Annotated in this window: 761 protein-coding genes, 20 tRNA genes, 11 pseudogenes, 1 CRISPR repeat array and 2 riboswitches (2 of these 795 running past the window's edge); of the genes and pseudogenes, 385 read left to right on the top strand and 407 right to left on the bottom strand. The window is 40.4% G+C overall.

Annotated elements, in window-relative coordinates; genetic code table 11:
• The 3 genes in view from H8744_RS17680 to H8744_RS17670 are tightly spaced (at most 24 nt apart) and all read left to right on the top strand, a layout consistent with a single transcriptional unit that may run on beyond the window.
• Nucleotides 1–225, top strand: partial view of a sensor histidine kinase gene (locus H8744_RS17680; protein WP_262436114.1) — the final stretch only. The gene continues 1,740 nt to the left of window position 1, outside the view; 225 of the gene's 1,965 nt are visible here — the last part of the coding sequence; its start codon lies off the left edge, out of view; its stop codon occupies nt 223–225.
• Nucleotides 226–249: 24 nt separating this feature from the next.
• Nucleotides 250–1,515: an exonuclease SbcCD subunit D gene (locus tag H8744_RS17675; protein WP_262436113.1), complete on the top strand. Its 1,266-nt coding sequence runs from the start codon at nt 250–252 to the stop codon at nt 1,513–1,515.
• The gene (locus tag H8744_RS17670; RefSeq protein ID WP_262436112.1) at nt 1,490–4,369 is read left to right on the top strand and encodes an AAA family ATPase; all 2,880 of its coding nucleotides are present in this window, start codon (nt 1,490–1,492) and stop codon (nt 4,367–4,369) included. The genes H8744_RS17675 and H8744_RS17670 overlap by 26 nt, the downstream gene beginning before the upstream one ends.
• Nucleotides 4,370–4,441: 72 nt before the next feature.
• Here H8744_RS17670 and H8744_RS17665 read toward each other — a convergent pair whose 3' ends face one another.
• Together H8744_RS17665 and H8744_RS17660 are read right to left on the bottom strand one after the other, a co-directional pair.
• Nucleotides 4,442–5,026, bottom strand: coding sequence for a hypothetical protein (locus H8744_RS17665; RefSeq protein ID WP_262436111.1), 585 nt, complete (start codon nt 5,024–5,026; stop codon nt 4,442–4,444).
• 5 nt (nt 5,027–5,031) lie between these two features.
• A complete protein-coding gene (locus H8744_RS17660) occupies nt 5,032–5,544 on the bottom strand; it encodes an RNA polymerase sigma factor (protein ID WP_262436110.1) in 513 nt (170 codons plus the stop codon).
• A gap of 994 nt (nt 5,545–6,538) precedes the next feature.
• On the opposite strand from H8744_RS17660, the gene H8744_RS17655 reads away from it, so the two are divergent.
• The 5 genes from H8744_RS17655 to H8744_RS17635 all read left to right on the top strand — a co-directional run bounded on the left by H8744_RS17655 (nt 6,539) and on the right by H8744_RS17635 (nt 20,366).
• Nucleotides 6,539–10,468, top strand: a complete 3,930-nt coding sequence (locus tag H8744_RS17655; protein WP_262436109.1) for a leucine-rich repeat protein — start codon at nt 6,539–6,541, stop codon at nt 10,466–10,468.
• Between the two features lie 18 nt (nt 10,469–10,486).
• Entirely contained in the window at nt 10,487–17,617 is a 7,131-nt protein-coding gene (locus tag H8744_RS17650) for an InlB B-repeat-containing protein (RefSeq protein ID WP_262436108.1), read from the top strand.
• A gap of 114 nt (nt 17,618–17,731) precedes the next feature.
• A complete protein-coding gene (locus tag H8744_RS17645) occupies nt 17,732–18,574 on the top strand; it encodes a glycosyltransferase family protein (RefSeq protein ID WP_262436107.1) in 843 nt (280 codons plus the stop codon).
• Nucleotides 18,575–18,597: 23 nt separating this feature from the next.
• Nucleotides 18,598–19,467, top strand: coding sequence for an outer membrane beta-barrel protein (locus H8744_RS17640; protein ID WP_262436106.1), 870 nt, complete (start codon nt 18,598–18,600; stop codon nt 19,465–19,467).
• Nucleotides 19,468–19,499: 32 nt separating this feature from the next.
• Nucleotides 19,500–20,366, top strand: a complete 867-nt coding sequence (locus H8744_RS17635) for an outer membrane beta-barrel protein (RefSeq protein WP_262436105.1) — start codon at nt 19,500–19,502, stop codon at nt 20,364–20,366.
• Between the two features lie 14 nt (nt 20,367–20,380).
• On the opposite strand, the gene H8744_RS17630 is transcribed toward H8744_RS17635, so the two are convergent.
• The 3 genes from H8744_RS17630 to H8744_RS17620 are packed head-to-tail and all read right to left on the bottom strand — an operon-like array spanning nt 20,381 to nt 23,369.
• Entirely contained in the window at nt 20,381–21,271 is an 891-nt protein-coding gene (locus H8744_RS17630) for a vitamin B12 dependent-methionine synthase activation domain-containing protein (protein WP_262436104.1), read from the bottom strand.
• Complete coding sequence (locus H8744_RS17625; RefSeq protein WP_262436103.1) at nt 21,268–22,608, bottom strand: dihydroorotase; 1,341 nt, start codon at nt 22,606–22,608, stop codon at nt 21,268–21,270. Before H8744_RS17625 ends, H8744_RS17630 begins: the two co-directional genes overlap by 4 nt.
• A complete protein-coding gene (locus H8744_RS17620; RefSeq protein WP_262436102.1) occupies nt 22,605–23,369 on the bottom strand; it encodes a polyprenol monophosphomannose synthase in 765 nt (254 codons plus the stop codon). Before H8744_RS17620 ends, H8744_RS17625 begins: the two co-directional genes overlap by 4 nt.
• 113 nt (nt 23,370–23,482) lie before the next feature.
• Here H8744_RS17620 and mfd point away from each other — a divergent pair, with 113 nt between their 5' ends.
• A complete protein-coding gene (gene mfd, locus H8744_RS17615; RefSeq protein WP_262436101.1) occupies nt 23,483–26,851 on the top strand; it encodes a transcription-repair coupling factor in 3,369 nt (1,122 codons plus the stop codon).
• A gap of 345 nt (nt 26,852–27,196) precedes the next feature.
• Here mfd and H8744_RS17610 read toward each other — a convergent pair whose 3' ends face one another.
• The 11 genes from H8744_RS17610 to H8744_RS17560 all read right to left on the bottom strand — a co-directional run bounded on the left by H8744_RS17610 (nt 27,197) and on the right by H8744_RS17560 (nt 40,116).
• A complete protein-coding gene (locus H8744_RS17610) occupies nt 27,197–29,008 on the bottom strand; it encodes a YgiQ family radical SAM protein (RefSeq protein ID WP_262436100.1) in 1,812 nt (603 codons plus the stop codon).
• A 24-nt stretch (nt 29,009–29,032) separates the two neighbouring features.
• Nucleotides 29,033–29,509 carry a DUF456 domain-containing protein gene (locus tag H8744_RS17605; protein ID WP_262436099.1) on the bottom strand — a complete coding sequence of 159 codons (477 nt, stop codon included), beginning with the start codon at nt 29,507–29,509 and terminating at the stop codon, nt 29,033–29,035.
• Nucleotides 29,510–29,534: 25 nt separating this feature from the next.
• Nucleotides 29,535–29,753 carry a sulfurtransferase TusA family protein gene (locus H8744_RS17600; protein ID WP_262436098.1) on the bottom strand — a complete coding sequence of 73 codons (219 nt, stop codon included), beginning with the start codon at nt 29,751–29,753 and terminating at the stop codon, nt 29,535–29,537.
• Nucleotides 29,750–30,067, bottom strand: a complete 318-nt coding sequence (locus tag H8744_RS17595) for a DUF8442 family protein (protein ID WP_262436097.1) — start codon at nt 30,065–30,067, stop codon at nt 29,750–29,752. Before H8744_RS17595 ends, H8744_RS17600 begins: the two co-directional genes overlap by 4 nt.
• Before the next feature lie 181 nt (nt 30,068–30,248).
• Nucleotides 30,249–33,143, bottom strand: coding sequence for a golvesin C-terminal-like domain-containing protein (locus H8744_RS17590; protein WP_262436096.1), 2,895 nt, complete (start codon nt 33,141–33,143; stop codon nt 30,249–30,251).
• A gap of 69 nt (nt 33,144–33,212) precedes the next feature.
• Nucleotides 33,213–33,938, bottom strand: coding sequence for a tyrosine-protein phosphatase (locus H8744_RS17585; RefSeq protein ID WP_262436095.1), 726 nt, complete (start codon nt 33,936–33,938; stop codon nt 33,213–33,215).
• A gap of 85 nt (nt 33,939–34,023) precedes the next feature.
• Nucleotides 34,024–36,015 carry a glucosamine-6-phosphate deaminase gene (locus tag H8744_RS17580; RefSeq protein ID WP_262436094.1) on the bottom strand — a complete coding sequence of 664 codons (1,992 nt, stop codon included), beginning with the start codon at nt 36,013–36,015 and terminating at the stop codon, nt 34,024–34,026.
• 175 nt (nt 36,016–36,190) lie between these two features.
• Nucleotides 36,191–36,970, bottom strand: a complete 780-nt coding sequence (locus H8744_RS17575) for an amidohydrolase (protein WP_262436093.1) — start codon at nt 36,968–36,970, stop codon at nt 36,191–36,193.
• 25 nt (nt 36,971–36,995) lie between these two features.
• Complete coding sequence (locus H8744_RS17570) at nt 36,996–37,553, bottom strand: lysophospholipid acyltransferase family protein (RefSeq protein ID WP_262436092.1); 558 nt, start codon at nt 37,551–37,553, stop codon at nt 36,996–36,998.
• Between the two features lie 2 nt (nt 37,554–37,555).
• Nucleotides 37,556–37,825, bottom strand: coding sequence for a hypothetical protein (locus H8744_RS17565; RefSeq protein ID WP_262436091.1), 270 nt, complete (start codon nt 37,823–37,825; stop codon nt 37,556–37,558).
• Between the two features lie 80 nt (nt 37,826–37,905).
• Nucleotides 37,906–40,116, bottom strand: a complete 2,211-nt coding sequence (locus tag H8744_RS17560; protein WP_262436090.1) for a patatin-like phospholipase family protein — start codon at nt 40,114–40,116, stop codon at nt 37,906–37,908.
• Between the two features lie 274 nt (nt 40,117–40,390).
• Between H8744_RS17560 and H8744_RS17555 the strand changes: the two genes are divergently transcribed.
• The 5 genes from H8744_RS17555 (at nt 40,391) to H8744_RS17535 (ending at nt 49,121) form a co-directional block, all read left to right on the top strand.
• A complete protein-coding gene (locus H8744_RS17555; RefSeq protein ID WP_262436089.1) occupies nt 40,391–41,566 on the top strand; it encodes an efflux RND transporter periplasmic adaptor subunit in 1,176 nt (391 codons plus the stop codon).
• 14 nt (nt 41,567–41,580) lie between these two features.
• A complete protein-coding gene (locus tag H8744_RS17550) occupies nt 41,581–44,724 on the top strand; it encodes an efflux RND transporter permease subunit (RefSeq protein WP_262436088.1) in 3,144 nt (1,047 codons plus the stop codon).
• Nucleotides 44,725–44,726: 2 nt separating this feature from the next.
• Nucleotides 44,727–46,112 carry an efflux transporter outer membrane subunit gene (locus tag H8744_RS17545; protein ID WP_262436087.1) on the top strand — a complete coding sequence of 462 codons (1,386 nt, stop codon included), beginning with the start codon at nt 44,727–44,729 and terminating at the stop codon, nt 46,110–46,112.
• Nucleotides 46,113–46,540: 428 nt separating this feature from the next.
• Nucleotides 46,541–48,184 carry a diphosphate--fructose-6-phosphate 1-phosphotransferase gene (locus H8744_RS17540; RefSeq protein WP_262436086.1) on the top strand — a complete coding sequence of 548 codons (1,644 nt, stop codon included), beginning with the start codon at nt 46,541–46,543 and terminating at the stop codon, nt 48,182–48,184.
• 91 nt (nt 48,185–48,275) lie between these two features.
• Nucleotides 48,276–49,121: a glycoside hydrolase family 25 protein gene (locus H8744_RS17535; protein ID WP_262436085.1), complete on the top strand. Its 846-nt coding sequence runs from the start codon at nt 48,276–48,278 to the stop codon at nt 49,119–49,121.
• A gap of 129 nt (nt 49,122–49,250) precedes the next feature.
• Here H8744_RS17535 and prmA read toward each other — a convergent pair whose 3' ends face one another.
• Nucleotides 49,251–50,093 (bottom strand): 50S ribosomal protein L11 methyltransferase, encoded by an 843-nt coding sequence (gene prmA / locus H8744_RS17530; protein ID WP_262436084.1) that lies wholly within the window; start codon nt 50,091–50,093, stop codon nt 49,251–49,253.
• Between the two features lie 149 nt (nt 50,094–50,242).
• Between prmA and H8744_RS17525 the strand changes: the two genes are divergently transcribed.
• Together H8744_RS17525 and H8744_RS17520 are read left to right on the top strand one after the other, a co-directional pair.
• On the top strand, nt 50,243–51,535 hold the full coding sequence (locus H8744_RS17525; RefSeq protein WP_262436083.1) for a hypothetical protein: 1,293 nt from the start codon (nt 50,243–50,245) through the stop codon (nt 51,533–51,535).
• A gap of 32 nt (nt 51,536–51,567) precedes the next feature.
• Complete coding sequence (locus H8744_RS17520; protein WP_262436082.1) at nt 51,568–53,178, top strand: OmpP1/FadL family transporter; 1,611 nt, start codon at nt 51,568–51,570, stop codon at nt 53,176–53,178.
• Between the two features lie 92 nt (nt 53,179–53,270).
• On the opposite strand, the gene H8744_RS17515 is transcribed toward H8744_RS17520, so the two are convergent.
• Nucleotides 53,271–53,738, bottom strand: a complete 468-nt coding sequence (locus tag H8744_RS17515) for a nucleoside deaminase (RefSeq protein ID WP_262436081.1) — start codon at nt 53,736–53,738, stop codon at nt 53,271–53,273.
• Nucleotides 53,739–54,417: 679 nt separating this feature from the next.
• On the opposite strand from H8744_RS17515, the gene H8744_RS17510 reads away from it, so the two are divergent.
• From H8744_RS17510 to H8744_RS17445, 14 genes are all read left to right on the top strand, one after another.
• The gene (locus tag H8744_RS17510; protein WP_262436080.1) at nt 54,418–56,334 is read left to right on the top strand and encodes an Omp28-related outer membrane protein; all 1,917 of its coding nucleotides are present in this window, start codon (nt 54,418–54,420) and stop codon (nt 56,332–56,334) included.
• 150 nt (nt 56,335–56,484) lie between these two features.
• Nucleotides 56,485–59,667 (top strand): choice-of-anchor J domain-containing protein, encoded by a 3,183-nt coding sequence (locus H8744_RS17505; RefSeq protein WP_262436079.1) that lies wholly within the window; start codon nt 56,485–56,487, stop codon nt 59,665–59,667.
• 175 nt (nt 59,668–59,842) lie between these two features.
• Complete coding sequence (locus tag H8744_RS17500) at nt 59,843–62,002, top strand: fibronectin type III domain-containing protein (protein WP_262436078.1); 2,160 nt, start codon at nt 59,843–59,845, stop codon at nt 62,000–62,002.
• Nucleotides 62,003–62,377: 375 nt separating this feature from the next.
• Nucleotides 62,378–62,617 carry a T9SS type A sorting domain-containing protein gene (locus H8744_RS17495; RefSeq protein WP_262436077.1) on the top strand — a complete coding sequence of 80 codons (240 nt, stop codon included), beginning with the start codon at nt 62,378–62,380 and terminating at the stop codon, nt 62,615–62,617.
• Complete coding sequence (locus H8744_RS17490; RefSeq protein WP_262436076.1) at nt 62,614–63,933, top strand: hypothetical protein; 1,320 nt, start codon at nt 62,614–62,616, stop codon at nt 63,931–63,933. Before H8744_RS17495 ends, H8744_RS17490 begins: the two co-directional genes overlap by 4 nt.
• 43 nt (nt 63,934–63,976) lie before the next feature.
• Nucleotides 63,977–66,991, top strand: a complete 3,015-nt coding sequence (locus H8744_RS17485) for a carboxypeptidase regulatory-like domain-containing protein (RefSeq protein WP_262436075.1) — start codon at nt 63,977–63,979, stop codon at nt 66,989–66,991.
• Nucleotides 66,992–67,310: 319 nt separating this feature from the next.
• Entirely contained in the window at nt 67,311–68,660 is a 1,350-nt protein-coding gene (gene lpdA / locus H8744_RS17480) for a dihydrolipoyl dehydrogenase (RefSeq protein WP_262436074.1), read from the top strand.
• A complete protein-coding gene (locus tag H8744_RS17475; protein WP_262436073.1) occupies nt 68,660–69,418 on the top strand; it encodes a lipoate--protein ligase family protein in 759 nt (252 codons plus the stop codon). Before lpdA ends, H8744_RS17475 begins: the two co-directional genes overlap by 1 nt.
• A gap of 72 nt (nt 69,419–69,490) precedes the next feature.
• Nucleotides 69,491–70,399: an Rpn family recombination-promoting nuclease/putative transposase gene (locus tag H8744_RS17470; RefSeq protein WP_262436072.1), complete on the top strand. Its 909-nt coding sequence runs from the start codon at nt 69,491–69,493 to the stop codon at nt 70,397–70,399.
• A gap of 234 nt (nt 70,400–70,633) precedes the next feature.
• On the top strand, nt 70,634–72,994 hold the full coding sequence (locus H8744_RS17465) for a sensor histidine kinase (protein ID WP_305067399.1): 2,361 nt from the start codon (nt 70,634–70,636) through the stop codon (nt 72,992–72,994).
• Nucleotides 72,995–73,029: 35 nt separating this feature from the next.
• The gene (gene nrfA / locus H8744_RS17460) at nt 73,030–74,511 is read left to right on the top strand and encodes an ammonia-forming cytochrome c nitrite reductase (RefSeq protein WP_262436070.1); all 1,482 of its coding nucleotides are present in this window, start codon (nt 73,030–73,032) and stop codon (nt 74,509–74,511) included.
• Nucleotides 74,512–75,389: 878 nt separating this feature from the next.
• On the top strand, nt 75,390–76,718 hold the full coding sequence (locus H8744_RS17455; protein ID WP_262436069.1) for a dihydrolipoamide acetyltransferase family protein: 1,329 nt from the start codon (nt 75,390–75,392) through the stop codon (nt 76,716–76,718).
• Between the two features lie 134 nt (nt 76,719–76,852).
• Complete coding sequence (locus tag H8744_RS17450; RefSeq protein WP_262436068.1) at nt 76,853–78,889, top strand: alpha-ketoacid dehydrogenase subunit alpha/beta; 2,037 nt, start codon at nt 76,853–76,855, stop codon at nt 78,887–78,889.
• A gap of 37 nt (nt 78,890–78,926) precedes the next feature.
• Nucleotides 78,927–79,436 carry a flavodoxin gene (locus H8744_RS17445; protein WP_262436067.1) on the top strand — a complete coding sequence of 170 codons (510 nt, stop codon included), beginning with the start codon at nt 78,927–78,929 and terminating at the stop codon, nt 79,434–79,436.
• A gap of 147 nt (nt 79,437–79,583) precedes the next feature.
• Here the strand turns inward: H8744_RS17445 and H8744_RS17440 are convergent, their stop codons facing one another.
• From H8744_RS17440 to H8744_RS17420, 5 genes are all read right to left on the bottom strand, one after another.
• Nucleotides 79,584–80,474 (bottom strand): hypothetical protein, encoded by an 891-nt coding sequence (locus tag H8744_RS17440; RefSeq protein ID WP_262436066.1) that lies wholly within the window; start codon nt 80,472–80,474, stop codon nt 79,584–79,586.
• Nucleotides 80,475–80,486: 12 nt separating this feature from the next.
• The gene (locus H8744_RS17435) at nt 80,487–80,951 is read right to left on the bottom strand and encodes a DUF6108 family protein (RefSeq protein WP_262436065.1); all 465 of its coding nucleotides are present in this window, start codon (nt 80,949–80,951) and stop codon (nt 80,487–80,489) included.
• Nucleotides 80,952–80,976: 25 nt separating this feature from the next.
• A complete protein-coding gene (locus H8744_RS17430) occupies nt 80,977–81,399 on the bottom strand; it encodes a PG0215 family putative anti-sigma factor (RefSeq protein WP_262436064.1) in 423 nt (140 codons plus the stop codon).
• Nucleotides 81,396–81,917, bottom strand: coding sequence for a GFO_1088 family ECF-type sigma factor (locus tag H8744_RS17425; protein WP_262436063.1), 522 nt, complete (start codon nt 81,915–81,917; stop codon nt 81,396–81,398). The genes H8744_RS17430 and H8744_RS17425 overlap by 4 nt, the downstream gene beginning before the upstream one ends.
• Nucleotides 81,918–82,334: 417 nt before the next feature.
• On the bottom strand, nt 82,335–83,321 hold the full coding sequence (locus H8744_RS17420; protein ID WP_262436062.1) for a Gfo/Idh/MocA family protein: 987 nt from the start codon (nt 83,319–83,321) through the stop codon (nt 82,335–82,337).
• A 328-nt stretch (nt 83,322–83,649) separates the two neighbouring features.
• Here H8744_RS17420 and H8744_RS18970 point away from each other — a divergent pair.
• A pseudogene (locus H8744_RS18970) lies at nt 83,650–83,874 on the top strand (site-specific integrase); the annotation flags it as partial.
• 266 nt (nt 83,875–84,140) lie between these two features.
• Here the strand turns inward: H8744_RS18970 and H8744_RS17415 are convergent.
• The 5 genes and pseudogenes from H8744_RS17415 to H8744_RS18965 all read right to left on the bottom strand — a co-directional run.
• The gene (locus H8744_RS17415) at nt 84,141–85,631 is read right to left on the bottom strand and encodes a fimbrillin family protein (RefSeq protein WP_262436061.1); all 1,491 of its coding nucleotides are present in this window, start codon (nt 85,629–85,631) and stop codon (nt 84,141–84,143) included.
• 20 nt (nt 85,632–85,651) lie between these two features.
• Nucleotides 85,652–87,367, bottom strand: a complete 1,716-nt coding sequence (locus H8744_RS17410) for a fimbrillin family protein (protein WP_262436060.1) — start codon at nt 87,365–87,367, stop codon at nt 85,652–85,654.
• A 50-nt stretch (nt 87,368–87,417) separates the two neighbouring features.
• Nucleotides 87,418–88,428 carry a DUF5119 domain-containing protein gene (locus tag H8744_RS17405; protein WP_262436059.1) on the bottom strand — a complete coding sequence of 337 codons (1,011 nt, stop codon included), beginning with the start codon at nt 88,426–88,428 and terminating at the stop codon, nt 87,418–87,420.
• A 17-nt stretch (nt 88,429–88,445) separates the two neighbouring features.
• A complete protein-coding gene (locus tag H8744_RS17400) occupies nt 88,446–89,717 on the bottom strand; it encodes a DUF3575 domain-containing protein (protein ID WP_262436058.1) in 1,272 nt (423 codons plus the stop codon).
• Nucleotides 89,718–89,975: 258 nt separating this feature from the next.
• Nucleotides 89,976–90,569 (bottom strand): annotated as a pseudogene (locus H8744_RS18965) (phage integrase SAM-like domain-containing protein); the annotation flags it as partial.
• A 166-nt stretch (nt 90,570–90,735) separates the two neighbouring features.
• Between H8744_RS18965 and H8744_RS17390 the strand changes: the two are divergent.
• Nucleotides 90,736–90,963 (top strand): hypothetical protein, encoded by a 228-nt coding sequence (locus H8744_RS17390; protein ID WP_262436056.1) that lies wholly within the window; start codon nt 90,736–90,738, stop codon nt 90,961–90,963.
• Nucleotides 90,964–91,931: 968 nt separating this feature from the next.
• Here H8744_RS17390 and H8744_RS17385 read toward each other — a convergent pair.
• The 12 genes from H8744_RS17385 to H8744_RS17330 form a co-directional block, all read right to left on the bottom strand.
• Complete coding sequence (locus H8744_RS17385; protein WP_262436055.1) at nt 91,932–92,762, bottom strand: transporter substrate-binding domain-containing protein; 831 nt, start codon at nt 92,760–92,762, stop codon at nt 91,932–91,934.
• A gap of 14 nt (nt 92,763–92,776) precedes the next feature.
• Nucleotides 92,777–94,840: a putative porin gene (locus tag H8744_RS17380; RefSeq protein ID WP_262436054.1), complete on the bottom strand. Its 2,064-nt coding sequence runs from the start codon at nt 94,838–94,840 to the stop codon at nt 92,777–92,779.
• Nucleotides 94,841–95,092: 252 nt separating this feature from the next.
• Entirely contained in the window at nt 95,093–95,635 is a 543-nt protein-coding gene (locus tag H8744_RS17375) for a 2-oxoacid:ferredoxin oxidoreductase subunit gamma family protein (protein ID WP_262436053.1), read from the bottom strand.
• Between the two features lie 19 nt (nt 95,636–95,654).
• A complete protein-coding gene (locus H8744_RS17370) occupies nt 95,655–96,419 on the bottom strand; it encodes a thiamine pyrophosphate-dependent enzyme (protein WP_262436052.1) in 765 nt (254 codons plus the stop codon).
• 194 nt (nt 96,420–96,613) lie between these two features.
• Nucleotides 96,614–97,696, bottom strand: coding sequence for a 3-methyl-2-oxobutanoate dehydrogenase subunit VorB (locus tag H8744_RS17365; protein ID WP_262436051.1), 1,083 nt, complete (start codon nt 97,694–97,696; stop codon nt 96,614–96,616).
• 11 nt (nt 97,697–97,707) lie between these two features.
• A complete protein-coding gene (locus tag H8744_RS17360; RefSeq protein ID WP_262436050.1) occupies nt 97,708–97,935 on the bottom strand; it encodes a 4Fe-4S dicluster domain-containing protein in 228 nt (75 codons plus the stop codon).
• 21 nt (nt 97,936–97,956) lie between these two features.
• Nucleotides 97,957–98,235 carry a tetratricopeptide repeat protein gene (locus H8744_RS17355; RefSeq protein ID WP_262436049.1) on the bottom strand — a complete coding sequence of 93 codons (279 nt, stop codon included), beginning with the start codon at nt 98,233–98,235 and terminating at the stop codon, nt 97,957–97,959.
• 290 nt (nt 98,236–98,525) lie between these two features.
• Nucleotides 98,526–98,960 (bottom strand): ribose 5-phosphate isomerase B, encoded by a 435-nt coding sequence (gene rpiB / locus H8744_RS17350; protein WP_262436048.1) that lies wholly within the window; start codon nt 98,958–98,960, stop codon nt 98,526–98,528.
• Entirely contained in the window at nt 98,960–100,969 is a 2,010-nt protein-coding gene (locus H8744_RS17345; RefSeq protein ID WP_262436047.1) for a transketolase family protein, read from the bottom strand. The genes rpiB and H8744_RS17345 overlap by 1 nt, the downstream gene beginning before the upstream one ends.
• A 215-nt stretch (nt 100,970–101,184) precedes the next feature.
• Nucleotides 101,185–102,339, bottom strand: a complete 1,155-nt coding sequence (galK, locus tag H8744_RS17340) for a galactokinase (protein ID WP_262436046.1) — start codon at nt 102,337–102,339, stop codon at nt 101,185–101,187.
• 48 nt (nt 102,340–102,387) lie between these two features.
• Complete coding sequence (locus tag H8744_RS17335; protein ID WP_262436045.1) at nt 102,388–103,707, bottom strand: MFS transporter; 1,320 nt, start codon at nt 103,705–103,707, stop codon at nt 102,388–102,390.
• Between the two features lie 49 nt (nt 103,708–103,756).
• On the bottom strand, nt 103,757–104,854 hold the full coding sequence (locus tag H8744_RS17330) for an aldose epimerase family protein (RefSeq protein WP_262436044.1): 1,098 nt from the start codon (nt 104,852–104,854) through the stop codon (nt 103,757–103,759).
• A 265-nt stretch (nt 104,855–105,119) separates the two neighbouring features.
• Between H8744_RS17330 and H8744_RS17325 the strand changes: the two genes are divergently transcribed.
• A complete protein-coding gene (locus H8744_RS17325; protein WP_262436043.1) occupies nt 105,120–106,091 on the top strand; it encodes a type I phosphomannose isomerase catalytic subunit in 972 nt (323 codons plus the stop codon).
• A gap of 96 nt (nt 106,092–106,187) precedes the next feature.
• Here the strand turns inward: H8744_RS17325 and H8744_RS17320 are convergent, their stop codons facing one another.
• The 9 genes and pseudogenes from H8744_RS17320 to H8744_RS17280 form a co-directional block, all read right to left on the bottom strand.
• Complete coding sequence (locus H8744_RS17320; protein WP_262436042.1) at nt 106,188–107,963, bottom strand: M6 family metalloprotease domain-containing protein; 1,776 nt, start codon at nt 107,961–107,963, stop codon at nt 106,188–106,190.
• Between the two features lie 89 nt (nt 107,964–108,052).
• Nucleotides 108,053–110,797, bottom strand: coding sequence for a hypothetical protein (locus H8744_RS17315; RefSeq protein ID WP_262436041.1), 2,745 nt, complete (start codon nt 110,795–110,797; stop codon nt 108,053–108,055).
• A 379-nt stretch (nt 110,798–111,176) separates the two neighbouring features.
• Nucleotides 111,177–113,120, bottom strand: a complete 1,944-nt coding sequence (locus H8744_RS17310) for a T9SS type A sorting domain-containing protein (protein ID WP_262436040.1) — start codon at nt 113,118–113,120, stop codon at nt 111,177–111,179.
• Nucleotides 113,121–113,313: 193 nt separating this feature from the next.
• The gene (locus H8744_RS17305) at nt 113,314–113,700 is read right to left on the bottom strand and encodes a helix-turn-helix domain-containing protein (RefSeq protein WP_262436039.1); all 387 of its coding nucleotides are present in this window, start codon (nt 113,698–113,700) and stop codon (nt 113,314–113,316) included.
• Nucleotides 113,701–114,090: 390 nt separating this feature from the next.
• Nucleotides 114,091–115,412, bottom strand: a pseudogene (locus tag H8744_RS17300) (sigma-54-dependent transcriptional regulator).
• Nucleotides 115,405–116,766 (bottom strand): annotated as a pseudogene (locus H8744_RS17295) (sensor histidine kinase); the annotation flags it as partial. The pseudogenes H8744_RS17295 and H8744_RS17300, both read right to left, overlap by 8 nt.
• Nucleotides 116,767–117,642 (bottom strand): radical SAM mobile pair protein B, encoded by an 876-nt coding sequence (locus H8744_RS17290; protein ID WP_004329298.1) that lies wholly within the window; start codon nt 117,640–117,642, stop codon nt 116,767–116,769.
• Nucleotides 117,639–118,307: a radical SAM mobile pair protein A gene (locus tag H8744_RS17285; protein WP_004329299.1), complete on the bottom strand. Its 669-nt coding sequence runs from the start codon at nt 118,305–118,307 to the stop codon at nt 117,639–117,641. The genes H8744_RS17290 and H8744_RS17285 overlap by 4 nt, the downstream gene beginning before the upstream one ends.
• The gene (locus tag H8744_RS17280) at nt 118,304–119,080 is read right to left on the bottom strand and encodes an MBL fold metallo-hydrolase (protein WP_004329300.1); all 777 of its coding nucleotides are present in this window, start codon (nt 119,078–119,080) and stop codon (nt 118,304–118,306) included. The genes H8744_RS17285 and H8744_RS17280 overlap by 4 nt, the downstream gene beginning before the upstream one ends.
• A gap of 130 nt (nt 119,081–119,210) precedes the next feature.
• Here H8744_RS17280 and H8744_RS17275 point away from each other — a divergent pair, with 130 nt between their 5' ends.
• A complete protein-coding gene (locus H8744_RS17275; protein ID WP_004329302.1) occupies nt 119,211–120,110 on the top strand; it encodes a helix-turn-helix domain-containing protein in 900 nt (299 codons plus the stop codon).
• A 47-nt stretch (nt 120,111–120,157) separates the two neighbouring features.
• Here H8744_RS17275 and H8744_RS17270 read toward each other — a convergent pair whose 3' ends face one another.
• Nucleotides 120,158–120,346 (bottom strand): hypothetical protein, encoded by a 189-nt coding sequence (locus tag H8744_RS17270; protein ID WP_158593843.1) that lies wholly within the window; start codon nt 120,344–120,346, stop codon nt 120,158–120,160.
• 23 nt (nt 120,347–120,369) lie between these two features.
• On the opposite strand from H8744_RS17270, the gene H8744_RS17265 reads away from it, so the two are divergent.
• A complete protein-coding gene (locus tag H8744_RS17265; protein ID WP_004329304.1) occupies nt 120,370–121,029 on the top strand; it encodes a helix-turn-helix domain-containing protein in 660 nt (219 codons plus the stop codon).
• Nucleotides 121,030–121,050: 21 nt separating this feature from the next.
• On the opposite strand, the gene H8744_RS17260 is transcribed toward H8744_RS17265, so the two are convergent.
• The 11 genes from H8744_RS17260 to H8744_RS17210 all read right to left on the bottom strand — a co-directional run bounded on the left by H8744_RS17260 (nt 121,051) and on the right by H8744_RS17210 (nt 131,030).
• Nucleotides 121,051–121,998 (bottom strand): relaxase/mobilization nuclease domain-containing protein, encoded by a 948-nt coding sequence (locus tag H8744_RS17260; RefSeq protein WP_007560543.1) that lies wholly within the window; start codon nt 121,996–121,998, stop codon nt 121,051–121,053.
• On the bottom strand, nt 121,995–122,360 hold the full coding sequence (locus tag H8744_RS17255; RefSeq protein ID WP_004329306.1) for a MobC family plasmid mobilization relaxosome protein: 366 nt from the start codon (nt 122,358–122,360) through the stop codon (nt 121,995–121,997). The genes H8744_RS17260 and H8744_RS17255 overlap by 4 nt, the downstream gene beginning before the upstream one ends.
• 176 nt (nt 122,361–122,536) lie before the next feature.
• On the bottom strand, nt 122,537–123,475 hold the full coding sequence (locus H8744_RS17250; protein WP_005775883.1) for a DUF8464 domain-containing protein: 939 nt from the start codon (nt 123,473–123,475) through the stop codon (nt 122,537–122,539).
• A gap of 257 nt (nt 123,476–123,732) precedes the next feature.
• Nucleotides 123,733–124,938: a primase-helicase family protein gene (locus tag H8744_RS17245; protein WP_004328112.1), complete on the bottom strand. Its 1,206-nt coding sequence runs from the start codon at nt 124,936–124,938 to the stop codon at nt 123,733–123,735.
• A gap of 277 nt (nt 124,939–125,215) precedes the next feature.
• Nucleotides 125,216–125,605: a virulence RhuM family protein gene (locus H8744_RS17240; protein WP_004328110.1), complete on the bottom strand. Its 390-nt coding sequence runs from the start codon at nt 125,603–125,605 to the stop codon at nt 125,216–125,218.
• Nucleotides 125,602–126,825 carry a site-specific integrase gene (locus tag H8744_RS17235; protein ID WP_005775881.1) on the bottom strand — a complete coding sequence of 408 codons (1,224 nt, stop codon included), beginning with the start codon at nt 126,823–126,825 and terminating at the stop codon, nt 125,602–125,604. The genes H8744_RS17240 and H8744_RS17235 overlap by 4 nt, the downstream gene beginning before the upstream one ends.
• 262 nt (nt 126,826–127,087) lie before the next feature.
• Nucleotides 127,088–128,335, bottom strand: coding sequence for a tetratricopeptide repeat protein (locus H8744_RS17230; protein WP_262436037.1), 1,248 nt, complete (start codon nt 128,333–128,335; stop codon nt 127,088–127,090).
• Between the two features lie 236 nt (nt 128,336–128,571).
• Nucleotides 128,572–128,832, bottom strand: a complete 261-nt coding sequence (locus H8744_RS17225) for a hypothetical protein (RefSeq protein WP_262436036.1) — start codon at nt 128,830–128,832, stop codon at nt 128,572–128,574.
• 5 nt (nt 128,833–128,837) lie between these two features.
• Nucleotides 128,838–129,200, bottom strand: coding sequence for a hypothetical protein (locus H8744_RS17220; RefSeq protein WP_262436035.1), 363 nt, complete (start codon nt 129,198–129,200; stop codon nt 128,838–128,840).
• Nucleotides 129,201–129,225: 25 nt separating this feature from the next.
• The gene (locus H8744_RS17215) at nt 129,226–129,432 is read right to left on the bottom strand and encodes a YtxH domain-containing protein (protein ID WP_262436034.1); all 207 of its coding nucleotides are present in this window, start codon (nt 129,430–129,432) and stop codon (nt 129,226–129,228) included.
• A gap of 329 nt (nt 129,433–129,761) precedes the next feature.
• Entirely contained in the window at nt 129,762–131,030 is a 1,269-nt protein-coding gene (locus H8744_RS17210) for a DEAD/DEAH box helicase (protein ID WP_262436033.1), read from the bottom strand.
• A 177-nt stretch (nt 131,031–131,207) separates the two neighbouring features.
• On the opposite strand from H8744_RS17210, the gene H8744_RS17205 reads away from it, so the two are divergent.
• The 10 genes from H8744_RS17205 (at nt 131,208) to H8744_RS17160 (ending at nt 140,780) form a co-directional block, all read left to right on the top strand.
• Nucleotides 131,208–131,975 carry an SDR family oxidoreductase gene (locus tag H8744_RS17205; RefSeq protein WP_262436032.1) on the top strand — a complete coding sequence of 256 codons (768 nt, stop codon included), beginning with the start codon at nt 131,208–131,210 and terminating at the stop codon, nt 131,973–131,975.
• Between the two features lie 5 nt (nt 131,976–131,980).
• Nucleotides 131,981–132,388: a lipocalin-like domain-containing protein gene (locus H8744_RS17200; RefSeq protein ID WP_262436031.1), complete on the top strand. Its 408-nt coding sequence runs from the start codon at nt 131,981–131,983 to the stop codon at nt 132,386–132,388.
• 29 nt (nt 132,389–132,417) lie between these two features.
• Nucleotides 132,418–132,918 (top strand): SPOR domain-containing protein, encoded by a 501-nt coding sequence (locus tag H8744_RS17195; protein WP_262436030.1) that lies wholly within the window; start codon nt 132,418–132,420, stop codon nt 132,916–132,918.
• A gap of 287 nt (nt 132,919–133,205) precedes the next feature.
• A complete protein-coding gene (gene cysQ, locus H8744_RS17190) occupies nt 133,206–134,030 on the top strand; it encodes a 3'(2'),5'-bisphosphate nucleotidase CysQ (RefSeq protein WP_262436029.1) in 825 nt (274 codons plus the stop codon).
• Nucleotides 134,031–134,045: 15 nt separating this feature from the next.
• Nucleotides 134,046–135,602: an SLC13 family permease gene (locus H8744_RS17185; RefSeq protein ID WP_262436028.1), complete on the top strand. Its 1,557-nt coding sequence runs from the start codon at nt 134,046–134,048 to the stop codon at nt 135,600–135,602.
• Nucleotides 135,603–135,618: 16 nt separating this feature from the next.
• On the top strand, nt 135,619–136,221 hold the full coding sequence (gene cysC / locus H8744_RS17180; protein WP_305067532.1) for an adenylyl-sulfate kinase: 603 nt from the start codon (nt 135,619–135,621) through the stop codon (nt 136,219–136,221).
• 31 nt (nt 136,222–136,252) lie between these two features.
• Nucleotides 136,253–137,164: a sulfate adenylyltransferase subunit CysD gene (cysD, locus tag H8744_RS17175; protein ID WP_262436026.1), complete on the top strand. Its 912-nt coding sequence runs from the start codon at nt 136,253–136,255 to the stop codon at nt 137,162–137,164.
• A 29-nt stretch (nt 137,165–137,193) separates the two neighbouring features.
• Complete coding sequence (gene cysN, locus H8744_RS17170; protein ID WP_262436025.1) at nt 137,194–138,624, top strand: sulfate adenylyltransferase subunit CysN; 1,431 nt, start codon at nt 137,194–137,196, stop codon at nt 138,622–138,624.
• A 68-nt stretch (nt 138,625–138,692) separates the two neighbouring features.
• Nucleotides 138,693–139,799, top strand: a complete 1,107-nt coding sequence (locus tag H8744_RS17165; RefSeq protein ID WP_262436024.1) for a cholesterol-responsive sulfotransferase — start codon at nt 138,693–138,695, stop codon at nt 139,797–139,799.
• 18 nt (nt 139,800–139,817) lie between these two features.
• Entirely contained in the window at nt 139,818–140,780 is a 963-nt protein-coding gene (locus H8744_RS17160) for a PCMD domain-containing protein (protein WP_262436023.1), read from the top strand.
• 300 nt (nt 140,781–141,080) lie between these two features.
• Here the strand turns inward: H8744_RS17160 and H8744_RS17155 are convergent, their stop codons facing one another.
• From H8744_RS17155 to H8744_RS17140, 4 genes are read right to left on the bottom strand one after another with little or no spacing between them, the layout of a single operon-like run.
• Entirely contained in the window at nt 141,081–142,286 is a 1,206-nt protein-coding gene (locus H8744_RS17155; RefSeq protein ID WP_262436022.1) for an OmpA family protein, read from the bottom strand.
• A 51-nt stretch (nt 142,287–142,337) separates the two neighbouring features.
• The gene (locus tag H8744_RS17150; protein WP_262436021.1) at nt 142,338–143,081 is read right to left on the bottom strand and encodes a YjbH domain-containing protein; all 744 of its coding nucleotides are present in this window, start codon (nt 143,079–143,081) and stop codon (nt 142,338–142,340) included.
• Between the two features lie 40 nt (nt 143,082–143,121).
• The gene (locus H8744_RS17145; RefSeq protein ID WP_262436020.1) at nt 143,122–145,032 is read right to left on the bottom strand and encodes a DUF3869 domain-containing protein; all 1,911 of its coding nucleotides are present in this window, start codon (nt 145,030–145,032) and stop codon (nt 143,122–143,124) included.
• A 10-nt stretch (nt 145,033–145,042) separates the two neighbouring features.
• A complete protein-coding gene (locus H8744_RS17140; protein ID WP_439649387.1) occupies nt 145,043–145,975 on the bottom strand; it encodes a hypothetical protein in 933 nt (310 codons plus the stop codon).
• Between the two features lie 342 nt (nt 145,976–146,317).
• Here H8744_RS17140 and H8744_RS17135 point away from each other — a divergent pair, with 342 nt between their 5' ends.
• The 13 genes from H8744_RS17135 (at nt 146,318) to H8744_RS17075 (ending at nt 161,660) form a co-directional block, all read left to right on the top strand.
• Nucleotides 146,318–147,460 carry a site-specific integrase gene (locus tag H8744_RS17135; protein WP_262436018.1) on the top strand — a complete coding sequence of 381 codons (1,143 nt, stop codon included), beginning with the start codon at nt 146,318–146,320 and terminating at the stop codon, nt 147,458–147,460.
• A gap of 439 nt (nt 147,461–147,899) precedes the next feature.
• Entirely contained in the window at nt 147,900–149,144 is a 1,245-nt protein-coding gene (locus H8744_RS17130) for a hypothetical protein (protein WP_439649364.1), read from the top strand.
• A gap of 10 nt (nt 149,145–149,154) precedes the next feature.
• A complete protein-coding gene (locus H8744_RS17125) occupies nt 149,155–151,701 on the top strand; it encodes a DUF3869 domain-containing protein (protein WP_262436016.1) in 2,547 nt (848 codons plus the stop codon).
• 56 nt (nt 151,702–151,757) lie between these two features.
• A complete protein-coding gene (locus H8744_RS17120; protein ID WP_262436015.1) occupies nt 151,758–152,501 on the top strand; it encodes a YjbH domain-containing protein in 744 nt (247 codons plus the stop codon).
• A 51-nt stretch (nt 152,502–152,552) separates the two neighbouring features.
• Entirely contained in the window at nt 152,553–153,764 is a 1,212-nt protein-coding gene (locus H8744_RS17115; protein ID WP_262436014.1) for an OmpA family protein, read from the top strand.
• 118 nt (nt 153,765–153,882) lie between these two features.
• On the top strand, nt 153,883–154,311 hold the full coding sequence (ruvX, locus tag H8744_RS17110; protein WP_262436013.1) for a Holliday junction resolvase RuvX: 429 nt from the start codon (nt 153,883–153,885) through the stop codon (nt 154,309–154,311).
• Nucleotides 154,312–154,344: 33 nt separating this feature from the next.
• Nucleotides 154,345–154,899 (top strand): peptide deformylase, encoded by a 555-nt coding sequence (gene def / locus H8744_RS17105; RefSeq protein ID WP_262436012.1) that lies wholly within the window; start codon nt 154,345–154,347, stop codon nt 154,897–154,899.
• 198 nt (nt 154,900–155,097) lie between these two features.
• Nucleotides 155,098–157,122: a tetratricopeptide repeat protein gene (locus H8744_RS17100; RefSeq protein ID WP_262436011.1), complete on the top strand. Its 2,025-nt coding sequence runs from the start codon at nt 155,098–155,100 to the stop codon at nt 157,120–157,122.
• A 79-nt stretch (nt 157,123–157,201) separates the two neighbouring features.
• Entirely contained in the window at nt 157,202–159,142 is a 1,941-nt protein-coding gene (gene thrS, locus H8744_RS17095; protein WP_262436010.1) for a threonine--tRNA ligase, read from the top strand.
• A 70-nt stretch (nt 159,143–159,212) separates the two neighbouring features.
• A complete protein-coding gene (gene infC / locus H8744_RS17090) occupies nt 159,213–159,821 on the top strand; it encodes a translation initiation factor IF-3 (protein WP_305067531.1) in 609 nt (202 codons plus the stop codon).
• A 69-nt stretch (nt 159,822–159,890) separates the two neighbouring features.
• Complete coding sequence (gene rpmI, locus H8744_RS17085) at nt 159,891–160,088, top strand: 50S ribosomal protein L35 (protein ID WP_262436008.1); 198 nt, start codon at nt 159,891–159,893, stop codon at nt 160,086–160,088.
• A gap of 99 nt (nt 160,089–160,187) precedes the next feature.
• Nucleotides 160,188–160,538 (top strand): 50S ribosomal protein L20, encoded by a 351-nt coding sequence (gene rplT, locus H8744_RS17080; protein ID WP_007759369.1) that lies wholly within the window; start codon nt 160,188–160,190, stop codon nt 160,536–160,538.
• 354 nt (nt 160,539–160,892) lie between these two features.
• Nucleotides 160,893–161,660, top strand: coding sequence for an EFR1 family ferrodoxin (locus H8744_RS17075; RefSeq protein ID WP_305067530.1), 768 nt, complete (start codon nt 160,893–160,895; stop codon nt 161,658–161,660).
• 77 nt (nt 161,661–161,737) lie between these two features.
• Here H8744_RS17075 and xpt read toward each other — a convergent pair whose 3' ends face one another.
• From xpt to H8744_RS17045, 6 genes are all read right to left on the bottom strand, one after another.
• Nucleotides 161,738–162,304, bottom strand: coding sequence for a xanthine phosphoribosyltransferase (gene xpt, locus H8744_RS17070; protein ID WP_262436006.1), 567 nt, complete (start codon nt 162,302–162,304; stop codon nt 161,738–161,740).
• A 216-nt stretch (nt 162,305–162,520) separates the two neighbouring features.
• Nucleotides 162,521–163,102 carry an indolepyruvate oxidoreductase subunit beta gene (locus tag H8744_RS17065; RefSeq protein WP_262436005.1) on the bottom strand — a complete coding sequence of 194 codons (582 nt, stop codon included), beginning with the start codon at nt 163,100–163,102 and terminating at the stop codon, nt 162,521–162,523.
• Nucleotides 163,103–163,105: 3 nt separating this feature from the next.
• On the bottom strand, nt 163,106–164,698 hold the full coding sequence (locus H8744_RS17060) for a thiamine pyrophosphate-dependent enzyme (protein ID WP_262436004.1): 1,593 nt from the start codon (nt 164,696–164,698) through the stop codon (nt 163,106–163,108).
• 85 nt (nt 164,699–164,783) lie between these two features.
• Nucleotides 164,784–165,821 (bottom strand): endolytic transglycosylase MltG, encoded by a 1,038-nt coding sequence (gene mltG / locus H8744_RS17055; RefSeq protein ID WP_262436003.1) that lies wholly within the window; start codon nt 165,819–165,821, stop codon nt 164,784–164,786.
• 145 nt (nt 165,822–165,966) lie between these two features.
• Nucleotides 165,967–166,830, bottom strand: a complete 864-nt coding sequence (locus H8744_RS17050) for a DNA/RNA non-specific endonuclease (RefSeq protein WP_262436002.1) — start codon at nt 166,828–166,830, stop codon at nt 165,967–165,969.
• Between the two features lie 30 nt (nt 166,831–166,860).
• Nucleotides 166,861–166,933 (bottom strand) — tRNA-Thr (locus tag H8744_RS17045).
• Nucleotides 166,934–167,533: 600 nt separating this feature from the next.
• Between H8744_RS17045 and H8744_RS17040 the strand changes: the two genes are divergently transcribed.
• Genes H8744_RS17040 through H8744_RS17025 form a run of 4 tightly spaced genes read left to right on the top strand, consistent with a single transcriptional unit; the run spans nt 167,534 to nt 171,899 of the window.
• Nucleotides 167,534–169,948 (top strand): SLBB domain-containing protein, encoded by a 2,415-nt coding sequence (locus H8744_RS17040; RefSeq protein WP_262436001.1) that lies wholly within the window; start codon nt 167,534–167,536, stop codon nt 169,946–169,948.
• A gap of 7 nt (nt 169,949–169,955) precedes the next feature.
• A complete protein-coding gene (locus H8744_RS17035; protein WP_262436000.1) occupies nt 169,956–171,068 on the top strand; it encodes a Wzz/FepE/Etk N-terminal domain-containing protein in 1,113 nt (370 codons plus the stop codon).
• Nucleotides 171,044–171,430 carry a UpxY family transcription antiterminator gene (locus H8744_RS17030; protein WP_262435999.1) on the top strand — a complete coding sequence of 129 codons (387 nt, stop codon included), beginning with the start codon at nt 171,044–171,046 and terminating at the stop codon, nt 171,428–171,430. The genes H8744_RS17035 and H8744_RS17030 overlap by 25 nt, the downstream gene beginning before the upstream one ends.
• A gap of 4 nt (nt 171,431–171,434) precedes the next feature.
• Nucleotides 171,435–171,899: a WbuC family cupin fold metalloprotein gene (locus H8744_RS17025; RefSeq protein WP_262435998.1), complete on the top strand. Its 465-nt coding sequence runs from the start codon at nt 171,435–171,437 to the stop codon at nt 171,897–171,899.
• Here H8744_RS17025 and H8744_RS17020 read toward each other — a convergent pair.
• Complete coding sequence (locus H8744_RS17020) at nt 171,896–173,101, bottom strand: ROK family transcriptional regulator (protein ID WP_262435997.1); 1,206 nt, start codon at nt 173,099–173,101, stop codon at nt 171,896–171,898. The two genes, H8744_RS17025 and H8744_RS17020, sit on opposite strands and share 4 nt — an antisense overlap.
• Nucleotides 173,102–173,353: 252 nt before the next feature.
• Between H8744_RS17020 and H8744_RS17015 the strand changes: the two genes are divergently transcribed.
• The 9 genes from H8744_RS17015 (at nt 173,354) to H8744_RS16975 (ending at nt 186,218) form a co-directional block, all read left to right on the top strand.
• Entirely contained in the window at nt 173,354–174,271 is a 918-nt protein-coding gene (locus tag H8744_RS17015) for a dihydrodipicolinate synthase family protein (protein ID WP_262435996.1), read from the top strand.
• Between the two features lie 15 nt (nt 174,272–174,286).
• Entirely contained in the window at nt 174,287–175,474 is a 1,188-nt protein-coding gene (locus H8744_RS17010) for an AGE family epimerase/isomerase (RefSeq protein WP_262435995.1), read from the top strand.
• A gap of 48 nt (nt 175,475–175,522) precedes the next feature.
• On the top strand, nt 175,523–176,758 hold the full coding sequence (locus H8744_RS17005) for an MFS transporter (protein WP_262435994.1): 1,236 nt from the start codon (nt 175,523–175,525) through the stop codon (nt 176,756–176,758).
• Between the two features lie 22 nt (nt 176,759–176,780).
• Entirely contained in the window at nt 176,781–177,539 is a 759-nt protein-coding gene (locus tag H8744_RS17000) for a creatininase family protein (protein ID WP_262435993.1), read from the top strand.
• A gap of 244 nt (nt 177,540–177,783) precedes the next feature.
• The gene (locus tag H8744_RS16995; RefSeq protein ID WP_439649363.1) at nt 177,784–178,938 is read left to right on the top strand and encodes a cyclically-permuted mutarotase family protein; all 1,155 of its coding nucleotides are present in this window, start codon (nt 177,784–177,786) and stop codon (nt 178,936–178,938) included.
• A gap of 19 nt (nt 178,939–178,957) precedes the next feature.
• A complete protein-coding gene (locus H8744_RS16990; RefSeq protein WP_262435991.1) occupies nt 178,958–179,623 on the top strand; it encodes a GDSL-type esterase/lipase family protein in 666 nt (221 codons plus the stop codon).
• Nucleotides 179,620–181,683, top strand: coding sequence for a GDSL-type esterase/lipase family protein (locus tag H8744_RS16985; RefSeq protein WP_262435990.1), 2,064 nt, complete (start codon nt 179,620–179,622; stop codon nt 181,681–181,683). Before H8744_RS16990 ends, H8744_RS16985 begins: the two co-directional genes overlap by 4 nt.
• A 139-nt stretch (nt 181,684–181,822) precedes the next feature.
• Complete coding sequence (locus H8744_RS16980) at nt 181,823–184,567, top strand: SusC/RagA family TonB-linked outer membrane protein (RefSeq protein ID WP_262435989.1); 2,745 nt, start codon at nt 181,823–181,825, stop codon at nt 184,565–184,567.
• Between the two features lie 13 nt (nt 184,568–184,580).
• A complete protein-coding gene (locus H8744_RS16975; protein ID WP_262435988.1) occupies nt 184,581–186,218 on the top strand; it encodes a RagB/SusD family nutrient uptake outer membrane protein in 1,638 nt (545 codons plus the stop codon).
• A gap of 33 nt (nt 186,219–186,251) precedes the next feature.
• Here H8744_RS16975 and dnaJ read toward each other — a convergent pair whose 3' ends face one another.
• Entirely contained in the window at nt 186,252–187,436 is a 1,185-nt protein-coding gene (gene dnaJ / locus H8744_RS16970) for a molecular chaperone DnaJ (protein ID WP_262435987.1), read from the bottom strand.
• A gap of 8 nt (nt 187,437–187,444) precedes the next feature.
• Nucleotides 187,445–188,026, bottom strand: coding sequence for a nucleotide exchange factor GrpE (locus tag H8744_RS16965; protein ID WP_262435986.1), 582 nt, complete (start codon nt 188,024–188,026; stop codon nt 187,445–187,447).
• A 223-nt stretch (nt 188,027–188,249) separates the two neighbouring features.
• Between H8744_RS16965 and H8744_RS16960 the strand changes: the two genes are divergently transcribed.
• The 6 genes from H8744_RS16960 to H8744_RS16935 all read left to right on the top strand — a co-directional run bounded on the left by H8744_RS16960 (nt 188,250) and on the right by H8744_RS16935 (nt 193,009).
• Complete coding sequence (locus H8744_RS16960) at nt 188,250–189,866, top strand: ABC-F family ATP-binding cassette domain-containing protein (protein WP_262435985.1); 1,617 nt, start codon at nt 188,250–188,252, stop codon at nt 189,864–189,866.
• Between the two features lie 392 nt (nt 189,867–190,258).
• On the top strand, nt 190,259–190,501 hold the full coding sequence (locus tag H8744_RS16955) for a GlsB/YeaQ/YmgE family stress response membrane protein (RefSeq protein WP_262435984.1): 243 nt from the start codon (nt 190,259–190,261) through the stop codon (nt 190,499–190,501).
• A 57-nt stretch (nt 190,502–190,558) separates the two neighbouring features.
• Nucleotides 190,559–190,822, top strand: a complete 264-nt coding sequence (locus tag H8744_RS16950; RefSeq protein ID WP_262435983.1) for a hypothetical protein — start codon at nt 190,559–190,561, stop codon at nt 190,820–190,822.
• A gap of 132 nt (nt 190,823–190,954) precedes the next feature.
• Nucleotides 190,955–191,518, top strand: coding sequence for an RNA polymerase sigma factor (locus tag H8744_RS16945; RefSeq protein WP_262435982.1), 564 nt, complete (start codon nt 190,955–190,957; stop codon nt 191,516–191,518).
• Complete coding sequence (locus tag H8744_RS16940; protein WP_262435981.1) at nt 191,515–191,922, top strand: hypothetical protein; 408 nt, start codon at nt 191,515–191,517, stop codon at nt 191,920–191,922. The genes H8744_RS16945 and H8744_RS16940 overlap by 4 nt, the downstream gene beginning before the upstream one ends.
• Nucleotides 191,923–191,935: 13 nt before the next feature.
• Nucleotides 191,936–193,009, top strand: a complete 1,074-nt coding sequence (locus H8744_RS16935; protein WP_262435980.1) for a hypothetical protein — start codon at nt 191,936–191,938, stop codon at nt 193,007–193,009.
• Nucleotides 193,010–193,232: 223 nt separating this feature from the next.
• Here H8744_RS16935 and H8744_RS18960 read toward each other — a convergent pair whose 3' ends face one another.
• The 15 genes from H8744_RS18960 to H8744_RS16855 all read right to left on the bottom strand — a co-directional run bounded on the left by H8744_RS18960 (nt 193,233) and on the right by H8744_RS16855 (nt 212,305).
• Nucleotides 193,233–193,859, bottom strand: coding sequence for an acyltransferase (locus H8744_RS18960; protein WP_305067396.1), 627 nt, complete (start codon nt 193,857–193,859; stop codon nt 193,233–193,235).
• Nucleotides 193,856–194,773: a hypothetical protein gene (locus H8744_RS16920; protein WP_262435979.1), complete on the bottom strand. Its 918-nt coding sequence runs from the start codon at nt 194,771–194,773 to the stop codon at nt 193,856–193,858. Before H8744_RS16920 ends, H8744_RS18960 begins: the two co-directional genes overlap by 4 nt.
• Before the next feature lie 14 nt (nt 194,774–194,787).
• Nucleotides 194,788–195,942 carry a sugar transferase gene (locus H8744_RS16915; RefSeq protein ID WP_305067395.1) on the bottom strand — a complete coding sequence of 385 codons (1,155 nt, stop codon included), beginning with the start codon at nt 195,940–195,942 and terminating at the stop codon, nt 194,788–194,790.
• Nucleotides 195,943–195,950: 8 nt separating this feature from the next.
• Nucleotides 195,951–196,319: a response regulator gene (locus H8744_RS16910; protein WP_262435978.1), complete on the bottom strand. Its 369-nt coding sequence runs from the start codon at nt 196,317–196,319 to the stop codon at nt 195,951–195,953.
• Between the two features lie 218 nt (nt 196,320–196,537).
• Entirely contained in the window at nt 196,538–198,805 is a 2,268-nt protein-coding gene (locus H8744_RS16905; RefSeq protein ID WP_262435977.1) for an LruC domain-containing protein, read from the bottom strand.
• A gap of 170 nt (nt 198,806–198,975) precedes the next feature.
• Nucleotides 198,976–200,022, bottom strand: coding sequence for an asparaginase (locus H8744_RS16900; RefSeq protein ID WP_262435976.1), 1,047 nt, complete (start codon nt 200,020–200,022; stop codon nt 198,976–198,978).
• Between the two features lie 123 nt (nt 200,023–200,145).
• On the bottom strand, nt 200,146–200,916 hold the full coding sequence (trpA, locus tag H8744_RS16895) for a tryptophan synthase subunit alpha (protein WP_262435975.1): 771 nt from the start codon (nt 200,914–200,916) through the stop codon (nt 200,146–200,148).
• Complete coding sequence (locus H8744_RS16890) at nt 200,913–201,545, bottom strand: phosphoribosylanthranilate isomerase (RefSeq protein WP_262435974.1); 633 nt, start codon at nt 201,543–201,545, stop codon at nt 200,913–200,915. Before H8744_RS16890 ends, trpA begins: the two co-directional genes overlap by 4 nt.
• Nucleotides 201,546–201,625: 80 nt before the next feature.
• Entirely contained in the window at nt 201,626–202,411 is a 786-nt protein-coding gene (trpC, locus tag H8744_RS16885; protein ID WP_262435973.1) for an indole-3-glycerol phosphate synthase TrpC, read from the bottom strand.
• Nucleotides 202,408–203,412: an anthranilate phosphoribosyltransferase gene (gene trpD, locus H8744_RS16880; RefSeq protein WP_262435972.1), complete on the bottom strand. Its 1,005-nt coding sequence runs from the start codon at nt 203,410–203,412 to the stop codon at nt 202,408–202,410. The genes trpC and trpD overlap by 4 nt, the downstream gene beginning before the upstream one ends.
• A 4-nt stretch (nt 203,413–203,416) precedes the next feature.
• On the bottom strand, nt 203,417–203,980 hold the full coding sequence (locus tag H8744_RS16875) for an anthranilate synthase component II (protein ID WP_262435971.1): 564 nt from the start codon (nt 203,978–203,980) through the stop codon (nt 203,417–203,419).
• Nucleotides 203,981–204,218: 238 nt separating this feature from the next.
• The gene (locus H8744_RS16870; RefSeq protein ID WP_262435970.1) at nt 204,219–205,625 is read right to left on the bottom strand and encodes an anthranilate synthase component I family protein; all 1,407 of its coding nucleotides are present in this window, start codon (nt 205,623–205,625) and stop codon (nt 204,219–204,221) included.
• A 58-nt stretch (nt 205,626–205,683) separates the two neighbouring features.
• Nucleotides 205,684–206,874 (bottom strand): tryptophan synthase subunit beta, encoded by a 1,191-nt coding sequence (trpB, locus tag H8744_RS16865; RefSeq protein WP_262435969.1) that lies wholly within the window; start codon nt 206,872–206,874, stop codon nt 205,684–205,686.
• Between the two features lie 458 nt (nt 206,875–207,332).
• Nucleotides 207,333–208,265 carry a PD-(D/E)XK nuclease family transposase gene (locus H8744_RS16860; RefSeq protein WP_262435968.1) on the bottom strand — a complete coding sequence of 311 codons (933 nt, stop codon included), beginning with the start codon at nt 208,263–208,265 and terminating at the stop codon, nt 207,333–207,335.
• Nucleotides 208,266–209,857: 1,592 nt separating this feature from the next.
• Nucleotides 209,858–212,305: a hypothetical protein gene (locus H8744_RS16855; protein ID WP_262435967.1), complete on the bottom strand. Its 2,448-nt coding sequence runs from the start codon at nt 212,303–212,305 to the stop codon at nt 209,858–209,860.
• Between the two features lie 190 nt (nt 212,306–212,495).
• Here H8744_RS16855 and H8744_RS16850 point away from each other — a divergent pair, with 190 nt between their 5' ends.
• Nucleotides 212,496–213,641 (top strand): iron-containing alcohol dehydrogenase, encoded by a 1,146-nt coding sequence (locus H8744_RS16850; protein ID WP_262435966.1) that lies wholly within the window; start codon nt 212,496–212,498, stop codon nt 213,639–213,641.
• A gap of 127 nt (nt 213,642–213,768) precedes the next feature.
• Here H8744_RS16850 and H8744_RS18955 read toward each other — a convergent pair.
• A pseudogene (locus H8744_RS18955) lies at nt 213,769–213,876 on the bottom strand (Ppx/GppA family phosphatase); the annotation flags it as partial.
• A gap of 149 nt (nt 213,877–214,025) precedes the next feature.
• Here H8744_RS18955 and H8744_RS16845 point away from each other — a divergent pair.
• The gene (locus H8744_RS16845) at nt 214,026–214,598 is read left to right on the top strand and encodes an HdeD family acid-resistance protein (protein ID WP_262435965.1); all 573 of its coding nucleotides are present in this window, start codon (nt 214,026–214,028) and stop codon (nt 214,596–214,598) included.
• Nucleotides 214,599–214,665: 67 nt separating this feature from the next.
• Entirely contained in the window at nt 214,666–214,962 is a 297-nt protein-coding gene (locus tag H8744_RS16840) for a thioredoxin family protein (RefSeq protein WP_262435964.1), read from the top strand.
• Nucleotides 214,963–215,057: 95 nt separating this feature from the next.
• On the opposite strand, the gene H8744_RS16835 is transcribed toward H8744_RS16840, so the two are convergent.
• Both H8744_RS16835 and H8744_RS16830 read right to left on the bottom strand, forming a co-directional pair.
• The gene (locus tag H8744_RS16835) at nt 215,058–215,819 is read right to left on the bottom strand and encodes a glycerophosphodiester phosphodiesterase family protein (RefSeq protein ID WP_305067394.1); all 762 of its coding nucleotides are present in this window, start codon (nt 215,817–215,819) and stop codon (nt 215,058–215,060) included.
• 70 nt (nt 215,820–215,889) lie between these two features.
• On the bottom strand, nt 215,890–217,533 hold the full coding sequence (locus H8744_RS16830) for a leucine-rich repeat domain-containing protein (protein ID WP_262435962.1): 1,644 nt from the start codon (nt 217,531–217,533) through the stop codon (nt 215,890–215,892).
• 447 nt (nt 217,534–217,980) lie between these two features.
• Here H8744_RS16830 and glmS point away from each other — a divergent pair, with 447 nt between their 5' ends.
• The 7 genes from glmS (at nt 217,981) to H8744_RS16795 (ending at nt 228,751) form a co-directional block, all read left to right on the top strand.
• The gene (gene glmS / locus H8744_RS16825) at nt 217,981–219,825 is read left to right on the top strand and encodes a glutamine--fructose-6-phosphate transaminase (isomerizing) (protein ID WP_262435961.1); all 1,845 of its coding nucleotides are present in this window, start codon (nt 217,981–217,983) and stop codon (nt 219,823–219,825) included.
• Between the two features lie 11 nt (nt 219,826–219,836).
• Nucleotides 219,837–221,720: an amidophosphoribosyltransferase gene (locus H8744_RS16820; protein ID WP_262435960.1), complete on the top strand. Its 1,884-nt coding sequence runs from the start codon at nt 219,837–219,839 to the stop codon at nt 221,718–221,720.
• Nucleotides 221,721–221,728: 8 nt separating this feature from the next.
• Nucleotides 221,729–222,892 carry a glutamine-hydrolyzing carbamoyl-phosphate synthase small subunit gene (gene carA, locus H8744_RS16815; protein WP_262435959.1) on the top strand — a complete coding sequence of 388 codons (1,164 nt, stop codon included), beginning with the start codon at nt 221,729–221,731 and terminating at the stop codon, nt 222,890–222,892.
• Between the two features lie 15 nt (nt 222,893–222,907).
• Complete coding sequence (gene carB / locus H8744_RS16810; protein WP_262435958.1) at nt 222,908–226,141, top strand: carbamoyl-phosphate synthase (glutamine-hydrolyzing) large subunit; 3,234 nt, start codon at nt 222,908–222,910, stop codon at nt 226,139–226,141.
• A 97-nt stretch (nt 226,142–226,238) separates the two neighbouring features.
• Nucleotides 226,239–226,484 (top strand): hypothetical protein, encoded by a 246-nt coding sequence (locus H8744_RS16805; protein WP_262435957.1) that lies wholly within the window; start codon nt 226,239–226,241, stop codon nt 226,482–226,484.
• A gap of 71 nt (nt 226,485–226,555) precedes the next feature.
• Nucleotides 226,556–227,053 carry a hypothetical protein gene (locus H8744_RS16800; protein ID WP_262435956.1) on the top strand — a complete coding sequence of 166 codons (498 nt, stop codon included), beginning with the start codon at nt 226,556–226,558 and terminating at the stop codon, nt 227,051–227,053.
• 150 nt (nt 227,054–227,203) lie between these two features.
• Nucleotides 227,204–228,751: an ATP-binding protein gene (locus H8744_RS16795; RefSeq protein WP_262435955.1), complete on the top strand. Its 1,548-nt coding sequence runs from the start codon at nt 227,204–227,206 to the stop codon at nt 228,749–228,751.
• 128 nt (nt 228,752–228,879) lie between these two features.
• Here H8744_RS16795 and H8744_RS16790 read toward each other — a convergent pair whose 3' ends face one another.
• Both H8744_RS16790 and H8744_RS16785 read right to left on the bottom strand, forming a co-directional pair.
• A complete protein-coding gene (locus tag H8744_RS16790) occupies nt 228,880–228,981 on the bottom strand; it encodes a smalltalk protein (protein ID WP_262435954.1) in 102 nt (33 codons plus the stop codon).
• Between the two features lie 42 nt (nt 228,982–229,023).
• Nucleotides 229,024–229,488: an HU family DNA-binding protein gene (locus H8744_RS16785; RefSeq protein ID WP_262435953.1), complete on the bottom strand. Its 465-nt coding sequence runs from the start codon at nt 229,486–229,488 to the stop codon at nt 229,024–229,026.
• A 217-nt stretch (nt 229,489–229,705) separates the two neighbouring features.
• On the opposite strand from H8744_RS16785, the gene H8744_RS16780 reads away from it, so the two are divergent.
• The gene (locus tag H8744_RS16780; RefSeq protein ID WP_262435952.1) at nt 229,706–229,942 is read left to right on the top strand and encodes a DUF4248 domain-containing protein; all 237 of its coding nucleotides are present in this window, start codon (nt 229,706–229,708) and stop codon (nt 229,940–229,942) included.
• A gap of 186 nt (nt 229,943–230,128) precedes the next feature.
• On the opposite strand, the gene H8744_RS16775 is transcribed toward H8744_RS16780, so the two are convergent.
• A complete protein-coding gene (locus H8744_RS16775) occupies nt 230,129–232,354 on the bottom strand; it encodes a VapE domain-containing protein (RefSeq protein ID WP_262435951.1) in 2,226 nt (741 codons plus the stop codon).
• 112 nt (nt 232,355–232,466) lie between these two features.
• Nucleotides 232,467–232,700: a hypothetical protein gene (locus H8744_RS16770; protein ID WP_262435950.1), complete on the bottom strand. Its 234-nt coding sequence runs from the start codon at nt 232,698–232,700 to the stop codon at nt 232,467–232,469.
• A gap of 748 nt (nt 232,701–233,448) precedes the next feature.
• Here H8744_RS16770 and H8744_RS16765 point away from each other — a divergent pair.
• From H8744_RS16765 to H8744_RS16560, 42 genes are all read left to right on the top strand, one after another.
• Nucleotides 233,449–233,991, top strand: a complete 543-nt coding sequence (locus H8744_RS16765) for a UpxY family transcription antiterminator (protein WP_262435949.1) — start codon at nt 233,449–233,451, stop codon at nt 233,989–233,991.
• Between the two features lie 7 nt (nt 233,992–233,998).
• A complete protein-coding gene (locus H8744_RS16760; protein WP_262435948.1) occupies nt 233,999–234,478 on the top strand; it encodes a UpxZ family transcription anti-terminator antagonist in 480 nt (159 codons plus the stop codon).
• Nucleotides 234,479–234,594: 116 nt separating this feature from the next.
• A complete protein-coding gene (locus H8744_RS16755) occupies nt 234,595–235,575 on the top strand; it encodes an SDR family oxidoreductase (RefSeq protein WP_262435947.1) in 981 nt (326 codons plus the stop codon).
• Nucleotides 235,572–236,579, top strand: a complete 1,008-nt coding sequence (locus H8744_RS16750; RefSeq protein WP_262435946.1) for an ATP-grasp domain-containing protein — start codon at nt 235,572–235,574, stop codon at nt 236,577–236,579. The genes H8744_RS16755 and H8744_RS16750 overlap by 4 nt, the downstream gene beginning before the upstream one ends.
• Before the next feature lie 12 nt (nt 236,580–236,591).
• Nucleotides 236,592–237,860: a nucleotide sugar dehydrogenase gene (locus H8744_RS16745; RefSeq protein WP_262435945.1), complete on the top strand. Its 1,269-nt coding sequence runs from the start codon at nt 236,592–236,594 to the stop codon at nt 237,858–237,860.
• A complete protein-coding gene (locus tag H8744_RS16740; protein ID WP_262435944.1) occupies nt 237,847–238,818 on the top strand; it encodes an acyltransferase family protein in 972 nt (323 codons plus the stop codon). Before H8744_RS16745 ends, H8744_RS16740 begins: the two co-directional genes overlap by 14 nt.
• A 603-nt stretch (nt 238,819–239,421) precedes the next feature.
• A complete protein-coding gene (locus H8744_RS16735) occupies nt 239,422–240,579 on the top strand; it encodes an MATE family efflux transporter (RefSeq protein ID WP_262435943.1) in 1,158 nt (385 codons plus the stop codon).
• Entirely contained in the window at nt 240,576–241,688 is a 1,113-nt protein-coding gene (locus H8744_RS16730; RefSeq protein ID WP_262435942.1) for a glycosyltransferase family protein, read from the top strand. The genes H8744_RS16735 and H8744_RS16730 overlap by 4 nt, the downstream gene beginning before the upstream one ends.
• A 113-nt stretch (nt 241,689–241,801) precedes the next feature.
• Nucleotides 241,802–243,052, top strand: coding sequence for an EpsG family protein (locus H8744_RS16725; RefSeq protein ID WP_262435941.1), 1,251 nt, complete (start codon nt 241,802–241,804; stop codon nt 243,050–243,052).
• Nucleotides 243,049–244,104, top strand: a complete 1,056-nt coding sequence (locus tag H8744_RS16720; RefSeq protein ID WP_262435940.1) for a glycosyltransferase — start codon at nt 243,049–243,051, stop codon at nt 244,102–244,104. The genes H8744_RS16725 and H8744_RS16720 overlap by 4 nt, the downstream gene beginning before the upstream one ends.
• A 10-nt stretch (nt 244,105–244,114) precedes the next feature.
• The gene (locus H8744_RS16715) at nt 244,115–245,209 is read left to right on the top strand and encodes a glycosyltransferase family 4 protein (protein ID WP_262435939.1); all 1,095 of its coding nucleotides are present in this window, start codon (nt 244,115–244,117) and stop codon (nt 245,207–245,209) included.
• Between the two features lie 2 nt (nt 245,210–245,211).
• Entirely contained in the window at nt 245,212–245,631 is a 420-nt protein-coding gene (locus H8744_RS16710) for an FAD synthase family protein (protein ID WP_262435938.1), read from the top strand.
• Nucleotides 245,631–246,623: an iron-containing alcohol dehydrogenase gene (locus H8744_RS16705; protein ID WP_262435937.1), complete on the top strand. Its 993-nt coding sequence runs from the start codon at nt 245,631–245,633 to the stop codon at nt 246,621–246,623. The genes H8744_RS16710 and H8744_RS16705 overlap by 1 nt, the downstream gene beginning before the upstream one ends.
• A gap of 1 nt (nt 246,624) precedes the next feature.
• Nucleotides 246,625–247,842, top strand: a complete 1,218-nt coding sequence (locus H8744_RS16700; RefSeq protein ID WP_262435936.1) for a CDP-glycerol glycerophosphotransferase family protein — start codon at nt 246,625–246,627, stop codon at nt 247,840–247,842.
• Nucleotides 247,843–247,867: 25 nt separating this feature from the next.
• Entirely contained in the window at nt 247,868–248,929 is a 1,062-nt protein-coding gene (locus H8744_RS16695; protein ID WP_008777670.1) for an IS5-like element IS1169 family transposase, read from the top strand.
• Between the two features lie 294 nt (nt 248,930–249,223).
• The gene (locus H8744_RS16690) at nt 249,224–249,832 is read left to right on the top strand and encodes a sugar transferase (RefSeq protein WP_262435935.1); all 609 of its coding nucleotides are present in this window, start codon (nt 249,224–249,226) and stop codon (nt 249,830–249,832) included.
• Nucleotides 249,833–249,836: 4 nt separating this feature from the next.
• Complete coding sequence (locus tag H8744_RS16685) at nt 249,837–250,820, top strand: ATP-grasp domain-containing protein (protein WP_262435934.1); 984 nt, start codon at nt 249,837–249,839, stop codon at nt 250,818–250,820.
• Nucleotides 250,792–251,457 (top strand): HAD family hydrolase, encoded by a 666-nt coding sequence (locus H8744_RS16680; RefSeq protein ID WP_262435933.1) that lies wholly within the window; start codon nt 250,792–250,794, stop codon nt 251,455–251,457. The genes H8744_RS16685 and H8744_RS16680 overlap by 29 nt, the downstream gene beginning before the upstream one ends.
• A 353-nt stretch (nt 251,458–251,810) precedes the next feature.
• Nucleotides 251,811–252,950 carry an aminotransferase class I/II-fold pyridoxal phosphate-dependent enzyme gene (locus tag H8744_RS16675; protein WP_262435895.1) on the top strand — a complete coding sequence of 380 codons (1,140 nt, stop codon included), beginning with the start codon at nt 251,811–251,813 and terminating at the stop codon, nt 252,948–252,950.
• Nucleotides 252,951–253,690: 740 nt separating this feature from the next.
• Nucleotides 253,691–254,245: a UpxY family transcription antiterminator gene (locus H8744_RS16670; protein WP_262435932.1), complete on the top strand. Its 555-nt coding sequence runs from the start codon at nt 253,691–253,693 to the stop codon at nt 254,243–254,245.
• Between the two features lie 51 nt (nt 254,246–254,296).
• A complete protein-coding gene (locus H8744_RS16665; RefSeq protein ID WP_262435931.1) occupies nt 254,297–254,776 on the top strand; it encodes a UpxZ family transcription anti-terminator antagonist in 480 nt (159 codons plus the stop codon).
• A gap of 116 nt (nt 254,777–254,892) precedes the next feature.
• Entirely contained in the window at nt 254,893–256,182 is a 1,290-nt protein-coding gene (locus H8744_RS16660) for a nucleotide sugar dehydrogenase (RefSeq protein WP_262435930.1), read from the top strand.
• A gap of 35 nt (nt 256,183–256,217) precedes the next feature.
• Entirely contained in the window at nt 256,218–257,657 is a 1,440-nt protein-coding gene (locus H8744_RS16655; protein WP_262435929.1) for a lipopolysaccharide biosynthesis protein, read from the top strand.
• 73 nt (nt 257,658–257,730) lie between these two features.
• A complete protein-coding gene (locus H8744_RS16650) occupies nt 257,731–258,729 on the top strand; it encodes a C40 family peptidase (RefSeq protein ID WP_262435928.1) in 999 nt (332 codons plus the stop codon).
• A 5-nt stretch (nt 258,730–258,734) separates the two neighbouring features.
• Nucleotides 258,735–259,211, top strand: a complete 477-nt coding sequence (locus tag H8744_RS16645; protein ID WP_262435927.1) for a hypothetical protein — start codon at nt 258,735–258,737, stop codon at nt 259,209–259,211.
• Nucleotides 259,129–259,761, top strand: coding sequence for a GNAT family N-acetyltransferase (locus tag H8744_RS16640; RefSeq protein WP_369411038.1), 633 nt, complete (start codon nt 259,129–259,131; stop codon nt 259,759–259,761). Before H8744_RS16645 ends, H8744_RS16640 begins: the two co-directional genes overlap by 83 nt.
• A 15-nt stretch (nt 259,762–259,776) precedes the next feature.
• On the top strand, nt 259,777–260,703 hold the full coding sequence (locus H8744_RS16635) for an AAC(3) family N-acetyltransferase (protein WP_262435925.1): 927 nt from the start codon (nt 259,777–259,779) through the stop codon (nt 260,701–260,703).
• Between the two features lie 26 nt (nt 260,704–260,729).
• The gene (locus H8744_RS16630; protein ID WP_262435924.1) at nt 260,730–261,776 is read left to right on the top strand and encodes an acyltransferase family protein; all 1,047 of its coding nucleotides are present in this window, start codon (nt 260,730–260,732) and stop codon (nt 261,774–261,776) included.
• Between the two features lie 68 nt (nt 261,777–261,844).
• A complete protein-coding gene (locus tag H8744_RS16625) occupies nt 261,845–263,170 on the top strand; it encodes a hypothetical protein (RefSeq protein ID WP_262435923.1) in 1,326 nt (441 codons plus the stop codon).
• Between the two features lies 1 nt (nt 263,171).
• The gene (locus H8744_RS16620) at nt 263,172–264,584 is read left to right on the top strand and encodes an FAD-dependent oxidoreductase (protein WP_262435922.1); all 1,413 of its coding nucleotides are present in this window, start codon (nt 263,172–263,174) and stop codon (nt 264,582–264,584) included.
• A 7-nt stretch (nt 264,585–264,591) separates the two neighbouring features.
• Nucleotides 264,592–265,779: a glycosyltransferase family 4 protein gene (locus tag H8744_RS16615; protein WP_262435921.1), complete on the top strand. Its 1,188-nt coding sequence runs from the start codon at nt 264,592–264,594 to the stop codon at nt 265,777–265,779.
• Nucleotides 265,776–266,876, top strand: a complete 1,101-nt coding sequence (locus H8744_RS16610) for a radical SAM protein (RefSeq protein ID WP_262435920.1) — start codon at nt 265,776–265,778, stop codon at nt 266,874–266,876. Before H8744_RS16615 ends, H8744_RS16610 begins: the two co-directional genes overlap by 4 nt.
• Nucleotides 266,864–268,006: a polysaccharide pyruvyl transferase family protein gene (locus H8744_RS16605; protein WP_262435919.1), complete on the top strand. Its 1,143-nt coding sequence runs from the start codon at nt 266,864–266,866 to the stop codon at nt 268,004–268,006. The genes H8744_RS16610 and H8744_RS16605 overlap by 13 nt, the downstream gene beginning before the upstream one ends.
• 20 nt (nt 268,007–268,026) lie before the next feature.
• Nucleotides 268,027–268,797 (top strand): polysaccharide deacetylase family protein, encoded by a 771-nt coding sequence (locus tag H8744_RS16600; RefSeq protein ID WP_262435918.1) that lies wholly within the window; start codon nt 268,027–268,029, stop codon nt 268,795–268,797.
• Nucleotides 268,797–270,008, top strand: a complete 1,212-nt coding sequence (locus H8744_RS16595; protein WP_262435917.1) for a glycosyltransferase — start codon at nt 268,797–268,799, stop codon at nt 270,006–270,008. Before H8744_RS16600 ends, H8744_RS16595 begins: the two co-directional genes overlap by 1 nt.
• Before the next feature lie 117 nt (nt 270,009–270,125).
• Nucleotides 270,126–270,878: a glycosyltransferase family 2 protein gene (locus H8744_RS16590; RefSeq protein WP_262435916.1), complete on the top strand. Its 753-nt coding sequence runs from the start codon at nt 270,126–270,128 to the stop codon at nt 270,876–270,878.
• Nucleotides 270,879–270,884: 6 nt separating this feature from the next.
• The gene (locus tag H8744_RS16585; protein WP_262435915.1) at nt 270,885–271,781 is read left to right on the top strand and encodes an NAD-dependent epimerase/dehydratase family protein; all 897 of its coding nucleotides are present in this window, start codon (nt 270,885–270,887) and stop codon (nt 271,779–271,781) included.
• A gap of 164 nt (nt 271,782–271,945) precedes the next feature.
• Nucleotides 271,946–272,899: an MraY family glycosyltransferase gene (locus H8744_RS16580; RefSeq protein ID WP_262435914.1), complete on the top strand. Its 954-nt coding sequence runs from the start codon at nt 271,946–271,948 to the stop codon at nt 272,897–272,899.
• 424 nt (nt 272,900–273,323) lie between these two features.
• On the top strand, nt 273,324–274,415 hold the full coding sequence (locus H8744_RS16575) for a disaccharide 3-dehydrogenase (protein WP_262435913.1): 1,092 nt from the start codon (nt 273,324–273,326) through the stop codon (nt 274,413–274,415).
• Nucleotides 274,416–274,425: 10 nt separating this feature from the next.
• Nucleotides 274,426–275,913, top strand: coding sequence for a glycoside 3-dehydrogenase (locus tag H8744_RS16570; protein WP_262435912.1), 1,488 nt, complete (start codon nt 274,426–274,428; stop codon nt 275,911–275,913).
• A 40-nt stretch (nt 275,914–275,953) separates the two neighbouring features.
• Nucleotides 275,954–276,823, top strand: coding sequence for a 3-keto-disaccharide hydrolase (locus H8744_RS16565; RefSeq protein WP_262435911.1), 870 nt, complete (start codon nt 275,954–275,956; stop codon nt 276,821–276,823).
• Nucleotides 276,824–276,913: 90 nt separating this feature from the next.
• Nucleotides 276,914–277,789, top strand: a complete 876-nt coding sequence (locus H8744_RS16560; protein ID WP_262435910.1) for a sugar phosphate isomerase/epimerase family protein — start codon at nt 276,914–276,916, stop codon at nt 277,787–277,789.
• Between the two features lie 165 nt (nt 277,790–277,954).
• Here H8744_RS16560 and H8744_RS16555 read toward each other — a convergent pair whose 3' ends face one another.
• On the bottom strand, nt 277,955–279,253 hold the full coding sequence (locus H8744_RS16555) for a Na+/H+ antiporter NhaC family protein (RefSeq protein ID WP_262435909.1): 1,299 nt from the start codon (nt 279,251–279,253) through the stop codon (nt 277,955–277,957).
• 235 nt (nt 279,254–279,488) lie between these two features.
• On the opposite strand from H8744_RS16555, the gene H8744_RS16550 reads away from it, so the two are divergent.
• On the top strand, nt 279,489–280,157 hold the full coding sequence (locus H8744_RS16550) for a bifunctional 4-hydroxy-2-oxoglutarate aldolase/2-dehydro-3-deoxy-phosphogluconate aldolase (RefSeq protein WP_262435908.1): 669 nt from the start codon (nt 279,489–279,491) through the stop codon (nt 280,155–280,157).
• An 85-nt stretch (nt 280,158–280,242) separates the two neighbouring features.
• Here H8744_RS16550 and H8744_RS16545 read toward each other — a convergent pair whose 3' ends face one another.
• From H8744_RS16545 to H8744_RS16520, 6 genes are all read right to left on the bottom strand, one after another.
• Nucleotides 280,243–280,575, bottom strand: a complete 333-nt coding sequence (locus H8744_RS16545; protein WP_262435907.1) for a DUF2149 domain-containing protein — start codon at nt 280,573–280,575, stop codon at nt 280,243–280,245.
• Nucleotides 280,565–281,173 carry a MotA/TolQ/ExbB proton channel family protein gene (locus H8744_RS16540; protein WP_262435906.1) on the bottom strand — a complete coding sequence of 203 codons (609 nt, stop codon included), beginning with the start codon at nt 281,171–281,173 and terminating at the stop codon, nt 280,565–280,567. Before H8744_RS16540 ends, H8744_RS16545 begins: the two co-directional genes overlap by 11 nt.
• Before the next feature lie 106 nt (nt 281,174–281,279).
• Nucleotides 281,280–281,972: an HmuT family protein gene (gene hmuT, locus H8744_RS16535; RefSeq protein WP_262435905.1), complete on the bottom strand. Its 693-nt coding sequence runs from the start codon at nt 281,970–281,972 to the stop codon at nt 281,280–281,282.
• A 2-nt stretch (nt 281,973–281,974) separates the two neighbouring features.
• Nucleotides 281,975–286,129: a cobaltochelatase subunit CobN gene (locus H8744_RS16530; protein WP_262435904.1), complete on the bottom strand. Its 4,155-nt coding sequence runs from the start codon at nt 286,127–286,129 to the stop codon at nt 281,975–281,977.
• A 31-nt stretch (nt 286,130–286,160) separates the two neighbouring features.
• Nucleotides 286,161–288,392: a TonB-dependent receptor gene (locus H8744_RS16525; RefSeq protein WP_262435903.1), complete on the bottom strand. Its 2,232-nt coding sequence runs from the start codon at nt 288,390–288,392 to the stop codon at nt 286,161–286,163.
• Nucleotides 288,393–288,405: 13 nt separating this feature from the next.
• A complete protein-coding gene (locus tag H8744_RS16520) occupies nt 288,406–289,422 on the bottom strand; it encodes an HmuY family protein (RefSeq protein WP_262435902.1) in 1,017 nt (338 codons plus the stop codon).
• Nucleotides 289,423–289,670: 248 nt separating this feature from the next.
• Between H8744_RS16520 and H8744_RS16515 the strand changes: the two genes are divergently transcribed.
• A complete protein-coding gene (locus H8744_RS16515) occupies nt 289,671–291,269 on the top strand; it encodes an aspartate:alanine exchanger family transporter (RefSeq protein ID WP_262435901.1) in 1,599 nt (532 codons plus the stop codon).
• 58 nt (nt 291,270–291,327) lie between these two features.
• Here H8744_RS16515 and H8744_RS16510 read toward each other — a convergent pair whose 3' ends face one another.
• Nucleotides 291,328–292,077 (bottom strand): DeoR/GlpR family DNA-binding transcription regulator, encoded by a 750-nt coding sequence (locus H8744_RS16510; RefSeq protein ID WP_262435900.1) that lies wholly within the window; start codon nt 292,075–292,077, stop codon nt 291,328–291,330.
• A gap of 227 nt (nt 292,078–292,304) precedes the next feature.
• On the opposite strand from H8744_RS16510, the gene H8744_RS16505 reads away from it, so the two are divergent.
• The 4 genes from H8744_RS16505 (at nt 292,305) to H8744_RS16490 (ending at nt 297,205) form a co-directional block, all read left to right on the top strand.
• The gene (locus H8744_RS16505) at nt 292,305–292,835 is read left to right on the top strand and encodes a 5' nucleotidase, NT5C type (RefSeq protein ID WP_262435899.1); all 531 of its coding nucleotides are present in this window, start codon (nt 292,305–292,307) and stop codon (nt 292,833–292,835) included.
• 107 nt (nt 292,836–292,942) lie between these two features.
• Nucleotides 292,943–293,746: a DUF4846 domain-containing protein gene (locus H8744_RS16500; RefSeq protein ID WP_262435898.1), complete on the top strand. Its 804-nt coding sequence runs from the start codon at nt 292,943–292,945 to the stop codon at nt 293,744–293,746.
• A 747-nt stretch (nt 293,747–294,493) separates the two neighbouring features.
• Nucleotides 294,494–295,597: a cytochrome-c peroxidase gene (locus H8744_RS16495; protein WP_369411080.1), complete on the top strand. Its 1,104-nt coding sequence runs from the start codon at nt 294,494–294,496 to the stop codon at nt 295,595–295,597.
• Between the two features lie 249 nt (nt 295,598–295,846).
• Nucleotides 295,847–297,205: a transposase gene (locus H8744_RS16490; RefSeq protein WP_262435896.1), complete on the top strand. Its 1,359-nt coding sequence runs from the start codon at nt 295,847–295,849 to the stop codon at nt 297,203–297,205.
• Nucleotides 297,206–297,503: 298 nt separating this feature from the next.
• Here the strand turns inward: H8744_RS16490 and H8744_RS16485 are convergent, their stop codons facing one another.
• From H8744_RS16485 to H8744_RS16365, 25 genes and pseudogenes are all read right to left on the bottom strand, one after another.
• Complete coding sequence (locus tag H8744_RS16485; RefSeq protein WP_262435895.1) at nt 297,504–298,643, bottom strand: aminotransferase class I/II-fold pyridoxal phosphate-dependent enzyme; 1,140 nt, start codon at nt 298,641–298,643, stop codon at nt 297,504–297,506.
• A gap of 138 nt (nt 298,644–298,781) precedes the next feature.
• Entirely contained in the window at nt 298,782–299,441 is a 660-nt protein-coding gene (locus tag H8744_RS16480) for an acetyltransferase (RefSeq protein WP_262435894.1), read from the bottom strand.
• Nucleotides 299,431–300,069: an MBL fold metallo-hydrolase gene (locus H8744_RS16475; protein ID WP_262435893.1), complete on the bottom strand. Its 639-nt coding sequence runs from the start codon at nt 300,067–300,069 to the stop codon at nt 299,431–299,433. Before H8744_RS16475 ends, H8744_RS16480 begins: the two co-directional genes overlap by 11 nt.
• Nucleotides 300,070–300,813, bottom strand: coding sequence for an SDR family NAD(P)-dependent oxidoreductase (locus H8744_RS16470; protein ID WP_262435892.1), 744 nt, complete (start codon nt 300,811–300,813; stop codon nt 300,070–300,072).
• 9 nt (nt 300,814–300,822) lie between these two features.
• On the bottom strand, nt 300,823–301,581 hold the full coding sequence (locus H8744_RS16465) for an SDR family NAD(P)-dependent oxidoreductase (RefSeq protein WP_262435891.1): 759 nt from the start codon (nt 301,579–301,581) through the stop codon (nt 300,823–300,825).
• Between the two features lie 3 nt (nt 301,582–301,584).
• Nucleotides 301,585–301,803, bottom strand: a complete 219-nt coding sequence (locus H8744_RS16460; RefSeq protein ID WP_262435890.1) for an acyl carrier protein — start codon at nt 301,801–301,803, stop codon at nt 301,585–301,587.
• A gap of 2 nt (nt 301,804–301,805) precedes the next feature.
• Nucleotides 301,806–302,870: a 3-oxoacyl-ACP synthase III family protein gene (locus tag H8744_RS16455; protein ID WP_262435889.1), complete on the bottom strand. Its 1,065-nt coding sequence runs from the start codon at nt 302,868–302,870 to the stop codon at nt 301,806–301,808.
• Nucleotides 302,870–303,100 (bottom strand): acyl carrier protein, encoded by a 231-nt coding sequence (locus H8744_RS16450; RefSeq protein ID WP_262435888.1) that lies wholly within the window; start codon nt 303,098–303,100, stop codon nt 302,870–302,872. Before H8744_RS16450 ends, H8744_RS16455 begins: the two co-directional genes overlap by 1 nt.
• 5 nt (nt 303,101–303,105) lie before the next feature.
• Nucleotides 303,106–303,909: a GNAT family N-acetyltransferase gene (locus tag H8744_RS16445; protein ID WP_262435887.1), complete on the bottom strand. Its 804-nt coding sequence runs from the start codon at nt 303,907–303,909 to the stop codon at nt 303,106–303,108.
• Nucleotides 303,902–305,431, bottom strand: a complete 1,530-nt coding sequence (locus H8744_RS16440) for an amino acid adenylation domain-containing protein (protein ID WP_262435886.1) — start codon at nt 305,429–305,431, stop codon at nt 303,902–303,904. Before H8744_RS16440 ends, H8744_RS16445 begins: the two co-directional genes overlap by 8 nt.
• An 11-nt stretch (nt 305,432–305,442) precedes the next feature.
• Nucleotides 305,443–306,051, bottom strand: coding sequence for a sugar transferase (locus H8744_RS16435; protein WP_262436280.1), 609 nt, complete (start codon nt 306,049–306,051; stop codon nt 305,443–305,445).
• 2 nt (nt 306,052–306,053) lie between these two features.
• Nucleotides 306,054–307,220, bottom strand: a complete 1,167-nt coding sequence (locus tag H8744_RS16430; RefSeq protein WP_262435885.1) for a glycosyltransferase family 4 protein — start codon at nt 307,218–307,220, stop codon at nt 306,054–306,056.
• A 331-nt stretch (nt 307,221–307,551) separates the two neighbouring features.
• On the bottom strand, nt 307,552–308,409 hold the full coding sequence (locus tag H8744_RS16425) for a dTDP-4-dehydrorhamnose reductase family protein (protein ID WP_262435884.1): 858 nt from the start codon (nt 308,407–308,409) through the stop codon (nt 307,552–307,554).
• Between the two features lie 11 nt (nt 308,410–308,420).
• Nucleotides 308,421–309,551, bottom strand: coding sequence for a non-hydrolyzing UDP-N-acetylglucosamine 2-epimerase (gene wecB / locus H8744_RS16420; RefSeq protein WP_262435883.1), 1,131 nt, complete (start codon nt 309,549–309,551; stop codon nt 308,421–308,423).
• A 14-nt stretch (nt 309,552–309,565) separates the two neighbouring features.
• Nucleotides 309,566–310,615, bottom strand: coding sequence for a polysaccharide biosynthesis protein (locus H8744_RS16415; RefSeq protein ID WP_262435882.1), 1,050 nt, complete (start codon nt 310,613–310,615; stop codon nt 309,566–309,568).
• Nucleotides 310,591–311,613, bottom strand: coding sequence for a glycosyltransferase (locus tag H8744_RS16410; protein WP_262435881.1), 1,023 nt, complete (start codon nt 311,611–311,613; stop codon nt 310,591–310,593). The genes H8744_RS16415 and H8744_RS16410 overlap by 25 nt, the downstream gene beginning before the upstream one ends.
• Nucleotides 311,606–312,814, bottom strand: a complete 1,209-nt coding sequence (locus H8744_RS16405; protein WP_262435880.1) for a glycosyltransferase — start codon at nt 312,812–312,814, stop codon at nt 311,606–311,608. The genes H8744_RS16410 and H8744_RS16405 overlap by 8 nt, the downstream gene beginning before the upstream one ends.
• The gene (locus H8744_RS16400) at nt 312,814–313,869 is read right to left on the bottom strand and encodes an EpsG family protein (protein WP_262435879.1); all 1,056 of its coding nucleotides are present in this window, start codon (nt 313,867–313,869) and stop codon (nt 312,814–312,816) included. Before H8744_RS16400 ends, H8744_RS16405 begins: the two co-directional genes overlap by 1 nt.
• Nucleotides 313,869–315,080: a glycosyltransferase gene (locus H8744_RS16395; protein ID WP_262435878.1), complete on the bottom strand. Its 1,212-nt coding sequence runs from the start codon at nt 315,078–315,080 to the stop codon at nt 313,869–313,871. Before H8744_RS16395 ends, H8744_RS16400 begins: the two co-directional genes overlap by 1 nt.
• Nucleotides 315,081–315,095: 15 nt before the next feature.
• Nucleotides 315,096–316,277 carry a glycosyltransferase gene (locus H8744_RS16390; protein WP_262435877.1) on the bottom strand — a complete coding sequence of 394 codons (1,182 nt, stop codon included), beginning with the start codon at nt 316,275–316,277 and terminating at the stop codon, nt 315,096–315,098.
• Nucleotides 316,278–316,285: 8 nt separating this feature from the next.
• On the bottom strand, nt 316,286–317,614 hold the full coding sequence (locus H8744_RS16385) for a lipopolysaccharide biosynthesis protein (RefSeq protein ID WP_262435876.1): 1,329 nt from the start codon (nt 317,612–317,614) through the stop codon (nt 316,286–316,288).
• A gap of 261 nt (nt 317,615–317,875) precedes the next feature.
• On the bottom strand, nt 317,876–318,355 hold the full coding sequence (locus H8744_RS16380) for a UpxZ family transcription anti-terminator antagonist (protein ID WP_262435875.1): 480 nt from the start codon (nt 318,353–318,355) through the stop codon (nt 317,876–317,878).
• Nucleotides 318,356–318,362: 7 nt separating this feature from the next.
• Nucleotides 318,363–318,887 (bottom strand): UpxY family transcription antiterminator, encoded by a 525-nt coding sequence (locus H8744_RS16375; RefSeq protein ID WP_439649386.1) that lies wholly within the window; start codon nt 318,885–318,887, stop codon nt 318,363–318,365.
• A gap of 675 nt (nt 318,888–319,562) precedes the next feature.
• Nucleotides 319,563–320,080 (bottom strand): annotated as a pseudogene (locus H8744_RS16370) (DDE transposase); the annotation flags it as partial.
• 54 nt (nt 320,081–320,134) lie between these two features.
• Nucleotides 320,135–321,325: a dicarboxylate/amino acid:cation symporter gene (locus H8744_RS16365; protein ID WP_262435873.1), complete on the bottom strand. Its 1,191-nt coding sequence runs from the start codon at nt 321,323–321,325 to the stop codon at nt 320,135–320,137.
• 113 nt (nt 321,326–321,438) lie between these two features.
• On the opposite strand from H8744_RS16365, the gene gnd reads away from it, so the two are divergent.
• Genes gnd through pgl form a run of 3 tightly spaced genes read left to right on the top strand, consistent with a single transcriptional unit; the run spans nt 321,439 to nt 325,132 of the window.
• Nucleotides 321,439–322,914 carry a decarboxylating NADP(+)-dependent phosphogluconate dehydrogenase gene (gnd, locus tag H8744_RS16360; RefSeq protein WP_262435872.1) on the top strand — a complete coding sequence of 492 codons (1,476 nt, stop codon included), beginning with the start codon at nt 321,439–321,441 and terminating at the stop codon, nt 322,912–322,914.
• An 11-nt stretch (nt 322,915–322,925) separates the two neighbouring features.
• Nucleotides 322,926–324,422: a glucose-6-phosphate dehydrogenase gene (zwf, locus tag H8744_RS16355; protein WP_262435871.1), complete on the top strand. Its 1,497-nt coding sequence runs from the start codon at nt 322,926–322,928 to the stop codon at nt 324,420–324,422.
• Nucleotides 324,419–325,132 (top strand): 6-phosphogluconolactonase, encoded by a 714-nt coding sequence (gene pgl / locus H8744_RS16350; RefSeq protein WP_262435870.1) that lies wholly within the window; start codon nt 324,419–324,421, stop codon nt 325,130–325,132. The genes zwf and pgl overlap by 4 nt, the downstream gene beginning before the upstream one ends.
• Nucleotides 325,133–325,183: 51 nt before the next feature.
• Here the strand turns inward: pgl and H8744_RS16345 are convergent, their stop codons facing one another.
• Nucleotides 325,184–325,399 (bottom strand): hypothetical protein, encoded by a 216-nt coding sequence (locus H8744_RS16345; protein WP_262435869.1) that lies wholly within the window; start codon nt 325,397–325,399, stop codon nt 325,184–325,186.
• A gap of 380 nt (nt 325,400–325,779) precedes the next feature.
• Here H8744_RS16345 and H8744_RS16340 point away from each other — a divergent pair, with 380 nt between their 5' ends.
• The gene (locus H8744_RS16340) at nt 325,780–326,157 is read left to right on the top strand and encodes a hypothetical protein (protein ID WP_262435868.1); all 378 of its coding nucleotides are present in this window, start codon (nt 325,780–325,782) and stop codon (nt 326,155–326,157) included.
• A gap of 458 nt (nt 326,158–326,615) precedes the next feature.
• Here the strand turns inward: H8744_RS16340 and H8744_RS16335 are convergent, their stop codons facing one another.
• The 7 genes from H8744_RS16335 to H8744_RS16305 form a co-directional block, all read right to left on the bottom strand.
• Complete coding sequence (locus H8744_RS16335; protein ID WP_262435867.1) at nt 326,616–327,314, bottom strand: LytR/AlgR family response regulator transcription factor; 699 nt, start codon at nt 327,312–327,314, stop codon at nt 326,616–326,618.
• Between the two features lie 89 nt (nt 327,315–327,403).
• A complete protein-coding gene (locus H8744_RS16330; protein WP_262435866.1) occupies nt 327,404–328,456 on the bottom strand; it encodes a sensor histidine kinase in 1,053 nt (350 codons plus the stop codon).
• A 36-nt stretch (nt 328,457–328,492) separates the two neighbouring features.
• Nucleotides 328,493–329,713, bottom strand: a complete 1,221-nt coding sequence (locus tag H8744_RS16325; RefSeq protein WP_262435865.1) for an ABC transporter permease — start codon at nt 329,711–329,713, stop codon at nt 328,493–328,495.
• A gap of 12 nt (nt 329,714–329,725) precedes the next feature.
• Nucleotides 329,726–330,469 (bottom strand): ABC transporter ATP-binding protein, encoded by a 744-nt coding sequence (locus H8744_RS16320; RefSeq protein WP_369411079.1) that lies wholly within the window; start codon nt 330,467–330,469, stop codon nt 329,726–329,728.
• An 8-nt stretch (nt 330,470–330,477) separates the two neighbouring features.
• The gene (locus H8744_RS16315; protein ID WP_262435863.1) at nt 330,478–331,692 is read right to left on the bottom strand and encodes an efflux RND transporter periplasmic adaptor subunit; all 1,215 of its coding nucleotides are present in this window, start codon (nt 331,690–331,692) and stop codon (nt 330,478–330,480) included.
• Nucleotides 331,693–332,070: 378 nt separating this feature from the next.
• Nucleotides 332,071–333,435, bottom strand: a complete 1,365-nt coding sequence (locus H8744_RS16310; protein ID WP_262435862.1) for a TolC family protein — start codon at nt 333,433–333,435, stop codon at nt 332,071–332,073.
• Between the two features lie 170 nt (nt 333,436–333,605).
• Nucleotides 333,606–334,982 (bottom strand): MATE family efflux transporter, encoded by a 1,377-nt coding sequence (locus H8744_RS16305; protein WP_262435861.1) that lies wholly within the window; start codon nt 334,980–334,982, stop codon nt 333,606–333,608.
• Between the two features lie 127 nt (nt 334,983–335,109).
• Between H8744_RS16305 and H8744_RS16300 the strand changes: the two genes are divergently transcribed.
• From H8744_RS16300 to H8744_RS16290, 3 genes are all read left to right on the top strand, one after another.
• Nucleotides 335,110–335,757 (top strand): HAD family hydrolase, encoded by a 648-nt coding sequence (locus H8744_RS16300; protein WP_262435860.1) that lies wholly within the window; start codon nt 335,110–335,112, stop codon nt 335,755–335,757.
• Nucleotides 335,758–335,954: 197 nt separating this feature from the next.
• The gene (gene panB / locus H8744_RS16295) at nt 335,955–336,776 is read left to right on the top strand and encodes a 3-methyl-2-oxobutanoate hydroxymethyltransferase (RefSeq protein ID WP_262435859.1); all 822 of its coding nucleotides are present in this window, start codon (nt 335,955–335,957) and stop codon (nt 336,774–336,776) included.
• Between the two features lie 5 nt (nt 336,777–336,781).
• On the top strand, nt 336,782–337,936 hold the full coding sequence (locus tag H8744_RS16290) for an MFS transporter (protein ID WP_262435858.1): 1,155 nt from the start codon (nt 336,782–336,784) through the stop codon (nt 337,934–337,936).
• A 47-nt stretch (nt 337,937–337,983) separates the two neighbouring features.
• Here H8744_RS16290 and H8744_RS16285 read toward each other — a convergent pair whose 3' ends face one another.
• Nucleotides 337,984–338,346, bottom strand: coding sequence for a diacylglycerol kinase family protein (locus tag H8744_RS16285; RefSeq protein WP_262435857.1), 363 nt, complete (start codon nt 338,344–338,346; stop codon nt 337,984–337,986).
• A 50-nt stretch (nt 338,347–338,396) separates the two neighbouring features.
• Nucleotides 338,397–340,613 carry a RelA/SpoT family protein gene (locus H8744_RS16280; protein ID WP_262435856.1) on the bottom strand — a complete coding sequence of 739 codons (2,217 nt, stop codon included), beginning with the start codon at nt 340,611–340,613 and terminating at the stop codon, nt 338,397–338,399.
• Nucleotides 340,614–340,731: 118 nt separating this feature from the next.
• On the opposite strand from H8744_RS16280, the gene H8744_RS16275 reads away from it, so the two are divergent.
• The 12 genes from H8744_RS16275 (at nt 340,732) to H8744_RS16220 (ending at nt 354,414) form a co-directional block, all read left to right on the top strand.
• Nucleotides 340,732–342,249 carry a DUF4301 family protein gene (locus H8744_RS16275; protein ID WP_262435855.1) on the top strand — a complete coding sequence of 506 codons (1,518 nt, stop codon included), beginning with the start codon at nt 340,732–340,734 and terminating at the stop codon, nt 342,247–342,249.
• An 83-nt stretch (nt 342,250–342,332) separates the two neighbouring features.
• Nucleotides 342,333–343,499 (top strand): formate-dependent phosphoribosylglycinamide formyltransferase, encoded by a 1,167-nt coding sequence (purT, locus tag H8744_RS16270; protein WP_262435854.1) that lies wholly within the window; start codon nt 342,333–342,335, stop codon nt 343,497–343,499.
• A gap of 754 nt (nt 343,500–344,253) precedes the next feature.
• On the top strand, nt 344,254–345,774 hold the full coding sequence (atpD, locus tag H8744_RS16265; protein ID WP_262435853.1) for a F0F1 ATP synthase subunit beta: 1,521 nt from the start codon (nt 344,254–344,256) through the stop codon (nt 345,772–345,774).
• A 6-nt stretch (nt 345,775–345,780) separates the two neighbouring features.
• Nucleotides 345,781–346,026, top strand: coding sequence for a F0F1 ATP synthase subunit delta/epsilon (locus H8744_RS16260; protein ID WP_262435852.1), 246 nt, complete (start codon nt 345,781–345,783; stop codon nt 346,024–346,026).
• 99 nt (nt 346,027–346,125) lie between these two features.
• Nucleotides 346,126–346,500 (top strand): hypothetical protein, encoded by a 375-nt coding sequence (locus H8744_RS16255; protein WP_439649385.1) that lies wholly within the window; start codon nt 346,126–346,128, stop codon nt 346,498–346,500.
• A complete protein-coding gene (gene atpB, locus H8744_RS16250) occupies nt 346,484–347,587 on the top strand; it encodes a F0F1 ATP synthase subunit A (RefSeq protein WP_262435850.1) in 1,104 nt (367 codons plus the stop codon). Before H8744_RS16255 ends, atpB begins: the two co-directional genes overlap by 17 nt.
• Nucleotides 347,588–347,651: 64 nt before the next feature.
• The gene (gene atpE, locus H8744_RS16245) at nt 347,652–347,909 is read left to right on the top strand and encodes an ATP synthase F0 subunit C (protein ID WP_262435849.1); all 258 of its coding nucleotides are present in this window, start codon (nt 347,652–347,654) and stop codon (nt 347,907–347,909) included.
• A gap of 91 nt (nt 347,910–348,000) precedes the next feature.
• Nucleotides 348,001–348,501: a F0F1 ATP synthase subunit B gene (atpF, locus tag H8744_RS16240; protein ID WP_262435848.1), complete on the top strand. Its 501-nt coding sequence runs from the start codon at nt 348,001–348,003 to the stop codon at nt 348,499–348,501.
• 23 nt (nt 348,502–348,524) lie between these two features.
• Nucleotides 348,525–349,085, top strand: a complete 561-nt coding sequence (locus tag H8744_RS16235) for a F0F1 ATP synthase subunit delta (protein ID WP_262435847.1) — start codon at nt 348,525–348,527, stop codon at nt 349,083–349,085.
• Nucleotides 349,085–350,671, top strand: a complete 1,587-nt coding sequence (gene atpA, locus H8744_RS16230; protein WP_262435846.1) for a F0F1 ATP synthase subunit alpha — start codon at nt 349,085–349,087, stop codon at nt 350,669–350,671. Before H8744_RS16235 ends, atpA begins: the two co-directional genes overlap by 1 nt.
• Before the next feature lie 93 nt (nt 350,672–350,764).
• Nucleotides 350,765–351,649: a F0F1 ATP synthase subunit gamma gene (locus H8744_RS16225; RefSeq protein ID WP_262435845.1), complete on the top strand. Its 885-nt coding sequence runs from the start codon at nt 350,765–350,767 to the stop codon at nt 351,647–351,649.
• Nucleotides 351,650–351,879: 230 nt separating this feature from the next.
• Nucleotides 351,880–354,414, top strand: a complete 2,535-nt coding sequence (locus H8744_RS16220) for a helix-turn-helix domain-containing protein (RefSeq protein ID WP_369411078.1) — start codon at nt 351,880–351,882, stop codon at nt 354,412–354,414.
• Nucleotides 354,415–354,456: 42 nt separating this feature from the next.
• Here H8744_RS16220 and H8744_RS16215 read toward each other — a convergent pair whose 3' ends face one another.
• Nucleotides 354,457–357,354: a PD-(D/E)XK nuclease family protein gene (locus H8744_RS16215; protein WP_262435843.1), complete on the bottom strand. Its 2,898-nt coding sequence runs from the start codon at nt 357,352–357,354 to the stop codon at nt 354,457–354,459.
• Between the two features lie 3 nt (nt 357,355–357,357).
• A complete protein-coding gene (locus H8744_RS16210) occupies nt 357,358–360,537 on the bottom strand; it encodes a UvrD-helicase domain-containing protein (protein ID WP_262435842.1) in 3,180 nt (1,059 codons plus the stop codon).
• 531 nt (nt 360,538–361,068) lie between these two features.
• On the opposite strand from H8744_RS16210, the gene H8744_RS16205 reads away from it, so the two are divergent.
• The 15 genes from H8744_RS16205 (at nt 361,069) to H8744_RS16135 (ending at nt 387,168) form a co-directional block, all read left to right on the top strand.
• The gene (locus H8744_RS16205) at nt 361,069–362,409 is read left to right on the top strand and encodes a PEGA domain-containing protein (protein WP_262435841.1); all 1,341 of its coding nucleotides are present in this window, start codon (nt 361,069–361,071) and stop codon (nt 362,407–362,409) included.
• A gap of 17 nt (nt 362,410–362,426) precedes the next feature.
• On the top strand, nt 362,427–364,691 hold the full coding sequence (locus H8744_RS16200) for a fibronectin type III domain-containing protein (RefSeq protein ID WP_262435840.1): 2,265 nt from the start codon (nt 362,427–362,429) through the stop codon (nt 364,689–364,691).
• Nucleotides 364,692–364,718: 27 nt separating this feature from the next.
• Nucleotides 364,719–365,813, top strand: a complete 1,095-nt coding sequence (locus H8744_RS16195) for a hypothetical protein (RefSeq protein ID WP_262435839.1) — start codon at nt 364,719–364,721, stop codon at nt 365,811–365,813.
• A 15-nt stretch (nt 365,814–365,828) separates the two neighbouring features.
• Nucleotides 365,829–368,525 (top strand): leucine-rich repeat protein, encoded by a 2,697-nt coding sequence (locus tag H8744_RS16190; protein WP_262435838.1) that lies wholly within the window; start codon nt 365,829–365,831, stop codon nt 368,523–368,525.
• A 407-nt stretch (nt 368,526–368,932) separates the two neighbouring features.
• Complete coding sequence (locus tag H8744_RS16185; protein ID WP_262435837.1) at nt 368,933–371,563, top strand: zinc-dependent metalloprotease; 2,631 nt, start codon at nt 368,933–368,935, stop codon at nt 371,561–371,563.
• Nucleotides 371,564–371,725: 162 nt separating this feature from the next.
• Entirely contained in the window at nt 371,726–374,992 is a 3,267-nt protein-coding gene (locus H8744_RS16180) for a SusC/RagA family TonB-linked outer membrane protein (RefSeq protein ID WP_262435836.1), read from the top strand.
• Between the two features lie 23 nt (nt 374,993–375,015).
• Complete coding sequence (locus H8744_RS16175) at nt 375,016–376,344, top strand: RagB/SusD family nutrient uptake outer membrane protein (protein WP_262435835.1); 1,329 nt, start codon at nt 375,016–375,018, stop codon at nt 376,342–376,344.
• 264 nt (nt 376,345–376,608) lie between these two features.
• Nucleotides 376,609–377,577: an alpha/beta hydrolase family protein gene (locus H8744_RS16170; protein WP_262435834.1), complete on the top strand. Its 969-nt coding sequence runs from the start codon at nt 376,609–376,611 to the stop codon at nt 377,575–377,577.
• Nucleotides 377,578–377,587: 10 nt separating this feature from the next.
• Entirely contained in the window at nt 377,588–377,875 is a 288-nt protein-coding gene (locus tag H8744_RS16165) for a DUF2089 family protein (RefSeq protein WP_262435833.1), read from the top strand.
• A complete protein-coding gene (locus tag H8744_RS16160; RefSeq protein ID WP_262435832.1) occupies nt 377,872–378,459 on the top strand; it encodes a YIP1 family protein in 588 nt (195 codons plus the stop codon). Before H8744_RS16165 ends, H8744_RS16160 begins: the two co-directional genes overlap by 4 nt.
• Nucleotides 378,460–378,785: 326 nt before the next feature.
• A complete protein-coding gene (locus H8744_RS16155) occupies nt 378,786–380,999 on the top strand; it encodes a S8 family peptidase (RefSeq protein ID WP_262435831.1) in 2,214 nt (737 codons plus the stop codon).
• A gap of 85 nt (nt 381,000–381,084) precedes the next feature.
• Nucleotides 381,085–383,298, top strand: coding sequence for a S8 family peptidase (locus H8744_RS16150; protein ID WP_262435830.1), 2,214 nt, complete (start codon nt 381,085–381,087; stop codon nt 383,296–383,298).
• Between the two features lie 86 nt (nt 383,299–383,384).
• Entirely contained in the window at nt 383,385–385,586 is a 2,202-nt protein-coding gene (locus H8744_RS16145; protein WP_262435829.1) for a S8 family peptidase, read from the top strand.
• Between the two features lie 435 nt (nt 385,587–386,021).
• Nucleotides 386,022–386,804, top strand: a complete 783-nt coding sequence (locus tag H8744_RS16140; protein WP_369411077.1) for a HipA family kinase — start codon at nt 386,022–386,024, stop codon at nt 386,802–386,804.
• Nucleotides 386,782–387,168: a DUF3037 domain-containing protein gene (locus tag H8744_RS16135; RefSeq protein WP_262435827.1), complete on the top strand. Its 387-nt coding sequence runs from the start codon at nt 386,782–386,784 to the stop codon at nt 387,166–387,168. Before H8744_RS16140 ends, H8744_RS16135 begins: the two co-directional genes overlap by 23 nt.
• A 230-nt stretch (nt 387,169–387,398) precedes the next feature.
• Here the strand turns inward: H8744_RS16135 and H8744_RS16130 are convergent, their stop codons facing one another.
• The 6 genes from H8744_RS16130 to H8744_RS16105 form a co-directional block, all read right to left on the bottom strand.
• Nucleotides 387,399–389,060, bottom strand: coding sequence for a long-chain fatty acid--CoA ligase (locus tag H8744_RS16130; RefSeq protein WP_262435826.1), 1,662 nt, complete (start codon nt 389,058–389,060; stop codon nt 387,399–387,401).
• Nucleotides 389,061–389,291: 231 nt separating this feature from the next.
• Nucleotides 389,292–390,743 carry a potassium/proton antiporter gene (locus tag H8744_RS16125; protein ID WP_262435825.1) on the bottom strand — a complete coding sequence of 484 codons (1,452 nt, stop codon included), beginning with the start codon at nt 390,741–390,743 and terminating at the stop codon, nt 389,292–389,294.
• Between the two features lie 157 nt (nt 390,744–390,900).
• Nucleotides 390,901–392,214, bottom strand: a complete 1,314-nt coding sequence (locus tag H8744_RS16120) for a sensor histidine kinase (protein WP_262435824.1) — start codon at nt 392,212–392,214, stop codon at nt 390,901–390,903.
• Nucleotides 392,211–393,542, bottom strand: coding sequence for a sigma-54-dependent transcriptional regulator (locus H8744_RS16115; protein ID WP_262435823.1), 1,332 nt, complete (start codon nt 393,540–393,542; stop codon nt 392,211–392,213). Before H8744_RS16115 ends, H8744_RS16120 begins: the two co-directional genes overlap by 4 nt.
• Before the next feature lie 101 nt (nt 393,543–393,643).
• Nucleotides 393,644–394,267, bottom strand: coding sequence for a hypothetical protein (locus tag H8744_RS16110; RefSeq protein WP_305067525.1), 624 nt, complete (start codon nt 394,265–394,267; stop codon nt 393,644–393,646).
• 16 nt (nt 394,268–394,283) lie between these two features.
• Nucleotides 394,284–395,090, bottom strand: a complete 807-nt coding sequence (locus tag H8744_RS16105) for a metallophosphoesterase family protein (RefSeq protein ID WP_439649384.1) — start codon at nt 395,088–395,090, stop codon at nt 394,284–394,286.
• A 465-nt stretch (nt 395,091–395,555) separates the two neighbouring features.
• On the opposite strand from H8744_RS16105, the gene H8744_RS16100 reads away from it, so the two are divergent.
• The 6 genes from H8744_RS16100 (at nt 395,556) to cydB (ending at nt 404,001) form a co-directional block, all read left to right on the top strand.
• Nucleotides 395,556–396,233 (top strand): ABC transporter ATP-binding protein, encoded by a 678-nt coding sequence (locus tag H8744_RS16100; RefSeq protein ID WP_262435820.1) that lies wholly within the window; start codon nt 395,556–395,558, stop codon nt 396,231–396,233.
• Between the two features lie 26 nt (nt 396,234–396,259).
• Nucleotides 396,260–398,593, top strand: a complete 2,334-nt coding sequence (locus H8744_RS16095) for an ABC transporter permease (RefSeq protein WP_262435819.1) — start codon at nt 396,260–396,262, stop codon at nt 398,591–398,593.
• Nucleotides 398,594–398,613: 20 nt separating this feature from the next.
• Nucleotides 398,614–400,911 (top strand): ABC transporter permease, encoded by a 2,298-nt coding sequence (locus tag H8744_RS16090; protein WP_262435818.1) that lies wholly within the window; start codon nt 398,614–398,616, stop codon nt 400,909–400,911.
• 96 nt (nt 400,912–401,007) lie between these two features.
• Nucleotides 401,008–401,226 (top strand): DUF4492 domain-containing protein, encoded by a 219-nt coding sequence (locus H8744_RS16085; RefSeq protein ID WP_262435817.1) that lies wholly within the window; start codon nt 401,008–401,010, stop codon nt 401,224–401,226.
• A gap of 43 nt (nt 401,227–401,269) precedes the next feature.
• Nucleotides 401,270–402,826: a cytochrome ubiquinol oxidase subunit I gene (locus tag H8744_RS16080; protein WP_262435816.1), complete on the top strand. Its 1,557-nt coding sequence runs from the start codon at nt 401,270–401,272 to the stop codon at nt 402,824–402,826.
• A gap of 26 nt (nt 402,827–402,852) precedes the next feature.
• On the top strand, nt 402,853–404,001 hold the full coding sequence (gene cydB, locus H8744_RS16075; RefSeq protein WP_262435815.1) for a cytochrome d ubiquinol oxidase subunit II: 1,149 nt from the start codon (nt 402,853–402,855) through the stop codon (nt 403,999–404,001).
• 107 nt (nt 404,002–404,108) lie between these two features.
• On the opposite strand, the gene H8744_RS16070 is transcribed toward cydB, so the two are convergent.
• The 5 genes from H8744_RS16070 to H8744_RS16050 all read right to left on the bottom strand — a co-directional run bounded on the left by H8744_RS16070 (nt 404,109) and on the right by H8744_RS16050 (nt 416,175).
• Entirely contained in the window at nt 404,109–406,910 is a 2,802-nt protein-coding gene (locus H8744_RS16070; protein WP_262435814.1) for a S8 family serine peptidase, read from the bottom strand.
• Between the two features lie 582 nt (nt 406,911–407,492).
• On the bottom strand, nt 407,493–410,297 hold the full coding sequence (locus H8744_RS16065; RefSeq protein ID WP_262435813.1) for a S8 family serine peptidase: 2,805 nt from the start codon (nt 410,295–410,297) through the stop codon (nt 407,493–407,495).
• 1,015 nt (nt 410,298–411,312) lie between these two features.
• Nucleotides 411,313–412,269 carry a D-2-hydroxyacid dehydrogenase gene (locus H8744_RS16060; protein ID WP_262435812.1) on the bottom strand — a complete coding sequence of 319 codons (957 nt, stop codon included), beginning with the start codon at nt 412,267–412,269 and terminating at the stop codon, nt 411,313–411,315.
• 25 nt (nt 412,270–412,294) lie between these two features.
• On the bottom strand, nt 412,295–413,566 hold the full coding sequence (locus H8744_RS16055) for a replication-associated recombination protein A (RefSeq protein ID WP_262435811.1): 1,272 nt from the start codon (nt 413,564–413,566) through the stop codon (nt 412,295–412,297).
• 20 nt (nt 413,567–413,586) lie between these two features.
• Entirely contained in the window at nt 413,587–416,175 is a 2,589-nt protein-coding gene (locus H8744_RS16050) for a DUF5686 and carboxypeptidase-like regulatory domain-containing protein (protein WP_262435810.1), read from the bottom strand.
• A 141-nt stretch (nt 416,176–416,316) separates the two neighbouring features.
• On the opposite strand from H8744_RS16050, the gene H8744_RS16045 reads away from it, so the two are divergent.
• Nucleotides 416,317–417,456 (top strand): glycosyltransferase, encoded by a 1,140-nt coding sequence (locus H8744_RS16045; RefSeq protein WP_262435809.1) that lies wholly within the window; start codon nt 416,317–416,319, stop codon nt 417,454–417,456.
• Between the two features lie 6 nt (nt 417,457–417,462).
• Here H8744_RS16045 and H8744_RS16040 read toward each other — a convergent pair whose 3' ends face one another.
• Nucleotides 417,463–418,551, bottom strand: coding sequence for a UDP-N-acetyl glucosamine 2-epimerase (locus H8744_RS16040; protein WP_262435808.1), 1,089 nt, complete (start codon nt 418,549–418,551; stop codon nt 417,463–417,465).
• 84 nt (nt 418,552–418,635) lie between these two features.
• Between H8744_RS16040 and H8744_RS16035 the strand changes: the two genes are divergently transcribed.
• Nucleotides 418,636–419,259: a trimeric intracellular cation channel family protein gene (locus tag H8744_RS16035; protein ID WP_262435807.1), complete on the top strand. Its 624-nt coding sequence runs from the start codon at nt 418,636–418,638 to the stop codon at nt 419,257–419,259.
• A 59-nt stretch (nt 419,260–419,318) separates the two neighbouring features.
• Here H8744_RS16035 and H8744_RS16030 read toward each other — a convergent pair whose 3' ends face one another.
• Entirely contained in the window at nt 419,319–419,804 is a 486-nt protein-coding gene (locus H8744_RS16030; RefSeq protein ID WP_262435806.1) for a DUF4251 domain-containing protein, read from the bottom strand.
• 386 nt (nt 419,805–420,190) lie between these two features.
• On the opposite strand from H8744_RS16030, the gene H8744_RS16025 reads away from it, so the two are divergent.
• On the top strand, nt 420,191–420,694 hold the full coding sequence (locus H8744_RS16025) for an RNA polymerase sigma factor (RefSeq protein WP_262435805.1): 504 nt from the start codon (nt 420,191–420,193) through the stop codon (nt 420,692–420,694).
• A gap of 270 nt (nt 420,695–420,964) precedes the next feature.
• On the top strand, nt 420,965–422,740 hold the full coding sequence (locus H8744_RS16020; protein ID WP_262435804.1) for a hydroxymethylglutaryl-CoA lyase-like TIM-barrel protein: 1,776 nt from the start codon (nt 420,965–420,967) through the stop codon (nt 422,738–422,740).
• A 150-nt stretch (nt 422,741–422,890) separates the two neighbouring features.
• Here H8744_RS16020 and H8744_RS16015 read toward each other — a convergent pair whose 3' ends face one another.
• The 4 genes from H8744_RS16015 to H8744_RS16000 all read right to left on the bottom strand — a co-directional run bounded on the left by H8744_RS16015 (nt 422,891) and on the right by H8744_RS16000 (nt 427,005).
• A complete protein-coding gene (locus H8744_RS16015) occupies nt 422,891–424,141 on the bottom strand; it encodes a type IX secretion system plug protein (RefSeq protein WP_262435803.1) in 1,251 nt (416 codons plus the stop codon).
• Between the two features lie 34 nt (nt 424,142–424,175).
• Complete coding sequence (gene mtgA / locus H8744_RS16010; RefSeq protein WP_262435802.1) at nt 424,176–424,904, bottom strand: monofunctional biosynthetic peptidoglycan transglycosylase; 729 nt, start codon at nt 424,902–424,904, stop codon at nt 424,176–424,178.
• Nucleotides 424,885–425,559, bottom strand: a complete 675-nt coding sequence (locus tag H8744_RS16005) for an OmpA family protein (protein WP_262435801.1) — start codon at nt 425,557–425,559, stop codon at nt 424,885–424,887. Before H8744_RS16005 ends, mtgA begins: the two co-directional genes overlap by 20 nt.
• Before the next feature lie 99 nt (nt 425,560–425,658).
• The gene (locus H8744_RS16000; RefSeq protein WP_305067392.1) at nt 425,659–427,005 is read right to left on the bottom strand and encodes an MATE family efflux transporter; all 1,347 of its coding nucleotides are present in this window, start codon (nt 427,003–427,005) and stop codon (nt 425,659–425,661) included.
• A gap of 77 nt (nt 427,006–427,082) precedes the next feature.
• Here H8744_RS16000 and H8744_RS15995 point away from each other — a divergent pair, with 77 nt between their 5' ends.
• Entirely contained in the window at nt 427,083–427,382 is a 300-nt protein-coding gene (locus tag H8744_RS15995; RefSeq protein WP_369411036.1) for an EamA family transporter, read from the top strand.
• Here H8744_RS15995 and H8744_RS15990 read toward each other — a convergent pair.
• The 16 genes from H8744_RS15990 to H8744_RS15915 all read right to left on the bottom strand — a co-directional run bounded on the left by H8744_RS15990 (nt 427,379) and on the right by H8744_RS15915 (nt 443,951).
• Nucleotides 427,379–427,798 (bottom strand): hypothetical protein, encoded by a 420-nt coding sequence (locus H8744_RS15990; RefSeq protein ID WP_262435798.1) that lies wholly within the window; start codon nt 427,796–427,798, stop codon nt 427,379–427,381. The two genes, H8744_RS15995 and H8744_RS15990, sit on opposite strands and share 4 nt — an antisense overlap.
• Nucleotides 427,799–428,115: 317 nt before the next feature.
• Nucleotides 428,116–428,817 (bottom strand): lipocalin-like domain-containing protein, encoded by a 702-nt coding sequence (locus H8744_RS15985; protein WP_262435797.1) that lies wholly within the window; start codon nt 428,815–428,817, stop codon nt 428,116–428,118.
• A gap of 161 nt (nt 428,818–428,978) precedes the next feature.
• Nucleotides 428,979–429,164, bottom strand: a complete 186-nt coding sequence (locus H8744_RS15980) for a hypothetical protein (protein ID WP_262435796.1) — start codon at nt 429,162–429,164, stop codon at nt 428,979–428,981.
• A 60-nt stretch (nt 429,165–429,224) separates the two neighbouring features.
• A complete protein-coding gene (locus tag H8744_RS15975) occupies nt 429,225–431,516 on the bottom strand; it encodes an outer membrane beta-barrel family protein (protein WP_262435795.1) in 2,292 nt (763 codons plus the stop codon).
• Nucleotides 431,517–431,604: 88 nt separating this feature from the next.
• A complete protein-coding gene (locus tag H8744_RS15970; RefSeq protein ID WP_262435794.1) occupies nt 431,605–431,961 on the bottom strand; it encodes a hypothetical protein in 357 nt (118 codons plus the stop codon).
• Nucleotides 431,962–432,624: 663 nt separating this feature from the next.
• Nucleotides 432,625–433,413, bottom strand: a complete 789-nt coding sequence (locus H8744_RS15965) for a hypothetical protein (RefSeq protein ID WP_262435793.1) — start codon at nt 433,411–433,413, stop codon at nt 432,625–432,627.
• Between the two features lie 26 nt (nt 433,414–433,439).
• Nucleotides 433,440–434,708, bottom strand: coding sequence for an AAA family ATPase (locus H8744_RS15960; RefSeq protein WP_262435792.1), 1,269 nt, complete (start codon nt 434,706–434,708; stop codon nt 433,440–433,442).
• A complete protein-coding gene (locus H8744_RS15955; RefSeq protein ID WP_262435791.1) occupies nt 434,705–436,261 on the bottom strand; it encodes a GmrSD restriction endonuclease domain-containing protein in 1,557 nt (518 codons plus the stop codon). Before H8744_RS15955 ends, H8744_RS15960 begins: the two co-directional genes overlap by 4 nt.
• Before the next feature lie 4 nt (nt 436,262–436,265).
• Entirely contained in the window at nt 436,266–438,134 is a 1,869-nt protein-coding gene (locus H8744_RS15950; protein WP_262435790.1) for a Dam family site-specific DNA-(adenine-N6)-methyltransferase, read from the bottom strand.
• Nucleotides 438,135–438,384: 250 nt separating this feature from the next.
• Nucleotides 438,385–439,365 (bottom strand): DUF5712 family protein, encoded by a 981-nt coding sequence (locus H8744_RS15945; RefSeq protein ID WP_262435789.1) that lies wholly within the window; start codon nt 439,363–439,365, stop codon nt 438,385–438,387.
• Between the two features lie 4 nt (nt 439,366–439,369).
• A complete protein-coding gene (locus H8744_RS15940) occupies nt 439,370–439,954 on the bottom strand; it encodes a BfmA/BtgA family mobilization protein (RefSeq protein WP_262435788.1) in 585 nt (194 codons plus the stop codon).
• A 284-nt stretch (nt 439,955–440,238) separates the two neighbouring features.
• On the bottom strand, nt 440,239–440,571 hold the full coding sequence (locus tag H8744_RS15935) for a helix-turn-helix domain-containing protein (RefSeq protein WP_262435787.1): 333 nt from the start codon (nt 440,569–440,571) through the stop codon (nt 440,239–440,241).
• Nucleotides 440,572–440,700: 129 nt separating this feature from the next.
• Nucleotides 440,701–441,327, bottom strand: coding sequence for a hypothetical protein (locus tag H8744_RS15930; protein WP_262435786.1), 627 nt, complete (start codon nt 441,325–441,327; stop codon nt 440,701–440,703).
• A gap of 39 nt (nt 441,328–441,366) precedes the next feature.
• Nucleotides 441,367–442,170: a class I SAM-dependent methyltransferase gene (locus H8744_RS15925; RefSeq protein WP_262435785.1), complete on the bottom strand. Its 804-nt coding sequence runs from the start codon at nt 442,168–442,170 to the stop codon at nt 441,367–441,369.
• Between the two features lie 376 nt (nt 442,171–442,546).
• Nucleotides 442,547–443,035, bottom strand: a complete 489-nt coding sequence (locus H8744_RS15920; RefSeq protein ID WP_262435784.1) for a DinB family protein — start codon at nt 443,033–443,035, stop codon at nt 442,547–442,549.
• A gap of 82 nt (nt 443,036–443,117) precedes the next feature.
• Nucleotides 443,118–443,951 carry an AraC family transcriptional regulator gene (locus H8744_RS15915; RefSeq protein WP_262435783.1) on the bottom strand — a complete coding sequence of 278 codons (834 nt, stop codon included), beginning with the start codon at nt 443,949–443,951 and terminating at the stop codon, nt 443,118–443,120.
• A gap of 329 nt (nt 443,952–444,280) precedes the next feature.
• On the opposite strand from H8744_RS15915, the gene H8744_RS15910 reads away from it, so the two are divergent.
• From H8744_RS15910 to H8744_RS15900, 3 genes are read left to right on the top strand one after another with little or no spacing between them, the layout of a single operon-like run.
• The gene (locus H8744_RS15910) at nt 444,281–444,595 is read left to right on the top strand and encodes a helix-turn-helix domain-containing protein (protein ID WP_262435782.1); all 315 of its coding nucleotides are present in this window, start codon (nt 444,281–444,283) and stop codon (nt 444,593–444,595) included.
• Complete coding sequence (locus H8744_RS15905) at nt 444,582–444,875, top strand: DUF3876 domain-containing protein (protein WP_149918051.1); 294 nt, start codon at nt 444,582–444,584, stop codon at nt 444,873–444,875. The genes H8744_RS15910 and H8744_RS15905 overlap by 14 nt, the downstream gene beginning before the upstream one ends.
• A 53-nt stretch (nt 444,876–444,928) precedes the next feature.
• Complete coding sequence (locus tag H8744_RS15900) at nt 444,929–445,222, top strand: helix-turn-helix domain-containing protein (RefSeq protein WP_002560566.1); 294 nt, start codon at nt 444,929–444,931, stop codon at nt 445,220–445,222.
• A 283-nt stretch (nt 445,223–445,505) separates the two neighbouring features.
• On the opposite strand, the gene H8744_RS15895 is transcribed toward H8744_RS15900, so the two are convergent.
• Nucleotides 445,506–446,726, bottom strand: a complete 1,221-nt coding sequence (locus H8744_RS15895; RefSeq protein ID WP_262435781.1) for a site-specific integrase — start codon at nt 446,724–446,726, stop codon at nt 445,506–445,508.
• 242 nt (nt 446,727–446,968) lie between these two features.
• Nucleotides 446,969–447,041: transfer RNA gene (locus H8744_RS15890), tRNA-Lys, on the bottom strand.
• A gap of 232 nt (nt 447,042–447,273) precedes the next feature.
• Here H8744_RS15890 and ettA point away from each other — a divergent pair.
• From ettA to H8744_RS15875, 3 genes are all read left to right on the top strand, one after another.
• Nucleotides 447,274–448,968, top strand: coding sequence for an energy-dependent translational throttle protein EttA (ettA, locus tag H8744_RS15885; protein ID WP_262435780.1), 1,695 nt, complete (start codon nt 447,274–447,276; stop codon nt 448,966–448,968).
• Between the two features lie 216 nt (nt 448,969–449,184).
• Entirely contained in the window at nt 449,185–451,971 is a 2,787-nt protein-coding gene (locus H8744_RS15880) for a TonB-dependent receptor (protein ID WP_262435779.1), read from the top strand.
• A 22-nt stretch (nt 451,972–451,993) separates the two neighbouring features.
• Nucleotides 451,994–454,531 (top strand): single stranded DNA-binding domain-containing protein, encoded by a 2,538-nt coding sequence (locus tag H8744_RS15875; protein WP_262435778.1) that lies wholly within the window; start codon nt 451,994–451,996, stop codon nt 454,529–454,531.
• 123 nt (nt 454,532–454,654) lie between these two features.
• Here the strand turns inward: H8744_RS15875 and H8744_RS15870 are convergent, their stop codons facing one another.
• The 6 genes from H8744_RS15870 to H8744_RS15845 all read right to left on the bottom strand — a co-directional run bounded on the left by H8744_RS15870 (nt 454,655) and on the right by H8744_RS15845 (nt 463,365).
• Entirely contained in the window at nt 454,655–455,743 is a 1,089-nt protein-coding gene (locus H8744_RS15870) for an endonuclease/exonuclease/phosphatase family protein (protein WP_262435777.1), read from the bottom strand.
• 98 nt (nt 455,744–455,841) lie between these two features.
• Complete coding sequence (locus H8744_RS15865; protein ID WP_262435776.1) at nt 455,842–458,508, bottom strand: hybrid sensor histidine kinase/response regulator; 2,667 nt, start codon at nt 458,506–458,508, stop codon at nt 455,842–455,844.
• A 34-nt stretch (nt 458,509–458,542) separates the two neighbouring features.
• Complete coding sequence (locus H8744_RS15860; RefSeq protein WP_262435775.1) at nt 458,543–459,742, bottom strand: glycosyltransferase family 2 protein; 1,200 nt, start codon at nt 459,740–459,742, stop codon at nt 458,543–458,545.
• Nucleotides 459,743–459,757: 15 nt separating this feature from the next.
• On the bottom strand, nt 459,758–460,900 hold the full coding sequence (locus H8744_RS15855; RefSeq protein WP_369411074.1) for a glycosyltransferase family protein: 1,143 nt from the start codon (nt 460,898–460,900) through the stop codon (nt 459,758–459,760).
• Between the two features lie 32 nt (nt 460,901–460,932).
• Nucleotides 460,933–462,393 (bottom strand): lipopolysaccharide biosynthesis protein, encoded by a 1,461-nt coding sequence (locus H8744_RS15850; protein WP_262435773.1) that lies wholly within the window; start codon nt 462,391–462,393, stop codon nt 460,933–460,935.
• 21 nt (nt 462,394–462,414) lie between these two features.
• Nucleotides 462,415–463,365, bottom strand: coding sequence for a glycosyltransferase family 2 protein (locus H8744_RS15845; RefSeq protein WP_262435772.1), 951 nt, complete (start codon nt 463,363–463,365; stop codon nt 462,415–462,417).
• A gap of 530 nt (nt 463,366–463,895) precedes the next feature.
• On the opposite strand from H8744_RS15845, the gene H8744_RS15840 reads away from it, so the two are divergent.
• Entirely contained in the window at nt 463,896–464,753 is an 858-nt protein-coding gene (locus H8744_RS15840; protein WP_262435771.1) for a hypothetical protein, read from the top strand.
• A 19-nt stretch (nt 464,754–464,772) separates the two neighbouring features.
• On the opposite strand, the gene H8744_RS15835 is transcribed toward H8744_RS15840, so the two are convergent.
• The 7 genes from H8744_RS15835 to H8744_RS15805 all read right to left on the bottom strand — a co-directional run bounded on the left by H8744_RS15835 (nt 464,773) and on the right by H8744_RS15805 (nt 473,766).
• Nucleotides 464,773–465,900, bottom strand: a complete 1,128-nt coding sequence (locus tag H8744_RS15835; protein ID WP_262435770.1) for a glycosyltransferase family 4 protein — start codon at nt 465,898–465,900, stop codon at nt 464,773–464,775.
• Between the two features lie 80 nt (nt 465,901–465,980).
• A complete protein-coding gene (locus H8744_RS15830) occupies nt 465,981–467,144 on the bottom strand; it encodes a glycosyltransferase family 2 protein (RefSeq protein WP_262435769.1) in 1,164 nt (387 codons plus the stop codon).
• Between the two features lie 12 nt (nt 467,145–467,156).
• Nucleotides 467,157–468,056 (bottom strand): glycosyltransferase family 2 protein, encoded by a 900-nt coding sequence (locus H8744_RS15825; RefSeq protein WP_262435768.1) that lies wholly within the window; start codon nt 468,054–468,056, stop codon nt 467,157–467,159.
• Complete coding sequence (locus tag H8744_RS15820) at nt 468,053–469,423, bottom strand: O-antigen ligase family protein (RefSeq protein WP_262435767.1); 1,371 nt, start codon at nt 469,421–469,423, stop codon at nt 468,053–468,055. Before H8744_RS15820 ends, H8744_RS15825 begins: the two co-directional genes overlap by 4 nt.
• Complete coding sequence (locus H8744_RS15815) at nt 469,407–471,647, bottom strand: GumC family protein (RefSeq protein ID WP_262435766.1); 2,241 nt, start codon at nt 471,645–471,647, stop codon at nt 469,407–469,409. Before H8744_RS15815 ends, H8744_RS15820 begins: the two co-directional genes overlap by 17 nt.
• Nucleotides 471,648–471,683: 36 nt before the next feature.
• A complete protein-coding gene (locus H8744_RS15810; protein ID WP_305067523.1) occupies nt 471,684–472,385 on the bottom strand; it encodes a TolC family protein in 702 nt (233 codons plus the stop codon).
• A gap of 127 nt (nt 472,386–472,512) precedes the next feature.
• Nucleotides 472,513–473,766, bottom strand: a complete 1,254-nt coding sequence (locus tag H8744_RS15805) for a BamA/TamA family outer membrane protein (RefSeq protein ID WP_262435764.1) — start codon at nt 473,764–473,766, stop codon at nt 472,513–472,515.
• A 187-nt stretch (nt 473,767–473,953) separates the two neighbouring features.
• Here H8744_RS15805 and H8744_RS15800 point away from each other — a divergent pair, with 187 nt between their 5' ends.
• The 12 genes from H8744_RS15800 to H8744_RS15745 all read left to right on the top strand — a co-directional run bounded on the left by H8744_RS15800 (nt 473,954) and on the right by H8744_RS15745 (nt 487,902).
• Nucleotides 473,954–475,354 (top strand): C1 family peptidase, encoded by a 1,401-nt coding sequence (locus H8744_RS15800; RefSeq protein ID WP_262435763.1) that lies wholly within the window; start codon nt 473,954–473,956, stop codon nt 475,352–475,354.
• Nucleotides 475,355–475,856: 502 nt separating this feature from the next.
• Nucleotides 475,857–477,206 (top strand): Na(+)-translocating NADH-quinone reductase subunit A, encoded by a 1,350-nt coding sequence (locus H8744_RS15795; protein ID WP_262435762.1) that lies wholly within the window; start codon nt 475,857–475,859, stop codon nt 477,204–477,206.
• 35 nt (nt 477,207–477,241) lie between these two features.
• Nucleotides 477,242–478,420 (top strand): NADH:ubiquinone reductase (Na(+)-transporting) subunit B, encoded by a 1,179-nt coding sequence (locus H8744_RS15790; protein ID WP_262435761.1) that lies wholly within the window; start codon nt 477,242–477,244, stop codon nt 478,418–478,420.
• A gap of 14 nt (nt 478,421–478,434) precedes the next feature.
• On the top strand, nt 478,435–479,112 hold the full coding sequence (locus tag H8744_RS15785) for a Na(+)-translocating NADH-quinone reductase subunit C (protein WP_262435760.1): 678 nt from the start codon (nt 478,435–478,437) through the stop codon (nt 479,110–479,112).
• Between the two features lie 16 nt (nt 479,113–479,128).
• On the top strand, nt 479,129–479,761 hold the full coding sequence (locus H8744_RS15780) for an NADH:ubiquinone reductase (Na(+)-transporting) subunit D (protein WP_262435759.1): 633 nt from the start codon (nt 479,129–479,131) through the stop codon (nt 479,759–479,761).
• Nucleotides 479,762–479,883: 122 nt separating this feature from the next.
• Nucleotides 479,884–480,510 (top strand): NADH:ubiquinone reductase (Na(+)-transporting) subunit E, encoded by a 627-nt coding sequence (gene nqrE / locus H8744_RS15775; RefSeq protein WP_262435758.1) that lies wholly within the window; start codon nt 479,884–479,886, stop codon nt 480,508–480,510.
• A 22-nt stretch (nt 480,511–480,532) separates the two neighbouring features.
• Nucleotides 480,533–481,804, top strand: coding sequence for an NADH:ubiquinone reductase (Na(+)-transporting) subunit F (gene nqrF / locus H8744_RS15770; RefSeq protein ID WP_262435757.1), 1,272 nt, complete (start codon nt 480,533–480,535; stop codon nt 481,802–481,804).
• 144 nt (nt 481,805–481,948) lie between these two features.
• Nucleotides 481,949–483,280, top strand: a complete 1,332-nt coding sequence (locus H8744_RS15765; protein ID WP_262435756.1) for a DEAD/DEAH box helicase — start codon at nt 481,949–481,951, stop codon at nt 483,278–483,280.
• Between the two features lie 518 nt (nt 483,281–483,798).
• The gene (gene serC / locus H8744_RS15760; protein ID WP_262435755.1) at nt 483,799–484,872 is read left to right on the top strand and encodes a 3-phosphoserine/phosphohydroxythreonine transaminase; all 1,074 of its coding nucleotides are present in this window, start codon (nt 483,799–483,801) and stop codon (nt 484,870–484,872) included.
• 112 nt (nt 484,873–484,984) lie between these two features.
• Nucleotides 484,985–485,908, top strand: coding sequence for an NAD(P)-dependent oxidoreductase (locus tag H8744_RS15755; protein ID WP_262435754.1), 924 nt, complete (start codon nt 484,985–484,987; stop codon nt 485,906–485,908).
• Nucleotides 485,909–485,937: 29 nt separating this feature from the next.
• Nucleotides 485,938–487,185 carry a DUF1015 domain-containing protein gene (locus H8744_RS15750; RefSeq protein WP_262435753.1) on the top strand — a complete coding sequence of 416 codons (1,248 nt, stop codon included), beginning with the start codon at nt 485,938–485,940 and terminating at the stop codon, nt 487,183–487,185.
• 105 nt (nt 487,186–487,290) lie between these two features.
• Nucleotides 487,291–487,902: an IMPACT family protein gene (locus H8744_RS15745; protein WP_305067522.1), complete on the top strand. Its 612-nt coding sequence runs from the start codon at nt 487,291–487,293 to the stop codon at nt 487,900–487,902.
• Nucleotides 487,903–488,134: 232 nt separating this feature from the next.
• Here H8744_RS15745 and H8744_RS15740 read toward each other — a convergent pair whose 3' ends face one another.
• Nucleotides 488,135–489,493, bottom strand: coding sequence for a transposase (locus H8744_RS15740; RefSeq protein ID WP_262435751.1), 1,359 nt, complete (start codon nt 489,491–489,493; stop codon nt 488,135–488,137).
• A 217-nt stretch (nt 489,494–489,710) separates the two neighbouring features.
• Nucleotides 489,711–489,914 (bottom strand): CDGSH iron-sulfur domain-containing protein, encoded by a 204-nt coding sequence (locus tag H8744_RS15735; protein ID WP_262435750.1) that lies wholly within the window; start codon nt 489,912–489,914, stop codon nt 489,711–489,713.
• Nucleotides 489,915–490,062: 148 nt separating this feature from the next.
• Here H8744_RS15735 and H8744_RS15730 point away from each other — a divergent pair, with 148 nt between their 5' ends.
• The 3 genes from H8744_RS15730 to H8744_RS15720 are packed head-to-tail and all read left to right on the top strand — an operon-like array spanning nt 490,063 to nt 492,484.
• Complete coding sequence (locus H8744_RS15730) at nt 490,063–490,812, top strand: C39 family peptidase (RefSeq protein ID WP_305067521.1); 750 nt, start codon at nt 490,063–490,065, stop codon at nt 490,810–490,812.
• Nucleotides 490,813–490,824: 12 nt separating this feature from the next.
• Nucleotides 490,825–491,913: an HpaII family restriction endonuclease gene (locus H8744_RS15725; protein ID WP_262435748.1), complete on the top strand. Its 1,089-nt coding sequence runs from the start codon at nt 490,825–490,827 to the stop codon at nt 491,911–491,913.
• Nucleotides 491,914–491,917: 4 nt separating this feature from the next.
• On the top strand, nt 491,918–492,484 hold the full coding sequence (locus H8744_RS15720; protein ID WP_262435747.1) for a nitroreductase family protein: 567 nt from the start codon (nt 491,918–491,920) through the stop codon (nt 492,482–492,484).
• 80 nt (nt 492,485–492,564) lie between these two features.
• Here H8744_RS15720 and gcvP read toward each other — a convergent pair whose 3' ends face one another.
• The 4 genes from gcvP to H8744_RS15700 form a co-directional block, all read right to left on the bottom strand.
• Nucleotides 492,565–495,411 carry an aminomethyl-transferring glycine dehydrogenase gene (gene gcvP, locus H8744_RS15715; protein ID WP_262435746.1) on the bottom strand — a complete coding sequence of 949 codons (2,847 nt, stop codon included), beginning with the start codon at nt 495,409–495,411 and terminating at the stop codon, nt 492,565–492,567.
• Between the two features lie 67 nt (nt 495,412–495,478).
• Entirely contained in the window at nt 495,479–496,117 is a 639-nt protein-coding gene (locus H8744_RS15710; protein ID WP_262435745.1) for an MBL fold metallo-hydrolase, read from the bottom strand.
• A 25-nt stretch (nt 496,118–496,142) separates the two neighbouring features.
• A complete protein-coding gene (gene rsmG, locus H8744_RS15705; RefSeq protein WP_262435744.1) occupies nt 496,143–496,763 on the bottom strand; it encodes a 16S rRNA (guanine(527)-N(7))-methyltransferase RsmG in 621 nt (206 codons plus the stop codon).
• 37 nt (nt 496,764–496,800) lie between these two features.
• The gene (locus H8744_RS15700) at nt 496,801–497,652 is read right to left on the bottom strand and encodes a DUF3298 and DUF4163 domain-containing protein (RefSeq protein WP_262435743.1); all 852 of its coding nucleotides are present in this window, start codon (nt 497,650–497,652) and stop codon (nt 496,801–496,803) included.
• 138 nt (nt 497,653–497,790) lie between these two features.
• Between H8744_RS15700 and H8744_RS15695 the strand changes: the two genes are divergently transcribed.
• The 6 genes from H8744_RS15695 to lipB all read left to right on the top strand — a co-directional run bounded on the left by H8744_RS15695 (nt 497,791) and on the right by lipB (nt 506,230).
• Complete coding sequence (locus H8744_RS15695; RefSeq protein WP_262435742.1) at nt 497,791–498,186, top strand: hypothetical protein; 396 nt, start codon at nt 497,791–497,793, stop codon at nt 498,184–498,186.
• Between the two features lie 329 nt (nt 498,187–498,515).
• Nucleotides 498,516–500,738, top strand: a complete 2,223-nt coding sequence (locus H8744_RS15690; protein ID WP_262435741.1) for a TonB-dependent receptor — start codon at nt 498,516–498,518, stop codon at nt 500,736–500,738.
• Between the two features lie 41 nt (nt 500,739–500,779).
• Nucleotides 500,780–501,091: a heavy-metal-associated domain-containing protein gene (locus H8744_RS15685; protein ID WP_262435740.1), complete on the top strand. Its 312-nt coding sequence runs from the start codon at nt 500,780–500,782 to the stop codon at nt 501,089–501,091.
• Nucleotides 501,092–501,574: 483 nt separating this feature from the next.
• A complete protein-coding gene (locus H8744_RS15680; protein ID WP_262435739.1) occupies nt 501,575–502,357 on the top strand; it encodes a hypothetical protein in 783 nt (260 codons plus the stop codon).
• Nucleotides 502,358–503,296: 939 nt separating this feature from the next.
• Complete coding sequence (locus tag H8744_RS15675; protein WP_262435738.1) at nt 503,297–505,513, top strand: heavy metal translocating P-type ATPase; 2,217 nt, start codon at nt 503,297–503,299, stop codon at nt 505,511–505,513.
• 51 nt (nt 505,514–505,564) lie between these two features.
• Nucleotides 505,565–506,230 (top strand): lipoyl(octanoyl) transferase LipB, encoded by a 666-nt coding sequence (gene lipB / locus H8744_RS15670; RefSeq protein ID WP_262435737.1) that lies wholly within the window; start codon nt 505,565–505,567, stop codon nt 506,228–506,230.
• A 21-nt stretch (nt 506,231–506,251) separates the two neighbouring features.
• Here the strand turns inward: lipB and H8744_RS15665 are convergent, their stop codons facing one another.
• From H8744_RS15665 to H8744_RS15645, 5 genes are all read right to left on the bottom strand, one after another.
• A complete protein-coding gene (locus tag H8744_RS15665; protein WP_262435736.1) occupies nt 506,252–506,929 on the bottom strand; it encodes an SGNH/GDSL hydrolase family protein in 678 nt (225 codons plus the stop codon).
• A 28-nt stretch (nt 506,930–506,957) separates the two neighbouring features.
• Nucleotides 506,958–507,737, bottom strand: coding sequence for an N-acetylmuramoyl-L-alanine amidase-like domain-containing protein (locus H8744_RS15660; RefSeq protein WP_262435735.1), 780 nt, complete (start codon nt 507,735–507,737; stop codon nt 506,958–506,960).
• 7 nt (nt 507,738–507,744) lie between these two features.
• Nucleotides 507,745–511,041, bottom strand: coding sequence for a glycoside hydrolase family 2 TIM barrel-domain containing protein (locus tag H8744_RS15655; protein ID WP_262435734.1), 3,297 nt, complete (start codon nt 511,039–511,041; stop codon nt 507,745–507,747).
• A 16-nt stretch (nt 511,042–511,057) separates the two neighbouring features.
• Nucleotides 511,058–513,046: an OPT family oligopeptide transporter gene (locus tag H8744_RS15650; RefSeq protein ID WP_262435733.1), complete on the bottom strand. Its 1,989-nt coding sequence runs from the start codon at nt 513,044–513,046 to the stop codon at nt 511,058–511,060.
• A 112-nt stretch (nt 513,047–513,158) separates the two neighbouring features.
• Nucleotides 513,159–513,551 (bottom strand): DUF1573 domain-containing protein, encoded by a 393-nt coding sequence (locus H8744_RS15645; protein WP_262435732.1) that lies wholly within the window; start codon nt 513,549–513,551, stop codon nt 513,159–513,161.
• Nucleotides 513,552–513,663: 112 nt separating this feature from the next.
• Between H8744_RS15645 and H8744_RS15640 the strand changes: the two genes are divergently transcribed.
• Nucleotides 513,664–514,827: an aldose epimerase family protein gene (locus H8744_RS15640; RefSeq protein ID WP_262435731.1), complete on the top strand. Its 1,164-nt coding sequence runs from the start codon at nt 513,664–513,666 to the stop codon at nt 514,825–514,827.
• Between the two features lie 179 nt (nt 514,828–515,006).
• Here the strand turns inward: H8744_RS15640 and H8744_RS15635 are convergent, their stop codons facing one another.
• The 3 genes from H8744_RS15635 to H8744_RS15625 are packed head-to-tail and all read right to left on the bottom strand — an operon-like array spanning nt 515,007 to nt 517,687.
• Nucleotides 515,007–515,603 (bottom strand): DUF4923 family protein, encoded by a 597-nt coding sequence (locus H8744_RS15635; RefSeq protein ID WP_262435730.1) that lies wholly within the window; start codon nt 515,601–515,603, stop codon nt 515,007–515,009.
• A gap of 8 nt (nt 515,604–515,611) precedes the next feature.
• The gene (gene yihA, locus H8744_RS15630) at nt 515,612–516,217 is read right to left on the bottom strand and encodes a ribosome biogenesis GTP-binding protein YihA/YsxC (protein WP_262435729.1); all 606 of its coding nucleotides are present in this window, start codon (nt 516,215–516,217) and stop codon (nt 515,612–515,614) included.
• A gap of 12 nt (nt 516,218–516,229) precedes the next feature.
• On the bottom strand, nt 516,230–517,687 hold the full coding sequence (locus tag H8744_RS15625) for a sodium:solute symporter (RefSeq protein ID WP_262435728.1): 1,458 nt from the start codon (nt 517,685–517,687) through the stop codon (nt 516,230–516,232).
• A gap of 68 nt (nt 517,688–517,755) precedes the next feature.
• On the opposite strand from H8744_RS15625, the gene recR reads away from it, so the two are divergent.
• From recR to H8744_RS15600, 5 genes are read left to right on the top strand one after another with little or no spacing between them, the layout of a single operon-like run.
• Nucleotides 517,756–518,373 carry a recombination mediator RecR gene (recR, locus tag H8744_RS15620; RefSeq protein WP_262435727.1) on the top strand — a complete coding sequence of 206 codons (618 nt, stop codon included), beginning with the start codon at nt 517,756–517,758 and terminating at the stop codon, nt 518,371–518,373.
• A 24-nt stretch (nt 518,374–518,397) separates the two neighbouring features.
• On the top strand, nt 518,398–518,853 hold the full coding sequence (locus tag H8744_RS15615) for a hypothetical protein (protein WP_305067520.1): 456 nt from the start codon (nt 518,398–518,400) through the stop codon (nt 518,851–518,853).
• Nucleotides 518,854–518,877: 24 nt separating this feature from the next.
• Nucleotides 518,878–520,317 carry a B12-binding domain-containing radical SAM protein gene (locus H8744_RS15610; RefSeq protein WP_262435725.1) on the top strand — a complete coding sequence of 480 codons (1,440 nt, stop codon included), beginning with the start codon at nt 518,878–518,880 and terminating at the stop codon, nt 520,315–520,317.
• A 2-nt stretch (nt 520,318–520,319) separates the two neighbouring features.
• Nucleotides 520,320–521,072, top strand: a complete 753-nt coding sequence (locus H8744_RS15605) for a glycosyltransferase family 2 protein (RefSeq protein WP_262435724.1) — start codon at nt 520,320–520,322, stop codon at nt 521,070–521,072.
• Between the two features lie 4 nt (nt 521,073–521,076).
• On the top strand, nt 521,077–521,622 hold the full coding sequence (locus tag H8744_RS15600) for a GNAT family N-acetyltransferase (protein WP_262435723.1): 546 nt from the start codon (nt 521,077–521,079) through the stop codon (nt 521,620–521,622).
• A gap of 5 nt (nt 521,623–521,627) precedes the next feature.
• Here H8744_RS15600 and H8744_RS15595 read toward each other — a convergent pair whose 3' ends face one another.
• Both H8744_RS15595 and H8744_RS15590 read right to left on the bottom strand, forming a co-directional pair.
• Entirely contained in the window at nt 521,628–522,221 is a 594-nt protein-coding gene (locus H8744_RS15595) for a YqgE/AlgH family protein (protein ID WP_262435722.1), read from the bottom strand.
• Between the two features lie 71 nt (nt 522,222–522,292).
• Nucleotides 522,293–523,609: a pyridoxal phosphate-dependent aminotransferase gene (locus H8744_RS15590; protein ID WP_262435721.1), complete on the bottom strand. Its 1,317-nt coding sequence runs from the start codon at nt 523,607–523,609 to the stop codon at nt 522,293–522,295.
• 186 nt (nt 523,610–523,795) lie between these two features.
• Here H8744_RS15590 and H8744_RS15585 point away from each other — a divergent pair.
• Nucleotides 523,796–523,869, top strand: a tRNA-Asp gene (locus tag H8744_RS15585).
• 122 nt (nt 523,870–523,991) lie between these two features.
• Here H8744_RS15585 and ric read toward each other — a convergent pair.
• The gene (gene ric / locus H8744_RS15580) at nt 523,992–524,723 is read right to left on the bottom strand and encodes an iron-sulfur cluster repair di-iron protein (protein WP_262435720.1); all 732 of its coding nucleotides are present in this window, start codon (nt 524,721–524,723) and stop codon (nt 523,992–523,994) included.
• Between the two features lie 14 nt (nt 524,724–524,737).
• A complete protein-coding gene (hcp, locus tag H8744_RS15575) occupies nt 524,738–526,393 on the bottom strand; it encodes a hydroxylamine reductase (RefSeq protein ID WP_262435719.1) in 1,656 nt (551 codons plus the stop codon).
• Between the two features lie 112 nt (nt 526,394–526,505).
• On the opposite strand from hcp, the gene H8744_RS15570 reads away from it, so the two are divergent.
• Nucleotides 526,506–527,096 carry a Crp/Fnr family transcriptional regulator gene (locus tag H8744_RS15570; RefSeq protein ID WP_262435718.1) on the top strand — a complete coding sequence of 197 codons (591 nt, stop codon included), beginning with the start codon at nt 526,506–526,508 and terminating at the stop codon, nt 527,094–527,096.
• A gap of 538 nt (nt 527,097–527,634) precedes the next feature.
• Here the strand turns inward: H8744_RS15570 and H8744_RS18950 are convergent.
• Both H8744_RS18950 and H8744_RS15565 read right to left on the bottom strand, forming a co-directional pair.
• Nucleotides 527,635–527,983: pseudogene (locus tag H8744_RS18950) on the bottom strand (SH3 beta-barrel fold-containing protein).
• A 164-nt stretch (nt 527,984–528,147) separates the two neighbouring features.
• Nucleotides 528,148–528,333, bottom strand: a complete 186-nt coding sequence (locus tag H8744_RS15565; protein ID WP_262435717.1) for a hypothetical protein — start codon at nt 528,331–528,333, stop codon at nt 528,148–528,150.
• Between the two features lie 774 nt (nt 528,334–529,107).
• On the opposite strand from H8744_RS15565, the gene H8744_RS15560 reads away from it, so the two are divergent.
• From H8744_RS15560 to H8744_RS15430, 26 genes and pseudogenes are all read left to right on the top strand, one after another.
• Nucleotides 529,108–529,644 (top strand): UpxY family transcription antiterminator, encoded by a 537-nt coding sequence (locus H8744_RS15560; protein ID WP_262435716.1) that lies wholly within the window; start codon nt 529,108–529,110, stop codon nt 529,642–529,644.
• A gap of 48 nt (nt 529,645–529,692) precedes the next feature.
• Complete coding sequence (locus H8744_RS15555; protein ID WP_262435715.1) at nt 529,693–530,181, top strand: UpxZ family transcription anti-terminator antagonist; 489 nt, start codon at nt 529,693–529,695, stop codon at nt 530,179–530,181.
• Nucleotides 530,182–530,211: 30 nt separating this feature from the next.
• Nucleotides 530,212–531,531, top strand: a complete 1,320-nt coding sequence (locus H8744_RS15550) for a UDP binding domain-containing protein (protein ID WP_305067391.1) — start codon at nt 530,212–530,214, stop codon at nt 531,529–531,531.
• A 77-nt stretch (nt 531,532–531,608) separates the two neighbouring features.
• Complete coding sequence (locus H8744_RS15545; protein WP_262435714.1) at nt 531,609–533,138, top strand: oligosaccharide flippase family protein; 1,530 nt, start codon at nt 531,609–531,611, stop codon at nt 533,136–533,138.
• Nucleotides 533,135–534,406, top strand: a complete 1,272-nt coding sequence (locus tag H8744_RS15540; RefSeq protein WP_262435713.1) for a Coenzyme F420 hydrogenase/dehydrogenase, beta subunit C-terminal domain — start codon at nt 533,135–533,137, stop codon at nt 534,404–534,406. Before H8744_RS15545 ends, H8744_RS15540 begins: the two co-directional genes overlap by 4 nt.
• Nucleotides 534,388–535,446: a polysaccharide pyruvyl transferase family protein gene (locus H8744_RS15535; RefSeq protein ID WP_262435712.1), complete on the top strand. Its 1,059-nt coding sequence runs from the start codon at nt 534,388–534,390 to the stop codon at nt 535,444–535,446. The genes H8744_RS15540 and H8744_RS15535 overlap by 19 nt, the downstream gene beginning before the upstream one ends.
• A gap of 316 nt (nt 535,447–535,762) precedes the next feature.
• Nucleotides 535,763–535,999 (top strand): hypothetical protein, encoded by a 237-nt coding sequence (locus H8744_RS15530; protein WP_262435711.1) that lies wholly within the window; start codon nt 535,763–535,765, stop codon nt 535,997–535,999.
• Between the two features lie 167 nt (nt 536,000–536,166).
• Nucleotides 536,167–537,004, top strand: a pseudogene (locus H8744_RS19125) (IS66 family transposase); the annotation flags it as partial.
• Nucleotides 537,005–537,106: 102 nt separating this feature from the next.
• Complete coding sequence (locus H8744_RS15515) at nt 537,107–538,174, top strand: hypothetical protein (RefSeq protein WP_262435708.1); 1,068 nt, start codon at nt 537,107–537,109, stop codon at nt 538,172–538,174.
• Nucleotides 538,171–539,364, top strand: a complete 1,194-nt coding sequence (locus H8744_RS15510; RefSeq protein WP_262435707.1) for a glycosyltransferase — start codon at nt 538,171–538,173, stop codon at nt 539,362–539,364. The genes H8744_RS15515 and H8744_RS15510 overlap by 4 nt, the downstream gene beginning before the upstream one ends.
• 30 nt (nt 539,365–539,394) lie before the next feature.
• A complete protein-coding gene (locus H8744_RS15505; protein ID WP_262435706.1) occupies nt 539,395–540,558 on the top strand; it encodes a sugar-transfer associated ATP-grasp domain-containing protein in 1,164 nt (387 codons plus the stop codon).
• 43 nt (nt 540,559–540,601) lie between these two features.
• Entirely contained in the window at nt 540,602–541,840 is a 1,239-nt protein-coding gene (locus H8744_RS15500) for a CapA family protein (protein WP_262435705.1), read from the top strand.
• Nucleotides 541,841–541,876: 36 nt separating this feature from the next.
• Complete coding sequence (locus tag H8744_RS15495; RefSeq protein ID WP_262435704.1) at nt 541,877–543,061, top strand: O-antigen ligase family protein; 1,185 nt, start codon at nt 541,877–541,879, stop codon at nt 543,059–543,061.
• A 123-nt stretch (nt 543,062–543,184) separates the two neighbouring features.
• A complete protein-coding gene (locus H8744_RS15490; RefSeq protein ID WP_262435703.1) occupies nt 543,185–543,961 on the top strand; it encodes an ATP-grasp fold amidoligase family protein in 777 nt (258 codons plus the stop codon).
• A 7-nt stretch (nt 543,962–543,968) separates the two neighbouring features.
• Nucleotides 543,969–545,072, top strand: coding sequence for a glycosyltransferase family protein (locus tag H8744_RS15485; RefSeq protein ID WP_262435702.1), 1,104 nt, complete (start codon nt 543,969–543,971; stop codon nt 545,070–545,072).
• A gap of 992 nt (nt 545,073–546,064) precedes the next feature.
• Nucleotides 546,065–547,192, top strand: coding sequence for a glycosyltransferase family 4 protein (locus H8744_RS15480; RefSeq protein WP_262435701.1), 1,128 nt, complete (start codon nt 546,065–546,067; stop codon nt 547,190–547,192).
• A gap of 210 nt (nt 547,193–547,402) precedes the next feature.
• Entirely contained in the window at nt 547,403–548,011 is a 609-nt protein-coding gene (locus H8744_RS15475; RefSeq protein WP_262435700.1) for a sugar transferase, read from the top strand.
• Nucleotides 548,012–548,029: 18 nt separating this feature from the next.
• Nucleotides 548,030–548,668: a PglD-related sugar-binding protein gene (locus H8744_RS15470; protein ID WP_262435699.1), complete on the top strand. Its 639-nt coding sequence runs from the start codon at nt 548,030–548,032 to the stop codon at nt 548,666–548,668.
• Between the two features lie 2 nt (nt 548,669–548,670).
• A complete protein-coding gene (gene fabD / locus H8744_RS15465; protein WP_262435698.1) occupies nt 548,671–549,597 on the top strand; it encodes an ACP S-malonyltransferase in 927 nt (308 codons plus the stop codon).
• Nucleotides 549,594–549,821, top strand: coding sequence for an acyl carrier protein (locus tag H8744_RS15460; RefSeq protein WP_262435697.1), 228 nt, complete (start codon nt 549,594–549,596; stop codon nt 549,819–549,821). The genes fabD (H8744_RS15465) and H8744_RS15460 overlap by 4 nt, the downstream gene beginning before the upstream one ends.
• Nucleotides 549,822–549,858: 37 nt before the next feature.
• A complete protein-coding gene (locus H8744_RS15455) occupies nt 549,859–550,863 on the top strand; it encodes a 3-oxoacyl-ACP synthase III family protein (protein WP_262435696.1) in 1,005 nt (334 codons plus the stop codon).
• A gap of 71 nt (nt 550,864–550,934) precedes the next feature.
• The gene (locus H8744_RS15450) at nt 550,935–551,996 is read left to right on the top strand and encodes an IS5-like element IS1169 family transposase (RefSeq protein WP_008777670.1); all 1,062 of its coding nucleotides are present in this window, start codon (nt 550,935–550,937) and stop codon (nt 551,994–551,996) included.
• A gap of 301 nt (nt 551,997–552,297) precedes the next feature.
• Entirely contained in the window at nt 552,298–553,038 is a 741-nt protein-coding gene (locus H8744_RS15445) for an SDR family NAD(P)-dependent oxidoreductase (protein ID WP_262435695.1), read from the top strand.
• Nucleotides 553,035–553,661 (top strand): MBL fold metallo-hydrolase, encoded by a 627-nt coding sequence (locus H8744_RS15440; RefSeq protein ID WP_262435694.1) that lies wholly within the window; start codon nt 553,035–553,037, stop codon nt 553,659–553,661. Before H8744_RS15445 ends, H8744_RS15440 begins: the two co-directional genes overlap by 4 nt.
• Nucleotides 553,662–553,764: 103 nt before the next feature.
• A complete protein-coding gene (locus H8744_RS15435; RefSeq protein ID WP_262435693.1) occupies nt 553,765–554,904 on the top strand; it encodes a DegT/DnrJ/EryC1/StrS family aminotransferase in 1,140 nt (379 codons plus the stop codon).
• Nucleotides 554,905–555,388: 484 nt separating this feature from the next.
• Nucleotides 555,389–557,026: a sensor histidine kinase gene (locus H8744_RS15430; protein WP_262435692.1), complete on the top strand. Its 1,638-nt coding sequence runs from the start codon at nt 555,389–555,391 to the stop codon at nt 557,024–557,026.
• An 85-nt stretch (nt 557,027–557,111) separates the two neighbouring features.
• Here the strand turns inward: H8744_RS15430 and H8744_RS15425 are convergent, their stop codons facing one another.
• The 6 genes from H8744_RS15425 to H8744_RS15400 form a co-directional block, all read right to left on the bottom strand.
• The gene (locus tag H8744_RS15425) at nt 557,112–557,876 is read right to left on the bottom strand and encodes a CDGSH iron-sulfur domain-containing protein (protein WP_262435691.1); all 765 of its coding nucleotides are present in this window, start codon (nt 557,874–557,876) and stop codon (nt 557,112–557,114) included.
• Nucleotides 557,877–558,336: 460 nt separating this feature from the next.
• On the bottom strand, nt 558,337–559,596 hold the full coding sequence (locus H8744_RS15420; RefSeq protein WP_262435690.1) for a TolC family protein: 1,260 nt from the start codon (nt 559,594–559,596) through the stop codon (nt 558,337–558,339).
• On the bottom strand, nt 559,593–562,667 hold the full coding sequence (locus H8744_RS15415; RefSeq protein ID WP_262435689.1) for an efflux RND transporter permease subunit: 3,075 nt from the start codon (nt 562,665–562,667) through the stop codon (nt 559,593–559,595). The genes H8744_RS15420 and H8744_RS15415 overlap by 4 nt, the downstream gene beginning before the upstream one ends.
• A gap of 7 nt (nt 562,668–562,674) precedes the next feature.
• Complete coding sequence (locus tag H8744_RS15410; RefSeq protein ID WP_262435688.1) at nt 562,675–563,778, bottom strand: efflux RND transporter periplasmic adaptor subunit; 1,104 nt, start codon at nt 563,776–563,778, stop codon at nt 562,675–562,677.
• A 75-nt stretch (nt 563,779–563,853) separates the two neighbouring features.
• Nucleotides 563,854–564,198: a DUF8478 family putative metalloprotein gene (locus H8744_RS15405; RefSeq protein WP_262435687.1), complete on the bottom strand. Its 345-nt coding sequence runs from the start codon at nt 564,196–564,198 to the stop codon at nt 563,854–563,856.
• Nucleotides 564,199–564,229: 31 nt separating this feature from the next.
• Nucleotides 564,230–564,940 carry a precorrin-2 C(20)-methyltransferase gene (locus H8744_RS15400; protein ID WP_262435686.1) on the bottom strand — a complete coding sequence of 237 codons (711 nt, stop codon included), beginning with the start codon at nt 564,938–564,940 and terminating at the stop codon, nt 564,230–564,232.
• Between the two features lie 95 nt (nt 564,941–565,035).
• Between H8744_RS15400 and H8744_RS15395 the strand changes: the two genes are divergently transcribed.
• Genes H8744_RS15395 through H8744_RS15385 form a run of 3 tightly spaced genes read left to right on the top strand, consistent with a single transcriptional unit; the run spans nt 565,036 to nt 568,261 of the window.
• Nucleotides 565,036–566,184 (top strand): ABC transporter substrate-binding protein, encoded by a 1,149-nt coding sequence (locus H8744_RS15395; protein WP_262435685.1) that lies wholly within the window; start codon nt 565,036–565,038, stop codon nt 566,182–566,184.
• Nucleotides 566,185–566,195: 11 nt separating this feature from the next.
• Nucleotides 566,196–567,233 (top strand): iron chelate uptake ABC transporter family permease subunit, encoded by a 1,038-nt coding sequence (locus tag H8744_RS15390; protein ID WP_262435684.1) that lies wholly within the window; start codon nt 566,196–566,198, stop codon nt 567,231–567,233.
• 2 nt (nt 567,234–567,235) lie between these two features.
• Nucleotides 567,236–568,261 carry an ABC transporter ATP-binding protein gene (locus tag H8744_RS15385; RefSeq protein ID WP_262435683.1) on the top strand — a complete coding sequence of 342 codons (1,026 nt, stop codon included), beginning with the start codon at nt 567,236–567,238 and terminating at the stop codon, nt 568,259–568,261.
• A 20-nt stretch (nt 568,262–568,281) separates the two neighbouring features.
• Here the strand turns inward: H8744_RS15385 and H8744_RS15380 are convergent, their stop codons facing one another.
• From H8744_RS15380 to H8744_RS15360, 5 genes are all read right to left on the bottom strand, one after another.
• Entirely contained in the window at nt 568,282–569,496 is a 1,215-nt protein-coding gene (locus tag H8744_RS15380; protein WP_262435682.1) for an MFS transporter, read from the bottom strand.
• Nucleotides 569,497–569,538: 42 nt separating this feature from the next.
• Nucleotides 569,539–570,426: a dTDP-4-dehydrorhamnose reductase gene (gene rfbD, locus H8744_RS15375; protein ID WP_262435681.1), complete on the bottom strand. Its 888-nt coding sequence runs from the start codon at nt 570,424–570,426 to the stop codon at nt 569,539–569,541.
• 33 nt (nt 570,427–570,459) lie between these two features.
• The gene (locus H8744_RS15370; protein WP_262435680.1) at nt 570,460–570,993 is read right to left on the bottom strand and encodes a hypothetical protein; all 534 of its coding nucleotides are present in this window, start codon (nt 570,991–570,993) and stop codon (nt 570,460–570,462) included.
• A 118-nt stretch (nt 570,994–571,111) separates the two neighbouring features.
• The gene (locus tag H8744_RS15365) at nt 571,112–571,810 is read right to left on the bottom strand and encodes a response regulator transcription factor (RefSeq protein ID WP_262435679.1); all 699 of its coding nucleotides are present in this window, start codon (nt 571,808–571,810) and stop codon (nt 571,112–571,114) included.
• An 8-nt stretch (nt 571,811–571,818) separates the two neighbouring features.
• Nucleotides 571,819–573,501 (bottom strand): sensor histidine kinase, encoded by a 1,683-nt coding sequence (locus H8744_RS15360; RefSeq protein WP_305067390.1) that lies wholly within the window; start codon nt 573,499–573,501, stop codon nt 571,819–571,821.
• Nucleotides 573,502–573,721: 220 nt separating this feature from the next.
• Between H8744_RS15360 and H8744_RS15355 the strand changes: the two genes are divergently transcribed.
• The gene (locus H8744_RS15355; RefSeq protein ID WP_305067518.1) at nt 573,722–575,773 is read left to right on the top strand and encodes an outer membrane beta-barrel family protein; all 2,052 of its coding nucleotides are present in this window, start codon (nt 573,722–573,724) and stop codon (nt 575,771–575,773) included.
• Nucleotides 575,774–575,941: 168 nt separating this feature from the next.
• A complete protein-coding gene (locus H8744_RS15350) occupies nt 575,942–577,609 on the top strand; it encodes a formate--tetrahydrofolate ligase (protein ID WP_262435676.1) in 1,668 nt (555 codons plus the stop codon).
• 134 nt (nt 577,610–577,743) lie between these two features.
• Here H8744_RS15350 and H8744_RS15345 read toward each other — a convergent pair whose 3' ends face one another.
• From H8744_RS15345 to pyrB, 6 genes are all read right to left on the bottom strand, one after another.
• Nucleotides 577,744–578,451 carry a TapB family protein gene (locus H8744_RS15345; protein ID WP_262435675.1) on the bottom strand — a complete coding sequence of 236 codons (708 nt, stop codon included), beginning with the start codon at nt 578,449–578,451 and terminating at the stop codon, nt 577,744–577,746.
• 162 nt (nt 578,452–578,613) lie between these two features.
• Entirely contained in the window at nt 578,614–579,894 is a 1,281-nt protein-coding gene (glyA, locus tag H8744_RS15340; RefSeq protein WP_262435674.1) for a serine hydroxymethyltransferase, read from the bottom strand.
• 129 nt (nt 579,895–580,023) lie between these two features.
• Nucleotides 580,024–580,728 (bottom strand): porin family protein, encoded by a 705-nt coding sequence (locus H8744_RS15335; protein WP_305067517.1) that lies wholly within the window; start codon nt 580,726–580,728, stop codon nt 580,024–580,026.
• 32 nt (nt 580,729–580,760) lie between these two features.
• Nucleotides 580,761–581,339 carry a flavin reductase family protein gene (locus H8744_RS15330; RefSeq protein WP_305067389.1) on the bottom strand — a complete coding sequence of 193 codons (579 nt, stop codon included), beginning with the start codon at nt 581,337–581,339 and terminating at the stop codon, nt 580,761–580,763.
• A 33-nt stretch (nt 581,340–581,372) separates the two neighbouring features.
• Nucleotides 581,373–581,834 (bottom strand): aspartate carbamoyltransferase regulatory subunit, encoded by a 462-nt coding sequence (pyrI, locus tag H8744_RS15325; protein ID WP_262435671.1) that lies wholly within the window; start codon nt 581,832–581,834, stop codon nt 581,373–581,375.
• 18 nt (nt 581,835–581,852) lie between these two features.
• Complete coding sequence (gene pyrB, locus H8744_RS15320) at nt 581,853–582,776, bottom strand: aspartate carbamoyltransferase (RefSeq protein WP_262435670.1); 924 nt, start codon at nt 582,774–582,776, stop codon at nt 581,853–581,855.
• 286 nt (nt 582,777–583,062) lie between these two features.
• Between pyrB and H8744_RS15315 the strand changes: the two genes are divergently transcribed.
• From H8744_RS15315 to H8744_RS15290, 6 genes are all read left to right on the top strand, one after another.
• The gene (locus H8744_RS15315; protein ID WP_262435669.1) at nt 583,063–585,399 is read left to right on the top strand and encodes a transglycosylase domain-containing protein; all 2,337 of its coding nucleotides are present in this window, start codon (nt 583,063–583,065) and stop codon (nt 585,397–585,399) included.
• A gap of 35 nt (nt 585,400–585,434) precedes the next feature.
• Nucleotides 585,435–585,815, top strand: a complete 381-nt coding sequence (locus H8744_RS15310) for a 2-amino-4-hydroxy-6-hydroxymethyldihydropteridine diphosphokinase (protein WP_369411072.1) — start codon at nt 585,435–585,437, stop codon at nt 585,813–585,815.
• Between the two features lie 6 nt (nt 585,816–585,821).
• Nucleotides 585,822–586,577 carry a 3-deoxy-manno-octulosonate cytidylyltransferase gene (gene kdsB, locus H8744_RS15305; protein WP_262435667.1) on the top strand — a complete coding sequence of 252 codons (756 nt, stop codon included), beginning with the start codon at nt 585,822–585,824 and terminating at the stop codon, nt 586,575–586,577.
• Nucleotides 586,574–587,860 carry a M16 family metallopeptidase gene (locus H8744_RS15300; RefSeq protein WP_262435666.1) on the top strand — a complete coding sequence of 429 codons (1,287 nt, stop codon included), beginning with the start codon at nt 586,574–586,576 and terminating at the stop codon, nt 587,858–587,860. The genes kdsB and H8744_RS15300 overlap by 4 nt, the downstream gene beginning before the upstream one ends.
• 87 nt (nt 587,861–587,947) lie before the next feature.
• The gene (locus H8744_RS15295) at nt 587,948–589,102 is read left to right on the top strand and encodes an MORN repeat-containing protein (RefSeq protein ID WP_262435665.1); all 1,155 of its coding nucleotides are present in this window, start codon (nt 587,948–587,950) and stop codon (nt 589,100–589,102) included.
• A 204-nt stretch (nt 589,103–589,306) separates the two neighbouring features.
• A complete protein-coding gene (locus tag H8744_RS15290; RefSeq protein ID WP_262435664.1) occupies nt 589,307–590,665 on the top strand; it encodes a transposase in 1,359 nt (452 codons plus the stop codon).
• 196 nt (nt 590,666–590,861) lie between these two features.
• On the opposite strand, the gene H8744_RS15285 is transcribed toward H8744_RS15290, so the two are convergent.
• On the bottom strand, nt 590,862–591,800 hold the full coding sequence (locus H8744_RS15285; protein ID WP_305067388.1) for a ribose-phosphate pyrophosphokinase: 939 nt from the start codon (nt 591,798–591,800) through the stop codon (nt 590,862–590,864).
• Nucleotides 591,801–591,969: 169 nt separating this feature from the next.
• Here H8744_RS15285 and H8744_RS15280 point away from each other — a divergent pair, with 169 nt between their 5' ends.
• From H8744_RS15280 to H8744_RS15255, 6 genes are all read left to right on the top strand, one after another.
• Complete coding sequence (locus H8744_RS15280; protein WP_262435662.1) at nt 591,970–596,283, top strand: DUF5113 domain-containing protein; 4,314 nt, start codon at nt 591,970–591,972, stop codon at nt 596,281–596,283.
• Nucleotides 596,284–596,313: 30 nt separating this feature from the next.
• Nucleotides 596,314–597,042 carry a DUF5932 domain-containing protein gene (locus H8744_RS15275; RefSeq protein ID WP_262435661.1) on the top strand — a complete coding sequence of 243 codons (729 nt, stop codon included), beginning with the start codon at nt 596,314–596,316 and terminating at the stop codon, nt 597,040–597,042.
• Nucleotides 597,032–598,489, top strand: a complete 1,458-nt coding sequence (locus H8744_RS15270) for an AbgT family transporter (RefSeq protein ID WP_262435660.1) — start codon at nt 597,032–597,034, stop codon at nt 598,487–598,489. Before H8744_RS15275 ends, H8744_RS15270 begins: the two co-directional genes overlap by 11 nt.
• An 89-nt stretch (nt 598,490–598,578) precedes the next feature.
• Nucleotides 598,579–598,652, top strand: a tRNA-Arg gene (locus H8744_RS15265).
• A gap of 1,286 nt (nt 598,653–599,938) precedes the next feature.
• Nucleotides 599,939–604,501 (top strand): choice-of-anchor J domain-containing protein, encoded by a 4,563-nt coding sequence (locus H8744_RS15260; protein ID WP_262435659.1) that lies wholly within the window; start codon nt 599,939–599,941, stop codon nt 604,499–604,501.
• A gap of 70 nt (nt 604,502–604,571) precedes the next feature.
• On the top strand, nt 604,572–606,458 hold the full coding sequence (locus H8744_RS15255) for an Omp28-related outer membrane protein (RefSeq protein ID WP_262435658.1): 1,887 nt from the start codon (nt 604,572–604,574) through the stop codon (nt 606,456–606,458).
• Between the two features lie 258 nt (nt 606,459–606,716).
• On the opposite strand, the gene H8744_RS15250 is transcribed toward H8744_RS15255, so the two are convergent.
• The 4 genes from H8744_RS15250 to H8744_RS15235 are packed head-to-tail and all read right to left on the bottom strand — an operon-like array spanning nt 606,717 to nt 608,099.
• Nucleotides 606,717–607,052 (bottom strand): S24/S26 family peptidase, encoded by a 336-nt coding sequence (locus tag H8744_RS15250; RefSeq protein ID WP_262435657.1) that lies wholly within the window; start codon nt 607,050–607,052, stop codon nt 606,717–606,719.
• Nucleotides 607,049–607,450, bottom strand: a complete 402-nt coding sequence (locus H8744_RS15245) for a hypothetical protein (protein WP_262435656.1) — start codon at nt 607,448–607,450, stop codon at nt 607,049–607,051. The genes H8744_RS15250 and H8744_RS15245 overlap by 4 nt, the downstream gene beginning before the upstream one ends.
• A 6-nt stretch (nt 607,451–607,456) precedes the next feature.
• Nucleotides 607,457–607,720: a hypothetical protein gene (locus tag H8744_RS15240; protein ID WP_262435655.1), complete on the bottom strand. Its 264-nt coding sequence runs from the start codon at nt 607,718–607,720 to the stop codon at nt 607,457–607,459.
• Nucleotides 607,721–607,769: 49 nt separating this feature from the next.
• Nucleotides 607,770–608,099: an SH3 beta-barrel fold-containing protein gene (locus H8744_RS15235; protein ID WP_262435654.1), complete on the bottom strand. Its 330-nt coding sequence runs from the start codon at nt 608,097–608,099 to the stop codon at nt 607,770–607,772.
• Between the two features lie 364 nt (nt 608,100–608,463).
• Between H8744_RS15235 and H8744_RS15230 the strand changes: the two genes are divergently transcribed.
• From H8744_RS15230 to H8744_RS15215, 4 genes are all read left to right on the top strand, one after another.
• Entirely contained in the window at nt 608,464–608,769 is a 306-nt protein-coding gene (locus H8744_RS15230) for a helix-turn-helix domain-containing protein (RefSeq protein WP_262435653.1), read from the top strand.
• Nucleotides 608,770–608,789: 20 nt separating this feature from the next.
• Nucleotides 608,790–609,431 carry a DUF8453 domain-containing protein gene (locus H8744_RS15225; RefSeq protein WP_262435652.1) on the top strand — a complete coding sequence of 214 codons (642 nt, stop codon included), beginning with the start codon at nt 608,790–608,792 and terminating at the stop codon, nt 609,429–609,431.
• Nucleotides 609,432–609,458: 27 nt separating this feature from the next.
• Nucleotides 609,459–610,298, top strand: coding sequence for a hypothetical protein (locus tag H8744_RS15220; RefSeq protein ID WP_262435651.1), 840 nt, complete (start codon nt 609,459–609,461; stop codon nt 610,296–610,298).
• A 64-nt stretch (nt 610,299–610,362) separates the two neighbouring features.
• On the top strand, nt 610,363–610,701 hold the full coding sequence (locus H8744_RS15215; protein ID WP_262435650.1) for a hypothetical protein: 339 nt from the start codon (nt 610,363–610,365) through the stop codon (nt 610,699–610,701).
• 81 nt (nt 610,702–610,782) lie between these two features.
• Here H8744_RS15215 and H8744_RS15210 read toward each other — a convergent pair whose 3' ends face one another.
• From H8744_RS15210 to H8744_RS15120, 19 genes are all read right to left on the bottom strand, one after another.
• Nucleotides 610,783–611,178, bottom strand: a complete 396-nt coding sequence (locus H8744_RS15210; protein WP_262435649.1) for a hypothetical protein — start codon at nt 611,176–611,178, stop codon at nt 610,783–610,785.
• A gap of 95 nt (nt 611,179–611,273) precedes the next feature.
• Nucleotides 611,274–611,456: a type II toxin-antitoxin system HicA family toxin gene (locus H8744_RS15205; protein WP_262435648.1), complete on the bottom strand. Its 183-nt coding sequence runs from the start codon at nt 611,454–611,456 to the stop codon at nt 611,274–611,276.
• Between the two features lie 99 nt (nt 611,457–611,555).
• A complete protein-coding gene (locus H8744_RS15200; RefSeq protein WP_262435647.1) occupies nt 611,556–611,954 on the bottom strand; it encodes a hypothetical protein in 399 nt (132 codons plus the stop codon).
• The gene (locus H8744_RS15195) at nt 611,951–612,367 is read right to left on the bottom strand and encodes a hypothetical protein (protein WP_262435646.1); all 417 of its coding nucleotides are present in this window, start codon (nt 612,365–612,367) and stop codon (nt 611,951–611,953) included. The genes H8744_RS15200 and H8744_RS15195 overlap by 4 nt, the downstream gene beginning before the upstream one ends.
• 1 nt (nt 612,368) lies before the next feature.
• Complete coding sequence (locus tag H8744_RS15190) at nt 612,369–617,126, bottom strand: phage tail tape measure protein (RefSeq protein ID WP_262435645.1); 4,758 nt, start codon at nt 617,124–617,126, stop codon at nt 612,369–612,371.
• Complete coding sequence (locus H8744_RS15185) at nt 617,119–617,742, bottom strand: hypothetical protein (RefSeq protein ID WP_262435644.1); 624 nt, start codon at nt 617,740–617,742, stop codon at nt 617,119–617,121. Before H8744_RS15185 ends, H8744_RS15190 begins: the two co-directional genes overlap by 8 nt.
• Entirely contained in the window at nt 617,739–618,086 is a 348-nt protein-coding gene (locus tag H8744_RS15180) for a hypothetical protein (protein ID WP_262435643.1), read from the bottom strand. Before H8744_RS15180 ends, H8744_RS15185 begins: the two co-directional genes overlap by 4 nt.
• Entirely contained in the window at nt 618,083–618,442 is a 360-nt protein-coding gene (locus tag H8744_RS15175; protein WP_262435642.1) for a hypothetical protein, read from the bottom strand. The genes H8744_RS15180 and H8744_RS15175 overlap by 4 nt, the downstream gene beginning before the upstream one ends.
• On the bottom strand, nt 618,439–618,864 hold the full coding sequence (locus H8744_RS15170; RefSeq protein ID WP_262435641.1) for a hypothetical protein: 426 nt from the start codon (nt 618,862–618,864) through the stop codon (nt 618,439–618,441). The genes H8744_RS15175 and H8744_RS15170 overlap by 4 nt, the downstream gene beginning before the upstream one ends.
• A 62-nt stretch (nt 618,865–618,926) precedes the next feature.
• Nucleotides 618,927–619,370 carry a hypothetical protein gene (locus H8744_RS15165; protein WP_262435640.1) on the bottom strand — a complete coding sequence of 148 codons (444 nt, stop codon included), beginning with the start codon at nt 619,368–619,370 and terminating at the stop codon, nt 618,927–618,929.
• Between the two features lie 148 nt (nt 619,371–619,518).
• Complete coding sequence (locus tag H8744_RS15160) at nt 619,519–619,812, bottom strand: hypothetical protein (protein WP_262435639.1); 294 nt, start codon at nt 619,810–619,812, stop codon at nt 619,519–619,521.
• 81 nt (nt 619,813–619,893) lie between these two features.
• Nucleotides 619,894–620,136 carry a VRR-NUC domain-containing protein gene (locus tag H8744_RS15155; RefSeq protein ID WP_262435638.1) on the bottom strand — a complete coding sequence of 81 codons (243 nt, stop codon included), beginning with the start codon at nt 620,134–620,136 and terminating at the stop codon, nt 619,894–619,896.
• Nucleotides 620,137–620,138: 2 nt separating this feature from the next.
• Nucleotides 620,139–621,359 carry a DEAD/DEAH box helicase family protein gene (locus H8744_RS15150; RefSeq protein WP_262435637.1) on the bottom strand — a complete coding sequence of 407 codons (1,221 nt, stop codon included), beginning with the start codon at nt 621,357–621,359 and terminating at the stop codon, nt 620,139–620,141.
• 3 nt (nt 621,360–621,362) lie between these two features.
• Nucleotides 621,363–622,715 (bottom strand): replicative DNA helicase, encoded by a 1,353-nt coding sequence (locus H8744_RS15145; RefSeq protein WP_262435636.1) that lies wholly within the window; start codon nt 622,713–622,715, stop codon nt 621,363–621,365.
• Nucleotides 622,702–623,295 (bottom strand): DUF6291 domain-containing protein, encoded by a 594-nt coding sequence (locus H8744_RS15140; protein ID WP_262435635.1) that lies wholly within the window; start codon nt 623,293–623,295, stop codon nt 622,702–622,704. The genes H8744_RS15145 and H8744_RS15140 overlap by 14 nt, the downstream gene beginning before the upstream one ends.
• Nucleotides 623,288–623,560 (bottom strand): hypothetical protein, encoded by a 273-nt coding sequence (locus H8744_RS15135; RefSeq protein ID WP_262435634.1) that lies wholly within the window; start codon nt 623,558–623,560, stop codon nt 623,288–623,290. The genes H8744_RS15140 and H8744_RS15135 overlap by 8 nt, the downstream gene beginning before the upstream one ends.
• 15 nt (nt 623,561–623,575) lie before the next feature.
• Entirely contained in the window at nt 623,576–623,869 is a 294-nt protein-coding gene (locus H8744_RS15130) for a helix-turn-helix domain-containing protein (RefSeq protein WP_262435633.1), read from the bottom strand.
• 191 nt (nt 623,870–624,060) lie between these two features.
• Nucleotides 624,061–624,534, bottom strand: coding sequence for a hypothetical protein (locus H8744_RS15125; RefSeq protein ID WP_262435632.1), 474 nt, complete (start codon nt 624,532–624,534; stop codon nt 624,061–624,063).
• 42 nt (nt 624,535–624,576) lie between these two features.
• Nucleotides 624,577–625,968 (bottom strand): site-specific integrase, encoded by a 1,392-nt coding sequence (locus tag H8744_RS15120; RefSeq protein WP_262435631.1) that lies wholly within the window; start codon nt 625,966–625,968, stop codon nt 624,577–624,579.
• Nucleotides 625,969–626,460: 492 nt separating this feature from the next.
• Here H8744_RS15120 and H8744_RS15115 point away from each other — a divergent pair, with 492 nt between their 5' ends.
• The 3 genes from H8744_RS15115 (at nt 626,461) to H8744_RS15105 (ending at nt 629,031) form a co-directional block, all read left to right on the top strand.
• Nucleotides 626,461–627,324 carry an urea transporter gene (locus H8744_RS15115; RefSeq protein WP_262435630.1) on the top strand — a complete coding sequence of 288 codons (864 nt, stop codon included), beginning with the start codon at nt 626,461–626,463 and terminating at the stop codon, nt 627,322–627,324.
• Nucleotides 627,325–627,537: 213 nt separating this feature from the next.
• Nucleotides 627,538–628,251, top strand: coding sequence for a type 1 glutamine amidotransferase domain-containing protein (locus tag H8744_RS15110; RefSeq protein ID WP_305067515.1), 714 nt, complete (start codon nt 627,538–627,540; stop codon nt 628,249–628,251).
• Between the two features lie 51 nt (nt 628,252–628,302).
• Nucleotides 628,303–629,031, top strand: coding sequence for a nitroreductase family protein (locus tag H8744_RS15105; protein ID WP_262435628.1), 729 nt, complete (start codon nt 628,303–628,305; stop codon nt 629,029–629,031).
• Between the two features lie 459 nt (nt 629,032–629,490).
• Here the strand turns inward: H8744_RS15105 and H8744_RS15100 are convergent, their stop codons facing one another.
• The 3 genes from H8744_RS15100 to H8744_RS15090 form a co-directional block, all read right to left on the bottom strand.
• Complete coding sequence (locus tag H8744_RS15100) at nt 629,491–629,934, bottom strand: SOS response-associated peptidase (RefSeq protein WP_262435627.1); 444 nt, start codon at nt 629,932–629,934, stop codon at nt 629,491–629,493.
• Between the two features lie 158 nt (nt 629,935–630,092).
• A complete protein-coding gene (locus tag H8744_RS15095) occupies nt 630,093–631,343 on the bottom strand; it encodes a Y-family DNA polymerase (RefSeq protein WP_262435626.1) in 1,251 nt (416 codons plus the stop codon).
• Nucleotides 631,343–631,783: a LexA family protein gene (locus H8744_RS15090; protein ID WP_262435625.1), complete on the bottom strand. Its 441-nt coding sequence runs from the start codon at nt 631,781–631,783 to the stop codon at nt 631,343–631,345. The genes H8744_RS15095 and H8744_RS15090 overlap by 1 nt, the downstream gene beginning before the upstream one ends.
• A gap of 217 nt (nt 631,784–632,000) precedes the next feature.
• On the opposite strand from H8744_RS15090, the gene H8744_RS15085 reads away from it, so the two are divergent.
• The 4 genes and pseudogenes from H8744_RS15085 to H8744_RS18935 form a co-directional block, all read left to right on the top strand.
• Nucleotides 632,001–632,732, top strand: coding sequence for a hypothetical protein (locus H8744_RS15085; RefSeq protein ID WP_262435624.1), 732 nt, complete (start codon nt 632,001–632,003; stop codon nt 632,730–632,732).
• A 309-nt stretch (nt 632,733–633,041) separates the two neighbouring features.
• Nucleotides 633,042–633,236: pseudogene (locus tag H8744_RS18940) on the top strand (UDP-GlcNAc--UDP-phosphate GlcNAc-1-phosphate transferase); the annotation flags it as partial.
• Between the two features lie 541 nt (nt 633,237–633,777).
• Nucleotides 633,778–634,176, top strand: a complete 399-nt coding sequence (locus tag H8744_RS15080) for a PAS domain-containing protein (protein WP_262435623.1) — start codon at nt 633,778–633,780, stop codon at nt 634,174–634,176.
• Nucleotides 634,118–634,469: pseudogene (locus H8744_RS18935) on the top strand (sensor histidine kinase); the annotation flags it as partial. The gene H8744_RS15080 and the pseudogene H8744_RS18935, both read left to right, overlap by 59 nt.
• Before the next feature lie 81 nt (nt 634,470–634,550).
• On the opposite strand, the gene H8744_RS15075 reads toward H8744_RS18935, so the two are convergent.
• The 19 genes and pseudogenes from H8744_RS15075 to H8744_RS14985 form a co-directional block, all read right to left on the bottom strand.
• Entirely contained in the window at nt 634,551–636,563 is a 2,013-nt protein-coding gene (locus tag H8744_RS15075) for an alpha amylase C-terminal domain-containing protein (protein ID WP_262435622.1), read from the bottom strand.
• A gap of 17 nt (nt 636,564–636,580) precedes the next feature.
• Nucleotides 636,581–637,027: a NanQ anomerase/TabA/YiaL family protein gene (locus tag H8744_RS15070; protein ID WP_262435621.1), complete on the bottom strand. Its 447-nt coding sequence runs from the start codon at nt 637,025–637,027 to the stop codon at nt 636,581–636,583.
• A gap of 37 nt (nt 637,028–637,064) precedes the next feature.
• The gene (locus tag H8744_RS15065) at nt 637,065–637,730 is read right to left on the bottom strand and encodes a DUF2461 domain-containing protein (protein WP_305067514.1); all 666 of its coding nucleotides are present in this window, start codon (nt 637,728–637,730) and stop codon (nt 637,065–637,067) included.
• 314 nt (nt 637,731–638,044) lie between these two features.
• Entirely contained in the window at nt 638,045–638,641 is a 597-nt protein-coding gene (locus H8744_RS15060) for an aminotransferase class IV family protein (RefSeq protein WP_262435619.1), read from the bottom strand.
• The gene (locus H8744_RS15055; RefSeq protein ID WP_262435618.1) at nt 638,625–639,614 is read right to left on the bottom strand and encodes an aminodeoxychorismate synthase component I; all 990 of its coding nucleotides are present in this window, start codon (nt 639,612–639,614) and stop codon (nt 638,625–638,627) included. The genes H8744_RS15060 and H8744_RS15055 overlap by 17 nt, the downstream gene beginning before the upstream one ends.
• 106 nt (nt 639,615–639,720) lie before the next feature.
• Nucleotides 639,721–641,418, bottom strand: a complete 1,698-nt coding sequence (locus H8744_RS15050; RefSeq protein WP_262435617.1) for an alpha-amylase family glycosyl hydrolase — start codon at nt 641,416–641,418, stop codon at nt 639,721–639,723.
• 15 nt (nt 641,419–641,433) lie between these two features.
• Entirely contained in the window at nt 641,434–642,492 is a 1,059-nt protein-coding gene (locus tag H8744_RS15045; protein ID WP_262435616.1) for a Gfo/Idh/MocA family oxidoreductase, read from the bottom strand.
• Nucleotides 642,480–643,289, bottom strand: a complete 810-nt coding sequence (locus H8744_RS15040; RefSeq protein ID WP_262435615.1) for a patatin-like phospholipase family protein — start codon at nt 643,287–643,289, stop codon at nt 642,480–642,482. Before H8744_RS15040 ends, H8744_RS15045 begins: the two co-directional genes overlap by 13 nt.
• A 157-nt stretch (nt 643,290–643,446) precedes the next feature.
• Nucleotides 643,447–644,970, bottom strand: coding sequence for a 4Fe-4S binding protein (locus tag H8744_RS15035; RefSeq protein WP_262435614.1), 1,524 nt, complete (start codon nt 644,968–644,970; stop codon nt 643,447–643,449).
• A 4-nt stretch (nt 644,971–644,974) separates the two neighbouring features.
• A complete protein-coding gene (locus H8744_RS15030; RefSeq protein ID WP_262435613.1) occupies nt 644,975–645,904 on the bottom strand; it encodes a DUF362 domain-containing protein in 930 nt (309 codons plus the stop codon).
• Nucleotides 645,905–645,933: 29 nt separating this feature from the next.
• Nucleotides 645,934–646,329 carry a phosphoribosyltransferase gene (locus tag H8744_RS15025; protein ID WP_262435612.1) on the bottom strand — a complete coding sequence of 132 codons (396 nt, stop codon included), beginning with the start codon at nt 646,327–646,329 and terminating at the stop codon, nt 645,934–645,936.
• A gap of 5 nt (nt 646,330–646,334) precedes the next feature.
• Nucleotides 646,335–646,844, bottom strand: a complete 510-nt coding sequence (locus tag H8744_RS15020) for a hypothetical protein (RefSeq protein ID WP_262435611.1) — start codon at nt 646,842–646,844, stop codon at nt 646,335–646,337.
• Nucleotides 646,845–646,902: 58 nt separating this feature from the next.
• On the bottom strand, nt 646,903–648,024 hold the full coding sequence (locus H8744_RS15015; RefSeq protein WP_262435610.1) for a DUF362 domain-containing protein: 1,122 nt from the start codon (nt 648,022–648,024) through the stop codon (nt 646,903–646,905).
• A 93-nt stretch (nt 648,025–648,117) separates the two neighbouring features.
• Nucleotides 648,118–648,462 (bottom strand): TIGR04076 family protein, encoded by a 345-nt coding sequence (locus H8744_RS15010; protein ID WP_262435609.1) that lies wholly within the window; start codon nt 648,460–648,462, stop codon nt 648,118–648,120.
• A 145-nt stretch (nt 648,463–648,607) separates the two neighbouring features.
• Nucleotides 648,608–649,459, bottom strand: coding sequence for an aldo/keto reductase (locus tag H8744_RS15005; protein WP_262435608.1), 852 nt, complete (start codon nt 649,457–649,459; stop codon nt 648,608–648,610).
• 14 nt (nt 649,460–649,473) lie between these two features.
• On the bottom strand, nt 649,474–650,037 hold the full coding sequence (locus H8744_RS15000) for a flavodoxin (protein WP_262435607.1): 564 nt from the start codon (nt 650,035–650,037) through the stop codon (nt 649,474–649,476).
• A 462-nt stretch (nt 650,038–650,499) separates the two neighbouring features.
• Complete coding sequence (locus H8744_RS14995; protein WP_262435606.1) at nt 650,500–650,673, bottom strand: hypothetical protein; 174 nt, start codon at nt 650,671–650,673, stop codon at nt 650,500–650,502.
• A gap of 21 nt (nt 650,674–650,694) precedes the next feature.
• Nucleotides 650,695–650,874 (bottom strand): Lin1244/Lin1753 domain-containing protein, encoded by a 180-nt coding sequence (locus H8744_RS14990; protein ID WP_262435605.1) that lies wholly within the window; start codon nt 650,872–650,874, stop codon nt 650,695–650,697.
• A gap of 183 nt (nt 650,875–651,057) precedes the next feature.
• Nucleotides 651,058–651,526, bottom strand: a pseudogene (locus H8744_RS14985) (hypothetical protein).
• 121 nt (nt 651,527–651,647) lie between these two features.
• On the opposite strand from H8744_RS14985, the gene H8744_RS14980 reads away from it, so the two are divergent.
• Nucleotides 651,648–652,340, top strand: coding sequence for an HAD family hydrolase (locus tag H8744_RS14980; protein ID WP_305067513.1), 693 nt, complete (start codon nt 651,648–651,650; stop codon nt 652,338–652,340).
• 158 nt (nt 652,341–652,498) lie between these two features.
• Here the strand turns inward: H8744_RS14980 and H8744_RS14975 are convergent, their stop codons facing one another.
• Nucleotides 652,499–653,158 carry a DUF1349 domain-containing protein gene (locus H8744_RS14975; protein ID WP_262435603.1) on the bottom strand — a complete coding sequence of 220 codons (660 nt, stop codon included), beginning with the start codon at nt 653,156–653,158 and terminating at the stop codon, nt 652,499–652,501.
• Nucleotides 653,159–653,268: 110 nt separating this feature from the next.
• Between H8744_RS14975 and H8744_RS14970 the strand changes: the two genes are divergently transcribed.
• The 3 genes from H8744_RS14970 (at nt 653,269) to H8744_RS14960 (ending at nt 657,252) form a co-directional block, all read left to right on the top strand.
• Nucleotides 653,269–654,042 carry a response regulator transcription factor gene (locus tag H8744_RS14970; protein ID WP_262435602.1) on the top strand — a complete coding sequence of 258 codons (774 nt, stop codon included), beginning with the start codon at nt 653,269–653,271 and terminating at the stop codon, nt 654,040–654,042.
• Nucleotides 654,043–654,159: 117 nt separating this feature from the next.
• Nucleotides 654,160–655,254, top strand: coding sequence for a toxin-antitoxin system YwqK family antitoxin (locus tag H8744_RS14965; protein ID WP_262435601.1), 1,095 nt, complete (start codon nt 654,160–654,162; stop codon nt 655,252–655,254).
• Nucleotides 655,255–655,935: 681 nt separating this feature from the next.
• On the top strand, nt 655,936–657,252 hold the full coding sequence (locus H8744_RS14960; protein ID WP_262435600.1) for an MFS transporter: 1,317 nt from the start codon (nt 655,936–655,938) through the stop codon (nt 657,250–657,252).
• Nucleotides 657,253–657,390: 138 nt separating this feature from the next.
• On the opposite strand, the gene H8744_RS14955 is transcribed toward H8744_RS14960, so the two are convergent.
• The gene (locus H8744_RS14955) at nt 657,391–657,666 is read right to left on the bottom strand and encodes a zinc ribbon domain-containing protein (protein WP_262435599.1); all 276 of its coding nucleotides are present in this window, start codon (nt 657,664–657,666) and stop codon (nt 657,391–657,393) included.
• 175 nt (nt 657,667–657,841) lie between these two features.
• On the opposite strand from H8744_RS14955, the gene H8744_RS14950 reads away from it, so the two are divergent.
• On the top strand, nt 657,842–658,435 hold the full coding sequence (locus tag H8744_RS14950; RefSeq protein WP_305067512.1) for a DJ-1/PfpI family protein: 594 nt from the start codon (nt 657,842–657,844) through the stop codon (nt 658,433–658,435).
• A 153-nt stretch (nt 658,436–658,588) separates the two neighbouring features.
• Here H8744_RS14950 and H8744_RS14945 read toward each other — a convergent pair whose 3' ends face one another.
• On the bottom strand, nt 658,589–660,082 hold the full coding sequence (locus tag H8744_RS14945; RefSeq protein WP_262435597.1) for an IMP dehydrogenase: 1,494 nt from the start codon (nt 660,080–660,082) through the stop codon (nt 658,589–658,591).
• Between the two features lie 255 nt (nt 660,083–660,337).
• Here H8744_RS14945 and H8744_RS14940 point away from each other — a divergent pair, with 255 nt between their 5' ends.
• On the top strand, nt 660,338–660,877 hold the full coding sequence (locus H8744_RS14940; protein ID WP_262435596.1) for a flavodoxin family protein: 540 nt from the start codon (nt 660,338–660,340) through the stop codon (nt 660,875–660,877).
• A gap of 182 nt (nt 660,878–661,059) precedes the next feature.
• On the opposite strand, the gene H8744_RS14935 is transcribed toward H8744_RS14940, so the two are convergent.
• Nucleotides 661,060–661,722 (bottom strand): SanA/YdcF family protein, encoded by a 663-nt coding sequence (locus H8744_RS14935; RefSeq protein ID WP_262435595.1) that lies wholly within the window; start codon nt 661,720–661,722, stop codon nt 661,060–661,062.
• Nucleotides 661,723–661,727: 5 nt separating this feature from the next.
• Nucleotides 661,728–662,936, bottom strand: a complete 1,209-nt coding sequence (locus H8744_RS14930; RefSeq protein WP_262435594.1) for an MFS transporter — start codon at nt 662,934–662,936, stop codon at nt 661,728–661,730.
• 246 nt (nt 662,937–663,182) lie between these two features.
• Between H8744_RS14930 and H8744_RS14925 the strand changes: the two genes are divergently transcribed.
• Nucleotides 663,183–664,685: a glutamine synthetase family protein gene (locus H8744_RS14925; protein WP_262435593.1), complete on the top strand. Its 1,503-nt coding sequence runs from the start codon at nt 663,183–663,185 to the stop codon at nt 664,683–664,685.
• 236 nt (nt 664,686–664,921) lie between these two features.
• A complete protein-coding gene (locus tag H8744_RS14920) occupies nt 664,922–665,494 on the top strand; it encodes a phosphatase PAP2 family protein (RefSeq protein ID WP_262435592.1) in 573 nt (190 codons plus the stop codon).
• Between the two features lie 174 nt (nt 665,495–665,668).
• On the opposite strand, the gene H8744_RS14915 is transcribed toward H8744_RS14920, so the two are convergent.
• The 5 genes from H8744_RS14915 to thiD all read right to left on the bottom strand — a co-directional run bounded on the left by H8744_RS14915 (nt 665,669) and on the right by thiD (nt 669,962).
• On the bottom strand, nt 665,669–665,842 hold the full coding sequence (locus tag H8744_RS14915; protein WP_262435591.1) for a hypothetical protein: 174 nt from the start codon (nt 665,840–665,842) through the stop codon (nt 665,669–665,671).
• 12 nt (nt 665,843–665,854) lie between these two features.
• Entirely contained in the window at nt 665,855–666,724 is an 870-nt protein-coding gene (gene sucD, locus H8744_RS14910; RefSeq protein WP_262435590.1) for a succinate--CoA ligase subunit alpha, read from the bottom strand.
• Nucleotides 666,721–667,884 (bottom strand): ADP-forming succinate--CoA ligase subunit beta, encoded by a 1,164-nt coding sequence (gene sucC / locus H8744_RS14905; protein ID WP_262435589.1) that lies wholly within the window; start codon nt 667,882–667,884, stop codon nt 666,721–666,723. The genes sucD and sucC overlap by 4 nt, the downstream gene beginning before the upstream one ends.
• Nucleotides 667,885–668,136: 252 nt before the next feature.
• Nucleotides 668,137–669,024: an ACP S-malonyltransferase gene (fabD, locus tag H8744_RS14900; RefSeq protein ID WP_262435588.1), complete on the bottom strand. Its 888-nt coding sequence runs from the start codon at nt 669,022–669,024 to the stop codon at nt 668,137–668,139.
• 119 nt (nt 669,025–669,143) lie between these two features.
• On the bottom strand, nt 669,144–669,962 hold the full coding sequence (gene thiD, locus H8744_RS14895) for a bifunctional hydroxymethylpyrimidine kinase/phosphomethylpyrimidine kinase (RefSeq protein ID WP_262435587.1): 819 nt from the start codon (nt 669,960–669,962) through the stop codon (nt 669,144–669,146).
• 356 nt (nt 669,963–670,318) lie between these two features.
• Here thiD and rbp point away from each other — a divergent pair, with 356 nt between their 5' ends.
• The gene (gene rbp / locus H8744_RS14890; protein ID WP_262435586.1) at nt 670,319–670,564 is read left to right on the top strand and encodes an RNA-binding regulator; all 246 of its coding nucleotides are present in this window, start codon (nt 670,319–670,321) and stop codon (nt 670,562–670,564) included.
• Between the two features lie 59 nt (nt 670,565–670,623).
• Here rbp and H8744_RS14885 read toward each other — a convergent pair whose 3' ends face one another.
• The 4 genes from H8744_RS14885 to H8744_RS14870 all read right to left on the bottom strand — a co-directional run bounded on the left by H8744_RS14885 (nt 670,624) and on the right by H8744_RS14870 (nt 675,365).
• Entirely contained in the window at nt 670,624–672,012 is a 1,389-nt protein-coding gene (locus tag H8744_RS14885; protein ID WP_262435585.1) for a cytochrome c peroxidase, read from the bottom strand.
• 17 nt (nt 672,013–672,029) lie between these two features.
• Complete coding sequence (locus H8744_RS14880; RefSeq protein ID WP_262435584.1) at nt 672,030–672,815, bottom strand: cytochrome c biogenesis protein; 786 nt, start codon at nt 672,813–672,815, stop codon at nt 672,030–672,032.
• Nucleotides 672,812–673,690, bottom strand: coding sequence for a cytochrome c biogenesis ResB family protein (locus H8744_RS14875; RefSeq protein WP_262435583.1), 879 nt, complete (start codon nt 673,688–673,690; stop codon nt 672,812–672,814). Before H8744_RS14875 ends, H8744_RS14880 begins: the two co-directional genes overlap by 4 nt.
• 625 nt (nt 673,691–674,315) lie before the next feature.
• Nucleotides 674,316–675,365: a DUF2776 domain-containing protein gene (locus H8744_RS14870; protein WP_262435582.1), complete on the bottom strand. Its 1,050-nt coding sequence runs from the start codon at nt 675,363–675,365 to the stop codon at nt 674,316–674,318.
• A 243-nt stretch (nt 675,366–675,608) separates the two neighbouring features.
• Between H8744_RS14870 and ileS the strand changes: the two genes are divergently transcribed.
• From ileS to H8744_RS14845, 5 genes are all read left to right on the top strand, one after another.
• Nucleotides 675,609–679,034 carry an isoleucine--tRNA ligase gene (ileS, locus tag H8744_RS14865; RefSeq protein ID WP_262435581.1) on the top strand — a complete coding sequence of 1,142 codons (3,426 nt, stop codon included), beginning with the start codon at nt 675,609–675,611 and terminating at the stop codon, nt 679,032–679,034.
• Between the two features lie 48 nt (nt 679,035–679,082).
• The gene (locus H8744_RS14860) at nt 679,083–679,463 is read left to right on the top strand and encodes a TraR/DksA family transcriptional regulator (protein ID WP_262435580.1); all 381 of its coding nucleotides are present in this window, start codon (nt 679,083–679,085) and stop codon (nt 679,461–679,463) included.
• A 105-nt stretch (nt 679,464–679,568) separates the two neighbouring features.
• Nucleotides 679,569–680,213: a lipoprotein signal peptidase gene (locus H8744_RS14855; protein ID WP_262435579.1), complete on the top strand. Its 645-nt coding sequence runs from the start codon at nt 679,569–679,571 to the stop codon at nt 680,211–680,213.
• A complete protein-coding gene (locus H8744_RS14850; protein ID WP_262435578.1) occupies nt 680,210–681,259 on the top strand; it encodes a DUF4296 domain-containing protein in 1,050 nt (349 codons plus the stop codon). Before H8744_RS14855 ends, H8744_RS14850 begins: the two co-directional genes overlap by 4 nt.
• The gene (locus H8744_RS14845) at nt 681,260–681,511 is read left to right on the top strand and encodes a hypothetical protein (protein WP_262435577.1); all 252 of its coding nucleotides are present in this window, start codon (nt 681,260–681,262) and stop codon (nt 681,509–681,511) included.
• Here H8744_RS14845 and H8744_RS14840 read toward each other — a convergent pair.
• Entirely contained in the window at nt 681,462–682,226 is a 765-nt protein-coding gene (locus H8744_RS14840) for a TrmH family RNA methyltransferase (RefSeq protein WP_262435576.1), read from the bottom strand. The two genes, H8744_RS14845 and H8744_RS14840, sit on opposite strands and share 50 nt — an antisense overlap.
• Nucleotides 682,227–682,410: 184 nt before the next feature.
• Here H8744_RS14840 and H8744_RS14835 point away from each other — a divergent pair, with 184 nt between their 5' ends.
• The 3 genes from H8744_RS14835 to tamL all read left to right on the top strand — a co-directional run bounded on the left by H8744_RS14835 (nt 682,411) and on the right by tamL (nt 686,558).
• On the top strand, nt 682,411–682,773 hold the full coding sequence (locus tag H8744_RS14835; protein ID WP_262435575.1) for a BlaI/MecI/CopY family transcriptional regulator: 363 nt from the start codon (nt 682,411–682,413) through the stop codon (nt 682,771–682,773).
• A 13-nt stretch (nt 682,774–682,786) separates the two neighbouring features.
• Entirely contained in the window at nt 682,787–684,094 is a 1,308-nt protein-coding gene (locus H8744_RS14830; protein WP_439649361.1) for a M56 family metallopeptidase, read from the top strand.
• A 154-nt stretch (nt 684,095–684,248) separates the two neighbouring features.
• Complete coding sequence (tamL, locus tag H8744_RS14825; protein ID WP_262435573.1) at nt 684,249–686,558, top strand: translocation and assembly module lipoprotein TamL; 2,310 nt, start codon at nt 684,249–684,251, stop codon at nt 686,556–686,558.
• 91 nt (nt 686,559–686,649) lie between these two features.
• On the opposite strand, the gene H8744_RS14820 is transcribed toward tamL, so the two are convergent.
• The 3 genes from H8744_RS14820 to H8744_RS14810 all read right to left on the bottom strand — a co-directional run bounded on the left by H8744_RS14820 (nt 686,650) and on the right by H8744_RS14810 (nt 689,409).
• Nucleotides 686,650–687,204, bottom strand: a complete 555-nt coding sequence (locus H8744_RS14820; protein WP_262435572.1) for a DUF3332 domain-containing protein — start codon at nt 687,202–687,204, stop codon at nt 686,650–686,652.
• Between the two features lie 117 nt (nt 687,205–687,321).
• A complete protein-coding gene (locus tag H8744_RS14815) occupies nt 687,322–687,759 on the bottom strand; it encodes a DoxX family protein (RefSeq protein WP_305067511.1) in 438 nt (145 codons plus the stop codon).
• A gap of 357 nt (nt 687,760–688,116) precedes the next feature.
• Complete coding sequence (locus tag H8744_RS14810; RefSeq protein WP_262435570.1) at nt 688,117–689,409, bottom strand: NAD(P)/FAD-dependent oxidoreductase; 1,293 nt, start codon at nt 689,407–689,409, stop codon at nt 688,117–688,119.
• Nucleotides 689,410–689,682: 273 nt separating this feature from the next.
• Between H8744_RS14810 and H8744_RS14805 the strand changes: the two genes are divergently transcribed.
• Together H8744_RS14805 and H8744_RS14800 are read left to right on the top strand one after the other, a co-directional pair.
• Nucleotides 689,683–689,755, top strand: a tRNA-Lys gene (locus H8744_RS14805).
• A 133-nt stretch (nt 689,756–689,888) separates the two neighbouring features.
• The gene (locus H8744_RS14800) at nt 689,889–690,476 is read left to right on the top strand and encodes a lipocalin family protein (protein WP_262435569.1); all 588 of its coding nucleotides are present in this window, start codon (nt 689,889–689,891) and stop codon (nt 690,474–690,476) included.
• A 122-nt stretch (nt 690,477–690,598) separates the two neighbouring features.
• Here H8744_RS14800 and phnW read toward each other — a convergent pair whose 3' ends face one another.
• Genes phnW through H8744_RS14785 form a run of 3 tightly spaced genes read right to left on the bottom strand, consistent with a single transcriptional unit; the run spans nt 690,599 to nt 693,904 of the window.
• Nucleotides 690,599–691,690 (bottom strand): 2-aminoethylphosphonate--pyruvate transaminase, encoded by a 1,092-nt coding sequence (gene phnW, locus H8744_RS14795; protein WP_262435568.1) that lies wholly within the window; start codon nt 691,688–691,690, stop codon nt 690,599–690,601.
• Between the two features lie 58 nt (nt 691,691–691,748).
• Nucleotides 691,749–692,540, bottom strand: a complete 792-nt coding sequence (gene phnX / locus H8744_RS14790; protein ID WP_262435567.1) for a phosphonoacetaldehyde hydrolase — start codon at nt 692,538–692,540, stop codon at nt 691,749–691,751.
• A gap of 44 nt (nt 692,541–692,584) precedes the next feature.
• A complete protein-coding gene (locus tag H8744_RS14785; protein WP_439649383.1) occupies nt 692,585–693,904 on the bottom strand; it encodes a DUF5690 family protein in 1,320 nt (439 codons plus the stop codon).
• A 286-nt stretch (nt 693,905–694,190) separates the two neighbouring features.
• Between H8744_RS14785 and H8744_RS14780 the strand changes: the two genes are divergently transcribed.
• The gene (locus tag H8744_RS14780; RefSeq protein ID WP_262435565.1) at nt 694,191–695,087 is read left to right on the top strand and encodes a hypothetical protein; all 897 of its coding nucleotides are present in this window, start codon (nt 694,191–694,193) and stop codon (nt 695,085–695,087) included.
• Between the two features lie 91 nt (nt 695,088–695,178).
• Here H8744_RS14780 and H8744_RS14775 read toward each other — a convergent pair.
• The 6 genes from H8744_RS14775 to H8744_RS14750 all read right to left on the bottom strand — a co-directional run bounded on the left by H8744_RS14775 (nt 695,179) and on the right by H8744_RS14750 (nt 699,833).
• Nucleotides 695,179–695,251: transfer RNA gene (locus tag H8744_RS14775), tRNA-Lys, on the bottom strand.
• Between the two features lie 88 nt (nt 695,252–695,339).
• The gene (locus H8744_RS14770; protein ID WP_262435564.1) at nt 695,340–696,143 is read right to left on the bottom strand and encodes an MBL fold metallo-hydrolase; all 804 of its coding nucleotides are present in this window, start codon (nt 696,141–696,143) and stop codon (nt 695,340–695,342) included.
• 89 nt (nt 696,144–696,232) lie between these two features.
• Entirely contained in the window at nt 696,233–697,615 is a 1,383-nt protein-coding gene (locus tag H8744_RS14765) for a peptide MFS transporter (protein WP_262435563.1), read from the bottom strand.
• Between the two features lie 179 nt (nt 697,616–697,794).
• On the bottom strand, nt 697,795–697,941 hold the full coding sequence (locus tag H8744_RS14760) for a hypothetical protein (RefSeq protein WP_262435562.1): 147 nt from the start codon (nt 697,939–697,941) through the stop codon (nt 697,795–697,797).
• A 260-nt stretch (nt 697,942–698,201) separates the two neighbouring features.
• Entirely contained in the window at nt 698,202–698,729 is a 528-nt protein-coding gene (locus H8744_RS14755; protein WP_262435561.1) for an FHA domain-containing protein, read from the bottom strand.
• A 27-nt stretch (nt 698,730–698,756) separates the two neighbouring features.
• The gene (locus H8744_RS14750) at nt 698,757–699,833 is read right to left on the bottom strand and encodes an HU domain-containing protein (protein ID WP_262435560.1); all 1,077 of its coding nucleotides are present in this window, start codon (nt 699,831–699,833) and stop codon (nt 698,757–698,759) included.
• A 178-nt stretch (nt 699,834–700,011) separates the two neighbouring features.
• On the opposite strand from H8744_RS14750, the gene H8744_RS14745 reads away from it, so the two are divergent.
• The 10 genes from H8744_RS14745 to H8744_RS14700 all read left to right on the top strand — a co-directional run bounded on the left by H8744_RS14745 (nt 700,012) and on the right by H8744_RS14700 (nt 712,544).
• The gene (locus H8744_RS14745; protein WP_262435559.1) at nt 700,012–701,874 is read left to right on the top strand and encodes an alpha-L-fucosidase; all 1,863 of its coding nucleotides are present in this window, start codon (nt 700,012–700,014) and stop codon (nt 701,872–701,874) included.
• Between the two features lie 120 nt (nt 701,875–701,994).
• Nucleotides 701,995–702,798: a polysaccharide biosynthesis/export family protein gene (locus tag H8744_RS14740; RefSeq protein ID WP_262435558.1), complete on the top strand. Its 804-nt coding sequence runs from the start codon at nt 701,995–701,997 to the stop codon at nt 702,796–702,798.
• An 11-nt stretch (nt 702,799–702,809) separates the two neighbouring features.
• Nucleotides 702,810–704,393, top strand: coding sequence for a GumC family protein (locus tag H8744_RS14735; protein WP_262435557.1), 1,584 nt, complete (start codon nt 702,810–702,812; stop codon nt 704,391–704,393).
• Nucleotides 704,393–705,901, top strand: coding sequence for a lipopolysaccharide biosynthesis protein (locus H8744_RS14730; protein WP_262435556.1), 1,509 nt, complete (start codon nt 704,393–704,395; stop codon nt 705,899–705,901). The genes H8744_RS14735 and H8744_RS14730 overlap by 1 nt, the downstream gene beginning before the upstream one ends.
• Nucleotides 705,898–707,187 (top strand): hypothetical protein, encoded by a 1,290-nt coding sequence (locus H8744_RS14725; protein ID WP_262435555.1) that lies wholly within the window; start codon nt 705,898–705,900, stop codon nt 707,185–707,187. Before H8744_RS14730 ends, H8744_RS14725 begins: the two co-directional genes overlap by 4 nt.
• Nucleotides 707,174–708,079: a glycosyltransferase gene (locus tag H8744_RS14720; RefSeq protein ID WP_262435554.1), complete on the top strand. Its 906-nt coding sequence runs from the start codon at nt 707,174–707,176 to the stop codon at nt 708,077–708,079. The genes H8744_RS14725 and H8744_RS14720 overlap by 14 nt, the downstream gene beginning before the upstream one ends.
• A 13-nt stretch (nt 708,080–708,092) precedes the next feature.
• Entirely contained in the window at nt 708,093–709,016 is a 924-nt protein-coding gene (locus H8744_RS14715) for a glycosyltransferase family 2 protein (protein ID WP_262435553.1), read from the top strand.
• A 1-nt stretch (nt 709,017) separates the two neighbouring features.
• Nucleotides 709,018–710,064, top strand: coding sequence for a glycosyltransferase family 4 protein (locus H8744_RS14710; RefSeq protein ID WP_262435552.1), 1,047 nt, complete (start codon nt 709,018–709,020; stop codon nt 710,062–710,064).
• Nucleotides 710,065–710,125: 61 nt separating this feature from the next.
• A complete protein-coding gene (locus H8744_RS14705; protein ID WP_262435551.1) occupies nt 710,126–710,800 on the top strand; it encodes an acyltransferase in 675 nt (224 codons plus the stop codon).
• A gap of 385 nt (nt 710,801–711,185) precedes the next feature.
• Nucleotides 711,186–712,544: a transposase gene (locus H8744_RS14700; RefSeq protein ID WP_262435550.1), complete on the top strand. Its 1,359-nt coding sequence runs from the start codon at nt 711,186–711,188 to the stop codon at nt 712,542–712,544.
• 213 nt (nt 712,545–712,757) lie between these two features.
• Here the strand turns inward: H8744_RS14700 and H8744_RS14695 are convergent, their stop codons facing one another.
• From H8744_RS14695 to H8744_RS14680, 4 genes are all read right to left on the bottom strand, one after another.
• Nucleotides 712,758–713,948, bottom strand: a complete 1,191-nt coding sequence (locus H8744_RS14695) for a T9SS type A sorting domain-containing protein (protein WP_262435549.1) — start codon at nt 713,946–713,948, stop codon at nt 712,758–712,760.
• A gap of 5 nt (nt 713,949–713,953) precedes the next feature.
• Nucleotides 713,954–714,658, bottom strand: coding sequence for a hypothetical protein (locus H8744_RS14690; RefSeq protein WP_262435548.1), 705 nt, complete (start codon nt 714,656–714,658; stop codon nt 713,954–713,956).
• Between the two features lie 281 nt (nt 714,659–714,939).
• The gene (locus tag H8744_RS14685; RefSeq protein WP_262435547.1) at nt 714,940–715,815 is read right to left on the bottom strand and encodes a T9SS type A sorting domain-containing protein; all 876 of its coding nucleotides are present in this window, start codon (nt 715,813–715,815) and stop codon (nt 714,940–714,942) included.
• A gap of 2 nt (nt 715,816–715,817) precedes the next feature.
• Nucleotides 715,818–716,837, bottom strand: coding sequence for a hypothetical protein (locus tag H8744_RS14680; protein WP_262435546.1), 1,020 nt, complete (start codon nt 716,835–716,837; stop codon nt 715,818–715,820).
• A 1,463-nt stretch (nt 716,838–718,300) separates the two neighbouring features.
• On the opposite strand from H8744_RS14680, the gene H8744_RS19080 reads away from it, so the two are divergent.
• The 9 genes from H8744_RS19080 to H8744_RS14635 all read left to right on the top strand — a co-directional run bounded on the left by H8744_RS19080 (nt 718,301) and on the right by H8744_RS14635 (nt 726,232).
• Nucleotides 718,301–719,362, top strand: coding sequence for a glycosyltransferase (locus H8744_RS19080; protein WP_262435545.1), 1,062 nt, complete (start codon nt 718,301–718,303; stop codon nt 719,360–719,362).
• 16 nt (nt 719,363–719,378) lie between these two features.
• Nucleotides 719,379–720,275 (top strand): ATP-grasp fold amidoligase family protein, encoded by an 897-nt coding sequence (locus tag H8744_RS14670; protein ID WP_262435544.1) that lies wholly within the window; start codon nt 719,379–719,381, stop codon nt 720,273–720,275.
• Nucleotides 720,275–720,733 (top strand): glycosyltransferase family protein, encoded by a 459-nt coding sequence (locus H8744_RS14665; RefSeq protein WP_262435543.1) that lies wholly within the window; start codon nt 720,275–720,277, stop codon nt 720,731–720,733. The genes H8744_RS14670 and H8744_RS14665 overlap by 1 nt, the downstream gene beginning before the upstream one ends.
• Nucleotides 720,734–720,749: 16 nt before the next feature.
• Nucleotides 720,750–721,223, top strand: a complete 474-nt coding sequence (locus H8744_RS14660; protein WP_262435542.1) for a glycosyltransferase — start codon at nt 720,750–720,752, stop codon at nt 721,221–721,223.
• A gap of 166 nt (nt 721,224–721,389) precedes the next feature.
• Nucleotides 721,390–722,094 carry a sugar transferase gene (locus tag H8744_RS14655; RefSeq protein ID WP_262435541.1) on the top strand — a complete coding sequence of 235 codons (705 nt, stop codon included), beginning with the start codon at nt 721,390–721,392 and terminating at the stop codon, nt 722,092–722,094.
• A gap of 3 nt (nt 722,095–722,097) precedes the next feature.
• A complete protein-coding gene (locus H8744_RS14650; RefSeq protein WP_305067387.1) occupies nt 722,098–723,504 on the top strand; it encodes a capsule assembly Wzi family protein in 1,407 nt (468 codons plus the stop codon).
• A gap of 2 nt (nt 723,505–723,506) precedes the next feature.
• The gene (gene rfbC, locus H8744_RS14645; protein WP_262435539.1) at nt 723,507–724,055 is read left to right on the top strand and encodes a dTDP-4-dehydrorhamnose 3,5-epimerase; all 549 of its coding nucleotides are present in this window, start codon (nt 723,507–723,509) and stop codon (nt 724,053–724,055) included.
• A gap of 27 nt (nt 724,056–724,082) precedes the next feature.
• On the top strand, nt 724,083–725,399 hold the full coding sequence (locus H8744_RS14640; RefSeq protein WP_262435538.1) for a UDP-glucose dehydrogenase family protein: 1,317 nt from the start codon (nt 724,083–724,085) through the stop codon (nt 725,397–725,399).
• Between the two features lie 35 nt (nt 725,400–725,434).
• Nucleotides 725,435–726,232, top strand: coding sequence for a DUF4738 domain-containing protein (locus H8744_RS14635; RefSeq protein WP_262435537.1), 798 nt, complete (start codon nt 725,435–725,437; stop codon nt 726,230–726,232).
• A gap of 24 nt (nt 726,233–726,256) precedes the next feature.
• Here the strand turns inward: H8744_RS14635 and H8744_RS14630 are convergent, their stop codons facing one another.
• Both H8744_RS14630 and serB read right to left on the bottom strand, forming a co-directional pair.
• On the bottom strand, nt 726,257–727,495 hold the full coding sequence (locus tag H8744_RS14630; protein ID WP_262435536.1) for a DEAD/DEAH box helicase: 1,239 nt from the start codon (nt 727,493–727,495) through the stop codon (nt 726,257–726,259).
• A gap of 51 nt (nt 727,496–727,546) precedes the next feature.
• Nucleotides 727,547–728,770 (bottom strand): phosphoserine phosphatase SerB, encoded by a 1,224-nt coding sequence (serB, locus tag H8744_RS14625; protein ID WP_262435535.1) that lies wholly within the window; start codon nt 728,768–728,770, stop codon nt 727,547–727,549.
• 265 nt (nt 728,771–729,035) lie between these two features.
• Between serB and H8744_RS14620 the strand changes: the two genes are divergently transcribed.
• Entirely contained in the window at nt 729,036–729,539 is a 504-nt protein-coding gene (locus tag H8744_RS14620; RefSeq protein ID WP_262435534.1) for a peroxiredoxin family protein, read from the top strand.
• Between the two features lie 172 nt (nt 729,540–729,711).
• Here the strand turns inward: H8744_RS14620 and H8744_RS14615 are convergent, their stop codons facing one another.
• Genes H8744_RS14615 through lon form a run of 3 tightly spaced genes read right to left on the bottom strand, consistent with a single transcriptional unit; the run spans nt 729,712 to nt 734,405 of the window.
• Nucleotides 729,712–730,809 carry an LptF/LptG family permease gene (locus H8744_RS14615; protein WP_262435533.1) on the bottom strand — a complete coding sequence of 366 codons (1,098 nt, stop codon included), beginning with the start codon at nt 730,807–730,809 and terminating at the stop codon, nt 729,712–729,714.
• Nucleotides 730,810–730,812: 3 nt separating this feature from the next.
• Complete coding sequence (gene tgt, locus H8744_RS14610; RefSeq protein ID WP_262435532.1) at nt 730,813–731,943, bottom strand: tRNA guanosine(34) transglycosylase Tgt; 1,131 nt, start codon at nt 731,941–731,943, stop codon at nt 730,813–730,815.
• Nucleotides 731,940–734,405 carry an endopeptidase La gene (lon, locus tag H8744_RS14605; protein WP_305067509.1) on the bottom strand — a complete coding sequence of 822 codons (2,466 nt, stop codon included), beginning with the start codon at nt 734,403–734,405 and terminating at the stop codon, nt 731,940–731,942. The genes tgt and lon overlap by 4 nt, the downstream gene beginning before the upstream one ends.
• Nucleotides 734,406–734,594: 189 nt before the next feature.
• Between lon and H8744_RS14600 the strand changes: the two genes are divergently transcribed.
• A complete protein-coding gene (locus tag H8744_RS14600; protein ID WP_262435530.1) occupies nt 734,595–735,299 on the top strand; it encodes a tRNA1(Val) (adenine(37)-N6)-methyltransferase in 705 nt (234 codons plus the stop codon).
• 47 nt (nt 735,300–735,346) lie between these two features.
• Here H8744_RS14600 and H8744_RS14595 read toward each other — a convergent pair.
• Together H8744_RS14595 and H8744_RS14590 are read right to left on the bottom strand one after the other, a co-directional pair.
• Nucleotides 735,347–735,421: transfer RNA gene (locus H8744_RS14595), tRNA-Pro, on the bottom strand.
• Nucleotides 735,422–735,459: 38 nt separating this feature from the next.
• A tRNA-Pro gene (locus H8744_RS14590) sits at nt 735,460–735,534 on the bottom strand.
• Nucleotides 735,535–735,758: 224 nt separating this feature from the next.
• Between H8744_RS14590 and H8744_RS14585 the strand changes: the two genes are divergently transcribed.
• A complete protein-coding gene (locus tag H8744_RS14585; protein WP_262435529.1) occupies nt 735,759–736,115 on the top strand; it encodes a DUF1622 domain-containing protein in 357 nt (118 codons plus the stop codon).
• 46 nt (nt 736,116–736,161) lie between these two features.
• Nucleotides 736,162–736,344, top strand: coding sequence for a hypothetical protein (locus H8744_RS14580; protein ID WP_262435528.1), 183 nt, complete (start codon nt 736,162–736,164; stop codon nt 736,342–736,344).
• A gap of 106 nt (nt 736,345–736,450) precedes the next feature.
• On the opposite strand, the gene spt is transcribed toward H8744_RS14580, so the two are convergent.
• Nucleotides 736,451–737,635, bottom strand: coding sequence for a serine palmitoyltransferase (spt, locus tag H8744_RS14575; RefSeq protein WP_262435527.1), 1,185 nt, complete (start codon nt 737,633–737,635; stop codon nt 736,451–736,453).
• A 222-nt stretch (nt 737,636–737,857) separates the two neighbouring features.
• On the opposite strand from spt, the gene H8744_RS14570 reads away from it, so the two are divergent.
• Genes H8744_RS14570 through H8744_RS14560 form a run of 3 tightly spaced genes read left to right on the top strand, consistent with a single transcriptional unit; the run spans nt 737,858 to nt 741,079 of the window.
• Nucleotides 737,858–738,880, top strand: coding sequence for a diacylglycerol/lipid kinase family protein (locus tag H8744_RS14570; protein WP_305067386.1), 1,023 nt, complete (start codon nt 737,858–737,860; stop codon nt 738,878–738,880).
• Between the two features lie 57 nt (nt 738,881–738,937).
• Nucleotides 738,938–740,695, top strand: coding sequence for an aspartate--tRNA ligase (gene aspS, locus H8744_RS14565; protein WP_262435525.1), 1,758 nt, complete (start codon nt 738,938–738,940; stop codon nt 740,693–740,695).
• Entirely contained in the window at nt 740,696–741,079 is a 384-nt protein-coding gene (locus H8744_RS14560; RefSeq protein WP_262435524.1) for a GtrA family protein, read from the top strand.
• A gap of 47 nt (nt 741,080–741,126) precedes the next feature.
• On the opposite strand, the gene H8744_RS14555 is transcribed toward H8744_RS14560, so the two are convergent.
• The 4 genes from H8744_RS14555 to H8744_RS14540 form a co-directional block, all read right to left on the bottom strand.
• The gene (locus tag H8744_RS14555; protein ID WP_262435523.1) at nt 741,127–744,564 is read right to left on the bottom strand and encodes a bifunctional proline dehydrogenase/L-glutamate gamma-semialdehyde dehydrogenase; all 3,438 of its coding nucleotides are present in this window, start codon (nt 744,562–744,564) and stop codon (nt 741,127–741,129) included.
• A 318-nt stretch (nt 744,565–744,882) separates the two neighbouring features.
• A complete protein-coding gene (locus H8744_RS14550) occupies nt 744,883–745,767 on the bottom strand; it encodes a carbon-nitrogen hydrolase (protein WP_262435522.1) in 885 nt (294 codons plus the stop codon).
• 42 nt (nt 745,768–745,809) lie between these two features.
• Nucleotides 745,810–746,847, bottom strand: a complete 1,038-nt coding sequence (locus tag H8744_RS14545; RefSeq protein ID WP_305067508.1) for an agmatine deiminase family protein — start codon at nt 746,845–746,847, stop codon at nt 745,810–745,812.
• A 53-nt stretch (nt 746,848–746,900) separates the two neighbouring features.
• Nucleotides 746,901–747,431: a ferredoxin domain-containing protein gene (locus H8744_RS14540; protein WP_262435520.1), complete on the bottom strand. Its 531-nt coding sequence runs from the start codon at nt 747,429–747,431 to the stop codon at nt 746,901–746,903.
• A 757-nt stretch (nt 747,432–748,188) separates the two neighbouring features.
• Between H8744_RS14540 and H8744_RS14535 the strand changes: the two genes are divergently transcribed.
• From H8744_RS14535 to nuoE, 6 genes are all read left to right on the top strand, one after another.
• Nucleotides 748,189–748,809 carry an ABC transporter ATP-binding protein gene (locus H8744_RS14535; RefSeq protein WP_262435519.1) on the top strand — a complete coding sequence of 207 codons (621 nt, stop codon included), beginning with the start codon at nt 748,189–748,191 and terminating at the stop codon, nt 748,807–748,809.
• A gap of 37 nt (nt 748,810–748,846) precedes the next feature.
• Nucleotides 748,847–749,647 (top strand): ABC transporter permease, encoded by an 801-nt coding sequence (locus tag H8744_RS14530; protein ID WP_262435518.1) that lies wholly within the window; start codon nt 748,847–748,849, stop codon nt 749,645–749,647.
• Complete coding sequence (locus H8744_RS14525; RefSeq protein ID WP_262435517.1) at nt 749,644–749,928, top strand: hypothetical protein; 285 nt, start codon at nt 749,644–749,646, stop codon at nt 749,926–749,928. Before H8744_RS14530 ends, H8744_RS14525 begins: the two co-directional genes overlap by 4 nt.
• A gap of 178 nt (nt 749,929–750,106) precedes the next feature.
• Complete coding sequence (locus H8744_RS14520; RefSeq protein ID WP_262435516.1) at nt 750,107–752,014, top strand: NADH-quinone oxidoreductase subunit NuoF; 1,908 nt, start codon at nt 750,107–750,109, stop codon at nt 752,012–752,014.
• Nucleotides 752,015–752,025: 11 nt separating this feature from the next.
• Nucleotides 752,026–753,792 (top strand): NADH-dependent [FeFe] hydrogenase, group A6, encoded by a 1,767-nt coding sequence (locus tag H8744_RS14515; RefSeq protein WP_262435515.1) that lies wholly within the window; start codon nt 752,026–752,028, stop codon nt 753,790–753,792.
• An 18-nt stretch (nt 753,793–753,810) separates the two neighbouring features.
• Nucleotides 753,811–754,287 carry an NADH-quinone oxidoreductase subunit NuoE gene (nuoE, locus tag H8744_RS14510; protein WP_305067385.1) on the top strand — a complete coding sequence of 159 codons (477 nt, stop codon included), beginning with the start codon at nt 753,811–753,813 and terminating at the stop codon, nt 754,285–754,287.
• An 80-nt stretch (nt 754,288–754,367) separates the two neighbouring features.
• Here nuoE and H8744_RS14505 read toward each other — a convergent pair whose 3' ends face one another.
• Together H8744_RS14505 and H8744_RS14500 are read right to left on the bottom strand one after the other, a co-directional pair.
• Nucleotides 754,368–754,820, bottom strand: coding sequence for a hypothetical protein (locus H8744_RS14505; protein ID WP_262435513.1), 453 nt, complete (start codon nt 754,818–754,820; stop codon nt 754,368–754,370).
• A 34-nt stretch (nt 754,821–754,854) separates the two neighbouring features.
• Nucleotides 754,855–755,286: an N-acetyltransferase gene (locus tag H8744_RS14500; RefSeq protein ID WP_262435512.1), complete on the bottom strand. Its 432-nt coding sequence runs from the start codon at nt 755,284–755,286 to the stop codon at nt 754,855–754,857.
• Between the two features lie 97 nt (nt 755,287–755,383).
• Here H8744_RS14500 and H8744_RS14495 point away from each other — a divergent pair, with 97 nt between their 5' ends.
• The 6 genes from H8744_RS14495 to H8744_RS14470 all read left to right on the top strand — a co-directional run bounded on the left by H8744_RS14495 (nt 755,384) and on the right by H8744_RS14470 (nt 763,755).
• Nucleotides 755,384–755,770 carry a VOC family protein gene (locus tag H8744_RS14495; RefSeq protein WP_262435511.1) on the top strand — a complete coding sequence of 129 codons (387 nt, stop codon included), beginning with the start codon at nt 755,384–755,386 and terminating at the stop codon, nt 755,768–755,770.
• Between the two features lie 131 nt (nt 755,771–755,901).
• Entirely contained in the window at nt 755,902–756,996 is a 1,095-nt protein-coding gene (locus H8744_RS14490; protein WP_262435510.1) for a Nif3-like dinuclear metal center hexameric protein, read from the top strand.
• A gap of 6 nt (nt 756,997–757,002) precedes the next feature.
• A complete protein-coding gene (locus H8744_RS14485; protein ID WP_262435509.1) occupies nt 757,003–757,833 on the top strand; it encodes a zinc ribbon domain-containing protein in 831 nt (276 codons plus the stop codon).
• 166 nt (nt 757,834–757,999) lie between these two features.
• Complete coding sequence (locus H8744_RS14480; RefSeq protein ID WP_262435508.1) at nt 758,000–759,394, top strand: efflux transporter outer membrane subunit; 1,395 nt, start codon at nt 758,000–758,002, stop codon at nt 759,392–759,394.
• Nucleotides 759,395–759,426: 32 nt separating this feature from the next.
• A complete protein-coding gene (locus tag H8744_RS14475; protein ID WP_262435507.1) occupies nt 759,427–760,554 on the top strand; it encodes an efflux RND transporter periplasmic adaptor subunit in 1,128 nt (375 codons plus the stop codon).
• 60 nt (nt 760,555–760,614) lie between these two features.
• Nucleotides 760,615–763,755, top strand: coding sequence for an efflux RND transporter permease subunit (locus H8744_RS14470; RefSeq protein WP_262435506.1), 3,141 nt, complete (start codon nt 760,615–760,617; stop codon nt 763,753–763,755).
• 82 nt (nt 763,756–763,837) lie between these two features.
• Here H8744_RS14470 and H8744_RS14465 read toward each other — a convergent pair whose 3' ends face one another.
• On the bottom strand, nt 763,838–764,287 hold the full coding sequence (locus H8744_RS14465; RefSeq protein WP_305067507.1) for a type I restriction enzyme HsdR N-terminal domain-containing protein: 450 nt from the start codon (nt 764,285–764,287) through the stop codon (nt 763,838–763,840).
• Nucleotides 764,288–764,348: 61 nt separating this feature from the next.
• On the opposite strand from H8744_RS14465, the gene H8744_RS14460 reads away from it, so the two are divergent.
• The 5 genes from H8744_RS14460 to H8744_RS14440 all read left to right on the top strand — a co-directional run bounded on the left by H8744_RS14460 (nt 764,349) and on the right by H8744_RS14440 (nt 769,581).
• The gene (locus tag H8744_RS14460) at nt 764,349–765,125 is read left to right on the top strand and encodes an AMP nucleosidase (protein WP_262435504.1); all 777 of its coding nucleotides are present in this window, start codon (nt 764,349–764,351) and stop codon (nt 765,123–765,125) included.
• Nucleotides 765,126–765,193: 68 nt separating this feature from the next.
• Nucleotides 765,194–766,213, top strand: a complete 1,020-nt coding sequence (gene holA / locus H8744_RS14455) for a DNA polymerase III subunit delta (protein ID WP_262435503.1) — start codon at nt 765,194–765,196, stop codon at nt 766,211–766,213.
• Between the two features lie 1,155 nt (nt 766,214–767,368).
• Nucleotides 767,369–767,836 carry a helix-turn-helix domain-containing protein gene (locus H8744_RS14450; protein ID WP_262435502.1) on the top strand — a complete coding sequence of 156 codons (468 nt, stop codon included), beginning with the start codon at nt 767,369–767,371 and terminating at the stop codon, nt 767,834–767,836.
• A 69-nt stretch (nt 767,837–767,905) separates the two neighbouring features.
• A complete protein-coding gene (locus tag H8744_RS14445; RefSeq protein ID WP_262435501.1) occupies nt 767,906–768,682 on the top strand; it encodes a dihydroorotate dehydrogenase electron transfer subunit in 777 nt (258 codons plus the stop codon).
• Nucleotides 768,670–769,581 (top strand): dihydroorotate dehydrogenase, encoded by a 912-nt coding sequence (locus H8744_RS14440; protein ID WP_262435500.1) that lies wholly within the window; start codon nt 768,670–768,672, stop codon nt 769,579–769,581. The genes H8744_RS14445 and H8744_RS14440 overlap by 13 nt, the downstream gene beginning before the upstream one ends.
• Before the next feature lie 212 nt (nt 769,582–769,793).
• Here H8744_RS14440 and trmD read toward each other — a convergent pair whose 3' ends face one another.
• Complete coding sequence (gene trmD, locus H8744_RS14435; RefSeq protein WP_262435499.1) at nt 769,794–770,471, bottom strand: tRNA (guanosine(37)-N1)-methyltransferase TrmD; 678 nt, start codon at nt 770,469–770,471, stop codon at nt 769,794–769,796.
• A gap of 75 nt (nt 770,472–770,546) precedes the next feature.
• Between trmD and ligA the strand changes: the two genes are divergently transcribed.
• Together ligA and dapA are read left to right on the top strand one after the other, a co-directional pair.
• A complete protein-coding gene (gene ligA, locus H8744_RS14430; RefSeq protein WP_262435498.1) occupies nt 770,547–772,547 on the top strand; it encodes an NAD-dependent DNA ligase LigA in 2,001 nt (666 codons plus the stop codon).
• A 103-nt stretch (nt 772,548–772,650) separates the two neighbouring features.
• Nucleotides 772,651–773,544, top strand: coding sequence for a 4-hydroxy-tetrahydrodipicolinate synthase (dapA, locus tag H8744_RS14425; RefSeq protein ID WP_262435497.1), 894 nt, complete (start codon nt 772,651–772,653; stop codon nt 773,542–773,544).
• 170 nt (nt 773,545–773,714) lie between these two features.
• Here the strand turns inward: dapA and H8744_RS14420 are convergent.
• From H8744_RS14420 to H8744_RS14395, 6 genes are all read right to left on the bottom strand, one after another.
• Nucleotides 773,715–773,788 (bottom strand) — tRNA-Arg (locus H8744_RS14420).
• 19 nt (nt 773,789–773,807) lie between these two features.
• Nucleotides 773,808–773,881: transfer RNA gene (locus H8744_RS14415), tRNA-Arg, on the bottom strand.
• 24 nt (nt 773,882–773,905) lie between these two features.
• Nucleotides 773,906–773,979 (bottom strand) — tRNA-Arg (locus H8744_RS14410).
• A 78-nt stretch (nt 773,980–774,057) separates the two neighbouring features.
• Nucleotides 774,058–776,355: a patatin-like phospholipase family protein gene (locus H8744_RS14405; protein WP_262435496.1), complete on the bottom strand. Its 2,298-nt coding sequence runs from the start codon at nt 776,353–776,355 to the stop codon at nt 774,058–774,060.
• Between the two features lie 168 nt (nt 776,356–776,523).
• Nucleotides 776,524–778,569 carry a molecular chaperone HtpG gene (gene htpG / locus H8744_RS14400; protein WP_262435495.1) on the bottom strand — a complete coding sequence of 682 codons (2,046 nt, stop codon included), beginning with the start codon at nt 778,567–778,569 and terminating at the stop codon, nt 776,524–776,526.
• Between the two features lie 107 nt (nt 778,570–778,676).
• Nucleotides 778,677–781,217 carry an ATP-dependent Clp protease ATP-binding subunit gene (locus H8744_RS14395; protein ID WP_262435494.1) on the bottom strand — a complete coding sequence of 847 codons (2,541 nt, stop codon included), beginning with the start codon at nt 781,215–781,217 and terminating at the stop codon, nt 778,677–778,679.
• A 513-nt stretch (nt 781,218–781,730) separates the two neighbouring features.
• Here H8744_RS14395 and gyrA point away from each other — a divergent pair.
• Together gyrA and H8744_RS14385 are read left to right on the top strand one after the other, a co-directional pair.
• The gene (gene gyrA / locus H8744_RS14390; protein ID WP_262435493.1) at nt 781,731–784,307 is read left to right on the top strand and encodes a DNA gyrase subunit A; all 2,577 of its coding nucleotides are present in this window, start codon (nt 781,731–781,733) and stop codon (nt 784,305–784,307) included.
• 32 nt (nt 784,308–784,339) lie between these two features.
• Entirely contained in the window at nt 784,340–785,557 is a 1,218-nt protein-coding gene (locus H8744_RS14385) for a tetratricopeptide repeat protein (RefSeq protein ID WP_262435492.1), read from the top strand.
• A 255-nt stretch (nt 785,558–785,812) separates the two neighbouring features.
• Here the strand turns inward: H8744_RS14385 and H8744_RS14380 are convergent, their stop codons facing one another.
• The 19 genes from H8744_RS14380 to tsaD all read right to left on the bottom strand — a co-directional run bounded on the left by H8744_RS14380 (nt 785,813) and on the right by tsaD (nt 803,796).
• Nucleotides 785,813–786,943: a universal stress protein gene (locus tag H8744_RS14380; RefSeq protein ID WP_262435491.1), complete on the bottom strand. Its 1,131-nt coding sequence runs from the start codon at nt 786,941–786,943 to the stop codon at nt 785,813–785,815.
• A 79-nt stretch (nt 786,944–787,022) separates the two neighbouring features.
• Nucleotides 787,023–787,313 carry a DNA-binding protein gene (locus tag H8744_RS14375; RefSeq protein WP_262435490.1) on the bottom strand — a complete coding sequence of 97 codons (291 nt, stop codon included), beginning with the start codon at nt 787,311–787,313 and terminating at the stop codon, nt 787,023–787,025.
• A gap of 286 nt (nt 787,314–787,599) precedes the next feature.
• A complete protein-coding gene (locus tag H8744_RS14370; RefSeq protein WP_262435489.1) occupies nt 787,600–788,436 on the bottom strand; it encodes a tetratricopeptide repeat protein in 837 nt (278 codons plus the stop codon).
• 14 nt (nt 788,437–788,450) lie between these two features.
• Nucleotides 788,451–790,289 carry a BatD family protein gene (locus H8744_RS14365; protein WP_262435488.1) on the bottom strand — a complete coding sequence of 613 codons (1,839 nt, stop codon included), beginning with the start codon at nt 790,287–790,289 and terminating at the stop codon, nt 788,451–788,453.
• 34 nt (nt 790,290–790,323) lie between these two features.
• Entirely contained in the window at nt 790,324–791,043 is a 720-nt protein-coding gene (locus H8744_RS14360; protein WP_305067384.1) for a tetratricopeptide repeat protein, read from the bottom strand.
• Nucleotides 791,044–791,045: 2 nt separating this feature from the next.
• The gene (locus H8744_RS14355) at nt 791,046–792,074 is read right to left on the bottom strand and encodes a VWA domain-containing protein (RefSeq protein WP_262435486.1); all 1,029 of its coding nucleotides are present in this window, start codon (nt 792,072–792,074) and stop codon (nt 791,046–791,048) included.
• Between the two features lie 88 nt (nt 792,075–792,162).
• Nucleotides 792,163–793,146, bottom strand: a complete 984-nt coding sequence (locus tag H8744_RS14350; RefSeq protein ID WP_262435485.1) for a vWA domain-containing protein — start codon at nt 793,144–793,146, stop codon at nt 792,163–792,165.
• Nucleotides 793,147–793,241: 95 nt separating this feature from the next.
• Nucleotides 793,242–794,315 carry a hypothetical protein gene (locus tag H8744_RS14345; RefSeq protein WP_262435484.1) on the bottom strand — a complete coding sequence of 358 codons (1,074 nt, stop codon included), beginning with the start codon at nt 794,313–794,315 and terminating at the stop codon, nt 793,242–793,244.
• A 9-nt stretch (nt 794,316–794,324) separates the two neighbouring features.
• Nucleotides 794,325–795,194: a DUF58 domain-containing protein gene (locus H8744_RS14340; protein ID WP_262435483.1), complete on the bottom strand. Its 870-nt coding sequence runs from the start codon at nt 795,192–795,194 to the stop codon at nt 794,325–794,327.
• Between the two features lie 56 nt (nt 795,195–795,250).
• Complete coding sequence (locus H8744_RS14335) at nt 795,251–796,246, bottom strand: AAA family ATPase (RefSeq protein ID WP_262435482.1); 996 nt, start codon at nt 796,244–796,246, stop codon at nt 795,251–795,253.
• 237 nt (nt 796,247–796,483) lie between these two features.
• Nucleotides 796,484–797,710: an HU family DNA-binding protein gene (locus tag H8744_RS14330; protein ID WP_262435481.1), complete on the bottom strand. Its 1,227-nt coding sequence runs from the start codon at nt 797,708–797,710 to the stop codon at nt 796,484–796,486.
• A 13-nt stretch (nt 797,711–797,723) separates the two neighbouring features.
• Nucleotides 797,724–797,996 (bottom strand): HU family DNA-binding protein, encoded by a 273-nt coding sequence (locus H8744_RS14325; RefSeq protein ID WP_262435480.1) that lies wholly within the window; start codon nt 797,994–797,996, stop codon nt 797,724–797,726.
• A 74-nt stretch (nt 797,997–798,070) separates the two neighbouring features.
• Nucleotides 798,071–799,369 (bottom strand): 30S ribosomal protein S12 methylthiotransferase RimO, encoded by a 1,299-nt coding sequence (gene rimO, locus H8744_RS14320; protein ID WP_262435479.1) that lies wholly within the window; start codon nt 799,367–799,369, stop codon nt 798,071–798,073.
• A complete protein-coding gene (gene ftsY, locus H8744_RS14315) occupies nt 799,366–800,325 on the bottom strand; it encodes a signal recognition particle-docking protein FtsY (RefSeq protein WP_262435478.1) in 960 nt (319 codons plus the stop codon). Before ftsY ends, rimO begins: the two co-directional genes overlap by 4 nt.
• 432 nt (nt 800,326–800,757) lie before the next feature.
• Nucleotides 800,758–800,916, bottom strand: a complete 159-nt coding sequence (locus H8744_RS14310; RefSeq protein WP_002560156.1) for a DUF4295 domain-containing protein — start codon at nt 800,914–800,916, stop codon at nt 800,758–800,760.
• A 20-nt stretch (nt 800,917–800,936) separates the two neighbouring features.
• Nucleotides 800,937–801,125: a 50S ribosomal protein L33 gene (gene rpmG / locus H8744_RS14305; RefSeq protein ID WP_002560155.1), complete on the bottom strand. Its 189-nt coding sequence runs from the start codon at nt 801,123–801,125 to the stop codon at nt 800,937–800,939.
• A gap of 21 nt (nt 801,126–801,146) precedes the next feature.
• Nucleotides 801,147–801,407 (bottom strand): 50S ribosomal protein L28, encoded by a 261-nt coding sequence (gene rpmB / locus H8744_RS14300; RefSeq protein WP_262435477.1) that lies wholly within the window; start codon nt 801,405–801,407, stop codon nt 801,147–801,149.
• A 120-nt stretch (nt 801,408–801,527) separates the two neighbouring features.
• Nucleotides 801,528–802,760 carry a CinA family nicotinamide mononucleotide deamidase-related protein gene (locus tag H8744_RS14295; RefSeq protein WP_262435476.1) on the bottom strand — a complete coding sequence of 411 codons (1,233 nt, stop codon included), beginning with the start codon at nt 802,758–802,760 and terminating at the stop codon, nt 801,528–801,530.
• Between the two features lie 16 nt (nt 802,761–802,776).
• Complete coding sequence (gene tsaD / locus H8744_RS14290; protein ID WP_262435475.1) at nt 802,777–803,796, bottom strand: tRNA (adenosine(37)-N6)-threonylcarbamoyltransferase complex transferase subunit TsaD; 1,020 nt, start codon at nt 803,794–803,796, stop codon at nt 802,777–802,779.
• A 235-nt stretch (nt 803,797–804,031) separates the two neighbouring features.
• Here tsaD and H8744_RS14285 point away from each other — a divergent pair, with 235 nt between their 5' ends.
• A complete protein-coding gene (locus tag H8744_RS14285) occupies nt 804,032–808,480 on the top strand; it encodes a translocation/assembly module TamB domain-containing protein (RefSeq protein WP_305067506.1) in 4,449 nt (1,482 codons plus the stop codon).
• Here the strand turns inward: H8744_RS14285 and H8744_RS14280 are convergent.
• Nucleotides 808,457–808,804: a winged helix-turn-helix transcriptional regulator gene (locus H8744_RS14280; RefSeq protein WP_262435473.1), complete on the bottom strand. Its 348-nt coding sequence runs from the start codon at nt 808,802–808,804 to the stop codon at nt 808,457–808,459. The two genes, H8744_RS14285 and H8744_RS14280, sit on opposite strands and share 24 nt — an antisense overlap.
• A 166-nt stretch (nt 808,805–808,970) precedes the next feature.
• On the opposite strand from H8744_RS14280, the gene H8744_RS14275 reads away from it, so the two are divergent.
• On the top strand, nt 808,971–809,498 hold the full coding sequence (locus H8744_RS14275) for a DJ-1/PfpI family protein (protein WP_262435472.1): 528 nt from the start codon (nt 808,971–808,973) through the stop codon (nt 809,496–809,498).
• A 119-nt stretch (nt 809,499–809,617) separates the two neighbouring features.
• Here H8744_RS14275 and H8744_RS14270 read toward each other — a convergent pair whose 3' ends face one another.
• The 5 genes from H8744_RS14270 to H8744_RS14250 all read right to left on the bottom strand — a co-directional run bounded on the left by H8744_RS14270 (nt 809,618) and on the right by H8744_RS14250 (nt 813,585).
• Nucleotides 809,618–809,992 carry a YccF domain-containing protein gene (locus H8744_RS14270; protein WP_305067383.1) on the bottom strand — a complete coding sequence of 125 codons (375 nt, stop codon included), beginning with the start codon at nt 809,990–809,992 and terminating at the stop codon, nt 809,618–809,620.
• Between the two features lie 208 nt (nt 809,993–810,200).
• Entirely contained in the window at nt 810,201–811,052 is an 852-nt protein-coding gene (locus H8744_RS14265) for a PepSY-like domain-containing protein (RefSeq protein ID WP_262435470.1), read from the bottom strand.
• Nucleotides 811,053–811,064: 12 nt separating this feature from the next.
• On the bottom strand, nt 811,065–811,502 hold the full coding sequence (locus tag H8744_RS14260) for a PepSY-like domain-containing protein (RefSeq protein ID WP_262435469.1): 438 nt from the start codon (nt 811,500–811,502) through the stop codon (nt 811,065–811,067).
• 124 nt (nt 811,503–811,626) lie between these two features.
• Nucleotides 811,627–812,901 (bottom strand): sensor histidine kinase, encoded by a 1,275-nt coding sequence (locus H8744_RS14255; RefSeq protein ID WP_262435468.1) that lies wholly within the window; start codon nt 812,899–812,901, stop codon nt 811,627–811,629.
• Nucleotides 812,902–812,907: 6 nt separating this feature from the next.
• Nucleotides 812,908–813,585: a response regulator transcription factor gene (locus tag H8744_RS14250; protein WP_262435467.1), complete on the bottom strand. Its 678-nt coding sequence runs from the start codon at nt 813,583–813,585 to the stop codon at nt 812,908–812,910.
• Nucleotides 813,586–813,742: 157 nt separating this feature from the next.
• On the opposite strand from H8744_RS14250, the gene H8744_RS14245 reads away from it, so the two are divergent.
• On the top strand, nt 813,743–814,249 hold the full coding sequence (locus H8744_RS14245; RefSeq protein WP_262435466.1) for a bacterioferritin: 507 nt from the start codon (nt 813,743–813,745) through the stop codon (nt 814,247–814,249).
• 215 nt (nt 814,250–814,464) lie between these two features.
• Here H8744_RS14245 and proS read toward each other — a convergent pair whose 3' ends face one another.
• A complete protein-coding gene (proS, locus tag H8744_RS14240) occupies nt 814,465–815,958 on the bottom strand; it encodes a proline--tRNA ligase (protein WP_262435465.1) in 1,494 nt (497 codons plus the stop codon).
• Between the two features lie 564 nt (nt 815,959–816,522).
• On the opposite strand from proS, the gene H8744_RS14235 reads away from it, so the two are divergent.
• Nucleotides 816,523–817,245, top strand: a complete 723-nt coding sequence (locus H8744_RS14235; RefSeq protein ID WP_262435464.1) for a hypothetical protein — start codon at nt 816,523–816,525, stop codon at nt 817,243–817,245.
• A 172-nt stretch (nt 817,246–817,417) separates the two neighbouring features.
• Here H8744_RS14235 and H8744_RS14230 read toward each other — a convergent pair whose 3' ends face one another.
• From H8744_RS14230 to H8744_RS14220, 3 genes are all read right to left on the bottom strand, one after another.
• Complete coding sequence (locus tag H8744_RS14230) at nt 817,418–817,810, bottom strand: DUF5053 domain-containing protein (protein ID WP_262435463.1); 393 nt, start codon at nt 817,808–817,810, stop codon at nt 817,418–817,420.
• A 79-nt stretch (nt 817,811–817,889) separates the two neighbouring features.
• Nucleotides 817,890–818,015, bottom strand: coding sequence for a hypothetical protein (locus H8744_RS14225; protein ID WP_262435462.1), 126 nt, complete (start codon nt 818,013–818,015; stop codon nt 817,890–817,892).
• A gap of 467 nt (nt 818,016–818,482) precedes the next feature.
• Nucleotides 818,483–818,555, bottom strand: a tRNA-Gly gene (locus H8744_RS14220).
• Nucleotides 818,556–818,698: 143 nt separating this feature from the next.
• Between H8744_RS14220 and cobU the strand changes: the two genes are divergently transcribed.
• From cobU to cobC, 4 genes are all read left to right on the top strand, one after another.
• Complete coding sequence (gene cobU, locus H8744_RS14215; protein WP_262435461.1) at nt 818,699–819,208, top strand: bifunctional adenosylcobinamide kinase/adenosylcobinamide-phosphate guanylyltransferase; 510 nt, start codon at nt 818,699–818,701, stop codon at nt 819,206–819,208.
• A gap of 92 nt (nt 819,209–819,300) precedes the next feature.
• Nucleotides 819,301–820,338 carry a nicotinate-nucleotide--dimethylbenzimidazole phosphoribosyltransferase gene (gene cobT, locus H8744_RS14210; protein WP_262435460.1) on the top strand — a complete coding sequence of 346 codons (1,038 nt, stop codon included), beginning with the start codon at nt 819,301–819,303 and terminating at the stop codon, nt 820,336–820,338.
• Nucleotides 820,339–820,430: 92 nt separating this feature from the next.
• On the top strand, nt 820,431–821,177 hold the full coding sequence (locus H8744_RS14205) for an adenosylcobinamide-GDP ribazoletransferase (RefSeq protein WP_262435459.1): 747 nt from the start codon (nt 820,431–820,433) through the stop codon (nt 821,175–821,177).
• Nucleotides 821,168–821,731, top strand: coding sequence for an alpha-ribazole phosphatase (gene cobC / locus H8744_RS14200; RefSeq protein ID WP_262435458.1), 564 nt, complete (start codon nt 821,168–821,170; stop codon nt 821,729–821,731). The genes H8744_RS14205 and cobC overlap by 10 nt, the downstream gene beginning before the upstream one ends.
• On the opposite strand, the gene cbiB is transcribed toward cobC, so the two are convergent.
• The 3 genes from cbiB to H8744_RS14185 are packed head-to-tail and all read right to left on the bottom strand — an operon-like array spanning nt 821,676 to nt 825,219.
• Nucleotides 821,676–822,668 (bottom strand): adenosylcobinamide-phosphate synthase CbiB, encoded by a 993-nt coding sequence (cbiB, locus tag H8744_RS14195; protein ID WP_262435457.1) that lies wholly within the window; start codon nt 822,666–822,668, stop codon nt 821,676–821,678. The genes cobC and cbiB overlap by 56 nt on opposite strands.
• Before the next feature lie 36 nt (nt 822,669–822,704).
• The gene (locus H8744_RS14190; RefSeq protein ID WP_262435456.1) at nt 822,705–823,721 is read right to left on the bottom strand and encodes a threonine-phosphate decarboxylase; all 1,017 of its coding nucleotides are present in this window, start codon (nt 823,719–823,721) and stop codon (nt 822,705–822,707) included.
• Nucleotides 823,714–825,219 (bottom strand): cobyric acid synthase, encoded by a 1,506-nt coding sequence (locus tag H8744_RS14185; protein ID WP_262435455.1) that lies wholly within the window; start codon nt 825,217–825,219, stop codon nt 823,714–823,716. Before H8744_RS14185 ends, H8744_RS14190 begins: the two co-directional genes overlap by 8 nt.
• 385 nt (nt 825,220–825,604) lie before the next feature.
• On the opposite strand from H8744_RS14185, the gene H8744_RS14180 reads away from it, so the two are divergent.
• From H8744_RS14180 to H8744_RS14160, 5 genes are all read left to right on the top strand, one after another.
• The gene (locus tag H8744_RS14180) at nt 825,605–827,029 is read left to right on the top strand and encodes a TolC family protein (protein ID WP_262435454.1); all 1,425 of its coding nucleotides are present in this window, start codon (nt 825,605–825,607) and stop codon (nt 827,027–827,029) included.
• Between the two features lie 12 nt (nt 827,030–827,041).
• Nucleotides 827,042–828,031: an HlyD family secretion protein gene (locus H8744_RS14175; RefSeq protein WP_305067382.1), complete on the top strand. Its 990-nt coding sequence runs from the start codon at nt 827,042–827,044 to the stop codon at nt 828,029–828,031.
• A gap of 3 nt (nt 828,032–828,034) precedes the next feature.
• Complete coding sequence (locus tag H8744_RS14170; RefSeq protein WP_262435453.1) at nt 828,035–829,231, top strand: ABC transporter permease; 1,197 nt, start codon at nt 828,035–828,037, stop codon at nt 829,229–829,231.
• Nucleotides 829,215–830,450, top strand: a complete 1,236-nt coding sequence (locus H8744_RS14165) for an ABC transporter permease (protein ID WP_262435452.1) — start codon at nt 829,215–829,217, stop codon at nt 830,448–830,450. Before H8744_RS14170 ends, H8744_RS14165 begins: the two co-directional genes overlap by 17 nt.
• A 74-nt stretch (nt 830,451–830,524) precedes the next feature.
• Nucleotides 830,525–830,734, top strand: a complete 210-nt coding sequence (locus H8744_RS14160; protein ID WP_262435451.1) for a hypothetical protein — start codon at nt 830,525–830,527, stop codon at nt 830,732–830,734.
• Between the two features lie 6 nt (nt 830,735–830,740).
• Here H8744_RS14160 and H8744_RS14155 read toward each other — a convergent pair whose 3' ends face one another.
• Complete coding sequence (locus H8744_RS14155; protein WP_262435450.1) at nt 830,741–831,316, bottom strand: cob(I)yrinic acid a,c-diamide adenosyltransferase; 576 nt, start codon at nt 831,314–831,316, stop codon at nt 830,741–830,743.
• 32 nt (nt 831,317–831,348) lie between these two features.
• On the bottom strand, nt 831,349–832,671 hold the full coding sequence (locus H8744_RS14150; protein WP_262435449.1) for a cobyrinic acid a,c-diamide synthase CobB: 1,323 nt from the start codon (nt 832,669–832,671) through the stop codon (nt 831,349–831,351).
• 141 nt (nt 832,672–832,812) lie between these two features.
• Nucleotides 832,813–833,009: riboswitch (cobalamin riboswitch) on the top strand.
• 130 nt (nt 833,010–833,139) lie between these two features.
• Here H8744_RS14150 and H8744_RS14145 point away from each other — a divergent pair.
• The 7 genes from H8744_RS14145 (at nt 833,140) to cbiD (ending at nt 845,177) form a co-directional block, all read left to right on the top strand.
• Nucleotides 833,140–835,197, top strand: a complete 2,058-nt coding sequence (locus H8744_RS14145; RefSeq protein ID WP_262435448.1) for a TonB-dependent receptor plug domain-containing protein — start codon at nt 833,140–833,142, stop codon at nt 835,195–835,197.
• Nucleotides 835,198–835,220: 23 nt separating this feature from the next.
• Nucleotides 835,221–836,339 carry a sirohydrochlorin cobaltochelatase gene (locus H8744_RS14140; RefSeq protein WP_262435447.1) on the top strand — a complete coding sequence of 373 codons (1,119 nt, stop codon included), beginning with the start codon at nt 835,221–835,223 and terminating at the stop codon, nt 836,337–836,339.
• Between the two features lie 132 nt (nt 836,340–836,471).
• Nucleotides 836,472–838,679, top strand: coding sequence for a TonB-dependent receptor (locus H8744_RS14135; protein WP_262435446.1), 2,208 nt, complete (start codon nt 836,472–836,474; stop codon nt 838,677–838,679).
• 122 nt (nt 838,680–838,801) lie between these two features.
• A complete protein-coding gene (gene cobJ, locus H8744_RS14130; protein ID WP_262435445.1) occupies nt 838,802–840,238 on the top strand; it encodes a precorrin-3B C(17)-methyltransferase in 1,437 nt (478 codons plus the stop codon).
• Complete coding sequence (gene cbiE, locus H8744_RS14125) at nt 840,239–841,495, top strand: precorrin-6y C5,15-methyltransferase (decarboxylating) subunit CbiE (protein ID WP_262435444.1); 1,257 nt, start codon at nt 840,239–840,241, stop codon at nt 841,493–841,495.
• Nucleotides 841,492–843,297 carry a precorrin-4 C(11)-methyltransferase gene (cobM, locus tag H8744_RS14120; protein ID WP_262435443.1) on the top strand — a complete coding sequence of 602 codons (1,806 nt, stop codon included), beginning with the start codon at nt 841,492–841,494 and terminating at the stop codon, nt 843,295–843,297. The genes cbiE and cobM overlap by 4 nt, the downstream gene beginning before the upstream one ends.
• Entirely contained in the window at nt 843,294–845,177 is a 1,884-nt protein-coding gene (cbiD, locus tag H8744_RS14115; protein ID WP_262435442.1) for a cobalt-precorrin-5B (C(1))-methyltransferase CbiD, read from the top strand. Before cobM ends, cbiD begins: the two co-directional genes overlap by 4 nt.
• Here the strand turns inward: cbiD and H8744_RS14110 are convergent.
• The 3 genes from H8744_RS14110 to H8744_RS14100 form a co-directional block, all read right to left on the bottom strand.
• Entirely contained in the window at nt 845,136–845,537 is a 402-nt protein-coding gene (locus H8744_RS14110) for a ribosomal maturation YjgA family protein (protein ID WP_262435441.1), read from the bottom strand. The two genes, cbiD and H8744_RS14110, sit on opposite strands and share 42 nt — an antisense overlap.
• A 75-nt stretch (nt 845,538–845,612) precedes the next feature.
• Nucleotides 845,613–846,740 carry an ATP-binding response regulator gene (locus H8744_RS14105; RefSeq protein WP_262435440.1) on the bottom strand — a complete coding sequence of 376 codons (1,128 nt, stop codon included), beginning with the start codon at nt 846,738–846,740 and terminating at the stop codon, nt 845,613–845,615.
• A gap of 22 nt (nt 846,741–846,762) precedes the next feature.
• Complete coding sequence (locus H8744_RS14100) at nt 846,763–847,698, bottom strand: UDP-glucuronic acid decarboxylase family protein (protein ID WP_262435439.1); 936 nt, start codon at nt 847,696–847,698, stop codon at nt 846,763–846,765.
• A gap of 234 nt (nt 847,699–847,932) precedes the next feature.
• On the opposite strand from H8744_RS14100, the gene H8744_RS14095 reads away from it, so the two are divergent.
• Together H8744_RS14095 and H8744_RS14090 are read left to right on the top strand one after the other, a co-directional pair.
• Nucleotides 847,933–848,892, top strand: coding sequence for a hypothetical protein (locus tag H8744_RS14095; protein ID WP_262435438.1), 960 nt, complete (start codon nt 847,933–847,935; stop codon nt 848,890–848,892).
• Nucleotides 848,893–849,147: 255 nt separating this feature from the next.
• Nucleotides 849,148–850,110, top strand: a complete 963-nt coding sequence (locus H8744_RS14090) for a hypothetical protein (RefSeq protein ID WP_262435437.1) — start codon at nt 849,148–849,150, stop codon at nt 850,108–850,110.
• A gap of 162 nt (nt 850,111–850,272) precedes the next feature.
• Here the strand turns inward: H8744_RS14090 and H8744_RS14085 are convergent, their stop codons facing one another.
• The 15 genes from H8744_RS14085 to nspC form a co-directional block, all read right to left on the bottom strand.
• Entirely contained in the window at nt 850,273–851,253 is a 981-nt protein-coding gene (locus tag H8744_RS14085; RefSeq protein ID WP_262435436.1) for a FimB/Mfa2 family fimbrial subunit, read from the bottom strand.
• 12 nt (nt 851,254–851,265) lie between these two features.
• Complete coding sequence (locus tag H8744_RS14080; protein ID WP_262435435.1) at nt 851,266–852,813, bottom strand: Mfa1 family fimbria major subunit; 1,548 nt, start codon at nt 852,811–852,813, stop codon at nt 851,266–851,268.
• 35 nt (nt 852,814–852,848) lie between these two features.
• On the bottom strand, nt 852,849–854,300 hold the full coding sequence (locus H8744_RS14075; protein WP_262435434.1) for a DUF3868 domain-containing protein: 1,452 nt from the start codon (nt 854,298–854,300) through the stop codon (nt 852,849–852,851).
• A 47-nt stretch (nt 854,301–854,347) separates the two neighbouring features.
• Nucleotides 854,348–854,914 carry a DUF3575 domain-containing protein gene (locus H8744_RS14070; protein ID WP_262435433.1) on the bottom strand — a complete coding sequence of 189 codons (567 nt, stop codon included), beginning with the start codon at nt 854,912–854,914 and terminating at the stop codon, nt 854,348–854,350.
• Between the two features lie 492 nt (nt 854,915–855,406).
• A complete protein-coding gene (locus tag H8744_RS14065; RefSeq protein ID WP_262435432.1) occupies nt 855,407–855,952 on the bottom strand; it encodes an IbrB-like domain-containing protein in 546 nt (181 codons plus the stop codon).
• Entirely contained in the window at nt 855,949–857,247 is a 1,299-nt protein-coding gene (locus H8744_RS14060) for a DUF3440 domain-containing protein (protein WP_262435431.1), read from the bottom strand. Before H8744_RS14060 ends, H8744_RS14065 begins: the two co-directional genes overlap by 4 nt.
• Nucleotides 857,244–857,639, bottom strand: coding sequence for a hypothetical protein (locus H8744_RS14055; protein WP_262435430.1), 396 nt, complete (start codon nt 857,637–857,639; stop codon nt 857,244–857,246). Before H8744_RS14055 ends, H8744_RS14060 begins: the two co-directional genes overlap by 4 nt.
• A 5-nt stretch (nt 857,640–857,644) precedes the next feature.
• Nucleotides 857,645–857,971: a hypothetical protein gene (locus H8744_RS14050; protein ID WP_262435429.1), complete on the bottom strand. Its 327-nt coding sequence runs from the start codon at nt 857,969–857,971 to the stop codon at nt 857,645–857,647.
• 268 nt (nt 857,972–858,239) lie between these two features.
• Nucleotides 858,240–858,312 (bottom strand) — tRNA-Gly (locus tag H8744_RS14045).
• A 37-nt stretch (nt 858,313–858,349) separates the two neighbouring features.
• Nucleotides 858,350–858,431, bottom strand: a tRNA-Leu gene (locus H8744_RS14040).
• A gap of 27 nt (nt 858,432–858,458) precedes the next feature.
• A tRNA-Gly gene (locus tag H8744_RS14035) sits at nt 858,459–858,531 on the bottom strand.
• 16 nt (nt 858,532–858,547) lie between these two features.
• Nucleotides 858,548–858,631 (bottom strand) — tRNA-Leu (locus H8744_RS14030).
• A gap of 39 nt (nt 858,632–858,670) precedes the next feature.
• A tRNA-Leu gene (locus H8744_RS14025) sits at nt 858,671–858,752 on the bottom strand.
• Between the two features lie 30 nt (nt 858,753–858,782).
• A tRNA-Gly gene (locus H8744_RS14020) sits at nt 858,783–858,855 on the bottom strand.
• 118 nt (nt 858,856–858,973) lie between these two features.
• Nucleotides 858,974–860,107, bottom strand: a complete 1,134-nt coding sequence (nspC, locus tag H8744_RS14015; protein WP_262435428.1) for a carboxynorspermidine decarboxylase — start codon at nt 860,105–860,107, stop codon at nt 858,974–858,976.
• A gap of 122 nt (nt 860,108–860,229) precedes the next feature.
• On the opposite strand from nspC, the gene H8744_RS14010 reads away from it, so the two are divergent.
• Nucleotides 860,230–860,787, top strand: a complete 558-nt coding sequence (locus tag H8744_RS14010; RefSeq protein WP_262435427.1) for an NAD(P)H-dependent oxidoreductase — start codon at nt 860,230–860,232, stop codon at nt 860,785–860,787.
• A 180-nt stretch (nt 860,788–860,967) separates the two neighbouring features.
• Nucleotides 860,968–861,524: a CRISPR direct-repeat array (repeat unit 31 nt; unit sequence GTTTCAATTCCACAATCGGTACAATTAACAG).
• A 236-nt stretch (nt 861,525–861,760) separates the two neighbouring features.
• Here H8744_RS14010 and H8744_RS14005 read toward each other — a convergent pair.
• Together H8744_RS14005 and H8744_RS14000 are read right to left on the bottom strand one after the other, a co-directional pair.
• Entirely contained in the window at nt 861,761–862,438 is a 678-nt protein-coding gene (locus tag H8744_RS14005) for a YMGG-like glycine zipper-containing protein (protein WP_305067505.1), read from the bottom strand.
• A gap of 13 nt (nt 862,439–862,451) precedes the next feature.
• A complete protein-coding gene (locus tag H8744_RS14000) occupies nt 862,452–864,875 on the bottom strand; it encodes an ATP-dependent helicase (RefSeq protein ID WP_262435425.1) in 2,424 nt (807 codons plus the stop codon).
• 86 nt (nt 864,876–864,961) lie between these two features.
• Between H8744_RS14000 and H8744_RS13995 the strand changes: the two genes are divergently transcribed.
• The 3 genes from H8744_RS13995 to rhuM all read left to right on the top strand — a co-directional run bounded on the left by H8744_RS13995 (nt 864,962) and on the right by rhuM (nt 867,810).
• The gene (locus tag H8744_RS13995; protein ID WP_262435424.1) at nt 864,962–866,674 is read left to right on the top strand and encodes an RHS repeat domain-containing protein; all 1,713 of its coding nucleotides are present in this window, start codon (nt 864,962–864,964) and stop codon (nt 866,672–866,674) included.
• Nucleotides 866,675–866,826: 152 nt separating this feature from the next.
• Nucleotides 866,827–867,444, top strand: coding sequence for a superoxide dismutase (locus tag H8744_RS13990; RefSeq protein ID WP_305067381.1), 618 nt, complete (start codon nt 866,827–866,829; stop codon nt 867,442–867,444).
• Nucleotides 867,445–867,597: 153 nt separating this feature from the next.
• Nucleotides 867,598–867,810 carry a RhuM family protein gene (gene rhuM / locus H8744_RS19075; RefSeq protein WP_369411024.1) on the top strand — a complete coding sequence of 71 codons (213 nt, stop codon included), beginning with the start codon at nt 867,598–867,600 and terminating at the stop codon, nt 867,808–867,810.
• Nucleotides 867,811–868,111: 301 nt separating this feature from the next.
• On the opposite strand, the gene H8744_RS13985 is transcribed toward rhuM, so the two are convergent.
• Entirely contained in the window at nt 868,112–869,392 is a 1,281-nt protein-coding gene (locus tag H8744_RS13985) for an ATP-binding protein (RefSeq protein WP_262435423.1), read from the bottom strand.
• 213 nt (nt 869,393–869,605) lie between these two features.
• Here H8744_RS13985 and gmd point away from each other — a divergent pair, with 213 nt between their 5' ends.
• From gmd to H8744_RS13965, 4 genes are all read left to right on the top strand, one after another.
• Nucleotides 869,606–870,673: a GDP-mannose 4,6-dehydratase gene (gene gmd / locus H8744_RS13980; protein WP_262435422.1), complete on the top strand. Its 1,068-nt coding sequence runs from the start codon at nt 869,606–869,608 to the stop codon at nt 870,671–870,673.
• A gap of 14 nt (nt 870,674–870,687) precedes the next feature.
• The gene (locus tag H8744_RS13975; RefSeq protein ID WP_262436276.1) at nt 870,688–871,758 is read left to right on the top strand and encodes a GDP-L-fucose synthase family protein; all 1,071 of its coding nucleotides are present in this window, start codon (nt 870,688–870,690) and stop codon (nt 871,756–871,758) included.
• Between the two features lie 159 nt (nt 871,759–871,917).
• Entirely contained in the window at nt 871,918–873,576 is a 1,659-nt protein-coding gene (locus tag H8744_RS13970) for an AMP-binding protein (protein WP_262435421.1), read from the top strand.
• A gap of 114 nt (nt 873,577–873,690) precedes the next feature.
• The gene (locus H8744_RS13965) at nt 873,691–874,836 is read left to right on the top strand and encodes an LA_2272 family surface repeat-containing protein (RefSeq protein ID WP_262435420.1); all 1,146 of its coding nucleotides are present in this window, start codon (nt 873,691–873,693) and stop codon (nt 874,834–874,836) included.
• A 390-nt stretch (nt 874,837–875,226) separates the two neighbouring features.
• Here H8744_RS13965 and H8744_RS13960 read toward each other — a convergent pair whose 3' ends face one another.
• The 4 genes from H8744_RS13960 to H8744_RS13945 form a co-directional block, all read right to left on the bottom strand.
• Entirely contained in the window at nt 875,227–877,221 is a 1,995-nt protein-coding gene (locus H8744_RS13960) for a fructose-1,6-bisphosphatase (protein ID WP_262435419.1), read from the bottom strand.
• Nucleotides 877,222–877,286: 65 nt separating this feature from the next.
• Nucleotides 877,287–878,951, bottom strand: coding sequence for a putative transporter (locus tag H8744_RS13955; protein ID WP_262435418.1), 1,665 nt, complete (start codon nt 878,949–878,951; stop codon nt 877,287–877,289).
• Between the two features lie 36 nt (nt 878,952–878,987).
• Nucleotides 878,988–880,343, bottom strand: a complete 1,356-nt coding sequence (locus tag H8744_RS13950) for an MATE family efflux transporter (RefSeq protein ID WP_262435417.1) — start codon at nt 880,341–880,343, stop codon at nt 878,988–878,990.
• Between the two features lie 159 nt (nt 880,344–880,502).
• A complete protein-coding gene (locus H8744_RS13945; protein WP_262435416.1) occupies nt 880,503–880,949 on the bottom strand; it encodes a hypothetical protein in 447 nt (148 codons plus the stop codon).
• Between the two features lie 950 nt (nt 880,950–881,899).
• On the opposite strand from H8744_RS13945, the gene H8744_RS13940 reads away from it, so the two are divergent.
• Nucleotides 881,900–881,986, top strand: a tRNA-Ser gene (locus tag H8744_RS13940).
• A 66-nt stretch (nt 881,987–882,052) separates the two neighbouring features.
• Nucleotides 882,053–882,124, top strand: a tRNA-Glu gene (locus tag H8744_RS13935).
• 433 nt (nt 882,125–882,557) lie between these two features.
• Here H8744_RS13935 and H8744_RS13930 read toward each other — a convergent pair.
• On the bottom strand, nt 882,558–882,800 hold the full coding sequence (locus H8744_RS13930; RefSeq protein WP_262435415.1) for a DUF6965 family protein: 243 nt from the start codon (nt 882,798–882,800) through the stop codon (nt 882,558–882,560).
• 530 nt (nt 882,801–883,330) lie between these two features.
• On the opposite strand from H8744_RS13930, the gene H8744_RS13925 reads away from it, so the two are divergent.
• Complete coding sequence (locus H8744_RS13925; RefSeq protein ID WP_262435414.1) at nt 883,331–883,912, top strand: Crp/Fnr family transcriptional regulator; 582 nt, start codon at nt 883,331–883,333, stop codon at nt 883,910–883,912.
• Nucleotides 883,913–883,921: 9 nt separating this feature from the next.
• On the opposite strand, the gene H8744_RS13920 is transcribed toward H8744_RS13925, so the two are convergent.
• The 6 genes from H8744_RS13920 to H8744_RS13895 all read right to left on the bottom strand — a co-directional run bounded on the left by H8744_RS13920 (nt 883,922) and on the right by H8744_RS13895 (nt 891,917).
• Entirely contained in the window at nt 883,922–884,812 is an 891-nt protein-coding gene (locus H8744_RS13920; RefSeq protein WP_262435413.1) for a helix-turn-helix domain-containing protein, read from the bottom strand.
• 133 nt (nt 884,813–884,945) lie between these two features.
• The gene (locus tag H8744_RS13915; RefSeq protein ID WP_262435412.1) at nt 884,946–887,276 is read right to left on the bottom strand and encodes a TonB-dependent receptor; all 2,331 of its coding nucleotides are present in this window, start codon (nt 887,274–887,276) and stop codon (nt 884,946–884,948) included.
• Nucleotides 887,277–887,362: 86 nt separating this feature from the next.
• Entirely contained in the window at nt 887,363–887,695 is a 333-nt protein-coding gene (locus H8744_RS13910) for a DUF8478 family putative metalloprotein (protein ID WP_369411023.1), read from the bottom strand.
• An 86-nt stretch (nt 887,696–887,781) separates the two neighbouring features.
• The gene (locus H8744_RS13905) at nt 887,782–888,249 is read right to left on the bottom strand and encodes a free L-methionine (R)-S-oxide reductase MsrC (protein ID WP_262435410.1); all 468 of its coding nucleotides are present in this window, start codon (nt 888,247–888,249) and stop codon (nt 887,782–887,784) included.
• Complete coding sequence (locus tag H8744_RS13900; RefSeq protein ID WP_305067502.1) at nt 888,249–889,994, bottom strand: bifunctional metallophosphatase/5'-nucleotidase; 1,746 nt, start codon at nt 889,992–889,994, stop codon at nt 888,249–888,251. Before H8744_RS13900 ends, H8744_RS13905 begins: the two co-directional genes overlap by 1 nt.
• Nucleotides 889,995–890,003: 9 nt before the next feature.
• Nucleotides 890,004–891,917, bottom strand: coding sequence for a sensor histidine kinase (locus tag H8744_RS13895; RefSeq protein WP_305067380.1), 1,914 nt, complete (start codon nt 891,915–891,917; stop codon nt 890,004–890,006).
• 110 nt (nt 891,918–892,027) lie between these two features.
• Between H8744_RS13895 and H8744_RS13890 the strand changes: the two genes are divergently transcribed.
• On the top strand, nt 892,028–894,157 hold the full coding sequence (locus H8744_RS13890; RefSeq protein WP_262435407.1) for a Tex family protein: 2,130 nt from the start codon (nt 892,028–892,030) through the stop codon (nt 894,155–894,157).
• Between the two features lie 99 nt (nt 894,158–894,256).
• Here H8744_RS13890 and H8744_RS13885 read toward each other — a convergent pair whose 3' ends face one another.
• Nucleotides 894,257–895,132 carry a CPBP family intramembrane glutamic endopeptidase gene (locus H8744_RS13885; RefSeq protein ID WP_262435406.1) on the bottom strand — a complete coding sequence of 292 codons (876 nt, stop codon included), beginning with the start codon at nt 895,130–895,132 and terminating at the stop codon, nt 894,257–894,259.
• A 102-nt stretch (nt 895,133–895,234) separates the two neighbouring features.
• Here H8744_RS13885 and H8744_RS13880 point away from each other — a divergent pair, with 102 nt between their 5' ends.
• Nucleotides 895,235–896,284 (top strand): leucine-rich repeat domain-containing protein, encoded by a 1,050-nt coding sequence (locus tag H8744_RS13880; RefSeq protein WP_262435405.1) that lies wholly within the window; start codon nt 895,235–895,237, stop codon nt 896,282–896,284.
• Between the two features lie 486 nt (nt 896,285–896,770).
• Here the strand turns inward: H8744_RS13880 and H8744_RS13875 are convergent, their stop codons facing one another.
• Entirely contained in the window at nt 896,771–897,376 is a 606-nt protein-coding gene (locus H8744_RS13875; RefSeq protein WP_262435404.1) for a response regulator transcription factor, read from the bottom strand.
• Complete coding sequence (locus H8744_RS13870; RefSeq protein WP_262435403.1) at nt 897,366–898,070, bottom strand: hemerythrin domain-containing protein; 705 nt, start codon at nt 898,068–898,070, stop codon at nt 897,366–897,368. Before H8744_RS13870 ends, H8744_RS13875 begins: the two co-directional genes overlap by 11 nt.
• A 246-nt stretch (nt 898,071–898,316) precedes the next feature.
• Here H8744_RS13870 and H8744_RS13865 point away from each other — a divergent pair, with 246 nt between their 5' ends.
• Nucleotides 898,317–899,492: a phosphoribosylaminoimidazolecarboxamide formyltransferase gene (locus H8744_RS13865; protein ID WP_262435402.1), complete on the top strand. Its 1,176-nt coding sequence runs from the start codon at nt 898,317–898,319 to the stop codon at nt 899,490–899,492.
• A 55-nt stretch (nt 899,493–899,547) separates the two neighbouring features.
• On the opposite strand, the gene H8744_RS13860 is transcribed toward H8744_RS13865, so the two are convergent.
• The 12 genes from H8744_RS13860 to H8744_RS13805 all read right to left on the bottom strand — a co-directional run bounded on the left by H8744_RS13860 (nt 899,548) and on the right by H8744_RS13805 (nt 912,947).
• Nucleotides 899,548–900,711, bottom strand: coding sequence for an NHL repeat-containing protein (locus H8744_RS13860; RefSeq protein WP_262435401.1), 1,164 nt, complete (start codon nt 900,709–900,711; stop codon nt 899,548–899,550).
• Nucleotides 900,712–900,743: 32 nt separating this feature from the next.
• Entirely contained in the window at nt 900,744–902,807 is a 2,064-nt protein-coding gene (locus H8744_RS13855) for an NHL repeat-containing protein (protein ID WP_262435400.1), read from the bottom strand.
• A 222-nt stretch (nt 902,808–903,029) separates the two neighbouring features.
• Nucleotides 903,030–905,348, bottom strand: coding sequence for a DUF4906 domain-containing protein (locus H8744_RS13850; RefSeq protein ID WP_262435399.1), 2,319 nt, complete (start codon nt 905,346–905,348; stop codon nt 903,030–903,032).
• Nucleotides 905,349–905,366: 18 nt separating this feature from the next.
• A complete protein-coding gene (locus tag H8744_RS13845; protein WP_262435398.1) occupies nt 905,367–906,377 on the bottom strand; it encodes a fimbrial protein in 1,011 nt (336 codons plus the stop codon).
• Between the two features lie 75 nt (nt 906,378–906,452).
• The gene (locus H8744_RS13840) at nt 906,453–907,340 is read right to left on the bottom strand and encodes a FimB/Mfa2 family fimbrial subunit (protein WP_262435397.1); all 888 of its coding nucleotides are present in this window, start codon (nt 907,338–907,340) and stop codon (nt 906,453–906,455) included.
• Nucleotides 907,341–907,351: 11 nt separating this feature from the next.
• On the bottom strand, nt 907,352–908,509 hold the full coding sequence (locus tag H8744_RS13835; RefSeq protein ID WP_262435396.1) for a hypothetical protein: 1,158 nt from the start codon (nt 908,507–908,509) through the stop codon (nt 907,352–907,354).
• Between the two features lie 17 nt (nt 908,510–908,526).
• Nucleotides 908,527–909,033: a fimbrillin family protein gene (locus H8744_RS13830; protein WP_262435395.1), complete on the bottom strand. Its 507-nt coding sequence runs from the start codon at nt 909,031–909,033 to the stop codon at nt 908,527–908,529.
• A 32-nt stretch (nt 909,034–909,065) separates the two neighbouring features.
• Entirely contained in the window at nt 909,066–910,367 is a 1,302-nt protein-coding gene (locus H8744_RS13825; RefSeq protein WP_262435394.1) for a DUF3575 domain-containing protein, read from the bottom strand.
• Between the two features lie 167 nt (nt 910,368–910,534).
• Complete coding sequence (locus H8744_RS13820; protein WP_262435393.1) at nt 910,535–910,984, bottom strand: N-acetylmuramoyl-L-alanine amidase; 450 nt, start codon at nt 910,982–910,984, stop codon at nt 910,535–910,537.
• Nucleotides 910,984–911,250 (bottom strand): hypothetical protein, encoded by a 267-nt coding sequence (locus tag H8744_RS13815; RefSeq protein WP_262435392.1) that lies wholly within the window; start codon nt 911,248–911,250, stop codon nt 910,984–910,986. The genes H8744_RS13820 and H8744_RS13815 overlap by 1 nt, the downstream gene beginning before the upstream one ends.
• Nucleotides 911,251–911,304: 54 nt before the next feature.
• Nucleotides 911,305–911,775 (bottom strand): HU family DNA-binding protein, encoded by a 471-nt coding sequence (locus H8744_RS13810; protein WP_262435391.1) that lies wholly within the window; start codon nt 911,773–911,775, stop codon nt 911,305–911,307.
• Nucleotides 911,776–912,077: 302 nt separating this feature from the next.
• Nucleotides 912,078–912,947: an Rpn family recombination-promoting nuclease/putative transposase gene (locus H8744_RS13805; RefSeq protein ID WP_262435390.1), complete on the bottom strand. Its 870-nt coding sequence runs from the start codon at nt 912,945–912,947 to the stop codon at nt 912,078–912,080.
• Nucleotides 912,948–913,153: 206 nt separating this feature from the next.
• Between H8744_RS13805 and H8744_RS13800 the strand changes: the two genes are divergently transcribed.
• Nucleotides 913,154–913,381 (top strand): DUF4248 domain-containing protein, encoded by a 228-nt coding sequence (locus H8744_RS13800; RefSeq protein ID WP_262435389.1) that lies wholly within the window; start codon nt 913,154–913,156, stop codon nt 913,379–913,381.
• A gap of 506 nt (nt 913,382–913,887) precedes the next feature.
• On the opposite strand, the gene H8744_RS13795 is transcribed toward H8744_RS13800, so the two are convergent.
• Complete coding sequence (locus tag H8744_RS13795; RefSeq protein WP_262435388.1) at nt 913,888–914,808, bottom strand: tyrosine-type recombinase/integrase; 921 nt, start codon at nt 914,806–914,808, stop codon at nt 913,888–913,890.
• Nucleotides 914,809–914,997: 189 nt separating this feature from the next.
• On the opposite strand from H8744_RS13795, the gene H8744_RS13790 reads away from it, so the two are divergent.
• The 10 genes from H8744_RS13790 to thiH all read left to right on the top strand — a co-directional run.
• Nucleotides 914,998–915,264, top strand: a complete 267-nt coding sequence (locus H8744_RS13790; RefSeq protein ID WP_262435387.1) for a DUF4248 domain-containing protein — start codon at nt 914,998–915,000, stop codon at nt 915,262–915,264.
• An 85-nt stretch (nt 915,265–915,349) separates the two neighbouring features.
• Complete coding sequence (locus tag H8744_RS13785) at nt 915,350–915,976, top strand: LvrA C-terminal domain-related protein (RefSeq protein WP_262435386.1); 627 nt, start codon at nt 915,350–915,352, stop codon at nt 915,974–915,976.
• Nucleotides 915,977–915,988: 12 nt separating this feature from the next.
• A complete protein-coding gene (gene dnaB, locus H8744_RS13780; RefSeq protein WP_262435385.1) occupies nt 915,989–917,368 on the top strand; it encodes a replicative DNA helicase in 1,380 nt (459 codons plus the stop codon).
• A gap of 177 nt (nt 917,369–917,545) precedes the next feature.
• A complete protein-coding gene (gene fldA, locus H8744_RS13775) occupies nt 917,546–918,058 on the top strand; it encodes a flavodoxin FldA (RefSeq protein ID WP_262435384.1) in 513 nt (170 codons plus the stop codon).
• Nucleotides 918,059–918,289: 231 nt separating this feature from the next.
• Nucleotides 918,290–918,388, top strand: a riboswitch (TPP riboswitch).
• A 60-nt stretch (nt 918,389–918,448) separates the two neighbouring features.
• Nucleotides 918,449–918,649, top strand: a complete 201-nt coding sequence (gene thiS, locus H8744_RS13770; RefSeq protein ID WP_262435383.1) for a sulfur carrier protein ThiS — start codon at nt 918,449–918,451, stop codon at nt 918,647–918,649.
• Between the two features lie 5 nt (nt 918,650–918,654).
• The gene (locus tag H8744_RS13765; protein ID WP_262435382.1) at nt 918,655–919,272 is read left to right on the top strand and encodes a thiamine phosphate synthase; all 618 of its coding nucleotides are present in this window, start codon (nt 918,655–918,657) and stop codon (nt 919,270–919,272) included.
• A 4-nt stretch (nt 919,273–919,276) separates the two neighbouring features.
• Nucleotides 919,277–920,053, top strand: coding sequence for a thiazole synthase (locus H8744_RS13760; protein WP_262435381.1), 777 nt, complete (start codon nt 919,277–919,279; stop codon nt 920,051–920,053).
• Between the two features lie 9 nt (nt 920,054–920,062).
• Complete coding sequence (gene thiC, locus H8744_RS13755; protein WP_305067379.1) at nt 920,063–921,745, top strand: phosphomethylpyrimidine synthase ThiC; 1,683 nt, start codon at nt 920,063–920,065, stop codon at nt 921,743–921,745.
• 2 nt (nt 921,746–921,747) lie between these two features.
• Complete coding sequence (locus H8744_RS13750) at nt 921,748–922,107, top strand: four helix bundle protein (RefSeq protein WP_262435380.1); 360 nt, start codon at nt 921,748–921,750, stop codon at nt 922,105–922,107.
• A 57-nt stretch (nt 922,108–922,164) separates the two neighbouring features.
• On the top strand, nt 922,165–922,746 hold the 5' portion of the coding sequence (gene thiH, locus H8744_RS13745) for a 2-iminoacetate synthase ThiH (protein WP_262435379.1). The gene runs 537 nt beyond the window's last position; the window shows 582 of its 1,119 coding nt (coding positions 1–582); its start codon is at nt 922,165–922,167; the stop codon falls past the right edge of the window.

Here is a 922,746-nt window from a genome sequence, read left to right as displayed (position 1 = left end):
TTCGATCATATTACGCTTAGTATAGAGCGTGAAGATGTCTCTTCTGTTTTAATATTCATAGTGACAGGTACTTTATTGGCACGAGAAAACAATACTGATAAAAAACTTTTGATCCGTAATGAGATTAATTCACATTTTATACGTTATTTCAATGGAACTTATACAGTCACTAAAGACAAAGATAAACCTACTGTCATTTTCACTTGTCCGCTATTATCTATATAATCAGTTATTTAAATTGGAAAACGAATGATACGTATTTTGCATACTGCCGATTGGCATTTGGGGCAAACTTTTTTTGGCTATGACCGGAGGGAAGAACACGACCACTTTTTAAATTGGTTGGCCGAAGAGTTGAAGAAGGAGGAGATTGATGTCCTATTGATTGCAGGTGATATATTTGATGTTTCCAATCCATCTGCAGGGGCACAGCGTATGTTTTATAACTTTATTCGTAGGGTTACAGAAGAGAATCCATCGCTTCAGTTAGTAATTGTAGCTGGGAACCATGATTCTGCTGCCCGGCTTGAAGCGCCCTTGCCTCTTTTGCAGGAGATGAGAACAGAAATTAAAGGTCTTGTACATAAACAAGAAGGGGAAATTGATTATGATGATTTAATTGTTGAGTTGAAAAATCGTGGAGGTGAGGTGGAAGCACTCTGTTTAGCTGTACCTTTTCTCCGACAGGGCGATTATCCTGTAGTTATAACAGAAGGAAATCCTTATGCTGAAGGTGTGAAAGAATTATATGCTCGTTTATTGAAGAGGGCTATTGAACACCGTAAAAATGGTGAAGCTATTATTGCTGTCGGTCATCTGCAAGCAACCGGATCGGAAATTGCAGAACGTGATTATAGTGAGCGAACCGTTATCGGAGGATTGGAATGTGTTTCACCCGATGCTTTCCCTAAACAGATAGCATATACTGCATTAGGGCATATACATAAGTCACAGCGGGTATCAGGACGTGATAATATTCGTTATGCCGGAAGCCCATTGCCTATGTCGTTTGCAGAGAAAAATTATCATCATGGTGTAGTTCGAGTGACGTTGATGGAAGGCCAATTAGTGGAGATAGAAAAAATAGAATATAATCCTATGGTTGGCCTTTTAAGTGTACCCAATGGGAAAGCTGCTGTTCCTGAAAAGGTCATTGAAGAACTTGAGCATTTGCCTTCATTAATGGATACTCAACTGTCTGAATCAGAATTTCCTTATTTGGAAATAAAGATCATGTTGTCCGAACCGGAACCTGTGCTTCGTCAACGCATCGAAGAAATCCTTGTGGATAAAGCGGTACGGCTGGCTCGAATCGTATCTTCTTACCGGCAAGCTGGGGACGCAATGAAGGAAGAAGTGATGCTTGCTTCTGGTCTACAAGAAATGAATCCACTTGATATTGTGAAAGCTACTTTTGAGAAAATCTATCAGGTCGAAATGTCTGAAGAACTGGAAAAACTATTTAATGAAGCTATGAAAGGAGTGATAAATGAAAATACTGAGCATACGACTTAAGAATCTTGCGTCTATAGAAGGGACTTTTGAAATAGATTTTACGGCTGAACCTCTTCATTCGGCTGGCATATTTGCAATCTCCGGAGCTACGGGGGCGGGTAAGTCAACTATATTAGATGCTCTTTGTTTGGCCCTTTATGATAAAACTCCTCGTTTTACGGCATCGGGTGAAAATCTGTATTTGTCGGATGTTGGTGAAAATCAAGTTAATCAGTCTGATGTGCGAAACATTCTTCGAAGAGGAATGGGAGAGGGGTTTGCTGAGGTAGATTTCCAAGGAAGTACTGGGTATCTCTATCGATCTCGTTGGTCGGTTCGTCGCGCGCGCGGTAAATCTATGGGATCGTTGCAACCCCAGGTGATTCAGGTTATCGATCTGAATAAAGGAGAAGAGTTACAAGGTACGAAAACAGAACTTCTCAGTCAGTTGGTTGGATTGGTCGGATTGACATATGAACAATTTACCCGTACCGTCTTATTGGCGCAAAATGATTTTGCCACCTTCTTAAAGTCCAAGGAGTCTGCCAAAGCCGAGTTGCTGGAAAAGCTGACAGGAACTGAGATATATTCTCGTGTTTCTCGTGAAATATATGCGCGCAGTAAAGCTGCTGACGAAGCAATGAATCTACTTAAACAGTCCATCAGTCTCATCGAACTGCTTCCTGAAGAAGAATTAGTGGCTTTGCAGAAAAATAAGGAAGAATTGGTTCAACTGCGTAATGATGGAGTGAAAAAGCTTACTGAATTGAACGGTCAATTGACTGTTGTCCGGACTTTAGGGCAGCATCGTGAACAACTTCTAAAGAAGCAAGAGGAAGAATCTGTAGAGTTAGAAAAATTGAAAAAACTTCAGGAGAGTCTGCTTCAACAAACGGAATATCTTATGCATTTTCGTGAACAATGGGAAACACTTCAGCCGGAATTACATAAAGCTCGCGAATTGGACATCCGTTTACAGACTTTGAAAGAAAATATAAGGCAGTCTGAAGATACTTTGAACGTATTACATAAACAAACGATTGATTCAGAGGAAAAGCAACGCCTTGTTAAAGTTGAATTAGATTCATCTTGCATTTCCCTAAGCAAATTATTGAAGAAGGGCGTATCTCTATCGGTAGATTTGCAACAGATAGAAGAGACTGTGGTTCGTGAAGAACAACAACTGTTATTCTATCAAAAGGAAAATGATAACCGGGTGTCTGATCTGAATGCTTTTGGTATTCAATCTATTGGTGAGGAGCAAAATAGATTGTTGCAACAGCAAGCTCTTGTTCAACGTACATTACAGGCGAGTCGATTGCTGACGGATTTGCGTGCCAAACAAGCGGAATTATCTACTCAACTGGCTGTTCTGACACAGCAACTTACTGACAAGGCGGGACAACTAAATGTGTTACAACATATATATGAAAATGCCCGGTTGGCCATGAGCCAAAACGTCATCGCTTTGCGTCATAATCTTCATGCCGGTGAAGCCTGCCCTGTTTGTGGTAGTTTATCGCATCCATATGGAATAGAAGGAAGTGCTGTCGACACTTTGTATCATTCTGTTGAGAAAGAATATAAAGCGGCTTCTGAAGTCTATAAACAAATGAATGACCGTGAAATTGCACTTCAACGGGACATACGCAATTTAATTGATCAACAGAAGTTTCAAGAGGAGATAGTGGCAGCCTATCCGGGGGCTGAACCTTCAAAAGATTATCTGAACACTCTTTTGAAGGAACTGACTCAACGTCTGCATGAATTAGAAGGAAAAATGAATCAATACCAACTTCTTTATTCAGAATGGCAACGAAATGATGAGTTGATAAAAAAAATGAGAAATCATTGTGAAGTTGTCCGGGAAAAACTTAATCAACTCCGGTTATTGATGCAGCAGACAGTGGCGATAGAGGAACAGCTACAGATATTTCGGCAAACGGAATCTACAGAACGAGTTCGTTATAATGCGATTGATGAGGAACTTAAGCGTTTGCAACAAGAACGTAAAGGATTGTTGAAGGGGAAGACGGCCGATGATGCTGAAAGGGCAGTCCATAGAAAAGAAAAAGAAATCTCAGAAACATTGGAGATTTCCCGTAAAGAAGTAGAGAAGATGCAGGTGGGAATATCCACCTTGCAAGGAGAGATAAAGCAACTTATAAAAGTGGTTCAGGAATTGACCGAGCAACAAAAACAAATAGAAAATCCCGATAAATTGACAGAATCTATTAGTGCCTGTCAGACGGCTAATCAGGAAACAGAACACCGGTTGTCTTTAATTGAGGTTCGTTTGTTGCAACAAGAAGAGAACAAAAAACGTTTGAAAGAGATCGAAGTCGAATGGAAAGAAAAACAATCGGTTGCCGAACAATGGGGAAAGCTGAACAAACTGGTTGGAAGCGCTGACGGTACTAAATTTAAAGTTATAGCCCAGAGTTATACTCTTAATTTACTATTGTTGCACGCAAATAAACATTTAGCTTATCTTTCCAAGCGATATAAACTTCAGCAGGTACCCGGTACGCTGGCCTTACAAGTGGTCGATTGCGACATGTGTGATGAAGTCCGTACGGTCTATTCACTTTCCGGTGGGGAATCTTTTTTGATTTCACTGGCATTGGCTTTGGGGCTTTCTTCTCTTTCAAGTAATAATTTGAAGGTAGAGTCATTATTTATTGACGAAGGATTTGGCTCTCTTGATGCCGACAGCTTGCGTACAGCCATGGAAGCATTGGAACAGTTACAAATGCAGGGGCGGAAAATTGGGGTTATATCTCACGTGCAGGAGATGAGTGAACGTATTTCGGTACAAGTGCAATTACGCAAATTGGTAAATGGTAAAAGTGAGATTGTCGTTCTGTCAGCATAAAATTAAGAAAGGTGTCACTAGGACACCTTTCGTCTTTATTAGATAGAGAATAGAGGTCTAGAATATTTTGAGTTAATCATTATCTTTCAATTCTTTTAATTCATTGAGGTTTTTCTTTATTTCATGCAAGCGTCCCAGATTTTTTCTATAAATCCAGAGAGGAAAAGCGATTCCTATGGCCCATACTATGAAAAAGAAGATGATCATACCCGTACCATGCTGCCATACTTGCCGAGTGAAGAAGAAGAGGACGGCCATAAATAATATAAAGCCGATTCCAATAATTCTTTCACGAATCATCCATCGATGGATACGGTTAAAGCGCGAAATAACCGTGACAAGTGGCAATTCATCTATGTTCGTATCGCTTAAGTAACGGGAACTGAAAATGTCCCAGCCGAAAGCAGGAATCAAGGCAATGAGAATGATCTGATAGTAAATATCAGGGAAAACCCCGTCATAGATAAATGTAAAAATCAAAAAGACAAAAATGATAAGTGCTATTATCCGGAGTCTTTTGTTCAACCGGCTCATAGCATCGATATTTTTTGTTGCATGGTTGATAAGCCGCGAGATATCTTCATCTTTGACTATCTTTTTGTCTTTAAGATGCTCGTCCAATGCATTCCACGATTTTTTTAGTTCTTCCAATTCCATATAAATCAATCCTCCTTTTTCATTTTTTTTAATTTGTCCTTTATACGGCTTAGTTTTGTTGCGATGTTCGTAACTGTCAATCCGGTAATTTCAGCCATTTCCTCATAACTTTTTTCTTCTAGATAAAGCAATATGATAGATTTATCAAGTTGTCCTAATTGGTTGATCATCCGGTATAATTGTCGCAACATTTCCTGTAACGGATCTTTATCTTCCGCCATCCAGTCCGCTTCCCGGGTCAACGTCACAAGCTCCGGCACATTTTTTTCCTTACGGATAAAACTGATGCAGGTATTCAGTGCAATGCGATATATCCATGTGGATACCTTGCATTCTCTCCGGAATTTAGGGTATGCTTTCCACAGATTAAGTATTACATCTTGATAGAGATCGTTGAGTGTAGCATTCGGAGTGGTGTATAGATAGCATACCTTATAAATGATCCGTTCATATTCCCGGATTACTGTAAGGAATTCCTGTTCTACATTGTCTTTGGCTTGTGAGGCTTTTGAGTCCATTGGTTTTCTCGATTGCTTTTTGACTTGTTAGTCGCGAAAGTAATAGTAAAATCACAAATAGTGGAAGATGATTGAATTTATTTATTCGATAAGACAGCTTGCTAAGATATAATTTGTGGCTATGCGGTTGTGGATTTACAACTATAGGATGAAATGATTTATCTTTTTGACAATTTGTCTCTTTAACTTGCCATAAGAACGATATTTTCTAGCGATGGTACTTGTGATTGGAAAAATACGATTGTAGGCCAATTAGGGAAAGTCAGTTTGCTGTTAATTTAGAAGAAGGGACTTTCTTTTGTGTGGATTGTCCTTTGATTTCTTTTTATATAGAAAGTGTTGGGCGACTAAGAGTGCTATTTTGATAGAATATGTATGCTCGCCAGGAGGAGGGAAATGGAAAATAAAAAGGCAAAATAAACTTTAATTCATGAGGATTAAATTCTCATCTGATGAAAAAGTTATTTCATCAGATGAAAATAAACACTTCATTTGATGAAAACACCTATTTTTCCGGTTGAAAATGGTTATTTCTATTAGAAGAAAAGGTCGTTTTATCGGGGAAAAAAGCTCGATTTATCTGTTTTTGAAGAAGAAAAGGAGTTGTCGTCGGGCTATTTCAATCTTTTTATAAAATAGGATGGTTAGTAAAAAAAGAGAAAAGGGTGCTTTTTGTTAGGCATATGTATGTTTTATGGGGTTATGTGATAATTCGTTTATCCAATTCCTGTATTGAGATATGAGTATTCATTGGTAAAATTAGTTTTCGTTCTTGATCTGATATGACATATAATCTGATGTAAATAAGTCTGTTTACTTAATAATAATCTTCTTTTTTTGCAAGCTAAACGTCAATATTGATGTGATAAACGTGAAAACGAACAGAATATGTAATTGTAGTAAATATTTGATTTTGATAGCAACGTTATTGTTCATACATTTGTATGGAATTAATCTTAAGATATCTGTAAATATAACATAAACTATTACTTATATGAAAAGAATTATTACGATGTTGATGGTCATGCTTATGATGGCTATGGGAAACTTTTTGAAAGCTCAAGATTTTAATGTGGCTATCTCTGGTGGAACTCCTTTACCTGTCAATTTTGATCAATCTGAATATCCATGGATTGTCAGTGACGGATGTGTGTCAAGTTCGGATATTGTCGGGTTGAAAACGTCTTGGTTTAGTACGACTATTGAAATCTTAGAGACGGGAGTTGTCAGCTTTGACTATAAGGTACAGAGTTGGGGCTATGGTGAAACTTTTAAATTTTCAATTAATGATTCCGATTCGATATTTTTGCAATCAAGGCAAGATTGGACACATGCATCTTATGAATTAAATAAAGGCATATATACGCTTAAATGGTCGTATATATTAAGCGAAGGATATACTGATGCCTATGCTTATGTGAAAAATTTGGAGATATCCGGGATTGAGACGGACGAACCGTTCTTGGGTCTCATGAAAAACACTGTGAATTTCAAGAATAAACTTCCGGATACAGTGACAAAGGATACGATAGAAGTGATTAATTTGGGTAAACAGGACCTGCAAATAAAAAATATTTCAGGTCTTTCTTCTCCTTTCAATATTATGGACTGGCCTAAAGAAGCCATAAAAGGAGGAGAGAAAGCTAAAATTGTAATAGCATTCTCTCCTGAAAAAGAAGATTATTGGCAGCAACAGTTTCTTGTTGAAACTAATGGTGGTAATCAACTGATCCATATCAAGGCATTATGTTCTGAAGGCTATGGGGTTGAAGTTCCCATTGCCGGAAGTTTATCTTCAATATTGACGCAGGAGCAAAAAGATACCATTACCAATTTATCTTTGATGGGAAGATTGAATGGAGATGATTTTTATGTATTGAGAAGAGATATGCCGAAATTACGAATTGTGAATATGGCGGCAGCATTTGTTAAGGATAAGTCGATTCCGTATGCCGCATTTGAAGGTAATAGAACACTTGAAAAGGTCGTTTTGCCTGTTGACAGTTTGGAGCTTATTGGTGATAATTCATTTCAGAATTGTTCTTCGTTAACTCTCATTGATATTCCGGCTTCCGTATTGACAATAGGTCGATATGCATTTCAAAACTGTTTGTCTTTGAAGGCAATTATGTTGCCTAATTGTACGAGAATAAAAGATTGGGCATTTTCTTATTGTTCGTCTTTAAATAGAATCGAATTTCCACAAATAGCATATATAGAACCGTGTGCTTTTGTTAATTGTAGCATGTTGCCAACAGTAAATTTCCCAATTACGACTCAAGAGTTAGGATGGGATATATTCAACGGTTGCCATAAATTGAAAGAGGTAACTATTCAAGCAGAAACGCCACCGACATCAAGTAATGGTAGTAATATATTCAATGAGTACGGTCGTGTGATGTATGTACCTGCAGGATATGGAAATGTTTATAGCACGGCCACCGGATGGACAAATAATGCAATCGTCGATGGTACGTCTGTAGCAGTTAAAGTTGATGTCGAGACCGCAGGCACTTTAGGTGAAGAAATTTTAAAACAGGTAGAATATGTTTCCAATGTGAATGATCTAACGATTTCCGGTGTTTTGAATTCGGATGATTTTTACCAAATACAGAATAGAATGCCTAATTTAATTTCAATTGACATGAGCGCGGTCAAGATGGAGGCATTGCCTGACTATTTCTTTAATACGAGAACAGCTTTGTTAAATATTAAATTGCCGGAAAACTTGAAAAGTATAGGAAATTATGCTTTTCACCGTTGTTATGGATTAACTGAATTGGCATTACCGGAAGGATTGGAAAGTATAGGGGAATCTGCTTTCAGATATTGCTATTCCTTGGAAAACATAAATTTACCTTCAACTCTTGCGGTAATGGGAAGTTATGCATTTAATGATTGCAGTTCATTAAAGCCTTTGGTAATTCCGAATAGTTTGACTTACATTTCGGAAGGAGCTTTTTGGGGATGTAATTTTAGAAAAGTAACTCTATCTGAAGGTTTGAAAATTATAGGAAGATATGCTTTTTACGGATGTAGCTCTTTAGAGAAAATCGTTTTTCCAAACTCGTTGGAGCGTATCAATTATAATGCGTTTAAAGAGTGTTCTGATTTAAACCAAATCACCTTTCCGGAATCTTCCAAATTAACTACTATGGAAGATGACGCTTTTGGTAAATGCATTTCTCTTAAAGAGGTAATTCTCCCGGCTTCATTGAATTGGTGTGAAACTCCCTTTCAAGAGTGTACTAATTTGAAAAGACTTACTTGTTACGCCTCTGTACCACCGGTTCTAAATGGTAACTATGACCCTCTTTATTATGTAGATAAAACAGATTGTGAACTTTTCGTACCCTATTGGTCTTTGAATAACTATAAGCTGACTCCGGGGTGGGATGCTATTCCTGTCATAAAACCCATAATTGAGGATATGAAGGACATTTATATAAATAGGGCATTAACTTTTGCAGATACCATTCGCCCCGCAAACAACCCGAATGTGATATTGTATGATCAGGGAAGATTTACAATAAATGGTAAAAAAGCACTTTCTTTGGGTAACTATGTTCAAAATCATACTACTTCTCTTGATTGGTATGGAAATCTGACTTGGGATTATTCCTCTTTTACCTCTTTGATCAATGAATCGGAGGGAATGAGGGCAGATTCCGTGGCACTTAAGGTTATTGTGAATAATATGGCAGATAATAAATGGATTTTCTTCTCAGTACCTTTTGATACGAAAGTGGCCGATATGGACATACCGGAAGGCATATTGTATGTTATTTACCGATATGACGGAGCATCACGTGCTACTTCGGGTTCAGGGCAAAGCTGGAAGAAATTGGGAAGCGATGATTTGCTTAATGCCGGTGAAGGGTATATAATTCAATTTAATCAACGGAGTGTCAGTGATTTTGTTCTAAAAGCCTTGAATAATGAGAATAAAAATAAGATCTTTGCCTCGACCGATTTGAGCATTTCTTTAAAAGAACATGTTTCAGAGTTTGTACATAACAGAAGCTGGAATTTTGTGGGCAATCCATATCCTTGCTTTTTCGATATACGATATATTGATTATCAAGCACCTATCACAATTCGTTCGGGAGAGGGTTATAAAGCTTTATCATTGACTGATGATGCTTACGTTTTAAAACCAATGGAAGCGTTCTTCGTACAAAAGCCTGTAGGTGTAGATGCAATAACTTTCCGTTCCGATGGTCGTCAACATGAATCGACCGTTAAAGAAAGGGCTTCAATGATCCAATCCCGTCATGATGAGAATTCTAAAAGAGAGGTTTATAATCTATCATTTGGGGATGAATCGTATGCGGACGAGACTCGTTTCGTAATAAATGACGAAGCGTCGATCGATTATGAAATGGATAAAGATGCTTCTAAATTTATGAGTGAGAATAGAAACCTACCTCAGATATACACAGTAGAAGATGGGGTTACTTATGCTATTAATGAGCGACCTGTAGCTAACCGGGTGATTGCAGTTGGCGTACATGTGGGGCAAGACGGATTATACACATTTTCTTTGAATGAGATGAATAATGCTTCTTCTTCTTATTTTATATATTTGATTGATAAAGAGACACAAAAAGAAGTATTACTAAACGATGGAGACTATTCGGTACATTTGAATCCTGGTGAATATGATCAGCGTTTTGAATTACATATGCGTATTGTACCTACTGGAATAGCTGATTCGATCTCTGAAAATACTTTTGTAACAGTTGATAATGGTCGTATCAATGTAAAAACTGAAATAGGTACGGATATACGAATATATTCTATAACCGGAGAGATGGTAAATGAATATAGGACACAGTATGAGGAAACTTCTATTTCCATATTGCCGGGAGCTTACATTGTGCTTGTGAATGGTCGTTCATTTAAAGCATTAGTAACTGAATAAGTTAAAAGAGGAAATGATATGAAATATTATATTTTTATATTAATGCTTGTCTTTTGTTCGACTAATCTCAGAGGACAAGATGATTTTGACCCACCTACTCCTCCTGAGCCAGGAAGGTTATATTCACTCACGCTGCAAGTAACGCCTGCTGTTGGAGGTGAACCTTCATTCAAAGATACTCGGCAGTTTAATTTAGGAGAATCAGTTGCATTGAATGCTTATGCAAATTATGGATATTCTTTTGTCTGCTGGACGGAAGGAGAGGAAGTAATTTCAGAAAACCAATCATTTAATTATATCGTTCCTGATCGTAACTCTGTATTAACGGCACATTTTAAGTTTGATCCGACTTTGCCTGCCGAACCGGATACGATGCCCACTAAACGTTATCATTTTCTGTATTTATCGTCATCACCCTCGGTTGGAGGAACTTTTAATGTTGAGAGCGGGAGGATGTATGAAGAAGGTACTCAAATTTCCGTTTTGGCGTATCCGAATACAGGTTACGTCTTTGAAGGCTGGCAGAAAGAGGGTCAGTATATATCACAAGAGGTGTCCTATCCTGTTACTATTGGGAAGGAAGATATCTATATTACGGGTGTTTTCCGGTTTGATCCGGTCACTCCCTCCAATCCTGGGGCTAATTATTGGAATGATAAAACAGGGGAAGTTATTATAGATGATTTTACTCCCGGATATTTGAGTACAGCATTAGACAATGTTATCGGTGGCTATGGAAACAGAGAGAAAGTCACCATGGTTACAATTGCCGGTCGAATGAATCAGACAGATTTCGGGATTGCAAGTTACTTGAATAATTGCATATTACTTGACTTAAGTAGGACAAGTGGCTATACCGCAATACCGGACTATGCATTTGATAATACTAATTTGAATTCTGTTATTTTACCGGCAGCTGTAGAACATGTGGGTAATTGGGCTTTTGCCGGCTGCAAAAATCTGACGGATATATCATGTTACGCAATAACGCCTCCTACTGTCGGAACTAATGCATTTCGTGATATAAATGAAGGGGTAGTGATTCGTGTTTTGTCTTCTGCTATTTCATTTTACTCGGAAGCGGATGGTTGGAAAGATTTTACTATATTGCCTTTGTCTGAGGAAGTGCGTACATTGGAAGTGAATCTTCCCACTGGGTCGGAAGATGGGCGTTATAAGAATATGACATTGGAACTGGTTAATGTCCAGAATGGGCAAAAACAGAAATATGTCATCTCAGACCGGGTGACTTATACTTTTAATGGTTTGCTGAAGAATAGTTCATATAATGTATATGTAAAAAATCAATTAGGGGTTGTACTCGGTAAAATCGAAGGTATTGAGGTTAAAGAAGAAAATGTATCTGTAACATTTGATACTTTGTTGGCGCCTCAGACAGTAACTTTAAAAGTTCTTACTCCGGAAGGTGAGGATGTGACTTCATCAATTCAGAATACTTGGCTCACTACTGATAATGTTTATTTGCAGCAAGGTGTTAGCCTAAACGGATTGGTAGCCGGTACAGAAATAAAATACAGGATTGTACTTTCCCAAGATTTAGGTATGCAATATGTTTTACCGGTAGAATCATCTTATGTGATAGAGGACAGTGATAATATTATCTCCTATACGCTTGTGCCCATTCAGGAAGTGACAATTACAGGTTTTGTCAAGGATTTGGCAAATAATAATCCCTTGTTCGGTGCAGCCATATCTGTTTCTCAGATGTTGAATGGAAAATATTCTAAGTCATTTATGGCTAAGACGGATACTAAAGGTGCCTTTACCATGAAGGTATATAATGATATTAGCACGATTACCGTATCCGCAGCAGATTATATCAGTCATACTTTAGAGAAACAAAACTTTGATGATACGACAGATGTTGGAGAAATCAGGTTGAAGTCAATAACCGGTGCAACTATCAATACAATTTTGACCTTTACACCTAGTGCTACGGAAGGTGAAACAGTTGAAACCCAAAACTGGTACACTGATTATGCTAATGTAACTTATAATATTTTCAATGAAACGCAGAATAAATCAATTTCAGAGTTTTCGGTGCAATATCCTTCCATCGTTTTGTTGGAAGAAGTGTCTGAAGGTGACTGTTTACGTATTACTGCTACAAGTAAAAACAATGCGTTTTTACCTGTTACGGTAACAACAACCATTGATGCATTGAATAGAGGCGAAGCTATTTTCCCAATTATAGAATTAGGTGGCATAAAAGCTACTTTTACTTCCACTGATAATAAAACGGTGGTAGGAATTCTCTATGACGGAAAGGGGCAATTAATAAAGAAATACAATTACAGCAATGCCGTTTTAATTATTAATGACCTGCCTGACGGGGATTATTCATTAGTATCAATGGCAAATAGTTCTCTGTTTAACTCAATTTTAAACCTTTCACAATTTTCCGGTTCCGGACTTATTGAAGGTACTGATTATGTGAAAAATAGTGTTATGGTGAAAAGTGGTGTTATTGCTTCGATTGCAAATGACTTAGTTCCTGTTTTAGATGAAAGCAAACTCTACTATACCGGTGAAAATACACTTTTTTCAGTCAATAAGCCATCCATTGTAGCAGGAAACTATCTTACTCTGAAGGGAAAGATTGACTTTAAGAATATTTATTCATCGAAAGTAAGCGAAGTAAAGATGATAGTGGATCTTCCGGAGTCATGTTCCTTTGTCGAGAATTCTGTTATGGTAGGAAGTAAAGTCTCAAGTTATATGTTGGATGGTAATCGTTTGACTGTCCCAATGGAGAATTACAATGAACAGGTTCGTTTCTGTATTATCCCTACTGTAGGAGGAGACTATAGTCCGAATGCATTTGTAGAGTTTACTTTAGAAGATAAAGAAGTACTACAACCCATTGGAGCTGCTAATTTTACGGTAAAGGATTTAACGATTACTGTCCCAAGAACGGTTGCAAAAACAAGTATTCCTGTTAATGGTACGGCTATCGGGAACTCAGATATTGAAATATACGATAATGGTATATTGATCGGACAAACTACTTCTTTGGCGAATGGTATTTGGGCTACTACTTGCGAATTGAATGAGCCGTATAATCTTTCTACACATAGTGTTTATGCGAAAGTTAAGACGAAGCAGGGATTGGAATTGCTATCGGAAACACAAGAATGTTTATACGATGTGAATGCAATACAGGTGTCGAAGGTTATTATGTATCATGACAATCCGGAAATGCATAAGACATACGAAGTCGTTTTTGATTTTCTGAACCCGACAAGCGAAGCACAGAAGTATACCTATTACATATATAATAAGGTGTTTACTTTTACTATTGAATTTACAAATAATGATCCTCAAAAGATTTCAGATGTTATCCTTTATGTGAAAACAGGTGATGGGGTATGGACTTCGCTGAATTCAATTTATGATGAAAAAAAACAACTGTGGGTGGCAAGTGGAGAATTTGGTAATATGTATGATGGTAATATTCCAGTTAATGTATCAGTTGATTACAAAGCTGAGACAGCGGTTTATGCAGATAAGAATCAGTTAGATGACTATCGAGCAGAGGTTGAAAATTTTGTTGATAATTACAATATGTTACTTCAGAAGCTGTCTGAAGCAGAAAAAGATGAAACGGGTGATTCTCTCAAAAGTTTAGCGGAACAGTTAGGTATTTCAATTGATGTTGATATCGATGATGAAGAGTCTGCGGATTTTGCTGCTATGCTAGATTCAATGACAGAGGAAGAGTTTGAAGCTTATAGTGACGTATTAGATGTTGAAATTTCTACATTTTTGGAAGATAATAAAGCATACATCGATAGTATTCGTATTGAGATGGATTGTGATAAGCATGTGAATATCGAAACTGAAGATGGAGCATCTATGATTCTTTCCGATTGTGCCGAGTATCGTGGGTATGATCTGTCGGAAAAAGGGTTTATAACTTTACCTCTAACCAGTGGAGATAGTATTTTTATTTATCAGTCTGATTCCCTTTTTATTTCAATAGATTTTAAAGAAGATCAGTCAGTTAAAATTCTCTATTCAAAAGAGGCCTCTGATACGTCGGTTGATGAAAATAGTCGTCAATCTGCTAAAAGTAGAGATATTTATAAATTAGTTCATAATGCTATATTAGCTGTTAACGAATCTGTGGAAACTATTAAAGGGTTCCAAGTAGATTTAATGAATCGTTTGTTTCAATCTACAAATGAAATTGAAAAAGCAGACAAAGCTATAACGGGTCAGCTGAATAAGGCCATTAACTATTTTAATAAAAGTAAGAATCCTTTAAAAAAAGCATTTTGGTCTGCTAAGATAGTCTCTATACAAACACAAAAAATTTCGAACTCAATAGCACTTGGGGTAGCGAGAAATTGTGCGCCTATCCTCAGAAAAGTTATTCCGATTATTGATTATATTGACATGGCGAATAAACTTTGTAATGATATTAGAACAGCTGGTGAACTCTATCTTTCAATACCGGAGCCATGTCCTAATGATCAAGCTAAAGCAGATGTCTTGGCAATGCAATGTACTTCTTTGTTTGGAGTATTTGCTGCCTATGCTACAGGGCGTTTATTGCTTCGGGCACAAGCCGACGCCAAGATTGCTACTGGAGTTGTGGCAGCAATTCCATCTGGCGGAACAAGTCTTTTGGCAACGCTTTGGGGGTTGGTCGATAAAGTGGTATTATCTTTTGCATTAGATATTGTGTATGATAAGACTCGTAATGCCGTTATACGCAAACTTTCAAATGATATTAAAAGTCTTCAATGTGAAAGTACTCCTCCTCCCCCTGATGGAGGTAGCAGTGGTGGTGGGTATGATTCCGGAAATCCGGATGCCGATCCCTCTATTGATCCTTCCGGTTATGTTTATGAAGCCGTAAGTAGTAACCGTTTACCTGGTGTGACCGCTACCTGTTATTACAAAGAAATGGTAGAAGATATGTACGGAGATTTGCATGAAGAAATAGTGCTTTGGGATGCTGCCGAATATGCTCAGGAAAATCCGCTGTTTACCGATGAAATGGGAATGTATCGTTGGGATGTTCCACAAGGCTTATGGCAAGTGAAATTTGATAAAGAGGGTTATCAAACTACCTATAGCGAATGGTTGCCTGTTCCTCCTCCGCAGCTGGAAGTGAATATTCCGATGGTGCAGAGTGTACAACCAACCGTGAAGAATGCTCGTGCATATGAGGATGGCATTGAAGTTGAGTTTGACAAATATATGCTTCCGGATGCTTTGGATACAGACAATATTTTTGTTACCAAGAATGAGGAAGTTATTTCCGGTACGATTAAGCTGATGAATGAGGAGTGCGCATATGAAGATAATGCGGATACATATGCTTCAAAAGTTCGTTTTGTACCCGAGGTTCCTTTCTTGACAACCGATGAGATTACTTTAACGGTCAGTCGAAAGGTTAAGAGCTATGCCGGCATCCAAATGGAATCTGACTACATTCAGGCTTTTGATATAGAGAAAGAAGTTAGGAGCATAGTTGCTGATTCACTGATAAAAGTAGCTTATCATGGAAGTAAACAAATTACGGTAAGCACCTTGCCTTTTGATGCAGCCATTGGTAAGAAGTTGGTGGCACGTTCTTCCTCATCGATGATAACTGCCATAACGGAGGAAGCGGTTTTGGACGAAAATGGGCAAGCGACGCTGACCTTGACGGGGGAATTGCCGGGAACTTCTGTGATTATTTATTCTATAGAAGATGTGGATGTACAAGGAATGTCTGTCATAAATGTAATTGATGGGGAATCTTTACAAACAGCGACTCCGGTTGCCTCACGTGTTTCGGGTACTGCCGTTTATCGTAACACACAGGTAGCTTTAACTTGCGAGACGGAAGGGGCTGTGATTTATTATACTACTGACGAATCTTGTCCATGTGATGAAAATGGTACCCGTCAGGTATATACGGATCCGATAGCTATCACTGAAGATATGACTATAAAAGCAGTCGCTGTGGCTGAAGATAGGGAAGAGAGTGAAATTGCTACATTTACTTTTACGATTAAGACAACTTCTTTAGGGCTGGATTTGAAGAAGGGATGGAACTGGGTATCTCATAATTTGGAAACCGATATTCCGGTGAAAGACATATCTGAAAATGCAATTCGTATAGTAGGTAAGACATCGGAATTGGTGAATGATCCTGTTTCCGGTTTTGTTGGGGGCTTGGTCTCTCTTTCTCCTATGGAAACTTACAAGATCGAAGTATCTGAAAATACAGTTCACACATTGAATGGATATGAATTTAATGCGGGTGCGACACCTGTTGCTTTACATGCCGGATGGAACTGGATTGGTTATCCTGTTTCACAGACTATGACGGTCAGCGAAGCATTTGCCAATGCAGAACCGGAAGCGCTAGATTATATTTTCGGACGCGAAGGTTTTGTACAGTTTGTCAATGGACAATGGCTGGGGACTTTACAAGTTATGAAACCTGGAAATGGTTATTTATACCATTCACAATCAGAGAAGTCGTTTATCTATAATACATCCATCGTTTCAAAAGCGAAGTCACTTTATGGTAAGGGTATGAAGAATACTTCAAATTGGGCAGTCGATAAATATGCCTATCCTAACATGATGTGTATGATTGCTGAGATATATAAAGAGGATGAGAAGCTGGATGCTGGACGTTATTCTATTGGTGCCTTTTGCGGAACGGAATGTCGGGGTATCAGCCAGTATGTAGATGATAAACAGATGATGACGATCTTTGGTTCCGGTGATGAAAATATTGACTTCCGAATAATGGATCATGAAAGTGAAAAGGTATATACCGTACAGAAATCAGAGAAGTTTGCAGAAGTATTGTTAGGTAACTTACTTGAACCTTATACGTTGCAGATGGGAGATGAGTATACGGGAATCAAAGAAATGGAATCCGACTTGAAAATATATCCTGTAGTAGTGTCCGATCGTCTTTATGTTTCATCTGGTACTAAAGCCATTGATCGAGTTTCACTTACAAATATCTATGGAAATATAGTGCTTATGCAGACACATGTAGAAGGAAGTTCAGGATTAAAAGTGAATGATTTACCTGATGGAGTTTATATTGTGACAGTAGTACAAGATGGTGAAACTTTCTACAAAAAAATAGTGAAAGTATCCAAGCAGTAATATTAAAACGCTTGTTTGGAAAGTAAATACTAAATATTGGGCTTTATCTTTCTTTTGAGAGGAGGGTAAAGCCTTTGTTTATAAACTTAAACGAAATTATAAATAGAATAAGACATGAGAAAAATTTTGGGATTGTGCTGTTGCATATTATTGGGGCTTTCAGCGTGTGAGGAAATGGATGAATATTACCCCACGATAGAATATGCAGAACTGAGTGATAGTGTAAGGACCACGTCTGATTTGACATTGGAAGAACAATACGGATTACTAGATTATAATTGTAGTCATTATGGATATGCTTATATCTCTTTACCTCAAGGGTATGTCTTTTCGACAAAATTATTGGAGGGAATAAGTAAGAATAGAGCGTATGAGTTCTTTTTTGCAATATCAAGAAATAAGGAAGATCTTCTACAAGAAATACCTTATTATATAAAAGAGTCACATATACATTATCTAAAAGATGATGGAAACTTTATAGGATTCATGGAAAAGGATAATTATCAGTTTTCTTCAGGAACTTATTATTATTGTCTGATGCAACATAATAGTTCATATCATCCGGGTTTAGTCGATGAATGTCTTGAAAATTATTATGGTTATTCGAGTAAGAAATGTAGTGATATCCACTCGTTTGAAATTAAAAATGATCCTTATATCAGTATTGAATATATAGAGTGGAATGGAGCATCTGTTTCTTTTAGTGGTAATTACAATGTTTCGGATAGTGATGATGTTGTGGCGACAGGCTTGTGCTACAGTTTAATCGATCAGATGCCTACAATAAATTCTTATGGATGTGAAAGTATATTTGGGGATTCTGGAATCACAGGTTATATGAATTGGAGTCAGAGTATTGGGAACTTGGATCTTAATGTTACTTATTATGTACGTGCATTTCTTTTGACTAAAGAAGGGATTGCATATAGCTCGGTACATGCGCTAACGACAAAATGATAATTTAAAGTAATTACGATAGTATGAAACGGATATTAATGGGGTTAATCAGCCTTTTCTGTGTGATGATTGCATTGGCACAAACGCATGATGTGCGTGGGGAGGTTTTTGATAGAAAACATGAACCGATAGTGGGAGCTTTGGTTCGAGTGGCAGGAACGGACTTGAATACTGTGACTGATATGGATGGAAATTTTTTGTTACGTGACGTGCCAAAGGAAGCTGAAATATTGATCATTGAATCTATAGGTATGGAAACACGCAAGGTAAAGTTAAATGAACCGATTCAGATGACACCCAGGCGGAAAAAGCTCTCATTTGTAGCGAAAGCCGGAATAAATATGAGTAAATATACCATGACAGGATCGGATTATAAAATGGGTTATGAATTCGGATTGGGAATTGAAGTGCGTATGTCAAAACATTGGGCTTTCCAAACAGGAGTTGATTTTTGTAGCCGTGGTGCCAGATATGAAGCATCATTTAATAATAGTATTTACAAGGAAGTCTGGAATCCGGTAATGCTTGATTTGCCAATCCGTTTCCTTGTCAGATGGAGATTAGCACGTAATACAAATTTAGTAGCATCTTTCGGACCGCTGCTTTCATGTGGCATAGGTGGTAAAGCTAAGGTGTCTGAAACAGGACGGGCTGATCAGGAATATGATATTTTTTCTGGCAACTATAAGAGACCGTGGGGAAAGGAAGCATATGCTTTGTTAGATCGTTTTAATTTTGGTGCAGTATACGGGATGGGTATTGAATATAAAAAATGGTTGGTAGGTGTGACGGGGAAAAATATCGCTTTAATCGCAGATGATGGCTATAGTTTTTTCGGATATGTAGTCGATCATAATGTGGCTTTGACTTTTGGGGTTTCCTATCGTTTTTGATTAAATATGCTTTATAATAAAAGATAAATGAAATGAGAAAAAGAAGGTTGTTTGCATATATATTGATGGTTTGTTGTTGCTTGGCGGACGTAATAGCCCAAACACAAAAAGTAATTGGACAGATAATTGATGAAGATTATAATCCGGTACAAAATGCTACAGTTAAGGTAAAAGGTACGAATCTGACTACCACTACTGATAAAGATGGTAACTATGTTTTGGAAGAAGTGCCTCTTATCCTTGATACTCTGGAAGCGGAAAAAGGACGTAGAAAAAACAGGGGAATTGAAGTTCCGATGAAAATAAAGATGAGAACGCAAGTGATGGATCGCTTTTCTTGGTTTATAAAAGCCGGGATAGGTACTTCTCAATTTATAGGTGCAGATTATACCATGTTCTCCGAAGAAAATCCGGAAGGAAATCTTACCTATTACGGTGGAGCCGGAATAGACATCAGGTTGGGACGGCATTGGTCGTTCCAAACGGCCGTGATATTGTCTTATACAAAGTTACTCGACAGGGGCTATGATTATAATACTTCATCCTATTATAAAAGAAAAATCAGTCATGATCCTTTGTCGTTGGAGTTTCCACTATTGTTTGCCCTGAAATTCAAAATCGCAAACCGTACAAATCTTGTGTTTGATCTGGGGCCTTATGTCAGTTTAGGCATTAGCGGGGAACAAAAATATTATGTTTATGATTCAAGCTATAAGAATGACGTATTACATACAGTCGATTTATATGGCAGACGTTTTACCGGTGGAGGAATCGCAGGTGTGGGAGTTGAGATTCGTGACCATTATTTGATAGGTACTTCATTCAAGATAGGAGCTACTTGTATGGATCATGGAGAAAGCTATATGACATTCTCTTTCGAATTAGGATATAAATTTTAATTCCGAATCAGTGGTCAATCTTGTAAGTTTGCTGCCAGGAATTTCCTCATCTCTTCTACGGTTTTTCCTCGGCGGTGTGCATAATCGGCAAGTTGATCCTCTCCAATTTTTCCGACAGAGAAGTATTCGGAAGCGGGATGGGAAAACATCAAGCCGCATACGGAGGCATGGGGATGCATGGCTCCGTTTTCTGTCAGGGAAATTCCGATCTGTTCCATGCCTAATAATTCATTTAGCAGGAAGTTTATAGATTGATCGGGGAGGGAAGGATAACCAACGGCAGGACGTATGCCTTGATATTTCTCAACGAGGAGATCGGGGATGGTCAGATGTTCATCTTTTGCATATCCCCAAGCTTCTTTACGTACATATTCATGCATCTTCTCTGTTCCTGCCTCAGCCAGACGGTCGGAAAGAGTTTGTACGAGTATGTGCTTATAAGGATCTTTTTCATATACCCCTTCCATATCGGCATCGATGGTCGATGCAAATGCACCGGCAATATCCGTAATTCCGGAGGATACAGGACGAATAAAATCACTCAGGCAAAGAAAAGGTGTATCCTCCCGCTTTTTGACTTGCTGGCGGAGAAGCGGGAAAGTCATACCGTCTAAAATGAGATTATCACCATCGGAATTTGCTTCGCAAAGCTTAAAGAGGGTTTTCACTTCAAAATCCTTATCGAGTAAATCGAGCATCCGGTTAGCCTCTTTAAAAAGCTGCATCGCTTCCGACGCCTTTGGACGTTCTTCTTCCGGAAAGGTCGTAAGCCATGAGGCACGGCACACATCACAACCATGTATGTTGGCTATGGCTGCAAAACGAGGTTGAAAGCCCCATGCGTGAAAGAAGTAGATCCAATTAATGTAAGGACTGACTTCATGAATTTTATAGGAGATGATCATAAGAATCTCAATTCTTGTCCACGATAATTCTCATCTATTGTTTCGTCAGAATACAGCAAATGACCATTGGCAAAAGTTTTTTCTACCTTCCAATGGAAAGTGTGTCCTTCAAGCGGGCTCCATTTGCATTTACTGAGAATGCAGTCATTAGTTACTGTCCATTCCGTATCCGGGCGTACAAGGACTAAGTCCGCCTGATTACCTTTACGGATATATCCGCGATTGTGTATTTCATAAATCTCGGCAGGGGCATGGCACATCTTTTCAACGACTTTCTCTAGGGTGAATACTCCTTCATCGACCAGTTCGAGCATACTTACGAGTGAGAATTGTATCATCGGCATACCGGAAGTTGCTTTTAATGCGCCTCCTTCTTTCTCTTTCAGCAGGTGAGGAGCATGATCTGTTCCGATTACATCTATCAGTCCGGAGTTTACCCCATCCCGCAATGCGTTTCGCTCTTTCAATTTAATGGCAGGATTGCATTTAATGCGTGTTCCTAAAGTTTGGTAATCATTCGAATTATACAATAAATGGGCAATACAGGCTTCGGATGTAATACGTTTTTCGGATAAGGGAATATTTTCAAATAATTGCAACTCCTTAGAGGTCGATACGTGAAGTATATGCAAGCGTGCATCGGCTATCCTTGCCAGACGAATGGCAAGTTCGGAAGATTGGTAACATGCTTCTGTGGAACGGATGGCAGGGTGGTATTTCAGAGGTACATCACCGTCTACTCCATATTCTTCCAGATATTTAGCTGTATTTTCTTTTATGATTGCCTGATCTTCACAATGTGCGGCAATCAGTAAATCAGTACTGTTGAAGATGTTCAGTAAACTGGTCATTTTATCGACCAACATGTTGCCCGTACTCGATCCCATGAAAAGCTTAATGCCACAAACACGATGTTTGTCCAATTGTCCCATCAGAAGGTAATTGTTGTTGGTAGCTCCGAAATAACAGGAATAATTCACGGAACATTTCTCTGCCATCAGGTCGAGCTTTTCATTCAAGGCTTCCAAAGTGGTAGTTTGCGGATTCGTATTCGGCATGTCCATAATGGAAGTCACTCCACCCGCTGCTGCCGCACGGCTCTCGGTACAAATATCCGCCTTATGGGTAAGTCCCGGATCACGGAAATGGACATGGTCGTCAATTACGCCTGGAAGCAGGTAACATCCGACTGCATTGATGATTTCATCACAAGGTGCAGACGGTTCCTGTTCTTCCACCAGTATTTCCGCTATTTTTTCTCCTTCTATAACTACCGAACCGGGCACTTGCAGCCCTTCATTCACGATGATTGCATTTTTTATCAGGGTTCTTTTCATGACTTTCCAGATTCACTCTTAATGGTTGGATACTTACGAAACCAACTGTTTACTTTTAATTTTATGACTCCGAACACAGCTTCTCCAAATATGCTACTGTTCATTTTGGAAGTTCCCAGTTCACGATTAATAAAGATCACTGGGACTTCAATGATCTTAAATCCGCATTTATAGGCCGTGAACTTCATTTCTATCTGAAAAGCATAACCTTTGAAACGGATACCGTCCAGATCGATCGTTTCGAGTACACGACGGCGGTAACATTTGAAACCGGCCGTGGTGTCCTGCACTGGAATTCCCGTGATAAGGCGGACATATTTGGATGCAAAATACGACATCAGGACTCTTCCCATCGGCCAGTTTACTACATTTACACCACTGATATACCGTGACCCGATTGCCACATCTCCACCGTCCACAGCACAAGCTTTATACAGGCGGGGCAAATCGAGTGGATTGTGGCTGAAATCAGCATCCATTTCGAAGATGTATTCGTAACTGTGGGCTAGTGCCCATTTGAATCCGGTGATGTATGCAGTACCTAACCCGAGTTTGCCTTTTCGTTCGATCATGAACAGGCGTTCCGGAAACTCATTCTGTAGCTTTTTGACAATATCGGCTGTACCATCAGGTGAACCGTCTTCGATGACAAGGATATGAAATACTTTTTCCAGTCCGAATACGGCACGTATGATATTCTCTATGTTTTCCCGCTCATTGTAAGTGGGGATAATTACAATGCTGTCCGATGATGTCTGCATGATCGTATCTGTATTTGCACACAAATGTAACGCTTTTCCGTTACTTACAAAAAATTGTGCGTCAAAACTAAGGATTATTTAGTACTTTTGCCGGGAAATTGTGTTATATTCTTATGACTATCACTGAACTGCAACAACGATATGCCGCTCATCCCAATGTAGCGGCCATAAACCGGTTATTGGAGGATGCTTCCGTAAAGCATATTTTTTGCGGAGGGCTCAGCGCATCTTCCGCATCGCTATTTTCGTCTGTGCTTGTGGCGCAGGATTCCAACCCGTTTGTCTTTATATTGGGTGATTTGGAAGAAGCCGGTTATTTTTATCATGATCTCACACAAGTGTTGGGGACGGAAAAGGTGTTGTTTTTTCCCTCTTCTTTCCGGCGTGCCATCAAATATGGGCAAAAAGATGCAGCAAATGAGATTTTGCGTACCGAGGTACTCAGCCGTTTACAAAAGGGAGAACAAGGACTTTGCATCGTAACTTATCCGGATGCTTTGGCGGAGAAGGTCGTTTCGCAGGCGGAACTGAGCGACAAGACATTAAAGATAAGTGTCGGTGAGCGTGTCGACTCTGTCTTTGTCACCGAAGTATTGCACAGTTATGGGTTCGAGTATGTGGATTACGTATATGAGCCGGGACAGTATGCGGTTCGTGGCAGTATTATCGATGTTTTTTCTTTCTCTTCGGAATATCCCTACCGTATAGATTTCTTTGGTGACGAGGTAGAAAGCATCCGGACATTCGAAGTAGAATCTCAGCTTTCACGGGAGAAAAAGGAGGGGATTGTGATTGTCCCCGATCTTGCAGTGACGGGCAAGGTGACTACTTCTTTCCTTGATTTCATCCCGAAAGATACGGTACTGGCCATGCGTGATTTTCTTTGGCTTCGTGAACGCATTCAGGTGGTACACGATGAGGCTTTGACTCCACAGGCATTTGCCGTGCAGGAAGCTGAGGAAAATGGTGGGATTACGTTAGAAGGAAAGCTGATCGATGGAAGCGAGTTTACAGTACGAGCCCTTGATTTCCGAAGGATGGAATTTGGAACGAAACCGACAGGTACGGTGGATGCCACAGTCAGCTTTCATACAACGGCACAGCCTATATTCCATAAGAATTTCGATCTTGTGTCCGCTTCTTTCAAAGAATACCAGGAAAGAGGGTATACATTATATATATGCAGTGACAGTACGAAACAGACGGATCGTATCCGTGCTATTTTTGAAGACCGGGGTGACAAGATATCTTTTATAGCCGTGGAACGGACGCTGCATGAAGGTTTTGCCGATGACACGTTGAAGATTTGTATTTTTACGGATCATCAACTGTTCGACCGTTTTCACAAATATAACTTGAAGAGTGACAAGGCCCGAAGCGGTAAAGTGGCATTGAGCCTGAAAGAACTCAATCAGTTCACTCCCGGGGATTTCGTTGTGCATACCGATCATGGTGTGGGACGTTTTGCCGGATTAGTCCGTATCCCCAACGGTGATACGACGCAGGAGGTGATGAAACTGGTTTATCAGAATGAAGACGTTGTTTTTGTTTCTATCCATTCTTTGCACAAGGTTTCAAAGTACAAGGGTAAAGATGGAGAAGCGCCCCGGTTGAATAAACTGGGTACGGGTGCGTGGGAAAAGTTGAAAGACCGTACCAAGACGAAAATAAAAGATATTGCCCGCGACCTGATAAAACTTTACTCGCAACGTCGGGAAGAAAAAGGATTTGCCTATAGTCCGGACAGTTTTTTGCAGCGTGAATTGGAAGCATCCTTCATTTATGAAGATACGCCCGACCAAAGCAAGGCTACTGCCGAAGTAAAAGCTGATATGGAACGGGATCGTCCGATGGATCGTCTTGTCTGCGGGGATGTCGGTTTTGGCAAAACGGAGGTTGCCATTCGTGCCGCATTCAAGGCCGTAGCTGATAATAAGCAAGTAGCCGTGTTGGTGCCCACCACGGTCTTGGCTTACCAGCATTACCAGACTTTCCGAGATCGTTTGAAGGGGCTTCCTTGTAAAGTTGAATATTTGAGCCGTGCCCGCACGCCTGCCCAGGCAAAAGCAGCTCTGAAAGGATTGAAAGAGGGAGAAGTAGGTATACTCATCGGTACGCACCGTATCTTGGGAAAGGATGTTCATTTCAAGGATCTCGGTTTGTTGATTATCGATGAAGAACAGAAGTTTGGTGTTTCCGTGAAAGAAAAACTACGGCAGTTGAAGGTCAATGTCGATACGCTCACGATGACAGCGACTCCGATACCTCGCACGCTTCAATTTTCATTGATGGGAGCCAGGGATTTGAGTGTGATTTCTACACCACCGCCTAACCGTTACCCTATCCAAACGGAATTGCATACATTTAACGAAGAGATTATTGCCGATGCCATTAATTTTGAGATGAGCCGTAATGGACAGGTTTTCTTTGTGAACAATCGGATATCAAACCTACCTGAACTGAAAGCCATGATCCTCAGGCATATACCGGATTGCCGGGTGGCTATCGGACATGGGCAGATGGAGCCGGCACAATTGGAACAGGTGATTCTTGGCTTTGTAAACTATGATTATGATGTGTTGTTGGCTACTACGATCATAGAGAGTGGGATCGACATACCCAACGCCAACACGATTATTATTAACCAGGCGCAGAACTTTGGCTTGAGTGACTTGCATCAGATGCGTGGCCGTGTAGGCCGTAGCAATAAAAAGGCATTCTGTTATTTGCTGGCTTCCCCGCTCTCTTCGTTGACACCCGAAGGCAAACGTCGTTTGCAGGCCATTGAGAATTTTTCTGATCTGGGAAGCGGTATCCATATTGCCATGCAAGATCTTGACATTCGTGGTGCAGGTAATATGTTGGGTGCCGAACAAAGTGGCTTTATCGCTGATTTAGGATATGAAACCTATCAAAAGATTCTGTCCGAAGCTGTGCATGAGTTGAAAACGGACGAGTTTGCCGAACTGTATGCCGATGAAGTTAAAGGGGAAGGCATCGTTACAGGTGAACAGTTTGTAGAGGAATGTCAGGTAGAAAGTGACCTCGAATTATTGTTGCCCGCCACCTATGTGATAGGAAGTAGTGAACGTATGCTTCTTTATCGTGAATTGGATGGACTGACGCTGGACAAAGATGTCGAAGCTTTCCGTTCCAGACTGGAAGACCGTTTCGGACCCGTACCACCGGAGACGGAAGAGTTGCTCCGCATTGTCCCGTTACGTCGTCTGGCTGCCCGTTTGGGAGCAGAAAAGGTGTTCCTTAAAGGAGGTCGCATGACATTGTTTTTTGTATCCAATCCCGAAAGCCCGTTTTACCAGAGCCAAGCTTTTGGTAAAGTGATCGACTATATGATGAAATATACCCGGCGTTGTGATTTACGCGAACAAAATGGGAGACGTTCGATGTTGATAAAGGATATACCGGATGTGGAGAATGCTGTGAGCGTATTGCAGGAGATTGTGGCACTTCCGGTAAAATAGGATATTTCGATGGTTTATTTCAGGTTGGATGCAAGGAAAATATGTTACATAATGCACTGCCTGGGAATGCTGGCCTTTTACGTCGGTGAGGAACACTTTGGAGATCACCGATGAAGGGGATGTTCATCGGTGAGGAAGAGGGTGTTCATCGGTGAAGAACGACCCCTTCATCACCGAGGTGGAAATGTATCTATTATATGTTGATTATCACAAGATTAATTTCTACTGTCCTTCATCGGTTAAAGGCAATTTTACTTCTTGAGATACAATGATAAAGATTGGAGGATAGTAAGACAATCATACAAAGCGTTTCGTTGTGGATAGCAGCTTTCATTCTAAGCGATCTTACCTCTTTCCATACAATTTCTCAATCAAATCCGAACGTCCGATACGTCGTAGTTCATTAATTATATTTTTTCTTTCTTCCGGTTTGTACCAGAAAAAGAATTGCCTTTGTGCCAACTTTTCCCGCGCGGTCCGGGCACTGAATATAGGTTCTAATGTATAGGGATGGAATCCTGTGTACCACGCTTCAGTTGCTACGGTCATAGGAGTAGGGGTGAAGTCCTGAACCTGTTCCAGATGGAAATCCAACCGTTTGGTGATCACTGCGAGTTCAGCCATGTCTTCTTCTTTACAGCCGGGATGGCTGGAAATGAAGTAAGGAATCAGTTGTTGCCGCAGATTCTTTTCGGCATTGATACGGTCGAATATCTTTTTGAATTCTCCGAATTGGTTGAATGACGGTTTCCGCATGATGTTCAATACCCGGTCACTTGTGTGTTCCGGTGCTACCTTCAATCTGCCGCTGACATGCTTTTCAATGAGTTCACGCGTATATTCAGCCGTACTGCGGTTTACGACCGGATCTTTGCTTTGGTGCAATAGCAAGTCATACCGCACACCGCTACCGATAAAGGACTTTTTAATGCCCGGCAACGCATCTACCGCATAATAGATGTCCAGTAACGGACGGTGATCCGTATTCAGGTTGGGACATATTTTCGGATGGATACAGGAAGGGCGTTTACATTTTCGGCAGATGGTATCGTCTTTCCCCTTCATTTGGTACATGTTGGCGGAAGGACCTCCCAAATCACTCAGATATCCTTTGAAGTCGGGTAGCTGCATCACTTCTTTCACCTCTTTCAGTATGGATTCTTTGCTGCGGCTGACAATAAATTTTCCTTGGTGCGCTGAGATGGTACAAAATGCACACCCTCCGAAGCATCCGCGATGGATGTTCACTGAAAATTTTATCATATCGTAGGCTGGGATACGCTTCCCCTTGTATTTGGGATGGGGAAGGCGGGTATAAGGCAGATCGAAAGAACGATCCAATTCCTCTTGGGTCATGGGGGGATAGGGTGGATTGACTACAACGATTTGCTGGCCTGTCGATTGCAAGATTCGAGCAGCTTCATATTTATTTGACTCCTCTTCGATATGACGAAAATTGGCAGCTTGTTTTTTCTTGTCTCTCAAGCATTCTTCGTGCGAATAGAGTACGATGTCCTCTTCCTTTTGTTCCGCTTCTTTGCATACATATGCGGTTTGGGGGATGTCGTGCGGGATTTCGGAATTTATAGCCAAACGTTTGCATAGTTCGGCAATGGGCTTTTCTCCCATCCCATATATTAGCAAATCGGCACCACTGTCACAGAGAATGCTTTTTTGTATCTTGTCCTGCCAATAGTCATAATGGCTCAAACGGCGCATACTGGCTTCGATTCCACCCAGTACAACAGGCACGTCCGGATAAAGTTTCTTTAAAATCTGGCTATACACGATTGAAGGATATTCCGGTCGCATATCCGGTCGTCCGTCGGGAGTGTAGGCATCTTCACTGCGCAGACGTTTGTTTGCCGTATATTTGTTCACCATGGAATCCATGCATCCGGCTGAAATGCCAAAGAATAAACGGGGACGTCCCAGCTTTTTAAAGTCACGTAAATCGTCACGCCAATTCGGTTGGGGAACGATGGCTACTTTTAATCCCTGAGCTTCGAGAATACGTCCGATTACAGCAGGACCGAATGAGGGGTGATCGACATATGCATCACCGCTGAACAGGATGACATCGAGTTCATCCCATCCACGGAGTTCTACTTCTTTCTTTGTAGTAGGTAACCAATCTGTTAGTCGGTAATCTTTCATTCTGCAAAGATACGGATAATTTCGCTATACTAATGCACGGACGAAACAGAAGATGAACCAACCGCAAACAGCCACTTTCAGAACTGTACCGAAAAGAAAGCCTATGAAAGCACCCATTCCTGCTTTTAGAGCATGATGGGTCTCTTTTCCACCTAATAATTCTCCGATAAATGCACCGGCAAAGGGACCGATGATAATACCCCAGGGAGGAAAAAGGAATATTCCGGCAAAGGTACCGGCCATGCATCCCCATTTTCCCCATTTAGTGCCTCCGAAACGTTTTACACCGAACATAGGTATAAAATAGTCGAGTATTTGAATAGCAATGACCAAAAGAAGCCAAAGGAGAAGTTGGGTAGCGGTAAAATCAACTTTATCCGTGAAGTGAAGTAAAACTAAGGCTACATAGGCAATGGGTGGTCCGGGAAGCATCGGCACGATACAACCTGCCATTCCGACAAGTAAACAGATACAGCCAATGATAATCAAGAAAATGTCCATAGAGTTATCAGATGTTTCCTTTTCTTCATTCTGGTATCGTAAATTGCAAGGTCAGTTGCTCTCCGTCATAAATCTCACGGAAGCCAATGCCTTGTTCGGATAAGTATTCTTTTAAGTCCTGAAATGCATCAGTATGGTTCATTATAATTTCCAGTGTATCGCCCGGATGGGCGATACACATGGCTTTAACGGCCGGGATAAGCGGGCTGTAAGTTACAGTTCCGCGGGTGTCAACGGTGATCATGCTTCCTCCTCAGTTGCTTCCTGGGAATTAAACCAGGTGAGATAAAGTTTGATAAGTTGTTGTAGCCCGAATGCTTTCATGTTATTGTGATAAATCACGTCTATGCAGAGGTCAAGCAAGTCTTTACTGTCCTCTTCCTGACTGGCGATAAGTGAACGTATGTTTAGCTTTAATTTATCGAGAACGGCTTCGTCCACGATTCCGTTACTATCGATCAAATGACGGAATAAAGAATATTTCTCAATTGTTCTCAGGTTTTCTTCGGAAATTTCCAAGCTGCGTGTGCCGCTGGGATTGGCTTGTATGGTATACATGATGTTATTGTTTTAATAGGTTAATGATAGGGGCAAAGATAGAACTTTTTGGGAGAGAATGAACTTTTGGAAAGGAAATTTATAATAAAAGAGTAACTCTGCTGGAAGAGTGGAGCGATTATCTCGAAACCGGACACATGTGTCCTGACATGACAGTACCTGTACTTTTAGTATGATAGGCTTATTCGAAGAATTTTAATATTGCCGCCATAACCGTTGCCCGGTCCTTTTCCGATTGGATACTTTCAAATGGAAAACCCATGACGAAAGTTCGGTAATTGCCTTTGTAAGCGATAGCTGCACTTTGGTTTCCGGGGCTATAGGTGAGTACGGAAAATGCGGGTGATAATGGGACAATGCAGTCTGGTGCGGGTACTGCATACATCTCTTCATTAGGCAAACGGGGAATGGTCAAAGTCTGCCCTAATCCGTTAATTTGTCCCGAATGGCTGTCTTGTAACGAACCCTGATAGCCATATTTCAATATCATTTCCGTAAACTCCCGGTTGCCTTGTGAATTACTCATGTCACTTCCTACGTATGATCCGCTGACCAGGATGTTTCCACCGGATTGGCAATAGGATGTGATGATGCGTTGCATGGGGGAAGAGAATGTTTTATAGTATACCCGGTTGGCTACATCTTCTTTTTCCAGTCCAAGCATGTAGTCTACGATGGGATATTCTTCCAGTTGCACGCTGCCGTTTTCCACAGCTTCGTCACTACACGATACAAAGCTATAACTGCCGGCTGCCTGTATGGCTTTTCCATGAATGAACGGATAGTCGAAAGTGTTTCCCGCTATATGCATTCCTTCGAATTCACCCCCACTGTATCCCAGACTACCCTTTCCCTCTTTTCCGGCTTGTTTCCGATCGAATCCGGTTTGTGTACCGCTTAGTGAGATATTATATAAATAAGGTACACCCGGATCTTGCTCCAGATCGAATCCGGCCGCAGTCGGGGTATTGATTATTGCTGGGCCACTCAGACGGTCAAAGCCATTAACAATCAGTACTCTTCCTTTCTCCTCTTTTGCTTTATAAGCCGACAATATCTCTGAGGGGAAACTTTCACCGCCACGGTTGACGGCTGTTATTTTAAAAGAATAAACCAGTCCCGGTTCTATTTTGACCGTATATGAAGGGTTGCTTACCAATACACCATTGTCAAATCCACCATAGCCGACACGTGTATATACCATATATTCTTTAGGCTGAGCCGTTGGTTCCAGCAAGTCGTTTTCACCTTGCCAGGAAAGTTCCAGCGTATTCTTTTTCTTTCCGAACCGGATAGAGAAATTACTTACCGGCAACGGTTGTACTACATATTCTTTCCCGTGCTGGCTACTCAGAAAGCGGAGTACTCCTTTATAGATGGCGCGGCTTACGGTAAACTTAAAATTCGGATCATGCCCCAGCCGCATATCTGCAAAATTCTGATGAGAAAGTAATTCAATAATCGTCGAAGGTACGGCTGGCAAGCGTGTTTCGCTGTAATTCCGGTTCCACATACTGCGACGTGTCCAAGGCAGGTTGTATGTTGTGCTTACATCATTCTGTATTTGGGTCAGAAGAATATCTGCTAAATCACGTGAAGCATAACGGTCCATTCCCGTATTCAACCGTCCGTTGTTGAAATCAGTCGTATATATTCCCAAAGAGCCGATAATCTCATCCGTTTTACTGCAACCTGCATCACTGTGCAACGCCATAGTCATTTCGAACGGAACACCCAATCCCTGTTGTCCCGGATTGAATATCGATCCACCGGAGAGGTAATTAAGGAGGTTTGAACGTGTATTGATATCATCAATATAATCATTTTCACCTTTGCGACCTCCATAAACTTCGTAAGGCATTCCCGCCCATTGGGCAGAATATCGCGCTCCTTCCAGATACCGGGGCAAGCCGCTGACACTTCCACCGCGTGAGATATTTCCCATACCCCCTCCGAATCGTACGGCATCGGCACATACCACGCCATTTTCTTTGCTTTCGTTGCTGAGAACTACCATGCCATAATCGTTGCTGCCTTTATCAAAGGCGAAAGTACCTAGATAAACCCAGGTTCCGCTGCCTATTTTTTGATTTACCTTAAATTCAGTGACTCCCCCTTTGTGGAATACAAGATATTTGGCATCACTGACACTATTGGGTAAGGTTTGATAGGATACATATACGGCATAGTTTCCTGTTTGTGGAATCGTTGGTATCCATTCTGCAAAAGCTTTGTTCTTTTTCTTTTCCGTCCGGGCATAACGGGAGGTTCCATCCAAAAAAGGATTCTTCCCGTCTTTATAAATACGTTTCTTTTGTGCAAAACCTTTTCCGTCCGCTGTTGCCCAACGAGCTTTCCGGCTTTTCATTTCCAGATATATAGAACCGTTTTTGGTGTCATTGTCTACGATCACTTCATTTTTCTGTGTATCCCGTTCCCGGGGAGTGAAAACGTTAGCCCCTGCATTTTCCAACATAGGAATTACATAAGGAAGAATAAAAGACTGGGTAAACAAATCTTCTGTTGTACAGAACAGCCGGGGACGTTGCCAGCCCCATTCCCCTTTATCATTCTTAAAATATTGTCCGTGACTTTGCCACAGGGCGATATGCCTATTTTGTAACCCTTTGGATATTTCGTAAGGACGGGAGATATTCTTTACCCACGGACTGCCTTTGTAATCGATATTTAATGAAAGACGATCTTTGTCTTTTTTCTTTTTACGATAAGCATTGGGCACAAGATCTTCTATAGGTCTGCCATCGGCATAAACCGTAACTCTGAAGAAACGGACGGGACCGGGTAGGAGATTCTCTATTTGCTCATAGATAGCCTCTACCGTTTCCGGTAAAAACGGTTGGTAGGCAAAACTTTCCGAAGCATCGATTCTTAGTTGTTTTCGTTCAAAATCGATGTTTATACTCTTCAAAGAGGGTGGATTGATTTTTGCAAAAGCGGAAGTATAATTGCTGAAGAATTCATTCAATCGTTCTTCTACATTCTTCTCAATAGCCTGTGCGAATAGCAAATTCGTTCCTGCGACCAGAAACAAAAGGAATAAATATAGTTTTCTCATAAACTCCGGTCTTGTTTGACGATCTCCTACGGATGGGATATCACGTGTGCAAAAATAGAGTAATTTCCGTTATTCCGTATATAATTCACGCAGTTTTTTAATATCGGCTCCAAGGTTATTAACCAGATAGTTCTCTACCCCTCCGTATTCTTTATCCATTACGTGAAAAGCGGTCTCGATATATTCTTTTTTAACCGTGACTAACGGCTTCAGTTCCGGATGCGCCTTTGTGATAAATTCATATTTCTGGGGAATATGCTTGGCAGACAACATATAATCCTCAATAACCGTTTTTCGGTCAACGCCAAGGGCTGAAAGCAAAAGTGCGGCTGCTATGCCTGTCCTGTCTTTTCCTGCCGAGCAATGAAAAAGAAGGGGAGTGTTCTTATTGACTGAAATGATTTTGAAAAACTCGCTATAGGTACTTTGTTGATTTCGGATGATATATCCATAAACTTGCTCCATAACAGTTGCCATGTCGTTTTTGTCAGAACGGGCTATATCACTTATGTCACCAGCTTCAATAGGTAGTTGGATGTATTTTGAAACGGTTTCAGGAAGACGATCCGGTGTGGAACGCTTTTCTTCTTCACCTCTGAAATCAATGACAGTGCGAAGTGGTAAATGTGCTAAATATTCAAGGTCGGTAATTGTCAGGTTGCCCAAATCATCCGAACGGATAAAAGTATTTCTCTTTACATGGTTGCCTTCTATATTTTTGTAACCGCCCAAGTCTCTCATGTTATATGCTCCGGTCATTGGGAGCAGCCGTTCATTTGTATTTTCTTGTTTCATATATATCTGTCTTTAGCATATTAACAAAAGAAGAGTAAAGAGTTCGTCACTCTCTACTCTTCTTTATGATTTATTTACTAAATATTTATAGGGGAACGTACTCTACGAAAGCTTCCATTGCTTCGTAAGATGCCAGACCCAAATTGTCGTATAATGCGGCTGTACCCCGATTACGGTCTTCACTGCGTTGCCAGAACAAACGTTCGTCATTGCCTAGGAATGGTGCGCTTTCCATTTGAGACTGATGCTTCAGGATAGAATTGCGTTTTGCACGAAGTTCTTCCGGACTGATAGGTACTGCCATTTCTATATTCTCAATTTCCCATTCGGCCCATGCGCCTCGGTACATCCAGATGCGGCAGTCTTTCAACCATTTTGCTCCTTCTTCTTTTTCCAGATCAATAGCGGCAAATACGGCATCCGTACAAACACGGTGAGTACCATGTGGGTCAGCGAGATCACCTGCTACAAATATCTGATGAGGTTTCACTTCACGCAACAGGTTGCGGACAATCTCAACATCGGCTTCACTGATCGGATTCTTTTGAATTCTCCCTGTTTCATAGAACGGTAAATCGAGGAAATGGACACGATCCAGAGGAATGTTATTGTAAGTACAGGCTGTACGGGCTTCGCCACGGCGAATCAATCCTTTTATGGTCAGAATATCACGTGAATCCATGTCTCCGTCTTTCTTCTCTTTGAGATATTTGCGGATTTCAATGTATTTATCATTGATAATCTGGTCTTCACTGTTATTGAATATCTGGTTGAAACCGTTGATGAAATGCAGGAATCGGATTACTTCTTCATCACCTACCGCAATATTACCTGATGTCTCGTAAGCCACATGCACCTCATGTTTCTGTTCTACCAGTCGACGGATTGTTCCGCCCATAGAGATAACATCGTCATCAGGATGAGGAGAGAACACGACGACACGTTTCGGAAATGGTTTGGCACGTTCAGGACGATAAGTGTCGTCTGCATTCGGTTTGCCACCGGGCCATCCTGTAATGGTGTGCTGCAAATCGTTAAATATTTTGATATTTACATTATATGCCGAACCGAAAAGAGCCAGTAGCTCACTCAAGCCATTCTCATTGTAATCCTTATTTGTTAGTTTCAGGATCGGTTTCCCGGTAAGCTGGCATAACCAAACTATTGCACTACGGATCAGTTTATCATTCCATTCGCAGGAAGTTACCAACCAAGGGCGTTGAATACGAGTCAAGTTGCTGGCTGCAGAAAGGTCGATGGCTACATGAGCATTATTGTGAGTTTGCAGATAAGATGCAGGTATTGTGTCCGTGATGGCACCTTCTACGCACTCTTTGATCATGCTTGCTTTGTCTTCACCCCATGCCAAAAGATAGATTTTCTTTGCTCCCAATATGGTTGAGACTCCCATTGTAATAGAACTGATCGGAGTATTTTCGATTGTTCCGAATATTTTGGAAGCTTCATTGCGTGATCCGCTATCCAATAAAATCAAGCGGGTCGTTGAATTCAGGCGTGATCCCGGTTCGTTAAAAGCAATGTTACCTACACGACCGATACCCAGCAGTGCAATGTCGATGCCACCGAAACTTTCAATGCGTTGTTCGTAAAGACGGCAATATTCGAATATTGTGTCTTTGGCAATTGTCCCGTCCGGAGTAAATACGTTCTGCTTGTCGATATCTACATGATCGAGCAACATCTCTTTCAAAGCATTGAAATTACTGTTGATAGCTTCGGAAGCTAGCGGATAATATTCATACATGTTGAAGACGATGACATTGCGGAAGCTCAATCCTTCCTCTTTGTGCATACGGATCAATTCGGAATATACGTTACGAGGTGAATTCCCTCCGGGGAGTGCCAGTACGCAGAAACGTCCTGCTTTTTGCTTGTCACGGATTACCTGTGCTATTTCACATGCTATGTGGTTTGCACCTTCCTCAACAGATTCGTAAATGTCTGTAGGGATTTTTTCAAGTCGGGTCAGAACCGACCGTTCAAAAGCATTCTCTGGTCTGTAGTATCTGGGGGAGACCCTGTTGAGAGTGATTTGAGAACTTAAGTTGGTTTTCATAAATTCTTTAATTAAGTAATGTTAGATTAAAGTCGTGCGACTGTTTTTCTGAACGACAAAGATACAAAAGAACTTTATAAATAAAACTACCATGTTGTAGGTATTGTTGATTCCAACGCCTGTTTTTAACGTTTGTTTGTTTAAGTCACTTAACGGCATCGGGGCAGACCGAAACCTACATCCGGAAGGTATCGGCATCCTTCCATACAGGAAATTTCTCGCGGAATTGTTTTAAGGATTGGAGGTCTAACATGGCGGTAGCAATACCTTCCTCTCCGTCTGGTATGGAAACTAATGTTTCACCTTTGGCAGAGTAGATTGCACTTCCGCCATTATATATAAGATGATTGCCATCCGTACCTACCCGGTTGACTCCACAAACATAGCACATGTTTTCCAAAGCGCGGGCACGAAGCAATATGTCCCATGCCAACCGGCGGGGTTGAGGCCAGCTGGCTACATAGATAAGAAGATCGTATTCATTATTGATATTACGACTCCATACGGGAAAACGAAGATCGTAGCACACTAGCAAGCGTATGTTGCAGCCTTTGTATGAAATGATCTGCTTTGAGGACGAACCGGCTGAAAAGTGTTCTCTTTCCCTGCCCATACGGAAAAGATGGCGCTTATCATAATAATATTCATTATCTTCGGGAGTCAGGAAAAAGGCGCGGTTATAATAAAGGCTATGTTCGTTGCAGATGAAACTTCCGCAAAGAGCAAATTGGAATTCCGCTGCCCAACTTTTCAGTGTTTGAATGGTTATGCCGGTTATCGGTTCTGCCAATTGCTGACTATTCATGCTGAATCCGGTAGAGAACATCTCCGGTAGAACAACAATCTCCGTTGTTCCGCGAAGAGTTTCAAGCTTTTCACGGAGCAAACGGAGGTTTTCTTGTTTATTTTCCCAGACAATATCGGTTTGTACGATAGAAATACGTAATTGCTGCATGATATTGACCTTTAACCGTTCATCATTATTCCACTTTGCCGATACTGAAGTTTTCGGGATATTTTCCTTTGAAGTTCTTGAAGTAAAGCTTTATTTCACGCATATCTTTATCTATATCTCCACTGGGAGTAATCATCTTTGTGGCAGAAATTGTTTTTGAAGGATAATCTATGCCGATCAGTACAATAGGTACTTGCGCTTTTAGTGCTATGTAATAGAATCCTTTTTTCCAGTTCGGATTACATTTACGGGTACCTTCAGGAGTGATGGCCAAGTGGAATTGTTTACTGCGTGCAAACTGTTCCGCCATTTGTTCTACCAAAGATGTTTTGTGCTTCCGATCGACCGGGATACCACCTACTGCTTTGAAAATAAGTCCCAAAGGAAAGAAGAACCATTCCTTCTTCATCATGAAACTTGTTTTCCGACCGATGGCTCCGTAAAATAATTTACCGATGAAAAGATCGAGATTACTAGTGTGAGGTGCCGCACAAATGACATATTTATCAAGATCAGGCACCGTCACATTCGTTTTCCAACCCAACAGGCGATAATAAATAAAGCTATAAAGGGCTTTCTTCATTCTTAATTCAATTTCGCGATGGCATCAATAATTTCGTTTACTTTGGCATTGAAGTCAACATGGAACTTTTTATAGAACCCTTTTACATTGCCCGGTTCGGTATGGCTGATACGGCTGACGAAATCGGTCTGCATAAGAAGGATTTCATTCATGAGTTCATCGGCTTTTACTTTATCCGTACCAGGTACAAACATACTATTGACTAAACACTCTGAGAACAACTCCCCAGCAATATAATTTACATTTTTCTTAAGGTTTCTTCTACTTGCCATAATCTCTTAGTTTTAGATGAATACTAAAAATATATCAGCGGTAAAGATAAGTACTTTCTTCGGGCTGAACAAATAATAGATTAAAAATAGAATCCTAGATTTATGTAAAATCCCACTTTCTTGCTTTGGTTGGAGTACCCCAACGATGCTTCCAAGGGACCGAACATGCTGTCATATCCATAACCTAAACTAAAGCCATACATCCATTTGTCTTTCAATATGTCGAAAAAGTTATTGTCTGATACAGCCACATTCCCGATCAAACTGATATAATTTTTACTTCCCATCCGTTGGCGAAGCTTCAAGGCTGCTACGACAATGGAATTGTCTGTGAATTCCAAGTTGTCGATTCCGGCAAAAGGCATTTGTTGGGGCAGGAAACGACCGAAATAATTTCCTCCCAATGCATTGAGATAAGGGTAGGGGACATCTCTACCTATCAATACCCGACCATAAATAGAGGGGAGAAGTGCAAATCGGTTTGTGACTTGGAATGCTTCTGTCCATGATGCATTTAAGGCAGAAAAGGGTGCATGGTCGTTGTATTGCGTAAGATTATCTGTATAAAGGGAATATCCCACTTTGAAGTCTGTTCCTTTGGTCGGGAAATAGCCTTTATCATAGGTATTATAATGTATGTTGGCAAAATAGCTGAAGAAATGTTCCGGTTTTACTACCATATTATATTCAGGCCCGGTATAGAGGAAGTCTTTATATTTGAAATATTCAAATCGTGCCCCGACTGCAAAACGAAGATTATTGAACCATACATCGGAAAAGCTGAATTCTCCTTCATGGTATTTATAGGTTGTATTATAAGCACGGTCGCCATGATTATATATGTTGATGTCATTGTACTCAAACTGATAGGCGAAATTGAAATTACGCATTTGTATAGGTTCCAATGTATAGTCTAAACGCGCCACATAACGTTTTCCGAGTCTGCCTGTGGCAGAAACTTTAGAGGGCACTTTGGTCTTTAGGCTGAGAGTGGCATTCAATAACATGGAAGCTATCTCTTCTGAGTCAAAACGAATGCCCAGATTAATGTTCTTCTCATATTTCTTTTCCAGGAGAAATATGAGGTTGTAGCCTTCGGGAGTATTGGCCAGTTTGTAACTGACGTTTGAATAAGCTTGGCTTCCTCTCAGGATCGATAGTGCCTGTTCCAACTGCTCCATGGTGACATTGCTGTTTTCTAAAAGTTTGCATTTGCGCATCATCCATTTCTTGTCGTCATCTTCGATACCGGAGAACATGATTTCTTTAACAAAGAAATCTTTGGATTCATAAGTGGATAATTCCAGTTCCGGATAAGTAGCTTTATAGTCTTCCGGGATTCCGATCTTTTTTTTCAACGCAATGAGTTCGTTCCACTGGCTACGGGCAGCTTCTTCACCTCGGTGCATCAGCGTATCCAATGCCGGGGCATTGAAACTGGCAGCAGAATATCCTTGTACATCTACTTTGATGTACGTATTAGTCTCTTTGATGTTTTCCAAATAAATCTTTTGTCCGGTCAGGCTGACTATTTGGTTCAAGATGTCGGCTGCACTATTCAGTTCTCCTGCAGTTCGAAGATTATTCTGAACATCGACTCCGATAATGATTTCTGCTCCCATAGCTTTCACCACATCTACAGGATAGTTGTCTACCATGCCACCGTCTACCAATACCATACTGTCCAGTCTGACAGGGGTGAACACTCCCGGAATGGCCATGCTGGCACGCATAGCAGTAGAAAGTACTCCATCATGGAATACTATTTTACTCCCATTTACAATGTTTTCGGATACACAGGCAAAAGGGATGGGGAGTTTGTTGAAATTAATCGAATCATGATATCCTAACGTGAGGTTCTGGAAAAGGTTTTCCAAGTTTTGTCCTTGGATAACTCCTCCCAATGCTCTATCTTTTAACGTTTTGGAGAAAGGAATTGAAATTATGTAAGTTTCTGAGTTTTGTCGCTCAGCCAAGGTTTGTTCGCTTCTTTTGATTCGATCACTTAACAGGAAATTCCAGTTCTGCTCTTTGACCATTTTTTCTAGTTGTTCCGGGGTATACCCTATGGCAGACAATCCTCCGATGATGGACCCCATACTTGTACCAGCTATGTAGTCGATCGGGATTCCGGCATCGCGGATGACTTTTAATGCTCCGATATGTGCTACGCCTTTTGCTCCGCCTCCACTAAGCACTACGCCTACCTTTTTTCGTTGTTGTGCGGAAACTGGTAGAACTAGAAAAAGGCAGGACAATAGAACCAATGTCAAAGATAATTGTTTTTTCATTGTGTGTCTTTGTTATATACTTTATAAAATAATACAAATGTACATGATAATTTGTTTAGTTATGAGGGCATTTATCTCGTTTTATGTTCCAAAAGTCGGAATTGTGGATAAAATCCACAGTCGGCAAAGAAATTCCACAATGTCCCTCTTTACTTGATAAATATATAAAAGGCTGATATTGAGTAATGAAAGATAAACCGTAAGATTTTGGTATAAAACTTGCATTATAAGAAGATAGAACAAACATAAGTTAAATTAAATAATTCGTGTAGTTATGAGATCATTCTTCTCGAAGAAAGAACTGAAAATAAGGAAAAAGAGAACCATTGCTGCTGTTGTTTGCATCGTTTTGTTACTGGGAGGCTATTGGTGGTTTACCCGTCCGCGTAAGGCTTTGCCTGATGTTCCAACTGTTGTGGTGGAAGCTGCTACAAAAGATGATGTGGAGATCTATGGTGAATATGTAGGGCGTATTCGTGCGCAACAATTTGTGGAGGTACGCGCTCGTGTCGAAGGATATCTTGAACAGATGTTGTTTGCCGAGGGTACCTATGTAAATAAGAATCAGGTACTTTTTGTCATTAATCAGGAACAATATCGTGCTAAAGCTGATAAGGCACGTGCCCAATTAAAGAAAGACGAGGCACAGGCATTAAAAGCTCAACGAGATTTTGAACGTATCAAACCTTTGTATGCGCAGAATGCAGCCAGCCAGTTGGATCTTGACAATGCTGAGGCTGCTTATGAAAGTGCGGTGGCTACCGTTGCTATGAGTGAGGCTGACTTAGCTCAAGCGGAACTTGAACTGGGATATACATTGGTTCGTTCCCCGCTTTCAGGACATATCAGCGAAAGAAATGTCGATTTGGGGACATTAGTGGGTCCGGGAGGCAAGTCCCTGTTAGCTACCATTGTGAAGAGTGATACGGTGTTGGTTGATTTTAGCATGACCGCTTTGGATTACCTGAAAAGTAAGGAGCGGAATATAAATATAGGCCAGAGAGATTCAAGTCGTTCCTGGCAACCGAACATAACCATCACTTTGGCAGATAATACGGTCTATCCTTTTAAGGGCTATGTTGATTTTGCCGAACCGCAAGTCGATCCCCAGACGGGTACTTTCTCTGTCCGTGCAGAGATGCCTAACCCGCAACAAGTACTGCTGCCGGGGCAATTCACAAAGGTCAAACTGTTGCTTGATGTACGTGAGGGAGCTATTGTAGTACCTCTGAAAGCCGTAACCATTGAAAAAGGAGGGGCTTATATCTATGTGATGCGTAAAAATTCTACCGTTGAAAAACGTTTTATAGAACTTGGACCGGAGTTTGGCAACAAGGTTGTGGTAGAACGTGGTCTTGCAGAAGGAGAGATAGTAGTCGTTGAAGGTTTCCATAAACTGACACCGGGAATGCAAGTCCGGGTGGTGACTCAGGAATCACAAGGTGAATAAAAAGTATTGAAGTAATGAAGGTTAGTTTTTTTATAGATAGGCCGGTCTTTTCGGCCGTGCTTTCAATCGTAATTGTTATTATCGGTATTATCGGACTGACAATGTTGCCGGTAGATCAGTATCCTCAGATCACTCCTCCGGTTGTGAAAATAAGTGCTTCCTATCCCGGAGCTAGTGCGCTGACTGTTTCTCAGGCAGTTGCTACACCTATAGAGCAGGAGATTAACGGTACTCCCGGAATGCTTTACATGGAATCTAACAGTTCCAATTCTGGAGGTTTTTCGGCAACGATTACTTTCGATGTTTCTGCCGATCCCGACCTGGCGGCTGTTGAAATACAGAATCGTGTGAAACTTGCCGAGTCCCGTCTTCCTGCCGAGGTGATTCAGAACGGGATCTCGGTGGAGAAACAAGCGCCCAGCCAGTTGATGACTCTCTGTTTGACATCTACCGACCCTAAGTTTGATGAGATTTATCTGAGTAATTTTGCTACGATCAATGTACTTGATGTGCTTCGTCGCATCCCGGGTGTGGGGCGCGTGTCGAATATCGGTAGCCGGTATTATGCCATGCAGATATGGGCAGAACCGGACAAGTTGGCGAATTTCGGACTGACGGTACAAGATCTTCAAAATGCCTTGAAAGACCAGAATCGTGAGTCGGCTGCCGGTGTATTGGGACAGCAACCGGTGAAAGGATTGGACGTTACCATACCTATTACCACACAAGGACGTCTTTCGAGCGTCGGTCAGTTTGAGGACATTGTGGTACGTGCCAATGCCAACGGTTCCATTATCCGTTTAAGGGATGTTGCCCGTGTCTCATTGGAAGCTTCCTCATATAGTACGGAGAGTGGTATCAATGGAGAAAATGCGGCAGTACTCGGCATCTATATGTTACCAGGTGCGAATGCTATCGAAGTGGCTGATAATGTAAAAGCTGCCATAGAGGAAATCAGTAAAAACTTCCCCGAAGGGTTGAGTTATGAGATTCCGTTTGACATGACAACTTATATTTCAGAATCGATTCATGAGGTGTATAAAACGTTGTTTGAAGCACTCGTTTTGGTGGTATTGGTTGTCTATCTTTCCTTGCAGAGTTGGCGTGCCACATTGATACCGATTGTCGCAGTGCCTATCTCGCTGATCGGTACGTTCGGATTCATGCTAATCTTCGGCTTTTCGCTGAACATTCTTACTTTGTTGGGATTAATTCTGGCTATTGGTATAGTGGTGGACGATGCGATTGTCGTTGTGGAAAATGTGGAACATATTATGGAGACGGAAAAGCTGAGTCCTTACGAGGCTACGAAGAAAGCCATGCAAGGGTTGAGCAGTGCCTTGATTGCCACTTCATTGGTGCTTTGTGCGGTGTTTGTGCCCGTGAGCTTTCTGGGTGGTATTACGGGACAACTCTACCGTCAGTTTACTATAACTATCGCTGTCTCGGTATTGATATCTACAGTAGTGGCTTTGACGCTTAGTCCGGTGATGTGTTCGTTGATCCTCAAACCGGATAGCGGAAAAAAGAAGAATATCGTCTTTCGTAAAATCAACCAATGGCTGAATATCGGAAATAATAAATATGTAGACATTATCACCCGGATTATCAGAAACCCAAGACGTGTACTGAGTGCTTTCGGGGTAGTATTGATTGCTATTTTGCTGATTCATCGGCTTATTCCTACCAGCTTTCTGCCCGTAGAAGATCAGGGATATTTCAAGGTTGAGCTGGAACTTCCCGAAGGTTCTACGTTGGAACGCACACGGAAAGTCACGGAACGTGCCATCGAGTATCTGGATAAAATACCGTATGTGGCTTATGTTCAAAATGTGACCGGAAGCAGTCCGCGCGTAGGCAGCAACCAGGCGCGAAGCGAATTGACCGTAATCCTGAAACCTTGGGAAGACCGGAAGGAAACCAGCATCGAGAAAATCATGTCCGAAGTGCAAAAGCATCTGAAAGAGTATCCGGAGTGCAAGGTGTATCTCTCTACTCCCCCTGTCATTCCCGGCTTGGGAAGTTCCGGTGGTTTTGAGATGCAGCTTGAAGCGCGTGGGGATGCTACTTTCGAGAACTTGGTACAGGCTACGGATACATTGATGTATTATGCTTCCAAACAGAAGGCGATTACCGGATTGTCCTCTTCATTGCAATCCGATATACCTCAGCTTTATTTCGATGTAGACCGTGATAAAGTAAAGATGCTGGGTGTGCCGTTGGCAGATGTGTTTTCTACGATGAAGGCTTATACCGGTTCGGTTTATGTGAACGATTTCAATATGTTCAACCGTATATATAAGGTATATATCCAAGCGGAAGCACCCTATCGTGAGCATAAGGATAATATTAACCTCTTCTTTGTGAAAGCATCCAATGGGGTGATGGTGCCTTTGACTTCTTTGGGCAATGCATCTTATACGACGGGGCCGGGAAGCATTAAACGCTTCAATATGTTTACTACCGCTGTGATCCGCGGGGAAGCTGCGCAAGGATATAGCTCCGGGCAGGTCATGGAGATCATGGAACAGATTGCCCGTGATCATTTGCCTGATAATATCGGGCTGGAATGGAGCGGACTTTCTTATCAGGAAAAGAAAGCCGGTGGCCAAACCGGATTGGTACTGGCTTTGGTGTTTCTATTCGTGTTCCTTTTCCTGGCAGCGCAGTATGAGAGCTGGACTTTACCGATTGCCGTTTTACTGTCATTGCCGGTAGCTGCGTTGGGGGCTTACCTCGGTGTATGGATATGTGGCTTGGAAAATGATATTTATTTCCAGATCGGCCTTGTGATGTTGGTTGGACTGGCTGCAAAGAATGCCATCCTTATTGTAGAATTTGCCAAAGTGCAGGTGGACCATGGGGAAGACATCGTTGCTGCCGCTATAAGTGCCGCCCGTTTGCGCTTCCGTCCCATTCTGATGACCTCTTTGGCATTTGTGTTGGGTATGCTTCCGATGGTATTGGCTAGCGGACCGGGCTCGGCAAGTCGTCAGGCAATTGGTACGGGCGTGTTTTTTGGAATGATCTTTGCCATTGTGCTGGGCATAATTCTTGTGCCGTTCTTCTTTGTGATGGTATACAAAACGACCTCAAAGATCCGTCACCGTAGTTCCGGAGTAAAAATACCTTTTGCATCAAAACTAAAACGTAACTGAAAATGAAACGAAATACATTATTTATAGCTTTTGCCCTCTTGTTGATGTTGACTGCTTTCTCTTCCTGCAAAGTGGGGAAGAGTTATGTGCGGCCTGATCTTCACCTTCCGGATAGTCTTGCGCAACGGCAAGATTCATTGAGTTTCGGTGATAGAGACTGGTGGGAAATATATACAGATTCCACTCTTCGGGGATTGATTACCAAATCATTGGAATACAATAAGGATATGCTGATTGCTGCTGCCCGTGTGAAGGAGATGGCTGCACAGAAACGAATCTCGACTGCTGCTTTGTTGCCGGATATTAAAGGTACTGTGACCGGTGAACGGGAACTTGAAAACCATGGGGGCGATGACTTTAAACGCAGTGATACATTTGAAGCCCAAGTCTTGTTTTCATGGGAACTGGATCTTTGGGGAAACCTGCGTTGGGCGCGTTCGGCAAGCATTGCGGAATACTTCCAGTCGGTAGAAGCGCAGCGTGCCCTTCGTATGACCATTGTAGCGGAAGTGGCTCAGGCTTATTATGAACTTGTGGCACTCGACACTGAACTTGATATTGTGAAGCAAACTTTGAAGGCCCGTGAGGAAGGGGTGCGTCTGGCTCGCATTCGTTTTGAAGGCGGACTGACATCCGAGACTTCGTACCGCCAATCGCAAGTGGAGCTTGCCCGTACCGCTACCCTTGTGCCTGACCTGGAACGAAGGATTGCCCTTAAGGAGAATGATATTGCCTTTCTTGCCGGAGAATATCCCAATAAAATAGCCCGTAGCGGTTTGCTGCAAAGTTTCAATTTTCCCAAAGAACTGCCGGTTGGGTTGCCTTCCGGTTTGCTTGAGCGTCGTCCGGATGTTCGGCAGGCTGAACAGAAGTTGATTGCCGCCAATGCGAAAGTGGGAGTGGCTTATACGAATATGTTCCCCCGTATTTCACTCACTGGTCGGGCGGGAGCGGAGAGTACCGTACTTTCCGAACTGTTGAAATCACCTTATGCCATCATGGAAGGTGCCTTGTTGACCCCCATTTTCGGTTGGGGAAAGAACCGTGCTGCATTGAAAGCGAAAAAAGCTGCTTATGAGGCAGAGGTGCATAGTTATGAAAAGACCGTGCTGAACGCTTTCAAGGAAACACAGAATGCCATTGTCAATTTCAACAAGATTAAGGAAGTGTATGATCTCCGGGCCAATCTGGAACGTTCGTCCAAGAGTTACATTGATCTTGCCCAGCTACAATACATCAACGGAGTGATCAATTATCTGGATGTACTCGATGCTCAACGTGGGTATTTCGATGCCCAGATAGGCTTGAGCAATGCCATCCGTGATGAACTGATAGCAGTGGTACAGGTATATAAGGCTCTCGGAGGAGGATGGGAGAAGGAAGATTAAAGAGGAACAAATGAGGAAGGTGGTGAGGAAAAGGGGCGTTTGTAATGGAGGAATGAAACATGCTTTTTGAATGAAAGGATATTCCGTTGGTAAATGAAAGGATATTAGGATGTTATATTGTTTTCTTACTACCTTTTGAATAAAAACATCCCCATGTTGTATGTCAAAACATCCGGATGTTGTTATGTGGAACATCCCCATGTTTTTATGCGGAACATGGGGATGTTTTGTGTTTTTATATCAGTAGATAATTTATTGATGAAAGATATTTGTACGATTCACAAAGGGTATTTCTTCCTTTCCCAAACTTCTATTAACTTACATTATTCCCTGCTATACTTTCATATTTCAGAAAAAAACACGAAATTTGCATCGCTTTTTGAATTCTATGATTGAATTTACTATCACCTTTAATATAAAATAAAGAAATGACTAAAAGTGCATTGCAAATCGCAAGGGCTGCTTACCAGCCCAAACTTCCGAAAGCATTGAAAGGGGCTGTTAAGGCTGTAGAAGGCGCAGCAACCCAATCAGTTGCCGATCAGGAAGCTATCAAACAACTATTCCCCAATACGTATGGTATGCCATTAATCAAGTTCGAAGCCGGAGAAGCTATCCAACTCCCTGCTATGAACGTAGGTGTGATCCTTTCCGGTGGACAAGCTCCGGGCGGACACAATGTGATCTCCGGCCTTTTTGATGGTATCAAAGCTTTGAACCCGGATAGCAAACTGTACGGTTTTATACTTGGACCTGGCGGTTTGGTAGACCACAACTATATGGAACTTACTTCTGACATTATCGATGAATACCGCAATACAGGTGGTTTCGATATCATCGGTTCCGGTCGTACGAAACTGGAAAAAGAAGATCAGTTCGAGAAAGGTCTTGAAATCTTGAAGGAATTGGGTATTAAGGCACTCGTTATCATTGGTGGTGACGACTCTAATACAAATGCTTGCGTGTTGGCTGAGTATTATGCAGCTAAAAAGGCCGGTGTACAGGTGATCGGTTGCCCGAAGACAATCGACGGTGACTTGAAGAACGAAATGATCGAGACTTCTTTCGGCTTTGATACGGCTTGTAAAGTTTACTCGGAAGTAATCGGTAATATTCAACGTGACTGTAACTCTGCCCGTAAGTATTGGCATTTTATCAAATTGATGGGACGTTCGGCATCTCATATCGCATTGGAATGCGCATTGCAGGTTCAACCCAACGTATGTATCATCTCTGAGGAAGTAGAAGCAAAAGACATGTCTTTGGACGATGTTGTGACTTATATTGCTAAGGTGGTTGCCGATCGTGCCGCACAGGGTAACAACTTCGGTACTGTTCTTATTCCTGAAGGTCTTGTAGAGTTTATCCCGGCTATGAAACGTCTGATCTCAGAATTGAACGACTTCTTGGCTAACAATGCCGAAGAGTTCTCACAGATCAAGAAGTCTCATCAACGTGACTATATCATCCGCAAACTATCTCCCGAAAACTCGGCTATCTATGCAAGTCTTCCGGAAGGAGTTGCACGTCAGCTTTCATTGGATCGTGACCCGCATGGAAACGTACAGGTATCACTGATCGAAACAGAAAAACTGCTGTCTGAGATGGTTGCAACGAAGCTGGCCACTTGGAAAGCAGAAGGTAAATATGTAGGCAAGTTTGCCGCTCAACATCACTTCTTCGGTTATGAAGGCCGTTGCGCTGCTCCTTCAAACTACGATGCCGATTATTGTTATTCACTGGGATATACTGCATCTATGCTGATTGCTAACGGTAAGACGGGTTATATGTCATCTGTACGCAACACTACTGCTCCTGCCGAAGAATGGATTGCAGGTGGTGTGCCCATCACGATGATGATGAACATGGAACGTCGTCACGGTGAGATGAAACCGGTTATCCAGAAAGCACTGGTGAAATTGGAAGGCAAACCGTTTAAAGCATTTGCTGCTTTGCGCGACCAATGGGCGATGACTACGGACTATGTATATCCGGGCCCGATCCAGTACTTCGGCCCGACTGAAGTATGCGACCAGCCTACCAAGACTTTGCAGCTTGAACAAGCTAAATAACATTGAGTGATAAATGATGAGTGATGGGTGGTGAGCAAACTTATCTGCTATTTGCCACTCATCACTTCTTGTTTTCACTTTTACTTGAAATATGATTCCTAAAAAGCCTATACCTCCACGCAAGACAACTGTTGCCCGCCGCACTCCCCGGAAGGCAAAGAAGCCTGTCCATCGCACCATGCCCGTATGGCTGCGGAATGTGCTTGTTATTATTATCGTTTTCGGCTTTTCTACTACATTCTATTATTTCTTCATACGGCCATACGCATATCGTTGGAAACCTTGCTACGGCATGAAGGAGTATGGCATTTGTATGCCCTGTTGCTATGATGTACATGGTATTGATATTTCCCATTACCAAGGCGAGATTGACTGGCCGCAACTATTGCAAAGCCGTTTGACGGATTTCCCCATTGAATTTATTTTCATGAAAGCCACGGAAGGGGGCGACCTTGCTGATGATGCTTTTGTGCAAAACTTTACGGAGGCAGGCAATCATGGGTTCATTCGTGGAGCTTATCACTTCTTTTCTCCAAAAACGGATCCGTTGAAACAGGCTGATTTCTTTATACGAACCGTCAAACTGGCTCCTGGCGACCTTCCTCCTGTACTCGATGTGGAAGTGACCGGAAAGAAAACTACGAAGGAATTGCAACAGAGCATTAAGCGTTGGCTCGACAGAGTAGAGGCACATTATGGTGTAAAGCCTATTCTTTATACTTCCTATAAGTTCAAAACACGCTATCTGAATGATTCTATTTTTGATACTTATCCCTATTGGATCGCCCATTATTATGTGGATTCTGTAAAGTACGAAGGGAAATGGCATTTCTGGCAACATACGGATGTAGGCAGTGTGCCGGGGATCGGAGAGGATGTTGATTTGAACGTTTTTAATGGTTCGTTGGACGAGTTGAAGAAGATGACATTACAATAAAACTTCCTTTTAAAGAAAACAGGGCATTTTCTAAAAAACAGGAGATGGCTATTGTTGCCGTTTTCGATTTGGCAGCCTCATCTGGCAAAAGAAACACTACTCCAAATGAGGCTTTTTCATTCTTTACTATTAAAACACGAATTTCACCGCAGCCCAACGATTCTTTTCATGATGATGAATAAAGGTCAGCCCGTTCCGTTCCGCCTCTTCACGGATCACGGGGATGTCTTCTAGGTAGAAACCACTCATATAAAGTTCTGACCCCGGATGCATGCAGGCTTTGTATTGCCTCATGTCGTTTAATAGTATGTTTCGATTGATATTCGCTATTATTACATCAAACGAACCTTTTCCGGCTAATGCAGACGCATCTCCTTGTTCAACATTGATATTGGATATATTATTCAATTCTATGTTTTCTATTGAGTTGCGTACACACCATTCGTCAATGTCGATAGCCAAACAAGGGCTTGCCCCCCTCATACTGGCAAGAATGGCAAGGATGGAAGTCCCGCACCCCATGTCGAGCAGGGATTTTCCTTTTAAATCGCTGTCCAGCAATTCACCAATGATGAGGCTGGTCGTTTCGTGATGCCCGGTTCCGAAAGCCATCTGTGGATTGATGACAATATCATATTCGGCTGCCGGAACATCTTTGTGGAATGTACTATGGATCACACAACGATCACCGATAACTATCGGTTGAAAGAAATTCTTCTCCCACTCTTCATTCCAATCTTTATCCTCTGCTTCGATGAAGTCATAGGAGATTTTTGTATCAGGTACCGGAAAGTCCATGATAGCACTCTCGATCGTTTTTTCATCGTATAAGGATTGTTGGATATAAGCTTTCAAACCGCTTTCGGACTCAACGAAACTTTCAAATCCAGCTTCACCTAAAACGGCAGCCAACACATCATTAACTGTTTCTGTGCAAGGATCGGTGGTAAACGTGAACTCTAAATACTTCATAAGTGTTATGTTTTTGCTTGCAAAGGTAATTAAAATAGGGAAATCCCTATTATTGTTTGGGGAAAATCTCCCTGGAAGGATGATAACCTTGCCTATCTTTGTAACGTGAATAAAAAGATTAAGAAATGCAATCCATAAACCACAGAGATATGAAAAAGATTATTTTTTTATTATTAATTACCCTGTGTCTCCCGATAGGTTTGATGGCACAAAGTGTGGATGATGACCTCTATTTTGTTCCTTCAAAGGACAAAGAAGAACCGGCACCTGTTAAAAAAGAACCGGTTAAAAGGCAGTCTACTACGAATATTTATGCGACTCCCGGAACTACTGTCATAATTCAGGATCGCAATGGAAATACTCGTGATGTAGATGAATATAATCGCCGTTACGACGCACGTGATAATGACTTTGTAATGGAGAATGACACATTATATATTACTGAAAAAGAAGAGCCGGATTTGGATGGTGAATGGGTAACCGGAGATTTCGATGGCTCCCAAGATGATTATGAGTATGCCGAACGCATTATTCGTTTCCGTAATCCTCGATTTGCCGTAAGTGTTAGTAGCCCGTTCTATTGGGACATCGTTTATGGCAGTAATTCTTGGGATTGGAATGTATATACGGATGGTTTATATGCTTATGCATTTCCAACCTTCAGTAATCCGTTGTGGTGGAATTGGCGTTATAACTCATACGGCTCTATGTGGGGTTGGGGTGGATGGAATAGTCCATATTACGGATGGGGAGGGTATTATCCCGGTTACTGGGGTGGTTGGTACGGTGGCTACTGGGGTGGTCATTGGGGACATCATCATCATCATGGCTGGTATCCAAACTGGGGACATAATGGTTATTGGGCACGGAACAGTTATACTGACCGTCGTTCATTCGGAACTACCGACCGTTATTCTTCAAATTCCCGTCGTTCATATTCCAGTGCGGGACAGACTACTCGCTCAAGTGTAGGTACAAGTTCTTCTCGTCGTAGTTCGTCTTCAGCGGGTCGAGTTGTTGGAACACGTTCTTCTTCCAGTTCTGCACGTTCAAGTGTAAGTACAGGCAGAAGTGGAGCAAGCTCTTCGTCACGTCGTTCTTCTACCTATACACGTCCGAGCAGTACCCGCAGTACCTATGACAGTGGTTCAAGAGCAAGCTCGTCTCGTTCTTCTGTCGGGACTTCATCCAGCAGTAGCAGACGTTCTTCGTCTACATATAATAGAGGAAGTTCAACCCAGTCTTCCAGCCGTTCTTATGGTACACCATCTACCAGCCGTAGTTATACACCTAGTAGTCGCAGCAGTAGCAGCTCACGGTCAAGTGTCGGATCTTACGGTGGTGGTTCCCGTTCAAGTGGCGGTGGCAGCGGTGGCGGTGCCCGTTCAGGTGGCGGCGGTGGTGGCGGTTCCAGCCGTGGTGGTGGAAGCAGCCGAAGATAAGAATGAAATACTAACATAATTAAGTTTCGATTATGAAAAAGTTAATGATAATAGCAGTCGCAACTCTTCTTTCGAGTGTTGCAAATGCACAGACAATATATGATGCTGCCAAATTTACCGGCAAGGACTTGAATGGAACTGCTCGCTTTGTTGGTATGGGTGGTGCTATGGGGGCATTGGGTGGGGATATTTCTACCATAGGTACGAATCCCGCTGGTATCGGAATATATCGCAGCAATGACATTATGACCTCATTCAGTTTTTCTGCTTATGGAATGGAAAGTAGTTATATAGGGCATGAAAAAAGAATGTTTAATTCGAATTTGAACAATACTCATTGGTCCTATGATAATATTGGATTTGTATTGTCGACTAAGATAGGAAACTATACTCCTGTACGGTTTGTAAACTTTGGATTCAACTATCATAAATCAAAGTCGTTCTACAAGAACATGGGAATGGATGCTTTATTGAATGTCGGTCCTAAAAATGAAATTGTTTCTCAAACCTGGCAAATGGCTCAGCAGGCTAATGGAATAAGAAACAGTGAATTTATGGAGGGTAGAGAAGCTTTTAGGGATAATGAAATCGGTTGGTTGTCAATATTGGGATGGCAAGGAAATTTAATAGCGGAAACGGGTGATAAAGATAGTGATGGCGGAAATATCTATAAATCAATTATTAACGAAATACCGTATGCTACCTTCTATTCCGAAGAACGTGGTGGTATCGATCAGTATGATTTTAATGTTGCACTGAATATTAATGATCGTGCTTATTTAGGATTCACCATCGGAGCCTATGATGTAGATTACAGTAAATATTCAAGGTATGATGAAGATTATGAGAATGGTAAAGGTGCAGGCTATTTCTTGCAAAGCTGGAATCGTATCAGTGGCTCGGGATTTGACTTTAAAATCGGGGCTATTCTACGTCCTTTCGAATCTTCTCCTTTCAGAATTGGGATGGCAGTTCATACACCGACTTTTTATAAGTTGACTTTGACGACAAGTGCCTTTTTAGGATCGGATTTATATTATGACGGAGCTGAAGTGACCAAGCCGGTAGATATTGATACTCAACAGGCTGTTGGTGACATGGATCGTTCTTATCGCCTACGTACTCCATGGACTTATAATTTGAGCTTAGGCTATACTGTGGGCAGCAGCTTGGCAGTGGGTGCTGAATATGAATATGAAGATTATTCGACTATGTATTTCAGTTATCCTAAAAATGGTGGAATGTATCCTAAAGGTAGTGGGATGAGCTATGAAAATGACCAGACCAGTATGTTAAAAGGTGTACATACCGTACGTGTGGGTGCGGAATATAAGGTAATTCCCCAATTTGCATTCCGTTTAGGATATAATTATAGTTCAGCTGCTATTGAGAAGCTTGCTTATAAGGACTTACCAGTTAATTCTATCAATACTGATACGGATTATGCAAATACGAAAGCATTGAATAATTATACACTGGGAATCGGTTATAGAGGGAGTCTGATTTATGCTGATCTGGCTTATCAGTACAGCACTTATAAAGAAGATTTTTATGCATTTACTGATCCGGACGATTTTTTGAACAAGACTAAGGTAACAAATACGCGTAGCCAAGTATTATTAACGGTGGGTATGCGTTTCTAAATCAGAGTTTTCAATAGTAATAAATATAACTTTTGTGTGTGAGAGTGATCCCCGGAGAAATACAATGCAGTACTCCGGGGATACTTTTTTTATTAGTATGCTATCTTATCTTCCTTTTCCATCCATTCTTTGAATGCTTTTATTGCTTCATCGTGGAGCAACACTTCGGAAGGTAGTTTCCGTTCTTCAGGTTTCAACTCCAACTCATCATAGATGAAAGAGTCATCAAAACCAATGTTTTTGGCATCTGTTTTATTATTACCGTAATACATTTTATCAAGTCGTGCCCAGTAAATGGCTCCAAGACACATGGGGCAAGGTTCACATGAGGTATATATTTCATAGCCACTCAGATTGAAAGTTCCCAATTTGGAAGCGGCCGCACGGATAGCGCTGACTTCAGCATGGGCAGTTGGGTCACAGGAAGCTGTTACCCGGTTTACTCCGGTGGCAATAATCTCTCCGTTTTTCGCAATAACAGCACCAAAAGGGCCACCACCATTGGCTACATTTTCTCTTGAAAGCTCAATTGCTTTCCGCATTAGTTCTTCCTTAGTCATTTCACTTTAAATATTTGGTTCTCGGACAAAGATAAAGAGAATATTTGAATGGTTGTGAAAATGGGAAAAGATAATTGTGTACAAGGATGTTGTGGGGAGTGCCGATAGTAGACATAGTTAACTTAATCCATAATTATATGTGAAATAGGTTAAGAACCTTATTATAAAATGTGTCAGATAATAGTAAAAGACTATTTGGAAAAAGTAATATCTCGGGTTTGAAATAATATCTCAATCCTTTTTAATTTTAGTCTCTTTTATCTTAATGTCCACTTTTAATTTTGTTATAATGTGTTAATATGTTGATGTGCAATATATTAATTCTTTCTTTCTTTTCCTTTTTGTACAATTCTTTGTCTTAAAATAACATTAGTTTTGCCTCCAGACATTCCTCAAATATAAATCTGATAAAATCAAATGCTTATGAAAACAAATTTATTACTCGCATCTTGTGTAGTGTTTATTTTATCTTTTTTGAATCAGACATATGCACGATTTAGAATAAAAACAAAGGAAAAAAAATTATCAGTAATGGCTTAGCAAGATCATAAATCAATGAAAATAATTTTGATAGGCTTGTTTATGCTTTTGTGTCGATAAAGTAGAAGTTCGCACTAAATGTAGAGTATAATTGGTCTCTTTTTTAATCTCTTATATGTATTTTAAATCCCTTAAATGTATGAAAGGAAAATTACTTTGTATTGCACTCTTGAGCTGTATGTCTTGGAGTTTGAACGCTTTCGCTATACGTAGCAACGGTAGTGAGAAAGAAGGTCAGAATGGCGCTGCGTTTGTGGGTTATTGTGAAGGTACACAAGATGAGTTGGAGTATTATGCCCCCACTCCCGATCAATTGGCTGATAGTATTTCATATGCTATTGCGCTTTCGCCTGAACTACTAAAAGAAAATGGGAACCTCATTCATGCGATTCGTGTTGCTCTTCCAGAGTTTCCGATAAACAAAGGAAAAATATGGATTACCAATACGTTGGGAAAAGCCCCGTTACTGGTACAAGAATTGCAGGAAACGATTCCCGGCTGGAATTATATTTCATTGGATCATCCTTTTGATTGTGAAAATATAGATAAAAAGATATTTGTAGGTGTCACTTTTTGGGGAACAGACAGACGCTTTTGTTTGGAAGACACGGATGAAAGAAATTTAAATGCAGATTGGGCCTGTTTGAAAGGTGGATGGGTACATCTGTTTTTAGGTAGTTACTATGGAAGTAACTGTGCTGTTGGCGTACAGGCAATGATGAGTGGGGGAGATTATTCAAAAAAAACTCCTCAATACGATTTAGCCATTGAAAAAGTAAATTTACCAGCTTATGCTTCTATTTCAGAAAAAGTAACTTGTAGCGTTCTGGTTCGTAACTTAGGAGTACAGCCTGTCACTGATTTTAAAATTGAATGCGACTTGGACGGTGATAAGCAAGAGCTTGAAATATCTGATATATTCCTTCCGGCTGGTGATGCATACAATTATGCTTACGAGACAACTTTCTCAAAAGAAGGAGAAAAAGAATATACCTGGAAAGTGGTTAGCATGAACGGAGGAGTTGCAGATGAAGTGGCAAACAACAACAGGGAATCTGGAAGTACGGATATCTATGAGAAATGTTTTGCACGAACTCCATTGTTAGAAAGATTCACAGGTCAAGGTTCTATATATGCTTGCATATGTGATTATCGTGTTATGTTAGCTGCGGAAAACTTTGGAAGGAGAATAGCACAAGTGTCTTATTATCCGTTTGATGCCTCTTTCTCAGGGGCTACTTTAGGAGTCGATGCACATAATATAGTGGCAAATGCTTTCGATGTATCGGAAGTTTTATATGTATTATTGGATAGAACAAATCTTTTTGGTGAGTCACCTTATTCTCCTGCTTTTGATCCTGTTAATGTCATTTCGCAAGAAATGATTCAGGACAGACTGGACACGCCTGCTTTTGTCGATATTGATTTGAAGGAAAGTACGTTTGATGAAAAAACTCGTAAATTGTCTGTTAAAATTGATGGAGTGGTAGCTAAAGAAATTCCAAACTTAAAAATAAACCTATTTATAACGCAAGATAGTATTATTGCACCACAAAGTATCTCCGGAAGTGATTATTGTCACAATGATGTAATGAGAGCTGCTTTGACAAAAAATGTGATGGGAGACGAACTGACAGTTTCCGCTGATGGAACTTATCATGTGGAATATACATATGTAGTCCCTGAGATGATCGGGTTTACGAATACCGATCTTTCACATATGAATGTTGTAGCTTTCGTAAGTAGCTATGAGGATCATATTTTCAATACAATGGAAGTATGCAATGTCAGATCTGTGCCTTTGAAGGATTTGCCAAGCTCTCTAGCCTCTATATCAGAAATTCAAATACCAATTAATGTCAGCTGCTATGTAGAAGGTAAAAGAGTTTACATTAATGGAGATTATGAATATGCAGAAATTTACACTCCTTATGGAACACTTATCGCTACAGTAAGTCCGAATAAAAATAATATTGAATTCTCTGAAGGAGGCGTTTATCTCGTAAAAGTTTTGGCCGGTAACGGACAAAAAACTTTTAAACTATTGCTTAAATAATTGACTAATGAGTCCGCTTAAGAAGTTTTCTTGCAAAAATAGGCATCCTTATAGAACATTTTATGTGGAAGTAATTCTGGAAAAAGTAAACATCTTCAAGTGGACTCTAAGTATACCTTAATATTTTATTTACCTTTAAAATTAATTATTATGAAGAAATGGGTACTATCTACAGTCGTAATTTGGCTCATGTCTTTTGTCTATGGAGTGGCTCAAACACAACAAAGTGTAATGCCTCGTGACAAACAGAATGTAATGAATTTGAAAAGAATGGATACGGCCACTAAAAAGGAATATCCAAAATTTATCAATTTGGGGAAGGATTTTATTTTGAAATCCATACAGAAAAATATTACTAATATTCCAGATGATCAAGCTGAAGTATTTGCTTTCACGGTATTTAATCTGAATTATCGTACGAGAGGAGTGGTGAATTTTGTTACCAATGACATTTCCAGTATGCGCATGTTGAAAGATTATGGAGGTTCTGATGGGGATTATGCTATGTGCGCAGGAACAATGGTCGGAGATGAATATTGGGGATATCTTTACAGGATATATGGTGGTGGAAGCATGTATGTATCTGTAGGTTTAGGTAAACTTGATCTTGAAACCGGACTGTTTGAACTTATGTTTAATTACAATGAGTTAGGTTTTGAAACTTTATTGGCAGATATGACTTATGATCCTTATACAGATAAAATCTATGCAATTGGTCGGGTCTCGGATGAAGATTTAAGTTCTTCTATCATATACGAAATTGATATTAAAGAAGATGGCACTGGATTTCCTGAATACAAAGGGCTGGTTGATAAATATCTATTCACGTTATCCGCTGACAACGGGTATTTATATGGGATTGCAAATCAAGACAATTTAGATCCCGAAAATACGACAGCTTGCTTATATAAGATGGATATAAGTAAAATAGATGCTGGTAAAGAAGAAATTGAATACGAGAAGATCGGTTCCGGTTTTGGGAAAGCAATTAGCTATTCCCAAACGATGGAATTTGATCATACTACGCATAAACTTTGGTGGGCAGGAGAAGGGTTTTACTCAGGAGAATGGTTTGGTGAAGTAGATATTAATACAGGTAGATTGATTAATGAACAATCTATTCCAGGGCAAGCTCAGCTTGTGGCGATGGCTATACCTTATCAGAAAGTAGCAGATAATGCCCCATCTTTCGCTCGAAATTTGAAAGTTATTTCAGGAGAGCAGGGAATTCAAACGGCTAATTTGACATGGAGTAATCCTACAAAAAATTATCAACTGCAACCTCTCAGTGAATTACAGGGAGTAAAAATCTATCGTGATGGAGAGTTAAAAGCTACCTTGACTAATGGGGAAACTTCATGGGAAGAAAAAAATATTCCTTCGGGCATTCATACCTATAGAGTACAAACTTACAATCAAGCCGGAGACGGACTATATAAAGAAAGAACTCTGTTTATTGGTCGTGATATTCCCGGGAGAGTAAAAGATTTATCATTGACTGCAGAAGGTTGCAAAGGTACTTTAACTTGGAAAGCACCTACGGTAGGAAAGAATGGTGGTTGGTTTGATGCTGCTACCATAACGTACACAATCGTTCGTATGCCCGATAACAAAACTATGAAAACTGGTCTGAAGGAAACGACATTTGAGGATACGGTAGATAAACTGGAAGGTTATTATTACATTGTAACTGCATCCAATCCTGAAGGTGATGGCGAGCAAGCTGTTTCTAACATAGTATCTTACGGCCCGGCTTTAGACGTTCCGTTTGTATCTTCGTTGTCTACAGTAGAAGATTTTAATCGCTGGCAGAATGTCGATGCCAATCACGATGGCAATAAATGGACTTATTCAAGCCAAACTGCATTATATGAGTATAATGGAAATGCTGCAAACGATTATTTGGCAACTCCTCCATTAAATATGAAAAAAAATACAGAATACAGGATAGATTACGAATATCAGACTGGTGGAGATAAAAATTATTTTGAAAAGTTTGAAGTGGTATGGGGAAAAAGTGCAACTCCCGAATCTATGACAAATCAAATATCATTGTATGAGAATTTGTTTAATCCTATGATGACACGTGGAAGATCTGTTATGACTGTCCCTGATGATGACTCGTATGTAGTGGCTTTCCACTGTATTTCTGATCCGGAACAATGGATGCTTAAGCTAAAAAATATTTCAATCCGTGAATACAGCAATATCGATTTGAGTGTAATAGAATTAACAGGCAATGAACTTGTTAATCAGAATAAACCATTCATTTATAAAATGCGGGTAGTAAACGAGGGTAAAGCTAAACAGGAGAATTTCAAATTGCAATTAATCGATTCAGACACTAACGGGGTACTTGCAGAAGCTCAGGGAACCGCTATCGAACCGGGTGATACTATACAAATGGAAGTCACCTGGATTCCTTTGGAAAAAGGGACTTTCAATGTGCAAGGAGTGATAGATTTAAACGGTGATACTTTCCCGTTAGATAATGTCAGTAGCCAAAAAATTGCAGTGACTGTACAAGACGAAAACGCAGATATGTGGACTTCCATAGGTAAAAAGGGTGAACAGGGGTTCGCAAGTCCATTCTATGTACTTTACAAATATAGTCAAACTCAGACTATCTATTATAAAGATGAACTGAACATAAAAGATAAAAGTAAGTTAGTAGGTATTGGATATTCATATGTGGGTTCAAGTGAATGCGAGAATATGGTTGACATTCCCGTACAGATTTACATTCAAAATACAGATGCGGATGCATTGGAAAACGGATTTTTACCGGATGCCGGATTTACTCTGGTATATGAAGGAACAATCGATGTAAATGGTGAAGAGAATGAGCAATTTGATATAGATTGCATGTTCGACCAAGCATTTGAGTATACAGGCAAAAACATATGTGTCAAAGCTGTACGACCTTTGCAGCCTTTAGCAGAAGGTAATCCTTACTGGGAGATTTTCGAAGATCCTGATCATCCTTTGCGCGCACGTAATTATAGAAGAGACCAAGCATACGAAGAAGGAGTCACAGACCCTGGAAAAGTAGGAGTATGTGATGTTATACCTTACACCAGACTGGCTTATAGAGATGGTGAAACAGGGATACAACATCAGACATCGTTTAAACTTCATGCTATACAACAAGGTGACAAAGTATCTTTAAGTAACCTTTGTGACGAAGTGAAGTTGCTGAATGTTGCAGGTGTGGAGTACTACCATGGAAACAATGTAACGGAAATACCTGTTTCTGGGTTACAAAACGGTATATACCTGATCAGTGCCCGTTATGGTGATACACATGCTGTAATCAAATTAGTCATCAAATAAAGGCTGTGTACCGAAATGAGGGAAACGTTCATTGTTGAATATGTCAAAAGAATGTTTCCTCTTGAATAAACAATTCAATTAATAATAAGAGCCTGTTTAGATTTTCTTCATAAATTTCTTCATAAAGGTTTAATCAGGCTCTTATCATCTGCCACTATTTTAAGACCGTAATATCATGAATAAAAGAAATACAATTTTGATTCTATTTGCGGGCATGGCAATCAGTGCGTTTGCACAACAACCATTCTCTTTTTCCTTCTCGAAGTGTGATTCACAAATCGGAATCGTTTCTAATCGATCGAATGACAACAACCGGGCCATGAAGAAGGGTTGTTCAATTTTTGATCTTGAAGACAAGTTACCCCAATGTCAGATCCGTGTACTCCCGGAAGAGAATCCGGCAAAAGTACCGGGTGACTATGGAACGGAAGTGGTAATCATGAACGAGGATTTCTCCAAGTTCTCCACCGGGACTTTGGAATCTCCCGATTATTCGACCAACATTCGTCTGGCTCAACCGGAATATCCCTGGACAAGCCTGGATCCTGCCTATACGACCCTTGCGGGATGGGGAGCCGAGAACGTATATCCGGCAGGCGGCACGGCCTATTTCGATGCGACGGAGAGTACCGGGTATGCCCATATCAATACTCCTAGAGTCGATGTCTCTGGATATGGCGGGATCGTATTCCTGCAATTCAAGGCGCGCACCTTGTCCGGAACTTGTCACGACCTGCACGTGGAAGCGGCAGAGACCTACGACATGTCGCCCACATGGGATTTTCTCGGTGGTACTGTCTGTCCCGATGTCACCGACCAATGGCAAACATACGAGGTCATGTTCTATGGTGGTGGCAAGACTACCATCTTCAACATCTACGAACAACTTTCCAGAGAGGATGAGGAGTTCTCCCAACCGGTATACCTCGATGACATCAAAGTATTCCAGATCGACCAACATGTGGCAACACCGGTCACATTGCCCCATAGTAATTATAAAGGAACCAGCTTCGATGCCAACTGGAAGGCGGTGGAAGGTGCCGAGGCCTACCTGCTCGATGTCTATTCTTATGATGAAGCGACAAAAGATATCAGTTACATATTGGAGAACCAACGGGTGGAAAAGACTTCCCATACGGTGACCGACGTGGAATCGGGCGCTACCTATTACTATGCCGTGCGTTCCGTCAAAGGCGAACATGTATCCATCCCGACAAATGCCGTGGAGGTTTTTGACCTTGAAGCTCCTGTCTTGAAGCCGGTAAGTGGAATCGTGGATGGTACTTACACTGCAAACTGGGACGAAGTGCCCACAGCGGACGTGTACAACTATTGGGCGTATTGTGAACGAATAGCTGCAAGCGACGGTGAATTCGTGATAACCGACGAGGACTTCACCGGCGTGAAAGATCCTGAAGGAAACGAGACCGGCTGGACACTGGAAGACCCTCCTTATGAATGTTACGAAAACATGTCTTTTACCGACTTGAAACAGGGAGGCTGGACGGGGCTTAACACCGCTCCTTACACCAACTACGTCTGCGTTGACGGTTGGCACTATTACGTGGGTGGGCATGACGCTGGTCTGCTCTCTCCTGAACTTGATTTATCGAAAGATGGCGGTAAAATAAAACTGAGTGTAAAACTTTACGGGGAATATGTCATGGAAAAGGATTATGACGGTGTCCCTTATGAACTCCAGACGGAAGCAGCGGTCGCCCTGTTCAATTATGATGAGGAGGCGGGTGATTTTGTCCAGGCGGAGCTTGTCTACCCCGAAGGGATCAAAGACGAATGGGCCACGTTCAACGTGTCCCTCGCCAAGGGGACATCCCGTTCCGTCATCGGCATATATGCAGTAAAGGCTCCCGGCAACCTGTATATAGACGATCTGAAAATCACTCAGAATTACAGGCGGGGCGAATCATTGCTCGACCCCTTCACCTTCAAGCGTTATTGCGACACCAACCAACTTGAAGTCAGGCTTCCCGGCAGGACGGCCCACTGTGACATTTTCCACAAGGTGAGCGCCGTAAAAAGCAAGGGCAATGCCGACGGTACGGCATTGCGTAAGGAAAGCGCATTCTCCACGTTGGAAAAAGTGGGTACGGCCACCTCTGTCATTCCACATATGCAGGAAAATATTGAGGTGAAGGTAACGGATGGCAAACTGAATGTGCTGAACCCTTCCGCCTCTCCTATTGAGGTTTATAGTGTAGGCGGGTCGTTGATCTGTTCGGATGATTCCGGTAATGGAGGAATCTGTGTTGACCTTCCGGCCCGTGGGGCATATATTGTGAAGGTCGGCGCTAAAATGACGAAAGTTGTTTATTAAATGTCTTGTGGACGACTCGTATGTTAATTACTTATGCCTTGGCGCCATCCAAGGCATAAGCAAAGGGTCTGTCTTTCCACAAATATGGCAGTATCTACTTATTATCAACTTAAATTCTCACTTATGAATAAGAAACGATTTCTCACGGCACTGACGTGCATCATTGCGGGGGGCTGCATGCTCCACGCACAGGACTTGCTTGTCCTGTACCCGTCCAATAGCGGGGATGCACCTTGGGAGACGTCCCTTTCCGAGATCGGAAAGGTGACTTTTTCCGATACCGGGCTTGCCTTTGTCGGTCGGCAGGGGCAGACGCTTTGCACCCAGGCATACCGGGACGTCAACCGGATAGAACTTTCCTTAACCGGTGTCGGCATGGCGGACCACAAAGCCGTTCCCGACCTGTTTGTATATCCCAACCCGGTCGTGGACTACCTCAATATGGCCGGATGGGATGCCGAGGAAAAGGCGGACATAGCCATCTACTCGATTACCGGACAGCCCTTCCACGCCCAAAAGGAATGGCGCGGGGCTCCTATCCCGGTATCTTCCTTGCCGCAAGGCCTCTATATTCTTAAGGTCAACGACCGGTCATTTAAATTCAGAAAATTATGAGAAAAATATTAAGCCTCTGCGCGGCTGCATTGTTCTGCCTTTCAAGCTACTCCCAAGAAAATGCCAACCGCATGATTGTCCACGAGTCCTCCAAAAATATAAAGGGATTTCTGACGGAAAGAATAGACAGCATTACCTTTGCCCGGGTGGAAGGCCGTGTAGCCGCTGACGTGAAGATACTGGACGTCACTTTGGACGTGGTAAAAGTGGAGATTCTACGTACTCCCGAATGTCAGGGGTTCAAGCTCGCCTGTCTGCCTTTGAACAGGGCCAACCTGCTTGCCGATGATGCCATTATGGCTTCGTACATAGATGACAGTAGCCAGGACGTTTATTATCAGGATTTCACGGTAGGTGAACTGACCGGCATGGATTTGGAGAACAATTCTGAATATTCACTCATGACAGTCGGCATGGATCAATATGGAATCCCGTGCGGCATATCCAGAGCAGTCTTTAAGACTCCCCAAAAACCGTTGGTGGGAAATCCGAAAGTCGCTACCACCATTGACGATGTCAAACAACGGGAATTCACCGCATCGTTCGTGCCCAACGGGGATGTGGGAGGTTATGCGGCCGTGGCGGGAGAAAAAGGAACCATGCTGCAACAGTTCGAGCAATTTGGGGCCATGATGGGTTTCCATAATTTTGGGGATATGATCAAGGGATGGGGTACCAATCAAACGGAACGTTCCTCTTTCACGTGGCATGAGATGGAGCCCAACACGGAGTATGAAATCTTTGTGCAGGCTTGGGACTCGGAAGGCACGTATGCCGACGTGGATACCCTCCTGCTGAAAACGGCCATGAAGGGAGGGGCAGGTGCCGCCACGGTGGATGTCAAGCTCGGGGAATACAAGATGACGGATTGGGACGGTGAAATGAAACCCAGCCAATTTATCTCTTTCACTCCCAACGACCAGTCCAGCTGTTACCGGATAGGCGTCTACCTGGCGGCTGTTTATGACGAAAATTCAAATGAGATACAAAATGAACTCCGGACGGATCCACCGATGCCAACGACCAACTGGTTCCAATACGAGGCTATGGAGACCGATTTCCAGATCAATCCTAATACTGAATGTGTAGCAATCGCTGCAGCCAAGAACGGGGAAGGCACATGGGGGGAATGCACGGTCTTAAGATTTACCACCCCGACCGAAATATCCGGGGCATCACCTGTCAAAGCCATTGAACCCATGAAAGGGAAAACGATCAAGCAACGTTCCGGCCATAAGTCCCAATGGAATATTGGAACAGGAAAGATCCCCCAATTTTTCAATTTCCAGACAGGAATCAAGCTTCTGGAAAAATAAGTATCCATTCCGTTTTAGTTTAATGACATAAAAACAATTTATCATGAAAAGTAATATCAGAAAAAGAGCATTGTTTTTGTTGCTTTGCCTGAGTCTGTTTACTACGGCAAGCGTAACCAGGGCAAATGCGGTATCGTTTTACGCAGCGACACTGCATGGAGTGAACGGGCATGCCCCCAGCTTTGTGTTCAGCGATGGAACCTTCGCGGAAACCACTTTTATTGGGAATATTGATAGCGCGGAACCAATGGCAGTCATGCCTTGCGGTGCCAATTGCAACGGGACTTATTACGGACTACTGGCCAAGGAAGGAGTGCCGTATAAATTGGTTACGGTCGATTGGCCGGCCGGTCAGACCACTGACGTGGTATCTCTCTCAAGTGATTATCCCGCATTTTTTGATATGGCATATAGCTATGCTACGGAAAAACTGTATGCCGCATTGAATGGCGAAGAAGGTACGACTGCCATTTATGAGATCGATAAAACGGATGGGACCTATGCCAAAGTGGCCGATCTTGGAGTGAAAGCACGTGCCATTGATTTCAGTTTTGACGGTACGCTCTATGTACTGAACACGGTTCCGTACAATTCCGATTATGGGGAAGTAAACGCGCTCGTTCTTACATCCTACGATTCCAGCTTTACCTTAAAGGAGGCCAAACAGGTGTTCAGCGAGTGGGACCCGTATGTAGGCATCTATGATAACGGCACGTACAATACCATCAGTATGGAGTTTGATCATGCCAAGAAAATACTTTATTATACGCAGACCGACTCGCGCCAGCAGTATGCTTATGCCATCGATGTGAAGGAAGGCAACAGACTTTCAGAATCAGTAATGCTGGGTTCCGATCCTTCAAATACCCAAAACTTTGATGCTGTCAGTCTCTACATACCATTCATAGCTCCCGATGGAGGAGCGAACTCGGCTACTGAGGTGACCGACCTGAAAGCGGTAGCTGATCCTGCCGGTGCGCAGAAAGTCACTTTGACATGGACCAATCCGACTGTAAACTTCATTGGCGAGGCTCTGACCGGGTTGTACAGTATCCGCGTGTACCGTGAAAGTATCGGTGATGAAAATCTTCTTACGGAAATCAAGGAGGGGGTTGCCGTCGGGGGTGAAATGACATGGACGGATGAAAGTTCCCTGGAAGGAAACAACACCTATGTGGTAGTACCCTGTCGCATTGCCGGTGAAAAAGGCCTTTCAGCCAAGGTCTCGGTATTCACGGGTTTCGACGTTCCGGGTCCGGTGGAGGGTATCGTACTCAACTTGGTTCCGGAAGGAATAAAAATAACATGGCAAAAGCCTGCCACTACTAAAAATGGCGGGGTGCTTGATGAAAGTACATTGAGATACACACTGGTACGTATGCCGGATGAACTGACCGTGGCAACCGACATTGCAGAAAACGAGTTCATCGATTCCAGTCCCCTTCCTTCCTGGCAGAAATATTCCTACGAGATTACTCCCAGGACTGCCGCGGGAGAGGGCGAACCGTCCACCGGATGGGCCGACATTTATGCCGGGCCTCCTTTCACGGCCCCTTTCGAAACGACTTTCGACGACTATGATGCAAACCAGCAATGGGCAAGCTTCAACGAGAACAATGATAATTTTAACGGGTACTTTGATTCCTACTCCGGAAAATTCAGTATTTCAGCCGTATATTATGACGAGGATGCCATCAAGACCCTGAATACATGGATCATATCCCCGACCATCAACCTTACTTCCGGTAGATATAAGGTCACGGTGGAATCGTACATTGACAAAGCGGATTTTGCCAACAGTTTTGACATTGTTTATGGAACGGGACAAACCGTGGAACAGCAGACGAAACAAATAGGCAGTTTCAGCTATGTTTCCACTATCGATGCACAAGTGGATTCCGCTATGGCGGTTGTTGACATACCTGCCGATGGTGAATACAATTTCTCCGTCCATATGACGGCTGACAAGATACTTGATGATTATGACAAATGCGGCCTGGGCATCGGATATTTCAAGATCGAACCTGTCGGAGATGATCCACAGCGGGGAGAGGAAGTAATAGTAGGCGACAAAACGCAAGCCAGCATATGGAATGTGCTGAGCCCCGTGGATGCTTACACTTCAAGCCGGAATCAGATGATATACACCAGGAAGATGCTGGGATTACGCAAAGGGGACATCGTGAAGAAGATTTCCTATCTGGGTTACAACATGAACGAGGCTCCCGTTACGGGGACTCTGAAGGGATGGATCGGCAGCGCGGGACAAAACGGGTTTGAAAACAGCAACATATCTCCGATAGCTCTTGACCAGTTAAAACCATTCTTTGACGGAGGTTATTCCATGCCTGTCGTTGGAGAGAAGAACGAAGAGGGCTATGTCACGGCAGAGTTATGCGGCAAGGTTTTTGAATTCCCACTGGCTGAACCGTATGTGTACGATGGAAAAAACATCGTTCTGGCCTACGAGTCGGCCGTACCGAGTACAGATTCCGATTTCGGGTTCTTGTCTGTCATGGAGGATATCGATGCCACTATTTTGCAGGGCATCACACTGCGCTCCTGGGCACCGGACTATGCCGCAACCGGCTGGAATCCAATCCTTGTGCTTGAGGTCGAACGGGCTCCGGTAGAAAAATATAACGTGACGGGTACCGTCATCAGCACCAAAGACGAAAGAATTGAAGGTGCCGTGGTGACAGTCTCCTACGGTAGCGAGACATTTGAAGCGGAAACAGATGCCACCGGTAGATTCACCATGGAAGTGACCGGTGTACAGGATGTATACGATGTAACGATTGTCAAGGAAGGATATACCACATCAACGGATACTTTCTCTTATATCGGAGAAGATGTCGATCTTGGGGATGTTAAACTTACATCATGCAGCGGCATTGACAACGTCGTCTATGATGCCGATGGCAATGGTGAAATCAAAGTTTACAATTTGTCAGGACGGTTGATCAAAGATGTTAAGATTTCTGAAGCTGACGAGCTTGATCTTCATCTGGAAAGAGGAGTCTATATCATTAATGGGGTGAAAAAGATTGTGGAATAAAAAACAATAAGATAGAACTTGAAAATGTCTTGGAAGAACTTTATTTGAAAACTAGAGTCCATAATTCATTTTGAGGATGTATCGTAGAGAAGTGAATTCTAAAAGTTGATCAAGAAAACTTTTTGAGTTCACTTCTCTTTGTATGATTGCCTGCTTGTTGAGCATGATTATTTCTTTGATCATAGAAAAATACCTGTTTGATTATATATGTTTTTAAGTTGTCTATTTTTTGACAAAGACAATCATTAAGATCATTTCAGCAACCAAGTTATTCTTTTATTTGTTGTTATAACATATTTCACTAAAAAACTATCTAAGTATGAAATTTGATATAGCAATCATCGGCGGAGGTCCCGCCGGATATACCGCTGCAGAACGTGCAGGGTCAAACGGGTTGAGAACCATATTGTTCGAGAAGAAAGCAATCGGTGGAGTTTGTCTGAACGAAGGATGTATTCCCACTAAAACTTTATTATACTCGGCAAAAACACTAGATAATATTAAGGGGGCATCCAAATATGGAATTTCAGTGACCAGTGAACCCATGTTTGATATGGAGAAGATTATCAACCGTAAAAACAAGACAGTTAAGATGCTGACGGGCGGTGTGAAGATGACAGTAAATTCTTACGGTGTGACTGTTGTGGAAAAGGAGGCTGTCATTGTTGGAGAAAAGAATGGACTTATACAGGTGGCTTGTGATGGTGATACGTATGAGGTTACTTATCTGATGGTTTGTACCGGGTCGGATACGGTGATTCCTCCTATAAAGGGGCTGCCGGATACTGATTATTGGACTTCAAAAGAGGCATTGGAATCAGTTGCTCTTCCAAAATCGCTTGCCGTTATTGGTGGTGGTGTGATAGGAATGGAATTTGCTTCTTTTTTCAATAGTATGGGAGTGCAAGTGCATGTTATTGAGATGATGCCTGAGATTTTGGGTGCAATGGATAAAGAAACCAGTGCGATGCTCCGTTCGGAGTATGCCAAACGTGGAGTTAAATTTTATCTGAATACGAAGGTCACTGAAGTTAGCAACAAAGGAGTAACAGTCGAAAAAGACGGGAAATCCTCTGTCATCGAAGCTGATAAAATTCTGGTGAGTGTTGGAAGAAAAGCGAATTTGGGGCAAGTTGGTTTGGATAAATTGAATATTGAATTGTTGCGCAATGGTGTGAAAGTGGACGAACATATGCAAACTTCACATCCACGGGTATATGCGTGTGGTGATATTACCGGATATTCAATGCTTGCACATACAGCAATACGTGAGAGTGAAGTTGCTATCAACCATATTCTGGGTGTTGATGATCGTATGGATTATAACTATATTCCTGGTGTGGTTTATACCAATCCTGAATTGGCTGGAGTTGGAAAGACGGAAGAAGAATTAGCAGCTGCCGGTATTTCCTATCATGTACAAAAACTACCTATGGCTTATTCGGGACGGTTCGTTGCTGAAAATGAACATGGAAGCGGGCTTTGCAAATTGATTTTAAATGAGTATGATTGTGTTATCGGCTGTCACTTATTGGGAAATCCATCTTCGGAACTGATTGTTATAGCAGGTATAGCCATTGAACACGGTTATACTGTGGAGGAGTTTAAGAAAAGCGTATTTCCTCATCCTACAGTAGGGGAAATATTCCATGAAACTCTCTTTGCGTAATGTTTTGTATTGACAATCGTTGTACGGATATTTATTTTAATCTGGCAGCAGAAGAGTATTTGCTGAAACAGAAAGGGGATAATTTCTTTATGCTTTGGCAATCCGTTCCTTCGGTGGTTGTCGGCAAACATCAGAGTGTAGAGGCGGAGGTGAATATGGAGTATGTTAAGCAACATCATATTCATCTGGCTCGCCGTTTTTCGGGAGGAGGAGCTGTGTATCATGATTCCGGTAATGTAAACCTTACATTTATAGGTACAGATGCACAACCCAATTTTGAAAATTACCTGCAACAAACGGTGGATTGTCTGACGGCTGTAGGGCTAACAACTTATACAGACCAACGTTTGGGTATTTATATAGGTAATGAGAAAATATCGGGGAGTGCCCAGTTTATACATAAGAATCGTATCTTGTATCATTGCACCCTACTGTTTGATACGGATCTTTTGGCATTAGAAATTGCACTCCAAGGAAAAGGAGGTATAGATAATATGCTTTCTAACAGGCGTAAAGTACGTGCCGTACCTTCTGTTCGGAGTGCGGTCACTAACATTTCCCGATATATGGATGCTGAGCAGGATATCAGAAGGTTTGCCCGGCTTGTATTCCGCTATTTTTTGGATGACGAAGAGGGGGCAAACCGGATCTATCATTTTAGTCGTGAAGATGTGGAAGCTATAGAACACTTGAAATGTCAGAAATATTCTTGTCCGGAGTGGATTATGCATGCACAACTTTCAAACAAAATGAAATGAATTGTTTCCTTTAATTGGAGAATACCGGGATAATTCTTAACTTTGTCATTGTAAATCAGTAATGAAGCAGTTATGGAGAATAAAGACCAATATATTCGTTTCGATTGGGCAGTTAAGCGCCTGTTAAGGGATAAAGCCAATTTTGGAGTACTCGAAGGATTTCTTACCGTACTCATTGGAGAACAAATCCGTATTGTAGAAATATTGGAGAGTGAAGGTAACCAGCTTTCTGCTGAAGACAAGTTCAACCGGGTTGACATTAGAGCTAAGAACAGTAAGGGTGAAATTGTCATCATTGAGGTGCAGAACACACGCGAATTGTATTATTTGGAACGTATTCTCTATGGTGTAGCGAAAGCGATCACCGAGCATATTAGTTTGGGCTGTAGCTATCAGGAAGTGAAAAAAATATATTCCATCAGCATACTGTACTTTGATATCGGCAGAGGAGATGATTACCTCTATCATGGACAGAACCATTTTATAGGTGTACATACTCATGATCGGTTAGTGATTAATACGAAACAACAAGATGCTCTTGTTCCCAAACTTCCTGCTGAAATATTTCCGGATTATTTTCTTATTCGAGTCAATGAATTCAATAAGGTAGCTACTACTCCTCTTGAAGAGTGGATACAGTATCTTAAAACAGGTATTATTAAACCTGATGCTACGGCTCCAGGCTTGGAAGAAGCGCGTGAGAAATTGAAATATTACAATATGGACGCTGCCGAAAAGCATGCATATGATGAGCATATCAATGCGATCATGATTCAGAATGATGTATTGGATTCTGCGAAATTGGAAGGTAGACTTGAAGGCCGGCTTGAAGGCCGACTTGAAGGAAGAGAAGAGGGAAAAGAAGAAGGTGAAAGACAAAAGCAACTGGAAATTGCTCAAAAAATGAAGATGGATGGTCTGCCGATCGATACGATAGTAAAATATACGGGACTTACTCTTGAAGATATCAGTCAGTTATAACACTTGATTATCTTATTGTAATCATAATTATGAAGGTGTATCAGCGTGAAGTTGATGCACCTTTTTTGAAATGCCATCTACTCAATATTTCCATTATATACATCCACAAATTATCAAAAACGAATATTATCCTACATTTAAAACAAGTATCTGACCTACAACTGGAAATAATTTAAATTAAACTGTTCTGTTTTGCTGAATTTATGCTATTTTTGCTTGATGTTAATAATGAACATGGGGAAAGGTTGCTTTAAGTGTAAATATGCTTTAATTTTTATTATCTTACTATTTGCTTTTATTAGTGGATTAAATTATAAGCAGTTGAATGTCACTAATAATTTGGCAGTTAAACGCATCTCCATTGTCTACTCCATTTCTAAAAACGAAAAAGGTAACGGAAACTTTGAGGAACTGTTGTATCAGGAATTTAGGAAACTGGGAATTGAAGTTGAATTTGACCGGTTCTATCTTGATTGTAATCGTCTTAATGCAGCAGAAGAAATAGAACATATCAGAAAATACCTTGAGTTGCTTAACAATAAATCTGTGGATATTATTCTGACGGTAGGTGACCAAGCGACCTATTCTTTATTATCTACTCGTCACAAATTATTATCCTCCCTTCCTTTGATAGCTTGTAATGTAAATTTCCCGGATGAAAAGTTAATAGGAGAATATGATTTGATGAAAGTTTATGTTTTGCGTGATACTCCCGATTTGAAGCGTAATATGGATTTTATCCAAACGTTGTACCCACATACCAATTTGGAGATTATATATAACATAGACATGACCATTTTGGGACATAAGTCCTTTGATTTGCTCACCCGAGTGGCCGATAGACGGAATGTAAGAATCTTGGGTTATCAGAAAGCATTTATGCAAGAACTTGAATATGAGAGGTTAAAGGAAATGATTGAATATTTCAATTTGATGCCCGGTTTGTCAAACAATGGTTTGAAAAAGGATGAATTTACTATTTGTCTTTGTCCTTTCCGGTATGTAAAGGGTGCTTCATTGTTGGTTATGCTGGAAAGATCGAGGCGTGAACAAGAAAATCAAGTATTCTTATTGGATAAATTCGATATGATGTCGATTCCGATAGCGAATGCTTTGAACATTCCGTCTTTTAGTTGTATTCGTGAAGGATTTGGGGAGAAAGCAAAGATTGTTGGTGGTTACATGGCAACAAATGAGATTTCTGCAAAAGCTGTTGCCGGTCTTGCTTTACGTCTGTTGAATAATGAGAAAGTAGGTATGCCTAAGATAAGAGATTTGGAGAAAGAATATGTATTGGACTGGAGCTATTTTTCTGAGTATGGAGAAGATATCAACAATGTGCCGAAGAATGTCCGAATCATTAACTATCCGTATATTGACCAATACCGAGGGTACTTTTATCTGTTAGGAGCATTGTTCGTTGTCACTTTCATATTTGTTTTGACCAGTTTGTTACGCACGCATCGTCGTTCTTTGATAGAACGTAAAAACCTTCAGATGCTCGAAGATGCTCATAAGAAGTTGAGTCTTTCTATGGATGGGGGACAGATTTCGCTTTGGAATATTCAAGATGATATTATTGAGTTTGACGATAATTATACCCATCTGGTAGGCTTGAAACAAAAGAGGTTTACGAAAGAAGAAATTCTGAAGCTTGCACATCCGGAGGATATGCCGTTGTTGCGTTCGTTTTATGAAACGCTGCATCAGGTGTCAGGCATGAAAATACAGCGTGTACGTTTCTCATTCAATGGGAAACCGGAAGAGTTCCAATGGTTTGAACTTCGGTGCAACAGTCTGAAAGATGCTGAAGGAAAGATAATGTTGGCAGGAATCATGCAGAACATTCAGGAACAGGTGGAACGTGAACAGCAACTGATCCTGGCAAAACAGATAGCCGAGAAAGCAGAATTGAAACAATCTTTCCTCAATAACATGAGTCATGAGATCCGAACACCACTCAATGCGATCGTAGGGTTCACTAATTTATTATTGGGAGAAGGTGCAGAAGAGATCGATCCTGAAGAAAGGGCAAGCATGGTCGAGCTTGTCAATCACAACAACGAACTACTCTTGAAACTTGTCAATGATGTGCTGGAAATTTCTCGTCTGGATTCTGACAATATGTCCTTTGCAATAGAGGAATGTGACTTGACAGAGATAATCAAGGAGATTTATATGACCTACCAGAGATTGATTCAACCTGCCTTGAATTTTCATTTGGAAATGGATGAGGCTACCCCTATCTTCGTTAGTATCGACCGTTTCCGTTTCATGCAGGTCATTTCTAATTTCTTGAATAATGCCAATAAATTTACCAAGGATGGGGAGATTGTACTGGGATGCCAGGTAGACAAAGAACAACAAGAAGTTTGTGTCTATGTAAAAGATACCGGCAAGGGAATTGATGAAAAAGAACTTATGATGATTTTTGACCGTTTTTATAAGACCGATGAATTTGAGCAAGGCAGCGGTTTGGGGCTTTCTATTTGTAAAGTGATTATCGAACGGTTGGCAGGACGTATCGAGGTTCAGTCCGAACTAGGGAAAGGGAGTCGTTTTGCGGTTATTTTATCTTTGGCAAATGTGATTTGATGCGGTAAAGGAAGATATTGAAAGAAAAACAAACAATGGAAAACAAACTGAAATCTTGGCAAAGCTGGTTATTGTTCGGAGGAGCAATGACTCTTCTCTTTGTATTGGGAGTGATTATTTCATCTTTGATGGAACGGAAGGCAGAAGTAGCGGATGTCATTTACAACAAAAAGGTCGAGATAACCGGCATAGAGTCTCGTAGCCCTATCTTTGGTGAAAACTATCCACGTGAATACCAAACATGGGTGGATACGACAGCTACCGATTATCGTACTGAGTTCAAAGGAAATATTGCGATAGATGAATTGGCACAGCATCCGCAGATGGCCATTTTATGGGCAGGCTGTGCTTTTTCAAAAGACTATTCAACTCCGCGCGGGCATATGTATGCTTTGGAAGATGTCGTTCATTCCCTGCGTACCGGGGCACCCATGAGTACCGCTGAGGACATCCAGTCAGCAAGTTGCTGGGTATGTAAAAGCCCCGATGTACCTCGTCTGATGGAAACTATCGGTGTGGATTCTTTCTATAATAATAAGTGGTCTGCATGGGGCAGTGAGATTGTAAATCCGGTGGGGTGTGCCGACTGCCATGAACCGGAAAATATGGAACTACATATCAGTCGTCCGGCACTTGTCGAGGCTTTTCTCCGTCAAGGCAAAGATATAACCCGGGCGACACCACAGGAGATGCGTTCGCTTGTATGCGCCCAATGCCATGCGGAATATTTCTTCAAAGGGGATAAAAAGTACGTAACTTTTCCTTGGGATAAAGGTTTGACGGTCGAAGCCATCGAACAGTATTACGATGAAGCTGAATTTACCGACAATATTCATAAGTTGAGTCGAGCCCCGCTATTGAAAGCTCAACATCCGGATTATGAAATCTATCGAATGGGCATACATGCCCAACGGGGTGTCTCCTGTGCCGATTGTCATATGCCCTATGATAAGGAAGGAGGCGTGAAGTATAGCGATCATCATATTCAGAATCCGTTGGCAGTGGTTGAACGCACTTGCCAGACTTGCCATCGGGATAGTAAAGAGGCACTTTGCAACAACGTATATGAGCGTCAACAAAAGGCCAACGAGTTGCGCGTTCTATTAGAAAATGAATTGGTAAAAGCACATATCGAAGCTAAGTTTGCTTGGGAACAGGGAGCTAACGAGGACGAGATGAAGGAAGCGTTGAAATTAATCCGCCAGGCACAATGGCGATGGGATTTTTGTGTAGCGTCTCATGGTAGTTCTTTTCATGCTCCGCAGGAAACCATGCGTGTGTTAGGGCATGGGCTGAACCGGGCATTTCAGGCACGTATGGCTATTAACAAGGTCTTACAATCACGTGGATATACGGAGGATGTTCAGCTTCCGGACATTTCAACAAAGGAAAAGGCGCAGCGATATATCGGTTTGGATATTCCTGCTGAAAAGGTAGCTAAAGATAAATTCCTGAAGGAGATTGTGCCGGAGTGGCTTCAAAAAGCGAAAGCAAACGGACGTTTTGCAAAGCAGTAGCCTCTTTTGATAAAATCAATTTGTCAGGCGAAACGGCTAATAGGATGATAGTCTGTTCTATTTCCTCTTCTTCTGCTGACGGGCAACTTTTCTTAGCAGAACCGTATAGCTACGCATTGGGATACCCTAATGGTTAAGAAGAGTAAAATGATGCTGATTTATACTTGAAATTACCTTATTTTTCGTTTGAAATAGCCATATCTATCGGATCAAGTAACCATATTCATCATGTGAAGTAATCATATCCAGCGTATGAAGTAACCATATCCAACGGGTTAGGTATTAATAATCATCATCCAATGCTTTTTTTGTTATCAAAAGAGGTGTGCTTCTCTTAAAAAATCCCTTTTTAAAGGGGCGTTTTTTTCTATTTAGACTTTCTAAAGCAAGCTTCATGTTTTGATAGAATGAGACTTATAATTCTTCTATCTTAGCTGATTGAAAAGATATATGGAGGTTTGCCATGCTCCATGTGATTTAGTTCGCTGTTCTTCTTTCAATATGAAAAAGATAGATTGTCCTACAATCCGTTTTTTCTGATAGAATGTACCTTTATCCGGAATAACGCCACTCATCATGCATTAGAAAAACAAAATGTAAAATTGACAAATTGATTATATAAATTCTTACTACTGATCAATCTAAAATGACGGACAAAGATGAAATACGGATTTTGTGCTGGAAAGAATTATTTGAAAGGATTGGATCGTCTTCGGCTACTTCTGAGGAATGAATGCCCCCTTTTTACTCTTCCTGAACGTTATAATAAATGAATGTCCGAAGTTCTCGTCCATTTACTGGTTAAAAAGACTTTAAGTTAAAACTTTATCTTTCAGTAGCTTGTTCTTTCTATACAAATTAAGAAATTTATAATTAATATGGCAAGATTCGAGATAAAAATGCCCAAGTTGGGCGAGAGTATAACCGAAGGCACTATCATGTCATGGTCAGTGAAAGTCGGTGATGTCATCCAGGAGGATGAAGTTTTGTTTGAAGTAAATACGGCAAAGGTCAGTGCGGAGATTCCGTCACCCGTGGCCGGTAAAATTCTTGAGATTTTATTTAAGGAAGGCGATACTGTTCCTGTAGGGACAGTGGTTGCCATTGTTGATATGGGTGGGGAAAGTGAAAGCTCGGAAGAAGCGGGTGAAACGAAACCTGCTGAAAATGTAAGTTCGCCTGTTGAAGAATCAAAGCCTGCCAAAGTAGAGGAAGATCGTTGGTATTCACCCGTTGTCCTTCAGTTGGCCAAAGGAGCCGGTATACAAAAGGAAGAATTGGATGCTATTCCCGGCACAGGATATGAAGGCAGGTTGAGTAAGAAAGATATTAAGGATTATATTGAAGGGAAGAAGAAAAATACATCTTCCGCACCGGCTGCTCCAAAAGCAACTGCGACTCCGCAGCCTTCTGCAAATACCCAGAAAAAAGAGGCACCTGCTGCTCCGGCATCGTCACAGGCTGCTGCAACTGTGACAACAGCACCGTCTGTTGCTCCGGTCTCTACTTCCGATGTTGAAGTGAAACCGATGGACTTTGTTCGTAAGATTATTGCCGACCATATGGTGATGTCCAAGAAGGTATCTCCACATGTGACCAATGTGGTGGAAGTGGATGTTACCAAACTTGTCCGTTGGCGTGACAAAAACAAAGACGCATTCTTCCGTCGCGAAGGTGTGAAGTTGACCTATATGCCTGCCATAGCCGAGGCTGTTGCCAAAGCATTGGTAGCCTATCCGCAGGTCAACGTGTCTGTAGATGGGTATAATATCCTCTACAAAAAACACATTAACCTGGGTATTGCCGTTTCACTGAATGACGGCAACCTGATCGTACCTGTGATCCACGATGCTGACCGGTTGAATATGAGCGGACTGGCATTAGCTGTCAATTCCCTTGCTTTGAAAGCCCGGGACAATAAGCTGACACCGGATGAAATCAGTGGCGGTACGTTTACAATCACCAATTACGGATCATTTAAGATGTTGTTCGGTACTCCGATTATCAATCAACCGGAAGTGGCCATTCTCGGAGTAGGAAGCATCGAAAAGAAACCTGCCGTCATCGAGACTCCCGAGGGAGACATGATTGCCATCCGTCATAAGATGTACTTGTCGTTGTCTTACGACCACCGGGTAGTGGATGGTTCGTTGGGAGGAAACTTCCTGCACTTTATCGCTGAATATCTCGAGAATTGGGAAGGGTAGTCGCTCTTCCATTTTCTCGGAGAACAGAGTAAATAAAAATAGCATCGTTTATAATAATAAATTCAAGCTCGACCTTTTTCATCCTCTTCACAATCTGTGGAGAGGATAAAGGTGAAGCTCTAACATCATCGTTTATGAAAAAATATGATATAAAAACCACAGACGTAGAAACTCTAAAAAAGTGGTATTATCTGATGTCTTTGGGACGCGCGCTCGATGAGAAAGCCCCCTCTTATCAGTTACAATCCCTTGGCTGGTCGTATCATGCTCCGTATGCAGGACATGACGGCATACAACTTGCCATCGGACAGGTCTTTACCAAGGGGGAAGATTTCCTTTTCCCATATTACCGGGACATGTTGACAGTGCTTTCTGCGGGGATGACCGTGGAAGAATTGATATTGAACGGTATCTCCAAAGCTACCGATCCCGGAAGTGCTGGACGACATATGTCCAATCATTTTGCGAAACCCGAATGGCACATTGAGAATATATCTTCTGCCACAGGTACGCATGACCTCCACGCAGCTGGTGTAGGACGGGCTATGGTTTACTACGGGCACAAAGGTGTGGCGATAACCTCTCATGGCGAATCGGCTACTTCTGAAGGCTTCGTTTACGAAGCTGTTAACGGTGCCAGCCTTGAACGGTTGCCGGTTATCTTTGTATGGCAAGACAACGGATATGGCATTTCCGTTCCTAAAGAAGATCAGACTGCCAATCGTAAAGTGGCGGATAACTTTTCCGGATTTAAGAATCTCAAAATCATCCATTGCAATGGCAAGGATGTGTTCGATTCGATGAATGCAATGACGGAAGCGCGCGAGTATGCCATCGCCAACCGTAATCCGGTGATTGTACATGCCAACTGTGTCCGTATCGGTTCGCATTCCAATTCCGATAAGCATACACTTTACCGGGACGAGAACGAACTAGCCTATGTGAAAGATGCCGATCCGTTGATGAAGTTTCGCCGGATGTTGTTACGTTACAAGCGTTTGACCGAAGAAGAACTTCAAAAGATAGAAGCTGATGCAAAGAAGGAACTAATTGCAGCCAACCGCAAGGCAATGGCTGCTCCCGAACCGGATCCGAAGAGCATTTTCGATTTTGTATTGCCTGAGCCTTACGAACCGAAGAAATACCCCGATGGTACACACGATCAGGTGGAAGGAGAAAAAGCGTTTATGGTAACTGCCATCAATGAGACGCTCAAATCTGAATTCCGACGTGATCCGAACACTTTCATCTGGGGGCAGGATGTAGCGAATAAGGATAAAGGAGGAGTATTTAACGTAACGAAAGGGATGCAGCAGGAATTCGGTGATGCGCGTGTTTTCAGTGCGCCGATTGCCGAGGATTATATTGTAGGTACCGCCAACGGCATGTGTCGTTTCGATCCCAAAATTCATGTGGTGATAGAAGGTGCTGAGTTTGCCGATTATTTCTGGCCGGCCATTGAGCAGTATGTCGAGTGTACGCATGAGTATTGGCGGAGTAACGGTAAGTTTGTTCCCAATATCACTTTGCGACTGGCTTCAGGCGGATATATCGGTGGTGGTCTTTACCACTCACAGAACATTGAAGGCGCGTTGACCACACTTCCCGGTGCGCGTATTGTCTGTCCTTCCTTTGCCGATGATGCGGCCGGGTTGCTTCGTACCAGTATGCGGTCCAGAGGTTTTACTTTATTCCTTGAACCGAAAGCTCTCTATAATTCGGTAGATGCTGCCACCATCGTACCTGAAGATTTTGAAGTACCTTTCGGTAAGGCTCGTATTCGTCGTGAAGGTACTGATCTGACCATGATTACTTATGGAAATACGACCCACTTCTGTCTCAGTGTAGCCGAACGGTTGGCTAAAGAAGGTGGATGGAGTGTGGAAGTGATCGATATCCGTTCACTGATTCCGTTGGATAAAGAGACTATTTTTGAGTCCGTGAAAAAGACAAGCAAGGCATTGGTGGTACATGAAGATAAGGTGTTCTCCGGTTTTGGCGCAGAAGTTGCCGCGAATATCGGAACGGAAATGTTCCGTCATTTGGATGCACCGGTACGCAGGGTAGGGTCTACCTTTACTCCGGTCGGCTTCCATCCTGCACTAGAACGTGCCATTCTGCCGGATGAGGAGAAAATCTATGCTGCTGCAAAGGAGTTGCTTGAATATTAATGGGAGATTATTGGAATTATAAAAAGTACTATTGTATATGAAAAAGATAGCATTGATATATGCTGCCAAAGCGGATAAGACTGGTTCGGTAGCAGAAAAGATACAGAAAGAATTCGGAGATGCAGTCGAGGTGGTTTCCGTAGAAGATGCTTGGAATAATGATTTTGAAGGATATGATAAGATCATTGTTGGTGCCTCAACCTGGTTTGACGGAGAGTTGCCTACCTATTGGGACGAGTTACTGCCCGAACTCCGGACTTTGAACCTGAAAGGAAAGAAAGTCGCCATCTTCGGATTGGGCGACCAAGTGAAATATCCTGATAATTTTGCCGATGGTATCGGACTGTTGGCTGATGTGTTCGAAGGAGACGGAGCAACGTTGGTCGGTTATACTTCTCCTGAGGGATATAAATTTGATAAATCTCATGCATTACGAGGAGGTAAATGGTGCGGGTTGGTCATTGATGTGGAGAATCAGCCGGAACTGACCGATAAGAGAGTGAAAGAGTGGTGTAAGCAGGTCAAGAAAGAGTTTGGTGATGCATAATGGATGAAAGCTGAAACCGTTTCTGATATTTAAAGTTACGCGAATTGTGCAAATTAAGCGAATCACCGGTTCCCTTGATTTATGTGATTCGCGTAATTTGCGTTTAGCGTTCCCCGCTATACACTCCCATGTTTTGTCGTTTTACTATTACCAATACCAACACGCCCCAAAGGACAAGGGATATAGATCCGGCCCTTTTCCTTTTTCGAAAAGCCCGTAAGTAGAGTAACGCAAATAAAAACCGAGATTTCCAAAACCGGCTTGTGCTAGTAGATTGATTCCTACTGGATGTACGTTCATCCCTTTACCTAATGTCTCCTTTTCTCCGTTGACCTTTGCCATGGATTTTATGCCGTGACGTATCTCGACTTCCGGACCTGCAGTAAAGAATAAGGGGCGGTGTCCGTTTACCCTTGTTTGCCATTCAAAAGAGATGGGTATGCGGAAGTAAAAGTATCGTAGGCGGCTCTTATTATAGACAGTTTCTTCATCTCCGTCAAATATGGCTGTCTTTCCGTTGATGTTGAGAAAGGCTTGGTTGCCATCCAGACGAAAAGAACGGTAGCCCCAACCGAGCCCAAAAGTCATTCCCCAATGACGGTCATGAGACAGGGTCAAGTAACTGGTGAATAAGTTGGCACCGACTTCCCATGAATAGGATGCATCGAGCGATACCTTATTGTCTGAGTCAAAACTGAAAAAATCGTTGGACATTCGGCTAAAACCGATATATAATCCTCCGGAATGCGGGTCGAAACGATTCCGGTATCCGGGTCTTCGCGGGGCAAACGGAAGGGCGTCCAATATGGTGTTTCGATCACTGTTTTCACGTGTCAGGTAGACTCCTTCATAAATTAATTCCTCTTTCGTCCTTTCGTTATTCGTACATTCTTCGTACACTTTAATTTTAACGTTGCCATCCCCTTTCTGGATGATGATGGAGTCGCCACTTGTTTGTACGGTTGTTTCTTTTCTTGTCTCTTGAGCCATGATGGAAAGTGACAGGAGCAACATGCAGGGTAAAATGATTCGTTTCATATGTTTTATTATTTAGTTTCTTTTTTGGAAAAGTAGTGTCACCAGATCATCGGAGTTCAGATCCCCTTCTATATATATGAAGGTTGCACTGTGCTTTTTCCCTATCTTAAAGAGGATGAACCGGTTGAGTTTCTCTTTTCCTTTTTCAATGGGTGTCAGTTGATAATAAGCTGTTAGCAGTTTGCCATCTTCGATGACTTCCTGTATCTTTTTTACGTTTCCTCCTTTTTTGTCTTTGGCAAGACAATCGAGTATGTCAGGAAGTTCTTCTGTAACATCTTTAAATACAAGACTTTTGTAAAGACTGATGCGATAGGAGTCTAACATGTCTTTAGACAGCTCCACCATGGTCACACCTTTCTGCTTGCCATATTTCTGGAATAAGATGGCGCAACTCAATCCGTCCTGTGCCCGTATGACTCCTGAAACCGTAGAGAGTAGGAGGACGAAGAGTGTTGTGCGAATGATTGTATTCATACGATTATATTTTATTTCTTATTTTTCAATCACCAAAGAGTGTATTCAGCAGTTCGTCTTCGCTGGTACTTACGTTCTGAAAAGCTGCCATGGCCTGTTCTCTTACCAGATTTTCATCGGTATAGCATTTGCCATCGATGATGACATAATTTTCCGGCAGGGAGTTAAGATGTTTGTGGATACTTGCTATCCCCAGCAACAGCAATACTCCGGCAGCAATTCCGCTGGTATAATAAATAAAGCGGTGCATTTTAAATTTCTGTCCGGCTCCCTTACCCGGGCCCGTTATGCCCTGCTTTTTTTCTTCTTCAAAGAAGGCAAACATCGGACGGTACGATTCTAGGTGTTCCGGTACGATGTCTTGAGTGAAGAAGTTACGTAATTGGTGTTCTTCCTCGCAGGTTGTTTCACCTTCAAAGTACTTGTTCAGTAATTCTTCTATCTTCATGCTTTTTTTCTCCTTTTTCGTTCTTGTATGGTTTGCAGGTAAATGTCTCTCACTTTCTTTCGCGCTCTCGATAGATTGCTGCGGATGGCTTCTGTACTGCATCCGGTGATTTCCGCTATCTCTTCTGTCTCGTATTCCTGTATATCCTTCATTTGAAGAATCATTCGTTGCTGGGTAGGCAATAAATCGATGATTTCCCGCATCAGGCGAAATTCATCTTTTTCTTCAAGAAGCCTTTCGGGGGTAGCCGATTGGCTTTGTGCCTGCACGCAATCCAATGTAAGGGTATCCGGTCGACTGGCTCGCCAGATGTCCATACAACGGTGATGCGTCATGGTCATTGCCAATCCTTCGATGCTGCGGTATTCGTCCAGTTTCTGCCGCATGTTCCAAAGTTTCAGCATGACTTCCTGTACGGCATCTTCTGCGTCCGAAGGGTCTTCTGTCAATTTCCGCGCATAACTCAAGAGTTTATCGCGAAGTGGTAGCACGTCTATTTTAAATTGTTTGAGTTCCATTTACATCAATAAGACGGAGGGGGGAAGGAAAACGTGACATCAAAGGTAGAACTTTTTTTAGTTAAGAGGAAAAAATGTAGCTCCCTTACTAAAATCTTATGTATTCCTTTGTTATATATTTCAGTAAAAAGAGACTGTTGTCGGCTAATGAAGAGGTTTTAAAGAGAGTCAATGCCGGGCTGATGGATGTCAAAGCAGGAAATATAAGGTCTGTTTATGATTTAATCAATGAATCATAACATTGGGATTTAAGAAGTATTTGATAATAAGACCAAACATTTGGCTAAACATTATTCACCATTTAAAAGTGATTATTCATCACTTTTAAATGATTTAGAGGAGAATCCGGCATTTGGAATTGATATTAAAAAAATCAGTTTATAAAGTCTATTTAATAAGTCTGAAGATATAAATCCGTTATATTTTCCCCAGAATCTTATCCATCACCCAGTTAGTCAGTGTGGCACTTTCACCGTCACAGGTACAAACCGATTTTTCCAATAAATGGTCTACTACTGCCTGGATCAACGGTTGTTGTACATGTTCGGGGTTTTCAATATGGAATTCTTCACGTCCGCGTTCGGTATGCAAAGCAATCGGATCGAATGAAAAGACAGAGAAGCAGATCATCCCTTTGTCCCCGATAATTTCGATACGGTCTTCTTTTGCTGATTCATGTGCAACGAAGCACCATGAACCGCTACCTACCAGTCCGTTATCGAATTTGAAACAAGCACTCAGCGTATCTTCTGCCGGATATAGCCCACCACGATTGCTTTTATATCCGCTGGCTTCAAGGATGCAACCGAACATTTCCTGAAGCAAGTCGATCTGATGGGGAGCTAGGTCATAGAAATAGCCACCGCCTGCAATATCCGCTTGTACACGCCAGGGAAGATTATCACGATTGAAATCCAAATCACGTGGGGGTTGTGCGAAACGAATTTGAACATTTATCACATTGCCTACCGCGCCTTCCTCCACCAATTGTTTCACTTTCATGAAGTAAGGTAAATAGCAGCGGTAGTAAGCTACGAAACAAGGAACTCCTGTCTCTTTGGAAATTCGGTTGATACGTGTACACTCTTCATAGGTTTGAGCCATCGGCTTTTCAATATATGCAGGTTTTCCGGCTTTCATAGCCATGATAGCATATGTCGCGTGCGAAGAGGGGGGAGTAGCTATGTATATGGCATTTACTTCCGGATCGTCAATAAGTTCTTGAGCATCGTCATACCATCTTTTGATGCCTCTTTCTTGCGCATATGCTTTGGCCTTAGCTCCGTCTCTACTCATGACGGCCACCACTTCCGAACTTTCCACTTCCTGGAAAGCTGGTCCGCTTTTTTTCTTGGTTACTTCGCCACAACCGATAAAGCCCCATTTAATGATCTTTTCACTCATACCTTGTTCTGATTTTTTGAGTTTACAAAGATAAGAGATATCTCTGGAAAAATCAATCAGAAACGGATAAATGATGATAACAGTACTGTTGTTCAATAATTTATGAGGAAAACTTCAGAAAACCTCACTGATGCCAATGTGCAAGGAAATGAAAGGTAATGAGGGCGGACGGTTTTCAAATCATTACCCTGTGAATAGGTAAATTTATAGGTCATTGGTGTTTGTTTCTACTTTCTGCTATATTCTGCAAACCAATATTCAACTCGCTGATTATTAATTTTGTAACGACAAAAAAGGATTATGCGAAGTACATTCAAGGTACTATCAGAACATCAAGGAATGGGAATATTTGACGGAGGATGAAATTAAGGTTGTCATAACATACTAGTTTGCAGACAGGAAGCTGGCCTATATCCGTGACCTGTTCGTGTTCGCCAGTTTCACCGCCTTATCATTTTTGGACATAAAGGAACTGACCACCGATGACATCGTGGAGGTGAACAACGAGAAATGGATATTGTCCAAACGGCACAAGACGAAAGTGCCCTTCTAAATGAAACTGCTGGATGTTCCCTCCTGAAATGATTATACCCTTTCTTTCCGGCTCAACACATACGAGGCGGACAAAATTCGACGGAAAGTATTTGTCAGCAAAATGAAAGAGTGTTATTCTTTTCTTTGGGTAAAAACGAATACACAATTAAATAGCAATGATACTACATAATTGTCTTAAATAAATCGGAGAAATACCCCGATTTATTTAAGACAATATATATATAAAGAATTAGATAGTTTCTACAAAAGGTGAATCATTAATACTTACTTCCCATATTTTATTGGACGGATAGACATTCCCATTGTGGTATAATAATTGCTCTCTTGTACTGTATCTCCATCTTTTTCTTTAAAAAAATAATAAACGCCACTCTTTTCATGATACTGACCTCCAAACCACAAGCAGAATACAGCGGACCAGTAATACCCTTTCACTCCCCTATTGGTTATATTATTCCCACTTCGATTTCCAGATAAAGGTAAATATAGCACTTCATGATTTATATCGCTTGTGAGTTTAAGAACATTGATTGAATTGTTATCTTTATCTGTTAACGTTTCAAAACATCCTGAACAATTATTAAACAATTCATTCCAGTTATCCGTATTAGGAGTATAGTATTCTGATCCCAGTTGATAGGCTACAACATCATATCGGGTATCTCCTGTACAATTTTTGTAATAGTTTTTTTGTAGATAGTAACTGTTCATATTATATGGGCATGGATAATCTTTGGTTTGGGTAGATGTCTTTTCCATTGTTACGTCGCCCCATCCTATAAGTTTTCCATATTCATATTTTGTGTTGGCTCCGAGATTACGGTCTGCCCAAAGGATGCCGGATGGCAAGCCTAAATCAATGAATTTTATTTCAGTCTCATCTTCCTTTGCTTCCATCTTCACCGGCACACCTTTTTTGTATGCTTGACGGACGAACTCTCCGGCAGTCCATGTACGCATGCTAAGAGTACTTTCATATTCGGTTCCGTTGATATTGACGCTAAATGTAGGTGTGACGTCTTCAGAAGGAATCATCGTGATATAGAAATCACCGTTGGTTCCGGAAACAATGATATTATTGTTAGTGGGATTTTTCAATGCCCCATTGGTAAGATCAATGTCGACCGAGTTTTTGAGATTTGTACCAGAGATTTCCACCTTCTCGCCTGTCAAGGAAACACCATCGGGGAAAATCAACTCAAAATGGGCCAAAGCCAACAATTTTTTGAATTGCAACGCTTCCTCGGCATAAGATGTTCCGTTGACAACGGTATATCGGCCTTTGCCTGAAAAGACATCGTATCGATTAAGTTCCGTATAGTCTCCGTCCTGACTACTAAAATCCAAATTGTATGTCGATGATGAAATTTCATCGGTCTGTACACCTGCACCGAGATAGGTAAAAGTGAATTCATGCGTGCCGTTTTGTACATTGGAAGAAAGGTTGCCGGTAAAAGTGGCATGTTTAGTGCCTGCACCATCCGTAAGTTCCAATGAGCCTACATTGTTTCCACTGGCATCCGTGATAAGTAACTTGTCACCTTCTGCCCAGTTGCCTACCATATCTCCTTCAATCTCTTCAAGGCTTGTACGTGTGTTCCCGCCAAATTCGGGATAATTGACATCCAACGAAATAGAAGCCCCTTTGCCTTCTTGTTTGCCACTAACAAACTCATCATCGCTTTGGCATGAAATCAGGAGTGACAGAGGCATGGAAAGCGCAAGTATTGCGCTCCAAAATATATTCTTTCTCATGATTCGTATCAGTGATTTTGTTAATAATCAGTTCCGGGATAATCACCGCTGGTAGTTTTGGATTCCCAAACTGCATAAAGTGTTTTATTTTCTGAGGTATTCAATTCATTATTTGCCATGTATACGACACTTCCTTTAGCATTTTCAGCCCATCCTTTGAATACCCATCCTTCCAATTCGGGAGTTTTATCTGGAATAATGAAGGTTGCTTTAGCTCCTTCATCAACTGTCATGGTCATGGTTGTTGGCATGGTTCCACTTACGATGTTCTGTGCGTAATCATGGTTGCCATTGAATGTCAGTGTAATTGTCGTTTTATTTTTCTGCCAAACTGCATACAAATCAAATTTTTCTTCCTCCATGTTAACCGGGACAGACTGTCCTTCCCTATATCCAGCAGTTGTTGCATCAGCAGCCGTAGCCCAGCCAAGAAATTCGGCACCATCACGGCTCGGAGTATATTCCGGTGAGAGCGTGAAAGAATAAGTGGATTCGTTACTGTTGAGTTTTACCGTTCTCACTGCGCCCGTACCGTCATTGGTATGGAGATTAAGAGTAGTGCTGTATTCATATCCCGTTTCATCATCTCCATCCATGTTCGTACCACCATTTTCGGTATCACCGCCATCGGGGTTTACGGGAATGAAATCGTCTACGGTAACGTCATACTTGATGGTCGTCAGCACCGGTTTCGGATTTTCAGGATCGGGAGTCCAACCTCCGTTTCCGCCCTCATCGAACACGAAAGTATAGATATAACGGTAGCCTTGCACCCATGCCACGTTGACAGGTATGGCAGCCTCGCCTGTGTATACCGTTGTGGACACCTCTGCCCCCTCATCATCTTCTGTGATATTGGAAAGTGCAAGGTCCACAAGGAAGTATGCCCCATTCCAGTCTGTTCCGGCCTTTGTCGGATTCCAGGCTGCAACGGTCTGGGGAAGCAGGGTCAACACTTGCCCGAATCCGTTTTCGTGACTGTCCTCAGGACAAGTAAGGTTGGAGGCCGTACCCGGTGCCAATGTGACATTCCCGTTCAATGGAGCGACGCTATATTTTTTATTGTACTGCGCCCCGGATGGAATGACCCACGTGCCACCGTTAACTTCTTTTTCGGGATCTACATTGTTGTCCGAATGGTCTGCATAGTTATAATCCGTATCAGCAGCCGGGAACGTGAACGTCCCTTTTTCGGTGAGGTGCCCCACGCTCACGCCCTTGATCACCACGCTCATGTTTTTTGTGTTGTTCTTTGCCCTGAAACAAACCTGCGACAGGGCATGGCGGAAGTTGAGCTGCACCTTGTCGACGGTTTTGGTCTGGCCTTTCCGCACTGAATACATCAGGTCGACTTGTTCGGCCACGGCATCTTTCACCGTGAAGTCGTTGAATGTCGGTGCCCCGTTGTTAAAGCTGAACTCCTCGTCACCGTTGACTTCGGCATAGAAATCGAGTGTCTTGCCGTCCGGCCAGTAACGCGTACCGTCGGCATCAGTCCATACGCCGTCGCTGTTCACGATTTTGTCACCGTTGATGTAAAGCCCGTCGGCCGATTTCGCCCAGACTTTGAAATAGTCAGGGAGGGTGTTGTTACAATAGGAATCCGCTGCGCGTGTCTGCGTTCCTGCCGACACTCCGTAAGCGATGCCATCCTGCCGGACGCTCACTACCTCGTCCTGTGAGCATGCGGCCATCATCAATGCCGCCATTGCCCCGAATAAATACTTGGTTTTCATCGTTTAAAAATTTAATTGAACAAAAAATATATATACCGTAAAATGTCGAATTACATATGTATATCCTCGTTGACCTCCTGCCAGTCGTCCACCGAGGGGTCTATATTATCGCCACCGATGGGTTGCGGAAGGTCGAGGCCGTCGATAATGATATGCACATGCTTCCCGTCGGATGCGGAATGCACCTGATCCGTCACGTTGAAGCGTCCGCTTTCGGTCCCGTAACAGTATTTCGAACCGTCGTCCATCCACACGTAAAGTAGCATGCGGTGCGGTGCAGCGTTCTCCTCATGATGTCCGAACGTGAAGAACCTCCCCACGATGGTTGACTCGTCACCGGCATGGGCCTCGAACGGTATGGTCACGCATTCCCGCCCGAGCGATTCGTCACAGAACAGCAGCGAGGATGCCATGCCCGAAAGCGAGCCACACATCTGGGATACATGTTCCAGCCCTTTCACATGGCGGATTTCATACGTGTAGGTACATGTCAACTCGTGAGGATAGAGCGTCATGGCCTGCTCGTCATGCACCGGCCGCCTCCCTGTCCATTCCTCCTTCCCGCTTTCGGGGATGCAAACATAACTGGTGCCGTTTTCGGAAATCTCCACTTCCGTGGCCGTGCAACCCCATAGCATGTCGGGGCTGATGACGACACGCTCGTCTTCCGCATCTTCCGCACGGGGTACCGTGTTCCCCGCGGAACTGCCATAGACGCTTTCAAAAAGGTCACCTTCGCGGGTGAACGCTTCATGAGTGCCGAAACCCTCCGTCCCACGCAGGAGTACCACCTCCGTATCGTTGTTGTAGCAGAACACCCGGTACCTTCCTACCCGTATCTCTATCTCCCCTCCCGTCTTTCCGGCAAAGTCGAAACGGCGCACGGGCGCGTCCTCCCCCTCCTCCGGGTAGAAGAACACGCACATGCCATCCGGGGCGGCATCGGGAGCGTCACGCCAGTCAAACCCCAGCCTGATTGTAGCCGTGTGCGGATGGTGGTAGCACAGTTCCTTGTGCTTGCAGGAAGAAAAGGCGAACACCGCCAGTACAAACATTATCATACATAGTCCTTTCCGTCTCATCTTCCCCCTCCTTTCTCCCCGTTGTAATTGCCACAGCCGATAAGCCAGACGAGCGACACTTCGGCCTTGGTCGGCCCGAGCCAGTGCCGCTGTCTGGTGGACTGCCACACGTAGCAGTCGTCCACGGGCTTGTACTCGTGGTAGGTTCCGCCCCAGTAGCCCACACCGATGGTGAAGTCGACGTTCAGCCTCCGGGCGACGGGAAGCGAGTAGCCGTATTCCACGCCCGCAGCGTAGTTCATCCTGCCCCAAAGTGTGCCACCGGGCCTGCCGCCCATGTAACCACGGCCTCCCGTCTCGAAGTCGTAGGTGAATATCTGCCCGTAAATGCCGAGGTGGTGGCCGGTGAGCGGTTTTTCCCTGGCAGCCCCGCCGAACCATTTGCGCACGGCGATGTCACCCCCGTAGACACGCCAGTACCAATGGCGACGGTCTCTCTTCCACCAGCCGTACATCCAGTTTGCGGCAAAAGACCAGGCCTTGCCAAGATAAAATTCGATCCCGACATTCGGTACCAACAGTGCGCCATAGAGCATGTTTGTCCGTACATCGATGTAGAAAGGCTTGCAGGGCGGACACTGTGCGATATAGATGGTGTCATGCACGAAAACCGTATCCACCCGGGGGAGCATGACTTCCGCTTTCGGTGCGGGTATGGGAGCTGCCGGGTTGCATACTTTCTCGTACCACAGGTAGAGTTGCGAGGCGCGGAGTTTGGGAAAAAGATTTTTATACATGTAATGATAAGGCACACCGCTGCGCAACCGCCGCATCCGACCCAAATGGTCACCTTTCATGTCGCTGTTCCCTTGCGTCTCCCCGACAATCTCACGCAACAGGGCCAGGGTTTCCTCCCTGTAAGGCACTTCCGGATCATTCTCCACCAGACGGGCCAGACCGTCCCAGTCACGTCCGAGAAAGTCGGTCATCTTCAATGAATCCGGCAACGTCCCGTAGCGTGAAAGGTAGTCGAACAACACCCCGGCACGCTTTTCGGACAACCACCTGTTGAGTTTGACACTCCCCTCGGGTGAGGCACCACCCACGACAAGGATCTTTTGCAACCGATAAACGGAGTCGGCGTAACTCGCACGCAGGCTGTCCGCCATCCTGTCCAGCACGGACTGGTTGCCGTTCAGGGAAGGGACAAGGTCTATCCTCCCCTGCCGGAAGTATATCTTCACGGAATCTCGTACCTCATGCACGGTCTGTGCCGACAGACAGCCGCCATAGAATGCCAATGCCGTGAGAAACAATTTCTTTATCATATCTGTATGTCCTTTCAGTCCGTCTCCTTGAAAGAGACGGACCGAAACGTACATCACTGTATATTAGAGTCCCCCAGGTGGCGTTGCGGTGTTTTTGCTAAATAAGTTATGCCTCAGGGAGAGCAAACCCAAAAAAGTTTGATCAATCCTTTTTAGTTTACAGTATTTTGCATACCTTTGCAGCGACAAATACGTCTCTTTCAAGGAGTTGAAGCGTCCCGTCAGGCAATCCGAAGCCCAGCCCGCACTGAATATTCCCTACAAATCCTTAAGGATTAGCTCGTTCGCCCTGTCTATCACGGAAGTGTCGAGCGAGGCGAGATAGATCTGCGTGGTCGTCTCCGAATCGTGCCCCATCCCCTCGCTGATGATTGACAGCGGGATGTTCATGCGCCTGGCTATGCTTGCCCATGAATGCCTGCTGACATACATCGTCAGCGGTACGGCAAGACCGGCCCTCTCCGCCACTTCCTTCAACTTGCGGTTGACAAGGTGCAGGGCATTCTCGTACTGCCTCCTTTCAGGGACGGCCGGATCAGTTATCACCGGCAACAGGTATTCCGTGGTCACATTGGGATGCCTCTTCACGATCTCTTGCATGCAGACCTCCCACTTCATATGCAGTCGCTGTCCGGTCTTCTTCCTGCGATAGGACAGGAGGCCATTCTTCAGGTCGGACTTCTTAAGGTAGGCCTCATATTCCCCCATCAGACCGGAGTCGATCTCATCGGACGGTACATCATGGCCTTTCCTAAATCGTATGAAGCTGTTCAATGCCGCTGTGTAGGTTTTCGATGTGCGTGTCTTGCCCAACTGTTCCAGACGGGCGATAACCTTTCCCATGAAACGGAAATCAGTAACCGTACCTATTATCTGCCCGAAGGCGTGGAACGTGCCGTCACGAGGGTGGAGGACAGACGCAGGGAAGCCCGTTACAAAGGACAGGCCATTTGAAAGAAGAACTAATGTATCACTAAATCCGAATGAACCATGTACAACGAACTGAAAACAAAAGAAGATGCGTGGAGGCAAGTCCGTCCACGAGAGTATCGACCGGCTGTCGGTCTTGGTTGACGCTATCCCCAAAGACGGTGTGGGCTTGCTGAAAGAGGACGAATATCTGTGCAACAAGGAAATGTCCCGGCTGTTGGAAGTGAGCTGCAGGACTTTGAGCGAATATTGTGGCAGGCTTCCTTATTGCATTCTTGGCAATAAGGTGCTGTATAAGAGAAGCGAGAGTGAGTAAGTATTGAGGTAGGGGTACAGAGGTATGGACAGGATGAATGGCTACGGCTGATCCTCCATCTTTTTAGAGGGAGTGAAATTTGCCGCTTGCTCATGCCCTTTAAAAAAACAATCCGCCTAAGAAAAAACAGGGATAACATACAACCGATTATCCACACTGCCCTCGTCTTTATTTTCTCCGTCTTTTCCGTCGGTTGTCCATTTCCGTTGCTCGCCTGCTCTTCAAGTACAGACTTGAAAGGGGAAAGGTTTTCGAATGAAATACGCTCGCAGCGAAGCGTAAGGAAGATTTCATCCGAAACGTCTTACCGCCACGACCTTTCAACTTTCAACAAACGGCTGTACTTACCTTTGCAGACGAGCTTTCGGAAATGTTTGACCGGCAGAATGGAAAAATTCACTCCGTAGGATGGAAAGAAATCCCAACGAAGTTTTGGCAGTTCCGCAAAATTTGCTACCTTGGCAGTAAGATGAGTTGTATATCAATGCAAATCACGCAAGTATGTAGAAATCAGAACGGTTGCCAACTTATTACCCCGTTTATTGAAAATCTGCACAAACTTCTTATTTTTAGCGAATTATGTAATCCTCCCAAATATTAGGGAATATTTTTTGTCAAGAGCATATTTATTTATTATTAACGCTTGCAGCTCTCCGATTGTGGGGTAAATGTCTGTTTTTGCTTCCTCACCGAGCATGTGCTTCTTCCTCACCGATGAGGGTAGGGTTCCTCACCGATGAAGACGTGCTTCCACACCGATGAAGGTGTATCTCCTCACCGGGAAGAAAAATGTTAATATCCTGTTATAGGGCTTTTGCCGGGGGTGAAAATAAAAAAAGAAGAAAGTGCCGACTTTCTTCTTCCGAGGTATTCTATCTGAATCTATTTTATGAATAACTTGACAAATATACGACATTGAAAAGCGAAAGTCAAGTAAAGTCGCATTTGTTTTAGCTGTTATTGATCGGTTAGTTTTTTCCGTAATACTTCCGGTATATCATTTTGTAGTCTTTTCCTTCCCGGAATCCGGATAACCATGCATTCAGGCTATCGAGCAGTACGGGGGATTGTTTGCTCACTCCCCATGAATAGAATTGGGTGAAGCTGATGGCGGTATTGATATCCAGTTGAGGCAATGAATCTACGGCTGACCGGGCAATACTTTCGTCGCATACTGCATAGTCAATGTCTCCATGCGCTACCAAGGCGATCAGTTGTTCCGATCCGTATTTTTCTATTTCATCAATGTAAATGGTATCGCCTATTTCGTTGCTGAGGTTGCGGATACGTAGAATGGACGGAGAACCTTTCACAACGTGCAATGTCTTTCCAGCAAGGTCGAGTTGACTTTTAATAAAAAGAGAATCTTCTTCGGAAGTTGCTTTCCGTTGCACCAATACTTGTTTGCTCAATATGATGGGAGAGGTGAGTAATAGTGAATCTTTTAGTTCGCTCGTTGCTAATATGCCATAAGCTATAACGTCATATCTTCCGTCTTCAAGACCTTTTAGTCGTTCATTGAAACTCATCACAGGGGTTACTTTCGCCTCTAGTCCCTTGTCACGGGCAAAAGCTTCAATCAGTTCGTAATGGAATCCCGATATGGTATCGCTATCTACATAAAAACTGATCGAGTTGTATTCGGTTGCGGCACGAATTACACCGCTGGCAACAATTTCCGACCAGTCACGCGGTTGTCCGTCAGGCTTCTCCTTTTTTTGCGGCCATAGCAAGAGTGCAACAAAGCAGATGATTCCAATCCACAAATATTTCAGGTATTTCTTTACGGTTGACTTCATAATCGTCTGTACGTTTAATCATAAAAATTCCAAGATACTCCGATTTTCAGTAATCGCGGATTAATCGGGTAATGAGGGGCATAGAATGAATTAGGACGGCTGATCATGCCATCGTTCACATGATACATCATCACATAAATACGAGTACGTTTCAGATGTAAATTGGCATATACATTGACGATGGGATATCCACCGATTTCAACTTGGTCATTTTCCGGTTGGAGGTAAAATTGTCCGGTAGCAGGCATATAGGCGGGCGCATGATATTTAGTGAAATAACGCACGTCTGCTCCTAGCTGTACTGTCAACACTTTTTTCGCCAACTTGGCATCAATATATAAATTGTGATAAAGCGAAAAGTCGGGTAATGGAAGTACGGAACTGTTACTTGACTTTTGCCAAGTCACTTCATTGTCCAAATGGAATATACCGGCACGAAAGTTCTGTGACAAAGTTGCCGAAAGAATCTGTAAGTTTCCCCCATACTGTTCGGGAACAGCGTTCCGGTTGAAGTAAGTATAGTTTTTGATATTTTCCACACCGGCTTTCAAATTCGTCTGCCAATTTTCGATGTTCAGTTCTCCTTCGATGCGGGTACGGAACTCTTTGTCCATATGGTCATTGTCCCAGTAGAAATGTTTGGAGTGGTAATGGCGCATGTAAAATGAAGGAAGCGTATTGCTGACATATGCCCGTGCGATAAGGCTCACGGTATCTTTCCATAAACGGAAATTCAAGTCGAGATCGCCCTTCACATTGAACTGGCCGATGGCTTTTCCAAGGAGGCCGACTTCTCCTGTGGCATGGTAATGGAGGACTTTTCCTTGTCGTTTAGCCAATTCCCCGCCTACGAAAACCTCATTTTCCGTATATTTGTCTTTGCTGACCGAATCTTTGTCCATCAACTCGTATTTACTGAGTTTGTGGGAAATATAGGCAGTCAGTCCTGCTTTGGCATATTTATTAAATCCCTCAAGCAAGGAGATACCCAATGTGTTCTTTACTCCTATGTAGGCTGTAGAGTCATCTATATTCAGATCACCGGGCTTAATGTAAGTGTGCTGGTAGTAATCTTTTAGTTGGTCTTCAGAAGTAAATTTATATTTCGACCATTCTACATTCATAGTATGAATGAAGCTGGTGACAGGTACGAATTCCGTTTTTGCAGGCATCGTGTCATTTTCTGCCTGGGGAAGATCCCGATGGAATCCCAACTTGTATTTTTGTGCCAGAAACACATAACTATCCGTCGTACGGCTGGTTGCCAGACTCATAACAGTCGGCATGGTGGTCGATTCGTAATTTCTGCCGCCATCTGCCGCTGCGTCCGGATCTTTGATATAATTATCATCCGTGATACCACCGTTTTGATTTGCTTTCAGGTAGTTGTAATTATACATTAACGTACCTTCGTACCGGTCGCCCATATAACTTATGAAGGGGGCAGCATTGAAATACGACGTACTTGAATTGTTATAGTACCCTCGTCCGTATAAATAATCTATATTAAAGCCGAATGCGAGCTGCTTGTTGACGTTTACTGAGAAATAAGCCTTGAAACGTTCTTCCCCGTTCACTTTATTGCCGGCCTTGTAATAAGTCAGATTCGTATAAGGAACGTTACTGTTAGTAAAGTTGAACTGGTCAGGGCGAAAAAAGAAGAAAGAGTAAGGCTCCAGGAAGATGGTAGGTTCCGGGTTGTTCCGGTCGAAAAATATCCGAGATTGCCGGGGAGCCCCCAAATTGGCGAGGTAATTGTAATGTCCTGTCATACCTTCCGTCAAGTTGGTATTCTGGAAATTGATATGCGCTGTGTCGGCTGGCAGGCGGGTTACATTTCCCAGATTCTCACTGATTCGCCACATATAAAGCGTCGGAGCTAAACCTTGTATTTCTACGTTTGAAGAATCGGGATTTTGTGGTAACATAGCCGGATCTATCGGATTACCGTTCCGATCCACGATGTTACCGAATTCATCTTTACGGGTACCGTAGGGATTGTTAGGATCGACTTGTGCTTGGGTAGCAAGTTGTCCAACAATAAAAAGTAGTATATATGTAAGTAAGATTCGTCTCATAATTAGGCGCAAAGATACTTACTAAAATTGAGAATTAGGAATCAACCTTAGTGAAATATTATAGAATAATGTATCATCGAAGTTAATACAGGACACATGCAGACAGCAAAAGCCACTATCTTTATACAACATTTTGAACACAGGTTTTACGGATTGAAACGGTTCTTGATTGACTAAAACCGTGAAAATAATGCATCCCGTGTCTAAATGATTGCAGACAGTGGCTTTTACACCCTTTTAATATCCAATTAACTAAACTTCCTTGATAAGTTCCATTCCTTTCTTGATAGCCTCTTCATTCATTGGTATCAAGTGGTGATGGCGTTCGGGAAGAGTTTTCTTCAGTCCTTTGATAACATTTTCAAGTGTAACCATCGGGCAAAGTTTCAACAACCCACCCAGTACGATCATGTTGAATGCCTTGGCGTTTTTCATTTCATTGGCTGCATCCATGGCATCGATGCGGTAAACCTTGATATCCTTACGGGTAGGAGGCTGGATAATACCATATCCGTCATAAATCAGGATACCGCCCGGTTTGATACGGCTTTCGAATTTTTCTAAGGAAGGTTGGTTCAATATGATGGCAGCGTCATACTTACTAAGGATCGGTGAAGAGATTTTGTCGTCACTTACAATAACGGTTACATTGGCAGTACCACCGCGTTGTTCCGGTCCGTATGCCGGCATCCAGGTAACTTCTTTGCCTTCCATTAATCCCGAGTATGCTAAAATCTTTCCCATGGACAATACACCTTGTCCACCGAATCCTGCTATGATGATTTCTTCTTTCATTGTTCTTTCGTTTTTAGCATTATTCTTTATCTTTCAAGTCTCCAAGCGGATAGAACGGGAACATATTCTCTTCCATCCATTTGTTTGCTTTTTCCGGAGTCATTTTCCAGCCGGAGCTACATGTAGAGACGATTTCTACCAAATTGGAACCTTTACCGGCCATTGAGTTTTCAAAAGCTTTGCGAATCGCTTTTTTGGCTTTACGGATAGCCGGAACAGTCTGTACGGATTGGCGTGTTACGTAGGCAGTACCTTCCAGTTGTGCAGCGATTTCCGTAATTTTCAGAGGATACCCATGGATGGTTACGTCACGTCCGTAAGGACAAGTTGCCGTTTTCATGCCTACAAGGGTAGTAGGTGCCATTTGACCACCTGTCATACCATAGATGGCGTTGTTTATGAAAATGATAGTGATATTTTCGCCACGGTTCAAGGCATGAATTGTTTCGGCCGTACCGATACAAGCCAAGTCACCATCTCCTTGATAAGTGAATACCAAGCGGTCGGGCCACAAGCGTTTGATTGCTGTTGCCACTGCAGGGGCGCGTCCGTGGGCAGCTTCCTGCCAGTCGATATCGAGGTAGTTGTAGATGAAAACAGCACAACCTACCGGAGAGATACCTATAGACTTGTTTTCCAGTCCCATCTCTTCAATAACCTCGGCAATGAGTTTGTGTACCACACCGTGACTGCAACCCGGACAGTAGTGCATGGCATTATCGTTCATCAGAGTCGGTTTTTTATAAACCAGATTCTCGGGCTTGATTATTTCTTCTTTAGTCATAACTTCTTCTCCTTATCTGTTGGTGAATCGTATAAAAAATTCCATTAGCTTGACGAAAATAGCCGCGCCGCAGACGTAAATGAATATTTTGAAATCGTCCACCGCAAAGTAGACGATGATAGTTGCCAGTGCAAGTATCATAAACAGGATATTCAATACGTTTCTTATTTTATCAGGATTCATCGTTTTCGTAGTTATTTTATTATTTTCTCTTTAAGGGCTACCACAATCTCGTCCGGATCGGGTACGATGCCACCGAGACGACCGAAGTGTTCAACTTTCACTTTTCCGTTGACAGCTAAGCGTACATCTTCTATCATCTGTCCGGCGTTCAGCTCTGTAACGAGCATGCCCTTTACTTTATTGGCATATTCTGCAATGGCTTTTGTCGGGAACGGCCATAAGGTGATAGGACGAAGCATACCCACCTTGATGCCTTCTTCGCGTGCGAGTTCCATCGCTTTCTGCCCGATACGTGCCATTGACCCGAACGCTACGATCAAGTATTCAGCGTCTTCGCAATCTATTTCTTCAAAACGTACTTCGTTTTCTTCGATAACACGATATTTCGCTTGGAAGCGGATGTTGTTCTTTTCCATCTCTTCGGAACGGAGTTCAAGAGAAGTAATGATGTTAGGCTTGCGTCCATCGGTTCTTCCGGTTGTAGCCCATGGGCATTGTGCGATGACTTCCGCTTCTGTGCGGCGTGGTTTTGCAGGAGGTAAAACAACCTTCTCCATCATCTGTCCGATCACACCGTCAGCCAAGATGATTGCCGGATTACGGTATTTGAATGCGAGTTCGAAAGCCAGACCTACGAAATCTGCCATTTCCTGTACAGAAGCCGGAGCCAGCGCAATCAGCTTATAGTCACCATGCCCACCGCCTTTTACTGTTTGGAAATAGTCCGCCTGGCTTGGTTGGATAGTTCCCAGACCGGGACCGCCACGCATCACATTGACAATCAGACAAGGGAGTTCGGCACCTGCCAGATAAGAGACACCTTCCTGTTTCAGGCTGACACCGGGACTTGAGGAAGAGGTCAATACCATTTTACCACTTCCGGCACCGCCATATACCATATTGATAGCTGCCACTTCACTTTCTGCCTGAAGTACTACCATACCTGTGGTTTCCCACGGTTTTAGTTCGGCCAGTGTTTCCAACACCTCCGATTGCGGAGTAATAGGATAACCGAAATATCCGTCGGCACCACAGCGGATAGCTGCATGGGCGATGGCTTCGTTACCTTTCATTAATACAACTTCTTCTGCCATATTCGTTTCTTTTATTCACATTTAACTTTATACACTGAGATACATCCGTCCGGGCAGACCGTTGCACACGAGCTGCATCCGTTGCAGGTATCTTCCAATACTTGGTGGGCATAGTTATACCCCTTCACATTCACCTCTTTAGTGAGTGCGATAACATTGAGCGGACAAGCCACCACACACAGATTGCAGCCTTTGCAACGCTCCGTGTCGACTACGATTGCTCCTTTAATTTTTGCCATAATCTATCGATTTTATTACGTTTATTGATTATACATATCTTTATGATAGAATTCGAGGATGTCCATAACCATCTTGCGTGCCTCAAAGGCGGGGCCGTCCGGATTGAGATGGATAGCAGATTGGTAATTGTTGAGAGCTTGTTGCCAATTGCCCTGTTTTCGGTAGGCATTCCCCAGCAAATAGTAGGCTTCATCTTTATCGACGGAATTGTCATTGTTGAGATATTCGTTGAGTGCCGATATAGCTTTGTCTACATTTCCCTGGATGATATACTCTCTTATGGTATTCAGTTGTTCCATATATTCTGAATTTCCTGTTTAATGTGTTACAAAGATAGTTTTTATTTGCATATACTCTTCAACTCTACCCGGAAAAATGAGTAAAAAGTGCAATTATTTTTGGGGTGGAGGGGTGTTTTAGTAACAATATGCTATAAAAGATGTTTTATAGCAGTAAAAAACTTGCGACTATGGCTTTCTTTCTTCTGTTTGGACCTCTCTTTTTTGACGTTATGATTTTGGGCTAAATGAAAAAGCTGCTTTCCCATTTAAGGAAAAACAGCTTTTCTTTGTTGTTGTTGAGAACCGTTTTATTTTACCGGAATCTTATCTATTCTTCTCTGGTGTCTGCCACCTTCGAATGAAGTTGAGAAGAATTCGGTCAAGATCATATCCGCTTCTGCAGTGCTTATGTATCGTCCGGGCATTACAAGGATATTGGCATCATTGTGCAGGCGAGCCATGTGGGCAATTTCTGCATTCCAACAAAGTGCGGCACGGATTCCCTGATGTTTGTTCAGTGTCATACCGATTCCGTTACCGGTTCCACAGATTGCAATTCCGGGATCACACTCACCCGATTCTACGGCCAATGCCAAAGGGTGTGCATAATCAGGGTAATCACAGCTTTCAGTGGAATAAGTTCCGAAATCTTTGTATTCCAGTCCTTTTGCCTGTAACCATCCTTTTACAAATTCTTTCAGTTCAAAACCCGCGTGGTCACAACATAATCCGACTATTTTCATTACAGCATTTCTTTTACCTGTTTGTACACATTTTCAGCGGTAAAGCCTAATTTCTCGTCCAATACTTTGTAAGGTGCCGAGAATCCGAACGATTCAAGCCCGAATACTTTTCCGTTAGCACCCACGAGTCCTTGCAAGTTAACCGGTAGGCCGGCAGTCAAACCGAATATTTTTGCACCTGTCGGTAAAATAGATTCCTGATATGCTTTATCTTGACTGCGGAACAGACCTTCGGACGGTACGGAAACGATACGAACTTTCACTCCGTCTTTACGAAGAAGTTCCGCACCTGCTACCAGAGTAGCTACTTCCGAACCGGATGCTACAAGAATAACGTCCGGGGTTTCATCAGCACCTGCTATGATGTATGCACCTTTAGCTACTTGGGGATAATCGGTTCCGGTGGGCAGGTTCGTGATGTTCTGGCGAGAGAAGATCAATGCTGTAGGAGTATAGACATTTTCCATGGCCAGTTTCCATGCGATAGTCGTCTCTTCGGCATCTGCCGGGCGAAGTACAAGCATGGAATTATGACCTTTATGGTTTTTCAATTTCTCCATCAGGCGGATTTGTGCTTCTTGCTCTACGGGTTCGTGAGTCGGTCCGTCTTCACCTACACGGAAGGCATCATGCGACCAGATGAATTTTACTGGCTGTTCCATTAGAGCAGCCATCCGGATAGCCGGTTTCATGTAGTCGGAGAATACGAAGAATGTTGCACATGCCGGAATTACGCCACCATGAAGGGACATACCGATACAAACGCATGCCATGCTTAGCTCTGAAACGCCTGCTTGGAAGAAAGCGCCACTGAAATCTCCGCGTTTGAAAGCATGTGTCTTTTTCAGGAAACCGTCTGTCTTGTCGGAATTGGAAAGGTCGGCAGAAGCTACTACCATGTTTTCAACCTGTGTGGCAAGTGCGCCCAATACTACTGCTGATGCGGCACGGGTTGCTACATCGGCTTTTTGTTGGATAGCATCCCAATTTACTTTCGGGGCTTTTCCGGAGAAGAATTCTGCTAACTTGGCTGCAAGTTCCGGATTCTCTTTTGCCCATTCTGCTTTAGCAGCATATTTCTCGGCTACGATCTTTTTCAGATCTTCGGCACGTTTTGCATACAGTTCGGCAACTTCCGGGAAAATGGTAAACGGATCTTCAGGATTACCACCCAGGTTCTTGATTGTATTGATATATGCCTCACCGCCTAACGGAGCGCCATGTGTCGCACAATCGGCTTCATAACTGCTACCGTCCGCTTTGCGGGCTCCTTTGCCCATTGTTGTTTTACCGATGATCAGAGTCGGGCGTTCCATTTCGGCTTTTGCCTCTTTAAGTGCGGAACGGATGGCGTCCGGATCGTTACCGTTGATTTCGATTACTTTCCAGTCCCATGCCTTATATTTCATAGATACGTCCTCGATCGTAACATCGCTTGTCTCAGTAGAGAGTTGAATGTCATTGGAGTCATAAAACATGATAAGGTTATCCAACCCTAAGGTTCCGGCAATGCGGCCTGCTCCTTGTGAAATTTCTTCTTGGATGCCACCGTCTGAAATATAAGCATAAATTGTTTGGTTCATCACATCACCGAAACGTGCTTTCAGGAATTTGGCAGCGATGGCTGCACCTACTGCATATGTATGTCCTTGACCGAGCGGTCCCGATGTGTTTTCCACTCCACGCATGATGTCTACTTCAGGATGTCCCGGAGTAGGGCTGCCCCATTGACGGAATTGTTTCAACTCAGCCAGTGTGTATTTTCCGGTTAGAGCCAATACCGAGTAAAGCATCGGTGACATGTGTCCCGGATCGAGGAAGAAACGGTCCCGACCTTCCCAACGGGGATGTTGTGGATCATATACTAAGAACTCAGAGAAGAGTACGTTTATAAAGTCTGCACCTCCCATAGCGCCGCCCGGATGACCGGAATTGGCTTTTTCAACCATTGACGCAGCGAGGATACGGATGTTATCCGCTGCACGGTTCATAAGTTTACTTTCGTTCATATTTATATGCATTAAGTATTCATATTTTTGCAAAGATAAGTTTTTAACGTTAATTATCAACCATAAAAAGGAGGCTTTTTTCAATCTTTGTTTCTATGCTGAAGAGAGGCTTTGTTTATGGGGACAATAACGATTTATCTTTTTGTCAAGCATACAACAAAAAGAGAGGCATATCTGTTTAGGATACGCCTCTCTTTAAAGAATATGTTCTTGTTTTAAACGAGTCTTCTTGAACCGTCACCGATTACGACATCGTATACTTTCGGGCTTCTGCCGAATTTGGCTTTGAAAGCTTCTTTCGCTTTTTCGATGAAGTTGTCGTACAGTTCGTCCTTCACCAGATTGATGGTACATCCACCAAAACCACCGCCCATTACACGTGATCCGGTTACACCGCATTCTTTAGCAAGGTCGTTGAGGAAGTCGAGTTCTTCACAACTCACTTCATACAATTTGCTCATGCCGTGGTGAGTTTCATACATCTTCTGACCAACAGTTTCGTAATCTCCCCTTTCCAATGCGTCACATACATCGAGTACGCGTTGGATTTCTTCGATTACATATTCTGCACGCATATAGTCTTCTTCACTGATGTCGGCTTTGGCTTCCTGAAGCATTTCCATAGTGCAGTCGCGCAGGAATTCTACATGAGGATGCTTCTTTTGGATAGCGGCTACGGCAGCTTCGCAACTCTGACGACGCTTGTTATAGGCGGAAGAAGCCAATTCATGTTTAACTACCGAGTCAACAAGAACCAGACGATAACCTTCCGGTTTGAAAGGGAAATACTGGTATTCCAATGAACGGCAGTCCAGGCGAATCAGGCTGCCTTCTTTTCCGAATACGGAAGCGAATTGATCCATGATACCGCAATTAACGCCACAATAGTTATGTTCTGTTGCCTGGCCCACTTTTGCCAGTTCAAACTTATCAATTTTATTATCACCGAACAGTTCGTTCAAAGCAAAAGCATATGTGCTTTCCAGTGCTGCTGAAGAAGACATGCCGGCTCCCAAAGGAACATCGCCTGAAAAAGCAGTATTAAATCCTTTCACGTCTACTCCGCGCTTGATCATTTCACGGCAAACACCGAAAATGTATCTCGCCCAACTTGCTTTCGGAGCATCTTCTTCATTCAAGCCGAAAGATACATAATCTTTCAGGTCGATGGAATATGCATTGACAGTTTGAGTTCCGTTAGGTTTGATTTCGGCAATCATGCCTTTATCGATAGCTCCGGGGAATACGAATCCGCCATTATAGTCAGTGTGTTCGCCGATTAGGTTGATACGGCCCGGAGAAGCATATACGAATCCTGTAGTTCCGTCAAAGTGTTTGATAAAACGACTTCTTACGTGTTCTATATCCATGATAAATGTTTATTTAAAGGGTTAATAAATATAAGTTTGTTTATCTATTTATTCAACGGGAATATTCTTGTTTACATTCTTACAACCGATCAGTGCATAATATAAGATGTAAGCGACACCGGCAAAGATTACCCAGAAACTTGCCATATAACTGCTTGTAACATCGGCTACACCACCTTGGATCAACGGAAGGATACCGCCACCGCAAACCATTACCATAAAGATACCGGATGCCATTGCCGTGTATTTTCCAAGACCTTCCACGGCAAGGTTGAATATACCACCCCACATGATAGAAGTACAAAGTCCGCAAAGGATGAAGAACATGACACCTACAGGCACGTTAGCCATGCCGAAGCTGATATCTGATTTGAATACCGGCATGTTAACGGTTGCTTCAACCGGTGCAAACATACCGATAAGTAAGAATGCCAATGCAAACAAACATACCGTAGTGATCTGAGTCTTACTTGAGAATTTTGCTCCGAGGGCACCACCGCAAAGACGGCCGATCATCATAAGGAACCAATAAGTGCCGACAATGGAACCTGCGATAGCAGTATTCATTCCAAGACCTTGCGCACCAGTGGCATCTTGAGCAGTAGTGAGGAACAAGTTTACAAAATTAGGAATACCTACCTCGACACCTACATATACGAAAATAGCTACGGTTCCAAGTACGAAATGGCGGAATGACATCGGACTGTGAGTATCTTTAACCTTGTGGTCGGAAGCGTGTTCCATATGTGGTTCGGGAATGCTCATTGAAGACAGCACGATAAACACTACTGCAAAGATACCCATTGCGATGTAAAGAGCCGGATTAGCATCACTGATTCGTGTATCCTGGCTGATGGTACCGATCAGATAACCACCCAATACAGGAACAATTGTAGCAGCGATGGAGTTCAGCGAACCACCGAATTGAATCAACTGATTACCGGTTTTACCGCCACCTCCTAATGTGTTCAACATCGGATTAACAACTGCATTCAGCATACACATGGAGAAACCTGATACGAAAGCACCTGTCAGGTATACCCAGAACGGTGCGAATTCACCTGGCTGGAAAGGCATTTGTCCTGAAAGGAACTGGATGCCTACACCGACGAATCCAACTGCAACGGCAATCAAAGCGGTCTTTTTGTAACCGATTTTCTTTAACATTATACCGGCAGGAAGACCCATAAAAGCATAAGCTATGAAGTTGGCTGCATTTCCTAACTGGGTCATCCAGTTGGGGGCATTGAATTGTTCTTTTACAATAAGTCCGAGAGGATTGGTAAACCCTGTAACGAACGAAATCATTGCGAAGAGGGCGAACATCATTGCAATAGGCAATAGATAGCTCTTTTTCTGTTGTGTCATGGTCTAAAAAAAATTGTTAGTTTATAATATTTAGTTATATTTCTATTGTTTATTTATCAACACCGAATTTGTAGATGGTTACTTGCTGATATTCATCACCCGGAAGCAGTACGGCTGATGGGAAATGGGCTTTATTCGGAGTATCCGGGAAGCATTGGGCTTCAAAACAGATTGCGCTGCGTGCCGGGAAAGTAGCTCCATGCGCTCCTTCAAATCCATTCAACCAGTTGCCGGTGTAAATTTGTAGCCCGGCTTCAGTCGTATAGACTTCCATGTTACGGCCGCTTACGGGATCCGTACACGTTGCGGCCAGGTCGAGTGAACCGGCTTCGGATTTGTTCAGTACATAGCAGTGATCATATCCCGCACCGAAAATCAATTGTTGGAATTTCTCATTGATACGTTCGCCCACTGTGTGTGGTGTGCGGAAATCCATCGGTGTGCCTTCTACTTTGGATATCTCTCCGGTAGGGATGGATACCTCATCGATCGGAGTATAAAAATCGGCGTTGATGGTGACAAGGTTGTTCTCGATTGTCGGAGTGGGGTTGGCAATTCCTGCCAAGTTGAAGAAACCGTGATTTGTCAGGTTTACTATAGTAGCTTTGTCGGTTGTCGCACGGTATTCGATGACCAGTGCATTTTCCTCTTCTTCCAGTCTGTATGTCATTTCTACTTCCAGATTTCCGGGAAAACCTTCTTCTCCGTCGGCAGATACATAGTTGAATATTACAGTACCTTCGTCAACTTGGTCGGCATCCCATACACGTGTATGAAAGCCTGTCGGACCTCCATGTAAAGAGTTGGGGCCGTTGTTGATCGTTAATGAATGATCCTCTCCGTACAGAGTGAATTTCCCTTTAGCGATGCGGTTGCCGTAGCGTCCGATGGTAGTGCTTAAAAACGGTTCGGGACTGTTGATTACGTGATCGATGCTGTCGTGCCCAAGGATGACGTTGGCATACTTCCCGTTTTTATCGGGGACCATAATGGATAGAATGGCGCAACCGTAGTTCGTTACGGCAACTTCCATTCCTTTCTTGTTTTTCAGGATAAATAAGTCAGTCTTCTTATCATTTATATCCTTTTGAAAATCCTTCCGGTTCAGACCGGACAAGTTTCCTTCAGTTGGGAATGTGTTATTCATGTTTGATATATTGAAATTTCTTGCAAATAAAGGCAAATTCTTTCGTACTCCCAAATTATTCATAGTAAATCTGTTTGGGCATTTAGGAAAGTTTAGCGTTTACTTTCCCGTCCATAACTGCTTAGTTTCATCATGAATCGATGTTTTTTGCTTATAATTTGAATATAAAAGTCTTACTTCTGTGTAATATTTGATATTTTTTGTAAGTTTGTCCCCGGATTGTTAAATCAAGTATTTTAATCTAAGTTTATAACAGAAGAACAAAATGTATCCGTTAAAATTCGAACCTATCCTGAAGCAGACACTTTGGGGGGGCGACAAAATCGTTCCGTTCAAGCATTTGAATTCAGACTTGACCGGAGTAGGAGAAAGCTGGGAGATTTCCGGCGTGGAAAATAATGAGTCGGTTGTAGCCAATGGAGTTGACAAAGGGCTTACATTGACTGAAATGGTAAGGAAATACCGTGAAGAATTGGTTGGTGAAGGCAATTATGCCCGTTTCGGGAATAAGTTTCCTTTGCTCATTAAATTTATCGATGCGCGGCAGGACCTTTCGATTCAGGTACACCCTAATGATGATTTAGCTAAAAAACGCCATAACTCAATGGGAAAAACTGAAATGTGGTATGTAGTGGATGCTGATAAAGATGCTCGGCTGCGTTCCGGATTTTCTGAACAAATCACCCCTAAAGAGTACAAAGAGCGAGTATTGAATAATACGATCACAGACGTTCTGCAAGAGTATGAGATTCATCCGGGGGATGTCTTTTTCCTGCCTGCAGGCCGTATCCATAGTATTGGAGCAGGTGCTTTTATTGCAGAGATTCAGCAGACTTCGGACATCACTTATCGTATTTACGATTTCAACCGGAAGGATGCCAATGGTAAAACCCGTGAACTGCATACCGATCTGGCTCGCGAGGCTATTAATTATGAGGTATTGGATGATTATCGTACCAAATATGATGCGGTAAAGGATGAACCGGTGGAATTGGTGGCTTGTCCTTATTTCACAACTTCCCTCTATGATATGACAGAAGAAATCGGTTGCGATTATTCGGAACTGGATTCGTTTGTGATTTTTATTTGTATTGAAGGCGGTTGTAAGCTGCGGGACAACGAAGGCAATGTACTGACCATGCATGCTGGTGAAACTGTTTTGTTGCCTGCTACTACGCAAGATATTACTATCACTCCGGAAGAAGGGGGAGTGAAGATACTTGAAACTTACGTTTAAACGACCTATAAAAAGAACGGAGGATATGTCAAAAGCATGTCCTCCGTTCTTTTTTTGCTATTACTGCGATCTTAATTGCGTTTGCATCTAATGGCTCTATCGGATTACTTTATAAACATTGCTGCCTATACGGACGAAATATATCCCTTTGTCTACAATGGGAAAGCTATATGTACCGGGTGCGATCTCGCTTTTTTCCATAAGGCGCCCTTGGATGTCTGTGATATAAAGAGGAAGGCATTCCGGGTGATTGGAGACAACCGTTAGTTTTGAACCTTCTACATTGACTGTGATGTCGGTGTCGGGCAATGTATTTACAATTGCGGTGTCGCTTCCTCCATTTACCTTAAAGTAGATGATTCCATTTTCTTCCCTGATGTCGGTAATAGGCTTCTCCTGTCTTACTCTTCCCCATGAAATCATGCCCGGTTTCGTGTCATCAGTGAAAGACGTGTTATTGCTCGTGCCGGGGAAAGGATCACCGTCTCTTGTCTTATTGGTCAGTTTATTGTCTGCTTCTATAATATCCACACGTTGATGGGCAGGCTCCATGTTCATTTTATTAAGCTCCCACAATCGTTCATCGTAATCGATGTGCCAAATGAGCATTCCGTGTCCGGGAATATATTTATCCCATCCCTCTTGTTGCCGGTTCTCAAACAAGAAATACTCATCCTCATTTTCGGTCCGGATGATATATCCTACATTTTCAGAAATATTGCGTAGCGTGATGTCTTCAGGATCTCCTAATTCTTTCGGAGTGATCCAACCCAATGAGTATCTTTCGTAGATTGTATAATAAGGAGGTGTCCTTCCGTCATTGTTGTAATTGCCATAATCCATTATAGCCCAAGGACCGAGCGTGAAACAGTTGGAATTCAAAGGATAATAGAAGTCTGGTAGTCCCAACACATGTGAAAACTCATGACAGAACGTACCTATGCCCATCATAATCTCTCCCAGGTCGATCTCGTTGGAGCATGCGTAGTGGTTCAGCATCACACCGTCCAGTATCACTTCTATTCCGGCTCCGTCATATATATCCCAGGAATGTGGCCATACGGTATCTTCATATCCGGTGGTTGCCTCGCCATATCCTGCATAGAAAACGTATACATTGTCAATTTGTCCGTCATGGTTCCGATCATATTCCGTAAAATCGATCTCGTCATCCAGCTTTTGACAAGCCTCGATAATCATTTCTTCAGGGGCACGGTCATATGAACCACTGTTTCCTCCATAATAGCTCATGGGCTTGTCCAACTTTACAGGACCGTATACATCGAAATCGGGCAGGAACTGACCATTGGAGCTTGCTATAAAATAATCGCGTGCGCTTCCCGTACCGTTATAATCGCTGTAACCTTCCTTGTTCAGCATGTCATAGAAAGCTTCATAAGGATTTTCAATGTAAAAAGACTCATCGGCAAATTCCACCAGGATAACTAATCCTTTTTGAACACCTGTAGTGGGGTAGGTCGCTTTTTGTATGGTTCTACGAGGTGCATTTTGGCGCATGGTCCGGGCATTCTGAGCTTGTAGGTTAAGAAGTTGCTCTTTGTTGACGGATGCTAGGAAAGTTGTCTCTGTCGATGTGCGCAGATTGATATCTTTGGCTTTGAAAGCTGAACACCGGAGTCCGTTTTCCGAACAATCTTCAGCATAGTAGAAGTAGCCGTCGGGAGCCTTAAGCAAGAGATAATGATCCGCACTGGTATAATAATGAGCAAATTCATCTCCCCAGAGTTGTACGGTCAGCGTTGTACCGTCAGGCAGGGGGACTGCAACAGGAGTACGCCTTGCCGGAACTGCAAAGCAATAATCTGTAAAGATCATTGCTGAAAATAAAATAGTAAAAATGATTCTTTTCATAACAAATACTGGTTCTTATAATATATCGGTTTATGAATCAGATTCAGCATTCCCCTGAACTATTCAGAAGAATGCTGAATAAAAACTTATTATTTCATAACTTTTAATGTATGTACTTTTCCGCTTTCGTCCGTGAATTGCACGATATACATGGCACCCGGAATTTCTTCCATTGACAAAGCCTCTCCATTGATTTCGAGCATACGTTTTCCGGTCACGTCGTACACCTTGATAGCTTTCGCCCCTTCAGCAATAAACTTACCATCGACGTATCCGGTGATTTCCTCACTCAAAGCATTCCGGATACCCGTTTCTAATATTTCCAGATTAGGACTGTCTGTAATGGTATATACCGGAATCGGTTCTTCTTCCCGATTTTCAAAAGCAAGCATAATACATAAATTACGAACGTCATTACCTTTCTTAATATTGTTTACTGCTGAAGTTGTCGAGCCACCTTTTGCATATTCTACGTCTAATGTTCCGGAATCATCCTTCAACGTATAGATGTATGTACCGTTGATGTCGGTTGATGCGACATTCTCCACATGTACTTTATTTATCAATGTGTACTTACCTTTCATATCAATCGCCTGAAGTTCGGCAATCGTATTCACATCGGCCTTGCCTGTATAATTCCATTCGATTAAGATCGGATAATTGACTACTTCTCCGGAGAACGTGACGAGATCGTTCTGCACTTTAGCATCTTTGGGATTCAATGTGATGGTAAGATCGAAACCATTTTCACTTTCGGCCTCTTCCTTTTTAATGGTAGTAGCGTTGAGTGTATAATATCCTTCGGTAGCCATGTTTACGGTTAAATCGCTTCTCAGGTTCTTAGCCTTGATGTTCACCGTCTTTTCCAAAGGAGCATCTCCTTGTTCAAAAGTACCTAAATTAATTTTTGCACCTTGTCCCGTTGTTACTTCAGGTGCCAGTCCGACTGCACTGCCATCGAATAATGCCTCCCAGGAAGTTGCCACGCGCACTGCATCTACGAACATCTTATAGTTATCATCGGTTGCACTGTGTTGGATCAAATGGATGTAGCTTAAATTTGCACTCGGTTCCGTAGATACCTCCGTTGTTTTCAGGTGATCTTCGGGTTCTGCACCGAAGATGTCTTTAGGATTGATAAATAATTCAGCAATGTCATCTCCCTTTTCCGGTCCTTGACTGTATTTGACTACAAGCAGCACAGGTTCGTTAAAATTATACTTCGCTTCACTAAACACGGTATTATCTTCAACAAACAAATATTGGGTGACACCGAATGCCAGCTTGTCACCGACCTTCTTTACGATCAATTTACCGAAACAATCATATGGTGTAGGTTTTGTTCCCGCATTGAAGGCAAAAATGGCATTTCCCGATTCTGATGCTTCGCTCACATTTACCAACAGAGAAGCATATACAACCCCACCGACACCTTGGAACTGGGCAGAGATGTCCATGCCTTTTCCATTCAATTCTGCGGCAAGTCCTTTGGCTTCATCTTGATAATCTGCATATGACAGCGCATTGTCCACCAACTTGATAACGGGATCGCCTCCCATGTTAAAATACTTGTATTCTTTCCAGTCACCGTTTCCGGCAAGGTCTCCCGCTTCATACTCAAAATCATCTTCGAACAGCTTTACACCGGTCGGTTCTGCTTCAAATTCCCATTCGACACTTATTTGATAGTTTACCAATATTCCGGAAACGGTGATCAGGTCATTCTTGATCCGTGCATTCTTCGGGTCTAATGTGATTGTAAGATTAACCCCATTTTCACTCTCGGCTTCTTCCTTTTTGATAGAGGTGGTATTGAATGTATAATATCCTTCTGTGGCAGCAATTACAGTCAAATCGCTTCTCAAATCCTTGGCTTTGATGTTGACTGTTGTTTCCAGAGGAGCGTCCCCCTGTTTCATCGAGCCTAAATTATAACTTTGTTTCGGTGTAATGATTTCAGGAACCAGTTCTACCTCACTTTCATCAAATAGGGCTTCCCAAGATGTTGCTATGCGAATGGCATCGATAAGCATCTTGTAATCTTCTGTGGCACTTCCATTTTGTACCAACTCGATGAAGTTCAAATTTGTAGCAGGTTCTGCAAGTACTTCTGTTGTTCTCAGACCATTTTCAGGTTCCGAACCAGATAGATTGTCCGGATTGACGAATAATTCGACAAAATCATCACCTGTTTTTGGCCCTTGATAGTATTTCACTACAAGTAGAATCGTCTCGTTAAAATTATATTTATCACTATATAGGATAGCATTTTCATCGTAGATATTAGACTTCTGGGCAATTCCGAAGACTAGTTTATCGTCTACTTTCGTTATGATTAACTTGCCGAAATGGTTGCCTCTATTAGGAGCAGTTCCTGCATTGAAGGCAAAAACAACATTTTTCCCATCTGTAACATCACTAACATTTACCAACATAGAAGCATATATAGTACCACCGATGCCTTGAAACGGAACAGCTGCATCACCACCTTTTCCGACTAATTCGATGGCAAGTCCTGTAGCGTTATTCTGATAGCCAGAATATTGCAGTGGGCTATTTACCAATGTGATTGCCGGATCACCGCCAAGGTTATTATACTTAAAGTCTATCCAGTCACCTTTTCCGACAAGATTTCCTTCTTCGTATTCGAAGTTATCTAAGAATAATTTTACACCTGTCGGTTCTCCGTTTTTTTCCGATTTGTCGGGAGTAGTTGATGACATTTGTATCAGATGGTTAGTCTGATAGACGGCTTCGCCCGATGGACGTTTATCATTCCCTGCATGCGCAGCAGTCATAAAGCATAAACATGCGATAAAAGTAAAGTGTTTCATAAAACTATAATTTTACAAGATTAAACAATGGATTGTCATTGCGATGATAATTTTTGATTTTTCCAAAAGTAGGTGGAAAGGGTAGAATACACAAATGGAATTATTATTGATTTATGAATTGATAAATGATTTCGTTCTTTTATTAAGTTGTGAATTCACAATTCATGAATTATGAATGTCAGGTTGTCTTTGGGACTGCCCTTTTGCCTTCATCTATCTCTTTGGGTTTGTTATAAGAAGCCAATGGTTTGGCTGAATTGTCGGACAAACAAAAGTAGCGCTTCTGCCGGATGCGGAAAGCGCTACTTGATTTATCTTTGAGCTTCCTTAAATATTGGGAAAGTTCAAAAAGTGAGTATTAGATGTAGTTGACTAAATCTTATTTCTTAAGGATTTTTGTTTTCGTTCCATTCACATCAATGATATAGAGTCCGGTCGGATAACCGGTCATATCTATTTTCTTTTCGTTAGTGTTCAACAGCTTAGCTCCTTGCATGTTATACAGGTTTATTTCTGCACTTTCTTGAGAGTTGATATAAAGCATATCTACTACCGGGTTGGGATATACTTTGATATCTCCGTCACTGACCTGGTTCTCTATACCGGTAGGAGCCGGTGAGTAGTAATATTTGAAAGCTACCCAGTCCCATTCACCATCATTGTTAGCATAATTACGTGTCTCCAACAATTTGTATTCGGTGTCTCCGCCTGGCCACATGTTGACTTGTGACATGTCAGCGTCGAAATCGTAAGAAGCTGCTTGTCCCCAATTCGGAACATACTCTACACCATTCCAGAAGAAGGCTTTCTTGTCCAATATAACACCGTGTTCGGTGTCCCAAACATATTCGAAGCGATTTCCGTTGGTCCAGTTTTCGTCATTGTTTCCTTGTTCGTTCTTGCTTCCACTTTGTTGGGTCAATACGTTGTGATATTCATCATAAGTATATTTGATGATCTGAGCCAGACCTGATTTGAAAACATATTTATAACTTCTCACCAAATCTCCATTCTCGTAGGTGTATTCGTCGGTTTCATAGTCAACGCCACCATGTATTTCAAAAAAGTATACCTGATTTCCCATAGAATCATAATGCCAAGTTGCTATGTCTGTTACTTTTTCACCGTCAAGATCCGGATTCATGGGACTCGGGTAAACAGTCGCTGTACGAACGCGTTGTGTCAGCCCATTTTCTATTTCGGTCCATTCATCGGTCGAGCCTGAACAGCGGCTATATTCCGCTTCTTCTTCGTTGGCAACGGGAGTGTACAACACATTGAACTGTGAGCGGATTTCCCGTCCTTTTTCATCATAATATTGGTTGGTCAGCTTATTGTTGAACATGGTTCCCCACCATTCGTCGCATCCGGTCCAGTTCTGATATTTGCGGTTCCAGTATCTCCAAAGTTGTTGGGAGGGTTGATTGTCTTCCGTGTATTCAGATTCGATGATCTGACACTTGAACCAATCATTGGGTACTTCTCCCCAAATGTAAAAGGCGTTGTATGTCACGTTATCCCATTTATCGTAGGCATATTCTTTCTTGTCACCATTACCGACCCATCCACTGCCGTCCCAATAATACGGTTCGAACAAAGTCATTCTGTGCTTCTCATCATGGGCAGCGAGTGTCTTTATAACCGGTTCCCATTTTCCGTCCTCCCATTGGAACGTTGCTTCTTGGGTCATGTCACCTTTATCGTCATACTCATATTCACCTTTTTCAGTTACATACCAATCATCGCTTACACTGATGTCGAACTTATATACAGTCAGAGTATTACCCAATTTTTGTTCGTTATATGTGTAAACATATCTTGTACCCATATTGACTTTCGGGTAGTAGACTTCTTGTGTCAGGCAATATCCGTCTTCATCCCAGGTATATCGATATAGCTCTTCTGGAACCCAAGAATTAGTCTTTGCGTCCCACATCGAGTTGGTACGCTGCATGGGAAGGTGTGTGTCTTTTTCAAATTCAAAGTATTGTTTTGAATAATTAATGCCTGTTGAATACTGGCTGCTAACAACACTATCTAATTGTTCTGTTACCGAGTATGCCGCCATTTCCCTCAGTTCCTTTTCGTTGAGCATTGTTTTGGAAAGAAAAGCGGGTACTTTAAGAGAGTTGGTTGGCTGCTTTTCCTTTTTTACTATCTGCTGGATAGTGGCATCGCCCACTTCGATAAGTTTGATCTCCGGTTCTTGGATCCTTTGTTCCAGATTCAACTCACCGGATGCAAGTCTAGAAGGCCGTTTGTCGTTCCCTGCATACACAGCAGTTGCAAAACACAAGCATGCGATAAAAGTAAGATTCTTCATAAAACTATAATTTTTAAGATTGAACATTTAGATTATTCTTGCGATGATAATCTCGATATTTTTTGTTCAAAAGTATGCGGAAAAGACAGGATTTACAAATGCAAGAATTATCAATTCGTGAATTTATAGCTGATTTTGCGAACTTATGAGGCATAAATTCACAATTCATGAATTATGAATAGCATATTGCAGTTTAAGACTGCTCTTTTGCCATCTTTTGGTAAATGGAAGGAGTGATTCCGGTGATTTTCCGGAATACATTAATAAAAGTAGCGTGTGACTTATAGCCTAAACTTTCTGAAATTGCTTTTATCGTATAGTTTCCGTAATGTTCAATATCCATCAGTCGTATACGTGCTTCACGAATACGGTATTCGTTAATATAGTTACTGAAATTTTTCTGATATGTTTCGTTGATGACTTGCGAAACATATTTGCTGTTCGAATTGACAAGGGTGGCCAGCTTTTCCAGTGAGAAATCGGATTCGCAATATTCTTTCGTGGTTTCCATAACGTTTGATATGGCATCGGCGATGATTTGTTTTTGGTCCTCGTTCAAACTGCTGGTTTGATATTTCACGCTCGTGTCGCTTTCGTCTGTTAGCAAAAGTTCTGTTTCGCTGTTGTCCAGTGGCTTTTCTTCCCGATCTTCTACTTCGCAATATTGGCTTAGTTGCTTGTAGGCGGCACGTAACTTTTCCTCTTTTTTTTGTAATTCTGGAAGATTTTTATAACCACTTTATTAGCAAGCAGTTCTGAGGATAAGGTAAAAATGAGGTAATGATTTGGCAACCCTGTCTATTTCTACGTTCTGCTGTGAGTTGCTGTCAATGTCTCTCGTCTTGGTACAAAAGTAGCAATAAAAATCGGATACACATCAAAATGTCCCATGATTTTTATCACAGGACGTTTTTTATCTTCGCTGAATAATCCGGTTTAACCGTTACTTCTATTTTCGGCAAGTTGCGGGCTATGATTGCTGAAATTTATACTTTAATCCATACTCTTCCAACTTGCTATACAGCGTTGTACGTCCGATTCCGAGCAATTCGGCGGCAACCTTGCGGTTTCCGTTTGCCTGCTTCAACGCGCGTAAGATGCGTTCCTTGTCCTCCGCATCGTTTCGCAAGGCGAAGCTGACAGGTGAGGTCGGTTTCGTTACGGCAGTTCCAGATGCTCTTTCATGACAACTCCCGTCTGTGCCTGCAACACCGCGCCCATTATCTTCTGCCGAAGCTCACGGACATTACCCGGCCACGGATGGGTCAGCAATGTCTTACGGGCTTCCGCATCGAACCCAGTCACGCTACATTCCAATTCATTGTTGGCAATCTCACGGAAGAACTCCGCCAACGGCATGATGTCCTCCTGACAGTCACGCAAGGGCGGAACAGTTATCTCGAAGTCGTGCAAACGGTACAGCAAATCCTGTCGGAAACGTTTTTCAATGACCGCTTTCTCCAGATCCTCGTTGGTGGCGGCGATGATGCGGACATTGAAGCTCTTGTCCGTCTTGTCACCTATAGGGCGGTATCTCCGTTCCTGTATGGCACGGAGTAACATCTGCTGGGTTTCCAATGCGAGATTGCCTACCTCATCCAAGAACAATGTGCCACCCTCTGCCTCATTGAAGTATCCTTTCTTTGTGCTGTCCGCACCCGTAAACGCGCCTTTGACATGTCCGAAGAATGCCGAGGGCGCAAGGTCTTTGGAGAGTGAACCGCAGTCCACAGGCACAAACGGTTTCCCTGCCCTTTTGCTCTTATCATGCAGATGGTGGGCGATATGCTCCTTGCCCGTGCCGTTCTCTCCGAATATCAGCACGCTCATATCAGTAGGGGCAACTAATCTTATCTGTTGCATGATTTTCTGAAAGGCGGAACTGTCACGGGCAAAAACGGGCATACGATTTCGTCCGATACTCCGTTCTTTCAGGATGGTATGAAGCAGAGGCATAAGTTTATCCTCCACAAGCTGCTTGGGGATATAGTCCAGCGAGCCGAGTTTCATACTTTCGACTGCCGTATGCACTTCGGCATAGTTGGTCATGATGATTAACGGTTGTGTCATGCCTTCCTTGCGCATCCATCGTAATAGGTCGATGCCGTCACCGTCGGGTAGTCGTAGGTCAGAAACCACGATGTCCCCGTCTGAGGCTTGTTGCAGAAGTTTCTTCGCGGTCGAGAGGTGGTAAGCCTGCACGGTACGGAATCCTTCCCGTGCCAGCAGGTTGCAGACAAACTCGCAATACACGATATTGTCCTCCACCACGATGATTCTTGTTTTATCCATTTTCGTATTTTTCCTTTCTTCTTTTGCCTGCCGGATAATTTCAGCACCTTTATCCAGCACAGCCGGTCACCGCTTTGCATATCGCTTCGTCATCTGGAGTGGCACTTCCATGAAGTTGGGCGTAAAGTTCCCTCAATGGCTGGTCGGCACGGAGAATCTGCCATGAACTTCGCAGATGGTGTGTAAGTGTGTCCAGTTCTTGGAGGTCTTTACGCTGTTCTGCATCCTTGACCGCCTGCATTTCCTTTTCGGTTTCCGCTATCAGTTTGTCCAGCATGACGGATTCATTGCCATAAGATAGCAGAGTGGAAAAATCCGGCTTTTCATCCAATATGCTGCTTAATGCGCATTTATCCGTAATCTCCATCAGTTCGGATATGGAGAACGGCTTGAACAGGCATCCGGCAAATCCACGCCCTATAAGTTCCTCCTTGCTGCAACTGCCCGAAGCGGTTGTCACGACTATGGGAATACTCTTCGAGTTGCCTACATTGGATGAGCGCAACAGTTCCAGCAGTTCAAAACCGCTTATCTCAGGCATATTCAGATCCGTCAGAAGCAGGCTGTATTCCTTTTTTCGTATCAGCTCCATCAGTACCGAAACATTGGTACAGGTATCGCAGTGCATCCCTTCATGGGCATACATTTCTTTCAACATAAGGAGAAGTACCTCGTCATTGTCGATGGCAATCACATCATGGCAGATATGATTATGGCGCATTTGCGCTTGAATTGTCTGTTCCGGCAGTTCCTCGGCTGTCTGCATGGGAATTTCCACCGTGAAGCGGCTCCCTTTGCCTTTCTCGCTTTCCAAGCGTATAGTTCCACCGAGCATCGCCACAATACGCTGCACGATGGACAATCCTAATCCGAAGCCGTCTTTTGCGGCGGCATTTGAAAGACGTTCAAATGCACCGAATACTCGTTGTTGCTCATCTTCGGTCATGCCCGTACCGGTATCTTCAACGATAAGTTTCAGCAAACCGTTATCATAATCCGCTGCCAATGATACACTACCGTTATCCGTGAACTTGATGGCGTTTGACAACAAGTTGTTGCCGATTTGCAGGATACGTTCCTTGTCGGTCAAAACCACCGCATCGGTGTGGCTCTCCACTATCAAAGTCAGCCCCTTGTTCATGGCAATGGGCATGAACTCCGTTTCAAGAATATGCGTGATTGCGGAAATCCTGCAAGGGGAAAGGTTGGGTTGCTCCTTGCCGTTGTCCAGACGGAAGAAATCCAGCAGCGTGTTGAGCATCTCCCGCATACGCTCGGAAGATTGCCGGATATTATCCACATACATGGTGCTTTTATCCGCGCTACAACTTTTCTGCATCAGTCCGGCATAGCCTCATTTTGTCAATCGTATTTTTTCGTGGTAGAAGTAGTTTACGATGACAGGTTTGCCTTTTTCCGAGCGTCCGTATGGCAGATCGTTTATACGATACGGGAAGCCCTGCTCCTTGGCGTAATTTGAAATGTCCTGCTCCAATGCCTGCCAGTATTCAAGCCTTTTTTTATTGTAAATTTCCTCGTAAAGCGGTATGAGGTCAGGATACTTCTCACGGATATACGTCATTATCCCGCCTTTGAACTGCCCGCGTAAATTCAGGTTTTCAAGCCAGATTAAATCAGCATAATCTTTTACCTCCTCTATTATTGCCTTCACGTCTGTTATTCTGGGGAATATGGGCGAGACGAAGCATACGGTGCGGATACCTGCCTCGTATGTCTGACGCATCGCTTTCAGACGGCGTTCAATGCTTACGGCGTTGTCCATATCTGCGCAGAACTGCTCGTCGAGCGTATTGACAGACCATGACACAGTCACTTTGGGAAAACTCTTCAACAGGTCGAGATCGCGAAGGACAAGATCGGACTTTGTGCATATCATAATCTCGGCATCGCTTCCTCGCAGCTCTTCGAGCAGCCTTCGGGTACGGTGGAATTCTTCTTCATACGGATTGTAACCGTCCGTCACAGACCCTATTACAACACGTTCACCGTCGTATTTATGAGGATTCGTTATCGGCTTCCAGTTTTTTACATCTAAAAACGTACCCCACGGCTCGGTGTGCCCGGTGAACCGTTTCATGAACGATGCGTAGCAATACCTGCAGGCGTGGGGACACCCTACATAAGGGTTGACCGAATATCCTCCCACCGGCAGAGAGGATTTGGTCATTACACTCTTTACATCTATTTCCTTTATTGTATCCATATTCATTGTATTCGTCTGGTAAATTGTTCCGGCAATTCCTGAATCATTCTTTCGTCGCCCATAATCGGCAGCAAATCCTCTTTCATGAACACCGGTATGCCATGAGCCTTTGCCTGTTCTGCAATGCTAAGCACCCATTCGGGGCGCGAATATGACTTTCCTTTTCGGTTTCCGGTCTCTGTGCCTATGACAATCCAGTCAATTCCCTCGAAATCAATCTCGCCGATATCATCGAAGAGAGGTTCAAACGTGACATGGTAGTGTCGTGCTTTGATATTCTTTTTCAAATCATCAATCCTCCTTTTCTCGGAACTGCGCGTGACGGTCACGCCCATCCATACGTTCTCGTCGTCAGAGGAGAAACTGATTTTGTCAGGGCGCTTCGTCAGAAAGATATAGGCGTGCTGGGGATTGCTGCTGATCCGCTCGAAAATTTCTGCGTTCCATTCAGGCTTCCAATCGGAGAAATCGCTCATTCCTGTCATGAGCCACACATGAGGACGGGACGTATCGATGATGCGCAGTTTTCGTTCCATGTATTCAGGCACGGAAAAGTCGTCGGTAATGTGGAAACGGCGGCAGTTGTTACGGGCATAGCAGTAAGGGCATCCTATAGTGCACCCTACCACTATGTTCATGTTTTTTATCAGGGATTTAATGCAGACACTCATAACACAACTGTTTCTCCGTCCTCCGGGATAATCAGCCGGCTCATGTCGGCTTCGTGATGCGTTGCCTCATTGCGCAGAATTGCACGGGTGGTCTGGCAATGGTCGATGGCATCCATGTGTACGGCTATCAGCTTGATATGCGAAGGCAATTCGTCAAGTATCTGCATCACTTCGTTCTCGTCGGGGATGATAGGACCGTCCGTTTTGGAAAATTCGGGAAAGATTGCACCTCCGGAGTTTACCACGATATAGTCAGGATTGAACCGTTCCACGGTGTCTCGGATACATGCTTCCCATCGGCAGTCACCCATTATATAAACGGTCGGGAAGCCCTCGGCTTTTAGCACATAACCTGATACAGGTCCCATCATCTGCCCGATCTGCCCGAAACCATGATGTCCGGTCGTGCGGTAAATGGATATGCCGTCTATTGTTTTTATTTCTTCGATGGGTATCACATTTGTAAATCCGTCGTTTCTGATGGCGTCCGCGTCCTGGGGCTGAACGTAGAAAGGAATTTCTTTGGGCAAATGTGTGGGGACACTCGGCTCGTAATGGTCGATGTGATTGTGGGTCAGGAGCACCATGTCCACGCCTCCGATAATATCCTGAATAGGAATGGTGAGGTGTACCCTCGGTGTTTTATTCACACCGAGGGCCGATATCAAAGTGCCTTTGTCGGCTAAAACGGGGTCAATTAGCATGGTGTGTCCCGCATACCTGATTTTCAAGGTGGCATTGCGCACCAATTGTACTGTGGATGTCTTTTTCATGACTATATGTCTTGTTATTGATTACGGGTGCAAAGTTCGGAAGAATCCGGCGAAACATCTATGCCTGAAAAAACGGTAATTATGCCATTTTGATAAATGAAATTATTATCTTTGCAAAAACGACAAGGATATGGACGAGATAATCAACCCTGATCGACTGGTCAGCGTACCGTTCAACAAGACACGCTGCGGCGTGGATTTTTACATCAATACTGCCATAAACAAGGACATCGGACTTGTGCTGACAGAAAACAAGCGGTTTAAGACAGACTTCTTCAGCTTCTACTTTTTCCGTAAGGCAAACGGATATTTGCTACTGAACTTCCGCAAGATTGAACTGCGCGACGGCATGGTTCTCCTGCTTTCACCCCATCAGCAACAAGAGTGGCATGTAGATGAGACGGCGTTGGATTACACGTTCCTTATATTCCGCGAAGATTTCATGCGTACTTTTATCGCCGACAAGTTCTTCGTTTTTCGCCTTTTGTATTGTTACCAGACAGATACGCCGCCTTACATCAATGCCACACATGACGAAATGAAGGAATATATGCGGCTGCTCGGAAAGATTAAGTATGAGCTGATGAATCCAGTGTCCGATACGTACAATATCATTGTTTCCTTACTATATTATCTTTTGCTGATTATCAATCGTACATACGCTGCCGCCTATTGCTTGCCCGCTGAAATTGCTAAAAACAATTTCGCTTTTCGGTTCAAGGACTTGTTGGAACAGAATATCCGCACCCACCAGCGGGTGCAGGAATATGCAGACATGCTTCATGTCAGTCGCATCACACTCAATAACTCAGTAAAAGCCCAATTCGGAGTATCAGCTACCCATTTGATAAAACAACGTCTGCTTGAGGAACTGAAGAACGAATTGCTATTCTCCAACCGCACTGTCAGTGAAATGGCGGATGATTTCAATTTCTCTGATCCGAGCCATCTCATGCGCTTCTTCAAACAGCAAACAGGCAAAACATTTACTCAGTACATGACGGATTACAATAAAGGCATATACGAATAACTTCTTAATATAGTCGATAGCGGCTATCGAAATATGGTTGTTGATGTTCAGGCGTTTTTGTACTGCATGAACCATTTTACGATTTCTGGATCTTCGTGCGAGCCGAGTAAGAAAGGCTTGTCGGTATCCAGCGTCTTTATCCGTGCCATGTCGTTGGCCGACAGGGTGAAGTCTAATATGTCGAGATTCTGCTTCATGTGTTCCGGTTTCACAGACTTAGGAATAATTATGCACACTGATATTTATCGCGCCCGGACAGGTGTTCGGTGCGGAAGATGACGGCATGCAGTTCCAACCAGATGGCTACCTGCTTATGTTCCATCCCGACCTGCTGCGGAATACACCTCTCGGGCGGATAATGCGTGAATATTCGTTCTTTTCCTACGAGACAAACGAGGCATTGCACCTTAGTGTGGAAGAACGGCAAATCATCATGGATTGCTTCCACAAGATTCAATATGAATTGAACCATCCGATACACCGTCACAGCAAGAACCTCATCACAGACAGCATCAAGACGTTCCTTGATTACTGCACACGTTTCTATGACCGCCAGTTCATCACACGCGACAACCAAAACCGAGACATCCTCGCAAGATTTGAGCGGTTGCTTGACGAATACTTCCATGATGGGGCTGCTAAACGGATAGGCTTGCCCACTGTACAGTATTGTGCAGACAAGCTCTGCCTCTCGCCCAACTATTTCAGTGATTTATTGAAAAAAGAAACAGGTTCAACCGCCCTACATTTCATTCATGACAAGTCTATTGAAATAGCCAAGACGGAACTTGCATCTACAGACGACACCGTTAATGAAATCGCCTATAATCTCGGCTTTCAGTACCCGCAACATTTTACCCGACTGTTCAAGAAAGAGGTAGGTTACACTCCGAATGAATATAGAGCGCAAGTGTCGTGAGAATTGGATTAGTACAGAATATTAGAACCCAACACCTCTCTTGCGCTTAACTTTCTTCCTTCTGCGAAGTATATCCACCATTTCCTGATTGGCTTCCGCATCAGCAGCGTTATAAGATGAGCCACTGCTTTTTAGCAATCCCCAAGAGCCGTTGAACAACTCGCTTTGTGCCGTGCCGGACGGTGCGCTTGGTGTAGCCGTTTCATATATTCCGGCTGTTATTCCCATACGTTCCCTGCATCTGTTGTGCTGCAAAGCCGCGTCAATCTTGGAATAACTGAAACGCCTGTCCACTTTGGAGCCGTTGAAATGGTAGCCATTCATGGAGAATACAACACCCTGCACCTCGCTGGTCTGCCCCTTATGCTTGAAATGTACTTCCACTCCCTGCCGTTTCAGGTTGGCGATAAGCACGTTCCAGTTGCCGCATCTGCCGACTTCCATTTTGATGATGTCGTAAAGCGCATATTTCGTCCTGTCTGGCTCTTTCAGGCGGTTGCGTTTGACATTGTCCTTTCCGCCAGCCATATGCAAGCCGTATTTCAAGGTCAATTCCTTGCAGATGCGGGTACTGCGCAGACGCTCGTGCCTGTCCGATATGGTATTGCCGTTGTTGTCTATGCGGTTGAAAGCAATATGCACGTGCGGATGCTCCTTGTCGAAATGCTGGGCGATGAAGAACTGCGTATTCTTGATTCCCATCCGTTCCATATATTCAAGCGCGATGCCTGCCATGATACGGTTCGTCAGCCGTAACTCATCCTCTTTGGAAAAACTCAACGCGATATGTCCGACAGGTTTTGTCACCTTATCGTTCATCCGTGACTGGGCATTGAAACTCATGGCGATAGTTTCCAGATTTTCCATAAACAAGCCTTCGCTTGCTACTATCTGCGTATCCTTCTTCTTGTCGATGATGTAATCCACCACACCCTTGAAGTCGCTTCCTTTTACGATTTTCGCCATCATATCCCTATCTTGGTTATAAGTTCATGAATCCTTGCCACTGCCACCTTGCAGTCCCACCGTTCATCGTGGAAGCCTCCGGCGTTTGCCTTACGCGCAAGCTGGTTGAGATTGTTAGCCATGCCGCAGAGTTGGCGGATGTATCCGGCATGTTCCTCCGACAGCCGTTCTTTCACATGACCGTTACGGAAACATTCCCTCATGTACTCGCTTGGTGATACGCCCGCCTCATGCGATCGTGTCAGCAGGCGGAAGTAGTCGGCTGCCGTCATTTTCACTGCGATACGGTATTTCAGTTTCTCGGTTGCTTCCTTCTTGGGGCGACCTCCCTTGTTGCGTTCCTTGTGTTCCTTTGTCTGTTCCATATTTTATTCCTTTTAATTCGGTTACTGATTCAACTGTATAGACCGACGGGATGCCACCTCCTGCAATTTGGATGGTGGGTGGCAAGCGGTTTCGGTACACCCGAAACACAAACTTGCTACCTCCCAATCCTTAAGGAATGAGTTTCGGGCATCTCCCGTTTTTCTCATTCGGGATGTCATAATCCCAACCCTTTCTTCTTGGGTTTTACGATAGTTCTTGGCGGTGGACTAACGGCTAATTTCTGCCGGATTCCACGCAGGTAATCGTTCAGGTCTTTATGCCCTTTGTAGTTGTCGGAGAAGTCGCGGATGCGTCCGGCGAACTTCCTTTCCAATTCCCGATACGCCTTTCTTCCCGCCTCGTCATTGTCGAGCATGCAGTGGATACGTCCATACCCGTGCAGCACATCTATAGCTTTGGAAACATTGGCGGTCGAATTGAGGATGACGTAATCCTGCCTGTCAAGGTCGGGCAAGTTCGAGCAGTTCCTCTTCCGCAACGTGAGGAATGAAAGATAGTCCATCATGCCCTCGAATACAAGGCATTTCTCTCTCGCTTCTCCCTGTTGCCGAATATGGCTGATGTCTTTGGGTGCGACACAGCCTTTGAAAAAACGGTTACGCACTTCAAATCCTCCCGCCACATTCGGAAAACCGATGGCGAAATAGGGCTTGCCGTTATGGGTGAAGTGGAGCTCTTTACATTGCGCCTTTGCCAAAGCGATGTTTATGCCCCGTTCCTGCAAGTATCGGAGCAATGCCGGATGGGTGAGTTCGCCCACCTCCAAATGTTGGAAACTCGGTTCGGATGCCTGCTGGCGAAAAGAGAAAGATATGGGACGGATGTGTGGTGCCTGTTCCGCTATCTTGCCAAGCAGATAAGGCACATGGTCGGATGCGTACAGTACCCCTGCAAGTGCGATGATGTTACCACCTCTTCCCAGTCCATAATCGAACCACAGGTTGCGGTCGGTGTTCACCTTGAACGAGGCTTCCGTTTCCTGACGGAACGGGGATTTATACCACAGGCAGTTTCCCTGTTGCTTTACGGGCGAATAACCCAAACTTTGCAGATAGTCCGCAATTTTGATTTGTTTTGCTTCTTGGATGTTCATGATATAATTTCTATGGATTTGATGATGACTGTAAAAACGTTGATTTGATGAATGAGATATGTATTGTCCTATACGTTAATGCTTTATATTCTCAACATCTTCTCAACAAACCACTCACAAATAGAGAATCCAACAAACTGATGCTGTTTCCCTCTCAACTTTTCTTTTCGATTGTTGAGAATTTGTTGAGAGTGTATGCTGTTTATTATCAGTATGGTTATATCATTATTCATCAATTCAACAAAAAAAGAATAGTATTACAGGGATTCAAGTTGTTCCCTTGTGACGGTGTAGAAACGACCGACTCTTTTTATCGGCTCATATCGGCACTCCCGATTGTAATTGAATTGGTAAGTGGTATATGTAAGCCCGTTAGAGGCAGGAGTAAGTTTCCAACATTCCTGCAATACCTTTCTGACTTGGTGCTTCTCCACCTTTACCTGCGAATGTACCAGCAAAAGAAGAATGTCGTTGTGGCAGAACGAGAATGTGTCCGTGCCGACACTTTCCATAATGTCAAGGATAAGTTCGCACATCTCTATCTCCAATCGGTTGCGGTTGCTGCGGATAATCTTCTGCAAGGCTTCGGTATGCAGCAAAGAGGGCGCAAACCACATACGGCTTTCCTTTTCGGTGGAAAGTTGTCTGTATTGCAGGTAATACAGAAAGGCAGGTATCTCAGCTTTCAGCTTTTGCAGGAAGTCTGTGTCATCGGATTGCAGACGGTCTATCTTGCGCACCCAATAGCGTGTTTCACCTGCATCAATGATAACAGGCAGATACTCGTTGTTGGAGCATAGCACGAACTTGGCAAAGAACGCTATCTCGTCACGGTCTTTGCCTTTGGCTTCCACCTTGTAGGAAAGTGTGGTGCTGAGGTTCTTCAACCGCTCGCTGTCCTCCCTGCGGTTGAGCAATACCTCGTCCACCACGATGAGCAGTTTTCCTGCCCAGTCGGAATTGAACTGGCTGCGGAAGTCCTCGTTGGTATTGAAAGTGACATTGTTTTGAAACACAGCTTTCAGGAAGTTCAGGAATGTACTCTTGCCCGTGTTGCGTTCTTCTGATACCAACAGCAGGATAGGCAGTTTCTGCACGGGTTGCAGGTAGAGCAATTGAAGATAGTCCATGCCCAATTCATACTGTTCACCGAAGATATGGCGCACCAATGACCGGATACAGGGAAACTCGCCTTGTTGCGGACGGTGTCCTATCGGCTCGTAGAGGTTCAGGAACTTGTCCACCACGGGACGGTAGTCCACATGGTCGGGGACGGTGCAGAAGCCGTCGTACTTCGGCACGGTGGCGAGATAGTCCTTGCCGTAGTCCTGCCGCAGTGTTTCGTTGTTCCACACGATGCGCTTCTTCACATAGCCTCCGTTCAGACGGGGCTGGTTCACTAACTTGTAGAGGGTAGTACCCACACGGATAAACTCCTCATTTTCAAAGTTGCCTTGTTTCATTAGCACTTCATTTTTTTGTTTAATCAGTGCAAAACTCGGCAATTAGCGCAGAACGGATTAACAACTCACGCATACCTCACGTAAGATTTTCTTGGATTTGGCTTTATGACATACAACAAAAGCCCGAAGAAATGCCATTCTAATGGATTTTTCTTCGGGTTTGTCGTAATCGTACGTATGAATGGCAATACACCTATTCACATACTCGTATAAATACATTGTTGGCAATGGGAATACGCATAGGTCTCACTACTTCATGTCGTCATATCATTAGAACTTATGCCTGATAATTAGACATATCCCAACCATTTATACCCAGCGAAAAGAAGATATTTGTTTTCTCTTTTCGCAAGTACAGCCTTTTAAATATGGCATTGCGCACCTGTTCCGCACCGAAGCTGTCAATGCGGAAAGCAAGTGCGACTATCATCGGAAAGCTGAACACATCGGCATGATACCCGTTCTCCTGCCGAACATACTTCTGTACCTCGTATTCTTTTAATGCTCCACTGTTATAGATGTTTCTGATGGCAGAACGAAGTGTCGGAGCAATTACTCCGAACAGTTCCACCAATTCCGGCTCGCTCATCCAAATGTTTGAGACATTCTCCGGCATGATGATATTGCCGGATTCATTCACTGTTATGCTGTTTCTTCTCATACTCATGACATCGTTATTCCGTTAAACGTCTTACTCAGTTTGTCGCCGAACATGGTCAGGTCGTTGTCGAGCTTCTGCGTGGTTATCTTTGCGTAGAGTTGGGTCGTGACTATATTCGTATGTCCCAACACACGGCTTACGCTTTCAATGGGCATCCCCTTGCTCAAAGCTAATGTTGCGAAGCCATGACGACTGCAATGAAATGATATTGACTTGGTTATGCCACATTCCCTTATCATCCGTTTCAACGGTTTGCAGATAGACCAATAGTTCAAGCCGGGGAATATACGATTGTCTTTCTGCATCGGTCGGTAGCGTTCGACTATCTGCAAGGGTATATCCAGCAGCTTCACTTGGAAGGCGACTTTTGTCTTGTGGCGTTTGGACAATATCCACTTCTCGCCGTTCACCTCCACGATGTTGTCATTCGTCAGTTCCTGAATGTCCACGAATGACAAGGCGGTGAAACTGGCAAAGATGAAAATGTCACGGATGTATGCGAGCTTGCTGTCTGCAAACTCATGTGTCATGACCGCTTTCAGTTCATCCTCCGTCAGATATTCCCGTTCTTTCACATTGGGGCTGATATGAAACTGGATGAAAGGATTGCGCGGTATCAACCCGTTATAATGCGCTTTCATGACCACGCCTTTCAGCCACATACAGTTTGCCCATATCGAACCGTTCCGCAATCCGGCTTCAGTCGAGAGGTATGCGGCGAACTCCTTGATGAAATCGGGAGTAAGTTCCAACATGGACATATCGCTGCGTCTGTAAAACGACTTGATAAAGGCGGCTACATGGTTTCTTGCCCGTACACGTGCCCGATAGGTAGCCATTACCCTGTCTTTGCCTACCCGTTTCTTGAACACTTCGTTCTCACGGTCGAATGCTTTTAGCAGCGTCTCATACTCGCTGCCGATTCCCTGATAGGCGTTGCGCACCATCTCAGCCGTAACAAATGCCTCGCGGTCTGAAATGCGCTGGTAATGTTTGATGATTTGCGCCTTGATGTTGTCAAGGGCAAGGTTGATGTCTCGTGCCTCGCGGCTCTTGCCTTTCGCCTTGTTTCCTTTCACGTCCCAAAGCGTTTTCGGGATGTTCTGCTTACAACTGAACTGCGCCACAGTCCCGTTGATTGTCACTCGTCCCATGATGGGGACAATACCGTTTTTCTCCTTGCTGCCGTTCACGTAGAACAGAACCTTGAATGTGCTTCTTGCCATACTCGTTTTTTGTTTGCAAAGTTATTACTCAACGAGTTAGACCTTGATATGCCAACCTGTGCCACAAGCTGCCAAATACAACACGGTGTGTTAAAAATCACCATTCGGCGGGTAATGATTTGGAGACCGTTCTTCTTCATAAATCCGCTTTCCTTTACGTTACCTCGATTTTTCGCCTGTCCTCATTTGTCTTCGCAAACGCCTTATTGACAGGCATTACGAAGACATTTGTCCCTTTTTATTCGTCTTTTCCAGAGATTTTTCATAATTTTTCTTTGTATTGTTGCTGAATTTCTTTGTTTTGCTGTTGTGACTCCATGATCTCACGATTGATGTTAAACAGGTCGTGATAACCGCGTTGTATCTTTCTTTTTTGCACATAGACCAGCCCTAACAAAAAAGAGATGATGAGTGTACCCGATAAAATAGAGAAAAGAATTTTTCTCTGTTTTCTGATTTCTTGCTCTTTCTTCTCCTGTTCGGCATGTAAGGAGGAAATTTCCTTGGCTGTTTTCTCCATCTCATAAAGGTATTGTACGTTCTTCACACGGTTGAATTCACGAACATTGAAGATGGAATCGGTTAGAGCCAAATATTTCTTTTGTATGCGTATGGCATTTTTGAAGTCTCCTTTTTTATCAAATAGTCCATAAAGAGTTTTTAGGGATTGAGAGTATTGGTGTAGCAGATTATTCTTTTCTGCCAGCTCTATACATCGGTTGAGGTAGAACATGGTAGAGTCGTCTCTACCCAATAAATTGTATGTGTTGTATATTTCTTCGTAAGAGGAACAAGTATACAATGGGGACATCTTATGTTGGGAGGAGAAGTTGGCGGCTTTATGGAAGTTTTGCAGTGCTTCCTGATATTTCCCTTCATTTCTTAATATGAGTCCCCAATTGAGCATGCTCATGTAGTTGATGATCGTATCACCGGGTTGATTAAATTTTTCCGCCTCTAGATAGTATCTTTTGGCTTTAGCGGTATCATTTATGTGGCTGCATATTCCGGCAAGATTGATCAGTAATTTGAATCCTCTCTCTTTGTCATCATAAATTCGGGAGTTTTCATATCCTTTCTCATAATAGCTGATTCCTTTTTCGTAATCCTGGAAAATGCAATATATATTGCCGATGTTGTTGTAAAAACGTGACATCTCTTTCTGGTCTTTACAAGTCTCACAGATTTTTAAGCCTTTGATATAAAGTTCGAGTGCATTCGTGTAATTGCCTTGTGAATAATAAACATTCCCCATTTTCAGATATCCGATGGCGCAAAGAATTCTGTCTTTTTCGCTCATACCGTCATGAAAACGGCTATATACAATGGAATAAAGCACTATGGCCGTATCCATATAGTCTTTTTCCAAATAGTTATCTCCCAATTTTATGACTTCTTCGGAGGGCAGATTGATCACGCGGTTGTACAAGGTATCGTAAGCTACTTTGTCTTGGGCGAAGCTTATTGTGAAACAAAACAATAGAATACTGTAAACGCAAAACCTTTTCATATATTAGATACCTTAAATAGATTAATTTTCACTTTAAAATAGTAGTATTTGAAATAAAAATAAACAATTATTATTTGTGTAATCCGTGTTTGATATGATTTATAAATTCGCTTGACTATTTCATTGGCTTCAAAACTGTAAATTGTATTATTCTGTGCTTAACTGTTTGCAATGTAATAAACTATATATTTCCTTATCTGATTTGTCTTTGTTTTTTCAGTAACAAATAGCCGTTTTTATTCTTTTCTGAAATAACGGCGTATTTTCTTCATGATCTTTACTCCCGTCATCACACCGTCGAAAATTGCCATTCCGGTATTGAACGACCGCATGATCGCATCCCCTTTTGAAACGGCAGGGCCAAGCGGAGCAAATATGCTTCGTGCGGTACGTGCCATCACCTTTTTTTGAGTACGTATCTCTTCAAGTTTCTCAAATTTTAACCGTGAAATGTCTTCCAGGGTTATTTTTACAGGAGTAGATTGCTGGGTATTCATATGCATTATTCCTTTGGATCGTTAAGAAAAAGACCTGCAAGGAAGTTCACCATCGGAGCGACGATCAGTTTCTTGCGGAAGATTATGATTGCAGCAATGAGTATGATGTTGATTGCTGCGATGATGCCGAAACTTACCATCAGTCCGCCTACAAGCGGTTCCAATATGTAAGCCAAAGCAAACAAAAAGTAAAACAGAGCCACCATCCCGAGGATGATAAGTACCAAAACCATGATTAAGGTGGAAAGTAGTATCGTTAGCTTTTCCGTCAGTTCCAGTTTTGTAAAATCTTTCTGTAACTCCAGATACTTTTTGAATTCGAAGAACAGTTGCTGGAAGTTTTCAATACTTTTGTCGTCTGCAAACATGATGGCTCTGTTTTTTTAATCTTTTTTACTCAGTTACTTCTTTTAGTTCGGCTGCGATTTCGTCAACGAGGTCTTCCATTTCGTTGCGGTTCAACTTAATACCTTTTTTACGAAGTATTTCTGCTATTTTATGACGGGTGTCTTCTCCCTTTTCAGGAGCAAACAATATCCCAAGTGCTGCGCCTACGGCTGCACCACCCAAGAAAGCGGCTAATACATTTAATCCTTTCATAACTTTTATTGTTTTAAAAATGATAACACTACAAATATAACATTTTTATTAAAAAGATGTTCTTGTAAGCCTGTTTTTTTTCATTTAATAGCTCATTTTTTTTGTCCGGGGGAAATAAAATATCCTCGGAAGATAACTGTTTTTCTTCCGAGGATTGTTCATCTTGATCATCAAAAATGCACATGTCTTTATTTTAATATATATTTTATTGGTTCAAACTGCCGTTCAAACTCTTTTTTGAGTTTCCTTTTTGTGAGTTGATATATAGATTCTTATAAAGACATTGACCGTTCAAAGTACCGTTCAAGTTTTTGAGAGGAAAAAAGGCCTTATTTTTTCTTGTTTTCTCCTTTTGGCGCCTGCTTTTTTCTTCTCCAATAATCTCCGTTGGCACGGCTTCCTCGATAGACTTTATTTTCTTTTGCTTTCGCCTTGATTTCTTCGGTTTTCGTCTCTTGCGCCTTTACGCCTTCATCTGTGACGAATGGGTGTTCCTTGACAACAGGTATGTTCTTGCCGATTAATTTCTGGATGTCTTTCAGGTAGGGCAGCTCGTCGGATTCACAAAAAGAGATAGCGATGCCTTCGTGTCCGGCACGGCCCGTACGACCGATCCGGTGTACATATGTCTCGGGAATATTCGGCAACTCATAGTTGATCACATGGGACAACTGGTCGACATCGATGCCACGCGCAGCAATGTCGGTAGCGATCAGCACTCTTAATGTATGATTTTTGAATTCTGTCAGAGCGCGTTGCCGTGCGTTTTGCGATTTATTGCCGTGAATTGCTTCTGCACGTACTCCGGATTTGGTCAATATTCGGGCAAGCTTGTCTGCGCCATATTTGGTACGTGTGAAAACAAGCACCGATTCGATGGAATTATCTTTCAGTAAATGCAGCAGCAAGTCCTTTTTTTCTTTCTTCTCAACGAAATAGACAAATTGCGAAATCGTGTCTACTGTTGACGAAGCAGGAGTTACTTCTACTTTTACAGGATTCATCAGCATGGAATTGGCTAACGATTCTATTTCGGGGGGCATCGTAGCGGAGAAAAACAGCGTCTGCCGGCGGGTCGGTAGGAGCTTCAGGATTCGGCGTATGTCATGGATAAATCCCATGTCGAGCATCCGATCGGCTTCATCCAGTACAAAAAAATCCAGACTTTTAAGTGAAACATATCCTTGAGAAATGAGATCGAGTAAACGTCCCGGAGTGGCAATCAATATTTGTACCCCATTGTTCAAGGCATCTGTTTGTGACTTTTGCCCCACGCCTCCGTAGATGACGGCATGTTTCAGTCCGGTGTAACGTCCGTAAGCCTCAAAGCTTTCACCGATTTGGATAGCCAGTTCACGGGTAGGAGTCAGGATAAGAGCTTTGATTCCTTTGCGGTGGTCAGTCTTATATAGCTTTTGCAAAATAGGGATTGAAAAAGCGGCTGTTTTTCCTGTGCCGGTCTGGGCGCATCCTAATAAATCTTTTCCTTGGAGTAAAACGGGTATTGATTGTTCTTGTATCGGAGTGGGAGAGGTGTATCCCTCTTGATTCAGAGCCTTCAATATAGGCTCTATCAGGTTTAATTCTTCAAATATCATGTAAAAAAATTGAATGAGCCTCGCGGCTCTGTTATGTTATACTGCGCAAAGATACGGTAACTTATGGGGGAAATAATTTTATATCCTCCGGTTTAATCTTATTTAACTAAGAGAACGACCGAATGATAGCTGGTTAAGCCGTACTTTTGTTGCTTAATTCTTATTACATCTAACAATATGAAAGGTAAGATTGTTTTTATTACCGGAGCAAGTAGCGGGATCGGCGAAGGCTGCGCGCGTAAGTTTGCTTCTCAAGGATCAGATCTGATCCTTAATGCCCGTAATGTAGATAAACTTAACGAGCTGAAGAATGAATTGGAAACATCCTATGGTGTCCGTGTTTATTTGTTGCCTTTTGACGTGCGCGATCGCAAAGCTGCTATGGAAGCTCTAGCTTCTCTTCCCAAGGAATGGCAGGCGATCGATGTGCTGATAAACAATGCAGGCTTGGTCATAGGTGTGGATAAAGAATTTGAAGGAAACCTCGACGAGTGGGATGTTGTGATCGACACGAATATAAAAGCTTTGTTGGCCATCACACGCTTGGTCGTTCCCGGCATGGTGGAACGCGGGAGAGGGCATATTGTCAATATAGGTTCTATTGCCGGAGATGCAGCTTATCCGGGGGGGAGCGTTTATTGCGCTACCAAGGCTGCCGTAAAAGCTCTTTCGGACGGGCTTCGTATCGACTTGGTAGATACTCCGTTGAGAGTCACGAACGTTAAGCCGGGAATGGTAGAAACTAATTTTACGGTTGTCCGTTATCGGGGTGACAAGCAGGCAGCCGATAATTTTTATAAGGGAATTCGTCCATTGACAGGAGATGATATCGCGGAAACTGTATACTATGCTGCATCAGCCCCTGAACACGTACAGATAGCAGAAGTTCTGGTGATGCCTACTTATCAGGCGACAGGTACCATTTCATACAAAAAGAAAGATTGATAAGGATGAAGAAGTGGTTAAACTTGTTGGGGTTGCTTTTGTTGTTTTGTAGCACTTTGGCTTCTTGTTCCGGTGATGATGAAGATAAGTTGACTGCCAAATGGCAGTTGCGGACTTATGAATTTGCTGACGGTACGGTGCAGAAAGTAGATAGTGTATTCTATAATTTTCAAAAAGGTAGCTTTTCAGCCATTTGTTTGTTGCCGGATGGAGGTAATCAAACTTTTTTTGGAAATTATTCTTTGCAAGATGATAAAATTTCTATTATTTTGCTGCCCGAATATAAAGGGGAAATTTATGATAAATATATGGGATGGGAGGATAATGAACGTACATTCCGCATAGATGAACTTTCTTCTTCAACACTTCGTCTCGATTATGAAGGAATTATATCTGTTTTCAGAAAATATTAAATGAATTTATTAATTAAAATGTATAGGTTATGAAAAAATTGGTAGTATTGGGAATGGGCGTTTGTATGGTACTGGCGTTTGCTTCCTGTAAATCAAGCGAGAGTGCATATAAAAAAGCATATGAGAAAGCGAAACAACAGGAATTGGCCGAACCTCAGGTTGAGGCTCCGGTGGAAGTGACTCCCGTTGTTGCAGCTCCCGTTGAAGTGAAGAAAGCCACTGATTCGGCAAACGGTGTACGTCAGGAAAAGGTGACGGTTGTTTCAGGAGATAACAGTAGCATGAAAGACTATAGCGTAGTGTGCGGTAGTTTTGGTTTGAAAGCGAATGCAGAAGGCTTGAGAGACTTTTTGATCGCTGAAGGTTATAACCCGATTATTGCATTTAACGCTGATACTGCCATGTACCGTGTCATTGTAAACACTTTCGGTGACAGAGCTTCTGCAGCACAGGCTCGTGATGCATTCAAAGCGAAGTATCCTAACCGGAAAGACTTCCAGGGTGCATGGTTGCTTTACAGAGTATATTAATTATTTCTTTTTGGTAATATCCGGAAGTTGAAAAGCAAACTTCCGGTAAAAGGGCAGTAGCTGGGAAGTTGCTGCCTTTTTAAGTAATATCCTGTGACTTTGGAGAGGAAAACTTGAGAAAGTACCTTAGTGTGAAAACGTTTTAGGAAATTTCACGGCTATGCTAAAAGAAGTTATAAATGTATGCGGGGAAACTTTATCAGCAGAAAAAGTTTTTACTTTTGCAGTTCTTTATAGAATGACATATTACGCCTTGTCGGAAACGAGGTAATAATTAGATTGACAAGATGGAACAGAAATATTTGTTTGTTGCTGTTGACGCGGCCCTGAGAGCAGGTGAAAAGATACTTTCTATCTATAATGATCCCTCGTCGGATTTTGAGATAGAGAGGAAAGCCGATAATTCCCCCTTAACTATTGCTGACCGTAAAGCGCATGAAACGATTGCCGGAATTTTAAAAGATACGCCTTTCCCACTGTTGAGTGAAGAAGGGAGACATATGGATTATACGGTACGGAAAGATTGGCGGGAATTATGGATTGTAGATCCGCTGGACGGAACCAAAGAGTTCATTAAACGTAACGGGGAATTTACGGTGAACATCGCATTGGTTCGTGAAGGCATACCTGTGATAGGAGTTATTTATTTGCCGGTGAAGCAAGAACTTTATTTCGCGGAGGAATCTTTGGGTGCTTATAAGCTCTCAGGCATTACTTCTTTGCCCGATGGAGTGTCGGTTGATAAACTGATTGCTTCGGCCGTTCGTTTGCCGCAACCGTACTCCCGCGATCGTTATATTGTCGTAGCTTCCCGTTCACATCTCACACCTGAAACAGAAGCTTATATTCATGAAATGCGGCAACAGCATGATAATGTGGAGTTGATATCAAGTGGAAGTTCCATAAAAATATGTCTGGTTGCAGAGGGAAAGGCAGACGTATATCCGCGTTTTGCTCCGACGATGGAATGGGACACTGCTGCGGGACACGCAATTGCCCGGGCGGCAGGTATGGAAGTGTATCAAGCGGGACAGGATGTTCCGTTGTCTTACAATAAGGAAGATCTGTTGAACCCGTGGTTCATCGTGGAGAAGAAACGAGTAAATCATTAATTGGTCTGTATATCTATGACGTTTGAAATTGCATTTGTGCTGCTGTCCTTATTGGGAATGGTGATTGCTCTGATTTTGGACAAGATGCGTCCGGGAATGGTACTCTTTTCGGTTGTTGTGTTGTTTCTCTGCGCAGGGATTCTGACTCCGAAGGAGATGCTCGAAGGATTTAGCAATAAAGGAATGATTACTGTTGCCATGCTCTTTCTGGTAAGTGAAGGTGTTCGTCAATCAGGGGCACTGGGGCAGGTGATTAAAAAGTTACTTCCGGAAGGGAAAACGACTGTATTTAAGGCACAATTTCGAATGCTGCCGTCTATCGCTTTTATTTCTGCTTTTCTGAACAACACACCGGTTGTCGTTATTTTTGCACCGATCATCAAACGTTGGGCGCAGTCTGTTCATTTACCTGCCACCAAGTTCCTCATCCCCCTTTCTTATGTCACTATTCTGGGGGGTATTTGTACATTGATCGGTACCTCTACCAATCTTGTGGTGCATGGTATGATTTTAGAAGCAGGATATGAAGGTTTTACGATGTTCGAGTTGGGTAAAGTCGGTATCTTTATAGCGATTGCCGGCATTATTTACCTTTTCTTGTTCTCCAAGAAACTTCTTCCGGATGCCCGACCGGATACGGCTGTCCCTGACGAAGAAGTAGAAGACGGTGAAAAACTTCACCGGGTAGAAGCCGTGTTGGGGGCACGTTTTCCGGGTATTAATAAAACTTTGGCTGATTTTAATTTTCAGCGTCACTATGGAGCGGAAGTGAAAGAGATAAAGACTCGTAACGGACAACGGTTTGTTACGAACCTGAATCAAATAGTACTTCGTGAAGGAGACACTTTGGTAGTGATGGCGGACGATACCTTTATCCCGACATGGGGGGAGTCGTCGGTCTTTATGATGCTTGCCAATGGAAAAGACACGGAACCGGTTCCCGGAAAGAAAAAACGTTGGTTTGCTTTGATCTTATTGATTCTTATGATTGTTGGTGCGACAGTCGGAGAGCTTCCGGTGACGAAGGAGATGTTCCCGAATATCAAGCTGGATATGTTCTTCTTCGTTTGTGTGACTACCATCATTATGGCATGGACCAAAATATTCCCTGCACGTAAGTATACCAAATATATCTCATGGGACATACTGATAACGATTGCTTGTGCTTTTGCCATCAGTAAAGCAATGGTAAATTCGGGAGTTGCCGATGGGGTGGCCCACTACATCATCGGGTTGAGCCATAACTACGGACCTCATGTGTTACTCGCCATTCTTTTTGTAATTACCAACCTCTTTACTGAACTTATAACGAATAATGCGGCAGCGGCTTTGGCATTTCCATTGGCGTTGGCTCTTTCACAACAGTTGGGAGTAGATCCTACACCGTTCTTTGTAGTAATCTGTATGGCGGCCTCTGCAAGTTTCTCTACTCCGATCGGTTATCAGACAAATCTGATCGTGCAAGGTATCGGAAACTATAAATTTATGGATTTTGTCCGTATCGGTTTGCCATTGAATATAATAACTTTCCTTATTTCGGTATTCCTGATACCTTTGATCTGGCCTTTTTAATTTAGAAATGTAAATGATGGAAAATAAGAATAATATATACCCGATTTTTGATAGAATGTTGGCACGGCAGGACAAGGAAAATTTGTTGAAACAGCATAGTGTCATGATTTGGTTCACCGGCCTGAGCGGATCAGGCAAGAGTACGATTGCTATTGCTTTGGAACGTGAACTGCATAAACGCGGATTGTTATGCCGGATTCTTGACGGTGACAATATACGTAGTGGAATCAACAATAATCTAGGCTTTTCCGAAGCCGACCGGGTAGAAAATATCCGTCGCATCGCTGAAGTTTCCAAACTTTTTATTGATACGGGAATTATCACGATTGCTGCCTTTATCAGTCCCAATAATGATATTCGTGAGATGGCTTCCGACATTATCGGAAAAGAAGATTTTTTGGAAATATTTGTCAGTACACCGCTTGCAGAATGTGAAAAGAGAGATGTAAAAGGTTTATATGCCAAGGCTCGGAAAGGTGAAATCCGGAATTTCACGGGTATCTCTGCCCCTTTTGAAGCGCCCGAACATCCTGCATTGGAATTGGATACCTCCAAGTTGTCATTGGAAGAATCGGTCAACCGATTGCTCGAACTGATACTTCCGAAGGTAAGAAGGTAATTGAATAAGCGTATAATAAAATAAGAATATAATGAAAGAAGAGTATAAATTAAGCCACTTGAAGGAACTCGAAGCAGAGTCTATACATATCATCCGTGAAGTGGCTGCGGAATTTGAGAATCCTGTGATGCTATACAGCATTGGAAAGGATTCGTCTGTCATGGTACGTTTGGCGGAGAAAGCATTTTATCCGGGGAAGGTGCCGTTTCCTTTGATGCACATCGATTCTAAATGGAAATTTAAGGAGATGATTCAATTCCGTGATGAATATGCGAAGAAATATGGTTGGAATCTGATTGTGGAGAGTAATATGGAGGCTTTTCATGCAGGTGTCGGCCCTTTCACTCACGGTAGTAAGGTGCATACTGATCTGATGAAGACCCAGGCATTGCTTCGCGGGCTTGATAAATATAAATTTGATGCTGCTTTTGGAGGAGCCCGTCGCGATGAAGAGAAGTCGCGTGCCAAAGAGCGTATTTTCTCATTCCGTGATAAGTTCCATCAATGGGACCCGAAGAACCAAAGACCGGAATTGTGGGATATCTATAATGCCCGTGTGCATAAAGGGGAGAGCATTCGCGTATTTCCGTTGAGTAACTGGACGGAACTGGATATCTGGCAGTATATACGTTTGGAAAATATTCCGATCGTGCCTTTATACTATGCGAAAGAACGTCCGTGTGTGGAAATCGACGGTAATCTGATCATGGCCGATGATGATCGCTTGCCGGAAAAATATCGTGATCAGATTCAGATGAAGATGGTTCGTTTCCGTACGTTAGGATGTTGGCCATTGACCGGGGCGGTCGAGAGCGAGGCCGATACCATTGAGAAAATTGTGGAAGAGATGATGACCACGACGAAGAGTGAACGTACTACCCGCGTGATTGATTTCGATCAGGATGCGAGCATGGAGCAGAAAAAACGCGAGGGTTACTTCTAAATTTTAAAATAAAGAAAAGGATACTAAAAATGGGAGAAACATTAGATATAAAAGCATTTCTGGACAAAGACGAACAGAAAGATTTGCTCCGCCTTTTGACGGCTGGTTCGGTAGATGACGGAAAGTCGACTTTGATCGGTCGTTTGCTATTTGATAGTAAGAAGCTGTATGAAGATCAATTGGATGCGCTCGAACGTGATAGTAAGCGTATGGGGAATGCGGGTGAGCATATCGATTATGCACTGTTACTTGATGGCCTGAAAGCTGAACGTGAACAGGGGATCACAATCGATGTTGCCTATCGGTACTTCTCGACCAATAACCGTAAATTCATCATAGCCGATACTCCGGGACATGAGCAGTATACGCGCAATATGATTACGGGCGGTTCAACTGCCAATCTCGCCATCATTCTTGTCGATGCCCGTATGGGAGTGATTACCCAGACCCGCCGGCATACTTTTTTGGTTTCGCTGTTAGGAATAAAGCATGTGGTACTGGCTGTCAATAAGATGGATCTGGTTGATTTCTCAGAAGATAGGTTCAACGAGATTGTTTCCGATTATATGAAGTTTGTAGCACCGTTAGGCATTCCTGATGTGAACTGCATACCTCTTTCTGCGTTGGACGGTGACAATGTAGTTGAGAAGTCAGACCGTACGCCTTGGTATAAGGGCATTTCATTGCTTGATTTCTTGGAAACGGTCCATATCGATAACGATCATAATTTGTCGGACTTCCGTTTTCCCGTACAGTATGTGCTTCGTCCGAATCTTGATTTCCGTGGTTTCTGTGGCAAGGTCGCTTCGGGTGTTGTGCGTAAGGGGGACAAAGTGATGGCTTTACCTTCCGGAAAGGTTTCTCATGTGAAGAGTATTGTGACGTATGACGGAGAATTGGATTATGCTTTTCCTCCTCAGGCCATAACTCTCACATTGGAGGATGAGATCGACGTATCAAGGGGAGAAATGTTGGTTCATCCGGACAATTTGCCCATTGTAGACCGTAATTTTGAGGCCATGCTTGTATGGATGGATGAAGAACCGATGGATGTAAATAAATCGTTTTTTATCAAGCAAACCACTAATATGAGCCGTACCCGCATCGACAGTATCAAATATAAAGTAGATGTGAATACGATGGAACACTCTTCCGTGCCGTTCCTTTCTCTCAACGAAATAGCGCGTGTGGTACTGACCACCGCCAAAGAGTTGTTCTTTGATCCGTATAAGAAGAATAAGTCTTGCGGTTCGTTCATTCTGATCGATCCGATTACGAATAATACGAGTGCTGTGGGTATGATCATAGATCGGGTCGAGACAAAAGACATGAATATTGCTGAGGATATTCCTGTATTGAATCTTCCCGGGCTGGGCATAGCTCCGGAACATTACGCTGCTATAGAAAAGGCTGTGAAGGAGCTTGAACGTCAGGGATTCGCAGTGAAATTGGAGAAGTAAAGAGGATTTATTATAAACAGAAAGTCGAACCTGTGTGCGACTTTAAATACTAATTATCGAATAAAGAAGTGGGACTACTTGAATTTAATAAACTTCCGATAAATACCTTAGTAGGGGCTGATTGGAAAACTTTTAATTCTATAACGAAAGGTCGGGATATCGATGCTTCTTATAAAGGGAAATATCGTTTGACCAAAGCAGTGTGCCGGTTGCTTTCTACATTGGCACCTTTGCAGGACACCCGTTATGAAAAGTTATTGGCTGATAAACCACTGGAGCATGATCCGGTTTTTATTTTGGGACATTGGCGTAGCGGAACTACCTTTGTTCATAATGTTTTTTCCTGTGATAAGCATTTCGGATATAACACTACCTATCAGACTGTGTTTCCGCATTTGATGATGTGGGGACAGCCGTTCTTTAAAAAGAACATGAGTTGGCTAATGCCCGACAAACGTCCGACCGACAATATGGAATTGGCTGTGGATCTCCCGCAGGAAGAAGAATTTGCTTTGGCCAATATGATGCCGTATACATATTATAATTTTTGGTTCTTGCCGAAATATCAACAGGAATATGCCGACAAATATCTACTTTTTGACACCATAACTGAGGATGAACTCAAGGTATTTGAAGAGACATTCACCAAGTTGATAAAAATCTCTTTATGGAATACGCACGGTACTCAATTCTTGAGTAAGAACCCACCTCATACCGGACGTGTGAAGGAGCTTGTTAAGATGTTCCCGAATGCGAAGTTTGTGTACCTGATACGTAATCCGTATACGGTTTTCGAATCTACGCGGAGTTTCTTTACCAATACTATTCAACCGTTGAAGCTGGAAGATATCAGCAATGAGGAGTTGGAGCGGAATATACTGTCCATTTACGCCAAGCTGTATCATAAATACGAAGCGGATAAGAAATATATTCCTGAAGGTAATCTGATCGAGGTTAAATTTGAGGATTTCGAAGCTGATGCGATGGGAATGACTGAAAACATATATAAGACGCTTTCCATTCCTGGTTTTGATGAGGCGTATCAAGCCATTGATAAATATGTGGGTGGTAAGAAAGGATACAAGAAAAATAAGTATAAGTATGATGACCGTACTGTTCAGTTGGTGCAGGATAATTGGAGTTTTGCCCTTGAGCAGTGGGGATATAGTCTTTAAATGAAAGGAGAAATGAGGATGAAGAAAACATATCATCGTCTGTTGGCGACGGGCTTTATGGTGTTATGTTCCAGCGTTGTTATGGGACAGCCTAAAGTGGAAATGCTCCCGTTCGGGGATATGGATCAGTGGGTAAACCGTGAAATTAAAGAATCCGGCATTATAGGTGGAAATACAAAAAATGTATATGCCGTCGGTCCGACGCAGACCATTTCCGGAGCAAAAGTTTATAAAAACTTGGGAGGCTCTCCTTGGGCGACTTCCAATGTAATGGCTAAAGTGGCGGGAGTGGTCAAGACCAATACTTCTGTATTTCCTGAAAAGAGGGGAGAGGGGTATTGTGCCCGACTGGATACCCGTATGGAGAGTGTAAAGGTTTTCGGGCTGGTTGACATAACAGTACTTGCTGCCGGTTCCATGTTTTTGGGATCGGTACACGAGCCGATAAAGGGAACGAAGAATCCGCAAAAAATGTTGCAGTGTGGCATTCCTTTTACGAAACGTCCCATAGCCCTGCAGTTTGATTATAAGGTGAAGATGTCTGATCGGGAAAATCGTATTCGTGCGACAGGTTTCAGTAAGATTACCGATGTTGCCGGGAAAGATTTTCCGGCTGCTATCCTACTTTTGCAGAAACGTTGGGAAGATAAGGAAGGCAATGTTTATGCTAAACGTATCGGCACAATGGTGGTACGTTATTATGCTACCACGGACTGGCACAATAATGCTACTTATGAAATACTTTACGGTGATATAACAGGCCATCCCGATTATAAACCTCATATGATGAGGCTTCAGGTGGAAGAACGATATACTACCAATAGCAAAGGTGAAAGTGTGCCTATTCAGGAAGTCGCTTGGGGTGATAAAGATGATCAGCCTACTGATATGATACTTCAGTTCACATCTAGTCATGGCGGGGCTTATATAGGCTCACCCGGTAATTCTCTTTGGATTGATAATGTGAAGTTGGTGTATTAAATGATTCTTCTGGTAGGAATAAAATAAAGATATTATTAGAACCCGGTTAAATTGTCCTCTCAAAGTAATGAAGAGCGAAGTTTGACCGGGTTCTTTTATTTAGTTACGATTAAAGCATTAAAGCTGTCTCGATATCCGTCATGAGGCAGCTTTTTCTGCCGTGGAGCAAAGCCGCATATTTTTCTATCATTGGATGGCATTATAGTGGATACTGAGAATAAAAAACAAGCTGTCCCAATTGGATGTTGAGACAGCTTGTAATCATAGTTTCAGAGCTTTCTGCTCTGTAAAATCCCTATTTTATTCCAGAATCACTACACGGTTCAGGAAGTTCTTGCCGAACATGTTCGCAGTACCACCGAAACCGATGAGTTCGAGCTGATCTTTGTTCACACCTTCTTTTACGAGGGCATCGTAAACAGCCTGAGCGCGCATTTCAGAAAGTTTCTGGTTCCATTTAGCACTACCGGTTGCTTCGTCGCAATATCCGGCTACCTTGTACTTCTTATCCGGATTAGCTTTCAATATCTTGGCAGCCAGTTGGATGTTAACCATGCCGTAATCATCGATCTTGGCACTTCCGATCTTGAAGAAGATAGCACGAGGACCGGCAACTTCAATTTCCTTAACAACCTCCTTTGTCACAGGCTTAACATTTGCCAGAGCGTTCTTGGCGTCTGCCAGGTCGGTCTGGGCCTGAGCCAATTCATCACGGTACTTGTTCAATTCATCGTTGATGGCGTTCTGATCTACCTTTCCGCCCGATACGAACTTCTTACCACCGAATGTGTAAGTGACACCGGCTGTCAAGTGGATATAACCGTCAGTCTTTCCGCTGCTGTATGCGCCCAGGATAGATGGAGTCACCTGTCCGCGAGCTTCTAAGTCGATGGCAAGATACTCGTTCACATTGAACTTAGCACCTAAGCCGAGACTTGCACCAACCAAACAACGGAGGTCGTGATTAGCTGGTTTTGTACTTGAAGGGTCGATGGTTGTAGTGTATTTTACACCATTTTCCACTTTTACACCATCATCAGTCTTGTATCCCAAGCTCCATCCTCCATAGTTTTTGACAATGTTCATTGAGGGTCCCACGAAGAAATTCAATTCGAACACCCTTCCCGGCTTGTATCCGCAGAACAGGTTCGTGAGGTTCATCATTCCGTCGAGGTTCACACCGACGTAATTCTCCTCCCTTTTCACCTCAGGGCCGTTGATGGCGGCGAAAGGATAGTCGGTGGTCATCTTCGACTTCCACCCGTACACCTGTCCCCTGAACCCCCATATTGGGTTGATGAACTTACCAACCGACACGTTGATGAGCGGCGTCAGATTCTTTCCGAACTTGCTGTCCGGGTTCGTCGTTCCCTGCACGCCTGCCCCCACGCTGATAAAGATGTTGTCCTTCCAGCTCTCACTGTAGAACTTCTCCTTGTCTTGTGCAGAAGCCGAGGCAGCAGTCCCCGCCAGCAATAAAGATAATATTACTAATTTGCTTTTCATTGTTTTTCTATTTTAAATATTTCAACTCTTTTATTTCTATATTCGCCTTTCCTACTTCAACCGGAACTGAAAGGTAAGCCCCCCGGTGAAATATTTCATTCTCTGCAATTCTACCTGTGCATGCAGATGATTGAAAAGCAGATAAGTGGCTCCCAACGCAAAGTCCCTCGAATCGTATTCGGCTATCAGCCGCAGCTGCGGGTGGAAGGACGGGTTGTAGGTGACCCCGGCGGCGACCCCGTTGAGCTTGTACTCCCTCCTCCTGTTGTACACGTAGGAGAGGCTCACACCGATCGTTTCCCGGCCGACCCGCACATGTTTCGTGGCAGCGAGGTAGAAGCGGTTGTAATATCCGTTCCCCTGTTCCGAGGCTATCACGCCACCCGAGGACGTGAACGGGTCGGAAGTGCCCAGCACCACCGCGGGCATGTGTTTCCAGAACTGCCCTTCTTTCAAAGCGCGCAACCGGACTGAAAAATACCGGTCCTGATTCGTAAAACCCGAATAACCGTAGGGCTTGAGCCCCAGCGCCTCCGCCTTGAACAGCGTGCATGTGTATGCCACTTCAAGCCAGGGCAATATGGTCACGTTCAGGTAGTAATTATACGTATGGTAATACCATGTAGGAGGAGTTATCTCCTTGTTTAAAAAGTTTGCACCAAGCATCACCGTCTTGTCCTCACGCATCTCAGCGGAGGGAGCATGAAGCAATCCTGTGGTTCCATAAGTCAATTGAGCCGAAAGCGTGAACGTGAAGCATAAGAACACGCATAATATTAGAATTCGTTTCATCATATCATTTTATTAATACTTTCGACTCAATTTCCTATAAATATTATTCTGCTTCGATGATACCACCACCGGCATTCAAATCACCGTGACCATGATCATGGCTATGTCCATGTCCGTGACCGAATGTGAAAGTTTTAACATCCTTAACTTCTGTCTTAACTGCAGTAGTAACGTCAAGTGTTACTTCTTTTGAGCCAATTTTATATTTATAAGTTGTGACTTTAGTAAGAGCCTCTATAGTAGCACTTTCTAAGCAAGTATAAGGAGCTACTGTGTAAATGAATTCAGCAGTCTTTTTTTCTTCCCAATTATTTACGATGTTTTTGCTTGCCAGATCATTTAGGATCAATGCCTTTGCGCGTTCTTTAGCCTTATCGTTTGTGAAATCTTTTACTGCTTCATCAATATCAAATTTAGAGCCTGTGTTATAATAATATCTGATTGTTGCATTCACTGCATAATCAGTATCATTTTTCTTTCCAATTTCACGTTCGGTTTTTTCTTTCTTTTCAGTGGGAGTCCCAGATTCTTCTGAGCTAAAGTCGATCTTTGCACCGAATGTAGAGAAATGCGGGATAGTAAGAACATATGCTCCATCAGTAGCAGAAATACTACCATCAGCTTTGTCTAAATTAGCATTGACTAACGTAACTTCTCCAAAGTCTTCTGTTCCGAATTCATTGAAAGAAACTGTGATATCGGCTGCACTACCATCTTTTGCAAATTTAATACCGTCAGGGGTACCTCTATACATACGTAATACGGTAAGATCAGCTATTTCGTTTTTAGATAATCTGTTAATTACAACGTTTACATCTGCCGGTACATTTATATCCTTATAATAAGGATAAACACCCGGTGCCATGTTTGCTTCGTCTCCACTGTTTCCAAAATCTATTTGATAAAGACTGCCATTCCAAGTATCATCTGCTGGTACAAAACCATCTAATAGATCTGCAACTACGTTATTATCAGCGTTACAATCATATTCTTTGGTATGTGATGCACCCTTTTGATCTTTATAATTTACTTCTATCTTATAGGTATACTTATTAGCATCTTCTTTTTTCAACTCATCAGTATATGAGAAATAATTTATACCTTCTACTTTAAATTTCCCGTCAAGAACAATAGGAGTTGTGCCTTCAGATTTCTTTAATTCGATGGAAGTTACTTCTGCACCATTTATAAGAATAAAGTTAGCATTGAAGTTTTTATAAACATACTCTTGGGCAGGACCTTCGATATATGGTAAAATTGCAGTCAATGGCATTGATACAATATTATTCTCTCCTTTTTCTACTTGATACTTTGGAAGAGTGATAACAGTTGTATAATTACCATATTTTGAGGCTTTATCTCCATTGGGAGTTATGACAACATTCAATATTGTTCCACCATCGTATGTTTCTTTGACATTAGCATTATTTACTTTTACTGTGTAATCTTCATTATTCCATGCATTTGTCAAATTGTCTGATCCATAAACCGATGTTTCTAACTTATATTCAACATCAATAAACTCAGTTGGAACCACATCTGCAAACGGCAATACAATAGTCTTATTGTAAACTGCTGCTTGGCCGGCCGCAACTTCTTGGATGTCGACAGTAGTAGTTACTGTACCTTTATACACTTTAGTGTTTTTTGGTGTAACAACAATCGCAACAGGACCTGTTGTCTCTGTTTGGTATGTAAACGAACCGCCGTTCAACTCAACCGATGCACCACCGATAGTCATGGTTGCATCACCGTTAGCGATAAGTTCACCGTTTGGATTAACGACAGATCCTGTAATGGTGTAAGTTGCGTTCGGCAAAATAACTTCTCCCGCAGGGCCGTTTACATCCAAGCCGTCATCCTTATAGCACCCGGTTAATAAAGCCCCGGATAATGCTACAATGGCTAATGCCATTTTTGCATTAAAACCACTAAAAAAACTTTTCTTTTTCATCTCAATAAAATTAAAAATTTAGTAATTCTGATTTAATAAAATATGGGTTAAAACTATTATTCTGCATTATGTTATCGCTGGGGTTAGAACGATATCCTTTGTAATAATAGCGTTCATTACCAGCGTTATATGCTATTCCCATGTTCTTCGATGGAGTCACACGGGGAATATAACCTTTTCTTTTATACTTATAAGGCGGCAACGCCACCTGGAAACGAAATCCGCCATTTGCTTTGGCTCCGTCAGCTTTCATGGCATAAAAGCCAATCGACGCATAGCGGAAATGACGTATGATATCCAACCTTACTCCCTTTTCACCTAATATATATTGTTCGGCCTTCAATGTCGTTTGAACGTTATACCGGGGCCAGTAGAAACTACCTCCAAGGCTCCAGGTGATACGTTGCTTCGTCCCATAATTATATTCAAAACCGTTCCAGTAATAGGTTCCGGTCATGCCGATACGTCCTTCAACACTGAAACGTTCGTCTTTAAAAGGGTGGAAAAATTTTAGGTCTAATCCATACCTTCCACCATTATAAGTTCCCACCGTCAATGTTCCCCATATATTATAAGGTAAACGGACAGTCTGCTGTGCCGTCAGGAATCCCGGGTGAATTTTCCCCAAACGATCTCCGTACCCGTCATTATAAACCGGAAAAACAACCTGCGCTGTCAGTTTCATACCTTTCCAAAGAGAAACTTCGATTGCGGGGGAGAGATTGAACAAAACCTGATAGATCTGATTGATCACGAGATTCTTCAAGTTTAATTCGGGATACACCACTATATCGACCTTGAACAGAGAACTGTTCAGTTTTTTCCCTTTTGTCAGCTGTCTCCAATCATTTCCCAAATCATAACTCACCTCCCAATCCTTTCGACTGGCTTCAGGTACCGTGTCACCAATTATAGGTTCGTAGTACAAAGAGATCTGAGGCACGTTGTTATCCAAAATGATTAATCTACATGGCTTTTTATCCGGATAAGACTACAAATAATTTTCCTTAATAGTATATTTGTTTATTTTATTGATTATCATATATATATACTTTCTTATCTCTAAAATAAAAGACATATAAAAAGTGATATTTGTGAGTTTATATATTATATTTGCCATTTGTTTGTTACTTTCTATCAGCAAAAAGGAACTACCTTAATCTTGCTTTAGTTAATTATGATAGTAGAAATAAATGAAAAGCTATATATGCACTCTATTGAAACTGTTACCTATTTGTTACTTTAGACATAGAGTTGTATATATTTGCGAAAATAAACGAAGTATATGAAACGAGAAATAAAAATAAAAGAACCTATAAAACTTAGAAGCAAACAACTATTAAATGGTTGTTTATCTCTCTATCTTGATATCTATATGAATAAGAGGAGAATGTACGAATTTTTAAAGCTTTATATAATTCCGGAATCCAATCGTGCAGACAAACAACGCAATGTGGAAACTTTAAAATTGGCCAATGCAATAAAAGCCCAAAAAATTGTAGAGTTGCAAAATAGCAAGTTCGGATTTAATTATAACAAAAATAAAGCAAACATGTTATTAACTGAATATATTGCAGAGCTTGCAGACAGAGATCCGACGAAAAAGGCAAAGAAAACGTTAATGAATACACTTATATTTCATCTACAACGATATGACACAAATGGAACCAGTCTAAAACTAATTGATAAAGAGTATGTAATTGGGTTCATAGAATATCTCAAAACAACTACTCAAAAACATTGTAAGAAAGAAAAAAAGATAAATGTAAATACTCAGGTATGTTATTTTAAAGAGCTAAACTATTGTTTAAATTACGCAGTCGTTGAAGATATTTTATCTATAAACCCCATAAATAAAATAAAAAATGAGGATAAACCGAAAAGAAAAAAGACTGAACGTGATTATTTATCCATTGATGAGATTAAAGCATTATCAAAAACTTATTTTTATAATGATATTCTCAAAAGAGCCTTTCTGTTCAGCTGTTTTTGTGGACTCAGGCATTGTGACATTATGGCTCTAACATGGGCAAACCTCCGAAAAGATAAAACAGGTAGGACTCAGTTACATATACTCCAAAAAAAGACTCAAGAATGTATATCGTTACCCCTGTGCAATGAAGCTTTAAAACAGCTACCGGACAAGGGAGGATCTTTAGATTCTGACAAAGTTTTTAAAGGATTAATTTCTCTTGGAAGAACAAATGAGGTACTATCTCGCTGGGCAATGGATGCAGGCATACAAAAACATATAACTTTTCATGTGGCAAGACACTCACATGCCACTATGATGATTACTTTGGGAGCAGACTTATATACAGTTTCTAAACTATTGGGACATACAAATATACAGACAACGCAGATATATGCAAAGATAGTTGACGAAAGTAAAAACAAGGCAATTGCTTTAATTCCGGAAATAACATAAAACTGATAATCAGACGATAATAAAACAATAATTTATTGGATTGGAATGTATGTATTTAAAGGATAATTAAATACCTTTTTTAATCAGAGTTAAATACCTATTTCTATTATAGAAGAAATACGTACTTTTGCTTACAACATATTTTCTGTTCTTTTGATGAGTAATAAAAAATCACATAAATGACCTTATGTTTTACTAGCTGGTATAACCATAAAACCACGATATATTTTTCTGTAAAAGCCTAAATAAAAGGATGAAAATTTAATATATGGCATATAAAATAACTATTCAATATTATTTTTCACTAATCCACGGTTGGAATAAAAAAAAACAATACAATATTTCGATTTTTCATGTAAAATTCTTTGGTATTATTAAAAATGTATCTATTTTTGCAACGTGTTTGCGTCATTCAGATGATAACGATTAATGTTTAAAAATGGGATATATTGTCTCTTACATGTGGAAAAGTCTAACCAACAGCATAATAGTGCATGGAATAGCGGTCTTTTTGTTCTGTTTGCTACCTTTAAAGGGTATGTGTCAAACAGGGGAAGAGACTGTGAATACTTTAGTTGGAATGGGTTTTGAAAATGTAGCATGGCATGAGAACGATAAAGAACGTGTCTATGTGATGGAAAATGCAGCCTATCGATTAAATGGAGTAGGAATTGGTAAGGCTGTTGATGTTGTCCAAAGGATGGGTTTACCGGATAAAAAGCCATGTAGGTTGATTTTTTTGGACAATAATGTTCCTCAGATCTCTTTGTACTATGAACCTATAATTGGTGACACGGTACCTGAAGCCAGTCGAAAGGATTGGGAGGTGAGTTATGATTTAGGGAATGATTGGAGACAACTGACAAAAGGGAAAAAACTGAACAGTTCTCTGTTCAAGGTTGATATAGTGGTGTATCCGGAATTAAACTTGAAGAATCTAGTGATCAATCAGATCTATCAGGTTTTGTTCAATCTCTCCCCCGCAATCGAAGTTTCCCTTTGGAAAGGTATGAAGCTGACAGCGCAGGTTGTTTTTCCGGTTTATAATGACGGGTACGGAGATCGTTTGGGGAAAATTCACCCGGGATTCCTGACGGCACAGCAGACTGTCCGTTTACCTTATAATATATGGGGGACATTGACAGTGGGTGCGTATAATGGGGATAGATATGGAGTGGATTTGAAATTGTTTCATCCTTTTAAAGACGAACGTTTCAGTGTTGAAGGACGTATCGGCATGACCGGCACCTATTACTGGGACGGTTTTGAATATAACTATGGGACGAAGCAACGTATCACCTGGAGCCTCGGAGGAAGTTTCTACTGGCCCCGGTATAACGTTCAAACGACATTGAAGGCCGAACAATATATATTAGGTGAAAAGGGAGTAAGGTTGGATATCATACGTCATTTCCGCTATGCGTCGATTGGCTTTTATGCCATGAAAGCTGACGGAGCCAAAGCAAATGGCGGATTTCGTTTCCAGGTGGCGTTGCCGCCTTATAAGTATAAAAGAAAAGGTTATATTCCCCGTGTGACTCCATCGAAGAACATGGGAATAGCATATAACGCTGGTAATGAACGATATTATTATATGGGATATCGTACCAATCCCAGTGATAACATAATGCAGAATAATAGTTTTAACCCATATTTTATTAAATCAGAATTATTAAATTTTTAATTTTATTGAGATGAAAAAGAAAAGTTTCTTAAGCGGGATTAGTGCTAAAATAGCATTGCTCGTTTTGGCTGTATCCGGAGCCTTGTTGACCGGATGTTATAAAGACGATGGATTGGACGCTTCCGCCCCGGGGGGAGGTACAACTGTTCTTGACGATGCAGTTTATACAATCACTGGTTCTGTTACGGATATTACTACTGGTGCAAACATCCCTAATGCTGAGGTTACTTGTGAAGGACAATCTGTTCCTGTAACAGAAGGTGTCTATAGTGTAAAGATCGCTAAGTTTACTTCTGAAACTAAAGTTGTAACTTTGACTTTCGCTGCTACTGGTTATAATGATGGTAAGAAAATTACAAGAACAGTTACCTTAAATAAGGTAGAAGATGGACAAGCTGTCGTTTATCCTTTGTCAGTTGCAATGAGACTGAGTGAACAAAAGACTTATCCTGTTGAATATAAAGTAAACTTTGTTGTGAAGGACAGTAAGACTGGCGCTGCAGTTACTACTTTGACGACTACTCCTGCTGATGGTTTTGTAACTAAAGGTGGAGAAGCTTTCAAAGTTACTACTCCTGATACTGAAGAATATAATTCTAGTGTAACAGTTGTTACTCTTCCTGAAATTTATTCTGATAAAGAGGGTGAGCAGAAATCTACTATTGTTGAAGTTCTTGTAACTCCAAAAGATCCTGCTGATGATACAGTTACTTACACAACATTATCTGGCAATCTTGTAGATATTAATGGTAAAGCTGTACAGGGTACAATTGTATTGTGGAAAGATGGTGCTGCTACTGATAAAAAAGTAGAAAATGCTAATCATTTCAACTTCACATTAAATGATAAGGATGAAGCTGGAGAATATAAAATTGTTGCTACCAGTGGAGATTATACAGTAGAATCAGGCATCTACACAATACCTGGATGTGGAAATCAATCATTTGCATTGGTGTTTACTGAAATTGGAGCTGAGAAGCCAGTATATGAAGCTACTTATAAATTGTCTTTTGGTGCGAAAAATGACAAGACATTTAGTGATATTGAAGGTGTTGAGTTTGTGTTTAATGGACAGAATGTAAAAGAAATCGCTGGTGTTGCTGCCGGAACTTATAAAGTGAAAGCTTATGCCAACAATTACTATACAGGCGAAACAACTATCACTTTACCAGTAGTGAAAAAAGAAACTCAAACTGAGGTAGAAAAAACGATCACAGTCTTTATGACTGAAATGCCTGCACCTGCTGTAGAAACAATAACTTTATATGGTGAAATTGTAGATGCTAATGGCAATATGATTAAGGCTCAGTCAATTAAATTGGATGGAACTTCTATTGATGCTTCTCCGATTTATAACAGTGATCACTTTAAATTTGTGGTTCCTGTAGAAAAAGCAAAAGAAGTTAATGCTAATACTTGGACTGTTATAGCCTCTGTGAAGAGAGTGGATACAAATGGTAAAGAGTTGACTCCTGTAACAATCTCTCAAATGTTTACTTATACAGGAACAGGTGATGCTCTTTACGCTAATGTATTACTTCCTTATGTAACTAAAGATGGTGTTCTTGTTGTTTCAGAAGAAGAAGATGGTGAACAGGGTGTTATTGAGCCTGATGTAAATGAGAAGGGCGAAGTTTTGAATGACGTTACAGTAGAAATGAAGGGTGACGGTTCTCCTGAACAAGCAACTACGGTTACTATTGAGGCTGGTACTATTATAACTAATAGTGCAGGCGCTCCTTTAGATCTGCCTATTATCTTGACAAGAAACACTACAGAAGAAAAGAATCCTTCATTTACTCAAGAGGATGAAACAGATATAGTTATTCGTAGCTTCTTTGGTAATCCTGATGGTGCTAAGTTTAATAATAAACCGCTTAAGATTACATTTGCTGACATTTATGGCGGACAATTGGGCGGATTGGAACTCCAGTATAAGACTGACAATGGTTGGGGTATAAGTACTTCTAATCTTAATAATGAAGTTACTACTGACAATTCTACGTACACTATGTTAGTTTCTCACTTCTCTCAGTTCCGTGCTGCTATCAATGGCAAACTTGAATCTGTAAAGAGTGAAACTATGTTTGGTGAAGAATTCCACAAAGATGTTAATCAACAGAATAATACAGATAAATCAGATAACTTGATCGTGACATATAATAATGCTCAGGAAGGTTCTATCTATAATGGTTTGTCTGAAGCTATTTCTGCTGTTTATACTAACGAGAATGCCCAAGGTGCTGTAAATTCTGCTATCAAGAATGTATTCCAGAAGAGTGGAATGGCAATTGGCGATGACTTTAAGACACAAAATGTAGAATTAAAATATGCTGTTGCTCCTTATACTTTGGTGAAATCAATCAAAGTTAAAACAGAATATAAGATTGATACATACGAGTTTACTTTGAATGGAAAGAAAGTGGAAGTTGTTGTTAAGTCTGTATTGAGACATCTCATTGATGCTGAAACAGTATATTTGGGTCATGGACACAATCATGGTCATGGACATGGTGATGATCTGAATTCTGGTGGTGGTATTTTTGTTGGTGAATAATAGCACTCAAATTACAATTGATCCGAAAGTGTAGATTTTAAAGTAAAAGATACAAGATGCAAAAACGAGTTATATTATGTATTCTGTTATTGTGCTTCACGTTCACGCTTTCGGCTCAATTGACTTATGGAACCACAGGATTGCTTCATGCTCCCTCCGCTGAGATGCGTGAGGACAAGACGGTGATGCTTGGTGCAAACTTTTTAAACAAGGAGATAACTCCTCCTACATGGTATTACCATACGTATAATTACTACCTGAACGTGACCATATTGCCCTGGCTTGAAGTGGCATACACATGCACGCTGTTCAAGGCGGAGGCGCTGGGGCTCAAGCCCTACGGTTATTCGGGTTTTACGAATCAGGACCGGTATTTTTCAGTCCGGTTGCGCGCTTTGAAAGAAGGGCAGTTCTGGAAACACATGCCCGCGGTGGTGCTGGGCACTTCCGACCCGTTCACGTCCTCGGGTGGCGTGATAGCCTCGGAACAGGGGAACGGATATTACAACCGCTTCTACCTCGCTGCCACGAAACATGTGCGGGTCGGCCGGGAAACGATCGGTGTGAGCCTCTCCTACGTGTACAACAGGAGGAGGGAGTACAAGCTCAACGGGGTCGCCGCCGGGGTCACCTACAACCCGTCCTTCCACCCGCAGCTGCGGCTGATAGCCGAATACGATTCGAGGGACTTTGCGTTGGGAGCCACTTATCTGCTTTTCAATCATCTGCATGCACAGGTAGAATTGCAGAGAATGAAATATTTCACCGGGGGGCTTACCTTTCAGTTCCGGTTGAAGTAGGAAAGGCGAATATAGAAATAAAAGAGTTGAAATATTTAAAATAGAAAAACAATGAAAAGCAAATTAGTAATATTATCTTTATTGCTGGCGGGGACTGCTGCCTCGGCTTCTGCACAAGACAAGGAGAAGTTCTACAGTGAGAGCTGGAAGGACAACATCTTTATCAGCGTGGGGGCAGGCGTGCAGGGAACGACGAACCCGGACAGCAAGTTCGGAAAGAATCTGACGCCGCTCATCAACGTGTCGGTTGGTAAGTTCATCAACCCAATATGGGGGTTCAGGGGACAGGTGTACGGGTGGAAGTCGAAGATGACCACCGACTATCCTTTCGCCGCCATCAACGGCCCTGAGGTGAAAAGGGAGGAGAATTACGTCGGTGTGAACCTCGACGGAATGATGAACCTCACGAACCTGTTCTGCGGATACAAGCCGGGAAGGGTGTTCGAATTGAATTTCTTCGTGGGACCCTCAATGAACATTGTCAAAAACTATGGAGGATGGAATGCCGTATATAAAGAGGTAAAATCGGAAGTAGGAGGCAAGACAGTAATTAATGATGTTTTGCAGCCTGAGGGAGTTGGTGGTACTAATCCTAAAAACCATGATTTTCGTTGTTTGGTTGGCGCAAGTCTCGGCTTAGGTGCTAAGTTCAATGTGAACGAGTATCTTGCCATCGACTTAGAAGCTCGCGGACAGGTGACTCCATCTATCTTGGGCGCATACAGCAGCGGAAAGACTGACGGTTATATCCACTTGACAGCCGGTGTCACTTACACATTCGGTGGCAAGAAGTTCGTATCGGGCGGAAAGGTAGATCAGAACGCCATCAACGATGAATTGAACAAGTACCGTGATGAATTGGCTCAGGCCCAGACCGACCTGGCAGACGCCAAGAACGCTCTGGCAAATGTTAAGCCTGTGACAAAGGAGGTTGTTAAGGAAATTGAAGTTGCCGGTCCTCGTGCTATCTTCTTCAAGATCGGAAGTGCCAAGATCGATGATTACGGCATGGTTAACATCCAACTGGCTGCCAAGATATTGAAAGCTAATCCGGATAAGAAGTACAAGGTAGCCGGATATTGCGACGAAGCAACCGGTAGTGCTAAATGGAACCAGAAACTTTCTGAAGAACGCGCTCAGGCTGTTTACGATGCCCTCGTAAAAGAAGGTGTGAACAAAGATCAGCTCGAACTCATCGGTTTTGGTGGTACTGCGAACATGTTCGGCAAGAACTTCCTGAACCGTGTAGTGATTCTGGAATAAAATAGGGGTTCTACAGAGTATTTGCTCTGAATGCAGAAAAGGCGTCTTGAATAAAGACGCCTTTTTTATATTATAATGAGCTTTATTCGAAATATTAATCGTATTTTTGTGCCCGATTATGAGTAGGATATTAGCTATTGATTACGGTAGAAAACGAACGGGGCTGGCTGTTAGCGATGTAATGCAGATTATCGCAAATGGTTTGGCAACAGTGTCTACACATGAATTGTTAGATTTCATCATTGATTATACACGTAGAGAATCTGTAGAACGTATCATAATTGGTTTGCCTAAGCAAATGAATAATGAAGTTTCTGAGAGTATGAAGTATATCGAACCATTTGTCAGGAATTTGAAGAAACGTCTTCCGGAAATGTCTGTTGAGTTTGTTGACGAACGTTTTACATCCGTATTGGCGCATCGTACGATGCTTGAAGCCGGACTAAAAAAGAAAGATCGTCAGAATAAAGCTTTAGTAGATGAAATCAGTGCGACTATCATCTTGCAAACATATCTTGAAAGTAAGCGTTTTAATATAAACGGATAAATTGTTTAATATAATTATAAGGAATAACAAAATATGATTTTACCAATTTACACATATGGCCAGCCGGTTCTTAGGAAAGTGGCCGAAGATATACCATCTGATTATCCTGGATTGAAAGATTTGATTGCTAACATGTTTGAAACCATGGTGCATGCCGATGGCGTAGGGCTTGCCGCACCTCAGATCGGACTTCCAATTCGTGTTGTAACGATTACTTTAGACCCGATATCTGATGAGTTTCCGGAATTTAAAGATTTTAATCGGGCGTATATTAATCCGCACATTATTGAAGTTGGTGGTGAAGAAGTTTCGATGGAGGAGGGATGCCTTAGTTTGCCTGGCATTCACGAAACAGTTAAACGTGGAGGGCGTATAAGAGTGAAATACATGGATGAGAATTTTGTTGAACATGACGAAGTGGTGGAAGGATATCTTGCACGCGTCATGCAACATGAATTTGATCACTTGGATGGTAAAATGTTTATCGATCATATTTCTCCGTTACGGAAACAGATGATAAAGGGAAAGCTGAATGCAATGTTGAAAGGCAAAGCCCGTAGCTCTTATAAAATGAAACAAGTGAAGTGATATAATTTACAATTTGATATTTTGAGTCTTACGATTGGGGAATGAATTAAATTAAAAAAGAAATTCCTCAATCGTAAATTGTTTAATAGTCTAATCTACATGATCAAATGCTCAAAAAATATAAAAAGTTGATTGATATCCCTGTAGAATAGACTAAAAGCATTACTTTTGTTTCGCTTAATAAGTATCTTAAGGCTAATGATAAAAAAAATATTAGTGGCACTATTGCTACTTCCTACATTGGTATATGCTCAGATAAATACAGAGCGGGTGATGATGATCGCCCGTAATGCACTTTATTTTGAAGATTATGTACTTTCTATTCAATACTTCAATCAGGTAATTAATGCGAAACCATATTTATATGAGCCTTATTTTTTTCGGGGGTTGGCAAAAATAAATTTGGATGATTTTCAGGGTGCTGAAGCTGATTGTGATAAAGCTATCGAGCGAAATCCTTTTGTAGTTGGGGCTTATCAGATTCGTGGATTGGCGCGTATCCGTCAGAATAAATATGACGGTGCCATCGAGGATTATAAAAAGGCATTACACTATGCACCAGAAAATATAACTCTTTTGCATAATCTTGTTTTATGTTATATCCAGAAAAAGGATTATAAGGAAGCGGAAGAAAATTTGGAAACCATGCTTAAGGTGGCACCCAAATATACACGTGCTTATCTAATGCGTGGAGAGGTTGCCTTAAAACAGCAAGATACTATCAGGGCGTTGAAAGACTTTAATACTGCTATTGAGATGGATAAATACGATCCGGATGCTTGGGCTTCCCGGGCTATTGTTCAGCTTCAGCAAAGTAAGTATGCGGAAGCCGAGTCTGATTTTAATCATGCAATACGTTTAAGCGCCCGGAATGCGGGTAATTATATAAATCGTGCGTTAGCTCGGTTCCACCAGAATAATCTGAGAGGTGCTATGAGTGATTATGATTTGGCACTGGATATTGATCCTAACAACTTTATCGGACATTATAATCGTGGTTTGTTGCGAGCGCAGGTTGGTGATGATAACCGTGCGATTGAAGATTTTGATTTTGTACTTGAGATAGAACCGGATAATATGATGGCTACTTTTAATCGTGGTTTGCTACGTGCCCAAACCGGAGATTATCGGGGAGCTATAAAGGACTATACAACAGTGATCGACCAATATCCTAATTTCTTGGCCGGATATTATCATCGTGCTGAAGCCCGTAAGAAAATCGGAGATAAAAAAGGTGCTGAGATGGATGATTTCAAATTAATGAAAGCACAACTAGATCGTCAAAATGGTGTTACGACTAAAGATGTCGCTCAGAATGTGGAGGAAGGTGAAGAGGAGGATGGCAGTAAGACTCGAAAAAAATCGGATAAAAATATGAATAACTATCGTAAGATAGTGATTGCGGATGATTCGGAGCAGGAGCGTCAGTATAAGAGTGATTATCGAGGTAGGGTACAGGATAGGAATGTAAATATTCAGTTGGAACCGATGTTTGCTCTCACTTACTATGAGAAAGCAAGCGATGTAAAACGTTTCGTGAATTTTCACAAATTCATTGACGAATTAAATCAATCCAAAGTATATCCGAAACGTTTACTTATCACTGATATGGAAGCACCGTTGACAGAAGAACAGGTCAAGTTCCATTTTGCATTGATTGATGCTCATACTTCGGCAATAGTGGAAGATGATAGAAGTGCCTCCAAACGTTTTGCACGTGCGCTTGATTTCTATTTGGTACAAGATTTTACAAGCTCTATAGAAGATCTGACTAAGGCTATTTTACTTGATGATACATTCTTTCCTGCATATTTTATGAGATCTTTAGTGCGCTATAAACAGTTAGAGTATCAGAAAGCGGAGGAAGTGGCCGCAGCAAAACAGGGAGGTGACACTTCTCAAAAAGAAATCACAGCTGTAGATTATGACGTTGTAAAAGCTGATTTGGATCGAGTGATAACTTTGGCACCGGATTTTGTATATGCATATTATAACCGTGGCAATGTACAGGCTATGCTCAAAGATTATCGTGCGGCATTGGTCGATTACGACAAGGCCATAGAATTGAATCGTGATTTTGCAGATGCATACTTTAATAGAGGTCTGACACATATATTCTTGGGTAATAACAAGCAAGGGATAACTGATTTGAGTAAGGCGGGTGAGTTGGGTATTGTATCCGCTTATAATATCATTAAACGTTTTACGGATCAGCCGGAATAACATTTTTTCATTAAAAAATAGAAAACTCGAAAAGTTTACTTATTTTTGCGTGCTAATAAGAAAAATATAACATCACATTATGATAAAGATAACATTTCCCGATGGCTCTGTTCGTGAGTATAACGAAGGGGTGAACGGTTTGCAAATTGCAGAAAGTATCAGTTCACGTTTGGCGCAAGATGTGCTGGCTTGTGGAGTGAATGGTGAGATTTATGATTTAGGTCGTCCTATTAAAGAAGATGCTTCGGTAGTACTTTATAAATGGGAAGATGAAGAGGGGAAGCACGCTTTCTGGCATACGAGTGCGCACTTGCTGGCAGAAGCGCTGCAAGAACTCTATCCGGGAATACAGTTTGGTATAGGTCCGGCTATTGAAAATGGTTTCTATTATGATGTTGACCCGGGAGAGGCTGTTATTAAAGAGGCTGATCTGCCTGCTATTGAAGCTAAAATGGCTGAATTGGTCGCAAAGAAGGAAGCCGTGGTTCGTGCGGATATAGCAAAGTCGGATGCATTGAAAATGTTTGGTAATCGTGGAGAAACTTATAAATGTGAATTGATTTCCGAACTGGAAGATGGTCATATCACTACGTATACTCAAGGTGCGTTTACCGATCTTTGCCGGGGACCACATTTGATGACAACAGCTCCGATCAAGGCCATCAAATTGACTTCTGTGGCTGGTGCTTATTGGCGTGGACATGAAGATCGTAAAATGCTGACTCGTATATATGGTATAACTTTCCCGAAAAAGAAAATGTTGGATGAATATCTGACTTTAATGGAAGAAGCAAAAAAACGTGACCATCGTAAGATCGGTAAGGAAATGCAACTCTTCATGTTCTCTGATACAGTAGGAAAAGGTTTGCCGATGTGGTTGCCTAAAGGGACTGCTCTACGTCTTCGTCTGCAAGAATTCCTTCGTCGTATTCAAACTCGTTACGATTATCAGGAAGTAATAACTCCACCCATTGGAAATAAGTTGCTTTATGTGACTTCAGGGCATTATGCCAAATATGGAAAGGATGCTTTCCAACCGATACATACTCCGGAAGAGGGAGAGGAATATTTCTTAAAGCCGATGAACTGCCCTCATCATTGTGAGATTTATAAAAACTTTCCCCGTTCTTATAAAGATTTGCCTTTGCGTATTGCTGAGTTCGGAACAGTATGTCGTTATGAGCAAAGCGGTGAACTTCACGGGCTGACCCGTGTTCGTAGCTTTACGCAGGATGATGCACATATTTTTTGCCGTCCCGATCAGGTGAAAGGAGAATTTCTTCGTGTAATGGATATTATTTCAATTGTATTCCGTTCAATGGACTTCTCTAATTTTGAAGCTCAGATTTCTCTTCGTGATAAAGTGAACCGTGAGAAATATATCGGAAGTGACGAAAATTGGGAAAAGGCAGAGCAAGCAATCATCGAAGCGTGTGAGGAAAAGGGGTTGAAAGCAAAAATTGAATATGGTGAAGCTGCTTTTTATGGTCCTAAATTGGACTTCATGGTGAAAGACGCTATCGGTCGTCGTTGGCAATTGGGAACTATTCAAGTAGATTATAACTTGCCGGAAAGATTCGATCTTGAGTATATGGGATCCGATAACCAGAAGCATCGTCCGGTAATGATTCACCGCGCACCGTTCGGATCTATGGAACGCTTTGTAGCCGTACTTATTGAGCATACTGCCGGCAAGTTCCCATTGTGGTTGACTCCTGATCAGGTTGCAATTTTACCGATTAGTGAGAAATTTAATGAGTATGCCGAACAAGTAAAAATGTATCTGAAAACACGTGAAATTCGTGCTATTGTGGATGATCGTAATGAAAAAATTGGTCGTAAGATTCGAGATAATGAGATGAAACGTATTCCTTACATGCTTATTGTTGGTGAAAAAGAAGCTGAAAATGGTGAAGTTTCTGTTCGTAGGCAAGGGGAAGGTGACAAAGGAACCATGAAATTTGAAGAATTTGCTAAAATAATGAACGAAGAAGTTCAAAATATGATAAATAAATGGTAACTTTGCGCGAAATTAAAAAATATAGAATAATTTGGTAGACAATAAAAAACAAATCGGAAGTAATCGTTTAATGAAAAATGATACCTTGAAAGGGCAGTACCGGATCAATGAACAGATTCGTGCCAAAGAAGTTCGCATTGTGGGCGACGAAGTGGAACCGAAAGTATATCCTATTTTCCAAGCATTAAAAATGGCTGAAGAAAAAGAAATGGATTTGGTAGAAATTTCACCTAATGCACAACCCCCTGTTTGTCGTATTATTGACTATTCAAAGTTTCTGTATCAATTGAAGAAACGCCAAAAAGAACAAAAGGCCAAACAGGTGAAAGTAAACGTAAAAGAAATACGTTTCGGACCTCAAACGGATGATCATGATTACAATTTTAAATTGAAACATGCCAAAGGTTTTTTGGAAGATGGAGATAAGGTGAAGGCTTATGTGTTTTTCAAAGGACGTTCAATCCTTTTTAAAGAACAAGGGGAAGTATTGCTACTTCGTTTTGCCAATGATTTGGAAGAATATGCGAAGGTAGATCAGATGCCGATTTTGGAAGGTAAGCGTATGACGATCCAGCTTTCTCCTAAAAAGAAAGAAGGGGCTCCAAAGAAGCCTGTCGTTAATATAAAAACTGCTACTCCTGATGCTGTAAAAGCAGATGGAAACGCAGAAAAAGAATAAAAACGAAAGAATGCGTAACGCGCAGGTATAGTGCGTTGCCATATATTTAATAATTTAAAAACAAGTAAGATGCCAAAGATGAAGACTAACTCCGGTTCTAAAAAAAGGTTTACCCTTACCGGAACAGGTAAAATCAAAAGAAAGCACGCTTTTCACAGTCATATTTTGACTAAGAAAACTAAGAAGAGAAAAAGAAATCTGTGCTACTCTACAACTGTTGATACAACAAATGTAAGCCAGATTAAGGAACTCTTAGCTATGAAGTAATCAAAAGCGTAAAAGTATTATTAAAGTATTAACCGAATGCATTAGCTTTAAGTTCGCTACGTGAAGTATCGACGCTAACATTCAAAAAAGAGTAAAACTATGCCAAGATCAGTAAATCATGTTGCTTCAAAAGCAAGAAGAAAGAAAATTTTGAAATTAACCAGAGGTTACTTTGGTGCAAGAAAAAACGTTTGGACCGTAGCTAAAAACACTTGGGAAAAGGGTTTGACATATGCGTTCCGTGACCGTAGAAATAAGAAAAGAAATTTCCGCGCTCTTTGGATACAACGTATCAATGCTGCTGCACGTCTTGAAGGAATGTCATATTCTAAATTGATGGGCGGTTTGCATAAAGCCGGTATTGAAATAAATCGTAAGGTTTTAGCTGATTTAGCAATGAATCATCCGGAAGCTTTCAAGGCTGTTGTAGCTAAAGCAAAAGTTGCTTAAAATACACAGTTTAAGGATTATACTGCCGATTACCACTTAGTAATCGGCAGTTTTTTGTTATTTCTATGTGATTTAGAAAGCGCGAAAAGTTAGTTAAGGACAAACAATTTGTGTTTTTTCCTTGTTTATTTCATGCAAAGTTAATATATTTGTGTAGTTAAAATATTAGCCGTATCGACTGGATCGGGAAACTCTTCAAATTAATCTGATATACCGAGAAAGCTTCAGTCCTCAATGGCGGGCCACGTCCTTCGGGATAGCGAATAGCCGGTGGATTACAAAGGGGGCGGGCACTCAAATCTTGTTCTATCAGAGTTTCATCACATCGTCGGTACGGCTTTTTTTATTTTCCTTATGATCTTCTATTTTTCTGGTACCGGTAATTCTAAGTGGATTGCTTTACAGCTTTCTAAAGTGCAAAATGAGCAATTGGTGTTTATTCCCGATGCTTTACATAAACTTGATTTTCAATATTACATAGCTGATAATGAAAAAATAGGTTTCATCTTTCCAATATATTCATGGGGGGTGCCTCCCATTGTCTTGCAATTCATACAGCGGCTTACATTTCTTAATTATCATAATCAATACCTTTTTTTCGTATGTTCATGTGGAGATGATATAGGTTTAGCTCATCGAATGTTTTGTAACGCTGTAAAAAAGAAGAGTTGGGAGTGTAACGCTGGTTTTTCAGTAATCATGCCTAATAATTATGTACTTCTTCCAGGTTTTGATATCGATTCAAAAGAATTGGAAAAATATAAACTGCAAGAAGCAATTGATAGGGTTGCTGAGATCAATCATGCAATAGAGGAGAAGAAAGCTCTTTTTAATTGTAACAAAGGTAAATTTCCTTTTATTAAAACGAAAATCATTAATCCCTTGTTTGTCAGGAAAGGAATCGTGACAAGTAAATTCTTTACTACGGACGACTGTATATCTTGTAAACGCTGTGAGATGTTTTGTCCTGTAGGAAATATTGTACTGGTAGATTGTAAACCGGTATGGGGCGATAACTGTACTTCTTGCTTAGCTTGTTATCATATTTGTCCGAAGCATGCTGTTCAATATGGAAAACAAACACTTAAAAAAGGTCAATACTTTAACCCGAACAGAATTTAAACAGGTGAATGGTTAAATCCAGTTGGAGTATTGTGTGGAAGTACGCTATTTATAGGTTTTCTCTATATCGTACAAGTTTACTTGATTTTTATCTGGCAGTTTGAAAGATCTTCGATGATGGCTAAACTCTCGATGCGTACTCCCTGTGCTTCCAGTGTTTTACGACCATTTTGGAATGCCTTTTCTATAATAAATCCCATGCCAACTAGATTAGCACCGGATTGTCTGATCAGATCTAAAACACCTAATGCTGCATTTCCATAAGCTAAAAAATCATCTACAAAAAGAATATTGTCCGTTGGGGTCAGAAAGTCTGAACTAATGACTACTTCGTAATCACGATCTTTTGTGAATGAGTGTACTGTAGTGCTTAAAGCGTTTTGAATGGTTTTAGGCGATTTCTTTTTGGCAAATACCACAGGTAAATCCATTAAATAGCCAGTCATGATGGCAGGAGCAATTCCGCTGGCTTCTATTGTCATTATCTTGTTAACATTGGTGGCTGCAAAACGGCGTACAAATTCAACTCCGATTGATTTCATCAATGTCGGATCCATTTGGTGATTTATAAAACTATCTACTTTTAAAATTCCGCCCTCAAAGCATTTTCCATCCTGGAGGATTCTCTTCTTTAATAATTGCATAAGAAATGAATTAAATTGAAAACATATAAGTTCCCAATTGCTTTTAAATGTACATTAATGTGTTAATACGAAATCAACGCTTATCTATATTTTATTCCTAAGAATGATTTTTTATGGTGTATAATGTTGTATTTCTAAGCGAATAGATCAAAATGCCAGTTAATTGCACTCCATGGTTATGCAAGTCAACTGGCACATTATTTGATATGTGGATATTTACATCAGCTTTTCTGCAATTTCTTTTCCTGCAGCCAGTGCTTTCAGATTCATTTCTACGATAGCATCACCTTTGCGTTGGAATATTTCACGTATACTATCTTGAATCTTTTGATAATCAATGCCTAAAAAAGGAATTGTAGCACCTAATAATACAATATTGGCAACACGGGGAGAACCGACTTCTTTAGCCACTTTATCCACATTTAATACTACCTTATGAGGTAATTTGCTGATTTCTTCTAATACTTTGTCTTCTGCCGGATAATTAGGAATATTAATAAAAGGAGTTTCATTAGTGACTAACCATCCCGTTGGACTTAGGTATGGGAGGTAACGTAGTCCTTCCATGGGTTCCAATGAAATGATCAAGTCACATTTGCCTGTTGGAATTAAATCGGATGCGATCGGTTGATCGCTGATGCGCAAGTTCGATTGTACATCTCCTCCTCGTTGGCTCATGCCGTGTACTTCGGCTTGTTTCATGTAAAGTCCGTCTTTCAAGGCTGCCTTACCGATGACTGTGGCGATAGAAAGGATACCTTGTCCACCTACACCTGATAATATGATATCTTTTTTCATGGCTTACTTATTTCTTTTTTTACGTGCTAATGTTTGGATACACTCTCTGCGGGGGATAATAACGGAAACACCGTGATAGTTAAGTTCTTCACGAATAACTTGTTTCATTTCCTCATAGTTTTTCTTTAGAGGCACTACTACCCGTACATGTGTAGGATCGACTCCCAATCCCGTGCAAATAGATTCAATACGTCCGGTTCCTGCCGAATCTTGTCCACCGGTCATAGCTGTTGTTTCATTATCGGAAATAACAATTGTAACGTTTGAATTTTCATTGATGCAATCCAGTAGTCCGGTCATTCCAGAATGGGTAAACGTAGAATCGCCAATAACAGCTACTGCTGGATATACTCCTGCATCTGAAGCACCCTTAGCCATAGTAATGGAAGCTCCCATGTCTACACAAGAATTTATGGCATTAAATGGTGCATTTGCTCCTAAAGTGTAACAACCGATGTCGCTGAACACTTTATGCCCTGGGTATTCATTTCTTAAAACTTCAGTTAATGTAGTATACATATCGCGATGGCCACATCCTTCGCATAATGCTGGAGGACGCATCTCTACGATTTCAGGAACTGTGAATTCGGACTTGTTCTCTTTGCCGACAGCGCGTGCTACAGAATCAGGATTCAATTCCCCATCTTGCGATAAGGTTCCATCTAAGCGCCCCTTGACTTTTACACCGATTCCCAAATAACCCTTAAGATGTTTTTCAACAAATGGTTGGCCGTCCTCTAATACTAAGATTTCATCGCAGACTTCTACTAATTGTAATAATTGTTTCTTGGGGAGAGGGTATTGTCCGATTTTTAATACAGGGAATTCACAACCTTCCGGATAATTTTCCATCAGATAGTTGTAGCCGATGCCACATGCTATAATACCCATTTTTTTATTCGGACCATCGATATATTTGTTATATGGTGATTCTTCAGATGCTTTGATAAATTCATCTTGACGCGCAAGCAGCATCTTATAGCGTTTACGTGCAATGGCAGGAAGAAGGATGAATTGACGGGGATCATCGCTAAATGTTAATTCGTTTTGAGGCTTCTGTTCTTTGCGTTCGACGCCTGAACGTGAATGGGCAAGGCGGGTAACCATACGTAATAGAATCGGTTCTCCGGTCTTTTCAGAAAATTCGAATCCATTATACACCATGTCATAAGCTTCTTGCTGATTGCTCGGTTCATACATTGGGATCAGCGAGAAATCTCCGTAGAAGCGACTGTCCTGTTCGTTTTGTGAAGAGTGCATGCTCGGATCGTCGGCAGCAATTACAATAAGGCCTCCATTAACTCCTGTGATTGCAGAATTGATGAAACAGTCGGCAGCTACATTCATGCCTACATGTTTCATGCAAACTAATGCTCGTTTACCAGCATATGACATACCCAATGCAGCTTCCATGGCTGTCTTTTCGTTAGCAGACCAACGATTGTGTATGTTCCGTTCATTTGTGATAGGAGATAGCTGGATATATTCAGTTATCTCTGTTGAAGGAGTGCCCGGATAAGCGTAAACACCTGAGAGTCCGGCATCCAATGCTGCTTGTGCAATGGCTTCGTCGCCAAGTAAGAGTTGCTTGTTCATAATATCTATTTAAAATTAGTATTAGGTACGGTTTTATTGTACCTTTTCGCAAAGGTACATTTTTTAAACTCATTATTGATAAGATTTACTTAAAAATCTTTTTATCATTTAATGCTTTCCAATATTTGCGGGCATTTATCATGTGGTCAGTGTAATTGGATGCAAAATTATGCGTACCCGAAAAATCTTCCTTAGCACACATATATATATAATTATGCTTCGTATAATTCAATACACTATCAATGCCTTTTACAGTGGGGATACGGATTGGCCCCGGTGGAAGTCCTATATTAACATATGTATTATAGGGAGATTCAACTTGAAGATTTTCATTGGTTATTCTTCGCAAACCAAAGTCTTGCAGTGCGAATTTGATAGTTGGATCGGCTTGAAGGGGCATTCCAATGCGGAGACGGTTAATATATAATCCTGCAACTTTGGGCTTTTCATCATTGTTGTTTGTTTCTTCTTCTACAATGGAAGCTAATGTGGAGATTTCTTCCGGTGTCATTCCTATGGATTGAGCTTTGGCGAGTCGTTCGTCATTCCAGAATTTCTTATGTTCTTTATGAATTCGTTTAAAAAAATCATCGACACTGATATTCCAATATACTTGATACGTTTCCGGTATAAATAGGCAAGCTATGGTTGCTTTATCGTATCCCATTTTTTGTATAAAAAGGCTGTCGGATAACACGGATGCGATTTCTGTTGAATCAATCATTAATTGTTTTCCTATATTCCCTGCTAATTTATCGAGTGTCCTTACACTGCTGATTGTTAGATTGATAGGCACTTGATGGCCACGAGATATGCGACTGTAGACGTGGTGGACATTATCTCCGGGATGTATTGCATATCGTCCTGTATGAATCGTTTTTTTCAGGTTGCGGAATTTAGCCATCCATCGGAAGCCGGTTAGTGTATTGGGAAATCCATTGGCTTTTATTTTGTTGTATATGGAATCTGCCGTATCATCCCGATCTATATAAACGTAAATGGTTTTAACGGGGTGAAATTGCGGGTATAGTAAATAATAATATGTAATACTCACGGTGGCCAAGCTGATAATAAAGATAATGCTGAACAAGCCGATAAATAATTTTTTCTTTTTTTTATTCATTAGAATGATAATGTTTTTTATAATGTCAAAGGTAAGAAGAAAATTGCAGATTTTTATTTGTCAGTGATTAATGTTTAATAGATATTTTGATTTTGATATATTTACATTTGGTTTTTAAAAGAATATTGTATAGTAGCAAATAAATTTATAAATTCCATTGGTTAATATTTAAATGGGCTTCGATACTGTCTTCTATGTGATCAGGCAGTGGGGAAAAGAAATCCATCCCGGTCAATATTTCAATGCTGTCTACAGATACAGCATAATTGGACAATGGTGACACAGATTGTTCGTTTGTGAAAAGGAATCCGATTGCTTTCGGGGGCTGGGTGAAAGGAGACAGAATCGCTTTGAAGAACTGCTGCGGTATTACTACCTTGTTTTTTCCAATAACTTTGGGTGTTTTGTCTACGATTGGTCCGCAAATTATGATGATCGCACTATCTTCGATTGCCCAGTCACGTATTTTATCCTCAAGATCTTTCCATTTTTTCCGATTAAGTTCAGGGTGTTGGGGGCATATATTACTGAAATAAAATGATTCTTTCATTGCGATGCTGCTCCATTTCATGTCAGCTGCTGGTGCCATATGACCTTTGTCGTATCCAGAATGAAGATAATCTGAATTGGTGGCAATTGTTCCTTTTATCATTGGATCAGGGATGAAACGGTTGCTCCTTTTTGCATTTCCTTGTGTCTCTTGTCGCGTTAGTTCATACGCTACCCAGTTTGGTAATCGCAAAGATTCGTTGTATGATACGATATAACCAGTATGATGTACGATTTGTTCTTGTTTGGGAGAAAGTAAAAGTGGTCTTTCAAGTTCTGTTGCTTTTGGAACTTTCTGTGATTTTATGACATTGCTTGTATTGGGTATTATAGAAGTATTTTGTAGGCAATACAAGAAAATACCATAAATAATAGGTATTAATCCAATGATAATTATAGTACTACTTAGTTTCGGAAAAGTCCAAGACTTTTTCTTTTTAGAAGGATTTTTGTGATTCACAAGAGGAGTATATATCTAAAACTGTAAATGAGCCGCTAGCCAGACTTGAACTGGCGACCTACGCGTTACGAATGCGTTGCTCTACCAACTGAGCTATAGCGGCAGGTCTCGTTTACGGTGTGCAAAATTACAGCTTTATTTGAAAAAACAAAAACAAAAGAGATTTTTTTTGTTTTATATTCGCTTTGGAAGTTTTTTCAGTTGGTATTAAAAATAAGGAGTGTGAGAATAGGTATGTTTTTATACTTTATATATAAGTATCTTGAGTAAAGTTTTCTATACACTCTAAAAGAATCGTATATATTACCAAATATGAAAAAAGTAGATATTACATAATTTCTTGGTGGAAGAAAATATTTGAATAATTTTAGAATGTTAATGAAATAACTTGTCCTATTTATCATCGAAAAATTATGATAATTGAAATTTGGGAATATAGTTTTGAAGGTGTGAAGAAAATAAAACAGTTTGCTAAAGTTAAGTTATACATTTGATTTGATGATTCTTGTGGCTGTTGTGAAGGAATAAGCAACGGGATTTATAAATAGAAATTCTATTTTTGAGTTTTCGGGTTAGTTTGCTTTTTAATGTAATTTCAAAAACTTAGGACTGAAATAAATTTATATTATGAAAATAATGTGTTACCTTTGCGCCCGATTTATAATAAATACAGAACTTATATAAAGATTAATCGGAATATCTTATGCGTAGATTTATTGCACTGTTCTTATTGATTATTGCCTTCACCGGAATAGCTGTTGCTCAACATATGTCCGATGACCAGGTGGTACAATATGTAAAGGATGCCCAGAAGCAAGGGAAAAGTCAGAAGGAAATGACTACAGAGTTGATGAGAAGAGGCGTTACTAAGGAACAAGTAGAACGAATAAAAACTCGTTACGAAGAATCACAGGGAGAAGAGAATAGAGCGACTTCTGTGGCTGCTCAACGCAGGCAACGCTTGGAAGCTCCAGAAGAAGTTACAGCGGGTACTTTGGATGAACTCAGTACTGAAGTACAGACTCCTACTGAAATGAAAAATGCTAATCAAGCATCTAAGCTGGTTTTTGGACGGAATATATTTACCAGTAGAAATCTGTCTTTTGAACCGAATTCGAATATCGCTACTCCTGCTAATTATCGCTTAGGCCCAGGAGATGAAGTTATCATCGATGTATGGGGCGCTTCAGAAAATACTATTCGACAGACAATTTCTCCTGAAGGGAGTATATCTGTGAGTACTATTGGTCCGGTTTATTTGAGCGGGATGACAGTAAAAGAAGCTAATAACTTTTTACAACGTGAATTTAGTAAGATTTATTCCGGTATTTCTGGTAATACTTCACAAATAAATTTGACGTTGGGGCAAATTCGTACCATTCAGATAAACTTAATGGGAGAGGTGGCTGTACCGGGTACATATACTTTATCTTCATTTTCATCCGTATTTCATGCTTTGTATCGTGCCGGTGGAGTAAGCCCAATCGGTAGTTTACGTAGCATACAGGTAATGCGTAATGGAAAGAAAGTTGCTGATGTCGATGTATATGATTATATATTGAAAGGTAAGATGAATGATGATATTCGTCTTATGGAGGGTGATGTGATTATTGTACCACCTTACGATTGTCTGGTCGATATTTCCGGTAAAGTGAAAAGACCCATGTATTATGAAATGAAAAAAGGTGAGACAATAGCTACATTATTAAAATATGCGGGTGGTTTCACTGGGGATGCTTATTCTAAAGCTATTCGGCTATTACGTATGAGCGGTCGTGAGAAACAAATATACAATGTGGACGAGATGGATTATTCTGTGTTCAAATTGTATGATGAAGATGCTCTTACTGTAGGTGCTGTACTGGATCGTTTTGAAAATCGTGTAGAAATTCGGGGAGCTGTATATCGAGATGGAATGTATCAGATTAATGGTGACGTGAATACGGTAAAACAGTTGATTCAAAAAGCAGAAGGACTTCGTGGCGATGCCTTTTTAAACAGGGCACAGCTACAACGCGAACATGAGGACTTAACTTTAGAACTGATTCCTATTGATTTACAAGGTATGCTAAATGGGACAGTGGCAGATATGCCATTGAAACGGAATGATATTTTGTATATTCCGAGTATACATGATCTGAGTGTAGAGGGAACTTTGACCATTCATGGTGAAGTTGCTCGTCCGGGGACTTTTGTATTTGCTAAGAATATGACGATCGAGGATTTGGTGATCAAAGCTGGTGGCTTATTGGAAGCGGCATCTACGGCTCGTGTTGATGTTTCTAGACGTATAAAAGATCCAAAGGGTACAACTCTTACCAATGAAATCGGAAAAACATTCACTTTTGAACTTAAAGATGGATTTTTGGTGGGAGCTGAAGGTGATTTTTACTTGCAACCGTTTGACGAGGTATATATTCGTAGAAGTCCGGCTTATCATAAGCAACAGAACGTGGTCGTTGGTGGAGAAGTCTTGTTCAATGGAAATTATGCTCTTACCACCAAGAATGAACGTTTGAGCGATTTAATAGCCAAAGCTGGAGGAGTGACTGCTGATGCTTATGTACGTGGAGCGCGTTTGCTTCGTCAAATGACAGAAGAAGAGAAACGACGTAGGGAGGATGTACTCCGTATGGCTAGTAATAGTGTAGGAAAAGATTCTATAGCGACAGCATCTTTGGATTTGTCGAATATTTATTCTGTCGGTATAGATTTAGAGAAAGCTTTAGCCAATCCTGGATCCGATTATGATTTGGTATTGAGAGAAGGTGATATGCTCTTTGTTCCGGAATATGTAAATACAGTAAAGATTAATGGGGCTGTAATGTATCCTAATACTGTCTTGTTTAAGAAGGGTGAAAAACTCAGCTATTATATTAATCAGGCAGGTGGATTTGGTAATCGTGCAAAGAAAAGTAGAGCTTATGTTGTATATATGAACGGGACAGTATCCCGTTTGAAATCGAGAACTGCTCAAAAAATAGAACCGGGATGTGAAATAATCGTTCCTACTAAAGAAGAAAAGAAGAAGATGTCGGCTGCCGAAATGATCGGAATGGGTACTTCTGTTGCGTCTTTGGCTACGTTGGTTGCTTCTATGGTTAACCTCTTTAAATAAACGGAATATGAGTGAAGATAAAAATATAAGCAAAAATCCTCAACAGCCGGAAGAACAAGAGATAGATCTGATAGAACTGGCTCAGAAAGTGTGGGCGCAGCGTAAACTGGTTTTTAAGGTTTGTGGAATTGCCTTGGTAGTAGGTCTTGTTGTAGCCTTCAGTATTCCTAAGGAATATGCAACCAGCGTAACTCTTGCACCAGAAACAAAGGGAAAAGCTTCGGGTGGAAATATGGGGGCTCTTGCTGCAATGGCAGGTATTAACTTAGGGTCTTCAACGGGTGAAGATGCACTTTCACCTGAGTTATATCCCAATATAGTTAGCTCTACTCCTTTTTTAATTGAACTGTTTGATGTTCAAGTGAAAGATCAAAAAGGGGAGGTTAATACAACTTTATATGATTATCTATATGATTATCAGAAAGCTCCTTGGTGGGGAACGATAACATCTGCACCTTTTAAAGTTTTGGGTTGGGTTGTTTCATTGTTTAAAGATAAACCTCAGGAAGAAGGTAGTGGTAAAGTGGATCCTTTTATGTTGACAAAGGAAGAAGCTGCCATAGCTGATGCATTAGGTAAAAGGCTTGCTGTTTCTGTAGATAAGAAAACAGGGGTGACGACGCTATCCGTAACGATGCAGGATCCATTAATTTCTGCAACCTTGACTGATACCGTGATGAAGCGTTTGCAAAATTATATAACTGATTACAGGACGAATAAGGCACGTCATGATTTACAGTTTACTGAAAAGCTATATCAGGAAGCTAAAACAAATTATTACGAAGCACAACAAAAATATGCACATTACATGGATGGTAATCAAAATATTATTTTGCGGAGTGTTCGTGCCGAACAAGAACGCTTACAGAATGAAATGAATCTGATGTACGGTGTTTATAATCAGGTAGCTCAGCAATTGCAGATGGCAAAGGCTAAGGTACAGGAAATAACTCCTGTATATACAGTAGTACAACCAGCAACGGTACCATTAAAACCGGCTAAACCAAATAAAATCATGATTCTTATCGGTTTTGTATTTCTGGCAGGTGTTGGAAGTGTAGGATGGATACTTTTTGTAAAAGACTTAATAAAGGGATGGAAGCAACAAACGGAAAAATAGAAGGAAATTTTTCTTGTTGGTATGTAATTTGTACCGTTACAAGGAAAGAAAAGAGTGTAAAAGACTGCTTGGAACAAGATGGCATTAGAAGTTATTTGCCATCACAGAAAGTTATTCGGTTATGGAACAATCGTAAAAAGGAAATAGAAATTCCTGTTGTTTCAAAATTGATATTTGTATACCTGACTTCTTCGGAACTTGAAAAACTTAAAAAGCAGAATCTTTCATTTTTGATGAAAAATGCAGAGGATTATATAACTATTTCTGAAGAGGCGATGGCCGATTTGCAAGAGATGATGGTCAAATCTGAGGGCTCTGCAGAGAAAAGTCGAGTACTGTTGTCACAGATGGGGCTTGAATAAGTTTATGAAACTGATTACTGACACTTTATTGAACGATGTATCCGGGCAAGCGAAGGAGAATCCTCGCTTACGTATGAATTATAATTTTCATAATTCAATGGATGCTCCAATTCATAGACTGTTGAATGCTTTGGAACCCGGTACATATTTACCACCGCATCGCCACAAGAATCCTGATAAGGAAGAGACGTATCTTGTTTTACGAGGAAGTTTGTTTGCCATCTTGTTTGATGACAAAGGAAATGTCACTGAGAAAGTCAACTTGAATCCTCAAAAGGGGATGTACGGAATCGAAATTCCTCCTTGTGTTTGGCATAGTATTGTAGTTTTGGAACCAAATACTGTAATATATGAAATCAAACAAGGACCTTTTGCACCATTGATGCCTGATAATATAGCTCCGTGGGCACCAGATGTTACGGACAAGAAAGGTGTTGAAGAATTTATGAACCGGATGATTGAGATTTAATTCTCAAACATCCGGCTTCTTGCTAACATACAAGCTCCAACGATACCGGCTTTGTCTTTTAGTTTGGAAGTGAGGATGATTGAATCCTTATTTACCAAATTTAGTGAGTATTTTCTAACAGCAGTTTTTATAGGTTGCGTGAGATAATCTCCGGTTAAGGATAGTGTACCTCCAATAATAACTAGTTCCGGGTTGAAAATATTAATTAGTCCAGCGATCTGTTTACCTAACTTTTGTCCGATTTCCTCTACAATTTCAATGCATAAGACGTCTTCTTTATTGACAGCAGCAATTATTTCATCGAGAGTTAACGGATGATCCTGTATGTTTCGATCGGAAATGATTGAACTTTCCCCATTTTGAATATGCTCTAAAAAAATACGGTATAAAGCTGAACCGGAGGCCTCTGTTTCAAGGCATCCTTTTTTTCCGCAGTGGCAAATTATTTCGTTATCATAGGTACTGATATGTCCAAATTCTCCTGAGAATCCCGACTTTCCATTATAGATTTTCCCATCTATAATTATTCCTATACCCAATCCCCAGCTAACATTAACAAAGATTATGTCTTTTTCTCCTTTAACACATCCTTGCATGTATTCTCCATATGTCATGGCACGAGTATCGTTATCTATGGTTACTTTGTAGCCGATTTTTTCAGCCAGTACATCAGCCAAAGGACGTTCCTCGAAATTGAACTGACTGAAACTGTACCCGGATTCAGGATTGACTCGCCCTGACACGTTTACATTAATATTTAATATTTTCTCCTTATCTATATTTAGTTTATTTATAAAACTGAGAATGAGATGGCATAAATTATTCATTCCTTCTTTTGAATTTTCAAATTTATAAGGAATATTCATTTTGAGTTCCATCATGTCTCCTTTAAAATTGATTAATCCAATATTGATAGCAAATTTCTTGATATCCACTCCTATAAAATAGCCTGATTCTGGATTGAGTCCGTAGAGATTAGGATGTCTTCCACCGCTTGTTTCCAGTTTTCCATAATCATTTATATAGCCGTCTTCACACATTTCGTCAATGAATTTGGTGACAGTAGGCACACTTAAATCCAATTCTCTGGATAGATCTGTGATAGTAGAACTACCATTATATATATAATGTGTAATGATCCTCTTTTTAACAAGCGCATTTTTGGATCCTATTTCTATTTCTTTAAGTAAACTGTGCTTCATATTTTGCAAATTATTGAATGATTTTGAACAAATATACGCATTATTTATATATCTGTCTTTGTTTGCGACTATTAAATCGATTAATAATTGCTATTTACTTCATTTAATGCTGTTATATACTAAAATAAAGTGACTATATTGTATTTTTATAATAAAATAATTTATTAATAATACTGCTATTAATTAATAAATTTCTATATTTGTGCCGTAAATATTCAAATGTAAACTTGATTATATTAAATTTATATACTTATGGAAAAGATTATTGGATTGATTGATGCTCCTTTTACTCCATTTTATGAAAATGGAGAGGTTAATTATGAACCGATAGCTGCTTATGCCGCTATGTTGGCTAAAAATGGTTTGAAAGGTGTGTTTATCAATGGTTCTTCCGGTGAAGGTTATATGCTTACGGAAGAAGAACGTATGAAACTTGCGGAACGTTGGGTTGAAGTTGCTCCTGAAGATTTTAAAGTGATTGTGCATGTAGGTAGTACTTGTGTGAGGTCAAGTCACCGGTTGGCAGAACATGCACAGAAAATCGGTGCATGGGGAATTGGAGCAATGGCACCTCCTTTCCCGAAAGTAGGTCGTATTGAAGAATTGGTAAAGTATTGTGAGGAAATAGCTTGTGGCGCTCCTAAGTTGCCTTTCTATTTTTATCATATACCGGCATTTAATGGTGCATATTTGTCCATGGTAGCTTTCTTGGAAGCGGTGGATGGACGGATTCCTAATTTTGCAGGAATCAAATATACTTATGAAAGCCTTTATGAATATAACCAATGCCGTCTTTATAAGAACGGTAAGTTCGATATGCTCCACGGACAAGACGAAACGATTCTTCCTTGTCTTGCTATGGGAGGCGCGCAAGGAGGAATTGGGGGTACTACCAATTATAACGGTACTAATCTTGTTGGCATCATAGATGCTTGGAATAAAGGGGAACTGGAAAAAGCACGCGAACTTCAGAATTTCTCTCAGGAGGTTATCAATGTCATTTGTCACTACCGGGGTAATATTGTGGGAGGAAAGCGCATCATGAAACTGATCGGGCTTGATCTGGGTAAAAACCGTACTCCTTTCCAAAATATGACGGATGAGGAAGAAGCCCGTATGAAAGCTGAATTGGAAATGATCCATTTTTTCGATCGTTGCAATAAACTTTAAAATTCAACTGTACGAATGAATATAACTAAATATTTGCAACAATGGTCAGCCTCCTATAAGGCTGATCTGGTTGATAATATCATGCCGTTTTGGATGGAACACGGGATGGATTACAAGCACGGTGGTGTATATACTTGCCTAGATCGTGATGGAAGCCTGATCGATACCACTAAGTCTGTTTGGTTTCAAGGACGTTTTGGCTTTATTGCCGCGTTTGCATATAATAATATTGAAAAGAATCCCGAATGGTTAGCTGCCTCGAAGAGTTGTATTGATTTTATAGAATCTTACTGTTTTGATGAGGATGGCCGTATGTATTTTGAAGTGACGGAAGACGGAAAACCATTGCGCAAACGCCGGTACGTCTTTTCAGAATGTTTTGCTGTGATTGCAATGGCAGAGTATGCTCTCGCGTCAGGTGACAATAGCTATGTGCATAAAGCATTGGAACTTTTCAAAAAGATACAATATTTTATTACTACTCCGGGGATATTAGAGCCGAAATACTGTGAGACTGTCCATGCACGTGGGCATTCCATTACTATGATTCTGATAAATACAGCATCCTGCGTCCGAAAGGTAATCAATGATCCGGTACTGAACCGGCAAATTGACGAATCATTAGAAACTTTAAAACGATATTTCATCCATCCGGAGTTTAAAGCCCTGCTTGAAACGGTTGGAGAGAATGGCGAATTTATAGATACCATCAATGGTCGTACTATTAATCCCGGACACTGTATTGAAACCGCTTGGTTTCTTTTAGAAGAAGCTAAACATCGTAATTGGGGCAAACAGTTGACCGATACGGCTCTTACCATTCTTGACTGGTCTTGGGAATGGGGCTGGGACAAAGAGTTCGGTGGAATTATCAATTTCCGTGATTGTCGCAATCTTCCTCCACAGGATTATTCGCAGGATATGAAATTTTGGTGGCCCCAGACAGAGGCTATTATTGCAACATTGTATGCCTTTGAAGCCACCGGGGATGAAAAATACCTTTCCATGCATAAAAAGATAAGTGACTGGACGTATGCTCATTTCCCTGATAAAGAATATGGCGAATGGTATGGTTATTTGCATAGGGATGGAACGGTGGCTCAACCGGCTAAGGGCAATATTTTTAAGGGCCCCTTTCATATTCCCAGAATGATGATAAAGAGCCATATGCTCGTTAATGAGATTTTAACTCACATCGGATAAGCGGTTTTATTTTTACTTTCAACTTTGTTTCTTTAATTGTTACCTGATATGAAAAACTCAAAAATTTATCCTTGGGTAGTAGTCGGTTTGTTGTGGGGAGTAGCTTTGCTAAATTACATGGATCGACAGATGCTTTCAACCATGAAGGATGCGATGCAGGTGGATATTGTAGAATTGCAATCTGCCACTAACTTTGGTCGTTTAATGGCTGTATTCCTTTGGATTTATGGCTTTATGAGTCCGGTTGCGGGTATGATTGCCGATCGTATCAACCGGAAATGGTTGATTGTCGGAAGTCTTTTTGTATGGTCTGCCGTTACTTTCGGAATGGGCTATGCAGATACTTTCAGACAGGTTTATTGGCTACGTGCCTTGATGGGGGTGAGTGAAGCATTATATATTCCTGCTGGATTGTCCTTAATAGCAGACTGGCATCAGGATAAATCACGTTCTTTGGCGGTAGGCATTCATATGACTGGACTTTATACGGGGCAAGCTATCGGAGGTTTTGGTGCCACGATTGCAGCAGCATATTCTTGGCATGCTACATTCCACTGGTTTGGTATCATAGGTATTGCCTATGCTGTTGTTTTAATGCTTTTTCTGCATGAAAATAAGGAACATATGGAGATTGAACGTCTACGCTGGGAAGAGCCGAAGCAAAACTCATCGATCTTCAAAGGGTTATCCTTGTTGTTTAGCAATATTGCTTTTTGGGTGATTTTGTTCTATTTTGCAGCACCCAGCCTTCCCGGGTGGGCTACAAAAAATTGGTTGCCGACTTTGTTTGCCGGTAATCTGGACATTCCTATGTCGGAGGCAGGCCCAATGTCCACGATTACGATTGCACTTTCTTCTTTCTTCGGTGTGATAATCGGTGGTGTACTTTCGGATAAATGGGTTTTAAAGAATATTCGCGGACGTGTTTACACAGGTGCCATTGGCTTGGGATTGACGGTTCCCGCGCTTGTTTTATTGGGATTCGGACATAATATGATAGGTATTGTGGGAGCTGGTTTGTTATTTGGTGTCGGATTTGGTATCTTTGATGCAAATAATATGCCTATTCTTTGCCAGTTTGTTTCAGTCAAATACCGTGCGACTGCATATGGCATTATGAATATGACAGGCGTATTCGCTGGAGCTGCTGTAACCAGTGTGTTAGGCCGTTGGACAGATGGTGGAGAACTGGGATTAGGCTTCGCAATGTTGGGAATCGTTGTTTTAATCGCAATTGGTTTACAATTATATTTCTTGCGTCCTAAAACGGATAATATGGAATAAAGATATATATACTATCTATACAATGAATAAAGAAATTGATTTATCCCTGACATCTTATGGGAAGGTGAAAGACCTGAAATATGATTTGGTAGCACTTCCGTGGGGAGCGACTGAACCTCATAATCTTCATTTGCCCTATTTGACTGATTGTATTTTGGCGCATGATATAGCGGTTGATGCTGCACTTCGTTCCAAAGAACGGTATGGCGTGCGTTGTATGGTTATGCCGCCTGTGAGCATGGGATCTCAAAATCCCGGACAACGTGAACTGAATTTTTGTGTACATGCCAGATATGAGACACAAAAGGCCATATTGACTGATATTGTTGCTTCTCTTTATGTACAAGGTATCCGTGTATTGGTTATTATTAACGGTCATGGTGGGAATTGTTTCAAAAATATGATTCGCGATTTATCCGTTGATTATCCTGATTTCCTGATAGCTACTACGGATTGGTTTGCTGTCCTTCCTGCTAAAGATTATTTTGATGCACCGGGCGATCATGCCGATGAAGTGGAAACTTCGGTGATGATGCATTACCATCCCGAACTTGTGAATCTTGCAGAAGCTGGTGAAGGGAATTATAAACCTTTTGCCATGAGATCGTTGCAGGAAAAAGTAGCATGGATTCCCCGAAACTGGCAGAAAGTATCAGAAGATACAGGCATTGGCAATCCTAAACTTTCTACCCCTGAAAAAGGAAAGAGATTTGCTAGTGCTGTTGCCGATAAATATGCAGAATTATTTGCCGGACTAGTTAATGAATCAATTTATCAATAAGAGCCAGATCACACTTTTAACTTAGTTAATCTCATGGGTTAATATATGATATAATTGATGTGAGAATACGTGTTTTTAGTATACCGAAATATATGCTCTTATCATCTAAAGATAGGTATTTAACTGTTTGTTAAATACCTATTTCCCAAAGCTGAATATAAGAAGGGAACAATGTGCTGGAAATGAGAATAATGTCGAGAACTTTATAACTTCTTTAATTAGTACTTATCTTTGAAATGTATATATGATAATCGAAATAAAACAGAGATGCTTATTAATCTGTTACCTTGCAACACTCCTGTTTCCGATGGTCTCGTGTAGCTCTGAGGCCTCCCCCCGGAAACAGAGAGTTTGTATTCAACAAATGTCCGGTTTCCCCAATGAGGAATCCGGCTTTTCGTTGGGTGTATCTGCCTGTTATGCAGGTATTATTGGTGATCGGCTGATAATTGCCGGGGGATGTAATTTTCCCGGGAAACCGGCATCCGAAGGAGGAGAAAAGCGTTTTTATCAAGGTATTTATTCTGCAAAAATAACTTCTGATACGACTTTGGTATGGAGTCAGGTTGGAGAATTGCCATTTTCGGCTGCCTACGGAGTTTCTATTTCACATTCAGGGAAACTTTTTATAATCGGTGGAAACAACTCTGAAAGAAGCTTTTCATCAGTATTCAGTATTTCTTTGACTGATTCGGGCAAAGCCGTTTTGGATACATTACCCTCTCTGCCTGTGACTCTTGATAATATGGCAGGTGCTATTTTGGATAATGCCTTATACGTAGTAGGAGGAAATGAAAACGGTATGCCTGCTTCTTCCGTATATTCTTTCTGCTTGGATGCACCACAAAAAGGGTGGCGTGAAGAAATTCCATTTCCCGGTGTACCACGCGTGCAACCTGTTTGCGCTGTTCAAAATGGTTTGTTATTTATTTGGGGTGGTTTTTGTCCGCGTGTTGGTGAGCGAGATGCCAATGTTGCAATGGATGGATATTGTTATCAGCCTTTAAAGAAAGTTTGGGAGCCTATAATGGGAGCCGGTATAAAAGAGGCCGATGAAAAACTAACTTTAACAGGAGGTACCTCAACTGCCATGTCGGACAGTCTTATTGTATGTACCGGGGGTGTAAATAAGGACATTTTTTGGGATGCTATCAGTGGAAAGTATTCTTTTATTCCACGAGAGAATTACCTCACACAACCGGTGGATTGGTATCGGTTCAATAAAAATCTAATGGTATATGACATTCGCCATAATTGTTGGGCTACATGGGGAGAGTACTCTTGTTTGGCACGCGCTGGAGCCGTGGCAGTAGGAAATGGAAGAGAACTTTTCATTATAGGTGGTGAATTAAAACCGGGTATCCGGACAACGGAGATCGATAGACTAATCATTGAGTAACTATTTAAAATATGTGCATATGAAACGTAATTGGCTTATTATTATGTTGCTGTTTATTGCGGTAGCCGGCAATGCTCAGGAAAATAAATACTCTACATTTTATTACCAACGTGCGACGTTATTTGAAAAGTTGCCCGTGAATTCAAAGGATATTATTTTTCTTGGCAACAGTATAACCAATGGGGCAGAATGGGCTGAATTGTTCCAAAACAAACATGTCAAGAACCGGGGCATCAGTGGGGATATTTGCATGGGTGTGTATGACCGTTTGGATGTTATTTTAAAAGGAAAACCTGCCAAGATATTTTTACTTATCGGTATAAACGATGTGAGCCGGGGGACACATACTGACACGATCGTTCATCGTATTGGGATGATTGCCGATAAAATAAAGACAGATTCGCCAAAAACCAAGTTATACCTGCAAAGTCTGTTACCCGTGACCGATTATTATGGAAAATTCTCCAATCATACCGCCCATTGGAAAGATATTGAGAAAATTAATAAAGGGCTAATGCAAATTGCTGAAGATAAAAACCTGACTTATATCGATCTGTATTCTCATTTTGTTGATACACAGACTGGTAAGATGAAACGCGAGTATACGAATGACGGTTTGCATCTATTAGGAAAGGGATATATGAAATGGGTGGAAATTGTCAAACCTTTTGTTGAAGAAAAATGAAAAGTGTATTCTTGTGTTTCCTGCTGATAAGTTCGGTTTTATCTGCGGTCGCTCAGGAACCTGTAAAGGTGGCTTGTATTGGTAATAGTATTACTTATGGTTCGGGAATAGACAATCGTGAACTGAATTCTTACCCCGCCCAATTGCAGAGAATGCTGGGAGATGGATATATGGTCAGTAATTTTGGTAAACCCGGAGCTACCTTGTTGAATAAAGGACATCGTCCTTATATGCAACAAGATGAATTCCGGCAAGCTTTGAAATTTGCGGGAGATGTGGTAGTCATTCATTTGGGAATAAATGACACTGATCCCAGGGACTGGCCAAATTATAGAGATTATTTTGTTACAGATTATTTAGCATTGATTGATTCTTTTAAAGTGGTCAATCCGAAAGCCCGGATTTTGATAGCACGTATGACTCCGATTGCCGACCGCCATCCTCGTTTTGAATCGGGCACACGTGACTGGCATGGTGAGATACAACAAGCCATAGAAACTGTAGCTCGGCATACTGGTTTGGAATTGATTGACTTCCATGAACCACTTTACCGGTATCCTTTCATGCTTCCTGATGCCATACATCCTACCGCTGAGGGGGCGGGAATTCTTGCCCGAATAGTCTATTCTGCCATGACCGGTGATTATGGCGGCTTGCATTTGCCTGAAATATTCAGTGATAATATGGTGTTACAACGTAATTCCTCTCTGGAGATACGGGGAACTGCCAATGCCGGAAAAGAGGTGACGGTCAGCATCGCTGGACAGAAGAAAAAGACACAAGTCTCTCTTGATGGAAATTGGACGGTGCGACTTGAATCTTTACAGGCAGGGGGACCCTACACGTTAGTGGTGAGATCTGAAAACCAGATAAAATCTTTTAGTAATGTAATGGTTGGCGAAGTCTGGCTCTGTTCCGGACAGTCCAATATGGAGTTTATGTTGAAACAGGCTACCACTGCCCGAAAAGATATCCCCCTCGGTAATAATGAACAAATTCGTTTATATGACATGAAAGCCCGTTGGCGAACGAATTCAGTGGAGTGGGACGGTGCGGTTCTCGATTCTTTGAATCATTTACAATACTATCAAGATACTAAGTGGAGTGTTTGTTCGCCTTCCACTGTATCGGATTTTTCGGCTATAGCTTATTATTTTAGTAAAATGTTGCAGGACAGTTTGCAAGTACCGGTCGGTTTGATTTGCAATGCCATAGGCGGATCTCCTACCGAGGCATGGATTAGCCGCGAGGCATTGGAATATGATTTCCCCGCTATCTTGCATAATTGGAGGCAAAATGATTTTATACAGGAATGGGTACGTAATCGTGCTTCTTTAAATATAAAACAGGCAACATGTACACTTCAACGCCATCCTTATGAACCCTGTTATCTTTTCGAATCGGGCATTTTACCCTTGGAACAGTTTCCTATTAAGGGAGTGATCTGGTATCAAGGCGAATCGAATGCCCATAATTATGAGGCTCATGAAAAATTGTTTCATCTACTCATTGACAGTTGGCGCAAAAACTGGAACATGCCGAAACTTCCTTTCTATTATGTGCAACTTTCTTCCATTGACAGACCTTCTTGGCCTTGGTTCCGTGACAGCCAAAGGAGCATGATGGCAGATATTCCTTACTCCGGAATGGCTGTTTCCAGTGATTATGGAGATTCGCTTGATGTCCATCCCAGGAACAAGAAACCCGTAGGTGAACGTTTGGCACGATGGGCGTTGCATGATACCTATGGAATGGTTCATGTGGTTCCTTCAGGACCTCTTTTCCGTTGTGCAGACTTCCGGCAAGGGGCTGCTTATATTACATTCGATTATGCAGAAGGTATGCATACTTCAGATGGACAGCCTATAAAAACATTTGAAATTGCAGATACGGAAGGGATTTTTTATCCGGCTCAAGCAGAGGTGATCGGCAACCGGATTAAAGTTTATAGTGAGAAAGTGAAATCTCCCCGTTACGTTCGTTATGCGTGGCAACCCTTTACCCGTGCTAACTTGGTCAATTCAGCCGGATTGCCTGCTTCTACTTTCCGGTCTTATTGATAAGAAAGGTCGATGATAGGCATGAACAAGTAAAGATTATTTTAGAGAAAAATTTAAACCGACTTTGAGAACCGCTTTGTCTCTTTTTTTGTTATAATTGTATATAGTAAGCATATATACCTTAAAAACAAGAGATAATATGAAACGACACCAGACGATTCGGTTAAGAGTTTTTCTCTTATTTTTCTTCTCAGTTTTTTTCCTGTCGGATATTTCTTCTCAGGAGCTTGTTCTTGCCCCTTTAGACTCTTTGATTACTGTTGGATATGCAACGGGGAAAACAAAGAACGTGTCGGGATCTGTAGAAAAGATTACCGAATTACAGATGAACCGGGATCAGATAAACAATCCATTGGATGCTATTCGTGGACGTGTACCCGGACTTACCATTCAGCGTGGTTCAAATGGACCGGCCGCACTGGATGCGGTACGTCTTCGAGGGACAACGTCATTGACCAGTGGAAACGATCCGCTCATCATTGTTGACGGAGTATTTGGGGATTTGAATATGCTTACTTCCATTTATCCCACGGATATCGAAAGTTTCACTATTCTGAAAGATGCTTCTGAAACTGCACAGTATGGTTCCCGTGGAGCATCCGGAGTGATTGAAGTTACTACCAAGAAGGGCGTGAGTGGAAAGACAAGAGTCAGTTATAACGGTAGTTTCGGTATAACTTCGGTATATAAAAACTTGGAGATGCTCTCCGCTGAGACTTTTCGTAAAGTTGCCGGTGAACGGGGAATATCCATTCTCGACCAAGGTAACAACACCGATTTTCAAAAGGAAATAGAACAAACCGGTTTTCAGCAAAATCATCATGTTGCATTCTACGGTGGTTCCGATGCTTCAAACTATCGTATTTCTTTGGGGTATGTAGATCGCCAAGGGGTAATCCTAAATGAAGATATGAAGAACTTCACCTCCAACATGAATATGACTCAGAAAGTTTTCGGTGATTTTATTCGTTGTGATCTCGGCATGTTCGGTTCCATACAGAAGAATCATAATCTTTTCGATCTTCAAAAAACATTCTATTCGGCTGCCACATTTAATCCCACTTTCCCGAATCATAAGAATTTGATAACCAATTCTTGGGATCAGATTACGAATGCCAGCCAGATTACTAATCCGTTGGCATGGATGGAGGTGAAAGATCAGGATGCAGCTTCTCATATCAGTACCCATGCGAAATTTACTTTCAATTTATTCGAAGGGCTTAAATTGGTCATGTTCGGTTCCTATACTTATAATATCGTGGAGAACTCCCAATATTTACCAACTGCTGTTTGGGCACATGGTCAGGCATATAAGGGCACGAAGAAGATGGAATCTCTGCTGGGAAACCTAATGTTGACTTATCACAGAAATTGGAAGAAACACTTTTTTGATGTGCTGACTCTTGCCGAACTTCAGAAGGAAACATATACCGGATATTATACTACGGTAACGAATTTCAGTACTGACAAATTTGGGTTTGATAATCTTCAAGCCGGTGCTTTGCGACCGTGGGAAGGTACAAATTCTTATTTTGAAGAACCACATCTTGTCTCTTTTATGGGACGTTTCAATTACACCTATGCCGATCGTTACATTCTTACTGTAAATGCCCGTGCGGATGCTTCTTCCAAATTCGGTAACAATCATAAATGGGGATTCTTTCCCTCCGTATCTGCTGCTTGGGCAGTAAATGAAGAAAAATTTATGAAACAAATTACCTGGATCGATAATCTGAAGTTCCGTGTGGGGTACGGACTGGCGGGCAACCAGAATGGAATAGATTCTTATACGACACTGGGGCTGGTTCGTCCCAATGGAGTGGTTCCGGTCGGAAATTCAGCTACTGTTACTCTGGGAGATATGCAAAATACGAACCCAAATTTAAAGTGGGAAGTTAAACATACGTTTAATGCCGGTGTAGACTTTGGAATGTTTGGAAACCGGTTATTACTTTCCGCCAATTATTATAATTCCCGGACAACGGATATGCTTTATCTTTATAATGTCAGCGTACCACCGTTTATATTCAATACTCTATTGGCAAATATCGGTTCAATGCGTAACAGCGGTACGGAAATAGCCGTTGGAGTTACGCCATTAAAAACACGGGATATGGAGTTGAATATCAATGTGAATATGACTTTCCAACGGAATAAATTATTATCATTAAGTGGTGATTATGATGGAGAAAGGATTTCCGCTCCCCAATATAAAAGTCTGGCAGGACTTGATGGAGCCGGATTCCACGGTGGATATAATCACATTGTTTATCAGATAGTCGGTCAACCTTTAGGAGTTTTCTATTTACCGCATTGTACCGGATTGATCTCTGACGGTGAAGGTGGTTATACTTATGCTATTGCAGATCTGAATGGGGGAGGAGTGAGCCTTGAAGATGGTGAAGACCGCGCTGTAGCGGGACAGGCAGTACCAAAAACATTGTTGGGTTCGAATATCAGTTTCCGGTATAAACGTTTGGATGTTTCTCTTCAAATTAATGGGGCTTTCGGACATAAGATTTATAATGGGACTTCGCTGACTTATATGAATATGAATATTTTTCCTGACTATAATGTGATGAAAGAAGCTCCGCAACGGAATATAAAAGATCAGACTGCCACTGACTACTGGCTTGAAAAGGGCGATTATATTAATTTCGATTACCTTACTATCGGGTGGAATGTGCCGGTGGAAAAATGGAGTAAATATATTCAGTCTTTACGTCTCGCTTTTACTATCAACAATTTGGCAACCATCAGCGGCTATTCCGGTTTATCGGCTATGATCAACAGTTCTACTGTGAATTCTACGTTGGGTGTCGATGATAAACGGGGATATCCTTTGGCACGTGTTTATACCCTCGGCCTTAGTATTAACTTCTAAAAATGAAATGACTATGAAACGTTCGGCAGCATATATAATAATGTGGATTGCTCTTTTTATAATCCAAACTTCCTGTGATGACTTTCTTCGGGAGGAGCCACGGGATAAGATCTATGAAGAAGAAGCATTCGATAATCTTTCCGATCTTTACCTTAATACGGTGGCCACATTGTACAATAATATCGGTGGGTGTAGTGACAGTCAGGGATTGCAAGGTACGGGACGAGGCATTTATGATCTCAATACATTTACTACTGATGAGGCGATAATGCCTACCCGCGGTGGAGATTGGTATGACGGTGGATTTTGGCAAGGGCTTTTTCTCCACCGATGGGGTGTCAACAATGATGCCATACAGGCTACGTGGGAATATTTATATAAAGTGATTTTGCTTAGTAACAAGTCACTTGAAAAAATAGAGCTTTATAAAAAGACTCATGGTGATTTTCCGGAATTGGATGCTTACCGTTCGGAGGTGCGTGCTTTCAGGGCGCTCTATTATTATCATCTTCTTGATCTTTTTGGCCGTGTGCCGTTGGTGCTTTCGTCTTCGATGCCCATGAAGGAGGTCGTACAACGGTCACGATCGGAATTATTCAAATTTGTGTTTCGTGAATTGCAAGAATCTGCCCCCCTCTTGAATACTTCTCATAGCAACCTGCCCGGTAGTTATTATGGTCGCATTACACGCCCGGTCGCCTATTTCTTGCTGGCAAAGCTGGTGTTGAATAGTGAAATTTATATGGATGATGATTGGACGGACATGGACTTTCCGGAAGGTAAAAATATTTATTTTACCGTTGGAGGTAAGTCATTGAACGCTTGGCAAACCGTTGAAGCTTATTGTGATTCCGTTACCCAAACCGGATACCGTTTGGAAGACGATTACACAACAAATTTTGCTGTATTCAATGAAGCTTCTATTGAAAATATATTCGTGATACCTATGAATAAGAATCTGTATACCAACCAGATGCAGTACCTGTTCCGTTCCCGTCATTACAACCATGCCAAGGCTTACGGATTGGGAGGAGAAAACGGTTCGAGTGCGACTCTTGAGGTACTTCAGACATTTGCTTACGGTACGGATGAGGTAGATCCGCGTTTTGATATGTGTTATTTCGCAGGAGTCGTTTACGATCTGAAAGGAAAAATTGTAAGAATGGATGATGGTACGGTATTGGAATATCTTCCCTGGGAAGTTGCTCTTGACGTGTCGAATACTCCCTATGAAAAGACGGCAGGTGCGCGTATGAAGAAATATGCCATTGATGAGACAGCCACCAAAGATGGTAAATTGATGGAAAATGATATTGTTCTCTATCGATATGCCGATGTTTTGCTGATGAAGTGTGAAGCAAAAGTGAGAAATGGTGAAGATGGTAATGCTGAATTACATCAAGTTCGTTCCCGTGTTCATGCCCCTTACCGGGAAGCTACCTTGGAAAACATTTTGGCGGAACGACAAATGGAACTTGCTTGGGAAGGATGGCGGAGACAAGACCTAATCCGGTTCGGACGTTTCACCCACGCTTATAATAGCCGTCCTCAACTTCCGGGTGAAGAGAATGGTTATACGACTGTTTTTCCTATCCCGGATAATATAATACGCATGAATCCGGCTTTAACTCAGAATCCTGGATATAAATGAAAAACAAAAGCCCGGTATGGCACCGGGCTTGCTTTAGTCAAAGAAACTTTTGAATTTCTTGAATATTTTATCTTTGATCGATGTGTTTGGCTTAAAATTGTCAGAACCATCCAACTTTTCAAGAATATTCTTCTCTTCTTTATTCAATGCTTCCGGAACGTATACACTGACATTTACTAATAAATCTCCGGTTCCGTATCCATTGACATTCGGCAGTCCTTTGCCTCGCAAGCGAAGGACTTTGCCCGGCTGAGTTCCTGAGTCAATCTTAACTTTAACTTTACCATCAATGGTAGGTATTTCTACCGCACCGCCCAAGGCAGCCGCAGGGAAGCTGAGGAGCAGATTGTATATCAAATCGTTTTCGTCACGGATCAGTTCGGGATGTGACTCTTCTTCCACAAGGATCAAAAGGTCACCGGGAACGCCATTGTGTTTTCCTGCATTACCTTTGCCACTCATGGAGAGTTGCATACCCTCGGCTACACCGGCCGGAATTTTTACCGTTACCACTTCTTCACCGTATACTATCCCGTCACCACCACATTCTTTGCATTTATTCTTTATGATTTTTCCCTCACCGTTACAGGTCGGACAGGTGGTACGTGTCTGCATCGTACCTAATATGGTTTGTTGGTTACGAATGACCGACCCGCTTCCTTTACAGGTAGGACAAGTTTCCGATCCACCGTCTCCTTCGGCACCCGTACCGTGACAATGTGTACACGATACATATTTCTTCAGTTTGAATTTCTTTTCTACGCCTGTGGAGATTTCCTTCAAGTTTAATTTCACTTTTACCCGGAGATCGGAACCCCGGTAACGTCTTTGTTGTTGGCCACCGCCTCCACCGAATCCGCTGAAACCGCCAAAACCACCTCCGAAACCACCGCCTCCGCGGCCACCGAAGATGTCACCGAACATGGAGAATATGTCATCCATGGACATACTTCCGCCAAATCCTCCGAACGGACCACCGTTTCCGGCTGCTCCTCCCATACCGGCATGGCCGAACTGATCATACCGGGCACGCTTGTCCGGGTTGCTCAGTACATCGTAAGCTTCGGCTGCTTCCTTAAATTTTTCTTCTGCCATTTTATCACCCGGATTCTTATCCGGGTGATATTGGATGGCTTTTTTTCGGTATGCTTTCTTTATTTCTTCTGCTGTTGCGGTCTTTGTCACCTCCAGCACTTCATAGTAGTCTCTCTTTTCCATATGTTTTTTTATTCTCCAACTACCACTTTGGCGTGGCGCAGTACTTTATCGTTCAGTGTGTAACCCGTCTGAACACAGTCCAGAATCTTTCCTTTTTGTTTTTCTGACGGAGCGGGGACTACTGCGATGGCTTCATGATAATCGGTGTCCAAAGCTTGATCTTTGGTTTCGATTATTTTCACGCCATTTTGGTTCAATACAGCAATGAATTTGTTGTAAATGAGTTCAACGCCTTCTTTCACTGCAGCCACGTCCGTAGCTTTCTCCATGGTCTGAAGCGCGCGTTCCAGATCATCAACAACGGGAAGGATACTGCTTAAACTCTTTTCACCCCCATTCAGGATCAGTTCGGCCTTTTCTTTCATCGTACGTTTACGATAGTTGTCAAATTCGGCCGACAAACGAAGATATTTATCCTTCTGATCTTCGATGGTTGCATTGGCTTCTTCCAATTGTTTTTCGAGTTCATTCTCTTCAGCAAGGGGCGCTGTTTCTTCAACAGGGTTTTCTTTCGATTCTTTTTCCTCTTTCAAGTTCTCTGTTGCTTTAGCTTTTACCTCTTTTTCTTTAGCTTTTTCTTTCGGATTCATATCTTTATATTTTTTGTTCTTAATAAATGGATTCAGTTTCATGTCAACAAGACGTTTCAATATGATTGCTTCCCTGCAAAAACTCTGCCAATCTGTCTTATATGCCAAAAAACGTTGCAAAGGTAATGTTTTTATGTCAGATTGACACAACGTGCATAGTATGTTATTCATTAAAAATGCGTATCTTTGCGCCCTGTTTATTTTTAAATCGTAAATATAGAAGATGATTACAGTTTCGAACGTTTCGGTACAGTTTGGCAAAAGAGTATTATTCAATGATGTAAATCTGAAATTTACAAGTGGAAATTGTTACGGTATCATTGGTGCCAACGGTGCGGGGAAGTCTACTTTCCTTCGAACCATCTACGGTGACCTTGATCCGACCACCGGAACCATTACTTTAGGACCTGGCGAACGTCTTTCAGTCTTGAGTCAGGATCACTTTAAATGGGATGCATTCACTGTGATGGATACAGTGATGATGGGGCATACGGTATTGTGGGATATTATGAAGCAGCGTGAGGAGTTGTATGCCAAGACTGACTTTACGGATGAAGACGGCTTGAAGGTTTCCGAACTGGAGGAAAAGTTTGCCGAGCTGGACGGATGGAATGCAGAAAGTGATGCAGCGGCTCTGTTGAGCGGACTGGGTATCAAAGAAGATAAACATTATACATTGATGGGTGAATTGAGTGGTAAGGAGAAAGTACGTGTGATGTTGGCACAAGCTCTCTACGGTAATCCGGACAATCTTTTGCTGGACGAACCTACCAATGACCTGGATATGGAAACGGTTGCTTGGCTGGAAGAATATCTTTCGAATTTTGAGCATACCGTACTGGTTGTCAGCCATGACCGTCACTTCCTCGATTCGGTATGTACACATACGGTCGATATAGATTATGGAAAGATAAATCTCTTTGCCGGTAATTATAGTTTCTGGTATGAATCAAGTCAGTTGGCTCTTCGCCAGCAGCAGAACCAGAAGGCTAAGGCTGAAGAAAAGAAGAAAGAACTGGAAGAGTTTATCCGCCGCTTCAGTGCCAATGTAGCTAAGAGCAAGCAAACCACCAGCCGTAAAAAGATGCTGGAAAAGCTGAACGTGGAAGAGATCAAGCCTTCTTCACGTAAATATCCGGGTATTATTTTTACTCCCGAACGTGAACCGGGTAATCAGATATTGGAAGTGTCCGGCCTGTCCAAGAAGACGGATGAGGGTGTGGTGCTGTTCAATGATGTGAATTTCAATGTGGAGAAAGGGGACAAAGTGGTATTCCTTTCACGAAATCCGCGTGCAATGACTGCCTTCTTTGAAATCATTAATGGTAATTTGAAACCGGATGCGGGACATTTCAATTGGGGAGTGACCATCACTACGGCTTATCTACCGTTAGATAATACTGAATTCTTTAATTCGGATCTGAACCTTGTCGATTGGCTGAGTCAGTTTGGTGAAGGTAACGAAGTATATATGAAAGGATTCTTGGGGCGTATGCTTTTCTCCGGTGAAGAGGTTTTGAAGAAGGTAAGTGTGCTTTCCGGAGGTGAAAAGATGCGTTGCATGATTGCCCGTATGCAGCTTCGTAATGCGAACTGTTTGATTCTGGATACACCGACCAATCACCTTGACTTGGAATCTATTCAGGCATTTAACAATAATCTGAAATCGTATAAAGGAAATATCCTGTTCTCGTCTCATGACCATGAATTTATACAGACCGTAGCAAATCGTGTGATTGAGTTGACACCGAATGGTATCATTGATAAAATGATGGAATATGATGAGTATATCACTTCCGATCATATTAAAGAATTGCGCGCCAGAATGTACAACGATTGATCCTTGCTTCTGAGCAGTCGGTGCAATTAGGAGAAAACTTCTTACATAAATATACCTTCCGACTGTAGAGCTTCGACCTCACCGATGAACACCTTGTTGGTCGGTGATGAACGGCCCCTTCATCACCGATGAAGGGGCCGTTCATCACCGAGGTAGAATATGGGTGTTTCTTGCTTTGATTATCAGTTGTTTAGCAATTACCGTTTGATGCCGTTACATGGATGCCTAGACTTGAAATATGTTGACACGCTCTGTGCTAAGTATTTTATATATCATCTACCAGGCATGTGATACTTTGCACTATAACCTAAATTCTCGTTAATTCCTCATTCTTTCTGCGAACCTTTCCCAAAGAGTATCTGTTTTTATCGCAAACAATAAAAACGGATAGTATGAATTTTATCTGGTATATTCTGATAGGTATAGTAGCCGGTTACGTAGCCGGCAAGATAATAAGAGGCGGTGGCTTTGGGCTGCTTGTGAATCTTGTATTGGGAATCATCGGTGGAGTGTTGGGCGGTTGGGTATTCTCTCTGTTCGGCCTTGCTGCCACGGGTATTATCGGAAGTTTGATTACTTCTGTAGTAGGAGCCGTTCTCTTTTTATGGATTGCTTCCTTGTTCAGCCGACCTTGATGGAGGCAGTAGGAGAGTCGTATTTGTTTTATTAACCAATATATAAATTATTTGATTATGGGATGTGGAAATGCTAAATTCTTAGTAGGACTCGGAATCGGTTCTGCTATCGGTGCGCTGGCTTATCATTTTTCGCGCACAGCGAGAGCCAAGAAACTAAAATGTGATGTATTTAATGCTCTTCACGAAATTGAAGTAGATGCTGAAGCTGCTATGGAAGATGCCAAAACAAAAGCCGTTAAGGTTGGTACGAAAGTGGCAGGGAAAGTAGCTGAAAAGGCTAATGACGTGAAAGAGAAACTGAGTGAGGTAGGCCAATAAGCCTACCTTTTTATATATATCTTCTCCCCGGACAATGCTTTGTTCGGGGATTTTTTTGTTATATTTGGCAATTTACAATCGACCGGGAGCAACTATTTACGTATCATATAATAAACAAGGAAGTTATAGACAATGATAAATCAGGAGAAAATACAGGAACTGGTTGGCAAATGCCAAAAGGACGACATGGAGGCATTCGCATTGCTGGTCTCCGAATTCCAACCGATGATATACAGGGTGGCTTTCCGCTTGCTTTGCGATGAAGATGAAGCAAAGGATATGGTACAGGAAACCTTTGTTAAAATATGGTTAGGATTGAATTCCTATAATGGTGGGAGCCGTTTTTCTACCTGGATTTACAAAATAGCTTGCAATACATGCTATGATCGTTTACGGTCTATTCGTCACGCTCCTTTGGACAATGAAACTGATTATGTCGGCTCCATGGATATTCCATCTGCAGAAAATATAGAAATATCTTTTTCGAACAGGCAACTAAAAGAGTTGATCATGCAATATACCAATGATTTGTCGGCTCAACAAAGACTGGTTTTTATGTTGAGGGACGTGGAAGAACTGGACATGGCAGAAGTGCAGGTTATCACCGGACTATCGCCTGAAAAAATAAAGAATACACTCTATCTTGCGCGTAAGAATATACGTAATACAATGAATAAAATAGATCCCGACTTATGAAACATGAAGATAAAGATTACGAAAAGTGGCTGTCTGCAGTCAAGAGTAGACAACCTGTATTGGAAAATCCGAATGAATTGACAGATTTGATTCTGAAAAGGGTTTCCCGGATTAGAAGTGCAAAGAAACAGAGAAAAATTTTGGTTGGCACATGGATGTCAGGCGTGGCGGCAACCTTATTGTTGTGTCTGTTTATCAATGAAACGGTTATTGCTCCATCCTCTTATCAGGTAAAAGAAGAAAAGCAATGTGAATACTGGCAGAATAATTCATACTCTTCTTTGCCTGAAAACTGGGAAGAGATGAAAGCAATGGAAAAAGGGGCATTTTTGTCTTCCTATTATGCACAACTCCGGCAAATAAAGCAGGAGCGAATATCGGATATATTGAAGAAAAACCGCTAAAAAAGAATTTATTATGAAAGCAAAGATTTTTATGGCAGTCATTCTGGTGCTTGGGATGACTTCATGCAGCACTTATTATAAAATGAGTTCCCGGATTGAAGCTGATGGGAGTATGCATAGAGAAGTATATGCTTTGGGGGATTCTGCCTTCCGGGCAGGTGACAAGTCTCAGAATCCGTTTCTATTCCAATTGAATGACAAATGGCGGCTGGTGAATATGGACTCTACCCGTAAATATAATTTTTGGGGCGATGAAGAACCGTTGAATGTGATAGCCTCTCAGAGATTTCCCGAAGTGAACGGTGAATATTTTTCTACATTGCCGGGAAAGGAGTACATGAAACCGTTGGTAGTACCTCATGAAAAGTTGGATAAGAAATTCAGATGGTTTTATACCTATTATGAATATACGGCAACTTATCATGAACTTCCCGACAAAGGTCCGGTGCCGTTGAGTAAATTTCTGACACCGGAGGAACAACAGATTTGGTTTCGTGGAGATGAGGCCGCCTATGCCGGTCTGAATGGAATGGAACTTGACAACAAGCTGGATGATATAGGATCGAAGTTCTGGCAATGGTATAACTGTACCCAGTTTGAAATAAGCTTTCGCATTATCAGCCAATTGGTAGAAAATCAAGGGGATACAACTTATTTGCACTGTATGGAAAAACAGAAAGAATCCGTATCTAAAAAAGTGCTTTCTGCTAATGAGAATTTTGATGGCAGTCCGGAGGCCATTTGCAGTATGTTTGATGAGGCGTGTCGTACAAAGTACTTCTTAGGATTGTATGCTTCGAACAAAGATGCTATGGACAAAAAGTTTGAAAAAGACAGTGAGGTCTCAGCACTCTTTTACTATGCCATCAAGTTTGAACTGACAATGCCCGGAAAATTGATCGCTACCAATGCGGATTCTCAAAGCGATGATGGCATTGCATGGAGAGTGGATGCTTTTCGTCTTGTTACAGGTGATTATTTGCTTACGGCTGAATCAAAAATGATTAATTATTGGGCATTTGGCGTTACATTGCTGCTTATACTTGCTTGCTTCGGTATCTGCTTGAAAAGGTACAGGCGTAAATAAGGCTGGGCTAACTGTAAACCGGTTATGATTTTATTTAAGGAACTAAAAACACAAAATCCCGACGAAATCACTTCGGCGGGATTCTATTTTACTTAAAAATGTGGCTACGTAATAAAATTATGACTAATTAATTAAATTCTGATACTGCAAAGATAGGGCATTTGACCCGTGGTCACAATCCCTTAAACGAGGTATATTACGTAGTCTTTTTAATTATATATAGTTACTTGCTTTCTTTTTCCCACAGATTATTCTCCGGATTATAACGCTTTATGATTCGTGCGGGGCTTCCGGCACAGACCGTATAAGGAGGAACCGGACGGATAACTACGCTTCCGGCAGCCACCACGCTATGCCTACCAAGTGTAACTCCCGGCAGGATGACAGCATTTGCACCTACCCATACATCATCTTCGATGATCACTTGCCGGGTACTTACCCCCTGTTGATCTATCCGTTTATCTACACCTTCGAAGTTGTGGTTGAGTCCGGTTACCGTCACATTTTGTGCCAGGTTCACATGATTGCCGATACTTACCGGTCCGATGATCGTATTTCCTAACCCGATCCGGGTATAATCCCCGATATTCAGATCACCTACCGCATTGTTCAGGCACGAAAAATCTTCAACCACTGAATATTTACCCAACGAAAACTTACGAAAGGGGGGAAGGTCTTTTCGTACACTGCGATATATAACCGATCCTTTACCTCGTTTTAGGTAAGTGAAATAGAATAAACGAATCCACCAATTGGGACGTGTCTTTACCGGATGCATGATGAAGCGGTGCAAGCATTGTTTCAGTTTGGGATTTTGTTTGACGCTCTCTTTAAGGCTATGGATACTCATAGGTATTTGCTGAGTTTGGATTTTCTTGTATTCTTTTCAACCAGATAGTCGGGAATTGCCATGCATATGGTAATTATCAACCAAAATAGCAGAATCCACCATTTTAGGCAGAATCTCCATTCATAGCAGGTGATGAATAAACACCAGACGGTGATTATCACGAGTAATGTTTGCCAAGAAGGGAGAATTTGTCTGAAAAGTTTGGCACCATATCCCCAATTGCCTGCCAATAAGGTGGAAGGAAACTTGGAAAAAACTTTTCCTAGGGCCATACGTCGGGGCTGCTGACGAGGTGCTTTGCTATATACGATGGAATCATTCAAGTATTCAATATAAATATATTGCCGTAAAAGCATGCTTTCGAGATTGCTTTCGGCTCTTTTCATATTTCTCTTAAGCCATTGGAAGTCAACGGCAATATCATATTTATCGAACATTGATGGCAGACCTGCCTGTGCAGGACCAAGCCTGAACAGGCTGTTTCTTATTTCTTCATAGATAGCCGCCCGGTGAAGTTTTCCGGTAGGGCGGGGAGCGATAATATGATGCAACTGCATAGCCATCACACCGGAATCATAGGCATTGTTTAGGTTCTGTAACAGATGAGTGGAGATGTGCGTGGTTTCTCCTAGAATAACAGCAATATCAAAGTGTGCTTCCTGCAACTGTTTCAAGGTCTGGAACAGATCTTCGTAAATGATTATAGTGTATAGATTTTCAGGATATTCCTGATTATCGATCACTGCCCCCGGTGGAGTGAATATGACAAAACGGTGATCTTCCTCTGCCTTTTGGTATTTATCCGATCGTCTGAATAGTGCGGATAAAGCGAATATAAAAAGATAGATGCCACATAAAGCCATGCAGAAAAAAAGAATATCATCTGTTATATATAGAATATCACCTATCATCATTTGAAATGTTCAGTTTATACATTCTCCTTTTGAATAAATGCAGTAACTGTTTTCAGGATGATTTTCATATCGAGCCAGAAAGAAAATGTTTTTGCATACTTTATATCCAGTTGCTTTCTTTCCTCCGCGGACATTTTTCCCGAATCTCCTCTTTTTTCTACTTGCCAAAGGCCTGTTAATCCAGCCGGTCCCATAAAACGGTCGATGTGTTCATCACTAGTTAACAGCTCGGCTTCGTAAAGTGGCAACGGGCGGTTGCCTACTATCGACATGTCACCTTTCAGGATGTTTATGAGTTGGGGCAATTCGTCGATACTATATTTACGTATGATCCGTCCTACGTGTGTGATACGCGGATCATTTTCCAGTTTGACGAATGCATTTTGTTTTTCTTGGGATTTCTTATTGATATAGGTTTCTTCCGATATGACAAAATCATCGGAGATCAGGATGGTTTGGCTCTCGTCATCGTCTATTCCCAATGCTTCCCCCCAGATGTCCTCACTGTCATCATCAACCATCTTGTATTGATTCAGATTATCGAAATCTTTCAGATGTTTGTCTGCATCGGTATACATCGAACGGAATTTCAGGAAATCGAAGATCTTATAGTTGCTGCCTACCCGTTTTGATTTATAAATAATGGTTCCTTTACTTTCACTCCTTATTGCTATGGCAGTAAATAGTAAGATTGGTGACAGGCAAATCAATGCACATCCGGAGAAAAGAATGTCGAAACATCTTTTCCATAGAGGCAATTTGAAAGATTGGATGTTTTCTCCTTTCTTTTGGAGATCATTGATCTTTTGTTGTTTTCTTGCTTTTACGAAATTAATTAGATTGTCAATGGATGCCTGAGATGCTTCGAATGGTAAGGTATTGTTGATTCCGGCTTTCAGATATTCAAGTCTCTCTTCCTCACTGAAGGTATCCATGACTAAAACCATGTATATTCCGGGATATTTCTTTTTCAAATATAGAATATCAACAATGTCTTTCTGAAGGTTTGATTGTTCGTATAGCAGGATAATATCATATTTCTCCCGTGTCTTGTCTATGATTTTTATAGCCTTCGTACAAGTTGGTACTGAATAAAAACCCTCTTTACACATCTTTGACAGGTGGTCAATGGCTTTCTCATATCTTCCGATATATATAAGGTGTAACATAAAGATGGTTAACCGATGATTTTTTTGATACGGACTTTCAGTTCAAGCGGATTGAAAGGTTTTAAAATATAATCTTCAGCTCCTTCTTCCAATAATCTGATTCTTTCTGTCGTACTTTCTTCACTGGATAACATTACGATGGGGATAGATTTGAATAACTCGTTACTCTTCATATACAACAGGAACTCGTCGCCCCTCATCTCCGGCATACGTATATCTGAAATGATAAGATCGGGTATGTTACCTTCACATAGCCACGCAATGGCTTGGATAGGATTTTCTTTGTAAACGAAGTCATAATCTTTACTCAGGTAAATGGCTGCTACTTTACCAATTGTTATTTTATCATCGATGAGTAATATCTTTTTTCTATTCATTCTATTCGAAATTTTACTCTGTTTGCTTTGCTTATAATCCTGTTAGTAATTACACTCGCTGCTTCAGCTTGTGCAAATATAAAGAATATTTTATTATTTATATTATTCACGATGAAGTTATTTATCTATTTTCCGGTAAAGATGGTTGTTTATGCAAAAAAGAAGCCGGATTTTAGCAAAATCCGGCTTCTTAGAGATATCATTAAGTGGAAATCCGATTATTCGTAGATGTATTTCTTATCCGTTTTATCCGTGGGATATTCATACCATTCAAGGTTGTCGGTATGATTTTGGGCCCATTTTTCAAATAGGGGATAAGCTTCGGTTATCTTGATTCCTTCGATGGGATATTTAAAGTCGGGTACGCTGATAGCCCATGTGAATTGTCCGGCAACATCCAAATTTTGCTGATGGATGTCTCCGTTCGCTGTCGCACCGTAATCCCTGAATTCGTATAAGTGGATTTCGGTTCTCTTGTTTTGATTGCCTAAAGTATAGGCAATGAAAAAATCAAGATTGTCTTTGGTGATTAACGGCTCTGTTTGATTTTTGTCAGTAAGGGTGATGATCACTTCCAATGTATACAGTTCATTGGTTTTGTTCTGCCCGGTGTTGAGCATCTTTCGGTCATTGCCATAGCCATATACCTGATGGGCATCACCGAACAGGGGGATAACGATTTCACTACCTGCGTTTTCCGTGTTATTATTATCGAACATGGAATTCACCAATGTTTCACGCATGGCAGTGTGCCCACTGAATGTGACATGCTCGACAGCATTTTTGCTGATGCCCGCCAATCGTAGTCCGGCTCCCAGTTTCTTGCTGGCTCCAACAGCGTTCAGAGTGATGTTATACCGTATCTTTCTTATTTTATTTGTACTTTCTTCTCTGTCATATTCGGTAGATACGTTCATGACGATATCATTGAAGTCGTAATCTCCCGCCAAAGGATAATTGTCTTCAAAAGCATAGGTATAGCTTATCGGCTTGGTTTCAATATCTTCACCGCCCGTGTTCGGGGTATTGCCTTCGCCTGTACACTCGCCTGCGGGAATGATCAGGGGAGATTCGCCATATTTGGCAATTACTCCTTCTGAATTCTTTAGGGCGTCAAAGAAAGGACTCATCCATGATTCTGTACTGATGTTCTCATCGATTTCTTTGATTTCGTAATAGATATTACCGGAACTTTTGAAACTTTCCAAGGACTCGATTTCTTCTATCTTTATCAGGCTGTATGCATCAGAAGGTCCCGTGAACGTTGCACCGGATAGTTCTGTGTTACCGGTGATCGTAAGCATTGAGCTTTTTCCCATAGTCAGGGTTCTTCCCCAATGTTTTTCAGGATTATACTCTTCAATGAGTGCCGCACAGGAAATTCCTAATTTCAGATGCCCGTTGAATGCTTCCACTTTCAGGTAACATCCGTTTTCTATCGTAACATGTTCCGATGTCTTTTCTATTTCAAGTTTGCCTTGATTGATAAAGCGCGCTCCGATATTCTGGAAATTCAGCTTGTTCATTTTCATCGTTCCGCAGTTATAAAATACACCGTTTGAACCATCCGTATGTATCTCGTCTACTTCTATTGTTCCGGCATTATAGTTGTATTCACCGTTGGAAGCGGTAGGAAAATAAATTTTACTGTTATCCTCGCCTTCAATGATCCCGCCTGCAAAGACAATCAGGCGACTTCTGCCGTTTGGTCTCAACTCTTTATCTTTCGGAACGATGATCTTTCCGCTACTTGTGACGTAAACGTCGATGCCGGTTTCTATCTGTTGCAGGTTTTCTTGCGGGTTCCATGTCCCTTCAATGATAACGGTTGCTTTAGCCCCGCTCCAAATTCCGTCCGTATATATTCTATGATTGAAAGTTTCTCCTTTCCGGATTTTAAAAATCTCACCGGCTTTGATTACAGTGCTTGATGTTAATTCAGGAGCATTCACTGCCAGTGCGATGACTTCTGATTCTGATTTCTCAGGTGTATAAGTTTCTATGCCGTTCGCAGAAGCGGGACTTGCTTTTGCGACTGCGGATTGTATGCCGAAAGTAGCTTCAATCCGATTGTTATCAATGGATACATATTTCAAAAGATGGCGGTTCTGGGTGTCTGTGCGTAGTACATACACGCTATTTAATGCCATCGGGCAGTCTAAAGTAGTTTCAAATCTTGTCTCCTGATTGGCAGAACCTTCAGCAAGCAGTTTTGCGTGACCGGATTTGTTTAGCGGATTTGCATCGAATATCTGAATTTTGTAATCCGTTCCCCAATCTTCATTTACCCCTATGGATACCTGTGCATTACGGGTAGTTTTCCAATCCATGTCAGGATCGATGTCTTTTACTGGAAAAGCATTCTGATAAAGCTCTTTCGTTTGTTCTGCATCGAAAAGATTTTTTTCGTTATCGACACAACTACTTAAAATAGCTACGCCGACACAGAGTGAAACGGCTAGTAACCGACTGGATTTTAGTTTCATGATACTGCAATTTGTTTGTTTTGTTAAATTCTACTGTCTGGAAGACAAGTTTATTTTATAGCGCAAATATAGTTGTTATTTATAATAAAATAACCGCTGACTATGAAAAATATTTTCAAGCTAATGTTTCCCTCTATTTACTAGGAATGAAAAATATAGTGAATTAAATATCAATCGACTGACTTTGTGATTTCCCCCACCAGGCAGGAATTCATTTTGCGTCTGATTTCCTCATTGCTCAAGCCATGTCCTAACAGGAACATCAGTTTGGTCAATGCACATTCCGGAGTACTGTCGTAACCACTGATCACGCCTGCTTCTAATAAGTGAATGCCGGTTTCATAACGCTCCATCTCCACTGCACCGGATGAACATTGAGTGATGTTGACAATGATGATGCCCCGTTCGGTGGCCTCTTTCAATTGCCTGATAAACCAAGGTTTCTGAGGGGCATTTCCCGAACCGAATGTTTTTAATACCACGGCTTTCAGACCTTCTACATGCAACAGGGAGTTTACGATGCTCTCCTGAATGCCGGGGAAGAGGGTCAGTATGACGACATTGGTATCGAATAAGTAATGGGGTTTCAAAGCCTTTGCCGGGTCGGGCTTATGGATTAAATTCAGTTCGTATTTGATATGTATTCCTACGCTCGCCAAGGGAGGATAGTTGAACGAACGGAAAGCATTGAAGTTCTCTGCATTGATTTTGGTGGTGCGGTTGCCTCGCATCAGATGATTTTCAAAGAAGATGCAGACTTCGGGGACAATAGGTGTGCCGTCCGGGTTCTTGGCCGCAGCAATTTCGATGGCGGTGATCAGGTTTTCTTTTCCGTCAGTGCGTAGGGTTCCGATGGGGAGCTGGGAACCGGTCAGGATGACGGGTTTGCTTAGATTCTCGAGCATGAAGCTCAAAGCCGAAGCAGTATAAGCCATCGTGTCGGTTCCATGCAAGATGACAAAGCCATCGAAGTTGTCATAATTATGATAGATGATTTCTACCAGTTTTGCCCAATAAAGTGGTTCCATATCGGACGAATCGAGAGGCGGAGCGAACTGATAGGAGGAGATCCGGTAATTGAAACGTTTGAGTTCGGGGACGTGTTTCAACAGGTGGTCAAAGTCAAAATTTTCTAAGGCACCTGTTTCCGGGTTTTCTATCATTCCGATAGTTCCACCGGTGTATATTAACAGCACTGATGGGCAATTGGCTAACATATCTGTGGATTTTTTGTTAATTTCGCGACAAAGATACGCATTATAATTACGAATTACAAATTACATAATACGAATTTTTGATGGATGGACAAGCCCTGATAATTTGTAATTCGTAACCGGAAGTCAGTTGATAGCGTCCAGCAAGCGGAGGATCGCCTTTTCCGGATCTTTTTCTTCGTCCAGAAGTGAAACAAAACGGCTGCCGATAATCCCTCCCCGGGCATTTTCACAGGCGGATTGGAAAGTCTGTTTGTTTGAAATGCCGAAACCGATCATGCATGGGTTCCGTAATTGCATCTCATTTACTTTTTGGAAATAGGCACGTTTCTGCACATCGAAATCTTGTTGGGCACCCGTGGTCGCTGCCGAAGAAACCATATAAATAAAGCTGTCCGTGTTTGCATCGATCTCGCGGATACGTTCTTCGCTGGTCTCAGGAGTGATCAGCATGATAACTTTGATGTCGAAACGTTCGGCAATGGGACGGTAATGTGCCTGATAGTCGCGGAAGGGGAGGTCGGGAATAATTACTCCGTCAATACCACATTCCATGCATTGCTTACAGAATGTTTCAAATCCGAATTGCATGATCGGGTTGAGATACCCCATGAGTATCAAGGGGATATTTATTTCCTGCCGGACATCGCGGAGTTGCTCAAAAAGGAGTTTGAGTGACATTCCGTTGCGAAGTGCTTGTGTCGCTGCGTTCTGTATGACGGCTCCATCCGCCATGGGGTCGCTGAAAGGAATGCCGATCTCGACCATATTTACGCCGTTCCGTTCAAGGCTGCGTATCACGGAAACGGTATTCTCCAAAACGGGAGTACCGGCACAGAAATAGATGGAAAGCAAGTCTTTCTTGCTGCTTTTGAAAAGTTGGTTAATCCGATTCATATCGTTTGTTTTTTATGAAGATCATTGATAAACATCTGCAACTGTTCTATGTTTTTCATTCCGGGTTCGAGTTCAAAACGGCTGTTCAAATCATAGCCAGCCAAACGCGGATGGTGAAATTCCTGTAGTCTCTGGGCACTGAATGGAGTGATCCCCCCACTGAGCAGGAAAGGAGTCTTGCCATTGTATATGTGTAAGATGTTCCAATCGAATGTGTTACCGGAACCGCCATATTGCGTACAGGGGGTGTCGAACAGGAAATAGCGGCACGATGTCTCATACAAATGCGTCTTTAACAGGTCTCTTGTTTTTGCGATGGAAAACGCTTTAATGACTTGCAGACCTTCAGACCGGAGGGAGTGGCAATATTCGGGCGATTCACTGCCGTGTAGCTGGATGAAATCCAGCTTGAAGCGGACGGCTGACTTTTTCACTTTCTCTATGTCCTCATTGACAAAGACACCTACTCGCAAAGCATGTTTCGGCAGATAATCCGGCTTTTTACGGACATACCGGGGCGATTCCGGGTAAAAGATAAGACCGATCATGTCAACGCCCAAAAGTTCGGTTTCATGAATGTTCTGTCCGTCTTTCATGCCACACACCTTAATTAATTTATTGTTTATCATATTTTATAAGATTTAGAGTCGGTTTGAATTTTCCTCGAAAGAAAGCTGGGGATAAATTTAAACAGGCTCTCAAAAGATTGTCATTTGTGTATTCTGTTTATAAAATCTTTCAGCATTTCGCCCGGGTGTTCCGCCCGCATGAAGGTTTCTCCGATGAGGAATCCCCTGAAACCGGCTGCTCGGAGTCGGTTTACCGTTTCCGGGTCGGAGATACCGCTCTCGGATATCCAAAGTTTGTCTTTGGGTAATTTCTCTGCCAATCGGAATGAGTTCGAAACTTCCGTATGGAAACTTCCCAGATTGCGATTGTTGATACCTATCATATCGACATGCTCGTTCATATAGGATAGTTCTTCCTCACGGTGGATCTCAAGCAGGACTTCCAGTCCTAGTTCATGCGCTTTCTCGGTGAGGGAAAGGCATACTTCCCTTTCAAGTGCTGCCGCGATGAGCAACACCGCATCTGCTCCTACGATGCGGGCTTGGTAAAGCTGGTACTCATCAAGGATGAAATCTTTCCTCAGAATCGGAGTATCCACGGAGGTTCGTACCGTACGAATGTCGCGCAGCGTACCTCCGAAATATTTCTCGTCGGTAAGTATGGATAGGGCAGATGCACCGGCTGCTTGGTAGGATGGGACAATCTCTTCCGGCATCGCATTTTCTTTTATCCATCCTTTGGAGGGAGAACGTCTTTTGAATTCGGCTATAATGCCCGTGGGGGAAGAGGCTACTGCCTGTCGCATGGAGCGTGCAGGGAGGGCGTGCAGAATGCTTTCCTGCAATTGCCGGAGGGAGACGGCTTGTTTCTGCCGTTCTATTTCCAATCGTTTATTGGTGATGATTTCGGATAAGATATCTTTCATCGGTTTACCTTATTTAATTCTATAAATTTTCTGAAAGTGGTCTGTGCTTTACCGCTTTCCAATGATTCGCGGGCGATGGCTATACATTCCTCAATGGATTTTTCCGGGTGTATCACCTGAATGGCAAAGGCCGCATTCACGATAACGACATTTTTCTGTGCATCGGTTGCTTGGTTTGCCATGACATGGCCGAATATTTTTGCAGCCTCTTCGGGGGTAGCTCCACCGTCTAACTCTTCTTCTCTGTTCCGGGCGAATCCTAAGCTTTCCGGGCTGTATATTTTCTCATTCCCCGAGGTGGCTACTTTGAAATCATCGGTTAGAGAGATTTCGTCATACCCGTCTAGGCTGTGAACGACTGCAAATGGCGTGTCGCTAGCCTGATAAGTATAGGTGTAGAGCCGGAGTAACGGCAGATTGTAAACGCCCAATAATTGGTAGCGTGGAAGAGCCGGGTTGACCAAAGGCCCTAACATATTGAAAAAGGTTCGTACGGCTAACGCACGCCGTATGGGGGCGACCGCTTTCAGAGCCGGATTGAATAACGGGGCATGTAAATAGGCGATGTTGCACTTTTCCAGAGAACGGTGTAATTGGTCTGTGTCGCTGGTGAAGTGTACGCCATGCTGCTCCATTACGTTGCTGGCACCACTGACGGAAGTTGCCCCGTAGTTGCCGTGTTTAACGACCGGGAAGCCTGCACCTGCCACGACAAAACATGCGGCTGTCGATATGTTGAAAGTGTTTTTTCCATCTCCTCCCGTACCAACGATGTCGATAGGGGAAAATTCATTCAAATCGACGGGAATGCACATTTCAAGCAAAGCATCCCGGAAACCGCAAAGTTCTTCCACCGAAATATTCCGCATCAGAAAAACGGTAATCAGCGAGGCTACTTGCGAATCGTTATATTTGCCTTGCGCAATGTTTTGCAGGATGGTACGGGCTTCGTCGCAGGCGAGATACTGGTGTTCGAAGAGCTTATATAGTATCTGTTTCATGACTTCAAGTATTTAAAAAGTTTTGGATGATTAATTTCCCTTGTGGTGTCAATACGGATTCGGGATGAAACTGAATGCCGTGAACGTTGTAGGACTTATGGCGCAAGGCCATGATCTGCCCCTCTTTGCTTTCCGCTGTGATTTCAAGGCATTCGGGGAAAGCCTTCCGGCTTACTACCCAGGAATGGTAACGTCCCACCAGCAATTCATTTTCCATTCCCCGGAACACGATGTCTTCCTTGATAATATTTACCGGAGTTTGCACACCGTGGTATACTTCCGTCAGGTTTTCCAGCGTTGCACCGAATGTTTCACCGATTGCCTGATGCCCGAGACAAACCCCAAGGATGGCTTTTGTAGGGGCATAGCGTTTGATAATGGGCAGAAGCAAACCGGCTTCTTTCGGTATTCCCGGTCCCGGTGAAAGGATGATTTTATCGAAACGATCTACTTCGTCAAGGGTTATCTGGTCATTGCGGAATACTTCCACATCGGTTCTTCCCAGTTCCTTTACCGCATGCAGTAAATTGTAGGTGAATGAGTCGTAGTTATCTAAAAGCAAAATCATACTATTTTCAAATTTATATCAGAATTTAGTTGGAATAAGAACGGAGTACTGATTGGCAGTGGACAAAGTTCTTATTTTTTATAATATCTGTTGTTAATAATCCGTTTATTTTTGAACCTTTTTAAATTTTCCTCAGCCCTTATCGGAGGATTTCTTTTGGAGGAAAATTTAAACAGGTTCTAATTTCCCTAATTAGGTTGCATTGGGAAATTATTGTTTATGTTTCTATGGCTTATAATCAGTTCTTTAATTCCGCTGCCAGGTCGATCGCTCTTTTCAAAGCTCCTAGCTTATTGTTCACTTCTTGCAACTCCTGTTCTTCCCGGCTATGAGCTACAATGCCGCCACCCGCTTGCAGCCATAACTTATTGTTCCGGCTTACAAATGTACGAATGGTAATGGCTTGATTCAAATCTCCGTTCAATCCGATGAATCCGATGCATCCCCCGTATGCCCCTCGGTTGTGGGGTTCGATCTCACTGATGAGTTGCATTGCCCGCACTTTGGGGGCACCACTCAGCGTACCGGCTGGAAACGTGTCTATGAAGCTGTTGATGGAACCAGCGTCATCGTTGAGCCTGCCGCTTACCCGGCTGACAAGATGTATGACATGGCTGTAATACTGTGGTTCCTTAAAAAATACGACTTGTACATCATGGCAGTTGCGGCTTAGGTCGTTCCGGGCAAGATCGACCAGCATCACATGTTCGGCATTCTCCTTCGGGTCGGCTAAAAGGGATTGGGTCAACTCTTTATCCTTTACCGTATCACCGGTTCGGTGTGTAGTGCCGGCAATCGGATCGATATAGGCATTCCGGTTCTTAATTTTACAATGTGTCTCCGGTGAGGAGCCGAAGATGCGGTATCCACCGAAGTCGAAATAAAACAGATAGGGCGAAGGGTTTATGCTTCGGAGTGCGCGATATACTTTGAAATCATCTCCGGCATAGGGTTGTATGAATCTTCGGGACAGTACGATCTGGAACACATCACCGCGCAGGCAGTGGGAAATGCCTTTACGGATATTTGTCTTGTGTTCTTCATCGCTGATGGGGCTGGTGATGGGTCCGGTGATGGAAAAGTTATAGGAGGCATAATTGCGGTTTTCGATTGCTGACTCCAATGGGGGAATGCCGCTTTCTTCGTTGTCAGACAGGATCTCGACCAAGGTCATTTCATTCTTGAAATGGTTGAAGACGATGATGTATTTATAGATAATGTATAGGATGTCCGGTGCGTCATTCATTCCATCGTGGCTTTCTTTGATGGGGATATGTTCGAAATATTTTATGGCATTGAAGGTGGTATAGCCATAAAGTCCGAATATCTTTTTGTGTTCGCCCGATACTTGGAAGCATGAGATGAAGTCGTTTATGGCTTTTTCTGCAGTGAGATTCTTGCCGAGGGCTTCCTCCTTTTGCGTTCCGTCAGGATAGCTGGTTGTAACGATGTCATTGTTGATGCCGATGCTTGCCAGTGGGCAAAGGGCGATGTATGACATTGAATTTTCTCCCGCGTGGAAGTCCGAACTCTCCATCAGAGCCGATTGCGGATACAGGTCACGGACTTTCAGGTAGATGCTGACGGGGGTATGCAGATCCCCGAGTAATTGTTTGCTATTGGTTGTATAATGAAATGTTTTCATCTTTATTCTTAAATTGATTATTAAATATTTCGAGTCAACGTGTCCCCTTGTCGGTTCGTCAACGATCGGATTCCGCTTGGAACAAATACGTTTCAATATCCTTATCCCCCCGTCCCGATACAGTCAGCACCACTACATCTTCCGGCCTGAATTTTATTTTCTCAAGAGCCCCCAGCGCGTGAGCCGATTCGAGAGCCGGAATGATGCCTTCAAGTTTGGTCAGTTCAAATGCGGCTTTTATGGCTTCGTCATCGTTTACAGCCAACACGGTGGCTCTATGTTGTTGGGCAAGGTGGGCATGGATCGGCCCGATGCCCGGATAATCCAGTCCGGCGGAGATGGAGTACGGTTCTTCTATCTGTCCGTCCTCGTTCTGAATGACAAACGTGCGTGCCCCATGGATGATTCCTGTTTTCCCCAACTGGATAGTAGCTGCCGTCTGACCGGTTTCTACTCCTTTGCCACCGGCTTCTGCCAGAATGATGTTTACCCGCTCGTCATCCAGATAGTGATAAATGGTGCCCGCTGCATTGCTTCCCCCACCTACGCAGGCGATAAGATAATCGGGATAATTTCTGCCTTCTTTCTCTTCCAATTGCTTTTTTATCTCTTGGCTGATTACCGATTGCAGCCGCGCCACCATGTCCGGATAGGGATGAGGCCCTACAGTCGAGCCGATGATATAATAGGTGTCCGACGGATGGCAACACCAATCACGTATCGCCTCGTTAGTGGCATCCTTTAATGTCATGTTGCCCGATGTCACCGGAATGACAGTGGCTCCCAGCATTTTCATCTTTTCCACATTGACGTGCTGCCGTTCCACATCTGTCTTTCCCATGTAAATGATGCATTCCATATTCATCAGCGCACAGACGGTGGCGGTAGCTACCCCGTGTTGTCCCGCCCCGGTCTCGGCAATGATGCGGTTTTTCCCCATGCGGCGTGCCAATAAAATCTGTCCGATCGTATTGTTGATTTTATGTGCCCCGGTATGGTTTAAGTCTTCCCTTTTCAGGTACAATTTGCATCCGTATTTCTCTGAAAGGCAGCGTGCAAGGTAGAGTGGGGAGGGACGGCCTACATAATCGCGTAATAATTGGTCGAATTCTTGTCGGAAGTTTTCATCGTTTAGAACCGTGAGGTAGGTGTCTTGTAGCTCTTTCACACATTTATGAAGAATTTCAGGAACGTAGGCCCCACCGAATTCTCCGTAATAACCCTCTTTGTCGACTTGATAACTTTTCATATGCTTTGCTTTTACTGTTGATAATCTATTTTTAATTGTTCCGGCACGTCGAACAGGAAAAAGAAAAGAGCCCTGCCGCAAGTTGCGACAGGGCTCTTTTCCAAATCTGTTATATATTGAATGAAGTATATACACACGAGCGCTGCTCCCTTACGACTGTCGGAGTTGTAACGGGTGCCACCACCAATATGTATTTACTAATATAGTTCTCATTGTTATTTGTTATTTTACGAGGGGCAAATATAAACACATTGTTTGAAACCACAAATAAAATCTTTCTTTTTTATTATATCTTAGGAAATTTCATAAATAAACGGTTTCTCCCCGCAAAAGGCTTTAATGCCCCTAAAGCCTTTCTAAGACCACCTTTCCTTTGCCCTACCATCCCGTGGGAAAAAGGTATAGGCGGTCTGTCTTTTTTGCGTGCCAAGCTTTGGCTTTTATTATTTTAAGTGATTTTATAAGCTTTCTATTTCCTCGGCAGAAAGTCCGGTAGCTTGAATTATCATTTCGATAGATAATCCCATCTTTTTAAGGTTATGGGCTATTTCTGTTTTCCCTTCTATCTTTCCTTTTTTTAGACCTTTTGCTTCGCCTTCTTTAATTCCTTCTTTAATTCCTTCCAACCGTCCTTCAAGTTTTCCTTCAAGCCTTCCTTCCAACTTGGCAGTATCCAGCACATCATTTTGTATCATGATCGCACTTAGATGTTCATCGTATGCATGCCTTTCTTCAGGTTTCATATTATAATAAATAAGTTTCTGGCGGGCTTCCGCAAGTCCGGGTGCTGTGGTATCCGGGCGTATACGTCCCGTTTTCAGATAGTCAATCCATTCTTCGAGTGGAGTAATGGCGGCTTTATTGAATTCATTCACCCGAATCAGGAAGTATTCGGGGAATATCTGAGAGGGAAGTTTGCTTACCAAAGCATCTTTTTCTTTGGTGCTGACTAATAACTGATCGCCTGTGTGTACACCCAGAAATGTATTTTGCCCGTGGTACAGATAATCGTTCCCTTTGCCAATATCAAAATAGAGAATGCTGACGGAGTATATTTTCTTCACTTCGTAGTAGCGTTCGCCCAACGAGATATGCTCGGTAATGGCTTTGGCCACCCCATAGAGAATGCGCTCCAGATAATCCAACTCCCGCGTATTCTGAATTTCTACGATAATAATTTCTCCTTTGCTGTTCTTCGCTTTAATATCTACCCGGTTGAATTTGTCATCGGCAGTAAGCTGATTGCCTTCGCTTTCGAGTATTTCTACTATCTTGACTTGTTCGTTCAGCAATACGGTTAGCAGACCTTCGAGAACTCCGAAATTGGCTTTCTGACGCAAAAGACGCTTTACAGCCCAATCAAATCTGATATAACGGTCGACTGTTTCCATAATCATTCATTTAAATCCTTTAATAACACAAAGATATGCATTTTAAAATGAATAGATGCTATTATTTCTGTTTTTCGTCACTAAAGTGTCATTCCGCTTACTTCATTTCTGACGGCAGATGAACAGATTATTCCGGAGGCTATAATGTGCTTTAGCTAGGGCTTACTTTAGATAAGAAGAGAAGTAACAATAAAGATATCAAGTATCTTAGAGAGCGAGCAGCATCACAACAATACAGTCAAAAATATTAATATGTAGCAACATGGAAAAATTTTTGAACTATATGTAAAATGTCCTTGTGATCTATTGTTGCATATGTTAGATTCAAGAAATTATTATAATTTCCTGAATGACATGTCACCTGAATTATTTACGGGAGAGTGCAAGGACTTTTCGCTATCAACTTTGGAATGCAGTTATTGCATGTTATCAAGGGCAGTAGGATTAGCCGGATATGAAAAGACAAAATATTTTCTATTATTTTCAATACTTTGTACCAGAAGGGGGTTATAGGACATGTAATGAATCAGTGAATTGACTATTTTATAGTAATATCCGTGTTTATGTGACACTCTACCTTGTTTTCTGATTTATTGCTAACTACTTACTTCTTCAAAACTGCCGGAATAGCATCCTATAAGGTCGTTTTCGGGCTCGAAAGGAGGAAAAAAAGAGGCTTTCATCTATGAAATAACCTAAATTGACGGATGAAACATTAATTGTCGTGGATGAACTATTAATTATCATCCAATGAAACATTAATTATCATCAAGTGAACTATTAATTATCATCGGATCAAGTTACCATTCCCATCCGATGAAATCGTATTATCATCGGATGAAGTGATTGTTTCCATCTAATGAAGGCATAATTCTTCTGTTTGCTTCGATTTTTATCCACTTATTCTCTACTTGCTTCGCTGCGGGTGAACTCTCTTTTTTAATAAAATGAGAGAATAATTGCTTACTGTAAATCATTTGGAATGGAGAAATGGTGAAATTAAATCCTTCTGCTGATGATTGTATCGTTTGTCAATCAAATTGAAAAAGGCTAATCGCTTTACATTGCGTTTTTTCGATCATGCTTACCATTGGGACGGAATAACGCTGCTCAGGGCATTTGAAAAAAGCAAACTGTCAAAATGATACGGGAAGTATTTTCTATGATTGATTTGCAGGGAATAGTAAACATTTGTCTTTCGGACTTGTTTCTATTGCAACGAATCATTAAAAAACAAAACCGATTATGAAACAAAGAAAAGTTCTTATAGGAATTGCCGTAGCTATTTTTATCTTACTGTTATTGTACTGGTTGTTTGTAGCCGAAGATATCAATGCATGGCTTCCGGTCAACTAATCAGGTAGTGACTTTAGACGTGTATGTTCTTTTATGGATAAATTGCGGGATAATAAAATCTGTTTATTATCATTGCTTTCAATAATAAAACTGCTTTTCTTTTGTAGTTTTTGGTTATATGGAAGATGTCTGAAAGGATTTACAGGGTGCAAGTATGATACCAAAATAAAAACACTCTCTATAGATTGGTATCCCAGTCTATAAAGAGTGTTTATTTACCCTTGCTGAAAATAAATCTATTTTATCATAACCTTGTAAGAGATAGCGTTGATATTGATTATATAGAGTCCTTTTCCAAGAAACACACAATCAGTATTTCCATGATATACTTCCTTTCCAAAAGCGTCATAGACCCGGATGATTTGTATGGCAGGTAATGTAATCTTTCCATTTTCAATGCTGATGGCTTCGTATTTTATGTCGTTAATTCCGGATATTATGTCAGTAGGGATAAAGTACACCCAATCCCCATAATTGTATTTATTATTACTATCTATATAAAATGCCCGGTATTTATAAGTATTGTTATTGGTAACATTATTTGTTTGCGCAGTAAAAGATGTAATACCTTCTGCCAATGATGAATAGATAATATCGGATTTTATCATGTCAGGATGATTGCTGTCCCGGTATTCAAAGCCGACTTGGGCATCATTCTCTCCTCCTATCACATTTCCTCTGAATGTGACTTTTGTATCCAATATAGGAGACAGTGTCTGTATCTCAATATTCTTTGTAGTATAGGTGTAAATTGGGCTGTAATAATATACATTGTTGTAGTTTATATAGGCCCTGCAATCATAAGATGTGTTTGGTGATAAGTCTTTTAGTTCGATTTCAAAGGTTCCATCGTCATTGCTTTCAGTAAGGCAATTGCTATAAGTAACATCTGTTGATTTTTTATATTCTATTGTAACTTCCGTCTTTACTATACAATTGATTCTTCCATGTAGATAAATGGATTTCTTGTCTATATCAGGCGAGGGGAATGTTATTGTCACTGGTGATGTGGAGAAATTAGCCAGGTCGCCATAAATGCTTTCTCCTGCGACTGTGAGGATAAATGCCTGGTAATAATAGGAGGTATTAGGTTGTAAACCTTCCAGCTTATAAGAAAAATCTTGCCCTGTTGAATACACTACATGAAAATCCTTTTCATATTCTTCCTTCCACAGAAAACCCTGTGATTGGATAGGAGTCGTTCCACTTTGCACATATCCTACCAATGTTGCGCCTGTTGCTGTAATATTTTCGCATTCTTGTGTCTCAACTGTAATTGGTGATGTCGCAAAATCTATCTCGTTGAAATATATGACATCTCCACGTGTTGTCATAACAAAGGCTCTGACAACATATTTCACAGACAATTCCAGATCTGATACTTCGACCGAAAAATCATCTTGTGCATACACTTTCTTATAATTCTGACTGTCTCTCTTTTTGTACTCAAATCCTTTTTTGGTGATGGCGGATGAAGATATATTTATAGGAATAGCCATGAATTTAGCTGTATTCAGATGTATGTCTTCCACTTGTGTCTTGACGGCAAAACCATTTAGATGGAATGGGATATTATTGTTTTTTGTGACAGAATTTGTCCAGAAACAGGCTCTCTTATCTGATAATATTTGTATGTTTTGATTTAGTACATCGGTAAAATTGTAGGAAGTATTGTTAAGCTGGGAAGAACTCAGTCTTGTTCCTGCATTCAAAATATTGGGTGCTATGATTGTATTTGAAGACGAGAAATAGGCATTGGATGTTGTACCCGAATTATCAGCAACAATTCCCCCACCATAAGAATTTGTACCGTCCAATGATACTAATATACAAATCGCTGCTTCTATATTTCCCAGATTTATTACGTTATTTATAGTACCTGTATTAGTACCACATATCCCTCCGGCATATCCACAGGGTAATCCCCAGCCGACTTTCCATGAACTGGAATAACCTACAACAGTGTGTATATTTCCGTAATTCACGCAGTTAATTATTGTATTCTCATTTTGTCCTGCAATTCCGCCGGCAAAATTCAAAGTTGCTCCATAATCATGAACGCTTGGTTCTGCTGAAATATCCCCGTTATTCACACAGTTTATAATCTCGCCTTTGTTTATAACACAAACACCACCAGCATTATGGTTATATCTGTAATCTGCTCCACTGATCTTGTTATAGGCACTTACAGTACAAGATATTATGCAATTGGAAATACATCCTGTATTTTCCACACACAATCCACCTGCAGAAACGGCTCCATAGCCTCTGGAAGCTAATAAAACAGAACCTTTCAATTCCATATTTTCAATCTCACCCGTATTATTTATAATAAAAGCCTTGATCGCTCCAAAGGCATTATCAGTATAATTGATCATGAAATTAGATATATTATGAAAGTTTCCATTCATTATGCCGTCAAAGGTATTGATGGGAGTCCAATTGTATCCGGACAAATCTATATCTGTTTGTAAATTGATTGTCTTATTTGTGAAAGAAACCCCATTATTGCATAGATAAGCAATACCGGCCAATTCTTTAGCCGTTGAGATATCAAAAGAACTTGATAAATCATTATACCAGGATGTTTCATAGTTTCCAGAATCCGTCCAGTTACCCGCATTGCAGTACATATGGGGATAGAAGAGTGCGATTACGTAATAAAGAATTAGTATGTATCTCATGTTTGTTTTGTTTTAAAAAGGTAAGTAATCGGTGGTAAAATTAATAAGAATTATTGATATTCATCATCTAGACTCTTCTTTTTTGCATTACCTTACCATTTGTTTTTATCATCCTTTAAAATATTCTTTTTACCTTTGCAAAAGAAGGGTGAATAAAAATAAGCTCTAAGAATAATATCAAAATACATTTATGGAAAATTTTATTTTTCAAAATCCTGTAAAGCTCATTATGGGGCGGGGGATGATTGCCCGGTTGGATAAGGAAATTCCAGCCGGTAAACGAGTTATGATCACTTTCGGTGGTGGAAGTGTAAAGAAGAACGGAGTGTATGATCAAGTGAAAGAAGCTCTTAAGGATTATTTCACTGTGGAATTCTGGGGGATCGAACCAAATCCTTCGATAGAAACACTGAGAAAAGCCATCGTGTTGGGGAAGGAAAACAAAGTAGACTACCTGTTGGCTGTCGGTGGTGGTTCGGTGATTGATGGTACAAAGCTGATTTCTGCCGGATTACTATATGACGGAGATGCCTGGGATTTGGTTATGGCAGGCCGTCCTGTTACCAATACGGTACCTCTTTCAACCGTTTTGACCCTCCCGGCTACGGGTTCCGAAATGAACAGCGGTGCGGTTATTTCCCGCCATGAAACCAAAGAGAAATATCCATTCTATTCCAATTATCCTTTGTTCTCCATTCTTGATCCTGAGGTGACTTTCACTTTACCTCCTCATCAGGTGGCTTGTGGGATTTCAGATACATTCGTGCATGTGATGGAGCAATATATGACGACTCCGGGGCAGAGCCGTGTGATGGATCGCTGGGCGGAAGGTATCCTCCAGACGTTGATAGAGATTGCCCCGAAAATCCGGGAAAATCAGCACGACTATGACCTGATGGCAGACTTCATGCTTTCCGCCACCATGGGGCTGAATGGGTTTATTGCCATGGGGGTGACGCAGGATTGGGCTACCCACATGATTGGCCACGAACTGACAGCACTTCATGGTCTGACACATGGTCATACGTTAGCGATAGTTCTACCTGCCACTTTGCGTGTGCTTCGTAAATCCAAAGGAGATAAAATCCTGCAATATGGTGAACGAGTATGGGGAATAACCTCCGGTACCAAAGAGGAGCGTATTGATGAAACCATACGTCGTACGGAAGAATTTTTCCGTTCGCTGGGATTGACTACCCGGTTGAGTGAAGAAGGTATCGGTGAAGAAACGATTGCTGAGATTGAGCTCCGTTTCAATGCCCGTGGAGCAAAATACGGTGAAAATGAAGATGTCACCGGAGCGGTGGCAAGGGAGATATTGGAGAGCGCTCTTTAAGAGTCGGTTATCAAACTGTTTTATACTATAAGATAACTTTCTAATAAAATGGTATAAGCCTTGAATATCATATGTGTAATTCAAATATAACATTCAAGGCTTATGCTTGTTATACTTTTGTAAGGAGGGAAATTAAGTTGGGAGCTAACACATTTCCCTTTTTGTTTACACATTTTATCAGTAATCTCACGGTATTCGAACCGATCTCAATAGCTGAATAATATATCTTTTTCATACTTGATGGATGGGGGTGTTGTTTTAGTTTTCCTCCGGATAGCTGTGAATGAACCTAAAACAAAATTCGTTTGTTGTTTCCGTATGTAGACAGAAACACCTATATTCGCAGGAGGTTTGAGATATGTCCTGTTTTAAATAGAAGAAGATATGAAAACAATGAATTATTCACTTATTCGCACTGTCTGTGCGTTTATTATCGGTTTGGTACTTGTGCTTTGGCCTGATGCAGCCGTACAATACCTTGTCATTACCATCGGTGTATTATTTCTAATCCCGGGATTGATCACTCTAATCGGTTATTTCGGTGCCAAGCCGGAGGGAGGTATGAAACCCCGTTTCCCTATCGAAGGAGTGGGTAGTCTGCTTTTAGGGCTTTGGTTGATTGTAATGCCCGGTTTTTTTGCTGACGTATTGATGTTTATTTTGGGCTTTATCCTTATTTTAGGAGGAGTACAACAGATAGCATCGCTTTCGAGAGCGAGGCGTTGGATGCCCGTTCCGGCAGCTTTTTACATTGTGCCCGTACTGATTCTTATAGCCGGTATCGTTGCGTTGTTTAATCCGACAGGAGCGCGTAACACGGCATTTATGATTATTGGTGTCAGCAGCCTTGTTTATGCAGTTTCCGAATTAATCAACTGGTTTAAATTCTCTAGCCATCAGCCCAAGAATCCGATGAAAAGTGAGGATGATATCGAGGACGCGAAGATTATAGAATAAAATATAGCGGATGAAACCTTTTACGGTTTCTTTTGTTGATGTTTTATAATTTAATCAAGAAAAAACGATGGATGTAGCAAAACAATTACAGGCAGCAGAAGCAACGGGGCAGTTGGTCTTGATTCTGTTTTATGCCGACTGGTCTCCCCATTATGAATGGTTGGAACCTGTGATTCGTACCTATGAAAAAAGAGTAGTAGAGTTGGTAAAAGTGAATATTGAGGGAGATAAGGCAGTTGCCGATTCTTTCAATATTGATACGGCTCCCGCTTTTGTGTTACTTCATGGAAAAAGAGAATTATGGCGTCAGGTAGGCGAGCTGACGGTAGAAGAGTTTAAACAAGTATTGGAAGATTTCCAATAGTACGAATATAAAAGAAAAAGAGTGAATAGCTGATTGTAAATTGATAAAGTACAATTGCAAGCTATTCACTCTTTTTTCTTTTCGCATTTTCTTTCCTACTTGTTAAGCTTTTCAAAAAGAAGTACCGGTTCGTTGGTAGTTATGAAATCCACATTCCGGTCAATGAGCCATTTCATATCATCCGCTTTGTTAACGGTCCAGGCATTAACTTTCATGCCCAGTTCGTGACACTCTTTAATCCACTCCGGATGTTTTTTGAAAACAGAGTAGTGGTAGTCCGGACCCGCACATCCCATCTCTTTCAGTTCTTTCGGAGTCAGTTTCCCATCCAGATTGAATACCGGTGTACCTGCAGGAGCAAGACGGATGAACTCTTTTGTAGCATGTAGAGAGAAAGTTATGTACTCCATCCGATTTTCCAAACCGAACTTTTTCACCATATCTACAATCTTTTCAATTGCTTTGGTCTCCCGTTCCGGTTTACTATGAACTTTTAACTCCAATATAAGGCGCGTCTTCGTCTTTTGAGCCGCTTGGAGATATTGCTCTAAAGTGGGCAGGGTTTCTCCGTTATCCAGTTTTAGTGAAGTAAGCGTGGTAGCGGTAGAGCGTTCCATGCTTTTCAGTTTGAAGATGGGATCATGATTCACCACCAGTTTGTCGTCAGCGGTCAGCCAAACATCAAATTCAGAACCGTAACAACCGATAGAATCCGCTTTAAGAAGAGCTGCGATGCTATTTTGTGCAGAACCGTTCGTTTTCCAAAAACCACGATGGGCTATTACCTGAGTCTGCGCCATTGCATTGTAGATGCATAGCAGGAGAGCAGAGGTAAAAAGAATTTTTTTCATTTTCATGGTGTTTACTTCTATTGATTGTTTGGAGCAAAGATACTGTATGATGCTCGATTAACCCAAATCCTTTTTGTTATTTTATAGCAACTTTATGGACTTTACCTCCTCCCTTTACTAAATATATACCTTTGGGTAGAGGGATATTTTGTGTATCTGAAATCAGTTTCTCGTAGATATGGTTTCCGGTCACATCGTATATATTTATCAATAATGGCTTTTGTACAGTAATCCTCAGAGTTCCATTTTCTTCATAAACTGCCCATTCGCTTTCACGTGCATTTGTTTCGATACCTGTCGTTTCTTCTATGATATTGTCTTTGCCGAAGAAATCCCATCCGTTTTCGTAATAGGTTTCTTTGCAGCCGATTGGAACATATAGTTTACAAGCAGAAAGATCGACATATCCGAAGGGACTTTCATCTTCTTCATAAAATTCATACACTTGCGGAGGGGTAGTTCCCAGACAATGGACTTCTGTCAGATTGGTATCAAAGAAGAAAGCATGAGTATCAATAAAGGTCACTTTCTCGGGAATAGTGACGGATGTCAGCTTTTTGCAATATGCCAATAATCCTTCATAAATGAGCGTCATGTTTTTGGGCAACGTTATATCAGTAAACTGAGTATCATATAATGCTGTTGGCCCCATGTAAATCAATGCTTCGGGGAAATTGATGGAAGAAAGCTGGGAAAATGCAAATGTCGATTCATCAAGGGCTTTCATACTTTCCGGTAGTACGACAGATGATATTTCGGTTCCATAGAAAGCTCCTCCCCAAATGCCGATAACACCTTCGGGTATGGTGTATTCACTCTTGCCCTGTGGGAATGCGTAAAGTAACCGCTTTTCTTTGTCATAAACCACATTATCAATTACTTGGAATGAAGGGTTCCCTTCATCTACCGTGTAGCTTTTGATACCTGTACCGCCAAATACACAAATACCCAGTTTGGTCAGATTGGCAGGGAGATGGATGCTGGTCAATGAACTACAATCCATCAATGTGTTATTATCAAGCGAGTCAATCTTCTCGGGAATAGTGAATGTTTCTAATTTTGCACATCCTCGAAATGCTCCTTCACCTATGAAATGAGTTTTAGATGAAAGTTGGATACTTTTTAATTCCGGGCATAGGAAAAAGCACGATTTACCAATGCTGTCACAAGTTTCCGGAAGTTCCACCGATGTCATTCCTGCTTTATAGAATGCAGAATTTCCGATATATTCGAGTTTAGAAGGAAATTTGATAGAATTTAGTTTATAACATGTAAAAAAGGCATTTTCCGGTATTCCTGTCAATGTTTCAGGCAGTTCGATACTTAAAAGTTCTGAACATGCTGAGAAGGCATCCCTTCCTAAGTATTTCAGTTTTTCAGGTAATTTTATAGAAGTAAGGCTTTTGCTACTTGAAAAGACATGTTTTCCTATACTATCAATGGAGTTTGGTAGTTCGATGGATGTGGCATCGCTGTAATAGAAGGCATCTTCATAAATGGCTTTTACGGTATATTCCTTCTCATTATAGGTTATAGTTTCCGGTATGATCACTTTGTCAGTAGCTTTGCAGTCCGTTATGGCAATCTCGTTTTTACTAATGTCAGGAACAACATACGTGATTTGGTTTACTTCAAATGTGACTTCGTCATCCGGAGTAGTTTGTGCCAAGAGTGGCAAACAGGCTGTTACAGCCATGAATAGTGTAGTAAATCTCTTCATAATAATAATTTTTACTGTGTTATTAATAAAAAATGATTGGATTTTCCAACCTCTCTTTTTTTACTCTCTATGCTAACTGATTGTAGTTAGATTAATGCACGTTTTATAATAAAAAATAAATTAGTCTTGTGTCGTATTTTGCAAATATAGAAAGAATCTTAATAAATAAGCATTTTGGAGGATAAAAATAAAAAGATTACTCTGCTTTTTCTTTGAATGAAATATATTCTTTAATTTATTCTGGTTTGCTTGAAATTTGAAAGCCATTTAACTGCTTTGCTTGATAATTGTAATATTTGTCTTTTTGGATTGGAAATAATAGATAATTTAACTTTTTGCTTTGAAAACAACTTTTTTATAGGTTTATGTCAATTAAATATAATAAAACGAATCTTTGTGTTATCAGAATTCGTATCTTTGCGGACGAAAATTTAAATATAGGATAATATGTGTGGAATTGTAGGCTACATTGGTAAACGAGAAGCCTACCCCATCCTTATCAAAGGTTTGAAACGGCTGGAATATCGGGGATATGACAGCGCGGGGGTAGCAATCATCAGTAATAACCAACAGTTGAATGTGTATAAGACGAAAGGGAAAGTCACTGATCTTGAAAATTTCGTCACACAAAAAGATATTTCCGGTAACATTGGTATTGCACATACACGCTGGGCTACCCACGGAGAACCCTGTTCGGTTAACGCCCATCCTCATTACTCCTCTTCCGAAACTCTCGCACTCATTCACAACGGTATTATTGAAAACTACGCCGTTCTCAAAGAAAAACTCCAAGCCAAAGGCTATACTTTTAAAAGCAACACTGATACCGAAGTACTTGTACAGCTCATTGAGTATATGAAAGTCACTAATCATCTTGATTTGCTGACAGCCGTTCAATTGGCGTTGCGTGAAGTGATAGGTGCATATGCTATCGCAGTTTTGGAGAAAGACCATCCCGACGAGATTATTGCGGCCCGTAAAAGTAGTCCGTTGGTGGTAGGCATTGGTGCGGATGAATTCTTTTTAGCATCGGATGCCACTCCGATTGTGGAGTATACCGACAAGGTTGTGTATCTGGAGGATGAAGAAATCGCGGTTATACACAGGGACAAAGAGCTGAAAGTAGTCAATCTGAATAATGTCGAAATGACTCCCGAAGTTACCAAGGTGGAGATGAATCTGGGACAATTGGAAAAAGAGGGTTACCCACACTTCATGTTAAAGGAAATCTTTGAACAGCCGGGTTGCATCCATGACTGTATGCGTGGCCGCATTAACATCGATGGTAACAGTGTGGTGCTTTCCGCGGTTATCGACTATAAAGAAAAACTTCTGAAAGCAAAACGTTTCATCATTGTGGCTTGTGGAACTTCCTGGCATGCGGGACTCATAGGAAAACATCTGATCGAGAGCTTTTGCCGTATTCCGGTCGAAGTGGAATATGCATCCGAATTCCGTTACCGTGATCCGGTGATAGATGAAAATGATGTTGTGATAGCCATCTCCCAAAGCGGTGAGACTGCCGATACGTTAGCCGCAGTGGAATTGGCAAAAAGTAGGGGAGCCTTTATTTATGGAATATGCAATGCCATCGGTTCCTCCATACCGCGTGCCACTCATACCGGCTCTTATATCCATGTGGGACCTGAGATCGGGGTAGCATCGACTAAAGCCTTTACCGGACAAGTGACCGTCCTTACGATGCTTGCATTGACATTGGCAAGGGAAAAGAGAACCATTGGCGAGGCCCAGTTCCTGAAGGTCGTTCATGAATTGAACGGCATACCTGAAAAGATGAAACAGGTCTTGAAGCTGAATGATAAAATAGCAGAGTTGTCTAAAATATTCACCTATGCACACAACTTCATCTATCTGGGTCGCGGGTATTCCTATCCGGTGGCATTGGAAGGTGCTTTGAAGTTGAAAGAAATCTCATATATTCATGCTGAAGGCTATCCTGCGGCAGAAATGAAGCATGGCCCTATTGCACTGGTCGATGCTGAAATGCCAGTGGTAGTTATCGCTACACAAAACGGACTGTATGAGAAAGTGCTGAGCAACATTCAGGAAATCAAGGCGCGTAAAGGAAGAGTGATCGCGTTGGTGACCGAAGGGGATACGGTGATTAGTAAAATAGCCGATTATTGCATCGAACTTCCGCAAACAATAGAATGTCTTGATCCGTTGATTACTACGGTGCCGTTGCAGATGCTTGCCTATCATGTGGCGGTATGCAAGGGGATGGATGTCGATCAACCGAGGAATCTTGCAAAATCAGTAACAGTTGAATAATTGAGGATTTGATGGAACAGTTAAAGCATGAATGTGGCGTTGCCATGATTCGCCTACTTAAGCCGCTGGAATATTACGAAAAGAAGTATGGCACATGGATGTACGGTTTGAACAAACTCTATCTGTTGATGGAAAAGCAGCATAACCGGGGTCAGGAAGGAGCTGGGCTGGCTTGTGTGAAGCTGGAAGCCAATCCCGGTGAAGAATACATGTTCCGTGAACGGGCGTTGGGTTCGGGTGCTATCACAGACATTTTTGCAACGGTACAAGGTAATTTCAAAGATATCACCTCCGAACAGTTGCATGATGTGGAGTTCGTAAAACGTACGCTTCCCTTTGCCGGTGAAGCGTATATGGGGCATTTACGCTATTCTACCACAGGGAAATCCGGGATATCTTATGTGCATCCCTTCCTGAGACGAAACAACTGGCGTGCCAAGAATCTGGCTCTCTGTGGTAATTTCAATATGACGAATGTCGATGAAATATTTGCCCGTATCACAGCCATCGGACAGCATCCTCGTAAGTATGCCGATACGTATATCATGCTCGAACAGGTGGGGCATCGGTTGGATCGTGAAGTGGAACGCCTCTTTAACCTTGCCGAGACGGAAGGACTGACCGGTATGGGAATTACCAATTATATAGAAGATCATATCGACCTTGCCAATGTCTTGAGAAGTTCCAGCAAAGAATGGGATGGGGGATATGTGATTTGCGGTTTGACCGGAAGCGGTGAATCTTTCGCATTGCGCGATCCTTGGGGGATTCGTCCTGCGTTCTGGTATCAGGATGAGGAGATAGCCGTTTTAGCTTCCGAACGTCCTGTTATCCAGACGGCTCTGAACCTACCGGTGGAGGAAATAAAAGAGTTGCTTCCGGGGCAAGCACTTATTATCAATAAAAACGGTCGGTTGCGTACCGCCCAGATCAATAAGCAACGCGAGAAGAAAGCATGTTCTTTTGAACGTATCTACTTTTCCCGGGGGAGTGATGTCGATATTTACCGGGAACGTAAACTATTGGGTGAAAAGTTGATCCCCCGTATTTTGAAGGCGGTTAATAATGACATCGACCATACGGTTTTTTCATTTATTCCGAATACAGCCGAGGTTGCTTTCTATGGTATGCTCGAGGGATTGGATAACTATCTGAATGAAGAGAAGGTGCGGCAGATTGCTTCATTGGGACACAACCCCGATAGGAAGGAGCTGGAAACGATTCTTTCCCGACGCATCCGGAGTGAGAAAGTAGCAATCAAGGACATTAAGCTCCGGACGTTCATTGCCGAAGGCAATAGCCGGAATGATCTGGCGGCACATGTTTACGACATCACTTATGGCAGTCTCCGTGCCGGCATCGATAATCTGGTGATTATAGACGACAGTATTGTACGTGGAACCACCCTTCGCCAAAGCATTATCGGCATTCTTGACCGTCTTGGACCGAAGAAGATTGTCATAGTCAGTTCTTCCCCACAGGTACGTTATCCCGACTATTATGGCATCGATATGGCTAAGATGAGCGAGTTTATTGCTTTTAAAGCCGCTATCGAATTGCTGAAAGAGCGCGACATGAAGGATGTTATAGCGGCTGCCTACCGGAAGTCTAAAGATCAGGTAGGGTTGCCCAAGGAACAGATGGTGAATTATGTAAAGGAAATATATGCTCCTTTTACAGATGAAGAGATTTCTGCCAAAATGGTCGAGTTACTTACTCCAAAGGGAACGAAAGCGAAGGTTGAAATCGTATATCAGCCGTTGAACGGTCTTCATGAAGCCTGCCCTGACCATAAAGGCGATTGGTACTTTAGCGGTGACTACCCCACACCGGGAGGTGTGAAAATGCTCAATGAAGCATTTATAAATTATATAGAACAGGTGTATCAATTTTAATTACATATATGAGTAATATAATAGGAGATGAAAAAAAGGTGAAACTGATACTTTCCGATGGAAGTGTTTTTCACGGTCGTTCGTTCGGGTACGAAAAGCCGGTGGCAGGTGAAGTGGTATTTAATACTGCCATGACAGGATATCCCGAGAGCCTCACCGACCCGTCTTATGCCGGACAGTTGATGGTTCTCACTTATCCGTTGGTTGGTAATTATGGTGTCCCACCGTTTACCACCGAACCGAATGGCTTGGCTACCTTTATGGAAAGTGAAAAGATTCATGCGGAAGCCATCATCGTAAGTGATTATTCGGAAGAATATAGCCATTGGAATGCCGCAGAGAGTCTGGCTGACTGGTTGAAGCGTGAACAGGTTCCCGGTATCACGGGTATCGATACCCGTGAGCTGACCAAGGTTCTCCGTGAACAGGGTGTCATGATGGGACGGATTGTTTTTGGCAATGAACCGGATCATTTACCCGAATCTTCCTATGCCGGCATTAATTATGTAGACAAAGTAAGTTGCAAAGAAATAATTCACTATGCCGGCAACAAAAAAAATGGTTATAGCAAAGATACTCCTTCCACCCAACTAAAATTTCAACTTTCAAATTCCGGTTCTCGATCAAAGAAGGTTGTCCTGGTCGATTGCGGTGTAAAGACCAATATTATCCGTTGCCTGTTGAAACGTAACGTGGAAGTGATCCGTGTGCCTTGGGATTATGATTTCAACGAACTGGAATTTGACGGTCTGTTTATATCCAATGGCCCGGGTGATCCTGATACATGTGATGCCGCTGTACAAAATATCCGTAAGGCGATGCAAAATCCGAAACTTCCTGTTTTTGGTATTTGCATGGGCAACCAGTTGCTTGCCAAAGCAGGTGGCGCAAAGATATACAAATTGAAATACGGTCATCGTAGCCATAACCAGCCGGTACGCATGGTGGGTACGGAACGTTGCTTCATCACTTCGCAGAATCATGGTTATGCCGTGGACAATAACACGTTGGGTACTGATTGGGAGCCTTTGTTCATCAATATGAACGATGGCTCTAATGAGGGCATTCGTCATAAGACGAATCCTTGGTTCTCAGCCCAGTTCCATCCCGAAGCCGCCAGTGGCCCGACAGACACGGAGTTTCTTTTCGATAAATTTGTAAATCTGCTTTAATAATAACCGACTATAATGAAAGAAAAAAATAGAAAGAAAGTCCTGCTTTTAGGCTCCGGTGCTTTGAAAATCGGTGAAGCCGGTGAGTTCGACTATTCCGGTTCACAAGCTCTGAAAGCCTTGAAGGAAGAGGGCATTGAAACCATTCTTGTCAATCCGAATATTGCGACGGTTCAAACCAGTGAAGGGGTTGCCGACCAGATATATTTCCTTCCTGTCACTCCCTATTTTGTAGAAAAAGTAATCCGGAAGGAAAAGCCGGACGGCATTATGCTGGCTTTCGGTGGACAAACTGCTTTGAACTGTGGGGTCGCTTTATACAAAGAGGGTATTCTCGATAAATACAATGTGAAGGTGCTGGGCACACCGGTACAGGCTATCATTGATACGGAAGACCGGGAACTCTTTGTTGATAAGCTGAACGAAATCGATGTAAAAACCATCAAAAGCGAGGCTGTGGAGAATGCCGAAGATGCCCGACGTGCAGCCAAAGAATTGGGCTATCCGGTGATTGTGCGTGCTGCGTATGCTCTCGGTGGTTTGGGATCAGGATTCTGTGACAATGAGGAAGAACTCGATATATTGGTCGAAAAAGCCTTCTCTTTCTCTCCCCAAGTGCTTGTGGAGAAGTCTCTGAGAGGATGGAAAGAGGTGGAGTATGAGGTGGTTCGCGACCGCTTCGACAACTGTATTACCGTTTGTAACATGGAAAATTTCGATCCCCTCGGCATTCACACGGGCGAGTCTATCGTCATTGCACCTTCACAAACATTGACCAATAAAGAATATCATAAGCTCCGTGAACTTGCCATCCGCATTATCCGCCACATCGGTATTGTGGGCGAATGTAACGTGCAGTATGCCTTCGACCCCGAATCGGAGGATTACCGGGTGATCGAGGTAAATGCCCGCTTGTCACGCTCTTCTGCGCTGGCATCAAAGGCTACCGGTTATCCGTTGGCGTTCGTTGCTGCCAAACTGGGTTTGGGATACGGTTTGTTCGATCTCAAGAATTCAGTTACCAAAACAACGAGTGCCTTTTTTGAACCTGCACTGGACTATGTTGTCTGCAAGATTCCCCGTTGGGATTTAGGGAAGTTTCATGGGGTCGACAAGGAATTGGGTTCTTCCATGAAATCGGTCGGAGAGGTGATGGCTATCGGCCGCACTTTTGAAGAGGCTATCCAGAAAGGGTTGCGTATGATCGGGCAAGGGATGCACGGTTTTGTAGAAAACAAGGAACTTGTGATTCCCGATATTGACAAAGCGTTGCGCGAGCCTACCGACAAGCGTATTTTTGTAATCTCCAAGGCATTCCGTGCCGGATATACCATCGATCAGGTTCATGAGTTGACAAAGATCGATAAATGGTTTCTTCAGAAACTGATGAACATCATGCATACTTCCGAGGAGTTGCATGGCTGGGGCAATAATCATAAACAGATTGCCGATCTGCCTCTTGACTTGCTGAAAAAAGCAAAACGACAGGGCTTTTCAGATTTCCAGATCGCCCGGGCTATCGGTTTTGATGGGGATATGGAAGACGGTATTCTCTATGTCCGCAATCATCGTAAGAATGTCGGTGTGATTCCGGTGGTGAAACAGATCGATACGCTGGCTGCCGAATATCCGGCTCAGACCAATTACCTGTATCTGACTTATAGTGGCGTTGCAGACGATGTGCAATATCCTGACGATCATAAATCGATTGTCGTTCTTGGTTCCGGAGCCTATCGTATCGGTTCTTCCGTTGAATTCGACTGGTGCGGTGTACAGGCTTTGAATACCATTCGCAAGGAAGGGTGGCGGAGTGTCATGATCAATTATAATCCCGAGACTGTCTCAACGGACTACGATATGTGTGACCGCCTTTATTTCGATGAGTTGACTTTTGAACGGGTGATGGATATACTCGAACTGGAGAATCCGCATGGGGTAATTGTCTCTACCGGCGGACAGATTCCGAACAACCTTGCACTCAGGCTGGATGCGCAGAACATCCCTATACTCGGTACGTCTGCCAAAAGCATCGATAATGCCGAAGACCGGGAGAAGTTTTCTGCCATGCTCGACCGTATCGGAGTGGATCAACCCCGTTGGCGGGAACTTACGTCTATGGACGATATTCATGAGTTCGTGGAAGAAGTGGGTTTCCCCGTATTGGTCCGTCCGTCTTACGTGCTTAGTGGTGCAGCGATGAACGTATGCTCCAACCGGGAGGAGCTTGAGCGTTTCCTGAAACTTGCGGCCAATGTTTCCAAAAAACACCCCGTTGTGGTGAGCCAGTTTATCGAACATGCCAAAGAAGTGGAAATGGATGCTGTGGCTCAGAACGGTGAAATCGTGGCTTATGCTATCAGCGAGCATATCGAATTTGCAGGTGTACATTCCGGAGACGCTACCATCCAGTTTCCACCGCAGAAGTTGTATGTGGAGACGGTTCGCCGTATCAAACGCATCAGTCGTGAGATTGCCAAAGAACTCAATATCTCCGGGCCGTTCAATATTCAATACTTGGCTCGTGAGAACGATATAAAGGTGATCGAGTGTAATTTGCGTGCCAGCCGTAGTTTCCCGTTTGTGAGCAAAGTTTTGAAGATAAACTTTATCGAACTGGCTACGAAAGTGATGTTGGGACTTCCGGTGGAGAAACCGTCAAAGAATCTCTTTGAACTCGATTATGTGGGAATCAAGGCATCCCAGTTTTCTTTCAACCGTTTGCAGAAAGCCGATCCGGTGCTAGGTGTGGATATGGCATCTACCGGTGAAGTGGGGTGTATTGGAAGTGATACTTCCTGTGCCATTTTGAAAGCCATGCTTTCTGTCGGCTACCGTATTCCGAAGAAGAATATTCTGTTGTCCACCGGTACTCCCAAACAAAAAGCGGATATGATGGAAGCTGCCCACATGTTGGTAGAGAAGGGATACAAGCTTTTTGCTACCGGAGGTACTCATCGTGCGCTTGCTGAGAACGGTATTGAAAGTACGTTGGTTTATTGGCCGAGCGAATCCGATAAACATCCGCAGGCACTTCAAATGCTCCATGACAAAGAGATAGACATGGTTGTCAATATTCCCAAGAATCTTACGGCCGGGGAGCTTGACAACGGATATAAGATCCGTCGGGCAGCTATCGACCTGAACATACCGTTGATAACGAATGCACGCCTTGCGAGTGCCTTTATCAATGCCTTTTGTACGATGAGTGTGGATGACATTGCGATAAAAAGCTGGGAAGAGTATAAATAACGGTTTTTTCAAAGAAAATAGGAAGACGGATATAAAGGATAATAAAGATTATTCTTATATTCGTCTTTTTTAATTGAAAATTTAATACTATAAAGTTATGACGTTGAGTTTGAAGATATCCATGTTATGTTATTTCTTTATGTTCCCGATTATTTTGTATGGACAAAATCAGGAAGTCACAGATTCTCTTTCTTCTTCAAAATATAAAGCATACTATCTCGATACTCCCTTTGACATCTATCGAATAGGTCTATCCAGCATGACTCCTATACTGTTGAATGATAAAGAGGCTGGTCGGTTTGAGCATATTTTCCGACAAGAATATTCTAAATGGAGGGGGTAGGTCGGGGAAGTCAAGCTCTTGTTATGTAAAGAAGAATTAGGGAAAATAACTTATTGGGCTGTATATAAAAAATGGTTGTTCCGGCTGGAGCATTCATAGATGCTTGTAAAACGAAATATAAAATAAAGAGAGAAGACAGGCTTTTTATAGATTCTTTGAAAGAAAGAATTTATTCTTTGAAACCTGCGATTGTGCCTCGGAAAGCTTATGATGCATTATATATGGTAAACTGTCCAGTGGCACGGTGCTTATTAGCTTTTGGGAACAAGAATATAGCTCATGTCCGATTTTATGAGATACGGGATGCGTTGGCTTATCCGGTAGATTATTATATTCATTATTCAAAGAGAAAGGGGGTGAGAGTGAATCGTTTGTATAATGACTTGGATACTAAACAATTTAGTGTGCATGGTGAAAAAATAATGTTTACAAATCAGGAGGATATTGTACCTTCTGAATTTGAAGCCTCCGGGTATACTTCTCCTGTTCTTTATAAGTCGTTTCCCGATTGGGGGATACTTTCAATAGAAGAGAAAAAACAATTGCTTGATAGTTATGTTTTTAATTAGTAAATAAAAGACATTTCCGAGTCTTGTTTATTTTATTTTCCGGTTATTGGCTTTTAAGTCGATGTTAACGTATTGACATAAAAAACTTCAATTGTATTTGAATTCTTATACTATTGCGTATCTTTGTATGAGTTGAAATGAAAGACTATTATGAATAAACTATATCCGATCGGCATCCAGAATTTTGAGAGCTTGCGTAAAGATGGTTATTTTTACGTGGATAAGACCGCTTTGGTGTATGAATTAGCCAATACCGGGCGTTATTATTTTCTGAGTCGTCCCCGTCGTTTTGGGAAAAGCCTTTTGCTTTCTACCTTACAGGCTTATTTTGAAGGAAAGAGAGAGCTGTTCACAGGTTTGGCCATGGAACGGCTGGAACAGAACTGGACGAAGTATCCGGTGCTTCATTTGGATTTGAATGCGCGTAAGTATGATACGGAATCCTCTTTGCTCCACGAGCTGAATAAACATCTGGAGGAGTGGGAAAGCAAATACAATTCACCCTATTCCGATCGCGCCCCGGAAGAACGTTTTTACAAGGTGATTCAGAGAGCCTATGAAATGACAGGTCAACGTGTGGTTGTTTTAGTGGACGAATACGATAAACCGATGCTGCAAGCCATTGGCGATCCGGTGTTACAGGAGTCTTATCGGAATACATTAAAGCCCTTTTACGGTGTCTTGAAAAGTCTGGACGGTTATATCCGTTTTGCTTTTCTAACCGGTGTCACCAAGTTTGGAAAGGTCAGTGTATTCAGTGACTTGAACAACCTGAATGATATCTCGATGGATCGGCAATACGTGGCTCTTTGTGGCATGACAGAGTCCGAAATCCATACTGATTTTGAAGATGAGCTGCATGGCTTGTCCACCACATTAGGACTGAGTTATGAAGACGTATGCCATGAGCTGAAAGCCCGTTATGACGGTTATCATTTTACCTATCAGGTGGAAGGAATCTATAATCCCTTCAGCTTGCTTAATACCTTCTACAAGATGGAATTCGGTAGCTATTGGTTCGAGACGGGAACCCCTTCTTATCTGGTAGAATTGTTGAAACGTGACCATTATGATCTGTACCGGATGTCCGAAGAGGAAACGGATGCTGATGTCTTGAACAGCATTGATTCCACTTCAAAGAATCCTATTCCTGTGATTTACCAGAGCGGTTACCTGACGATCAAAGGTTATAATAAAGATTTTGGAATTTATCGTTTAGGTTTTCCCAATAAAGAGGTAGAGGAAGGCTTCATCAAATATTTGCTGCCTTATTATGCCAATGTTGAGGTCGGTAATTCTTCTTTCCAGATCATGAAGTTTGTGAACGAGGTGAAGAGCGGTGATTACGATTCGTTTTTTCACCGCCTTCAGAGCTTCTTTGCCGATACCCCTTATGAATTGGTTCGCGATCTTGAGTTGCATTATCAGAATGTTCTCTTCATCGTCTTCAAATTGGTCGGTTTCTATGTGAAAGCTGAATACCATACCTCCGAAGGCCGTATTGACCTTGTTTTGCAGACCGACCGCTTTGTTTATATCATGGAGTTCAAGTTTGATGGTACTGCCGATGAGGCTTTACGCCAGATCGAGGAAAAGCACTACGCGCTTCCTTTCGTACACGATCCCCGGAAGCTCTTCAAGATCGGTGTGAACTTCAGCTCTAAGACCCGGAACATAGAGGAATGGAAGGTAGTATGAATTTTCCTTGCCGGATTTCTGGTATTTGATAACTCCGGGATTCAAGTCTGAATACCTGAATCCCGGAGTTTCCTGCTTTACAAAATGTCAAAGACCGAGTGAGCAAGCTCCCTGTGAGCTGTCTCTCATTACAAATTCATTGCATTGCCTCCCAATGCTCCCAATACGGCCGATGCTACGGCAATGACAATTTTCAGGATCGTATCCCATACGGATTTTCTTGTTCCCATTTTTTTCGTTTTTAAATTCTACGTTTTAATTTATTCTTCTCTTTACACCGTCGGGTCTTCTCCGTGATCTCCCCCGTCTTCCCCGTCTTTTTTATTCAGCAATGCCTCCAGGTCATAAAAGTCTATCTTTTCACCGGCACGTGTGCTGGTGATGTCCGGACGTACACTGGAAGACGGCCGGAAGTTTATCTTTACGGCCTTGATGCTTTTGACCGTACACTCCTTGATGTCTTCCGTCCCCATGGTGCGTGCCGAGAGACTGAATACGCCAAAATTCTTGATATTGACCGACTGTCCGCTGTAAAGCGTTTCACGCATCGCTTCCACGAAATTGGTCAATACACTCTGGATGTCCCCCAGCGTGAGCGAACTTTTCTCTTTCATCTTGAAAGCGATACTGTCCAGATCCGCATTAGGACCTGCTGTTACTAACTGTGGGTAGAACTTCTCCACCGCGTCTGCCTTTCGCGGGTCTTTTCTAGCAATCTTTTTAAAGGGTACTCCCATGTTTGATAATGATTAATTGTTTGATTGATAAATAATTTTATCCTTTCGACATGACAAAGATATATCAATCTCTAAGAATGAAATGACCTACTTTTTCTTAGATTGATTTATATTATAAATACTTTGATTAATAGTGAATTATGATTGTTTTAATTTGCTTGTTTGTGATATTATTGTTATATTTGATGAACAAATTAATCATTAAAACATTCCGATTATGAAAGAAGAAGATGAAGAAGAAGCATTTGTAGTCAAGTCTTATTTTAAAGCCGATTTAGCTCACATGTACCTACCGAATTTACCACTGGTCTATGCAATGAGAAAATTTCGTTACTGGATTCGCAGTAACAAAGAGTTGTATGCCCGGATGTACCAGGCAGGAGAGGGGAAGAACGACCATTCTTACAGTAGGCGGCAAGTTCGCCTGATCATTCAGTATCTGGATATTCCCTAAAGTGTATATGTCTTCTGTAAAGAAAATGCCAATATATGAAATGCCTCGTAGGAATAGACCTAACGAGGCATTTCATATATTCATATCCTTTTATTGTATAAATACCTATCCCATAATCACCTTTTTATTTAGAGTAAAACATCCCCCCTTCTCCCATCTCTCTTTTTAATTATTAATTGTTAATTATTAATTATTAATTGTTGATTGTTGATTGTTGATTTCCCCCTCTTTTTCCTTTCTCATCTTACAATTCCGTTCCATCTCTTCAAATTTATACTGAACCACCTCGTACTCATAAATCCGGTTCGCACTCGACCTTTTCCGGAAACCATCCCTCTCAAGTACCTGTACCAGATTTCTCTGGTTTCGGTCGTTCATCTGCACCCTGCCGTTCATGCTGATCAACGTCAGTATAGCCGATACCGGCATCCATTTTATCTCCAGATCCTTCGGCTCCGGTTTCCTGAAATACACATATAGCAATTCCTCCTCGATGCTTGCCAGGCTGTATTCCCGGTTTAGTTCGTTCAGCCGGTTGATCTCTTCCTTTTCATACCAGTAATGGAACCCCTCTCTCCACAACTGCAACGCTTGCGAATAAATGCCCGCATAGTCCACCGGAGTTTGGTAATCCATCTCCAGAACGGTGACGGTAGGAAAACGCCTGAATTCACCTCCTGCATCCTTGAGAAATCTCGGTTCGTTGGTGCTTGCTATGAACGAACAACGGCGTATGTACAGGTCGGCATCCGTATCAAAAGGTTTCCGTTCGGTCACAGACTCCTGAGTGATAAGCCGTTTCAGTGCCGCAATGTTGTCGTTCCTCATCCCTTCAAACTCCTCTAAATTGATAATCAGGCATTGGCTGAGGAAGAGCATATGATCCTTATTGTCCGGATTCAACATGCCGTTGCGGTAGTATCTGCCCAGTTGAGGCGGTAGCAAATGGTGGATCCAGGTACTTTTCCCTTTCCCCTGTTCCCCTCTCATGATGATGGCCAGTTGGTTCACCTTAGTGTCTTCTAGGGCACAGGCTACCAACCCCACCAACCATCTTTTCAGGCAATCCTCCCAAAAAGGTTGATTGGTCGTTTTTACCGTGGCAGCCAAACGGGCGATGTAATCCGTCTGTCCGTCATATTTCCTCAGCCCATAGAAATATTCCTCATAAGGGTTGTAGTTCTTGGCATATCGCGAGTTGACCAAGCTCTTCACCGTGTTGAGCTGGCACGACATCCCGTTCATCAGCAAGTCGTAGAAGATGGAGTTGTAATCCTCTTTCCTCATGATGACGAACGGGACTGCCTGAGCCTTCGTTTTCTTTGTCTTTTTCACTATTTCCTTGAATTCCAACTGTCCGAGTACGGTGTTTCTGCGGATTTGGTAATGCTCCGTCAGGTATTCTATGATTTTGACGGCAAGCGGCTTCTTCTTTTCCTCTTCCTGCTTGTCCGTGCGCGACGTGTAGTTGTATGCGTTGTTTATGATCCGTGAGATGTCCAGGTCGGGCGCACCGAACTGTTTGGCAGCCAATGCCGCTACGGCTGCAACGGGCAGGTCTTTCCGGTAACATTTGTTTCCCAGTGCATAGATGAAGTTATCCCTGTTTCCCGGTTCATACGTCTTCTGCCTTTGCAAACTGCGCACGCAGCTTTGGAATTCCATCTGTATTCCCTGTCCGATTTGCGTGCAATCTACCGATGCATCTCCTGGCATCTCTTCTTTCAACCACTGCCTGGACGATTTTTTCTTCTCCACCGGTTTGGGCGGAAGAATGGTAATATCCGGTATCACCACCCGTTTCAAAGCCTTCTCGCAGATGTATATCTCAGGATCGTAAGAGGTGAAGAACAGCCTGCCGATGTCACTTCCGCTGGCATCCACTTCTACACCGCACAGTTCCTCGTAATAGTCTTTGGCATAGCCGAACATCTGTTTGTGGTATTGCTCCAGTTCTTCGTAGCCGATTTCTTTGCGTTGTAATAACTCCTCACGCAGTCGGCACGAAAGGGTATCCTGCATGTAAACTCCTATTTTCAGTCCGTTTCCTGATGGACTGGTAAAGCAAAACAGGGTATGGGGGCTTTTCATGATGAGTTTTTTGCACCGTTCCATACTGTTTTCCGGTACTCCGTCCAGATCCATCATCTGCAAGTCATTGTAGATGTCAATCATTTCGGGTACCCTTCGTTCTTTGTAAGTGGCGGAGAGCGTGCTACCCGTCAACTGTCTTTTTACGCGGGCGGCCTCTTCCTTCTTTCCATAACGTGTCAATGCCCTGATTTTCTCTATAATTTTTTCATTTACCAGGGAAGATATTTCCTGTAATTTTTCAGAGAGAAGACAGTCTCCTGCGTTTTTGCTAAATCCGCAAAAGGTGGAGATAAAGATTTCTTTTCCGGTTGTGTTCATACTTCGGCTCGATTTTAAAGTTATAGTTTGATGCCGGCAAAGTTAGAACGTTGTTTCTGAAGTATAAATCGTGGTTTTCGGCACCCGAAAACCACGATAAATTCAGTGTGGATTATTCCTCCCCGTGGTAAAGGTAAGTCTCTGACCTTATGCTCTCTAAGGTAATGCTCCTCTCAGGATTGTTCTCATCCCTGACATCATAGAATTTGTAGATGTAATCTGCCAGTTTGTTGAAATTGTTCTTTCCCGGTAAGGTTAATCCGCCTTGCTCCCATAATAGGACGATCATTTCAAGAAACTCTTTGTGTGAGCCTGTTATGATACATCTTTGAAGTGGATTTTTCACTGCATCAATTACTTTTTGCAGTTTTAGAGATAATTTACTGTCTTGGATTTTGATACCCAACTCTTCACATTCGAATGTAAACGTGCAATTAGCACTTTTTTACGATGCTTTTCATTGTTTTTAAATTAAAATCTTTGTAAAGATACTAATTGTTTTTCTAAACGAGCTTTTTAAGTCGAGTTTCTTATACGTGTATATAAACCTTCTAAGAGTATTGTGTTTGTGTAGTAATAGGAGGAGGGGGTACCACCTCCTATTACTACACAAACACATAATCATATAGTAAGTTTCTGACGGTGATTTGAAAAAACGGAAGGGGAAAGTGTTTCAATAGACGTTCGTTTAATGGCACAAAGGTAAAGGGTATATTCGATTCAACAAAATATTTTGATATTTTTTTTGTTGTTGGTGAGAATCTAAATATGTATATATCAGTAAAACAGCATATTATATTAATGTTCTAATTTATGATCTTAACACATTATTCTGATGAAAACTCCTTCGGAAATGTTAGAAAAAAAGCGTGCCATTAAACGAACGTCTATTGAAACGCTTTTAGCTTCTAACCTCTTCGTTTATAGCAAATTACTTTGGTTTGCGCTAAAATAACTATTTCTTGCTCCTCCTTCTGAGATAGTGGAGGCACATGAGATAAGATGGATGCACGGAGTCACATAACACAATCCGCATTACATAACTTAACCGGGAGGTATTTCGCTACTCCGGTGTCCCCAAAGAACATCCTGACGTGAACGAATTAACTGACATCCATTGGTATGCCTTGCGTATAACCTATGGTCGCGAGCTTGCCTTGCAGGAATATCTCAATTCCGAGAATATAGAGAATTTTATTCCAATGCGCTACGAGTACACCGTGAAGGCCGGCCGGCGCGTACGAAAGTTGGTCCCTGCCATTCACAACCTGGTCTTTGTCCGTACTTCCCGTAGCCGGATTGATGCCATCAAGGAGACGCGCGGCATTCTACTTCCTATCCGCTATATCATGGACCGCGAATGCCATAGCCCGATTGTCGTCCCCGACTCTCAGATGCGCAGTTTCATGGCCGTTTCCGGTAATTACGATCAGGCCGTACTCTACTTTGAGCCTTCCGAGCTGTCGATTCGCAAAGGTACTCGTGTCCGCATCACCGGTGGCATCTTTGCAGGGGTCGAAGGCGAGTTTGTCCGTGTTCGTAACGACCGTCGTGTGGTAGTCTCCATTGAAGGCGTCATGGCCGTTGCCACCACGTTTGTCCATCCCTCTTTTGTAGAACCGATAATAGAAAAATAACATAAGTATGAACCCCTTAGAATCAAACATTTCCGCTTTGTACGCTTCCGCGCATGAACTCCTTTATTTAGGTATGGACGAGAGTCCCATCTATAGCGACCATTTCACCCGTTTGAACCGTGACGTTTTTCATCAGGCCAATGCTTTGTACGCTCAGCGTGGCTCCACTTCCGAGGAAGAAGCTTCGTTGTGTCTGGCTCTTCTGATGGGTTATAATGCAACTCTTTACAACGACGGTGACAAGCAGGAGCGTATTCAGCATGTATTGGATCGTTGCTGGGAGGTATTCGACAAGCTACCCGGCTCATTGCTAAAAGTACAGTTGCTGACCTACTGTTATGGTGAGGTGTTCGACGAGGATTTGGCCCGTGAAGCCCGTGAGATCATCCATGGTTGGAGTGGTAGAGACCTTACCCCCGATGAGGCGGAAATAGTGGAGCTGCTGAAGGGGATGGAGGAGAATCCGTATCCGTGGAGTGAAGTGTAATGGACTGTAAATTAATGGTTTAATAGGCGATCATGACCTGCTAATAATAGGCGATTTAGATGATATATGTCTAAAATTGATGCCTACTACTGAAGTAAAAAAATAAGATAAATATTATGTTAAAGGTATTAGTTACTGGTGGAGCCGGTTTTATTGGCTCCAATCTTTGTGAATATTTGTTGTCCCAATCATATGATGTTGTTTGTTTAGATAATTTTTCTACTGGAAAAATTGAAAATTTATTGCCATTATTAAATCAATATTCTAGACAATTTAAATTGATTGTTGGTGATATTAGAAACTTGTCAGATTGTAGAAAAGCTGTTGAAGGTGTAGACTATGTTTTTCATGAAGCGGCATTAGGTTCAGTTCCTCGATCAATAAAAGATCCGATAATCACCAATGATGTAAACATTTCTGGATTTCTCAATATGCTTACAGTGGCCCGTGATGCTGAGGTTAAACGCTTTATTTACGCAGCCAGTTCTTCTACCTATGGGGATAGTAAATCATTACCTAAAATAGAGGATGTGATAGGGAAGCCTCTCTCTCCTTATGCCATTACTAAGTATGTAAACGAGCTTTATGCTGATGTGTTTTCCAGAACTTATGGTATTGAAACTATAGGATTGCGGTATTTTAATGTATTTGGCAGACGACAGAGTCCGCAGGGAGCTTATGCGGCCGTTATCCCTTTGTTTGTAAAGCAACTTGTCTCTCATGAAAACCCTACGATCAATGGTGACGGTGAATACAGCCGTGATTTTACCTATATTGATAATGTAATCCAGATGAACATGTTGGCCATGCAAACAACCAATCCTGACGCAGTCAATCAGGTTTACAATACGGCTTTTGGTGAACGTACTACTTTGAACGAACTTGTAGAGTATTTGAAAGAATTTCTTAGCGATTATGATCCGGAAATAGCGAAAGTCGAGATTGTACACGGTCCCAATCGTTTGGGAGATATACCTCATTCATTGGCATGCATTGATAAAGCGAAGAAATTATTGGGTTATAGTCCGAAATTTAGTATGAAAGATGGATTGAAAGAGGCGGTTAAGTGGTATTGGGAAAATAGAACAGAAGAATGAAAATAGCTATTCACCATAGAGCAAAGTCTTTTTCAGAAGGATGGATCGATTACTGCAAAACACATTCAATTCCATATAAAATAGTTAATGCATATGATTCGGATATTATCCGACAAATTTCGGATTGTGATGTTTTCATGTGGCATTATTATCATATCGATTATAGAGATGCTCTGTTTGCTAAACAACTATTATTCTCTTTGCAAATGGCTGGGAAAAAAGTATTTCCTGATTTTAATACTAACTGGCATTTCGATGATAAGTTAGGACAAAAATATATGTTTGAAGCCATTTCAGTTCCTTTTGTTCCAACTTATGTTTTCTACAATTCAGAAGAAGCCCTTCAGTGGATAAAAAATACATCTTTCCCAAAAGTTTTCAAATTGAGAGGCGGAGCTGGTGCGTCAAATGTCAAGCTGGTAAAAAATTCTCGATCTGCAAGAAATCTCATAAATAGATCCTTCCATAAAGGTTTTTCTCAATTCAATTCAATAGGTTATTTGAATGAACGTATATCACAGTTTTTGGCTGGAAAAGGTTCTGCTATTGATGTTATAAAAGGTATTGCCCGTTTATTTATAAAGCCTAAATATGCACGGATGCATGCTCCAGAGAAAGGATATATCTACTTTCAGGATTTTATTCCAAACAACAATACTGACACAAGAATAGTAGTTGTCGGTGATAAGATTATTGGAGAGAGGCGTGGGGTTAGAAAGGGTGATTTTCGTGCTTCAGGGTCTCATATACTTTTGCCTGATGTTAGCGCTGTAGACATTAGATGTGTGAAAATGGCTTATGAAGTTTCCCAAAAACTGAAATTACAAATAGGTGTTTTTGATTTTATTCATGATGTAAATTCGGAACCGTTAATAGTTGAAGTCAGTTATGGTACTGATCCTGATTACACGGAATGTGAAGGCTACTGGACTCCGGATTTGAATTTTATAAAATCACATATAAACCTATCTGAAATAATTATTGAATCATTTTTGAAGAAATAAATTACGCAAAATATGGATACTATAAAAATTGCCGTAATCGGTCTCGGTTACGTTGGGCTTCCTTTGGCCCGTCTATTTTCTACAAAATACGAAACAATTGGTTTTGATATGAGTCAGGCACGTGTTGATACATTGATGTCTGGACACGATACTACACTTGAAGTTTCAGACGAGTTGTTACAATCCGCATTGGAGGAGTATGGATTTAAGTGTACTACAGATATTGAGGAAATTCGTGATTGTAATTTTTATGTAGTGGCAGTTCCTACCCCTGTTGATAAATATCATAATCCGGATTTGACTCCATTGTATGGAGCAAGCACTACAGTTGGTAAGGTACTTTCTAAAGGTGATATTGTAGTCTATGAATCAACAGTGTATCCGGGTGTCACAGAAGATGAATGTATTCCGGTAGTAGAGAAGGTATCCGGACTAAAGTTTAATGTAGACTTTTATGCAGGTTATTCACCGGAAAGAATTAACCCGGGCGATAAATTACATACAGTTGAAAAAATAAAGAAAGTTACTTCTGGATCTACCCCTAAAATAGGTAAGATTATTAATGATGTATATGCTTCCGTTATTACAGCAGGCACTCATTTGGCTCCTACCATCAAAGTAGCTGAAGCAGCAAAAGTGATTGAAAATTCGCAGCGAGATATCAATATTGCTTTTGTCAATGAATTATCTAAGATCTTCAATTGCATGGGGATAGATACACAGGATGTTTTGGAGGCTGCAAGCACCAAATGGAATTTTTTACCCTTTAAGCCTGGTCTTGTTGGTGGGCATTGTATTGGTGTTGATCCTTACTACTTGGCTCAATGTGCGCAGAGCTATGGATATAATCCGGAAATTATTCTTGCAGGTCGTAGAATGAATGATGGAATGGGAGAATATGTGGCAAACCAAGTTGTAAAGTTGATGCTGAAAAAAGGTATTCAAGTATTGAATTCAAATATTCTAATACTTGGTTTCACATTTAAAGAGAATTGTCCGGATGTACGGAATACTAAAGTGATAGATATATATAATGCATTGTTAGAATATAACACGAACCTTACTGTGTATGATCCTTGGGTGAATTCATTGACTGTTCAAAGGGAATATGGCTTTTGCGTCTCTGAACAGTTTCCTGAAAATAAATATGATGCTATAATATTGGCTGTATCTCATTCTGAATTTATTGATTTAGATGTATCTCATTTGAAAAATGAGAAATGTGTGGTATATGATGTAAAAGCTTTCTTGAACAAAAAGATCATAGATGGTAGACTCTAAGCAAATGTTGCCTGAGATAATATTAATGAGGCCTATTTGTATCCTTTCGATTATCATAGGACATGCTTTTGCTATTTATTCTGGGGCATGGGGTGGCTCTTCTATTCCATATGTAAAAGAGTATCAATATGTAAACCCTATATTTATAAGTTTTCAATTATGTGCTTTTGTATTCATTTCAGGCTATTTGTTTGAACATAATATATTAAAAAGCAAAGAGCTTTCTTTTATCAATTTTATAAGAAAGAAAGCTGAAAGAATATTATTACCGGGTTTATGTTTTGGAATAATATATATTTTGTTGTATGAGAGAGAAAATTGGAATATATTAAGCCTATTATGTGGACCTGGGCATTTATGGTTTCTTCCTATGATATTTTGGGCTTATGTTTTACTATATATTTATAGGTTCTATATTTGTAGATATAAGATTTCATATTGGAATATGCTGGTAATTATTCCAATCTCGTTGTTAGTAATGAGATTCGGATTACCCTTTGGAATTTCTAATGCCTTTTTCTATTTCCCTTTTATGCTTTTAGGAAGTATTGTTTATAACAAGAAAGAGTATTTTTCAATTTTAGAACGTAAAAGAAGCTTATTGATTTATGGAATATCGTATATCCTATTAATTATTTTATTTTTAATGAAAATAGGTAATAGTCTATCACTATTTATGGTAAAATATGCTATTAATTTCATAGGAGTCATGTTTTTATGGCATATATGTTCTACTTTTAAAGGGAAACTTCATAATACATGGCATATTTTAAATAAAAGTTCATATGGGATGTATTTGATACATCAGTTCTTTTTGATTTACTTCTTTTATTATTCTTCAGTGATGCTTGATTTGAATAGGTATGTAATCCCCTTTGTGAGTTTAATTTTCACTTTATTGTTTTCTTACATTATTGTTTCTTTTTTAAAAAGAACAAGGATGGGCGTGTATATATAATTTGATATTTTGATGTTACTAAAACAGGTAGATGATAAAGATTGTTTTGCAATAAATAAAGGGTCGTTTTATGTAAAAAATATATGCAATTAATAACTTGGGCTTTGATAATAAAAGTTTTATATTCCTAATAATGGATGTGCCGATTGAGTCAAAATAATAAGGCAATTTTGTTATCATCGTTTGTTTGGAGGGAGATTATTTTATATATTAGTATAATTTATAAGGATGAGTAGTAGTAAGTCTATTTTGTTGAATACTATAATTACATATTCCCGTTCTTTATTGGGGGCATTTTTGGCTATTTTTAGTAGTCGTTGGGTACTCAATTCATTAGGAGAGTCGGATTTTGGATTATACACATTAATTGGAGTTATTATATCTTTTGTCACATTTTTAAATTCGACTTTATCTGTTAGTGCCAGTCGGTATTTCGCTTATGTAGATAATAAGGGCAAGGAAGAAGTTAATAGGTGGTTTAATGTTTCTTTTTGTATTCATTTCTTTTTTCCATTAATACTATTATGTGTTGGTTATCCTGTTGGACTATTCTTTATTAAAAATGTTCTTCAAATAGCAAATAGTTAGATAAATGATGCATGTGTGGTTTTTGGTTTGTCTTTAATTGCGGCTTTCTTTTCTATGATTTCTGTACCTTTTATAGCAATGTATACTGCTAAGCAACGTTTTTTAGATTTGGCTTTTTGGGGAATAATTCAATCTTTGCTTCTTTTTCTATCTGCATATATTTTGATCTTTTGGGAAGATAATCGGCTGATTTTATATACATCTTTTGTCGTTTTATCTACTATATGTGTGCAAATAATTCAGATGGGTAGAGCTTTTTATTTATTTAGTGAGTGTAAATTGCATTTTTCATATTTTTTCAATAAAAATAGATCCTGTCATTTATTAGGATACTCATTTTGGAACTTTTGGGGAAATTTTGGTCATTTGGTAAGAACACAGGGCAATGCAATATTAGTTAATTTATTCTTTGGTACTCAAGGTAATGCCGCATTAGGGATTGGGAATCAAGTTTCAAATCAAACGAATGTATTAGCAACATCATTATCAACAGTTGTTACTCCTGCGATAGTACAAAATGAAGGAGCTGGAAACCGAAAAGAAGCAGTGCGGCTTTCATATCTTACTGCTAAGTTAGGAATTATTCTAATATTATTATTAACTATTCCCATTTTAGTAGAAGCTGACAATATATTAAATATTTGGTTAATTCACGTACCCAAATACTCTGTGGGAATATGTCAGTTAATGATAATAATGTTTATGATTGAAAAATCTACTATGGGACAATATGCTTTATTACAAGCAATTGGTAGAATTAAAAGAGTAGAATTATCTACTGGCATATTTTATTCATTGACTATTTTGTTAGCTTATTTATTAATAATAGATAATAAAGGTATTTATAGTATTGGATATGCATGTGTTTTTATGATGTTTATAAGCAGATTTTTTATTGTTTTTGATGTGAAAAGATATTTTAATATTCCAATAAAAAACTGGCTTAATATAATCATATTTCCATATTTAATAATTACTTTTTGGGCATTAGGAATTTCCTATATAGTGAGTAATCTTTTTATACCTTCATTATTTCGGATATTTTTAAACATAATAGTAAATTTTGTAGTCGTGATAGGAACTTCATATTTCCTATTGCTAAATAGACAAGAAAAAAATGAATGCGTTGAACTAATAAGAAAAAATATATTAAGAAATAAGAATTTGATATGAAAATTTTATACGGATACTTAAGGTCAGAAGGCTATAATAATCGTAAACATATAACTAATAAAACTTTATCATATATAGAACGGCTTAATAAAACAGGATTTGATGTAAAGCCGTTTTGCATGAATTATTCGGATTTATTTCCTTTTCTTCCATTTAAGTATTTGGATAAATTGTGGATATGGAAGGATAAAAGGTTGATGGATTTGTATAATCGCTTTTTAAAAGAAATTGAAGGGTGTGATATCTTTTTTAATTCAGTTGGTGTTAATTTTCATCCAGAGTTTGTTCAAAAATTGCCAGTTTTTACAGTCTATTGTTGTAATGATGATCCCGAAAGCTCTGAGCAACTTTCTAAGCCTGTTGCGTTTGCATATGATTTATGCGCAATAGGTAATATAGCTGAGATTTGTTCATATAAAGAATGGGGGTGTAAGAATGTGGTATGGCAACCAATGGGAATTTGGAGTAATATGTTTAATCCGAATCTAACTTATGAAGATATACTATCAGGCAAAAGAGATATTGATATATTTATGATGATAGACCGTTTATCTCCTTTCCGCAAAAAGAGGTGTGATATTATTGCAAATGCTTTCCCTGATGCTCATTTTTATGGTCGTGGGTGGAAAAGGGGATACCTTCCAGAGGGAAAAGAGGTTGAAATGTTACAAAGAAGTCAGATTGGAATCAATATTCATAATTCAACAGGGCCAATTAATGTGAGACTTTTTTATTTGCCTGCAAATGGAGTTTTACAGATATGTGATAATAAGTCACATTTAGGAGATATTTTTGAGTTAGATAAAGAGGTGATAGGCTTTGAAACGATAGAAGAATGTATAGATAAATGTAATTATTATCTTAACCATATTGAAGAAGCCCGAATAATTGCTGCTAATGGTTGGCTCAGAGTTCATAAAGAATATAATGAAATAGCAGTATTTCAAAGATTAATTGATAATATTAAATTGATACAAATTGAGAAAAATGCAACAAATACAGAATTTAACATGCTTAAGGAATCTAGTATTCAAAATAAAATTTTATCATTTACATTTAGTGAATACATTGCGATTAGAAAGAAAATAGCTATAAAATTGAAAAAATAGCAATAATACCATGTGTTGTTGGTGCGAAATCGTTATAGAAGCAAAAATTTCTATTTTTACATATGAATGAATTTGTGTATATACTAATTTGTTTTGCTTATCAAACTTAAGAAATGGAAAATAAGTTTAGGTGGTTGGCCAGATTGTTTATTGTTATAATATTTGTCTTTTGTCCGTTCCTTTCATTTCTTCTTTCTACCCTTTTACTTATTAAGGGTATTGATCTAAAATTTAATATTTTGATTGGGGCTTTATGTTGGGGATTATATGGCTATTTATTTATACCGGAAGTCACGATGGACATAACAAGACACTATGAAATGTATGACTCTTTGCTTGGCTTATTAACTTTTGATGATTTTTTATTTTGGACGACTCTTTCTGATAAGCCTGATTATGTAATGTATTATATTTTTTGGATTTTTGGAAAAATAGGTTTTACGTCACAAATAATTGGTTTCTTTAGTGCTTTTATTATGTATTTTATGTTATATTATTTAGCATATGACATAAGTGAAATTTTTAATTTCAAAAATTCAAGTATTCATTCTATTAGTTATCCGTTAATTTTTTTTTTAGCTTTAACAAGTCCATATTGGTTTAGCGGGATAAGGCAGTGTAATGCAATATTTTTGTTTATAATAGCTCTTATGAGTTATTATAAAGGAAGTTATAAGAATACTGTTGTTTTTCTTTTGGGATCTGTTTTTTTACATTTTTCAATTTATCCATTTGTAATACTATTTTTGTGTGCAATATTCTTTTCTAATTTATGGATTAATGTTTTTGCTTTTGTATTAATTGGGTCTTCTTTCTTTTTTTATCAGTTATTACATGCTTTATCTGAAGTTTTTCTAACCGTAGGTGGAATTGGTGAAGTACTCAGCATGAAAATCGATGCATATATATTTTCAGGTGATGGAGATGATGCCATATTTGTTGGGCCAGCTCTTCGATGGTATTTATCATGGATTCTTTTTTTCGTATCAATACCAATTTGCTATTATATCAATATTAAAAAGAGCAGACTGAAATCTCGTTTTTTAGTAATACATTATTTTTATATTCTATTGCTTTCTTATATGATTTTTACCCTTTCCGGATCCCTTCAATTGTTTTCCCGGACTTTGGATTTAATGAAGTATTTGTTCTTTTTTTATGTATCATATTTAATATTTCAGATTGGGGTTGGACAAAAAATGAAAAAGATGTTGATTGGATTATTAGTGGTTGTATCTGTTGGAGGAATATACTCATTGTTTATTGGAAATGAAGGGAAGACATTCTATCCCGAATTATTATATATGAATTTAGTAGATATTTTAGAAACATCTGTCCCCAGAACAATGTATTGGAAAGTATGAAAAAAGTATTAGTTATTATACCGAATTTGAGATGTGGTGGGGCAGAGAAAATGTCATTACTTTATGCTAAGTTACTGTTTAAACAAGGGTATGTAGTTCGGTTGGTTAATCTGGGTGAGAGATCAGGAGAGTTGAGTGAATATGTACCTATAAATATTGAATATATTACTTTGGGGGCCACACATGTCCGAAGCACGATCTTTAAGTTATACAAAATGATACGGGCTTGGAAGCCAGATTTTATTTTTTCTTCCTTAAAATATACTTCTGTTTTAATTCTTGTATTGTCTTTGTTTTGTAATATATGTGTTATTCTGAGAGAACCTACACTACCCAGCAACAAACTCTTTGTAACGTTTAAGGCTAGGATTGTGGATTGGTTCACCCGAATGTTATATAAAAGGGCGTATAAGATAATTGCACAAACTGATGAGATGAAACAAGAAATAGAATCTTATTATAAACTACCAGCTAATAGAATTTGTGTATTAAATAATCCTATTGATTCAGATTTATTGGAGGAGAAAACTAAGGATATAGATAATCCATATGGCGAATATAAAGGTTCTGAAATACTGTTAGCTGTAGGTAATATCAGTTATGCTAAGGGATATGATATACTTTTAGAAGCTTTTGAGCAGTATGATAATGTAAAATCTCATTTGTTTATCATAGGAAGATGTGATGGTGAATATGGGAAGAAGATTATTCAGATGGTCGATTCTTTTAAATCAAAAGATCGTATACACTTTCTTGGTTTTGTTAATAACCCATATCCATATATGAAGTTTTGCACAGTGTATATTCTCTCATCGAGGATGGAAGGCTTACCTAATGTTTTATTGGAGGCTATGTTCTTCAATAAGCCTATAATAGCTTCTGATTGTGTCCCATACGTAGGCAAGGTGCTTACTGATTATTCTCAATCTATTGTTGTAAAATCAGATTCTGTATCAGACTTATTGAAGGGTTTGTATAATGTTCACAACAGAAAGATCAAAGGATATACAGCTTGTCAAAATGATTATGATTTAAAATATATTTTCTCATAAATTTCTTCCAATGAATATTTTATTGATTACAGATTCTTTTTATCCGGAAATATCTGGAATATCTACGGTGGCAGAATCAATTACAGAGTTGTTGATAGAACGAGATCATAAAGTGACTGTTTGTACAAATCGTTATAAGAAAACCTTGAATTTACCTAATGTAAATTATGTTCAAATGAATTTGTACAGTAAACCTTTGTGGCTGCCAACTTATACTGTTTCCTTGCTGAAGTTGAATTATGACATATATGATCAAATTATCATAAATGGTACATCTGCGGTTATAGTTGCAGGGTTAGTTTTAGGAAAAAAGATTTTATCGAAATCGATAGTGTTGGTTCACGGCTTTGAAGTAGAATGGGTATATGAAAGCTCTACTTTAGCATCTAAATTTTTGCAATATAGACTTATGCATCACAGAGCCTTGAAATATTGTAAGTCGATCATTACCGTTAGTGAATTTTATAAAACTAAATTTATAAGTCGGAGTAAATTGTTTTATTTGAAAGATAAGATTAAAGTCAGCCATACAGGAATTGATTTTAATATTTTTCATTCGGATAAAAATGTTGAGGTACAGAAAAGATTAAAAGAATTGGCTAAGGATAGAGATATCTTAATTTCTGTTTCTAGAATTGTAGAGAAAAAAGGATATTTCAATATGCTCAATGCTTTTAAGAAAATAGTAGATCGGAATAATAATCTAGTTTGGATTATAGTAGGTGACGGTCCTTATAAAAGAGTATTGGACGAAAAAATAAAAGAATATGGATTGCAAGATAACATTTATATGTTAGGTGCAATCGAGCGATATGATTTAAGATATTATTACTCAGGTGCAAATTGTTTTTGGTTATTATCTGATTATGATGAAAATTTACCTTTAGTCTATTTAGAAGCTCAGGCTTGTGGCATTCCGGCTATTGGATGGAATAAAGGAGGAGTCGTAGAAACGATTTCGTCAGAATCGGGATTTCTAGTTAATACTATTGAAGAATGTGTTGATATTATTGCAGATAAAAAGTATTGTAATAAAAAAAGAAATGATATATTGAAGTTTGCATTTACTTTTCAAAAAGATTCGTTTATTAAAGCTTTTCTGTAATTATGATAAATATTTATGTTATTGGAGTATTTGATCTCTTTCATACGGGGCATGTTGAGTTACTGAAACGTGCAAAGGCGTTAGGAGATAGATTGATTGTAGCTATTAATAGTGATAGGATAGTGGAATCTTATAAAAGGAAACCCTATATTTCTGAGAGAGATCGTTTGGCTGTAGTGGAAGCATGTCGTTATGTGGATGAAGCGTTTGTAATAGACACATTTGATAATAAAGAGGCTATTGTCAAAAATAATATTAATATTATAGTTCATGGTAGTGATTGGGCTGGAGAGGGTTATATGAAACAGATAAGGGTTGATCAAGCTTTTCTAGACAATCATGGTGTTTCTATGGTTTTTCTACCTTATACACAAGGCATAAGTACTTCTCAGATATTGGAGTCAATCAAAAAGTCAATGTGATGTTCTCCAGAATTATTAAGATTCCTATAATTTTTGAGGTGAAAAAAAAAGCTTTTAAAGAATTGGATTCTATATTAAAAGCTAATCATCTATCGTATGAAGAAAAAATCCTTTTTACATCACAAGAATTGTTTGATTTGTACAAAACTTATATTCCTGTTGAGACTTTCTCTGATGTGATTTTTATTAAAGGTGGCAATGTAGAAGAAGTTGAATCTGTAAAAAGTAAATATGAACATCATAATGTGTTATTAATTGCATTTGGTGGAGGGAGTATTATCGATTTTGTAAAATTATATTCGAGAGAGTTGTGCCTTCAGTATATTTCAGTACCTTCCTCATTATCAAATGATGCTATTTATTCTCCGATAGCACGCTTAACAAAGAATGGAAAAAAAGAGAGTTTCGGGGTTCTGGAGCCATTGGGTATTATAGCAGATATAGAAATAATCCAAAAATCTCCGCTGAAGATGTTATTGGCTGGTGTTGGGGATTTGGTTTCTAATCTAAGTGCAATCAAAGATTGGTATTTAGCTGAGAGTTATGATTCTGAAGTGTTGGATATTTTTTCTGTTTCTTTGTCTATAGTCACGGCTAAGGCTATTTTTGCTTATACGAGGGAACAGCTTCGTTCGGAAGAATTTGTAGAAGTATTAACATATGGACTTGTTTTATCAGGATTATCTATGATCATTGCAAATAGTTCGAGACCAGCCAGTGGTGCGGAACATTTAATGAGTCATGCCATTGATGAGTTATTTCCGGATAGAGCGACATTACATGGTATACAAGTAGCATGGGCTATGCTTTACATAGAAAAAAATATAAGGAAAAACGATGATGCTTATGAAAGCTTATTGTGTTTCTTTGAAAAAATTGGACTTTATGCGGAGATTGAAAATGATATACAATTCTCTGAAACCGAACTGAAGAGAATAATTGCAAAAGCTAAAATTATGAGAAAACGATTTACGGTTTTAAATATTATTTAGTATGAAGAATTCAATTGTAAAATACCTGATATATATGTATAAAAGGTATGATTTTAAAAGTTTTCTTGGTAAGACTTTAGAAGCATTTTTTGGTTTTTTATTTATATATCCGCTTTCGTATTTGACTAAGCGTAATAATAGAATTTGGGTATTTGGCAGTCATGTTAAGTTCAGTGGTAATCCTAAGTATTTATTCTTATATGTGCATGAAGAAATTAATTCTATTCGTCCAATCTGGATTTCTGGCGATAAGTCATTAGTTAAAGATCTTAGGAATAAAAAATATGAGGCTTACTATAAATGGAGTATGAAGGGATTATATTACTCATTGATAGCTGGTGTCTATTTTTTCAGTTTTTATACTGTTGATATAAACTATTTCGCGGTGGGAAGGGCTCTTGATTTTAATCTATGGCATGGAATTGGTATTAAATTGATCGAATTTAATGTAAAGCATGGCGAGGCTGCTAAACATTATAATCCCAACAATCTAATTAGTAGAATATATGCTCCCTTTTTGTTTAGGAGACCGCAATATTTGCTATCGACCTCAAAATTTACTACAGATTATCTGCTAAAAGATGCTTTTCGCATATCAGAGAATAAATGTATAGAGTTAGGTTATCCAAGAACAGATTTGTTTTTTTCTTCTTTAGATACTGTTAAGCAATTTGTAAAGCTTCATGAGAACCAAAAAACATTTGAATTAATAGAAAAGATCCAAAAATATAGTTTTTCATATATTTATATGCCGACGTGGAGAGAAACCAGATACGATTTCATTACTTCAGCCGGTTTTGATTTTGCTTTATTAAATGAGCAATTAATAAAGACTAATTCTGTTTTTATACTGAAACTGCATCATGCGACTAAATTGGATACATCAAGCATTGCGAATTATTCTAATATATTTGTTTTAGATAATAAAATTGATGTTTATGTCATACTGCCATTTATTACTACTCTAATAACAGATTACTCGTCTATTTATCATGATTTTATGTTATTGGATAATAAACAAATTATATTATTTCCTTTTGATAAAGAGGATTATATCTCTGAAAACCGTGGAATTACGTTAGACCCTCGTTTAGATTATGATGAGTATACTTTAGGGCAACGAGCATATAGTTTTGAAGAGTTATTGTCTTTGATTAAAGAGGAGTTCTATAAATTAAAATATTGTAGTACAGTTGTTTATATGGTTCCAAGAGCGTAAATTTGCAGAAAATAAGAATTTTATAATGAACAAGTTATCCCGATACCGTAAGCTTCGTTATAATCAACTATTTGAGTCAGAGAATCGTGAATTGCGTTTGAATGAAATGGGCAATCCTCTTGAAGTGTTGTCTCAGTATGTTGATTTTGAGATCTTTCGTCCTACTCTTGAATCAGCCCTTTTTACCGGAGAGCGCAAAAGTAATGCCGGTCGTCCGCCGATAGACTGTGTGCTGATGTTCAAGGTCTTGTTTCTTCAGCGTTATTATGGTTTGAGTGACCATCAGATAGAGTATCAGATAGTTGACCGTACGAGTTTCCGCAAGTTTCTTGGTATTGAATGTGTTGACGATGTTCCTGACGAGAAGACGGTGTGGAAGTATCGCGAACTCCTGACAAATACAGGCGTTTATGACAAGCTTTTTTCGGAATTTCATAGTTTCATGGAAAGTAAGGGTCTGCAATTCAATGAGGGTCGCATCATTGATGCCAGTTTTGTTATTGCCCCTCGCCAACGTAACACCCGTGATGAAAATGAGCAGATAAAACAGGGAGCGGGTGATAAGTTGTGGAATGACAATCCCCACAAGAAGTGCCACAAGGATGTAGATGCCCGCTGGACAAAGAAGCGTGATGAGACTTTTTACGGCTACAAGCAGCATACTAAAGTTGAGAAACGCAATAAGATCATACTTTCTTATGATACCACGTCGGCAGAAGTGCATGATTCCAAAGGCTTTGAAGGACTGCTGGATGAAAAAGACGAAGGCAAGGACTTGTATTTGGACGCCGGTTATGTCGGACAAGAGGAGATTGTAAAACAGCATAAGATGAATCCGATAATTTGCGAAAAGGGCTACCGTAACCGTCCGCTTACCAAGGAGCAGAAATCAGACAATAGGAAAAAATCCAAGACACGTTGCCTTGTCGAGCATGTATTCGGGTTTGAGGAACAAACCATGCGTGGACTTGTGGTGCGTACAGTAGGGCTTATTCGTGCTAAAGCCAATGTAGCATTCACCAGTCTTGTGTATAACATCAGTCGTTACACGCAAATAATCAGGCTGAAACCTGAGTTGTTGGGGTGAATTATGCCTGCACATCCAATTTTTACAACAAACACAAGTTAATTATTGTAAAAATCGGGGGGGGGGGTAGAAAATATTCGCTAAATTTGCAAGACTAAAGCTCACAAATTGGGCAGTTAAAGAGTTCTGCTGTCTGATACAAGAGGATAAATTGAATTGATAGAACTCACCTAAAAATAATAATTCAATGGAATGCTATTCATATCCTCAACGAGAAAAAATGAAAAAAATATTTTGGGGAAACTATACTGGTAGCTCTTCTAAACAGATTGTTGATTTTGTGTTTGATAAATTATGTATAAAAAAATAGTAAAAAGAATTATTGATTTAGTTCTTGCTTTTTGTGCTTTGATTGTTTTGTCTCCTATTTTACTATTTTTTTATATTTCTCTATCCATTGTCAGTAAAAATAGAAGGGTATGGTTTCTACAAGAACGCCCAGGCAAAAATGGAAAGATTTTTAAAGTTATAAAGTTCAAAACAATGACTGATGAATGTGATTTGTCCGGTAACCTTCTTCCTGACGAACAACGCTTGACTAAAATAGGAAAATTTATTCGTTCGACTTCTATTGATGAATTACCTCAGTTGATAAATGTCATAAAAGGTGATATGGCTTTGATTGGTCCTCGCCCTTTACTACCTCAATATCTACCTCTTTATAGTAAAGAACAAGCTCGGAGGCACGAAGTTCGCCCTGGTATTACAGGTTGGGCGCAAGTGAATGGACGTAATGCTATCTCTTGGACTAAGAAATTTGAATTAGATGTGTGGTACGTAGATCACTGCTCCTTTCTTCTTGATGTGAGAATTGTTTTTTTAACTCTCAAAAAAGTATTTGTACGTGAAGGAATAAACTCGAAAACCTCTGCTACAATGGAATATTTTACTGGAAATAATTAGAGAAATGACAAATAATATATTAATAACCTCTGTAGGAAAGCGGGTAACGCTGACTAAAATGTTTCAGCAGACACTTAAACTCTATTTCCCGTACGGTAGGGTCTATACAACAGATATGAATCCTCCAATGGCTCCTGCCGGATTAATTTCAGATGGATGTTTCAGTGTTCCGAGAGTTACTGCTCCAGATTATATTGACGCATTGTTGAATTTGTGTATTGATAATAATATTCGTGTCGTAATTCCTACAATTGATACAGAATTATTGGTATTGTCAGAGCATAAAAAAGAGTTTCAATTAAAAGGGATAGAGCCAATTGTCTCCGACTTGGATTTTATTCAAGTTTGTCGGGATAAACGTAAAACGAGTAAATATATGTTGGATTTGGATATTCGTGTCCCAAATCCTGTAAATAAGTATTCTCCCACTTTTCCTCTGTTTGCCAAACCATATGACGGTTCTTTATCTAAAGATCTTTATATAATAAGACAGCAAAGTGATTTAACTCCCGAAATATTAGAACATCCTAAGCTTATTTTTATGGAATATATAGATAAAAATGAGTATAAGGAGTATACAGTAGATATGTATTATGGGTGTGATCATAAAGTTAAATCAATTGTTCCCCGAGAAAGATTAGAAATTCGTGCTGGTGAAATAAATAAGGGATTTACGAGAAAGAATTATCTTGTTAATTATTTGAAAGATCGTATGGGATATTTGGCTGGGGTAATTGGTTGTATTTGTATTCAATTATTTTATCGTGAGTCAGATAATGATGTCGTAGGTATTGAAATAAATCCTCGTTTTGGTGGTGGTTATCCTTTATCTTTCTATGCTGGAGCAAATTTTCCGGAGAATATAATAAAGGAGTATATTCTAAATGAGACGGTGAAATATTCTGACTCTTGGAGGGATACTACTTTGATGTTGCGTTATGATAGCGAAGTGGTCATTTATGAAAATGGAGAAAGTTGTTATTTTTGATTTAGATGATACTTTATATAAAGAAATAGATTATTTAAGATCAGCTTATAAAGAGATTTCGGATTTTATTGAAAGTGAATATGATAAAAGAGAAATCTATGAATTTATGATTTCTTGTTATAAGGCGGGAAGAAATACTTTTGCTGAGGTTATTAGAGAATATAATTTGCCTATTTCAGTTGATTATCTTATTTCAATATATCGTAGTCATAAGCCTAATATTAGTTTAGACTGTGATACACAATTTGTATTGGAGCAACTAAGTTTACAAAAAAATATTAATTTAGGTATTTTAACAGATGGAAGGGGTATAACTCAAAACAATAAAATTATTGCTTTAGGTATTGATCAATACATAAGGAAGGATAATTGGGTTATCTCAGAAGAGTTCGGTTATTCTAAACCTTCTTCTGAGGGGTATTTGTATTTTCAGAAAAAGTATAAGAATGCAGCATTTTATTATATAGGCGATAATTTAGTAAAGGATTTTATTGCGCCAATTCAATTGGGATGGACTTGTATTTGTTTGTTGGATGATGGTAGTCATAATATTCACAAACAAGATTTATCTATCATAAATAATATTTCATCATTATATACGGTTAAATGTTTAAGAGAGTTATTTGAATACTTGTAGATGATTCGCTTTTTATATGAAATAATTTTATTTCTGTTTATTCCTTATCATATAAAATGGAAATTTTGATTGCATTTTTAAAGGTGTATTGAATATTTTAATTTTATCGATTGATATTGTGAGGAGAAGAGATTTCACCTGCGGACTCTTTTTAATATATTTCCAAGTAACTAACAGCAATAAATAAACCTGATGTTTCTGGATGGGGAATCTCTATTCGGGACATAGAAATATCTATGGATCTTTTCAGAGTGAAAAAAATATTTAGTTTATTGAAGTGGCTTTTCGTCCCCTTTTATGTCTGGAGAAAAAAAGTTTGATAGACAATATTCTTAAAAATCACATATCATATTATGGACAAACGAATTTATCTTTGCCTGGCTCACATGAGCGGCAAGGAGCAAGATTATATCAAGGAAGCTTTTGATACCAATTGGGTGGTTCCACTCGGCCCCAATGTGAATGCTTTCGAGGAAGAATTGAAACATTTTGTAGGACAAAATAAAGAAGTGGTCGCTTTATCAGCGGGTACGGCAGCAATCCATTTAGGATTAATTCAGCTCGGTGTAGAAGCTGGTGACGAGGTGATTTGCCAGTCGTTCACCTTCTGTGCGTCGGCTAATCCGGTAACTTACCTGGGAGCTGTCCCGGTATTCGTGGACAGCGAGGAAGATACCTGGAATATGGATCCTGCCTTATTGGAGGAAGCGATAAAAGATCGAATTGAGAAGACGGGCAAGAAGCCCAAGGCAATTGTTCCTGTGCATCTTTACGGGATGCCTGCCAAGATTGATGAGATCTGCGCCATCGCAGCGAAATACGATATTCCTGTACTGGAGGATGCTGCCGAAGCTTTAGGCTCTGAATTTGAGGGCCGTAAGTGCGGCACCTTCGGTAAATTCGGTGCCTTGTCGTTTAATGGCAACAAGATGATCACTACCTCGGGAGGCGGGGCACTTGTAACGGAAGACGAAGCCTCTAAGAGAGAGACCATGTTTTATGCCACCCAGGCCCGTGAAGCCTTCCCTTACTATGAACATCAAAAGATCGGTTATAATTACCGGATGAGCAATATTTGCGCAGGCATCGGTTGTGGTCAAATGACGGTGTTAGACGAGCATGTCGCCCACCACCGCCATGTACACGCCTTGTATGAGAAAGGATTTGCTGACGTGGATGGGATTTCCTTGAAGTCGAACCCCGACAGTCGTTTCAATGCAAATTACTGGTTGTGTACCATCCTGATCGACCCGGAAAAGACTGGTACTAATTATGAGGAAGTCCGTCTCAAGTTGGATGGGAAAGGCATCGAAACACGTCCTTTATGGAAGCCTATGCATTTGCAGCCCGTCTACGCACAGAATCCGTGTTATGTAAACGGTGTCTCCGAGAAGTTGTTCGACATGGGCTTATGTATCCCAGCCGGACCTTGTGTGACCGACGGGGATGTGGAGTATATTGTAGAGCAGATAAAAAGGTGCTGTAATGGGTGATGCACTCTGTGCTTGATCCTCTGCAAACATTAAGTATTCGTTGTATGGTCCTCAACGTGGTTCTGTTTATTTAGTGTTCCATTTCTACAAATTTATGCTAAATGTCCTCGTACTCATAAATCCGGTTTGTCCTTGATTTTATAAGCTCCTAAAATAGGTAAGCCCGATAAAGTGCCCGTATAAAAAGAGAATCGCCATAGCAAATTCAAGAAAGCTATGGCGATTCTCTTTTTATATGGGTATTTTATTTGGAACTTACTTTTTGACGGTAATGTGACAAAACGGGGAGAAAAAGTGTTTCAATAGACGTTCGTTTAATGGAACAAAGGTAAAGCTTATCTTCGATACAACAAAATATTTTTATAAACAAAATTCATTATATTTGTTATTTTAAATATTTTACATTGTAAATCAATGGCTTATAAAATGCAATTCAGCAATCCGACTTATCTCTTTTTCTGTTTTTTCGTATTTTCCTTTCTTTACAAAAATAGTGTTCCATTAAACGAACGTTTATTGAAACACTATTTGTTAGTAACTGGTTCGTTTATAATATATTATATCAAAATAACTATTTCATTTCCCTCCTTCTGTGATAGTGGAGGTTCTTGAAATAACATGAATGCATTGAAATTAAAATCAATAAACGCATTACATAACTTGATCGGCAGGTATTTCTTTACTCCGGTGTCCCCAGAATATATCTTAACGTAAACGACGATATTACTTTTAAATATCACATGAATAAAGATAACAATTATTCGTTGAATTGGTATGCGCTTCGCGTCACTTACAGCCGTGAATTACTATTGAAGGAATATCTTGATACGGAAGGTATCGAGAATTTTATCCCGATGCATTACGAATATAGAATAAAGGATGGGCGGAGAATCCGTAAATTGGTTCCTGCTGTTCACAATCTTGTCTTTGTACATACTTCGCGTAATCGTATCGACTGGATAAAAGAATCTGCAGGAATAAACATTCCCATCCGTTACATTATGAATCGTGAATATCGACAACCGGTCATTATTCCAGATGTACAGATGCGTAATTTCATGGCAGTTTCCGGGAATTACGATCAGGCTGTTCTTTATTTCGAGCCTTCCGGGTTGACTCTTCCTAAAGGAGCCCGTGTGCGTATCACAGGCGGTCTTTTTGCCGGTGTTGAAGGTGAGTTTGTACGAGTTTGTCATGACCGTCGTGTAGTGGTTTCAATTGAAGGAGTGATGGCTGTTGCCACTACTTTTATACATCCTTCTCTTGTCGAAATAATTCCATCGGGAAACCTTTAAGAGGATTGGTTTTAATTCATCGTAAATTTATAAATAGTATATAATCTTTCTATGTTAGCATCCGAAATTTCAACCTTGTATGCTCTTGCACATGAGCTATTTTATCTGGGTGTGGACGATAGTCCCATTTATAGTGATCATTTTACAGCATTGAACCGTGAAGTTTTTCACCGTGCCAATATTTTATTTCATCATAAGCCATCGACCATCGATGAGGAAGCTTCCTTGTGTTTGTCTCTCCTGATGGGATATAATGCAACACTTTACGATGATGGTGACAAACAAGAACGTATTCATGAAATATTGGAGCGTTGTTGGAAGATACTTGACTATCTTCCTGCGTCCTTGTTAAAATGCCAGCTCCTTGTGGCTGGTTATGCGGAAGTTTTCGACCGGAATCTTTTAGATCAAGCTCATGCAATTATCAATACGTGGGTTGGCAGGGAATGGACGGATACGGAGCGTGAAACGGTAGAATATTTAAAATCTCTGGAAGAAAATCCCTATCCACACTGGGAAATTGCGGACTGAAATTTGTAAACCGGATGGAATAAAACGACACTTTGCCGAGACGGGAAGAGTGTGGGATGAAAGGAGTTATCAGACTCTCGGATCAGGTATGTTTCAATAATAATTTTAGATAACAAATGGATAATATTAGGATTGTTGTGATCGGTCTTGGGTATGTGGGTTTGCCATTAGCCCGATTATTTTCTACGAAATACGAGACACTGGGTTTTGATGTGAACCGAAAACGTGTTTCTGAGTTGATGAATGGTGTTGATTCTACGTTGGAGGTAACTGATGAATTACTGAAAGAAGCCATTGATTTGAACGGATTCCGCTGTACTTTTGATCCGGATGAAGTGGTGGAGTTCAGGAAAAATGCGGCAGGTTCTTTTTTTTATATTGTGACTGTGCCTACTCCTATCGACCAGAAAAATCGTCCAGACCTGACCCCCTTGTTGAAGGCAAGCGAAACGGTTGGGAACTTTATTAGGAAAGGGGATATCGTGGTGTATGAATCTACCGTTTATCCCGGTGTGACGGAGGAAGAATGTATTCCTGTCATCGAACGTACATCCGGTCTGGAGTTCAATAAAGATTTCTTTGCCGGATATTCCCCAGAACGGATAAATCCGGGAGATAAGCAACATACGGTTGAGAAGATTAAGAAAGTAACTTCAGGATCTACTTTAGAGACAGCACGGAAAATAGATAAACTCTATAATTCGGTATTATTGAACGGTACTCATATGGCACCGACTATACGGGTGGCGGAAGCATCTAAAATAGTCGAGAATTGTCAGCGCGATGTACAAATTGCTTTTTTTAACGAACTCTCCCGGATATTCAATGTGATGGGTATTCATACGAATGATGTAATCGAAGCTGCTGCTTCAAAGTGGAATTTCATAAAATTGAAACCCGGACTGGTAGGAGGACATTGCATCAGCGTGGATCCATATTATTTAATAGAGAAGTCACAGGTACACGGGTATTCTCCCAACATATTGATTGAAGCGAGACGCGTGAATGACAGTATGGGTGAGTTTGTTGGAAATCAGGTTATCCGGTTGATGAATAAAAAAGGAATCTTGGTGAAAGATGCGAATATTCTAATTTTGGGAGTTACTTTTAAAGAAAATTGTCCCGATATCCGTAATACAAAAGTACTAGATATTTATAGAGTTCTCAGTGAATATTCCTCTCATATTACGATTTTTGACCCTTGGGCAGTGGCAAAAGAGGTAAAAAGCGAATATGGACTGGACATCGTAAATTCACTTCCCCGTTCAAAATATGACGCAGTGGTGCTTACTGTCTGCCACAGAGAATTTTTAGGATTGGATATTCCTTCCTTATGTGCTGAGAAGTCGGTTGTCTATGATGTGAAAGGTTGCTTGTCGGAAGAGATAGCGGATGCCGCTCTCTGACAAACCGGGCATGTGGATTTAAACGATAAAAACAAGTGACAGAAATAAAGCAAAAATTAATTTCAGGAGTTGTTTGGGAGTCTATCGGGCAGTTTTCCTCATTGGGCATACAGTTTATTGTCACCATCGTCATTGCTAGGATATTGACTCCGGCAGATTACGGAGTCATTGGCTTGCTGACTGTTTTTGTAGCTATAGCTAATATATTGTTGGATTCCGGTTTTTCACAAGCTTTGATTCAAAAAAAAGATGCAGGCGAGCTTGAATTCTCAACTGTCTTTTTTCTGAATCTGACAGTGGGGGCCTTGTTGTATGCGATATTGTATGTCTGCAGTCCTTATATAGCACGGTTTTATAATATTCCGGATCTTACAGGCTATGCACGAATACTTTTTCTTATTATTCCTGTCAGTTCATTCGGACTGATTCAAAATGTAATTATTCAGAAATACCTTCAGTTTAAAAAGTCGGCTATTGTAAGTGTCAGTGCATCGTTGTTGTCCGGATTGCTTGGCATTTGGATGGCATATGCCGGGTATGGAATAATGGCACTGGTGATACAACAACTGTCACTGTCCTTTATAAGGACAGTGTTGTATACGGCACTTAGAAGGTGGAAACCTACGTTGAAACTCTCTTTGGCGGTAATAAGGGAAATGTTTGCCTTTAGTATGAACCTTATGTTACATTCGTTGATCAATACGATAATGAAGAATGTATATGTGCTTGTCATTGGGAAATATTACAACTCGGATGAAGTAGGGTATTACAATCAAGCCAATCGTTTTGAAAATTTTTCGGCATCGACATTGACAAGTGTTATCATGAAGGTTTCGTTTCCTACGTTGGTATATTTTAAAGACGACCTTTCCCGTACGAAAGAAGCCTATAAACGGATTATCGAAGTCACCTGTTTTGTCATTTTTCCTTTGATGTTTCTGTTAATTTGTATTGCTAAACCGCTGTTTTTACTTTTACTCACTGAAAAATGGTTGCCCGCAGTTCCTTATTTCCAACTACTTTGCTTGTATGGACTTACGCTTCCCATCATGCAGATAAGTTATAATGTATACAGGCTATACAAGAGGGGTAAATTGCTTGTTATTTTGGATTCGGTTCGTCATATTCTGTTCTTGCTTTCGATTGTCATGACTATTAAGTATGGAATATCCGTATTATTGATCGGACAGTTTCTGGTAATGTTTGGAATGTCTTTCGTAAACATGTACTACTCCGGAAAGTTAATTACTTATTCAGTGTTGGAACAGATTGAAACAATTTTACCTTATCTTATTTTGGCAGGTTTGATCGGAGCCGTAATTTGGATGATTCCGGCTTCGGGAAGCAGTTTGGCGGATGTCTGTCTGGATACTATCTTGTTTGTTGTTGGTTTTCTGTCATTGTCGGGCATCTTTGGATTGAAAGCTTTTAAGGAATTTAGCACAATCCTTAGAACGTTTTTGAGGATAAAGTAAGACAAAAAATTGAAACAGGCTCTTAAACAGATGTCATGACAATAATATTTTATAATATGAAAGACAAATTAAAATGATCACAGAAAAAAGAATTGGAATAGAAAACTTGAGAGTAGGGGATATTTTGGTATTTCCGGCTCCGGAAGGATCTAAATTATCTCAAGCAATTGCTTTACTGACGGATAGTTCTGTCAGCCATGCCGCATTAATGTATAAAATAGAGGACGAACTCCTGATTGCGGAATCTACTCTCGAAGGTATACGTTTAACACCATTGCCTGATGAGATGCCTTTTATACGTCGTTATCATTTAAATGCTGAGGAATTAAATAAGTTATTGAATTCTATCGAATATTATATTCAGGACAAGACTGATTATGCTTATATCGATTTAGTTTTACTTGGCATATTGTTAGTTTATAAGAAGTTCAGCAAAAAGACATTGACCAATAAAATTTTCTATACTTTTTTGGAATACATAGCTCGTTTACTTGCTGAAACTGTAAACAATTTACTATCAAAAGGCAAAAATCCAATGGTATGTTCACAGTATGTAGCTCAGTGTTACTTGGATGCCGAATGTCCTCTGAAGTTTAATAAAATGGTGGTTGATTGGGACTATTCGACAAAGTTGTTGAAACGGACAAGGGGAAATGATCGGATATCATTGATTACATTGTTAGGAGACACTCCCTATCTGAGTAATACGCGAGTTGAAAGTAATGTCAATATGTTGAATATGAGTGAAGAAAGTGAGATTTTTAATGACTTCATTCATCTTATAAAAAGTGAAAAAAATGCTGGGATTAAAAAAGGTGCAAGAAAGGAACAACATGTAGAAATAAGCGAACAGCCTTCGATGTGTGGTTCTGAAATACTGGATTTGTCAGATCTTGTAGCTCCTGCACGAGAGATTGCGAATTCATTAAATCTTATTTTGACTGACAAATCAGTGGTTAATAAGATACACCCAATGAATGGATCGTATGAGAAGGAAGTCTTTTTTGTAACTCCTGCCGATCTTTATTTAAATTGTTCGAATGTAGAGCCTATAGGTCAGTTATCTTTTTAATAAAAATGAATCCGTTTAGAGTTGAATGTAAGCCAGGTGTTCCTGCCGATATAACTTCTTTTTTAGAGACGAGATATCAATCGATGTATGTCACTTGGTCTTATTTTAAAGAGCTAAAGCAAATAGAAAAATTACAAACGCTGTTGCTTTATGAAAATGATATTTTGTGTGAAGCGTTTATCTATGAGATATACTCCACGGAGTGTGTGTTGTTGAATAGGGTTACTGATTTTGAGAAAAGTTGTCTGGATTTCTTTACGCGATGGATTTTTGATCATTACAGTAAGGTACGAAAGGTTACTTTTCGAGGATTAATGTCACCTTATCAGGCCCGGAATGCCCTATGTTATTCGGCTTCTTCAGACTTGTATATAAAACTGCCTGCTACGCCTGAAGAGTATGATACCCTGTTGGGAAAGAAGTCCAGAACCCGCTTCAGAGGATATTATAATAAACTTAAAAAAAGATTTTCAGGATATTGAATTCTGGGAAAATGTAAAAGTCAATGAATTGGACGAAGATATCTTTGAAAAATTTGTTCTTTTGAAGGAAAGAAGATTCAAAGAGAAGAAGCAAGTTAATAGTTTTGATGTATCAGCTTCACAAAAACACAGGCGTTTTGCACAGGAATATGGACGAATTACGGTAATCAGGGCTTCAGGTAAATTTATAGGAGGGCTATTATGCTATAAAGTCAACAATAAATATTTTGCCGTATTGGTGGCTTTCGATGTCGATTTTGCAAAGTACAGTGTGGGGCGCACTGTTATTTATCTTGCCATAAAGAAAGCTATTGATGAAAAAGCGGCTGAATTTCATTTTCTGTGGGGAGGTTCAGACTATGTAACCCATTATGGTGGCGATTCTCACTTGTTGTATACTACTCATAATTTCCGGAGCAATAATCTGTTTTATTATATTTGCTCTTGCCGTATAAAAATAGAAGTACTTGCCAAGCGTTTGAAACATATTTCATGGGTGCGTTCTTTGGCCCCATATTACCATCGCTTGATATATGTTTTCTCAAAATAGATTCTGAAATTACTGATGATAAAAAGATTGTTGAAAAAGATTCTTCATACGGATAATCTCACTCTTTATATCCATAAAAGAAGAAAGTGGGTATTCCAAAAAATATATAGAAAGAAGTTTACTACCCATGACTTGACGGATGTATTGGAGTCAATGGGCATGAAAGAAGGTTCAGTGGTATTTATCCATAGTTCGATGACTGAGTTTTATAATTTTCAGGGTACAGCAGAAGAACTGATAAATTCGATTATAGACATTATTGGCTCTTCCGGAACGCTTCTGATGCCAGCCTATCCTAAATGTAAATTTGTTCCGGAACGCGATTTGAGCAATCCGGAATGGATTGATTTTGATGTGAATACCACACCATCGGGTGCAGGATATCTGACTGAGATGTTCAGAAAGTATCCGGGTGTCAAGCGTAGTATAAATATTCAGCATTCAGTATGTGCTTATGGTTATCTTGCCGATTATTTTGTTTCCGAACATCACTTGTCGATGACGGCATGGGATGAACATTCTCCTTATTATAAGCTTTTCTTGAAAGATGCTTTGATTTTCACGTTTGGTTTACCACACCTTTTACCTACGGTTCATCATTGCACGGAAAGCCTTTTAAGAACACGATATACCTATTTTCAACATTTCTTCAATTCAGAAATAGAATATAGGTACAGAGATGCGGAAGGCAACGTAGCTATGCAAAGAATGTTATTTCCTGCGTTGCCACGCAAGCGGAAGAAAAAGAAGGTTATTGAACGTAGTTTCGATAAGTCTCAGTATAAGAAAACGAAAATATCCAATCTGCATATCGAAATGTTTAGAGCAAATCATCTGTTGCAGACTCTTTTAGATCAAGCTGAAGAGGGGAAAGTGATTTATAAAATACCTTCTTCCAAGCCCTTTATGATAAATGGTAAATTGGTGAAAGTTACTTGTTAATATTGAACAAAACACTAAAATGAAATATGAATAAAAATTATTATTGGATTGATTTATTACGTTTTTTCGCAGCTTTTATAGTGTTATTGAATCACTCTAGAGGTGTATTTTGGTGTGAATACGATGATATGCAAGGTAATGGAAAGTTGTTTTTCTACTCGATTACGAGGATGGGACATGAAGCAGTTTTAATTTTTTTTGTATTAAGTGGCTATCTTGTAGGGGGAGCGGCAATAAAAAGAATTGGTATCGGAACTTTCGACCTGAAAAGTTATTCTATAAATAGAAGTGTACGTATTTTATTGCCATTGTTTTCTGCCATATTATTGTATCTGATAACCGCTCATATATTGAATGAAGAAGTTAATTATTGGACATGTTTAGGTAATTTATTATCATTACAAGGCATATTAGTACCTTCATTGGTGGGACCGTTTTGGAGCTTGAGTTATGAGGTTTGGTTTTATTTTTTGATGGGTGCTGTTGCCTTACTTTTGAGTAAAAGAAATGTTTGGACTTTGTTTTCTTTAGTTTTGGTTTTATCCGTTTTTGCATTTCTAAAACCTATTTACTTATTAGTGTGGTTGATTGGTGCTTTTGCTTATGTATGTCAACCTCAGCAACGGAATGGTTTTCTTTTCTATACAAGTATATTAATGATGATGTTGATGGTATTGTGTTATCAGTTTGGGCGTGATAGTCATGGAATAGGCAACTTATCCTTTTCATTTAATATAGGATTGATAGAGCTTGTTTTTTCCTTGTTTGGAGCGATATTTATCCAACAGATTGTTTTGATGCGACCTGAACACAAGTGGAGTAATTGCTTGAACTATTTAGGGATAAAGTTAGCTGTATTTTCATATACGCTTTATTTGGTACATCAAACTATTTGTTTGTTTATATTCAAGTATTTCAATATGAGCCAGTTTGATTCTTTGTCTTGGAATAATCTGTTATTGTATTCTTTGATTCTGATAATTGTTTTATTTATTTCCTGGTGTATTTATTGTTTGTTTGAGAAGCATACGGCTTTGGTAAAAAAGGCAATCAATCGATGGTTGTTGAAATAGATTATAATAAGGGCTGTTTGGTGCAGATGAGAGTATCTAGCATTATTTAGTTGGGAAAAGATAATTATATGAAAAGTTTTTTTGCAGTAAAAATAGGAAGGACAGATTGTGCAAATTTGATAACGGCTTTTCTTTATCTTTTTATTTATAGATATATACACACTTCTTTTTTAGTACCTGTATGGGGATATTTTGGTTACTATAACAATACGTATACCGTTTATGAAGTATCAGTGACAAACCTGATTGCTTTATTCCCAATTTTGTTTTATTCGGTAAAGAAGGTTGCTTCTAACTTTATATCAGTTATGATATATGCTTTGGTGTACTTGCCTACGGTGATAACCATTCAATATCATTTTACAGATTATCTCTCGGTTATAGGATATCAGTTTGCATATATGTGTGCCATGATTCTTTTTTTCCTGGTAGATAAATTTTCGAATAAGAAGGTTGTGAATAAAACTAATACGCTTTCTCTTAATTTTTGGTTGTTTTCCGGAGTTGCTTTAGCGTTGTTTGTCTTATTTCATTATGGTCCGGGAGCATTAAAGTTGGTATCGTTTGAGGAAGTATATGATCTTCGTAATGAAAATTATGAATTGAAGGGGAATTCCTTTATGATCGGTTACTTTGTTTTGTGGATTGGACGTGTCTTTTTGCCTTTATACATGGCTATAGGATTGGTATATAGAAAGAGATCTTTTATAATAATTGCTGTTTTGATGGCTTTGCTGGTGTATATGGCAATAGGGGCGAAAACGACTATATCAGCTCCGGTATTTGCATGTGGTATATTTTTGTGTTTAAAATACATAGGCTTTCGGTATTTTTTCCCTTTTATAGTTGTTGCTTTTTTGGGGGTGATGATTTGGTATGAAATAGCGAAGGTTATGGGATGTGAAGACACCACTATCATTTTTCCTATTTCGGCTCTGTTATTAATGCGAACCCTTGGTATTTCCGGTTTGTTGGGGGCTTCTTATATAGATTTTTTTAGAACAGCGGAACATACTTACTATAGTCATATTGGAATTGTCAATTATATAACGGGAGCATACCCGTTTGGGCACGATGCGTTAGGAAAAGCTGTGTGGTCGGCCTATAAAGGTTTTGATATTGAAGAATCCATGAATGCCAATGCCAATTTTTTAGTTACTGATGGTGTGGCAGCAGCAGGCATCTATGGTGTTATTTTTATTTCAATCGTTTTCTTCTTCTTCTTGAAATACTTAAATAAAGTATCGGCAAGGCATAATCCGGATTTTGTTTTCATTATTCTTCTTGGAGTGGTGAGTGCATTACTGAATGTTTCTCTTTTTACTACATTGATTTCTTGCGGGTTCTTTTTGATATTGATTCTATTTAGATTTTCAACTATAAAATATAAGTGATATGCGGAAAGTAAAAGCGTATAAGGTCTGTATCCTAGGAGCCGGTACAGCAGGAATGGGAGCTGCCTATGCATTGGCTAATCAGGAAAATGTGAATGTTATTTTGGTAGAGCCCTATTTGACATTAGGAGGAACGGCTGTCAATGCCTGGGTGCAAACATGGGCGGAGGGTATCAATCCTCCCTATCTGGAAAAGCTACTGATGGAATATGGGTATAAACCGGAAGTAATACGCAAAAGCATACTGCCTGCCTGTTTTGGAGGAGGAGGGAATTTATTGTTGAACCATGAAAAGTTGGCTGAACAATATAGGAAAGATATGGATGCAGCACAGAATGTCACAGTGCTGACAGGGCATTGGTTCGGAGATATAAAAAGTGTTACTTGTGAGGGTGGAAAACAGAAGATTCATGTAATCACCGTAAAAGATAAAGATGGGAATTGTATGGATATTGAAGCCGATTTCTTTATCGATTCATCAGGTGATGGAGTACTCTGCCGGGCTGCTGGAGTGGATTATTATATCGGTGAAGATCCGTATTCTCGTTTTAATGAAGACTTGATGCCTAAAAATGATCAATATGATGAAACATCCTTAAACGAGCCTTCCTTGTTTTACAGGGTGTTGCCTCCCGAAAAATCTCAAAGTGATAACGAATTTCTAGGTAGTATAGAAACGGTTTATGAAAAAGACGGAAAAGTAGTTAAACCGGATTATATCGATTCGGACGGCTATGCCAATCAGAGATTTTGTAATCCAATGACCGGATTAGGGATGACCGGTTATGAATGTTTAGGAAAACCGGAGTGGGCGTATAAAACCGCGGTAAATAGATTTCTCGAACATTGGAAGTTTGTAAAGACAACTTTACAACAGCGTTATAATGACGGAATGAGTGGGTCGTATCGCGGATATCCCGTTAATCAGCGATTGTGGAATTATACGGGGGAATTTGCTCCTATGCTTGGAATGAGGGAGTCTTATCGGATAAAATGTGAATATATGCTGCGACAGAATGATTTGACAGAGTTGATAGACCCCGATAATTTGAAAGATTATATTGCATGTGGAAGTCATACCATTGATTTTCATATTACCCAAAATATTGATAGAAGAAAAGTTACGCTATTTAATAAAAGCATCAAGCCTTCGGGAATTCCCTACCGATGTATGATCCCCCTCGGTGTAAAGAATGTATTGATTGCCTGCAGAGCTTACGGAGCCAGTCATATCGCTCTTGCTGCGCGCCGTTTGAACAAGGATATGGCACAATTGGGATGGGCTGCCGGATTTGCTGTGAGAGAGTGTATGGAGGGTAACTTGGATGATGTGCGGTTAGTAGATGTAACGCAAATCCAGAAAAAGAGTGGCTTTAAGGAGAATGTGCAACGCTTGATGGATAAGTATAAATAATTTTGAAATGAAAATTGTGTACGTAGCGCGTAAGTTTCTGGAGGGATTTGCCTATCAGGATAATGAGTTGGCGGATATGCATGCCAGGTTGGGGCATGAGGTTACGGTCATAACGAGCCAAAGTGACGATTCTTCGCTTTATTTTGATATGTCTTTGATAAAGAAGAGTAAAGCCGTGTCTAGCAAAAAAAAATCGGCAGACTTTCGGATTATTCGTTTACCGCTTAAACATAAAGTGAATTTTCGATTTTGGGAGTTTAAAAATTTGATAAGTACACTTGAAGAAATTGAGCCAGACTTGATTTTTTTTCATGGTTCTCCGATGTTTTGCCTGTTGGATCTTGCAAAGTATAAAAAGAAACACCCCGGCATCACATTGGTGATGGATTGTCATAATGATTATAATAATGCCGGTCATGGTATTGTTTCAAGGGTGTTGATGCATAAAATAATCTACCGGTCTATTATTTATAAAACGAGAAATGAAGTAGACCTGTATTATTATTTGGCTCCGAATATTCGGATTTTCATGAAAGATATGTATCGTATTCCCGATAGAAAGTTAAAATTTTTGCCTCGGGGAGGAATATTGGAAAATATGGATTTTGCCAATGAGGTAAAGATACGACGAGAAATAAGGGAGCAACTTCATATAGGAACTGATGACGTGGTTGTGATCAGTGGCGGAAAGCTGGATTCAAAGAAAATGAGTCATCATTTATGTGAAGCTATTAATGATTTAAATAAACCGAATGTGCATCTGATCCTTTTTGGTACAGTCGACAAGAATTACGAAGAACAATTGCAAAAGGCTGTAAATGGAAATCCTAAAATTCATCTTATAGGCTGGATTGCTTCGGAGAATGTATATAACTACTTTTTTGCTTCGGATATAGCTTGTTTTCCCGGAGGGCATTCTGTTATGTGGGAACAGGCAATTTGTTGTGGGTTGCCTTTGATCGTTAAAGACTGGTATAAGGGGATGTATTATTTAAATGTAAAGAGAAATGTTCTGTTGCTTGAAGATAGTGATGTGCGGTATATTAAACCGGCACTCAGTAGTTTGATTGATCATCCTGAACTAAGGGTGGAAATGAGTCTGAATGCGCGGAATGAAGGACAAAAGTTTTTCTCCTATCGTCGTATAGCGGAGAGCATCCTTGCAGATACTCGTCTTAAAATTAAGAATCAATGAAAAATGCTGTTGTATTTGCACTCAATTATCTGAGGATGACTGCGTTTAAAAAACGTATAAAACCACGGGTGTTACAGATGCCTGTGACGAGTCGTTGTAACTCACGTTGTATAACTTGCAATATTTGGAAAGATCAGAGTAATCCTGTTGAACTGAACCCTAGTGATTTGAAGAAAGCGTTGGAAGATTCTTTTTTTAATCAGGTTCGGTTAGTGGGACTGAATGGTGGAGAACCATCGACTTATAAGAAAACGGGGGAGTTGATGGATGCATTATTGGTATTGAAGAAGTTAAACCGTGTCCATGTGATATCCAATGGAATTATAGCGTCTCGTCTTCTGCCGATGATGGAGATTATAAGATCTAAATGTAAGTCCCGGGGGATTTTAGTTTATCTGACAATTTCGATAGATGGAGTGGGGGAAGTACATAATAAGGTAAGAGGGATTCCGAAAGTTTTTAATAAAACGGTGGAAACGATAAAATTAATAAAAGCCGAACAGTCAAAATATTGTGATGTACTCGATATAGGGACCACTCTTTCTAATGAAAATATAGCCTACGTCAGTGAAATTGAATATTTCAATACTTCGTTAGGAATTCCAGCTTATTATCATCCAGCAGTTCCCAATAAGCGTTTACATAATTTTGACGGAAAGCAGGATTTCGATATTATGCATTCTAGGTGGTCGCGCCTGTTGGCAACTGAATATTTCTACGGAAAGTTTAAAGAAGGCAGAGGAATGAAAACAAGGCTACGTGCATTTCTTACTTACTATTATCTGAAAAATGGTGGAAAGGGACGTTTGGCAGGATGCAATTATCTGAGAGGCGATGTTACCATAACGGAGAATCTTGACCTTTGCTTATGTGCGACAGCGAGTGACAAGGTGGGAAATTTGAGAGAGAAGACAGCAACAGAATTGTGGAAAAGCGGATTGCTGCGGCAGCAGGAGAAGAAACTTGAAAAGAATTGTGACACTTGTGTCCATTATATTGTGTTGCCCAGCGTGAAAGGACTTATTCTTTTTATTGCAGAACTGCTGAAACCTTCGGTTTGGATCAAATATAAAATCAAAGCATTATGGTTAAGATAGCTATCATTGGCTGGTATGGTACTGAAACTATCGGGGACAGGGCTATATTAGCAGGGATTTTTTCAATCCTAAATAGAGCTTATGGAGTCTATGAAGTGAAGTTAGGGAGTATTTATCCCTTTTTTACGGAGAGGACACTCTTGGAAGATTCAGAATTCTATAGGAAATGTGCAAATAACGGTATAGGGGAGTTGAATTTATTCGATTCTCAAAATCCCGAAGCAATGGACGATGTAATAGAATGGTGTGATATTTTGGTAATGGGCGGTGGTCCGTTAATGGGGATGTGGAGTTTGTATATGATAGAATATGCTTTTTCAAAAGCTAAAAGACTTCGAAAGCGTACGCTGATTTTGGGTTGTGGAGTAGGACCGATGATTACCAAACGGTATGAACGGAGCTTGGTTCATATCATTGAGAAAGCGGATGTTACCATTTTCCGGGATGAGATCTCCACTGGGGAATACAGGCGTATAGCCGGTAAACATTCCAAAGAGGTACTCTCATCAATAGATCCGGCTGTTTTTGCAGCACAACGATATAAATCTTTGCATGCTATTCCTGAGAGAAGGAAAGAGGATATAGTTGCCTGTGTACGTGATTTTCCTATGGAATATAGGATTAATGATGAAATTAATGGTAAGGAAATCAATGAAAAAGTATTTCAGATATTACGAAATCGAAAAGTGAAAAGTGAAAAAAGGCTTCTCTTTCTTCCTATGCATTATTTTGCTATTGGCGGGGATGACCGAAGATGGATGAATAAACTGAAATATAGAATTGATGATGAGGGTGTGGCAGTCCAGAATACCCCATTGAGTTTGGAAGGGACATTGCGGATTTTGGCTGAAAGTAGCGAGTGTGTGGGTATGAGATTTCATTCCATTGTGTTGCAGACGATTTTGAATGGAAATAATATCGTTTTAAATTATACGCATCCTGATAAGGGTAAAATAGTGGGCTTTCTAAGACAGATCGGAGCTTATGACTTTTACCGGGATAGTTTTATAAACTTGCAGGTCAATGAAGAAGTGTCTCATTTATGTCCGGCTTCAGGTTTTAAAGTAAAGGATGGTTTGATATCCGAGTTTGAGAATATCTATTTGGCAGCATTGTCGAAATTATTTTAAATAAACATAGTTGTTTTTTTATGTGGGGTAGGAAAATAGCCAGAGGGCTGATTTTAGATGTTTTGGGATCGTTTGCAGAACCGCAGGCGGGGATACATATATTAAACGGACATAGGATCGCTTTAAAAAATCCTTGTGAAGAGATATTCCATTCACAGTTACGGAAGTTAGAAAAATTAGTCCGGTTTATTCGTTTTGAAGACGCTGTGGAACTCATTATTTCCAAGGTAGTAGTTTCTGAACCTTTGGTTGCATTTAGTTTTGATGATGGTTTCGAAGAATGTCATAGTATGATTGCACCTGTACTAGAAGATTTTAATATCAATGCTGCGTTTTTTATAAATCCAAATTTTGTATCCGGCAACAGGGAATATATAGATTATTTTACAAACAATGTTGTGAAGACTCCGGGGAAATTACCAATGAGTTGGGAACAAATAAAAGATTTGCATAACAGAGGACATGTAATCGGTGCCCATACACTTGATCATTACAATATTAATGATGACAATATTGAGGAATTGGAACATCAGATAGGAGAGTGTCGCACGGTTGTTGAACAGCACATTGGCGTTCCTTGTGATTATTTTGCTTTTCCTTTTGGGAGATTGGAACATGCTAATTCACATTCGATAGATATTGCTGTCAGGCACTATCCATACGTGTTTAGCCAATCCGATTATAAGAATTATTTTTCGTTTGGTGGACGTGTGATTAATCGTCGTCATTTTGAACCGGATTGGCCTATAATCCATTTGAACTACTTTCTAAATACCGAAAAGAAGTATTAATGCCAACACTTTTTCAAATTAATGCAGTCTGTAATTCCGGTTCAACAGGAAGGATTGCAGAAGATATCGGTAAACTGGTTCAGAAAAACGGTTGGCAAAGCTATATTGCATTTGGAAGGTGGTCCAATTCGAGTTCGTCCGTTCTTTATAAGATAGGGAACCGTGTCGACCTTTTGATACACGTACTATATACCAGATTATTCGATAAACATGGTTTTGCCTCGAAAAGAAGCACTCGGGAATTGGTAAAAGTCATTGAACGGGTCAGGCCTGACATCATTCATTTGCACAACATCCATGGATATTATTTGAACATGGAAATATTGTTCGATTACCTTTCATCGAGTGGTATTCAGGTTGTATGGACGTTGCATGACTGTTGGGCAATGACGGGACATTGTGTGCATTTTCAGGATATCGGATGCGAAAAGTGGCTTAAGGGATGTAGTAATTGTCCTAATAAACATGGATATCCTGCGAGTTTATTGAAGGATCGTTCCAAGAAAAACTACCTGCAAAAGAAGGAACTGTTTACATCTGCCCGAAATCTGACTGTCGTCTCTGTTTGCCATTGGTTGGACGGTGTTGTCGGTCAATCCTTTTTAAGTTCCGCTAAGCGTGAGGTGATTGTGAATGGCATTGACCTGGACATTTTTACACCTCGTGTCCATCGCGAAGAGATGCGTGTTCAAATGGGGTTGAACTCACGTTTTATGATACTGGCTGTGGCAACAGGATGGAATAAGACCAAAGGTCTGGATGACATTCTTAGACTTCGTGAACTGTTATCTCACCAAGAGGTCATTGTGGTGGTCGGTTTAACCAAACGGCAGATAAAGAATCTCCCTTCTGGCATCATTGGCATTGAAAAGACAGAAAACGTACACCAGTTGGCCGATTTGTATTCCATGGCGGATGTTTTGATAAATCCAACTTACCAGGATACCTTACCCACGGTGAATATGGAATCATTGGCTTGTGGGACTCCGGTTGTCGCATATGATACGGGAGGTTGTAAGGACATTGTTGACCGGGACACCGGATATATAGTGGAAAGAGGGGATCTAAATTCCATGTTGGTTTCTATCACCCGGATCAGGCATAAAGGCAAATCACACTATGAAGCTGCTTGTAGACAACGTGCCGTGGACTGTTTTGACAGGGCGGAAAGATATCTGGACTATTTAAAGCTTTATGACCGCCTTCTATAAAAGATATCTGTTCGGTGTTTTCATTTTGCGGCATTAAGCTCGAATTATTTTAAAAAGGCATTATCCAAGTCCACTTTCAAGAAGATGGAAGACGAACTTGATTTTATATTTAATTCAATGAAATTTTCTCTTGTAACTGTTACTTATAATAGCGTTAATACGCTTCGTGATACTATTCAATCCGTTCTTTTACAATCCTATCCGGAAATAGAGTACATCGTTGTGGACGGCTTGTCAACCGATGGTACCATAGACGTTATTAAGGAATATGAACCCCAATTTGAGGGACGCATGCAATGGGTTAGTGAAAAGGACGAGGGATTGTATGATGCGATGAATAAAGGCTTCGCACGAGCAACGGGCGATATTGTCGGTATCATCAATTCGGATGACTTGCTGGCTAAAACGACTGCAATTGAAGAAGTGGTCGGTTGTTTTGAAAATAATGAAAATATAGATTGCGTATATGCCGATCTATATTACGTGGCCCAGTATGACACATCTAAAATCATTCGTCATTGGATCACCGGAGAAAAACGATCTTTTTCTAAAGGTTGGCATCCCGCCCATCCTACTTTTTATGTGAAGAGAGAAGTTTATCAGAAATATGGTACTTTCGATTTGTCATTTAAGTTTGCTGCGGATTTTGAATTGATGCTCCGTTTGATGGAAAAAGATCATATCAGAACTTTCTATTTGCCCGAACCTTTGGTGCGGATGCGTTTAGGAGGGACAACCAGCAAAAGCCTGTCTAATATAAAACGGGGGAACATGGAATGCCTGAATGCATTCCGGAAAAATGGTATTCCTGTCAGCATGTTTTATCCGTTGTATCGTTTGCTTCCTAAATTAATACAATTTTTTCAATAGCTTTTTATGAAACTCCTTTTCACTGGCGCTTCCGGTTTTTTAGGGACGAATGTGCTTCCTCTGCTGGAGAAGCGTTATGATGTCTCCACGGTCGGCCTTTCAATGCAAGATAATTATAGGGTCAATTTGGCAAAGGCCGTGCCGGTTTTAGATGGATCGTATGATGTCGTATTTCATGCTGCGGGAAAAGCCCATTTTTCTCCCCGCACAGAAGAAGAACGGAAAGTTTTTTATGACGTGAACTTACAGGGTACGAAAAATTTATGTACCGCTTTGGAAAATGGTGGTATTCCTGAATCTTTTATTTTTATTAGCTCAGTTGCCGTCTATGGTTGTGACTCCGGTGAGAAGATAACGGAGAATCATTCTTTGAACGGAACTACCCCTTATGCATTGAGCAAAATCATGGCGGAGGAATATTTGAAGGAGTGGTGTAGATTGCATCACGTGAGGTTAAGTATTATCCGTCCTTCCCTGATAGCCGGACCTTGTCCACCGGGTAACTTGGGAGCCATGATTCAGGGTATCAGACGGAATCGCTACTTGGGCATAGCCGGTAATAATGCTCGTAAGAGTGTACTGATGGTACAGGATATTGCCAATCTTGTTCCTTTGTTGATAAAGAAAGAAGGGGTTTATAATGTCTGTGACAGTTATTCTCCGACCTTTGGGGAGTTGGAAGAGGTGATATGCAGACAGATGAATAGGAAGAGACCTTTATCTGTTCCTTTTTGGTTAGCCAAGAGTTTTGCATTGGTTGGTGATCGATTGGGTTGTAAAGCTCCAATCAACTCATTGAAATTGGAAAAGATTACTACTTCATTGACATTCAGTAATGAAAAGGCTATGCACGAACTTGGTTGGTTACCTCTGAATGTATTGGAAAATTTTAAGATAGATTGAGTCCTTATGTTTCAATTTTCCTCAAAAGAACTCCAAGTTAAAATAAAACGACTCTGAGAAGCTGACGTGCTTATGTGGACAATAATAATGATAGTGGCAGGAATTATTTTATTGTTATTCTTAGTGATTCAATTATGGTTTTATTGGATAATAAAGAACGGATAATGTACTATTTAATATTGATCGTTCTGCTATTTCTGGCAGAACTTTTTTATTTCCGGGTGGCTGATAAATACAATATCATTGACAGGCCCAATGAACGCAGTTCACACAGCCGGATCACTTTACGCGGTGGTGGCATCATATTCTATATCGGATTCCTCACTTTCTTTCTGGTGAGTCATTTTGCATATCCATGGTTTATGTTGGCCTTGACGTTGGTCACATTCATTAGTTTTACGGATGATATCCGTTCCATCTCTCAAAGTTTGCGTCTGGGATTTCATTTCTCGGCCATGGCATTGATGTTTTACCAGTGGGGGTTGTTTACATTTCCTTGGTGGACAGTTATTGTGTCTTTGATTGTTTGTACGGGTATCATAAATGCTTATAATTTTATGGATGGCATAAACGGAATAACCGGGGGATATTCCTTGGTTGTACTCGTTGCGTTGGGCTATATAAATGTTGAAATTGTTTGTTTTGTTGAACAGAGTCTGATCTTAACACTCCTTTGTTCGGTATTGGTCTTTAACTTTTTTAATTTCCGTAAGTGTGCAAAATGCTTCGCAGGTGATGTTGGTTCGGTAAGTATGGCTTTTATAATTCTTTTCTTAATCGGTCAACTGATACTTACGACTGGAAATTTTAGTTGGATCATTCTTCTTGTGGTTTATGGAGTTGATAGTGTGTTGACAATTATTCACCGTTTGATGCTTCATGAAAACATCGGCTTGCCTCACAGGAAACATTTATATCAGATTATGGCAAACGAATTGAAAATCCCTCATATCATTGTGTCGCTCATATATATGTTGATTCAAGCTTTAGTAATTGTATTGTATCTGTTGTTTTTGGATTTCGGTTATTATTATTTGGTAGGGATTGTCATTATCTTAAGTTTTGCATATATACTATTTATGAAGCAATTTTTCCATTTGCATCATAGGATGAGGTGATGAGAAATTTTCTAAAATGCCACATCTTTATTTAGGTAATTCCTAATAAATTTATTCTTCTGTTGAAAGGAGAAACAAGCGTGTTTCTAAAAAAACATGTCGTTTTTACAATTATTCACTTAATGGCGATTTTATATCCTTCTAATTATATTACTTTTGTCGCACAACATTGAATAAATATAAAACCGACATGAGAACATTTTCTAACAATCCTCTTTTATGGAGGAATTATATCTCCATTCTATTTGTAGAGAAAAGAAGTATGATAGCACTTCTTTGGATAATAATTCTCTGTCCCTGGATTTTTTCATGGTTATATTTATGAAAGTTTATTTAATTGATTTCCAATAACCAGACAATGAGTTCTGGAAAAAAGAATTGGCAGACACACTGAATATACATGATAAAATAAAAACACGTAATTATGAAAATCAAAGTTGGTCTTATTGGCTTTGGCCGTATGGGACGATTTTATTTGGAAGAAATGCAAAAAAGCGAGCGTTGGGAGGTGGCATACATTTGCGACTTGAATCTTGATTCTCGCGAACAGGCAAAAAGATTATCGCCTAGGTCTAAAATAGTAGAGAACGAACAGGAAATTTTTGATGATGAAAGCGTACAAGTAGTCGGGCTATTTGCATTGGCAGATTCCCGTAGAGAACAGATAGAAAGAGCTATCCGTAGCGGGAAACACATTATATCCGAAAAACCTGTGGCAGATGCCATTGATAAGGAATGGGAAGTGGTGGATCTGGCGGAAAACCATCAGTGCTTTTCCACAGTCAATCTCTATCTTCGCAATTCATGGTATCATCAGGCTATCAAACAATTTATTGATGAGGGTGAAATAGGAGAACTTGCTATTCTCCGTATCTGCCATATGACCCCAGGGTTAGCTCCCGGTGAAGGACACGAGTATGAAGGTCCTGCATTTCATGATTGCGGTATGCATTATGTGGACATTGCCCGGTGGTATGCCGGATGTGAATATAAGACATGGCACGCTCAAGGTGTGAACATGTGGAACTACAAGGAGCCTTGGTGGATACAGTGCCACGGTACTTTCCAAAACGGGATTGTCTTCGACATAACGCAAGGGTTTGTGTACGGACAATTATCGAAAGATCAGACTCACAACTCATATGTAGATATCATCGGTACGAAGGGGATCGCCCGGATGACACATAATTTCCAGATGGCGAAAGTCGATCTTCACGGAGTACATCAGACGCTTCATATCGAGAAACCGTTTGGCGGTAAAAACATAGATGTTTTATGCGATTTATTTGCTGACTCCATAGAGACAGGGATCAGAAATCCGCAATTGCCCACGATGCGTGATTCGGCAGTTGCATCTGAATATGCTTGGACTTTCCTGCAGGATGCCCATAAGCACGACTTGCCGGCTATCGGAGAATTGCGGACACTTGATCAGATACGTGAACGAAGAAGAAATATGACAAATGGATATGGATTATTACAAAAAAATAATCCGAAGCCAATTATAAACTCTTAAAAATAATATCATGACAAAGATTTCTAGAAGACAATTTCTGAAAACCGGAACTGCTGCTTTGGCCGGAATTACTATTGCTCCGAGTTCTATTTTGGGTATGAGCCACGGACATGTTTCCCCAACTGACAAGCTCAACATTGCAGCTGTGGGAATTGGTGGTATGGGGCATACCAATATCAATAACGTGAAGGGCACTGAAAACATTGTAGCCCTCTGTGATGTGGATTGGAGGTATGCTAAAGGTGTATTCGACGAATTTCCAAATGCAAAGAAGTATTGGGATTACCGCAAGATGTACGATGAGATGGGTAAATCTATCGATGGTGTAATCATTGCAACAGCCGACCACACTCATGCTATCATTACAGCGGATGCTATGACAATGGGCAAGCATGTATATTGCCAGAAACCGTTGACTCATTCTGTTTATGAATCCCGTCTGTTAACTAATCTGGCTGCTTCTACCGGAGTAGCTACCCAAATGGGTAATCAGGGATCATCTGACGAAGGTACTGATTTAGTTTGTGAATGGATATGGAATGGTGAAATCGGTGAAGTAACTAAGGTGGAATGTGCTACTGACCGTCCTATCTGGCCGCAAGGATTAAACGCACCTGAAAAAGCCGACCGTATTCCGAGTACTTTAAACTGGGATCTTTTTACAGGACCTGCTAAATTAAATCCGTATAATGATGTATACCATCCTTGGAACTGGCGTGGATGGTGGGATTATGGAACAGGTGCATTGGGCGATATGGCTTGTCATATTCTGCATCAACCGTTCCGTGCTTTGAAACTAGGTTATCCTACAAAAGTGGAAGGTTCTTCTACTCTGTTACTAAGTGCCTGCGCTCCGCAAGCTCAACACGTGAAGATGATTTTCCCCTCTCGTGACAATTTGCCGAAGGTTGGAATGCCGGAAGTTGAAATTCATTGGTATGATGGCGGCATGATGCCCGAACGTCCGAAAGGTTTCCCGGAAGGCAAACCATTGATGGGACCTGGTGGTGGTTTAACCATTTTCCACGGAACCAAAGACACATTGATTTGTGGCTGTTATGGTCAACAGCCCTTCTTATTATCAGGTCGTGTTCCTAATGCTCCTAAAGTTTGCCGTCGTGTTCCTAACGCAATGGGTGGCGGTCATGAAATGGACTGGGTACGTGCATGTAAGGAAGACCGTTCAAGCCGCATAATGACTAAATCTGATTTTTCAGAAGCAGGACCTATGAATGAAATGGTAGTAATGGGTGTATTAGCTATTCGTTTGCAAGGTCTGAACAAGACTTTGGAATGGGATGGTGCTAATATGCGTTTCACTAACATCGGTGACACTGAAACAATCAGAACCGTTGTGAAAGATGGATTTAAAATTCATAATGGCCATCCTACTTTCGATAAAACTTGGACTGAACCGGTTAATGCGCAACAATTTGCAGCCGAATTGGTGAAACATAATTACCGTGACGGATGGAATTTGCCTGATATGCCGAGATAATAAATAACTAATTTAGTAACCAAAATAATAAATTGAAATCATGAAAAAAGTATTTTATCCTTTAGCATGTTGCATGATCGCTGGAGTAATTACTTCCTGCGGTTCATCTCCCAAATCGAATAGTGCGCAAGAAGAGCCATCAGCGGATATGGTTGCACTGGCTTATTCTAGTACATTGAAAGGTGCCGAAACCGACAGCTTGAACTTGCCGGTAGATGAGGATGGCTATATTACCATTTTCGATGGAAAAACTTTCAACGGATGGCGCGGATACGGTAAAGACAGAGTGCCTTCCAAATGGACGATTGAGGACGGATGCATCAAATTCAACGGTTCTGGTGGCGGTGAAGCTCAGGATGGCGATGGAGGTGATATCATCTTTGCACATAAATTTAAAAACTTTGAATTGGAACTGGAATGGAAAATATCAAAAGGTGGTAATTCCGGTATTTTCTATCTGGCACAGGAGGTAACTTCGGATAAAGATGGAAACCAAGTTTTGGAACCTATTTATATTTCTGCACCAGAATTCCAAGTTTTGGATAATGCCAATCATCCCGATGCCAAATTGGGCAAGGACAATAATCGTCAGGCAGCCTCTTTATACGATATGATTCCGGCTGTTCCGCAAAACGCTAAACCGTTCGGTGAATGGAACAAGGCAAAGATTATGGTTTATAAAGGAACTGTCGTTCACGGACAAAATGATGAAAACGTCCTTGAATACCATTTGTGGACTCCCAAGTGGACAGAGATGCTCCAAGCTAGTAAGTTCAGTGAGAAGAATTGGCCGTTGGCATTCCAATTGCTGAATAATTGTGGGGGTGATAATAGAGAAGGATTTATCGGAATGCAGGATCATGGTGATGATGTTTGGTTCCGTAATATCCGTGTCAAAGTTCTGGATTAGTTATTAATTTTTAATTGAATAAGCTTCATTGGGGAGGGTCAATGGTGATTGCTCTTCAATGGAGTTTGTTTTTATTTAATATAGGATACAATGAAAAAAAGATATTTTTGGCTCTTGTTCGCTGTGATTATGGCACTACCTCAATTTATGGATGCAAAAAATAAAAAAGAGGTATGCATCCAGCTTTATTCGGTGAGGGATATTATAAATGAGGGAAAGGATATAAATGCCGTATTGAAAGATCTGGCACAAATGGGATATACCAGTGTTGAAGCAGCCAATTATGACAATGGTAAATTCTACGGTAAGCCCCCTAAAGAATTTAAACGGGCGGTTGAAGCTGCCGGAATGACCGTATTGTCTTCACATTGCACAAGAGGATTGTCGGATGAGGAACTGGCTTCCGGTGATTTTTCGGAATCATTAAGATGGTGGGATCAATGTATTGCTGCTCATAAGGCTGCTGGTATGAAATATATTGTAACTCCTTGGATGAATGTTCCTAAGACAGTAAAAGATTTGAAAACCTATTGTAATTATTTCAATGAGATCGGCAAAAAATGTAGGCTGAACGGTTTGCAATACGGATATCATAATCATGCGCACGAATTCCAAAAGGTGGAAGATAAAGTAGTAATGATGGACTATATGTTGGAGAATACCAATCCTGAATATGTATTTTTCCAAATGGATGTATATTGGGTGGTGAGAGGACAAAATAGTCCGATTGACTATTTTAATAAATATCCGGGACGCTTCACTATGCTTCATATCAAAGATCACCGGGAAATAGGTCAAAGTGGCATGGTGGGATTTGATGCTATCTTCCGGAATGCAAAAACAGCCGGAGTAAAGCATATCGTTGCTGAAATTGAAAGTTATAGTTGTGAGGTGGAAGAAAGTGTAAAACAAAGTTTGGATTATCTTTTAAACGCTCCTTTTGTAAAGGCATCTTACAGTAAATAGGGACATTGGCTGAATCTCTCTAAAATTGCTGAATATTTTTAAATAAGCACTGGATAAAAAACAAAACTGTCTCTTAGAGCTTGTTTAAATTTTGCTATGAAAGAACTCCTAAGAGGAAGGCTGAGCAAATTTAAACAGGTTCTTTACTTTTCTGTCTTGAATTCCTTACGAATACTTTCTGGGATATCTAAAAATAATTGCCAGAAGTGCAAAAGTTCCCATCGTGAAAGGATAATACAGATTACCGACAATGCTGATCGGAGAAATGCCGGCTACCCCTGCTGCCATCAACATTTGCGCTCCATAGGGGATGATTCCCTGGATAAAACAGGAAAATGTGTCGAGGATACTGGCTGTTTTCCTACGGTCGAGGTTGAACTTTTTAGCAATATCTTTAGCGATGGGACCGGTGGTGATAATGGCTATGGTATTGTTGGCCGTACAAAGGTTGGCGATACTTACTAAAGCTGCGATACATAATTCTGCACCCCGTTTCCCATGGACATGGCGGGTGAGTTTAGTGATAATGAAATTGATTCCTCCATTAAAACGAATGGTTTCGAGCATTCCTCCGGCAAGCAACGTAATGATAATAAGTTCGCCCATGCCGGTAATACCGTTTCCCATAGCGGCAAAGCAGTCGAAAACGCCAAAACTTCCGGTTACGATCCCGATTATGGCAGTAGAAATAATTCCGAGTAACAAGATAATCATCACATTGATACCCGCCACAGCCGTTCCCAAAACAATGAGATAAGGAATGACTTTTATCCACTCTATTTCCTGAATCGAAGGAATCGCCGTGACGGATAATCCTTGCACGACATAGATGCCCAGTACGATGATCGCTGCCGGAACTACCACCATCGAATTCACCCGGAATTTGTCCCGCATCACACATCCCTGAGTCTTCGTGGAAGCAATGGTGGTATCGGAAATGAAGGACAGGTTATCACCGAAAAAAGAACCGCCTACTACTACGGCCACCATGAAAGGAACATCTATACCTGTTTTTGCCGCCAATCCGGTAGCTACGGGAGTCAGTGCAACAATCGTACCGACACTTGTACCGATGGAAAGTGAGATAAAACAGGCGGCAATAAATATGCCTGCCAGTAATAGATTATCGGGCAGGATATGCAAGGTGAGATTTACAGTCGCATCGATAGCTCCCATCTGTTTGGCACTTTGTGCAAATGCGCCTGCGAGGATAAAAATCCATATCATTAACATGATATTTTTATTGGAAGCACCCACCGAAAACTGATAAATGCGTTGATCCAGTTTTAATCCGCGGGTAATGGCAATAGCATAGCAGGAAGATACTAAAAATGCTACGGTAATCGGGACTTTATAGAAATCATTGACGATGACCGAGGTCACCAGATAGAGGCATAAGAAAACAAATAACGGGCTGAGTGCCAACCAACCTGAAAGGTCCTTATTTATCTTTTCTTCGTTCATTATGTATAGCTGTATTCTTATTTGGGCTGCAAAGATACTAAGAATTTATGAGAAAAGCGACACGAAGTAATTCATGCCGTTTTTGTTATCTCACGAATCTGCAGAACATGTATTTGAACGGATTGATCCCGGTTGATACATCTGCCGGATAGCAGCCTTTGCTATTACGAAAGTTATTGTACCTTTGTACGCCTGCATTATGGTGGCTTAATGTATAAATTGTATAAGTAAGACGATGGCAAAATTTGATAAAATAGCAGTGTTGAACAAAATGGGTTCAACAGGAATGGTACCTGTATTCTATCATAAGGATGCAGATGTGGCAAAGAAAGTGGTAAAGGCTTGTTATGAAGGTGGTATCCGTGCTTTCGAATTTACAAACCGTGGTGATTTTGCCCATGAAGTGTTTGCTGAAACGGTGAAATTTGCCACAAAAGAATGTCCTGAAATGGCAATGGGAGTAGGCTCCATTGTCGATCCGGCAACGGCTGCCCTCTATTTACAGTTGGGTGCTTGTTTCATTGTAGGTCCCTTGTTCAACCCTGAAATAGCAAAGGTATGCAATCGACGTCTCGTACTTTATATTCCCGGATGTGGAACCCTGTCGGAAGTAGGTTTTGCCCAGGAAGCAGGTTGTGATTTATGTAAAATATTTCCAGCGGATGTGCTGGGTGTGAAATTTGTAAAAGAGCTATTGGCTCCGATGCCGTGGTCTAAACTGATGGTGACCGGTGGCGTAGAGCCGACTCAGGAGAATTTAGCCTTATGGATCGAAGTAGGTGTATTTTGTATGGGTATGGGGGGCAAACTTTTCCCTGATGATAAAATTGCTGTTGAAGATTGGGCTTACGTAACAGCTAAATGTGCCGAAGCTCTAGGCTTTATAGCTGATGCACGTAAATAGAAAAGGATTTTAAACAGGCTCAAAACCACCGGAATAAATATTTCAATTCATTCCGGTGGCTTCCCCTTATTTGTGAAATTCTTTTTTATTCTTCGGGAACATAAATAATTTCACCATTATCCAGTTCGTAGGCAATACCTACTTTCTTGCCACGTTTACCATCTTTCTTTTGCTCCTGATTTTCAGAAGGAGTATATCGGTTTATTTTTTGCCCCTCCTTCGTGATAATTTCCATATTTTCCTTTCCCGGATTTTTCACCATAGTATAATCTTCCTGGGAAAATACTTCTGTCATATTATACCGGCTGACGAGTGCTACCATGAGTGCAACGGCAAAAACCATGGCTACATCAAATAAATTGGATACGACACTGATCGGGTCGCTGTCTTCCTCTTTTCTTAGTAAATTACGCTTCATCTCTCTTGATTTTTTCATTGATTAGTGCTGCGATAAATTCCAGATTAGTCATGTCCTGAAGATACCAGCGTTGTTTTACTTGTTGGGTGAGAAACCCGATAGCACCGGCTACAAGTCCCACTACGGTGGTTGCAAAAGCAATTTGCATATTGTACGCCATAGAGGCAATATCACCACTTGCCAGTCCTGCCAATGCAGGTCCCATCGGGATGAGCGTACCCATCAGACCTAAAATGGGACCTAATTTTGTGAGCGTCTTTGATATTGCAAGGTCTTTGTCGGCTGCAATTTCAAAGTTAGCAATGAGGCGTTGCACTTGTGCAGGGGTATTTTGTGCTTCAAGTATCTGTTTTATAGAATTGATCACAAGTGACGAGGAGCTTTCGGGCAGTTTGTCACTTAGTTCATCTAACGTCACTGGAGTTAGTGTACTTAGTTCTTTGCGCAGGATGGCTTCGGTCTTCCGGATAGACAAGTATTGTCCGTAGAAATTGCCTATTAGGAGCAAAGAACGGCAAAACAGGAAAATTAACAATACAATAACAGGTACTAAAAGACCTGTTGAAATCCAATATAAAATGTCTGATATGATATTCATCGTTATTCGTTATTTTTGATTTATTTATATGTCTTTTTAAAGGGGTTTGTAGTAAGAAACATAGGGCTCTCTTTAGAGAAAATTGAAAGAAACCGAATAAAATACATTAAGGTGAGATTTTAAGCCGATTCTTTAATTTCCACCAACACCAGCCGAGGAGTATGCCTGCAACCGTAATTCCTAGGGTACCGGCAAGTGCCATGAAGTTCACTTCACTTACACCTGCAACGGAAGTTCGGCCGTTTACGGTGGCTACAATTCCCAATATAGCGACCAGTGCATTGGTCAGGAAGAATAATTCCAGTCTTAATTCTTTTTCCGGAAGTAACCGGAGAATCAGTAAACGTCCAAGCGGAATTGCTATCAGTATAAATGCAGCGTAACTTCCTGCAATGGTTGTAAAGGTAACACCGGGGAATGTGAAAATAAGATATACCAATCCGCTGAACAGTACCGGAAAAATTATTAATCCCGGAAACCAGCGCAGTAGACGATAGGCGAGGAGCGTTCGGGGCTTTACCGGATAATCATTGGCTACGTGTACTGCTAGCATGGCATACGCCATTTGCAGAGAAACTTCAATGGTCAGAAAAACGGAAGTATCGAGCATTAGAGACGGGTTGCCCAACCAGTCCGCTATCTGAGTCTTTGACTGTTCGATGGCATACGGCCATGTCAATCCGGCAAACAAAGCACAGGCTATAGATAAGATACCTACTGCCATTGCTTTCCAGAAAGTTTGCTTTAACAAAAAGTTAAAAGCAGTCAAGATCATCAATACAAGTACAACAGTGTCCATATTCAGATCTTTTTGCGACGACGGATGAATATCACCAATGCCAGGACAACTAGGACGACTGCAACGCCTACTGCAATATTACTCAGTGTATTGGTTTGCCCCTCGGTCGGCTGATTCATCTCCTCTTTTTTCATTACTACCCCTTTATTATCACCGTCCACCTGTGCTTCACGGATTGTGGCTATGTTCTTTTTATATTGAGAGGCGGTCGGTGCATCCGCTTTGGAAGCAATAAATTCCCGCAATTTGGCATTGTCGCAAACAAATCCTGAACAGGAAGGACGATATTTGTTGACCAGTTCCGTATGCAGTTTTGTCAGTTCGGTTATCTGTGCTTCGCTTGCTTTCCACATTCCTTTACGGATGGTTTCGAGCATGACAGCGCTCATCTCTTCCAAAGCTGCCGGATTTTGTTTCTCGAAATATTCTTTTACACCCAGTTGGAAACGGTCATTGACATATACATCATAGATATCTTCCCATAACTCCTTATCGATGACAGCCGGTTTCATCACATTCCATCCATATGTATTTGTGACGATTTCGGCAAATCCGGAAGCGGAAGAAGATTCTCCTTTCATCTTTTCTTTGATGTAGGCCGGATTGAGGATCGTAGTACGGCTTTCTATTCCAATTGACTCTTTCAACTCTTGCACCCGCATATTGTTACGGTTACGGTAGTCGCTGAAATAAGCATCGGGATCTTTCCCGGTGACATTGCGTACAGCGAGGTTCATTCCTCCCATGAATTCGTATACATGATCTAGGCTCAAGGCTCCCCATGTGTTACTTTGACGAGGTTGTATGACAACATCTGTACGGGTCAGTGCGGCTTCAAAAGCAAATTGCCTGAATGCTTCCCAGTTTTTTTCATTGCCATAATAGGCACCCATATTATTCAAATATACATCGGCTATTTCCGATTCATTTTCCCAACGGTCACCGGCTTGCACCATTCCTTGAATGCCGGTTCCATATCCTCCGTTCACCCCACCGAATACACGGAAAGTGGACATCTCCCGGGCATCTTTCGGACTAAGGCCTTTGTCTGTCAATGTCCTTTCGGCTTCTACTACACTGGCGGCAACCAGATTCTCATAGTTGTCTCCTTTGGCGTTTGCTGCCATTTCTACCGCCCGGTTGATCAGGAAAAGACGGGAAGCTGCAAGATCACGGAGTTGTCCGGAGGTTTGTACTACTACGTCAATGCGCGGACGACCCAGCTCGGCAGATGGAATCAGGCGCAAATCGCTTACACGACCAAATGCATCGCGTATGGGTTCTACCCCCAACATATAAAGGACTTGTGCGATGGTAGCTCCGCCTGTTTCGATAAATTCACTTGACCAAAGGGTATAGCTCACTTTGCGCGGTATGGAGTCGTTGTGACGGCGACGGTATTCGTTGATGGTCTGGTTGGCAAGTTGGATGCCTTTCTCCCAAGCTGATTCCGAAGGGGTAGCTTCGGCATTGATGGCATATAAATTGCGTCCGGTAGGCAGAGTATTCGGATTGGCTATCGGATCGCCACCCGGTGAGGGTATCGTGTATCCGCCATTTAAAGAATTTATAATGCTTCTCAACTCTTTTTCAGGACTCATTTGTAACTCGTTTTTGTAGTTTCCCACATTCTTTACGGTACGTTCCACTTCCAGAATAGCAAGTGCTTTTTCCACCTCCTCTTTGCTGTATTCCTTTTTATTCTTTCCCCTAGAAGCATTCATCTTGCTTGAACCTTTGCCGCCAGCCATCATCATCGCCATCATTCCTTTGGGGGCATTGCGCTCTGCATCTATGGCATGGGCAGTTTCCAGCTCTTGAGGAGTAATTCCGGCTGTGCGGCATATTAACTCATTGGAGACAATGGATGGGTTAGCTATGACTCGTGTCACCAGTTCATGTGCCGGATTGAGATACTGCTGTGTAAATAGGGTACGATGTTTCCGGGTTCGTTCATCTGCCTTTCCCCGTAACTTGTCAAGTGCCAAAAGGCTGTAAGCTATCGGTTCGGTAGCCATGGCATAGAGGGATGAAGTGATACGTTCGGCTTCATAGGGAACGCCCATTGTGTATAATTGTCCGGTTATTTTTTCAGTGGCGAGTTCTTCCGCGAAGTTTTCGATACGTAATATATCCTCTTCCGTGTACGGAACGTTTAACAGGCTGTCAAGACCAAGTTCACGATGAATACCTAATTTGACCGTTGCTGCCTTTACAGCGAGGGATGCACGCTGCAAGTCTTCTGTTGTTCGCGTGTCTTTTGGGGTCGCATGTTCAGGATCATTGCAATTGCAATTCCCTAATTTATTATTGTATATTTTAATTTTCTCGTTCAACTCACGATAGATTCCACGTACACTGCTTTCCATGAATGGCGGGGTAAGGTACGATTGCAGCGTCGCATAGGAACGTCGTTTCGCCATCATTGCTTCTCCCACGTTACCGATAGAATAGATGTAGAAATGAGGTACCGTACCTACCAGACGGTCGGGCCAGTCGTTGCTACATAGAGCTACCTGCTTTTTAGGAGTAAATTCCAGACTTCCGTGTGTACCGAAGTGAATCAATGCGTCTGCTTTAAATCCATGTTGCATCCAAAGGTAAGAAGCTATATAGGTGTGAGGGGGTGCGGCATTCGTGCCATGTACTACTTTAAATGAATTGTCCCCTTTACCGGCTGCATTCTGTGGCAAAAGCACTACATTGCCGAATTGTACGTGGGCAACACCTAGTTTTCCATCGGGAGTAGTCATGTATTCTCCCGGAAATTCTCCGTTTGCCGCTACTACTTCGGCATATTTTTCGGGGCGAAGGCTTTGTTTGATCCATGTCTCATACTCTTCTTTACTGATAAGTGCCGGTTTCCCTGTCTTCATGAATTCACTGAATGCTCCCTCGGCATAAGCACCGAATACCGCTCCCTGGGCTTGGATCATCCGTTCAAGCTCTTTGCTGTTTGCGGGCAATCCCTCTACTTTATAGCCTTCTTGTTTTAGGCGTGTCAATAAGTTGAAGAGTGAGGGGGCTACTTCCATTCCTCCTGCCGTCAGTGCGTTTTGACCTGCTCCTTTATAGTAGTAGATGGCTACTCGTTTTTCGCTATTCGGTTTCTCTTTTAGGGAGAGGTAATTATCTACAGTTTTCACGAAGGTTTCCAACCTTTCGGGTATGGCGAACGAATGTCTTATCCCTTCGTTGTCTGTATATTGGGCGAAGAGTGCAAAGGGGCGTATGGCTCCATCTATTTCGGGTGTCACTACACTTTGGGACAAGAAGCCTCCGTTCATGCCCATCGGATCATTTTCCCACTCTTCTACCAGACTGTTGATAGTAAGTGGGGAGAACAGAAGAATGTTTTTGGCTGTCAGATAGTCTACTACTTGATCACCTAAACGCCCATGTGCCATGTTGATCACGGCATCGGGGTTGATCTCTTCCAGAAATGTTTGGAAACGACGCATGGATGAAACCGGATAAACCGTGTAACCTGTTTTTTCGAGTGCCGCAATCAGATCGGTTGCATCCGCCATCTGACCTGTCACTACGATCTTGTGTGCGCCTTCTTTGTACAATCCATTTTCATGGAGAAACTTTTCGTATTCAGATACCGTTACGAATTCCATTTCTTCTTCTGGGTTTTTCACTCCGGCATGATATAAAATGTCCGATGCTTTTTCTATTACCTTTTCCGGTTCGGGAGAGGAGATCAGTTTGCCGTCGATTTCTTTACGGATATACGACAATAAGCTGCGGTAGTTGCGTTTTCCCCCATTACTGAGATAAGCGCGTATTTGTTTTTGTCGGGTGGAATCTAGATTGCATATATTGTTGGCAGGGTTGGTAGCCATACTGGTATATATGGGAATACCTTTGTCTGCAGCCTGTTGTAATTGCATCCGTTGTTCTTCAACGATCCGTAATCCCATGCCGTTGACAAATACCATATCGTAATCTGTCAGCCGATCGAATTCTTCGGGACTGAGTTCGCTCAATTTGATAAAAGAGTTATCATTCGCTTTCGATAAACTTCCCATTTGCAGGGTTTGGAAATTTATGAAAGCCACTTTTGTCGTGCTGCACAATTTATTCCATACCCCTATTCCTCCTAACAGGAGTAGCACGAGGCAGCCACCGATGATGAGTGTTTTCTTTTTCATTGCTTTTTTAGTATTTCTTTGTTGTTATTGCCTATAGATTGAACATGTCGGCAAGATTAATATTGACGGTACCTACATAACTGATCCCTTTTTGAGGCAGTTGTAATGAACTGTCTGCGGCTTTGTCTTTATAATTCAGGAGATTGTCTATACCGAAGTTCAGGCTAATTCCTCTCGGCAACTGGACTCCGGCATTGAATGAACAGAGGGTGCGCGGATCATAAGAAACCCGTTCATAAGTCTGATCTTGATTGATAGAATAGGTGCTTAATTTGGAAGTCCATTGTCCGTTCAAAGCTGCATTGACTCCTATCTTCCCGAATTTATGGTTGTACGAAGCATTGAAGGTCAGACTATGGGGGCGTACCGATGACGCATTGTGTCCGTCTATCTCTTCATAATCGTTCACATAAGCATAAGATCCGGTCAGCATGAGTCCGAATTCCATTCGATAGCGTATGATACCTTCCACTCCGGTAGTACGGGCTTTTTCCGCATTTACATATTTCATTCCTCCGTCTGCCCTGGCGTAACCTATCTTGTCTCTAAAACGATTGTGATAGGCGGAGACGGAGGCATTGAACCCGCCTTTTTCAGCTTCTGCACTTAAAGCGAACTGATGGCTTGTTTCCGGATTCAAATCCGGATTACCATATAACCACATGAATCCGCCCATAAAATATTCTTGGTATAACTCTTTCAATGAAGGAGACCGGAATCCCATGGAGTAGGAGGCGCGCAGGGTGAATACTTCACAGGGACGATACATTGTCGAAAGTTTGGGAGTGACGTGCAGTCCGTATTTGTCATGATAATCACTTCGTAGCCCGGCTATCAGGTTTACCCGGTCTGTCACTTTCCAATCCTCTTGCAGATAGAGTACGTAAGTTTCCATGCTGGCGTCGGCACTGTCTTTCATCATATAATGTTTCAGATATTCCAGATTGGTTTCAATGCCCGCACTCAACGTATGGTCGCCCATGATCCCCGTATAGCTGATACGGGCGGATTGCGTACGATTCCGGTAATCGGTACGGGTAAATCCTGCATTAAAGTAATTCTTGTCCTTTTTATAGTTATCGTATATATACGATGCTTCCAGCTGGTGATTAATATTGAATAAGTACTTTACTTTGGCATTAACAGCGTAATCGATGAATAAATCCTGGTATACTTTCCCGGTACGGATATCCCGTTGGTTGTGATAGAAAGATCCTTTTAGTTCTGCGCTCAGTTTGTCCGTGAATGAATATCCGAATTTTTGTGAGGCATCCCATATCTGATAGCCATAGACGGTAGTTGACTGCACATTGTCGATGGTTTCTCCTCCTATGCTGCCATCGGGATTGACGATTGTGTTTTTTTTCCCTTCGTCATCACCGACAGTGTAGGTGTCTCTGGTGCGGTAGGTCAGATTGGAATAAGAAGAAAAGCGGCTTTGTTTAGTACCTGCACCTATTGAATACTTTTGTCCGTTTGAGCCGGCATATCGTGCGTTCACATTCCCCGTAAAAGGACGATTGGCACTTTTGGTGATGATATTGATCACCCCTCCCAATGCATTAGAACCATAAAGGGTGGATTGTGATCCTTTTATCACTTCGATGCGTTCGATATCGTCAATGTTGAATCTCGTAAAATCGACGTTATGGTCGGAACCTTCACCGCTGATACGTTCGCCATCTACCAAAAATAGCAGATATTCTCCTCCTACACCCTGATAAGTGATAGTGGGCAATTGGCTCATATTGTCATATCCTATCTGCAAACCGGGTAGTTCGTACTGCAAGAGAGTTTCGATATCCATCGGATTGAGCGTCTGTATGTCCCTTTGGCTGATAACCCGGGTCAGTACCGGAGTTTCTTTCAGGGGCTTTTCAGTATGGCTTCCCGTCACGACCACTTCTGTCAGTAAGTTCTCGGAGGGCGTTAGGCGTATGGTAACAAGGCTGTTATCAGAGGCATCTACTAGGTATTCCTGCGTCTCATAACCGGTAAAACTGATACGTAATCTCTGCGCACCTTTTTCACGTAACTGTAAAGTGAATTCTCCTTTAGCATTCGTCCCTGCTCCGATAGTAGTGCCTTCTACTATGATGGAGGCACCGGGAAGAGCGGTTCCCGTTTCATCGAGAACCACTCCTTTTATGGTGCGTTTTACAATGGCATTGTCTCCGTTATAGTCATCAGCCTGTGCGGTTGTATTCCAAACGGATAACAACATCACACTCGTCATGATGCATAGTAATTTTGATATTTTCATATACCGAATGTTCTTATTCTACGGGATATTCGTAAGTGAAACTTACACGACCTGTATTGCCTTCCGTATCCTGATGATCGGTGAATTTTAGTTTGGCGTAAGTTCCATCAGCGCATTTGAGCAGATAAATCAGATTGGTTTCCTCATATTCGTAAGGAGGCATTCCACCCGTTGGAGTTTTGGTGAGCCATTGGCTGAGTACTCTGTTTAGGGGAGATTTTACATAACCGATCTTTCCATCCATCATGCCACTCATATCTACAATAACCTCATTTTCGGTTTGCTCATCGGCAGTATATCCTTCGGCTGGAATGTTCTTTACGGCATTCATAGCCGTTTCTTCCGTTGCCAGTGCTGCTCCACCGTTGGTCTTTATGTCATAACGATGGATGGCGATATGCCAGTCTATCTTTATTAAAGAGGCATCTCCGGTAGCTTCTTTAGTTTCTACCACTTGACCGTTACTGTAATACTCCCAGGCATTGAAATCTTTCAATGTCTGTGTTTCGCCTGTTTTAAGATTGACATATGTCCATGTATCGTAAGCTGATGTATTTACTGTAAGCGATGCTTGTGACTGGCTTCCGCTGAATATAGCTTTAATCGGAGAAGGCATGGCACCGAGTTGGTAACTGATATTCATCTCCAATGTTTTTCCGTTGACAGTTCCTTCAAAGTTTCCGGTAATGTTGATATCTCCGTCCTTTGCAGAAAGAGTTCCTGTGAGGGAGTAACTTCCATTGTTGTTCAAAGCTACTTTGGCACCCGATTTGACAGACGGAATAGTGCGGCTACCGAAACTGATGGCTGGAAACGTGACATCCACGGTGTCTTCAGCAATACGGTTCACAGATATCTCCACACCTTTGGTGCCTTGCGATGCTTCTTGTACACTTAGTTCAATATCACCGTTGTAAGTGCCGGCAACCTTTTGGGCCAGTTCCGGTTTGGTGTTGTCATCATCATTGTTACATGAGGTGCATGCGCATAGCATGAATAACAGTACTGCTAAATTTCCTAAGTTTTTCATTATTCTTTTAATTTGGGGTTTTGATACTAATTTTGATTCATCTCTTTAACCGGTTGCAAAGTTCGATCATAAAATGAAGTGCTACAATACCTCAAAAAGAGTAAAAAGACCTGTTGAAATCACAATAAGTATGTATTATCATCCTTCAAACTTGGGTGTGGATACCTCACCGGTAAGGAAGAAACTTGCTGATTGAAGCTTTTTTACGTACCTTTGTCCCCCGAACTAACAAATACACTTAGAATCCTATGTTTACTGATTTATTGAACTCCTCTTATTTCGCACTTTTTCTCATAGTCGCGTTAGGTTTCATGTTGGGAAGAATTAAGATTAAGGGCTTATCGCTCGATGTATCAGCAGTGATCTTTATAGCCCTTCTCTTCGGTCATTTCGGTGTGGTCATTCCCAAAGAACTGGGGAACTTCGGACTGGTATTGTTCATTTTTACCATTGGCATTCAGGCTGGTCCCGGATTTTTTGATTCCTTTCGAAGTAAGGGAAAGACATTGATTCTTATTACGATGCTTATTATTTGTTCAGCTTCACTGACAGCGATAGGATTAAAATATGCATTTGATATCGATACGCCAAGTGTCGTAGGGCTGATTGCCGGGGCACTTACCAGTACACCGGGACTTGCGGTAGCTATCGACAGTACTAATTCACCACTGGCATCCATTGCTTATGGTATTGCTTATCCTTTTGGCGTTATCGGTGTGATTCTCTTTGTAAAGTTGCTCCCTAAAATAATGAAGGTCGATCTTGACCAAGAGGCTCGCCGACTGGAAATTGAACGTCGGGGAGAGTTCCCGGAACTGAATACCTGCATCTATCGTGTTACCAATCCGAGTGTATTCGGTAGGAGCTTGATGCAGATTAATGCCCGTGCCATGACGGGGGCTGTGATATCACGTTTGAAGCATGGCGAGGAAATTGCTATCCCTAAAGCGAACTCTGTGCTTTATGAAGGAGATTACATTCAGGCGGTAGGCAGTGAGGACTCCTTGAACCAGCTTGCTGTATTGATAGGCAAACGTGAGGAGGGCGAACTTCCTTTGGATAAGACACAGGAAATAGAGTCTTTGTTGCTGACAAAGAAAGACATGATAAACAAACAGTTGGGCGACTTGAACCTGCAACGTAATTTCGGATGTACCGTGACCCGGGTACGTCGAAGCGGTATCGACCTTTCACCTTCTCCCGATCTAGCATTGAAGTTCGGTGATAAACTCATGGTGGTAGGTGAAAGGGAAGGTCTGAAAGGAGTGGCTCGTTTGCTTGGCAATAATGCTAAAAAGCTTTCTGATACTGATTTCTTCCCTATTGCGATGGGTATTGTGCTTGGCGTGTTGTTCGGTAAGCTTAATATCACCTTTCCCGGGGGGCTTTCTTTTTCTCCGGGACTGACTGGTGGGATATTGATGATGGCTCTGATGTTGAGTGCTGTGGGAAAGACCGGCCCTATCATGTGGTCTATGTCCGGTCCGGCTAACCAATTGCTGCGTCAGTTGGGGTTGTTACTTTTCCTTGCTGAAGTCGGAACTTCTGCCGGAAAGAATCTGGTTGCCACATTTCAGGAAAGCGGATTGCTGATGTTCGGAGTAGGGGCTGCCATTACTTTAATACCTATGCTGGTAGCTGTTATTGTAGGTCGTTTGGTATTTAAGATTTCCTTACTCGATTTGTTAGGTACCATTACGGGGGGCATGACCAGTACGCCCGGTCTTGCTGCTGCCGATTCGATGGTAGATAGCAATATTCCGAGTGTGGCCTATGCTACGGTTTATCCTATTGCAATGGTTTTTCTTATTCTTTTTATACAGATAATAGCTACCGTGGTTGTTTGACGCGGTAATTCCCGCTATCATAGGATATGGTAAATATGCTTTTATCGCTCGATTCTTATTAGATGATGTTCTTGGGTTGGTTTATCCAACTTTTTCGGATGTGATCAATTTTTTCATCTTCCGTCACAAGATAATCCACATCTCCTAGGGATGCCACTGTGTAAGTCTCAGCGGTATTCAATTTCAGACTATTGGCTATAACTATTCTTTGACGTGCCCGCTCCACCATCAGGCGTTTTACGAATGCTTCTTCACGATCGGGGCAGGTTAGTCCCTGTTGAGGATGTACATTGCTTATACCCAATACCAACCAATCCGGGCGAATGGTTTGTAAAGTTTGGAATACCGTTACGCCTACTGTTACCTGCGATGGAGGGAATACTTTACCACCGATAAAAATGAGTTCAACCTGCGGCTTTTGCATGAGTTCGTTTGCTATTGGGAAACTGTTGGTGTATATGGTCAGTGGAATGTCGGGCGATAGTTGGCGTGCCACTTCCAGGTTGGAAGTTCCTCCATCCATCAAGATCACTTCATTACTCTGAAACAGTGGAATTACCTTAGCGGCTAATTGATGTTTGATGGCCATATCCGTATTCAACCTGTCTACGAATTCGAATGAAATGCCGGCTTTAGGGATAGCTCCACCATACACCTTTGTCAACAGTCCTCGTTCGTCTAATTCCGTCAGGTCACGGCGTAAAGTATCGTCCGACACTCCTAACTCACTGCTCAGTGAGGTTATATAAATCCGGCTACTCTCATTCAATCGATTGAGGATGTATTGATGTCTTTCTTCTTTCAGCATATATGTTCTAACTATTGCAAACATCCGCAAATATAGCTATATTTGAGAAGGAATGATCTGTTTTTTGAAGGATTTTCTTTTGATTTGCGGTTTTATGCATAATTGTGTAAACGAATATGAGAAATCGTGCAAGAATAAACAGACTTCCGCAAAGAAGATTTCAAGCCATAACAGTACGTTTCGGAAGAAAACGAATGATTAAAAACTTAATAAATTATAAATAAACAATGGAAAAGCAGATTTTAGTAGACATGGATGGAGTACTGGCTGATGTTTATTCCCAGTACATCAATTATGAGTTCAAGAATACAGGAACTCTTCTACATATGGAAGAATTGGAAGGGAAGTCCGAATTTTCCTTTCCTTCTTTTCGAAATTACGTGATGACACCCGGATTCTTTCGTACCGCACCTGTGATACCGGATAGTGTGGAAGGGTTGCACTACCTGAATGAACGTTTCCGGGTGTTGATTGTATCTTCTGCTACTGAATTTCCCCAAAGTCTGACAGAGAAACAAGCCTGGTTGAATGAACATTTTCCTTTCATTACCTGGCAGCAGATGATTTTCTGTGGCAGTAAGGAGAGCATTCGGGGGGATATCATGATAGACGACCATCCCAAGAACCTCAACCATTTTGTAGGACAAAGGATTATGTTTCCGCAACCACACAATAATGCGTCCCAAGTGGAAAATTGCATCCGGGTTTCAGGTTGGAAAGAAATCATGTCGCTGAATTGGATGGGAGTGCATGCATAATTTAATTAGTTTTTAAGAGATTGTGTATGAATTATTATCGTATCTTTGTTCGTTGTCGGATGATAACTTGACATCTGTTTTCGGAGTACAATAAATTTATAACAGTAATGAAGCGGCAATCTTTCATATGCATTCTTTTTTTTCTTTCCGGCTTGTCCTTGTACGGGCAAAGTATTGAAAGCCGTATAGCCCCTCCTGCGGGCTATGTGCGTGAAAAATGTCCAGCTAATTCTTTTGACACTTACCTGCGTTCTCTCCCTTTATTGCCGGAAGGTAACAAAGTACACCTTTACAATGGGCAATTGAAAAAGAACCAGGCTGCTGCTTATGCAGTAGTTGATATGGAAATTGGCAATAGGGATTTGCAGCAATGTGCGGATGCGGTGATACGTCTTCGGGCTGAATATCTTTGGAGCCAGAAAAGGTACGATGAGATAAAGTTTAATTTTACGAATGGTTTTCCGGCCGAATATAAAACATGGGCAGAAGGAAATCGCATTCGTGTAAGTGGGAATAGGGTAGAATGGTATACTACCGGCTGCCGTGATTATTCTTACAAATCGTTCCGCAAATATTTGGATATGGTATTCATGTATGCCGGTACGGCATCATTGTCGAAGGAGCTTACTACAGTACCATATGCCGCTCTTTCACCGGGAGATGTGTTTATTCACGGTGGCTCTCCGGGGCACGCGGTGATCGTAATGGATGTCGCTGTAAATCCGGAGACCCGGAAGAAGGTCTATTTATTGGCGCAAAGTTATATGCCTGCCCAGCAAATACATATCTTGGTGAATCCGGCAAACTCTTTATTGTCTCCTTGGTATGAACTGTCTTCCAAGGCAACCGGTAAACTCTATACGCCTGAATGGGTGTTTGAAAAGAAAGATTTGAAACGGTTTAATAAGTAACACATCAACAGATTTGTGCAATAATCTATGAAAAATGCTATTAAAATGTCTATTTGCTCTCCTTCTTGACTTTTTAGTTACTACTATGTTTCACAGAAGAGGTGAAACAGGAGGAAATTGCCCCATTTTTATACTCTGAACTAAGTAAACTGGCTTTGCGATGAGGTCAAATAACCTTTATCATCAGTTGAGACTGCCTTTTCCATCCTATGAAATAAGCATTTTCATCGGATGATAATCCCTTTTTCAATAGGAGATATTCCCTTTTCTATCGAATGATGTAACTATCTTTCATCAAAAAGCCTTCTGTTTGGTAAAAAAAGCCATTTTTGACGCTCTCTTTTCTCTATTTACATCCTTTGGGAAGAGTTGTAGAATATAATAAAACGATGGTGTATCATGCTTGTTTCTATTGATTGTGACGGATAAATGACATAAGTCGAATACAATGCTCTAATTTCTCTTGCTTTCCTTACTAATTATAAAAAGCTGATTGCCCTACAATCGATTTTTTGAGAGTAGATGTGTAACGGGACGAATATATGGCATTGTCAATGCTTTATAAATACAAATTGTCACTTTTGCACTTTTCAGATAAACGGTTGCTGTTCTTCTCATTTCATCTGAAAAAGGAAAGAATTTGTCTTTCTTCTATTATTAATGGCTTCTTTGCTTAATTTCTATTTCTTGTTTTTGTATAGTTCAAAATAAATCATTTATTTTGTATTCAATTAACAAAATCTCTGTATTATGAAGCACAAACTGTTATTCTGCGTATTATTGTTGGGTTCGTTCGGTTTAATTTCCTGTATCCATGATTCGGGAAATATGCGAAAGAGAAAAGAGTTATTGGGTGAACAACTGTTTCATGATACATCCCTCTCCGAACCTGCCGGTCAATCATGTGCCACTTGTCATACACTTGAAAAAGCATTTACTGATGTCGATTCCCGCCCCGTTTCCGAAGGGGCTGTAAAAGGGCTTTATTCGCAAAGGAACGCAATGACTATTTCTTATTCAATGTATGTTCCGGATTTATATTATGACGAAAGTGAAGGTACCTATGTCGGTGGCTTATTTTGGGATGGACGCTCGCCTTCGTTACACTCTCAAGCAGCTATTCCTTTTCTGAACCCGGTCGAGATGGGCAATCACAATAAATGTATGGTGGTGGATAAGGTGAAGCGTACTCCCTATTATTCTGAGTTTATCCGAATCTATGGCGAGAGTGAAAATGCAGATTCCATGTATTTTTATATCACAGATGCCTTGGCTGCCTATCAGTCTTCTAAAAAGGTGAATTCTTTTTCTTCAAAATATGATGCGTATAAAAAAGGCAATTATACTATGACCAAGCAGGAAAAGCTGGGGCTTGAACTTTTCCAAAACAAAGGACTTTGTGCCGAGTGTCATATTCTTGACCGTGATGTGCGTGCCCACCGAACGCTTTTTACAGATCATACTTACGATAATTTAGGCATTCCCAAAAATCCGGAGAATCCCCATTATAATGTTCCTGCCGAATATTTTCTATTGACATCCGATTCCATTGATCTCGGATTGGGAGCCATTGTGAATAAAGCCGAGGAAAATGGAAAATTTCGTGTGCCTACACTACGTAATGTGGAGTTGACAGCACCTTATGGCCATAATGGTTATTTCAAGACTCTAGAAGAGATTGTTCATTTTTATAATGTCCGTGATGTAAGTAACGAATTTCCCCCTGCCGAGTATACGGCAACGGTAAATAAAGACGAGTTAGGAGATTTGAAGTTGACCGTTGATGAAGAGGAAGCTTTGGTGGCATTTATGAAAACTTTGACGGACGGATATGTGCGAGAGAAAGATTAGACTCCTGCAAGTGAATAATTATAAAAAGGAACCGTTTTTCCAACAAACCAGCAAAAGTAGAGAAAAGAACTATTGATGAGACACTGGGTTCGCCAAGCACATACATAGGGATATTCAGTAAATCCTATAAAATTAGCCAACTAATTCATACTAAAAGTATTGCGAATTAGTTGGCTTTTTTGTATCTTTAGGTATTCCCCCTAAAATACGGTTTGCCGGCCAAAACGGGGGAAATATCCACACTAAGATATGGCGAAGATACAAAATATTTCAGAAATTCACCCTACTTTAGGGTTTCCAGAATTCGATATTCTGGAAAAATATCGTAAGAGTTTTCATGCGAGTGAACTTGGCAGTCTTCATTCCGTGTTTCCGTTCGAGAGTATAGCCAAAGAGACAGGCCTTTCACAATCCCGCTTGGGTCGCAGGAACTGTTTCAGTCCTTCCGCGAAGATAGCCCTTATGGTACTGAAGGCTTATACCGGATTCTCTGACAGGCTGCTGGTAGAACATCTTAACGGAAACATACATTATCAGCTGTTTTGCGGTATCATGATAGACCCGTCCTGCCCCATAACCAACTACAAGATAATCAGCGCTATCCGTAATGAGGTTGCATCCCGTCTTGACATCGACTCCCTTCAGAAAATCCTTGCCTCACACTGGAAGCCTTATCTTGAGAACCTTCACGTGTGTATGACCGATGCCACATGTTATGAAAGTCATATGCGTTTCCCTACGGACATGAAGCTCCTTTGGGAAAGCATCGAATGGCTCTACCGGCATGTCTGCATGCATTGTGGGAAACTCGGCATAAGGCGTCCCCGTAACAAATATGCGGATGTTGCGGTATCCTATCTATCCTATTGCAAGAAAAGAAAGAGGAAGGCTTCGAGGACAAGAATGCTGAAGCGTCGCATGATCAGACTCCTGGAAAAACTCATCATACAACGGGATGACATTCACAGAGAACACGGCTCTTTACTCAAATATACACAGGATTATCAGAAACGGCTTTCCATAATCAGCAAGGTCCTTGTACAGGAAAAGAAACTCTTTGAAGGCAGGAAGGTCAGTGACCGTATTGTCAGTATTGACCGTCATTACGTACACCCTATCGTAAGAGGTAAGGAAGTAAAATCTGTAGAGTTCGGTGCAAAGGTTAATAACATACAGATAGATGGAATCTCATTCATCGAGCACGTCTCTTTCAAGGCATTCAATGAGGGCATACGTCTGAAGGATTGTATCCATATGCATCAGAAACTGATGAATGTGAGGGTCAGATGTGTGGCCGCCGATTCCATATACGCCAATAATGCCAACAGGAAGTTCTGTACAAAATATGGGATATCAACCTCCTTTGTACGCAAGGGAAGAGCTGCAAAGGACGAGGCGGTGAGGAAGGCTCTCAGGAGTGAACTCTCGAGGGAAAGAGCCACCAGGCTTGAAGGCAGTTTCGGTACACAAAAACAGCATTATTCGCTATCGAAAATCAAAGCACGGAACAGGAAAACAGAAATCCTGTGGATTTTCTTTGGGATACATACGGCAAACGCAATATTGATGATTGATAAAATCAAAAACGGACAGAAGAAAGCTGCATAACATAAGTATAAAGAATCTATTAGAAGAAGTCTCAGGCTTCTTCCGGAACATCGTGCCCAAAAGGAGAAGATTTTAGGTCAGAGAGAAAAAATAGATAATAAAAATGGCATATGAGATGATATGAACAAAGCATCTTCATATGCCATTTTATGTTTTTAAAGACATTTACTGAATGTCCCTACATAAAGAAAAAGGCGAATATAAGAATCATCTTTATATCCGCCCACTTGATTTAATAAAAACGTTGTTGTTTATATTATTCCCAACTCCTTATCTCAAATTTATGATTATGAGTGCATCACCCATTACAGCACCTTTTTATCTGCTCTACAATATACTCCACATCCCCGTCGGTCACACAAGGTCCGGCTGGGATACATAAGCCCATGTCGAACAACTTCTCGGAGACACCGTTTACATAACACGGATTCTGTGCGTAGACGGGCTGCAAATGCATAGGCTTCCATAAAGGACGTGTTTCGATGCCTTTCCCATCCAACTTGAGACGGACTTCCTCATAATTAGTACCAGTCTTTTCCGGGTCGATCAGGATGGTACACAACCAGTAATTTGCATTGAAACGACTGTCGGGGTTCGACTTCAAGGAAATCCCATCCACGTCAGCAAATCCTTTCTCATACAAGGCGTGTACATGGCGGTGGTGGGCGACATGCTCGTCTAACACCGTCATTTGACCACAACCGATGCCTGCGCAAATATTGCTCATCCGGTAATTATAACCGATCTTTTGATGTTCATAGTAAGGGAAGGCTTCACGGGCCTGGGTGGCATAAAACATGGTCTCTCTCTTAGAGGCTTCGTCTTCCGTTACAAGTGCCCCGCCTCCCGAGGTAGTGATCATCTTGTTGCCATTAAACGACAAGGCACCGAATTTACCGAAGGTGCCGCACTTACGGCCCTCAAATTCAGAGCCTAAAGCTTCGGCAGCATCCTCCAGTACAGGAATATCGTATTTCGCTGCGATGGCGCAGATCTCATCAATCTTGGCAGGCATCCCGTAAAGATGCACAGGAACAATTGCCTTGGGCTTCTTGCCCGTCTTCTCAATTCGATCTTTTATCGCTTCCTCCAATAAGGCAGGATCCATATTCCAGGTATCTTCCTCGCTGTCCACGAATACCGGGACAGCTCCCAGGTAAGTTACCGGATTAGCCGACGCACAGAAGGTGAACGACTGGCAAATCACCTCGTCACCAGCTTCTACACCGAGCTGAATTAATCCTAAATGGATTGCTGCCGTACCCGCTGATAAAGCGACCACTTCTTTATTTTGTCCTACAAAATGTTTCAATTCTTCCTCGAAAGCATTCACATTGGGGCCGAGTGGAACCACCCAATTGGTATCAAAAGCTTCCTTGATATAATCTTGCTCCTTGCCGCTCATGTGAGCCAGGCAAAGATAAATTCGTTTGTCCATAATATGATATGTGATTTTTAAGAATATTGTCTATCAAACTTTTTTTCTCCAGACATAAAAGGGGACGAAAAGCCACTTCAAAATATTACATGCTTTTCTCAGTAACATCTCTCTGCCTATCAAAAACGATCGTTTTTATTATTGGGGAATAGCCAGGAGCTTTTCCTTATACCTGTAAAATACGGTCGAGTCATCACCTACATTTTTATCCAAAATCATACCGGCCTGAATTTTATTCCTGTCTCCAATGCTAATTTCCGGCACTGTCGTAGCCCGGATACCCATATAGTTATCATCGCCCACTGTCGTATGCCCACAAAGCAATGCCGTCGCAAAGAAATTATAATCTCCCACTACCGAGTCATGGCTAACAATGCTTTGGGATGTCAACAAGTTAAAATTGCCAATTTTGACATTAGGACCAATCATGACGAAGGGAGATACTATGTTCCCGATACCCAATGTCGCTGTTTTAGCAATTGTTGAAGTGGGGTGGATTAGATTAAGGAACTTTCCTCCTTTACTGGAAATAATATCGACAATCCCCCTCTTGACCTTTGCATTGCCCAAAGCTAAAATAAAATAATCCTCTTCCTGTATTTCATATTCCGATAAAAGTCCCAAAAAGGGCTTGGAATAACCATACATTCGCCAGTTCTTTATACCATCCTGATCCGAGGCCACGTATCCTTTTATTTCGATATTTGAGTCTTCCCCCCATTTACTATCCTCCAAATAGGATGTGAATTCAGCAGAAACAGCGCCTGTTCCAAAAAAAATGATCTTTTTAGTTTCCATATGCCACATTTAAATTATAATCGTCCAGATCAAAAAAGTCCCCATGACCTGCACAAACGACATATCCATGTCCCTTCATTGATTCAAGCGTTTGAATTGTTTTTTTTAAAGCTGACTTGGAACCCGTGTAAAGCTTAGTCACTGTCTTCAGATCCTTGATTAGCGAGTCCCCCGTAAACAGATACTTATTTATGGTAAAACAAATCCCCGATTCCGTGTGTCCCCCGGCCCGGATGAAGTCTAGTTCATACTTTCTCCACTTAAGCTTCCAGTCCACATCCTCTAAAATAATGTCAGCATGATTAATCACAAAGCCCGCCTGATTGTAAAACAGAGAATGATTTCGTTTCGGGTCCTTGATCGCCGTTGCACACTTCCCGGAACAGATTAATTTGCACTTATATTTATTTGTGAGATAATTACATCCCCAAATGTGGTCAAAATGCTCATGGGTCAGAATGATATATTCCGGTAGCAGTTCATGCTCTTCCAGCGTTCGTTCCAAGCTGTCGCAATTCTCACTGCCGGGATCTACCAATATGCACGTGTTCCCCTGGGACTTATCGTATAACACATAACAATTTGAAGCTACCGGATAATTTTCTATTTTCAATACTGTCAAGTTCATTTAACCCGTAATATTAATGGTCCGTCCGCCATCAATGGTCAACTGCTGGCCCGTGATCCATCTCGCCCGTTCTGAAAGTAGGAAATCAACACCATCTGCTATGTCACTTGGATAGCCGAAGCCCAGAGGATAAGTAGCTTTCATTCTTCCTTCCACTTCTTCGTTTTCAAATATGTTTTGTGTCATTTCAGTCATGACGGCTCCGGGAAGTATCGAGTTCACTCTAATTTTGGGGGCCAATTCCACCGCCATGCTACGCATCAATGCATCCAACGCCCCTTTGGAAGCGGCATAAGTATTGAACGCCTTGGCACCCCTGTTACTGATATTACTTGAGATATACACAATGCTTTTTAGAGTGTCTTTATTCCATTTCTTGGAAGACAACACTTTGGTAATGAGCATTGCCGAGATCACATTTGTATTAAAAGTCTCCTGAATACTCCTTATATTATGGCTTTTGAGCGGAAGCATTCTCATTATTCCGGCACAATGCACATAATAGTCTATAATAATCTCGTTCTCTTTTAGAAAGCCAATCAAGCTTTCCTCCAAGGATTCCACAGAGTTCAGGTCACTCTGCCATATTAAAGAAGAATGTTCGGATGAACATTCTTCTTTAACCTGAAGTAACCGCTCCGCGTTACGTCCGTGCAGTATGATATTATATTTCTTAGATAAATTTATAGCAATAGCTTTTCCGATACCTGAAGAAGAACCGGTTATCAATACAAAAGGTTTCATAATTATTTTTTATTGTGCGGTAAAGCCGCCATCCACATTCAGAATGGAGCCGGTAACCCATTTACCCATGTCGGATATCAAATACAAGATGGTATTGGCCACATCTTCCGCCTCTCCCAAACCGAGTGGATGTAAGGCATCTAACCTCTGCGTATAATCTTCTGAGAAGGAAGACGATACATTATCCATCATGGACGTTTTAATAAATCCGGGAGCAATGCAATTCACGCGGATTCCTTTAGGAGCCAGTTCTATGGCCAAAGCCCTGGTTGCAGCTTGAATAGCTCCTTTGGACAAGGCATAGCCCACATTGGCCGGAGAACCTACCAGACCGTATACAGAAGAAATCAAAACAATCGATCCGAACTCACCGGCATACACCTTCTTATTTACAAAAAGTTTTGCCAGCTCTATTGCCGAATAAGAGTTAATTCTATAAACTTTGTCACAGATATCGGGACTTACCGTTTTTAGCGGAGAAATATAAGGAATCCCTGCACAGTGTATAAAACCATTTAACCTGCCGAATTCTAATATCGTATCATGGACTTTTCCTTTAAAACTTTCCGGTTTTGATAAATCCATTTCCAGAACATAGGTTTCACCTGTACATTGTTGTTGCGTATTGTATAGTCCTTCTTTATTTATATCCACCAATACGATACGGGCCCCTTGTCCTGAAAGCAAGATGCTGGTCGCACGCCCCATTCCAGAGGCTGCACCGGTAACCAAATAGGTTCTTCCCGATAAGTTGAGTGAATCAATCATAAATTAGTTGACTTTTGAATCTATCAGAGCCTTTAAACCGCCCACCGTCTGAGCCTCGTTGATTTCTTTGGCATTTAATGTCACACCATAATTCTCATCGGCAAAAGCAATGATAGACAATATGGTTAATGAATCCCATGCATCGAAAGATTTTAGTTCATCTGAAGTATTTACCACATCCTCTTCCAATAATTCCGCAATTTGTTCTAAAAACTGTTCCATCTTCAATAATTTATTTGTTCACAAAAATCCAATTTTCCAATTCTCATTAATAAACTTCCCCAAGTCAATCCTACTCCAAAGCCCGATAAACAAAGGAGCTTCTCGTCCTCTGTCAACATGCTCCCCAAATTATGGGTAATATTGACAGGAATGGTTACTCCGCTTGAATTACCAAAATTTTCGACAATATTGGAAGGCATCTTTTCACGGGATATTCCTATTTTGTCTGCAAGCTTTTGCAGCATGAAGCGGTTGGGCTGGTGAAACATATAATAATCAACAGAGTCCTTTGACTGTCCCGACTTTGCCAGTAGATCATCGATCATGGGAGGAACCTCCAATTGCACAAAGTTGAACACCTCATCTCCCTTCATGACCAGATTGTCTTTAGATCGAAAGTTCCCATTCGCATCTTCCGACATCAGTGCAGTTTCAGCGGTAGAAGGTTCTCTGAATCCTCCAGCGGGAATCATTAAGGCGTCTGCCCGGGTTCCGTCCATCTTTATATTCCCATAGATCAGCCCTGTCTTCTCGGAACGCTCCACCACCGTAACGGCAGCACCGTCACCTATTAGCGGATTGCTGTTGCGATCACGCTTTGATACTTTACGACTTAGCACATCGGCATTCAGTAAAACCACTTTATTCACAGAGGGCTGATCCAGCAGCATGAAAGCCTGGATTAGTCCGAGTACAAAGCCCGCACACCCCTGATTTATATCCATACAGATCATATCTGTTTTCAATCCCATCTTCCCCTGTATGACATTGCTTGTCGGCGGCATGAAATGGTCCGGAGACTGAGTGACCAAAACAAGAGCATCGATCTCCTCCTTTTTCAATTTCGAATGTTCAAACAGGTAGTTCAGTCCATAACAGCATAAATCGGAACAACAAACCCCTTCCTCTACAATGCGGTGTTTGTTGTACCCCATGGCCAACTTTAGCTTCATGGATTTTGCGGTAGAGAAGTTGTAATTTCCCATCTCATCTTCAAAGAGTACCTCCTTTGAAGGTAAGATGGTCAAAATGCCCGTGATTCTTTTGTTGTCAAATACCAGATCCATTATTTCACCCCATTTTTATGCAACAAGTTTATGATGCTGTCAACAGATGAAAAATTTTCAGGAAGCACGTCTATCCCGTCAATGGAAATGCCATATTTAGTGTCCAATTCATTGACCAGGTTAATCACATCAAACGAATCCAGCATGCCCTCTTCTATGAAATCCACCGGTTCGCTGAAATCAAATTCCGGGCGTAGCCCGTTCAATATCGCTATTATTTCCTCTTTCATTATAATTACTTTTTAATTAAGACATAATCATATAATTCCTCAGCCCTGAACCCGTAATGCTCATATCGTTTTATGGCATTCTCGTTACTGGCTATCACCCAGAACAACTGCCTTTTGGTATTTCGCCCTTCGTACATGAAGGCTTCAAATAGCCTGGATCCTATTTTCAACTCTCTGAATTCGGGGGAGACAAACCAATAGCGTAAATACAAGGTAATCCCCAATAATTCATATATGATGAAACCTACGACCCGGTCATCATTTTTATATACCAATATGCCATTGCCCTCAATAAAATGCCGTATTTCCTCCAACGTTGGAAGCTGCTCCGACAAAGGGTCGAAATGATCCGTCAACAATTGACAGACCTCCTCCGCATCTTCCCTGCAAGCCCGTAGCACGTCCGTGCATGTCTTCTCCTGATTAAGAGGCAAGCCGGTACGGCTCATGCGGTATAACGATTCGTACAATGTAAACCTGTTTTTTAGAAACAGTTCCTTGATGGGGGCCGTCGTTTGTTCAGTACCGACCAAATCCAGCACGAGGGGACACTCCAGCCGAGAGATCTCCCCCAGACCGTCTCTCAGAGAATCAACATCCGTTGAGAAATAAAATAAATAATTGGCCAAAGGACTCCTACGTATCAGAAAGATGCATTTATCATAAGCCATGGAGTACAGCTCTCCTTTGGATATCCAATACGAATGCTTCGATTTGTCGAGGAAGAAATTTGTCAAAAAACCTTTCTGATGATTTTTTATGACATGGACATACCCGTTTATTTCCTCCAACGTGTTGACCCTATCCATTCACCTTCTTATTATAGAATAACCGGTCGATTTTCCCGTTCGTATTTCTCTGCAGCTCGTCCAGACGATGAAAAACAGTGGGAAGCATGTATTTGGGAAGTTCCCTGCCGATCTTTTGGCGGAACTCCGCGGGAGTTATTTCCTGTTCGGACTCGTAAAAGAGGGTGATCTCTTTTTGGGCAAAGTTGTAAACGACACAGCCGTTCCTCACCAGCTTCAGCTTGTTGATGATGATATGCTCTATCTCACCGAGTTCAGTCCGGTACCCCATGTGCTTGATGAGGGTGTCCTTCCGGCCCTTAAACACAATTTCCCCCAGATCATTCACATACACGACGTCTCCTGTCCGGTAGATGGTCTCCGGATAAGAATGGTTCAAAGGATTCTGGACGAAGGCGGCGGATGTCTTTTCCGGATTATTATAATAGCCCATTGCCAAAGAGGTGCCACGAACACAAAGCTCCCCTTCCTCGTTGGCTTTGACCACCTGCCGGTTGTCTTCATCCAGGATCAGGACATCGGTATTCCTGCAAGGATACCCTATGGGGATCGGCTCCTCATCCCTTATCTCTCTTTCAACGATGTAATAGGTGCAATCCAACGTGATTTCAATGGGGCCGTACAGATTGGCGAATAAAGTCTGCGGCAACTGTTTGCGCCAATAATTGAACTGCTTCGTGGGGAACACCTCTCCGGCAAACCACACCGTCTTGAGGGAAGGCAACTGGATCTGCGAAAGTAAATCCATATTGGCTATATTCACCATGATGGTCGGAACCCAGAACAGGAAAGTCACCTTGTGCTGTTCCAGCAATTTCAGGATGGAGGCGGGAAAAGCCGAGAGGCTGTCAGGGATAACCACGATGGTACTTCCTTTTGCCATCAACATGCACAGTTCGAAACTGTATATGTCAAACACAAGCGGGGAGAGAGAGCCTATCACCTCGTCATCCGAAAATTTGAATACGTCCAACGCCCACTCGGTAAAGTCAAAGAAACTTTTGTGGTTGAGTACCACCCCTTTGGGAGTTCCCGTTGATCCCGAAGTATTGATGATGCAGGAGGGGTCGGTGTCTATCAGGCGTTGAAGTCGCGATGCTATAAATGGCTCGTCGAACGGAGCCTCCCAGTCCATCTCATCCAGATTCAGCAACCGGATAGAATCCGGTACCATTCCCGCTATGTTCTTAAGATGCTGATTATTCGTGATAATAACCGAGGGGGATATGACATCAAGGATGTTCTTTATTCTCTCCGCAGGAGTTTTCACATCCAGATTCATATAAAAATTCCCGGAATAGAGTATGCCCAAGTCAGCACAAATACTCTCTATGCTTTTATTGAGATAGACAGCGACCGGACGATTCATACCCTCCTTGATTGAAAGGATGTTGGATGCAACCGACAGGGAATCCTGACGCAACTTTGCAAAAGAAATAGCCCTATCCTTATCAAGAACAGCATTCTTCTGAGGAAAATGTTTAACTGTATCCTCAAAGTATTCAATTAGATTGATTTTCATATCTGTAATTTTTAATTATGCCCATTAAACGGAACGGTAGTAGCACAACCTTCCTTGTTGATGTCAGAACGACAAAAGACTTTTACGAGGGTGAGATATATTATTTTCAGGTCAAGCAGAAAGGAGCAGTGGTCCACGTACCACACATCCAGTTCAAACTTCTTCGTCCAAGAAATCGCATTACGGCCATTGACCTGCGCCCAACCGGTGATTCCCGGACGGACTTCATGCCGGCGGGCTTGCCCCTTTGAATATAAAGGCAGGTATTGGGGTAACAAGGGACGGGGGCCTATTAGAGACATGTCACCTTTCAATACGTTTATTAGCTGGGGTAATTCATCGATAGAGGAGGCGCGAACAAACTTGCCTATTTGGGTCAGACGCTCCTCGTCGGGCAACAAGTTGCCATCCGGATCTCGGTCATCGGTCATTGTCTTGAACTTTATTACTTTGAAAATTTTTCCATTCTTCCCGGGACGCTGCTGAAAGAAGAAAATTCCAGCATTTTTGTTGACAAAATAAAGACAAGTCATTGTAACCAATAATAAGGGAGATATTAAGAGTATCACTATCAAAGAAATTATGATATCCAAATAACGTTTAAATCTACATGCATACATCATTATTTATATGTGTTAAGATATTGTTTTGCATTGTCAGGCGTAAAATTCAAAGCCGCTTTTCGAGCATTTTGTTTATAATATTCCAGCTTTTCCACATCATTTTTCATCTCAAGTATAAAATTGGAAATACGTTCTATTTCATTGGGATTGAAAATTTCTCCCACTTGGTATTCTTCCACAATTTCCTTTAGTTCTGAATCTTTACCAGCAATGCATAACAATGCACAACCCACAGCCATCATAGCATAAGTTTTGCTGGGTACACTTAATTTCGAAGCCAACAAATCCAAGGTAATGACTCCGACATCTGCGGCTCCTATCGAATACGGCAATTTTTCTACAGGCTGCCAAGGTAATAATCTACAATTATTTAATTTATTTTCCTCAATCATCGATTCTATCTTTTTTTTCTTACCACCTTCCCCAATAATAATAAAATAAATATCTTGTTCTTTTTTCAATTTCTCAGCCACCTCAACAATAGTCTCAACCTTGTGAGTATTACCTAAATTGCCAGAGTAGAGTACAATAAATTTATCTGTTAATTTTTGCTCCTTCAAAAATATATTATCTACTTTAGCACATGGCTTTAAATAAGAAACATTCGCCCAATTAGGTATTATGTGAATTTTATCCAATTCAACGTATTGGCTCAAGCATTTAGCCATTCCATTTCCAATAGTATAAATATTACGAGCTTTATGATACAGTTTAATATTTAACTTTTTCCACCAACATACTATCAAACTATTAGCTTTACAAATTCCGGTGCTTATTAACACATCGGGGTAGGTGTCATAAATTAAGAAAGAATAAGGATTCCGACAAAACAAGGGTAAAAGTGTTGCTATAGGAGGATTTGAAACTATAAATAATTCAGCTGTTCTATACTTGAAAATAAGCTTTAACCAAATCTGAAACCATCCCCATAGCCAAGTAAAAATACGTTTTAAAGTACTGCTTTTATCGTAAGAGATTATTTTATCTAATATAACATTATCTGATAACTCGGCTAGATACTTTTCTCCTCCTTTTGTTCCCGTTATTAATACTAATTTCTCATATTTTATTCCAAATGCATTCACAATATCAACCATCAATGTCCCGCTTGACTGATTTATAAATACAATTTGTTTTGAATAAGAAAATTGCGATTTTTCTTTCATTTTTTTAAATACTATATATTTTTTTGTATAAAAAAAGAACTCTTATACATCACAAGATTCAAAATAGCAAGCATGCTTTATGACACGCAGAAGGGTTATAATTAATGACATATAACTATAAAAGAGACCCAAACTCCTACTTGAATATATTATAATATGTGAAATGTTTTTATCTACAAATAATCATGCAAAACTTTTTGGGATAAATGGTTGCATAGCAACCTATATTGTCTGTACATATAGTATTTAAGCATATAAACTCCAAAAACTCTAGGAATAAATAGTCGTATTTTAGCATTATGATAATCCAACTTATGTTATTTTATTTCTATTATTTTACATAGATCCCATAAATTTCTTCATGAGTTGACATCCAGTCATATAATTCGACTAACATAGATTTATAATCAGAAACCACATAATTAAATTTATTTGATTTTGCAATTGATTTATCCACATCATTTGCATTATATGGAAGTATATCAATATCTTGTTTATGCCATATTTCTTTGAATAAATTCAATAATTCAAGTTTGGATATACCTACACCATTCGTTAAATGTATCAACCCTGATATTTCACTATCTATAGCAACACAAATAGCTTTTGCTAATTCTAATGTAGTTACCCCTCCCCATATTGCGGTTTTAAAGCCATTTACTGAACCTTGTTGCATCATAAACCAATGAAATAAACCTTCTCCATTTTTCTTTAATTCAGGCCCAATAATAGAGGTACGAATAGTTAAATCTTTATCATTAATAATTTCACCTAATGCTTTGCTCCGCCCGTACACATCTTGTGCATCCGGAATATCCTCTTCTGTATAATTTCCTTTTTTCCCCGAAAAGACACAATCTGTACTAATATGAATTAACTTTGCCCCGATTTCATCTGAGAGTTTTTTCAATAAATGAGGAAAATAAGCATTAATTAAAATTGCATTATCCGGATATCTTTTTGCTCCTTCAACCAGTACGCCAACACAATTAATTATAATTTCAGGATTTACATCTGCTATAACTTTTGTTACTGCATTCCGATCTGTTACGTCCACAATTATACTGTCTGCCGTCAAAGGTATACGAAAAACAACATTAGTTATGTTGTACTTACCTGTACTTTGAAGATAATAATAGACAACATGTCCGGCCATACCAGTAGCTCCGAACAACAAAACTTTTTTCATTAATAAGTATATTAGTTAAATTTATGCCAAACAGTGCGATTAACATAATCTGTATAAGAAAGAATGATACGAACTACTTTTTTAGATACATTATCCGCTACATAATCAGAAATAGTATGAATGGCTTTTTTATTTTCAGTATATTGCGAAGTTACTATGTCAATAGAATCCAATATACGTTCACTTTTTAATCCAGACATAATAAGGGTACCTTCATCCATACCTTCAGGACGTTCATGTGCTTGACGAATAGTAATTGCAGGAAAGCATAGGATAGAAGATTCTTCCGTAATTGTACCACTATCCGAAATCACACAAAAAGCATTCTGTTGCAATTTTATATATTCAATAAATCCAAAAGGTTTCATAAACTCAATCATTGAATTCGAGTTTATAAAACCAATAGCTTCCAGCTTTTTCCGGGTACGTGGATGGGTAGATACAATCACTTTTTTATGATACTTGTCTACAATTGCATTTAAAGACGATAACAAATCAGAAAAATTCTGTTCTGAATCCACATTTTCCTCTCGATGTGTACTTACAATAAAATATTCACCTTTCTCCAGATGTTCCTTTCTAAGTATATCACTATTATCAATATCTTGTTTATGAAAATACAACACTTCTGTCATTGGAGATCCCGTCTTTATAACTGTCTCAGGTTTAAGCCCTTCTGCCAACAAATAGTTACGAGCATGTTCAGATAATGGCATATTAATATCACTCAAATGATCCACTATTTTGCGATTAATCTCTTCCGGTACGCGTTGGTCAAAGCATCTATTACCTGCTTCCATATGAAAAATAGGAATTTTTCTACGTTTTGCAGAAATAACAGAAATACAACTATTCGTATCCCCATAAAGCAATATAGCATCAGGCTTTTCCTGTTCCATTAATATATCCGACTTTTGGATAACATTAGCAATCGTTTCGGCAGCATTCTTTCCTGCAGCATTCAAAAAATAATTCGGTTTACGTATATGAAGCTCTTGAAAAAATATCTCATTCAATTCATAATCAAAATTCTGTCCGGTATGCACAATTATATGTTCTGTGTACTTGTCCAATTCGGCCATAACCCGGCTCAGTTTAATAATTTCAGGTCGAGTCCCAATAATTGTCATTACTTTAAGCATATCTGTTATATTGATTATTCACTTCTAATTTCCAAGGTTTTCGCTTTCGCTTCTAACCCCATATCCTCTCGTACAAAACGTAATTTCATCAATAACTCTTTCGTCCCTTCTACATTAAGACGATGAGTATTGTGACTATGATAATCTTCTACCTTCGAAACCTCTTCATTGCCTTTAGTGAAAAACTTATCATAATTTAAATCACGAGTATCACAAGGAATGCGATAATAATCCCCCATATCAATAGCCCTCACCATTTCCTCACGTGTAACAAGCGTTTCAAATAATTTTTCTCCATGACGAGTGCCGATTATCTTTACTTCTGTTTCACTTTTATATAATTCTTTCAAAGCATAAGCCAAAGTTGAAAGTGTAGCCGCAGGAGCTTTTTGAACAAAAAGATCACCATTATGCGCGTGAGTGAAGGCATATATAACTAAGTCCACTGCATCATCCAAAGTCATCATAAATCGAGTCATATTAGGATCAGTAATAGTAATAGGTTTATTCTCCCTCATTTGCTCCACCCAAAGTGGAATAACCGAACCACGACTTGCCATAACATTTCCATAACGAGTACAACAAATCGTCGTTTTGGCTCCTTCACCTAATTCACGTCCTTTTGCCACAGCAACCTTTTCCATTAAAGCCTTACTCATACCCATTGCATTTATAGGATAAGCAGCTTTATCTGTAGATAAAACCACTACACTTTTCACGCCATGCTCAATAGCGGAATTTAACACATTTTCGGTACCTAAAATATTAGTCCTTACAGCTTCAACAGGAAAGAACTCACAAGAAGGGACTTGCTTTAGTGCAGCAGCACTAAAGACATAATCCACACCATTCATTGCAACATCCACGGAAGATTTATCACGTACATTACCGATATAATATTTCACTTTAGGATTTTGTAATGCATGACGCATATCATCCTGCTTTTTCTCATCCCTCGAAAATATACGAATTTCCTTAATATCAGAATCAAGAAAACGACGCAAGACTGCATTACCGAAAGAACCTGTCCCCCCGGTAATTAACAAAATTTTATTCTCAAACATTTATATATACATATTATATGATACAATAAAAATACAAATATTTTAACATTAAAAACAAGATATATAAGTTTCAAAAAAATATTTGCATATCGCGATATAGACCAAATAGGTAATATATGGCGTAAATTAATTTGATGATATATCTCATCAATCAAATTATAAGAAAGTGAATATTTAATCACTTTTACAATTGAAAGTATGATGTAAAGATTAGCATCCTGCTTTATCAGAGCCGAAGTTGGATATGAAATATCAAATGCAGGATTATTAACCAAATCATATAATTTTAATGCAACTCTACAATACGAGTGAGCTAATTTTATTTGATGTTCTACATTAACTTTATGAGTAACAGAATCTAAATTATACATCGCATAATTATAAACTATTATATCCAATACAATCGTTTTCTCACAATGTAATAGTATCTCTGTTATAAATAAAATATCTTCACCCCATATTTCTATCGGAAATCTAACACCTATATTAAGTAAAAAATCTCGTTTATATAAACAAAGCCAAGAAGAATAGTGAAATCCATACTTTTGTATTAATTCATCACCAGTCAATATAATATTATATTGATCAAAACTATGATTATAATCTCCATCCTTTGTACAATCATTATAACACAATCTATATTTATAAAAAATGAGTGAAATATCCCTATTCAAATTAGCTAATAAATAATGCAGACATCCTGGTTCTAAAAAATCATCAGAGTCAACGAACTGAATATACTCTCCAATAGCCTTATCTATACCGATATTACGAACCGTTGCAACTCCCTTGTTCTCCTGATTAATAAGAATTAAATTAGAAAATCTCGAACGAAATGATTCCACAATATCACTCGATTTATCTTTACTTCCATCATTAATAACTATTACTTCAAATAAATCAAGTGGAAGCTTCTGATCATAAATAGAGTCCAAACAACGGCCTATAAACTTTTCTGAATTATAAACTGGTATAATGATACTTAATACTTTATTCATACTTTTGATCTAGCTTATACAGGAATTCTGAAATTCTTTTTCCCTGAAAAATGTAATTTTTATTTTCCATAACAAATTTTTTTGCTTTCTCACCCATTATTTTAATACTATCACGTTCATTATATAATGTGATTATTTTATCAGCAATGCCCGCAGCCGTTTCGTCATCAATAATGTAAACATAAGAAAAGTATTCAAGAGGCATACCCGGCAATTGAGTAGTTAGTAAGGGGGTTCCAGAAGCCATATATTCTAAATTTTTTATTGGAAAAGAATATTTAGTAAATTCTTCTTTGGCACTTCTTGGATTTATTAGCAAATCGACTTCAGCTTGTCGCTTTACGATCTCTGAATTAGGTAATACTCCATTATAAAAAATACGAGAATCTAATTCATTAACCTTAAGCAAAAAGTCTCTTAATTCTCCATCTCCGTATAAATGCAATTCTATATCCTTATATGGTATATATTTAAAAGCATCAACTAATTTTTTTATACCATATTTTTCATATAATCCCCCCGAATACATTATACAAAAATTAGATGATTTCGAAGACTTCAATTGAATGGGATCAAAAAAACAATTAACAAGTCCTTCCATTACAATAAATGGTTTTTGATTTTTATTTACCACTTCATTCATTTGACTTGTTATAAAAACATACGAATCAAACTTCGATAAAAAAAGATTTCCTATATGAGCAGTTATAGTCGACAATGAGAAATGAGTCTGTGAACTTATTGAAGAAACCATACTCGGTAAATCGGTTAAAATCAAACAAGTCTTAACTCTAAATATCTTACTAAGTAATAAAATTGTAATACTTGGCCAATAAGAGAATATGTCACATATAATATGGCGTTCGTTCTTATTTTTTTTTGTTACCCAAATCCACTGTAAGAAGAAATATGCTGAAGACAGAATATGCAAAGCCGCTTTTATTACAGGTATTTTTATAAATGGCAAATAATGATAACAGATACCATCATATTGTTCGGAATTTAAAATCACAGTTCTGTTACTAATCCCAGATGCTGGTATTTCGGATAAAGCAGTAATATCAACTCTATTACACTTCAGTCCAGAGACTAACATCTTATGAAATTGCTGAATAGACTGCAAAGGCTTTATCTTACTTTTTTTATATATATAATCAAAAGAAGTTTTTGAACACACACAAGAAATAAACAAAAGTTTCATCACATTGCTAAATTAAAGAAAGTTTTGTAGACTGAATATTTTTCTATCCATGTAGGATCATTGAAAAAACCAATATAATCATAAAGCGTAATAAATATAACTAAAGTAAAAAGCAAAATTTTCACATACACACTTTTTATAACGCTGAAACTCAAAGGAATTAGCAATATCCCAAATATCAAAAAATATTGTCCTAATCTGGTTAACATTAAAATAATAGTAGCTAATGGAATAAAATAAAATCCGATATAATATAATTTAGAAGACAATAGTCCTTCCGAATTAAATCTCTTTTGATAAATTAAACAAATAAACAAAATAAGACTTTTTATAAATATAGCCCTTCCTTGACCTAATTCTTTTTCTTGTCCCATATATGCATCGGCATATTTAGGCAATTCTCCAAGAATATTTTTTATTATAAAAATTTTGATCTGTTCAATATAAATGAAAGAAGAAATAAACAGTAATAACAAAAGTAAAATATGCCAATACTTAAATGTAACATTCAAGTACATAAGTAAGCCAACAGGCAATAAAATCAAAGCAGTTGTATGAAAACTACTAGCTAGTAAAATGAAAAATATGTAGTGAAATATTTTTTTCTCCAATAGAAAGCCAAAAGAATAAACAAATATTATTATAGCCAATGATTGTCTTAACATTGACACATGAACCAACATATTATATGGATCAAAAACCAACAAAAAAATTGATAACCAATACCATTTTGGAGGAACATACTTTAATATAAAGTCACAAAAGACAATACAATAAATAAAAGACCATATAACTATAAGGAACTGAAAAGAAAAGGGAGAGCATAATCTATTAAAAAGTTCCCATCCATATTCTACTTGGGTATCTCTAATTCCATTTTTAATTTCATAAAACATTTGATTATATGCAAGATAATCGTTACCAAAATCATAACGAAAAGCAAGTGCAAAAAATAAAAAGAAAAAAGCAACCTTTACAAATCTTTTGTCATTACAATAGTTTGCCAAATAACCACATAAGACCAAAAACAAGTTAAAACAGGTGATAATTATCATTACATATTTACAATGGAAGAATATAAATCTAAATATTTTTTACACATAACATCTGACGAATAAACGGAAATAGCTTCGACTGAAATATTCTCCTTTGGAGTTGAATCGCTCATCCATTTCCTTACCATACTTTCCAATAAAGACAAATCACCATACTCTACAAAATTGGAATAATTTGAAAGCGCAATTTCTTCCGGACCACCACACTTAAAACCTACAATCGGAGTTCCACAACATAAACTTTCTGCACATACCATTGAAAAAGTTTCTCGTTTACTAGTCAATAAAGTTAATTTGGCAGCAGAATAATACATAGCTAAATCATCTTGATTACTTACATGTCCAACCATCAACACATTACTTGGAATATCTAAATTACCATTGTAAGCACCAACAACAATGAAAAGAAAAGATTTTAATCTTTTCGCTAATTGAATAACATACTCTCCTCCTTTCAAAGGAGAACCAAAGTCGGGTGTTACGTGCAATATAAAAGGCACTTCAGATAAACCATGTTTAATAGCCAAGATATTAGAATGTATATAATGAAAACATCTGACATCAACTCCATTCATTATTATAGAAAACTGAGCTTTCGAAAAAAAAGGAGATTGCCTTGCCCTACTATCTGTCCATGCAGATACAGAGGTCACCCATAATTTAGAAAATTCAGAAAAAGAGTCATACATTAATTTCCAAGCTAAAGCTGTATTATCAAAAAATACGGAATGAGTAGCCTCTTTCAAGTTAGGGCATTTTCCACATCCAGTTTTCCAACGATTACAATCATAAGCATGATCACAATTACCAGTAAAAGTAATATCAGCATGATTCGTTACAACTGTATTGATTCTACGGAAGGCCAAAAAGCGTATAAGCATATAAGGATTCACATAATTACAATTCATGCAATGAAGATGTACTATATCAGGCTTTATCTTAAGAATCCATCTGATTAACAATAATGTCTCCAAGAATGAAGAACAAAATCTTATCCCTAATATCCTTGTAAAATATGAATAACAAATCGAGAAAAATTCGAAAGATATTTTCCTTATTTTCAATGGATTTTCAATACTCCATTTTCTTTTTCCTCGACCATATACAACATATGAGTCATGCCCTGCAAATGATAAAAACTCATGAATGCTTTTTACTAGTTTACCCGTACTTCCCTCAGAGTAAAATATATTAATATTTATAATTCTCATTTTGATGCATTACTATTAAATAGAACTAAATCTAGTAAGTAACTCTTGCAAACCTTTTCCTTTTGATTTTAAATTTTGTTGCAGTAACAATTCCGCACTTTGAATATTGTCAACAAAGCAACAAGACTTAGCTTTTTTTAAAACCTGCTGAAATAGTACCCTTTTCATTTTCTGTTTAAATGGTCCAACAATGAATCCAAAAGAAAATATGCAATACAAAAGGAACATATTATTACAATGATATTTTACTCGAGTAGCAGTACAATAATTCCGCCAAAAACTTTTATACCTCCACAGTGTATTTCCGACAAAACGCATTAAGCTATAATATTTTAAGTATTCAGGAAAGATATCCCTAATTGCAGCAAGAGCAGAGTCGGCCCATATTGTCTCAACACTATAAAAATCGGGAACTTCATTATTCCATTCATACTTATCATGTCCTCTAAAATGAGGAGCTTGATTCAAATTTCCAGTATGCTTACCTGTAGCAGAGTCCGCAGAGCCACTTGTTGAACAAATACCAGAAATAGTCAATGGGTAATCTATAATCAGAAGCTTTTTACACATCAGAGATAAAGCAATTGAACTATAAATATCAGGTGATAATCCACCAATATAATAGCCAGACTTCTCTTTTACATTTTCAAATATATTTCTTTTAACAAAACCATGATAAAATTTCGCAAGATTAAAACTGAGATAATCGACACATCCACCTTTAAGAAACGATTTTACACCTTTATCTGGATTTACAAAATAACAATCATCACTCATATCATAGATATCAAGCCTACCATTGTCTATTCCGTTTAATGAATTTGGCCAAAAATAAACAGCCCGCAAACTTGGAGTAATGGCATCAATATCATGTTCGTACGCCCATTCCAAAAAGTCAATAACTTCTGTATTTATACCATCATCATCACCTATTGAACAGACATAAACTCCCTTCGCTGCCTCTAATCCCCGGTTGAAATTTTCAACAAAAGATAACACTTCTGAAGTATAGTTATAAACCAATCTTTTATCAGACTCATATTGAGAAATAGCAGAAAGAAGTTTATCTTCATCACTATTATCCTGAATCACCAACTGAATTTTATCTGATTTAATTTGAAGAATCTGCTCTATTGATTTTGCAGCATAATATTGCCTATTCTTGGTCGGTATTATAATTGACAAAAGAAATTCCATAAACTATTTTATTTAAGCCAAATACCTTTAGCTTTTAGATTTATTTTTTTACTATACTGAATATGATTAATAATAGCTGCAGGTAAATTAACTATTCCCAATGCTAATGCCATTCCAATAATTCCATACTTATTAAGTAAATAATATGACAAAGGAATAAATAATATGCTCTCTGCTACCACTATATATAATTGCAGATTTAATAAGTTCATGCCATTCAGAAAATTTGAATACAAAGAACTATATATCAATACATAAAAGTAGATAGCCATTGTTAATATTAATGGAAAAGGAACAACTATAGAATCACCAACCCAAAATAATATAATATATTTTGCGGCAGAGATTAGAATTATTACAACCAATAAAAGAATTAATAAAATAACTCTCATTCTTTTCATTGCTTTTTTAATCCATTCTAATTCATTTTTCACATATGCTTCATTTACAGCATTCCACATTGGAGAAAAAACAATCGTTGATACAAAAAAGATACAATTAAAATATTTATATACAATATTAAATGGAGTCACTTCATCAGGTGACAAAACCTGTGATATTATAATATTGGAAGCAGTATAAAGTATCAAACAACTTAATTGTATTAAAAAAAATTTAGTCCCTAATGTCAATAATTGATTTATACATTTGATTTTTATATATTTAATATTGGGACTAATTTCTTTATATAAAAAAGAAAAAGTTATTGGATAAAAAAATAATAAAACTATCATTGGAGAAAAGGAATAAATAATCGAAATTCCTTCAAAGCCTCCGGACGGATAATAATTTATTAAAATCCAAATAAATAATAGAGACAGCAATTGAGATAATAACCCAATAATATTATTTATGACAGGCAATTGTTTGGCAAAATAGACATATGTAATAACCTTCAAAAAGAAAGATACACAGACACTAAAAACTACATAAAAACTGATTACCGATATTTTTTGCCCTAAATCTTCATTGACATTAAATATTGTTGTAAACGATAAAAAATTTTCAACTACCACAAACAATATAAAAAGAGTTATAGAAATTATCATTAACGAAAAAAAAGTTGTACTCACATATGTTCGTGAACTTCTAATATCACCAAAAGCTAATGATTCTGACAATTTATTTCTTAACCCATTACCCAATCCAACATCAAAAAAATCAAGCCATGATAATACAGAACTGATAGTCAACCAAACACCATATTCATATGAACTTAAATAAGTTAATGTCAGTGGGACAATTATTAATGATATTAATATTGTTAATAATTTTACAGCAAAAGAAGCAACTACATTTATTACTATTTTTCTATTCCTTGATCCCAAAACAATCATTTGCTTAGCATATACACTTTTTACATATTAAAATAATCAGGCAATTTTTACTTTATACTAGAAATCTGTTCTCGACATTTTGTAAACACTCATTGTATAGCTACAATACCCTTGTAGGTATCATAGTTTATATTGTATCATTTTCTGATTAATAATTAAGTTACTTGACAATACCTATGCAAAGCCTTTGATAAGCGTTAGAAAGTACCTTCTTTGTATACTATACAGGAACAATACCATACGAAAAGCTTTCATCTATTTTTATATTTCATTCCACGGATACGGATTCTCCTCCATCCCCTTCAGCAGCTCCACTATTTCCGCCTCATCGGGGGTAAGGTCTCTACCACTCCAGCCATGGATGATCTCACGGGCTTCACGGGCCAAATCCTCGTCGAACACCTCACCATAACAGTAGGTCAGCAACTGTACTTTTAGCAATGAGCCGGGCAGCTTGTCGAATACCTCCCAGCAGCGATCCAATACATGCTGAATACGCTCCTGCTTGTCACCGTCGTTGTAAAGAGTTGCATTATAACCCATCAGAAGAGCCAGACACAACGAAGCTTCTTCCTCGGAAGTGGAGCCACGCTGAGTGTACAAAGCATTGGCCTGATGAAAAACGTCACGGTTCAAACGGGTGAAATGGTCGCTATAGATGGGACTCTCGTCCATACCTAAATAAAGGAGTTCATGCGCGGAAGCGTACAAAGCGGAAATGTTTGATTCTAAGGGGTTCATACTTATGTTATTTTTCTATTATCGGTTCTACAAAAGAGGGATGGACAAACGTGGTGGCAACGGCCATGACGCCTTCAATGGAGACTACCACACGACGGTCGTTACGAACACGGACAAACTCGCCTTCGACCCCTGCAAAGATGCCACCGGTGATGCGGACACGAGTACCTTTGCGAATCGACAGCTCGGAAGGCTCAAAGTAGAGTACGGCCTGATCGTAATTACCGGAAACGGCCATGAAACTGCGCATCTGAGGGTCGGGGACGACAATCGGGCTATGGCATTCGCGGTCCATGATATAGCGGATAGGAAGCAAAATGCCGCGCGTCTCCTTGATGGCATCAATCCGGCTACGGGAAGTACGGACAAAGACCAGGTTGTGAATGGCAGGGACCAACTTTCGCACGCGCCGGCCGGCCTTCACGATGTACTCGTAGCGCATTGGAATAAAATTCTCTATATTCTCGGAATTGAGATATTCCTGCAAGGCAAGCTCGCGACCATAGGTTATACGCAAGGCATACCAATGGATGTCAGTTAATTCGTTCACGTCAGGATGTTCTTTGGGGACACCGGAGTAGCGAAATACCTCCCGGTTAAGTTATGTAATGCGGATTGTGTTATGTGACTCCGTGCATCCATCTTATCTCATGTGCCTCCACTATCTCAGAAGGAGGAGCAAGAAATAGTTATTTTAGCGCAAACCAAAGTAATTTGCTATAAACGAAGAGGTTAGAAGCTAAAAGTGTTTCAATAGACGTTCGTTTAATGGCACGCTTTTTTTCTAACATTTCCGAAGGAGTTTTCATCAGAATAATGTGTTAAGATCATAAATTAGAACATTAATATAATATGCTGTTTTACTGATATATACATACTTAGATTCTCACCAACAACAAAAAAAATATCAAAATATTTTGTTGAATCGAATATACCCTTTACCTTTGTGCCATTAAACGAACGTCTATTGAAACACTTTTTCTCCCCGTTTTTTCACATTACCGTCAAAAAGTAAGCCCCAATAAAATGGGATATTCAGTAAATGTCTTTAAAAAGTAAGATGGCATATGAATATGACTTGCTAATATCATCTCATATGCTATTTTTATTATATATATTTTCTCTCTGACCTAAAATCTTATCCGTTTGGGCATGATGTTCCGGAAGAAGCTTGACAACTTCTTCTAATAGATTCTTTATAATCATGCTATGAGGCTTTCTGCTGGCTGTTTTTGATTTTATCAATCATTAACATGGCGTTTGCCGTATGTATTCCAAAAAAAATCCACAAGATTTCCGTTTTCCTGTTTCGTGCTTTGATTTTCGATAGCGAGTAATGCTGTTTTTGCGTACTGGAATTGCCTTCGAGCCTGGTGGCTCTTTCCCTCGAAAGTTCCCTCCTGAGTATCTTTCTCACTGTCTCGTCCTTTGCAGCTCTTCCCTTGCGTACAAAGGATGTTGATATCCCATATTTTGTACAGAATTTCCGTTGGCATTATTGGCGTATATGGAATCGGTAGCCACACATCTTACCCTTACATTCATCAGCTTCTGTTGCATACGGATACAGTCTTTCAGACGTGCGCCCTCATTGAATGCCTTGAAAGAGACGTGTTTGATGAACGAGATCCCGTCTATCTGTATGTTGCTCACCTTTGCACCGAACTTGACAGATTTTGTCTTCTTGCCCCTTACGATAGGGTGTACATAATGACGGTCAATACTGTTTCATTGTTGTTGTAAGGGGTGGGGATTAATGGGGCTTTTGATCTCCTCCCATTATGATTGGGACGTTTCCTCTGTCTTTTTATTTGTTCTACCCATCAGTTTATCTATAATCAGTGCAATCGCTCCATCGCCTGTGACGTTGCAGGCCGTTCCGAAACTATCCATTGCGATGTATAGTGCGATCATTAATGCCTGAGCCGATTCGTCAAATCCGAGCATCGATTGTAGAATTCCTAAGGATGCCATGATTGCTCCTCCCGGGACTCCTGGTGCTGCTACCATGGTGATACCGAGCATAAAAATGAATCCAGCAAACAGTGGGAAGTCATAGGGCATACCTTGCATGATCATCAATGCCAATGCACACGCTACAATTTTCAATGTGCTTCCTGATAAATGGATCGTGGCACACAGCGGTATGACAAATCCCGCAATATCAGCCGATACTCCGTTTTTCTTGGTCTGTACCAATGTGACAGGGATGGTAGCCGCGGATGACTGTGTTCCTAAGGCTGTAAAATAAGCCGGCAACATCCGTCCCAACAGCTTAAAAGGATTGTGGTGGACAAATAATGCTGCAATGCAGTATTGGAAAACCAGCAGAAAAATATGCAATACAAAGATCACCCCGATGATTTTTATAAAGACCATAAGTATTGAGAATACTTGACCGGAATGGGTCATATTCAAAAATATGCCGAAGATATATAACGGAAGGAGAGGGAGAATAACTGAACTGATCATTTTCACAATGATGTCTTGGAAATCCCTTGCCACATTTTTCAGTGCATTGCTATTAAGTGCGGCAAGCCCTAGTCCCAAAGTGAAAGCAAGTATCAGTGCAGTCATTACATTCATTAAAGGGGGAATGCCTACAGAAAAATAGGGCAGGATGCCTTGAGCTTCGCTTACTTCTTCCAGTGACTTTCCCGGTTCGATAAGCGCAGGGAATAAAGAAGCGCCTGTAAAAAATGAAAGGAACCCTGAAAATAACGTGGCTCCATATGCTATAAGAGCAGTGACAAGCAACATTTTACCCGCACCTTTTCCGATATCAGCGATAGCTATGGTGACTAATCCTAAAATAATAAGAGGAATGGAGAAATTGAGGAACTCTCCGAAGATACTATTAAATGTTACAAATACTCTCACTAATGGAGCAGGAAAGATATTACCAATGGCAATTCCTGACAAAATGGCAATAATAATGCGTGGCAACAAGCCGATGTGTATCTTCTTCATAATAAATTTTGGTTTAAACTTTACAAAAGTAGCAATTTTCTTTAAAACACCTGAACAAAATCAGAAAGTATCTGTTGTTAATATAAACAAGTTATTAGATAAATCTTACAATTATGTCAATACAGAATAAAACAGATATCGGGTTGATAGGCTTGGCCGTAATGGGCGAAAATCTTGCCTTAAATTTGGAAAGTAGAGGCTGGCATGTATCAGTTTATAATCGTACTGTTCCTGGCGTAGAAGAAGGTGTTGTAGAACGTTTCATTAACGGACGTGCCAAGGGACTTAATATTGAGGGTTTTACTGATCTTGCAGATTTTGTAAATTCCATCGCTTTGCCTCGAAAGATTATGATGATGGTTCGTGCCGGCAGTGCAGTGGACGAACTAATGGAACAACTTTTCCCTTACCTTTCTCCTGGTGATATTTTGATTGACGGTGGTAACTCTAACTTTGAAGATACCAACCGTCGCGTAGCAGTGGCCGAATCGAAAGGTTTCCTTTTCATCGGTAGTGGTGTCTCGGGGGGAGAAGAAGGTGCCTTGAATGGTGCTTCTATCATGCCTGGAGGTTCCGTGGCGGCATGGCAGGAGGTAAAACCTATTTTGCAAAGCATAGCTGCAAAGGCACCGGACGGTACGCCTTGTTGTGATTGGGTCGGTCCGGCAGGTTCCGGCCATTTTGTGAAGATGATCCATAATGGTATCGAATATGGTGATATGCAACTCATTGCCGAAGCATATTGGGTAATGAAAAGGTTGCTGGACTTGGATAATGAGGAAATGGCTGATATTTTTGCTCATTGGAACGAGGGGAAGCTTCGTAGCTACCTGATTGAGATTACAACGAACATTCTGCGTCATAAAGATAAGGCCGGTGGTTACTTGTTGGACAAGATACTCGACTCGTCCGGACAAAAAGGAACGGGGAAATGGTCTGTAATCAATGCCATGGAATTGAACATGCCGCTTGGATTGATAGCAACTGCGGTTTTTGAGCGTAGTTTGTCGGCCCAAAAGGATTTGCGTGAATTGGCATCCCGGCAGTTCCCTAACAAACATACCCAGGCGGTATACAACAAACCTGAATTAGTGAAGGAGATTTATGCGGCATTGTATGCTTCTAAATTGGTTTCTTATGCACAAGGTTTTGCTGTACTACAGAAAGCGTCCGATTCATTCGGTTGGAATCTCGATTTATCATCTATTGCTCGTATGTGGCGCGGGGGATGTATTATCCGGAGTATTTTCCTGAACGATATTGCTGCTGCTTTTGAAACTGAAGACAAGCCGAAGCATTTACTTCTTGCTCCTTATTTCCGGGATGAGATCAAGGGATTACTTCCTGGGTGGAAAGGTTTGGTGGAGCAAGCCATGCGTGAGGAGCTTCCTGTTCCCGCCTTCTCATCTGCATTGAATTATTTCTATTCACTGGTTTCGGCAGATCTTCCTGCTAACATGATACAGGCACAGCGTGACTATTTCGGTGCGCATACCTTTGAACGCAAAGACGAACTTCGAGGACAATTCTTCCATGAAAATTGGACGGGCCACGGAGGAAATACGAAATCGGGTACTTATAACGTATAAAATCAAAAACAATGGATAAGTTTGTAATGATAATCTTCGGTGCTTCAGGTGATCTCACTAAGCGGAAACTGATGCCTGCATTATATTCTTTATATAAAGACAAGCGTTTGAAGGGAGATTTTTTTATAATAGGTGTAGGGCGTACGGTATATACCGATACGGATTACCGCGCTTATATCTATTCGGAATTAGAGAAATTCGTGAAACCGGAAGATCAGGATAAGGAATGGATGGATGCATTTACACAACATCTTTACTACCTTCCGATCGATCCTGCGGTGGAAGCCGGCTATGTCCGTTTACGTGAACGTTTGGAAGAACTGACCGGAGAAAAAGAACCGGATAATCTGTTATTCTATTTGGCCACCCCTCCATCTTTGTACGGAGTAATTCCTTTGCATATCAAAAAAGCTCATTTGAATCGTGGCCATGCCCGTATCATTGTTGAAAAACCCTTTGGATACGATTTGGAATCCGCAAGAGAATTGAATCGAATCTACGCATCGGTTTTTGGTGAGCATCAGATATATCGTATCGATCATTTTTTAGGTAAAGAAACGGCTCAGAATATATTGGCTTTCCGTTTTGCCAATGGGATCTTCGAACCGTTATGGAATCGCAATTATATTGATTATATCGAAATAACCGCTGTTGAGAATTTAGGCATAGAAGATAGAGGTGGTTTTTATGATTCGACCGGTGCGCTGAGGGATATGGTACAAAATCATTTGATCCAGTTGGTCGCATTGACTGCTATGGAACCTCCCGCAGTTTTCAATGCCGATACCTTCCGTGATGAAGTAGTGAAGGTCTATGAATCGTTGACACCACTAAAAGAAGTCGATTTTGAAGAACATATTGTTCGAGGTCAATATACTGCTTCTGGTAATAAAAAGGGGTATCGTGAGGAGAAAAATGTGAGCCCTGAATCACGTACCGAGACTTACATTGCCATGAAATTGGGCATTAGTAATTGGCGGTGGAGCGGTGTACCGTTCTATATCCGTACCGGTAAGCAAATGCCGACGAAAGTAACGGAGATTGTCGTTCATTTCCGCGAAACTCCCCATCAGATGTTCCATTGTGAAGGAGGTCATTGCCCTCGTGCCAATAAGCTTATTTTGCGTCTCCAGCCCAACGAAGGCATTGTGTTGAAGATCGGAATGAAAGTTCCGGGTGCCGGATTCGAAGTGAAACAAGTGACGATGGAATTCAGTTACAATCAACTCGGGGGAGTACCTATCGGTGATGCCTATGCTCGCTTGATAGACGATTGTATCCAGGGTGATCCGACGCTGTTCACGCGTAGTGATGCGGTAGATGCTTCCTGGCGCTTTTTCGATCCTGTTCTTCGATATTGGAAAGATCATCCTGATGCACCGCTTTATGGTTATCCTGCCGGTACATGGGGGCCTCTCGAAAGTGAAGCCATGATGCACGAACATGGTGCAGAGTGGACTAATCCTTGTAAAAATTTAACAAACACAGACCAATATTGTGAGTTATGAATACTTTAATTTATCCATCGTCCATTGAGACGGCACGTGCATTGATTCTTCATCTTGTTAAATCTATGACGGATGAACCCGATAAAACTTTCAATATCGCTTTTAGTGGTGGCGCTACTCCTGCGCTGATGTTCGATTTGTGGGCGAATGAATATAGAGATATTACTCCTTGGACGCGGATGAAAGTTTATTTTGTCGATGAACGATGTGTACCACCAGAAAATTCCGATAGTAATTATGGCATGATTCGTTCATTGCTATTAGGTGTGGTTCCTATTCCCTACGAAAATGTATTTCGTATAAAAGGGGAAGTTAAACCGGAGAAAGAGGCTATTCGTTATTCAAAGCTTGTTGAAAAGCAAGTTCCTTCAGAAAATGGATGTCCGGTATTTGATTTTATTTTGTTGGGTGCAGGAGACGATGGACATACATCATCTATTTTTCCAGGACAAGAGAATTTATTATCCTCGGATCATATGTATGAAGTTAGTCTAAATCCGCATAATGGACAAAGACGGATTGCTATGACAGGTACTCCAATAATAAATGCCAAGCAAGTCATATTTCTGATAACAGGCAGAAATAAGTCAGAGGTAGTAGAAGAAATTTGCACTTCAGGAGATACAAGTCCTGCCGCATATATAGCTCATCACGCCAAGCAGGTAGATTTATTTTTAGATAGTCATGCGGCTTCAAAAATAAAAATATAAAGTTTAATGACAGGGGGCTAATAAAAAGCCCCTTGTTTGATAAGGATAGCATTATTCTTCCTCTATTTTTTCTACACAATATTCCCCTTGCTTATTTTTGTGACAATAGCAAACATAATAGTCGGGATTATTTACTTTATCTTTTATGCTTTGAGGCAACTCGATCTCTTTGGTTTTCCTATTAATGGCAACCAAAGCAATTATAATTCCTTCTTTCTGACATTTATCAATAAGAAGTTGATTTAAATTTACTTCTTTTTCGTCCATTTCATATCATATATAATAGTGGTGCAAAGTTACTGATATATTAACTAAAATAATACAGTTGAGGTGATATTTTTGTAATAATCTCTCATTTAGTAGAAAATAATAACGGCCTGCTGTCTTCACAGATGGCCTGCCGTACAAAAAGTTTAAGTTTATATTAAAACAATTATTTAGTTAAAAAGGTTCTTGTTTTGAGGATATTATTAGTTTTATATGTCTATTTCTTAAGCATTGATTTAGTACTTCCATTATAATATAGATAATGGACATATTGTTAATTCAAAGCGGACTGCCAATCATATAATAAAGTATTTAGCTTTCCATAAGTTCAAGATGCTACCATTGTATGTTCTTTTTTATTTGATATGTATTGTTTGTTCATGAAATTTTTTCATGCTTCCGTCAAACACAATTGTTCTTATTTCTTTGGTTTGCTAGCTTCGCATCGTAGGTTTGCAGAAATTAATTATGGGCGGGTTCCGAAAAGCCAGGAAAAGAGTAGGAAAGAAATAAATAATATTATGACTGATTATAGAGAATATCACGTAGCGTTGACTGATGTAACCTCTAATGCCTTTTTAGGGAATTACACAATTTCGACATTTACAAATGAAGGGGCTATAGAGGGAGCTATCATTGAAGCCGGTCGAGCACAAAGTGGACATTCGTTTAGTGCAAAGATTTATTACGACCTTCCAAACGGATTACATTCACCTGTGCAAACTGTAACTAAAAACACTCTTACTCCTATTCCTTAAAAGGTTTTGAGGAGGAAAGATTGATTAATCAATGATCGAATTGAGGGCAGTCTGAAAAGCTGCCTTCTTATTTAGCTTTCTTCACTTCAATAGTACTTACCAATTTTTTATTCTTGAACTCGTTAACTGAATCTATGACTATATCGGTAGTTATATGACGTGTATCTCAGTTATAGGAAATTGCAATTCTTACTTTATCTTGTCCGTTTGATAGGATTTTTGTTGGTATGATAGTTATTTGTGAATAGCTAGAAATCAGCAAATAAAAAAGGGCTTCATGATCCTCCTCTGAGGTAGAAGCCCTTCAACACAAAAACTAAACTAGACTTAACTAAACTATTCTATTCTCTTAGAGTTTCACAACTCCTTTCTGTTCGCAACAAAGATATGTTATAATTACCAGTTTTGCAAATATAAATAGACAAATCTGGACTTTTTATCGATAAATCAGTCGATTTTTAGCTTCTTTCGTCAAGAAATGTCTGAAAAGATGTTTTGTAACTATCGCTGATCGGAATATATGTCTTTTCAAAAACAATGCGTCCACGATCAATAATGCGTATTTTATCTTTCTGAACAATGAATGAACGGTGTACACGCATGAATCGAGAGGGGGGAAGTAGTTCCTCCATCGATTTCATGCTCATCAGTGAAAGTATAGGTTTAGGCTGGTCTTCTGTATATATTTTGATATAATCTTTTAATCCTTCAATGTAGAGAATCTTTCTTAATTCTACCTGGACGAGCTTATAATCACTTTTCACAAAAATGCTTTCAATTTCTTCAGGCTTTTGTACGAGTTCGAACCATTGCAGTGCTTTGTTGGCTGCTTGCAAGAAATCAATGTAAGATATAGGTTTCAATAGGTAATCGAGTGCATTTACTCGGTAACTGTCTATGGCATATTGATCGAAAGCGGTGGTGAAGATGATCCGCGTATGCTTATCGACCATTTTGGAAAATTCCAATCCGTTAAGTTCAGGCATCTGGATATCAAGAAAGAGTAAGTCTATATTCTTTCCTGTGATCTCTTTCATGGCATGGACTGCACTGGAATATTTGCCTATTAATGATAAAAATGGAGTTTTATGAACATAGCTTTCAAGCAAGTCAAGAGCTAAAGGTTCATCGTCAACGATGGCGCAATTGAGTATCATAGAAATTATTATTGATGATTAGTGACTGGTATCTAATGACAAGTGATAAAAAATGTATCTTGATGTCATTTAATTTTAGCCTTTTGCTACTAGATACTGATCACTAATTTGGATGAATATTCTTTTTTGTCTTCACTTATTTTACGTTCCCATTTGTATCGCCCCGGATATATAAGTGCCAGCCGTTTGCTTACCTGTTCCAAACCAATTCCCGAGCCACTTTTGTCCGTTTCGGCTTTGGGGTGATAGCTGTTTGTTATCTCACATTTTACTTCTCCGTTAGTTTCCGAGAAAACAATCCGGATGAAGCTTGGTTCAGTAGGGGAGATGCCATGCTTGAATGCATTTTCTATGAGAGAGATGAAGATGAGCGGGGCAATCTCCGTCCGGTTGTCCGGGTCGATGTTTATATACGTCTCAACTTTCACATTGGATGAAAGGCGAATACGCATCAGTTCGATATAATTACGGATGAAATCCATTTCTTTACCTAAGGAAACATAGGTTTGCTGATTGTCGTAAAGGACGTGGCGAAGAAGCTTACTAAGTTCTTGTACGGCCATTTGGGCTTTATCCGAATCGAAGGCAATTAAAGCATAGATATTGTTCAGCGTATTGAGTAAGAAATGAGGATTCAATTGATTTCGCAGGTTTTTCAATTCAGCTTCCGTACGATTTCTTTCCGCTTCTCTACGGGCATTTTCAATCTGTCCCCAGCGGGTACTCATCTTGATTGCAGCCGCCAAACCGATTGTCAACACCATTGAAAACATGTCACGAACAAAAAATATCCACCCGGGCGGTATATTCTTGGGTGGTTTTACGGGATTATGATTAGAAAACACGAAACTTTGCCATAGGTGAAGCCCACCGCTCATCAGGATGATCAGTGCTAAATTTAGCAACAGATATTCCCGGAGCCGTTCATTAAATAAATAACGGGGAATGAGGATGAAATAATTAAGATAAAATACAATAAGGAAGGAGAGGGGGACACCTACGTGGCGCAGATATCCCATCCAATCAATTGATTCTCCTCCCCGGTTGATAAAAAAGAATGGGAATCCGAATACTATACCCCAACCTATAACGTGGGTTGAGACTTCTGTGAAACGTGTACGGCTATTGATAATTGTTTTCATGCACGCAAAGATAGTTGTTTTAGTGATTTAATCACATTATTCGTATCGTATAGCTTCGATTGGATCCAAGTCGGCCGCTTTCTTTGCAGGGTACCAACCAAAAAATACTCCGGTAACTGTACATACGGCAAATGATAAGAATACACTCCAGGGTTGGATAAAGATAGGCCAGTGAGCCACGCTTTTCACAATCCAACTTGCGCCACAACCGATGATGACTCCAATGATACCACCGGTGATACTGATGAGGATGGCTTCGATCAGAAATTGGCTGAGAATGTCGATGCCACGGGCACCAACCGACATGCGAAGTCCGATTTCGCGTGTACGTTCTGTAACGGACACATACATAATATTCATGATTCCTATTCCGCCTACTACCAGAGATATGCCTGCGATACAAGCAAGTAATGTAGTCATCAGGTCTGTAGTGGAATTAAGCATCGTACTCAGTTCTTGTTGGCTACGAATGGTGAAATCATCTTCATCGGTATCTTTTAATTTATGTTCACGACGTAAGATAGTGGTTATCTCATCGGTTGCATAGTCTGTCATATCTTCCGATATAGCGGAAGCGTAGATACCTTGCAGGTAGGTTACCGCTAATAAGCGTTTCATAACTGTGGTATAAGGTGCCAGTACGATATCGTCCTGATCCATGCCCATTGAGTTATATCCTTTAGATTTCAATACACCTACGACACGGAAAGGTATTTTGCTAAAGCGGATCACCTTGCCTACAGGATCACTTCCGTCCGGAAAGAGATTATCGACAATGGTTTTACCTATGACACAAACTTTGGCCGAACTTTGAATATCGGCTTCAGTAAACATTTCACCATTATCTACCGATAATTGTCGAATCTTCAGATAATCAAGACCTACTCCGTTCACAGAGGAGGGGTAGTTGTTGTTACCATTCACAAGCTGCCCCGACGAGGAAACATTCGGACTGATCCCGGACAGATAGTTTGTTTCTTCACACAGCTTTTCATAGTTTTCCAACTTCAACGTCTGCATTTCCGAGGGATCACGTCTCACACCGCCTCGCATATCGCCTCCGGGATGGATCATGATCATGTTCGAACCCATTTCGGATATCTGAGCTTGGATACTTTTCTTCGAGCCTTGTCCGATAGCCAGCATGGTGATAACCGAAGCTACGCCTATGATGATACCCAGCATCGTCAGGAATGCCCGCAGTTTGTTGTTGGCGAGTGCCCGTAGAGCTATTTTAAATAAGTTGGTTCCGTTCATGATAGTAATGTTTTAATCTTCATCATTTTTTGGTAATGCGGCCAGTCCTTCCTTGGCAGAAAGTATATGAGAGTTGATAGTATCTTCGATCACATGGCCGTCACGTAAACGGATATTGCGACTACTATATTGCGCCAGTTCAGGGTTGTGTGTAACGAAGATAATGGTACGTCCTTCTGCATGTAATTTCTGGAAAAGTACTAAAATTTCGAATGAAGTACGTGTGTCAAGATTTCCGGTTGCTTCGTCTGCCAGAATCACGGCCGGGTTATTGACCAATGCACGGGCAATGGCTACACGTTGCATCTGTCCACCGGACATTTGGTTCGATTTGTGTTCCAGCCGATCACCCAGCCCTACGGCTTGCAGAGCTTCAATGGCACGTTGGCGACGTTCGGATGCACTGACGGAAGCATTGTACATCAATGGTAGTTCCACGTTTTCTATTGCCGTCGTTTTAGGTAGAAGATTATAGCTTTGGAACACGAATCCGATTTTTCTGTTACGCAGAATCGCACGTTGAGACTTACTCATTGCTCGTACCGAAATGCCATCCAGCAGGTACTCTCCGCTGGTAGGTGTGTCGAGGCAACCCAGCGTATTCAGGAGTGTCGATTTTCCTGATCCGGAAGTTCCCATGATTGTGACAAACTCGCCTTCATTGATGGTAAAAGAAATGCCACGCAATGCATGTACAGTTTCTTCTCCCACCTGAAAGTTACGTTTGATATTATGCAATTCTATTACTTTCTTTATCATGATACTTACTTTTTCTTGTTACTTCCCGGAGGGCCCGGCATGAAAGGACTTTTTTCCGAATTTGCATTCATCTCCGGTTGTCCATTAGCAGATGAATTACCAATATTCGCTTCACTGATAACCTGGATACCTTCCGTAATTCCACTGATGATTTCAGTTTTCATACCATTACTGATGCCAATTGTTACCGGATGTGCCGTGAACGTATTACCTTCTTTAGTCCATACTTTATGAGTTCCTTCACAATCATTTACGATGTCTTCCTTTTCTATAAGCGGAATTTCAGGAGTGAAGCGTAATGCCCGCGAAGGTACGCTAAGGACACCTTGCTTGTCCAGTGTGAAAATGGTTACATTGGCTGTCAAACGAGGTTTCAGTTTTAAATCGGGATTCTGGGCTGAAATAACAACTTCATATGTAATTACGCTTGTGCTTGAAGTTGTGGATGTCGTGCTGGTACTTGTAGAGCCGAGACGGATTTGAGTGACTTTGCCTTCGAATGTATCGTTCGGATAAGCATCTACCGTAAAACTCACTCGTTGCCCTTCTTCTACACCACCTATATCTGCTTCGTCTACATCGGCAACTACTTGCATTTGTGTCAGGTCGGCAGCTATGGTGAACAGAGTGGGAGTTTCGAATCCGGCAGCTACTGTTTGTCCTTCTTCTACTGCACGATCTATGACTACTCCATCAATCGGAGAGGTAATGGTAGCATACGATAGGTTACGTTCTGCTTTTGCCAGAGCCGCTTTGCTACTATCAAACAGGCTTTTCGATTTTTCATAATTATACAGTGCTTGTTCATAATCCGTATCACTGATCAGCGCCTTTTCATGAAGCCCCCGGCTACGTTCGTAGTTCTTTTTTTGGTATTCGTATTCGGCTTTGTTTCCGTCATAGGTGGCTTTGGCTGATGCCAATTCACTTTGGAGGGTTATTTTGTCCATTTCGGCAATCAACTGTCCTTTGGTAACGACCGAGTTATAGTCTGCGTACAATTTATCGATGATACCTGATACTTGTGTACCGACTTCTACTTCCGTTACCGGTTCAATGGTACCTGTAGCTGTTACGGAATTGGAAATATCGCTTTTTTCAACGGGGACAGTGACATAGGAGATTTTATGCCGGATCGTAGAACCACTGAAGATCCATACTGACACTCCTGCGATCACTATCAGGGCGATACCGATAAGGATGATTTTCTTCTTATTCATATTATTTATTGGTTAGTTATTTAGTGATAAGTGATTTATATTAGAGTCTATGAGATTAGATTTATTCTCATAATAGCTACAATACTGCATTGCCTTTGCAGTAATGTTGCATTGCTTTTGCAGTGATGCTGTATCGCCTTTGCAGTGGCGCTGCATTGCTTTTGCATTGACGCTGTATTGCTTTTGCGGCATCGTTGCAAAGCTCTTACAGTAAAACGGTAATACTTCTTCAATTGCATAAGGTAAATGCATCAGCGTTGAATACAAATCTATATTATAATAACTCTATTGTAATCAGTAAATTAATGGTAAGGAATAGAAGTGATTAGTGAATCAGTCATTAATTCATTAGCTATGAGATCCGCTAATCACTATAGTTTATTCGCTAATCACAATCTTCTCTCCTTCATAAAATTTGAGTAACTGAGTGTTCAATATAGCCATGTATTTACTTTGGAGCATTTCCTGTTGAGCGCTCAACAAATTATTCTTTTCTGTCAAAAGTTCAACAGTGTTTTTCATACCCAAGTTAAATTGTTCACTAATCAGCTCATAGCTGATAGATGTACTACGTAGTTTTTCTTGAGCAGCGGCAAAACGTTGTTGGGCACTGTTGGCATCGAGCCAAAGTCCTTCTATGGTTTTATAAAGAGTCTTTTGTTCGTCCAAAAGATCGAGCATGCTTGTTTTATGCTGAAGTTTTGCCTTCTGTACGGCACTCTTCGTCTGTCGGTTATTAAAGATAGGCACACTGACAGACAATCCTAATGAATTATTCCATCCGTTTTTCACTTGTTGAGCGAAAGTAAAGTCAGAGCCACTGGTATTATTTGTTCCGATTCCGGCACTCAGACTTATGCTGGGCATGTATCCGGCACGAGCAATATTAATACCCAACTCAGAAGATTGCACATTTAATTTGCTGGATTCTATTTCCGGTCGCAAAGCAAGGGCTGAGTGATAAACATCTGCTTTGCTTGGTAAGGGAGAGAGTACTTTACTATCGTCCAATGTGGGCAGATAGAGATTCATCTCTTCTTCTCCGTCTAATTCAAGAAGTTGCTTGAGTTGAAGTTTATAGTCTTGTAATGTTGCTTGTGCAGTGACTAATTGGTAACGATCCGTACTGACTTGTGCTTCCAATTGTGCCTGATCAGCTTTTGAAATACTTCCTGCCGATAGCAATTCCCTTCCGCGATCGCGTTGTGCTTCGCTTACGGCCAGTGTGTTCTCGTTTACCTTAACTGATTCGGCTGCATAAAGAATCTGAATGTAAGTTTGGGTAATGCTTTCTTCCATACTGTTTTCCGACGTAGCCACCTCAAGTTCGGCTACCCGGTTGTTTAATTTCTCTTGTTTTATAGTCTTAAGACGTTTGTTTCCATTATAGACGGTCCACTGGGCGTTAAGTCCGTAGTTACCATTATAGCTTGTTTTACTACTACTTCTCAGCACCTCGCTACCGCTAATGAAGCTGCTTGATTCTTGGTATGGGCGATTGACTACATTCTGGCTGGTAGAGAAAGAAAGGCTGGGGAAGAGTGCTGCTTTGGCAGTCTTTACATCTATGGCACTACTTTCAGCATTAATGCGGTTCTTGCGTAAAGTAATATTTTGCTCAAGTGCATAATCGATGCAATCTTGTAACGTCCACTGGACAGGTTGCTCTTCTTGTGCATGCAATCCATAACTCAGACTGCTGAAACAGAGTGTTATTACGGTCAATCTTTTTACGTTTATCATAACTGTTTGCAATATTATTTCTGATTTAATACATGCAAAGTTAGATACCTATATTACATATTACAAAAATGATAGACGTAAGGGGAAGTTTCAACGCTGAATGGGAAAAATCTGCCGATTAGTGCAATAACATATTCAGACTATCGGATTCTTTATGTCAAGAATGATATTTATCGCAGTTCGTAGTCAGTCTTGGTAGAGTTTTCTTTGGTTACTTTTTTAATATAAATCATTAAACTGATAACAGCTGTAATAAATGCAAGTCCATCAGATACGGGCATACTCATCCAGATCCCTTCCAGTCCATACCATCCGGGAAATAACAGGAGGCAAGGCAAAAGGTATACTAACTGCCGTGATAAGGAAAGAAAGATGCTTACTTTGGCTTTGCCTATGCTTTGGAAGAAACTTGAAATCACGATTTGAGCGCCTACCAATGGGAACATTAATATGCAAATTCTGAGTCCGGATGCTGCCATGTTAATCAGTTCTTCGTTGTTCGTAAATATGGCGGATACGGTATGCGGAACGATTTCGCAAATAAGGAAACCACTGCTTGTGATCAAAACACCAACCAAGATACCTAAACGGAGGGTCTGTTTTACGCGATCGTGTTTTTGCGCACCGTAATTGTATCCGATGATGGGTTGCATTCCCATTGTGAGTCCCATTACAATCATTACGTAAAGCATTAACAGGCGATTCATAATACCATAAGCACCGATTGCCAAGTCACCTCCATATTTCTGTAGGCTATTATTGATAATGATGACAATTACACAGGCAGTTACGTTCATGGCGAACGGTGACATGCCTATGGAAAATATACTACCGATAATACGCTTTTTCAATCTCCAGAAACCATGTGTGAAATGAACAAAACTGTCTTTGTTGCGGAAATGTTGTACTACCCATACCATACCGATGAATTGTGATAAAACAGTTGCCATAGCGGCTCCCCGGATACCCCAATGGAAATGGAATATAAAGATCGGAGCGATAATGATATTGGCAATTACAGTTACCATAGAAGTCAACATGGCTTTCTTTGGATATCCGGTTGCTCGCATCACATTATTCAAACCTATCATAGTGTAGGTGATAGGGGTGCCTAACAGAACCACTTGCATAAAATCCCTTGCGTAAGGTAAAGTATCGGGACTGGCACCGAAGAAATCGAGTATCGGGTCGAGAAAAAGGAAAGCTATTCCTCCAAATATCACAGAATTGATAAGACATAACATGAGCGTATTCCCCAAAACAGCAGTTGCTCCGTCAAGATCTTTCTGCCCCAGACGGATAGAAGAAATCGTGGCACCACCGGCAGAGATCAATACACAAAAAGCTACTACCAGATTCATTAAAGGAAAAGTAATGGCAAGACCGGAAATGGCCATTGCGCCTACACCATGTCCAATAAAAATGCTGTCGATGATGTTGTAAAGCGAAGTTATGGTCATTCCTATAATGGCAGGAATAGAATATTGCAGCAAAAGTTTGCCTATTTTTTCAGTTCCTAATATTCTTGGGTCGGTCTGTTGTGCCATACGGTAGGTCGTTACATATTTTTAAGTGGTGCAAAGTTATAAAATATTTGTCTGATCGGGCGATTATTCGGAACTTTGCACTCGTATTAATACAAGGTTTAACGTTTTAAGGTAAAAGAATGTTTATATGAATGTAACAAATACGATTGCTGCACTGTTTGATTTTGACGGTGTAATAATGGATACAGAGTCGCAGTATACGATTTTTTGGAATGAACAAGGAAGTAAATATCTGCATTTGGATAATTTTGGAGCTGGTATCAAAGGACAGACTTTGACACAAATCTATGACAAATATTTTCCATGCATGTTAGGGGTACAGGAGCAAATAACCCGTGATCTCAATCGGTTCGAAAAGGATATGTCGTATGAATATCTTTCCGGGATACAAAAGTTCCTTGCCGATCTTCGTTATCATGGGGTGAAAATAGCTCTTGTTACAAGTTCAAATGAAGAGAAGATGGAAAATGTATATCGCACGCACCCTGAATTTAAAGCACAATTCGATCGTATTCTGACGGGGGAAATGTTTAGACGTTCTAAGCCGGCACCGGATTGTTATCTGTTGGGAATGGAGATATTTGGAGTTACCCCGGCAAATAGTTTTGTTTTTGAAGATTCCTTTCATGGTTTGCAGGCAGGACGTTCATCCGGTGCAACAGTGATAGGTGTGGCAACGACAAATACACGTGAAGCAATCATTGATAAGGCAGATATCGTCATAGACGACTTTGATGGGATGACTTATGACAAAATGCTTGAAATACGGAGGTAAGGCGATTTAAGTTGTTTAGAATCGTGTGTTTTACTTTTCGGTGATAGGTAGCTTCTTTCTTGCGGAGGAAGAACATTCATATCAGTAATGAAGGTTGCACTCGTCGATGCCGGGCAAATTCCTCCTTTTTTTCTTGTCCGTTATGGATTAAAAGTTATACCTTTGCGCCCAATTTAATTATTCAAAAAGTAAAGAATATGGCTGGTTATATATCAGATGATACAAGAAAAGTGACTACACATCGCCTGGTTGAAATGAAACAAAGAGGCGAAAAGATATCTATGTTGACTTCCTACGATTACACCATGGCACAGATTGTAGACGGTGCCGGTATTGATGTAATTCTGGTAGGTGATTCCGCTTCCAACGTGATGGCTGGTAATGTGACTACGCTTCCTATTACGCTCGACCAGATGATATATCATGGAAAATCGGTGGTACGTGGGGTTAAACGCGCCATGGTAGTGGTCGATATGCCGTTCGGTTCATACCAGGGAAATGAAATGGAAGGTCTTGCTTCCGCCATCCGTATCATGAAGGAAAGTCATGCCGATGCGCTGAAACTGGAAGGCGGTGAAGAAATCATTGATACTGTGAAACGAATTCTGAGTGCAGGCATACCCATTATGGGACACCTTGGATTGATGCCGCAGTCGATCAATAAATACGGTACCTATACGGTTCGTGCCAAAGATGATGCCGAAGCCGATAAGTTGCTTCGCGATGCACATTTACTGGAAGAAGCCGGTTGTTTTGCATTGGTGCTTGAGAAGATTCCCGCTACCTTGGCTGCCCGTGTGGCAAGCGAACTGACCATTCCGGTAATCGGTATCGGTGCAGGAGGGAATGTGGACGGTCAGGTGTTGGTGATTCAGGATATGCTGGGTATGAACAATGGCTTCCGTCCGCGTTTTCTACGTCGTTATGCAGACTTGTATACGGTGATGAACGATGCAATCAGCCGTTATGTTTCAGATGTGAAGAATAATTTCTTCCCCAATGAAAAAGAACAATATTAACCTATATGGCAAACAATTTATGGACAATTCATTTTATGCGGATATGTATTGCTAATTTGCTGTTGTTCATATCCTTGTATATGCTGTTCCCAATCGTTCCGATAGAGATGGCGGATCGCTTGGGTGTGCCGGTGTCCATGACCGGGGCAATGTTCCTGTTGCTTACCGTAGGCATGTATGTCATCGGGCCTTTTCATGCTTATCTGGTGGATGCTTATAAACGGAAATATATCTGTGCTTTCTCGTTTGCGGTGATGCTGGCTGCTACGGCAGGATACGCTTTTGTTAATGATCTGACACAGTTGTCGTTACTTTGCCTTGTACAGGGAATTGCTTTTGGCATGGCTACCACGGCAGGGATAACATTAGCCATTGATATTACCAATTCTAATCTCCGCAGTTTAGGGAATGTTGCTTTTTCATGGGCGGCTCGTTTAGGTATGCTGGTGGGGATTGCTTCGGGAGTTTGGCTGTATCAATCCTATCCTTTTAAAACGTTGCTGTATGTTTCGGTTGTGGTCGGACTCTTTGGGATACTGTCGGTCTTAAGGGTATATGTGCCTTTCCGGGCACCTATGGTCACAAAGCTCTGTTCCTTTGACCGCTTCTTTCTTCCGCGTGGATGGTTGCCGGCTATCAATCTGATAATGATTGCTTTTATTCCGGGGTTAATGCTTCCGGTGTTTCACTATTCGTTGAGTATGGTGTACATCGGGGAGTTGGAAATTCCTTTTTTTGCCATCGTGGGGATTGGATTTTTGTTTGCTGTCCTGCTTGCCAGGCTGCTCTTTCATGGGGAAAGGACATTAGGGGTGATTGTATCGGGATTAGGCTTGATGATACTTTCCTGTATCCTGTTGCAGGAGGTTCCTTCCGGAATTACAGCTGTGTTATTAGGACTTGGATTAGGACTGGTCACTCCGGAGTTCCTGCTTATATTCATTAAGCTTTCACAACACTGTCAGCGTGGTACAGCCAATACGACCCATCTTTTGGCATGGGAAACGGGAATTACGCTCGGGCTTGCGGCTGCATGTTACTTAAGCGTGGAATCTTCCATCGAGTCTATTTATCACATAGGGCGTATCGTAGCCCCTATGGCATTACTTTTCTTTGTGCTAATCACATATCCTTATTATAAAAAGAAAAGGGTAAGATAGTGTGGATAAGTTGACAACTTGTCAACTTGTCCCTGTGTCACCCCCCCCTATATTATATAAGGTATGAAAATAATTAATCCCACGATTGCTGCTGCAATGGCACATATAAGTACTGCGCCTGCTGCAATGTCTTTAACTTCACCGGCAATGGGGTGCCATTCCGGTGAAACAAGATTGACAAGTCGTTCGATGGCTGTATTGAATGCTTCTGCGGCAATAACCATCCCGATACAAATAACAATGACTATCCATTCGGATCTTTGTATATTAAAAATAATTCCTGCGATAACAGCCAATAATGCTGCCGTCAGATGAATCCAGACATTGTGTTCCTGACAAACAAAGCTTTTGATTCCTTTCCACGCATAGGTGAAACTTTTGATTCGTTTTCTGATGCTAAATGGTTCCATGGGTATGTTCAGGTCATTTATAAATGAATAGGCGGGTGCCCGTATTTTTCTTAATTCCTGCTAACTTGTTTTACACCTTTCACAGTCCTCAGTTTCTTTATCAATGCTTCCAATTTCCCTGTATCGCCCACCATGATGGTTAACATGCCTGAGAAAAGTCCGTCGTGCGAATCTATGCCGATAGACCGTAGTGTGATGTCATTTTCTTTGGATATGATCGAGGTGATATTGGTCACGATACCAATATCGTCATGTCCCACAACACGAAGTGTAATGGGATATTGGGTGCCTTGCGATTTTCCCGCCCAGCGTGCTTTTACAATCCGGTAGCCGAAACGTTCTCTCATCTGGTCGGCGTTGGGACAATCAGTCCGGTGAATTTTGATTCCTCCCGAAACGGTCACGAAGCCAAATACATCATCACCATATATCGGATTACAGCATCTTGCCAGTTTGAATTCAATGCCCTTCAGGTTTTGGTCTATGACGAGTACGTCTTCTTTACCGGTCGTTTCTTCTATCTGGTTCTGTAGATTATAACCTTCCGCACTTCGGTAGATGATTTCATCTTTCGTATCATTATCCTTTTTCTGTTGTTCAATGTATTTGTCAAGCAGATCATTGATGTCCAATGTCTCGTCAGCGATTGCCTGATAAAATTCGGTAACTACTTTATAGCCCATCCGTTTGATCAACCTCATCATGACCGCCTCATCATATTCCATCTTCCGGTTTCTGAATTTTCGTTCTAAGGTCTCTTTGGCAAAATCATGCTGTCGTCCTGCCATCTCTTTTAGGGCCTGACGAATTTTGGTACGGGCTTTTGAGGTCGTGACTATGTTCAACCAGTCTTGTTTCGGAGTCTGCGTGTTCGATGTCATGATTTCAACCTGGTCGCCACTGTTCAGTTTTTGCTTCAACTGCACATTTTTCCCATTGACTTTTGCTCCGATGCACTTGCAACCTAATTTGCTGTGTATATGGAATGCGAAGTCAAGTACGGTAGCTCCTTTGGCTAATTTGAACAAATCTCCTTTGGGAGTGAAGACGAATACTTCATCTTCGTACAAGTCCATCTTGAACTGATCCATTACTTTCATGGAATCATTATCCGGATTCTCAAGTGCTTCCCGAACTGAAGTCAGCCATTCGTCCAGACCAGATTCTCCCTTTACACCTTTGTATCGCCAGTGGGCGGCTAATCCGCGTTCGGCAATCTCGTCCATGCGGCGGGTGCGTATTTGGACTTCCACCCATTTCCCTTCCGGTCCCATCACTGTGATATGAAGCGATTCATATCCGTTGCTTTTAGGTATGGAGAGCCAGTCGCGGAGGCGTTTCGGATTGGGTTGGTACATGTCTGTCACGATGGAGTACACCTGCCAGCATTCTTGTTTCTCCTTCTCCGGTTCCGAGTCAATGATGATCCGGATGGCAAATAGGTCGTAGATACCTTCAAAGGATGTTTTCTGCTTTTGAATCTTATTCCAGATGGAGTGTATGGACTTGGTACGTCCCTTAATGTCAAAATGCAGTCCGGCTTCTGCTACCTTTTTCTTGATCGGTTCGATGAAGGCTGCAATATATTTATCCCGGGAGGCTTTTGTCTCGTTCAACTTATCTTTTATGAAGTAGTAAGTGTCCCGTTTGGAATATTTCAGAGACAAGTCTTCGAGTTCCGACTTCAATTTATACAATCCCAGCTTGTGTGCAAGGGGAGCATATAGGTAAGCCGCTTCATTAGCCACTTTCAAGCGGTCTTCTGCATTCTCGGAATTCTTTATCTGGCGCATCACATTTACCCGGTCGGCAATCATAATCAGGATTACGCGCATGTCTTCGGCAAACGAGAGAAGTAAATTGCGGAAGTTCTCCGATTCGATGGCCGGGCTTTTGGCATACAGTTCATTGGTCTTTACCAACCCGGTGATGATGCTCGAAACGTCTTCGCCAAACTCTTTTTGAACGGTTTCGGTTGTAATGACGTTGTTTTTTACGATTTCGTGAAGCATGATGCCTATCAGGCACGATCCTTTCATGCCTATTTCTTCGGCTACGATGACTGCCGTTTGCAAATCTCTTATGACGGGGTTCATACCAAAATTATTACGCGGCAGATTATTGCATTGCGCAGCGTAAATAAGGTATTTCTTTAATTTCCGGATATTTTCTTTTGTAATACTGTCTCCGGCAGAGCGTATCAGTCTTTTGTATAAGGCGAATAGCTCAACTTTTTCTTTATCGTTGAAAAATGAAATCTCCTCCATAGTTTTTTCTGCTATTTGGTACTTTTCGAATGTAAAAGTAGTTTTTTTTGTTTAGTTGAAGGGCATAAGTGAATAACATTTTGTATTTTTGGGCATCAATTAATAAAAATAGATACGTATGATAACACCACAAGACAAAGAGTTGCTTGCCAAGAAAGGCATTACAGAAGCACAAATAGCTGAGCAACTGGCCTGTTTTCAAAAAGGTTTTCCTTTCTTGAAGTTGGATGCTGCTGCATCTGTTGACAAAGGAATCCTGGTCCCTGATGCTGCTGAAATGAAAGCATCTCTCGATGCATGGGATGCCTATATGAATTCGGGTAAGACCGTAGTGAAGTTTGTTCCGGCTTCGGGAGCTGCCAGCCGTATGTTTAAGAATCTCTTTGAATTTTTGGGAGCTGATTATGATGCGCCTGCTACAAAGTTTGAACATGCTTTCTTCGAGGGTATGAATAATTTTGCTTTTTACGATGATCTGAATGTAGCTTGCCAGCGTACCGCAGGGAATGATATAGCCGGATTGATCGCCACAGGAAACTATAAGGCGGTGGTTGCCGCTTTATTGGAAGAAGCCGGATTGAATTATGGTGCATTGCCCAAAGGCTTGCTTAAGTTCCATAAGTATGAAGAGGGTGCGCGTACTCCGTTGGAGGAACATCTTGCGGAAGGTGCCCTGTATGCAGCGGGGAAGAGTGGCAAAGTGAACGTACACTTTACCGTATCTGCCGAGCATCGTGAGCTGTTCAAAGTATTGGTGGCGGAAAAGGCGGGTGAGTTCGCTAAACGTTATGGCGTTGATTATAACATTACGTTCTCCGAACAAAAGCCGAGTACTGACACGATTGCTGCCGATATGAACAATGAACCGTTCCGTGATAATGGCAAATTATTGTTCCGTCCGGGCGGTCATGGAGCTTTGATCGAAAATCTGAATGATCTTGATGCTGATATCATCTTTATCAAGAATATTGATAATGTGGTTCCTGATAGGTTGAAAGAGGATACGGTACTTTATAAAAAGCTGATTGCCGGTATATTGGTCAGTCTGCAAAAACAAGCTTTTGAATATCTTGAGTTATTGGACAGTGGCAAATATACTCATGAACAGGTGATGGAAATTCTGCAATTCGTTCAGAAAAAACTTTTCTGTAAGAATCCTGAAACGAAGAACTTGGAAGATGCCGAACTGGTCATTTATCTAAAGAATAAACTAAACCGGCCTATGCGCGTATGCGGTATGGTGAAGAATGTCGGTGAACCGGGTGGGGGACCGTTCCTTGCCTATAATAATGACGGTACCATCTCATTGCAGATTTTGGAAAGTTCGCAGATCGATATGGATGATCCTGCCAAGAAAGAGATGTTTGAGAAAGGCACTCATTTCAATCCGGTAGACCTCGTATGTGCCGTGCGTGATTATAAAGGTCACAAATTCGATCTTGTGAAATACGTTGATAAAGCAACCGGCTTTATCTCTTACAAGTCGAAGAATGGCAAAGACCTCAAGGCTTTGGAACTTCCGGGATTATGGAACGGGGCGATGAGTGATTGGAACACTGTGTTTGTAGAAGTGCCTCTTTCTACATTTAACCCGGTAAAGACGGTGAATGACTTACTGCGTGAACAACATCAGTAATTGTATAAAGAAGGATGCACCGGATTTTTTTAAGCAAGAAAATAGTACCTTTGCGGTCATAATTTTATCAAAACAATGCAATCATGAAGAAAATACTTTTGCTCGGATCGGGTGAGTTAGGAAAAGAATTTGTTATATCTGCCCAACGTAAAGGACAACATATCATTGCTTGTGATTCATATGCCCATGCACCTGCCATGCAGGTTGCCGATGAATATGAGATATTCAATATGCTCGATGGCGAAGCGTTGGAACGTGTGGTGCGTAAACACCAGCCGGATATCATCGTGCCAGAGATTGAAGCCATCCGTACGGAACGTTTGTACGATTTTGAGAAAGAAGGAATTCAGGTAGTGCCGAGTGCGCGTGCCGTCAACTTCACTATGAACCGGAAAGCCATCCGTGATCTGGCAGCTAAAGAACTTGGATTGAAAACAGCCAGCTATTTCTATGCTAAATCACTGGACGAACTGAAAGATGCCGCTGCCAAAATAGGTTTTCCATGTGTGGTGAAACCTTTGATGTCTTCTTCCGGTAAGGGGCAGTCATTGGTGAAGAATGCAGACGAACTGGAACATGCATGGGAATACGGATGCAGTGGCAGCCGGGGAGATATCCGTGAACTGATAATCGAGGAATTTATTAAGTTCGATAGTGAGATCACATTGCTTACTGTCACTCAAAAAAACGGACCGACCTTGTTCTGCCCTCCCATTGGTCATGTGCAGAAGGGTGGGGATTATCGTGAGAGTTTTCAGCCTGCCCACATTGATCCGGCACATTTGAAAGAGGCACAGGAGATGGCGGAGAAAGTAACCCGTGCTTTAACAGGTGCTGGTTTGTGGGGAGTAGAATTCTTCCTAAGCCATGAAAACGGAGTTTATTTTTCCGAACTGTCCCCCCGTCCACACGATACGGGTATGGTGACTTTGGCAGGTACACAAAACCTGAATGAGTTTGAATTACACCTCCGTGCCGTGCTTGGTTTGCCGATTCCATGTATCAAACAGGAAAGGATAGGGGCGAGTGCCGTGATTCTTTCACCTGTTGCCAGTCAGGAACGTCCGCAATATAGGGGATTGGAAGAGGTTACGAGAGAAGAGGATACCTATCTGCGTATTTTCGGCAAGCCGTTTACACGGGTCAATCGCCGCATGGGAGTCGTACTTTGCTATGCCCCTTTAGGCTCCGATTTGGATGCGTTGCGTGATAAAACAAAACGTATTGCTGAAAAAGTGGAAGTATTTTAAGAGATAACAAGAGATCGTATTCTTATATTCTAAAGTACGTATTTAACGCTGTGTTAAGTACGTACTTTTTGTTTGTGAAAGTACATACTTTTATTAATATATGAAACACTGCTTCTCATATATTGAAAGATACCTTTTCATATATTGATAGGTATCTCCCGATCGTACGTAATTGAACGATAGAAAGAATGTATGATATATTTTAAAATATCTACTTATTCTCGTTTTTTATAGTCTATATCTTTCAGTTCTATTAAGATGTTTTTTTATTTGCAATAATTAATACTATTGCCTTGATTGTTATGACTTTGTTCTAAAATTCCTGAGAAATGTTCATATAAGGATAGCTGTATTGTCTCCGAACATGAAACCCGTTGTCCCTTTTACTTTTTCTTTTGCAATCTAACTGATTGATCTCTTTTATGAAATTTGAAAACTATATTTTGTTGTAACGTTTTTCTGTTAAACTGAAAGATTAATTGTAGTTTTGTTGGTAAAGTGAACTTTTCTCTGTGAAAGATGGACTATTTGTAGCAATTTTAGGACTAATGAATGTTATCTAAATCCAAAAAATAGCAAATGAGAATAATGAATCGTTATTGTTTTTACATTTGCAAAGTTGTTTGTTTAACTACTTATGTTAATGGTAAGTGAACAAAACAATAATTGGAGCGTTATTTTAATAGTAAAGTTGGTAAAAACGCGGCTTACTATACTACGTTAAGTTTGAAAATAATATATAAAATGATTGCTTATGTCACAGATTATCGGACATATTTCTCAGGTTATCGGCCCTGTCGTTGATGTATATTTTGAAGGTGCAGATGCTGAATTGATCTTACCAAGTATACATGATGCACTGGAAATAAAAAGGGCGAATGGCAAAATCCTGATTGTAGAAGTACAACAACACATTGGTGAAAACACGGTGAGAACCGTTGCGATGGATAGTACTGATGGATTACAGCGTGGTATGAAGGTATATCCGACAGGTGGTCCGATTACCATGCCTGTAGGTGAGCAAATCAAAGGTAGATTGATGAATGTTGTCGGTGACTCCATAGATGGCATGAAAGAACTCAGTCGTGAAGGAGCTTATTCTATTCACCGCGATCCCCCTAAATTTGAAGATTTGACTACTGTACAAGAAGTGCTTTATACCGGTATTAAAGTGATCGATTTGCTGGAACCCTATTCAAAGGGAGGTAAGATCGGTCTTTTTGGTGGTGCTGGTGTTGGTAAGACGGTACTTATACAGGAGTTAATCAATAATATAGCTAAAAAACATAATGGCTTTTCTGTTTTTGCCGGAGTGGGAGAACGTACCCGTGAAGGTAATGACTTGCTTCGCGAAATGATTGAATCGGGAGTTATCCGCTATGGCGAAGCTTTTAAGAAAGGAATGGAGGAAGGAGATTGGGATCTTTCCAAGGTCGATTATGATGAATTGGAAAAATCTCAGGTATCTTTGGTGTTCGGTCAGATGAACGAGCCACCGGGTGCGCGTGCTTCGGTTGCCCTTTCGGGTTTGACGGTAGCAGAATCTTTCCGGGATATGCATACGAAAGATGACAGTCCGCGGGATATTCTATTCTTTATTGATAATATCTTCCGTTTTACGCAAGCCGGTTCCGAAGTTTCGGCATTGTTGGGGCGTATGCCTTCGGCAGTGGGTTATCAGCCTACCTTGGCTACCGAAATGGGAGCTATGCAGGAGCGCATTACTTCCACCCGTTATGGCTCTATTACTTCTGTGCAAGCGGTATATGTGCCTGCCGATGACTTGACTGACCCGGCACCTGCCACTACGTTTACCCATTTGGATGCCACTACGGTTTTGGATCGTAAAATCACAGAATTAGGTATTTATCCGGCAGTTGACCCGTTGGCTTCCACTTCACGTATTCTTGACCCCCATATTGTAGGACAGGAACATTATGAAGTTGCCCAGAGAGTAAAACAGATTCTTCAACGCAATAAAGAATTACAAGATATCATCTCTATCTTAGGTATGGAAGAGCTTTCGGATGAGGACCGTACGATTGTAAACCGTGCCCGTCGTGTGCAAAGGTTCCTTTCACAACCTTTTGCGGTTGCCGAACAGTTTACAGGCGTACCGGGAGTGATGGTTTCGATAGATGATACGATCAAAGGCTTCCGAATGATTCTGGATGGTGACGTGGACGATCTTCCCGAACAAGCTTTCCTGAATGTAGGTACGATTGAAGAAGCTATTGAAAAAGGTAAAAAATTGCTTGAACAAGCTAAAGATTAGAAAGATATGAAAGAACTCCGCTTGTGTATTGTTTCTCCGGAAAAGAAAGTATATGATGGCAATGTACGCAGTGTGACATTGCCTGGTACTCTCGGTTCGTTTACCATACTCCCGCAACATGCACCGATTGTCTCTTCGCTACAAGAAGGAAAATTGAGCTATGTGACGGAGGAGGGTGAAGAAAAGGTACTCGATATCCAAAGTGGTTTCGTCGAGATGAGTGACGGGATTGCCTCCGTTTGCATCTCGTGATCATTCGATAAGGTTAATAACAGAAAAACACAGCAACATAAAATGAGCATAAGTAGAACGAAACGTAAGTATTTGCTTTATTTGACTCTTCTTACCTTGATGTTGGGGGGAGTGGGAGGCTTTACTTATTTTTCTTTGATTCCCGAACATTATTTTGGAGGGTATCCGTTGATTCCGGTATACTTCTATTTATTCGGAGTGTTTAATATCTATATGTTCGATGCCTGCCGTAAATATGCTCCGGACAAGATGTTGCTGCTTTATCTGGCAATGAAGGTACTAAAGATGATTCTTTCAATTATCGTACTCGTGGTTTACTGTATCGTGGTTCATGAGGAAGCCCGGGCTTTTCTACTTACATTTATAGCCAATTATTTGCTATATCTGATGTTTGAGACAAGTTTTTTTGCAAGTTATGAACTCAATAAGAAACGGTTAAAGAAAAATAAGATAAAAGATGAAACAGTTGCATAACATATTTACGGGAATGCTCTTTATGTTGGTGATAATGGTAGCACTTCCTGCTTTTGCGCAGGAAGAAGAAATATCTTCTCAGGAACAGAAAGAGAACACGGTCGATGTGAAAGGCATTGTCTTTGGGCATATAGGCGATTCATATGAATGGCATATTACGACCTGGGGGAATACACAGATAACGATTCCATTGCCTGTGATCGTATATAGCCCGAAAACGGGGTGGCATGCCTTCCTTTCTTCACGCTTAAAAGAAAACGGAGGCGTGTATGAAGGTTTTTCCATTGCGCCTGAAGGTAGTAAATATGAAGGTAAAATCGTAGAACAGGTTGCTGGTGAAGTGGTTCGTCCATGGGATATATCCATAACGAAGGTTACTTTGTCATTGCTGATCAATAGTGCTATACTGGTTATTATTATTCTGAGTGTGGCACATTGGTATCGCAGGCGTGAACAGGGAGCATATGCTCCCGGAGGTTTTATCGGCTTTATGGAGATGTTTATCATGATGGTACATGATGATGTGATAAAGAATTGTATAGGTCCAAATTACAAGAAGTTCGCTCCCTATCTGCTGACCGCATTCTTCTTTATCTTCATTAATAATCTGATGGGATTGGTTCCCTTTTTCCCGGGAGGTGCTAATGTGACGGGAAATATTGCCATCACGATGGTATTGGCTATTTTCACATTTCTTGCCGTTAATATTTTTGGAACGAAACATTATTGGAAAGATATATTCTGGCCGGATGTTCCTTGGTGGTTGAAAGTGCCTGTACCGATGATGCCATTTATCGAGTTCTTCGGTATATTCACCAAGCCTTTTGCCCTGATGATCCGTTTGTTTGCCAATATGCTTTCCGGTCATATGGCCATGTTAGTGCTTACTTGTTTGATTTTTATTTCAGCGAGTATGGGACCTGCACTGAATGGAACCTTAACCTTTGCTTCCGTCCTATTTAATATATTTATGAATGCATTGGAATTGCTGGTTGCTTTCATTCAGGCTTACGTGTTCACCATGTTGTCGGCTGTGTTTATTGGGTTGGCACAAGAGGGGGATAAGACTAAAAAAGTAGTTGAATAGGAAACCGGCTTAGTAAATTTGAATTTAAAAACTAATAATATAAACCATTTAAAAACTGAAAATTATGTTACTATCATCAGTCTTGTTACAAGCAGCCGCAGGTGCTGCTATCGGAAAGTTAGGAGCAGCCATTGGTGCTGGTCTTGCTGTTATTGGTGCAGGTTTGGGTATCGGTAAAATTGGTGGTTCCGCAATGGAAGCTATAGCACGCCAACCGGAAGCTTCAAGTGATATTCGTATGAATATGATTATTGCTGCTGCATTGATAGAAGGTGTAGCTTTGTTGGCAGTAGTTGTTTGTCTGCTGGTATTCTTCTTATAATGTATAATCCCACATTTCCAATGTATGATTTGGCGATATGACAAAGTATCGGCAAAAAGTACATTGCAAATGATAAATAGAAAATAAAATTATGTCATTGTTATTACCCGATAGCGGCCTTTTGTTCTGGATGGTTTTATCCTTCGGCATTGTGTTTGCGGTGTTGGCAAAATATGGCTTTCCTGTCATCATTAAGATGGTTGAGGGGCGTAAGACTTACATCGACCAATCTTTGGAGGTAGCCAGGGTGGCGAATGCTCAATTAGCTGAACTTAAAGAAAGAGGTGAAGCGCTTGTGGCTGCTGCAAATAAGGAACAAGGACGTATTTTGAAAGAAGCTTTGGAGGAGCGTGATAAGATTATTCATGAAGCTCGTAAGCAGGCCGAAATTGCTGCCCGGAAAGAATTGAATGAGGTGAAGAAACAGATTCAATTCGAGAAGGAAGAGGCGATACGCGATATTCGTCGTCAGGTGGCTGTTCTCTCTGTAGACATTGCAGAGAAAGTCCTTCGTAAAAATCTGAATGATAAACAAGAACAGATGGGAATGATAGACCGCATGCTGGATGAAGTCTTGTCACGTAAGTCGTAATTAATAATTTGTAATTAATAGAAATGGATATCGGAATTGTTTCTATGCGATATGCTAAAGCGCTGATTGAGTATGCTCAGGAGCTTAACGTTGAAGATCAGTTGTATAAGGAATTTTGCATGTTGTCGAGGAGTCTAACTAACTTTCCGGCTCTGAAAGATGCATTGGCGAATCCTGTACTGCCCATCAAAGAGAAATATTCTTTGATATGCACTGCGGCTGTGGGCGATGGAGAAGTTGGCCGTGCATTCTCCCGGTTTATTACTTTGGTGTTGGAGAATCATAGGGAGCAATTCTTGCAATTCATTTGTTTGTCTTTTCTGGAACTGTACCGGAAACTGAAACATATCGGGATTGGGAAACTTATTACTGCCGTACCTGTGGACAAAGCTACGGAAGAGCGTATTCGTAAATCAGCCGGTGACGTGTTGCACGCAAAGATGGAATTGGAGACGGTAGTCGATCCCTCTATCGAAGGTGGATTTATCTTCGATATAAACGATTTTCGTTTGGATGCCAGTATTGCTACCCAGTTAAAACGAGTAAAACAACAATTTATTGATAAGAATAGGAGAATTGTATAATGGCTGAAAATATAAATGTAAGTGAGGTATCTGAGATTCTACGTCGCCAACTGGAAGGAATCGATACGCGGGTGCAATTAGAAGAGATCGGTACCGTATTGCAAGTCAGTGATGGAGTGGTACGTATTTATGGTCTGTGGAATGCTGAAGCTAATGAGCTGCTGGAGTTTGAAAATGGCATCAAAGCTATTGTGATGAACCTTGAAGAAGATAATGTCGGTGCAGTATTACTCGGACCTACGGATAAAATCAAAGAAGGTTATATCGTAAAGCGTACCAAACGAATCGCTTCTATCCGCGTGGGAGAAGGAATGTTAGGACGTGTTATCGATCCTTTGGGGGAGCCGTTGGATGGTAAAGGCACGATCGGAGGAAAATTATATGAGATGCCTTTGGAACGTAAAGCACCGGGGGTGATTTACCGGCAGCCGGTAAACCAGCCTTTACAGACAGGATTAAAAGCGGTAGATGCCATGATCCCTATCGGTCGAGGTCAGCGTGAATTAATCATCGGCGACCGCCAAACGGGAAAGACATCGATTGCCATTGATACGATTATCAATCAGCGTGAAAACTATTTGGCTGGCAAACCTGTGTATTGCATTTATGTGGCTATCGGTCAAAAAGGTTCTACCGTTGCCTCTATTGTGAATATATTGCGCGAATATGGAGCAATGGATTATACGATAGTTGTTGCCGCCACGGCCGGTGATCCGGCTGCTATGCAATACTTCTCGCCTTTTTCGGGTGCGGCTATTGGTGAATATTTTCGCGATACGGGTCGTGATGCATTGGTTATCTATGACGATTTATCCAAGCAAGCAGTAGCTTATCGGGAAGTATCATTGATTCTTCGTCGTCCTTCGGGGCGTGAAGCTTACCCGGGGGACATATTCTATCTTCATTCCCGTTTGTTGGAACGTGCGGCAAAGATAATAAATCAAGAAGAGGTTGCTCGTGAGATGAATGATCTTCCCGAGAGCTTGAAGGGTATGGTAAAAGGGGGCGGGTCTCTGACGGCACTACCTATTATCGAAACGCAAGCAGGAGACGTTTCTGCTTATATTCCGACAAATGTGATTTCTATTACGGACGGGCAAATCTTCCTTGATGTCGATTTGTTCAATCAAGGGATACGTCCGGCCATCAATGTCGGTATTTCTGTTTCCCGTGTGGGTGGTAATGCTCAGGTTAAGGCTATGAAGAAAGTAGCCGGTACTTTGAAGATAGATCAGGCTCAATATCGTGAGCTGGAAGCGTTTACAAAGTTCAGTGGGGATATGGATCCTGTTACGGCCCATATCATTGATAAGGGGCAGAAAAATACTCGTTTACTTGTGCAGCCGCAATATAGTCCGATGCCGGTCGAAAAACAGATTGCAATTTTATACTGCGGAGTACACGGATTATTACGTAATGTTCCTCTTGACAAGGTGGAAGACTTTGAAGTCAGTTTTCAGGAAACGCTTGCTATCAATCATCAGGCAGATGTATTGGATGTGCTGAAAACCGGTGTGATCAATGAGGATGTTGAGAAAGGTATCCGCGAAACAGCGGAACTGGTAGCAAAACAGTTTATTAAATGAAAAATTGAAAATGAAGAATTAAGAACGGAGAGTTGATTTCCCCTTCTCCCTTTTTAGTTATTAATTTTTAGTTACTAATTTTTAATCGGAATCATGGCTTCACTTAAGGAAGTAAAAACCAGAATAAATTCGGTACAGAGTACCCGAAAGATCACTTCAGCAATGAAGATGGTGGCTTCTGCCAAATTGCATAAGGCGCAGGGAGCCATTGAAAACATGTTGCCTTATCAGAGGCAGATGAATAAAATACTAAGAAATTTTCTTAGTGCCGATCTTGACATAGAATCTCCTTATATAAAAAGGAGGGAAGTAAAACGTGTAGCAATTGTTATGTTTTCCTCCAATAGTTCTTTATGTGGTGCTTTCAATGCAAATGTTATAAAAATGTTTCTGCATACAGTTGGGGAGTACCGGAAATTAGGTCAGGATAATATTCTTATTTACCCGATAGGACGTAAAATTGAAGAAGCTATCAAGAAAATGGGCTTTTTCCCGAAAGGAAGTTATCAATCTTTATCGGACAAACCCACTTATAAGGAAGCCTCTGCATTGGCCGAACATTTAATGAAACTCTATGCCGATGAAGAAGTGGACAGAGTGGAGTTGATCTATCATCATTTCCGTTCGATGGGGGTACAGGAATTGCTTCGAGAAACATATCTACCCATTGACTTGTCTCAACTGGAAGAAGAACAGGAAGCAGAGGTAGAAGAGAATCTGATGGTAAATGATTATATTATAGAACCTTCGGCAGAACAATTGATTGCCGATCTTCTCCCGAAAGTTTTGTGCCAGAAGATGTTTACGGCTGCAATGGATTCCAATGCTTCGGAACATGCTGCTCGTACATTGGCTATGCAGGTTGCTACGGACAATGCCAATGAATTGATACAAGATTTGACGAAACAATATAATAAGGGTCGGCAACAAGCGATAACGAACGAGCTGCTCGATATTATCGGTGGATCGATGAAATGATGTTTCCCTCTTTATGAATTTTTCTTTTTTCAGGGTATTTGAATCGTTTTGGTTCAGATGCCCTGAATGTTTATAGGCAGTCAGTCAATTAGGGAAGATATCTTTTAAAGAAAATAAGTTTAATAGGTGCCTTCTAAAAAATGTCCGTATAAAAGGTATGGATTTATAAGGTATTTCAGACTGTTTTAAGTACCTTTACCCGGAATAATTATTGCATAACTAAAATGGTGATAAACACGAATACTGAATTGCAACTAGCCTGGCAATTCATAGAGAATACGGGTACGCATCTTTTTCTTACCGGGAGAGCCGGGACAGGAAAGACCACTTTTCTTAAGGAATTGAAAGCGAAATCGCATAAGCGCATGGTTGTGGTGGCACCTACGGGAATTGCTGCCATCAATGCAGGCGGTGTTACGATTCATTCTTTTTTTCAACTCTCTTTTGCTCCTTATATTCCTGATACAACTTTTGCTTCCGCACAGGCATCGTATAAGATGGGAAAAGAAAAAGTGAATATTATCCGCAGCCTCGATCTATTGGTAATCGATGAGATCAGTATGGTACGGGCTGATCTTTTGGATGCGGTAGATGCTGTCCTCCGCCAATATCGTGATCGGTATAAGCCCTTCGGAGGAGTTCAACTGCTGATGATCGGTGATTTGCAACAATTAGCCCCTGTGATCAAGGAGGACGATTGGCAGTTGCTACGCCCTTTTTATGATACTGCTTTCTTTTTTGGTAGTCGTGCGTTGCGACAAACCGAATATGTTACAATCGAATTGAAACAAGTATATCGTCAAAGTGATGCCTTCTTTCTGGATTTATTGAATAAGATACGTGAGAACAGTGCAGATGATACTGTTCTTGCAGAGTTGAATAAACGCTATCTTCCAGGGTTCAAGCCCGATAAAGAAGAGGGATACATCCGCTTAACTACCCATAATTATCAGGCGCAACGATATAATGACAATCAACTTGCCGCTTTGCCGGGCGATGCTTTTTCTTTTAAGGCAAAGATTGACGGTACTTTCCCGGAATCGGCTTATCCGGCGGATGAAGTGCTGACTGTAAAGAAAGGAGCCCAAATCATGTTTATAAAGAACGATACTTCCGGTGAACATCGTTTTTATAACGGAAAAATTGGTATTGTACTCGATACCGGAAAAGATGGAATTATCGTACGTGGCAACGGGGATGACGAATCTTTCCTTCTTGAGACAGAAGAATGGACAAATAGCAAATACATATTGAATCCTGTCAGCAAAGAGATTACTGAAGAGGTAGAAGGGACTTTCAGACAATATCCCATTCGATTGGCATGGGCTATTACCATTCATAAAAGTCAGGGATTGACTTTTGAACGGGCTATCATCGATGCGAATCTTTCATTTGCCCATGGACAAGTGTATGTTGCCCTAAGCCGATGTAAGAGTTTGGAAGGGATGGTGTTAAGTTCCCCCCTCAGATTGGAATCGATAATTACCGACCATACGATAGATGACTTTAATCGCGAAATGGAAATGATGTCACCCGATCGTGTAAAACTGAATTTGCTTCAACGTCAGTATTTCTATGAATTGTTATGCGAACAATTTGACTTCCATTCCTTGGAGCGTGATTTCGGACATGTGCTTCGTATATTGGACGAACATCTGTACCGGCTTTATCCGAAATTGCTCGGGCAATATAAAGAAGCTTTCGAACATTATAAAACAGAAGTCACAAAGGTTGGAGATACTTTTCAATCGCAATATACAGAGCTTGTAAATGCTACAGATGATTATGCCCACGATGAAAAGTTGCAGAAACGTTTGATTTCCGGTGCGAATTATTTTAAAACGAAATTGGAAGAGTTATTATCTCCTTTGCTTGCAATGACAAAAGTACAGACTGATAATAAAGATATCAAGAGAAGAATGACGGATGCTATAAGTACTCTTCAGACGGCTTTACATGTGAAGATAGGCACTTTGTCGTTTACCGGGGAAGAAGGTTTCTCTGTTTCTTCTTATCTTAAGCATAAGGCTTTACTCACACTGGCAGCCAATGATCATAACAGTGCGGGTGAGCATAAATCTCGTAGTGCTTCTTCGTCCGCAAAATCCGATAAGACAAACAAGATAGAAGTTCCTTCGGACATATTACATCCTGAACTATATAAGCAGCTGATTGCCTGGAGAAACTCGGAGGCATCCGGAGCCGGACTTCCTGTGTATACTATTATTCAGCAAAAGGCAATATTAGGAATAGTAAATCTATTACCGGTAGATATTGAATCTTTAATACGTATTCCATATTTTGGAAAGAAAGGAGCCGAAAAGTATGGGGATGTATTGTTGGATATGGTGAATCGTTATGTAGAGGATAAACATATACAACGTCCGGAAATATCTGCATTTACTAACAAGAATGCAGGAAAGGAGATGAAACCGGAGGATGTGAAAGATTCTAAATCGGACGTTATAAAGAAGCCTAGACCAGATACAAAGGAGGTTAGTTATAACCTGTTTTGTCAAGGGATGAAGCTTGAAGACATAGCAAAGGCACGGGAATTGGTGACCGGTACAATCGCTACCCATCTGGAATATTATGTTCGTCAGGGTAGAATAAAGATTGATCAGCTCGTGTCACAAGATAAGATAGAGAAGGTAAAACATCATTTACAGCAGCATCCCGATATGCGTGGATTGACGCAGATAAAGGTGGCCATGGGAGATGAAGTATCATATGCGGATATAAAGTTGGTATTGGCTTCTATATAGTTAATATAAATAGTTTGCTATTGTATTTCAAAGTTTTCTCCCTTACTTCCTCGTACGGGAACTACCGCCACATAAAGCACGGAAGTCGCAATATTCGCAGGCTTTCGTGTTTTCTGTTTGCGTAAAGGGAACTTCATCTCCGAAAATTTCTTCCAATAGAGCTTGTAATCGTTCCCGGAACTCATCTTCGAAAAAGGCGAAATTATTAACGGGCAACTTGGGCTTTCTTGGTTCACCCATTTCGATGACAGGGGTATAGTTTTCATTGGCAGCCCGGTGGATGTAAAGCAATGCCGGAGCTATTTTTAGCGATTGCTTCCGGCTCATAATGGCAGCATAAAGGAAGGTTTGAAAGATATAATTCGGTCTTCCTTCAGCTGGGGTGAAAAGTTGTTCGATGCTGGCAGGTGTCTTTGGACTTCCTCCTGTCTTATAATCAACAATACGGAGCGTGTCGTCTTTGCAATCCATTCTATCAATTGTCCCGCCAATGCGGACACTTATCGATCCGGACGGAGTCTTGACCTGCATTTCTTCACTAACTTTTTTCTCCATTCCAACCATGGAGAAAGGAGCATATTGGAGATCGTTTCTTAATAGCTGTTTCAGATAAGAATAGATAACTTTGGAATTTAGTAACTGAATCCCATTGTATTCCGGCTTCTCATCCGGTTCGACATGGAAGAATTCTTCTTTAAAAGCCCTGTCTACGTACCCTTGAAGGCGGATATTGTCTCGTAAAAGTCTCTCTAAATCTTCTTTCCGTATTTCTTTGCCGTTTGCGCTCAAATCATTGTAAGCCAGTTCGGCTGCACGATGGAAAATAGTGCCGAACAGGGATGAATCTATTTCGGCACTGACCTCGTCGGGAGCTTTCAGCCCGGCCACATAGCGGTAATAAAAGCGTAGTTTACAATCCAAGTATGCATTGAGTGCGGAAGGTGAAAGCGGGAATGCCTTCGGGTTCCGCGTGAAATCGTATTTATAATTTATTCGATTGAGTATTTCCGGTGTTTTATCGATGATGATCTCCTGGTTGCTTTGAGGTGACTGCCCGGCTTCGAGGAACTCGCGAACGATGTCGTGCGGCCACTCTACGAGGAATTGTAACATGAAGCGGGATTCTTCTCCCCGATTTAACCCGTCGGAAGAGGTGTTATAAATCAATGTGATGTTTTCTGCCCTTTGGACCAGTCGATAGAAATAATATGCATATACCGCATTCTTATGTTCTATGGTCGTCATTCCGAAAGCTTTGCGGAGATTATAAGGAATAAAAGAGGATTCGCCTCCGGCTTTCGGCAACTGGCCTTCATTGAGTGAAAGCATGATAAGATTGCGGAAATCAAGATTACGTGTCTCGAGTACTCCCATGATCTGCATACCGATGGCAGGCTCTCCGTGAAAAGGAATATTGGCAGTCGTCAATAGACGGTTTAGTAGCCGTTTGAAGGTATCGATACGGATTTGTAATTCTCCCGTTTCAATCAAATTGAGCAAACGGTTCACCAACGTGAAGCTTTTAAATAATGATTCACGATAAAGCTGATTGAAGATATCGTCATGTTCCGATTGCTGGCGGTAGAGGATGGATATTTCTTTTAGCACCCCGGTGATGTAGATGCATAACTCATGAATGTTCTTGCATGGAGTGAATAGGAGTGCAAGAAAACCATCCTGTTTCAATTCCGTTGGTAATGGATAGAAACGGTTCGTCTTTGTCAGGTCACGTTCCAACGGTTCAGCTTTGGAAGATAGTTGCCGGGTATATGGGTGTTTCAGTATCGCTTGTACTGTTTCATAAGTATAACGTCCGGTATCCGGGCGATACCCCGTGGTTTGCAATTCAAGGGCGGCATTAATGAAACTGTATACCGGGGTTTGGGATAATGGAAATCCCATAGTGATATTTACATTCTTCACTTCGGGCGGAATCGAATGAAGCACGGGAAGTAGCAAAGCCTCGTTACAAAGTACCACAGCGTTTTCCTTTTCGTTGCTGAGCTTTGTTTCTTCCTTAACCACTTCTCTGACCCATTGCGGCAGATAACGTGCCTGTGCATTTTCGGTAGGAGAGGAGATGAAGCGTACTTTCTTAGGCTTGCGTAAGCAATCGAAAACTTCTTCAGGGAGTTCATTCGGGAAAAGCTTCAGGTTTCGGAGTATAAACTCTCCCGCTTCGTGCCTATGCTTTGAAAGACGAGTGTAGAAAATATCGTAATCCCAGTAGAATAGAGCCTTACCGGCATCTTGTAGCAAAGAGAAAAAATGGTTTTCCACTTTGTTTAATACATTGAATCCTACAAATACATATTTATCGTAACGGAGCTTGTCTGTAGAGAGGTTCTCTATCACATTGCGATAAAGCATCCCTTCATACGCGATTCCCTCTTCTTCTAATTTCATACGGAAACGTTGGTATATAGTTCCCAGTTTATCCCAAAGAGAGATGAATTTCTCTTTCAATACCGTGCGCTTCTCAATGGAAAAGTTCTGGAAAAACTGCCGGATGGCGCTTTCCTGTTCTTCATCGAGGAAATCGAAATCATCCATTATGTTTTTGAGATCCTTGATGTTGGTGAAGAGTTTACCGGCATCAACCAGATTCTTGTCTACATCATCGAAATCACTGATTAGCAATTCTCCCCAGAAATAAAAATCATCAAGCGATTCTTCGCTCTTTGTTTCCTCACGGAATATTTTATACAGTTCGCATACCAATCGTATGGGATCGCCCAACTTTTGTCGGGACAATTGTTGGAACAGTTCGCTGATACTGATATAAGCCGGTGACCATAATGGATGATCCGACTGTGCAGCCAGATGTTCATTAAAGAATAAGCCGGCACGTTTGTTTGGAAATACGATTGCTACTCGTGAGAGATCGTTTCCTATTTTGGTGTATAGGTCTTGCGCGACCAGTTGGAGAAATGTTTCCATTGACTATTGTATTCTTTTATTCACTTTTTCCACTTTTCCTTCGTCTACATACCACAAGTATCCGTTGATCTGTTCTTTTTCATATCCCATCCGGACAAGTAGGTTCATGTATCCTTTTACTTGTTTATTATACTTTTTATTCGGTTTACCGAATTTGAAGTCTACCACTACCACTTGTCCTTCCCTCATCATCACTCGGTCGGGACGGCGGGTTTGTAATTCCCCTCTCTCCTTATATATAATGGTGCATTCATTGAATAGCGTCCAGTTGCCCGAATACCAGTCCTGCACTTCCGGCAAAGCGAAAGCTTTTTGTGTCAGATTCCTAATGTCCTTTTCCATTTCCTCGCTGCCGATGACTCCTTCGAATATCAGCCGCTCAATGGCCGGATCGATGTCCTGTTCCGTTTCAATGGCCGAAAAGAGCGTGTGCAATAATCGTCCGCGATTGATGAAGCGGTCGTCCGAGTCCTCCTCGTCAATGCCTTTGATAAAATCTGCCGAACGGTTCGATTGGCGAAATTCTATTTCATGCCGCATCGATTCCATTTTTACAGGAAGCTTATCCGGTTTCCGAGTCAGTTTATTGGTGGAAATAGCTTTCTTTTCAGGGGAAGACAAACAGAGTTTGCCCTGTTCATAAGGTTCTTCATCGTTCCACTCCTGATGAGACCTGCGTGCCACTTCGGGTAATGCGGCCGTTAGTAATTCTGCCATTGTGCCTTTTTGCCCTTTCCGGCTCCACACTATCAGGTTTTTGCCTGCACGGGTGAAAGCTACGTAAAGCAAATTCAGGTTATCTACCCACAACTGCAATTGTTCTTGCTGGTAATCCGATCGGTATACCGATTCTGCCATTTGTGTTGAATAATTGACGGGCACGATGTCCAATGCATTGAAAGGGGCTTCTGTAGGAATACACCATACCAATTGGTTGTTTGTCTCGTTTTCCATTTTCCAGTCGCAGAAGGGGAGGAGTACGGTATGGAATTCAAGTCCTTTCGATTTATGAATGGAGAAGATACGGATACCTTCGATCTCTCCGCTGGGAATGGTTTTGCCGCATAAGGTTTCTTCCCAAAAACGGACGAAGCTGTCCAGTTCGGATGAATTGCTTTGCAGATAGTCTGTCACCGCATCGAAGAAGGCGAAAAGATAGGCGTCTTGACTCTCGATCCGGTTCATTTCAAAGATACTGAATAGTTCTTCCAACAACTCATATAGAGGCATCAGACGAAGTGTTTCCCTGTTTTCAACAAACGCCTTGGGGAGCAGTTCTTCCGGGCTACCGGTCAATAATGCATCCAGACCCCTGTCATCGCCTATGATCTGTTGCCTGTAGTTCGTTATCAGCGATGCTCTCGCAATCAGGTTTTCAGGGTCGGAAAGATAGCGCAAGGCATCTATCAACATACATACGGCTAAAGAGGCATCCAGTCGGAATGCTTCATCGGAGACTATTTTATATTTAAGGGTTTTGTCAAAATAATCGGCAATTTGTGGGATGTTCTTATTCTTGCGTACCAGTATCGCCATGTCATTTAGCTTGACTCCGGAAGCTAAGAGACGTTCCACTTCTTCCCCCAGGCTGATAAGCGTCTGTTCGGTATAGTCATACTCTTCGTCAGGTTTGAGAAATGTTACCTTGACATATCCTTTTTGTTCTTCTTTAGGGGATTCTTGCGCCACGTCGGAGTAAGCTTTACGTAGTGCGTCTTTACTGGAATTGCCGGAACAAAGGTAATTGACAGCGGCAGTAAATAATTTGTTATTAAAATCGATCACATTGTTTTCACTTCTCCGGTTTGTCTTAAGGGTCTTCACACGGATGGGGAACTGTTCTATCCGTTCGTTCAGTCCGTTCAATATTCCCCAGTCTCCATTACGCCAGCGGTAGATGGATTGTTTCACATCGCCTACTATCAGGCTGTCGGCACCTTGTGATAGCCCTTCCAGCAAAAGAAGCCTGAAATTGCCCCACTGCATACGGCTGGTATCTTGGAATTCGTCGATCATCACATTGCGGATGTTCGCCCCTATCTTTTCAAAGACGAAGGAAGAATCACCGTCTTTGACCAGTTGGTGGAGCAGGGCATTTGTGTCGGACAATAGGAACCGGTTGTTATCCCGGTTCAATTGGCGTACCTCTTCATCGATATTGGCAAGTAACTGCACTTTGTTAAGATGTTGCATGGATAGCCGGCAGCTATTTATTATCCTACTATTCTTCATCCGGAATATTTCGGCTTGCACCAAAAGTGGGATAAGGCTGTCCGTTGCCAGTTGCAAGATATCACTATAGCGTGGTGATGCTTTGGTGGCCCAATTCTTCGGGTCATCCAGGCATTTTTTAACCGTTGCATTGCATATGTCGTCACCGAGTATTCCATTGTTGAGTTTACGAAAATAGCTGCCAATGCCTCGCACACCGTTTTTCAACTCATCTGCACAGAGCGCATGTCCCTCCAGTTCGCTTTCAAACTGGTCATAGAAGCCTTTCATTTGTTCCAATGCCTCCGTCTCCATCTCTTTCAATTCGTGGCGGTAGTCTTTGATGAGGCTGGGATTTTCGATGAGTTTCCTTCGTAATCCTTCTCCCTTTTCTATATAACCTTCGTCGAAAATGTTACGCCCGAAGTTTTTCACCTCTTCCGATACATTCCAACGCTTATCGTCCGCAATGCGTTCGTTGATATAATCCAACAGCCATGCCAATACGGGAGAAGTCGGCCCGAGCTTTTCGATCATGCTGTCGACGGCATCACTCAGTACCTCCTGATTGTTTAGTTCGATGTTCAGGTTCGGGCTGAGTTCCAATTCCCGTGCCAGGTTACGCATCACGGATTGGAAGAATGAGTCGATGGTTTCGACTCGGAAACGGCTGTAATCATGCAACATGTAGCTTAGTGCCGTTCCTGCGGAACAGCGTATCTCTTCTTCCGATTTTCCGGTTTCTTCGATCACTCGTTTGAGGTAAGGTTCAGATTCTTTATCTTCTGTCCAGATACCGTAAAGCTGACTCAAAATGCGCTCCTTCATCTCTGCCGTGGCTTTGTTGGTGAAAGTCACAGCCAATATTTGCTGGTAAGCCCGGGGATTCAGAATGAGTAATTTGATGTATTCCACAGCCAATGTGAAAGTTTTTCCGGAGCCGGCAGAAGCTTTGTATACTAAGAGTTCCATAAATAATCACTTTTGATGCGGACAAAGGTAATTCATTTCACTTTAAATGCAATTGGTAAGAGGAGAAAATGCAGATAATGCTGCCATGCCTGCCTTTTCGATGCAGGGCGGTGAGTAAAGAAGCGTTAGGTATAATGCAACGAGCCGGATCTTTTAAGGTAACGTTGTCAGACACCCCCATGTTTCACTGTTAAACACCCCCATGTCTCGCTGCGTTACACCCCCATGTTTCACTGCGTTACATGGGCATGTTTTACATTGGACAGTTGCAAGAAAAAGAATGGAGGATTAAAACAAAGGGAACGCTTCTCTACGGGGAAGGCATATTTCCCTCATAAGAAACAGACAGATGGAAGCATTACCTTATATAAAAGGCTTATTCTCAAAATACCTAATCCTCTTTTTCGCCATTATAAACACTAATATTGCAGGATAAACGGTTATATCGGCAAGATAATCACTTTGCGCTATAAATGGGTTTGGACATCTAAAGATATATTTTTAAATTTGCAAACGTTAAACCTATAAATAATGACAAACATTCTTATAAAAAATTGGCTGATAACAGGGTTCATCCTTTTTTGCACAACAATACAAACAATTTCAGCCCAGAATAAAATAGAAGTCTCTTCTTTTCAAAGAATAGAAAATGACATAACGGCACGAGTAACTGCACCCATGCGGGATCAGAATGGAGAAGTATGTGCATTAATCCGTGTAGTGACCACTATACAAGATCTCATGTTTGAACCGGACGCACTTGGAATTACCGCCCGTGAAAACAAACCGGGAGAAATATGGCTATACGTTCCGAGAGGGGCACGGCGAATTTCTATTATGCATACGCAACTTGGAATATTACGGAATTACTTCTATCCAGATATAATAGAAAAGGCCACTGTATACGAAATGGTCATCAATACCGGAGATGAAGTTTCCAAAGTACCTGCAGTTACGAATACTCAACTCCTCGTCATCCGTCCCGAACCTTCCACAGCCGATATCTACATCGATGGAGACAAGGTTCCAACAGAAAATGGTCTGTTCACAGCAACCATGAAAAAGGGTACACACACCTACAAGGCAGAAGCCCCTATGTATGCATCCGAATCAGGTACAATCGATCTTGGGGCAGAACAAAAGATCATGAGCATTTCTCTAAAACCGCGCTTCGGATACGTGGAGATTTTCTCACTGCCGGAGCAGGACGCAGATGTATACGTAGACGGTGCGTTAGTAGGACGCACTCCTTATAAAAGCGACCGCATGCCATTGCAAAGTTATAAGATCCGTATTGAGAAAGCGACTTACTTCCCTATCGACTCGACTGTTACCATAAAAGCAGGCGAGACTTCGGGACTTACATTCAAAATGACCTCGACCATACGTCCCAAGGAACCACGCCGAACGCTTGTCATGGCAGAAGTTGGTTATCATCCTTCACAGATATCTTACGGAGGCATGATAGGTTTTGTTCGTAAAAACGGATTCTACGCACGCTTTAGAAGCGATTTTGGTTCTGCTTCAACGGAATTGGAATGTGACGACAGCGGTATATTGACTGAAAACGGACAACAGGCTTATTATAAAGAAGGTGTTACCCACAAATCGCGTCTTTCAATAAGCGCGGGATACCTTCGCAGGATTTTTCATCCCCTTTACTTATATGTAGGTGCGGGGTATGGTAAACGTACATTAGCTTGGGAAACCGTAGATGGGGAACTTGCAAAAAACATCGACCATTCCGCCTCCGGCATTGCAGCAGAAATTGGAGCCATCGGGCAATATAAAAAGATAGCACTTTCGGTGGGCTTCCATACCGTCAATTTCAAATACAATGAAATTTCCATTGGACTTGGAATCATGTTCTAATGAATAACAATACTATTATGAAAAGGATAAAACACATAATAAACCTCACGATTTATATACTAACGATCTTATTAAGTATCGCTGGTTGTGAAAAAGATACCGAACCGTCACTCCTACCACCGAGTGTCTATACGGGAGAGTCTTCGGACATAACACGATTTGAGGCGGAACTTTGGGGAACTGTTACCCCACATCCGAAAGCAGCAGATATTCAAGAAAACAAGGTCTCTTTTATTTATTCCAACCATTCCCCTAATCTGCTTGAGAATGTAAAAACAGTAGACGCTGTTAAAGCTGGGACGAACGAATACAATGTCCATCTCACCGAATTGGAAGCAGGAAAAACTTACTATTATTGTATCGTTACAGATTGTGGAAAGACATCCATAAAAGGGGAGATTAAGAAGTTCAACACTATCTCTACTGAAGCTCCTTCACTGGAAGTATCGACCAATGGTAATACCGAGTATGCCATTTCATTAACAGGAAACGTAACCGACGATGGAGGAGCAACGATCGACAAGCAAGGATTTGTTTACAAGCTTTATTCAGAAGGCATCGAAGCACCGACCACAGAAAATGGTACAAACGTACCCGGGAATACGGGAGTAGGAAAGGACTTCTATGCCGAACTTACCGAATTGCAACCGGAAACGACCTATATCATTCGTGCATATGCCACTAATTCTGCATCGCATACAGGATATAGCGAAGCTATTCAAGTGACGACAGGAAAATTGCTCAAACCTACAGTCAATACAGGAGAGGCAACCGACCTTACTGCACAAACCGTTCTATTCCACGGAACCATCGTTTCTGATAACGGATACGAAATATCAGAATGTGGTTTCTGTTATAGTTCCGAAAGTCAATCACCGACAATCGATCATCCGTATGTAAAAGTAGAATCAATCACTAAAGAGTTCAGTGCAAAGGTAGAAAAGCTTGAATCCACCAAAACATACTATTTCCGCGCGTATGCAAGAAACGAAAAAGGGATCGCATATGGTGAAGTTAAGCAATGCACGATGCCCGAAGTGCAATCGTTAACGGTTACTGCCCCGGTTGTCACCGATATTATGATTGAGACTGCCCATGTCACAGCTTCCGTACATGTGCCGGAAGGTTCTTCCGTATTTGAAAAAGGCGTATGCTATAGCCCGACCGTACTCGAACCTACTACTAATGAAACTACGAAAGCAGATCCATCTTCCGGAACGGATATTGCCTTGTCATTAGATGAGTTGCAAGAAGGTACACTATATAATGTTCGAGCCTACGCAATCTCACGGGATGGAACATTCTATAGCTCGACCACACAATTCACAACCATACAAACCCAAAAGCCAGAAATCACCGCTCCGGAGGTTTCCAACATAACCACCACATCCGCTTCACTAAGCAGTCATATCACTTCCGACGGAGGCGCTTCAGTAGAAACGAAAGGAATATGTTATAGCCAGAATTCACAGAATCCTACCATTGACAACTCTGCGGTTGATGATACATCAGAGGGAAACAATATTCAAATAGAGCTTGATGATCTTGAGGAAGGGATGACTTATTATACTCGCGCCTATGCCCGAAACAAGAATGGAATAAGCTACAGCAATACGACTTCCTTCAAAACAACAGCGCATTACAAGCCTGTTCTCTCCGGATTGACTGCCATCACTATAAATGACGATAATGCGACCATGCAGGCCACTCTTACCGATGATGGCGGACTGGCGGTGACCGAATGCGGATTCTGTTGGAGTGAAAATTCATCCGAACCGGATATCGATCATGATTCTAAAGTGAAAGCTAAAACCAGCTCCGGCACATTCGAAGCTAAACTGACCGGATTAAAATACAGCACCGAATATCATATCCGTGCGTATGCTATCAATGAGAAAGGAATCAGCTACAGCGGATATCTTAAAATCACGACTAAAAGCTCTACCGTACCAACTCTAGGAACATTGACAACAAGCAACATCACACCGTCTACAGTAGATGTAGCAGCCACCGTTACAGCAGATGGCGGTGCGGAAATTACTGAGAGGGGGTTCTGCTACAGCATCGACAGTACACCTGATGCCGATCATTCTAAAAAAGTGGTGGTTACTGGAGGGAATGCGATGTCTACCGTACTAAACGAATTATCTGCTTATACCCATTATAAAATAAGGGCATATGCTCGTAACAAGAATGGAGTAGGTTATAGTAACACCGTAGGAATCACCACAAAGAAGAAAGATCCGGGAATAGACGATTCTGCTTTTCCTGACAAACAGTGACATTAACAAATTAAAACAAATAGAATTATGAAAAAAGAGTTCACTACATTGATGTTGATCCTGATAGGTTTAACTGGTGTAAAAGCACAGGATGTGCAATTAGTAACACTTCAAAAAGGAGAAGAAACGCAAGTATTTTACGGTGCTGATGCTTTTATTGAAGCGATGGCAGCAGCAGACCACGGAAATACAATAACGTTGACTGCAGGAACATTCAATGCAACAAATATAACAAAGGCGGTAACTATTTATGGAGCTGGATATGAAACAAATGTAGATAAAGAAAAGCTTGCAGAAGAACCGGAAAAATATCCAACACGGATAAATGGAAACTTTGACATTGCATTAGATTCGATAGAGGGTAGGCCAGCAGAAGGTTTGTATATAGAAGGGATTTATTCAAATAAAACAATTACAGTACAAAACAAATTAGTTGCAGCGAGCTTTATTAAGTGCCGGTTTGGATTTTTTAAATTCGGAAATGTGAGTGATGGAGGAACAAAATCAGAAGATTGCTCATTTATACATTGTAGGATTGCAGACCGATTCTTTCCAGGAGAATCAAAATCAATGTCCATAATTAACTCCATTATCAATGCTTTTCTTGGAACTTATAATGAGAGATCAACCATAATGATACAAAATAACATCATTATAGGTTTGGCCGATAAACTTGAAGGAGGAGTATTAAAAAATAATATCATTGGTGATGTATACTTCCAAGACCTTGAAAACTTTACTGGCGACTATTATCATAGTCTTTCCAATTACCCTGTTTACACCAATATAGCTACATTTCACAATTTATTTGGCAATAAACGAGCTTTAGACAGCGTAATCACTAAAGATGGCAATTGGATTGATACTAACTGGGCTACCATTCTTTTCGGTGAAAGTGGAATAAAAGAATATAGCGATACCTATTCATATCAACTCACAGAAGAAGCAAAAAAAACATATTTAGGTACAGATGGCACAGAAATTGGTATCTATGGAGGTGAAACCCCTTTCAGTCCCATTCTCACCATTCCCCGTATCATAAAGAAGGAAATTGCCCCAAAAACTGAAAACGGTAAATTGAAAGTAAACATCAAGGTTGAAATTGGAAACAACTTTTTATAAGTAAATGCATTACTTATGAGAAAGTCAATTTATATATTACTTCTACTCCTCTTATCTATAGGGATAAAAGGACAGGGGTTAGTTGGATATGAATATTGGTTTGATTCAGATTATCAGAATAAAGTATCTGTCACCGATTCACAGAAAGAAATTCAACTTTCACCCGATGCCTCTCTATTACAGAAAGGAATACATTATTTCAACTTCAGAGTCCAAGATAGTCGAGGAAAATGGAGTTCCATACTAACCCGATATTTCTACCGTACAAGTTCCGATGATATAGCAGACAATGCACTCGTGAGTTACGAATATTGGATGGATGGTAACTATGCAGAAAGAAAAGTAACTGCAAACACCGGAGGTATTATTAATGTAGATATAGATGCAAGCAAACTGCTCCATGGAATACATTACTTTAACTTCAGAGCTAAAGACAAAATGGGAAACTACAGTGCATTGATCACACAGTACTTCTACCGAATGAGTTCCGACAATATAGCTGACAATGCACTGGTAAGTTATGAGTATTGGCTGGACAGTAATTATGCTGAAAAGGAAGAAGTGCCAAACGCGGACGGTATCATCAGCCTTGATGTAGATGCCAGCAAACTCCGAAAAGGGATGCACTACTTTAACTTCCGGGCTAAAGACAAAATGGGAAACTATAGCAGTCTAGTTACTCAATATTTTATGAAGCCTCTTGTTGGAGTCAGCGATAATAAAATCTGCCAATACCGATATTGGTTCAACGATAATGGTGAAACCTTGCAAAAAGTAGATATTACACCGGTAAATCCCCTGGAATTGTCCAATGCTTTGATCGAAGTGCCTAACTTAATTCCAGCGAAAATTCCCGATGATATTCAAATGGCTACCAGCAGTTCAGCTACGAAAAAAGCATTTCTCCTACCATTGAAAATGCAAATAAAATTGCAGTTCAAGGATCTTGCAGACCAGTGGAGTGCGGTGCAGACAGACAGTTTTGAACACAACAGCCAGGTAGAGCTTGAAATTAGAGCGTTAACCGTAAACAAAGCGCAAACGTTGAAAAAGCCGGCTTCCAAAGAATTAGTAGGTTTCAGCATCGATGTCACAAAAGAAGACTCGCTTTACTGGCAGGCAGACCAACCTTGTATGTTGGATTTCTTTTCTCCTTCAGGTGAAAAGCTATGCAGGTTTTCAACCTCAGAGAGCCTGAAAGGAAAGAAAATTGAAACCAAACAGAAAGGTATCTATTACGTCTTGTTGCATAGTACCATCCACGATGAAACTTACAATAAGGATAAGCTGACAATCATAGGCATCGGCAACAACGTTTCCGACACGATCGAAGTAAATCCCGCAGGAACTCTTCCCGAGCTGGTAAGCGACCCTGAAGTAATCGTCAACCTGACCCTTACCGGTTACCTCAACGGTACGGACATCCGTTTCATCCGTAGCTTGCCATGCTTGGCAAAACTGGATATCAGTGCCGCCCATATCGTAGAAGGGGGAGATACTTACTACGAAAACTATCGTACAGCCGATGAAGTCACCGGTGACTATATGTTCAGCGATTTACCGAAACTGACACGTCTTGTCCTTTCGAATACCACCATCACCCTCGGCAAAAAGGCGCTCTATGGTTGTACCGGTTTAACGGAACTTTCCATACCGCATAGTATAAAAACCTTCGGTGAGAAAGCTATTGGAGGCACGCAAGGGAACTTGTTACTCATACATTGGAACACTCCTGCTGCAATTGCATCTGCCACCTTTGACACACCGGAAGAGATGGGCAATTGCCTTATCTACGCACTGCAAGAAACAGAATGTACTTATGAAGGTAATGTCATCATCAACGGATTAGCCGACAAAATCCGCCTGACAGATGCCAAAGGATTCCGTTGTCCCACTGCTTTCAAAGCAAAAGATATCTCCTATACACGTACCTTCAGCATGACTTCGGGTAATAAGGAAGCTGCTGCCGGATGGGAAAGCATCGTTTTACCTTTCGATGTCCAGACTTTCAGTCATGCGGAAAAAGGAGAACTCGCACCTTTCAATAGCGGCAAAAAGGGAACACATCCTTTCTGGCTTGCCGAATTGTCCACGGAAAAAGGTTTCAGGCATGTGACGGAACTGAAGGCTAACATCCCGTATATCATCTCCATGCCGAATAGCGATGCGTATGAAGAAGAATTTAATATATGTGGCAATGTCACCTTCCATGCGGAAAACGACAATGGAGTAGAAGTAAGGAGTACATACTCTTCCGCTATTGTCCGTTCCGAAGGCCCCCAATTTACACTTGTACCTGCTTATGAGACAGTCTGGCAACATGACTCTGTGTACGTCATCAACCGTACTATCAGCAACGGCAATCTGCCGGGTGGCGCTTTTGTCCGTAACCTACGTAATGCAAATCCTTTCGAGGCTTACGCGGTCAGCAAAGATTCTCCGAATCAGGCACCGGCATATTATAGCATCGGCACGAATGGAAGCCTAACAGGTCTTGAATATTTGCTACGTCGGGCAGAAGAGTCATTGAAAGTGTACAGCATCGGTCGGACGCTCTACATAGAAACCAATCGCGCCATCACCCTTCCCATTTATGATAGGGAAGGCCGTACGGTAAGGATTATCAAAGCTTCTGAAGGTAGGACAGAAATAACCGACCTGCTGGATGGCATTTACTTTTCAGGAGGGAGAAAGGTGATGATCGGAAGATAAAGATCCCTCCACAATTAACTGGTTTTATTTAAAAAGAGACAGCCCTGACACATTGTCAAGGCGGTCTCTTGTGGATTTTAATCAGTACGACGAAAGTAGCAATTCTGTTATTATCTACAAAGTAAAAGGGTGACGAAATCGCTACTATTCTGTTTTTTTTAACCATGCAGGGGCATTACTGTGTCAAATGTTCTCTCCATGCTACATGATTCGCTTTGTTAAATAGTGTGCGGAATGAACCGCATTTTTCCCTATTTTGTATTAAAATGCAATCAAAATGCAGTATATTTAAGAAAAAACGTCAAAATACGCCCTGCTTTGTAATTCATATTGATAGTTTTATTATCTTTGCCGTCCATTTATTCTATGAGTAGAATAATTTAAAGAGATAATTGATAGACTAACTGATGAAACTGAAAACAATCCTGCTGACTACGGTGGCCACGGGTACCCTTCTGGGGGAACCTCTCATGGTGTATGCCGTAAATCCTAACCCGGAATCGATGGGGTGGTTCCGTAAGAGAAAGAAAAGTGAATCTAACGACAGTATTAAATCAAAAAATGAGTATGAGAAACTGACGGGTGATGGCAGCATCGTTCGTCGGGGGATGTTTAATGTATACCAGAAGAAGAACGACTATTACTTTGAAGTACCGGTCAGTTTGTTGGGAAGAGACATGCTGGTTGTAAACAAGCTCCAACGTGTACCCGAGGAATTGAACGAAGCGGGCGTGAATCGTGGGACGAATTACGAGAATCAGATGGTACGTTTCGAACTGGATAAGGCGACGAATAAACTATTGATTCGTCAGAGCCGTCCGTTGCCCCTTGCACCTGCCGGGGACGCGATCAGTGAGTCTGTACGCAACAACTACATCTCTCCGTTGATAGCCGGTTTCAAAGTCGAGGCTTTCAATAACGACTCTACCAGCATGGTTATCAAGGTGAATGATATCTACGACGGAACAGAAACCAGCATTAATAATGTATTTACAAACATCAATCTGGGCACGTCTTCCATTAAGAATCTATCACGTATCCTTTCTATTAAGTCGTTCGAAAATAATGTAGTGGCAACTTCCGAACTGACAACGAAAGTAACCGAAGGTACTACTACCGTATTCGTGACCATTGAAGTAAGTTCTTCACTCATGTTGCTGCCTGAAACACCGATGGTCGGTCGTTTGGATAATGCGCGCGTAGGTTACTTCACTAATCCTTTGCTGAATTACAGTGACGGACAGCAACGGGTGGATAAGAAACAATTCATTACCCGTTGGCGTTTGGAGCCCAAACCGGAGGATCGCGAACGTTATCTGCGCGGTGAACTTGTCGAACCGGCCAAACCGATTGTTTTCTATATTGAGAACTCTACTCCCTATCGTTGGAGAAAATACATAAAGCAAGGTATCGAAGACTGGCAAGTAGCTTTTGAACGTGCAGGATTCAAAAACGCCATCCTTGCAAAGGAAGTCACCGATAGCATGACTGTGGATATGGACGATGTTAATTATTCTGTGCTGACTTATGCCGCTTCGACCAAAGCTAATGCGATGGGGCCGTCTATCCTCGATCCTCGCTCGGGCGAGATACTGGAGGCGGATATTATGTGGTGGCATAATGTGCTGGGCATGCTTCAGGAATGGATTACCGTGCAAACCGGAACCGTTCGTTCCGAAGCACGCGGCATCAAACTCTCGGATGAGCTGATGGGAGATGCCATGCGTTTTGTTGCTTGCCATGAAGTAGGACACTCTTTGGGGCTGCGCCATAACATGATGGGATCATGGGCATTCCCGACCGACTCTCTTCGTTCCAAATCGTTTACCGACCGGATGAACTCTACATCCTCCTCCATCATGGACTATGCCCGTTTCAATTATGTGGCACAGCCGGGTGACGGAGTGACTGCGCTCTCTCCGCATATCGGACCGTATGATCTGTTTGCCATCGAGTATGGCTATCGCTGGTACGGGAAGGAAACTCCCGAAGCCGAAAAGGAGTTGCTTTTCGATTTCCTTGGCCGTCACACCGACCGCCTTTACAAATACAGTGAAGCACAGGATGTGCGTGATGCCGTTGATCCCCGTGCGCAGAATGAAGATTTGGGAGATGATGCCGTGCGTTCCTCACAACTGGGCATTGCCAATTTGAAACGTATAGTTCCGGAAATAATAGAGTGGACAACGACCGGAGAAAAAGGCCAGACGTATGAAGAAGCTTCCCGGCTTTATTATGCCGTTATCAATCAGTGGAACAATTACCTGTATCACGTGCTGGCTAATATAGGTGGTATCTATATTGAGAACACTATAGTCGGTGACGGGCAGAAAACTTATACGTTTGTAGAGAAAGAGAAACAGCAAGCAGCGTTGAAGTTCTTGCTCGATGAGGTGCTGACCTATCCCAAGTGGTTGTTCGATACCGAAGTAGGAGAATACACCTATCTGCTTCGTAACACTCCATTGGGAATCGTAGAGAATGCCCCCACGCAGGTATTGAAGAATGCGCAATCTTACATCCTTTGGGATCTGTTGTCAAACAATCGTCTGATGCGTATGCTTGAAAACGAATCGGTGAACGGAAAGAAAGCGTTTACGGCAGTAGAACTGATGGACGGCCTGCATCGTTCCATTTTCTCCACCACTGAACGGGGCGTATTGCCGGATGTCATGACCCGTGCTTTGCAGAAGAATTTCGTGGATGCTTTGATCACTGCCGCTGCCGAAAGCGAAGGAGTGAAAATCAATAAAAAGTTGATGGACAATCACTTCCTGCTTGACAATCGATTGCCGTTATGCAGCCACGACGAGCATGTACATCGTTCTTTGGACAGCGACCGGATGGGTGCCCGTCGTGAACTCAACTTTTATGGCTCTCAACTGAATCGTATTTCAGATGCCATATCGGTGAAACGGGGTGAACTGCTTCGTATCAAAGATTTGCTACAAAGCCGTCTGGGAACATCGGATGTAGCTACAAAATACCACTATAAAGACATGATCCTTCGCATCAACACTGCGTTGGGAATTAAATAAAATATATCCAAACTTAATCCTATTATAAAGTATAATCTTTTTAGACACGAGTCACGCAGATTACACGGCTTTGACAGATCGAGAAGCCGTGCGATCGGTGATATCTGTGTCTAAAGAAGAATTATAATAATGTATCACTATTAATTTTATATGTTGTAACGAATGAAAAGACATTTATTTATGGTAATCCTTTTCCTCGTGGGAATGCTCTCTACCGTATTTGCCGCTAACCGGCAAGTGCAGGGGGTAGTTATCTCTTCCGAGGATGATCAGCCTCTTATCGGAGCTTCTGTCTACGTGACGGCTGATGACCTGAAGAAAGCCGGAAATTCTCAGACGACGATTGGCGTCATCACTGATATTGACGGTAAGTTCTCCATCTCCATTCCCGATGGCATTACACGCTTTTACTGTAGTTATGTCGGTTTTGATGCACTTGAAGTAAAGCTCGTACCGGGCAAAAATCAATATGAAATCACTCTTAATCCTTCTGCACACATGCTCGATGCGGTAGTGGTGACGGGATATCAGACGGTTGAGCGCCGTAAACTGACAGCGGCTGTGTCGAAGATTGATATATCCGATCAGATGGTAGGTGCGGCTAAAAGTATCGATCAGGCTTTGGCCGGGCAAATAGCGGGGCTTTCGGTAAGCAACGTTAATGGTACTCCGGGCGCGCCTGCGAAGATTCGTATTCGTGGTACAGCCTCTTTGAACGGTACTCAAGACCCGTTGTGGGTTTTGGATGGCATACCTTTGGAAGGTACGAATATTCCGAATATGGACGTATTGAAAGATGTCGATAATATCGGACAGACTGCGATTGCCGGCCTAAACCCTTCTGATATAGACAATATTACTGTTTTGAAGGATGCGGCTGCAACGGCAATATACGGTGCCCGTGCTGCAAATGGTGTGATCGTGATCACTACCAAAAAAGGAAAAATGGGTAAGCCTGTAGTTAATTTTTCTACTAAGCTGACCTATTCTCCTAAGTTGAACATGGATCGTCTGAATCTTTTGAACTCGGAGGAAAAAGTCGGATTGGAACTTGACTTGTTGCAATCTGGTTATCCTTACAGAGAAGAAAAGGGTGAAGTCTATCGTATTATTTCCGGTTTGGGAGAGCTGAGTCAGTTTAAAGACGGAGGATGGAACGCTTTGTCGTCAGATGCCCAAAGTGCTATCAACCGCCTGAAGGCGACTCATACGGATTGGAGTGATATTCTGTTCCGTGATGCTTTTACGCAAGAATATAACCTGTCACTCTCCGGTGGTGGTGAAAAGGCTACTTATTATACTTCATTAGGATATATGAAAGAGAATGGTAACATACCTTCTGTGTCTTCGGAACGTTTGAATATGGTGATGAAAACCAGTTTCCAAGTCAATAAAATGCTGAAAGTAGGTGCATCGCTGTTTGCCAACCGTCGTAAGAATTCCAGTTATCTGCCGGATACGGATGGTTTGACCAATCCTATGTTTTATTCGCGCTTGGCCAATCCATATTTCACTCCATACGATTCGAACGGGAAATATAATTATGACCTCGATATCGAAAATGACGTGGACATGGATTTCGGTTTCAATCCTTTCGAAGAACGGAATAACACCACCAATCAGACAACCATTAATGGTTTGTCTTCCATCATCGATGCAGAACTCCGTTTCGATGATCGTTTTAAAATCACCACCCAACTCGGACTGCAACTCGATAAAACGTCTATCGAAAAAATAGCCGATGGAGAATCCTATGTAATGCGTTTGGAGAAAAAGAATAATCGGCACAATGGGGTAACTTATCTGCCGGAGGGAGGATTTCATAAAGCAAATGAGAACTCTAACTCTCAGATCACCTGGAAAGCAATGGGAGAATATCGCGATACGTATAATGACATCCATGAATTTGAGGTGATGGCAGGTACGGAGATTCGTAAGACGTGGTATGAAACATTATACAGTGCAGGTTATGGTTTCGACCGGAAGACATTGACTACGAAACCCATCATTTTCCCTGAGGAGAGCAGGGCCTTCGATTTACATAAAAAGACGAATCAGGAGAATGCTTATGTCTCAGCTTTCTCTACACTTTCATATTCACTCTTAAATCGTTATACGCTGGGAGGAAGTATTCGTTTTGACGGTTCCGACCTATTCGGAGTGGATAAGAAATACCGTTATTTGCCTCTCTACTCTGTCAGCGGATTGTGGCGGATTTCTCAGGAACCTTTTATGAAGAAAGTCAAATGGGTGGATAATTTGGTACTTCGTGCTTCCTATGGTTTGCAGGGAAATATCGATAAGAACACTTCACCTTACTTGCTGGGTACATACCGTATTGAGAATATTCTGCCCGGTGGTTCGGAAGATATGATTGATGTCTCCGGGGCTCCGAATGATAAATTGCGTTGGGAGAAGACTCATTCTGTCAATGCCGGATTCGATCTTGCTATTTTAAATCAGGCGATAAACCTGAGTGTGGACTATTATTATCGGAAAGGAGTAGATTTGATTGGCATGCAGATGTTGCCATTGGAAACAGGATTTGAAATGATGACAATCAACTGGGCAAGTATGCGGAATCAGGGTGTGGAAGTAGGATTGAGTACGCGTAATGTTCATACGAAGCACTTTATGTGGACTACCAATTTCAATTTTGCCTACAACGCCAATACTGTATTGAAGGAGGCGCTTCGTGAAGATGCTCTTTATCCCGGACGCGAAGGGCGACCGGTAGGGGCTTTGTTCGCTTTGAAAACAGCAGGATTGGACGAACAGGGATATCCTATGTTTTATAATAAAGAAGGAGAAGCCGTTTCCGGTATGGAATTCTTTAAATTGCAAGAGTGGGGTTTCGGTGCAACCGACCTGACCGCAAAGGAACGTCGTGATTTATATACTTATGTAGGAACAACAGATTGTCCTTACACCGGTGGTTTTAATAATACCTTTACTTACAAGGCTTTTGAGTTGGGAATCAACTTTAGCTTCGATTTTGGTGGAAAGGTACGTACACAACCAACCTATTCTATTGTGGATTTTGATAAAGGACGAAATACGAATCGTGACATTCTGAACCGCTGGACACCGGATAATACTAATACTAATCTGCCGGCACTTTTGAGCCAGAATGAGCGATTGGATGAATACATGTGGTATTCTAACCAGTCGGAGATTTATCGATATATGGATATTTGGATCAAGGATCTTAATTATGTCCGTTTGCAAAACCTCCGTTTGGGATATACGTTACCTACCGGTTTCAGCCGTAAATTGGGCATGTCCACTGCTACTATTGCTGTTGAAGGACGTAACTTGTTTGTCTTTGGCTCTAGTTATAAGAATTATCTGGATCCCGAAACGATGGGGAATCCTTATGCAACTCCGGCTCCGAAATCTGTTACTTTGAGCCTGAACTTGAATTTTTAATGAATTAATGTATGATAGAATCGATGAAAAAAATATATGTCATGTTATTGCTAGGCAGTGTATTCTTGCTGACTGCCTGCGATATGTTGGATATTAAGCCTACAGGAAAAGTAATTCCTACTACGCTGGCAGAGTATAGAGCTTTGATGGCTTCGGCTTATAAATATGTACCTGATACCCGGGGAGTGGTTAGTTTTCGTTCGGATGAAATGTTTGTAAAAGATGACAGTTGGGAACTCGACCGCTATGGGAAGATAGAACGTTGGGATGATTTTAGTGCGCCCGGGCAAACCGTTGCATTTGAATGGAAGAATTTTTATTCGACAATATTCAATGCTAATTATACGATAGAACACCGGCATGATATTACTGAGGGTAGTGAAGAAGAGGTGAACCAGTTGATTGGTGAATGCTATTTGCTCCGTGCCTACATGCATTTCCTGTTGGTAAATCTATATGGACAACCCTACACTCGGCCGGGAGCTTTGGATACCAAAGCGGTGCCTTTGAAACTGGACAGTGATATCAATGAATTGCTGAAGCGCAGCACAGTCGCTCAGATCTATGAGTCTGTCATTGCAGATATCGATGAAGCAGAAAAGCTGATCAATAAGGAGTCGTGGGAGGAGAACTTCAAATACCGTTTTACAACTTTGTCTGTTTTGTCCATGCGCTCTCGTGTACTCTTGTATATGGGGCAATGGAAAGAAGCCTACGATGCGGCCGAAGTCGTACTAGCCCAAAAGAATACTTTAGAAGACTTCAATGCGGAAAGTTATAAATTGCCTAATCATTATCAATCCGTTGAGAACATTACTGCGTTAGAACGTGGGATGAATTCCAATTACAATCAGGCAGGTGTGGCATCCGAGGTTCTTCTCTCGTCTTATGCTGAAGGTGATTTGCGTCGTGATGCTTATTTCAAGGAACCCGACAAGAATGGATATCGCTTTAGCCAAAAAGGTGGTAAAGATGAATTCCGTTGTTCGTTTCGCGTTGGAGAGATGTACTTGAATGCAGCCGAAGCGGCAGCTCAATCGGATAAATTGCCACAAGCTCGTACTCGTCTGTTAGAGTTAATGCAAAAACGTTACACACCGGAAGTATATGTAACTAAAGCGACAGAAGTCAATGCTATGAACAAAGAAGCATTGATACAGGAAATCCTGAATGAACGTACACGTGAACTAGCTTTCGAAGGGCATCGTTGGTTCGACCTTCGTCGTACTACTCGTCCGCGTATTGAAAAAGTCCTGAAAGGAGAGACTTATATACTTGAACAAGATGATGCACGTTATACGCTCCAAATTCCGAGAGATGCTGTTGCTGCCAATCCGGAATTAGCGAATTAATAGATCATAGTACCTGAGAACCATACGGGTCATTCAAACGATAATAAAGTAACTGTTTATGTCGTTTGTATGACCCGTATTTCGTTAGGAAAGCTTTGTACTGGTTAATTGAGGTGGCCATTGTAACTGGATATTAAGTAGGAAACAGGAAATGTTTTGAATAAAATTAAACCAAGTATTAATTATATTCAGTATATTGTTTGTTTTGTTTAATATAATCTTTATATTTGCAAATAAAATAATAAACCTTTAAATACGAATGTTATGAAACGTATCAGTTTTGCTTTAATCACTTTGTTCTCTTTTTATTCGCTTATTTGCCATGCGCAGATGGCTTTACCAAATGAAGAGGATGTAACCCTTACTACGAAAGAAGGATCTATTAATGGAAAGTTGCTTATCCCCAATAGTGAAAAGTCGTGTCCGGTAGTGATATTAATTGCCGGTTCGGGGCCGACTGATATGGACGGAAACTCACCGGTTATTAAAGGGAAAAATAACTCTTTGAAATATTTGGCAGAAGGATTGGCAGGGTACGGTATTGCTTCGTTACGTTTTGATAAACGTGGAATAGCAAGCAGTGCGGCAGCGGGTAAGGAAGAATCCAAATTAGTTTTTGAGGATTATGTCAACGATGTGATAGCTTGGATTGATTACCTTGCTCGAGATCAGCGTTTTTCAGGCATCTCGGTGGCAGGACATAGCGAAGGATCTCTGATCGGTATGCTGGCTTGTCAAAGTCGTCCTAAGGTGAAAGGGTTTGTTTCATTGGCAGGAGCCGGTCGTCCGGCCTATGAAATTTTGGAAGAACAGGTCTCTTCACAGCCGGATATGATAAAGAAGGAGGTCGCTTCTATCAATGCATCGCTTAGAGCAGGTAGACAAGTGGGTGATATATCGGCATATATGCAGGCGTTGTTTCGTCCTTCCGTTCAGCCTTACTTGATTTCCTGGTATAAATATAATCCGCAAGAGGTGATTGCTTCTCTGAAAATGCCTGTGCTTATTATCCAGGGGGAAAAAGATATTCAAGTATCCGTAAATGATGCCGAATTGCTGAAAAAAGCAAGGCCGGATGCAGAGTTACTCTTGATCAACACAATGAACCATGTTTTAAAAGATTGTGATACGATGGATATGCAGAAGCAGATGGTTACATATGGCGATCCTGCATTGCCGGTGAATGCAAAATTGATGTCTACTTTAACAACCTTCGTGAAGGGCCACCGTTAATAGAATAATTATGGCGAATGAAATAAAAAAACGTTTACCTTTACAATGTCCCGCTTGCGAATCTCTATTGAGGGTGAGCCGCTTGTTTTGTGGACAATGCGGGACGGAAGTATGTGGTAGTTTTGAATTACCTCTGCTTGCCCGTTTGTCGGAAAAAGAACAGCAGTTTATTATTGACTTTGTTAAGTCGAGTGGGAGTTTGAAGGATATGGCTAAAAACATAGGAGTCAGTTATCCCACCATGCGCAATATGCTTGACGATTTAATTGAAAAACTTATAAAGATAGAGAAACAATGAAGAAACAAACTTTAAATGTAATACTTAATCCGTTTATACGTATTGCCGGAATGAAAGCACTGACATGGGGAGCATTAGGTTTGATGGCATCCACGTTGTTGAGTTGGGCATCTGGTTACCATTATCATGGATTACTTCATTTCGGCCCTGCACCCAATCCGGCTTGGTGGTGCTATCTTACAGAACATCTGATTGTATGGTTGGTCCCATCGATGTTGTTTTATTTGGGTGGAATAATCTTCTCTCATTCTAAAATCCGCTTGGTGGATGTGTTGGGGACTGTCCTTTTTGCACAGATACCGATGATTGTTATGAATCTTATATATTGTTTGCCTCCTATGCGGGTGTTGGAGCAAATTACACCGGAAACTGCTCCTGCGCAACTTCTTTCGACTCCTGATTTTCATATTGCAATTCTGTTGTCAATGGTCTGTTTGCCTTTTCTGATAATTACTCTTATCTGGATGGTTCTGGCATTGAAAGTATCCTGTAATTTGAAAAAGGCAGGTTTGTGGATTGTTGGTTTTGTAGGTATCATTGGTGGCGATATCATTTGCAGGTGGCTGATAGGACAGCTTTATTAATTACAAATTTCAATATCCGTCATAACATGATGGCAAAGGGATGAGAGTGAAGTTCAGGAATTATATTCCCTTTCAAGGCATATGTGAATATGCCTTTTTTTGTGGTTAACCGATCGTATATTTGCTCTCTGCCTCTTACAAATCTCAAGTTCCTGCATTTTTCGGTAAATCTCTCTGATATTTAACAAAATAACGATGCTTGTTGAATAAAAATACATATCTTTGTGCAGATAACATCTCACTTTAGATTATGTCTTTCTTCTTTAGTTTATAACCTGGAATCACATACATGTAAAGGCTGCCTCCTAATATTTAAAATCTATATTATGAAAAGTGTATGGCTCCTTATTTTATTTATCACATTTAGTATTGTTGGATACTCTCAGTCTAAAATGTCCACAAACACCTCCTTGTTGTTAATGTCATTGAAGCACGATACGCTGTCGGAAAATTATTCGAAGAGGATCGATAAACGTTTTGCTGTTCGTATGCTGGGAAATGAAAGATATGTCAATGCTTTTATTCATTTATCGGATGCAGATAAAGCTTATCCTGCGTTAGAGGAACTTGGAGTGAAAGTGAATTCTAAGTTTACGGGTGTAATCACAGCGAGTGTTCCGGTCAATGAAATTGAAAGTATTGCTGCCCTCGATTATGTTACTTATATAGAAGTCGGAACTCCTGTACATGACTTAATGGACAATGCCCGTGTTGCTATTCAGGCGGACGATGTAAGACAGGGGATAGATTTACCTCACCCGTTTCTTGGGACAGGAGTGATTGTGGGAGTGGTCGATATGGGCCTTGAATACGGGAATCCTAATTTCTATAATTATGATAAAACTGAATTGAGAGTTAAAAGGGTATGGGACCAGCAGAATTCCACAGGAACTTCTCCGGAAGGTTTTCATTATGGCACGGAATTTACTACCGAAGATGATATCCTCAATGCTGAATATGATACGGATTCCGAATGCCATGGTACGCATGTTGCTGGAATTGCTGCAGGTGCAGATACGATTGATAATGTATTTTATGGAATAGCTGGTGATGCGGATTTGGCTTTTGTGGGTTATAATGGAGAATTTGATGGATGGGATAATATAAGTATTTGTGATGGAATCAAATATATCTTTGATTATGCTACTTCGGTAAATAAACCTTGCGTTGTAAATCTAAGTTTAGGAGCATGGTTTGGACCTCGTGATGGAACCTCAACTTTTGACAAACTTACTGATAGCATGCAGGGGGAAGGTCGGATAGTTGTTGCTGCTGCAAGTAATGAAGGCGATTTACCGAACCATATATCTAAGACTTTTTCTTCTGAATCGAATGATTCATTGAGTTCTTTCACGAAATTTTCGATTGCTACGGAAGGTTTTGTCGAAATTTGGGGCGAAAGAGGAATGAAATATACTATCCAATTATTCTCATACAATATTGTTGATAAAAAGGTTCGAACCTATTTTGATAGAATAGATGCGTCTTTGGAAGCAGGGAATGAAAAGATTTATTCGTTTACGGATAGATATAAAGAAGGATTTGAAGGTGAAGTGTCCATCGTTTCCGAAATAAGTCCGCTGAATGGTAAGCCGCATGTAACTATTTCGCAAAACTTTCATCTATTGATAGGAGGGAATTATATTGGATTTACCATTCGCCCCATTACCTCGGGAACTGTACATGCTTGGGTTGATGACGAGAATGGTATGACTTTTACAAATCTTGGTATCAATGGATATACGAGTGGAGATGGAAAAAACTCTATTACTGAGATTGGCAGTGGGAAAAGGATTGTGACTGTTGGGGCTTATGTCACTAGGAATAGTTATACCGATATGAAGGGTAAGAATCATAATTCAGGGGAAATAAAAGGGGATATTGCTTCTTTTTCTTCATTAGGTCCAACTCCGGATGGTAGAATAAAACCAGAAGTGACTGCACCCGGTTCAATGGTTGTTTCTTCTATTTCAAGTTATTACGATCATTTAAGGTCTGAAACTATTTTGTATAAGAAAGAATGGAACGGTCGAGAGTGTTACTATGCAGCGAAACAGGGCACTTCCATGGCTACTCCTTGTGTAGCGGGTGCTGTGGCTACTTGGCTACAGGCAAATAATAATCTGACTCCGGAAGACGTCAAAAGTATCTTGAAAAAGACTTCGATTCAAGATTCTTTTACCGGCCGGTTGCCGGAGGACGGAAGCAACACGTGGGGATATGGCAAGCTCAATGCCTGGGAAGGTGTCAAGGAATGTTTGAAAATGAATCCTGAAGGAATAGAGTCCGAAACAGTAAAACCTGTGATTATCCTATCCAATGATAGTAATGGTTTTAATCTGCTGTTTACTCAGCCGTCTGATCATACTAAGATATCCGTTTTCGATATAAATGGGAGACAAATCAATGACAGGCAAATCAATGGCGTTGGTTCAGGGGAGGAAATTCCAATTCGGCTGGAAGGGGTATCATCCGGACTTTATATTGTAAAAGTTATAAGCGGATACTATTCATTCGTATCAAAAGTGATATTGAAATAGTTTTTTCCAGGCAAAAAACTAAGCATTTATATAATTCTATAAGAGTATTTTCTAAGCTTTGTATAGCTATTTAAGAATCAATATTATGAAAAACAGTCTTTTATTCTTTTTATTAGGTATTTCATTGAGCCTTGTTGGATATTCTCAGTCTAAAATGTCCACAAACACTTCCTTGCTGTTAATGTCATTGAAGCATGATACTCTATCAATTGAGAATTCGAAGAAAATCGATAAGCGTTTTGCCGTTCATAAACTCGGAAATGAAAGATATGTCAATGCATTTATTCATTTATCGGATGCAGGTCAAGCTTATTCCGCATTAGAGGAACTTGGAGTGAAAGTGAATTCTAAGTTCACGGGTGTAATTACAGCGAGTGTTCCGGTCAATGAAATTGAAAGCATTGCCGCCCTCGATTGTGTTACTTATATTGAAATCGGAACTCCTGTGTCTGGTTTAATGGACAATGCCCGTGCTGCTATGCAGGCGGATGATGTAAGACTAGGAGTGGATTTACCTCATTCATTCCTTGGGACGGGAGTGATTGTAGGAGTGGTCGATTTGGGTATTGAATATGGTCATGTTAATTTTTGGAATTATGATCGTACCGAATTGAGGGTAAAAAGGGTCTGGAATCAATTTGATTCTACTGGAATTCCTCCGAAAGGTCTTCATTATGGCACGGAACTTACAAGTGGAGATGAAATTCTCAATGCTAAATATGATACGGATAGTAGTCTGCATGGTACGCATGTCGCGGGGATTGCTGCCGGTGCAGACACGATTAATAATAAATATTATGGAATAGCTGGTGATGCGGATTTGGCTTTTGTGAGTTATAATGGCGAACTTGATGGATGGGATAATATAAACATTTGTGACGGGATAAAATATCTCTTTGATTATGCTGATTCTGCTAACAAGCCTTGTGTCGTTAATTTGAGCTTGGGATGTAGTTTGGGATCTCATGATGGGACTTCTACTTTTAGCAGAATCACCGACAGTATGGTAGGTAAAGGTAGAATAGTGGTTGCGGCAGCAGGAAACTCAACCGGACAGAAAGAGCATATCTCTAAGACATTTACACCCGAAATAGAAGATTCATTAAGTACTTTCTTAAAGTTTCGGATGCATCATGAAACGCAAGTAGATATATGGGGGGATAAAGGGATGAGATATACCATTAGGCTTTTTATTTATGATGATAATAAAAGGAAAATAACAAAGTATTTTGATATATTGGACGCATCTTCTGAAACCGGTAATGAGAGGGTTTATACGTTTAGTGACAGTGATAAAGAAGGGCTTGAAGGGCAAATATCTATCGTATCAGAATTAAATCCGATTAACGGTAAACCTCATGTGCTTATTTCAACAGATCTTCCGGTTATCAAGAATTATATTGGATTCACTATTCGTCCTGTTACGGCAGGAAAAATAGATGTTTGGGCGGAATCTACAAAAGCATCTCTAACAAATTTTGACCGTGTGGGCTATATGGAAGGTGGTGATCAGGGTACGGTTTCTGACTTAGTATGTGGAGATAGGGTGATCGCTGTCGGAGCCTATGTCACTAAAAATAATTATGTCGATTGTGATGGGAGAAAATATAAAAGTAATCAAACAATTGATGGAATCGCCTCTTTTTCTTCTTTAGGCCCGACTTCCGATGGACGAATAAAGCCGGACGTAACGGCTCCCGGAACAACTGTAATTTCTTCTGTTTCGAGCTATTTTGAATACATTCCGTATGATTTAGTACCAATAATTAATAAAACAAACTGGAATGACCAGCCTTATTATTATTCTGCGAAACAGGGCACTTCTATGGCTTCCCCTTGTGTGGCGGGAGTTGTGGCTACTTGGCTACAGGCAAATAATAATCTGACTCCGGAAGACGTTAAAAGTATTTTGAAAAAGACTTCGATTCAAGATTCTTTTACCGGCCGGTTGCCGGAGGACGGAAGCAACACGTGGGGATATGGCAAGCTCAATGCCTGGGAAGGTGTCAAGGAATGTTTGAAAATGAATCCTGAAGGAATAGAGTCCGAAACAGTAAAACCTGTGATTATCCTATCCAATGATAGTAATGGTTTTAATCTGCTGTTTACTCAGTCGTCCGACCATACTAAGATATCCGTTTTCGATATAAATGGGAGACAAATCTATGACAGGCAAATCAATGGCGTTGGCTCGGGGGAGGAAATTCCAATTCGGTTAGAAGGGGTATCGTCCGGACTTTATATTGTAAAAGTTCAAAGTCGGCAAAGCTCACTCGTATTGAAAATGATATTGAAATAATGCCTATAGAATATTGGTGAATTGTATATTGATTCCGAATGAGGCAGTGTTTTTTAAGTAACAATAAAATCTAAAGAGTGAGTATTATGAGGACGTTATTTTTGTTTTTACTATGTATTATATTTAGTATTGTAGGGTATTCTCAGTCTAAAATGTCGACAAATACTTCTTTGTTGCTAATGTCATTGAAGCATGATACTCTATCAATTGAGAATTCGAAGAAAATCGATAAGCGTTTTGCCGTTCGTAAGCTCGGAAATGCAAGATATGTCAATGCATTCATTCATTTATCAGAGACAGATGCTATTTTTAATGCACTAAGAGAACTGGAAGTAAAGGTTAATTCGAGATTCTCGGGTCTAATCACTGCATGTGTTCCTATTAATAAAATAGAAGCGATTGCTATGCTTGATGATGTGAAGTATGTTGAAACCGGAACTCCTGTAACTATAATGATGGATAATGCTCGCACTGACATGAAAATTGATGAATTACATTCAGGTGTAGATTTACCCCATCCTTTTCTTGGAACTGGAGTTATTGTAGGAGTAGTTGACTTAGGTATTGAATATGGACATGTTAATTTCTGGAATTATGATCAATCGGAATTAAGAGTGAAAAGAGTATGGAATCATTACGACACTACAGGTACCCCTCCACAAGGATTTAATTATGGTACGGAACTTACAACAAAAGATGAAATTCTCAATGCCAAATATGATACTGACATAAATTTGCATGGCACCCATGTAGCTGGAATTGCTGCCGGTGCAGATACTATTAGTAATAAATTCTATGGAGTAGCCGGAGATGCGGACCTTGTTTTTGTGGGTTATGATATACAACGCGATGGTATGGATAACGTTGGTATCTGTGATGGCATGAAATATATATTTGATTATGCAGCTTCTGTCGATAAACCATGTGTCATCAATTTAAGCCTTGGATCTTATCTCGGTTCGCACGATGGAACATCTACATTTGATAAACTTACCGACAGCATGGTAGGTAAAGGCAAAATTGTGGTTGAAGCAGCAGGCAATGCGTCTGGAAAGCAAAGTCACATATCTAAAACTTTCACATCTGAACTTTCTGATTCATTGAGTTCATTTTTAGGTTGGAGAATATCGAATAGTAGAGAAGTTGATATTTGGGGAGATGAGGGGATGAAATTCACCATTCAATTATATGCATATAATAGTAGTGATAAGATTGTTAAAAAGACATTTGATGTAATCGATGCTTCTCTTGAGACGGGAAATGAAAAGATTTATAAATTAAATGGTTATAACGGGATTAAGGGAACACTTTCCGTTGTTTCGGAAATAAATCCTTTGAACGGTAAACCTCATGTCTTTATTTCACCCGATTTTAATCGTATAGTAGGATCTAATTATATTGGTTTTACGATTCGAGCATATAGTTTCGGTAGAGTAGATGCTTGGGCTAATGAAGATACATACTTTACTGATCTCAATGTCTCAGGTTATACGAAAGGTGATGAACAAGGGTCTATTTCTGATTTTGCATGTGGAAAAAGAAATATTTCGGTAGGAGCTTATGTCACAAAAAATAGTTATATAGATTGTGATGGTAAAGAGTACGATACAGAAAATTCGATGGGTGACATCGCTCCTTTTTCTTCTTTAGGACCTACTTCGGATGGCAGAATGAAACCGGACGTAACAGCTCCGGGAGCAGCGATCGTTTCATCTGTTTCTAGTTATTGCATTTTTCATGAATCCTATCCTGTTATTAACAAAAAGATATGGAATGACCAGATTTACTTTTATAATGTGATGGAAGGTACTTCTATGGCTTCCCCTTGTGTGGCGGGAGTTGTGGCTACTTGGTTACAGGCAAATAATAATCTGACTCCGGAAGACGTTAAAAGTATCTTGAAAAAGACTTCGATTCAAGATTCTTTTACCGGCCGGTTGCCGGAGGAAGGAAGCAACACGTGGGGATATGGCAAGCTCAATGCTTGGGAAGGTGTCAAGGAATGTTTGAAAATGAATCCTGAAGGAATAGAGTCCGAAACAGTAAAACCTGTGATTATCCTATCCAATGATAGTAATGGTTTTAATCTGCTGTTTACTCAGCCGTCTGATCATACTAAGATATCCGTTTTCGATATAAATGGGAGACAAATCTATGACAGGCAAATCAATGGCGTTGGTTCGGGGGAGGAAATTCCAATTCGGTTAGAAGGGGTATCATCGGGGCTTTATATTGTAAAAGTTCAAAGTCGGCAAAGCTCACTCGTATTAAAAATGATATTGAAATAATATTAGTGAACTTAAGCAATAAGTATTTTGATTTCAAAGGAGCATAAAAAAAGGGCTCCGCCGAGCCCAACCTTTGTTAACCTTAAAATCTAATACTATGAAAAACACGATGCAAATATACGGACTTCCGGAATATCTACAAATAAATCAAGAAAAAATATCTGTTTTATAACATATATTTAAATTTGCTATTCCCATATAAAGTTCTATTAAGAAATTTCCCGGCATGATCTATTTCATAAGATCCTTTCTGTTTGATGAAATAGTTAAGTACGAAGAAATACGCAAAGAATTTGCTTCTTCCTATTTAACCTTTGTTCTTTTATACTTATATTTGCATTTGAGTCTTTGAAACTTTATTTTGAAACAGTTTGTTAGTAAGCAAATGAAAGGTGGAAAAGAACTTCTGAAAATATGAATGTAATAAACAATCCAATAGAAATACGCGATGTGAACGTTACCCGTTACATTATGCCATTGCGTGAGGGTGGTTCACTGCCCGCACTGGCGGAAGCAGATGATGGTTTTAAATACGTTGTCAAATTTCGTGGTGCTGGACATGGTACGAAAGCGCTTATAGCCGAACTGATCGGAGGAGAAGTCGCACGTGTCTTGCGGTTACGTTTACCTGAACTTGTTTTTCTGAATCTGGATGAGGCATTCGGTCGTTCCGAAGGAGACGAAGAAATTCAAGATCTCTTGCAAGGTAGCCGGGGATTGAATTTAGGATTGCATTTTCTTTCCGGGGCACTTCCTTTTGATCCTGTAGTGACAAAAGTGGACGAAGAGCTTGCTTCCCGTATCGTATGGCTGGATGCTTTTTTGACGAATGTGGATCGTACGGCAAAGAATACGAATATGTTGATGTGGCATAAAGAACTTTGGTTGATAGATCATGGTGCTTCTCTTTTCTTTCATCATTCCTGGGTGAACTGGCGAAAACATGCTTTGAGCCCTTTTACTCAGATAAAGGATCATGCTCTGCTTTCCGAAGCGAGTAGGTTGGAAGAGGTTGACAAGGAATACAAAGAACTATTGACCGATGAAAAGTTGAGAGAGATCGTAAATTTGATACCGGATGACTGGTTGCATTGGAGAGATGCTGAGGAGACTCCTCAGGAAATACGGGATATTTATTTTCAGTTTTTAATAGAGAGGAAACGTAATTCCGAAATATTTGTAAAAGAAGCACAGGATGCCAGAAAAGCACTTATATGAATATGCAGTGATCCGTATAGTTCCAAAGGTGGAACGCGAGGAATTTATGAATGTAGGAGTCATCTTGTTTTCAAAACAGGCCGATTGCATTAAGATGCGTTATCAGATTGATGAAGGCAGGTTGAGGGTATTCGCACCGGAGATGGATATTGAATCTTTTCGTGAACATATGGAGGCCTTTGAAAAAGTCTGTTCTGGCTGTGAGGAAGGAGGAGCTATTGGGTCTCTTGATATTCCGGAGAGATTCAGATGGTTGACAGCATTGCGAAGTTCTTGTATACAGACTTCAAGGCCGCATGTGGGCTTGTCTGCCGATTTGGAGAAAACATTGGATGATTTGTTTGAAGAATTAGTATTGATTTAATCGAAGGGTCTGAATTATCTTTGCCTTTAATTATCAGTTATTTATCATCAATATAATTATATGTAAATGCCTGTCATGCCAGTTATTAATAACTATCATAATAAGTATTAATATCCAGCGTGTTGGATATTAATGGTCAGCGTGATGGGAATTAAAGGTTATCGCGCTGGATAATAATAGCCAGCAAATCAAGTATCAATACCCTATAAATAGAAAAAGAGGCAAAGAAATTATCCTTTTGCCTCTTGATACATAAATCTCTTGATACTTTTCTTGGCTGTCTTTTCGAACTCCTCAAAATGTATTTTTATTTTGGTGATCTGACTATAAGCTGGTAATTCCTGATTTAATTCAATACGATTTGCTTCCATTGCTTTTTCCACATCTGCTTGTTGCAGCCCATGTGCGAATGCGTCATCGAAATCGGGATAGATTAAAGCAACCAACTTATCATTTTGTAGTACGATAAGTGATTCTGAGACGTAAGGCATATTGTTCAGTTTACTCTCTATCTCTTCGGGATAGATGTTCTGTCCGCTTGAGTTCAATAAGAGATTTTTGCTGCGCCCTCGTACGGTGACATAGCCCTCTTCGTCCATGGTGGCGAGATCTCCTGTGTGAAGCCAGCCGTCCGCATCGATAATCTGTGCGGTTGCTTCGGGATTCTTGTAATAACCCAGCATAAGGTTGTCACCTTTACACACGATTTCACCGGCATGCGTGTTCGGGTCGGGAGAATCAATCTTTACCTTCATCCGTGTGGCGGCTTTACCACAAGAAGCCTTCTTCAGGTCTTGCCAACGGCTGGAACAGATGATCGGTCCGCATTCTGTCATGCCGTATGCTATCGTATATGGGAAACCGATCTTTTTGAGGAAATCTTCTATTTCTGCATTGAAAGGGGCTCCTCCGATAATAATATCGTTAAAGTTTCCTCCGAAAATTTCCATAGCCGTCTGTCTCGCCCTTGCTTTCAACTTATCATTAAGGATGGGTACGCGCAAAAGCAACTTGCCAATTTTATTATCCAGCTTGGGTAAAACATCTTTTTTGATAATCTTTTCCACGATCAAGGGGACACATGAGATCAATTTAGGTTTGATTTCTGCAAATGATTGTGCGATAATCTTGGGTGATGGCATACGAGTCAGGAAATAAAGATGCGCTCCAGCGGCAAATCCATAAAGAAAGTCGTACGTCATACCGAAAACATGTCCCAACGGGAGCATTGAAACAATGGTATCTCCTGGCTTCAGAGGACGCATTTCGTAACAATAAGTGATGTTTGACCATATACTGCGCGAAGGAAGCATTACACCCTTTGAATAACCGGTAGTGCCTGAAGTATAATTGATGATGACTAGCTCCTCAGGGGATGTTTTCCGGTAGGCAATATGTTCCGGTCGAAAGTTTTTTGGATATCGTTGGCCGTAAATCTCATTACGATGCTCAAAGGCATAAGTAAGTTGCTCGCTGCGTGAAACGAGTGCGGTGAAGTCTTTCAAAGAAGCTATGCCCATTAGCAAGGGCATGGCATCTTCATTTAGGTTTTCCCAGGCTTGATCGCCAACGAATAAAAGCTTGGCTTCGGAATGGTTGACAATGTTGTGTATGTTATCTGCTTTAAATTCATGAAGAATAGGAACTACTACAGCTCCATAAGTGACAGTGGCAAGAAAGGCGACTGCCCAATGCGCGCTATTACGGCCGCAGACTGCTATTTTATCTCCGGGCTGTATACCCGCACTTTCAAGTACAATATGAAATTTTGCTATCTTACGGGCTACATCTTTGTATTGCAATGTGATTCCTTTGTAGTCTGTCAAGGCGTTATAATCCCAGTTTTTTATAATACTTTGCTCAATATATTCGATGAACCCTTGTTGTTCCATTATGTAATTTGCACATTTAATTTAAAACTGCGCAAAATTAATATTTCATTAACGTAAACGAGATTCTCCGGAAAAGTTTTACGGTTAATTAACGGGGGAATTATTCGTGGGATTTATCGGGGATTGCAGTGGATTTCTATGTAAAGAAAATCCCATTATATATAAAGCTTCCTAACAATATATGTACTGGTATGTTACATATATTGTTAGGAAGCTTTACACATAATGAGCTTATTCTTTGTTACTCTTTTCAGAGATAAGAAGTAACTTGTCGTTTACATGCAATTTTAGACTTCCGTTAGGTATCAGGTATTCGTCACCGCGTTTCACGATCATCACAAGAGTACCTTTTGGCAGGTTCATTTCCTTTAGTGTATCGGCTCTTTCGATCATTTCCTGTGTTACGGTCACATCCTTCAGATCGGAATCTATTTCTTCAGGGAGTTCTACTCCAAAATCATTACCTGTTTTTTCGAGTGGGGTGGAAAGGTTAAGAAGGCGTGCCACATAAGATACAGTAGTTCCCTGCACGATCAATGAAACGATGGTGATGAAGAATACGATATTGAATATAGCATTCGAACCTTCCACATTAGCCACTACGGGATAGGTCGCGAAGATGATCGGAACAGCACCGCGGAGTCCCACCCAAGATACAAACAATCGAGACTTGAAAGTTATTTTCCGGAAGGGGAGCAAACAAAGGAATACACTGAGCGGACGTCCGATTACAATCATGAATACACCAATGAGTGTGGCTACACAAGCTACTTCGAGCATCTCATGCGGATTTACAAGCAAACCGAGCATTAGGAACATGATGATTTGGAACAGCCAGGTCAATCCATCCATGAATGTGGCGATCTCTTTGCGATACATGATTTTGTTATTGCCTACCATGATTCCGGCAATATATACAGCTAGATAACCATTGCCATGTAAACGGTCAGTGATGGCGAAAGTGAAGAATACGAATGATAATAACAGAATAGGGTAAAGCGATTGATTATCGACATTAATCTTATTGAGTATCAGTATGGCAAGTTTACCTAATATATATCCGGCAGCGGCACCTACCAAGAACTGTACGATAAATGAACCTAATATGGTTCCTGTTTCCATGCCGGAAGATTGGATGAATTGTATGAGAACAATAGTAAGCATGTATGCCATCGGATCATTACTACCGCTTTCCAGTTCGAGCATGGGGCGAAGGTTGTATTTCAGGTTCATTTTTTGTGACCGCAAGATGGCGAAGACCGAAGCCGAGTCGGTAGATGACATAGTGGAGGCAAGCAAGAGTGATACGGTTATTGGAAAGTAAACGTTTGTCCAACTCATCCCGGAAAGCCACCAGATGAATAATCCAGTGAACAATGCTGTCAATAATACGCCTACTGTCGATAATACTATTCCCGGTGTAAGAATAGGACGGATTTCGGTAAACTTCGTGTCCATTCCACCGGAGAAAAGGATAACGCTAAGTGCTACCATACCAATGAATTGTGCTGTTTTAGCACTGTGGAATTGGAATCCTAGACCATCGCTTCCGAAAATCATACCTACAACAAGAAATAATAATAAGGCAGGTACACCGAAGCGATAACCGGTTTTGCCGACAACGATACTGATAAAAAGTAAAATCGAACCTACAAGGAGGATGTTTTCTGCTGTGAATAACATGGGCTATAATTATATGGGTTATAAAAATGTCTTTATCGTTTCACTCCGCGAAGTTACGTATTTTTAATAACAAATGGAATTTATGTTTGGATGTAATTTATGCCTGTAAAGGTGGTTAAATAGTTTAAAAATGTTATTTAGCATTCAAGACTAACGTTTATTTAAATCTTAGGATAAATGAAGTTTCCTTTCCGGGTAATAGGGTAATGCTTCCACCGGACAATCTCATGATTTGTCTGGAGATACTTAGTCCAATGCCACTTCCTCCCTCTTTGGTTGTAAAGAATGGGATAAAAATATGTTCTGCTATTTCGGGGGAAATGGTTGGTCCGTTATTTTTGACTTCGATCATTATTTCTTCATCTTCATTGCACCAGGCACGAAGAAATACCTGCCCGTCTGTTTGTTCTCCTATAGCCTGTGTTGCGTTCTTCAATAAGTTGATTACTACTTGTGAAATTAGATTCTCGTCTGCATAAAGGATAAGATCGGCAGGTGTTATTTCACTGTGGAAAGATATATTCCCAGCAGGGTTTTGATGCCGGGCAAGTTCTGTCATACGGTCGATAAAGGCTTTTACATAGAAGAGCGAAGGTTCCGGTGTGGGTATTCGTGTGAAACGCCTGTAAGATTCGACGAATGAGAGTAAACCTTTGCCTGTAGCGCTGATGGTCTGTAGTCCGCTCCGTATTTCACTGTCTGTCGTTTTTGCCAAAGAAAGAAGCGTATCGCTGAGTGATGTAATAGGGGTCACCGAATTCATAATCTCATGTGTTAACACACGGATCAAACGTATCCATGAATCGATTTCTTTTTCATCGAGTTCCGTATTGATATCATTAAGAGCGAGAATGCGAAGATGTTCCTTTCGAATGGTGATGTCCGATACACGGACAGACAAGTGAACCGTTTCTCTCTCATTGGTGAAAGTGATTTGCAATTTATCATCTGCCCGGCAAGATGAAAACGTTTCCATCAATCTTTTATCGATTCGGCTCAATTGCTGTATATGAGTGAAAACATCCAGTCCGAGAAGCCTTAAGGCTTCATTGTTTTTCTGGTAAACAGCCCCATTGTCGTTCAGCACCAGTACACCGGTATTGATGCAGTCGAGTATTAATTCGTAATATTTTTCTTGTTGGGCAGTTTCGGCTTTCACATTATATAATATATGGCTGACCCGGTTTAGTGCGCGATTGATAAGCCGGTTTTCCGTGGTACCCAAGTCTTCCGGAAACCGGAAAGCATTATCATTATTTTCAAGGGCGGCTATCATAAAGAGAACTTGTCGCGTATGCTTGCGATAAAGCTTTAATTGCCACCAGAAACTAAGTATCAATAACCAAAGACTTAATCCCATCCCGATATAAATGCCTTTGACAGCGAGCATGACAGTTGTGACGCATAAGCATAGACTTATCAGCACCCGGAACCAATAATAGTCTATTAAAAGATGATGTTTTATGTTCATAAGCCGAATTTCTTCATCTTGTTATAAAGTGTTTGCCGGGTGATGCCTAACTGGTTTGCCACGGCCGACAGGTTGCCACCACATTTCTCCAATGCTTTCTGTATCATTTTCATTTCCATCTCTTCCAGAGTGGATGCAGCGGCTTCGGGCATATCGGAGCGGCGGGGAAGTTGAAATGACTCCCCTGAAATGATGGCACCATCACTGATGATAACTGCTTTCTCAATGGCATGTTCCAGTTCACGTATGTTGCCATACCACGGGTGTGTCGTCAGTTTATCTTTGGCAGAAGGGCTGAGGGAAACGGGTGGCTTGTCATATTGTTTGCAAAAACGAGCAATGAAGCGTTCTGCCAAAGGTACAATGTCTTCTTTCCGTTCTCGTAAAGGCGGGATTTCTACATGAATGGTGTTGATACGGTAAAGTAGGTCTTCCCGGAATTCATCGCGGTTGACCATCTCTCGTAAATTACGGTTGGTGGCACAGATCAATCGGATATTAACAGAAACCGGTTCATTGCTGCCCACACGCACTACGCTCCGGCGTTGGATAGCTGTCAACAGTTTGGCTTGTAAGTGATAAGGAAGGTTCCCTATTTCGTCCAAAAAGAGAGTGCTGTGGTTGGCGGCTTCAAACTTTCCGGTACGATCAGTGTGTGCATCGGTAAATGAACCTTTCACATGGCCGAAAAGCTCACTCTCAAAAAGAGATTCGGTGATGGCACCCATGTCTACTGCGACTATCTCTTCTTGTTTTCGCGAAGATAGGGCATGTATTTCGCGTGCCAGCATTTCTTTCCCTGTACCGTTTTCACCGGTGATAAGAATGTTTACGTCCGTGCTGGCTACCTTTTCTATAAGTTGTCGTAACTGTTGCATGGCGTTACTTTCTCCCCAATACATGGCACCATCCTCTTTTTTTGCGTTTCTTTTCTTTCCGCTTTTATTTATGGAAGCTGCTGCTTGCAACGTTTCCACTAGCTTTTGGTTATCCCACGGCTTTACGACAAAATCGCTTGCTCCTTCTTTAATACCTCGCACAGCAAGGTCGATGTCTGCATAGGCTGTAAATAATACTACCGGTAAATCAGGTCGTAATTTCTTAATTTCATGCAGCCAGAAGAGTCCTTCGTTTCCATTGTTAATGCCGGAGGTAAAGTTCATATCCAATAAGATGACTTCCGGTGTTTCTTCGCGTAGTACGGTTGGGAGTGTGACGGGAGAGGATAAGGTGATTACTTTATTGAAATAGTTCTTCAATAGCAGTTGGACGGCTGTCAATACTCCTTTATTGTCGTCAACGATTAAGATGGTTCCCGGTTTATTCATATTTGATCGGATGTAAAAACGGAACAAATATATAATATGTATCGGGAACCTCCTAACGACTGTCTAATAATTAGACAATTTATAATAGTTGTATAGGCAGATTATAATAATTGCAATTTTATCCCGAAGGATAAACTGAGATAATCTTTGGGACGAAGATAGCGGTTGGTAACAGCACTGATTAGGTGAAAGTCACATGTACTCAATTCATAGAATACGGTTATGGACTTTGCTGTGTATCGTCTTTGAGGGTCGATGTCATAGGTGAGCCGTTGTCCGAGAAAGATATGTGAACGTATCCTGCTGGAGAAGCCGTAATATCCTTTGGGATAGCGATCTGGTTCGTGTACCCAGAATTGGTCGCCGAAAACGGTATTGAAATAAAGTCCGCAGGAGAGGGGTTCCGTGGAGAAACCTTTTCCCAGTTCAAGGCTCCACGGCATATAATTTTGTTTTAGAGTCATTGTAATTTTAGTGCGCTTTGACTGATATTTGGGTATAAAGCCCAAGAAGATGTCCGTTTCCCACTGATTCTTTTTGCCATAATCCCATCCTGTACCGAAAGAGAGAAGCCCCATGTTGCCTGCGAATTGGATTTTTGTATGAGTCGGGATTAACTTCTCCCAATGGCAGCGATAACGATGAACGCGCTTATCATATTTTGTGGGATGGCTGCAAATGCTGTCCTGTGCCGCAATCTCCTGCCCACACAGTATAAATAACATTCCGGCAAGTATGTATTTAATAGTAGACCACTTCATAATCATATCCTTCAGGTTTAATAGTAAATAATAGGTAACAGCGATCTTTCATGCAAGTACTTCCATAGTAAATGATGCCGTCTTCGAAAAGATCGCGGACGGTAACATTGTGGTCGTGGGCTACGGTACAGAATTGCAGTCCGGGATATTGGGTGACATAATGGTGGAATACTCTCGACACATTCCTGTTGAAAACATCCGATACCGGACTGACATGCATGCTGATTACTGTTTTCGTGAATTCCCCTTTATGCTCTTCAAATTGTGACTCCATGAAACTAAAGTTCGGTATGGGTTCGGAATAGTCGTATTCCATGGCATTTGTATTGAGGCAGATAAATTTCACATCGCCTGCGATAAAGGCGAAATTAGTGTTTCCGAATACCGCTTTGTATGTTTCTTCTCCCGTGCCGATGCAATCATGGTTTCCGATAATGACAACATACGGAACATTCAGTTTGCTCATAATATCTCTTTGCCATAAAAATTCGTTTGTAACTCCGAAATCACTCACATCACCGCCATTGATAACGAAGTCTATATCATTGCGTTTATTGATCGTTTTCACGAAATCTTCCGTTTCATCATAAAATCGTTGGGAATCACCCATTACTGCAAAGCGCAATGTCGTTTTACCTTTGCAATTGGCTTCTATTCTTTCAATATTATGAGCATTGACATCTGTTTCTCCCTTTATCCGGACATCATACGGGTGATAATCTATCATGTCGCATCCCGACAAAAGGAACAAACTTATTAGTAAAGCATACATTGTTTTATTCTTCATCATTCTAATCATATTAGTTGAAAACTCGTTGCAAAGATACAGTTTTGCCCTTTGGAAGCAATGTGATGGGAGTCGATTCAGAGTTATGGGACAATATCAAGGAAATATTGTCTAATAATTAGACGTACGGTGTCTAATTATTAGACACTTGTTTGGACTCTTTGTCTGGCTATGCTACTGTACTTTAATAGGTTACTTGTTCTGGCACAGTATCTGCATTGGGAGATGATAATTGAATATGATTTCTTAAAGATAAACTGGCTTCATGCAATGGCCAGATGGGAAGAGACGTTGTGAAACGTTTCTTCTCCAATGATACAAACTTGCATGGATCAAGCTATCTATTAAGAGACTTATTGAAATCGAATGAGAAAGATCAATTACCGCGAATGAAAATCCGGTGAACAGCATTAAGTGTAAATAAAGACAAAGAATAAAACAAGAACAGATAAATAATAAACAGTTATGATACAGATTAATGACATTAGTAAAGTATTTCGTACTTCAGAAGTAGAGACGGTAGCTTTGAATCATGTGAACCTAGATGTGAAAGAAGGTGAGTTTGTAGCCATCATGGGACCTTCAGGCTGTGGAAAATCCACATTATTAAATATTCTGGGATTATTGGACAATCCGACGGAAGGTTCATATAAGTTAATGGGTGAGGAAGTAGCCGGACTGAAAGAAAAAGAACGCACCAACGTACGTAAAGGCAAGTTAGGATTCGTTTTCCAGAGTTTTAATCTGATCGATGAATTGAACGTATATGAAAACGTCGAGCTTCCGTTGACATATCTCGGCATAAAGGCTTCCGAACGTCGCTGTATGGTGGAAGAGATGCTGAAACGCATGAATATCAGTCACCGTGCCAAGCATTTTCCTCAACAACTTTCCGGTGGTCAGCAACAGCGTGTTGCCATAGCCCGTGCTGTAGTGACTAATCCTAAATTGATTCTTGCCGATGAGCCTACAGGTAATCTGGATTCAAAGAATGGTGCGGAAGTCATGAACCTGCTGACGGAGCTGAATAAAGAAGGAACCACTATCATTATGGTGACTCATTCACAGCACGATGCAAGTTTTGCTCACCGAACGGTACATTTGTTCGATGGTAGTGTGGTAGCGAGCGTGATTAGTGAGTAGTTTTTCACTCAAAATAATTTAATGTTATGAGACAAATCTATTATAGTATCAAGACATTGCTGCATGAATGGGGCTCGAATATAGTCAGGGTGATTTCTCTCTCTTTGGGACTCACCATTGGCATTCTGTTATTCTCGCAAATAGCTTTTGAGCTTAGCTTTGAATCCTGTTATCCGGAGTCGGAACGGCTGGCAATGGTACGTTGTCTGACTACTAACCAGAATACCGGGGAGACAATGGGGGATGATGGGACAGCTTATGATTATACGGTATTCGACAAAGTTGCGGCTACATTGGCACAGGATATGCCCGGGGAGGTGGAATCGGCCACTTGCATATGCCCATTTGTGGGCTCGGATATCTTTTATGAAGACAAGTTGCTTTCGGATGTACGTTATTTATATGTAGACACTTGCTTTTTTCAGACGTTCGGTATTCCCGTACTGAAAGGGAATCCCAAGGATTTAATTATGGAAGGGAGTGTTTTCGTATCCGACCGTTTTGCAAATAAAACCTTTGGTGATGAGAATCCTATCGGTAAACATTTGTCTGCCGGAAAACAGACCGATTACATCATCCGGGGTATTTATAAAGGTATGCCCGATAATACAATACTTCAGCACGACTTTGTAGCTTCCATACACAAAGACGGTGGTTATCTGAATGGATCGGGATGGAAAGGAAACGACATATTTTGGGCCTTTCTGCGATTGCGCAATGCGGATGATGTGGATAAAGTGAACGCTAATGTACAGCGAGTGATCGAGAAGTATACTCCGGCACAGTTCGACAACTGGAAAATAGAATTCAGTGTAATTCCACTTAGGGATCGGTATACGGAATCGCCCGATGCACAGAAACGTCTGGTCATTTATGGTTTCCTTGGCTTTTCCATCTTCTTTGTAGCCATCATGAACTACATGCTTATCTCGATTGCTACCTTGAGCCGTAGAGCAAAAGGGGTAGGGGTACACAAATGCAGCGGAGCCAGTGCAAGGAATATCTTCGGCATGTTTATGGCAGAAACCGGTATTCTTTTACTGATTTCCATATTGGTATCGATATTGCTGATTATTAATGCACGCGGCATGGTCGAGGAACTGCTATCCGTGAGTTTATCATCGCTCTTTACTTGGCGAACTTTATGGGTGCCATTGCTTACTATCGTGATATTGTTTGTTTTGGCTGGTGGAATTCCGGGGAGACTATTTTCGAGGATTCCCGTCACTCAAGTATTCCGCCGTTATACCGATGGCAAGAAGGGTTGGAAGCGGTCTTTACTCTTTGTGCAGTTCATGGGAGTCTCCTTTGTAGTAGGGCTATTGTTGGTCACCCTTTTGCAATACAACCATCTGATGAGCAGGGATATGGGTATCCGGATCCCTGGATTGGTGGAGGCAGAAAGCTGGTTACCTCAAGAGATGGTAGAGAACATCAAGGATGAAATCCGTCGTCAGCCGATGGTTGAAGGAGTGACGGTATCGACACACAGTGTGCTTGGACAGTACTGGACGTGCGGTCTCATGTCTAATGACGGAAAGCGGATTGCCACGCTTAACCATAATTATTGCCATTATAATTATCCGGATGTGATGGGCATAAAGATTTTAGAAGGTTCAACTATGAAGAATCAGGGTGATTTGTTGGTAAACGAAGAATTGGTGCGCTTGATGAAATGGACGGATGGTGCCGTAGGAAAGAAACTGAATAATATGAGTAGTGGTTCTGGAATGGATGGAAGCATTGTCGGTGTATTCCGGAACATTCGTAACGAGAGCTTTTACTCCAACCAGTCACCTATTGCTTTAATAGCCGATAATAATGCGAACCATACGTTCGATGTCCGGTTAAAAGAGCCGTATGATGAGAATCTGAAGCGGCTGAACGAGTTTGTGGAACGAACTTTCCCCACCGTGGCTCTTCGTTTCATATCCGTGGATGCAATGGTGAAACAGGGATACGCGGCTGTTTACCGTTTCCGCAATTCCGTATGGATCACTTCTTGTTTCATACTTATAATCGTGATAATGGGACTGATCGGTTATGTAAACGACGAGACCGGACGGAGAAGCAAGGAGATTGCTATCCGTAAAGTGAATGGTGCCGAGGCATCGCATGTACTCCGGTTGGTATCGCGTGATATACTCTATGTCTCCGTATTCTCGATTCTGATTGGTACGGTGGTTGCATATTTCACCGGGAAGGCATGGCTCGACCAGTTTGCAGAGCAGTTTGAGATAAATCCGTTCTTATTTATAGGATCTGCTTTTGCGATACAGTTGTTGATTATCATCTGCGTTGTCTTGAAAGCATGGAAAATAGCTAATGAAAATCCGGTGAAGAGCATCAAAAGCGAGTGACGAACTAAAAATTATGTATAATGAGACATCTTTATTATGCCTTACAAGCGATTATCCGAGGAAAAGAATCGAACGTTATCAAGATTATTTCACTTACCTTAGGTGGATTCATTGGCATTCTGCTTTTAGCAAGGGTTGCCTTTGATTTAAGTTATGATAATTGTTATCCTGATATCGACCGTCTCTTTTATCTCCAGCGTCAAAGTGGAGAAAAAGGTGGAGGATGGGGCGAACCGTCCCTTTACAATTACGGCTCGATGGCAGCAGCACTGAAAGAAAATTTTCCGGAAGTGGAAAGTGCTACGATGATGAGTATACCAGAGGAAAGGACTTATATCTATGAAGATCGGAAGGCAGATAAGATGATGAGTATGTTTTGTGACGAACAATTCTTTTCGACAACGGGTATTCCCCTTTTGGAAGGTGATGAAGCTGCATTAAAGGATGTAGATGTCGCATTTGTCTCACGTTCGTTTGCACGGTGGATAAGCGGAGATCTATCAGTTGTTGGCAAAACGGTGATGTTGAAGAAGTTCGATAATGGTTATTATCCGTTTACGATCCGGGGAATCTATGAAGATATCCCCGAAAATTCGGAACTGCATTATGATGTGATTTATACCCTTCCTACTTTTTGTAAGATGTTGGGAGTGAATCGTGCCGGGTGGGGATATGATATCAGTTATCATACCTTGGTCCGTTTTCGTCAGGAGGCAAATGTCGAAAATGTGCAGGCACGTATAGGGGATATGTTGAAGAAGTACATTCCACAAGAAGGAGGAGAACATAAAGAACTGCATACATTTAAGGCTGTTCGAGGATATCATGCCGATCGTTCAGAAGTTCACCGTATGGTAAGCATTCTTTCTATCCTTGGATTTTCCATTCTATTGATAGCGGCCATGAATTATGTACTTATTTCGATATCATCACTTCACAAACGGTCGAAAGCGGTAGGAGTGCATAAATGTAGTGGGGCTTCTGGAAAAGATATATTTATGATGTTTCTTTGTGAAACAGGCATGCTTATTCTTGTTGTTTTATTGATCATAACCCTATTGATGCTGAATTTCAAGGATGAAGTGGAATATATAGCTGAGGCTTCTTTGTCTTCTTTGTTCTCTTGGGAGGTGATGTGGGTACCCGGATTGGTGATCTTGAGTGTGTTTCTGGTGGTTGCTTGTTTGCCGGGAAGCTTTTTTGCTTCTATTCCCGTTACTCAGGTGTTTCGCCGTTACTCTGAGTCCAGAGGTTTATGGAAACGTTTCCTATTATTTATTCAGTTTTTAGGAATGCCTTTCATTATGGGATTGATGATAGTTGTATTGGTGCAGTATCATTATATTGTGAACCGTGATTTAGGTTACAATCCGCGTGGCATAGTTTCTGTGTTCAATCAATTTCCCGATGCGGATGCTTTATTTCGCAACTTACCGATGATAGAGGGTTATGCCAATGGCAGTTCCATCATTTCCGGATATAGCGGAGGGGAAAACATAACTCTTGGCAACGGTAAGAATCTCAGTGTATGTTTAGGATGGTCTGATGCTCGTTTTGTCCCGTTGATGGGGATTCACATTCTTGAGGGAAGGAATTTCTCTCGGGAGGGAGAAGCGCTGGTTAATGAAGAATTTGTTCGACAAATGAACCAAGGTAATAGTCCGATAGGACAGAACTTATCTTATTTCTTAGGAGAGGCGACTATCACAGGAGTGATGAAAGATTACCCGGTAAGGAGTGCTTATTTTCCTCAAGATCCGGTAGTATTGGTGGCTTTACCCGGATGGGGACCTTGGACACTTCGGTTAAAGCCTCCTTATGATGAGAATCTGAGAACATTGAACAAGACGATGAAAGAGATGTTCCCGACAAAAGATGTTGTTTTCACCTCATTACAAAAGGGACTGGATATGCAATATGATTCGGTTCACCGTTTTCGTGATGTAGTAATATTAGCTTTCGTCTCTATCTTTTTGATCGGGTTGATCGGACTGGTAGGGTATGTCAACGATGAAATGCGTCAGCGTAGCAAAGAGATTGCCATTCGGAAAGTAAACGGTGCGGATGCATTTTCCATATTCTGGTTGTTGTCACGAAATATTATGTTGACAGCTTTTCCCGCTGTTCTGTTAGGTACGTCTGCTTCATGGTATATCGGGCAGAAATGGCTGGAGCAATTTGTCGAACAAATGCCATTCAGTCTGTGGGTCTATGCAGGTATCGCTGTAGGTGTATTGTTTGTAATTGTGGTTAGCGTAATGATACGCACTTGGTATATTATCAACGAGAATCCGGTGAACAGTATCAAAAGTGAATAATTAGTGATAGGAGTCAACTTTTTCTTACTTTTGTTTGTTATTCTTTATATAAACTGTAAATTAGCGACAGTTATCATCTTTCTACGTGCATTGTATATGAAGAATACACTTCTGAACATTTGGAACTTCTATCTGGAAGGTTTTCGCAGCATGACGCTGGGACGAACTCTTTGGCTTATAATACTTGTGAAGTTGTTTATCATGTTTTTCATCCTCAAACTGTTTTTCTTTCCGAACTTTTTAGGTAATCTGCCTACGGATAAGGATAAAAGCGATTATGTAGGCAAGGAACTGATTCACAGAGCAAGCCCCTAAAAAATCATTTCACTTATAACTAACTACTAACCACTTATAAATTATGATTGAAAGTATCGACACCTCATTGATTGATTGGTCAAGAGCCCAATTCGCAATGACAGCCATGTACCATTGGATTTTTGTTCCGCTTACCCTCGGGTTAGCTGTTGTGATGGGGATCATGGAAACACTGTATTACAAGACTGGTAATGAGTTCTGGAAGCGTACCGCTAAGTTTTGGATGAAGCTTTTCGGCATTAATTTCGCGGTCGGTGTAGCTACCGGACTGATTCTTGAATTCGAGTTTGGAACCAACTGGAGTAATTACTCTTGGTTTGTGGGCGACATTTTTGGTGCCCCGCTTGCTATAGAGGGTATTCTTGCCTTTTTCATGGAGGCGACTTTTATTGCCGTCATGTTCTTCGGCTGGGAGAAGGTGAGTAAACGTTTCCATTTGGCATCAACCTGGTTGACGGGACTTGGAGCAACGATTTCCGCTTGGTGGATTCTTGTGGCTAATGCCTGGATGCAACATCCGGTAGGAATGGAGTTCAATCCCGATACAGTTCGTAATGAGATGGTCGATTTTTGGGCGGTCGCATTGTCACCGGTGGCTGTTAATAAATTCTTCCATACGGTGCTGAGCGGATGGGTACTCGGTGGAATCTTTGTGGTAGGTGTAAGCTGCTGGTTCTTGCTGAAGAAACGCGACACGAAGTTTGCTTTGGCAAGCATCAAGATCGGGGCAATCTTCGGTTTGGTAGCTTCTCTGCTTGCTTTGTGGACGGGAGATGGTTCCGGTTATCAGATTGCACAAACGCAACCGATGAAATTGGCGGCTGTGGAAGGTTATTACGAAGGGCAGGAAGGTGCCGGATTGGTAGCCGTCGGCATGTTGAATCCTGAAAAGAAAACTTTTGATGATGGGGTGCAGCCTTTCCTTTTCCGAATCGAGGTTCCCAAACTTCTTTCACTGTTGGCTCAACGGGAGATGAATGCATTCGTGCCCGGTATTAACAATATTATTGAAGGTGGATATGTTCAGCCGGACGGCACAGTTGCTCTTTCCGCTGCCGAAAAGATAGAACGTGGACGGTCGGCCATTGCAGCACTCGATGCTTACAAAGCTGCGAAGTCCGTGGGCAATGAAGCCGATGCGCAGGTCGCATTGTCTGTTTTGAAAGAGAACGTGCCTTATTTCGGTTATGGATATATTAAAGATGTGAACGAACTGGTTCCTAATGTTCCGTTGAACTTTTATGCATTCCGCATAATGGTGATGTTGGGCGGATACTTTATACTATTCTTTATGGTTGTCCTGTTCTTTGTATATAAGAAAGATCTTACCAAAATGCGTTGGATGCAATATGTTGCTCTTTGGACAATTCCATTGGGGTATATTGCCGGTCAAGCGGGATGGGTGGTTGCCGAATGCGGCCGTCAGCCTTGGGCCATTCGCGATTTGCTTCCCACCACTGCTGCGATATCGAAATTAGATGTAGGGTCCGTACAAGCAACTTTCTTTATTTTCCTGGTACTCTTTACCATCATGTTGATTGCTGAGATCGGTATCATGTTGCGTGAGATAAAGAAAGGCCCGAAAATAGAACATCAATAATCATAAACTTGCTAATCATTACAATTATGAGTACATATATATTTCTTCAACATTATTGGTGGCTGGTAGTCTCTTTGCTGGGCGCTATACTAGTATTCTTGCTATTCGTGCAAGGTGGTAATTCTCTGCTTTTCTGTCTGGGGAAGACAGAAGAGCATCGTAAAATGATGGTCAATTCGACAGGGCGTAAATGGGAATTTACGTTTACGACATTGGTGACTTTCGGTGGCGCTTTTTTTGCTTCCTTCCCGCTGTTTTACAGTACGAGTTTCGGTGGTGCATACTGGTTATGGATGATCATTCTGTTTAGCTTCGTGTTGCAGGCGGTGAGTTATGAATTCCAGAGTAAAGCCGGAAACTTATTAGGTAAGAAAACCTATCAGACTTTTCTGGTGATTAACGGAGTCGTGGGACCTTTGTTGCTGGGCGGTGCGGTAGCTACTTTCTTTACCGGCTCCGATTTTTATATCAATAAAGCGAACATGGGTAATCCGATAATGCCGGTTATCAGTCAGTGGGGAAACGGTTGGCACGGGCTGGATGCATTGCTTAATCCGTGGAATGTCATTCTCGGCCTTGCAGTCTTTTTCCTTGCACGCATTTTAGGGGCACTTTATTTTATCAATAATATTGCCGATAGAGAACTGGTTGCCAAATGCCGCCGTTCGTTGATTGCCAATACAGCCTTGTTTTTGGTTTTCTTTTTGTCGTTTGTGGTTCGTACTCTGCTGGCTGCCGGCTATGCTGTCAATCCTGTTACAAAGGAAGTGTTTTTGGAGCCGTACAAGTATTTCACTAACTTTATCGAGATGCCGGTGGTATTGGTTATCTTCTTAATAGGTGTTGTATTGGTTTTGTTCGGTATTCTTCGGACGATTTTTAAAAAGACTTTCGACAAGGGTATCTGGTTTGCAGGTATCGGAACTATACTGACCGTATTGGCGTTATTGCTTGTTGCGGGCTATAATAACACGGCTTATTATCCCTCGTTCACAGATATACAGAGTTCGTTGACTCTAAGTAATAGTTGTTCCAGCCAGTTCACTTTGAAGACAATGGCCTACGTATCTATTCTTGTACCTTTTGTGATTGCTTATATCTTCTATGCATGGCGCAGTATCGACAATAAGAAGATCGATGCAGAGGAGATGGACGAAGGCGGGCATTCTTATTGATTGCAGGGGATCAGCCCTTTCATTTGGATAGTAAAAGAAAGGATAAGTGAACATAAAAGTCGCTTATCCTTTCTTTTTATGTATGGTTGAACGGTTCTGTGGGGATTTTAATGCTTGATTCGAATCACCTGTTTGATTACGCTGTTTCCGGTATGTACATTCAAGTAATACGTTCCGTTGGGCAGGTCGGCTACATTCATTTGCAGGAGTTCTTCCTCCGAAGTCCCGTTAACCGTGCGAACCAATCCAAAGTCATTATACAGCAGAAGTTTCACTTCGTGCAAGGAAGTGTCGTTTTCTTCCGTTTCCATCCTGCGTACGGCTATATGGTCGCCTGCCGGGCTGGAGGATGTCACCCTGTAAGTGGGGGCGGAATAAATGGTAGGGGACGTTTTTTCCGTATAGACCGATATTCCGTCTTTGTTGACGAGGTAGCTTAGCAATGTGGCCTTGGCGCAATGACTGTAGACCCAACAGGTCACTATTCCCTCGTAATCCTGGTCGGGGAGCGTCACTTTCAGCCTGTGCGGGAAATTAATGTCCGTAGCATCTATATTGGGGACCAGAGGGATTATCGGGGGCGTTACCGGAAGGAAAGGGTCTATGGGCGGATAGGACGAGAAGGTAATCGGGTGGAACTGTACGGTGTCGGGCAGTGTCGATGCTCTCATACATGCGGGCTTGACCAGCATTGAGCTGGTTATTTGGTCTTCCGAGTCGAGGGTTGCATCCGCATCCGTGCCTGAGTTCGGAGACCGTCGGCACCACCAGCGTACGATTGTCTCTTCGGGGATATCCCTCATGCTTCGGCCGTTGTTGTCTATCGGATCTGCATAGATGGCGAACCTCTTGCTTCCTCCCGGGCCTCGGGTGTCCGACAGGAAGTCCATGTCTACACCTTCCTTTTTCCGGAGAACCAGGTTTTCTCTTTTTGTATATGTCTTACCGTTGGCACGCACCACTGCTTCGATCCAATATCCGGAGGATGTCCCTTCTACCATGCTGACCCGGATGGAATCCCCTTTTTGGGAGTCGATGTCCACATTGTCCGAGACGTTCCAACTAAGAGTGGCTCCATAGGGCAGGTATCCGATTCGTTTGGCTTTCTGTCCGCAGCAGGAGATGTGGTTGCTGCCTTCTATGGTCAGCACGGAAGATATGTTTTTGGTGAATTGCTTGATTAGGGCATTGTCATAGTAAACTTTGGCCGTCAGTGTGGTGGATTTCCCGCAATCCCTGGTCAGTATTTTCGCTACCGAATCCACCGGGTTGGCCAGTGTGAAGTCGGACGAAGAAGAACTCCATACGACTTTTGCCTTGCGTGGCAAGTTATTGATCGTATAGGTAAAAGCATCTTCTTGGACGAGTGTTGATTTTTGGAATTGTATCATTCTCAGCGCATCGTATGCGTCCACTATGCCGTATCCCACTTGGTCGCTCCATCTTCCGTAAGTTGCGTTGGTGGAGAAAGTATGCCGGCTCGTTTTTTGGCAGGTCTTGCATAATATTTCCTTTAGTTGGGTTCGTGTCAGGCTGGGGTTGACAGAGAGCATCAGCGCGGCTACACCGGCCACATGGGGAGCGGAAGCGGATGTCCCCGTAACATACTCATAATCACCATTTTGCGTCGTGGTGAGGATATGTGTTCCCGGTGCTACAAGATCCAGGCCACTTCCGTAGTTTGAATCCTCCCACCGTGCCCCGTTTGACTTTGAGGCTCCCACGGTGATCACATTGGGCAGGGAAGCCGGGTATTCCAAAGTGGAGGAATTAAAATTCCCGGAGGCGGCTACGATGATGCACCCCAGTCCTCTACGGCCTTGGGTGGCTAGCTCGTTGATTTTATTTGTCAATTCTATGTCATGTTGCTCATTATTTCCCCATGAGCAGTTAATAATGTCGGCACCCGCTCTTTGGGCGTATTTCAAGGCTTCAACAATCCATTTATCATATACCACGGTGGAAGATATATTGGAATATCTGTCATAGCAAATGCGTATCGGTATAATTTTGCAATGCGGTGCCACTCCTGTAATCCCTTGGTTATTATCCAATGCGGCAATAATTCCACTGCAATTGGTTCCGTGTTTGTCACCGAATTTCGGAGAACCATTGTCACCTGGTACATTGTCTGTTACCGCATCGAAGCCCGGTAGAAGATTGGCATGAAGGTCTCTATGAGTGAGTTCCACGCCATCATCCAATACTGCAATCTTTATATCCGGTGATCCTTTGCTTATCGTCCAAGCGTCTTCGGCAAAGATACCGCTTCCCTCTGTGTTCTCCAAAGGCCATTGAGAAGATGTAGTGCTTTTTTCAATAAAGTACGCGAAATCGGGTCCTGCATAATCGACTCCCGGCTGTTTTGCCAATAAGTTGCAAACACCTATGCAGTCCGGATTTGAAATTAAAATGTAGTGTAAATAGCCGCTCTTACCATCAAAACGTGGTTCTTTTTCGATATCTCTATATTTAATTCCCAAACGGTTAAGCATATCCTCCATTTTTACACTTACATCGGTGTCCACAAACAACATGCCATATAATGCCCGAATGCCTCCTCTTTCATCATGATATACCGGGAAAGCCTCTGCTATTTCTTCTCTTTTTCCCAAGGCTGACAATTCAGCCACATTTTTGATTTTCACGAAAGAGTAGGATCCGGTACGATCGTCCAGTACGAAACTCAATGACGAGTAATGTTCTTGCAGAAAGCTTTCTTTGGCTTCTACGGTTGCCTGTTCCGTAAAACGAACATATCCCAGAGTATCTACTAACTCGTAACAACGTTCTTCACCGTATGAGTTATAGCAGGTTGAGAAATGCATTTCGTCTTCATTGCTACATCCGGCAACGATTCCTGCACTCAGTAGAAGAAATAATTTTAAAAAATTCAGTGTCTTCATCATGGTTTTTGTATTAAAATCGGTTTATAAACATACTCTCATCTGATTGGAGTTTATTGAAAGTCACAAAGGAATTTCTCTCTTTCATTCAAAGAGTAATAAATGGAATAGCGGATGGAGTTTCCCGGGTGGCAGTCTGATTTGTTAGTATAAGTGAGGTTTCAAAATAAAGGTACCCATCTTCCCTTTTGATTTATTTCTTCAAAAATACGCAATAATTAAATAAAATAGAGTATTATAAAGAAAAACATTATTGTAATTTATGATTATTAACGTTTGCGACGAGCGCGGGCAGGGGGTTGCCTTGAATCGCTTAGCGGTGAGTTTCGTCAATTTGCAGGGCATATCTGTTTGATTATGCCAATAAGTACGCCATTTCACCTGTCTCCGTGGTTGTGTCGAGATAATAGAATTCCTCTGTCATCGCCAGGGGAATGTATGCCGAAGGCTTACGGACGAAGGCGGGCATTCTTATTGATTGCAGGGGATCAGCCCTTTCATTTGGATAGTAAAAGAAAGGATAAGTGAACATAAAAGTCGCTTATCCTTTCTTTTTATGTATGGTTGAACGGTTCTGTGGGGATTTTAATGCTTGATTCGAATCACCTGTTTGATTACGCTGTTTCCGGTATGTACATTCAAGTAATACGTTCCGTTGGGCAGGTCGGCTACATTCATTTGCAGGAGTTCTTCCTCCGAAGTCCCGTTAACCGTGCGAACCAATCCAAAGTCATTATACAGCAGAAGTTTCACTTCGTGCAAGGAAGTGTCGTTTTCTTCCGTTTCCATCCTGCGTACGGCTATATGGTCGCCTGCCGGGCTGGAGGATGTCACCCTGTAAGTGGGGGCGGAATGTGTAGTAAACGACGAGTCTCCCGTGTACACCGTGGCGCCTTCCTGGTTGACCCGGTAACTCATTGCCGTGGTCGGCGTACATGGGCTGTACACCATGCATGTCACGATGCCCTCATAATCCTTGTTCGGGAATGTCACTTTCAGCCGGTGCGGGAAGTTGTACCTGACCAAATCAATGTCTAAGTCCGGGCTTATTACCGGAGGATAGGGGGTGTCAGACGCAAGGGTGGCCATGGGGCTTAATATGGGGGAATCATTGAGGTTCGTCGACGATTTTATGCAATGCATTGATATCGGTATCACCAGGGAGGAGCGATCCGTTATCAAGTCTTCCGTTTCGAGTTCCGCCTCCTCCCTTGTGGCCGAGTTTTCGGTTCGCCGGCATTTCCAATACAAGACGGTTTCTTCGGGTATGTCGTCCATGCTTTGGTTGGTGTTATCTATGATGTCGGCATAGAAAGCGAACCTCCTGCCATTCCATGGTCCTTTGGTGTCGGTCATGTATTTCAGGATGACGCTTCCCTTTTCCCGGCGAGTAAGCTCCTGTCGTTTGGTGTATGTCTTGCCGTTAGCCTGCACCACCGCTTCGATCCAATATCCGGAGGATGTCCCTTCTGCCGTGCTGACCCGGATGGAGTCCCCCTTCCGGGAGTCGATGTCCACATTGTCCGAGACGTTCCAACGGAGAGTGGCCCCGTAAGGCAGGTATCCTATACGGTGCGCTTTCAGTCCGCAACAGGAGATATGGTTGCTGCCTTCTATGGTCAGCACGGAAGATATGTTTTTGGTGAATTGCTTGATTAGGGCATTGTCATAGTAAACTTTGGCCGTCAGTGTGGTGGATTTCCCGCAATCCCTGGTCAGTATTTTCGCTACCGAATCCACCGGGTTGGTCAGTGTGAAGTCGGACGAAGAGGAACTCCATACGACTTTTGCCTTGCGTGGCAAGTTATTGATCGTATAGGTAAAAGCATCTTCTTGGACGAGTGTTGATTTTTGGAATTGTATCATTCTCAGCGCATCGTATGCGTCCACTATGCCGTATCCCACTTGGTCGCTCCATCTTCCGTAGGTTGCGTTGGTGGAGAAAGTATGCCGGCTCGTTTTTTGGCAGGTCTTGCATAATATTTCCTTTAGTTGGGTTCGTGTCAGGCTGGGGTTGACAGAGAGCATCAGCGCGGCTACACCGGCCACATGGGGAGCGGAAAAAGATGTTCCCGTGACGTGTTCATAGTAATCGTCTTTCGTAGTGGTGTATATTTGTGTTCCCGGTGCTACAAGATCCAGGTCGTTGCCGTAGTTCGAATCCTCCCACCGCGCCCCGTTTGACTTTGAGGCTCCTACGGCGATCACGTTGGGCAGAGAAGCCGGGTAATTTATGGTGGTGGAATTGAAATTGCCGGAGGAGGCTACGATGATACATCCACGGCCTCCACGGCCTTGGGTGGCTAGCTCGTTGATTTTGTCTGTTAATTCGGATTTGTGTGACTCATTATCTCCCCATGAGCAGTTGATAATGTCCGCTCCCATCCTTTCGGCATATTTCAAACCCTCGACAATCCATTCATCTCTTACTACTGTAGAAGAGGATACATTGGTAAACTTATTATAATAAATGCGTATCGGTATGATTTTGCAATGCGGTGCCACTCCCGTGATTCCTTGGTTGTTATCCACTGCTGCAATGATCCCGCTGCAATTTGTCCCGTGTGCGTCACCGTATTTCGGAGCGCCGTTCTCACCTTTTGCAATGTCTGTTACTGCATTAAAGCCTGGTAGAAGATTGGCTTTGAGGTCAGGATGGGCAAGTTCCACTCCATCGTCCAATACGGCAATTTTTATATTTGATACCCCTTTACTTATCGTCCAAGCATCTTTGGCAAAGATGCCATTTCCTTCAGTATTCTCTAAAGGCCATTGGAAAGATGTGGAGCATTTTTCAATAAAGTATGTAAAATCGGGTTCAGCGTAATTTACTCCCGGTTGCTTTGCCAATAAGTTACAAATCCCTATGCAGTCTGGATTAGAAATTAGAATCCTGTGGAAGTAGTGATCTTTCCCATCGGAACTTTGTTCGGTTCTGATATCTCTGTATTTAATTCCAAAACGGTTAAGCAGATCTTCTATTTTTTTTAAACTTTTATCTGTGTTCACAAATAGCATACCATACAAAGCAAGTATTGATTTTTTGTCACTTAAGTATACAGGGAAAGCCTCTGCTATTTCTTCTCTTTTTTCCAAGGCTGACAATTCAGCCACATTTTTGATTTTCACGAAAGAGTAGGATCCTGAACGATCGTCCAGTACGAAACTCAATGACGAATAATGTTCTTGCAGAAAGCGTTCTTTGGCTTCTACGGTTGCCTGTTCCGTAAAACGAACGTATCCCAGAGTATCTACTAACTCATAACAACGCTCTTCACCGTATGTGGTATAGCAGGTCGAGAAATGCACTTCATCCTCATTGCTACATCCGGCAACGATTCCTGCACTCAGTAGAAGAAATAATTTTAAAAAATTCAGTGTCTTCATCATGGTTTTTGTATTAAAATCGGTTTATAAACATACTCTCATCTGATTGGAGTTTATTGAAAGTCACAAAGGAATTTCTCTCTTTCATTCAAAGAGTAATAAATGGAATAGCGGATGGAGTTTCCCGGGTGGCAGTCTGATTTGTTAGTATAAGTGAGGTTTCAAAATAAAGGTACCCATCTTCCCTTTTGATTTATTTCTTCAAAAATACGCAATAATTAATTAAAATAGAGCTTTATAAAGAAAGATATTATTGTGATTTATAATTATTAACGTTTGTGGTAAGTGTAGGCAGGAGACTGCTTTGAATCGCTTAGCGGTGAGTTTCATCAATTTGCAGGGCATATCTGTTTGATTATGCCGATAAGTAGACCATTTCACCTGTCTCCGTGGTTGTGTCGAGATAATGGAATTCCTCTGTCATCGCCAGGGGAATGTATGCCGAAGGCTTACGGACGAAGGCGGGCATTCTTATTGATATGATTCTGTCAAAATAGCAAATTGAATTTATAAGGCTGCCATACGGAGTTTTTCCGACCGTTCGTTGGGATTGATGGAAAAGAATCGATTGTGGGGCAATCAGCCGTTTTCATTTAGATAGCAAAAAGAAAGGATAAGTGACTTTTATGTTCGCTTATCCTTTCTTATTATGTGTGGTTGAACATCCTCGTAGGAATTTTAGTTTGAGTATGCTACTTCAAGATGATCTTTGGCAAAGATGCAACTAGAATAAAATAGCTCAGTTATCCTTCCTTTTCAATGCTTAAGGCATGTATATCGGTGAGGAAAGTACGGTTCCTCGGTGGGGAAGAGGCCGTTCATTACCGGGGAACCGATCCTTCCTCGGTGACAAACTGTTTTTATCTCGGTGTCACATTGACCTAAATACGGTTTGTGATGTACTTATAGACGGTTTGTCCTCATCGTCTTTCTCTGTTTCAGGGTCAAAACTCCGGTTCCCATCTCTGTTTCACCTTTTTATAGAAGGAGGCCTGTTAGCAAGAAACGGAATTTACCGTCATTTTGCTACGTTATTTACTGGTTTACCTGCCACATAGCCTTTCAGGTTTTCCAACATGATTCCCATCAAACGTTCGCGGGCAGCAGTAGTTGCCCAAGCGATGTGCGGAGTGATGTAACAATTGCGGGCAGTCAACAATGGATTGTCTGCACGGGGTGGTTCGGTTGAAAGTACATCTACGCCTGCTGCATATATCTTTTTATTATTCAGGGCATCAGCCAAGTCTTGTTCGTTTACTAACGGGCCGCGTCCGGTATTGATTAGAATGGCCGTTGGTTTCATCAGAGACAATCGGTGGGCATTGACCAATTCACGGGTCTGTTCGGTCAGCGGACAATGTAAACTGACAATATCGCATTCACGGAATATCTGATCCAGTTCCATCTTCTTTATTTCCGGAGGCAATTGCAAGCGCGACTTGGATGTGTATGCCCATACCTTCATTCCGAAGCCGATGGCGATACGGGCTGTATTGTATCCTGTTTGTCCTAGTCCGATAAGACCGATTTTCTTTCCGAGCAATTCAATGAGTGGAGTATCCCAGAAGCAGAAGTCGGCACTATTTGTCCAACGTCCTTTGTGTACTTCCTCGGAATGATGTTGCACTTGTTGGGTGATGTTCAGGATATGTGCGAATACCATCTGTCCTACGGACGGGGTACTGTATGCCGGTATATTGGTGACAACGATACCGCGTTCGCGAGCTGCATCGATATCGATGACATTATATCCTGTGGCAAGTACACCGATATATTTCAGATCGGGCAATGCTGCCATGTCTTCTGCTGTGATTGCCACTTTGTTCGTAAGCAGTACTTCTGCACCTGCTGCACGTTCAAGGACTTGTTCGGGTGAGGTACGGTCATAAATCGTACATTCTCCCATCGCTTTCAATTCGTCCCAGGATAAATCGCCTGGATTTGCGGCATAACCGTCTAATACTACAATCTTCATGGAATAATTTTTTAAGAATCACAATTCATTGTTTATACTTATCTCCCCATAGCTGTTGCATGCGTTCGGCATGTTTTTGCTCCGCAGCATTCGCTTGGGGATGCCAAATTTGTTTGTTTGCCAGTCCATCGGGCAGAAATTGCTGCTTCACGAAGTTGCCTTCATAATTGTGGGCATACTTGTATTGCTCACCGTATCCCAACTGTTTCATCAATTTGGTCGGTGCATTGCGCAGATGCAAGGGAACCGGCAAGTTACCCGTTTCCCGAACCAAAGTTAATGCGTCGTTGATGGCGTTGTATGCCGAATTGCTCTTAGGGCTTGTCGCCAGATAAATAGTTGTTTCAGCCAATGGTATCCTACCTTCCGGCCAACCTATCTTCATGAGCGTGTCGAAACATGCATTGGCTAATAGCAGTGCATTCGGATTGGCAAGTCCGATATCCTCGGCAGCCGATATGACCAAGCGGCGGGCGATGAAAGCAGGGTCTTCGCCCCCTTCCACCATTCGTGCCAGCCAATAGATGGCACCGTCTGGATCACTTCCGCGTATGGATTTAATAAAGGCCGAGATGATGTCGTAGTGCATTTCACCGTCTTTATCATAAGCAAGGGGATTCTGTTGCAAACGTTCGGTAACCATCTCGTCGGTGATCACCACGGTTTCTTCTGTTTCCGATTCAACCACCAGTTCCAGTATGTTCAGCAGTTTCCGGGCATCCCCTCCTGAAAAGCGGAGCATTGCACTGGTCTCTTTCAACTCGATATGGCGTTCTTTCAGTATGCTGTCGGTTGTGATGGCGCGTTGCAGCAGTTCCAGTAAATCTTCTTTTTCCAAAGATTTCAACACATAAAGCTGACAGCGGGATAGGAGAGGACGGATCACTTCGAAAGATGGGTTCTCGGTGGTTGCACCGATCAGTGTAACTGTACCGTTTTCTACCGCACCCAGCAGTGAATCTTGTTGCGATTTGCTGAACCGGTGAATTTCATCTATAAAAAGGATAGGGCTTGCCTGCGAAAAGAAACGATTGTTTTTGGCACGGTCGATCACTTCACGCACGTCTTTAACACCGGAACTTACGGCACTCAATGTGTAAAAGGGTGTTTCCAGCTTGTTTGCGATAATTTGCGCAAGAGTGGTTTTTCCTACCCCCGGAGGTCCCCAAAGGATGAATGAAGAGATCCGGCCCGCATCGATCATCTTACGCAGGATAGCACCCGGTCCGACTAAGTGCTTCTGACCTATATATTCATCTAATGTTTTTGGCCGAAGCCGTTCTGCTAATGGTTGCACGTTATTAAGCGATTAATTGTTTAGAACACCATTACCACCATGAACCGTATGCCCCATTTATTAATGTCGGGATTGTCACGGTAAGTCAAGCGGTGTACATATTCAACATGTAGAAGTTTGAAAATGTTGTAGATTCCCACACTTGCCTCCATATAAGGTATTTTCGGGTCCATCACATGACTGGTGTACTTTCCGTCACGCATAGGAAAGAGGAACAATTCGGGATTGTCACTCTTGAACGGATTGTTTTTGTCGGTCAATGTTCCCCAAAGTGCCCTGAACCGGAACATCTCTCTCCACTTCAACTTCTTCAGCAACGGGATTCGATTGAATAGTTTTCCGTTCATGTCGTACGACAAAGAAACCGAGGCGAAACGGTCGTTCAGGAACTCCATGTTATTGATAAGGGAGAAAGTTTCACGTTGGGTGATGTACGAAAGATTTGCTTCCGGCAGAATCAGTAACGGAAAAGGAACCGTGTTCCATTCGGCACCACCTTTCAGGCTGATATCTACTTTACCCCAAGAGGAAGGCAGCCAGACGCGTTTCCATATGCTTGCTTCCGTACGGTTGAAATTATATTCCCCACCGAGGACTCCTTTAAATCCCGAAGTATGGGTCAGTGTAAAGATCGGTGCATCCAGGGATACGGGGATCCGGCGTTGTTTCGAATTGACGAAAGATTCCCCGGGGGCATAGCGAAGTGTTACGCTTGCCTCCGCGGTAGTAATGTCATGGATCGGTTTCTCGTTCGGCAATGGCATTTTGTCCGGACTGTCGTTGTTAGGCCAGTATTTCAGGTTGCCGGTCGGTTCATCATTACGGTGGCGAAGCATGGCTTTGACACCGAATCCGGTATGAGTTTCCAGTTCGTAATTGATCGTAGCGTCACGCATGTATGACATCTGGTCTACGGTTGTTGTCTTCCAGGAAAGGAATACGTTGTCTTTGTCCGTAAAGAGGAACTTATCCATCGGTGACATCACATCGTAGCCATAGGTGGCTGAAATGAAATGCTTGGGAAATTCCCATACGACATAGTCTCTTTTGTTGAACGAGTAGGTCAGTGTTCCGCTGTATTTCCAACGGTGGTCTTTGAAACCATAGGCTCCATAACCGTTGACAAACCAATGCGGGTTGAGGTTGGCGGTAGTCATGCCGCTTAACCGCAAGCGCAAACCATCGATGTAATTGCTTGAAATAGTGGTGTTGATGGGTCCGAAATCGAACTTGCTTTTCTTTTTCGGTCCAGTGGTCTCAACGAAGTTCTCGATCAGAGCTTTTGCTCCGAAGATGATATATTTGAATCCCGGTATCTGTTCGATCCGGTTCATGAATATATCCATGCTGCTTTCGGTCTTGGTCAGCGGTACTTGCCGTACTTCCGCCCAGTACTCATCACTCTTCGAAAGCATGTCCGATTCTTTGATGACTGAACCTTTCATGCGGAAATATCTTGCTTCGATGGGATCGAACTTGTAATTGCTGTATTTCGTAGTACGCTGCACCTGCAATCCTCCGGTTGCTTTTACCAAAGACAGATCGACTAGCATGTCATCATCTTTCAGTACCCAGTTCCCGTTAGGCAATTGTTCGTATTGCTGCACAATGTCCATGCGATTGACAAAGTTTACGCCTGTCTTTTTGGGCAGATTCATGACGCACTTTTTTACTGCATAGGTAGAATCTTTTAATACGTAAAGATGTCCCGTGAATCCGAAGTCCTGTGAATTTTGGGGAACGAACGAGACGTGAACGCAAGTGTCCCGATCCACAGTCAATGTGTCCATCAGATAATATTTATAAAAGTTGAGGCCCTCTTTGGCTATCGGGCTGGTGAAACGTCTTTGAAGTAGACGTATCTCGTCATCGTAAATGTTGACGTTAGTGAAGACATCCTGTAGAACTGTGCCTAACATGTCACCGGTGGAAAAGAATTCGTTGATGCCATTAGAATTCATGCCTTTGATGACAGTCTTTTTGCTTTCCGGGTCTTTCCGGAAAAGTGTCTGCGAGGACGTTTCTTGTATGGATATGGGGAGAATCAGACTGTTCGTCACTTCCGATACTTCGATTTGATCTTTTAGAAAAGCGTATTTCTTATAGATTCCCTTTTCTAACTTCTCCGGAGTGATTTCGTTAAGGGACATCTTCATCTTCTCGTATTGGTCGTACTGGTAATATTCGTTTACTTCCAGCCTTTGTGCCTTTTTATGCTCGATCACCTTGCGCATGAAATCTACGGCCGGATTATTCTTTTTGGAGTACTTCTCCTTTTTGGGCTTTACTGTCACTTCGCTTAACATTACATCGTCCGGGGCCATTTGTACGTTCAATATTTTCTGTCCCGGTGACAGTTTTACCACTTTGGTGCGATACCCGATCGAGGAGAACGTCACTTCATTCCAACCTCTGCGTGTTTCTATCTGATATTCTCCATTTGCATTGGACACTCCACCGACTCCCTTTCCTTCGTAATATACAGAGATATACATTAATGGTTCGTGTGTTATCGAGTCTGTGATAACCCCTTTTAGCTGTGCAAATGCCTGCGAAGCAGTAATTATGAGCAGGGATAACAGGATAAGTTTTCTATATTGTTGTTTCATATACTTCAACATGAGGCCGCAAAGTTAGCAAATTACTGTTAATCCTCATGCTAATATTAACTAAGAAATAAGAGGAATGTTTAAGAATGAACCGATTAAATGCTATATTTGTGCAATAATTAATGTAATAATCAATTATTCATGAAACTTCATGTCGTTAGCTTTCAGGTTCCTTATCCGCCTGCATATGGTGGTCTCATTGATGTGTACTATAAGTTAAAAGCCTTAAAAGAAGCAGGTTGTGACATTGTTTTACATACATATAAATACCGGACGGAAGAGGCTCCGCAACTGAATGAAGTGGCTGGGAAAGTCTATTATTATGAACGTTTTACGGGGGTATCTTCTCTGTTTTCATTCATACCGTATATAGTGTACAGCCGTAGGAATCGTTTACTGCTTCAGCGGTTGAATGAAGATGACTCTCCGATATTATTTGAAGGATTATATACTTGTTATTTCTTGGATCATAAAAGTTTGCGATCGCGTTTAAAGCTGGTTCGGACTCATAATGTAGAACATGATTATTATAAACATTTGGGGGATTCTGCAGTTTCATTTTTTAAACGTTGTTATTATAGGCTGGAAGCATGCAAGCTTCGTTCTTATGAAAAACAATTGCGCCATGCGGATGCTATTTTAGCGATCACTCCCTTTGATCAGGAATACTTCTCAAAATGTTATGCACCCGTGCCTGCCGAATGGATACCCTGTTTTTACAATAATATATTGCCCGATACGAGTACCGGTACTGATTCTTATGTACTATATCACGGTAATCTATCCGTAGATGAAAACGTACATGCGGCTCTTTATATATTGAATGATTTACTTCCTTCATTAGATAGGAATATACGGGTGATCATTGCCGGTAAGTCTCCTGCACCTGCTTTGGTAAAGAGAATTGCCGATTTTTCGAATGTTCAATTGATTGCCGATCCTTCCGAGGAAGAAATGCAACGATTAATTGTCCGGGCGCGCATAAACCTTCTTTTGACATTTCAGGATACAGGTATTAAATTGAAGCTTATTCATTCATTATTCAAGGGGCATGGTTTCTGCTTGGTGAATACTCCGATGCTTACCGATTCGGCTTTGGCTCCGTTATGTCTTGTTGCAGATGGAAGGACAGCACTTGTGGAGCAAATAGAACGCTTATATGTCATGGAGCCTTCTGCAGAAGAGGTGGAAAAAAGAATCAGGCATCTGCAGATGATATATGATAATCATGCAAATGCCTGTAAGTTGCTTTCTCTTTGTAAATCACCCAAAAAGCCTTGAGCTTGTTTATTGATGTTCGGAAAGTATCTGTACGATACGGTCTGCTGTCCGTCCGTCCCAACGTTCGGGTAGTTCTCCGTGTTTCCATTCCCCTCGCATCAGTACATCCATTGCGTTGCTTAAGGCCACCGGATCTTCTCCTACTAATTCGTTCGTACCGATACGCCAGGTTTCAGGATGTTCTGAGTAAGTGTTGAGTGTAATGCAGGGAGTGCCCAAGAATGTGGCCTCTTCTGCAACGTTGCCGGAATCGGTAATAATTCCTTTCGCTTTGCTCATCAGGTAGCCGAAGGACAAGTAACTTTGCGGTGGCAGGATATGCAGGTTGGGTGCAGTAATACCCAGGCTTTTGATAGCGTCGCTTACATATGTATGCATTGGGGCGACAATCGGCATGCCTGCTGATTTTTCTATAATGGTTTCGACCAGACTTCTAAGATTGGCTTTGTCGTTAAGAAGAATGCGTCTGTTAAGTGTCAGTAACAGATACTCTCCTTCATTTACTCCTAAGGCAGATAACCAGAGTGGACGGATAAAATGATTGCGATTGTATCGGATATTGTCGATCAGAATATTGCCGACATAATATACGTTCTCTTTTTCCGTGCCTGTCTGATTCAGGTTCCGATTGGCAACCATACCGGCAGTGAACAGATAGTCGGACAACCCGTCGGTTATCATTCGGTTCACTTCTTTGGGCATCTTCATATCGAAAGAACGGGTACCTGCAACAAGATGCGCCACTTTTATCCCTTGTTTTTTTGCGACAATGGCACAGCTCATAGTCGCTGTAAGGTCATCTACGACAAGTACGATGTGGGTGGGGTTTTCTGTCAGCTCTTTGTCAAATGCCACCATGATGCCTGAGGCTAATTGCGTGGGGTTGCTGTCACTGACTTCCAGATACACATCAGGACCTTTCATGTGGAGGTCTGCGAATAACGAAGCATCCAGGCTAGTATCGTCATGTTTCCCGGTGTATACTAACCGGTATGATATACTTCTACCCTGCGCCCGTGCAGCATCAATGGCACGTGTAATAGGCGCTATTTTCATGAAATTCGGGCGTGCCCCGGCAACAATTGTTATTTTCATATCACTTTTCTATCTATTTTCAAGAAACAAATGTACGCTTTCTTGCGGAATTATTTGTTCCTTTGCACACAAAAAACTTTAGCTATGCCCACATTCGTTCAAATACTTGACTTCATTGGTACATTCGCTTTTGCCATCAGCGGGATTCGTTTGGCATCTGCCAAGCGCTTCGATTGGTTCGGAGCTTACGTAGTCGGTTTGGTGACTGCTATTGGTGGCGGTACCATTCGAGATGTACTATTGGATGTTACTCCCGGCTGGATGACTAATCCTATTTATCTTATCTGTACCGGACTTGCATTGATATGGGTTATCCTGTTCGGGAAGTATCTCATCCATTTGCATAATACCTTTTTTATATTCGATAGTATTGGTTTGGCTCTATTCACAGTGGTTGGGGTCGGGAAAAGCGTTGCTTTAGGGTATCCGTTTTGGGTGGCCATCATTATGGGCAGTATTACCGGTGCAGCAGGAGGTGTGATCCGCGATGTATTCATTAATGAAATTCCACTTATTTTCCGTAAGGAAATCTACGCAATGGCATGCGTATTCGGTGGAGTAGTATATTGGGGATGCCACCTGTTGGCGATGGATACCGTTCTTACCCAGATTATAAGCGGGAGCAGCGTCTTTGTTACTCGTATCCTGGCTGTGAAATACCAAATTTGCCTGCCTATCCTTAAGGGGGAAGAGGAGCCGGATATCTAATCCTTGTTTAATTCTTCTTTGTAAGGTTGAGCGAAAACGACGAAGGCTATTGGTTTCCGTTAATCCACTTCTCCTGAAAAACTGATCGATTCACGATTCTGCATATAAACGTTGATGCTTGTCGAACCATTGGAATAGATATTTAAAGAGAACTGAAAGCGGTCTTCATTATTACGGGTTACGAATTCTACTTTGGCAGCTCCCCTTTTGTTCATTTCCATTTTGTACTCATGGATTGGAGCTTTAAAAATCAATCCGTCACCGCCTCCGTAGGGGATGTTGTAAGCACGACCGTAAAAAGGCAGGTAAGAGAATACCGAATCGTTCCTTATCTCCAATGAATAAGGAGATGTAAGATGTACTGATTTCCCACGGCGAGGATAGGCCGTGGAGACATTTATTTTATAATTCTCTGAAATGATTTGTTCTTTCACTTCCTTTTCCCTTTGTTCCTTGCGCTCCTTTTTAGTCGGCTGGCCTATGATATCAGATATTCCGACTATTAACAGAAATAACAGGAAGGTGATTCGTAGATTTGTTTTCATATCATTACTCCTTTTAATTATCAACATCCAAATATAATAATTTGCAGATTAATAGTTACTTATTTAATGAAATTAAACAGAACAAAATAGCCAGAGCCACTAAAAGGAACTTTCGTTGAATGATCTGAGCCGTTTTTAGAATAGAAGTCTATTATAATAAAGGTATAATCTAGTGAAAATGTTATTTGATTTCTGTTATTTTGTATATGAAAGCTTTTGATAGCTATAATTAATCACCTGAATTCTATCAGAAACCACCTAAAAACTGTTATTTGATAGTTTTTGCCCCTAAATGTGACTAATTTACCCCTGCCCAACTCCAAAATTAGCCCTAAACTTGCACCATCGAGAAAGAAACGAAATATTAACCGTAAAAACCATCAAGTATGAAAAGTTTAAGTTTCAGAAAAGATTTAATTGGAGTTCAAGAGGAACTGCTTCGTTTTGCTTATAAATTGACTGCTAATCGTGAAGAAGCTAATGATTTGTTGCAAGAAACATCATTAAAGGCATTAGATAATGAGGAAAAATATATCCCGGATACTAATTTTAAGGGATGGATGTATACCATTATGCGTAATATCTTTATTAATAACTATCGCAAAATAGTTCGTGACCAAACTTATGTAGATCAGACCGATAATCTATATCATTTGAATTTACCGCAGGATTCGGGTTTTGAGAGTACTGAAGGTGCTTATGATCTGAAAGAAATGCATCGGGTAGTGAATTCACTTCCTAAAGAATATAAGATACCTTTCTCTATGCATGTATCAGGATTTAAGTATCGTGAGATAGCTGAAAAACTGGATTTGCCTCTTGGAACGGTTAAAAGCCGTATATTCTTTACTCGACAAAGATTGCAGCAAGAATTAAAGGATTTTGTTTAATCAATAGGTATAAATATATATAGTTTTAGTTTAAAAGAAAAAGAACCGTGTAATGTATTAATCTGTGTTTTAGCATAGCTAATTAATGTTTAATTGTAAGGAGTAAGAGTGTTTTTCATTTCTTACTCCTTTTCTTTGCTGACAATATGATATAAAACATATCTTTTAACCCAAAGATTTTTGTTGCTTTCTTGTCTTTATGTCAAATAAATCACTATTTTTGTAGGGAAAGATGTGTTAACCAAGTTAAATCACTTATAGATTACGGCAATGAAAAAGGAAATTAAATTCAGTCTCGTTTATCGGGACATGTGGCAATCGTCCGGTAAGTATCAACCCCGTGTCGATCAATTAGTGCGAATTGCTCCGTTGATTATTGAAATGGGTTGTTTTGCCCGTGTCGAAACCAATGGAGGAGCTTTTGAACAAGTGAATCTGTTGTATGGAGAAAACCCCAATAAGGCCGTACGCGCTTTTACTAAACCATTTAATGAAGTGGGTATACAGACTCATATGCTCGATCGTGGTCTTAATGGTTTGCGTATGTATCCGGTACCTGCAGATGTACGCCGATTAATGTATAAGGTAAAACATGCTCAAGGTGTAGATATCACAAGAATATTTTGTGGCCTGAATGAGGTACGTAACATCATTCCGTCCATAAAATACGCACTTGAGGGTGGTATGATTCCGCAGGCTACACTTTGTATAACTTTCTCTCCCGTACATACGGTAGAGTACTATGCCGATATTGCCGACAAATTGATAGAGGCCGGAGCCCCGGAGATTTGTTTGAAAGATATGGCTGGTATTGGCCGTCCCGGTATGTTGGGCCGGTTGACAAAAGCAATTAAAGAAAAGCATCCTGATGTGATAATACAATATCATGGTCATAGCGGACCAGGTCTTTCAATGGCTTCTATTCTCGAAGTTTGTGAAAATGGTGCCGATATTATAGATGTTGCTATGGAACCGATGTCGTGGGGTAAAGTACATCCTGATGTGATTTCCGTACAAGCTATGCTGAAAGACAAAGGATATAAAGTTCCTGAAATTAATATGAAGGCATATATGAAGGCTCGTGCCATGACCCAGGAGTTCATAGATGATTTTCTGGGATATTTCATGGATTCTACAAATAAACACATGTCCTCTCTTTTGTTGAAGTGCGGGCTTCCGGGTGGTATGATGGGATCTATGATGGCTGATTTGAAAGGGGTTCATGCAGGTATTAATATGATCCTGAGAAGTAAAAACGAGCCGGAACTCAGTATAGACGATCTGTTGGTAATGCTATTTGACGAAGTGGAATATGTCTGGCCTAAACTCGGATATCCTCCTTTAGTGACTCCGTTCAGTCAGTATGTGAAAAATGTGGCACTGATGAATGTGATGCAATTGGTTAAAGGTGAAGAGCGTTGGACTATGATCGATAATCATACATGGGATATGATTTTAGGAAAGAGTGGACGTTTACCGGGTAAGCTTGCTCCTGAGATAATAGAGTTGGCCAAATCTAAAGGTTATGAATTTGTGGATACTGATCCACAGGAGAATTATCCGGATGCTTTGGATGAATACAAGAAAGAAATGGATGAGAACGGTTGGGAATATGGTCCGGACAATGAAGAACTATTCGAATTGGCTATGCACGACCGTCAATATCGTGATTTTAAATCGGGCGTTGCTAAAAAGCGCTTTGAGGACGATTTACAACGTGCCAAGGATGCAACTATGGCTAAGAGCGGTTATTCAGAAGAAGATATAAAGAAGTTGAAACGCGCAAAAGCTGATCCGATTATCGCACCTGACAAAGGTCAGGTACTTTGGGAAGTTTCTGTAGAGGGACCTTCTACTGCTCCTTTCATTGGACGTAAATATCAGCATGACGAGGTGTTTTGTTATCTCTCTACTCCATGGGGGGAATATGACAAGGTAATGACTGGATTTACAGGCCGTGTAGTTGAAGTATGCGCTCAACAAGGAGCTGTAATAAATAAAGGTGATGTAATTGCATACATTCAGCGTAGTGATATATTTGCTTAATTCTTTATTTTAATCTTAAGAGAGAGTGTGGGATGAGCTTGATCTTTGACTTGTCCTGAAAAGAAAAAGGACTCTGTATCATCGAATTAGGGTGATCAGAGTCCTTTGCTTTGTTTAGTATATTTATGGAAAATATGCGAAGATTACTGATTAGGGTCTATATCTAACAAGTTTCATTCCTATCAGCTTATCATACCTTTCACCGAATGGTCGGCTGTAAACTAAAATCAGATATTCATTTTCGGTTTCATAGAAATTCCCTTCTACTGGTCCAGTTTCTCCCTTGGTGCTACCATCGGGGACATACAGATATAAGTAATTGTATGCTCCTTGTTTCAGAAGTTGTACGGATTCATATGAACTGGTTTCTTCATTGTACTTCATTTCACTTTGTTGATTAAATGTATCATAGGTGAATTCTCCTTCAAGATATAAATTGCCTCCTTGAAAAGGTTTATCCCAAGGAAGGGTGAAATGTACGAAGAAATAATCAGCTTCTATATCATTATCTGTAGCATCATCATACCGTACCAGGAAGTGTCCGTTTTGGTCTTCGTCATATGTGTAATTCCGAATACGTGGTTCGCTGGTAAAGAGAGTTGCATGATAATAGGGATCATGAAATTGTAAACTTTCCACTCCTAAATTGGTAAAACGTGTGCTTACTATTTCAAATCTCCGATATTCATTTCCTGCTGGAAAAATTAATGCACGATTATGTGTATATCGTAATTCATCTGGTCCTACATATGTTGGAGAGATATTAGAGACCATATTATCGACTCGTCCGTTCTGCATTACCTGTATTTTGATCTCCTGTTGCGGATTACGAATCACATATCCTTTATGCTGAATATTGAAGCTGACCTGTTGATGACTTTTGTTTCTGTCTATTTCTGTATCGCTGCTTACTACTGCAGATATACCGACATGTTGTTCCAATACGCGAAAGCATGTTTTAAATATTGGCGTATCGCTATCCGAGTCATCATAAACGGTAACTGTATAGTTCCCGGACAGTGTCATACGCACTTGATTGTTTGGTAATCTGAATTTATAATGTGTGTATGGCATTGTAGTATTAATCGATGTTTCGTAATCATCGATCGGATTGTTGTTAAATCCATCGAGATAATCTAATTCGGACAAATCAGAAGGAGTCCAATCTATATTGCAATGAGAAATCACATATTGATATCGGTGATATTCATGTGACAATTCATCGAAGGAGATTTCAATATTTTCTCCCCGTCCTAAAGTGATGATTGGAGGAGCCAGATAATTATCATTTGCTATTACTTGTACGGTTTGTATATGGGGTGCATAGACTTCGGTACGTTGAGCATACATTTCGCCTGACAGATAGAGGAGAAGAGACAGAAGTGAAAAGTATTTTATCATATTATTATATTGTTAATAAGTGAATAGGATATTATTATTTTTTTCGTGGTTTGGTGACTTTCTTGTCTTTTTCAATGGGTGGAAATTTAGGGATTAAATTCATTAAGCGCATTATTTGTTTTTGCCTTTTCAGAATATAAGGTGTAGGATGTGCAGAGTCGAAACGTATCGGATTTGGCAGTGTGGCAGCAATAAGAGCGGACTGTTCCTTGCTCAATTTAGCTGCAGTAGTATGAAACTTATATTTAGCTGCAGCTTGTGCTCCATAGATGCCGTTTCCCATTTCAATAGAGTTAAGATAGACTTCCATGATCCGTTCTTTGGACCAAAAGATTTCTATTAAGAAGGTAAAATAGACCTCAAATCCTTTTCTTAGCCAGGATGATTGAGGCCACAAGAAAACATTTTTTGCCGTTTGTTGACTAATAGTGCTGGCACCTCGTTTTCGCTTCCGTGTCTCGTTTTCTTTAATTGCTTTTTCTATTTCCTTGAAATCGAATCCATTGTGTTCTGCAAAGCGATTATCTTCAGAAGCGATGACCGCCATAGGAAGGGTAGGGGAGATCTTATCAAAAGAAACCCACGTGTGTTTGCACGTGGGTTTCTCTCCCGATACAATTTGTTGCACGCTTCTGATGACCATCAACGGAGTAACGTATACCGGAAGGAACCGGTAAATGATGACCGTAAATATGGTTGACAAAAAGAAAAAGAGCAACAGATTACGTATAATGAGAAGTATTTTATTTGCCGGCTTCCGCATTCTTAATCATTTGTGTGCTGGCATACATATAAACTTCCACGCGGCGATTCTGGGCAGGAGTCAATGACTCGTCATATTGTGAATAGCCCACTCCTTCCACTTCTTTGAACTGAGAAGGTGAAACACCACATGATTGCAAATAGTTTTCCACTGCATAAGCACGATTATTAGAAACTTTTTGATTGGCTTCCTGTGTACCTACTTTATCCGTATGACCTATTATGGCGATATCTATTGTGGGATCACTTTTCAATATGTCAGCAAATTCACGTAAAGATTGTTTTGCACTGTTGCTTAGCGTAGATGAATTGAAACCAAAAAGAATGCCTGAGTCAAATGTTACTTTAACAGCTGCTAATCCATTATTATCGGTAATTTGCTCAACTTGTGCCCCTTCAATTTTGGCAGCTTCTGCAGCTTTTTTATCCATCTTGCGACCGATTAATGCACCTGCGGTACCTCCTACAGCCGTACCTATGGCAGCACCTATGGCAGCACCCTTACCCTTACCGGCAATACCACCGATAATTGCACCCAGAGCAGCACCCGAACCACCACCGATTACTCCACCTTTAGCGGTATTATTCATTGATCCGCAGCCTCCAAATACTAGAGCCAAGCTCATGAAAAGAGCCATAAATTTAATTTTTTTCATACCCAATTGATTTATTAAAATTAGCATTTTTATTAAAACATGGCAAAGATATAGATAATATGATTAGGTTGTTCTTTGCATTATTGAAAAAACAACTGATTACTCCTTTTTGTTGACCGAAAGCACTTTTTTACGAATAAATACGAACCATGCCAGTAATATAACTCCTTTGGCGGTGGTTGTAAGACAGACAGCCCACCATATTCCTTCTACTCCCATGCCTAACTGAACGAAGAATATGGCGAGTGGAATACGCATGTAATTGCAGGTGATGCTAATGACAGCAGGAGGAATGGTTCGTCCGATACCATAGAACACTCCTTGCATTGTGATTTCGAGCATCATGAATAATTGAGAATATCCGTCAATTCGTAAAAAGGTTCCTCCTGCTTCATAAGCTACTTGTTCCGGCACAAAAATAGCAAAAACTTCATTCCCGAAAAATATGAATAAAATGGTACAGAATGTTCCAAAGATTCCTGTCATCCATAGAGTAGTATGCCAAGCACGTATTACTCTTTCGACACGTCCTGCGGCATAGTTTTGAGCAATAAAAGCGCTTAGTGCTGTTGAAAATCCTTGTGAAGTATTCCATGTGATTGCTTCAATCTGTCCTCCGGTGGTGAATGTCATTAGTCCGATATGTCCTCCTTGTTCTGATGCGGTACGGCATAGAAACATATTGACGAAAGCAAAAAGTGTATTTAAAGTGGCTACCGGTAGTCCAAGTTTTAGGATACGGTATGTATATCTCTTTTTTAATTTGGTAAAAAAAGGAAAACTGCCTAATAATGCATCTCGCCAACGAAGTTGATATACAAAAATTCCGAATACAGATGCTTGGGAAATCCAGGTGGCATAAGCTGCTCCATTGGTTCCCATGCCAAAACCGAAAATGAAAAGAGGATCAAGTATGATATTCAGTATTAAACCTGTGCCGCTGATATAAAAAGGGACTTTGCTTCTTCCAGCAGCATTATAGATTCCAGTAAAAGCCGCAGAAAGAAAAATGAAGGGTAAACCTGTAGAAACAATTCGTAGATAGTTTACGGCATTATTTGTGATGTGTGGTGCCAGTTCATAGATTTGAATAATGGGTTTTGCTAATAAAAATAATAATGTCCCCCAACATATGGAAATAATGAGTGCTATTGTAATATTGTGGGAGGCGAACTGGCGTGCATCTTTTTGATTTTGCGCCCCAATCGATTGTCCTACACTTACTTCCGATCCAACTTTATTTAATAAGGATATAGAACCTGACATCCACGTGAGAATACCTACAGAACCAATAGTTGCTACTGCTTCACTTCCTAAACGTCCTACCCAAGCCATATCTGTTAAACTGTATGCCATCTGTATAAAAGAGGTTGCCATTATGGGCATAGCTAAGTTAAACAATTGCTTATTGATGGACCCTTGAGTCAGATTTTTGATGCCTTGCATGAATCTATTTTTGATATTTATATGAAAATGTCGTGCAAAGATAGGAAAAACTATATCCTGAACTCTTTATCTTTGCAGTGAATTTCTTTCATAAGCTTATTAAACATTTAAATATGTATACAACAACTAAATCCATTACATGGTACCATATTATGGCAGCAGTAACTTTTTTAGGGGTGGTTGCCTCTATGCTTTGCTATATTATGTGGAGTGTTGTGGTTAAAAAATTAGGAGCTGTTTATGCTACAAATTATATTTATGTTATTCCTCTTGTAACATTGTTTATTTCAGCTATTGTAATTGATGAACATATAACTATCGTTGCATTAATAGGTTCTGCTTTCATATTAAGTGGTGTATATTTAGCGGAACGTTAATTGGTGTGGACTCCATCATCTTTGAAAAGTAAGAATGCACAAGCTGCGGCCGCAAAAACACTATAATCAAATGGAGACTTGATGTTCACGAATAGCATCATTGAAAAAGCAAACATTAGTAGTAGGATCCCGCTAAGAAGTGCAACAATGCGTTTTTGGAAACCTATAAGTAACAAAATTCCCAGAATGATTTCTGCAACTGTAGCTGTCCAGGCAAATAATGGTAAAAGTGATTTCGGAACCCATGGAAGTAAAATTCCTGTGTATGTAATAAAGTTTCCCATATTCCCCCAAACAACATATTCACTTCCTAATAAAGATGTCCAGAAGCCAAAACGATCCGCAACTGCGGATAAAAATCCAAAGGCAAGAGCTAAACGTGCGAACAAAGAGAAATAATCTATTTTTTTACCCATATTGATAATATAAAATTGCGTACAATCATTGGTCTTATATAAAATATATTTAGAATGCAACAGTCGCTTTTTATATTAAAACAAAAGAGAAGCATAATAAGTTTCAAAACTTGATTGAAGTATGCAAGAAACCATTCTTTGCTTACATCCCACAATATGTAGGATCCAATCCTTTTGATATTATTGATTCGATTGTCTTATATAGTGTAAATCTCTATTTGAGAATATATAGTATGGCATATAAAAATACTATTTTAAATGCTATAAAATTACATATTTACATAGGGTTAAAATACTATTTTTTTATGACTAAAGAATTAAAAAGGAATTATAGTAACATCATTCAGATAAATGGAATTGATCTTATATACATAATATATACCTTTGTAATTTGCCGCAAAGCCTTCTTTAGATTTTCCCATATATTCAACTTGTAATTCCGCATGGACGGGCAGTCCATTCTTAACTCCTTTTGTTATTCTGTCATATTCTTGATAGAGTTTCCCGGTTTTGTCGATTATCCAATAAATATCGGTGCTTTTTTCCTGTTTGAAAGAACGTACCTCTGAACCGATTACTAATTCCCCTTTTACGGTTAATGTCTTTTTGGCTGGAGTAACAAAAGACGCAGGAATGTTTTCAGTTATTTTTTCCTGCTCTCCAGTTTCTCTGGCATACCGGAGAACAAGCATTCCTCTTTTCAAGATCAGACTGTCTTCTGTCAGGCTTTTGATGTCAAGCGTGTCTGAAAAAGAGAGTGATTGGTGACTACCTATACTTCTGCCTGAAAGAATGAGTAAACTACCTTGTTGTTGCCACCTTTCGTAAGATAATGTTGCTATATTGACAGATGATGCCTTTCCTCCTTCTGCGAGTTCAAAACCCTGTTTGACATTTTGCATTCCCGGAACGGGTTGTATCCATTTTCCCACAATGCTTTTGTGATCTTCGCAAGCAGTCAATATTATAGTTGACAAGCATATTGAAATAACTACAATAAAATGATTAATCTTTTTCATTACATTATTTTTATAACACGAATACGTTTACACCATTCGAATACAAAGAGCTATTTTTTCTGGTTTAGGGAATGTCTTTTTTGTTCTTATACAATTATTGGGAAAAAGAACGGCCATATGTAAATATGGACATTCTTTTTGGGGATTATTATTGATTTTCTTTAGTAAAAAATACGAGGTTCGACTTTGTTTTGATTCATGTCAAAATTGAAAGTTGTCGGAGTAAAGTCCGGAAGTGCATTTTGTTCCTCTCCTTCACCTAGTAATATTTCTGTTGCTACAAAATTAAACTTCATATTCGCACTTTCTACAGCATATCCTGCAACTTCTCCCGGTTCAACTTTCACTTCAACAACTAATGTCTCCGGTTCTTATCAATATATGCTTGTACCTTACACCTAGAAAAATTACATGCTGAATCTTGATGTATCTATTCCTTTTATTTCTTTCTTTTTATATCCTCCAAAGCGATAACTGAAATGTAAAGTAAATGCTCGTGAATAGAATCCGCTATTCATATTCAAGTTTTGTCCTTTGAAGCGGACTTTTGTAGCAGGCATCCCAGCATTAAATATGTCATTACAACGGGTAGTCAAGCTGAATTTGTCATTTGCAAAATTCCATTTCAATCCGGCAGTGAGATTGAAGATTGATTCTATATCAAATGTCCCTTGTATGGCGGGTGTCTGTACATTTCCTATTAACTCGAAAGACAAGTTCTTATTTACTTTTAAAGTATTATCTAGTGTACCGCTAAACACCCATTTCTTACGATTGAAAGGAATGTCGAAGAAATCATCACAACGTTGGCGTATTTGCATACCGACTAATGTTAATCGGGATTCCAGCCAGTTTCCTGCTTTAAAAGGGAATATAATATTTGCTCCATATACATGCATATAGTTCCAATTTGTATTTTTATAGATTAGTGCCAGTCGGTCGGTTGATTGATAGGCTGCTTGTGTGAAATAATCTGATGTGTGCGTGAAAAACAGACTAAAAATATATTTCTTCAAAAAGATATAACTTCCATTCAGATTATAATTTGTCATAGGCTTCAAATTCGGTGTTCCCCATAATTCGGTATATCCATTAAGATAACTGACAGAAGATTGCATATCCCAATAGCTCGGATAGGTTTTATCCGTAGATAATGAGAGTTGAAACATATGCTTTGGTGTCTTAAAATAAGTCAATGATGCTTGTGGATAAACTGCCCATTTGTGATAGTTACCGATAGTATAATATTCTCCTGTAGCAGAAACAGATAAGGATGTACCAGTTTGATAGTTTTTATTTAATGATACGTAGAAATTGATAGTTTGCTCTTTCAGATTAGAATATGTATTTTGAGTTTGAACATTCCCTGTTACCTCATCATAAGTTTGGAAATCAAGGTCTTTGGTAAATCGGTAAGATGCTCCATAACCTAAATTCCATCCTTTGGACAAAGACTGCTTTTGGTCTGCATAGATAGAATAGCGGTCTATCTTTTGTCCGCCAATCATAGAGAAACTACTCTGACTTCCATCTTGATAGTCTGCATATAATCTTTGATTTTTATTAGAAGTATAATGAGTATAGTCGCTGCCTATTTTAAGCCCGAATCCAAAATGATATTGCAATGTGATATTATGCATTTGATTGTTGATATACTTGTCTACATTACTGACTTGGTAATTGCCTGATGTTCGGCTACTATTATACTGATTGGGGGTATAACTGCCTGTGTATGCTATATTGATATTGTTTTTGTTGTTGAGGTTATATTCAAAGGCTGTTCTAAGGTTGTGATTCCAATACTTACTACGTAACTGTTCATTTTGTGTGATATTATATAGTTCATCTTTTAGTGTATGTTTGGAGTCAAGGTCTATGTATTCCATGTTTTTCACGTTATTTGTTCCGTACATCACATCAAAAGCCATTTTAGGAGTTGATAAACGAAAGTTTCCATTCATCCCCCCACTATTGAAGTATTGATTTTTATAATCAGTGCTGATCTCTCCTTGAAAAGAGTAACCGTTTGGATGCTTCAAAATAACATTAATGGCTGCGCCTCGTACATGGTATTCAGGAGGCGCACTATACATTACTTCTGCTTTTTCTACACGGTTCACCGGAGTATTGCGCAACAGAGTTTCCAGTTGTTCGGCATCCATCGTTGTAGGTTTCCCGTTTAGAATAACAGTTAGTTTTCCTGCTCCGGCTAAAGTTAATGCTCCTCTATCTTCTTGCACTCCCGGTATCTTTGTCAATGCTTCATAAGCATTGTTTACGAGCTGCTTTTGGGTAAGGACGGCAAGATTATACCCTAAAAGTCCATTCTCCACTTTCGCAAAAGGACGTTCAGTCTTGATAATAACTTCATCCAAAGCATAGTCTTTAGGTTGAAGTTGAATAACTCCGGCATCATTTCCCTTCCCTAACATTTGTTTCGTTTCATATAAAAGATGCTGTATAATCAGACGGTATTCTTCCTGTTGGTTCTTAAAAGTGAATGTTCCGTCAACATTGGATATGGATGCACTTATATAGGTAGAATCTATCGTTTGTAAAACAATAGTTGCACCATCTATCGGATGTTGATTGCAGTCTATTATTTTACCGCTAATTGTTTGTCCTAAAATAGTTGTTTGAAAACTACTTGTTATAATTGTAAGAATTGTCAATATAATTGTTTTATTCAATCGTATCATTTTATATTAATTATAATCTTCTTGACACCTTATGGGAAGGTATAAAAATAAACGTGTCTATAAAAGTGGATGATATTTAAATTCATTATTATTGAGGATTTATATGATTATTGCTAAAGTTACTTATTGCATTTGCAATCTTGAAACATTCGTCCCTCTTTAATGATTTTTGCTTAATGAGCTGTGAGTTTTGGAAAGTAAAACATGTAGTAACAGCATACCAACCGCCACTATTTAATTCTTTTTTATAAAATATTTTTTCCTCTAATTGATTCTCTTTGTTATATTGGGTTTCTTGATTGAAAGGCTTACCATATTTAAAAATAAAATTCTGTTTACTCATTCCTAATTCGACATGATTTGCGGAGAAAGTACTGATATGTTTACTGGAATAACAGTTACACATCATGAATATTAATATTATTAGAACACTTATCTTTCTCATTTCTTTTGCTTTTTAATTCTCGGCAAATTAACGGAAAACAAAGAAAAGAAGTCTTGAGTCAATTCAAGTCTTCTTAGTTATTAACACATGGAATGTTCATTTAACGAAATAATATTAGGTATTTATTGTCCTAACTTCTTGTTTCATAATCTCACTTTCTTAGATTGAAAAACTAATTTTAATTACTGTGAATGAGATATTTGCAGTACAGACAAATCAAGACAACAAACCGCCAATTTCAGACATTCTGTGACCTAAAATCTGAAAGGTCGGACAGGTCACGAATTGTATACTAAAGTGTGTCTTTTCGTGCCCCTTTTTTGTCTTTCAGGCAAGACTGAAACATAAAAAAAGTCCTACAATACGTTGATATTGTAGGACTTGTCTCTTTTTTGTCACTGTTTGGCTTTGTTCTTATGTGATCCGCCTGGGATTCTCCTAACGGAGTTACCACACTGATATTTAAAACTTTATATTTTTAGCTTCAAGCATATCCCATGATTTAACCCACTAATTTGCCACGTGCTTTTGCGGTAGTTTGCTCATGGAGAATACTAGGGTCAAAGATAACAATTTCTTGGCTTATGCAAACTCAACAAGCAGAAAAAAATAGTCGTTTTTAATTCTCGTAGTGAAAAAATAATATTCTTAATTATCACTAATTTAATCGATATCTATCGTCCTATTTGGATCTAAATGAGTCTTATCTACATTTATTTCATTATATAATGAAGTACCTAGATGTTTTCTGGTCTTTTCATCGAATACTTCAAAGTGAGCTTTCTGTGTCGCATGGCGAGGACTACTATCTACATACCATAATTGACTTGTTCCTTTACGTCTATATACTTTTCTTCCATTTTGGGACTTGTATTGAGTGAGTTCAAAAGCATCTGATTGAGCTAATACTGTTTGTTCATCCAAAGGAGAAATTTTGGATGCTGGATCATATGGAATTGTATACCCTCTATTTTTAAACCAATCTATTATCGTATCCTTTGAACTGTTACAATCAACGATTACTGATATTTTGTTATTTTTAATGACATCGATGTCTTTTTGCTTAGAAAAGTAAGACTTCTCAAAATTTAAAAGAAAACCATTTAGCCTTGAGTCTAAAAGTTTTCTTTCTGTAATTTCTGCAACAGATGTTGTAACATAGTCTGTCCCATTATGGGTGTAACTGCTGTTACAATCATGAATATATTCATTCTCCCAAAATGAGTTTCCTAATAACTTCATATTCTTTAAATATATGTCATTAGAAACTTTGTCTTTTTTCAACGCAGATATGTATTGAGTTCCTTTTATTGAATCTTTTAAATAAAAAGTATGGCAACTATACGAGAGAATTTTCGAGTTTTTCTTTAATTCTGCTAATATGTTTAAAGCTCCAATAAATACTTTTGTAGCATTCAATACGTCATCTCTAGTTTCATATTGCCCATTCATAGAGCATTCATTTACAAATACATGTATCATATTCCGTATAGATAGTTGAGATCGTTTGTTGATTGATCAAAAAAGTTTGTAGGCCAGTTTTCTATATCACCATCGTCCTTGATATCTATTTTGTGGAAATATGTTTCATCATTCTTATCAAAATAGAGAATGTTGATCTCATTCAAGTCTATGATTTTATCATGCACAATAATTCTAAAGCCATCTAATATATGTTCACTGTGAGATTCTACTAAAACTTGTACCCCAACTCTACTTACTCCTGCTAAAAATTTGGATAAAATAGACTGTGCATATGGATGTAAATGAGCTTCTGGATTTTCAATAATCAAAATATCTCCTTTTTTAGCAATTAATCCGGCCACTAAAATTGGTAATGAGTAACTGAAACCATATCCTACATTTGTTGGCTTATAGAAAACATCTTTTTTGGATGGTTTTATGCTAAACTTTATTATGTCTATATCAGACATTACCTCGGTTTTGATTTCCGCTCCTTCAAAGATCTTATCTAACCAATAATTTGCATAAGATTCTATTGTATCACTAGTTAGTTCATCTTCAGTGGGAGAGAAGAGATCCATATATACCTTTTTGAGTTCAGGTTGAACGGGATCGCCTCCTTTTCTTGCCAATATATTGACTGTATTTTCCCCAAGTGATCCTACGGAAACAAAATTACCCAAACTTTTTCTCTCATAAAAATTTTGAGGACCTATTCTGTCTGCAGAAACATAATGAATATTGGAAAAATTCAACAAGTTCCTGATTTCAATTAGATAAGATTCATCAATAATACGAAGTGTTGATTCTGGTATGAATAGATTGTCAAGACTAAATGTTATGTTTGGAAAGACATCTTCATTATTCTTGAAAATTTTGTAAAGGTCATCATCTATTATTTTAGATATTATGTATGTTAATTTTTCATTAATAGTGATACTTATTGAAGATATTTTTAAATCAATATCAGTTTCCCCATATTGTTCTAATTGGTAATTAATAACATAATTATCTAAAATAAAAGATATATTAATAGGTTCTTTAGATGAAATAAGCCTATTTTTCACATCAAATAGATTTCCAAGTCGAACATTATTTCCATTAAGAATAATATTATTCGTACTACGACTGTAGTTAATTGATTGATTTAGAAGCAATAGAATTTGTAAGACAGAAGACTTTCCTTTGCCATTTACTCCTGTTAGAAGATTTAAGTTAGACAGTGGGACATTGGTTTTATCTTTAAACAATTTAAAATTACTTATGCCAATAGTGCGTATCATGATTTTAATATTTTAAAGGTTTTTTCAAATCTTGTTTTTACATTTTTAATAGAACCTGTCGAACTACTGACAGACGAAACATATTCTTTATCTTTAATCAAATACATATAATTTCGCATTATGTTTTTCTTGCTATTAACGAGAAAGTTGTCATTGTTTTTATTAAAAAACACACATATAGTTTCAAAAATTGCAATGTTTACTCTTCCTCTACTAATATGCGTTGGTAATCTAAAAGCATTTTTCCCAAAGAAATCATTTGCGTATTTCATTGTACGAATAAAATCGTTTTTTATCTTTATAATTTCCTGATCGCTAGCTCGATTTATATATCTCATTGTTTTACCAAGGAATTCATCCAAATTTCCCTGATAGTCAGAATTGTAATCAAATAGAGCAAAAGCCAAATATCTTAAAACAGCTTCTCTATCTTTCATGCGTAAAGAAGAAATTCCATCGCCTATTACTGTTTTAAATTCTTTTGATTCAGCTAATTCTTTTAATAAATCAGTTGATTTGCCTAAGTAGATGCCATTTCTAACTTCTTGTCTTGTTAATTGGGTTCCATTCGAATTGATCCTATGAAAAATATCATAAATAATTGGTAATGGAATTGTGGATTTTAAAGCATATAAAAGAAGTGCTCTATCCTCAATTCTAGTGGTAATGTGAGAAGGTAGTTGTTCACAAGAGAAACCATTATATTCTTTTAAAACGCTCATTCCTACTAAGGTATATCTGTTTTGAAAGAAATCTACAATGGCTGATATCCTTTGTAATCCATCAATTACAATAAATGAGCCATTTTGATCCTGAGTTACATAAATTGGAGGAATAGGAATATTTAATACTAATGATTCAATAAATTTACTCATTTGCTGTTTTGTCCATACCTTATTTCTTTGAAAAGCAGGTATGATAATCTTATTTTGTGCATTTTTTCTCAAAAGAGCAATTACTTGAATGTGTATTTCCTTAATGTCTAATTCTTCTTCGATAATATATGAAGAATAATTTAATTCTTTTTCGTCTTCACTAATCCCTTCCTCGTCAACTACTTCGTTATAATAGAATAAATTTTCTTCCTCTTCATTATCATCATCTATATATATAAGCTCTGCCGATAGAAGCCAATTTACAACTGTACTTGCTCTCCTTACAATTGTACTTTCAGAACCATCAACAATCGTTTTAATATAGTTGACTATAGATACTCTACTTGTTCCTGTTTTTGATTTAATAAACTCCAAAATTAGAGTAAAAAATGGATTTTGCTCAATTATTGTCTTTATTTTTATTTTTCTATGTTCTTTATCTAATTCTATGAGTTCTATTCCTAATGGTGTCAGAATGGACTTGTTTTTCTTTTTCTCTGTGATTAATAATCCTAATAATTCTCCAGCTAACCTATAATAACGTCCCTGCCTGTCACTAAAACCGACATAGTCTCCAATCTGGATATCGGATTCATATCCATTTGATATAGCTTCAATAGTCAATATCACATTTGCTAGATCATTAGCTTGCGGAACTTGTTGTATTGGGAATCTCATTTTATTATGTTGCAATAAATAAATACTCTTTTACAAAATTTGAATTATCGCCTATTTTATGATTTTGATTACCGAAAGAATATTTGTAATCAATTTCTTTTAATTTTACATTGTCTTTATACCTACTTAAAATTTCAATCATTTCTTCTTTTGACGGAATAGAGTTTGATGAATAGGAAACAACTAATATACTTTTCTGAAATTTGCAGAAAAGCTTGTCTAAAGCGTCATTTACTGTTGATTTCGAATCAAAAGGAGATGGATATTTTTTGAATTTTTTGGTTTTAGTAGAAAAATCAATTTGTACGCCATGCCAGTTTTTAATTAGTCCTTCAACAAAGTGATATCTTCTTATATAATCATTATCTGATTTTGCAGTTAAATAGGGAGGGTCAAAATAAACAAGATCTACATCTACATCTAAATCAAAAACATCTTTGTTATATGAAATATTTTTTTGTCCATTATCAAATACGGCTTTATTAAAGCCTTCAATGTTTTCTAAAAAATGTTCTTGTAATGATAATTGTAAATCCCTTCTTCCGTCATCATATCTTTCTCCGGTATAAGTGAAAATTCCTCTAGGTCTTTTCTTCATGCAAGCTCTTGTAATTGCAGCATATGCAATAGCTTTTTTGTATTTATCTTCTAATTGATTAATGTTAGCAATTAGATTGTCTAAAAAAAGATTATCTTCATCATTGAAATATAGGTCTTTAAATGTTGTGGTGATAAAATTTGTAGCTTTTCTATTTAAACTAAGTAGTAACTCAATATCTTTGGGCTCAATTCTTATTTTTGAATTCTCAACAATGGATTTTGTAATATTTGCTGAAAATGCCATGAAATCATTTGAATAAACTTCTATTCCTTTTTGTTTTAACATATAAGAAACACATCCACTCCCAGAAAAGGCATCTAGTACAGACTTAAACTCAAGCTCTTTTATTGAATCCCACAAAAAGGGAAGCAGTTTATATTTACTTCCCATATATCTTGTTCCTGGAAAGTTTGCTAATAATTCTAACTTTGAATCTAACTTCTTTTTCCCATTCGTAGAATAAATTACCAGATCCTGACCAGTCCTTGTTTCACTCCTACTACTTATTAATCTTTTGGTTTCAAATGTTTGTGAAGGAAATCCAGCATATAATTCGTGCACAAACTCTGTATTGGAATTAGTTAATATAACTTTGGCACCAATATTAATTAATCGCTTGAATTCATCTCTTAACTCTATGTGATCATCGTCATAAAAAAAATCTTTATTATATCTTTGAAAATCAGAATACTTTCCAATGGGAACATAGGGTGGGTCTAAAAAAATAAAATCATTATGTTGAGCATATCTTCTTAGAACTGTTTTATAATTTCCACAAATTAACTTCACATTTTGTAATGCCTCATGTGCATCGTATAGTTTTTTCTCATCGCAAATTTTAGGATTGACATATTTCCCATATGGAACATTAAACTCTCCTTTTTTATTTTCTCTATACAAACCGTTAAAGCAGGTTCTATTCAAAAAAATAAATCTTGCGGCTCTTTCCTCTGGCGTTAAATAAGATATATCACAACTCCTTATTTGATAATAATTACCCTCATTATTCTCGAATGTTTTAAGTAGAGATATTACAACATCAACATTGTCCCTAATACATATGTAGCAATTAATCAATTCAGGGTTAATATCTGATAATATCGCTTTAGGGGGATGCAAATGGAAAAACAAAGCACCGCCTCCAAGGAAGGCCTCAATATAAGTATTATAATTGGAAGGTATAAAATTTTCTAACTCTCCAATTAATTGAGTTTTGCCACCTGCCCATTTTAAAAAAGGCTTTATTGACTTATTTCTTATTATTTCTGACATTCTTAACTATCTAATTTACATTTAGAAGGTATAGAAAGTTTACAATTTGCATTTTTAATAAAAAAATTCCATGTTACTTTCTTATAGTTTCCTTCAAGTAACTGCAAATGTATAAAAAGATAAGCAAAAAACAGTATTTTGATCCAGTTTTTTCAAACCCTTGTTTTTGTTTTTTTTAAATAAGCTATTGAATATCATGTATATACGAATTTACGCATATAGATGAAGCATTTCCTTTTCAAGAGAAGGGCTACAATTTACGTCTTTTTCTCTTTTTCTTTCTGGATTTTAAAACAAATTCTTCAGGTAAAGCAAAAACTGGGGCAGATTCTATTTTTGGTGGAATAAAAGATACAAGTAAGTCTAATACTTGGCTAGCTCCCTGTTTCTTTAAAGAGTTGATAGAAGTCTTACTTCCTTTTTGAGCGGTTATAGGAGGATTTGTGCTAAAAACTATATTATTAGCTTGTTTGTTTTCAAGATTGAAAGTAAACAAGTTTTCGTTGTTGTTATCTTGATTGATTCTTATTTTTCTTTCATGAGATTGGATTTCCAGCTCTTGTAGTTCAAGTTGTTTCGTTATAGAACCGTTTTTTATAGTATTGGCATACTCAAAGGATTCTGATAATTGACGCGGGTAGTCAAACAACTTATCAAACCTCTTTTCTGCTTGTAGGAACAGGTTCACACGGTCAAAACCACCTTTGATTATTCCGTTCTTGGTGTTCTTATGGTTGGTTAGCGGTGATAGCTTTTTCTTACCCGTTTGATCTTTCCGGCTCACAATCAAATGGCAGTGCATATTCAGTTCGTTGTCGGAGCGGTTGCGGTCGAAATGTATCTTTCCGTAAAATTTTATATCCGCTTCGGATAGCTCTTTATTGAAGTTCTTGGCGTATTCAGGGATAAAGACCTCTCGGATATACCGCTTCATTGCTTCGGCTTTCTCCTGTTCAGTATTTCCCATTGCCCGAAGTTCGCTTTCCGATGGGCTGACATGAATAGCATAAAACTTAGCATCTGTTTTTAAGAGTTGTCCGATATTACTATCTATATCCTTTATTACTTTTGATTTGTAGATATTATCCTCTATCAGATTGAAAAAGCCCTCAGTATAAAGACCTTTCTCCATTCGTTCTAAATCTTCATGCTCTAAATAATTAGCTAGCTGTCGGCTACTTCCTGCATTGTTATATGTTCCGTTTGATGGTGGAGCAAAATCTATGTGCATAATCCTACGCATTTATTAGATTACTGATTTCAGTTTTCAAGTTCTCCTTCCTTTTGCTATCCATCACACCACAAGCGGATAGCTCCGAATAGAGTTGTATCAGTTGAAGTAGCTTTTTGTAATTTCGTTGGTGTATCTGGTAAAGTGCATTAATCTGTTTGGACTGGTTGTTTATAACATCGGCATGATTACAAAACTGTTCACTTAACTTTTTGAGTACGGCTGTTTGTCTCTCCTGACTGGCTTCCAGTTGAGAGAGAATAAGAGTTTCCAAAGTTTTGCCGATAGCATCGAAACGCAGAGCAATAGAATTTGTAGCTCGTATCATCGGATCCAGTTGCTCTTCCTCATAGTGGCGGATGAAGCGGATAATATCATCCTGCCTTTTATTTATTTTCGCCAGTTCTGATTTTACCGATTCAGGTGTTTCCGATGGGTTTATATGCGCCTTATCTATATACTTGAACGCCAACTTTACAACTTCGCTCTTTTTCAGTGAATAGCGTTTGCATATCTTCTCTACCAAAGCTGCCGTTTCCTTGTCTATGGAAATGGTAGTGAATATCGTTTTTCGACTGCTATTTGGCATGGTAATTACTTTATTATAGAAAAATGAATAGATAAATGCCTGATAATAAGCATTACAAAGAAAATGCTTATTACTGGTGTTATTACAGCGTGTTCTTGTAACACGCTAAAGCCGAAGGCTTTGCCTCGCAGAGCAAGAGGGAAGAACAGGACTTGTCCAGTTCCCTCTTGCTCAATTTAGCGAAACGAGCGAAGCCGGAAGGTGTAGCTGTTTCTGCTAAATTGGGGTGGTAACATAGAGAAATAGCCTAAACATAGGCTTCTTTCCTCTGCTATCTTTTGCTTTCACGGCTGATTCTCTAATTGATTAGCTTTTTCAAACTGTTTGTAGATTTGAGAGTCGGCACGTTCACGAACAAAAGCCCGAATATCATTCGCTCGATAGTAGGTCTTCTTTCCGATGGTAAAGTAGGGTAGTTGTCCGCTTACTCTGTAACGTTGAAGTGTTCGGAAAGATACTTTCAATAGAAAGGCTAAATCCTGATTGTCGAGTATCTTTTCATTATCATCCAGTACCTTATCGGTGTTTATAAGAGATTTTAGGTCTTGCCCTATTTCAGTGAGTTTCTTGGATAGCTTCTCCATCCATTTTTCAAAGTCTTCGTTGTCTATATACATTTTGCTTTATTTTTAAGTTAAACATTAAGATTTCCAATCGATTGATAAAGCAAAGTTCAGCAAACGGGCGCAAATAAATTAGGGGAGTAGATCATCTATTCCCCTATAAATTATTGATAAGCTACTGATTTACAAATACCCTCTGTTTTTACTTTCTATCTTGATAGCGATTATTAATTCATTTAGAAATTCTGTCAGTTTTGTAGCTTTACGCTTAAAAACATCATCCCTTTTCTTATATATGTCTGCAAATTTAAAGTTCATTCCTTTCTCAAATACCCGTGCCAGTTCTGAAAAATTTACAGGATTTCCAATCTTGTTTTTTACGGAGTGTGAATAAAATAAACCGCATATCAATTCCATTATATCAATCATATCAACATCATTAGCTAAATACACATCAGGGTCAAAACTATTTTCTGTGTTTATCGGAAATAAATCAGGGTTATCTAAGCGAAATTGTATCACCTTAAAAGTAGAATCCAATATACTTAATACCTTAATTATTAACAACCGGATTTCAAGTGAAGATTTATCATCCTCAACCTCTAGACGCATATTCAATTCTTTTACCTCTGCTACTGTGTAATTTATAGCAAAGCATAATAATATAATATTCTGTTCTTCCTGACAAAACAAAAGGAGTTGCCGTACAAAATCATCATAAGCCATTGATAATTCTATACGATCAATCTCATTGCCATTAACAGAGCAAGAGAGTAGTTTGAATAACTTTGTTTCTAAGAAACGTTTCACTTATACTTTAAATGGCTAGGTTACATATAATCAAACATTTCACTTTTCTGCAACTATGAAAATTTCACTGCTTGATGTGAAATTGTTCTTACCGAGTAAATCTCTATAAATTGTTATTTTGCGGAATCCGACCTTTTCTAATATGTCTGTTATTTCTTTCTCTGAATAATATCTTTCCCAAATAATAAAATGTTTGATTGTTCCTTCGAGTAGCAAGTTATGTTGATATGCAAATACTTTGTTCTTAGGATAATGGAATGTTTGGCTCAAAAGCAGATATTCTTTTTCATCCCAGAAACCACCTTGAGGTGCATATTCCCAATTTTTATTTTCCCGTCTGTCACTAATTATTCTTTCTGAGAAAACATCAAAAATAAAAGTTCCGCCATTAGTAAGAGAGTGATATATATTATTCAGTAACCGATCACGGTCACTATCGGAATGAGTTCCCATATCACAATAGATCATTGTTATAGTATCGTACTTGCCATTGGGGTAATCATTAATGTAGTCATTCAGAATGTAGTTTATTCCATTCCGTTTTCTTTTAGCATACTCTATTGAAGACTTATTAAAGTCAATACCTGTTACAATATAATTTGCATCTGCAAAAAGTGATGTATATAATCCCGGTCCACATCCCAAATCAAGTAAATGACTTTTAGGTTTTGAATGTTTAAGAACAAAATTTACTATCTTTAAAACAGATTCTTGCCTTCGGCTAGCTTCATCAGACTGAAAATCGAGATGTTTTTTTAATATTTGCTGCTGAATATAAGGATCAGTCCAAATATTATGATTGGACTTTTCAAATAGAACTGGTTTTTTGTTGATGATTCTCATTTGTATTTTGAATATTTGTTATTTTAAAAATCCCATAATAGGATAAGAAATACAACTATCCGTTACAAACATAGAAATTTACGCACCTTTTTCGGGCTAAAAATAATATTGCTAAAATGTTAGGAAATGATACGCAAACAAGTAACAGAAAGGTTTTCTGCTACAACAAAAAGTTTGTATGGATAGAATATCCGCGTATCTACATATAGAGTGTGTTGGTTCAGTGTGCTAAAATAGCGATTTCTATTTAAATAGCGATATATTTTAATGTTTTTCTGAAAACAAATTTGATGGGTAACTCTTTTTCACGAGTTCGATAAAATATTCTATGAATTATACTCCAATATGTTATACTTGTCGCAAATAACTGCATAGTTTATTGAATAGTGCTTTCAGCTAATTCATGAATTTCTTTCATATGCAAGTGTAAATGATCTAAATAACCCTCTATCATTTCTTTTAGTGTAACCTTAGTTCCTTCAAAATCACACCAGTAATTATCTAATTTCGTTACATCTACGGAATGAATAACGTGAATGATATGTAAATTATAAAACTTCCATAATTGGATTAAGTTAGCCCAATCTGTATTTTGATAATCTTGCAGAGCTATCCACAGGTCATTATCCTGACGATAATCAGGGAAAAAAAGCAGGTCTTTGCTGTATTGCAGGCGCACCATTCGTTGGTGATTGTTAGATGCCGAATCAATCAAATGACCGAGTATCTGCTTGATGGTACGATTCTGCCTGTTTATTCTTTGTGTTATCACTTCTACAGACAAGTCGTTTAACAACCTCTCTTCCGTTTCAATAACCTTTGCAATTCCATCGGTTATATAGCTAAAATTAGTTCTTTGTATCATGTTTCAGTTTTAAATTCTTCTGCAAAAATAAGGCTTTTGCCTATCGTTCACTTGTAAAAAACTGACTTTATACAAATCGAAGCTATGCAAAACGATTGGATGTGATAACATTAAGCCTACAGTCTTCGGAGAAGAATGTAGAATAAGGAGAATGGGAAGATAAATATTGAGTTGGCGAACAACCTGAAAACTCCTTAAAGTCCTTTACCAAGTGCGAGGGATCATAAAAGCCACAGGAATAAGTCAGATCTGCAATCTCTATTTCCGGATTATTCTGTAATAGATACAGAACTCGCTGAAAACGGACTACTCTGTAATATTCTTTAGGGCTCATCCCTACATGGTTGGTAAATATTCTTTTAAACTGCCTATATCCTAAACAAGCACTTTCAGCAAGAGTATTCACCTCTATTTGCGGTTGATTGATTATTTGGCTGATAGAATTCTGTACCCTTTTGTGATTGTAATCTATATCAATCAGCCGCTTCATGAGAAAAAGTTCGATAAACTCAATACAAGTCTGAACGTTGCTTTCACTGGAAATGGCATTTTTAAGATGGTTTAATTCTATATCCTCTAAATCTTCAATGTCTATGTAACGGTTATATAAGTCACTCATGGGACATTGTATAAAAGGGGTTAAGCCCAAGGGATGAAATATAATAGCAATCATATCAATATTGCCCTTAGAAGCTAAACTCCCATAAACAGAAAATTGCCCTCGAATAAAATTCTTTGGCTGTAAGCCCTTTGATTGGATATTCAAATTATCACCTCGATGAAAAACAAGATGTACACAGCCCGATGGAATAGTTTGAATCCTTACCGGTTCTATTTCATCGGTCTTTAGCACCCAATAATATTTAATATATTGGGAAAGCGATAGTGACGGATATAGAATTTCACTTTCTCTCATTTCACACCTATGTGTCTACTGAACATATTGCGGTAAATATAATGCTTAATCTCCGCATTACAATAATGAAGCAAATAAAAACAGGCTATAGACTATGATGTAAGTTCATAACTAGTTTTCTGCGTCCTTTTATCTGTTTTATTAAGTGATTCTGATAGTGAGTTTGCTATTTTAACTACCCCAGATTCTTATATATATATTTAGGTAGTTAGACATTAGTAGCTTTATCCTACCACTTCCAGACAGTTTGGAAAACGGCTCTTGATTCTTCTTTCATTTGCTGGTGAAATAGAATCAATACGTTTTATAAACCATTAAAAATTAAATGTATGGAAGTAGTAACCATCGAAAAAAGAACATTCTCGTATGTCTGCGAGAGGTTCATGGAGTTTGCCAAACAAATAGAAAGTTTGTGCAGTACTCATACTCAAAAAGTAGAAAACTGGCTGGATAGTCAGGAAGTGTGCCTGTTGTTAGGTTTTAGTAAACGAACGCTGCAATATTACCGAAGTAGTGGGCGACTGGCTTATTCTCAAATAGGGAGCAAGATTTATTATAAGTCTTCCGATATTGAAAGAATTATTGCAGAAAGCGAAACACAGAATCAATCACCCAAACAAATCATGCCTTATGAAAAGAACTAAAAAAGATTATCCGTCCTTCAACCTGTTTTCCATTGTCGGCACATGGGAAAGCATTAATCTGAATCCTACGGTTATCATCTACCGGAACGATAAAGACTATCTTCTTTCTATTATATATGTATCGGAAACGACCAAACAGGCTTCACCCGCTACTTATGAGATACAGCAAGATGGTATCCAGTATTTTATTGCCACTGCATTTAAACGGCTTTATATAGATTATGATCCGGCAAAAGATGTACTTAGCATCTCATCACTTGGTGACTATCTGCGTAACTAATCAGCCATATAGCCATCTTGAAATCAATATTTCAATAAAACAATCTTTCAATCATGGAATTAATAAATAAAGATACACCGCAAGTCAAAGAATTTATTTCTTCGCTTGATTCAATGCTGAACGGTATTGAATCGATTGTAAAGCACTATAAGCCCCACTTGAACGGAGAACGATTTCTTTCCAACCATGAAGTTTCCAAGAAACTGAATGTCAGTTTACGAACTCTGCAAGAATGGCGAGATACAGGTCTAATCCCCTTTATCCAGATAAAAGGCAAAATCATCTACCGCCAAAGTGATATTGACAAATTGCTTCAAAAACACTATTTTGAAAGTTGGAAAGAATAACCTACCACTCTCAAAAACATTGTTTTTCGGAGTTTAATTTGAATCATTGACTTTTCCAGTGAAGTATTTAGTCTGTGCAAGTCTTTAGATGAAAATACGCTCGAACATAGTGAGAGGAAGATTTTCTTCTAAACCGAAGGCTTGGACTTGAACAGGCTAAATACGGAATTTACCTTTGTCAATGTTTCATATTGAGTTCTGGAAAACTTACTTTAAAAGAAAAGGATTGAGAAAATGAAATTCATTCTTCCCAATCCTTTTTCAATATTAGCTACTATCTTTATTATATAGCCAATTCCGACAAACAGCTATTTACTTTCTGCATATCCTTTAGAATATTCTGATCCAGTATTCGTGCATAGTGTTTAGTTACGCTGGTATCTGCATGACCTAACATCTTTGCTACATTCTCCATGCTTACGCCATTCGCTAGGCAAATGCTTGTGGCATAGCTATGACGGGCGGTATGAGTGCTAAGATTTTTCTGAATTCCGCACACATCTGCAATTTCTTTCAAATAACTGTTCATACGTTGATTGCTCAATACAGGCAATAGTTTTCCGGTACATTCTGCCACATCTTTATATTTATCAAGAATAGAAGCTGCCACAGGTAGCACAGGAATGTTACACATGACTTTTGTCTTTTGGCGGTTCTTTCTTATCCAAAGTTCTCCTTTATTATCTTTTACCAGATGTTCATGCGATAAATCTTTAACATCGCTGAACGCCAAACCTGTAAAGATGCAGAAAACAAAAATATCTCGCACCTGTTCTACTCGTTTAATACTGAACTCTTTTGCAAGAATGATTTTAATCTCGTCCATCGTCAGGAATTCAGGATCGGTTTCTTCTAGTTTGAAGCGATAGTAAGCGAATGGATCTTTTTTAATCCAATCGTTTTCTAAAGCAATGCGGATAATTTTTTTCAAGTTCTTCAATCGGGTGATAGCGGAGTTTTGCGCACAGCCTTTTTCAATCTTCAAGAAAGCATCAAATTTAGAAATGAAATTCGCTTCTAAGTTATTCAAGGCAATATCCGATAGCTGATATTCTTTCTTAATGAATTCCTCTAAATATCGGGTAGTGGTTTCATACCGTTGTACCGTCTTACTAACAAAGTCTTTGCCGATCAGCTTACGGATTTGTTCGTTATGCTCCCTGAATACCTGCAATAGCGTTTTGTTATCTTCGTCCACACCATAATATAACTTTCTCACAAGATCAACGGTGATAACCTTGTCGGAAGTTTCCAGTTCCCTATAAATTTGGTGTATGCGTGAGCGTGTGATTTCTATGTAATGGTTCAGTTCCACCGACATACGGTCTTTTCCTTTTGAATTCTCTTTTGCTTGATTCCATAGGTTTGCGGGACAACTTCTTTTGATAGAAATATCTACCATACAGCCGTTTACAGTAATTCTCATGCACACAGGTGCTTCTCCGTTCTTTAATAACTTGGCTTTTTTGATAAAGAACAAAACAGAAAATGATTTTCTAGCCATTTTTACATTGTTTTTAGAGTTACAAAACTATGTATTCTCTTCCAAAGTACGACCATGCAAAATGCTATGAATCAGTGAGAAATATGCAAATTCGTGGGACTTTTTCGAACTAAATTTTAGTCCCACGATTTATCCACCGATAATATGCTTGAAATGGATATTTTCTGCTACCTGCCAGAAAAAAGAAATCCCTGATAATGTCTGATTATCAGGGATTTGCTTGGTTTTTCTTTTGTTTTCAGTGATCCGCCTGGGGCTCGAACCCAGGACCCCAACATTAAAAGTGTTGTGCTCTACCTGCTGAGCTAGCGAATCGATCCTTGTTTGCTGTTAAGCGGGTGCAAAGATAGGAAGTTTTCTTTAAAAAACAAAAGAATAAGTCTTTTTTTGGAATAGGTTGTTTATAGCATTTATAGTTGCGTAAATATCTTTTTGAGAACCATCCGTTTACTTGGGCGGTTCGTTTTTCCTTGGGCTGATATATATTTCGAATAATTTACGTACATTTGCCCTCAAATAACAAATTATACATTATTATATAATAGGTATGGCAACAGTAGATGATAAGAAGATTATTTTCTCGATGGTAGGAGTGAGTAAAACATTCCAAAACAATAAGCAAGTATTAAAGAACATTTATCTTTCCTTTTTTTATGGGGCAAAGATCGGGATTATCGGTCTCAATGGTTCGGGTAAATCTACTTTATTGAAGATAATAGCCGGACTGGAAAAGTCTTATCAGGGAGAAGTGGTCTTTTCACCGGGTTACTCAGTTGGATATTTAGCTCAGGAACCGTATTTAGATAATACAAAGACGGTTAAAGAGATTGTGATGGAGGGTGTTCAGCCGATTGTTGATGCGCTGAATGAGTATGAAGAGATTAATCAGAAATTTGGACTACCTGAGTATTATGAAGATCAAGATAAGATGGATCAGCTATTTAGTCGCCAGGGAGAATTGCAAGATATTATCGATGCGACAGATGCATGGAATTTGGATAGCAAATTAGAACGTGCTATGGATGCACTTCGTTGTCCACCCGAAGATCAGTTGGTAGAGAATCTTTCCGGTGGTGAGCGCCGTCGAGTGGCTCTTTGCCGTCTTCTATTACAAAAACCAGATATTCTTTTACTAGATGAGCCTACCAATCATCTTGATGCTGAATCTATTGATTGGTTGGAACAGCATCTTCAGCAATATGAAGGAACGGTTATCGCAGTTACTCACGACCGTTATTTCCTTGATCATGTGGCAGGATGGATTCTGGAATTGGATCGTGGTGAAGGTATTCCGTGGAAAGGCAATTACTCCAGCTGGCTTGAACAGAAAACAAAACGGATGGAAATGGAGGAGAAAACTGCTAGCAAACGCCGAAAGACACTGGAACGTGAACTTGAATGGGTGCGTTTGGCTCCGAAGGCTCGGCAGGCAAAAGGTAAAGCTCGATTGAACTCATATGATAAACTAATCAATGAAGATGTAAAAGAGAAAGAAGAAAAGCTTGAGATATTTATTCCAAATGGTCCTCGCTTGGGTAATAAAGTTATAGAAGCCAAACAAGTAGCTAAGGCTTATGGTGATAAATTACTTTTTGATGATCTGAATTTTGTACTTCCGCCAAATGGAATTGTTGGTATTATTGGCCCTAACGGTGCAGGTAAGACTACACTTTTCCGGTTGATTATGGGATTGGAAACCGTGGATGGGGGAGAGTTTGAAGTAGGCGAAACCGTGAAAGTAGCTTATGTGGATCAACAGCATAAAGATATTGATCCCAATAAGACGGTTTATCAGGTGATTTCTGGAGGTACGGAGTTAATCCGTATGGGTGGTCGTGATATCAATGCCCGTGCTTATCTTTCCCGTTTTAATTTTTCCGGTGCTGATCAGGAGAAACTTTGTGGAGTGCTTTCCGGAGGTGAACGTAACCGTTTGCATCTTGCTATGGCTTTGAAAGAAGAGGGCAACGTTTTATTGCTTGATGAGCCGACTAATGATATTGATGTGAATACGCTTCGTGCCCTTGAGGAGGGTCTTGAAGATTTTGCCGGATGTGCTGTTGTGATTTCGCATGACCGTTGGTTTCTTGACCGTATCTGTACGCATATCTTGGCTTTTGAGGGAGATTCCAATGTGTTCTATTTTGAAGGCTCATATTCAGAATATGAGGAAAACAAGCTAAAACGACTCGGAAATGAAGAACCAAAACGTGTCCGTTACAGAAAGCTTATGAATGATTGATATCAGTGATAGTCTGATAGTAAATTTAAATATATGATAATAAATGGAAAGCTTTGCAGCACAACTGCAAGGCTTTCACTGTTTTATTTTGCAATAAAATGTTGACTCTCCTTAAAAAATGAAATACGAACGTAACGTAATTCTAAATCTTATTAATTATCTTTGTGTCTCAAAACAATTATTAATTAACAATTCTATTAACTAACAAACAGAATTATGAGAAGACATCTAATTCATTTCCTGCTGGTTGCAATACTGACAGTATGCTCTACTGTTACAGCTTTTGCTCAGACTACAGTGAAAGGTCAAGTTGTGGATGCAGAAAACGGTGAACCATTGATTGGAGCAGCCGTAACCGTTGCCGGTACATCACAAGGTAGTGTTACCGATTTGGATGGAAAATTCAGCCAAAAGATTGGTCGCAATGAAACCTTGAATATTAAGTATCTTGGATATAAAGAATTTAAGAAGAAAATCAATGTGGCAGGAACGGTTGATTTAGGAGTAATAAGATTAGAACCGGATGCAGTTGCATTAGGGGACGTTACCATTACTTCATCAGTAGCAGTGGCTCGTAAGACTCCGGTAGCAGTTTCAACCATTAGTCCTACGTTTATCGAGGAAAAATTAGGAACACAGGAATTTCCGGAAATATTGAAATCTACTCCGGGTATTTATGCTACAAAGCAGGGAGGTGGTTATGGTGATTCTAAAGTAATCGTACGTGGTTTTAAGACAGAAAATGTTGCAATGATGATAAATGGTGTTCCTATGAATGATATGGAATGGGGAGGCGTTTATTGGAGTAACTGGGCAGGTCTTTCTGATGTGACTCGTTCTATGCAGGTACAGCGTGGATTGGGAGCTTCAAAAGTAGCCGCTCCTTCTGTTGGTGGTTCTATCAACGTTATAACTAAGACTGTTGATGTTAATAAAGGAGGATCAGTTTCATATGCATTGGGAAATGATGGCATGAATAAAATTCTGGTAAATGTTTCAACCGGATTAAGCAAATCAGGATGGGCTTTGACATTGATGGGAGGAAAAACTTGGGGTAACGGTTATGTTCAAGGAACTGAATATGAAGGTTACAACTGGTTTATTAATGTTACGAAACGATTTAATGAAAACCATCAGTTATCCTTTACCGGCTTTGGCGCGCCACAGTGGCACAATCAGCGCAACAGCAAAGATGGGCTTTCTATTGAAGGCTGGCAGAAAATTGCTAAAAATTATATGAATGGTAAAAGTCCTTATAAATATAATCCTTCCTATGGTTTTGGTATAGACGGGCAACGTAAGGTTTCTGCATATAATGTTTATAATAAGCCTCAATTGTCATTGAATCACTTGTGGCAGATAAACCAAAAATCCAGCTTGAGTACAGCGTTGTATGCTTCTATTGGTCGTGGCTATGGATACGCAGGACAAGGATCGACCACAGCCGATCGTAACAATTGGTACGGAAGTAACCGTGGTGTCCTTAATATGACTTTCCGCAATGTAGACGGAACATATGCCTATGATCAGATTTATGATTTGAATGCTAATAGCGAAATTGGTTCTGTTATGGCCATGTCTCAGTCTAAGAATTATCATAATTGGTACGGTTTGCTTTCTACTTATACTACTAAGTTTGGTGAGAATTTTGATTTTTATGGTGGTATTGATTTCAGATATTATAAAGGTACACATACGAATGAGTTAGTGGATTTATATGGCGGTAAGTATTATGTTGATTCAAGTTCACGTAAAAATGTTTCTGTAGAAAATAATTCCGCTGCAGCTGCCGGAAGTGCTTATGTTAATCAGAAATTAGGAGTGGGTGATGTAGTATATCGTGACTATGACGGTTATGTCGTATCGGAAGGCATCTTTGCACAGGGAGAATATAATTTAGATAAACTGAGCGCATTTGTTGCCGGTTCTATTTCTAATAATGGATATTGGCGGTATGACCGTTTCTATTATGATGCTGCCCATGCAAAATCAGATGTTGTCAATTTTATGGGCTGGACTGCTAAGGGCGGTTTAAACTATAATTTAACTGAACAACATAATGTATATGGTAACATTGGTTTTATAAGCCGTGCCCCCTTCTTCTCAAGCGGCGTGTTTTTGAATAAAGAAACCAGTAATGCCTTGAATCCGGATGCTGTAAATGAGAAGATATTCTCAGCAGAATTAGGTTATGGCTTCCGTTCGAAGTATTTTAGTGCAAATTTGAATATCTATCATACTAAATGGATGGATAAGACTATGGCAAAATCTACCGATATTTCTTTTTATGACGGTAATATAAATGAAGAATACGATCCTTCAAAGAATGTATCCAATGCCCGGGCAGTCATTAATATGCAAGGTGTTAACTCTATCCACCAAGGTATAGAATTGGATTTTACGGCACAACCTCTTCGTTGGCTTAGCATAAATGGTATGTTCTCATATGGTAACTGGTATTGGGCTAATGATGCGGAAGGCCAGTTTACTGTAGATGGACAATTTATAGCCAGTACAACAATAAAAGATGCTGACGGTAAAGATCAGCCTGTAACGGTTGATGCTTATAAAAATGGTTTGAATCCTTCTACAATGAAATTGAAGTTGAAAGATGTAAAAGAAGGCGGATCGGCTCAATTAACAGCTTATTTAGGGGCTAATGTAGAAATAACCAAAGGATTGCGTATGGGGCTTGATTGGACACTTGCTGCACGTAATTATGCAGATTGGTCTTTAAGCTCAAGTGATATTGCACTTGATGGTACGAAGGTTTTTGAGACGCCATGGCGTATACCGACTTATAGCTATTTTGATTTGAATGCAAGTTATAGCTTCAAAGTGGGAGGAGTAGGTGCCGTACTCTATGGAAATATCAATAATATTTTCAATCAGGAATACATTGCTGAAGCAACGGACGGAGATAAACACGACTGGCAGACTGCTTATGGTGTGTTTTATGGATTTGGACGTACCTTTAGTGTCAGATTAAAAATTAATTTCTAACTTAACTTAGTAAATAGAGATTATGAAAAAGAAATTTTTATTTGTAGCCTTAACAACATCCTTATTGTTTGTGGCTTGTGACTATAACAAGGATAATTTTGAAGGGTTGGATGATGCAAGTCAGATAACAGATGTAAAGAAGGTTGAATATACTCTGACAAAAGCGGATTATACAGCCATTGCAGACAATAAAGCAAATAAATCATTAGCTAAAACGTTGGAGACAGAATTTCCTGGTATAACTACTGCATTAGCCAATGTAAAAACTAAGAATTATATGACTGAACTAGCCAGTTCAGAAAAGTTCTTTCCAAACTTCATTGCAGAAAAATGGTATACAGGTGATAAAGGTTCGGCAGTCAAGTTGACTTATGACAAGTTAATAGATGCTCCGGCATATCTTGCCCAAGTGGAAGGTGCAGAAGCTTATAAATTAAAGGATGCCGATTATAGTATGGCATGGGATGATAAGTCATATTCTTATTTCACACCGGCTAAGCCAGCCTCTACTTTTGTTCCGCGTATTTTGAAGAATACTCAGCCTGACGCTCAGGCAGGAGATTACGTCAGAGTAGAGTACAACTTCTCTTCCAATGAACCTTCCGGTGATGGTGGTGAAGTGGATCCCTATACTAAAATAGTTGATATAATTAGTGGGGCTGACGGAGAATATACAGCTAAAGGAAGTGTACTTGCTACTTATTCAAGAGGCTTTTTACTTGGTGACGGTACCGGTTCAATATTAGTGTATCAGTATGATATGCCCAATGTCTCTCTAGGTGATGTTGTAGAAGTAAAAGGTACGACTAGCAAGTATTCTGGATTAAAACAATTCTCAAATACTCCGGCTCCTGAGGTTACAAAACTGGAAGTTGCTGAAAGTTTTGAATATCCTGCTTTTGAATCAATGGATGGTGCTGCTTTGGATACATATCTTAATACACCGACTTTAAAGGCTGCCAGCTATACAGGTAAATTAATCCTTGACGGTAATTATTATAACATTACAGAAATCGAAGGCGCGGCTAGTGCAATCGGTACATTCTCATATCCGGTTGCAGGTATTGTAGATCCTGAATTGGTAGGACAGAAAGTAACGGTTAATGGTTATCTGATCGGAAGTAATGTCAGCAGAAATTTAGTGAACACGATGGTTGTTAACATAGCTGCTGCCGGAACCACTCCAACAACAAAATCTATCGGTGAAGTTGCTTTGGCACCTGTTGGAAAATATAATGTTCGTGGTCAGGTTGTGGCTACTTATGGACAAGGTTTCCTTATGAATGATGGTACTGGTTCCATTCTCGTATTCCAGAAAGCCGCACCTTCGAATAAAATCGGAGATATCGTGTCCGTATCGGGTGATATTTCAGTATATAATGGTTTGAATCAGTTTAAAGAAACTGCTACTGTCACTAAAATAAATAAAGAAGATGTATCTGTCACTTATCCAAAACCTTTTGAAATGTTAGGTGAAGATGTGACAGCTTATGCTTCTGCACTGTGTGTACGGTATGTTACTTATAAAGGAGAATTGATTATAGGTACATCTGGTTCTGGCAATAAGATCTATAATATTAAAATTGATGGTACTGATTTGCAAGGAGCTATTTCTTATCCTCAGACAGGACTTATTGATGAAAGTCTCGAAGGGCAAGAGGTAATTGTAACGGGCTATACTATTGGTGCTTTTAATAAGAATTTTTACACAATTGCAACTTCAGTTGTGGCTTCAACTCCTGCTAATCGTGCTAAATATGCCACTCGTGCTTCTCTTACTGAGAAGATGTATGCGATCTATCAATTTGATGGAAGTGATTGGAACATTGCTGACGATATTGCAGTAGTTAATCCTTCCGATTATGAGCAAATGGGTATTTCTACCAACAGCTTCTCTTCTTCTTATAATCCTGATAATTATTTGCCGCAATTTATGGGACTAAAATTCCCATATGCGCATGAAGGGGATGCCAAAGCAGCTGTTTATTTCTATAATACAAGTACAGGTACGACCACATCCGCTGTAGAATATGTATTGACTAATGGAGTGTGGACGAAGAATACAAATATTGTTACTGTAACAGACCAATTTGTGTTTGATGGTGAAAAGTGGAAATTTGATCCGAGTGTCACGATTCGTCTTACCAAAGGCGATGCTGATTCTAAAGCTTTCTTGAAACATGTTGTTGAATGGGTAAAAGAAAATAAGACAGATAGAGTTTGGGTTGATAGTTATGGTACTGCTGAATTCTATTTTGGATGTTCTTCTTATTATGGTAATGTAGAAATGTCTCCTAATTACCTGAAGCCTTATTATCCCGATATGTCAGATGAAGAAATGGTTGCCGAGGTTAAGAAACATATTGCTGAAGGAGCCTTTACGAGTGCCCTTGAAGCGACTTATCCTGATGCCGACCTTGTTGCTGATGTAGATGTCTATTATACAGTGACATTTGATGTACACAAAGCTGAAGGTGCCGGTGTATATACTATGAAATATATAGTTACCGGAAAAGGTCAATTTGAGGCAGTGCCAAATTCCCTTGAAGAAGTAGAGTAGCTAACTCTTTATGGATAAATATAAAAACCGTCCCAGCTGTTGGGGCGGTTTTTATTTTGTGGAGTTTCTGTAAGTAACGATATCATCTAATATCGATTTATTGGAATTAAGTTTATAGATGGATTAATGAATGTCAGCAGTCAGTTCTACCTTCATCATTACCGGTTTATGATCACTGTAGTCCAAATACGGAGAGACGTAATCTTCTACCTTGAACTCTTTCGAGTGAAAGATATAATCAATCCTCAATAATTTTTTGAAATAACGAAAAGTATACATATACCCATGACCAGCGGATAGGAAGCCATCCGAAAGTTTAGTGCCTTTCATGATGTGGTATGTATATGAAGAGGGTAAAGAGTTGAAGTCACCACATACCAGTGTGGGGTAGGGGGATGCTGCTATAAGTTTTTGCATATGCTCGGCTTGCGTGGCACGTTTTATGAAATTCTCTTTTAACCCTTTTGCTAGTTGTAACGTTGCATATTCGGTACCAGTGATATTTTCTGTATGGAGTTCCTTTTCCAAACGAACTTTATTGCTGCTCACTTCAGTCGTTTGTAAGTGGTTATTAAAGATACGTATATTTTGCCCATTGATGTCAAGATCGCACCACATGCTACAATTCTTGCTATCCGGATAAGTTACCAAATGAGTGTGTAAAATAGGATACTTGCTGAATACGGCAACTTGGAGAATAGCCTTTCCATCGGTCGGTTGGGGGATGGCAACATAATGCCATGCGGAAAAAGCAGCTTTTATACTATCAATGCTAAACTCTTTGACCGCAGCAAATTCTTGTATGCATAGGATGTCCACCTGCTCATTCTTCATGTACCGGGCTATTTCTTTGCAAGTATATCCGGTCAGGTCTCTGTTGAAGCCATCTACATTATAAGTGCTTACTATGAGTGTGCTTTTTGATACATTGGGATTAGAAAATCGGAGGACTCGGCTCATATATCCCCAATTGCCAAGGATTGCAATAAACGGAAGAAGTAGCCAAATACGACAGCGCATACACCAATAGATTATCAACCCTGCGTTCAGCAGTAGCAATACCGGCATTGCCAATCCGATAAAGGCCAGTATGATACATTGTGTTGGAGATACAAACGAGGATAAGGCTCCTGCCAATGTGATGATTGACAAAAGCCCTGTTAACAAGATTGATAAGTAATAAAAAAGTTTTGATACGGCTTTTCTTCCCATAATTGTTCTAATGTGTTATCTTTTCAGTTCAACAGTAAATGCAATAAGTTATTTATAAACTAATGTCTGTTTCGAATATGTGAATAGAGAATTACGATTTAGATTCCTAAATGCTTTTTTATTATTACTTTTAGTTTATCTTGTGCAATCGGTTTCGGAATGAAATCCGTGCAACCTGCATTTACTGCGGCATTCCTGTCATATTCATATGCATACGCACTTTGCGCTATAATCGGTACGTCTGTAGAAAGTTCACGAATAATTTTCGTGGCTTCCAATCCGTCAAGATTAGGCATCTTGATATCCATCAATATAAGATCCGGTTTTACTTCGTTAAAAAGGGTTACTGCTTCTATACCATCACGCGCACGTACCAGATCGTATGTTTTTCCAAGTATGGCATTCAGTAAATCATAATTGCTATCTGTATCTTCTGCAATAAGAATGGTTGATTTTTGTTTCTTTTTGTTAGCTGAAGCTGGCTGGGGAATGACATCGGATGGATTTATATTCTCCTTTTTAGACTCTATGTTTGACTGATAAGAAGTATCGTTTGTGACCTTCTGAATGAGAGTCTCAGGATGAGAAGATGTATCCGGTAACCAAAAAGAAAAGGTTGTCCCTTTACCCAAAATAGATGAAACGGTAATGTCTCCCCCCAATCGCTCTAAAATAGTTTTGCAGATAGATAATCCCAGGCCGGTACCTTGTGCCGTATTATTCAATTTCATGAAACGTTCGAAGACCTTTCCGACTTTATCCGGAGCAATGCCTGTTCCGGTGTCAGTGACATGGAAAAGGATTCGGTTGCCGTTTTTGTGGTATCCATAACTGACACTTCCCTTTTCTGTAAATTTGAAAGCATTCCCTATCAGATTGGAAAATACCTGGAATATACGGTTCTTATCTGATTCAATAATGATTGATCCGTCGGAAGGTTCAAAAATAAGATCGACACCTGGAGGAGTGCGGAAAGTATGTGCTTCGTAAATCTCTTTACACAGTCCTTCTAACCGTACAGGGGTGTAAGTAAACTCGACTATGCCTGACTCAATTTTTGACAGATCGAGTATCTCGTTGATTAGTGTCAATAAGCGTTCATTATTGGCATCTACTATTTCGTAATATGCTTTTCTCTCCTCGGCATCCTCGCTTTCGGCAATGATGCGTGAGAAACCGACAATGGCATTGAGCGGGGTACGTATCTCATGACTCATGTTTGCGAGGAAAGCAGACTTGAGGTTGTCCGAGGTCTCCGCTTTTTCCTTAGAGGCCAACAGTTCCCGTTTCATTAGTTCTAATTGGGTTATATCCCATTCGATACTGATGATGATAGGCGAAAAGTCCTCACTTTCCACCATGATCTTTTGCTTGTCGAGAATCAGCTGCTTGCTGTTTTTATCTCTCACTTCCAAAATAAAGTGTTTCCCCTTTTTAGTGTTGACAATTTCTTTGTCCTCCATGCGTTTTTCTTCTGCTATTTCTCGAGGATAGAAGTCGAAATCATTCATTCCGATGGCATTTTCCACTTGTATTTCACGGTTGTAAGATTCCCGGTTCCGGTAGATATACCGAAAATCATTATTGATATCTTTCACAACGATGCCTGCAGGAAGATGCTCTATGATTGTATCCATGATACGATTCATCCTTTTGATTTGCGATTCATACCGCAAGCGTTCTGTGATGTCATGGGTGAACGACCAGTAACTACTTTCTCCTTCATCGCTTGTCACATGGTAGAGCGTACCTTGCGATGCCAATACTTCTTTGTTATTTTTCTGAGGATGATAAGCAATAAAGTCTGCACTTTCACCTGGCTTGACCTGTTTGTATCTCCTTTGCCAGGCTTCCAGTGAATGCAAGTCGCCTACTAGATCGTATACTTTTAACTTACCAAGATCCTGATTTTCCGGAACTTGATGATTCTGCTTAAATTGCCTGTTCGCAAAGATGATGCTTCCGTCTTCCCGAGCGGCAAATATACACTCTTTGGCGTTGTTGATGGCATGAGTCAGTATATTTATATCATTCCGATGACGTTGTATATCTGTCACATTTTGTATATACCCTTCCAGATAGACACTTCCGTTAGGACGCAATTCTCTAAGGCAAGTTTGAATGCGAAGATAGAAGATTGTATTTTCGTAATAGATTCTATATCCAATACTATCTTCATTGAACTCCTCTTCGTTTTTATACAGCCATTGGCAGAAAACTTCTTTATCTTCTTCCACAATATAGTCCATGTATTTATCTATTGGGATTGATTGTGGTTTGTCGGTACAAAAGATCTTTGTAAATCCATTATAGTAGAAGATACCCTCCTCGCTATTGTATTTCCATTGTCCGATGAGTGCTGCTTTTTGTATCTCCTTCAATTCATGGTTGGTTCGTTCCAATTGCAGCTTTACGTTGCTTCGGGCAGTTATGTCCCGGTATTGGCACAAAACCATATCGTCATAGGGATACATTATGCATTTGAAATAGTATACTTCCCCCTTTAGCTCTAATTTATAGTTCTTACTGATACTTTTTTGCTCTTTCAATACATGCATAAAGTTTGGAGTAATTTTCCTGCGTGTATGGAGTGGTAGTAAACTGAATATGTCTTTTCCCAGTAAATAGTCTTCCTGCAGAAACCAGAGGTCGCTTTTCGTCTTAACATCTACACAAAGTCCCTCTTTGGACACGAGGATCATTGTGTCTGCTGTTAGTTTTAAAATTCTCTCTGCATTGTCCGCGTCATGCAATATTCGTTTCATGACTTTATTAGATTTAAAATTGTTATTATACTTTTTATCTTCCTCTTTTCGCTTTTTCCCATGCTCCTATTCCATGCCTTTTTCTCAAATAACCGATTCCTTTCAGCACGTTAATGTTCATAAAAAGGAAATAGTAGGGAACGAAAAGTATTTTGTTTTTGATTCGTTTGGTTGAAAGGTAGTATCCTCCAAGTGCTAGGATGTAGAATAACATTTGTAACACAAGGATTGTTCCGTATAAGACGGGAGTGGCTCCCATGACAACTAACAGTATATTTACCGGTAGTAACAGAAACAGCAATGCCGGAGCAACTGACCATCGGAGTACCCGGTGGGATATATATTGGAAACTCAATACTCCGTATCGGAAAGGGTTTAACAATGAACGTAACCTCCAGATAGATTGCAAGCCGCCCGCAGCGATTCGTACTTTACGTTTCTCTTCCTCATGCATATCCGCTGAGCCACTTTCAATAGCATAAGCTCCGGTGCAATATGCGATACTATGTCCTTTCATTGCTATGCGTAGTGAAAGAATGAAGTCGTCCAATAATGTATCCCTCTCCATCTCACAGAATAGTTCACAGCGAACGGCAAATAATTCTCCCGCTGCACCTACTGTAGAGTAAAGTCGTGCGTCCAGTGCTTTCAAAGCCGATTCGTATTTCCAATAGATGCCTTCCCCTCCGGCAGCAGCTCCGTCTTTCGTTTGCACAGCGATTCGCTTTTCTCCTGCTACGCAACCTACGTGCGGGTCTTGGAAAGCTTTCACGATTTCGCGGATAGCTTCCCGGTTTATCATCGTATTAGCATCTGTAAATACGATGATAGGTGTGTCCACCATCTTCATTCCCCGGTTCATGGCTGCCGTTTTTCCTTGGCGTTCGGGTTGAAAAAGCAGGGTTGCTTTGCCATTCCAATGAGTAAGAAGTCGTTCATTGGTGCCGTCATTGCTTCCGTCTGTCACCCATACAATATGCAATCTATCTGTAGGATAGTCTAATGCCAGTGAGTTTTCCATTTTCTCATCTACGACTTCTTCTTCATTGAAAGCAGTGATGAATAGAGTTACTTCGGGTAATTCATTCTCCGGTGGCAGGCTACGGACTGGTGACTTAACAAAAAGCTCTTTAACCTTTACAAGCAGATAAAGTAGAATGCCATAGCCCAAATAAGTGTAAAACACAATGAAAAGGGCTATCCAGAAAAGTATTTCAATCCACAGAGTATTCATAGTATTGATTATTTGTTAGTTCTTATAATTGATCAGATGGTCTGAAGTTGCTGTTTGTATCACTTTTTGCATTTGATTTGTCCATGATAAATCGAGGATTGATCCTCTTATCTGTTTAGGAGATACCGACAATGATCTATAAAACTTGACTATCTGTTTGATATCTATGGGGCTTTCATCTGCCGGAACTTTCAATACATAGGGTTGTCGATCGAAATCTTCATCCGTCTCCGAGTAAGTAAAAGCCAAGCCACGAGCAGCATACTCTCTGTTTTTTAATGTTTTTATTTTATCTATTCCGCTTCGGTGGCGGGCAAGGCTTCCGATACCGAAATCTGACAACTCGAATAGTTCTTCCAATTCTTTACCGTGACGCGCTCCATGCATGATGACGTAATTTTCCAGTTTGTTTTCTCGGATGGCAGGCAAGATGTCTTGCCGTTCGCGCTCACCTGTCAGATCTCCCACTAAATGGAAATAAACTTTAAAATCAGGATTGGTGCGGTAATATTCAGCCAAACCGTGAATCAGTCGGTCGTATCCGTGCCAGTAATGTACCTCCGCCACACCGATCAGATGGAGTTCGCTAGGATTATTGTTGGACTGTTTTTTAAGCGGTATGGCATCAAAGTCTACTCCGTTTGAAATACGTATTGTGTCGGCACCGAATATATTACAGGCATCAGAAAATGTAACGATTGCATCCAGATGACGTGCAAGTCTATTGCGAAAACATTTATCCACCATCAACTCCAATTTCATACGAAAGGTGATATATTCTTGATCATAAGGGTAAGTAGGTATCTCCATTATAACTTTAGTTCCTTGGCGTTTCAATTGTTTCACCATCTTGATGGTGAATGGATTTGCATTATGATACGAACGAATGTAAACGATGTCGATACCTTCTCTGCGTGCATACTCACATATAGGATGAAATGAGATACGTTTTTTTATTTTTGCCATTTTACCTGTGCCTAGATCGGCTATTACCTGTTCTTCCGCTTTCCAAAGGCGATGTCCATCGGGAGCGATGTCATAATAACACAAACGTGTATCTGTTCCGCAAGCGCGCAAAGCTTTGACTTGGTAACGTATTTTTTTGCTGATACCGTTTGCCTCATTGAATCCATGGAAAATGAGGAATAGTATCTTTATGTTTGTTTTGTCCATTGTATGTATATGCAAAGTTATCTCTTTTTCACCTTTCCCGCCAGCTTACGTAATCTCTCCAGTAGATTGTACTCGTGGGTAACTTGGATGTAGACACCAAAGATAATGAAACTTGTCATACATTTCAATATTAATGTCAAAAAAATGTTTTCGTTGTCAATATAATAATGTAATGGCAAAAGTGCTGCTGCTATAAGCATGCTTACTATAATGGGAGAAGTAAACTGTTGTAACAAAGGCCACATGCTGCGGTTGAGCGTTACGCGGTACATTTGCCAGTAGCACTGAACGAAGTTCACACAGAAAGTGATGACTATGCACCATGCCACTGCTTCCAATGTTCTCCAGTAGAAGATGCCAAGTAACATGCCGCTGACATTAAGAATGCTTGAGAATATTCCACAAATGAATAAACTGCGTGTGTCTCTTGCTGCTTGGAAGATGCTCCCAGAAGAGGAGAGAATCACTTGTACACCTACCGAAAGTGTCAGAATGCGAAAAACCGGTATGGATGGTATCCATTGACTGCCAAAGACGATCAACGTCGTTTCTTCGGCAGTAAAGAATAGGAGTACGCTCAAGGGTAAGCCGATAAAGGATAGCAGGCGCACGATACGTTCATAAGCGGAAGCGAGTCGTCCCAAATCGTGCTGGTAATCGCTGAAAATGGGATGCATCACCGGAGTGATTACTTGCGTGATGTTTTGTAATGGAAGCATCATAAGACGATATGATTTCTCATAATATCCCAGTTGAGCCGTACCCATATATTTTCCTATCAATAATTTATCAAGGTTCCGGCTGAAATAGTTGATGACATTGAACATGAATTGATAGGCTGAATAAGAGAATATCTTACGAAGAGCCTTCAGGCCGAGAGTCATGGACGGGTGTTGCGGATAACGCCTGACAGAGATGACGAATAGCAGCAGACTCGAGATGACGGGGGCGATGATCAGTGCATATAGTCCTGCTCCTCCCAATGCAGCGATTACAGCTGCGGCACCGCTTGCGATTTGTACCGCGAAACTACGGATGGCAATGAATTTGAATTCTTTGTTTTTATAAAACAGTGCGTTAGGCACGATGTTGACCGAAGCAAAGAACAGATTGACACATAACAATTGACACAACGTGCGCAAAATGGGACTGTTGTAATACGCTGCTATGGGCCATGATGCAAAGAAAAAAAGTGTTGAAAGTGAAATTCCCATCCAAAGCGTGAATGAGAAAATCTCAGAGAGATCGTGCTTTGTCAGCGTTTTATTTTGTATAATGGCAGGGGAGATGCCTACATCGGTGAAAAGGTTGAAGAAGGCAATGATTACCGTAGCGATAGCTACGATACCGAAATCTTCAGGAGAGAGCAGGCGTGCCAGTACTCCTGCCACAATCAACGAAATAAAGATACCGCTGTATTTAGCGAGAGCAGTCCAGAAGACCCCTGAAAAAAGTTGTTGTTTGAGATTGTGTGCCATTTGAGGTTTATCAATATTATCTTATTTTTTTCTTTTCAGCATCAGCACTGCCAAGGTGCGCCATTGAACATATCTTTTGTGGTTCAGGAGGCAGAGCATCAATAATTTGATGCGTTGTTCCAGTGGCAGTGCGTGTCCTTCCCAAACAGCTGCATCCAACATTTGACTGAGAAATTGATCGGTTAAGGCTCTTTGTCCGGTAGTGAAATGGTTCTTCATGCACAGCAGTTCTCGGGTGACAGTGAGGTAACCTTTCATGTTGTTCCAAGTAAAGCAGCGTGTCATGATAGAGTTTGAACGCATCCGACGATGAAAAAAGGTGCGGTGGATGAGACCCGTACGCTGTGCTTTGAGATAGAGTTGCATTGTGAAAAGTTGATCTTCATGGAGAATGCGTGGATAGAAATCTATTTGGCACTCTTGCAGGAATGAGAGGCGGATGAAACTCAAGCAGGGCGAAGGAGTAAATTGATGACGGGTTAGTTGGGCTTCAAGTGCTTCCGTACCAATGTATGTTTTGTCTTCCAAGCCTTTCGTATGTGAATAGTAGAGGTCGGGGGTATGGCTTTTTTCCGTATCATAAAATTTCTCTGCATCAAAAAATACGAAATCCAATTGCTGCGTTTCGCATTTGTGGTAACAGCATTCCAAAGCTTCGTTGTCTAGTAGATCATCGCTATCCATGAAATAAATATATTTTCCGGTTGCATGCTTCATTCCGGTGTTACGGGCAGCAGATTGTCCTTGGTTTGTTTGCTGATAGAGCCGTATTCGCGTATCATTGGCTGACAACTCTTTCAGTATTTCACAGCTATTGTCCGAAGAACCGTCATCCACGATGATGATTTCTATTTCCCGGAGTGTCTGTGTGCAAATGCTTTCCACGGCTTGCCGCACGTAATCAGCGGTGTTATAAACCGGTATAACGACACTGACCAAAACCGAGGTAATTTCGCTTCTTGTTTGTTTCATTCTTTAGAATCAGAGCTTATGATGAACAAACAAAGATACGTATAAATATTTCGTACACCAAATCTCTTCCTCTGTTTTTTCGAGGTAAGATGTTTAATAGTTAAGTGTGATTTTAAATTGTTGATAATTAAATATTTAGAATGCCTGTTTTACCTCGGTGATCAACGGCTCCTTCCTCGGTGATCAAGGACCTCTTCATCGGTGAGCAACACCCCCTTCATCGGTGATCTCCAAGGTGTTCCTCGGAGTTAAGGAATGTGTGCAGTTTCTGATGATGATAAATGTAAAATATCTTCCTCTAATTTCATTATAAAAAACTGCTAGAAGAATCCTATTGCTTTCCATTTCGAGGAAGAATGTCGCGTATAATTTGTCATTATACACTTTTGAGCTAATTTCCAAATAACCAGAACAAAGCTTTGATTAGAAATGGTCAAAGAGTGATTAAGAAAAGTCGAATAATATTTGTGGTTGATGTTTGCTTTCATTATCTTTGCTTTCATAATCAACATAAAATATAGGAGGGACGTATGGAACAGAGAATTAACCCACCAGGATTGCCGATTCGTTTAGTTTTGTTCTTTTTGTTGATTGCTGTACCTCGGTTGCTGCCAGCACAGGAATACGGAGATAGTATACGTATCATACGTGATATTGTATTTCCGAATTCGGGAAGTACGTTGCATTTTGCTCCCCTTGAAATATTTCCTCAAAAGTCTACAACATATCCGGTATACCCGCTTAAAGAGTTGAATGCTTTACCCAATTTCTCTCTTAAGGAGAATATTCATTTGCCTTATTATACCAATCCTTCTCCCATTTTCCGGGGTGACTACAGTACGCGCGGTATTCTGAAACAATTTCCACAAGGAGTATTGTTTGGTACAGGTGGACAGACGAGTTTGCCGGGCATCGGACGCTTCAATGAAGCTTCGTTGGGATTTCAGCATGCATTTAATGATAAATTTGCCCTTCAGGTACGTGCCAATGTCATGAAGATAAATATGACTCATTTCGCAGGGCAATCATTCAGCGCTTCGGGTGCTTTTCTTTATCACCCTTCCGACAAAGTTACTTTCAAAGTTTTCGGTTCATATGATTTGGGAAATTCTTATGGGATGAGTACCAATGTGTATGGTGCCTCCATGTCTTTTGATATGTCTGAACGTTTCGGCATGGAGGTGGGAGTACAAAGATATTACGATGCCATGCGAGGCCGTTGGGAAACAGTGCCGATTGTAATACCTTACTATCGTTTCGAGAAGTTTACACTGGGACTGGATGTAGGGGGATTGGTGTACGAGTTGCTTCGCGACCTTGTCTTTGATAAACGGGACAATAGCGGTCCGACAATTATGCCTCCTCGTACTCCAATACCGATACGATAAAGTTGATAGTGAATTTGCACTACCATTCTTCGGCTGCTATTGATTGATAGATGATTAATAACGCCTCCGCACTTTTTCTCCAAGAGAATTGCTTGACACGTTGCAACCCGTATTCTTTTAGCTGCTGATAGTAAGAAAGGTCTTCTTCCAGCAACAATAATTTATGTGCTATATCGTTCGCATCCAATGGATCGGCCAACAGTGCGCCATCTCCGGCTATTTCTGGCATGGCGGATGTGTTGCCGGCAATGACAGGCGTTCCACAAGCCATCGCTTCCAACATGGGAATTCCGAAACTTTCGCGGAGCGAAGGGTAAAGAAAGGCAAAAGCACCGTTATAGAGCGCTGCAAGGTCAGTGTTGGGGATGTAGCCGGGAAAGGATAGATGGGGCTTGATATCTGTTAGCTTTTCGGCTTTCAGGATGGCATCGATAGTTTCTTCTTTCAAATCGGCTATCAATAGAGGACGTTTCCGCTTAGATTCTTTCAGGTATAAACTATATGCGCGCAGAACACGTGGTGTGTTTTTTTTCGGGTCGGTATTCCCAAGAAAGAAAAGGTAGTCATCTGCCGGGATATATTTGCGTGTAATTTCTGGTGCCGGTTGCAATGGACGGAAATAAGGATTATAACCATTGTACACAGCCGTTAATTGCTCTTTCGATAGATTTAATGCTTCCCGGATTCGGTGGCATTCGAATTGGGAAACCGTAATGATCTTCTTGCTTTTCTTGAGAATACGTGGAACGACCAGCCGGCGGTAATGCCAACCCATCTCCTGATAGATGGAAGAACTTGTTGATTGTCGCTTTTCCAAAAAGATGATATCATGCAAAGTTAATACTAATGGAACGGACAGGCGGATAGGGGCCGTATTGCTGGTACAGTGTAAAAGGTCAGGTTGAATACGGTTGACCGCACGAGGCAATGCTATTTGTTCCCATAGGGGATAGGATGGACACCTGAGTTCTACGATATGGAGATTTTCACTTTCATTCAGGCAATGGTCGGGTCCGGGACTGACGAAGATAAAGTATTCGTTTTTATGATCTATCTTCTGTAGCTCCCGGATCGTTTCCAAAGCTACAAAATCCATCCCGTGTTTATTCGGACGAAAGATTCGCTGGGCTTCAATGGCAATTTTCATTAGTATGTGGTATTATGGTAATAAATGATATGTTCGTGAGTAAATATATGGTTAGTGATTCGTTCCTTAGTAATAAGTGATCAATCGCTTCCATGTTCCGTATGAATGAATTTTTTGTTTACACCTTTCAGTTTAAATAGATTTCCTGCCATGGCAAATGCCAGTAAAGGAAGTTGCATGACAGCTTTGAGTAATCGTTTGTTGAACAATGTGCGTGGGATTGCGAGCAGCATGGCTGCAATTTGCGCGCCCGATAAAACGTACCACTTTATAGCTGCGTCCCACGGGCTGATGATAGCAACAATCAGTGTTATCATGAACACTCCGGCAAGTTGAAGCAATCTTGGCGGAAGCATCCATTGCAGGATTTTGTCACAATAATCTATGTTACCTCGGAGCAAAGCTTTCGGGAAGTCTGGCAATACGGAAGACAAGGCATCAAATTGGGCGGCTATCCAACGTTTGCGCTGATGCTTGATGGCATCGGCTTTTTGCGTCTTCTCATCGTAAACTGGGAGATACTGTAGGTATCCTGTGTGGATACGTTGCTTCAGGAGCAGTGTTTCCAGCTCTTTATCTTCTCCTGCCGTTTTCAACGATCTTACGTTTTGCTTGAACCAGTCGGCATCGAAAGCCATCCCGGAACCGGAAAGGCTGGCGGACAATCCTATTGCATTGTGACCGCTACGGAAAATGCTGTTATTGATCTCTTCACTCACCGAATCGAGAATGGCAATATCGGTATTGAGGTTTTTACCGGTTCGACGTGCCTGCACAGCTTGTAATCCAGAATCGAAGGAACGATTCACTTCTGTCAGAAAGTAGGGAGTGGTAACATTGTCAGCATCCATAATGACGATTATTTCATAAGCTTCTTTCTCCATGGCATCTACGGCAAGATTGAGTGCTTTTGCCTTTGAACTGTCCGTATAATCCGCTTTCAGCAAACGAATAGGCAGTTGTTCGAGCGTTTCATTCGTTTCGGGTAACATTTGATCGGAAATGACGATGATATCAAATAATTCTTTCGGGTACTCCTGTTCCAAGAACCGTTGTACGCTCTTTATGATAATCCGGTCTTCTTTGTAAGCCGGGAAAAGTACGGCAAAACGACGGTTCATTAATGCTTTAGGGAAATGGGGGAGGTGATAGAAACACGATGCAATGGCATAGAAAAGCAAATAAGCTACACACGATGCAAGTGAGATGTATAAGATCCAGTCGATGATAATAATCGTACTCATATATAGAATGGTTTATTTTGTTTTGTGTGGAAGATTGAAAAAGGCAAATACACCACGCCAAACGGCTGCCGACAGCTTCGGTTGCCGCTGAAGAAGATAAGTGAAGCTACTTTTACCGGCCGCTAAAGTGATTTGATATCCTATGGAGAGCATACGCTGTATGCCCGTCAAGTTTCGCCATGCATATAAAAGGCGATTGCGGGTCAAATAATAAGTACGCAATGTGCTGAGCTGGCCAGTGCTTTGGCTCTCTTTATGGAATACCGTACAAGATGGCTCATACCATAGCTCATAGCCTGCGTGCGTCATTGCCGTACACCAGTCCAATTCTTCATAATACAAAAAGTAGATCTCAGGCATCAGTCCTATGCGTGCAATCACTTCACGTTTTACAAGCATGGCCGCTCCGTGCAGATACGGACTGGGATGTGCTGTATGAAACGTTTTATCATCAGTACAATTGTAACCGATGGACCTATTGCGTAATGTAATACCGGATAGTGGCGTAAAACCGGCAAACTGGATATGTTGAGGGGATGCGGCAAAACGAATCAGAGGAGAAACTGCACCGATGGCGGGATGGCTTTCAAGACGTTCGATCAGCGAGGGGAGTCCGTCTGCTTCCATATATGTATCATTATTGATAAGGAAAAGATATTTTCCTTTAGCGATATTGATTCCCAGGTTGTTGCCTCCGGAGAAGCCTCGATTTGTTAAACTTCGAATGGTGAGTACCGAAGGATAACGTTTTTCTATTTTCTCTGCTTCGTTTTGCCGCGAAGCATTGTCAACGACAATAATCTCATAATCTACCGAGTGGATGGTTGCTTGCAAAGAGTCTATCAATTCACAAGTATCTTTAAATCCGTTGTAGCAGATAGTGATAAAAGATATGACTGGTGTTTTGTTCATGCCCACAGAAACTGTTTATTTCCTTTTTTCTTCTTTTTTTCAAGTTCTCTCTGTTCGGTTTGCTCTTGCATTGTTTTGTCGATATAAGGGCCTGCAAAGCAGAGGGCGAATCCTGTATAAACGACGATAGAGTTGGGATATTGCATTACGTCGTTGGCATAGGCGGAAACAAAAAATCCTGCATTCATGCATAGCCATGCGGCCAAAAGTCCTCGTAGTTGCTTGCTCATGATCTTGAAGAGTAGTATCCAGGAACACCAGGCAAACAGTACTCCGTGAACAAGCAGATAGATGACCAACCCTACGATTCCCGTTTCTACCCACACGCTGACCAACCAAGAGTCCGGGGGATACGGCATCAAGTCTTTGGGAGCAAAGCGTTCCCCTTTGGACAATCCCAGGCCATAGCCGAACGGCCTGTCTGCCATGAGTTCTTTCATCTTTTTTCTGTTTTCCACGCGGGTGAGATAGGACGCATCTTTGGAAGGACGGAATGCCGACCGCATTTTACGGATGTATTGGTTGCTGTCTCCGATATTGGTAAAATAGAAAAAGCAGAAAACGGCCGATAATGAGATAATACTGATAAGGATACTTTTCCAATTGCGGGATATAAGTGCGTAAAGTAGTATTCCGGCTAGAGGCACGGCTACCGCAGCGCGGGTCCCGGAAATGGCGATGCCGTAAAAGGCACAAACGGAAATCAGGATGAAATATAGCTTCATCCACCACTGGCGTACGAAAAATGCCGAGATCGCGAAAGTGGTGAGTGCCATGGCTGAATGTACACCATAATTTGCCGCGTCCGAAAAGAAGGAGAAATAACGAATGCCCGACCAGATGATGTGGGTACGAAATCCGCCCAATACAAATAAGAAATAGCGTTCACGGTCGTTGAATCCATGGTTCTTCTGCCAATAACCTTTCATGCTGGCTATCAGTATGAAAACCGACCAGATAAAAAGCAACCATTCTATCCCTTTACGGTCGCGTATGGCTACGGGGATCATCAATGAAAGAGCAAAGGGATAGAACCAATAATGGGTGATACTCACATTCCAGGCTTCCTGCACATTGTTGGGATTGCCAATCTGTAAAAGGTAATACACTCCGGATACGGCAAAAAGAGTCATCATGCCGTTGCGGGCATGTGTCAGATCGAAACCTTTGGAAGAACAGCGTATCAGCACGATGGGTGTCATGACCAACATCAACAATAGAGTGACGACACCCGTTTTGACATCGGCAAACATACCAGCGGCAACTATCAGGAATTGAAGAGCGAATAAAACATAAAAACTGGATTCTGAATAACTCTTCTCCGGTAATGTTGCGCTCTGGGAAGATATGCTATTCGTCGTCGTCATTTATTATTGTTGGTTTTCTGGTAGCGGTCTTGGGGCTTTTATTTCTCCAGTGCAAGGTCCAGTGTACAAAACTTTCCGTTAATGCTAATTGAGAGAGGCGATACGTGAAACGGTGCCACGGAGTATACGGAGGAAGCATGCCTGTGAAGTTCTCTAAATCATATTTGGGGGCATGGTTCAGGCAAATGTAGGGAGTTGCTCCCAATTGCTCTTCCAGCCTGTGTAAATTGATCTTGTCCATTGTCTTCCAACCGTAATTGGCAGAAACGACCAATACGTTCAGCTGTGCTTCTAATAGCAATGGAGTAGGGATGTTGGCACGGTCTAACTGAGGATATTCCACTATGAGTATATCTTCGTTTCCTGGTGTATAGAGATCTGTGATGTTTTTAGCCATCAGATAACGTGAAGAGTCCGAATGAAAATCTACACCGTCGGAAATGTGCCTTATTTTGAGTCCGATGCTTTGCCAGTATTTTTCCAATTGTTCGGCTATATCTGTTCTTCCGCTTCCGTCTTCTATGCTAAGTAAGTTGAGGATGTAAGGTTTGCCCGGTTCTCTATGCGTAAAAAAGCGTAGGATAGAGCTACTCAGTGAACGGATGGAATGATTGTCAAAGGTTTTGGTATAAGGGTTGAGATGCATTTTCCCCGGGAAAGTCCCGATGATCGGACACCCTGTGAGCTTCCGGGTGCGTACACTGTCTCTGAGAGTACGGTCAATCAGTTCTACCATCACAAAGAAACCGAATATCAGTAGAAAACTCCCTATGCATGCGATTACCCGGATCTTCGTACGGTTAGTAGGACTCGTCGTGATAGGATAAGCAGGCGGGTTGAGTACCTTTAATGATGCGGAGGTCATTTCAAGGCTCTTCTTACGCATCAGTGCTTCGTTATAGCTTTGGAGAGTGGTAAGATAGCTATGCTCGGAGAAGCTGATACTCCGCTCCTTTCTCTTGATGGTAGTCCCTACAGGTGCGTAAAACTCGTACTTCTGGTTCAAGTTATTGCGGCTCTGTTGCACGATCTCCATTTCCGCTTTGGCTTTCTCGTACAATAAGGTCTGATCGAGCCATTGCTCCACGATATTGGTACGCGCAAGGCCACTTTGGCTATATTTACTCCCTACATATTGGCTGGATATTTCCGACATGTCTTTTCGGATTTGCCTGAGACTATCTTTATATTCTTTTAATTTTCGTGCGGATTCGGTCGTATTGTCGGATACGGTTTCCATCTCTGAGATTTTACCGGTTAGATCGGATGCCTGTTTGAGCTTTTCTATCAGGCTCAGGTTGGTAATGGCTTGTTTCGTGTTACTGTCCATTTGTCGTTCAAGCTCTTCCAACATCGCTTTAGAACTGTTGTAAGCCAGTTTCACGTCTTGTTCCCTCAATTCAAACTCCTTATTGATGGCAGCGATTTCTTTGGTTTCATCATAGTAATTGATGATCCTGTTTTCAACATTATATTGGGTCAGGTTGTCTTCTTCGTCAGCGAGTTGTCTGCCGATACTATCCAGTTGCGATTTGAAGAATTCAATGACTTTGTCCGTCTCTCCATATCGCAAGATTCGGTATTCATGTACAAACTCTTTCATCAGTATTTCGATGGTATTATATGCGATGCCCGGGTCTGAAGAAGCATAGCCGACTTTGAGCAGGTCACTGTTTCCCAAACGGTTTACTTTGACTTTTCTTAATGCTTCGAGGCTATAATAGGGGTGTTGGAAATAAAAGAGACCGTAGATGTAGTTATTGATGTCGGGCTTTTCATATTTCATGAAATTTTCCATTGTTTTATCCACACTGTTTTTGTCGATCAGGGCTATAAGTTCTTTCCCATGAGGACTGTTTTTCATGTGATTGTAGGTGTAGTTATAGCAGGCGGAAGTAATCTGATTTTGATCTTTTGTGGGACTTCCTTCGACCAGGACACGTGAGAATAGGCGGATTGAAACTCGTTTGAGTGTGCTTTCGGCCTGTATGATGTTTATCAGATTGTCGATGGCATTTTGGGCGAGCGCATAATTTATGCCGGTATTATTGTCTTCGATACTATAACCGGAAACGACACCTGTGTAAAGGGTTGTTTGGACATCGTATGTGCCGCGCATGTTTTTGGTTTTGAAATAAATCAAGGTCGTTACAAGTACGGTACCCAAAATTACCCACCAGCGTACGCGGTATAGTGATCGAAACATGTATAATATATAGTCCATTTGGAGGATGTTTTATGTGATTTTTTTATCAGAATTTTACTTCTTGAGTATGGGAGTCCGTGTGATGACTTCAAGTATCATCAGGCTTCGTGTAAGTTCGAACTTGCTCTTTTCGAATGCTTCCATAGCCACTGATTGACGTTGTTTCTCCACGGACAACTCACCGGAATCGATTACGCTGTTCGTGAAGTTCTTCTCTGCTATTTCGTATTGCAGGCTGGCGAGTTCGAGCGCTTCGGCACGTAGCTTAAGAACACTCAGTTGCGAGGTGGCGGTGGTATACAATTCAATGATTTCTCGTTTTATTTCTTCAAATTTGACTTCTCTTTCCAACTCCGCACTTTGTACATTTAGTTTTTGGCGTTTTATACGCGATTTCAGGTCGAGAAGTCCGTCGAGGGGGATGTTGACACCCGCACCCACGGTATAGCCGTTTTGTGCTTGGGTAGTATACGTTAAATAGGGAGCAAGGGCTACATCGGTGTAGGTCGATTCGTTACCAAACATTCCGTATTGATAACTTCCTCTCAAGCTAAAAAAGCCGAGGAAAGCGCGTTTCTCTTTGGCAAGTAACTTTCGTTCGATTTCTGTTTTGACGTCCGCAAGTTCGTAAACGGGACCATTCTTGGCATTTTCAAAAAGTAGATCGAGTGGGGGAAGAGTGATATTGGTATAATCTGTCTGCGATAGCTTTGAATAATTGCTGATATCTTGGGCATGTCCTGTGAGTGATAACATACAAAACAGGAAAAGAGGGAGAGCGTATAATCCGCGAATATGATTCATCTTTTTAATATCTGCTTGTTAGGTTGTGTAATATCTTGCAAATATAAAGAAAAAAATCATGAAACGCTCTCTCTTTCTCTTAAAATGCTTCTGTCATGTTGAAATAGAATAAATTCTGTTTGTTTACCATATTCCGACCGATATCGAGTCGCACATTCATGCGTGGTTGGACTTCGATACGGAGTCCTACGCCAAAATTGGGAAGTACGCCTTCTATCTTGGTAGGGGTGGGACCCATAAAGCCACATCCGCCCCAAGCGACGAAGCCCAAATGACTGATCATTTTCTTCACCCAGTTGGCTTTGTCGGTATTAAACATTTGACGATATTCGGCCATGACGACATGAGATGATTTATCACGGTATTGCCCCATGTAGTAGCCGCGCAGGTCGAAGGGAGTACCGCTGAGCGCATACTTGTTTAATGGCACATCTCCAAAGACGTTTTTTGTCTGAGCCGTCCAAGCGATTACTTTGCGGCGGCCTACTGTCTTATATTGGCGATAGTCTATTTCAAGACGATAAAATTCGTTATCACTGCCGAAGAACTTTTCATACATTACCCCCCGGAAGTCAAGGTAGATCCCTTTATATGCATTGGCCGGAACATCCCGGGTGTCATAAGTTAACAAAAATCCAAGGCCGGCACTGAAATTACTATATCCTTCAGCCGTTCCTCCGGCATCGATGTAAGAGGGCTGACTCACCAGATATTTGGCAGGTTTGTGCATTTTGTCGTAGTTGATGTCTACTTGGGGACCGGCAAAGAAGTTGCTTTCGCCTAAGCGGAAGAGGAACCACGGGTTTACTTGCACACCGCTATACCTGTATTGGCTGGTGGTATCGCTTCGGATGTAATCTTTATTTGTGGTATAGCCGACACCGTAGAAATTCTCTTGGGTGTTTTTATAACTGAACTGGCCGAAAATACGGAAACGGTCGCCTTTGAAGAATAGTTGTGGCTTTGAAAACAGATTCAGTCCTCCGTTGAACATAAATGCAATGGCCATAGGGACAACCGAACGTTGTTGGGTTGTATCACTGGGGTTCATACGGAATGTCATGAGCGCACTACCCCCGATGAGGACACCAAAGTCGGGAGTATAACTGGGGCCTCCTAATATGTTGTAGTGAAGGTTTCGTTTGGCAACCCGTTGCTGGCGTAATTCCCGCTTTGACAATTTGGGAGTACTATCCTGGTTCAAGCTGTCAGGATTGAAAACAGTGTTGACTTTCAGTTTGCCGTCTTTCACAAATGTAATACCCTCTTCTTGAGCGAATAGTCCCAAGGCAGGGAGCAGTATCAGGCATATGCCCAGTATATATCTTTTCATATTCAATTATGAATGTGGGTGCAAAGAAAACCGTTTTATTTGGAATAGTTTTCGCGCAAATAGATAATAAATCTAAAGGAATGGCTAAAAGTTCCAAAAAAGGATGTTATTTTTGCAAAAACGAATCACTGGTTACGAGTTTGTAGTTCACTACTCGTAACTCATCATAACTTAATAACATTCTAATATGAATAAACGACTTTTGTCACTATTTGTTCTTGCCGCTTCATTCATTTCCATGCAGGCTCAGCAAGATAAGGGTGGAATCAGCGATGAAATGCTGAAACAGATCAAACAGAGTTATCAAGGTACTCCGTCGGACAAGGCATTGCGTAATGCTATCGGCAACAACGACATCCGTAAGCTGGCGTTGAATCAGGAGAATCAAACAGGAATGGATACTCATTTCTCTATCAGAGTCGATTCCAAAGGGATCACAGACCAGAAATCTTCAGGACGGTGTTGGCTTTTTACCGGACTGAACGTGATGCGTGCCAAGGCAATAGCGAAGTATGGATTGGGAGAGTTTGAGTTTTCTCAAGTTTATCCTTTCTTTTACGACCAGTTGGAGAAAGCAAATTTGTTTCTTCAGGGAGTAATCGATACGCGCGAGAAGCCGATGGATGATAAAATGGTGGAATGGCTGTTCCGCAATCCGTTGAGTGACGGTGGTACGTTTACCGGTGTTGCCGATATTGTAGGAAAATATGGCTTGGTTCCCAAAGATATAATGCCGGAAACCAACAGCAGCGATAATACGGCACGAATGGCCAATCTTATCTCATTGAAATTGCGCGAATTTGGTCTGAAACTGCGTGAACAGGCTCTCGCGGGTGCTAAACCTGCGGCACTTGAAAAAAGTAAGATAGAAATGCTGGGTACTATTTATCGTATGTTGGTATTGAACTTGGGAGTGCCTCCCACTGAATTTACTTGGACCCGTTATGACGAGAAGGGAGAACCGGTAGAAACAGCGCAGTATACCCCGATGACTTTCTTGGAAAAATACGGTGATGTCAATTTAATTTCCAACTATGTGATGTTGATGAATGATCCGAGTCGCGAATATTATAAATGTTATGAAATCGATTTTGATCGCCATCGTTACGATGGACACAATTGGCTGTATGTGAATCTGCCGGTAGAAGAGATCAAGGAAATGGCCATCGCTTCATTGAAAGATAGTACAATGATGTATTTCTCCTGCGATGTAGGAAAATTCCTTAATTCGGAAAGAGGATTGCTTGATGTCAATAACTATGACTATGAATCTTTGATGGGGACAACGTTCGGAATGGATAAAAAACAACGAGTCCAATCTTTTTCAAGTGGTTCCAGCCATGCTATGACGCTGATGGCTGTAGATATTGCCAAAGACGGGAAACCTGTAAAATGGATGGTTGAAAATAGTTGGGGCGCAGGTGCCGGCTACAAAGGACATCTCATTATGACCGATCGATGGTTTGACGAGTACATGTTCCGTCTGGTTGTGGAAAAGAAGTTTGCAACCGCAAAAGTCTTGGATATATTAAAACAGAAACCTATCAGGCTTCCTGCATGGGATCCGATGTTTGCCCCGGAAGAGTAACCTTTTCGAGCTTGAAAAACGAGTCGGATTTTAGCAGCAATTATGAGCCTCTCCGGAGGGCAAGAATGCGCGAAAAAAGGCTGTAAAAACTTGAACGGTACTTTGAACGGTCACTGCCTTTGCTATGATCTGTATATCAGGGAGTAACGAGGAAACTCAAAAAAGAGTTTGAACGGTAGTTTGAACCAATAAAATACATATTAAAATAAAGACATGTGCATTTTCGATGATCAAGATGAACAATCCCCGGAGGGAAAGTGATTATTCTCCGAGGATAATTTACTTTCATTTGAGGAGAAATTATCTTGGTTTATGATATCTTTTAGCCCCTATGTTTACGGACATCGGGGCTACGTTTTTTATCAGCAATATAAGTGCCGTGAACGTTAACAAATGTGATTACGGAAATTTCTCCTTATTTCCTTTTCCTTTTCCTCCCTTTTCACATTATTATTTATTACTTTTGCAGGCAAATTAATGAAACCATTATTTTATATATCACATGGCAAATGTAATAAAGTTACGTAAAGGCCTTGACATCAACCTGAAAGGTAAAGCTGCGCAGGAGATTGTTGCAGTGAAAGAACCGGGATTCTATGCACTTGTTCCCGACGACTTTCCTGGAGTGACCCCGAAAGTGGTTGTTAAAGAACAGGAATATGTGATGGCCGGAGGACCCTTGTTTATCGACAAGAATCATCCTGAAGTGAAATTTGTTTCGCCCGTTAGCGGCGTGGTAACAAGCGTGGAGCGCGGGGCTCGCCGTAAGGTGATGAACATCGTTGTGGAAGCCGCTGTTGAGCAGGACTATGAAGAGTTCGGCAAGCAGAATGTTGCCCAGCTAAATGCCGACAAAGTGAAAGAGCTACTATTGCAGTCCGGTATGTTTGCTTTTATCAAGCAGCGCCCGTACGCTGTAATCGCTGATCCGACGGTTACTCCCAAGGGGATCTTCGTATCAGCTTTTGACAGCAATCCGTTAGCTCCTGATTTTGAATTCGTTTTGAAGGGAGAGGAGACAAATTTTCAAACAGGTCTTGATGCATTGGCAAAAATAGCCAAAACTTATCTTGGTATTAGTGTAAATCAGAAATCTGCAGCTCTTACTCAGGCTAAGAATGTTACTATTACCGCTTTCGACGGACCGAACCCTGCTGGGAACGTGGGGGTACAGATTAACCACGTTGCACCGGTTGTGAAAGGCGAAACTGTATGGACTGTCGATCCTCAGGTTGTTATTTTCATTGGGCGATTGCTGAACACAGGACGTGTGGATATGACTCGTACCGTAGCAGTGACAGGTTCCGAAGTTTTGAAACCTGCATATTGCAAATTGCGTGTAGGAGCCTTGTTGACTAATATTTTCGCGGGAAACGTGACGAAAGACAAAGAACTGCGTTACATCAGTGGCAACGTCCTGACCGGTAAGCTTATCCCTGCTAACGGATTCCTTGGCGCATTTGATAGCCAGCTGACCGTTATCCCGGAAGGCAACGATATCCATGAAATGTTAGGATGGATCAAGCCGCGTTTTGATCAGTACAGTGTAAATCGTTCGTATTTCAGCTGGTTGATGGCGAAAAAAGAATATACCCTTGATGCTCGTGTAAAAGGTGGCGAACGCCACATGATTATGTCGGGCGAATATGATAAGGTATTCCCTATGGATATTCTGCCGGAGTTTTTGATTAAAGCTATCATTGCCGGAGATATTGACCGCATGGAAGCTTTGGGAATCTATGAAGTAGCGCCTGAAGACTTTGCTCTGTGCGAATTTGTCGATTCATCCAAATTGGAACTGCAACGCATTGTTCGTGCCGGGCTTGACATGCTTCGTGCCGAAATGATGTAATTCATAATTCAAAATTTTATAATTCAAAATTATTAATGAAAGCGTTAAGAAATTATCTCGACAAGATAAAGCCGAACTTTGAAGAAGGCGGCAAACTCCACGCGTTTCGTTCTGTGTTCGATGGCTTCGAGACATTCCTGTTCGTGCCCAACACTACTTCGAAAACGGGAACGCACATCCACGACGCCATTGATAGCAAGCGCATCATGTCGATTGTGGTTATTTCGTTGATACCGGCTCTGTTGTTCGGTATGTACAACGTAGGGTACCAGCATTTCACTCATACAGGAATCGAAGGCAGCTTCCTGGATATGTTTATCTATGGTTTTTTGGCTGTATTGCCCAAAATTATAGTGTCTTATGTAGTCGGTCTTGGCATTGAGTTCGTCGTTGCCCAATGGAAGAAAGAAGAAATCCAGGAAGGTTTTCTCGTTTCGGGTATCTTGATACCGATGATTGTACCGGTTGACTGTCCGTTGTGGATTCTTGCCATAGCAGTTGCATTCTCTGTAATTTTTGCGAAGGAAGTATTCGGTGGTACGGGTATGAACGTGTTTAATGTTGCATTGGTAACCCGTGCGTTTTTATTCTTTGCATATCCTACTAAAATGTCCGGTGACGCTGTTTGGGTGGCGCAGGATAGCATTTTTGGTCTCGGAAAAAGCGTAGATGGAATGACTGCCGCTACTTCTTTGGGAATTGCCTCTACCGCTACTGATCCTAATGCCTATCCTCCATTCTCATGGGATATGGTGACCGGTCTTATCCCGGGTTCTATCGGTGAAACGAGTGTGATTGCCATTGCATTGGGAGCTATCTTGTTGCTTTGGACAGGCATTGCGAGCTGGAAGACAATGTTCTCGGTATTTGTAGGAGGAGCTTTTATGGGTTGGATATTCAATACGGTTGGACCTGACACAGCTATGGCTCACATGCCTTGGTATGAACACCTTGTATTGGGCGGTTTCTGTTTTGGTGCCGTATTCATGGCTACCGACCCTGTGACATCTGCCCGTACGGAAACAGGTAAGTATATTTTCGGTTTCCTGATCGGTGCTATGGCTATTATTATCCGTGTGCTTAATCCTGGTTACCCGGAAGGCATGATGCTTGCCATCTTATTGATGAACATTTTTGCTCCGTTGATTGACTACTGTGTGGTACAGAGTAATATCAGTCGCCGTGAGAAACGTACCGTTAAGTCTAACAATTAAACCGAACAGAAAAGATGAATACAAATAGTAATTCTTATACTATCATTTATGCTTCGGTAATGGTTGTTATCGTAGCATTCCTGCTGGCATTCGTTAGTTCTTCACTGAAAGACATTCAGAACAAGAACCAGGAGCTGGATACTAAGAAGCAGATATTGGCAGCTTTGAACATCAAGGACGTGAAGGATGCTGATGCCGAATATAATAAGTATATAAAGGGTGACATGCTGATGAATGTCGATGGCAGCCTTACCGAGAATTTGGATGGCTTCTCTATCAGCTATGAGAAAGAAGCGAAAGAGAAGAACCGGTTACATGTGTTTGTTGCTGAAATAGACGGACAGACTAAGTATGTAATCCCTGTATATGGTGCAGGACTATGGGGAGCCATCTGGGGATATGTTGCTTTGGATGCTGATAAAGATACCGTTTACGGTGTTTACTTCTCGCATGCAAGTGAGACTCCGGGACTTGGTGCCGAAATAGCCACTGTTGGTTTTCAAAGCGAGTTCACCGGAAAGAAGGTTATGAAAGATAACCAAGTAGCTCTGGCCGTAGAGAAAAATGGTAAAGTAACCGATCCTGCATATCAGGTAGATGGTATCTCGGGAGGTACGATCACTTCTAAAGGAGTAGATGCCATGTTGAAGGCATGCTTGGGTCAGTATGATAAATTTTTAACTAATAATTAAGGAGGAACGATAGAATATGAGCCAATTATTTTCTAAAAAGAATAAAGAAGTATTCTCAACTCCGCTGGGACTGAACAACCCCGTAACCGTACAGGTGCTTGGTATTTGTTCGGCACTGGCTGTGACAGCTAAGTTGGAACCGGCTATCGTGATGGGTCTTTCTGTAACTGTGATTACGGCTTTTTCTAATGTGGTAATCTCCATGTTGCGTAAGACGATTCCTAACCGTATCCGTATCATCGTGCAGTTGGTTGTGGTCGCTGCACTTGTAACAATAGTAAGTGAGATTTTGAAAGCATTCGCTTATGATGTAAGTGTGCAGCTTTCGGTTTATGTAGGCTTGATTATTACTAACTGTATCCTGATGGGACGTCTGGAAGCATTTGCGATGGCGAATGCCCCATGGGAATCATTCCTTGACGGAGTTGGTAATGGGCTGGGATATGCTAAAATTCTGATTATCGTAGCTTTCTTCCGTGAATTGCTGGGTTCGGGCACTTTGCTGAACTTCCGCATTATACCGGAAGCATTCTATAATATGGGATACTTGAATAACGGTTTGATGTTAATGCCTCCTATGGCATTGATCATTGTTGCTTGCATTATCTGGTACCAGCGTGCTAAACATAAAGAATTGCAGGAAAACTAATATTAATGGAGAATGAGAAAATGATGAATGGAGGAGGCTCCGAGTAGCCAAGTCACTGCCTGTAGATGGGCGCAGTTTGATTCTTCATCCTGATTTTTTTTAATTCTTAATTTAAAATGATTATGGAACAATTATTAAGTTTATTCGTCCGCTCCATATTTGTGGACAACATGATATTCGCTTTCTTCCTGGGTATGTGTTCATACCTTGCCGTGTCGAAGAATGTGAAGACTGCTGTAGGTTTGGGTATTGCGGTAACTTTTGTGTTGGTTGTTACGCTTCCTGTGAACTATTTGCTTCAGACAAAGGTGCTGGCTGCTAATGCCCTTATTGAAGGGGTTGATCTCAGCTTCCTAAGTTTTATTCTCTTTATTGCCGTTATCGCAGGTATTGTTCAGTTGGTAGAAATGGTGGTTGAACGCTTTAGTCCCTCATTATATGCTTCATTGGGTATATTCCTGCCTTTGATTGCTGTAAACTGTGCCATCATGGGTGCCTCTCTGTTTATGCAACAAAGAATTACGATGGACCCATCTAACCCTCAAGCTATTACAGGCTTAGGAAGTGCCACTGTGTATGCATTGGGTTCAGGTATCGGTTGGTTACTGGCTATTGTAGGCTTGGCTGCTATCCGTGAAAAGATGGCTTACTCTGATGTTCCCGCTCCTTTGCGTGGTCTGGGTATTACGTTTATCACTGTGGGACTGATGGCTATGGCCTTTATGTGTTTCTCTGGATTGAAATTATAACTAAAGTAAAAAGAATAAAACAATGACGTCTTTAATATTAGCGAGCATCGGAGTATTCCTGGGCGTAATTCTCCTGCTTGTCATTATACTGCTCGTTGCTAAGGGGTATTTGACTCCTTCGGGCGAGGTTACGATTACGATGAACGGTGAACAAAAACTGGAAACCGCCCCTGGTGGTACATTGCTTGGCACATTGTCAGCTAACGGCATATTCCTTTCATCGGCTTGTGGTGGTAAAGGTTCATGCGGGCAGTGCCGCTGTCAAGTTCCTGAAGGTGGCGGTGAGATTCTGCCGACTGAAAAAGTTCATTTCTCACGGAAACAGCAGGCCGACCATTGGCGTTTGGGCTGTCAGGTGAAAGTGAAAAACGACATGTCGGTGAAGATCGACGAGTCTATCCTCGGTGTAAAAGAGTGGGAATGCGAAGTGATCTCCAATAAGAATGTGGCTACATTCATCAAAGAATTTATCGTGGCACTTCCTAAAGGTGAACATATGGACTTTATTCCCGGTTCTTATGCACAGATTAAGATTCCTAAGTTCTCAATGGATTATGATAAGGACATAGACAAGAGCCTGATTGGCGATGAATATCTTCCTGCATGGGAAAAATTCGGATTGATGGGCTTGAAATGTAAGAACGATGAGGAGACAATTCGTGCTTATTCTATGGCCAACTATCCTGCGGAAGGTGATCGTATCATGCTGACAGTACGTATTGCCACTCCTCCTTTCAAACCAAAAGATCAAGGACCTGGATTTATGGACGTAATGCCGGGTATAGCTTCATCTTATATTTTCACTTTGAAACCGGGTGATAAAGTTACTATGAGTGGTCCTTACGGAGATTTCCATCCGATTCTTGATACTAAGAATGAAATGATGTGGATCGGTGGTGGTGCCGGAATGGCTCCGTTACGTGCGCAGATTATGCACTTGACGAAGACACTCCATGTCACTGACCGGACTATGAATTACTTCTATGGCGCTCGTGCTTTGAATGAAGTGTTCTATTTAGAAGATTTCTTGCAAATTGAAAAGGATTTCCCGAATTTCAAATTCCATCTTGCGCTTGACCGTCCGGATCCTGCAGCCGATGCAGCAGGGGTTAGCTATACGGCCGGCTTTGTTCATCAGGTGATCTATGAGACTTATCTGAAGAATCATGAAGCTCCGGAAGATATCGAATATTATATGTGTGGTCCTGGCCCGATGTCTAAGGCAGTTGAAAAGATGCTTGACGATCTGGGTGTTCCTGCTAAGAACTTGATGTTCGATAACTTTGGAGGGTAATTGTAATCGAACTTGTTTGGAAACTGAAAAGGACCTCTATAAAGTCAGGACGGTTTCTTAAAACAAGTAAGATAATATACTGTTATATATACCGGCAGGTGATAGAATGTCACATGCCGGTTTTTTTATCTACCCATATATATTATGATACAAAATAATGAATTGATACGGACAGCGTTGCAAAATCTAAAGATAGAAACGCTTAATCCTATGCAGGAGGCAGCTCTTGATGCTGTTTCGAAAGATAAGGACGTCATATTGCTTTCTCCCACAGGTTCGGGTAAAACGTTAGCTTTTCTTTTACCGTTGCTCCGACTATTAAAACCGGGTGATCATACGATACAAGTGCTTATTCTGGTACCTTCCCGTGAACTAGCTTTGCAAATTGATTCTGTATTTAAATCAATGAACACTTCATGGAAAACTTGTTGTTGTTACGGAGGCCATCCCATCAGTGAAGAAAAGAAAAGTATTTTAGGCAATCATCCGGCTGTCATAATCGGTACGCCGGGACGTATTACCGACCATTTATCAAAAGGGAATTTTGATCCGGACACCATTCATACCCTGATCATTGATGAATTCGACAAATCGTTGGAATTTGGCTTTCATGACGAAATGGCGGAAATTATCGCGCAACTTCCCGGTTTGAAGAGACGTATTTTGCTTTCTGCCACAGATGCCGAAGAAATTCCTCAATTTACGGGATTGAACCGCACTATTAAATTGAATTTCCTTTCCGATTCAGCCGGAGAAAAACCTCGTTTGACACTGAAGAAAGTCATTTCTCCGGCAAAGGATAAAATAGATACGCTTTATAAACTGCTTTGTACGCTTGGAAATACTTCCACAATTGTTTTTTGCAATCATCGGGATGCTGTTGATAGAATCGGCAGTTTGCTTACAGAAAAAGGGTTGTATAATGAACGCTTTCATGGAGGGATGGAACAACCGGATAGAGAACGCGCGCTATATAAGTTCCGAAACGGGAGCTGTCATGTTCTTATTTCTACCGACTTGGCAGCGCGTGGGCTCGATATTCCCGAGGTGGAACATATTATCCATTATCATATGCCGGTCAACGAGGAAGCTTTCACTCATCGCAATGGCCGTACTGCCCGCTGGGATGCGACCGGCACTTCTTATCTGATTTTAAATGAAGAAGAAAAAGTGCCTGAATATATTCCTTCGGAAATTGAAACTTTTGAATTGCCGGAAAAAATTTCCCGCCCGCCAAAATCACTTTGGGTTACATTATATATAGGTAAAGGGAAGAAGGATAAATTGAGTAAAATGGACATTGCCGGTTTTCTGTACAAAAAAGGTAATCTGTCACATGAGGATGTGGGAACTATCGATGTGAAAGAACATTATGCTTTTGTTGCCGTTCGCCGTAGTAAAGTGAAACAATTGATGACACTTATACAGGGGGAAAAGATCAAAGGGATGAAAACTTTGATTGAAGAGGCCGATTAAGTACAAATTCAAAATAGTCCTTGCTATGTATGCTGTGTAGTGAGGACTATTTTACGAAAACAAATCTTTGCAGATAACTTTCTTATTGAAACCGGATCAATCTCTATATTCTGATTATTATATCCGTATAAAAGGTCATTATTGTCTCTTTCCATATTATTTCTTTCTATTCTAAACCCATTTTACTGGCAATAACTTCTCTTTTTTATGCTTTAAAACAGTATATATGGATAAAAATAATAAATATTCTTTTTTGTTTGCTTTTTACTTCTGAATTGTAATTGAAATATGTCTGATTTTATCTCATTGGTTTGTAATGTTTGTTACTGATATCCATATATGACAATTTTGTGCATATATCCTGTATAAACCAATAAAAATGAGGAAAAAACCGAGCGAAATATCATAATGGACGATAATTTTGTTAGAAATGATTTGTTTTAATTAAATAAATCCGTAATTTCGCCATGTCGAAAGACATAAACTAACAAAATGTTAAATCAAAAAACAAACTTCAAATGAAAAAGTATAATTTCAATGCAGGACCTTCCATCCTTCCGCGTGAGGTGATTGAGGATACAGCGAAGGCTATTTTAGATTTCAATGGTTCCGGTCTCTCACTGATGGAAATTAGCCATCGAGCTAAGGACTTTCAACCTGTACTCGATGAAGCAGTAGCATTGTTCAAGGAATTACTCAATATCCCTGAAGGTTATTCGGTATTATTCTTAGGCGGTGGTGCCAGTTTGGAATTCTGCATGGTACCTTACAACTTCCTTGACAAAAAGGCTGCTTACCTGAATACGGGTGTATGGGCTAAAAAAGCGATGAAAGAAGCCAAAGCTTTTGGTGAAGTCGTTGAGGTGGCCTCTTCTGCTGAAGCTACATATACATATATCCCTAAAGATTATACTATTCCTACAGATGCGGATTATTTCCACATTACTACTAATAACACAATATACGGTACTGAGTTGAAAGAAGATCCAGTTTCTCCGGTGCCATTGATCGGTGATATGTCATCTGATATTTTCTCTCGTCCGATTGATGTTTCAAAATATATTTGTATTTACGGTGGTGCCCAGAAGAATCTGGCTCCTGCGGGTGTTACTTTCGTTATCGTGAAGAACGATGCTTTAGGAAAAGTATCTCGTTACATTCCTACAATGTTGAATTATCAGACTCATATCGATGGCGGTTCAATGTTTAATACTCCTCCGGTAGTGCCTATCTATGCTGCAATGCTGACTTTACGTTGGATCAAAGCCAATGGCGGTGTGAAAGAAATGGATCGTCGTGCTAATGAAAAAGCAGAACTGCTGTATGGTGAAATAGATCGTAATAAGATGTTTGTAGGTACAGTTACCGATAAGAAAGATCGTTCACGTATGAATATCTGCTTTGTAATGGCTCCTGAATATAAGGATCTGGAAGCAGATTTCTTGAAATTTGCTACTGAAAGAGGTATGGTGGGGCTTAAAGGACACCGTTCTGTAGGTGGTTTCCGTGCGTCATGTTATAACGCTATGCCGATCGAAAGTGTACAGGCATTGGTAGATTGTATGCAAGAATTTGAGAAGTTACATAAATAATATTAATTCGCCACAGATTGCACCGGTTTCCACAGATACTGACCATATATGGAATCTCTGTGTAAACCTGTAGAATCTGTGGTGATTCTTTTTCAAAAAACACAAAGAATTTATGAAAGTACTAGTAGCTACAGAAAAACCGTTTGCAAAAGTTGCAGTAGACGGAATCCGTAAAGAGATCGAAGCAGCCGGATATGAGCTTGCTTTACTTGAAAAATATACAGATAAAGCACAGTTGCTCGAAGCAGTTAAAGATGCTAATGCCATAATTATTCGTAGTGATATTATTGATGCGGAAGTACTCGATGCTGCTAAGGAACTGAAGATTGTCGTTCGTGCCGGTGCCGGTTATGATAATGTCGATCTGGATGCCGCTACGGCTCATGGCGTTTGCGTGATGAATACTCCTGGACAGAACTCCAATGCAGTTGCCGAACTTGCTTTAGGTTTGTTGGTGTATGCTGTTCGTAATTTCTATAACGGAACTTCCGGAACGGAACTTATGGGTAAGAAATTAGGTATACATGCTTATGGTAACGTAGGACGCAATGTTGCACGTGTCGCCAAAGGTTTTGGTATGGAAATTTATGCTTATGATGCTTTTTGCCCGAAAGAAGTCATCGAAAAAGACGGTGTAAAGGCTGTCGGCTCTGCTGAAGAACTATACAAAACATGTAATATCGTATCTCTTCACATTCCTGCTACGGCCGAAACGAAGAATTCAATCAATTATGCATTGCTGAAAGACATGCCGAAAGGTGCAATCTTGCTGAATACTGCACGCAAGGAAGTGATCAATGAAGATGAATTGATCAAATTGATGGAAGATCGTCCTGATTTCAAATATATCACCGATATCATGCCTGCTGCCAATGCTAAGTTTGCAGAACTGTTTGCCGGACGCTATTTCTCAACCCCGAAAAAGATGGGGGCACAGACTGCGGAAGCAAACATTAATGCAGGGATCGCTGCAGCAGCACAAATCGTTGGATTCCTTAAAGACGGTTGTGAGAAATTCCGTGTCAATAAGAAATAATCTTTATAATATTAAATATAAACCTTATTATGGCTGTTATTAAACCTTTTAAAGGTATACGTCCTCCGCAGAATCTGGTAGAACAAGTAGCGTCACGTCCTTATGATGTGCTGAATTCTGAAGAAGCTCGTGCGGAAGCAACGGGAAATGAAAAATCACTTTATCATATTATAAAACCTGAAATTGATTTTCCGGTGGGTACAGATGAACACGATGCCCGTGTTTATGAGAAGGCTGCCGAAAATTTTCAGAAATTTCAAGATGAAGGTTGGCTGGTGCAAGATGGCAAGGAAAACTATTACATTTATGCCCAGACAATGAACGGGAAAACTCAATATGGTTTGGTAGTAGGAGCATATGTCCCCGATTATATGAATGGTGTCATCAAAAAGCATGAACTGACCCGTCGTGATAAGGAGGAAGACCGTATGAAACATGTTCGTGTGAACAATGCGAATATCGAACCGGTATTCTTTGCTTATCCGGACAATGATGCTCTTGACGCGATTGTTCGGAAATATACTGCACAAAAACCTGTTTATGACTTTATTGCGCCCGGGGATGGATTTGGACATACTTTCTGGGTGATAGATCAAGCTGAAGATATTGCTGCCATCACAGCAGAATTTGCCAAAATGCCTGCTTTGTATATTGCTGATGGGCACCATCGTTCTGCTGCAGCTGCTTTGGTAGGTGCCGAAAAAGCAAAACAGAATCCGAACCATAAGGGGGATGAGGAATATAACTATTTTATGGCTGTATGCTTCCCGGCAAACCAACTTACGATTATTGATTATAACCGCGTAGTTAAAGACTTGAATGGATTGACTCCAGCTCAATTCCTTGCCGCTCTTGAAAAGAATTTTATTGTAGAGGAAAAGGGAACGGAAATCTATAAGCCGAATGCATTGCATAACTTTGCTCTTTATCTGGATGGCAAGTGGTATAGCCTCACTGCCAAAGCGGGTACTTACAACGATAACGATCCGATCGGGGTATTGGACGTAACCATCTCTTCCAATTTGATTTTGGATGAAATATTGGGTATAAAAGACCTTCGTTCTGATAAGCGAATCGATTTTGTGGGTGGTATCCGCGGATTAGGAGAATTAAGCAAACGTGTGGACAGTGGTGAAATGAAAGTGGCATTGGCACTCTATCCTGTTTCAATGAAACAGTTGATGGATATTGCTGATACAGGTAATATTATGCCTCCTAAAACTACATGGTTCGAGCCTAAACTTCGTTCTGGAATTATAATTCATAAATTGGATTAATTAGAAAGATAGAAATTACAGATAGGTTGTACATCTTCTTATATCAAAATATAAGGTATGTACAGCCTATTTTTTATTTTATATTAAATGAGTATCTTTGCACACATGGAAGATACTTACAAAACAATCGCTGAACCTTCCGAAGGTATCTATACTGAAAAGCGAAGCAAGTTTATTGCTATCGCAGTGCCTGTTCGCACCCATGAAGAAATCAAAGCATATCTTGAAATTTATCAGAAGAAATATTATGATGCCCGTCATGTTTGTTATGCATATATGTTAGGGCATGAACGGAAAGATTTTCGTGCCAATGATAACGGAGAGCCTTCCGGTACAGCTGGTAAACCGATCCTCGGGCAAATCAATTCTAACGAGTTGACCGACATACTTATTGTTGTAATTCGTTATTTTGGGGGAATCAAATTAGGTACAAGCGGATTGATTGTAGCCTACAGAGCTGCTGCCTCTGAAGCAATCGTTGCAGCTACGATTATAGAGAAAACGGTGGATGAGGAAGTGACCGTGCTTTTTGAATATCCATTTATGAATGACGTTATGCGTATTGTAAAAGAGGAGGAGCCTGAGATACTGAGCCAATCTTATGACATGGATTGCTGTATGACACTCCGTATCCGTCAATCCATGATGCCTCGTTTGCGTGCGCGGCTTGAAAAAGTCGAAACTGCCCGAATCGTGGATGACCGTGAAAATGAGTAGCCGGAGAAACACTCATTCGAAAAAATAATAAGTCTGTGCTTTAAAAATAAATGGGGACATTCAGTAAATGTCTTTAAAAACATAAAATGGCCTATGAAGATGCTTTGTTCATATCATCTCATATGCCATTTTTATTATCTATTTTTTCTCTCTGACCTAAAATCTTCTCCTTTTGGGCATGATGTTCCGGAAGAAGCCTGAGACTTCTTCTAATAGATTCTTTATACTTATGCTATGCAGCTTTCTTCTGTCCGTTTTTGATTTTATCAATCATCAATATTGCGTTTGCCGTATGTATCCCAAAGAAAATCCACAGGATTTCTGTTTTCCTGTTCCGTGCTTTGATTTTCGATAGCGAATAATGCTGTTTTTGCGTACCGAAACTGCCTTCAAGCCTGGTGGCTCTTTCCCTCGAGAGTTCACTCCTGAGAGCCTTCCTCACCGCCTCGTCCTTTGCAGCTCTTCCCTTGCGTACAAAGGAGGTTGATATCCCATATTTTGTACAGAACTTCCTGTTGGCATTATTGGCGTATATGGAATCGGCGGCCACACATCTGACCCTCACATTCATCAGTTTCTGATGCATATGGATACAATCCTTCAGACGTATACCCTCATTGAATGCCTTGAAAGAGACGTGTTCGATGAATGAGATTCCATCTATCTGTATGTTATTAACCTTTGCACCGAACTCTACAGATTTTACTTCCTTACCTCTTACGATAGGGTGTACGTAATGACGGTCAATACTGACAATACGGTCACTGACCTTCCTGCCTTCAAAGAGTTTCTTTTCCTGTACAAGGACCTTGCTGATTATGGAAAGCCGTTTCTGATAATCCTGTGTATATTTGAGTAAAGAGCCGTGTTCTCTGTGAATGTCATCCCGTTGCATGATGAGTTTTTCCAGGAGTCTGATCATGCGACGCTTCAGCATTCTTGTCCTCGAAGCCTTCCTCTTTCTTTTCTTACAATAGGACAGATAGGATGCTGCAACATCTGTGTATTTGTTACGGGGACGCCTTATGCCGAGTTTCCCACAATGCATGCAGACATGCCGGTAGAGCCATTCGATGCTTTCCCAAAGGAGCTTCATGTCCGTAGGAAAACGCATATGACTTTCATAGCATGTGGCATCGGCCATACACACGTGAAGGTTCTCAAGATAAGGCTTCCAGTGTGAGGCAAGAATCTTCTGAAGGGAGTCGATGTCAAGACGGGATGCAACCTCATTACGGATAGCGCTGATTATCTTGTAGTTGGTTATGGGGCAGGACGGGTCTATCATGATACCACAGAACAACTGATAGTGTATGTTTCCGTTAAGATGTTCTACCAGCAGCCTGTCAGAGAATCCGGTATAAGCCTTCAGTACCATAAGGGCTATCTTCGCGGAAGGACTGAAACAGTTCCTGCGACCCAAGCGGGATTGTGAAAGGCCTGTCTCTTTGGCTATACTCTCGAACGGAAACACGGAATGAAGACTGCCAAGTTCACTCGCATGAAAACTCTTACGATATTTTTCCAGAATATCGAATTCTGGAAACCCTAAAGTAGGGTGAATTTCTGAAATATTTTGTATCTTCGCCATATCTTAGTGTGGATATTTCCCCCGTTTTGGCCGGCAAACCGTATTTTAGGGGGAATACCTAAAGATACAAAAAAGCCAACTAATTCGCAATACTTTTAGTATGAATTAGTTGGCTAATTTTATAGGATTTACTGAATATCCCTAAATGCGTGTATTACTGTTAGGTAGTCTCTACACAATATACACGCATTGAACCTATGGAATATATTTGTGAAGCCTATTCTTCTTTTTCAAAATGTATCTTTCCATGTGTCCCGTCGCAGAAGGGTTTGTTCTTCGAATGCCCGCAACGGCATAAAGCGTTTGTACCTTGCAATATAGTCTCCAGCCCGTCTTTTGTGGTTATTTTGAATTCTCCCTTTATAATGTAAGGACCACCCGGGACTTCTTTGATGCTGATCAGATTTTCTTTATTATCCATAATTCTATTATTTAGTAAGTTAACTATACTTATATAACATTGAGAATTGGAAATAGTTTTTTGCGCTCGACGTTTGTTTTATTGGTTTTACTTATCTTTGCGCACAATGAAACAGATCATGAGTAAGAAGATATTTTATTTTTGTTTGATGTTACTTGTTTTTTCTGGGACAACCATGTATGCACAACAGTTGGCTCCCAATGATATTCCTTTGCCTTGGTATTCGCAGAAAATCAGTGGATGTCCCTATTCCCATTGCTCTTTAGCTTCATCTTTGATGGTATTCGATTATTTCAAAGGGATGACGGCCGACAGTTGCCGTACGGATTCGGAAGCAGAAGCCAAGCTTGTGGAATATCAGAAGAATTACTTTTTGAAGAAACGCGCACCCTTTAAACGGAGGACTACTATAGCTCAGGGAGGTTATTACGCCTTTGAAATAGATTCATTGGCACGTTATTATGAGCATATGGAAAGTGCTGAGCATTTTATGGACAAGGACTACCGGGCATTACGAAAATATATCGATGAGGGAATTCCTGTATTGATAAATATCAGTCATCGTGGTTCTACCCGCGGAATATTGCAGCCGGGTAGCCATCGTCATTGGATCGTTCTACGGGGCATCGATGATAAATATGTATGGATTAACGATCCCGGTCGTTCTGCGATGATGCGTGAGAAGGGGGAGAATCTACGTTTTCCTATTAAGAAGCAACCGGGTAATCCTGCTTGGTTTGATGCATGTTGGACAGGACGGTACATTGTCATCACTCCCCGGGTTCCTGTGGCTATTGCCCGTGCTGGGAAATTGCCTTCAATTGCCGAAGCCATGGAAATACATCGACCACGCATCCCATGGATAGCAGTTCCTGGAATAACTACTTGCAGTTTATAAAATAACACATATATGGCATTTGAAGCAACAAAAAGAGAATGGAGCGAACTATATGCTTTCTTCCGTCTGCTGGCGGATGGAAAGGTCTCGTTGGGGACTTCGCAAACGAAAAAGAATGATGCTAACCAATGGCCTGTAGCCATGGTACAGCGTGAAGAGCATGATGGCACACGTCGTTATTATATCGAAAAAGATGATATCCATATTGTAGGCGAAAACATGGATAAGCGTGTTCCCCGTGAAGATTTCCATACGGTTGCCGGGCTGATTCTTCAAGCCGTTAAGTCGTCTTCTGTCGATGATGTCGTCTCTCCCGATGGAGTAGAGGAGTTTTTAGATGAAGCTGCTATCTTCGACCTCGAAGCTAAGACAGATGACCGTACGGACTTTTCAGTAGCATTTTGGCATCCAGAGGCTCCGTTGACCGGATTCAATGTCCGTTCGCGCCTCAGTATAATGAATCCCTTATTGGATGGCGGTCGTACAGCTAATCTGAAACTGGAACAGACGGGTATAAAGTTTGCCGTACCTACAGTGAATAAAATCAATGCTTTGCCTGAGTCACCAAATGAAGTAGCCGAACGCATGATGATGATAGAACGGTTGGGTGGCAGTCTTAAGTATTCTGACGTTGCTGATCGCGTGTTTCGCTGTAATTTGTTGATGATCGATCTGCATTTCCCCCGTATGTTGGCGGAGATGGTGCGGATCATGCATCTTGATGGCATTACACGAATCAGTGAGCTGGCGGAAACTATTAAGCAGAGTAATCCCTTGAAGATTAAAGAGGAACTGATCAATAAACATGGATTCTATGAATTTAAAATAAAACAGTTTCTCTTGGCATTGGCACTGGGTATGCGTCCGGCAAAGATTTATAACGGTACGGATTCTGCTGTCGAAGGTCTTTTGCTAGTTGATGGAAATGGTGACGTACTGTGTTATCACAAATCGGAGAAGAAGACTTTTGAAGATTTTCTATTCTTTAATACGCGATTGGAAAAAGGTTCGGTAGATAAGGACAAATACGGTTTTCTTGAAAAGGAAAACGGGACTTATTATTTTAAGCTGAATGTAAAGATCGGATTAGTAAAAAGATAATGATATGAAAACAAATGAAGTATTGGAAAACATTAAATCTCGTCGTAGTATACGTGCATATACCGCTCGACAAGTCTCTAAAGACGATTTATTGACTATCTTAGAGGCCGGAGCGTATGCTCCTAACGGAATGCATTTGGAAACGTGGCATTTCACAGCCATACGAGATGCACAAAAATTGGAAGAACTCAATATGCACATTAAAGGTGCTTTTGCTAAAAGTGAGGATCGGCATTTGCAAGAGCGTGGAAATAGCCAGACTTATTGTTGCTATTATCATGCTCCGGCTTTGGTGATCGTGTCCAATGATCCCACTCAATGGTGGGCAGCGATGGACTGTGCCTGTGCAATTGAAAATATGTTTCTTACCGCACATTCCTTGGGCATCGGATCTTGTTGGATCAATCAGTTGGGTACGACTTGTGATGATCCTGAAGTACGCGCATATATTACCTCATTAGGAGTACCTGAAAACCATAAAGTGTATGGTTGTGTCGCTTTAGGATATGCCGATCCGGCCTATCCCGTTAAAGAGAAGAATTTGAAAACCGGTACTTACCATATTGTTTAGTTGAAAGTAAAGAATTGAAAGTTGAAAGTGACAATGCTGTTTAACGGTGCATTTCACTTTCAACTTTCAACTAAATATCTTTATCCAAAGCAATAGCATGTAGGTTGTAATTTCCGGTCTCCCAATGTATTGTCTACACGGGCTACATTGACCCAGAATTTATTTTCCCGTACACTTTCAATAGGATAAGCTGCTTTCTCTCGTGAATAACTGTGTTTCCAATCGTCATCCACAATTTCATATTCCGGGTGAGGAGCGTTTACAAGCACGTTGTCTTCCTTATCGGCTTCTCCATTCTTTACCTCTTGTATTTCATCCCATATTGTCTGCATCACCGTTACGAAATTATCCAGTTCCCACAGGCTTTCACTTTCTGTCGGTTCAATCATCAAAGTTCCGTGAACTGGGAAGGAGAGGGTAGGAGCATGGTATCCAAAGTCCATCAGACGTTTTGCGATGTCATTTTCACTGATACCCGTTTCTTCGTGAACCTTGCGGCATTCCAATATCATTTCATGTCCGACGTACCCATTGGCACCGCGATAGACAATGCCGTATGTATCATTCAGGCAAGCAGCTAGATAGTTGGCATTCAGTATAGCAGCTTTCGTTGCCATGGTCAATCCATCCGTACCCATCATACGAATATATCCGTAAGTGATAGGAAGAATTCCTGCGCTACCATAAGGTGCAGAGGATACCTCATTCATTGGATTGCCGAATATGCCATGTCCCGGTAAGAACGGTACCAAATGTTCGGCTACGCAGATCGGTCCTACGCCCGGTCCGCCTCCTCCATGAGGAGAAGCAAATGTCTTGTGCAAATTCAGGTGGCAAACGTCGGCACCGATAAAACCAGGATTCGTCAAACCTACCTGAGCATTCATATTAGCTCCATCCATATATACTTGTGCCCCACATGCATGTATGATGCGGCAGATTTCAACAATCTCCGTTTCAAAGATACCGTGAGTAGAGGGGTAAGTAATCATTAAGGCAGCCAAATCATCTTTGTTTTCTTCTGCTTTTGCGCGGAGGTCGTCCATATCTACGTTACCGTTTTCATCACATGCACATGTAACGGTAGTGAAACCTGCTTGAACGGCCGATGCCGGATTAGTTCCATGAGCCGATGCCGGAATCAATATTCTATTACGGTGTCCCTGTCCGATGCTTTCCAAATAACTACGGATCACGCGAAGGCCTGTGTATTCGCCCGCTGCTCCTGAGTTCGGCTGAAGGCTGATTCCAGCGAATCCGGTGATAATCTTCAATGCCTCGCTGAGATTTTCTATCAGTTCACGATATCCTTCGGCTTGGTCTTCCGGTACGAGCGGATGTATGCACATGAATTCCGGCCGGCTCAACGGGAGAATTTCTGCGGCTGCATTCAGTTTCATGGTACATGATCCCAGCGGTATCATGGAATGAGCCAATGAAATGTCCTTGCGATCCAAGCGTTTGATATAACGCATCATTTCCGTCTCAGTATGATATTTTGAGAATACTTCATGCGTGAGGAATGGACTTTGACGCTTCAATGCTTCCGGAAATTCGGGAGCATCCGGTATTTCGTTTATCTTTTGGTAGTCTTTTTCGGCTGCAATAGCAAAAATGGAGAGCAGGACATTGGCAGCTGCGATATCGGTTGTTTCATCGATACTGAAACCTACGTCACCGTTGTCGAAATAGCGTAAATTGACTTCTTTACTCAGCGCGATGGTGCGGATCTGTTGTGCCGATACATTGTCGGGCAACGTAAAGCGGAGAGTGTCGAAATATTGCCGGTTGGCTTGCTTGTACCCCAGCTTGCTGATTCCTTTTTCCAGGAAAGTAGCAATACTGTGGATGCGGTGTGCAATATCTTTGATTCCTTCCTGTCCGTGATAAACGGCATAGAAACCTGCCATCGTAGCCAGCAATGCTTGTGCGGTACAGATATTAGAAGTCGCTTTTTCGCGTTTGATGTGTTGTTCACGGGTTTGTAAAGCCATGCGATAGCAAGGTTTGTCGTATTTGTCTTTCGACCAACCGATGATTCGTCCCGGCATATTTCGTTTATACTCGTCGAGTGTGGCAAAATAAGCTGCCGATGGACCACCGTAGAACATAGGTATTCCAAAACGTTGCGTAGTACCGAATACGATATCCGCTCCCCATTCACCCGGAGGAACGATCAGTGCAAGGCTTAATAAGTCAGCGGCTACGGCTACTTTGCATCCGGTGGCATGGGCCTTTTCTGTAAATTCGCGGTAGTCTTCCACATTACCGTCAGCATTTGGGTACTGAAGTACGCAAGCGAACACTTCCGGCGTTGGTTCGAATTCCTGGTATTTACCTACCCGAAGCTCGATGCCTTGAGGGATGGCACGGGTGGTCATGACAGCCAGAGTTTGGGGGAAGATATTTTCGTCCACAAAAACGACATTCGCACCTGCTTTCTGCTTATCGCGGGGACGCAACGCGTACATCATCGAAACGGCTTCCGCGGCTGCTGTTGCCTCGTCCAATAAGGAACAGTTTGCCAAAGGCATGGCTGTCAGGTCGCTTACCATCGTCTGGAAGTTCATCAGTGCCTCGAGGCGACCCTGTGATACTTCTGTCTGATAAGGCGTATACGAAGTATACCATACCGGGTTCTCAAAGACATTTCTTTGGATCACGGCGGGAGTAATCGTATTATACCAACCCATACCGATGTAAGTAGTAAAGAGTTTGTTTTTTCCAGCCAGTTCACTGATGTGCTTGCCGAATTCGTATTCGGTCATTGCTGGTGGGAGAGCCAACGGCTCTTTGAGCCGTATGTTGGCAGGAATGGTTTTATTGATTAACTCATCAAGTGTGTCTACGCCTATTTTGCGTAGCATCACTTCAATGTCTTTTTCGCTGATACCGATATGACGGCTGGCGAATGATTCGGTTTTCATATTAGTTAGTTTTTAAGTAGTTTCTACTATTGATTATATATAGCGTTTACTTTTTTTCATGAAAGTATTACCTGAAGAAAGGGTTTTCGGCTTTCTCCATTCCGATGGTGGTGGGTGCCCCGTGTCCCGGATAGATGACAGTCTCGTTGGGAAGGACGAACAACCGGCTACAGATGTGATCGATCAGTTCGTCGAAGTTTCCTCCTGCCAGATCAGCGCGTCCGATGCTTCCCTGGAAAAGTACATCACCGGAAAACATGCAGTTCTCTGCTTTGCAGTAGTAAACCAAACTACCGGGTGAATGTCCCGGCACATGAATGGCTTCCAACGTAGTATTACCGAATGTGATGATATCTCCATCATGCAGATATTTTCCCAACGGCACCGGTTCTTCCTGAAGCTGGAACCCGAACATACGGCTTTGTTTCGGAGCCTCTTCTATCCAATATTCATCTGCCTGACTGGCTTCAGCGGAAAGCCCGAACTCTTTTAGCATGAACGGATTGCCAAAGATATGATCCAGATGTAAATGAGTATTCAACAGATGCTTCACCGTCAGTTCGTTGGTGACGATGAAATTCTTCAATGCCTGCTTTTCCTCGTCGTAAAAACAACCCGGATCGATAACAACCGCCTCTTTGGTTTCATCCCATAACACATAACAGTTTACGGGAAACATATTAAATTCAAATCTCTTTATCTTCATGGTTCGTTGATATTACGTATTCTGTTTATACGGTTACATATACCACTTTTTTAGTCTGGAAGAATTCTTCTTCAAAATCATCGCTCAACGGATGCATCGTAGTTTTATGTTTGAATGGCATCGCTTCATGCTCTAGTTCACCGCCTTTCAGGCAGATTAATCCGTTGGGTAACGGGTTCTGTTGTTTGGGCGAGATATTCTTTTTGATGATTTTAACCAGGTCTGCCAGTGGCATGACGGCACGGCTTACGACAAAGTCGAATAGCTGTTTCTCTTCTTCGGCACGCGCGTGGCGGAAAGTGACGTTTTTCAGCCCGATGGCATTCGCCACTTCCGTGGCAACACGTACTTTCTTTCCGATACTGTCTACCAGATGGAATTTTACTTCTGGAAAGAGGATTGCCAAAGGAATGCCGGGAAAACCTCCACCGGTTCCCAAATCCATGATGTGGGTCCCGGGACGGAAGTGAATCATTTTGGCTATGCCGAGTGAATGTAACACGTGGTGTTCGTACAAGTTTTCTATATCCTTTCGTGAGATCACGTTAATCTTGCTGTTCCAGTCAAGGTATAAGTCGTATAGGGCGGCAAACTGCTTGCGCTGCTCTTCCGTAAGGTCAGGGAAGTATTTGAGTATAATTTCCACTTCTTCTAAATATAGGTTGGGTTATATTTTTATTGATTTAATTTCTCAGTTCTTTGATCACTGTGCTGCTGCCTAACATATGTTCTATCATCTGGAAGGGTAGTGACACTTCCACAGGTCCCATGGCGTATGGAGTGATATCGTATACATTATAATAGAAGGTGATGCCTTCCTTATCTAGATAGAAATTCTCTGTCGGAGCGATTTCGCCTGTTGAACCGTATCCCAGGTCTTCCAGTTCGGAATGTGTCTTAACATTGTTTTCTGCCATCAACTGATTCCAGATAAGATCAGTCAAAGTCTCTTGATAGTCTCCGACAAAAATATCATCCAAACGCAAGGGACGCATCAGGTCGAGATCCATATTGAGATAGGTAGTCATATAGATGCCATGTGCGCCACCGGTATATTCATTGTATTTGATGCAATAAACCAGTAGATTTTTCTCGTAATAATTCACGTTGCTCTCTATACCTTTATAATAAGAGTACCATGCACCGATGGAAGCATTGTCTTCCTTGTCCTTTTCGTCTTCCAGGTACATAGGTTCCAGGTCGCGGCGGTAATCACTGACGTAGGTTTCAGTGTACTGTTTTATGACTTCCCGGGGGGCTTCATCCATATATTTTTCTCCGAAACAAGCGGAGATGAAATATTTGTTCAACGTGTCTTTCAAAAGTTCATCCGAAGATTTCACCGGATATGTATAGTTTATTGTCAAATTGCACGCAGGTTTGGACGTATCCCCGAAGAGATGGGCAGTTTCGTTTACCTGTATACTATCGAACTCCAATGCTCCGACTCTTTCATTCATCTTGTCACGACAAGAAAATAAAAAGCTACTTACCGAAAGAATAATTATAAGTAGGCTGACATATTGTTTTTTCATAACGGTTTCTTCTTTAAATTCAACATTTATACCTCTGTTCATTATCGACAAATATAGAACATATTAACGAATACTACCAATAAAAAAGGAAAAATTAATGCCCCTCAACGGTTAAATCTCCCTATCTTTGCAGCGGACATGAAGAGACTTCGTTACATATTTGCAACTTTGTTTTCCCTGTTGATCATCTACGCCGGGGTAGGAGTGTCTATTGTGCATTATTGTTGTGCCGGTTGTGAAGCTGCACAGACCTGTTGCACCAATGGCTGTAAGAAGTGCCATCAATCCCCGCATCCGATGAATAAGTCTTGTCAGGATGAAGGTTGCACGGCAACTGTTTATAAAGTAGATTTGGTAAAGCAGTCTTGCGAAGTAGCTATGCCTGTTCCTGTGTTGCAACTTTTCTGCATACTTATTCCCGGTTTTCAATATTATAGAGCCATTGCCGAACCGCAGGATTTTATATCCGATCTGTCTCCGCATCCTGTCAGTTCCCGGCATTACTTGGCTCTCTTTTCCATTCTTATCATTTAGCGTTTCCGGAGTATTATGAAGGAATGTAAGAAGATACTGCTCTTAGGTATTGTTTTCTTACGGTCTGCTATTTATATCTTCATAGATAAAGACTAAAAACATCCCCATGTTGTACCCAAGAACATCCCCATGTTGTAGTATAAAACATCCGGATGTTTTGATAGATAACATCCGGATGTTATTAATATCAATCTCCTAAGACGTATCTTTAATCTATTGAAATATAATGCGTTGGATATACGAAAAACAATCATTCAAAAAGCCCGTTTTTTGCAACCGGGTTGCAAGGGCTATTTGATAACTTTGCATCACAAAATGAGTAAACATTTATGAAATATATATTCTCTATTCTTTTTCTTTTGATTTCCTTTGCTTTACAAGCACAAGTAGAAGGAATCGTACAAGATGATATGGGTGAGCCCGTCCCCGGTGCCAATGTGTTTTGGCTCGGTACTACGAACGGTGTGACGACATCCGGTGACGGCAGTTTCTCCATTGTTAAGCCTGCAAACAGCAATAAACTTATTATCAGTTTTATAGGATTCGAAAATGACACTATACAGGTGGACGGCAAAAACCAAAAGTTGGATATAATGCTCCGGGCAGGAGTGGAGTTGGGTGAGGTAAATGTCGTAAGCCGGAAACTCGGTACAATGAAACTGCGCAACAGCGTGATGAATGAAGATATTATCAGCAGTGCCGAACTGACCCGTGCCGCTTGTTGCAACCTGGGCGAGAGTTTTGTGACGAATCCCTCCGTCGATGTCAGTTATTCCGATGCCGCTACGGGAGCTAAACAGATCAAGTTGCTGGGGCTGTCGGGTACGTATGTACAGATGATGACGGAAAATATTCCAAACTATCGGGGAGCCGCTGCGCCTTATGGATTGGGATATGTGCCCGGGCCTTGGATGCAAAGCATTCAAGTGAGCAAAGGAAGTTCGTCCGTAAAGAACGGGTATGAATCCATTACGGGACAGATCAATGTGGAGTTTAAGAAACCCCAGTTGCCCGAAGCGGACTGGGTGTCTGCCAATCTGTTTGCCAGTAGCACCAACCGTTACGAAGCAAATGCTGATGCCACGATAAAACTTTCCAAACGTTGGAGTACGTCTTTGCTGGCTCATTATGAGAATGAGACGAAGGCGCACGACAGTAATAACGATGGTTTTGTGGATATTCCCCGGGTCGAGCAATATAATTTTTGGAACCGGTGGGCATATATGGGAGATCATTATGTGTTTCAGGCAGGCATCAAAGCACTTTCCGAACAACGCAACAGCGGGCAGGTTAGCCATGATGGAAAGCCATCGCACGAATTGTATGAGATCGGTATCAAAACCAATCGTTATGAGGCTTTTACTAAAAATGCCTATATTTTTAATAAGGAGAAGAACACCAATCTTGCCCTTATTTTGCAGGGAACTTTCCATGATCAAAATGCCATGTACGGTCATAAGCTTTATGATGTCGACCAAACGAATGTGTATGCTTCCTTGCTGTTCGAAACCGAATTTAATAAACAAAACAGCTTGTCTGCCGGATTGAGCTTCAATTACGATGGATACGATCAGCTTTACCGGCTGACAAATGAAGCCGATGGGCTATCGACAAAAGCATTTGTGAAAGAATTCGTCCCCGGAGCTTATATTCAGTATACTTTCAACCTGAATGATAAACTTATGCTTATGGGGGGAATTCGTGGGGATCATAGCAGCATGTACGGTTTCTTTGTGACTCCGCGTGCGCATGTCAAGTACAATCCGAACGAGTATGTCCATTTCCGTCTGTCTGCCGGGAAAGGGTATCGCACTAATCATGTACTGGCGGAAAATAACTATCTCCTTGCCAGTAGCCGGAAAGTTAAGATTGCAGCGAATCTTGATCAAGAAGAGGCATGGAATTATGGGGCGAGCGTGTCGACCTATATCCCGCTGTTCGGTAAGACGCTGAATCTTAATGCGGAATATTATTATACCGATTTTCAGAAACAAGTAGTGGTAGATATGGATACCGATCCCCATGAAGTAGCATTCTACAACCTGAAGGGACGTTCCTATTCGCAAGTGTTGCAGTTGGAAGCGAATTATCCGCTTTTCAAGGGCTTCACGCTTACTGCCGCCTATCGTCTCACGGATGCGAAAACGAATTATAACGGAGAATTACTGGAAAAGCCGTTGACAAGTAAATACAAAGGGCTTCTGACCGCCTCCTATCAGACACCGCTCGGCTTATGGCAGTTTGACGCAACTCTTCAATTGAATGGTGGCGGAAGAATGCCGCATCCGTATATAGCTTCTGATGGGCATTCATCCTGGGAAGCGCGTTATGGGAGTTTTGAGCAGCTTAGTGCCCAAGTGACACGCTATTTTCGACGCTGGTCCGTTTATATAGGCGGAGAGAACCTGACTAATTTCAAACAAAAGAATCCAATTATCAATGCTTCCGATCCTTGGGGAGATAATTTTGACTCTACCATGATATGGGGACCGATGCATGGAGCGAAGGCGTATATTGGAATAAGGTTCAATCTGGCAAGAAACGTTGAATAATTAAAAATTAATAATTAAAAATTAAAAACGAAGGGGTTATTATGAAAGTAAAAAGAATGATGGTCGCTTTTGCGATGATTTTATCGGGTCTCACGGCTGTGATGGCGAAAGACATTCGTACGGCTGTATTTAAAGTGTCACAAATGCATTGCGAGAATTGCGAACGTAAGGTGAAAAACAATATTAAGTTTGAGAAGGGCGTAAAAGAGTTTTCTACCGACTTAAAGACGAAGACCGTATCAATCACCTATGATGCTGACAAGACGAATGTTGATAAATTGAAAGCAGGGTTTGAGAAGTTCAATTACAAAGCTGAATTCGTGAAGGAGACGAAAAAAGAGGAAAAGAAGTAATTCAACAAATGGGATCTGTGTCGGGAGATCGTTTATTTTAAATAATTTCGATAGAAGGTTTAGATTTTCTGTAATAAATAGTATCAAAAGTCATTACGATACAAAATATTTGATGCTATTTATTTTGGTTTATTTAAAATAAATATGTAAATTGCGAACAATATTAATATCGCTTATTTATTGTGGTAAAAGAATATTTATAATTATAATGCCGGTGTAATGAATAGACATTATTGATTATATTATAGATATTGGTTAATGTGTTTTAATTTCAGATGCTATGTTACATTTTATTTCGCATATAGCTAGGAAATTAAACCTAATTGGAAAAAATAATTTCAATTAGATTATCCCCTCCAATGGCGTTCATTATAAATGTCATTGGAGGGGATAATAGTATTTACTTGCCATTAAATTTAAATCATTTCAGGTGAGTAGCAATATTTCATGTTATTATTCATAACATTTTTAAAATTTACAGATATGAAGAATTTATTATATAATAAAAAAACTGGAATGAGTTTTTTAGCTCTATTATTTATATGCTTATGTGCTTGTAAAGGCAGTGATGATGAGGTAATCATATCAAATGAAAGCTCTGCTTTCGAACAAAAAATAGATATTTCATTATTGTCCGATGAACAGATTGCAATCTTATCTGATAAATATGCTGTCTTATTTGAAGGCTTATATAATGATTTATTAAGAGAGAATGTTAGAATCTCAATCTCAGAATCGAATATTTCTTCTGAAGATTATCTGACACGACGGGCGACAGATTATATAAACCGATTAACATCGCAAGAAAATGCACTTTTCTCATATATGCTTTTCACTCAATCAGAAATTACTCGTGAAGGATCTGTATTTATAAAATTTATAGAGTCAAAAAAGCATTTGATATTTAATGAGAATGATAATAAATTGGTAGATGAAATCGATGCATTTTATGATGGTGCGAACTTTAAATCATTAGATTTGGCTTCTAGAAAAGAAATAAAATTAAGACTTGAATCCTTAAAGAAAATCAGATTCATTATTATAAGAGGTGTGAATAAATATATCCTTAACGAAACCTTTAGTACTAGGATGTCACCTGGAGATAGAATGATTTGGAGTCAGGCGGTATCTATAATGGATGCAAATCAGTTAAATGGTATAATAGGAATGTCTCTTTGGAGTTTGGGTTGGGTGACTGCAGGATCGGTTGGTAAAGCAGTTCAAATAGCATCATTTATGCAAATTATTTGGTCTATTTTTGGTTAAAAACGATATGTAATTGATGTGAAATAGTTTTTTAATTGGGCAATTTAATGACGTGTTTCATCAATTTCTATGTAATAGTTCAGTATAACGTGTGAAAATAGCTTGGTAGATTAATAAAAGAAAAATCATTGATTATAATCATGAATGTGCTTACTTTTTAATATCAAATTATCATGCTGTTTTTACACGTTGCTAGGACGAAATTAGTGATTCAACGAACCTTATTTTTTAATTGTATACTATATGTTGTGGAAAAAAATAAATATAGAAATTATTCGTTATATCTATTTTATATTAGTAATTTTATCTTTTATCATGTGGGTGATTGCAGAAGGCCCTTTGGGATGCGAAAAGCTGCGTATTTATGTTGGGTATCTATTTATAATAGATCTCATTTTATTGATACTTTATGATGTTCTTTATCGGTTGAAGAAGAAAAAAAAATAAAACTCTCAATTATACTTTTCTTGGTGACAAATGTTGGAAAATTGAAAGTAGGATTTAAGAAGTTCAATGCAATGCTGAATTCGTGGAGAAGACGAAAAAGAGGAAAAGAGGATTTCTTTATGGTTAGTCCTAACAATGATTTTTTTAGTAAATGTGATGTTATAATATTTTAATTGCATTCTATATGTCGTGGAAAAAAATAAATATAAAATTTATACATTATGTGGCTATTGTAATAGTTGTACTTTATGTTGTATTGATAGTGATAAATTTAAGCCCGTGGGACATAAACATAAATAATTATGTCAGGTGGATCGGACGGATAGCGGTGATTTTTGTTATTATAAAAAGTCTTTTTATAAAGGAAAAACATGAAATATAACTTCACTGAATAAGACTTGAAATTGTTAGAAAGTTGAAGTTAGGTAATGAGAAGCAATTGAACAAATAACCTTGTAAGGTTGTTAAAAGAATAAATTAAAAGATATAAATATGGGTACTGTTACAAAGAAAGTGTTTCCCGTGCTGAATATGCACTGTGCGGGGTGTGCTAATAATGTTGAAAAGATTGTCCGTAAATTGCCGGGTATCGTGGATGCAACGGTAAATTTTGCTACAAATACGCTTTCTGTTTCTTATGAAGCCGACAAACTGACTCCGGGAGAAATCAGGGCGGCTGTTTTATCGGGTGGTTATGACCTTATTGTTGAAGAGGAAAACCTTCGCGAAGAGCGTCAGGAGGAAGCACAGCAACAGCATTATCGCAAATTGAAGAGGCAAGTCATCGGTGCGTGGATTTTTGCCGTTCCCATGTTATTGCTTTCTATGGTCTTTATGCATGTGCCTTATTCCAATGAGATACAATTGCTACTCACGCTTCCCGTTCTGATTCTTTTCGGTGGTTCGTTCTTCACTGGTGCCTGGAAACAAGCTAAAATGGGACGAAGTAATATGGATACATTGGTAGCTTTGAGTACATCCATCGCTTTTTTGTTCAGTGTGTTCAATACTTTTTTCCCGGAGTTCTGGTATAGCCGCGGAGTGGAGCCACACGTCTATTATGAGGCTTCTGTTGTTATCATAGCATTTGTTCTGACAGGCAAATTGTTGGAAGAACGGGCAAAAGGCAATACTTCCGCTGCCATTAAAAAGTTAATGGGACTTCAACCGAAGGTCGCCCGTATCTTACGTAACGGGATTGAAGAGGAAGTCCTTATCGACCAACTTCAGGTCGGTGATTTGGTTGTAGTTCGTCCGGGAGAGCAGATTCCGGTGGACGGTATCGTTTCCGAGGGAGACTCTTTTGTAGATGAAAGTATGATCAGCGGTGAACCCATTCCTGTGGAGAAGAAGAAAGGCGACCGGGTACTTGCCGGAACAATCAATCAACGTGGCTCTTTCATTATCAATGCGTCTCAGGTAGGTTCAGAAACCGTACTTGCCCGTATCATCCGTATGGTACAGGAAGCTCAGGGAAGTAAGGCTCCGGTGCAACGCATCGTCGACCGGGTGACAGGAATTTTTGTACCTGTAGTGTTGGGCATAGCCGTGTTGACTTTTATTCTTTGGATAGTCATCGGTGGTATGGATTATTTCTCATATGCTATGCTTTCCGCTGTGTCTGTACTGGTAATAGCCTGTCCGTGTGCATTGGGGCTTGCAACACCTACTGCCCTTATGGTCGGCATCGGGAAAGCTGCCAGTCAGCATATTTTAATAAAGGATGCGGTTGCCTTGGAGCAGATGCGTAAAGTAAATGTGGTTGTTCTGGATAAAACGGGGACTTTGACCGAAGGTCATCCTACTGTTAGCGGTTGGCTGTGGGCAGTGACACAGGAAGATTATTTCAAGGGTGTTTTGCTTGCTGCCGAACAGAAATCGGAGCATCCGCTTGCCGGAGCAATTGTAGCCTCTTTGCAAGGAGAGGAGAAAGTCGTTCCTGCTCATTTGGATAGTTTTGAAAGTATTACCGGAAAAGGGGTGAGAGTGATTTATAAAGGTGATCTGTTCTGGGTGGGTAGCCATAAATTGTTGAAAGACTTCAATGCTTCTTTACCGGATGTGATGGCAGATATGATGGTTCAGTATGAATCGGAAGGAAATGGCATCATCTATTTTGGTCGTGAGAATCAGATATTGGCGATCATCGCTGTATCCGATCCTGTGAAACCGACTTCGGCCGAAGCTGTGAAAGAACTTAGACAACAAGGAATAGATATCTGCATGTTGACAGGTGACGGGCAACGGACAGCATTGGCAGTGGCAGGCAAGTTGGGCATTGACAGATTTGTTGCGGATGCGTTGCCTGATGACAAGCAGGAATTTATTCGTGAATTGCAATTACAAGGTAAAACGGTAGCTATGGTAGGCGATGGCATTAATGATTCGCAAGCTCTTGCACTGGCGGATGTCAGCATTGCGATGGGCAAAGGTACCGATATTGCGATGGATGTAGCGATGGTGACGTTGATGACTTCCGATTTGTTGTTGTTGCCGAAAGCATTTAACTTATCCAGGCAGACCGTGAAGTTGATTCATCAGAATCTGTTTTGGGCATTTATATATAACCTTATAGGAATTCCTATTGCAGCCGGTATATTATATCCCCTCTACGGCATATTATTGAATCCGATGCTTGCAAGTGCAGCGATGGCTTTTTCGAGCGTGAGTGTTGTGTTGAACTCCTTAAGTCTCGGACGGAGAAAATAAAACTTCCGTGATGAATAAAAATATTTCAATTTATTCATTACCTTTGTTTTTATGAAAACGATTGTAACAGACTGGAATCTTGTTCCGTATGCCGAAGCATGGCAACGGCAGACGGAATGGTTCGATAATCTTATCCTCGCCAAGCAAAAAGGAGAAGATTATGAGAACCGTATTATCATGTGCGAACATCCGCATGTCTATACGCTGGGGCGTAGCGGAAAGGAAAATAATATGTTATTGACGGAAGCTCAATTGGAAAAAATAGGTGCAACCCTTTATCACATAGACCGGGGAGGAGATATTACTTATCATGGCCCCGGACAGTTGGTTTGCTATCCGATTTTGAATCTTGAGGAATTCGGACTTGGGCTGAAAGAATATGTTCATGTATTGGAAGAGGCCGTTATCCGCGTTTGTGAATCTTATGGCATCTCTGCCGGTAGACTGGAAAAAGCAACCGGGGTTTGGCTGGAAGGAAACACATCCCGTGCAAGGAAGATTTGCGCAATAGGGGTCAGAAGCAGCCACTTTGTAACGATGCACGGATTGGCTTTGAATGTAAATACCGATTTGCGCTATTTCAGTTATATTCATCCTTGTGGGTTTATTGACAAAGGCGTCACTTCACTGCGTCAGGAATTGGGACATGACCTCCCGATGTCCGAAGTGAAGCAACGCCTTGAAGCAGAAATCAAAGCACTTCTTATTGCTTTATAAATATCTGCATTGATCGATGTTTTATTTCAATGCTTTCGCAATGGCTTTTTCTACCATTGGCTGCATGATTTCATACCCTTTTTTGTTGGGATGTACACCGTCACCTGACAGGTCGGCTTGCATCCCGTTTTTCTCGTCGACCATTGCAGAGAAGTAATCTAGGTAGATAAATTTGTTCTTTTCCGCATAATTCTTGATCCACTTATTCAGTTCGGGAATCTTTACGTTAGGTTCCATTCCTTTGCGCCAAGGATAATCATAAGCAGGGAGTACGGAACAGAGAATCACTTTAATACCATTAGCATGGGCGATCTCAGCCATTGAAGCCAGATTATCTTCTATCATTTCCAAAGTGGATGGTCCTGTGTTTCCTGCAATATCATTTGTTCCGGCAAGTATTACTACTACTTTGGGGTGTAGGTTGATAACGTCCTGGCGGAAGCGGATCAGCATTTGGGGAGTTGTTTGTCCTCCTATCCCCCGATTGATATAAGGTCGTCCTTCGAAAAATTCAGGACAGGTATTAATCCATCCCTCCGTAATCGAGTTTCCCATAAATACTACCCGTTTCTCTCCTTTTGCCGGAGTACCCAAGGCTTCATTTTTTGCCTGAAACCGTGTTAAATTGGCCCAATCTTGTGCGGTAGATTCTCCGCACAAAAGAAATAGGCTGATAAGTGCAAGATAAAATGTTCTCATTTCTTTTAATTTTGTCGTTTTGCTTTTATTATTTTTTCATTCTGATGACACGGATTCCCGTCCATTTATCATTATGTTTCAGAAGGCGGCTTAAAGTATTTTTGTCTACTAAAACTTTTCCCTTGTCGGAAGAAGCGTGTAGTAAACAAAGATTGTCTTTGACGTAAATGGCGATTCCCATATGGGATACATCCAAGCCGGGAGTGTTGGTGGTTATGGCAATAATATCCCCGTTCTTGATCCAGGGAAGTCCGGTTGAAGGTAGCATGTCTTTGGGTAACCAATGTATTTCCTGTCCGGTAAGGGCCTTCTCATAGCCTGCCATTTTAGACACGTTGGTCTCTGAATTTGCTAACTGTTTATAATCTTTTGGATGGGTAGACATGTACGACAAATTCAGTGTTTGTGTGTAAGGACTGTTGACGGCTGTTACGTCTTCCATAAATCCTCCGCGTACTCCGTTTTCGATCCAGTCGGCAATATAATGTAAGCGTGATGTATATCCGTCTATTTTGCCGTCTCGATAACGGATACGTTGCAGATTTCCTGCAAATTCACCTTCACTCATATCTTTACCTTGTTCAGAGCAAAGTGACATGGCCAACACATATTCAACGAATGTCGTGCAATCCACTTCATCGCAATTGATGACGAGGTTTTCTGCATCATCTATTTCCAATGTGTTGGGAACATATGGTGTGTCTATAAAAGTTTGGGCATTACTTAGCATTAAATTCTTCTCTTGTTGTGCCATAGCTGGGCCGCTTAATAAGCAAGCGGCCACTATGAATGTACTGATAGTTTTCATTTTCATTTTAATATTGATAAATTAAATTTCTGAAGTCTGTTTTACGCCCGAAAGGCACCAATGTAAAACCGTAGTTGATCGCGTTCTGTTTGCCCGGACGGATCAGGTAAGGTTCGTGTGCAAGCGCTCCCCAGGCATTATCGCCTCCTACTCCCATCATCTGGTAATCAATGAAGAGATCTACTGCCTTTTCTGCTTTCGGATCGGTAAGGTGGCGGTGATCGGTTTCAGCGGTTCGTGGTGCGGCATTGTGTATGTCATCACCGCTATCGAGAGTTTCCAAAGGATAATTCGATGCGTTGAACTCGAAGGTATTGTCGGCAATAAAGAGAAGGCCGGCTCCTGATTTATTAGTAAATGCACACCAGTTAATGTCTGTCCGGTGATTGTTCTCTTGGGGGCGAATATAGGGTTCATACATCTCTTTAACCGGAGTAGTATATTCACCTATAAACTGGGAAGTACACCGGTCGCGATAGTTTTCTTCGGGGCCGCGTCCGTAATAAGTCAGTGTGCTGAATGTTTCCGGCATCTGCATACGTAAGCCGACACGTGGTATCAGAGGAGAATTTTTATCGTTGGCTATAAAGTTGTTACTAACTTTGATTATTCCATTCGAATATACCTTATATCTGATACTCCAAGTCGCATTTGTTTCCGGGTAATGATAGGATACTTTTACAATACTAAAACTTACCTGGCTTTCTCTCCCGTTGCGGTTGCCTGCAGGACCGTTCGGATCTTCTTCGCGTATCATGCCGCGTTCGCGGGATACGCTGAAACTTTCGGCTATCGGTTCCTGATAACTAGCTTCTTTCCATGTTTTCAGTTTACGTGGGAGACCGGCACCATAATCATTGTCTATAGGCGCTCTCCAGAAGAAGGGGCGTAGACCTTCCCCATTCAGAATGTATTCCTGTTTATTGTATTTGTACGAAACGAGAAGACCGCTTTTCTTGTCGAATACGGCTCTAAAGTCCTTACCTGTAAGTATGGCTTGTGTTTCCGTTTCTTCAATATCGGCAGGTACCTGACGGAGCTGTTCACGTTTGGCAAAGGGTTGGATATTGATTTGTTCGCGTGCGATAACCGTACCTGTCGGCAAGAAAGCTTCGGGAGTACGAATGGTAGCATAAAATTCAATATTGATATCTCCCGTTTTAATATTTTCCTGAGGCATGCCTTTCAACTGCACAGTAACAGTCTCACCAGGAGTAGCATTTACATTGAACTTGTCCGTGTAGATCTCTTTTCCATATTCGCGGATGATATAATGATAATCATACTTATCGAGATTGGTAAAGCTGAAGTCGTTATGCACATCGATTGTACCGCGAGCCTTATCGAAGTTAATAAACTTAACGTTTTGATAGACTTTACCCATTTCCGTAGTCTGAGGTTTCACACTACGATCCGGGTAAACGATACCGTTTATGCAAAAATCTCCGTCCGAAGGTGTTCCGATGGCACCATAGTCACCACCGTACGCCCAATACTTACGTCCGTCGGAAGTCTTTTCGGCAAGGCCTTGGTCTACCCAATCCCATATGCAACCTCCCTGAAGAAGAGGGTATGCTTCGATTGTATCCCAATATTCCTGGAAATTGCCTAGACTGTTACCCATTGCATGAGCATATTCGCATAAGATGAGTGGGCGGTTGTGTTTGGGATCTTTGGCATATTGCTCGATTTCATTCGGGCGACTATACATCGGGCAATAAATGTCGGTATTCCATTCCAAATGTGCCTGCTCATATTGTACGGGACGGGTGTCGAGTTTTTTTAGCATTGCGTATGTGTTATAGAAATTAATGCCATTTCCGGCTTCATTCCCCAATGACCAGACGATAACGGAAGGGTGATTCTTGTCGCGTTGATACATGTTATTGGTACGGTAGGTATGTGCATCTCCAAATAGAGGATTGTTGGCAAGCGAACCGCCTACCTGACGGTCATATCCCATACCGTGGGATTCGATGTTTGCTTCATCGATAACGTAAATTCCATATTTGTCGCACAGTTCATAGAATCTTTCTTGTTGCGGATAATGGCAGGTGCGGACAGTATTTACATTGTATTTTTTCCAAAGTTCGAAATCTTTGAGCATTAATTCTTCGGTAACATAATGTCCGGTATGCTCATTATGCTCGTGTACGTTCACTCCTTTCACAAGAATCGGTTTACCATTGACACAAAGTTGGTTATTTTTCATCTCTACAGTACGGAATCCTATTTTGGCACTTGTGGCTTCTATAACTTCCCCATTCTTCGGTTCTCTGAGACTAAGGACAAAGGTGTACAGATTGGGAGTTTCGGCTGTCCATTGTTTGGGAGAACGGATTCTGTTTTCATCGAATACGATTTCTCTCTCTTTGGTTGATTCTCCGGTAGACGGATCATTTACAGCTACATCGGATGAAGCTATTTGTTTGCCAGTTTCATCAAGAAGTACATAACGTGCGATGTATGAATCGGATGGATTATCAGATGCAACTTTTACAGTACATTTCAATATGCCGTTCTGATATTCTGTATCCAACGGACTTTCCACTTTGAAATCCGCGATGCGGAGTTTAGGTTGTGCATACAGGTAGATATCTCTTTCGAATCCGCTCAAACGCCAGAAGTCTTGACATTCCAGGTAGTTTGCATCTGAAAAACGATGTATCTGTACGGCAATCATATTCTTTCCGGGTTTAACCAGTTTGGTGATATTGAATCGGGCAGGAGTTTTCGCGTCTTTGTTCATTCCTACAAATTGTCCGTTCAGATAGTAAAAGGCTGCCCCTTTTGTACCATCTGCACTAAGGAATATCTCTTTCCCTTCCCAATTGGCAGGTAGGATGAAGTCGCGACGGTAAGTTCCGGTTGGATTCCATTCTTCAGGAACAAAGGGAGGATTGGGCTTATTCCAATAGGGTGCATAACCGGGAGAACAAAACTCGTAGGTAGTGTTAACATAAATCGGTGTACCGAATCCTTGCAATTCCCAATTACCGGGCACTGTAATGTCAGCCCAGTCGCTCACGCTTTTCTCAGGAAGCATAAAATCAGTCGGTCGCATAGAAAAGCTGTCCACATAATTAAATTTCCATTTCCCATTGAGCGATAATAGGAATGTACCATCTTTCCGATTGTTTGCTACAGCATCTTTTTCGTTCGTGTACGAAGTGAAGGTACTACGTGGCGCTTCTTTATTGATGCTTGTTAGTTTAGGGTCGGTGATTTGTTTGTAACGTTCGCCCTGTCCGAATGAGGACAGGGGAAGCATTGCCAGACATGCGACCGTTAATAAATATTTCATAGGTCTTTATTTGGTTTTATTTTACTTTCATTGATGCTTTGACAAAATAGAGAATCAGCAGTGCGTAAGCAACTAAGGCAAATACTTGTGACAGGGTATTGTTCAGCCATGCTTCGTTAACCAGGTTAATGCCACCGAATCGCATTGCTGCACTTACCACTCCCATCAATGCACCACCAGCGATGAATCCGGAGGCAAGCAGAGTACCTTTCTCACCGCGTTCATTGTTGAGAGAAGTATCTTTGCTGCGGCTCGTTACATACCAATTAACCGCACCTCCTACGACTAATGGCACATTCAATTCCAATGGGATGAACATACCTAATGCAAATGCCAAGGCGGGAACTTTGCAAAGAGTCAAGATGATAGCTATTACAGCACCGATTCCATAAAGTAACCAAGGTGCCCCCACACCGCTCATCAGCGGTTCGATAACTGCTGCCATGGCATTTGCCTGGGGTGCAGATAAGGCACCGCTTGTAAAACCATACGTTTTATTGAGGATGATCATTACTCCACCTACCGTAGCCGCGGAGACGATGGTGCCTAAAAACTTCCAAGTTTCCTGTTTGGCTGGCGTACTACCTAGCCAATATCCGATTTTCAAGTCGGTAATGAAACCGCCTGCCATAGAAAGAGCCGTACAAACTACTCCTCCCATAACCAAGGAAGCAACCATGCCCGAAGGACCTTTCAGTCCGACAGCCACCATTACAACGGAAGCAAGGATCAGTGTCATTAAAGTCATACCCGAAACAGGATTTGTTCCTACAATGGCGATGGCATTCGCAGCGACTGTCGTGAAAAGGAATGAAATGCCGGCAACTAATAAAATGGCTACCAATGTATGAACAAGATTGCCTTGCATTACATCGAAATAGAAAAACAAGGTAATCAGAATCAGAGTAATAATGGAACCGATAGCTATGATTTTCATTGAAAGATCACGTTGGGTGCGGAGAACATTCTTTTCCGTATTGCTTTTGCCACCCATCTCTTTCGCTGCCAGTCCGACAGCACTTTTTATAATGCCCCATGATTTGATAATACCGATGACACCTGCCATAGCGATACCACCGATACCGATGCTCTTGGCATAATATTTGAATATTTCTTCCGGGCTCATCGCACCTACGGTACTTGTAATTTCCGGATTCCATGCATTCAATACATTATCTCCCCATATCATAGACATACATGGGACGATAATCCACCAGACAGCCAGTGAGCCGGCACAAATAATCGAAGCATATTTTAAGCCTACGATATATCCTAGACCTAATATGGCAGCTCCTGTATTTATTTTGAATACCAATTTTGCTTTTTCAGCCAATATCTCTCCCATATTGCTTACACGAGTGGTGAACGTTTCATTCCACCATCCGAAAGTGGCGACGATGAAATCGTACAAACCACCGATAATGCCTGCCAAAAGTAATGGCTTTGCCTGGCTGCCACTCTTTTCACCGGATACAAGGACTTGTGTGGTAGCCGTCGCTTCCGGGAATGGATATTTTCCATGCATATCACTTACGAAATACTTCCGGAAGGGGATGAGAAAAAGAATACCCAATACTCCCCCTAAAAGAGAACTGATAAACACCTGCATGAAGGTTACACTCATATCTGGATATTTCGCTTGAAGGATATATAGGGCGGGAAGTGTAAAAATAGCACCGGCAACAATTACGCCAGAACAGGCACCGATGGATTGGATAATTACGTTTTCACCTAAAGCGTTCTTACGTTTGGCGGCACCGGAAACACCTACGGCAATAATGGCAATAGGGATGGCGGCTTCAAAAACCTGACCGACTTTCAGTCCGAGATAAGCGGCTGCTGCCGAAAAGAGAATTGCCATAGCGATACCCCAACTGACAGACCAAAAATTTACTTCGGGGTAATTTTGGTTTGGACTCATTAGGGGATGGTACACTTCACCCGGTTTCAATTCTCTGAATGCATTCTCAGGCAAACCAGTGAATTTGTCTTCTTCTTGTTTCATAGTTTTATATAAAATTTTAATGTGTTAATCGGCTTTTTATAAAACAGCATCAAAGAAAGCAAAAAAAAAGGAGAATCGAAAGATTCTCCTCATTGTTGTTGTCTATTTTTTATCATTTAGCATCTTTGGCGGTCATATTTCCTTCAATATAGATACGCATCATTTCCGTTTTGGCATTTGTGCGAAGGGTTATTGATTTTTTAAAATGACCGGGATATTTACCCGTACCGTTATAAGTAACTTTGATTGTGCCGGTTTTTCCCGGTTGGATAGGTTCTTTTGTATAGTCCGGAACCGTGCATCCGCAAGATGCCACAGCTTGATGAATTACTAAAGGCGCATCACCGATGTTGGTAAAAGTAAATACACAACTTACAACAGGGTCTTTTTCAGAGAAAGTACCGAAATCATGAGTCGTTTTGTCAAACTTGATTTCTGCAGTCTGGGCAGATGCATAGCTGATCCCCATTACTAACATCACAACGAAAAATAATATCTTTTTCATATTTATTTCTGTTTTTATGGTTTATGAAGTACAAAGGTAGGGCTTTTTTTCAAAAATAATGCTCTATCTTTGCGAAATAGTATTAAAAAATCAAATACGGAACAATATACTTATGAAATGGGAAAATATCATTTTAATAGCTTTTTGTCTTCTGATATGTATTTCATGTAAGAAAGAAAAAGAAATGACATTGTCAGGATTGAATATTCGTGACTTTCAGATGGAAGTGGAAGGGCAGTTGACGGATCTTTATGTCTTGAAAAACAAGAATGGCATGGAGGCATGTATTACAAATTATGGTGCGCGGCTTGTTTCACTCCTGGCGCCAGATCGTAATGGAAAGATGGAGGACATTGTTTGTGGCTTTCCCACCATTGCCGATTATATGGATAATAAACAGTATTTCGGGGCTACTGTGGGCCGGTATATTGGTCGCATCTCGAATGCAACTTTCACATTGGATTCTATTGTTTATCACCTGACAGCTAATGATGGATCTCATTGTATTCATGGAGGTAATCCCGGTTTTGCTTCAAAGATATGGCAAGCTGAACAGCTGGACGAAAATGCACTAAAGCTTACTTTGTTTTCACCTGACGGAGATAACGGGTTTCCCGGGAATCTTCAAATACGTGTCATTTATGTGCTGACGAATGATAATGAATTGGATATCCATTATGAGGCGGAAACAGATAAACCTACAGTGATCAATCTGTCTCACCATTCGTTCTTCAATATATCAGGTGATTTCAATACGACGGTCAGTGATCAATCATTGTATATCAATGCCGATTATTATACGCCTTATGACTCTTTGAAATGTGTCACGGGAGAACTACTTCCGGTAGCCGGCACGCCTTTTGATTTCACAACTCCTCATTTGATCGGTGAACGGATTGATCAAAACATGAAGCAGTTAACCGCCATGAAAGGGTATGATCATAACTGGGTGTTGAATACGAAGGGGGATGATAAGAAGTTAGCACTCCGTCTGTTTGATGATAAAAGCGGACGTGTATTGGAAGTATATACTACCGAACCTGGGCTCCAAATGTATACTGCTAATGCTCTAAGTGGTGCAATGATTGGTAAAAAAGGAATTGCCTATAAAAAACGGAGTGGGGTTAGTCTGGAACCTCAGCATTTTACGGATAGTCCTAATAATTCGCAGTTTCCTTCAACCGTACTTCGTCCGGGTGAAAAGTACTACAGTCGCAGCATATATCGTTTTGGCGTGACAAACCATGCATTCATGGAAAATACTTCTGACAAATAATCATAATAGAAGTGATGGTAAAGTTTAACTCGTTTAATAATAATCTGTAGAGAAGATTAAATGGATTCTGAAACTTAGCGACTGTTTAAATTTTGCTCAGTCTTCATTTGAAGTTCTTTTTGAGGAAAATTTAAACAGCCTCTTAATTAGTCAGTTCTTTTATTGTGGATTATCCTGTTTTATTTTTTTAGTTCGAGTCCAAGCATCATCCCATCGTAGCTGTCTGCCAACGAACTAATGGTTTTTAGCGTGGTATTACTGCTTTTACTTGACAGGAAGGTGATTAGTTTTAATAACTTATCCGAGTTGAATAATAATTCCATGCTATTACTGGTGCAATTTACCTTTGCATTCATATTCAGCAATCTAAGATATTTCAGTTGTACTTGGTTCGTTGCTGCATCGTATGAGTAAGTGCCTTGCATGGAACGTTTTCCTATTGTGCTTGTAAAAGTGCTGTCCGCATTGAATGTAAAGCTTAATTGTCCGTCTTTAATACCTATTTTTGCCAATTGCTCATCTAATTTGTTCTCGGCTAATGAAGCAGCGGCAGCTCCTCCTGCTTTCTTTAAAAAATTATCCGATTCGAATTCTATGGCTGAGCCTGTGTATGTCCAGGTACCGGTCATATCAATGGACTTATTTCCTGTTACGGCATTAACCACTTTTTCGATATTGTCCTTGTTGAATAAATCTTTTAGTGATTGTGCCTGTACATTTGACGTACCAAATATGAATGCTGACAGGATCGCCAGCGATAAAACATACTTTTTCATTGTACTTTCTATTTTGAGTTAATTTCCTTGTTGATACTTTCTATGTAGTTTAATATTTCTGTGCGTCCTGTTGTGTTTTCTGAGGAAGAAATGAAATAAGGAGGGAACTCTTCCCATTGTTTGCGAAGTTCATTCAAGTAGGCATTAATGTTCATTTTCAATTTTCCACCTTTCAATTTATCAGCTTTAGTAAATATAATAGAGAATGGGATGCCATTTTCTCCTAACCACTCCATGAATTCTAAGTCGATTTTTTGTGGTTCGAGACGACTGTCTATCAGTAGGAACAGATTAGTCATCTGATCGCGTTCCAGAATATAATTTTCAATAATGTTACGTATCTGTTCTTGTCCCTTATGTCCCCGCTTTGCATATCCAAAACCGGGAAGGTCGACAATGTACCAGCTGTCGTTGATAAGAAAGTGGTTGATAAGCATCGTTTTACCGGGAGTAGCCGATGTCATCGCCAATCCTTTGCGGCCTGTCAACATATTGATTAGGCTAGACTTACCTACGTTTGAACGCCCGATGAAAGCATATTCGGGAAGATTTCCCGAGGGACACTTTTCAACATCTGTATTACTGATTATAAATTTTGCATTAGTTATTTCCATACATTTTGTCTATTAATTTAATTTTTTTATTCCTTTTGTTGATAAAACATACATTCCCATGAAAGTCAGTATACCATTCAGCATTAGCAATTCATATCCGAATTTGTATCCATAATTTTGCATGGTATATTGGTCGAGCAAATAACAAAAGATCGGAGACCCTACAGCAATAAACGGTATCCAACGGTCTTTTGTTGTCCGGTGGGTGAACAATCCGAATGCGAACATACCTAACAGTGGACCATATGTATAAGAGGCAATTATATATATGATATCAATTACGCTTTTGCTATTCAAAGCTTTTACCAGACAAATGAAAAGAACGAGTATTATAGAAAGGATAATATGTACTTTTCCACGTTGGTAGCGAGCTATTTCCTCGTTTTTTTTATTGGTTTTAAGAAAATCTATGCACACACTGGTAGTCATTGCAGTCAATGCGGAGTCGGAATTGCTAAAAGCTGCCGCAATGATACCGATAGCAAATAGGATTGATACGGTTCCTCCCAGATATCCTTGAGTGGCAAACATCGGGAGTATATCATCATTTATCAAAGGAAGTGACAAGTTCATTTTTCCGGCTAGTTCCAGCAATAATATACCTAAACAAAGAAATAGGAAATTTAATGGGATAAAAGAAAATCCGTAACAATACATGTTTTTTTTTGCATCGTGTAAATTCCTACAAGAAAGATTTTTTTGCATCATATCTTGGTCCAGTCCGGTCATCACAATGACAATGAAGATACCACTCAGAAATTGTTTGAAAAAGTTTTGGCGTGATATCCAGTTGTCAAACACAAATATACGGCTATGCGGATTATTGTTGATTGTTTCTATGATGCCGCTCCAGGTAAGATCGAGTTTCTGTATTGTGAAGAAAATGATCCAGATAAGAGCAACTATCAGGCATAAAGTTTGAAGTGTGTCTGTCCATACGATGGTTTTAATACCGCTTTTGTGAGTATATATCCATACGAGTGCAACCGAGCCTGCGGCTATTGCCCAAAAAGGTATCCCCATATGGACGAATACGTAGGTGTGTAAAATGAGACAGACAAGATAGAGTTTGGCTGCCGTACCTAACATGCGTGAAAGAAGAAAAAAAAATGATCCGGTGCGATAAGCGTTTATTCCGATTCGGGTGCCAAGGTAACTGTATATACTTGTCAGATTTAACCTATAATAAAGGGGGAGTAGCACATGTGCTACAATCAAGTATCCAAAAAAGAATCCCATTACCGTTTGCATGTATGTCATATCCATCCCTCGTACCATACCCGGCACGGAAACAAACGTTACACCTGATATGCTTGCACCGATCATTCCGAATGAAACGATATACCATGGTGATCGGTTTTGCCCTCTGAAAAATGCGGCATCCGAACTGCTTTGCTTACCTCGTCCGGTGACACGTGCAATGAATAGTAATATTGCAAAATAGCATATAATAGTGATAATAATCATCATAACGGATGCAAAGGTACGATTTATTTTGCATCTTTGCACTGAATTTATAGAAATCGCTTGAACCATATATGAATCAACAATATCCTTCCGTATTGCTTGAAAAAGCAGTAGGAGAATTTTCGAAGCTTCCCGGAATTGGTCGGAAAACCGCTTTGCGACTAGTATTACATTTATTACGACAAGAATCGGGTACAGTTGAAGCTTTTGGCAATTCGATCATGACTTTAAAACGAGAGGTGAAATATTGCCGTGTTTGCCATAATATTTCCGATACGGATACGTGTCAGATCTGTGCTAATCCGGCACGTGATGCTACTACAATCTGTGTAGTGGAAAATATCCGTGATGTGATGGTGGTAGAAGCTACTCAACAGTTCCGCGGACTTTATCATGTGCTTGGAGGTATTATATCTCCTATGGATGGAATCGGGCCAGGCGATCTTCAAATAGAGAGCTTAGTGCAGCGTGTGGCAAAGGGAGATATTAAAGAAGTAATATTGGCGTTAAGTACAACGATGGAAGGCGATACGACTAATTTTTATATCTACCGGAAGTTAGAGAAACTGGGGGTAAAACTAACAGTGCTTGCACGTGGTGTTTCGATTGGCGATGAACTGGAGTATACCGATGAAGTAACTTTGGGACGAAGCATTGTAAACCGAACCTTATTTACGGGAACAGTCTAAATGTAATAATGTAAATGATGGATGATGGAAGAACAAATACAAAAAATTACTCACAAATTGAAGATTGAATATATCTTGTTTTGGGGATTGCCCCTTATTGTTATTTTGATAGGGGAGTTTTATTCTGAATGGGTTGGATTATATGCAGATGATATCCGGACTGCATATCTGATGGAAACTACCGGAATTTTATTGGCAGCATGTTGCGTTCCTTTGTCATTGAAACTTTTTTCGTGGGTATTGACTAAGAAAATAGATTTAGCTTACTTTCCAAAAGCTTTGAATCTGTATTTCTGTTGGAGCAGTGTGCGAATATTACTGTTAGAAGTTGTTGCCCTGACCAATATTCTGATATATTATCTGACATTAAGCAATACAGGTTTACTTTGTGCGTTAATATCTTTAACAGCTTCTTTATTTTGTATACCGGGTGAAAAACGTTTACGCAAAGAACTGCACATCGATCAAAGAAATGATTAAGTAGAACCAAAGAAAGAAAAAAACATGAAACTGACTTTTTTAATACCACCAGTATTAGATGGAAAGAATCCGGCCGAGCGTACTGCCGGTTGTACTCGTGTTGTTTATTTAGCACCAAATATTTATGAGCTGACGGTTGTTGCCTTGTTAGAAAAAGAAGGTTTCAAAGAGATAGCGTATAGGGATTTTGTTTATAAGCGGGAATCCCGTGAGGCTTTTAATGATTTTCTGAAAGGTGATAATAGTGATATTTATTATATCTGGTCTGTTAATCTCTCCTTAGATAATGACATCATGGCATTGAAGATGATACGTGCTGTACATCCGGATGCTTATGTCATTTTCATGGGACCGGGACCTACGTATTTCACTGCTAAATGTTTGTCCGGAGAGAAAGAAATTGTAGTGCGTGGAGAACCCGATTTAATCGTGCTGGAACTAACAAAGGCAATTGTTAATCATGATGATTGGCATTCTCTGGCAGGAATTTCTTTTTTAAGGGACGGAGTCGTGAAACATAATCCGTCTCGTCCTCTTATGAAAAGTCTGGATGAACTTCCTTTTCCTGCGCGCCATTTTATCAGTGATCAGAGATATTTCAATCCTAAACTGAAATTGGGTCCTTATACGACTGCGGTAACATCACGTAACTGTCCTTTTCATTGCATCTATTGTGTACCAAGTTCATTAACCTTTGCTCGTGAAATAGAATATCGCAAAGAGCATGGGAAGAAGCCGTTCATATCTTTCCGTTCTATAGAAAGCATTGATGCGGAGATGGCACAGATCAGCAAAGAGGGGTATAAGGCAGTCGGTTTTATGGACGATAATTTTATCTGGAATGAGCAACGGACGAGAGACATTTGCCATATCATGAAGAAATATGATTTAATATGGGGATGCCAGGCGCGTGTAGATGCCATTACAGAAGAGATAGCTAAGATGTTAGGTGAGTCGAATTGCTATTATATTGATTTGGGAGTAGAGTCTTTTGATGATAAAATATTGAGTTTTATAAAAAAAGGAATAACCTCCGACCAAATATATTCCGCTATTCATTGGTTGAAGAAATACCATGTGCCGGTAAAACTGAATATACTTATAGGTAGCAGTCCGCTTGAAACCAGAGAAACTTTGAAACATACGCTACGTGAGGCTAAAGCCCTAAAAGTGGATCAGGTCATGTTCAATATCGTTTCTCCTTTTCCGGGTACTGAATTTTATACAATGGCAAAAGAAAACGGTTGGTTGGCAACCGGAGATTATATTCCTACTGATGTTCAGCGTGAGTCGATACTTAATTTCCCCTCTTTGACATCCAAAGAAATGGAACGTATTTTGTTTTATAATAATATCAGTTATTTTCTTTCACCTCATTTCATTGTGACGCAGATAAAACGATTCTCGAGTTGGAGTGAATTCGCTCATGCGTTAAAGGCATTGAAGATAAAACTGTTTGGCTGATAATGAAACGTCTTTCAATCGTTATTATAACTTGGAACCAGCTTGCTTATCTGAAAGCTTGTCTGCAATCTCTTTTGCCAATTATGAAGCGTGCCGATGTGGAGGTAATAGTTGTGGATAACGGTTCGCAAGATGGAACATCACAGTATTTGACCGAAAAATTCCCAGTTATTCGTCTTTTATCTAATTCATGCAATAAAGGGGTGGCATATGCACGTAATAGGGGGTTGGAGATAACTACAGGAGAGAAAATTCTGATTTTGGATAATGATACAATTGTCAACGAATCGGCTATTTCCGGAATGGAAGCGTATCTGGATGGACATCCCCTTGTCGGTTTATGTACTTGTAAGTTGGTCGATAGTGAAAATCGCGTGCAAGAGAGCTTTAAACCTTTCCCCGGCCTTCTGGTTAAAGTAAGAAACGTATTGGGATTCAGTGGTAAAAACGATCGGGTTATTATGGATTCTAATGTCCCGTTTGAACCTGTGTATGTTATCGGAGCTTGCCAAATGGTGAAACGGGAGGTTTTACAGCGTGTTGGTCTATTAGACGAACACATCTTTTATGGCCCTGAAGATGCGGATTTCTGTCTTCGTATCGTTTCTGAAGGTTGGAAGATCGTTTATTTGCCCCAATATACGATTGTTCATCATTGGCGAAGGGCTACTAACAGGAATCTGTTTTCTCGGTTGGCTTGGAAGCATTTCTGTGGACTTTGCTACTTTTATAAGAAATACAAACGTATTAATTAAACCTATGAATCATTCTTTTTTAATTAACGACCGAATATACCTTCGCGCTGTCGAACCGGAAGACATTGAAATAATGTATGAAATGGAAAACGATCCTGCCATGTGGGATATCAGTAGTTTCACCGTTCCCTATTCCCGTTATGTTCTACGTCAGTATATCGAGGGGTCGCAAAGTGATATGTTTGCCGATAAGCAGTTACGGCTTATGATTGTTCAGCGTTGTGATAATCGTACCTTGGGGACAATCGATATCACGGACTTTGTGCCTTTGCATTCACGCGGTGCTATAGGAATTGCTATACATACGGAGTTTCGTCAGGAAGGTTATGCCACGGATGCATTGACATTGCTATGTGATTATGCTTTTAATTTTTTGCTTATTCATCAATTATATGCACACGTGGCTATGGACAATGAGAGTAGTTTGAAGCTTTTCACTTCTTGCGGATTTGTGCAATGTGGTGTTATAAAAGATTGGCTTTTAACATCCGAAGGATTTAAAGATGCCGTGTTGATGCAACGTATCTCTCAAAGAGAAAATAGACGATAATGCGATCAGTTCAGTGAAGGTATTTGTGGAAAGCGTGACCAAGTCTCATATTTACTCCCTAATTTTCCTAAAGCATCTTTCCACATATCCTTTATTTCTTCATTAAGGAGGTAGGAGGGGGCTTCTTTCGCTATAATCCAAGTGTTATCTTTTATCTCCTGGATCAATTGCTCATACTCCCAACCGGAATATCCGAGGAAGAATCGTATTTTGCCGGAGATGTCATTCCCTTGAAGAATATATTTTTTTATAGCATTGAAATCTCCATTCAAATAAAGTCCTCCACCTACGGGTAAGGCTCCATTGATATCTGACAATGTGTGTAAGTAGAATAATGTATCTGTTCCGATAGGTCCTCCTTTATAGAGAGGTATATCGTTTATATAGTTGAATTCTTTAATGACATCATTTAAGCAAAGAGGAAGTCTTTTATTCATGATGAGACCCATGCTTCCTTCATTTGTATGATCTACCAGTAGTACTACCGAACGTCCGAAAGTCTCATCGCAAAGGAAAGGTTCCGATATTAGAATCTTTCCTTGCGATGGCAATACATTATTAGATTGTATCTTAAATATGTCGGCATTGATATTGTTCATGCCATAAATATAAAGATTTATTTTAGAGGAACAAACGATCTTCCTCTTTTTTTTCTTTTTGCATGTGTTTTTTATGATATTGGATGGTTCTCTGCAAAGATTTTCATCCTTTCATCCAATTGTTCATACTGATGGTCTTTTATAAAAGATGTGCATGCGCGTAAACCTTGTTGGTGACTACCGGTTGTAACAAGTGAAATGGCACTGACACCATAATACATCAGTTCTTTAGCTAATTCTCCACTTGTCATTCCCGGATAACCGATTGTGAAATAGAATCCATCGGCAATTGGTTCGTCCAGGTCTGTATCGTATACGAGATGGAAACCATGACGGAGGAAAATATCTTTCAGTTTCCGGGCACGTTCTCCGTATATTTTCACTTCATCGAGGAAATTATATTGTCCATCGTTCGCTGCTTTTAGCATAGCTGCCATAGCAAATTGTGCAGAATGACTAGTACCAGAAGAAAGTGCGTATAAAATGCGATGAATGAATACCGTACCGAAAGTACCGCCTCCGTAACGTTTGGTTAGTCCAGGATAACTACGGTGATAGAGTTTGTCGGAAATACAGCTTACACCGATTCGCTGTCCGGCATAGCTAAATGCTTTTGATCCTGAAATCAACAAGATGTAATTGTCTGTATAATGTGCTACCGATGGTTGGAAGGGAGGTTGGAATGGCGTGCCTAAATCTTTTCTGAAGTCCATTGCAAAATAGGCCAAATCTTCTAAAACTATGACATCGTATTTAGTTGCCAGTTCACCAATGATCCGTAGTTCTTGATCATTTAGGCAAATCCAACTCGGATTATTAGGATTGGAATAAACAATAGCTGATACATTTCCTTTTTTCAGATAACTTTCCAGTTTCTCTCTTAGTTTCTCTCCCCTGTAATCATAAACATCGAATGTTTCATATTTTTGTCCCATGACAATCAGTTGTTGTTTTTGTACAGGGAAACCGGGATCAATAAAAAGAACCGTATCTTTTTCTTCATTACATTGGCTGCAAGCAAGGAAAGATGCATAAGTTCCTTGCATAGATCCGGTAACGGCTACACATCCTTCCGGTTTCAAATCAACATTGATAAATGCCTTGATGAACCGGGATGCTTCTTTTTTCAATTCAGCTATTCCATTGATGTTTGGGTATAATCTTGCTACTCCATTTTGCAATGCCTCAATTTCTGCTTGTACTCCGACTGCCGATGCCGGTAGACCGGGAACTCCCATTTCCATTTTGATGAACTCTACTCCGGAACTGGCTTCTGCATTAGCAGCGATAGCTTGTACTTCACGAATTGTTGCTTTAGCAAAGTCTGCAATTTGAAAATCTTCGATTGTCTTATCAATCAACTCTTTTTTAATAGGTGTATTTTTCATGTCTCTAATTAAGTTAGGATTCTGAGCTACAAAGATAAAGAATAAATTTAGTTATAAAAGTTTTTTTGCATAAGAGTTATTTGGTGGAAATATATTCTCATTTTTTTCCCAATTCTATTGTGAATATGAAAAAAATATCTACCTTTGCACTCGCAATTAGGAGAGATAGCAATTAAAAATAAATTTGGTGCGCTAGTTCAGTTGGTTAGAATACATGCCTGTCACGCATGGGGTCACGAGTTCGAGCCTCGTGCGCACCGCGAAAGCAAATAGAAAATTAAAGTAAAGCTCTGAAATTCAAGGATTTCAGAGCTTTTTCTTTTTCCCCGCTTCGGCAAAAAACAGCGGTTTCAGGCAGTTCTCACGTGGCGAATCTGGAGAATTAGACTGTCACTTCTTTCTCCAATTTCAATGCACCGGGGAATATGATATTATTTTCCAAATGAATGTGTTCATGTAGGGCTTCATCAAACTGCCTCAACTGTTGCAATACTAGGCGAAAACTGGCACAAGCATCTTCAGGAGCAGTAAATTTGTTGGTCAATAAAGAAATTTTCTCAAAACGTTCGCCCTCAAGGCTATGCTCACTTTCCATGACCTCGATGGGATACAGAATGGTGTCGCAATGGAATTTTGCAGTTTTTCGTCCTTTCTCTTTGGCCTGAAACATTTCATATACATAAGGAAACAATACATTTTCTTCTTTCAGCAAGTGATTATTTAAATCTGACAGAGAGTCGCGGAATAGTGCCTGAATCTGTAATAATTCAGGGTGATTCTTTGAGTGTACTTCTGTTACCTTATTCAATAACACCTCTATCTGTGGTCCTTTGGCGCGGATGCCCCGATGATGTATCTTCAATACATAATCTATTAATAAATCGATGGGCCATCCGGCAAAGTCGGGAACATTATTTTCCATATTTTCCTGCAATGCATCCAATTCACGCACTACCACTTCGGGATCAATGCCGCGATTCCGACAAGCCTCTGTAAACGGAGTATTGCCATGACAGCAAAAATCAATATGGTAACGGGAGAATACTTTGGCAGTAGCAAAGTTGTCGGCTACAATTTCTCCGACTGTACATGAGTTATAATCTTTCTGTTTCATAATCATTCCGTTTATTAGTTTATTAATCCAAATTTTTTCATGTCACTTTCTACAGTGCCGATACCGCTTATCCCAAAGTTCTCGACCAGTACTTTCGCCACATTAGGTGAGAGGAATGCAGGCAGGGTGGGGCCGAGATGGATTTCTTTTACTCCCAAACTAAGCAATGCCAACAATACAATCACAGCTTTCTGTTCATACCAAGCGATATTATAAACAATAGGTAGTTCGTTGATGTCATGCAATCCGAATACCTCTTTCAATTTAAGGGCGATGACTGCTAATGAATAACTGTCGTTACACTGTCCTGCATCTAAAACACGCGGGATACCATTAATGTCACCCAAAGCCAGCTTGTTATAACGATATTTAGCACATCCTGCGGTCAGAATGACTGTATCTTTTGGGAGCATCTCTGCAAAGGAGGTGTAATAATCACGACCGCGCATACGCCCGTCACAACCTGCCATGACGATGAATTTACGGATAGCACCGCTCTTTACGGCTTCCACTACCTTCTCTGCCAGTTGTAATACCTGATTGTGTGCAAACCCTCCAATGATCTCACCATGTTCGATCTCAGTCGGTGCGGCACATTGTTTGGCTATCTCTATAATTTCAGTATAGTCCTTTTGTCCGTTTTCATCTGCTACGATATGCTTGCAGCCGGGGTATCCAGTGGAGTTGGTGGTAAACATACGTTCTTTGTAAGTGGCGTTTGGCAGAGGAGGAACGATGCAATTTGTGGTAAACAGAATAGGGCCATTAAAAGATGTAAACTCTTCCCGTTGCTTCCACCATGCGTTTCCGTAATTTCCTGCAAAATGTGCATACTTTTTGAATGCCGGATAGTAATGTGCAGGGAGCATTTCGCCATGTGTGTATATATCCACACCGCTGTCTTTTGTCTGTTCCAAAAGTTCTTCCAGATCATGCAGATCGTGTCCGCTTATCAATATACCGGGACGGGTACCTGCTCCGATGTTTACATGGGTGATTTCCGGGTTGCCATAGTTGGAGGTATTCGCTTTGTCAAGTAAAGCCATGGTCTGTACACCCACTTCACCTGTTTTCAGCACCAGTGCAGTCAGTTCATCTGCGGATAAATATTCTGTGGTAATTTTAGCTATGGCATTTTGCATGAAACGATGAATACTCTCATCATTATACCCCAATCTCATAGCATGTTCCAAGTAGGCGGCCATTCCCTTCAGGCCATACACTATCAGCTCTTTTAATGAACGCAGATCTTCGTTCTTTTCACGTAGGACACCGACAGTGGCGGCCTTTGCATCGTATGCTGCGCGGTTGCCTGTCCAACTCAGCTCATCTACTTCCGGTAGGGGAATACCTTCGGTAGCAGCCTGACGTTTAAGGTCGTCACGCATTGCCAATCCTTTGTCTATGCGTTTCATAATGCTTTCATCATCGAAATTGGCATTGGTAATAGTACAGAACAAAGCGTCTACAATGAAATTATCCACTTCTTCTCCGACTGGAAGGGAGTGTTGATGCAACTGATCTGCTGCAACAGAAACTCCCCGTACTACAAATAGTAACAAGTCCATAGCACGTGCCGTAGTTGCATTTTTCCCACAAACACCCTTCAAGGTACAACCGAAACCTTTGGCTGTTTCCTGACATTGGAAACAAAACATGTTATTTTCCATATCTTTTTTTCATTTTAATGATTTCTATTACTTTTGTGCAAAAGTAGATGGTTTGTACTTTTCAAGTTGTACCATATGTTACAGTGGATACGAATAACAGTTAAAAAGTAGTATGGAATTGACGGAATTATCACAAATAGCCCCTTTTCAGGGGATAAAGGAGGAAGAACTGATTGCTTTTCTATTCGGTTCTCCAAATTGTTTAAAACACTTTGATTCGGATGATATTATTGCCCGACAAGGTAACTTGTGTAAGGGATTGTATATTCTTGCTTCAGGAGTTGTACGGGCAGGAATGATAAACGAAGAAGGGAAGGAACTGACGATAGAAGAAATCGAAGCTCCCTGCCTGCTTGCTTCTGCATTTATTTTTGCAACTGAAAGTCGTTTTCCGGTTAATATAGAGGCTATAAAACCTTGTAAAGTTTTTATAATAAGTAAAGAGCGCTTTTTGGAATTCATGCATTTGAATCCGTTGGTTATGCAGAATTTCTTGAAAGATATATCAGACCGCAGTGTGTTTTTGAGTAAGAAACTGAATGAGTTTGCTTTGCAGAATCTGAAAACCCGTTTGTTGAACTATTTGGATACACATCCCACTATTCATAACCAGCAAGAAGTGGCTCAGAAACTGGGAGTTACCCGCCCGTCATTGGCCAGGGCATTATCAGAACTGATCAATGAAGGAAAAATAAAGAAATAGTATGAGTACCTTGAACTTTTATTGTACAAACTAAGCTTTACTCCTGCATCCTTTAATGATTAATATTTCGTTTCAGAGTATTAGTTTCTATCATATAAAGAATACATATTTAAAGGCGTATTAATTAGTATTTTAAGAGAGCGTTAAAATACTAGTTTTCCTTTGAGATAAATCAGTGATCATCTTTCATCTTGAGCGCATAGGCCGGTGGTTCGGGCAGGGAAGTCGGATGGTACTCATCTCTGTCTTTTCTCTGCTCTACTATGCTTTACTTTGCTTTGTCCGGAAATGTCCGCACTTTCAGGGTTTACTCCCATTTTTGTCGGCAGGATGTTTACATTTTCAGGTTTCCTACTTTTGTTTTTCTCGTTGGTGATTTCTATTAACAGGTGGGGCAATTTGCTTAAATCCCTTTTTCTACGGCTCGTAGCATCCTTCCAAACGTTAAATTGGTGATTATAGTTTAATGATTAGCGACCGGTGTGTCTCGTGTTGTCGCGGCTTGCCAGTCGCCAATCATTGTCAATCTTCTTTTTTATCAGATTACAGGTCTCCATTCAAGGAAATTCTCCACCTGGAAGGTTCTCCAGCCCTGTTGCTCGACGTCCCAGTGGACAACGGCACCATCGATTTTGCCGGGATCGAATTCCTTGTGGAAGTCCCCCCCGGTAATGGACCAGCGTCGCTTTTACGAGCCTGAACTCCCCATTCTGCTTGCGATAGGCGATCAGTGCATGCCCGCACAGCATGTGGTCCAACAATGCTTCCAGTCTCAGTGCCATCCATTCCGCGGTGTTCCCGTCGTATGCCTTTTCGGCAACGATACGCCTTTCCCACCTTTGCCTCATGGCTTCACTTTGTGATTCCCCCCGTTTTTGCTTTTTCATCATTCTTTAATTTTAGATTAAACGATTCATTTCCGGTCTGTTCGTCTTATGGACGAGGAATGGCGCCCGACGTCAGGACGGCATTCCTCTCCATAGTCAGCTTCAACCCGCGGCAAAGATAAGGCGGCTGTCCCTTGGGACGGATTGAGAAAACGCGTGGCCGGTCATTTCTGTTTTTTGTCCTGATAATTCCTCGGCTTCCTGTCCTCCCTGAAGACGGTGGAGATGTAGGTTGCTATCGACCTTTCGCTTAATGATTTGCATTCCCCGTTCTCAATGTAGACAAGTAATCCTTTTTCAGCCAGGAAACGGGCCAGGTGGGACTTGTATGTCTTCATTTTTTCTCCCATGTACCCCTTCTGATAGATTGAAATGAAATACCGTATCACATCCTCATGGTTAAAAAGAATTCCTTGGATACCATCTTTCCGGCTGGGGGCTTTGTTTCCGTTAACAGATTGTTTCTTAGCAGTTAAAACTTTTTTACTTCTCTTTTTTTTGATACATCCCTTGTCGTCATTTGTATTCTTTTTTATGCTATGAAATAGCGGTTGATAAACTCAATGTTAAATTGTACGAAAAAGACAAAGGTGCCGAATTTATTTCAGTATCGGAAAGAGAATGGTAAAATTATATCTGTAAATATGGATGTTTTAGATAATAATTAATTGACACACTGCATGATAATGCGATTGGAGAAAAGTGTTTCAATAGACGTTCGTTTAATGGAACGCAAAGATATGGGGTATTTTCATAATAGCAAAATGTTTAATAAAAAAAATATTTTAATGTTTGTTTATCCGTGGTTAAACACCTGTTTTTTAGGTGTCTACATGAAAAATAAAATTGAGGATTTATCTGTCTGCTTTTATGAATATTGTATCGAAAAATCGTTGTAAAAAAAGCGTTCCATTAAACGAACGTCTATTGAAACACTTTTTCTTATTTCTCGTTCGTTTCCAGCTTTTTACCATTAGGTAATGAACAGCTACAACAAATCAGTTGGCAAGAGGGACGCAAAGCTTGTCGTATTCTATATAAAGCGTTCGCAAATGATTGAAATTCAAGAGTATGTACGGATTTCAAAGCCCCGAGGGAACACCCTTTTCTGAATGAGTCATCCTATGAAAGCGGAAAAAGAAGCCAAGATCTGGTATGCTATGCGTGCCACTTACCGTAGAGAGCCCGATGCTATGCGCCTGCTCGAAAAGGAACATTTGGGCTGTTTCATTCCCATGCAATACAAGATCAGCATAAAGAAAGGTAAGAAAGTCCGTGTCCTGGTTCCTGTTGTCCACAACCTGCTTTTTGTACACGCCTGTCCCTCTGAAGTGAAGCGTGTCAAGTCTCAGGTGACCTATTTACAATATATCACCGATACCCGTAGTGGTCAGAAGATCATTATTCCGGACAATGAGATGCAACGTTTCATTGCCGTGGCAGGTAGCTACAACGACCATCTTCTGTACTTCCAACCCGATGAGTTGAACTTATCCAAAGGTACGAAGGTTCGTGTCATCGGTGGTGATTTCGAAGGTCAGGAGGGTGTTTTCCTGAAAGTCAAAGGCGCTCGCGACCGTCGTGTGGTGGTCGAGATCCAAGGTGTTATCGCTGTTGCTATGGCGACCATCCATCCGGATCTAATAGAAGTAATCAAATAATTGTCGACAGACAATTCCGAATAGATAAATCAAAATACAGAATTCATTATGACTCTTTCTGAAGAAACCTTTTCTCTTCAGCGTGCTGCGCACGAGCTGATGTATTTGGGCATGGACGGCAGTCCTGTTTATAGCGATGACCTTTCTCGCCGTAATGGTGAAGTCTATCGCCTGACTACGGCTTTGTATAATTCCGGCTTCCAGGGATCCACCATTGAAGAGCAGGCTAATGTCTGTCTCGCCCTTCTGATGGGCTACAGTGCTTCTTTCATCGATCACGGTGAAAAACAAAAACACGTTCAGGAAGTATTGGATCGGTGCTGGGATATTCTCGATGCCCTTCCCGCATCACTATTGAAACTCCGTTTGCTTACAGTTTGCTATGGTGAAGTGTTCGACGAGCCTTTGGCTGATGAAGCACGTGCTATTATTGCTTCGTGGGATATTGCATCGATCACAGCGGAACAGCAGGAAGCTATTGATGAATTTCAGAATGTGGTGGATAATCCTTATTCGTGGGAGTATGTTGATGAGTGAAAAGAGAGTCTAAAGCACTAAATATTCCTTATGCGCGAATTTAAAGATATCAAAATAGCCGTGGCCGGAACAGGCTACGTTGGAATGAGCATTGCCACTTTGCTGGCACAGCACCATGAAGTAGTGGCAGTCGATGTTGTTCCCGAAAAGGTCGATAAGATCAACCACAAGATTTCTCCCATTCAGGATGACTATATCGAACAATATCTGGCGGAGAAATCATTACGTCTTTCAGCCACCCTTGATGGAGCCGTAGCTTATGCAGATGCCGATTTTGTCGTCATCGCTGCCCCTACGAACTACGATCCGGTAAAGAACTACTTCGACACCCATCACATCGAGGATGTCATCGACCTTGTGCTTCGTGTCAATCCCGCTGCCGTTATGGTCATTAAATCTACTATTCCAGTGGGGTATTGCCGTAACCTTTACGTCAAGTACGCACAACGGGGAACCAAACAGCTTAACTTGCTTTTCTCTCCCGAGTTCCTTCGCGAGAGTAAGGCGCTTTACGATAACCTCTATCCCAGTCGTATCATCGTGGGCTATCCCAAGACTTTGGACGATAACCGGTTTAGTGCCGAAGACGAAGCTATCAGAACCATTGCCGATGTGCCCATGTTGGCACAGGCTGCTAAAACCTTTGCTGCCTTACTGCAAGAAGGAGCTATCAAGGAAGATATCCCAACCCTTTTTATGAGTATTAAGGAAGCGGAAGCCGTGAAGCTTTTTGCCAATACTTATCTGGCCCTTCGTGTCAGTTATTTCAATGAGCTTGACACCTACGCTGAAGTGAAAGGATTGGACGCGCAAGCCATCATCCAGGGTGTGGGTCTTGATCCCCGTATTGGTACACACTACAACAATCCCAGCTTCGGTTACGGTGGTTACTGTCTGCCCAAAGACACCAAGCAACTGCTTGCCAACTATACCGATGTTCCCCAGAACATGATGACAGCCATTGTCGAGAGTAACCGTACCCGCAAGGATTTCATCGCTGATCAGGTATTGCGAAAGGCCGGTTACTATACTGCTTCCAGCCAGTGGGATGTACAGAGAGAACAACAGATCGTAGTGGGCGTGTTCCGCCTCACGATGAAATCTAATTCCGACAATTTCCGCCAGTCATCCATACAGGGTGTGATGAAACGCATCAAAGCGAAAGGCGCCCAGGTCATCATTTACGAACCCGTGCTTGAGGATGGTGTTTCCTTCTTCGGCAGTACGGTGGTGAACGATCTTGCCAGATTCAAACAGATGAGCCATGCCATCATCGCCAACCGTTACGACGCTTGTCTGGATGATGTGGAAGATAAGGTATTTACCCGGGATATTTTCCGTAGAGACTAATTGTTTTTCCAGATTATATTACTTTTTATGTTAATTTTAAGCTTACGAATTTTGTCCCCAAAAATTTGTGCTAAATTTTGAGAAGAAAAATGGCAGTTAATCAACTAAAAGCTGGAGCAATATTAAATTACGTCGTTCTATGTCTAAATACTCTAGTTGGAATCGCATATACTCCATATATGCTACGTACGCTTGGACAAAATGAATATGGGTTATATTCACTTGCAGCATCTTTAATTGCATATTTATCTATGTTAGATTTAGGCTTTGGAAACGCAGTCATTCGATATACAGCCAAATTCCGAGCAGAAGGTAAAATAGAAGAACAGTATTCTATGTTTGGAATGTTCACGGTTCTTTATAGTGTGATTGGCATAATAACCTTAGGAATAGGACTATTATTGTACTTTAATGTATCCAATATTTTTGGGCAAACATTAACAGCCATTGAAATAGAAGAGTCTCAAACAATAGTATTGCTGATGGTGCTAAATCTAGCAGTAACATTTCCGCTTAGTATATATGGAGCAATAATAACAGCATATGAAGACTTTATATTTTTGAGGGTAATACAAATACTCAGAATATGTATAAATACGACAATTATGATTTATCTGCTAAGTATAGGATACAAAGCAATTGCAATGGTTGTTGTAGCTACCATTTGTAACATAATTGTCTTACTATTGAATGTCTTCTATTGTAAATATCAAATTAAGATAAAAATCATTTATGGTAAAATAAATAAACCCTTGTTGAAAGAGGTAGCAATATATTCTTTTTGGATTTTTTTGAATGTAATAATGGATAGGATATATTGGAATACTGGACAATTTGTCCTTGGCGCTTTAGTCGGGACATTAGCTGTAGCCGTGTTTGCTGTTGCGATTCAGTTGCAGGGGATGTATATGATGTTTTCTACAGCTATATCAGGTGTGTTTCTGCCTAAAATAATAGCAATGGTTACTAAAAGCAACAATGAGAAAGAAATCTCTGATTTATTTTTGCGTACAGGAAGAATCCAATATTCTGTTTTAGCCTTTATTCTATCTGGCTTTGTTGTATTTGGACGGCAATTCATTATTTTTTGGGCAGGAGAATCATATGATGATGCCTATTATATAGCTTTGTTATTCTTTGTTCCCCTGACGGTTCCATTAATACAAAATCTAGGAATAACAATTCTTCAAGCAAGAAATCAAATGAAATTCAGGTCTATAATTTATATAATCATAGCGTTAGGAAGTTTTGTCTTGCAAATTCCATTAACGAAATATTTTGGAGGTATAGGATGTGCTTCAGCTATATCGGGAGCATTAATCTTCGGACAAATACTTATTATGAATATCTATTATCAGCGCAAACAAGGAATAGATATTAAGAGATTTTGGATAGAAATATCAAAAATGAGTATGATCCCCATAATTATTTGCTCCGTTTCAATGATTATATTGAGACTTTTTCCTATTGAGACCTTTCTACAGTTTGTCATTGGGATAATGATATTTTCAGTATTCTATATTCCGCTATTTTGTAAGTTTGGAATGAATAGAAATGAGAGAGAATTAATGTTATCTCCATTAATGAAACTTTTTAAAAGAATATGATTTTTATCGTAGATAAATATAATTGCTGTGGTTGCACGGCTTGCGTTGAAGTTTGTCCCAAACAATGTATTGCCATGCGTGAGGATGAAAAAGGCTTTCTCTATCCTTATGCTGACACATCAAAGTGCATCGATTGTAAGTTATGTGAAATGGTATGTCCTGTGATTAATCAGGCGGAGCCTCGAGAGCCACTTAAGGTATTTGCAGCGAAAAATACGAATGAAGAAGTTAGATTAAAGAGTTCGTCAGGTGGAATATTTTCGATGATTGCAGAACGGATAATTAAGAATGGTGGGGTAGTTTTTGGTGCTCGATTTAATGAACAATGGGAAGTCGTTCATGATTTTGCTGATACTATTGAAGGACTTGGAGCTTTTAGAGGTTCAAAGTATGTTCAATCACGAATAGGTAATAACTTTAAAAAAGCTGAATTTTTTTTGAAAAATGGTAGAGAAGTACTTTTTACAGGAACACCATGTCAAATAGCAGGTTTACAAAGATTTCTGCGAAAAGATTATCCTAATCTACTCACTGTTGATGTGATTTGCCATGGAGTACCAAGCCCACTTGTCTGGAGAGATTATCTTAAACATATAATTTACCCGAAGGGCGAAAATAGAAAAAAATCGGTTTCGTTATCTCTAAATGAAATATCAAATTTATCAAGTATTTCATTTAGAGATAAAATGACAGGTTGGAAAAAATTCGGTTTCATCGTCCGTACAAAGTCTACCTTAAAAACAGACAAAAAATCGGTTTTGACATTTAAGGATAATATTTTATGTCATGAGATCCTTCAGCAAAATATCTTCTTAAGAGGTTTTTTACAAAATTTATATTTAAGACCATCGTGCTATAAGTGTCCTTCTAGAAATTTCAAATCTAATTCAGACTTTCTCCTTGGTGATTTTTGGAATATAGATAGTATAAATAAAGAAATTAATGACGATAAAGGTATAAGTTTAGTTTTTGCATTATCATTTAAAGCTTTAGCTTTTATAAAAGAAATGGAAGGATTTATTCCTATAGCCAAACAATTTTTTACTCCGATATATAATAGTAATAAAAATATTTTTGCTAACGAAATAGAAAGTAATAATAGTAAAACCTTTTGGAGAGAATATTTAGAGAATAAAATGGAAATAACCGAGTGTATTAAGAATAACACCCATTATTCGAGGATGCAGAGACTTAAAGATAATATCTTTTTATGCCTAACAAATTTTCATTTAAGTTACTTAATTATATTATGGAGAAAAAGAAAATAGGCATAATAACATTGCCTTTTGAGCCTAATTATGGATGGATTCTACAATTGTGGGCTTTAAATCATTTTTTATGTGCAAATGGGTATGATACAGAAGTTCTTGACAGAAGGTGGAATGAAGAAAAGGCTAAATATAGCAAAAATCTTATTCGATGGATTTACTATAATATTTGCTGCAGGGACTTTAATAAATTCTTTAATACCAAACTATGCGTAAGTGATACATTTAGGTCAAGTTCTAAATTAAGTAACTATGTAAATAGTAATAAATTCGAAGCTGTAGTATTTGGAAGTGATCAGATTTGGAGAATTGAAAATGTTAGAGATGCAAATTTAGATTTTTTTGGTGAATTTATAAAGAATTCATCTGTTAAGTCAATAGCATATTCAGCTTCATTTGGTACTGATAATTGGAAAGGTACAAAAGAGGATACTTTATTCGTTTCTAAATTACTTCAAGGATTTTCTTCTGTTTCTGTGAGAGAAGATTCTGGAGTTGAAATGTGCAATAGAATTTTTCACATAAATGCAAAATTGACTGTTGATCCAACTTTGTTACTAAAGAAATCTGATTATGACATATTAGTAAATACTAAAAAAGGATGTGATAAAATTGTGACATACATATTAGATTCAAATCATAAAAAGGATTTGCTAATAAATAAAATTTGTGAGTACTTACATAGTGAAAGGTCTGAACTTTATGTAAAGGGAAAATCTAAATTTCATTTATATAAACCTATATCAACTTGGATTAGCTCAATAAAAAATGCAAAATTTGTAGTTGTCGATTCTTTTCATGGAATGGTATTCTCTATTATTTTTCATAAACAATTCCTTGTTATTTGTAATAATAATAGGGGTAAAACACGTTTTACTTCTTTATTGTCTTTATTGCATTTAGAGAGTCGATTAGTTACTGAAAATTATATTTTTAATCCCGATTTTTTTGATTCTTATATTGATTATTCAAATGTAGAAAAAACGTTGACTGAATTGCGCTTTCAATCAGCTGATTATCTGCTTAAATCACTGTCTTAAAAATAGTATTCATAATTATGCAAGCGTCCGTAAGCGTCCAAAAAAGACGTGTTGCCTTTAATTCTTAACTACTCTATCTTTGTTCTGTACCAAAAATATATAGTTATGTACAGCAATACAGATTCCGAGAAGTTATGGTTCCTCTACACTACTGAGGGGCAACCAAAGGGAATTTCGATTAATTCCTATTGTGCTCAGCAGGGCATTTCCTATAAGTCATTTTATGACTGATTACGCAAACGTCAGAAGAATGTAGTTCCAGTGTGCGTTGATGGTCTTCCCGTAGAAGAGACTTCTACTGTGGTATCTTTAGAGGATGCCGGTTCATTATGTGAGCCGGGCCCATGCTGACAAGCTTCTTGCTGAGATTTCCGACTTGCGTAATCAACTGATGTCTGCGCATAAGGAGAACCGTGACCTGCGAGATGCTCTCGGAGTAGTAAACGGTGAACATTATGGCTGTTCTAAGAGCCGAAAAGGCATAAGTAAACAGCGTAACGCTAAGGGGCGTAATGACGGTCGTGATGATTTTGACGGTACTCCCTCTTCTTAGGGCGATGATGACAATGCGTCTTGTACATCGGAGGTCGGATAGAGACACTCTTCCTGCCTGAAGATAATGACCTTGAAGCTTATTTATATGAGGAAATCGTTCCGGGTACTCATTTGATGGTCTACTTACTGTCGTATCTGCTGTTCAATAAATATCAAATGTTTATTCCCTCTTATCGCGAAACAAAGAATCGTCTGGCTGATATGAATTGGGATACTTGTCGTCAGAATCTCTCGAACTGGGTGGACAAAGGCACCGTGCAGCTCAACAAACTTATTTCCACTCTCAAAGATGTGGCTTTGCAGGCCGGTTCTAACGTAAATGCAGATGAAATTTGGGAAAGCTACCGGACTCATAATGGTCACAAGAAGACCTATATGTGGTGCCTAGTTAATAAGAAAGCCGGTATTATTGATAGATATCGATCATCTTTGCTGTCTTGCTCATGCCCGGGCCAAGTTCAAGAAAGCTTTGGATCAAGGTTGTGAGAAGGCTCGTTACTTTCTGTTGAAGCTCGGTGATCTCTAGAGTCGTGAGGAAGAATACAGGTGTTTGGATTTGCCTCCGGATGAAATCTTCAAACGATGCAATGACGCTTATACAAACGGTACCGTGGACGATTTGTGGAAAGAGTTGTTTGATTTGCTGGCATTACCTGAATCGGAGATGAGTGACCTGATGCAACGCGCTTTGAAGTATCTCCATTCGTTCTGGAAGCAACTTTTCAACTACAGGAAAAACGGAGGGTATACTATAGACAATCTGGCGGCTGAGAGAGCCATACGCCCCTTGACGGTACAGCGAAAAAACAGTCTGTTCTTTTGCAGTACCCAAGGTGAGTCGAACTCGGCAACCTATAATACATTTATTGAGACCTGTAAGCAAATGGATATCTCGTTCAAGGATTACTTCCGAAGGGTAATGAAAGAACTCCAAGCTGGAAGGGTCGATTATGAGAACTTGCTTCCGCAGACTATAGATCTCGAATCAACTAATAAATATTAAAAATTGTGTGTCCAAAATTTTGGCAGATGTCCTCGGGTATCTGCCCCCTAGTGGGGTATAGCAGGTTTTGGACGCTTACCTAAATTGAGTGCTTACAAGATAATGAGTATATCAAGAGACATATTATCAGCATACCGCAAACTCCAATATAAGCTTTGCAGGCGTTTAGAATATGGTACGATGTCCCTAGGGGAGTTGTGTACACATACACCTTTTGAGGAGGAAATCAATCATGGAGATGTGATACATCCCTGTGTGCGGTATGTTCCTGAAGGTTATCTTGGTCATAAGTGGTGGATGGTCTATACGCCTTATTATGCTGCTAATGACAAGACAGAGAATCCAATACTCTGTTATGGAGACAATGAGACGAACAACCCTCCTACACACTGGATAGTAGCATATCAGGTGCAAGGACAGCCAGCAAAAGGTTACAACTCTGATCCTACACTATTCTATGACAATGGGAAAATGTATGTCATGTGGCGAGAGAATATGACAGAAAGATGCGATAAAGCGGGATATGTTCGTGCTACTTTTGGAGCAGAAGTCCTTAAAGACGGTATAGGAGACGTGTTCGGACCTCTTGTAGGAACAAAGGATATAGAAGAAGATGCAGAGGTTTCTCCCACATTCATAAAAACGAATGAAGGAAAGTATAGATGCTACGCAATGCATTTGAGGTTTCACTCTCCATTTGTTCAGAATGCAAATCCGCTAATTAAAAAAACTTTGGAAACATTTGTTAATATAACTGATATTCTTGGTCTTTGGAGTTTGCAAAAAGGCTACGGATATACTATTTGGGAGAGTGATGATATTAAGACCACATTCAGTTATAAGCAAACCTTAAAATTTTTAAATTGTAATAAGCTCTATCGTCCTTGGCACATGGATTTGTTTGAAGGAAATGACAAGTTATATGCCATAGTACAGAGTAATCAGTGTAATGCTGATATTTGTCTTGCAGAGAGTTTTGATGGAGTACATTTTAGAATGTATGCAAGGCCCCTTATGACGAACAAAACATGTGGTAAAGTTGGTATCTATAAACCTACTTCCGGAATGCTGGGTGGAAATTTCTTCCTCTACTATACTGCGCAAGATGTTGATAATAGAGCTTTAAATAAAATGTATCTTACAACTATCAAAATCATATATATTATATGAATATATTATTCCTTTCCGGCTATAATATAAATCCAGTTGATGGCGGTATTGCAAGGATTACGCACACACTCGCCAATTTATTTATAGCAAGTGGACATAGTGTTTGGTACTTAGGATATCGTAAAGTTAGTGATGATGATATACGGAGGCAATTATATTTTCCTACAGGCAAGCCTGTAGCTACAACAGAGAATCAGAATTTTCTCGAAAACGTGATTGTTACAAAACGTATAGATGTAGTGATTGTCCAGAAGAATCCTTGTGAGGCATATTTAAAAATGTTGCATGAATGTAAGAAACGACATGATTTTTTGATTGTTTCGTGTTTTCATAATTTGATTCTTACTCAGCTTTACAACTATGCCTATGGAGTAGAATATAAACTGAAAAAGGGTAAACTTGCTTTTATATTCTCTTTACTTAAAAATAAATGGATTAATCAGTTGTTGGTTCATATCTATATAATTAAGAATAAATCGCTTTACCGATATATTGTGGATAATAGTGATGTGTCTATTGTACTTGGCGAAGGACATAAAAATGAACTTCTAAAGATGATCGGAAGAAAATTCGATGATTCAATACAAATTATTCCAAATTGTATTAACGAAACTCACATGAGCAGATTGGAGAAGACGAACGAGGTTCTTTGGATTGGAAATGTAGACTGTTCCGTTAAGCGAATAGATTTTATGATTGATATTTGGGATAAAATACAGATTAAACATCCTGACTGGACATTACGAATATTAGGCGATGGCCCTTCGCTTCAAGAAATGAAGGATAAAATCCAGATCAGCAATATTAAGAATGTTTGTTTTGAAGGAAGGGTTATACCAAATATATATTATGAAAGAGCAAAGATACTATGTGTAACTAGCGTTCATGAATCATTTTCACTTGTTACAATTGAAGCAAAAATGCATGGAGTCGTCCCTGTTGTGCAAGATAGTTTTCCCATGGCAAGAGAAATTGTAAATAATGGTGTTGATGGTATTATAGTAAGACCGTTCAGTCTTAACGATTTCTGTGAAAAGCTTGATAGTCTCATGGATAATGATGAGTTAATAAAAAGATGTTCTGAAAGTGCGATTATTAGTTCACAACATTACGCTCCTGCTAGGATTTCTGCCTTGTGGAAAAGTTTGTTTATGAGATTTACCAAAACAGGATTTTGTACAACAAGATGAAATTAGTCAATATTTGAATAATATTTTTTTATGAAATTAAATAAAGTAAAACTATTCTTTCAAGAATTCCGTGTTCTTTCATACAAATATAACTTTCAGAAGAATATCTATGTTTATTTTCTTCATTGGATGATTCTTCGCAATATGTATTGGATAGATATGGAAGGATATTTTGAAAATGAAGTATGGCGCATTTCAGAAAAACACGATTCCTATTTTGAACATTTTCATAAATATATTCATAGATGGAAATATGTTTATCATCGTTTTAATCCTGGCAAACACTCCCAGATATACTATAGGCTAGATTATATATTAAGCAAAATATTCTGTCCTGGCCTTGATGCAATGGACTATTTTAGATATGAATTCTATAACTATAGTTTGGATAAGAAAAGAACATTCATTACAGAGGGCGGAATAGCTGTGATGGATAAAAAGTTCAATGGAGGTAAAAACCAAAAGAAATATCGAGAAATCCTGTCTAACAAATCGTCTTTCAATCGCTTCTTTTCTGAATATATTAATAGGAGTTGGATTTCCTCTGATAATTTGTTATTTCGGGATTTTTTTGACTTTTTGATGAAAAATAAACATGTAATTGTCAAACCTATTGATGGCGTTGGCGGTGAAGGCATATTTAAGAAGATTATTCAATCAGAAAAAGAGATTAAGGAGTTGTATGATTATATTAAAGGGAAAAAGGTAATCATTGAAGAAGTTATATCTCAGTGTACGGAATTAAAGGATTTGAATCCGAGTTCAGTTAACACTATTCGTGTATATTCTGTAGAAAAAGAAAATCGAATATTTATCACGGGAGCACTACTCCGTATAGGAAATGGTAAAGGTATTACAGATAATTATTCTTCAGGTGGATTAGCAGCAGCTATAGATGTTGAAACAGGAATTATTATAAGCCCGGCTGTTTCTCAGAATAATGATAATGTTTATGTGCACCCTTATACAAATAAGGTCATTATTGGCCTGCAAATTCCAAAGTGGTGCGAAGTGCTTGAGTGTGTTAAACAGGCACATAGTAAAATGCCTCAACTTCGTTACATAGGGTGGGATGTTGTAATTTGCGAGGATGGTACAGTAACTTTTCTTGAAGCAAATACATGTTCTGGTGTAGAACTGCAGCAGCATCCGCTTCGTAAAGGGGTTAAACATGTATATGCTCCATATCTTTGAATTTGATAATAGGATTATTTTCCAAAATGTAATTGCAAATATAATGAAAAAAGAAGATAATATCATACGCATTTCATTCCTTGGCGATTTAATGTGTACGATAACAATGACTCAAAAGGCGGAACGAAAGACAGGGTATGATTTTAAACCTGTATTTGAGAATATCAAGGATTCTTTAATCAACTCCGATTATGTCGTTGGTAATCTTGAGACACCTTTGGCCGGTGCTGATTGTTTGTATACTTTTCATCCTACTGAATTTAATACTCCAGATGAATTTGCGCTTGCTGCATATGAGGTTGGGATAAAAATGTTTACTACGGCTAACAACCATTCGTTAGATAGAGGTTTGTACGGATTGAAAAGGACCTTAACTGTTTTAGACCAGATTGGTATTGAACATGTAGGTACCCAACTCAGAGCTGATACGGAGCGTACATTTTATAAGACTATAGGCGGTATAAAATGTGCTTTTATTTCATATACATATGATACGAACTCTCCTTGGATGAACAATAAATTGAAGGAAGAAGATCTGTATCATATTAATTTATTTAAAGAGCAGGAAAATTTCCCGAAAGGAGGAGAAGGTTATGAGGGACCTGTATTCAGACGCGTTTTGCGCTCTATAGTACCGGATTTGATTAAAGATATTATTCGTGATAGGAGTAAAGTTGATTGTGGAGAACTCAATGATGTAGCTTCTTCAAGGAATAAACGTTATGAGGATTCTTTATTTGCTGATATTAAAAGAGCTAAATATAAGTCTGATTACGTTTTTGTATGTTTGCATATAGGCGGTCAATACAATAATAAAATAGGCGCATATACAGATAAAATAGTAAATAAGTGTAAAGAAGCTGGCGCACATTATGTGATATGCAATCATCCTCATTGTGTTCTGCCAATCTCTCTTGATGGAAATAGTAATCTTGTTGCTTACGCATTGGGGAATTTTTGCTATACTCCTAACTGGGGTTATTACGTTGATGGTAAGTATTCTGAATATTCAATAGTTTTGCACTTGCTCTTTTCGACCGGAACTAAAAAAATATGTGATATTCGTTTTTCCATATTAAAATCAGTTGATAACAAAATAAATACTCAGGTGTACAATATCTATGATTTATATCGTTCAGAAACAAATAATCGAATTTTGAAAAAAACTGAAAAAGAACTTTCGAGTGTATTGTACAGATTATTAAAGTTGCATATCGAGAAAATAGAAATTAAAGAAGAATATAGTATTTGCGAATTTATGAACAAATTTCCTTGTGATTAGACTCATGACTTTTCATTAGGAAGAAATTTTTTGTTCATGCAGAATCCAAATAAAATTATATCTTTTGTTGTCACCTTTCAGGTGATAGCTCAAGGATGTAAGAATATCCTAGTACAAGGATTTCCATTCTTTTACGCGATTAATGATATGTTGAATATCTTGATCATGGGTGGATCTTTGCTTATGTATTTATATGCCTTGCTCGCTACATGTAGATTGCGTATTCCTATGCAAACTATAGGTGTATTGTTCTTTGTGTGGATGACCTATTTATTTACCTATATGTTTTGCTCTCAAAACGTAAAATACATTCAGCCTACTATTCTTAGAACACTTGTAGCTTGCTTCTTTACCTTTCTGCTTGTAAGTAAACTGTCGACTTTTGAATATCTTTGTGATTATTTCACCAAAGGTTCTTTCCTGATAACTTTGAGTGGCGTATTATATGCTGGGATTATCAGCGTTATAGGTCATAGTACCACTTCTGATTGGAGTACATATTCTATGACTATGTCAAATGTGCTGCTCTTGTCTGTACTTTGGCAGTTAAATGCGTATTTCGACTCAAAAAACAAGCTGGCACTTATTGCTGCAGTTATTGGTTCTGTGGTGATATTTATATATGGATCAAGAAATCCGTTCTTAGCCATTGTTTTCTTTGTTTCGATAAAAATATTATTCAATTCCAAAAGGAAGAGTTCGTCTGGAGCCGCCATCAAATTGTTCTTTGTTTCTTTTGTTTTGATTGTATTATCTTTCTTCAAGGAAATACTTGCTTTCTTTGGAGGAATGCTTGACTCCTTTGGTCTGAGCAGTCGCACCCTGTATTATCTGATAAATGCAGATACTGAAGATATTACTACAGGCAGAGCTGAGATTCATGACAAGTTGTGGGATATAGTCCTAAATGATCCTTTTCTAGGTTTTGGTGTTGCCGGTGATGAAGTGGCAATACAAGAACTCGCTCATAGCATGTACCTAAGCATTTTCGTTACATATGGAATGATATTGGGTAGTCTTGTTATTCTTTATCTATTCTTTCAAACTATAAAAAGTATTCGTAGAACATCCGGCCTAAATCATAATGTAATTATTATGTACGCCTGCCTCGTCTTTCCAAGAAGTTTTACGGGAGGCGATATTTGGGCAAATGATTATTTATGGTTTTTAATGGCGCTAATCATATCATCTCTCCAACAAAGAAAAAGAGCAATAGTTTGATACAAATAGTTTATAACTATGAATGTTAAATGTTTTCTAAATTATGTAAGTCCAAGACTCCTTACCAGTCTTCAGTTTCTCTATCATTTTCATAGGCCATTGAACTGGTTCAGTCCAAAAGATTTGAACGAGAAAATCAACTGGCTGAAGTTTAATTCTGACACGAGTTTGTGGACATTGTGTGCTGACAAATATCGTGTACGTAAATATATTCAAGAGAAAGGGCTTGATGACACTCTTGTGAAACTATATGGTGTTTGGGAAAAAGCAGAGGATGTGGATTGGGATTCTCTTCCGGATTCCTTTGTTCTGAAGACAAACAACGGAAGTGGTGATATCCTTGTCTGTAAAGACAAAAGCAAACTGGATATAGAAAATACAGTTAGGATGTATTCTGCATTGCTCTCAAAATCGTTTAGTGAGACAAATGGCGAGCCTCACTATGCTGCCATGAAACCTTGTATGATAGCCGAAGAAGTGCTTGACTGCAGGAAACAGCCGGTAGAAACAGACACACTGATAGACTACAAAATTTGGTGTTTTAATGGAAAGCCTCATCATATATGGGCATGTTTCAACAGACATCAAGGATCTGTAGAGGTGGCTACCTATGACTTAGATTGGAAACGACACGATGAGTGTAGCATTTTTACTTCACATTATAAGCAAGCCCAATCAGATTTGCCAAAGCCTGTGTCATTAGATAAAATGCTTGAGATTGTCTCAAAACTTTCATGTGGAATACCTCAGGTTAGAGTGGATTTGTATGAAGTTGATGGCAAACCATATTTCGGTGAGATGACTTTCTCGTCAGCTGGTGGATTTATGAATTTCTATACATCCAAATTTCTGCGAGAGATGGGTGATTTGGTGGATCTGTCATTGGTAAAAAGAAAATAAAGAAGTGATGTACGACAAAATAGTTTTTTTAGTTAGTTCACTCTCTCAACCTCGTGCTATCCGCAGAGTGGAATCTATAGCAGCCCTTGGATATGAGGTAGAGGTGTACGGATATGATAGAGTGCAGTATAACTGCAATAAGTTTTCTGTGAAAATACCGGTGACTATTTTAGGTCAGATGTCAAAAGGTGATGGGTATCTTGAAAAGATTAGAACCGTAAAGCGAGATATTGATAGTGTAGTAAAGGAACACAAGGGGCAGAATTGCCTTTATTATTCCTTTGGTTACTTCGAGAGCATTTTCCTTCGCCTGAAAGGCGTTCCATACGCATACGAGATTTCGGATATAGCATACGGCTTTCCTTCTTTCGGTAAAGTCCGTCCTTTGCTTCGGGCTATCGACCGTAATCTTGTGAAGAATGCTCAATTTACTTTGCTGACATCTGAAGGTTTCAAGGGGTTCCTTAACCAACCAAAGGCTAGATTTATTGTTCAGCCAAACAAGGTAAACCGTAAGATTATTGGTGTGGAGCGCAAACCGCTCAACCTGAAGGATGGGCACTTTATATTTTCATTTGTGGGTTCGATACGCTACGCCTCAATGATGCGTTTTGCTCGAACCATAGGAAAGTATTTCCCTCAGCATGAGTTTCACTTTCATGGAGTGGCAAATGTGGAATCGACCCAGAAAGCTATTGATGATATGATGGAATTGTACCCGAATATCAAATTGTTTGGTGCTTTCAAAAATCCTGATGATTTTGAACATATTTATAATTCTGTAGATGTTGTGGTGGTGACATATGGAGTAGAATCGCTCAACGAAACTATTTTGGATCCAAACAAATTGTATGAGGGCATCTTTTTCTGTCGTCCGCTGATTGCTACTAAGGGGACTTTTCTTGCTGAACAGATAGAAAGTTACGGTTGTGGCATCAGCATAGACTCTTCGACAGAAGAGGCAATACGCGATTCGCTCAGCCAGCTGACAATAGAACAACTTAACAATATTTCTAGAAAGGAGTATGAAATAGGGCACGAAGAGGTTTTTGACAGTATGGATAATCTTTCAACATTACTTGAGGAGATGTGCAAGAAAAGAAAGAATTGAATTGGGTAAATGTGGCAAAAGCGATAAGTACTATCACTGTGCTGTTTGTGCATACAAAAAACTATTACGGTCTGGAACTCGGTGAAATCAATTAATTCTTGTGCGGATTCTATGTAAATGCTTTCTTCTTGATTAGCGGGTATTTACTTTTCCGCAAGCAACTTAATAAAACCTACCATTGAAGCAGGTTTGGCTCAATATATAATAGGGGATAGTCAAAAGTTGATATTTAATATTTTATATAGGATGTATATTCATTCTCAGCAATTGAGTTTTTACCGAAGATTATGATAACTTACAGGGCGTTTGATTTTAATACACTCTTAATTGAGACGGTAGGAGCGAGTACCTATTGGTTTACATCTGCTCTTTTGATTGCTGAGGTGATTATTGCCTTGCTTTTGGTAACTAGAAGGCAAAATATTGGGTTTTACGTCGTAGTTCTAGGAATAATATCTTCTATAGGCATGTATCTTTATGACATAGAAATTTTTCACCTACATCGCGAACCATTTTTTGTTAGTAGGGGAATACTGGCCTGCTTCTTCTTGGGATTAGGAGCCTTATATTGGTAATATGAGACATGGTTTGATAGAGTTATCAACAAATACATCATCCTGCTTCTTATAGCACTCTATTGGTATATAACTTATTTCTTTCCAGTTGCCCCAAGATTTATGGTCTCAATGGGTGATATGGATGTATTAGGCTACTTTTTCGGATTCCTTGTATCTGTTATATTAATCTGGTTTTGTAAACAGTTGCCACAGATAAAAACTCTCACATTCGTTGGTCGAAATAGCATCTGTTTCTATTTCATGAGTTGTGCGTTGCCAATCACATTATCTGCTATTATAAAAATATTTTATCCTCAGGTATCCCTCCCTTGGAGTATTTTTAATATTTGGCCTTACATTAATTGGGGCGTATATAGCAAGCTTGGTTATTGTGAAATATCTGCCATGGATGCTTGATATTAGAAAATTAAAAAAATGATGAAAAAAATTGTTCTTGTGAATCAAACATCTGGTTTCCTTGTGGTGGATGACTTGAATGCATATTGTGAGAAATATGACAGTGTAAGTGTGTTGTGCAGTAGACTTCGCCCAGGGATGAGACCTGTCAATCCGAAGATCAATATTGACAAAATCTGTAACTACGATAGGTCAAGTAGCGCAAAGAGAATGGCGACTTGGCTGTTGGCATCCATGCAGGTATTCTTCAAGTTACTCTTCAAGTATAGAGATTGTGAAGTAGTCTATTATACCAATCCGCCAATGGCTTGCTTCTCAGCCTTACTCCTGAATAACAAGTTTCGTATTGTGGAGTATGACATCTATCCTGATGCTCTCAAGACAATTGGCATAAGTGAAAAAAACTTTATTTATAAAATATGGGTAATACTGAAAAAACGCCTTTATAAAAAGGCAGAGAAGATATATACTTTGAGCGAAGGGATGAAGGAGGTTCTGACAGCCTATGGTTCAGCTGAAAAAATAAAAATTGTGCCGCTATGGTCGGTTTCTGATGATTTCAAACCTGTGGCTAAGGAGGCTAATGTCTTCATCAAGCAGAACAATCTTGATGGGAAGTTCATCGTTATGTACTCTGGAAACATCGGTTATACCCATAGTGTAGAGTGTGTCGTGGATGTAGCCAAGGAGATGATAGATGATCTAAATGTGCAGTTCCTGATTATTGGAGACGGGAAGAAGAAAGCCGAACTGATGGAGAATGTGGATCATTCGAATCTGCAGAACGTACGATTTATGCCGTTTCAAGACTTTAGTATGTTACCATACTCATTGGCATCGGCTGATCTAGGGGTAGTCACTTTGGATGAGAACGTTTCTAAAGTGAGTGTGCCAAGCAAGACTTTCAATCTTTTGGCTGTGGGTGTTCCTCTTTTGGCAATCTCGAATGATGACACTGAAATGTACCGGTTAATTAACAAATATGGCTGTGGCCGTTGTATTCCAAAGAAAGATATTGAAAAAATGGTACTCTATATTAGGAAGTTGCGTGATGACAAGGAATACAAAACTCAACTCCGCAATAATTCTGTAAAAGCAAGTAAAGATTTCACATATAAGAATACAGAAATGTATTTTAAGGATTAACCGTAAGCACTCATTGTATAGTTTTTAACCTATTATCTTTAATCCTTTACTTTTGCTTCATAATATTAAAAAACTAATTTTATGAACATGGGTTAACTTTTACCTGTGAATGTTTTAAAATAACTTAAAGTTTAATTAATAAAATAGCTCAATGTGCGCTGTAATACCTTTTGGGACATTATAGCCGTACAGTGAGTGCTTACTTAATATATGTACAAGTATTTCTTAAAAAGAGTGATTGACCTTATCATTGTGTTTTGCGTGTTGTCTATCATCTGGCCAATATTGTTAATCATTGCCATTTGGCTGCATTTTGTCAATAAAGGTGCAGGGGTCTTTTTCACTCAGGCAAGGCCGGGTAAAAATGCTAGGATATTCAAAGTTATTAAGTTCAAATCTATGACAGATGAACGAGATGCTGATGGAAATCTGTTGCCAGATAAAGAGCGATTAACAAAGGTGGGTCGGTTTGTTCGTTCTACTTCTATTGATGAACTTCCGCAATTAATAAATGTCTTGAAAGGGGATATGGCTTTGGTTGGCCCCAGACCTTTATTACCTCAATATCTCTCCCTTTATTCTAAAGAACAAGCCCGTCGACATGAAGTTCGACCTGGGATAACCGGATGGGCACAGGTAAATGGGCGCAATGCTATTTCGTGGACTAAAAAATTTGAGTTGGACGTCTGGTATGTGGATCATTGCTCTTTTCGGTTAGATGTAAAAATAATCTTTCTGACAATAAAGAAAGTTTTTATAAGGGAAGGAATCAGTAAAGAAGGTATGGCCACGACTGTGAGATTTAATGGTACAAATTAGAGATAAATGGTGGATAAGATGAAAAATATTGCAATCTATGGAGCAGGAGGTTTTGGTAAAACTGTTGCCTGTTTGATAAATTCTATAAATGTAATTAAGGAGGAGTGGAATCTGGTAGGTTACTATGATGATGGTTATCCTATTGGATATGATGCTTATTATGCCAAAGTTATTGGTGGCATAAATGAGCTGAATGCTTATCATGGTAATATAAGCATTGTGTTTGCCATCGGGAATCCTCATGTTATTCAGACTCTTGTCAAAAAAATCACAAACTTGAATGTTGACTATCCGAATTTATTGGCACCTGGCGCTTTGATACTAGACAAGAATACATTTGTCATGGGAAAAGGTAATATTGTGATGTTTGATTGTCTGATAAGCAATCATGTTACTATCGGAGATTTTAATATATTTAATTGTGGCACTTATTTAGGTCATGATGATACGATTGGTTCTTTTAATTCAATGATGCCTTCAGTAAGAATTTCCGGTGAGGTAATAATTGGTGATTTGAATTTTTTTGGAGTATCTTCTGTTGTTTTACAACAGAAAATAATTGGAAATAATACGACAATTGGAGCTAATAGTGTAATAATGAGAAAAACTTTGGATAATCATCTTTACATAGGAAATCCAGCTAAAAAATTTGATTGAAAATGAAAGCATTTATTTTTCCAGGGCAAGGATGTCAAAAGCGGGGTATGGGACGTGAATTGTATGAGAACTTTCCTGACGCAAGGGAGTTTTTTGAACGTGCTAATACTTATTTTAATAGACGTATAACTGACGTCATGTTTGACGGTGATGAGGTAGAACTCATGGAAACTATAAATACTCAGCCTGCAGTATTCCTTTATGAGGTTGTATTAGCTCTGACCCAGAAGGAAATGCGACCTGATATTGTAGCAGGTCACTCACTGGGTGAGTTTGCTGCCTTGGTTGTCAACAATTGTATAACCTTTGAAGACGGGCTAAATTTGGTTCTGAACCGTGCACTCATTGCGCAGAAGGTTTGTGAAGAAATAAAGACAGGCATGGGAGCTGTTATCGGCTTATCGGATGAATATGTGGCTAAAAGAGTAAAAGAAATATCAGAAGAAAGTGGTGAGGTTATTTATTTTGCTAATTATAATGGTCCTGGACAGGTCGTAATAACAGGGACGAAGAAAGGAATTCGATTAGCTTGTAAAGCTTTTATGAAAGAAGGAGCGAAAAAGGCAGTTCCTTTGCCCATTGGAGGTTCATTTCACTCACCCTTTATGAAAAATGCAGGTATAGAATTAGGACGAATTATAGAAAAAACAACTTTCAAGAGACCCACTATTCCCATATATCAGTGTGTGGATGGCCTGCCTCATACAAATCCGGAACAAATAAAAAAAAATTTGATAGAGCATATTACACATCCTGTGTTATGGACTACTATTGTAAATAATATGATTAAAGATGGAGCCGATTCTTTTTATGAGGTAGGGACAGATGATACATTACAAAAAATAGTAAAAAGGATGTGTCCAGATAAAGAAGTTTACTCTTTATGGGATATTCCTACCTATGTTAAATATAAAGTTTTAGAAGTATGAATTTAGAAGAATTTGTAGAAAAATTTGCAGAAGAGTTTGATGAGACTCCTGCTGAACTATTTAAGCCTGATACAAGATTCAGGACCTTAGATGAATGGAGCTCTTTATCTGGATTATCAGTTATTTCTATGATCGATGAAGAGTTTGAAAAACAAGTGACAGGTGCCGATTTAAGATCGGTAGGCACAATAGAGGAACTATATAATTTAGTGCTTTCTAAATAGTCTATCTTATAGTATGTATATGGGAATTAATTGAAAAATGAATTATTCCCATATATTTAATGTTAAACACTTTTTCTTATCTATTATGGCTTTTTTTGATATAAAAAATGTTAGGCTTTCAGGAATAGCAGCTTGTGTCCCAGCTGGAGTAAATGATAATCGCCAGACAAACTTACTTTCTGAAGATGAGCTTAAAAAATATATTCAGACAACTGGCGTTGAATGTAAGCATTGGGTTGAGCATGATGGAAGTGTATGTACTTCGGATCTATGCGTGAAAGCGGCTGCTCGATTACTCGATGAACTTAGATGGGAAAAAGAAGATATTGAAGTTTTGGTATTTGTATGCCAAACACCTGATTATAAGATGCCGGCTACTGCGTGTATAATTCAGGATAGATTGGGATTACCAACATCTTGTATGGCCTTTGATGTTAATTTGGGCTGTTCGGGTTTTATGTATGGGCTAAATATAATATCAAATATTTTGTCTACTGGCAATGTTCGCAAAGGTTTGTTGCTAGTAGGCAATACTCAATCGTATTATGCTAGTCCTGAAGACAAAAGTTATTATTTGATAGCAGGTGATGCAGGAAGTGCAATCGGTTTGGAATATAATGTAGAAAATGCTTCTACTATACAATTGAATCTTAAAACTATGGGTGCTGGGAAAGATTTCCTGATAGTTCCTGATGGTGGTTATAGAAATCCAGTTTCACCAGATTCTTTTATTATGCGCGAATATGAAGATGGTATAAGAAGGACTAATTTACACCTTCATATGAATGGCTTGGAAGTTTTTTCATTTGCGATATCTAATGTACCTAAAGCTTTTAAAGAATTATTTTCCTATTTTGGAATAAATCCTTCGGAGTCTGATTATTTATTACTGCATCAAGCTAACAAATTCATGTGTGAAAAGATTCGTAAGAAATTAGGATGTACTGAAGAACAAACACCGTATAACATCCAAAAGTTTGGTAATACGAGTGGTACTTCTGTCCCCCTTTTGATGGTGACTAATTTAAGAGGAGTTCTATAAATTAAAATATTGTAGTACAGTTGTTTATATGGTTCCAAGAGCGTAAATTTGCAGAAAATAAGAATTTTATAATGAACAAGTTATCCCGATACCGTAAGCTTCGTTATAATCAACTATTTGAGTCAGAGAATCGTGAATTGCGTTTGAATGAAATGGGCAATCCTCTTGAAGTGTTGTCTCAGTATGTTGATTTTGAGATCTTTCGTCCTACTCTTGAATCAGCCCTTTTTACCGGAGAGCGCAAAAGTAATGCCGGTCGTCCGCCGATAGACTGTGTGCTGATGTTCAAGGTCTTGTTTCTTCAGCGTTATTATGGTTTGAGTGACCATCAGATAGAGTATCAGATAGTTGACCGTACGAGTTTCCGCAAGTTTCTTGGTATTGAATGTGTTGACGATGTTCCTGACGAGAAGACGGTGTGGAAGTATCGCGAACTCCTGACAAATACAGGCGTTTATGACAAGCTTTTTTCGGAATTTCATAGTTTCATGGAAAGTAAGGGTCTGCAATTCAATGAGGGTCGCATCATTGATGCCAGTTTTGTTATTGCCCCTCGCCAACGTAACACCCGTGATGAAAATGAGCAGATAAAACAGGGAGCGGGTGATAAGTTGTGGAATGACAATCCCCACAAGAAGTGCCACAAGGATGTAGATGCCCGCTGGACAAAGAAGCGTGATGAGACTTTTTACGGCTACAAGCAGCATACTAAAGTTGAGAAACGCAATAAGATCATACTTTCTTATGATACCACGTCGGCAGAAGTGCATGATTCCAAAGGCTTTGAAGGACTGCTGGATGAAAAAGACGAAGGCAAGGACTTGTATTTGGACGCCGGTTATGTCGGACAAGAGGAGATTGTAAAACAGCATAAGATGAATCCGATAATTTGCGAAAAGGGCTACCGTAACCGTCCGCTTACCAAGGAGCAGAAATCAGACAATAGGAAAAAATCCAAGACACGTTGCCTTGTCGAGCATGTATTCGGGTTTGAGGAACAAACCATGCGTGGACTTGTGGTGCGTACAGTAGGGCTTATTCGTGCTAAAGCCAATGTAGCATTCACCAGTCTTGTGTATAACATCAGTCGTTACACGCAAATAATCAGGCTGAAACCTGAGTTGTTGGGGTGAATTATGCCTGCACATCCAATTTTTACAACAAACACAAGTTAATTATTGTAAAAATCGGGGGGGGGGGTAGAAAATATTCGCTAAATTTGCAAGACTAAAGCTCACAAATTGGGCAGTTAAAGAGTTCTGCTGTCTGATACAAGAGGATAAATTGAATTGATAGAACTCACCTTAAGAAATGAATTAGGTGCTAAACGTTTAAATATTCTTTTTACAGGTTTTGGAGTCGGTTTGTCATTAGGCACCGGAAGAATGATTGTTGAGAATTTAGTTGTACCAGAATTAATTTATTATTAAACAAATGAATCCATTCACTTTACTAGGGAAAACAATTTTGATTACCGGTGCTTCGTCGGGAATCGGAAGGTCAACTGCTATTCATTGTTCTAAAATGGGAGCCACTGTTATTGCGACAGGGCGTAATGAAGTAAGATTAAAAGAAGTTCTGGCAGAAATGAATGGTGCGGAACATCAGGTAATTTGCGCGGATATTACTAATGAATCAGAAATTATATCATTGGTTAATTCTATCGTTTCTATTGATGGCGTAGTTTTATGCGCTGGGATAAACGATAGATCTCTATTTAAACAAATTAATCAAGATAAGATCGATAAGATGTATCATATAAATATTATGGCCCCTATTTTGTTATTGAAAGAAATTTTTAAAAAGAAAAAAATAACTTCTGGTGCATCAATTGTATTTATATCTTCGATCTCTTCTTTTTATGCAACAATTTCAAATGCACTTTATGCTTCATCGAAAGGGGCTATCAATTCATTGATAAGAGTCTTGGCCCTAGAATATGCTTCAAAAAAAATCAGGGTAAATGGTATTATGCCAGGCATGGTTCGTACTGATATGATTAATGCTTATGGCCTGTCCGAAGAGCAGATGGGTGATGTGGTTAAAAGCTATCCATTAGGAAGACTTGGTGAACCTGTCGATGTTGCTAATGGCGTAATTTATTTGCTTTCTGATGCTTCTTGTTGGGTGACAGGAACAAATATAGTTATTGATGGAGGGATCACTTTACGTTGAAATTTTTAAATGTATATAGAATCGTCAATTCAATAAGTTCATCCAATAGTTTTGTACTGTTCACGGTATTTGCTGATGATGTTTGGCTTGTTGATTGCGGTGATATAGAACCAATACTGGAATGGATGCATGATAATGGAAAAACTCTAATTAAAGGTGTTTTTATTACACACTCCCATTATGATCATATTTATGGTTTGAATAATCTTTTATCTATATATCCTAATCTTCGTATTTATACATCGCTATTTGGTATTGCAGGCCTGTTGTCAGACAAATTAAATTTATCCCGTTACATGGAAAGTTCGTTTGTATGTGCGGTTAAAAGTAATATTTTTGAAGTTTCTGATAATGAGAAAATATGTTTATGGAATAATGTTTTTCTTGAAGCCTTTTTTACTCCAGGTCATGATAAAAGCTGTCTTGTTTACCGCGTAGATAATAGTATTTTTACAGGTGATTCCTTTATCCCTGGCTTAAAAGTGGTAGCTTCTTTTCCTAATAGTAACAAGGAGGATGCAGTAATATCAAAATCTAGAATACTTAGTTTATCAAAAGGATGTAATCTTTATCCCGGTCATGGTGAAATTTATGAGAACTTTCAACTTGAAAAATATATTTGAATTATTTTGTTGGTTATTTGTGCCATACTATTTATGGCATAAATAATCCTTTTTTCATACTCTTACTTTTCGCTTTATCGTTTTCTTTTAATCATATATTTTAATGGACAAGAGAATTTATCTTTGCCTTGCTCACATGAGCGGCAAGGAGCAGGCTTTTATTAAAGAAGCCTTTGACACGAATTGGGTCGTTCCTTTGGGACCCAATGTGAATGCTTTCGAAGAAGAACTGAAACATTTTGTAGGACAGAATAAGGAAGTGGTTGCTTTGTCGGCAGGTACGGCGGCTATCCATTTAGGTTTAATCCAGTTGGGTGTCGGGACAGGTGATGAAGTAATTTGCCAGTCGTTCACTTTCTGTGCGTCGGCTAACCCGGTGGCTTACCAGGGAGCTACACCGGTATTTGTTGATAGTGAAGAGGATACCTGGAATATGGATCCTGTTTTGCTTGAAGAAGCAATAAAAGACCGAATCGCGAAGACGGGCAAGAAGCCTAAGGCTATTGTTCCTGTACATCTTTACGGTATGCCTGCTAAGATAGATGAGATTTGTGTTATTGCAGCGAAATATGATATCCCGGTCTTGGAAGACGCTGCCGAAGCATTGGGCTCTGAGTTCAAAGGTCAGAAGTGTGGTACTTTCGGTACATTCGGTGTCTTGTCTTTTAATGGAAATAAGATGATCACTACTTCGGGTGGCGGCGCTCTTATCGTTCCGGATGAAGCATCGAAGAAACAGACCATGTTTTATGCTACTCAGGCTCGTGAACCTTTCCCTCATTATCAGCATGAAAAGATCGGTTACAATTATCGTATGAGTAATATTTGTGCCGGCATCGGTCGTGGTCAAATGAGTGTATTGGACGAGCATATAGCCCATCATCGGCATGTACATGAATTGTATGCGAAAGCTTTTGAAAACCTGGAAGGCATTACTTTGAAATCTAATCCAGATGGTCGTTTCAATGCTAATTATTGGCTATCTACGATTCTGATTGATCCAGAGAAGTCTGGCACTAATTATGATGAAGTCCGAGTGAAACTTGATGCCAAAGGAATAGAAACCCGTCCTTTGTGGAAACCGATGCACCTTCAGCCTGTATATGCTAATAATCCTCGTTATGTGACAGGTGTTTCTGAGCGATTGTTTAATATGGGTCTGTGTATTCCAGCAGGTCCTTGGGTGACGGACGCGGATGTAGACTATATTGTAGAGCAAATAAAAGCTTGTTGCACAGAATAATCTTTTTTAGGAGTATCTCTTTAGTCTTTATGTTACTACTGAGTTCAAACTAGCTTCCTTTTACTCAAACCGCAAAATATTACTACGAACATATTGGCTAATACAGATAATATATTATTTGTATTACTGAGGTTGTGTCAATTTTGAAGTGAACCCTAAAAGTTTTTTGTCTAACTTTTAGGGTTCACTTCAAAATTGACACAACCTCTTTCTTTTTTATAGAAGCGTGATATTCTAGAATCTGGCTGCCTTTTCCTGATATTATCAGCGCGGCATTGTGATTGAACAAGGTTTTGATGTCTTGTTTAAAAGATAGTTGTATATTGAAAATGAAAATTTTGGGATTAGAATTAAAAAAGCAATAGAAAATAAGAGGGGCTTGAATTATTTTCATAAATTTGTACCGCACACTATCATCAGTTTCAGGGGGAATTTCCAAAAAGATTGAGTTTCTTGGAATAATGCTTAGCGATACATAAAAAGAATGGAGTATTTTATGAATGAGAATATGGTTAGTTTTTTCACGTTTGCCCCTTTGATGACAATAGGTTCCAACACCCTTTTATGGATTATTGCATTATTGACAGTTATCATTGTTGCTTTGTCTTTAGTTTTGTGGAGTCAATATAAAAAGACACGTCATTCTCAAAAAGAGATGGATCGGGGACAAATGCTTAATGACCAATTGCTTGATATTTATTTTCTCGATACCCTTGTCATGGACAAATTCGGAAATATCCAACAAATGAATCAGGCATGCCTGAAAGAGTTGAATTTGAATGGGGATATGATAAAGGGTAAATCGGCTTTTGATGTTATAGACATTCTTGTGGATAAACAGAGTATATTGCCAGACCTGATTAGAGATTTGGATTCGGGCAAACAACAGATAGATTTACCTCAGAATTGCGTTATCTGTAATCTGCAATCCAATATGATCTTTATGGTGCAGGGGACATTAATCGGAACTTATAAAGAGAATCGGCTAAATAACGTCGTCTTCCTTTTCCGAAATATCGAAAGCGAATTGACGCAAGAATATATTCTTAATATGGCACTGAGTAGAACCAAGATTTTTCCTTGGTTTTATGATATGAAGTTGGATCACATGATAATTGATTCCCGCTGGTTCAGCCATTTGGGTATCGATGAAGGAAACGGCACGCTTTCTTCCGAAGAATTCGGAGCGTTGGTACATCCGGATGATCGTGATGAAATACTTAATGCGTTAGCTAAACAATTACAGGGGGAATTAAATAAAGACACTTTCACCTATCGGTTGAAACGCGCTGACGGCACATGGGAGTGGTTTGAGGTACAATCCGTCTATTTGGGACGTGTAGCGGATATCCCGTACCGGATAGTGGGAGTTTGCCAAAGCATCCATGAGCATAAAGTTACAGAACAGAAGCTGATTGATGCCCGGAATAAAGCAGAAGAAAGCGATAAGCTGAAAAGTGCATTTCTTGCCAACATGAGCCATGAGATACGAACTCCTTTGAATGCTATCGTAGGTTTCTCAACTTTACTGAGTAGCGTGTATTCCGAGTTAACGATAGAAGAAATAAATGAGTATACTGCCATGATTGAAAAGAACAGCCAATTATTAATGTTCTTGATTTCTGATGTGCTTGATTTATCCAAAATAGAATCCAACACGATGGAATTTCATCTTCAACCTTTTTCGTTGAATACGCTTATGCTTGAAATCAGTCAGACGCAGAGGCTTAATATGGATGAAGAGGTGAAGCTTGTTATGGACATACCTGATGACGATACGATACTAACTGCAGATTCGATGCGTCTGGGGCAGGTCATGAATAATTTGATAAATAATGCCATCAAGTTTACTTCCAAGGGAAGTGTTTGCTTCGGATATAAATTGACGGATGATGACCGGGTGCAGCTCTTTGTTGAAGATACGGGTGTGGGGATGCCGGAAGAGATGATCGAACACATCTTTGAACGTTTTTTCAAAGGGGATAGCTTCGTTCAGGGAACTGGTTTGGGACTGGCCATATGCAAGATTATAGTAGAACATTTTGAAGGGAAAATCGAAGTGGTCTCGAAAGTTGGTGAAGGTTCCCGTTTTATGGTCAGTTTGCCTTTGAAGAATAGTTAAAGTAGCAGATCACAGATTGATCTTGACTACTTTAACTACTAACGAAATGATCTTAATTGTATTCCTGAAAACAAATCATTAACGATTATCTTTTCTCTCCGCTGTCCTCCAAAGGTATATCATCATGGAAGTGCATGGAAGCATGAGTCCCGTCACAGAAAGGTTTGTTGGATGATTGACCGCAACGGCAAAGGGTCACACGGTTTCTTATTTCATAACTTCTTCCATCCGTTCCTTCAATACGAATGCCTCCTTTTACCCAGATAGGTCCGCTGACTTTTATGCCGGGATCTTCTATTATTCCGATAGAGGGCTCAAAAGGTGGTTCGAATATTTTTTCCGTCTTTTTGTCCCATAATACTAATCTTCCTGATGGGCAGTGGCCTACTTCATGACGGACAATTTCCCTCTCTTCCTCACTGGCAGCGCGCTGTACCAAGTTCCATACCCTACCGTAAGCATCGCAGAAGCGTGCAAAGGCGCAATATTTTTCATTGTCGGCGAGTATCATGCTGGGACCTTCCAATTCTTCCACTTCCTCGAGCAAGGGACGATGGGAAGCTGTTTCTTTCGAATCCCAATCTTTTGCCATTTTGTGCGAACCGTCACAGAAAGGTTTATGTTTGGAATGTCCGCAACGACAAAGAGCCACAGGAGAGGCCGAACTATCGAAATGTTTTCCGCGTTGATAGACCCATGAGGAACCTTCTTCATTTGGTAAAATGATTTCCTGGTCTATGGGAGGGTTGCCATACACAAGGTAAGGACCGTCAGGAGTAATTTTGATATAAAAACTTTCGGGCGCTTGCTTGCTTCCGTTTTCTACGGAAGGGGAATCAGGTTTAGTCATAATAGTATATATTAGGGATGATAAATAAAGTTTAATCGCATTGTACAACAGCCGCTTCTTCAGGAAAGTTTTCAGGTGTAAGGGAAGATTAACACAGATTATACTAAGGAGGAGTCTGATGACTCAATATTGGTGGGAAGGACATGGGGGAGGAGGAGTTTGGTTCTTCTCGTATAGATTTAATCGTAGGCAGGGGAATGGGAATGCAAATCAGGTTTGTTCTGGTTTGTTTTAAAGGTAACGACTGTTCGTTTAAAAGATAGCTTCCTTTTCATTAAACCTAAGCATGTTAAACATGGGGATGTTTCACTGTTAAACACCCCCATGTCTCGCAGTCAGACACCCCCATGTTTCGCAGTGAAACATCCCCATGTCTAACGTGCTTTCATTACGGGCTCATGTGACTTCGGTCGTATCCTCCGATTCTAAAGGCTACGAGGAACCCCGGTTCCATAACGGATTAAAGGGTGATATCCCAGATTCCTACCGCTTTTTCCAATTCTACTAACGCGGCATTATAATTGAACAGTGTCTCGATATACTGTGCCTGCACTTCATCAAAAGTTCGTTGTGCATTCAGGACTTCAAGTAAAGAGACTTCTCCCCGGTTATAACTGTAAATCTTTCCGTCAAGAACTTCCTGAGCCTGCTTTAATAATCCATTCTCATAATGTTTCATTTGTTCGGCTAAGGATTGGTATTGGTGGTATGCCTGCATAACTTCCGTTTGTACCTGTAGGCGAGCTTGGCTATATTGCATCTCGGCCTGTTTCTCCCGGAATCGTGCGGCATTGACTGCGCCACGGTTGAGAGCTGATAATTTTAATGGAAAGGCTATACCTGCGGTTATTCCTGTAAAAGGAGGAGCGGGGGCTTCCTCGTTCAATACCCGGTAGTTCCTGCCAATCTCCAAAGAAACATCGATATCGGGAATGTTTTCCCTACGGGCAACTTTCACCGCTTTTTTTGCCACGGTTGTGTTTCTGAGGGCGGCTACGAGATCGGAACGGTTTTCCACTGCTTTCGCTATCAGATCGCCCAACATGAATTCATGCATTTCTGTCTGCAACTGGGCGGTAGGTTGATAAAGGGTGTCAATGCTGAATGTACCCATCATTACAGAGAGCGCTGAATATGCGTTTTTAAGTTTAGTGCCGGCCTGCAATAATTCATTGCCCAATATGCCCGCCTCCAGTTTGCTTTGTGTAGCGTCCACTTCCATGATTTTGCCCAAGCGGAAACGGATGCTGTCGGATTCGGCCAATTGCCTAAGGTTTTCATATGCCTTTCGGGTAACATCATAAAGGCGTTGTTGTTTCACTGCTTCCAGATACGTTAATGTGGCTTCGGCACGAAGATTACGGAAATAATCGGCTAGCAACGCTTCTGTCAATGCACTTTCGCTCCGTGCCATTCCGATTGCCGCACCTCTTTTGCCTAATGTCAAGGTCTGGCTTAGCCCAACGGCAAAACCTTCACCCATTTGTAACTTCTTGTTCTCGTTATTGAAGTAGCTTACTGAAAGCTCGGGGTCGTTGAACACTTTTGCCGCCACTACGCCCGCATGTGATGCACTGACGTTCAATTTTTCGGCTGCATATTCCAGGTTTCCAGTATTGACCTTTTCAAGATACTCACGATAGGGCAGAGAAACAGACTTGTTTTGCGCTTGCAACGAAAGGCTCGTTGCAAGCAGAATTAGTATATGGATTCTTTTCATTTTTCTTCAATTCTTTTTTCCATCATATAATATAATGCGGGGAGAATGTACAATGTGATTATCGTCGCAAACAGCAATCCGTATACGATGACCGTGGCAAGAGGACGTTGAACATCCGATCCGATGCCGGTCGACAGAGATGCCGGGAGCAATCCCAAGATGGCTACGGTTGCCGTCATCAATATCGGACGGAAACGATGTCGTGCCCCTGTGATTACTGCTTCTCTCAGATCTCTGCCTCTCGAACGAAGATTATTGATGTGTGAAATCATTATCACTCCATTTTGTATGGCCACTCCGATCAAAGCGATAAAGCCTACGGCAGAAGATACATTAAGTGTCATTCCGCGTACGTTCAGGGCAAGCATGCCTCCAAAGAGTGCCAGCGGGACTATGCACATCAGCAGAGCAGCCTGCCGGAAATGCCCCAATGCCGCGAATAACAACAATAGCATTACCCCTAGTGCCAACGGTACGACAATTCCCAGGCGCGAATAGGCGCGATTCTGGTTCTCAAATTGTCCCGCCCATTTCAGATGGTAGTCTGCCGGGTCGTATTTCACCTGATTGCTAATGGCTTTATTGGCTTGATTGAGGAAGGTGGTCAAGTCCGTACCCCGCAGGTTTACATGGATCGTCAGATGGCGTTTGTTCATTTCACGGGAGATGGTGCTGGCACCGGTTGTCATCTTGATATCCGCTATCTGGCTCAGAGGGATTTTACTCCCCGAATCCGTAGTCAGCATCAAGTTGCCGATTCGTTCCGGAGTATTGCGGCTCTCATCGTTGAAACGGCAGATGACATCATAGGATTTGCTGCCGACAAATATCTGAGAGATTGCTTTTCCTCCGATTGCCAATTCGATGAGGTCGGCAACGTCCGAAACGTTCAATCCATATTGGGCGATGCGGTCACGGTCTGCCACAATCTGTAGCTGGGGCATCGGTGGTTCCTGATCGATAGCTACGTCTACCGCACCGGGTATGTTCTTGACTACTCCTTCTACCTGTTCAGCGATATGACGGGTTTCTGCTATGTCATCTCCGTAGATTTTGATTGCGAGATCGCTGTGCGCCCCGGCTATCTGATCCATCACCATGTCGATAATCGGCTGTGAAAAGCTGACGGTATATCCAGGCATCCTCTGTAGTTTCTCATTCATTTCCTCTATCAAGTCGGCTTTGGTCTTGCCATGTTCCCAAGTGGAGTAAGGTTTCAGGCCGACCCCGCACTCTATATGTGAGAGCGAAAAAGCTTCGGCACCTTCGTCGTCGCGTCCCACTTGTGTCATCACGTATGATACTTCCGGGAATTTACGAATGGTTTCCCGCAATTCGGCTCCCATCTCTTTTGACTTTTCGATGGAGATGCCCGGAGGCAGTTGCACTTGTATCCAGATGGAACCTTCGTCCAGAGGAGGAAGGAAATCTTTTCCTACCATCCAGCTCAGTCCGCCGGCTGCTACCAGGATGATGACCAGGGAAGATAAAATCAAGTTCCGTCGGTCGATCAGTCTTTCAGTTTGTGCATTATACAAGTTTCCCAACTTTTCCAACCAACGGTTATGGGAAACCGGGCGTGGTTTGCGATACGCCATGAAAGCCAGTCCGGGGATGAGGAGCAGTGCCACCACCAATGCACCGATCAACGCATAGCCTACTGTATATGCCATCGGGGTGAATAGCTTTTTCTCGATATGTTCAAAGGCAAATAAAGGGAGATAGGCAGTGATGATGATGAGTGTGGAGAAGAAGATGGGGCGGGCAACTTCAGTCGTCCGTCTCATGATAGAGTCTTCTGTCAACATTTCGTCCGGATGGCGTTCGCGTTTCTTCAAAATGGTTTCCATCATGACAATGGCTCCGTCCACGATAATGCCGAAGTCGATGGCACCCAATGACAGCAAATTGGCGGGAATATCGGTGACGTGCATCAGGATAAAGGCTATGAGAAGTGCCAATGGGATAGTCAATGCTACCAACAGCGCTCCGCGCCAGCTTTTAAGAAACAAGATGAGTACCAGTACAACCAGTATCATTCCTTCGAACAGGGTATGCGATACGGTATGAAGGGTAGTATTGACCAACTCTGTCCGGTCCATGAACGGATGGATGCGCGTGCCTTCAGGCAGCATCTCATTATTCAATTCTTCGACTGCCGTATGTACGTCTTGTAGTACTTTGGATGGATTTTCCCCCCGTAACATTTGCACGATGCCTTCAACACCGTCATTGTAATTGTGTACTCCATCATTGAAACCGAGTACTCCTTTACGTTCCAGGTTGCCATATTTTAGTTTTCCAATATCATTCAGATAGACGGGTACCCCCTTTTCGGTTTTTATCACAATGTTTCCCAAGTCTTCAAGGTCTTTTACCAGACCGATTCCCCGGATTACGTAACTCAGATCGCCATGTGTCAGCATACTACCACCGGCATTCACATTGTTTTTCTCTATTTTTTCCGTGACATCGCTTAATGTGACATTGTATTGTTCCATTTTGTGCGGATCGATCTCTATCTGGTATTGGGTAGTTATGCCACCGTAATTGCTTACGTCGGCAACGCCCGTCACCTGTTTCAGCCGGGGGATAATCACCCATTTGTGCAAATCGGTGATTTCCCGGAGATCCAGGTTATCGCTTTCAATCACATAACGGAAGATTTCACCGGTAGGGGATGTCAACGGATTTAGTCCCGGTACGGCATCATAAGGTAACTCTACATCTACCAGCCGTTCCTGCACTCGTTGGCGTGCCCAGTAATCGTCAATACCATCGTCAAATACTAAAACGACCGTACTTAATCCGAAGGTATTCTTACTGCGCATCACGTTCAGCCCTGGAAGTCCGTTTACAGCTCTTTCGATGGGGATTGAAATTTGTTGTTCAATCTCTTCGGCTGCCAGACCCGGTACTTGTGTCACAATCTGAACCGTCGTATCGGCAATATCAGGATAGGCATCGATAGCCAACTGTGTCCAAGAGTAATAACCCACTATGCCTAAAAAGGCAAATAAGACGAACATCAGCCCTCGCCGGTGTAACGCCAGATAAATTATCTTCTTCATAGATTTATTAGCGGGCATCGATAAAATAAAAAGCTCCTTCCGTCATGATCTTCTCACCGGGCTGTAAGCCGGAAGCGATAACCGTGCGATCTCCATCGGTACAGGCGGTGGTAATGTTTCTCTTTTGATAGCGGTTTTCGCCCAAAGCAACGAGTACGTAACTTGCATCTTCTTGTTGCAGAATGGCAGCTGTGGGAACTAAAACGGCATCGACTGCCGTATCTGTCAGTTTCACCGAACCGTACATGGCAGGTTTCATTTCCCGTTCGTGATTGTCACACTCTATCAAGACTTCTACAGCGCGTGTATCTTCATCCAGCATTTCATTGATGTGATAAATGCTGCCGGTGAAAATACGGTCGGGCATTGAAACAAGTGATACTTCCACTTTATCGAGTGATTGGATCAGTGGGATGTCCTTCTCCTTCACGTTGGCCGCTACCCAGACTTTGTTCAGGTCGGCAATGATGGCTACCGGTTCGGCATCCTCTTTCAAATACTGCCCCAGTACGATATTGTTGGTCACTACTTCTCCGTTAATGGGTGAACGAACGATCAACGGTTGTCCCAATACAAGTTCCGAAGGATCGATTTGGAATACTTTTAGTGCGGCAAGCGTGTTCTCATAATCTTTCTTTTTGAGTTCGTAGTTTACTTCGGCTTCTTCCACCTCTTTCTGAACACCAACTTTGTTGTTCAGAAGGTCTTTCTCGCGTTTAAGACTTTTCAATGCGAGTTCCATCTCCTGCTTCGCTTGATAATATGCCTTTCCGGTCTCAAAGAATTCCGGAGAGCTGATTGCGAATATGGGGCTGCCTTTACTTACTTTTTGTCCCAGACGTACGAATGATTGGGTAATGCGTCCTGCAAAAGGAGATGCGATTTCAGCGTACTGATTAGGGATGGCTTTTACGACTCCTGAAGTGGTAAAGGAGCGTTGATGGAGTTCTTTTTGCACGATGGCTGTTTTTATCTTCTGCGCAAGTGATTGGGAGGATACAATGATGGTATCTCCCTGTACCGTCACATCTTGTGATGTGCTGTCTTTTGAACCACCGGTACATGAGAAAGTTACTATACCTATCAGGCATAGTGCTATAAATTGTTTCATGTTGATATACGTTTATAAACTCCCTTTTCGACATTCGAAAGGGAGAGTTTTACTTTTTGTGATTAAATAGTAGTTTTAAAATACCTTTTCAATCACCGGTGGGGCACGTAGATGAGAGAGGTGAAGCTCTTTGTGGGTGGTAAAACTGATTGCCGTCTGACTGATGATGCTTATCAGTGATAATGCAAAGATGACAGAGAACAACGGAGTCGTATCTGCAACCAACATATTCAGTAACCCGATAGTCTCTATTTCGGCTGTAGAGTGTGAATGATGAGTTCCCGGAAAATACGGGTGGGAGTGGGTTACAGTATATTTATCGAAATAATGGGTGTGAACGAAAGCAGTTGTTCCTATATAATAATACAGAAAGAATACGATCAGTAAATATTTTATAATCGAACTTGCAACCTTTTTCACTTACACATTCGTTGTCGTTTCTGCAAAGATATTAACTTTCTTCCGAATAGCGTATAATCATTAGCGAAAAGTAGGGAAAACTTTTAGTTTGTAGTTCGTGAGTGTCTTGGGAATAATATTCATTTTCCGTTCCTACGTTTTCAAAATAGTGGAATTTGTATTCCGGGTGCTTATCGATACAGGCATGAACTTCATCCGTACATAAGGAGAGTTTCATAAGGACAACCACTGTTTTCTGCTTCAGATAGTCTTCCAGTTCCGTACAGGTCACTATTCCCGGAATGACGATCATCCGTTCTTCCTGACTGGCGATGTGCAATCCGATCATAGCACCTGCCGCAATAAAAGCCGGTACCCCCGGTATGCAACTTACCGGCTTCTCTGAATTTCGTAAGCGGTCATATATATAATGTATAGAGGAATAGAATCCGGAATCTCCTTCGGCTACTATGGCAACCTGTTTGTCTTGTTGCTGGAATACAAGAGCTGATTCATATATTTGGTCGTAAGCTTCAAGGGCCTGATCTCTGTCTTTATTCATCGGTAATCCAAAAGTCCGGATTTGTTCGGGAGATATTCCTAAATCCAGTAAAAGTGCTTTAGCCCTTGACCGATGTTTACCGTCCTTCCCGATGGTTGCGGGACAAAAGATGCAGTCGGCATTTTGCAATGTTCTCAACCCTTTAATTGTTACTAATTCGGGCTCGCCCGGTCCCAAAGATACGAACTGTATGTCTTTCATTATTCTTCTTTTTCGTGCAAAAGTGAGGAAAATATCTTAATGAAACAAGATAAAATAAGTATCTTTGCTCACAATAAATATAGCAAACAACGATAATGAAACGAATACTGGCAGAAGTGCTTCTGCTAAGCTGTCTTTTTTTCACCGGCTGCCGTCCGAAAGCAACTCCGGCATCTGTTGTGGTGGAAAGTGAAATTCCGGATACTTCTTCCGTTCGCATTTCTCCTGTGTATGCCAAGGGGTTTAAAGTGACCTATACTCCTACGTGCCGCTTGGTCGATATTCAAGATCCCCAGAAGGAGGGAAGTGAGTCGTGGCATTTCGCTCTTATTCCTCGCGGTGTGAAACCCGCAGGTGTTCCGGAGGGGTATACAATTATTGAAACGCCGATTCGGAGTACTATCTGTATGACCTCCCTGCAACTTTCGAACTTCATCAAGCTTGATGCACTCGACAGGGTGGTCGGTATTACCAGTACCCGGCATCTTTTCAATTCCGGGATGAAGCAACGCATCAAAGATGGAAAGACCGCAAAGATAGGCATTGAAGGGAATTTCGACAATGAAGTGATCATGAGCATGAATCCCGATCTGATTTTCATTTCTCCTTTTAAACGCGGAGGTTACGATGCGATGCGTGAGATAGGGATTCCGCTGGTTCCCCACTTGGGCTATAAAGAAATGACTCCTCTGGGACAGGCTGAATGGATTCGTTTTATCTCCCTTTTTACAGGGCAGGAGGCTGAAGCCAATCAAAAGTTTGCTGCCATTGAAAAACAATATAATGAACTGAAGCAGCAGGTGGCTGATGTCAAAAAACGTCCCGTTGTTTTTAGTGGAGAGATTCGTGGCGGTAACTGGTATGCAGTGGGGGGGAAGAGTTTCCTTGCCCAACTTTTCCGAGATGCCGGAGCCGACTATTTCTTAAAGGACGATCCGCGTTCCGGAGGAGTGACGCTTGATTTTGAGACGGTTTACAGCCAAGCCGAAGGGGCGGATTATTGGCGCATCGTGAATAGTTATGATGGTGAGTTTACTTATGAGGCATTAAAGCGGCAGGAGCCTCGATATGCCGATTTCCGGGCATTCCGTGAAAAGGGAGTTATCTATTGTAATATGCGTGAAAAGCCCTTTTACGAAACGATGCCGACCGAACCGGAGTTGGTGCTTGCCGACTTGATTAAAGTTTTTCATCCCGAACTGCTACCTGATTATACTCCGACCTATTACGAACGATTAAAATAGAAAACGATGGCATGAAGCGACCTACTACTTTTCTTATGTTGCTCATCGTAGCATCCATTCTTCTTTTTTTCCTGTTGAACCTTTTGTTAGGTTCCGTGTCTATTCCGCTACGATCGGTGTGGAGCATTCTTTGGGGAAGCACGGATGAATCGGTCATCTGGCAAAACATCATTTGGAAGTCCCGCGTCCCTCAAGCTTTGACTGCGTTGGTGGCGGGTGCGGGTTTGTCAATCAGCGGTCTTCAGATGCAAACGGTATTCCGTAATCCGCTGGCAGGACCGTCCGTATTGGGAATTAGTTCCGGTGCTAGTCTGGGAGTTGCTTTTGTGGTGTTACTTTCGGGCGCTTTAGGCGGGGTAGCGCTGAGCAAGCTGGGATATATGGGGGAAGTTGCCCTTTCCATCGCAGCCATTGTAGGGGCACTTTCCGTTATGGCGCTCATCGTTTATGTTTCACAGAAAGTAAAAGGAAACGTGACATTGCTTATCATCGGTGTGATGATCGGCTATGTGGCAAGTGCCATTATCGGTGTATTGAAGTATTTTAGTGTGGAAGAGGATATACGTGCTTATGTCATATGGGGGTTAGGTAGCTTTGCCCGTGTGTCAGGCGACCAGATGTTTTTGTTTGTTAGCATCATGGCGGTACTGATACCTTTATCTTTCTTACTGATAAAGACCATGAACCTGATGTTGCTTGGTGATGGTTATGCACGCAATCTGGGGTTGAATATAAAGCGTGCGCGTCTGCTGGTTATTTCTTGTTCAGGGGTATTGGTTGCTATTGTTACTGCCTATTGCGGTCCGATCATGTTTATCGGTTTGGCGGTTCCCCATCTCTGCCGTGCCATTTTCCATACGTCCGACCATCGTATACTGATGCCTGCTACGCTTTTTGCCGGAGCATCATTAGCGTTGGTTTGCAATTTGATAGCCCGTATGCCCGGGTTTGAAGGTGCTTTGCCTGTCAATTCGGTAACAGCATTGGTAGGGGCTCCTGTAGTAGCATCCGTACTGTTCCGCAAGCGTAAAAGTGAATTAAGTGAATGATTATGAAACAGAATACTATTCTTATTAAAGACCTTTCCATTGGTTATCCCGGCAAGAGTGATGTCAAAATAGTTGCCGATCATATCAATGCCGGAATCAATAGCGGTGAACTAACCTGTCTGTTGGGGGCGAACGGTGTTGGAAAATCGACATTGCTTCGTACACTTTCTGCATTTCAGCCGAAATTGGGTGGAGAGATAAATATTGCAGGCAAGGAGATTGATGATTATACCGATAAGGAACTTTCTACCGTAATCAGTGTGGTATTGACGGAGAAATGCGATGTGCGCAACATGACCGTTACTGAACTGGTAGGATTGGGCCGTAGTCCATACACCGGATTCTGGGGGAACCTCCGGGGCGAAGACAAACGTGTGGTAGAACATTCCATCTCTTTGGTGAAGATCGAAAACCTGGCTCACCGGATGGTACATACTCTGAGTGACGGAGAGAGACAAAAAGTGATGATTGCCAAGGCACTGGCTCAGGAAACACCGGTTGTTTTCCTGGATGAACCGACTGCTTTTCTTGATTTCCCCAGTAAGGTGGAAATGATGCAATTGCTCCACCAACTCAGTCGGCAAACGGATAAGACCATTTTCCTTTCCACGCACGATCTGGAACTGGCTTTGCAAATTGCGGATAAAATCTGGCTGATGGACAAGGCGAACGGGGTGACGATCGGTACTCCTGAAGATCTTTCACTCAATGGTAGCTTGAGCCGTTTTTTTGCCCGAAAGGGAATTGTATTCGATTTGGAAACCGGGCTTTTTCGTGTGGACAATGAATATACAGCTCAAGTACGTCTTGTGGGACATGGGCAGAAATATGCCATGGCGCGTAAAGCTTTACAACGTAACGGTATCCTTGCCAATCGCAATGTGGAGTCTGAATTTTATATTGAGACGGGCGATCTGAACAGTGGGAACGGCTTTGTTATCCATCCCCTTCAGGGAGAGACGATCCATACAGGAACGATTGAAGAGATGCTGAAGGAGGTGGTTAGTCTGACTATGGCCGGGGATTAGTGGGACTGCACTCATTGTTTCTATCGTTTCACATATTCGAGTTTCATGATGGAAGGTATCATAAATGCCATGCATCCCACCGTGACAATTGCAATGCCGCAAATCAGGAACACATTGGCAACCCCGATACTGTCTGCGATGAATCCGGTTGCCAATAACCCTAAAATAGACGGTAATAAACTTACACTATCGAATAGTGCAAATACACGTCCGAGGAAGGATACTTCAATCTGTGATTGCAAGAGTGCTGTAAAAGGTCCCGAATAAAATGGGATCGAAATGCCTTGTATGACAGCGATCACTGCAAATATTACGAAACCTGAAGCAGGAAGTAAGCCCGAAACGACCAAGCTGACTCCAAGAATCAGATAGGAAACATTGATCATTATTACTTTACGGATACGGGGATTCCATGTACTCAACAAAATGCCACCCAACAGCATGCCCGATCCAAAAAGTAATTCTATTAAACTCACTTGATACGCTGTGCCGGAAAAGACCTGTAAAGTCATTAATGGGAGCAACGCTACCACCGGCATGATGAAAAATGTAATCAGCACTTCGATAACCATGACCCAACTTAAGCCGCGGTTGCTGCGGATAGCATGAAACCCATCTTTCATGTCATGAATAATGCTACTGGCAGTATCCGTTTCTACCTTCACCGGATTGGGAATAAAGACAAATAGCAAAGTAGTGCAGGCAATGGCAGCTCCCAACACATCCAAAAGCATTACCACACTCATATCGGTGGAAACAATCAATGCCGCACCCAAAACAGGTCCGCAAATATTACATACCGCTTGTATAGACTGATTGATACTTGCAATGCGAGTTAACTCGGATTCGGGTGCAAGCAAAGGTATGGATGATTTCATTGCTGGAGCATGGAAAGCACCTCCTACCGAACGGAGTGCAAGAAGTATATATATCTGCCAAAGTTCGATTACATCCAGATAAAACAGTAAAGCGATCAAGGCTGAACATACGGCAACGAAGCTGTCTGCCAGAATCATTGTCCATTTTCTGCTCCAGCGGTCTACAAACACACCAGCGAAAGGTCCTAATACCGCTTGCGGAAGGAGGGCGGCAATAGTGGCGAGTGAGAGAACTTCAGCCGAGCCGGTTTCCAGGCTGATCCAAAGGACAATTGCGAATTGTGCGATGGAGCTGCTGAGAATAGAAAACAGCTGTCCCGACCATATAATAATAAATTTCTTTTTCCAGTCATTCATAATGATAGTTTGTGCTATGACAAATAACACTATTGATTGTCCTCATGAAAACATCTCTTTAATTCCTTCGTCAAGTGAATGAGGCTGATAGTTGATTTCTCTTTTTGCTTTTGCTATGCTTAGTCCGCTAAACCGGGGTCGGGGAGTAGCTTCCTGCATTTCTTCAGTAGTAACGGGATGGATAAGCGTACGATCCAGGCTGAGTATATCCGCTACGCGGTAAGCCATTTCGGCAATGGTTACACAATTATTCCCACAGATGTGATAAATTCCATTTTTGGGATGGGTCATTAATCGTTCTACAGCTTGAGAGATATCGCCTACGAAAGTCGGTGTTCGCCATTGGTCGGAAACGACACGGATGGTTTCTCCTTTACGAAGTTTATCAGCAACCAGTTGCAGAATATTGCCATGCTGGCCGGGAAATGCTTTTCCATAAACTACAACGACACGGACAATCGCATAATTGCCACAATATTCCGCTACTCGTTGTTCGCCTTCGTATTTGGTAATACCATAATAATTGATAGGATTCGGCTCGTCTTCTTCCGTATAAAGATGTTCACTTCGTCCGTCGAATACGAAATCGGTAGAAAGATGGATAAGGCGGCTACCGTATTGTTCGCAGGCATGAGCCAAATGTTCTACTGCATTGATATTAATACTTTGAGCTTCGTTGTGATGGTTTTCACAATAATCAGGGACAGATAAGGCAGAGGTATTGATTACTATATCCGGACAGACTTCTTTAAAAAGCGACTGCATCCCGGAAGCATTACGAATATCCGTACGAATGAATTGATAACCTTTACCCGGCAGAATGTCTTCGTGAAGCGAACAGGCTGAAATATTATATTTTTCGCGGGCTACTAAATCATTTAATATTCTACGGCCAGTGAAACCATTCGCACCGATAATCAGTATATTCATAGGGCTTATTATATTTATTATCTTTTTAATTTATCAAAAGGGAGCAGTTCGTCCTTGTTGAACTTCCACGCGGATTCCAAAAGCGCCATTAGCTGATTTCAGTTCAAAAGCTCCTTTAAAATTATTCTTTTCCCACGGTAAAGCACTGCGATTGGGTACTTTATATCCATTGGCATTATATTCACCATACGTATTGAGCCGCATACCGTTTTTTAATTTGAAAGAACCCATCTGAAGGTTCTGAGTGGAACCGAAACCTCCGAATCTATAAAGGCCGGAACTGTAAAAAGAAGGGGAAAAGATATTGGACATACCTTGTGAGTATGTTATGTCGGGATTCAAGTTGAATAATTGATTAAAATCCTTCCCGGTATCGAAAAGTTTGAATTCCATTTTGGGCAGTTGGGAAGGCATGACGTTCATCAACCCCATGTCCAGTAAAAATCCTCCGAACTCCTTGTAGTTTTCTTGTGGAGAACGGGGCAAGCTATCTGACGACAATTCAGACTGCGCAAAAGATGCGATTGTTACCAGTAGCAAAGAAAAAGATAATATTAGTTTTTTCATATCCTTGTGTCATATAAACGCAAAGATAGAGAATATTGTTGATAATCTACATTTCAATGATATTTGCTTTATGAATTGTTTCAGTTAGTTCTTTCTTTTTTTCATACGTTTCTTTTTCTTAGTTTACAATCATTTTATAACCGATACCCCGCACATTCACTATTCGTATTCTCTCGTCCTGCGAAAGTTTATGCCGGAGCTTGGTAATGAAGACGTGCAGGCTTCGTGAATTGAAAAAACTATCATCTCCCCAAAGTTCAAGCAATACGTTTTGGGTATTGACCACTTGATTGCGATTTTCACAAAGACGTTTCAGTATTTCAGATTCCCGGTGGGAGAGTTCTTGTTTATTTCCCGCATAAGATAAAACTTGTGCAATGGAGTCGAAAATATAATTCCCTATTTCAAACCGTGTTTCTTTTTTTGCCTCACTAAAGCTAAAAGCCTTGCCAACGAGTGCTTTTATGCGAATAATAAGCTCTTGCATCCCGAACGGTTTTTTCAGATAATCGTTGGCACCCAATTCGAATCCCTCTACCACATCATTGATAGCCGAACGTGCCGTGAGGAAAAGAACCGGTGTTTGTTTATCCGTTTGGCGGATGCGGTGTACCATTTCGAAGCCATCCATACGGGGCATCATGACATCGGCAACAAGTACATCCGGTCGGGTATCGAAAAACATTCTTAGTCCCTCTTCTCCATCTATTGCAGTGTTTATGATGAAATCACTTTCCTCAAGAGTGTCCTTGATTATCATGGCAAGGGTCAATTCATCTTCCACTAATAATACTCTGATTTTATCCTTCTTATTCATCTGTCCAATTAATTATTAATTGATATTTTGAATGTGCTGCCTTGTTCTGGGATACTTTCGACACTTACTGTACCTCCATGCATTTCAACCATTGTGCGGACATAATAAAGTCCTAATCCATATCCTTTTACATTGTGAAGGTTTCCGGTCGGTACTCGATAGAATTTATCGAATATATGTTTTTGTTTTTCTGTGGAAATACCGATTCCACGGTCACTAACTGATATTTCGATTTTACCTTCCGAGTATTGCCGACAGTAAATGGTAATCTCTGCTTTTCCGGGTGAATATTTGATAGCGTTGTCTATCAGATTACTGATAATATTGCTGAAATGAGTTCTATCAACTAAAACGGTGAGATTCAGAGGATCGATCTGGCAGGAAATATCGATTGGTTTATCTGTTTTTAATTTATGCAATTCTATTAGGGAGTCAAGCATGGACTTTAATTCGAGATGTTCGAGGTGTAATCGAAATGTTTTACGCTTTTCCATGCTCATACTGAGTATCTGTTCTACCAGTCCGCTCAATCGTTGTAGCTGATCCTGGCAGATACGCAGGTATTTATCACGTTTTATCTTTTCCTCTGCCTGATTGAAGTTGAGCAAAGCATCGTTGGCTGCATAAGCTACGGCAATAGGAGTTTTCAGTTCATGTGTGATATTGTTTGTAAAATCGCTTGTTATTTCTTCTAAAGTCTTCTGTCGTAAAATTATACGTATAAGAAACCAAAAGGAGAATAGTAGGATGATCAGAATGATAAAAGAGGTGGTAAGAATGCCACTCATCTGTTTTAATACCATAGTGGTTACTGGCTCCATTAACAGACAATAGGTTTGGTTATTCTTTAAATCGAATGCATATTCGTAATTCTTTGCATTTGGACTTGGTTCATACTTACTGTCACCGACAATTCCTAATGTGTCAGTATATATATATGTAGAGTCTGCCGAATAACTTGATTGCAGATAAAATGTCTGGTGTGGGAGGTAAATATCTCTTGACCGAAGGGAAAAGGTCAATAAGCTGTCATACACTTGTAAGTTTGGTTCCAGTAAAGCATCCAGTCCGGCGTGTAGTCCGCGTTGAAAATTTATTGCGAGTTCCAGCATGCTATTTTTGTCTTTCAATATTAAATCCAAATTACTATTGGCAGTAAGATTTGTATCTTTCTCACAAGTATCCGATGATTGCGGCACATCATTTTTTGAATTTATATTTTGGGAGTTGTTTTGCCGTTTGTTGGCAGCTATAGTGAGGCGACCTTTTTCTGAACAGTTATATTGTGATAAACTATCGCGATTTACAGAAAGCTTTATTTGGGTGGAGTCTTCATACAATGTAACGTGTGCCGTATCTTTGTTCATAAATAAGGTTTTTACTTTTGTCAAGCTATCCTGCTCGTTAGACTCCCAATGAGTGGTAGTACTGCTTTGAACAAAAGCTTTTCCTTCATCCGTATAACCTGCCGACACGGTTACTTCACCATGTTTTTCACCATAATTCCGTAGATTTGCTACTCGCAGCATCATTTCATTGTAGTCGCTCATACGCATAGCTTCCATTATATTTTGCTCTACATTATCTTTCATTGTGCGGTATAGACTTGTAAGCCAGTAAGTCTGATAAGCGAATATTCCGGATAAGGATAAAATAACAAGAATAACTATGTGCTTAAGGGGTAATTTCATGTGCTTAAATGATTATTGTACGGCAAAGATAGTAGGAAAGAGAGTTAGTTGTATTGTTCGATAAGACTAAATAACAGTCGTGATAACAGTAGATAACACTACATAAGGTACCGATAACGCAGACGTTTTCTATTTATGCCGTACTTTGCATCATAAACAAAAATCACGATATGTTATGAGACGAATTTATTTGCTATTGTTTTTCATTATTTTGGCGTTGATGCAACTTTTCGGACAGGAAATGCCGCAATCCAATGATACTATTAACTCGTATATAGATAGTATTTACCGGGAACTTCCTGAAGTAATGATTTCAGGCGAAAGGCCGCTTGTTAAAGCTACTCAAGGAAAGTTGGTGTATGACTTGCCACGATTGATAAAGGATCTTCCTGTTGACAATGTGTATGATGCTGTGAAAGAACTCCCTGGAGTTGCAGAAATCAATGGGGGAATTACATTGGCTGGTCAAAGTGTGACAGTGGTGATAGATGGTAAAGTCACCAATATGACTCCGGATCAATTGAATGCGTTACTAAAGACGATTCCTGCTAGCCGAATTGAGAATGCGGAGGTTATGTATTCTGCACCGGCACGTTATCAAGTGCGTGGAGCAATGATTAATATCTGTTTGAAACAAGGAGATGGAAGTGCCCCATCTTTGCAGGGTGAAGTTTTTAGTGAATACAATCAACAATATTATGCAAATCTGACAGAGCGTACAAGTCTTCTTTATTCTGGAAATAAACTCTCTGCGGATTTTCTTTATTCCTATGGGCATGGACGGGGTTATTTCTTGACGGATAAAGAAGCTATGCATACTCTTGAAGACGGTTCGAAATATCAAATGAATACGAATGAAGTATCCAAGAGTAGGCACAACACACATAGTTTTCGTTTGGGGGTTGATTATAATTTTACAAAAGATCATCAATTGAGCATAGTGTATAATGGAAATATAACAAATGGTCATAATCATGGAACGGTAAATGGTGTACAGATTTCAAATACTCGTAAGCAAAGTACTTCTCAACTGCATAATGGGCGTATGGATTACCGAACACCGTTTGGTATGAAAGCAGGGGTAGAATTTACTTATTATAATTCTCCTTCTACACAGTTATTACATAGTAGATTGTACGATCAGCAACTTGATTTTTTAGCTAAAGACGGCCAACGAATCAATCGCTGGAAGGCTTTTCTAGCAAAAGAACATACTTTGACAAAGGAATGGGGAATCAATTATGGTATTATGTACATGAATAGTATTGATAATAGTTTCCAATATTACTATCAACCGGAAAGCGGAAAACTACTGCCGGGAAGTAATAACATGTCATCACGTCACCGTGAACAAACACTGAATCTCTATGCCGGTTTTAATAAAAATTTTGGAGAAAGTGTTTCTTTGGATGTATCTATGGCTGTAGAACAGTATCATAATGAAGTCTGGAATGAATGGAATATATTCCCTACTTTGAATCTTAGTTATATGCCATCTGCCGGAAATGTCTGGCAATTATCACTCAGTAGTGATAAAGGCTATCCTGAGTATTGGGCAACACAAGATGCAATCTCTTATTTGGGAGGAGGATATTCTGAAATTCATGGCAATCCGTATCTTAAACCAAATGTTGGATATCAGACACAATTATTATATGTATTAAATAATAAGTATATTTTTACAGCTTGGTTTAACCATTCGAATGACTATTTTGTCCAAACTCTGTACCAATCTCCCGAACGTTTATTAGAAATATATAAGTATTTGAATTTTGACTATAAACAACAAACAGGTGTGCAGGCAGTCATCCCATTTAAAATAAAAGAATGGTTGAATTCTAGAATAACCTTGATTGGCGTTTATGATAGAGAAAAAGACTGTGATTTTTGGGATATTCCGTTTGATCGTAAGGTGGTTTTTGGAATGGCATTTATGAATAATACTTTCATGCTTTCTTCAAAACCGAATATAAAACTGATTGTGAATGGTATGGTACGTAGCAAAGCAACTCAGGGAATATATGATTTACCTGCATCAGGTAATGTAGATATTGCTTTACGTTATACTTTTGCTAAGGGAAAGGCTTTGCTTACAGTTCGTTGTAATGACATTTTCGAAACATCACAAGTCTCTCCACGAATCAATTTTGAGACCCAAAATGTTATTAATAACTATTCTTGTTTCCGTCAATTTGGTATTTCATTTAGCTATAAATTTGGAGGATATAAGGAGAGACAAAGGGAATCGGTAGATACTTCGCGATTTAAATAAATGATTTGTCTATACCATGTGTGGAAAAAGGTCATGATTTGCGTCATAGCAAAATGGGTATGAAATTATACAGACAACTTGTTGGATTTTTCTTTTAGGTAACAACATTTGTATGGAGTTATTTGTTAAATTTGCAAACTCTAATTCAAAACTAACAAAAAAATCAGTATGAAGTCAGACATAGAAATAGCTCGTACAACCGAACTGAGAAAAATAAAGCAAGTTGCCGAAAATATAGGTATTCCTCGTGAAGAAGTTGAAAACTATGGTCGATATATCGCTAAAATACCTGAACAATTAATTGATGAAGAGAAGGTAAAGCAGAGTAATCTGATTCTCGTTACCGCGATTACGGCAACAAAAGCCGGTATTGGTAAAACGACTGTATCCATAGGTCTTGCACTCGGACTGAATAAGATAGGTAAAAAAGCTATCGTTGCTTTGCGTGAGCCTTCACTTGGACCTTGTTTCGGTATGAAGGGCGGTGCGGCAGGCGGAGGTTATGCTCAGGTACTTCCGATGGAGAAAATCAATTTACATTTTACTGGGGATTTTCATGCCATCACTTCAGCTCATAACATGATATCGGCTTTGTTGGATAATTATTTATATCAAAATCAATCTAATGGTTTCGGACTTAAGGAGATTCTTTGGCATCGTGTTCTTGATGTGAACGATCGTTCATTAAGAAATGTTGTCACCGGATTAGGAGCAAAGACAGATGGCATAACGATGCAATCTGGTTTTGATATAACTCCGGCTTCTGAAATAATGGCTATTCTTTGTCTTGCAAGTGACGTAGAAGACTTACGTCGACGGATTGAAAATATTCTTCTTGGATTTACATATGATGGTAAGCCTTTTACGGTGAAAGATTTAGGTGTTGCTGGTGCGATCACTGTTCTTTTGAAAGATGCTATTCATCCGAATTTGGTACAAACCACCGAGAATACTGCCGCTTTTGTGCATGGTGGCCCGTTTGCAAATATTGCTCATGGATGCAATTCTGTTTTGGCTACGAAAATGGCAATGACATTTGGGGATTATGTAGTAACTGAAGCCGGTTTTGGTGCGGATTTGGGTGCAGAAAAGTTTTATAATATAAAGTGCCGTAAAAGTGGTATTCAACCTCGTTTGACAGTAATCGTTACTACAGCACAAGGTCTGAAGATGCATGGAGGTGTAAGTTTGGATCGCATCAAGGAACCTAATATGGAAGGCTTGAAAGAAGGATTCCATAATTTGGATAAACATGTTCGAAATTTGCGCTCATTTGGACAAACAATAGTTGTTGCTTTCAATAAATTCGCAAGCGATACGGAGGAAGAAATAGAACTTCTCCGAAAACATTGCGAGCAGTTAGGAGTTGGTTTTGCTATTAATAATGCATTTAGCAAAGGAGGGGAAGGAGCTGTAGATTTGGCAAATTTGGTAGTTGAAACCATAGAAAAGCAACCATCTACACCTTTGAAATTCACCTATGAAGTGGGAGATAGCGTTGAAAAGAAAATAGAAAAGATTGCTACTGGGATATATGGGGCAAGTGTAGTGACTTATAGTATAGCTGCACGTAAAAAAATCAAGTTAATACAGGATATGGGCATAGCGCATTATCCGGTATGTATAGCTAAAACGCAATATTCATTTTCTGCAGATCCTAAAATTTATGGTGCCGTTAATAATTTTGAGTTTCAGATTAAAGATATCGTAATCAATAACGGAGCAGAAATGATTGTTGCTATAGCCGGTGAGATTATGCGTATGCCGGGATTGCCAAAGGATCCTCAAGCAAAGAATATCGATATTGTAAATGGGGAAATTGAGGGATTGAGTTAGACTTCTTTTAAAAATGGGCAACATATCTGGATAGTAAATAAAAGGGAATTACGAATTACATAGTAATTGCGAAAACATTCTGTTTCAGAAATTATAATATGTAATTCGTAATTGTATATATAGAGTCCAGTGTGCTATTTCTTTATTTTTTCAAGCACACTGTAAGATTGCAGCTCTTTTTTCTTATTGTATTGTTCCGTACGGACAATGCCAATATTGGGAGTATACCATTCATATCCGTAACCTTCAATTGTTCCTTTGGGTGTCCAAATGTTTATATCATATTTTATTTTTGTACAATAGAAAGCTCCGGCCGGAGTGTCAACACTTTCCGTTGTTACAAATTGACGATCGGAAAGAGTGATCTCTGCCCGATTATTTTTATTACCTTTCTGATAAAGACGGAGCGTGGCATCATCGAATTCGTTGTCATCAGCCGGATCTGTCGGATCGGATAGGGCATTAGGATAGTTCATCAGATCTCCCATCATATAAATATCCGAGTTTAACATATCCATAGCTACAGGAAAACTCATTGCACCACTCATACTCATGGAGAAATCTCCATCATTGCAGCGGGCTACCATGTTACCTGAATGGAGAACTTGTCCGGATGCATTGGTAAATGTGTAATTAGCCAAAACTTCCATTCCCGAGGGATAGTTAAATACCTGGTCAACACGATAAACGAGAATATTCAGCAGCTTTCCATTAGCTGTATAACAATTACGGGTTAGTTGCTCATTTTGCTGATTAGGGAAGAAGAAAGTACAGTCATTTTGAGCAATGGCACTTGTTGCGATTAACAAAAGGCCAGATAAGAATAGATTTCTTAGTTTCATAATTAAAATATAGGTTATAGTTATTTTATTTGATGTAGTAAGAACGAGATTTTGTGCAGAAGGTTCATGAAGGATTATAAAAAAGTACGTACCTACCTCACGGCAGATACGTACTATTATGAAAAAAATGAAATTAAGTTAGATCAAAGTCTAATACAATGCTTAATATGCAAAAATAGGATATTTTTCCATTGTTTTATTAACGCGGGCACGTACTTGAGCTATTATTGCTTCATTATCTACGTTGGAAAGTACAGTTTCAATCATTTCTGCAATTTCCAGCATTAAATCTTCTTTTGCACCACGAGTTGTAATGGCGGGAGTACCTAAACGAATACCGGAAGTTTGGAAAGCAGAACGGGTATCGAAAGGTACCATGTTTTTATTTACAGTAATATCAGCAGCCACTAATGCTTTTTCTGCCACTTTACCTGTTAATTCAGGATATTTGGTGCGGAGGTCTACCAGCATAGAATGATTGTCTGTACCACCTGAAACAATACTAAACCCGCGATCAATCAATGCTTGAGCCAATACGGCTGCATTTTTCTTTACTTGTTTCTGATATTCTTTATATTCAGGTTGCAGGCATTCACCAAAAGCAACTGCTTTTGCTGCAATTACATGCTCTAACGGACCTCCTTGTATCCCAGGGAATACAGCTGAGTCAAGTAACTGAGACATCATTTTTCTTTCTCCTTTAGGATTTTTCTTTCCCCATGGATTAGGGAAGTCTTTGCCCATCATTATGACACCGCCACGTGGACCACGCAGTGTTTTATGTGTTGTCGATGTGACAATATGGGCATATTTTAGCGGATTGTCCAATAAACCTGCAGCAATTAATCCGGCAGGATGTGCCATGTCTACCAATAGGATGGCACCGATCTTATCGGCAATTTCGCGCATGCGTTTATAATCCCATTCGCGGGAATATGCAGAACCACCACCAATTATCATTTTAGGGCGTTCGCGAAGAGCTATTTCTTCCATCTGATCATAATCTACGCGGCCAGTATCTTTATTAAGATTATATTCACATGGCGTATAAATGATACCGGAAGTATTCACTAATGAGCCGTGAGAAAGATGACCACCGTGTGCCAGATTTAATCCCATAAACTTGTCACCTGGATTCAATACAGCCAAAAATACAGCTGCATTAGCTTGTGCGCCTGAGTGAGGTTGAACATTAGCCCATTCAGCACCGAAGATTTGTTTTAACCGATCGATTGCAATTTGTTCACTTTGGTCAACAACTTCGCACCCCCCATAGTAACGCTTGCCGGGATATCCTTCGGCATATTTGTTGGTTAAACAGGAACCCATTGCCTGCATTACTTGGTCACTTACAAAGTTTTCTGATGCGATCAACTCGATGCCTTTAAGTTGACGTTGATGTTCTTTTTCGATAATATCGAAAATTAATTCGTCTCTTTTCATTCTGTATTATGATAAAATAAGTTTGTTAATAAAGACTCTTAACTAGACGTACAAAGATAGGTAATAATTATTAAATACTACTTGCAAATGGAAGGAAAAAAAGGATGATGTCATTATAATCGGCTCCATTTAGAAAATAACCCCTAATGAAAAACTAAGCACTTGATCACGCCGATGAAATGTGATGTTACTGACACCAATGCTTCCATCAGGATTAATATTGTCATAAGTAACGGATTTAGAGATATTGTGTAACCCCTGTTCATAACGGAAATCAAAGAATATCCGGGAGATGTTTACTCCGACACCGACAACTGCGCATAAATTAAAAGGATAAAGTCGTTCGTGCATTCCCTTTTGGTCGAAGTTTTCAAAAGTTATTTCATTTTTCTTTCCCCAAATATAGCGTAGTTTGGGTCCTATGAAAACAGACATTCCATACGCCCCTTGTTTTACTACATTATATCCATAAAGAACCGGAAAATCAATGCTGTGTATTGTGGAATTTACTGAAGCATAATCCGGTTCGATATCTGGGTGTTGCGATCCCAGTTTATCAAAAGTGATTTCGCATTTACTGATATTATAGGAAACCTCTGGCTGAATAAAATGTTTCTTCATATTGAAACGCATGAATAACGCACCAAAATAACCAAGTTTATAATTATTTTGGATCTCATCGATAGTAACATCTTTAATTTTAAAATCAGATACTAGGAACATGGAAGAATTAAATCCGGCTTTGATCCCAAAATTTATTTTCCGGTTATTAGGACGCTCCACTTTATCCAAAGAACTTCCTTGTGCATATGTAAGTATGCACACCAAAAGCATTTCAAGAAGAAGAAACGTTCGCCTCATAAACCTTACTTTTTATTATTTTTATTTTTCTCTACACTCCAGCCGAATTTTCCGATTTTGTTTCCAAGTTCATAATACCCACCATGTACATATACCAATGGATTGGCTTCAGCTAATTCCAACTTGCCGGTTCCTGCATTCAGATGGTTTTCATCCGCGCGAACATTTACTACATCAGCTATGAACATGTCATGTGATCCCAATGATACGATTTCTTTTACACGGCATTCTATGCAGAGAGGTGATTCTTCAATGAGTGGAGCTTTAACAATAGAACATTTACCCGGTGTCAGTTTCATCTCTTCAAACTTATGATAATCTCGTCCGGAACGTACTCCGCACCAGTCGGTAGGAAACGCCATTACAGCGGTTGTCAGATTGATGACAAACTCCATATTCTTTTTTATAATCGAGTGTGAATAACGCTCGGGACGTATGGATATATAACACATGGGCGGGTTCGTACAAATCGTTCCCGTCCATGCTACAGTGATAATATTATATTCACTTTCGTTTTCTCCACAACTCACCATAACAGCGGGTAGGGGATAAATCATTGTTCCTGGTTTCCAGTCAACACGCATGAATATTTATTGGTATTTTAATGGTTTGATTGATCAGATAATTGTAAATTCTTCCCGACGTTGTTCTTTTTCGCAATAATGGCATTTAATAATGCAATTGTCTTTATCAGTGACATGGAATAATGTATGCATTGGCTCATTATTGGTTATACATTTCGGATTCGCACATTTTACGATACCTTTCAGTTCGTCCGGTATTTGTACTTCCTTCTTTTCTACAACTTCATAATCGCGTATAATATTCAGTTTCACGTGTGGAGCAACCACTGAAATGCGATTGATCTCTTCATCACAGAAAAATTTATCAGCAATTTTTATGATACCTTTTCGTCCCAGTTTCTTGCTTTCGAGGTTGAAGCCAATTGTAATATTATTCTTCATATTCTCCAAACCAAGCAGACGGACGATGGTAAAGAGTTTTTCGCTGGGAATATGGTCAATAACTGTTCCGTTGCGGAGAGCAGCGACTTGCAGAGCTTGTTTATTTTCGTTCATAACTCATTCTATCTAATTTCATAACATTTCCAAAGTGATACCTAATACATCGCAGAGAATAGCTTCACGGGCATATAATCCATTTTGAGCCTGTTGAAAGTAGTATGCTTTCGGGCTATCATCCACATCATAAGCAATCTCATTGACACGAGGCAGTGGGTGAAGGATACGCATGTTGGGACGTGTCTTTTCTAACATACTTGCACGCAAGATATACACGTTTTTTACTCTTTCATATTCCATCAAATCAGTGAAACGCTCTCGCTGTACCCGGGTCATATAGAGAATATCAGCTTCAGCAATGGTATCATCTGTAAAATCAGTATGTTCTACATATTTTATATTATGTTCTTTGCAGTATATTTTATATTCTTCCGGCATTCTTAATTCATCAGGTGCAATAAAATGGAAAGTTGGATTAAAATGGCGCATGGCCATAAGAAGTGAATGAACCGTTCGACCGTATTTAAGATCGCCTACCATATAAATATTCAGATTTTCAAGTGTACCTTGTGTCTTATAGATGGAGTAAAGGTCTAGCATTGTTTGTGAAGGGTGCTGATTAGCACCATCTCCTGCATTAACAATGGGAATATCTGTTACTTCGCTTGCATAGCGTGCTGCTCCTTCCAAAAAATGACGCATTACAATTATGTCCGCGTAATTACTTACCATTTTTATGGTGTCTTTAAGTGTTTCTCCTTTGGAAGAACTGGTGGCTTTTGGGTCGCTAAAGCCAATGACACGTGCGCCAAGGCGATTGGCTGCAGTTTCAAAACTCAAACGGGTACGAGTAGAGGGTTCAAAGAACAAGGTGGCTACTACTTTTCCTTCGAGTAACCTGCGATTAGGATTTTTTTCAAATAGCTTCGCCATTTCAAGCATGTAGAGAATCTTTTCTTTGGAATGTTCGGCGATGGTTACTAAACTTCTGTTTTCCATTCTGTTATCTTTATTGATTGATAGAACTTGTTTTCAGACTGTAAAGATAGAGACAAAATGCGTTATACGCAACTAAATTGAAAAGTAAAATTATAGCTTGTTTTTATCATTAATATGGGTTTATGGATTATCTATTAAGGGTGATTTACAAGTTAATGGAACAGAATATATTAAAAAAGAATGAGATGACAGAGTTAAAAAGCCTTTTGTTGCTGTAGATATATTCCGAAATATATCTACCTTTGCATTTAATTTAAATGTTTGATAAATCGAAGTTTGGATAATAATGATAAAAAAGATAGTTAAGTCCCTTTGGATATTTCTTGCAGCAATCGTTCTATTATGTGTGATTATCTTTGTATCTATTTCATATGGATGGATTGGCTATATGCCTCCTGTAGAAGAACTAGAAAATCCTAATTACAAATTTGCCACGGAGATTTTTTCTGAAGATGGTAAAGTTTTAGGTACTTTCTCCATCGAAAAGAATAATCGTGTATATAGTAGTTATGCTGATTTGTCGTCCAATGTGATTAATGCATTAATTGCTACTGAGGATGTGCGCTTTACCGAACATTCTGGGATTGATGCGAAGGCTCTTTTCCGTGCTATTGTAAAGCGCGGTATACTTTTACAAAAAAGTGCTGGTGGCGGTAGTACGCTTTCTCAACAACTTGCTAAGCAGCTGTTCACTGAGAATGTAGCAAGTAATACAATGCAACGTCTTTTTCAAAAGCCTATCGAATGGGTGATCGCAGTAAAGCTGGAACGATATTATACAAAAGAGGAGATATTGACAATGTACCTCAATAAGTTCGATTTCCTAAACAATGCTGTAGGTATTAAGACTGCTTCCTATACTTATTTTGGTTGTGAGCCGAAAGATCTTAAACCTGAACAGGCAGCTACTCTTATAGGCATGTGCCAAAATCCTTCACTTTATAATCCCGTATCACGTAATTCAAAAATACGTAAAAATTCTTTAGGACGGCGTAACGTTGTTTTGGGACAAATGGAAAAAGCCGGATACATTACGCCGGAGGAATGTGATTCATTACAAGCTCTTCCCATGGAATTGAAATATCACCGAGTAGACCATAAGGAAGGATTAGCTACTTATTTCCGTGAATATCTTCGTGGTGTGATGACAGCTAAGGAACCTAAGGAAAGTGATTACCGAGGATGGCAGAAACAAAAATATTATGAAGATTCCTTGGATTGGGCTACAAATCCCCTTTATGGCTGGTGTGAAAAGAATAAGAAAAAAGATGGCTCTAGTTATAATATTTACACCGATGGATTGAAAATTTATACTACTATTGATTCCCGTATGCAAAAATACGCAGAAGAGGCAGTCGAAGAACATTTGAAGGATCTTCAGATACAGTTTTTCAAAGAGAAAAAGGGTCGTACAAAAGCACCATATAGTAATAAAACAAAGCAGGAGCTTATCGATGAATTACTAAATAGGGCGATGAAGCAAACCGATCGTTATCGATTAATGAAACAATCTGGAGCGTCTGAAACTGAAATAAAAAAAGCCTTTAATACACCCGAAGAGATGTCGGTATTCACTTGGTCGGGAGAAAAAGATACAGTTCTGACACCTATGGATTCTATCCGATATTATAAACATTTTCTTCGTGCAGGGTTCATGTCTATGGATCCGATGAACGGACATGTAAAAGCCTATGTAGGAGGACCGAATTATACCTATTTTCAATATGATATGGCGACAGGTGGGCGCCGACAGGTGGGATCCACCATCAAGCCTTATTTATATTCCTTAGCAATGGAAAACGGCTTTTCTCCTTGTGATGAAATGCGACATGTAGAACAGACATTAATCACTGAGACGGGTGAACCTTGGACACCTCGTAATACAAGTAATAAACGTTATGGTGAGATGGTAACATTGAAATGGGGATTGGCTAATTCCAGTAATTGGGTATCAGCTTATTTAATTGGTAAACTTAATCCTTATGAGTTTGTGCGATTGATACATAATTTTGGTGTACGTAATAAAGACATCGTACCGGCATTGTCATTAAGTCTTGGTTCTTGTGAAATTTCAGTAGGAGAAATGGTAAGTGCTTATACTGCTTTTGCAAACCGAGGAATCCGTGTAGCACCACTGTTTGTGACTCGTATCGAAGATAATGAAGGTAATGTTTTAGCTACTTTCACACCGCAAATGAATGAAGTAATCAGCAATTCGAGTGCATATAAAATGCTGGTTATGCTTCGTGCGGTTATTAATGAAGGAACTGGTGGGCGCGTTCGAGGACGCTATGGGATTACTGCCGATATGGGTGGTAAGACTGGTACGACAAATGATAATTCAGACGGTTGGTTTATGGGGTTTACTCCTTCCCTCGTATCTGGTTGTTGGGTAGGTGGCGATGATCGTGATATCCATTTCGATACGATGACTTATGGGCAGGGAGCATCTATGGCATTGCCAATTTGGGCGAAATATATGAACAAAGTATTTGCTGATAAAAATCTTGGATATGATCAGACTGAACGTTTTCAGTTGCCGGAAGGTTATGATCCATGCGCTGATTCAGATGTAGGTCTAGAAGATTCCAATGAACCGGGATTAGATGATTTATTTAATTAAGAATTGAAGAATTACTATTAATTATTCAAACTTTGATCAACATTTGTCTTATATGTATCGGTAGTAATTATAATCAAAAGAAAAATTTTCTTTTGGCTCATCAAAAGTTGCATGCTTTATTCCCTGACATTCGTTTTGCTAAGGAAGAGGTGACAAAGCCTTTATGGTTCAGGAATCAGGCTTTATTCACAGACCAGGTAGCTGTTTTTAGTACTATAGATGAGGAATGGCAAGTGAAAGCAAAGCTGAAAGATATTGAACATGAGGCGGGACGGCATCCTGAAGATAAGTTAGAAGAGAAGGTCTGTTTGGATATCGACTTATTAATATATGACGGTAAGATATTAAAGCCCGATGATTTAAAACGGGAATATATCCAAAAAGGAATAGAGGAATTAGAGTATTATTTAGATTGAAATAAGATGAAATTTTTAGGAATAATCCCAGCACGTTATGCTTCAACGCGTTTTCCTGCAAAACCGTTAGCGATATTGGGAGGTAAAACTGTTATTCAGCGTGTATATGAACAAGTGGTTGGTGTGCTTGATGACGCATACGTAGCAACAGATGATGAACGTATCGAAGCTGTAATAAAAGATTTTGGAGGCAAAGTGGTGATGACTTCCGTAAATCATAGAAGCGGTACAGACAGATGCTACGAAGCTGCGACAAAAATAGGAGGGGATTTTGACGTAATTGTCAACATTCAAGGAGATGAGCCTTTTATTCAACCCTCACAGTTGTGGGCTGTAAAGGCATGTTTTAATGATTTAACTACACAGATCGCTACTTTAGTTAAACCTTTCAAAGCTGATGATCCTTTCGAAGCATTAGAGAACGTTAATTCACCTAAAGTCGTTGTCGATAAAAAATGGAATGCAATGTATTTTAGCCGTTCTATAATCCCTTATCAACGGAATGGAATAAAAAACGAATGGCTTCGTCATCATGTTTATTATAAACACATTGGTCTTTATGCTTATCGTTCCGAAGTATTGAAAGAAATCACTTCATTGCCGCAGTCTACATTAGAATTGGCTGAATCCCTTGAACAATTACGCTGGTTGGAAAATGGATATACTATTAAAGTAGGTGTCAGTGATGTAGAGACGATTGGTATTGATACGCCAGAAGATTTAGTTCGGGCAGAAAAATTATTAAAAGATGGTTTCAAATGAACAGGAGTGTACAACCAATCATAAATGAATTAAAGAATATTGATATTCAATTTCCCGTACGGACAAAATTCTCTAACGGTATTCCACTCTCTATCATCAATGCCGGTGAGCAAGAGGTGATTCGTATGGATATTCTTTTTGCAGGGGGGAGATGGCAACAGACACAGAAACTTCAGGCACTTTTCACCAATCGTATGTTGCGTGAAGGTACTCAAAAATATACTGCTGCGGATATTGCCGAAAAACTGGATTATTATGGTGCGTGGCTTGAATTGTCCAGTTCGGCTGAGTATGCATATATAACTCTTTATTCATTAAACAAATATTTTGCGGAAACGCTTGAAATAGTAGAGTCTATTATTAAAGAACCCATTTTTCCTGAAAAGGAATTAAATACCGTTTTGGATGCCAATATTCAGCAATATCTTGTAAATCTCTCGAAAGTAGATTTTTTAGCCCAAAGAAGTTTACTGGCCTCATTATATGGAGGTGAACATCCTTGCGGACGTTTGGTAGAAGAGAAAGATTATCACATGATTACTCCTGAAATTCTTCGTGCTTTTTATGAAGAATATTATCACTCTGGCAATTCTGCTATTTTTTTGTCTGGTAAAGTAACTGATGAAATTGTGCAAAGAGTGGAATCGGCATTTGGTAATGCTGCTTTTGGCAACTACCAACGGCCTTTTCCTAAAAAAGAGTTTCCATTAGTTGCAATTCCGGAAAAGCGGATTTTCAATGAACGAGATGATGCTATGCAAAGTGCTATTAAATTAGGAATTACTTCGATTGAGCGCCATCATCCCGATTATTTGAAATTACGTGTTTTGATGACAGTTTTCGGAGGTTATTTCGGCAGTAGGCTTATGTCCAATATTCGTGAAGATAAGGGTTATACTTATGGTATTTCTGCAGGAATGATGTTTTATCCTGGCAGCGGAATGATACTTGTAAGTACAGAAACTGATAATGAATACGTTGAACCGTTGATCCGTGAGGTATATCGTGAGATAAATAAACTGCAGAATGAACTTGTTTCTGCTGATGAATTAGCGATGGTACGCAATTATATGCTTGGAGAAATGTGCCGTAACTATGAATCACCTTTTTCCTTATCGGATGCATGGTCGTTTATATATACTTCAGGGCTTGACGATGCTTTTTTTGCACGCTCTTTGCAAGCAGTGAAAGAAGTAACATCGGAAGAAATCAGAGATTTAGCGAACCGTTACTTGTGCAAAGAGACATTAAAAGAGGTCATTGCAGGTAAAAAGTTATCATAAAAAGACTCCCGAACAAGTATGTTTTGGCGGAGAAATTGTATCTTTGTCACATCACATTATTATTCGTAATTCATAATTTGTAATTTAATGAAATATCTATATACGGCGTTAATTTTGATTTTTCTTTCTCAAGGGAGCATTGTTGCTCAAAATAAGGGTGGCTTTTTGGGTAAAATAAAAGATTCCTTTTCTACTGAAATAAAGATAGGAAATTATACATTCAAGGATGGTTCTGTTTATACAGGAGAAATGAAAGGTCGTAAGCCTAATGGGAAAGGAAAAACTGTATTTAAAAACGGTGATGTATATGAAGGAGAATATGTAAAAGGAAAACGCGAAGGATTCGGAGTTTATACTTTTTCTGACGGAGAGAAATATGAAGGTCAGTGGTATCAAGATCAACAGCATGGGAAAGGTATTTTTTATTTTATGAATAATAATCGTTATGACGGTATGTGGTATCAAGATTATCAACACGGTAATGGTACGATGTATTATCATAATGGAGATATTTATGAAGGTAATTGGGTTGGTGATAAGCGTGAGGGATCAGGTACATATACTTGGAAAGATGGATCGAAATATGTTGGAACTTGGAAAAATGATAAAAAGGATGGCAAAGGTATACTTGTCTGGAATAACGGCTGTAAGTATGACGGTGACTGGAAAAATGATGTTCGTGAAGGAAAAGGAACATTTGAATATACAAATGGTGAGAAGTATGTAGGAGATTGGAGTGATGATTTACAGCATGGTCAAGGGATATTTTTCTTAGGTGATGACCGTTATGAAGGCTCTTATGTTCAAGGCGAACGTACTGGTGCAGGAATTTATTATCATGCGAATGGTGATAAATATGTGGGGAATTTCAAAAATGGGATGCAGGAAGGTCAAGGTACTTTTACATGGGCAAACGGTGCTGTTTATGAAGGTCAATGGAAAGAAAATAAACGTAATGGACGCGGTAAGTATACTTGGAGTAATGGTGATATTTATGATGGTGAATGGAAAAATAATCAACCGAATGGAGAAGGTTTATTAATTCTTGTCAATGGTACGAAATATAAAGGTGGTTTTGTGAATGGTCTTGAAGAAGGCAAAGGTATTCAAGAGGATAAAGATGGCCATCGTTACGATGGTTTCTTCAAACAGGGAAAAAAGCATGGACCGTTTGTAGAAACAGATAAGACAGGGAAAATCATTCGGAAAGGAACTTATAAGTTCGGACGATTAGAACAATAAGAAGAAATTTATAGAATAAAAAAGAACGAAGAATACTGTATTCTTCGTTCTTTTTTATTCTAGGGATATTCAGTAAATCCTATAAAATTAGCCAACTAATTCATACTAAAAGTATTGCGAATTAGTTGGCTTTTTTGTATCTTTATGTATTCCCCCTAAAATACGGTTTGACGGCCAAAACGGGGGAAATATCCACACTAAGATATGGCGAAGATACAAAATATTTCAGAAATTCACCCTACTTTAGGGTTTCCAGAATTCGATATTCTGGAAAAATATCGTAAGAGTTTTCATGCGAGTGAACTTGGCAGTCTTCATTCCGTGTTTCCATTCGAGAGTATAGCCAAAGAGACAGGCCTTTCACAATCCCGCTTGGGTCGCAGGAACTGTTTCAGTCCTTCCGCGAAGATAGCCCTTATGGTACTGAAGTCTTATACCGGATTCTCTGACAGGTTATTGGTAGAACATCTTAACGGAAACATACACTATCAGTTGTTCTGTGGTATCATGATAGACCCGTCCTGCCCTATAACGAACTACAAGATAATCAGTGCTGTCCGTAATGAGATAGCATCCCGTCTTGACATCGACTCCCTTCAGAAAATCCTTGCCTCACACTGGAAGCCTTATCTTGAGAACCTTCACGTATGTATGACCGATGCCACATGCTATGAAAGTCATATGCGTTTCCCTACGGACATGAAGCTCCTTTGGGAAAGCGTCGAATGGCTCTACCGGCATGTCTGCATACATTGTGGGCAACTCGGCATAAGGCGTCCCCGTAACAAATATGCGGATGTTGCGGTATCCTATCTATCCTATTGCAAGAAAAGAAAGAGGAAGGCTTCGAGGACAAGAATGCTGAAGCATCGCATGATCAGACTCCTGGAAAAACTCATCATACAACGGGATGACATTCACAGAGAACACGGCTCTTCACTCACATATACACAGGATTATCAGAAACGGCTTTCCATCATCAGAAAGGTCCTTGTACAGGAAAAGGAACTCTTTGAAGGCAGGAAGGTCAGTGACCGTATTGTCAGTATTGACCGTCATTACGTACGCCCTATCGTAAGGGGCAAGGAGACAAAATCTGTCGAGTTCGGTGCAAAGGCTAATAACATACAGATAGACGGAATCTCGTTCATCGAGCACATCTCTTTCAAGGCATTCAATGAGGGCATACGTCTGAAAGACTGTATCCGTATGCATCAGAAGTTGATGAATGTAAGGGTCAGATGTGTGGCCGCCGATTCCATATACGCCAATAATGCCAACAGGAAGTTCTGTACAAAATATGGGATATCAACCTCCTTTGTACGTAAGGGAAGAGCTGCAAAGGACGAGGCGGTGAGGAAGGCTCTCAGGAGTGAACTCTCGAGGGAAAGAGCCACCAGGCTTGAAGGCAGTTTCGGTACGCAAAAACAGCATTATTCGCTATCGAAAATCAAAGCACGGAACAGGAAAACAGAAATCCTGTGGATTTTCTTTGGGATACATACGGCAAACGCAATATTGATGATTGATAAAATCAAAAACGGACAGAAGAAAGCTGCATAACATAAGTATAAAGAATCTATTAGAAGAAGTCTCAGGCTTCTTCCGGAACATCGTGCCCAAAAGGAGAAGATTTTAGGTCAGAGAGAAAAAATAGATAATAAAAATGGCATATGAGATGATATGAACAAAGCATCTTCATATGCCATTTTATGTTTTTAAAGACATTTACTGAATGTCCCTATTCTATCGGTTTGACTTAAATAATGTATTGCGAACTGATGGATTCGTTGTTTACCACACGTTTTATTGTTTCGGCAAACATATCAGCGATACTCAATTGTTTTACCTTAGCGCATTTCTTAGAATAAGGAATACTGTCTGTGAAGACCATTTCAGTGAGTTTGGATTCTTGTACACGGAAAGAAGCAGGATCTGACATTACACAGTGACTGGCTATCGCACGTACAGAAGCTGCACCTGCTTCAAACATGATATTAGCAGCTTTAGTGATCGTTCCAGCGGTATCTACTATATCATCGACCAACACTACATTCTTATTTTTAACATCACCTATGATTTGCATGGAAGCAACTTCATTTGCTTTTTCGCGCGACTTATTACATAGGACTAAAGGTACACCTAAATATTTAGAGAAAGTACTAGCACGTTTTGATCCACCCACATCTGGAGTTGCAATAACAAGTTCTTCCAAATGTAAAGACTGAATGTAAGGAAGGAATACGGCTGATGCATACAGGTGGTCTACAGGAATGTTGAAGAAGCCTTGAATTTGGTCAGCATGCAAATCCATAGTAATTAAACGATCGATACCTGCTACTGAAAGAAGGTCTGCTACCAGCTTGGCACCGATAGACACACGAGGTTTGTCTTTCCTGTCTTGACGTGCCCAGCCAAAATATGGAATAACGGCAATTACACTCTTTGCTGATGCTCTTTTTGCTGCATCAATCATCAACAGGAGTTCCATTAAATTGTCTGAGTTTGGGAATGTGGATTGAACCAAGAATACATGTGAACCACGGATTGATTCTTCGTAGGAAACTGCGAATTCACCATCGGCAAAATGTGTGATATTCATGTTTCCAAGAGGACAATTGAGGCTTGCGCAGATTTTTTCTGCTAGGTATCTCGAATTGGTTCCCGAGAATACCATAAAGGGTGCTTTTTCGCTCATTTTATAATAGTTGTTACCTATATGTTAATTTGCGTGCAAAGGTATGAAATCTCCCGTCAATCTAAAAGACTTATTGTAGAAAAATTAATCTTTCATTTTTTATTTCATGGGGACTAAATTCTTATTTCACGTAAAATATTTGTAGTTTTGCTAACGAAATGCATAAATCATGAAGAATCGACGCTTTTCTATATATCTCTTGTTCCTGTTGGGGCTTTCATCGCTCTTTTCGTGTGTCGGTACAGCACCCACTAAAGAAATGCGTCTTATTGATTCTCTCAATCGCTGTGCTTATGCATATCGTTACAAGAATCTTGATTCTTCCTATCGCCCTGCCATAAAAGCTTATAATTATGCGCGACTCTACAAACAAGGCAAAGCAGAAGCTTGTAACAATTTAGGATTCTGTGCATTTATGGAGATGGACTTCGATAGGGCTGAACGATTACACAAAGAAGTTTATGGATTAACAAAGAATGAATTGGAATTGCTTATTGCAGATGTTGGGCTTATGAAAATTTACCAGCGTACAGGCATGAATAAAGAGTATTATGATTTTCGTAATAGTGCTATTCGGAGGATGAGACGTATTCGCGAAGATAGTAATGTTTTCACAGATAAACATGAGATGTTACGGATGAATTATGCATTTACAGAATTTTTTATAGTCTCTGCAGTTTACTATTATTATCTTCAACAACGTCCGGAGGCAATAGCTTCACTTAACAGGATTCCACAAAATGAAGCACTTGATACCGATACAAATCAATATCTGTATTTTCACTATATTAAAGGTTCTGCAGCTTTGTGTGAAAGTGATACACCTGATGAACGAAAGCTTTGTGAATTTGATGAACTTTATACTACTTGGCGTATAGCTTCTAAAAACGGTTATTTATATTTTGCTGGTAATGGTTTACAAGGATTAGCGGAATTGATGACTTCAAACACTGATTTCGATTTTTTTCTTTCAAGTCGTTTTCATATATTGAAACAATTTGATATGCCGCTTGACACTTTGTTGCCTTTACGATTAGCTGAAAAAGCATTGGAGATTTTTCGGGAATATGATGATCTTTATCAAATTGCAGGTACTTATGTTTCAATCGGGAAATACCTTAATAGTCATGGATTGTATTCTGAAGCATTAGATTCTTTAAGTAAAGCATTGGATTATGTAAATTATCACCATTTTACTTATTACCATTCGGGTGTTGATACTTTGGATAAATTGCAACCTATTGTTTATTCTGATTCTGTATCAACTGAAAGATCTTGGTTGGGTAAAGAAAAGGTCAAAACTGTTCCCGAATGGATTTCTAAAATCCGTGAGCAGTTAAGTGTGTCATATGCTGGGTTAGGCATGAAACGGGAATCGGATTATAATAGGAATATATATTTGGATATATTAAACGATACTCGTCAGGATAAGGAGTTAGAAAGTCGATATGCTTATCTTGAAGCAGAATCAAAGCAATTGAATATCGTGCTATTCTTTGTAATTATAGGATTGATATTAGTTTCTATTCTATTTTGGATATTTAATAAGCGTTCGAAAATAAAGAATCATATTTATACAGAACGTTTGCAACAAACACTGGCTCTTTGTCGGGACATTACGGCTTCTATACCGATGAATGTTCCACTGATTCAAAAAGGAATAGATCAATTATTTGGAGAAGGACGAGTAATATTGGATATATTGGAAACTGGCAAAGTTGAATTTATCACTCACAATCGGTTAAATCGCGATGAGCAAGCTTTGATACATGTATTATCCCCTTATATTGAATGGGCTATAGATAATGAGCAGGCCATAGCATCATTAAGTGATGAGCGCAACCAATTGGAAAAGCAACGTTATGTTTATGAACAACATATTGCAGCAAATAAACGTCAAAATCTGATTAAGAAGTCATGTCTTGCTATTGTGAATGGAATAAACCCTTTTATCGATCGTATATTGAATGAAGTGTATAAACTGACAGAAAAGGGCTTTATCCATAACGAACCTGTTAAAAAAGAAAAATATCAGTATATTGACGAATTAGTCACTACAATTAATGAATATAATGATATACTTGCCCTATGGATAAAAATGAAACAAGGGACTTTGAGCTTGAATATAGAAACATTTAGTTTGAGTGAACTTTTTAACTTATTGTCCAAAGGCCGTAAAGCTTTTGAAATGAAAAAGCAAACGCTTTCAATAGAGTCCACGGATATTTTGGTCAAAGCAGATAAAGCTCTGACATTATTCATGATAAATACATTGGCCGAAAATGCTCGTAAGTTTACTCATGAAGGTGGTAAAATATGTATTTATGCCCGTCAAACGAATGAGTATGTAGAAATTTCCATCAAAGATAATGGACGTGGACTGTCTGCTGAAGATATAGAACGAATTGTGAGTGAAAAAGTTTATGATTCACGGGTTATCGGTATGAATGATTCCGAAGATACTGAAATATTAAGAAAAAGTAAGGGAAGTGGTTTCGGTCTGATGAATTGTAAGGGAATTATTGAAAAATATCGTAAGACAAATGACTTGTTTCGTGTTTGTACTTTCAATGTCGAAAGTGAATCTGGACGGGGAAGTCGTTTTTATTTTCGTCTTCCATTAGGAGTACGTAAGATAATTACGATTTTAATTTGTTTGTTACTACCTGCTACTGTTTTTTCATCGTGTAATTATGAAAAAGAGAAAGAATTTGTTTCTACGGGGCAAGATTCTCTTATAAGAGCAGTTGATTCTGAATATGATCGATTATTACATATTGCTTCAGATTATGCTGATGCTGCTTACTTTTCGAATATTGACGGAAATTATGAAGTGACATTGCAATATGCGGATTCAGCCATTATGCTGTTGAATGAACATTATAAGAAATATAACCCTTCCCCAAAACTTTATATGGAGTTGATAGATGAGGGTATACCTGCTGAAATTTCTTGGTGGAATGAGATGTTCGATACAGATTATTTTATAATTCTAGATATTCGAAATGAGGCAGCTGTGGCATTTTTGGCATTAAAGCAAATCAACGGATATACATATAATAATGCCGCTTATACGGCACTTTACAAATTGCAAAGTAAAGATCAGTCTCTTGAGGGATATTGTCGACAATTAGAGCGTTCTACGACCAATAAAATTGTTGGTGTTATTCTCTGTATTTTATTATTGGTTGTAGCTTTATTGGGTTATTATTTGATTTACATTCGTAAGCGACTGTCGAATCGTTTGAATTTGGAACAGGTGTTGGAAATAAATAAGAAAGTTTTCGCTTCTTCGCTTATCCGTTCTCAGGAATCTCCAGATCTTTTGCAACGCGAGGAAGACACTTTGAAAGAGATCCCTCAGCGTCTTGTAGACGAAGCTTTTGACACTATCAATGAATTGTTGACTATCAATTGTTTAAGTCTTGCCGTATATAACGAAACAAGTCATCGGCTTGAATTTGCATCCAATCCCCGTTTAGATATAATGCCGGATATAATGCAAAGTTGTTTTGACGAACAAAAATATATTACAGATGATCTTATGCAAGCTATTCCTCTAATTGTGGATGCAGGTAATGAGCGTCAATGTGTAGGGGTGTTGTGCTTGGAGCGTAGAGAAGGTTCAAATTTGGAAACAGATCGTCTTCTATTTGAGCTGGTTGCACGCTATGTTTCTATTGTAGTATTCAATGCAATTGTAAAGTTGGCAATGAAATTCCGGGATATAGAGTCAGCGTATGAGGAGACACAACGGGCATCTTGGGAGGATAGTATGTTGCATGTACAAAATATGGTACTCGATAATTGTCTTTCAACCATTAAACATGAAACAATCTATTATCCAAACAAGATAAAACAGATTATAAGTCGATTAAATAATCAGAAACTTACTGAATCGGAAGAACTTGAAAATATTGAAGCCATTCGTGAACTAATAGAATATTATAAAGGAATATTCACAATATTAAGTTCATGTGCTTCACGCCAATTGGAAGAAGTTACATTCCGTCGAACCACGATAGCTGTAAGAGATTTGACGAATTATGCTGATCGTTATTTTCGTAAGGTAAATAAAGGAAAAGTACATGTGGATTTTCAAATAGAGTCTATTGATGCACAGATTGTAGGTGATATCAATCAACTTCGTTTTTTATTGGAAAATCTGATTGATGAAGCACTTCATGTACTTGAAGATGGACTATTGATTCTTCGTACGGTGGAAAACAATGAATATATTCGTTTTATATTCACAGATACTCGTCGTAAAAAGACAATCGAAGAACTTAATCAACTTTTCTATCCCAATTTGACTCGGATGACTTCAAGTGACAAAGGAGAGTTACGTGGGACGGAATATCTTATTTGTAAACAGATTATTCGTGATCACGATGAATTTGCTGGACGGCGAGGATGCCGTATAAATGCCGAACCGGCAGAAAATGGGGGATTTTCTGTTTATTTTACTATTCCCAAACGATGAAATAAAATATAATGATATATTGAAATGACGATGGAAGATAAGAAGTTTAAAGTGATAATTGTAGAAGATGTTAAGTTAGAACTAAAAGGTACGGAAGAAATTTTTCGACATGAAATACCTAATGCAGAAGTGATAGGAACAGCTATGACAGAGGCTGAATTTTGGCCACTAATGGAAGCTGAACTTCCTGATCTTGTGCTTCTAGACTTGGGATTAGGAGGCTCTACGACAATAGGGGTTGATATTTGTCGTAATATCTTCAAGAAATATAAAGGGGTCCGTGTTTTAATTTTTACAGGAGAAATATTGAACGAAAAGCTTTGGATAGATGTTTTGAATGCTGGGGCAGATGGTATTATACTGAAAACGGGTGAATTACTGACTAAAATAGATGTACAGGCTGTGATGGATGGTAAAAAATATGTATTTAACTATCCTATATTAGAAAAAATTATCGATCGTTTCAAAATATCGGTCTCTAATGATGCAAAACGCCAAGAGGCTGTAATCAATTATGATATAGATGAATACGATGAACGTTTTTTGCGACATTTGGCGCTAGGATACACTAAGGAGATGATCGCTAATCTAAAGGGTATGCCTTTTGGTGTAAAATCTTTGGAGAAACGCCAGAACGATTTAATAACTCGCTTATTCCCGAACGGAGAGAGGGTAGGGGTAAATGCTACTCGTCTGGTGGTACGTGCTCTTGAACTACGGATTCTTGATCTTGATAGTTTGGATGCAGATGAAGAATAATAAACGGCATATTCCGCATCCCGCCACAATGTTTTTAATTCTGACGATGGCTGTTGTTTTCCTTTCATGGATTTTTGATATTTATGGGTTAAGTGTAACGTTGCCGCAGACGGGGGAAGAAATACGTGTGCAAAGCGTCCTTAGTCCTGAGGGAATTCGTTGGTTATTACGTCATGTCATAACTAACTTTACAGGTTTTGCACCATTAGGAATGGTAATAGTTGCCATGTTTGGTATAGGAGTAGCTCAACATTCTGGTTTCATTGATGCTTGTATTCGTCGTGGGATTCGTGGTAAACAAGAGAAAAGAAAAATTATTCTATGGGTTATTGTTTTAGGTTTACTCTCAAATGTGGTGGGTGATGCCGGTTATATTATATTGCTTCCCATAGCCGCTGCCTTATTTCATTCAGTAGGGCTTCATCCTGTAGCTGGAATCATTGCAGCTTATGCTTCCGTTGCATGTGGATATAGTGCCAATATTGTTCTTAGTACTATGGACCCTTTGTTAGCCCGCACAACAGAAGAAGCGGCTGTGGCGAGCGGTATAGAGCATGGAAATACGGGTCCTCTGTGCAATTACTATTTTCTGTTTGTTTCTACCTTTCTTATTACTGGCGTTGCATATTGGGTTACTCGCTGGAAGTTGCTTCCTGCTATGGGAAATTATGAAGGTAATATTCATTTTAATGGTTACAAGCCTGTGTCGAGGAAAGAACGTCGAGCGCTCATAATGGCGATTATAGTTGGCATTATTTATATACTGTTTGTACTTTGGTCTACCTTTTCTTCATATGGTATTCTTCGTGGTGTGAGTGGTAATCTAATGCGATCCCCATTTATTATGGGCATACTCTTCCTTATCTCTTTAGGTGCCGGATTAATGGGTATGATTTATGGCTTTAGTTCCGGTCGTTATCGAACAGATATCGATGTCATTGAAGGATTGGCACAACCAATGAAATTGCTGAGTGTTTATTTTGTAATTGCATTTTTTGCAGCACAGATGTTTGCATGTTTCGAGTATTCTCATCTTGATAAATGTTTAGCCATGATAGGAGCTAATGTGCTTTTGTCTGTTCATTTGGGAAACTTACCTACACTCATTTTATTTATATTGTTTACTGCCATTATCAATCTTATTATGGTATCAGCTACTTCCAAATGGTCTTTTATGTCTTTCATCTTTATCCCTATGTTTGCTCAAATGGGTATTGCACCTGATGTAACACAATGTGCTTTCCGAATAGGTGATAGTTCTTCCAATGCCTTAACACCTTTTTTATTCTATATGCCTTTAGTGCTAACATATATGCAACAATATGATCCACAATCTTCCTACCTTTCCCTTATAAAATATACGTGGCGCTATTCAGTATATATTTTAGTAACTTGGACTTTGTTATTTATTATATGGTATTTAACTGGCTTACCATTAGGATTATAGATTCCTTTAGATAAGATGAATGGAAAAAAGTGGAGAAAAATATTTTGAAATTTCACAAAAAGCATTACCTTTGCACCGCAATTAAGGATGGTTCCGTAGCTCAGCTGGATAGAGCAACGCCCTTCTAAGGCGTGGGTCGAGCGTTCGAATCGCTCCGGAATCACTTAAGAAAACCGCAAATAGCTAATTATTAAGCTTTTGCGGTTTTGCTATATTAATGATTGCACAACATTTGCACAACTTGTTTTTCTCACGCATGTGTATTGACCGATAAAAAAACTTCCAATAGTACATTTATACTATACCCCTACTGAACGAAACATTAAAGGGTATACCGAAAATCCGGCTAACCTCCTGCTGATATTGATTGTGATATAAGAAATCATATATTAAATAACTTGCAACTAATTGATTTTCACCAATGGTCATTTTTGACCTATGGCTTTCATTGGTCTTGACGAACTTAGTTAAATGTGGGATAATTGCACATTTGACCCTTACCGTAATCTTACCCTTGTTTATCTCTTTGTAGCTTTATATTATATTGATTATCAGGTTTTACACAAAAATGCGGAAAATGTGGAATAACTATTATTATCGTTGTTTATCTCTCTGTAGTTTTGCATCACATTGATTTCCTGTCAAAATTCAAAAGTGTGTTGGGTATAAATACGGGAGAGTTCCGTATTATACATTTTCACCCTTATAGGCAACTTATAAGTAGCTGATTTTCACCAATGAGCAGTTTTGCCCTATGGCTTACAGAGTCTATTTCATTGATATCGCTCGTTTTCCCTATTCCACGTACGCACGTTTTTAATGGTTCAGATTCTTTAGTTCTCTTTGCGCATGTGCGTGTTGGACTGTGTAAAATGTAACATTCTTATGCCTATTTTTGCCCATTTGCGTATGTGCGTGTACATGCGCACGTGAACACATCAGATAATTCACTTAATTGCCCTATGCACACGTACGCATGACACTTGGTTTAATTGCTTTAACGCAGAAGAAGCACAGAGAATTACTTTCTGTGTGCCTCAATAACTTTACCCAAATGATACACTATCGTCCAAAACTCATAAAGATTGCATCGTATTAAATGAGGTTCAAAAGAATATCAGGTAACTTCTACAATAGCAGTATCACGTTCTTTTGCGTAACCGACTGATAATGCCAGATACTTATATCGTTTCGGCATGAATGAAAAGTTGCCGTTGTTGTAGTCTTCGATGAAATATTCTTTGCCCGGTTCTGTACCTTCGGGATTAAGAATACACTTTGATTTTTACCGGACAAGTACCATTTATGAATAAATATATTTTGTTTGTTATTATTTAGCTGTTTTACGCAATGTTTTATAACATATACATTTTTTTTGTATCAACAATAGTGTTTATTAATTTAGCGCAGTTTTTAAGAACTATATTTATTAACCAGATTAATTAAGTTATGAAAAAACAAATTATTACGTTTTTAGTGATTTTTGTTACCTTATTTTCTGTAGATCTAACTGCTCAGAATATTTCTAAGGTAAAAGTGCCGGTTCAACATGGCAAAACTCATGCAAACCTACGGTGGTTAGAGAGTAAGCCTTTGCTCTCAAGTAATTTTAAGACTTCTATTGTACCATTTAAACTGCCTAAAAATTACAGTTTAGATGATAAAAATATAGCCCGATCGGTGGGTGATGGAACCAATATTAATGGTTGTGTGATATATGCGGACGATTGGACTGATGCAAATATGCATTATGGCATGTATTCATTAGAAGCAAGGAGGGGATTTGCCGTTAATCCGATAGCTGAAAATGAAAACATGAAATCTACAGCTGCCGGATATGCCAAAGGTAAATATTATGTGTTTAATGTAACTCAAATATTTGGAAATATTTTGGGGATATCCTGTCGTATTTATAATGCTGACACATGGGAAGAAGAAAATGGGTTCGACAATGAAAGGATATGGAACAATGTACCCATCACTTCATTGGCCTATGATGTTGTATCGGACAAAGCGTATGCATTGACTTTTGGTTCCGGACCGGAAGAGATTTGCTTAAGCGCAATGAATTTGGAAAACGGAACTTTCGAGAAAGTGTGTACTGTCAGTCAGGGCTATTATACCCTTTCATCCGCTTTAGATGGGACATTCTATGCCATTTCAGAAGATGGTTCCTTATATAAAATAGAAAAGGATGGGACGGAAACTTATATCGGTTCTACCGGATTGTCTCCCAAACACATGCAGTCTGCCGCCTGTGATCCAGCTACTGGAAAATTATACTGGGCGTTTAAAAATGCCACGGATGCGGCTTTATATGAAGTAAATACGCAAACGGCCACAGCCTATAAAATCGATGATATGCCTAATGGTGAAGAGATCATAGGCGTCTATATTGAAGCACCGGAAGTAAAAGCAACCGCTCCGGCTTCCGTTACAGAATTAAAATTCACACCGAATGCGGAAGGAAGTTTGACCGGAACTTTATCTTGCGTGGCTCCGCTCAAGAATCAGAAAGGAGACAATTTGTCGGGTACATTGAAAGTCGCCCTTTATTCCGAAATGAACAAAATTTTGGAAGAGACGGTGACTTGTGGAACCACGGTCAAAAAAGAAAACTATACGTTTAATGCCAATGAGTTATATACTATTTATGCGATTGCTTCCAACAATGAGGGCAGCAGCCCAAAACAGAGTATTACCGTTTATGTCGGCAAAGATGTTGCTAGCGCTCCGACGGATGTGGTGCTGAGTATCAATGACAAACAGGCTACATTGAAATGGAATGCGCCAACTAAAGGACTAAATGACGGGTATATTGATCTTTCTCAAGTTTCATACAAAATAGTACGCCATGTTGATGGAGATCAAGGTACATTGATTGGTACTACCGAGCCAGGAGCTACGACCTATATGGATAAACTACCTGATGTTACCGCTAAATATTGTTATGCCATAACTCCCATATATGATGGCAAAGAAGGTGGGACTGCCCTGTCTAATCAGGTTGTTTCTGCCGGAGTTTTGGAGTTGCCTTTCTATGATGAATTTGATGACGGGGAATGGTGTAATTCCCTGTACACTTATCTCGACTTGGATCAAGACGGACATGACAACATGAGCGAATGGTTCTGGAAAGAAGACGAACAGCTGATGCAGTTCTGTGCAGACAATGAGCATGTCGGCAACGATTGGCTGATAACTCCGGCTATCCATTTGGATGGTAAAAACCTGTATGACCTTGAATTTAGTATAAACATGGGTGAGCCTTCTAATTTGAGAGTGACGATCGGAACCTCTACGGATCCTAAAGATCACCAAGTCATCATGGATCTGAATAATATCTATGAAAGTTCACAGAGCTACCATTCCGCCACAATAAAAGCTCCTAAGGACGGGAACTATTATATCGGTTTCTACGCATACAGCGGTCTGGAAAGTTTCTATTTAAATTTGTTTGATATTAGATTGGAGGCAGGGCAATCTACTGATGTGCCGGATTCCGTATATAATCTTAAGGTCATTCCTGCCGCCATGGGAGAATCGTCTGCTGAAATATCTTTTAATGCTCCGACGGCATTAATCAATGGTGAACTATTGACTGATCCTTTCAAGGTTAATGTTTATCGAAATGATGGATTGGTGAAAGAGTTTGAAGTGACTCCCGGACAGGCTATAAGTTGGACCGACAATACCCCCGATATGGGATATAATGAATACCGTTTCATCGGTATGATGGGAGATCAGGAAGGTTTGGCCGCTTCTAAAAATGTATGGGTGGGGCCTGACATCTCAGAACCGGTAAAAAATATGACTATGAAGACGGTGGATGGCAATATGCACGTACTACTTAATTGGGAAGCTCCGGAGAAAGGTGCGAACGGTGGATACTTTAATATCAATGATGTAACTTACACTATATGGCGTAGTAACGGTGATGAAGATTTTACACCGTTGAAAAGCAATTTAAAGAAGTTGACTTATACGGATACCCAAATTGAAGAGGAGCTGGATGGAGAGCAGGATATTCGTTATTATGCTGTAACGGCAGATACAAAGAGCGGATGTAGTGAAGCAGAAGCACGATACCTCGTTGTAGGTACTCCTTACAAAATACCGGTACAAGAATCCTTTGCTGACGGGGTCACACATATTCAGCCTTGGACTGCCCATACTTTGGGAGACGCGTTTGGTTGGGAAACGATTTTCAAAGAGGATGGTGGCGTCTATCCGCAGGACAATGACCGGGGAATGTTACGGCTTTATAATTGGTGGGGCGGATATTGCGATGGTCGTTTGACAACTCCTGTATTGGATTTCAGTGGAAGTAGAAATCCGTCATTCAGTTTCTTCATGTTCCATTGGAATGCCGCTGATGTGGAAGCTGACAACGGCCAGACCAAAATGATCGTTGAGATCTCTGTTGACGGAGGTGAATTCCAGCAGATAGGAGAAGAGATTACGGCAGGTTACGAACGAGCAGGATGGGTGGAACATCGGATTTCATTGGCCGAATTCAAGGATGCCCAACGGGTGCAAATCGGATTGAGAGGAATTACCGATAATAGCTGGATGTATTATTATGTGGATAACATCCATATTGAAGAGCAGGAAGAATATGACTTGGCCGTATTTGGATTTGAAGGAACGAAGCAAGTATATATAAACGAGGAAGGCACCTACAAGTTACGGTACTTTAATCGTGGTCTCAAAGCTGCTACCGGATATGCCATTAATTTATATCAAGACGGAAATATGGTACAAACCCTGAACGGTGAAGAAATCCAACCGGGTGAAACTAAAGAGATAGATATGAAAATCGTGTTGAATGCATCGAAAGCAGGTAAGGAAAGTGCTTTCTATGCTGAAATTGTTTATGATAAGGATGGAAACACTGAAAATAATCAAAGTGCCACAGTGAATACTACGGTCAATAGCATATGGTATCCCGTCGTAGAAGATCTGAGCGGAGTGATAAACGATGACGAAGTGACTTTGACATGGACGGCTCCCGTAATTCCTGCGGAGATTGTTGAAACGGAAGACGGTGTGGAAGACTATGAACCGTTCGCCATTACCAGCATAGGCGACTGGATTACATACGATGGTGACCGGACGAAATCAGGTTACTTAGGAGATTTGCCGGTATGGCCGCATCAAGGAGAGGATCAGGCATTCCAAGTCTGGGCATTCGGGTATTTGGAAGGTGCCGATGCCAAGGATTTTCCGGCTTTACAACCGAGAACCGGAGAGCAGTGCTTCATCTCTTGGCATGCAAACGAGAACGTGTTGGATGCAGATGGTACTTGGTACCCAGCACATAACGATGATTATTTGATCTCTCCTGCCGTATTGGGAGGTTCAAAAGTCAGTTTCTACATCCATCGTATCAACGAGAAAACAGAGGGGGAGCATTATCAAGTCATGTATTCCACCACCACACAGGAACCGGAAGCATTTAAGGTCTTGACCGAAGGGGATGCCGGGTTTGACTGGGAAAAAGTAGAGGTTACATTACCCGCTGACGCTCGTTATTTTGCCATCCATTATATAACTCCTGAAAGTAGGTGGGGCATTTTAATTGATGATATAACTTATACATCCGGCATATTCGGATTGAAAATAAAAGGGTTCAATGTATATCGTGATGGTAAAAAACTCAATGACACTCTGCTGACCGAGCCTACCTTCAAGGATTCCAATCTGCCGGAAGGAACACATCAGTATCAAGTGTCTGTTGTGTATGAAAGTGGTGAATCGGAGGCTTCGGAAGCGGTGGAATTATCTTTCAGCAGCGGTATTAACGACGTTGAAGCGTTGCTTAATGTGTATGCGGAAGGTGACCACATTGTGGTAGTCACAGAAAATGCACAGCTGGTATCGATTTATACGGTAGACGGGAAGGCTGTCATCTCTCGTTCTGTCACAGGAAAAGCTGGTTTCCAAGTGGTAAAGGGCATGTATATTGTTAAAATCGGAGAAAAAGTAACGAAAGTTATTGTTAATGAATAATAGATGATGCATAATAAGAGACTATCTCATTCATTGTTTTGAGATAGTTTCTTTTTAAAAGAAGTATATTATGAAAAGAAATATTTTAATAGTTTTTTTATGTTTTCTGTTGAATGGGGGTATTTGCGCACAACCATTTAGAGCCGTATCGGGACAAGTAAATCAAAGTGTGGTGTCTACATCGAAAAGAGGTGGTGTCGTATTAGGGTATTGTAATGATGTGCTTGCAATGCAAGTGGGTTTAGGCGGTGAAGCTGAGATTGCTGCGGCTATTTGTATTCCGAGCCAAATGCTGGAGCCGTATATAGGTAATCAGATCAAGGCTATCCGCTTTGGGCTATTTTCAAACACCAAACAAACGTCCGTCTTCATAAAAAAAGATCTGTATGGAGAGAATGTAGCTGAGAAAATGGTAGGGACTGCCAACATCGGCTGGAATGAAGTTGATATGGATTATACAATAGAGAAAGGGGATTTGTACATTGGGCATAAATCGCTAGGAACCGATCAGATTGCCTTGTCTGATAATCATGTGGAAAATGGTTTGTTTTTGCAGAATCCGGATGGTAGCTGGAGCGATTATGCAAGAGTTAACGGCTGGAATGCATTGTGTTTGGAGATTGTGATAAATGGTGAGAACATGCCGGCAAGTGCCATGGCTATTGTAACGATCGATGATATTTATACTCAAGTCAACAAAGATTTTGTAATTTCCGGGGTTGTGGAGAATCTGGCTACATCTGTGGTTAATGAATATGAGATAAATTATTGGGTTGGTGATCAACCGGTGATAGCGCAGAAGGTTCAAAACGTTTCTTTGGCAACTAATCAGAGAGATACTTTTGAAATAAATGTACCAGCTTTGGACAAGGCAGAAGAGTATAATCTCAATATTTATATTCCTAAAGTAAACGGCATTGCTAATAGTTATAATTCTGATTTTGAATCCATAGTACATTGCAAAGAATATTTATTCCCTCGGAAGGTCGTGGTTGAAGAAGGATCAGGAACCTGGTGCCAGTATTGCGTACGAGGTATAGTCGGCATGAGAGAAATGAGAAAACGTTATCCCGACACCTTCATCGGAATCGTGTCTCACAAAAATGACGTCATGGAAGCCAGTTCTTATTCTGCTTTGCATTCTAAATTCTTTGAAGGTTTGCCTAGTGCCGTAGTGAATCGTAAAAGCGATTTAGTGATAGATCCGGGATTTGAGAACTTGGAAGAGGCTTACAAGAAAGAGAATGTTCCGGTAGATATGGGCATAGAAGTTGAAGCGAAGTTTACGGATGCCAGCAAAAATGCCATTTCCATTGTGACTACTACTACTTTCGGTTTTTCCCAGGATGGCGCATCGTACCGTGTCGCTCTTGTTCTTTTGGAAGATAGTGTGAAAGGAACAGGCAAGGCATACGAACAGTTGAATGCTTATTCCAAAGAATGGGGAGGCTCAGCGGCCGGTTTGGAAATGGGAGGTTTTGAAGATCTTCCTTACCATGTCCCGGCAGAAAAAATGGTATACGAACATGTGGCACGCGGTATTTACAAGTCTTTCATGGGGAATCTTAACAGTATTCCTTCCACTGTTGAGAAAGGAGAATCTTATAAATTTTCTTATGAAATTGATAAGACGGCTTTCAAAAATGCAAATGTGCTTGACAAGGATAAATTGGAAGTTGTAGCCCTTCTGTTAGATAATAGTACGGGTGAAATAGTCAATGCTAATAAAATAAAGGTAAAGGATTATAATGCTGTGGGCGTTAAGCATACGGAAGTGCCCAAGTGGAAAGTTTATTCCAACGATGGATGTATTTATGTCGATAACACTTATGATGAACTGCATGTGTTTACTTTGAATGGAATAGAAACCAATGTATGTAATTTACCTACAGGAATATATTTTGTAAAAATAGTTTCCGGGAATGAAATAGCAATACGTAAAGTTGCCGTAGATTAAAAGCAACTATTTTAAAATGATTGAAGGGGGAGCAAAAGTGAACTGCACCCCCAAAGTTGGACAGTAAAATAAAGGCACTATCCACAATTTTGTGTAAATAGAAAACTTCAGGATTCAGGTATTATACTTGAATCCTGTTTTTTTACGGCAAGCAACATACATCATTGCCAGCCCGGTTATATTATTCAAATACAATTCGCTATTGGTCGCCAGTAGCAGGATAATACCTACTACCAGCAGAAAGATAATAAAGTGCTTTCATTCTCCGTAGCGTATTGGCTTGCGTTGTAATTGCATAACTCTATACATCTTAACTATATTCTCGATCTCAATAAAAGTATCTGTATATTGTTCGGAACTGTTTAGAGGATGGCATTTTATCGTATCATTGGCATATTCAACGATTTGCCGTACCAAGACACCTTTCTTCATTTCAATCACCCAAAAGCTATTCAAATCATTGCCTATGCTGTTTCTGAAATCACCAATACTAAAAGGTTGAACTATTAACTTATCTCCGGGTTCAAAGCTGGATCTTGTGCCGTCATCCATGCTATCGCCTGTAACTTTAAAGGCTAACAAATTGGTTTTCATTTTTCTTTGGATAAAGCGGTTGTCAACTTATTACTATTTGTTGGCATCTTAGTTCTATTTGCGTCTCTGAACTTTAGAAAATCATCCTCCAACCCTTTTAGTCTTAAATAGTCTTGAATCAAGTTCAATGTATTCATTTGTTTTATGTTCTCACACTGGAAGAAAATGCTTTCTGCATAGTTAGAAGTGAAAACCGCAAATAGATTGTTTATATTATCCTCTAAAGACAAATCATTGCTGCTTATTGTACCTGATAAGCCCCCTACATAGTTATAAGGATTTAAGCCGTATTCAATCATTTTTGCATCTAGAGAACCGGCAAGGAGTTTGTTTATCTCATGGGCTTTCTCTACAAACTTCTCTTTAATCTCTTTCTCATCAATAAGAATTGTTTCCATAGTTGTTTAGTTTTGGCTATTGTTTGGATTTAGCTTTCTCACTTCGTCAAGGGCTATTTCTGTAATCATGTTACCCATTGTACGACCTATACGAAGCATCATTTCATAAATAGTATCGCTCATGTTCTCGTAGTCGTTTTTATCGTCAACGGTTATGTTATCTTCATCAATACAGACGCACTCGATAATCTTCTCTACTTCTACTTTAAATTCGGCTGCTGCTCTCATGGCACTTGCCAACTGTTCGTTAATCTCTAATGGAAAATACATTGCTTATATCTTTGTGGTGGGGCAATTTGAAGTTACCCCACCGGGTTAATTATCCTACTTTGATTAAATTTGCTACTTTAAATGACCTGTAAGAGGCTTTCTCATTATCATAGTAAGTTATAAGGCTCTCATTCTTTTTACGCTCTGTGCCCTTTGTTTCGGGTATCAGACCCTCTTTCAAAGTACCCCATGCGCAACGTACTTCACCGTTTAGCTTTTGGTAGAAGAACTTTACTACACCTTTCTTCAAAGCAGCTTTCAGTTTGAGAACTTGCCAGCTTTGCTTCATCGCCTCAGCCATAGAAAAGCCATACACCTTAACAAGCATCCAGCTTTGCTTCATTAACTCACTCATTTGTTTTTTGAAATTTGTTGCCATAATCATAGATTTTATGTGTTAATACTTATATCCGAAATAATCTTCCCAATAATTAATCTCAGCCTCGAAAGAAGAAATACACTCAACTTTGCTCTCTTCGTACATAGCAAATACTTCTGCTTCACTCATTGATAATACCTGTTGGTACTCTCTGCACATCTGGTTTAAATCTTCTCTTGTCATAGTTATTAATATTAGTGTATCGAACTGCGATAATTATTATACTGCAAATGTATCGTATTACAATAATATACACAAGAGATAATCATGTTATTTTCTGTAATACGATACGTTTTAACGTATTTTATTGCTTTTACACGATACAAAGTACTATATTTGCCGTATTATTAAACGATACGCAATTATGGAACTAAGAATTAGAGAAATTTTAGAAAGCAAGGAAGTTAAAGTATCTTCTCTTGCCGAAACTGTTGGAATAACAAGAGCCAACATGAGTAATATCGTTAATGGTAAATCTACTCCATCTCTTGAAACACTCGAAAAGATAGCCAACGCTTTAGAGGTTGATATTACAGAACTATTTACCCCTTCTTCATCTGGTGGCATTATTGGAGTGATCCGTATAGGAGCTACAAACTATAATATCAATAGTGTTCCGGACTTATCTCGGTTGCTGGAGAGGATAGAGAGAGGAGAAATAGTATTATAATAAATAAAAGAAAGAGCAATATGATTTGTTTTGATTTAGGTGGATCTGTAGATTGGACTGCAGTTAGCGCAATAGCAACTTTACTTATGACAATTGCTACATTTGTTACAATTATCTACACTCGTAAACAGATGAAAGAGGTACAAAAGCAATGGGAGGAAACCAATAAAGCACATTTAGCATTTAGTATTATATCTGATAGCGGGTTATTTATGCTAAAAATAGAGAATGCAGGAAATAGAACTGCATACGATGTACATATTAATATTGATGATGAATTTATAAATAAAATGTTAATAGCCGACTTTGCCGATCAGCTAAAAGGGTTATCTGAAAAGAAAATGGTATTACAACCTGGTAGAAGTTTATACTATGCTATTTCGCCTATTCGGAGTGATAAAGATGGAACAATAACCACACATAATGGTACTTATTCGCATAATGATGTCAATAAGAATCTAAATATTATACTTAAAGAGCATATTATCATAAAGGGTGGTTATAATGAACATGAAAAAATTAATGAATGCTTTTCGATAGATGATTTTGTTGGTTCTATCATCGTTTACTCTCAAACAGAAAAGGGACTTAATGAGATTGGTAAACAAGTTAAAGAATTATCTAAAACTTTGTTATCTGTAAATGATAATCTAAAATCATGAACATCTCGTAAATAATAATGAGCTTTTATGAAAAGAATCAGAGAAAACCATAAAGAATGGACACGCCATAAAAAGGAGTTGCATCGAAGAAGAAAAAAGAAACGCAAAGCATCTTTTGTACCAAGAATAGTTGCAGATACTAATATTTGGTATTATTTGGGAGATAACGAATATTTATTTGGGGAACTGAAAAAGCAATTAGCTCCAACTTATGTAACATTATGGGAACTTTGCCATACAGGTCGATTAATAAGCAATCCTTTAAAAGTGCGTAATGCTTGTAGAAAAATGCTTGAAGCACAAAAGAATATGATTTTTGAACAGCCTTTACGCTACTTAATAAAGTCATGTAATAAAAAGAAGTTCAAGCCTAATACTATACAAGAAATTTGTAGTTTATTAAAGGATTCCTCACGTATTGCAAAAGGAGCAATAATTGCAAATGACAAAAAAAACGACTTTCACAAATATATCTTAGATGAGAAACAAGGATTAAAAGATATTAAGGAATCAATGGATGAACTTGCTTTGAGATGCAAATCTAAAATTAAGAATAAAGGAAAACATAGGAAAGCATATTCTTTACCAATTATTATAGACTATCTTAATTTTCTTGCGAAACAGGCAACAAATGGCAAATATAATTTAAAGAAACTACCTTTCCGGAACTATGAGCTACTAGTTTGTGTCATGGATTTGTTTTATAAGAAGTTAGAAACAGGTTCAACAGTTTGGAAGGAAAATGACCTAAATGACTTGTTTATATTAGCTTATGTGAGAAGGGGAGATAAATATTGGACTAAAGACCGAAAATGGATTGATTTAATCAAAGAGGCAGGATGCGAAGAGTATCTTTATACAACTTAATTTTGTATTTTGAATATTTGTAAGTACGTTTGTGCATTAGTAATAAACATCAAAATCAAATACTATGATATATTTTTTCTTATGGATCATCTTTTCTATCGGTGTTGCTTCGGAAGGTGGAAAGCGTACTTGTGGCTTTTTTTACTCATTGTTATGCTCTTTGATACTTAGCCCTCTAATAGGTCTTATCTGGGTGCTATGCTGTGAAAAGCTATCCGATATAGAATACAGAAAACAGCAATTAGAAGCCACCCTAATACAAAAGATGAAAGATGCTGCGGAATTGCATGATAAAGGCTTAATGAGTGATTTTGACTTTGAGAAAATGAAATTGGAATATGAGAACCGGAATAAAAAAGATACTGTTATCAATCCGGTAAATCGAATCCTAAAAATGAAATAATTATAAAGCCCGTCCCAATAATCACCGGAACGGGCTTTTCTTTGTCTTAAACCGGTCTCGCTTCACAGCGGTACACTATCTTTAGAAAGTAGCTGCGGAAAGCTCCTTTGAAATTTTCTCCACCGCTACCCGTATCTTATCGTATTGCTTTTGCCCGGCTGCTGTCACACCGGAAGTGTATTGCCGCATCAATGAAGCGTTAATACCTGCCAACTCTGCCACCTTAGTAACATTTAGGAATGAGAAATAGTTGAAGAAAGATTGCATATCGTATTTGTAAGTAAACTCCAACTTCGGCACTTCCTTACCTTCTGCTTTCTGCATTTCCTTTATTTCTTCATACGCTTTCATCATATCCTCTTTGGCGGCTTCTGCCGTATCGCCATATCCAGCCAAACCAAAACTGGGTAAATCTTCCTCAACAAAGCATGAGTAATACCCATCGCTTGCCTTTTCCATGATAACAGTTACTTTCATATCCATTGCTTTAAAATAGGAGTACGGCAATATACCGTACCCCATTGCCTCAACATTTACAGTCTTTCAGTAAAGAAGTGAAAAGGTAGGGGGTATTACACCCCCAGAACCTTTCTTGCTTTACGTTCCATGCCTTTCGGTACTTCTTGTTTGCCATGCCTTGACAAAGCAAACTTGTTTCCCGTTTTAGGACTGTACCAAATATCATGTTCAGCCCCATGCCTGAGAACGTAACAACCTGCTGCGGTAAGTTCCGCAAAAAACTGATTGTACTTCATAATTTAAAAGACCGTTTGTTTAAGACGATACAAATATAGCGTTTTTGCTATAAACTACCAAATAAAAACATAACTATTTTGCTATATTCATGAAAAAAGTTATTTCCCTGTCTTTTGATTCAGTACCTTATCTGCATGAAGTAGCCCGGAATCAAGTACATCATAACCCTTGCTTGAAACGAAACTCGCATAAGACATGCCATCGGCTATAATAAGACCTGTGCCGGACTTTTCGGCTTTATCCAGCGTCTTGTTAGTCTTTGCCTCAGCTTCTCCATGCTCACCATCAGCCGGGACATTACGGGCAACTTCCTTGCCATCAATGGTAACAGCATAGCCCGGAGCGTTGCGCAAATTGAAAGTGTGGTTCAAATAATCAGATTCTCTTTTTTGCACCTGTACCGCTTCTTCTCCAGCTTCTACTATGGCATCTTTTACATTGGACTGAATAAGCCCTTTCAACTCATCCAGTCCGGTTAATTTAGCTTCTATGTTCATGTTCTATTGAACGGGTTCGGCTCGCATACTTTCAAGGCTATCTTTGAAAAAGTACGATCAATATTCCAAGCGAAAGTGGTAGAGCGTAAATAATAGACATGGTAAACTTCTTCACCCAAAGCAGGAACTTTAATAGCTATATCTCCTGCTGAAATCTCAGTAATAAACGCTTTATATTTATCTATGTAGTCTTTTTGACTATCTCCCATCAGGATAAATACAAGCGTTAATTCTCTTTCATCTTTTTTCGGATTATTGAATATGACACGCTTGCCATGTTCCAAACGGGATTTATTTTCAATTACCCCTTTCATCGGAGCGGGTGAATACAAACTTTCAAGAAACCCGTCTCCCATATTGACACCCCATGTTTCAAAGGCATCCTTTCCGTTAATTATTAATTCGTTTTTCATCCTACCATTTTTTAGAATTATCTTTTATTTCTTTCAAAGAACTCACTACTTCCGGGTTGGCTTTGGCTATTTTACCGACATTATCAGTCATTTCACTAATATCTCCCCATCCTGCAGCCTGAGTATTTCTCATTTCATTCACAATGCCTCCCAAAGTAGTAACGCTGGTTATTACCCCTTCTAATTTAGTTACAACACCACTTAAATCTATTGTCGGATTGCTTGTCTTATCAACGGCCAGAGTGTTTATAAGATTAAATTGCGGTTCGGGCACGTTTGGCGTTATGCAAACTGCTGACATCTTTTCATTGATGGAAGATAGTAAGGCGGTCTGTTCTATTGCCTGATTTTTCGTTTCCTCCCATGCGATTTGCCCGGCCGTAAACCTTCCGTTCAGTTCATCAATAGAATCTTGTGAAGAGGTTGCAAACCCTTTCTTTGTTGATGATTGGGACGTTGAACTATCAGAACCAAATATATCAAAACCTTTGTCTTTAGCCGCCTGCTGGTATTCCTCCAACAAACGGTTAGCTAACCCCTGTTGGTTTACTGCATCGTCTACAAGGTTATTAAGAACCTCCGTCCACTTGTTGAACTTCTGTTCATCTGATAACCCGGTGTTCTGCATTACTTCTATCATTTGACTTTGAGCCTTTTCCATCAAAGGAGCGAGTGTAACGGAGTAAACCATCTGCTTAGCCAGTGTTTCCAGCATATCGGAAACGGAATCTGTAAAGGCTTGTGCCGCATCTGTCCCATTTTTGAAAGCATCTACAAGCGCATCCGACATTGAACTACCCAATTCCCCGAAAATATCAGTAAAGTAATCGTTGAGTTCATTATAGGCATCTTCCGCTTGTTGTGCCAAATCTATCATGTTTTGTAGGGCGGCTTTACTTTCATCGGACATTGTACGGGTGTTGATGATTGTTTCTGCCAAACTCTTATCAAACTTCCCGTTAGCATCCACCAACTGAGGGTACACATCAAGTATAGAGGAATAAATATCTTTCCCTTTGCCCCAACCAAATAACCCGGTCTTCTTGTGCCCGGTCTTTATTTCAATGTTGGCAAGTCCGGCATAAGCCTTTTTGAGTTCCGCTTGTGGATTGGAAACACCGAAGATTTTTTTAAACAAAGCATCTTTAGACTGCGATTTCTTCTGTTCTGTTGTTCCGGCTAATTCTTCTTTCAAATCCTCTACGGCTTCTTTCATAACCTTTACGGCATTCGCTGCCTTTCCGTAGGCATCAGTACCGAAAATAGTAGTAGCTTTCTCATATTCTAAGTTCTGCTGCATCAAAAGAATATTGTACTCTCTTTGTTGGGCTATGGCTTCGTTCATAATCTCTTTCAGTGCGGCTTTGTGTCGAGCATTGGCGGCAAAAGCCTGCCCGATAAAATTAGCAGCTTCACCTACCGCTGCCGCAATACCACCGACTAAATCACCTTTTGCAAACCCTTCCCCGATATTGGAAACAGCACTCATAACCTGTTGCATACCACTCAAAGCGTCTGCAACCGCTGTGTTTCCCATCTCATCGAACATTTTAGATAGTTCACCTGCCGCCTCAGATGAAGCACCGCTTATTGTACCGATTGCACCGGCTATCTCTTTAAAACCTTTTGCGCCTTTGAGATCTGCGAAACCTTTTTTGAATGTTTTAAAAATACCTTCCCATTTGTTATTACTGCCTTCTTTGTTTGTCCCCAATAATTTATCGAGTGCTTTCTTTAATTTATCAAGTTCTGCCGGGCTTTTCTCAATAGTTTTCAACTGTTCAGGGGAAATGAAAGTTATCCCTTTTCCATCACCATTACCGGAAAGATATTCACGTAATTGTTTAGCTTGTGATATTAGGTTTTGCAACGCACCGAAAGACATAGAGGAAACATCACCGAATAGCAATTTAAAGAAATCATTATCTTTGGTAGCCGCTTCCGCTTGTGTATTGTTGATTTGTTGAATACCTTCTTTGATTTTGTCCTGAGCTACCTTTATGGCCCGGTCTATTTCTTTCGCATTGGCATCGGTACGTTGTGCCTGTAAAGCTACTATGTCCGCATTTCCCAACCGTTCTATCTCCGTTCTTTGTGCGTCATAGTCACGGTATTTAGCAAGAAGGTTGTTAAGCAGTGATTGAGTGTCCTTTTCCTGTTTTTGATAAGCTAGGGAATATTCCTTGCCAAATCGCGCCCTGTCTTCGGGTGACAAGGAAGTTATCGAAGTGGTAAACTGTATGTTTTTCTTTTTGAAGTCTGGATTTTCTTTTTCCCATTGCTTGCGCTCCTCATCCTGTAGCTTTTGAAGCAAGTCCCGTTCTTCCTTTAGAATCTCCTGATAGCGTTTATCATAGTTGAGGCGGATTTGTGCCAGTTGCTTTTTAGAACCTTCTTCGTCTAAATCTATTTGTTGTTGCTGAATGTCTATTTCTGATTTTATAACAGCATCTTTTATTGATTGAGCCGCCTTCTGTATTTCTTTGACGTGCTGATACGCATCTACGTAATCAGAAACTTTAAATTCCGGCTTAACAGTGTACGTTTTTGTTTTTTGGGGTGCAAGTTGTGTGTTTTGAACCGCATCAATTACAGATTCATTTTTAAACATGCTCCCTTTTAACTGAGCCATACCACTAACTTGCAAATCAATCTGTTTTTCGTATTGGTGATTTGTCTTCTCTAAGAATAATGCTTGTTTCCAGAATGAAGCGTTCTGATATTTGTCCTGTGTTGCCTGTTTCTCTTTTTGCAAATCTTCATAGAGCTTATTTTCTTTTTCTAACTCTTTCCGGTAAGACTGGAGATATTCTTCTTTGGCTTCTATCTCTGCCTGATTTGCATCCATTCCAGTAGCTATTTTTTCATCATAAAGTGCCCGTAATCTTTTCAGATTTTCGTCAATAACTCCAAATTCTTGCATCTGCTGTTTTTGCAAGCTGATTGATTCAGAGTTCTGCATACTTTGGCGTTCATCTGGTGAAGCCAACTCTTTGGCAATATTCCGCAACCCCCTTGCAAAGAAATCTATTACCTCTTTAGCCGGTCCGGTTGAGTTCATAAATGAAAGCATAAACGCCTCCCATGCAGAAGAAAGCCCCAAAACAGCCCCTTGTACATTATCAGTCATGGTATTTGCCATAGTGGTTAAATCGCCTTCCACGTTGGTAACCGCATCTCGTAGGGTATTTATCTTCTCAGCACCGGAAAGGAAAGCGTTAAATGCTGCTACACTACGTTTATCAGTTAGTTCTAATGTTGAGGCAAGATCTATTCCCTTATCTCTCAACTTTACTAATCCCTCAACCATTTCAGGGAGTGTTTTTACATTACCGCCTAACTCCTTAGCTAACTTTCCGTTGGCATCCGCTAAATTCAATATGATATTTCTTGTTGCAGTAGCAGACATCGAAGCATCAAACCCTGCATCAGCCAATTTTCCAAGTAAAGCCAAAGTGTCTTCTATGGTGAAATTAAAAGCTTTGGCAACCGGACCGACTATAGGCATTGCAGTTTGAAGGTAAGAAAAAGACAATGCACTTTTCGTTGTAGCTACAGCCATTGAAGCGACATATTTTTCAGTTTCTTGTGTTGTAGCACCAAACATTCTAATAGACGCACCTGCTAACGCTGCCGCTTCCGGTAGTTCTGCCCCTGTAGCTTGTGCAAATTTCAAAACGTATTCCGTACTATCCAATATTTCTTTTTTCGAAAATCCCAATTTAGCCAATTCGATTTGAAGGGCTGTTGCTTCGGATGCAGTATATCGTGTTGTCGCACCCAGCCTTTTAGCATCATAAACCAATTCGTTTATATTGGTTTTCGTTTCTCCTAAAATAGCTGCCAACTTTGAATTTGCTGCTTCAAAATCAACAATAGAATGAACCCCAGACTTTATGGCATCTACCATCTTTTGAAAACCACTGATAACAGCTTGCGCACCGACAAAACCCTTTATCATAGTGCTTACGCCATCTCTTACACTGGATAATCCGCCAGATACTTTTGTTTTCAGCACACCGGAAAGCCCATTCGCTATGGACTTCACATTGTTCATGGTATTACCGCCTTTTTGAAGTTCAGTAAAAGCCTGTTTTATTTCCTGCTTATATTGTTCGATTGTCATTTTTTGACGAACAAAAGCATCTGTATTGCGCTTTATGAACTCTGTGTTTTTCTGTATTCGGTTATTCATAGTAGCACGTATTTGATTGGCTTCCTTATCTTCTCCGACTACATTCTTCACAGCTATACGCAAACGTTTGTTTTGTTCTTCTGCCTGCCGGATAGATTTTACCTGAGTATTCAGGATTTTTGTAACTTCTTCTTCCGATACAGCCCGTTTCTTTGCATCATTATCAAATGCTCGCTTCTTCTTCAATTCCTCCAACTCTAATTTTATAGCTTCTATTTGCGCTTTTGAGTTTTGAATAGATGCTTTTGAAGTTTCTTGTTTCAATTTTTCAGAAGAAACAGCCTCTTTTATAGCCTGTGATATGATACGTTGGTTCTCTGTTTCTTTTTGAGTATGGTTTTGGTTAGCAGTTTCAAGTGAAGCTATTTTCTTTAAAGTCTGCTCGTATTGCTTTTCTAATGAGGCAAGTTGTTTGCTAATCTCCTTAAAAGCTTTGCCGCCCGGTTCTGATTTTGATAATTTTGCATTAAAATTAGTAGCCAATTTTTCAATCTCAGCAAGCCTTTTGTAGGCTTTATCAAGTTCTGTTACATCAGCCCGAATCTTAAACCATAAATCAGCCATTGTTACCCCTCCTTTCTGCTCTCATTCTGAAAAATTCCTCCGTTGATACTTCTACCAATTTATCTTCTCCAGCCCCCAATACTCGCAACTTATCAGCGTTCATCATCAATAGACAAGGGTAAGGAATCGTTTCAAACACTTCTTTGTATGTCAAATGTAGACTATCCATTAACGAACCCATTGCACCAAAGATTGAATTTGCACCTATTGTTTCTGCTGTCCCATTCTTTGAGCGAAATTTATCCATTTTCACGCTATCAAACAGTTCTTTCCCGTTAATCACACCGGATAATACAACGAAAGCATTTACTATCTGTTCCATCGTGGCGTAATGGGTGATATATTGATATGCCATCTTACGATAAACTTCCGGCTTATTAACAGAAACAGCATAAGAGATTGCACGGGCACACTCTTCTATGTGTTCCGGCATTTGCGCTATCAATCCCATGCGTTTCATACCTTCATTGATACTTACCTGAGAATCACCGAGAATATTTAAGAGGTCTTTAATTGTCGGTTGGTAAATTTTGTATGTGAACTTACCTAACTTCACTTCCTTGTAGTACGTTCTTAACAAAGAATCTGCTACTACTTTCGCTGCATTGTTACTCATTTTACGATTGCTTTTTTAAATTGGTTGGTAATTGAAGATACTGTGTAAAACTCATCGGCTGGGATCATCCCTATGACCGTTTCCGTTGCCTCCAGCAGATTTTCTACTTTCGCATGATTGATCAGTTGCCTGCGAATGAATATCGCTTTAAATCGGCTTAAAATACCACTTCCCGTAATAGCTATTGAAATGGCATTTGCCATAACCGGGACTGCATCAGGAATATCTTTCAATTCCTGTACGTTTAATCCTCTGAGCGTTGTTATTACTCTCTTTGCTGTTGATGGAGTGAAGCCTGATATTACATAGCTTCTGCCTGCTAATCTGATTATTCTATGATTCATGATTTCTTGTTTTTATAATACTCTAATGCTTTTTCCGGATCAATCTCCGAAACATTAACTCCTAATTCATCGGCCATGCGATAAGCTGCAATCAGACTTTTAACTTCTTGGTACGTTTCACTGGCTTTTTTATTTCTAATGCCTAAAAAGAAGCCATAAAAAGCAACATAGAACTGAATTGCATATTCTTCCAATCCATGAGAACGAAACGCTTCAACAACCTGCTTTGGGGTAATTGAAAATTCCGTATTTGAATCATTGAACATATTACGCAAGTTCTTTTCATACGGTGCATATAATTCTCTTAAAACGCTACCTATGGTTTCATTCGGTAGGCTCAAAATACTATTTTTCATAATCCCAAGTCTTTAAAGCTATAATCAGGTAATTCAATGTTTCCAATATCGGGTAGTTTAATATCCTCAATATTTAAATCGCCAATGCCAACATTCGAGAAGTCCAGTTCGCCAATTTCGATGTTTGAATAATCAATATCACCAATTATTGTTTCTGTCTCTTTTTTCAATCGCTTATACGTTTTCTGCGTATTTCCACCTTGTGATTTAGCGAGTGCCCAAAGAGCTTTGTTCTTTGCTGATTTCTCCGCACGATTGCACTTCCAGCGTTTAGAGCGGTAAGCCTCATAAAGCATAGTCCGAAGTAATTCCGTATTCTCTTCCGTCAAGGTGATGGAAGAACCGTTCATTTCAATAACGACATTATCGGGTTGCTCCTGAGTAATCCTGATTCCATCTTGTTCTATAATTGTTAGTCTCATATCCAAATGTTATTTTCATATTGCCGGGTAGATCATCCGAAGCAGACCTACCCGGAATTGTGTTATACAATCTTGGCTAATGTTGGTATCAGTTCTTTGATTGAATAGCTGGCCACACATGCACTCAACGTTCCACCATCTTCATGTTGAAAATCTGTATCCGGATCTATTCCATCAATACAGATAATAGCCTCTTCGGTAAGTGTATGGTCTGGATTCTGTGCATGATGAACTGTTATTTCCAAACTGCTGTTAAAGGTATCAAGGGTAATCCCTCCTTCCGGGACTGGGCCACTTGCCATTTTCAAAAGTTGAATGGCGAAATCAATAGTATCCTCCTTAGTCATATCAATTGATAACACCTCGTTGTTTTCTACTCGGATACTCCCATTTTCGGAGAGCATAAGACACACGTGTTCGTCTACCGTACCTTGAACACTACTTTTGTCTACATAACCTACTTCAATTTGATGTTTCCCTGTTCCAAATACTGTTTTTTGTTTCATAATTCTGTTCTTTTAAAAATTAATATTGTTTTTACTCTAAAATATCGCTGTATTCTTATCTTGTTTGTGATTTTAGCCATTTTGCTATTCAAATGATACCATTGTTCCACTTTGAAAAGAAAGCGGCTTAAACACAAGCCCTACTTGCTTATGGCATTTGCATATACTTCTGAATCTTCTTTTGTGCGTGTTCACTATCACGAATGCACCAAGCAGTGTCACCGAATTGTGAAGTACTGGGATAAGATTCATAAACTTCTCCGTTCTCGTCTTTATCCAAGTTAGATCGGAACACTTCGAAATATACAATTCCTTCTGGTGTCGTTCTCCGGTAGCAATACATCCGATTACTCTCATTTTTCGATACTAATTCAAAGGTATCACGGTACTTTTTTAATTTGTCCTTCAATGGCGGACGCTTTATACTCTTTAATCTTTCCATATTAAAATAATGTTTTTGTATTAGCCACTTTCTCCGCAAAGACGAGCATCTTATTACCTCGCATGAAAAAGTGGCTTAAATCTATTCTTTCCACACTTCACATATAAAACCTAACTTTCTTAACTCATTCATTCGGTATTCTTGTAATGGTCGAGGCTTTTCACCCGGTCGCTTCACTTCTGCAAAAAAGGCTTTACCATCCTTCAGTACCAATAAATCAGGAATCCCGTTTTTATTCGTGAGAATCAGCTTCACTACGTAATAGCCTTGCGCCTCCAGTCGCTTTATGATACGAGCTTGTATTTTACTTTCCAGTTCTGCCATGACTATCTCGCTTTCTTATTGAACCATGAAAGGGTAAAGTCCTGCTTTCCGTGTACCGCATCCAATATCTTGCTTTCAATGCCACAGTCAGAGCAAAGGAAGTAAACCTCTGCCGGTGCAGTACGTTCTTTCGATACAAGCCTGTTTCGTCCCTGCTCGTATGACAGGAAACTGAACTCCATGTTGAAGAATATAAGCGCATCGGCTGTATCAAGTCGAACTCCTTCACGTGCCCGGCGAACCTGTGAGATAAAAACCTTATCCGTTGATAATTGAAACACTTCCGGGATATCCGTCCAGTTCTGGAAAACAGACTGCAATAACTCCGCTTCCGATTGGTACACATAGAAAAGTGCAACCTTCTTCCCTGCGAACTGCTTACGGACAAATTCAGCTTTGCTTTTGTCAAACGTCAAATGAAGCCCGTTTTCAGCAATTACCGTACCGGATGATAACTGATGTAGTTTGGTGAGTAACTTAGCCGGAGTGTCGCCTAAAATGGCATTGCCATCTATTTCTACCATCAAGTTGTCTCGCAAAGAAGAAATATACTTCCCGGTACATTCATTCATTGGTACTGATAGTATATGCTCGTTTATGTTCACCTCAAATCCGGCTTGTTCCTGTGAGTAGCTGATGAACAAGTCTTTTGTGTCCCGATCTATCTTCGCTTTGTCCGCATGGCTGTAGTCGTTGATGAAATAACCGTTCACTTTCTTCTGCTTCACGTTCACATAAACCTTTGCCCACTTGTAGAAAGTCTTGTACTCTTTCCACGGAGAGGATGAACATACCCAGAATTGATGATATAATTGGCTGTAACTTTCCGGTGATGGTGTGCCGGACAAATACAGTACCGGCAACCCTTCGCAAATGGCTTTTATTTCATTAGCTCGTTTACTTGGTTTAGGATAAGCACCAAGTGAGTGAGCTTCATCAATAATCACAAGATCGTACTTTCCTTTTGCTTTATGACAACTTTCATAGTTAATCACTTCCAGTTTAAAAGACGGCTTCAACGCTTCATAGTCGGCTTTAACACTTGGTATCGCTTTCAACTTGGTAATGAATAATACACTTTCCGCATCGAAGTTATCCGCAGCGGATAATGCAGTGAGACTTTTGCCCGTCCGGCATTCCATTGATAGATAGCAGCAACCAAAAGCGGCCAGTTTATATACCGCTTGTATGGCTATATTATTTTGATATTCTCTTAGTTTCATAATTTAAAAAGGGTTATCATCTGATTTGTTTTCGGTAAATGGCAAAATCGGTCTTTCATTTAACTCGTAGAAATGAGTGGTTGCAGCATTGAAACCAACAATGAACTTAAATACTCCTACATTACGCCCCTTTGCAATATCAATCATAGCAGTTCCATTCGGATTAGTTGACTGAAACGGTTCAGGATAACGCTTGTTATAAACTTCCGGGCGATATAGCAGTATTGTTATGTCGGCAGCTTCGTTTATCTGTCCTGATCCTCGTAATCTGTTGACACTCGGGAGTGGATTCTGATTATCACGTGAAAGCTGCGATAAAGCCAGCACCCAGATGTTAAGCTCTTTGGCTATATTCTTCAATCGTCTGGCGGCTTCTGCTATAGCCTCCTCCACATTGGAACCTTTCTTGTTAATAGTGAGTATTTGCAGATAATCTATGACTACTCCCTGAACATGATATTTAATCACTATCGACCGGATAGAAGCTAGAATAGTCTCTATATTGGAAGTACTTCGATCATCGAAGTAAATGCCTAACTTGGATAAAGATGCTACCGATCTATCAAAACTCCGTATTTGTTCATTCGTCAACTTCTCGTTTGTGAGTGTTGAAACAGGAATGCCGGATTCAATTGCAGCAAGTCGTGTCATGAGTTGCGCACCGCTCATTTCCATTGAGTAGAAAGCTATTTTAGTCCCTGACTTGGCAGCGGTTAAGGCAATGGCATTGGCAAACGCAGTCTTTCCCTGAGAAGATTCAGCAGCACAGACGATCAGATTGGTAGGTTGGAATCCTCCTTTGTCATCAATTTCGTGGAATCCCGTAGGTGTTCCGGGTATGCTGATACTGTTTAGGTTGTCATTTACCCGTTGGTAAACTTCGCTCATGTAATCACCGGCCATCTTGACATGGTTATCCAAGCTTCCAAATATGGAAGATAGTTTATCATTGGCAGATTGAATAACATCCTCTATGTCTTCTGATTCATTGCTGCCATTGGTTACAAGATATTGCCCCATATCATAGATACTTCTACGTTTCTCTAGCTCATTTAGCCTACAAGCGTACTGTACAAGGTCAAACGTGTGATTCTGTGCGATGAAGGCTATGTCATACGGTTTAAACTTTATATTCCGTTTCTTTAGTTCTGGCATGATATTCACTATGTCGGCACGGTCGCCACGGTCAGTCATCGCAAGGATGGCGCAATATACTTCACTATGAAAATCAACATAGAAGCATTTAGGGTTTAATAACTCCCTTACTTGGTGAATAGCATTACGTTCTGACAATAGAGTACCAAGAACACATAACTCACACTCTTTGTCATATAGGTAGTAATTAGCGTTTTTCACTTAACCTCCTTTCCCATGTTCTTAACCTTCCAGCAGTAGACCATGTTTTTTGAAGTTCACAACGCATCTTTGTTTTGGTCTTATCAGGTTCACTCCAATAATCGAAGAAAGCAAAAATCATATCTTTACCGTACTTCTCTACAAAAGGAGTTAATTCCTCTTTGAACTTTTCGGTTCGGTCGGAAAGAGAAATATTTTTCTCTTTTACTATTTTCTCTTTATCTATATTCTTATCCTTATCTACATCCTTATCCTTATTAGCTTTGTTTTTGGTTCGTTTTTGGTTTGAATCCGGTTCGTTTTTGGTTCGTTTTCTTGCATTCTGATTGCCTTTTAGACTTTCAGACGAAGCTCCACCTTTACAACCGTTTTGCCACCGTTTAGTATTAGCGTCAAGGACTGGACGTATAAGAGAAAAAAGAGCTTTGGGAAATCCCGTAAGTTCCGGTTCTTTCATGTCGAGGCTATAATCTGAAATAGCTTCATACATTATAAGCTTATCGGCATCGGAAAGGTCATTCATACTTTCTTTGAATGAACGATAAAAGATGAATGTATCTCTTTGTTTATTCTCACTCATTATTGCCTCCTTTCCCTGCTAACCAGTACGGTTTGCATCCGTTGGATAAACGGCAATCCTCTATTTGCCAACCTTCTTTGTTCCGAAGGACGGAGATATGTTTTCGGGCATCATTCGTCCCTGCCAAAGAATTGAGTTCTTTAGCGGTAAACTTGCCACCGGATGAAAATAATTTTCTGACTGATTGGATAAGTCGTGCGGAATCAGTACTTTTGTTCGTATAATCGTGCCCAAGATATTTGGAGTTGTTCTGTTGGTTTTTCATAGGGCAACTCCTTTCTTATTTGTTGAGGATAATGTCAATTTCAGACTGTTTATACAGTCTTTTGCCTCCAACCTCTACTGGAATCAGATAGCCAGTCTTTGACCACCTCCAGAGAGTTGATCGGTCAACATGTAATTGTTTGCTCGCTTCATCTGGAGTGACATAGGTTTCTTTCTTCTTGGCAAGAATAGTGCTTTCTAATTCTTCTTTAGTAGAACGTATCAGATGATTTGCGAATTGCATCAGGTCATTTGTACCAATCGTTATTGATACATTTGCACCGCTTTGGATAATTTCTTGAATACTCATAACTTTTGCTTTTATGATCTGCCTTTCTCCAATAGGTAGCTACTGCTATTGGTTGTTTGACGAAAGCAAAGTTATGACGTATGTGTTTTATGTGCAACGTATCGCAACACTGTTTTGCGTGTCCAAATCTGCAAATATATTTGTACTTTTGTGGTGCTTTCACAAATATATTTGCAGATTTGGACACGCATCTATGTGTTAAATTTTTCTAATATAGCTTTTAACGTGAAATAATCTGAACTGTTTTCCAGTCGTTTTATATCCGATTGGGCTAAATTTATGGGAGTATAACGCTTATTTACGAACATCAATGGAACTAATATTTTAGCGTAAAACCACATCATTTCGCTTGAAAATAGATATTGTATGAAGTATCTTAATAGCTGTCCGTTCTTCTTCCACATTATAGGTTTATATGGCACATCTTCTTTGTATAGAGGTATACCGAATAGAACTCTAAAATATGCTAAGTTGGTATCATTGGCAACGAAACCGTATTTCTTTAATTCGTTCAATAAAACCGCTGTTTTATCGTTGTTTGATAGTCTTGCAAAGCTGAATGTAGTCCCTGATGTTATTAAGTTGAAATATGAGCGTATATCATGCAATGGTTTTTCTCTCTCTCTTTGCAACAAATGCCTACAATAAAACAAATCTACCTCCATATCATTCTATCATATTTACAAGTTCCTTTTTAATATCATCATCTATCTCTCTACGGTCAGTTCTGGATTTACTTTATATTCTTCACATCCAAATGCTGCACACATAAGTATAAAGCGTTCTTTTATTCCCATATTGGTATATCTATCTACTGCACCGCTATTTTTAGCATGAAGCCCAGCAGCATATTTATTAACTTGCACCTTGTTCATCAAATCGACATGAGTTTTGCGAGCGAGTTTGCTGCTTGCGACTTCATAGATAAATTTATATTCGTTAGTTCCCAATACCGTACTAAACATTGCTACTTTCCGGCTTATCTCACAGTATTCAAGTAGTTTTTTTATCTGATAATTGTACCCAGTCTCACCATTGCCATCAGGATAATAGGGTAATAAAGCACTGTTTGACGGTTCACCTTTATACTTCATAATAATATCATAAGCAATGCGAATAATAGGAGTCTTTATCTCAGTGCGTATAAGTCCATCCTTGTGCGTTTTCTGAGGTAAGTAATGAATGTAAGGTATTCCTTCTTCAATGCCAATATTATCAAAAGTAAACCGTCTAAAGTCTCCAACACGACATCCGAAACAGCATTGCACTATAAATAAGTCTTTTACTCGTTGCAATGATTCCGGACAATCTTTAGTCAAGACTGAATTAAATTCTGCCTTAGTCAGGAAAATCGGTTCATCGTATTGCTGCTTCATTATGGCCTCTTTCTCCTTTCCAATTTTGCGAAATGGAGACACAGGGATAATATCATTACTCTCAAGCTCTACCATGAATGCTTGAAGCAATAGGAGTTTTTCAGCTATTGTATTTTGACTTCTCTCTTTTGATGGTCTATTTCTGCTGTTCATGTCCACATATAATCCCGGATATTTATCCACTAATTTATATTCAGTGCGCAGGAACTCACGAAATTTAAGAATAGTATCTTTATTAAAATCTTCCACTGAACAACCATCAATGCCATTAATGATAAAGAATCGTGTTAGTTCCCGGATAACTACATCATAGTGCTTCTTTCTGCCAGCACCTATAACGCCAGTATCTAACCAACCATTAACATAACGCTGAAACATTTCGCATAGTGATTCTTTTTCGTGCGTGATATTATACTTTCCTGGATGGAGATGTTTATCAATTAGTTCCTCTAACTTCTCACTTGTTAATTCTTTATTTCCTCCATATAGTGACAGGACAAGATTCTTTCTTTCATTGATGGAAGCATTGAATTGAGTTCTTTCCTCTAATTTAATGACACTTTTTGCTTTGTATTGTTCGTTCTTTGCGTCCCAAATATTTGGTAATACCATTATTTCGGATTTATGGAACAATTGTACATTGCGCCCATCGGACAAACGGAATCTTACGTTTACTTCTTTGTCTTTTTTTCCAGTTCTAATAAAGGCTTTTACAGTGGTCATATATTTGCAATTATCGGTTGTGCAAATATACTAATATTGCACAACATATCTGCAATATTGCACAACTAAATAAAATAATATGCAACACTAATTTATTATTTCATACTGATTATCAGTTGTATTAGTTAGAATATTATTTTTTCATATTTCAAAAATCGAATCGCTCCGGAATCACAACTGAAAGCCGTAAAATCTTTGAAATAAGATATTTACGGCTTTTTATTTTATGAAATACCACAAATTGCTTGTATATAGGGGATCAATGTAAAAACGGATCAATGTAAATATGTAATATTATATTTATATTACTTTTTCTCCGCTTTTCCTATCTTTGTATCAATATATCGGCCAAAGGAATATATACCAAGGTTATGAAGAATTAGTATTTGCATTCTCTTTTCTGTCTATTTTCTTTACATATATTAACTGTCGTTTTCTCTAAAGACAAACCGGATTTTCTTATTTTTGTCTCGTTTTTTAAATTTGCAATTTATGAAAGCAACATCTATATATAGTTCATTACTCATTTTAGGACGTGGAATAGGACAGGTAATGTTCCAAAATAACGCTCTGTCCGGTTTATTAATGCTAGTCGGAATATTTTTGAATTCATGGCAAATGGGGGTATTAGCCATAAGTGGAAATATAATAAGTACGCTGACAGCCTGTTTGTCCGGATATGGACGAGATGAAATAAAAAACGGATTATACGGTTTTAACGGCACATTGGTCGGGATAGCTGTCGGAGTCTTTATGCATTTGACCATAAGTGCTTTGATATTGATGGTGATTGCATCATGTATTTCCACTTGGATTGCACGGCTCTTCAACGTGCTGCAGTCACTTCCCGGATTTACCGCCCCCTTTATTCTTGTCGTATGGGTATTATTGGGGTTCTGTACCCTGTTTGCTCCTGACATGCTGTTTGTTTCCAAGACAAAAGTGCTTACCTGTCAGAATATCCATTTTTTTCAAGCTTTCAGCACCGGCATAGGACAAGTCATGTTTCAAGGAAATATCATAACTGGACTCTTTTTTCTTATGGGTATATTTGTCAATTCTCGGAACGCGGCAATCTATACCATATTAGGAGCGCTTCTTCCTATTCTACTTGCTGTATTACTGGGAGTGGACTCCGAATCTTTAAACATAGGATTGATGGGCTATAATGGCGTTTTATGTGCCATAGCTTTGGGAGACAAGACATGGAAAGGTTGTGTGTGGGCATCATGTGCCGTATTGCTATCTGTTATATTACAGATTTTAGGAATATATTTGGGAATCATCACTCTAACTGCACCTTTTGTTTTATCTGTATGGTTGGTAATGGGCATACAAAAAATAATGAAAACATAGCAACATCTAGTTAACAGGAACGGTTTTTATGAAGAAAGCTTGACGAGGAACAAAGATTCCAACTCAACAAGTAAGCCAAAGAAACATGGGAAATTTTTCATTTTGCCATAATCATGCTGAAATTTCTATTGGCATTTGACTGGTTATGTTAAAAATTCAATTAACAATGCAACAAACAATTTATGGGACTGTTCTACATATAAAATCAATCATATGTATATTCCGAAGATTTTAATTGTAGTTACCGGAACACCGACTTTTGCTAATGGAAAACTTGCAACCGGATTATGGCTTAGTGAGTTTGCTCATATCTATCATCGTGCGAAAAATGAGGGCTATGAAATAACGGTGGCTAATCCGAGAGGAGGGAATACGCCTGTCGATCCGGAAAGTTTGAAATCCATCTTTTTAGATGAACTATCCAAGAAATATTGGGAAACTGCCGATTTTAAAGATATGTTGTACCATGCAAAAAGTTTGGATGATGTTTTAAGCCAGCAGTTCGATGTTGTTTATTTAGCTGGTGGACATGGCGCAATGTACGATTTTCCAGACAATACAGTTTTGCAGACTATTATTAGAAACCATTACGAAAGCAATAGAATCGTTTCTGCCATCTGTCACGGTGTAAGTGGGTTGCTGAATGTTGAGCTGTCCGGTGGTGAATATTTAGTTAAAGGCAAAGAACTTACAGGATTCAGCTGGTTTGAGGAAAGCCTTGCCCGGAGAAAAGAAGAAGTACCTTTTGACCTCGAGGCTTTATTGAAGGAAAGAGGAGCCTATTATCAAAAGGCTGTGATACCTATGACTCCTAAAGTCATTGTTGACAATAATTTAATTACAGGACAAAATCCGTTTAGCTCAAAAGAAATGGCAGAGGTGGTTATTCGGCAATTAAATGAAAATTCAACAATAACTAAGCAGTAAGGAACCTCATAGGAAAAAGGAGAAAAGTATTTTAATTAAATTGGAAGCACTATGAATTTAGATGAAATTCTCAATTATCGACGTTCCGTACGAGTGTATGATAAGGGAAAACCAATAGATACAGAAAGGGTGAAACATTGTTTAGAGTTAGCAACATTGGCTCCCAACAGTTCAGATATGCAGTTATGGGAGTTCTATCATATCACAGAACCAGAAATGTTGGTGAAAGTATCCAGAGCCTGCCTCGGACAGAAAGCAGCTACCACAGCTTCACAAATTGTCATTTTCATTGTTCGGTGGGACTGGTACAGAAAACATGCACAGTTCGTATTAGATTTTGAACGAGAAAATGTTTGTCTTAACAGTCCGAAAGAACGACAAGCTAAACGTATCAAGGACCGGGAATTGTACTACGGTGTACTTATGCCATTTGTCTATGCACGTTTTTTCGGGATTTTGGGTTTGTTCAGGAAATTATTGGCTAATGTCATCAGTCTTTTTCGTCCGATGATGCTAGAAGTTTCTGAAAATGATATTCGTGTGACTGCCCATAAATCTTGCGCACTTGCTGCTCAGACCTTTATGATTGCGATGTCAAACGAAGGATATGACACCTGTCCGTTAGAAGGTTTGGATAGCCGTCGCCTGAAAAAAGTGCTAAAGTTACCCCATAGCGCTGAAATTAACATGGCTATTCCTTGTGGAATACGGGATGGCAATAAGGGCATTTGGGGAGTACGGTGTCGGGTACCATTTGATGACGTTTATCGTAAAATTTAATATTTTTCTTTTGATTTCCATTCTTTTTTGCCATCTGTGAATCCTGATGAAGTCTACCTTATTTATTTGAATAAAAGTATTTATTAGGGATAACGAGAATAAATAATGGTATAAAGCATTCATAATCAGTTACTAATTGAATTAGAACTATACTTGATAATATTGAAAGATGAATGTTCGAGTTTCCTTTTATAGGCAGTAGAAAAGTGGGAGATGTTTTTAATCCAACCTCTGGGTAAACATTCAACGGTCCATACTATGATTTCATCCTAAGTTGAAGTTTCAGAGTGTAAATTTAGTCGATGATGAAATAGATTGTTTTCTCTAAAGCTATAGATCCGGTTCTTATCCCTCTTTTTCTATAAAACGAAATAAATAGAATCTTTCCTTAAAAGGTATATAGACAAGTTACATTTTACGGGATATTACTCGTGTTCTCATGCCCTCTGTAATATAGTTTCATCTTTTGGTGATTTTTTTTATAGTGAAAGCATCCATCCTCTCTGCCTCAAAAGGCTTTAACAATGAAGATATTTCTTTTTTGGGTAAAGTTGGGTCTAACCATTTCTCTTCATCTTCTTTTGATAGAATAGCCGGCATTCTATGTTTGGCATTATGGATATAATCTGTAAGGGGATTAGTATCCGTAGTGATAATAGAAAATATTTTTTCATCTTTCAGATAAATGTAATACGGTATCTTCTTTACACCCTCGTGTCTCCATTCAAAATAACCGGTGGAGGGAATCAAACAACGTTTTTTTATTATTGGCTCACGAAATGAAGGTTTCTCAAAAATAGTATCTGCACGAGCATTGAGCGTCATTTTCCTGATTTCTTCAGCTTCTTGTTTTGTTTTTATCCAAAAAGGGATCAGTCCCCCAGTTAAAGACTTGTATTTCATCCGAAGTCGTAACGATAGGATATTGAGGAAAATTAAAAGCATTCACATGATATTGTTCATCGATTATATCTTGAACAATCTCTATTAAACTAGATTTACGACCATAACGGGCAGCCAATTTCATTGACCTTACCGACATGGAATTGTGAAAACACATACTATTTGCAATTGATGGTTATTATTTCATTAATATCAGTTGTATAACAATGAGACAGTTGTTCTTGTTTAAGTCTCCATTCCTGAACTACACCTTGTATAGCTAATTTGATATGACAAGCATAATTTCCATTGATTTTGTCGATAGCCTGCATCAATCTTTCTCTTTTTGCTCTGTTTATGGTATCAAATAATCCCAATTGCGCTACTTCGGTAATTTCTGTAATAATAACTCCTGCTTTTTTATACTGGAAACCTGATATGAAAATGTTCTTCAGCCCTTCCAATGCATAGTGGACAATCTCTAAAGTATCCGCTGTCGGAATAGGTAATTTAACAATCGTATTCCGCCAATATTGCGGTAAATCCTCCCTAAAATTGTTTGTGTGAATAAATATCATAAGTGACATGGCATAAGCATTCTGCTGACGGAGTTTCCTTGCACATGCCGATGCAAAAGTCGCTACTGCTTCAGCCATCGGATCAAAATATTCAATCATTTTACCGAAACTTCTCGATGTACATATTTGCTTTTTTGGGGGAGGCGCCTTTTCCATATCGATACAAGATATGCCTTTAAGCTCTTTCCAAGTACGTTCGCCTACAACAGTCATATTCTTCCGTACCCATGTACCGGATATCTGTGTAAAGTCATAAGCCGTTTTTACCCCCTGCTGTCCCAATTTGGAAGCCTGCTTTTTGCCGATGCCCCATACGTCGGTGATTTCGGTAAGTTGCAATGCACGGATTCGTTTTTCCTCCGTATCGATAATGCATACTTTATCGTATGCAGGATATTTCTTTGCAAATTTATTTGCGATCTTGGCCAATGTCTTAGTGGGAGCGATTCCTAGGGAAACCGGTATACCCGTTCCTTGTGTTACTTTATTCACAATATTTGTTCCTACGTTTGTCAAATTGCGAATACCTTCTAACAGGATAAATGCTTCGTCTGTCGAATAAATTTCGATTTCGGGTACTTGTTCTGTCAGTATGGACATTACCCTTACCGACATATCTCCGTACAGGGCATAGTTCGAGGAAAATACCTTCACATTGTGGGTATGCACTAATTCTTTGATATGAAAAGCCGGGACACCCATTTTGATGCCAATTACCTTTGCCTCGTTACTTCTGGCTATTACACATCCGTCATTGTTTGATAGCACCACAACCGGTTTACCGTTTAATGACGGGTTGAATGCCCGTTCGCAAGATGCATAAAAGTTATTGCAATCGACAAGTCCAAACATTATCTTTTCCTCCGGTTCTTTTTTATAGTGTATGTAACAACGCCCCATACAATGAAGTTATTGTCTTTGGTAACTTTAATCGGTGGATATTCTGAATTTGATGGGACGAGCCACGCTGCATCCGTTTCAAGTCGAACCCGCTTTACTGTAAATTCTCCATCTATAAAGCACACTGCTAAATCATCATCCACCAATTCCAGTGATTTATCGATGACGAGAATGTCACCTTCTTCTATTCCGTCTCCACGCATGGAATCACCTACGATCCGACCATAAAATGTACTTGCCGGATGTTTAACTATTTCCTTGTTCAAATCAATAGCTTGTTCCATATAATCTTGGGCAGGAGAGGGGAAGCCAGCGCGAATGCCTTCATCTGCAAATTGTAAAGGCAAACTGCTGGAAACATCTGTTTTAAATAGTACTATCTTTTTTTTCATGATGTTATCCTTGATTTTTTGGTGATAACAATATTAGGGTTGATTTGATCGGTCTTTAAAGATGTTTACTTTTTACTAACATTACCCGAAAACGATAAGGATAAAAAAACGTATGTTGCGTTGTGTGAAAGAGCCTATAAAAATACAAATAGCTTTGTAAGTCTATCCATTTCTTGTTACATTTGGACGATAAACAATTAAAAAACACATAAAAACCATGAAGAAATTTAGTATTTTAGTTGCTCTGTGCTGCGTCACAGGTAGTATTTTTGCCCAAACAGACCCGAGTCAATTAAAGAAAGAAGGAAACGATGCCCTAAACGCCAAAAACTATGAGGTCGCTTTCACAAAGTATGATTCCTATCTGAAGCAAACGAATGGTACAGATTCAGTAACAGCCTATAATTGTGGCGTTTGCGCTGATAAGACCAAAAGATATGCGGATGCTGCCAAGTATTTTGACATTGCTATCCAAAAAAACTACAATCTAGCCAATGCATATATTGGTAAGGCTGGTGCTTTGAAAGATTTAAAGAAGAATCCAGAATATGTCGAGACCCTTGAAGCTGGTTTAAAAGCTGTTCCGGGCAATAAAACTCTTGAGAAACTTTATGCCATTTATTACTTGAAAGAGGGACAGAAATTCCAAAAAACAGGAAATATTGAAAAGGCAGAAGAGAACTACAAACAAGTTACTACTTTAAGCAGTAAAAAATGGAAGACCGATGCGTTGTATAGTTTAGGTGTGTTATTCTTTAATAATGGTGCAGATATTTTGAAGAAAGCCGCACCTTTGGCTTCAGATGCCGATAAATATGCTGCAGAGAAAGCCAAGGCTGATGCCGACTTTAAGAAAGCAAATGATTATTTGCAGGAAGCTACAACTTTATCTCCAGAGAGACCTGAAATAAAGAAGATGCTTACGCAAGTTCAAGAAAGTATGAAATAAATATTAGTTAGTTTATATACAATTAATGAGACTATTATCTAGAGTCTCGGAAATTAAGATTTATCCTCGTTATGATTTTCTTCGTAACGAGGGTATTTTTTGAAAGCAGATATTCTTATCGTACTTTTATCCAAATTATTCTTCGTCAGATACAAGGCTTACCAGCACATTCTTTCATAATTCATTACCGAGCGAAAACCTACCTTTTTCTTTATTCTCTGTACAAGAGGAGTACATACAGTCCATTTCTCCTTCATGTTAAGCGCATACCACAAGTTTGTGGACGCGATCAATGAAAGAAGTAAATATATGCTTTTACGCGTGTACGTCATATCTACTATCATTCACTGTCTGATGCTTCATATAAATATAGGTTTACCACATCGTAAACATCTATATCAGTTGATGGCAAATGAACTAAAGATACCACATGTGGCGGTTTCTTTTGTTTATATTTTGATCGTTGCTAATTTTGGTATATTAAAAATCCCCAGGAATAGTCATTGGATGGTGGGAAGCTGACATAAAACAACAAGAGTGCCTATGCTCTGATTTTATTTGTGATTTGTTGGGATTGAAGGAACAGTCCATTCATTTTGAGGATTTTCAGAGTTTAATTCGTCAAGACTATAGAGATGACTTTACAATAGCAACACAAAAACTCTTTTCCAGACAATTATTCAACCAAACGCTCCCTTTATGTCTTCCTCAACAGGATGTATGGATGGATATTCGTGCGCGTATCCCACATCCTAATACGGGAAAAATATTCGGTATTGAATTGATAAGAAGGAGGATGTAAGAGGTATCAACCTTTATCAAAATCCCAATATTCCTGATGGCATCAAAGGAAGTGTACGTAACAGAGAGATTGTGGAGTTTACACATTCCTTTTATCACAGTAAGGTTAGAGAAAATAATTATTACCAAACTGAAAAGGTATGGGACAAAAGGAGAAGTATACTAAAATAGCACTGCTATATAATTATTCGGGCACATTTTTTGGATATATCTGCATAATATAGGTAATACCGAGAAAGCGAGCATGGAAAAGCAAATCTGGAGTTTCGAACAGTTTTTTCATACGATTTCTAATTATGCCAAAGTAGGTTACGCTAGATATAACCTTTCTACCCAAAAAGGATATGCCATTCAACAATGGTATGAGAATATGGGAGAAACGAAGATGATCGATCTGAAATACATAATCGGAAAATATGATAATGTACATCCGGATGACCGTAAGAAACTGCTGGATTATTACAGAACGATAGATAAAAATAGTCTCAATGCTTTCCAAACGGAAGTACGTGTGTTACGTCCCGGGACAACTGATAACTGGAACTTGATATGCAAGAATATCATAGCTACGTCTAATTTTCTATATTCATACAGACAAGGAACGTTTGTCGCAAGTATTAATAAACTTCCTTACCAATGCTGATAAGTTTACGGAGAAAGGAAGTATCTGGTTAGGATACCGTTTAATCGAAAAAGAAATTAAGCTCTATTTCTATGTGAAAGACACTAGTAAGGGGATAGAACCGGAGAAGCAAAAAGAGATATTTAAAAGATTCGTGAAATCAAATTCTTTTATACAAGGTACCGGGTTGGGACTTTCTATTTGCGAAACAATTGTAAAAAAATGTGCGGACAATCGGAGTGAATTCTACTTCAGGAATAGGCTCCGAATTTTGGTTTACCATTCCCTATGAACCTGCTTCTAAAGTGCATTAAGAACATTTTTGATAAAAAGAGAAAGAACCGCTCCTGTTTTAAAGCTAGAGCGGTTCTTCTATTATAAAATAGATACTTCTATTATTTCTTCTTTCTTAATACCATTGCCGTGCGTGCGGGAATATAAAGTTTAACCCACTCTTTCTTTTCTTTCTTGTAAAGTGGATCAGGGATCGTAAAATGAGTGACAGTGTCATCAGATAAGCCGTTGCCTCCAAATGCGGGATTATCCGTATTCAGTATTACTTCATATGCACCCGGTGCCACGAGGAATCCATAGTCGGTAAAGGATTGCTTGGGATTGAAGTTGAATACGAATACCAGATCTTTACGTTGATATGCTAATATTTGATCGCCATCGTTATGCCAGATTTCCTGTACGGGCGTAGCCTGAATGTTTTTCACACTCTTGATTACTTTTAGCATTTCTTCGTCGAAATCACCGAGGTAATGATATGCCAGATTCTTATTGTCAACCAGATCCCACTGACGACGGGCATACTTACATGACCAACCGTTTCCTTCACGTGGGAAATCGATCCATTCCGGATGTCCGAATTCATTGCCCATGAAATTTAAGTATCCTCCGTTGATAGTAGATGCCGTCAACAGACGAATCATTTTGTGGAGTGCTATGCCACGGTTGACAGTATAGTTTTCATCACCTTTCTGCATGTGCCAGTACATGTCGGCATCTATCAGACGGAAAATAATCGTTTTATCACCTACTAAAGCCTGATCGTGACTTTCGGCATAGGAAATGGTCTTTTCATCTTGCCGGCGATTAGTAACTTCCCAAAACAAACTGGATGGTTTCCAGTCTTCGTCAATCTTTTCTTTAATGGTTTTGATCCAATAATCAGGGATGTTCATGGCCATGCGATAGTCGAAACCATAACCACCGTCTTCTACTTTAGCAGCAAGCCCCGGCATCCCGGAAACTTCTTCTGCAATAGTGATTGCTTTCGGCTTTACCTGATGTATCAGCTCGTTGGCCAGTGTCAGGTAGCATATGGCATTGTCATCCTGATGCCCGTTGAAGTAATCTCCATAATTGCAGAAAGCTTCTCCTAATCCATGACTATAATAGAGCATAGATGTGACTCCATCGAAACGGAAACCATCGAAATTGAATTCTTCCAACCAGTATTTGCAATTGGACAACAGGAAATGTATCACTTCATTTTTTCCATAGTCAAAACAAAGTGAGTCCCATGCAGGGTGTTCACGACGACCACCGGGATAGAAATATTGGTTAGGGTCACCGGCAAAATTACCTAAACCTTCCACTTCGTTCTTTACTGCATGCGAATGTACGATATCCATAATAACGGCTATACCCATACTGTGCGCAGCATCAATCAGTTCTTTTAATTCCTCGGGGGTACCAAAGCGAGAAGAGGGGGCGAAGAAACTGGATACGTGATAGCCGAAGCTTCCGTAATAGGGATGCTCTTGGATGGCCATAATTTGTATGCAGTTGTATCCTGCTTTTGCGATACGCGGCAGTATCTTTTCACGGAATTCTTTGTACGTTCCTACTTTTTCTTCCTGTTCGGCCATACCAATATGGCACTCGTAGATCAGCAATGGATCCGTAGAGGGTTTAAAGACTTTCTTTTTGAACTTGAAAGGTTTTTCAGGATTCCATACTTGGGCACTGAATATTTTTGTGTTTTCATCCTGTACTACACGATTAGCCCATGCCGGAATGCGTTCTCCCTGACCACCTTCCCAGTAAATTATAAGTTTATAAAGATCACCGTGATGCAATGCATCTGCAGGTAATTTGATTTCCCAATTTCCATTTTTTAGGCGTTTCAGGCTGTACTTTTCTTTCTCTTCCCAATTATTAAATGTACCTACAAGATAAATGTGAGTGGCGTTGGGTGCCCATTCACGGAATACCCATCCTTTGTCCGTGCGATGTAATCCGAAATACAAGTAGCCGGAAGCTAAATCTGACAGGGTTTGTTTACCATTGTTGGTAAGTTCGGCTTCTTTTTCAATAACATGTTGGTGACGGCCGGTGATGGCATCGGCATATGGCTCAAGCCAAGGATCGTTTTTGATCAGATTAAGTGTCTTTTCCATATCTGAATGAGTTTGTTTTATGCTTTCACTTTAATTATCACTTTCTTTACACCCTCCGAACTAATGCCTGGTGCATGTCCATCTTCCGGAAAGAAGATGGTAAACATTCCCGGTTTGACAGGGATATAAGCTTCGGCTGCACCTTCGAAGAAGGTTATGTCATCGTCTTCATTATAAGGAACATCGGCCGGAATACAATATTTAGCAGGAGTATAGCCCATGATTTCTGTTGCAGACAGTGGTATCTGAATATCGATAAATTTATTATGAGTTTCAAGTTTGGCCTGTTCTTTCGTTTTAGGAGTAGTCAGCGCGATGTTAACCACCAAGTTCTTACCTTGCAATTCGGTTTTACCCATCTCCATGGTGTGTAGATCGTGAGAACGGATAAAATCGATAGCCTGTACAAATAATGGGTTTAATGATGTGTATTTTTCAAGGTTTTCTAATGTATCTACTACCATAAATGTAAAGTTATTAAGTTATTATTAATGACTGATATTATTCAAAATCATCTATTGTGAAATTGATAAAGTCTGAAAAACGTTTGAATTGCCGGAAGACATCCTCCACTTTTTCCATCAGGTCAGGAGCGAAAAAGAACGTATCAGGTACAAGATGGGCACACGTAAATTCTTTAGGCTTTAGATAATCAATGTATTTGAAATCTTTTGGGAATCCTTTGGGAGCGGTCTTCAGAAAATCTTCGCCAACTACTGGGAAATATTTTTTGAAGGAAGGATCTTCTACTATCGCTCTGTATTCATCTATGTTGTCATAGATGGATTGTCGCACTGCTTTCAGAATGTCAGAAGGCAGACAAAGGCTTCCTCCTGCCAACATGCATGAGTCGTTTTGGAGGTGGACATAATATCCACAATGATTGGACTTCTTGCCTTTTGCATTGATATATCCGCCAAAATGAATTTTGTAAGGAGTTTTATCCAATGAGAAACGGGTATCACGGTAAATACGATAAGTACAGTCTTTGGCTTGGACTCCCCTGATACTTTCATCGAACAAGGAGATACGCGAAATAATGGCGCTCAATAGATTGTCAAACTCTGCACGGGCTATTTCATACTCTTCCCGGTGTTCATTAAACCACTCCCGGTTATTGTTTGCAGCGAGGTCTTTTAAAAATTGAAAGATAACAGGTATGTTCATTGTCATTCTTTTCTATTTTATAATTTTACAAACGTACGAATTTTATTTGTAACTAACCAAAGATATGGAATAAAAACATAGTAAAAAAGCACCAGCTAATCAAAGCCGGTGCTTTTAACACATTTATCAAAAAAACAGACGCCTCTGTTTTTGACGTACTTACTTATCACAAGCCGGTACAATCTCTTTAATTAATCTTATATCTAATACTATGAAAAACACAATAATTAAACACGTGGGAGAGAGCTTTTGTTCGCACGGACATTAATAAAACTGTGTTAAATATAGTTGTTCATCGGAGCTATGTACATATGTTATCGCATATGTAGTTGATCGACAGATAATTCTATTGTCCTGAAATCGATCAATGCATTGAATAAAGTTATTTTTGAATAGGTATCGAGGTTGCCAATAAGGATATTCTGTTCCCGAATAATGCCTTGATCAATAAGGAAAGCTCTTTTTGTTCCTTTCAAAAGGGGAGAGACAGGCGTATACCATTCGGTACCATTATATAAGGCGATATTCGCGATGGAAGTATCTGTCAACAAGCCTTTTTTTACGATAAGGATGTCGTCCGCGTCTCCTCGTTGGGAATAAAGTTGGTTGAGTGCTTCACGATCACTACTTTTATAAGTATAGCTAATGCAATCTGAATATACTAACCGTATGCAATGCACCGGTCGGATGACATAAGGCGTGAAAGTAACTTCATTGATTTTTTCATCATATAGAATCCTGCATTTCAAGATTCCGGGAACTTGTTGTTCCTGATAGATGTAATCGGCCAGATCTATTACAGAACAATTTGGCCAAAAGTTTTTCCGGGTTCTGTTTAATCGTTCGTTGTGATAGGCTATGTTTTGGATCACTCCATCTTTTATTTGCAGAGTTTCAATAAATGGGTACATATACTTTCTGTTTCATTTCATTGTATTCACTTTCAACTTCACTTTTGCACGTGATCCCACCGCCACTTTTAAAATAAAATTTTCCATCAGCATGTTGTTCGATGAAACGTATCATCACTGCACTGTCCAGGCTTTCTCCGTCAAAGAATCCGGTAATGCCGGTATAAAAACCCCGTTGATAGTTTTCAGCATGAGCAATGATATTCATCGTTTTGCATTTGGGGGCTCCTGTGATAGAGCCTGCCGGAAGTAAGCTGAAGAGGATATTGCCAAGTCTGGAAAGGTAATTGTCAGGTAGCGTTCCCCGGATTTCGGAACTTGTCTGAAATATGGGGCCGGAATTAGTTTGCAAAGTATCGATATATCGGTAACGGGAAACGTGTATGTTTTCGGCTACCATACTTAAATCGTTGCGTATCAGATCGACAATGGTTGCATGTTCGGCAGCTTCTTTTACGTCATTCATCAATTTCTGTCCGGCATTTGGTAACTTGGCATCAATGGTTCCTTTCATCGGAAAGGAGCATATCTGTTTATCTTTAATACGGATAAAAATTTCGGGTGAAAACACTACAAATGAATCTTTAATCCAAAGTTTATACAATGCTTTGGAATGAAGAAATATTTCTTTCAATGACAAATTAGTGTCAATTGGTGTGATACATGTCAGATTTGTCAAGAAACTATTACCGCTCATTATATTCTTTTGCACATGATCAAAAGAATGTTTGTATTGATCAAAACTCTGTGGATAGGTTTTCCATTCGATCTCTTTTTTCAAGGGAGATAAAGGGGAGTTGCAATTTGTAAAACCATTTAAGTTATACAAGATAAACCTTGAATCAAGGTTATCCGCTTCCTCTATATATGAACAATCTTTTAGGTAATTGATGATGAATATGAAAGCTTTCCTTTCTTGAGTCAGTCGATTGATCTTTTGGATAGCTTGCTCCCGGTTATATGGTTGTAACATAAGTCTTAAAATATATAGGTATTTAACCGTGCTTAAAATACTATTTAAGATACTGTTAAATACCTATTCCTATAGATATAAAATACGTATTTTTGTATGTTTCGTTTTACAACGTTAATTTCAATATTTTTCCATTATATCCCTGTAACGGCAATTCAGTTGGCTTGTAAGGTAACAGGGAGATGTTTTCTGTTTTTCCGCTCAGAAGATCAGTAGCTTTATAAGTATCGATCTGTGGGATTTGCAAGAAATCGAAAGCGTGTGACGGAATGTTGATGGCAATCTCAACCGGCTGAGCATCGAAATTTACGGCTATCAGCAATACTTCATTTTTATATTTACGCATAAAGGCATATTGTTTATGCTCATTGAAACGCCATCCATCTACATTAGCATACATCAGGTCAAAAAATACCCCTTGAGCTATTGCTTTTTCTTCATTGCAAAGATTAAGAAGTTTTTGATAAATGCCGTATAGATGCTTCTGTTCCTCGGTGAGCATTTTACCGTCAAATTTTCCTCCATTTCTCCAACGACGTATTGTATCCACGCTCCAGTAATCGAAAATGGTAGTACGTCCGTCTCGTCCACTGAAACCTTCACTATCCATGCCTAACTCTCCAAATTCCTGTCCAAAGTAAATCATCATTGGATTGGTGTTCATACAGGTAGAAACGATGAGGGCAGGAATTGCCTTCCGAGGATCACCGGCAAAGAAATCGGAAGCAATTCGTTGCTCATCATGGTTTTCGAGAAAATTGAGCATTCTTTTTTCTATTCCGCCCAAACTTTGCCAGCTACGGGTAATAGCTGTGGCAGATTCGTACCCGCAGGTTACATTGCGTAACGTATCATACAAACCTACTTTATCATACAGATAGTCGAATTTGCCGCGAAATAAGTAGTTTTTATATTCATTCGGATTGTAAACTTCTGCAATAAAAATAAGATCAGGATATTTTTCTTTAACCTGTGGCACAGCCCATTCCCAAAATTCAACTGGAACCATTTCTGCCATATCACAACGGAATCCATCGATACCTTTGGAAGCCCAAAATAATAGAATATCGAACATCTTGATCCAAGTGTCAGGAGTGGGGGAGAAGTGGCAAGTTCCTCCATTCAGATAATCTACCCCATAGTTCAACTTCACCGTTTCATACCAGTCATTAATGTTGGGATATGCATCGAAACGATTGTTACCGGTAGCTTTGGCAGGACGTTCATGATAGGACTCCGCGGCACTACCTTTCATATCAAACTGACCATGAAGTTCCGATTGTGGAATATAGTAGAAATTGTTGTATGGGCTGAAAGCATATTTCGGATCATCATTTGCTCCTAATTCTACCGTCCCATCGGGTTGTACATCCGAATGATATTGGCGGGCTACATGATTAGGGACGAAATCGATAATAACTTTCAAGCCTGCACGGTGTGTACGGTTTACCAAATTTTCAAATTCTTTCATACGGCCCGGTACGTCACTTGCCAGATCGGGGTCTACATCATAATAATCTTTAATGGCGTAAGGCGATCCAGCCTTACCCTTGACAATGGCGGGATGGTCGGGACGGATGTTATATCGCCGGTAATCGGTCTGTGTAGCATGTTCGATAATTCCGGTATACCAAATATGAGTTGTTCCCAGCTTCTTGATTTCAGCTAATGCCTTGGCGGTAAAATCAGTCATTTTACCACAACCATTTACAGTAATATCCCCATTATTTATACAATGATTATTATTGTTTCCAAACAAACGGGTAAAGACCTGATAGATGATTAGTTTCTTCTCGTTATTCATAATATGTATAAGGTTTTATTTTAATTCGATAATTTTCCCTTCGCGCTGACTCTGATAAGCAGCCTCAATGATGCGAATTACATCCAGAATATTCTTTGCTCCGGTTAATAAAGGTTTACCTTCACGTAGATACTCGTAAATGTTTTGATAGAAGCCACCATAATTACCTGCAATACTGGGATATTTTCGATGAATTTCAGTTCCATTAATTTCGGTATGAATGAGTCCCCATTCCTGCTCTGATTCTTCTCCCCATCGAGGTTGGTTGGGCATTTCGCCACGTAGTAAAGCAGCTTCCTGCTTATCGACTCCGTACTTTACATAAGACCCTAATGTGCCATGAAGCGTAAAACGGGGTTCAGCCTCGCGCATCAAATAGCTGGCCTTTAGTGTTACTTTTACTTCCGGTGCAAATTTCGGCCGGAGGAAGTGGATCATGAAATAATCATCAACGACTCCATTGGTTCGTAATGTGGCGATATCGGCAAAAATAGCTTCCGGCATTCCAAATAGTTGGACGGTCTGGTCAATGAGATGGGAACCTAAATTATAAGTGAGACCACCACCAGACTTGCCGGTTTCTTTCCAAGTGTTAGGCTTGATAAAATTGCGGTAACGGGCAAAGGTAGATTCATACTCCACTAACCGGCCTAATAATCCTTCGGATATAATTTCCCGTACAGTTTGATAGTCGGCATCCCAACGACGATTTTGATAGACACTAAGCATTAGCCCTTTTTCAGCGGCTAGAGAAATCAATTCTTCCCCTTGTTCGGTTGTCGAAGTAAAAGGCTTCTCTACAATAACATTTTTATCTGCTTCGAGTGCCATCCGGGCATAATCATAATGCGTACTATCCGGTGTGTTGATTACTATTACTTCAATATCCGGATCTTCGACCAACTCTTCAAAATTTCTTACTATAGTAGCTTCCGGATAACGCTCTTTAGAAAGCTCTTTACTACGTTCTACTATTTTATAAAGTTCGAAATGGGGGTTGATACTGATGAATGGAGCATGGAACACTTGTCCCGACATTCCATAAGCAGCTAATCCTATTTTTATTTTTTCCATACGCTTCCTTTTTCTTGTAAAAGTACGTCCAGTACTTCATTGCCAACTCTATATCCTTGTTCAAATATCTCATCAGCTTTTTCAAGCTCACGATTGCTGTAGCCATTCAAATTATAAGGTTCTATAAGAAGATCGCAGTTCTCACGAGCCGGGAAAGTATTTGCACGAAACATGAAATGATAGGAACGCAGGGCTATACTGAGAATATTCATTTTGTATTTCTCCGCTTCCAGCGGGCTGACGTTGATGGCTACCACCTTTTCACAAGCTCTTCGGATAGTAGTGACTGGCAGGTTCATCAGCAAGCCTCCGTCCACATAGTGTGTTCCGTTTATTTTGACCGGAGTGAACATTACCGGCATACAGCATGAAGCTGCGACACGCTCAGCGATACTTCCTTTATGGAAGTGTACACTCTTTCCATGATCAAGATCGGTAGCAGTAATAATAAGAGGAGTCTGTAAATCTTCCAATTTCTGGGCTTTCAGATTACTTTTAAGGAAATCTATGAATTCGCTCAATTCGAATAATCCGACTTTCGGAATTACCATTTTAGTTAAATCCTGGAATTTATGTCCTGAAAAGTACTCCACGACTTTGTGAGGTTCATTGCCATCGGCATAAAACGCGCCTGCTAAAGCTCCCGCGCTGACACCGGAAATAATATCCGGCTTGATATCATGTTCTAGAAGAGCTTGCATCACTCCCAGATGGGCAAATCCTTTTATGAATCCGCCACTGAGTGCAAAACCTATCTGGTATTTTTTGCTATCCCACTCATTTGTTACTACATCCATTTGCTTCAAATTTCATTGTTCGCCACGAAATTAGTAAAATTATGCAAAGATGGACTTGATATAAGTAAAAAACTCGTCACAAATTACACAGATTAGCACAGATTACCTTTCTTAAAAGAAATAATCTGTGCTAACTCCCCAAAAGTATAGTGGATTTTTAGAAGCCGAAATCGTCTATATCTACCTTTTCCTGTTCTGTCTCTTTAAACGGTTTTGCTTCTTTTTGTACCGGATTTCCCTCAATATATACCGCACGGAAAGGACGGGCAGGACAAACATATTCACATCCGCCACATCCCACGCAGATATCCGTGTTTATTTCAGGAATGGTCAGTCCCCCTTTATATGGCACCATTGCAATGGCTTGTGTCGGACAATGCTCCGAACAGGCACCACAACTTGTACCATCGGTAAGGACAATGCAGTTTTCCTTTATAAAAACAACATGTCCCATCTGGGTCAGATGCTTCTGTTCGATTGTCAACGGTTTGATGGCACCATTGGGACACACATCACCGCATACGGTACAATCAAAGTTACAGAACCCTTTTTCAAAGTAAACCGTAGGTTGCATTATTCCTGCCAGACCGTATTCCGTAAATGCTGGTTTTAAGACATGTGATGGACATTTACTGACGCATAGATGGCAAGATGTACAGTGCTGTACAAAATGATCACGGCTTATCGATCCCGGAGGCGTTATGGGATTTTCTCTTTTATGTGATTTTTTCCCTTCCAGACTGGCGGATGCCTCTTTCACTTGTGCCAGGGCTTTAGGTAGTGTTGTGGCAGCCATTGCTCCTGCCACTAGAAAACGACGTTTTGATGCATCCGATTTTTCCTGTCTCCTTAATGAAGAGAGAGAAGGGGCGAATACTAATGCATGTTTATTGCAAGCCTCTAGGCAATCGAAACAATCGACACACCGGCTATAGTCAATCGCATGTTCTTTGCTGTTAATACAGACAGCCTTACATTTGGTGGCGCATTGTCCGCAACCATTGCATCTTTCAAAATCTATGCGAACCTTGAAAATGGAGAAACGGCCGACGAATCCTAACAGAGTTCCTACAGGGCATATCGTATTGCACCAGGTCCGTCCATGTTTCCAAGCCAGATAGAAGATGATGCAAAATGTGACCAGTGCAATTACAAATGATGCGACACTTAATATGGCAACATCTACCTGATAAAAAGTATAATTCTCAAAACGTGAAAAAACAGATTCGAGAAGATTATTACCTGACATGTATACCGGCTTGAACACATTCGTTACGATACGTCCGTAAGCACTATAAGGGTCGAGCAAAGCCAATATGAATGTGAATCCCATAAGGGTTGCTAATGTCGCTATACCTACAATGCTCCATCGCAGTATGTTTTTTGCAGGACTGTAACTGTATCTCTTTTTCTTTTTGGATGTTACTTTGGAAATCCAGGCAACCATATCCTGAAAAATACCCATTGGACAGATGGAGGAACAATAAATACGTCCGAAAATCAACGTTAAAACAATCAAGAATACCAGTATTCCCAAACTGAGGGATAAAAATGCCGGAACAAACTGGATATGTGCCAAACGATGGAAACTGTTTGGCAGGATATCCGCAAAATCCAGAAAGTAGAACGTTATGAGTGCAAAAAGCACCACAGATATAATAACACGTATTTTTCTCAACATTGTTTTATAACTTAATTCGCTTTATGTTCAGTTTATCAAGATTCATCGTACCGATATTCAGTGCTTCCCCTTTTGCCAGATGTCCGACTGTATCTAAAGGCATATCACGTATTTGATTGAAGAACTTGGCAGCGGCTGTGTCCACAGCGACAATATCTGGTGAAACGAAGAGTCCTTTTGAAAGTACCACATCCGATGCAGAACGTCCTCGCGGGCCATTCGTCTTCATGATACGGTATGCATCTACTACATTCAATACGGCCTTTTTCTGCATGGTGCAGATATCGGCAATACATTGCTGTAAGTCGTTCTGATGGAAATAGCCCCGATCCCATACAATGCCCATATGATTTTTCATTGAGATGGTGAGATTGGCTCCTCCATGGTTTTTAAGGATGGGAACATTGATCCAGGCATCACAATTCAGAATGGCTTCATGTATTTTAGCATGCTTCATGCTCTTGCCTTTTGGAAGATCTATCCGTCGATAGTATGATTCGAGATGAGCAGGCATTACTTTTGCCCCGACAGCTTTTGCCGCAGCCTCGATGCCACTGTTCTTGTAACATTTCTGCCAATCATCACAGGTGTGGTCGAATACGGTCACTTCTTTAGCACCGGCATCAAAACATTGTTTCACGATCTCTTGAACCAGTTTGGGATTCGTATTCCCGGCCAATTCCGGTACTTTGTCCCATCCGATATTGGGCTTTACAACGACCCTTTGACCTGGTTTTACGAACTGTTTCATACCGCCCAGTTCGGTGATCGCTCGACGGAACATTATTTCCGGCTCACCTCCCATTACAGCTACAAGATCCGGTTTACCGGTATTATTCACGGCTTGAGTCAAAACGTCCATCGCTTCCGAACGTTGTATGGTCATTGCTGCACTTGCAATCGCTACTGTTTTGAGAAAATCCCTTCTATCCATATTGAATTATATTTTAAAATTCTTCATTATCAGATGATCCAGGGAAATTTGAAGCATGCTTCATCATAGAGAGCATAATCCGCATTTCCGTTAACTGCAAAAGTCTTGATCGTGGCGGCTTCGTCCATCAGTTCCTTCGCCAATTTTATGGTCGATCCGGTTTTTATCCGGTCGTCGACCAATAAGATACGTTTATTCTTGTAGTCAAAATCTATTGGCGACAACAGTTTAGGCCGCTCATACTTCGGATGTTGATATTCATCTCTCAGATTGATCTTCAACAGGTAGATTTCTTTTTGTAAGCGTTGATTGAGAATGGCTGCCGGAACAATACCGCCATTGGCGATAGCAACTATGATATCAAACTCGTCACGGAAAGTGATAGAGCGAAAACGTTCCATCACTTCATCAAAAGTCTTCGCCATAATCGTTATAGTTTAGCGATTGCTTTTAACAATGCATATCCACCAAACCACTGAATGAGCATTCCCGGAATTCCCATTCGAAAGTCTTGTGCGGCTGCAAAGAAATCTCCTACAAGTGCCCATTCGAATGCGCTGCCTACTATTTGATAAGATAGTATTACGGCAAGGATTGCCAATAAAGAGATCTTTTTGACATACCGTGCTGCAAGGGCGGCAGTTCCTGCCAGCAAAGAAGATTTGATCAATATTGCCGGTAATACGGAAGCTGCGGGCATGGTAAAGAGTAAATGATTGATTATCGGTGACAAGATAGCTGTCAGTAACCCCACACGGAAACCATATTTATAAGAGGCAATTAGCGTGAAAAAGTAAATAGGTAATAGAGTCGGGCCTCCTGCAGGGATCAGATGGCAAAGCTGGGGAAATGCAATATTTCCTGCAACAAATAGCAGGGCGAACAAGTACGTCTTAATGTTGCTGTAATTCAGTGAATAAAGTTTTGCTGTTGTTTCCATATTGTTTATTGATGACATTATTAATTATAAGATAATATTTTAAAAGAATGGTTTAATCTTAAATACGGATTAATTCGTAATTCATTGTTCCTAGACCAATTTTTTCTGCATGTTTCAACCCTGCAAGCCAATCGGTATCGGGGTGCATCAGGTGAAATTTATCCCTTCCGCAAAGATCTTCATGATCATGTTTATCGGATAAACGGTTTTCACTGTGTAAAATCGGTGACTGAATAACAAGGTCGGCACATGCTTTATCCAGAGCCACCGGATCGAAGGATGCCAGTATTCCCAAATCGGGTACAATTGCGGCATCATTATGATTCCAGCAGTCACATTCGGGCGACACATTCATTATAAAACTAACATGGAAATGTGGTTTCCCTTTGACTACGGCAAGCGAATATTCGGCTATTTTGTAGTTCATGCGTTCCGAAGTATCCCCGGCACCCATCACGGCAGCATCGTATTGGCAAAGAGCTACACATTGTCCGCATCCGATACATTTGTCATAATCTATTTCAGCTTTGCGGTCAGCATTCAGATGTACGGCATCATGGGCACAATGCTTTACACAGATGTTGCAACTCCTGCAATTTCCGATATCTATCCGGGGTTGTGAGGCGCTATGCAATTCCAGTTTACCACCGACGCTGGCACATCCCATGCCTAGATTTTTCAATGCTCCACCAAATCCGGCTTGTTCATGACCTTTGAAATGATTCATACTGATTATGATGTCTGCATCGGCAATAGCAGTTCCTATTTTAGGGGCTTTGCAATATTCACCGTCTAAAGGGATTTCTCTGCAATCCGTACCTTTCAATCCGTCGGCAATGATCACTTGGCATTGGGCAGAGATCGGATTGAATCCGTTCTCCATCGCACTTTGTAAATGATCCACGGCATTTGCACGGTGACCGGAATAGAGCGTATTACAATCGGTGAGGAAGGGTTTTGCACCCAAGTTACGTAGTACGTTAGCCATTCTTGCGGCATAATTTGGTCGTATATAAGCCAGATTCCCGGGTTCACCGAAATGGATCTTAATAGCTACGAAATTGTCCTTAAAAGGAATCTTTTCGATACCTGCTCTCTTTACCAGTCGTTCCATTTTGTCGAGCAGATTGGAAGTAGGAGTCGTACGTAGGTTTGTAAAATAAACTTTTGATGTTTCCATATTTATATTATTGTAGCATACAACGATTTCTTTGTATTATGGTGGTGATACTTAAATGTGTTTATATTGTCACTGCACAGCAGTCATTATAGATCATCGGATTGGAGCGTATTCAATATGAGATTCTTCGTCTGTTGATTCAAGTTTGAAGATCACCGGTCGTAATCCATCATTACAGCTACAAATGGCAATTCCCGGTTTTCTAATCCAGTCAGCATAATAAAACACTTCTTTGCCCGATCCGTGTGCCAAAGCAAAAACATATTGGTAGATTGCTTTCCAAGCTTCGTCACAGAAACCTTCCGGTTTGGCATAATCAGCCAAAAAGACTTGTCCCTCCTGCAACATAGGACATGCCGTTAAGCCTTTCACCCCATATTCCTCGGCTAACTCTTTATCCAAAGTTGTCTTTAATACTGTAATTTTTACTTTTTTCATAATAATGGATAATGTAATTCACATGCAAATTTTGTTTGTAAATATATACAATAAATATGAAGGTACCATGCTTTCCTAGAAAAAGTATCGTGCCTTCATGATATATTTTCCCAATTAATCTGATAGAATAGAGAGCATGTATCTTTTAAATATCAAATTTAACATTGCCCAACCATTCCACTGTTTCCGGATCATAATGGGAAAGAAATGAAGTTTCTTTAGTATCCAATGAAGCTATTAGTTTCATGTCTTCGTCGGATAAAGTGAAGTCGAATACATTGAAATTCTCTATTATACGCTCTTTGTGAACAGATTTAGGGATACAAACCACACCACGTTGGATCAACCAACGCAATACCACTTGTGCTATCGTCCTACCATATTGGTGCCCTATGTTCTTTAGAAATTCGTTTTGGAATAAATTGTTCTTTCCTTCGGCAAAAGGCCCCCATGATTCAATCTGGACTCCACGGCTTTCCATCAATGCCTGCTCCTTTATACGCTGAAAAAAGGGATGAGTTTCTATCTGGTTGACCGCAGGAACAATTTCATTGTGTGAAATCAGGTCGACCAGCCGGTCCGGATAAAAGTTGCAAACACCTATAGCCCGTATTTTACCTTCTTTATACAACTCTTCCATTGCACGCCAAGAGCCGTAATAATCTCCAAAAGGTTGATGTATGAGATACAAGTCAAGATAGTCGAGTCCAAGACGATCCATCGACTTCTTAAACGCCTTCTTAGCATTCTCGTATCCGGCATCCTGAGTCCAAAGTTTAGTTGTGATAAAAAGATTTTCTCGGGGAATACCACTTCTTCTGACAGCGCGTCCAACAGCTTCTTCATTCATATAAGCAGCCGCTGTATCGATTAAACGATATCCTGTCATGATGGCATCATAGACGCACTGTTCACATTCATTTGCATCTGTTACTTGATAAACACCGAATCCTAAAATCGGCATTTCCACACCATTATTCAATCTTACTGTTTCCATATCTTTTAAATTATTTATTTTACAATACCAATTTCGTGTAACCAACTTTCTATTTGCGGCTTTACGGACTTTGCCCTGCTGCCACTCACAGTGAATCCTTTCAATATGTCGGCTTTTCCGGCATGATCGGCTAAGTCTGTAAAGCAATTCTGCTCGCCTCCGCCACCATGAGTACAGAACGGTATAAGCGTTTTTCCTGATAAATTATGGCTTTCCATGAAAGTCCATATTATCATCGGAGCTGTGCCCCACCAATTGGGATAACCGATAAAAACAACATCATATGTATCTAGATTGTGGACCTTTGCCTTTAATTCCGGACGGGCATTGGTTTCTTTATCTCTTTTTGCTACTTCCGTACATGCACTATATTCTTCAGGGTAGGCTTTAGACATTTGAATTTCAAAAATATCTCCATTGGTAATATCCTTGATCTGGTTCGCCAGGGTACGGGTATTGCCCGAACGAGAAAAATATGCAATCAATACTTTCTTTTGGGCAGATTTATTCTGCGCTGCTGAATTTACTCCGAACATCGTTATAATTATTGCAGTTAATAAAAAGATTTTAGTTTTCATACCTTTTCTGATTAATGTTTTTTTGATGCAACAAAATTAGGGCATTTCGTATAAAAAGTTTATAGACAGATTACTGATACTTTTACCAAAATTACTTATATTAATAGTTCGTTAATGATTTCACCACTTACATCGACACTGCAATTGCTATAAACTTAATTCTTCGCTCCATTCCGATGACGGTGGCACTAATGCCTCTTTCCCAAGAAAAATGAAGTGGAGGAGGAGGAGGGGAGGTTTGTTTTTCTTTTTTCGGTTTCTGCTCTTCTTTTTCTCTACTGTCCTCTACTCTTCTATTCTTTACTCTTCTATACTATGCTACTTAAGGGGGCTTTCACGTTCGGTTTCTCACTCGGTTTCGCGTTAGCTTTCCAGTTAGCTTTCTCATCAGTGATTATTTCGGAAAAATATCTCTTTCAATTCATTTTTAATCAATTGCTCCTCAATACTATCCTTTCTTGCTTACTCCATTTTTTCTTTAGGTTTTCTTCCGCCTTTCCTACCTTTTTCCGCACACTGAGCCCGTTTTCTTTTCAGAGGTTCCATGACCGATTCCAGTAACGGAGAGCGGAAAAATGTATTTCCGTCTGCCTCTTCCAACTGGAAAAGTCCGAAGTTACAAATCACTTTCTTCAAACATTCCGGTGTACAACTCCATCAGCGTGCCAATGCAGTGATCGATTTCATTTGGCAGCGATAGTCATCCCGTAGACGTATTTCGCATACCAATGCGATGTAAATACCATAACCCTCCATGCCACATTCTTCAATAAGCTGGAGGATGTTGTCATTCGCCATGTGGCAGACAGGAAACGGGGTAAATTGGTCATTCTTCATAATGAATGTGTGATTTATGGTAGAATACTTCGTTGCATTGACCAACCGCAAAGTTATGAATTCATTGCGGAAACAGGCAAGTATGATTTTACAGATTCGTGACAATCGTTTTTATGTCATGAATTTGCACATTGGTTCAAGGAACTGTTCGTAATCGTAATTCTTATTACCTTTCGTAATTCTTTATTTCAATAACTTACGACTGCGATTATCACCACTTTCCAATATACTCATTTGATGAATGGCTATTTGGTTTAGCTTAACAAGATGCTCTCTTTGTGCCATATTCTGTTCGATAAACACAGCATTTAGGTTCTCCATATTTGACAGACAGATCAGTTCGTTGATAGTAGCATAATCACGGATATTTCCTTTCAGTTCGGGATTAGCTTCCCTCCATTACCGAAAGCACGAAATTGTTACTTCCCGCTGCATTTTTAATTGTACCGAATTCGGTACAATTAAAATCGGAGTTATACAGCATTTCCCATTCGCCAAGATATTTGATAGTGCTTTTAAGGCTAAGTCAACGGAAGATAATATGTTCTTGCAGTTGGCTTCTTGCCATGTCTGTAAGGCTAATGTAGTCTTCCTCATTGTACTTGATAACGCTAATGTCTGTATTTTGAACGGTAATTTTTGCCTTTGTAATTGATATATTGAGTTTCAATTACAAAGGTCGCTATAATTTGCAAGATTATATTCTTTTTAATAGACTATTTAAAAAAATGATTACTTTTGCATGCAAATAACAAAAAAGAAAGATGGAATTGATGAAAAATGAAGTGGAATTTATTGCTTTCGATGCAGACGATACTCTGTGGGAGAATGAACTTTATTTTCAGGAATTTGAGAAAGCATTTTGTAGACTGTTAATCCAATACTTACCAGACTCTGAGGCTTCACAAGAACTTTTCAAGACGGAAATGAAAAACTTACATATTTACGGATACGGATTGAAAAGTATGATGTTAAGCATGATTGAAACAATCTGTCGTGTTACCAATGGCGATGTCAATGGGCATTGGATAAGCGAGATTATTAAGCAAGGCCAAGAGCTTTTGCAAAGACCGATCAAACTGTTGGATGGTGTAGAAGAGGTTTTATCTCAACTGAGTGAAAAATACGTGTTAGTGTTGGCCACTAAAGGAGATTTGTTTGATCAGAAAAGGAAAATATCAAATTCGGGATTACAGGATTATTTTTCCCATATCGAAATAATGAGTGATAAGAAAACGGCAGATTACTCGAAACTGTTCGATACATTAAACTGTTCTTCGCAACAGTTCATGATGATAGGTAATTCTATTAATTCAGATATTATTCCCGTACTGGAATTAGGAGGCCATGCCGCCCACATACCTTATCACATTACGTGGCAGCACGAACAATTTGAAGGTGAGATAGATCATCCTCGTTTTATTCGATTGAATAACATAAGGGATCTATTGAAAGAACTACTTTGAATAAATGGTTTCACTTGATGGAAAGATGAAGCGTACTCTCGTAGTTGAATTTCCGACTTTTGGGAGTACGCTTCATTATCATTACCGGTAAATGTAAGTTGAACCCTCCTATTTTTGTCGGAATCTCAATCTTTTTTAAGAACGGCAAATGAAGATTGTCATTTTCCCTGTTTCTTTGCCCATTCCAAACGACGTAAATCCGGTAAAGGAGTTACTTTAAATTCTTCAAACGTAGCTATGAATCCCTTTCCATCCGGACATGCCCCCATTAAGCCGATCATTACAGGACAATTATCCTGTAACCAGCAGGTACGCGTCATGATGTAATCTTTATCATCTCGCGAATAGAAAATTTCTACAGCATCCAGACGACGAACTGCTTTGATCCAAAGAGAACGAGGCGCATCCGGTAGTTGAACTACGCTCCAGTCGCTCGTTTTGTGTGTAACGACAGTGCTAACGTTTTGCTTTCCGTTTACATATTCTACTCCTGCTTTTATCCAGTTTTCATGATCAATGCGTATCATAAGCCCCATCTGATCAAAAGTAGTAACATAATTTCCTGTTATTTTAACCTTGACTTCAAATTCACCCCCATAGACAGCATAATAGAAAGGCCCGTCGTCTACAGTAAAGCCGTAATGGGATATACGCCAAAAATCAGTTTTGGCAGGAACATCCATTACAAGTGTTTTTCCACCTTTTATTTCCCAATGCTCCGGTTCGTTCAACCAATTCATTTTCTCTAAACTTTGTCCCATCATGTTAGTTACCGCCAGCAGAGCAAGCGAAATTAAATTAATTTTCAGGCACTTCATAATCACTTATATTTCATCGTTCATTAATTAAGGCATTTGCATATCTTTGTGCGGCAAAATTACACTGTATTTTATAAAGCAGCAATACTGAATAATAACCATTTTATAGAATGGACGTATTACAAAAAGAAATAGAAGAAGTATATGCAACCCAAGAGATAGATCATACAGGGTTGGATAAACAAATATTAGAAGAGAAGCTTCGGTTCATTCGTTCGTTGACGAAGATCAATGGAGGATGTGCAGTGATTTCCGATTTATCAAACCGGAAGAGTTACGTGTCTGTTCATCCTTGGGCTAATTTTTTAGGTTTGACTCCGGCCGAATCTGCTCTAGATATGATAGATTCGATGGATGAAGATTACATATACAGGCGTATTCATCCGGAAGATCTGGTCGAGAAACGCTTGCTGGAATATTCATTCTTCCAAAAAACGTTTGCACTTCCTCCCATAGAACGATTGAAATACCGGGGAAGGTGCCGTTTGCGAATGAGGAATAAGAGTGAAGAATATCAGTATGTCGATAACTTGGTCCAAATTATGGAAAATACGCCTGATGGCAATGTATGGCTTATATTCTGTTCATATTCACTTGCTGCAGACCAACGTGCAGAGCAAGGGATCTACCCTACCATTACGCAGATGGAAAGCGGCATGGTTGAAACTCATTCGTTTTCGGAGGAACATCGGAATATCCTTTCAGAACGTGAAAAAGAAATTTTACGCTTTATACGGAAAGGGATGCCGAGCAAGGAAATTGCCGTTGAATTGTGTATCAGCGTGAATACCGTAAACCGACACCGTCAAAATATTCTTGAAAAACTGTCAGTTAGCAATTCAATAGAAGCATGCCGTGCGGCAGAGCTGATGAAATTATTGTAGCATGAAGTGATTTTATACGGTTTTTAGGAGTTGTTTTCACATATTGTGTGTATCTTTGAACTATTATATATGGAGAATATAACGGTTTCATGCAATAGAAATATAAAAATGATGAGAATGAAAATCTGGGTAATTACAACGGTTCTTATTGCTTGCATGTGTAATGCGCCAACTGTCATGGCACAGAAAAAGTACAAAATAGAAGAAATAACTGTTGTGAATGTGGGCGATGGGCGGTTGCTTTTCCGCGATGCTAAAAAAGAAAAATCGCTAAATGGTGAACATCGTATCATCGATGGATATCATTCAGCCTACCTTCTTGCCGGTTTTAAAGACGGATTTTATGACGGTACGTATCAAGAGTACGAATACAATAAACTTCGTACTGAAGGGACATATAAAGAAGGACGTAAAAATGGTACTTTCAAGGAATATTCATCCTACGACGGTAAACTTCAGACAGAGACAAACTACGCCGATGGGAAGTTGGATGGTATGAAAAAGACATATTATTCCGATGGAACAGTAGAAACAGAAAAAGAATATAAAGCAGGAAAAGAAGATGGCATCGACCGTCGTTACGATCATGACGGCAAATTGGTGAAAGATTGCAATTATAAAGATGGACTACCCGAGGGTAAACAAATGCGTCACATAACAGGTACTTATGATTATATAGAGAATTCTTGTTATATAAACGGACTTGCTGAAGGAGAATATATTCAGACCTACATGGATGGCGCTCCACGTTTGAAGGGATATTACAAAGCCGGCAAAAAGGTAGCCCGTTGGATAAAATTCGATGAATTGGGAGATACGTTGAAAATAGAAAGCTATGATAATGATGAGTTGAATGGACTATCAGTAACATTCGGAACCAAAGGTCAGCGTCTGAAAGAATATAATTACCGTAATGATAAGAAACACGGTATTTGTAAAGATTTGGATTATGAAACCGGTGCAGTCAAGCGGGAAGGCGAATATGAAAATGGTAAGTTAAACGGGAAAGAAAAAGTATTAGTGGTCAGTAATCAATTTGACTTTATAGAAACCACAACTTATCTGAAAGGACACCGGCATGGACCATATGAAGCCATATATGTGAAAAATGGACAACTACGTGAGAAAGGGGAATATAAGAATGATTACAAAATAGGACGATGGTCACGTTACGACATAAACGGAAAGTTGGAGAAAGAATGGGATGAATAAGATCTTTAATCTTAGAAAGATAGTATTAAATTACTTATTTGATCTCGAAAATAAATAATTTAATACTTATATTATGCATGATAATATTATTTGCATCAATGGGCAGTCGTGTCTTAGGGCGAATGTGCAGGCATGGAATAGAAGGTAAGGTATAAGAGATTATAATTAGACACTGAATACATAAAATTAGGCAAACCAAACTCCTACACATTTACCGATATTATAAAACATTAAAGCACAAAAGGCTATAATCCCTATTATTAAAAGATAGCGTAAAAAATCATTTTTACTTAGAATAGTTGATACATCATTAAATAGTTTATTTATATCCATAATTTTAATCTGTTACTTAATTCAATATACATTATATAAGTTAGTCGATCAGTTACTAAATAAATCACAGGAAGATCGTGTCTTATTAATAACGTAATCAATATTAATCGGATTATTTCTCTTAGAGTCTTTTTGTTTTGTCTTTCATATCCTGTTTCATCTGCATTTCTGAGATTTGACATTCTATACATTTGAGAATTTGGGTTACGAATTGGGATAAATATGTGTGCTTTTTGCTTCCGTATATATTCGACTTTTGAATAATCAATGGATCTCACTGAAAAAAACTTTTTGCAAGAATACATGTTTCTATTTTATATGTACATTTGCATATAAAATGGACTGATTATGAAATCAATAAATAAATATAGTTGCTCAACAATTGTAAATGGGAGAGAAAAAGTAGCCAAGGATTCCAAAGCTTTCCGAAGAATAAGGAATTGCATATTTATATCAGGGCTTTCCGTCTTTGCACAATTATATTTATTCCAACCGATGCTTTCGGAACTTTGTACTTCATTTCATATAACCCCGGTGATGAGTAGCCTGGCAGTTTCAGTATCGACAGTTGGTATGGCTGTAGGATTATTCATTTTCGCCTTTAAAGCAGATTGCATTTCACGTGAAAAGTTGATGGGATTTACCCTTGTCGTTTCATCCTTATTGACCATTGCATCTGCTTTTGTTTGGAGCTTCCCAATGCTCTTAATAATAAATTTTCTGAAGGGAATGGTTCTTTCGGGAGTGTCTGCGGTTGCATTGGCTTACTTATCCGAAGAAGTCAGCGCTTCTGTCATTGGTTTGGCTATCAGCTTGTATCTAAGTGGAAATACAATAGGAGGGATGATGGGGCGTGTGACAGGCACGCTTATTTCCGGTTGGAGTGATTGGCGTTATGCTGCCTTTGTAATAGGAGTGATCAGTTTACTACTTGGCATCATTTTTGTTCGAAAGATTCCTTCTTCAACAAATTTCTCTCCAAGTCGGGTACACATCAAGGACAAACTAAGCCAAATGTCGAGCTTTCTTGGAAAGTTTATGTTTTTGGGAATGTACATGATTGCAGCATTGGTTATGGGAGCTTTTGTAAGCATATACAATTATCTGTCCTTCATTTTGGAATCTCCACAGTTCGGCCTGCCTCATTATATTGTAGCTATGATTTTTATGATGTATACGGTAGGGGTGGCCGGTTCCATCGTTACGGGTAAACTTTCAGATAAATATGATCCGGTTATTCTATTGAGGGGAGCAATTATACTTATGCTCGTAGGCTTATTGTTATTGCTGATCATGCAACTCTGGACAATTATATTAGGACTCGGTGTCATTACATTTGCTTTTTTCAGTACACATACGATGGCAAGCAGAATTGTAGCCGGTAATGCACAATATGCAAAAAGTAGTGCCACGTGTCTCTATTGGTTGTTTTATTATGTCGGATCCAGTATCATGGGATCATTGACCGGTATTGTACTCTCCACATATGGATGGAATCCATTTGTATGGGTTATTGTATTGTTCGTAGCATTTGCATTTATAATATCTGTAGTTTCAACAGAAAAGATAGCAGAAAAGAAACCCCATTTCAACAGAATAGGAAAACTTCGGATGGTTTCCATTATAAACCTGATACATCATCATCCGAATTCAAAATTTAAATAGCCATAGCGTTAATTTAGCTTTTCTCCGAAAGTGATTTATTCAGCTTTTAAGTTTAGCAGACACAGTTCATATTCACCAATATACATATATGTTGAATAGATATGAACTGTATCTGTCTCCACCATACGATGTTTACTATTATTTCCCCGCCCAACGTTTTAATGTGGGAAAGTATGCTTTCATTTCGGCAATTGCTTTCTCTCTTGTATAAGTTACACCGGAATCTTTATTAAACTCATCAACGAATTGCGCGCAATGTTCAATCATCTGATCCATGGTACAATCCATAGTAAATGCACCATCTTTATAGCAATAGCAGCAATACTCTTCATTTTTGCTTCCATTACGGTTTGTCCCCAGTTCTTCTTGTTTTTGCAATGGCATACCACAGCTTTGGCAATACTTTGTTTCCATAATCGTTTTATTTAATTTTTTCAAAAGCAAAGGTAGGTAAATTATAGAAGCGAAGTGTTGTACAATCTTGCCGATTTGTGATTTATTTGTATTTTATTTAATTGGAGAAAATGATAAGAAACTCCTTTTTTATTATGTACATTTGCCGCGTGAACAAATTTAATAAGATTCAATGATGAAAAAAGAAGTATTGTTTCTCTTGCTGAATGAATACGCAGACTGGGAAGGTGCATTTCTGGCATCTTCGTTAAATACAGGGGTGATGCCGGGGAGTGAAGTGAAATATGTAGTTAAAACAATCGCTCCGACACTTGACGAAGTGTCTTCTTTGGGTGGATTCCACACGGCACCTGATTATAGTTTCCTAACTATACCGGACACTTATGCAGCGTTGATTCTGATTGGAGGGATGCAATGGAATTCAAAGGAAGCGGAACAAGTAGTACCTTTGGTTGAAGATGCAATAAAGCGGGGCAGAATAGTGGGAGCCATATGTAATGCTGCTTCTTTTTTGGCAGCTCATGGTTTTTTAAATGAAGTAAAGCATACGGGTAATACCCTTCCACAATTAAAATTATGGGGCGGTGAACGGTATACCAATCATGCAGGTTATCAAGAAATACAAGCTGTAAGCGATGGAAGAATCGTAACCGCAAATGGTATGGCATATCTGGAATTCACCCGTGAACTGCTATTGCTTTTAGAGGCTGATGCGGTAGAAAAAATTGATGGATATTATGATTTTGCGAAGAATGGTTTCGTGAGATAATATTTCCGGGAATCATATATGTCAATTGAAGAACTACTCGTCTAAGAGAAGAATTGTTTATCAGGTTTGTGGATAAGAAATAGCCCTGGACATTCTGAATAAAAAAAACGCCCTTTCATGAGAAAGAGCGTTTTTCGTGAGCAAACATTCGTTTTATGCTTTATCTTTCAATATCACGTCATGCGCCCCACCTTCTACAATACTGGTTGATGAAACCATCGTGATCTTTGCATTTTTCTGTAACTCAGGGATGGTTATTGCTCCACAACTACACATGGTTGCACGCATTTTGCCTAATGTCACAGCCAAATTGTCTTTCATCTTACCAGCATAAGGAACATAGCTGTCCACGCCTTCTTCGAATTTCAAGGAAGCTGTTCCGCCCATATCATAACGTTGCCAATTCTGTGCGCGATTGGAACCTTCGCCCCAATACTCTTTCACATAATTATTTTTGATACAAAGCTTTTTAGTAGGAGATTCATCGAAACGGGCAAAATAACGTCCCATCATCAGGAAGTCTGCCCCCATAGCGAGAGCCAGCACCATATGGTAATCATGTACCAGACCACCATCGCTACAGATCGGAATGTAGATACCTGTACGTGCCTGGTATTCATCACGAGCTTTTGCAACATCCTGCAATGCAGTAGCTTGCCCACGGCCAATTCCTTTCTGTTCACGGGTAATGCAGATAGAACCTCCACCGATACCTACTTTTATAAAGTCAGCTCCGGCTTCGGCCAGATAGAAGAATCCGTCTTTGTCCACCACATTACCAGCACCTACCAATACCTTATCTCCATATTTCTCCTTTATCCATTTCAGCGTTTCATACTGCCATTCCGAATAGCCGTCCGAAGAGTCGATACAGAGAACGTCTGCACCTGCTTCCACCAATGCGGGAACACGCTCTTCGTAATCACGGGTATTGATTCCTGCACCGACCAATAGTTTTTTATCAGGGCTCGAAACTTCGTTTGGGTTCTCTTTATGGCTGTCATAATCTTTTCGGAAAACGAAGTATGCCAGATGCTGGTTCTTATCGATCACAGGAAGAGTGTTCAACTTGTGATCCCAAATGATCTGGTTTGCATCACTCAGTGTAAGCCCGACTTCACCGACAATCAGCTTGTCGAAAGGTGTCATGAAGTCTTTGACTTTCTTATCGCGTGAATCTCTTGAAATACGGTAATCGCGACTGGTAACCAGTCCGAGCAATTTACCGTTCGGTGTACCGTCATCTGTGATGCCGATTGTGGAATGCCCGGTTTGCTCAATCAATTGCAATACGTCTTCCAATGTGTGTTCCGGAGTCAAATTGGAATCACTGGTCACAAAGCCGGCTTTGAATTTCTTTACTTTCCGTACCATCTCCGCTTGACTGGCAATGGGTTGCGAGCCAAAGATAAAAGAGAGTCCTCCGTTGCGTGCCAATTCAATAGCCAGTTCCGAACCTGAGACGGATTGCATGATCGCTGAAACGAAAGGGATGTTTAATTCGATTGCTGGGGATGTACCCACTTTATACTTGACTAATGGTGTCCGCAAAGAGACGTTGGAGGGGACACACTGTTTAGTGGTAAGACCGGGAATAAGCAAATATTCACCAAATGTTCTGGAAACTTCTTCTACGTAAATTGCCATAAATTCTTTTATTTTTATGGCGTGCAAAATTACGCATTTTTTTAAAACCGGAAGTTACAAAGAGAACTTTTTTTCTGAAAACTTCCTGTTTTCTTGTTTATCTGTAAAATAGGTACGACAATCTGTAAAATATCTACAAGGTTATTACTTATTCTTCTCTATTTTTGCATTGTGAAATTATAAACAGACTTAACGGTCTTAATCTAATGAGTGAAATAATCGAAATAGCAATATAATTGATAACATACAAGAATAATGAGTAAGAAAGTATTGATGCTTTCATCCAGTCCTCGTCAGGGAGGAAATTCGGATGTTTTGTGCGATGAATTCATGAAAGGTGCATTGGAAGTAGGAAATGAGGTTGAAAAGATTTTCCTGAAAGACAAACAAATTAATTATTGTACCGGATGTAGCGTTTGCAGCATGTATGGCAAGCCATGCCCTCAGAAAGATGATGCGGCAGAAGTGGTTGAGAAAATGATTGCTGCCGATGTGATCGTAATGGCAACTCCCGTTTATTTTTACACCATGTGCGCTCAGATGAAAACCTTAATCGATCGTTGTTGTGCGCGCTATCTTGAGATAAAAGATAAAGAGTTTTATTTCATCGTGGCAGCGGCAGAATCAGAAATCCGAATGATGGAACGCACGATCGACGGCTTCCGTGGATTTCTTGATTGCCTGGAGGGGCCGGTAGAGAAAGGTGTTATATATGGAGTCGGAGCATGGAAAGTAGGGGAGATAAAAGATAAATCTGCCATGCAAGAAGCCTATCGGATGGGTAAGGATGTCTAATGGATCAATCGTTGAAATGTCAGTAAAACAAAGGAATAAGTTACATAACAAGTGACTTAATCCTTTGTCTTTTCCAAATGATAAATATGACATTGACATTGTTTCTATCTGTCAAATAAGAAAATTCCGCTGGAAAGATGCAAATAGAGAGAAGTTTCAAATTAATAGGGTGGCTTATCTTTCTATTCGATTACTACCTTTTCCCGCAGAAATTTAGGATCTTTGTTAGTAAACAAGTCTAAAAAGACTTTGACCCTTGCCAGTTTTTCTCTGACCTGTGTTTTGAAGCCACTATAGGCATCGACATCTTTGGCATTATATCCCACTGCTTCGAATCCTTTGGCATGTGCGATATAAATGGCACGCCGGTTATGAAAATCCTGGGAGATGACAGTGAAACGAGTCTGACCGAAAATTTGCCCCATGCGGATAACCGAATCTAATGTCCTAAATCCGGCATAATCCAAATGTATTTTGTTTTCCGGAATTCCTCGCTTGAGAAGCTCCGTTTTCATATCCTCAGGTTCATTATATCCTTCAGTGCTATTATCTCCACTAATCACTATCACATCAATTTTTCCTGATTCGAACAGGGCAATAGCTGCTCCTATCCGGTTCAGGAAATACTGATTAGGAAGACCTGATTTCAATGTTTTAGATGTACCTAACAACAATCCTGCTTTATTATAAGGTATGGCAGTAAGATCTTTATAAACAAATTCTTCCGTATTATATTCTACCACATAATTAGCTGCCACGATAATGGCTGCTATAAGAATGAACCCTGTCGGAACAGCCCATTTGATTCTCCTTTGCCACTTATGTAATTTGCCTGGTTTTTTCATATCATTTATTTTAATGCAATTCTTTTTTTCAGATTAGGTAAGAAACAAGTTACAAATCCGAGAAGGGGCATGAAGGCACATGTGTTATATACGGATTCAATACCGAATTTATCGGCCATATTACCTAATACGGCAGATGCAATACCCGCTACTCCGAAAGCGAAACCAAAAAACAGCCCGGAAATCAATCCAAGTTTATTAGGAAGCAACTCCTGGGCGTAGAGCAGAATAGCGGGAAAAGCGGATGACAACATCAATCCTACACAGAAGCTGAGCATCACTGTCCCGGCCAGACCGACATGTGGCATCCATAAGCTGAAGGGTGCAGTACCCAAAATGGAAATCCAAATGATATATTTTCTTCCGATACGATCACCGAGGGGACCACCCACTAACGTGCCGATAGCTGTAGCAATCAGAAATATAAAAAGAAAGAGTTGTGATTGTTGCACGCTCACCCCGAATTTATGAATAAGATAGAAAGTATAATAGCTGTTCAGACTTGCCATATAGATGTATTTGGAGAAAATTAGGATGAGCAAAATACTGATGGCTAGAATCGTTTTACCCATTGGCAACGGCATCGCAAGATGAGTTTCCATCTTTTCCGGTTCACGCTTGATCCTTTCCAGATAACGTTTGTACCATTTGCAAACAGGAACCATCACGATAATAGCCGTTAAAACAAGTATGGCAAACACTGCGATATGACCTCTACCATAAGGAGCGACCAAAATGGCGACCAACAAGGGACCCAACGAACCGCCCAGATTTCCACCCACCTGAAACAATGATTGTGCCAAACCTCTACGACCACCAGAAGCCAAGGATGTGATGCGTGATGCCTCGGGGTGCAAAACGGAAGAACCGATACCTATCAGAAATACCGAGAAAAGAACCCAATAAAGATTTCCTGCAAAAGCAAGATTCAATAATCCAGTCATTGTGAATAACATGCCTGCCGGAAGTGTCCAAGCAATGGGGTGCTTATCAAAAAACAACCCGAATACAGGTTGGAAAACAGATGCGGACATCTGATAAACTAATGTGATCAATCCTATTTGTGCAAAACTCAATGCTAAATCTGTTTTGAACAAAGGATAGGTTGCCGTGATTACAGATTGCAATAGATCGTTCAGGCAGTGTGAGATACTCAATGCAACTAAAATAGGGAAAGCTATGGAGCTTACGGGACGTTGTGGATTCTTTGCCATTATATTTATAGAATCATCATTATAATTATGGGATGCAAAGTTACAAAATATGTTGCATTTCCGGTGAAATTTATAAAACAGAGAGAGTTAAATAGCTGGAAAACGACAATAAACAGCCAAATACATATCATTTGTTAAGCATGATCAATTTATTTTCGCTTCATCTTGCTTATTTTACTAACTTTTTGCTATCTTTGGTACGAAATAAAACTGTTAGCCAAATAACAATTAAAATAACCGAATATTATGAACCAAGAATTAGCAATGAACCCCAATCGTTTGGTGGCTTTTCTTCAAAAACCGGCTTCCGAATTTACGAAAGCAGACATCATTACTTATATTCAGAAGAATGACGTTCAGATGGTCAATTTCATGTATCCCGCTGCTGACGGACGACTGAAAACACTGAATTTTGTAATCAATAATGCAGCTTATTTGGATGCTATCTTAACTTGTGGTGAACGTGTGGACGGTTCCAGTCTGTTCCCGTTTATTCAAGCAGGCAGCAGTGACTTGTATGTCATCCCACGTTTCCGTACCGCTTTTGTCGATCCTTTCGCTGAACTGCCTACGGTATCGATGCTTTGTTCCTTCTTCAATAAGGATGGCGAGCCTTTGGAAAGTTCTCCCGAATATACCTTACGCAAAGCGTGCAAAGCTTTCCGTGAAGTGACGGGCATGGAATTTCAGGCAATGGGAGAGTTGGAATATTACGTGATCTCCGAAGATGATGGAATGTTCCCTGCAACAGACCAGAAAGGATATCATGAATCGGGACCGTATGCCAAATTCAATGACTTCCGCACGGAATGCATGTCGTACATAGCACAAACCGGTGGTCAAATTAAATATGGTCATTCCGAAGTAGGTAACTTCACATTGGATGGTAAGATCTATGAACAAAATGAAATAGAATTCCTTCCTGTGCCTGCAGAGCAGGCAGCCGATCAGTTGATGATTGCCAAATGGGTCATTCGTAATCTTGCATACAGTTATGGCTATAACATTACTTTCGCACCGAAGATAACTGCCGGAAAAGCAGGTTCAGGCCTGCATATCCACATGCGTATCATGAAAGATGGTAAAAATCAGATGTTGACTAATGGTATTTTGTCCGAAACAGCACGTAAGGCCATTGCCGGCATGATGGAGCTTGCACCGTCTATCACTGCATTTGGAAATACGAACCCGACCTCTTATTTCCGGTTGGTACCGCATCAGGAAGCACCGACCAACGTATGTTGGGGCGACCGCAACCGTTCAGTCCTGGTACGTGTCCCATTGGGATGGTCTGCCAAGACAGATATGTGTGTGTTGGCAAATCCGCTAGAATCGGAAAGCCATTACGACACGACACAAAAGCAGACAGTAGAGATGCGCTCACCGGATGGTTCGGCAGATCTTTATCAACTGCTTGCCGGTCTTGCAGTTGCCTGCCGTCATGGTTTTGAGATGGAAAATGCTCTTGAAGTGGCTGAGAAGACCTATGTCAATGTAAATATCCATCAGAAAGAAAATGCCGATAAGCTGAAAGCATTGGCACAATTGCCGGACAGCTGCGCTGCATCAGCCGACTGCCTTGAAAAACAGCGGGCCTTCTTCGAAGGCCATAACGTGTTCAGCCCGGCAATGATTGATGGTATTATCAAGAAACTACGTTCATACAATGATGCTACTTTACGTCGCGACATTGAAGATAAACCGGCAGAAATGATAGAATTAGTGGAAGAATACTTCCATTGCGGATAACAGGTCAGATTTTTTTTAAGGGTAGGGGAGACTGTATCGGGACTTTATTAGTTTCTGGTACAGTCTCTTTCTGTTTTGAGAAGTATAAGATCAATAGCTGTTTTGAATATAACAGTGTCTCATTGCTGAAGGAAAATATAAACAATTCTAAATATCCTCTCATGATGTAGTCGAGTCATTTGTTATTTTTATCTTTAGCACGAAAATGCAAGAACTATTTTAAAAACAAGTTTAGTATGGAGACTCGCAGACTATTTTTTTGGCTTTTTATCAGTGCCATAATGATCGTTTTACTGAGATTAGGCGTTTTAGAAAGCGCCAGTCAATATTTCTATAATCTGCGTAATATACATTTGCCATCCTTTGATTATCGTTATGATGATTTTCTGCCGTATTTTCCATTGGCAGTATTATTTATTTTGAAGCTATCCGGTGTGAAAAGTCGCAGTAATTGGAAAAAAATGTTTGTTTCACTCCTCTTTTCATTTGCACTTATGGGATTGGTAGTCTGTACTATAAAATCAGTAGCAGGAGTATTACGTCCGGACAGTTCTGACTTCTTATCTTTCCCTTCGGGGCATACCGCTACCGTATTCACATCTGCGTGTATACTTTACAAAGAATATAAACACCTTTCTAAATGGATAAGCGTGGTTGCTTTCTTTCCGGCTGTTGTCACCGGTGCATCGAGGATATTAAACAACCGGCATTGGCTGAGTGATGTAAGTGCGGGTGCTATCATTGGCATTATGTCAGTAGAAACAGCTTATTATTTTACGGACAGGCTATTTAGGAGAAAAAACAGATAGTCAAACCTTCTTTTTATACCTTTATGTTAATAAATAAAGGAGCCTAATTTTTTTAACCAGTCTCCCTTATCAAACGCTTTTTTCGGTAAAACTCAATCAATCGCATCTATTTATACCTAAGGTATAAATAGATGCGATCACAGAACTGAAACTTTCAATTTAATATCAGGTATGTCAGTCCTCGTTATTATCTTCTTCCGCATCTGATAGATTATTGAGTTCCAACTCCAGATCCACTAAATCTTTTTCCCATAATTCAAGAATTTCCTTAGGGGTATCTTTCGGTGCTTTTTTAATCCGTTCCTGAGCAAGGGATACTAGATGCTCTAATTCTTTTCGCAAACTCATATTCTTTTCTTTTTATATTTTAAATCTAGCTAATAATAAAGGTACTTCCGAAGGTTCTCCTGCTACCTTTATGCCCGCAGCTTCCAGCAAGGCTATTTTATCTGCAGCCGAGCCGCTGCTTCCGGAAATAATTGCTCCTGCATGCCCCATTTGTTTTCCGGGAGGTGCCGATTGTCCGGCAATGAAAGCAACAACAGGTTTAGTCATATGCTGTTTTATATATTCGGCAGCCAATTCTTCGGCATTTCCTCCGATTTCGCCAATCATTACGATGGCTTTAGTCTGCGTATCTTCCTGGAACATTTGGAGTAAGTCGCAAAAAGATAATCCGGTCACAGGATCGCCTCCCATGCCAACGGCAGTAGATTGTCCCATACCGTTCAGCGTAAGGTGGTGAACTATCTCATACGTCAGAGTACCGCTACGGCTGATCACTCCGACACATCCTTCACTGAATATCTGTCCGGGAAGTATCCCTGCCAAACATTTACCAGGAGAGATGACTCCCGGGCAATTGGGACCAACCAATCTGGCACCTTTGGCAGTGGCAAAACGGTATGCTTTTATTACATCAAGTGTAGGTATCCCCTCCGTGATACAAATGATTAGTTTGATTCCCGCATCGGCAGCTTCCATAATCGCATCGGCAGCCACCTTTGCAGGTACAAAGATAACAGAAGTATTCGCATCGGTTTTATCCACCGCTTCATACATAGTATTGAATACGGGCACGCCATTAACATCTGTTCCTCCTTTTCCCGGTGAGGTTCCTCCCACTACGTTCGTTCCGTATTCCTGCATTCTTTTTGCATGAAAAAGACCGTCTCTGCCCGTAATTCCTTGTACAATCAGGCGTGTTTGTTTATCTATCAATATACTCATACGTTTGCCTCCTTTGCAGATGTTTCTTTTGCTGATTTTATGGCCGAAATTGTAGCTTCTTTCATCGTCTCAGTAACCAGAAAGCGATTATTGGTTTGTAATAATTCTCGTCCGATATCTCCGTTTGTACCTGTCAGGCGAACTATAACGGGAATGTTGCTTTCTATCTGATCGAAGGCTTGAAGTAAACCTTCAGCAATATCATCTCCACGGGTGATTCCGCCAAATATATTGATAAGCACCGCTTTTACTTTTTTATCATCCAAAAGCATCTTCATAGCCTCTATTACTTTCATCGGGTTAGAGCTTCCACCTATATCAAGAAAGTTTGCGGGACTACCTCCATAGAGCTTTATCATATCCATTGTTGCCATAGCCAATCCGGCTCCATTCACCATGCACCCGATGTCACCATTCATACGGACATAGCTAAAGCCCCTCTCTTTTGCCAATGCCTCCAATTTTTCTTCCTCCGTAGGTTCGAATAGGGAACGGATATCGGGATGACGGAAAAGTGCATTGTCATCAAATGTCATTTTAGCATCTATGGCAATAAGCGTACCCTTGGTTGTTAGCACCAGAGGATTCACTTCAGCGAGCGAAGCATCTTTTTCTATAAACACTTGGTAAAGTTCCTGAATGATTTTTGCCATACGGTCAGCGAGATCTGCTTTATCAAAAAGTCTGAATGCAAATCGCCTTGCCAGATAATCGGGAATACCAATGAAGGGATCAATAGAATAACGAAGAATCTTTTCAGGAGTCTGCCGGGCTATTTCCTCTATATCCATTCCTCCGGAAGCACTCATCATCAGGGTGACAGCCCGCATATTACGATCAATGGTAAAACTGATATAATATTCCGCTGCAATATCCACCACTTCGCTGACAAGTACTTTCTTAACAGGAAGTCCTTTAATATTCATGTGTAAAATCTCTTGAGACTTTTGATAGACGTCTTTTTCATTGTTAACGAGCTTCACACCGCCTGCTTTTCCACGTCCACCGGTCAGTACCTGTGCTTTGATGGCAACTCTGTCGACATTCATCCGCCGGTATGCTTGGAGAGCTTCTTCCGCAGAATGACACAAAGTATGTCTTTCAACAGGAATCCCGTAACCGGTAAAAATTTCTTTTGCTTGATATTCGTGTATCTTCATGGGCTTTTGGAGTTTATTGAATTCTTTTGATAAACAACAAAAACTTAGACAGGAAAGTTTATCCCCTTAATAACAGAACTGTTTTTTTACTTCATCTTTACGACAACTTTTGTGCTATTATTTAAAGGAACAAAGTTCATAAAAATAATAACCCTCGCTACAATGATGCAACAAGGGTTATTTCGTCTTAAAGTAATTTAGGCATCCTTACTTTAAACTTGAACCATAGGAAAGGTTCATTATAAAATCATTTTATGCAATTCCGTGCGCATTTACTGAAGAATCGATTTTCTTGATCAGTCCTTGAAGAACAGCTCCCGGACCACATTCTGTAAAATCGGTAGCACCATCGGCAACCATGTTTTTCACTGTTTGAGTCCATCGTACAGAGGCCGTTAATTGGGCTACCAGATTCTTCTTGATTTCAGCAGCATCCGTATGAGGCAGCGCATCTACATTTTGATAAACCGGACATTTGGGAGTGTGGAATTCGGTTGCATTAATTGCAGCCTCCAGTTCGATCTTGGCAGGATCCATCAGTGGAGAATGGAAAGCACCACCCACTTTTAAAGGAAGAGCGCGTTTTGCTCCTGCAGCTTTCATCTGTTCACAAGCCTTTTCAATACCCGGCATGGAACCTGAAATAACAATTTGTCCCGGACAGTTATAGTTTGCAGGTACACAAACCTCGCCTCCCTCAGTGACAGAAGCACATATTTCTTCTACTTTCTCGTCCGGTAAAGCTATGATGGCGGCCATTGTGGAAGGAGTTGCCTCACAAGCTTTCTGCATAGCCATGGCACGTGCATATACAAGTTTCAGTCCATCTTCGAATGAAAGGGCACCGGCAGCTACCAATGCGGAAAATTCACCAAGTGAATGACCAGCAGTCATTTCCGGCTTAAAATCATCGCCCATGCAAAGAGCTGAGATTACGGAATGGAGGAATACGGCAGGTTGAGTCACCTTTGTCTGGCGAAGATCTTCATCGGTACCGTTGAACATAATATCGGTAATGCGATATCCAAGGATATCATTTGCTTTTTCAAACAATTCTTTAGCCAACGCAGAGTTGTCATACAGGTCTTTACCCATACCCACGAATTGGGCACCTTGACCGGGAAATACAAATGCTTTCATACTTTTGTTCTAAATTTTAATTTGCGGGTACAAAGTTACATCTTTTTGTAATATAACGGCACAAAAGGAGTGCTTTTGTGCAATGTCTTTATGCTTTCTGTGATGTAACCATGAAATTACTATGTGAGGATCACCGCTTTTGATGATTCCCAAAAGTGGCATAAAGGGCCGTTTCCACTCCCTATATTTACATCTTTTCCATGTTCGATAGCCCCGCTAAGATATATTTTTGCTTTTGATACAGCTTTATCCATCGGCTCTCCTAAAGCAAGATAAGCGGCTATGGCTGATGAAAGGGTACATCCGGTCCCATGCAAATTTCTGCTAACAATTCTTTTCTCATTATATATATGTATATTTCCATCAGTATAAAGTACATCTAGCATTTTATCACCTTGAAGGTGGCCCCCTTTTAGAAGCACAGATGTCCCATATGACTCTGACAACTGCTGTGACGTCAATTTCATCATTTCAAAAGAATCTATACGTTTCCCCGCCAGCACTTCCGCTTCATCCAAATTTGGAGTAATGAGACTGACTAATGGAAAAAGCTCTTTTTTAATTTCTTCGATAGCATCTTCTTCCATTAGTCTTTTTCCACTGGTAGATACCATTACTGGGTCGTATACTACATATTTAGGGTTGTATTTCCGTAAGCAAGCTGCAATAACCTGGACGATGATTCGTTCGCTGATCATACCGATCTTTACTGCATCCGGGCGCATGTCTTCCATTACTGCCTCAATTTGACTGCACACGATTTCTGCCGGGACAGCGTGTACGGCACGTACACCTTTTGTGTTCTGCACAGTTACAGCAGTTATGGCAGATGCTGCGTATACTCCCAGTGCGGAAACAGTTTTGATGTCTGCCTGGATACCGGCTCCACCCGAACAATCAGAGCCAGCAATAGAAAGGACAACCGGATAGTGTTTCATTTTAGTTTTTAATATTAGAAGAACAAAGATAAAACAAAATCCCGAGAAGTAGACTTGTTAGTACAAGAAATGGGAGATGAAGATCGCGTATTTATCAATGGTAAAAAGAGCCCGCACCTTAGACAATACCCTAAAAACGATATAAAAAAGCAACCTTTATTGAATAAAAGTACATTTATTGGAAAATAAATGCCCTTTCATAGCTAATAATCCAAATATTATTCCGTTATTTGTAACCGAAAACAATTGATCGTTTTATTTTTGCTCTCATTTTCTACCTAATCAGTTGAAATCCGGATATAATTTCAAACCTCTCTTGTTTCTATTTTATTTATCAATTTTTATTTTTTTGTATTATGAATATGTACATTGGAAACCTTAGCTATCGTGTTAAGGAAGCAGACCTGAGACAAGTAATGGAAGAGTATGGAACAGTAGATTCAGTAAAACTGATTACCGATCGTGAGACTCGTAAATCTAAAGGATTCGCATTTGTTGAAATGCCAAATGATACTGAAGCCAGAAACGTTATTTCAGAATTAAACGGTGCTGAATATGAAGGTCGTGCAATGGTAGTTAAAGAAGCTTTGCCTCGTAACTAATTAATTTATATTTTATATAAGGTAATAAGAAAGGGTCACCGATGGTGACCCTTTCTTTATTATAACTCTTTAAAATTGTCATTTGTCAGCAGTTTGCCTTTGTATTCGCCTGTCAAGGTTTCTAAGAAGGAAACTATTTTGTTTAGTTCATCCTCCGGAAGATCAAGATTCATTTGATATTTTGCCATATAATCTACAGCCTCTTTCATCGTTTTCATGCTTCCGTCATGGAAATAAGGAGCAGTCAAAGCTATGTTTCTCAGACCTGGCACTTTAAAACGGTGCTTATCACGATCATCTTTAGTCTGTTTGAAACGACCATTATCTTCTTCTGTCATTTCAAGACCTCTGTCAGCAAAATAATCTCTCTTTACTCCCATTAATTCGTAAGACTGCCCACCAAGGGTCTCTCCAACATGGCAGGTAGCACAATCATATTTTTTAAAAAGCTCGTAACCTGCCAATTCTACATCATTAATAGCTTTTTTATCGCCTTTCAGATAGCGATCGAAACGTGAGTTCGGAGTCAGTAATGTCTTTTCAAATTCTTCGATAGCATTCGTGATGTTTTTTTCAGAATAACCGTCAGGATATACTTCGGTAAAAGCTTTGGAGAAATTTTCATCCTGCTGCAGTTTGGCAATGATTTCGTCAAAAGAGTGACAAGCCATCTCTACCGGGTTCAAAGGAGGGCCAGCGGCTTGTTCAGCGAGTGTTCCGGCTCGACCGTCCCAGAACTGAACGAAATTATATGCGGCATTATAAACAGTAGGAGCATTAACACCACCGAATTGTCCACCGACACCTTCGGAATATTGCTTATTGTCTACTCCTCCGGTATTTAATCCGTGACAGGAAGCACAAGAAACGGTATTGTCTGCCGAAAGACGAGTATCATGATATAGCAAGTCGCCAAGGATTACTTTACGCATGTCCACTGGAATAGAATCCGCAATGGGGCGAATCGGTTCATTAGCGAATTCTTCAGCGGAAAGACCGTTAGCGTAATGCGCAAGGCGGTGCTGTTTAGCCCAAGCAAGTGCCATTTCTTTTTTTGCACCTGTGGTAGTCGAGCCCCAATGTACCATATAGTATTGGTGCAAAGGCATTTTTCCATCCATCATCACTTTCTCCACTTTAGCCAGAGCAACTTTACCCACAGGTTTTCCAGCTTTCAATGCTTCAACCATTTCCGCCATATCGAAAGTGCGGTGGCCTTCGGCAACGTCTTTCATAACGATATTCCCGGCAACTGGCCAACTGGCATAAAATGGGAGATCGGAGTTTGCGGAATGGCAGCGCAGACAGCCTCCCGATGTAATAATTTCCTGCATCTGTGCGTCAGCAGTAAGTTCCTGAGAAGGAGCTTTGTTCGCGACGCGATAGGTAACGGTCAATAAGACTATTACCACCAATAGGGCAATGGCAAGTTTTGTACTCTTTTTCATTGTGCATTCTTTTTTAATTAGTTACTACGATTATATAAATGTACGCTTTGTTGAGCTGAAGGCAGATAGTTCACTCCATACCAACACATCTGCAATGTAAGGAATGAGAATATCAATATAATATATAACAGCTTGTTCTTTGTCTTTTGCTGCAGACGCAGATGCATATATAAAAGATATCCCATCCAAGTGATCACAGCCCATGTTTCTTTCGGATCCCAGCTCCAATAATTCCCCCAAGCTTCTTTTGCCCAAAGTGAACCGAGCAACATTCCGATTGTTAAAAAAGCGACTCCGGCATATACCAGATTGTCGGCTGTCACCAAATACTCTTCTCTATGACGCAACAAACCGCAAATTGCAATAATAAAGGCGCATCCCAATACTGAATATGAAAACATATAAACCGTGACATGGGGAATGAACCATGCGCTTTGTAAGGCGGGCATCAAAGACTGATCATGAATCTCAGGCTTCAATAAATTGATGATGACGAAAACAGTAGAAAGGAGAGTTGAGAAGGAAAGTATCCATCTGTATTTCCAACGAATGTACGTCAATAAACCTGCGATTCCCATGAAGAAGGAATACCATAGGCGAGTTTCACCCATAGTCCGTAATGGTGGACGTTGAAGAAACATCCACAAGCCGACAATAAAAACGCCCAAAACGAGTACTCCTGCCGATGTCAAGCCGATCGCTGCTCTGCTTCGTTTTGAAGACCGTAATGCAAATGTGGCACCTATCAGCCATAATACAATGGAAACAATAGCAAACAGGTGAAAATTATTCCAGGTTATCATGATTGAGTATGTTTTGGCCCGTTAATAAATAGCAGTATGGCACCTGCTAACATCATAAGTATTCCAACCACAGTAATATATTTCCAAGGCTGACGTACTATTTGCAGCACACAATATTGAGAATTACCATTGTTTCTCGTATCATATCCGGTCAAATATATATCCTCTCCAAACCGATAGTTATACGGATGATTAACTTCCAACACGGTGCTTTGGTCTCCAATGCGAACATCGGCTGCAAATCGGGAAGGCATCCCATTCGGATAATATTCCACGTTAAAAGAATGCAGTTCCATTTCATAATCCAGATGATATACGGAACCATCCATGCTATATGACTCTTGAGCAGTTTTTCCGGCATACAAAGGAATACGAGTGATCAACACATCGCTGCTTCCGAAGAATCCGGCAAATAATGCTAACCACAAACCTATATGGTTGAGCAGGAAACGCATTTTTGCTTTCTTACGATGGTAACAAGCATGGATAATTACTAATCCCAAATTACTCAGTAACAGAAATAAAATAGCTATGAATATCCATGAAGTCATGAAGTTATAGCATCCCAGAGCAGCAGCGATCCCTTCTTTCATCCCTGCTTCACTGTCAGATAATTGAGGAAACAATCCAATAATCAGACTACCACCTATTAATGATATAATAGAAAAGATACTCGTCCGGGAAGATAGCAAAAAACGTGTGAATGGTAATCTGTTTCTTTCTTTATAAAATCGAAATAGCAAAAAGCTCCACATCAACGCCAGAATCACATTCAATGGAAATGTGAAAAAATAAAGAGGGAAATTCCCCAATATCGACTGTATAAAAGCAGCTAATATCAGATAAATCAATATAAATAATAGTTGTCCGCGCATTGTTCTATCATTTAACACCGTGACAAAGGTAAGTAAAAAAATGCCAATAAACGTATAAAATGGCTGATAATTTGTATTAAATACAATTTTGAATGAAGTTTAAAGCAGTTGCTTTTTAAGGGACGTGTTAGTTTGCCGTGAAGGCGAATCAGTGGTTGAATACATATTCCGCATTTAAAATAAATGTATAGCGAGTACCTGACAAGTATCTACCTTAGTAGATGTGTTAAGTATGGAATTTTTATCTTAAAGTGCTTGTTGTTAAACTGTCATTTTTGATAATCCTATGGTAGTATTACGCAAAATATAAAACTTAAACCATTGATAATCAGTCATTATTGAGTGCATTTTTACCTCGATGATGAACGACCTCTTGATCACCGATGAAGAGGTCGTTCATCACCGAGCAACAGGGTGTTCATCGGTGATCAGGAAATGGTTCATCGGTGAGGAAAAATATCCGTAGTAGTTGGCCTTCATTGATGTCAAAATATTATTCCATAAATCAAGGATTAAGGAACGATTTAGAAACCTTTTTTAATCAGTAAAAAGGAAAAAGATTATTGACAGTTTATTGCTATAAAAGAATAGGTTTGTTTCATAAAACTCATTTAATATAAATAAATTATTGAGTCGAAGTCCCACTTTCCAGAATGCTGACAATAGAAAATAATGTAAAACAGATAGCTCCCAGTCCTGCAAGAACACGTGCCGGAATAAAATAATCTTCATGAATGGTACCAAGTTCGAATGCAAAAGCAGCCAAGAACAAACAGGTCAATGCCGTAAGTATGGGAATCATAGGGATACGATTGGATAACTTAAATTCATGTCTCCAGATTTTAGCCAACAGGATAACTTTGCTGGAAATGCTATAACAAACCAATCCTAAACCAATCATTATATAGCCGATCACTCCGTTTGTTGTACTTGAATCGGCAAAAATCACAAACACTCCCCAGAATAAAGAGACTGTCCCCATCAACAATACCAACCTTGGCCATCGGTTACGTTCATTTGCCGAATATACATTCCGCACTTGCCGGGCTATGGTTGCCACCAATGCAATCAAGCTTGTGCAGATGCAGGCCAAACCGATCATTACATGGCCTGCTACGAAATAGGCTGGATGAATCTCGCTTTGTCCTAATAATACGAAAGCCCATATCCAAGCTGCACCAGAAGCTACAACTGCAACCCCCTTTAACAAACGCTCCTGACTGTCGGTAAAAGCTTCTTGGGGTATATCATGCCCATTTGCTTTTGAATTGAGAGGAATCAGCGAAAAACGGGTTGAAGAAGTGGCTGCTGTTGCCACACATGTCGTGATCAATCCGACACCTGCCACTACATGTCCGGCAACGAATGCTCCCGGTGTATCAGAAGTAGAGAAGATGACAATCCCGCCAATGATAGTAATCACGGCAGACAGGTAGGCAATGATCGGCAAAGCGTATTTTGAATTCCGCCCATATGTATGGATAATCTGTCGTATGATAGTTGCAGCTGTTGCAAAGAGTGCAATACAGATCATCCCCAATGAAAAGACTACCGGGCCAGCTACCAACCGACTTGGATCATCGCCCAAAACATAAATAAATGTTCCGTACCCGAAACAGAACAGAGCCATCAACAGCGGAATTGCCCTGAATAACACGCTTATACCGTAATTCATATCCTGTAATAGTTTAAAATTTCCACTACAACAAGATTTTATTTGTTTTGTTTGACTTTTATCAATGCTTTTTAGAGTCTTTATCATAGAAAGGCTTTTCTGACGGATTGAAATTAAAAAGCCTTTTCTTGTAAGAAAAAGAATGTTTTTGTACATTTGCACCCTTAAAATAAGAAGATTACTTCAATAATACAAAGAGTATCTTCATTTGAACCATGTAATTTGTAAAATCGTAGATAAAAGATGAGCAAGAAGTTTGCTGAATATTCACAGTTCGACCTCTCACAGGTAAACAAGGATGTATTGAAAAAATGGGACGAAAACCAGGTTTTCGCCAAGAGTATGACAGAACGTGAAGGCTGTCCTTCGTTTGTTTTCTTCGAAGGACCTCCCTCAGCCAATGGTATGCCGGGTATTCACCATGTGATGGCCCGTTCTATTAAAGATATATTCTGCCGTTACAAAACAATGAAAGGCTATCAGGTGAAACGTAAAGCCGGATGGGACACTCACGGACTTCCGGTTGAATTGGGTGTAGAGAAGGCTTTAGGAATCACGAAGGAAGACATCGGCAAAAAGATTTCCGTAGCCGAATATAATGCAGCTTGTCGGAAAGATGTGATGAAATACACGAAAGAGTGGGAAGACCTGACTCACAAGATGGGATATTGGGTAGACATGAAGCACCCTTATATCACATTTGACAACCGCTATATTGAAACATTGTGGTGGCTCTTGAAACAATTATATAAAAAAGGACTGTTATATAAAGGATACACCATCCAACCGTATTCACCGGCTGCCGGAACAGGTTTGAGTTCCCATGAGTTGAACCAACCGGGCTGTTACCGTGATGTGAAAGATACTACCGTTGTGGCTCAGTTCAAGATGAAAAATCCAAAGCCGGAAATGGCTGAGTGGGGGACTCCGTATTTTCTCGCATGGACTACCACACCATGGACATTGCCGTCAAACACTGCACTTTGTGTAGGCCCGAAGATAGATTATGTAGCCGTACAATCTTATAATGCATATACCGGCCAACCTATCACTGTAGTTTTGGCAAAAGCTTTGTTAAATGCACATTTCAATCCTAAAGCTGCCGATCTGAAGCTGGAAGATTACAAACCTGGTGACAAACTCGTACCGTTCAAAGTAATAGCCGAATATAAAGGCCCCGACCTGGTTGGCATGGAATACGAACAACTGATTCCTTGGGTAAATCCGGGAGAGGGTGCATTCCGCGTTATCCCGGGTGATTATGTAACCACAGAAGACGGTACGGGTATCGTGCATATCGCTCCTACGTTTGGTGCGGATGATGCCCTGGTAGCTAAAGCAGCCGGTGTACCTCCGTTGCAACTAGTCAATAAAAAGGGGGAACTCCGTCCTATGGTCGATCTGACCGGTAAATTCTATACTTTAGATGAACTTGACGAAACGTTTGTAAAAGAGCGCGTTAATATTGATCTATATAAAGAATATGCCGGCCGTTTTGTGAAAAATGCTTATGATCCGTCTCTGACCGATCAGGATGAGACTCTGGATGTAAGCATTTGCATGATGATGAAAGCTAACAACCTCGCTTTCAAAATCGAAAAGCATGTACACAACTATCCACACTGCTGGCGTACGGACAAACCTGTACTTTACTATCCATTGGACAGTTGGTTTATTCGTTCGACAGCATGCAAAGAACGGATGATGGAATTGAATAAAACCATCAACTGGAAACCAGAGTCAACAGGAACCGGTCGTTTTGGTAAATGGCTCGAAAACTTGAACGACTGGAATCTGAGCCGATCACGTTATTGGGGCACTCCATTACCGATCTGGCGTACTGAAGACAACAGCGATGAGATGTGCATTGAATCCGTAGAAGAACTATACAATGAAATAGAAAAATCGGTCGCTGCAGGATTTATGAAATCTAATCCATACAAAGAGAAAGGTTTCGTTCCAGGGCAGTATTCGGAAGATAATTATAATAAAATCGATTTGCATCGTCCGTATGTAGATGACATCATCCTTGTTTCCAAAGATGGAAAACCAATGAAACGTGAAACGGACTTGATTGACGTTTGGTTCGATTCAGGAGCTATGCCATATGCCCAGATTCACTATCCGTTTGAAAACAAAGAATTGTTAGACAAACATCTGGTATATCCTGCTGACTTTATTGCCGAAGGGGTGGATCAGACCCGTGGATGGTTCTTTACTTTGCATGCCATTGCTACAATGGTGTTCGATAGTGTCTCTTATAAAGCAGTCATATCCAACGGACTCGTACTGGATAAAAACGGAAACAAAATGTCCAAACGATTGGGCAACGCAGTCGATCCATTCTCCACAATTGAAAAGTACGGTTCCGATCCTTTGCGGTGGTATATGATTACGAATTCTTCTCCTTGGGATAATCTGAAATTTGATGTAGACGGTATTGAAGAAGTCCGCCGCAAGTTCTTTGGTACATTATATAATACGTATTCATTCTTCGCTCTCTATGCGAATGTAGACGGATTTGAATATAAGGAGACGGATGTTCCGATGGAAGAACGTCCCGAAATCGATCGTTGGATTCTTTCCGTACTGAACACATTAATAAAAGAAGTAGATACTTGTTACAATGAATACGAACCGACAAAAGCCGGACGTTTAATCTCGGATTTCGTTAACGATAACTTGTCGAACTGGTATGTACGCTTGAATCGTAAACGTTTCTGGGGCGGTGGATTCACTCAAGATAAACTATCGGCCTATCAGACACTGTATACATGTTTGGAAACAGTAGCTAAATTGATGGCTCCGATTGCACCGTTCTATGCGGATCGTTTGTACAGTGATCTGATTGCAGCTACGGGACGTGACAGTGTAGTATCCGTTCATTTGGCTAAGTTCCCTGAATGCAATGAAAGCATAATCAATAAAGAGTTGGAAACTCAGATGCAAATGGCTCAGGATGTCACCTCTATGGTATTGGCATTGCGTCGTAAAGTTAATATCAAAGTTCGCCAACCGCTTCAATGTATCATGGTTCCGGTAGTTGATGAAGAACAAAAAGCCCATATTGAAGCCGTAAAAGCACTGATCATGAATGAGGTGAATGTGAAAGAGATCAGATTCGTAGATGGGGCTGCCGGTGTCTTAGTGAAGAAAGTGAAATGTGATTTCAAAAAACTCGGTCCGAAATTCGGCAAACAGATGAAATCTGTCGCTGCTGCAGTTGCGGCAATGTCACAAGATGCTATCGCTGAATTGGAAAAGAATGGCAGATATACTTTCGACTTGGATGGAGCAGCAGTGGTCATTGAAGCAGTCGATGTGGAAATCTTCAGTGAAGACATTCCAGGATGGCTTGTTGCGAATGAAGGTAAATTGACTGTTGCTCTAGAGGTTACAGTCACAGAAGAACTTCGTCGCGAGGGTATTGCCCGTGAATTGGTAAACCGTATTCAGAACATTCGCAAATCGAGCGGTTTTGAAATAACAGACAAGATAAGAGTAACAATCTCTAAAAATCTGCAAACAGATGATGCTGTAAAAGAATATAAAGACTATATTTGTAACCAAGTTTTAGGGACTTCCCTCGAACTGGCAGATGAAGTGAAAGACGGGACTGAACTGAACTTTGATGATTTTTCTTTGTTTGTCAATGTTATAAAAGAATGATAATACATAAACCTATACTAAAATTAACCTTTTAAACGACTAAAAGTTATGGCAGAAAAAACAAGATACTCGGATGCGGAACTCGAGGAATTCCGCGCCATCATTAATGAGAAACTGGAGTTAGCTCAACGTGATTACGACCAGTTGAAATTAAGTCTGATGGGATTGGATGGCAATGACACGGATGATACATCTCCTACATATAAAGTTCTTGAAGAAGGAGCTAATACATTGTCTAAAGAGGAGACAACCCGTCTGGCACAGCGCCAATTAAAGTTTATCCAAGGTTTGCAGGCAGCTCTTGTACGTATTGAAAACAAGACGTATGGCATTTGCCGTGAAACAGGAAAACTGATCCCCGCAGAACGTTTGCGTGCTGTTCCTCATGCAACCTTGAGCATCGAGGCAAAAAACAGTGGGAAAAAATAATTTGAAATAATCGGCTACGAGCTATGAGTTACATGTACATTGCAATATGCAACCTATATGTAGCTTGTAGCTCGTGGCTTGTATGAAATACCAGAGCATCATATAATGAAAAAACTACTCACGAAAGGGCAAATCGCTTTACTCGTAATCTTTTCCGTGTTGATTATTGACCAGGTTATTAAAATCTGGGTGAAGACTCACATGTATTGGCACGAAAGCATCCATATTACCGACTGGTTCTATATCTACTTCACAGAAAACAATGGCATGGCCTTCGGCATGGAAATTTTTGGAAAATTATTCCTTACCACATTCCGGATTGTCGCAGTAGGATTGATAGGTTGGTATCTATACAAAATCGTTAAAAGAGGGTTCAAAACAGGTTATATCATCTGCGTATCACTTATTCTGACCGGGGCGTTGGGAAACATTATAGATAGTGTATTTTATGGAGTAATATTCAATGAGAGTACTCATTCGCAGATTGCCACTCTTATGCCCGAAGGTGGAGGATACTCAACATGGTTTTATGGTAAAGTTGTGGATATGTTCTATTTCCCGATCATCGAGACCAACTGGCCTGCGTGGATGCCCGTCGTCGGTGGAGAACATTTCATATTCTTCAGCCCAATCTTTAATTTTGCAGATGCTGCCATCAGTTGTGGTATCATCGCTTTGCTTCTTTTTTATAGCAAATATTTGAATGAGTCCTATCATTCGCACGAGAAAAAAGACGAAAGCAAGAAATGAGAAAAGAGTTCCGGTTCCGTTTGTACATGATCTGCCTGCTAACAGTAATCGTAGCAGGATGTAAGGTTAAGAAACCTGATGGAGTGCTTCCAGAGTCAACAATGGAAAATCTTTTGTATGATTATCATATTGCAAAAGCAATGGGAGAGAATCTACCGTATAGTGAAAACTATAAAAAGGTTCTCTACACGGATGCCGTATTCAATAAATATGGTACGACAGAAGCCGTTTTCGACTCTTCGATGGTATGGTACACACGAAATACGGAAATCCTTTCTAAAATTTACGAAAGAGTAAACAGCAAGCTAAAAGATCAACAGAATGCGATCAACCATCTCATTGCTATCCGTGACAAAAAGCCAATGACATCTGCTCCCGGAGATAGCATTAATGTATGGGCGTGGCGGCATATGATACGGCTGGCCGGATTGCCAATGAGTAATAAATTCACTTTTACGTTGCCATCTGACTCCAATTTCAAAGAACGGGATACTTTGGTTTGGGAAGTCAATTTCAATTTCCCCGGACAACAAGCAGATTCTGTGATTTCGGCATTAATGGCAATGCAGATAAAATTCGAGAACGATAGCATAATCGGTGAAACAAAAGAAATTATCGAAGCCGGTACACAGAGCATTCGCCTGCAATCAGATTCTTTGGGGGCAATAAAAGAAATAAATGGATTTATTTATTACCCAAGAGGAAAATCTCAACGTACATTGTTGGCAGACCGGATTTCTCTGATGCGTTATCATTCTAATGATTCATTACGACTTTTAAACGATTCATTGCAAAACGACACATTAAAAGCAGACTCTGGAAATGTAATTGAAGAAAAACAGAAAAGTGATAGTGCCAAAACTGAGATACAGGAACCGCAACGATTGAGTCCGGAAGAAATGAATCGCCGCCGCACAAAACAAACTCGCGAGGTAAAACCGGAACAATTAGAAGTTGAGCAACACATTCAAAAGGAAAAGAGAGAACTCCAGCAAGAAAAGAGAATGAATCAGCGCCAACATGTTCAATCCACATCACGTAATTAAATGAAACGTTTTGCCTCTCATTATTTATATATACCCGAAAAAGGGTATTTGAAACAATTTGTAATAGAGATGGAGGAAGAATTCGTTGCGAAATTCTTCCCTCTTACTGAAGAAATCGAATCCGTAGAATGGATGCCGGGAGTGATAGAATTGATACCGGACAGGGGTAGTTTCCGCGCCTATCTTTTATATCCATTTGATTTTACTTCCATGCAGCCTGTCGCCGAAACTCAGCGCAAACAACTGCCGTAGCAATGGCTACATTCAGTGATTCGGAAGTTTCCCGGCTTTGTGGATAATTTGGTATATATAATTTTCGGGTGATCAAAGATTCTACTTCTTTGCTAATACCATTCCCCTCATTACCCATAATAATCAACCCATTACGGGATAATCGCTGGCTGTACATGTTGTCACCATTCAATAATGTTCCGTAAATCGGCGTATCTCCCAACGATTTTATCAGATCGGGTAGGGGAGTATAATATACCTTCACACGAGCTATTCCTCCCATTGTGGCTTGTATAGTTTTAGGATTGTATACATCTACCGTATTAGGCGAGCAAATGATATGCTCGATACCGAACCAATCTGCAAGTCTGATAATTGTTCCTAAATTCCCAGGATCCTGGATATCATCAAGAGCCAAGCAAAGAGAATCTTTGATGATTGATTTATCTAATTCATAATCCGATTGCCTAAATATGGCTAATACTTGTTGCGGAGTTTTTAATAAACTGGCGCGAGATAAATCTTCTGCATTAACTTCCGCAATTTCATCTGCCTGAACAAAAGGATGCCCTTGTAGCCATGATGTAGTAGCAGCAAGAAACGAACATGGAAAATACTCCAGTAAATCACCAACGAGTTTAGGCCCTTCAGCCAAAAATACCTTTTCTTCTTTACGTATCTTTTTTAAATCCAGTGAACGGATATACTTTATTCTATTTTTACTTAATGCTGGCATATTACTCTTATTTGCAGCAAAGCTATGAAGATAATCGCAATATTCCGCTTTTTATAGCATGTTTTTCTATAGTTATTTCCTTCCCATTAACAATATTTACACAGATAAATATATACTATCTATTTAATTTTCGTAGATTTGCTAATAAATAGTAGATTGATATTCAGAAATAAATAAAATTAGTATGGAGAGACTTACACAACAAGAAGAGGAAGTAATGCTTTACTTTTGGAAGCTCGGAGAGAGTTTCATTAGAGATGTACTAAATCAAATGCCCGAACCTCGTCCACCTTATACAAGCCTGGCATCGGTAGTACGTAATTTGGAAAAGAAGAAATATCTGTCTCCATTCAAATTAGGCAACTCCATTCAATACCATCCGATCATCAAAGAAAGTGATTATAAACGTTACTTCCTGAGTGGGGTGGTTAGCAACTATTTTACAGGTTCATACAAAGAAATGGTTTCATTTTTTGTTAGAGACCGTAAAATAACTAAGAAAGAATTGGAGGATCTTATAAATATCATTGAGGAAGAAGAATCATAAAATTATATGAACTATGACACCTTTCATTTTATATCTTATAAAAGTGAATTTTGCTTTAGTGGTTCTTTATACCTTCTATAAGCTCATGTTCACCAAGGATACATTTTTTGGTTTACGGAGATTTATGTTGATATTGATCTATATTACATCATTTGTTTATCCGCTATTTTCTATTCCAGGATGGATGACAATGAATCATACGGGACAGGTCATAAATGATTTCTATGAAAAAGTACTACCCGAAATAGAGATCACTTATAATGCTGGAGTTGGAATATCCGTCAATCCGGGAATGTCCCTTTATTCGTGGATAGCTGTATCTTTGATGATAGTGTACGTGATCGGTATTTCCATTCTTCTGATTCGCACCGTACTAGAAATCTACAAAACCTGTTATGATCTTCACCAGTCCGATAAAACCATTATCGATGGGACTTGTGTATGTATTGCCAAAGAAAAGCAGGAACCTTATTCGTTTTTCAAATGGATATGCCTATATCCGGCTATTCATACAAATAAAGAAATAAAAGAAATATTGATCCATGAACAGACACATGTACGCGAATTACACTCCGCGGATATACTTCTCGCACAACTAGCAATTATATTCTGCTGGTTCAATCCTTTTGCTTGGCTGATACGAAGTGAAATGCGCGTAAATCACGAATATCTAGCCGACCGTAAAGTCATACAAAATGGTTATGATAAGAAAACCTATCAATATCATCTTCTTGGTTTAAAACATACTCAATTGGCTGCAGCAAATCTATATAATAACTTTAGTGTATTACCTTTAAAAAACAGAATTAAAATGTTAAACAGAAAAAGAACCCGTAACATCATGAAGAGCAAGTACCTGATGTTTATTCCTATCACCGCCTTACTCATCCTGTTCAGTAATTGTGCCAATATGGAAAGCGAAGATAAGGCAACAAAAAATGAAGAAGTTGAAGTAAAAGCTATACCGGAAGTAGTAAAGAACGACACTTTAACAGCCACTGCAAATGATGCTTTTGATGTAGTAGAAGAAATGCCTGAATTCCCTGGAGGTATGGAGGCACTGATGACATTCTTAAGCAGAAATATTAAATATCCTTCAGACGCTCAGAATAAAGGTGTTCAAGGTCGCGTAGTCGTTCAGTTTGTAGTAAATACAGATGGGAAAATTGAAGATGCCCACGTTGTCCGCAGTGTACAATCTGAATTGGACAAAGAAGCTTTACGTGTAATCAATTCTATGCCAAACTGGAAGCCAGGAAAACAAAAAGGAGAAGTTGTCCGTGTGAAATATACGGTTCCTATCGCTTTCCGCCTAAAATAACAGATGAATTGATCGGTTAATTGATCAATTAGTGATAGTTCGCCCGTGTGCAGATAGTCATGCTTTCACATGGGCGAATTAGCATTTATTATTTCCCCAAACAGAAAAAATGGAGTATATTTGTAGGCTTAAATGAGGCAACGATTTGGACTGTATGAGGAAAGGTTATCTTTACACAATATTTTTTTTTGCTATCTTGATGCTCGCTTCCTGTTCGGCTACTAAGTTTGTGCCGGATGGTTCCTATTTATTGGACGAAGTAAAGGTTATTACGGATAATAAAGAAGTGAAACCTTCTAATCTGCGGATGTATGTAAGACAAAATCCAAATGCCAAATGGTTCAGTTTGATAAAAACCCAGTTGTATGTATATGACCTTTCCGGTAGAGATTCTACTAAATGGATTAACAAATTTCTTCGTAAAATAGGTGATGCTCCCGTAATATATAATGAAAGCGAAGCGAAACGTTCTCAGGAAGAGATTACAAAGGCCGTGCAGAATATGGGATATATGGGAGCTTCAGTTAAACGTGTAACAAAGACCAAAAAGAAAAAGCTGAAATTGCATTATGAAGTTACAACCGGCAAACCATACATAGTCCGTACTCTAAATTATGATATAAAAGACAGTAAGATTGCAGAATATATGCAGAAGGACTCTGCCAGCACTCTCTTAAAAGAAGGGATGCTTTTCGATGTAAACGTTTTAGACGATGAGCGCCAACGCATTACCGATAATTTACTTCGCAAAGGGTATTATAAATTCAATAAAGATTACATATCCTATACTGCCGATACAGTTCGCAATACTTATCTTGTGGACCTTACCCTCCATCTGCACCCGTTTAAATTACGTACGGAAGATACGCCTAGAGAACATTATCAATATCGGATCAACAAGATTAATTTCATAACTGACTATGACGTTCTACAATCATCGGCATTAAGCAGCATTGAAATCAATGATTCGATACATTATAAAGATTATCCCATCTATTATAAAGATAAACTTTACTTACGTCCGAAAGTACTTACTGATAATCTGCGCTTTTCTGTCGGAGATTTATATAACGAACGTGATGTCCAACGCACTTATACCTACTTCGGAAGGTTACCGGCATTGAAATATACAAATATTCGTTTTTTTGAAACGACTGTCGGAGACACGACTATGCTAAATTGCTATGTCATGCTTACAAAAAGCAAACATAAATCCATCTCTTTTGAGTTAGAAGGAACAAACTCCGCTGGTGATCTCGGAGCAGCCGCTTCGGTATCATTTCAACACAGAAATCTGTTTCATGGCTCAGAAACGTTTATGATGAAATTTCGTGGTGCTTATGAAGCAATTACCGGACTGCAAGGTGATTACCGCAACAACAATTACACTGAATATGGAGTAGAAACAAGTATTAATTTTCCAAGTTTCCTGTTTCCCTTTTTAAGTTCGGACTTCAAACGTAATATACGAGCCACAACGGAATTCGGCTTACAATATAGCTATCAGTTAAGACCGGAGTTCTCGCGTACGGTTGCATCTGCCTCTTGGAGCTATAAATGGACGCAACGTCAGCGGACGCAACATCGTATCGACATGATTGATATCGGATATTTATATCTCCCTTGGATATCCGATAAATTCCGTGAAGATTATATCAATAAAGGACAAAATCATATATTTGAATATAATTATAAAAATCGACTTATTGTACGAATGGGTTATAGCTATAACTTCAATAGTGCAGGAAACGCTTTAATTAATAATACAATCACATCCAATTCTTATTCGATTCGTGCAAATATAGAATCTGCAGGTAATATCCTGTATGCTTTGTCGAAAGCTACAAGCTTACATAAAAATAATGATGGGGAATATGCCATATTAGGTATTCCATATGCACAGTATATAAAAGGAGATTTTGACTTTGCAAAAAATATACGGATCGATCATCGTAATTCATTGGCATTTCATGCAGGTATTGGGATTGCCGTACCATATGGAAATGCTAAAACAATCCCTTTTGAAAAACAATATTTTTCAGGGGGGGCAAATAGCGTACGCGGATGGTCTGTCCGCGATTTAGGTCCCGGATCATTCCCCGGTGACGGCAATTTTCTGAATCAATCCGGAGATATAAAGTTGGACGCAAGTATCGAATATAGAAGTAAACTTTTTTGGAAGTTCCAAGGAGCGGCTTTTATTGATGCAGGTAATATTTGGACAATCCGTGATTACGCAAATCAACCGGGAGGAGTATTTAAGTTTAATAAATTCTACAAGCAGATTGCTGTAGCTTATGGATTGGGTTTAAGACTGGATTTGGATTTCTTTGTACTACGTTTTGACGGTGGCATGAAAGCTATAAATCCGGCATATGAAAGTGGTAAACAACGTTGGCCAATCATTCATCCAGATTTCAGTCGGGATTTTGCATTTCATTTCGCTGTGGGATATCCATTTTAGGAAACAGCCTTATAACTTTACAAACAAAAAAAGATGAAACACATTCTTCTCAGAAATATGTTTCATCTCAATAATATTTATTTCATTTGATTTAACGCACCGCAAACAGAAGTCCGTTATCCACTAACTGACGTGCTGCAAGTGTGCCTTGAGCATCTAATGTCACATTCATAGTTTCACCATTCGGCAGATACATCTGTGCCGTGCCGTCATTATTCATTTTTAGTAGTTCTCTACTTTCACCGTTAGCTACTACGTTCCATGTATTAGCATCTTTGTCATAGATCAATTCCATTGAGGCTTCTTCACCTTCCTTTGTTATAGAATATCCATTATCGAGTGTTTCTACCAGATAATTACCGTTTTCACCTTTTACATTCTTTACATCTCCTACATTTGCCATAGGATTAGTGCCACTCCAAAATTCGATGGAATTGATAACCAAAGCATCTGCCAAATAAGCAACACCATATACCGGAACTATGTTAAGAGCAAGAAACACAAGCTCGTTCACAAACTTATTGCCCACAGACTGGTTCCAAGAAGAAATACGGTTGAATAAACCGAATGAACCAACACATGAACTGAACAACATGGTTCCACTTAGTGCAAACACTGCTACAAATGTAAATTTGTTTTTCTTCATAATCTCTGTTTTTTAGTTATTATTTTGTTGAATGTAGAATATCATTATCGACCTACATACAGAGTGCAAATATAAACGATTTAATTAATAGAAACAAAATCTCACGAATTTTCTATCTCATTCTTTCTTGCGTCGTCTAAGTTCTTTTCCTAAAACGTAGTCAACAGAAAATTTACCGGGACCGGATATATACATCAGTATAAATACGACAAGATAAACGAGCGCCAACTCTTTGACTGAAAATGGATCATTTCCATGAATCACGAAAAACGCCATTCCCATTGTAAAGATCATTGGCAACATTGCCAAACGATAAAGTAAGCCAATAATAAATCCCATAGAACAAACCATTTCACCAAAAATAGCTAATCCTAAAGATAATGGACTACCGACCCCAAGGGGATCAGGAAATGTAGCAGACATCTCTTGAAAATTACTCCACTTTTGTATACCATGACTCATCAACAATACACCAAAGAAGATACGCAATGCTAAAAGAAATAAAGAAGCTCCTGTACTATCAGGCTTTAAAGGGAACAAAAATCTGTAAATCATAAATTTCATTTGTTAGTTTATTTAGATGTCAAATATAAACAATTCAGACTTTGACATTGTTTATGCTTATTAAATAAACAGTTATAACAATGAAATCACTCAAGCTCTTCTCTAAGGCGTTTGTTACTATGGTATAACTAGTTATCATGAAAAGAAATGAATTATGAAAAAACTAAAAGACTTCTTCAGAGAGTGTTTTGATGAAATAGGTCGGGGCATTTTGCATGAATACGGATATTTTGACGATGAAGATGAATAGAAGTAGATATAAAGTACTTACAAATTTAAAAGAGCATCAACTAATTATTAAGAATTTGATGCTCTTTTGGTATATAACGAATAAAGAGAATTTACTCTTTAATCTTTTCTTTTTTTAACTGGTTTGATTATTAATCGTAATGACGGATCATAGGTGAAATAGCTCCACATCCAATCAGTGAAAATAAATAGTTTATTTTTTACTCCGACTATGCTCATTAAGTGAATAAAGAGCCATACTGCCCATGCAAAAAATCCACTAAAACGAAATTTCTTCAACTCCACAATTGCATTATTTCTTCCGATAGTTGCCATAGATCCTTTATTATGGTATACAAAAGGTTTCATAGGAAGTCCTTTTTCCAAATTATCCAAGTTGTGTACTAGAAGTTTAGCTTGCTGTATAGCCGGTTGGACAACTTGTGGATGGCCTCTCGGATAATCTTTGGTTACCATTAAGGCAGTATCACCAATAGCAAATATATTACTACTTCCAAGGATCTTATTATATTCATTTACTTTTAAACGGTTGCCCGGACCATAGGCTTCTGATGGAAGACCTGCAATACTATTAGCTTTAACCCCTGCGACCCAATAGACATTTTTTGAAGGTAAAGTTGTTCCATCACTAAGTACCAGCATATCATTTTCATAGCTTTCCACTTTAGAATCAAGCTTTATTTCTACTCCTTTTTTCAGTAAGTAATCTTTTACTTCTTCAGAAGATTTCTCAGAGAAGGCCGATAACAAACGAGGGGCTGCATCAATTAATACAATACGCATATGCTTGATATCCAAATCTGGATAATCTTGAGGCAAAATGAAATTCCTCATTTCGGCTAATGCACCAGATAGTTCTATGCCAGTAGCACCTCCTCCTACGATAAGAAATGTCATCAATTTTTTACGTTCATCCATGTCACTAGTATTCTGAGCTTTTTCGAAACTTTCCAAAACCTGATTTCTATTGGCTAAAGCTTCTGCTGTAGTCTTCAGAGACATCGTTTGAAGAGCCATCTCGTTATTACCAAAGTAATTCGTATAACATCCCGTAGCTATTACCAAATAATCGTATTCAATGCTACCAATTGAAGTTTCAAGTACATTCTGTCCTGGAATGACTCGTTGTGCCTCGCATATACGAATATGGAAATATTTTCGTCGCTTAAATATCTTGCGGAATGGAAAGGAGATAGCACTTGGTTCAATACCCGCAGTGGCAACCTGATAGAGTAAAGGTTGAAATAAATGATAATTATTTTTATCCAGTAATACAATCTGAAAAATATCATTTTTCAATTTACGTGCTAGTTTTAATCCACCGAATCCACCTCCTACAATGATAATCCTTTTTCTTTTCCCTTTATCGGGAATATCTACTTTATTCATCATATTGATTTTGTATTATTCTGATAGTATATTAACATCATAAAAATAAAAAAGTTCCATAAAAGGATGTTGTCTTTTAATTTGATTTTCTAAGAAACTAACTCACCTTACCTTTCAATACAATCTCAGATTATTAAAGATATGGAAAACCTAGATTTGATATTAAGTGTGTTAAGAGGTTATGTGAACAAAAAACAAAAAAAGTTTTGAATCCTCTTGCTATTTCCAAATAAATCCTTACCTTTGCACCCGAAATAAAAAAAGCAATGCATTTATGCACTCTTAGCTCAGTTGGTAGAGCAACTGACTCTTAATCAGTGGGTCCAGGGTTCGAATCCCTGAGGGTGTACGAAGGGGGGGGGGGAATAATGATTATTCCCCTTTTATATTATTTCCTTATCTGTATAGTTAAAAAATAATTGTTTTTTTCAAACAATTCCTGTATCTTTGTTTCATTGACAACCTATCCAAACTTATTGAATATGAAAAGCTTATTTTATTTATCTCTTTATACTACTTTATTTTTAGGTAGTTTTACGTCATGTAAACAAATATCTCCTACACAAATAATAAAAGGTATAGTTTATGATGCCAGTATGAACAACATAACAGTTGTTACAAATGAAGGGGACACATTGAACATCAGTACAATGAATGCGAACCCGCAAAAAGTTCCCGGAGTATTATTGAATGATTCCGTTAAAGTGACCTGTATTAAAGAGCAGATAAGCGGAACGCAAATTTTAAAAGCGACTGATTTAGTTGTTACCGTACATTCTCCATATTATTATATTCAAGGTACTTGGCTTGAGCCCAATCCAATTAACCCAAAAGAGATGCAAGGTTTTATTTTAAATCAGAACGGTACAGCTCGCTCGATTAATATGGCAACTTTACTTTTTAAAAATTGGAACTTAGATGACAGGCAACTAACTTTGCAATACGAAAGTATTGGCAATAAACAAACCATTGTTGGTAGTGACACCTTAAATGTCATAAAAATTGATGCGGATTCCCTTATTCTCGGAAATGATAAAACTGTCATTTGGAGATTAGTTAGGCAGAAATAGGAAATACTTATTCAAAATAAAAAAATCGCTGATTAGATTGTAAATCCCACATATCGGTTGTAGAGTAGACAAAACAATCGATATGCAGGAAGTTTATTTCATTTGGTTATGGAGTGTGAGGATTATTCTGCCATGATTTCCTTGACAGCCTCCGTTAATTTCACGAAGTCAATAGGATGAACATCACCAATATTTCCGATGCGGAAGGTGTCGGCCTGTGAAATTTTGCCCGGATAGATGACGAATCCCTTGGCTTTCAACTTTAGGTAAAACTCCTTGAAGTTGAAGTCGGAAGAGGGGTAATAAAAGGAAGTGATAACGGGTGATTGTTGCTCATCGGGAAGTAAGGTTTTATAGCCCAAAGCGCGCATGCCTTCCACCAGTACACGATGGTTCTCACAATAACGGGCGTAGCGTGCTTCCACACCTCCTTCGGCATTCAGTTCACTCAAAGCCTGCATGAAGGCGCGCACTACATGGGTGGGCGAAGTGAAACGCCATTTGCCATGTCCCTTTTCCATGGCTTCCCATTGATCGTAAAGGTCGAGTGAGAGTGAACGGGCGGTACCTTTACATTGTTCCAGCAACGAGCGACGAGCAATGACAAAGCCGAATCCTGGTACACCTTGGATACATTTGTTGGCACTACTAATCATGAAGTCAATACTCAGCTTGTCCATATCGATGGGTATACCACCAAAGCTGCTCATTGCATCCACAATCAGTACTTTGCCATGGCGTTTTACTATAGCGGCAACCTCTTCGAGAGGATTGAGTACTCCGGTGGTGGTTTCGCAATGTACCAAGGAAACGTGAGTCACCTCAGGATGCTTTGTTAGGTAAGTATCGATCTTCGAGACATTCACCGGTTCTGTCTCCTCAAACCTCATCAGGTGGTAATTAATGTTATAGTATTCGGAAATAACTCCCATGCGTTTGCCATAAGCGCCATTGGCGACTACGAGTAGGTTGTCAGTAGAACCCACCACAGAGCCTAGAGTTGCTTCCACACAGAAGCTTCCACTACCTTGCATCAACACAGCAGTATATTCTTCGGGATGGCTTGTAGCAATCTCCACGAGTTTTTTGCGGATTACTTCCACAATATCTAGGTTATATTCTTCATCCCAAGTACACCAGTCACTCATCATGGCTTGTTTTACGGTGTCGGTAGTTGTTAGGGGGCCGGGGGTTAGGAGTAAATAAGGTCTCATATTGATAATTTTTAATGTTTTGTAATTAATGTTTAATCTATTTGCGTAATGATGATTTTCACAACGCCATACGCTCATTGATATCCTCAATCAGCATTGGAAGTTCGGCTATAGTATCCACTACGTAGTCTGCACCAGCAGCGTACATGCGGTCACGCACCTTAGCCATTCGACATTTCAGCTCGCCCATAGGTAGGTTGCGGACTCCCTCTCCGGTCAGCCCTAACTCGTTGCTACCCATCACGACGCCCACGCTCCATACACCAGCGTTCACACCTTCACGGATATCGGCAATAGTGTCTCCATACTTTAACACGGAGAAGCGGGAAGGCACATCAAGCAGGCACATGTTCTGGTAAATCATATAAGGTTTAGGGCGGCCACCAGGCAGATTGTCCGAAGTGACGCACGCGTCAATCTTATAGCCTTTCTTTTCAGCGGAAGGAATTACCACGTCCATCATGCTTTTGGTGTATCCGGTGGTAGAGCCTATCTTAATTCCTTTAGCACGCAAGCCGGCAATCACATCCACCACGCCCGGAATGGGATCAGTATAATCTTCCAAGGTGGTAAATAGTACGTCTTGGAAACGCTTATAGCATTCTTGCACATCGTTCTCGTCGGGGATGTGCGCGTATTTTTGACGAAACTCTGCCTCCACGCGCTCAATGGCGAAAAGGGCACGGATTTCCTCAATCTTGGTCAGCCCCATGTGGGCACGTGTCTCGGCAGGGGTTACATTAACGCCTATCTGTTTGAAGCTCTCTATAAAAGCTGCCACCGGAGCAAAACATCCATAATCGATGGAAGTTCCTGCCCAGTCCATAATCACGCATTCAATCTTTTTCATATTAATATTGTTTATGTTACCTATTTGGGTGAAATTGAAATCTGTCATATTTTAGGATTTAAAGTTAATAAGTCATTGTAATTATTCGTGCCAGACATTTTTTTTCTTGCATCGTCCATTTGGTTGGACTGCACCATGTAAATTATAGATACCACGAAGGCGATACAACAGGTCACACCCACAAAAACACTCATTTCGTTGTAGAACACCGCCCAATCCATATCCGATGCTTTCAGTTCCTTGAAAAGTAGCAAAGCCAATGTACCCACATAACCGATGAAGTCGATGGTAATGATGAAGAAACCCACGTTTCCCTTCACCTTGAAACATGCGATGAAACGCTCAAAGAAGATGGTCTGGAAGCCAAGGTATGCAATGTCTATACAGAGCGTTTGCAGGAAAAGCCATAAAGCAGTAGACACTTGTATTTGCTCGGTGCCTAACAGAGCCAATATTCCCATGCTTGCTGTAGAAAGTCCCAGCAAGATACAGAGTACTTTCAGATGATTGCCACAAAAGGCAAGCAATGCAAACGTGCCTAGCAGCACAAGCGTCGCGATAGCATCGAGCTTGGCAAAAAGCCAAGAGGAGATGGTACTGACATCAATGATACAGACGATGAAATCTTCCTTGATGTCGCGCTGGACAGTGAGTATCAGATTGGCCGCAAAGAGCAAGAGTAGCAACGGCATATATTGCTTGAACAGTTTCCACCGTTGCTGTCCATTGAGGGTAACGCGTACAGAACGTGCAGCGATGTCAGTCGCTGTAGGGCAAGGGAACTTGGTCATCATCCACCCCATGAAGCAAAGTAGCGGGAAAGCCAAAGCCCCAACTAGGGCAGGCATCCAGAACTCACTTACATGAAGTTGATTCAGCGTGTAGAGTGCCATGCTTTTGGCTACGCCCGAACTAAGTGCCATGCTTACCCCCATGATACTTGCCAAAATATCAGTAGTACGTCGTCCTTCAAGGAAGCTGAATATCACGCCCCACATGCATCCTAAAGAGAGACCGTTGAAGAAGAGCGCTATTATATTATAAGGTATGGGCAGCAATCCGAACGCTAGCAACGATGCTTCGGACAAAGCGGCAGAACCAATAATAAATCTCAATCGATTTTGCGGTTTCAACTCCGAAATGAACTTGATACCGAACAGCTTGGCGCACACGTAGCCGATAAGCTGGATGATGCTTACCACAATCTTATAGTCCATGCCTGCAACCATCAACCCTTTGAACTCGGCAGCAGTGAACGGCTTGCGCAGGGCGTAAACTAACGAGTAAGATACGAGGGCTGTTCCACCCATCCAAAGAATGAAAATCCAGTCCGGAGTATGGTTCCCGGTATTTTTGCATTGCATTGCGATTTTGCCTTCCATCTGTTTATTTAGTGATAAATTCATATTCCATTTCGTTTTTTTATTTTTGACGGAGCAAAAGTAGAGTGACCTTGCGAGGCAAAAAATGAATAAAGCAGGAATAATAAACGCGAAATAATTCAGAAATATTCATGTAATTGTAATGTAACGCGTCCTCCAAAGGTGAGAAAATGCATTTTTTTGTAAAAAGGCAAAGCACAGAGCTTTATGTGTTGGAAAAGAAAAGTATTTTTGTCATTAGTTAATGAACACATTCGTACGTAAAAGCATGAACGAACTGAAAGAAATCTACGACCGCATTACTTTCCTACGTAAAAAGGGAGTAAAGATGAAAGAGATGGCCGAACAGACCCACCTCACGCCTAGCGTATTATCTGCCATGTATTCCACGGTGTTTCCTACCTATTTCAAAAATGTAGAGAAAGGTATGGACGAAGACGATGCTCTGGACAATGCATTGGTGTGGGTGAATAACTTGTCTAAAAAAAAATTCCTAGGTTCTCTTCCGCAAATGAAGCAGGAACTTTTCGTTATGGACGTGGCGGTGAAAGAGAAATCGGACGGACGGAATCCCTTCCTAGATGAACTGGAGTATAACGCCAATCGTAGTGTGAACTACATTGCTAATTATAGCGGTATTTACACCAGTTATAGCCTCTCTTCCAGCACTGATGACCTGAAAATAGAACCTTACTTCATCGCCCCCACCGAAAACGGGAGCCATATTGAGGTGGGACATACCAATGCCCACGGCACCACCCATTGGGGAGTTGGGTTGATGAACGGCATGAGCCATCTCTACCTTGCCTTCAATGAAAGTCAGTCGCCCCAGCTTTCCATATTTAATATCTGCTTAAAACTACCCCTGTATGACCGTCCGCCTTTCTTGCGCGGCATCTACCAATGCCTTGATTACAATTTCAATCCTATAGCTCGCCGTATCCTTCTTGTGAAGCAAACAGATGATACTAACCGCCAAAAATTCTTACAACAACAAGGAGTGTTGAAGTCATACGAGGAACTAGACGAAACCGAACTGCTCTATTATGACTACACTTGTCGCGAAGGTGACGTAATTCGTATGTGCAACATCCCTATTCAAAAAATGAGCATGGAGGATTTGGCTTTAGAAAAGAAAATCTTGGAGCTGACTAATTGTAAGTAAAAGGTTATACAAATGTTACTTGAAGAATTTGCTAATGAGGAGGTAATATAAAAAGAGGGGGTGTACGAAACTTTTCGTACACCCCTCTTCGTACACCCTCAGGGATTCGAACCCTGGACCCACTGATTAAGAGTCAGTTGCTCTACCAACTGAGCTAAGAGTGCATCTTTTCGCATTTGCGGTTGCAAAGGTAACTTTTTTATTCGATTCCGCCAAGGAAAAAACAGCTTTTTTCCTTAGTTCTTATTGCCATTACTCGAATTCATAAAGATCTGACGGTGTACTTCTCTTTAATGCAACAAGTTGCACATCTTTACCCACAATAATTCCTTTATTTTTTAATTTCCATTCTACCGTCTTAAATGCCAATTCAGGATGATTATTATCTTTACTTAAATGACATAGCCAAATATAATGCAGATGATCTGTAAAATTATCTGCAAGATATTCAGCAGTCGCTGTATTGCTCATATGACCAGTATTGCTTGATATACGCTCTTTCAAATATTTAGGGTAAGACCCCATCTTCAACATCTCTTCATCATAATTAGCCTCCAATATCAAATAGTTAGCTTTACGAATATACTTGCCGGCAGTAGGAGTGATTTCACCAAGGTCAGTAAGAAAAGAAAACACCTTTCCGGCAATCTCAATACAATATCCGACATTATCAGTTCCGTCATGTGGTACCTCAAAAGATTCGATATGAAAGTCTTCCAAGTCCATCGGTTCTTCTTTTTCCAGATAGCGTACACTGTGATGCAACTTTTCAGTCATACAATAACTCCGATTGATTCCTGCATGTACTCGGGATGTTGTATAAACGGGAATATTCAGTTTTTCACCTAAATGACCAACAGCTTTAATGTGATCAGCATGATCATGAGTTACAAAAACAGCACGAATCGAGTCCATCCCTACATTGATATCCCTCAACAGTTTTTTTATGGTGCGTATCCCAATTCCAGCATCAATAAGTATCCCATATGTCTCAGTACCCAGATAGTAACAGTTTCCACTGCTGCCACTTGCCAGGCTTATAAATCTAACTTTCATGTTTTATCTTTCTTCTTTAAATGCAATTTGCCGTCAGCTATTGCGACAAAGTGACGGCAAATATACATAAAATAAGGATAAAATCAGTCTTATACTTTCTTCTTTTTATCGATGAATTGGGTTATTTTTGCAAAAGCAAGAAGCGCAATTGCCGCAACTAATCCTATGGCTGCAAAGTAATACCATATATAATGTGCATTCACGCTCGCTGCCTCCCAAGCCTCATGTGTTTCAAACAAAACAGGGTCAGGACAATATTTTGTCAAAAGAATGCCTGCTAACCCAAAGCCTAAAATTGATGAGAGAAATGAATGAAGATGGCTAAACCCCAAGTACATTCCTTCTTCTCCTTTAGGAGCCTGCAAGGAAAAATATTCAAGATAACGTGGCGAAATAAAACATTCCGCTAATGCTTGAATAACAATGCCTGCAATCATCATCAATGTTATATTACTCATACCGGAAATAACATCATTTCCCAAAAGATTACCACATGCCATTAACAGAGCCGATATAGGTATCAGAAACATTCCAATGTTCATAGAAGTTATCGCATTACGTTTTGCCATCCAACGAGTAATAAAGCTAACGCAACATACAACCACAAAGGGATTGACATTCGCAATCCATCCAGGTTTTGCTGTTTCACCAGCCATACGAATCACATATTTAGGCATTGTAGCATACAACTGTTGCTGTACCATCCAAAATCCGGTAATTATAAGAATCAAAATCAATAACCGCCAATTGGTAATAATTCTCAGAAATCCTTGTCCGATCTCTTTCATACTTTTCCCTTCGCCAGCTGTATGGGTAGACTTATAAAGCAATATTACAGATAAAAGAGCTATTAAAGTCATAGTACCGGAAAAATAATTGATGTATATATAAGCCTGTTCACCAACAATATTTCGTAAAGGGTCAATAATTGTCTTACCAGTGAAAGCGCCAATATTTACCATCATGTAAAAGATGGAATACCCTCGTGCCCGGGTAGCTTCTGTCGTTTCTTTGGCCACTGATGCAGAAATGACGGATTTAATAAAACTGCCTCCAATCATGATGATGAACAAAACAGGCACCACAATCCATCGTGTATTACTTTGCGGCAAGCCCAAAAATAAAGTCACCGAACCATATCTAACCAACCCTGCAGACTCTAATAAAGTCGGTAATACCCCCAATCCAAGATAACCAATAGAAAGAAGGGAGAATGCAATAATCATTGAATGCCGGAAACCAATTTTATCTGCATAAGCCCCGGAAAAAATAGGAAGCAAATATAACCCTCCGGAAAATAAACCGGAAATCATACTTGCTTCAAAATCATTAAATCCTAAAATAGAGGATAAATAAATGGTAAGAACGATAAACATGGCATAATAAGCCATGCGTTCAAACAGTTCGACTGAATTGCTGACCCAGAAAGCTTTGGTAAACCCTTTGGTAGCATTTTGAGGGGAATTGTTCATGTAAATGTTATGTTTTTATTATTAATTCAACGCAAAGATACGTTTTTCACATAATGTGCAACAATGGCATCATCTATAACATTTTACTATAAAATTTAAAAAAAACACAAATCCACCGTATTTTACATTTCCCTATATAGTTTGCGAATGATAATTTTAGGACAATTCCTTATTGACTTCTAATCGATAGTTAAATCTTCGATAACTTCTTTAGACTGTTGATTTACATCTTTTTCTATTCTGGGAGAAGATAATATCCAATATCCTATAAGCAATACAGCTATAATAATGGCAAAAATAACCCATATTCTGTTTTTCTCTTTCATACACATCAGTTTTTATTATTTCACATGTGCATAAAACAATCAATTTGATAGTTTGTTCAGTATTCATTTATGAATAAATAAATCCATAAACTGAATATATGAAAATAATCAATTTTATTATAGCCAAGAATACCTATTTAACTGTACGTTAAGCAGGTATTTATTTATTACAAAAGAACGTATTTTTATTTCCTAAAAGTACATTTATGGATGAATGAACACCACATCTTTTAAACCATTAATACTGTTAATAACATGATTCAAGCTGTTTCAGCCGTTCTTAGTATCAAAGTAGTGGCTCCAATTGTAATAATCATTCCATCTTCTAAACGAATACGATCTTTTTCTCCAAGGATTTCATTCATAAGAAATGTCCCTGTTAGACTAGGAGCGTCTCGTAAAGTGTAGATTAGTTTACCTTGCTTGTTATGTTTTACGTTAATTATACAGTGCCTGCGATCCATACTCATATCAGCAGTCTCTATTGGAGTATCTATCACTGTCCCTATACATCGCCTTCCAATAACATTATCTCCTTCATGTAAAGGTAAGATCTGTTTAAAGCCAAAGACATTTTCTATCACAACAATACAACCAAATTCTTTTTTATAGACTTGTTCATCCAGTATTTCCTCTTTTCTGGTTTCTTTTACCTTACTTTTTCCTAAACGGATACTAAATTGCTTTCCACAATTCTCACATACAAACACCAGAGATTGTCCTTCACTATATTTAGTTTCATCAAAAGACAAGTAATTCTCACACTTGGGACAACGAACTCGTTTCATTTTTATAATCTTTATAAGAGGAGTTTATTATTTGGTAAGCAGCCAAGCATTTTTATAGGCAGCATTTTCTCTGAATTTCAGCAACTGCTTATTGGCTTCCTCACGTGTGGAGCAAGACAGGATGCTTACGCGGATTTTTCCATCATAATCTAACACTTTTGCGTCAGTAAATCCTTTAGAGTTCAATTGTTGTGCCATTTTTTCTGCATCTTTCATCGCTATGCCTCCGGCTACAATAATATAAAAATGATTTTCAGTTTTCTTTATCTGATTAGTTTCTTTAACTTGAACTTGTAAATTCTCTTTTTTTAATTCTGTTACAACCGGTTTGGACACTTTTACCTCCTTAACAGCAATAGGCTTTGCAACAACAGCTGCTTTTGCATTATGCTTTTTAATTGTCCGCTTTACTTTTTGCTGAAACTCATTAGTGAGTTTTACAGGTGTAAACGCCACGGATCTATTCTCTATTGTTTCAAATAAATCTAATGACAATAATTGGGCATAATTATTTCTTTCAATATATGTGTTTTCTATTGGTGTTGAAAGCAAGAAAAACAGTGCTACTGCAGCTACTGCAGCTACGGCATTACGTAAAAATGCACGATTTACTCTTATTTCATATGATTTTTTTCTTTTCTGAATAATTGGTTCCAAAACCTTAGTGTCTACCGAACGCGAAACGGATAGTTTTCTCATCTCAAAAGAACCAAGCCCATACAAATAAGGTGTAGTAATTCTATCTTCATATGGAATAAATTCGTATGTATCATGAATTGTATACCGAAGCTCACCGATATTCTGTAAATCTGCCTTCCCTTCATTATGGAGAAGAGCTACTAATTCCTCCACTTTTTCTTCAACAATTTTAGTAGCGTCTGAAAAATCAGTATCATATACAGCCATGTAAGATTGCACCAATAGACCATCATTCAGTCTCAGCTGTGGGTTAAAACCAATTGTACGAATAGGAGGAATAAATACGTTACCTTCTTCCACACTCACCGCTGGTGTGAGATGAGCAACAAATCCTCCAAATCCAGGGATGATTACACAATCATTCTCCAATAATAACGCCTCTATATGCTGTGCTAATTCAATCATAATGCAAATTTAATTGATAAATTGGAGATTTGCTAGAAAAAAGGAGATTTCTTTTCATCACATTTTATAAACTTCAAGTTTTCAGATATAATAAATCAATAAGTCCTCCGTTTTTATTAAAGTGCAATAGAATTATACAACAGACATTAACGCATTAGCAATATTCGAAAAAGCAACCATGAAAATATATATATTAGCTGCAAATTTAATAAAGTTTTGTTGCCTCTTATTCCTCTATTTTTTTGTATTTAGTAGTTGCAAAGATCCCATAATTGAAAATACACCTATTCCACCAAACAACGAAGATTCTATACCAGTAAAAGTATCAAAAATGGATTGGTGGAACGATGCTCGTTATGGAATGTTTATCCATTATGGCATATACTCTGTTTTAGGAGGTGAATATATAGGAAAAAACATAGATGGTATATCGATACATTTCCAAAGTGCTGGGAATAACAACAGTAATATTGATACGCTTAAATTAGGTATGGGGGCAGGAGCAGAGTGGATTCTTTATGAAGCATCCATTCCGCGAGAAGCTTATCGTAAATATGCATCATGTTTTACTGCAAAAAAATACGATCCTCAAGCTATAGTTAACCTCGCACAAAAAGCAGGGATGAAGTATATTATAATTACTACAAAACATCATGATGGTTTTTGTCTATGGAATAGCAGTGCCACAGAATGGAATATATCCCAGACCCCGGCAGGCACTCTTTGGAATTATGATTTGATCGAACCTCTTGCCCGAGCAACTCGTGATGCAGGTCTCAAATTTGGAATCTACTTTTCACATACCCGTGACTGGATGCATTCTGGAGGACTCGGTCCTATTCCGGAACTGAATATGAAAAAATATTCTTATGCGGAAAACCAATTATACATGGAAACTTATACATATCCTATGATAATTGATTTATTGCAGCGCTATCACCCCGACATATTCTGGTGGGATTCTGAAAATCCGTATGAAGAGTTTGCTATACGCTGTAATGCATTAATTACCAATTCAAGCACCTCCATCATACAAAATAATCGTCTTTCTACGTTATCCGCTTACCAAGGAGACTTTGCAACCCCCGAACAAGCAATGGATGAAAATACTGAATATGAAAACATGGAACTTTGTATGACAGTAAACAGCTCATGGGGATACAATAAATTTGATTCTGGATGGAAAAGGCCTGAATATATTTTATGGTGCTTATTACGGGCTAATAAATTGGGAGGTAATTTGTTGCTTAATATAGGTCCAGATGGCGAAGGGCTAATACCAAATGAATGCCAACACATATTAGAAACAGTAGGCCAATGGATAAGAACAAATAGTGATGGAGTATATGAAACACGTAAAAGTCCATTCAGCTTTAATTTGCCTTATGGACCGGCCACGTGGAAAGAAAAGAATAATTCACAACAACTTTATTACCATATTTTTTATTGGGATGGAAGTGGTGAAGTTTGGTTGCCTGGTATAATGAATTCTGCAGATGAAGTAGAGATTTCGTTTTTGGCTAATCCTTCCTTACCTTTTAAAGTAGAGTCCGTGGAGGGGATTGGCCTCCGTTTAACCGGGCTGCCAAGTAATAAGCCCTCAGAATTATGCACTTCCATGAAGATAAAGTTCAAGAAAGAACCTAAGCTCATAGAAGGGGCTAGAGAAATAAATAAGGCCATTCGTTTAGATGCTCTTGGAGCCCAAATAGGGAATGTAAGAATGGATGACTTTGATTCTAAACCATGTATCAATTGGTATAATGGGAGACAAATAAAATACAAAATATTAATAACTCATAGTGGACTATATAAAATTAGTGCTTTGCTCGCAGGAGAATATCCGGGAACCATTACGTTTGATTTTGGAAATGGAACAAAAGTAAATGGTAATAACCAAGCGACACGCGGATATGCCAATTTTGAATGGCAACATATGGGAAATATTTACTTGGAACCAGGTGAATACCAATTGATGATATCAAACAAGCAGACTAATAGTTGGCTAAAAATAAGAGAATTTAAATTAGAACTTCAATAGGTCTTGGTATTAATTATTTCACAAAAAGAAGCGCCTAAACCATAATAAACTTTGTTCTTTTACGTTATTATCCAAAACTAATGATTTCTAAATATTTTTTAATTCATAATAATGCTAATAATGAAAATAAAACTTGTCACTGTAATTCTTGCTACTATTCTGTTGACTTCGTGTAAAACAAGTAATGAGATTACATATTTTCAAGACATTGACAAATACAGTTCGGAACAACTGACAAAGCAGAACGTTAACTATGAAGCTAAAATTTCCCCGGATGATCAACTTTCCATCTTTGTTTCAAGCGTTGATCCTAATGCAGTAGCAATCTTTAATTTACCATTAACAAGCTATTTGGCACCAGGTGAAGCCAACGTAGTCGCTACACCAACTATACATACTTATTTAGTTGATAATAAAGGAAACATTGATTTTCCTATATTAGGTAGTTTACATGTTGCGGGTATGACACGTGGCGAACTTTCAGATATGTTAAAAGAAAAGATTTCAGTATATGCTAAATCCCCCTTAGTAACCGTGCAAATTCAAAATTTCAAAGTATCTGTTTTAGGAGAAGTCAATAAACCTGGTACAATCACTATCCCGAACGAGAGGGTATCCATACTTGATGCGATAGGATTAGCTGGAGATCTGACAATATATGGAGAACGACGTAATGTAGTTGTTATTCGGGATATTAACGGTAAAAAAGAATTTCATCGTTTTGATTTGACTTCTTCTCAAATGCTTAATTCCCCTTATTATTATTTGCAACAAAATGACATCGTATATGTAGAACCCAATAAAGCACGAAGAGGTAATTCACAATACAGCCAGAACAATCAATTTAATGTTTCAGTCGCATCAACAATAGTTAGCGCCATCTCTGTATTGGCCTCATTAACCATAGCATTATTAGTAAAGTAAAATAAGGTAATATGAGCAAACAAGAAGAATCAAGAAATGAATTTATAGATATCAAACCTGCATTAAAAAAAGGATTAAAGTATTGGTATATATTTGTTATTTCAGCAGTATTTTGTGTCGGAATTGGTTTTGTATATTGCAAATTAGCTAAACCGACATTTCAGATTTTAGCAAATATATTAATCAAAGAGAATGACAGTGGAGGAATGGCAGGAATGCAAGCCATGATGATGAAAAACAGCGCATTTGGTAGCCTATTAGGAGGTAGTACTAGCATAAATGATGAAATACAATTGCTGAGTTCTTTTACCGTGTGTAGGGAAGTAGCCAAAGAATTATTTTTAAATGAGTCTTATGAAATTAAGAAGTTTCCTTTTGATCAGCAATGTTATCATGATTCACCTATTAGATTAGTGCCGGAAACGGAAATAGCTGACACTCTTGGTGCAGTTATTAAGTTTAATATAAAAATTAATGCATCTGGCAGTGGTAAAGCGAAGGCGAGCATTGGAATGTGGAAAACGATTGCAAAAACTTCATTTGACAAACTTCCTGCTATATTGCATACCTCTTATGGAGATTTTCAAATTAACCCTACACCCTATTTTAAGGCAGGGGAAGATTATAATATTAAGGCTACTTTTTGCGGATACAACCTCTCAGCCGAAAGGCTTCAAGAACTTGTGTCCATTGATTTAGTTTCAAAGAAAGCAAATGTGATTAATCTTTCCGCTATAGAACAAAACCGTAACAAAGGAAAAGAATTATTAAATACCATAATACAAGTTTATAATAAAACAGGGCTACAACAAAAAAAGACATTGGCTTCAAGTACAATTTCTTTTTTAGATGAACGTATTGATATTATTTCAAAAGACTTAGATAATATTGAAAAAGAAATAGAGTCCTATAAAAAGGAAAATAGTTTGACAGATATTGAAACTGAGGCCAAAATAATCTTGGAAAAAAGTGGTGATTTTAAAGAACGCTTGATAGAAGCTGAAACACAATACACCGTAATTGAATTAATAGAAAATTTCTTATTAAAACCAGAAAACCGCTATTCATTGGTCCCATTAAATATTGGTTTAAACGACCGAACAGTATTGGAAGGTCTTCAAAAATACAATGAGGCTCTACTAGAACGATTAAAATTAATGAAAAATACCTATAAAAACAATCCCACTATAGCAACTATCAATGAGCAGATTGACGCAATGCGTGACAATATGTTAGCAACAATACGTAGCTTGAAATCCGGTTTTATGTATGCACGAGAAGATCTAAAAAAACAAGAAGAATATTTTATATCACGTATTAAAGGTATGCCCACTCAAGAACGTGAATTCGTCAATATAAAACGCCAACAAGCCATTAAACAAGAACTCTTCCTATTCCTTTTACAAAAAAAAGAAGAAAATGACCTAACTCTATCTATTACAACTCCTAATGCTCAAATAGTCGATGCAGCCTATAGTAAAGCAAAACCCGTAGCTCCAAATCCTAATATTGTATATTTTATTAGCTTTTTTATTAGCATTATTTTAAGCAGTGGATACATTTCACTGTTTGAATTACGTAAAAATAAACAGTAATGATAAAAAAGAAAAGACTGATTAATAATTCAATAAGCGGTTTATTTCAACTTATCATTACCGCTATATTAACATTCTTGTGTATACCAATATTTATCAAAGGATTGGGTACTGATCAATATGGAGTATTTGCATTAGTATCCGTTATTGGAAATTTAAATCTATTCACAAATTTAGGATTAAATTCTTCACTTACTAAATTTCTGGCAGAGCAAGGTCAATGCGCAGACTCAAATAAAGATATAATCACAACTCTTCTAATTTCTGTATTAATAATTATACCTATTAGTTTTATTGCATATATCTTTCGATCTTATTTATTAATTAGACTATTACATATCCCTATTTTATATTATCAAGAAGCTGAAAGATTATTTTTTTGGCTTTTAATTGCAAATTCTGCACTGCTTATAGGACAAACATTTACAGCTATTTTGAATGCATTACAAAGAATCTACTTAACTAATATCATACAGTTGATCTATAGTGTTATTTATTGGCTAGGTATTATTATAGTGGTTATGCTAGGGTATCATATAGATGTAGTTGGAGAAGTAATTTTCATAGCTTCTTTTATATGGATATTTTTAAGTTTATGTTTTGCTTTTCATTATTGGGGAAATTGTTCTCCAAAAGGCAGCAAACAAAGTTATCTTAAACACGCAAAAAAGCAAATTAAGTATGGCATAAAGCTATATAGTTCTGGTATCATAGCTTTTTTCAATGAACCGTTATTTAAAATCATAATATCTAATTTTTTCGGAATGAGTGCAGTTGCATATTATGAGATTGCTCTCAAAATACGAATGCAATTAAGTGGTTTATTTCAGAAACTAATGCTACCCTTATTTCCATATATATCTCAACTTACTGATCGACAATTCATATCTACACTTGTTGCTGATTTAACTAAGAAAACATTTCTTCTAGTATTACCAATATGCGCATTATTAAGCTTGGGATGCCGAGACATTGTAACTTTATGGCTACAAACTGATATAAATCAATATACTCTTTTTATTGTAGGAATAGTTATTCCATATTTAATTTTTTCACCGCTAACATTGCCTATTTATCTATATTTAATGGCCAAAGGTCATCCTGGTAATACAATTGTAATTCAATTATCAACGGTTATTGCAAATATAATTTCATTCTATTTATTCTATAATTTATGTGATCTATATACTATAATTATATCTAATGGTATAGGTTATTTTGTTAGCTTCTGTTTGGGGATTTACTATCAAAAGAAATATTTAAATATCAGATACCATTTTAACGCACAAATATTATTTAAATATTTTTCACTAATATCAATATATATCATAATCAGTATATTTCAATTTTTAATTTCCGATGCGATTTGTTCAATAATCTTTGTTGCAGTTATGATAACTGGAGTAACCGTATTGGGCTATAAACATCTTCACATTATATCTATGGATGATGTATTGCGCTATTTTTCAGAAAACAAGTTTATCGTATCATTGTATAATAAATTATGAGTCTGCTATTTATCATTCTTTTGTTATCAGGATTGCTTTTATACGTGACTGGAAAGTATATTGCTTCAGCCTTTATTTTCTTTTTCTTCTTGTTAAAGGGGTTTCAAATTATCCCAGAAAGCTACTTTGTACTGAAGCCTATTGATTATGCTGTAGTATATATTTTTGCATTGTTTATTTGGGGATGTATTAAATATGATAATTTTATTCCTAAAAATAGAATAACACTGTTTATATCCATTTACTTAACTTTCATTCTATTTGAAATGTCACTGAGTCATTTTTATTATCATATACCATGGAGTGAAATTATACGCACTGGACGTCAACATCTATTTGTACTATCATATTTCATTTTTCGCAGATTAAATAAGTCTGAAATTGACTATTTGATAAAATTATTATTTTATGTGGTCTTAATACAGTGTTGCTTATTTATTATTCAGGTACCCACCGGTTTACCTATGTTGACAGGCTATGAAGGTAATTTTAAATATGGCTATATATATCGATGTTACAATATTCCTATTTTATTATGTTTTTATGTGTTTTATGGAGTATTTTGTAATCCTTTTAAAAACCCAAAATTGGTAATAACTTCCATTATTCTATTAACAGCAACTGTATTTCTACCCCTACATCGTTCATGGAGTATTATTTTTATTGCGATTTTAATATTCGGCTTTCTATTAAAGTTTGGTATGTTAAAATCATTGAGAAATATTTTAATAACAGGTGGAATTGCTATTATGTTGTTGTCTGTGTGTAGTGTTTATATAAGCAGTCGAACAATGAATGATATTGATAAAGTATCAAAAGGAGAGTATATGGACACAGAAGACATAGAACTTGATCAGGAATCAACTTTACTCTTTAGATTTGCTCATTTTTACGAAAGATTTATTGAGACAACTGAAACATCCATTGGATCGGTATTTGGAGTTGGATTTATGTCAGAAGGTTCAAAATATACTTATAATAATTTCAATTTTATTGTTGGATTGTCAGATGAAAAAACCAATGAAATTGTACAATTAGATACATCAGATATTGCTTGGTCGTTATTGATACTTCGGTATGGCATCGTAGGAAGTATTATTTTTCTTTCTTTTTATGTGTATTTTATTGTTTTCTATGGTAGAAGGTATAATAATCCAATGGCTTTATCAATTATGCTTTATTTAATTTTTATAATTGGACTTTCTATTACATCGGACCAACTCTACTATGTCAGTTTCTTTGTTTTTCCTTTAATGTACAATGATATTTTATATGAAAAATCCTAAAATTACAGTAATAACATCATTATTTAATTGCGCTCAATATTTAGAAGGATATTTTAAGTGCATCGCTTCTTTAAAATATAAAGATGAGCTAGAAATATTATTATTACACAATGCTCCAACAGATGACGAGATTCGAATTATACAATCGCATTTGGCATTATATCCATTTCTCAAACATCATATTATAAAGAATCGTGAAGGACTTTATGCAACATGGAACCGAGGTATTATGCTCGCTAAAGGAGATTTTATTGCTATTTGGAACGTAGATGATATACGTTTACCACTCTCTTTCCATTTGCAACTTGAAGCTCTAAATAAAAATCCAGAAGCAGTTCTTGCATATGGCGATTTTTATTATATGTACCAATATGGAATTCCTTCTAAAGATTTAGTGTGCAACATTGATTTTAAAAAATCATCAAAACAGTTTTTACGAACATTCCACATTGGATGTTTTCCCATGTGGAGAAAAGGTATTCATAAACAAATGGGTTATTTCGATGAACAGTTTAAATTAGTAGCAGACTATGATTTTCAAATAAGAGTAGCAATTAATGGTTGTTTAGTAAAAAGTGATGGAATATTAGGATACTATTTAGAGCATGTTCCTGGAAAACTTAGTGCGAATTCATTTTTACAAAAAAAAGAGCAAAATGTAGTTTATCTTAGATATGGAATCTATGACTTAATTAATTGGGTTTATTGGAGAGTCGTATTTAAATATAAAATAAACGAAGTTTTCTTCAATAATAAGATGCATCCTCTTTCTGTTTTTCAGGAGCATAGAACAAAATTTCTTATTATGAGGACTCCATTATTCTTTTTATCAATTCTGAAGCAACCACGTAATGTTCTTTCTTTTTTCAAACATTCAATATTAAAGAAATAATAAAAAACTATTCATGAAATTGTCTATAATTACCCCAGTATATAATCGAGCAGATTGCATAATTAGGTGTCTAAAAAGTGTTGCTCAACAAAATTCTTCCAATGAAATTGAACATTGGATAGTAGATGATGGCTCAACAGATGAAAGTTATAAATTGGCAAAAGAATTCTCTGAAAAACATAATAACATACATCTACTTAAGTTTGATATAAATAGAGGAGTAAATGCTGCCCGGAATTATGCAATTTCTTGTTGTACCGGTGATTACATTCTATTTCTAGATAGCGATGATGAATTAACCGAAGATGCGATTCAGATAATTCAACAAACATTAGTTCAATATGATGGCTATGAACATTATTTGTTTGCCGTAGATTCGAGAGAAAATTATTATCAGGCACAACCTTTGCTGCAAGGTACATGTTCCGTAATAAACTACAAAGATTGGATTCAAGGAAAAATAGACGGAGATTTTGCTCATGTAGTAAGCCGAAAAATTATGAAAAAATATTCTTTTAATGAGCAAATACGCATTTACGAGAAAATTACATTTTTTAAATACTACAAAGATTCTAAACAACAATTTTTCACTCACAAAACTATAAAAAAAGTCGAAAATGGGAGAAATGATTCTGTCTCCTTTGATTATTTTTTGAACAATCGTAATAGCATACATAATCAAGGAATTGCATTACAAGAAATAATATATACTTTTCATGATGATTATATTAAATATGGAGAAAATGAAAAACTAATGAAAATGATAACAAAAAGTATGTTTCTCCTCATAGCCGATGAAGATTATCTTGGATATGATAGCATGCTCAATTCTTTTAAAAAGAGAATCTTATTTATACAAATAATAAGATTTCTACATTTAGGCAAATTATTACGATGGTTTATTATCTCATATTCAAAAATAAAAAATAATAATTAGAATGCGATTGCTACACTGTATTTTTTCATTTAATGTAGGTGGTGCTGAGACCATGCTTATAGATATAATAAACCAACAAGTACAGATTCATGAGGTTGGTTTATGTATAATTAATAATGCATATGATATAAATTTAATAAATAAAATAAACAAAAAGTGCAAAGTAATATTACTTAACAGAAAAGAAAGTAGTAAAAATTTATGGAATGTAGTAAAATTGAATAAAATAATATATTCTTTTCACCCCAATATTATTCATTGTCATAATTCACATATAATCAAATATATATTCCTACACAAGTTCTATAAAACATTTCTTACAGTCCATGATACAAGACTTCCACTAATTTGTGCTAAATATTACGACCATATCATAGCTATTTCTCAAGCAGTAAAAGACGACTTATGCAAGCATAATATAAAAAATGTATCTATTGTTCATAATGGCATAGAGACACATAAAATCTTACATAAAAATTCTTCATCATTAGATAAGATACAATGCAAAATAGTACAGGTTAGCAGATTAGAACATCTAAAAAAGGGGCAGCATTTTCTTATTGAAGCCTTAAATTTACTAGTAAAGGAAAAAAAAACAATTCCCATCAAAATTTCAATAGATTTTATAGGAATCGGTAGCTCAGAAACATATCTCAAAAAGTTAATGTCTAAATACAATCTGAACGATTCTATACACTTTTTGGGGTTAAAAGATAGAGAATATATATATTCACATTTGAAAAATTACGACATGCTAGTACAACCATCCCTAAATGAAGGTTTTGGCTTAACAGTTGCTGAAGGTATGGTAGCGGGAATACCTGTCTTAGTATCTGATATTGAAGGTCCTATGGAAGTTATAGAAAGTGGGAAATATGGTTTTACATTCGAATGTGGAAATGTTTTTTCGTTAGCTCAACAAATAAAATATATTATAGAACATCCCAACGAGGCGAATAATATCGCAATTCAAGCTCAGAAATTTGCAACAAGAAATTATGACATATCAAATATGGTCGAAAATTATGACCAAATATATATATTGTAGACATGAATTGTTAAATAATAGTATTGATCCCAATTGTTATTAAAATAAAATTTGTCATTCCATGAAAAATGTGATAAAATTTATAAGAGAGACAAGTATATTAAAGACATTGTATATAAATTTAAAATATTGTTCTTTTATGTCTGCAATAAAATTACCTATCTTAATCCGTAGACACACAAAATTATTAAAAACTAATGGGAAAATTATATTTGATTGTCCTATTAAAACTGGTCTAATAAGATATGGAAGCTCTTTATTAGGGTCTCGTGATATTAAATATTCTAGGGCTATTTGGGAAGTAAATGGAACACTAATCGTAAAAGGTGCTATAACTATAGGTCAAGGGAGTAAAATATGCATAGGCGAAAATGCAATTTTAACTATTGGTGATAATCTTACTATAACTGGAGAAACGACAATAATTTGTTATAAACAAATTATCATTGGTAATGACTGCACTATATCGTGGGACGTCTTAATTATGGATACGGATTTTCATCATATTATGGATTATGAAGGAAATATTATTAATTCTCCCAAACCCATAATTATTGGTAACCATGTTTGGATAGGATGCAGAAATACTATATTGAAAAATGTGAAAATATCAGACAATGTAATAGTTGCAGCTAATTCTGTTATTACAAAATCTATTAATGAAAGTAACGTTGTGGTTGGCGGCTCAGGAAGAAAGCAAGAAATTGTAAAAAGAAATGTTTTTTGGAAATCATAATTGCATTAAAATTAATTCCTAAATGCGATTTAGAAAATGTTCTTTACAACAACAGAATTTAACCTTGTTGATTACTTCATTGGCACAAAAATCACGAACTTTTAAACTGCTACTCTCGCAATGGGAATAAATTAATTCAATAGATTTCAGATTCCACATAACTTTTGCACCAAAGGTAGCACCAGAGGCAAGAAGCTAAAAGGCGAAGTTCACCGAATGCTTACTTTTAAACTTGAATACTTAGGGATATTCAGTAAATCCTATAAAATTAGCCAACTAATTCATACTAAAAGTATTGCGAATTAGTTGGCTTTTTTGTATCTTTATGTATTCCCCCTAAAATACGGTTTGACGGCCAAAACGGGGGAAATATCCACACTAAGATATGGCGAAGATACAAAATATTTCAGAAATTCACCCTACTTTAGGGTTTCCAGAATTCGATATTCTGGAAAAATATCGTAAGAGTTTTCATGCGAGTGAACTTGGCAGTCTTCATTCCGTGTTTCCATTCGAGAGTATAGCCAAAGAGACAGGCCTTTCACAATCCCGCTTGGGTCGCAGGAACTGTTTCAGTCCTTCCGCGAAGATAGCCCTTATGGTACTGAAGTCTTATACCGGATTCTCTGACAGGTTATTGGTAGAACATCTTAACGGAAACATACACTATCAGTTGTTCTGTGGTATCATGATAGACCCGTCCTGCCCTATAACGAACTACAAGATAATCAGTGCTGTCCGTAATGAGATAGCATCCCGTCTTGACATCGACTCCCTTCAGAAAATCCTTGCCTCACACTGGAAGCCTTATCTTGAGAACCTTCACGTATGTATGACCGATGCCACATGCTATGAAAGTCATATGCGTTTCCCTACGGACATGAAGCTCCTTTGGGAAAGCGTCGAATGGCTCTACCGGCATGTCTGCATACATTGTGGGCAACTCGGCATAAGGCGTCCCCGTAACAAATATGCGGATGTTGCGGTATCCTATCTATCCTATTGCAAGAAAAGAAAGAGGAAGGCTTCGAGGACAAGAATGCTGAAGCATCGCATGATCAGACTCCTGGAAAAACTCATCATACAACGGGATGACATTCACAGAGAACACGGCTCTTCACTCACATATACACAGGATTATCAGAAACGGCTTTCCATCATCAGAAAGGTCCTTGTACAGGAAAAGGAACTCTTTGAAGGCAGGAAGGTCAGTGACCGTATTGTCAGTATTGACCGTCATTACGTACGCCCTATCGTAAGGGGCAAGGAGACAAAATCTGTCGAGTTCGGTGCAAAGGCTAATAACATACAGATAGACGGAATCTCGTTCATCGAGCACATCTCTTTCAAGGCATTCAATGAGGGCATACGTCTGAAAGACTGTATCCGTATGCATCAGAAGTTGATGAATGTAAGGGTCAGGTGTGTGGCCGCCGATTCCATATACGCCAATAATGCCAACAGGAAGTTCTGTACAAAATATGGGATATCAACCTCCTTTGTACGCAAGGGAAGGGCTGCAAAGGACGAGGCGGTGAGGAAGGTTCTCAGGAGTGAACTCTCGAGGGAAAGAGCCACCAGGCTTGAAGGCAGTTTCGGTACGCAAAAACAGCATTACTCGCTATCGAAAGTCAAAGCACGGAACAGGAAAACAGAAATCCTGTGGATTTTCTTTGGGATACATACGGCAAACGCCATATTGATGATTGATAAAATCAAAAACGGACAGAAGAAAGCTGCATAGCATAAGTATAAAGAATCTGTTAGAAGAAGTCTCAGGCTTCTTCCGGAACATCGTGCCCAAAAGGAGAAGATTTTAGGTCAGAGAGAAAAAATAGACAATAAAAATGGCATATGAGATGATATTAGTAAGTCATCTTCATATGCCATATTACTTTTAAAGACATTTACTGAATGTCCCTACTTAATACATAGTCATACACCAAATGATTATATGCTAATTTGATACGATCATACGTTTTGTATCGATTATACGACCATCAACAACCAAAGAATATATATATAGTCCGCTAGTCCAATTAGAAGTATTTATATCAATACGATTTTCACCAATTGAAATAACAGGAATTTCTTGTACTAACACTCCCATCAGATTATATAAATGAATATATGCATTTCTCATCCCTTCAGGTATAATACAAGGAATGGTAGTTATTGAACGAGCAGGACTAGGATAATTCTGATATAACTTTGGTAAGTCTTTATCTAAGCCTAAGCCCATGTCATTTCCAATACCCTCCTCTCCATCTATTATAGACCTTATCTGTATTTTTGGTGCGAAACCATTATATATTCTTAGAGTACTTCCTTGTTCTGCAGTAAAACCTGGGACTATTCGAATTGACTCATAGCCATTCATAATTACATTAGCACCACTTTTTATAATGACATCTTCAACAAATAAGGTTGAATGATTATAAGTTTTATTAGAAGTTATAGTGACATTTTTTATATTACCATCAAATGGAGGTGGAGCTGGCGTCTCTCTCTTAATTGTTACTGTTCTAGTATTACCTAATACATCTCCATACCCAATAGGAGTAACTGAAATCTTTTGCCCATTTCCTGTAGTAGCATCGTAGTTGATTTTCACAGTTCTTTGACCTGTAAATGTACCTCTACCCCACGATTCTGGAGTATCCCATCTATAACCATAAATTTTAAGATGCGTAATAGGATATTCTAAATCATTTACACTACATTCAATAACGCCAGACTGCCCCAAAGGAAGACTAATTACATCATTAGTAACTATATTTCCGTTACATCTAAAATCGGTTATGTGCATATCTTTAACACTATTTATGTCCACCTCCAAACGTACTGTATGCATGCCAGCAACCGTTGCAGTTATTATTCCTTTTTCTGGAGAATCATCCCAAATAATTACAACAATATTTTCACCGACTGTTTGTGTAACAGAAGTTGGGCCTAATGGATTATTAAAACGTCCGTGAGTAACTTTCCATACTACTTTCGTAGAAAAATCTATTATGCCACTAAAATCCCCTGTATAACCTGTCAAAGATCCTCCATCTACTTTAACGGGGCCATTGATACCAAATGAAGAAAGAATTTTAATGTTACTGCATAATAGCAAAAATAAAATAATTCTAATTTTACTCATATTAATCATTTATTTTTAATTTCTTCTTTCAATTCATTAATTTCTTCCTGTTGTTTAATGACATACAAAGTTAATTCTTCTATTTTTTGGAGTAACAGAGCATTAGTCTCACCTAAACCAACACCATTTGCTTTCACATCTGCATCACTTGGAATACCTGGTAAAGTGCCCTTTTCTTCAATATGTTTTTTAACTTCACATAGCGTTGGAAGTTTATAATCTTTCTTGAAAACAAAGTCAGCCCAATCTGGCTTAACTATTATTTCTGCCGCACCAATAATGCCATTAACAGCCAATTTATATCCCTCAGTATTTGCAGTGCCAATTGAAATATTACCATTCGTTATTATAAAACTATTAGCTCTGATAGTACCATTTACATCAAGTTCCTTAAGTGGATTAGTAGTACCAATTCCAACTCTACCAAAAGAATCAATATGCATCCTTGGTCGTAATGATACTGTAGTTGTATCATGACTAGTAAGAAATTGTAAATAGGTTCCATACCATCCATTTCTGTATGCCCTTACTGCACTCATACCAGCATCTTTGAATTTAAAAACGATATCACGTTTACCTGATTCAAAATATGGTTTATTAGCTCCTTGTATTACCAATGCGGAATAAGTATTATTGGTGGTAGAGCCAATCGATAAACCATTTACACCTGTTCCACCTTCTTGAGCGCATATCGGATTTATAATACTCAACAACAGACATAATACTAAACCTAATAAAAAACGATCTTTCTTCTCATAACAGTAAATTAAAAAAATAAATATTAAATTTGAATATAGTAGGTAGGAATTACATTTTCAATCCACAATACTTATTATAATGTTATATTGGCATTTGATAAAATAAGTCTATATCTTTTGAAATATCAAAAATTTGTTCACTACAAGTTTATTTTTAGATATATAATTATACTAATTTCGATATTCACTACATCAAAAGTAGAATCAAGAAAAGTTCATCCTCTTCTTCCTCCTCAATTAGATATTATCATTCTTTTCGTATCACTGATGCTACCATCAATTATTAATGTATATAGATAAATACCTGCTGACCATTCTGATGCATCAACACAAATATTCCCCTTTCCAACAAAATCAATACTTTTCTTGAATATTACAATGCCAGATGAATTATAAATGTATATTTGAGCATCATTTGATTTTTCTGAAATATTACAAGACAAGGTTACTCTTTTTTCTGATAGAGTTGAAGTTAAACTATAAAATTCAGTATCTTTTTCATCATCTATATATCCTAAAGAGTTATCCAAATTACGAGTTTCAGATAATGAATAAACCCAAAATGGATCATTACATATTCTAACTTTACAACCTCGCTCAGTTTCAAAACCCGGGAGAATATGAACGGATTTATAGCCGTTAAAAGTAATGTTTGCCCTACTTCCAATAGCAAGATTCTTTAAAGCCAGATAAGTTCCTTCAAAATATTGATCATGCGATGCATTAAAAAAAACATCATTAATAACTACATCTCCAGATTGAATATATACATCCATAAAGGCATTATTTACTATCTCAATAGAACCTAAAGCATCGTTATCATCTTCATCCCATATCACATATATTTTATCACCAACATGCAAAGAAGGTTGAGTTAATGAATGTAAAGTAAAATCACCATTTGAGTCTCTTATTTTCCCATTAGTAACTTTCCATGTTACAGTGCCATAACTTCTCTGAATGCCTGTCGGTATATCATAACGATATATATATACTCTACCTGGATAAGGATATGCTTCCCCAGTTAAATTATAACCATCACCATAAGAACATACAAATGGGGAAAGCATCAAAAATACAATTATCAAATATTTGATATTCCTCATCATTTCTAATCTTTAATCTTTTGTTTCAATTCATCTATCTCTCTTTGCTGCTTAATAACATATAAAGTCAATTCTTCTATTTTCTGAAGTAAAAGTGCATTTACTTCTCCGACTTTTATACCATTAACCTTGACTTCTTCCTCCGATGGAACACCAGGGAGTGTCCCTTTCTCATTGATATGCTGTTCTACTTCATTCAATGTTGGAAGTTTATACTCTTTCTTGAAAACAAAATCTGCCCAATCAGGTTTAACTATTATTTCTGCTGCACCAATAATGCCATTAACGGCCAATTTATAGCCTTCAGTATTGACAGTACCGATCGCTACATTGCCATTCACTGATAAAGCATTTAAATCAGTAGCCGTATAATAATATGGATATCCAATATTTAATCCACCTTTAGGACCTATGATTACAGCAGAATATGATGCTTGATCTCTACATGTTTGTATAACAAAACGACGTTTACAACAATCATCATTGCTATTTACCAATGCAGGATATTCCCATATTTCATAACCATTAGATTTAACACCATAACCACCGGCATACGAGGCTGTAGAAATTTTCCAACGATGTGGTCCACCATTAACACCTTTATTACTTAAAATAAGAGATACATATGACTCATCATTTTGAGATTTTGCAGAGCCTATCAATTCTACATTTCCTTCGGAATCAGCCAACATTACTCTGTTCCAATTATTCCATAAATTAGTAGAAACATTTCCATTTCTATAAAATATTCCTTTATCATTGAAATTTAATTGATGATTCAGTCCAGCCGATCCATCATTCCAAGGAGCTATTGATAAATTAGTGGAAAATGTACCGTAATTTTCTAATCCAACCACAGACGTTTTTTTTAAATTAGCTCTGATTTCCCTTTTAAAAGAACTAGGAAGCTCATTGACATCTCTAGTATCATTCACAAAAAGACTTGTAGCTTGCTGTGAAGTTTGGGAAAATCCGTAAAAACAATAAAGAAAACACCAAAAGAAAACACAAATAAGCTTTTTCATAACAATGAATTTTTAAAAGTAAATATTAAGATTAATTACAGCGCAAGATAACTATTAATTTCATAATTAGCCCTGTTTTTATAATATTATTTTAATGATTAACAAAATTGTTTTATAACATTGTTATAGGGCAAACTTTTATTCTTAATTTTTCTGCGCTTACATACGACTAAATTAATTATAAACAATAAAGAATTACTATGAGGTAAATCTACAACCACATAACACAAGTCTTAAAGTTTACCATTGAATCAATTATTTTCAACTGAATATGGAATTTGAATACAATCACAAAAAGGCACATATTGAGCTATCTTTAACAATTAGTTACATACACATTGCCACCCCATTAAACTCTAAAAGAGTTCTTTGAAATAAATACCACAAAACTAGTGCATTCTTAGTAAGGGATAAGTTCTACTAAATTGTCCACAAGTGTGATCACTGTTATAATAACTTCAAAATGTAATATAAGATTCATCAGATAAGATACTAGTTACTTGTCAGAACAAAAAAGAATTTTTAATACTGCCCCTCAAATGGACACTTAGACTATCTAAGAATGCGATTTCAGACATAAATGCTCTTTTGATAATGTTTTACCCTAAACAATACTATCTCCAAAAAATCAGAATGATTAGATACTGCGGTGAAGAACAAGAATGGGAATTCACATGTATAATTAATGCAATGCATATTTCCACACTTTAAGTTGCCGAATTTTATAAAAAACGCCAGCAAGCCAAATTGCTTTTCAAAAACTTCCAAAAACATCTTAAAATCTAAAGATTAGATGATATTCAAAAAAATACAGTTCGAATACAAATATGTGCTACATATACACTTACTGCCTAATGACAACGTTTAACACGATATATAACTCAATAGCAATTTTCTAAGGATTAGTAACAAACAATTTCCAATTGATACAAACAAGTTTATGTTTTTTCATTAGTTCGTTTCCTAAATTTATTTCATTCATCTAAAATGTTGTGTCCTTCTTGAACTTCGATTTGTTATGCAAATCATTCATTTTCAACCCCTTCACATAATTTTCCTTTTTCAACCTGAAAATAGGCTACTTAACACACATGATAATCAAAAGGGTAAATAACCAAAGAATAAAGCCAACACGGGTAACTAATAATACCCAAATTATAATACAATCGAAAAAGAATTCAAATCTTTATAATTGAAGAAGCAGTTAGAAATTATACAAATCGCAAAAGGCCTAAACATCCTGTATTGCGCTAATTCATAAACATTCTCAAAAATTATCTAACACTATTTGCACTTAATTGTTCCATAAATCAACATACCTTCTTTATACAAAGAGAGAGATTTAGAAAATAGAGGGGAAATGGGTCTTTTATCATAGACTTATCACAAATAATATAAGTTTATTTGTCAGTCTTATAATATTTCCTTAGTTTTGTCAACTGAATAAATTGAATAGTAAAATTGTGATAAACAAAAAGATTTCATCTAAGATATTAACTGTCGCTCCCCATTATATAAAAACATTAGGCGGGATGTCTCATGTTATAAAAATGTACTCAGAAATATATGAAGATTTTCATTTTGTAGCAAGTACTCGTGATGGTAGCTTATTAGTTCGAATATTACAAACTATTTATGGATTAAGTTCTTATCTTTGGTTTATGCCCCAAAAAGATATAAAGATAGTGCATATCCACGGTGCTTCTAAAGGAAGTTTTTGGAGAAAAGCTATATTTATATATTTGGCAAAAATATTTAATAAGAAAGTAATATATCATATTCATGGCGGTGGTTTTAAAAATTTCTATAAAAAACATCCTTATTGTGTAAGACATACACTAAATAAATGCGATCTCATTATTGCTCTTTCTGAAAATTGGATGACTTTTTTTAAATCAATAATCACAAATCCTGAAAATGTCAAAATTATTGATAACATTATACCTAAACCTATAATTATCAACAACAAAAGGGCTCAAGAATATTGTTCTTTTTTATTTATGGGCCAAATTAATAAAGCAAAAGGTATTTATGACATATTGGAAGTTTTACGAGACAATAAGGCTGAATACAGCGGAAAGCTAAAATGCTTATTGGGGGGGATTGGAGAAATAGAAGAAGTACAAAAACAAATTAAAAAATTCGAACTAGAAGATTTAGTGTTTTGTTTAGGTTGGGTTAGCGGAGAAAAAAAACAAATGCTACTGGCTCAATCAGATGTTTATCTTTTACCATCATATTTTGAAGGATTGCCGATATCCATCCTTGAAGCAATGTCATATAAATTACCCATCATTGCAACAAATGTTGGAGGTATACCCGAAATCGTTTTAAATTCTCAAAATGGGTTGTTAATTACACCAGGAGATCAACAAGCATTAAAAGAAAGTATTGACAAAATGCTATTATCAGATTTACGACGAAAAGAAATGGGAGAGATCTCTTATCAATTGAGCAAGAAACACTTTCCAAATGAAATCGAAAAAAGACTAATCTTAATTTATGAAAATTTACTAAACAAATAATGCTTTTACAAATAACATGTTAGATAAATTACGATATTATTTAATCAGAGGAGGGGAAAAAATAAAAATTTTGAATCCTTATATTCTCTCCAAATTGATGTATTTTTTTAAATTTCACAAGTTTGCTGATATGAATCATCCACACGATTTAAATGAGAAATTGATGTGGTTAACTTTTCACACTGATATTCAAAAATGGACAAGATTAGCAGATAAATATTTAGTAAGAGAATATGTCATAAAGAAAAAACTGGAACATTTATTAGTAAAGTTGTATGGAGTCTATAGACATCCTTCTGAAATAGATTTTGATAAACTTCCAGAACAATTTGTTTTAAAAACAAATAATGGCTTTGGCTCTGTAATATTAGTAAACAATAAGCAAGATATCAAAAAAGAAGATATAATTTCATTATTGAATAAATGGATGAGACATCCTTTTGGGATCACATCTGCAGAACCGCATTATAGAGAAATAAAACAATGTGTTATAGCAGAAGAACTATTAACAAATAATCATAGAACTATTTCTTCTTCTATTATAGATTATAAATTTTGGTGCTTTAAAGGAAAAGCCAAATATTGCTTGACAGTATGTAATCGAAATTTTCAAAATCATAAAGTAGATTTAAATTTATATGAGTTACCAAATTGGACATCTCTGCATGAAGAAATTACATCTAAATATAAAAACAGCAGTAGAGTTCCTAAACCTGACTGTTTGGAGGAAATGATAAGGTATGCAGAAATTTTATCTGAAGATTTTGAAGTAGTAAGAGTAGATTTATATGTATCTAATTCAAAAGTTTATTTTGGAGAACTTACATTTACATCAAATGGATGCAGAATGGCGTATTTCTCACAAAAGATGTTAAATGAAATGGGAGACCAAATTACAGAATGTTGTAAATAATGGAAAGAAAGAAAAAAATAATGGCAGTATCATCTATTGGCGGACATTGGATACAACTTTTGAGAATAACAAAACCGTTGGAAAAAAAAATAAACGTTGTTTATGTATCTACAAATACCGGATGTGAAGCAATGGTCGAAAAAAGCAAATTCTACTGTATAAAAGATTTTAGTCGGTGGAATGCTTATTTATTATTACCAGTTTTCTTTTCTGCTATGAAATTAATCATAAAAGAATCGCCTGATGTAGTAATAAGCACAGGGGCAGCTCCAGGATTAATATTTTTATTTGCTGCAAAAATTTGTGGAAAAAAAACAGTTTGGATCGATAGCATTGCAAATATTCAGAAATTATCAATGAGTGGATACATTGCTTCCAAATTTTCATCATGCATTTACACACAATGGAACCATTTGTCTGATAAACATATAATTTACGCAGGAAACATTTTGGAGTAATTTTAATAAAATAATTATGATTTTAGTAACAATTGGTACACAAGCCCCATTTGATAGATTGATTAAAATAATTGATGATTTAGCTATAGATATTAATGAACCTGTCATTGCTCAAGTATATGGAGGTCAATATCAACCTCATAATATAAATACTGTTGATTTTTTATCTCCAAAAGAATTTGAAGAATTATTTGAAAAAGCTAGAATCATAATATCCCATGCTGGAATGGGAACCATTATATCTGCATTATTTAAAGAAAAGCCCATAATTATTTTTCCACGCCTTGCTTCTTTTCAAGAACATAGGAATGATCACCAACTACATACAGCAATGAAAATGAACGAATTAGGATATGCTTATGTCGCCTATGACCAAAAGCAATTAAAGGATCTATTACTAAATAACGATTTGAAAGTATTGCATCGTATAGGGGAAACCGCATCTACATCTCTTATTCAATCTATCGAACACTATATTGAAACAATATGAAAAAATATTATCAAACAAATAGATTTTTATTCAATTTCTATTCGGTGAAGGCAATTAATACAATTCTTTTGCGTTTAATAAATGGTAATGGATATTAAAATATAAAATGCTCATATCCTAATTTGATATTATTTGGAAGTTTTTTATTCATGCTGTTTTTGGAAATATGGAAAGTATAATTCAACAAGCCAGTGATATTTGTGATTCTTTGATCACAAGAAACAATATAACGGAATCAAATTCGTTATATAACGAAATGAATGTACATATTTTATTAAAAGATGCGCATCTAATGCGCCCTGCTTGTAAAATGGTTAAACGTGTATTTGATATCATAACTGCTCTAATAATTTTAGTGTTTGTTTTTCCGTGGGTTTATTTAATTATAGCATGTTGCATAAAAGTATGTATGCCGGGTCCTGTTATGTTTAAACAGAAACGAACTGGAAAAGATGGGAAAATCTTTATTTGTTATAAATTTAGGACTATGGATGCCAAAAATAGAGCGGACGAATACGTGGATCCACAAATGAACAAATATTCGTTAGGAAATTTTTTACGAACTACTAGTCTTGATGAACTACCTCAATTTTGGAATGTATTGAAAGGAGACATGTCTATTATAGGGCCTAGACCACATATGCTAGTGCATGATGAAGAATATATTAGCAAAATTGACATATATCCTCTGCGATATGCTGTAAAACCAGGTATAACTGGTTGGGCACAAGTAAATGGATTGCGTGGAGAAAGAGATATCAAAAGAGTAAAAATGCGTGTTGAATACGATTTGTGGTATATCCAACACTGGTCTGTATTATTGGATCTAAAAATTATGTTCCGCACAGTAGGAGTAATGATAAAAAAATAATCAATGCACACTTTTGCCAAATTACACAAACTATTTTTTATATGTCTTTTGTTGATTACAGAAAATGTTTGTACACAAAACCTACATACGTTTGTGGAATATGGAGCAACTGTACATACGGGAAATAATTCTCCTTTATGGTTAGTAAGTAATCAACATGGATTATCTTCAATAAAAGATAATACTTATTTACGTGGAAATGTATCTTATAACGATACATTACATTCATGGAAAATAGGAGGCCGGCTTGACATGGCTGTAGCAGCTGGCTTCACTTCAACATTTATACTTCACCAAGCATACGCAGATGTTCGCTATAAATGGATTGGTTTATGGGCAGGAAGTCGAGAAATAGACTCTCCCTTGTTAAATCAACAATTGAGCAGTGGTGGCCTCACTTGGTCAGGAAATGCTCGCCCCATACCTCAAGTTGCTATCGGAATATTTGATTACGTACATTTATCGCCTGGAATACAAGTGAAAGCTGAACTTTCTTTTGGCTGGTTTACAGATAATAAATACCAAGAAAAAAATGTCAGTAGTACACAATCTTATACTAAAAATATAAAATACCATCATAAGAGCTTTTTCTTTAGATTTGGAAAACCTTTAAGTCATTGGCAGATGGACATAGGCATGAGTTTAGATGACCAATTTGGAGGGTATAAGATTAGAGGTTTAGATGAAGGAAATTTAGGAAACGGATTGAAAGATTACTTTCATGCACTTATTCCTCGTAATGGAGGAGGAGAAGCTTGGTATCAAGGAAATTATATGGGTAGCGAACATTTAAAAATAACATATAAGCATAAAAACTTTTCTATAAGCGCATATTTAGAGAACTATTACGATGATTTTTCTGGTATGGGAAAGCAAAATGGACTAGATGGATTATGGGGCATAGAATATAAAACAAAACGTACCCAAGGAATTAATAATATTGTTCTAGAATATTATCAGACAACCAATCAAAGTGGCCCGATGCATGGACCTGAAAATTCTATTGTGAATAAAACAGGAGGAGCCGATGATTATTATAATAATACTTGGTATCCAGGCTGGGTACATTGGGGAATGGGAATAGGAAATCCTTTAATCGCGTCACCAATTTACAATAAAGACGGAATTTTATCATTCAAATACAATCGAGTTAAAGCTGTTCATTTGGGGTGGAGTGGCTATCTATGCAAAGAATGGACTTACCGCGCTAAATTATCTTTTAATAGAACATGGGGTACTCCTTTTAAACCAATTCCCGAAATATTAGAAAATTTCTCTACTTTTGCAGAGTTTAAATATATTCCTCAAAAATTGCAAGGGTGGTGTTTTACTGCATCGGCTGCATTTGATATAGGAGGTATTTATGGGGACAATTTAGGTTTCCAATTAAAAATTCGTAAAAATATCTGAAAATGAACTATATACAGACCGAAATTGATGGTGTTTGGCTCATAGAACCAGAAGTCTTTTCTGATAATAGAGGTTATTTCATGGAAGCTTTTAAAAAGCAGGAGTTTGAAACACATATCGGAAAAGTAAATTTTATCCAAGACAATGAATCAAAATCTTCTTTTGGGGTATTACGGGGATTACACTATCAAAGAGGAGAATATAGTCAAGCCAAATTAGTAAGAGTGATTATGGGGGAAGTATTAGATGTTGCAGTGGATTTGCGTCAAACATCACCAACCTTTGGTAAACACGTAAGTGTAGTACTTTCTGATAAAAACAAAAAGCAATTTTTTATTCCGAGAGGATTCGCTCATGGTTTTTTAGTATTGAGCAATGAAGCGATTTTCACTTACAAAGTAGATAATATATATAAACCTGATTCTGAATCAACTATATTATATTCTGACGATTTCTTAAAGATAGATTGGTCAATTGCAGAGAATCTATTAATTTTATCTGAAAAAGATAAGCATGCTAAATCCTTTAATGAAGCAGAATATTATATATAATCTTTTCCTATTAAATATATTAAAATCATGAAAATAGCAATTGTTGGTACTGGATATGTAGGTTTAGTTACAGGAACTTGTTTCGCTGAAATAGGAGTAGATGTTACTTGTGTTGATACAAATATCAATAAAATAGAGGCATTAAAAAAAGGTATTATTCCCATTTACGAACCAGGATTGGAAGAAATGGTTCTTCGAAATGCAAAATCTGACCGTTTAAAATTTACCACTTCTTTGGAGAGTTGTCTGAATGACGTTGAAGTTATTTTTAGTGCTGTAGGTACCCCTCCTGACGAAGACGGAAGTGCAGATTTGAGTTATGTACTTGAAGTAGCTCGTACCATTGGACGCTATATGAACAAATATAAACTGGTAGTAACCAAGAGTACTGTGCCGGTAGGAACTGCCCAAAAAGTACGCAAAGCAATTCAAGACGAACTGGATAAAAGGAAAGTTAATATTGAATTCGATGTGGCCTCCAATCCGGAATTCTTGAAAGAAGGAAATGCCATCAGTGATTTTATGAGTCCGGATCGTGTAGTTGTAGGGGTTGAATCCGTACGCGCTGAAAAGATCATGTCAAAGCTTTACAAACCTTTCTTATTGAACAATTTTCGAGTAATTTTCATGGATATTCCATCTGCTGAAATGACTAAATATGCAGCCAATTCAATGCTGGCAACTCGGATTAGTTTCATGAACGACATAGCCAATCTTTGCGAATTAGTAGGGGCAGATGTAAACATGGTTCGTAGTGGAATAGGCTCAGATACACGTATTGGACGTAAATTTCTTTATCCAGGTATAGGATACGGTGGTTCTTGCTTTCCAAAGGACGTAAAGGCTCTAATAAAAACAGCCGAACAAAACGGATATAAAATGCGTGTTTTGAAAGCCGTAGAAGAGGTAAATGAGATACAAAAAAGTATTTTATTTGAGAAACTCTTAAAACAGTTTGACGGAAATTTAAAAGGTAAAACAATAGCTCTTTGGGGGCTTGCCTTCAAACCAGAAACTGATGATATGCGAGAAGCTCCATCTTTGGTATTGATAGATAAACTTATAAAAGCAGGTTGTAGTATACGAGCATATGATCCAGCAGCTATGGAAGAATGTAAAAGAAGAGTAGGGGATAATACTATCTATTTTGCACGAGATATGTACGATGCTGTACTTGATGCGGATGCTTTATTGTTAGTAACAGAATGGAAAGAATTCCGTTTGCCTTCATGGGCAGTAATCAAAAAAACAATGTTACAGAAGATAGTTTTGGATGGTAGAAATATCTATGATAGAAAAGAAATGGAAGAACAAGGATTCATATATCATTATATTGGTAAATGAGAAGATTTTGTGTAATTTTGCACAAAACTAAATGAATGATCAGATATATCACAATTGTATTATTGATATTTTTGCTTGCAGCGTGTAACAATGCTCAAAAGCAAAATATTTCCGGACAGAGCGAAGACCTTACAGCAAAAGAGTTATTGCAAGGAATTTGGTTGGATGATGAAAGTGACAATCCCTTAATGCTCATAAAAGGAGATACCATATATTATACTGATACACAAAGTGCCCCGGTTTATTTTAAAATATTGAAAGATACTTTTTATACATATGGTAATGAATTGACACGATATTTGATAGACCGACAAACAGAATATTCTTTTTCATTTCATTCTATTTCCGATAATATCGTAAAACTTCATAAATCAGAAGATCCGAATGATTCATTGGCTTTTTCAGTAAAATCTGCTGAAGTAATTCCCATCTATACTGATGTTACTAAAAAGGATAGTGTAATAACACATAATGGAAACCGCTATAGGGCATATGTATATATAAACCCGTCCAAAATAAAGGTGATAAAAACAACCTATTCAGAAGACGGAATGAGTATGGACAATATCTATTATGATAATATTATGCATATTTGTATATATGAAGGGCGTACTTGCTTGTATGCAAGTGATATAACGAGACAAAATTTTGAGAAAATAATTTCTCCTGATTTTCTTCAACAATCTATTTTATCTGATATGGATTTCAAAGAGATTGACAACCAAGGATTCCATTATCAGGCTACAATATGCATTCCAGAAAGTTCTGTATGTAATATTATAAATCTCTTGGTTACATTTGATGGAAAACTGATTATTGATCCAATGAAATAATAATCAGTATACCATCTGTTATCACTATTTTTGTTTTGAGTTCCGGCTGTTATTTGATGAATGTTTACGAGATCCCCAGGACTTCTTATTATTACCATTACCTCTTACCCGAGGATTATATACAGGAGATTCACCTAGCTCAGAAGGAACCGGTATCTTATAAATACTTCTTTCTAAGAATTTTTCTATATTCTTGAAATTCGTTTGATCTTTTTCACTGACAAAGGTAATAGCTACCCCATCATTATTAGCTCTTGCAGTACGTCCAATACGATGAACATAATCTTCACTATCATGTGGCACATCAAAATTAATAACCAACCGAATATCATCAATATCAATTCCCCGAGATACAATATCGGTTGCTACCAATATATTAATTCTCCCGGATTTAAATTCATGCATGATAAATTCCCGCTGTGCCTGATCAAGATCCGAATGCATTTCACCCACGTTAAGTTTCATCATTTTCAGAGCTTTAGCAACTTCTTTGACTTTAATTTTAGATGAAGCGAAAATGATTACTCGTTCAGGAACTTCCTCAGCAAATAAACTACGTACAATTCCCAATTTCTGATTTTCATAACACATATATGCAGCCTGAATAATTTTTTCAGCAGGTTTAGAAACGGCTAATTTTACTTCAGCTGGATCATTCAGAATCGTTTTGGCTAGTTGTTGTATTTTTGCAGGCATCGTTGCAGAGAACATGATAGTCTGACGTTCTTTAGGAAGGTATTTCACAATTTGCATAATATCATCGTAAAATCCCATATCAAGCATACGGTCTGCTTCATCCAAAATAAAATATGAAACTTTGGAAAGATCAACATATCCCAAGCTAAGATGAGCTATTAAACGGCCAGGCGTAGCAATTACCACATCCGCTCCAAGTGTGAGACCTTTTTTTTGTTGCTCAAAAAGTATTCCATCATTTCCTCCATATACTGCTACGTTTGATATCGGCATAAAATAAGAAAAGCCTTCCATCTGCTGATCTATTTGTTGAGCTAATTCTCGGGTAGGAGACATAATCACACAATTGATAGAATCTTCCGGATGGTTTCCCTCTGAGAGTTTATTCAATATAGGTAATAAAAATGCCGCAGTCTTTCCAGTCCCGGTTTGGGCTACGGCAATTAAATCCCTGCCCTCAAGTATGACAGGAATAGCTTGCTCCTGTATTGGCGTACATTCATCAAACCGCATTGCATCAAGTGCTTCAAGTACACGGTCGTTTAATTTCAATTCGGAAAACTTCATTTCAATTAATTACTAATTACTAATAATAAAATTCTTTCAGTACCTAGAGTACTACATATTCAAATAGGAATCTTTAAAACCAAGAAAATAAAGTACACCATCTAAGCCTATGGTATTTATCGATTGTTTGGCATTGGCCACGACTTTTGGTTTGGCATGAAATGCAATTCCCAAACCTGCGATACCCAACATCGGGAGATCATTGGCACCATCACCTACAGCAATGGTTTGTGCGATATCTACTTTCTCAACTTGTGCTATCAAACGTAAAAGTTCAGCTTTCCGTTTACCGTCAACCACATCCCCCAAATAACGTCCGGTTAACTTTCCATCCACAATCTCCAATTCATTCGCATATACATAATCTATGCCATACTTCTGCTGAAGGTATTTTCCGAAATAGGTAAAGCCCCCACTTAAAATGGCTATTTTGTAACCGTACTTTTTCAATACATACATTAAACGATCCACTCCTTCAGTAATAGGAAGATTTTCCGCGATTTCTTGCATTACAGATTCATCTAGTCCCTTAAGTAAAGCAACTCGTTCTTTAAAACTCTCTGTAAAATCAATTTCACCCCGCATAGCGCGTTCTGTAATTTCTTTCACCTGATCGCCCACACCTGCACGTATAGCCAGTTCATCGATAACTTCGGTTTCAATTAATGTTGAATCCATGTCGAAACAGATCAATCGACGCATTCGGCGATACATATTATCAAGTTGGAAAGAGAAATCCATTTCAAGTTCACTCGCCAACTTCATCAAATGCTCTTGCATAATAATGCGGTCTTTTGGAGTGCCACGTACTGAAAACTCAATACAAGCACGTGTACGAGCTTCACATTCATTTAATGGAATCCGCCCCGTCAAACGTTTAATTGCATCAATATTCATACCCTGTTCAGCAAGGATACCTGTTGTTGCGGCAATTTGCTTTGCAGAAAGCTTACGGCCTAACAAAGTAAGAATATAGCGATTCTTACCTTGCATCTTAACCCAACTTTCATATTCTTCGGCCGTTATGGGATAAAAGCGAATAGTAACTCCTAAAGATGAAGCCTTGAATAGTAACTCTTTCATTATAAATCCGGAATGTTGCTCTTCGGTCATGCAAAGGATTCCAAGTGATAATGTATTATGAATATCCGCTTGCCCGATATCTAAAATAGTAGCGTCATATTTAGCCAATATCTCAGTTACAGATGCCGTTAATCCCGGACGATCTTCGCCCGTTATACGTATAAGTATGAGTTCAGTATTCGATAGTTGCATAATCAGTATAATTAATCCTGCAAAAATAGAGAAAAAAGCTGGTTTCTATGCTAAAGAACATAAAAAAATACGCCCAAAAAGTAAGATTTTTACTTGTTTATTTGGAAGATAATTTGATAAATACTTACCTTTGCACCCGATTTCTGAATTAAAGGCATTGACAATCAGTGGATTCCTCTCCATTTAATGCCGGAAAAGACGATGTTCTGGGGTGAAATCACTGTTTAAAAACAGTCCCGGATAGTATTAACCAAAACCGTATTACATGAAACATGTAAAGTGGATTTTTGTTGTATTACTAATTTGTTCTTTGACAGCCTTCGTTGAAAAAGATAAACCGACTGGAGGCTTGAGTGTGGGAGATGTAGCTCCTGATTTTAAAATCGAATCTACATCAGGGGTACAACACCCTCTTAAGTTGGCTGATTTCAAAGGCCGATATGTGTTGTTAAGTTTTTGGGCAAGTTATGATGCGCAGTCTCGAATGCAAAATGTTAGTTTAAATAACATACTCCGCGGTGCCCAAAATTTGGAAATGGTTTCCATATCGTTTGATGAATATCATTCGATTTTTGAAGAAACTATTCGTAAGGATCAAATAGTTACGCCTACATGTTTCGTGGAAACCAAAGGCGAAGATTCCGGTTTATTTAAGAAATACCGTTTGAACCGTGGATTCACTAACTATTTATTAGATGGAAATGGTGTTATTATTGCCAAAAACATCTCTGCTGCAGATCTTTCTGCCTATGTAAATGAAATCGGATAACATACTGATGAATCTTTAAGCATAGGATGAAAGTGGAAATTTCCGGATACACAGAGTTTGAATCTATGCATATCCGTAAATAGACAAAAGAGGAAATTAATACAACAAAAAGAAGTCCCGCAAATGCTTAATAGAAGCAAGCGGGACTTTTTTATTTTTTCGATATAAACCCTTACTTTGGGGCTTTTTTGTATAAATAGAATGCTATAAATGTATACAATATGTTAGGTATCCAAACCGCTATCATCGGTGGCACATTTCCGTTTACAGCGAAGGTAGAAGTTATAGTCTGGAACAGAATATACGAAAAGCTAAGTCCCAATCCGATACCTAGATGAAGTCCCATGCCACCTTTCGTTTTTCTGGATGAAAGCGATAGTCCTATTACAGTCAATATGAATGAAGCAAAAGACATAGCTATACGTTTATGATATTCTATCTCAAATTCTTTAATATTTGCAAATCCACGTCGCCTCTGTTTATCAATATATTCACTTAGCTCCGGACTAGTAAGCATTTCCTGCTGATTCTTCATTATAAGAAAATCTGAGGGATCCATGTTTATAATAGAATCTATCCGTTCTCCTTTAATAATTCTCTCTTTCAATCCGTCCAATTCACGTATCATATAATCATGAATAGTCCATTTATTAACAGTAGTAGTATCATACACTATTTTCCGTGCAGTAAGATGAGAGACCAATTTCTTATCGACAAATTTATCTAAAGAAAAACGATTCCCGGTTTTATCATAATCCCGATAGTTATCAATATAAGCAATAACTCCACTGTCGACCTCAAGCTGCACATTACGTACACTAGTTTTCTTTTTGGGCTTCACATATCTATCTTCAAAATTAAGACGAGTAACGCTACCTTTTGGAATAACATAGGATCCTAATGTATACGTAGTTATAGCAATTACGGCAGCTGAAATCATATAGGGACGCATCAAGCGTTTAAAACTCATCCCCGTAGAGAACATTGCAATAATCTCCGAATTTTCAGCCAACTTTGATGTAAAAAAGATAACAGCAATAAAAACGAATAATGGACTGAATAAATTCGCAAAATAGGGAATGAAATTCATATAATAATCAAAGACGATGGCAGACCATGGGGCTTCACGCTCCATAAACTTATCCATTTTCTCATTGAAGTCAAATACCACCGCAATTGAGATAATCAGTGCGATAGCAAAGACGTAAGTACCCAAGAATTTCTTAATGATATACCAGTCGAGCAGTTTGATAAATCGGTTACTTCTCATTGCTTATAGTCTTGTTGACACTCTTTTTACCATTTGCGGTTTCCAAATAGAAAAATCACCGGCAATAATATGTTTACGTGCTTCTCCTACCAACCATAAATAAAATGCCAAGTTATGGATAGATGCAATCTGCATAGCTAAGAGTTCTTGGGCATGGAATAAATGACGTAAATATGCTTTGCTATAAAGCGTATCTACCACTGAAGCACCATCAACTTCAATAGGAGAGAAGTCCATTTCCCATTTCTTATTACGCATATTTATAATGCCATCTTTAGTAAAAAGCATACCATTCCGTCCATTACGAGTTGGCATCACACAATCAAACATATCAACACCGCGTTCGATGCCTTCCAAAATGTTAACAGGTGTACCGACCCCCATCAAATAACGAGGTTTATCTTGAGGTAGTATTTCATTAACAACTTCAATCATTTCATACATTTTATCGACAGGTTCACCTACAGCCAAACCACCAATGGCGTTCCCATCCGCTTCTTTTGAAGCTACAAATTCAGCAGATTGTTTACGAAGATCCGTATAGACGCATCCTTGAACAATTGGAAAAAGAGATTGCTGATAGCCATATTTGGGTTCAGTTTCATTGAAACGCTTAATACATCTATCCAGCCATCGGTGTGTCAGTCCTAATGACTTTTTGGCATAGTCATAATCTGAATCTCCAGGCGGGCATTCATCAAAAGCCATCATAATGTCAGCTCCGATGGTACGTTCGATATCCATCACTTTTTCCGGAGTAAATATATGTTTGCTTCCATCGATATGTGAACGAAATTCAGCCCCTTCTTCCCTCAGTTTACGTATTCCAGCCAAAGAAAAGACTTGAAAGCCACCACTATCAGTCAACATCGGACGATCAAATCCATTAAATTTATGCAACCCTCCGGCTTTTTCAATAACATCCAGACCTGGACGAAGATATAAATGATATGTATTACCAAGTATGATCTGAGCCTCAATATCCTCTTTCAATTCAGTAAGATGTACCCCCTTTACAGTTCCAAGTGTTCCTACCGGCATAAAAATCGGTGTCTGTATCTGCCCGTGGCCTGTAAAGATCAGACCGGCACGGGCATTACTTTTAGCATCTGTATATTGTAAATCGAATGTCATTCCTGGCTATTTTTCTTTACGGATAAATCTATTGCATCGGCTACTTTTTCATCTGTCAGAGCGATAGCAAATACTTCTTTCACATCAGACACATAATGAAATGTCAATCCTTTTAAATAAATATCCTGAATTTCATCTATATTCTTTTTATTTTCTACACTCAAAATGATTTCCTTGATACCAGCTCGTTTAGCCGCCAATATCTTTTCTTTAATTCCACCGACTGGTAGTACTTTTCCACGTAATGTAATCTCACCAGTCATGGCAAGATTTGCCTTCACTTTTCGTTGTGTCAAAGCAGAAGCTAAAGAAGTCGCCATAGTAATTCCAGCAGAAGGGCCATCTTTCGGAATAGCACCTTCGGGTACATGAACATGAATATTCCAGTTATCAAAGATTTCTTCATCCAATTTTAATAACGAAACATGTGCTTTAATATACTCAAGCGCCAACATGGCAGATTCTTTCATTACATCACCCAAGTTACCTGTCAGAGTCAATCGACCACCTTTCCCACGGCTCAAGCTAGTTTCGACAAATAAAATTTCACCTCCAACTGCAGTCCATGCCAATCCTGTAACAACTCCGGCATATTCATTTCCCTGATATTTATCACGGGTATATTCCGGGGCACCCAAGAAGTCATAAAGATCGGTAGGCTTGATCTCTGTTTTTAAGAAATAACCATCCGTAGCATATTGACGCGCAGATTTACGAAGTATTTTATCTATTTTCTTTTCCAGTTCACGTACTCCGCTTTCACGAGTATACGATTCGATTATAGCTTCTATTGTCTCTTTTGGAATCTTAATATCGGTCTTCTTCATACCGTTTGCTTCCAGTTCTTTAGGAACTAAATGTTTACGGGCTATTTCTATTTTTTCTTCAGTAATGTATCCACTAACTTCAATTAGCTCCATACGATCCAATAATGGTTCTGGAATCGTATTAAGATTATTGGCCGTAGCAATGAACATTATTTTAGAAAGATCATAATCAACATCCAAGAAATTATCATGAAATGTTGTATTCTGTTCGGGATCAAGAACTTCTAGAAGAGCAGACGAAGGATCTCCCTGACGATCAGCACTAACTTTATCAATCTCATCCAGTATAAATACCGGATTAGAAGAGCCAGCTTTAATCAAACTCTTGATAATACGTCCGGGCATTGCACCAATGTAAGTTTTACGATGTCCACGTATTTCCGCTTCATCGTGAACGCCACCTAAAGACATACGCATATATTTTCTTTTCAAAGCGGCTGCTATCGATTTCCCTAAAGAAGTTTTACCCACCCCGGGGGGGCCGTACAAACATATAATCGGAGATTTCATATCGCCTTTCAGCTTCAACACCGCCAAATGTTCCAAAATGCGCTCTTTAACCTTCTCTAGACCATAATGATCTTTATTCAATGTCTTTTCTGCGCTTTTTAAATTCAGATTATCTGTGGTGTAAACTCCCCATGGCAAACTCAACATAGTTTGCAGATAGTTCAACTGAACGCTATAGTCAGGAGATTGCGGATGGGTACGCTCTAATTTAGCCAATTCTTTAAGGAAAAGTTCCTGTACTTCTTCTCCCCATTTCATTTTTAATGATTTATTGCGCATCTCCTCTATTTCCTGCTCCTGGCCGCCACCACCTAATTCATCCTGAATGGTTTTTATCTGTTGTTGCAAAAAATATTCCCGCTGTTGTTGATCGATATCTTCTCGAGCCCGCATTTGAATGGATGCTTTTATTTCCGCAAGTTGAACCTCCCTATTAAGAATCTCAAGTAAACGATAAGCACGTTCCCTCAAAGAATCAAAACGCAACAATTCTATTTTTTCATCCTTCTTCAATGGAATATTAGTACACATAAAATCAACAAGAAACATATGGTTGTTGATGTTCTTGATTGCAAATGCAGAATCTTGATGCAGAGAGTCGGATGATTTTATAAAACGTATTGTTAAATCTTTGCAAGATTCAACTAATGCTTGAAACTCTTTATCATCTTTAGCAGGAATATCTTCGTTTTTCACCTCTACTTCTCCCTTTAAATAAGGGGAAGTTTCTATGATATTCTTTAATTCAATACGTTTAAATCCCTGAAGAATAACTGTGGTGGTCTGATCCGGCATCTCCAATACACGTACTATTTTCGCAATTGTACCTATTGTATGCAAATCTTCAAATGTCGGTTCGTCCGTCTGCGCTATTTTTTGGCAGACAACAGCGATATTCTTCTTTTTCTTTTCAGCTTCCCGAATTAATTTTAGAGATGATTTTCTTCCTACTGATACCGGCATGAACACTCCCGGAAATAGTACCATATTACGAAGAGGTAGAACTGGAAGAATATCTCCTGATTGGGTCTTTACTTCTAGCATCTCTTCATCATTTCCTTCAAAATCAGTAATCAGAGAGAATGCGTTATCATCAGAATCTTCCATTAAATATTTTTCTTTCATCATTTCATTTAAATTAGTTTATGTCATTGCAGATGGGCATAAATTGTTTGCAAAGTTAATTGATTATTCATTAAAAATGAAGCCCATGTTCAATAAAAACACAAAAACAATGCCAAATATTAGTTTTTAAAAAAGGCAGTCTCATAATTATTATTTATTTTTGGCAATTCTTACAAGAAATAAATAGAAATGTCAAATCCATTCTTTCAATTTAAGAAGTTTACAGTATGGCATGATAAATGTGCCATGAAAGTAGGTACAGATGGAGTCTTGTTAGGCGCGTGGACTAATATCGATAGGGCAGATAGAATTCTTGATGTCGGCACTGGTACTGGTTTAGTAGCACTGATGCTCGCACAGCGCAGCGATGCATTTATTGTTGCATTAGAAATAGATCCAAATGCCGCTAAACAAGCTACAGAGAATATAGAACAATCTCCATGGAAAGACAGAATGCAAGTCATAGAAGGTGATTTCAAAGAATATAAGCCCTCCGTACATTTTGATGTTATTGTTTCTAATCCACCTTATTTTACCGATTCTCTAAAATGCCCGGATTCTCAGCGTAAAACAGCCAGACACAATGATAATTTCACTTATATTGATTTGTTAAAAGGCGTATCTGAAATGCTTTCGGAAAATGGAAGATTTACAGTTATTATACCATCGGACATTGTAAATAAAGTAAAGGAAACAGCTAATAACTTTTCTCTTTATCCATCTCAACAATTGAATATAATTACTACTCCCGGACAAGCTCCTAAAAGGAATTTGCTTACCTTTACTTTTGAAAGACAAGAATGCCAAACAGAGGAATTACTGATTGAATTGTCTCGGCATAAATACAGCAATGAATACATTAAACTGACTAAAGATTATTATTTAAATATGTAAAAAGAGAAAGCAGCTACATAAAAATATGTAACTGCTTTCTCTTTTCGTCGGGGTAGCGGGATTCGAACCCACGACCCCCTGCTCCCAAAGCAGGTGCGCTAACCGGACTGCGCTACACCCCGAGAACTTTTCACTAAAACGACCTTTTTTCCTTTAGTTGTCGGGGTAGCGGGATTCGAACCCACGACCCCCTGCTCCCAAAGCAGGTGCGCTAACCGGACTGCGCTACACCCCGAAGATGGAGGCGTTCTATCGAAAAGCGGTGCAAAGATAGGGAGTATTTTCAAATTAGCAATACTAAAGCCTAATATTTTTGCTATTAATTTATTAAACATTTGACCTTCATTTGTTTATGATTTATCATTTGTTATTAAGAAAAAACTAAGAGTTTTCATACTAAGGATTGAACTAAAACCGGGTGCCAAATGTAATATTCATAATAATATAGAAAATAGACCTATGCTTACACATTTTCTAAACTTTTTGGCCACTATAATAAGCGTAATCAGCCTTCTCATTGTTACATATGGGGCACTGATCGCTTTTATTTCTTTTCTAATTAATGAACTTATGAGGTTCAATGGTAAATATTCCCCAATAAATATCCGTAAACTACGAGCCACATTCGGAACTTATTTGCTGCTTGGTTTGGAATTCCTCATTGCTTCTGATATTCTAAAAACAGTACTCGAACCAACCCTTAATGAACTTGCTATTCTTGGGGGTGTAGTTGTGTTACGTACAGTCCTTTCGGTTTTCTTAAACAAAGAAATAAAAGAGTTGGAAGTAGAAAGCAAGGCATCGAATGAACCATAAAGAAACATTTCTGTTACACAATCAATACTAACCTAAACTGAAAGATATGGATACGAAGAAAAAGAATGCCTCTAAAAAGAGAAAAGAACAATTAAAGCTAGAGAGTAAAAACCCGGAAGTATTGCCCGGACAGCAAATCGCTGTTTATAGTAAAGTAACCAAAAAGGAAGTTCAAAAAGTAGTTGAAGAGTTGAACCCGGATCTAGAGAGTTTAGGATCAAGAGGCTAAAATTTGAATTCCTATATAATGAAAACCTACCATTTCCTCTGTTATGATAACCGAGAATGGTAGGCTTTCTTTAATTGACCGTTTCTTTGGAAACAGCCCTTGTCTTTTAAAGGATTTCCAATTCCTTAAAGCATTTCAATAATTTCTCTACAGCGATATCAATCTGTTCTTTAGTATGCGTAGCCATTAACGCAACACGCACCAGCGTATCTTGTGGGGCACAAGCTGGTGGAATAACCGGATTAATAAAAACTCCTTCATCAAAAGCCAACTTAGTGACCATGAAAGTTTTTTCCGTATCACGAACATATAGAGGAATAATAGGAGATTCAGTTGCACCTATTTCAAATCCCGCATCACGGAAACGCTTCAGAGCATAATTTGTAGCTTCCCAAAGGGCAGCCAGTCTTTCCGGTTCTTCTTGAATGATGTGAAGAGCCTTCAGAGCAGAAGCCGTAGCTGCCGGAGTATTGGATGCACTGAAAATATAAGTACGAGCCGTATGACGCAACCAATTAATGATTGATTCATCAGCAGCAATAAATCCCCCAATAGATGCCAATGACTTACTAAAAGTACCCATAATTAAGTCTACTTCATCAGTCAAGCCAAAATGATCGCAAACTCCACGTCCTTGCTTTCCAAAAACACCTAATCCGTGAGCTTCATCCACCATAATGGTTGCATTATATTTATGTTTTAGACGGACAATCTCAGGCAAATTCGCCAAATCACCTTCCATAGAAAACACACCGTCCACTATAATTAATTTCACCGATTCAGGATTACATTTCTGAAGTTGCTTTTCCAGATCGGCCATATCATTATGCTTGTATTTAAGATTCTGAGAGAATGACAAACGACGCCCGTCCACTATCGAAGCATGATCGCGATCATCACAAATAATATAATCATTACGATCCGTCAGACAAGCTATAACTCCAGAGTTAACAGTAAAACCAGTCGAAAAACAAAGGGCATCTTCCTTACCTACAAAAGCTGCTAGTTCCTTTTCCAATTTCACATGCAAGTCAAGCGTACCGTTCAAAAAACGTGAGCCGGCACAACCTGAACCGTATTTTTTCATAGCCTCAATTCCGGCCTCAATAACTCTTTCATCTCCAGTAAGACCCGTGTATGCATTTGAACCGAACATCAACACTTTGTGTCCGCCCATGTTGACTTCTGTACCCTGTTTTCCTTCGATTTCACGAAAATAAGGGTATACGCCCATTGCCATATATTGCTGTGGCAAGTCGTATTTAGCTAACTTCTCTTGTAATAATCCCATGAATTGTTGTTTAATATTCACTTGTTTAGTTGCTGGCTGAACAGCAGCCTAAAATCTTTTTCCTTAATAACTGTTTAAAACAGGGTGCAAAGATAACAAAAATTGCTTTTGGATGTTCTTTTTAAATGAAAAAAACTACTCTTTCCGCTTTTGACTTGGTAGAAAGAATTAAAATTAAGAATTTTATATTACTTTTGTCGACCACAATCGATAAGAATTAGCATGAACGAAAAGATGAAGAAAATAACATTCATTGTCAATCCAATTTCAGGTACACAGGGAAAAGAACTGATTCTTAATCTATTAAACGAAAAGATAGATAAGGAAAAATATATTTGGAATGTGGTAAATACTGAAAGAGCCGGTCATGCAATAGAAATAGCCGCACAAGCAGCCCGAGAAAATGTAGACATTGTAGTTGCAATTGGTGGAGACGGCACTATTAATGAAATAGGGCGTTCTCTCGTACATACGAAAACCGCACTCGGAATTATCCCTTGTGGCTCAGGAAATGGACTTGCCAGACATCTGCACATTCCCATGGAACCTAAAAAAGCATTGGAAATAATCAATGATGGAGTCATGGATTCCATTGATTATGGCAAAATCAATGGAGTAGATTTCTTTTGTACCTGCGGAGTCGGTTTTGACGCTTTTGTGAGTCTGAAATTCGCTAATGCCGGCAAACGAGGCCCTTTGACTTACCTTGAAAAAACATTGCAAGAAAGTCTTACTTATCAGCCGGAGACCTATGAACTTGAGACGGAGGATGGTATTTGTAAATACAAAGCGTTCCTTATTGCTTGTGGAAACGCCTCACAATATGGAAACAATGCGTATATCGCACCGCAAGCCACTCTCAATGACGGTCTTTTGGATGTCACAATTCTAGAACCGTTTACTGTACTTGATGTACCGGCACTCGCTTTTCAGTTATTTAATAAAACACTCGACCAAAATAGCCGCATAAAAACCTTCCGCTGTAGAAAGCTACGTATTCACCGTGACAACCCGGGAGTCGTACATTTTGACGGCGATCCGATGCAAGCCGACGAGGACATAAACATCGAAATCATACAAAGAGGATTATATGTGGTCGTCCCAAGAAATACGGTAGAGAGCAATAATGTACTTCAGAAAGCGCAAGAATACGTCAATGGCATTAAAATGATCAATGAAGCAATCGTAGACAATATCACTCACAAAAATCAGAAAATTATTAAGAAATTGACTCGGAAGGATTAATAAATTGTGTACTTTTGCAGGCTACTTAAACAAAGATTATTATAAAATACGAAATATATGTTTAGAACACACACTTGTGGAGAACTGAGACTCTCCGATGTAAATAAGCAAGTCACGCTGGCGGGTTGGGTACAGCGCAGCCGTAAAATGGGAGGTATGACTTTTATTGACCTTCGCGACCGTTACGGAATCACCCAATTGGTGTTTAATGAAGAAGTAAACGCAGAACTGTGCGAACAGGCTAACAAATTGGGACGTGAATTTGTAATACAAATCAAAGGTACCGTAAATGAACGTTTCAATAAAAATGCCAATATTCCTACCGGAGATATCGAAATCATTGTATCGGAACTGAATATTCTTAATACATCTGCAACTCCTCCTTTTACAATTGAAGATAATACAGATGGAGGTGATGATATTCGAATGAAATACCGTTACCTTGACTTACGTCGGAATGCAGTTCGTTCCAACCTTGAACTACGCCATAAAATGACCATCGAAGTACGCAAATATTTGGATCAGTTGGGATTTCTTGAAGTAGAAACTCCTATATTGATCGGATCTACACCGGAAGGTGCGCGTGACTTTGTAGTTCCTTCACGCATGAATCCGGGACAGTTTTATGCATTGCCGCAGTCACCTCAGACCTTGAAACAATTGCTGATGGTTTCCGGCTTCGACCGTTATTTCCAGATTGCAAAATGTTTCCGCGATGAAGATTTACGTGCGGATCGTCAACCGGAATTTACACAGATCGACTGTGAAATGAGCTTCGTTGAACAAGACGACATAATTAACACATTCGAAGGTATGGCTAAGCATCTATTTAAAACAATGCGCGGTATCGAATTGACGGAACCCTTCCAACGCATGACGTGGGCAGATGCCATGAAATATTATGGTAGTGATAAACCTGACTTACGTTTCGGTATGCCATTTGTCGAACTGATGGACGTAATGAAAGGACACGGTTTCTCCGTATTCGATAACGCTACATACATTGGTGGCATTTGTGCCGAAGGTGCTGCAACTTATACCCGCAAGCAATTGGATGCCTTGACCGAGTTTGTAAAGAAACCACAGATTGGTGCCAAGGGTATGGTTTATGCCCGTATCGAGGCTGACGGAACCGTAAAATCAAGCGTAGACAAATTCTATAGCCAGGAAGTTCTGCAACAGATGAAAGAAGCATTTGGAGCTAAACCAGGTGATTTGATCTTGATACTGAGTGGCGATGATGTTATGAAAACCCGTAAGCAGTTGAATGAACTCCGTTTGGAGGTGGGTTCTCAACTTGGGTTGCGCGATAAAAATAAGTTTGCCTGCCTGTGGGTGGTAGATTTCCCAATGTTTGAATGGAGTGAAGAAGAAGGTCGACTGATGGCCATGCACCATCCGTTCACTCATCCGAAAAACGAAGACATACCTTTACTGGACACCGATCCGGCAGCAGTACGTGCCGATGCTTACGATATGGTAATCAATGGTGTGGAAGTTGGTGGCGGTTCCATCCGTATCCATGACTCCCAGTTACAAGCCAGAATGTTCGAAATTTTGGGCTTTACCCCCGAAAAGGCACAAGAACAATTCGGATTCCTAATGAATGCATTCAAGTTCGGTGCACCTCCACACGGTGGTCTTGCATATGGCTTAGATCGTTGGGTCTCTCTCTTTGCCGGACTGGATTCAATTCGCGACTGTATCGCATTCCCCAAAAACAATTCTGGTCGTGACGTAATGCTGGATGCTCCGGCAGCACTTGATCCATCCCAATTAGACGAATTGAATCTGGTAGTTGATATCAAGGAGTAAGTGAAGGAGTCGGTACGCATCTTTCGTTTTGCCCTAATAGGTACGCTTAATGCGTTGATTACTGCTTTCGTCATTTGGTTGATGATGGACGAAATGTCATATGATTATATTCCAGCGAATATAACTGCGTACGTTGTGGCTCAGATTCATAATTTCATTTGGAGCAAATATTGGATATTTCCCACTGAAAACAAAAAGAACAACATCTGGCAGCAGATGTTGTTCTTCAGTATAGCTTTCGGAATAGCTTACAGTGCCCAGTTCCTGTTCCTTATATTGTTAGTGGAAGCTTGGAATGTAAATGAGTACCTGGCACAATTCTTCGGTCTATTCATATACGGATCGGTCAATTTCATTACCAATAAGAAACTCACTTTCCGTTAATCCCCAATTCCATCGGACGGAAGGAGATAATTCTCCATTCCTTCTTTTTATTCCTCAACCGGAGGAATTTCAGATATACTTCCATAACGATGATATTCAAATGAAATACTTTGTTCCTTGATATAATGGATCAGTTCTATCCGCCCATCCTTAACAGGCGGTACTGTTGCAATGTATTTGTCAATTGCTGCGGCTTCTTTATATATTTCCATCGGAATATCCGGTCCGCAGGTACGGACACGTTCATAGTTTTTCATCGAACGTATAAATTCATTCTGCGTCTCCTTTCGAAGCTGACAACCGGTCGAAGATAATTCTGCAGTACGGTCATTATCCGGTGCAAAACTAATAGTCAAGGGAGTACGACAAATTTTTGCCGCATAGGCAATCATTTTGGCACTCTCAATGCTGTCACCTGGAAATAAACGGAGTACCATATTTTTCAAAGGTAGATATCGGAAAACATTTTGTTCACCGTAGAGGTTATTAACATCACGTGCATGTGCAAATTCCATCTCATAAGCTTGGCGGTAACTCTGTTTATAATCTGTTTTACTGTCCGGTTTATCCGTGATATTTACAAAACAAGTGCAATAGTTGGGACCTCCTGCCTTTATACCTCCCCCAAAAGCAGAAAGTTTCATACCACCAAAAGGTTGGCGATTGACAATAGCCCCTGTAATTCCACGATTGATGTATAAGTTACCAGCCAAAACCGAATTTTTCCAAAGTTTCTGCTCATTTTCATCAAGACTTTGCAAACCGGAAGTCAACCCGTAATCAAGACTATTCACCAAGTCAATCCCATGTTGCAGGTCGTCTATGCAGGCTACACTCAGCATCGGACCAAACAATTCTGTCCCGAATGAATAGTTTCTCGGTTTGACACCCCATTTTACGGTAGGAGCAAGGATATACCTTTTTTCATCGATAAAACGAGGCGGCACCAACCACGATTCACCCGGTTCGAGTTCCAACGCCTTCAGCAATTTATCATTTTGGTTGGTAATCATCGGTCCGACTATATTCCCAGCTTCCCATACACTGCCCACTTTCAGACTTGTTGCAGCATCTTTCAGCTTATCTTGGAAATTCTTATCCTCGTACACCGAACGTTCTACCAAAAGCAATGAACATGCAGAACATTTCTGTCCAGCATTTCCGAAGGCGGAAGCCACGATATTCATAATCGCATGATCCCTGTCACCCGACGCAGTCAGTATGATTACATTTTTACCACCTGTCTCTGCTGATAGAGGAGTGGCGGGATTGCTGCGTGCAATGTTTTGGGCCGTATCAGTTCCTCCTGTCAATATTATATGTTTGATAGCAGGGGCGGTTGTCAATACTTTTAAAGCTTCGCGGTCAGTAATGAGTACCTGCAGGGTCTCTTTAGGAACACCTGCATCCCAGAATGCCTTGGCAAACATCCAAGCAACAGGTGCAGCAACTGTTGCCGGTTTCAGAATAACGGTATTCCCTCCTGCAAGTGCCGCCACAATGCCTCCAATGGGAATGGCGCACGGGAAGTTCCAGGGAGAGATAACTAATACGGTTCCCTTCGGAGAAATATCCACGTCAGCCAAATCCATAAATTTTTTCATTTCAGTAGTATAAAAGCGTGCATAATCAATGCCCTCCGAAACCTCAACATCTCCTTCTACAACAGTCTTACCCGTGACAGCACACATGCAACCGATCAGATCACCACGCATTTCTGCCAATCGATTGGCTGCTTCATACATGATGCGATGGCGTTCTTCCAAAGTCGTGCCTTGCCATCCAGCAGGATCTTTTTCCGCAATATCTATAATTCGGTTGACCTGCTCGGTGTTCGCCTGAGACATTTCACAAACACAGACCTCGTCATTTTGACAACGATCCATATATCGGTGACGTCTATCGCAAACCACAGTTTCATTGCCGATCTGCAATGGAATAATCTCCGGATGATCTGGAAGCGACTTTTTCCAACGGGTAAATATCCGTCTTACCCATTCTTGATTCGGCAACAGATCAAAATCAGTGTCAGGCTCATTCCGCATGGCATCTGCAGGTGGCAAGGGTATGTAAGCCTCCAGTCGATTTTGTACCCGGGTAGGAGTGTGATCCAAAGAATCTTTCAGACGGTAAGCATCTTCAAACTGTTTTTGGAGGAACCGCCAAGTGTCCGTATCCGGTTTCAAATTAAATGAGTGAGTCAAGAAGTTGTCCGGTGCCGTATTTTCATCCATCCGACGCACCAAATAGGAGACAGCGTTCAAGAAATGCTCATCTTTAACCACCGGAGCATATAAAATGACCTGATTACCCAACTGAGATTGCGCGCGCCAAACATGGTCTGCCATACCTTCCAACATTTCAAAAGTCATAAATTCTGAACTTCCCAGTTTCTGACTCAGCAGGTAGGCGTAAGCAATGGTAAATAAATTATGAGAGGCTACTCCCAAATGTAACGCTTTGGCATTTTCAGGCAATAAAGCGCGTTCCAACAGATGCAGGTAGTTGGCATCGACATCTGTTTTACTCGGTCGAATCGGATTCGGCCAACCACGTAAAGATGAGATGACTGTCTCCATTTCCAAGTTGCAACCTTTCACTATGCGCATCTTCAGAGGAGCGCCTCCTTCGGCAAAACGTCCTTTGGCAAACTCGAGCAATTCCGTTTGTAAGTCGTAAGCATCCGGCAAATAAGCCTGTACGACAATACCGGCTGAATAATTCTTAAACTCCGGTCTACTGAGTACGGTTTTAAAAAGACGCATCGTGAAATGTGCATCTTTATATTCTTCCATATCCAAATTGACAAACTTGGCATGTTTCACACCATGCTCATCTACATACGGGAAGTCGATAGCTTTCTGATAAAGCGCAGACATGCGTTTTACCAATTCCGGAAAACTTTCCTCATAATTCAATGCATGTGTCTGGGCATATATTCCGGAGATTTTTACCGAGATATAGTTTATATCCGGTGCTTCCAGAGCTTCCAAATAATGATTATAACGGTGATCGGCTTCTCCGTTGCCTAAAACAACTTCCCCTAAGAGATTTACATTTTGCCCGATATGCTGTCTAGCCCGGGTAGCCAGATGCTCAGTCAGCTTAGGGCGCGCTTCGTCCAAAATCACTTTGGAGGTATCCATACGCAAACGCTTCTTAATAATGGGGATGGCAATAAAATCGAAATGGTATCCGAAAAGCTGGTATATTTTGAAAAGGAAAGCATCGCGTTGATTCAAGAATTCAGGTATCCCGTAACGGTCGATCAACGTCTTAATACGTGCGGCCAGTTTCTTACGATCGCGAATTTGAGAGGATTCATCCAACATTTTCACCAGGAATTTTTTATCCTGAGGACGTTGGACCATAACAGCATACTTGTGCTGTTCTTTGCGTTCTTCATTGGTGATGGTTTGCTCACATGCGTTATACAGCTTCAGTACCCATTCTTGTACTTCTGCTATGGTAGGTCTATTGTCCATAATCTACTTCTGTTTAGCGGGTAAATGACTTAAGATTAAAAAAACATTCGCCAATCTAAGAGTTCATTTAAATTTTACTCAGCCTTATTTTGAGGAAAGGAAAGTTAAACGGGCTCTACGAACAGAAGATAAAGGTGGGACTGAACATAACGGCACGATACCGGTGCAAGGTCTGGAGAGCTTGCTGTGAAAACCGGTCAAAAGGAAGTTTTCTGCCCATAAATCTATTTACTTTGAAAGTGTAACCGAATAGATGCAAATATACTCTAATTCTTTTATTTTCAAAGTAAATAGTGGGAATTTATTTCATTTCGAAGTTTAATCCAAAAAACGCTTTGTCAGTCCTTCATATTCGTCGATCCTTCGATCCCGCAGGAATGGCCACCAACGGCGCACATTCTCCGACCGTTCCATATCGATTTCAACAACTATATTTTCCGGATATTCATTACTTGCCTGTGCCAAGAACTCTCCTTGCGGCCCCACCACGAAACTGTTGCCCCAGAAAAGGATTCCGTTTGTCTGCATCGACGGATCGGGTTCATAACCGACACGGTTGACGGAGATCACAGGAAGTCCGTTAGCTACGGCATGGCCGCGCTGAGAGATAATCCATGCGTTCAACTGCCTTGCTTTTTCCTCTTCGGTATCCGAACTTTCCCAACCGATAGCTGTCGGATAAATCAATATTTCGGCTCCTTTTAATGCCATCAGACGTGCTGCTTCCGGATACCATTGATCCCAACAAACAAGAACCCCCAGTTTTCCTAGGGAAGTCTGAACCGGTTCAAAACCGATATCACCGGGCGTAAAATAGAATTTTTCATAATAAGCCGGATCATCGGGGATATGCATTTTGCGATATTTCCCGGCAATGCTTCCGTCACGGTCGAAGACGACAGCCGTATTGTGATATAATCCCGGAGCGCGCTTCTCAAAAAGGGAAGTCACCAGCACAACCTGATTCGCAGCTGCTAATTCCGAATAGAATCCGGTAGAAGGACCGGGAATCGGTTCCGCCAGGTCAAAAAGCTCCGTACTTTCCGTTTGGCAGAAATACAAGGAATTATGCAGTTCTTGCAAAACAATAAGTTGTGCGCCTTGGGCAGCGCATGTCTCTATGCTTTTTGCCAGATTCATCAGATTCGTCTTGACATCTTCCGTATTGGCCTGTTGTATCAGACCGGCTTTTATTGTTCTCATTATTATATATACAGTTAAAAGTGATTGAAACGATTCATAAAACTACCGGATCACACCCGCAGGATATTGCATAGTCACGCAATGCAGAGATCCGTGTTGCCTAATCAATGCACGGCAGTCGATACCTATTATTTCGTAACGGGGGAATGCCTCCTGCAATACCTTTCCTGCATAGCGGTCCTTCACCGGCTGATTGTAAGTAGGATAAAGTACTGCATCGTTCAGAATCAAAAAATTAGCATATGTTGCGGGCAAACGTTCTCCATCTGTTATAATTTCATCCGCCATTGGCAAAGCTAACAGACGATAGGGCTGCCCTTTTAATGTACGGAAAGTCTTGAGTTGTTCCTCCATAGCTTGAAGTGCTTCGTAATGTTCATCTCCTATATCCCTACATTGCACATAAACGATGGTATCATCCGGACATAGCCGCGCCAACGTATCGATATGACTGTCCGTGTCGTCTCCTGCCAAATAGCCGTGATCCAGCCAAAGCACTTGCTGAAGTCTGAAGACCCGTTTCAAGTAGTCTTCTATTTCCGCTTTGTTCATTTGCCCGTTCCGGTTGGGCGAAAGCAAACATTCGGTAGTTGTCAGCAACGTACCCATCCCGTCACTTTCAATGGAGCCACCCTCAAGCACAAATCCCAAACGGTTCACGTATTCACCTTGAATGGCACCTTGCTCCACGGCACAGCGAGTAATTTGGTTGTCTTTATCAGAAGCAAATTTCAATCCCCAGCCGTTAAATGTAAAATCGAGAAGGAGAGGGGTTGCTTCGTCAAGCATCGTAATAGCCCCGTGATCGCGTGCCCAGGTATCATTGGTTTCGCACATAAGAAAACGGACATTGTCCATGTTTACGGTAGACATAATTTGTCGTTCCACCGCATCCGGATCGGGTGAAACGATTAGCAGTTTCTGCCTTCGGGCGATTTCGCGGGCTATATCTAAAAAGCATGCCTGCACTTCTTCCAACATATAATTCCAATCGGTAGCGGCATGAGGCCATGTAAGTTGTATGCCACTCTGCGGATACCATTCGGCAGGTAAAAAAGATGATCCGGTAATTGTTCCCATTCGTTTATTCACAATTAAAGCCTTTATAATATAATATATTCAAAACAGCCGGATTACTCTTTCGGTTTCCGGTCGAAAAAAGGATTTTTTGAAGAAGCACTCACAGGGATGGCATATACTTGTCCGCACCCTTCCAGCCAGTTAAGCCGTTGCGCAGCCAACCCGGCAGAGAACATAACGCGGGTATCCACCCGCAAGTCTGCCGCCATCGCACAAGCAGAGCCAATGGCAATCCCGACATCCGTACAATTGATGGCACAAGGCACTCCCGCGGGACGTGCCGTACATGTGGCATATCCACAATGCCCGCAATTCAACCCTTGGGCTTGTTCACGGGTTCCTATCAGTATCACACATTCAGCCTGAAGAATGTTGGCCGCATCGCGCAGGAAGAATTTCATTCCATGCTCGTCGACCATTGCAATCATCTTATTCGAAAGAGTTTTGAGATGCTCGCCCTCGATCAGGACGATTTCAATAATATCTATTCCCTTTCCTTTAGGAGCAGTACGGGCGGCTGTCATCATTTGTTTTGCCACTTCGATTGCATGCTCATGGCGAATATTCCGTTCATTCAGTATCATGATTCTTACACTTATTTAAAACCAAGGAACAAAGATAAAAACATTCCCGGGGTTATCATATTAAAATAGTATCAATTTTGCATACTACCCGACTATACACCTCTTGAAAAAGTAGAGTTTGCCTCATTCATAATAATGCAGACTGGTACACAATAACGAGGCGGATATCGTTACATGCAGACATATCCCATGTTTAGTTATAAGCTTCACTATTTATCTCACCGGGATCCGTTGTTAAACATGGGGGTGTTTCACTGTCAAACATGGGGATGTTTAACAGTAATACATGGGGGTGTTTCGCAGTGAAACATCCCCATGTTTGACATAGTATCTTTAAACCTTTACACCAGAAGGTTTATAACTTATGACATGAAAGGTTTAAACCTATACTATAGATGTCATGTTTAAGACAGTTGATGGCGAATTTAAAGCTATGTGCAATGTAACAGTAAATGATCCATCTGGAATCAATTCACCAATAACAAGTGGGGTTGAAGTCTTTGTTAACAGAAATACGATCACAATTAGTGGAGTAGAAAAAGATGTCCCGGTATTTATCTATTCAATGTCAGGTGTACTCATTTCGACAATAACCCCGAGTTAAGATATACTCGAACCTCCGGTGCTTCCGTGGAAACATCGGAGGTTTATATTTTATAAGTCCTCTTATATCTTAAAATCACTATTTTCCCTGTCGATCGTATCGAAACTGCTCCATTTTAATTAACTTTGCCGAAAGATAGATTTACGTAATAAAATGCTGCAAATTGACAACGCATGCATCGCTTTCGGGGAAGAAGTATTATTCTCCGGATTCTGTATGCAATTAAACAAAGGTGAAACAGCCTGTATATCAGGTGAATCGGGACGAGGGAAAAGTTCTCTCCTTAATGCAATTATGGGGTTTGTCCCCCTTAAGGAAGGGACGATCACTGTAAGTGGCCTGCAACTAAACAAAAATACGATTGATACTATCCGAAAACAAATAGCTTGGATCCCTCAGGAACTTGCCTTACCTACCGAATGGGTGAAGGATATGGTACGATTACCTTTTGAACTAAAGGCTAACAGATCCGTTTCATTTTCGGAAGTAAAACTTTTCGGATGTTTCGAGACATTGGGATTAGACAAAGAATTATATAACAAGCGAGTAGTAGAAGTGTCCGGTGGGCAACGGCAACGTATTATGATTGCGGTAGCGGCTCTATTAAAAAAGCCATTGATCATCGTCGATGAACCGACATCCGCACTGGATTCAGGTTCAACAGATAAAGTGCTTTCATTTTTTCGCCATCAAGCAGAAACAGGGACTGCTGTATTGGCTGTCTCACACGATAAAGTCTTTGCCCACGGTTGTAACCAACTGATAGAGTTGTAAAATGATCACATAATAATAATGAATTGTAAATAAACATATGGGGACAATCGATATATCCTATTTCAGTCTGTTAACAGGATTGCTACTATTAGCAATACCAGTATTTTATCTTTGGAAATTCAAAACCGGATTGGTAAAAGCAACCCTCATAGGTACAGCCCGTATGATTGTACAACTTTTCCTTATTGGAATGTATCTGAAATATTTATTCCTGTGGAATAATCCATGGATCAACTTCTTATGGGTGATAGTAATGATATTCGTAGCTGGACAAACCGCTTTGGTGCGTACCGGTTTAAAACGGCAAATCCTGCTGATTCCTATCAGTACAGGTTTTCTATGCAGCGTTGTACTTGTCGGCATGTATTTCATCGGTATAGTGTTGCGACTGGACAATGTATTCAGTGCGCAATATTTCATTCCTATTTTCGGTATCCTTATGGGAAATATGCTTTCAAGTAATGTAATTGCCCTGAACACTTACTATAGCGGATTGAAGCGGGAAGAACAACTCTATCGCTATCTTTTGGGAAACGGAGCTACCCGTCAGGAAGCACAAGCGCCATTTATAAAACAGGCTATCATAAAATCTTTCAGCCCGTTAATTGCCAATATTGCCGTTATGGGCCTAGTAGCCCTTCCCGGCACAATGATTGGGCAAATATTAGGTGGCAGTAGTCCGAACGTGGCAATCAAATACCAAATGATGATTATGGTTATCACCTTCACGGCCTCCATGCTTTCCTTGATGATCACCATTTCACTAGCATCCCGCAAATCGTTCGATTCGTACGGCAAGCTCCTGCAAGTTATGGTCGAAAAGAAAGAGAAAAAATGATAGAGCAGATTTTAGATTTGGTCAGTAGACTACCATCTCCCGGATTTTTTATTACGTCAGAGGTAACACGAGAAGGAGATTCATTACCTTTAGGAATAGAAATCTTTATTCAAGAAAAGTTAGAACAAATTCGCCAAGGATCAGCTGTGCGGAAATTTGCCTACCAAGAGAAAGAATGGAGAATTATTTTCACTTTCTTTCCTACAGATAGGGTAGTGGATGAAAGATATGCCCTGAAAAATAAAGTTGCCCTCAGAATAAGGAAGAATATCCGACAGTAGAGCCAACACACTATCTTAATGATAACTATATACCCATTTTGCAATCCGGAGTATACAAACATATCTAAAAAGAGCGCAAATTCCCTCCCATTTTACTTTCTTTTTAATATTTCGCATAAAATCTTTCTTTATAAGAAACCGAATCGCTATATTTGCTTCGAACTTATATTTAGTACGAATGAAAATACTTTCAATCCACGATCTTGAAAAGATCAGAAAGAGTGCTGAAACAGCACTCCTTCTACGTGAAGAGAGCAACGAGAAAGTAGCTGAACAAAGCTGTGGCTTAGCTCTTGGTTCACAACATTTACAGATTTTGATCTGCGGTGGTACAGGATGTAAAGCATCATCAAGCCATGACATCGCAGACAATCTGAACAGACTCCTCGAAGAAAATGGGATAGCAGACAAAGTAGAGGTTATCACCACCGGATGCTTTGGCTTCTGCGAAAAAGGTCCTATCGTAAAAATCATCCCCGATAACACTTTCTATATACAAGTGACTCCGGAAGATGCCGAAGAGATAGTGAAAGTACACATTATAGGAGGGAAAAGAATCGAACGATTGCTTTACATCGACCCAAAAAGCGAGAAAGAGGTCAGCGATTCAAAGCACATGGATTTCTACCGGAAACAAATGCGCATTGCACTACGTAATTGCGGATTCATTGATCCTGAAAATATAGAAGAATACATAGCAAGAAACGGATACTCGGCTTTAGCGGACTATCTGTTAAACCATACTCCGGCAGATGTCATTGACGTGATAAAACGTGCCGGTTTGCGTGGACGAGGGGGCGGTGGTTTCCCTACCGGCTTGAAGTGGGAGTTGGCAAGTAAACAAAAGTCCGATATAAAATATGTAGTTTGTAATGCGGATGAAGGTGACCCCGGAGCATTTATGGATCGTTCTATCATGGAAGGTGACCCTCACTCTATTATAGAAGCTATGGCTTTATGCGGATATTCCATCGGAGCGTCAAAAGGATTGGTGTATATACGTGCAGAATACCCTTTGGCAATACACCGACTGAAAACAGCCATCGCCCAAGCCCGAGAGTACGGTTTGCTAGGTGGTCATATCTTAGGCACTGACTTTAGTTTTGATATTGAGATAAGATATGGCGCAGGAGCGTTTGTGTGCGGTGAAGAGACCGCGCTAATCCATTCAATGGAAGGAAAGAGGGGAGAACCCACTTTAAAACCACCGTTCCCTGCCGAAGCCGGTTATCAGGGCAAGCCTACCAATGTAAACAATGTGGAAACATTGGCCAATGTACCTATTATATTGACGAAAGGTGCGGAATGGTTCTCTGCCATCGGAACCGAACGTTCTAAAGGAACAAAAGTTTTCGCCTTGGCTGGAAAAATCAATAATGTAGGATTAATCGAGGTTCCTATGGGAACTACGTTACGTGAGGTTATCTACGAAATTGGCGGAGGCATTAAAGGAGGAAAGAAATTCAAAGCTGTACAAACCGGAGGACCTTCCGGAGGTTGCCTTACGGAAAAGCATCTTGATACACCCATTGACTTTGATAACCTGCTTGCAGTAGGTTCCATGATGGGATCAGGAGGTATGATTGTCATGGACGAGGACGACTGTATGGTTTCCGTGGCTCGTTTCTTCCTCGACTTTACAGTAGAAGAATCTTGTGGAAAATGTACACCTTGCCGTATTGGAAATAAGCGATTGCTAGAATTGTTGAACAAGATAACAGAAGGAAAAGCCACCGAAAAAGATCTGCAAACCCTACAAACATTAGGCAAGGTGATAAAAGATACAGCTCTTTGCGGACTCGGACAAACTTCTCCTAATCCGGTATTATCGACACTCGATAACTTCTATGACGAGTACGTGGAACATGTACATGACAAAACATGCCGCGCAAAACAGTGTAAATCACTATTGACCTATTATATTAATCCTGATCTATGCATAGGATGTCATTTGTGCGCAAAGAATTGTCCGGCAGATGCCATCACAGGCTTGCCACGTAAACCTCATACCATTCTTCCGGAAAAATGTATTAAATGTGGAATGTGTATGGCACGTTGTAAATTTAAAGCAATCTCTGTTTGTTAATCATCAAGACTATGGAAACAAAAAAAGTAACACTGCAAATAGATGGGCATTCAATCACAGTTCCTCAAGGTACAACCATACTGGAGGCTGCAACAGAAATAGGTATATCTATACCTACACTTTGCCACATTGATCTCAAAGGAACCTGTATAAAAAATAATCCTGCTTCCTGCCGAATCTGTGTAGTCGAAGTAGAAGGAAGAAAAAACTTAGCACCTTCGTGTGCTACTCGTTGCACAGAAGGGATGGTAGTTCGTACCAGTACTTTAAGAGTTATGAATGCCCGAAAAGTAGTAGCCGAACTCATTTTATCCGACCATCCGAACGACTGCCTTACTTGCCCGAAATCCGGTAATTGTGAATTACAGAATCTAGCACTACGCTTCAATGTACGCGAAATGCCATTTAATGGAGGAGAACTCTCGTTAAGAAAACGCGAAGTGACAACCTCTATCGTACGTAATATGGATAAATGTATCTTCTGTAGGCGCTGTGAAAGTGTATGTAATGATGTACAAACCGTTGGTGCCCTTGGAGCGGTAAGAAGAGGATTCAACACGACCATCGCACCTGCTTTTGATAAGAAAATGGGTGAAAGTGAATGTACTTATTGTGGGCAGTGTGTAGCGGTTTGTCCGGTTGGAGCCTTGACCGAACACGACCATACCAACCGTTTATTGGAAGATTTGGAAAATCCGGATAAAATAGTAATTGTGCAGACTGCCCCTGCTGTCAGAGTGGCTCTAGGGGAGGAATTCGGGATGCCGGCCGGAACATCTGTTACGGGAAAGATGGTTTATGCTTTACGCGAATTGGGATTTAATTATGTATTTGACACCGACTTCGCGGCTGATCTCACCATTATGGAAGAAGGAGCGGAAGTATTAGAAAGACTAACTCGTTTCCTTGATGGAGATAAAGAAGTTTGCCTCCCCATATTGACATCTTGCTGTCCGGCATGGGTAAACTTTTTTGAACATCATTTCCCGGATATGTTGAATATTCCTTCAACAGCCCGTTCTCCCCAACAGATGTTCGGTTCAATAGCTAAATCATACTGGGCTGAAAAAATGGGAATCCCTCGCGAAAAGTTAATTGTAGTATCTATCATGCCCTGTTTGGCTAAGAAGTACGAATGTGACCGGGATGAATTCAAAACAAACGGTAATCCTGATGTGGATTATTCTATCAGTACACGCGAGTTGGCAAGACTAATAAAACGTGCCAATATCGGTTTCCAATTGTTGCCGGACAGCGAGTTCGACCAACCTATGGGAGAATCAACAGGGGCGAGTGTTATATTCGGAACTACTGGTGGAGTAATGGAAGCTGCCTTACGATCTGTTTATGAAATCTACACCGGGCAGACTTTAGAGAATGTAAACTTCGAAAATGTCAGAGGTATGGACGGTGTACGCCGGGCAGTTATCAATCTGAATGGTTTTGAACTGAAAGTAGGCATCGCACATGGTTTGGGAAATGCCAGACATCTTCTAGAAGACATCCGGAATGGCAATAATGAATATCATGCTATTGAAATTATGGCTTGTCCCGGTGGATGTATCGGTGGAGGAGGACAACCACTTCATCATGGACAGACTGATATTTTATACGCACGCTCTAAAGCTTTATACGAAGAAGATGCAAATAAGCCCATACGCAAATCACATGAGAATCCCTATATTCAAAAATTGTATGAAGAATATCTAGGGAAACCTCTAAGCGAAAAAGCACATATGCTTTTGCATACTCATTATTTCAATAAGGCGATTGATTAACAAATTAAGGATAGAACTATGTCAGATATAAAATTAGCATGTATGGTAGCTGAAGAAGTAAAAGCTATCTGCGATAAACATGGAAACGATCCGGGAGAACTTATCAATATTCTCCACGAAGCACAACACCTTCAAGGTTATCTGCCTGAAGAGATGCAGCGTATTATTGCCCATAAACTTAATATTCCCGTATCGAAAGTTTACGGAGTTGTAACCTTCTATACTTTTTTTACGATGACTCCCAAAGGCAAACACCCTATCTCCGTATGTATGGGAACAGCTTGTTATGTAAGAGGATCCGAAAAATTACTGGAAGAGTTTAAACGTGTACTTGGTATTGAAGTAGGAGAAACAACACCTGACGGCAAATTTTCACTAGATTGTTTACGCTGTGTAGGAGCCTGCGGACTTGCACCGGTAGTCATGATTGGAGAGAAAGTATATGGCCGGCTTCAACCGGTTGATATAAAGAAAATACTGGATGAACTTGAATAAAGAATAAAATCTGATTAAAAAAGCAGAGAGCCGTATCCTATTGATTGAAAAACATCTAAGGATACGGCTCGCTTGTATATTTACCAATGCATCACAACCTTAAATTGACATGTACCGGGCTTGTTTTCTGTAAAAAAATCACTATAGGTTACATAAAAGGCCAGTGACCCTACACTGTAATCGTATGAAAAAGTTTCCGTCCATAAATTGTCACCATCAGCATAATGCATTATGTAGGGCAACGGAGTTTGCACAGGAGTATTTCCGTCATATTGTATCAAATAGACCATCACACTACCGTTATCAAAAATATTCTGATCCAGATACCGATCATCCACAATACATCTATAGAAAGAATTATCCCCGTTTACATCTCCTACTAATTGCCAATCTTTAGCATTAATTGTAATAGTATACACTTCCCAATTTTGATTATCCTCCCAACCCGGACGATTGTTCCAGTTTGAATCAGAATCGTTATCGCAAGCACTCAAGAGAGTAGCTAATAATAAAAATAATAAAATCTTTCTCATTCGTTATTAGTTAATATATTGATAATAAAAACAATTACTTTTCCCACTTCATTACATATTCTCTTTCTCCGGTTTCTATGTCCAACTGTTCTTCAATGATATCATATCCCAATTTCTCATAAAACAGAACAGCATGTTCATTTTTAACGTATACCCTCAATGTTATTTCTCCATGTAATGCTTTGACATACTCCATCAACGATCTGCCGATGCCTCTTCCTTGTACTTCCGGTATCACAAACAGTGCAGCCAGATAGTTGTTCACCATTGCAACAAAACCTTGCACAACTTTACTTTCTTCCTCCTCGAATACATATATTTGGCTAAGTGGCAGATATTGATTACGCATATCCTCTTCTTTTCCAATCCAGTACAAAGCGGGAACAAAATGATGAGCAAGGATTGAAGCTTCCAGCCAAATACGCACCACTCTGTCAGTATCCTGAGAACTATAACATCTTATCATATTTTGACTTTAATCAATTGGTTCATTCTGAACTTTACTTATCTTTGCAAAGATACAATCATTTAATGATTAACCATAATAATTAAACGAAACATCTATGCACATTCATCACATTGCCCTATGGACAGCCCAGCTGGAAGAACTGAAGAATTTCTATATCCGTTACTTCAATGGTATTAGTAATGAAAAATATGTAAATTCACTAAAAGGTTTTGAATCTTATCTTATTAGTTTCAAATCAGGAGGGGCTCAAATAGAAATTATGCGCAGAAAGGATATCACAACACATCAACACACTGTCCCAAGTATAGGATTAGCTCACTTTTCTTTTTCGACAGGAAGTAAGGAAACTGTACTTAAACTTACCGAACAACTGCGTAAAGACGGTTTTACAATCGCCAGTGAGCCACGCATTACAGGTGATGGATTTTTTGAGAGTGCCATACTAGACCCAGATGGGAATATCGTCGAAATCACTATTTAGCACTACTTAATGATCTCCTTCAAAAGTTTCCACATAAATACAAGTTCCGACTAGTATGTACTAAAAAACGATAAAAGTAATACATACCTTCTATTTTTTCCTTATATTTGCATCCAAATTTTCTGCAAATAATGAAAATTAAGGAAATAGTAAGCGCCCTTGAACGATTCGCGCCTCTGCCATTGCAAGACGGATTTGATAATGCCGGCCTGCAAATCGGACTGACAGATGCGGAAGCAACAGGGGCTTTGTTGTGTCTTGACGTTACTGAAGCCGTACTGGATGAAGCGATAGTATCCGGATTGAACCTTGTTATATCGCATCACCCTCTTATCTTTAAAGGATATAAATCAATTACAGGAAAAGATTATATAGAGCGCTGTATCTTTAAAGCAATAAAAAACGATATTGTTATTTATTCGGCTCATACGAACTTAGATAATGTATCTGAAGGAGTGAACTTCAAAATAGCTGAAAAGATAGGACTTAAAAATGTCCGTATCCTCGAGCCTAAAGAAAACTGCTTGGTAAAATTGGTAACATTTGTACCACTAGCACAAGCTGAAATGGTTCGTAATGCTCTGTTCTCTGTTGGATGCGGTCATATAGGGAACTATGACTCGTGCAGTTACAACATTGAAGGAGAGGGGACATTCCGTGCCCAAGAAGGAGCAAATCCTTTTTCCGGAACCATTGGAGAACTACATAATGAAAAGGAAGTGCGAATTGAAACCATTTTTCCCGTATATAAAAGAGGAGAAGTCATACGTGCTTTGATTTCAGCTCATCCTTATGAAGAACCGGCATTTGATATTTATCCGTTACAGAATTCTTGGATACAGGTCGGTGCCGGAATAATAGGTGAGTTAGAAGCTCCTGAAAGTGAATTGGAATTTTTGAAACGCATCAAGAAAATATTCGAAGTCGGATGCTTGAAACATAATAAATTGACCGGCCGAGAAATTCAAACCGTTGCTTTATGTGGTGGAGCAGGTGCCTTCTTATTACCATTAGCTATTCGTAATAGAGCAGATGTTTTTATTACTGGAGAAATTAAATATCATGATTATTTCGGTCATGAATCTGATATTCTGATAGCAGAGATCGGACACTACGAAAGTGAACAGTATACAAAAGAAATTTTTTATTCCATAATCCGGGGTTTATTTCCTAATTTTACACTCCAATTGAGTAAAGTGAACACGAATCCCATAAAATATTTATAAAGTAATATGGCTAAAGAAGCAAAAAAAGATCCAAATGAGTTGACCGTGGAGCAAAAGTTAAAAACTTTATTCCAATTACAAACCATGCTATCTGAAATTGATAAAATCAAGACTTTAAGAGGTGAACTTCCTTTGGAAGTACAGGATCTTGAAGACGAAATCGCTGGTTTAAGCACTCGTATTGATAAGATCAAAGCTGAAGTAGATGAATTAAAATCAGCTATTGCGGGTAAAAGAGTAGAGATCGAAACCGCCAAAGCTTCGGTCGAGAAATATAAGTCACAACAGGACAATGTGCGTAACAATCGCGAATATGATTTTCTTACGAAAGAAATTGAATTCCAGACACTGGAAATAGAACTCTGTGAAAAAAGAATCAAGGAATTTACTGCTGAAGAACAAGAAAAATCAGAAGAAGTAGCAAAAAGCAATCTTGCATTGGAAGAGAGGCAGAAAGATCTTGACCAGAAGAAAAACGAGTTGGATGAAATTATCTCTGAGACTAAGCAGGAAGAAGAAAAATTGAGAGATAAAGCAAAAGACCTAGAAACAAAAATAGAACCACGCCTATTGCAATCTTTCAAACGTATACGTAAGAACTCACGCAACGGTTTGGGTATCGTATATGTGCAACGTGATGCCTGTGGTGGATGCTTCAACAAGATTCCACCTCAGAGACAGTTGGATATACGCTCACGCAAAAAGGTGATAGTTTGCGAATACTGTGGACGCATTATGATAGACCCGGAATTAGCAGGAGTAGAAATTGCCCCAAAATTAGAAGAAGTTCCAGCTCCAACCACCAAAAGAGCTATTCGCAGAAAGAGCGCTGAATAATAGATATATCTAAAATACTTTTATACATCACAACAAAAAGAGGGTCTATACACCCTCTTTTTTATTATCTGCCTACTATAAGTACTATAGCCTCACAAACCCAACCTTTTCATAAACAAACTCATAATTTAGTTGTTTCCTTTTCATTTCTTAATAGCCTAAGCTTATGAATATACGTATGTGGAGCTTACTGCTCTTTATGTTTCTTTATGCTGTAGCATCAGCACAGACAACGAATCGTTATTTGGATACCCCTTTACCTTCATCGTGGGAGGAGGGGGGAGAAGTGTTTCAACAAATGCTTCCTGTAAATGATCAATGGTGGAAATCATTTGGAGATCAGACTTTAGATTCGCTAATTGCCATTGCTATAGACCAAAATTACTCCGTTCTAACCGCTATTGATCGAATGAATATGGCAAAAGCCAATTTACGAATGGAACGAAGCAGTTTCTTCCCTTCACTAGGTATAAATGCAGGATGGACTAAACAACAAACAAGCGGTACTATCAGCGAACTACCTCAATCAACACAACATTATTATGATGCTACTTTAAACATGAACTGGGAACTGGATCTTTTTGGGAGTATCCGGCAACGCGTAAAGGCGCAAAAAGAAACTTTTGCCGCCAGCAAAGAAGAGTATACTGCTGTAATGGTCTCTTTGTCAGCACAAGTTGCTTCAGCATACATCAACTTGAGAGAGCTGCAACAAGAATTACAAGTGGTAGAAAAGAATTGTGCTTCGCAAGCCGCTGTACTAAAAATCACGGAAGTAAGATTTAATACAGGCCTCGTCTCAAAACTTGATGTAGCACAAGCAAAATCTGTATATTATAGTACTAAAGCATCCATTCCGCAACTGGAATCAGGTATTAACCAATATGTCAATACATTAGCTGTATTACTGGGAATGTATCCACAAGAAATACGTCCTTCACTTGAGCGGATAGGGGATTTACCCGATTACATGGAACCAATAAGCATTGGTTTACCAGCTGACCTGCTAATGAGAAGGCCTGATATACGGAGTGCCGAACGGCAAGTTAACGCTCAGGCTGCACTAGTAGGGGCATCTAAATCAGATTGGTTGCCACAGGTCTTTCTTAAAGGAGCTATTGGATTTTCATCAAAGGATTTTAAAGACATGTCTAACCATAAAAGTTTCACATATGAAATAGCCCCTTCTTTGACTTGGACTATATTCAGTGGAGGGAAATTGATGAATGCCACTAAATTGGCCAAAGCACAATTGGATGAATCTATCAATCAATTCAATCAGACTGTTTTAACTGCTATTCAGGAAACAGAAAATGCAATGACTTCATACAGCAATTCCATAAAGGAAATCGTTGCCTTGCGTGAAGTACGTAATCAAGGACAAGAAACATTAACCTTGTCTCTGGATCTTTATAAACAAGGTCTCACTCCTTTCCAAAATGTGTTGGACGCACAACGTTCATTATTAAGTTATGAGAATCAACTTGTACAAGCGCGAGGGAATTCTTTGTTACAGTTGATTGCCCTTTATCAAGCATTAGGTGGAGGGTGGAATAATTGATTTTATGAATTAAGAATAATAAATTACGGATTATGAAAAAACTAATGTATATCCTCCTCGTTTTGCCACTTCTTACAGGTTGTGGAAATAAAAAAGAAGCTACCGGAAGGACGATGCCTATACCTGAAATAAGCGTAGCCAAACCCATTATCAAAGATATCGTACTCACCCAAGATTATCCGGGTTATTTAACTGCAGAACAAACTGTAGATCTGGTCGCCCGTGTAAACGGTACATTGCAAGCGACTTCCTTTTCTCCAGGAAGCAAAGTAAAAAAGGGACAACTTTTGTTTATCATCGAACCGACCATCTACAAAGATAATGTAACACAAGCAGAAGCTGCGCTTAAAACAGCACAAGCCCAACTGACTTATGCACGAAATAACTATACCCGAATGCGAGAAGCTTTAAAAAGTGATGCGGTCAGCAGAATACAAGTGTTACAAGCCGAATCGGCAGTCGCAGAAGAAACTGCTGCAGTAAGTAATGCTGAAGCAGCTTTAAACACGGCTCGTACGAATTTGGGATATTGTTATATCCGGGCTCCTTTTGACGGAACCGTCAGCCGGAATACAGTCGATATCGGTAGCTATATCAGTGCTGCCATACAACCTGTTACGTTAGCTACTCTTTATAAAGATAACAAGATGTATACTTACTTCAATGTTGCAGACAATCAATGGCTTGCAATGTTAATGAGTAACAATCTCAGAACAGGAGTTAATAACGAAATGTCACAGCTTCCTAAAAATGTAACCGTAAAGTTGGGTAAAGACGGAAGCCAGACTTATCCGGGTACACTTGACTATTTATCACCTAATGTTGATATCAATACAGGAACACTTACGATCCGGGCCAACCTTGAAAATCCGGATGGATTGCTCAAAAGCGGATTATATGTCAGCATTACTCTTCCTTATGGTGAACAAAAACAGGCTCTATTAGTCAACTCCGCTTCAATCGGTACAGATCAATTAGGAAGATATCTCTATGTCGTAAATGACTCAGATATTGTAAATTACCGTCATGTTACCGTTGGACAGCTTATAGAAGATACTTTACAACAAATTACCAGTGGCTTATCCCCACAAGAACGATATGTTACAAAAGCATTGATGAAAGTAAGAGATGGAATGAAGATACATCCTTCTTCCAAATAAGGTCAGAAGTATCTGTCCTCATTAATAACTCTATTCAACAACCTTTTTAATTATTGACTTATGTTTTCAAAATTCTTCATCAACCGACCTATTTTTGCTACTGTTCTGGCACTTATTATTGTGGTAGCAGGTCTGGTGACACTAAATATATTGCCTGTTGCGCAATTTCCAGACATAACACCACCCACTGTACAGGTCTCTGCTTTCTACCCTGGAGCAAATGCCGAGACTGTAGCTCAAACAGTAGGTATCCCCATTGAACAACAAGTTAACGGTGTCGATGGAATGCTTTATATGTCATCCACTTCATCATCATCAGGTGCATATTCATTAACTATTACTTTTGCAGTAGGTACGGATGTGGATATGGCAACAGTACAAGTACAGAATCGGGTAAGTGTCGCTCAATCCTCGCTTCCCGAGCCTGTAATAGTACAGGGGGTCACAGTACAAAAGCAATCGTCAAATATCGTTATGTTCCTTACAATGTCTGCCCAAGATTCTATTTATAATGGACTTTATTTAACTAATTATGCTAAACTGAACTTAGTAGATCAATTAACACGAGTCCCTGGAGTTGGTGCCGTCAACGTAATGGGTGCAGGAGATTATTCCATGCGTATTTGGTTAGATCCTGAGGCAATGCGCATTCGTGGTATTTCTCCGGCAGAAGTCTATCAGGCTATTCAGGCTCAAAATATGGAAGTTAGTGCTGGAACTGTTGGTCAACCTATTGGGAAAAATAATACGAATGCATTTCAGTATAGTTTAAGTGTGAAGGGACGACTTTCTTCTCCCAATGAATTCGGGAATATCATTCTTCGAAGTGAGGAAGGAGGGAGGATGCTCCGATTAAAAGATGTAGCACGTATAGATCTCGGTTCAGGATCTTACAATGTTGTTTCCCAACTTCGTGGTAAGCCAACGGCTGCGATTGCTATTTATCAACAACCTGGTTCCAATTCATTGGATGTATCAAAAGGTGTAAAGGCCAAAATGCAAGAGCTTGCCACCAACTTTCCTTCAGGAGTTGAATATAGTGTTACATTAGATACAACAGATGTCATCAACGAATCTATCAACGAAGTATTAGTAACTTTTCTCGAAACAACTTTATTGGTAGTACTTGTCATATTTCTGTTCCTGCAAAACTGGCGTGCTGTCATTATTCCATGCCTTACCATTCCTGTATCTCTCATCGGTACACTTGCAGTAATGGCTGCTTTGGGATTCTCTATAAATACTTTGACATTATTCGGTTTAATATTAGCTGTAGCAATTGTAGTAGATGATGCCATAGTGGTAGTAGAAAATGCTTCACGGCTGTTGGAAACCGGTCAATATTCTCCACGTGAGGCTGTAACGAAAGCGATGGGAGAAATCACCGGTCCCATTGTTGGTGTGGTACTCGTACTTCTAGCTGTTTTTATTCCGACAACGCTGATCAGTGGTATTTCCGGACAATTGTATAAACAATTTGCCTTAACCATTGCTGCCTCTACAGTACTCAGTGGATTTAACTCATTAACTTTAACACCTGCACTTTGCGCTTTATTTCTAACCAAGAGTAAACCATCTAAATTTTTTATTTATAGAGGGTTTAATAAAGCATATGATAAAACGCAAGGACTATATGACCGTATAGTGAAATGGCTATTGGAACGACCGGTAACGGCTTTTATTTCATATGCTGTCTTCACTGCCATAGCAATCTTATTATTTACAAAATGGCCGTCTACTTTCGTTCCTGATGAAGACGACGGATACTTTATCGCTGTTGTACAACTGCCACCCGCATCTAGTTTGGAACGTACCCAAGCTGTTGGAAAACAGATTAATGCAATCCTTGATACTTATCCGGAAGTGAAAAACTATATCGGAATTTCCGGTTTCTCAATTATGGGTGGCGAACAGAGTAACTCAGGAACCTATTTTGTTGTTCTAAAACCATGGGGAGATAGAAAAGGCAAAGAACACACAGCTGCTGCAGTAGTTCAACGGTTCAATGAAATGGCATATGGTATACAAGAAGCTCAAATTTTTGCAATGGTGCCACCTGCTATACCTGGACTCGGAGCTACCGGAGGTTTGCAATTACAACTGGAAGATACCCGCAACCTAGGACCAACAGAAATGCAACAGGCTATTGGCACTTTACTAACTAATTATCGCTCCAAACCAGCATTAGCCTCTGTCAGTAGTCAATATCAGGCTAACGTCCCGCAATATTTTCTGAATATCGATCGAGACAAGGTACAATTTATGGGTATCCAATTGAACCAAGTTTTTTCTACATTAGGCTATTACATGGGGGCAGCCTATGTAAATGACTATGTACAATTCGGTCGGATCTATCAAGTAAAAATAGAAGCAAGTGATCAATCCCAAAAGGTAATTGACGATGTAATGAAACTCAGTGTTCCAAATGAAAAAGGAGAGATGGTGCCTTTCTCATCCTTCACTCAATTAGAAGAACAACTGGGACAGGATCAAATTAATCGTTATAATATGTACCAAACAGCCGCAGTAACATGTAATGTCGCTCCCGGACATTCTTCTGGAGAAGGTATCCAGCAAATGCAGGAATTAATTAGCGAGCAATTAGGAGGAGAGTTTGGTTATGAATGGACTTCTGTCGCTTACCAAGAAACACAGGCAGGAAGTACAACAACCATCGTTTTCCTTATGGCATTATTAGTAGCCTTCCTTGTATTAGCAGCTCAATATGAAAGTTGGACCAGCCCGATAGCTGCAATCATGGGATTACCAGTCGCTTTATTAGGTGCAATGATCGGTTGTTTCATTATGGGAACACCCGTAAGTATCTATACTCAAATCGGAATAATCTTACTTATTGCTCTTTCAGCAAAAAACGGTATTCTTATCGTAGAGTTTGCTCGAGATTTCAGAGCAGAAGGAAATTCGATCAGGGATGCAGCATATGAAGCAGGACATGTACGGTTAAGACCTATCTTAATGACATCCTTTGCCTTTGTATTAGGAGTAATGCCTTTGCTATTTGCAACCGGTGCAGGTGCAGAAAGCCGCATCGCCCTAGGAGCTGCAGTTGTATTCGGAATGGCAATGAATACCATTCTCGCCACAATTTATATTCCGAGCTTCTATGAATTAATGCAAAAGTGGCAGGAACGATTCTCACGCAAGAAAAAAAATACGCAAACTAACGAAACTGTAAAATAAAAAAAGAATTGGAATACAAATTACATTATCATATATCCATTATTTCGGTAATTTGTATTCCAATTCTTCTTGCTATAAATACTCATAATACTTTATAATCCGGAATATCATCAAGAAATGTATAACACTGATTATTATAATCCATCTTACAACAATAGTGATGCATACCATTACTTACTATCAAATAATCAACTCTCAATACCAAATTATAACGGGTTATCTGATCAAATACAGCTTGTGTTATATTGATATGTGGTGCTTTGTATTCTATAATCATCCTTGCTGTTAGATCCCTTCGGTATAATACGGTATCACAACGTTTCTTTGTACCATTTAAATTGAGTAATACCTCATTAGCCATTAACGCGCTCGGGTATTCTTTATAGTTAATAAGAAAATGAACAAAATGTTGCCGTACCCATTCTTCAGGTGTCAAGGCAACATATCGTTTACGAATCACATCGAAAATAACATTTTTTCCGTTTCGTGACACTATTTTTGTATCAAAGATAGGTAAGTTTAACGATAACATTTCGTATTTTTGTAAGTTAAATAATGGCTCTTTTAAAGAGCGCACAAATTTAATGAATCTTATGAAAACAAAAGAAGAAATCGTAACCAATTGGTTACCCCGGTATACAAAACGTAGTTTAGAGGATTTTGGAGAATATATTTTGTTGACAAACTTCAACAAGTATGTAGAAATATTTGCCGAAAAATTTAACGTACCTATATTAGGACGAGATGCAAACATGATATCCGCCAGTGCAGATGGCATTACCATCATCAATTTTGGTATGGGAAGCCCCAATGCGGCCATTATCATGGACCTATTAAGCGCCATTCATCCTAAAGCTTGTCTGTTTTTAGGTAAATGCGGTGGTATTGATAAAAAAAACAAAATAGGCGACCTTATTTTACCAATCGCTGCAATTCGTGGTGAAGGAACTTCGAACGATTATTTTCCCCCAGAAGTGCCTGCATTGCCAGCATTTATGCTCCAACGTGCCGTATCTTCTTCTATCCGTGACTACGCGCGTGATTATTGGACAGGAACTGTTTACACCACAAACCGCCGTATTTGGGAACACGATGATGCCTTTAAGGAATATCTGAAAAAGACCCGCGCCATGGCCGTTGATATGGAAACTGCAACTTTATTCAGTTGCGGTTTTGCCAACCACATACCGACAGGAGCATTGTTATTAGTTTCTGATCAACCTATGATTCCCGAAGGTGTAAAAACTGATAAAAGTGACAATATAGTTACCCAAAACTATGTAGAGGAACATGTAAAAATAGGAATTGATTCTCTACGTATGATTATTGATGAGAAAAAAACAGTAAAACACCTAAAGTTTGATTGGTAAACATAAAACAAACTAAAGTTTCTTGAAGGAAAATCTCAAGAAACTTTCAATTCATAAATTTTATATCAATGGCAAAACAAGAACTGAGTTGCGATGATATCCTCAAAGAATTGAGGGCAATGCAATATCGCCCTATTTATTACTTAATGGGGGAAGAATCATACTATATCGACTTGATCACTGATTACATCACAGAAAATGTATTGACTGAAACTGAAAAAGAATTTAATCTAACCATTCTATATGGTGCAGATGTTGATGTGGCTACTGTGATAAATGCTGCTAAACGCTATCCGATGATGTCAAAGTATCAAGTTGTAGTTGTAAAAGAAGCACAAGCCATTCGTAATATTGATGAATTATCTTTCTATTTACAGAAGCCACTACCTTCAACGATACTTGTCGTATGTCATAAGCACGGAGTTTTAGATAAAAGAAAAAAATTAGCTGCAGAAGTTGAAAAGACAGGTATTTTATTTGAATCGAAAAAGATAAAAGAATCACAGCTACCTGCTTTTACCAGTTCATATATGAAGAAAAAGGGGATTGATATGGATCCAAAGGCAACCGCTATGCTGGCTGATTTTGTAGGTACTGACCTGAGCCGTTTAACGGGAGAATTGGAGAAACTTATCATCACACTTCCTGTAGGACAGCACCGTATTACACCAGAACAAATAGAGCGGAACATAGGTATTAGTAAAGACTATAATAATTTCGAATTACGTAGCGCTTTAGTAGAAAAAGATATTCTCAAAGCAAATAAAATAATAAAATACTTTGAAGAAAATCCAAAAACCAATCCTATTCAAATGAGTCTCTCTTTGCTTTTTGGATTTTACTCTAATTTAATGCTAGCATATTATTCTCCTGAAAAAACAGAACAAGGAATAGCTAATTGGTTAGGATTAAGATCTCCTTGGGCTGCCCGAGATTATCTCATTGCTATGCGACGTTACAGTGGAGTAAAGGTCATGCAAATTATTGGGGAAATACGATATGCAGATGCAAAATCCAAAGGTATAAATAACAACTCTGCAAATGATGGAGATATTCTTCGCGAATTGGTGTTTAATATTCTCCACTAATTAAACCTAATACTACACATCTAAATTTTCACTATGTAAATTTTGAATTTGTCCGTAACCTTGATGCCTATTTGATCTTCACCCTAACCCTATCATCTTGCTTCATTATAGGGTGTATATAGGCATCAAAAAAGTGAACATATCATAATACATATCCTCATCTATTTCAAAAAATACCTTTCTATAAAAATCTGAATACATAATCTTTATTTCTCTTTTAAGTATATCTTAAATGAACAAATAATAAACTCTATAATTAAACGAAAATAGTTTATGATCTAATAATATATATATTGATTAAGTTCAATATATTTCCATACTTATTCTACACATCACAATCATTAATCATTTATTTTCAAATATATACAATATACCATTTAAAACTTAAACCTATATTACATTCTAAAATCATTACAATAAGTGATCACAATATTATGAATATCAATAGATTAATTATTTATTAACATCTATAGAATCAAAAAAAAGAAAGCATATGTAAGATTGTATATAAAAGTTACAGAGATTTTTAATTAAAAAGGAATATTTGATATATAAGTAAATAATTTTTATTTGTATAGCAGAGTTTTATTGATGATATTTAATTCATTACCTCTGACAATTATTTACTTATGTAAATAATTAAATTAACAACAATACTATTAACGATTGAAATATATCACAATCGAAATAATCACAACCGATTCACGTTTATAATATAGATGTATCGCAAAAAATAATCCTGATAAACATATGTAATAATAAGATGGTTAACATTTCTATCTATTGCAACTATAATACTATAAATCACTAAATTATAATATTATACTCAATAAAAGATACAATTATTTATGCATGAAAGCAGTAAACGAGTGTGATCATCATTAAATATGAAAATAAATAAATAGTAAACTACTTTATATTAAATGATTAATCATTTAATATAAACTTTCACTTTAATATAAAATATACTTTTCATATATACAACCATAAACGTAAATCACAATCGAAATATAATATTAACGATCGTAATATTTTAAATATTCACACTTTTAATTTGCTAATGTAAAATCATATATTTACCTTTGTAATCCCCTAGTACAAGGTACACATATGTAAATATACACAAATATAAGCCATTTGTAAAAATAGAAAAATATGGATATTAAAGATAGAATTAAAATGATTATGGAGCATGAACAAATGACAGCTGCGGCATTTGCTGAAAGCATCGGAGTGGCTCAAGCAACTATTTCTCACACTTTGGGAGATCGTAATAAATACCCCAGTACTGACTTTATCATGCGCCTACATGATAAATACAACCATATCAGTTTGGATTGGCTTTTAACAGGAAAAGGGACAATGACCGGTGAAGAAGAAGTCTCAATATCTCCAAAAAAGGAAAATTACCCACTTTTCGCTTCTGAGAATCCACTAAATTCTGGCAATGGGACAAATATTTCAGAAAATCGCAAGGAAATCCCCTTAGAAAAGCCATTAAACACCCCTAAAGATATTGTAAAACAAGAGATTATATACAAAGAAAGACCTGCACGAAAAATCACTGAAATAAGAATTTTTTTCGATGATAATACATATGAAACCTTTCGCCCTGAAAAATAAAAAGGATAACCGAGAGTTTACACATTTTCCCGTATCTTTGCAATCAAAATATAAATTTAAACTCAGTATATGAAAAAATTTATTTTAGACTTGACAGTAACTGAGAACCTCCAACTACATACAAATTATGTGTTGTTAAAGCTAACATCTCAGTCACTACTCCCCGAAATGTTACCGGGACAATTTGCAGAAATACGGATTGACGGCTCTCCATCAACTTTTTTACGCCGTCCAATCTCTATTAATTATGTAGACCGAAAAAGAAATGAAGTATGGTTTTTAATTCAACTTGTGGGTGATGGAACACACCAATTAGCAAAAGCCAAACAAGGAGACGTAATCAATGCTATAATGCCCTTAGGCAATTATTTTACAATACCGGAAAATCCTTCTAATAAACTTTTATTAGTAGGCGGTGGCGTAGGAATAGCCCCAATGCTTTATTTAGGTGAACAACTTGCTAAAAATGATTGTAAACCCACTTTTCTTTTAGGAGCACGCACGGATAAAGATCTCTTGCAGTTAAATGATTTTTCTGCATATGGAGAAGTTTATACTACAACGGAGGATGGAAGTTACGGTGAGAAAGGATACGTTACCCAACACTCCATCTTAAAAAAGATACAATTTGAACAAATTTATACTTGTGGTCCCAAACCGATGATGATGGCAATAGCTAAATATGCAAAGAGTAATAATATACCATGTGAAGTGTCATTAGAGAATATGATGGCATGCGGTATCGGTGCTTGCCTTTGTTGTGTAGAAAATACCGATGAAGGTAATCTGTGTGTCTGTAAAGAAGGACCTGTTTTTAATATAAATAAACTACTATGGCAAATTTAAAAGTAAACATAGGTGAATTACAAATGAAAAATCCGGTAATGACTGCTTCAGGCACATTCGGATACGGTGAAGAGTTTGCCGATTTCATTGATATTGCGCGAATAGGTGGTATTATTGTAAAGGGAACGACCCTTCACAATCGTGAAGGAAATCCATACCCGCGTATGGCAGAGACCCCTTCTGGTATGTTAAATGCTGTGGGACTGCAAAATAAGGGTGTACATTATTTCACTGAACATATATATCCACGTATTAAAGATGTTCAGACAAATATGATTGTAAATGTCTCCGGATCCGCTATAGAAGACTACATGGAAACGGCTCAAATTATTAATGAACTTGACAAAATTTCTGCCATAGAGTTAAACATTTCATGCCCTAATGTAAAACAAGGAGGTATGGCTTTTGGAGTTACTTCTAAAGGTGCCGAAGAAGTAGTAAAAGCAGTACGATCAGTTTACAAAAAAACACTCATCGTTAAATTATCACCAAACGTAACTAATATTACAGAAATAGCCCTTGCCGCAGAAGCAGGAGGTGCCGATAGTATTTCATTAATTAATACATTACTCGGTATGGCTATTGATGCCGAACGTAGACGACCTGTCTTATCAACAATAACAGGTGGATTGTCCGGAGCTGCGGTAAAACCCATTGCATTACGCATGGTTTGGCAAGTAGCAAGAGCGGTAAATATTCCTGTCATTGGATTGGGTGGCATAATGAATTGGAAAGACGCAGTAGAATTTTTACTAGCAGGAGCAACGGCTATTCAGATCGGTACTGCAAATTTTATAGATCCTGAAGTTACCATCAAAGTAATAGATGGTATAAATAATTACCTAGATAGACATAAATTCGAATCTGTCGATGAAATTATAGGTGCATTAGAGGTATAATTGAAAACATACAATAACCCTTCGCAGGGTTTAAGATAGAGAATTGCTATTTCCATTAAATGCAAGTATTTGAATTAAGAGTGTCAATAAGCAAACTTAGATAAGCCTTTTTTACACTACTGAAATAATTGATCCTTTACTTAAAATGCATAAATAAAAAAAGAGGAAGATAAACACATCATCATCTTCCTCTTTTTTATTTACACCTTAGATTATTCTTTTAATAAGTCCGGCCGTAGCATTTTGGTACGTTCCAATGACTGTTGCAATTCCCACTCTTTTATTTTTGCCTCATGACCTGATAAAAGAATCTCCGGCACCTTCCATCCATTATATTCTGCTGGTCGTGTATAAACTGGAGCTGCCAGCAAATTATCTTGAAAAGAATCGGAAAGAGCAGATTGCTCATCTGATATCACTCCTGGAATAATTCGAATAATGGCATCTGATATTACAGCCGCAGCTAATTCTCCACCCGTCAATACATAATCACCAATACTTATTTCCTTCGTTATAAAATGTTCTCGAATACGATAATCAATTCCCTTGAAATGTCCACAAAGAATTATAAGATTTTCCGCTAATGAGAGACTATTAGCCATTTTCTGATCAAATTGCCCACCATCCGGAGTCGTGAATATAATTTCATCATATTCACGCTCTGCTTTCAGAGCATTTATGCAACGTTCAATAGGCTCTATTTTCATCACCATACCTGCAAATCCCCCGAAAGGATAATCATCGACACGTCTATATTTATCCTCAGTATAATCGCGGAGATTATGAATATGAATTTCTGCCAAGCCTTTGTTTTGAGCACGTTTCATTATAGAGCAACTGAAGAAACCTTCAATCATCTCTGGAAGAACAGTTATTATATCAATGCGCATAATCTTTAATTTTCCGCAAAATTACAAATATTAAAAGATAAACCTGTATTTTTGCCTGAAACAATCTTGGAAATTATGACTGTAAAAGAAAAAATAGAAAATCTTCGTGCCGAACTTCACCGGCATAATTATAATTATTATATCCAAAATGCTCCTGAGATTTCAGACAAAGAGTTTGATGACATGATGCATGAACTGCAAAACTTGGAACAAGAACATCCCGAATACAAAGATGATACCTCGCCAACCATGCGTGTTGGCAGCGATCTGAATAAAAACTTCACTCAGTATTCACACAAATATCCGATGTTGTCACTAGGAAACACATATTCTGAAAACGAAGTTGCCGAATTCTATGAGCGGGCAAAGAAATCTTTGAATGAAGATTTCGAGATGTGTTGTGAAATGAAATATGACGGAACTTCCATTTCCTTGACTTATGAAGATGGCAAATTAGTCCGCGCAGTAACACGGGGTGACGGGGAAAAAGGAGACGATGTAACAGACAATGTAAAAACAATCCGATCAATCCCGCTTGTGTTACATGGAAATAATTATCCAAAATCGTTTGAGATCCGCGGAGAGATATTGATGCCTTGGGAAGTATTCGAAGAATTAAACCGCGAAAAAGAATCCCGCGAGGAATCTTTATTCGCTAATCCTAGAAACGCGGCATCTGGAACTTTGAAACTACAAAACTCTTCAATTGTAGCCTCTCGCAAACTCGATGCATATTTCTATTATTTACTGGGAGAAGAACTACCTTATGACGGTCATTACGAAAATCTACAAGCAGCATCCACTTGGGGATTCAAAATTTCAAAGGCTATGCGTAAATGTCATTCTCTGGAAGAAATTTTTGATTACATCAAATATTGGGATGTAGAAAGAAAAAATCTACCTGTAGCAACGGATGGTATCGTATTAAAAGTAAATAGCTTAAAACAGCAGAAAAATTTAGGATTTACGGCTAAATCTCCGCGATGGGCTATAGCATATAAATTTCAGGCAGAACGGGCACTTACCAGACTTAACTTAGTCACATACCAAGTGGGACGGACAGGTGCCGTTACCCCGGTTGCCAATCTCGATCCGGTACAATTATCAGGCACCATTGTTAAACGTGCATCTTTGCACAACGCTGATATTATTGATGGACTTGATCTTCATATCGGAGACATGGTATATGTTGAGAAAGGTGGCGAAATTATTCCCAAAATTACGGGAGTTGATACAGAAGCACGTTCTTTCATGCTTGGTGAGAAAGTTAAGTTTATTACGAACTGTCCAGAATGCGGAAGCAAACTAATCAGATATGAAGGAGAAGCTGCGCATTATTGCCCAAATGAGACAGCCTGTCCACCACAAATCAAAGGCAAAATAGAACATTTCATAAGTAGAAAAGCCATGAATATAGACGGTTTAGGGCCTGAAACAGTAGATATGTTTTATCGTATCGGGCTCATCAAAAACACCGCAGACCTCTATAAATTAACCGTTAATGACATAAAAGGGTTGGAACGAATGGGTGAAAAGTCAGCAGAAAATATTATTAACGGTATAGCGCAAAGCCGGGAAGTTCCATTTGAACGAGTTATTTTTGCATTAGGAATCCGTTTTGTGGGTGAGACAGTTGCAAAAAAAATAGCAAAAGCTTTCAAAAACATAGAAGCATTGGAGAAGGCAAATTCAGAATCACTAGTAAGTGTCGATGAAATCGGAGAAAGAATAGCTCAAAGTATACTAAGTTATTTCGCTAATGAATCAAACCGAGAATTGGTTAACCAATTAAAAGCAGCAGGTTTACAATTCCAACTCAGCGAAGAGGATTTAAGTAATCATACTGACAAACTTGCTGGACAATCCATTGTTATTAGTGGTGTATTCACTCATCATTCACGTGATGAATACAAAGATATTATTGAAAGAAATGGAGGCAAGAATGTGGGAAGTATTTCAACAAAGACCAGTTTTATATTAGCAGGTGAAAACATGGGGCCAGCAAAACTTGAAAAAGCCAATAAACTTGGTATAAAGCTAATGAACGAAGAGGAGTTTTTAGATCTTATTTCGTAACATTTTCATGCCAGATTCTTATTTTATATAATATTTTTGCCGGGAAAATTGAAATTATTAGTACTTTTGCAATCAAATTATTTAGAGATTATTATTAATACTCATGATACAAACTAAATTGAAAGGAATGGGGGTAGCACTGATTACTCCTTTCAAAGAAGATGAGAGCGTTGATTACGATGCATTGATGCGGATGGTGGACTACTTGTTACAGAACAATGCAGATTTTCTGTGTGTATTGGGTACGACGGCTGAAACACCTACATTGACAGAGGATGAAAAGAAGAAAATAAAAAAGATGGTAATTGACCGTGTTAATGGGAAGGTACCTATTTTACTTGGAGTAGGAGGAAATAATACTCGCGCAGTTGTAGAAACTTTAAAAAACGACGATTTCACCGGGGTAGATGCTATATTATCTGTAGTACCTTATTATAACAAACCTTCTCAAGAAGGCATATACCAACATTATAAAGCGATTGCAGAAGCAACAGAATTACCTATTGTTTTATACAATGTGCCAGGGCGTACAGGAGTAAACATGACAGCCGAAACAACCTTACGAATCGCCCGTGATTTCAAAAATGTAATTGCAATAAAAGAGGCATCTGGAAATATCACCCAAATGGATGACATCATCAAAAATAAGCCGATCAATTTTGATGTCATTTCAGGAGATGACGGTATAACCTTTCCTCTCATCACATTAGGAGCCGTTGGTGTAATATCGGTCATTGGAAATGCATTCCCACGTGAATTTAGCCGTATGACAAGGTTGGCACTACAAGGTGACTTTACAAATGCACTCACTATTCATCATAAATTCACCGAATTATTCAATCTATTATTTGTTGATGGTAACCCTGCTGGAGTAAAATCAATGTTGAATGCAATGGGAATGATCGAGAACAAGCTTCGGTTACCACTCGTTCCAACTAGAATAACAACTTTTGAAGCTATCCGGAATGTGTTGAATGAACTAAACATTAAATGTTAAATGACAGCAATATATCTTTATTAGAAAAAGAACATATATTCATGGAATTCCCTTAAGCTGAGAACATAAGGCAACTAATTCATTGTGATTTAGTTGCTTTTTTATTAAACCAAGAGAAAAGAGTTATGAAAAATCAAAAAGCCCCTACAACATAATGCAGGAGCTTTTTGTGATCGCGACAGGATTCAAACCTGTAACCGGCTGATCCGTAGTCAGCTACTCTATTCAGTTGAGCTACGCGACCTTACTTATGAAAGAATTTGTGACCGCGACAGGATTCAAACCTGTAACCGGCTGATCCGTAGTCAGCTACTCTATTCAGTTGAGCTACGCGGCCATTCACTGCTAAACCAGAAAAAAGTGATCGCGACAGGATTCAAACCTGTAACCGGCTGATCCGTAGTCAGCTACTCTATTCAGTTGAGCTACGCGACCCTCTGTTTTTGTTTAACGGGTGCAAAGATACTGACTTTTTTGAAAACAGCAAGCGTTTATCCCTCTTTTTCTTGAAAATTATTCAAAGAAACGATAGTTAAATAGTTGCCAACCGAGCGTTAATCCTACATTCCACTCCCTTTTAGGTGAACTATAATGATTTACATATGCAGAGATAGCACCAAATGGCAATTGACATACTATTGATAATTCCCCCAAATATTCAAAACGAGAGAACGCTTTGCCATAATATGCTTTATTAATGGAATTTCTTTCTATAGGAAAAATCGGCATAAATCCATAAAATTCTCCACGAACATGAAACATCTGACTCAAACGATATATAGGACGAATACCAACTCCAACATACTGATTAGCGCGAAAAGCCTCATTGTACATCAATTGGCCATGTGCCGTAGGAGCAAACTCTCCCGCCTGCATCATTGTAGCAGTATAATTTTCAGAAAAATTACGCGAGGAATACAACGCTTTCAAATACCACCCTAAAGTCCAATTTTTGGACATACGATGATACTTTTCCTTCATATATGAGAGTTGCAACCATGAATGCCGTTCCTCGTTCAACTTTTTATTATCCGTATTTTCACCAGGATAAAAACGTTCTTTACCAGTATAAATTTGCGCAACCAATTCCTCATGGCTGCCTTGAGTAGGAAACTGCCTTGTATTCAGAGTGCTTCCATTAAAACTAATAGAGCCACCAAAAAAAGTATATTCACTTTTATCATATTTATCTTTATCAAAGTCTATAACACTTTTCTGAAAATAACGATCTTGAATCTTTGCTATTCCTATACCAAACTCAGCCCTCTTACTTGATAAAAAGGGGAGTCCTGCTTTAAGCTTCACAAAACGTTCATCTTTCTGATTAAAAGCTGGTTTATCTTTCTTAGAGAACAGCTTCTCTTTCTTAAAATAATCAAACGTACTTATAGAAGCAATTAGACGATATGAAGTAGGAATAGTCGTAGCAAAATCAATTTTTCCCATTAACTGGATATTGTTATAAACTTTTCCCAACTGTCCGTCAAGCGTAAACTCTTTTGCATTGTAATTCAGATTCTGATAACTTACTCCCAGATATATCTGATTGGAACTCGTAGTTGAAACATTACCTCCGATACGGACAGAAAGGTTATCTTCCAATTTGACTTTCAAATGGAGATCATATGTATCATCCTCCGGATTGAATACAGCATGGGGGATAATTTCTGAAATCATATTTCCGGAAAGTAAACGGAAATAGCCGCGTTTCACATCTTCGTATGTAAATTCTTTCTCATCAGATGCATGAAATTCTTTCTTTATATAAGCTTGCTGTTGGGCATTGGCACCGCTTATTAATATATTTTTGAAACGAAGTTCGGGATAATTGCTTTTATAAACCAATCGCCGGAGACGTATGTTATCATAATTTACACGCCTATGAATACGACTTTTAATGGAATCCATCATACTCATTGTACGATTATAACCAATATCGTGTAATTCATCAATCCGTTGAAAGTCCATCAAATTTACATCATCATATTTAAACGTCATCAATATACCATCGGATTCAGGAACCGAATAATCCGTTTTTTGCATAACCATGTTCTCAATCTGGCTCATTAGATCATTTTCCTTAGGTTTTGTAGGATTAGCAGCAACCACACTACCAATAATGATATCCGGATGAAAATCATTGCGCATCACATCCGTGGGAAAATTATTGTATATTCCACCATCATATGCCAATACATTGTCTATTTCTATAGGCTTAAACATAAAAGGAAAGCTCATGGACGCCCGCACAGCATCTCCCAAATCACCCTTTCTCATGACCAACTGCTTTTTATTATACACATCCGAAGCAATACATCTAAAAGGTACAAATAGCTTATCAAAATCTCCACCACAGGATGCAGTAGCCCGAGCATAGAGGTCGATAAAAACCAGATTCATTTGTATTGGGTCAACTACGCTAGTCGGTAAAAATTGAGGTTTAATGTTTAATGAATCACGAAACGACAAACGGATATTCAGAAAATCAGGAGTCGGCAAATCTTTTTTGAAATAATACATATATTTTTCTTCAACCTCTCCTGAATACCAACGTTTGAAATCTTCAGACTTTAACAACGCTTCCATATCATCTGGAGAATACCCCATGGCATATAATGATCCCACAATAGCTCCCATTGAAGTACCGGTAATGTAATCAATAGGGATGTTGTTTTCTTCAAGCGCACGAATTATGCCAATATGTGTCAACCCTTTGGCACCACCTCCACTTAGCACAAGTCCAACTTTCTGAGCTTGTGCCATGACAGGTAGTAAAAGTAAAATAATGATAAGCGCCAAAACCTTTTTCATAATACAATATAAAAACGATTGATTTGTTCTGTTATTTACTGTTCAAATATATGCATTTGTTTCCAATGAATCGGAATTTTAGGAAATTTATAATCAAAAAAAGAGCATTGCTACATTTTCATATGCGCAATGCTCTTCTATGAATATTTAAATTAAAAAAGATGCAAATCAGATCAGTTCAATACTTCTCTTAACGAAGTTGTTCAATTCTTCCCCCTTCAGCATATTATTTTGCAACAGAGCCAAATCGATTAATTGACGAACTACTTTGTTCTTACCGGCAAAATCAGCGTATATAGCTTCCTTCTTACCTTTTAGTTCATCAAGTTTCTTATCCAAATCCCTTAACTCATCTTTTTCTGAAGTGGGGATGTCTTCATCCTTTTTGCCTTCTTGCTTCTTCGCCATTGCATCACGTTGTTTAGTCGTGTCGTCAATAGACAATTGCAATGGAACAATATCAGCGGCACAAGCAATTTCTTCTTCACCAAGTACTTTTTTGATTAATGGATGATCAGAATTCAATACGAGATTAAACATATCAGGCATTTCTCCATAGAAACTCATACCCGCTTGAATATTAGCCATTTCTTTCATACGACGCATATATTCGCTCTGTGTAATCACAACGGGAGCAATATTTTCTCCTAAGGCCTGTGCCATTACATTAAATTCCATCTTCTCGACTTTAGGCAACTGGCTTTTGAAAATATTCGACAAAGCTTCCTTTTCAGCGGGTTTTAATGCATCGTCTTTTCTTTCTTCTTTCACTATAAGATTGTCAACAACATCGCTGTCCACGCGAGTAAAACGAGATTTTTCAAATTTCTGTTCCAACATGCTAACCATGGCTACATCCAACTGCCCATCTAAAAGCAATACATTGTATCCTTTATTTTTAGCAGCTTCGATATAACTATATTGTTCACTCTTATCATTAGCATATATATAAATCAAAATTCCATCTTTATCTGTCTGATTATCTTTAATCAACAGGCGATATTCTTCATAGGTATAATGCTTGCCATCCGTATCGGTGAAAAGGGCAAATTTTGACGCTTTGTCATAAAAATCCTCTTGCGTCAACATTCCATAATTGATAAATATTTTCAAATCATTCCACTTCTCTTCAAACTGAGGACGGTCATTCTTGAAAATAGACTGCAAACGATCAGCAACTTTCTTCGTAATATACGAAGAGATCTTCTTCACATTTGAATCACTTTGCAGATAGGAGCGGGAAACGTTCAAAGGAATATCCGGAGAATCGATCACCCCATGTAATAAAGTCAAGAAGTCCGGCACAATGCCTTCTACAGAATCTGTTACATAGACTTGGTTACTATAAAGCTGGATTTTATTTCTATTCAGTTCAATATTGCTTTTAACTTTCGGAAAATAAAGAATTCCAGTCAAATGGAAAGGATAATCCACATTCAGGTGTATCCAAAACAAAGGTTCATCCGCCATTGGATATAATTCTCTATAGAATTTTTTATAATCTTCATCTGAGAGTTCACTGGGCTTACGCGTCCAAAGAGGCGTAGTGTCATTTATGATATTATCCTCGGTCGTTTCTACCTGCTTTCCGTCTTTCCATTCTTTCTTTTTACCAAAAGCAATAGGAACGGGAAGGAATCTGCAATATTTCTTCAATAAATCTGATATACGAGATTCTTCCAGAAATTCTTTGCAATCATCATCAATATACAGCACTATGTCAGTACCGCGGTCTTCTTTTTCAACATCTTCGAGTGTAAACTCCGGACTACCATCGCAAGTCCATTTTACAGCTTGCGCACCTTCTTTATAAGATTTTGTAATGATTTCAACCTTCTTTGCCACCATGAAAGCGGAATAGAAACCAAGTCCGAAATGTCCGATAATTGCATTTGCATCATTTTTATACTTTTCCAGAAAATCATTGGCACCGGAGAAAGCTATCTGATTGATGTATCTATCTATCTCATCGGCCGTCAGTCCGATACCATGATCAGAAATAGTGATAGTATCTTTTCCTAGAGAAACGTGGATAGTCAGATCACCTAATACACCTTTAAATTCGCTTATTGATGCCAGTGTATTTAATTTCTGAGTCGCATCAACAGCATTCGACACTAATTCGCGAAGAAAAATCTCATGATCGCTGTACAAGAACTTTTTGATAATAGGGAAAATGTTCTCGGTAGTAACCCCAATATTACCTTTTTGCATAATAATGTATATTTTTTAATTGATCCTATTTATACTATTTGCTAAGTTTAGAAACAAAAAAAATGCCAGACTAAAAGTCTGACATTTTGACGTATTTCGAAAAACATTTATTCTTTGGTTACCGTTTCCACTTTCATCTCCAGTTCACTTTTTTCTTCATTCAGAATCACTCTGATAGTATCCCCATCAGCTAAAGCAGATGAGACAATAAGTTCTGACAAACCATCTTCAAGATAAGTCTGAATGGCACGTTTCAATGGTCGGGCACCGTATTGAACATCATATCCCTTCCCGGCAATAAATTGCTTTGCCTTATCTTCAATAATCAATTTATAACCAATAGATTCAATACGATCATACAATCCTTTGAGTTCAATATCAATAATTTGAGTTATTGCCTCCAGGGAAAGCTGGTCGAAAGTTATAATCTCGTCAACACGATTAATAAACTCTGGTGCAAAAGATTTATTCAATGCTTTCTGAATGACACTCCGAGAAAATTCCTTATCATCCAAGCGGCTTTGAGTAGCAAAACCTACCCCTCGACCAAAGTCTTTCAATTGGCGCGTACCAATATTAGATGTCATGATGATAACCGTATTTTTAAAATCTACCACTCTGCCATAACTGTCAGTAAGCCGACCTTCATCCATTACTTGCAGTAACAAATTGAAAACATCCGGATGGGCTTTTTCTATTTCATCAAGCAATACAATGGAATAGGGCTTACGGCGCACTTTCTCAGTAAGCTGACCGCCTTCCTCATACCCCACATATCCCGGAGGCGCTCCAACAAGGCGAGAGACAGTAAATTTCTCCATATATTCACTCATGTCTATCCGAATCAAAGCATCGGAAGAGCCAAACATATATTTTGCCAATTCTTTGGCAAGATGTGTTTTACCAACTCCCGTAGGGCCCAAAAACATAAAGGTTCCGATTGGTTTATTAGGATCCTTGAGCCCGACGCGACTTCGCAAAATTGCTTTAACCAACTTTTCTATAGCCGGATTTTGGGCAACGACTTTCGACTGAAGGGATTCTTTCATTCCAGCCAGCTTCATTCCTTCGGCTTGTGCCATTCGTTGTACCGGTATACCAGACATCATAGAAACAACATTGGCTATTTCTTCAGCATCCACCGTTTCCCGATTATCTTTTAATCGTTCTTCCCATTCCTGCTTCATACGATCCAGAACTATAGTAAGTTCTTTTTCCTTGTCACGGAAGCTGGCGGCAAGTTCAAAATTCTGCGATTTCACTGCGTCATTCTTTTGATTCTTAGCCTCTTCTATCAATATTTCCTGTTCCTCGATTTCTTTAGGTACATTGATATTGGTCAGGTGTACGCGAGAACCTGCTTCATCAAGGGCATCTATCGCTTTATCCGGAAAATTACGATCGGTAATATAACGATCTGTCAACTTGACGCATGCTTCCAAGGCAGCATCCGTATAATTCACGTTATGATGATCTTCATATTTACTCTTAATATTCCGTAGAATCTGAAGCGTTTCTTCGGATGTAGTCGGTTCTACTATTACTTTTTGGAAACGGCGTTCCAAAGCACCGTCTTTCTCAATATTCTTCCGGTATTCATCAAGAGTCGTAGCACCAATACATTGTATCTCACCACGGGCCAATGCCGGTTTGAGCATATTGGCAGCATCCATTGAACCTGCAGCAGAACCTGCACCTACTATGGTGTGGATTTCATCAATAAACAAAATCACATTGGGATTCTTCTGCAACTCATTGAGGATAGAACGAATCCGTTCTTCAAATTGCCCACGATATTTCGTACCGGCCACAACCGAAGTCATGTCAAGAGCCACCACACGTTTATCAAATAAAATACGAGATACCTTCTTCTGAACAATACGCAATGCCAGCCCCTCGACTATAGCCGATTTACCCACACCAGGTTCACCAATCAGAATTGGATTATTCTTTTTACGCCGACTTAAAATCTGTGCCAGGCGTTCTATTTCACGTTCGCGCCCTACAACCGGATCCAAACGGCCTTCTTCTGCAGCTTTAGTCATATCCGTACCGAAATTATCCAGTACCGGAGTATCATTTGATGGCTTTTTCGAGGTCGTCTGCGCTTGTTGACGTTCATCGGCACCACGACCTCCACCGGAAGAACGGGATGAACCCATTTCCTCTTCGTCATCATCGTCTTCCGTAAATCCCATCCCGGAACTGATGTCAGGTTGCAAAGACAATTGTTCAAATACCTTTTTATAATCGATATTATTCGCTTCAAGTACAGAAGCCGCCACATTATTACGATCTTTCAGAATAGCTAATAGTACATGTTCCGTATCAGCGACATTACTTTTCAGCAGACGAGCTTCAAGGATACACATCTTAAGTACCTTTGCAGCACCATTGGACAATGGCACATCGGCATCCGGAAGCAAAAAGTCATCTGCCTCCGCTTTTAATATCACTTCAATCTGCTTTTTTATGTCGGTCAGATTCGTTTTGAGTTTGGACAATATCTCTATAGCTTTCCCTTCACCGTCACGAAGTATACCCAACAGCAGGTGTTCAGGCCCAATATATCTGCTTCTCAGACGATTGGCTTCTTCTTTACTAAAGACGATAATATCGGAAACTTTTTGTGAGAATTGATTATTCATACTTTTATTCCTTCCTTCTTAAGGGTTATTCACTTGCAAAGATACATATAAATCTGTTTATACGTAATATTTGCTTTATTTATTATGATAACAAATGTCGTGCCAAAAAAACACATATCACTATATACCTTTACAATAAATACATAAAAAATAGCCTTTTTAAATTCATTATATTAATCTCTTTAGAATTAATCAAGGGACAAAACAGCAAATACACCCCCATGTTTTAACACACAACATCCGGATGTTTTATACAATAACATCCCCATGTTTTTGATAAGAACATCCGGATGTTTTCAATATGGAGTTCACGTAAACATTCCATAAAACATTGATAAAAAAGACATTAAGGATAGCATTTTACCATCATAACCATACACTTTCCACGAACCATAAACAGCATACCGACAACTACAAAAAGTTTATGGCTGAAAACTTTTGTATATCTAGAAAAAGTAGTACTTTAGCGTGGTTTTTCATAAGCCACAAATGTATAATTAATAATCTTTTTAAATGCTTGAACAAGACAGAATTATAAAGATTAACATCGAGGAGGAAATGAAGTCATCGTACATTGACTACTCCATGTCGGTCATTGTTTCACGTGCCCTTCCAGATGTTAGAGATGGATTTAAGCCCGTTCACCGCAGAATTCTCTACGGAATGATGGAATTGGGTAATATGTCAGATAAACCTTATAAAAAATCAGCCAGAATCGTTGGTGAAGTATTGGGTAAATACCATCCCCACGGGGACTCTTCCGTATATTTTGCAATGGTTCGTATGGCTCAAGAATGGGCAATGCGCTATCCATTGGTAGATGGTCAAGGTAATTTTGGTTCCGTCGACGGTGACAGTCCCGCTGCCATGCGTTATACCGAAGCCCGTCTAAATAAGCTGGGCGAAGCCATGATGGAAGACCTGTACAAGGAAACCGTGAATTTTGAACCAAACTTTGATAATACACTGGTAGAACCGACAGTAATGCCAACACGTATCCCTAACTTGTTGGTAAACGGTGCGTCCGGTATTGCAGTAGGTATGGCAACAAACATGCCACCTCACAATTTGTCCGAAGTGATTGATGCATGCCATGCCTATATCGACAATCCGGAAGTTACTGTAGAAGAACTGATGAATTACGTCAAAGCGCCCGATTTCCCAACCGGAGGATATATATACGGTATAAGTGGGGTTCGTGAGGCTTATCTCACAGGTCGTGGCCGTGTCGTTATGCGTGCCAAAGCTGAAATAGAAGCCGGACAAACTCATGATAAAATTGTTGTTACCGAAATACCTTACAATGTTAATAAGGCAGAATTGATTAAATATATCGCTGACCTTGTTAATGACAAAAAGATTGAAGGCATATCGAATGCCAACGACGAATCAGACCGTGAAGGCATGCGCATCGTTATTGACATTAAACGTGATGCCAATGCCAGCGTAGTCTTAAATAAGCTGTATAAAATGACAGCATTGCAGACTTCTTTCGGTGTGAACAATGTAGCACTGGTGCATGGACGCCCCAAAACACTGAATCTAAAAGATCTTATTAAATACTTCGTTGAACATAGACATGAAGTAGTTATTCGTAGAACTCAATTTGATCTGCGCAAGGCGAAAGAACGTGCCCATATCCTTGAAGGTCTGATTATTGCATCAGATAACATTGATGAAGTGATCCGCATTATCCGTGCAGCAAAAACTCCAAACGATGCAATCACCGGTTTGACAGAACGTTTTGAACTGACAGAAATCCAGGCACGCGCCATTGTTGAAATGCGTTTACGTCAATTAACGGGCCTGATGCAAGACCAATTGCATGCTGAATACGAGGAGATTATGAATCAAATTTCCTACTTGGAAAGTATTTTGGCTGACGATGAAATATGTCGTAAAGTTATAAAAGACGAATTGCTTGAAGTAAAAGCAAAATATGGTGATGAACGCCGTTCGGAGATTGTTTATTCCTCTGAAGAATTCAATCCCGAAGATTTCTATGCTGATGATGAAATGATCATCACAATCTCACACATGGGATATATCAAACGTACACCTTTATCGGAATTCCGCGCGCAAAATCGCGGTGGGGTAGGTTCTAAGGGTACCGAAACACGTGATGAAGACTTCATCGAACACATATATCCTGCCACCATGCACAATACTATGATGTTCTTTACTCAAAAAGGTAAGTGTTATTGGTTAAAAGTATATGAAATTCCGGAAGGAACAAAGAATTCAAAAGGCCGTGCTATCCAAAATCTACTGAACATTGATTCTGATGACGCAGTAAACGCGTACCTGCGCGTGAAGAATCTTGATGACAAAGAATACATCAACAGTCATTATGTATTATTCTGTACCAAGAATGGTGTAATCAAGAAAACCTTGCTTGAGCAATATTCACGTCCACGTCAAAATGGCGTAAACGCCATTACAATCCGAGAGGACGATCGAGTGATTGAAGTCCGTATGACCAATGGAAATAATGAAATAATCATCGCTAACCGTAACGGTCGTGCCATCCGTTTTCACGAAGCAACAGTTCGTGTCATGGGTCGTACAGCAACAGGCGTACGTGGCATTACACTCGATAACGATGGTCAGGATGAAGTAGTAGGAATGATCTGCATTAAAGATTTGGAAACCGAGTCCGTAATGGTCGTTTCAGAACAAGGCTATGGCAAACGATCTGAAATCGAAGATTATCGTAAAACAAACCGTGGTGGTAAAGGTGTGAAGACAATGAATATCACTGAAAAAACGGGCAAACTGGTAACTATCAAATCTGTAACAGATGATAACGATTTGATGATCATCAATAAATCCGGTATCACCATACGTCTGAAAGTTGCAGATTTTCGAATTATGGGACGTGCCACACAAGGTGTACGCCTTATTAACCTTGAAAAACGTAACGATCAAATCGGCTCTGTATGTAAAGTAACGACAGAAAGTTTGGAAGATGAAATCCCCGTAGAAGAAGTAGAGGGCAAAATCCTGAGCGATCCGACAACAGATATGGATAGTTCAGAAGATGCAGATACTCCCGATACAGGAATCGAAGAAAATGAAGAAAAAGAATAGACGTAATATTAATAATTAATCAAACAACAATCATGAAAAGAGTATTATTTTCAATGGTTTTACTGATGGCTATCAGTTTTGCTTTTGCCCAACAAAAAAATGTAAAAGAAGCCAAGAGCATTGCTGGTGAGGTAAAACCGGACTTTAACAAAGCTGAACAACTAATTAATGAAGCGTTGACTAATCCGGAAACAAAAGATGAAGCAGCCACATGGGATGTAGCAGGCTACATCCAAAAAAGGATCAACGAAAAGGAAATGGAAAATGCCTATCTGAGAAAGCCGTATGATACAATTAAGGTATATAATAGTATTCTGAAAATGTATGATTATTACCTTAAATGTGATGAACTTGCAGAAGTACCCAACGAAAAAGGTAAAATTAAGAATAAATACAGAAAAGCTAATTCTACTGCAATGTTGGCAGAACGCCCTAATCTGATCAATGGTGGTATCCAGTTTTTCAATCTCAACAATAGCAAAGAAGCGTTGAAATTCTTCGGAACTTATGTAGAATCAGCCTCTTACCCTATGTTAGAAAAAGAAAATCTTGCTGTATCAGATACTTTATTGCCTCAAATTGCTTATTATGCTACATTGGCTGCCAATGGGGCAGAAGACAAAGATGCAATTCTGAAATATGCACCTATTGCAGTTAAAGATCAGGAAAATGGTGGAATAGCTATGCAGTTATGGGCAGATGCACTAAAAGCAAAAGGTGATACAGCCAAATGGGTAGAATCTTTACAAGAAGGAATTATCAAATTCCCTGAAAACCAATATTTCTTTGCTAATCTTGTTGATTACTATAGCAGTTCAAATCAGCCCGAAAAAGCAATGGAATTCGCGGATAACATGTTGGCTAAAGACCCTAATAATAAGCTTTATTTATATGTAAAAGGATACCTGTATCATAACATGAAAGAATATGATAAAGCAATTGATTTCTACAAAAAAACGATTGAATCTGATCCAAATTATGGAGAAGCTTATTCTAATCTAGGCTTAGTATTGCTAATGAAAGCACAAGATTATGCAGATCAGTCAACCACTGATGTAAATGATCCTAAATATGCAGCTGCACAAGCAGAAATTAAGAAGTTCTATGAAGAAGCTAAACCTTATTACGAAAAGGCCAGAGAACTGAAGCCAGACCAAAAGGAATTGTGGGCTCCAGGTCTTTATAGAGTATACTATAATTTAAACATGGGTCCTGAATTTGATGAAATTGAAAAGGTTATGAATAACTAATTCTCATTTTTAATATAATAATAGAAGGCTGGTATTATTTATCAGCCTTCTTTATTATAAATCCATGCCTTGAGAGGGGTGTTTTATCAGCACAAGATAAAAGTAAAGAGAGTGACTCCAAAAATAAAAGATATATTATGAGATAATAAAAGAAGGGCAATTTATTTTTGAAAAATAAATTGCCCTTCTTTTATTAAACATAATAGTGATTATTCCATTATCTTAAAGAGAATAATTTCAAGCGCCTGATCATCCTCATCCATTAATAACAAGAAGCGGTGTATCGGAATGGAAAATCATCTTTCGAGCAATACTCGGATTAAATAAACGAGCAAATATGTTCCGTTTATAAGATGTCAATGTAATTATATCAATCTGATTAGTTTTAATGTACTCATCAAAACTTTTCAGGAAATCATCATTCTTCACAACATCATATTGGATTTCAAGTTCCGGATATTGTTTTAGAAAATATTCCTTAATCCCCGCCAACTTAATTTCATTCCAAGTATCTTTTGAATCTTTCGCATCTGCAAGATAAATCAAAGAAACAATAAAGCTAAATGGTTTCCAAGCATTTATGAATGCATCAAATGCTATTAAATCACGTTGATCAAAATTTGTGATAAAAGCCACCTTTCTGACTGATCCGAATTCTTTAAACGGTGTATTCTCTGGAATCGCTAATACAGCGGTACGGCTACGATCAATAACCTCTGCCGTAACACTACCAATTAAATCGGCATCCTTTTGGTTCTTACCACGAGTACCCATTATGATAATACGTGGGCGTTGCTCTTTAGAATAACGCAATATCTCTTCTTCAGGAATTCCCTCACGCAATATACAAGTATATTTCACATCAGGAAATTCTCCAGTAACAACTTTTTCCTTAATTTTGTCAGATAAAGAATTAAGGTCGGCATGTACTTTCTGAAGAATCGTTTTCACGGTTTCTTCATCACTTATTTGATAGTTAAACACATCACCATAAGGTAATGATGACGCATAAATAGGTGTAAAATAGACATGTAGTAATAAAACTTCAGCACCATACGCTTTTGCCAAATTGAATCCTAATTCACAAGCTTTCATTGAATAATTTGAAAAATCCACAGGAATCAGAATCTTTTTATTGCCGTCTTCAACCTTAGGAGTCTTCTCTCCCACTATACTTTCAGCTAACCAAACTGAACTCTCGGTTATCTTGAGCGCACGCGGCAAATCACTCTCTTTAATGCGTAACCTTACTCCTGATGAAACAACAGGTTGTATTTGATTTACATTATGTATATAAGTCTCTATGCCCTCATTTTCAAGAACATTCTTCAATATCTGAGCTTTCGAATAAGTCAGAATAGCTAATGTCACTAATTTGTCTTCCATAATTCATTTGTATTTATGATTTTAACAAATAAGAAATCCCAATTGTTTTCCAATTGGGATTCCGCAAGTATATTTTAAATTAAGCTTGCACAGGTTCGGTAGCTTCTTCTCGTTGCATCTTCATATTCAACTCATCAAGTATGCTAAGAGCCCGATCAAGTACGGTAGTATCATCAATCATTACTAAACCACCGTCCGGACCGGGCTCAAGATGTATTCCGACACTTTTACCTTCTTTAAAATTATGGCCTCCGAAGAAATTACGCACTGTGTCTACGTGCAAACCTAGTTCATCAGCTATTCTATGCATGCTACCGCTGGGCAATGAATCTTTAATTTTACGAAGTTCATTGAATGTTATTGTCCTCATGTCACATAAATTTAATGGTTATTACTAATGTGATTTATCACGCTATAAACTTAAGGAAAAAAAAAGATAAAACAAATTATTTACCTGTTTTTTTTACTAATTTAGGTAAAATACATTTCTATCAAAAGAAGAGATGAAATAAGTGAAAATGAATGCTCGAAATATCAACCAGATAATCAATCATTTATTTAAACCGGTAGTTGAATAGAAAGTATAAAACGAATGAAAAAATCCTCATACGGAAACTTCCGTGTGAGGATTTCATCTATATATTATAAATCTTATTTCAAATAATTTCTATTGATGATGAAGGTACCCATCCCACCTTTCCATCCTCTATACGAATCTCCTTCCAGCCTTTCATAGAAGCATCTTTAATGGTTACCTTATGCCCTTCATGAAGTATGAAAAGACTTGTTCCACTTTCACTTGGAGTACTGCGAACCGTTACACTAGGACTCATAACTATAGCGCTATCACGGTTCTGTAAACTGTCCTTTTGTTCGCTTGCAAATACATTTGCCAAAATAACAGCAATTAAAAAGACAATGCCACAGATAAAACTGGCTTTCTTCAAAACGACTTGTTTAGAGAAAATAAAGAAATACAATGATGCTATCAATAAAATAAAGCATACTACACCACACACAGCCCAAGCATCTACGCTCATACTGTTTATCAGCGACTTCGTCCAAGAAACAAAAAATATTTCAGGTATCGGCTCCACTTTATCAACAGTTTTAGCCCGTGCAACTTCCAAATTTGCACGAATATCACCATTTCCAGGCTGCAACAACAAAGCACGCTCGTAATTTAGTATGGCTTTTGCTATATCACCAGACTTATAATAACTATTTCCAAGATTATAATACAAGTCTGCTGCTTCTCCTTTTGTCAATAGAGCTTCGTATACCTGTATTGCAGAAGCAAAATCATTCTTCATGTATGCACTATCTCCTTCTGCTTTCGTCACATTTTCAAGTCCTGAAGATATTTGGTGCGTTCCTACATCCAATGAATCAACTTCATTGATTTGAATAGAATCTTCAGACACCTCCTGTCCCTGTCCAAAAGAAGTTACATACAATAATAAACTGAATGCAAAAAACAATATTTTTTTCATGACCGACTTCTTTTTTAGTGTTTTATTGAATTTTCCATTTTACTCATCACCGCCAACGAAGAAGAATAAACTTTATCCATAGCTTGATTTTCATCCCCTGGTGCAAAACGTGCAAATTCACATTCATTTAATGCTTTAAGGAATTCTTCAATCAAGTCATCACTTACTCCATAATTTCTCAACTTCTCTTCAACATTATCTTTCGACAGTCGAGAAACGGGAATATTCAATTTATCGCTTATATATCCCCACAATGCTTTTAAGACTTCGTCATAGAAAGCATCTTTCTTGTTTTCCGCAAGCAACATACCAGCCTGCTTCATCCGCTTCGTAGCTACTTTATTAGCCTTCTTAGTTCGCATTTTAGCCACATTCGCATTTTCTGCAGCCTGTTTCCGGTAAATAATAAAGAAAATAATGAAAGCTATTGCCGGAATCAAATATAATAACCAATAAGTCAAAGTATTATAGAAAAAGCTTCCTTTAGGATGCAACGTAACATCTTTCAACTTGATATAACGGATATCTTCTCCTAAAACTTTCAAGTCTTCTTTGTTCGTAAAGTTTGCAATAACCTGATCTGCATTACCTGCCCCCTTCTCGACATTGATTTCATAATCCTCAGTCTTCAATGTTTTATAAGTTTTGGACTTAATATCAAAATAGGAGAATGTCACGGCCGGAATCTTATAATTACCAGCATGACGTGGAATAGCTAAATATTCGATAACCCGGGTACCTGATAATCCTTCAGAAGTCAAACGAACTTTACTATCTACTTTCGGATCATACACTTCAAAATCTTCCGGGAATTCAATCTCAGGATTAGACAAAAGCTTCAAATTACCTGTACCCGATATTACAAGCTTTATGGTAACTGCGTCATTTGTTTTCACTTCTTTACTATTGATAGAAGAAGTTATACTGAACTCTCCCACTCCACCAGAGAAATCAGCAGGCTTCCCTGCCGGAAGCGGATTGACATTGATTGTGATTACAGGCGTAGTAAGCACTTTCTTCACTTCGACCATATTAGATCCACCATTAAAGAAAGCATCAAAAGGGTCTGCACTCCGTATCGCCTTTGCAACAGAAGCATCAAAACGTGCGGGTTCGATTGTCAACTTTCCAGCTTGCTGCGGGAACAGCACAAATTGCCTATAAACTGTAGTATGATAATTTCTTCCTTTGTAATTCTCCTGAGACCAGCGTGCATTACTTGGCCGCTCAATCTCCTGTGAATGAAAGCCTTTAAAATCAGGCAATTTTACATTATCAAAAGCCAATTGGGATTCACGGGTGTATATTTTGTATGTTAACAGAAAAGCTTCCTGCTCGTAAACGGTTGTTTTGCTTGCCGTTGCAGTTACAAATAAATCCTGATTGGAGACACTCGCAGCTGAAGAAGAGTTTGAAGATGCATTTCCTCCTCCCTGATTTCCCCCTGCAGAGCCTGTATTCTTATCTTGGGGAAGTACTTTTATCTTCACAGAATTGGATACCATTTGATCACCATCTGCTGTAATGGTAGCACCCGGAATAGAAAATTCACCCTCTGCTGTAGCCATCAAAATATAAGTAAAAGTTACGCCTTTTTCTGAAGACACAGCACCATTGACTATTTGCGTATTACTAAAAGTACTTCGTGTAGGCCCCATCAATACATCGAATCCTTTGATGGAAGGTACACGAAAATCCCTCACTTTCTGTGTTGTCACAGTATAGGATAACCTGAACTGATCACCTACCACCACCACGTCCGGTGCAGATGCAGTAAACGACACTTTATTGTCAGCAAATATGCTGGTTGCTGCCGTAATCAAAGCTATCAATAAGAAAATCAGTTTTCTCATTTCTCTTGAAGTTTTTATTATCTTATTTTTTTATTTACCAATCTTTCTCCAAACGCCCTCCTTGGATAACTTGCTGTTGTTTCTTAACTTTATCCTGGGTCTCTTTTTCATCCTGCATTACAGAATTCAGCAATTGCTCCGCGTTTTCTTTCGACATTTCATTGTCTTTTTTCTCCGGTTTAGGAGGTTGCTGTTGTTGATCATCTTTGTTCTGATCTTGTTTATCCTGATTCTGCTTCTGATCTTGCTTGTCTTGATTTTCCTTATCCTGATCTTGATTTTGATCCTGATTTTGTTGATTCTGCTGCTGATCTTTCAGTAACTTCTGTGCAAGTGCCAAATTATAACGTGTCTGATCATCTTTCGGATTATTCCGTAAAGACATTTTATAGGCTTCAACTGCCTGCCCATAGTCTTTACCGGCTTGAAAAAGTACACCCATATTATGATAGATATGCGCCAGTTTCATTTTATCTTTTTCTATTTTACTAGCAGCAGAATACTGTTCCATCGCATCCTTGAATTTCTGCTCCTGAGAAAGTGTATTCCCTAAATTATACATAGAAACCGTTGATTTAGGATTTGCTTCCAATGCCTTACGATAATTTACCTCCGCATCAACAAACACACTGTCTTTAAAGAATCGATTTCCTTTCCGTATATAGTCTCTCTCAGCTTTCTGAGCAGATGCTCCGGCAGCTAATAATACAAACAAAGCAAACAGAATATATTTATTACTTCTTGACATACTCATAATTACTTTTTATTAGAGAACAAGTGAATGTTCTTAAACAACTGATTCTTACGTTCCAATATCAACATTTCAGCTAGCAGTAAAAGGAAGATGATCCACGCCACTGCCTGAAACTGCTCGTTAAATTCAGTATACACTTTCGACTCAACATCCGTTTTCGCCATTTTGTTGATTTCCTGGTTAATAGCTTTCTGTGCTGAATTAGAATTATCTACGCGGACATAGATACCTTTTCCATCTTTAGCTATTTCCTGGCACATTGCTTCATTGAGCCTGGTTACGACCACATTCCCATCCCGGTCACGTCGAAAATCGTTGGTACCTGCAACGGGTATTGGCGCACCGTCAGGAAGCCCTACGCCCAATACGCTCACTTGAATGCCTTTCTCGGCAGCTGCTTTAGCTGCTTCTACAGCACCTCCTTCATTATTTTCACCATCCGTAATCACAATAATAGCTCGTCCTACACCTTCTTGTGGAGTGAAACTACGTGCCGCCAAATTGATAGCAGCCCCAATAGCTGTTCCCTGTTTAGATATCAAAGAAGGATTGATAGACTCCAAAAACATTTTAGCAGAAATATAATCACTCGTTATCGGAAGCTGCGTAAATGCATCTCCAGCAAAAACAATCATACCTACTTTATCATTCTCCATACCATCAACAAGCTTAGATATCAACCGTTTAGCTTTTTCCAAACGACTCGGTTGAACATCCTGCGCCAACATGGAGTTTGATATGTCGAGCGCAATTATCACTTCTACTCCTTTGCGCTTCACTGTTTCAAGCTTTGAGCCAAACTGAGGACGAGCCAATAATACGGCAAACAGCCCTATAGCGGCAAAGACCAACCAAAATTTCACATCCGGACGGTATTTTGAGACATCCGGCATCAATTGAGCCATCAATACCGGATCGCCAAAGCGACGGATTGCTTTACGTTTCCTATAATTCGAATATAGGTAGAAAGCAGCCAGCAACGGCAATAGCAGTAGCAGATACAAATATGCAGGTTCTTCAAATCGAAACATCTTTTTATCTAATATTTATCAAATTACAATGTTCTTAATATTTAAAAGATTAGCGAAGCATCACTTATGACCAAAATCATTATTCAGGCTACGGAATCTTTTTCAGAATCGAGTTGCGCAACAAAACTTCAAGCAGAACGCACAAGAAAGCAGCCAAAGCAAACCAACGATATTCTTCTTGGCGTTTGCTAAACTCCTTCACATTGAGTTTCGTCTTTTCAAGTTTATCGATTTCCTCATAAACCTCTTTCAGTTTAGAGTTACTCGTTGCACGAAAATAGTTACCATCTGTAGTTCCAGCGATCTCAGTCAAAGTCTTTTCATCAATCTCCACAGGTACATTGACATATTGTACCGTGTTACCAACAGGATAAGGATATGGTGCCATACCATTCGTGCCCACACCAATGGTATAAACACGAATACCGAAGCTCTTTGCTATTTCAGCAGCCGTCAATGGAGAAATATCTCCCGTATTATTAGTACCATCGGTAAGCAAAATAATAACTTTAGACTTGGCTTTGCTATCTTTCAAACGAGTCACAGCATTAGCAATTCCCATACCTATTGCAGTACCGTCAGTAATAAGTCCGCACTTGATTCCCTGAAAAAGATTCAATAGCACAGCATGGTCGACTGTCAAAGGACATTGAGTAAAACTTTCAGCAGCAAATAATGTCAGACCGATATTATCATTCGGCCGTCCATTTATGAACTCCGCAGCTACCTCTTTGGCAGCCTCCAGACGATTAGGCTTCAAATCTTCCGCCAGCATACTGGTTGAGACGTCGATTGCAAGCATTATATCGATACCCTCTATTTCGCTATTTTGCCAGCTATCCGTTGTTTGAGGTCGTGCGAGTACTAATATAATCAGCACCAAGGCGATAATTCTCAATCCAAAAGGCACGTGAAGCAGATAGTTCTTATAACTTTTCGGAGTATGAGCATACACCCTTGCATCCGATATCTGGAGTGTTGCCTGACTCTTCTTCCACTTGAGGACATACCATACAATATACGGTATGAGCAATAGCAGCAAAAATAAATATTCAATATTGGCAAAAACCATTCTTTTTATGATTTATTCCCTATCGGTCGCGACCATTTACGGCTTGAACACTAAGGTACGTTTACTATTTTCTATTTACGATCAAAGCTACTCTTTTATGCAAAAAGATTATAGAGTTGCATACCGATATAAATAAAGGTTGCAACAAGTGCCGCTGACAGTAAAGTTATACCACAAATCAACAAGACTTTAGTCCGCAGCGAACGTTTCTCTATAATAGTAATTTCTGTTGGTTGCGGTTTCAAATTCTCCTCATCCGGCTGCTTCGTTTCATTAATGAAATCAATGGCATTAATCAAATTCGCATCATTCTCATTCATTTGAGGGTCATGTTTTGCGAATTTAACCAAATCAGCTGTTTGAAATAGTTCCTTTAAATCAGAAATAGCCTCTTTATCATTCATTTCCAACAGTTTATCGATAATTTCCGAGGAAGTCATCTCTAAAGCATTAAAACCAAAACGATCTTTAATATACGTACGAATGGCATCTGTCAATTCTGTGTAATATTCCTTCGAGCGTCCTTTCTGCCAAATTTTCTCTCCTTTGATACGTTCGATTTCTAGCATTGCTGCTTGGTGAGGCGGTAACTTCGGTTCGACCTTCACCTTACGTATAATAGGTTTGTTATCACGAATACGTATGATAAAATAAATAAGCAAAGCCAACAAAGGCAGTGCCAAAAAAGAACACCCTAGCAAACCATACCAGTCTTCCCAGACAAAAGGAGCTTTCATCACAGTTTTTTGACCAAAGAACTGATCAGGATGCAATGTATCCACAGGCATCGAATAAACTTTCAGAGCCAATGCCCGCGATTTATATTCCTTATTATCTACCGATACAACCATCGGAGGCAAATAATAAAGGGCAGAGTCGAATGAAGTAACCGTATATTCCTGTTTGATCAGCATTCGTTTATTGTCATTCAGGTATTGCGTATCCGGTTTGGCTATATCTATTATTTCAACTCCACGCACCAATGTATCGGTATATACAGGAAATACCGCACGTTGTTTCGCGTCCATAGCTACCTGCAACTGAATCTTTGCTTGTTCACCAATAAGAATCTGCAAAGAATCAATCTGCGCTTCTACCGTGACAGACTGTGCAGCAACTTTGCCCGATAATAAGAACAACAATAATATAAGAAAACTATTTCTTTTCATCTCTTTCCGTTAATTTCGTTTGGCAAACAAATTCATCAATGCTTTCACATAATCCTGATCCGTACGCACAGATACAGAATCAACATTGCTTTTAGTAAAAGTATCATTCAGTTCGGCCTGCTTGTTTATCCACCAATCGTGATGTGCCCGCCGAACTGCTTTGGATGAAGAATCAATCCATTGCTCATGTCCGGTTTCAGCATCTTTTATTTTCATCAGTCCTATCGGAGGAAGTTCGGCCACACGCCTGTCATATACCTGAACAGCTACGACATCATGTTTCCGGTTAGCTATTGTCAATGCGTTTTTAAAGCTTTCCTGATCAATAAAATCCGATAAAATGAAAGCCGTACAACGTCTTTTCATCACATTCGTCAGATATTCCAATGCAAGACGAATATTAGTGCGACGGCTTTCTGGTTTAAAATCAATCAATTCGCGGATGATATAAAGAATATGCTTACGTCCTTTCTTGGGAGGAATAAACTTCTCTATCCGATCCGAAAAAAAGATGACTCCGATTTTATCGTTGTTTTGAATGGCCGAGAAAGCAAGCGTTGCTGCGATCTCGGTCACCATATCCTTTTTCATCTGTTTAACCGTACCAAACTCCAAACTGCCGGAAACATCCACCATCAACATGACCGTCAACTCGCGCTCTTCCTCATAAACCTTCACATAAGGTTTATTGAAACGCGCAGTCACATTCCAGTCAATGTCGCGAATATCATCGCCGAACTGATATTCACGGACTTCCGAGAAAGCCATTCCCCTACCTTTGAAGGCCGAGTGATATTGGCCTGCAAAAATATTATTGGACAATCCGCGTGTCTTAATTTCAATCTGGCGAACCTTCTTTAGTATTTCACTTGTTTCCATTTATCTAATTGAGAATTGAAGATTAATAATTGAAAATTATTCATTTCCAATTATCATCAGGGTACTTCAACCTTGTTCAGTATCTTACTGATAATTTCGTCTGAAGTCATATTGCTAGCTTCTGCTTCATAAGTCAGTCCGATACGATGACGGAGAACATCATGTGCAACGGCACGCACATCTTCCGGAATCACATACCCGCGACGTTTGATGAATGCATATGTACGAGCAGCCAAAGCAAGATTGATAGATGCACGGGGCGAACCTCCAAAACCGATCATATCTTTCAATTCCTTCAAATCATATTTTTCCGGGAAACGGGTAGCAAATACGATATCAACAATGTAACGCTCAATCTTTTCATCCAAGTATACCTGGCGAACCACCTTGCGAGCCTCTAAAATCTCATCTGCCTTTAAGATAGGCTTCACACTGAATTTCTCGCCATTGATGTTTTGACGAATAATCAGTTTCTCTTCTTCCTGTTTCGGATAGTCAATGACAACTTTCAGCATGAAACGGTCGACCTGCGCCTCCGGAAGCGGATAAGTACCTTCCTGCTCAATCGGATTCTGTGTTGCCAGTACGAGGAAAGGTTCTGGCAAAGCAAAAGTTTCCGTACCAATAGTAACCTGTCGTTCCTGCATGGCTTCAAGCAAAGCACTCTGTACTTTGGCAGGAGCGCGGTTAATTTCATCAGCTAGTATAAAATTGGCGAAGATAGGTCCCTTTTTCACTTGGAAGGACTCATCCTTCTGGCTGTAAACCATTGTACCGATAACGTCAGCGGGTAATAAGTCCGGTGTAAACTGTACGCGACTGTATTTCGCATCAATCAGCGAAGCCAACGTTTTGATTGCTAATGTCTTTGCCAAACCCGGAACACCTTCCAGCAATACATGTCCATCAGAAAGAAGTCCGATAAGTAATGACTCTACAAGATGTTTCTGACCAACAATGATCTGATCCATGCCTGTTGTAAGATTGGTAACGAAAGCACTTTGTCTTTCAATCCGCTCATTCAGCTCGCGGATGTCAATTGATTCAGCCATAAATACTTAATATTATATTGTTTAATTATCATTTAAAAAGACAAGCCTGCAACTACGCATGTAGGGCTTTTAATTCGATTCCAAAAGTACGCTATATTATTAACCATTGCAACTAATTTTTATTAAAAAACGATGTGAAGTCTTTAGATTAAGGTACTTTTATACGGTTAATAATTTAATAACACAACTACACCCGAATGGGCTATCATGCGCATCCGGGTGTGGAATAAAAGTAAGTTATTTCTTCACTAATTCCGGTATTTTTATAGTCGTACCATATGGCACATTATCGGGATTTTTTATTATGTCCGGATTATGTTTCACGATATAAGGCCATAAAGCCTTTGTTCCATAAAAGCGTAATGCAACTTTAGTCAATGTTTCTCCCTCTTTTATAGTATACGTGGTTTTAGTTCCCGTAATGATATACCCTACAGAATCCGGTTTAAAAGGAGCTGGTTTAGATACATTCTTACCTTCCTTATTCGATACCTGTGGTTTATCGTTCTTCTTTACCATATCCGGCTCTTTCTTTACGGGAGCTATAGGAGTCTGTTGTTTCACAGAAGGAACAACTTCCGCAATCGTATCTTCTTGAACGACCGTATCCCGGGGAATAACCGGTACAACCGATTCAGGCTGATCAACTTTATGCTCCACTTGTTCCGGCTGATTTCCCGATTCAAACAAATCCGGGTAGTAAATATAAAGCAGCGCACCGCCACAAAGCAGCAATACAACGATTATAATTGTAATTAAATAAGGTATAGGGGATTTTTCCGAACGATCAACTTTCTCCGGGATAGCTTGCTCCGGCAGTTTTTCATCAGCTACCACTTCCGGAACTGCCTTTACCGGAGACTCAGAAAGCTCTTTGGCAATTATGTCTTCGGCCGACGCCTGTGGCTCCACTGATTCGCGCTGTGGTGAAACCGACATTTCTACCGGTTCATTCAAAACTGCCTGCTCGGTAGGGAGGATAGCTGTTTCGATTGGTACTTCCTGATCCGGTACAGTAGCTTCATTATTGGTTTCTTCCTGTATGGATTCCTGCACATCTTGAGCCGTAATCTCTTCCTCTACTGTTTCCTCATTTTCATCATCAAATTCACTACTTACAGGAGTATCTTCCAAAACAGTGCTTTCATTCAGTACAACTGTCTCAAAATGAGCAAAAGGCTTGTTGATAATGTCACGTAATGAATTGTCCGGTGTAAAAGAAACCTTCGTATAACCTGGTATCTGGAAACGTTCACCCGTATTGACATTCACACTTTCACGACTTTCCACATCAACAAGTTTAAAAGTGCCCAGACCTTTAATTTTCACATATTTATCTTTCTCTAAGGCTTCTTCTATTAGGAGAAAAAACTCTCTGACAAACTTATCGGCATCCTTCTTATTCATGCCATGCTTATTGGCCAATAAGTCAATAAAATCCTGCTGATATAATCTCTCATTCATAACAAAGAGTTTTTTACTTAAACTTTTCTTTTAGCTGCGCACCGGGCCTGTACCCCAAAACCAATTTAGGTGGCACGAGCATCCGGAGTTTAGTCGTAGGATTGACCGTAATGCGTTCCGCTTTCTTTTTCACTTCAAAAGTTCCAAAACCTTGTATCGTAACGATATTGCCCTCCTCCAACTGTTGGGTCATCCCCGACAGCAAAGAAGACATCAATTCGGAAGTATCTTTAATGGTATACCCCAGCCTATGCGACAGTTCTGAAGTAAATTCTTTATTATTCAAATCCCAAAATTTTAAAAGTTCGACGCTATATTAGCCAATTTAAAGCATATAAACAAATTCATCGGGAAAAATATTTAAATAACTTCGCCAAAAAGGTCGAAATCATCGGAATTAACTACTTTTATCTGGTAAAAGTTACCAATAAGCAACCTATTCCCCGCGCGATTTATCAGCACTTCGGGATCAACCTCCGGTGAATCGAATTCAGTACGCCCTACGTAATAATCACCTTCTATACGATCGATGATCACTTTCATTTGCATCCCTACTTTCGCTGCGCTCAATTCTGCGGAGATACCCTGTTGGATATCCATCAGCTCATCGAGCCTTGCTTGCTTCACCTCTTGAGGGATAGAGTCCTCATAATGTTCGGCAGCGTAGGTTCCTTCCTCTTCCGAGTATGCAAAAGCACCCATTCTGTCGAAACGCGCTGTGCGTACAAACTCCTTCAACTCTTCAAAATCGGAGTCTGTTTCTCCCGGATGCCCTACCATTAAAGTAGTACGCAAATGTATGCCCGGAACTTCTTTCCGAAATTGTTCGATCAGCCGGTAGGTATCCTCTTTCGACACATGCCTGCGCATGCGCTCCAACATATGGTCACTGATGTGCTGCAAAGCGATATCCATATACTTGCAAACGTTATCACGTTCGCGCATCACACGGAAAAGATCTGTCGGGAAATGCGCCGGATAGGCATAATGCAAACGAATCCATTCCACGCCCGGAATATTAGAAATACGCTCGATCAATTCAGGTAACATCTGCTTCTTATAAAGGTCTACCCCATAATAGGTTAACTCCTGAGCAATCACCTGAAACTCTTTTACGCCTTTTGCAACCAGATACTTCACTTCATCCAAAATTTCTTCCATCGGACGAGACACATGCCGTCCCGTTATGATGGGAATGGCGCAATAAGAACATTTACGATCGCACCCCTCCGATATTTTCAGATAAGCATAATGCTGCGGAGTAGTTAGAGTTCGTTCTATATGCAATTCATCGTGATACGCTTTTCCTAAATCTTCCAACAACTCTTTCCAATTAAATTTCCCATAAAATTTATCTACTTGAGGAATCTCAATGGCAAGTTCTTTCAGATAACGTTCGGACAGGCAACCCATTACAAAGAGTTTTTCAAGGTTTCCCTCTTCCTTTTCCTGGGCAAACTCTAGGATCATATTAATAGACTCCTCCTTTGCATCGCCAATAAAACCGCACGTGTTGATCACGGCTATTTCACCCTTCGGCTTCTCCGCATCGTGAGTTACATCGTATCCCGCCTCTTCCAACTGACGCATCAGTTGCTCCGAATCTACCAAATTTTTAGAACACCCTAAGGTAATGATATCTATTGTTTTTCTTTTCATGAATTTTCTCCAAACAGGGAATCAACAAATTCTTTCTTACGGAACACCTGAAGGTCTTCCATGCCTTCCCCCAATCCGATGTACTTCACAGGGATTTTAAATTGATCCGAGATACCGATCACCACCCCTCCTTTTGCCGTACCGTCCAATTTCGTGATGGCCATTGCAGTCACTTCGGTAGCCAATGTGAACTGTTTAGCCTGTTCGAATGCATTCTGCCCGGTAGATCCATCGAGTACCAAAAGTACTTCATTCGGTGCATCCGGCACGACTTTCTTCATCACGTTTTTTATTTTAGTCAACTCGTTCATCAGTCCGACCTTATTGTGCAGACGACCGGCTGTGTCGATGATAACCACATCGGCATTATTGGTAACAGCAGAACTTAATGTATCATATGCCACCGAAGCCGGATCAGAACCCATCTGCTGTTTAATAACAGGAACCCCGACTCTATCACCCCAGATCACCAACTGTTCGACGGCAGCCGCACGGAAAGTATCAGCGGCACCCAGATATACAGATTTTCCCGCCTTTTTAAACTGATAAGCCAACTTACCGATAGTGGTGGTCTTTCCTACCCCATTGACACCTACCACCATGATGACATATGGCTTCTTGTCCACAGGGACATCAAAATCGGCAACATCTTCCGAGTTATTCTCCGTCAGCAAAGCAGCTATCTCATCCCGGAGGATAGTATTAAGTTCTTGAGTATTAACATACTTATCATTGGCAGCACGCTTTTCAATTCGTTTGATAATGTTCAATGTAGTCTCTACACCGACATCCGAAGTAATAAGCACTTCTTCCAGATTATCCAGAACTTCGTCGTCCACTTTCGACTTCCCTGCTACTGCACGGGCTATCTTGCTGAACACACTTTCTTTGGTTTTAGATAATCCTTTATCTAAAGTTTCCTTCTTTTCTTTTGAGAAAAAACTAAAAAATCCCATGATACTTGCTATTTGTATAATACATTATGCTACAAAGATATAATAAAGTAATGAAAAACTAAAAAGTGAAGCAAAGAAAATGAAAAATTATGTCCATGAGATAAACAAGCGTTTATTTTGACTCCGGGGAAAACCAATTATCCTCCTGAGATACTTGCTTTTCCTCCGAGGATTATTCATCCTGATCATCAAAAATGCACTTATCTTTATTTTAATATATATTTTATTGGTTCAAACTACCGTTCAAACTCTTTTTTCAGTTTCCTCCCTACCTTCTGATATACATGTTATTGCAGAGGCAGGGAGCGTTCAAAGTACCGTTCAAGTTTTTCACTGTTATTTTGCCCGCTTTTCGGTAAAAAAGAGGCAATAAAAAATCCTCTTATTGTCAACCAACAAGAGGATTTTTTATTACAGTAAAACTGCAATCTATTATTTCTTGAAAAAGTCTTGTACTTTCTCGTTAGGAACCATCTGTTCATCAAAAATGTAAGCACCGGTTTTCGGAGACTTAACCATTTTGATAACCTTAGTATAAGAACGACCTTCTTTAGATCCTTCGTGCAAACTTGCTACTGTCTTCTTTGCCATGGGTTATACTCTATCTTTTATTACTTAATTTCTTTGTGAACTGTTACTCTTTTCAGAATCGGGTTGTATTTCTTCAACTCAAGTCTTTCGGTAGTATTTTTTCTGTTTTTCGTTGTGATATAACGAGATGTTCCCGGCATACCGCTATCCTTGTGTTCTGTGCATTCCAGAATCACCTGTACTCTGTTACCTTTTGCTTTCTTTGCCATTGTTCAGTTTCTCCTCTACGTTTAGCCGATTACTTTAATGCTTTTCCAATCACAATAACCTTTAGCCACCGCTTCGTTCAGCGCAGCGTCCAGTCCCTTCTTGTTGATGACACGCAGACCATTAGCGCAAATGCTAAGGCTGATCCAACAATCCTGTTCTACATAGTAGAATTTCTTTCTAAACAAGTTCACATCAAAAGTTCTTTTAGTTCTTCTTTTTGAGTGTGAAACATTGTTGCCAATCATGGCCTTCTTTCCGGTAATTTGACAAATCTTCGACATTTCTATCTTATTTTATAGTTTTTATCTATACTTATTTCAAACAGAGCGCAAAGTAAGCACATTTATAGATAAAAAACAAGTAATTCTTAAAATAATTCGTTGTTTCACTACGTTTTTTCATTATTTCAGCAGTTCCAAAAGCAATAGCAGGGCATTATTTCCTGCTCTTTCAACATTCATCTCCCTTCCGCGATTCGTTTCCTGTTTCAAAGTAATAATTTCTTTTTTATAGGCAGCAGCAATCCAAACGGTACCTACCGGTTTTTCTTTTGTACCACCTCCGGGACCGGCAATGCCCGAAGTTGCAACTGCACAATTCGTTTTCAACGTATCCATCGCTCCCTTTACCATTTCTATGACAGTTTCTTCGCTCACAGCACCGCGTTCCTGAAGGGTAACGGACGAAACATGCAATAGTTCTTCCTTCACTTCATTCGAATAAGCCACGATTCCACCTTTAAAATATTCCGAACTTCCGGGAACAGAAGTCAGTCGGGCGGCAATGCTTCCTCCCGTACAGCTTTCCGCGGTGGATACGGTCAAATTCTTCTTTTTTAGAAGATTTCCAACAAGTATTTCAAGCGGGGTATCCTCTTCGTCAAAGATATCATCTCCTAATATTTCTTCCAGTTTACGACTCTCTTTTTCCAAAGCCAGCTTTACAGACAACCCATCTCTTCCCCTGCCCGTCAGACGCAACCGGATAATACCCAATTTCGGCAGGTAGGCCAGTTTTATGCATTCGGGCAGAGCAACTTCCCACGATTCAAGCTTTTCGGCAAGCACGGATTCGGGATAATTCTTCACTGTAAAAGTCTTATGCATAATCACATCCGTATCAAACTTCTCACGTAAACGAGGAAGAACTTCTTCAGTCATCACGGTTGTCATCTCCTGGGGCACACCGGGCATGGAAACCAATACCTTACCGTCTCTTTCGAACCAACTGACGGAAGCACTTCCTACCCGATTATTTATAACCAAGCAATCCTTTGGAACCATAGCTTGGCTTTTATTCAGCGCATTCATAGGAATCTTTCCTGCCAAAACGCGCTTAACATTTTCAAAAACCTCTTCGCTGAAAACCAACTCCGTACCAAAATAGGCACATAGAGTCTGTTTGGTTATATCGTCTTTGGTAGGGCCCAATCCACCAGTGACAAGCACGATATTAGCCCTATTCATCGCATCGTCCACAGCTTCCGTTATTTCGTCAGCACGGTCACGGACCGAAACGACTCGATGCACCTCAATACCTATTTTATTCAACTCGCGCCCCATCCAAGCGGAATTTGTATCAGTCACCTGCCCTATCAGTAATTCGTCACCGATAGTAATAATCTCTGCAAACATAGATAGTTCTCTAATATTATAAGGTCACGCGTGAATATGCCGGAAGGTCTATCGAGCAGAAATCCTTATCCAAATATTTGAAATAGCCTGTTATGGCAATCATTGCAGCATTATCAGTCGTATAGCTGAATTTAGGTATGAATATTTTCCAACCGTACTTTTCGGCATGTTCCCGGAAGGCATTCCTCAAGCCGTTATTGGCCGATACGCCTCCTGCCACCGCTACTTGATTGATTTTATATTGTTTGGCAGCTTTGCGAAGCTTATCCATCAGGATATCTACCACCGTTGCTTCCAGTGAAGCGGCCAGATCAACTTTATGATTTTCGATGAAATCAGGATCATCCTTCAACCAGTCACGCAAGGAATAAAGGAAGGAAGTCTTCAGCCCGCTGAAACTATAATCCAATCCCGGAATATGCGGTTTGCTAAAAGTATAGGCTTTCGGATTCCCCTGACGAGCCAGTTTATCGATAATCGGACCACCGGGATAACCAAGCCCCATGACCTTGGAACATTTATCAATCGCTTCTCCGGCAGCATCATCGATTGTCTGTCCCAGAATTTCCATATCATTGTATGCTTTCACCAAAACGATCTGAGAATTTCCACCCGATACGAGCAAGCAAAGGAAGGGAAATTCCGGCTGTACATTCTCTTCACCTTCCGCTTTAATAAAATGGGCTAAGACATGACCTGTCAGATGATTAACATCAATCATCGGAATATTAAGAGAACGTGCAAAACCTTTAGCAAACGAAACACCAACAAGTAACGAACCCATCAGCCCCGGACCACGAGTAAAAGCCACTGCACTCAGTTCTTCTTTCGTCACTCCGGCACGTTTCAATGCTTCATGAACCACCGGCACGATGTTCTGCTGATGCGCGCGCGAAGCTAGTTCGGGAACTACCCCCCCATATGCCTCATGCACAGCCTGACTGGATACCACATTCGACAGCAAATAACCATCCTTGATAACGGCTGCCGACGTATCATCACAAGAGGATTCGATTCCTAATATTATTGTACTCATAAGTTTTTGATGTTTAAACGGTGCAAAAGTAATGATAAAAGTAAGATTCGTAACGTAATATTTTATATTTTTGTTGGCTAAATTAAAGTAACCGCCTATCAGAACGCTGAAAAAGACTGTACGTTGGATACTCGGTATCGTACTGGGAGTATATATCGGGGTCATAGTTTTGTTGAACATACCATTTGTTCAACAGAAATTTGCTACGTTCGTAGCCCGAGAGCTTTCTCAGGTTATGGGTACCGAACTGACCATCGGACGTATAGATATGGGGCTTCTGAATCGAATCATCATCGACGACGTTCTACTGGATGACCGATCGGGAAAAGAGATGCTGAAAGTCACCCGGCTTTCTGCAAAATTCGAAATACTTCCTCTTTTTAAAGGTAAAATCACTATAAGTAGCGTGCAGCTATTCGGATTCAACATCAATCTGAATAAAAAAACACCGGATTCACCGCCAAACTTCAAATTCGTACTCGATGCATTTGCATCCAAAGACAGTTTGAAGAAAAAGAAGAATCTGGACTTGCGCATTAACTCAGTGTTAATCCGTCGTGGGAAATTAGCTTATGATGTACTCTCCGAAGAAGAAACTCCCGGCAAATTTAATGCTAAACATGTCCGTTTGCAGAATATTATTGCCAACATATCACTGAAAGCGTTACAAAACGACTCGGTGAATGCCTCGATCAAACGTTTGAGTGTGGATGAGCAATCCGGATTCGAGCTTAAGAAGCTAAGTCTTAAACTATTAGCTAACGAAAAGGCAATGGCAATAGAAAATTTTGCTATCGAGCTTCCCGGCACTTCATTCAAAATGGATACCATACGCATGGATTACGACAGCTTGAATGCCTTTAATGACTTTGCACAGAAGGTTCGTTTTTCCTTCCGTACACTTCCATCCTATATTACTTTGAAGGATATTTCTCCGTTTGTACCGGCTCTATCCAATTTTAAGGAGAAAATAGAAGTGGATGTAGACGTAAGCGGTACCATCAATCAATTAAACTGCTCTAAACTGGCAATAAACGCTGGAGAACAGTTTCAATTGCAAGGTGATGTTTCACTACAGGACTTGTCAAATCCAAGAGATGCCTTCGTTTTCGGTAAACTATCCAAATTATCAGCCAACACCCGAGGCATTGGATTCTTAGTGCGCAATCTGAGCAAAAACTACAATGGCGTACCTCCTGTTCTCGAACGATTGGGAGATATATCTTTCCACGGAGAAGTATCCGGTTACTTTACAGATCTGGTCACTTATGGCCAGTTCCGTACCAACCTCGGTTCCGTAAAAACGGACTTGAAACTAAGCTCCGACAAAATAAAAGGTTTGTTCGCCTATTCGGGAGCAGTGAAGACTAAAGAATTCGAACTTGGCGAATTGCTGGGAAATGAGAAGTTAGGAGAGATCACATTCAATCTCGATGTCAAAGGCGACCATTACGAAAAGCGTCCCCCTACCATCCTACTGAAAGGGCTGGTAGCAGCCATCGAATTCAGTAATTATAAATATGAGAACATTACCCTTGACGGAGAATACAAAAACGGTGGATTCAACGGAAAGGCCGCTTTGAATGACCCGAACGGTTCGGTCGCAATAAACGGTATTATAAACATGGCGGAGAAGGTTCCGACCTTTAACTTTACCGCTTCGGTCGATAAATTCCGCCCTCACGATTTGAATCTTACACCTAAATATGAAGACACGGAAATTTCCGTAAAACTGAAAGCAGACTTTAAAGGCGGCTCCATCGACCAGATGATAGGCGAGATCAATGTGGACAGCCTATTATTCACTGCCCCGGAGAAGAAATACTTTATGGATAACCTGCATGTGACTGCCACACGACAAGACGGAACCAACCGCCTTTCATTAACTTCGGAGTTCCTGACAGCCAATATAGAAGGACGATTCCTGTATCACACATTACCCGTCAGCATGCTGAATATAATGCGAAGATATGTTCCATCACTCATCTTACCGGGCAAGAAAACAATCGAAACAGACAATAACTTTAGTTTCGACATACATATATATAATACTGACTTTTTATCTACTATCTTTAATATACCTTTAACGGTTTATACCCATTCCACCGTCAAAGGCTACGTCAATGACCGTATGCAACGTGTTCAAGCTGAGGGATATTTTCCACGCTTACAATACAAGCAGAACTATATCGAATCCGGCTTATTGCTCTGCGAGAATGTAACCGATCAGCTTAAAGCTAAAATCCGGTTCACTAACTTGAAAAAGAACGGGGCTGTCAATATCTCCCTGGATGTGCAAGCAAAGGACGATCAGCTGAATACAAGAATAAACTGGGGTAATAATTCGGCCATTACCTATAGCGGTCAATTAGCTGCTGTAGCACAATTCCTGCGCACAGAAGGAGAAAAGCCACTTCTTAAAGCTATCGTGGACGTCAAACCGACAGATGTCATACTGAATGACACGCTTTGGCAGATCCATCCTTCACAAGTTGTAGTGGATTCGGGAAAAATCGATGTTAATGACTTCTATTTTAGCCATCGTGACCGTTATATCCGCATCAACGGACGCATATCGGACAATCCTGCAGACACCGTAAAAGTAAACCTGAAAGATATTAATATCGGGTATGTCTTCGATATCGCACGCATTTCCGATGATGTAAACTTTGAAGGTGACGCCACAGGCATGGCCTATGCCAGCGGCATACTAAAGAAACCAGGACTGGACGCACGCCTTTTCATCCGTAATTTCAAGTTGAACAATGCCTTGTTGGGTGATCTGAACGTTTATGGAGCATGGGATAATGATAAAAAAGGCATCTACCTCGACGCACATATACATGAAAAAGACTTCGCCAAAACTCATGTCGAAGGTATCATTTATCCCATAAAGCCAACCAGCGGACTCGATCTGAATATCAATGCGGAGAATCTTAACATTCAGTTTCTGGAACATTACATGCGCTCTATCGTACAAGATGTCAACGGACGTGCCACAGGCAAAGTACACTTTTATGGCAAATTCAAAGGACTTACACTGGATGGTGCTGTAATGACCGATGCTTCCATGAAATTCGACATTCTTAATACTTCGTTCGCCATCAAAGATACCATACGGCTGGCACCGGAGGGCATCACGTTCGATCACATACGCATAGCTGATCTGGAAGGACATCAAGGACGGATGAACGGCTACTTGCACTATGAACATTTTAAGAACATAAAATACCAATTCGACATACAGGTCAACAATATGTTGGTGATGAACACCCAAGAGTCTCCCGATTTCCCTTTTTATGGTACGGTATACGCTACGGGAAATGCATCGTTGTCCGGTAATGCACAGGATGGATTGGATGCAAACGTTGCACTGACGACCAACCGCAATACGAGTTTTACATATAGTATCGGTGCGGTAGCTCAAGCAACCAACAATCAGTTTATCAGGTTTGTCGATAAAACTCCCCGGCGTATCATACAAGACTCGGTACAAATATTATCCTATTATGAGCAAGCCCGGCAAAAAGAAGAAGAAAAAGAATCGAAAACAGACATCCGCCTAAATCTACTGGTAGATGCAACCCCGGATGCAACGATGAAGATCATCATGGATCCCATAGCTGGTGATTATATCAGCGGGCGCGGGTCGGGAAACATCCGTACGGAATTCTATAACAAAGGAGATGTCAAGATGTTCGGAAATTACCGAATCCAACAAGGTATCTATAAATTCAGCTTGCAGGAAGTGATCCGTAAGGATTTTATCATCAAAGACGGAAGTACCATCACTTTCAACGGGCCTCCGCTAGATGCTACCTTGGACATACAAGCTTCTTATACAGTGCCTTCAGCTTCATTGAACGATTTGATTCCCGATGCTTCGACGATTGTCCAACAACCTAATGTACGGGTAAACTGTATGATGAACCTTTCCGGTATCCTGCTCCGTCCAACCATAAAACTAGGCATTGAACTGCCTAACGAACGGGACGAAGTCCAGGCATTGGTACGAAATTATATCAGCACGGACGAGCAGATGAACATGCAGATACTTTATTTGTTGGGTATCGGAAAGTTTTATATGGAAAACAATACCGGAGAACGTCAAAGCTCCGATATGATGTCTTCCGTATTGTCATCTACCCTCTCCGGACAACTGAACAATATGTTATCACAAATCATCGACAACAATAACTGGAATATCGGTACCAATCTCAGTACGGGTGAAAAAGGTTGGACTGATATGGAAGTAGAAGGCATACTATCCGGTCAGTTGCTCAATAACCGACTTTTGATCAATGGTAATTTCGGATATAGGGACAACCCGATGGCAAATACCAACTTTGTAGGAGATTTCGAAGCAGAATGGTTACTGACACGTTCAGGGGACGTACGTCTTAAGGCTTATAACGAAACCAACGACCGGTATTACACAAAGACGAACCTAACGACCCAAGGCATCGGTATCCTCTTCAAAAAAGATTTCAACAAATGGAACGACTTACTTTTCTGGAATAAATGGAAACTTAAAAACTTGAAAAGGAAATTGGAAAAAGAACAAGAAAAGCAACAAGAAGTCCAAAAACGCGATTCCATCGGAACCAACAGCGCACAGTCAAAAGCTAAAAGGCAACGTTCGCCCGACACCAAACACATGTCAACTCGCATCTCTATTCTTTAAAATAACCTGCATATTCTCCAAAGCCCATCCGACAAGCGCTTCAATATGCGGTATGAGGCTCTGCCCTATCTCTGTCAGATGATATTCCACGCGCGGAGGAACTTCCGCATAAGCCTTTCTTTCCACTAAGCCGTCTGTTTCAAGTATACGCAGAGTAACGGCCAACATGCGCTGTGATATATCTTCAATGCATTTATGTATATCACTAAAACGCATGGTTCCATTTGCATTCAACGTAATGAGTACAAGCATTGACCACTTATCACCAAGCCTGCTCAACACATCCCTGACGGGACAATTTCCTGTAGGATGAAAATTTTTCATTTTTTAAGCTTTACTATTCTGTTGACTCTCAGCAATGGTTACTTCCACGTAAGTTCCTTATTCCGAGGTACGTTCTTGTTTATATAAATCAACTAATCTATATTTGCCGATACAAAAGTAATAAACTTACTAATAATAACTATTGTTTCATTTAATAATTAAAGTTATGGCAAAGAAAGTAGCTGTTTTAGCTGTCAATCCTGTTAACGGATGCGGTTTGTTCCAATATTTGGAAGCATTTTTCGAAAATCATATCCCTTACAAAGTATTTGCAGTGGCTGAAACAAAAGAAATCAAAACAAATTCAGGCATTACACTGCTCGCAGATGATGTAATTGCGAACCTGAAAGGTCATGTGGATGACTACGATGCCCTTGTTTTTGCATGTGGAGATGCCGTTCCGGTATTTAAGGATAATGCCGGCAAGCAATACAACCTTGATCTGATGGAAGTAATCAAGACATTCGGAGAAAAAGGAAAAATCATGATCGGACATTGTGCCGGAGCCATGTTATTCGATTTTGCAGGAATCACAAAAGGTAAAAAACTGGCAGTGCATCCACTTGCCAAACCGGCTATTCAGAATGGCGAAGCTACAGATGCCGAATCACAAGTAGACGGAAATTTCTACACCGCACAGGATGAGAACACTATTTGGACTATGATGCCGGAAATACTAAATGCCTTAAAGTAATTTTGTAAAGGAAATACCAATATATGTAATGCCCTCTATGAATATATGTAAAGGGACATTACATATATTGTAACAGTCCGTACGTCCTGTTCGGACAAATCATTGCAATATTGCATACCTTATTTGCTTACAATCTCTTTACCGAAGGGAGTCAATGCCAAACCTGCCAATTTGAAATGTTGTATGCCGAAAGGTAGCCCGATGATAGTGATACTTAAAAGAACACCAAAGGCTAAGTGCGAAAGACTGATCCATATGCCTCCCAGAAAAATCCATAAGATATTCATCAAGACACTCAGACATCCCCCTGAATCCGGACAGCTCCTCACCTCTTTTCCAAACGGACATAATGCTAACGAAGCCATTTTCAAGGTCTGTATTCCGAAAGGGATACCGATAATGGTAATCATCATCAAAAGGCTGGATATCAGATATTCAACAGCCATAAATATACCTCCCAAAAGAAGCCACAATATATTCATAAAAAGATTCATACTTTCAATATTAAGAATTAATTTGCCTACAAAGATAAATGTTTATCCCCAATACAAAAGAATTCTATCCATTCTATTATCAAATAATAAAAACGTACCTTTTTGTATGCAAAAGTACGTTCTTAACACATACTTAATTAGTACTTTAAAGCACTGTTAAAATACTAATTAAGTAATTTGATCTAACTATTTCTCCGTATGGTAAAAATCAGATGAACTTTCCGCTCGGATCGATCTTTACCTTTACCTCTGCCTCTCCCTGTTCCAATTCCAACAGATAGTAGTTGCCTTGAGGAGTTTCAAAATATTCTGCATCGTCAATAGTATAAGCACTATATTGTGATTCGGCCAATGCCTGTGTTATTGTAGCCGGAAGATCACTACGGTGAATATCCCATGAAGTAGACACCCAATTATTATCCTTATCGAACAGGACATCTTTACTTAGGTTGTCATGAATAATTTCAACTTCAATCATGCCATGCTCCATATCTGTCTCTACCAGACGGGAACCAGGGTATTTCTCATTAATGAAAGCAAGAATGATCTCCGGCAATTGAGAAGGCAGAAGATCCTCATGATCATTTCCACCGTCCATATCAGCAACTGCCTTTATCAGAATCCCTTCCGCGGAGTAATACAAGTCCATCTCTTGTTCGGAACCTTGAGATTTCTTTTCTACTTCAATTATATATATGGTTTCCATATCCGGGCGTTCCAATTTATCCACATCATCTACAGTCCAAGACATGTACTCGCTCTGCTCGAAAGCAGATTTCACAAGTTCGGGCAAACCGGCAAAAGGGATATCTGTTTCAGTCATATGCCATACACCGTCAGGGCTGAACCAAGCAGAAGCCTCATATGAGTTATCGTGAAAATCGGCAACATAATATCCGGATTTCGTCTCCCACTCTACCTGCGTTGCCGAAGGATACTTTTCAGCAAATGCACGTTGAGCTTCCTGAGGTACAGCAGGCTGGTTATCGTCATCACTACAGCTTTGCAAACCAATCACACACATTAAAGCCATCAAGGCCGAATAAATTTTCAATTTCATAGTCTTCAGCTTTTATTTATCAATATCGATCAAATTAAATTGCAAGTCAAACTTCAATTCCCATTTATTGGAAAGTTTTATTTCATAATCTTTCTTATCCCGTTCAATCTTAATAACCTGAGCATCGGGGTAGTTTTCAGCAACATACTTCTGAATAGCAGAAGGGATAACATCAACCGGAACCGAACTGTATTTGCAGTTCACCTCTTTCCAATTGCCTCGTTTATCAAACTCCACTTTATTGCCATTGGTGAAAATGACATCATAGTTCTTATCGAACCAATCACTTTCCATCTTGGCCATAGCCACCTTGCTATCTGCAAAATGTGTCTTTATAAATTGCTGTGCCGCCTGAGGCAACTGATCTATTTTTACTGGTTTATCATCATCAGCCCGGACTACAGACTGGATGGTAAACAAACAAACTAATAAAAGAATTAACTTTTTCATAATCATTGTTTTTAATATTATTTCTATCTTATCAATCCAAACCTTTTTTTAAACAGGTCCTTTATTTATGATGCAAAGATGAGAGATGAAACTGAAAAGAATTTGAAATTTCCTACATTTTGAATTATTTTTCTGATATCTCAAAGGAATGTTCCCCATCCTTAAAGTAATATTTAAGGCCGATGTGCTGTAACCGGCAAATAGAATCGACTATGGCGAGTCCCAATCCGGTAGAACCTTCTTTTTTATCACCCTGATAAAATCTTTCGAATATGCGCTTTTCGTCCAATGGCTGATTTATCCCGGTATTACGGAAAACAAAGTGTTGAGATGTCACCTCTATTTGAATATGTCCCCCCTCTACATTGTGTACGAATGAGTTCTTCAACAGATTAGTAACCAATACAATAGCAAGCGACTCATTCATCCGGATACGGAATGTGCCCTTTTCAGCCACTTCCGTCCTGATATTCCGATAAGCATACACCTCCTTATAATCATCCAGATAATCTTTGAGTATCGAATTCAATTCCAATTCCTTAGTCTCCGTAAACTGGCCATTATCGATCTTTGAAAGTAATAACAGCGATTTATTCAGTTTACTGATATGTTCCAATGTCTGGTGAGTCTTTATCAGTTCCTCCAATTGCGTTTCGTTAAGCGCATCATCATCCATTAACATCTCCAGGCGGTTCTGGCAGATGGCAAGAGGAGTTTGCATTTCATGAGAAGCATTCCCGATGAATTGTTTTTGTTGTTCAAACATTTGCTCGCTACGTTCCGTATTCTTTCTGACTGCATCGTTCAGTTTACGAAACTCTGTCACTTTAGTATCGTTTTTTAAAGGGCTGTTCGGCTGACCGATTCTATATTTATCAAGCCAATGCAACAAAACGTACAACGGACGCATATTCCTCTGAAACACCCACACATTCACAACAATAATCACAAGCAACAATGCTACATAAAGAAATAGCATCCAATCGCGGATAGCATCAATTAAATCCTTCTTCTCAATACTGGGAGTAGAAACCGTCAACTCGTAATAATGCCCGTTGTCATCTCTGAAAATAGTCGTAAGAATACGTGCAGGTTCCGTTTCCTCTTTCTCTACTATATATACCATAGAATCTTTATAAACGATATCCTCATGTATATCAGCATAATCGGACGTAACCTCCCTTAGGAAATACTGATTGTTCGACCCACTGTTTTTGGATGGCAGTTCTTCTCCCGCAAGTGCCCGGATGATAATTGTTTCCGAGTAATCTTCCAAGGAATCGTCCACTTCATCGTTTATCTCATCCATCATAGCCATATAGAAAAAGAAAGCCCAGACTCCCAATACGAGGGTCAAAAGAAGAGAGATGCGAATAATAATCCGGTAAATCAATTTCATACGCTTCTACTCCTCAACCATTTTGTAACCAAAACCATATACAGCTTTAAGCTCTGCGGTTGCCCCGGCATCTTTCAATTTTTTACGAAGATTCTTTATCTGGGCATAGATAAAGTCAAAATTGTCCACCTGGTCGATATGATCTCCCCAAACCGATTCGGCAAGGGTTGTTTTGTTGACCAACCGGCCGGGGCGATTGATGAAATAGAGAAGAATATTGTATTCCTTCCGGTTGAGTTCTATCTCTTTTTCATCGACCAATACCTGAAACTTGTCCGGAATCACACGGATATTGCCCAAACGAATATCCATTTCTCCATCATTATGCTGACGACGGATCACACTCTTAATCCGTGCATTCAATTCCGCCAGGTGAAAAGGTTTCGGCAGATAATCATCGGCCCCTAATTCCAATCCTAACACCTTGTCTTCCAAAGAATCCTTGGCGGAAATGATAATTACATTTTCCCGTTTATGCATATCTTTCAGCTTCTCAAGCAGATCGAGCCCACTGCCGTCGGGCAACATGATATCCAATAAGACGCAATCATAATCATAATCTTCAATTTTACGAAGAGCAGATATAAAATCACCCGCTACTTCCACCACGTAACGTTCTTTTTCCAATGAACGTTGTATAAGTTCGCGTAACGAAGGCTCGTCTTCAACAATTAATATCTTCATATCACTTCATTATTTTGGAGGTTATTCAATAATATTACATACAAAGAAACCGATACTTTCTGAAATAAAGTTGAAATCACTCTATTATTTTTCGATATTTTCATTAACTTTACCGCACTGAATTAACCGAATATTCACTAAAAAAGTTTTAGAAACGATGATTAAAAGAGAAAAAAGCATTGAACTGCTCAACAAAGCAGTTGCCGATGAAATGACCGCTGTCAATCAGTACATGTATTTTCATTTCCGCCTTGACGATATGGGTTACGATCTTCTTTCCAACTACTTCAAGCGTACGGCTATTACGGAAATGATGCACGTAGAGCTTTTGGCAGAACGTATTCTATTTCTGAAAGGCGAAGTAGAAATGAAGTGTTCTGAACCCGTAGAGAAAATTCACGATGTAAAAGCGATGCTTGAAAAAGCAGTAGAAATGGAAAGCGGTAGCGTGGAGGATTATAATAAATGGGCAAACGAATGTGCGCAACACGCTGACTCTGCCACAAAGAAAGTATTCGAGAATCTGGTTGTTCAGGAAGAAGAACATCTCGACAGATTTGAAACAGAAATTGATAACTTGGCAAAATTCGGAGATAATTATCTGGCATTACAATCTATCGAACGTAGCAAAGTGGTTTCAGCAGGTATTCCGGCTGCAGAATAAATCAATCCTGTTAATTCATACTGTCTTTATCAGAAAAAAGAAAATAAAAGATAGTTTTTAACAACTTTGAAGAATATAACAATCCCCGGATTTTCCTCAACACTATTACAGAGGCAAATCCGGGGATTATCTTTTCTATGTGATGTTTCCCAATCCTAAAAGATTACTTCAGTTATTAAGTACCAAACATAAATGTAACCTTTACAAAAGACTGTTTAATAAGAACGTGCAAATATCACCCTGCAAGCAGAAGGTTTCCCGGTAACCATACATTTACCCGGTTCTTTATCGCCTTCCACCATCGATTCGAACGGAATACAACGGATGGTAGCCTTGGTTTCTTCCTTAATCTTCTCCTCCGTTTCAGTCGTACCGTCCCAGTGAGCGAGAATAAAGCCGCCTTTTTCGATCTCCTCTTTGAATTCTTCGTAAGTATCCACACTCTTGGTCAGTGATTGACGGTGATTCAAAGCTTTCCGGTAAATATTAGCCTGAATATCTTCAAGTAACTTCTGGACGTATGTTTCAATGCCCTCGCAAGAAATCGTTTCTTTCTCCAACGTGTCACGGCGCATAACCTCCATCGTATTGTTTTCCAAATCGCGACCACCCATAACAAGACGCACAGGTACCCCCTTCAGCTCATAATCAGCGAATTTAAAGCCCGGACGTTTGTTATCGGCATTGTCATATTTCACAGAAATACCCAATGCTTTTAGTTTGGCAACAATACCTTCAACTTTAGTATCGATCTGTTTCAACTGTTCTTCGCTCTTATAGATAGGGACGATAACCACCTGAATCGGAGCCAGATGTGGAGGCAATACCAACCCGTTGTCATCGGAATGAGTCATGATCAAAGCACCCATCAGGCGAGTAGAAACGCCCCATGAAGTAGCCCATACATATTCCATTTTATTTTCTTTATTCACGAACTGCACATCGAATGCCTTGGCAAAGTTCTGTCCTAGGAAATGAGACGTACCGCTTTGTAAAGCTTTTCCATCCTGCATCATAGCCTCGATGGTATAAGTATCGAGCGCACCCGCAAAACGTTCATTTGCAGACTTCACTCCTTTTACAACCGGGACAGCCATGTATTTTTCTGCAAACTCGGCATATACATTCAACATACGTACAGCTTCCGCTTCCGCTTCCTCACGGGTGGCATGTGCCGTATGACCTTCTTGCCACAAGAATTCGGCAGTACGTAGGAAAAGACGGGTACGCATTTCCCAACGCATCACATTGGCCCATTGATTGCACAAGATAGGCAGATCGCGATAAGAGTTGATCCAATTCTTATAAGTATTCCAGATGATTGTCTCCGAAGTCGGACGAATAATAAGCTCCTCTTCAAGTTTGGCTTCCGGATCGACCACGACCCCTTTACCATCAGGAGAGTTTTTCAAGCGGTGATGGGTTACCACTGCACATTCCTTAGCAAAGCCCTCTACATGTTCTGCCTCACGGCTGAGAAAAGATTTCGGGATTAAAAGCGGGAAGTAAGCATTGACGTGACCGGTTTCCTTAAACATATCATCCAGCTGACGTTGCATCTTCTCCCAAATAGCGTATCCGTAAGGTTTGATCACCATACATCCACGCACAGCCGACTGTTCTGCCAAATCGGCTTTTACCACCAAATCATTATACCACTGCGAATAGTTCTCGCTACGTTTGGTAAGGTCTTTCAGTTCTTTTGCCATTATATTATTGTATTTAAAATTTTCCTGATTCGCTAAAACAGGCGCAAAAATACTAAAAATAGGCTTTAGTATGTCTATTCTTCTATATTATTTTGACAATGAAAGTTGTTATGTATGAGTGATGCCTTACTTCACCGGTTCTTTGATTCCTAAACCAAAGAGAGCAAAACCTCATATAACGATTTTAAATACTTATTTTTAACATTCCACTTATAATTAATAAATTCTACATTATTCTGCTATGGAGAAAGCGATTTCCTTTTATAATCCAATCGTAACAGTAAAAATCAAACTCTTTCATTTTATGTTAATGACTTTGAAATCTCTTTTCATAATAATCTCTAAGAAACAGTTGTTTATAATAAAAAAACTACCTATATTTGCGATTAGTCAATATTTACTTAAACAATTGTGAATGCCATTAAAAACATCCTCTCTATAACGTATAGAAATGTATTCTGAGTTTAATATTATATATAGAAAAATATTCTTCTCTGATTGATTTAATCATTCCCATATAGAAAAAAGCAATGTATTATCTAATAAAAATTTAATAGTATACAAATGAAAAATTTATTTATTCTAACAACAGTTTTCACTGTATTTCTTCTTCAATCATGTAGAGAAGATGAAATAAGACAATCTCCAAAAGTAGTGTTTACAATAGACTACTCTTTCTCTTCCGGATGCATGACAAGAAATACCGTCAATGATGAGATTTATAACAAATTCTTTGAAGATCATATCAAGACAAGAGAAATAACACCTAAGCATTATTATATTACTTTTACTAACGAGGAAACAAAACAAATGACAAAAGTATCTGGAATATGGAATGATAAGAGTCTGATCAGACTAACTGAAGGCAATTACATTGTTGATGGAGAATCAGTCAATAAAAGTCAGTTACATTATGTAATGGATTCTTTGGTACTCTCCTTTAACGATAATATCGAAATAAATAAAAGCACCGAAAATATCAATATAAAAGCGGGATACAATTGTTCACTAATATTCTTTAATGCAAAGGATATAAAAAAAGTTCGTTATTACGCCCAAAATATTTATACTACCATAGACGACTATTTACAATCCATTGACGGATATTTTTATGGTTTCGTAACAAAACTTCCTTCTTATGAAACTTCATATATAGAAATAACAAGAAAAAATGATAAAGTAATATTAATACATACCGCAGGACTAGGCCTAGAAAATGGCAAATACTACTTTTTTAATGACATGACTGGTGGCTTTGATTTAGAACCGATGACTCCAGGTAATTAACAGTTATTTTACTTTCGATACAAAAAGGTTTGTCAATCTAATTTAAATATTACCCACTACCCTTATACATAACAAAGGTACAACAGTGGGACAAAGATTCTTTTTGTTATTAAACATGCACAAAAAAGCCCCACCTTTTCAGGCAGGGCTACAAGCCAATACTTAGTAATCGTCAAAAAACAAAAGCAGCAGCTTGGGTTATCTTCTTCCCTATATCGTTCAATGCTGTGGATAATATTTTAAGCTCACCTTCATTGAACTTGACAGGCTTACCATTCACAAGGCTACCGTTTAGACGCTGGTAAAACCATTGTGGTGATTTCTTAAAGTAAGTCTTAACAAGGGCTGAAACCGAAATAAAAGGAAGCACAGATTCCAACTTGTCTCTCAATAACAGTTCATCGGCTTCTTTGTTGGTATCCTTAATACATTCTAACATGCCCTCGGAGAACCTATCAATATCTCTATCCACAAGGGATTTGACTTCCTTATCTATAGCTTCAATCTCAGCATCGGTAATGGCATTGACAAAACGTTCTTTTAATCTTTCTATATCCGCTTTCATAATTACTCTGATTAAGCCTCCCTATATTTCAAGGGAGGCGGTTTATTAATCCATTTCTTTAAGCTTTTCGGTCAACTTATCAATCTGATAATCCAAATTCTTTTTGGTAATGACCTCTGGCTTTTAATTCTTTGTAGTAACGAAGGTAGAACAATAATTCTCTTTCGAGCCTTTTCCTTTCTTTACTAACCGGTTTATCACTCATAATGCTTTTGTTTTTTGACTCTACAAAGACAATAACAATATTGTAATTATGCAAATATATCAATAACCTTTTTGCTATAGCAAACTTCCCTATCTTTTAACTTACCTACTAGGTCTCCGATCTCTAAAGTATCCCAGATTGTTACACGCCTTGCGGCATTGACGTACTAAATCTTCGCACTGATCTAATATTCTTCGTTTTTTTATTTTAAGGCTTCGCGTTAGGTCTTCATCTGTTACGTATATATTCTAGATAATTACCGAACTATCCAATTGTGAGTAATTCTAATACGGACGTTATACGTACCATCAGCGCGTTTATTCTGGACTTCGGGGTTAAATGTAGCCATTGCCGTAAATTATATGTCAACAATTCAACTGAGAATGTACGTAAAAGCACGGACAAAAAACATAAATAGGTAAAAAGAAAACGCCTAATAACGAGCGTTTTAGGCGTTTTATACAGGGAGCGGTAAGCGAGACTCGAACTCGTGACCCTCAGCTTGGGAAGCTGATGCTCTACCAACTGAGCTACTACCGCATTACATTAAAATCATTTAAAATACGGATGCAAAGGTAGGGATTGTTTTGGAAAAAGCAAGGTTATAGGCAGAAAAAATGCAAGAAAAAAGAGAAATAGAAAATAATCATGTACATTTGCTTCCCGTAAAATAAAAGATACACATGAGACAAATTATACTCATCACCGGAGGAGCGCGCTCAGGGAAAAGCAGTTATGCCGAGAAACTGGCATTATCCCTTTCACCCAATCCGGTTTATATGGCTACATCGCGTATTTGGGATGAAGAATTTCGTCAAAGGGTACTCCGCCATCAGGCGAACAGGGGCCCGGAATGGACAAACATAGAGGAAGAAAAGGAACTGAGCCGCCATCAGCTGGAAGGACGGGTCATTCTGATCGATTGCGTGACATTATGGTGTACTAATTTCTTTTTCGACCTTGATGCAGATATCGATAAAGCACTAACAGCCGCTAAAGAAGAGTTTTCCCGTTTTACCAAGCAAAATGCTACCTTTATATTTGTTACGAATGAAATAGGTATGGGTGGTACCTCGGAGAATGAAGTTCAACGCAAGTTTACAGATATGCAGGGATGGATGAACCAGTACATTGCTGCACAAGCCGATAAGGTTATATTAATGGTTACCGGAATTCCGGTAAATGTTAAGTAACCGGGAATATAAATAAAAAGCGGGAAACCGATGGGTTGCATACTTTTCACTCACAAATAAAATAATAATTCTTATACTATTAAATAACGACCATGAAAACATTTAATATAACAAGTCCCGACAAAGCTATCCGTGAAGCACTTATTGACAAGATTAATAACTTGACGAAACCTAAAGGATCATTGGGCAGACTGGAGGAACTAGCCTTACAAATAGGATTGATACAGCAAACACTGAATCCTATGCTGAAAAATCCACAGAATATCATCTTCGCTGCCGATCACGGGATAGTTGACGAAGGAGTGAGCCTCTCGCCCAAAGAAATCACCTGGCAACAGATCAGCAATTTCCTGCATGGAGGTGCGGGAATTAATTTCCTTTGCCGGCAACATGGGTTTGAATTAAAGATTGTGGATGCCGGAGTAGATTATGACCTCCCTTACGAAAAGGGTATCATCGATATGAAAGTACGTAAAAGTACAAGAAATTATCTGCATGAAGCAGCCATGACAAAAGAAGAGATGGATCTCTGCATAGAACGCGGTGCAGAAATAGTACACCGTTCACACGAAGAGGGGTGCAACCTGATCAGTTTTGGCGAAATGGGTATAGGCAATACTTCGTCCTCTTCGATTTGGATGACTTGTTTTACAAATATCCCGTTGGAACAATGTGTTGGTGCCGGTAGCGGATTGGACAACGAAGGTATCCGTCATAAATATAATGTGCTGAAGCAAGCACTGGACAATTATCAAGGTGATCATAGCACAGAAGATATTCTCTGTTACTTCGGAGGTTTGGAAATGGTGATGGCAGTAGGTGCGATGCTTCAGGCGGCAGAACTTCACATGGTCATTCTGATAGATGGCTTTATCATGACTAACTGCATATTGGCTGCCTCCAAACTTTATCCCGAAGTGCTGGAATATGCTATTTTCGGACATTGCGGAGATGAATCCGGTCATAAATCAGTGCTTGATGCATTGGGGGTTAAACCATTATTAAACTTGGACTTACGTTTAGGCGAAGGGTCAGGGGCTATTTGTGCTTACCCCATCGTAGATTCTGCCGTACGTATGATTAATGAGATGGATAACTTTGCACATGCGTCTATTACGAAATACTTTTAGAGTGAGGGACGAAGAGTGAAAAACAAAAAGTGAAAAATGAAGAATAAAGAAGGAAAGATGGGTATTAAAAATAAGAACGAAAATCGGGTGCCATGAATCTATTAGCGGCTTTCATATTTTTTACAAGACTGCCTTTCTGGAGGTTGAAAGAAGTTCCGGCAAAGTGTTTTAAACATGTAGTGCCCTACTGGGCATTAACCGGGTGGCTGACTGGGGGTATAATGGTAGCCGTACTATGGTCGACAGCACAGGTTCTCCCCTATCCTGTGGCTATGTTAATGGCCCTGATAAGCCGTCTTTTGGTCACCGGGGCATTACATGAAGACGGATTGGCCGATTTTTTGGATGGCTTCGGTGGAGGAACTACCCGAGAACGGATTCTTTCTATCATGAAAGATTCGCATATCGGCAGCTACGGTGTTATCGGACTCATCCTCTATTTCCTGTTATCCTGGACAGTGCTTATATCCATCCCCTTACATCTGGCTTGCCTGATTCTGCTTACCGGAGATCCCTGGTGCAAATTTACTTCCTCCCAGCTTATCAACTATCTGCCGTATGCCCGTAAAGAAGAGGAAAGCAAAGCAAAAGTCGTATATAACAGGATGTCCTTACCGGAGTGGATCATCGGCTTCATCAGTGGCTCGGTGCCCTTCCTGTTCCTGTTACCGACTGATCTCTGGGGGGCAGGATTATTTCCTGTCGGGATATTGATCGGCCTTTGTTGGTTGATGAAACGGAAGTTAAAAGGTTATACGGGAGATTGCTGCGGGGCAATGTTCCTCATTAGCGAATTATCTTTTTATTTAGGAATAGTCATTTTTATGCAATGGAAATAACTCTTATCCGCCATACATCGGTCGATGTTCCCAAAGGCATCTGTTATGGGCAGACAGACGTTCCTTTGAAAGACAGTTTTGAGCAGGAAGCTGCCCTGACTGCCGAACAATTGAAAGATCAACGATTTGACAAGGTATATACGAGTCCCCTGAGCCGTTGCGCCCGTTTAGCCGATTATTGCGGCTACCCGGAAGCCATCCGTGACAAACGGCTCATGGAATTGAATTTCGGAGTCTGGGAGATGCAAAGATTTGATGAAATACGCGATCCCAGACTGGAAGAATGGTACAATGATTATTTCCATGTGGCAGCCACCGACGGAGAATCTTTTGGCATGCAAATGCAAAGGGTGTCTGAGTTTCTGGATGAATTAATGCACAGTAACCATCGGCGCGTTGCCGTTTTTGCCCACGGAGGCGTATTGATCTGTGCCCAAATCTACGCGGGAATTATTCCATTGGAAGAAGCCTTCCGTACTATTCCGGCTTATGGGGAAGTCATAAGAATAGAAATGCACAGGTCACCCGAACCACCATCGTCAATAAGACCATGATCGTTTCCGCCCGTTCATTGATGGAAACCGCCTTTTTCATATCTTCCGTAGTCAACAGGCGGTCATTATGACCGATATAGGGCTTCCAGACTTCTTCACCAAAATAGTTGTGCGGTCCTCCGAAACGGCATTTCAGAATCCCAGCCAAAGCCGCTTCCGGATAGCCGGAATTAGGACTGGCATGTTGCCTGCCATACTTCCGGACAAAAGAAAAAAGCGAAATGCGCCCACCGGCAATAACCATCAGAAAAGCGGTCAAACGGGCAGGCAGATAATTCGCCACATCATCGATACGCGCAGCCACCCTCCCGAAAAGAATATACCGTTGATTTTTATATCCAATCATCGAGTCGAGCGTATTCACCATCTTGTAGGCAAGCATACCGGGAATACCCAATAAAGCATACCAGAAAAGCGGTGCGATCACCCCATCGCTCAGATTCTCCGCCAACGTTTCAAGAGCGGCCGTACGTACTTCCTGTGCCGAAAGTTCCGAAGTATCCCTACCCACAATACGCGCTACCTGTTTCCGGCCTTCTTCCAAAGAACGGTCTACCGCCTCAAAGACCATCCTGACTTCACGGATCAATGTCGTACCTGCCAAACAATAGAATATAAGAATGACATTGACAAGAAACACAAGTATCAATAGCAGTCCCCCGTCTTTTGAACAAACGCTCAACAGCCAAGATAAAAATAAGTCCGTCGAAACGTAGACCAGTATAATATAAGTTATGGCCAATATGCCTCCTTTCAACCGCCTGTGATTACCGCGGTTCAAGAGATGTTCGCCACCAGAAATCATCTTGCCGAAAAGTACCACCGGATGAGGCAGCCACATAGGATCACCCCACAAACGATCGCACAACCAAGCAAACGCCAAAGGTAAAGCAACTATAATAAAAATAACAATCATCAACGGCAGCAACTCTTCCATCTTTCACCCTCCTTATCTGCTTCTAATGAATTAATATCAGATTTGAAACCACTTACCGATAGCTTCCACCAGCCGGTCGTTCTCCTCCGGAGTTTGCGTAGCTATACGGAAAAACCCCTCACTGAGTCCTTCAAAGTTGGATGCGTCCCGGATAAGAATGCCATGCTCATTCGCCAGATAATCTTTCAATGCCGATGCTTTGCCGAAGCGCAACCGGACAAGCATGAAATGAGTATCGGTAGGCCATACCTCAAGGCCGCCCAACGATTCAAGCTTGTGGCGCAGACGTGTACATTCCTTAAGATATTCCTCCATAGAGATAGCCCCCGGAATACCTTGGGACAATAGATACATTCCGGCTTCGATAGCCAGTCCGTTGACCGACCACGGCATCCGGTTCGTACGAATCCGGTAAAGCAATCCCGAATCGCCCGTTATATAACCGAGCCGCAGCCCCGGAATGGCATATCGTTTGGTCATGGAGTGCAACAAAAGTACATTCGGGAACTCCGCTGCCTCCACCGCGCTAAAAAGAGGCTGCAATGTGAAATATTCATAAGACTGGTCGATAACAAAACATACTTCGGAATGCGCCTTGATGTACTCCTTCAGATACTCCTTGTCACGCACCTCTCCCGTAGGATTGTTCGGATTGCACAACCACACCATGCGTACCTCTTCGGATAAAGTATCATCCAATGCATAAACAGAAGTCAACCGATGACCGTGCATCCGGCAAGCATCGGCATATTCGCTAAAGGTAGGCATCCAAATGGCAGTATTTGTTCCACGAAAAGTCTGGGCTATCAGATAGATAGCCTCCGTAGCCCCGTTGGTGACACAGACGGATGCCTCGGGAAGCCGATGCCGTTCCGCCAAACATCTCTCTAACGAGTAGGGTTCAGGTTCGGGATAGGACGATATCGCAGCCATACGATGGCTGAGATGGCAGTGCAGACCGGCAAGGTCAACCTTATTGTATACATTCGAACTAAAATTGCTCGTTATGGGCAATCGGTATTTATAGGAGTCGTCTCCGTGTCCTTCAATCATGGTCGGTAAGTATTTTATAGATCAACGGCATATCGACATGGCTTCGCACATGAGCCGCAAGTTTATTATATTGTTCCTCCTTGAATGCCCGGTAGTCGAACGGTGCGGCATCTGCCAACCGGTCGGCAAAGGGTCTGAGTAGAAAGTCCACGAAACCGGGATTGTCGAGAATGCCATGCACATACGTCCCCATGCAAGTTTGATCGACAAAGTATCCATCCTCCCTGCCATCGTCGAAACGGTTCAGAGGCGAGGGTGTCTCCAAAGGAACGGTTGCCCCCATATGGATTTCATACCCTTCGAGCAACGGTGAATCCCCCGTAGCATCCACCCGGCAATTCTCATGAAGCCGGAAACGAACCTGCCGGGTGATCTTATCCCCTTGCATCTTCGTTGTCACAGGCAGCAAACCAAGTCCGGGAAGACGGTCTATCTCACCCTCCACATGACCGGGGTCGCACACCTCGAGCCCCATCATCTGATAACCTCCACAAATGCCCATGACCGTAGCTCCTTCACGGTGGGCGCGAATGACAGCCTGAGCCACCCCGTTGCGTCGCAGCTCATAAAGGTCGTCAAGCGTACTTTTAGAACCGGGCAAAAGAATGATATCGGCTTTCATCAATTCGTCAACATTGTTAGTGTAGAAAAGGTGAACCCTCGGATCTAGCTCCAGCACATTAAAGTCCGTAAAATTGCTGAGATGGCGAAGAAGCACGACAGCCACATTCACTTTGCCATGCATGGCCTGAACCGATTTGGTTTGCAGCATCACCGAATCCTCCTCTTCGATATAGATATCCTTATAATAAGGAACTACTCCGACCACAGGTACATTACACAGCTCTTCCAGCATCTTCACTCCCGACTCAAACAGCCGGATATCCCCACGGAACTTATTGATCAGTATGCCTTTGATATGCTTCCTCTCTTCCGGTGTCAGCAGCATGACCGAACCATAGACACTGGCAAACACCCCTCCCCGGTCGATGTCGGCCACCAGGATCACGTCCGCACCGGCATGGATCGCCATCGGAAGGTTGACCAGATCGCTCTCCCGTAAATTTATCTCGGAAATGCTTCCGGCTCCTTCCATCACCACCGGGTTGTAGCGGGCGGCAAGACGGTCGAAAGCCGCATTGACCTGTCCACGCAACTCTTCACGTCCTTCACGCTGGAAATACTCATAGGCATTGCGATTGCCGATGGGGCGGCCATTGAGTACCACCTGTGAAGTATGATCCGAAGACGGTTTCAGCAGCAGAGGATTCATGTCCGTATGGCACGGTACGTTTGCAGCTTCAGCCTGTACGGCTTGGGCACGCCCTATCTCAAGACCTTCGGGAGTAGCATACGAATTTAATGCCATATTCTGAGCCTTGAAGGGTGCAGGCTGATAGCCGTCCTGCAAAAAGATACGGCAGAAAGCAGCAGCAATGATGCTTTTACCGACATCGCTGCCTGTTCCGGCAAACATAATAGGATGTAGTCGTTTCATTTTTCTGGGTTTTGCGGTGACAAATGTAGCGAGAATAATTAAGAATCACACCCTTGCAAGGCAACTTTGCATCCTTTCAAAGCAACCTTGTACAACAGAAGTTATAAACCTAGAGACCTTAGCTCACGATGGAAGCATGTTAAACATGGGGGTGTTTCGCAGTGAGACACCCCCATGTCTCGCAGTCAGACATCCCCATGTTTCGCAGTGAGACACCCCCATGTTTAACAAGCTACCTTCCAAAGGAAGCCTCTCCGTCCTATCACCCTAGCGGACTGACCTCTACGGGGAATACCCTCCGGCCTTTCACCCCGCAACATTCGCCTAACTGAACAATCCTCTTTTTTATCTGTTACAATCTGACGAAATAAACGAATAACTGAATATGAACCTAAACCAACGAATCCTCTTTTTTGTGCTGTCGGTAGCCTCGATCGTCCCGGTGGCAGCACAGGAAAATCTGAGCTTTGACCAGGCACTCAATCTACTGCATGACGGCAACCAAAGCCTGAAAATTGCAGATAAGGGCATCGAGATCGCCAAAAGCGAACGTGGAAAGCTGAATGCCTTCTGGTATCCGAGCTTGCAATCCACGGGTGCCTTTGTGCATCTTTCCGAGAAGATCGAGGTGAAGCAACCCTTGTCGGAATTTACCGATCCTGCAAAAGACTTTGTACACAGCATCATTCCGGATGACAAGATCATCAGCGGCATACTCGACCAGATCGGAGCAAACACGCTGGTCTTTCCGCTGGCCCCACGCAACCTGACAACGGTGGATCTGACTGCCGAATGGGTACTCTTCTCCGGTGGTAAACGTTTCCATGCCACCAAGATAGGAAACACGATGGTAGACCTCGCCCGCGAAAGCCGGGCACAAGTGGATGCCACGCAACGAACCTTGCTGGCAGAAAGTTATTACGGGCTACGGCTTGCCCGGGAAATTGTGGCGGTACGCGAAGAGGCTTACCGCGGATTGGAAAAACATTATGAGAATGCCGTCAAACTGGAAGCTACCGGAATGATAGACAAAGCGGCACGCCTTTTTGCACAAGTCAACAGGGACGAAGCCAAACGGGAACTTGAAGCGGCACGGAAAGAAGAGGCCGTTGTGCAAAACGCCTTGAAGACCTTATTGAACCGCGAAGGGGAAAGCATGGACATCGCTCCCTCCTCCCCTCTGTTCATCAACGACTCGATTCCACCGAAAATGGAGTTCATCCTTGCAATGAACACCAGCAATTACCTGGTCAATCAACTGAACTTGCAAGAACACATGTCAAGGCAACAGTTAAAAATAGACCGGAGTGGCTATATGCCCAACATTGCCCTGTTCGGCAAACAAACTCTTTACTCGCATGGCATCCAGAGCAATCTTGTGCCGAGAACGATGATCGGAGTAGGTTTCACATGGAATCTGTTCGACGGGTTGGAAAGGGAGAAACGCATCCGCCAGTCCAAACTGACCAGCCAAACGCTAGCACTGGGGCAAGCAAAGGCAAAAGATGATCTTGCCGTAGGCGTGGACAAGCTCTACAGCCAGATGCAAAAAGCCCAGGACAACGTGCGGGCACTGAATACCACCATCGAATTGAGTGAAGAGCTGGTACGGATGCGGAAAAAAGCGTTCGCAGAAGGGATGGCCACATCGACGGAGGTAGTAGATGCCGAAACGATGCTGGCAAAAGTGAAGGTACTGCGGCTGGCAGCTTACTACGAATATGACGTGGCATTGATGAATCTGCTAGCTCTGTGCGGCACTCCGGAACAGTTCAGCAGTTATGAACAACAAGCAATAACAAAATCTTAAACCTTACAAATAATGGAACAGAATAGAAAAAGTCTAAGTATCGCCTTTGTCGTAGTACTTATTGCCGTCGTGCTGTTTACCGCCATCGGCATGATACTCATGAGGAAACAACCGCTCGTCCTGCAGGGACAAGCCGAGGCGACCGAAATACGGATCAGCGGAAAACTGCCTGGACGCATCGACACCTTTCTGGTGAAAGAAGGCGAATGGGTGAAACAAGGCGATACGCTAGTAGTGATCAACAGCCCGACAGTGGAGGCGAAATACCGTCAACTCGACGCGCTGGAACAAGTGGCGGTGCAGCAAAACAAAAAGATCGATGCCGGTACGCGCCGTCAAATCATTGCTACCGCACAGCAACTCTGGAACAAAACCAAGAGTGACTTGTCATTGGCACAAACCACCTACAACCGCATCCTTACCTTATATAGAGACAGTGTTGTCACTTCACAAAGAAAAGATGAAGTCGAGGCGCTTTATAAATCGGCAGTCGCAGCCGAACGCGCTGCCCACGAACAGTACCAGATGGCGGTGGATGGTGCGCAGATAGAAGATAAGGAATCGGCTCGCAGCATGGTCAATGCCGCACGCAGCACGGTGGAAGAAGTCACCTCCCTGCTTGTCGATTCTCGGCTGACGGCACCCGAAGACGGGCAAATAGCCACCATCTTCCCGAAACGGGGGGAACTGGTTGCCCCGGGAACCCCGATCATGAACCTCGTAGTGATGAGCGACGTACACGCTGTGCTTAACGTCCGCGAAGACCTGATGCCACATTTCAGCATGGGCGGAAAGTTCAAAGCCGATGTACCTGCCATTGCCAAGAAAGGGGTGGAGTTCGAAATTTACTATATCAGTCCGCTAGGTAGCTTTGCCACGTGGAAGTCAACAAAGCAAACAGGCAGTTACGACTTACAGACCTTCGAGATACACGCACGTCCCACGACAACGGTTGACGGGTTACGCCCCGGCATGTCGGTATTGCTGACATTGGAGGAATAAGAAATGAACTATACTTCACAACCAGATACCCGTTATTCACCTTTCCGCGCTGTTCTCCTCCGAGAGTGGACGCGGATGACTTCACGTCGCCTGTACTTTGGTGTCTGCATTGTCCTGCCGTTATTCACCATCTTCTTCATGGCCACCATCTTCGGCAACGGACAAATGGAGAACATCCCGATCGGTATTGTCGATCAGGACAACACAGCGACTTCCAGAAACATTGCACGGAACATTTCTGCCGTACCGACCTTCAAAGTGACCCGGCATTTCGTCAACGAAGCTGCCGCCCGCGAAGCCGTGCAACGCAAGGAGATTTACGGATACCTTTCCATTCCTCCCCGTTTTGAGCAGGATGCCGTGACAGGAAAAGATGCCACGCTCTCCTATTATTACCATTATGCTTTGCTCTCCGTGGGAGGCGAACTGATGGCAGCTTTTGAGACGGCATTGGCTCCGGTGGCACTCTCGCCTATTGCCATGCAAGCAGTGGCATTGGGGGTGAACGAGAATCAGATAGAGACATTCCTACTGCCCATACAAGCCAACAACCACCCGATATACAATCCTTCACTGGACTATTCGGTTTATCTGAGCCAGCCTTTCTTTTTTGTTCTGTTTCAGGTGATTGTCCTTCTTGTCATGGTCTATGCCGTAGGTAGCGAGATAAAATTCCGCACCGGAGATGACTGGTTGTCAACGGCACGAGGAAACATGGTCACTGCCATACTCGGCAAGTTCCTACCCTACACCGTCATATTCAGCTTGATGGCTATCCTGGGCAATTATGTCATGTTCGGTATCCTTCACATTCCATTCCACGGAAGTTGGTTGTTGATGAACGGCATGTCCGTACTCTTTGTCATCGCCACACAATCGTTGGCATTGTTTATCTTTTCACTCTTTCCGGCAGTGGCAATAATCATCAGCATCGTTTCGATGATCGGTTCGTTGGGAGCCACGCTTTCGGGCGTTACCTTCCCCGTACCCAACATGTATCCGCTGGTACGTGATGCCTCGTACCTCTTCCCGGTACGCCACTTTACGGAATTAGTACAAACCATGCTCTACTCCGGTGGCGGATTCATCCACGTCTGGCCTTCGGCAGTGATACTTTGTATCTTCCCTTTGCTGGCACTGGCGATGCTTCCACATCTGAAACGAGCTATAATCAGTCATAAGTATGAAAATATCCACTAATAAACTCTCGCAAATATCGCTCATCATCGCTCGCGAATTCCGTGCCATCAGTACCAGTTACGCTGTATTATTGGTGCTGATGGGCGGTATTTTCGTGTACGGGTTGCTCTACAATTACATGTATGCACCTAATATCGTGACGGATGCTCCGGTAGCCGTAGTCGATAATTCCCGCAGCAGCCTGAGCCGCCAGTTCATCCGCTGGCTCAATGCAACGCCACAGATCAGTGTCTATGCCCAAGCAGAGGATTACCGGGAGGCAAAGGAGTGGATGAAAGAAGGTGATGTGCAAGGCATCATATACATTCCCTATGATTTTGAGAAACGGGTGTTTCAGGGAGAGGAAGCTGTATTCTCGCTCTATGCCACGACAGATGCTTTTCTGTATTTTGAGGCTCTGCAAGAAGCCTCATCGCGGGTGATGCTTGCCGTAAACGATGCCTACCGCCCGGACGGTGCCCTCTTTCTGCCACCGCAAGGTCTGTTGGCTATCGCCATGGCCAAGCCGATCAACGTGTCCGGTACACCGCTTTACAATGTCACCGAAGGTTATGGATCTTACCTGATCCCTGCCGTGATGATGGTCATTATCTTTCAGACATTGCTCATGGTAATCGGCATGCTGACGGGAGACGAATATCAAGACGGAAGCCTCCGCCAATATGCCGGTACCAAAGGGCAATGGGGCACTGCCATGCGCCTCGTTGCCGGCAAAACATTTGTCTACATAGGGCTATATGCCATCTTCGCTTTATTCCTACTGGGATTGCTCCCTCACTTTTTCAGCATCCCCAATATCGGCAGCGGACTTGACATCTTCATCATGCTCATCCCCTACTTGTTGGCTACCAGCTTTTTCGGACTTGCCGTCTCGCGGTGGTTCACCGATTCGGAAGCTCCTTTACTGATGATCGCCTTTTTCTCTGTCGGGCTGATTTTCCTTTCCGGTGTCTCTTATCCCCTGGAACTGATGCCATGGTATTGGCGTGCCGCGCACTATGTGATACCTGCCGCACCCGGTACACTTGCCTTTGTGAAAATAAACTCGATGGATGCAAGCATGGCTGACATCCGGCCGGAGTATATCACGTTGTGGGTACAGACCATCGTCTACTTCCTGTTGGCAGTGTGGGTATATAGGCTGAAACTGGCTGCTTCTGCACGGAGGCTCTTAACCGGTGACAAGAATATACCTGAGGAAAATATAAACAAACAATAAACTTCATTAACCGGGCAAACTATACGCCCCGGCAGTTGTATATAATAGCGTAAACCAATTAAAACTGAAAGAATATGGATGATGTTGTAAACAGAAATGTACCGATAGCCGAAGAAAATCTATTCCCGAATGACCATCCTGCAAAGGATATGTTTGGAGATTGGAGTAGTGATGTGTCCGAAACCATCGACGATACACAGGAAGACATAAAGAAGCTTTCTCCTGAAGAGCGTGAGAAACGCCTGAAAGAGATGGACGAAATCGTAAAGAAGGATTTGGAGTAATTTCACTTACTCCACCCTCTTCCGTTTATAAGCAAAAGCCTGCCAACGATCTTCCGGCCACTCCTGTTGTTGCAGGTCATAGCGTGCCATAACGAAGAATAAGTCCGACAGGCGGTTTATAAACTTCAAAACCTCCTCTTCCACCGGATCCATCCGGTTCAAAGTCCAAAGTCTCCGTTCCGCACGGCGCGCTACGGTACGTGCAAATTGTAATTGCGCGGCAACAGGTGTTCCACCGGGAAGAAGGAAGTAGTCGTTATCCGTAAGCTGCCGGGTCATCCGATCCATTTCGTCCTCGCAATAAGCAACAAGGTCGAACGAATATGAATTGGGATTTTGTCCCCGCAAAGCCGACGGGGTAGCCACGCGGCTCATCACCACCATCAATTCCCGTTGAAGCGTATGCAGCATCTTTTGCCATTCATGCTCCGCGGAAAGAAGTGAACGGACAATACCGATGATGGCATTCAGTTCATCAAGCGTCCCATTAGCTTCGATACGTATATCGTCTTTTTCTACCCGTTCACCCCCGTGAATTCCCGTATATCCGCAGTCTCCCGTTCGTGTATAGATTCGTTTCATATTTCACAATTCGTATTGTACTTCAATTCGTTTTATTCCCCAAAAAGTTTTAATAGATCAATCTCACCCCAATAGAGATGGGTATAGCTCGCTATCACATTCTTATACCGGAAAATGGGCGTATCCACCGGTCTGCCTTTGGCACTATATACTTGGACAACAGATGATAATGCAGTTTGAGCCATCTGTGTATAATGGAATTCATGTCCGCGAAGCAACTGTCCGTTGTACTCAAACTGACGATAACCCAACTTCAGTTTACAATTTTCCGCATCGATATCGATAGGCAATACACCCGTCATCCGCATCTGCGAACCGCGTTGCCGGACGGTATTCGAAAGATATATCATTCCACCGCACTCGCCAAGTATCCTTCCACCGCTCTCCGCATAATCAGCAACAGACTTCAACAGGGCATGATTCTTGCAAAGTACTTCCATGTTTTTTTCGGGATATCCCCCCGGCAGATATAAAAGATCGGTTTCCTGGGGAATTTCATGATCCGACTCCGGATCGATAAAAGTCACACGGCCCATGCCTTGCAATATATCCAAATGTTCCTGATAAATAAAAGTAAAGGATTCTTTGTTACGGGCTACCACAATATTCCAGTTCGTACTCTCTTGAAAAGCGATCTTCCCATCATTCCCATTCCAAGGAGTGAACGGGCAGGTACACTTCTGCAACAATGCGTCGAAATCTATGTTTTCACGGATAATGGTTTCCAGATGCAGCTTATCTTTAGATTCGAGTTTGTCCTCCCTGACATCCAATCCCAAATACCTTTCATTGACATCCAAGCTATCATCCTTAGGGATACAACCGAAGCACTCTACTCCGGTATCCGCACACGCTTCCCGAAGTATTGCGGCATGGCTTGCAGAACCCACCTTATTAAATAGAACTCCCGCCAGATGCACCCTCGGATCGAACGTATCATAACCATTGATCAGTGCTGCAACAGAATAGGCGGAAGAACGAGCATCTACCACCAATATAACGGGCAAATCCAACAGTCCCGCTATCTCAGCACTCGATCCACGCGAACGGTCATAACCATCGAACATCCCCATCATCCCTTCCAAGACACAGACATCCGCATCGGAACCATAGTGTGCATACAGCTCGCGCACATGACTTCCTGATGCCATAAATGTATCCAGATTAACCGATGCCCGACCGTTACAAACAGAGGTGTGAAATTTCGTATCGATGTAATCGGGACCGCACTTGAAGGGCTGCACCTTCATGCCTCTTTGTGCCAAGACTGCCATAATTCCACGGGCAACCGTAGTCTTACCGCAACCCGAAGTCGGTGCGGCAATCAAAAACTGGGGTATAACTCTATTCTGCATTGGGTAGTGTTTAGTCAGGACAAAGATATACATCCTTTGGGAATATTCGGTATCTTTATCTTTCTTAATTCAAAACACCCCTTCCCATCAAAACTAAAATAATTTATTATTAACTTCTGTTGTATTTCTCATTATTCTTCCTACCTTTGTCCCGGATTTAGTAACCGGACTATCACATAGTTCGGTGAAAGGGAATCCGGTGCGAAACCGGAGCTGTACCTGCAGCTGTAATCCTCATGAAGTTGATTGGATGATCAATGCCACTGTTTCAGTAAATGAGACGGGAAGGTTTCCAATCAGAGGAGAGCCAGAAGACCTGCTAAGTCATTAAACCGAAACACGGGACTTCCAGGAACAGAAGTTGTGTCCATACCAAATTGCGCTTTGTATCCGCAAATTTTCTGTGGCCTCTCCTCTTGAGGGATTTTCTCTGTTTCATTTTAGTATATGAATAAAATGAAGCATCCGATGAAATATCTATTACCCGTTCTCTTATTGATGGGAACAGAATCGCTTTGTGCGCAAAGCATACTTAATAAAGACAAAGAACTGTCCGTTTCACTTGGTGAAGTGGTTGTAACAGGTACTGGAACCGAACATTACCTTAAAGACGCTCCCGTACAGACCGAAGTCATTACGGGCAAAGCACTCGACAACTACCAGGGACGAAGCATTGATGATCTGTTGGGCGGGCTTTGCGCTTCCCTCAGTTTCAACAGCAATGATATGGGAAGCAACATCCAGCTGAACGGACTCAACAACGACTACATCCTTATCCTCATCAACGGACGCCGCATCAATGGTGACAATGGCGGGCAAAACGATCTGAACCTCATCAATGTAGCCAATATCGAACGGATCGAAATAGTGAAAGGTGCCGCCTCCTCGCTCTACGGATCGGATGCCATAGCCGGAGTCATCAACATCATTACCAAAAAGAACAAAGACAAATTCAGCGCATCCAACAACACGCGCATAGGAAGTTACGGAGATGTCAACCAATACAATCAGATCGGATTTAAAAATAAGAAGTGGAATTCAAACACTAGTTTCAGCGTAAAACATACGGACGGTTGGCGCAATACAGACCTCGAGTATTACCATTATGAACTCCGCGAAGGAACCGTCACCCGAACCGTAAACCGGAACACCAATTTCAATCTGCGTGAGGAGTTGACTTACAAGGTGAACAAGAAACTGACATTAGGAGCTGATGCCTCCTATTATCAAAAGAATATGTACCGCTTGAGAGGAGCCTACAAATATGCATTGAACGACTACTTTTACCGCAATCAAAGCTATGGAGCCAACGCCCGTTACAATCTTTCAGGATACAATTACCTGAGCGCTGAGGTTTCATACGACCGTTATCAATATTATTACGATTATACCGCCCGTGAGATCACCGATGATTTCGACAAGGAAACAGGAAGGCGAATCACCCACTACCCGGGTGATCGCATTTTGCAAACTCAGCAGCAACAGGTACTGGCACTCGTGAAAGGAGTGTTCTATCTGACGGAGAAAAATATCCTGAGCGTAGGTTTGGAACACAAACATGATTTCCTGAAAGCCCCCCACCGTATCGAATCGGAAGATGCCAGCGTCTTTACCAGTTCCGTATACGCGCAAGACGAATGGGACTTTACCGAACGCTTCAACGTCACCGCTGGTGTACGTGCCGTTTATCACAAAGAGTTCGGTGCCAAGCTGACTCCCAAAGTATCCGCTTTATACAAATTGGGGGACTTCAATCTGCGAGGCACTTACTCCTACGGCTTCAAGGCTCCTACCCTGAAAGAACTGTACTACAATTATGTGGGAAATATGATGAATAAACTCAAATCATATTATGGCAACAAAGACCTGAAACCACAGACATCCAACTATGGTGCCGTAAGTGTGGAATACAATCTTCCGAAATTCCGGATGAGCGTGACCGGATATTACAACCGGATAAAGGATATGATCGAATTGACCCCTATCCCCATACCTGCCGAAGATAAATTCCTAGAAGTGCAGGAAGCCAAACAGTATAAAAATCTGGCAAAGGCACGTTCCTTCGGGGCAGATGTCGATTTAAGCTATCAAATACTGCCGTCACTGACCGTCAGCGGAAGCTACAGCTATGTAGATGCACAAGCGCAGTACGCAGGCGATCCCAGTGATGCCAATTACATGAAATATGTTCCCATAAACGGTTCATCCAAGCACAACGCTACTTGGAAAGCCAACTGGGGGCACGGTTGGAAACTCTACCAACTGGATGTAAGCATTTACGGAAAGTATCAATCAACCCGTTATTATCTGACCGACGGAAATGGTGACGGCTATCAAACCTGGCGCATCAACACATCACATTCCGTACTGAACACTAAAAAATGGAAACTGAACATAAATGCCGGCATAGATAATATTTTCAATTACGTCGACCGGACACCTTTCGGATGGAATCACGGTTCTACCACCCCCGGACGTACTTACTACGCTTCCGTCACTGTGAAATTTCAAAACAATTCCAAATAACCCTATTATTAAACAATTGAAGTATGAAACAAATGAAGTATTACCTGATGGCAGCCATGATGCTCGCCACAAGTGCAGGATTTACCTCCTGCGGTGATGACGATGAAGACAACACTACCAACCCGGTAGAAGCCCTGGCTCGTGATAGCAAAACAAAAAACACGGCAATCTTGCTGTGTACTTTTGGAAGTACGTATGAGGAATCGGTTAAAACATACGAAGCCATTGAGAAAGATTTTAAAGATAAATACGGCAGTGTTGCCGATATTTATTTATCCTTTACCTCACGTACCTGCGTGAACCGTGTGTATGAATCCACCGGCATCGACCGCGTTGAGCCTGACTATTGGTTGGAAGCATTGGGCAAAGCCGGTTATGAGAGAGTAGCCGTACAGTCATTGCATGTGATCCCGGGTGAAGAGTATGCTAGTCTGATGGGTACGGACGTGAAAAAGAAATTCATGATCGAAAAGTTCCCCCATGTGAAAGTGTTGAAAAGCCCGAACTTATTAAGCGATGACGAGGATGTGGAAAAAGTGGCTCAGTACTTGTACGATGATTACCAGAAGGAATTGGCAGATAAAAAGAACATCGTATTATTCATGGGGCACGGCAATCCAGACGGAGTATACCAACACGCCAACGACATGTATACAAAAGTAGAAAACAGTTTGCAGACGAAAGCCATCAACAAGAACGTATTCGTGGGAACCGTAGACTACGGAAGCATGTTGTTCTGCCCCGAAGACTGGAAATCAGACGAAATGAATCCGAGAGACATGGCAGATACCTATATCTACAAAAAACTTATCAACTACGTAAACGGTGGCAAATTCAGTGATTACACCATTTATCTGGTTCCGTTCATGTCCATTGCCGGTGACCATGCACACAATGACATGTGGGGACAAGACGAAGAGAAAGTTGATGCCGTGCCGGAAGCCGATTGCAGTTGGAGACAGAAACTCGAAAAGATGGGTTTCAACATCAATACTTCTGAAGAAAGTCATAAAGACAGCTACAAGAACTGTACCATCAAAGGGCTGGGCGACAGAGCCAACATCCGCGCCATCTGGTTGCAACACATGACGGAAAGATGGAATGACGAAGATGAGTGGACAACCGGAGAAGATTACCAATAATCAATAACTATTCCTACGAGTAAGTGATAAGTGATTAATACGCTAAAAGAACAAAAATGTCTTGATGGTTAATCACTTATCACTTCTTATTTATACTAATAATCATTCATATATATAGATTTATCAAACTACATGAAACTAAGAACACTCGCTCTTCTCACCTTAGGTTGTTGTTTAACTCCTACAACGACCCTATATGCCCAGATTAATATTACTGGAAAAGTTGTTAACGCTGAAACCGGAGTGCCGGTAAAAGGTGCCAACATTCGTGTATCAAACAGTCTGAACGGCACAACGACCAACAATAGCGGTGACTTTTCACTAAAACTTCCCGAAGGTACACATACCTTACGCATCACACACGTGGGATACGAACAAAGCCGACACACTGCCTCCAAAAGTGAAAAAGATATCCTTATCAAATTGCAGGAAAATTACGTAAACATGAATCAGGTCGTTGTGACCGGTACAGGTACGCACCGCCGCATGGACAACTCTCCCGTCCCTATACAGGTAATCACCGCAAAAGACCTGCAACAAGCAGGCATCACGAACTTTGAAGATGCCATGACAAAATTGAATCCGAATATATCTTTTATGACCAATGGCATGGGTACGACCATGAGCATGAACGGCATGAACGAAGATTATGTCCTGATATTGGAAAACGGCAAACGCCTCGCTGGAGAAGACCGTTACACACGCATTGACATGGCTAACGTAAAACGCATTGAAATATTGAACGGAGCCGCCTCGGCACTCTACGGAAGCGATGCCATTGCCGGAGTGATCAATATCATCACCGATGATGCCCGTAACAAAGTCAACATCGCGAGCAATAGCCGCTATTCCACCAAAAACCGTTTCACTCAATCGGCCAATGCAGACTTCAATCTGGGCAAATTCGGTTCGTACACCTCTTACCAACGGCAACAGGCTGACGGTTGGCAATTAAGTCCTCTCACCATCAACAAGAAGGACGAATTGGTAGAAACCAATAAACAAGCTTCCACCGCCTTTCATTCGAACACGGTGAACCAACGTTTCACGTTCGACCCCACAGACCGTCTGTCGTTTTATGCCCGTGGCGGGTTCTACAATCATAAGACCGATCGACCCATACCCGAAGGTGACAATACGACTAAATATGATATGCGCTACGAAACATACACCTATGGTGGCGGCGCACAATACATGATCAACAAGTCATCTTACCTCAACGCGGATTACTTCTCGGACAATTACAGCAGCTATAAAGATTATTTCATGGACGACAGCAAAGCCAAGCTCAATGCCGGAGATAGTGAAATGACCAAACGCCTCCACCATCACAACCTGAACGTGAAAGGTATTTTCAGCATGGGCGATCACAACAAAATATCAGCGGGACTTGAATACATAAAAGAGAGCCTCACAAGTGAAAGCGATAACATAGACGGACGCAGCATGTACACCGCTGCTATTTATGCACAGGATGAAATCAATATCAGCAAGCATTTTCAGGCATATGTAGGTTTGCGCTATATCTACCATGAGACTTTCAAAAATTATGCCACTCCCAACATTGCCCTATTATATAAGGTGGGGGGATTTAACTTCCGCGGTTCGTATGCTTCCGGATTCCGTACACCGGATTTAAGTGCCCTCTATATTACTTCGGAAAGCAAAACCGGAAGTACGAGGAAGTATACCATCGGGAACATCAACCTGAAACCTGAAAAAAGCGACAACTATACGCTGAGTGCCGAATACGTACACAGCCGTTTCTCTATATCCGTATCGGCATTTGCCAACAACGTGCGTGATATGATCAACTACCGGGTTTTCACAGAAGAGGAACGCGATGCCTACAATCGGGGAAACGGCACGGACTATGACGAAGTGAAACAACGCGACAATATAGAAAAAGCTCGCATACGCGGTATCAGTGTTTCGCTGAACAGTTATCTGGGTGCCGGTTTCTCCCTGAATGGCGGATATAGCTTTACCGATGCCAAAGACAAATCAAAAGACATGCCTATAGACAAAAGCGTAAAACACACCGGTAATCTTGCTGCATTGTGGAATCATCGTTGGAATAATTATTATCTTACAGTCAACCTGAATTGCCGGGTACAGGGAGAGCGTTACTCACAAAATTATGGATATGCACCGAAATTCCAACTTTGGAACCTGCATACGACACATAGTTTCAACTTAGGCAATTTTATCTTGGAACCGGGTGCAGGCGTTGAAAACATTTTTAATTATAAAGACGACCGCCCTTTCAACAGTAATTATGCTACCCTGACACCGGGATGTTCGCCCTATGTAAGTCTGGCAATACGATTTAAACAGTAATCGTACTCTCATAAATCATATCAGCTAATTATAGGACAGTTGCACTTTAGTAAAGTAACGGTTGCATAAACTTAAAAAATACGTATCTTCGCCAAATGTAAATATAGATAAGAAAGGCAAATATGCAAAAGATAAAGACTGACGGGAATGGATCACATTCAAAAATAATCATTGCCGGACTGGGGCCGGGAAGTTTGACGGACATCACTCCTGCGGCACTCGATGCCCTTTCGGCCGCGGATGTAGTCGTGGGCTATAAATACTATTTCCAATTTATCCGTGACATAATAAGACCGGATACAAAATGCATCGATACCGGTATGAAGCGCGAACGCCAACGGGCAGAGCAGGCTTTCGAACTGGCAGAGCAAGGGAATACGGTATGCGTCATCAGCTCCGGTGATGCAGGAATCTACGGCATGGCACCCCTTATTTATGAGATGAAGAAAGAAAGGAACAGTGACATAGAAATCATCACCCTTCCCGGTATCAGTGCCTTCCAAAAGGCGGCATCCCTGTTGGGTGCCCCGATGGGACACGATTTTTGCGTGATTTCCCTTTCGGATCTGATGACTCCCTGGGAACGTATCGAACGCCGCATCATTGCCGCCACACAAGCTGATTTTGTAACGGCCGTTTACAATCCGAAAAGCGAAGGTCGCTATTGGCAGCTCTACCGGCTTAAAGAACTTTTCTTACGCGAAGGGCGTTCACCGGAAACACCGGTAGGATACATCCGCCAGGCAGGACGGGAAGAAGAAAGTATCTTCCTCACCACACTCACCGAATTCGATCCCGAAAAGGTCGACATGTTCACCATCGTCATTATTGGAAATTCACAGACTTACCGGTTCAACGAACATATGATTACCCCGAGAGGCTACTATCGCGAAGCAAAAACAGAAAATACGGGGATCGGACAAGACATCATGATACGAAGCTTCCGCACCATCGAACGGGAACTGAAAAACAGGGCTATCCCCTTAGATCATAAATGGGCTTTGCTACATGCCATCCATACAACTGCCGATTTCGATATGGAGCAACTCCTTTACACTGATCCGGAAGCTGTATCCACCCTTTACAACGCCTTTGCAGAGGGTCGGATAAAAACCATCATAACGGATGTCACTATGGCAGCATCCGGCATCCGTAAAGGAGCTTTGCAACGGCTGGGCACAGAAGTTAAATGTTATTTGCCCGATGAACGGGTAGCTGTACTGGCAAAGGAGAAAAATATCACCCGTACTCAAGCCGGCATCCGCCTGGCTGTGGAAGAACACCCGGATGCACTTTTTGTATTCGGCAATGCTCCAACGGCATTGATGGAACTTTGTGAACTGGTTCGTAAAGAGAAAGCTCACCCTGCCGGAATCATTGCAGCACCGGTAGGATTCGTACACGTGCAGGAGTCCAAACACATGACAAAACCATTCGTACATATTCCCAAACTGATTGTGGAAGGACGAAAAGGAGGCAGTAATCTGGCAGCTACGCTGGTAAACTCGATACTCTGTTACGATGATGCAGAACAACTGAAGCCTGGGAGGGACGTATAAATGAACCGGACACGTTTTATTATCATTGGACTGGATGACAACCGGCAGCAATTTTTCCCTCCGGAAGTAGAACGGATTATCAAAGGGAGCAGTGTGTTTTCCGGAGGTTTACGACACCGGGAAATAGTTGCCAACCTCCTTCCGAAGGACGCACAGTGGATTGACATTACGGTTCCTTTGGACAATGTATTTGCCCGTTACGAACCTCATGAACAAATAGTAGTCTTCGCCTCCGGTGATCCTTTATTCTTCGGCTTTGCCAATACCATCCGAAAACGGCTACCGGAAGCCATTTTAAAAATATATCCCGCTTTTAACTCTTTGCAGACGCTTGCTCATCGCTTGCTGATGCCTTACGATGACATGCGCATCGTCTCCCTGACGGGAAGGCCGTGGCAAGAACTGGACAGGGCATTGATAGAACGTGCCGTTAAAATCGGAGTCCTTACCGACCGGGAACATACACCGGCAACGATTGCGCAACGAATGCTGGAATATGGTTATACAAATTACAGAATGTGCATTGGCGAACATCTCGGTAATCGTGACAAAGAGCGTATCCGGCAACTCTCTCCGCAGGAGGCAACCAGCACCCGGTTCGAGCATCCCAACAACTTGATTCTTCATTGTGACGGTTGGAAAAAGGCTTCAAACCTATCGACAGACCCTCTGAACCTACATTGTGAAAGCAGTACTTTACCCAAATTCCGTCCGTTCGGTATTCCCGATGAATGCTTCGAACATCTTGACGGCCGTGAAAAGATGATAACCAAAGCTGCCATTCGTCTGCTCACCTTGCGTGAACTAGAACTTTCACGCCATCATTCATTGTGGGACATAGGTTTCTGTACCGGTTCCATATCCATCGAAGCCCGGTTGCAATTTCCACATCTCTCCGTTACCGCCTTCGAAATCCGCCCCGAAGGAGAAATGCTGATGAATATTAATTCCAGACGTTTCGGTGTCCCGGGAATAACGGTTCATATCGGAGACTTTATGGATGCCGGACTGGATGCATATCCCCGACCTGATGCCGTATTTATCGGTGGGCACGGAGGACGATTGAAAGAAATGATAAAACGTATATACGAGGTACTGCTCCCTAACGGTACGCTGGTATTCAATTCCGTTACAGAGGAAAGTCGCAAGCTTTTCATGGAAAGTACACAGGTAACGGGGTTCAGTCCCTGCACTGCCATAAGCATTTCACTCAACGAATACAATCCGATTCACATATTAAAGGTAACCAAGCCATGAAAATTGCTATCATACTTATTTCAGAAACAAGTCTGGCTATGGCGCAGACGCTTCAAAAAGAACTTCCCCTTTCGGCAATATTCTCCGCTTCCCAAGTTATTTCGGAGCAGGGATGCCGTTACATCGATTCCATACAAATGTTCGTATCCGAAGCTTTCACCAATTACGATGCATTTATCTTTATCGGTGCAATGGGCATTTGCGTCCGGTCAATCGCTCCCTGTGTTAAAGACAAGCATACCGATCCGGCAGTAATATGCGTAGACAGCACAGGGCGCTATGCGATTTCAGTTTTATCGGGGCACATCGGAGGAGCAAACGAACTGACTAAGCAAGTTGCGGATATATTGGGAGCAGAATCTGTTATTACCACCCAAAGCGACCGTACGGGACTTTGGGCACTCGACACATTGGACAAGCAATTCGGTTGGTATACTGCAATAAGCAAAAATACCGAAATGAACAAAGTGATCAGCCTGTTTGTCAACAAAGCCCCGACCGCACTTCTACTCGATGTACGCGATAAAGGAACCGATTTTTTAGAACGTACTTGTCCACAGCACGTAGATATCTATTATGAAATAAACGATATCCCGTCGGACAACCGCTATCAACTGCTAATCGCTGTCACTCCATATAGATATGATCACCATTTACCCGTCCTATATTTTGTACCGAAAGTCATGCATATAGGACTGGGATGTGCCCATAATGCCGATCCCGCTGGTCCTTTGGAAGGGATTAGAAATATCCTGTCCGATGCTCGCATTTTTCCTGAAAGCATCTGCACGGTATCTTCCATAGAAGAAAAACGTAATGAACTTCTTTTGAAAAGGATGGCTGAAACCTATGAAACCCTATTCTATACAGCCGCAGAATTAAAAGAGATAGAAGTCCCCCACCCTAGTGAAATCGTAATGAAGCACATGGGTACTCCCAGCGTTTGCGAAGCATCCGCATTGCTTTCGTCCGGTGGAGTGGAATTAATTATTTCCAAACAAAAAGGCCCTGACTATACCGTGGCGATAGCAATGGATATTGCAGCCAAGCGGTGCGGTCATATTGAAATTGTAGGTGCGGGGCCGGGTGATCCAGAACTGGTTTCAGTACGCGGACACCGAATGTTGGAAGAGGCCGACCTGATACTTTATGCCGGAAGTCTTGTACCCAGAGAACTGACTTTATGTGCTAAAGAGGGTGTTACGGTACGCAGTTCCGCTTCTATGACCCTTGAAGAGCAATTCGCCCTGATGAAAGAGTTTTACGATCGTGGCAAATTCATTGTCCGTCTGCATACGGGTGATCCATGCATATATGGTGCGATTCAGGAACAGATGAACTTTTTCGATCAATACAAGATGAGCTATCATATCACTCCGGGTATTTCTTCTTTCCAAGCTGCGGCTGCCGCATTGCGTTCACAGTTTACCATACCCGAGAAAGTGCAGACCATCATCCTGACCCGTGGCGAAGGCCGCACCCCGATGCCCGAGAAAGAGAAGCTCCATCTGTTAGCCCGATCCCAAAGTACGATGTGTATTTTCCTGAGTGCCGGCATTGTCGATGAAGTTCAGAAGGAGTTAATGGAACACTATCCACCTACGACTCCTGTTGCCGCCTGTTACCACCTGACCTGGAAAGACGAACACATTTACAGAGGTGAACTGAAAGACCTTGCAGCTATCGTAAATGACAATGGGCTAACACTAACGACTATGCTTGTCGTAGGGGATGCCATTGACAACCGGGAAGGGTTATCCCGCCTTTATTCACACGAATTCAAACATATATACCGTAAATGATACTTATATTCGGAGGAACCACAGAAGGACGTACAGCTGCCCGGGTGATCGATGAAGCGGGCAAACTCTTTTATTATTCAACGAAAGGGAATGAACAAGAAATAAATCTTCAACATGGTGAACGGATAACCGGTGCATTGGATACCGGACAAATGGAGGCTTTTTGCCATGAAAAAGGAATCCGGCTCATCATTGATGCCTCCCATCCTTTTGCCCAAAGACTCCATGAAACAATAATAGAGGTGTCAGGCAAATTACAAATAATCGCCATACGCTACGAACGCATCTATCCAGCCCGTCTCAAAGACGTATTCTGGTGCAAAGATTATGAAGATGCCATAACACGGTTAGAAGCTGAAAGCATCAGCAAACTCCTTGCCCTCACAGGTGTACAAAGTATCAGCAAGCTGAAATCCTACTGGACTCAACATAGCTGTTGGTTCCGGATTTTAAACCGGGAAAGCTCCCGGCAGCTTGCTATCTATCAAGGTTTTCCCCCGGATCGGCTGTGTTACTATCAACCGGAAGAAGACGAACACTCACTTTTACGACAATACCGTCCGCAAGCTATTCTTCTCAAAGAGTCCGGTGAGTCTGGTGGGTTTACCGAGAAAGTGAATGCGGCATTGGAAGAAAACATCAAAGTATTTGCCATTCAACGCGATGAGGAAATAATGAAAAATTTTGTAGAGATAGTTCTTGGTGAGTATGGGCTGCAATTCGCCATTCAGAAATATCTCCCGGAATTCTTTCCGTTACGCATCGGAATAAGTTCCGGCACATGTGCCACGGCAGCAACCCTCGCTGCAGCGAAAGCTTTGTTCGAACCTTTTGCGGAGATTAAGAAGGTCACAGTTCAATTGCCTAATAAAGAACCTATTACTGTTTATGTAAAAGAGGTCACGAAAAAGCCTATTATCGAACCAGATGGTTCTGATCAGATGTTTGAAACGACTGCTACCGTTATTAAAGATGCCGGTGATGATCCCGATGTAACTAACGGAATCGCAATCAAAGCGTCCCTCTCTTTTGTCCGTAATGAAGGCAAAGGGGCAGAACTACGTTCCTCGCCTGAAGATTTTAAATTAGTCCTACGTGGTGGTGAAGGAGTAGGTATTATCACATTGCCAGGATTGGGTATGGAGTTGGGAACACCCGCTATCAATCCCGCCCCTCGCAAAATGCTTGAAGACAACCTAAAACATTATCTGACGCAAATAGGACTGTCTGTTTTTGACGGAACCTTTGTAGTAACTATCTCCGTACCGGGTGGTGAAGAGATCGCCAAACGCACTTTTAATCCACGGATCGGAGTAGAAGGTGGAATCTCTATCATAGGCACTTCCGGAATAGTGCGGCCATTCTCGTCCGAAGCGTTTGTCAATGCCATCCGTAAAGAAATGGAAGTAGCCAAAGCAAGCGGCACTACATGCGTCGTTATCAACTCCGGTGCTAAAAGCGAACGCGCAATACGCAGCCAGTACCTTGAATTACCGGCACAAGCTTTCGTTCATTACGGCAATTTCATCGGTGAAACCCTTAAAATAGCAGCAGAAATCGATATACCGGAGATTACAATGGGAGTCATGATCGGTAAAGCCGTCAAACTGGCAGAAGGACATCTGGATACCCATAGCAAAAAAGTTGTGATGAATAAAGAGTTCCTGAAAGAAGTAGCAAACAAGGCATTTTGTTGCCAAGAGACGATTAATAAAATAGATCACATCACACTGGCACGCGAACTCTGGACTTTACTTGGTGGAGAAGAACGAAGCAGATTTTTCACTCTCCTGCTGAATTTGTGCCGTGAACACTGTACTCCTCTTTTTCCGAACAAGTTAAATATACTCCTTATTGATGAAGAGGGTAAAATCTATTAAAATAGCCAGTCCGACACCGACTGTATAACAAAGTATATCCGACCAGAGGAATCCATGACCGAGTACCAAAGCTCCCAATGTGGTTCCTCTGATCGCATTGATCCAATCCGCCTGATAAAGCTGACTGATCTCGATACAATAAGAAAATGACAAAGCAATAAACCCTTTCCGAAAAAATTCCTTTTTAGGAAATAGAACACTTATGCCCCAATATACCATCGCTGCCCATAAGGTATCTCCAGCATAATCCGCAACAAAGGCGGGTAGATAGCTACCATATCTCCTTGATCCCAATCCCAGAAGAATAGTGAAAAGAAACAGGATAAGATAATATAAACGATATTTTACAATGAGTTTCATCAGACAAAAGAATCCCCGGAATATTCTTCACAGAATTGATTCCGGGGTGTGTTTCATATTTAATATAAGATCATTTTATTTATTTAAAGGAACAGAGAAACTGAATGTAGAACCTTCTCCTTTAACGGATGTAAACCAAAGCTTACCGCCATTTTTAATCACAAAGTCCTGACACAATAGCAACCCCAATCCTGATCCTTCTTCATTATTTGTACCGAAAGTACTGAAATGAGTATCCGTATGAAGAAGTTTTTTCTGATTCTCTGCATCAATGCCACAACCGTTATCCTTCACACTTACCACAGCCATATCGCCTTCTTCCTTCACCGTCACCATTATCTCTGTATCTTCAGTACTGAATTTAATGGCATTGCTTACCAGATTGCGGATCACCGTTTTTATCATATCGATATCTCCATGTACTTCCAGATGTTCCGGTGATTCCAGATTAATCTTGATCTTTTTCAATCCGGCAACCATTGAGAATATTTCAATTACTCCTTCTGTTACTTCTACGATATCTACATCCTGATAAACAACCTTCAACTTGCCGATCTGGCTCTTTGTCCATTTCAACAAATTATCAAGCAACGAAAATACGTCTTCCGTGGTTTGGTTGGCCATCGTCAGCAACTCATACATCTCGTCACCGATCGTATCGTTCGGCAAGTTCAGAATAAGCATATTGAGAACCATCTTGATAGAGCCCATAGGGGAACGCAAATCATGCGCAATCACCGAATACAGCTTGTCACGACCAATAATTGTTCTCCTTAACTCCTCAGTCTGTGCAACAATAATGCGTTTAGCCGCAATCAATGAGATTTGATGCGTCACACGAATAATCAACTCTTCCTTATTGAACGGTTTCGAAATAAAATCATTACCTCCTACTTGGAAACCCTTCACAATATCTGCCGTACTATTCAGTGCAGTCAGAAAAATAATCGGTATTTCAGCCGTTTCCGGATTCGCTTTCAGTTGCTGGGAAACTTCGAAACCACTCATATCCGGCATCATCACATCCAGTAAAACCAGATCCGGTTTCTCCTTTTCTACCTGATCCAACGCCTGACGACCGTTGTTAGCTGTCACGATCTGAAATTTCTCATTAGTCAAAAGTACTTTCAATAACAGTACATTCGACATTACATCATCTACAATGAGTATTTTATATTCAGAAGGGTTAATTTCCATGTTCATTTTTATCTAGCTTTATCTGTTGTTACACCTTATAATCTTTGAAATAATCAATCATACGCCTGAGTCCTTCTTCCAATTCGACTGTAGGAGACCAACCCAACATTTCTTTTGCCAAAGTAATGTCCGGACGACGTTGTTTCGGATCATCATCAGGCAAAGGTTTGAAAATTATCTTTGACTTTGATTCAGTCATACTGATAACTTTTTCAGCCAATTCAAGTATGGAATACTCTTTTGGATTACCAATATTTACCGGTCCGGTAAAACTGTCATCCGTATCCATCATTCTGATCATACCTTCAATCAAATCGTCCACATATTGAAAACTTCGTGTCTGAGATCCGGAACCATAAATCGTAATATCCTCATTTTGCAATGCTTGTACCAAAAAATTAGAAACTACACGACCATCATTGGGTAACATACAGGGACCGTATGTGTTGAAAATACGAATAATCTTGATGCGAACATTGTTCTGACGATGATAATCCATGAAAAGCGTTTCAGCACATCTTTTCCCTTCATCATAGCAAGAACGGTAACCTATAGGATTGACATTACCCCAATAACTCTCGGGTTGGGGATGTACTTTAGGATCACCATATATTTCGCTTGTTGAAGCCTGCAGAATTTTAGCATCCAACCGCATAGCCAAACCTAACAGATTTATTGCGCCCATCACTGATGTCTTCACTGTCTGAATTGCGTCATGTTGATAACGTATGGGAGAAGCCGGACATGCAAGATTGTAAATCTCATCTACCTCTGCTGAATACGGCAATGTTACATCATGGCGCACAAATTCAAAACGATGATTGTTCATAAGATGCACGATATTATCTTTCGATCCTGTAAAAAGATTATCCAAACAAATAACATCGTGTCCTTCATTAATCAGCCTGGTGCAAAGATGCGAGCCAATAAATCCCGCTCCACCGCTAACTAAAATTCTTTTCATGTATTAACGTTTCATTTATGCCTCGACAAATGTAGACGATTTGCCTAAATTATGCAAATATATAAACATATTATTTTAAAGGAAAAACTGATGAGGAATTCCATATGGTAGTGAATTCAGAGCGTTTCTCCCGAATACAGGGTATTAAAAGCTCCAAGATGAAAATAGTTGCGATTTTCGAAACAACTCGATTAGCTGTTTTGTTAATCAAACAAACAGAAAGGAAATAATTTCATGATAACATACGAACTTAACACCGGATTGATTGAAGCAGTCAAAGAAAAGTTACCCGAAGGGAGTAATCTAGCAAACACATTAATGGACATCCTCTACATCGGCAAAGAAGCTATCTATCGCAGGTTGCGGGGTGAAGTTCCATTCACCCTGGGTGAAGCCGCCATCATTTCACGTAAACTGGGAGTATCTCTCGATAAAATGGTAGGTGTCAGTTTCAAAGAAAACGCCGTATTCGATATGAATGTGGTGCATCATGAAAATCCATTTGAAACTTACTACAAAATCATCAATAAATATATCGGTATGTTCAAAGCTATGGGAGAAGATCCCACATCAGAACTAGCCACTTCATCGAATATAATTCCCCAAACATTATATCTGAAACACAAGCATTTGTCCAAGTTCCGTTTGTTCAAATGGATGTATCAGAATGAAAATATCAAATGCAAGCACTTTGATGAACTGGAAATACCACAAAATTTGCTGGATATACAAAAAGAATTTGTTTATGCTTCCGAACATGTACATAGTACAAGCTATATCTGGGATAATATGATTTTTGCTCACATGGTGAACGACTTGCAATATTTTACCAGCATTCATCTTCTCTCGGAAGAAGACAAACTTAAAATCAAAGAGGAATCGCTACAATTAATTGATGAACTGGAAGACCTTGCCAATAATGGTAAGTATGCGACTGGCAATGAAGTGAACATATATATTTCAAACATTAACTTTGAAGCAACGTATAGTTACATTGAAAGCAATAGTGTACAGATGAGCATGATCCGGGTATATGCCATCAATTCCTTGACAACTCATGATACCGGTATGTGCCAAAGTTTGAAAGCTTGGATACAGTCTCTCAAGAAATTCTCCACGCTTATTTCTGAAAGCGGTGAGATGCAGCGTATCCAGTTTTTCAAACAACAACGAGAAATAATAAATTCACTATAAACTTCATTTACCAACTAATTTTAAAATAATCGACCTTGTCGTTTTCAGAAAACGAAACTCAGTAAGCAATTTTTTACTCTATGTTTCGTTCTCTGCAAATCATTTCATTTATAAAGACCTAATCAGAAATAGCGTCTTCTTCCGATATACATTATAGTTCACCATTGTCCGGCATGAAAGCTTTATATTTGCAAGCAGGCCAAAGAACGCCTCAATAAATGAAGTATTTATAATACATTAAACAAAGGTGAACTTATGAAGAATAATATTGTAACCGAACTCATCATAGAGATGAAAGAACGTATCCCACCGGGAGAGACTCTAGCCAATTTCCTAACCGATGCATTATGTATAGGGAAAGAAGCCGTTTATCGACGATTAAGAGCAGAAGTAGCTTTTACTTTCGATGAAATAGCTACGATCTCCCAAAAACTAGGTATATCCATCGACCAAATCATCGGTAATCATTTACAAAACCGAGCTACTTTCGATTTGAATCTGCAACATTCGCCTGAACCGGTAGATTGTTATTATGAAATACTGGAACGTTATCTCAAGATTTTCAACTTTGTAAAAAACGACAGCAGTACTGTTATTTATACGGCAGCCAACATTGTGCCTTTCACACTTTATTCGACCTATGAATATTTGTCTAAATTCCGACTTTGCCGCTGGATTTACCAGAATGGAAAGATAAGACCGCCTCATACATTATCAGGGATGTATGTACCGGAAAAAGTGATATCGGTACACAAACAATTAAGTGACACAGTGAAACAATGCCGAAAGACTTGTTTTATCTGGGATAGCAATATTTTTCATGCTTTCATTCGGGAGATAAAGTATTTTTCCGGATTAAATCTTATATCCGGTGAAGACATAATGCAACTGAAAAGTGAACTCCTGCAATTGTTACACGAACTGGAACAATGGTCTGTAAAAGGGGAATTCAGTAATGGCAATAAAATTGCCTTCTATCTATCTAACATCAATTTTGAAGCAACTTACAGTTATATTGAGAAGAGTGATTTCCAAATATGCCTATTCAGAGTATATTCCATAAACTCGATGGATTCGCAAAATCCACAGATATGTAATCTGCAAAAGAATTGGATACAATCGTTAAAAAGGCATTCGACATTGATTTCCGAAAGTGGGGAAGCACAACGCATCAATTTCCTTGAACAACAACGGAAAATTATTGAAAGCATTGCATAAAGTTATTTGTGACTTTATGATAAAGACCACACGCACTTTGAACTGCACCCCAAAAGTTGGACACAAAACTTAGGAGTGCAGTTCAATTATGTAACAAGGGTGATTTCGATAAAAGAGGAGTTTCGACACATCTCCTAGTCCTTCTCAAATCCTATATCCAGTTCAAATATCTTCCACATTCTGTTCTCTGATTAACCAACCGTTGATCTGCATATCGACACTGATATAATTCCCTTCGCTATCCATTCCTTTAAAAAAGAGAACGATCCCATACTTATCTGAACGATCCAAATATTCCTGCAAAGAAAGGCCGGAATATTGTTCCAAGCGTAAGGCATTGAGATATTTATTCAAAGGAATATCCAAAATGCTTTTTCCCGTGGATTTATGAGTAATGACTAGACGGTTATCCTTTACTGTCATCAACCGCAATGTGTTTAGTTCCGCAATGGCACCCGTCTCATCATCGTTTTCAGTATGGTAAACGGTATATTCTACCTTTTCAGTTTCTTCATCATTCTGCAATTCATTGCCATGATTATAACGACCATTAGGAGAAATAATACGAAAATCATAATCATTCACATCGATAGAAGCATCGTCTAACATTTGCATGACAATGCGGAATGTATTGGTATTCTTCATCAAGGAGACGGTGGTTATATCGTTGTTATACAAGGGCTTTATCTCTGTATGCTTCCCATGCCACAGTGGATGCAATTCACGATCGACTGTCCCTTCTCCATTACGGGTTTTCAAGTTGTTCACCCTGACTTCCATATCTTGAAGTGTGGATACGCCAGGAGTTAACAGTTCTTTATCATACGACTGATCATAAAGACCTGACCAAGCTACTACAATAAATTTCTTTCCTCTGAATGATTCGGGAAGAGGCATCAGATAATCCGGTGCAAAAGCACCGGATTCTTCTTTAAGTTCCGTAACATATACACCATTTTCATCGAATACATACAAATTCATCTTTGTTGCCTGTTTATGAAACAAGTCTATGTATTCCAGGTTATAGTCGTATACAAAGCGAACGTAAGAATTGCAATCCTCATCTATACCGTCTCTGACACAGGAAGCACATAGCAGAAGGCAGAAGCATGCAACCTGTATGTATCCGATAAATCTGTTCATAATAATTCGGAATTAATTATATAAATCTTCTACATCCTGCGTACGAACTGACCAAGGCAAAACATTCACGTCTGCCGAGATATATGCCGGATCATCATTCGGTTCTACAGGTTTTTCAATTACAGGCTCACCGGGTCCAAGGATACTTCTCACCGTAATATTATAAACATTATTACGTACTACTCCATACCGCCCGAACCCCATGGGCTCACTTACCTGACCATCATCAAAGTGGCGTATCTGTATCGTATAATAAGATACCCCATTGTGATAGTACCGAATGCCGTTCTCTGAAAAAGACGCTTGTGGGTTTGTCAGTCTGGACGGATCTGGAAAACCAATAATTACAGCATGCAGCCTTTGCAAAACAGGTTCGGAAAGTTCGCCCGGATCACCCGGCAGATTGTTTACCAGATTTGCCATCTGCTGTACACTAAACACCAATCCTTCAAAAGTGAAAAAGCTTATACCCGTTGCTCCACTACGAGTATTCGCGGGAAGATTTATGCCACTAGGTCTGTAGATTCCACGTAAGATAACACGTGTCGTTACATTTTTATACTGTTCATCAGCGGCCATTGTATTCTCTGCGACATAATCATATTCTCCGAACTGTTTCGGTAAATCCATCAATGGATCAGAAACATCCAAATATTCAAAATAATTACCAAGAGTAACTTCATCATAATGGTGCAGACCTTCAAAGTTAGGATCCATCGCATAACGTTCACGACGGCTGACTCCCGGTCCTTCCATCATTCCGGATGCTGTATAAGTCATCTGACGCATCCAATACATATACCTGTTGGTAATATCCAGTCCCCATGACAGATCCGAAATTGCATCTCCATCCGGAGTTACCACAATACCCGATTCAGGCTCCTTAACCACAACTTTAGCCACAGCACGTTCCACATGTACCATAAACGGAGAAACTTCAGCGTCATTTTTTGTAGGTTTCAATTCGTCTTTCGGAACATCTATCAGTCCCTGATCATTCGTCATATAGAAATTATTATCTGCAGCAATGCCATTAGGAGTAGTTAAGTCTGCTTTCATGACATTCGCTTCCCGATACAATTCCTCCAAACGTCTCCCTTTTTCCGTAACATCCAACAACTGTGGAGGAGCATTTACCAAAATCAGTAATTTATAATCCTGACGAACGACCTCTTGTCCGATAGTAATGAAACGATCGGGAGAACCGCTGTTTGGTACCACATGAGATCCCTCAAAGCTCCCACCATTTCCTCTTCTCGCATCCAGATCCCAGGAGTATCGTACTGTTGCTGCCTTGTTTTCATATAACACCATGCGAACCCGTTCAACCACTTGCTCTTCTTCTCTCCCCGGATCCGTAGGATCGACTGCAATCATTCTGGTACCGGCCAGTGAACCTGCCCCTACGTAAAATGACAGGAAAGCTGTTTCCGTAGGTTCTTCCGTTACTCCAGGTTCACCACCGGGATCATAATTTTCCTCATTGCTACATGATAACATCATTGTCATTCCTGCAAATACTGCAAATCCCAACAACATTTTTTTCCATTCTACTCTCATAATCGTAATTGTTTAATTAATAAATGAATACATCATCACTCTTGGGTTTCCAGCCACTTAGTTAGCTGGCCCGCGTTATACACAGCGGTTTTTACCCCTGCCTCAGCAGCTTTTTCAAAATATTCTTTTCCTTTCTGATAATCTTTATTCATAACATATGCCACTCCGAGGTTATTCCAAGCTTCCGGCACATCCAATTTCATTAACCGTTCGATGGCTACATTTACTGCTCCGTTCTCCAACTCGAGAGAAGCCGTATTAAGTTGTGCTATCGGATTATCTGGATAAACACGTGCAGCAACATCGAACACTTCTTTAAACTCTTTGCTATTTTTCGGATAGGTTTCTGCTACCAAAAACATTTCATTTAGACTGAGATACTGCGGCTTAGTTTTAATCAGAGTCCTTGCTTCTTCCACATTGAACGGACGGGCTACATAAGAGATACTATAGTCATTCCTACGAAGCGAAGGGTAATATTCCCGAAGCAAGAATTTATAGGTAATACCTCCATTCAATGTTTTTAGCTTCTGCTTACGAAGAATGACTTCCGGAGTATTATCAAGAATGTCTAAAACTGCTTGTCTTTCAGGAATAGATGATTCAGCCACCACCTTACTAAGACCGTTCCAATCTTCCCCTTTCCATTCCACCGTCAAGAGTGATTCATTCACGTTCAATTTGTCTTTCAGATAATCGACAAAAGCAAAAGCGCGATTTTTAGACAAAGCCATATTGCTATTGAAGTTACCTTCAGGAGACGCATACCCTACCACTGTAAACTCAGTGACAGTCAGGTTAGGGTCATGTTGTATCTCATTTACAATCCTATCTATTTCAGTCAATACATTGATATTGTTCTTATAATTACGAAGCAATACATACTTATCCACCTCAAAATTGAGAAAAGCCGAATGCGTCTCTGTACGCTGTTTTAACGGTTCCACCGGAGGAACCACGTAACTAAGTTCGTATTTAGGAATAAACAGCTCATTCAAAATAGAGGCCATTACAGTATATTCGTCTTGTCCACTGTCACAGTCAATGCAACCAGTCACTTTCTCCTTAATTACAAGCCTGGCTTCATGCATCCATTTCTGATAAGGAACTCGCAAATATAAATCAATCGTTTGCAACTTATCGTTACAGCGCCTCTCTGTATACATAGGCTCAGCGGATAACGTAGCGGTACCGAAAGCCTGTGAACGATTCAATATCTTGAAACGCTTTTTTCCAGCAATAATAATGGGAGCAAATTGATGAGACTCGACCCCATCATTTGAAACAATCACAGGGGTAAGTGTTGCCATTTGTTGTGCAGACAATTTCATGTTACTCAAATCCATGACAGCTTCTATATTCAGAATACCCCCTTTCCTAACCACCCGTTGAGAGCTGAAAATGATATTTCCTTCATAAGTATTTTGCGCCTGCAATCCTAGATTGCTCAGCAGGAAACCAAATATCAATATTATGCTTTTCTTCATAATCATACCTTAATTTATATATTGGACATAATTCCGAATAAACCTTATTATCGTATAAAATAAATCAGTGAGACCGCTGCTTTTGTCGGGCCGACATAGTTCTTAGCACCACTCTTTACTTTCGGGCTGCAACTCACACATTTGTATTTATCATATTCGATCCGTGCATATCCAATCCCGATACTCGCTTCAATGCTCCATCGTTTACTAAATACCCACTGATGTCCCACGCTTATTCCTACTCCATAAAAGTAACCCTCATATCGGTGATCTTTTAAACCGGGATATATCTTAAAAGGTAAAGCCAAACCCGCAATACTAAACTCACCCCCGTGAAGATGAATACCCCAAAAAGTTCCATTGAAACGTTCGCACACCCAGTAGCGAAACTCGGGTTGTGCCAGCCAGTGCTTAAACCGTTTATGATCTCCAAACGTAAATGGGTTATAACCTCCATATAAATCCAAAGTGGTTTTCTTCCCTAATCCTATCTCCAATGCAAGATTCGGAGTAGTAGTGGCATCATAAACCAAATTGTTTTTCAATGCTACATGCTGGGCATTCATTGTAACTGAAAGTAAAATTGCAACTCCTAAAAGAAAAATCTTCCTCATATTGATTCTTTTATATATATGTATGTTACGACTCAAATCTTAATCAATTTGTATATTGCAAATATCGGGGATTACGATCATTCAGATGGGATAATTATATTTCTCTGATCGTTGAAAGATAGCTGAATGCCACGCCAATAACGAGACATATAAAGAGAAGAGTTACAGAATGCAAAAATAAATAGGAAAGAAAACGAATAGTTTCATTTTACGCAAATCAGCGTAGAACAGGTTACGATTTGAATAAAAAAGAAAGAGACAAAAAAGAAATTGATTTAATTCTATACGGTATGGAAAATGTAAGGAAGCATAGGGCAGACTTTCGATTCATATATTGAAACACGAATAATCATTAAGATTTTAAGGAGATACCTTTAAGTCATGAGATACATACTACACAAATTACGCGAATCACACAAATCATCATTTCTTGTTCTTGTGCAATTCGCGTTCCAGTCCTTTGGTATATAAACGAATATCAGTTATACGATTTTATACCGTTGTCGATTCTCTAGCATTCAAAGGAGCATCTTTTTCAGGGACACTGAACTCACGATCAGCAAAAAGATCGGCCAAACCTGAAAGTTGTTTCAATCTGAGTAACTCATCTCTATCCATACCTATATTCTTCATAATCCACTGATCGGACATTCCAGCCTTATCCAACTCAGCCACGATATGACACATCAATTCTATATTATGTGTTCCACGGGCACGGTTATGACGAATAGTAGAACTCATACGATTAGAGATATCCTTGTCGATGACCACTATAGGTAAAAGACCGTTCTCACGCTGATAAATACGTTTCGATGTCTTTAGTACAGAAAACCGGTGGAATCCATCCACCAGAATATACTGATCTTTCTCTTTGTCATAATAACACACACAAGGCATAGTAAATCCGTCTTCCCATATAGATAGTTCCAGCAATTTCATTTCCGGAGGAGCTACGATATTCGGATTATAATCATTGGCTATTACCTTCTCTACAGGCACAGCCTTTACAGCGTACACCGGGCTTGTTTTCACACTCATTGCAGTATATTTTTATATTGTTCCATTATTTGACTTCTTTTGCTTATCTCTTCCTTAGTTGGCGAGAACCCCATATATTTGCAGGCATGATCATTCTTCAGAATGCATATGCACATGCGTTTATAAGTAGGGATTTCCTTAAATTCAGGAATATTGATGTCATCTTGATATTCCATACGTACCGGCTTTTTGTAAGTCTTATAATTACTATTATCCATTACAATAATAGGAACTTTGGCGGCTATCAGTTTCTGAATTGTAGCTTCACTCAGGCACCCACCTTTGGTCCGCCAGAAATTCACGCTCACCGACAACTTCCTCAAATATGCTTTCCGCGTTCTTTCCGGTAAAGTAGATAAGAGGAAATACATAAAATCTTTCCATGTATATCCTTCGGGCAATTTGATAGATTGCCATCCCATTGCATGAGTTCCGCCATACATACTTGTGAAATTCACCCCATTTACCCGTCCTACCATTTTGCCCCAGGTATCGGGGTCGATAGCCCGGTAAAGAGCCAAACTCTCGATTGCTTCTCCAATGAAGGGACTGGCTACACGTTGACGTTCCAGATTGACCCCGGCACGATAATACATATCATACAAAACATTGTAATCCCAATGAAATTTACCATTAGCCGTCCAGACATCCGTTGTTTTCCAATCGAATATAGGATAAGCATTGTAAATATCATTCCCTACTTTAGAAGTCCAGCGGTATGTGTGATACATCTGATATTTCCGGTTCAAGTAAATACATCTCCAACGGTTAAAACTCTCCTGTGTACGGATTCCGATCAGGCAACAAGTGCGTACAGCATCATTCTTATCATGAATCCATTTGGCAAAGCGCATTTGAAATTCATAATCCCACATGGTAGTATTAAAGAATGGGAAATCTTCCTCCGTCATTGAATTTTCGGGCATAGAACGTACCCAAAGCTCTTTTTTGCTTTTCTCCCATGGACGCCAAAAAGATTGATACATGGAAGTACACGTTGCCACTCGAAAAGGAGCGCATACTCGATACACCTCAATAATATCCTTATTCGCCTCGATCATCCGGTCTACATAATCGATAGTCATCCGGTACTGGATTTCATAATCCATATGAAAAACTCCGATTTTTCGATTCAGTTTGTTACGACGTATATAATCAATGCAAAGATTTAGAAGTACTCCACTATCCTTTCCTCCCGAAAAAGAGACATAGATATTATCAAACTCACTAAAGATCATCCGCAAACGTTCTTGCGCCAACTCGTAGACATTTTTAGCTTCCGTTACTTTCTTCATTCACTCCTCCGCATCTTTATATATTGTTTCCAACTCTTTTCGATTTTAAAACCATATTTCTCAAAAATCATCCGATGTTGAATCTGGACAACCGCATATACGTTTTTTTCTTCATCAAAAACAGCTAAAGCATCGACTAGAAGACGGGAAAAAGCTTCTTCCCCGCCTCGATTGAAATAATAATTATTCATGATTATATTACCTCCCCTTTTCTCCACCGGGATGAAACCAACCACCTCTTTTCCATTAATGGCAATGAACCATAGAAATTGGTCTGTTGTCTTAAAAGGATAATTATTGTTCGATTTCAGTATCTCAGGGTCCATTACAAGGGGACCAACAAGCCTATAAAGCTGTTTATCAGTTCCGTGTAGTTTTAATGTTTGTATCATAATCGCTAAACATTTATTGTTTTGTTATATGGTATATTGTTACAACCATCATTTGGGCATCCTCCTTCTTCCCGAATTCCCCATCCGCTTCCGGGACACACTGCAATCACACGTCCCATAGCTGATTCAGGTACAGGAAGAAATATATGTAAAGAGGGTTTAAAAGTGCCTTTCATTTCATCAAAGTAGAAATTGTCTGAGCTATTAGTATTTGACATTCCTTGCCGCCATAAATCTATATCAAAAAGCGTACACACATTTTGTAGATGGACATGCTTTCCAACCAGTAAAAACAACAAATAAATAGAGATTATGCCTATTGTCTTTTTCATGATATATTTATATAATAGTTTGGAACGTTATAAAATTGATTTTAAGACATGCAAAAGTACTTAAAAACTGCCATAAAAAAAAGAAAATGAAAGTTAACTATCACTGTTTTCCTTTTTCCCCATTGTATTTAATCCGTAGACAAAGTGGAAAATGAGTAAGAGCCCGGCCTATTTAATTCGGCATCCCGGAGGAAAACGACCGCTACAGTATGTATAAACTAAAAAAGCAGAAGGCTCCAGTAATCACTGAAACCTCCTGCCTTCCCTGAGCGGAAAACGAGACTCGAACTCGCGACCCTAACCTTGGCAAGGTTATGCTCTACCAACTGAGCTATTTCCGCAAACATATCTTCCGTCAATACACAATCACAAGGACTGTGCCCAGAACAGGACTCGAACCTGCATGCCTCTCGACACACGCACCTGAAACGTGCGCGTCTACCAATTCCGCCACCTGGGCAATTAAAATATGTGCTTAAAATAAATGAGCGGAAAACGAGACTCGAACTCGCGACCCTAACCTTGGCAAGGTTATGCTCTACCAACTGAGCTATTTCCGCATTTCTTTAACGTTAGTGAAGAGAAGGAGACTCGAACTCCCACGACATAACTGTCACTACCCCCTCAAAGTAGCGCGTCTACCAATTCCGCCACCTCTCCAATAACTCATTAAAGACATTTGAATTCTCCATCTTCTTGTGCCCAGAACAGGACTCGAACCTGCATGCCTCTCGACACACGCACCTGAAACGTGCGCGTCTACCAATTCCGCCACCTGGGCAAAGAAAAGATTTCCAATATTTCAAAGATGAGCGGAAAACGAGACTCGAACTCGCGACCCTAACCTTGGCAAGGTTATGCTCTACCAACTGAGCTATTTCCGCATTTTTCGTTTGCGGTTGCAAAGGTAGACAAATTCTGTAAACGTGCAAACATTCCGCCTGTTTTTTTTCGCTTTAAAGAATTCACTTAATGCCTCCCGCAAAACAATTAATTTGATTATCAGCTCATTCTATCCCGATAGTCTTCATAAGAAAATTGTTTGTATATTTCAGCTTTCCCCTCCTTTGTCCACAACGCAATGGCAGGATGATGAATCCCGTTGAACATGTTCGTTTTGACCATAGTATAGTGGATCATATCTTCAAAGACTATCCGTTCACCGATTCTCAGTTCATGATCAAAACTCCAATATCCCATATAGTCACCACTCAGACAGGAGTTCCCTCCCAAACGGTAAACGTGTTTTCCCTCCTGTCCCATTTTCGCACCCCACACCGCTGGCTGATAAGGCATTTCCAGGCAATCGGGCATATGGCAGGTAAAGCTGACATTAAGGATGGCTGTCCGGATACCACGGCTTTCTACTATATCGACTACCTCTGAGGTAAGCACACCGGTCTGCCATGTGAATGCAGATCCGGGTTCGAGAATAATACGCAAATGGGGATAGCGAGATTTTAATCCTTGAAGCAAACCGACTAAATGATCCGTATCATAATCCTTTCGGGTCATCAGATGTCCTCCGCCCAGATTCAGCCATTGTATCTGAGGAAACCAACGGGAGAATTTTTCTTCAATATGCTGCAAAGTGTGTTCCAGTTCAAAAGAAGACGATTCGCAATGGCAATGGCAATGGAAGCCTTCAATGCCCTGTGGAAGTACGTCAGGCAAAAGATCCGCAGTGATGCCGAAGCGTGTTCCGGGGGCACAGGGGTTATAAAGTTCCGTCTCCACTTCTGAATATTCCGGATTGATGCGGATGCCGCAAGACACCGCGCTGCCTTTCGTCAAGGGATGAAAACGATGGAACTGCGCAAGTGAATTAAAAGTGATATGGCTACTACAACGCATGATCTCCGGAAAGTCCTGCTCTGTGTAAGCGGGCGAATAGGTATGCGCTTTACTTCCGAACTCTTCCAAAGCCAAGCGTGCTTCATAAACGGAGCTTGCGGTGGAATGACTGATATATTCACGGAATATGGGAAAAGATCTCCACATAGCGAAAGATTTAAAAGCAAGGATAATTTCCACCCCCGAACGGTCGGCAACACTCTTAATCAAAGCAAGGTTCTTTCTCAACAATTCTTCTTCCATGATGTAACATGGAGAAGGAAACCGGGTAAAGTCTATCATTTTCAGAATATGGAATTTGGTAATTAACAGATAGAATTAAGGTGCAAAAATACGGAATGTTTTCCAATAATTCATACCTTTACGAAATGATTTGATTCTTCACCAAAAATTTAGAAAACGATATGGATAAAGATTTAAAAAAAGTTGTGATTTTGCTGGCTCACCCTCACATCAAAGAATCACAAGCTAACAAAGCATTGGTGGATGCTGTAAAAGAAATGGACGAGGTGGCTATTTACAATCTCTATGAGTTGCCTGGTGAAACCGCATTCAACGTGGATGAATGGAGCAAAATCATTTCACATGCTTCTGCCGTGGTATACCAGTTTCCTTTTTATTGGCTTTCGGCACCGTCACTCCTAAAAAGATGGCAAGATGAAGTGTTTACTTATCTCGCCAATACGCCTGCAGTAGCCGGAAAACCATTATTGGTGGTAACTACGACAGGTTCCGAATCGGATGCCTATCGAAGTGGTGGGAAAAACCACTTTACAGTAGATGAATTATTGCGTCCTTATCAGGCAGGTGCAATTCATGCCGGAATGGTATGGCAAACTCCTATTGTCGCTTATGGAATGGGAACCGCAGAGGCAGGAAAAAACATAGCGGAAATGGCAAATCAATATAAACAAGAGATTAAAGAATTGATAGGAAAGGGAAATGCCGGAAATAATTGGTAGTATTCCCGATAGATTGAAAAAGTAAAAGTGATTAAGAATTTCATTGGGCATGGATAAAAATATTCATGCCTTTTTCTTACAAAAAAGAAGAAAATTATATAGAGCGCAAAGAGGTAAATAAATTCCATAAATGGTACAATTAACAGCAAAAGGCCAGATCACAAGCGTCGATCTAAACGATTTTCAATTCCACAATCGGTACAATTAACAGCGGAGCGCATGCTAAAGGCCATAACACCGGAAGCATGTTTCAATTCCACAATCGGTACAATTAACAGGATCTATCAGAAAGTGAAAACCGTGCTTCCCCAGAGTTTCAATTCCACAATCGGTACAATTAACAGAGCTTTAATCATTGCCTGTTCGACTAGAAAAGACGTTTCAATTCCACAATCGGTACAATTAACAGGCAGCGTGGAGAAGTACCGTGAGGCCGGTATCAACGTTTCAATTCCACAATCGGTACAATTAACAGAATCTGGCCAACGTTCACATCTACGAGAACAATAGTTTCAATTCCACAATCGGTACAATTAACAGGATTCTCAATAGTAACAATGCCACCTTTACCATCGTTTCAATTCCACAATCGGTACAATTAACAGTGCGTTGAGTCCGCTGATATCCGGTTTTTTCAAGAGTTTCAATTCCACAATCGGTACAATTAACAGGTCTATATGACAACGAAATTGATATTGACGAAAATGTTTCAATTCCACAATCGGTACAATTAACAGCCTATAGATTACAAAAGCCAACCAACTAATTACCAGCAATTTACTTTCTTTCCCTTTCCATTTATTCCATTAAAAATATGTCGACCTTCAATCATACTAAAAACATTGGAGATCGACACACTATTTAATAATCTGAAAATCAATAAATCAAAGAGCGTATACGATCTCTACCATTAATATATAGTATGCAGATGCAGGTCATCGACATACTAATAAGTATAATCACCCTCTCCTTTTCACCGTTGAGTAGGCAACGAAAATTCCTGAAAAGCAACCTCGGCATTGTCTCCCGCGGCAACAGATACACGGATGATTATCTCACCTTCCTTTAGTTTACTTCCTGCCGTTATGGTAGCGGTATAACGTATTCCTTCACCGGGAGCAATTTCTTCGATCATGACGGACGGAGAGATATAAATATGCTTCGTACCGGTTACTTCCTCCACCATAGGAACGACATCGTAAACAGTATTGCGTCCCTGGTTTACAATCTCGAAGATCACTTTACTGCTCTCCCCGGCATCAATTACGTGATTTCTATTATCATCGATAAAGCGGATGTTACGTATTTTCAGATCGGGCATCGAAACAGGTCGCTGCACCTGAGATTGGGGTGCGTATTTCTTCTTCTCTATGATTTCCACATATTCATCCTCCTGTTGCCGGGGAGTCGAGACTGCATTTCCAATGGCAGCACCAGCGATAGTGCCCACAATGGTACCGATTGCCGATCCTCTGTATCCTCCATGCCAGCCATGATTATTTTCACCAATCAGCCCACCGATTGCGCTCCCAACGGTACCACCGATGGAGGCCCCTGCCATAACGGCTCCGGGATTGCCGGACATCTGCCCGGTAGCACAACTGCCCAACAAAAAAGTGGACAGAACCATACAAACTACAATTTTCTTCATCATTCATCCTCCATCATTTCTGAGATACTACTTTAAAACGTGCAAAACGAAGCAAAAGTTGCTTCTCCCCTGCATTTTTAAAACGAATGGTAGCCTTCGCATTGTCACCGTTGCCTTCCACTTTCAATACTTCGCCCAGTCCGAAACGTTCATGTTCGATTTGTTGACCGGGGCTTACAATTACAGGGGTTCCTGTCCCGGTTTTCGTTGCGGCAGAAGAGGTAGAAGAGGCGGAAGAGCCAAGTGCGGCAGAAGAGCCGGAAGAACCAAAGGCAGCAGAAGAGTTGGAAAAGCCAGAGGCAGCAGAAGCAACAGAAGAAGCCGAAGCCATCGGAGATACCGCATCGCTGACTTTTTTCAAATTCCGTGGAAGTATAGATGGATTGATCAACTGTACCTTCTGCCGTTCGCGACGGAAACGCTGCACCCCTTCGTCCACTTGCCGGCTCAAACCAGCTTCTTGGGGCAAACGGAGGAAACAGGTGTCGATGTCCCTTAAAAAACGGCTCGGTGTACCGAATTCCATTTTCCCGTAGCGAAAACGGGTTTTGGCAAAAGACAGGAAACAATGCTCCTCGGCACGGGTAATAGCCACATAGAACAACCGCCTCTCCTCCTCCATGGCACGGGGCGAATCGCCCGCCATGCCGCTGGGGAAAAGGTTCTCCTCCATGCCTACCACGAACACGTTGCGGAATTCAAGCCCTTTGGCGGAATGCACGGTCATCAAAGTCACTTTCTCGCCATCGCCTTCTTTGTCGGAATCCTGATCCGTCAACAGAGAAACCTCGGAAAGGAAATCCGTCAACGAGATGTTCGTGTTTCCCTCCTCTTGGCGGGCGGCACAAAAATCATTCATACCGTTGACAAGTTCCTCGATGTTCTCTTTACGGCTCAGATTTTCAGGCGAATTGTCCTGGCACACGTCATTCATGATGCCGGACTGACGGATAATTTCCGTTCCCATATCGTAGGCATTCTTGGTGATGTCATCCGTCTGCATGTGAATGAATCCTTCAATCAACTCCCTGAATCCCTGCAATTTATTGTGCGTACCCTTATTTATTTCCAGCCCGTAACTCAACGGTTCACAAAGGACGTTCCACAGGCTGACATTATTCGCGGTTGCGGCAGAAATGATTTTGCCCACGGTGGTCTCCCCTATCCCACGCGCAGGATAATTGATGATGCGCTTGAAAGCCTCTTCATCGTTCGGGTTGACCACCAGGCGGAAATAAGCTATCACATCCTTGATCTCCTTCCGCTGGTAGAAAGACAGTCCTCCATAGATTCTGTAAGGCATACTTCGTTTGCGCAACGCCTCTTCAAAGATGCGGCTTTGGGAATTCGTACGGTAAAGGATGGCGAAATCCGAGTAGCCGTACTCCTTTTCACGCCGCAGGGAGGCGATCCGGTTCACGACAATCTCCCCCTCCTCCACATCACTGTACGCCTGGAACACACCGATGGCCTCCCCCTTCTCCTTTTCGGAAAAGACCTCCTTGCGTATCTGCCGCTCGTTCTTCTCGATCAGGCTGTTGGCGGCACAAACGATGGTCTGTGTCGAACGATAGTTTTGTTCGAGCTTGAACACCTTCGTGTTGGGATAGACCTTCGTGAAGTAGAGTATATTGTCGATATCCGCCCCCCGGAAGGAGTAGATGCTCTGCGCGTCATCGCCCACTACGCACACGCGCTGGTTTTCTTTCGTCAGTTGAAGCACGATGCTGTGCTGGGCATAATTGGTGTCCTGATACTCGTCCACCAGCACATAACGGAACTGTTCGCGATAGCGCGCCAGCACATCGGGGAAATCACGGAACAGAATATAGGTATACACCAGCAGGTCGTCGAAATCCATGGCTCCCGCCTGGCGGCAGCGTTCCCAATAGCGAAGGTAGATATCGCGCATGGCAGGCATCCGGGCGGACTGGTCTTCACGGAATGCCTCCTGGTTGGAGGCATAACCGGAGGGAGAGACCAGATGGTTCTTGGCATTGGAGATGCGCGCCATCACCGTTCCGGGCTTATAAGTTTTCTCGTCAAGCGCCATCTCTTTGATGATCGAACGCAAAAGGCTCTTGCTGTCCGCCGTGTCATAAATGGTGAACTGTGAGGTGAATCCGATGTGCCGCGCCTCGGCACGTAGTATCCGGGAGAAAATGGAATGGAACGTCCCCATCCAAAGATAACGGGCACGCTTCTCACCCACCTGGCGGGCAATGCGTTCCTTCATCTCCCTCGCTGCCTTGTTGGTAAAAGTGAGTGCAAGGATGTTCCACGGATCATACCCGTTTTCCAGCAAATAGGCTATCTTATACGTCAGCACGCGGGTTTTTCCCGAACCGGCACCGGCTATCACAAGGGAAGGCCCGTCATTATAAAGTACCGCATCACGCTGGCTTTCGTTCAATTCTTCTATATAGTTCGTTTCCATAGCGACAAAAATATAACATTCATTTGACAATGAATAGATTTTTATATACTTTTGTGACCTGACCTCACAGAAAAAGATTGAAAAGTATGATAAGAAAGAGTTTCTTTTTTATTGCCATCTTCTTTATAAGCATGACAATGGGTGCCGGACAGGTAATGGCACAAAAGCAAGAGCGTGTAGAAAAACTTCTGAAGTTTCTCAGTGAAAACGAATCCGAAAAGTTCCAAAAAAGCCGGGAAAAATTGGATGAAGAGACCGTACAGGCTTTCGCCTCTGAGATAGGTCTGATCGACCTGATGAACCGGCTTTGGAATCAGCCGGACAGCAAATGCGCCACCGATTATTACCCCGCGTTCGAGAAAGCCGGCAAAGGTGCTTTCCCAGCCATCTGCACCGCAGCCAAACTGGACATCGCAGACCTGCAAAAGCGTTCGGATGCTGCCATCTCCGCCATCCTTGAAGCTGATGCGGACAAGCTGACCCTCAGCAAGCAGTTGGCAGACCTCGTGAAAAGCACCGGCTATCCTGCAACGCAGGCGCAAATGGACCACTTCTACCAAACGAGAGAAGATGCGTTGATGGCGGAAAGCGAAAAAGCCGCCAGCATTGCCAAATGCGAAAACTACTTCAAGGAGTTTCCCGACGGGCAATACCTGCCACAGTTCATGAACCAATACAACCAGTTGCTGTACAATGCCGTGAAGCGTTCACCGACCGATACGAATTTTAAAAGGTTCTTCGACAACATGGAGTTGAACAAATTTTTCAACGGCATGTCCAACCGCAAATATACCCAGGAAGTACGTGCGCTGTACGATGACTACCTTTTCTCCATGATCGGACAAGCGGGAGCGTTGGCATCGAAAAAACAGTGCATCGACAATTATGAGCATTCCAGCTACCTCGGAGAAGGCGAAAGGAAGCACACCACCGAACTGGAATACACGAAAGACAGCGTTGACTTCGAATTGATGAAACCCGAGATAAACAGCGCTACCAAACTGGAACTGGTTTGCGGCTATCTGACAACACACAAGTACAAGGAGTTTCGTGACAAAGCACATGCACTGCGCAACCAGTACGAAGATACGTTAATATGGATCACTCCTACGTCAGTGAAGACCTATGTAAAAGGATTGCTGATGAAATCGGAAGAGAAACAGAACAATAAAACCCGGATCTCGACATACGCCTATCTGGATAACGGCAAACCCGCCTCTGTCAACGTAACGGACAACGGATTGCAGTTGCAGACCTCCTTCTTGTACGATGCGCAAGACAGATGCGCACAAGAGATACAGGTGAACGTTAAAAGCAAAAAAGAGGTTTACAAAAGAACCCGTAACTTCGATGCCAACGGAACCGTCCTGAGCGATTCGCTGAAATATGCGGACGGCAGGCTGGTATTGAGCAGTTATAACCGGCAAGGCGAGCTGATCGAGGAAAAGACGTTCAACAAAGACGTTATGCTTTCGTCAACCGCGCACCAGTACGACAGCAAAGGACGCATTGTAAAGTCACAATACGTGCTGCCCCTCCCCGCCAAACCTCTTCCCACACAGATAAGCTCCAGGACGGATATTTACGAATACGACAAATACGGATACCTGCACAAGATAACGTCCACACAAATATTGGTAAACAATGAAAAAAGAACCTGCGTCCAATACTTCATGTACGATGAGTACGGCAATCCCGTAGACAGCAATACTTATTACGAATACAATCCCAACGGACGATGGATTCGCAAGGTCGTAAAAGACCATCCTGAATGGACGGAAGAGTGGGTGATCAATTGATAATTAAAAATTAATAACGGGGAGAATAAGGAATAAGAGGGAGGCTGAAAACGCCTAAATAGTGGTTAACGATTTTAACCACTATTTTTTTATCCTATTAAACATTTATGGGGTCTGATGCGTTATAAAGATATAATTAACAATCAAACATTATGAATACATTAATAATGTCTTTAATATTTATGACCATGACTTACGAAATGCCCAAACTTCCTTACGCAAACAATGCGTTGGAACCTGTAATCAGTCAGCAAACCATAGACTACCATTATGGTAAACATCTGCAAACTTATGTAAACAACCTCAATAGCCTAGTTCCCGGAACGGAATTCGAAGGAAAAACGGTAGAAGAAATCGTGGCTACGGCACCCGACGGTGCCATCTTCAACAATGCGGGACAGGTATTGAACCATACCCTTTATTTCCTGCAATTTGCCCCGAAGCCTTCTAAAAAAGAACCTTCTGGCAAGCTGGCAGAAGCCATCAAACGCGACTTCGGCAGCTTCGATAACTTCAAAAAAGAATTCAATGCAGCCGCAGTGGGACTGTTCGGTTCAGGATGGGCATGGCTGTCCGTAGATAAAAACGGCAAGCTGCACATCACCAAAGAGCCTAACGGCAGCAACCCCGTACGCGCAGGTTTAAAACCATTGCTAGGATTCGACGTTTGGGAACACGCTTATTATCTGGATTACCAGAACCGCCGTGCCGACCACGTCAATGCCATCTGGGACATCATCGACTGGGACGTTGTCGACAAACGAATGTAAGCCAACAGACTTAGAAAATTTACAAACGAATGAAATAGACCCTTCATCCTCTTAAGAAAGAGCCGTCGCTTCAGCATTGAAAGTCGACGGCTTTTTTCATGTGCCGGCAAATGCCGAAACCATCGGCAAGCACATTAACAATACACTGAAAAATTGAAGGAAGTTCCAACTGTCGCAAAATTTACGACAGTTCAAAATGAAGGTGAAAGAACAGTTTCACGACAAGTAGAATATTATAATCTCGAGCTAGTTACATCAGTTGGCTACCGTGTCTACACACACGCACTTCTTTTCTTTACCAATTCATCACTTATGAAAAGAAAAGTTGCCTTTGCATACAACAAACATAATGAGCTATTGAAGTAATGCATAAGAGCAAAATTCCTTTATATACTTTAAGCTACCATAATGACGGTTGGTATGTGGTATTTATAGGAAGTATTGCAACCATACTTTTTGCGATGATAGGAAATCGAATTTTCAGATAAAGTAAGGAGGTATGATATGAGTATGCTTGGATTAATTTTCACAACAGCCGCTGTATTCTTGGGATGAACATATACCAAGTCTGGCAAGAAATGGCTCAAAAATCTATAAACAATGTCATATAAATATTTCAGAAATAGAACTAAAAATATTTATATGACATTGCAGTCTACTGTTTTTATTATCGCTCGTGCCCCAACATCTCTCCCAGCCTCCATGCCTGTATGTGGCGTATTCCGCCCCGTGAAGGCAAAGGCGCGCGATCGGCAGACACGATCCATTTCTCATAATTGTCCTGTATGGATGCAAGCGAGGAATACAATGCTTCCGCAACCGATTCATCCGCCAATGATGCGATGCATTGGATATAAATAATGCGATCATCCTTACAAGCCATGAAATCAATGGTCTTGTTGCGATGTACCCCCACATATACGGCAAAACCGGCACGTCTCAACGCCATATAAACATGGTTTTTGAAAGCCACCTCCGGCTGCCGGGCAAAGAACGGATAAAGATAAAGCATGAAGGCCCAATCGTTCATATAATAACGACAACTCCCTAACACGATCTCACGGGTGCGGACTTGGCAACGCTCCACACGATGAATCAGAAAAGTATCTTCCAGATAACCTATATAATTGGCAACGGTGTCATAACTTGTCTTCCGGTTCAACGTGTTGAAATGGCTGACAAGAGTAGTGACGGATACCGACTGTGACAAATGGGCGGCAAGATAGATCAACACTTCTTCCAAAAGTCCGGGGTCTTTGATCCGGTAACGCTGCACGACATCGCGGAACAAAGCGGTATTTTTGAGTGCCGAGACATAGCCCCGGTGGTCTTCCCCGGCAGGTAATGCTGCCAAACGAGGCAAAGCACCATGTGCCATATATTCGGTATAACTATTGGCAGAGGCTTCTGTCCGTTCGCGTTCAACGTACTCGGCATAGCTGAAAGGAAAGATCTCAAAACTGACACAATGGCGAAGCAAAAGTTGTCCGGAATCTCCATCGAGCATCCGCGCGTTGGAGCCACTGATGAAAAACTCACAACTACTGACATAGTCCTGAGAATGGGAAAGGACAAACTGCTCCCAACCGTCGATATTCTGTATATCTTCTATAAAAAGGTAAATCTTTCCTACCGGATGGAGCCTTTCACGATAAGTGCCAAGAAGGGCTTCCAATCCTTCACGTCCTTTCAGACAACCGGAATCGGTAAAAGCACGACTGATATAAAGCAAATTGCGCGGTGATACCCCTTCTGCAAGCAAATGGAGCATGATTTGCCGGAGGAGGCAGGACTTACCAGCTCCCCGCTGACCGACCAACACTTTGACCAGCTTGTTGCCTATGTATCCGAAGATGCGGTTGGTATAGCATCCACGTGCCATTCCACCATCCGGCAGTTGCCCTTTCCAGTAGTTAGAGAGACTTAATTCATCAAAATAATTATTCATATACTAAAAAAGTTATGCTTTCACTGAATTATTCGAATACAAATAAATATCTAACATTAAATAGTCAAAGATTCATATCTACTTGAATAATATCGCGCAAATATAGATATTTTCTGGCAAAACTAAAAGATTGATATAAAAATAAGGCTCTCATCTCGAAGAAAATGCCGAACATTGCATCAGAAAAAATCAACTATTAAAAATAAAAAGAACATGAAGAAAGCTCTTATTTCCGGAATCACCGGGCAGGACGGATCATTCCTTGCCGAATTTTTATTGCAAAAAGGATATGAAGTACACGGCATACTCCGCCGCTCTTCGTCATTCAACACAGGACGCATCGAACATCTCTATTTCGACGAATGGGTACGCGACATGAAACAAAAACGTACCATCAACCTGCACTATGGCGACATGACCGACTCCAGTTCGCTGATCCGCATCATCCAGACCGTGCAACCGGACGAAATATACAACTTGGCGGCTCAAAGCCATGTAAAGGTTTCATTCGATGTACCTGAGTACACAGCCGAATCGGATGCCGTTGGCACATTGCGTATGTTGGAGGCCGTACGCATCCTGGGACTGGAAAAGAAAACTCGCATCTACCAGGCTTCTACTTCCGAACTGTACGGTAAAGTGCAGGAAGTCCCGCAGAGCGAAACGACTCCGTTCTATCCGCGCAGTCCGTATGCAGTTGCCAAACAATACGGATTCTGGATCACAAAGAACTATCGTGAAAGCTATGGCATGTTTGCCGTAAACGGCATCCTCTTCAACCACGAAAGCGAACGTCGTGGCGAGACTTTCGTAACGCGCAAGATCACGCTTGCCGCTGCGCGCATCGTACAAGGCGAACAGGACAAGCTCTATCTGGGGAATCTGGATGCACGCCGTGACTGGGGATATGCCAAAGATTACGTGGAATGTATGTGGCTCATCATGCAGCATGACGTGCCGGAAGATTTCGTGATCGCTACCGGAGAGATGCACACCGTACGCGAATTCTGCACGCTGGCATTTGCCGAAGCGGGTATCAATCTGCGTTGGGAAGGCGAGGGACTGCACGAAAAAGGTATTGACACGGCAACGGGGAAAGTACTGGTAGAGGTAGATCCCAAATATTTCCGCCCTGCCGAAGTGGAACAATTGCTAGGCAATCCGACCAAAGCAAAAACCGTGCTGGGATGGAACCCTTGCAGCACACCGTTCCCCGAACTGGTAAAGATCATGGTACGCCACGACATGGAGAAAGTAAAAAAGATGATTGCCACCAAATAAAGAGGATGATTCGCATGGAGAAAAATGCTAAAATATACGTTGCGGGACACCGCGGACTGGTGGGTTCCGCCATCTGGAAAAACCTGGAGGAGAAAGGCTACACGAACCTTATAGGACGTACTCACAAGGAACTGGACTTACTGGATGGCGTAGCCGTGCGCCAATTCTTCGATGAAGAACAGCCGGAATATGTATTTCTCGCTGCTGCCTTCGTGGGCGGTATCATGGCAAACAGCATCTACCGGGCGGACTTCATATACAAGAACCTACAAATCCAACAGAATGTGATCGGAGAGAGTTTCCGTCACCATGTAAAAAAGCTGTTGTTCCTTGGCAGCACTTGCATCTACCCGCGTGATGCGGAGCAACCGATGAAAGAGGACGTATTGCTGACTTCACCTTTGGAATACACGAACGAACCGTATGCCATCGCCAAAATCGCCGGACTGAAAATGTGTGAAAGTTTCAATCTGCAATATGGTACTAACTACATTGCCGTGATGCCGACCAACCTGTACGGCCCGAACGACAATTTCGACCTGGAGCGGAGCCATGTCCTCCCGGCAATGATCCGGAAGATACATTTGGCTCATTGCCTGAAAGAAGGAAATTGGGAAGCAGTACGCAAGGACTTGAACACACGTCCGGTAGAGGGCATTGATGGCAATAGTCCCGAAAAAGACATATTGAACCTACTGAAAAAGTATGGGATCAGCGAAACCGAAGTCGTGTTATGGGGAACCGGAACGCCTTTGCGCGAATTCCTGTGGAGCGAGGAAATGGCGGATGCCAGTGTTTTCGTGATGGAACATGTCGATTTCAAGGATACCTATAAAGAAGGTGAGAAAGACATCCGCAACTGCCATATCAATATCGGTACAGGCAAGGAAATCACGATTCGCCAACTGGCTGAACTGATCGTCGATACGGTAGGATACAAAGGGGTACTGACTTTCGACAGTAGCAAACCGGACGGCACGATGCGCAAACTGACCGATCCTTCCAAACTTCACAGCCTTGGATGGCATCACAAGGTGGATATCGAGAAAGGAGTACGGAGAATGTACAATTGGTACTTGCAATAAGATACTCAGACGCGGGTTTTGCGGAATCCGCGTCTGATATCAAAAAGCACGTGAATCTCCTGAAACTTTCGGCTTCCCATCAACTTTAAGCTATATAAGTTTTCCAATCTCAATTAAATAGCTATATTTGCACAATTTAATATCAAATGTGCAAAAACAATGGAACAAAGTTTTATAGCTTACATTGAAAACAGTATCAAGAACAATTGGGATCTGGATGCCCTGACAGATTATAAGGGAGCCACCCTACAGTATAAAGACGTAGCCCGCAAAATAGAAAAGCTACATATCATCTTTGAAGAAAGCGGTATCCGCAAAGGAGACAAGATAGCCGTCTGCGGACGGAACAGTTCTCATTGGGGTGTTACTTTTCTTGCCACACTGACGTACGGGGCGGTAATTGTCCCCATCCTGCACGAGTTCAAGGCGGACAACGTGCATAACATCGTCAATCATTCCGAAGCCAAATTGCTTTTCGTGGGTGACATGGTGTGGGAAAACCTGAATGAATCGGCAATGCCCTTGCTTGAGGGAATCCTGATGATGAACGATTTCTCTTTATTAGTGTCCCGGAGCGAAAGACTGACCCATGCCCGCGAACACCTGAACGAACTGTTCGGCAAGAAATACCCTAAGAACTTCCGGAAAGAGCATGTGGAATATCATAAGGACCAGCCGGAAGAATTGGCGGTCATCAATTACACTTCCGGAACGACCAGCTACTCAAAAGGAGTGATGCTCCCCTACCGTAGCCTATGGTCGAACACCCGGTTCGGTTTTGAAGTGTTGACCTTGAAACCGGGAGACAAAATCGTCTCCATGTTGCCGATGGCGCACATGTACGGGCTTGCGTTCGAATTCCTGTACGAGTTTGCCGTGGGATGCCAGATCTACTTCCTCACCCGTATGCCAAGTCCTAAGATCATCTTCCAGGCTTTTGCGGAGGTGAAACCCAACTTGGTTGTAGCCGTGCCCTTGATCATCGAAAAGATCATCAAGAAAAACATACTCCCGAAGCTGGAAACCCCGACCATGAAACTGTTATTGAAAGTACCCATCATCAACGACAAGATAAAATCGACCGTGCGCGAACAGATGATCCAAGCCTTCGGTGGAAATTTCGAAGCTGTCATCGTGGGAGGTGCTGCGTTCAACCAAGAGGTGGAACAGTTCTTGAAGATGATCGACTTCCCGTATACGGTAGGGTATGGCATGACCGAGTGCGGCCCGATCATCTGCTACGAGGACTGGAAACGCTTCAAGCCTGCATCGTGTGGCAAGGCCGCTCCACGCATGGACGTGAAGATATTGTCGTCCGATCCTGAAAACATAGCGGGAGAGATTGTCTGCAAAGGACCGAACGTCATGCTGGGTTACTACAAAAACGAAGAGGCAACCCGTCAGGTGATCGACAAGGATGGATGGTTGCACACCGGAGACTTGGCACTGATGGACGAGGAAGGCAATGTCACCATCAAAGGACGCAGCAAAAACATGTTGCTGGGTTCCAGCGGGCAGAACATCTACCCGGAAGAGATAGAAGATAAATTGAACAACTTGCCTTATGTAGCGGAAAGTATCATTGTGCAACAAAACGATAAACTAGTGGGGCTGGTTTATCCCGATTTCGACGATGCCTTTGCCCACGGATTGAAGAATGAAGACATGGAACGGGTGATGGAGGAAAACCGTGTGGCGCTCAACGCCATGCTTCCGGCTTACAGCCAGATTTCCAAGATGAAAATCTATCCGGAAGAGTTCGAGAAGACTCCGAAAAAGTCCATCAAACGTTTCCTATACCAGGAAGCGAAAGGATAAGAGCCAGTTCCCAACTTTGCTCATCCTTCTTTTGAGGAAAGTTTAAAAAGGCTCTCAGATACGAAACAGCTTTCGTTTTGGCCAGGTTCTTCTAAGAAAAAAGAAAATATGAATATGAGAAAACTATTTCTCCCACTTGCAATGCTTATAATGGCAAGTGGGATGTTGCCCGCACAGAACAAGAGCGCAGGCATCAACCTGTCCATATGGAAAGGGGTAAGCACCCAACCGTTGGATAGTTTACAGACCACGTATTTCAATATCGGTATCCAGTCGAGCATGAACCGGATGAACGGTTTGGGAATCAATGTATTGGGCAGTGTTATCGGTAGGAACATGAACGGTATGCAGGTTTCTGGTCTTGCCAACATGGTAAGCGGAAGTATGAGAGGCATCCAATTGTCCGGAATCAGCAATATCAACGGAAACAACATGATCGGGCTATCCGCAACGGGGCTAACCAACATTGCCGGCAATCAGATGAAGGGGGGTCTATTGTCCGGCTTGTCAAATATCACCGGTAACAACAGTGCCGGGCTGATGGCAAGCGGCATCATGAACATTTCGGGTGATAAAGCAAAAGGTGTTCATTTGGCTGGAGTCGCTAATGTCACAGGCTCCACCTTCAATGGTTTGATGGCTGCCGGACTCCTGAACGTAGCAAGTGAACATATGAACGGTGTACAGATATCTGGTTTAGGCAATATCGTGGTATCACGTATGAATGGTGTACAGATCGGTTTAGCCAACTTTTCTACCAAAGCGAGAGGATTGCAGATCGGACTTGTGAATTATTACAAAGACGAGATGAAAGGTTTCCAATTGGGACTTGTCAACGCCAATCCGGACACAAGGGTGCAAATGATGATTTTCGGTGGTAATGCAACAAAACTAAACGTAGGTGCCCGGTTCAAGAACAAGTTGTTCTACACGATAGTGGGTGCCGGCACGCATTATCTGGATTTCAGTGATAAATTCTCCGCTGCGGTGTTCTATCGCGGAGGTATCTGGTTGCCGTTATGGAAGGATCTGACAATCAGTGGCGATCTAGGCTATCAGCATATCGAAACTTTCAAGAACAAAGATTATGGTATTCCTGCACGGCTTTATGGCCTGCAAGCTCGCTTGAATCTAGAATATCAAATTACAAAGAAGTTCGGAGTCTTCGCTTCCGGAGGTTATGGTGGCAGCCGTTACTATAACAAAAATGTGACCTATGACAAAGGGGTGATCGCAGAGGCGGGAATAGTACTGTTTTGAGAAGGAAGAGCTTAGAAGGAAGAATTGAGAAGGAAACATTAGGGATTTATTCTTACACAAATATAGCTTCCGACTGAGGATCTTCGACCTCACCGATGAACACCCCGTTGCTCACCGATGAAGAGCCCCTTCATCACCGAGATGGAGGCCGTTGCTCACCGAGGTAAAAACAGGAGATTCACCGCACTAATTATCAACCACTTAAATACATCCATTTTATATTTCAACACGGATATGGGAAACTGAAATTTGTTGACATTTCCTAAGTTAAAGATACAGTAGACGCTTCACCTAACATGTGATTCAAGTTTTATACTCAGATTATACTAAACTTCCCGGATTCAGGTCTTATACTTGAATCCGGGAAGTTTCTATCTACATAAATTCCCCTTAGCTTCTTTCTTTTATCAACCCCATCTGATAAGCCACCAGTAGTTTCTTCAAATCCTGAACCTGAGCCATCAGTTCCTTCCCTCTATCAGTGTCTTTCACCATCATGCGTTGCGAGTTGAACTCAATGACAAAAGTGGTCGATTTAATATCCAACCCTTCTCTGATAGCTTTCTGTCTGGACTCAAAAGGATCATGTTGAACCAACTGCAAACCATGCGAATGGTATACCAATGTATATCCTGCTATGCCCGTCTCCGGCTGGTATGCTTTGGAAAAACCTCCGTCAATGACAAGAAGTTTCCCTCCCGCTTTTATAGGCTGCTCACCCTTGATAGTCTTCACAGGCACATGCCCGTTGATGATATGAGTATGCAGACCAGTCACCTTGAATTCCTCGAGTATCTTTTCACAGATTTCCTCGCTGTCGTGTAAATTGTAATAGGCACCTTTCTTCTCTTTATGGAGTGCCTTGTCAGCAATGAAATAGCGTTCGAAGGTTGCCATCTTGTCTTTATCGAAGGACGGAGAGTCCGGCCCGCACCATAAATACCAGATATAGTCCATTGCAAAAAGCTTCTCATCATCATCTTCTTCCTCGTAATAGGCGCAACGCACCAACTGGTCGATCTTATCCAGCAGCTTCTTTCCACTGTATTTCTTCCCTCGTATCTTGACCTGCTTAAAACTGCCATCCTCGTTCATCGGAACGGAAGCATGGTACAACAGATTAGAGTTACAAACCAGATACATCCCACCGTACGTGAACAGGCAACGCATATGCTTTTTCAACTTCTCACTGTTCACAAACGAATTATGCAGCTTTTCTACCAACTCTTTTTCCTCTTCAGACAAGCGGTAAGGATCTTTAGGATCCACCGTCGGGAAACTGGTATCGAGCATTTCATACTCTTTACCTTCATAGACAAAGATGCCGCGCTCAAAATCTATCTTCTCCAGTAACTTACGGTTCTCCATGCCAAATTCGGGACGACGGTTGATGATCTCCGCCTCCAACTTGAACTGGATAATCGCTATGGCTTTATGCATCTGGGTGATCAGTCTCAAAGTTTTTTCGTTGTAGGCCGCATCCGCGAAATTGGTTTTCGGAGTAAAGACGGTACAAGGATCATCCGCGTACATATCCATGGCAAAGGTTGCCAAAGGCAGAAGGTTGATGCCATAGCCATCTTCCAAAGTAGCCAGATTGCCGTATCTCATAGACATGCGGATCACATTCGCCATACAACTCGTATTGCCTGCCGCTGCACCCATCCAAAGAATATCATGGTTTCCCCATTGGATATCGAAATTATGATAATTGCACAGCGTGTCCATAATGATATGCGCACCGGGGCCGCGGTCATAAATATCTCCGACAATATGCAACGAGTCGATGGTCAACCGTTGGATCAACTTACACATGGCTATAATGAAGGCATCGGCACGTTTCGTGCTGATTATGGTACTGACGATAACATTGATGTAAGCATGTTTATTGGGTTCTACACTCGACTCGTGGAGCAACTCCTGTATGATGTATGAGAATTCCTTCGGCAATGACTTACGCACTTTGGAACGGGTATACTTGGAAGATACGTTCTGGCATACTTTCACCACCTGGTTGAGCGTTATCATATACCAATCGTCCATATCCGATTCCTGCTCCTTCACAAGTTGCAATTTCTCCTCCGGATAATAGATCAACGTACACAACTCTTTCTTTTCCGATTCGCGCAAAGTGTTGCCGAAGATCTCGTTCACTTTCCGCTTTACCGCACCGGAAGCATTTTTCAACACATGCTGGAAAGCTTCGTATTCACCATGAATATCCGTCAGGAAATGTTCCGTACCCTTGGGAAGATTCAATATAGCCTCCAGATTAATGATTTCAGTACTCGCATCAGCGATGTTTGGGAAGCTGCGCGACAATAATTGCAAATAACGCAAGTCACCAACAATGCTTTCTGGTGTGATGTTACTTTGAGCGGTCATAATAGTTACATTTTAGGTTTAACAATATATTAATATTTCAGGTCAATAAGGGTCTGAATGCCTTTTTAATTTAGCAAAAACATGAGAGTAATCTGGGCGATGATGACCCGAAGGAACATGCACAACGGATAAACCGTCGCATATGCCACCGAAGGATTGTCACCCGGAATCGTATCATTTGCATAATTCAGCGCCATCGGATTCGCCATGCTTCCACAAAGCATACCCGAGACGGTACCGAAATCTATTTTCAAGAATTTAAAAGCTACAACTCCTACTACGACCGTAGGGATGATGGTCAATCCGGCTCCCAAACCGATCCAAAGCAACCCTTCGGGACGAAATACGGTGTCGAAGAAATGCGCACCGGCATCCAGCCCCAGGCAAGCCAGGTACATGGAAAGTCCCAAAGCACGCAACATCAGGTTTGCGCTGCGGGTGGTATAGGTGATCATGTGCATACGAGGGCCGAAGGTACCGATCAGAATCCCTACTATGATAGGTCCCCCTGCCAATCCCAAACGCACGGGCGTGCTGATACCCGGAATCGTAATGGGAATCGCCCCTAATGCCAAACCGGCAATGATGCCTACAAATACAGCCACAAGATTGGGTTCTTTCAGGCTTTTGATAGCATTGCCAAGGACCTTTTCCACATTCTGAATAGCGGCCGCCTCTCCTACTACCGTCAAGCGGTCACCCAGTTGGAGCGTCAGTTCGGGAGTAGCTAGCAATTGCACACCCGAACGGTATACACGGCTGATATTGATGCCGTAATGATTGCGCAAGCGGAGCGATCCTAACTTTCTGCCGTTCAGTTCAGGACGGGTCACAACGATACGTTGGGAGATTAACTGGCTGTCGATGGCATTCCAATCGATGTCTTCCTTATTCCAGTCTGTATTCTCCTGTTCGCCAAAAAGCACGGTCAAGATCATAGCGTCCTTTTCGGAAGCCACTACCAACAAACGGTCGCCCTCCTTCAGAATCTTTTCCGAAGTAGGGATACTGACTTTACCTTCTCTCCATAAACGGGAAATAACGAACTTCGGATAGCTCATGTGGGCAATATCCTTAATGCTTTTATTGAATATGGCCGGATTATGCACTTGAAATGCAGCTATATAAGTATTATTGTTATCGTCCTTTACTTTCAGTTCGAGGTCTCGTTTGCGTACCAAAAGCTTGCGGATCAACAGTATGGAAAGAATTACTCCGACCACTCCCAAGGGATAAGCTACCGCACACCCCAAGGCGGGTGTGCTACTTTCCATACCCATCTGTTTCAAGGTCTGTTGCGCTGCACCAAGAGCAGGCGTATTAGTGGTGGCACCGCAAAGGATACCAACCATATCGGGCAGCGACACACCTGTCGTCAAACTGCAAATGAGCGTAAGCAAGGTTCCCAATACCACCACGCCCATCGCCAGTATATTCAGTGTGATCCCCCCTTTACTCAAGGAACTGAAAAATCCGGGACCGACCTGTAAACCTAACGCATAGACAAAAATGACCAGACCGAAACTCTCAGCGTAATTCAACATCTGAGGATCGACCGACAGACCGAAATGCCCGGCAAGTATACCAACAAAAAACACGAAAGTCACTCCAAGAGACACACCGCAGATGTGGATTTTGCCCAATCCCAGCCCGATGGCGGATATAAGCGAAAGTACAACTACGGCCTGTAAAGCTGAATGTTCGATGAATAGACTATATAACCATTCCATTAAACTACATAATTATTCTGCAAATATAGAAACATTTTATGCCCGCACAAAACTTTTATGTATCCATTTCATGCTATACCAACGGCGGACAAAAATAACACCCCGGATATTCTCATCCAAAAGAAACGCAACCCACATGCCGCACAAGCCCCAACCCCAATGAATACCAAACAAATAGCCTCCTCCCACTGCAACACTCCACATCACTATCAGCCCTACAAAGAACGGATAATTCACATCGCCCGCAGCACGGAGAGCATTTGTTGCAAAGATGTTAATGGGACGGCCTATTTCGAGTACGGTATCGATTATCAATATGATCACACCCATATGGATAATCTCAGGATTGGTAGTCAGCCACCCCAAAATGGTGTGACCGGCTATCGCCAGGATACATGAGAGTATAAACGTAATCATCACCGATTTCTTCATCACATATTTACCCAATAAAAAGGCTGCATGGGGTTTCTTCTCCCCTATCAGATGACCGATGCAGATAGCACCTCCCTGAGCCATCGAAATACTGAAAAGATAGACAAACATAATGATATTGACGCAGTAGGTCCTGGTCGCCAATGCTTCTACACCGAGCATATTGATGAAATAGGTGATCACTACTTGCGAAGAACTGTACGATAATTGCTCTCCTGCGGATGGCAGACCGATCTTCATCAGATTCTTTAGTTCGATCCACGGGAAAGGACGGAAATAAGCCAACGGGAACCGGTGGATATGTTTGCGGAACAGGATCACGAACAGGATCACCATCGCTACTCCCCGACTGAAAGCCGTCGATATGGCAGCCCCTTCCACGCCTAATTCGGGAAAACCGAACTTACCGAAAATCAACGAATAATTGCCGACAATATTCAAGATATTGACGACTACCGTTACCAGCATGGGGTAAATGGCTTTATTGGCACTTCGCAAGGAGGCAGACAAAGTTAGGGATATCGCCTGAAAGAAAGCAAACCCACCAACGATACGCATATAATTCACACCGTCCGCCATCAGCTCAGGACTTAACCCCATCCAATGAAGGATCGTTTTGTTCATCAAAAAAAGAAAAAGACTGATTATGCCACCGACCAAAAGATTAACAAGCAATGATATTCCCACTACTTGCACCACCTTCTTTTCCAATCGCGCGCCTAAATATTGCGAGCATAAAACGGATGTCCCCAGATTGATAACCTCGAATACCAAAAACGTCAGCATAATAATCTGGTTGACAACACCAACGGCCGCCACACTGTTATCCGAATGACGGCTCAGCATGATGATGTCCACCGCGCCAAGCATCATGATCAGCAAAGTTTCGATAAAAATAGGAGCTGCCAGCTTCGCCAACCTTCTCTTAATACTCTCCTGTTGTATTCTGTGTGTAGTCACTATCTGCCCATTCTGAATTTCGGGGTGCAAAGGTATTCAAAATCGGTGAAAAAGAGGATTGATATAAATCAAATTCAGATACCCGGTTACTGGAAGTTTTTTAAATTTCCCGCAAAAAGGATTCTTGGGAAGAGTACCGGGCTAAAATTAAACAGCCTCTCAATATCTTCCCTGATAAACAACATAATTATCCCAGCCATCCAAATAACCGGTGAGTCTGTTGCTCCATATTTGTACATCATCCAGGTAAGACTCATCATTGGAACCATATCGCATCCTGATCGATGTCTGTGCAGCATTCTCCCAATTCCATTTAAAACGGTACTCATTCTCATATACTCCTCCGTTTCGGTACTCTATCCGGATAAAATCCACACCTTTCCGATCCAAATAATAATCAACTTCCTGCCAACAATAATTTCCATCTATATCATAATACGACCTTACCCATGTACGACTACACAGATCTCGTGATCTATTATAATAATCTCCCCCTATATTATCATCATCCCAAAAACCTCCAATTTCCACTTCACAGGCAGACAAATTGACTATCATTGCTGCCAGCAATGTCATCTTTAAATATTTAAGTACGCTCGTTTTCATGTCCTTATCCTTTCTACTGATTATTGATTTCGTTTAAAACAAAAGTAGGCAAACGTTTGATCTCCCCACAGGGAAAAATCCTACATTTCTTAAGGGGATGTCCTAAACCTAAAAGGGAAACAACCCATTTATGCTACAGAGTGTTAACTCAGAGAAACTAAATATTAAACCATGTTATAAAACGCCTTAATTCATACAGAATATTTGCTAGTTACAAAAAAGCACGTAACTTTGCAATGTGTTTTTCATAGTATTAGATTTAAGGTTAACAAAAGATTGGCTGTCTGGGATAGATAGCCTTTTTTTATGCTCTTTATTCTCCTATTTTCCATTTCTTCCTTTTTTACTCTCTTAATTCCCGAACAAAATCTGGAGCAGTAAAAGATTCCATCCAAAAATGGGTTCAAGTTGAAGTATTTATCGGTTCTTTTTTTACATTCCAAAGGTTACTATTTTAGTCTATTTTATATGTTAATAAGAATACGTACTTTTACTGTACAATGGTACACATTATTAAGATGTATAAGTACGTACTTTTATATGATAAGAATATATATTTACATACCAACTGTACCTTTCACATTAGCTTATTCTGAAACCATTTACCTATGGAGAAAACCCTCAAATAAGCTCTAGCAAAGACATTCCTGTTCTTGAAGGGAAACTACAACCTGGTGATTCCTCTCTTTTTCAGTACCATTTTTGATAAAGATCCGCCCCCTTTTTCCAATGTAAATATCATAAATCGGGTAGTTATTGACGAAACAAGAAAACCTCTCTATCCTAGACGGAATTAATTAAGGAAAAAAGTTCTATTGTTTAACATTTGAATCATAGGCAATTAACGGGAAATAGGATAAATAGTTAGAAAAAATCTTATGGAAAGACTTGCACAGTCCAAAACTTCCATCTATATTTGCACCGCATTTGAGAGAGAATGCGGGTTCAAAGGAAGTTTGGGTGAGTGGCTGAAACCACCAGTTTGCTAAACTGACGTACGGGTAACTGTACCGGGGGTTCGAATCCCCCAGCTTCCGCAAGATTCTCAATAAAAGAGCTAAGTATTTATAACTTAGCTCTTTTTAGATCTAAAAATTAAATCCGGTGGGTTCGTCTAACGGTTAGGACACATGCCTCTCACGCATGTAATACGAGTTCGATTCTCGTACCCACTACATCAAAGTCAAACAACTACTTTATGGTAGTTGTTTTTTTATACCATCTGTACATCCTCAGTTTCAATCCCACAAGCGATACAATTAAGAGCTGGAAGCGCAAAAGGCCATCATCATCCAAAATGTGTTTCAATTCCACAAGCGATACAATTAAGAGGGGAACATGAATAAACATCAATAACCTAAATATTAATAGATTAACATTTAGAAAACCTATACAAATCACATAGAAAAATGTCGATATTCAATTATATACAATTAGCCAGTGAACGACAACCTATTTGATATATTGCAAATCAATATATCATAGAACGATTTAGGAATAACCGTCAGTATAAAAAAGGTATTGGATATAGATCGACAACTATAAAAGATAATTATTCAAGAATTAAGTAATTAAGTCGTTATCGATTATAATATACTCTTATATTTATTATACTTTCCCTTCTATCTTATCCCGAAAATCCCAAAGTTGCTCTATTGTAGGTTGAAAAGTAGAATTATCCTTATTTTCCTCTATCGTAGCTATTACTGTTTCTAGAAATAGAGAGCAATTAATAATTTTAGTACTTATATTTAGCTGATAAGGAACTTCTGGGAAAGATTTATTCTGGAGCAGATTTCTTGCCCATGAAAGTAATTCCTGAACTGACTCATGATCGTAACTGTGTGCCATCTTTATACTTTTTCTTGCAAAAATAATAAATAAATGCAATAGAATAATGATATAAACAGAATGATTAAATAAAGTACAAATAAATCCATAAATGAAAGTACCATCTTATAAGGCACAAGCAATCAATTCGGTAAAATAATTATAGACCAATATTGTGCAAAACGCCATTACAATCACTTGTTTCTTTCCCAAATAAAAAAAGGAGCTATATAGATAACTCCTTTCCTAACGCTAATTTCAATCTAATCCTAATTTTAAAACCACAGAGGAGAGTGTTCTTTAAAGTCCCCAAACTCCTCCGGCATTGTTATTAGTCCGTTCAATGAACCAGACAAACATGCTCTTTACCTTTTTCATACCTAATTATATTTTTGTGTTACCTATTGAAAACGCTGCAAAAGTAAGGAGTATGAAAATAAAATGAATTGATTTAAAGCAAAAATGCATCTTTTTGCCCTGATTAATTGATTTAAGTCAACTATTTTTGTACTTTTGCGACACAATTCAATCACTACTTATCAGATAAAACTATGGAGATATTAAAAGGAACGGTAGATGCTGTTGTAAATTCCAGATATCCGGAGATGAGTAAAGAAGGACGGCAATTATTGGCCGAAGTCCTGATACGCAAAGAGGTGAACAAAAATGAACTGATCCTGAATGAAGGACAAGTCTCCCACAATATTATTTTTGTCGGCAAAGGGATGCTCCGGCAATTCTATTACAAAAACGGTAAAGATGTGACAGAACATTTTTCTTATGAGGGATGCACCGTGATCTGTATAGAAAGCTTTCTGAAACAAGAACCTACGCGCCTCATGGTAGAAGCACTGGAACCATCCGTTATTTATCTTTTCCCTTATACAGAATTACAAAGATTGGTAGAAACCTCTGCGGAAGTCAATCTGTTTTATCGCAAAGTGCTGGAATATTCACTAATCGTATCACAGATCAAAGCTGATTCCTGGCGATTTGAAACAGCACGTGAACGTTATAACCTGTTGCTCGAACATCATCCGGAAATCGTAAAACGGGCGGCCTTGTCACATATCGCATCTTATCTGTTGATGACACCTGAAACGCTGAGCCGTGTACGATCGGGGGTATTGTAGAAATTCCCCCTAACTCCTTCGATACTCCTTAGGCGACATACCGACATAATGCTTGAAATATTTTCCGAAAAACGACTGATTGGCAAAGTGAAGGTATTCTGCAATCTCCTGCACACTCATCTCGGAAGATTTCAATAAGGCACGAGCCTCCAAAATAACAAAATCATCAATCCACTCACCTGCCGTCTTACCGCTCACCTCTTTAACCACTCCAGAAAGATGTTTCGGAGTCAGGCACAATTTATTAGCATAAAAAGTGACGGAACGTTCCATCCGGTAACTGGAAGACACTTCATGCATAAACTTTTCAAAAAGCTCTTCCTTGCGGGTTTTAGGATGATAACCTTCCATCGGCATGTGTTTCCGGCAGAAATTATGAATATCATAGAACATGGCAGAGAGTATGCCTTTGGCAATCTCCCTCCGATAAATGTTATCTTTCATCTTTACTTTTTTCCAAAGGAAAGAGTGATATTCAATCATGCAATTGAGTTCAGACTCGTTCAAGGGCACACAAGGATGTTCTTTTATATAAAACATAAAAGAGAGCAATTCCTTCATTTGTGTAAAAGTACGGTCGATAAACTGGGGAGATACAGCAATAAAAATACCGGAATAATCATCACTGGCACCTATATTCTGAATAATCTGATCGGGAAGCGTCATTAGCAACGAACTGGTTTCCAAATCATACTCTTTCAGGTTTATAGCCACTTTAGCATGACCTTTCAGACATACAGCCAATATGGCAGCGTTGATACGATTGGGATAACTGTCATACATCGGTATTTCCGAGGCATCATCGAAGATAGCAAAATCATTATCTATAAAATCAATTTCACGCAACTTGAGTTCCTGTACGCATGAAATATCTATCTGCGGAATAATGTCATTCTCCATATTCTCGTATTTTTTGCAAATATATGTATTTGAAATTCAAACTGCACAAATTACCCAATGCATTTTTTCAAAATCATGTAATTTGTGCAGTTTGGCACCTCAAACAAAAAGGAAGTTCATACCAGAAGTACTATCAATTCATAATCTTAATCCCGATGAAATAAGTCCGCGGCTGCGTAGGTCCATAAAAATAACCGGAATCACGAAATTCCCCCTTATCCAGATCTTTCTGGAAACTGTTGAAGATATTTTGAATGCCACCATTAAGTTGCAGCTTGATATGATCATGCAAAACGAATGTATAGTTCAGTTTCAGATTCAAATCGAAGAATTGCGGAGTATGCTCCATGCGGTCATCATCGATATAGCCAGCCATGTGCGGAACAATCATCTTACCGGTATAAGTACCCGATAAGGAGAAATCGAAATGTTTGGTCGGGGCAGATGTAAATGTAAAGTAACCATAATAATCAGGTGTACGAGGCATACGCCGGGTAGTAAGTTCTGGCAACCCGTCTTCCGTAGCATCCCGCCACGCCACATCTTGCGTATACCGGCTTCTTTGGGCAGTAAACCCTAGTTGAAGTTGCACTTCGCGTCCATGAGCAATCTTTGCATCCACATTTGCTCCATACACCCGGGCACCATGCGCATTCCGGCGTTCCTTGATAACATCCCCGTTGCCATCTTTTCCAATATTGGTCAGTGCAAATACATGTCTCAGATCCGTATAAAACCCTTCGACCAGCACATTAGCCTGCCAATGCCCCAAAGGAACCGTCCAGTCAACCGAGCCGCTGTAACTGTTAGAACGTTCTTCACGCAGATGATCCGCCAGCTTTATCTGGATACCCTCTCCTCCGACAGCTGTTACATGCAGGTCCTCATCATAGGCTTGCGGGGCACGGAAACCGGTAGAATAAGTCAACCGTGCTTGCAGATTATCCATAGGTTTATAGAGGAAATTAATACGTGGGCTGAAAATAAGATTCTTTATCAGATTGTGCTTGTCCATACGCAGTCCGACAAGCATGGTAAGACGCTTCATACGCCATTCATTCTGGATAAAAGTTCCGGCTATCCGGACGTCTTGCTGCATATCCCGGTGATAACCCGTCATCACATCATGCAGGGAATTGTCCTGATATTCAAACCCTCCGGTAAAAGTGGCTGGAGCAAAAAGGCAATTATCCATCTGCCCCACGTACATACCGCCCAATACCCAGGTAAGATCCTTCGTCTTACCGTAAGCATCCGGATTTTTCTGCGCTCCATAATAGCTGTTACGATCGGTATGCTGTATGGAACCATACAGAGACATCTTGTGCTTTGCTTCCTTCCAATAACGGTCATAGCTCATACCACCACTATTGATGACATGACGGGTTTGCTCCGTAATATCCGTTTCATGAGGCTGCAAATCAAACTTATTCCCACCCCTGCGGAACTCATTGGTTGTGTGATATTCAATATTAATACGGCTGTCATAAGTCGGACGGTAATAGGCGCGGAGTCCAAAGGTATTCATATTCAGTTTGCCTATTTCAGAAAAGCCATCTCCATCGGCATCATAAGGATTTCGGTTTCTATAAGTCTCATAAAGAGCGATACCATACGAATTGTCCTTGGCAACAAGGGAAACATTGCCCCCCATATATTGCTCCCAGGACTTACCATTCATATTTGAAATCATGCTGGATACCTGAAAAGAGTTATTGATGGGATCTTTCGTAATGATGTTGATGGTTCCTCCCACCGCATTGGCACCGAATAAAGCAGAACCGCCTCCGCGAACCACTTCTACCCGTTCAATCATATTTACTGGAATTTGTTCAAGCCCATACACACCCGAAAGCGCACTGATCACGGGGCGGCTATTGATTAGAATCTGTGAATAAGGGCCTTCAAGGCCATTAATACGTACTTGGGGAAAACCGCAATTCTGGCAATTGTTTTCAACCCGTAGTCCCGACTGATAATTCAGAGATTTAGCCAGATCGGTAGAATTCACCGTTTCAAACAGTTTGGTATTCATCACATTGACCACGACGGGGGCTTCACGACGACTGACTTCGTTACGATTGGCAGAAACGACTACTTCATCGGTCATAAAACTCTCTTCTTCCAACTGGAAATGCAGTACAGCCGTAAAATCCTTGCTGACAGATACCGTTTTCTCCTGAGTTTTATATCCCATAGCCTGCACCCGTAACGTATAATCTCCCGGTATCAGTTTCCTAAACTCAAACTGTCCTTCCTCATTGGAGACAGTGCCTGTAGTGCGACCTACCGGCACATTTTTGCCATTAAAACTCACCACCTGAATGGTAGCATAGGGAACATTCTCTTCGCTTCCTTTCACAATAACGTGTCCGGAAATCATATTGCCTTCCTTTATAGGATTAGAGGCATGAGCAATCGCACTTATACACAGTAGTATAAGCAGGATGATAGATTTATTCATTCTGACAAATAGTGTTATTTTAATAAATTAAGAGGGTGGTACTATCCACACAGAAAAAGTACCAAGCAATCATTAATCGTATAAGATTACACTATCGGGGGAGCGCGAAGAGAAACGACCAGCCAAGGCATTCCCGTCCTGACGGGAATTTCCACCAGTACTTCCACCTTGCAAAGCAAAGGACGTTCCGGTTCTATCTTAACAGGCACATCCGCCTCGAGTGTCTGGAAGACGGAGAGGCGATCGATTACAACTATGGCAGTTTTAGAGTGGTCATGTTTTCCCTTATTAGGGTGAGAGTGAACAATCATGACACCATTTATATAATGCACATGGGTAAACATCGTAATGCTTACCTGATACACCATAAATAGCACCAGCAATAGAAGAGATGACAGAACCCTTTTCACACGACTCACTGTTTACTTCTTATAAATTGAAGCGGCAAAGATACAAATTATCCGGAAGTATTTTAAATAAAAAGAGGCTCATTTTAACGAACTACCTATAAATAGGTACTTATTTCCTTCAGATATCTCAGATCCGTTTCATCGAAAAAGCCCAGTTTATCACTGTCTATATCCAGCACTCCCCATACTTCATCGTTTCTTATCAGAGGGACTACTATCTCCGACCGGGAAAGGGAGCTACATGCGATATGCCCGGGGAAAGCATCCACATCGGGAACAACCTGAGCTTGTTTCTCCTGCCACGCCACACCGCAGACACCCCTGCCCTTCCGAATACGTGTACAAGCCACAGGTCCCTGAAAAGGAGCAAGCACCAGTTCCTCTCCCTTCACCAGATAGAAGCCAACCCAAAAGAAATCAAAAGCCTCTTTCAATGCAGCCGCCACATTTGCCAGATTAGCAATCATATCAGGTTCGCCCTCTATCAGCGAACGAATCTGAGGTAGCAAGGAAGCATAGCGTTCCTCCTTACTACCCGAAACATGATTCAGTTCTTCAGACATTACTTGTTATCCTTTCCGAATAAATACTCATAATCCCTTTTTGCTGCTGGTATAGTCCAGCCTTCGGGAATAAATTTCCACTGGTTCAGTGCCTGAGGGTCAAGCACCCCCTTCTTCTCAATGTAATTCATCAGATAAAAACGAAGGTCTTTATCAGTAGAGAAGACGATACGGTCTTTCAATGCATCTTTGGGAATTCCCGCACCTTTGGTCAGCAATTCACCCCCGCCATTTCCCCGATAAGAATTCACGGCTACCTTATACGTTTTATCAAGATTGAACGGTGTACCATCCGCCATACTGACGACTGTCACCTTCTCCCCTTTCGGTTTAGTCACATCCACCATATAAATAATACCTGCCGCAGAGTCAAAATTAAAACTGAAATTCTGGAACGAAGCACGGTCTTCAGCTCCCTCACGTCTCTTCTCCTTGAACCAGAGCAGATGATCGTCAGGCGACTTCATCCGGTTCGTCCACAGATAATACGACTCTTCCAAGAAGTCTTTGATCTCCCGTCCTGTCAGATTCATCACGTATAGCATATTCTCGTACTTGTACAGATTGAACATGTCACTGACATGGATATCTCCTTTCCTGATTTCCGCATCAAACGATAGCGGGGCAGTAAAAGATATATCCGCACCTGAGATCTCAAGTTGCAAAGTATGAATAAAATCAATAAATGCCGAAGGTCCGAAGAAGGACGGACGTGTAGAAATATCTTCCGTGAAAGTGCCTATTTTCTTAGATACAAACTGATTGACCGCATCATACTGAGGCGCAAACTTTTTCATGAACTCCTCACTGACACCATAATCCTTTGTTTCAGAAAGAACTCCCTCGATCTGCTTGCTCTGCACTTTTCCATCTTTCAATTTTAGTGTTACGTCCACATTAGACACGACTATTGCATTGCTCGCCGGATCGACAATCAGTACTGTATCCCCTTCCACGTTTACAACTTTCTTACACTCACGCGCATGATCATGCCCCATCAATACCATGTCAAAACCCGGTACCTTCTTCGCTACGTCGAGCGAAGCATTCTCATTGTATTTGCCGGACATGAGAAGAGCATCCTGCCCTGCATGAAAAAGTCCGATGACCAAATCAGGATTCTCCTTCTCACGAATAATCTTCATCCATTTCCTTGCCGTCTGTTCCATATCGTCAAAACGAAGTCCTTGCCATAAATTCTCGGACAACCAAGCCGGAATAGCCGGTGTAATCATTCCCAACACAGCAATCTTCACCCCGTCACGTTCCAGCACTTTATACGGTTTAAGATGGGTTTCTCCTGTAGACGTATCTATTATATTCGCACCGAGAACCGGGAAATTACACTCACCGATCCATCGGTCGAACACCTTGCGTCCGGTCTCCACATCATGATTTCCCATATTGCCTGCATCATATCCCATGAAGTTCATCATCTCCGCACAGACATGAGGCGAAACCGTGTCTATATAGTTATAATAGTAGGCAGTGGGCTGCCCTTGCAGAATATCACCGTTATCGAGCAATATGAGATTATCCTTATAGACTTCACGTTCTTTTTGTAGAAACGCATGTACGCGAGCCAGGCTACCTGCCCACTCTTTTTGCGTTATAAAATTAAAAGGATAATAATTACCATGTACATCACTTGTTTGTACAATTTTCAGTTTCACTTCGCGCTCCTGTGCCGGCAAAGCCAGAACAAAGCAGAGCAACAATGCATAAATGCATGACCATCTTTTCATATTCATATCTTATATTATTGGCATTGAGAATATAAAACGCGCACCACCGGTATATTCGGGATCTACCCAAATCCTGCCGCCCCACTTCTCAACGGTAAGCTTGCAGATGGCCAATCCAAGCCCTGTACCCTGTGCATATTCATTCAATTTTTCGAACCGTTCGAAAACCAGTTTCTGCTTTTCCTTCGGTATGCCGCATCCGGTATCTGAAACGGCAAACATAGCTGTCTTTTGTTCCTTATCTACGGAAAATTCTAAGGTTATCGTTCCATCTGCCGTAAATTTCACCGCATTGGAAAGCAGATTGATAATCACCTGCTGCAACCGCTGAATATCGGCCTTCAAAGTAAAAGTCTCATATTTACTGTCGAAAACAAATTCATTAGTAGATTTACGGGATACACTGACCGAAGACAACACCTGGCGACATAGCTGCACCACATCACAAGACTCAAGTGCCAGCGATATCCGGTCGGCTTCCAAACGTGACAAATCAAGAATATCATTTATCAACCGGAGCAAAAGATCAGAGTTCGATTTTATAATCTCAAAATAAGATTGCTTTTCCTCTTCATCACTTCCACCCGCCACCAAAACATCGGAAAAGCCGACTATTGCATTGAGCGGTGTACGGATTTCATGGCTCATATTAGCCAGAAACGCACTCTTCAGACGATTGGACTCTTCCGCACGGTCTTTGGCTTCCCGCAAGTCTATTTCTGATTTCAACAATTCATCCTTCAAACGTTTGGTTCTGAAATAGAAAAAGAGGGACACGATCAAACCACCTACCAATATCACCAAAACGGCAATCGAAGCCCATATCTGATACATATATTGCTGATAGAACGTTTGCGGCTGATTGACAACTTCCACATCAAAGGGCAAAGACTTCACATTAAGTTTCAATTCTTTCATTTTGCCATAATCAAGTACCGCTTTACTGTCTATCACTTCCACCTGTCCGTTTCCATCATCCGGATTATTCAAAAGACGAACCGCCTCACGTGCCATGTCACGGCCTAATAACCGATAAGCAGGCATTACACCTCCAATAGTCCAATACCCCAGCCCCACAGAAGATGTGGTAAATGCAGGAACAGCAGGATTAGCTTCCATCATCATATACGTAGCATTACGCATAAAATAACCTTCATTCATATCTACACGCCAAGTTCCCAGCAATACGACCGTATGCTCCGGCAGATGGTGGAACTTGTCCATAATCGTATAAATGGTATTAGAACGTCCGTCAAGCAGAATCAAATCCAACTCCGGAAACTTCTTCATTTCCTCCCTTACAAGCGCCTGCATGGCCACGCCTCCGTAAGTATTGTCCGATATAAAAGCAATATGCTTTGTATCCGGATAAAAACACTTAATCATGCGTATATTGTCAGGAATGTCGTATTCATAAACAAAACCGGAATTTACCTTTTTCTTCCCTAACTCCCCGGAAAAGAGATCAACCGGTTCCGGCATCCATTTCTCCAGTGAAACCGTATCTCCCGGCAGAATTACGGCATTACGGCTTGTAAGACTACACATCACAGGTGCCTTACTGACCACAGAGTCTTCCTGCGACAAATAAGCCGCCCACGCCTCCTGCCCGAGCAAAATGATCAATCCGGGCTGCTTGTCACCGGTATATTTCGATAAAATCTGCTGCATCATTCCTTTCCAACGTGGAGATTCCGAGAAACATTTGCAGTTCATGTTTTCAATTTCTATATTGCATTTGCCTCCACTTTTAGAGAATTCATCCATAAAATCGGATATAGTCACGGAAGTCTGATGGGCAGCGGGATTATAAGAGCAAATAACGAGAATGGGCTTTGTATCCGTATTGGCATAAGCTCCTGAGAGCAGCACTGAAATAAATAAGATCAAATAAAAGGAAATATATCTGGCGTGTATCGGCATAGATTCTGTTTTGTTTAGATTCATATAACTCAAGCGTGCAAATATAATGAAAAACGCTGGCTTTAGACGAATTTATATGTACATTTGTCAGCTAATTTATAAAAAATATCATGGAATTATTTCACAAAATGATTTCTGCAACGCTGGATATCTCAGAAAAGCAGATCAACAATACGTTGAACCTATTGAAAGACGGTGCCACCATCCCCTTTATCAGCCGTTATCGAAAAGAGGCCACCGGTGGACTGGACGAAGTACAGATAGAGAATGTCAAGAACCAGTATGATAAATTATGCGAGATAGCCAAACGGAAAGAAACAATTCTCGGCACTATAGAAGAACAGGAAAAGCTGACTCCAGAACTGAGACAACGCATAGAAACTTCCTGGGACTCGACCGAACTGGAAGACATCTATCTTCCTTATAAACCCAAACGTAAAACAAGAGCGGAAGCAGCCCGGCAGAAAGGACTGGAACCCTTGGCCACACTATTGATGCTGCAACGGGAGAACGATCCGGAAAGCAAAGCTGCCGCCTTTGTCAAAGGCGAAGTGAAAGATGTGGAAGATGCGCTGAAAGGTGCCCGTGACATCATTGCCGAACAAGTCAGCGAAAACGAACGTGCCCGTAATACTTTACGTAACCAGTTCGGCCGTGGAGCCATTATCACAGCAAAGCTCGTCAAAGGGAAAGAAGAAGAAGCCGCTAAATACCGCGATTATTTCGACTTCTCGGAGCCCTTGAAACGTTGCACTTCCCATCGCCTGCTTGCCATTCGGAGGGCGGAAGCAGAAGGATTGCTAAAAGTATCCATCAGCCCCGATGATGAAGAAAGTATAGAACGGCTGGAACGTCAGTTTGTACAAAGCAACAACGAATGCAGCCGTCAAGTCAGCGAAGCGGTACAGGATGCCTATAAACGGCTGTTAAAACCATCCATCGAAACCGAATTTGCCGCTATGACAAAAGAGAAAGCAGATGAAGAAGCGATCCGCGTATTTGCAGAGAATCTCCGGCAATTATTACTGGCTTCCCCATTGGGACAGAAACGCGTACTTGCCATCGATCCGGGATTTCGTACAGGTTGCAAAGTAGTGTGCCTGGATGCGCAAGGCAATCTGCTACACAATGAAAACATTTATCCGCATCCACCGGTAGATAAAAAGAAGGAAGCCTCAGCCAAACTGCGCAAGATGGTGGAAGCCTATCAGATCGAAGCTATTGCAATCGGTAACGGTACTGCCAGTCGGGAAACGGAGTATTTCGTTACCTCCCAACAATTCGACCGGGCATTGCAAGTGTTCGTGGTCAGCGAACAAGGTGCTTCCATCTATTCAGCTTCCAAAATTGCCCGCGACGAATTTCCTGAATACGACGTAACCGTGCGCGGTGCCGTCTCCATAGGACGCAGACTGATGGATCCGTTGGCCGAACTGGTAAAGATTGATGCCAAATCTATTGGCGTGGGACAATACCAACACGACGTTGACCAGACCAAACTCAAAAAGGCACTTGACCAGACAGTAGAGAACTGCGTAAACCTGGTAGGCGTAAACCTGAACACGGCAAGCAGCCATCTATTAACCTATATTTCCGGTCTCGGCCCGCAACTTGCACAAAACATAGTGAACTACCGGGCAGAAAACGGTGCTTTCACCTCGCGCAAAGAACTTATGAAAGTTCCCCGAATGGGTGCAAAAGCCTTCGAGCAATGCGCTGGATTTCTCCGCATCCCACAGGCTGAAAACCCATTGGATAATACGGCAGTACATCCCGAAAGCTACTGCATTGTAGAACAAATGGCAAAAGACCTGAAATGTAGTGTGGCCGAATTGATCGCAAACAAAGACCTGCGTACCAAGATAAACATATCGGCTTATGCGACACCTACCGTAGGTATGCCTACCCTGCAAGACATCATGCAAGAGCTTGAAAAGCCGGGGCTCGATCCACGCAAGGCAATCAAAGCTTTCGAATTTGATAAGAATGTTCGTACCATTGCAGACTTGCGTGAAGGCATGGTACTACCAGGCATCGTAGGCAATATCACCAACTTCGGTGCTTTCGTGGATATAGGCATCAAAGAAAACGGACTGGTACATCTTTCACAACTTGCCGACCGTTTCATTTCCGATCCTACGGAAGTTGTGTCCATACACCAACAAGTCATGGTCAAAGTTCTAAGCGTAGATCAACCGCGGAAAAGAATACAACTGACAATGATCGGGGTCGAGCAATAGGATAATAGCAAGTAACAGGAGTTTACTAAACAAGGGAATAAATCATATTAAATGTGACCTATTCCCTTGTTTAGCAAAATCAGCGCACTCCTCACGCCTTTATGAATGCCGTAATCTATCAGCTTTTTCGAAATACCAAATTATCCCCACTGTCATCAAGATCATCAATGCGGTACAAATAACCGAACCTTCAAAACCAAATGCCCCACCGTTAATAATCGTATCCTCCGGCAACTTCAGCTTCACAAATGACGGACAAAGAGAAATTCCACTGACTTTGTACCCCAATACAGGCCCTTGAAACCAGTTCCAAAACAGATGAAGCGAGATTGGAAACCACAAATTACGCGTATACAGAAAAGCGACTCCCAACAAGCAACCCGCCAAAAATAAATTCAGCATTGGCAAAAAGGCCGTGTTCGGATTGAACATATGCATCAAAGAAAATATTACGGATGAAATGCCCAATGATATAAATTTGTTCATCTTCGTTTGAAGCAAACGACCTAATATATAACCACGTACCATGATTTCTTCAGTCAGCGCGACCAACAAACAGACTCCAAAACTTCCGGCAAGATTGATCACATTGACATCCAATCCGACAATCTCTACCGCACCCAATGCCAATGAAATCCCAAAACCGACTCCATATAGCACTCCGGCAGCTAACATGCCCAATAAAATATCTTTCCCACGCCCCTTGATACCAAGCCCCAATTCCTTGAAAGGACGATGGTCGAAATATTTGAGCATAAATAATGCCGGCAAGAATGCTGCAAACAATATAGATGTCTGAAGAGCAGCATATTGAGGAAGTGTATATACGCTGGTTTCATAAACTCCTACCCATATCATGACAGGTATGGAAAATATAGCGGACAAAAACATGAATACTAAAACATAAATCAATATTCTGACAAAAACATAACCTAATTTGGGTTCTTCCGGTTGAAATTTTTCTTGTTGTTCCATTTTTATAATTTGTTAATCTGCGAGCAAAAATAACTATAAAAAATAAAAAGGTTAACCCGATCTCACGTTTTTCTGTATATTTGTCTGAAAAATATATCAATCATGAATATAAAACATCTTTTCCTCGGTCTGCTCATAGCAGCTACCACCTCAGGTGCAATGGCGCAAACGGTCAGCAAGCAGTATTTTGTCTCTAAACCCGGAACGCTGATTTCCCTGATGACAGAAGAGGAAGCTAACAGCGTCACCCATCTTACACTGACCGGAAAGATCAATGCGGAAGATTTCAGGCACCTGCGAGATGAATTCAAGAATCTTCAGGTACTCGACATCTCCAATGCGGAAATTAAAATGTATTCGGGAAAAGAAGGGACTCACCCCGGCAAATTCTACGTTTATATGCCTAACTTTATCCCCGCATATGCATTTTGCCGCATGGAAAACGGAAAAGCCGTAGGCAAACAATCATTAAAGCAAGTAATCCTTTCAGAAAAGACTAAAAACATAGAAGATGCTGCATTCAAAGGGTGTGAAAACCTGTACATCTGTCAGATCAGAAAGAAAACTCCCCCCAACCTCTTGCCGGAAGCGCTTGCCGATAGTGTCACCGCTATCTTCATCCCACTGGGAAGCACTGACGAATACCGTCTCAAGAACCGCTGGGAAAACTTTGCATTCCTCGAGGGTGAACCGGTCACGGTAAAGCTACAAGTAGGCAGTCTGAGTACTCTGGAAAGTGAAATACAAAAAGCAGCCATACAACCCAAAGACATCAATTTCCTTACGATTGAAGGCAAACTGGACAATGAAGATTTTAAGTTGATCCGGAATTATATGCCCAACTTGGTAAGCGTGGACATTTCCAATACAAACGCAACGGTGATCCCGGACTTCACGTTCTCACAAAAGAAATACATGCTTCGTATCAAACTGCCACACAACCTGAAGACCATCGGACAACGTGCATTCAGCAACTGCACAAGACTTTGGGACACTATAGAACTGCCTGCCACTCTAACGGCTATCGAATACGGTGCTTTTATGGGATGTGACCGCCTAAACTATTTGGTAGCAACCGGCAACGAGCTTAAAACACTGGGAGACGACCTGTTTGCTCCTTCCACTAAGAATAAATTGAAATATAATAAATAGACAGTTTCCCTAATACTTTTCGAAAATGACATATTGCACTGATTATATGGCTTTAGTAAAAAAGAGTCCTATATTCAGTGCAATTCAAATCTGAAAAAGAACCTTTGCTGTCGCCTCTGACATATAAATCTCTCAACCAATACATCCAACGGAAGAATATATAAAAAAACGAGTAAATTCTTTTAAAGAATTCCCCGCCTCTACGTAAGAAAAGCCAAAAGGCTTTTCTTATAACCTCTTTTCCTGAAAACTACAATCTTCTTTTTACCTAAAATCAATCTTACCTATTACTTGTTATCCTTTATAAATCTTTATTACCTACAAACTAATATTTATTTACCTATTGAAGATTGTTTAATACCTTAATCTAATACCTTAATTCTATTTTACCTTTTAAACTAATAGCAATTTCCCAATTGCACTGCAAAGATACGGCTTTTTTGTGTCACTGCAAGCGGTTTTATGTTTTATAACACTTTTTTGCGGCTATAAATCTTTTACATCACTCAGCTCAACCAGCTTGTTTACAATGGCGTAGATCGTCAAACCGGCAGCACTGTGTATCTGCAATTTCCGGCTGATATTTCTCCTGTGAGTAATCACTGTATGGATCGAAAGATACAACTTTTCTGCAATCTCCTTGTTCGTCATTCCTTTCACCACACATATCACTATTTCCTTTTCTCTCTGGCTCAGGCTCTCCTGTCCCTCCTCTTCTTCCTCAACGATGTTTTGCAGGCGTGTAATCTTACCGGACAGTGTTTCCATATCGTCAAAGATAGAGATCGCTTCATCGTACTTACTTAACAACGAAGCATCGATAAACGAACTCGCCAATGCAACGACACGAATTCCCTTACCCGCAGTCTCTTCCTTGAACCGTGCCACATCGAAATAATCGCCAAACGTAGGATTTACCACCAATATGTCAGGGTACTGCGTCCTTAGACAGTCGTTCAATGCATCCACCGACAATATCTCTATCGGCTGAATTTTCAGATTAGGCAGTCTTTTTAATGCCAGCGTCAGCCCGCTACGGATGATAACCGAACTTTCTGCAACGGCAATACGGATAGTCTCGTTATTTTTCATTGTCCAGCATCCTCCTTTCCAGCTTCAGAATAGCAGGAACAAATAAATAATCTTCCACTTTGCAATGCGACTCAAGTCCCTCTTCACAGGCGTAAATATCAAAAAGCGCTGCATTCAGAGAATTAGTATTCGCCCGTGCCGGACAATATTTTATAATAATGTTTTTCAATTCCGTCAACTTTTCTCCCACCTGGTCATGATGTTTAGAGAAAGTACTGATCTGGTAGTTCTTAGGAGCATTGTTTTGCAGCAACGCATCCACATATTTAAACACTGTCTTTTCCTCATACTCCATATGCTTGCGAACTTCACGCATATATTCATCAAAGAACTTCAGAATAAGGAAAGAGACATCATTTTCCGAACAGTCAATGGCTTCCAACAGTTTACGACGTATGGCAGGCAGACAGAAATCCAGAAAGTAAATATGCGCCTGTCGCAAATAATCCACTAAGGAAGGGATGGAAATATCATCCGTTTCACCATCCATACGCGAGAAACCTTCGGCCATAAAATTCACTACCACCAGAAATGTACGACAATCCACTCCGTTAATTTCACAAACTTCCTTCACCGTCTTGTCACCAAACCCCAACGACAGTCCGAAACGGCTCATAACCTGCAATAAAGAGTAATTATCACTTATAAGATCGATCATTTTATCGGAAGGCTTGTACTTCTGCAATCTATCCATAGAATACCTATTTTATATTATCGCTGCAAAGGAACGGATATTTTTTCGCGCGCGCAATCCCCATTTATAGGTATTTTATCATTTGCGGTCCACGATGAATGAATTGCAACAGATTCTTAAGAAGGCTATTATTTTTTTTAGTAATTTTGTCACCCTTAACGCGAAAATCGAAAAGCGATCGTTTAAAACCAATCAGAATCCGGACAAACAGATTCAACCATAAGTAGATTTATAAATAAATAAACAATGACAAACGAATTAGAACTTAAATACGGCTGTAATCCCAACCAAAAGCCAGCCCGTATTTTCATGAAAGAAGGTGAACTCCCCATCGAAGTATTGAACGGCCGTCCCGGTTACATCAATTTATTGGACGCATTCAACAGTTGGCAATTAGTAAAAGAGTTGAAAGAGGCTACCGGACTTCCGGCAGCAGCTTCCTTCAAACACGTCAGTCCCGCAGGTGCTGCCGTAGCAACAGAAATGAGTGATACGCTAAAGAGCATTTATTTTGTCGACGACCTCCCACTTTCTCCGTTGGCAACCGCTTATGCACGCGCCCGTGGTGCCGACCGCATGTCGTCTTATGGCGATTTTATCGCACTATCCGACATTTGTGACGAAGAAACCGCCCGGCTTATTAACCGTGAAGTATCCGATGGTGTAATAGCTCCCGGTTATACCCCCGAAGCATTGGAGATTCTCCGTAACAAACGCAAAGGTACTTATAATGTCATTCGGATGAACCCCTCTTACATCCCGTCTCCCATAGAACGAAAAGACGTTTTCGGAATCACTTTCGAGCAAGGACGCAATGAACTAAAGATTGATGAATCTCTTCTGAAAGACAGGTCTACCCGGAACAAAGAAATCCCCGTAGATGCCCAACGTGATCTGCTCATTGCACTTATCACGCTAAAATACACCCAATCCAATTCCGTCTGCTATGCTAAAGACGGGCAAGCCATCGGTATCGGTGCCGGGCAACAATCGCGTATCCACTGCACCCGTCTTGCAGGAAACAAGGCCGACATCTGGTATCTCCGTCAACATCCGAAAGTGATGAACCTCCCCTGGAAGGATAAAATACGCCGGGCGGACCGCGACAATACGATTGATATCTATATCTCCGAAGATTACATGGATGTACTGGCAGATGGCATATGGGAACAATTCTTCACTGAGAAGCCGCAGATATTGACCCGTGAAGAGAAACGGGCATGGCTGGATACACAAAGCGGAGTAGCTCTCGGTTCGGATGCCTTCTTCCCGTTTGGAGACAATATCGAACGTGCGCACAAAAGCGGAGTGAGTTATATCGCCCAACCCGGAGGATCGGTTCGTGACGATCATGTCATCGACACTTGCGATAAATATGGCATTGCCATGGCATTTACCGGAATACGCTTATTCCATCATTAATAAAGAATATATAAGAGAAGGGTGTGTTATTTTAACACACCCTTCTCTTTCATTATCAGTGGGTACTGATGACCTCGTGCGTACGCAGATCAACCAGATATTCTTCCCGCCTGCCTTCACGTGTATTTGCCCCGAACACCTTCACTACATGTTCGCTCACACGTTCGTATTCACGGATCTCCCCCTTGTGTACCTGCATCTTCACTAATGCTTTCCGGGAATTGTGTGTGTCCGATACCCAGTACACGGAGTCGTTCTGTGCATGTATGCGGACAGGCTGCGAAAAAGCGTATCCATGGATTGATTTTAAGGTTTTGCTCCATTCGCCTATCTCACGGTCATATATATGGACAGCATTATTACCAGTAGCATATAGACGTTTATCTCCCAAAGTCAGTGCCGTAGGATTAAAACCAAGCATCATCGTCTGATCCTCCAAAGCGATAGAAGTATTATTTTGCATGTCGTCATTGACCAATGCAGGGTCGAGTACCATAATCTTGCGGGCTCCAAAATCAGTCAATAATATATTCCCCTCCTCATTGAGAATCATACTATGTGTTCCAAAACTATTGTTTACAGTCCCCATATTGGAGGTTCGGCGATAGCGTGCCGTCTTCTGATAGTTTTCCGGAGTCACATCTTCTTCCTTATAGATACTGACCGTGCCATTCTTATCGCGGCTGAAAACCAAGCCATCCTTTACGGTCATCGCCTGTGCTTGAAATACCGGCCCGTTATAGTTCCCATTGCCTATGCAGGAAATATAGTCAAGCCCCGGTAGTTCGAAAACATGAATACGCGACTGCCGTTCTGCAACATACAGCCGGTTCCCTGCCGGCACAATGGCTTCTATCTGGCTACCGAAACTTTTCTCCTGCCCGTTGAAGTCCCATGTTCGCAACGTCCGCATCACTTGATTAGTCCTCAAGTCAATAAGCAACAAGCTGTTATCAACAAGATTGGCTACAAAAAGCGTATCTCCCAGATGGGTTGTCGTAAAAGGGTTAAATTCCTCCTTCAGCCCCAGTGTTTCCGCAGTAAGCAACTGGACGGCTTCATAAGAATAATACCAATAACTCGTATACTTATCATCTTCTTTCCCATCGGAATTATCACCGGCAAAAGAGTTAGTCAGTTCCGTTTCAAAATTGTCACTGCTGCACTGAGATAGCATGACTCCACCCAACACGATCAACATCCATATATATATTTTCATAATTACTTCTGATTTTATAGTTCTACTTCTAATTACTTCAAGCGGCTCATCGGGATTGCATATACACATTGCCGGCCAGCGGCACGTTCCACAATGAACAATGTATTCCGTCTGATACAGAATTTCTCAGGCGAACTCAATGTTATCTCTCCAACTGTTGTATAATCCTTTATGATCTCTCCGGTTCGGGGATTCACCTTGCAGAATTTCTCGGCACCGTTGGAACTCACGAACAGATCTCCTTCATAGAAATCCAAGGAATATGGACTGTTCTTATACGAAAAGTTCGATGAGCGTTTCCAAGTCACTCCTTCCCGTACGTCAGCCAAATTCAAAACATCAATCCGTTTGCTACTCCAGTGCGTGACATAAAGCAGTCCGTTTTGCTCGTCAACCGCCATTCCGAATGTTCCGTTTCTCTCGTCAAGATTTTCCGAACGGGCGTACACATACATCGTATTTCCGGACTGTACCATCGATTCCTCGACCACATCGACATAACGTTTATCACGAATCAAGACAAGCCCGCGAGCCACAGTCACATCATAGGCATGCACGGTCTGGTTGCCACCGGTTCCCCAATTTCCGTTGCCGATATGATTGATGAACTGGTAAGTGGATGCATCGAATATTTCCGTACGGTTGCCCTCATGGGTTACATAAAGTTTACCGTTAGCCCGTACGATCCCATTAGGAGCCTTAGCAAATGTTTCCATCCCCTCTTTCCCCTGCCATTCTTTAATGGTATGTATATGCTTCACATTCTCATTCGATATTTCAAACACCTCGATACTGAAGTTCCCGTTCGCTTCATTGGCAACATACATTTCATTACCGTAAACATATACATCTTTGGGAATAAAAGTAGAAGCCGTAGCCCCAGGAACAGCCGTGTAATCCAGTTTCAGAGACAGTTCCGTACCATCATTACCACCGGTGTCCGACTCTCCTTTTAGCGGAGAAAGTCCACCGTCCAAAGCATCCAACTCCGGATCATTCTCAAAAGGGAAACGCGATGTAGCATAAGGATTACCGCCCAATGTCTTTCTGGAATGCAAAAAACGTCTTGAATAGACAGGCAGTTTCTTTTGCCTTCCCAACTCGACAAACAACTCCTGACAGAACGGTGTCCATCCATCCCCATAAGTCATGTTCCCGTTGTGGCTGTAGCCCAAGCAATGGGCCAGTTCGTGAAAAGGGGTTGTGACCGGACCGGAATCATCCGCATACATTGTCAGGTAGGCATACTCTACAAGACCAAATGTCTCGCCACCTCCCAGTCCGGTGACGTTACCGTCCACAAGGCCGAACCGCAAACCGGAAAGATTCATGATACGCCGTTTCAACTCGTCTATATCCACTTTATTACCACTTTCTATAAATGTTCCCCGCTTCTCTTCCAGTTGTTGTTCAAACTCCGTTGTGGAATACATCGCTGCCATATTCAAAGCCATAGCGACCGCTTCACGGGTATGAACAGGTTTCATGGACAACCAGTTACCACCTTGGTAGTTACCGAAGTAGATTTTCCATCTGGGCTTCACCCCAGTCATCATCTTATAGACCGGATTGTTACATTCTATCTCGAAAGAGATATTGGTGCTACTCAAATGAGGATTGCGCATGATCTTAATACGTTTCCCACTACGGGTATATGCCGTAATATCCTCGGTAGCAAAAGGGATATGGATGCGAAACTGTTGCAAAGGCATAATTTTAGAAAACTCTGCAAATCTGAACTCCTCATCATAGCCCTCTATCCTTGCCCAGACAATCAGATCCGTAATGGCTCGTGGACAATAGAAACGGAATTGAAAATAGTGATCGTCTGTCATTGAAATCTGTAAAGGTTCGTTTACCTTAAAACTACGTTCGGCCTGATTGAAATAAATCTCGGAAGGTTCGTTATCATTGAGCAGATAGTAAGTGTTATCCGTAGTGTAGTCTATTTCAGAAAATTTAAATGGAAACTCTACATCTTTCTCCGGTTCAAAAGGGTCAGAATTTCCAGGTACTAACTCGTTATCTGTACAACTCAACAATAGAATAGAGCTGAAGACCAGCATTAACAGGCTGGTGGAAAATAAATTTTTCATCGTCTGTTTTTATATTAAGAATATATATTTAAAAACTCCCCTCGCTAAGGGGCCGCAAAAATAGAAAAAACAACCTTGCTTTGCAAATCAGTTTAGAAGAAATTAGAATATTATTTTGTTATTAATACCAAAGTACACGTACTGTGACCCTCCTACAGCACAAACAAATAATATCCGATTCCATTCATCACGAACAGCAACCGGATATTTCTTCAGCTAATTTTATGAGCCTTTTACTTCACGTACACATCGTATGGGATAGGCGCAAGCGCGACGGCTGTATCCATAACCATAATCATAAGGATGAACCAAGTTAGGATGTATATGAAAAATTGATGACGCATAGTTATAAGAAGCTGCAGATGTATAATATCCACCGCAATATCCCACAACATAACAACTGCCGTCACCGTTCCTCCAACCACAGAAAGGAAACAGAGAAGTTGGCCCTGATTTAAAATATTGCATATAAAGTGCAAGTGCATTATCTACGACTTCTGTCCCGTAATTCGCATAATTCAAAGCATTATCACCTTCATGGTTTAGGCCATCAACCGTAAATCCCATCCATGCATCACTCGGTGGTAACATCCAGCCCGAGGGACAAGGATCGAAAATAGATTTTTTCTCCGCACCGTTATTAGCAACTATATTTTTATAATTTACAGAAGCCTCACTAAAAGGAATCCCTCCCCACAGCCTGTCATTATGTCCCCAGTACCAATCACCTTCATTTATATAATTAGCAGTATCATGCGTAGGAGTCTCATTACTTCCTCCGTTATTATCCCACATACCGGGAGTCTTAGCTGAAGCAATAAAAGTGGTTGGATGTTTTATTGAATACGAAATAGTTCCAATATCCGAACTCGTTCTTACAGCATTGAAGACTTCACCCGTACCAATAGAAGAAGACATTTCAATCGAACGGGTATCGTTATCATACACAGCTACAACATACGTGGAACTATAAGCTTGATAATGAGCATCACCTTTTGTCAATAGTTTATTGGGCGGAAATGGATCTTTTCTTCCCCATTGATAATAAGTCCCTATTGCCCCTCCATCTCCTTTGCCCGCACTGATCGCCCCCAAGTTACATGACATAAAGCTCCTCCCCCGTACACGCTTATTAGATATAATCGCATTACTGTTCCACTCATACGTATTATACAATACTGCATTAGAAACCTGTACCGGTGCGCTACTGTTTACCCAAATATGCCATGACCAGACAATGACATCGGAGCTGTTATATCCCGCAATCACAGCATTGCCGTTCAATGGGCCGGCCGTCACATAGATTTTATCATTTTTCAGATAAACCAGATTGCCGGAAGCATTATTACCGATAGCAAAGGCTGTTTGCCACAACACGCGCACGGAAGCTATTTTCTTCGAGACCACACTTTTGTTCACATAGTCCGAATACTTCCATCCGCCCCCGTTTTCCGTACGGTCATAAGGATCGAATACGATACTGGATTTTGGAGTCACCACAAAACAGTTGGCAGGAGCTGCCATCACCCGATTATCCGTCGCGAATGATACGACACGCAATGTCGCCCAATAAAAGCAGTTCCGTTTGATATTGAAATCATTAACCGTGTTTTCACCTGGATAAATCGTATAGACATAGCTACTCCCATCAACATCAGAATCTACGTGCAAACGAATATAGATAGCATTTGCAGGAGCCCAGTCATTTTTCTTCTTTTCATCATTATTTCCTGTAGTACCCTGCCAGTTCTCGGGTACATACCAAGTGTATATCATGGATGTTGAAGGAGAATTGACATCCGACATCGAGCAAGGAGTCAAAGTCGTAGGATATGGAGACGCAGTAACCTCCCCAACTCTCAATACACTGGGCACATTATTGATAGTGACCTTAGTTATTCTTAATTTGTCCTCCACGGAAGTATCCATTACGAACTGGAATGAAATTTTAGCGACCATCCTACTTAAAGAAATCTGTCCCAAATCATTGCTCTTTCCTGCAATCACGGTCTTGCCTGATGCGTGTCCCACCATCAGCAAATTCTTGTAAGTACCTCCATACATATCATTTTCCGTTGACCGCGTGAAAGTACTGGAAGTCAAATTACTTAAGCTACTCCCGATTTTCATATCCTTCGCCCAAAGTAAATTATTAGTATTGGCAACTATATAAATCTGACAATTGACTGCCGGACGAAGCATGACTTCCATAGGCACACCTCTCCCGGAGGATGAAGTCGTTGAATAATAGTGTGGAGAAGCCAACAAAATTCCTTCCGAAGTATATTGAAACACCCATATATTATCGATTGCACTCTCTTTCACATCACTGTTATCATCTTGGCGAGTGTCTTTTCCCTGCATCTCCGATTCATATTCCTCTCCAATCACCTTTATGGGCAAACTTTTCAATGTCAACGAAACCTCTTCAAGCTCCCCTTCCTGATCACCGGTCACCAAGGAAGATTCAATCCGATTCTCTGTACATGCACAAAAAAAAGCCACGAACAACCCGTAAAGTATAAATCTGATCTGTTTCATTACTTTAAACATCTACTGCTATCCTCCAATTACAAAAAAGTTTTCTTTATATATATATTTTGAAATGTCAATCGAACCGGTTTCATCTCTAAAAAAAGTAATCATTACTTTATAGTGATAACCCGGTTTCAAAGTGATGGCGGAGTTAGTGTTCAAATCATTCAAACGTACAATATACATCTCTCCGTTCGCCAAAGCTTCAAAATGGGTCACTTTAATAAGTAATGCAATATCAGTGACGCCTACAACCGGATATGTATACTGCGTCCCCACCAACATTCCTTCTGTCATCACGTCTTGAAGCAAGGTATTGAGTTTTGAAAAAGGAATGACCGCCCTGGTTTCTACATTATTGTTTTGAAAAAGGTATCCTGTAGTACGCGCATTTACCAAATCTGCAGATTCAACAAGGATGTTTCCTACCGCGGCACTCCCTTTATTTATATACAAATCCACACGAGCTGTACGGATAGTCAACGGAACGGTTACCTTATTTTCCTGACCTGTTAAAACCGCCTTTTCAAGACTGCCCGTCATCAACAATCCTTGTGTAGGAAAATTCCCATTATTGTAATCTTCGGTCAGAGAAACCATATCATTAAGCTGCGTATAGGTAGGTGAAGCCGTCAACCGGCCCTTCAACGAAGTACCCGGATTGGCTACTACATAAATATATTTTTTACCTTCCCTCAATGTCAGTTTCAACTCACCGTCAGCATTCAATGTCCCACTTTTCTCGAATAATTTATTTGAATTATAAACCAGAACCACCGCGTTTGTTATTTTGTATTCTTCAATGAGATCATCACCCCTCGTATTGTCCCTGTCGTACTCGGCTATTCTTTCCGAATCATGGTCTGTAGCAATCTCCACCAACACAGTTGCCTCATTATCCGAAATATCATACACCAAAGACTGTTCCGTGCAACTTCCAAACAACAAAGTGACGACCACTCCCATTATAAAAATAAGGAATGCAATACAAGCCGACAATATGTATATCAATATCACCTTTTTATTCATGGTCATCCAATTCCCTCTCTCAATTCTCCTCTTTCACTTTTTCCTTCTTAATTCTTACTTCTTAAATCTCAATATCCTCTCCTACCACTCCGGTTTCACTCCGATCTCCTCCCACGAAGGTATTCTTACTTCCACTCCCAATCCCTGAAAATCGAATAAGATAGGAATAGTAACCTCTTCTTTACCGGAGATTTCAATACTATTATCTGCTATAAATTTTTCCAGTTGAACCACTTCCAGTAGTTTATAGTCACTTTGTTTATATACTTTAAGCAAAGAAGTAGTATGTTCATTGAACCTTGGGACTTCACAACGTGCCATGCTGACCATATACTCTTTCTTATAAACAGCTTCCGGATAAAAGCTCAAAGGCATTCCTCCACAGTTACATTCAAAATCATAGCGAGAATCGAATCCTCCGATGTGAAATACCGGAGGACGGTTTACTCCCCCCTCGTCATAGTCTGTAACGCCTTTCGTATATGCCCAAATCGTGATATGGGCTGAATGGAAAGTGATCGTTGCCGTAGTTTTCCCCTCGGCATCGGCTACACGAAAAGAGGTTTTACCATAATATAAAGGATCGCCCGTTTGCGCCTCTCTCCCCGATGAATGGGCAATGTTCAATACGTGAGCCTCATCTTTCTTCTCTGTATCCACAGCCTGGCAATAATGTTCCAGATTGCCCCAGCAGACCACCTCGTAATCTCCTTCTCCAAGCCGGAGCTGAAATCCCCGATTTAGAGAAAGATCAGCCGGTTCCATACGCCCTGAAGCCACCTGTATACCATCAGCATCGTAAACAAAATAGGTCACATTGGCTATGAAGTCACTAAAAATATCGGAATTTCCATCGCCCATATATTTAAAAACGACAATCGCATTTTTACATCCTCCCATCTCTGTAGTGGTACACCCACTGCAAAGATAAAGGAAGCATAAATTGAGAAGATAAAAGAGTTTTCTCATCGTTGTAGATATTACATCACCGGTTTAACAATTGTGACTACCCAAGGCGTTACACTGACCTTCACCGTAAGGGTGATATCGGCAGGGTTAGGAACACTCGACAGATCGTTTTCCTTGAATTGCAAATCATCAATTTTATAAACCTTTCCTCTTGACAATGCCATCGCTGGTGCGTTCGGATCGGAAGTGGTCTTGAATCCACGTACGTTGAGATACTGCGGATTTCCATAAGTCCCTATGCTTGAAACAATATCTGTCAGTTTTATTATCACACGCGGAGGAACACGGTTGGCATTCTTACCCGGGAAGAATTGATATCCCCATACTCCCTTCGCAGCAGCGGCAACCTTTGATTTCGTAGCAGCCAACACATCAGTGCCCGCTGCCACATCACTCATCAATTTATAGTCCTTGTCATAGTCCGCTCCGCCTCCAGCCAGTATGAACAATAGCTGTGTGGCCGGATCATTTGTTTCATTCAACGCCATTTTGCTATAAAAATGAGAGACATAAATAGCCCGTAGTTTAAAATCAGTCACAGCACCTGTTGCAGTAATCTTGGCTATTTCTATGCGCGCGCACAATGGGTTGAGTGTTATACTTACATCTTTATGGGTTGCATTACCATCGGAAGAATTCGTAAGCGCCCCAATGCCGTCCATCGTCACATAATTAATATTGTTCTGTCCGGGCAGTGGCACGGCAATCTTTTTCAACTCTGTCAATGTGGTCTTCGCACGGACAGTCGCTTCCGCTACCGCATCGGGCATGTTACCTATTATATACACCTTTGTCACCTCTCCCGATACATTTTGAAAAGGATAGCCCGAAGCACCGGAAGCTTTTCCCCAAAAATCATCCACATTGATGACCAGTTGATCGAGGTTAGTAGACGTTCCCCCCTTGGGCGAAATGCGGTAACATAGTTTTATATTTTCTTGGCTAGTCACGAAGAAAAGGTAGCCGCTGCCGAAGGATACTTTATCCGTACTGGTTTTTCCGGCTTCATCGGCACGTGTATCCGGCACATCCTGTTCCACATTTTCAAATCTTACAAATACGTCCTGAACATAATTGCCACTAACATAAGGATCTTCACCCTCCGTGGTCATCGTACAGCTTGCCAATCCAAACAATGCGGCAAACAAAAGTCCAAAATAGTTTTTCATCTCAATCTATCAATTAGTTAATAATTATTTTCAGTCAAAGCGCTACAGGTCACCCCCGAAATAGTCAATCCACGGCCTTCGACCGTCACACTATAGGTATAAATGAAACCGGCAACCCAGCTATCACTCTCATTGACGTACGGCAGCTGAACCGACATCGGCACACCGTCAACCACCAAAGTGAGGAACATGCCCGTAGGCGAAACTACGGAAGGCAACGAAAGGGAAGAGACCACCTTCGTTTGCAAATGTGCGCTATACTCATTGATAACGGCTTTACCCGTGAGAGTCACCGAGTTGGCACTCTTAAACGGGGTAAGTTGTCCTTCCCAGAGATCATTGGTATAAAAATACCCCGAAAGGGTCAGTTCGGTCAACTCTCCGGGAGCATTGGCGGAAAACACTTCTCCCCGATTAATTATGAAACGAAACAACGACCCGTGCGACGGGGCCGACTGTGAGTGGGCAACGATATAAACGGCCTGCAACATCAGTACAACCAAACATAAAAATAGCTTTCTCATTTATCTTGTCTTTTTGTAAATTATTCGATGAATCAAAAACGGTAGAGCAAACTGATGTTGCTGCCTGTTACTGTAAAGTCATGTTTATCGTATTCGCGGCAAAGGCTATTGCACTCTTCACCAGCTTGATATCGCTTTACGGAAGAATAACGGTAACCTCCCCGAAGGCTGAGTTCAATGGCCAGTCCTTTATAAAGCGGCAGGAGATATCCGGCAGAAAGCCCTTCGCTGTGGTATCTTCCGGTATAACTTTCAATCTCCTGTTCATCATTATAGTCACCGAACTGCCCATAGACACCAAAGAAAAAGCCACGGAAATTTCCATCACCTCGTAACCAAAAACGAGGTTCGATACTGTAGGAAGAGATACCCTGAAAACGCTTATTATCGCCATATGACCAATTGCAGTAGGAAAAAGCACCCTTCACCGACCAGCGTTTCAGAAAATAATATTCCACATAGAGGTTGGGGACAAAAGTGGTATGGGTAAAGTCGGGACGGAAACCTGTCCATTGCAGCAGATTTGTACCGACAGCGATCACCGGGGTAAAATCCTGCCATAAGACCGAACGGTGATGGACTCTTCTTTCAGACTTATTACCGTAGGTAGTACCATAGCGGTCGGTAAGAGCCGAATTCTGTATATTCCGATGATGGAACTGGGCATTCCGATATGCCTGGTTAGTATATTGCGTGCGAAGATATATCTCTTTTTCTTCCGCTTCCGAAAGCATAGAGGAATGGGAGGAAACGGACAGTTGCTCATAGTAAATTGTAATGCTGGCTCTCCGAAGCAATGGAAAATAGTTTTGGCTTAAATCCTGATAGACACACCGAGGCAGTTTTTTCAATCTGCGTTCTTTCTGCTCCGGTGTCAAATCCGCTGACGCAAAGGCACGAACCGTTTCCGTAGCACTATTCCCAGTTTGCGTCAAGGCATCCACCAGTCCTTCCCAATCTTCGGGAACGCTGGTAACTCTAAACTCTATATCCGGGAAAAAAGGAAGCAGGTATTTGTGCAAGATCTCAGCGCGTTCGCTTGCCAAATTACTATTCCGTGTATAATCGCCTTCCGGTGAACTGTATCCCACGATTTCTATCTCTCGGACATGCACCGAAGTATCACTCAATGTTTTCGTTATGCAAGTATGCAGATTCTCTATCTCACTGGTGTTCTGTCCGAAATCATAGATAACAAAAGATTTGCCGACAGGATATCCCAGCCTTCCATTCATGCCGGACAAATCCTGTGCCGGCAAAAGAGTAGAGGAAAACAAAGTCCAACACAAAAAAGAAATTGCAGTTTTATAGACCTGCACGCTGAAATTGTTCATAGTTTTTTGTTTGTCTGAATTCTATTCATGCAAATTAATCGACAATGCACCATGGAAAGTGTATTGTTAGGATATATGTAAATTTCAGTTCCGTCACTGCCACAGTGACGGAACTTTTTCGTCAGTCCAACATCCATTACATTGCATGAAAAACAAGTCTACCAAGACTAAGGCTCCGACAAGATTTCACGGGCATCGAAACAGGGGCATTGCTTGATCCACTCTTCCGGTTCGATCACCCCGTCACGGTTCAAGTCGGGAGACAAATCACGATGTCCGCACACTTTAGCTCCCGGATATTCCCTCAACAATGCCTTTACCAATACCCGAATGGAGTGTTTCTGCCACTCGGTGCGCGTATCTTTGGGATTCCCATGGCAATCAAGTCCCCCTTCATAACATATCCCGATAGAGTTACGGTTGAATCCTCTCACATGCGCTCCGATCCTATCCAAATCTCTTGTCGTCTTAATGTCACCATTTTTACGAACATAAAAATGATATCCCGTGCCATCCATCCCCCTTTGCCGGTGACATGCATCCAGGTCACGTTCAGTAAACGTTTTGTCCTCGCGCGTTGCCGAACAATGGACAACTATCAGATCGACCGTTCTCATCACCGCCTGCCTCCACACTCTCTGTTTTTACACTGCAATGAAAGAGACTCCGCCAGTTGTTCTTTCAATAGAATAACTTCCGAATGCATCTCCTTAATCTTCGCACTCAACTCGAAATAATCTTTTAAAACCTTCTCCAATTGTTCCATCAGGAAAGCATACTGCCCGGTCACGAGATCACTAAATTCTTTCACTTCTTTTGCCGTTCCTTTTTTTCGAAGGAAAGGCAGGAGTGCGGTCAGGCACTCCATGATTTTTTCCAACATACCAATAGCAAATTTAGCTAATTATAAAATACGGATAAATTACTGCCTTTCACATCACACGGTCGGATCTTCTCCGTGATCACCTTCATCATCGGCTGACTGTTTCAAACGTTCCAGATAGGTCTGCAAATCGATGAACTCTATTCTATCGCCCGCACGTGTAGCGGCCAGATCGGGACGTACCGTCACTGAAGGACGAAAATTGATCCGTACGTTTTTAATATTCTTTACCGTACACTCCTTTTCGGTTTCCGTACCTGCTGTCCGTGCGGACAGGCTGAAAACCCCAAAGTCCTGAATATTGACGGAATGCCCGTTATACAAAGCCGTACGCATTGCTTCCACAAAGTTTGACAATACGCTCAGAATATCTCCCTTGGATAAAGAACTGCTTTCCTTCATCGTATGAGCAATAGCATTCAAATTGACCGTTTGTCCCAAAGTCAACAATTGGGGATGATAAAGCTCGCTGGCTTCGGGATTACGCATGTTTTTACGCTTCACTTTCTTAAAAATAACAGTCATAACAAATTCCTTTCTTAATTAAATTCTACATCGTTTTATGGCACTCATCCAACAGAACCGGTTCCCATTGTTTTGATATAACAAAGATACGACATGCCGATCGGAGGAATGACCATCGCATGTCGTCCAGGAGAGCATTTGTATTTATAAAAATCTTAAAAGGAAAATCAAAACAATTTCTCTGTTTATACAGAAAAGAATCTTTCAGTAAAATTATCGGCCGGGAGTCCCGTAGAGATATAAAAAGAGCTGTCCGGATCAATTCCGGACAGCTCTAAGACTATAATAAAACGAAGTATAAACTATAATTTCTGAATTTCCTCCAGGCCGAGTGAAGTTGTCTCGGCTATAAAAGCCGGATCTAACCCCTTCGCTTTCAAATTACGGGCTATTTCTATTTGAGCCAGTTCACGTCCTTCGGTAATGCCTTCTTTACGTCCTTCAGTAATTCCTTCAGCTCGTCCTTCCCTCTTAGCAGCATCCATTGTCACCAAATAGTCACGATAAACCTTTACGCTATTGTCATACAATTCCCTCTCTTTCTCAGAAAGAGCCCCTACGTCAGCTATTTCCTCCAGTTTTTCGAAAACGGCCTTCCTCGCTTTAAATGGCATTCGGTTCAATGTTTCCATATTGTTTAACACATAAATCCAACGTTCAAAATTTGTCTCACACTCTTCTTCCGTCTTTTTGAAACAAGGTAAAGCAATAAATATTTGCCTAAACTTATCAGAGAACAATTCTCCTGTTTCACGATCAGACAAGATAACATCAATACGCAGCTTTATGTTTTCTTCCAACAAAAAATTCATAAAAAAGATCCCATAAACCGCTTTCACATCAAACATCCAATTATTCCCGACCAATCCCTGATTAACAATGGCTCTTGACATGTAATACAAAGAACGTTCCTTAAAATTACTTTGAGAACGATTTTGCATCTCTACGATCACTTTCTCACCCGTATTTGTGGTGCAATACACATCGTAAATAATTCCACGTCCCTCCGGATAATCGGGCAATTGCTCATTATTTAGAAAAGTAAGATCTATTATGACCCGCTCACCTTCAAGCAGATCATTCAAAAACTCGATCAATAACTCTTTTGAAACTTCCCTGCCGAAAATTAACTTAAATCCGTAATCGGTGAACGGATTGATAAATCTTCTCATAATCCAACTATTTTGCTACAAAGATAAACTTTTCAAATTAAAAAAAGAAAAGAAGCAGCTAAAAAAAACAAGAAGATAGTTCTCTTTTGAATCCAAAACTAACCCACTGAAATTAAAATATTTAGTCAAATAATATTCGATAAAACGCTTGTATATATTCTTCTTTTTTTGTACTTTTATACAGTAATCATTTATAACATATCATTATGGAAGAAGAACACAAATTTATTATCAGAACTTATAGCAAAGCAGAATTGGCGCATCTTTATAACCCCGATATGCCGCTTGTTTCTGCCATGAGGAAACTCCGTCAATGGATAAGAAGGAATAAACAGCTCTCTTCGGCACTTGCAGAAGCCGGAGAAAACAAACGCGATCACTCTTATCCACCCTTACAAGTGAGGCTCATCACCCGCTATTTGGGAGAGCCTTAAAAGGGGATTAAACACGCCAAAAACGGCCTAAAAAACTTGAACGGTACTTTGAACGGTCAACACCTTTGTAACGGTCTATATACCAAACAATAAGAAGGAAACCCAAAAAAGAGTTTGAACGGTAGTTTGAACCAATAAAATATATATTAAAATAAAGACATGTGCATTTTCGATGATCAAGATGAACAATCCCCGGAGAAAAAGTGAATATCCTCCGAGGATAATTCCGCCTCTACAGAGCAAAAAAACAGGCCTGGATTTATAGATTGTCTACGCTAAAATCGAAATCATAAAATCATGCTTTCCTATAAAGGCCGGATAAATAAATAATAAATACTTCACTGCATATTTTATTTATTTGACATCATGAACCGGACATAAACTTGATAACATAGACCTTACTGATAACTAAAAACAAAATTATTATCATTTTTTTTGGAAGTTATTCAAAAAGATGCATATATTTGCACAAAAGTTCCGTCACTGTGGCAGTGACGGAACTTTTTTTATTTCACCTTCATATATTTCCCAAAAGCATCCATCACCCTGCGATTAGCTTCGGCAAGGATATGTCCGTCGATGGAATCGAGATAAATATGAGTCATCTCTTCCGAACTATGCCCCAAGATGGAACTGATATAAGTCACCGGGACCCCTACCTGACGGGCAAGTGTGGCCCAAGTATGGCGGGGCACGTAGGAAGTGAGAGGGACATCGAGCTTCAAAAGTGCCGAAAGGCTTTTCAGATTCTTGTTATAAAGGCGCAAAGCACTTTGATAAGCCTTCCAGTCGTTTCCATCCTTCTTTTTTAAGATCGGCATCAAATAGAAAGACAATTCGTCTTTACTGCCATAACGTTCCAAGATTTCGGCAGCCAGCGGGGTAACTGAGGTCACGATCTGAGTATTCGTCTTCCGCCGGCGGTAACTGATCGTCCCGCGGACATAATCGGCACGTCGCAGAAAGGCGAGATCGACAAAAGGAATGCCGCAAAGATAAAAGCTCAAGAGAAAATAATCGCGGCAAGCCTGTAAAGAGCGATATAGGCTCAGGTCGGCACCACGGAGCCGGGCAAGGACATCGAAATCGACTGCCCGTTTACGCGTATCGTCACGCCCTTTGAACACACCGGCAAACAGAGATTCCTCCCGAGGAACATGCCCCGCCTTTACAGCCTGGTTATAAATGGACTGTAACATTCGCATATAAAACGATATCGTATTGCGGCTACATCCCGACTGCCATAAATAATACTCATAGTCTTTAATCAAAGACTCACGGAAAAGTGCCGGCATGCCCATCTGGCCCCCCGCAAAGCGAGCCACACTTCGCGAGGTACTCATATAAGCATCCGCTGTACGGTAATCACGTATTCCTTTCAATCTTTCTGCAAGTGTAGAAACAAAAATAAAAAAATCTTTCTCCATAATTAAAATAATTTTATCAAACAAAACGCAACAAGTTCATGTTCATGAAAACCCTGAAAATCATTACTAAAAATAATAACACATCTATTTTGTTTTACCAATACATAATTTTAAATCATTGTTTTGTTTATTTTTTTAGTATACTTTTGCCAGTGATATGACGTTCATGTCAATTTAAAACCTTGCATAATGAAAATAAAAAAGACACTCAATTTAGACGGCTGTCCTTGTGTTAAAGATGTTGCAATAGCCTATTTTCCCCAATACCATGACCCCCGTACGGCTGTGGCCGCTTTCCGTAAAAAGATTGCGACCACCCCACAGCTCTGGAAGGAATTGCTCGATGCGGAGTACAACCCGAATGAAAAGCACCTGACTGCCGCGCAACTGATTATCATTGTGGAACACTGGAAAATGCCCGATGAATTGGCTAAATTCAGGGAAAAATGGCAATAGATGGCAAAAAGAGCAAAACTGACATCAAATATTTGATGCCGTCAATAAGGCTTACTACCTTTGGGAATAAAATAAATCAATAAAGATGAAAAACGCTAAAGAGCTGCTGTCAGAAGCAACAAGCAAAGGGTACATCATGTTACCGAAACATTTGATGGAGATTTTTCTTCTTCATAAAAAGTCACAAGCAACCGAACTGGAAGCATTCCTAATCTTACTCAGCCGGACAAATTACAAAGATGAAACTTTCCGCGTAAAAGAGAAAACGATGCTATGCCACAGAGGGGAATCCATGAGAAGCTTGGAGTCGTGGGGACAGTTGTTCGGATGGAAAAAAGGAAAAACAACGTACTTTTTCAACAAACTGAAACGGATGGGGTTGATCGAATCCATTCCCAACGAAGTGACCACTCACCTACGGATCAAAGAGTACGAAGTATGGACAGGAAACGAATGGAGAAAACCGGTACCGAAAGAGGAGGAAGACTTGGAATTCAATCGGTTCTGGATAACCTTCCACGAAATCACGCACACCAACAAGGTCAACATCGGCCGTGCCCGGAGGGAGTGGAAAAAGCTACTGGCTACGGAAAAGCAGCTTGCCATCAGCCAGATAGAAATTTACTATGCCAGCCTCAAGAATACAAATTATTGCAAGCAAGCAGCTACGTATCTGGCAGACAAGGCTTATAAAAATGAATACATCGACTAATTTATGAAAGACATGGAAAATTCAAGAAACACTCCGCTGCCACAGGAGAAAGAACTGGAAGAGGCAGTGATCGGTGCATTGTTAGTGGAGAGCAGAGCGATAAGCTTGGTGATCGGCTACCTCCGCCCGGAAATGTTTTACGACCCGAAACTGGAAACGATCTATGCTTCTATCGAAGCAATGTTCCACGAAGGAAAGAAGGTCGACATCCTCACCGTAAAAGAAGAATTGCAAAAACAGGGAAAACTACAGGAGATAGGCGGTGCGTATAACATCACCTGGCTTTCCTCGAAAGTGGCAAGCAGCGCGCACCTCGAAACCCACGCAATGATTCTGAAAGACAAATACCTGAAACGGGAACTGATAACAGGACTCCACAAAGCGCTGTCGAAAGCCGCGGACGAGACTTTCGACACGGAAGAAGTGCTGTCGGACATCCACGCCCTGATAGATGGCATAGAGAATGACTGCGGATGGAAACAGCAGTTACGACCGATGTCGTCACTCATGGCGGACACTTTGAGGGAAGCGGAGCAACGACAACAAAACAACCGCAACGGGCTGACCGGCATTCCTACCGGGCTAGCAGATCTGGACAAACTGACATCAGGGCTTCAAAACAACGATTTGATACTGATCGGGGCACGCCCGTCCGTTGGAAAGACCGCTTTCGGGCTAAATATGGCAAAAGCCGCTGCACAAGCAGGTCACAATGCAGTGTTCTACAGCATCGAAATGCAAGGCGAGAGGTTGGGCGATCGCTGGATTTTGTCGGAATGCCGCCTGAACGCCACTCAATGGAGAAGCGGCCTGATCAGCGAAGAGGAGATGATACAGGCACGCGCCACAGCCAACAAACTGTCACGATTGCCACTGTACATAGACGACAGTGCCAGAATGAGCATGGACTATATCCGGGCGAGCGCCAGAATGTTGCACAGCAAAGGAAAATGCGATGTCATCTTCATCGACTACTTGCAGTTGAGCGAAATGAAACATGAGAAAGAGAACAGGAACCGGGAACAGGAAGTGGCACAGGCTGCACGAAAGGCTAAAATGCTGGCAAAAGAGTTAAGCATCCCGGTAGTGTTATTAAGCCAATTGAACCGCGAATCGGAAACACGCCCTTTCAAGAAGCCGGCATTGGCGGATTTAAGGGAAAGCGGCTCGATAGAACAGGATGCGGACATCGTCATATTGCTCTACCGCCCCGCACAAGCTGGATTGAGTACAGACAAGGACAGTGGCTTCCCCACGGACCACCTGGGCGTGGCGATTGTTGCCAAGCATCGTAACGGAGAGACGAAGAGTGTCTATTTCGGCCATAGTTCCGACATGACGGTGATATCCGATTATACGCCACCGATGGAATGGGTACTGAGGCAAAAATAAAAGGGTGCCCTCTCCTATCTATCAAACAGAATCTCAATATATAGGCAAAGGCGGAACACTGTCCGCTGGCATCCCCATTTATTATGAGATTTCATAAAAGATTCCATTATAAATGGGGATTTTTCTTTTCATACGACTGCCCTATCTTTGCATCATCACAAAAAAAGGAGTTGGAAAATGAATAAAATTGGTGTAATTTACGGTTCCACAACCGGAACCACAGAGGATATAGCCTACCGGATTGCAGATAAGCTAAACGTACCCAAAGAAGAGGTTCACGAAGCATCCAAACTGAACGAAGCATTCATAAAAGAATGTGATGTGCTGGTCATGGGAACTTCTACCTGGGGTGCCGGTGAATTACAGGACGACTGGTACGATGGCGTGAAGGTGTTGAAACAAGCAGATCTGTCACATAAGTTTATTGCTTTGTTCGGTTGCGGAGATTCGGATTCTTACAGTGACACATTCTGTGACGGTATCGGAATCTTATATGAAGACCTGAAAGATACAGGTTGCACCTTTATAGGAGCGACGGACACAGCGGGCTATACCTTCGATTCGTCCGTATCGGTAATCAACGGGAAATTCATAGGACTGCCTCTCGACGAGGTGAACGAAGACAATAAGACAGAAGAGCGAATCACTCAATGGGTGGGAAGGCTGAAAAAAGAGCTTGATGGGAAATAGAATGTTCCTACCGGGATAGGGCATCCGCCCGCTATTCGAACAATATTGTAGAAAAACAGAAGAGATAAAATAGCCATTTAGCATAGTTTTTGTACGTGTTAGCTTTGTTTGTATGTCTTTTTTAGTGAGGAAGCCGCTTCGTTAGGGAAAGCGGCTTCTTTTTTTCCACATTTATAAAAAATAATCCCTCATTCTTCTTTTTTCTGCTTCTTTTTCATTTACTTTGCCACTGTAAAGACAAAGGGGTGCCCGAAAGACGAGACGGGCTGAGATTATACCCTGGAACCTGATGCAGTTAGCACTGACGTAGGGATTGTGTTACTTTTTTCGCCTTCCATCACCAAGCACACTCTTTGTATTTACTTTCATACGGATACTAATTTTATAGCAATGAAAGTACAAGTTAACAACAAAGAGGTGGAAACAGACGCTTCTTCCACTATCACAAAACTGGCCGGGCAACTGGAACTTCCTTCGAACGGCATTGCCATCGCAGTGAACAATAAGATGATCCCACGTACGGAATGGGATGAATTCCTGTTGCACGAAAATGACCGTCTGGTAATAATCAAAGCTGCTTGCGGAGGATAATTGCTATGATCAGTCTGCAATTCATAACTCATCAAACAGATAAATACTCTTATCTGGAATCGGCACGAATGGCGCTTGAAGGGGGATGCAAATGGATACAGCTTCGCATGAAGGAGGCCCCCTTGGACGAAGTGGAAGCGGTAGCCTTGCAACTGAAACCGATGTGCCGGGATCATGAAGCCATCCTGGTCTTGGACGATCACGTGGAATTGGCTAAAAAACTGGAAGTAGACGGGGTTCATCTCGGTAAAACAGACATGCCCGTGGCAGAAGCCCGGCAACTGCTGGGGGAAGCTTTCATCATAGGTGGCACCGCCAACACTTTCGAAGATGTAGAGATGCACTACCGGGCAGGAGCCGACTATGTAGGCATAGGCCCATTCCGGTTTACCACGACAAAGAAAAACCTAAGCCCGGTACTGGGACTGGAAGGCTATGCATCTATTCTATCGGACATGGAGAAAGCCGGGATAAAACTGCCGGTAGTGGCCATCGGAGGAATCACCTACGAAGATATTCCCGCCATTCTGGAAACAGGCGTGAACGGCATTGCCCTTTCAGGGACGATACTGAACGCAGAGAATCCGGTGGCGGAAACAAGAAGAATTTTGAATAACAACTAATAGTATGGACAAACTTATCATCGCGGGACGTGAATTCAATTCCCGCCTTTTCCTGGGTACAGGTAAATTCAACTCAAACGACTTGATGGAACAATCGATTCTGGCATCGGGCACAGAAATGGTGACAGTGGCAATGAAACGGATCGATATGGAAAACAAGGAAGATGACATGCTGAAACATATCATCCATCCGCACATCCAATTACTGCCTAACACATCGGGAGTGAGAAATGCGGAAGAAGCCGTATTCGCTGCACAAATGGCACGTGAAGCATTCGGAACAAACTGGCTGAAACTGGAGATCCACCCCGACCCGCGTTACCTTCTCCCCGACTCCATCGAGACACTAAAAGCTACGGAGGAACTCGTAAAACTGGGTTTTGTGGTACTCCCTTATTGCCAAGCCGATCCGGTTCTTTGCAAACGGCTGGAAGAGGCGGGCGCGGCAACCGTAATGCCCTTGGGTGCCCCTATCGGAACCAATAAAGGACTTCAAACAAAGGAATTCCTGAAAATCATCATCGAGCAAGCCGGTATCCCGGTTGTTGTGGATGCCGGTATCGGCTCGCCCAGTCATGCCGCTGAAGCAATGGAGCTGGGCGCATCCGCTTGTCTGGTAAACACGGCAATTGCTGTGGCAGGCGATCCGGTAGAAATGGCTAAAGCATTCAAACTATCTGTGGAAGCCGGACGTATGGCATACGAAGCCGGACTGGGGGTGCAAGCCGACAACCTGATTGCAGAAGCCAGTTCTCCACTAACCGCATTTTTAAACTTATAATCTAGTACCATGGAACAGAAAATCAAATTCCAACGCTCCGAGAAAGTGTATATGCCCGGCAAACTGTTTCCCGAAATACGGGTTGCCATGCGCAGAGTCGAACAAGTGCCCAGCACCCATTTCAAGGGGGATGAAAAGATCATCACACCTAATCCGAAGGTGTATATTTATGACACAAGCGGAGCTTTCAGCGATCCGGCTATCACCGTAGACCTCAAAAAAGGACTCCCGCGTCTGCGCGAATCATGGATTCTGAAACGCGGAGATGTGGAACAGCTTCCCGAAATCACTTCCGAATATGGACGGATGCGTCGGGATGACAAGAGCCTGGATCATCTTCGTTTTGAACACATCGCCCTGCCTTACCGTGCAAAAAAGGGAGAAGCCATCACGCAGATGGCCTATGCCAAACGGGGTATAATCACACCGGAGATGGAATACGTCGCCATCCGTGAGAACATGAATTGTGAGGAGTTGGGCATAGAGACGTACATTACTCCCGAATTTGTACGTAAAGAAATAGCTGAAGGACGTGCCGTGTTGCCCGCCAACATCAACCATCCCGAAGCCGAACCGATGATAATCGGGCGCAATTTCCTGGTGAAAATCAATACGAACCTTGGGAACTCGGCCACCACATCGGGTATTGACGAGGAGGTGGAGAAAGCGGTATGGAGTTGCAAATGGGGAGGCGACACGCTGATGGATCTTTCAACCGGTGAAAACATACATGAGACACGCGAATGGATCATCCGCAATTGTCCCGTTCCGGTGGGTACCGTACCGATTTATCAGGCATTGGAGAAAGTAAACGGAAAGGCGGAAGACCTCTCCTGGGAACTCTATCGCGACACGCTCATCGAACAGTGCGAACAAGGAGTGGATTATTTCACCATCCACGCTGGCATACGCCGCCAGAACATACATCTGGCAGACAAACGCCTTTGCGGCATCGTTTCACGCGGAGGAAGCATCATGAGCAAATGGTGTCTGATGCACGACCGCGAAAGTTTCCTCTACGAACATTTCGATGACATCTGCGACATACTGGCTCAATACGACGTAGCCATTTCATTGGGTGACGGGCTTCGTCCGGGATCTATCCATGATGCCAATGACGAGGCTCAGTTTGCCGAACTCGACACGATGGGCGAACTGGTTGTCCGCGCCTGGGAGAAAAATGTGCAAGCCTTCATTGAAGGCCCGGGTCATGTGCCTATGCACAAGATAAAAGAAAATATGGAACGGCAGATCGAGAAATGCCACGATGCTCCCTTCTATACGCTTGGCCCGTTGGTAACGGATATTGCCCCGGGCTACGATCACATCACTTCGGCCATCGGTGCAGCGCAAATCGGCTGGTTGGGTACGGCCATGCTCTGTTACGTCACTCCCAAAGAACACTTGGCTCTCCCCGATAAAGAGGATGTTCGTGTAGGAGTAGTGACCTACAAGATAGCTGCCCATGCAGCCGACCTCGCCAAAGGGCATCCCGGGGCACAAGTACGGGACAATGCCTTGAGCAAAGCCCGCTACGAGTTCCGTTGGAAAGACCAGTTCGACCTTTCCCTCGATCCCGAACGTGCTTTCTCCTATTTCCATGCCGGACGGCATACGGATGGGGAGTACTGTACGATGTGCGGCCCTAATTTCTGCGCCATGCGCTTGAGCAGGGAAATAATTAAAAATTAATAATGAAAAACGGGAGTGTTATTTCTGATAAATCATTGGATTTTGCATTGAGAATTATTAAAGCTTATAAATTTTTGATCAATGAAAAACAAGAATATGTGTTGTCTAAGCAGATACTTAGAAGCGGGACGGCTATCGGAGCTTTAATCCGGGAAGGGGAATTTGCAGAAAGTAAAAAGGATTTCATTCACAAATTGAGTATAGCATTGAAAGAAGCAAATGAAACGGAATACTGGCTCGTTTTGCTAAAAGAAAGTGATTATATTTCTGAAGAATCTTTCTGCTCCATTCACACCGATTGCGTTGAACTAATCAAGCTTTTAGTCAGCATCATCAAATCATCCAAAAACAGTGAAAGCTAAATCAGTCTTTCATCTATTAACTTTTAATTTTTAATTATTAATTTTTAATTAAACCAAATGTTTTCAGACGAATTAGAAAAAATATCGTGGGGGAATACCACCAAAGCCATCTATTCGAAAACTGACGCTGACGTACGTCGGGCATTGGGAAAGGAGCATTGCGACGTAAACGACTTCATGGCACTTATCTCACCGGCTGCCGCCCCCTATCTGGAGGTCATGGCACGCCTCAGCCAAAAATATACCATGGAACGTTTCGGGAAAACAATTTCCATGTTCGTACCCCTTTACCTTACCAATTCATGTACCAACTCGTGCGTTTACTGCGGTTTCCACATCAGTAACCCGATGAAACGAACCATCCTGACCGAAGAGGAGATGGTGAATGAATACAAAGCTATCAAACGACTGGCTCCATTTGAGAATCTCCTTCTCGTAACGGGTGAGAACCCGGCTGCCGCAGGGGTTCCTTACATCGCCCGCGCACTGGATCTGGCAAAGCCGTATTTCAGCAATCTGCAAATAGAAGTAATGCCGCTCAAAGCCGAAGAATATGAACTACTGACCCATCACGGGCTTAACGGAGTAATCTGTTTCCAGGAGACATACAACAAGGCGAATTACAACATTTACCATCCG

The organism is Jilunia laotingensis (assembly GCF_014385165.1).
Classification (GTDB): domain Bacteria; phylum Bacteroidota; class Bacteroidia; order Bacteroidales; family Bacteroidaceae; genus Bacteroides; species Bacteroides laotingensis.
This window is presented reverse-complemented; position numbering and strand designations above follow the sequence as displayed.

Coding starts and splice junctions, on each gene's coding strand:
- H8744_RS14095 (WP_262435438.1), top strand. CDS start 847,933: ATGATAACATACGAACTTAACACCGGATTGATTGAAGCAGTCAAAGAA.
- H8744_RS15045 (WP_262435616.1), bottom strand. CDS start 642,492: ATGGAAAAAATAAAAATAGGATTAGCTGCTTATGGAATGTCGGGACAA.
- H8744_RS15065 (WP_305067514.1), bottom strand. CDS start 637,730: ATGAACATACCTGTTATCTTTCAATTTTTAAAAGACCTCGCTGCAAAC.
- H8744_RS15765 (WP_262435756.1), top strand. CDS start 481,949: ATGATACAAAATAATGAATTGATACGGACAGCGTTGCAAAATCTAAAG.
- H8744_RS13785 (WP_262435386.1), top strand. CDS start 915,350: ATGAAAAACGCTAAAGAGCTGCTGTCAGAAGCAACAAGCAAAGGGTAC.
- H8744_RS15625 (WP_262435728.1), bottom strand. CDS start 517,687: ATGATGATTATTATCACTATTATATGCTATTTTGCAATATTACTATTC.
- H8744_RS14160 (WP_262435451.1), top strand. CDS start 830,525: ATGGATGATGTTGTAAACAGAAATGTACCGATAGCCGAAGAAAATCTA.
- H8744_RS16805 (WP_262435957.1), top strand. CDS start 226,239: ATGACGTTGAGTTTGAAGATATCCATGTTATGTTATTTCTTTATGTTC.
- H8744_RS15675 (WP_262435738.1), top strand. CDS start 503,297: ATGGGTACTGTTACAAAGAAAGTGTTTCCCGTGCTGAATATGCACTGT.
- H8744_RS15240 (WP_262435655.1), bottom strand. CDS start 607,720: ATGTATTTTCCATTAGAGATTAACGAACAGTTGGCAAGTGCCATGAGA.
- H8744_RS15445 (WP_262435695.1), top strand. CDS start 552,298: ATGAATCCATTCACTTTACTAGGGAAAACAATTTTGATTACCGGTGCT.
- H8744_RS16980 (WP_262435989.1), top strand. CDS start 181,823: ATGAAACGACACCAGACGATTCGGTTAAGAGTTTTTCTCTTATTTTTC.
- H8744_RS16135 (WP_262435827.1), top strand. CDS start 386,782: ATGCCAGAAAAGCACTTATATGAATATGCAGTGATCCGTATAGTTCCA.
- H8744_RS17315 (WP_262436041.1), bottom strand. CDS start 110,797: ATGAAACACTTTACTTTTATCGCATGTTTATGCTTTATGACTGCTGCG.
- H8744_RS15055 (WP_262435618.1), bottom strand. CDS start 639,614: ATGTTACAACCATATAACCGGGAGCAAGCTATCCAAAAGATCAATCGA.
- H8744_RS16475 (WP_262435893.1), bottom strand. CDS start 300,069: ATGAACTTGACAGTATTGAAAATAGAAAATTATCCGGTAGCTTCAAAT.
- gyrA (WP_262435493.1), top strand. CDS start 781,731: ATGCTTGAACAAGACAGAATTATAAAGATTAACATCGAGGAGGAAATG.
- H8744_RS17485 (WP_262436075.1), top strand. CDS start 63,977: ATGAAAAGTAATATCAGAAAAAGAGCATTGTTTTTGTTGCTTTGCCTG.
- H8744_RS15990 (WP_262435798.1), bottom strand. CDS start 427,798: ATGGGTAAAAAAATAGATTATTTCTCTTTGTTCGCACGTTTAGCTCTT.
- H8744_RS15290 (WP_262435664.1), top strand. CDS start 589,307: ATGGCGAAGATACAAAATATTTCAGAAATTCACCCTACTTTAGGGTTT.
- H8744_RS16940 (WP_262435981.1), top strand. CDS start 191,515: ATGAAACATGAAGATAAAGATTACGAAAAGTGGCTGTCTGCAGTCAAG.
- rpiB (WP_262436048.1), bottom strand. CDS start 98,960: ATGAAAATAGTCGGATTATGTTGTGACCACGCGGGTTTTGAACTGAAA.
- H8744_RS16120 (WP_262435824.1), bottom strand. CDS start 392,214: ATGAACATAAAACATCATCTTTTAATAGACTATTATTGGTTCCGGGTG.
- rplT (WP_007759369.1), top strand. CDS start 160,188: ATGCCAAGATCAGTAAATCATGTTGCTTCAAAAGCAAGAAGAAAGAAA.
- H8744_RS13845 (WP_262435398.1), bottom strand. CDS start 906,377: ATGACCATGAATAAAAAGGTGATATTGATATACATATTGTCGGCTTGT.
- H8744_RS14745 (WP_262435559.1), top strand. CDS start 700,012: ATGAAAATATATATATTAGCTGCAAATTTAATAAAGTTTTGTTGCCTC.
- glyA (WP_262435674.1), bottom strand. CDS start 579,894: ATGAAAAGAGACGAATTAATTTTCGATATTATCGAAAAAGAACATCAA.
- H8744_RS17655 (WP_262436109.1), top strand. CDS start 6,539: ATGAAAAGAATTATTACGATGTTGATGGTCATGCTTATGATGGCTATG.
- H8744_RS16070 (WP_262435814.1), bottom strand. CDS start 406,910: ATGATGAAGACACTGAATTTTTTAAAATTATTTCTTCTACTGAGTGCA.
- H8744_RS13800 (WP_262435389.1), top strand. CDS start 913,154: ATGGAAGAAGAACACAAATTTATTATCAGAACTTATAGCAAAGCAGAA.
- H8744_RS17330 (WP_262436044.1), bottom strand. CDS start 104,854: ATGAATAACACATTCCCAACTGAAGGAAACTTGTCCGGTCTGAACCGG.
- H8744_RS15260 (WP_262435659.1), top strand. CDS start 599,939: ATGAAAAAACAAATTATTACGTTTTTAGTGATTTTTGTTACCTTATTT.
- H8744_RS17505 (WP_262436079.1), top strand. CDS start 56,485: ATGAAGAAATGGGTACTATCTACAGTCGTAATTTGGCTCATGTCTTTT.
- H8744_RS17130 (WP_439649364.1), top strand. CDS start 147,900: ATGGGATATATTGTCTCTTACATGTGGAAAAGTCTAACCAACAGCATA.
- H8744_RS15300 (WP_262435666.1), top strand. CDS start 586,574: ATGAACAGGAGTGTACAACCAATCATAAATGAATTAAAGAATATTGAT.
- H8744_RS15895 (WP_262435781.1), bottom strand. CDS start 446,726: ATGGCTAGAAAATCATTTTCTGTTTTGTTCTTTATCAAAAAAGCCAAG.
- H8744_RS14360 (WP_305067384.1), bottom strand. CDS start 791,043: ATGAGTATGTCAAGAAGTAATAAATATATTCTGTTTGCTTTGTTTGTA.
- mtgA (WP_262435802.1), bottom strand. CDS start 424,904: ATGCGGAAGCCGGCAAATAAAATACTTCTCATTATACGTAATCTGTTG.
- H8744_RS16750 (WP_262435946.1), top strand. CDS start 235,572: ATGAAAATAGCTATTCACCATAGAGCAAAGTCTTTTTCAGAAGGATGG.
- H8744_RS16525 (WP_262435903.1), bottom strand. CDS start 288,392: ATGAAAATATCAAAATTACTATGCATCATGACGAGTGTGATGTTGTTA.
- H8744_RS17580 (WP_262436094.1), bottom strand. CDS start 36,015: ATGAAAACCAACTTAAGTTCTCAAATCACTCTCAACAGGGTCTCCCCC.
- H8744_RS16900 (WP_262435976.1), bottom strand. CDS start 200,022: ATGTTAGCCAATTGCCCATCAGTGCTGTTAATATACACCGGTGGAACT.
- H8744_RS15495 (WP_262435704.1), top strand. CDS start 541,877: ATGCAGAATCCAAATAAAATTATATCTTTTGTTGTCACCTTTCAGGTG.
- H8744_RS13995 (WP_262435424.1), top strand. CDS start 864,962: ATGATAAGAAAGAGTTTCTTTTTTATTGCCATCTTCTTTATAAGCATG.
- H8744_RS14335 (WP_262435482.1), bottom strand. CDS start 796,246: ATGGCTGAATCAATTGACATCCGCGAGCTGAATGAGCGGATTGAAAGA.
- H8744_RS15595 (WP_262435722.1), bottom strand. CDS start 522,221: ATGAACAATATCAATGCCGACATATTTAAGATACAATCTAATAATGTA.
- H8744_RS13945 (WP_262435416.1), bottom strand. CDS start 880,949: ATGAAAACGAGCGTACTTAAATATTTAAAGATGACATTGCTGGCAGCA.
- H8744_RS16390 (WP_262435877.1), bottom strand. CDS start 316,277: ATGGAATTTCTTTTGTCAATTATAATACCGACCAAGAATAGGCAATAT.
- H8744_RS15105 (WP_262435628.1), top strand. CDS start 628,303: ATGAATTTAGATGAAATTCTCAATTATCGACGTTCCGTACGAGTGTAT.
- H8744_RS17100 (WP_262436011.1), top strand. CDS start 155,098: ATGATAAAAAAAATATTAGTGGCACTATTGCTACTTCCTACATTGGTA.
- dapA (WP_262435497.1), top strand. CDS start 772,651: ATGATACAAACTAAATTGAAAGGAATGGGGGTAGCACTGATTACTCCT.
- H8744_RS14065 (WP_262435432.1), bottom strand. CDS start 855,952: ATGAGTGTGAAAACAAGCCCGGTGTACGCTGTAAAGGCTGTGCCTGTA.
- H8744_RS17605 (WP_262436099.1), bottom strand. CDS start 29,509: ATGGACATTTTCTTGATTATCATTGGCTGTATCTGTTTACTTGTCGGA.
- H8744_RS15795 (WP_262435762.1), top strand. CDS start 475,857: ATGGCAAATGTAATAAAGTTACGTAAAGGCCTTGACATCAACCTGAAA.
- H8744_RS16975 (WP_262435988.1), top strand. CDS start 184,581: ATGAAACGTTCGGCAGCATATATAATAATGTGGATTGCTCTTTTTATA.
- H8744_RS15185 (WP_262435644.1), bottom strand. CDS start 617,742: ATGAGTAACAATGCAGCGAAAGTAGTAGCAGATTCTTTGTTAAGAACG.
- H8744_RS15560 (WP_262435716.1), top strand. CDS start 529,108: ATGAAAGCGGAAAAAGAAGCCAAGATCTGGTATGCTATGCGTGCCACT.
- H8744_RS15900 (WP_002560566.1), top strand. CDS start 444,929: ATGGAATTAATAAATAAAGATACACCGCAAGTCAAAGAATTTATTTCT.
- H8744_RS16365 (WP_262435873.1), bottom strand. CDS start 321,325: ATGAAGAAGATACACATCGGCTTGTTGCCACGCATTATTATTGCCATT.
- H8744_RS17665 (WP_262436111.1), bottom strand. CDS start 5,026: ATGGAATTGGAAGAACTAAAAAAATCGTGGAATGCATTGGACGAGCAT.
- H8744_RS15720 (WP_262435747.1), top strand. CDS start 491,918: ATGAAAACAAATGAAGTATTGGAAAACATTAAATCTCGTCGTAGTATA.
- H8744_RS15660 (WP_262435735.1), bottom strand. CDS start 507,737: ATGAAAACTATCAGTACATTCATAGTGGCCGCTTGCTTATTAAGCGGC.
- H8744_RS15780 (WP_262435759.1), top strand. CDS start 479,129: ATGAGCCAATTATTTTCTAAAAAGAATAAAGAAGTATTCTCAACTCCG.
- H8744_RS17555 (WP_262436089.1), top strand. CDS start 40,391: ATGAGATCATTCTTCTCGAAGAAAGAACTGAAAATAAGGAAAAAGAGA.
- H8744_RS15985 (WP_262435797.1), bottom strand. CDS start 428,817: ATGAAAAAGATTAATCATTTTATTGTAGTTATTTCAATATGCTTGTCA.
- H8744_RS14100 (WP_262435439.1), bottom strand. CDS start 847,698: ATGAAAAGAATTTTAGTTAGCGGTGGAGCGGGATTTATTGGCTCGCAT.
- H8744_RS14370 (WP_262435489.1), bottom strand. CDS start 788,436: ATGAAAAAAATATTGTTTTTTGCATTCAGTTTATTATTGTATGTAACT.
- H8744_RS15880 (WP_262435779.1), top strand. CDS start 449,185: ATGAGAAGACATCTAATTCATTTCCTGCTGGTTGCAATACTGACAGTA.
- H8744_RS17660 (WP_262436110.1), bottom strand. CDS start 5,544: ATGGACTCAAAAGCCTCACAAGCCAAAGACAATGTAGAACAGGAATTC.
- H8744_RS13925 (WP_262435414.1), top strand. CDS start 883,331: ATGGAGATATTAAAAGGAACGGTAGATGCTGTTGTAAATTCCAGATAT.
- H8744_RS16180 (WP_262435836.1), top strand. CDS start 371,726: ATGAAAAGACATTTATTTATGGTAATCCTTTTCCTCGTGGGAATGCTC.
- H8744_RS15755 (WP_262435754.1), top strand. CDS start 484,985: ATGAAAGTACTAGTAGCTACAGAAAAACCGTTTGCAAAAGTTGCAGTA.
- H8744_RS14185 (WP_262435455.1), bottom strand. CDS start 825,219: ATGAAACGACTACATCCTATTATGTTTGCCGGAACAGGCAGCGATGTC.
- H8744_RS15610 (WP_262435725.1), top strand. CDS start 518,878: ATGAAACTGACTTTTTTAATACCACCAGTATTAGATGGAAAGAATCCG.
- spt (WP_262435527.1), bottom strand. CDS start 737,635: ATGGGATTATTACAAGAGAAGTTAGCTAAATACGACTTGCCACAGCAA.
- H8744_RS16315 (WP_262435863.1), bottom strand. CDS start 331,692: ATGAATAAGAAGAAAATCATCCTTATCGGTATCGCCCTGATAGTGATC.
- H8744_RS16540 (WP_262435906.1), bottom strand. CDS start 281,173: ATGAATATCATATCAGACATTTTATATTGGATTTCAACAGGTCTTTTA.
- H8744_RS15830 (WP_262435769.1), bottom strand. CDS start 467,144: ATGAGTACGATTATTATCATCGACTGGATCTTATACATCTCACTTGCA.
- H8744_RS15485 (WP_262435702.1), top strand. CDS start 543,969: ATGTACGACAAAATAGTTTTTTTAGTTAGTTCACTCTCTCAACCTCGT.
- H8744_RS17430 (WP_262436064.1), bottom strand. CDS start 81,399: ATGAAGATAGAAGAATTACTGAACAAGTACTTTGAAGGTGAAACAACC.
- H8744_RS15370 (WP_262435680.1), bottom strand. CDS start 570,993: ATGAAAAAACTAATATTATCTTTTTCTTTGCTACTGGTAACAATCGCA.
- H8744_RS17135 (WP_262436018.1), top strand. CDS start 146,318: ATGAAACGAGAAATAAAAATAAAAGAACCTATAAAACTTAGAAGCAAA.
- H8744_RS17675 (WP_262436113.1), top strand. CDS start 250: ATGATACGTATTTTGCATACTGCCGATTGGCATTTGGGGCAAACTTTT.
- H8744_RS16845 (WP_262435965.1), top strand. CDS start 214,026: ATGAAAACAATGAATTATTCACTTATTCGCACTGTCTGTGCGTTTATT.
- H8744_RS14245 (WP_262435466.1), top strand. CDS start 813,743: ATGATTAAAAGAGAAAAAAGCATTGAACTGCTCAACAAAGCAGTTGCC.
- pgl (WP_262435870.1), top strand. CDS start 324,419: ATGAATACTTTAATTTATCCATCGTCCATTGAGACGGCACGTGCATTG.
- nqrF (WP_262435757.1), top strand. CDS start 480,533: ATGACGTCTTTAATATTAGCGAGCATCGGAGTATTCCTGGGCGTAATT.
- cobT (WP_262435460.1), top strand. CDS start 819,301: ATGAAAACATTTAATATAACAAGTCCCGACAAAGCTATCCGTGAAGCA.
- phnW (WP_262435568.1), bottom strand. CDS start 691,690: ATGAGACCTTATTTACTCCTAACCCCCGGCCCCCTAACAACTACCGAC.
- H8744_RS16110 (WP_305067525.1), bottom strand. CDS start 394,267: ATGTTATTTATACTGTGTGGGCAGGAGATTGCGGCACAGGACAGCATT.
- glmS (WP_262435961.1), top strand. CDS start 217,981: ATGTGTGGAATTGTAGGCTACATTGGTAAACGAGAAGCCTACCCCATC.
- H8744_RS15690 (WP_262435741.1), top strand. CDS start 498,516: ATGAAATATATATTCTCTATTCTTTTTCTTTTGATTTCCTTTGCTTTA.
- H8744_RS14660 (WP_262435542.1), top strand. CDS start 720,750: ATGATTTTAGTAACAATTGGTACACAAGCCCCATTTGATAGATTGATT.
- H8744_RS14770 (WP_262435564.1), bottom strand. CDS start 696,143: ATGAAAGTTAGATTTATAAGCCTGGCAAGTGGCAGCAGTGGAAACTGT.
- H8744_RS14365 (WP_262435488.1), bottom strand. CDS start 790,289: ATGAGAAAACTGATTTTCTTATTGATAGCTTTGATTACGGCAGCAACC.
- H8744_RS17525 (WP_262436083.1), top strand. CDS start 50,243: ATGAAAAAGATTATTTTTTTATTATTAATTACCCTGTGTCTCCCGATA.
- H8744_RS16290 (WP_262435858.1), top strand. CDS start 336,782: ATGGCAAACAATTTATGGACAATTCATTTTATGCGGATATGTATTGCT.
- H8744_RS17465 (WP_305067399.1), top strand. CDS start 70,634: ATGGGGAAAGGTTGCTTTAAGTGTAAATATGCTTTAATTTTTATTATC.
- H8744_RS15275 (WP_262435661.1), top strand. CDS start 596,314: ATGGAAGATAAGAAGTTTAAAGTGATAATTGTAGAAGATGTTAAGTTA.
- H8744_RS16255 (WP_439649385.1), top strand. CDS start 346,126: ATGTTGGGGGGAGTGGGAGGCTTTACTTATTTTTCTTTGATTCCCGAA.
- H8744_RS15130 (WP_262435633.1), bottom strand. CDS start 623,869: ATGAGTATTCAAGAAATTATCCAAAGCGGTGCAAATGTATCAATAACG.
- H8744_RS17245 (WP_004328112.1), bottom strand. CDS start 124,938: ATGAAACAAGGCAACTTTGAAAATGAGGAGTTTATCCGTGTGGGTACT.
- H8744_RS14705 (WP_262435551.1), top strand. CDS start 710,126: ATGAAAAATGTGATAAAATTTATAAGAGAGACAAGTATATTAAAGACA.
- H8744_RS14940 (WP_262435596.1), top strand. CDS start 660,338: ATGAGTAAGAAAGTATTGATGCTTTCATCCAGTCCTCGTCAGGGAGGA.
- H8744_RS16855 (WP_262435967.1), bottom strand. CDS start 212,305: ATGAGATACATACTAATTCTTTATTACGTAATCGCACTCTTCTATCCC.
- H8744_RS16520 (WP_262435902.1), bottom strand. CDS start 289,422: ATGAAAAACTTAGGAAATTTAGCAGTACTGTTATTCATGCTATGCGCA.
- tgt (WP_262435532.1), bottom strand. CDS start 731,943: ATGACATTCGATTTACAATATACAGATGCTAAAAGTAATGCCCGTGCC.
- H8744_RS17515 (WP_262436081.1), bottom strand. CDS start 53,738: ATGACTAAGGAAGAACTAATGCGGAAAGCAATTGAGCTTTCAAGAGAA.
- H8744_RS16065 (WP_262435813.1), bottom strand. CDS start 410,297: ATGATGAAGACACTGAATTTTTTAAAATTATTTCTTCTACTGAGTGCA.
- H8744_RS17475 (WP_262436073.1), top strand. CDS start 68,660: ATGTTTTGTATTGACAATCGTTGTACGGATATTTATTTTAATCTGGCA.
- cobC (WP_262435458.1), top strand. CDS start 821,168: ATGGAAATAACTCTTATCCGCCATACATCGGTCGATGTTCCCAAAGGC.
- H8744_RS17025 (WP_262435998.1), top strand. CDS start 171,435: ATGAAACTGATTACTGACACTTTATTGAACGATGTATCCGGGCAAGCG.
- H8744_RS16305 (WP_262435861.1), bottom strand. CDS start 334,982: ATGGCACAACAGACCGACCCAAGAATATTAGGAACTGAAAAAATAGGC.
- H8744_RS14355 (WP_262435486.1), bottom strand. CDS start 792,074: ATGTTTCGATTTGAAGAACCTGCATATTTGTATCTGCTACTGCTATTG.
- H8744_RS16910 (WP_262435978.1), bottom strand. CDS start 196,319: ATGAATAGAAAAAAGATATTACTCATCGATGATAAAATAACAATTGGT.
- hcp (WP_262435719.1), bottom strand. CDS start 526,393: ATGGAAAATAACATGTTTTGTTTCCAATGTCAGGAAACAGCCAAAGGT.
- H8744_RS14205 (WP_262435459.1), top strand. CDS start 820,431: ATGAATCTATTAGCGGCTTTCATATTTTTTACAAGACTGCCTTTCTGG.
- H8744_RS16130 (WP_262435826.1), bottom strand. CDS start 389,060: ATGGAACAACAAGGGTTCATCGAATATATTGAGCAAAGTATTATAAAA.
- H8744_RS14525 (WP_262435517.1), top strand. CDS start 749,644: ATGATAGAGCAGATTTTAGATTTGGTCAGTAGACTACCATCTCCCGGA.
- zwf (WP_262435871.1), top strand. CDS start 322,926: ATGGATAAGTTTGTAATGATAATCTTCGGTGCTTCAGGTGATCTCACT.
- H8744_RS16695 (WP_008777670.1), top strand. CDS start 247,868: ATGAACAAGTTATCCCGATACCGTAAGCTTCGTTATAATCAACTATTT.
- H8744_RS16840 (WP_262435964.1), top strand. CDS start 214,666: ATGGATGTAGCAAAACAATTACAGGCAGCAGAAGCAACGGGGCAGTTG.
- H8744_RS14010 (WP_262435427.1), top strand. CDS start 860,230: ATGGATAAAGATTTAAAAAAAGTTGTGATTTTGCTGGCTCACCCTCAC.
- cbiB (WP_262435457.1), bottom strand. CDS start 822,668: ATGGAAGAGTTGCTGCCGTTGATGATTGTTATTTTTATTATAGTTGCT.
- H8744_RS15685 (WP_262435740.1), top strand. CDS start 500,780: ATGAAAGTAAAAAGAATGATGGTCGCTTTTGCGATGATTTTATCGGGT.
- H8744_RS15150 (WP_262435637.1), bottom strand. CDS start 621,359: ATGAAACTAAGAGAATATCAAAATAATATAGCCATACAAGCGGTATAT.
- H8744_RS14155 (WP_262435450.1), bottom strand. CDS start 831,316: ATGAAACGAATCTATACACGAACGGGAGACTGCGGATATACGGGAATT.
- H8744_RS14295 (WP_262435476.1), bottom strand. CDS start 802,760: ATGTTTGCAGAGATTATTACTATCGGTGACGAATTACTGATAGGGCAG.
- H8744_RS17610 (WP_262436100.1), bottom strand. CDS start 29,008: ATGAAAGATTACCGACTAACAGATTGGTTACCTACTACAAAGAAAGAA.
- H8744_RS15125 (WP_262435632.1), bottom strand. CDS start 624,534: ATGGAGGTAGATTTGTTTTATTGTAGGCATTTGTTGCAAAGAGAGAGA.
- H8744_RS16125 (WP_262435825.1), bottom strand. CDS start 390,743: ATGTTATTCACAGCAGAAAACATCCTCCTTGTAGGTTCGATTTTACTT.
- H8744_RS16610 (WP_262435920.1), top strand. CDS start 265,776: ATGAAAAATGCTGTTGTATTTGCACTCAATTATCTGAGGATGACTGCG.
- H8744_RS15940 (WP_262435788.1), bottom strand. CDS start 439,954: ATGCCAAATAGCAGTCGAAAAACGATATTCACTACCATTTCCATAGAC.
- H8744_RS15135 (WP_262435634.1), bottom strand. CDS start 623,560: ATGAAAAACCAACAGAACAACTCCAAATATCTTGGGCACGATTATACG.
- H8744_RS17310 (WP_262436040.1), bottom strand. CDS start 113,120: ATGAAGAATCTTACTTTTATCGCATGCTTGTGTTTTGCAACTGCTGTG.
- H8744_RS15360 (WP_305067390.1), bottom strand. CDS start 573,501: ATGAAATTACCCCTTAAGCACATAGTTATTCTTGTTATTTTATCCTTA.
- H8744_RS14505 (WP_262435513.1), bottom strand. CDS start 754,820: ATGAGAAAGATTTTATTATTTTTATTATTAGCTACTCTCTTGAGTGCT.
- H8744_RS15390 (WP_262435684.1), top strand. CDS start 566,196: ATGAAGCGACCTACTACTTTTCTTATGTTGCTCATCGTAGCATCCATT.
- H8744_RS15970 (WP_262435794.1), bottom strand. CDS start 431,961: ATGAGAAAGATAAGTGTTCTAATAATATTAATATTCATGATGTGTAAC.
- H8744_RS14855 (WP_262435579.1), top strand. CDS start 679,569: ATGAAAAAACTACTCACGAAAGGGCAAATCGCTTTACTCGTAATCTTT.
- H8744_RS14460 (WP_262435504.1), top strand. CDS start 764,349: ATGAAAACAAAAGAAGAAATCGTAACCAATTGGTTACCCCGGTATACA.
- H8744_RS14920 (WP_262435592.1), top strand. CDS start 664,922: ATGGAGACTCGCAGACTATTTTTTTGGCTTTTTATCAGTGCCATAATG.
- H8744_RS17495 (WP_262436077.1), top strand. CDS start 62,378: ATGGCGGACCACAAAGCCGTTCCCGACCTGTTTGTATATCCCAACCCG.
- H8744_RS17375 (WP_262436053.1), bottom strand. CDS start 95,635: ATGAAAGAAGAAATCATCATAGCAGGATTCGGTGGACAAGGTGTATTG.
- H8744_RS16835 (WP_305067394.1), bottom strand. CDS start 215,819: ATGAAAATGAAAAAAATTCTTTTTACCTCTGCTCTCCTGCTATGCATC.
- H8744_RS17370 (WP_262436052.1), bottom strand. CDS start 96,419: ATGACTAAAGAAGAAATAATCAAGCCCGAGAATCTGGTTTATAAAAAA.
- H8744_RS16860 (WP_262435968.1), bottom strand. CDS start 208,265: ATGGAAACAGTCGACCGTTATATCAGATTTGATTGGGCTGTAAAGCGT.
- H8744_RS16020 (WP_262435804.1), top strand. CDS start 420,965: ATGAAAAAGGAAATTAAATTCAGTCTCGTTTATCGGGACATGTGGCAA.
- H8744_RS17235 (WP_005775881.1), bottom strand. CDS start 126,825: ATGGCAAGAAGCACATTCAAGGTTCTGTTCTACGTGAACGGCAGCAAG.
- H8744_RS14845 (WP_262435577.1), top strand. CDS start 681,260: ATGAAACGTTTTGCCTCTCATTATTTATATATACCCGAAAAAGGGTAT.
- H8744_RS15095 (WP_262435626.1), bottom strand. CDS start 631,343: ATGTTTGGACTTGTCGATTGCAATAACTTTTATGCATCTTGCGAACGG.
- H8744_RS14110 (WP_262435441.1), bottom strand. CDS start 845,537: ATGAAACTCATTGTAAAATATCGTTTATATTATCTTATCCTGTTTCTT.
- H8744_RS16760 (WP_262435948.1), top strand. CDS start 233,999: ATGAACCCCTTAGAATCAAACATTTCCGCTTTGTACGCTTCCGCGCAT.
- H8744_RS15515 (WP_262435708.1), top strand. CDS start 537,107: ATGAGTATATCAAGAGACATATTATCAGCATACCGCAAACTCCAATAT.
- H8744_RS16470 (WP_262435892.1), bottom strand. CDS start 300,813: ATGAAACCTTTTGTATTGATAACCGGTTCTTCTTCAGGTATCGGAAAA.
- H8744_RS17230 (WP_262436037.1), bottom strand. CDS start 128,335: ATGAAAAGGTTTTGCGTTTACAGTATTCTATTGTTTTGTTTCACAATA.
- H8744_RS17260 (WP_007560543.1), bottom strand. CDS start 121,998: ATGATGGCGAAAATCGTAAAAGGAAGCGACTTCAAGGGTGTGGTGGAT.
- H8744_RS13895 (WP_305067380.1), bottom strand. CDS start 891,917: ATGCCGATACACGCCAGATATATTTCCTTTTATTTGATCTTATTTATT.
- H8744_RS16700 (WP_262435936.1), top strand. CDS start 246,625: ATGAAGAATTCAATTGTAAAATACCTGATATATATGTATAAAAGGTAT.
- H8744_RS17630 (WP_262436104.1), bottom strand. CDS start 21,271: ATGATCATCTCCTATAAAATTCATGAAGTCAGTCCTTACATTAATTGG.
- H8744_RS15875 (WP_262435778.1), top strand. CDS start 451,994: ATGAAAAAGAAATTTTTATTTGTAGCCTTAACAACATCCTTATTGTTT.
- atpE (WP_262435849.1), top strand. CDS start 347,652: ATGTTACTATCATCAGTCTTGTTACAAGCAGCCGCAGGTGCTGCTATC.
- H8744_RS15115 (WP_262435630.1), top strand. CDS start 626,461: ATGAAAGCAACATCTATATATAGTTCATTACTCATTTTAGGACGTGGA.
- H8744_RS16025 (WP_262435805.1), top strand. CDS start 420,191: ATGAAAAGTTTAAGTTTCAGAAAAGATTTAATTGGAGTTCAAGAGGAA.
- H8744_RS13820 (WP_262435393.1), bottom strand. CDS start 910,984: ATGAGAACGGTCGATCTGATAGTTGTCCATTGTTCGGCAACGCGCGAG.
- H8744_RS15165 (WP_262435640.1), bottom strand. CDS start 619,370: ATGAAACAAAAAACAGTATTTGGAACAGGGAAACATCAAATTGAAGTA.
- H8744_RS14445 (WP_262435501.1), top strand. CDS start 767,906: ATGAAAAAATTTATTTTAGACTTGACAGTAACTGAGAACCTCCAACTA.
- H8744_RS15955 (WP_262435791.1), bottom strand. CDS start 436,261: ATGAGATTCCCAATACAACAAGTTCCGCAAGCTAATGATCTAGCAAAT.
- H8744_RS15210 (WP_262435649.1), bottom strand. CDS start 611,178: ATGAAAGTAACTGTTATCATGGAAAAGGCAAGCGATGGGTATTACTCA.
- H8744_RS13975 (WP_262436276.1), top strand. CDS start 870,688: ATGGAGAAAAATGCTAAAATATACGTTGCGGGACACCGCGGACTGGTG.
- H8744_RS14280 (WP_262435473.1), bottom strand. CDS start 808,804: ATGAAAAATTTTCATCCTACAGGAAATTGTCCCGTCAGGGATGTGTTG.
- H8744_RS17010 (WP_262435995.1), top strand. CDS start 174,287: ATGAATATAACTAAATATTTGCAACAATGGTCAGCCTCCTATAAGGCT.
- rbp (WP_262435586.1), top strand. CDS start 670,319: ATGAATATGTACATTGGAAACCTTAGCTATCGTGTTAAGGAAGCAGAC.
- trpD (WP_262435972.1), bottom strand. CDS start 203,412: ATGAAACAGATACTATATAAGCTCTTCGAACACCAGTATCTCGCCTGC.
- pyrB (WP_262435670.1), bottom strand. CDS start 582,776: ATGGAAAACAGAAGTTTAGTAACCATCGCCGAACATTCCAAAGAAAAG.
- H8744_RS16665 (WP_262435931.1), top strand. CDS start 254,297: ATGTTAGCATCCGAAATTTCAACCTTGTATGCTCTTGCACATGAGCTA.
- H8744_RS13825 (WP_262435394.1), bottom strand. CDS start 910,367: ATGAACAATTTCAGCGTGCAGGTCTATAAAACTGCAATTTCTTTTTTG.
- H8744_RS15710 (WP_262435745.1), bottom strand. CDS start 496,117: ATGAAGATAAAGAGATTTGAATTTAATATGTTTCCCGTAAACTGTTAT.
- H8744_RS16605 (WP_262435919.1), top strand. CDS start 266,864: ATGGTTAAGATAGCTATCATTGGCTGGTATGGTACTGAAACTATCGGG.
- H8744_RS16425 (WP_262435884.1), bottom strand. CDS start 308,409: ATGAAAAAAGTTTTGTTGTTCGGAGCTACTGGTATGGCCGGACATGTT.
- H8744_RS16345 (WP_262435869.1), bottom strand. CDS start 325,399: ATGGACGAAAAAGAAGTAAATTTAAATCAACTTCTTATTGATAAATGT.
- H8744_RS14820 (WP_262435572.1), bottom strand. CDS start 687,204: ATGAAGAAAAACAAATTTACATTTGTAGCAGTGTTTGCACTAAGTGGA.
- H8744_RS17365 (WP_262436051.1), bottom strand. CDS start 97,696: ATGGCAGAAGAAGTTGTATTAATGAAAGGTAACGAAGCCATCGCCCAT.
- H8744_RS14465 (WP_305067507.1), bottom strand. CDS start 764,287: ATGTTATCGTTAAACTTACCTATCTTTGATACAAAAATAGTGTCACGA.
- H8744_RS14480 (WP_262435508.1), top strand. CDS start 758,000: ATGAATATACGTATGTGGAGCTTACTGCTCTTTATGTTTCTTTATGCT.
- H8744_RS14055 (WP_262435430.1), bottom strand. CDS start 857,639: ATGATACAAACATTAAAACTACACGGAACTGATAAACAGCTTTATAGG.
- H8744_RS17435 (WP_262436065.1), bottom strand. CDS start 80,951: ATGAATACAATCATTCGCACAACACTCTTCGTCCTCCTACTCTCTACG.
- proS (WP_262435465.1), bottom strand. CDS start 815,958: ATGGCAAAAGAACTGAAAGACCTTACCAAACGTAGCGAGAACTATTCG.
- H8744_RS15460 (WP_262435697.1), top strand. CDS start 549,594: ATGAATTTAGAAGAATTTGTAGAAAAATTTGCAGAAGAGTTTGATGAG.
- H8744_RS15695 (WP_262435742.1), top strand. CDS start 497,791: ATGAAGAGACTTCGTTACATATTTGCAACTTTGTTTTCCCTGTTGATC.
- H8744_RS14635 (WP_262435537.1), top strand. CDS start 725,435: ATGATCAGATATATCACAATTGTATTATTGATATTTTTGCTTGCAGCG.
- cobJ (WP_262435445.1), top strand. CDS start 838,802: ATGCAAAAGATAAAGACTGACGGGAATGGATCACATTCAAAAATAATC.
- H8744_RS16945 (WP_262435982.1), top strand. CDS start 190,955: ATGATAAATCAGGAGAAAATACAGGAACTGGTTGGCAAATGCCAAAAG.
- H8744_RS14135 (WP_262435446.1), top strand. CDS start 836,472: ATGAAACTAAGAACACTCGCTCTTCTCACCTTAGGTTGTTGTTTAACT.
- H8744_RS14975 (WP_262435603.1), bottom strand. CDS start 653,158: ATGAAGTGCCTGAAAATTAATTTAATTTCGCTTGCTCTGCTGGCGGTA.
- lipB (WP_262435737.1), top strand. CDS start 505,565: ATGAAAACGATTGTAACAGACTGGAATCTTGTTCCGTATGCCGAAGCA.
- H8744_RS16950 (WP_262435983.1), top strand. CDS start 190,559: ATGGGATGTGGAAATGCTAAATTCTTAGTAGGACTCGGAATCGGTTCT.
- H8744_RS14615 (WP_262435533.1), bottom strand. CDS start 730,809: ATGAGAAGTAACCGATTTATCAAACTGCTCGACTGGTATATCATTAAG.
- H8744_RS15785 (WP_262435760.1), top strand. CDS start 478,435: ATGAATACAAATAGTAATTCTTATACTATCATTTATGCTTCGGTAATG.
- H8744_RS17275 (WP_004329302.1), top strand. CDS start 119,211: ATGGACGAGATAATCAACCCTGATCGACTGGTCAGCGTACCGTTCAAC.
- H8744_RS14175 (WP_305067382.1), top strand. CDS start 827,042: ATGGAACAGAATAGAAAAAGTCTAAGTATCGCCTTTGTCGTAGTACTT.
- fabD (WP_262435698.1), top strand. CDS start 548,671: ATGAAAGCATTTATTTTTCCAGGGCAAGGATGTCAAAAGCGGGGTATG.
- nspC (WP_262435428.1), bottom strand. CDS start 860,107: ATGATAGACTTTACCCGGTTTCCTTCTCCATGTTACATCATGGAAGAA.
- rpmB (WP_262435477.1), bottom strand. CDS start 801,407: ATGTCGAAGATTTGTCAAATTACCGGAAAGAAGGCCATGATTGGCAAC.
- sucC (WP_262435589.1), bottom strand. CDS start 667,884: ATGAAGATACACGAATATCAAGCAAAAGAAATTTTTACCGGTTACGGG.
- H8744_RS15565 (WP_262435717.1), bottom strand. CDS start 528,333: ATGGGAGAAAAAATGAAGACATACAAGTCCCACCTGGCCCGTTTCCTG.
- H8744_RS17545 (WP_262436087.1), top strand. CDS start 44,727: ATGAAACGAAATACATTATTTATAGCTTTTGCCCTCTTGTTGATGTTG.
- H8744_RS14550 (WP_262435522.1), bottom strand. CDS start 745,767: ATGAGAACAATAAAAGCCGGTCTGATACAACAGGCCAATACGGAAGAT.
- H8744_RS14750 (WP_262435560.1), bottom strand. CDS start 699,833: ATGATTGAATTAGCACAGCATATAGAGGCGTTATTATTGGAGAATGAT.
- H8744_RS17670 (WP_262436112.1), top strand. CDS start 1,490: ATGAAAATACTGAGCATACGACTTAAGAATCTTGCGTCTATAGAAGGG.
- H8744_RS17355 (WP_262436049.1), bottom strand. CDS start 98,235: ATGGAACAACTGAATACCATAAGAGAGTATATCATCCAGGGAAATGTA.
- H8744_RS15335 (WP_305067517.1), bottom strand. CDS start 580,728: ATGCTTTTGGTGTGCATACTTACATATGCACAAGGAAGTTCTTTGGAT.
- H8744_RS14000 (WP_262435425.1), bottom strand. CDS start 864,875: ATGGAAACGAACTATATAGAAGAATTGAACGAAAGCCAGCGTGATGCG.
- H8744_RS16710 (WP_262435938.1), top strand. CDS start 245,212: ATGATAAATATTTATGTTATTGGAGTATTTGATCTCTTTCATACGGGG.
- H8744_RS16040 (WP_262435808.1), bottom strand. CDS start 418,551: ATGAAAATAACAATTGTTGCCGGGGCACGCCCGAATTTCATGAAAATA.
- H8744_RS16455 (WP_262435889.1), bottom strand. CDS start 302,870: ATGGATCTGGTATTTGACAACAAAAGAATCACGGGCATTTTGACCATC.
- H8744_RS15510 (WP_262435707.1), top strand. CDS start 538,171: ATGAATATATTATTCCTTTCCGGCTATAATATAAATCCAGTTGATGGC.
- galK (WP_262436046.1), bottom strand. CDS start 102,339: ATGGATATAGAACACGTAAGAAGTCGTTTTATCAAACACTTTGACGGA.
- H8744_RS13750 (WP_262435380.1), top strand. CDS start 921,748: ATGAAAAACGGGAGTGTTATTTCTGATAAATCATTGGATTTTGCATTG.
- H8744_RS16505 (WP_262435899.1), top strand. CDS start 292,305: ATGGAAAAGCAGATTTTAGTAGACATGGATGGAGTACTGGCTGATGTT.
- serB (WP_262435535.1), bottom strand. CDS start 728,770: ATGCAACTATCGAATACTGAACTCATACTTATACGTATAACGGGCGAA.
- H8744_RS15175 (WP_262435642.1), bottom strand. CDS start 618,442: ATGAAAAATAGTATTTTGAGCCTACCGAATGAAACCATAGGTAGCGTT.
- H8744_RS15190 (WP_262435645.1), bottom strand. CDS start 617,126: ATGGCTGATTTATGGTTTAAGATTCGGGCTGATGTAACAGAACTTGAT.
- H8744_RS14640 (WP_262435538.1), top strand. CDS start 724,083: ATGAAAATAGCAATTGTTGGTACTGGATATGTAGGTTTAGTTACAGGA.
- H8744_RS17320 (WP_262436042.1), bottom strand. CDS start 107,963: ATGAAAAGAATCATTTTTACTATTTTATTTTCAGCAATGATCTTTACA.
- H8744_RS16080 (WP_262435816.1), top strand. CDS start 401,270: ATGATTGAAAGTATCGACACCTCATTGATTGATTGGTCAAGAGCCCAA.
- H8744_RS15945 (WP_262435789.1), bottom strand. CDS start 439,365: ATGCACATAGATTTTGCTCCACCATCAAACGGAACATATAACAATGCA.
- H8744_RS15750 (WP_262435753.1), top strand. CDS start 485,938: ATGGCTGTTATTAAACCTTTTAAAGGTATACGTCCTCCGCAGAATCTG.
- H8744_RS15315 (WP_262435669.1), top strand. CDS start 583,063: ATGATAAAAAAGATAGTTAAGTCCCTTTGGATATTTCTTGCAGCAATC.
- H8744_RS16875 (WP_262435971.1), bottom strand. CDS start 203,980: ATGATTTTGCTTTTAGATAACTACGACTCATTCACCTACAATTTACTG.
- H8744_RS13795 (WP_262435388.1), bottom strand. CDS start 914,808: ATGGAGAAAGATTTTTTTATTTTTGTTTCTACACTTGCAGAAAGATTG.
- H8744_RS14230 (WP_262435463.1), bottom strand. CDS start 817,810: ATGAAAGCGGATATAGAAAGATTAAAAGAACGTTTTGTCAATGCCATT.
- H8744_RS15455 (WP_262435696.1), top strand. CDS start 549,859: ATGAATTATTCCCATATATTTAATGTTAAACACTTTTTCTTATCTATT.
- H8744_RS15950 (WP_262435790.1), bottom strand. CDS start 438,134: ATGTCAGAAATAATAAGAAATAAGTCAATAAAGCCTTTTTTAAAATGG.
- H8744_RS15050 (WP_262435617.1), bottom strand. CDS start 641,418: ATGAATAACGAGAAGAAACTAATCATCTATCAGGTCTTTACCCGTTTG.
- H8744_RS15345 (WP_262435675.1), bottom strand. CDS start 578,451: ATGAAACTAAGAAATCTATTCTTATCTGGCCTTTTGTTAATCGCAACA.
- kdsB (WP_262435667.1), top strand. CDS start 585,822: ATGAAATTTTTAGGAATAATCCCAGCACGTTATGCTTCAACGCGTTTT.
- nrfA (WP_262436070.1), top strand. CDS start 73,030: ATGGAAAACAAACTGAAATCTTGGCAAAGCTGGTTATTGTTCGGAGGA.
- H8744_RS14190 (WP_262435456.1), bottom strand. CDS start 823,721: ATGATTGAAGGACACGGAGACGACTCCTATAAATACCGATTGCCCATA.
- H8744_RS16275 (WP_262435855.1), top strand. CDS start 340,732: ATGATAACACCACAAGACAAAGAGTTGCTTGCCAAGAAAGGCATTACA.
- H8744_RS15925 (WP_262435785.1), bottom strand. CDS start 442,170: ATGAGAATCATCAACAAAAAACCAGTTCTATTTGAAAAGTCCAATCAT.
- H8744_RS14060 (WP_262435431.1), bottom strand. CDS start 857,247: ATGAAGAAAGTAACGGAAGCTAAAAATGTCTACGAGTTGGCGCAAGAA.
- lon (WP_305067509.1), bottom strand. CDS start 734,405: ATGAAAGAAAAATATTTAATGGAAGATTCTGATGATAACGCATTCTCT.
- H8744_RS14085 (WP_262435436.1), bottom strand. CDS start 851,253: ATGAACAGATTTATCGGATACATACAGGTTGCATGCTTCTGCCTTCTG.
- H8744_RS15395 (WP_262435685.1), top strand. CDS start 565,036: ATGAAACGAATACTGGCAGAAGTGCTTCTGCTAAGCTGTCTTTTTTTC.
- H8744_RS14500 (WP_262435512.1), bottom strand. CDS start 755,286: ATGATAAGATGTTATAGTTCTCAGGATACTGACAGAGTGGTGCGTATT.
- H8744_RS17455 (WP_262436069.1), top strand. CDS start 75,390: ATGGCAAGATTCGAGATAAAAATGCCCAAGTTGGGCGAGAGTATAACC.
- H8744_RS16580 (WP_262435914.1), top strand. CDS start 271,946: ATGTACTATTTAATATTGATCGTTCTGCTATTTCTGGCAGAACTTTTT.
- infC (WP_305067531.1), top strand. CDS start 159,213: ATGAAAAATGATACCTTGAAAGGGCAGTACCGGATCAATGAACAGATT.
- H8744_RS14530 (WP_262435518.1), top strand. CDS start 748,847: ATGGGGACAATCGATATATCCTATTTCAGTCTGTTAACAGGATTGCTA.
- H8744_RS16325 (WP_262435865.1), bottom strand. CDS start 329,713: ATGAACGGAACCAACTTATTTAAAATAGCTCTACGGGCACTCGCCAAC.
- H8744_RS14755 (WP_262435561.1), bottom strand. CDS start 698,729: ATGAAACGAGTTCGTTGTCCCAAGTGTGAGAATTACTTGTCTTTTGAT.
- H8744_RS14870 (WP_262435582.1), bottom strand. CDS start 675,365: ATGAATTACGGTATAAGCGTGTTATTCAGGGCAATTCCGCTGTTGATG.
- H8744_RS16990 (WP_262435991.1), top strand. CDS start 178,958: ATGAAACGTAATTGGCTTATTATTATGTTGCTGTTTATTGCGGTAGCC.
- rimO (WP_262435479.1), bottom strand. CDS start 799,369: ATGAAAAGAAAAACAATAGATATCATTACCTTAGGGTGTTCTAAAAAT.
- H8744_RS16380 (WP_262435875.1), bottom strand. CDS start 318,355: ATGAACCCCTTAGAATCAAACATTTCCGCTTTGTACGCTTCCGCGCAT.
- H8744_RS16530 (WP_262435904.1), bottom strand. CDS start 286,129: ATGAAAAAGAAAACACTCATCATCGGTGGCTGCCTCGTGCTACTCCTG.
- H8744_RS16595 (WP_262435917.1), top strand. CDS start 268,797: ATGCCAACACTTTTTCAAATTAATGCAGTCTGTAATTCCGGTTCAACA.
- H8744_RS16630 (WP_262435924.1), top strand. CDS start 260,730: ATGAATAAAAATTATTATTGGATTGATTTATTACGTTTTTTCGCAGCT.
- H8744_RS15965 (WP_262435793.1), bottom strand. CDS start 433,413: ATGAATGGGCAATATGAAACTAGAGATGACGTATTGAATGCTACAAAA.
- H8744_RS17390 (WP_262436056.1), top strand. CDS start 90,736: ATGCGTGGAGGCAAGTCCGTCCACGAGAGTATCGACCGGCTGTCGGTC.
- H8744_RS16935 (WP_262435980.1), top strand. CDS start 191,936: ATGAAAGCAAAGATTTTTATGGCAGTCATTCTGGTGCTTGGGATGACT.
- H8744_RS17600 (WP_262436098.1), bottom strand. CDS start 29,753: ATGATCACCGTTGACACCCGCGGAACTGTAACTTACAGCCCGCTTATC.
- H8744_RS15835 (WP_262435770.1), bottom strand. CDS start 465,900: ATGAAAATTGCCATTGAAGCCCAGCGAATCTTTCGTCCGAATAAACAC.
- H8744_RS17575 (WP_262436093.1), bottom strand. CDS start 36,970: ATGCAGCAATTACGTATTTCTATCGTACAAACCGATATTGTCTGGGAA.
- H8744_RS17225 (WP_262436036.1), bottom strand. CDS start 128,832: ATGAATACCCAGCAATCTACTCCTGTAAAAATAACCCTGGAAGACATT.
- H8744_RS15680 (WP_262435739.1), top strand. CDS start 501,575: ATGAAGAATTTATTATATAATAAAAAAACTGGAATGAGTTTTTTAGCT.
- H8744_RS18960 (WP_305067396.1), bottom strand. CDS start 193,859: ATGAGTATCCATAGCCTTAAAGAGAGCGTCAAACAAAATCCCAAACTG.
- H8744_RS16225 (WP_262435845.1), top strand. CDS start 350,765: ATGGCTTCACTTAAGGAAGTAAAAACCAGAATAAATTCGGTACAGAGT.
- H8744_RS17000 (WP_262435993.1), top strand. CDS start 176,781: ATGAATAAAGAAATTGATTTATCCCTGACATCTTATGGGAAGGTGAAA.
- H8744_RS15600 (WP_262435723.1), top strand. CDS start 521,077: ATGAATCATTCTTTTTTAATTAACGACCGAATATACCTTCGCGCTGTC.
- H8744_RS15160 (WP_262435639.1), bottom strand. CDS start 619,812: ATGGAAAGATTAAAGAGTATAAAGCGTCCGCCATTGAAGGACAAATTA.
- H8744_RS15420 (WP_262435690.1), bottom strand. CDS start 559,596: ATGAAAAGAATCCATATACTAATTCTGCTTGCAACGAGCCTTTCGTTG.
- H8744_RS16850 (WP_262435966.1), top strand. CDS start 212,496: ATGGAAAATTTTATTTTTCAAAATCCTGTAAAGCTCATTATGGGGCGG.
- H8744_RS16510 (WP_262435900.1), bottom strand. CDS start 292,077: ATGCTGAAAGAAGAAAGACATCAATACATCCTCAATCGATTGAATGAG.
- H8744_RS14955 (WP_262435599.1), bottom strand. CDS start 657,666: ATGGAAACAAAGTATTGCCAAAGCTGTGGTATGCCATTGCAAAAACAA.
- H8744_RS14265 (WP_262435470.1), bottom strand. CDS start 811,052: ATGAAATTGAAAATTTATTCGGCCTTGATGGCTTTAATGTGTGTGATT.
- H8744_RS14440 (WP_262435500.1), top strand. CDS start 768,670: ATGGCAAATTTAAAAGTAAACATAGGTGAATTACAAATGAAAAATCCG.
- trpB (WP_262435969.1), bottom strand. CDS start 206,874: ATGAAAAGTTATCAAGTCGACAAAGAGGGTTATTACGGAGAATTCGGT.
- H8744_RS15615 (WP_305067520.1), top strand. CDS start 518,398: ATGGAAGAACAAATACAAAAAATTACTCACAAATTGAAGATTGAATAT.
- H8744_RS15010 (WP_262435609.1), bottom strand. CDS start 648,462: ATGAAAAAAGTAAAAATTACAGTATTAAAGACAACTTTGGATAAAGAG.
- H8744_RS17075 (WP_305067530.1), top strand. CDS start 160,893: ATGATCTTCTATTTTTCTGGTACCGGTAATTCTAAGTGGATTGCTTTA.
- H8744_RS15840 (WP_262435771.1), top strand. CDS start 463,896: ATGGAACAGAGAATTAACCCACCAGGATTGCCGATTCGTTTAGTTTTG.
- H8744_RS15205 (WP_262435648.1), bottom strand. CDS start 611,456: ATGAAGTACAATCAGTTTTTTGCGGAACTTACCGCAGCAGGTTGTTAC.
- H8744_RS13860 (WP_262435401.1), bottom strand. CDS start 900,711: ATGAAAATATATATATGGATGTTGATCGTGTTGGGTGGAGTCATGCTA.
- H8744_RS16195 (WP_262435839.1), top strand. CDS start 364,719: ATGAAAAAAGAGTTCACTACATTGATGTTGATCCTGATAGGTTTAACT.
- H8744_RS15400 (WP_262435686.1), bottom strand. CDS start 564,940: ATGAAAGACATACAGTTCGTATCTTTGGGACCGGGCGAGCCCGAATTA.
- H8744_RS16165 (WP_262435833.1), top strand. CDS start 377,588: ATGGCGAATGAAATAAAAAAACGTTTACCTTTACAATGTCCCGCTTGC.
- xpt (WP_262436006.1), bottom strand. CDS start 162,304: ATGCAATTATTAAAGAAGAGAATCCTCCAGGATGGAAAATGCTTTGAG.
- H8744_RS15935 (WP_262435787.1), bottom strand. CDS start 440,571: ATGTATATAGACAACGAAGACTTTGAAAAATGGATGGAGAAGCTATCC.
- H8744_RS16170 (WP_262435834.1), top strand. CDS start 376,609: ATGAAACGTATCAGTTTTGCTTTAATCACTTTGTTCTCTTTTTATTCG.
- H8744_RS15120 (WP_262435631.1), bottom strand. CDS start 625,968: ATGACCACTGTAAAAGCCTTTATTAGAACTGGAAAAAAAGACAAAGAA.
- H8744_RS17510 (WP_262436080.1), top strand. CDS start 54,418: ATGAAAGGAAAATTACTTTGTATTGCACTCTTGAGCTGTATGTCTTGG.
- H8744_RS17210 (WP_262436033.1), bottom strand. CDS start 131,030: ATGATATTTGAAGAATTAAACCTGATAGAGCCTATATTGAAGGCTCTG.
- H8744_RS13870 (WP_262435403.1), bottom strand. CDS start 898,070: ATGGATAGATTGCAGAAGTACAAGCCTTCCGATAAAATGATCGATCTT.
- H8744_RS15540 (WP_262435713.1), top strand. CDS start 533,135: ATGATTTTTATCGTAGATAAATATAATTGCTGTGGTTGCACGGCTTGC.
- H8744_RS14385 (WP_262435492.1), top strand. CDS start 784,340: ATGAAAAGAGTATTATTTTCAATGGTTTTACTGATGGCTATCAGTTTT.
- H8744_RS16440 (WP_262435886.1), bottom strand. CDS start 305,431: ATGAAAATCAATCTAATTGAATACTTTGAGGATACAGTTAAACATTTT.
- cydB (WP_262435815.1), top strand. CDS start 402,853: ATGAGTACATATATATTTCTTCAACATTATTGGTGGCTGGTAGTCTCT.
- H8744_RS16785 (WP_262435953.1), bottom strand. CDS start 229,488: ATGGGAGTACCCTTTAAAAAGATTGCTAGAAAAGACCCGCGAAAGGCA.
- rfbC (WP_262435539.1), top strand. CDS start 723,507: ATGAACTATATACAGACCGAAATTGATGGTGTTTGGCTCATAGAACCA.
- H8744_RS14170 (WP_262435453.1), top strand. CDS start 828,035: ATGAACTATACTTCACAACCAGATACCCGTTATTCACCTTTCCGCGCT.
- H8744_RS16310 (WP_262435862.1), bottom strand. CDS start 333,435: ATGATAAACGTAAAAAGATTGACCGTAATAACACTCTGTTTCAGCAGT.
- H8744_RS16755 (WP_262435947.1), top strand. CDS start 234,595: ATGTTAAAGGTATTAGTTACTGGTGGAGCCGGTTTTATTGGCTCCAAT.
- H8744_RS17125 (WP_262436016.1), top strand. CDS start 149,155: ATGAAAAAGAAAAGTTTCTTAAGCGGGATTAGTGCTAAAATAGCATTG.
- H8744_RS15380 (WP_262435682.1), bottom strand. CDS start 569,496: ATGAATGACTGGAAAAAGAAATTTATTATTATATGGTCGGGACAGCTG.
- H8744_RS15330 (WP_305067389.1), bottom strand. CDS start 581,339: ATGCGTGTTGACTGGAAACCAGGAACAATGATTTATCCCCTACCCGCT.
- H8744_RS13850 (WP_262435399.1), bottom strand. CDS start 905,348: ATGAAACAGATCAGATTTATACTTTACGGGTTGTTCGTGGCTTTTTTT.
- H8744_RS17335 (WP_262436045.1), bottom strand. CDS start 103,707: ATGACACAACAGAAAAAGAGCTATCTATTGCCTATTGCAATGATGTTC.
- H8744_RS15140 (WP_262435635.1), bottom strand. CDS start 623,295: ATGAGTGAGAATAAACAAAGAGATACATTCATCTTTTATCGTTCATTC.
- H8744_RS16190 (WP_262435838.1), top strand. CDS start 365,829: ATGAGAAAGTCAATTTATATATTACTTCTACTCCTCTTATCTATAGGG.
- tsaD (WP_262435475.1), bottom strand. CDS start 803,796: ATGAGTACAATAATATTAGGAATCGAATCCTCTTGTGATGATACGTCG.
- H8744_RS15030 (WP_262435613.1), bottom strand. CDS start 645,904: ATGGATAGAAGGGATTTTCTCAAAACAGTAGCGATTGCAAGTGCAGCA.
- H8744_RS16625 (WP_262435923.1), top strand. CDS start 261,845: ATGAAAAGTTTTTTTGCAGTAAAAATAGGAAGGACAGATTGTGCAAAT.
- H8744_RS16285 (WP_262435857.1), bottom strand. CDS start 338,346: ATGGAACCATTTAGCATCAGAAAACGAATCAAAAGTTTCACCTATGCG.
- H8744_RS15650 (WP_262435733.1), bottom strand. CDS start 513,046: ATGAAACAAGAAGAAGACAAATTCACTGGTTTGCCTGAGAATGCATTC.
- H8744_RS17280 (WP_004329300.1), bottom strand. CDS start 119,080: ATGAAAAAGACATCCACAGTACAATTGGTGCGCAATGCCACCTTGAAA.
- H8744_RS14285 (WP_305067506.1), top strand. CDS start 804,032: ATGGGTACCGAACTGACCATCGGACGTATAGATATGGGGCTTCTGAAT.
- H8744_RS17640 (WP_262436106.1), top strand. CDS start 18,598: ATGAAACGGATATTAATGGGGTTAATCAGCCTTTTCTGTGTGATGATT.
- H8744_RS16090 (WP_262435818.1), top strand. CDS start 398,614: ATGAGACATCTTTATTATGCCTTACAAGCGATTATCCGAGGAAAAGAA.
- H8744_RS17155 (WP_262436022.1), bottom strand. CDS start 142,286: ATGAAAAGCAAATTAGTAATATTATCTTTATTGCTGGCGGGGACTGCT.
- htpG (WP_262435495.1), bottom strand. CDS start 778,569: ATGCAAAAAGGTAATATTGGGGTTACTACCGAGAACATTTTCCCTATT.
- H8744_RS14960 (WP_262435600.1), top strand. CDS start 655,936: ATGAAATCAATAAATAAATATAGTTGCTCAACAATTGTAAATGGGAGA.
- H8744_RS16205 (WP_262435841.1), top strand. CDS start 361,069: ATGACAAACATTCTTATAAAAAATTGGCTGATAACAGGGTTCATCCTT.
- H8744_RS16555 (WP_262435909.1), bottom strand. CDS start 279,253: ATGAACGAAGAAAAGATAAATAAGGACCTTTCAGGTTGGTTGGCACTC.
- H8744_RS17020 (WP_262435997.1), bottom strand. CDS start 173,101: ATGAAGCACAGTTTACTTAAAGAAATAGAAATAGGATCCAAAAATGCG.
- H8744_RS14140 (WP_262435447.1), top strand. CDS start 835,221: ATGAAACAAATGAAGTATTACCTGATGGCAGCCATGATGCTCGCCACA.
- panB (WP_262435859.1), top strand. CDS start 335,955: ATGGCTGGTTATATATCAGATGATACAAGAAAAGTGACTACACATCGC.
- H8744_RS16560 (WP_262435910.1), top strand. CDS start 276,914: ATGAAAAAAAGATATTTTTGGCTCTTGTTCGCTGTGATTATGGCACTA.
- H8744_RS14545 (WP_305067508.1), bottom strand. CDS start 746,847: ATGGGAACAATTACCGGATCATCTTTTTTACCTGCCGAATGGTATCCG.
- H8744_RS14695 (WP_262435549.1), bottom strand. CDS start 713,948: ATGAGTAAAATTAGAATTATTTTATTTTTGCTATTATGCAGTAACATT.
- H8744_RS15725 (WP_262435748.1), top strand. CDS start 490,825: ATGGCATTTGAAGCAACAAAAAGAGAATGGAGCGAACTATATGCTTTC.
- tamL (WP_262435573.1), top strand. CDS start 684,249: ATGAGGAAAGGTTATCTTTACACAATATTTTTTTTTGCTATCTTGATG.
- H8744_RS16045 (WP_262435809.1), top strand. CDS start 416,317: ATGAAACTTCATGTCGTTAGCTTTCAGGTTCCTTATCCGCCTGCATAT.
- H8744_RS16185 (WP_262435837.1), top strand. CDS start 368,933: ATGAAACTGAAAACAATCCTGCTGACTACGGTGGCCACGGGTACCCTT.
- H8744_RS15180 (WP_262435643.1), bottom strand. CDS start 618,086: ATGAATCATAGAATAATCAGATTAGCAGGCAGAAGCTATGTAATATCA.
- H8744_RS15505 (WP_262435706.1), top strand. CDS start 539,395: ATGAAATTAAATAAAGTAAAACTATTCTTTCAAGAATTCCGTGTTCTT.
- H8744_RS15170 (WP_262435641.1), bottom strand. CDS start 618,864: ATGAGACTAACAATTATAGAACAAGATGGAATCAGGATTACTCAGGAG.
- H8744_RS16465 (WP_262435891.1), bottom strand. CDS start 301,581: ATGATTGATTCACTCAACTTATCGGGAAGAACCTATTTGGTTACCGGT.
- H8744_RS15090 (WP_262435625.1), bottom strand. CDS start 631,783: ATGAAAAAAAAGATAGTACTATTTAAAACAGATGTTTCCAGCAGTTTG.
- H8744_RS16920 (WP_262435979.1), bottom strand. CDS start 194,773: ATGATGATAGGTGATATTCTATATATAACAGATGATATTCTTTTTTTC.
- H8744_RS15535 (WP_262435712.1), top strand. CDS start 534,388: ATGGAGAAAAAGAAAATAGGCATAATAACATTGCCTTTTGAGCCTAAT.
- H8744_RS14830 (WP_439649361.1), top strand. CDS start 682,787: ATGACACCTTTCATTTTATATCTTATAAAAGTGAATTTTGCTTTAGTG.
- H8744_RS17030 (WP_262435999.1), top strand. CDS start 171,044: ATGGAAGCAACAAACGGAAAAATAGAAGGAAATTTTTCTTGTTGGTAT.
- H8744_RS14930 (WP_262435594.1), bottom strand. CDS start 662,936: ATGGCAAAGAATCCACAACGTCCCGTAAGCTCCATAGCTTTCCCTATT.
- H8744_RS17520 (WP_262436082.1), top strand. CDS start 51,568: ATGAAAAAGTTAATGATAATAGCAGTCGCAACTCTTCTTTCGAGTGTT.
- H8744_RS17445 (WP_262436067.1), top strand. CDS start 78,927: ATGAAAAAGATAGCATTGATATATGCTGCCAAAGCGGATAAGACTGGT.
- H8744_RS16095 (WP_262435819.1), top strand. CDS start 396,260: ATGAGACAAATCTATTATAGTATCAAGACATTGCTGCATGAATGGGGC.
- H8744_RS13855 (WP_262435400.1), bottom strand. CDS start 902,807: ATGAAAAATTTATTTTCCACCAGCCTGTTAATGCTGGTCTTCAGCTCT.
- H8744_RS13790 (WP_262435387.1), top strand. CDS start 914,998: ATGAAAATAAAAAAGACACTCAATTTAGACGGCTGTCCTTGTGTTAAA.
- H8744_RS16300 (WP_262435860.1), top strand. CDS start 335,110: ATGAATGTAACAAATACGATTGCTGCACTGTTTGATTTTGACGGTGTA.
- H8744_RS16740 (WP_262435944.1), top strand. CDS start 237,847: ATGGTAGACTCTAAGCAAATGTTGCCTGAGATAATATTAATGAGGCCT.
- H8744_RS15850 (WP_262435773.1), bottom strand. CDS start 462,393: ATGGCACACAATCTCAAACAACAACTTTTTTCAGGGGTCTTCTGGACT.
- H8744_RS15060 (WP_262435619.1), bottom strand. CDS start 638,641: ATGTACCCATTTATTGAAACTCTGCAAATAAAAGATGGAGTGATCCAA.
- H8744_RS14535 (WP_262435519.1), top strand. CDS start 748,189: ATGCTGCAAATTGACAACGCATGCATCGCTTTCGGGGAAGAAGTATTA.
- H8744_RS15385 (WP_262435683.1), top strand. CDS start 567,236: ATGAAACAGAATACTATTCTTATTAAAGACCTTTCCATTGGTTATCCC.
- carA (WP_262435959.1), top strand. CDS start 221,729: ATGAGTAATATAATAGGAGATGAAAAAAAGGTGAAACTGATACTTTCC.
- H8744_RS15500 (WP_262435705.1), top strand. CDS start 540,602: ATGAAAAAAGAAGATAATATCATACGCATTTCATTCCTTGGCGATTTA.
- H8744_RS15425 (WP_262435691.1), bottom strand. CDS start 557,876: ATGACTAAACCTGATTCCCCTTCCGTAGAAAACGGAAGCAAGCAAGCG.
- H8744_RS17415 (WP_262436061.1), bottom strand. CDS start 85,631: ATGAGAAAGAATATATTTTGGAGCGCAATACTTGCGCTTTCCATGCCT.
- H8744_RS15590 (WP_262435721.1), bottom strand. CDS start 523,609: ATGAAAAATACACCTATTAAAAAAGAGTTGATTGATAAGACAATCGAA.
- H8744_RS15730 (WP_305067521.1), top strand. CDS start 490,063: ATGTTACTTGTTTTTTCTGGGACAACCATGTATGCACAACAGTTGGCT.
- H8744_RS15415 (WP_262435689.1), bottom strand. CDS start 562,667: ATGAAGAAGATAATTTATCTGGCGTTACACCGGCGAGGGCTGATGTTC.
- ettA (WP_262435780.1), top strand. CDS start 447,274: ATGGCAACAGTAGATGATAAGAAGATTATTTTCTCGATGGTAGGAGTG.
- H8744_RS17490 (WP_262436076.1), top strand. CDS start 62,614: ATGAGAAAAATATTAAGCCTCTGCGCGGCTGCATTGTTCTGCCTTTCA.
- H8744_RS17195 (WP_262436030.1), top strand. CDS start 132,418: ATGAAAAAATTGGTAGTATTGGGAATGGGCGTTTGTATGGTACTGGCG.
- H8744_RS14885 (WP_262435585.1), bottom strand. CDS start 672,012: ATGAAAAAGAGTACAAAACTTGCCATTGCCCTATTGGTGGTAATAGTC.
- H8744_RS14405 (WP_262435496.1), bottom strand. CDS start 776,355: ATGAAAAAGGTTTTGGCGCTTATCATTATTTTACTTTTACTACCTGTC.
- H8744_RS14715 (WP_262435553.1), top strand. CDS start 708,093: ATGAAATTGTCTATAATTACCCCAGTATATAATCGAGCAGATTGCATA.
- H8744_RS16450 (WP_262435888.1), bottom strand. CDS start 303,100: ATGAAAGAGGAAATAATAGCGATATTGAACGGGCTACGCCCGGAATTT.
- H8744_RS13990 (WP_305067381.1), top strand. CDS start 866,827: ATGAATACATTAATAATGTCTTTAATATTTATGACCATGACTTACGAA.
- H8744_RS14740 (WP_262435558.1), top strand. CDS start 701,995: ATGAAAATAAAACTTGTCACTGTAATTCTTGCTACTATTCTGTTGACT.
- H8744_RS15365 (WP_262435679.1), bottom strand. CDS start 571,810: ATGAATAAGAAGGATAAAATCAGAGTATTATTAGTGGAAGATGAATTG.
- H8744_RS16600 (WP_262435918.1), top strand. CDS start 268,027: ATGTGGGGTAGGAAAATAGCCAGAGGGCTGATTTTAGATGTTTTGGGA.
- H8744_RS14730 (WP_262435556.1), top strand. CDS start 704,393: ATGATAAAAAAGAAAAGACTGATTAATAATTCAATAAGCGGTTTATTT.
- H8744_RS15550 (WP_305067391.1), top strand. CDS start 530,212: ATGCGCGAATTTAAAGATATCAAAATAGCCGTGGCCGGAACAGGCTAC.
- H8744_RS14915 (WP_262435591.1), bottom strand. CDS start 665,842: ATGAGTTTGCGAAAAGAATTAGAGCATCTAGTATCCCTTGCTCAGGAA.
- H8744_RS14780 (WP_262435565.1), top strand. CDS start 694,191: ATGAACGAACTGAAAGAAATCTACGACCGCATTACTTTCCTACGTAAA.
- dnaB (WP_262435385.1), top strand. CDS start 915,989: ATGGAAAATTCAAGAAACACTCCGCTGCCACAGGAGAAAGAACTGGAA.
- H8744_RS16410 (WP_262435881.1), bottom strand. CDS start 311,613: ATGAATAAAGTATTAAGTATCATTATACCAGTTTATAATTCAGAAAAG.
- H8744_RS17625 (WP_262436103.1), bottom strand. CDS start 22,608: ATGAAAAGAACCCTGATAAAAAATGCAATCATCGTGAATGAAGGGCTG.
- H8744_RS15645 (WP_262435732.1), bottom strand. CDS start 513,551: ATGAAAAAGATATTATTTTTCGTTGTGATGTTAGTAATGGGGATCAGC.
- H8744_RS15870 (WP_262435777.1), bottom strand. CDS start 455,743: ATGGGAAGAAAAGCCGTATCAAAACTTTTTTATTACTTATCAATCTTG.
- H8744_RS17220 (WP_262436035.1), bottom strand. CDS start 129,200: ATGTTTGCAGACGACAAAAGTATTGAAAACTTCCAGCAACTGTTCTTC.
- H8744_RS17285 (WP_004329299.1), bottom strand. CDS start 118,307: ATGAGTGTCTGCATTAAATCCCTGATAAAAAACATGAACATAGTGGTA.
- H8744_RS14925 (WP_262435593.1), top strand. CDS start 663,183: ATGAACCAAGAATTAGCAATGAACCCCAATCGTTTGGTGGCTTTTCTT.
- H8744_RS17145 (WP_262436020.1), bottom strand. CDS start 145,032: ATGAAAAAGAAAAGTTTTTTTAGTGGTTTTAATGCAAAAATGGCATTA.
- H8744_RS14655 (WP_262435541.1), top strand. CDS start 721,390: ATGGAAAGTATAATTCAACAAGCCAGTGATATTTGTGATTCTTTGATC.
- H8744_RS15470 (WP_262435699.1), top strand. CDS start 548,030: ATGAAAAATATTGCAATCTATGGAGCAGGAGGTTTTGGTAAAACTGTT.
- H8744_RS14665 (WP_262435543.1), top strand. CDS start 720,275: ATGGAAAGAAAGAAAAAAATAATGGCAGTATCATCTATTGGCGGACAT.
- H8744_RS15200 (WP_262435647.1), bottom strand. CDS start 611,954: ATGAACATAGAAGCTAAATTAACCGGACTGGATGAGTTGAAAGGGCTT.
- H8744_RS16985 (WP_262435990.1), top strand. CDS start 179,620: ATGAAAAGTGTATTCTTGTGTTTCCTGCTGATAAGTTCGGTTTTATCT.
- H8744_RS16565 (WP_262435911.1), top strand. CDS start 275,954: ATGAAAAAAGTATTTTATCCTTTAGCATGTTGCATGATCGCTGGAGTA.
- H8744_RS14330 (WP_262435481.1), bottom strand. CDS start 797,710: ATGAATGAGAGATTATATCAGCAGGATTTTATTGACTTATTGGCCAAT.
- H8744_RS17620 (WP_262436102.1), bottom strand. CDS start 23,369: ATGCAGACATCATCGGACAGCATTGTAATTATCCCCACTTACAATGAG.
- H8744_RS14145 (WP_262435448.1), top strand. CDS start 833,140: ATGAAATATCTATTACCCGTTCTCTTATTGATGGGAACAGAATCGCTT.
- H8744_RS14515 (WP_262435515.1), top strand. CDS start 752,026: ATGGAAACAAAAAAAGTAACACTGCAAATAGATGGGCATTCAATCACA.
- H8744_RS17240 (WP_004328110.1), bottom strand. CDS start 125,605: ATGAGTATGAGAAGAAACAGCATAACAGTGAATGAATCCGGCAATATC.
- H8744_RS14680 (WP_262435546.1), bottom strand. CDS start 716,837: ATGAAAAAGCTTATTTGTGTTTTCTTTTGGTGTTTTCTTTATTGTTTT.
- rpmI (WP_262436008.1), top strand. CDS start 159,891: ATGCCAAAGATGAAGACTAACTCCGGTTCTAAAAAAAGGTTTACCCTT.
- H8744_RS15215 (WP_262435650.1), top strand. CDS start 610,363: ATGATATATTTTTTCTTATGGATCATCTTTTCTATCGGTGTTGCTTCG.
- H8744_RS17420 (WP_262436062.1), bottom strand. CDS start 83,321: ATGAGTGAAAAGATCATTAAATGGGGCTTTATCGGTTGTGGCGAAGTA.
- H8744_RS15410 (WP_262435688.1), bottom strand. CDS start 563,778: ATGAAACAATTTATAGCACTATGCCTGATAGGTATAGTAACTTTCTCA.
- H8744_RS14485 (WP_262435509.1), top strand. CDS start 757,003: ATGGCTAAAGAAGCAAAAAAAGATCCAAATGAGTTGACCGTGGAGCAA.
- H8744_RS14225 (WP_262435462.1), bottom strand. CDS start 818,015: ATGAGTGATAAACCGGTTAGTAAAGAAAGGAAAAGGCTCGAAAGAGAA.
- H8744_RS16590 (WP_262435916.1), top strand. CDS start 270,126: ATGAAATTTTCTCTTGTAACTGTTACTTATAATAGCGTTAATACGCTT.
- H8744_RS17215 (WP_262436034.1), bottom strand. CDS start 129,432: ATGAAAGGATTAAATGTATTAGCCGCTTTCTTGGGTGGTGCAGCCGTA.
- H8744_RS14255 (WP_262435468.1), bottom strand. CDS start 812,901: ATGAAATTGATTTACCGGATTATTATTCGCATCTCTCTTCTTTTGACC.
- H8744_RS17205 (WP_262436032.1), top strand. CDS start 131,208: ATGAAAGGTAAGATTGTTTTTATTACCGGAGCAAGTAGCGGGATCGGC.
- H8744_RS15665 (WP_262435736.1), bottom strand. CDS start 506,929: ATGAGAACATTTTATCTTGCACTTATCAGCCTATTTCTTTTGTGCGGA.
- H8744_RS14600 (WP_262435530.1), top strand. CDS start 734,595: ATGTCAAATCCATTCTTTCAATTTAAGAAGTTTACAGTATGGCATGAT.
- H8744_RS16215 (WP_262435843.1), bottom strand. CDS start 357,354: ATGGAAACATTTCTCCAACTGGTCGCGCAAGACCTATACACCAAAATA.
- trmD (WP_262435499.1), bottom strand. CDS start 770,471: ATGCGCATTGATATAATAACTGTTCTTCCAGAGATGATTGAAGGTTTC.
- H8744_RS13915 (WP_262435412.1), bottom strand. CDS start 887,276: ATGAATAAATCTATCATCCTGCTTATACTACTGTGTATAAGTGCGATT.
- H8744_RS16500 (WP_262435898.1), top strand. CDS start 292,943: ATGAAGCGGCAATCTTTCATATGCATTCTTTTTTTTCTTTCCGGCTTG.
- H8744_RS15820 (WP_262435767.1), bottom strand. CDS start 469,423: ATGACGACGACGAATAGCATATCTTCCCAGAGCGCAACATTACCGGAG.
- H8744_RS13835 (WP_262435396.1), bottom strand. CDS start 908,509: ATGAAAAACTATTTTGGACTTTTGTTTGCCGCATTGTTTGGATTGGCA.
- H8744_RS17290 (WP_004329298.1), bottom strand. CDS start 117,642: ATGAATATGGATACAATAAAGGAAATAGATGTAAAGAGTGTAATGACC.
- fabD (WP_262435588.1), bottom strand. CDS start 669,024: ATGAAAGCATTTGTATTTCCCGGTCAAGGTGCCCAATTCGTGGGTATG.
- H8744_RS17120 (WP_262436015.1), top strand. CDS start 151,758: ATGCAAAAACGAGTTATATTATGTATTCTGTTATTGTGCTTCACGTTC.
- H8744_RS14810 (WP_262435570.1), bottom strand. CDS start 689,409: ATGATGAATAAAGTAGATATTCCCGATAAAGGGAAAAGAAAAAGGATT.
- H8744_RS14395 (WP_262435494.1), bottom strand. CDS start 781,217: ATGAATAATCAATTCTCACAAAAAGTTTCCGATATTATCGTCTTTAGT.
- H8744_RS16330 (WP_262435866.1), bottom strand. CDS start 328,456: ATGAAAACAATTATCAATAGCCGTACACGTTTCACAGAAGTCTCAACC.
- H8744_RS16575 (WP_262435913.1), top strand. CDS start 273,324: ATGAAAATCAAAGTTGGTCTTATTGGCTTTGGCCGTATGGGACGATTT.
- atpB (WP_262435850.1), top strand. CDS start 346,484: ATGAAACAGTTGCATAACATATTTACGGGAATGCTCTTTATGTTGGTG.
- H8744_RS14470 (WP_262435506.1), top strand. CDS start 760,615: ATGTTTTCAAAATTCTTCATCAACCGACCTATTTTTGCTACTGTTCTG.
- ruvX (WP_262436013.1), top strand. CDS start 153,883: ATGAGTAGGATATTAGCTATTGATTACGGTAGAAAACGAACGGGGCTG.
- H8744_RS16385 (WP_262435876.1), bottom strand. CDS start 317,614: ATGATTGTTTTGGGATCAAGGAATAGAAAAATAGTAATAAATGTAGTT.
- H8744_RS16725 (WP_262435941.1), top strand. CDS start 241,802: ATGGAAAATAAGTTTAGGTGGTTGGCCAGATTGTTTATTGTTATAATA.
- H8744_RS16720 (WP_262435940.1), top strand. CDS start 243,049: ATGAAAAAAGTATTAGTTATTATACCGAATTTGAGATGTGGTGGGGCA.
- cysN (WP_262436025.1), top strand. CDS start 137,194: ATGGGAGAAACATTAGATATAAAAGCATTTCTGGACAAAGACGAACAG.
- hmuT (WP_262435905.1), bottom strand. CDS start 281,972: ATGGACACTGTTGTACTTGTATTGATGATCTTGACTGCTTTTAACTTT.
- H8744_RS16435 (WP_262436280.1), bottom strand. CDS start 306,051: ATGTATGCATGTAGATTTAAACGTTATTTGGATATCATAATTTCTTTG.
- H8744_RS15005 (WP_262435608.1), bottom strand. CDS start 649,459: ATGGAAACAGTAAGATTGAATAATGGTGTGGAAATGCCGATTTTAGGA.
- atpF (WP_262435848.1), top strand. CDS start 348,001: ATGTCATTGTTATTACCCGATAGCGGCCTTTTGTTCTGGATGGTTTTA.
- prmA (WP_262436084.1), bottom strand. CDS start 50,093: ATGAAGTATTTAGAGTTCACGTTTACCACCGATCCTTGCACAGAAACA.
- H8744_RS15075 (WP_262435622.1), bottom strand. CDS start 636,563: ATGGAAAAGACACTTAATCTGATCAAAAACGATCCTTGGCTTGAGCCA.
- H8744_RS14350 (WP_262435485.1), bottom strand. CDS start 793,146: ATGGTTTTTGCCAATATTGAATATTTATTTTTGCTGCTATTGCTCATA.
- H8744_RS16790 (WP_262435954.1), bottom strand. CDS start 228,981: ATGGGAACAAGAAAATCCGTATGGGATACGATCCTGAAAATTGTCATT.
- H8744_RS15270 (WP_262435660.1), top strand. CDS start 597,032: ATGAAGAATAATAAACGGCATATTCCGCATCCCGCCACAATGTTTTTA.
- H8744_RS16730 (WP_262435942.1), top strand. CDS start 240,576: ATGAAAATTTTATACGGATACTTAAGGTCAGAAGGCTATAATAATCGT.
- H8744_RS16280 (WP_262435856.1), bottom strand. CDS start 340,613: ATGGAGGAGATTTCATTTTTCAACGATAAAGAAAAAGTTGAGCTATTC.
- lpdA (WP_262436074.1), top strand. CDS start 67,311: ATGAAATTTGATATAGCAATCATCGGCGGAGGTCCCGCCGGATATACC.
- H8744_RS17150 (WP_262436021.1), bottom strand. CDS start 143,081: ATGATGAAACGAATTCTAATATTATGCGTGTTCTTATGCTTCACGTTC.
- atpA (WP_262435846.1), top strand. CDS start 349,085: ATGGCTGAAAATATAAATGTAAGTGAGGTATCTGAGATTCTACGTCGC.
- H8744_RS14945 (WP_262435597.1), bottom strand. CDS start 660,082: ATGGCAATTTACGTAGAAGAAGTTTCCAGAACATTTGGTGAATATTTG.
- H8744_RS16660 (WP_262435930.1), top strand. CDS start 254,893: ATGGATAATATTAGGATTGTTGTGATCGGTCTTGGGTATGTGGGTTTG.
- H8744_RS16620 (WP_262435922.1), top strand. CDS start 263,172: ATGCGGAAAGTAAAAGCGTATAAGGTCTGTATCCTAGGAGCCGGTACA.
- H8744_RS14965 (WP_262435601.1), top strand. CDS start 654,160: ATGAAAATCTGGGTAATTACAACGGTTCTTATTGCTTGCATGTGTAAT.
- H8744_RS17425 (WP_262436063.1), bottom strand. CDS start 81,917: ATGGAACTCAAACAATTTAAAATAGACGTGCTACCACTTCGCGATAAA.
- H8744_RS14980 (WP_305067513.1), top strand. CDS start 651,648: ATGAAAAATGAAGTGGAATTTATTGCTTTCGATGCAGACGATACTCTG.
- H8744_RS16670 (WP_262435932.1), top strand. CDS start 253,691: ATGAATAAAGATAACAATTATTCGTTGAATTGGTATGCGCTTCGCGTC.
- H8744_RS14180 (WP_262435454.1), top strand. CDS start 825,605: ATGAACCTAAACCAACGAATCCTCTTTTTTGTGCTGTCGGTAGCCTCG.
- H8744_RS17160 (WP_262436023.1), top strand. CDS start 139,818: ATGAAGAAAACATATCATCGTCTGTTGGCGACGGGCTTTATGGTGTTA.
- H8744_RS15915 (WP_262435783.1), bottom strand. CDS start 443,951: ATGAGAGAAAGTGAAATTCTATATCCGTCACTATCGCTTTCCCAATAT.
- H8744_RS16635 (WP_262435925.1), top strand. CDS start 259,777: ATGATAAAAAGATTGTTGAAAAAGATTCTTCATACGGATAATCTCACT.
- H8744_RS14950 (WP_305067512.1), top strand. CDS start 657,842: ATGAAAAAAGAAGTATTGTTTCTCTTGCTGAATGAATACGCAGACTGG.
- cysQ (WP_262436029.1), top strand. CDS start 133,206: ATGGAACAGAAATATTTGTTTGTTGCTGTTGACGCGGCCCTGAGAGCA.
- H8744_RS16200 (WP_262435840.1), top strand. CDS start 362,427: ATGAAAAGGATAAAACACATAATAAACCTCACGATTTATATACTAACG.
- H8744_RS16795 (WP_262435955.1), top strand. CDS start 227,204: ATGAATAAACTATATCCGATCGGCATCCAGAATTTTGAGAGCTTGCGT.
- H8744_RS16775 (WP_262435951.1), bottom strand. CDS start 232,354: ATGAACACAACCGGAAAAGAAATCTTTATCTCCACCTTTTGCGGATTT.
- H8744_RS13810 (WP_262435391.1), bottom strand. CDS start 911,775: ATGACTGTTATTTTTAAGAAAGTGAAGCGTAAAAACATGCGTAATCCC.
- H8744_RS15975 (WP_262435795.1), bottom strand. CDS start 431,516: ATGATACGATTGAATAAAACAATTATATTGACAATTCTTACAATTATA.
- serC (WP_262435755.1), top strand. CDS start 483,799: ATGAAAAAGTATAATTTCAATGCAGGACCTTCCATCCTTCCGCGTGAG.
- H8744_RS14345 (WP_262435484.1), bottom strand. CDS start 794,315: ATGAAAAGAAATAGTTTTCTTATATTATTGTTGTTCTTATTATCGGGC.
- H8744_RS17250 (WP_005775883.1), bottom strand. CDS start 123,475: ATGAACATCCAAGAAGCAAAACAAATCAAAATTGCGGACTATCTGCAA.
- cysD (WP_262436026.1), top strand. CDS start 136,253: ATGAAAGAAGAGTATAAATTAAGCCACTTGAAGGAACTCGAAGCAGAG.
- H8744_RS16490 (WP_262435896.1), top strand. CDS start 295,847: ATGGCGAAGATACAAAATATTTCAGAAATTCACCCTACTTTAGGGTTT.
- H8744_RS16035 (WP_262435807.1), top strand. CDS start 418,636: ATGCCCACATTCGTTCAAATACTTGACTTCATTGGTACATTCGCTTTT.
- H8744_RS16905 (WP_262435977.1), bottom strand. CDS start 198,805: ATGAAACTAAAATCCAGTCGGTTACTAGCCGTTTCACTCTGTGTCGGC.
- H8744_RS14375 (WP_262435490.1), bottom strand. CDS start 787,313: ATGAGGACAATAACATTCAATGAACTTCGTAAAATTAAAGATTCATTG.
- H8744_RS16150 (WP_262435830.1), top strand. CDS start 381,085: ATGAAAAACAGTCTTTTATTCTTTTTATTAGGTATTTCATTGAGCCTT.
- H8744_RS16430 (WP_262435885.1), bottom strand. CDS start 307,220: ATGAAAGAAAAATCGCAATTTTCTTATTCAAAACAAATTGTATTTATA.
- H8744_RS15040 (WP_262435615.1), bottom strand. CDS start 643,289: ATGGATGTAGTAACAAATGAGTGGGATAGCAAAAAATACCAGATAGGT.
- H8744_RS17065 (WP_262436005.1), bottom strand. CDS start 163,102: ATGAAAAAAGATATCATATTATCAGGTGTAGGTGGACAAGGTATCCTT.
- H8744_RS14555 (WP_262435523.1), bottom strand. CDS start 744,564: ATGGACAATAGACCTACCATAGCAGAAGTACAAGAATGGGTACTGAAG.
- H8744_RS14875 (WP_262435583.1), bottom strand. CDS start 673,690: ATGCGCGGACAACTATTATTTATATTGATTTATCTGATATTAGCTGCT.
- gmd (WP_262435422.1), top strand. CDS start 869,606: ATGAAGAAAGCTCTTATTTCCGGAATCACCGGGCAGGACGGATCATTC.
- H8744_RS15475 (WP_262435700.1), top strand. CDS start 547,403: ATGTACAAGTATTTCTTAAAAAGAGTGATTGACCTTATCATTGTGTTT.
- H8744_RS13880 (WP_262435405.1), top strand. CDS start 895,235: ATGAATATAAAACATCTTTTCCTCGGTCTGCTCATAGCAGCTACCACC.
- H8744_RS16955 (WP_262435984.1), top strand. CDS start 190,259: ATGAATTTTATCTGGTATATTCTGATAGGTATAGTAGCCGGTTACGTA.
- cobM (WP_262435443.1), top strand. CDS start 841,492: ATGAAAATTGCTATCATACTTATTTCAGAAACAAGTCTGGCTATGGCG.
- cobU (WP_262435461.1), top strand. CDS start 818,699: ATGAGACAAATTATACTCATCACCGGAGGAGCGCGCTCAGGGAAAAGC.
- H8744_RS14800 (WP_262435569.1), top strand. CDS start 689,889: ATGAAAAGCTTATTTTATTTATCTCTTTATACTACTTTATTTTTAGGT.
- H8744_RS16235 (WP_262435847.1), top strand. CDS start 348,525: ATGGATATCGGAATTGTTTCTATGCGATATGCTAAAGCGCTGATTGAG.
- H8744_RS15810 (WP_305067523.1), bottom strand. CDS start 472,385: ATGTTATCACTCACAGGACATGCCCAAGATATCAGCAATTATTCAAAG.
- H8744_RS14540 (WP_262435520.1), bottom strand. CDS start 747,431: ATGATACTGAATGAACGGAATATTCGCCATGAGCATGCAATCGAAGTG.
- atpD (WP_262435853.1), top strand. CDS start 344,254: ATGTCACAGATTATCGGACATATTTCTCAGGTTATCGGCCCTGTCGTT.
- H8744_RS13760 (WP_262435381.1), top strand. CDS start 919,277: ATGGACAAACTTATCATCGCGGGACGTGAATTCAATTCCCGCCTTTTC.
- H8744_RS17550 (WP_262436088.1), top strand. CDS start 41,581: ATGAAGGTTAGTTTTTTTATAGATAGGCCGGTCTTTTCGGCCGTGCTT.
- H8744_RS16820 (WP_262435960.1), top strand. CDS start 219,837: ATGGAACAGTTAAAGCATGAATGTGGCGTTGCCATGATTCGCCTACTT.
- H8744_RS14630 (WP_262435536.1), bottom strand. CDS start 727,495: ATGAAGTTTTCCGAATTGAAATTAAACGACCGTGTACTTGAAGCACTT.
- H8744_RS15805 (WP_262435764.1), bottom strand. CDS start 473,766: ATGAAAAGATATATACTGGGCATATGCCTGATACTGCTCCCTGCCTTG.
- holA (WP_262435503.1), top strand. CDS start 765,194: ATGGCAAAACAAGAACTGAGTTGCGATGATATCCTCAAAGAATTGAGG.
- H8744_RS16800 (WP_262435956.1), top strand. CDS start 226,556: ATGGTTGTTCCGGCTGGAGCATTCATAGATGCTTGTAAAACGAAATAT.
- H8744_RS13815 (WP_262435392.1), bottom strand. CDS start 911,250: ATGTTGGAAAAAATCATGGAGTGCCTGACCGCACTCCTGCCTTTCCTT.
- H8744_RS15020 (WP_262435611.1), bottom strand. CDS start 646,844: ATGGAAACAACAGCAAAACTTTATTCACTGAATTACAGCAACATTAAG.
- wecB (WP_262435883.1), bottom strand. CDS start 309,551: ATGCTTAAAGTAATGACAATTATTGGGACTCGACCTGAAATTATTAAA.
- H8744_RS15350 (WP_262435676.1), top strand. CDS start 575,942: ATGAAGTCAGACATAGAAATAGCTCGTACAACCGAACTGAGAAAAATA.
- H8744_RS17595 (WP_262436097.1), bottom strand. CDS start 30,067: ATGTATACCATACAAGCCAATCCCAGCGGCACACGCAGCTTGGAAATT.
- H8744_RS16915 (WP_305067395.1), bottom strand. CDS start 195,942: ATGTTACACCTTATATATATCGGAAGATATGAGAAAGCCATTGACCAC.
- H8744_RS16100 (WP_262435820.1), top strand. CDS start 395,556: ATGATACAGATTAATGACATTAGTAAAGTATTTCGTACTTCAGAAGTA.
- H8744_RS16395 (WP_262435878.1), bottom strand. CDS start 315,080: ATGAGAATTATAAATATTAATATATTTTACTCTGAGGGAAGTACGGGT.
- H8744_RS14570 (WP_305067386.1), top strand. CDS start 737,858: ATGAACGAAAAGATGAAGAAAATAACATTCATTGTCAATCCAATTTCA.
- H8744_RS15085 (WP_262435624.1), top strand. CDS start 632,001: ATGAAGAAATTTAGTATTTTAGTTGCTCTGTGCTGCGTCACAGGTAGT.
- H8744_RS17650 (WP_262436108.1), top strand. CDS start 10,487: ATGAAATATTATATTTTTATATTAATGCTTGTCTTTTGTTCGACTAAT.
- H8744_RS17005 (WP_262435994.1), top strand. CDS start 175,523: ATGAAAAACTCAAAAATTTATCCTTGGGTAGTAGTCGGTTTGTTGTGG.
- H8744_RS15450 (WP_008777670.1), top strand. CDS start 550,935: ATGAACAAGTTATCCCGATACCGTAAGCTTCGTTATAATCAACTATTT.
- H8744_RS15245 (WP_262435656.1), bottom strand. CDS start 607,450: ATGGAAACAATTCTTATTGATGAGAAAGAGATTAAAGAGAAGTTTGTA.
- H8744_RS15195 (WP_262435646.1), bottom strand. CDS start 612,367: ATGAAAAACGAATTAATAATTAACGGAAAGGATGCCTTTGAAACATGG.
- H8744_RS14580 (WP_262435528.1), top strand. CDS start 736,162: ATGGATACGAAGAAAAAGAATGCCTCTAAAAAGAGAAAAGAACAATTA.
- H8744_RS16645 (WP_262435927.1), top strand. CDS start 258,735: ATGAATCCGTTTAGAGTTGAATGTAAGCCAGGTGTTCCTGCCGATATA.
- H8744_RS14935 (WP_262435595.1), bottom strand. CDS start 661,722: ATGAAAAAACCAGGCAAATTACATAAGTGGCAAAGGAGAATCAAATGG.
- H8744_RS14165 (WP_262435452.1), top strand. CDS start 829,215: ATGAAAATATCCACTAATAAACTCTCGCAAATATCGCTCATCATCGCT.
- H8744_RS14050 (WP_262435429.1), bottom strand. CDS start 857,971: ATGAAAAAGACAATAGGCATAATCTCTATTTATTTGTTGTTTTTACTG.
- H8744_RS16030 (WP_262435806.1), bottom strand. CDS start 419,804: ATGAAAACAAATCTACGAATCACCTTCCTGTTATTTCTGTTAATAGTC.
- H8744_RS17500 (WP_262436078.1), top strand. CDS start 59,843: ATGAATAAAAGAAATACAATTTTGATTCTATTTGCGGGCATGGCAATC.
- H8744_RS16060 (WP_262435812.1), bottom strand. CDS start 412,269: ATGAAGATTGTAGTATTAGACGGTTATGCCGCAAATCCAGGCGATTTA.
- H8744_RS14450 (WP_262435502.1), top strand. CDS start 767,369: ATGGATATTAAAGATAGAATTAAAATGATTATGGAGCATGAACAAATG.
- H8744_RS14310 (WP_002560156.1), bottom strand. CDS start 800,916: ATGGCAAAGAAGACAGTAGCAAGTTTGCACGAAGGATCTAAAGAAGGT.
- H8744_RS15250 (WP_262435657.1), bottom strand. CDS start 607,052: ATGAAAACCAATTTGTTAGCCTTTAAAGTTACAGGCGATAGCATGGAT.
- H8744_RS15255 (WP_262435658.1), top strand. CDS start 604,572: ATGAAAAGAAATATTTTAATAGTTTTTTTATGTTTTCTGTTGAATGGG.
- H8744_RS17565 (WP_262436091.1), bottom strand. CDS start 37,825: ATGGCAAGTAGAAGAAACCTTAAGAAAAATGTAAATTATATTGCTGGG.
- cysC (WP_305067532.1), top strand. CDS start 135,619: ATGGAAAATAAGAATAATATATACCCGATTTTTGATAGAATGTTGGCA.
- H8744_RS14835 (WP_262435575.1), top strand. CDS start 682,411: ATGGAGAGACTTACACAACAAGAAGAGGAAGTAATGCTTTACTTTTGG.
- H8744_RS15015 (WP_262435610.1), bottom strand. CDS start 648,024: ATGGAAACATCAAAAGTTTATTTTACAAACCTACGTACGACTCCTACT.
- H8744_RS15530 (WP_262435711.1), top strand. CDS start 535,763: ATGCCGGTTCATTATGTGAGCCGGGCCCATGCTGACAAGCTTCTTGCT.
- H8744_RS16340 (WP_262435868.1), top strand. CDS start 325,780: ATGAAATTTTTTCATGCTTCCGTCAAACACAATTGTTCTTATTTCTTT.
- H8744_RS17585 (WP_262436095.1), bottom strand. CDS start 33,938: ATGAAACAAGAAAATACAAATGAACGGCTGCTCCCAATGACCGGAGCA.
- H8744_RS14005 (WP_305067505.1), bottom strand. CDS start 862,438: ATGAAGAAAATTGTAGTTTGTATGGTTCTGTCCACTTTTTTGTTGGGC.
- H8744_RS15825 (WP_262435768.1), bottom strand. CDS start 468,056: ATGAACAAAACACCAGTCATATCTTTTATCACTATCTGCTACAACGGA.
- H8744_RS15790 (WP_262435761.1), top strand. CDS start 477,242: ATGAAAGCGTTAAGAAATTATCTCGACAAGATAAAGCCGAACTTTGAA.
- H8744_RS15295 (WP_262435665.1), top strand. CDS start 587,948: ATGAAATATCTATATACGGCGTTAATTTTGATTTTTCTTTCTCAAGGG.
- H8744_RS15865 (WP_262435776.1), bottom strand. CDS start 458,508: ATGAAACGAATATTGCATGACGCGGACAATGCAGAGAGAATTTTAAAA.
- H8744_RS17540 (WP_262436086.1), top strand. CDS start 46,541: ATGACTAAAAGTGCATTGCAAATCGCAAGGGCTGCTTACCAGCCCAAA.
- H8744_RS15700 (WP_262435743.1), bottom strand. CDS start 497,652: ATGAAAAAACAATATGTCAGCCTACTTATAATTATTCTTTCGGTAAGT.
- rpmG (WP_002560155.1), bottom strand. CDS start 801,125: ATGGCAAAGAAAGCAAAAGGTAACAGAGTACAGGTGATTCTGGAATGC.
- H8744_RS16405 (WP_262435880.1), bottom strand. CDS start 312,814: ATGAAACTTTTGTTTATTTCTTGTGTGTGTTCAAAAACTTCTTTTGAT.
- H8744_RS16515 (WP_262435901.1), top strand. CDS start 289,671: ATGTTTACTGATTTATTGAACTCCTCTTATTTCGCACTTTTTCTCATA.
- H8744_RS13970 (WP_262435421.1), top strand. CDS start 871,918: ATGGAACAAAGTTTTATAGCTTACATTGAAAACAGTATCAAGAACAAT.
- purT (WP_262435854.1), top strand. CDS start 342,333: ATGAAGAAAATACTTTTGCTCGGATCGGGTGAGTTAGGAAAAGAATTT.
- H8744_RS16570 (WP_262435912.1), top strand. CDS start 274,426: ATGACAAAGATTTCTAGAAGACAATTTCTGAAAACCGGAACTGCTGCT.
- H8744_RS13805 (WP_262435390.1), bottom strand. CDS start 912,947: ATGAGAAGATTTATCAATCCGTTCACCGATTACGGATTTAAGTTAATT.
- H8744_RS16615 (WP_262435921.1), top strand. CDS start 264,592: ATGAAAATTGTGTACGTAGCGCGTAAGTTTCTGGAGGGATTTGCCTAT.
- mfd (WP_262436101.1), top strand. CDS start 23,483: ATGACTATCACTGAACTGCAACAACGATATGCCGCTCATCCCAATGTA.
- H8744_RS14670 (WP_262435544.1), top strand. CDS start 719,379: ATGTTAGATAAATTACGATATTATTTAATCAGAGGAGGGGAAAAAATA.
- H8744_RS14585 (WP_262435529.1), top strand. CDS start 735,759: ATGCTTACACATTTTCTAAACTTTTTGGCCACTATAATAAGCGTAATC.
- H8744_RS16995 (WP_439649363.1), top strand. CDS start 177,784: ATGATAATCGAAATAAAACAGAGATGCTTATTAATCTGTTACCTTGCA.
- H8744_RS15635 (WP_262435730.1), bottom strand. CDS start 515,603: ATGAAAAAGTATGTTTTATCGCTGGCGATCCTGTCAGCATTCATATTT.
- H8744_RS13930 (WP_262435415.1), bottom strand. CDS start 882,800: ATGGCACACAGTTACGATCATGAGTCAGTTCAGGAATTACTTTCATGG.
- H8744_RS14150 (WP_262435449.1), bottom strand. CDS start 832,671: ATGCAGAATAGAGTTATACCCCAGTTTTTGATTGCCGCACCGACTTCG.
- H8744_RS14495 (WP_262435511.1), top strand. CDS start 755,384: ATGCACATTCATCACATTGCCCTATGGACAGCCCAGCTGGAAGAACTG.
- cbiE (WP_262435444.1), top strand. CDS start 840,239: ATGAACCGGACACGTTTTATTATCATTGGACTGGATGACAACCGGCAG.
- H8744_RS13985 (WP_262435423.1), bottom strand. CDS start 869,392: ATGAATAATTATTTTGATGAATTAAGTCTCTCTAACTACTGGAAAGGG.
- H8744_RS16830 (WP_262435962.1), bottom strand. CDS start 217,533: ATGAAGAGATTTACTACACTATTCATGGCTGTAACAGCCTGTTTGCCA.
- phnX (WP_262435567.1), bottom strand. CDS start 692,540: ATGAAAAAGATTGAATGCGTGATTATGGACTGGGCAGGAACTTCCATC.
- H8744_RS14850 (WP_262435578.1), top strand. CDS start 680,210: ATGAGAAAAGAGTTCCGGTTCCGTTTGTACATGATCTGCCTGCTAACA.
- H8744_RS16105 (WP_439649384.1), bottom strand. CDS start 395,090: ATGAAGAATAAAACAATGTATGCTTTACTAATAAGTTTGTTCCTTTTG.
- dnaJ (WP_262435987.1), bottom strand. CDS start 187,436: ATGGAAAAGAGAGACTACTATGAAGTGCTGGAGGTGACAAAGACCGCA.
- H8744_RS17450 (WP_262436068.1), top strand. CDS start 76,853: ATGAAAAAATATGATATAAAAACCACAGACGTAGAAACTCTAAAAAAG.
- H8744_RS17060 (WP_262436004.1), bottom strand. CDS start 164,698: ATGAACAAGCAACTCTTACTTGGCGACGAAGCCATTGCACAAGCAGCA.
- H8744_RS13865 (WP_262435402.1), top strand. CDS start 898,317: ATGACAAACGAATTAGAACTTAAATACGGCTGTAATCCCAACCAAAAG.
- H8744_RS14080 (WP_262435435.1), bottom strand. CDS start 852,813: ATGAGAGTAGAATGGAAAAAAATGTTGTTGGGATTTGCAGTATTTGCA.
- H8744_RS17380 (WP_262436054.1), bottom strand. CDS start 94,840: ATGAGACGAATCTTACTTACATATATACTACTTTTTATTGTTGGACAA.
- H8744_RS16675 (WP_262435895.1), top strand. CDS start 251,811: ATGGACAAACGAATTTATCTTTGCCTGGCTCACATGAGCGGCAAGGAG.
- ric (WP_262435720.1), bottom strand. CDS start 524,723: ATGAAACAGAAAGATTATAACTCATGTACAGTCGGAGAAATTGTAGCC.
- mltG (WP_262436003.1), bottom strand. CDS start 165,821: ATGAATAAAAAAAAGAAAAAATTATTTATCGGCTTGTTCAGCATTATC.
- thiD (WP_262435587.1), bottom strand. CDS start 669,962: ATGAAACACTATCCGGTTGTCCTTTCTATTGCTGGCTCTGATTGTTCG.
- H8744_RS16005 (WP_262435801.1), bottom strand. CDS start 425,559: ATGAAAAAAATTAAATTTATGGCTCTTTTCATGAGCTTGGCTCTAGTA.
- H8744_RS16160 (WP_262435832.1), top strand. CDS start 377,872: ATGAAGAAACAAACTTTAAATGTAATACTTAATCCGTTTATACGTATT.
- H8744_RS15910 (WP_262435782.1), top strand. CDS start 444,281: ATGGAAGTAGTAACCATCGAAAAAAGAACATTCTCGTATGTCTGCGAG.
- H8744_RS15080 (WP_262435623.1), top strand. CDS start 633,778: ATGGAAAAGCAAATCTGGAGTTTCGAACAGTTTTTTCATACGATTTCT.
- H8744_RS15230 (WP_262435653.1), top strand. CDS start 608,464: ATGGAACTAAGAATTAGAGAAATTTTAGAAAGCAAGGAAGTTAAAGTA.
- H8744_RS14735 (WP_262435557.1), top strand. CDS start 702,810: ATGAGCAAACAAGAAGAATCAAGAAATGAATTTATAGATATCAAACCT.
- H8744_RS13890 (WP_262435407.1), top strand. CDS start 892,028: ATGGAATTATTTCACAAAATGATTTCTGCAACGCTGGATATCTCAGAA.
- H8744_RS16545 (WP_262435907.1), bottom strand. CDS start 280,575: ATGAAGCGTAATTTACTAAGAAAAGAGGAAGACAGCGACCCGATCAGT.
- H8744_RS15815 (WP_262435766.1), bottom strand. CDS start 471,647: ATGGACTATATATTATACATGTTTCGATCACTATACCGCGTACGCTGG.
- H8744_RS17035 (WP_262436000.1), top strand. CDS start 169,956: ATGAGTGAAGATAAAAATATAAGCAAAAATCCTCAACAGCCGGAAGAA.
- H8744_RS17405 (WP_262436059.1), bottom strand. CDS start 88,428: ATGATAATGTTTGTACTGGCGGTGTTCGCCTTTTCTTCCTGCAAGCAC.
- H8744_RS16960 (WP_262435985.1), top strand. CDS start 188,250: ATGATTACAGTTTCGAACGTTTCGGTACAGTTTGGCAAAAGAGTATTA.
- H8744_RS17440 (WP_262436066.1), bottom strand. CDS start 80,474: ATGAAACGAATCATTTTACCCTGCATGTTGCTCCTGTCACTTTCCATC.
- H8744_RS15220 (WP_262435651.1), top strand. CDS start 609,459: ATGAAAAGAATCAGAGAAAACCATAAAGAATGGACACGCCATAAAAAG.
- H8744_RS16445 (WP_262435887.1), bottom strand. CDS start 303,909: ATGGATAGGGTCAACACGTTGGAGGAAATAAACGGGTATGTCCATGTC.
- H8744_RS16480 (WP_262435894.1), bottom strand. CDS start 299,441: ATGGAAACTAAAAAGATCATTTTTTTTGGAACAGGCGCTGTTTCTGCT.
- H8744_RS15480 (WP_262435701.1), top strand. CDS start 546,065: ATGATGAAAAAAATTGTTCTTGTGAATCAAACATCTGGTTTCCTTGTG.
- H8744_RS15280 (WP_262435662.1), top strand. CDS start 591,970: ATGAAGAATCGACGCTTTTCTATATATCTCTTGTTCCTGTTGGGGCTT.
- H8744_RS15225 (WP_262435652.1), top strand. CDS start 608,790: ATGATTTGTTTTGATTTAGGTGGATCTGTAGATTGGACTGCAGTTAGC.
- H8744_RS14490 (WP_262435510.1), top strand. CDS start 755,902: ATGAAAATTAAGGAAATAGTAAGCGCCCTTGAACGATTCGCGCCTCTG.
- H8744_RS15355 (WP_305067518.1), top strand. CDS start 573,722: ATGCAACTTTTCGGACAGGAAATGCCGCAATCCAATGATACTATTAAC.
- H8744_RS16705 (WP_262435937.1), top strand. CDS start 245,631: ATGTTCTCCAGAATTATTAAGATTCCTATAATTTTTGAGGTGAAAAAA.
- gnd (WP_262435872.1), top strand. CDS start 321,439: ATGTCAATACAGAATAAAACAGATATCGGGTTGATAGGCTTGGCCGTA.
- H8744_RS13960 (WP_262435419.1), bottom strand. CDS start 877,221: ATGACCGCTCAAAGTAACATCACACCAGAAAGCATTGTTGGTGACTTG.
- H8744_RS14840 (WP_262435576.1), bottom strand. CDS start 682,226: ATGCCAGCATTAAGTAAAAATAGAATAAAGTATATCCGTTCACTGGAT.
- H8744_RS16965 (WP_262435986.1), bottom strand. CDS start 188,026: ATGAATCCGAAAGAAAAAGCTAAAGAAAAAGAGGTAAAAGCTAAAGCA.
- H8744_RS14700 (WP_262435550.1), top strand. CDS start 711,186: ATGGCGAAGATACAAAATATTTCAGAAATTCACCCTACTTTAGGGTTT.
- H8744_RS15285 (WP_305067388.1), bottom strand. CDS start 591,800: ATGAGCGAAAAAGCACCCTTTATGGTATTCTCGGGAACCAATTCGAGA.
- rfbD (WP_262435681.1), bottom strand. CDS start 570,426: ATGAATATACTGATTATCGGTGCGAATGGTTTCACTGGCCGTAGAATA.
- H8744_RS14990 (WP_262435605.1), bottom strand. CDS start 650,874: ATGAAGAATGACCAATTTACCCCGTTTCCTGTCTGCCACATGGCGAAT.
- ligA (WP_262435498.1), top strand. CDS start 770,547: ATGACTGTAAAAGAAAAAATAGAAAATCTTCGTGCCGAACTTCACCGG.
- H8744_RS16685 (WP_262435934.1), top strand. CDS start 249,837: ATGACAAATAATATATTAATAACCTCTGTAGGAAAGCGGGTAACGCTG.
- H8744_RS17325 (WP_262436043.1), top strand. CDS start 105,120: ATGTATCCGTTAAAATTCGAACCTATCCTGAAGCAGACACTTTGGGGG.
- H8744_RS17185 (WP_262436028.1), top strand. CDS start 134,046: ATGACGTTTGAAATTGCATTTGTGCTGCTGTCCTTATTGGGAATGGTG.
- H8744_RS17115 (WP_262436014.1), top strand. CDS start 152,553: ATGAAAAGCAAATTAGTAATATTATCTTTATTGCTGGCGGGGACTGCT.
- H8744_RS16715 (WP_262435939.1), top strand. CDS start 244,115: ATGAATATTTTATTGATTACAGATTCTTTTTATCCGGAAATATCTGGA.
- H8744_RS15960 (WP_262435792.1), bottom strand. CDS start 434,708: ATGATACGCACTATTGGCATAAGTAATTTTAAATTGTTTAAAGATAAA.
- trpA (WP_262435975.1), bottom strand. CDS start 200,916: ATGAATCGGATTAACCAACTTTTCAAAAGCAGCAAGAAAGACTTGCTT.
- H8744_RS16050 (WP_262435810.1), bottom strand. CDS start 416,175: ATGAAACAACAATATAGAAAACTTATCCTGTTATCCCTGCTCATAATT.
- H8744_RS16015 (WP_262435803.1), bottom strand. CDS start 424,141: ATGATAAAATACTTTTCACTTCTGTCTCTTCTCCTCTATCTGTCAGGC.
- H8744_RS15920 (WP_262435784.1), bottom strand. CDS start 443,035: ATGATACAAAGAACTAATTTTAGCTATATAACCGATGGAATTGCAAAG.
- H8744_RS17400 (WP_262436058.1), bottom strand. CDS start 89,717: ATGATAAAGAAATTGTTTCTCACGGCATTGGCATTCTATGGCGGCTGT.
- H8744_RS16640 (WP_369411038.1), top strand. CDS start 259,129: ATGATACCCTGTTGGGAAAGAAGTCCAGAACCCGCTTCAGAGGATATT.
- carB (WP_262435958.1), top strand. CDS start 222,908: ATGAAAGAAAAAAATAGAAAGAAAGTCCTGCTTTTAGGCTCCGGTGCT.
- H8744_RS15070 (WP_262435621.1), bottom strand. CDS start 637,027: ATGGTAGTAGATACATTAGAAAACCTTGAAAAATACACATCATTAAAC.
- ftsY (WP_262435478.1), bottom strand. CDS start 800,325: ATGGGATTTTTTAGTTTTTTCTCAAAAGAAAAGAAGGAAACTTTAGAT.
- H8744_RS17470 (WP_262436072.1), top strand. CDS start 69,491: ATGGAGAATAAAGACCAATATATTCGTTTCGATTGGGCAGTTAAGCGC.
- H8744_RS17200 (WP_262436031.1), top strand. CDS start 131,981: ATGAAGAAGTGGTTAAACTTGTTGGGGTTGCTTTTGTTGTTTTGTAGC.
- H8744_RS14380 (WP_262435491.1), bottom strand. CDS start 786,943: ATGGAAGACAAATTAGTGACATTAGCTATTCTGACTTATTCGAAAGCT.
- H8744_RS17345 (WP_262436047.1), bottom strand. CDS start 100,969: ATGAACGAAAGTAAACTTATGAACCGTGCAGCGGATAACATCCGTATC.
- H8744_RS15605 (WP_262435724.1), top strand. CDS start 520,320: ATGAAACGTCTTTCAATCGTTATTATAACTTGGAACCAGCTTGCTTAT.
- H8744_RS17255 (WP_004329306.1), bottom strand. CDS start 122,360: ATGGAACAGACAAAGGAACACAAGGAACGCAACAAGGGAGGTCGCCCC.
- H8744_RS17570 (WP_262436092.1), bottom strand. CDS start 37,553: ATGAAGAAAGCCCTTTATAGCTTTATTTATTATCGCCTGTTGGGTTGG.
- H8744_RS16585 (WP_262435915.1), top strand. CDS start 270,885: ATGAAACTCCTTTTCACTGGCGCTTCCGGTTTTTTAGGGACGAATGTG.
- H8744_RS17635 (WP_262436105.1), top strand. CDS start 19,500: ATGAGAAAAAGAAGGTTGTTTGCATATATATTGATGGTTTGTTGTTGC.
- H8744_RS16870 (WP_262435970.1), bottom strand. CDS start 205,625: ATGAAAACATTTCATTATACAACCAATAGCAAACAATTACTCGGGGAT.
- H8744_RS15740 (WP_262435751.1), bottom strand. CDS start 489,493: ATGGCGAAGATACAAAATATTTCAGAAATTCACCCTACTTTAGGGTTT.
- H8744_RS14340 (WP_262435483.1), bottom strand. CDS start 795,194: ATGGAAACAAGTGAAATACTAAAGAAGGTTCGCCAGATTGAAATTAAG.
- H8744_RS13875 (WP_262435404.1), bottom strand. CDS start 897,376: ATGAAAAATAACGAGACTATCCGTATTGCCGTTGCAGAAAGTTCGGTT.
- H8744_RS15155 (WP_262435638.1), bottom strand. CDS start 620,136: ATGGCAGAACTGGAAAGTAAAATACAAGCTCGTATCATAAAGCGACTG.
- H8744_RS16145 (WP_262435829.1), top strand. CDS start 383,385: ATGAGGACGTTATTTTTGTTTTTACTATGTATTATATTTAGTATTGTA.
- H8744_RS15800 (WP_262435763.1), top strand. CDS start 473,954: ATGAATAAACGACTTTTGTCACTATTTGTTCTTGCCGCTTCATTCATT.
- H8744_RS16000 (WP_305067392.1), bottom strand. CDS start 427,005: ATGCAAGGCATCAAAAATCTGACTCAAGGGTCCATCAATAAGCAATTG.
- H8744_RS15655 (WP_262435734.1), bottom strand. CDS start 511,041: ATGAAATATTTATTAACGGTCGCATGTCTGGCAATGCTTCCCCTGTCC.
- H8744_RS14970 (WP_262435602.1), top strand. CDS start 653,269: ATGGACGTATTACAAAAAGAAATAGAAGAAGTATATGCAACCCAAGAG.
- H8744_RS16745 (WP_262435945.1), top strand. CDS start 236,592: ATGGATACTATAAAAATTGCCGTAATCGGTCTCGGTTACGTTGGGCTT.
- yihA (WP_262435729.1), bottom strand. CDS start 516,217: ATGGAAATAACTAATGCAAAATTTATAATCAGTAATACAGATGTTGAA.
- H8744_RS15555 (WP_262435715.1), top strand. CDS start 529,693: ATGACTCTTTCTGAAGAAACCTTTTCTCTTCAGCGTGCTGCGCACGAG.
- sucD (WP_262435590.1), bottom strand. CDS start 666,724: ATGAGTATATTGATAGATAAACAAACACGCCTGATTGTACAAGGAATT.
- H8744_RS15435 (WP_262435693.1), top strand. CDS start 553,765: ATGGACAAGAGAATTTATCTTTGCCTTGCTCACATGAGCGGCAAGGAG.
- H8744_RS15860 (WP_262435775.1), bottom strand. CDS start 459,742: ATGAATACTCTGTGGATTGAAATACTTTTCTGGATAGCCCTTTTCATT.
- H8744_RS13955 (WP_262435418.1), bottom strand. CDS start 878,951: ATGGAATGGTTATATAGTCTATTCATCGAACATTCAGCTTTACAGGCC.
- nuoE (WP_305067385.1), top strand. CDS start 753,811: ATGTCAGATATAAAATTAGCATGTATGGTAGCTGAAGAAGTAAAAGCT.
- H8744_RS16085 (WP_262435817.1), top strand. CDS start 401,008: ATGAAGAATACACTTCTGAACATTTGGAACTTCTATCTGGAAGGTTTT.
- H8744_RS17645 (WP_262436107.1), top strand. CDS start 17,732: ATGAGAAAAATTTTGGGATTGTGCTGTTGCATATTATTGGGGCTTTCA.
- H8744_RS15235 (WP_262435654.1), bottom strand. CDS start 608,099: ATGGCAACAAATTTCAAAAAACAAATGAGTGAGTTAATGAAGCAAAGC.
- H8744_RS14235 (WP_262435464.1), top strand. CDS start 816,523: ATGAAAAATTTATTTATTCTAACAACAGTTTTCACTGTATTTCTTCTT.
- H8744_RS16650 (WP_262435928.1), top strand. CDS start 257,731: ATGATCACAGAAAAAAGAATTGGAATAGAAAACTTGAGAGTAGGGGAT.
- H8744_RS15735 (WP_262435750.1), bottom strand. CDS start 489,914: ATGGATAATAAAGAAAATCTGATCAGCATCAAAGAAGTCCCGGGTGGT.
- H8744_RS17560 (WP_262436090.1), bottom strand. CDS start 40,116: ATGAAAAAACAATTATCTTTGACATTGGTTCTATTGTCCTGCCTTTTT.
- H8744_RS14765 (WP_262435563.1), bottom strand. CDS start 697,615: ATGAACAATTCCCCTCAAAATGCTACCAAAGGGTTTACCAAAGCTTTC.
- H8744_RS13765 (WP_262435382.1), top strand. CDS start 918,655: ATGATCAGTCTGCAATTCATAACTCATCAAACAGATAAATACTCTTAT.
- H8744_RS15430 (WP_262435692.1), top strand. CDS start 555,389: ATGGAGTATTTTATGAATGAGAATATGGTTAGTTTTTTCACGTTTGCC.
- H8744_RS14520 (WP_262435516.1), top strand. CDS start 750,107: ATGAAAATACTTTCAATCCACGATCTTGAAAAGATCAGAAAGAGTGCT.
- H8744_RS14785 (WP_439649383.1), bottom strand. CDS start 693,904: ATGCAATGCAAAAATACCGGGAACCATACTCCGGACTGGATTTTCATT.
- H8744_RS14650 (WP_305067387.1), top strand. CDS start 722,098: ATGCACACTTTTGCCAAATTACACAAACTATTTTTTATATGTCTTTTG.
- H8744_RS14720 (WP_262435554.1), top strand. CDS start 707,174: ATGAAAAATCCTAAAATTACAGTAATAACATCATTATTTAATTGCGCT.
- H8744_RS16210 (WP_262435842.1), bottom strand. CDS start 360,537: ATGGAACTCTTAGTATACAAAGCTTCTGCCGGCTCCGGAAAAACTTTC.
- H8744_RS17410 (WP_262436060.1), bottom strand. CDS start 87,367: ATGAAAACCAAGTATTTATTCGGGGCAATGGCGGCATTGATGATGGCC.
- H8744_RS14685 (WP_262435547.1), bottom strand. CDS start 715,815: ATGATGAGGAATATCAAATATTTGATAATTGTATTTTTGATGCTTTCC.
- H8744_RS14880 (WP_262435584.1), bottom strand. CDS start 672,815: ATGATAACCTGGAATAATTTTCACCTGTTTGCTATTGTTTCCATTGTA.
- H8744_RS14250 (WP_262435467.1), bottom strand. CDS start 813,585: ATGAAGATATTAATTGTTGAAGACGAGCCTTCGTTACGCGAACTTATA.
- ileS (WP_262435581.1), top strand. CDS start 675,609: ATGAGCAAGAAGTTTGCTGAATATTCACAGTTCGACCTCTCACAGGTA.
- H8744_RS17385 (WP_262436055.1), bottom strand. CDS start 92,762: ATGAAGTCAACCGTAAAGAAATACCTGAAATATTTGTGGATTGGAATC.
- H8744_RS16115 (WP_262435823.1), bottom strand. CDS start 393,542: ATGAATAAACCGGGAACCATCTTAATCGTTGACGACAATAAAGGAGTA.
- H8744_RS16890 (WP_262435974.1), bottom strand. CDS start 201,545: ATGATAAACAATAAATTAATTAAGGTGTGTGGCATGAAAGACGGACAG.
- H8744_RS17535 (WP_262436085.1), top strand. CDS start 48,276: ATGATTCCTAAAAAGCCTATACCTCCACGCAAGACAACTGTTGCCCGC.
- H8744_RS13965 (WP_262435420.1), top strand. CDS start 873,691: ATGAGAAAACTATTTCTCCCACTTGCAATGCTTATAATGGCAAGTGGG.
- H8744_RS14260 (WP_262435469.1), bottom strand. CDS start 811,502: ATGAAAAAGTTAATTCTTTTATTAGTTTGTTTGTTTACCATCCAGTCT.
- pyrI (WP_262435671.1), bottom strand. CDS start 581,834: ATGAACGAAAATAAACAAGCTCTGCAAGTCGCTGCTCTCCGCAACGGA.
- H8744_RS14725 (WP_262435555.1), top strand. CDS start 705,898: ATGAGTCTGCTATTTATCATTCTTTTGTTATCAGGATTGCTTTTATAC.
- H8744_RS16260 (WP_262435852.1), top strand. CDS start 345,781: ATGAAAGAACTCCGCTTGTGTATTGTTTCTCCGGAAAAGAAAGTATAT.
- H8744_RS16550 (WP_262435908.1), top strand. CDS start 279,489: ATGGCAAAATTTGATAAAATAGCAGTGTTGAACAAAATGGGTTCAACA.
- H8744_RS15110 (WP_305067515.1), top strand. CDS start 627,538: ATGTATATTCCGAAGATTTTAATTGTAGTTACCGGAACACCGACTTTT.
- H8744_RS14860 (WP_262435580.1), top strand. CDS start 679,083: ATGGCAGAAAAAACAAGATACTCGGATGCGGAACTCGAGGAATTCCGC.
- H8744_RS16780 (WP_262435952.1), top strand. CDS start 229,706: ATGAAAGAAGAAGATGAAGAAGAAGCATTTGTAGTCAAGTCTTATTTT.
- H8744_RS13905 (WP_262435410.1), bottom strand. CDS start 888,249: ATGTCTGAAGAACTGAATCATGTTTCGGGTAGTAAGGAGGAACGCTAT.
- H8744_RS15025 (WP_262435612.1), bottom strand. CDS start 646,329: ATGGCGAAGACTTTTGATGAAGTGATGGAACGTTTTCGCTCTATCACT.
- H8744_RS14475 (WP_262435507.1), top strand. CDS start 759,427: ATGAAAAAACTAATGTATATCCTCCTCGTTTTGCCACTTCTTACAGGT.
- gcvP (WP_262435746.1), bottom strand. CDS start 495,411: ATGAAAACCGAATCATTCGCCAGCCGTCATATCGGTATCAGCGAAAAA.
- H8744_RS15035 (WP_262435614.1), bottom strand. CDS start 644,970: ATGTTGAGAAAAATACGTGTTATTATATCTGTGGTGCTTTTTGCACTC.
- nqrE (WP_262435758.1), top strand. CDS start 479,884: ATGGAACAATTATTAAGTTTATTCGTCCGCTCCATATTTGTGGACAAC.
- H8744_RS15100 (WP_262435627.1), bottom strand. CDS start 629,934: ATGAAATACAAGTCTTTAACTGGGGGACTGATCCCTTTTTGGATAAAA.
- fldA (WP_262435384.1), top strand. CDS start 917,546: ATGAATAAAATTGGTGTAATTTACGGTTCCACAACCGGAACCACAGAG.
- H8744_RS14075 (WP_262435434.1), bottom strand. CDS start 854,300: ATGAAGAAAAGCATAATATTGATATTTGGTTTCCTGCTGAGCAATCTA.
- H8744_RS15905 (WP_149918051.1), top strand. CDS start 444,582: ATGAAAAGAACTAAAAAAGATTATCCGTCCTTCAACCTGTTTTCCATT.
- H8744_RS16155 (WP_262435831.1), top strand. CDS start 378,786: ATGAAAAGTGTATGGCTCCTTATTTTATTTATCACATTTAGTATTGTT.
- thiS (WP_262435383.1), top strand. CDS start 918,449: ATGAAAGTACAAGTTAACAACAAAGAGGTGGAAACAGACGCTTCTTCC.
- H8744_RS16680 (WP_262435933.1), top strand. CDS start 250,792: ATGAAAATGGAGAAAGTTGTTATTTTTGATTTAGATGATACTTTATAT.
- H8744_RS14815 (WP_305067511.1), bottom strand. CDS start 687,759: ATGATTTACAGATTTTTGTTCCCTTTAAAGCCTGATAGTACAGGAGCT.
- H8744_RS16485 (WP_262435895.1), bottom strand. CDS start 298,643: ATGGACAAACGAATTTATCTTTGCCTGGCTCACATGAGCGGCAAGGAG.
- H8744_RS14270 (WP_305067383.1), bottom strand. CDS start 809,992: ATGAATCTTTTTATGAATATATTGTGGCTTCTTTTGGGAGGTATATTT.
- H8744_RS14105 (WP_262435440.1), bottom strand. CDS start 846,740: ATGAACATGGAAATTAACCCTTCTGAATATAAAATACTCATTGTAGAT.
- H8744_RS14275 (WP_262435472.1), top strand. CDS start 808,971: ATGGCAAAGAAAGTAGCTGTTTTAGCTGTCAATCCTGTTAACGGATGC.
- H8744_RS16335 (WP_262435867.1), bottom strand. CDS start 327,314: ATGATACTCAATTGCGCCATCGTTGACGATGAACCTTTAGCTCTTGAC.
- H8744_RS13920 (WP_262435413.1), bottom strand. CDS start 884,812: ATGGAGAATGACATTATTCCGCAGATAGATATTTCATGCGTACAGGAA.
- H8744_RS15745 (WP_305067522.1), top strand. CDS start 487,291: ATGGAAGATACTTACAAAACAATCGCTGAACCTTCCGAAGGTATCTAT.
- H8744_RS15845 (WP_262435772.1), bottom strand. CDS start 463,365: ATGAAACAAACAAGAAGCGAAATTACCTCGGTTTTGGTCAGTGTCGTT.
- H8744_RS16175 (WP_262435835.1), top strand. CDS start 375,016: ATGAAAAAAATATATGTCATGTTATTGCTAGGCAGTGTATTCTTGCTG.
- recR (WP_262435727.1), top strand. CDS start 517,756: ATGAATCAACAATATCCTTCCGTATTGCTTGAAAAAGCAGTAGGAGAA.
- H8744_RS15570 (WP_262435718.1), top strand. CDS start 526,506: ATGGAATTGACGGAATTATCACAAATAGCCCCTTTTCAGGGGATAAAG.
- H8744_RS14090 (WP_262435437.1), top strand. CDS start 849,148: ATGAAGAATAATATTGTAACCGAACTCATCATAGAGATGAAAGAACGT.
- H8744_RS15000 (WP_262435607.1), bottom strand. CDS start 650,037: ATGAAAACTAAAATCTTTTTATTAACTGCAATAATTATAACGATGTTC.
- H8744_RS15640 (WP_262435731.1), top strand. CDS start 513,664: ATGAAATGGGAAAATATCATTTTAATAGCTTTTTGTCTTCTGATATGT.
- thrS (WP_262436010.1), top strand. CDS start 157,202: ATGATAAAGATAACATTTCCCGATGGCTCTGTTCGTGAGTATAACGAA.
- H8744_RS17040 (WP_262436001.1), top strand. CDS start 167,534: ATGCGTAGATTTATTGCACTGTTCTTATTGATTATTGCCTTCACCGGA.
- H8744_RS17360 (WP_262436050.1), bottom strand. CDS start 97,935: ATGGCAAAAATTAAAGGAGCAATCGTAGTCGACACGGAGCGTTGCAAA.
- H8744_RS14760 (WP_262435562.1), bottom strand. CDS start 697,941: ATGAAAGAGAAAAACAGAATATGGGTTATTTTTGCCATTATTATAGCT.
- H8744_RS13900 (WP_305067502.1), bottom strand. CDS start 889,994: ATGAAAAGATGGTCATGCATTTATGCATTGTTGCTCTGCTTTGTTCTG.
- H8744_RS14620 (WP_262435534.1), top strand. CDS start 729,036: ATGAAACATGTAAAGTGGATTTTTGTTGTATTACTAATTTGTTCTTTG.
- H8744_RS17590 (WP_262436096.1), bottom strand. CDS start 33,143: ATGAGAAAACTATATTTATTCCTTTTGTTTCTGGTCGCAGGAACGAAT.
- H8744_RS13885 (WP_262435406.1), bottom strand. CDS start 895,132: ATGGAACAACAAGAAAAATTTCAACCGGAAGAACCCAAATTAGGTTAT.
- H8744_RS13830 (WP_262435395.1), bottom strand. CDS start 909,033: ATGAGAAAGCTATTTTTATGTTTGGTTGTACTGATGTTGCAGGCCGTT.
- cbiD (WP_262435442.1), top strand. CDS start 843,294: ATGATACTTATATTCGGAGGAACCACAGAAGGACGTACAGCTGCCCGG.
- thiC (WP_305067379.1), top strand. CDS start 920,063: ATGGAACAGAAAATCAAATTCCAACGCTCCGAGAAAGTGTATATGCCC.
- H8744_RS16415 (WP_262435882.1), bottom strand. CDS start 310,615: ATGTTTGAGAATAAAATTTTGTTAATTACCGGGGGGACAGGTTCTTTC.
- aspS (WP_262435525.1), top strand. CDS start 738,938: ATGTTTAGAACACACACTTGTGGAGAACTGAGACTCTCCGATGTAAAT.
- H8744_RS13840 (WP_262435397.1), bottom strand. CDS start 907,340: ATGAGAAAACTCTTTTATCTTCTCAATTTATGCTTCCTTTATCTTTGC.
- H8744_RS14710 (WP_262435552.1), top strand. CDS start 709,018: ATGCGATTGCTACACTGTATTTTTTCATTTAATGTAGGTGGTGCTGAG.
- H8744_RS16400 (WP_262435879.1), bottom strand. CDS start 313,869: ATGATAATTATCACCTGTTTTAACTTGTTTTTGGTCTTATGTGGTTAT.
- H8744_RS16690 (WP_262435935.1), top strand. CDS start 249,224: ATGTATAAAAAAATAGTAAAAAGAATTATTGATTTAGTTCTTGCTTTT.
- def (WP_262436012.1), top strand. CDS start 154,345: ATGATTTTACCAATTTACACATATGGCCAGCCGGTTCTTAGGAAAGTG.
- trpC (WP_262435973.1), bottom strand. CDS start 202,411: ATGAAAGATATCTTATCCGAAATCATCACCAATAAACGATTGGAAATA.
- H8744_RS14070 (WP_262435433.1), bottom strand. CDS start 854,914: ATGAGGAAGATTTTTCTTTTAGGAGTTGCAATTTTACTTTCAGTTACA.
- H8744_RS16460 (WP_262435890.1), bottom strand. CDS start 301,803: ATGGAACAGTTTTTAGAACAAATTGCGGAATTATTGGAAGAGGATGTG.
- H8744_RS17015 (WP_262435996.1), top strand. CDS start 173,354: ATGGAAAAGATTATTGGATTGATTGATGCTCCTTTTACTCCATTTTAT.